The organism is Halobaculum sp. MBLA0147 (assembly GCF_041361345.1).
Lineage (GTDB): Archaea > Halobacteriota > Halobacteria > Halobacteriales > Haloferacaceae > JAHENP01.
In genome coordinates this window covers 2127711-3004410 of record NZ_JBGKAD010000001.1, presented here as the reverse complement: position 1 = coordinate 3004410, position 876700 = coordinate 2127711, and the positions used below count along the sequence as shown (strand labels likewise).

Below are 876700 nucleotides of genomic sequence, written 5' to 3'. Positions count from 1 at the left end.
GCTGCCTCCCTGACGGCATCGATCAGCGCCGTCGTGTCGATCGCGAGTCGGTCGTCAGTCGCTGCCTCGTCCGTCGCCGACGCCTCCGTGGTTCGGGCCGCCGTCTCCGCCTCGTCCGCGACCGCCGGACGGAGTTCGGCGAGTCGCGCCCCGCCGACGACCCGCGGGTCTGCGCCCGAGGTGTCGCCGGCGTCGGTCGCGTCCGTCGCCGCCGCGACCGCGGTCGCGAGCAGGTCGCGTGCGGTCCGTGCCGACGCCGTCGTCACGACGACGGCCGAGGAGCCGCCGACGACCAACGTGGTCGGCTCCGGGGCGTGGAACGCACTCGCCAGCCGAGCGACGGCCGGCAGCGCGGCCCGCACCGCGACGCCGTCGTCGGGCGCCGCGTCCGGGTCGACCCGGACCACCGAGACGCCGTCGTACCGCGCCGTCCGCGGCGACGACGACAACGCGTGGACGGTCCGTCCGTGTGCACGCCACCGAGCGAGCGCCGACTCCGCGACGCCGTCGGCGCCGACGGCGAGTGCGACCGCGCGGCCCGGGTCCGTCCGGGCGGTCGCCGCCAACACGTCGCCGAAGCCGCCGACGGTCTCGAACGGTCCCGCGGGCGTGACGTACGGGCGGAGTGCCCGCTCGACCGCCGCGACCGCCCGCGACGGCGCGTCCGCGGTCGCGTCCAAGGCCACTACGGAGGCTACCGTCCGCCGGACCTCCGGGTCGACCTCGTCGGCGTCGACACCGCCGTCCGACACGGCACCACCCGCCTCGCGGACGAGTGCCGCCGCCGCGTCGCGGTCACCGGCGACCGGCGTCCACGCGAGCGTCGAGTGAACCAACCCGTCGACGGGGTCCGGCGTCGGCGCGGCGACACCCGGCCGGCGTTCGACCGCGTCGTGTCGGGTCGCCGCCTCGACGAGCGTGCCGGTGCCGGACGCCGCCGCGTCGTCTGCCGTTCCGCTCGCGTCCGTCTGACGCGCGCCGACGACACCCGGATCGGCTCCCGCGGCGACCGTGCCGGCGAGTGCGAGCACCGGATCGGGGTCCAGTCCCGCGGAGCGGACCGCCGCCGCCGCGGCCACCGACAACGGCCGGCCACCGGCGGTCGACAGGCCGACCGCGTCTGGGGCGTCCCACCCGACGGAGACGGCTCGTCCGTCACCCGCCGGGACCGTCGTGGCCCACGTCGTGCGGACGTGGAACGGCGTGTCGGTCGCCCGCGCGGCGCGAGCCAGCAACCCCGCGGCGGCGACGGCGTCGCCCGTCGGGCGGGCGGCCACACGGAGCAGGTCCGCGTCGGCTAGCGCCGTCGCTACGGGGTCGGGGCCTGGCTCGGCGTCCGGTGCGGGCGCACTCGACATCGGGTGTCAGTCCTCGAGGAGGTCGACGGCCACGTCGTAGCTGTAGGTGAACGCCTCGTCGAGTTCGTCGCCGCGGTAGTAGTCGACGAGCCGGCGGATCTTCGACTCCGTATTCTGGAGTGCGCGCTTGTTCTGGACGTCCTGCGGGTTCTCGTCCATGTGCTCGCGGAGTCGCACCGCGCGCTCCATCAGGTTCCGCAGATCCTCCGGCAGGTCACTGCTCGCGTCGTGCTCCTCGAGGATCTCGGTCACCTTCTTCCCGGTCGCGAGCCGCACGTCCGGGATCGGGGTGCCCTTCACGCCCTCGTCGCGCAGCTTCAGACCGATCTGACTGGGGTCGTGCCCCTGCTCGGCTAGCTCCACGACGCGCTGTTCGATCTCGTCTTCGTCGACGTCGCTCCACTCCGGGGGTTCGTCTGCCGCGGGGTTGTCCGAGCCGGACGACCCACGACGGCGTGTGTGCATTCGTGCCATGTGTCTGGTTGGAACACAGCGACCGCGAGAGCGAGTCCGTCACCCGACGGTCGCGACGGCAGCCAGTGTCACGGGTGGACACGCGTGCTGGCGCGCGGCGTCGGGCGGACACACCTCCGCAATCCCGAGCCCCGCGAACGCGGGGCGAGTCAGATTTGCGGCCGTGCTGTTCCCGTCCGTCTCTGCACGCTCCGGCTTGTAACAGCTTTCGATCCGTGGCGGTGTGGGGTGTGGCCGGGAGTCGAAACAGGAACGAGCGGCGGAGCAGGGCGGTACCGGTCACGAACGCCTGGACTTCCGCCCGACAACGACACACAGCGGGTCCGTCTCGGGGGTCTCGTGGACCGTCCGCTCGACGGTGAGATCCGCGTGGTCGACGTACCGTTCGACGAGCGCGAGGCGTTCGGGTGTCGACCGCGTGCGCCACGCGCGGACAGCCTTCGTCGGGAACATGCGGTTCGTGAAGCTCACGACGAGGACGCCGTCAGGGCGGAGGACGCGCGCGAACTCGTCGAACACCGTCCCAGGGTACTGGAGGTACTGCACGGAGAGTGCACACGTCACGGCGTCGACACTCGCGTCCGACAGCGGGACTCGCCGGTCGTCGTTGAAGTCCTGCACGAACCACTCGGTGTAGCGGTCGTTCTCGCGGAGTTCCGCGGCGTTGAGGCCGTGGCCGACGACACGTCCGAGGTCAGTGTCCGGGAGGTGGCTCACCCAACTCCCCATCGCGTCGAACACGTCGTCGCCTGGGTCGAGATACTCGTCGTACACGGCCGTCAGGCTGTCGTGGAATCCGTCGTCGGCGTGTGTGACCAACCGCGGCTGGTCGTAGAAGCGCTCGTCGGGGCGGTCGTCGAGCTTCTGCCGCTCGGTCTCGTCGAGTAGTGACACGAGTCGTCTGGAGGGTGTCGACGGGCTTGAGCCGTTCGCCGCTGTGGCCGTCGCGGTGGCGGATCGTGTCGGACGAGTCGAGTGGGCGGACTGGTCCCGTCCATCGACGGGTCGGGTGTGTCGACGGTTCCCCGACGGCGGTCGTTTCGAAGGGCTTTTGTCCGAATCCGCGGTAGGTGGTAACGCGAGGGCTCGTAGATCAGTGGTAGATCATCCCCCTGGCACGGGGAAGGCCCCGGGTTCAAATCCCGGCGAGTCCATCGACGCGACCGAGTTCTACGAGGGAGCGAGATTGACGAGCCCGGATTTGAACCCCTGCCAGTCGCAGCGCCGAGCACCGCGAGGCGACCGTCTGGCTCTGGTTCAAATCCCGGCGAGTCCAGTTCCTTCCGTCGCTTCGCTCCGTCAGTCACTGGACTCGCCGTAGTCACACTCGCTCACTGCTCGCGGCTCCGCCGCTCGCAGTCGTGGCGCTCCCGACGGTCGCGCCACGCACCGCTCGCGTGACTCCCGGCGAGTCCGTCGCGCCGGCTCGTGAGTCCGACCGACGCGGGGTCTCACTCGGCGTAGAACCGCACCAGCCCACACTCGGCACACGCGTACGCGGTCAACTCCGCCCCGGAGAGCCCGAGCGTTGCTTTCAGCCCGCCCCCGGTTCCGATCAAGATACCCTCCGAGCGGGCCGGTGTCGCCGTGTGCTCCACCTCGGTCATCTCGACGTCGCAGTCTGGACAGTGTGGCACACCGACCGCTACGAGTGCCCCCGAGAAGTACCTCACTCGGTGTCTCTGCGCGCGAGACGGAGCGACCACCCGAGCGGGTGGAGACCCGTGTTCGAAAGGTTCAATCCACGAACCGACGACGGAGGGAGTCGTGGTCGAACGCGAACGCGACTGGGTCCGCGACAGACTCGCCTCGTACCGCGACGACTACTCCGACACCGCGGTCGAGCAGACGACCGTGACCGTCCCCGACGAGCGGTTCCAGCAGTACCTGGACCCGGACAGCGACCCCTACCGCGGCAGCGCGTACGTCTGGCTCGTCCGCGAGCCGAGCGACGCCCCGCCGCTGTCCGACTCGACGCCGGGCGAGCGCGTCCGCCGCCGTCGGGTCTGTCTCCAGCTCCCTCGCGCGAACGAGGCGGAGACGTGGGGCCTCCCGGGTGGCGGGCTCGAACCCGGCGAGGACCACGAGACGGCGGCGCACCGCGAGGTCCGCGAGGAGGTCGGCTTGGAGTGTACACTCGACGCGCCGTGGCTCCTCCTCCACCGCGTCTGGACCTCCGACGATCCGTCGTGTGACGACCGGACGCACTCGCTACACGTCTACTTCGACGGGCGCTACGACGGTGGCCGCCTCGCGCCACAGCCCGGCGAGAGTCACGGCGCGGCGTGGTTCGCGACGCTCCCGGAGCGACTCGACGACGACACCGCCCGCCGCGCCGAGCGGTGGGACCCGACACCCGAGTCCTGAGCGGCGGTGTTCTCGCGTGTCGAGAATCCGAGGACACAAGACCGATCCGGGCCTACCCAGAGTCATGCTCTCTCGGGTCCGCGATCACGTCCCCGGCGTGACGGCGCTGTTGAGTGTCGTGTCGCTGGCACTCGTGTTCGGTGCCGTCGGGCAGGTGTTCCCGACCAGTCTCCTCCCGCAGGCCTCCGCCGCGACGCTGGCGGCCATCCCACACGTCAACGCCGTCGTCTCCGCGGCGGCGGTCGTGACCATCGCCGCCGGCGTGCGGGAGATCCGCCGCGACAACGTCGCACGCCACCGGGCGCTGATGCTCACCTCGCTGGCCCTGTTCGTCGTCTTCCTCGTGTTGTACCTCTACAAGGTGACGCTACAGGGACCGGCGACGTTCCCCGGGCCGGAGACGGTGTACCAGTTCGTCTACCTCCCGGTACTCGCCGTCCACATCCTGCTGGCGATCGTCTGTATCCCGCTGTTGTACTACGTGGTCCTGCTCGGGGTGACGCGGCCGGTCGCGGAGATCTACGAGTCGCGGCACCGACGGGTCGGCCGCGTGGCGGCGTCGCTGTGGCTCGTCTCCTTCGTCCTCGGCAACGTCGTCTACGCGCTGCTGTACCTCGTGTACTGACCGCGGCGGTTCTCACGCGACGCGCGTCGCACCCGTCACCGAGCGCAGACAGACGACACCCACGAGCGTGAGCAGCAGGAACGCGACCAACGAGAGGTTCGGCACCGACAGCCCGAGGAGGCGGTACTGGACCGCCGCACAACTCACGGCACCACAGGTGTCGGCGGTCGCCGTCGCCTGGAGGTACGAGTGGTAGCCGGCGACGACGGCCCCGAGCGTCGACAACGGGAGCAGCGTCCGGGCCACCGCGGGTCGCCGCTCGACGGCCGCGACGCCTACCACGACCACGAGCGGGTACATCAGGATTCGCTGGACCCAACACAGTTCGCACGGCACGAGCCCGAGCACCTCGCTCAGGTAGAGACTCCCGAGCGTCGCGGTCGCCGCGACGAGCGTCCCGGCGAGCAACACCGGCCGCGGTCGGAGTCCGTCCCTCCGGGTCACGTCCGTTCGGTCACCTCAGTCGAAGTAAAGTGTGTCGAGTGTCGCCAGCGGCCGACGACACGGGTGTCGCGACGGGTCGTCGGCAGCGATCTGGATACGGCCGTCGGAGTGTGTCGTCCCCCAGTCGCCTCAGTCGGCGCCGTCGACGTGGTTCAGTGCGGTCGCGTACGCCTCCTGCACCTCGGAGAACGTCTCGCGGTCGCCACCCTGGTCCGGGTGGACGTCGACGACGCGGTCGCGGTAGGCGGCCTCCACGCTGTCGGCGTCGGCGGTCGGCTCCAGCCCCAACGTGTCGAACGCCTCCGCGACCGGGTCCGGGGCGTCCTCGGGGCCGAGGTGGACGTCCGCCACCTCGAACGGGAGCCGCCGCCCGAGGTGGTGGCCGGGCATCTCCTGTTCGATCAGGATCACGTACAGGCCGTCGCCGCTCGGGTCGGCGTCGAACTCCACGTTGCCGCTGGCGCCGTCGGCGTTCGCCAGCCCGAAGTACGTCTGCGGGTCGAACGTGATCGCCACGTCCCGCTCCGGAAGGTGGAAGGCGACGCGGCGGCCGCCGAGCTCGACGCGTTCCGCGTACCGCTCGTCGATCCGGCCGAGGTACTGGCGGATCTCCGCACGGCGGCGCGCCGTCCCGTCGACTCGCTCTCCTCTCGAGCGGTCCGCGCGCGCCGAGCCCGGGAGGTACCGCTGGCCGGCAGCGAACAGCAACGCGACACCTGCAGACGCCACGCCACCCAAGACCAGCCCGACGACCAACCACGACGGGAGGGCGGCGACCCACTCCGTGAGCACACCTGCTCTCCGTCGGCGGCGAACTTCAACGTCTCGGGAGCGACACTCCGATCCATCCACGTACGGCTCGGGCCCGACACTCGGACCGCCGGACGAGCGATCCGAGTCCCGATCACAGCCGCCCGCGTACCTCGGCGATGGCGGGCGTGGACACGCCGACCACGTCCGCGAGGGCGTCGAGCGCGCCGACGAGCCACGTCGCGCGTTCGATCCGCGACTCCAAGTCGCCCGGCCCGATGCGGTACTCGGCGACGATCTCCTCGGCGTCGGCCCCCTCGATCCACGCCAGCAGGACGCGAGCGGTCTTCACCGACTCCAGCCACGCCTCGAAGTCGTCCGTCTCCGTCATGTCCGTCGTGAACGACGCCGCGTGCCGTCGCGCGAACTGGTACAGCGTCGCCCGCTCGTCGTTCCCGAGGTACGTGTCGTCCATGTCCGGCGTGTCACAGAGGATCTCCAACACCGTCAGCGGGCCCACGTCCTCGTCGGCCATCCCCGCCACCGTCCGGAGCCCATCCACCATCCGCGCGCCGGTCTGGGGGGTGACGTACTGTCGCGACACCTGCTCGCCCAACGCCGTCGCCGTCAGCTCGGCACCGCTCTCCGGTGCGGGCGCGAGCATGTCCAACTCGATCAACTCGGCGATCACGTCCCCGACGACACCCCCGAGATCCGGGTTCGGCGTCCGGTGGGCGTAGAACGTCTCTCCGAGGAGGTCGAGGATCTCCGCCTGCGAGTCGGCGAACCCTGCGGCGACGACCGCCAGCGCGTGTGTCCGGAGGGCGGCGCGGTCCCGGAGTTGACTCTCGACGGCCTCCGGTCCGGCGTCGACGTACCGCTCCCACAGCTCCGTCTCCGTGTCGGGGTCGCCGACGAGCACCGCCTCGCCGTACGGGTCCAGTCCCGGCCGCCCGGCACGCCCGGCCATCTGGTGGACCTCCAGCGTCGGGAGCCACTCCATCCCGGAGCCGGTGTAGCGGCGCTGGTCGCGGACGACGACCTGCCGTGCGGGGACGTTCACGCCGGCGGCCAGCGTCGGCGTCGCACACAACACCGCCAACTCTCGGTCGCGGAACGCCCGTTCGATCACGGAGCGGTGGTCCGAGCGGACGCCCGCGTGGTGGAAGGCGACGCCCCACGCGGCACACTCCGCGAGCCGTTCCCCCTGTTCGGTCGTACCGGCCTGTCTGAGTTCCTCCGCGACCGCCGCGGCCTCCATCCCGATCCCGGCCTCGTTCGCGTACCGTTCCTCCGAGAGTCGCTGGGCCAACTCCTCCGCCTCGCGGCGCGACCGGACGAACGCGATCGCCTGCCCACCCTCGCCGACGGCCGCCCCGACCAGCGCCGCCGTCGCCTCCGTGTCGTCCGCCGGGCGGTCCGGGTCGCCGCCGGTCCGGGCGCCGCCTCCAGGCTCGGGTCCAGTGGCGTCGCCCCCACGCTCGCCCGGTCCGCCGACCGGCACCGACCGCTCCGTCCCGTCGTCGAACGCGACGGCGCCGTCGGCGTACACCCCCGTCCGGAGGTCGATCGGGCGCCAGTCGGACTCGACGAGTTCGGCGTCGAGCCAGCCGGCGACGGCCGCCGGGTTCGCGACGGTCGCCGAGAGTGCGACCACCTGTGGGTCGGCGGTGCGGCGCCGCAGCGTCGCCAGTGTCACCTCCAGCGTCGGCCCACGCCCCTCGGACCCGACGAGGTGGACCTCGTCGACGACGACGCAGGCGAGGTCGGCGATCCACGCCGCCCCGTTGCGGATCGCCGAGTCCACTTTCTCGGAGGTGGCGACGACCACGTCGTGGTCCGCCAACTCCGCCGCCGCGGAGTCGTAGTCGCCGGTCGCGATCCCGGCCGAGACGCCCGGCAACTCTGCGAACTCCTCGTACTTCTCGCGAGCCAGCGCTCGCAACGGACAGACGTACAACCCAGGGCCGTCGGCCGACAGCAGCGCGAGTTCCGCGACGAACGTCTTGCCGGAGGCGGTCGGCACCGCGGCGACGAGGTTCGCGCCGTCACAGACCCCGGCGTCGACGGCGGCCGCCTGCGGCGGGTACAGCTCCTCGATCCCCTGCTCGCGGAAGTGTGCGACGTACTCGTCGCCGAGCGGGAGGTCCCGGACGTGCACGTGGTTACTGGGGCGGCTTCGTACAAAAAGCCGTGGCCGGGTGGTCCGGGGATCCGCCGCGGGCCCGGTCGCGGCGTCGACTCCGTCCGTCGATCACTGTTCGCCGCTCGTGGCGCCGAGGCCGGGGATCGCGGTGGTCCGCTCCGCCCAGCCGGTGAGCCGGGAGGCGGACAACACGAGCGCGAGGTACAGCAGTGCCGTCAAGGCGAACACGGCGGTGTACCGGAAGTTGTCGGAGGCGATCTGGTTGGCCGTGTCGAACAGCTCCGGGACGGTGACGAACGCCGCCAGCGAGGAGTACTTGATGAGGTAGACGAGTTCGTTCGACCACCCGGGGATGGCGAAGCGCAACCCCTGTGGGAGGACGACGAACCGGATCGCCTCGAGTTTCGAGAGCCCGACGGCCCGCCCGGCGGCGAGTTGGCCGGTGTCGACGCTCTCGATGGCACCGCGGACGTACTCCGCCTGGTAGGCCGCGCTGTTGATCACGAACCCCAGCGTCGCGACTGCGACGGCCCGGTTCGCGAGCACACTGTCGAAGACGCCCGGCACGGACGCAGAGAGGTTCAGCCCGTAGTACAACATGAACAGTTGGGCGAGCAGCGGCGTCCCTCGAAGCAGTTCCGTGATCGCCAGCGAGACGTACGCACTGACACGCCCGTAGACGCGGGCCACCGCCAGTGGGACGGCGAACAGGAAACCGATCCCGATCCCGACGACCGTCATCACGACGGTGAGCCACGTCGCACTCGCCAGCGCCGGCAGGTGTTCGAGTGCGAACGCGGTCGCGTCGACGACGCCGCCGGCCACCGGGACACCGGCCGCGACGCCGTCCAGCGTGCTCGGCGGGACGAACGCGGTCCCCTTCGGGACCACCACGCCGCCGAACCAGTCGTTCACCCAGCGGACGAGGAGGTACAGCCAGAACACGCCCAACGCCGCGAGCGCGCCGGCACGCCCCGCACCCACGTCGCCGAGTGTCGCCCCACGGTCGACGGCGGCCGCCTCCGGTCCACCCCCGGTACCCGCATCGGCACCGGGCTCTGCACCACTCACGGAGCGTCACCTCCGGCGGTGTCGGTGCCGTCACCCAGGTCGGTCAGTCGCCCGAGGAACTCTGCGGTCCGCCGTTCGCGGGGGTTCTCGAACAGTCGCTCGGGTGGCCCACGCTCGACGATGACGCCGTCCTCGAGGAACAGCAGTTCCGAGGCGACGGAGCGCGCGAAGTCCATCTCGTGGGTGACGACGAGCATCGTCATCCCCTCCTCGGCCAACTGGACCATCACGTCGAGCACGTCCCCGATCAACTCCGGGTCGAGCGCACTCGTCGGCTCGTCGAACAGGAGGAGTTTCGGGTCCATCGCCAGTGCACGGGCGATCCCGACCCGCTGTTTCTGGCCGCCAGACAGCTCGCCGGGGTACGAGTCCACCTGGTCCCCGAGTCCGACCTGTTCGAGCTGGTCGCGTGCCCGGTCGTGAGCCTCCGTCTCGGAGAGACCGAGCACCCGCCGGGGGCCGAGTGCGACGTTGTCCAGTGCCGTCAGGTGTGCGAAGAGGTTGAAGTCCTGGAACACCATCCCCACGTCGCGCCGGAGGTCGTCCACGTCGATGGCGTCCGTGTCGACACCGTCGAGCGTGATCGTCCCGCGTTCGAACTCCGTGAGGCGGTTGACACACCGCAACAGTGTCGACTTCCCGGAGCCGCTGGGGCCGACGAGCACCGTCACGTCACCCCGCTGCATGGTCAGTCCGACCCCCTCCAACACCGTCTCGTCTCCGTACCGTTTGTGGAGGTCTTCGATCTCGAGCAGGTGCTCGCCCGCGGCCTCGCTCGCCGTGACTGGTTCCTCGACTGTACTGCCGCCGTCGGTCGTCGGGTCTCCGTCTGTGTCGGTCACGCGTTCCCCTCCGGGATGGCGAAGTACGACTCGGCGTAGTCCAGCGCGCGGTTCGTCGAGAACGTCAACACGAAGTAGATCAGACTCGCGAAGAGGATCACCTCCAACACCGCGGTCGTCTGCCTGACGAACAGGTCGTAGCTCCGCGTCAACAGCTCCGAGAGGCCGATCGCGAAGACGACGCTGGTGTCCTTCAACACGATCGTCACTTCGTTCTGGAACCCGGGGACGGAGCGACGCAGCGCCTGCGGCACCGCGACACGACGGATCGCCTCGATCCGACCGAGCCCGACGGCCCGGGCGGCCTCCAGTTGGCCGTCGTCGACGCTCCGGAGCGCGCCACGGAAGATCTGCGCCTGGTAGGCGGCGCTCCGGAGCCCTAGACCGAGGACGCCCGCGACGAACCCACCGGACACCTCCAGGCCGAGCAGTCGCAGGTCCGGCGTCGGCAACACGAAGAACGCGACGATCAGCAACACCACGATGGGTGTCCCGCGCAGGGCGACGCCGGCACCCGCGACGAGCGAACGGAGCGCCCCCTCGCCGTACGCCTCGACGACCCCGGCCGGGAACCCGGCGAGGAAGCCGACGAGCAGGCTGACGACCGTCAGCGCGACCGTCAACCCCGCGCCCGACAGCAGGTAGTCGCGGTTCTCCCAGACGAACGCCCAGTCGTCCGGCGACGCCTGCAGGGGGAGCGACGGAACCTGCGACACGACGGCACCGAGCTGTGACGCCGCCGCCGGGTCGACGAGGGGCACCGCCGACTCACCCCGTGAAGTACTCGGCGGTCAACTCCTCGTAGGTGCCGTCCTCGCGGACCGTCGCCAGTCCGTCGTCGAGCGCCGACTGGAGGTCGGAGTCACCCTCCTGTACCGCGAAGCCGTAGTTCTCGCCCGTCTCGTAGGTGAACGTCACGCTCACCGGACGGTTCGCGGCGAAGGTGTTCGCCACCGGCGTGTCGACGACGACCGCGTCGACGTTGCCGTTGACGAGGTCCTCGACGGCCAACACGTAGCTCCCGTAGGTGTTGAAGTCCGCCTCCGCGAGGTCGCCGCCCTCCACCAACTGCTCGGTGACGACACTCGCCCCGGTCGTTCCCTCCTGTGCGCCGACCTTCCCGTCCGCGAGGTCGGCCAGCTCCGACGGTGCGAAGTCGCCGGAGTCGGCGACGAGGATCGCCTGGTCCGCCGAGTAGTACGACTCCGAGAAGTCGACGGACTCGTCGCGGTCGTCGGTGATCGTCATCGCGGCCGCGACCACGTCCGCGCGGTCGTTCTTCAGCGCCGGGATCAGCGAGGAGAACTCGAACTCCTCCCACTCACCGAGGGTGAACTCCGTCTCCTCGACCACCGCGGACAGCAGGTCCACGTCGAACCCGATCAACTCGCCCGCGTCGTTCTTCATCTCGAACGGCGGGAACCCGGGCGCCGTCGCGGGGGTGATCTCCTCGCCGCCACCGCCGCCGGCACTGCACCCCGCCGTCGCGGTGATCCCCGCGACGCTGGAGGCGCCGACCAGTTGCAAGTACGTCCGTCTGCTCACACCGTCGTCTGTGCGAACCATACCCACCCTGAAATCTGCGGGCCGTTTGTACCTTTCCCCCGCGTCGGTTTCCGCCGTCCAACGTGTGGCCGACGCTCGGCGGGTATTTCGCGTTCGGGTGTGAAACGTTACCAGAGCAGTGTCGGGTGCGGCGAGACTCCACGGACTTAACCGGCGGCGGGTCTTCGGAGGCGCGTATGGGCATTCCGCCGGTCGACGCGCTGGTCCGCGTGTTGGGGCCGTTCGTCCTCCCGGGGCTGTTGTTCGGACTCGGACTGGTCGGTTACCTCGTGATCGTGGCGCTCCGGCGGTTGGGCTTGGAGTGGTAGGTAACCGAAGCGTCCGTGTGCGTTCTGCGACTCGTCGGTCGTCCTGGTCGGAACAGATTTGTCGGTCGCGGCACCTTCGCCCACTGTGCAGTCCCGCGCCGCCTCGGACCCGACGACGGTTCTCCTGTTGCTCATGACGCTCGTCGGTGCAGTGCTCCTGTTGTACCTCACGCTCTCCGTGCTCGGGAACGCACAGACCGCCATCGACGACCTGTTCGGCGCGGCCGTCGTCGCGATCACGACCACCCGTCCACACACCCGAGACGACGGCGATCAGTCGCCGCGGCGGAACAGCCCCGCCAGCGCGTAGCGGTCGTCGGGGTCGTACCGCCGGAACAGGAGGCTGTTCGACAACACGGACACCGACGACAGCGCCATCGCACCCGCGGCGAGCACCGGCTGGAGCAAGCCCAGCGAGGCCAGCGGGATCATCGCGGTGTTGTAGCCGAGCGCCCAGAAGAGGTTCTGGCGGATCTTCGCCAGCGTCCCCTCGGAGACGTTGATCGCGCGCACTACGTCGTAGGGGTCCGAGCGCATCAGGGTCACGTCCGCCGCCTCGATCGCCACGTCGGTCCCCGAGCCGATCGCGACGCCGACGTACGCCGCCGCCAGCGCCGGCGCGTCGTTGACGCCGTCACCCACCATCGCGGCGCGGGTGTCGTCTGCCTGGATCGCCTCGACGGCGTCCGCCTTCTCGTCGGGCAACACGTCTGCGCGGACGTTCGCCGGGTCGACACCTACCCGTTCCGCGACCGCCGCCGCGGTCCGCTCGTTGTCCCCGGTGAGCACGTGGACCGCGATCCCGCGGTCCCGCAGCGCCGCGACCGCCTCGCGGGCGCTCTCGCGCACCTCGTCCGCGACCGCGAGCACACCCAACAGCTCCCCGTCGACCGCGACCGCGACGGCGGTCTTCCCCTCCGCGCGCAGCTCCGCGATCGCCGACTCAGCGGGCCCCACGTCCACGTCTCGCTCCGCGAGCAGCGTCGGCTTCCCGACGACCACGTCGCCGTGCTCGGTCCGTGCGCGGATCCCCTCGCCCGCCACGTTCTGAAGCGCGGTCAACTCGCCGGGCTCGACCCCGCGCTCGCGGGCGCCGTCGACGATCGCCGCGCCGATCGGGTGTTCGCTCCCCGACTCCGCCGTCGCCGCGACCGCGAGGAGCCGTTCCGTGGCGTCTCCGTGGCCGACGCCGGCCTCACTCTCGTCGGACTCGGGGACCGCGCCGTCCGTGGTCGGTGTGATCGGTCGTACGTCGGTCAACTCCATCTCCCCCTCGGTGAGTGTCCCGGTCTTGTCGAAGACCACCGCCTCCACGTCGCGGACCCGCTCCAACACGTCCCCACCGTCGAACAGGAGGCCGTTCTGAGCGCCGATACTCGTCCCCACCATCGTCGCGGCCGGCGTCGCCAGCCCGAGCGCACACGGACAGGCGATCAACACCGCGGAGGCGAACACGAGCACCGCGAACTCCGTCACGCCTACCGTCGCCGGGCCGCCGGCGGCGAGTCCCCAGGCGGGGAGCCCGGCGACGAACCCCGCGAGTGTCTCCGGCGCGAGCGTCCACACGGCGCCCCACAGCAGGGCGTTGAGGATCACGGCGGGCACGAAGTACGCGGAGATGCGGTCCGCGACGCGCTGGACCGCCGGCTGGCGCGCCTGGGCGGCCTTCACGCGCTCGACGATCCGCTGGATCGCGGTGTCCTCGCCGACGCGCGTCGCCTCGATCACGAGCACCCCCTGCTCGTTCACCGTCGAGCCGATCACCTCGTCGCCGGGGGTCTTCGACACTGGCACGGACTCCCCGGTGACCGTCGACTCGTCGACCGCCGACTCACCCTCGACGACCTCGCCGTCCGTCGGGACGCGCTCGCCCGGTCGCACTTTCAGCCGGTCGCCGACCGTCACCTCGGCCAGCGGGACCTCCTCTTCGACCGTCTCACCGTCGTCGGTCTCGCGGAGGCGAGTCGCGGTGTCGGCCTCCAACTCCAACAGCGAGCGCAGCGCCTCGCTGGCCTGGCCTTTCGAGCGAGCCTCCAGGTAGTTACCGAGTGTGATGAACGTGAGGATCATCGCGGCGGTGTCGAAGTACAGTCCGGCGTCGGGGAGCACACCGACCAAGGCGACGACGGAGTAGCCGAACGCCGTCGAAGAGCCCAGCGCGATCAACACGTCCATGTTCGCGGTGCGGTTCGTCACCACCGCGTCGTAGCTGTTCGCGTAGAACTCGCGACCGAGCACCACCTGCGCGACGCCAGCCAGGAGGAACTGGTACCAGCCGAGTTCGACACCCAGCAGTCGCTCCGGCGCACCGATCCCCGACAGGTGGGCGACCATCACGGCCAGCAACGGTGTCGAGACGGCGACGCCGACGAGGGTGAGGCGACGCTGGCGACGGATCTCCGCCGTCCGAGCGGCCTCGCGTCGGTCCGCCTCGCTCGTCTCGTCGTCGTCGTCCGCCTCCTCGCGGACCGGGGTGTACCCGGCGTCCGCGATCGCGTCGTCGACGGCCGCGCGGTCGACCGCACCCGCGAGGTACTCCACGCGCGCCTCGTCGGTCGCGAAGTTGGCGTCGACGGCGACGACACCCGGCAACGAAGAGACGGCGTCTTCGACCGCCTGCGAGCAGTTCGCGCAGGTCATGTCGGTGATCCCGACCGTCACCTCGGTGGTGATCGGCTCGTACCCGGCCGCTCGCACGGCCTCGACGACGGCGGCGGTGTCGACGACCGCCGGGTCGTACGTCACCGTCGCCTCGTCGGTCGCGAAGTTGGCCGACGCCGCCGAGACGCCGTCCAGCGCGGTCAGGCGCTCCTCGATGGTGCCCGCGCAGTTGGCGCAACTCATCCCGCCGACGTCGAACCGGATGTCTACCACGTTCCGATCACCCTCATCTACTCGTAGGGGCCCCTCACCCATTCGGTTTGTGGTAACGAGAGCGGCCCTCAGTTCGGGCTTTAGCTTTGGTTCCCAAATTCGATCACCAGTGCGGCTGCCTCGGGTAGTATCGGCGGACGAGGGATCTCCGTTCCCGTCTCGGACGCCGTACTGGTGGGTATCCGGGTCCGATACAGCTGGTTCACTTATCCCGCGGCCCCGACGAGATACACGGAACCGAAGTCGACAGCAGGGTCGACCCCCAGTTCCGAAAGTCCCGGGTGCAACGCAGTGCGGCCGGCGCGACGGACCGCGACCCACTCGAACGTGACCGAGTGGCGATTCGTCCGAGACCGAAACACCCGTGTCGTCGCCAGCCTAACGTAGTGGTATGACACTCGAACTCTCCGTGACGGGGATGAGCTGTGGCAACTGCGAGGCGTCGGTCGTCGAGGCGCTGGAGGGCGTCGACGGCGTCGAGTCGGCGACCGCAGACCACGAGGCTGATCGCGCGACGGTCGAGGGCGACGCGGACGCGCTCGACGCCATCGTCGCCGTCGAAGACGCCGGGTACGAGGCGGACACCGCCTGACGGCGGCGGCCCAGTCCACTCCGGTGGCTCGATAGCTGCGATCGGTGGCAACGACGCGTTTTTCTCCGGGCCACCCGAGGCGGGGGTATGGACGAGGCCGACGCGGTGCGACTCCTCTTGACGAACGACGACGGGATCGACAGTCCGGGGTTCCGGGCGCTGTACGACGCACTCGACGGCCTCGACGAGGTGACGGAGGTGGTCGCCGTCGCGCCCGCCGACGACCGCTCGGCCGTCGGGCGCTCGATGTCGAACGACGTGACCGTCCGCGAACACGAGTTGGGGTACGCCATCGCCGGTACGCCCGCGGACTGTACCGTCGTCGGCCTAGAGTCGCTGTGTCCCGACGTGGACCTCGTGGTGTCCGGCTGTAACAAGGGTGCGAACTTGGGGGCGTACGTACTCGGGCGGTCCGGGACGGTCTCTGCGGCCGTCGAGGCGGCGTTCTTCGACGTACCCGCCATCGCCGTGTCGCAGTACGTCCCGGAGCCGGACGAGGGCGACTGGCGCGATCACGCGACGGACCCGGGCGACTACGCGCTCGCGGCGGACGCGACGCGGTTCCTCGTCGATCACGCCGTCGACGCCGGCGTGTTCGAGCAGACGGACTACCTCAACGTCAACGCCCCGTGGCCCGGCACCGGGAGCGGCGAGATGACGATCACACGCCCGTCGACACTGTACGACATGACCGCCGAGCGCGACGGCGACCAGATCACTCTCCACGACCGCGTCTGGGAGCGGATGAAGAGCGGTGACATCCCGGACCCGGCGGGGACGGACCGCCGCGCCATCGTCGACGGCGCCGTCTCCGTCTCGCCGCTGACCGCCCCACACACGACCCACCACCACGAGGCACTGGACGGGCTCGCCGAAGTGTACGAGCCACCCGCGAGCGACGCACGGTGACCAGTCCGGCGGTGCCGACGCGCGGTGATCGGCGGTGAGAGGGCCACGCGTCGCAGACCACCGAGGCGAGTCGGCGGCGACACCCGGAGTAGAAGCGTTTTTGCGAGCCCGTCGAGAACGCGAGGGTATGACACCAGTGCTGCTCGCCTCCGAGGCGACCACGAAGCTCCCACCGCTCGCGACCGGCGGCGTCGCGCTCGCACTCTCCCTGGCACTCACCGTGGCCTGGCTGTACAAACTCGTCAACTGACCCGTCGCTCGACCCTCTCTCGTCACTCTCGGACCAGTTCGTCGAACCGATCCCCCGCCAGCCCCGGCGCCGCCGGGACCGCGATCTCGCCGTCGACCGGCGCAACCGGGTCGGCAATCGCCCGTCCGTCCGTCGTCTCCAGATCCCGTTCCAACAGTGACGCCGTCGCCAGCCCGTGCGCACGACGTGTCTCGTCGTCGCCTCCGGACACGGCCAGCGTCTCGTCCGGGGGCGTCGTCTCGTCGACCGTCGAGAGCGCCGTCTCCCCGACGGCGGGGAGCGCCGCCACGAGGTGGACCGCCGCCGTTCGGGCGACGACGCCGTCGATCGTCGTCGTGACCACCGTGTCGACGCCGCGCGCCGCCGCGGCACGGGCGACCGCCAGCGTCCGCGCGAGGCCACCGATCGCGGCGGGCTTACAGACGAGCACGTCCGCCGCGTCGGCCGCCAGCACGCGCCACGGGTCGTGTGTCGACAGCGCCTCGTCGGCCGCGACCGGCGCCCCGACGCCACGGAGCGCGGCGAGACCGGCGAGGTCCGACCCTGGAACCGGCTGTTCGACGTACTCCACGAGCCCGTCGAGTGCTCGGAGTGCTCGCGTCGCGGTGGTGCGGTCCCACGCCCCGTTCGCGTCGACACGCAGCGTCGGCCCCGGTGCCGACGGCGACGCCGTACTGCCAGTCTCGGAGTCCCCCGCGACAGCCGAGACGACCCGTCGGACACGAGTCAAATCCGTCTCCACGTCGCGCACACCGACTTTCAGCTTCACCGTCTCGTAGCCGTCGGCGAGCGCGTCCTCGACCGCCGCGACGGTCGCCGCCGGATCGGCGTCGCCCACGGTCGCGTTCACCGGCACGCGTCTCGCGTGCGCGTCTTCTACGGTCGGACCCGTCCCGTCGCGACCCAGTGTCGCCGCGATCGGGACGCCACGACGACGAGCGACGGCGTCGCGTCGCGCCGTCTCGACCGCGAACCGCGCCGCCGGCGTCCGCGCGTCGGGAACTGCACCACGCCGTGGCTCCGTCGCAGTCGCCTCGGCGAGTGCCCCACGACAGTCCGCCTCGGACTCCGTCCACCCGGAGAGTGGTGTCGCCTCGCCGACGCCGACCGTCTCGCCGGAAGCGCCGAGGAGCCCGACCAGCGTGCCAGCCCGTTCGTGAATCTCGCCGTGTGCGGTTCCCAGCGGCGACGCCAGCGGGAGTGCGAACCGCCGCAGTCGCCAGTCGGTCGGCGCCCCGCGACCGGTCGAGTCCACACTCGGCGGAGCGTCGTCCGACGCTCCACGGGAGTCGCCCGGCGCTCCAGTAGAGTCGTCGGTCATCGTCTCACACCGCCAGCCCGACGGCGAACAGAGCGGCGAACGCCGCCAGCAGTCTCCCGGTCGACTCCAACGTGGGGTTCAGCGCCTCGCCGGCGGTCTCCGTCAGCACCGTCCGAGCGACGGAGGCCGCCAGCGGGAGAGTGACGAGCGGGAGCAGCGTCGCCAGGTCGCCAGTCTCGACGGCGAAGACGATCGGGATCGTGTACGCGAGCCCGAGCAGCCCGACGAACTCCCCGCGTGCGACGCCGTAGCCGAACCGGACGGCGAGCGTCCGTTTGCCGGTGGTGGCGTCCTCCTCGCGGTCGCGGACGTTGTTCACCACGAGGATGTTCGTCGACAGCGCCGCCACCGGGAGCGACGCGACCAGCGCCGCGAGGGGGACCAGTTCGGGTCGTGGGACGAGCGTGGCGAACGCGACCCCCAACTCTGCGGCCGCCTGGACGTAGTAGGTCCCGGTGACCGCGATCACGCCGAAGAAGAGGAAGACGAACAGGTCACCCAGCCCGTGGTAGCCCAGCGGGTACGGCCCACCGGTGTACGCGACGCCAGAGGCGACCGACAGCAGGCCGATCACGAGGATCGGGAGCCCGCCGACCCAGACGAGGTAGACGCCGCCGAGGATCGCCGCCGCGAACGTGAGCCACATCGCCCGCTTCACGCTCGCCGGTTCGATCAACCCGCCGGCCGTCACGCGGGTGAACCCCTCGCGATCCTCCGTGTCGGCGCCCTTCACCGCGTCGTAGTAGTCGTTGGCGAAGTTCGTCCCCACCTGGATCAACGCGGCGCCGACCAGCGCCGCCACCGCCGGCAGTGGCGCGAACACGCCGTCGCGCAGCGCCAACCCGACACCGACGACCACCGGCGCGGCGGCGGCCGGCAACGTCTGCGGGCGCGCCGCCATCAGCCACGCGCGCCGCCGGGAGACCTCGGCCCCACTCTCCGTGGTACTCATCGCTCGTGAGTGGGGCTGGGAGGCGGAAAGCGACTGTGGTTCGCAGTGTCGACGGCCTGCGTGACCGTCTGTGTAGTCTCGTCTCGCTCCGAGTTCCTAGAGAGTTATCAAGTACGGCCTACACAAGTACAAGCCGTGGCTCGACGCGACCAGTTGGACGCCGCCAGAGAGGAGTCGCGGGCACGTCTGGAGAACCAACGAGAGTTGCTGAACAACGTCGGAGAGCGTGCGATCCGGAACATCAGACTGAACCTCGCACTCGTCGGACTCTTCCTGTCGGTCCTCGGTCTCAGTCTGGGACCCAGTCCGAACTCGACGGAACCCGAACTCGTCGTCTCGAGTGGGCTGCTGAACGCCGCGTCGTACGCTGCTCTCGGTGTTGCGGCGGTGTCGGTGTTCACCGGGTTGGTCGCCTACGTCAGGACACCCACCGTCGTCGGACTCGGTCGCGGAGACATCGAGCAGGCCATCGACTACGCGGGTGACGGTGTCGACGACGCCGAGTTTCTCGACAGAGTCCTCCGATCACACCGAAAGTGGATGCACCGGAACAAGCGAGCGAACAGAGTCGACACGGCACTACTCAACGTGAGTCTCCTCACCGTCGTGCTCGAACTGGAGTACTTCGGACTCTCTGTCCTCGCTGCTGTCCGTGGGGAGAGTGGCGTGTGGGTGAACAGGCGCCTCCTCGTCGTCACGCTCTCGACCCTCGTTCCGCTCGTCGTCGCGGTGTATCTGAAAGATCAGTTCACGAAGTCTGGTGTCGGTGACTAGACCAGTCCCTAGATACAATACGTCGGGGAGACGAGACCGGGGTGGATCATGACGACCGAAGTAGCCGACGACGAGGAGGAGAGCGGCGAGGAGAAGCCAGATCCGTTCGACGGCGGTGTAGACCGCCGCTGACTCTGCCGATTTATGTCGCGCCGTGACGACACCGACGGTGAGGAGGAGCGCCCACCGCCGTTCGACGGTGGCGAAGACGAGGCGAGACTGATCAGTGACTTCTACGAGGTGTTCGAGAGCGGCGACACACTGTCCGTCCAACGGGTCGTCCGTGAGCTCGAAACCGACGTGGAGACTGCGAAGGGACTGGTAGCGGTACTCGAACGGCGAGAGCTCTTACGACGGGTGAACAGAACGACGTGGGAAGTCGTCGACACTCCGAGCGGGTACCGACGGTAGTCGGCGCGCTCAGTAGTGCCACGGGTACCCGGAGAAGTCCGGCTCCCGACCCTCCAAGAAGGCGTCCCGACCCTCCTGGGCCTCGGGCGTCGTGTACGCCAGCCGCGTCGCCTCGCCGGCGAACACCTGCTGGCCGACGAGCCCGTCGTCGGCCATGTTGAACGCGTACTTCAGCATCCGCATCGCGGTCGGCGACTTCGCGGTCATCTCGTCGGCCCACTCCAAGGCCACGTCCTCCAACTCCTCGTGTGGGATCGCCTCGTTCGCCATCCCCATCTCGACGGCCTCCGCGGCCGAGTAGGTCTTTCCGCGGAAGAACACCTCGCGGGCCTTCTTCTGGCCGACCTGCTTCGCGAGGTACGCCGAACCGAAGCCGCCGTCGAAGCTCGCCACGTCGGGGTCCGTCTGGAGGAACTTCGCGTGCTCGTCGCTGGCGAGCGTCAGGTCACAGACGACGTGCAGCGAGTGGCCGCCGCCGACCGCCCAGCCCGGCACGACCGCGACGACGGGCTTGGGCATGAACCGGATCAGACGCTGGACCTCGAGGATGTGGAGGCGACCGGCCTTCGCCTCCCGGACGAGTTCGTCGTCGCTCTCGTCGGCCTCGTCGTCGCCACGGTACTCGTAGCCCGACTCGCCGCGGACGGACTGGTCCCCGCCGGCACAGAACGCCCAGCCGCCGTCCTCGGGTGACGGACCGTTGCCGGTGAGCAACACACAGCCAACGTCGGCGCGTTTGCGGGCGTCCTCCAGGGCGGCGTACAACTCGTCGACCGTCCCCGGTCGGAAGGCGTTGCGGACTGCGGGGCGGTCGAACGCGATCCGTACCGCGTCCGTCTCGACCGCGCGGTGGTAGGTCACGTCGTCGAACTCGTCGGCACCCGGCACCTGCTCCCAGCGGTCGGGGTCGAACAGCTCCGAGACGGTGTCCGTCATACCCGACCGGGAGAGTGGCCCGCGCAAAAGGGTTGCCGTCCGACGGCGAGCGGAGGTGACACCAGTCCGACGGAGGGGTGCGGTGACGCGTGGCGACGATCGCGGTCGCCATTTCCGACAGATTTATATAGAACCACAACACTACTATCGAATGCACTCGGGGTGACGAACCATGGCACTTCCGAGTACACCGACCAGCTCGTGGATGGAATCGTTCGACCTCCCGAACCGCCTGTTCGAGACCGGGAGTGACGACTACAGGCTGTACGAGGAGGACGGCGAGTTCGTCCTCTCGCTCGATCTCCCGGGGTACGACCCCGCGGAGATCGACGTGACGTGGGACGAGGGTGTCCTCAACGTCGCGGCGAACCGAGAGGACGATCAGCGGAACGAGCGACGGACCTACCACCGACGCTTCCGGTTCCCGAAGGCGGTGGAGGCCGACGACATCACCGCAAGCTACGACAACGGCGTCCTCGACGTGACGCTCCCCGTCGAGACCGGCGCCGCCGCGCGCGGTGAACGGATCCCCATCGAGACGTAGGGACGCGTCGCGTCCCGACACGGCAGTCTCCCGCCACCGTCGATCCACGCCACCCGCGACGCTCGGGTCGACGTGTCCCGACGAGATGTCGGTGATCCGCGTCGACGACGCTGCCGACCAACACTACCTCGTCGATTCTCGAAGCGAGTGCCGCGATCGGCCGAGAAGACCGCCCGAGTCACACGAGTCGAGTGGAGCTACGACTGGGAGAATCCGAGTCGACTCGGACCGTCTGACGAGTCGACGAGACGAGCGTCGGCGACCCTCGTCACGTCGAGGGCGACATCGAGACGTTCAGCCCCTTCTGGATCAGCTGGGTGAACGCCATCGAGCAGAGGAAGTACCAGACGATCCACACCTGAATCGGACCGACGATCCCGGTGGTCCACGTCGCCTCCCCGACCAACGGGAGGACGACCGTCGAGAACTCCCCGTGAGCGGACGCCCCGCGGATGCCGACCTTCCAGAACATCCACAGGAACGCCGGGATGGTGATGAACATGATCCACACCATCGGGCGGAACTGCTCTTTGAACATCCCCAGCTGGTCGCCCATCGCGTCCATCTGTTCCTCCTGGATCTTCTGGAGTGCCTCGTCGTCGCCCCGCTCCTTGGCGGCCTTCCGCCGCTCTTGGATCTCCTTCATCTTCGACTGGTACTCGGACATCTTGTCCATGTCCATCAGGTTCGCCCGCAGGAGCGTGGAGTACAGCCCCGTGAACACCGCGATCACCATGATCACGGCGTAGAACGGCAGCGTCTCCTGCAAGGGACCCAACACGAGATCCATCGTCCCGGCGACGGGGTCTCGCACCGGCTTGTAGGAGTAGCCGACGAAGAACGCCCCCGTCCCGACGGCGGCGAGTTTGTCGTAGATCGACCAGCTACTCTCCTCGTCGCTCCCGCCGTCGCCGTCTTCGTCGGCCAGTGCGGCCTCGACGGCGTCGCGGTCGGACAGCGCGAAGCCCGTCTCGCCGTCTTCGAGCACCTCCTTCTCGATGAGGCGACCCCACGCCCCGCTGGAGATGTCGTCTCGTACGTCGACCCACTGGACCTCGCCGTCCTCGGCGGCGTCCAGTACCGTCTGGATCGCGTCACGCATCTCCGGGTCGCCGGAGATCAGCGACTCGACCCGACGTTCCGTCGGCGTCGTGCTCATACTGTCCCGACGTAGACGGTTCGCGGACAAGAAGGTTTCCGGTCTGCGTCCCGACCGTGTGCCGACAGACGTACGTCTCACGAGCGTCCGACGCCGCCGAAACGGATTTGCCTCCCGCCGGGAACAGAGTGGTGTGATGGATTCTCCGGATCTCGTCGCCGACTTGGTGACGGACGTCGACGGGGTGTTCCTCTTCTCCCCTGGACAGTCGCTGTACGACTCGTTCGTCGAGGCGGCGGAGCCGACGGTCGTCGTCGCCCCCGAGAACGACGTGGACGCCGAGACGTTCGTGGAACTCCCGCTGGAGTTCCAAGACGTGCGCGATCGCGTCCGGTTCGGGGTCGAGGGCGCGATGAACGCGGGGCACACGTCTGCCGGCGAGACGCTGCTGGCGGTGTTGGGTGTCTTCGACGACGCCCCGGACGCGACGGTTCGCGTCTCCGTGACGGAGTCGATGCAGTCCGGGATCTACGACCTCTTCGTCAACTCCCGTGCCGAGCCGGAGGTGATCCGCGACGTGTTCGAGGTCGCCATCGAACTCGGGAAGAAAGGCCAGAAGGGGAAGCCGGTGGGGGCGCTGTTCGTCGTCGGCGACGCCGGGAAGACGATGAACAACTCCCGCCCGCTGAGCTACAACCCCTTCGAGAAGAGTCACGTCCACGTCGGCGACCCCATCGTGGACGTGATGCTCAAGGAGTTCTCCCGGCTCGACGGCGCGTTCGTCATCTCCGACTCGGGGAAGATCGTCTCCTCGTACCGCTACCTCGAGCCCAGCGCCGAGGGGGTCGACATCCCGAAGGGGCTCGGCGCACGCCACATGGCCGCGGCGGCGATCACCCGCGACACGAACGCCGTCGGAATCGTCCTCTCGGAGTCCGACGGCCTCGTCCGCGCCTTCAAAGGCGGGGAACTGATCCTGAAACTGGACCCGGAGGACTACTGACCCATGTCGGGCTCCGTCCACGCGGGGGACACAGCGGCCGCGTTCGACGCGGTGACGGCACTCGCGCCGTCGGGTGTCCCGCTCCGCCTCCCGCTCCAACTCGAGTTCGTCTCCCTCCAACTACTCCTGTTCGTCGCGATCCTCGGTCTCGGTGCCGCGGTGAGCTACCTCGTGGTCGTGTTCGGCCGCCGCCTACTCGTCCGGTTCGGGGTGCCGGAGGCGATCGAGGGAACCTCCTTCGAGCGGTCCGTCAGGGAGTTCGGCACGTCGACGGTGACCATCGTCTCGCGGCTGGCGGGGTACTTCACGTTCCTCGCGTTCGCGGTGGTGGCGTTCTCGACGGCGGGGTTCGAGTCCGTCGTCCGCATCTGGCCGGTCGTCGTCGCCTTCCTCCCGCAGGTGTTCGTGGCCGTTCTGGTCGTCGTCGTCGGGCTGATCGTCGGCGACAAGGTGGCGTTGCTCGTCGACGAGCGACTCCGCAGCGTGAAGATCACGCAGGTCGGAGCGCTCCCGGGGGTGGCGAAGTACAGCGTCGTCTTCGTCGCCTCGCTCGTCGCGCTCGCGCAGGTCCGGGTGGCGACACTCCCGCTGGTCGTCCTGCTCGGCGGCTACGTGTTCGCGGTGGTGGTCGTCTCGGTGGCGGCGTTCCGCGATCTCCTCGCCTCGGGAAGTGCCGGCCTGTACCTCCTGTTGACGGAGCCGTACGCCATCGGCGACCGCGTCCGGATCGGCGGTGTCGAGGGTGTCGTCCAGGAGATGGACGTGTTCGTCACACACGTCGAGGACGACGGCGAGGAGTACCTCGTCCCCAACCGGAAGGCGCTCACCGAGGGAGTCGTCCGCGTTCGGGAGTGAGCCGAACGCTCGCCACACCGACCGCGTGGGACCGCGGGTGACCACTCCGACGCTCAGTCGTCTCGAGCGTCTCTGGCGTCTCGGTCCTCGAGGTCGTCTCGGGCGTCACCCTCGCCCTCGTCACCGTCGCCGAGCGGCTCCGCGGGGACTCCGGCGACGGTCGTCTCCGGCGGCACGTCGTCGGCGACCAGCGAGTTGGCGGCGACCTGTGCGTCGTGACCGATCTCGACGCCCGGGAGGATCACCGCGCCGGCGCCGATCATCGCGCGATCGCCGACGACCACGTCGCCGACGCGGTACTCGTCTTGGAGGAACTCGTGACAGAGGATCGTGGCGTCGTACCCGACGATCACGTCGTCGCCGAGCGTGATCCGTTCCGGCCAGAACACGTCCGGCGTCGCCTCCAGCCCCCACGAGACGTTCTCGCCGACGGTCACCCCCAGTCGCCGGAGGAAGCGGTTCTTGCGGTCGAGGTCTCCGGACACCCGGATCACCCACGTTCCGAGGTAGTTCTTCGCCACCTCCCAGTAGCTCTTGGCGTCCTGCCAGTGGCGCAGCGAGTTCCCCTCGCCGGGCGTCTCCGTCCGCTCTACCCTGTCGTAGCGGTCCAGCACCGACGACTCGTCTCCCTCGCCGGTCCCGTCGCCGGCGTCGTCCCGTCCCGTCCGCCCGTCACCCAGGTCGCTCACGTCTCCCGACAGTCGAGGCAGGCGCTTGAATACCCCGGTCGACTAGTGTGGTGGACGGACACGCCCGGCCCGTCGAGTGGGAGGCAGACACGTTCGATCCGTCGACTGGTGGCCGGACCCACCTCGCTCGTCTCGGAGAGGGACCACTCGCCGAGACAGTAATCGAAGATCGGGACACACCTCTCGTCGGGTCAGAGACGACTCAACGAGGTGTCGTCGGGGAGGAACGATGAGTTTCGATTAAGTGGATATCCGCAGGAGTGACTCACGGTACGCACACAGACGGGGGCGCTCGGTGACGAGCGAGCTCCCGTGGGGGACCCGATGTACGACGAGAGAGAGACGTCCGGCGAGACCGAGAGTTCGCTCGCCGTTGTGAGTAGATCCAGTGTCGGTCGCCGTACAGGCGGTGAGTCCCAGCCCGATCCCGGGCGGGACGCCGACGGAGAGCGATCGGGCGGCAGCGATCGACCGACCGGCGGCAGCCGACCGAACGGCGACGGTACAGCGTGCGCGACCGGCCCAGCGCGCGGCGGTGACGGACGGCGAGTGGGCGGCGGCGGTCGTGGGGGGACCGACGACGTGACCGAGGTCGCGGGGCGGTACGTCCGACTCGTCGTCGACAGCGCCGAGACCGTCTCGCCGGTGTTCGCGAAGCGGGTCCGTCACCTCCTCGCGCGCAACGGGATCGCGGCGGTCTCCGACGACGGGTGGTACCCGGTGGACGCGTTCGCGCGCTCGCTCGCCCGCCTCGGCGAGGGTGCGGGCTCGGACCAGCTCGGTCGCGTCGGGGGGAAGTTGGTCGCGGCGACCCCGGCCGTGCTCCGCGCGGACGACGTCGACACGGCACTGGCGACGCTCCGTCGCGTCGCCCGAGAGGCACACCGTGGCCCGGCGGCCGATCGCGTCGCGGACTTCGCCGTCGAACACCCCGACAGCGACCGTACGCGCCGGATCGTCACCGGGGGTGACTACCTGTACCCGACCGCGTTCGCCGCGGCCGTCTTCCGCCGGGCGGTCGTAGCTGGCGTGGGAGACGAGCGGGTCGACGCCGACGACGTCGTCGTCGAGTCCGTCGAGCCGCCGGCGGACGCGACCGACGCGTTCCGCGTCTCCTGGTGAGACGGCGGCAGTCGGCGACCGACGAGAGTGCCGCGACGACCGCTCGGAGAACACGACGAGCGCCCGGAGAACACGACGAGCGCCCGGAGAACACGACGTCCGCCGGGAGCCGAACGCCCAAGTCGGGTGGCCGGGAACGTACGGTCGTGCCAGCAGCCATCGTCACCGGCTCCTCCAGAGGGATCGGCGCGGCGACCGCCCGGCGGTTCGCCCGAGACGGCTACGACGTGACGGTCAACTACCACTCCTCGCCGGACGCCGCCGCCGAGACCGCCGCCGCGGTCCGCGAGGCGGGGGCGGAGGCCATCGTCGTCGAAGCCGACGCCTCGGACCCGGACGACGCCGACCGGCTCGTCGCCGAGACCGTCGACGCCTTCGGCGGTGTGGACCACCTCGTCAACAACGCTGGGATCGACCAACACGTCTACACCGAGGAGTTGTCGCCGGCCGACTTCGACCGCGTGATGGACGTGAACGTCAACTCCGCGTTCTGCTGTACGAAGGCGGCGCTGCCACACCTCCGGAGCGCCGACGGCGGCGGCGCGCCGACCCCGTCCGTGACGAACGTCTCCTCGATCCTCGCGTTCACCGGCGCACCCGTCGAGGTCCACTACGCCGCCTCGAAGGGCGGGTTGCTCTCGCTGACGAAGAGTCACGCGGGCGACTTCGCGCCGGACGTGCGGGTCAATGCCGTCGCGCCGGGCCACGTCGAGACGGACATGACCGCCGACCGCAGCGCGGCGGAGAAGGCCGAGGAGTTGGCCGCGATCCCGGTCGACCGCTACGGCCAGCCCGAGGACATCGCCGACGCCGTCGCGTACCTCCGAGACGCCGGCTTCGTCACCGGCGAGACGCTCAACGTCAACGGCGGCGAGTTGATGCGGTAGCAGTACCGCGGCTCGAGTCGTAGCGGACAACCAGACGAGACGGTGTGACTCCGAGAGTCACCCGGCCCGGGGGCACCCCCGAGACTCACTCGATCGGGAGGAACGTCTCCAGCCTGTCGAACCCCTCCGCGAGCCGGTCCAGCGAGTTGGCGAAGGACAGCCGCAGTCGCCCCTCGCCGCCGGCACCGAACCCGGAGCCGGGGGCGAGGACGACGCCGGTCTCCTCCAACAGCCGCTTAGCGAGCGGGAGACTCTCCGTCGCACCGTCCACGTCGAGGAACGCGTAGAAGGCACCCTCCGGCCGCGGCGCGGTGACGCCGTCCATCGCCGCGAGTCGTTCGGCGACGTAGTCGCGGCGGTCGCGGAACGCCTCGAACATCCGTTCGGCGGGCTCGTCCGGGCCGGCGAGCGCGGCGACGCCGGCGTGTTGGGCGGGCGCAGACGGACAGCTCGTCGTCCCCTCGCGGACGGCGGTGGCGGCCTCGACCACCGGATCGGCGGCCGCGAGCCAGCCGAGTCGCCAGCCGGTCATCGCGTGTGTCTTCGACAGCGAGCCGACCGTCACCACTCGCTCGGGGTGGTCGACGAGGGCGGCGACTCCGGTCGGATCGCGGTCGTAGGTGAGCCCGGCGTACACCTCGTCGGCGATCACGTAGGCGTCGTGGGCGGCCGCAGCGGCGGCGACCCGCCGGATCGGCTCGGGGTCGTAGACGCGGCCCGTCGGGTTCGAGGGCGTCGTGAGCACCACCGCCGCAGTGTCGTCGTCGATCGCGGCGACGAGTCGCTCGGCGTCGAGGTCGTACGGCGGTGGCAGTTCCACCTCGCGCAACTGGCCGTCGGCGAGCGCGGCGTGGATGCCGTAGTTGGGCCACGCCGGACTCGGCACCACCAACTCCTCGCCGGGGTCGACGAGCGTGAGCGCGGCGACGTGGAGCGCCTCCATCCCCCCGTTGGTGACGACGATCTGGTCGGGGTCGTACGAGAGGTCGTACTCCGCTTCGGTCGTCTCCGCCACGGCACGCCGGAGCGGTTCGATCCCGGCGCTGGCGGTGTAGTCGGTCGCACCGTCACGGACCGCCTCGAAGGCGGCCTCCGTGACGTGCTCGGGGGTGTCGAAGTCCGGCTCGCCCACCTCCAGACGGACGAGGTCCGCACCGTCGGCGGCGGCCGCCTCTGCGAGGTCGAACATCACGCGGATCTGGGACCGCTGGAACGCGTCGGTCCGGGCGGCGAGGTCGTGCACACCCACTCCTGTGGCCCGCGACGGGAAAACCTCGGGTCACCCGGTGTGGGTCGCCGGCAATCGCGGGCCGCGGCCACACTCCGCCGCGTCGAGCGGGGGAGACCGCGACCGGTCCACAGCGACCACCTCAGTCGCCCAGGATCGCGTGGAGCCCGTAGAGGAACCCCATCGCGAGCACGAGCGCCAGCCAGACGCCGAAGACCGTGACGAAGAACCGCTCGCTGACCGTCCGGTTGCCGAACAGTGCGGCGACGCCCGCCGCGAGCAAGCCGACGATCGAGGCCGCCGAGAGCCCGGCCATCCCCCACGAGACGTACCGGAGGGTGGAGGTCATCGCTCGCTACGAACGGTTCCAGCCTGAAATACACACGGGGCGGGTGGACGCCGTCGAACGGAGGCGAGCCGCGCTACCGGGGGACTCCGAGCCGCAGGCACCGGTCGGACTCGCGTGTCGGACACCACTGGTCGGAGCCCCGAGCCGGACACTGTCAGTCCGACACCACCGACGCCGTCGTGTACTCGCCCCGGGGACGACCACAAGAGCCATTCCGGTGTGGCGACCGACCCCTCGTACTGTGGCTCCCGTCTCGTCGTCCGACCCCACGCCGGGACGGCTCCGGCGACTGTGGCGGCGACTCCGGTACCTCTCGGTGCACCTGTCGGGCCGTGTCCGCGACCGTGGCCGGACGTGGTTCGCGACACACGCGGCCGTCGACACCCGGGCACTCGCGGCGCTGCGGATCGGCGTCGGACTCCTGCTGCTCGTCGACCTGGCGCTGCGGGCGCGGTGGCTCCGCGTCTTCTACACCGACGCCGGTGTGCTCCCACGCGAGACGCTGCGTGCCGTCCGGCCGGTCGTCTCGTCCGTGTCGCTGCACGCGCTGTGGGGGTCGACGACGACGCAGACGGGACTGTTCTGTCTCGCCGGACTCGCAGCGATGGCACTGCTCGTCGGGTACCGGACCCGACTCGCCTGTGTCGTGTCGCTCGTGTTGCTCGTCTCGCTGCACGCGCGGAACCCACTGGTGTTGAACGGCGGTGACTCACTGTTGCGCCGTCTGCTGCTGTGGGGGAGTCTCCTCCCGCTGGGGACGCGGTGGTCCATCGACGCCGTCCGACGAGCTCCCCCGCCGACCGCCGCGAGCGACGGCGGGGGTGGCGCCGGTGTCGCGACGACCCCGCGGACGGTCGCGAGCGTCGCGACGCTCGGACTCTTCGTCCAAGTCGCCACCGTCTACGTGGTGAACGCCGCGATCAAACTCCGCGGGAGCGGGTGGCTCGACGGCACCGCGGTGCGGTACGTGTTCCAACTCGACCGGTTCACGACGCCGCTGGGCGATCTCGTCGCCGGCACGCCGGCCGTCGTGACGACGTTCGGGTGGGCGTGGCTCGCGCTCCTCGTCGTCGCGCCCGCACTCGTGTTGGCGAGCGACTGGCGGCGAACCGCGGTCGCCGCCGGGCTGCTCGCCGGTCACCTCGGGATGGCGGCGACGATGTGGCTCGGCGTGTTCCCGGTCGTCGCCGTCGTCGCGCTCCTCCCGGCGCTCCGTTCCCCGGTGTGGAACCGCGTCGAGAGTGCAGTCGCTCCCGTCGCGGCTCGGTGTCGTGCGGCGACGGCGTGGCTCGTGTCGCGGCGTGGTGTCGGCGGGATTGGCTCCCTGGCCGCCTCCACCGGCAGGCCGAACACCGGCCGGTGGGTAGCCGGCGGGACGCGCGCGGTCGCCACCCTCCTGCTCGTCGGCGTCCTCGTGTGGAACGCGGCCGCGTTGGGTGTCGTGCCGGTCGAGACCGAGGCCGGTGCCGTCGAACCAGAGCGGTACCGGTGGGACATGTTCGCGCCGGATCCCCCACGAGCGGCCGCCTGGTTCGCCGCCCCGGCGACGACCGTGGACGGCCGGCGAGTCGACGCGTTCCCGAGGCCGTCCGCGATCGGCGACCGCCCACCGGACGTGGCCGCCACCTACCCGTCGGTACGGTGGCGCAAGTATCTCACCGCGGTGTGGTGGCACGGCGGTGACCGGCTCCGCCACGCGACCGCCGCGGGCCTGTGCGAGCGGTGGAATCGGCGCCACGACGAGCGCCTGGCGACCGTCTCGCTCGTCGTCACGAGGGAGCCGACGCGTCTCGACAGACCCGAGCGCGAGCGTCTCACCACGCGGCGGCTCGTGACCCACGACTGTCGGACGGGCGACTCGGCGCCGTGAGACACCCCCGATCGATCCGTGGACTGTCGACGCGACCGCTCGGCGCGTCGCGTGTCGAGCCAGACGGTCGACGCGCGCAGAGTAGAGCGTGAAGACCGAGGCGTGCAGAGTTGGGACTCTGGAGAACGTGATCGAACTGTCGAAACTCGAGACCGTCACCCGACTCGTCCGGGCCGAGTCAGTTCTCGACGGCCTCTGCCTCTTGTTCGACCTGCCCCTCGCGTTCGATGTCGTCGGCGGAGAACTCCTCGCGCAACAACACGTCCTCCTGTCCCGACACGTCGACGCGTTCCCGCATCAGCTGCTTGTAACCGGACTGCGGGGCCAGGTCGCCGATCAGGACGCCGCCGACGATGCGGCCGTCCTTCAGCGCCAGCCGCCGCCACTCGTTCTCGGAGTACTTCTGCTCGACGTGGTCGTCACCCAGCGTCGGGTGCCCGAACGAGAGGAACGGGAAGTCGAAGTGCGTGATGGAGTAAGACGTGACCCACTCGAACTCCTCGGTGCCGTACTCCAGCATGTTCTTGGCGGCGATCGACCCCTGCTCCTTCGCGGAGCCCCAGGCGCCGTTCTGGGCGCGCTCCTCGAGGATCACGTCGTAGAACTGCGTGATGTCGCCGGCCGCGAACACGTCCGGGTGCGTGGTCTGCATGTACTCGTCAGTGACGATCCCGCCGTCGATCTCCACGTCGAGGTTCTCCAGCAGTTCCGTGTTGCGGTCCAACCCGATGGCGACCCCCGCGAAGTCACACTCGTAGCGCTCGCCGTCCGGGTCGATCGCCGCCGTGACGTGGCCCTCCTCGTCCGTCTCGAAGCGGTCGACGCCGGACTGGAAGACCGGCTCGACACCCTTCTCCCGCATCGCGTCGTGCATGATCTCGGCCCCCTCCTCCGAGAGCGCGTAGCGCCACCAGGAGTCACCGCGCATCAGGTACTTCCCCTCGACACCCTGTGCGCCACAGACGGCCGCCAGGTCGATCCCGAGCAGGCCGGCACCGACGATCACGCCCTTCTCGGCGGCGCTGGCGGACTCGTTGATCTTCCGGGCGTCCTGGAACGTCCAGAAGTGGTGGATGCCCTCGGCGTCGGAGTTGTCGACCGGGAGCTGGTTCGGGGTACCGCCGACGGCCAACAGGAGCTTGTCGAACTCGTAGGTCTCTCCCTCGTGGGTCTCCACCTCGCCGGCGTCCGGCCGCACGTCGGTGACGTAGGTGTCCAACTGGAGGTCGATGTCGCGCTCGGCGTACCAGTCCTCGTCGTGGATCGAGATCGGTGCCTCGGGGAGCTTCCCCTTGGCGAACTCCTTGATCAGAATCCGGTTGTACAGCGCCTCGCCCTCGTCGGTGAGTACCGTGATGTCCGCGTCCGTCCGTTCCTCACGGAGGGTCTCGGCGGCGGAACTGCCGGCGATCCCGTCGCCGACGATCACGAACGACTGGCTCATGGCTCGCGGTTCGGACTCGGGGTTAATGTGGGTTGCTATCCACGTATCGTCCGCGAGAGCGTGCGAATTCCTCACACAGCCCGTCTCGTCCCGCGACGCGAGGTGGGGACGCCCGCGGGGACACCGCCGCCGAAGACAGTGGTTAAGTCCGTCGGGACCCTGGTTCGGACGACATGAAACTCCAGCAGAACGTCCGCCACTGGGCGGCCAAGCGCGCCCTGACGACACCCGTGATCGGCGGGATGGTCAACGACAAGCTGGTCGACCTCCACACGCGCGTCTTCTTGGAGAAGGCTCCCGAGGAACACCGCGAGGCGCGCCGCGACCACCTGGACGAGTTCTTCGACGCGACGATGGACACCTACGTCGCCGCGTTGGAGGCGGGCTACCCGGAGGCGGAGGCCCGCGAGATCACCCACCTCCAGGCGAACTTCGACTTCTTCACCCACGGGTGGGCGTCGATGATGGAGTTCCCCGCGGACGAACTCGACGACCACTACCGTCGCTACGAGTCGTTCTTCCGCGACCACGGGATCACCATCGACGACCCGCTGGGCGAGTTCCGCCCGGCCGGCGGGATCGCGGACGCTCCCGCGACCCCCGAGGCGCTGGAGGAGGGGGAGTTCGAGAACGCCGTCGCCGGCTTCGCCGACGACGTGTACGTCGAGGACGGCGAGGGGGAGCTCCACCGCGGCAACGCCCCCGAGCCCGACGACGTGGACGTGTCGCAGGCGCCCGGCGTCTCCGAGGACGAGGCGAGCGCGGACTGAGACCGGTCGATCGGACACGAGTCTGTACCGACAGGTTCCTGCCGTCGCGGGCCCCACCGGGCCACATGGAGTTCACTACGAGCGTCGCGGGAGTCGAGCGAGTCGGCCCGGAGACGGTGGCACTCACGCTGGAGTCGCCCGCCGACTTCGTCGCGGAGCCGGGACAGTTCGTCCGGTTCACCGCGGAGATCGACGGCGAGGAAGTGTCGCGGTTCTACACCGTCTCCTCGCCGGACACGGACGAGACGTTCGAGACCACCGTCGGTCTCGACGGTGGCGACGACGAGGGCCCGGACTTCGCGTCGTACCTCGCGAACCTGGAGCCGGGCGCGGAGTTGGACGCCGCCGGCCCGTTCGGCGACGAGTTCTACGAGGGCGAAGCGCGAGCGGTCGTCCTCGCCGGTGGGCCTGGCGTCGGCCCGGCCGTCGCCATCGGGGAGCGGGCGCTGGCCGAGGGCAACGACGTCGCCATCGTGTACCAAGACGACGCGCCCGCACACGAGGCGCGGCTGGACGCACTCCGCGAGCGTGGCGCCCACGTGACCGTCACCGACGGCCCCATCGGCGCCGTGACGGCCGACGTGGTGACGGAGGCCGACGGCGAGCAGGCGTTCGTCTACGGCTTCGCCGACTTCGTCGCGGAGGCCGAGAGCGCGCTGGAGACCGCCGGCATCCACCGCGCCCGCATCAAGACCGAGAACTTCGGGTAGGAGCCGCACTCGACAACCCGAACTTCGGGTAGGGGCCGCACTCGACAGTCCGGCCGTATCCGAACACTACCGACGGCCGGACCGCCGTCGTTTTGTGCGGGGTCGCTGTACGGCGCGGTATGCGAGCGCGTCGTCCTCTCGAACTGTTGGCCCGGTTGGTCGCCGCGACGGGACTCCCGTACCTCGTCTTCGCCGCCCTGGCGGTCGTCGTCGACCCGGAGGGCTCTCCGGCGGACAAGCGGTACGACGAGTTGCCGTCGGTGAGCGTCGTCCTCCCGACGTACGAGGAGGCCGCCATCGTCGAGTCGAAGCTCCAGAGTATCTGTAGTTGGGACTACCCGATGGACCGCGTCGAGGTCGTCGTCGTCGACTCCAGCGAGGACGCGACACCCGACATCGTCGAGTCGTTCTTCGCCGACCGCGTCACCCCGGAGCTGACGCTCCTCCGCGAGGAGGAGCGCCGCGGCCTCGCGGTGGCGCTCAACGAGGCGTACGCCGCCGCGAGCAACGAGGTCGTCGTCAAGACGGACTGTGACTCTCGCGTCGCGCCCGACGCCGTCCGCGAGGCGGTCGCGAACCTCGCGGACCCCGACGTGGCGGCCGTCACCGGCCGCAACGCCGAGGTACTCGGCGGCAGTGACGTGGAGCGCGGCTACCGCGACGTACAGGCGCGGATCCAGACGCTGGAGTCACACCTCGACTCGACGTTCATCTTCCACGGGCCGTTCTCGGCGTTCGAACGCGACGCGATCGTCCCCGTCGACGAGGACTCCATCGCGGACGACACGGAACTGGCCCTGAAGATCCGCAAGAACGGGGACCGGGCCCTGTTCGACCCCGCGATCCGGTACAAGGAGGCGTCCCACTCCGCGTTCCGCAAGCGGCGCAGTCAGAAGGACCGGCGCGCGATGGGACTGCTCAGACTCCTGTGGCGACAGCGCGGGATGTTGTTCCGTCCCCGTTACGGGCTGTACGGTGCCCTCGTCCTCCCGTTCAACTGGTGGTTCACCGTCGTCTCCCCGTGGCTCGTCGCCGCCGGAGTCGCGACGGCGACACTGGCCGGCCTCGCGTTGGCCGGGCCGGCTGGACTGCTCGTTCCGGTGGCCGTCGCCGGGTTCGTCGCCGCGGGCTCGCGGGACCTGCTCGGCTCGCTCCAGCCCGTCTACTCGCTGTTCGACACGCAGGTGTCGCTCGTGCGAGCCGCGGTGAAGCTACTGGCCGGCGAGGGCGACGGGCTGTGGGAGGTCGACGAGGAACTGCGCGAGGCGTACGACTGACGCCGAGGTCACGACCGTGCACGTCTGTTACGTCACCCACCGTTACCCACCACAGACCGGCGGCGTCGAGACCCACGTCCACCAGTTGGCGACACGACTCGTCGAGCGCGGCCACGACGTGACGGTGCTCGCGGCGGACGCCGGCGGAGCGGGTGCCTCACGCGAACGCCGCGACGGGGTCCGTGTCCGACGCGTCCGGGCGCTCGCACCGGACGGCGCCATCTACGTCGCCCCCGGCGTCGTCACGACTGTGTGGCGGGCGCTCCGAGGTGCGGTCGCTCCCAGCGTGCCCGACGTGGTCCACGTCCACAACTACCACGCGGTGCCGTTCGCCCTCGGAGGTCTGACGACGGCGGCGGTGCGTGCGGTGCGGGCGCTGCGCGCGAGCGGTGACGAGCCAGCACCGCGCCTCGTCGCGACACCACACTACCACGGCGAGAGCGACGACGGGCTCAGAGATCGCCTCCTCTCCGTGTACCGGCCACTCGGTGCAGGTGTGCTCCGTGCTGCGGACACGGTGGTCGCCGTGAGTGACTGGGAGCGACGACAGTTGGCGGCCGACTTCGGCGTCTCACCGACCGTGATCCCGAACGGGATCGAACGCGAGCGGTTCCGGGACCACCGAGAAGGTGCGGACGACGAAGAGAGGGGAGACGACGGAGAGAGAGGGGACGACGAAGAGAGGGCGGACGACGCCGACCGCCCGTACCTGCTCACCGTCGGTCGGCTGGCGGCGTACAAGGGAGTCCAGCACGTGATCGACGCGCTCGCCGAGTTGCCGGCGTTCGACCTCCGTGTCGCCGGGTCCGGCCCGTACGAGTCGGCACTGCGCGAGCGGGCGGCGGCTGCGGGTGTGAGCGACCGCGTCCGGTTCCTCGGGTACGTCCCGGACGAGCGACTCCCGGGACTGTACGCCGGTGCGGCGGTGTTCTGTTCGCCGTCGTCACACGAGGCGTACGGGTTGACGGTCGCGGAGGCGCTCGCGAGCGGCACGCCAGCCGTCGTCGCCGACCGCGCGGCGTTGACCGACTGGACCGACGAACGGGGTGTCGTCGGCCTCGCGGAGACCTCTCCGGCGGCCGTGGCCGAGGCCGTCGAGCGTGCCGTCGACGGCCCGCGACCGGATCCGGACGCGGTGCCGACGTGGACGGGCGTCGTCGACAGACTGCTCGACGTGTACCGGCACTGACACACGTCCGGGAGACACGACCGGGCGTCGGGACTCGAGAGGGACGCGATCGAGCCCGGCTGGAGGCGACTCGGCGACCCGACTAGAGGCGTTTCGGAGACAGCTCGGCGACCCGACTAGAGGCGCTTCGGAGACGGCTCGGTGAGCCGTCTGGGTGGGATCGCGAGGGTCCCGCCGTCGGCCGATCTCGACGACTCGTTGCTCCTCGCCGTCGTACGGGAATAACAAGGCTTATTGCCGTTTTCGGGGTTCGTGGGGACAATGAGTCACAGTAGTGAGCGTGACGAGGGGTCCTCCTCGGTCTCCGACGAGACCGGGGCGGCGACCTCCGCGCTGGGAGCCGTCCGGGACCGGTTCGAGGTCCCGGTACTCCTGGTCGTCGTCGCCACGATGCTGTGGATACGGCTCCGTCCGTACTCCAACTACGTCCGAGGCGGTGAGGTCCTGTTCTCCGGGAACGACGCGTGGTACCACCTCCGCGAGGTCCGGTACGTCGTCAGACACTGGCCGTCCACGATGCCGTACGACCCGTGGACGAACTTCCCGCTGGGCACCTCCGTGGGACAGTTCGGGACACTGTACGACCAGATCGTCGCGACGGCCGCACTGATCGTCGGTCTCGGCTCCCCGTCGCCGGAGTTGGTGGCGAAGACACTCCTCGTCGCACCGGCGGTCGCGGGTGCGTTGACGGCCATCCCGGCGTACTTGGTCGCCAAGCGGCTCGCGGGGCGTGTGCCGGCACTGTTCGCCGCGGTCGTGTTGATGCTGTTGCCCGGGACGTTCCTCCAGCGGACGCTGGCCGGGTTCGCGGACCACAACGGCGTCGAGCCGCTGTTCCAGGTGACTGCAGTGTTCGCGACCGTCGTCGCGCTGGCCGTCGCGAGAGAGGACCGGCCGATCTGGGAGCTCGTCACGGCCCGCGAGTGGGGGGACCTGCGTCGCTCGACGACGTACAGTGTCCTCGCCGGGGTCGCGATGGCGGCGTACATCTACGCGTGGCCGCCCGGTGTCCTGCTGGTCGGTGTGTTCGGCGTGTTCGCCGTCCTCCAGGCGGTGTCGGACCACGCGAGCGGTCGGCCGCCGGAACACACCGGGTTCGTCGTCGCCGTCACGGGAGTCACGGTGGCGCTGCTCACGCTCGTCGGGATCGACACGACCTCGTTCTCCGCGACGAGGCTGAGTCTCCTCCAACCGGTCGTCGGGGTGAGTGTGGCGGTCGGCGGTGTCGGGCTCGCGTGGCTCTCCAGACAGTTCGAGGCGCGGACGTTCGACAACGAGTGGGCCGACGAGAACGGGTACGTCGCGACCGTCGCGGGTACCGCCGTCGTCGGTCTGATCGTCCTCGGTGTCGTCGACGCCGGGCCGCTGTCGAGTATCGAAGGGAACCTGCTCCGGATCGTCGGGTTCGGTGCCGGAGGGAACACCCTCACCATCGCCGAGGCACAGCCGTTCCTCGGGTCGCGTGCCGCACGGATCTTCGGCGACGTGGGCGTCGTCCTCCGGGAGTACGGGTTCGCGTTCCCGGCCGCGGTGATCGGCGCCGTCTGGACGTTGGTCGGGCCGATGTACCGACGCGGGGCGGGCCGTGACTACCGGTTCATCGGGTTCGCCGGACTGGCGACGCTCGTCGTGTTCGCCGGGAACTTCGGTCCGGTCCCGGACGTGTTCGGACTGATCGTCTCGCCGCTGGGCGTCGCGCCGGAACTGGCCGGCGTGTTCGTGATCGCCGGGATCGTGTTCGCGGCGGCGACGCGGATCCGGTACGAGCCGGAGACGCTGTTCGTCCTCGTGTGGGCGATCTTCATGACGATGGCGGCGTTCACGCAGAACCGATTCAACTACTACCTCGCGGTCGCCGTGGCGGTGTTCACGGCGCCGTTCGTCCGCGACGTGCTCGCGGTGGTCGACATCGACCTCGGGAGCGGACTCGAGGCACCCGACGTCGAGACGTACCAGGTGCTCACGGCGGTCGTCGTGCTCATGCTGGTTCTGGTCCCGGTGTTGGGCGTGTCGATGAACCTCGGTCCCCGGAACGCCCCGACACAGAACGCACTCCAGGCGAGCGAGGACGGGCCCGACGCGTCGACCGTCGTGTGGGGTCAGAGTCTCGAGTACCTCCAGGGGAACACCCCCGAGGAGGGGACCTTCGGCGACGCCGACGAGCCGATGGCGTTCTACGGGCAGTACGACAGGCCAGCCGACAGTGACTTCGACTACTCCGACGGGGCGTACGGCGTCCAGTCGTGGTGGGACTACGGTCACTGGATCACGATGCGTGGCGAGCGGATTCCCAACGCCAACCCGTTCCAGGAGGGGGCACGACAGGCGGCGAACTTCCTGCTGGCCCCCAACGAGTCGGCGGCCCGGGAGGCACTGCTCGAACGCGGCGAGGAGGGTGACCAGACGCGGTACGTGATGGTCGACTACAAGATGACGTCGGTCTTGTCGGGACAGAATCCGAAGTTCTCCGCGCCGGTCCAGTTCTACGACGCCGGGAACGTCTCGGCCGGCGACTTCTTCGCGACGGGTCCCAACGGTGGTGTCAAACAGATCCTCGCTCCGGCCAGCGGCCAACAGCGTGGCTTCCAGCGGATCGCACCGGACAGACGGCAGCGGTACTACGAGAGTACGATGGTCCGGCTGTACGCCTACCACGGGAGTCGTGCGGAGCCGACGATCCGTCGGCCGCTCGTCGGTGACCGGGTCGTCGTGTTCGACTACGACGTGATCCAGAGCCAGACTGGAGTCGAGTTCAAGAGCGTGCCGCGGAACGGCTCGGCGATCCAGACGTTCCGGAACCGGAGTGCGGCCGAGGCGTTCGTCGAGCGCGACGGGTCGGCTCGGATCGGTGGAATCGGACAGATTCCGCGCGAACCGGTGCCGGCACTGGAACACTACCGGCTCGTGAACGCGACGGCGACGACCGCGTTCGCCGACGGGCAGTACCGCGCCGACCAGCTCCGGGCAGCACGTGGACTGGGCGCCCGTCCGGGGACCCTCTTCAAGAACACGCCGTCGTGGGTGAAGACGTTCGAGCGTGTCCCCGGCGCGACCGTCACCGGGAGCGGTGCGGAACCCAACGAGACGGTGACCGCGGCGGTCAGGATGCGAATCCCCGGTGGGCAGGGACAGAACGCGACGACGTTCGTCTACCGGCAGCAGGCGACGGCGGACGCCGACGGTGAGTTCACGATGACGCTGCCGTACGCCACGACCGACTACGACGAGTTCGGTCCCGAGAACGGGTACACGAACGTCTCCGTCCGGGCGGCCGGTCCGTACCGGGTCGCCGGTGACCTGCGGACGAACGAGTCCGCCTACGTGCTCCAGAACGCCGCGATCTTGAACGTCTCCGAGGGCGACGTCAACGGCGCCGACGACGGCGAGGTGAGCGTCGAACTGTCGGAGACGGTCCGTCGCGCCCCCGAGGGTGCGACGACCGGGAGCGGTGACGAGTCCGCCGGCAACGAGACCGGTGGCAACGAGTCCGCCGCGCTGGGCGGTGCCGACGGCGTCTCCGTGCCGATGGACGGCTCCGCGGACGGCTCGGAGCGTTCGGCGGACGGCACAGACACGCGTGGCGACGGTGGCGTGTCCGACGACACGGCGGTACCAGACGCTCGTGTCCGCTCGGCAGACGTACTGTCGCGGGCGGTACGACAGTGAGACGATGACGAGTGACACGTCGCCCGACGGCGGGACTGGAGCGGCGGGAGTCGACGACGCCGAGTCGTCGGCCGTCGACGACACGACGCCGACTCACCCCGGTGGGACCGGATCGGAACCGTCGACAGAGGCGGTCGTCGAGGGCGACGTGTCGACGCCGGGAGCGTACCTCCGTGGGTTCGCGATGGGAACTGCGGACGGCGTTCCCGGCGTCTCCGGTGGGACCGTCGCACTCATCACGGGGATCTACGACCGGCTCGTCGCGGCGGTATCGGCGGTCGACCCGTCACTCGCACGTCGGCTACTCGCCGATCTCGGACGGGGACCGGACGCCCTCGTCGAGACACTCCGCGAGGCGGACGTGCCCTTCCTCCTGACGCTCGGTGCGGGACTCGTGACGGCCGTGTTGATCGTCGTTCCGTCGGTGAACACGGCGTTGACGACGGCGCCGGCGATCACGTTCGGCGCGTTCTTCGGGTTGATCGCCGCCTCCGTGTGGGTGCTCAGAGACGCCGTCGCAGTCGACGAGACGCGCGGTCTCGTCGCCTTCCTCGCCGCCGTCGCGATCGCCGGCGTCGCCTCGGGGAGTGCACGGGCGGCACTGAGCGGGTCGCTGCCCGCGACGTTCCTCGCCGGGGCGCTCGCGGTGAGCGCGATGCTGTTGCCCGGGATCTCCGGGTCGTTGATCCTCGTGATCATCGGGCAGTACGAGCGCATGTCGGGGGCGCTGAAGGAGCTGCTGACGGCGCTGTCGACGGTCGCGACCGGCGGGTCGGCACCCGAGTTGGGTCCGCTCGTCGTCACCGTCGCCGTATTCGTCGCGGGCGGGGTCGTCGGCCTCCTGTCGGTGGCGCGGGTGGTGCGGGCGGCGTTGGCTCGCGACCGGCGGACGACGACGACGTTCCTCGTCGGCCTGGTCGTGGGTGCGTTGCGTGCACCGGTCGCCGGGACGACGACCGCACTCGCGGAGGCCGGGCGGTCGTGGACGCCGACCGTCGTCGGCGCGTTCCTCGTCGCCGCCGCCGCCGGCGCCGTCGTCGTGCTGGCGTTGGACCGGCTCGCGGGTGACGTGGACATCTGACGCGGCGAAGTCCACCTCGTGTGGTGAGGGTCGAGTCCCGAAGTCCCGTGTGGCGAGTGTCGAGTCTCGATCCACGCCAGATCGGAGTACACTTCTCTCCGAGTCCACGAGAGGCGTGTGTGCGAGAAGTCGTGACGGCCACGGGACACGAACACGTCTCGGCGGCCCACGAGAGTACCTTCGAGGTGACGACGGACGACTGGCTCACGCCCGCAGGTGACTGTATCCTCGCGGTCGAGGCCGACCGCGCGCCGGCGTCGTTCGACGACGCGTTCGTCGCGGCGTGTCGCGACGCGTCGGCGACGATCACCGCGACGGTTCGCGTCGACGGCGAGACGTGGACGGCGACCGGTCGTGGCGACCCCGAGTTGACCTTCGAGAGCGAGCGGAGTCTGGTGTGTCGGACGAGCGAGTACGTCGACGACCGGACGGTGGTGGTCGACGCCGACGGTGCCGCGGCCGACCTCGACCGCGACCTCGCGACGGCGCTGGCCGACGGCGCGTCGCTGGAGTTCGTGTTGGCCGTCGAGGAGTGAGTCCGCGGTCTCGTGTCGTGTCCTCCCGTTCCAGGTCGTGTCTCCCGTCTCCGGTCGTGTCGTCCGTCGAGGAGTCAGTCGTCCACCTCGGGTCCCGCCGCCGACCGAGCGTCGCGCCGCTCGCGAGGGTCACAACAGGCCGAGGAACTGTGCAGCCACGAAGAGGCTGGCCGCGAGGAACCCGACCGCGAGGACGAGGAGGATCACGACGAACACCGCCAACACCGGCTTGTCCGCCGCACCGCCGACGAGTCGGTCGCCGATCGACGGCCGACTCGGGACGTCGTACTCTGGGTCGCCACTCGCCGTGTCTCGTCGACCGCCGGCGGCCGTCCCGGAGTCCGTCACCTCGGTCGCACTCCGGGGTCGCCCGTCCGTCGCGCCGCCTCCGTCGTCTCCGTCGGTCCCGTCACTCACCTGCGATCACGCTCGCAACGTCGGCGCGGCGACGACAAAAACTCGTGTGTTCTCCTCCCCCGTCGACGCCCGTCTGCCCGCTCGCGGCGACTCCGCGGTCGGTGCGGCTCGGACGGGCGTCCGGTCGACACGAGGACCGTTTCGGCCCCGAAGTGCCGAAATACTCGGTCTCGTCGGGGTGAGAACCGCGTATCTTCTCCCCCACCCACGCCCGCTCTTCGGAAGGCTTATACGTCCGTCCGGCGTCGGTGGAGTTGCAATGGCGACCGGAAAGGTTGACTTCTTCAACGACACTGGCGGCTACGGATTCATTTCGACTGAGGACTCGGACGAGGACGTGTTCTTCCACATGGAGGACGTCGGCGGTCCGGACCTCGAGGAAGGCCAGGAAGTCGAGTTCGAGATCGAGCAGGCGGAGAAGGGTCCGCGCGCGAAGGACCTCACCCGTCTGTAAGTCTGGAACACGACTCGCGGTATCGGGACACAACGACGTTCTCCGTCTCACGACGGGACCGGCTTCATTTCTGACACCCACGAGCGACGGCTCCGTAGTGGCGACGACACGACCACCGAGAGAGCGGACCGCGACGACTCGACGGTGACCGAGATGGACCGGTCGACAGTCACGACGACGCGGCGGTGACGGCGGGTTTAACTGCACCGCCCCTGGAGTCTCGGTACGGTGGCGATGACGAGCAGTTACCCCCGCCGAGCCCCGTCTGACGAGACGTTCCGACCGAGCCACCGTCTCGACACCACGACACCGCCGACCGACCGCTCTCGCGTACTCGGATGAGAACGGCACCGGGAGTGTAGGACCGACCTCGAACGACGTTATCGTTAGAGATAACTACCCGAAAAGCACAATACACGACCTCGGGTACTCCACCGCGTGTCGACGTTACTCGCGGATCGGACGGCAGTGGTGACGGGGGCGGCGAGTGGAATCGGTCGTGCCGTGGCGCGGCGGTTCGCCGAGGAGGGAGCCGACGTGGTCGTCGCGGACGTGCGGACGGAGCCGCGGCTCGACGGCCGACCCACACACGAACTGATCGCGGCGGAGACGGATCGGCGTGCGACACACGTCGACTGTGACGTGACCGACCTCGACGACGTGCGACGCGCCGTGGAGGCGGCCGACGAGTTCGGCGGCGTCGACACGCTGGTGAACAACGCCGGTGTGGCGGGGCCGATGGGGCCGTTCCACGAGGCGGATCCCGAGGCGTACCGCGCAGTCCGCAGCGTCGTGCTCGACGGGACGTTCTACGCCTCGAAGGTGGCGGCGAGCAAGATGGCGGCCGACGACACTTCGGGTGCGATCGTCAACGTCACCAGTGCGGCCGGGATGGAGGGGTACGGCGGCGTGACCCCCTACTCGGCCGCGAAGGGTGGCGTCAGGCTGCTCACCTACGGGATGGCGGCGGATCTGGGACCGGACGTGCGTGTCAACGCCGTCCACCCGGGGCTGACGGAGACTGCGATGTCCATCGAGGACTCGGGGATGATCGGGTCACCGGTCGAAGAGGAGTTCGTCGCCGACACGCCGCTCGACCGGGTGGGCCGTCCGGAGGACGTGGCCGACGCGGTCGTCTTCCTCGCCAGCGACATGGCCCGGTACGTCACCGGCGCCTCGCTGTTGGTCGACGGCGGGTTCACGAACACCGTCTGACTCGCGGTGGGCGCGGAGTCGGCGGTCCGACCGGGGGTTCCGTAGTCCAGCCACCGCGGTCGGGCGGTCACCCGACTTCGGCCTCACGGGTCGGGCGGCGAGCCGTCGTAGGCGTCGTGGTCGCCGTAGAAGTTCAACATCCCGAACCGCAGTTTCTCCGGGGCCACGTCCACGATCTCGGACGCCTCCTCCGGCGGGAACGTGTCGCGGACGGAGTACTCTCCCATGTCCGCGGTCGTGTACCGCTTGTCGAGCAGCAGTCGTACCCCGTAGTCCTCTGGCGAGCGGATGACGCGCCCCAGCGCCTGCCGCGTCTTGCGGATCGTCGGGATCTCGACGGCGTACTCCCAGCCGGCGTCGCGCGACCGCTCCGCGAACGCCCGGTCGTAGGCGTCTTGGACCGCCTCCATCCGCTCGGAGAGGTGTGGGTACGGCACCCCGACGACCGCGACGGTCCGGGCCGCGTCCCCGTCGAAGCTCACGCCCTCGGCGAGTGTCCCCCACAGCGAGGTGAACAGCGTCGCGTCCTCGTGAGAGACGAACCGACTGCGCAGGTCCTCCGTCCGCGTCCCCGGCTCGTCGAGCATGAGGCGACTCCCGACCGGCCCCCCCGACAGCAGTTCGTGGTACCGCTCGGCCTCCGCGTACGACGGGAAGAACAACAGCGAGTTGCCGGGCGTCATCCGCACGGCGTCGGCCAGCGTCGACGCGACCGTCTCCTGTGTGGCGGGGTCGTCCCGCTCGGAGGCGAACAGTGCCGGCGTCTGGACGGCGTACGTCCGGCGGTGTTCCGGCGGGTACGCGAGTTCGTACGCCAGGGTCGCCGGGGTGTCGAGGCCGAGTACGTCCTCGGTCACGTCGAACGGCCGCAGCGTCGCGGACATCAACACGGAGGCGTACACCTCGGAGAACAGCTCCTCCGTGACCTGTCGCGGGATACAGGTGTACAGCTCCGCGCGACCGTACACGTCGCCGGTGCCGGCGTCGCGCCGCACCGCCACCACCGGGTGTTGGCCGAGTTCGCCGCTGTCGTCCATCCACGAGGCGACGAACCCCGCCGCCTGGAGCAGGTGACACTCGCGCCGCGTCGCCGCCTCCCCGTCGCGGTACGCCTCCTCGTACTGTTCGTCGAGTCGCTTCCCGAGTTGCAGCGCGAGGTCACACTCGGCTCTGATCCCCCGGCCCTCGTAGCGGTCGAGGAACGCCAGCGTGAGATCGTCGCGACGACTCTCGTTGGCGACCGAGAGGTCGTGCCAGTCCTCCTCGACGCGCTCGCGTTCCCCGAACCCCAGGGCGTCGTCGTACGTCTCTCGCAGCGCCTCGGTGAACGCCGCCAACACGTTGCGGGCGGGCTCGGCACGCGAGTCGTCCGTCTCTTCGAGTTCGTCCAGTGCCGACTGGAGAGTGTTCTCCGTCAGCGTCCGCGTCGCGTGGTCGCGGGCGGCGTCCTCGACGTTGTGCGCCTCGTCGAAGACGGTGATCACCTGTTCCGGGTCGCGGTCGAGCCACCGGAAGAACTGCTCGCGGATCGTCGGGTCCAGCAGGTGGTGGTAGTTACACACCACCAGCTCCACGTCCTCCATCCCCTCCTTGAGCAGTTCGTAGCCGCAGAAGCCCCGTTCGCCGGCGTACTGGTAGATCTCGTCGGGGGTGCGCACGTCGTCGAACAGCCACGCGAAGAACTCGTCGGTGTTCGCCGTGAGGTTCTGCCGGTAGTAGTCACAGACGTTCGCCGCCTCCTCGTCGATGGTGTCCTCCAGTTGGTCGAGTTCCTCCGTGATCGCCTCGTACGCCTCCGCGGCCTCGTCGTCCCCCTCGCGCAGGCGGTCTTGGAGCTCCTCGGCGCGGTCCTCGAGCTGTTCGCGTTCCTCGCGGTCCTCGACGAGCGAGCGGGTGGTGTCGCGGAGCGTCTGACACTCCTGGTAGTCCACGTCGATGTGACACATCGAGGACTTCCCGCGGAACACGACGGCGTTGATCGGCTCGACGGCGTTGATCGCGCGGGCGTCCTCCACGAACTGCCGCATCTGCTGGTGGACGTTCGTCGTGATGACGACCGTGCGGTCCTCCTCGCGGGCGTGCTGGAGCGCGGGCACCAGCGCCGAGAGCGTCTTCCCGGTGCCGGGTGCCCCCTCGAACAGCACGTCCTGTCCGCGGGCGAGGGCGTTGCCGACCCGGTCCATCGCCTCCCGCTGGTTCGGGTACGGCTCCTCGTACGGGAAGAACCGCAGGTGGTCGTCTGTCGTCGCCACACCACCCGTTCGGCCCCGACGGTATGAAGGGTTGACGGCGCCCGCGTCCCCGAGACGACAATCGTTAACCGGGGCATCGTTTAGGCAGACCTAAATGTCGGATCACACCGGGCAACTCGTGGGGAACCTGTTCCGGGTGCTCTCCGAGGAGGGGTACACGGAGGCCCAACGCGCGCTGTTGGACGCCTACGACGCGCGGGCGACGGCCGACCGCGAGGCGTTGACCGACGACCTCCTCTCGGAGTTGGTCGCCGTGTTGCGCGAGGAGATCGACACGGCCGGACAGGTGTCGGTGTTGACGGAGGCGGTCGAACGACTGGTCACGCGGTTCGCGACGGTTGTGGAGACGGTCCCGGTCGCCATCGTCGTCGTCGACGGCGACGGTCGGATTCGCGTGTGGAACGACGGCGCACGGCGCCTGTTCGGGTGGTCGGACACGGAGATGCGCGGGGAGCGCTACCCGCAGGCGCTGGCCGTGTCGGACGAGCGGGTCGCGGACGGCGGGTCGGACGGCGACGCGAGCCCCGACGAGTTCCTCTCGCGGCTGGCGGCCGGCGAGCGCCTCCACGGCGTCGAGACCCGACACGTCCACGAGAACGGCGCCGTCCGCGACGTGCGCGTCTGGGGAGCGCCCGTCGAGACGGACGAGGGGTCGCTGGACGGGGCGGTGTTCGCCGTCAGCGACGTGACCGAGCGCCGGCAGCGCGAACAGCGACTCGCCGTGCTCAACCGCGTCCTCCGACACAACATCCGGACGGACGTGAACGTCGCTCGGGGGCGGTTGGCGATGCTGGCGGACGACCCGGCCGTCGACGACGAGCACGTGGCGGTGATCGAAGAACGGCTGTCGAACATCGTCGCCTTGAGCGACACCGCCCGTACCGTCGAACAGTTGGAGGGGGAGCCGGCGGAGTCGACGACGTTCGACCTCGCCGCGGTGGTGCGCGACCGCGTCGGGCGACACCGGGACGGCTGTCCGGCCGCCGAAGTGTCCGTCGACACGCCGGAGACGGTTCCCGTCGAGGCACACGACCTGTTGCCGTACGCGCTGGACAACGTCCTCGACAACGCGCTGGAACACAACGACACCGCGGAACCGCGAGTCGCCGTCGACGTGACGCGGGAGACCGCCGACGGGCGCGAGTGGGTGGTGGTCCACGTCGCCGACGACGGTCCGGGGTTGCCGGCGACGGAACGGCGCGTGCTCACAGCCGACACCGAGACGCCGCTGACACACAGCGACGGCCTCGGGTTGTGGCTCACCCGGTGGATCGTCCGGAGTTCCGACGGCGCGGTCGCCGTCGGCGACAGCGACCTCGGGGGGACACGGGTGTCGATCCGGCTCCCACCGAGCGGGTGAGTCGGCCGAGTCGACCGAGCGACTGTCGGTCACTCTGTCCGTCCGTCGGGGTCCATCGAGCGGACGAGCACCAGTCGTCCGGGCGCGAGACCAGTCGGTATCCAGTCGACTTTTCGCTCTCGCCCGTCTTCACGCGAGTATGAGCGACAGCGACGACGGTGACCGAGCCGACGACAGTGCCGACGACGGCTTCGACCGCGAGGCGGAGCGCCGCAAACTCGAGGAGAAGTACGGCGACGACGCCCAGAAGCGGGAGTCGACACAGCGGATGAGCGAACTCCTGCTGAAGGGCGCGACGATGACGAACAAGCACTGTGACACCTGTGGCGACCCACTGTTCCGCCAGAACGGCCAGGTGTTCTGTCCGAGCTGTTCCGCCGAGGGTGACGGCGCCGCCGCTGCCGCCGAGCAGGCGACGGGTGCCGACGAGACGACCGCGAACGGGGAGCGTGGGCAGACTGCGGACGACGGACGGGTCGCCTCCGGCGACGAGCGGGCGCCGGCGGCCGACGAACGATCCGCGGGGGAGGACCGCCAGACGGCGACCGAGAACCAGACGACACCGAACGACGTGCGTCGAGAGGCGACGCCGTCGAGTCGAGAGACGGGCGCCGCGACCACCGACGCCGAGACTGGCGACGCACAGCCCCCCGCCACACGTCGGGACGACACCCGACGGCCCGCCACGCGGGACGAACGGGCCACCCAGCCCGCGACACGGCGGGAGCGAACCACCGAGCCGACACCGCGGCGCGACCGGACCACGGAACCCGCGACACGGCGCGAGCGAACCACGGAACCCGCGACGCGACGCGAACAGACCACCGACCCTGCGACGCGACGCGAACAGACCACCGACCCTGCGACGCGACGCGACCGGACACGACAGCCGGACACGCGCGACGAACGGCCGGTCGCAGACGACGCGTCGGGCGCGCCGGGCACGGCGGAGCCGACACCGGGTGACCTGGCGGCCGCACGCGAGTCGCTGACCGCGGCGGTCGCGGAACACGCCAGACGCGGGGCCGCCGCGTCGGACCCGCGCGCCGCTCGCGACCACCTCGCGGCGGCACGCGAGGCGGCGGAGGCGCTGTCTGCCCTCCGGCGGTGACGTGTCGACGGCGGTGACGTGTCGGCGACGCCGCTTCGCGGCCGACGGGGGCGTGTCGCCGGGGACGACGCACCGACGGCGGTAGGTTCTTCTCTCCCGCGGCGTCTCTCGGAGGTATGGACCACGTCCTCGCGGCTATCGACGGATCGGACAACAGTATGCGGGCACTGGCGTTCGCCGCCGACCTGGCGGCGCGGTACGACGCCGAACTCCACGCCGTCCACGTCTCCGACGGCGAGACCGCCGCGACCGAGGAGATCTTCGACCGCGCTCGCGAGGTGCTCGCCGACAGCGACGTGACCGCGGAGGTGGAACTGCGCCAGACGACTGAGATGTCCGTCCGCAGCGCCCGCGCGGCCGCCAAGGAGCTGCTCGCCTACGTCGCAGACGAGCAGGTCGACCACGTGGTGATGGGCCACCACGGCGCCGGGCGCGTCGAGCGGGCGATGCTGGGTAGCGCCAGCGAGACCGTCGTCCGTGGCGCCACGGTCCCGGTCACCGTCGTCCCCTGACCCTCAGTTCCGGTCACGGTCGCCCCCTGACCCCCGGCGACGCGCACGGCCTGCGAGTCGCGGACTCGCAGCGAACGCCCTCCGTCCTCACTCCCCGGTACCGCCGTCGGTTGCGGGCGAGGCGTCGGCGGCCCCCTCCACGGGTCGCTCGTCTGCCTCTCGGTGCGCGCGTCGGACACGCAGTCCGTCCGTCTCCTCGCGGCCGAGGATCTCCCGCTGCGGGTAGGGGATCTTCACGCCGGCCTCGTCGAGCGCGGCCTTCACCTCGCGGACGACGGCGGCCTTCGCCATCGTCCGCCGGGCGGCGCTCGGGTGGTCGATCCAGAAGCGACACTCCAGGACGACCGCCGAGTCACCCAGCGACTTCGGGACCACCTGTGGCGTCGGGTTCTGGAGGATCGGCCGCACGTCGCCCAGCGCCTCGCTCACGACCTCCTCGGCGTACGCCACGTCCGCGTCGTAGTCGACACCCACGTCGACGGACAGGCGGAGTTGCCCGAGTCGCGTGCGGTTGGTGATCGTCGCGTTCGCGACCCGCTCGTTCGGGATGACGATCTCCTCGCCGTGTTGGTTGCGGACGCGGGTGTTGACGACGGTGATGTCGGAGACGATCCCCTCGTCCCCGTCGATCTCCACCCAGTCGCCCAACTCGAACGGCCGGGAGAACATCAACACGAAGCCGGCGATCAGCGACCCGAGCGTCGTCCGTGCGGCGGTCCCGACCACGATGCCGAGGAACCCAGCCCCGACGAGCAGCCCGTCGAGGTTCACCTCCCAGATCGTGAGCGCCCCGACGCCGGCCGCCAACAGCACGGACAACTGGAGCACGCGGAAGACGATCCCCTCCTGGTGTTCGTTGAGGGCGTCCGAGTCCGAGGCGTACTCCTCGAGCCACGCCTCCAACAGGTCGATTCCGATCAGTGCCCCGGCGACGACACCGAGCGTCGCGGCGGCGCGTGCCACCTTCGGCAACACGCCCGCGAGGAAGACGACGACCGCCGCCGCGACGCCGCCGAACCCCCAGACGACGAGCACGGCGAGCGTGACCGTCGTCACCAGCGCGAGTTGGACGAGTCTGACGACGAGCCGCGTCGGCACGCGCCAACTGAACTCCGAGACCTCCGCCGGAACGCGGTCGTGTTCGAGCACCCGCTCCGTGAGGAGTCGCCGCGCGAGCCTGACCGTCCGCGGGGCGAGGTACAGCGCCGTCGCACCCGCGGCCGACAACAACAGCACCGTGACGACGAGTCGTCCCTCGACGGAGACGACGGCCTCCAAGAAGGCCTGCGCGTCGTCGACGAGCGCGTAGAGCATACCAGTACACACCGACACTGTCTCAAGTTACTGTCGATGTGTCCGATCCGCCCACGAGCGCGGCGACGGGGAGTCCCTCCGGGACCGGTGTCGACCCCCGCCGCCGGATCGGAGCCCCCACCGTCGGTGCGCCCGACCCGATCAGAGTCCCCCGGTGCCGCTCGGTGCGTCCGGGAGGTCGTTCGGCGTCGCGTCGAGCCCGTGTTCCTCCAGTGCGGCCGCGAGGTGTCGGTCCTCGGCGAAGTCGGAGCCGTCCTCCTCGCGGAGCCGCTGGGCGGTCGCGAGCACCTCGCCCTTCCGGTCGTCCGGGATGTCGTACTTGTCCGTCGTGAGTTCGATCACGAGGCCGTTGTTGTCGCGGGTGTACAACGAGAGGAAGATTCCGCGGTCGAACAGGTTGTATCCGCGACCGTCCTCCTCCAAGGCGTCCATCGTCTCCCGGAAGCTCTCGGGTGCGACGGAGAAACAGAGGTGGTGGACAGCACCCGTCGAGACTCGCTGGCCGTTCGCGGACGGGCGGTCACCGACGAATACCGTGAGGATGCGTCCGTCGCCGGTGTCGAAGAACAGGTGCGTCTGCGAGGGGTCGTCGAGGTTCGGCTGCCGGAGCACGAGCGGCATCCCCAACAGGTCCCGGTAGAAGGCGAGTGTGTCCTCCTCGTTGGAGCCCCAGACCGTGACGTGGTCCGTCCCGGTGGTCTGGATCGGACTGTCCGGTCGCTCCGCCGCCACCGGGGGCGTCTCGGCCGTCGCACCCCCGCCGTCCGTAGCCACACTCGGATCGTCCGCCGTCGTCTCCGTCTCGGCGCCGGTGGTCACCGTCGTCTCGGTCTCCGAGTCAGTCGTCTCCGCGTCGGTACTCTCGGGGTCGTCTGTCGCGTCCGTCGCGTCGGTGTCTGTCACGTCTTCGGGTACGCTCTCCGCCGAGATAAGCCTACTCGGCGGTGACACGAGTGTCACCGCCAGATTCCAGCGTCGTTCGGGCGACGGGCGAGACCCGTGACTACCGGTCGAGACCGCCGTTGGCCTTCACCTGGAGGATGTTGCGGACGTTGAGGTAGATCTCCTCGGGCGAAGTGTCCTCCTCGGGGTCGTACAGGTCCGAGACACGGTAGAGGATCGCACTCACCTGCCGTGACTCGCTGGAGTCGCCGCGCACCTCCTCGGCCACCTGTCGGAGGAGTTGGCGGCGGTGCTCGTCGGCCGGGAACTCGCCGTCTCCGTCCACGTCGGCTTCGTCGGCGTCGACACCCAGTCCCGGTGGGAGGTCGCCGTCGTCGTCGCTCATACTCGTGTCTCGCGTCGCCGCCCACGAATGGGTTTCCAAAGCGGTCGAGCGGGGCGGACCACTCACACCGCGACCCGGAGACGGTGGTGGCGGCCGGAACGCCCCTGCCGCTCGCCGCGCTCGCGGAGACGCGGGAGTTATCCGGCGGTGGCCCGTGTCAGTGTGTACGATGGAGTACGTCCAAGAGCGGATCACGACGCTCCACGACCTCCGGGACGCGACGCGGTCCGTGTCCGTCGACCGCGCCGCGGTCGTGGTGCCGATGACGGAACGCGAGTACGCCGGACTCGCGGCCGAGCGCGTCCTCTCGGAGCTGGCGGCGCTGGACCCCGGACGGGTGATCGTCCCACTGCGTGCGAGTGCGGAGAAGGTCCCGGCGTTCCGCGCGTGGCTCGACGACTTCGACCTGCGGCTGGAGACCGTGTGGTGTGACGGCCCGGAGCTGAACGACCTGTTGGAGCGGGCCGGCGTCGGCGGCCCACGCGGGAAGGGACGCGACGTGTGGCTCGCGCTGGGCGCGGCGCTGGCGACAGACGCCGAACACGTCGTCGTCCACGACGCCGACACGGAGACGTACGACCGCGGGTACGTCCGACGACTGTTGTTCCCGTTGACCGAGGCGGACGGGTTCTCCTTCTCGAAGGGGTACTACGCCCGGGTCGAGAACGACGGGCTGTACGGTCGACTGTTCCGACTGTTCTACACGCCGCTGGTGCGGACGCTGCGGGAGCGTCACGGTGACCCGTTCCTCGCGTACCTCGACGCCTTCCGCTACGCGCTCGCGGGAGAGTTCGCGGCGACGCGAGACGTGATCCGTGGGCTGCGCGTCCAACGCCAGTGGGGCCTGGAGGTCGGAACGCTCGCGGACGCCTACGACGCGGTCGGCGCCGCCGGGACGGCACAGGTCGACCTGGGGAGCTACTCTCACGACCACCGCGCCGTCTCCGGGCCGACGGGGCTCTCGGAGATGAGCCAGTCCGTCGGCGCGACGCTGTTGCGCGCCGTCGAGGAACACGGGATCGACCCGGAGTACGCGACGCTCCCGGAACGGTACCGCGAGACGGCCGAGGCGTTGGTCCGGTCGTACGCGACGGACGCGGCGTTCAACGACCTCCCGTACGACCGTGCCGGCGAACTCGAACAGGTCGGGACGTACGCCGACGCCGTCGCCGAGCCCGGGTCGGACACGCGACTCCCGGCGTGGGCGGACGCCCCCGTCGACCCCGAGGCGGTCGTCGAGGCTGCCACCGAGGACCTGGCGACCGTCGAGTGAGCCGGTCGGTGAGTAATCGGGCCGTCGAGGCGGCCGGCGGTCTCGCTCCGGTACGTTTAATTGTGTCTCGGGCCGACCCGTCTTCATGAGCGGGCGACCACTCGACGTGTTGGAGGAGGCGCTGGACGCGCCGGTGACGGTACGACTGAAGGACGGGAACGCCCACTTCGGGGTGTTGACCGGGTACGATCAACACATGAACGTCGTCCTGGAGCCGACGGAGATCGACGGCGACGCCGACGACGAGGTCGAAGACACAACGATTATCCGTGGCGACAACGTCGTCTCGATCGACCTATGACCGGTGCAGGTACGCCCTCGCAGGGGAAGAAGAACACCACGACGCACGTGAAGTGTCGTCGCTGCGGCGAGAAGTCCTACCACGTGAAGAAGAAGGTGTGTTCCTCGTGTGGGTTCGGCGACTCGGCGAAGCGGCGCGACTACGAGTGGCAGTCGAAGACTGGCGACAACTGAGTTCTCGGCGGTTCTCGTGCGACTCCCGTCGTTCACCCGCGTTCCAGTGGCGACACGATCCGTCACACCGACGCCGAGTCACTCCTCGCGTCGCTTGAGCCACTCGTCCAACAGCTCGCGGATCGCCGCCTCGCGGTTGTCGCGGTGGTCCCGGAAGGCGATCTCGTCGATCTCGGCCAACTCCTCGTCGGTGAGTTCGAGCGTAACTTCGTCCATGTCGAGGAGAGTCTCGTCCATCACACCCGCGTACACCTCGCTCACACTAGTATCTGAGTCAGACGACCGTCGTCCGGCCGTCTGACTCCGACTGTCGCCGCCGCCGAACCACGTTTTGTTCTGGGTTCCGGTAGGATTAAGTCCGACGAGCATCGGTGGCATACGTACGGATGTCGAGTGAACTGGATGCGACCGAACCCGTCGACGTCGTACGGAACGTCCTGGTGGAGGCACCCGCCGACGCGACGTACTACCTGCTGGACCCCCCGTGGGAGTACGTCGCCGCGCTGGCGGAGGTCGGGGCCGAGTTCGACCCGGACGAGCTACCGACGCTGCGACTCCTGTCGGAGCGTGGCACACTCGTGACACTGCGCGAGCGGTTCGTGGCGGCGAGTCAGGCCGCGAACCTCGTGGAGGCGGACACGCTCGCGGTACGTGAACGCGCCGGGAGCGCCGACGGACCGCTGATCGTCGGCGAAGACGAAGTCCACGCACCGCTGTTGGCCGACGGCACCGGCGCGATCCTGTCGGCCGACGAGGGCTCGTTCCTGCCGGCGGCCCGCGAGGCCGCCGAGACCGCGTGGGAGACCGCCGAGGACTTCTCGCTGCGGACCCCCGCGCTCGACCGCCTGCGGTCGACGATGGACGCGGACCTGGGCGACCGGTTCCGCGACGACTTCGAGGCCAGCCTGAGCCACGTCGTGGGACAACGCGACGTGGAGACGGCGGAGTTCGAGGCCGTCACCGCCGCGGTGCTGGTCGCCGCGAAGAACGAGACGCTCCACTACGACCTCAGCCGGTGGGGCGAGGAGGTCGGGTTGGCGTCGAAGGCGACGTTCTCCCGCCGGAAGGGTGAACTCGAGGACCTCGGCGTCGTCACCACGGAGAAGGTGCCCGTCGAGATGGGTCGCCCGCGCCAGCGACTCATGCTCACCGACGAGTACGCCGACGCGCTCGACGACGGCGGTGTCGAGGGACTCGTCGGCCGCGTCGCCGTCTGATCGTCACGCGTACTGTCCCGTCAGGGACCGATTCCGACCATCCCGTTCTCCGCGGCCGCCGCACCCTGTGTCGCCAGCAACGCCACCAGCGCCAGCAGCGCGCCGATCAGACGCGGTCGAGCCGCCAGTCGTGTCACGATTCGCGATCCGAGCGTCGAGTGTGCGGTGTCGGTCGACTGCACGAGCGGGTACACACGCTCTATAGTTTTCACTCCTTCGGTTTGTAACTATCTTACAGTAAGAGTTGCGATACTAGTATGTCTGGAACGTATCGGGAGTCGTCTCTCAGTTCGTCTGCGCGCGCTCGTCCATCCACCGTCGGCGGGTGTGTCGCCCCCGTGCATCCACCGTCGGCGGGTGTGCCGTGGTCGAGAGCGGCCGTCAGGAGTCGTCGACGGCGTCGAAGTTCGGGCCGTCCTCGCCGATCACCGGACACGCTCGGACCCGGAAGTGTTCGGCGTCGGTCACCTCGACGATCTCGGTCCCCTCGTGGGTGCAGCCGAGTTCCGGCGGGTCGGCCAAGTGCGGACACTGCTGGCAGTACTGCCGTTTGTCGACGACGTGCTCCTGCCCCACCTCGTCGACCGCCTCGGCGGCCGGCTCCGCGTCGGGTTGTGAGAACTCCTCGGACTCTCGCTCGAGCCGGTCCCACCCGGAGGGGCCGGCGTCGTCCGTCCCTGCCGGTTCGAACAGGGGGTCGTCGTCGGGGTCGACGGCCTCCGCGTCGCGTCGGACCTCGTCGGCGAGCTCCGACAACGGAACCCGACGGCGGCCGTCCTCCTCGGACCGGTCGCCGAGCGCCCCGTCGGCAGACTGCTCCGCGAACGGGTCGTCGGCCGTCTCGTTCGACGCCGTCGTGTCGTCCGGCGGTCCGTCGTCGAGTGGCTCCGCGTCACCACTCGTACGGTCGCCGCTCGCTCCCTCGTCGCTCGTCGACCGGCGGTCGGCGAAGATGTCGGGTGGGTCGTCCACCTCGTCGTCGGGTACCGTGTCGTACTCCTCGCGCACCTCCGCGGCGAGGTCCTCGACGAACGGGCCACGACTCGGGTCGTCTCGCGGGGTGTCGTCGGGGTCTCCCCCGTCGACGGAGTCCGCGTCGCCGTCTTCGGAGGGCGAGTCGTCACCCTCCCTCACCGTGGTCGAGTCGTCACCCTCCCTCACCGTGGTCGAGTCGTCACCCTCCGTGGCCTGCTCGTTCGGCGCCGGGTCGCCCGAGGCGTCGCCGGAGGACGACTCGTCGGCCTCGACAGACGACGAGGGAACGGGATCGCCGTCGACACCTGTCTCGACGCTCGGTGCACCGTCCGGCCCGAACGACACCTCCACCTCCGGTTCCGCGTCGCGGTCCTCCTCGGAGTCGGGCGTCACGTCGTTGTCCTCGTCGGACGCCTGCTCCGCGTCGCGGTCCTCGTCGGCGTCGGTCACAGGTCTCTCGTCCCGCCGTCGGTCGTCGACTCGGTCGTCCGATCCAGATCGAGCGGCTCCGTGTCGGTTCCCGACTCCGTCTCCGCCCCTCCGATTGGCCGATCGCGCGGCTCGTCGGTCAGCGCCGGGCGGTCGGCGATCGTGAGGCGCGGGGACCGGAACAGCCCGGTATCGGCGTCGACACCGCCGTACGGCGCCTCACAGTGTGGACACCGGGGAGCCGAGAGCAGCCCGACGTGGACGGTCGACTCACAGGAGCCACACACGGCCTCCGTCACCCCCTTCTGGTTTGCCTCGCGCCGCAGCGTCGCCGTCGCCTCGCGGAGTGACCGCGTCGACTCCACGGCCGTGACGCGGTCGCGGAGATCCGCGAGCACGTCCGCCAGGCGGTCCGCGCGCGACCGTACGTCGTCCGTCGCGTCCTTCAGCCCGCGTAACACGTCCTCGTAGTTCTCGAACCCGCCTTCGACGGCGGCGTCGAGGTCCGCGAACTCTTCGCGGAGTGCCTCGATCTCCTCCGTCGCCGTCTCGGCCGTCTCCGCCGCCTCGTCGGCTCGCCGTGCGGCCTCGTCGGCCGTCTCTACCGCCTCGTCGGCTCGCTCGCTCGCCGCCCGCGTGTCCGCACGCAGGTCCGGGTGGCCGTGGTCGACGGCGGCTTTCTGGTCCGTCTCGCGTTTCACCTGGATCACGCGCTCGCGCACGTCGTCCACCTTCTCGTCGAGGTCCGACTCCAACGCGGCGACGCGGTCGCGCAACTCGGTCAGTTCCTCGTCGGTCGCGGCGCCGTCGACACTCGCCGCGTCCAGTGCCGGAGTCTCGCCGTCCGCCGCCGCGAGCGTCTCGGCGTCGACGCTCCCGTCGGTGAGCGGCGGCTCCGGCAACAACTCGTCGTTCTCGTCGAGGAGCCGGTAGGCTGCCGCCGCCCGTAACAACACCTCCGTGGGCTCCCGGCCGGTCTCTGCGGCACGCGACTCCACCCACTCGCGCAGTGGCTCCGGCAGTTCCCCGACCTGCTCCCCGGACATCACTCGTGCAGTGTTCGGCGTCGGGTCTTAAGTAACTGTGCCGTCCGCGACCGCCGTTTCGCTCGGGGGCACGCGGACTCCACCCACGGCGGGGCCGAAACGGGACCGCCGTCGCACGTCCACCGCGACGGGCGGTTCTACAGCGACGGACGGCGCCACCACGCTAGCCTCGTGACCGCGGCGATTCGCGGCCACAGTGTCGCCGATCACCGGATCTTCCGCACGTCGCTGATGTCGAGCCCGCCGTCGTGGATCTCCGTCTCGAACTGGACGATGTTCTCGGCCTCCAACTGCGAGAGCACACCACGGAACTCCTTGACCACCATCGTCCGGGCGCGCTGGGAGCCGCCGGACTCCCACGTGAACTCCAGCGTCCCGCCGGAGGCGTCCATCAACTGCCCGTACTCGATGTCGGTGAGCGTGTCCACGTTGACGATGGCCAACAGGAGACACCCCCACGAGTGGGCGGCCTTGCCGAGCCCGCGGGCGAGCATCGCCACGTCGTCCCAACTGATCTCGCCGCCCGCGGCGTCGACCAACTCCGTCAGCGAGTCGAGGACGACGAGGTTGCCGGCGGCGTTGTCCGAGAGGTACTCCCCGAGAGCGCCCATCACCTCCTCGCGGTTCTCGCCGCCGCTGAGGTCCTTCAGCGAGGAGGCCTCCCCCATGTACCACTCCCGAGGGATACTCGACAGTTGGAAGTACTCCGGCGAGAAGTCGCGGAACTCGATCTCGTCGACGACGCTGTCGACGATCTCGTCGTCCATGACGTACCGGAGTTCGCGCTCGATGTAGTCCGGGCCCGCCGACAGCGAGAGGTAGTGGACACCTTCGGGTGGTTCCGTCTCCTCCTCCAAGTCGCCGTAGTAGAGGTCGAACAGTTCGGGGTCCGACACCGCCAGCGCGTTCATCGCGGCACTCGTGTACGCGAACTCGCGGCCGCCGGCCCCGGACTCACCCGCGATCAAGACGCTGTTGCCGGGCGGTGCGCCGCCACCCAGCACCGAGTCGAGGCGCGCGACACCGAACGGGAGCCGTGCCATACCCCCTCTGAGGCGTGCCGATGGAAAGCAGTTGTGCCGAGGCCAGCGAGACCGTTCGCGATCGGACGAGCCCCCGGCGACGACGGGTCCGCTGTCCGTCGACGCGGACGCGTGGGAGTGGAACTCGGCGACCGACGACGGTTTGAGGCACGCTCGACAACGACTCGGACATGCAGTTTTGCGACGACTGCGGCTCGATGATGGTGAACGAGGACGGCCAGATGGTGTGTACGGACTGTGGGGCGACCGAGGAGCAGGCGGCCGGCCTCTCGGAGACGTACGAGTCGACCACGGAACAGAGCACCGACGACGTGATCGAGACCGAGGAGGGACTCAACTTCGAGGGGAAGCCCACCGACGACCAGGTCCACTGCGACGAGTGCGGCCACGAGGAGGCGTACTACACGTTCAAACAGACCGCCAGCGCCGACGAGCCGCCGACGCGGTTCTTCAAGTGTGTCGACTGTGGCCACCGCTGGCGCGACTACAACTGAACCGCCGGCGTCCGTCACCCGACCCGAGGGGCCGGTCGATCGGGTGGTGGGGCCGGTCGGCGGCGCCGTCCGCAGCGTCGTCGGCCACCTACAGACTGTAGTCGTGTGCGCCGGTCTCCGTGCGGAGGAACGCGGTCAGGAGGTCGATGGTCGCGGCCACGTCCTCGCCGTTCGCGGTCTCGGTGACGGTGTGGAGGTACCGCGTCGGGATCGAGATCGCGCCGACGGGTTTGGCGCCGTTCGTGTTCTGGAATCCCGCCGTGTCCGTCCCGCCTGCGGGCAACACCTCCAGTTGGTGGGGGATCGACTCGTCCTCGGCGACCGCGCGCAGCCGTCGGTGGACCTTCGGCGTCGTGATGACCGAGGAGTCTTTGAGCTTGATCGCGGTCCCCTCGCCGAGTTCCGTCACCTCCTTGTCCGGATCGACACCCGGCACGTCGCTGGCGACCGTCACGTCGAGCGCGACGGCGAGGTCCGGGTCCACGTCGACACCCAAGGCGCGCGCACCGCGGAGGCCGACCTCCTCCTGGACCGTCGCACAGAAGTGGATCGTCACGTCCGGCTCCTCGATCCGGCGGGCCGCCTCCAGCATCGCGAACACACAGATTCGGTCGTCGAGCGCCTTCCCGGTAACCGTCTCGCCCATCCGGACCGTCGACTGCTCCATCGTCACCAGGTCGCCGACGCTCACCAGCTCCGCGACCTCGTCGGCGTCGCGCCCGAGGTCGACGACCACGTCCTCGACGGCCTCCTCCTTCTCGCGCTGCTCCTCGTCGAGCGTGTGGGGCGGGACCGAGCCGATCAGTCCCGTCACGTCGCCGTCGTCGGTGTGGACGGTGACGCGCTGTGCGCGGAGCACCCGCGCGTCCCACCCGCCGAGCGCGTCGAGTTTGAGGAACCCGTCGTCGGTGACGTGTTTCACCATGAAGCCGATCTCGTCCATGTGGGCGGCGACGGCGACCTCGTAGGTGTCGCCCGCACCGGTCGCGTCGTCGCCCGCGTCGCCGTCGGAGCCGTAGATCGTGCCGACGACGTTCCCCATCGCGTCCGTCCGTACCTCGTCCGTCTCCGTCGCGAGTTCCTCGCGGACGAGTTCGCGGACGCGGTCCTCGTACCCCGGGACGCCGCTCGTCTCGGTGAGATCCTTCAGCAGACCGAAGTCGAAGTCGAACGCTGTCTCTGTCACGAGACGGGGTTGTGCGGGACCCGTGTAAAAACCACGCGTCTCCGAGGGTTCCGCCGGTTGGTCCGTCTCACCGTGACCGCCCCGTGGTCGCGGTCCCAAACGCGGTCCGGGTTGTCGGGGGTTCCGGAACGCTTTTGCGACAGTCGGACACTCTGTGTTACCATGTCCGACGACGTGGAGGCCGAACTCCGTGAACAGTTCACCGAGGCGTTCGAGGGTGCCGACTACCCCGTCTCGAACCAGATGGACCTCGTGCCGGCGCTGCCGAACGGACCGGGCACGAAGTTCGAAGCCGGCGACGTGTCGCTGACCGCCATGGAGATGGCGGCCAAGCTCGGCGACGAACAGGAGTTCCCGTACGACGACGTGGAGACCCTCGTCGACGACATTCTCGAGGGCCTCGAGAACCAGGGCGTCTTCTGAGGAGCCAGAGCGTCTTCTCGGTCACGTCGCGGCCGCGTCGCGCCCGACTCACACGGTCCGTCGCGACCGCGCTCGACGGCCCAGACACCGACTCTCCGTAGCGACGGCGCTTCGTCGGCGACGGGTCCGTCACGCCGGTCACGTCTCGCCACGCCGCTCGCGGCCGTGTCTCTCGCACAACACCTCGCCGGTGTCGCCGTCGAGGTAGAACGCGTCGCCAGGTGCGACGTGCTCCCCGCACTCGCCACAGCCGTCTCCGTGTTCGACGGCGTACTTCCCGACCGACGAGTCGACGACGAGTCGGTCGGCGTCGCGGACGAGTCTGGTCAGCCCCTCCCCGACGGCGGTGTGTGTCTCCGTGTCCGCGGTCTCGAACCTGACGATGGGCACGAGTCACCCTCCGTCCGCCACCGACAAAGAGCCACGCACTCCACCCGAGCGGCGTCGGCACGAGCCTTTATCACCGATACCGGGACCAACCCGTCGCGTGAGTGAGACACGACACCTGGGGGGAAGACGACGCCTCGTCGTCGCCGTGGTCGTACTGGCCGCCGTCGGAGCCGTCGGGGGCGGCGCGGCGGCGAGCGGCCAGACCGGACTCGGACACACGCCGTCGGTGCCGGGAGTCGGTGCCGGATCGGGTGGTGCGACTGTGGTGACGGCCACCGAGACCGACCAGCCACCGGTCGCGCGTGCGGGACTCGACCAGACGGTGCCCGAGGGCCGGACCGCGTACCTCGACGCCGGCGGATCGTTCGACCCGGACGGCGAGATCGTCGCCTACCACTGGTCCGTCACCGGCCCCGACGGGCGGGTAGTCGGCCTCGACGGGGGTGAGGACGCACGTGCGACGTTCACCCCGCGGTCGACCGGCACCTACACCGCACGCGTGACCGTCACCGACGACGACGGAGCGACGCGAACCGACACTGCCAGCGTGACCGTCGTTCCACCGCCCGAGACACACAGTCCGACGAGATCGCCGACCGAGACGCCGAACCCCACGGCGTCACCGACGCCGACCCCGACACCACGGCCGGTCGACACCGCCGTTCCGGTTCCCGGGCCGTCGCCCCCCGAGGACCCGATCGGGTGGGGCGCCGCCGTCCGGGACGCAGACACACTCAGGCGTGCCGGCACGGTCTCCGGCGACGACTGCCGGTCGGACGCCGACTGCCGTCGATCGGTGCCGGAGTCCCGTCGTCTCCCGGGGGCGGTCGTGTGACGCCGCACTCGGTCGCCGCGTCCGTCGGTGTCGACTCACCGTCGCCGCGGCCGCGGTCCGTCCCGTCTCGCTCGCCGGGACGCGAGTGTTTAGGGGCGTCCGGGCGCGCGGGTCGGTATGGACGAGCAGACGGTCGCGACGACGACGGCCTTCGAGGCGCTCCGGTGTGTCGACTGCGACGCGAGCCACGACCCGGCCGAGGTCACCCACCGCTGTCCGGCGTGTGGAGGAATTCTCGACCCGGAGTACGACCTCGACGCGGTGACGGTGACGCCGGAGACGCTGACGGCGCGCCCGTTCGAGTCGATGTGGCGCTACGAGGAACTGCTCCCGTTCCCCCGGTCGGCGGCCGTCTCGCTCGCCGAGGGAGCGACACCGCTACTGGAGTGTCCGTCACTCGCCGAGGAGATGGGCGTCGGCGCGGTGTACCTCAAAGACGAGGGCCGGAACCCGACGGGGACGTTCAAGGACCGCGGTCAGAGCGCGGCCGTGACCGCCGCGAGCCAGCACGACGCCGACGAGATCGCACTGAACTCCGCCGGTAACGCGGGACAGTCGGCGGCCGCCTACGCGGCGCGTGCCGATCTCGAGGCACACGTGTTCCTCCCCGACAGAGCGGGCTTCACACAGCAGGCGATGACCGAGGTCCACGGCGGCGATCTCCGGACAGTCGCCGGGGAGATCACCGACGCCGGGAGCGCCTACTGGGACGCCGTCGAGGGACCGAGCGACGAGGACACGGCGGGGACGGAGTCGGGAGGCGACCCGGAGGGTGCGTCGTGGTACTCGACGAAGACGTTCGTGACGCCGTACCGACACGACGGCAAGAAGACGATGGGCCACGAGATCCTCGAACAGCTCGACTTCCGGAGCCCCGACGCGGTGGTGTACCCGACCGGTGGCGGCGTCGGTCTCCTCGGCGTTCACAAGGGCGCCCACGAGTTCCGCGAGTTGGGGTTCGTCGACGACACCCCGGCGCTGTACGCCGCGCAAGCGGAGGGGTGTGCGCCGGTCGTCGACGCCTGGGAGCGCGGCGCGGACGAACACGAGGCCGTCCCCGAGTCGGAGATCACCACGGCGTGTAACGGCATCGCGGTGCCGGATCCCGGCGCCTCCCCGCTGCTGCTCGACGCCATCGAGGAGAGCGGCGGTGGGGCGGTCGCGACGGACGACCACGCCATCCTCGACGCCGCGCTCACGGTCGCGCGGACCGAGGGGATCGAGATCGGCGCGACGTGTGCGGCGGCCGTCTCCGGGGCGTTCGCGCTGGCCGACCGCGGTGCGTTCGGCGCGGACGACACGGTCGTCCTGCTCAACACCGGCGCCGGGAACAAGGACGTCGACACGCTCCGTGCCCACCTCGGAGAACGGGAGACGGCGGGCGCGGACCAGACCGAGACGGGCGCGTAAGGCCGTCGCGATCGGGGTGGGCGTCGGGCGGTCGGGGACCAGCCGGCCTCACCCCAAGACGAGCGCCGCGATCTGCGGGGTGAGGAACGCCTCGACGAAGCTCGCGACGACGAGGAGGACGGCCACACCCGCCAGTCCACTCGCGACGGTCTGGAGTCGTCCGGCGACCGTCGCGGCGTCGACGCGTCCACGGACACCACGCCAGCCGACGGCGCCGAGGTGGAGCCCCATCCCCCACGCGACCACGAGGATCGGGAGTTCGATCACGCCGTGCGGGGCGACCAGTGCCACGAGCGCACGAGGATCGAAGGCGGCGGCCAGTGCGCCGATCACGGCGCCGTTGAACGCCGCGGCGGTCGCGGCCGGCACCGCGAACGCGAGCCCACCGAACGCGCCGGAGACCGCGACCAGCCAGTTGTTCGCGGCGATGTTCGCGAACGTGCTCACCGGGAACGCGCCGAACACCCCCTGCACGTCACCCGGCGGCGGCACTGCGATCCCGGACGGCGCGACGACCGCCCACCCACCCGCACCGCCGGCGACGAACGCGAGTGTCGCGACGACGACCGCGACTGAATGCCGCGGGACGAACCCGAGACACCGTCGGAGTCCGCCGCCGAACAGTCCGCGGAGCGCGACGGCGAGTGAGCGACGCTCGCCGGAGGAGACGGCGAGTGGTGGCGTGTCGGCGCGTCTCGACGGCTCACGTCTCGTTCCGGTTCCCGTGTCGTGGGCGCCGGGGTCGGTCGTGGCGTCGTCTCCCTGCCCGGGTGCGGCCTCGTCTCCACCCTCGGCCGTAGCGTCGGCGCCTCGTTCCGGAACCGCGTCGACCCCCGTCTCGGCGGGTTCGGTCTCCGTCACCCACTCGAACCCGTCGTCGTCCGCGGTGGTGTCGGTCTGCTCCGTCGAACCTGCGGATACAGATTCCAGCCGCTCGTCCGCCGCCGTCCGGTCTGCGGGCGGCGCTCGGTCGGGTGTCGGCTCTCGATCGGTCGCTGCCTCGTGGTCGAGTCGCTCGCTCGGCCGGCGGACGCCGGCGTACAACCCCGTCGCCAACAGGTCGACGAGCGGCGAGACGGCCAGCGGGACGAACAATCCACCGACACGTCCCGCGCCCGCGGCCGACAGCGCGCCGGCGGCGACGCCGGCACCGACGTACAGCCCGGCGGCGACGAGTCCGAACACGACCGTCTCGCCGGGGTGCCGGCGGACGAAGCCGAGACTCCCCCGGATCGCACCGGCGACACTGCGGTCGTCGACGACTGCGGCCGGGTTCGCGAACGACAGCACCAACAGGACGACCAGCGTCACGGCCACTGCCGCGAGGGTCCCCAACACGCCGAGGACGATCGCGGCGGGCGAGAGGGCGGTCAACACGCCGGTCACGAGGAGGGAACCACCGACGAGCACAGCCGCGACGAGCAACCGGACGAGTGCCAACCCGAGGAACGTCTGCCACCGCCCCGCACCGCGGATACCGTCGGTCAACGCGACGTGACTCGCACGCGAGGCGACGCCGGTCGTCCGTCCGGCGTCGTCTGTCGCACGCGCCGAGTCGTCGGTCGGGTGCGAGGTGTCGTCAGTCGCCGGCGCACCCCGTCCGTCCGCGACCGCGAACGTCGCCCAGACCGTCGACTGCGCCACCGCGACGGCGACGGCGCGGACGAGGAGCCCGACGACCAGCGCGAGTGCTCCACCACCGAGGACGAGCAGCACCGTCTCCGGAGTGACGAGATCGGCCAGCGCCGCCTCGAGTTCCGGTGAGAAGCCCGGATCGCTACTGGCGCCGTCGGGTGGTGTGTCGCCGCCGAAGATACCACCGCCGCCGAAGGGTCCGCCACTCGGCTCCCCGGTAGTCGCCTGCGCCTCGCGGAACAGGGGTTCGGCCGCCTGCAACACCGGTTCGATCCGGCCGGTCGTCGCGAGGAGCGCCGTCGCGGCGGCGACACCGAGCAACACCGGGACGCGGGCGACGCTGGCGGTACCCAGCGCCAGCAGGTACGCGGGGAACACCGCGGCGGGGAAGTCGCGGAGGAGTCGCACCGCGGCCGTCAGCGACGCCGAGAGCGACGGGTCGCGGTCGTCGAACGCCGGCAGCGCGGCCGCAGTCGGTCGTGCAGTCGCCGGTGCCGTCGACTCCGTCGTCGTAGTCGACCGTGACTCCCCGCCGTCCGTCCGTGGGCCGTCCGTCGGACCGGCGTCGTCCGGGTGTGGGTCGTGCGAGTGATCGTCGTGCGAGTGATCGTCCGGGGACACGTCCGGTGGCTCGGCTCGGGCGCACCTAACGTTTCCTCCGTGTCTCACACGCGGTGGTTCCGGTCGGTCGTCTGGCGGCGGCCGTCGGCCGTCGCCCGGCCGTCGGCCGTCGAGCAATCGCGGTCGTCGAGCAATCGCGGTCGTCGAGCGATCACGGTCGCTCGACTCGGTGGACGAGCGTCGCCGCCGTCCGTGGATTCAAACGGGCGCCCGCCGAACCAGTGTCCATGGACGCCGAGGAGTTCACCGACACGCTCCGGGACGCACACGAGACGCCGCTGTCGCGGCTCGGCTCGTCGAAGTCGCTGTACGCGCTCACCGGCGGGGAGATGGCCGGCGACGCGGTGCGGGCCGTCGTCGCTCGCGAGGCCGCCCTCGTCGCCGACGCGCTCGCCGGGTGGAGCGACGACGAGACCGGGGAGACCAGCGACGCGAGTCGGGAGCTGTTCGCCGACGTGGCGGCGACGGCGGACGAGCACGCCGGGATCGGCGAGCCGGACGACCGCGCGTTCCCGGACGTGGAAGCGTTGGCGGCCACGGAGGGCGAGGCGGCGCGTCTCGGGGCGCTACTCGCCCGGCAGGTGCTCGCCGACACCCGGATAGGGCAGGCGGTCGGGTTCTTCGTCGGCGACGCCGACCCGTCCGGTGCGAACGAGTTCCGGGACCTCCGCGAGGACGTGACCGCCGACCTCGCGGCCGTCCAGACCCGACTCGGCGATGTCGTCGCCGCGGCCGACGACCCCGAGGCGGCTCGCGAGGCGGCACGGACGGCCGCCGACGAGGTACTGACGGCCGCCTACGACGACTACGTGGAGACGCTGGAGTCGCTGGGCGTCGAACCGAAGAACGTCTGTTGATCTTATATCTTAATTGTACCCGATCGAGCGCTCTAGCCACTGCGGCAGTTTAAATACGAATGGTTGTAACAGGCAACTGATGAGTACACAGACTGGTGTACGATTTGACGTTACTAAGGTTGCACAGGTAGATGTCGGTGGGAGATCTAACCAGAGGATTAAGTCCGAAACGAAAGCCGAATATGGGAACCTGATCCCCGATATTTTCGATGAATATATTAATAGAATTGCAACAATGCGAGACAAGAGCGACGTTTTTGTTGGAGATTTTATTCAGGCCTCAAGTATGCGACAGAGTCTGGCTAAAGTATCAAACCCAAGTCTGGGTATTCAAGACTTTGAAGATGTGGCAGCCAACCTCGCTGTAAGTTTGAACAACAAGATGAGCCAAGGCAATGCCGCAAGTGGCACTCTATTTGTATCTCAAGTAGAGTTTGATGGACAGAATATTCAATCTCCAACTCCGGTCAATGCCTGTGTTCTTCTCAAAATGGGTACAGAGGTGATCGAGAGGCTAGCCCGAGATAACGGGGACTTGGACGATATAACTCAAGACGAAGTATATCCCGATGCGTCCAACATACAGAAGGCGGCCATCTCTCCGCTATTCAAGACACAGACGTTTAGAAGGTCTGGTGAAATTAAAATCTATGATAAAACGGACTCGGACTACTTCAAGGACTTTCTGCAGTGTAATCGGTCAGAGTCCTCGCTAAGCCAGTTCAACAAACTTTCCGAGATAGTGTCCGATTTGCGGACACAGTCTGGAAACGGACTAGTAAGAGAGAGCGATATTGATGCCTTTGAGAATAAAGCAGCAAATAATTCTGACATTCTAAATAGACCGGATATGGTAGATGTCATACGGTCAGCTACTGGAAACGGTATATCTAGATCAGATATCGAGTCTGAATTAGAGAGCAAAGGAGTCAGAGAAATCGATGTGGCGAATAGCACTTCTCCGAGTAAGTTCAAATATGAGATAGATGTCGGTGGAGAATCCATTAGCGTTTATTCACCGGTGAGCTTAGACTCAAATATAACGGTACAATCCATACAGGGAGGAGGTATTAAACTAGAGATAGACGGAGATAGTGTGAGTAAGGAAACAAAAGGCAGGTAAATTAACTACTCACACCCCGTCGACACCCTCGCGGTACGCGCTCACCAGCTCGCGAGCGGCGGCGACGTGGTCGCCGGCCGTCTCGTCGACCGCGTCCTCGATCTCGCGGAGTGCGTGAGTGTGCCGCGCCAGTTTCCCGTGGTCCGGCCCCTCGTCGGCCGCGGCGGCGTCCGCGAGCGCGTCCGCCTGCCGGTAGATCCGCTCGCGCTCGTCGCCGGTCGCCGCCTCCGCTGCCAGTCGCAGTTCCTCGCTCGCGTCGGCGAGTCGCTCGCGTGGCATACGCCCCGATTGAACGGCCGCCGACGTGTCGGTTACGGTGGTCGCGAGCCGACGAGAACGAGCGGTACTGCACGCCGCACACAGTACCGTTCACCGAACCGTTCACCGAGTGGTACGTTCGAGTGGTACCGCGTCGCGGGACGGCGGGCTGCGAGGCCCGTCCGTGGCCGACGCTCCGTGGCGGCTCTCGCCAACGCCGAGTTTCATCTTGTGTCGGAGACACACGATATATAGCAGTCGTGACCGGTGTCAACCGTACGTTCGACTCATATCAACCTTCTTTCTTCCCTCCTCCGAGGCGGCGCACATGGCGCACTCCAGACGGGGAGCACTCTCCCTGACGGGCGCGGCGGTGGCGGCCGGCCTCGCCGGCTGCGTGACCAGTAGCGACTCGAGTACGGACGCGGGCGGCTCCGGGGGTTCGGGTGCCGGCGACTCGGGGTCCGGTGACTCCGGCTCCGGCGACTCGTCCGGGTCCGACTCCGACGCCGAGACGTACGAGGTCGGGTACGGGGACTTCCAGACGAGCGTCTCGGCGAGCGAGTTCCCGGAGAAGCTGTTCGTCTACGCGGTCCAGACCGGCTGGTCGAACTGGGGCGCACAGATGGAGACGTTCGAGGAACAGTACGGCGTCCCGCTGAACGACGACCAGCGTTCCTCGGGCGAGGCACTGTCGGACCTGCGCTCGCACGCACAGGACCCCACCCACTCGGCGTACAACGGCGGCTACACCTTCGGCATCCTGGCGATGCAGGACGGACTCACGCAGGCGTACAAGCCGGCCAACTGGGACAAGGTGCCGGAGAAGCTGAAGACGGACGACGGCCACATGACCGCCACGCGGCGGATGACGACGACCGTCACCTACCGGAAGGACATCTACGAGGAGCAGGGGATCGAGCCGCCGGAGACGTGGGAGGACCTCAAACGCGAGGAGATCGCGTCGAAGACACAGTACCAGCCGCCGAACGCGGCCGTCGGGCTCGCGGGTGCGCTGTCGATCAACAACGCCTACGGCGGGAGTCTCGACGACGTGCAGCCGGTGATCGACTACTACAACGAGGTGAAAGAGAAGGGTGCCGTCTTCGCGGGCAACGTCGAACAGAAGTTCACGAAGGGCGAGGTCCACACGTTCGTCGAGTACGACTACACCGGGCTGGACCTGAAGTACAACGCCGACTCCATCGGGGAGGACCAGGTGGCGACGACGCTGCTCACCGGCCCGAACGGCGAGAAGGGTGCGTTCAACCAGCCGTACGGCTACGGGATGCTGAAAGGCGCCCCGAACCCGGAGGCGTGTAAGCTGTTCATGGACTACGTGCTCTCCCTGGAGGGGCAACGGAAGTTCCTCGACGCGTTCGTCCGGCCGATCCGGGCGCCGGAGTTGGAGATGCCCGAGGAGTTCCCGCCACAGTCTCGCTACGAGGAGACGGAGTTCCAGGTCGACTACACGAAGCTGGTCGACAACCAGGAGTCGATCATCGAGGAGATCGGGAAGGGTGTCGGACTGACGGGGTACTGAGGCCGATGGCCGCACTCGACTCCGAGGAGACCGGCCTCCGAGAGCGCGCCGCGACGACCGCACTCCCGGAGACCGAACGCGACCGCGAGCGACGACGGATCGCGGTGTTGTCGCTGCCGTTCCTCGCGCTGGCGACGTTCGGGGCCTTCGTCCCGCTCGTCGAGATGGTGCGGGTGAGCACCTCGACCTCCAGTTTCGCCGTCGAGGGGTTCACCCTGTCCGCCTACCGGGAGCTGTTCGCCTCGATCCTCGCGTACCTCCCCGTCGTCGGTGACGCCGTCGTCCCGGGGACGGACCCGGTGTACGGCGCGGTGATCTGGAACTCGCTGTGGTTCGGGGCCGCGACGACCGTCGTCAGCGTCGCCGTCGGCGTCGGGATCGCCCACGCGTTGGAGAAGTACGACCTCCCGTTCGAAGGGGCGGTCGTCACGCTGGTCTCGTTCCCGATCAGTCTCCCCGGCATCGTCGCGGCGTTCATGATGATCGTGTTGTTCGGCACGACGGGCGTGCTCTCGAACGCCGTCGCCGTCCTCGCGGGGACGAGTCCCGACGCGGTCGCGTTGACCGGGCAACCGTCAGGCTCGACGAAGGCGATCCTCGGGCTGTTCTTCGGCTACCTGTACTCGATGATCCCGCGGGCGACGTTCCTGTTGCGCGGGACGTACGCCGAGGTGAACGAGGACGCCGAGGCCGCCGCTCGCTCGTTGGGTGCGAGTCCGTGGGAGACGTTCCGGTACGTCACCCTCCCACAGATCCGGCCCGGTGTCGTCGGCGCGGTGATCCTCACGTTCCGCACCGCGCTCGCCATCTTCGGCACCGTACTCGTGTTGAAGGCGCTGTCGGTGATCACCTTCCGGTTCGACCAGGAGATCCAGGTCGGGTTCGACCTCCCGATGGCGTCGGCGTTGGCGACGGTGTTCTTCGCGTTCACCCTGCTGTTCACCTTCGCCGGACTGCGCTTCACGGACGCGGAGGTGGCCGAGGCGTGACCGACGACGACGTCGCGGCCGACGGCGGACTCGCTGTCCGGGGCGTGCCCGACACCTCGATCGGCGTGCTGGACCGGCTGTCGGCCGCCGTCGGGCGCCGGGCGCTCGTCGGGCTGGTCGTCGGCTGCGTGGTGTTCCTGATCGGGCCCGTGGTGCTCACGTTCGTCGCGTCGTTCTTCGAGAGCTGGGCCGGTGTCGGCCCGAGCGGCCCGCTGACGCTGACCCACTGGGCACAGGCGCTGGGTCTCGCGGAGACGGTCGGCGCCTCTCGTGGCCTCGGGACCTGGGTCGTCGACGTACCGGCGACGGGACTCGCCGTCCGGATCCCCGCGAGTCTCGCCTTCAGCGTCCTGCTCGCGCTGGGTGGTGTCGGGGTGAACCTCGTCGTCGGGATCCCCATCGCGTACGCGGTGACGCGGTACGAGTTCGCCGGACGCGACTGGCTGAACACCGTCGCGGTGTTGCCGGTCGTGCCGGGGATCGTCCTCGGGATCGCGTTCCTGCGGACGTACCCGAACCTGCCGAGTGCGGTCGCGCTGGTGATCGGCTACTCGCTTCTGAAGGCGCCGTACATGGTGTTGGCCGTCCAGTCGTCGTTCGAGTCGATGGACCTCAGACGGCTGGAGGAGACCGCGCGCTCGCTGGGGGCGTCGTGGCCACGGACGGTCGCGACGGTGATCCTCCCGAACGCGAAACGCGGCATCCTCTCGGGGTCGATCGTCTGTTGGACGCTGGCGGCGGCGGAGTTCAACTTCTCGTACGTCGTCTACTCGCGGGGCCCGAAGCCGTTCTCGCTGTTCCTCTTCGAGAACATCTCGAACAACCCGTTCCAGCGGGCGGCCGCGGCGGTGTCGATCTACTTCCTGATCGTCGCCGGCGTCACCGCCCTGCTGCGTGCGACCGGCGAACGCGGGTTCTCGACGGGAGGTGTCCAGTGACACCCGGTGTCGACGGGGGCTCGCTCCGTCCCCGGGGCAGCCGAGCGGAGGCCCGGCACCGAGTACGGTACGGCACAGCCACACGACCACGAGCGGCGACGAGACCACACCATGAGTGAACGAGTGGAACTACGCGACGTGACGAAACGCTTCGACGAGACGGTCGCGGTCGACGGGGTCTCGCTCACCGTCGAACCGGGCGAGACGCTCGGCCTCGTCGGCCCGTCCGGCTGCGGGAAGACGACCACACTCCGGACGGTCGCCGGGTTCGAGACGCCGACGGAGGGCCGGGTCGCCTTCGACGGCGAGCCGGTGACGGACGTGCCTCCGGAGCGACGCGACGTGGGACTGGTGTTCCAGTCGTACGCGCTGTTCGACAACATGAGCGTCCGCGAGAACGTCGCCTTCGGGCTCAAGATGCGGGACGTCCCCCGCGCCGAGCGTCACGAGCGGGCGGCCGAGTTGCTCGAACTGCTCGGGATCGGCGGGCTGGGTGACCGCGACCCGACGACGCTGTCGGGTGGCCAACAACAGCGCGTCGGCCTCGCCCGCGCGCTGGCGATCGAGCCACGGGTCCTCCTGTTGGACGAGCCGATGACCGGGCTCGACGCGAAGCTGAAGACGCGCCTCCAGGAGGAGATCGGCGGGCTGCTGGCCGATCTCGACGTGACGAGTCTCTACGTCACCCACGACCAGGCGGAGGCGATGGTGATGTGTGACCGGATCGCGGTGTTGAACGACGGTCGAGTGGAGCAGGTCGGGACCCCCGAGGAAGTGTACGAGCGCCCGGCGACCCCGTTCGTCGCGGACTTCGTCGGCACCTCGAACAGGTTGTCGGCGACCGTCGACGACGGGGTGTTAGATCTGGGGTACGCCGCGGTCCCGGCACCGGAGACTGCGACGGACGGCGAGGTGACGGTCGTCGCTCGGCCGCAGGCGTTCGACGTTGGCGGCGGTCCGGTGGAGGCGACACTGGAGGATCGCTTCTACCTCGGGGACCACGTCCGAGCGAGTGCTCGCCTCCCGGACGGGGACGAACTGACGCTGACGTTCGACCCCACCGACGCGCCCGACGGGGACACCGTCTCGCTGTCCGTAGAGCCCGAACGGCTCCACCTGCTCGCGCGGTGAGCCGCGCCACTCGGCGTCCGGAGCACTCGTTCGGCGTCTACGGCACTCACCCGCCGTCTGCAGCACTCACTCGGCGACCGGGGTCACTCGGCGTCCGCGGCGAGCGACACCGGCTCGCCCCCCGAGTCGAACACGGCGTCGACGGCGCGTTGCACCCGTGTCGCCTCCTCGAAGGACACTAGATCGCCACCTTCGCCGTCGAGTTCCGCGACGAAGGCGTCAACGAGAGCCAGCGTTGAGGACGCTCGACTGTCGACCAACACCTGCTCGTCGTCCTCGCCGCGGTCTGCGATCAGTTTGTACCACTCCATCAGCGACAGCGACCCGTCGGTCCCCAACACGGTGATGGAGTTCTCCTCGCTCGCGGCCACGTCCGTCGCCAGGTCCAGCGTCCCGTGGACCTCCCCGTCGCCGTCGAGATCGTCGACGGCGAACGAGCCGACGACGGACTGCTCGTAGCGGTCCGGGCCGGCGTACTGGGCCTCGGCGGTGAGGCGGCGGATCGACCCGAAGATCTCCTCGACGCCGAACAGGAAGTGTGTCCCCACTTCGCGGATCGGGCCACCCTGTTCGCGTCCCTCCAGCCACGACACGTCCTGCCACTCGCGGGGCCACCGCGGGAACCGGAAGTGCAAGTCGACGCGGCACACGTCGCCGACGGCGCCCTCGCGGACCCGCTCGCGGAGCTCGCGGAACCCCGGCGTGTACCGGAACGGGAGGTTCACGCCCGTCACCGGCCGCCGGTCGGCGCCCGTCGCGGCCGCCGCTCCGTCACCGCCCGACGCGGGACCCACCTCGTCGGCCTCGGCGGCGCCGTCCGTCCGCCCGTCCGCGACGCCGTCGGCGACCGTCGCGGACGCGGCCGCCGCGACGAGTTCCTCGCCGCCGTCGGCGGTCGGCGCGATCGGTTTCTCACAGAGCACGTGCCGTCCGGCCGCCAGCGCGTCCGTCGCCACCGCGACGTGGTGTGCGGGCGGGACGCCGACGTACACCACGTCGACGGCCTCGTGTGTCACCAGCGTCTGGTGGTCCGTCACGGCCTCGCAGTCGTGGTCGGCCGCGAACTCGGAGACGCGCGTCTCGTCGCGGTCGCAGGCGACCGTCACCGTCGTCGCCTCGTGCTCCGCGAACGTCGACGCCAGTCGCTCCCCGATCACGCCACAGCCGACGATCCCCACCTGGTACATACCCGCCTCCTCGGGTCGTGGGGAACTTGTGGGTTGGTTTCCCGGCGGGTCGTGTTCGGCGCGTTCGACACCCGCCGGTCCACGTCCGGTGGGCTCGACACCCGCCGGTCCACGTCCGCCCCGTCCGACACCCGCCGGTCCACGTCCGGCGGGTTCAACACGCTGGCGCCCCCGAGATCGGTCGTGCACGACGAGACGACGAGTCCCTCTACCGAGACGGCACTCGTCACCGGTGCGGCGGGTGGTGTCGGCCGCGCCGTCGTCGAGCGGTTCCGCGCGGACGGGTGGCGCGTGTACGCGACGGACGTGGCGGCGGCACTCGACGAGACCGACCCGTGGGTGGACGACGACGACGTGGTCACCGCGGAACTCGACGTGACCGACGCGGCGGACCGCGAGCGGGTCCGCGACCGGATCGCCGCGGAGACGGGACGCCTCGACTGTCTGGCGAACGTGGCGGGGTACGCACTCCCCGGCGCGGTGCTCGACACCGACGAGACGGCCGTCCGGGAGTTGTACGACGTGCTGGTCCACGGGCCGACGGCGCTCGCGCGGACGGCGTTCGACCTCCTGCGCGCCGCCGACGGCAACGTGGTGACGGTGACGAGTTCACTCGCGCGGACGGTGTTCCCGGGCACGGGCCACTACGCGGCCGCGAAGGCCGCCGCGGCGACGACGACGGACGCGCTCCGCGCGGAGTGTCGCGGCACCGGCGTCGCGGCGACGACCGTCGAACCCGCCTGGGTCGACACCCCGTTCGACGAGCGGGGGCTGGAGCGACTCCCACCGTCCGCGGACCGCCACGCTGCGTTCGCGGAGACGTACCGACGACTGGAGCGTGGGCGACTGTTGGACGGCGGACTCGCCGCCGTCTCCCCCGAACGCGTTGCGCGGGTCGTCGTCCACGCCGCGACAGTCGCGCGACCGCGGGCGAGCTACCCCGTCGGCTGGCCCGCGTGGGGGCTGCGACTCGTCGGTCACCTCCCGACGCCGCTGGTGGACGCCGTCCGCGACACCGTCGCCGACGCGGTGACGCGAGTCCGCGAGTGGCGGGCGTGAGAGAGCCGGCCGTACGGGAACGCCACGAGAGGACGAGGGGCGACACCGCGGTCACGAGCGGCCGGGTCCTCGTAAGAGACGAGCAGCGCACCCGACCCCGTGCGACATCGTCACGAGGCGGCCGAACGTACTTGCCTCGCGTTCTCGTGCCTGCTCACGTGCCCTACGAGTACCCCGCCTTCGACGGCAAGCACGAGGCACCGGCGCTGATCTCCGCCGACCACGAGGTGGAGGCGGCGGCCGTGACGCCCGCCGAGACGCCCGACGCCGTCGTCCTCTGCTACCAGCCGACCCTGTTCGAGCACGCCGTCGAGACACACGAGACACGCGAACTGTTCGCCGACCACTACCTGTTCGACTGTCACGTCCTCGCGGACGTGTCGGTGGACGGTGCGGCCGCTCCCGACGGCGACGCGGACACGGACGCCGCTCCCGAGCACGACGCGGACGCGGGCGACACTCCCGATGACGACGCGACCGGGTCCGTCGGCGTCGTCGGGAACTTCGGCATCGGCGCGCCGGTGACGGCGATGATCGTCGAGACGCTGGGCGCCGCGGGTGTCGAGGCGTTCCTCTCGGTGGGGTACGCCGGCTGTCTCCAGACGGACGTGTCGATGGCGGACGTGATCATCCCCGACCGCGCGATCCGCGACGAGGGGACCTCACACCACTACCTCGCGCCAGGGGAACTCGTCAAGCCGACGCCGTCGCTGGCGGCGGACGCACGGGCGACCACCGCGGACTCGACCCGGACGGTCCACGAGGGGACGACGTGGACGGTCGACGCCGCGTACCGCGAGACGGTGCCGGAGGTGGACCACTACGCGGAGCGTGGGGTGCTCACCGTCGAGATGGAGGCCGCGGCGGTGTTCGCGGTCGCGCGCCACCACCGCTACGAGGCGGCCGCACTGCTCGTCGTCAGCGACTACCTCGGCACCGAAGAGTGGGAGCCGCGGTTCGACCAGACGGCCGACCACCTCCGGGAACTGTTCGAGATCGCCCGCGAGACGCTGGTGACGTACCTCGAAACTCCGTAGCAGTCGCCGGCGGGTCCCTCTTCTCCACCGGCCACCGGCCTCGGCGTTCGACTCAGTCGTCACCGGGTTCGTACGCACCGGAGCGGTGTTCGATCTCGTACACGATCAACACGGAGCGGTCTCGATCGGCGAGCGCGCCGAGTCTGTAGTCTCCCACTCGGATCTTGCCGTGCGGAACGCCGCTGAGTGGCTCGACGTACGCGGGCGGGTCGCGCCACCGGTCGGTGACGATCTCGTCGAGTTTCTCGACGATCCGTCGCTGTGTCGCGTCCTCGAGAGCGTCCAACTACTCCTTCGCCGAGGGTCGGAACTCCCACGTCCACTCGTCGGTGTCGCCCACGACGGATCACTCCTCGTCGAGTGACTCCAGCACGGCCGCTCGCGGGATCGCGTCCCCCTCGTCGTGCCGCATCGCGTACTCCTCGGCCGCAATCGTGCTCAACGCGTCACGCGACAACCCCGGGTGTTCGACGGCGTCGCGGATCGCGTGCCGGAGGAACTCGCTACGCGACGTGTACCCCTCTTCCTTCCACGCGACGTCGATGTCGGCGAGGAGTTGTTCGGTCACACGGAGGTTCAGCGTCGTCGTCTCTGGATCGGCGGGTTCCTCGTCGTCTGCACGTGCCATACCCGTGTAGTACGGAGACGGTACACTTGTGTCTAGTGTCGTACCGCGTGTACCACCGTCCCAATCCCACAGTCGCGTCGGCCGAGAGGTCCACCACTCCACACACACAACTTGAACGTTGCCCCTCGCTCCGTCGCGGACGCACGGCCCCCAGAGAGCCTTGTCCCGAGTGTGCCTCGGACCGGACACGATGTCGACAGTGACAGACACGGCGAACGGTAGTACGGAACGCGGTAACTGGCGAGCGGGCGTCCTCGGCGGGATCGCCGGGGCGCTCGTGATGGGTGTCCTCGTCGTGGCGATGAACACCCCGACGATCGCGGTGGCGATCCCGTCGCTGTACACGTTGGCGCCGCCACAGAACCCGCTTGCTGGGTTCGTCGTCCACGTCTCGCACGGGGCGGTACTGGGTGTGATCTTCGCGGGGCTCGTCGGTGCGGCGGATCTCGACGCTCCCGGCCGACTCGTCGGCGCCGGGGTCGCGTGGGGTGTCGCGACGTGGGTCGTGTTCGCGGCGCTGGTGATGCCGGTGTGGCTCGGAGCGGTCGGGTCGCCCGCCTCGCCGCCGTTCCCGAACTTCGCGCCGCCGTCGCTGCTGTGGCACGCCGTCTACGGGCTCGTCCTGGGCGGCGTCTACACGGCGACGAGCGACGCGATCTGAGTGTGTCGGCGGCGGTGGCTCGGTCCCGACGCGACGGTCGATTGCTCGGGTGGCCCGTACCGCGGCGACGGGAGGGGAAACCCACAAGCCGGCCGCCCACCTCCGGTCGAGTATGAGCGACTGGACGGACGCCATCGTGGGCGACCGGATGCAGGTGGACCAACAGTTCAACAGCCGCGTCCGGCAGTCGACGTTCACGAACCAGGAGTGGGGGTTGATCATGACCGCCACGGAGTTCGAGATCGAGGACGCCGACGACCCCGAGACGGCCCGGATCGTCGCCGACACCGAGAAGCTCCCGCAGATCATGCCCGAACTGGAGAACATGTCCGACGGGATGGGCGGGATGGCCGGCGGTCCCGGCGGCGGACCCGGCGGTGGGTCCGGCGGCGGCGGCCTCTCGGACGCCATCTCCGGGATCAAGGACGCAGTGCTGGGCGGCGGTGGCGACTCCGGCCCCGACGAGGAGAAACTCGCCGCGGCGGAGGACCTCACCCAGGAGTACGCCGAAGCGCTCCAGGACCACCTCGAACAGCGCGGGAAGTGGGAGCAGGTGCGACTCGCCTACCAAGAGTAGGCTCGCAGGCGCGCGACGCCCGAGGGTCGGTCGGACGACGGGCGAGACTCGAGCGAGGGTGACGGGAGCGGTGGGCGGTGTCCGCTCCGGTGACGGGTCTCGACGGACACCGACCGCAGCTCCAGCGGAACGTTCACTTCGGTGGTGATCGAACGGCGACTCGTGACTGGAGAGTCCGCGGCCGACGACGAGACGACGGCGAGCGACGGCACCGGAGAGACGGCGGCGGACGACGCCGGTGGGGGGACGGCGACGGAAGACGAGGACGCGGGACGGGGCGGCGACTCGTCGGACGACGACACCGGGGGCGACCGTCACCTCGACCGCGAGGGGGGTACCGCGGACGAGATGCGCGAGCGCGGCGAGGCCGGGGGATTCGCCTTCCGGGTGTTCGTGAGCGCCCCGCGGTCGACGGTGATCGCCGGCTCCGTCGTCGGGCTGTGGCTCCTCCTCGTCGCCGTCGGGACACTGGTCCCGGAGGCGGCGACGGCATTACGGACTGGCGACCCCGTGGAGACGGTGTTCCAGGCGTTCGTGGGCGCGACGATCACCGGCGTCACGCTCGTCGTCACGCTCGATCAGCTCGTCCTCTCACAGGAGTTGGGCGCCGTCGGCGACCAACGCGAGCGGATGACCGGGGCTCTGGAGTTCCGGGAGGAGGTGGCCGAGGCGACCGGGGAGCCCGCGCCGGCGGAGCCGTCGGCGTTCCTCCGCGTGCTCGTCACCGCTGCGCGCGACCGGGCGCGCGAACTCGGCGACACACTCCCGGCGTCGGTCGAGGACGGCGAGCGATCCGAGGAGGCGCCACCACCCGAACGCCTCGCGGCGCTCGCGGCCGACGTGGAACGAGACGCCGAGCGCGTCCGCGAGGGACTGGCCGGAGCGGAGTTCGGAACCTTCGGCCTGTTGGCCCCGGCGTTGAACTTCGACTACTCGCTGTTGCTCCACCGCGCGCGGCGGCTCCAACACGTCGAGGCCGACGCCGTGACCGACACCCAGCGGGAGCGACTGGACGAGGTGGCGACGACGCTGGAGCTGTTCGGCCCGGCGCGTGAGCACCTGAAGACGCTGTACTTCCAGTGGGAGCTGATCGACCTCTCGCGGGTGATCCTCGGTGCGGCCGTGCCGGCGCTGGTGACGGCCGTCTCGGCGGTGTTGTTCCACGAGGTGTTGCTCGTCGACGGCGGCGTCGCGGGTGTCTCGTTCGCGGTCGTCGCGGTCGCCGCCGCCGTCGCCGTCGCGTCGCTCCCGTTCCTCGTGTTGACCGCCTACGTGTTGCGTATCGCGACCGTCACCAAACGGACGCTCTCCATCGGGCCGTTCACGCTCCGCGGGCGCGACGACGACGCACCGGAGTGACTCGCCTCCCTCCCCCGACGACGACGCACCGGAGTGACTCACCCACTGACGCCGTCGACGCCGTTCCACCGCACCGCCGGGCGTCCCGTGCGAGCGACACTCACGGACACACAAGAGGTATACTGCGGTCGCCGAACCGGAGTGTATGCCAGGAGCACGCGTCACGCGAGACGGGGAGACGGGCGTGACTCTGCGGACGACAGAGCCGGACGACGCCGACTTCGTCCAGCGAGGACTCACCAACCCCGAGATCAGGTACCCGCTGGGGAGTTCGATCAGGAGCCGCGCGGAGACGGAGTCGTGGCTGACCGAGACCGACGGCGACGGCGGCTTCCTCGTCTGTCTCGATGACCCCTCCTCGGGGTCGGCGAGCGAGTCCGGTCGGCGGATCGGCGCGGTCTCGATCGACGACGCCGACTGGCGACGACCGGAGTTGGCATACTGGCTCGTCCCGGAGGTCCACGGCGAGGGGTACGGCACCGCGGCCGTCTCGCTGCTAATCGACTACGTGTTCCGGACGTACGACCACCCGGCGGTCGGTGCCAGTGCGTACGCGTTCAACGACGCCTCGCGCGGCCTGTTGGAGTCGCTGGGCTTCGAGCAGGAGGGCGTGATCCGTCGGGACCGCTTCGTCGACGGCGCGTACGTCGACACGGTGCAGTACGGGCTCCTCCGCGAGGACTGGTGGGCGGACCGCGAGGACGAGCGGCGTCGGATGGCGGAGTGAGAGCGCGACTCTTCTCAGAGGTCCGTCGAGGTGATCTCGACGACCCGCTCGTGGGGGACGGTGACGGTCGTGTCGTCGCGTTCGACGACGCGAATCACGGACTCGCCGGTGCCGAGACTCGTCGCACGCCCCACGCCCCGGACCGTTCGTGTCCCCTTCGGCGTCGTGTACCGGAGTTCGATCTCGCTGTACGCGTCGTCGCGTCGCACCTTCGAGAAGTCCAGTTGCACGCCGGTCCGCTCGTCACCCGCAGACAAAAGCGTACCTGCGGAGCGTGTGTCGACCGACGACCGTCCTGCCGGCGACGGAGCGACAGCGGACTTGCTGCCGGCGACGGGTGGCGTCACCGCTGCAGCTCCGCGACCGGGCGGCTCTCGGAGGCGCGCGTCGTCACGCGCGGACTGTAGTAACAGACCGGCTCCGTCTCCGGCTCGGCGAACCCGTTGGCGGCGAACAGGTCGTTGCGGTACAGGTCGACCGTCGCCTCGTACAGCGGCCAGCGTTCGTGCGACACCGTCGCGTAGCGCAGGTCTCCGTCCGGCGTCTCGGTGAAGTACCGCGCGCGGTCCGTGAGGAACGACGCCAGCGAGCCGCGTTCGGCGGTGAACGCCTCGCCGGTCGGGCCGTACCGCCCCGCGAACGACGCCGCCCGTGCGCCGGGGTGGCGGCGACGACTCTCGAACCGGACACCGTCGTCCGTCTCTCGGAGGTCGATCTCGGCGCGGTAGTACGGCAGGTGGTGGAGCAGGCGGGCGCCCGCGACGCCGGCTGCCCCTTCCGCGTCGAGACTGTAGAAGTAGACGCCAGCCTCGGGTGCCATCGGGTCGGCGGCGGCGTCTCCCGCCGCGGGCTCGTCCGCGTTGGCACGCCCGTCCGTGTCGTCTCCGTCACCCGCCTCACCCACGCCGTCCGCTTCGCTCTCCCCGCCCGCTCCGTCCGTCTCGCCTGTCCCGTCTCCCTCGTCCGCGAGACGGACGTAGGTCCGGAGGTTCAACTCCGGGAGTGGGACCCCGAGTCCGTCGGGGAGCCACTGGGGTCGCACGTCGACGTTCGTGAACGGCACGACCGAGAGGTACGCGTCTCCGTCGTAGGTGTCGACGACGAGGCCGTCCGGCAGCGTCGGGGCGACGACCGCCGGATCGACGGGCCAGTTGAGGAACCCGACGTGTTCCCAGCCCATGTGGAGGTCACCGAGCATCCGTGATCACTCGACCGTCGTACGTGACGCAGACGGAAGGGTACCGCGGTGTTCTCGGCGGGTGGTGTGCCCCGATCCCGAGTGGTGTAGCCCTGTCTAGGCGGCGTAACCGTACGACGGGTCTGTCGACCGGCTCAGGCCATACTCCGCACCGGGTCACCGTCGCGGTAGAACTGGCCGTGGAAGCCGTACGGGAGCCGGTGGACACCCTCGGCGCGGGCGACCCGTTCCATCGTCCGGGCGTCCAACACGACGAGGTCCGTCCGCTCGGCGTCGGCGTCCAACACGGTGGTGACGATCACGCCCGCGTCCTCGGCGTCCGCGCCCGGGGCACTCTCGAACAGCGGTTCGCCGGGGAACGCCGCCCCCGTGCGGTCCGGCGTCCACGTCGTCGTCTCCTCCGTCCGGTGGTCGTACTTCACGAGTCGCGTCGGCAGACTGGAGCCGTCGGCGTTCGCCGCGAGGTAACAGTAGCGGTACGGCTCCCCGAGTCGGTCCGGGTACGCCAGCGTCGGGAACTCCACCTGGCCCTCGTACAGCGTCTCGCGGGCCGCCCGCCCGTCGTCCAACGGGAGCCGGTAGCGCACGAAGTCGCCGGTCGGCACGTCCGGGTCCGAACCGGCGAGGTTCTCGAGAGTCAACCCCGTCATCGCCCGCTCGTCCTCGTAGGCGATCAGGTCGACGACGATCGTGTCGTCCTCGCGGAAGGCGTTGGCGTGGTGGTAGACGAAGAACGGGTCCGCCGCCACCCGGTGGGCCACCTCCCCCGTCTCGCGGTCGAACAGGAGGAACGCGGCGTCCCGCGTCGGCGCCGACCCGCGACCGGGACCACTCCCCTCGAAGGCGGTGATCGCGTCCAGGAACGTCCCGTCGCCGAACGCGCCCGTGAGCAGCTTCGTCGTGTCGAGCCCGTACGGGATCGACGCGAGGATCGCGAACTCGTCGGTCAACGCGAACGAGTGGGCGTACGGCGCGTCGTCGAACGACACCTCGCCGACGATCTCCGGGCTCGCCGTCCGGCGGTCGCGCTCGAACAGGGTGTACGTCGCGCCGCTCCCGTAGGAGACGGCGAAGTTGACGAACACGTCCCGCTCGGGGTCGTAGTGTGGGTGCCCGAGCGTGAAGTCCGCGTCCAGCCCGGTCGTGAGGTCGCGCCGGCCGGTCGTCGCCAGCGTCTCGTCGTCGACCGCGACGCCGACCGGCGACTCCGTGATCGCCGTCACCGTCCCGCCGAGGTGTTGGACGCCGATGGAGGGGTTGTCCTGGAACGCCCCCGTGAGCGTGTGGCGGAGTCGCGTGAACAGCGATCGATCCGGCGGCGTGCCGGGGAGCATCCGGCGGACGTCCCCGTGTTCGCGGGCGTACTCGTAGTCCTCGCTGCGGACGAACCGGTTCGTGTACGTCACCGTGTCCGTCCGCCCGTCGATCCGGAAGCCGCGCAACAGTGCGTACGGGTCGAACCAGTGGCGCAACGGGGTGTCGCCCGCCTCGAACTGCCCGGGGCCGTTGCGGATCAGTCGCCCGACGAGCCAGTCCGGGAGCGACCCCTCGACCGACAGCGACGCGTCGGCCACCTCCTCTCGTTGCGTCTCGAACCCGAGTGCGTGCGCCGGTGACACGGTCGCCACGTACGTGGGCGGTCGGTAGGAACTTGTCGCTCGCGCGCAGGCTGGCGGTGGTTCGTGTCACGCTCCGTCCAGCCCGGCTCCGTGCCGCTCCGTGCCGATCCGGTTCCGCCGCGACGGGACGCGAGCGGCCGCGTGCCGCCGGAGTCGACGCGCTCGGATCGGGGAGACCGAAGAGGTGTTACGGCTCGGCCACCACTACACGAGTGATGGGAACACAGGAGCAGTACGCGGTCGACGTGGAGTCGATCCGTGCGGACTTCCCGGTGCTCGACCGGCAGGTCGGCGGCGACCCGACCACGCCGGGGCCGGACGAGGACGACGACACGCCGCTGGTGTACCTCGACAACGCCGCGACGAGTCACACTCCGGAGCCGGTCGTGGAGGCCATCGCGGACTTCTACCGGACGTACAACGCCAACGTCCACCGCGGGATCCACCACCTGAGTCAGGAGGCGTCGGTCGCCTACGAGGAGGCACACGACCGCGTCGCCGAGTTCGTCGGCGCGGACGGCCGCGAGGAGATCGTGTTCACCAAGAACACGACGGAGTCGGAGAACCTCGTCGCGTACGCGTGGGGGCTGGCGGAACTTGGCCCCGGCGACAACGTCGTGATGACTCAGATGGAACACCACGCCTCGCTGGTCACCTGGCAGCAGATCTGCGAGAAGACCGGCGCGGAGGCGCGGTACGTCCGCGTGACGGACGGGGGGTACCTCGACACGGACCACGCCGCCGAGTTGATCGACGACGACACCCAGATGGTGAGTGCGCTCCACGTCTCGAACACGTTGGGGACGGTCAACCCCGTCGAGGAACTCACGGCGTTGGCCCACGAGCACGACGCCTACGCCTTCGTCGACGGTGCGCAGGCGGTCCCACACATGCCGGTCGACGTGGCGGAGATCGGCTGTGACTTCTACGCCTTCTCCGGGCACAAGATGTGTGGGCCGACCGGGATCGGCGTGTTGTACGGGAAGGAGGCCGTGTTGGAGGAGATGGAGCCGTACCTCTACGGTGGGGAGATGATCCGGTCGGTCACCTTCGAGGACTCCGAGTGGGAGGAGTTGCCCTGGAAGTTCGAGGCCGGCACCCCGGTGATCGCACAGGGGATCGGACTCCACGCCGCGATCGACTACCTCGAGGAGATCGGGATGGACCGCGTCCACGACCACGAGTCGGCCCTGGCCTCCTACGCCTACGACCGGCTGACGGAACACGACGACGTGACCGTCTACGGGCCACCAGGCGACGACCGTGCGGGGTTGGTCGCGTTCAACCTCGACGGCGTCCACGCCCACGACCTCTCGAGTATCGTCAACGACCACGGCGTCGCGATCCGGGCGGGCGACCACTGTACCCAGCCGCTCCACGACGAACTCGGCGCGGCGGCGTCCGCGCGAGCCTCGTTCTACGTCTACAACACCCGCGAGGAGGTCGACGCACTCGTCGAGGCGGTCGACGAGGCACGGCAACTGTTCGCCTGACTGCGAAGTGGATCACGCTGCGGCTCGTTGTCTACCTCTCGGGCGTTCGACGACACCGTCCCGAGGGTTCAAGTCGGATACCACGACCAGACGGCACGTGCCACCGACACCGCCCACCCCGGCCGACACCCGAGACGGCCGTACAGTGACAGACTCGTCGACTCCCGACGGCGACACGGAGAGCGCCGCCGCCGAACCACCCGACGGCGAGGACACCACCACAGAGTCCCGCGACACCGACGACCTCACCGCCTTCTCGGACCTCGCACGCGCCGCCTACTGTCCACGGCAGCTCTACTACGCCCGTCGCGACGAGCGCACGGTGCCCGAGACGGTGACACGCGTCACCGCTCTCGCGGACCGCTACCGGGAACTCAGGGACGCGGACGACGCGACACTCGCGACCACTCCCGTCGCCGTCGAGCCGGCGACCTACCGCGAGCGACTCCGAACACTCGCCGAGCGGCCGGTCTGGGACGCGCTCGTCGCTCCCGCGGCCCGGGAGACGTACCTCGTCGGGAAGGACTGTCACGGTGTCGCGTCGAAGGTGCTCGCGGGCGCGACGCTCGCGGCTGCGGGCGACGACGGAGCGACGCCGGACGACGACCAGACTCCCGTCGACGACGAGCCCACGACGGACGGCACCCCACCGCCGGCACCGGTGTTCGTCTCGCCGGGAGAGCCACACGAGACGGGGGTGTGGGAACCACACGCCGTCAGAGCCGTCGCGGCGGCGAAGGCGCTCGCGTGGGAGCGCGAGCGCGAGATCCCGCGTGCCTTCGTCGAGTACCCGGCGTACGCGGTCGTCCGCGAAGTCCGACTCGGCGTCAGGCGGACCGCGGCCTACCGGCGCGCACTCCGGACGGCGCGCGGGATCGACGGCCCGCCGCCGCGGCTCGGCGGCTCGCCGAAGTGCGACCCCTGTCCGTACCGCGAGGAGTGTGGCGTCGCGACGAACAGTCTCCGGAGTCTCCTCGGGCTGTGAGAGCGGCCACCGGCGGGCGACCCGCGGCGCCGACGGGCGACCACCGCCTCACCGACCGCAACCGACACGACTCACCGCCCGAAGGCGAGCAGTTCCCCGACGGTGAGGTGCCTGTCGAACGGGAGCACGTCCGGGTCCGCGGGCGTCCAGTTCGGCTGGAGTCGCCGGTAGGACTTGGGGTTCTCGTCGACGAGGCCGACGAGCGTCTCCGCGACGAGCCGACTCCCGACCGGACCGAGGCGCGCGCCGTCGTGTTCCTCCGCCGCCTCGCCGAGGACGTAGAACCACAGCGGCGTCTCCCGGTCGCCGGGCGCGACCGGGACCGCCTCGGCGGCCTCGGTGAAGCCGACCGCCTCGCTGGAGAGCGGGTCGACACCCATCGCGCGCGCCACCGCCTGGCCGGACGGGAGCCCGAGCCGTCGCCCGCGGACGAGGTTGCGAGCCGCCAGCGACGACGGCCCCTCGCCGACGAACGGGAGGTCCATCAGACTGTTCGGGAGGACGGTGTCGATGGGGGCGACACGCTGGACGGAGCCGCCGTCCAGGTCGAAGAACCGCGCCCAGTCGACGGTGCGGTCCGACGGCACCACGCGGAAGCCGCGCAGCGTCGGCCCCCCTTCGGCGGTGAACAGGTCCGCCTCGAACTCGTCGTTGACCGTGTACCGCTCCTCGATCCGACTGTGGCCGTACCGGTACGCGGCCCCCGCGAACTCCAGGGGCACGAACGGCCGGTCGTCGTCGGGCACCTGGTAGAACTCGCGGCCCTCCTCGCGGACCGACTCGACGATCTCGGGGTCACACACCCGCGGGAGGAAGTCGTTCAACAGTAGCCACTGGTACGTCCACCGGAGCAGCTGTTGGGCCTCCTCGAAGCGCCCCTCCTCGATCCCCTCGGCTTCGAGTCTGTCGACGATCTCGTTGTGTGCCGACAGCATCGAACACTGGACCTGCGAGACGATCAGGTTCTCGTCGTTGCGTGGGTCGCCGATCAGTGCCGTCTCCTGGCTGTTTCGCGGCACGTCGGCCAACTCCCCGGCGTCGTTGCGCCGGAGGAGGAACTTCGCCGGGTCGGCCTGTTCGGTCGCCTCGCCGCGGGGCGCACCACGCTGGTAGAGGTGGCGACTCACCTCGGGGCCGGCGCCGTACACGTTGTCCAGGTCCGTCCCCGGCGTCCGGAAGTTCCGCAAGGCGTCCGGGTCGTTCTGTCTGTCGAGACTCGACGTGGGGTCCAAGGTCACGTCGTGGTCGACGAACTGCCCGAAGAACACGTACCCCGCCGGCGGGAAGTCGCTGTCCTCCGGCCGCTCGCGCTCGCCGCCGTCCATCGGGCCACCCTCGCGCCCGAGCAGTTCGAGGAACTCCGGGTCGTGGGTGGCCGGGGGCAGCGCGTCGAACAGCCGCCGGAACCGCCCGAACCCACGTGTGCCGGGGCGACGCGGCGTCTCCGTCATCCCGCGCTGTTCGACGGTGCCGTGGTGGGGCATCTGCGAGTCGCCCGCGTAGCCGCCGACGAGCATCGTCGCGACCGACGAGGAGACCTGGCCGCCGTCGGCCGTCGCGTCGGCGGCGTCGCCGTCGAGGTCTGCACTCGCCGGGAGCACGACGGTGTCGAGTTCGCCGCCACCGTCGGCGACCAGTTCGGTCACGGACTCGCGTGCCAGCGGCTCCGACCCGGGTCCGACGACTTCGAGCGTCGGCTCCGAGTCGGCGACTGCCGCGGGCGACTCGTCGACGACGAGGTCGAACGTCCCCGACGCGTCCGTCTCCGCCTCCGCGAGTGGCTCCCCGTCCGTCCGTGTGTCGTCGGCCGCCTCGCTCCCCGCGACGAGTCTGACCGGCACGTCCGCCGCCGGCCCCGCCGGCGGCTGGACGACACGCCCCGAGACTACGGTGTCACTAGACATGACGACCGAGTCTGAGGACTACCGACCCTTGAAATTACGCTACGGTTACACCTGTTCTTCCTTACTGAATCTAGAGAAGTGGCGATAAAACGGACGAGAGGCGGCTCCGTTCTGTCGTCGACACGTCTCGAGTCCCGGCCGACGAGTCCGGGTGGTGCCGCAGCCGACCGATCACGGCGGCGGCCTCACTCGTCGAGCCAGTCGCGGATCGCGTCGGCTCGTGGGCCGGCGCGGTGGATCACGCCCCGTTCGGGGTCGACGACGGTGCTCTCGCCGCCGGGCGTCTCGCCGGTGTCGACGACTGCGTCGACCCGGTCGCGGATCGACGCCGAGAGGGTCGCGACGCGGCGGACACTCCCGGTCCCCGAGCGGTTCGCGCTCGTCGCCGTCACCGGGCACTCGGCACGGGCGGCCAACTCGCGGGCGGTCTCGTCGGCCGGCACTCTGATGCCGACGCGGTCGCTGCCGGCGGTCAACACGTCCGGGAACTGCGGGCCGCGGGTGACGACGACGGTCACCGGTCCGGGGAGGAACTCGCGAGCGAAGGCGGTCGCTCGGTCGCTCGGTGCCGTCGCGTCGAGTGCGGTCTCGACGTCGGGGAACCCCGCCGAGAGCGGCTTCTCGCGGTCGCGCCCCTTCGCGTCGAACACCCGCTCGACCGCCGTCGCGTCGGTCGCGTCGGCACCGAGCCCGTACACCGTCTCCGTGGGGTAGACGACGAGACCACCCTCTCGGAGGACGCCCGCGGCGTGGTCGAGTGTGTCTGTCACGAGTCGCCGTCGGTCGTACACGGAGAAGTGTGTAGCGGCTCGGACCGATCCGCACGGTGGGCCAGGAGGCAGCGTGGAGGCGCGGATCGAAGAGAGGCGACACACGTACCGGAGAGTCGCCCGTCCGGGGACGTCGTCCCCCTTCGCGTCCGAGGGAGTCGCCCGTCCGAGGGCGTCGTCCCCCTTCGCGTCCGCGACAGCCGGCGGGGCCGTCTGGAGGCTGCTCCAGAGAGCAGGGTCAGGATTAATACCGAGTACCACGAGCGTGTACTCGACGTGAGGAACTCGACCGTTCCCGTCACCGTGTTGTACGTCGACGACGACGAGACGGCGGTGACCCGTGTCCGCGAGCGCCTCTCCGACGAGACGACGACGGTCCGGACCGCCGACGGCGTGGCGAGTGCGCTGACAGTCGTCCGGGGCGACGGCGTCGAGGGTGACACGACGGGGACCCGAGAGGGTGACACGACGAGGACCCGAGAGGGTGACTCCGAGGGAGTCACTACGGGCCACGAGGAGTGTGACGGCACGCGCCGCGACGGCGGACAACGTGTCCGACCACCGGACGGACCGGGCGAGCCGGACGGTAGAGCCAGCCACGTGGCCGCAGGGCAGATCGACTGCGTAGTGACGGCACAGACACTCGCCGACGACAGTGGGGTCACGCTGGTGGAGCGACTGACGACCGAGGCACCGTCGGTGCCGACGGTGTTGGTCGCCGACGACCCGAGCCCGGCCGTCGAGCGCGCCGCGACGGAGGCGGGGGCGTCGGCGTTCGTCCCGATCCGCGACCCGGACGCGTCGCTGGACCGCTTGGCCCGGCGTGTTCGGTCGGTGGCCGCGACCGCTCGCGAGCGTGCACGTGCCGAACGCACCGTAGAGCGGTTCCGCCAGACGCTGGACCGGACGACGGACGGCGTGTACTCCGTCGACGACGACTGGCGGATCGTGTACGTCAACGAGCGGATGGCAGAGCGGATCGGTGTCGACCCGGACGAGTCGATCGGGGTAGTGCTCTGGGAGGCGTTCCCGGAGCTCGTCGGGACCGAACTGGAGCGTCGCTACCGCGAGGCGATGGCGACCGGCGAGCCGGTCGCGTTCCAGACCCGGCTCCAGGCGCCGGTCGAGTACGAGGCGGAGATCCGCGCGTTCCCGGACGAGGACGGTCTGACCGTGTTCTCGCGGGACGTGACCGATCGAGAGACGCGACGACGAGAGTTGGAGCGCGACGAGGCGATCCTGCGGACCGTCGACGACGCCGTGTTCGTGTTGGACGACGCCTTCCGGGTCCAGTACGCGAACCCCGCGGCCGCGTCGTTGGTCGGCGCCGACGAGCCCGAGGCGGTCGTCGGAGACCCCGTCGCAGACGTGGTCGAGGGCCGACTCGACCCGGCGGCCGCGGCGGCGTTCGGGGACGCGGTCGCCGGCGTGTTCGACGACGGGGGGACGGATCCCGGTCGTGGCACGGGCGACGAGATGCGACTCTCCTTCGAGACGCCCGACGGCACACGCGACTTCGACGTGCGGCTCACGCCGTTCTCGCCCGACGAGGGGGAACAGCTCGTCGTGGTCGCGCGCGACGTGACGGAGGCGGCCGAGACGGAGCGTCGTCTCGAACGCACCAACGAGCGACTAGCCTCGACCGTCGCGGCCGCGCCCTCGCCCATCGTCGAGGTCGCCCCGGACGGCACCGTCCGCTCGTGGAACCGCGCCGCCGAGTCGGTGTTCGGGTGGGAGCGCGACGCCGTCGTCGGCGGCCCGAACCCGCTGACGGAGGCTGCGGGCGGTGACACCGTGGCGACGTACTTCGAACGAGCGTTCGAGGGCGAGCGCGTCCGTGCCGTCGAGACGCGCGCGACACGCCGCGACGGCGGTCGAGTGGACGTGTTGCTGTCGGCGGCACCGATCACGACCGACGACGGCACCGTCGAGAGTGTCATCGCCGTCGTGACCGACATCACCGAGCGCAAGGAGTTCGAGGCGCGCCTCCGAGACCTCCAGTTCGTCGGTCGGGAACTCAACGACTCCGAGTCCGTGGCTGCCGTCGGCGAGGCCGCCGTCGCGGCCGCCGAGGAAGTGCTCGACCTCGAGTTGACCGTCCTGCGACGGTACGACGAGCGAACCGACCGCCTCCTCCCGGTGGCGGCGACCGACCGGACGCGGGAACTGTTCGGCGAGTTGCCGGCGTTCGAACCCGGCGAGAGTCTGGCCCACGAGGCGTTCGAGTCGGGCGAGGTCCGCGTGTGGACCGAACTCGACGAGACCTCTGGGACGTACGCCGAGGACACGGCACTGCGCAGCGAGGTGCAGGTACCACTCGGCGAGTACGGGCTGTTGTCGACCGGGACCGTCGACCGCCGGGAGTTCTCGCAGACGGAGGTCGACCTGTTCCGCCTGCTCGGGGCGAGCGTGGAGGCGGCGCTGCGGCGCGTCGAGCGGGAGGCGGAGCTCCGGCGTCAGAACGAACGCCTCGACGAGTTCGCCAGTGTCGTCGCACACGACCTCCGGAACCCCCTGTCGGTCGCCGACGGCTACCTCGAGGTGGCTCGCGACACCGGGGAGACGGAGCACCTCGAGCCCGTCGCGGACGCTCACGACCGGATCGGGCGACTGATCGACGACTTACTCGCACTCGCACGCGGTGGTGCGGCGGTCGAGGATCCGGAACCGGTGTCCGTGGCGGCGCTGGCCCGCGAGGCGTGGGGGTACGTCGACACGACCGACGCCACGCTCGTCGTCGACGACGGCCTCGGTGAGGTGACCGGCGACCGGAGTCGGCTCGCACGCGTCTTCGAGAACCTGTTCCGCAACGCCGTGGACCACTCGCCGGGCGCGGTGACGGTGACGGTCGCGCCGCTGTCGGACGGCCGGTCGGGGTTCGCGGTCGCAGACGACGGCCCCGGGATCGACCCAGCGGACCGCGATCGAGTGCTCGAACACGGGTTCTCGACGAGCGAGGCGGGGACCGGGTTCGGGCTCTCGATCGTCGCCGACACCGTCGAGGCACACGGCTGGACGGTGTCGGTCGGAGAGTCCGCGGACGGCGGCGCGCGGTTCGAGATCGAGACGGAGTCGTCGTGATCACCCCCTCGGCGGGAGGGTCGACCGGTCGTCGACGGGCCCGAGCCGAGACGGAGTGGACGTGTCGGTGACTCGGCGGCGCCGGACGGAACGGGCGGGCCGTCGGCTCAGTAGTGTCCCAGGACGCCACGTCGGCGCGCGACACGGAGGCAGTACCCGAACACGACACCTCCGACGACGAGGAACCCGACCGCCTTCCCGACGAGCAGTCCCAGTTCGGCGACCGGCATCGCCGACAGTGGCTCCCCGTCCGCCATCGTTCGCGTGAGGAGGGCCGTTCCGAGGTTCAGCGGGAGCAGTCGAACGAGCCCGCGGCCACGGATCGCGACTGCGACGAGGAAGCAGAACTGGACGAGCAGGAACAACTGGCTGATCCGCTTGTACAGCAGTGCGAGGCCGCCGGCGGCGAGACCCAATCCGACGACGGGCACGACCGTCGCGACGGTCAGTGGGACGACCGTGAGGAGGTCCAGCGTCAGATACCGTCCGGTCGTCACCATCATCGCGAGCAACAGGAGTCCGCTCGTGATCGTGTTCACCAGGAGGCCGGCGAACACCTCGGCCGACAACACCGTCCGGAACGGGAGTGGACTCGCGTACAACTGCTCTAGCGTCCCCCAACTCGCCTCTCTCGTGATCGTCTGTGCCGGCCCCTGGAAGGCACTCCACGAGAGCGACCAGACGAAGAAGCCGACGATGACGCCTGCGAGGCTGTCGTCGAGGGTCGCGGGTGCCACGGACTGTCCGCCGAGGAACAACAACAGGAACATCACGTACGTCGTCGCCACGTTCGACAGCGTGTTCAACCAGTACCGTCGCAAGAGTGCCACCTCCTTCTCGAAGACGACGTGCACCATCGCGTACGTCTCCGCGAGACTCATCGGGACCTCCCACTCGCGACGGGCACGGTCGTCTCGTCGTCGGTCGCCCGAGTCGTCGACGCGGCGTCTCCGCCTCCCGTGCCGTCCCCCGCCGTCAGTTCGAGGAAGACCGTCTCGAGGTCCGGTTCGATCGACTCCATCGACTCGATCGTCGCACCGGCACGCTCCAGCGCTGCGACGAGGTCGTACACCGCGTCCGGTTCCTCGACCGTCACCTCGACCGTGTCCGCCGACCACTCGGTCTCGAACGCCGAGAGCGCCGACTCGGCGGTGCCAGCCGACGCGAGTCGGATGCGGTACGCCTGTCGACGGAACAGTCGCAACAGCGAGTCGACCGGTCGGTCGACGACGACACGTCCACCGTCGAAGACGACCACGCGATCACACAGTCGCCGGACGACGTCCATGTCGTGGCTGGAGACGACCACGGCACGGTCCTCCTCGGCGGCGAGTCTGGACAACTCCGCACAGAGATCACGCGCCGCCGACACGTCGAGTCCGAGCGTCGGTTCGTCCAGGAACACGAGCGGTGTGTCGCGGGCGAGTGTGCAGGCGATGCTCAGCTTCTGTTGCATCCCCCTCGACAGCGTGTTCGCGACGGTGTCCGCCTTCGTCGACAGGCCGAGCGTCTCCAACAGGCCTTCGTGACGCTCCCGTCTGTCGTCCGGGTGGAGTCCCTGGAGTCCCGTGAAGAACCGGAGGTTCTCGCGGACGGTGAGCCGCCAGTAGACGTTCCGTGCCCCCTCCAAGACGGCGCCGGCGTGCCGGTACGTCGCTCGCGACGCTCGGGTCGGGTCCACGCCACCGATTCGAATCCGCCCGGCCGTCGGCTCCACCAACCCGAGACAACACTTGATCGTCGTCGTCTTCCCGGCACCGTTCGGCCCGAGCAGGCCGACGACCGACCCCGACTCGACGGCGAACGAGACGTCGTCGACCGCGGTGACGCTGCCGTCGTCGGTCTCGTACCGCTTCGTCAGGCCGTCGACAGAGAGGAGCGGTTCACTGTCTCTTCCGGTCGTTCGTCGACACCTGTCGTCGTCGGTCACGAGTGTCGGAGAGGGCAGGAACCGGATTAAGCGTTTCTTGGAGACGTATCCAGTAACTCGCCCGACAGGTTCGCGCCCGATCGTCGTCGCACCCGTGTCCGGTCTTCAGTGATCGTGGGTCCCGTGTACACCGTTTATGTGGACGGGCGACCGTCGAGTCCCTGTGACTGGTTCCGACCGGACCGACGGGGCGTCGTCGGGAGACGACACCGGCAGGGGAGCCCCCGACCACTTCGCGCTACTGGCCGACGAGACGCGACTGGAGACGCTCAGAGTCCTCGCAGACGAGCGGCGCGAGAACTGGCGGCCGTCCGGGTTGCGGTTCGCAGAACTCCGACGAGCAGTCGGTGTCGACGACGCCGGCACGTTCAACTACCACCTCGAGAAGCTCGTCGGCACGTACGTCTACGAGGACGACGGAACGTACGTTCTCACCAACAGTGGGCTGGAGATCGTCGACGCCGTGCTCGCCGGGCGGTACGGCGGGGACGACCGACGACTGACTGGGGAGATCGACGACGTGTGCCCGACGTGTGGCGGGAGTCTCACTGCGATTCACGAACGCGGGTGGATTCGAGTCGTGTGCGACGAGCACGGGATCGTCTTGGGGACGACACTACCGTCGGGTGCCGCGGTCGGTCGAGAGATCGACGCAGTCGTCGACATCGCCGTTCGCGACCTGCTCAACGACACGGAGTGGGGGATGAGGGGCGTCTGCTTCCGTTGCTGGGGGGCGATGGATCGCGAAGTGCAGTTCGGGACCCCAGATCGCCACCCAGCCACCGGGGAGTCACTCGACGCCGCGCAGCGAGTCGCCGACCCCGACGAACCGGTCGCCGTGTTCGGGTGCTCTCGCTGTGAGACGGTGTTCTGGGGGAGCGTGACCGCCGCACTACTCCGGGCGGAGCCGGTCGTCGCGTTCGCCACCGACCACGGAGTCGAGCGTGAGTCCGTCCGAGCCCTCTTCGAGACCGGGACGGTCACCGTAGAGCGACGCGACCCGCCTCGACTCGCCGTGTCGTTCGACGCACCGGAAGGAGACGCGACGCTGCGAGTGACCGTCGATCGAGGGTTGTCGACGACGGCAGTCGAACGGACGGACGAGTGACTGACGGCGAGGTGATCGTGGGTCGGGTGGGTGACGACCGGCGAGGTGATCGTGGGTCGGGTGGGTGACGACCACCAGTCACTGCGTCCGGAAGGCGCGGTCACCGGCGTCGCCCAGTCCGGGGACGATGAACCCGTCCTCGTCGAGTTCGTCGTCGATGGCGACGGTCAGCAGGTCCGCCTCGGGGTACGCCTCGCTCACGCGGAGCAGGCCGTCGGGCGCCGACACCGCCGAGAGCACGAACAGGTCCTCCGGTTCCTCGCCGACCTCGGTCACGTGATCGAGGACGGTACACATCGTCGAGCCGGTCGCGAGCATCGGGTCTGCGACGATCACGGTGTCCTCGCTCGTGATCTCCGGGAGTTTCGTGTAGTCGATGGTGATCGGGAATGTGCCGTCGTCTGCCATCCCGGCAGACTCGTCGCGACCGGCGGAGATGACGCCCTGTTTGGCCCGCGGGAACGCCTTCAGGAGCCCCTCCACGAACGGCGTCGCCGCCCGCAAGACGTTGACGATCACCACGTCGTCGAGCCCGCGGACGCGCTCGCCGGTGGTCTCGGCCAGCGGCGTCTCGATGGAGACGTACTCCGTCTCCATCGCCCCGTCGATGATCTCGTACCCACAGATGCGGCCGAGCTTCACGAGTCCCTTCCGGAAGGCGACCTGTTCGGTCTCGACGTCTCTGAGTCGGGACAGCGTGTGCTTGGCGAGCGCGTGAGTGATGAGGTGCGCGTCGCCTCGTTCCTCGATTGGCATCGTCGGAGTGAGTGACCGGCGACCGCTAAACTCCACCGGTTCGGTGCCCGCACCGGCCGTCGCTCCCCGGCCGTGCTGCCGGCCGGACGCGCCGCCCTCGTACCGACGGGACGGCGGACGACGGTGATCCGGCCGACCCCCACGGACAGTCGTCGCTGGAGAAAAGCATAAATTTGTGACTCCCCTCACGCATCGCGTGTCGACTAGTGACGAGGACGGGGAGAGGAGAGTGGAATCGGGCGCGCCAGAGCGCACGGACGGAGGAGCGGCGCAGTGGACCGGCCTCCTGGCGGGGAAGACGGCAGTCGTCACCGGTGGTGCCAGTGGCATCGGTCGCGAGATCGCGATCCAGTTCGCCCGCCACGGCGCAGACACGGTGCTGGCGGACGTGCGTCGGACGCCACGTGGCGGCGGGACGCCCACCGACGAGGTGATCGAGCGCGAGACGGACGCCGAGGCGACCTACGTCGAGTGTGACGTGGCAGCGCCGGACGAGGTCGCCGCGGTGATCGAGACCGCAGCCGCCGACGGGTTGGACGTGCTCGTCAACAACGCCGCCGTCGCTCGACTGGACGACTACGACGCGGACCGCGAGATCGTCGACCGGTTCTTCGACGTGAACGTGAAGGGGTGTCTCTACGCGGCGCGGACGGCCGCCGCGGAGATGGACACCGGGTGTATCCTCAACGTCTCCAGCGTCGAGGCTCTGGCCGGGACCGGACCGCGACCCGTCTACGGGGCGACCCGCGGCGCGTTGCGACAGCTCACGTTCGCGCTCGCGGATCGACTCGGGCCGGAGATCCGCGTCAACTCGATCCTCCCGGGGCTGATCGACACGGAGCTCGTCCGCGAGGACGTGCCGATCCTCGGCGACGACGAGGCACTGGCGGCCCTGGAGGCGGCGACGCCGCTGTCGCGGTACGGCGACCCCCGCGAGATCGCCGATCCCGCGGTGTTCCTCGCCAGCGACCTCGCCTCGTTCGTGACGGGGGCAGAACTGGTCGCCGACGGCGGACTGACCTACACCCAGTGAGGCGGTCGGCCGGCGACGCGGTGCGGTCGACGTTCCCGGGGAGACCGCGACGCGGTGCGGTCGACGTTCCCAGGGGGAGACCGCGACACGGTGCGTGTGACACTCCGAACGACCCGGACGCCCGCGTGCCGGGTCAGAAGCAGCAGCGACTCGTCAACTGCCACTCGCCACAGATGTCGCCGCCGCCACACTGGCAACACTCGCGCTCGTACAGCGACTGGTCGTAGTCCGCACAGGCCGGCGAGTCGCACTTGTACTCCGTCGTACAGTCCGAACAGCTCTGGGCGACCGCCGAGAGGTCGGCGACCACGCGGTCGGGCTCGGTCGACTCCCGCTCGGCGACGACCTCGCCGTCCACCGCCGGACCTTCGACCGCGTCGGGGGAGACCGCGCTCGCGGCGCTCGCGAGCCCCGCGCCGCTGGCCGCCCCGACGCCGACTGCCTTCAGCACGTTCCGTCTGTTCGTGTGATCGTCTCCGTCGGACATCAGGCGGCAGAACGCCGAGTGTCGACTTAGTTTTACTCCAAATTTGCCACTTGCAGTTCTGTCGGGAGGAAGACAGGAGCGGGAGAATTCGACGGACGACGAACACCGCATCCGACGTTCAGGGCCCACAGCCGCCGACTCCGAAACGCTTACCGGGATTTCGGCGTCAGTTTCGCACGCATGACGAAAGTGAGCATCGTCGGCGCGGCGGGCACCGTGGGCGCCGCGGCCGGCTACAACCTGGCGCTGCGCGACGTAGTGGACGAACTGGTCTTCGTGGACATTCCCGACAAGGAAGACGAGACGGTCGGGCAGGCGGCCGACACCAACCACGGCGTCGCGTACGACTCGAACACGACGGTCCGGCAGGGGACGTACGCCGACACCGCCGGCTCGGACGTGGTCGTGATCACGGCGGGGATCCCGCGCCAGCCCGGCCAGACGCGGATCGATCTGGCGGGCGACAACGCGCCGATCATGGAGGACATCGGCGCGTCGCTGCGCGAGCACAACGACGACTTCGTGTCGATCACCACCTCGAACCCGGTGGACCTGCTCAACCGCCACCTCTACGAGACGGGTGAGCGAGCCCGCGAGAAGGTGATCGGCTTCGGCGGGCGACTCGACTCCGCCCGCTTCCGGTACGTACTGTCCGAGCGGTTCGACGTGCCCGTCCAGAACGTCGAGGCGACGATCCTCGGCGAGCACGGCGACGCGCAGGCGCCCGTCTTCTCGAAGGTGCGCGTCGACGGGGCGGACCCGACGTTCGACGCCGACGAGCGCGAGGAGATCCTGAGCGACCTCCAGCAGTCCGCGATGGACGTGATCGAGCGGAAGGGCGCCACGCAGTGGGGCCCGGCGACGGGTGTCGCCCACATGGTCGAGGCCGTCCTGCGGGACACGGGCGAGGTGTTGCCTGGCTCGATCCCGCTCGACGGGGAGTACGGCTACGAGGACACCGCCGTCGGCGTCCCGCTGAAGCTGGGTAGCGACGGCGTCGAGGAGGTCGTCGAGTGGGACCTCGCCGACTACGAGACGGAGCTGTTGGACGACGCCGCCGAGAAGCTCGCCGACCAGTACGACCAGATGACCGACGCCGCGGAGTAGCGCCACGCGCCGGCTAGAGCTCTTTGTGCGGTGACGCGGACAGACCCCCACGTGACCGACGGTGGAGACGGGACCGAGGTGGTGGCGGATCTGTTCGGGTCGGGGAGTTCGCGACTACTCAGGTGTTCACCTGTTCGATCCGGTTGCCGGCGACGACCTTCCCCTTCATCGTCAGGGTGGTCTCCTCTTTGGTGTCGGCGATCAGGCCCTTCTCGCGGAGCCCGCGCAACACCATCGTGAGCCGCTGTGGGTTGAAGTCGACGACGTTCGACAGCGAGACACCCGGCGCGGTGTACAGGGCGACGAGAATCTCCTCTTCCTCGTCGGTGATCGTCGTGTCGGCCAACTCCTCCTCGATGTCGGAGTAGCGCATCCGGACGTACCGCCCCAGCAGGTTCGTCTTCCGCGGGGACTTGATGCCGGCCTCCGTGGTGATCGCCTCCCCGTCGGTGAGGTGGCGGAAGTCGACGACCGGGTGGGAACCGGCGCCGATGTCGCGTTTCGAGCGGTCGACGCCGATCACGTCGTCGAGGTCGATCTCGACGCGTGCGCCACCGCTCGACTCGAAGCCGATCACCTCCCACTGGAGATCCAGCGTCGCCGTCACCGGGTCCTCGTCCGTCACGCGACCACCGCGGCGCGCCGGGTGCCGGACCAGTGTCGGTGTCCCGTTCAACAGCACCTTGAACAACACCGTCGAGAACCGCTCGATGTGCTTGTCGTCGCCCTCGATGGCGACGAACCGGCGGGTGTCGTCGGCCTCGTAGGCGACGGTGACGGTGTCGTTGAAGTACATCCGGAGTTCGTCCGGCACCTCGCCGACCTGCACGTCGAAGATGTTCGAGACGGGGATGTTCTCCTTGAAGTCGTCCGCGACGAGGACGAGCTGCGTCTTGTTCAACAAGATCCGCCCGTTCGGCGGCTCGCCACCGACCTGGTGGCTGTAGAACCGGCCGGGAAAATCGGCGACGACCGACTCGCTCATAGAACCGTCTTCCACGCCGGCCGACTTACCCGTTTCGGGTGGTGCACGGCGAGACGAGTGCCGGGTCGACCGTGACGACCACGCGAGGTCCACTCGCACGGCGTGGTCGACGGGCCCCGACGGCTCACCGGACTCCGGTCACACGAGTTGGCCGACGAGCCACATCGCGGTCGCGGCGGCGGGTGGGATCGAGAAGTTGTCGTCGATCACGTAGCCGGCGACCACCGGCGTGGTGCCGTCCGCGAGCGTGGCCGCCAGCGCACCCGCCGCCGCCACCGCCACCGCTGGGAGCGTCGCGAACGTCGCCGTCGCGAACGGCAGCGCCAGCGCGAGACAGACGCCGAACATCACCGCCAACACGCCCGCCTCCTTGGCCGTCCCGGCCTCCGCCGAGCCGAGGACGCCCGAGATGGGGTCGCCGACGGACAGCATCAACACCGCCGGCACCGCGACCGACGGGCGGAAGACGACCGCCGCCAGCGTCGCCCCGACGAAGAACAGCGCGTACCCGGCGACGTTGTCGGCCTCGTACTCGCGGGTGAGTTCGTCGTACACCCAGTGCTGGTAGCCGACGACCAGCCGGACGAACTCGGCCACCGCCACCGCGACGAGGAACCCACCCAACAGGAGCTGGAGCCCCCGGTAGTCGACCACGTCGAGCAGGTACGCCGCCGGGAACGCCGTCCCCGACAGGTGGATCGCCCGTCGGCCGAGTTCGCTCACGACTCCGCGTCGGCCGCCGCCTCCGACAGTCTCCCCGCCGCGACGACCGTGTACCGGTCCGTGAGGTCCGCGAACGTCGTCTCCGTCTCGGCGTCGACCAGCGCCGCGACCTCGGCGGCCACGTCGTCGACCGGGAGCCGGACCTGTGCCGCGGTGTCACGCTCCCGCAGCGTCACCGTGTCCGGACCGTCGCTCTCGACCCCGTCGCGGTCCACCGTCACGCAGAACGGCGTCCCGACCTCGTCCTGTCGGCGGTAGCGGCGCCCGATGGAGCCGGAGTCGTCCTCGGCCACCGCCAGACCGCGCTCGCGCAGCGCGTCGGCCACGTCGTCGGCCAGCGCGACCAGTCGGTCGTCGTTCGAGACCAGCGGGAAGACGGCCGCCGTCGTCGGGGCGACCTCGGGGTCCAAGGCGAGGTACGTCCGCTCCTCGCCGTCGACCTCGTCGTCGCGCACGGCGTGGTCGACGAGGGTCAACACCGTCCGGTCGACACCGAACGACGGCTCCATCACGTGCGGGGTGACGTGTTCGCCCGCCTCCGTCACCGTCTCGACGCCGAAGTTCGCCACCTCCGTGTCGACGGTGACGGACTCGCCGTCCACCTCCACGGTCACCTCGTCGCCGTCGAAGGCGTCCGGGTCCCGGTCCGCGAGCGTCTCCAGCGCCGCCGCGACGGCGCCGGCGTCGCCGCCGAACTCCGGCCCGAGGACGGACATGTCGGGGTCGACGGTCGTCCGTTCGACCGTCTTCGGTTCGTCGTACTCGCGGAACACGGTGTACCGCTCGTCGGACGACTCGGCGTGTTTCGAGAGGTCGTAGTCGCCGCGGTCCGCGAAGCCGGCGATCTCCACCCAGTCGCCACCCTGCGGATCACCGCGCGAGGCGTCTGCGGGCGCACCCAACAGCGCCTCGGCGTCCCAGCAGTCGGAGGCGTAGTGGGCGAGTTCGCCGGGGTTGTGCTGGCGGAAGCGGAACCGGTCGAGATCCACGCCGACCCGGTCGTACCACCGCAGCGCCACGCCGAGGTAGTAGGCGATCCACTCGGAGGCGACGACACCCTCGTCGACCGCCTCCCGGACCGTCAGTTCGCGAACGCCGCCGTCGTCGTCCGCCTGATCGGGCGCGGCGTACAGTGGGAGCGTCACGTCCGCGACCGGCTCCAGCGACGGCCCGTCGTCCTCGGGGTGGACGAACTGTTCCAACTCCGCCATCGTGAACTCGCGGAGCCGTTCGAGCCCGCCACGTGGGCTGATCTCGTTGCGGTAGCCCGGCCCGATCTGCGTGACGCCGAACGGGAGGCTGTTGCGGGCGTACTCCTTCAGCCGCGGGAACTCCACGAAGATCCCCTGTGCCGTCTCCGGCCGGAGGTAGCCGGACTGGCCGGTCCCCGGCCCGATCTCCGTGTCGAACATGAGGTTGAACTCCTCGACCGGCTGGCCCGCCAGCGGCGTGCCACACTCCGGGCAGGCGATCTCGTGGTCCGCGATCAGGGTCTCCGCCTCGTCGGTGGGCATCGACTCGGCCTCCTCGATCTCGGTGGCGTCCTCGATCAGGTGGTCCGCGCGGTGGGCGGTGGCACACTCACTACAGCGGACCAGCATGTCGTCGAACCCGTCGAGGTGGCCCGACGCCTGGAAGACGGCCTCCGGCATCACCGTCGGAGCCTCGATCTCGTGGTTCCCCTCCTTGACGGTGAACCGGTCGCGCCACGCCGTCTCGACGTTGTCCTTCAGGCTCGCACCCTGCGGACCGTACGTCTGGAAGCCGGCGACGCCGCCGTAGGCGCCGACGGAGCCGAAGAAGAACCCGCGTCGCTTCGCGAGTTCCGCGAGGCGTTCGCGGTCGGCCATCTCACACCGCCTCCAGCAGGTGCACGTCGCGGACGACGCCACCGAGGTCGCCGCCGTCCATCAGCGGGAACTGCTCGACGTCGTTGCGGACCATCTCCTGGGCGGCCTCGCGGACGGTCTGGGCGCCGTAGACGCTGAGCACGTCCGCCGTCATGAACCGCGACACCGGCTCCGAGGGGATCTCGACGTTGCGGGTCGGCAGGTAGCGGCTGCCGATCGCCTTCACGCTCTCCCACTTCCAGTCGTCGTCCTGATCGGCGATGGAGTCGCCGGTCGCCTCCTCCCCCTCGACGATCCGGGCCACGTCCAACACGTCGACTTCGGTCAACATCCCGGCGACCTCGCAGTCGTCGTCGAGACAGACGGCGTACGGCACCTCCGCGAAGGCGAGTTGCCGTTCCGCGACCGTCAGCGGCGCCCCCGCGTAGACGGTCGTGACCGCGCTGGCCGCCACCTCGCCACAGGTCGCGTCCGTCTCCACCTCGCCGTGGGCGATGGCGGAGATCACGTCGGTGACGGTGACGATCCCGACCAACTCCGTCTCGTCGTCGCCGTCGACGACCGGGAGTCTGCGGGCACCCGTCTCGCGGACGACCCGTGCGACCTCGCGGACGTCGTCGTCCGGGTGAACCGTCGGCACCTCGCGCATCAGTAAGGCGAGTTGGTCCTCGGTGGGGTTCGCGATCAGGTCCTCGCGCGAGACGAGTCCACGGTACTGCTCGCCGTCGTCGGTCTGCTTGACGACGGGAACGGAGGAGAATCGGTCCTCTTGGAGGTACTCCAGCGCGTCTTTGCGGCCGCCCGGCAACGAGACCGTCACCAGATCGGCCCCCGGGGTCATCGCGTCGGCTACGATCATACCCCCGGATACCCACCCGTACCTCTTGTATACTGCGAAGGGGCGACAGTCTCTCGCGTGGTGACTCGTCGCGGTCCTCCCACAGGGGCTCCACTCGCGGGCATCTCCTCACCACCCGTCGACCCGCTCACTCGGCGAGCCGTCGACCCGCTCACTCGACCAGCGCGTAGAAGACGGCCAGCAGGCCGATCACGTCGACGGTCTGCGTCAGGGCGATGAACACGAGTTCCAGTGGGAGGGTGAGCCCGATCCCCCCGAGGAGGAACGAGAGCAACTCGAACAGCGTCTCGGCGGTGATCGCGGCGACGAACAGCGAGGCACGGACCGTCGTCAACACGAAGATCCCGGCCCCGAACACCAACACCGAGCGGTCGCCGTTGCGGTTGTACCCGCGCAGCGCGTGGTAGCCGACCGCCACCCCGACGACGGTCAACAGGCCGTTGACCGACAGCTGGAGCGCCGCCATCTCCGGGGTGCCGTCGGTGGTGATCTGCGCCGGGGCGAGTCCGGGGATCACTGTCTCTCACCTCCTCGGTAGATGGCGTACAACACGCAGGCACCGCCGACCACCCGCCAGCCGGCGGCGACACTGTCCGCGAACCGGAAACTGGGGACGGCGACGTTCAACGAGAGTGTACTCACCTTCGAGACGAACACGATACACAACACGCCGACGCCGAACAGGAGGAGGCGACGTTCTCCGTTGGCGCGGTAGCCACGGAGCACGCGCCAGGCGACGAACAACGCGAGGAACAACGACCCGAGGAAGATCAACCCGACGGCGACCGCGAAGACCATATCCGCCGTCGTGTCTACCTGCTGGAGTGGCACCGGGTCGACGGTGTCGAGGATCGGGTCGGGGGGTGTCACCCCGCCGTCCTCGAGTGTCGTCGCTGTCGTCTGCGGCCGTGTCGGCGAGCGTGTGTGTCCCATCGTGGTGGTGTCGGCGTGTGTCGTGGGAGGGTGATCGTGGTGTAGTCGCGGTGTGGCCGTGGTGTGGTCGTGGACACGGTGTCCTCGTGTGGTCGCGGTGTCGTCGTGTCCTCGTGTGGTCGCGTGGTCGTGGTGTCGTCGTGTGGTCGGTGTGGGGAGCCCTCGGTCGTCGGCTCACCTGAGTTGGCCGAGCAGGTCGGTGAGCTGGTCCGCCGGGTCGGTGCTGCGTTCGACGGCCACGTGGAACTCGCCGTCCTCGAGCGAGACGGTCAACTCCTCGAAGGAGGCGACGAACGTCTCGTAGTGGTGGCCGTCCGGGTCGAGTTCCTGGTAGGCCTCCACGAGGTCGTGCTCCTTGAGGCGGTCGATCCGGCGGTAGGCGGTCGCTTTGGAGGTGTCACACCGATCCGCCAGCGCCGACGCCGAGAGGCGCTCGACGCTCGTGTGACGCAGGATCGCCCGGGCGTACTCGTCTTCGAGCAGCCCGGCGATCGTCTCCAGGTCCGCCTCTTCGTCCGCCATCGAACGGTAGGTGGCGACAAGGGGTAATAAAACGGGGGAGATTCACGCGAGGTGAAACTGTGGGTGGTAGCTCGACTCCCGGGCCGATGGCTGTGTTTAGATTCGAATGTATTAACTTTCTTCGAGAAGAATCAAGTGTCGAGACAGATCGTGGCTGGAATCGATCCGGGATCGCTGACGACGAGCGTGTCGGTGTTGCTCCTCGCGGTCCTCGAACTGTCGTCGTTCGCACGTCGTCGCGACCCCGGAACGACACCGATCTTCGGGCTGCGAATCTGGGGCCTTTGGCCGCAGGTGGGGCGGTTGGTAGCGGTTCACGCCGCAAACCTGTTCCTGTTCACTGCGGGATACGTGCTCGTGTTACAGTCACGCCCTGGAGTCACGGCCTTGACCGTCGGGGCCGTGATGGTTCTCCTCTCGGCGTCGCTACCGGTCTACGAACTCGGTGCGTACGAACGAGTCGCGAACGAGGGCGTGACACGCCTGTCGTTGTGGTGGCACTTCTGTTTGACGCTGCTCGTGGTCGTCGGTCTAGTCGTCTCGCCGTACGAGCCCGGAGTGGTGTTCGCGTTGCTCGCCGACGGTAGTTCCTCTGGGGTGGAAGAGGGAGTCCGGTTCGTCGACGTGGTCACACCGCACTGGATCCCGGACACCGGAACCGACTCGATCACGTGGACCGTGCTGTTGGCGATCGCTCAGGCAGGCTGTGGTCTCGTCTTCCTGAAACTCGTCGAGTTCGAGCTCGACGCGGTCGCACTCCTCGAGAACCCACGGACCAGAGCCTACAACCCAGACGCCGTGGTCGACGCGGAGTGGGGCAGAGCGCGACGCCTCTGGTGGCGGCTGTTCGGCCCGAACACCGACGAGTCGTGACGCGGGTCGCCGGGAGCGCAGACGGCGGACGACCGGTGGAAACCCGATGCATCCCGCTCGCTCGTGCTCAGTCGAGCAGTTCCCGTGCGAGGATCTTCTTCTGAATCTCCGTGGTGCCCTCGTAGATCGTCGTGATCTTCGCGTCACGGTAGAACCGTTCCACGTCGAAGTCCGTCGTGTAGCCGTAGCCGCCGTGGATCTGGACGGCCTCGTTGGTCACGTCCATCGCCGCCTCGCTGGCGAAGTACTTCGCCATCGACGCCGTCGCCCGGTTGTCCTGCCCGGCGTCCCCCTGGCGGGCCGCCTCCCGGACGAGCAGGCGAGCCGCCTGGATCTGCGTCGCCATCTCCGAGAACTTGTGCCGGACGCTCTGGATCTGGTCGATGGACCGGTCGAACTGCTCGCGATCGCTCGCGTACGCCTTCGCCTCGTCGAAGGCCGCCTGCGCCAGCCCGACCGCCTGGGCCGCGATCCCGACCCGGCCGCCGGTGAGCGCGCGGAACGCCGCCGAGAGCCCCTCACCCTCCGGCGTGAGCCGGTACGCCTCCGGGAGTCGCACGTCGTGGAAGTGCATCTGCGTCGTGTCCGAGGCACGCAGCCCCAGTTTCTCCTCTTTGCGTCCCACCTCGACGCCGTCGAAGTCCGCGGGGACGAGGAACTGCGTGATCGAGCCGGGGTCGCCGGCGTCCGTCTTCGCGAACACGACGTACACGCCCGCTCGCTCCCCGTTGGTGATCCACTGCTTCTCTCCGGACAGCACGTACTCGTCGCCGTCCCGCTCGGCGACCGTCGACATCTCCGCGGGGTTCGAGCCAGCGTCCGGCTCCGAGAGACAGAACGCGCCGACCGGTCGCCCCTCTGCCATCGAGGGGAGCCACTCCTCGCGTTGCGTCTCCGTGCCGAACTCCGCGATACACTCCGTCGCGAGACAGTGGACCGACAGCGCCGTCGCGACCGCCAACTGGCCGTACGCGATCTCCTCGTTGACGACGGCGTACGTCTCGCGGTCCGCGCCGTACCCGCCGTACTCCGTCGGCACCGTGAGTCCGGTGAGGTCGATCTCCGCGAGCCCGTCCCACACGTCCTCCGGGAACTCCTCCCGCTCGTCGGCCTCCTGGGCGCCGGGACGGACCTCCTCCACCGCGAACTCGCGGACCACGTCGCGGATCGCCCGCGTCTCCTCGGAGAGTGCCGAGTCCAGACTCGAGAACACGTCGCTCATACCACACGGTTCGCAGCCGCGGAGTTAACTCCTGCGAGCCACCCGCACCGCCGCTCACGCGACGGAACTCGTACTTCGGACGCGAGTGAACGTCTTCGGATCGTCGCGTGGTCGCGCAGCCGACAGTACTCCGGCGGTCGTCACCCCTCCCGCAGCCACGCCGCGACGGTCTCGCCGTCGGCACCGAGTCCACCGCCCTGTGCGAACGTCGGGCCACCGCCGCCACCGCCGCCGAACTCGTCGGTGGCGTCGGCGACCACCGCACCGGCGTCGACGCTGCCGTCGGAGGCGACGACGAGGAACGGGGCCGCGCCGCTCTCGACCGCGGCGATCACGGCCGCCTCGTCGCCGACGCGCTCTTGTGCACACTCGCCGACGACGTTCGGATCGTCGGCCGTCACCGTCCCGACGCGCCACGTCGTGCCGTCGCGGTCCACCGTCGGGAGGTCCGCCACCGCCGCGTCGACGGCCGCCGTCCGCAGCGACTCGACCTCGGCGGCCAACTCGTCGGCGCGCTCGCGCAGTGCCGTCGCCTCCTCTGGCAGCGTCTCCAGGTTCGCGTCGAGTGTCGTCGCGGCGCGGCGGGCGTTCTCGTGGACCGTCGCGCGCCGGTCGATTCCCGTCGGCCCGACGGCGAACTCCACACGAGTCATCCCCTCGCCGGGGTTCGAGCGGTCCGTCACCGTCACCGGACCGATCTCGCTCGTGTTCCGGACGTGTGTGCCGCCACAGGCCGCCCAGTCCCACCCGTCGACGGTGACGACCCGCACGGTGTCGGCGTCGGCCATGACTCCCTCCTCCGTCTTCGTGTTGAACGACACCTCCTCGCGGGATCGAGCCTCGGCGACCGGGACGGTCTCCCACGAGACCGGGCGAGCCTCCCACACCGCGCGGTTCGCGAGTCGCTCCAACTCCACAAGCGTCTCGTCGTCGATCTCCGTCGGCGTGGTGAAGTCGACCCGGACCGTCTCCGTCCCGATGTCGAACCCGCCGTACCCCAACTCGTCGAGGAGGTGTCGGCCCGCGCCGTACAGGACGTGGCTCGCGGTGTGAGCACGGGTACAGTACGTCCGGAAGTCGTCGTCGATCGTGCCGACCACCGTGTCGCCAGCCTCGAACCTCGGCGGCTCCGCGAGTTCGTGGACGACACCCTCGCTCTCGTCGTTCCCCTCTCCTCCCTCGGCGACGTGGTGCACCGCCGTCTCGCCCAGTGTGCCGCGGTCGGCGGGTTGTCCGCCCGACGCCGGGTAGAAGTACGTCTCCGAGAGTCGCACGCTGGTGCCGTCGACCGCCTCGACCGTCGCCTCGAACTCGCGCACCGTCGGCTCCGCCGGTGCGAGTGAACTCGTCATACCCGGTCGGGAGGTGCGCGGCCTACAAGAAGCCACCCGTCGCGGTCCGCCACTCGTCACAGTCGCCGCGACTGGTCGCGGTCGCCGCTACTCGTCGATCAGTTCCGTGTCGAGGAACTCCTCCAGTCGTTCGACGACGGAGCCGCCGACGTTCGCGCGGGCCGCGCGACCCTGTTCGACGGCGAGCACGTCGTCCTCGTCGAGGCCGAGTTCCGCCGCCAGCTCCTCGACGGTGAGCCCGGCGTCCTGGCGGGCACGTTCGGCCGCCTCCCCGTAGTCGGAGACGAGGTACGGGAGCCGGTCGTCCTCGTAGTCGGTCCCCTCCTCGACCCAGTCGGGGTTCGCCTGCGAGGCGTCGTACACGCCCGCGGCGTTCTGTGCGGCCCGCTTGCGAGCGGACGGCTCCGGCTCGTCGCCACCGGTGCCGGAGGCGTCGCCGCTCGACCCACCGCGGTCGTCGCCGCCGTCGCCGTGTGGCGCGCAGTCGCCACAGACGAGCAGGTTCGCACCGGCGACGTTCTCCCGCGAGAGGTTCGCGTCTTCGCGTCCGCAGAGTTCGCAGGCGTCGCCGGACCCGGCGGAGCCCGAGCCGCCCGTCGAGTACTTGGCCATACGAACTGTTCCGGGTCTGCCGATTTAAGCGCTACGAGGCGTCTCCCCGTCGGTCCCGTCTCGTCCGCGGCGAGTCACGGCCGATCCACCGGCACGGGGTCGGGCCGACCCCACGAGTCCGATCCATCGCCATGAGTCCGCTCTCGACAGGCACGAGTCTGGCCCGCCACGAGTCCGCCTCCGACGGGCACGAGTCCGTTCCCGACAGACACAACACCCGACCGCGCGAACGACGAGCATGGACGAGTCACCCGACGAGCGGAGCGACGAGACCCCCGAGTTCCACATCGAGACGGACGCGATCCACGCCGGACAGGAGCCGGACGCCGACAACGGCGCGTTGATGACGCCAATCTACGCCAACTCCACCTACGAGCAGGACGGTCCCGGCGACCACCGCGGCTACGAGTACTCTCGGACGGGGAACCCGACCCGGACCGACTTGGAGGAGAACCTCGCCGCGCTGGAGGGTGGCGAGTACGGCCGCGCGTTCTCCTCGGGGATGGGTGCGATCAACACCATCCTGAACCTGCTGGAGGCGGGCGACCACGTCGTCGCGGGCGACGACGTGTACGGCGGCACACACCGGATCTTCACACAGGTGTACGAGGACTACGACCTCGAGTTCGACTTCGTCGACACGACGGACCACGACGCCGTCGGCGACGCGATGCGGGAGTCGACCGAGTTGGTGTGGGTGGAGACGCCGACGAACCCGCTGATGCAGGTCAACGACGTGGGTGCGCTCGCAGACCTCGCCCACGCCCACGACGCGTTGTGTGTCGTCGACAACACGTTCGCGACGCCGTACCTCCAGCGGCCGCTGGAACTCGGCGCGGACGTGGTGTCACACTCGCTGACGAAGTACCTCGGCGGCCACTCTGACGTGGTCGGCGGCGCCCTGATCACGGACGACGAGGAGCTGGACGAGCAGATCGGCTTCTACCAGAACTCCGTGGGGGCGACGCCGTCCCCGTTCGACTGTTTCCTCGTGCTCCGCGGGACGAAGACACTCCCGGTGCGGATGGACCGCCACTGCGAGAACGCCCGGACGCTCGCAGAGTGGCTCGCAGACCACGACGCCGTCGACGAGGTGTACTACCCCGGCCTGGAGAGTCACCCGCAACACGAGCTCGCGGCCGCCCAGATGGACGACTTCGGCGGGATGCTCTCCTTCGAGTTCGACGGGACGCTGGAGCAGGCGTCCACGGTCGTCGAGGAGACGGAGGTGTTCACCCTCGCGGAGTCGCTCGGTGGCGTCGAGAGTCTGATCGAACAGCCGGCGGCGATGACCCACGCCGCGATCCCGCGCGAGGAGCGGCTCGCGGCGGGGTTGACGGACGGGCTGATCCGCGTGAGCGTCGGTGTCGAACACGTCGCGGACATGAAGCGTGACCTGCAGTCGGCCTTCGACGCGGCGCTGGCGGAGTGAGTCGTCGTCGGGTCCCATCCCGAGCGGAGTGACTATCGGGAGGGAGTCGAGGAGCGGGAGTGAGCGGAGTGGTCGCCGTCAGTCGGCGCCGTAGCCGTGACCGAGGACCAGTGTCACGACGTTGGCGGCGACGAGGGCGGCGACCAGCGGTGCGTTCTCGACCGAGAGCCCGGTCGCGATCAGCGGCAAGTAGACGAACGGGAGCGCGATGGCCGTGTAGAAGCTCGCTGCTCTGAGCGGTGCCAGCGCGCTCCCGGTCGGGAGTCGCGTCCCGGCGCGCGTGATCGAGCGGACGATGCGTTCGAACTCGGTGGTGGTGGAGGGCGGCATCGGTTGTCCGGGCGGGTGTGCCCACTACCACGTACCACCCCCGTGTACATATAGCCGCCAGAGGGTTCCGGTAGATTCGCCCCGATTCACGCCCACTAGTCGGAGCCACGCATCGTTTTACGACGGCTTTAGAACCGCCGAGACCGTTCAAGAGCAGCAGAGACTCTTTCTGACACCGATCACTGATCGTGGACCGAATTCGGGGTGAGCCGCCCGTGTCAGTCGCCGGGTCCGACGCCACGTCCGCGGAGTCGCTTCACCTCCGCCCGCAACACCCGCCGTTTCAGCAGTCCGAACCCGACGACGACGAGGCCGAACCCGGCCCAGGTCGCGACGGTGGGCGTCTCGCCGAGCAGTAGCCAGCCGGTCACCGCCGCGAACGGCGGAACGACGTACGAGACGAGGTTGATCTCCACGGAGCCGAGGCGATCGAGCAGCGTGAAGTAGATCAGGAACCCACCGGCGGAGGCGACGACCGCGAGGAAGCCGAGCGCACCGAGCGCCGTCGCGGTCCAGCGCACGTCGCCGGGGCTCTCCCCGAGTCCCACGGCCGCGAGGTGGAGCAACGCGGCACCGAGCACCATCGACCACGCCTCGACGGTCTCGATCTCGACACCCGCGTCGAGTCGCTCCGTGACGACCGAGCCGAGCGCGAACGCCGTGACGGCAGCGAACACCAGCCCCTTCGCGACGGCACCACCGGAGAGCAGCGCCGACGGGTCCGGGTTCGCCAACACGACGGCGCCGAGCAACCCGACGAGGAGCCCGCCCGCGCCGACGAGTCCGAGCGACTCCTCGGGGAGCAACAGTCGGGAGAAGCCGGTCGTCAACACCGGGTTGAGACTCACGATCACCGCTGCGGCGGCGCTGGTCACCGCCGGGTCCGTCTCGCCGACGAACAACAGCGCGTGGTAGCCAGCGATGATGAGGACCGCACCGACGCCGACGGCTGCCCACGCGCGCCGGCCACGTGGGATCGGGTCCGACGCCACCACGGCGGCGTACCCGAGCATCAACAGCCCGGCGAGGTCGAACCGGAGCGCGGCGAACAACACCGGCGTCTCGAAGAAGCCCGCCGGTGCCGTCGGCGTCCCGAGCCCGGCCTTGATCGCGACGAACGCCGTCCCCCACGCCGCCGCGAGCGCGAGGAACAGCCCGGCGTCTCTGTACCTGCTCACGACCGCGGTTCGCCACCACTCTCCGAAGGCGTTGCGGTTCGAGACGGGAGCCGGCAGACCCGCCCGCAGGCGCCGTGGAGCGGTGACGGCGTTCCGGTACCCACTTCGGCGAGTGTCACGCCCCGTCCACGGGGTCGTCGTCGCCGCCGGCCGCAGTCGACTCCGTCGCGGCGGCCCCGGACGGCACCCCGCCGAACGCGGACTCGATGTCCGGTTCGGTCGGCGGCTCGTCGTCGGTGTCGTCGTGCTCGTCGTCGCGGTACAGGTGACACGCCGCCACCTGTCCGTCGCCGTGGTCGTGTTCGGCCGGCGCCTCGCGCTCGCAGACGGACTCGAAACGGTCCGTCAGCCGCTCGGCGGCCTCCGCCTCGCGGCCGTTCGCGAGGATCTCGAGGGCGTCCTCGACGGTGTCCTCGTCGGCACCCGTCAACCCGTCCAGGCCGAACTCCGCGCGGACCGCCCGCTTGAACGCCTCGTCGTCGGCAGCCGTGCCGTCCACCTCGGCGGCACTGCCACCACCGGAGGCGCCTCCGCTCGCCTCGCCGTCGGCGTACTCGCCGCCGCTGCGGAACCGCTCGGCGCCGAACTCGCCGCGTTCGAGGCGGTCGCGGAACGTCAACACGGATCGGTACGCGGACTGTTCGGTGGCGACGCCCGCGGGCGGGATCACCTCCGGACACCGCGTCCGGAAGCGACACCCAGAGGGCGGGTTCCGCGGGGACGGCACGTCGCCCGGCAGCGGCTCGACCCGCCGGCCCTGTTCGCTCGTGTCGGCTCGCGGCACCGACTCCAACAGCGCCTCCGTGTACGGGTGCCGCGGACTGTCGAAGATGTCGTCGGTCTCGCCCCGCTCGACGACCTCGCCGAGGTACATCACCGCCACACGGTCGCAGATGTGCCGGACGACGCTGAGGTCGTGGGCGATGAACAGGTACGTCAGCCCGTACTCCTCTTGGAGGTCGTCCAACAGGTTGAGAATCTGCGCCTGCACCGACACGTCCAGTGCCGACACCGGCTCGTCCAGCACGACGAACTCCGGATCGAGGGCGAGCGCCCGGGCGATGCCGACGCGCTGGCGCTGACCCCCGGAGAACTCGTGGGGGTAGCGGTCCACCTGGTCGGCGGAGAGCCCGACCCGCTCCAGCAGTTCGCGGGCTCGCTCGCGGCGTGCCTCGCGTTTCGTCGTGCCGTCGGGCGTCTCCTCGGGGAGTCCGTGGATCTTCAGCCCCTCCGTGACCACGTCGCCGACGGTCATCCGTGGGTCGAGACTGGAGAAGGGGTCCTGGAAGACGATCTGTGCGCGCTTCCGGAACGCCGTCAACTCGTCGCTGGACAGCTCCGTCAGGTCCTGGCCGTCGAACTCCACGGTGCCGCCCGTCGGCTCTCGGAGGTTGAGCACCGTCTCGCCGGTCGTCGACTTCCCACAGCCCGACTCGCCGACGAGGCCGAGCGTCTCGCCGCGGCGCACCTCCAGGTTCACGCCGTCGACGGCCTTCACGCTCTGGCGGTCCCGCCCCAACAGCGTGTCGACGATCGTGTCGTTCTCGTAGTAGTACTTCTCCAGGTTCCGGGCGACCAACAGCGGCTCGCCCGCCGCCGCGGCCGTGTCGCTGGCGGTGCGGTCCCCCAACGAGGCGGTCTGCGTCTCGCCGTCGGACGCCGCGGTGTCGGCGGCCGTTCCCCCGTCGGGCGCCACGCGGTCGTCGACGGCCGTCCTCCCGTCGGGCGCCACGCGGTCGTCGACGGCCGTCCTCCCGTCGAACGCCGTCTCGTCGTCCGCCCCACCGCCGTCTGCCGTCGGCGTCGGGTCCTCAGTCATCCGACGCCACCTCCTCGGTGCCGGCGAACCCCGGCCCGGCGGCGTCGACTGCGTCCGCCGGATCGTAGTCGCGTTCCGCCAACACACACCGGACGGCGTGGTCGTCGCTCCCACTCGCCGCGTCGTACTCGGGCACGTCCGAGAGACAGTCTGTCATGGCTTTGGGACAGCGATCCGCGAAGTAACAGCCGTCGCCCATCTCCGCGTCCAACAGCGACGGGACGTTCCCCTCGATCGGCTGGAGGCGCGGCGCCGGGTCCTCCAGGTCGGGGATCGACCCGAGCAGCCCCTCCGTGTACGGGTGGACGGGGTCGTCGAACACGTCCGAGAGCGTCCCACGCTCGACCACCTCGCCGGCGTACATCACACCGACACGGTTGCACATCCGCGCGATCACGCCCAGGTCGTGGGTGATCATCACCACGCTGGTGTCCTCCTCCTCCTGGAGGTCGCGCAACAGGTCGAGGATCTGCGCCTGGATCGTCACGTCCAGCGCGGTCGTCGGCTCGTCGGCGATCAACACGTCCGGCTCGCCGGCCAACGCCTGCGCGATCATCGCCCGCTGGAGCATCCCACCGGAGAACTGGTGGGGGTACTGCTCGGCCCGCTCCGCGGGGTCTGGAATCCCGACCTGCTCGAGCAGCTCGATCGCTCGCGCGTGGCTCGCCTCGCCGGCGTACTCCCGCGAGGGAACCAAGGCGTCGACGAGCATCCGACCGAGTCCGTACCCCTGACTCCGCTGGCGCGTGCTCCGCGGGTTCGCGCTGGCGCGCCGTTGGACCTCGACGGCCTCGGCGATCTGCTCGCCGACCGTCAACGACGGGTTGAGGCTGCTCATCGGGTCCTGGAAGATCGTGCTGAACGAGGAGCCGCGCAGCGACCGCCGGACACGTTCCGGCACCGTGCGCAGGTCGACGTGGTCGCCGCTGACGCTCGCGTCGCGGTCGCGGAACTCCGCGGCCAACTCGGCGTCGCGGTACCACACCTCGCCGCCGACGATCCGGCCGGGGCGCTCCACGAGGTCGATCAGCGACAGCGCCGTCACCGACTTCCCCGACCCGGACTCGCCGACGATCCCGAGGATCTCGTTGTCGCGTACGTCGAAGGAGACGGACTCCACCGCGTTCACCTGTCCCTCGTCGGTGAAGAACCGCGTCGAGAGGTCGCGGACGGCGACGACCACGTCGTCGTCCAGCCGTGGGTCCGTCACGCGCCACCCTCCCCCTCGATCCCCGGATCGAGGGCGTCACGTAGCCAGTCGCCGATCAGGTTGATGCCGATCACCGACAGCATGATCGCCAGCCCGGGCATCCCGGCGATCCACCACTGGCCCGAGGAGACGTAGTCGCGGCCCTGTGAGATGTCGAAGCCCCACGACAGCGTCGTCCCGGAGAACCCGAGGAACGACAGCGACGACTCCAACAGGATGATCGCCGCCACCTGCACCGTCGCGAGCACGATGATCGGCGTGATCGCGTTCGGGAGGACGTGTCTGGCGAGGATGCGCACGTCCGAGGCACCCAACGCACGGGCCGCCTTCACGTACTCCTGGTCGCGCAACGACAGCGCCTCGCCGCGTGCGATCCGGGCGAACCACACCCAGTTGACCAACCCGACGACGACCACGACCGTCCCCGGTAACACGAACGTCTCCGGCATCCCGCTCACGAACCCGGCTTCGACGAACGGGTCCGGTATCCGCACGCTCGCACGCCCCCACAATCCGATCAGGGCGATGGCCAACACGAGCGACGGGAACGCCAGACTCACGTCAGCGAACCGCATCAGCCCGTCGTCGATCCGCCCGCGGTAGTACCCCGCGACCAGTCCGACCGGGACGCCGACCAACGCTGCGAACACCGTCCCGAGTGCCCCGACGATCAACGACGTGCGTGCGCCGTAGATCACCCGCGAGAGCATGTCTCTCCCGAGTCCGTCCGTACCGAGCGGGTGTGCCGCGTCGGGCTCGATCGTCACCCGCTCGGTCACCGTCTTCAGTTCCCCGTCGACCATCTCGGAGGTGGTCTGGTTCTCCGTCTGCGTGAACCCGAGTGGCGGCAGTTGGGCCTTGTCGAGGTCCTGTGCCGTCGGGTTGTGCGGGGCGACGAACGGCGCGAACACCGCCACCAGCACCACCGCGAACACCAAGACGACACCGAGTTTCGCGAGGACGCTCCCCCGGAACTCGCTCGCGAGGTTCTTCTTCACCCGGTCGGAGACGCTCAGTGCGCTCAGTCCCCGCCGGTAGAGCCCCGCGAGCACCGCGAGGAGCGTGTCGAGGAGGGTCACTCGTTGACCACCCGCGGGTCGAGCCGCGCGTACACCACGTCGACCAGGAGGTTGACCAGGACGAAACTCGTCCCGATCACGATCAGACTCCCCTGTAACACCGGCCAGTCGCGGAGGTTGATACTCCGGATCACGAGTGTCCCCAGCCCCGGCCACGAGAAGACGGCCTCAGTGATGACCGCCCCACCGATCAGCGTCCCGAGTTGGAGCCCGAGGACGGTGATCACCGGGATCAGTGTGTTCCGCAGGGCGTGTTTGTACCGGACGAGCGTCTCCGGGAGTCCCTTCGCGCGAGCGGCTCGCACGTACGGCTTCCCGAGTTCGTCGAGCATCCCGGAGCGCGTCAGCCGCGTGATCAGCGCCGTGAAGTACGTTCCCAGCGCGATCGCCGGCAGCGTGATGTGCGCCAGCCACAGCCGCAGCGTCTCGATGAACGACGCCGGGCCGACGATCGCCGCCAGCACCTCGACGCCGGCCACCGCTCGGCCGCTGGTCTGGAAGATCCCCAACTGCACCGCCAACACGAGGATCATCATGATCCCGAGCCAGAAGTTCGGCGTCGAGATCCCCGCCAGCGAGAACAGCGTCGCCAGCCAGTCGACCGGCTGGTTCCGCCGCGTGGCGGAGACGACACCCAGCGGGATCGACAGCGCGATGGCGACGACCGTCGCCGCGACGGCCAACTCCACCGTCGCGGGCACCTTCGAGGCGACCAGCGACGTGACCTCCTGGCCGCGGATGTACGAAAATCCCATGTCGCCACGCACCAGGTCGAAGAGGTACTCCCCGTACTGGACGTACAGCGGCTCGTCCAGGCCCAGCTCGCGAGCGATGGCGCGTCGGGTCTCCTGACTCGCGTCGAGCGGTGCGACGGCGTTGATGGCACTCCCCGGCGTGACGAACCGCAACGCGAACACGACGGTGACCACACCCCAGACGACGCCGATCCCTTGCAGGGTCCGCTTCGCGACGAACCGTCCCTGTGACATCAGTGACTCGCCTCCGGGCGGGTCACATTCGGGAGACCGTGTCCACGTCGATGAACTCGTCCGAACGAGGCTGCCACTCCACGTCGCTGGCGACGCCGTAGACGCTGAACTGCTGGTGCATGAACACCCACGGCGCCAGATCGTGGAGGCGCGCGTTCGCCTCCTGGAGGATCTCCTCGCGAGCCTGGGGGTCGGCCTCGTTCTGTGCCTCCTGCATCAGCGAGTCGATCTCGTCGTTCTTCAGGATCGTCAGGGCACCGTCCGTCGTCAGGAGTGGGATGATCGTCTGACTCGCGTCGAACTCACCGTTGCCCCACCCGAGGAGGTTGAAGTTCGGCTTGTCCTCGATGTTCCCGGTGGTGATGTCCTGCACGAGCGAGGAGAACTCCCGCTGGCGCACCTCACAGGAGACGTTCGACAGCGAGTCGATGTCGCTGGCGGCCGCCTGTGCGACCTCCACGTCCTTGAGGTACCGGCCGATCGGCGTCTCCAGCGTGATCTCCGCGCCCGCGAAGCCGGACTCCTCGACGAGTTGTTCGGCCTGCTCGGGGTCGTACGGGTACGGGTCCACGTCTGGGTTGTAGCCCGTGAACTGTTCGAGCGTCGGCTGCCCGGTGATCGAGCCGAACCCGTTGAGCACGTTCTCGACGATGCTCTCGACGTCGACGGCGTAGTTGAGTGCCTGCCGGAACTGCTTGTTCGAGAACGGCTCCACGTCGTACCGCATCTGGAGGAAGATGATCCGTGTCGACGGGACGGGGTTGACCCCGGCCACGTCGGAGCTCTCGACGCGAGACACCTCCTGTGGCGGCACGTTGGTGACGATCTCAGACTCCTCGGCGAGTAGCCGGTTCACGCGGGTACTCGACTCGCTGGAGGCGTTGAGCGTCGTCGTCGCCACCTCGGGGACCTCACCCCAGTACTCCTCGTTGCGCTCGAAGGAGACCTCGTTGCCGGAGTCGTAGTTCGTCAACTGGAACGGCCCGGTGCCGTTCGCGTTGCGGTTGATGAAGTCGGAGCCGTTGGACTCGATCCACGACTGCTGGACGACCGGGCCGTTCGTCGCGAACAGCTGGAACACGATGGGGTTCAGCCCGTCGAACCGGACCGTCACCTCGCCGTCGCCCGCCTCGACCTCGCTGACTGCGCCGAGGTCGTTCTTCTGCGGGCTGGCGATCCCGGTGTCGTCGAAGACGATCCGCCGGATCGAGAACGCCACGTCCTCGGCGGTGAGGTCGTCGCCGTTGTGGAAGGTGACGCCGTCGCGCAGTGTGAACCGGGCGACGCCGGGCTCGACGCGTTCCCAGTTCGTGGCCAGCGCCTCGACGATCCCGCCGGTCTTGTTCCGGTCCATCAGCCCCTCGTAGGCCTGCCCGACGATGATCTCCGTGTTCGTCTCGGCGTGGTCCTGTGGGTCTAGCCCGGAGTCCATCTGGCCCATCGTGACGGTCACGTCCAGGCCGCTGGCCGTCTCTGTCGACTCCGCCTCCGTCTCGGTGTCCTCGCCGCCGCCACCGCCGCCGGAGGTTTCAGTGTCAGTCGCGGTCGGATCTGCTTCCCCGGTGTCGCCGGCACAGCCGGCTACCGCCGTCGCGGTCGCCGTCCCGGCGGCCGCCAGGAACGTCCGTCTCCCGACTCGCTTCTCGGTATTGTCATCCATACCCACACGCACGACGCCCGGGGTACTTATATTCTGCGTCCGCCGCAGCCGAGCGTCGGGCGGGCGTCTGGGAGTTCTCTCGGTCGTAGGTTGAAATTAGACCCGACTAGGTTGCTGGGCGCGTTCGGCGTTCGAAGTGGATCCAGCCCCCGTCGCGACCGCCCCTCTCGGGTGTCGCGACGCTCGTGTGCGGCTCGGCTCGCGCACCGTGGACCGGGCGACGGGCGCCGACAGACCGTTCTGCCCGCACGTGCCGGCCTCGGGGGCCGAGGAGAGCGGTTCCCGACGAGGCGAGAAGCGAAGCCCCTACAAACGAGGCCTCGTACTCCCAGAGTATGGGTTGGAAAGAGACGGCGGAACCAGTACTCACGCGGATGCCCACGGTGGCGCGTCCGGAGGGGCACGTCCCCTTCAAGCGGAAGCTGGCGTGGACCGCCGGGGTCCTCGTGATGTACTTCTTCCTGACGAACGTCACCCTGTGGGGACTCGGTACCGGCGGGGGCGACTTCTACGGACAGTTCAGATCGATCCTGGCCGGCAACTCCCGGTCGGTGCTCCAGTTGGGGATCGGGCCGATCGTCACGGCGTCCATCGTCCTCCAGTTGCTCGGCGGTGCGAACCTCCTCGGACTCGACACGGACAACGACCCCCGCGACCAGATCCTCTACCAGGGCCTCCAGAAGCTGCTCGTCGTGGTGATGATCTTCCTCACCGGGCTGCCGATGGTGTTCGCCGGGAACTTCCTCCCGGCCAGTCAGCAGCTCGCGCAGGTCGTCCCGGGCGGTACCACCGGCGTGAACGCCCTGATATTCGCCCAGATCGCGGTCGGGGGCGTCCTCATCCTCTTGATGGACGAGGTCATCTCGAAGTGGGGCGTCGGCTCCGGGATCGGGCTGTTCATCATCGCCAACATCAGCCAGCGGATCCTCGGTGGGCTGTTCGGCACGGAGGCGCTGGGCTACTCGAACGGGTTCTTCCCCAACTGGTTCGGCATCGCCACGGGATCGGTCGCCGTCGAGGGGCTCGGCGGCATCCTGCTGGCACCGGGGCAGTTGGTCGCGGTGTTCACGACGCTGTTGATCTTCGTCACCGTCGTGTACGCGGAGTCGGTCCGCGTCGAGATCCCGCTGAGTCACGCTCGCGTGAAGGGTGCCCGGGGGCGGTTCCCGGTGAAGCTCATCTACGCCAGCGTCCTGCCGATCATCCTCGTCCGGGCGCTGACGGCGAACATCCAGTTCCTCGGCCAGATCCTCAACTCGCAGTTGGGGTCGCTGCCGAGTTGGTTCGCGGTGTACTCCAACGGCGTCGCCGTCGAGGGGTTGATGTACTACCTCCGGCCGGTGCGTGGCCCACAGCAGTGGATGTGGTTCGTGTACGCGCCCGCGGGTGACCCCATCGACATCATGATCCGGATCGCGATCGACCTGACGATCACCATCGGTGGGTCGGCGATCTTCGCGATCTTCTGGGTTGAGACGACGGACATGGGGCCGGAGTCGACCGCCAGACAGATTCAGAACTCCGGGATGCAGATCCCCGGGTTCCGACAGAACCCGCAGGTGATCGAGAAGGTGATGGAGCGGTACATCCCGCAGGTCACCGTCATCGGCGGCGCGCTCGTCGGCCTGCTCGCCGTGTTGGCGAACATGCTCCCGACGCTCGGGAACGTCTCCGGGACCGGGCTGCTGCTGACGGTGTCGATCACCTACAAGCTGTACGAGGAGATCGCCGAGGAACAGCTGATGGAGATGCACCCGATGATGCGGCAGATGTTCGGCTCGGAGTAGACGGCTCGGATCGCTCCGGCACGGCTCTCCGGAACGTGCTCTTCTCGCGTCGCGGTCGGTTCGCCCACCGGTCGACACGCTCGATTCGATAGCCGGATCACGCGCACCGCACCGACGAGCCGACGCTCCGAGCGGACCGGTCACCGCACGTCGCCACGATCCACGACGGCCACGTCCGCCTCCACGTCTTCGACGCGGTGGAACGTCGGCGGAGAGAGCAGCCGCGAGGCGGCCGAGCGGTCCCGCGAGGCGCCCAGCAGCACCAGATCGTAGCCCGCGGCGTTGCGCTCGACGAACGACAGCACGTCGGCCCGCGCGACCCGCGTCTCGACGGAGGCGTCGACGGTCTCGACCACCTTCGCGAGTTTGTCCTCGGCGCGCCGTCGTTCGGCCTCGCGGTCGATACAGCTACAGACGGCGACCGTCCCGGAGCCGCCGGCGAGTCGCGCCGCGAAGTCCACCATCGCGTGGGCGGTGTCGCCGGGACGGGCGACCAACACGAGCACGCGCCGCCACTCCTCGCGGGGTTCACGCGCCCGGAGCGTCACGGCGTCCGTGTCCGTCCGGAACACCGCCCGGACGAACGAGGCGGTGCCGCCGAAGGCCGTCTCGTAGGGCGTGACGATCAGGTCGCAGTTGGTCGCGTGGGCCACCTCGCCGACGACGCGCTCCGGGTCGCCGGTGGCGACGGCCACCTCGACGGGGACGCCCGCCTCCGTCCGGAGTCGCGTCGCGGTGGTCTCGACACGTTCGACCGCCTCGTCGGCACGCCGTCGCACCGCCGGGTCCACGTCGGCGAGGCGATCGACGCGGTCACCGGTGCCGCGGGCGTGGTCGAGCAGCGTCCGTTCCGTCGCCGCCACGCGCTCGTCGTCGACCACGTCGAGCAACACCACCTTCCCCGCCTCGTGGGCCTCGGCGAGACGCGCGCCGAACAGCGCCGGTGTGGTCGGGTCTGGCCCACGCAACGGGACGAGGACGTGGTCGTCGGCGGTGACGGTGCCGTAGAGGAACCCCGCTCGCTCCTCGTAGACGCTCTCGCGCCACACCGCGAACACGGCGGCGATCAGCGTACTCGCGAGCAGCGTGAATCCGACGTAGCGCCACGGGGTCGGCGCCGCCAACACCAACAGTGCGGCGGAGAACGCCGACGGCACCTCCACGTCCAGCGCCCACGTCACCACTCCGGCCAGCAGGATCGAGACGGCGGCACTCCCCGGCGAGACGGTCCGGGCCGCGCTCGCGCCGAAGAGGAGGGTCTCGACCTCGATGGCCGCCCACCCGCACGCGGCACCGCCGGTGACGCCGACGACGAACCGCACGGGGTCGGCGTAGCGGCCCTCCGGGTCCGCGAACAGGCCGTAGGCACCCGACGCGAGCGGCGGGAACAGCAGGAACGAGAACTGCGGGAGCGCGTTCGACAACGCCGTGACCAGTGCCAAGAGTCCCGGGACGAACAGCAGCGCCGAGAGCCGGACGAGGTTGTCCGTGTGTTCGAGCCACCGCCGGAACTCCGCGATCTCGCGGCGCTCGATCCGCCGGAGGCGGCGCCGCCACACCGCCACGCCGGACCGGAGCCGCCCCCAGAGACCGCGCACCGGCGCTGTGAGCGCGGCGACGACGGCGGCGAGACGCGAGCGGCGGTCCGGCACGGGTCGACTGGGCGGTGTGTGATCGTGAGTAGTGTGCGGTGCGGGTGGTGTGTACTCCGTCCGTTCAGACCAGTCGCGTCACGGCGTCCAGCGAGATGTCGATGGCGCGGGCGACGTTGTCCTTCGCCTTCTCGGGGAGTTCCTCGTCGGAGTCGGCCCCCTTCTGGGAGCCGGCGACGAGGTTGCCGTCGACGGTACAGATCGCGCCGGCGGCCATCCCGCGGCGGCGCGCCAGCGAGAAGACGGCCGCCGCCTCCATCTCGATGGCCAGCAAGTTCGCGGCCTCCCAGTCGGCGACGTACTCGTCCGTCTCGTTGTAGAAGGCGTCGTCGGAGACGATGGGGCCGACGTGAACGTCCTCGTCGTTGGCCGCGGCGGCGGCCTCCAGCTCGCCGAGGGTCTCGTAGTCCGGCACCGCGGGGTACTCGACGGCCTCGTAGCGGCGACTGGTTCCCTCTTCTTTGGCCGCGCCGGTCGCGATCACCATGTCCCCGACTTCCATCTCCGCCTGGAGCGCGCCGCAGGTCCCGACGCGGATCACCGTCTCGACGCCGACCTCGTGGAGTTCTTCGATCGCGATGGCGGCGGAGGGACAGCCGATGCCCGTCGAGGTGATCGTCAATGGGGTGCCGTCGTAGACCGCGTTGACCGTGCGGTACTCGCGGTTCTCGGCGACCAGTTCCGACTCGTCGCAGTGGTCGGCGATGCGGTCGACGCGGTCCGGGTTCCCCGGGATCAAGGCTACGTCGTGTACGTCACCCTCTTCGAGCAACAGGTGCGGCTGTTTGGACATACCCGTCCGTGCGCCCGTGCTGGGCATAAGTGTACGGAAGCGGGCCCCGCCCCGACCACGTCACTCCGGGAGTGGACACCACCCCGACCACGTCACTCCGGGAGTGGACACCACCCCGACCACGTCACTCCGGAAGTGGACACCACCCCGACCACGTCACTCACCCGCGGAGGGGGAGATACAAACCGGCGTAGCCCGAACCCATCGGTATGGTGACGTTCCTCGCCGGGGGCACCGGGACCCCCAAGCTGCTCGACGGACTCGCGGCCCACTACGAGCCGGCCGCGACGACGGTCGTCGGCAACGTCGGCGACGACGTGGAGATCGGTGGGCTGCTCGTCTGTCCGGACGTGGACACGGTGTTGTTCGCTCGCGGCGGCGAACTCGACCGCGAGACGTGGTGGGGGATCGACGGCGACACGACGACGACGACCGAGGAGATCCAGTCGTTGACGGCCGCGGCGGGACTCGACGACGGCCCGCGGTTCCTCCCGGACGACAGACAGACCGCCGGCCGCGAGATCGCACGGTGGCGACGCTTCTCCGGCGTCGGCGAGTTCATGACGATCGGCGACCGGGACCGCGCGGTCCACGTGCTCCGCACCTCGTTGCTCGACGAGGGCCACACGCTCACCGAGGTCACGCGGACGCTCGCGGACGCCTTCGGCCTCGACGTGGACCTGCTCCCCGTCACGGACGACCCGGTCGCGAGTCTGATCCACACCGACGAGGGCCGGATGCACTTCCAGGAGTACTGGGTCCACCGACGGGCCGAGCCGACGGTCGCGGACGTCGAGTTCCGCGGCGCCGAGGCGGCGACGCCGACGGACGCGGTGCTGACGGCACTCGAGGACGACGTGATCGTCGGACCGTCGAACCCGGTGACGAGTCTCGGCCCGATGCTGGCGGTGCCCGGTGTCGAGGCGGCGCTCCGGGAGACACCCGTCGTCGCCGTGTCGCCGTTCGTCGGCGACGAGGTGTTCTCCGGGCCGGCGGCCGCGCTGATGCGGGGTGTGGGGTACGAGCCGTCGACCGCGGGCGTCGCGGAGGCGTACCCGTTCGCCGACGCGTTCGTCCTCGACGACGCCGACGAGACCACCCTCGACCGCCCGGTCGTCCGGACGGACACGACACTCGACGGCCCGGCCGACGCCGAGCGGGTGTTGGACGCCTGTCGGGAGGCGCTGGAGGTGGTCGAGGAGTGACCTCTGGGGAGGCCGATACAGGGCCGGCTGCCGACGCGACGACGCCGTTCGACCCGCCGGTCGCGCTCGCGTCGCTGTCCGGGGCCGCGGACGCGGCGTGGGCGCGAGCCGGCGCGGGCGAGGCCGCCGTCGCGTTCCTCGGCGGCGTCGCACTGGACGACCCGAGCCGCGAGGCGGCCCGCGAGTTGGTCGCCCGCGAGCGGTCGGAGTTCCTCCCGCCGGACCCCGTCGCGTGGATCGACGAGCAGTTGCGACGACTGGCTGACGTACGAGTTCGCCCCGGCGTGAACGTCCGTGCGACCGGTGTCGCGCCGGTCCGCGCGGCGGCCGAGACGTGCGCCCGGCACGACGCCGTCGTCGAGGTGAACGCCCACTGTCGCCAGCCGGAGCTGTGTGCGGTCGGCTGCGGCGAGGCACTGGCACGCGACACGGAGCGGCTCGCGCGGTACGTCGCCGCGGCGAGCGACACGGGAGCGACGACGAGCGTGAAACTCCGGGCGGAGGTCGACGGCGTGGACCTGCCGGCGACGGCGCGGCGACTCGTCGACGCGGGGGCCGACTGGCTCCACGTCGACGCGATGGACACGGAGGGGATCGTCGCGCTCGTCGCCGACGCCGCTCCCGAGGCGGTCGTGATCGCCAACAACGGCGTCCGCGACCGCCGGACGGTCCGCGAGTACCTCGCGTACGGCGCGGACGCGGTGAGTCTCGGGCGGCCGAGCGACGACCCCGTCGTCCGGCGGCGTGTCAATCGCGCCGCAGTCGAGTGGTTCGAGGGGGCCGACGGGACCAGTGCGGCCGGCGACTCGGGGGGCGACCGCCGACGGTCGGCGGCGACACCGGAGGGAGGCCAGTCGTGAGTCGCGACGACGCGATCCGACGAGAGCCGCTGGACGCAGATCGGGTCCGGCGTGACCCGGCGGCGACGGCGGAGTTGGCGCTGCTGTTGGAGGTCGCCGGGACGCCGAAGCCGGGCAACGTCGACCGCCACCGCGACGCCGCCGACCTCCACTTGGAACAGTTCCTCGCCGGTGCCGTCGGCGCACGGGAGGGGTTGCGGATGGCGGCCGCGGGCGAGCCGGTCGGCGAGGCGTTCGAGACCGCCGTCGCCGGGATGAGCCACCAACGCGGCGGCAACACGCAGTTCGGCTGTCTGCTGTTGCTCGTCCCGCTCGTCGCCGCGACGACGGCCGACCGGCGCGTCACCCGCGAGCGAGTCCGCGAGGTCTGTCGAGCGACGACGGTCGCGGACGCGGCGGGGTTCTACCGCGCGTTCGAGCACGTCGACGTGGCCGTCGCCGACCCGCCCGACGGGATGGAGCCGCTGGACGTACGCCGCGGTGCGGACGCGGTCGCGACGCTCGTCGAGCGCGACCTGACGCTGTGGGAGTTGCTGTGTGACTCCGCGGAGCACGACGACAACGCCCGCGAGTGGGCAGAGGGGTTCCCGCGGACGTTCCGCGCCGCCGAGCGGATCGTCGACGACGACGGCCCCGTCACCGACCGCGCCGCACGGGCGTTCCTCGACCTGTTGGCCGAGTCGCCGGACACGCTCGTCGCGACGCAACACGGCGCCGACGTGGCCGACGAGGTGTCCGACCGCGCCGGCGAGGTGGCAGAGCAGGTCGCCGAGACAGAGTCGTTGGAGCCAGCCGAGGCGTGGGCCGACGAGTTGGTCGAGCAGGGGATCAATCCGGGGACGACCGCCGACATCACCGCCGCCGCGCTGTACGTCGCACTGTGTCGCGGGGTGTCGCCGTGAGCGACGACGCCCCGCCGACCACCGAGTCGGCGACGGGAGCGTTGGACGGGGACGACGACGGCGACGTGGGCGGCAACGGCGATGTGGACGGCGACGGCGACGCGGGCGGCAACGGCGACGCGGGCGGCAACGGCGATGTGGACGGCGACGGCGACACCGCCGACGCAGACGCAGAGTGGCCCGTCGCGCTGACCGGGGTGACGGAGACGGTCGTGACCACGCTCGGCCCGAACGACCTGTGGAACGTCGCCGCGTTGGGTGTCCACGCACCCGCGGGTGGCGGTGACGACCACGTCGGCGCGGGCGAGGGAGACGACCCAGACGGTGTGGACGACTCCGACAGTGTGGACGACGCAGACGGTGTGGACGACCCGGACGACGGCTACGACACGGCGTGGGCGCGGACGTGGGGACGGACGCGGACGTGGCGCAACTTCCGCGAGCGGGGCGAGGGCGTGGTCCAGTTCACCGTCGACCCGCTGACGTTCGCGGAGGCGGCGTTGACGATCCGCGAGGAGTCGGACCCGGTCGTCGAGTCTGCCGACGCGTGGGTCCGCGTCGCCGTCGAGCGCGTCGCTGCGGGCGAACGCGGTGGCACGCAGTGGGTCGACTGGCGGCTCCACCCGGTGGAGACGGAGATCCGCCGCGAACGGGTCGGCTCGTTCGACCGCGCGGCGCTCGCGGTGGTGGAGGCGACCGTCGCGGCGTCGCGACTCGACGTGCCGACGTACGACACGGACGCGTTGCTGGATCGACTGGCGTTCTACGACGAGGTGGTCGAGACGGCCGGCGGCGACCGCGCCCGACGGGCCTTCGACGTGGTCGACGATGCGACGGGGTGGCGGTCGTCACGGTAGTCGACAGCGTCGTCGGCTGAGGCACACCGGTCAACGGTACTCGTCTACGTCGACGACTCGACGGACAGCGTCGTGCGTGAGATCTGTGTCGACGGAGACGACGGTCCCACCGCGGTCGCGAGCGACGGCAGCAACCACCGCGTCGACGGCAGTCAGCTGCGGTCCCTGAGGGCCGACCTCGTCGGCGACGACGGCTGCACTCCGCGCAGTCCCTCGGTCGAGTCCGACGACATCCGCCCAGGAGAGTTCCGACTCGAACTTGGCGAGATCGGTCGCTCCTCGACCGTGTACGGCCCCGAGAAGGAACTCGGTGAGTACCGGTGCTGGGACGACGAACCGTTCGTCGGGGTACTCACGTAGGTACTCGGCGGTCGCATCGACGCCTCGACCGTAGTCGATCAAGAACGTCGCGTCGAAGACTCTCATTCGTCGTCGCGTTGCTCCGCGATCCGTTCGATCCGTCGGCCAGACTTCTCGGCCGTCCGCTCGTGGACCTCACGAGTGGCCGTCCCACGGTCGGTCCCTTCGAAGGCGCCGAACCCAGCGAGGACATCACGATCCTCGTCGAGGACCCGTTCGAGTACGTCGTTGTACGACTCCCCGTCCTTCCGGCGACGGTCGAGTGCCTCCTTGACCCGACGGCTGACTCGAATGTGTTCGTCTGCAGCGGACACGTGTACGTGATCGTTAACACGCGTTCCACTTCACCGTTTGGGCGTCGTGAGAGATGCTACTGGTACGTGTCGAAGTCGCACTCGTCGGCTACCACGGGTCGAGTACCGACGTCCTCACCGACCACTACGCCCCTCCGTCCCGCCGCCGGTACATCACCAGGCCGACCATCGAGAACACGCGCCGGCCGTCCTGGTCGAACGTCTCCGTCTTCGCGTGGACGAGTCCGCGCTCGGGGTGTTCGGGTTCCTTCGCGACGATCTCGTTCTCGCAGGTCAACACGTCGCCGGGGCGCACCGGAGCGGGCCACCGGAGTTCGTCGACACCCTTCGCGCCGACGCTGGCGGCGTCGGACAACACCGCGTCGACGAGCATGCGCATCGTCACCGCGGCCGTGTGCCACCCGGAGGCGATGACGCCGCCGTACGGGGACTCTTCGGCCGCTCGCTCCGGCTCCGTGTGGAACCACTGCGGGTCGTACTGCTCCGCGAACGAGAGGATCTCCTCGCGCGTCACCTCGTAGTGCCCGAACGACTGCGTGTCACTCACCGAGAGGTCCTCGTAGTACACTGACACACCCCGGAGTCGACCGGCGACCGCAATCAACGTTGTCGTGGTCGCCGTCCGTCCGCGCTTGGTGCCACACCCCTCGACGCACTCGCTGGACCGCCTCGGTCGCCCGCGCTCGGGGCGGTAGTCGCCTCCTACCGACCGCTCGGCCGGTCTCACGGGGTCGTGAACTGGCGCGAAACGTCGTCACGCTCATACCTGTGGCAGACGTTCACACGGATGCCCCTACCCGGGTGTGCCTTCCGGTGCCCGCGCGGACCGGACGACACCAGTTTTTCCACCGCACCCGGAGCGGCGTGTCGGCATCCGGAGAGCGGCGTGTCGGCGTGTGGAGCGCGACGCGCCGGCGAATCCACGTCATTCATGCCGCCGGCGCGAGTAGCCGCCGTCGATGGACGAGGAGACACGCGAGCGGGTCCGCGAGGAGGCGGAACTGCACGCACTCGTGAACGCGGTGAAACACGACTCGGACCCCGACGTGGGGGCGATCATGGGACCACTGATGGGCGAGAACCCCGAGTTCCGCGAGCACGGCGACGAGATCGCCGGCGTCGCGGCCCCGGTCGTCTCCGAGATCGCGGGGCTGGACGCCGACGAGCGACGCGAGCGCCTCTCGGAGGCGGCACCCGACCGACTGGCGGCGTTGGAGGCCGACGACGAGGAGGACGACCACGAACTGCCGGAGTTGCCGAACGTCGACGACTACGACACGATCCGGATGCGGGCGGCGCCGAACCCGAACGGGCCGTGGCACCTCGGTCACGTTCGGATGCCCTCCGTCATCGGCACGTACAAGGAGCGTTACGACGGGGAGTTCGTCGTCCGTTTCGACGACACGGACCCAGAGACGAAGCGGCCGGATCTCGACGCCTACGACGCGATCCTCGAAGATCTCGAGTACCTCGGCTTCGAACCGGACGCGGTGCTCCGGGCATCCGACCGGCTGGAGACGTACTACGACCACGCCCGGCGACTGATCGACGCGGGCGGCGCGTACACCTGCTCGTGTCCGGCCGAACACTTCCGCGGGCTGAAGGCCGACGGCGAGCCGTGTGACCACCGCGACAAGCACACCGAGACGATCCACGAGGAGTTCGACGCGATGGTCGCCGGGGAGTACGACGCCGGGGAGATGGTGTTGCGGGTCAAGACGGACATCGAGCACAAGAACCCCGCTCTTCGCGACTTCGTCGCCTTCCGGATGATCGACACCCCGCACCCACGGCCGGAGGCGGCGGAGTACCGCTGTTGGCCGATGCTCGACTTCCAGTCGGGGATCGACGACCACCTCACCGGGGTCACACACATCATCCGCGGGATCGACCTCCAGGACTCCGCGAAGCGCCAGCAGTTCGTCTACGACTACTTCGACTGGGAGTACCCCGAGGTGCTCCACTGGGGCCACGTCCAGATCGACGCCTACGACGTGTCGATGTCCACCTCGACGATCAAGGAGAAGGTCGACGCCGGCGAGTTGACCGGCTGGGACGACCCCCGAGCGCCGACGATCCGGTCGCTGCGACGCCGCGGCATCCGCGGCGAGGCCATCGTCGCGGCGATGGTGGAGTTGGGGATGTCGACCTCGGACGTGGACCTCGCGATGTCGGCCATCTACGCTCACAACCGCGAGTTGGTCGACGACGAGACGGACCGTGCGTTCCTCGTCCGCGACGGCGAGCGGTTCGCGCTGTCGGGTGCCTACCCCGAGGCGGGTCACCCGCCGGTCCACCCGGACCACGAGGACCGCGGCGAGCGCGAACTCGTCGCCGGCGACGCCGTCCTCTTGGAACCGGACGACGTGCCCGCAGTCGGCGACCGCGTGTGGCTGAAGGGGTTCGGCTGCTTCCGCCGCACGGACGACGGCCTCGCGTGGGACGGTCAGGAGATCGCGGTCGTCCGCGAGGAGGGTGTCTCGGTGGTCCACTGGGTGCCCGCCGAGGACAACGAGCCCGTGCGGATGCGGACGCCAGACGGTGACGTGTCCGGCCACGCCGAGGCCGGCCTCCGGGCGTACGAGACGGACGATCTCCTCCAGTTCGAGCGGATCGGCTTCGTCCGCGTCGACGAACCCGCCGCGGCCGGCGACGGCGCGGAGACGGTCGTCTACTACGCACACCCCTGAGTCACGAACGGACGGAGAGCGTGGTGGCGGAGTCGTCACACCGCCGACCTGTCGACCGTGGACTGGTTTCGGTTCGATCTTTTCTCTTGTATTCCGAAATCTATAATACAAGTACCCCCGCAACGGGATGCGTGAGCGGAGAAAGCGGTAATTCGAACGTCGAACTGCTCGCGTCGAGAGTCGAGCGTCCGATACCGACACTCCTGCGAGAGTACTGTCGACGGTACCTCCCGTACCTGTTCGTGAGTCTGTTCACACTGTTGGTCGGCCGTGCCCTGTACCAACTGCCACCGGTGATCGTCGGTGTGTTGTTCGACAGCGTGTTGACGGGCGGCGAGAACTACACGCTCCCGCTCGTCCCGGCAGCGTGGATCCCGACGACCCGCCTCGACCAGTTCCTGTTGTCCGTAGGAGTGATCCTCGGGGCGTACACGGTTGGGACGACCGTACAAGTGGTCGGTGGCTGGGCGAAGTCGTGGGTCGCCTACGAGGTTCAACACGACCTCCGGACGGACGCGTACGCCGAGGCACAACGGTTGTCGTTCGACTTCCACGACACGGAGGGAACGGGACGCGTCCTGAGTGTCCTCAACAACGACGTCAACGCGGTAGAACAGTTCTTCAGCGGGACGCTCCAACGAGTGGCGAACACGGTGTTCCTGCTCGCGGTGATCGCCGGGTACATGCTCCTGCTCAGTTGGCAGTTGACGGTACTCGTCCTCGTCGTGCCGGTGTTGGTGTTCGCGACCAACCACGCGTACTCGCGGTTCGTCGAGCCACGACACCGAGAGATACGGGGCAGGGTCGCCGACATCACCGCCGAGATCGAGGACAACGTCAACGGGATCGACGTACTGAAGACCTACACCCGCGAGCAAGAGGAACGAGAACGGATCACCGAGGTCTCGGACGAGTACCGCGACGCGAACTGGGCAGTCTCGAAGGTGGAGATTCTGACCAACCAGTGGTCCGCGTACACGGTCAACCTGGGGTACATCGTGATCTTGGGTGTCGGCGGGTTCTGGGTACTCCGCGGTCCCCCGGGACCGTTCACGGCGGAACTCTCGGCGGGGACGGTGTTGACATTCCTGCTGTACACGAACCGGCTACAGTGGCCGCTGAGCCAGATCACCTCGATCGTAGACGAGTTCCAGCAGACGAAGGCGACCGTCTCCCGAGTGCTCGGGATCGTGAATCACTCGCCGTCCGTCGCGAACAGGGACGGTGCCCACGAACTCACGTCGGTGAGCGGTGCAGTCTCGTTCGACGAGGTCACGTTCACCTACCCCGACGCCGAGGAGCCGGCGCTTCGAGACGTGTCCCTCGACGTCGATCCCGGTGATACCGTCGGCATCGTCGGTCCGACTGGGTCCGGAAAGTCGACGCTGGTGAAGCTGCTCGTGCGCTTCTACGACGTCGAGGGAGGGACCGTGAGCGTCGACGGACACGACGTGCGAGACGTGACGATCCGGAGCCTCCGACGACACGTCGGCTACGTCGGCCAGTCGCCGTTCCTGTTCGACACGTCTGTCGCCGAGAACATCGCGTACAGTGATCCGACCGTCGACAGAGAGGAGGTCGTCACCGCCGCGAAGCGGGCGGGCGCACACGAGTTCGTCACCGATCTCCCCGACGGGTACGACACCCAGGTCGGCAGCGAGGGTGCGAAGCTGTCTGGCGGACAGCGACAGCGGATCAGCATCGCTCGTGCGATTCTGAGCGACCCCGAGATTCTCGTCCTCGACGAGGCGACCAGTCACGTCGACAACGAGACGAAGACGACGATCCAACGGAACCTCGCCTCGCTGACTGCCGACCGCACGACACTCACTATCGCACACAACCTGTCGACCGTCCGAGGGGCAGACGAGATCGCCGTACTGGAAGACGGAGAGATCGTCGAACGTGGCTCCCACGACGAGCTCGCGGACAACGGCGGACTGTACGAGCGGCTGTGGGAGACCCACACCGGGGAAGTTATTCTCGAGTCTCGTGGTAGAGTATAGAATATACTTTGATCCAGAATCCACTACACACTCCTGTGTGCTCCCAGACAGTGACCTCCCACCGATCACGACCCTCGAGTGACCGTGGCCGTCGACTAAATTATATTTTAGCTGACACTTTTACTCGTCCCAACCGTGGTCGTTCTCGTGACACGGAACGACGCGGGTCGCGAGACCCACGACACGGCACGGGGCGGCGACCGGCAGCGAACACCCGCGGAGGGCGAGCAGTCACTCGGCACGACGGTGGTCGGCGTCGTCGCGTCGGAGGCGGTCGTCCTCGCCTCCGACAGACGCGCGAGTCTGGGTACGACGGTGTCGAGCAAGTCCGTCGAGAAGTTAGTCCCGGTCGGTGACGGGGCGGCGCTGGCGTTCACCGGCTCCGTCAGCGGCGCACAGGACCTCGCGGCGACGCTGCAGTCGGAGCGGACACTGTACGAGACGCGCCGCGACACGCGGATGAGCGTCGCCGCGCTGGCGAGTCTGACGGGGACGGAGATGCGCGAACAGCCACGCGGCGTCAGACACCTCCTCGGTGGGACGGACGCGGAGGGGCCACAGTTGTACAGCTTCGACCGCGGCGGCGCGGCGCTGGCGCACCCGTTCGCGGCCGACGGGAGCGGTGCGGGGACGGCCTACGGGGTGTTGGAGGCCGGGTTCGAACCGGAGTTGGCGGTCGACGACGCGCGATCACTCGCGGCTGCGGCGGTCCGTGCCGCGACGGAGCGAGACCTCGCGTCCGGGAACGGCCTCTGTCTCGCGACGATCGACGCCGGTCCCGTCGAGATCGAGACGTTCCCGGGGTACGGGCCGGCCGACGAGTGGCAGGCCGCACCGGCGAGTCACTGAGACGCGTCGGGAGGTGCGGACGACCTCTCGCTGTCGGACGCGGACGGGTCCGCGCCGTCTGACGCCGACGCCCCTCCACCGCCGACGGGTGCGGACGACTCCTCCCCGCCGTCGTCTCCCGACCGCTTCTCGCCGTCTCTCTCCGACGCCACCTCCCCGTCGACGCGCTCGCTGCCCTCGGCGCCCTCGTCACGCTCGGCGCGCTCGTCGCGCTCGTCACGCTCGGCGCGCTCGTCGCGCTCGTCACGCTCGGCGCCCTCGTCGCGCTCGTCACGCTCGGCGCCCTCGTCGCGCTCGACGTCGACGACGGTCGGGCCGTCGCCGACCAACAGACGGACGCGGTCCTCGCCCAGGGAGACCGTCACGGCGACGGCCGGCGGCTCCGTCGAGAGGACGGTCTCGTGCCACTCCGGGCCCAGGTTCCACACCGGGCGGTTGCGGACGGACTCCCCGTGCCGGTCGAAGAGGGCGACGACGGCCGGGTGCTCGACCACCGTCAGCGACACCGGCACACGGAGGTGGAACCCACAACTCTCACAGCCCGCGGCGACCAGCGGGCGTGGTTCCTCGCCCGGGAGTGCCGGCGTCTCGACCAGGTCGATCGCCCCGTCGACGACGCCGGCACAGTCCGGACAGACGCCGTCGGCCGCGAGCGCGACTCGCCGGCGGTGGTAGGCGTCGAAGGCCTCGACCACGTCGGCGGTGTCCCGCTCTCGGACGCCACCCGGCGGGAACGGCAACGCGAGCAGATCCGTCTCGCAGTCGCGACACGCGACGGCGACGACGTTGTCCACGACCGCGGCGGCGAGCGCACTCGCGCCACACACCGGACAGTCGCCGTCGACACCGGTCGGCGCGCGGTCCACGCGCTCGGTGAACGTCCCGGCGTCGAGCGCGCGAGCGACGGCCCGGCCGGCGTAGGTGAGTTCGTACCGCTCCGTCTCGGGGTCCTTCCGGAGGTAGCGGTCGGTCAACTGCCGGAGGTGGTACGCGAAGCCGGCCGAGGTGTCGGCGTCGCTCGCCTCGAACAGGTCCGTGAACGTCGGCGGCTCGTCGGCGGCGGCGACGGCGCTCACCGCCGCCAGTCGGGTCTCGTCGGACAGCGCCGCGAAGGCGTCGTCGGCCGGTGTCGTCTCTCGTTCTCCTGCCGTCGTCTCCGTCTCACCACTCGCTGCCGCTGTCCCCGTCTCACCACTCGCTGCCGTCGTCTCCGCCTCACCACTCGCTGCCGCTGTCCCCGTCTCACCACTCGCTGCCGTCGTCTCCGTCTCCGAGTCTTCGCCTGTCTCGGTGCGAGTCACCCCGCGTCACCTCCGGGGTGTTCGACGTGGTGTTCGCGTGCGACGCCGGGGTCCGTCAGCGTCGCCGTCCGGCCGTCGGGCCAGCGGACGGTCACCCGCCGCGGCGTCGCCTCGCCGAGTCCGAAGTGAGCGACCGGCTCCATCTGACAGAGGTAGCCCGACCCCGCACACACCGTCCGTCGACGGTCCCACCGATCCGTCTCCAACGTCACCGTCGCACCGCGTGCGGGTGCACCGTGGCGCGTGGTCGGCGCGACGCGCAGCCAGCGGTCTCCGGCGGACGCCGGCTCGTACAGCGCGGGGGGCTGTGGCTCCACCTCGCCGTGGGAGACGAGCAGTTCGAGCACGCCGTCTCCGTCGAAGTCCGCGACCGCCGCGCCGGTGCCGAGTCCGTCCGGGTCCGACGCCGCACCGGGGTCGAGCGCCTCCCAGCGTGTCGGCTCTCCGTCCGGGTGGTGCCTGAACAGCCGGTTCCGACGACCGAGACAGTTGACGAACAGTTCGTCGTGCCCGTCGTTGTCGAAGTCCGCCGCGACCACCGTCCGCACGCGAGACGGCTCCGCGAGCGCCGCCGGCGTGCGGTCGACGAACCCCCCGCCGTCCGGCCGTCCGGTGGGTGTCGATCGCACCCCCCGCTCGCCGTCGCCCGACTCCTGGCCGCCGCCTTCGCCCGCCGGAGCCACGTCGACACCACCGGTCGCCGCGTCAGCGGACGGCGAGAACACGCAGTTGGGCCCCTCCCACGAGCAGAGCACGAGCGTCTCGTCGGCGCGAGTGACCCCACGGGCGTTCGTCTCGGGAGCCGCGAGTCCCACCGCGGCGGCGACCTCGGTGAAGTGACCGCCGTCGTTGCGGAACAGTCTGTTCGGCCCGTCTTGGACGCCGACGAACAGGTCCGTCCGGTCGGAGACGATCGACCCGGCGAGCAGACACCGGCCGCGGTCGGCGACGGAGAGGCCGACCTCCTCGGCCATGTCGGACAACTCCCCGTCCTCGCCCACCTCGTAGAAGCGGAGCGGCTCCCCGTGACTCGCGACGGCGACGCCGTAGCGGCCGGTGCCGTACCGGTCGACGACCGCGACGGACCGCCCGGCGCGGAAGTTGTCCCGGCCGGCGTTGACACCGAGTCCGAACAGGTCGCGCCAGCGACTCTCGGGGTCGTCGGTGGGCGCGTCGACCGGGTCGAGCAGTAGGTCCGTGTCGTGGGTCTCCCCCTCGTAGGCGTCCGTGTCGTGGACGTACAGCTCCTCGCGGCCGTCGGCGTCCACGTCGCCCGCCGCGACCCCGACCGCGTGGTGGTCCGGCGCGGCCAGCGCACTCGGGGTCACGTCCCGGAACTGGCCATCGGCGTAGCTGTACAGGCGGTTCGCGTGACCGTACCCCGCGACGAGCGCACACGGGCCGTCTGCACCGGGCGTGACGGCGACGCCGTACCCCTTGAACGCCTCGCGTGGCGCGATCCGGTCCGAGCGATCCGCGAACACGGCCCCCCGTCGTCGCTGCGGGTACATCAACACACGGGTCCGTCGCCGCGAGTGAGACGGCGGGCCGACGAGGACGACGAGAGGAACGCCCGTCCGGAACGAGAGAGGCGACTCGACACACACTCCTCACTCACTCGCCGGGTCGGTCGTCCTCGGGCAACAGGTCGCCGAGCGCCGCACCGAGTGACATCGGGACGAACGCGACCACGACGACGGCGAGAGCGGTGACCGGCTCGGCCCACGAGACGCGACCCCACGCGGTGAGCATCGCAGTCGCGGTGACGCCCGAGACGGTCACGACGCCGAGGAGCCGCCGCGGGACGACCCCGGCGACGGGGTCCTCGACGCCGACCTCGCGGATGTCCGCGACGTAGATCACGCCGGTCACCAGCCCGACGGCGCCGACGAGCGTCGCGACCAACGCCGCCGGGTGTGCGGCGAGGAACAGTCCGACCTCCGTGGTCCCGCCCTCGACGGCCATCGGGATGCCGAGCAGCGTGCTCCCGAGCAGCGCCTCGGCGGCGTCGCTGCGGTCGAACGCACCGACGGTCGGGCGAGCGGCGGCACGTTCGCGGAGGCGGCGAGCGAGCGCCCGCGTCCTGCGGACACGCGAGCGAGCGGCCGCGGAGTCCGCCACGGCCGCAGACGACGCCAGTGCGTCCAACTCTGCGAGGATGGCGTCCGCGTCCGCCTCAACGGCCGCGGCGTCGTCACTCGCCGTCACGTCCTCGGAGCCGGTCGGCGCGTCTCCCGTCGTGCCGTCGGAGCCGGTCTGCGCGTCCTCCGTCGTGCCGGTCGACTCTGCGGACGCGTCGCCGGGTCGCAGCCGGTCCGTGGCGGGCTCGTCGGGGTGGGCGTCACCGTCGTCGTGGGTCGGTGCCACGTCGGAGCCGACGCCGCCGAGGGTGACGTGTCTTTCGGGCGTCGCGGGGTCTACGCCCAGCGTCGCGTCGCCCCCGTCTGCGTGTCTCCGCCTCCGTCTGGCGCCTCTACGCCTCCGCCTCGTTGCCGTCACTCTCGTCGGCCGCGTCCGCCTCCGCGCCCGCCGACGCCGCGTCCTCCAACTGACTCCGGAGCTGTGGCACGGTGCTGGTGAGTTCGCCGACCTGTTCGCGGGCCTCCTCCAGCGTCGCCAGTAGTTCCGCCGCCTCGTCCAACTCCTCGCCGAGTTCGTCGTCCTCGTCGAAGGCACCCGCCTGCTCGCCCAGGAGGTACTGCTTGCGTGCCTGTCGCAGCGACGCCGCGGCGTCTTCGGTGTCCAGCGCCGAGCGGAGCCCGTTGAGCGCGCCCAAGACGTTGTCCGCGTCCGTCTCCCAGATGGCGTCGGCCGTCGGCAACGCCGCCGTCGCCTCCTCCAAGTGGGCACGAACGTCCTCGCGCGTCTCGCTGGCCGCCTCGCCGAGCAGTTCGTCGTCGTCGAATGTCGTCTGTCCCATGCGTCGGCGTACGCCGGACCGACACATAAAGCGTCGCCCGAGAGCGGAAGTGGAACCTCACGAGTGACCCGGCGAGACAACCGATACGTCGACCCGACGCGGACTACTTTCACTCCGGTCTCGGCACCCGCGGTGACTACTCGTCCGACTCGCCTTCGGGACGGACGGAGACTACTCGCCCCGACCGCCTTCGACGACGGAGACGAGTTTCATCAGCGGGTAGCCGTCCTCCATCTCCATCCGCGTGTCGACGGTGACGGCCTCGTAGCCGATCCGCATCTCGACCTCCATCAGGTGACCAGACAACTCCGTGTAGCCGTTCTCGTGGTCGATGTCGGCCGCGACCGCCGCGTCGTCGATGGCGACCGTCACCGACTCGCAGTGCGGCTGGTTCTCGATGGACTCCGCGATGGCCGTCTCCAGCGAGCGCGTGCTGTCCGGCGAGACCGGCGTCCCGGCGAACTGGTGGTACAGTGAACCGAACTTGATCCCGGCCTCGAAACAGGCCTGCTGTGGATCGGTGACCATACGACTCGCTCGGGCGCCGTGCTGTTAGTGTCGTCGTGTCGGCGGAGGTGGTGTCGGCGTACCGTGGGGGGTGGCGCCGTGTCGGCGGAAGTGGTGTCGGCGTACCGTGGGGGGTGGCGCCGTGTCGGCGGAAGTGGTGTCGGCGTGTCGTCGAGGGTGGCGCCGTGTCGGCGGATGTGGCGTCGGCGTACCGTGGGGGGTGACCCGTCGAGGGCCACGGAGCGGACCGTCCGATATTTACCCCCGCCACGCAGAGGGGCACCCGAATGGAGGACCCGGTGCTGTTGACGGGAGCCGGCGGGCGCGTCGGCCGGGCGATCCTCGACGGGATCGGCGACGAGTACGACTGGCGACTGTACGACCTCGAGCCACCCGCGCCGGGCACGCTCCCGGACGGGGTGAGCGACGACGACGTGTACGTCGGCGACGTGACCGACCGCGAGGCGTTGCGCGAGGCAGTCGAGGGCGTCGGCGCGGTGGTCCACCTCGCGGGTGACCCGCGGCCGAACGCGCCGTGGGACTCCGTGTTGGCGAACAACGTCGACGGCACTCACGCGGTGTTCGAGACCGCCGCCGCGGCCGGCGTCGAGAAGGTGGCGTTCGCCTCCTCGAACCACGCCGTCGGCGCCTACGAGACGGACGAGCGGACCCCAGAGCTGTACCGGACGGACGACGACTACCGACTCGACGGGACGGAACTCCCTCGCCCGTCGAACGAGTACGGCGTCTCGAAGGCGACGGGCGAGGTGATCGGCCGCTACTTCCACGATCACACCGACCTCTCGGTCGTCTGTGTTCGGATCGGCAACCTCACCGAGGACCACCCGCCGGTGGAGTACGAGCGCGGGCAGGCGATGTGGCTCTCGCACCGCGACTGTGCCCACCTGTTCGACCGCTGTCTGCAGGCGGAGTACGACTTCGAGATCGTCTACGGCATCTCCGACAACGAACGCAAGTACTACTCCATCGACCGAGCCCGGGAGGTGCTCGGCTACGAGCCACGCGACGACTCCGCGGCGTACACCTTCGACGGCGAACCGCTGGAGTGAGCGTGGACACCGAGGGATCTCGAGGTGTCGCTATGTGCTCTGTCCCAGTCACTACACGGCCTGCCTCCGTCGTCACACGGTCACGTGGTCTAGCGTCTGTGGGCGCTGCTCACTCTACTACACCGACCGACCAAATAGCTATGTACCGACGGGCTCGACAGGCACGTATGTCGAGCGGCAGTATCGACATCGACGAGTTCGAAGACGCCGACGCGGGCGACTTCGAGGAGCGGACCGACGCCGAGCGGATCGTGGTGTTCCTCGACGAGCACGACGACCGTGCGTGGACGGCGGGGTCGATCGCCGAGCGGCTCGGTCTGCAGACGGATGTCGTCGGTGCACTCCTCTCACGGCTGGAGGAACGAGGACTCGTCCGACACAAGCGACCGTACTGGGCGATCACGGACGACGAGGAACGGCTCCACTCCGCCTATCGGCTCCACCGACACCACGAGAGTGCAGACCGACAGTACGGTGAGGAACGTCTCGAGAACCTCGAGACCGACGAGATGGAGGACGTGCAGTGACGGCGTTCGAGGATCTAGAGCGCGGTGACGTCGTCTGGGCGAGTGACCCGCTCTCGGAGAAAGGACGTCCAGTGCTCGTGGTGGGTACTCCTCGGTTCCCGGGCCACGGTGTCCAACTCATCACTGTCCTGCTCTCTACGAAGACGTACCACGAGGACTCGATCACGCTCCGCGACGACGACTACGAGGGTGAGCCACTCGGGGAACGAAGTCACGTTCTCCCGTGGTCGTTGGCGACACTCACCAGTGCTGCGGACGTCGAACACCACCTCACTGCGCTCGTCGACGACCGCGTCGAAGACGTGACAGACCAGTTGCGTCGGTACGTCTCCGGCTGAGGGTCACGCACTCCAGCCCGTGCCGATGGCAGCGTCCGGTCGGGACGGTAAATCGTCGAGGAAGACGAGAGATCGAACTCTCGAGACGACCACTGGAGCGTGGGTCCTCCGAGAACGGATACCCAGAAGACGGCGACGCGTCGTCCCTCGCCTCGCAGCCGAATCCGACCTCGATCACCACCAAGTTCAAATTCCTCGCACGTCACCCTCCGAGAGATGCGGTCGTACTCGCGCCGGGATCTGTTGGCGACCGTGGGTGCCGCAGTCGCCACCACCGGTGTCGTCGGGGCGACGCGACCGAGTGGCGAGACGGCAGAGCCGCGCGGGCGAACGACCGACCGCACCGCCGCGACGGCCCCACCGGCATCGGGCGCACCACTGTACCGCTACGACGCCACGAACACCGGCGTCATCGACGCGACTGGACCGACGGCACCACCGACGCAGCTGTGGCGCCGTCGCTTCGACGCGGGCGTGTACGGACCGCCCGCCGTCGTCGAGGACACCTGCTACGTGACGACCGGCGACGGTCGACTCCGCGCGCTCGACGCGACGACCGGAGAGCGGTCGTGGTCCGTTCGAGCCGCCGACAGACTGCTCACGACGCCGGCGGTCGGAACGACGGGTGTCCACCTCTGTAACGAGAACCGCGTCGTGCGCTCCGTGACCACCGCCGAGGGGAGCGACCGGTGGCGCGTCGGCGACCGCTTCCGCGGCGGGGGACAGACCCCGCCGACACTCGCGAACGGACTCGTGATCGGTGCGGGCGGCGACGGGCGCGTGTTCGCCTTCGACACCGAGACGGGTCGCGCCGACTGGGTGGTGACACTCCCACGGATCGTCACACGGCCGCTGGCGACCGACGGGCGGCGCGTCTACGTCCCACTCGACGAGCGACTGGTCGCGGTGGACGCACGCCGTGCCGGCGAACCGAGCGACTCGAGTGACGAGGACGGTGGCGGCGACTCGGACGGCCCGACGGGGCCAGCGGTCAGATCGACGAGCTGGGGACTCGGAACGGACGCACCCGTCCGCTCGGGTGTCGCGGTCGGCGGCGGACTGGTCCACGTCGGGACCGCCGACGAGTTGCTCGCCGTCCGGCGTGAGAGTGGGGAGCCACGGTGGCGGGTCGAGACCGACAGCCCCGTCGTCGGTGCACCGGCACTCACCGAGCTACTGACCGTCGCCGCTACGGCCGGCGGAGCGGTCGTCGGGCTCGACCCGGAGGTCGGAGCGGTTCGGTGGCGAACGGCGCTCGACGGTCGCGTCGAACGGGGGCCGGTCGTCGCAGACGAGACGGTCCACGTCGTCCGGACCGACGGCACCGTCGTCGCACTCTCGTTCGACGGGACGGTCCAGTGGCGGCTCGATCACGACGCCACCGTCTCGACGACCCCAGTCGTACTGGACGACCGGCTCTACCTCGCGGACTGGGACGGTACGCTCACCGCCTACGGCTCCGGAAACTGAGTCGTCCGCCTCGGTCGGCGGTCGGCGGCACGCCTCGTCGTCGGCCACGAGTGGCTCACTCGAACAGTCCGCGTACGTCGTCGACCGCCTGCCGACGGCGCGCGACGTGTTCCGAGAGTCGCTGGAACACGACGGGACGCGCGTCCGGCCGGTCGAGGAAGTCGACGAGCAACGACGCGAACGGTGCGCCCCCGTCCCCCGCGTCGGCCGACCCACCACTGTCGGCCGACAGGGCCGGACGGTCGGTCGCCGCCGCGTCACGTGTCGCGAACGTCGCCGCGTCAGTCAGCACGGACGCGTCGTACTCCGTCTCGTCGGCGACCGCCGCGACGACACGCTCCAACGCGGCCGGCGAGAGTGCTCGGTACGACACGGGACCTCCTCCGCGGGAGAGTGGCGGCGGCGACACTCGTTCGGCCACGACCGGGTCCGCCGCGAGCCGACGGCAGTAGTCCAGCGCCGGCCCGAGTGTGACACCGCGGTGTGTCGGGGTGAGCGGGGCGAGGTACTCGCGAGCGCTCGCCGCGAGGCCGCTCGCACCCTCGTGGGTCCCCGTGCGACCGTGGTGGACGGCCGCCGTCACCTGGATCAACCCGTGGAAGAACGGCTCGTCGTCGGAGTCGGTCGGCTCGTCGAGCGGCAGCCACACCGCCTCCCACGGGTCGTGTGTGGCGTGGTAACGGCCGTCGGCGTACAACGCGAGCCCGGCCGCGAGTCCCGCCTCGCGGGCAGACTCGGCCGGCTTCTCGTCCGAACGGTCTGTCACGTCTCCCCGTTGAAGACGGAGCCACGAATCCCCTCCGGTCGGGCGCGAGGTGTGATCGTCGCAGTGACTGGATCTGGTCGTGACTGGCAGCCCGACCGAGTCGGCCGGGTCACCCGGAGGTTCAAGTACCGAAGCGGGACCACACCGGGTGTGTCACGAGCCGCCGCCGGCCCCGTCGGGGTCGTGGTGTTGGTCGCGATCGCCGTCGGACTGGCGGCGGTACTCGCGGGGGCCGTCGTACCCACTCCCGAGACAGCCGTCCGTGTCGGCGACGGCGGCGGTGGAGACGACGACGCCAGTGCGGCCGACGCGCCGGCACCGGTCGGCCCGGGTGTCGCACTCGCAGCGACGGCGACGGGAGCCTCGATCAGGCTGACCCACCGCGGTGGGCGACCGCTGGACGTGGACCGCCTCGACGTGACCGTCTCGGTCGACGGTGTCGCTCTGCGACGACAGCCGCCGGTGCCGTTCTTCGCGGCGACCGGATTCCGCGGCGGTCCCACCGGTCCCTTCAACCCACGGAGTTCCCCGCGGTGGGTCGTCGGCGAGTCCGGGACGTTCCGGGTCGCCGACACGAACTACCCGGCGCCGACTGTGGGAGACACGGTCGTGGTGACGTTGTCCGTGCGAGACAGACGCGTCGCACGAGCCGAGACGACAGTTCGCGAGGGCCGTGACGACCGGAACGGCGGCGGCGGCGTGCGAGCGGAGACCCGAGGATCGGTCCACGGCGACGTGCGACCGGAGAGTCGAAGATCAGTCCGCGGCGGTGTCGACCGGCTCGGAGTCGGCGTCGGTCGCCGACGACTCGACGCCGTCGGTCTCGGGCACCGTCGCGACGGAGGTGATGGCGCGTGGACTGCCGGGTTTGGCCTGCTGGACGTGGTGCGTCACGTCTTCGAACCCGGCCGCGGCGAACATCTCGTCGGCCTCCTCGGCGTCGTAGAACAGCATGATCGCGTCCGCGAGCCGCTGGAAGACGGCGTTGTGGGGGTAGTCCGGGCCGACGACGAGCACCGTTCCGCCGGGCTTCGTCACCCGGCGCAGTTCCTCGAGCGCGTCGACCGGGTTCGGCCAGTACTCGATGGAGCCGGACGACCACGTCTTGTCGAAGGCGTCCGTCGCGAACGGGAGCCGTTCGGCGTCCCCACGGACGTACTTCACCGGGCCGCGCTTCCCGAACTTCGCGAACGCGCGCTCCATCTGGTGGACCGACTGGTCGAGAGCGTGCACCTCGTCGACGTGCTCCAACAGTCCCTCGGTGGCGAACCCGGTGCCCGCACCCACGTCGAGGATGCGGTCGTCCGGCTGCGGGTCGAACCACTCCAGCGCCTCCGCCCGCATCGTCTCGTTCCACACGAGCGGGTTGATCGTGTCGTACACCTTCGAGAGGTACTTGTAGAACAGGCGTGCACGCGCCTTGTCTTCGAGGACTCCCATCACCCCCGTGTTGCGGTTCGCCGATCATAATCCCACGGGTTCGGCGGGACGACACCCGAGCGAGGCACACCCGAGTCACCAGAACGGAACACACTCGTGCCAGACTCACGAGTGGACGAGTGTGATCGACGGAGGCGAGAGCGGCGGCGAGGACCCGAGGGACGAGCGGGCCGCGGGCGTCGACGGGCGAGCCGTGTTGGGCGCGGACGAGGCCGGGAAGGGACCGGTTCTCGGGCCGATGGTCGCGGGTGCGGTCCGTGCCTCCCCGGACCGACTCCCGGACGGCGTCGCCGACTCGAAGCGCCTGTCTGCGAGCGACCGCGAGCGGCTGGCGGAGCGACTCCGCAGCGACGAGGCAGTCGCGACCGCGACGGCGGTGGTGCCCGTCGCGGCTATCGACGCCCCCGAGACGGACATGAACGAACTCGGGGTCGCCGGACAGGCGGTGGCACTCCGATGCGTCGCACGCGACGGCGACCGGGCGGTCGTCGACGCCGCCGACGTGTCCGCCGAGCGGTTCGGCGACAGACTCCAGACGACGGTCGCGGCGACGGACGGAGACGACGCAGACCCACACCCCCTGCTGGCGGCCGGCGACGGCGACCCGGAGGGCGTCGCGCCACCGAGCGAGGTCGACGTGACGGCGGAACACGGCGCAGACGACCGGTACGACCTCGTCGCGGCGGCGTCGATCCTCGCGAAGGTGGAACGCGACCGCCGGATGGCGGCGATCGACGAGCGCTACGACCGCCCCGTCGGGAGCGGCTACCCGTCCGACGAGACGACACGCGAGTTCCTGGCGGCGTACGTCACCGAGACCGGGTCGCTCCCGGAGTGTGCGCGGGCGTCGTGGCAGACGGCACGGGACGCACTCGCCGCCGCCGCACAGTCTGGGTTGGACGACTTCTGAGCGGCGATCCGTGGCGGTCGGGCGGCTTTCGGGCGGCGACCCGTGGCCGTCGGGCGACGTTCGAGCGGCGACCCGTGGCCGTCGGGCGACGTTCGAGCGGCGACCGACGCAGAGTCGAATCCGGACGGCGAGGGAGAAGAACGGCTGCAGGTTCAGACCCGTTCGTCAGGGGACGTGCCAGATCCCGCGGCGGCGGTCCAACACGCCGCCGACGACGACGTGCGGGAGCGCGACGATGCTGATCGCCACGCTCCAGAACGCGACCCCACCGAGCAGCGGCCCGGCCTGCCCGAGCGGGTTCGGCGCGGCGATCCACACCGCGGCGACGACGACGCCGGTCGCCATCGCACCGCCGATGAGCACCCCCCACGCCCGGAGCGCGACACTGCCGGCGGAGGCGTCGCCGTCACCCGACAACAGGTCCGGTCCCTCACCGGGCTCCCCCTGGACGGCCAGCTCGCGGGCGACCTGTCTGGCGGAGTACCACAGCGGGAAGTAGAGTCCGACCGCGAGGACGACCGGCACCACCGCGAAGTAACAGACGAGCAGGAGCGTCTCCCCGGCGTCGACGAGCCACGAGCCGCTGCCGTCCCGGCGTGTCGCCCCGAGTCCGAGGTGTGCGAGTACCACGGCGGCGTACCCGACGCCGATCAGCGGGCGTGTCACGTCGAAGTACTGGGCCGCCGGCCCGAGTGCGCCCGGGTCGAAGACGGCGACGATGATGGAACTGAACGCGTGGAACGTCTCCGGGAACGCGACGATGGGGACCGCCATCGCCGCGCCACCACGCGCCGCCGCGGCCAAGAGTCGCTGGGTCCGCGTCCGGAGGTGGCCGGCACCGGTCGTCGCTCGCAACACGTAGAGGTCGCCGCCGCCGCCCTTCGCGACGACGACGCCGACCGCGACCGCCAGCCCGACGACCGGCGCGAGGAGGAACAGGCCGATCCCGGCCGCGACCATCGCGAGGTAGCCGCCGACGTACCGCCAGCGGAACTCCGCCGTCCGTCGCCGGAGGTTGGCGAAGTGTTCGTACCCGCCGTGCGGGAGGTTCAACGCGACCATCCCGACGAGGTACGCCGCCGCCTGCGCTCGCAGCGGGATCGTCGTCCCCGTCAGTCGGAGCCCACCCACGACCAACGTGAGCGCGAGCAGGGCACCGATCGACACCTGCAAGGAGAGTCTGTCCGTGTCCGTCTGGAACACCCGTTCGCGTGCCGTCGCCATAGACGGTCGTAGCGGCGGGAGCCACTTTCCTACTGCTCGCGTTCCGAGTGTCTGGGAACGGCGAGGGTAGTCGGGAGGCGAGCAGGCGAGAAGACGGGGGCAGAGTGGTGTCCCGACCAGGGGTCCGGACGAGAGCCCGACACCCCCGGAACGACACCCACCGACGACGGATTACTGATCCGTCAACAGCGCACGGAGGATGTCACCGTACGCCGGGCGGGTGACGAAGACGCCGATGAAGACGCCGAGGATGGTGAAGATGGCGAACCCCTGCAGGTCACCCAGCGAGAGCACTGCCAGCGGCGACATGGCGATCACCGTCGTCGCCGCCGCCGCGCCGATCACCCAGAACGCCTTCTTGAACCGCGACTGGAAGACGCGCCGGGAGTTCACCTCGCCCTCGTCCATCACCTCGTTGGCGATGATGATGAGGTCGTCCACCCCGGTCCCGATCACCGCGATGAACCCACCGATCACCGACAGGTCCACCGGGAACTGGATCAACGCCGCGATCCCCAACAGCGCGTACACCTCCGCCAGCGCCGTGACGATCATCGGCAGCGCGACCTCCACCTCGCCGTACCGGACGAACACGACACCGCTGACGGCGAACACCGCGAGCAAGCCGGCGATCAGCGAGTCGCGCTTGAAGCTCTCACCCTGCGCGGGTGCCGTCGTCCGGGTCGTCCCCTCGTCGACGTCGAGAGCCGCCGGCAGCGACCCGGCACGCAGGTCGACCGACACCTGCTGGGCCTCGCCGAGCGTGTTCACCTGGAGGACGAACACCGGGTTCTTCTGCCACTCGCCGTTCACCATGCTCCGGCCGAGGTCCCCGGCCATCCCGAAGGAGTTGACGACCCGTCCGTCGCGGACCACGAGCAGACACGGGTCCTCCGTCTGCGGGTAAGTACACCGCGTCGCACGCTGTTGTGCGACACCCGTGTCGACGAACGTCTGCTGGACGCGCTGGGCGGCGTCCGGCTGGATTCGCACTTCGACGATGAACTGGTCGCTGTCGCGTGCCTCGCGGGCGTTCCCGACGCGACGCAGCTCCTCGTCGGTGAAGATCGTCTCGTTGACGTACGTCCGCGTCCCGTTCTCCTGGGTCGGGTAGTAGCCGACGATCCGGACGGCACCCCGGGAGTTCACCAGGTCGAGCACCTCGTTGCGGTCGCCGCCCGGCACCTGCACGGAGACGAACGGGCGCGATCCCGGCAGGTCGATGGTCGTCACCGACCCACCGGAGAGCCCGCCCTCGTTGATCTTCGACCGCAACACCTCGACGGTCTGTGAACGGGTGTCGTCGGTCACGCCCTGCCGGACGCTCTCGTACTCGTAGCCGGCCGCGTCCAGCGCCGTCCCGAGTCGGTCCGGGGAGACACCCTCGGTCGTCACCTCGACGGTGCTCTGCCCGGGCTGCTCGCCGAACCGGGCGATCACGTCCCGCGGCTCGGCGCCGTCGAGTTCGGCGGCGACCGCCGTCGCCACGTCGCTGCGCGACTCGTTGTCGAACGCGACACCCTCGGCGGTCACGCCCACGAGCGGCGCACGGACCTCCGTCCCGCCGTCGAGTTCCAACCCGTACTGGAGGTTGGTGGGGTTCCCCTCGCTCCCGCTGCCTCCGAAGCCGGGGGCGAACAGGAACGCCGTCGAGACGGCGACGAGGACGATCAACAACGCGACGCGCCAGTTGTCGCGGACGCGGTCGAGGAGGCTCACCGCGCCACCCCCTCGAACTTGTACCAGCGGAGCAGACTCAGGTTGAGCATGTAGGTGTTCATCAGGTCGGCCGTCAGCCCGAACACGAGGATCGTCCCGATGCTCGCGAGCAGTCCGATGCCGAAGATCGTCGCGACGATCGTCAACACGATCATCGCCGCCAGCGAGGTCAGTGTCATCGTCACCCCGGTCCGCATCGCGCGGTAGGTGGACTCGTAGAAGTCACCCGAACGCCGGAGGATGTGGTTGTTCAACAGGATGTCGGAGTCGACAGAGTACCCGATCAACATCAGGAGTGCCGCGACGGTCCCAAGCGACAGCTCGATCCCGAACAGGTTCATCAACGCCACCGGGATCACGATGTCGGAGAACGCCGAGACGACGACCGCCACGGACGGGACGAACGTCCGGAACAACCCGAACACGAGCAGTCCCATCCCGGCGAACGCGGCGACGACACCGACGAGCGCCTGTCCCTGGAGGGCCTCGCCGAACGCCGCGGAGACGGCGGCGCTCGCGCGGTACTCGACCTTCTGGGCGGCGTCCCGCTGGGCGTCGGAGAGACACTCGACACTCTCGTCGGACGCACACCCGATGGCGTCCTCGGCGGCCGTCGCGTCCACCTCCGGCCCGAACGTCACCACGTAGACCCCCTGCGAGGGGATCTCGCGGATCGACGCGGGTTCGGCGGGGAAGGCCGTCCGGATCACCGACTCCGCACTCTCGCTCCCGGCGTCGACCGCGACGCGGAACTCCGTGCCACCGCTGAAGTCCGTCCCGAGAGCCACCGGCGCACCGGTGGTCGCCCACGTGACGGCGACGATCACCAACGCCACCGCCAACACCCCGAGCGGGATCGCGGCCAACTGCCTGTTGGAGTACCGGTCGTAGTCGACCTCCGGTACCTCGAACCGTGCCATGCGGTCGGCTCCCCTCGCCGTCGGAATAAGGCTTCCCAATCCGTCGTGTCGGCCGCAGGCAGAGGGACTCTCGGACGAGCGACTCCCACGAGTGACCGTCGACCGGGGGAGAGAAGTGCCACCGGCCCGGACCAGGCCCGGACCGGTGGGGTGAGGTGGGGTGACGGGTCCGAGCCGGGGACTCGACCCCGTCGGTGTCGGGCGTCGCCGCCAGCGAACGGCCCGACGCCGCCGACGACGCGGTGGTCGGGGAACGCACAGTGGATGGGTGGGTGCGTCTGTCGGCAGTGCTGGACGACCCAGCGATACTGACTAAACGTTCGGTCGGTGTAAGCCTTCTGTCTCCGGGCGGGCGACGCGGGTGACCGCGGAGTGGTGTGACGAGTGAGAGAGACGACGAGAAGGGTCGAGGGTGACGGGACGCGGGAGAGACGACGCGAACGGCCGTGCCGCAGTCTCTCGCGGTCAGTCGTCGGCCACCACGGCGTCGTCGAGGTACCGTTCGAGTGCCGTCCGCGTCCGCTCGATCGGCTCCGTGTCGTCGAGCGTGACACCCCGGTGGAGCCCACCGACGACGGTCGAGTAGAGGAACTCCGCCGTCTCCTCGGAGTCGACGGCGCGGAACCGTCCGCTCTCGACACCGGCCTCGAGTGCCTCGACGAGCCGCGAGAGGATCACCTCGTCCGAGCGGGCGAACTGGTCGTGATAGGCGGCGGAGTGAGGGGCGTTCGCGCGTGTCTCCGAGATCGCACGTCGGAAGCGGAGCCCCTCGTCGTCCAGCTCCGGCGGGAGCAGTTGGTCGATCACGGCCCAGAGGCGGTCGTACGGGTCGTCCGTCTCGGCCGCGGCGACGTTGGCCTCCAACTCCGCCAGCAGGAACGCGAGGAAGTCGTCGAAGATCGCCTCCTTGTCGTCGTAGTGGTAGTACAACAGCGACTTGCTCTTGGCGAACTCGTCGGCGATCGCCGAGATCGTCGTGTCCGCGAATCCGTTGGCACACAGCGCCCGGTAGGTGGCGTGCATGATCGCCGCCTCCGTGTCGTCGGTGTCGCTCGCCGTCGTCACGTCGGGGGTACCCGACCCGTCGGCCGCGACGGCGCCGTCACTCCCGACGACGCCGTCACCGTCGGAGTCGCCGGTCTCGTCACCCGCGTCTGTGTCGTCGCCCCCGCCCCCAGCAGTCACCCGCTCGTCGTCTGCGCCAGACCCGGTCATCTACGCCTCGGTTGGACCCGCGATGAGTTAACTCTCCCGTCCGCGAGGGCGACGGAAACTGGTCTCCGTCCGTCCCGACAGAGGCAAGTGACAGCGTCACACACGTCCGGTGTGAGCACTGCGAGTAGACTCGTCGTCTCGTTCCCGGACGAGTTGTCCGACTGGGGGCGGCGACAGATCGACACCGACCGGTTCCGTGGCTACCTCCGGCGCGTGTTCGACGAGCCGGCCGTCGGGGACGAACGCGAGGAGTTCGTCGACGTGGGCTGTTGTGGCGACAGTCTCGACCTCACCCTCCGCGTGGAGGTCGTTGAGGGTGGCGGGGTCGTCTCCGACGACACCGTCGTCGACCTCGTCGAACGCGAAGGACGGGTCGCCGGCGGGTGGCTCGTCCAGAGCGCCGCCGCACCCGAGGAGTGACTGGCCCCGAGACGGGGCCGCTCCACACGCGGTCTCGCTCGGCGACGGACCGCTACGGCAGGTGGCGGACGGCGACGACGCGCTACGGTAGGTAGCGGACGGCGACGACACCCGGTTCCGAGCGCACCTCGACGAGCGACGCACCGGCCCGAGCGGCCTGGACGAGTCGCGTCTCGCGGTCGTCGAGTACGTCATCGACGGCCGACTCCGTCTCCGACTCGGGAACCGACAGGACGTGGAGTTCACCGTCGCCCGCGCGCTCTTGTCGCGTGACCTCGCCGACGGGCTGATCCGCGGCGATTTCGCGACTCTGTGTCGTCGGCGGTTCCCGGACGGCCTCGATTCGTACGGACCGCGACGCGTGGAGGTCCCGGAGTTCGTAGGTGACACCCATCGGCGGCTCCGGCGCGACGGTCGCCTCGATCACCTCGTCCGCGGTCAGTCCCTCGTTGGCCGAGAGCGTGTGGACCTGTCCGGTGTCGGCGTCGCGCAACACCGCCGAGTCGTCGTCGGCGTGTGTGACCACGAACGTCCCGGCGAGCGCGTCGCCGTCGGTGTCTGCCGGCGGCTCGTTCGCGTCGTCCTCCGCGTTCTGGCCGCCGTCGGTCCCGTCACTCGCGGCGGCGTCGCCGTCCAGTTCCTCTACCAACCCCGCCGCCAGGGACTCGGCGTCGTCTGTCTCCCCGTCGGGAGTCTCGTCTGTCATACGCCGCCGTAGACGGTCGGCCGGTTTCGGCGTTTCGTCGTGGCCGCGCTGTGGCGTGCTGTCGAGCGTACTCGTCGGTCCGTCGGGAGTACCGTCTCGTCGTTCCGTCGCGAGTACCGTCTCGTCGTCCCGGTGCGGCGTCGACCGCGCGACCAGTCACCGCCGGAGGTAGTGGACGCCGACGATCACGGCAGCGGCGGCCGTCGGAACGGCCAGCGAGAACTCCGCCGGTAGCGCGTACAGCGCTCCCACGACGGGCTCTAGAAGCCCGGCCGACTCCGTCGGCGGCCGCGTCACCGTCTCGCCGTCGAGTTCGAAGGAGGCGGGCATCGCGGCGAGGACGAGCCCGTACAGGGAGAACAAGAACAGGTAGCCGGCGAGCGCGAGCCCGAACTCGTACCCCCGGCGTCGCGTGATACGTCGCCGGTGGGTTCGAGCGACGAGCAACACCGGTGTCACGAGCGGCGCGACCGCACCGAGACCGACGAGGATGACGAACGCCCGGGCGATCGAGAACCGCGCGCCGGCCGTCGCACCCAACAGTCGGATCAACGCCAGCGTGAAGATCAGCGTGAAGAAGCCGGCTGCGAGTCCGGCGACGACGACGTACGACCGGAACAGCCACGAGTCCGTCTCTCTGGCCGCGTACGGGAACGCGCCGAGGACCCCACCGTACGCCCGTCCACCGTCCGTCCGGAGCGACTCGCCGTCGTGTGCCATCGACGTTCGATAGCGTCCACGAGCGGAAAAGCACCGCGTTGCCCGCCGCGACGCGTGGGCAACGGTTTTCGTGTCGGCCGCCGCCCACCCACACGTGCACGTCGACATCGGGAACGCCCTCGGCGGGGCGCTCGGACTGACGCGAGCGGAGTTGGAGACGCTGGACGAGCGAGTCGCGACGGCTCACGAGCGGATCGCGCGCGGTCGCGAGCGGCGCGACCACGGGTACGCCGCGCTGGCGCTCCCGGAGACCGTCGACACGGCCGCGATCGGCGAGACGGCACGGGCGGCACGCGAGCGGGCGCTGGGCGAGGACGACCCCGGCGCTCTCGACGCGGTCGTCACCGTCGGGATCGGTGGGAGCGCACTCGGCGCGGCGACGCTCGCCGAGGCGCTCGCTGCCGACGCCGACACGACGGTCGTGACGCTAGACAACGTCGACCCGGCGTGGGTGCGACGGCGACTCGACGCGGTCGACCTCGACAGAACGGTCGTGAACGTCGTCTCGCGGTCGGGGACCACCGCAGAGACGCTGGCGAACTTCCTCGTCGTCCGCGCGGCGATGACGGACGCCGGCGTCGACTGGACCGACCACACCGTCGTCACGACGGGTGAATCGGGGAACCTCCGGTCGTTGGCGGCGGCGCACGACCTGCCGTCGCTCCCAGTTCCGGACGGGGTCCCGGGGCGGTTCTCGGCGCTGTCGACGGTGGGACTGCTCGTCCCGGCGCTGTTGGGGGTCGACGTGGACGGCCTCGTGGCCGGCGGGGCGGCCGGTGCCGACTCGTTGACCGACTCGTTGTTCGAGTGTCCCGGCTACGCCTACGGCGCGACGGCGTACGCCCTGGCCGAGCGCGGCGCGAGTGTGAACGCGATCATGCCGTACACGGAGTCGCTGGAACGGTTCGCCGAGTGGACGGCCCAACTCTGGGCGGAGTCGCTCGGGAAGGACGGGCGCGGACAGACTCCGGCGCGGGCGCTGGGCGTCACCGACCAACACTCACAGCTCCAACTGTACCGCGCCGGTCCCGCCGACAAGCTGGTGACGCTCGTCGACGTGTGCGAGGGGCCGGACACGCCGCTCCCGGCGGCGGAGTTGGAGGGGCTCTCGTACCTCGACGGCGCAACGCTGGGGGAGTTACGGGACGCGGAGTTGCGCGCCACGGAGGCGAGTCTCGCCGCCGCGGGGCGGGAGAACGTCCGGGTCGAACTCGACCGTCTCGACGCCGAGTCGGTGGGTGAGTTGGTGTACGGCTTCGAGGCGGCGACGATCCTCTACGGGGAGTTGGCCGACCTCGAGACGTTCACCCAGCCCGCCGTCGAGTGGGGGAAACGCGCCGCACGCGGGCTGCTCGGCGAGTCTACCGAGGAGTCGCGGCGCGTCCGCGAGAAGCGGGAGTTGGTCGTGGAATAGTTCAGGGTACCCCCACAGGTGGTGTTCAGATAAGCAGACTGTTGCGGGTGGCGCGCGAGAAACGCGCGAGGGAGGAGCGAGCGAAGCATGCGAGGCGCGGCTGCGCCGCGCCTCGAACCGGCGGAGCCGGGCACAAGCGACGAGGCCGGGGAGGGTGAGGTGCGGTGCGGGGCGGGTTCGGGTGGGGCTGGAAGGGGCGGTCACGGCGGCGGAGCCGCCGTTTCCTCGGGAGAGCTTCGCTCTCCCGTAGAGGCGCTCGCGTCTACTTTAATCGTCTCGGCGGCCCCTATCGCGCCGGGCGGTGGCGAGAGGCGCGATATGTCGGGTGCGAGGCCGAACGGAGTGAGGCCTCGATGCCGAACGGCGAAGCCGTGAGGCCGAGCGACCGCGAGATGGGCGAGACCGGAGGTCTCGCTATCAGCCGGGCGGCGGAGCCGCCCGGCGACGGATCGGGGCTTCCTGAGTGATAAACTCATTCGAGGTTCGAGCATATCTGACCACTACTGCGTCCGGCTCCGACACGCTTTGGTGGGAGCCGACGTACGCAGAGGTATGAGTACGGACTCGGACGGCGAGGCGGAGTCGGGGGACGGCGACGTGCCGACGCCGGACGCGGACGTGACGGACCTCTACCGGGAGTACGGCGACGAGCGACTCCCGCCGGGACAGCGCCAGACGGACCGGTTCCCGGTGCTCTCGAAGTCCGGGACGCCGGACTGGACCCGCGAAGACTGGCAGTTCGACGTGTGGGGTGCCGTCGAGGAGGAACTGACCTTCGACTACGACGAGTTCCGCGAGCTCCCGTCGGTCACCCAGCGGCAGGACTTCCACTGTGTCACTGGCTGGTCGCGGTTCGACTGCACGTTCACCGGGGTCACGTTCCCGGAGTTGGCCGAGCGGGCGGGGGTCCGCGGCGACGCGGTCCACGTCATGTTCCACGCGCTGGACGGGTACACGACGAACCTCCCGCTCGCGGAGTGTGACCGCGAGGAGGTACTGTTCGTCTGGGAGTACGACGGCGAGCCGCTCCCGGAGGACCACGGCGGGCCGCTGCGCGTCGTCACCCCGCACAAGTACGCCTACAAGGGCGCCAAGTGGGTGACAGGCGTCGAGTTCCTCACCGAGCCGGAGCGTGGGTACTGGGAGAAGCGCGGCTACTCGAACACCGCGAACCCGTGGGAAGAGGAGCGGTACAGCTGAGCTCGGGGACGAGACGGGGGTCCGTCCGCTCGTCCGCCACGTCTCGACACCTCGTACACTCCCACGACCCGGCACAACCCACTTCTCGGTCGGCGTCCACCGCCGACACGGATGCCCTCGACACTGGTCCACGTCGCACTCGCCGGACTGCTCGCGGCCGCGCTGTTGCCGGACGACTACTTCGACCGTCGTGCCGTCCTCCTGATCCTCGCCGTCGCCGTCGTCCCCGACCTCGACGTGTTCTTCGGCTCCGTGATCCGCGGCGCGCACCGCTCGCTCGGACACAACCTCCTCCTGCCGGGACTCGCGGCCGCGCTGCTCGCCGTGGACCTGCGGGTGCGCCCGCGGTCGACCGTCCGGCGCGTCCTCGGTGCCGGTGGCGGGTGGACGGCCGCCGTCGCGATCGTGGGATTCGTCGTCGCCGGGGTCGGACTCGACTACGTGGTCAACGGCGCGAACCTCCTGTGGCCCGTCCACGACCAGTTCTACACCGCGAACGGCCGCGCGATCCTCTCGAACCAGCGTGGCTTCGTCCAGACGTTCGTCGACCTCTCGCCCGAGCCGCCGAGCGACGGCGGTAGCAGTGGCGGAGGCGGCGGGAGCCAGCCGAAGACGACGGACAACACTCACTACAGCACGGGTGTCGACCCGACGGCCGGCTCGGAGCCGAAAGACGTCGAGCGGGTGTTCCCGCTGGTGCGGTCCGGCTGGCAGCTGCTCGTCGTCGTCGCCGGTGCGACGGTCGTGAGCGCGAAACTGTGGCTGACGGGCGGGGAGTGACCGGCGCGTGCCGCGGTAGCGTGCTCGCCCCCTCGCGCTCCGTCTCGGACCACAACAGCTAATTCGGTGGCCACGCCGGGAACCGGCGTGCGACGACGTGCCCTCCTGCGAGCCGGCGGTCTCGCCGGTCTCGCGTCGCTCGCTGGCTGTACAGGACTACTCGGCGGCGCCGCTCCGGACGGCGGTGGGACACCGACGGTCAACCCCGCACTCGACGGCTCGCCGACGCCACAGGACGGCGTCGCGTGGTCGGTGGCCGCACCGGATCTGGACCGCCTCTACACCGACGGTGCGGGCCACTTCGTCCTCGCGAGCGCGACCGACGGCCGGTACCGCCACCGCGCGGTCGACGCCCGCACCGGCGAGCGTGTCTGGGCGTTCGACCTGCCCGACGATCGGTTCGTGAGCCCCCGCGGGGGTGTCCTCGTCGCGGACAGCGGGTTCGGTGACGAGACCGACACCGTACGGGTGTTCGACCCCGAGAACGGGACGGAGTTGTGGCGGAGAGAGCGGTCGACACACGTCGAGACGGTCGTCGAGGGAACTGTAGTCCTCGTCCCCTCGCGCGACGAGACGCCCGAGGAACCGGTCGTCGTCGGTGTCGACGCCCGGAGCGGTGAAGAGTCGTGGCGACTCCGAGAACCACGGGAGGTCGTCTGGCGAGCCGAGGCGACCGCGACCGTCGTCACGCTCGCGGACGCGAGTGCCCCGCGAGCGCCGCTGTCGGCCGCCGCGACCGAGACGAGATCGGCGACGCCGAAGACGGATTCGACGGCGACAGAGCCCGAGACGACCAGTTCCGCCACGCCGACTGGGACGGAGACGGGGTTCGGAGAGGACGGAGAGACGGAACTCCGTGCCCGAGACCCACGAACCGGCCGCCTGCTGTGGGCGACGCGGCTCCCGGACGGAACGACCGACGCGAGGGTGACGGCCCCGACCGCCGAGACACTCCTGGTGTGGGGTGGCGACCGCGTCGTCGTCGTGGACGCCGAGACGGGACGAGTTCGCGGTCGTGGGACGGTCCCTGCGCAGGTCGACGGCTACGGCGGCCACGTCGCCGACGGCCACCTCGTGACGGGCGACTGGGAGTACCGCGATGCGACCGAGCCCCCGGCGACCGTCGTCTTCCTCTCGTTAGCGGACGCCGCCGTCCGGACCGTCACGACACCGGCGGTTCGCGAGGCGGCAGTCGGCGGGGCCGTGGCAGATCGAGGCGTCGTCACGACGGTCGGGCGGCCGGGCGAGGCGACCGTCGTCTGCCGGGACACCGACGGTGACGAGCGCTGGCGACGCTCGGGCGTCGCGCTCGCCGCGACGGAGGCCGGTCCGGTACTCGGGATCGACGGAGCGGTGCTCGCGGTCGACTGGGACGGTACGGAACGGTGGCGAGACGACCTTCCGTTCGACGAACCGTTCCGAACGTACACGGCCGCGCCGGAGCGTGTCGAGGGGGTCTTCGTCTACGCCGCCGACGAGAGAGTGGTGGCACACGCCGAGACCGGCGTCGTGTCGTGGACCCTCACCGACGGGACACGGCGGACGCTCGTGACCGGACTCACCCCGGCCGACCGCGAGGACGCTCACCGACGGTGGACCACCGACGTGGCCGCCGCCACGCTCGGCGACCGACTGGTCGGGATTCCGCTGTGAGACGGGCGACGGTCGGAACCACCGCCGGATCGTCGGGTGGCGGCACGCGTCTAGTTCCGCCGACGTTCCCGCCCCGCGACTCGCCGCCGTGGCAAGCTTGAATCCGTCGGCGTCCCGAGCGTGGTCGTGAACGTTCGAGCCTACGAGACGGCGGACGCGGACGAACTCTGGGACCTGAAGCGCGCCTTCGAGACGGGACTGGGCGAGGCCGGCGGCGAGACGAAACGCGACGCCTACCACGAGAAACTCGACGACGACTACCGCACCCGCTGGCTCGGGTGGGTGGAACGCTGTGTCGACGAGAATCCGCGGTGTGTGCAGCTCGCGGCGGTCGAGAACGAGGAAGCCGGCGGCGAGAGCACTCCTGCCGGCGAATCGAGATCGGCGACCCAGATCGCAGGGTACGTCTTCGTGTTGCCGGAGTCGATGGCGTTCGTCTGGGACGCCGCGGTGCTCAACGAGATCTACGTCGCGCCGCGGTACCGCGGGACGGACGTGGCCGACCGGCTGTTGACGGCCGCCCTCGAGGTGGCGCGCGACCAACGGCTCCCACTCGACCGGATGGTGCTCGACGTGGACCGCGAGAACGAGCGCGCTCGGGCCTTCTACCGCGACCACGGCTTCGAACACTGGGGCGAGATGGTCGCGCGGCCGCTCGACGGAGACGAGACGGAGTAGCGAGTGACTTCGCTCGGCCGGTCGGCCGGAGCGAGTCGGAGTAGCGGGTGACTCCGCTACGCGGTCGCCTCGGCGAGCACCGTCTCGGTCGTCACGACGGCCGCGAACTCTCCGGCGAGGTGAGCGAGTGCGGTGCGGTGAACCGTCTCTGGCGGGATCGTCTCTCCGTCGAGTGTCCGCGCGTGGGTCGCCGTCGCGTCGCGGACGACACGCACGTCGTAGCCGCGGTTCTCCGCCATCCGCACCGTCGTCGAGACGCAGTGGTCCGTCGTCAACCCACAGACGACCACCTCTCGGACTTCGTGGTCGTCGAGCCACCCCGCGAGTTCCGTGTCGACGAACGCGCCGTTGACACGCTTCGTGAACGTCGCCTCCGTGGCGGCGGTGTCCTCTCGCGGGCCGAGTCCGTCGAGGAACGCGAACCCCGGCTCGCCGCGGCGGAGCGGCGAGTCCGGCTCCGTCGAGTCGTGGCGGACGTGTGCGACCGGCCACCCGCGATCGCGCCACGCGGCCAACAACTCCCGAGCGTGCGACTCGGCGTCTGGGTTGTTCCGCTCGCCCCACCGCTCGTCGTGGAACCCGACCTGGAAGTCGACGAGGACGAGCGCCGGCGTGGTCACGACTCCTCACCCACGCTGCCACCGTCCGTCTCGGCCGGTGCCCCCGCGACCGGGTCGAACGCCGGGTCGACCTTCGGGTGTTCACGCGTCACCTCGACGGGACACTGGTCTGGGGACTGGTCGGCGTCCGCCTCCAGCATGTACTGGCGCCACTCGCGGTCCCCCTCGACACCCCAGTCGCCGAGATCCGCGTGGGGACAGACGCCGTCGTACGCCTCGGCCCGCTCGCGGATCGTCTCGCGGGCCCGCTCGCCGGCCGCGGTGTCGCCGGTCACGCCCATCCCCTCGAACAGCGCCCGTGGCTGGAAGGTGATCTCCAACCCGACGGGACAGTAACGGCTCTGCCGGTCCTCGTAGAACGGCGCACGACAGGTCGGGAAGATCGGCTCCCCGTCGAAACAGAACTCCCAGTACGGGTCGTCGGGATCGGTGGGGAACTCCTCGGGCCACGGCTCGGGGTCGTGGACGTGGAGGAACTGGAGCACGTGCCAGAGGCGCTCGTGGTAGTCCGCCTCCGACAGCTCCCGCTCCGGCGGTCGGAAGAACGTCACCAGCGACGCCCGCTTGCTGTGGTCGTCCCAGACGGCGAGGTACTCCCGCAGCGTGTCGCGGAGCCCCAGCAGTGCGTCCGGGTCCGTGGTCGACGGGACGACGGTGTACAGCGGGTCACCTGCCTCGACAGACTCCTTGCCGAAGAAACACGGGAACGGCTCGCCGTCGTGTTCCCCGGTGAGCCCCTCGTAGAAGCTCTCCCAGTGGTCGCGCACCCACGACGGGTACGTGCCGGTCTCGACACGCTCCCGGAACGTGGGCTGGTCGACCAGCGCCTGGAGTCCCGACTCGTTCATACCCGCGGTTCGGCCCGGAGCGACTTCGACGTGTCGGGTCGCGGCGACGGTCTCACCTGCCGGGAGTCGCCGCCAGACGGATCAGTTTCGAGTCGTCTCTCCGTCCTCGCCGTCCTCGTCGGGCACCCACGTCGCGTCGTCGGGAGCGACGCCGGCGAGCGTCGGCTCGGCCAACTCGTCGTGGAACGTCGCGAGCGACTCGTCGCCGACGGCCGCCTCGTACTCCGTCCGCGAGACACTGAAGCGGTACACGTCCGACGGGCCGTCGCCACCTTCCGGGACGATCCGGTTCCGGAAGCGCCCCTCGCGGTGGCCGCCGAGCCTGTCGACGTACTTCTCGACGGCGCGCAGCGACTGCTCGTTGGCCGGGAGCACCTCCGTGGCGACCAACTCGAGGTCGAGGCGGTCGAAGGCGAGACTCGCCAGCGCCGCCGCGCGCTCGCCGGAGTAGCCACGACCCCAGTACGGCTTCCGGAGCCAGATGCCCAGTGTCGCCGTCTGTGTGTCCCAGTCGAGCCCGAGCCCGGCACTCCCGGCGTACCGCTCGCCGCCGGGTTCCGTCGCTTTCGGGACCACGGCGTAGACGAGTCCCTCGCGTTCTTCCCACTGCTCGCGGAACTGCTCGCGCACGTCGTGGCTCTCCTTCGGGTGTGGGTGTGGCTCCCAGGAGACGTACTCCGTCTCCTCGGCGACGGTCTCGGACTGGCCGGCACCGCCGGCGGCGTAGAACTGTCGCGGGGTGACGGCGCGGTCGTGACGCTCCAGGCGGAGGCGATCGGTCTCGATCAGTTCGGGGAACATCCTCGTCTACTGCGTCGCGGTGAGGGTCAAAAGTCCTCTCCCAGGTGTGTGAGACAGTTCCGCGGACCGGACGGGTGACGACTCGCGTCGCTCGGGCGGTCGCCGTCCGCAACGAACCACCTCACTCGTCGTCGGCACGCTCCTCGGTGGCGAGGCGGCGGGCGCGCCGTTGGGTCCGGAGGGTGTCCATCAGCTCCGGGTGATCGTCGTAGTACTGCAGCGCCGCCGCCACCTGCTCGATGTCGATACCGAACTCCTCGGCGACCGCCTCCGGCGGGTGGCCGCCGTCTCGGACCGCCGACCCGACCTCGAAGACGCCCACTCGCGTCCCCTCCAGTCGCGGGTCACCCCCGAGCACGTCGGCCGTCTTCACGATCCGCACCGTGGTACTCACGTCCGTCTCGTGGTGGCGCCCGCCGCTTGAACGTTCGGGGAGTCGACTCGAAGTTACCCGCCGCGAGACACGAGGAGGAGGTCTCACAGACTGGTCGGAGGAACACGGCCGTCTTCGGGTCGGGGGCGTTCCGACGGGGTGTCCCCACACCGCGGCCGGGACTCGGGTGGCTGGCACGACCGACGGAGTGCCACCAGAGCCCCGAGGAGAGACTCACTCGTCGTCGAAGTCGATCTCTTCGTGGAGCGGTGTGCTGTCGGAGAGGTGTTCCAACGTCGGGACCAGGGCGAGTGCGACGACACCCAGCCAGAAGTCGACGCCCGTCGAGGGGAGAGGCTCCCCGCCGAACGCGAAGATCAGCATGTAACCCAACCCGCCGACGAACACGACCCGACTCAGATACCAGAACAGGTCGGCGTCCGAAGGGGTCAGCTGGAACACGTCCCAGTCACTTGGCGCGAGGAATCAAAATCCCCAGTCACAGTCTCACACTGTGAGAGCCGACGCGTATTCGGACGGTACCACGGGCGGAGCCGTGTCGGTATCCCGGGCGTACCGGCTTCGTGTAGTCCCCACCCGACCAGCATGGCACTCCCGTCTCTCACGGCGAGACACGTCGGAAACTTCACGCCCCGCTCGCCCGAATCGAGTAGTGTGGACTGGGATCGACCGCCGCGAGTGGCGCTCGCAGTGACGTTCGGGAGTCTGTTCGTCTCGCTCGTCGTCGCCGGTGTCGTGACCGCGGTACTGTTCGACCGCCCGGCGGAACCGGAGTCGCTCCCGCGACTCGTCCAGGTGCTCGTGTTCTTCGGGACGTTCTCCGGGCTGTTCTGGCTCGACTACCGACGGCGGCGGTGAGTCTCGGGCGATCGACGCCCCGTACCCGGTGCGACCCACACCGCAACCCTCATTCGCGCCGCTCCACTACTCGTGAGCACTCGAATGGCGACCTACCACATCGAGACCTACGGCTGTACCTCGAACCGGGGGGAGAGCCGCCGGATCGAGCGGTCGCTCCGGGACGGCGGCCACCGGCCGGCCGACGGCCCCGAGGAGGCCGACGTTGCCATCCTCAACACGTGTACGGTCGTCGAGAAGACGGAGCGGAACATGCTGCGGCGCGCCGAGGAGTTGGACGACACCGCCGCCGACCTGATCGTCACCGGCTGTATGGCACTCGCCCAAGGCGAGGAGTTCGCCGAGGCGGACGTGGACGCGCAGGTGCTCCACTGGGACGAGGTGCCGACGGCGATCCGCAACGGGGAGTGTCCGACCACCACCGACGGCACCGAGCCCGTCCTCGACGGCGAGGTCGGGATCCTCCCCATCGCTCGCGGCTGTATGAGCAACTGTTCGTACTGTATCACCAAGTTCGCCACCGGCCGGATCGACTCCCCGCCGGTCGCAGAGAACGTCGACAAGGCGCGGGCGCTGGTCCACGCCGGCGCCAGCGAGATCCGCGTCACCGGCCAGGACACCGGCGTCTACGGGTGGGACGACGACGAGCGGAAGCTCCCGGAGCTGCTCGACCGGATCTGCGACATCGAGGGGGACTTCCGAGTGCGTGTCGGGATGGCGAACCCCGGCGGCGTCCACGGCATTCGCGAGGAGTTGGCCGACGTGTTCGCCCGCAACGAGGAACTGTACGACTTCATCCACCTCCCGGTGCAGTCCGGCAGCGACGACGTGTTGGAAGATATGCGCCGGCAACACCGCGTCGAGAAGTTCGTCGAGATCGTCGAGACGTTCGACGAGCGACTGGACCACTGGACGCTGTCGACGGACTTCGTCGTCGGGTTCCCGACGGAGACGGACCACGACCACGAGCAGTCGATGGCGCTGTTGCGGGAGGTGCGCCCGGAGAAGGTGAACGTCACCCGCTTCTCGAAGCGGCCCGGCACGGACGCCGCGGAGATGAAGGGGCTCGGCGGGACGATCAAGAAGGAGCGCTCGAAGGAGATGAGCACCGCCAAGCGGGAGATCGTCGAGGCGGCCTACGAGGAGATGGTCGGCGAGCGTCACGAGGTGTTGGTCGTCGAGGAGGGGACCGCCGACTCCGTGAAGTGTCGCGACTCGGCGTACCGGCAGGTGATCGTCCAACACGCCGACGACCACGGGATCGAACCCGGCGACTTCCTCGAGGTCGAGATCACCGGCCAGAACACGATGTACGCCTTCGGCGAACCGGTCTGACCGAACCGGTCGACCACGGGAACCGGCACCACCACGCGCGGAGAGACGCTCGTACCCGCTCTGACAGTCTCCACGGGTGCTGCCGGTCGACACCGACGGCCCGTACGCACCGCCGGTCGACACCGCTAAGCTTCTCGGACCGAACGACAGAGACGTGACGAGCGTACACGACGCCCAGCGGGTCGGCGTCATCGCCGACGCGCAGAACCTCTACCACTCGGCTCAGAGTCTCTACTCCCAGAAGGTCGACTACGGGAAACTGTTGGAGAAGGCCGTCCAAGACCGCGACCTGGTGCGGGCCATCGCCTACGTGATCCGCGCCGACTCCCCGGACGAGGAGTCGTTCTTCCAGGCGCTGCGGGACATCGGCTTCGAGACGAGAGTGAAGGACATCAAGACGTTCCCGGACGGCTCGCAGAAGGCCGACTGGGACGTGGGGATGAGTCTCGACGCCGTGACGCTGGCGGATCACGTCGACGTGCTCGTGCTGGCGACGGGTGACGGCGACTTCTCGCGGCTGTGTCGTCACCTGCGCCACGAGGGCGTCCGCACCGAGGTGATGGGGTTCGGCCCGTCCGTCGCGGAGGAACTCGAAGCCGCCGCGACGACGTTCGTGGACATGGACGAGCGCCAGGAGACGTTCCTGCTGTGACGGACGCACGCGACCTGGGACAGCTCCGGACCGTCGCCGACTACCAGTTCGGTGCCGGCGCCGGCACGGCGCTGTTCCCCACGACGGAGGCCGAGGAGTTGGACGTACGCCGCTCGACGGGCGGGCGGCCGCGACAGGTACTGACGCCGGACGGCGAGCGGATCGTCAGCTTCGGGACGGACGGGCGGTTCACGCTCGGACTCGCCGGTGGGCGGCGACTCCAGCGGGCGCTGGACGCGCCGGCGAACCGCGTGGTCGTTGGCGACGAGAGCGAGCCGTTCGTCCGCGACGGGAAGAACGCGTTCGCGAAGTTCGTCCAGTCGGTCAACGACGATGTCCGCTCGCGCGACGAGGTGTTGGTGGTCCACGAACGCGGCGCGCTGTTGGCCGTCGGGCGGGCGGAGTTACCCGCCTCGGCGATGCGCGAGTTCGACAGCGGCGTCGCGGTGAAGGTCCGCGACGCAGTACCCGCCGAGGCGGCCGACGAGGTGGACGAGGCGGCCGACGGTAACTGACGTGAGAGTCGGCCCCGAGAGCGGGACGGGTCGGCGGAGTGGGTAGACGGCCGAGAGTGTGAGTCGTTCTTCCCGGCGCTCTGGCTACCGTCTCACAGGAACGCCACGCCACCAGTCACCAGCCACCCGATGATCGCGCCGCCGTTGATCGCGGGTAGCCCGGCGTGGACGCCGCCGCGGCGGTGGACGAGCACTTGGAGTGCGGCGAAGCCGACGACCGCACCGGCGACTGCACCCCACGCCGACGGCGCGACACCGAGCGGCGGGCCGCCGCCGACGACCTGGATCGTCGCCGTGTGTGCGTCCGCGCTCGCCGCCAACAGCGCGGGGAACAGGGCGTCCCCGGCACCCAGCATCGCGACGACGGGGGTCGATTCCGTCTCGGTCGCCCCTGCCACGTCACCTGCCTCTCCGGTCGCGTCCGCCCGCGAGTCGCTCACGGACACGTCGCCGTCCGCGTGATCGCTCGTCGGGACGACGAAGGCGTTCGGCAGCGAGAGGCGGGCGCTCGCGTCGGCCAACTCCACCATGTGTCCCGAGTAGTAGACGCTGTAGGCGTCGTAGACGGCGACGACCACCAGGGCGGCGGCGGCGAACCGCGGCGCGAGACTCGCGCCGAACACCCCCGCCGCGCCCGCGACGCCGACCGCGATCACGGCGTTGCGGAGCGCCCACCGTCTGACTCGCCAGACGACCAGTGCGCCAGCCGCCGCCGGGACGACCCCGAGGAGTGGCCCGAGGAACGCCGCCGCGGCGAACCAGACGGAGACGCCCACCGAGAGGAACGTCAACCCGCGGAGGATCGCGACCGAGAGTCCCCACCGCGTCACCGCGAGCGCCAACAGCGTCCCGAGCACGAGGCCGAGCACGAGGGGGACGAGCGCGTCCCCACCCTCGCCGTAGCTGACCCCCTGCGTCGAGAGCCGTGGCGTGATCGCCAGTGCGAGCACCTGGACCGCGAGGAACAGCCCGCCGGTGCCGAGGACGCCGCGTGCTCGCGGCGACAGCACCTCCGCGAGCCCGCCCGCGTCGCCACGCGGTCGACTCACAGGTACGGCCCCAGTCCGAGTGCGGTGACGAGCGGGACGCCGGCGAGCACGGAGCCGACGAGGTAGCCGGCGAGCGTGCCGCCGTTGAGCAGCGGGAGTCCGGCGTGGGCACGCCCGGCCAACACCCACTTCAGCAACACCGCCAGTCCGGCGAAGGTGCCGACCATCCCGAGCAGCGCCGGGAGGTTGAGGCCCGCGAGCCCCGGCACACCTAGCGACGGCGCCGGAGAGAAGAACGCCGCGGACGCGACGAGCACCGTCGGCATCACCGCGTCACCCAACCCGACGAAGAACACGTCTCGCTCGCCGTCGTCGTCGGTCGTCCGCTCCGTGGGGTCGTCGGTGGTGTCCGCGTCGGGAGGCGCCACGTCTGTCGTGTCCGTACTCCCGGAGCCGTCTGCGACGGTGCCGGCTCTCCCTCCCGCCGCCGTCTCCGCCGCTTCGGTCCCGTCAGAGGGGTCCGTCTCCGCCGCTTCGGTCTCGTCGAGCCCCGCCGCCTCTGCCGCGGGGTCGTCGTCGAGCAGCGAGTACTCCAGCGTGAGTGGGATCACGAGCACGACGGGGATGTTCAGGTCCATCACGCCCGAGGCGAGGTCCAGCATGTGTTCGGTGCCGTACACCGAGATCGCGTCGTACACCGCCAACACGATGAGCAGGAGAATCGCCGGGAGGAGCCCGAAGGAGATTCCGAACACTCCCGCCGCGGCGGCGCCGATCACCGCGCCGGTGGCGTCGATCACGTACCACTCCGGGTAGACGAGGAGTGCCACCGGGACGAGTGCGGCGGCGACGACCGCCGCCGGACCGGGGAGCACGACGGCGAACACGTACCACGAGAGCAGTCCACTCGTCAGGAGGATGACGATACGGACGAGTTGATCGACGCCGAACTTGAACGCGGCGAGCATCAGCCCGGTCATCACGAGGATGGCACCGACGTAGACGACCGCGTTCGTCGGATCGGAGGGGTCCGGGGTCGCCTGGAGCCCGGCCGCAGAGAAGTCCGGCACGAGTGCCAACGCGCCGAGCTGGACGAGGAGGAACACCACCGCCGTCAGTCCGACGCCCAGCGCCACGCTCGGCTCGGACCGCGCTGCCTGTGTCTGCGACACGCGTGATCGCCCGTGGGTTGCCCGGCGAACGGTTTGGCCGTTGTGGTGTCCGTGTCCGCAGGCGTCGACTCCGAGGGCCGCAACGAGCACACCACGACGCCGCCACCCGAAGAGGGAAGCCCGACACCACCGCCACCCGAGGAGTGAAGCCCGAGGACGCCGTAGGGCGGCCGTGTACAGACGGCTGCTCGCCGCCGCGCCGCCGCCCGCGGTCGTCGACTGGCTGATCGGCGGGTGTGTGGTGTTCGAGGTCGCCTCCGGACTGGTGTCGTTCACCGTCGGGACCCCGGACGGCGCGTGGCTGTTCTGGACGCACGCCGCCGTCGGACTGACGCTGATCGGCGCGTTGACGTTCAAACTCGTCCGGGTTCGCCACCGGATCACCGGCCGGGTCGCCTGGGACCGCCAGACGCCGCTGTCGATCCTCATGCTCCTCGTCGCGCTCGGCTCGCTCGCCACGGGCGTGTTCTGGACGCTCGGCGGCAACGTCCCGGTCGCCGGGTGGACGACGCTGAACCTCCACGTCGGACTCGGGCTCCTCTTGCTCCCGCTGCTCGTCGTCCACCTGCGGTCGCGGTTCCGCAGGCCGCGGCGGACGGACCTCGACCGCCGGGCCGCGTTGCGAACCGGCGCACTGCTCGCGTCCGGTGCCCTCGCCTGGCGGGCGACGGAGACCGCCGACAGGCTGCTCGACGGCGCGACGCGACGGTTCACCGGCTCGAAGCCGACCGGCGACCTCTACGACACGGCGACGGAGGGCGGTGCGTTCCCGGTGACCTCGTGGGTCGCGGACGACCCAGACCCGGTGGACCGCGAGGCGTGGCGGTTGCACGTCGACGGACTCGTCGACGAGTCGCTGGCGCTGGCGATCGACGACATCGTACCCGACACGCGACGGCGGGCGACGCTGGACTGCACCAGCGGCTGGTACACGGTCCAAGAGTGGCGGGGCGTCCGGGTGGGCGATCTCCTCGCGAGCGCGGGCGTCGCCGACGAGGCGCGGTACGTGCGGTTCGTCTCCGTCACCGGCTACCGCTGGTCGCTCCCGCTGGACGAGGCCCGCGACGCACTCCTGGCGACACACGTCGGGGACGACCGACTCTCGCACGGCCACGGCGCCCCCGCGCGACTCGTCGCTCCAGGTCGTCGCGGGTTCCAGTGGGTGAAGTGGGTCGAGCGCGTGGAGGTGCGCCGCGCCCGCGACCCGGCGCAGTGGGTGGTGACGCTCGTCAGCGGGTTCGACTGAGTGGCGGGACGCGTCGTCCGTCGACGGCGACGCCGCGTCGGTCGACTGTCGGCACCCACGCGTCGTCGCGAGGTTGAAGACGGTCCGGTCCCGACCGAGTGGCGATGACAGACGCGACGGAACTGGTCGCAGTCTCGGAGTTGCCGGAGGCCGGGAGCTACCGCTTCACCGTCAGCGAGCCGAGCGGCCTCGAAGAGGAGGTGTTGCTCGCCCGGACCGACGCCGGGACGACGGACGACGGGGCAGGCGACGACACGGACGACACCCCCGCTGTCGCCGCCTGGAAGAACTTCTGTATGCACGAACCGGATCAGCGGCTGGACCGCGGCGGCGACGTGGGCGCGGCGATGCGCGACGGACAGGTGATCTGCCCACGACACGGCGCGATGTTCGACCTGGAGACGGGGTACTGTGACACCGACCCCGCCGCGGGCCAGACCCTCGTCTCCGTGGACGTGGAGGTGCGCGACGGCGTCGTCTACCTCACCGACGAGGCGCTGACCTTCGAACACGAGGGTGGCCTGGACGACGACGACGGGATGCCGAGTTCCACGTCGCACCTCGGGCTCTGAGCGACACGTCCTGCGGCGGCGGAGCCGCCGCGTCGGTCACTCTCCGAGCGTCTCGGCGAGGTGGTCGCGAACTGTCCGCCAGTGCTCGGCGGCGGCGCGTGCGTTCGCGGCTGGGTCGCCACCGAGTGCCATCTCGCCGGCTCTCGTCGCCGTCGTCGGCGGGGCGTACGGCACACCGAGTCCGTGTCCCGCGTCGGGGTAGTGATCGTGCGTCACCGGCGTGCCGCCGTCTCGCAGCGCCGCCGCGAGTCGCTCGGCGTCCTCGCCGGCGGGCCACATCATGTCGTCACCGCCGGACACCAGAAGTGTGGGACAGTCGACCGCGGCGGCGTCGATCGCGGCCGCCTCGAGCCGATCCGACGGGACACGCTCGCGAGAGTCGACGTAGGTGTCCCGGAAGACGACGGCACCGTCCTCCGTCTCCCCCGGTCGCGCACGGAACGGGACGAACGGCAGCGGCTCGCCGCCGGCACACCAGGAACTCCGTGGCTCCTCTCCTCCGTCGAGCGCCTGCCAGCGGTGGCGACTCGGGGCGACCGCGACGGTCGTCACGGGCCAGTCGAACCGCGCGGCGCTCTCGACGGCGAGTTCGGCGCCCTTCGAGCGACCGAACAGCCCGATCGCGTCGCCACGCACCGCCGACCGCTCGCGGAGCCAGTCCGCGGCGGCGGCGACCGTCTCGACCGGCACCTCCGCCAGCGTGTCCGGCAGCGACTCGTGGTCGCCGACGTACTGCACCGCGACGGCGGCGTAGCCGTGGGCCGCCAACAGCGACGCGACACCCCGGAGCGGGCGTCCCGCCGACCCGTGGAGACAGACGACGGCCCGGTGAGGTCCCGACCGGGGCGGCGAGAACAGCTCCCCGATCACGCCGACGGTCACGGACTCGCCCCCGTCGTCCGCCGCCGGCACCGTCCGTTCGACGGCGACCGACTCGTGGTCGACACCCGGGGCCGTCCGCCGACGGGTCGTCTCGGCCGTCGCCAGTTCTGTCCCGTCGTCGTGGAGTTCGAGCCGGACGGTCACGTCGTCGCCGTCCCCGGTCGGGCGGCCGCCGGCGGGGCCGTCCGTCTCGCTCAGCGCCCACAGCCACCCGGTCGGGGCGACACCCTCGTAGTCTCCCGCGAGCGGCGCCTGCTCGCTCGTGTCGACGACGCCGTCGGCGGTCGCCTCGAACGTCGCCTCGCTCGTCCCGGTGTCGTCGAACCACGCCGTCGCCGTCGCGCGGAGTGTGACCCGTCGTTCCGGGTCGAGACCGGTCACTCGTACTGGTGTCGACTCGTCCCACCGCGCCGCCGAGGGCACACGGATCTCTGGCACACACGCCGCGTCCGCGACGGGACGGAAGTAACTACGGTCGGGATGTGAATCGGTGGCGCAGTGTGCCTGCGGCGGTCGTCGGGGGCGATCACGGCCGTGTCGACGGACGATCTCGGCCGACTCAGGCCGCTTGGATCTCCATCACGCGGGTGCCACAGTCGCGACAGTCGTAGGTGAACACGTCCGCGACGCTACAACAGGACTCGACGGTGTCCTCGCCCAGCGCCATCTCGCCGCCACAGTCGGGACACGCCTCCGCGAACACGCGCAGTCCCGCGAGCAGTTGGCCGGCGTCCCCGCGGTCCATCGCCGCGACGTCGATCCCGTGGTCGGCCAGCGCGTCGATGGCGCCGAGGTCGGCGGCCAACGCGGCCTCCGAGGGCCACTGCGCGACGCGCACGTCGCCGTCGTACACCGTACAGCCGCTCGCCTCCTCGGCCGGCGTGATCGTTCCCCCGGGGTTCACCTGCGGCTCCTCCAGCTCCAGCAGGTCGCCGACCTCGGCGGCGAGGTCCTCGTCGGCCCGCTCGATGGCGTCGCGCCACGTCGGCCAGAACCCGTCGACGAGCTCCAGGTCCTCGCCGTCCGGCGTCTCGGTGATCACGCCGTGGTCCAGCAGGTACGACTCGGGGTCCACGTCACCCTCGTAGGCCGGCGCGTCGGCCGTGCCGGCCGGCTCCTTACCGAACAGTTCCAACAGCCACGGCGGGAAGTACCGCTTCGTCAGCGTCGGCGTCCCGGGGACGAGGTAGCCCCGAAACGCGATGGCGCCGACGCCGAGGACCGCGAACGCGACCGCGACCAGCGGGTTCACGACCGCGAGCCCGGCCGCGACGACGGCGGTGATCAGGAGGTTCGTCACCGTACACGGCGTACACCGGTTCTCCCCGGTGTACTCCGGCTGTCTGAGTTCGTCTGCGAGGCGGTCGACGACCGACATACGCGACTGCTGTCTCGGCGTAAATATAGCTCTTTCGAGTGCCTCATCACAGAGGGAGTGTCTGTACCCTACCGACGAACGGGTGGAACCGTGAGGGTGCCGAGAGAGGCCGTGGCGCGGCACGAACCGGAGCGTTCGTACGCCCGGACGCCGATCGGGGAGACGTGCCCTGGGAGCGAACGGACACCGTCGACGACGTGACCGAGTGGGAACGCACCGACCGCGCGGCGACCGTCAGGATCAGACGCCGTCCAGACGACGAGTTCGTCGTCCGGGTCGACCGCCTCGAACAGGCGCCGGAGGGACCGGCGTACGAACGCACGACGGCGACCGACCGCGAGGCGGCCGAGGCGGCCGCCGCCGACCTCCGCGAACGGTACGACACCGACGAGGGGTGACCGACGACACCGGCGAGGAGTGACCCACGAAACCGACGCGGGGTGAGCGTCCGCCGGGACGAGACGCACCCCGAGGACGACACACCTGTCGATCAGTAGTCGCCCAGCGCGCCGAGCTTGCGGGCTCGCGCCACGAGGAGTCGGAACACGCCGTAGCCGGCGAGGAAGTACGCGACCCCGACGGCGACGAGGATCGCGTGTGCCCGCGGCGAGAACTCCCACAGGCGGACCCCCTCCCGCATCGCCTGTCCGAGCATGTAGTTCGCCTGGACGATGGGGAAGGCCCGCAGCCACGGCAACTGCTCGACGGGCGCCGCGATCAACCCGATCAGGCCGAACTGGAGGATACGGAACAGCGAGCCGATCCGCTTGTACAGCACTGAGGCGCCGCCGAAGACGAACCCCATCCCGATCACCGACGCCAGGCCGAGACTCGCCAGCGGGACCACCGTGAGGAGGTCGACCGTCAGCGACTCGCCGGTGACGAGCAGCGTCAGGGGGAGCAACAGCGCCACGTAGACGAACGACGTGAGCACCTTCGACACCGCCGTCAGGATCATGATCCGACCGAACCCCAGCGGCGAGAGGTGGAGCCGTTCGAGCGTCCCCCACTGTGCCTCGTCGCCGACGGCGTTCGCCAACCCCTGGTAGGCGGACTGCGCGAGCATGAAGACGAGGTAGCCGACGACGACACCGCCCAGCGAGTCGGAGAACGCCTGCCCGCCCACGCGGCGGCCCCCCTCGACGAGCAGGAGGAACAGCAGGAACAGACTCACCAGCGCGCCGACGAAGTCGACGGGGTACCGGACGAGGATCGTGAGATCCCGGCGGAACACCGTGTAGAACAGCAGTCCCGTCTGTCGCAGCCACGCGAGCACTCCGCCGTCGCGACGCTCCGGCGACGGGTCGACGGTGCCCAGCGGGCCCGCCTCCCGGGTGGTGCCGCCGTCCGGCCGGGTGCGCTCGGCGGCTCCACCTCGCTCTCCTTCGGCCGGCTCCTCCGCAGGTTCCGCCGCAACCCCGTCCGCGTCTGCGTCCGCCTCTCCGTCGGTCACGGCTCGTCACCTCCGGTGATCCGCAGGAACACCTCTTCGAGGTCCGGCTCCACGGAGGCGACGCGGTGGAGGTCGGCGCCCGCCTCCACCACCGTCCCGGTGAACGACGGGAGGTCGTTGCCCGACTCCAGTGTGACGGTGACGACCGTGCGGTCGCCCCGCTGCGTCCAGTCGGTCACCTCGTAGCGCGACCGGAGGCGCTCTTCCAGTGTGTCCGCGTCCCCGTCGTCGGCGCCGTTCCGACTCGTCGCGCCGTCGGCACCGGACTCGGCGTCTCCCGTAGACACGCCGTCTCCGTCGCCACCCTCCGGCGGTTCGAACGCCACCTCGTACGTCTGCGTGCGGAACACGTCGAGCAGCGCCTCCACGTCGTCGTCCGCGATGATCTCCCTGTCCGAGAGGATGATCACCCGGTCACAGAGGTCCTGGATCACGTCCATGTCGTGGCTCGACAACACGACCGCCAGTCCCTCCTCGTCGGCCAGCGTGGCGAGTTCGCGGCGGAGTTCCAGCGAACTCTCCACGTCGAGCCCCAGCGTCGGCTCGTCGAGGAACGCCACGTCCACGTCGCGCGCCAGCGTCGTCGCCAACGACACCTTCTGTTTCATTCCGCGCGAGAGGTCCTTCACCGTCTCGTCGGCCTTCTCCGCGAGGTCCAGTCGCTCCAACAGCTCCTCGTGGCGGTCGGCGACCGTCGAGGGCCGATCCCCGGCGATCCCGGTGAAGAAGGCGAGGTTCTCGCGGGGCGTCAGTCGCCAGTAGACGTTGCGTGCGCCCTCCAGCATCGCGCCGACGCGACCGTAGGCACGCCGCGGGTTCGCCTGCGCGTCCGTCCCAGCGACCTCGACGCGACCGCCGGAGGGGTCGACCAGGCCGAGCGTACTCTTGATACAGGTCGTCTTCCCGGCGCCGTTCGGCCCGAGTAGGCCGACCACCTCGCCCGGTCGGATCGAGAACGAGACCCCGTCGAGTGCGCGCACGTCCTCGCCGTACGTCTTCGTGAGGTCCTCGACGGCGACGACCGGCGGTTCCGTCGGCGTGTCTGCACCCGTGTCGTCGACAGCGTCCCCGTCGACGGCGGGCGTCTCCGCGTCGTCTCGCTCGCTCGTGGGAGGGCCCGTCTCGTTCGGGGACGTGTCGGACGCCGACCGGCCGGCGTCTGCCGCCGCCGACTCGGCCGCTCGACCCGTAGCGTCTGTCATCGGTCCGTTACTCTCCCCAGACTCACATGAAACTTTCTGGTGGGTGCCGGTGGACCCCACACGAACGAGGCGACCGGGGGGCGGGCGGCGGGGTGGTGGCAGTCACTAGTCTGGTGTGTCGTCTTGGAACCGTTTCGTCGTCTCGACGAGCGGGTGTTGGGCGTAGTCGACCACCTCGATGTCGTCGATGGAGGCCAACCCCTCCTCGCGTGCGGTGCGTTCCATCCCGAGTTCGACCCCCCGGCCCACGTCGATACAGATGACGTAGGCGTCCATCTCGTCGATGTCGAGTCTGTCGGCCGCGAGCACGCGGTGGTGCCCGTCGGCCAACACCAGCGTGCCGTCGTTGTCGATGACGACCAGTGGCTCGGCGAGGCCCCGCTCCAGTTCGTAGGTGCGCCCGGCGAGTTCGTCCGCGTACACTCGCGCCTGTGTCGGGACCAGCGCGTCGAGCGACACCTCGCGCCGCTCTTGGGTGACGCTCACGTCGTGGATCTCTTCGAGCGTCCGCATCAGTTTCCCGACCTTCTCCGGGGTGGCGCGTTCGATCTGACTGCGGATCACGTCCGTGTTCGAGATGATGCCGACGAGGTGGCCGGCGTCGTCGACGACCGGGAGCTTCTGGATGCCGGAGCGCAGGATCACCCGCGCCGCGTCGGTGACGTTCATCTCCGGGTGGGCGACGATGGTGTCGTCGCTCATCTCCGTGAAGATGGGTGCCGAGTCCTCGGCCAACAACAGGTCGCGCGCGGAGACGAACCCGACCACCTGCCGCCCGTCCGTCACGGGGAACCCGTTGTGACCGGTGCTCTCGGCGATCCGTTCGGCGACCTCGCGGACGGTGTCGTCGGGCGACACCGTCGCCACGTCGCGGGTCATGTACGCCGCGACCTGCGCCTTCGACGTGTCGCTCCGCGAGTCACTCATCATCTCGTCTTCGGTGCTGGCACACAAGAGTGTACGTGTCCCGTCGACCACACGTGTCCCGTCGGCGAGGCGAGACGCACGACCTCGGCCGGCGACGTGCGACGCCACGGGGGCCGACGGCGTACGGCACCACGAGGGCCGGCACCGACCCGAGACCGTCCACCGGCGGACGACTCACTCCTCGGTGACGATCTCGAACCTGGTACCGGTGTCGTCGAGTCCCGGTGCCGTCGCGGGGCCGAGTCGAACCGTCCAGCCGTGAGCCTCGGCGACCTCCTCGACGATGGCGAGGCCGAACCCGGTGCCGTCGTTCGCGGTCGTGAACCCGCGATCGAACACCCGATCGGCCACCTCCTCGGGGATACCCGGCCCGTCGTCGGCGACGAAGAACCCCTCGCCGGCCGGCAGGTCGCCGACGACGACCGTCGGCGGCTCGGCTGCGTGGTCGACGGCGTTGCCGAACAGGTTCTCGAACAGCGTCCGCAGTCGCTCGCGGTCCCCGCGAACCACGAGGTCCGTCTCCACCGACAGCGTCGCCGCGTCGGTCGGCGTCGTCCCCCACGCGTCGCGGGCGACTTCCGCGACCGAGACGGGGTCGTCCACCTCCACGGGCGAGCCCGTGCGGGCCAACGCCAGCAGCCGCTCGATCAGTGCCTCCATCCGGTCGAGCGCGTCGCGTGCGGCCGGGAGGTCGTCGGGGTCGTCGCGTTCCTGCGCCAACTCGACGCGTCCCTGAGCGGTGTTCAGCGGGTTCCGGAGGTCGTGGCTCAACACGCTCGCGAACTCCTCCAGCCGCTCGTTCTGTCGGGTGAGTGCGGTCGTCCCCTCGCGGAGCTGCTCCTCGCGTTCGGCGCGGTCCAGCGCCGCCGCGACGTTACCGGCGAACACGCGCGCCAACTCCACGTCACAGTCGTCGAACCCGTCGGCAGTCCGCGAGCCGAGGGTCACGACGCCGTGGTCCCCCGCCGGGACGACGAGCACACTCGCGACGCTCCCACGGTCCACGTCGTCGATCTCGGCCACGTCGTGGACGACCACCGGCTCGTCGGCCGTCAGCGCGCGCCACTGCACGGACTCGCCGCGGTCGTACGCCCGCCGCTCGCCCAGCTCGTCGGTGACGGCCGACGACACCGCGGTCGGCTCCAACCGGTCCGTCTCCGGGTCGTACAGTCTGACGGTGTTCAACGAGAATCCGAGCACGTCCTCCGCGAGGTCCGCGGCCACGTCGGCGACGGCCCGGCGATCACCGGCGCGGACGAGTTCCCGCGTGGCGGCGTGGAGACTGTGGAGCCGCTCGTCCATCGCGCGGTCGTCCACCGTGGCTCCCTCTGGCGTCCGGTCGTCGGTGTCGTCTGCGTGGTCTCCACCGTCCGCGCAGTCTGCACTGTCGGCCTGGTCGCCGTCCGAACTGACTTCGCGACTGCGAGACTCTCCGTCGGCGTCGGTCACTCGCCCGGGTGGAGACGGTCGGGGTACTAAACCGGAACGGCTCTGGTCGAGGAGTGGCGGCCAGCAGTGGTGGCGACGAGTGGCGGCCAGCAGTGGTGGCGACGAGTGGCGGCCAGCGGTGGTGGCGACGAGTGGCGGCCAGCGGTGGTGGCGACGAGTGGCGGCCAGCGGTGGTGGCGACGAGTGGCGGCCAGCAGTGGCGACGAGTGGCGGCGACGCGCAGAGTGGTACCGAGCGGTGGTGGCGACGAGCGCCGGCGGTGTTCGCACGGACCGCGCGATACTTGAGGGCGCGCGACGAGGTACGAGCGTGATCGACTTACGCTCGGACACGGTCACGCGGCCGTCCGACACGATGCGGCAGTCGGCGGCGGAGGCTCCCGTGGGCGACGACGTCTACCGAGACGATCCGACGGTGAACGAACTGGAGTCGCGGGCCGCCGACCTCGTCGGAACGGAGGCGGCGCTGTTCGTCCCCACCGGGACGATGGGGAACCAGGTCGCCATCCGTACCCACACCGAGCGTGGACAGGAGCTGCTGTGTGACGAGCAGGCGCACGTCTACAAGTGGGAACTGGGCGGGATCGCGGACCTCTCGTCGGTCCAACCGCGGACGTTCGACGCCGGGGAGCGAGCCGTCCCCACGCCGGAACAGATCCGCGAGGGGTACGTCGCCGAGGATCTCCACCGACCCGGCACGGGGTTGGTGACGCTGGAGAACACCCACAACTCGCGCGGCGGCGTCGCGGTCCCCAAGTCGCGGATCGACGAGGCCGCGGCGGCCGCACACGACCTCGACGTGCCGGTCCACCTCGACGGCGCGCGGCTGTTCAACGCCTGCGTCGCGACGGACACCGACCCCGCCGAGATGGTCGCCGAGGTGGACACGGTGATGTTCTGTCTCTCGAAGGGGCTCGGGGCACCGATCGGTTCCGTGCTCGCCGGGCCGGAGGCGTACGTCGACCGCGCGCGCCGCACCCGGAAGCTGTTCGGCGGCGGGATGCGACAGGTCGGGCTGGTCGCCGCCCCCGCGCTGGAGGCGCTGGAGAACGTCGAGCGGCTCGCCGAAGACCACGCCAACGCGGAGCGACTCGCGGCCGGACTCGACGAGATCGACGGGCTCTCGGCTCCGAACCCGGACACGAACATCGTGATGGTCGACTCCGAGGCCGCGGGGTTGACCGGCGAGGAACTGTCGAGCGCCGGGAAAGACCACGGCGTGAAGTTCCACGCGTTCGACGACCACGTCTGCCGACTGTGTACGCACCTCGACGTGGACGCCGCCGACGTGGACGAGGCCGTCGACCGGATCGCCGAGATCGTCGCCGAACACGGGGAGTGACTCGTCACCGGCTCCGCACGTCGGGGCCGACACACCGGCGTCGTCGCGACCGGCCGGCCGACGACCACGGAGCCACCGGCCACCACTCGCCGACACACACAAACGAACGCTTTTCACCCACAACCCACGTGAGGCGACTATGGACGAGGTGCTAGCGGTACTCGACGACGACCTGGGAGAGCGGGTCGCGGCGGCGCGGGCGGCGTTGGCCGACCGCGACGGGGTCGTCGTCGCCTTCTCGGGTGGCGTCGACTCCAGCGTGGTCGCGGCGCTGGCCCACGACGCCCTGGGTGAAGACGCGGTGGCGTGTACGGCCAAGAGCGAGACGCTCCCGGCGGCGGAGTTGGACGACGCCCGCCGGGTCGCCGACGAGATCGGCGTCCGCCACGAGACCGTCTCCTTCTCGGAACTGGACGACCCCGCGTTCGTCGCGAACGACGACGACCGGTGTTACCACTGCCGGACGATGCGACTCGGGAAGATGTACGAGACGGCCAAAGAGCTGGGGATCGAGACGGTGTGTGACGGGACGAACGCCTCCGACCCCGGCGAGGGCCACCGCCCGGGACTGCGGGCGGTCGAGGAGTTGTCCGTCTACTCCCCGCTGTTGGACCACGGACTCGACAAGGACGACGTGCGCGCGGTTGCAGACGCCTACGGCCTCTCCGTCGCGGACAAGCCCTCGATGGCGTGTCTCTCCTCGCGCATCCCGACTGGACTGGAGGTGACGGAGACGCGGCTGAGTCGGATCGAGGAGGCGGAGCGACTGCTCCGGACGTGGGGGTTCGAGCAGTTCCGCGTTCGCGACCACGACGGACTGGCACGGATCGAGGTCGGCCCCGACGAACTCGACCGCGCACTGGACACGGACTTCGCCGCGGCAGCCCGCGACCACCTGACGGACGCCGGCTTCGACCACGTCACGCTGGACCTGGGCGGCTACCGCACCGGGAGCGTCAGCCCCGCCGACGAGGAACGGGTGGACGAAGACGAGGCCGAGGAGGCGGCCCCCGACGAGGGAGACACCGACCGGAGAGACGCCGACGGGGCGGTTGCGAGTGCGAGCGGGTCGGCGACGGACGACGGAGGTGACGAGCCGCTCGTCGCGGACGTGTTCGCACGCGAGTACCCGGGCGGGGAGTGACCGGATGTACGGGCTGAACGTCCCGGTACCGAACGCGGTCCGCCGGCTGGCACGGGATCTCGAACCGGCGCTAGCGCCGTTCGACTACGTGCGCGACCGCCACTCGCTGTTGTGCAAGCGGTTCGAGGGGGAACGGGATCCGGGACGGATCCACGAACGGGTCGCGGACACGCTCGCCGGGACGGAGCCGTTCGCGGTCCGCGTCGACGGGATCGGCGCGTTCCACGACCCGCCGAAGGGGAGTACACCGGTGGTGTACCTCGCCGTCGAGAGCCCGGGACTGCGTGCCGTCCACGAGCGACTCGTGGCACAGTTCGACGCCGTCCCGGGGCTGGAGGGTGAGGGTTACACCCCGCACGTGACCCTCGCACGCGGGCTCTCGGACGACGGGCCGCTCGGAGTCGGGCGCGGGAGCGACCCCGTCGGCCGACTGCGGTCGGAGTCGTTCGACCCGGTGACCTGGACCGTCGAGGAACTCGGGATCTGGAGCCGCGAGTACGACGAGTTCGTCAGTCGTGTGTCGCTCCCGCCGTGATCGGGACGACGGAGACTTGTCGCTCCCCGTCGGAGACGTGCGTGTGCCGAAGGCGATCGCGATCAACGTGGCCGCGAACACGTCGTTACCTGGGTTCCGTGGGCCGATCTACCCCGACGGGTCGTTCGTGTACGTCCCGATCCCCGAACGGGAGCCGACCGACGGCGACGTGCCGACGTACGGCGAGTTGGGTGTGCTCGACGAGTTGCCGTTCGCAGTCGACGAGTCGCTGTCCGACCGGCGAGTCCACGTCGACCCGGAGTTCGCCGGTCACCTCGGACGCGACCGCTACACCTACGGCGACGAACACGGTGTGAAGGCCGGTCCGCTGTCGACGCTGGAGCCCGGCGACTGGTTGCTGTTCTACGCGACGCTGTCGACCGTCGACCCGGGCGGTCTGGACGCAGACGGCGGGCGAAGCGACGGCGCCGACGAGGAGCGAGACGGAGGCGACACGGACGGAGACGACCCCGACGAGTGGCACGGCGAGCGTGTCGACTGGCGACCGCCCGAGTGGGGAGCCTACCTGATCGGCGAGTTCCGCGTCCGCGAGGTCGTGACCGGCGAGGAGTACGCGGGAGCAGACTCCGAGACACACGCGTGGACGGCGACGAACGCACACGTCCAGCGGGAGACGGTCGACGCGGCCGTGTTCGTCCGCGGCGGCGAGAGATCGCGGCTGTTCGACCGCGCGGTCCCGCTGTCGGTGCCGAGCGGCGGGAGCGAGGCGAACGCTCTCGTCACCGACCTCTCGGCCGACTCCGGCCGCGGCCCGTGGTGGCGCCGCCCGCTCCGCTACGACGAGACGGCGACCGCGACGCTGCGCGACCGGCTCGCGAGCGATCCGGACGACTGGCTCGGGTGAGAGAGTGTACAGGAGTAGGTGGCGGTACGAGAGAGTTCGTCCGGCGCCGTGGCCTGGTCGCCGGTACCGCGACTCGGAGCAGACGAGCGTCGGACACGCGGGCGAAGGCATATGACGACCGGGCCGGTACGACGAACGACATGGTCACGAGACGCGGGTTCCTCGCTGCGGTCGGCGCGGGCGGTGCGGCCGGACTCGCGGGGTGTAGCGGCGTCGGCGGCGGCTCCGATGGCGGCGACAACTCCCTGATCGCGTACCTCCGGATCGTCAACCGCGACGACACGGCACACGACGTCCACGTGTTGGTCGAGCGTCGTGGCGACCCCGTCCACTGGTCGACACACCCACTCGCCGCCGGTGGGAACGAGGGGAACACCCGACGGATCGCCGGCTCCTGGACGGAGACTCCCGCCTCCTACACCGTCTACGTCCGGCTCGACGACGCCGAAGAGTGGCAACAGTTCGACATCGGCAAACAGGGTGTCACCTGCTACGGAATCGAGGCACGCGTCGACGAGGACGCCGACCTCTCGCTGTGGTTCCGCGAGACGCCCGACGACTGCGAGAACCTCTCCTCGTCGACCCGCACCCGCACTGCGACCGAGAGTTAACTCGATTTCGAGTAACGTTCTCGACAGCCTCTTGTCCGTAGGGGACACAGTGTTGTGTATGACAGTCGAGTCGGTCGTGATCGCGGTCGGTCGAGACGAGGGAGAGCGCGCGGACGAACTGGCGGGTGTCGCCGTCGAGTTGGCAGCCACCGGCGCCGAAGTGACGTTGGTCCACGCCTTCGAGACACAGGCGGCGGTCGACGAGGCAGCCGGGCGGTTGGGGCTCGAAGACGGGTCGACGGCGGACGTGGCGCGGCGTCTCGACTCCGTCCGACGGGTGAGTCGAGCGTTAGACGACGCCGGCGTCCAGTACGAGGTGGACGCGCGAGTCGGTGCCGTCGGCGAGGCCGTCAGCGAGGCGGCCCACGAACGAGCCGCCGACCGCGTCGTCGTCGGCGGGCGCGACCGCTCGCCCACCGGGAAGGCCGTCTTCGGGTCCAGTGCTCAGGCCGTTCTCCTGTCGGCACCCTGTCCCGTCACCTTCGTCCGTCGCGACGACTGACGCCGAGGGTGTCGTGAGTGGCGCCGGGAACCGACGGATTAAGGTTCGCCAGTGGGCAAGTGGCGCCCATGACCGACAGTCTCAGTCGTCGCGCGTTCGTCCGCAGTGCGGCGGGTGCGACGGCACTCGGCGCCGGTGCGGGTGCCGCCGGGACGGCGACCGCCCAGAGCGAACAGCCCGACTTCGGCGGGTACATCGACGGCGCGAAGGGTGGTAGTTTCGCCGACGAGCGCGGAAGCGGCGAGGTGACGGTGGAGGTCGGTGCCGGCAGCGGTGGCCTCGCCTTCGCCCCGACCGGCCTCTGGATCGACACGGGGACGACGGTGACCTTCGAGTGGGTCGGGAGTCAGAGCCACAACGTCCTCTTCGAGGGGATGCCCTCCGGTGCGGGGGTCGAGGGATACAGCGAGGTCGTCGGGAGCGGCACCACATACGAGGTGACGTTCGACACCGGCGGCGTCTACACCTACTTCTGTCAGCCTCACAAGGGGCTCGGGATGAAGGGTGCCATCGCCGTCGGCGACGACGTACCGACCGTCGAGGTGGAGAGCGAGAGCGGTGGTGGCGGTAGTTCTCGGCCGAAAGTCCCCGACAGCGCCAAGACCATCGGTGTCGCGACCTCAGTCGCGATGCTCACGACGCTCGGGCTCACCTACTTCTTCGTGAAGTACGGCGGCGACTACAGTCCGCCGGAGTGACGCCCTCGGAGTGGCTCTCTCGCCGGGTGCTACGCCTCGGGTAGCCCGAGATTCTGGCCTCTCACGACACTCGACTCCGGCCACCCGAACTGCGTCTCCACACTACCGCCCGGGTTGTCTGAGGTCGAAGATGCGCCACTCGCGGTCCTGTGGGCGGAGTTCGTACTCCAGGGGCAGTTCGCGCTCACCGAGTTCCTGCACGAACCGGAGAGTGACGCGCCGTTTGGTGTCGGTGAGGCGTTCGAAGTCTTTGACGACGAGGTCTTTCTCGCGGAGCATCGCGATCTCCCGGTCGGAGAACTGCTCGACGTACCCCTCCGTGTGGTACAGTGCGTGTGCGGCCTCACCGTCGCCCTCCGAGAGGTACTGAAAGAACTGCTTCACGACGACCTCGGGCCGGTCGCGGGTGCCGGTCTCCTCGAGATCCGGCTCCGGCATCTCCTCACCCAACTCGCCGGCCTCCAGCGAGTCGGCGTCGGTCCCCTGCTCTGTCGCGCCGCTGTCGACTCCGATCGACTCGGGGGTGTCGTCTGCGAGACTCGGCTCGGTCGCGCCGCGAGCCTCCTCGGCGGCCGCGAGTGCATCCTTATTCGGCGGGCCAGTCTCTGCGGTACCAGGCGCCGAGCCGTTCTCCCCCGTATTCGCCGTCTGTGTCGGCTCGGGGCTCTGTGTTCGTTCGGTGTGATCGGCGCTCGGTGCCGTGCCGGACTCGTCCGTCGGCTGCTCGGCGCCGGTGTCCGACCGCCGCTCGTCGGGAGCCGTCGTCTCTCGGTGGCCGTTCGACTGGGCTGTCGCCTGTGGCGTGTCTCGTTGTGTCGTGGTCGTCGCGGTTGCCGTCTCCGTCGCCTCGCCACTGCTGGCACGGAGGTACTCGCTGTACTCGCCGAAGTCTGCAATCTTGTACAGTTTCCCGATCTTGTTCAGTTCCCGTTCGGTCGCACGGACAACGTGTTTCATACGGACGACACCGTCGTCGTCGGCAGCCAACACCGCCGCGGTCTGAGCGACGTTACGGATGTTCCCACCCGGCATGTCGAACTGCGAGAGGAACGCGTAGTCGATGTTCTCGGTAGGTGTGTCCTCGGGGAACATGACGTGCCAGATGCTCTCGCGTTGGCGTTCCTGCGGGCGCTCGAACTGGACCGTCTGGTGGATGCGGCGCACGAACGCGTCGTCCATCTGCGACTCGTTGTTCGTGGTCAGAAGTACCACGCCGTCGTAGCTCTCGATCCGCTGGAGCAGGTAGTTCACCTCCACGTTCGCGTACCTGTCCGTCGCGTCACTCACCCCGGCACGCTGGCCGAAGACGGCGTCTGCCTCGTCGAACAGCAGAATCGCGTTGGAGTCTCTGGCGGCGTCGAAGATGCGTTCGAGGTTCTCTTCGGTCTCGCCGATGTACTTGCTCACCACACTGGAGAGGTCGATCTTGTACAGGTCCATGCCGGCGTCGGCGGCGATCACCTCCGCCGAGAGTGTCTTTCCCGTCCCCGACGGCCCCGCGAACAGCGCGACGACGCCCGTTCCGCGCGAGAACCGCTCTTCGAACCCCCACTGCTCGTAGACGGTGCCCCGGTGGCGCACTCGCGCCGCGACTTCCTGCAACTCTGCTTCGGTGTCGTCGGTGAGTACCACCTCGTCCCAGGTGGCCTCGGGATCGATCTTCTCCGCGAGGTCTTCCAATCCTTCCGCAGACTGTGCGGTACAGCCTTCGCGAATTGTCTCTAACGGGATCGGTTCCGCTGGATCGTCGGCGAGCGCGCGGGCGGTAGTGACGGCGTCGTCGATCTGCCCCTGCGTGAGTTCGAACGTGCTGGCGAGCGTGGTCGGGTCCACGTCGTCGGCGAGCTCGTCGGCGTACCCCTCCCAGATCTGCTCCCGGAGGTCGAAGGAGGGGTCGGGGAACTGGAGGAGTGAGTACGAGGTGTCGTCGCGACCCGACGTCGGGGTCCAAGCGTCCGTCGCAGTCAGGTAGAGGTCGCGTTCGAGCGGGGCGAGTGCGTCGAGTACCTCGCCGACCGTCGGCGGGTGTTCGCGGTCGGGGAGGTCGGCGGCGATGTTTTCGCCGGGATCGGCTGTCGCTTCGGAGACGTTCTTCAGGTGGACCGGGCAGTCTTGGAGCAGTGCCTCGCGGCGGAACCTGTCGAGCCGGTCGTCTTCAAGGAGTGCTTCGAGGTCGGCGCGGAGCAGGCGGTCGTCGTCGACGAGAGCGTCGACGGCACGGCGCTTCTCCGATCCTGCCGCGCCGTAGAAGTAGTAGACGTGTCCGTCCTCGCGGGGTGATTCGGCGACCGTCTGGAGGCGCTCGTGGGTGGTGTCGTCGAGTCGGAGGTCCTCCCGGGTCGTGTCGGGTGTCGTCAGTGCCGCGACTTCGGCCAGATCCGAGTCGAGTGTCTCGTCACCTTTGACGTAGGTGACGATCCGTTCGGGGACGGTGATCGGCCGTCGTCGTTCCGGGTCCGCCGGTGCCGACGACTCGCCAAGTGACACGAGATCGTATCTGCGCAGCGGTGATCCCGATGCGATCAGTGTCACTGCGGCGTGACTGCGTCCTGGGAACGTGCCGAAGAAGTCCTCGATCGATCCGACAGTCGGGGCTGGAGACTTCGTCTCTCCTTGGATACTACGCAGGAGTCGCCCGAAGTCGTCGTCTAGTTCCGGTGCGAGTGCGAGCAGAAACACGTCGAGGTGTGGCCGGGAGAGTCCGAACCGGTCGGCGAGGACGCGAACGCGGAGCCGAACGTCGTCGGATGTCTCGCGGAGGTGGGTACGGATCTCTGCCAAGTCACGACGCACGTCCTCGCGAGCACCCGGTGGTGGCGCCAACGAGTGTCGCTCTCCGAACGCGTCGCTGTGTGCGTATTCGCCGGACGGAGTTGGCTCTGAGTCCGAGTTCCCCGACACGGGATCGTACTCGTCGAAGGCGGTGAGTGCGGTGTGGAGCCGGTCGAGTTCGTCGTCGAGATGTGCCTGCGAGGTGTCGTAGCTCATACTCCGTGTGTACGAGACACCTCTGTTCGCTGTCTCAAAGTCTTTTCTCATAGTCTGCTAATTGATAGACACTCCCCAACAATTATGCGTCGTGCGGAGGACGTTCGAAGTGACTGAGAGATGGGCTACTGGAGTTCCTCACGAGCACGAGAGAGGCGAGAGTCCGGCGACGGTGACCGGGACGGAGACTCGGAGCGAGACCGGCAGTCCGGCGGCCGAGACCGGCGATCGACCGACACGGACCCGTACCGAGCCACCGTCGACATGGAGACAGACATCGTCGGGAAGCTGAGCATCGCACAGGCACGCGAGCGGTACGACACTGACTTCGAAGACGACGGTGAGGTCCGCCAGATGATGCGGATCGAAGAACGGTGGGGCCCACAGGTCCACGACTGGATCGACGAGGGTGTCCCCACCGACGCGATGGAGAACCACCTCACTCTCGATCGCTTCCGCGAACGTCGCGATACACCCATTCCGTGGAACGTCGAGAAACGCAACAAGAAGTCGCTCCAACGGAGTCGCGAAGCGACCGAAGAGATCGAACCCGCCGGCCGTACGAGCGTCCCCGACGCCGTCCGCGAGGTGATCTCTTCGCCCGGTCGGCCGCTCGACGCCTCGATTCAGCGCGCGGTCGAAGAGCGGATGGGCGACTCACTGGGTGACGTGCGGATTCACACCGGCCCGAGAGCCGCGGCGGCGGCGGACGCCATCGACGCCCGAGCGTTCACTGTCGGCAACCACGTCGCGTTCGCGGCTGGTGAGTACGATCCGGAGTCTGCGGAGGGCCAGCACGTCTTGGCGCACGAACTCGCACACGTCCGCCAGCAAACGGGTGGCGCGTTGTCGATGCTTCCACAGGACGACGTGCAGTTGGAGATTGACCCCAATCCCGAACTGGAGCGGGAAGCCGAGGAGACCGCACGACGCGTGATGTCCGGTGGCGATATCGGGATTCAGCGCCTCTCCGACACCGAGATTCACGTTCAGCGGCAACAGACGGGCTTCGGGCCGAACGGCGAGATCGGCACAGAACACTTCGACGGGGAAGCGCTCAGAGACCAACTCGAAGAAGCAGATGTCGATGTCGAGGGACCAGACGAGATGGACACCCTCCTCAATATGCTGGCCGATACAGGGAAAGGGTCGTTCGCCGTTCTCGGAGCGATGCTCGGCGCACTCGTCGGCGGGCCTCCCGGTGCGGGCATCGGCGCAGCCGTCGGGACAGCCGGGCAGGTCGCGATCGAGGGAGCCAAGTCCGAAGCCGAACGGGCGCAAGGCGGCCCCGAAGCCGCCATCCCCGAAGAGAGTATCGAACAGATTGCCGATCTCGTCATGCGCCGTATCGACGAGCAGACTGAGATCGACCTGAATTTGGGCTCTTCAAATCAAAGGAGGTACTGAGATGAAAGTTAAGATAGTTGGCGAAGATGACGAAGGAGTTGGAGTCAGGATTGCCGACAATGCAGGAGTAGAGCAACAGGTAGAATTGTACAAATCGAGTGGTGAAGCCTTTCACCATGACGCCGACGAATACGCAGAGAGCCCTGAAGACAGAGCGTACGAAGCGAACGAACACGTAGCACAGGGTCGGCGGTTGGCGAAGTACTACGTCTACCGGAAGCGAAGGTGTGACACACTGCCGCCACTCCCGAATCCGGACCGTCTAGCGACTGTCGCAGCCGTCATTGCGGGCCTCTCCGACGACCGCTTCGAACAGTACTTCGACTCGTACTATCGACAATTCCGAGGTTACAGCGGTGAGTGTAGTCCAGTAGTAGAGGTCCCACCGGAAGCCGAGGGGAATCCGATCTTCTTCGAGACGGAAGTGTACCTCTCGCTGACGACCGACGAAGTGAGAGGGTTCCTCGCCGACGGCGACGAGCCGACGATAGCGACGCTGCGCGAGGGACTCGCGGACGCCGTCGCCGGTGACATCCACAACCCGGAAGCTCGTCTCCGTACCGCACGCTCTGAGGACACCGTGCCCGAGGACGCCGAGATTGACGACCTCGCACTCGAAGCAGTCTCGGACGTGCAGGTGATGTGGTCACCAGCGTCGAACGAAAAAGAGCGCGTCGGCGGCGAAATACCCGATATCGACCGGAAGCCCGACGCCAAATTCCAACTCGCGCCGTTCCATCCCGAGTCTCGCGAGACGTTCCGAGGCCAGTTGTTACGACACCTCCGGTACCAGATCCGAGACTGCTATCTCACGATGGGTATCGCCCCACCGGAGCCGTTCCGTGTCCAGGGACCTGGACTGTTCAACCGGTGTACCTGGTTCCAACACTACGACGTGTACGAACCGTACCACCGCACCGACGTCGACATCACCGACTGGCAAGTCGACGAGACACCCGACGAACTACTGTGACTCTCCCCACCCACTGCCGAGAGAGCAGTGACGTGGCTGACAGAGTCGACTCCGGAATCACCCGACGAGTTTGACTAAACGTGAGAATGAGTAGTCGATCCGTCGGGAAACGGACAGCAGAGTCGCTCGTCGAGAGGGGATTCTGTTCGCGAGAGGAACTCGAAGGGTGCACAGAGGGAGATCTACGATCACTCGAACGAGAGTACGGTGTGACTCTCCCCGCGGCATACGAGTCGTGTATCCGACACGTCGGGAGAAACCCCGGACGGTTTCTCGAAGGAAGTCACTTCACGTATCCGGAAGTGACACGACAGACCGAGTTCGCCAGAGAACGCGCGTCGGCCGGAGCGCGCTCCGAGCTTCCCGACGATGCCTTCGTGTTTCACGGACTCCAGGGGTACACGTTCGACTACTTCGAGACCGACGCAGGCGAGGACCCACCTGTGTACGTGTTCACGAAGTTCGACACGGAGTACGAGTCGCGGCGTGAGACCGACTCGTTCTCCGAGTGGCTGTTCAGCGAGATTGAGCGACAGGCGACTCGTCTCTGACTCCACGGACTGACGAGCGCTCCAGTACTGCTCCCGGTGACGTACCGCGACGAGGCTGTCCGTTCACCACCACCCGCATACGGTGCGGCTAAGTGGGTCCCGCCCGAGGGACGGAGCATGGACGAGCACACGGTCGTCGTCACGGGAGCGACACGAGGCGTCGGACGAGCGGTCGCAGCGACGTTCGCCGACGAGGGTGCGGACGTGGTGATCTGCGCCCGTGACGGCGAACTGGTCTCGGAGACTGCAGCGGAACTCGACGCGGACGCAGCCGGGAGCGTCGTGGGGCAGCGTGCCGACGTGCGCGACGAGTTCGACGTGGAGCGGCTGATGGAGACGGCGGCGAGTCACGGCACGCCCGGGATCGACGTGGTGGTCGCCAACGCGGCCGTCTTCCACGGTGGCCCCGGCGAGAGTCCGATCACGGCCGAGTCGTACAGCGCCTTCGACGACACGGTCCAGACGAACGTCCGCGGCGTGTTCGCGACACTGACGGAGGCGCTGCCGCACCTGGCCGACGACGCGACACTTCTGGTCCCCTCGGGCTCCGTCGCCCGCGACACGAAGCCGGGGCTGGGCGCGTACGCCGTCTCGAAGGCCGGCGCCGAGGCCGTCGCGCGACAGTTCCACGCGGACGCCGACGCCGCCGCGTACGTACTCGATCTGGGACTCGTGGCCACGGAACTCACGGGCGGCGAGAACGGCCGCGACCCGGCGGACGTGGCACCGATGTTCACGTGGGCAGTCACCGAGGCCGATCCGGACGAACACGGCGGCGACGTGATCGACCTGCGCACCTGGAAGCGCGCGAGTCGGTGACGGCGGCGGCCGCCGTCGTGTCTAGGAACAGTGCGCGTACCGGAGCAGCCCGAACAGGGGTCGCGGAACCGGAGCACGTGTCGGAGAGCCAGAGCGACCGGACCCGCGTCAGAGTTCGACGCCGGAGGGGATGAGACTCTCCGTGCGCAGGAGGTTCCCCTCGGCGTCGTACACGAGGAACGTCTCCTTCTCGTAGGCGACGAGACGGTCGCCGTCGACGGCGATCTCGACCTCGTACTGGCCGCCGTCGGCGTCGACGCTGCGGCCGTACTCGCGTGCTGCCTCGATGAACCGCAACACGTCGTCCGCCTCCTCGTTCAGCTCGACGATGAACTCGCCGGTGATCCGGTTGGTCACGCCGACGACGCCGGTCGCCTCGGGGTTGTCGTCGCGTGGCTCCTGGAGCCGGAACGCCACGTCCGTCTCCTCGGTGTCCAAGAGCTCGCCGTCCGGGTCCGTGAGTCGGTCGCGCAACAGGTCCTCGGGGCCGTGGAAGTCGATGTAGACGTGTGGCCGCCGCGGGTCGTCGCCCTCCTCGACCCAGTCGACGCTGTCGACGTCCAGTTCGAAGTAGTCGCGCCTCATTCGATACCGAATCTTCGTGACACGCCGGTAAGTACGTAACGCTGTACCGCCAGCGACGGCCGTCTCGTCGTCGCGACGCGTGCGACGAACGGCGGCAGCGTCTCGGCAGGTGCGACGTTGTGTCGTCGTCTCGGTGAGTGAGCGTGTCGACGGGGCACCGAAGACGGCGATCGGTCCGTCTCAGTCGTCCGCGCCCCACCGGACCTGCCGGCGAGGCCGGTCGCCCAGCGCCTGCGTGTCGAGGTCGTCGCCGCGCGCGTCGAGTCCCTCGAGAACCGCCTCGGCGGCCTCCGGCGTCGAGACGTACGGCACCTCCTCCTCGACGGCCGCCCGCAGCCCGTCGCGGTCGTCGCTCACGAGGAAGTCGACCGTCCCCTCCCGGAGCGCCGCCGGCACGTCTTCGGGGGAGACCAACTCGTAGTGGTCGGCGAACGCCGTCCGCAGGCGCTCGCTGTCGGCCTCGGTCCCCACGTCGGCGAACTCGACCACCGCCGTCCCCTCGTCGGGGGCGGCCATCCCGGCGGCGCGTTGGGCCTTCTCGTAGGCCATCCCGAACGTCTCGGCGGTACCCATCACCTCGCCGGTGGACTTCATCTCCGGGCCGAGCCGCGGGTCCGCCTCCGGCAGCCGGTCGAACGGGAGCACGACCTCCTTCACGCTGTGCCGCTCGGGCACCTGCTCGGTCGCGTCGATGGACGCCAGCGACTCGCCGGCCATCACCCGCGCCGCCAGTTTGGCGATCGGGACGCCCGTCGCCTTCGAGACGAACGGCACCGTCCGCGAGGACCGCGGGTTCGCCTCCAGTACGTACACCTCCCCCGGCCCGTCGTCGTCCGTCTCCCGAATGGCCAACTGGACGTTCAACAGGCCGACCGTGTCGAGCGCGGCGGCGATCTCTTCGACGACTTCGCGGACGCGGCGTTCCGTCGCCGCGGACAACGACCGTGGTGGGATCACACACGCGGAGTCACCGGAGTGGACGCCGGCCGACTCGACGTGTTCCATGATCCCACCGAGCAGCACGTCTTCGCCGTCCGCGACCGCGTCCACGTCGAGTTCCACCGCGCCGTCGAGGAACTCGTCGACGAGGATGGGTTTGTCCGGCGACACCCGCACCGCCTCGCCGACGTACTCCCGCAGGTCGTCGTCGTCGTGGACGACCTCCATCGCGCGCCCGCCGAGCACGTAGCTCGGGCGGACGAGCAAGGGGTAGCCGATCTCGCGAGCCAACGACAGCGCCTCCGACTCGCTGGTCGCGCTGCCGCCCTCGGGCTGGGCGATCCCGCGCTCGGCGAGCAGGCGGTTGAACCGGTCGCGGTCCTCCGCGAGGTCCATCGCCTCCACGCCGGTCCCCATGATCTCGCAGTCGAGGCCGCGCCGGTCGAGTTCCGCTTCGAGCGGCTCGCCCACCTCGACGGAGGTCTGGCCGCCGAACTGGACCATCACGCCGTCGGCGTCCGTCGCCTCGATCGCGTCGGCGACCTCCTCGGCCGTCAGCGGCTCGAAGAACAGCCCGTCGGAGGTGTCGTAGTCCGTCGACACCGTCTCCGGGTTGTTGTTGATCACGTGGGCGTCGATCCCCTGCTCGCGCAGGGCCTGCACGGCGTGGACCGCACAGTAGTCGAACTCCACGCCCTGGCCGATCCGGATCGGTCCGCCGCCGACCACGACGACGCTCTCGGCGTCCCGGTCGACACGGAGTTCGTCGCCCGCCGGGCCGACGAACTGTGTCGTCTCTGCCGACTCCGCCGTGGCCTCGGTACCGTCCGTCTCGGCGTCGTCGACCGTCGCCGCGTCGCCGTCGGGTTCCGTCCCCTGGGTGGCCGTTCCGCCGCCGTCGACGAGGTACTCTGGGTCCCGCGCCGAGTAGTAGTACGGCGTCGAGGCGGCGAACTCCCCGGCACAGGTGTCGACCTGCTTGAACGACCGCCCCGGCACCGCCCGCTCGACGGCGCCGAGGTCGGTGTCCGCCGCGGCCGCGACCTCGCGGTTCGTCAACCCGGCGCTGGCGGCCGGCTCGAAGTCGCCGCCGGCGGCGTCGGTGCGAGCGTCCGCGACGCGACGGAACCGCTCGACGTACCACTCGTAGATCCCGGTCGCCTCGACCACCTCGTCGACGCCGAACCCGCGGGCGAACGCCTCGAAGATCGCGTACGGGCGCTCCGGACACGGGCGTTCGAGGTACTCGCTCCGCAACTCGTCGTCGTCGACCGTCGCCCAGTCCACGGCGGGGTCGTACTCGCTGGAACGCAGCGCCTTCGTCAGTGACTCCTCGAAGGTGCGGCCGATCGCCATCGCCTCCCCGGTGGACTTCATCGCCGTCGACAGCTCGAACTCCGTCTCGGGGAACTTGTCGATCGGCCACCGCGGCACCTTCGTCACGACGTAGTCGATCGCCGGCTCGAACGCCGCCGTGGTCTCCCCGGTGATCTCGTTGGTGATCTCGTGGAGTCGCTTGCCCAGTGCCACCTTCGCCGTCACGCGAGCGATGGGGTAGCCGGTCGCCTTCGAGGCGAGCGCCGAAGAGCGCGAGACGCGCGGGTTCACCTCGACGACGCGGTACTCCCCGCCCGGCGTGCCGTCGTCGCGCCACGCGAACTGGATGTTACACCCTCCCTGAATACCGAGATCGCGGATCACCTCCAAGGCGGCGTCGCGCATCTCCTGGTGACCGTCGTCTGGGATCACCTGCGAGGGGGTGACGACCGTCGACTCCCCGGTGTGGATCCCCATCGGGTCGAGGTTCTCCATGTTGCAGACGATGACACAGGAGTCGTCGGCGTCCCGCATCACCTCGTACTCCAACTCTACCCACCCGTCGATCGACTCCGTGATCATCACCTCGCCGTTGCGCGAGAGCCGCAATCCGTGGCGCGCCCGCTCGGCCAACTCCTCGCGGTCGTACACCACACTCGACCCCTGGCCGCCGAGTGTGTACGTCGTCCGGACGATCACCGGGAGTCCCCCGACGGCGTCGACGGCCGCGTCCAGTTCGTCGAGGTCCGTGATCGTCCGCGAGCGGGGCACCGGCTGGCCCAACTCCTCCATCCGTGCCCGGAAGCGGTCGCGGTCCTCCGTCGCGTAGATCGTCTCCAACGGCGTCCCCATGATCTCGACATCGTACTCGTCGAGCACCCCCTGCTCGGCGAGTTCCGCGGTGACGTTGAGTCCCGTCTGCCCGCCCAGGCCGGCGATGACGCCGTCGGGTTCCTCGGCAGCGATCACCTCCGCGATGGACTCCGGAGTGATCGGCTCGACGTACACGCGGTCGGCCATCTCCGGGTCCGTCATGATCGTCGCGGGGTTGGAGTTGACCAACACGACCTCCGCCCCCTCCTCCTGGAGCGCGCGACACGCCTGCGCCCCGGAGTAGTCGAACTCCGCCGCCTGTCCGATCCGGATCGGGCCACTGCCGACGAGCAGGATCGTGCGACCGTCGTTCATCGTCCCGCGATGATCCGTGTATCGTAATAAGTCTCGCGGACTCGCGACGGTATTCGTAGGGAGTTACGAATTTCGTAACAGCGTCGGGGCGAGTGGACACGCTCGCGGGGGTATGAGTGGCGTGGTCCGTCGGCGTCGAGACTGGGCACTCTCGCTCGACGGCCGACTCGGCCGACGGCAGCCCGGGGGTTTCGAGTCATTCAAGTGGCGGGCGCGGATTCTCACGGGTATGACGGATCAGAGCGGACGACGCAAGCGGATGCGGACGGGTGGCCGACGGGTCCCCTCCGGCGACAAGCAGAAGAACCAGCGTGGGCGCGAACCGGCCGAGACGACCGTCGGCGAGCAGCGTCTCCAGACGGTGACGACGCGTGGCGGCGGCGAGAAGGTACGTGCTCTCTCGACGGACACCGCGCAGGTGGCCGTCGACGGCGACACCGTCGCCGCCGAGATCGAGAACGTCGAGGACAACCCGGCGAACGTCAACTACGCTCGCCGGAACATCGTCACGAAGGGTGCGCTCATCGAGACCAGCGAGGGCACCGCCCGCGTCACCTCCCGCCCCGGCCAGACGGGCCAGGTCAACGCCGTTCTCGTCGAGGACTGAGGCGCCCCCCGAGGATCGAGTTCTCGCGGTGTGCAGGTCCGACCGAGGACCGACCTCTCGCGGCCGCAGTGTGCGGGTTCGACCGAACGCGACCACCGTCGACTCGACGCCGTTCGCTCGTCGGCTCACCGTGCGGGGACCGTGCGGTCGGACAAGCGCTCACTCGCCACCGCCGGGGAGCGGGCAGAGACTCGCAGTCACGAGCGCGCGCTCGTCGGTCGGGTTCTCCGCGCCGTGTGCGACGCCGCGAGGGTGTTCGACGACCGCCGGGGCCGACAGTCGTGCCGTCTCCTCGCCGCTGGTGACGAGGAGGTCGCCGTCCAGCAGGTGGAAGACGTTCGTGCTGTCGCCGTGTTCGTGTGGGTCGATCCGCGCGTCGGGGCCGAGCGCGAACAGTTTCACGAGTACGTCGTCGGTGACGACGAGTTCGGCCGTCTCCACCTCGCCGGGGCCGGGGTCAAGGTCGTCGACTGCGGGTGCGAGTTCGTCCATCGTGCGGTCGCCGTCTCGAGGCGCAGCGACCTAACTCCTCGGCTCCCCGCCGACGGGCGACCGGTGGGTTCCACCCCGAGTTATACACCCGGGGGGCGAAGCGCAGGTATGGACGACGAGCCGACCGCAGGGGAGGATCTCACGGCGGGCGAGGAACCGAGTACGGACGCCAGCGGCGGCGGTCGAGAGGCGGCCGGCACCGACGACGGCGTCACCGCACGCGTCGACGACGGCGAGCAGCGTGCGTCGCGGGAGCGCGACGCAGCGGGAGGCGGTGCACGAGCGGGGAACGGCGACGGAACGGACGACGGCGGGAGCGAGGGAGACGAGGACACCCCGACACTCGATCCGGACGCACAGCGGCGGTTCCCGGTGCCGGAGTTCGAGGACCTCCCGCCGGACGTGCGGAAACGGATCGCCGACGAGACGGAGCGGGCGGGGTTCACACCCAACGTGTTCGCCGCGCTCGCGTACAAGCCCGCGCAGTTCCGCGCGTTCGTCGACTACCACGACGCGCTCGTCGAGGAGACGGACCTCGATCGCGCAGAGGTGGAGATGATCGTCGTCGCCGTCTCCGGGCGGAACCACTGTTACTACTGCAACGTCGCCCACGGGGCACTGGTGCGACTGTACGCCGACGACCCGCAGTTGGCGGACCAACTCGTCGCCAACTACCGGCAGGCGGACGTGAGCGACGAACGGCTCCTGCTGCTCGACGTGGCGGTGAAGCTCACCGAGCGCCCCGACGCGGTGACGAGCGAAGACCTGGACCTGCTGGCGGAGGCGGGCTACTCGCAGTCGGAGATCTGGGACGTCGGCGCGATCACGGCGTTCTTCAACCTCTCGAACCGGATGGCGATCTTCGCCGACTGGCGCCCCAACGACGAGTTCCACACGATGGGACGGTAGTCGGGCGACACGCGACCGAGGGGCGTCGGCCCGCCCCGTCGGTCGATCCCCCGCAACCGACACGTGTGTCGTCGTACGCGTGTCGTCGTGCGGTTCCGTTCACGGCGCTGCGCGGGCGCGAGAGCGTCGGACGATCGTCGGACTCTCCGGAAACTATTTGCGTCACAGGAGGCGACGTAGGCGTAATGGATAGCGAGATCGTCGACGTGGTGACCGACTGGGAGGCTCGGTCGTACTCTGGGGGGTACGACGGGCTCCGGGAGCTCGCCGACGGCGAGTTCACCGGTGCGGTCACCGAAGGGACGGCGTGGCTGTTCTTCCTGAACGGCCGGATCGTGGGAGTGTTCGACGGCACTCTGGAGTCGTTCGCGGAGGCCGACGGCCGCGCCCACCGGGCACCACACGCGTCGCTGCCGTTGCTGTTCGCGATGCAACAGACCGGCGGCGAGACGAAGGCGCAGTACTACACGGAGGACACGTCGCTGTCGTCGGCCGACGACACGCTGTCGGCCGGGAGCTTCACCGGCTTCGTCGAACTGTCGGAGAACGTCCTCTCGGGCGACTACTACGTCGTCTACTACGGAGGTCGCAAGCTCCCGTGTGCGTTCGTCGGCCAGAGCCGCGACATCCTCACCGGCGACGAGGCGTTCGACCGCGCCGCCGACGAGGTCGGGATCTACGAGGTGATCGACGTCGATGTCGACATCGTCGAGGTACCCGACCCCGAGCCGGAACCGGACCCCGACCCGGAGCCGGAGTCGACGACGGACGGCGACGGTGCGACGGGTGGCGGGGACACCGACGGCACGGCAGAGACGACCGACACGAGTGGCGCCGGCACGGCTGCGAGCGGCGACGCGACGGAGTCGGCACCCGCCGACGACACGCCGGCGGCGACGGGGACGGCAGACGCGAACGCGGCGCCACGGGGCTCGCCCCCAGGGGAGTCGACACGAGCGAGCGCCGACGCCGACGAGCGGCGCGACGCCACGCCCGCTGGACGAGACGACGAGCCGACGCGCGCCGGCACGACCGGTGGTCGAGCCGCCGACGAGACGACGGCGGGTACCGCGACGCGGGAGCGGTCGACGACGGACGGCGGGGCGACGGAGTCGAGTGCCCGCTCCGGTGCAGACGTGCCCGGTGGCGCGAGTGGCCCCGTCGCGGGGCCACGAGAGTCGGCCGAGGAGACGGAGCCGCTCGCGGCCCGTGGCGGGGACGCGAGCACACCCGCCGCGCCGACCGCGGGAGCGGCGGGCGCAGACGAGGCCGATCCGGACGTGGCGGCGGAACGGCAGTGGCGGGAGACGCGGACGATCCCCTCGCTCGACCCAGCGAAGTCCTCGACCGACGGGAAGCCGAGCGACGACGGACGAGCGAGTGCGGAGACGGCGCCCTCGGCGACTGATCGGGACGACGAGCAGGCGGCCGGTGGTCGAACCCGCACCGGACGTGGCGGAGACGAGGCGCCGCGACCGACCGAGAGCGGGGATCGGGGCCGGAACGGCGGCGGTCGGACGCGGAGCCGAGAGCGCGCCGTGACGGAGTCGGACGGGACGCAACGACGCGAGGACACCGAGCGCGTCGCGTCGCTGCGAGACCGGCTCTCGACGGTCGAGACGGAGCGCGACGAGGCGCGCGAGGAGCTGTCGTCCGTCCGCGACGAGTTGTCGGAGCGGACCGACGAGGTCGAGCGCCTCCGCGAGGACAACGAGCGGCTGGAGTCGCAGGTGACCGAGTTGGAGACGGAACTCGAGAGCGTCCGCGAGGAGTTGGCGGCGTTGGAGGCGGACCAGCCGGACGGCGACCTCGAGGTGTCGGTGCCGGAGGCGCTGAGTGGGACGAACCTCTTCGTCCGGTACGGCTCGAAGAGCGGCGCGACGCTGGAGGACGCCCACGCCGAGACGGCGACCCAGACGGAGGTCGCGGACAACCTCGTCGTGGAGACACACACCGACTTCGAGTCCGAGCGGGCGGTGGTCGACGGGCGGTCGTACGACGAGTTCCTCGAGGACCGGATCGAGTACAACTTCGTCCAGTGGGTCGTCCGCGAGCTGCTGTACGAACTCCAGGAGACCGGCACCGAGGGCCAACTCAGAGACCTGTACGACGCGCTCCCGAAGCTCGACCGCGCGGAGTTACACGGCAGCGTCGACGTGGTCGACGAGGCGGCGGGGGTCGACACGGAGCGACACTTCGACGTGATCCTCCGGGACCGGATGGGAGAGCCGTTGGTGGTCGCGAACGTGACGGACGACCGCGACGGCATCGAGGAGCCGCCGGTCGCCGAGTTGATCGAGGACGCACGCGAGGTGGCCGAACTGAAAGACTCCCTGGGGTGTGCCTGTTACGTCACCGCCTCCTTCTTCGAGCCGGGGGCACTGGAGGCGGTCACCGCCGAGACCGGCGGCGGCCTCCTCTCGCGCAACAAGCGGGCGAGCTACGTGAAGCTGGCCCGCAAACGGGGGTTCCACCTGAGTCTGATCGAGTCGCGCGACGGCGGGTTCCACTTCACCCTCCCCGAACTGTAGGCGGCCGTCTCCGCCGGCGGGTGCTTCCTCCCCCGAACCGTCGAGGCCGTCCGACACCCCGTTCGTCGACCCGGACTCCCACCGAACCGACACCTACTGGACCGCCGAACTCCCACCGTTCGGTGTGACAGATCACGAGTCCGAGGACGCACCCCGTCGCGAGTCCGACGACGCGGGCCAGCGCGAGTCCGACGAGACGACAGACGGCGGTGTCGCGGCGCTCCGGTGTCCGGCGTGTGACGCGACGTACGCGGACCGCTGGCGGTGTCGGTGTGGGGCGCCGTTGGAGTACGCCGAGCGCCCGCTCCCGGCGACGAGCGATCCACCCGACGCGGTCGCGGCGCGACTCGGCCGCGACGGGTTGTGGGCGTTCGCGTCGTTCCTCCCGGAGCGACCGCTGGTGACGCTCGGCGAGGGAGCCACGCCGCTGGTGGACGCCCCGGCGTGGGACGCGTCGTTCAAGTTGGAGTACGTGTTCCCGACAGGGAGTTTCAAAGACCGCGGCGCGACGACGACGTTGTCGCGGGCGGCCGCACTCGGCGTCGACACCGTCGTCGAGGACTCCTCGGGCAACGCCGGCGCGGCGGTGGCGACGTACGCGGCACGAGCCGGGATCGAGGCGGAGATCTACGTGCCCGCCGACGCCAAGGCGTCGAAACTGACCGCGATCCGGCGGGCGGGTGCGGAGCCGGTCCGCGTGTCGGGGTCGCGCGGGGACGTGACGGACGCCTGCGTCGCGGCGGTCGCGGACGGAGACGCCTGGTACGCGAGTCACGCGTGGCGCCCCTCCTTCCTCGCGGGAACCGCGACGGTCGCCTACGAGATCGCCGCACAGCGCGACTGGACGGCACCGGACGCCGTCGTCGTCCCCGTCGGCCACGGGACGCTGCTGTTGGGCGCACACCGCGGGTTCGCGGCACTCGCCGCCGTCGGGTGGATCGACGAGGTCCCACGCCTGTACGGCGCCCAGGCGGCGGGCGTGGCACCCATCGTCGCCGACGAACACGGCGCCGACGCCGCCGCGGGCGACAACGACCTCGCGGACGGGATCCAGATCGCGGAGCCGGTCCGCCGCGAGGCGATCCGCGACGCCGTGACCGGGACCGGTGGCGACGTGGTCGCACTGGACGCCGAGACCGTCCAGACGGAGCTTGATCGGCTCCACGCCGCGGGGTTCTACACGGAACCGACCTGTGCCACCGCGCCAGCCGCGCTGAGAGTCTTCCGTGAACGGGGCGCGATCACGTCGACGGACGACGTGGTCGTCCCGCTCACCGGGAGCGGACTCAAGACCTGACGGGGTCGCCCGCTCGTCGGGTCGCCTCGGCGGGCGACACACCAGTCGGTCCGCCCCCGCGGGCGACACACCAGTCGCCCCGCTCCCGACCCACACACCCGTTCGACAGTCGACACACGGGGGTTAGTCGTCGGTCGAACTCGACGGGCTGGTACTCGACTTCGAGTAGCAGGTTTCTCACCTCGCTGGAACCGAGACGGCAGATAGAGCCGTCGAGACGGGCGACACCCCCGGTTTCGACGAACGTCGTGGAGTAGTTTTACGTGTGTCGAAGCACAGTGGACGTGTACGACAATGCAGTCGACACACGCCGAGCGGACGACGGAGTCGTTGGGGACGGAGCGCACCGACGAGACCGACGGAGCCGACGAGAGCGGTGGTGTCTCGCCGGCGAGCGTGGCGGTGCCGGCCGAGATCGACTCCCCGCGTGGGAAGCTGGTGTACCTCTACCTGGCGACACACGGCGCCGTGACGGACGACGAACTGTGCGAGGGGCTCGACATGACGCGACTGTCGTTGTACAGCGTCCTCGACACGCTCCGTGGTGCGGACATCGTCTCCCGCGAGGACAGTCGGTACGTCCTGAACTGATCGCCGGGGAGACGGACGCGTCGTCGGTCGCCCGGGTGGGACCCGACGGCGGGACGCACGACGACGCGTCCGGGCTCACAACAGACTGATCACGACACCGACGACCAGCAGGACGATCAGGAGTCCGGCGACGACCGCGAAGAACCTGTCTGCGCCGTCCATGTCCAGTCCCAGACCGGGCGACGACATGAACGTTTCCGGGACTCTACCGCCGCGGCGGCACCGGCCGCTGGTCCTCCCCGAGAGTTAACTGGCGAGGTGTCGTAGCCGTGCGCGTGCCACTCACACGCGAGTCGGAACTCGTCGCCTTCGACGCGGACGCCGCGACGGCGGGGGTCCGCGAGGCGACGCCGGGGGTTCGGTTGGTGGTGGAGTACACCGACGAGTCGTTCCGGACGCTGTACGCGGACGACGCGACGCTGTCGCTGTTCGGCGACAGGGAGGCGATGCGGGAGTACTTCGCGTCGGTCCACGACTACGTGGGGATCGACTTCGCCGAACGGGAGCTGTTCGAGGACACCCTCCGTGCGGCCGGCGACGTCCGCGCCATCACGACGCACATGGATCGAGCGACGGTCGTCCGGATCCTCGTCGGCGAGACACAAGGGCTGTTCGTCTCCGTCGACCCGGACGCGCCGGTGACCGACCTCGTCGCGTGTGTCGAGGAGACGGTCGCCGAGACCGGCGGTGTCCCCGAGGGGACGAGTGAGTCGGGCGATGGGACGGACGCGTCGGCGGCGGACACGACCGCGGTCGAGTCTCCCGGTGGGAGCGACGACGCGTGACCCCGAGCGACTACGAGACGGTCGTCTACGACCTCGACGGGACCCTGGTCCGGTTGGCGGTCGACTGGGACGCCGCGGCGACCGACGCTCGGGCGCTGTTCGCGGCGAACGGCCACGAGGAGGACGGACTGGGACTGTGGGCGATGTTGGAACGCGCCGACGACCACGGGCTCGGAGACGAGTTCGAGGCGCTGCTCGCCGAGCACGAACGCGAGGGGGCACGGGCGTCGACGCGGTGTCCACGCGCCGACGACCTGCCGTTGTCCGTCCCGACGGGCGTCTGTTCGCTGAACTGCGAGGCCGCCTGTCGGATCGCACTCGACCGCCACGAACTCGCCGACGCAGTCGACGCCGTCGTCGGTCGGGACAGTGTCGCGACCCACAAACCCGATCCGGCGCCGCTGTCCGCAGTGATCGAACGACTCGGCGGCCGCCCGGCGACGACGCTGTTCGTCGGCGACTCCGAGCGTGACGAGCTGACCGCCGAACGCGCCGGTGTCGACTTCGAGTACGTGTAGCGCTCACTCCGACTCCGTCTCTGCGGGACGCTCGCCGTCGGCATTGAGCCTCTCGTCGTCCGCGGGCTCGTCGTCCCTGGGTCCGTCCGCTGCGAACTCGTCGTCCGCGTGTTCGTCGTCTGTGGACTCGTCGTCCGCGGGCTCGTCGCCCGTGGGGTCGTCGACGCGGCGAGCGAACGCGTACACGCCGAGGGCGGTGAGGATCCAGACGACGGCACCGACGCGGATCGCGAACTCGGCGCGTGCGCCCCACGACTCCAGCGGCGTGGCGAGCGACGCGAGCGCGACGACCGGGGCACCGACGACGATGGTGACGACGAACGTCGTCTGCATCACCCACCCGTAGTCGACGCCGTCGGGGTCGTACGTCTCGACGCGTTCGGGCACGGTCGTCGTTGCGTGCCGGTGGGGTAAGCCGTGTCGGTTCCGTCGACAGGTCGTTGGGTGAGCCGTGTCGGTTCCGTCGGCACGTCCCTCGTGTGTCCCGACCGTGCGGTTTTAGCCCACGGTCGTCAAGAGGGCGGTCGTGACGACGACGCGAGACCTCAGAGAGGCTGCCGGCGAGGAGCCGATCACGATGTTGACCGCCTACGACGCCCCGACGGCCACGGTCGTCGAGGCGGCGGGCGTCGACGTGATCCTCGTGGGTGACAGTATGGGCAACGCCGTCCTCGGGTACGACGACACGCTCCCGGTGACAGTCGACGAGGTGAAGAGCCGGACGGCGGCCGTCGCCCGCGCAACCGACGAGCCGCTCGTGGTCGCCGACATGCCGTTCCTCTCGTTCGGCGTCGACGAGAGCGACAGCGTCGAGCAGGCCGGGCGCATGCTGAAGGAGGCAGACGCCGACGCCGTCAAGCTGGAGTCTGGTCCCCACACTGTCGACCTGACCGAGCGACTCGTCGAGTTGGGCATCCCGGTGATGGCCCACCTCGGTCTGACGCCACAACACGTCAACCAACTCGGGGGGTACCACCGCCAGGGCACCGACGAGGACGCGGCGGCGGAGCTGTTGGAGCTCGCCGAGGCCCACGCGGAGGCGGGTGCGTTCGCGCTCGTGCTCGAGCACGTCCCCGCGAACCTCGCCAGTTCGGTGACGGAGGCGCTGTCGATTCCGACGATCGGCATCGGTGCCGGGCCGGAGACGGACGGACAGGTGCTCGTGATCAACGACGTGCTGGGGTTGAGCGACCGTGCGCCGCCGTTCGCCGAACAGTTCGGGGACGTGCGCGCCGAGATGCGGGACGCGGTCGACGGGTTCCGCGAGGCTGTCGAGGACGGCTCGTTCCCCGCCGAAGAGCACAGCCACTACGAGTCAGACGTCGACGACGTGTACTGAGGGGTCGCTGCTCTGGGGGACTCACTCGACGGAGGCCCACTCGGCGGAGACCCACTCGACGGAGACCCACTCGACGGAGGCCCACTCGGCGGGGAGCGGCCGGACGACGTGGCCGACTCGCTAGACTCAGACCGCGCGGTCGAGGAACGACCGCACGGCCTCGTTCACGGCGGTCGGTCGCTCCAGCATCGCGAGGTGGCCCGCGTCCTCGACGACCCCGAGTTCACAGTCCGGAATCCGCTCGTGGAACGTCTCGTGGTAGGCGGGCGGCGTCAACTTGTCGTGTTCCCCGACGAGCGCCAGCGTCGCGACCGCGATCTCCCCGAGGCGGTCGCGCACGTCGAAGGTGTGACACGAGCGGAAGTCCCGCTCGGTGACCGCTCGGCCGGTCGCGCGCATCGTCTCCCGCGAGGCGGCGACGGACCGCTCGTCGGGGTCGTGGAACAGCCGACCGGGCTCGTGGAGGAACTCGACCGCACGGTCGAAGTCCTCCGCGAGCCACACCAGCAGATCGTCCATCACCGGGAGGCGTGGGCCAGTCCCGGCGAGGACGAGCCCGGACAGCGGGTACTCGCGGGCGAGTGCGACCCGGAGCGCGACGGCCCCGCCCATCGAGTTGCCGACGAGCACGTCCGCGTCCGTCTGCTCGGCGACGGCGACTACGTCGTCGGCGTACGCGCCGAGTGTCTCCGGGCCGGCGTCGGCGTCTACGTCCTCGCTGTCGCCGTGGCCCGAGAGATCGACCGTGACGACCGGGTGGTCGTCCGCGAGGCGTGTCTGTCCGCGCCACACGTCGCGGGTACCACCGCTCCCGTGGACACACAACACCGTCGGTCCCGTGGCGTCGTGGTCGAAGACCTCGTAGGCCGTCTCGCGGCCGTCGTGACTGACCGTCTCCATACTCGCTCTCCGCGGGGACGGGAGATAAGTGGGCCGCTCGACCCGTGTGGGTAGCGTAGTGGTCGAGCGGGACCCTCGGGGCGGCGTCGTGCCCGATCAGGTCGCGGTCGCGTTCGCCACCGCGGAGCGGTCGACGAAGAAGGTGACCGGGCGGCCGACCGTCCGGAACCGGTACGTCTCGGCGTCGTAGCCGTCGAGTCGCGCGGCCACGGTCTCGCGGCGGTCGGCGTGTGCCAGCACCACCGGCGGCGGGTCCGAGCCGAGCGCGTCGTCCAGTTCCGCCTCGTCGTAGGCACACGCCGCCTCGGCGGCCGTCGTCTGGAGGTACCAGTGGATCGGGAGCGTCCGCACCATCACCGTACACACCGGCTTCGGCCCGCCGCCCTCACCCTCTACGACCAACTCGCGGCCGTAGAACAACACGTCCGTCCCGTCGTTGTGCGGCGCGACGGTCCGGAGGTCGCGGATCGCCGGACGGAAGTCGTCCGCCGGCTGGGCGTACTGGACCAGCTGGTTGGAGTCGGCGGCCGGGTTCTGGTAGGCCGCCGTCGCCGTCGTCACTCCTACTTGGCCGACGACGAGCAACAACACGACGACGGCGGTGCCTGGGCGGAGCGACGACTCGCCGACGGCGTCGACACCCCACCGCAGCACCCACGCCAACCCGACCCCTGCGGGGATCGCCAGCGGCACCAGGGCGTTGACGACGATCCACGCCCCGAAGATGTCCGTCCCGAGCGGGTAGCCGAGCACGCTGACGAACCCCCAGTAGGCGGCCACCATCACCAGCGGCCGCGCCCGGTCGGTGGCGTACCGTTCCAGCAGGAACCCGCCGACGGCGAACCCGACCAACGGCACCGCGAACCGCCCGAGCACGCCCAGCGTGCGTTCGAGGAAACAGACGTAGCCGGCGACCAGCGTCTCCTCGTAACACTTCTCGCTGGCGGAGTGACCGAACCAGTACTCCAACCCGCGCTCGAGGTCCGCGACGGTGGCGTCGACCAACGCAGGCAGCCGCGTCGGCGACGCCAGCGACGACCACAGTCCCAGTCCGTTCGGGTCCCGCGGCGCGTAGAAGAACAGCGTGAGCGCGGCGAACAGCCCGACGGCGAGGGCGCCGTGGCCCAGCCAGTACCCCGTCCACCGCCGCCCGCTCGCGGAGCCGAGCGTCGCCCGCACGCGTCCGAGGCGTGCCCGGATCGCGGCCGAGCCGCGCCGCTCGCCGTTCGGGTCCCGGAGGTAGTAGTCCAGTGCGAGCCCGCCGGCTCCGAGGTAACACAGCAGGTAGACGACGGCGTTCTCCTTCGAGGCGAACCCGAGCGCCGCCAGTGCCGTTGTCGCGTACAGCCACCGCGGCGCCCCCGTCCGGTGGGCGCGCAGCAGTGTCCCGAGGGCGGCGAACATGAACCCGGCGACGAGGATGGTGCTCCGGAAGAACCGCGAGTAGTACACCAACACCGGGTTGAACGCGAGGAACCCGGCGGCGACGACCGTCTCCGTCGGGCGGAGGCGGTCCCGGAACAGCAGGACGGCCGCCGGGAGCAACCCGCCCAAGAGTGCCGTGACGGCCCGCATCGTCACGTCCGTCGCACCGACGGTCTGGAAGACGACGCGGTCGACGTGTTGGACGAACGGGCCGTGGATAATGTAGCGGTAGTAGAACTCGCCGCTGCGGGCGTACTCCAGCGTCCAGTAGGCCACCCGCCCCTCGTCGAAGTGTGCGACGCGGTTGCCCAACGCCGCGAACCGGACGACCAGCGACGCGGCCGTCACGACCGCGACGGCGAGGACGACCGGGGAGACGCCGTAGCGGTGGTCGACGGCCTGGAGGGCGGTCGCCACTCGCGAGCGGAGGTCGGCGAACCGACTCGTCATACACGCCACTTCCGGGGGGTAGGCAAGTAACTACCGGGTTCGGGTGCGTCGTGTGCGAGTCACACCGAGTTCGGGTGCGTCGTGTGCGAGTCACACCGAGTTCGGGCGAGTGAGGGCCGGCGTGTTCAGACGAAACTCTCGCGTTCGACGGTGACGGTGATCTCGTCGAGGAGTTCGCCGTCGAACCCGTGCGCTTGGACGATACAGGTCGACTGCGGCGGGCAGGTGACGGTCACCTCCGTCGTCGTCATCTCGATCCTGACGGAGTCGACGACGCGACCGGTGACGCTCACCGACGACACCTCACGCACCTGTGCGCCGGGGTCGAGGACGACCGTCACCTTCGGGTTGCCGAACGTCGAGAGACTCGTCTCCGGCGAGACGGAGGCGAACACCTCGGACTCCTCGACGCCGTCGACCACGAGGTTCATCTCGCCCGTGTAGAGGAACACCGGGAGCGTGACCAGCGAGATGGCCAGCATCGTCACCGCGACGACCGCGAGTGCCTCCCGCGGGCTCGTCGACCCGATCGAGACCACTACCAGTCGGTCGCAGTCGGGGAGACATAAACCTTCGACTGTGCCACGAGCGTCGACGGAGAACGGTCACGTCCCGGCAGCGATTCGAACGCTGGTCCCTGGCTCCGCAAGCCAAGAGGATAGTCCACTACCCTACCGGGACTCGTCTCCGTGTTCGCGAGATTCGGGCAAGAGCGTTACGGTCGAGGGTGTCGTCACCGCACCGTCTCCGAGTCGTGACGGATCGGTTGGGACACGAGTGCCGTGTCGACACGAGCCGGTGAGGGCGCGGGCGTCGCGTCGACACCACCGCAGAGAGGCGATCACCCCCTTGCGGCGAGCCCATCTCGAACCGCCACGACGTAGTGGGTGCGTCACCACGTTCGTCACGACACCGTGAGTGACACTCTCGATCGAGACGCGTCGGACGAGTCCCCCGACACCGACCGGTCGAGGGCGACCGCGGCAGACGGCGGCGACGGGGAGGCGTCCGTCGACGAGCGACCGGCGACGCTCGCCGGGACGCTCCGGGAGCGGTCGCCACTCGTCGTCGCGGTCGCCTGCTGGCGGATGGTCCGCCCCGACCAGGTCGCGTTGATCTGTCTGTTGTACGTCACCGGCGCGGTCGTCGGCGCCGTCGAAGCCGACCTCGCCCCGGCGAGCGCCCTCGGGGGGTCGTCGTGGGCGGCGGCACAGATCGTCGGCGGCGGCGTGGCGTTGCTCGCGATCACGGCGACCGTCCACTACGCCAACGAGTACGCGGACTACGAGACGGACGCGCTCTCGCGAGGCTCGACGTTCTCCGGCGGAAGTGGTGCACTCCACGCGGCTGGACTCCCGCGGGCCGTCGCCCGTGGTGCGACACTCGCCGCTGGCGTCGCCGTCGTTCCGGCCGGACTGGTCGCCGTCGCGCTCGGGACACCGCCGCGGGCACTGGTTCTGTTGGGGGTGTTGTTCGTCGGTGGCGTCCAGTACTCGTTGCCGCCGGCCGAGTTGGCGTGGCGCGGGCTCGCGATCCCGACGAACGCGCTGTTGGGCGCGTGGCTGTTGCCCGTGACTGGCGCCGCGACGGTGACGACGCCCGGGTCGCTCTCACTCGTCGCGTTCGTCCCGTTCACACTCGTGACGTGTCTGAGTCTGCTGGCGACGACGTGGCCGGACCGAGACGGCGACGCCGCCGTCGGCAAGCGGACGCTGGCGACGCGGCTGGCACCGGTGACGCTGTGGCGACTCGCCGTCGTCGTGGTCGTCGCGTACCTCGGGAGTGTGGTCGTCGTCCACCGGCTCGTCGGGATCCCGACACCGGTACTCGTCGCTCACCTGCTGGCCGCCGCTCCTGCCGCGGTCGCGGTGCGGACGTACACGCGCCGGGAGTCACCGGTCCCCGCCGTCGCGGCGATGGTCTCGCTGGCTGTCGGACTCGCCGTCGCCTGGACGTGGGTGTGGGTAGGGTAGTGGGCACGTGGATGCAGACGGAGCGTGCCGGGACGTACGTGCGCGACGCGAGTGAGACGCCGAGTCGCCGAAACCGTAGGCTTTTGATCCGCCCCGTCCACCACACGGGTGATGAACGAGTCCCTGCTGGACATCGTCTGTTGTCCGGTCGACAAGAGCGACCTCGAGCTCGAAGACGAGCGGCGCGAGGACGGCGAGGTCGTCGCCGGCGACCTGGTCTGTGTCGAGTGTGGCGAGGCGTACCCCATCGAGGACGGGATCCCGAACCTCCTCCCGCCGGACATGCGCGAGGAGGCGGCCTGACACGGGAGGCGGCGGGGTCACGACTACGACGACGGACGGGCGGCACGAACGCACCGAGTACGACGAGGTGACGACCGCGACGGGGGACGAACCTTTTTGCCGAGTGGTGGAGTAGCGTCACGCGTGTCCCGGACACCCGGAACGGCTCCCGACGCGTTGGCGGTCGCGCTCAACCGCGAACGACTCAACGGCGTCACCGCACCCGACCAGTTCACCGCGACGGGAGACTTCCGTGTGGAGTTGACGAACGACGACTCGCCGGTCCACGTCCACCTACGGTTCGACGACGCGTTGGGTCGTGTCGCGGAGACGACCGGGTCGAACCACTACCTCGATCCGGGCGCACGGCTCGTGGTCGACGTGCCGGTCGCGGACCTGTCGGAACCGGTCGAGGGCGCGCTCACGGTCGTCACCGGCCACGGCTCCGTCGAGGAGACGGTCGCGGTCACCATCGACCCGGACGACGGAACGACTGGCCGAACCGACAGAGCGGTCGCCGGGAGTGCCGGCGAGTCCGTCGTCGGGAGTGACACCGGTGGCTCCGGAGGTGCGACCACGGGCGGCGGTGTGGCGGCGTCCGCCGGCCGTGGGAACGGCACGGCGTCGCCCGGCGGCGCGTCGGCGGCGGCGAGTGGTGGTGGTGGTGGGTCCGGCAGTGGGCGAGGCGGTGGCGGGTCCGGCGCCACCCCGACCGCCGTGGTCGAGTCGGTACGAACGGCCGTCGCCGACGGGTCGAGTCCCGCGACGGGGACCCTGTTGGTCGGTGGGTTCGCGGCGGCGGTCGTCGTCCTCGCGCTGGCGCTGGCCGTCTGGGTCGACAGCGTGGTCGTCCTCGGCGGCGCATTCGCCGTGGTGGTCGCCGTCGCCGCCGCCGGCTACATCCTCGCGGCCGGGTAGTCCGCGGTCGACCCGCCGCCGTCGACGCCCGCAGCGATGTCACGCACACTCGGAGCGACGCATCCGACACCCGGTGACACCGACGCAACCGGCCGACACTCGCGTCCACGAGTAACATCTATGTTAGCTGACACTTATTCGGGGCCGGGCCGTACGGGGTGACGTGACGACAGCGACGACCGTCGAACGAGCGGCGTACCGTCCGTGGACCGACGCGAGCCCGACGACGGGGGTGACGGGCACGTGACCGTCGACGCCGGACTCGGGGGCGTGCTCCTGTTGGTCGGACGCGTCGCGTTCGGGGGGTTCCTCGCGTTCGCGGGGCTCAACCACTTCCTGAACGCCGACCAGATGACCGGCTACGCGGCCTCGAAGGGGATCCCTGCCCCCGGGTTCGGGGTGATCGCCAGCGGCGCGATGCTGGTGCTCGGCGGGCTCGGCGTCCTCCTCGGCGTCTACCCGGTACTCGCGGCGGGTACGCTGGCGACGTTCTTCGTCGTCGCGACGCCGACGATGCACGACTTCTGGGCGGTCTCCGACGCCGAACGGCAGTCGGAGTTCACGAACTTCACGAAGAACGTCGAGTTGCTGGGTGCCTCGCTGGTGTTTCTCGCACTCGGCGGCCAGGAGTGGGCGTTCGCGCTCGGCGTCGGAGTCTTCTGACCGGGACGGGCGCCGGGGTCGTCTGGCCGAGACGGGCGCCGGGGTCGTCTGGCCGAGACGGGCACCAGAGTCTTCTGACTGAGACGGGCACCGGGGTCTCCGCGTGACGTGTCTCCCCGCTCGTCACTCCGCCTCGTCTGGCTCCGTCGGCACGCCTGCGAGGTTGCCGTCGTCGTCGAACAGTTTCGCGCGGAGGAACCGCGTCCTGTACCGGTTGGCGTCGTCTTTCACGTCGGCCTCGCGGATCTCGTCGGCGCGGCCGTCCGCGACGGCGTCGATCACCGCCTCCAGTTGCTCCTTCTCGCTGGGAGTCAACTCGAGCTCGTAGGTTCGAGGTTGCTCGCTCTCCAGTCGCGTCCACTTCCGCGCGGCGGTGATCACGACGGAACACGGCTCGCGACACGGGAACTGACCGTCACCACCGTCGACCGCCAGTTCCGTCTCGTCGTCGTACTGCCACTCGCGGCGCTTGAGACACTGCGAGTCGTCACAACAGCTCTCGGCGACCCAGTTCACGTGCTCGTGACCCTCGCCGCGGTCCCACGTCTTCACGACGCCGTAGATGCCGGTCTGACGGCTCACGGTGTCGCGCCAGTGGTCCACGTCCAACTCCCCGCGCCGCTCGCGGTACCAGTTGGCCACCGTGGCGGGGTAGAACGTCTCGACGGTCTGGGCGACCTCGCGCCACCCGAGGTCCGGGAATACCCACCCGGACTGCAACGTCGGGGCCGTCTTCAGCGGCCGGTAGCGATCCCGCTCGTCCGTCTTGGCGACCTCGCGGGCGTCGAGGGGGTCCTCGTGTGTGGTCAGCGCCGCCCGGTCCGTCTCGGCGTCGTCGACGTGTCGCACCTCGTAGACGCGCTCGCCGTCGGCGGCGAGCCGCGCCTCGATCCGCAACTGCCCCCACTCGGTCACCGCGCCGTCCGCCAGGACGTCGTACCGCTCGGGCACGCCGTGCGTCTCGCCAGCGGGTGTGTCGACGGCCCCGTCGTGGTCGTCGGTGTCGACCGACAGATCGTCGCCCTCCACGTCGCTCTCAGTGTCGTCTTTCGCGTCGCCGCTCTCTGAGTCGTCACCGTGGTCGACACCGGTCTCGATGGGTGCGCCCTCCAGGCGACGACAGAAGGCGCGACGCGGACTCTCCGGGTTCCGAACCGTCCACTGCCAGAAGTACCAGTTGGTGACGTACGGGGAGTCGGCGGCGTGTTCGCGCAACTGTGCGCGGTCGAGCCCGGTCGCGGTCGTCGCTGGCGTCTCGAACGTGAACCCCTCGGCCGTCCGCTCGACGCGGAGCCCGTCGAAGTCGACACCCGGCGCGGCGGCCGGGACGCCCGCGTCGCTCGCGGCCGCGACGAGGGCGTCGAACTGTCCGTCGTGCATCTACTCGCCCGCCTCCTCGGCCGTGGTGTCGTCTCGCTCGGTGCCGGCTGCCGCAGCCGTCGGGCGACCGCCGTCGGCGACCGCCTCGCCGTCGTCACTCTCCGTGACCGCCTCACCGTCGTCCCCTGCGGCCGGTTCGTCGTCCGCGGCCGCCTCCACGACGCGTGTCGCCTCGCGGACGTCGGCGACGGCGTCACCCACGTCGGCACCGGCGTCGGCGGCGCGTTCGAGTGCCACGTCGGCCAACAGCGGCTCCGTCCCGACGGCACCGGCGTACCAGATCCGACGCCCGCCGACGGTCGCCGGCACGTCGTACCCCTCGCGGTAGTCGTCCGTGAGCCCCACGTCCTCGGGGATGTCCTCCTCCGTGTGGTAGCCGTCGGCGATGAACAGTGGCACGAGCACCACGTCGTCCGTCTCGAAGAACTCCGCCACGTCGTCGACCTCGGGGTCCTCGTCCATGTAGAGGTCCCGCACCTCGTCGAAGCGGTCCAACTCCCGGACGCGGTCGGCGTGGTACTGGATCGCCTTCGCGGAGTTCTCGTTGCGTTCGGTGCCGTGGCCGACGACCGCGAGTCCGAACCCCTCGCCCACGTCCGGGTCGCCGGTCACCGTCTCGGCGCGGCGGACGATCACGTCCGTCATCGTGCGGTGGGTGCCGACCGGGCCACAGTAGTGGACCGTCTGGCCGGTGTCCGTCGCGGTGTAGGTTGCCACGTCGGCACTGATCCCGTCCGACTCCCAGTCGGCCACGTCCCAGCCGTCCAGGCGGAGTTCGCGAGGGATCACCTGCTCGGTGAAGTACCCCTCCGAGACGAACAGCGGGACGACGTACACCTCGTCGCTCTCGACGGTGCGGAGCACCTCCCGGAGACTCGGCTCCTCCTTCCAGAAGCCGGTCGCCACCTCGTCGAACACGCCCGTCTCGCGGATCGTGTCCGCGTGCTCGTACGTCGGCGTGCTCGAGTCGGGGTTGAGGTGAGAGCCGTGTGCGACCAACACGAGCGCTTGTGTCATACACACGAGCAGGGCCGGACGAGTCTTGAGGGCTTCGGAGCGGCCGACTGTCCGGGAATCGTCGGGTCGACGACGGCGGGCGGTTCGGTCACACGTCGAGTCCCGCCGGAGCGTCGATGGGGTCGTCAGTCCGCGTGCGAGCGATCGCTCGGACTCTCGCCTCGATCTCGTCGCGCCGAGCGACGAGCGTCCCGACGAGGAGTCCGAGCAGCGCCGTCGCCGTCGGGAGCGGCGCCGCGACGGCTGCCGCGACCCCGACCGCGAGGACCCCGGCGATCGCCACCGCACGCGTCGACACGTCCGTCGGCGAGTCGACGCGGAGGGAGTCCGCTCGCCACGTCGCCGTCGCCCGTGAAGCGTCGGTGGAGGGCCGTGTCGTCTGCGGGGCGGTGGAGGGCCGTGTCGTCTGCGGGGCGGTGGAGGGCCGTGTCGTCTGCGAGGCGGTGGAGGGCCGTGTCGTCTGCGGGGCGGGGACTGCAGTACGGGTCGTCTGCCCGGTCCGGGTGGAGAGCCGTGTCGTCTGCGGGGACTGTCTGTGCGACATGCGAGTGAACACTGGCACGCCACCCACGTAAGTGTAAGCTGAATGGTATTTCTGTCGTGTCGGTTACTGAACCCGGGTTCTGTCCGGAGTGTGATACGTTCCCTCTCCCGTGTCGATCCGTCGTCGGCCCATCCGGGTGCTCGAGCGTGGACGACGCCCGTCGCCTCCCCAGGCTCGCGTCGGCTCCGGTAGGTCTTTGCTCACCCGCACGCCTCTACCGACCGTGACAGTCGCGGAACGCACACGCGAGGCGGTCCGGGCGCGGCCGTTCCTCCACGACGCGCTGGCGGCAGGGGTGGTCAACTACGCCGCGGCGGCGGCGACACTCGAGGTCGACGCCGGCCAGGAGGCCGTGACGGCCGCACTCCGGCGGTACGCCGAGGAACTGTCGCCACCGGGCGACGCGGGCGAGGCACGGGCGCGACTCCACCGCGACCTCGTCGTCGTCGGGGCGGACGAGAGCGGCGACACTACGGCGGCGTCCGAGGGGAACGACGGTAGTCCCGACGACACGACGGTGTCCGAGGGGAACGACGGTAGTCTCGACGACACGACGGTGGCGTCCGACGACACCCCCGAACCACTGCTCGTGGTCGGCGGGAGGAGACTGGTCGACGCCGCGGCGACTGGACAGCGGCGTGGCGACCTCGCGGCCGTCCTGGCGACCGGCGACGTGGCGCCGTCGGCGGTCGAGCGAGTGGTGGGGCGCCTCCGCACCGCCGACATCGACCTCGTGGCGGCGGCCGTCACCACCGACGCACTGCTGGTCGCCGTGCCACGGCGCGCCGGTGCCGACGCACTGCGAGTCGTCGAGGGCGTGTTCGAGTGAGACCGTGTTCGCGTAGTCTCCCAGCGTCGCAGCCACTCGTCGGCGACGGCGACAGTTCCGCAGACCGCGGAGACGGCCCCCGGAGACGTGTCGACTCCGGGGGGTTTTACTCGGCGGCGCACCGACCCGTCGCCCGATGACGCTGTCCGTGACCGACACACTCCGTGGCGAGCGGGTCGCGTTGGCCGGTGGAGACGACGACGAGATCCTGCTGTACGTGTGCGGGTTGACGGTCTCGGACGACGCCCACCTCGGGCACGCACGGCTGTGGTTCCACGCCGACGTGCTCCACCGCTGGCTGGAGCACCGCGGCTACGACGTGCGCCACGTCGAGAACGTCACCGACGTGAACGAGAAGATCACCGCCCGCGTCGGCGAACGCGAGGAGTGGGAGACGGAGGCGGACGTGGCACGCCACTTCACCCAGTCCGTGCTGGCGGACATGCGCGGCCTGAACCTGAAGCGTGCGGCGGTGTACCCCCGCGTCTCCGAGCACGTCCCGCAGATCGTCTCGCTGGTGGAGACGCTGGTCGAGCGCGGCTACGCCTACGAGGCGAACGGCTCGGTGTACTTCGACGTGACCAGCTTCGACGACTACGGCGCGCTCTCGAACCAGTCCCTCGACGAATTGGAGGCACAGAGCGAGGCCGACGAGCGCTCGGAGAAGCGCAACCCCTCGGACTTCGCACTGTGGAAGGCCGGCGGGGTCTCGCCAGAGGCCGTCCGCGAACACCGGAAACACGACCACGAGGGGTCGCTCCCGTCGGGACAGACGTGGGACTCCCCGTGGGGCGAGGGCCGGCCGGGGTGGCACGTCGAGTGTTCCGTGATGTCGACGACACACCTCGGCGACACGCTGGACGTCCACATGGGCGGACGGGACCTCGTCTTCCCGCACCACGAGAACGAGATCGCCCAGAGCGAGGCCGCCACGGGCGCGGAGTTCGCGCGGACGTGGCTCCACGTCGGCCTGTTGCAGACGGACGAAGACAAGATGTCGTCCAGTCTGGGGAACTTCTTCACCGTCTCGGACGCCCTCGAGGAGTACGGGGTGGACGTGGTGCGAACCTTCTACCTCGGCGCGCAGTACCGCGGCGAACAGACGTACTCCACGGACGCGATGGCGGAGGCCGAACGGCGCTGGGAGCGACTCCGGCGTGGCTACGACACCGCGGTCGCGGCGTGTGACGACGCTCGCGCACTCGGGAGTGTCGTCGACGACGACCTCCGCGAGGCGGTCGACGAGTGTCGCGAGCGGTTCGCGACGGCGATGGACGACGACTTGGACGTGCGGACGGCGTACAACGCGCTGTTGGACCTCGCGAGTGCCGTCCACCGGCACGTCGACGGCGACGGGGCAGATGGTGACGAGAGTAGCGCAGACGACACAGGAGGTGTGGCGGGCGGTGACGACGGAACGGCGGACGGCGGGTCTGGCGACGGCGACGCGAGCGACGACGTGTCGGCGGACGGAGAGACGGCGTACGACTATCGCGGGCTGCGGCGTGCGGTCGAGACGTTCGAGGCGCTCGGCGGGGAGGTGTTCGGGCTCTCGCTGGGTGCCGACGAGAGCGACGGCGGCGACGTGGAGCTGGTCGAGGACCTCGTCGAACTCGTGTTGGACGTGCGCGAGCGAGAGCGAGACGCCGGCAACTACGAGCGGGCCGACGACCTCCGAGACGCGCTCGCCGACGCCGGCGTGCGCGTCGAGGACGGCGACGACGGGCCGACGTACCGGCTGGAGTAGCGGCCTCGGTGGCACGTTCGGTCACCCGGTGGCTGCCCGCGGCTCCCCCCGACCGAGCCACACTTCAGACTGCTCCACGAACGACGTGGTGTGACTGCGCTCAGTTTCGACGAAGACGGCGTGGACGTAGAGTACGAGGGGACGGAGTTCCGACTGGAGAAGGAACTCGTCGAGGAGGCGACACAGCAACGCTACGTCGACGCGACCGACCACGACGTGCTCCGGATGGTCGAGGAGGACCCGGACTTCTCGTCGGAACCGCGTCGGATCGGCGACATCCTCTGAACCGTCACTCCACTCGTGCCGCACGTGCGACTGAGATAGTACGACGACACCCTCAGACGTCGTCCCACGGCACCACCCACGCCGACTCCGTCCACCGACCCGCCGGAGCCTCGCTACTCGAAGCGTTCCTCGTAGCCGACGCGGAGGATCGACTTCGCGATAGCGGCACCGCCGGCCAGTGGGTCCAACGTCGTCTCGCCGGCACGCTCGCGGTAGGCGATCGGCTCCTCGATCACGTCGTACCCCCGGGCGACCGGGCGGAGCAACAGTTCCGCCGACAGCCCGGTGTTCTCCGTCCACTCGATCTCGTGGAGCAGCTCGCGGCGGTACGCCCGCATCCCGGTGGTCACGTCGTGGACGCGCTCGCCCAACAACAGCGACGACAACAGCGCGAACGCGACGTTGCCGAGGCGGTTGAACGCCGGCATCGCCTCCGCACCGTGGTAGATCCGGTCGCCCGACACCACGTCGTACCCCTGGTTGATCCGGTCCAAGAACTCTGGCAGCGCCTCCATCGGGTACGTGTCGTCACAGTCCGTGGTCACGACGACCGGCCGATCCGGCGCGAGCACCGCCTCGCGGACCGCCTCGCCGTAGCCGCGCGGCGGCTGTTCGATCACCGTCGCCCCCTTCTCGCGGGCGATCTCCGGCGTCCGATCCGTCGAGGAGTCGACGACGACGACCTCGGCGCGGTCGTCCGTCACCGCGGCCACGTCGTCCAGCACCGCGCCGATGGCCTCCTCCTCGTTGTACGCCCCCATCACGACCGCGAGGTCGTCGAACGTGTACTCGTCGTCACCCGCCGGCGATCCCCCCGACGCGGCGCCTGCCGCCGATTCCCCCGTCTGCGCGTTCGTACCGTCCATACCGGCCGGTACCGACGCCCGTACTTGAGTGTTTAGGTTCGCCTAAAGCGTGGGAGATCCTCACAGCCGACGGCGTGTGGACGCCGATCGGTCGAAGGGGGTGGCGCCCACAGCCCGGTGACGACACCCGCTCGTCGTCACCCGAGTCCACGACCGTCGGGTTCGTCTTCGAGTTCGACAGCGCGGTCGACGAGGTGGTCGACGAGTCCACGGGCCGACTCCTCGACGGTGTCGAGGTCGTCGTCGCTGCTGCCCGTGACACGGACGGACACCTGGTAGACGCTCAGTTCGACCTCCGGCGCGGTGTCCGTCCCGGACTCCTCCTCGGCGTCCGTCTCCCCCGTCGCCGCCTCGTCGGACTCCGCCGGCGTCGTCTCGTCGGCGTCGTCCGTCTCCTCGGCGGCCGCCTCCGTCCCCTCGCTCGCGCCGTCCGTCTCCGTCGCCGTGTCGGCGGTCTCGTCGTCCGCCTCCGCGGTCTCGGCGGCCGCTCCGGCAGCCGGGCGTCCCGCTGGGTGGTTCATACGCCGGTGGGTGCGTCCCCGTCGGCAAAAGGCTTCACCTTCCCGAGGTCGCGTGCGCGGACCGATTCGGTCGGGAGCGGCTGGGACGGCTACCCCGAGTCGACCGCCGCTACACGTCCACGTCGGTCAACAGCGACACGTCGTCGTCCAGCGGCGTCCGCCGGTGGAGCCGACGACAGACGACGTCCGCGAGTCGTCGCAGGTTCACCGTGTCGTCGCGGTTGTACGACACCAGCCGGTCGAGCGCCGTCTCGTCGCCGGCCTCGTACTCGCGCCACAGACGGACCGCGTCGCGTCCGGAGATGTCCGGCCCGTCGCGGTCGATCCCCAACTCCCGCTCGATGGGCTTGAGTCCGCCCGTCAGGTCGAGTCGGCGGCAGACGTGCATCAGGTCGAGGTGTGGCGTCGTCACGTCCAGGTCGAAGCTCGTCTCCAGGAACGGTACGTCGAACCGGCCGCCGTTGAACGTACACAGCAGCGCGGCCTCGTCGAACTGCTCGCGGATCGCCTCGCGCGTGAGGTCGCGCCCGTGGACGAGGGTCGTCGTCTCGTCGCCGCGGTGGAACGTCACCGTCGTCACGTCGTCGCGCACCTCCGAGAGTCCCGTCGTCTCGATGTCGAAGAAACACACGTCCTCGCGGAACGACTCGTACAGGCGCCACCGGTGGCTCCCGGGGAACGTCCGGTCGAAGTACGACGCGTCGTCGTCTGCCAGCCGGTCGAGCGCCTCGTCGACGTACGACTCGATCCGACTCGCCGTCGTCGCCCCGACGCCCCTGGGCCGCTGCCCGGCGTAGTCGTGCCACTCCGTGACCCCCGCCTCCCACAGGCGACGCTCCGTCTTCTCCCCGACACCCTCGACCGGTACGAAACTGTTCTCGACGCGCATGATCTGTGAACTGTCTGCCACCGACGGTGGTAGACGGTCGTACCCAAACTGAGAGAGGAGTGTACCTAAACCGTTCGGAGTCGGTGACGGCGTCGGGAGACTCAGTCGTCGGCGTCGTACCGCTCACGGAAGTCCCGGACGAGCCGCCGAACTGCACTCAACCCGCCACTGTAGCCACGTGCAGCCTCTGGAGGTCCTTCGTCATCCATGCCTGTGTCACAATTGTGCGTGGAGAAATAAAAGCGTGTGGGAACACCACCGATCTGATGCCCCGGCACACGTGCTAGAATCGCCACAGTGAGTACGCGAACAGTGTGACCACGGACCCGACGAGTAGTACCAGTGGAAGACCGTGCCAGAGGCTCCCCTGTGTTTCGACGATCAGCGTCCTGACCGGTGTGTACTGATTCTTCTCCGTTGTCTGGACGAATATCGAGACAAAGGTGTACGACAAACCCAGACCGAGACTCAACTGTGTCACGTCAAGAGCGATCCCGTTGACCGCCGCCAGTATCTCCATCTCCTCAATCCACTCCGCGTACGCACGGTGCGCCACGTCGTGGAGCTCCGACTCGGAGTCGTGAGTACCCCACTTTTCGATTGTTCGGCGGCCAGGACCGAGGTACGAGTCGGAGACGTTGTAGGTGTACATTCCCGCGAGAATCGAGAACAGCAGGTACGAACCGCCCCAGAGAGTCAACGGACTGGTGAGTGAGACACCCGAACTCTCGCCAAGTGAGATCGTGCCCAGGATGCCGGCTAAGACGAGTACTGTGATTCGTACCGTCCTCGCAGCAACGTCGTCGATGTCGCGAAGTTTCTCGACCTGATGGTCGATCACGGTTCGGCACTCATCGTTCAGTACACGTTCGACACAGTCAGAGTCTTCCTTCGGAACAGTCCGATCAACGATCTCGACTTCCACCGTTGTCGTCGTGTCTCCAGTCTCGTATCCCAGTGACCCCAAGGCGCGAACCAGTAGATCTGGTGCGTCGTCCGGCACACTAGTGGTGGCGCAGATCGCATTCAATAAACTTAACTAATTCGTCACTGACGAGGCCCGCTCCGAAACCCCCAAACGAGCCGGCCGCGAAGCGCCGCCGTGACTCCACTGGATCGGTACGCCGACCTCGTGGACGACGAGGTGGCGTTCCGGGCGGCGTGTGACCGCCCGCTCCCGCAGGTCGTCCGCGTGAATCGGTTGGCGGCGACGCCGGACCGCGTGATCGAGGCGTTCGAGACGGAGGGTGTCGCCTACGAGCGCGTCGACTGGCACGAGGATCTGCTCGTCTTACCCGACGGCTCGCCGGGGACGAACTGGCCGTACTTCCACGGCTGGACTCACGGCCAAGAGGAGGTCTCGGCGCTGCCGGCGCTCGCGCTCGACCCGGAGCCGGGCCAGGTCGTCTGGGACGCCTGCGCCGCGCCGGGGAGCAAGACGAGCCACCTCGCACAGCTGATGGACGATCGCGGCACACTCGTGGCGAACGACTCCAACCTCGGACGGCTGTCGGCGTTGCGGCACAACGCCGAACGGCTCGGGATCACCAACACCGTCGTGACGAACACGGACGCCCGCAACTACTCGCTGAAGCCGTTCGCGTTCGACGCGTTCGACGCCGCCCTCGTCGACGCGCCGTGTTCCTGCGAGGGGACGATCCGCAAGAACCCCGACGCTCACGAGGAGTGGACGCTCGGTCACGTCCGCGAGATCGCCGAGGTCCAGAAGGGGATCTTGCGACGCGCGATCCAGGCGACGGAACCGGGCGGCACCGTCGTCTACGCCACCTGCACGTTCGCACCCGAGGAGAACGAGGCGGTCGTCGACCACGCGCTGGCGACGGAGGACTGCCGCGTCGTCGACTGGGACGCACCGCTGGAGACGCGTCCGGGCGTCACCGAGTGGGAGGGCGAGTCGTTCGACTCCGCCGTCGAGCGGACCCACCGCGTCTACCCGCACCTGAACGACACCGGCGGCTTCTACGTCGCGCGACTGGAGGTGGGCGCGTGACCGAGAGCCCGCCTGAGAACGACGGCCAGGTGTTCGACAGGCTGCCGGCGACGGCCGACGAGCGGCGCGTCCCGGGTCGGCCGACCCGAAGGGAGGTGATCGAGTGGTGGACCGAGCGGTTCGGGGTGCCCGCGGAGACGTTCGACGGCCACAGCTTCTGGGAGAAGGGCAACGGGAAGATCTGGGCGTTCGCGGGCGACGTGCCGGACCCGGTCGACGTGGAGGCGGTCGGGATCACGTTCCTCCACGCGCGCCAGGAACACTGGAAGCCGACGACGGACGCCGCCCAGCGGTTCGGGCGCGCGGCGGACCGGAACGTGGTCGAGTTGTCCGGCGGCGAGGCGACGGCGTTCGCCGCCGGCCACGACCAGGACCTCCCGCGGTGGGAGGGCGACTGGGGGTACCTGATCGCCGCCCACCGCGTCGCCGGCGAGGTGGAGCCCATCGGCGTCGGCCTGTACCTCTACGGGGAACTTCGCTCACGCATCCCGAAGGGCCGCCGCGACGAGTTGGGCGAACTCGACGGGTGACCGGCGACCGGGGAGTGGCGAGACGTCTCTCGGTCGCCGGGCGACCGCGACGCCCGACCGGCGGTCGGGGAGCGGTCACGAGTCGCGCACCCGTCACCGATTTACCCGGGGACACCCAAGCGTGGCGTATGGCCGAGGACACCAGCGAGTGGCAGTTCGAGGTCGACGAGGTCGGCGAGGACGCGGACCCGGACGAACCTCGTCGCGAGCCGATCGAACCGGAGTCCGTCGACCTCGAGAACGCGCTGTTCGTCGTCGCGGGCGTGCTCGGGACCGTCCTCGTCTTCGTGTTGGCTACGCTGTGACCCTCGTCTCCGTACCCGTGTCTCTCACACTCGCACCCCTCGTGGACGCGACGGTCGCCAGCGCGAGCGCCGTCGGGGCGTTCGACCCGACGCTCCTCGCGGTCGTCCCGTTGCAGTTCGAGCTGTTGAGCCCAGAGACGCTCCCGCTGCTGTTGACGCTGGCGGGGTTGGTCCTCTCGATCATGGAGGCGACCGCCCCCGGAGCGAACTTCGTCGTCGTCGGCGTCGCCCTGTTGGGCGCCGGGCTGCTCGGCCTCCTGTTCCCGGTGTTGGCGAGTCCGTTCCTCCTCGGGTTGCTCGTCGTCGCCATCGGCGCGGCGGCACTGTACGTCTACCGGGACCTGGGGATCTACGACAACGACGGGGAGACGCAGACCACCGACTCCGGCGACCTGAAGGGGTCGATGGGACGGGTGACGGAGCGCGTCACCCCACAGGAAGGCCAGGTGAAACTCGACGGCGGTGGGTTCAACCCCTACTACTCCGCGCGGTCGCTGGACGGCGAGATCGCCGAGGGGACGCGCGTGATGGTCGTCGACCCCGGCGGCGGCAACGTCGTCACAGTCGAGGCGATGGACACGGAGACGGACGAGATCGACCGCGAACTCGCCCGCGAACGCGAGCGGCGCCGGGACGGCGACGGAGCGAGCGACGACGAGGCGGCTGCCGGCGACGGAGCCGACGCCGCGAGCGAGTCGGACGCGACGAGAGCCACGGAGACGGACGAGTCCGAGCGGGAACGCGAACGAGAGCGGAACTGATCCGTCTCGGTGTAGTCGAGCACGTCCGACGGTCCTCCTCGGTCGACCGCAACCTACGAGTCGTCTCGGAGCGACGAGTGAGACGTGTACGACTACCACGTTCACTCTACCTACTCGGACGGGACGTTCCTCGAGTGGATGGTCGAGGCGGCGGCCGACGCCGGACTCGACGGCGTCGGGTTCGCGGACCACTGCAACGTCACGCCGACGGAGTCGGCCCGCACCTTCCGTCGGGAGATGGGCTTCAACCTGGATCTCACCTACGAGCGACGCCGCGAGGCGATCGAACAGTTGGACGAGGCGTACTCCCTGGCCGTGTTCGACGCCGTCGAGGTGGACTACGAACCCGATCACGAGGAGCCGATCCGGTCGTTCCTCGCGGAGGCGGGGTTCGACTACGCCATCGGGAGCGTCCACGACCTCGACGGAGTGAACGTCCACGTCCGCGACTACTTCGGCGACCTCTCGGAGTCCCGCCGCGCGGCGTTGGTCGATCGCTACTTCGACAAGCTGGTCGCGCTCGCGGAGTCGGAGCTGTTCGAGATCGCCGCGCACCCGGACCTGATCGAGCGGAACCCCCACCTGCGCGGGTTCGCGACGACGGATCACTACGAGCGAGCGGCGGCGGCGTTCGCCGACTCTCGGACGGCGGTGGAGATCAACGCCGGGCGCGTGCTCGACGAGTACGGCGCGCTCCACCCGACTGAGACGTTCCTCGACACGCTGTTGGCACACGACGTGTCGGTGACGCTCGGGACGGACAGTCACGAGCCGGACGTGATCGCTCCACGGCGCGACGTACTCGTCGAGACCGCCGAGGAGCACGGGATCGCCCCCACAGCCGTCCACGGCGAGACAGCCGTCACGACCGGCTCGGACTGACGAGCTGACGGCGGCTCCGTGGCGGTGGCGCGACCGAGGGGCGACGCGACTGCGGACGACGCGACCGCGGACGACGCGACCGAGGGGCGACGCGACTGCGGACGACGCGACCGAGGGGCGACGCGACTGCGGACGACGCGACCGAGGAGCGACGAGACGAACGCGACGGGTGGCATCGTCCCGACAGTATTTGTAGCCCGGTGCCGACGTGTGGCGTATGTCGACGCTCCGGCGGGTGGGAGTCGCCGGCGTGGTGGTCCTCCTGACCCTCACGCTGCTCGGTGGCAACGTGATCGTCGCCGCACACCAGACCGTACTCGACCCCGGGTACGTGACGGACACGGTCGACGAGACGGACGGCTACGCGGCGCTGCACGCCGAACTCACCGGCGAGGGAACCCTTCCGGTCGGCGACGACGGGACGCTCCCGCCGTTCGCGAGCGGCCTCGCGGGCGAGATTCTCACCCCCGAGTACCTCCAGACACAGACGGAACGGAACGTCGAGAACCTCTACGCGTACCTCCACGGGAACGACGACAGACTCCGGCTCGTCGCCGACACCGCCCCGCTCGTGAACGGCACCGAGCGGGCGGTCGCCGACGCCGTGCGCAACACCTCCGCGAGTCGCCTCGCCGCGTTCGCCGGGGTGGAGTCGACCGCCGTCGGCGGAGTGGAGCTGGAGACGGACACCCTGTTGCGCGTCGGCGAGAGTCGCGAGACGTTCCGGTCGACACGCGGGACGGTCCGCGAGCGCGTCCGCGAACGGCTCGCCGAGGCCGGCTCGGAGCCGTCCGAGGGCGAGGTCAACGAGACACTGCTGGCGCTGCGCGGGGAACTCCGCGACCGCTACGGCACCGTCGACACCGGACTCGGCGAGTCGGTCGACACCGCCGCGGGTGAGTACGTCGTCGTCTACGTCGACGGGCTGCTCACGCCGTCGGCGGAGTACGACCAGTTCGCCCAGCGACTCGAGACGCGGAAGGGTGCACTCGCGGACGCCGTCGGCGCGGCCGCCGCCGACCGTGTCGACGAGGCGTTGCCGCGCCAGCTCGTCGTCACGGACTATCTCCCCGCCGAGGGGCGACGGTCGCTGGTGCGAGCGCGGGCCGCGTTCGTGTTCCTCGACGTGCTCGGGTGGCTGCTGCCGCTACTGGCGCTGGCGCTCGCGGGGCAGGTCTGGGTCGTCTCCGAGCAGCCGGAGACGCCCGTCCTGTGGACCGGCGTCGCGGCGCTGCTGGCGGCCGTCCCCGGGTTCCTCGTCGGTCGGGTCGCCGACGGCGCCGTCCGCGACGCGGTGACGGAGGCACTGCCGGAGACGGGTGCGACGCTCGGGGAGACGGTGATCGCGTTCGTCGGCGGCTTCTTCGGGGCGCTGGCGGTCCAGTCGCTCGCGCTCCTCCTCGTCGGCGTGCTCGCGACGGGAGTCGGCGCGGCCGTCCGCCTCGACCTCGTCGACGTCCCCGACCGACTCCAGCGCCGGTAGGCCGGCAGGTGTGATCCGCGGCGCTGTCCGTCGTCGCCACTGGCACCGCTCCCGGTCGACACTGGTGCCGCCTGTCACCGTCCCGACGCCGCTCGCGGTCGACACTGACACCGCTCATCGACGACGGTCCCGTGACTGGCGGGCGTCGTACCGAACCGCAGGATAGTGGTGGTTCGCAGCCTTACAGGTCGCGCGGCTGGACCGTCTTCCGGTCGTTCGCCTCGGCGCGGCGGCTGGCGTCGTCCAGCAGTTCCGCGACTTCCTCGTCGAGGGCTTCGTAGAAGTCCGCCGCGACGTTCTCGTCTTCCAGGTACTCCTTCACTGCCGACTTGACGATCAGGTCAGACATCACCCGCCGATTCCGTGCTTCACTACTTAGGTCTTTAGAAATCCTGCCGAGGAACACCTCTGTGGACCGTACTCGCACCCATCGGTCGCGAGTGTGAGTTGCGGGTGTGGGTGAGGGGTGTGAACCACGGGCGTCGAGCCGCGACGGTCCGCGGACCACACCGGAGTCGGACCGGCGGGACCGAGGCTACACCGGGAGCAACCGAGCCACCCGTCGCGTGCCGGCGAGCACGGTGCGGCCGACCGCCGCGAGCGCGCCGCCGACGCGGACCTCGACCGGGTCGACGTCGAGTTCCCGCGAGAGCCACCCAGGGCGCGCGTCGGCACCCAGGACGGCGACGGTCGCCTCCCGGACGCGAACCTCGACCGTGAGGTCGGTCACGCGCAACACCGGCGCGAGTCGCTCTTCGAGGCCCTCGCCGTCGCGTGCCATCCGGACGGCCGTCCGCAGCGTCGGCACCTCGAGGAACAGGCGGTCGCCCGTCGAGCGGACCCCGACGGGGACGCCGTCGACGGTCAACTCGAGGTCCGTCGCGACCGACAGCGGGGCGACTGCGTCGCCGTCAGTCACGCTCCCGTGTCGTGACTCGGATCGTCCCGTCGAGTTCCCAGTGGGCGTGTTCCGCGTCCTCGCCCGTCCCGCTGGGCACCGCCACCTCCATGTCCTCGAAGTCGTACGTGATCTCTGCGTTCCGACCGGTCAGGCGGTCGTACAGACTGATCGCCAGGTCCGGCCAGGTGGTCGTCTCGTCGACTCGCTCCGTCGGGGATTCTGCCTCGCTCATGCGATTCACGTCAACGTACCCCAGGCTCATATAGCTACGGGCGGACCACGGAGACGACGGGCGGCCGTCGAACTGAATCAGAACGGTACCGAGCGGTCCTACTCGCCGCCGGTCGTGAGCGAGAGTGTGTTGCTCTCGGGATCGTACTCGATCGTCGGCACGTACTTCGAGACGACGACACGCGGCTCACGTAGCTCGACACGAGACTCGTCGACGATCGTCGTCCCTTCGCCGTACTCCCACCCGTCGTCACTCTGTGTGGACTGGCTGTCTCGCTGTACTGGCATACCTCACACTGGGTCCGCTTTGTTGATAAATACACCGCATCGATACCACAGAGTACCAGACGAACGAATCTGCTCGAGTGGCTACAACAGTGTCCCGATCTGATCTGCGTACTCTTCCTGGACTGTCGTCTGTACAGTGTCTTCGTCGAAGTTCGTCTCTTCAAGTGGAACCGCAGCGTCGAGGTTCAGCACCGCGACGGGTTTCTCGCTGCTGGGTTTTCTGACAGGGACGCTCAAGACGCTGTTCACGACTTTCGTTGCTCGGTCTTGCCTGTCGGTCGTCTCGTGTCTCCACTCGGTCTGTGACGGGTCCCGTCCAGCGACACGTGGCTCGTTCGCCACGTAAGCACGGCCACAGCTACCGTTGGCCGGAGACGGATCGACACACCACTCGGTGGCCGTCTCGTCGGTACCACCACCGTCGTACGCCGAGATATCACAGTGTTCCCCGCCACCGGCACAGTACGCAATCTTCAGGAACTGCTCGCTGTCGACCGAGAGTCCTCCATCGTCGTGCGACAGTTGGCGTCTCTTCTGTGTACGCATCACGTTGACTCGGATATCGTAGTCGGGATCGAATCGCCGTTCGTAGTCCGCGATCACCAACTCAAGGTGGTGGTCGAGAAACGATGTTCGCCTCACTTCTTCGAACTTTACTCGTGGTGAGTAGACGACTATGTACTTCACGACTCCCGCAGCAACGACGATGAGGAGGATAGCGATGATCGACTGCTGGACGCTGAGGTCGAAACGATAGACGGCGAGTGTCGTAGGGAGCGAGAACGTGACAATCTCTGCAAAGAACTTCTGGCGCGGAGAGAGGTACCGGTTGTGCATCGGTTCGATGTGTTCGACACGCAAACATAAATAGAACGAAAATAGATAGCAACAACCAGTCGCGCTCACGGTCGAGTCGGTGGAGTTGGAACGACCGGTCGGAGCAGAGCAGTATGACGCTGTCGTGAGGGGTGAGATTCCGGACAGAGACGGAATCAGCCCAGCGGGCACGTGACCCGAGATCGGCAGGGGTTCGAACCCGGATTCGTCGACTAGTTCCCTCGTGGAGAACAGCCGCGTCGATAGACTCACCGGGATCGAGCGGTACGCGCCGCGACCAGAGAGCGCCCCGGCTGCGAGCGAGGAACGGCTGCGGCCAGAGGCCGCTCCGTCCGTGGGCGTCGGTCGGGGAGGGCGTGGCTCGTGCGGGGCCGTGTCCCTCGTTGGCACCCGAGCCGCAGATTCATACCCGTCGCTCGCGGAGTCGAGGGTAGCGATGCCCATCGAGATCGACGGGGACGCGACGACGGCACGGGTGATGGTCGACGACGAGTCGCTGGTCGAGGACAACGCCGTCGAGCAGGTGCGGACGCTGGCCGACCACCCGGCGTTCACGGAGCCGATCCGCGTGATGCCCGACACCCACTGGGGTGCCGGCGCACCCATCGGCTTCACGATGCCGTTGCCGGACGCCGTCGTCCCCAACGTCGTCGGCGTCGACATCGGCTGCGGGATGGCGGCGACGAACCTCGGCGACGAGTTGCCGCTGTCGGACGCCGAGCGGGAGCGCCGCGTCCGCGAGGCCGTCCCGATGGGGCGGTCGACACACGACTACGAGGACTCCCCGCACCTCGTCGACGAGTTCCCGTTCGAGCGCGCCACCGACGTGTTCGACGCCTTCGCCGACGCCTACGCCGAGCGGTTCGACGCCGAGATCGACCCCATCGGGTTCGACTTCGACGGCTACGACGAGGCGTACTTCAAGGACCTCTGTGAGCGGGTGCTCCGCGGTCGTTCCAGCGGGATGGGGCACGTCATCCGCTCGGCCGGGACGCTCGGCGGTGGGAACCACTTCGTCGAGTTCGCGCAGGGGCGTGAGTCGGGCGACTACTGGCTCGTGATCCACAGCGGCTCGCGGTACCTCGGACTCGCCGTCGCGGAGTACTGGCAGGAGCGTGCCACCCGCTACCGTCGCGCCGACGCCATCCGCGAGGCCATCCCCGCGGAGTACGAGCAGTTCCTCAAGTTCGACCCCGAGCGCGTCTCCGACGGGGACCTCTTCGAGTGGGTCACCGGCGGGAAAGGCGAGTCACACGTCCAGAAGGAACGCGTCCGCGAGACGCTCGACGGCCCCGAGATCGAACGCGCCTTCGACGTGCTCGGGCGTCTCCACCCGGACGCGGACGACACGACCGGCGACGCCGCCGGGAGCGGCGACACAACGGACGCCGACGCCGAGAGTACCGACGGCGCCGACCCCGAGTCGAGTGACGACGACGCCTTCGACGAGGACCTCGCCGCGCTGTACGGCCGCGAGGCACACGGCTACTACGTCGACATGCTGTTCGCCCAGCAGTACGCCCGCTGGAACCGCGAACTGATGAGCGAGGCTATCTGCGAGGCGTTGGGGGTCGAGCCGGTCGACCGCTTCCAGAGTCCCCACAACCTCGTCGACTTCGGCGACCTCACCATCCGGAAGGGTGCGACGCCGGCCCGTGAGGGGCAGCGACTCGTGATCCCCTTCGACATGGCGCAGGGGTCCGTGATCGCTCGCGGACGGGGCAACGCGGAGTGGAACGAGACGGCACCCCACGGCGCCGGGCGCCGGATGGGACGCCGCGACGCCCACGAGTCGCTGTCGCTCGAGGAGTTCGAGGCGGCGATGGACGGGGTCTACTCCGAGTCCGTCCTCGACGACACGCTCGACGAGGCACCGATGGCGTACAAACCCGCCGAGGCCGTCGCCGACGCGCTCGAACCGACCGCCGAGGTCGTCGAGTGGCTCGACCCCGTCCACAACCTGAAGGCCCACGAGTAACGGGCGAATCGGCGAGACGTGGTCTCGACGTAGACTGGGGACGCCCTCCGACTCACGAGCGCCAGTAGGCGTCCGTCAACAACACGAGCACGGGGATGATCTCCAGTCGTCCGATCCACATGAGGAACACCATCAGCAGCTTCGTCGTCGCCGGGAGGCCGCCGTAGCTCCCGAACGGCCCGAGGTCGCCGAACGCCGGGCCGACGTTGCCGAGCGTCGCCGCGACGCCACCCGCGGCTTCCGGAATCGTCACCACGGCGTCGACGCGGCCGGCGTCGACGATCACCACCACCGTCGCGACGAAGAAGATCACGAGGTACGCGAGCGTGAACCCCGCGATTCCCTGGAGTGCTCGCTCGTCGATCACCGTCCCACCCAACCGGACGGGCTGGATCGCGTCCGGGTGGACCGTCGTGAACAGCTCTCGCTTGACGAGTTTGAGAATCACCAGCCAGCGAACGATCTTCACCGCGCCACCCGTCGAGCCGCCGGAGCCGCCGACGAACATCGCGAACAGCAACAGGAACTGCCCGGCGGCGTTCCACTGCGCGAAGTCGCTCGTCGCGTAGCCGGTCGTCGTGACGATGGAGACGACCTGGAACGTCGCCTGCCGGACGGCGTTCGCGGGCACACCCCGTGTCGCGCCGCCCAGATCGAGCACCGGTGCCGCACCGGTGAACAACAGGCCGGCGAGCAGTGCGGTCAACGCGCCCATGATCCCGAGGTAGCCGCGGAACTCCGCGTCGCGGAGGAGTCGCCGCACGTCGCCCGACAACAGGTGCCAGAACAGCGCGAAGTTCGTCCCCGCGACGACCATGAACGGGATCACGACCCACTGCACCGCCGCCGAGAACGCAGCGATGCTGTCCGCCTCAGGCGAGAACCCACCGGTCGGCAGCGTCGTCAACCCGTGTGCGACGGCGTTGTACGCGGTCATGTTCGGTGCCATCTCGACGACACCGAGTCCGTACAACAGGAGGATCTCGGCGACCGTGAACCCGAGGTAGACGATCCACAGCGCCCGTGCGGTCTCGGCGATCCGCGGGGTGAGTTTCTCGATGCCGACGCCGGGCGCCTCCGCGTCCATCAACTGCGCGCCACCGACGGACAACTCCGGGAGGATCGCCAGTGCCAACACGACGATCCCCATCCCGCCGAGCCACTGGGTGAGCTGCCGCCAGATCATGATCGCCCGCGAGTGGGTGTCGAAGGAGATGTCCGCCATCACGGTCGCCCCGGTGGTCGTGAACCCGCTCATCGACTCGAACAGCGCGTCGACGGGGTCCGCCAACGCCGATCCGGGCGAGGTCGGTGCGACGACGCCGGGGACGCCGTGGGCCGCCAGCAGGTACGGGACGGTCCCGACCAGCGAGACGCCGAGCCACGTCGCCGCGACGACGAGGAACCCCTCGCGGTTCCCCAACTCCGGGTCGGGGTCGAGTCGCGTCAACGCCGTGCCGACGACCACCGTCACGACCCCGGTGAGCAGGAACGTGACTACGTCTTCGCCGTAGAGGACCGCCACGACCAGCGGGAGCAACAGCGTCACCGACAGGTACTGGACCACGGTTCCGACGACCGCCAGCGACGCGCGCCAGTCGACACGGATCCCACCGTTCGAACCGCTCCCGTCCGCGACGACCCGTCTCACGAGACACCACTCCCGTCGACGCTGCGGGTCACGGAGACTCACTCCCGTCCGCGGCGATCCGAGTCACGACAGATCACTCCCGTCGACGACCGCCCCCAGTTGCGGTCGACCGCTCCCGCTCGATTGCACGTCCGGCCGGACTGTGGAGACTCCCCTAAATCCGTCGTTTCACGCCCGACGCACCGCGGTGCCCAGTCCGGTCGAACCGCGGTTCGGTCCTCCCTCCCGGCCCGGTCACCGCGCGCGACGCGGTGGCGCGCCGGAGTCGCTCACAACGCCTCGGTCACGGCGTCCACGTCGTCGGCCTCGACGAACACGACGAGGTGGTCGCCGGCGCGGATCTCGGTGTCACCACGCGGGATCAACAACTCCCCGTCGCGCGTGATCGACCCGATGACGACACTCTGCGGGAGTTCGACCGCGAGGTCGCGGACGCGCTCGCCGACGACGGCACTGTCGGCGCTCACCTCCAACTCCAGGATCTCCGCGCGGTCGTCCTCGATGATCGACACCGTCTCCGCGTAGTTCGTCCGCGTGAACCGCGTGATCTCCTCGGCCGTCACCCGCCGCGGGCTGATCGCCACGTCGACGCCGACCGTCTCGAACAGGTCCGTGAACTGTCCGTTGTCGACGACTGCCGCGGCTCGGTCTGCACCGAGTCGCTTGGCGAGCAACGTCGCCAGCAGGTTCCCCTGGTCCGTGTCTAAGGCCGCGACGACCACGTCCGCGCTACCGATATTCTCGCGTTCGAGGAACTCCTGGTCGGTCGCGTCGTGGTGCATCACCGTCGCCTCCGGCAGTTGCTCGGCGAGCCACCGCGCCCGTGTCTCGTCCTGCTCGACGAGTCGTGGACACAACCCCTGCTCGCAGAACAGCCGCGCCGTCTGGTAGCCGATCTCGCTCCCGCCGAAGATCACGATCTCCTCGGGGTTCGTCTGGTCGGGTGCCAGGTCCGCCCCGAACGCCTCCACCTCCTCCGGCCGCCCGATCACCACGAGGTCGTCCTCGGGCTGGATCAGCGTCTCCCCGCGCGGGACGATCACCTCCTCGCCACGGATGATCGCCGCGAAGGTCAGTCCGGGGAAGCGGTCCGCCTCGCTCACCGTCTGCTCGGCGACGGCGCTGCCGGCGGGCACCTTGAACTCCGCCATCCGACACAGCCCGTCGCCGAACGACTTCACGTCCTCCGCCGTCGGTACCCCCATCACTTCGACGATCGTCTGTGCCGCCAGCAGGTCCGAACACACCATGAAGTCGACCCCGAACGCCTCGTTGCCGGCGTCGACGGCGTGTTCCCACGTCGCGAGGTACTGCGGCCGCTTGACGCGGGCGATGGTGAACGCCTCCGACTCCACCTTCGCCGTCCCACACACCACCACGTTCGTCTCGTCGTCGTCCGTGCTGGCGATCAACAGGTCCGCCTCACCGACGTTCGCCTCTCGCAGCGTCTCGAGGTCGGCCCCGTCGCCCTCGATGGCCAACACGTCGATGTCGTACGTCAACGCGTCCACCCGCTCGCCGTCGCGGTCGATCACCACCACGTCGTGTGTGTCTGCGAGACTGGCGGCGATACTCGACCCCACCTGTCCCGCGCCCACCACGATGACGTGCATGTGTCTCGGGACTCGGAGGCTGGCAATACCTCTTACGACCGACCTTTTTCGCTCCTCGGGGTGGCGCGCTGCGCGCGCCACCCGAGGAAAAAAGCTCGACCAAAAAGGGCCGCGAGCGCGCCGTGCGGCGCGCTCGCGGTCGGTGTGCTGGTGCCGCGACCGCCACCGCCCCGCACCGCTCCGCCACCGCACCGCACCGCTCCGCTCCGCCACCGCGCCGCTCCGCCGCCGCGACCGCACCGCTCCGCCGCCGCCGCGACCACCCCGCACCGCTACGCTTCGCCTCCACAACTGCTCCGCCACCGCCCCGCATCGCACCCGTCGCGCACTGCTCCGCAGCCGCTCCGCCACCGCGGCCGCCCCAGGATCGCTCCGCGACCGTCCCACTCACACACACGGGTCTCCGCACCCGCACCGCGTGGGAACGGAACGACTTTCCCGACGGCACTCGTTCGACCGAGAGCGATGGAGCGCCGCACGAGAGAGTACCTGTCGGGACGCTTCGGTGACTACTACCGCCGGAGCGACACGCCCGTCCCGCCCGCCGCCGCCGACCGCGAGTGGGGGCACATCCCCTTCACCGAGGGCGAGGGCACCACGATGGTCCGCCACCAGTCGCTACTCGACGTGGCCGGCGGCCCCGAGCAACTGGGCGAGTTCCTCGCCCGCGAGTCCCCCCGACACGTCTACTTCTCGGCGGCGCGCTACGACGACCCCTCGAACCGCACGATGGCCCAGAAAGGCTGGCGCTCCGCCGACCTCGTCTTCGACCTCGACGCCGACCACCTCCCCGGCGTCGACCCCGAGACGGACTCCTACACGGAGATGCTCCGCGAGTGCAAGGACGCACTCCTCGACCTCCTCGACGTGTTGACCACGGACTTCGGCTTCGGGGACGACGAGCTGGAGATCGTATTCTCCGGCGGTCGCGGCTACCACGTCCACGTCCGCGATCCGTCCGTCCGCGGACTCGACTCCGAGGCGCGCCGCGAGGTGGTCGACTACGTCCGCGGGATCGACCTCGACCGCGACGGCCTGATCGAGAAACGACCCAACGACCGCGGCACCCTCCAGAAGACGCTCCGCGCCGAGGGTGGGTGGGGCCGACGCGTCCACGAACGACTGCTCGCGTACACCGACGCGTTGCTCAACGCCGACGAGGAGACGGCACTCGCCCGCCTCCAGGAACTCGACGGCGTCGGCGAGAAGACCGCGACGACCATCTACGGCGTCCTCCAGAACAACCCGGAGGGTGTCCGCTCCGGCAACGTGGAGTTGGGGCCGGGCGCGAGCACGCTGATCCGCGCGCTGGCCGACCGCGTGCTCGCCGAGGAGACCGCACCCATCGACGAACCGGTGACGACGGACGTACGCCGTCTCATCCGACTCCCGGGGAGTCTCCACGGCGGCACCGGGTTCGTCGTCCGGCGGCTCGACCGCGAGGTGGTCGACGACTTCGAACCGACGCGAGACGCCGTCGCGGAGCAGTTCCGCGACCAGCGGATCATGGTGGAGGTGACCGAGCCCGGCCCGGTGCCGGTCGGGAACGGTCCGTCCGACGACAGCTTTACAATCGAGGGGGGAACACGTTCAGTCCGCGAGTTCGTCGGCGTGTTCCTCCTGGCGCGAGGCCGCGCCGAGAAGGCGGCGGAGTGATCGCGACAGAACACGGAGACGACACGGAGGAGAGACGACATGGACTTGGAGGAGCTACGGAGTGTACGCGAACAGGAACGGCGGACCGACAGCCTCCAGCACCTGCGGGACTCCTTCTACGACGACGCCGCCGACTACGTCAGAGAGCTGAAACGAGAGCGGACGCGCCGCGCGGAGGCGGCCGGCGACCCCTACGCTGCCGACGCGATGCGGCTCACCGACGAGATCGACACCGCCGAGGAGGTGATCGAGTCGCTGTACGAGCGCCGCCGCGGCAAGGTGGTCAAGCTCGCCTCCTTCGCGGCCGCCGGGATGCCCGCCGAGACGGACGGGATGACCGACCAGGAACGGGCGATGTTCGACGACGTGGTCGCCCGGATCGAGGCCAACGAGGCCGCCGTCTTGGGCGCACTGGACGACGGCGACGCCGACACGGGTGCGGGTACGACCGGTGGTGCGGCCACCGCCGACGCTGGGGCGGTCGGCGACGCGGTGGCGACGGACACCGAGTCGGTCGGTGACGCGGGGAGGACAGACGCCGCGTCGGCCGAGAGTGTGTCGACGGCCGAGGAGCCGACCCACGTCATCGGCGACCCCGAGGGTGTCGACGACGGGCCACAGTCGACCGCCGAGGCGGCGGCCGACGAGCCGGTGCCGACGCCGGGCGCGGGCGAGGCGGCCGCCGGTGCCGTGTCGCCGGGACCGGGTGACGGGTCCGTCGCGCCGCCGGCACCCGACGAGCAGGGTGCGGGCGACGAGGAGCCGGCGGAGCTGGCCGGTGCCGAGGCCGACACCGGTGCTGGCGTGGGCGACAGTGACGACGTGCTGGCGGACGCGATGGGCGGTGACGACACACCCGGTGCCGGAGCGGCCGGCGCTGGCGCGACGGACACCGCCTCCGCCACGGCGGACACCGGGACCGCGTCGGCGAGTGCGAGCACGGCGACCGAGGGCGGCACGGACGCGAGTGCCGACGCGACCGGTGTGTCGGCGACGGGCGTCGAGACGGCAGCCGACGACGGGACACCGCGGCCGACGGCGGAGGCGGCGGCCGTCTCGGGTGAGGAGTCGGACCGTCCAGTCGCCGAGGCGGCCGCGGCCGCCGGTCCCGAGCCGACGGGGGGAGACGACGTGCCACGGTCGACCGAGACGGACGACACGCAGCAGTCGGTCGCCGGGACGAACGACACGCAGCAGTCGGCCACTGGGACGGACGACACGCAGGCGGGCGGAGTGGACGAGACGGCGACGGTCGGGGTCGACCGGACGACGGTGCGCGTGACGAGCGACGTGGGTGAGATCTTCGGCGTCGACGACCGCTCGTACGAGCTCCGTGCCGGCGACGTGGTCACGCTCCCGACGACGAACGTCGACCCGCTCGTCGACCGTGGCGCGGCCGAACGGCTGGGGTAGTCCGAGACGGCCCTCGACGGTCGCCAGTGGCCGCGTCCGCTTTCCGAAGGCACAAGCGCTCGGCAGCGCTACGACCGTCCATGTTGGAACCAGGGACGGCGGCACCGACGTTCTCGCTCCCGAACCAGGACGGCGACGACGTGTCACTGGCGGAGTTCGACGGGCAGCGTGTCGTGTTGTACTTCTACCCCCGAGCGAACACGCCGGGGTGTACGCGCGAGGCGAACGGGTTCAGCGACCACCTCGACGCCTTCGCGGAGCGGGACGTGGCGGTCGTCGGCGTCAGCGACGACCCGGTGGAGGCGTTGGCGGAGTTCGACACGGACCACGACCTCGGGTTCACACTGTTGTCGGACGCCGACGGCGAGGTCGCGACCGCCTACGAGTCGTACGGCGAGCGGACCATCGGCGACGAGACCGTCGAGATCGCCTTCCGGAACACGTACCTGATCGGCCCCGACGGCGAGATCGAACGCGCCTACGAGGGCGTCTCCCCGGACGGCCACCCGCGCGAGGTCCTCGACGACGTCGACGAGATCCGGGCCGGCGAGTAGACGGACGAGGTCCGCGCTGCCGGAGAGATCGACGAGATCCGCACCGGTGAGTAGACACGACGTAGCGTTCCGCCGTGGCGGTGATCACTCCACCGTCCGCTCGCGGACGCGGACACCCTTCCCGGAGAGGTGTTGCATCCGGCGGCGGGCGAACTCCTCCTCGCTGGTGCCACGCGTCGCCAGCACGTACACCACGGCGCTGCCGGAGGGGCGCATCGTCCGCCCGGCGCGCTGAGTGCCCTGCCGCCGACTCCCGCCGAGCCCGGAGGCGACGATCGCCAACTCGGCGTTCGGGAGGTCCAACCCCTCGTCGGCGATCCGCGAGACGATCAGGGTGTCCCGCTCGCCCTGACGGAACGCCTCGAACAGGCGCTCGCGCTCGTGGTGACGCGTCTCTCCGGAGACGAACGGCACGCCCAGCGACGCCGACAACGACTCGCCCTGATCGAGGTAGTCGACGAACACCAGCGTCCGTGCGTCCGGGTGCTCCTCGCGGAGGCGGCGGACGGCGTCCACCTTCGCGGGGTTCGTCGCCGCGAGTTGCCGCTTCGCGCGACGCTCGGCGGCGGCCCACTCGTTCTCGGCCTCGTCGTCGCGCCACGGCACGTACCGGATCTCCACCTCCGGCTCGACGACGTGGCCGGCGTCGAACAACGCTCCCCAGTCGGTCCCCAGCGGTGGGCCGACGAGCGTGAAGATCTCCTCCTCGCGGTCGTCCTCCCGCACCGCGGAGGCCGTCGTCCCGAGCCGGTGCCGGCTCTGGAGCTCCGTCGTGCGGCGGGCCACGTCCGCCGGGACGTGGTGGACCTCGTCGAACACGATCAGCCCCCACTCGCGGGAGTCGAACAGCGAGCGGTGGCGGTCCATCCCCGCGATCTGGTAGGTGGCGATCGTCACCGGGCGGATCTGCTTGGTGCCGCCGTGGTACTCCCCGACTTGGTCCTCGTCTAAGTCCGTGTGCGCGAGCAGTTCCGCGCGCCACTGGCCCGCCAGTTCCCGCGATGGGACGAGGATCAGCGTCTCGCCGCCGATCTCCGCGAGCACGCCCAGCGCGGCGACCGTCTTCCCGCTGCCGGGTGGCGCGACCAACACCCCAGACTGTCTGTCGAGGAACCGGTCGACCCACTCGCGTTGGTACTCGCGTAGCTCGGTCTCCAGGGTCACGTCCAGCGGGTCGCCGCTGTCCAGTTCGCGCTCGTCGCGGACGGGGTAGCCCGCCTCGTACAGCGTGCGCTTGATAGCCCCGACCGCGTCGGCGTTCACCCACGACTCCGTGTCCGAGATCGGTGCCCGGAGGTGCTCCTCCGAGAGCTTCTGTCGGGCGACGTTGCCCATCAGTTCCTCGCGCGCCGCCTCCAGAACGACGTAGCCGTCCTCGTGGGTGCGGAGGACGAACTGGTTGGCGCGCTTCCACTGCTCGCCGATCCACTCCTCGAGGCTCCCCACGCGTCGCGGGAGGACGGAGCGGACGCGTGCGAGCAGTTCCTCCAGCGAGTCGTACGGTGCGGCCCACACGTCCTCCGGTCGGACCTCGTAGAGGTAGCCACGCGTTCCGGGGTCGGTCCGCGTGGAGTCGACGAGGTGGGCGAACTGTGCGAGCCCGGCGCGGGTGTACTGTGTCGGGCGGTCGGCGACGATCTCCCGGCGGTCGGGGAACACCACGAGGCGCTCGCGCTCGGCGAGTTCGCCCCACGACTGCGGGTAGTAGACGACCGGGTCGTCGCTGGTGTCGACCCGCTCGGCGTCGCCCGCGTCGGCGAGTTCGTCCAGCGCCGCGGCCGCGTCCGCCTGCGTCAGGTCGGTGTGGCGGGCCACGACGCTCGCCGTGACGATCGGTCGCCCGGCAGTCTCGACCACGTCGTAGAGTGCGTCCGTGTCGAGTCGCGGCTCCGTCTCCGCGTCGTCTACGTCCGGGGGTGTCCCCTCCCCACCGGTGGACGCCGCCCCAGCGTCGTCTGTGTCCGGGGGCGTCTCCTCGGTGGACGCCGCCCCAGCGTCGTCTGTGTCCGGGGGCGTCTCCTCGGTGGACGCCGCCCCAGCGTCGTCTGCGTCCGGGGGCGTCGTGGCGTCGTCGCCACCTTCGTCTGTCATCACCCGTGGTACGCCGGCGGTGGGTAAATGCCGTCCGCTCGACATCGACGTGTCGCCGGAACCGACTTGCCCGACGAGTCCCTACGGCTGCCGATGACCGACGCGTTGCTCTCGGCCGGTGTCGAACGGTGTCGCCGACGCGGGTACGAGGTCCACCACCCGGAGGACGGCGGGGAACCGCCGGGCGTCGCGGAGCCGGCCGCGGCGGTCGACCCGCCGTTCGGCCCGCCGCGGGCGCTGGCGCTGGAACCGCTCGCGGAGGCGGACCCGACGACCGTGCTCTCCCGGCTGTGGACCAACCAGGAACACGACCGCGGGACGGTCTTCCTCGTCCCAGACGAGCGCGTCGCCGCCGCGGTGGAGTCGCTGCTCGCGGAACCGGTCGGCGCCGCGGACGGCGACGCCGACGGGCGCGTGTTCCACGCCGGCCCCGACCGCGTCCCGCTCGCCGAGGGTGGGTACGCCGCGGTGCCGACCGGCACCGACCTCGTCTGGCGCGAGACGAACGAACCGCTCCCCGAGTCGTTCGGAGAGGCAGAACCGGGAAAGTCCGGTGACGCAGACGGCGAGCCCGGCGACGGCGAGCGTGGCACCGACGACGACAGCGAGAGTCCCGAGACGGCTTCCTCCGCCGAGTCGACGACCCGGCTCGAACTCAACGCCGACGGCGAGCCGCTGGCGGTGTTGGCAGGTGTCGACGCACTCGACTGCCCACCCCGGGAGCGGTTCCCGTACTGTTACGAGCGGGACGCGGACAAGCGGATCAGAGTGCGCGACTACGCGGGGCGACCCGTCGAGACGTTCGGCGGCGTGGCGGCGATGCGCGACGGTGGATTCCGGCCGGTCCCCGCACCGCTGGTCCCCGAGCACATGCTCGCCGGCGACCCGACGGAGTGGTGGGAAGTCGTCGCCGTCGAGTGAGTCGGGCGTCGTCACGCGGATAGAGACAGTCGCGCGAGAGAGCGTCCGCTCGGAACGCCCGTCGTCTGGCGGCGGCGACGGTCGCGTCAGCGGCGTCGGCAGCCCTTCTCCGAGAGCGCGCGCTTCGAGCGGAACCGGCCACCACAGTCGCTACACTCGACGTACGCCTCGCCGGACTCCGTCTCGACACGGTGGCCGGCGAGTTCGAACGGGCGCGTCACAGAGCGGGGTCTGATCCGGCCGGGACACTGCCGGTCGCCCGCGTCGGCCAGCGACGAGCGGAGTTCGATGGTCTCCACGTCGAGCGGCGACCACCGGTCAGAGGCCGCAGCGGACTCGCGGTCGGCCACCTCCGTCCAGCCGGTGACCAACACCGGCGAGTCTGTGTCCGCGTCGCTGACGACCGTGACGACGCGGACCCCGTCGACGACGGCCGCGAACCGCCAGCCGTCGGCGGAGTTGAACCGGAGTTGTCCCTCTCGGATCACGTGTGCGACGAGTGGGAGCGAGACGTACCGACCGGTCTGGCGCAGGCGGCGTCCGAAGTGGTCCGTCTGCGCGTACGCCGACGGATCCCGTGGCGGGAGGTGAGCTCCGTCGTGACCTGTCGGTCGGTCCCGGGCCGTGGGGCCGGCGGGAGCGTTCGTGAGCGACACGCCGTGTGAGTCGGTGGCCGACACGCCCTCGGTGTCGGGGCCGCCCTGTCGGGATGCCACTACCGCCACGTAGTGGCGACTGGTACAAGTGGTTTGTGCCGGTGTGACGCGGTGCGTGGGCCTCGCCGCGACGACCCAGTGTGTGGGCTTCACTGCGGCGACCTAGTGTGTGGTCTTCACCACGGCGACGTGGTGTGTGGTCCTCACCGCGGCGACGTGGTGTGTGGTCCTCACCGCGGCGACCTGGTGCGTCACGACCGTGTCGGTGCGTCGCGCACGGCGGCGCCGCTCTCGGTGTCGGAGAACCGCAGAGAGGGAGAGACCGTCGGCGCGTCAGTTCAGCAGGCCGAGCGACTCGATCTCCTCGACGATCGCCTCGACCGCCTCCTCGGCGTCGTCGGTCCGCTTGCCGCCCGTGATGACGATCTTCCCGGAGCCGAACAGGAGGATCACCACGTCCGGCTCGTCCATCCGGTAGACGAGTCCGGGGAACTGCTCGGGCTCGTACTCCACGTCCTCCAGTCCGAGACCGATCGCCAGCGCGTTCAGGTTGAGCTGGTGACCCAGATCTGCCGACGAGACGATGTTCTGGACGGTGATGTCCGGATCGTCGTCGACCGGGATCGAGAGGCCACGGAGCTTCTCGAAGATGATCCCGAGCGCGTCGTGGACGTCGTCGATACTCTTCGCGCCGGTGCAGACGATCTTCCCCGACCGGAAGATCAGCGCCGCCGCCTTCGGGTCCTGTGTCCGGTACACCAGCCCGGGGAAGTTGTCGGGGTTGAAGTCGGCGCCCGGGAGGTCCTCCGCCAGCGCCTCGAGATCGAGCTCCTGCCCGATCCCTGTCGATGCGACTACGTTCTGAATCTCGATTGAGTCTGCCGGGTCCGTCATGCTCGTCTGTCCTCACGCCTGTTTATAAACCGACGGTTTATAAAGACGGGGGCTTCGGACCGTGCCGCCGCGGGAGTCTCGCGGGTGATCGGACGACTTTCGCCGTCGTCGCGGGTACTTGACTGGGTTTATACCCGACTCTCCGGTTTTCGTCGACCAGCCGTCCCGGCGTGTCCGGGACGGTCGTCCGGCCTCGTGACGGACGGCGCGGCCGCCTCGCGGCGGGCGATCACTCCACACACGAGACATCTCGGTCGCGCTCGTCCGTCGTCTCCCCCCGGTCTTCGCTCTCCGTCGAAGACGCCGTCGCCGTCGGCAGCGAGTCCCGCCGCGCGATGCGGGCGGCGAGTCGGGCGACGGTCTCGGGGCGGCGATCGACGGCCGCCGCGACACGCGTCAGCGACGCGTCGAACCGTACGTGTGCCACGGCCGCGCCGAGCGACGCCGCGTCCGGACGCGAGTGCCAGTCCGCGAGCGACGGGGCTGTCTCACCCGACGACGCCCCGGGGTGATCGTCGGTGCTGCCGTGACTCTCCTCGCCCGGAGTCGAGCCCCTCTCGCTCGACACCGACGTCTCGTCGAGGCCGACTCCCTCCGCGGACGTGTCCGCGACGCTCGACGACCTCGCGCCGCCGACCGCGGCGAGCCCGACGGCCAACAGGTCACGCTGCCACGACTCAGGGGTCGTCTCCTGCGCTGTCGACGACGAAATCTCGTCGGGTACCGGTGTCTCTCCGCCGACACCGGTGTGTGTCCACTCCGCACGAGCGGCACGCAACCGCTCGACGGCGCCGACGAACCGGAACGCCGCTCGTGCCGCGTCCGCCGTCAGCGCGTGGTCGACCGCGGCGGCCTGGACGCGCCGGAGTCGAGCGAGCGTCGCCACTCGCTCGTCGGGGTCCGGCGACCCCCGTGTCGTCTCCTCACGACTCGTCTCCTCACTCGCCACTCTCTCACCCGTCACCTCGGTCTCCGTCACTCTCTCACCCGTCACCTCGGTCTCCGTCACTCTCTCACTCGTCGACTCCGAGTTCGTCACCGTTCACCAGTCGCCCCTGGAGGCACAAAAACCGCCGGAGACGGTTCTGAGACACTCTCTACCCCGGTGTGCAGTCACTCCGGTAGGTTTATAATGATAGGCTCTCGTGTAATTACACATGGCACAGGAGGGGAACGGACGGGGGGACACCGTTCTCCACGCCGACGCCGCCTCGTTGGCCCGTGGATCGGGGCCGGGAGGTGACCGTCACGTGGGGGTGCTGTCCGATCACGCCGTCCAGACGTGGCAACGGACGTTGGACGACCAGTGTGGCGCGACTCGAGACAGACACGTCGTCAGACTCGGGGGGTCGCTCCGGAGTGGCACCGAGAGCCGGGGTGCTGTTCAGACGCGGCCGATGGGACCGAACCTCGACGTAACCGTGGTCGACGAGCCGACGCCGGACGCCGTCACCCGTGCGCTGGACGTGGCACTCGACGGAGCCGACGGAGGGGTGGTCGCGGTCGACGACCTCTCGTTTCTCTTGGACGGCGACGGGTCGGGCGAGCGGCTCGAAGAGTTCCTGGATCACGCCGAGGAGGTCGCCGAGGAGGTTCACGTGCGGTTGCCCGACGAACCGCGGGCGGTGACGACGCTCGCACGGCGGTTCGACCCAGCCGACGAGCGTTGTCGGCGGTGGATCGCGGAGACGGGTGTGACACAACTGCGCGACGAAGATCCGACGAACTTCGGCTACCTGCGGAGCCACTGGCGGGAGGCACGGCGCGGGTTGGAGGCCGTCGAGATGGCGTACCCACAGTCGAAACAGATTCACGAGGCGATTCCCGACCCGGAGACGACGCCGCGGACACTGGGGGCGGCGCTACAGGCGTTCGTCGAGATGGGCGCACTCGGCGTCTGGGGCGACACCGTCGCCGCGAACCGGTACGACATGCGCGGGTACGACCCCGAGATGGTCGCGGCCGTCGGTCGCGCCGTCGAGGAGATTCACGCGGACTGAGCCGCGGTCGGAGTCGATCGCCGACTACCGTCGTTCATACCCGACGTGAGAATTCGTGACCTTCGAGGCGCCTACGACTCGGGGTCGGGAGGCGACAACGAGGTCGCCACGACCCCCTCCTCGGGGTGCATCGTCACCGTACCGAGCCCGACGGTCTCGTCGACCGTCGCGACCGACGCGACGGCGGCCAGTGTCTCCTCCTTGTCGAGTCGTGCCCACGTCTCGCGTTCGATCCGTCGCTGGAAGGCGTCCGGGTCGGTCCACCCGGAGTCGATCTCCGACGGCACGTGGACGACGAACTGGAACTCCGACTCCGTGACGTGGATCCCGACGCCGAACGTGTCACCCGCCGTGGTCATCGACGGGCGTTCGCCACGGACCGACAAGTGCCCGTCGCCACGGCGGCGGTGGTGTCACTCACTTCCGCACCTGTACGGCTCCGCACCCACGCTCACTCGTCACGGTCGACGAAGGTGCGGTACTTCAGGTCGTCCTCGCGGATCTCCTCGACGATCCGGTCGACCAGGACACCCTTCGCGTCGTGGAGCCCGGAGACGCGGTCTTCGAGGTCCGCGAACGTCTCGAACGGCTGCCGTTTCCGCTCGTCCAACACGTTGTTGCGGAGTTTCTTCCCGATCCCCGGCAGGAGGTTGAGTTGGTGGAGTCTGAGCGTGATCGGCTGGGCGTCGTTGTAGAAGTCGACGAACCGGCGCTCGTCGCGCTCGACGATCTCCTCGACGGCGTACTCCAACTCCTGGCGCGCGCCACGCGTCAGGTCGCCGAACGCGATCGACCGCGACCGGTCCACCGTCGAGCGCTCCCCGGTGGGCTCGACGACGAGTCGGTCGCCGATCCCGACGCGGTCCGAGTCGTCGAGTGTGAGTTCGTACAGCCGGAACTCCGACTCCCCCAGCGCGTGTGCCAGCGGCGACTTCTCGTACTGGGGTCTGTCGTCGTCCGGGTGGCCGTGTGCGAGGTAGTCGAGCACGACCGCGTACGAGACGTCCGGCTCGGCCGCGTCGTCCGTCTCGTTCGTCTCGTCGGTGGTGCCGCCCCCGTCGGCTGTCGCTCCGTCACTCATACCCGCCGCTTGGCCTGCCGGACGTATAAACGGCCCCCCGACTGTGACGAGTGAGCGACGATCACGACGAGGAAGTGGTGGTCGTGACGGAGTGGAGGCGACTCCGAAGCGGTGGTGGTGCCTCCGAGGTGGTGGTGGTGCCTCCGAGGTGGTGGTGGTGCCTCCGAGGTGGTGGTGGTGCCTCCGAGGCGGTGACGGTGACTACTTCTCGTCGCGGCGGGCGGTGCGCTCTGCCGCCTCGAAGTCGGTGACGCGCTCCGCGTCGCGGGCTCGCTCGGCGCGGACGAGCCAGTACAACACGAGTGGTGCGAGCACGCCGAGTGCGAGTACCACCACCGCGGTGACCCCGACCGCCGCCATCAGCCGAGGAACACGTCGACGAGGTCGCTCGCTCCCGACCCGGTGTCCCGGTACAGCTCCGAGTAGCCGCAGTTCGTACACGACACCACCTGGAAGCTGTTCGTCTGGACGTCGAACATCTTCGAGAGACCGCCGCCGGTCGTCGAGATCTGCCCGACCTCGGCCTCCGTGTGTCCACACTTCTCGCAACCGTCGTCCGTGGAGGGCTGTGACATCGTCGAATCGGTCTGGGTGTCACGGTAAGTGTCTCGTGGCTGTTCTCGGAGAGTGACGGGGTCGAAGCGGGACGAGCCCAGTCGACCCGACCCGACCGTCCACGAGTCGCCCCGACCGACGGAGCGAAGTGTCCGGACCCGTTGGTGCCGGTATGGTCGACCTCCGGCTGTTCGGGGCGATCCACACGGACCGCCGCGGAAAGGTCCGCTCGGAGTTCGCCCGTGCCGCCGAGGGGGTCGACGCGGTGTTCCTCGAGTACCCCGTCGACGGCTTCAGCGTCCGCGAGGCCGGGCGCGCCCTAGCGCGTGCGCCGCTGGCGACGCTGGGGATGTTGCTCGCCTCCATCGTCCAGTGGCCGCTGTACGCGCTGCTCGTCCGTGGGCCCGCGCCGGCAGAGGTCGTCGCCGCTCGCGCGTTCGCCGACGAGCACGACCTGCCGGTTCACGCCGTCGACGACCACCCGATCACCGCGCTGGCGGACGCCGACCGACCCGTCGCCGTCGCGAACTGGCTCGCACTGGTCGGACTGGTCGCCGTCGCACCGCGTGGCGGACTGCTGGCACTCGCAGCGATTCCGGGCGTCTGGCTGCTCGGGACGGCAGTCGGTCGGCTCGACCGCCGCCTCTGGAGTGTCGCGACGCCCGCGTTGACACTCGGCGTCGGGTGGCTCGCGGTCGTCACCGAGACGCTCTCGGAGCCGCTGGTCGTCGGGAGCGTGTTCGCGCTGTTGATCACAGTCGTCGTCACGCTCGAGGATCGCAACGAGGTGATGGTCGACCGCATCGCCCGCCACAGCGACGCCGGCGAGTACGAGACGGTCATCCTCACGACCGGGCGCGCCCACCTCCCTGGACTCAGGACGGCCGCACGCGACCGAGGCGTGACGGTCGTCCGCGAGTACGTCCCGAAGCTGTTGCGTCGCGGCCGACTCAGGGAGCCGCCGACCGACGAGGCCGCCGCCAGCGTCGCCGACCCGGCGACCGCCGAGGACGTGCTGGGGCGTCGAGTGGCTGCGGGCGTCGTCGACGCCGTCCTCGTCGTCGCACTGGCTGCCTCCACGAGTGCAGCTGCCGGACTCCTCGTGTTCGTCCGAGCGGGTGACGCGACACTGCTGGCGAACGTGACGACGCTGGTCGCCGGGGTCGTCGCCTTCGGCTACTACACGGTCACGGAGGCGCGGTGGGGCCAGACCCCGGGCAAGTCGCTGTTCGGACTCGTCGTCGTCGACACGGAGGGACGACCGATCCAGACGTACGCCGCCGGCTTCCGGACCATCCTCCGCGTCGTCGACGCGACGACGCTGTACGCGCTCGTCTTCCTCGGCGTCTGGCCGGGCCGACAGCGTCTCGGCGACCGGGCGGCCGACACGCTCGTCGCGCGCGTCGACTCGGACGCCGAGACGGACGCGGCCACCGACGAGTCGGTCGGACCCGCGGGAGCGGACGACGCCGGAGAGTCGGACGGTGCCGTCGCGGTCGACGACTGAGGTCGGCGGTACCGTCACCGTCGACGACTGAACTCGGTGGCCGCGCGTGGCACGCTACCCGTCATCTGGAGCGTAGCGCACCGACGGCCGGGAGACGTGGCTTTACGTCGCTCGCGAGCCACCGCCGTGCGTGGAGTACACGACACTCGGCGACACGGGGATGACGGTCTCGAAGGTGTGTCTCGGCTGCATGAGCTTCGGCGACCCGTCGTGGCGCGACTGGGTCCTCGACGAGGAGGCGGGCCGCGAACTCGTCGAACGAGCGATCGAACTCGGGGTGAACTTCTTCGACACCGCGAACATGTACTCGCGGGGCGCCTCCGAGCGGGTGCTCGGCGACGTGCTCGCGGAGTACGACCGCGACGAGTTCGTCGTCGCGACGAAGGGGTACTTCCAGATGCGCGAGGACGACCCCAACTCCGGGGGCCTCTCCCGGAAGGCGATCGAACAGGAGTTGGACGCCTCGCTGGACCGCCTCGGGATGGACACCGTCGACCTCTACCAGACGCACCGCTGGGACGACGACACGCCGATCGAACAGACGTTGCGGGCGTTGGACGACGCCGTGCGACGCGGGAAGACGCGGTACGTCGGCACCTCCTCGATGTGGGCCCACCAGTTCGCGGAGGCGCTGCACACGAGCGACCGGCTCGGACTGGAACGCTTCGCGACGATGCAGAACCACTACAACCTGCTGTACCGCGAGGAGGAACGCGAGATGCTCCCGCTGTGTGACCGCGAGGACGTGGGCGTGATCCCGTGGTCGCCGCTGGCACGCGGGTTCCTCGCGCGACCTCACGAGGAGTTGGAGGCGACCGCTCGTGGGGCGGCCGAGGCGGAGGCGGACCGCCACCCGTACCTCGCGAACGGCGGCCGCGAGGTGAACGAGCGCGTCGCGGAACTCGCCGACGAGTACGGCGTCTCGATGGCACAGATCGCCCTCGCGTGGCTGTTCGAGCGGGACACCGTCGACGCCCCCATCGTCGGCACGACCAGCGTGGACCACCTCGAAGAGGCCGTGGCCGCACTGGAGCTGTCCGTCTCCGAGAGCGACCTGGCGTACCTGGAGGAGCCGTACGAACCGGTGCCTGTCAGCGGCCACGAGTAGCCGAAGCAGTTCGACCGGTACCCACCACGGCGACCCTCCGTCCGATCGAACACGATCGAAAACACCCCGCCAGTTCACTCGAGTTTCTCTCCCAACCGCGTAAGATCCACTCGGTCCCGTATCGTCACAACTATCAACCCCTGGTGACTGTTCACGTACGTCGCGTGAGTGTGTGAGTCGTGGAGGAGGCGGCGTCGATTCTACTACTGCCGTTGCCGATGGGCTTTGTCTAAATACGTTAGACTTAGGTAGTACCACTCAATACCACTGTCCGTGTCCGACAGTAACAGACGGACGTTCCTCAAGCTGAGTGGGGGCGTCCTCGGGGGGATGTTCGCGGGAAGTACAGTCGTCGCAGCCGAGCGGACGGATCGCTTCGTCGTCACCGGAAAGGACGTACCCGCCGACCTGGAGATCGTCCACGAGATGCCGGAGGTAGACGTGACGGTCGTCCGCGGCTCGGAGAAGGAAGTCAAGCGCTCGAAGGCGGTCAAGAAGTACGCGCCGGACGTCGACATTGAACTCGACGAACCGGTCGAGCCGACGGACGTGAGCGAGCTGGACGACGGCGCGCCAGAGGATCCGCTGTCGGTGCTCCAGTGGGACAAGGACGTCCAGAACATCGACAGCGTCCACGAACGGACGCGCGGCGAGGGGACACGCGTCGCCGTCCTCGACACCGGAATCGCGGAGACGCACCCGGACTTCCAGGAGTCGCTGAACGTGGAACTGTCGCGGAACTTCACGGGTGACGGCGGCGACCACAACCCGCGTGGTGTCCAGTACCACGGGACGCACGTCGGGGGGATCGTCGCGGCCGACGACAACGCGACGGGCGTCGTCGGCTCCGCGCCGGGGACGGACCTGGTCGACTGTCGCGTCTTCGAGGCGCTCAACGGCGGCGCCTCCTTCGGCGACATCCTGGCGGCGATCACGTACGCGGCACGGATCGACGCCGACGTGGCGAACCTGTCGCTGGGTGCGTACCCGTTCCCGAAGAAGGGCAACGGGAAGTTCTACGGCGGTGCGATCAACGAGGTCATGACCCACGCCAACAGCGAGGGGACGCTGTTGGTGATCGCGGCGGGGAACGACGGCGCGGACCTCCAGCACGACGGGAACGTGATCTCGCTGCCCGCCGAGGGGGCACAGGGGCTGGCGGTGTCGGCGACGAGCTCCGTCGGCTTCGACCCGGTCACGGGTGAGGCCGACAACCCCGGCACGGCGCCGACGAGCTACACCAACTACGGCACGAACGCCGTCACGCTGGCGGCGCCGGGCGGCGACACGCCGGCCGGTGGTGGGACGCCAGACCTGGTGTACAACGCCTTCCCGCAGGCCGCGGCGGACTTCTTCGGCTTCGACCGGCCGTACGTCTACCTCGCTGGCACCTCGATGGCGGCCCCGCAGGTGGCCGGTGCCGCGGCACTGGTGAAGTCGGAGAACCCGGACTACGACGCGAACCAGGTGGAGGCGGCCCTCAAGCGGACGGCCTCCGTCCCGGACGGCGAGGACAAGGCGTACTTCGGCGCCGGCTTCCTCGACGTCGAGGCGGCACTCGACGGGTGAGGTAGTCTCGCGGTCGGGGCGTCACGCGGCACTCACTTCTCTCGGCGCACGACACGCGCCTGCGATCGACACTCTCGCAGCGATCGCTGCGGACGGCTCACTTCCCGAAGACGGCGGTGTTGCCGCGCGTCTCGACCACGTCGGCGTCGGCGGCGTCGGCCAACTCGGCGGCCAGTTCGTCGATATCGCGGCCGGTGTGGGCGGCACGGAGGAACTTCGCCTTCACGAGGTCGGTCGACTCCAGTTGGCGTGCCAGTTCGTCGGTCACGGCCTCGACACCGTTCTTGCCGACCCGGAGGGTGGCGTCCAGTTCGTGGGCGCGTCGCCGGATGTCGTCGTCGGTCACGGTCGTCGTTCCCGTCTCGGCGTGTTGAACGCTGTGTTTCCCGAGTCGTAGCGTGCCTAGCGTGGTCCGGTCGCCGTCACTCGTACGGGTAGCGGTCGGTCGCGCCACAGTCACACCGGATCACGACGTGACTCCCCTCCTGGAGGCGGACGCGGGCGTTCACGCCGGGGACCAAGGCGGCGTCGCAGGCGTCACAGGTGTAGCGGTCGAACCGTCTGGGGACGCCACAGCGGTTGCGTTCGGCGATCCGACGGGCCAGGCGGACGTACTCGCGGCCCCTGTCGGGTTCGCCGTCGCGTGTCGCTGCGCGGGCGAGGGCGGCCAGGCGCTGGATGCGTTCCTCGGCGATGGTGGCCATCCACTCGTGTGCCCGGCGCCGTCGCCCGAAAGCGGTTTCGGTCCCGCTCTCGACGGAGGAGTCGTGAGACACGCACGCTTCACGGACCCGGCCGGTGCGGTCCGGCGGGGAACGTACCACGGCGACACGGTGGCGTTCGGCGGCCGCGAGTACGACCTCGCACGCGAGGACGTGACACTCTTGGCACCCTGCGAGCCGTCGAAGGTGGTGTGTGTCGGGCGCAACTACGTCGCACACGCCGACGAGCGCGACGCGGACGTCCCCGACCGCCCGTTGCTGTTCCTGAAACCACCCAACACCGTCGCGCCGCCGAACGCGACGACGCCGTTGCCCGCGGACAACCACGTCGAACACGAGGCGGAGTTGGCGGTCGTGATCGACGAGCCGGCGCGGAACGTGGCGCCGGACGAGGCGATGTCGTACGTGCGGGGGTTCACCTGTCTCGACGACGTGTCGAACCGGACGGATCAAGACCGGGAGACGAACTGGGTGCGTGGGAAGGCGTTCGACGGGTCGGCACCCGTGGGACCGTGTGTCGCCGAGCCCGAGCACGTTCCCGACGACGCGGCCGTGGAGTTGCGCCTGAACGGCGAGCGTGTCCAGCACGGGTCACGCGACCAGTTCGTCTTCTCGGTGCCGGAGTTGCTCGCGGAGATCACGCAGTACCTCACGCTGGAGCCGGGCGACGTGGTGTCGACCGGGACGCCGGCGGGCGTCGGGGAGCTGTCGGACGGGGACCACGTCGAGGTCACCGTCGAGGGTGTCGGGACGCTAGCCCACGACGTGACACGGGAACAGACGACGTAGCGAGTCGGCGGCGTCGGAGTCCGTCGGTGCGGGGCGGTGCAGGGCGGTTCGGGGGGGTCGTCGTGTAGCCGCGGTCGCGGAGCGGAGCGGCAGTGGTGTAAAGCGGTGACGGTCGCGGGGCGACAGCGGAGTGGGGCGGTGTGGGGCGGTGCGGGGCAGTGTGGTACGGTGGAGAGCGGCAGCGGTGCGGTGCGGTCGCGGGGCGTGGCAGTCGTGGTGCGGTGGAGAGCGGCAACGGAGCGGGGCGATGTGGGACGGTGGCGGTCGCCGGGCGGTGCGGTGTGGTGCGGTGCGGTGGAGAGCGGCAGCGGAGCGGGGCGGTAGCGGTGCGGTCGCGGCACCGCAAGCCACCGCGAGCGCGCCGCACGGCGCGCTCGCGGCCCTTTTTGATCGAGCTTTTTTCCTCGGGTGGCCGGCGCCCCGCGCCGGCCACCCCGAGGAGTGAAAAAGGTCGGGCTGTAGGCCGGGCGATTCAAATACCGCGACCGACAACCGGACCACACGACAACCGATGAGCGAGGACTTCTACGATATCTTGGGGGTCTCCAGAGACGCCAGCGAGGAGGAGATCGAACAGGCGTACAGACAGAAGGCGACGGAGTACCACCCGGACGTGAGCGACGAGCCGGACGCCGAGGAGAAGTTCAAGAAGATCAAGAAGGCCAAGGAGGTGCTCACCGACGAGGAGAAGCGACAGGCGTACGACCGGATGGGCCACGACCAGTTCGAGCAGGCAGAGAAACGCGGCGGGTTCGAGGACGGCCGCGGGGGCGGTGCCGGCGGGCCGTTCGGCGGTGCAGGCGGCGCCGGGGGTCCGTTCGGCGGCGCCGGCGGTGGCGGCGGCATGGGCGGCATCGGCGACATCTTCGAGGAGTTCTTCGGCGGTGGTGGCGGCCGTGGGTCGCGCGCCGGGAAGGACCTCCGGACGCGGATGGAGATCACGCTCCAGGAGGCCTACGAGGGGACGACGAAGGAGTTCACCGCCGCGCGCCCCGAGCGGTGTGGTGAGTGTGGCGGGCGTGGCTACCCGCGTGGGACGGACGTGCGGACCTGTCCGCAGTGTAACGGCCGTGGACAGGTGCGACAGGTCCAACAGACCCCGCTCGGACGGGTCCAACAGACGACCACCTGTCCGGACTGCGAGGGCGAGGGGGAGATCCCCGAGGAGTCGTGTGCGGTGTGTGACGGCTCCGGGATCACCCGCGAGGAGGCGACGCTCACCGTCGACGTGCCGGCGGGGATCGAGGACGGCCAGACGCTCCGGATGGACGGGGAGGGCGCACCCGGCGAGCGCGGCGCGCCGGACGGGGACCTGCTGATCGACGTGGAGATCGCCGACTCCGACCGCTACGAGCGCGACGGCGCGGACCTCCACGTCACCGAGCCGATCTCGTTCCCGCAGGCCGTCTTCGGCGACACCGTCCGCGTGGATACACTCGGCGGCACCGTCGAACTCGACGTGCCCGCGGGCACCCAGAGCGGGGAGACGTTCCGCCTGCGCGGCAAGGGGATGCCGAAGCTCCGCGGCCGCCGCGACGGCGACCTGTTCGTCCAAGTGCGCGTCGTCACGCCGGAGAACCTCAACGACGAACAGAAGGAGGCGCTGCAGGCGTTCGCCGAGGCCGGCGGCGAGGAGGTCGACGTGAGCGAGGGGTTCTTCGAGAAACTCAACGACTTCTTCTGACGCCGCCGAGCGAGTCGGCGAACCACTCGTCACCGGTCGGCAGTCGACGGTGGACCGTCGGCAGCGTGGAGAAACACCGAGGTGTCCGAGTCGAGTGACGGACGCGGGCGGCGCGTCAGTCGTCCGCGGTCGCGGTCGGCTCCGTCTCGTCGTCCGCACTCTCTGCGTCGTCCGCGGCTGCCGCGTCGGTCTCGTCGGCAGTCGCCCCCTCCTCGTCGCCGTCACCGTCGCGCATCACGGCGACGGAGCCGACAGTGTCGCCGTCGGCGACCTCCATCACCGTCACGCCCATCGTGTTGCGGCCGACGGTGGACACGTCCTCGACGCGAGTGCGTGTCACCTGCCCCTGCTCGCTCGTGACGAACAGGTGGTCGCCGGCGGCGACCGTCTCGATGGCACGGACGGGCCCGTTGCGCTCGCCCGTGTCGATGTCGACCAGGCCCTTCCCGTTGCGGTTCTGGCGGCGGTAGGCGTCTACGTTCGTCCGCTTCCCGTAGCCGTTCGCGGTCACCGTCAGCGTCCACGACACGTCGTCGTCGACCGCCGCGACGCCGGCGACCTCGTCGTCACCCTCCAGCGAGATGCCGCGGACACCACGTGCCGTCCGCCCCATCGCACGGGCGTCCGTCTCGTCGAACCTGATCGCCATCCCGTCGCGGGTGCCGATCACCACGTCCTGGGTGCCGTCGGTCACCTCCACGTCGGCGAGTTCGTCGCCGTCCGACAGCGAGATCGCGCGGATGCCCGTCGAGAGGATGTTCTCGAACTCCTCGCCGGCGGTCCGCTTGATGTACCCCTGCCGGGTGACCATCGTGACGAAACTCCCCTCCGTGAAGTCGCCACAGTTGACGACCGCGGTGATCTGCTCGCCGTCGTCCAAGTCCAAGACGTTCACCATCGAGGTGCCGCGTGCCGTGCGGCCGTACTCGGGTACCTCGTAGGTCTTCAGCCGGTACACCTGCCCGTGGTCGGTGAAACACAGCAGGTTGTCGTGCGTGCTGGCGACGAACGCCGACGCGACGCGGTCGCCCTCCTTCAGGTCCGCGCCGATCACCCCCTTGCCGCCGCGTCGCTGCGGGCGGAACTCCTCGGCCGGGACGCGCTTGACGTAGTCGTCCTCGCTGACGACCACCAGCATGTCCTCCTCGGGGATCAGGTCCTCGCGGGTGACCGTCCCGGTGTCGCGGACGAACCCCGTCCGGCGTGGCTCGTCGTACTCCGCCTTGATCGCCTCCAACTCGTCGACGATCACGTCGAGCAGCTCCGACTCGTCGGCGAGGATCTCCTCGAGTCGCTCGATCCGACTCGTCACCTCGTCGTACTCCTCGCGGATCTCCGTCGCCTCCATCGACGTGAGCGAGCCCAACTGCATCCGGACGATGTGGGCCGCCTGCTCCTCGGAGAACGCGAAGTCCGACTCCAGGGCCGCCCGCGCCGCGTCGCGGTCCTCGCTCTCGCGGATCGTCTCGACGACGTCGTCGACGTTCTCCAACGCGCGGAGGCGCCCCTCGAGGATGTGGGCGCGCTCTTCGGCCTCCGCGAGTTCGTCCTCCGTCCGGCGGGTGACGACCTCCTTGCGGTGGGCGACGTACTCTTCGAGCACCTCCTTCAGCGTCAACACCTTCGGCTGGCCGTCCACCAGCGCCAGCGTGATGACCCCGAACGTCGACTCCAGGTGGTGTTCCAACAGTTGGTTCTTCACCACGTCGCGGGAGGCCCCGCGCTTGAGGTCGATCACGATCCGCACGCCGTCCCGGTCGGACTCGTCGCGGAGGTCCGCGATCCCCTCGATGGTCCCCTCGTTGACGTCCTCGGCGATCCGCTCGACGATCCGTGCCTTGTTCTCCTGGTAGGGGAGCTCCGTGACGACGATCCGCTCGCGGCCGTTGGCGGCCTCCTCCTCCTCTTCGAAGGTGGCTCGCACCCGGAGGCGGCCGCGACCGGTCGTGTACGCGTCGATGATCCCGTCGGAGCCGACGACGTTCGCACCCGTCGGGAAGTCCGGTCCCTCGATCGGGCCCTCTGTTCCCCCTTCGCCGGGGAGGAGACTCTCCGTGTCGATCAACTCCCGAACGTCACAGTCCGGGTTCTCGATCAGGTGGATCGTCGCGTCGATCACCTCGCCGAGGTTGTGCGGCGGGATCTTCGTCGACATCCCCACCGCGATCCCGGTCGAGCCGTTGACGAGCAGGTTCGGGAACGCCGCCGGCAACACCTCCGGCTCCTCCAACCGATCGTCGTAGTTCGGCACGAAGTCGACCGTGTCCCGCTCGATGTCCGCCAGCAACTCCTCGGAGATCGGCGACATCCGCGCCTCCGTGTACCGCATCGCCGCCGCCGGGTCGCCGTCCATCGACCCGAAGTTCCCCTGCCCGTCGACCAGCGGGTACCGCATCGAGAAGTCTTGGGCCATGTTGACCAGGGTGTCGTAGATCGCCTGGTCGCCGTGTGGGTGGTAGTTCCCCATCGTCTCCCCGACGACGGAGGAGGACTTCCGGTGGCCCGATCCGGAGGAGACCCCCATCTCGTGCATCGCGTAGAGGATGCGCCGGTGGACGGGTTTGAGCCCGTCGCGTACGTCCGGCAGCGCACGCCCCGCGATGACGGACATCGCGTAGTCGATGTACGACTGCTCCATCTCGTCTTCGATCCGGACCGTCTCGATCCGGGCGGCCTCTGCGTCTGCCTGTCGCTGGTAGTCGTCCGAACTCATTGGTGTCCCGTCCGTGTCCGTCTGTCGTCGTGCGTCCGCGTCGCTCGGTTCGTCCGATCCGACTCGCCGGCCGGTGACCGGGCCTCACCGCGAGCCCGGCCGCGTCCCCCGTGTCTCCGCACGGTCAGATGTCCACCCAGTCGGCCTCGGGCGCGTGGTCCTTGATGAACTGCTTGCGCGGCTCCACCGCGTCACCCATCAGCACGTTGAACATCCGGTCTGCCTCCGCGGCGTCCTCGACGGTGACGCGCTTCAACACGCGGTTCTCCGGGTTCATCGTCGTCTCCCACAACTGGTCGGGGTTCATCTCTCCGAGTCCCTTGAACCGCTGAACCTGGTCCGGTTGCCCGTCGCACTCCTCGGCGACGATCCGCTCGCGTTCCGCCTCCGACATCGCGTCGTACGTCTCCCCGCGGTAGCGGATCCGGTACAGCGGCGGTTGCGCGGCGTACACGTACCCCGCCTCGATCAACGGGCGCATGTGTCGGTACAGGAGTGTGAGCAGCAGCGTCCGGATGTGGGCCCCGTCGATGTCGGCGTCCGTCATCATGATCACCTTCTCGTAGCGGGCGTCGTCGATGTCGAACTCGTCGCCGATGCCCGTGCCGATGGCGGTGATCATGTTCCGGATCTCGTCGTTCTCCAACACCCGGTCGAGACGGTGTTTCTCCACGTTCAAGATCTTCCCACCCAACGGGAGGATCGCCTGGAACTCCGGGTTCCGACCCTGCTTGGCCGACCCGCCCGCGGAGTCACCCTCCACGACGAACAGCTCGGAGTCCTCGGGGTCGCGGCTCTGACAGTCCGCGAGTTTCCCCGGCAGCGCCGTCGACTCCAGCGCGGACTTCCGACGCGTCAACTCCTCGGCCTTCTGGGCGGCCTTCCGTGCTCTGGCGGCCTCCGCGGCCTTCCGGACGACCGTCTGGGCGGTGTCGGGGTTCTCTTCGAGGAACGTCCCGAGGTGTTCGTGCATCGCAGACTCCACCGCACCGCGCACCTCGCTGTTGCCGAGTTTCGTCTTCGTCTGTCCCTCGAACTGCGGGTCGGGGTGTTTGACCGAGACGACCGCCGTGAGCCCCTCCCGAACGTCTTCCCCGCGGAGGTTGTCGTCGAGATCGCTCACGAGGTCGTGGGCCTCCGCGTAGTCGTTGACGATCCGTGTGAGCGCCGTCTTGAACCCTGTGAGGTGGGTGCCTCCCTCGCGGGTGTTGATGTTGTTCGCGAAGGCGTGGACCGACCCCTGGAGTTCGTCCGTCGCCTGCATCGCCACCTCGATGGCGATCTCGCCGTCCTCGACGGTCTCCGTGTCCTCGAAGTAGATCACGTCCTCGTGGAGCGGCGTCCGCGTCTCGTTGAGGTACTCGACGAACTCCCTGATCCCACCGGAGTAGTGGAACGTCTCGGCGGTGCCGTCGCGTTCGTCGGCGAGCGTGATCTCGACACCGGAGTTGAGGAAGGCGAGTTCGCGCAGCCGCGTGGCGAGCGTGTCGAAGGAGAACTCGCCGGTCTCGAAGATCTCCGTGTCCGGCCAGAAGGTGATCTCCGTCCCGGTGGACTCACCCTCCTCCAGCGGCCGGACGCGCTCGAAGCCGTCCTCTTCCGGTTCGCCGTGGTCGAAGCGGTGCGTCCAGAGGTAGCCGTCGCGCCGGACCTCGACTTCCAGCCACCGCGAGAGGGCGTTGACGACGCTGACGCCGACGCCGTGGAGACCACCGGAGACCTGGTAGGACTTGTTGTCGAACTTCCCGCCTGCGTGGAGGACGGTCATGATGACCTCGAGTGCGGGGCGGTCGTACTCCTCGTGTGTGTCGACGGGGATCCCGCGGCCGTCGTCGGCCACGGACACCGCGCCGTCGTCGTGGATGGTCACCGAGATCTCGTCGCAGTACCCGGCCAACGCCTCGTCGATGGCGTTGTCGACGACCTCGTAGACGAGATGGTGGAGACCGCGTGCGTCCGTGGAGCCGATGTACATCGCCGGTCGTTTCCGGACGGCTTGGAGGCCCTCCAGAACCTGAATCTGCCCGGCTCCGTAGTCGCTTTCGCCTGACATAGGAACTTACCACTGTTTGTGCCTCTCCGGGCATAAACCCCTCGCACGCACGCGCGAGAGCGTGTGTGCGTGTCTCGCTACACTGTGCGCCGACACAGAGCGGACCGGAGCCCGGTGCGAACTCCCGGCGACAACTGCCGGGAGTTGCGGCGTCGGGTGTGCGTAACCGGTGGGGGTTTCGGCCGCGGCGGCACGTGTGGCGAGTGACACCGTCTCCCGAGGGACGGCGCTTCACTTCCACTCGGGTGTCCACACGCTTTTAGCCGGAGCCGCGGTAGAGAGGCGTAGATGACCTCGTTCCAGTCGACACTCGGCGAGGAGGAGGGGATCGCCGACGAGCTGGCCGAGAGCCAGCGGCAGATCTCCATCGCCGAGTTCTTTGAGAAGAACAAGCACATGCTCGGGTTCGACTCGGGTGCCCGAGGCCTCGTGACGGCGGTCAAGGAGGGCGTGGACAACGCACTCGACGCCTGCGAGGAGGCCGGCGTCAAACCCGACATCTACGTCGAGATCGAGGATCTCGGGGACTACTACAAGCTCGTCATCGAGGACAACGGGCCCGGGATCACCAAGGAACAGCTGCCGAAGGTGTTCGGGAAGCTGCTGTACGGGTCGCGGTTCCACGCTCGCGAGCAGAACCGCGGGCAACAGGGAATCGGCATCTCCGCGGCCGTCCTCTACTCGCAACTCACCTCCGGGAAGCCGGCGAAGATCACCTCCCGGCCCCGCGGTCGCGAGGAGGCGCAGTACTTCGAGTTGATCATCGACACGGACGCCAACGAGCCGGACATCAAACGCGAGGAGACGCGGTCGTGGGACCGGTACGGCACCCGGATCGAGTTGGAGATGGAGGCGAACATGCGGGCACGCTCCCAACTCCACGACTACGTCCAGGAGACCGCCGTCGTCAACCCACACGCACGGATCGAACTCGTCGAGCCGGGGCTTGAGGAGCCGATGAAGTTCGAGCGCGCGACGGAGCAACTCCCGGCCGAGACGGAGGAGATCCTCCCACACCCGCACGGGGTCGAGTTGGGGACGCTGATCAAGATGCTGGAGGCGACGGAGTCGTACTCGCTGTCCGGGTTCCTCCAGGGTGAGTTCACCCGCGTCGGCCAGAAGGGAGCGGCGTCGATCATCGACGGGTTCCGCGACCGCTACTACGGCCGCGAACTCGGGTGGTCGGCGCCGGCCACCCACGAGCCGGTCGACCTCGAACGCGCGATCCACGAGTCGGTCGCCAACAAGGGTGCGGCGGCGACGGACGACTTCGCGGCGCGCGTCGCCGACACGCTCGCGGAACGCGAGCGGACCACCCACTCCGGCGTCGTCGAGATCGTCGACACGGTCGCCGACGACGTGGAGGAAGCGTACGACACCACCTTCGGAGACACGGTGCGTGGCAACGCCGTCGCGGCGGCGTGGGGTGCGCTGACGGCGTACGGCGAGGAGATCGACGTGCCGGCGGCGGCCGACCGTCGCCACCGCGAGAGCGACGCCGCCCTCGCCCCGGACGACGAGGTGGACCTGCTCACGCCGGACCTGTACACGGTCGTCGACGACGCGACGACGACACAGAAGGACGACGCGGTGGTCCAGGGCGTCGCCGAGCGGCTCGCCCGTCGGATCGCCGGGGCGAGCGCGGAGGACGCTCCGGCCGGTGGCGGCGGCCCACACCGGTTCACCCGGGACAGACTCGCGTCGTTCGTCGAGGGGGCGGCCGTCGACACCGAGGAGTACGACGACGCGACGTTCGGGGAGACGGCCCGCGAGAACGTCACCGAGGCGTTGTGGGCGCGGATGGAGACCGTGCCGGACGACCCGCCGAAGGTGGACGCCGTCGCGGCGGATCGCGACACCGCCTCGGACCTGTTGGAGGCGATGCGGGCCGCGGACGTGATCTCGCCGCCGACGGACTGTCTCGCGCCGATCACCGAGGAGTTGGTCGAGGAGGGGCTCCGCAAGGAGTTCGACGCGGACTTCTACGCCGCCGCGACGCGAGACGCGGAGGTGTCGGGCGGGGACCCGTTCGTCGTCGAGGCGGGGATCGCCTACGGCGGCGACCTCGAAGACGGCGGCCAGGTGGACGTGTTGCGGTTCGCGAACCGCGTCCCGCTGGTGTACCAGCGCGGGGCGTGTGCGACGACGGACGTGGTCAAACGGATCGGCTGGCGCAACTACGGGCTCGACCAGCCCGGCGGGAGCGGCGTGCCACAGGGGCCGGCGGTGATCTCGATCCACGTCGCCTCCACGAACGTGCCGTTCACCAGCGAGTCGAAGGACGCCGTCGCCAACGTCCCGGAGATCGAAGACGAGATCGAACTCGCGATCCGCGAGGCGGCCCGCGAGCTGAAGTCGTTCCTCAACGAGCGTCGCTCGCTGCGCAAGCGGCGGCAGAAACAGGACGTGCTCGGTCGCATCCTCCCGGAGATGGCCGAGAAGGTCGCGGAGGTGACGGACCGCGAGGAGCCGGAGATCGGCGGCGCCCTGGCGCGGATCATGAACAACGTCGCCGTCGAGCGCGAACGTGACGGGGAGACGGTGACGCTGTCGGTCCGTAACCACACGGACACGACGGAGGCGCCGGACGTGACGGAGATCGTCGACGCGGAGCCGAGCGACGTGCCCGAGGCCGTGACCGTCGTGGAGATGGACGGGGAGTGGTTCCTGAAGTGGGCACCGGAGGTACCGGGCGGCGAGACGGCGAGTATCGAGTACACCGCGGCGACGGACGCGACCCACCAGGTCAGCGTCGACGGGGTGGCCGACGAGAAGCTGACCGTCGGCGGGACGGACTGACGACCACGACACACAGACACAATGAGCACCGACGACGCCACACCCGAGGAGACGGACGACGCACTGAACGAAGAGCGTGCCCGCGAGCAGTTGATCGACCTCGCGGCGGAGCTGTACGAACAGTTCGAGTCGGGGGACGTTCCCTCGATGACGCTGCCGACGCGGACGAAGAGCAACATCGAGTACAGCGAGGAGGACGACGTGTGGGTGTACGGCGACCGCACGTCGACGCGGTCGGCCAACTCCGTCCGCGGGGCCCGCAAGCTCCTGAAGGCGATCTACACCGTCGAGTTCCTCGACAAGCAACTCGCCGAGGACCGCTCCTCGACGCTGCGGGAGTTGTACTACCTCTCGGAGTCGTGGGACACCGAGGAGGCGCAGTTCGACAGCCAAGACGAGTCGAACCAGTTGGTCGAGGACTTGGAGATCGTCTCCGGGGTGACCCGCGAGGACTTCCACATGCGTCCCGAGGAGTCCGGGGCGACGCTGATGGGGCCCCTGGAGTTGCGCGAGCAGACCCGCCGCGGCGAGCGCGTGATCCACTGTCAGGAGGACGTGGGCGAAGGGGGCTACCAGATCCCGAACAACCCGGACATGATCGAGTTCCTCGACGACGACATCGACTTCGCGCTGGCCGTCGAGACCGGCGGGATGCGGGACCGACTCGTCGAGAACGGGTTCGACGAGGCGTACAACTGTCTCGTGATCCACCTGAAGGGCCAGCCGGCGCGCGCGACCCGTCGGATCACCAAGCGAGTCCACGACGAACTCGACGTGCCGATCCTCGTGTTCACGGACGGTGACCCGTGGTCGTACCGGATCTACGGCTCCGTCGCGTACGGCTCGATCAAGTCGGCGCACCTCTCGGAGTACCTCGCGACGCCGGAGGCGCGGTACGTCGGCATCCGCCCGCAGGACATCGTCGACTACGATCTGCCGACGGACCCGCTGTCGGACTCCGACGTGAACGCCTTGGAGTCGGAGTTGGAGGACCCGCGCTTCCAGACGGACTTCTGGGAGGAGCAGATCGAACTCCAACTCGACATCGAGAAGAAGGCCGAACAGCAGTCGCTCGCCTCCCAGGGGCTCGACTTCGTGACGGAGACGTACCTCCCCGAGCGGCTCGAAGAGATGGGCGTGTTGTAGGCTGAAACGACGGGGAGTCGCGTCTGCGGCTCCGCCAACTCGTCACGTCTGCGGCTCCGAGTAGACCGTTGAGGTTCAAGAGGCTCGCCCCCGGAGTCGGCGTGTGAACCTCTCGGAGGCGACGTGGACGGAGTTCGAGGCGGCGGCGCCGGACGTGGCGCTGGTGCCGGTCGGGAGCACCGAACAGCACGGCCCACACGCACCGCTGGGGACGGACACGCTGAACGCCGTCGCGGTCGCGGAGGCGGCCGACGAGCGACTCGGCGGGGAGGTAGACGACGACGTGCCGGAGGGGACGGCGGTCGACGGACGGCCCGACGAGAACGCGGCCGACGACTCGTCGGACGAGCCGCCGAGTGTCGTCGTCGCGCCGCCGATCCACGTCGGCGTCAGCGAGGAACACCGCGCGTTCCCGGGGACGCTGTGGGTCTCCCCGGACACGTTCCGGTCGTACGTCCGCGAGACCGCCGAGAGTCTCGCCACACACGGCGTCGACCGCGTCGTGTTCGTCAACGGCCACGGCGGCAACGTCGAGGCGCTCGCGGAGGTCGCCCGCGAGCTCTCGCGGTCCGAGACCGGGCCGTACGCGGTCGCGTTCACCTGGTTCGAGGCCGTGGGCGACCACGGGAGCGACATGGGCCACGCCGGACCGCTGGAGACGGCACTCCTGCGACACACGACGCCCGAGTCGATTCGCGAAGATCGCGTCGCGGCGGCGGCCGCGGACGCCGCGGACCGCTGGGGGGAGTGGGTCCGCGGGGTGAACCTCACCCACGACAGCGACGCGTTCACCGAGAACGGCGTCGTCGGCGACCCGACGGCGGGCGACGCCGAGCGCGGGGCGGAACTGCTCGACCTCGCGGCCGCGTCGCTGTGTGAGGTGGTGCGAGCCGTCGCCGAGCGCGAGCCGTGAGTCGACGGTGACCAGCCGCAGGGGCCGACCGCGCCGGTGGCAGAAGTCGACCTGAACCCGACGACACCGGTGACCACGACCCGCGCCGCGACGGTCGCGCCGACACCGTAGCCTTCACACCCGCACCGGCCCACCACCGCGTGTGACAGACACAGCACTCGTGATCGGCGGCACGCGGTTCATCGGCCGCCACCTCGTCGAGGACCTGCTGGCACACGACTACGACGTGACGTTGTTCAACCGCGGCAACCACGACAACCCGTTCGCCGAGACGGACAGGGTCGCCCACGTCGAGGGGGACCGCACGGATCGCACCGCACTCCGGACGGCGAAGCTCTCCGTCGAGCCCGACTACGTCTTCGACATGGTGGCGTACCACCCGAGCGACGTGTCGGTGGCGGTGGACGTGTTCGACGACGTCGACGGCTACGTGTACGTCTCCTCGGGCGCCGCCTACGCCGACGAGGAGATCCCGAAACGCGAGGGTGTGACCGCGCTGGAGTCGTGTACGGACGAACAGGCGGTCGACGAGAGCGGCGAGACGTACGGCAACCGGAAGGCCGAGGGCGACCGGATCGTCGCCGACGCGGCGGCGGACGGGGTGAACGCCTACGCCGTCCGGCCGTGTATCGTCTACGGCCCGGACGACTACACGGAGCGACTCGACTACTGGATCGACCGCGTGTTGACCGAGGATCGCGTCGTCGTCCCCGGCGACGGGGACAACGTCTGGCACCGCGCGTACGTCGAGGATGTCGCCTCGGCGTTGCGGATCGTCGCCGAGTCCGGCGAGCCGGGCGCGGCGTACAACGTTGGCGACCGCCGCCTCGTGACGATGGAGGAGATGGTGGAACTGATCGCCGACGTGGCCGACACCGAGGTGGAGGTCGTCCACGCCAGCGAACGCGAGTTGGCGGCCGCGGACCTCTCCGTGGACGACTTTATTCTCTACCGAGAGTACCCGCACGTGCTGGCGACGGACCGACTCGCCGCGCTCGGGTGGGAGTCGACGCCCCTCCGGGAGGCGATGGCCCGCAGCGTCGCCGACCACCGCGCGTCCGACCGCGACGGCAGCGAGCACGACCCGGGCCGAGAGGAGATCGAGACGGTGCTGGGCGTCCTCGACACGGTCTGAGCCGAGCGCCGCGGTGGCAGGCGAGCAGGTCGCTGCGGCCGGACACTCGCGTGACGATCCCGCGTCACCCGACCACGCCGCCGAGCGTCCCGGCGGCGTCGGCGAGGAAGGCGACGCCGAACCCGGCCAACACGAGCGCAGAGCCGACGGCGACCACCGGGGCGAGGGCGCTCACTCGACGGCGTGCGGTGACGAGTGCGCCGGGGAAGCCGGTGATCCAGACGCCGATGCCGCCGAAGAAGCCGACGATCAGCGCCGGACTCCCGGTCTCGACGACGAGTGTCCCGGCGAGTGCCTCCACCTCCGCGGCGGCGAACACGTCGATCCGACCGGGGTCGAGCAGGCCGACCCCCACCGTCAGCCAGAACAACACCTGGTAAGGGTTGGTCAGCGCCAGGACGAACGCCTTCTGGAACCCCGTTCCCGCGACGAGTCCCCCGGCGTCGGCGGTCGACGTCTCCGACGCCGTCGCGGGTGTCTCCGTCGACGGGGTCTCGATCTCCGCCGACGCTCCGCCAGTCTCGTCCGCCGAGTCCGTCTCGAAGAACCCGACCGAGACCTCGCCACGCCCGCGGAGTGCGGCGAACAGCCCGGCGTCGGTCGCCGCGCCGTAGGCGAAGTACAACATGAGCAGGCCGCCGACACCGACCATCGTGCCGCGGACGACGGGGAACTCGTCGACGAAGCCGACGACACCCAACGCCGCGAGGACGAAGAAGACGCCGTCGGCGGCTGCCGCTCCGAGCCCGGCACGGAACCCCGCACCCCACCCGTGGAGGACGCTCTCCTCGGCGATGATCGCGTTCATCGGGCCCGGCGGCGCCGCCAGCGTCAATCCGAAGGCGACGCCCGCGGCGAGCGTCACGGCGAGTGTCGTCGCCACGCACGACGGTCCGCGGCCCGCGGTAAAAAGGTGTCCAGGCTGGGACGGGCGTCGGTACGGGGGTCGTCGGGACGAGTGTCGTCGGGGCGAAGACTGTCGGGACGAGGGTCGTCGGGACGGATGTCGTCGGAACGAGTGTCGTCGGGACGAAGATTGTCGGGACGGGTGTCGTCGAGACGAGGAGACGGTCGTCGCGTCAGGCGTCGGCACCGGACGGCTGTTCGTCGATCTCGTCGGCCTGGTCCGCGGGGGCGACGGCGATGGAGTCGGCGACGGACTCGGGGAGACTCTGCTCGGCGTCGTCGACGGCGACGGTGACCATCCCGAACGGCGCCACGTCGGAGACGACCACCTGCGTGCCGGGCGTGATCCCGGCGTCCGCGAGGTACGCCAGGTCGTCGTCGTCGCGGTCGTCGACCCGCGCGACGACGATCCGGTCGCCCGTCTCACACGACGACAACGGCACCGTCGGGGCCTCCGTCGGCGGTTCGAGGTCCGCACTCGGGATCGGATCGCCGTGTGGGTCGACCGCGGGGTCGCCCAACACCTCGGCGACCCGCCGCTCGAACTCCTCGCTGATGTGGTGTTCGAGGGTGTCGGCCTCGTCGTGGACCTCGTCCCACGAGTAGTCCAGGTGTTCCGCGAGGTACGCCTCCAACAGCCGGTGGTGGCGCAACACCTCGATGGCGAGTGTCCGTCCCTCTTCGGTCAGCTCCGTCCCCTCGTACTTCTCGCGGGTGACCACACCGCGGTCTTCGAGCGTGTCGAGCATGCTGGTGACCGTCGGCGCGGTCTTGTCGACACGCTCGGCGATGGCGGAGGTCGCGACGGGCGGCCCGGACTCCTCCTCCAAGACGTAGATCGCCTTGATGTAGTCCTCCATCACGTCGCTCAGGACGGTCATCGGCTCCGGGTAGGTGCGTCCCCCGGATGTATCTGCCGGAGCCACCGCCTCGCCGCCCTGTCGTTCCGGCGTTCGCCTGCCCATCGCTCCGCCGTCCGGCCGTCCCGTCGTCTCACTGGTCTGCCGTCCCGCCGTCCCGGCGGCCTGCCGCTCCGGCATCACCGGCTACAGCGACCAGCGCTCGAAGAACGACCACAGGGCGTCGCTGGCCGACGGCGCGTCGGGAGCGACGTACTCGCCGGTGTCGCCACCGGCCCACTCGTGGCCCATCCCCTCGACCAGCCAGTACTCGACGTTCACGCGCCCCCGACTGTCCGTGTACCTGTCTCGGCGGTAGTCGTACCCACCCTCGGAGTCGTACACGCGGTCGTCCGGCTCCGTGTTCACGCTCTCGTCGTCGGCGCCGTCGACGAGGTCGTTCGTCTCCACCGCCTGTGTGCGCACCTGGTCGCCGTTCACCACGTCGACGGTGTCGTCGTCCGTGCCGTGGACCACGACCGTCGGCACGCGATCGACGATCTCGTCGTCGACCATCGACCGGTACGCCTGCTCGCCCTGGTCGTACGGGTTCGGCCCGCCGAACGCCATCACCCCCGTCGCACCGGTCGCCGTCTCGGCGGCGTCGTACTCCAGCCCGGAGTGGACCCCACCGGCGGCGTACACGTCGGCGTAGGAGGCCAGCAGGTTCGGGACCATCGCCGCACCCGCCGAGAAGCCCGCGAGGTAGATCCGGTCGCGGTCGAGCGACTCCCGGTCGACCGCACGCAGGGCGACGTTCGTGATCGACGCCCCCTCGCCGCTGCCGCGAGCCGTGTTGTAGTCGTAGTACCAGTTCCAGCAGTCGAAGCCGTTCGCGAACGACGACTGGTCCGGGTACACCACGACCGCGTTCTCCCGCTCGGCCACGTCGTTCATCCCCGTCGCCGCCGCGAACTCGTCCGGCTCCTGCGAACAGCCGTGGAGCATCACGAGGAGCGGTTCGCCGCCGCTGGCCCCGGACGGGACGTACTTCGTGTAGTGGAGTCCGTCGTAGTACTCGTCTGTGTAGGTACCCTCCGCCGCCGTCGTCGGGAGTGTGCCGACTGTCGTCGCCGTCACCGCCGTCCCCAGCGTCTGAAGTACGTCTCGTCTACGCATGCGGTGTCTCACCACACTCGCTGTACAACATAGTTCACTCGGTTAACGTGTTAACCCCGGCCGGAGCCGACTGGAACCCAGTCTCTCGTAGGTGGAGGTACATCGGCTCGCGGTCCGGTTCCAGCGAGTCGAGCGTGGATCTCTCGCAGACAGACGTGTTGTCGTGCCGACTGTGTCGGTGTCGCTCGGCACCGGCACGACCGGACCGAGCGGGACCGGGTACGGTCCCGAGCCGGAGGCGGACAGCCCCCGAAAGAGGCCGCCAGTTCGACACGGTGCGCCGTGCCGGCGTGGCGACGCTCGCGACGCGGTGGTCTTCGAGAACCGGACGTGGGTCGCCGACGAGTACAGTCGGCGCGAGGCGGTCGCCGCCAGCGGGACGGCACACACCGACCACCTCTGTCGTGGGACGCTCGGGGAGTCGAGACGCTGCTCGTCGACACAGAGGTGGGAATCGGCGCCGTTGGTCGGGCTACGGCGGCCGATCTCGGGGGTCGCGTAGTCCCACACCCTCGGGAGACAGTGCCGTCCGACTACTCGGACGCGACGAGGCGTACCCGAACCCGACGCTGTACGACGGCCTCGCCGGCGTCGCCTACACCCTCTGTCGGATCGCACGGCCGACGGAGTTACCCCGTCTGCTCGCGGTCGAGTGAGCGACGGATCGGTTCCAGATTTGTGAGTCCGTTGGCCTCTTGCCAGGTTGGGTTCGAACGAACCGACAGCTGTGGATGCCGCGCGAGAGACTCGCGAGAGAGGAGTGAGCAGAGCAAGCGACGAGGGTGGGAGTGAGATGCTGTACGGGGCGGGTTCGGGCGCCGCTTCCCGAGTGGTGGTCACACCCGACGATTCGGCCTTGTCTGAACACTACCTCCCGTCGCCGTCTACGGGTCTCGACTCGCTCGAATTCCGTCTCTCACTCGAAGAGTCGCCGTACTGAGCCGCGAGACAGACCCCCCGTCGGAGTCGTGGAGCGAAGATCGACCTACTGTGATCGGGGAGAGTCTCCGCACGTCTCGCACAACGCTCGACGGCAATCCGTCCGTGCGGCCGTCTGGACGACCGTCCTCTGTCGACTTGGAACCGGGTTTCCAGAGAAGATTCCACTCTGTCGACGAATTACTAGACGACAAGACGGCCGCTTTGTGTATTTCAAAAGAAATTTAATGACTGTATCAAGTTACCAGACGCCATGTCGAAGTCGACGACGGAGGGCGATGTCGTACGGGATATGTTGAAGAGCCTCTCCCTCATCGTGGCATTCCTCGCGAACCTCGTGCTCGCAGTCGGGGTGGCGAGCACGGTGGTCGACTTGGTGCCGCAGCCGTCGATGAACACGGTCGAGCTCGCGTTCGGCGTCCTACTCTTCGCCCTGGGACTGTTCGTACTCCGCCTCCTCGTTCTCCTGTTCGTGGTCGGAACGGCCAATCCAGTGGCCGGACTGGCCTTGACAGCCGTGTTCGGGGTCGTCGTAGTTCCGAGTCTGTTCGTGTTGTACACCGCCGCGTCGACCGTCTGGGAGACACTCCCAGCACAGTACGCCGTCCGGACGTCGTTCCTGTTCCTGCTGGGAAGCCTGTTCAGTGGGACACTGGCAGGGGACGGGAACACCTGACCACCAACGGTTCTGGACGAATAGAGAGATAGAAGACAGTGATCAGCGACTCGGACCCCACACGTCCGAGAACTCGCTGCCGCTCACCCACCCGATTGTGGCGCTCGCGGGCTCGTTCCACGGGCTCGCGAGCCTGCGCGTTGGCTGTCGTCGTCCGTAGTTCTCGTTCCGCTCGTGTTTCGTGTCCCACTCCGAGGGCCACGGCACCGGGCGACGAGACACACCTTCCGTCCGACCCTGGCGCGTGAGTCGGCGTACTGCGGCCGAGGGTAGTCTCTACACGTCACGCACTGGGGTCGGCGGCGATTCGTCCACGCCTGTCTGGACGACTGTCCAGAGTCGAGCGCTTAGTTCGTGTCCCTGGAGATGATTCTGGGCTGTGTTACATTACTTGGCGAGACAGTGACAGATTTCACAATTCGAAAGGAGTTTTTGCTTCTGATTCTACGCTCCGATCACCATGCAAAACTCGGCGACAAAGGCCGATACAGCACGGAGTTCGATCAAGTGGTTTTCTGTGATTGTAGCCTTCCTCGCAAACATCGTTCTCGCAGTGGGGGTGGCGAGCACGGGGGTCGACTGGGTACCTCAGCCGTCGATGAACACTATCGAGATCGCGTTCGGTGTCACACTCTTCGCCGTCGGGCTCATCGCGCTCCGTCTCCTCATCTTTCTGATCGTGATTGGAATCGCCAACCCCGTCGTCGCACTGGGCTCCGTCGTCTTCCTGGTGGCGATCGGCGTTCCGGGCCTGTTCGTGATGTACACCGCTGTGACGACTGTCTGGGAGACGCTCCCCGCACGGTACGCAGTCCGGACCTCGTTCTTGTTCCTCCTAGGAAGCCTGTTCAGTGGGTCGATAGTTGGAGACGAGTACAGCTGATCACCAGTGGTTCGGCACGAGCAGAGACCGACGGCCGCGAACTGAAGGGACCACTCGTACCACGAAGCGTTCGAGAACTCGCTGCAGGTCACTCGCCCGCCCGCGGCGCTCGCGGGCTCGTTCCACGGGGTCGCGGGTCACTCTGTTCTCCACTCGCCAGCCGAGGTTCTCGCTTCGCTCGAACCTCGCAACGGGCGGCGAGGGATTCGAACCGGAGCCAGACGGTCGGCCTCGTTCCACTCGGCCGCTGCGACTGGCAGGGTTCGAATCCTCGTGCCGGTGCGCTCGGTCTCTCACTCCGTTCGAGAACTCGCTGTACGGGCGGCGAGGGATTCGAACCCCCGACCCCTTGGTCCGGAACCAAGTGTTCTGTCCGCTGAACTAGCCGCCCTCGTGATCACCTACTCCAGTGATCCGTTTGAAGGCTTCGATCACCACGAGACGTGCCACTCGCACGCCGACGCCGTCGCCACCGGCTCACGTCTCGTCACTCCCCGACGCCTCGTCCCCCGTCCCGTCTCCTCCCTCGGCGACGAACTCCGTCGAGACGAACGACTCGTCCGTCTGCGACCCGTCGACCTGTGACTCGGTGGTGTCCGACTCCACGGGTGCGGCGGCGCCCGTCTCACCCGGAGACTCCTCACCAGTCTCGGGCACACGCTCCGCGTCCGACTCGCCCTCGCTCGACTCGTCTGCCTCCGTCCCGACAGTGTCGTCGTCGATCACCGCGGACTTCCAGGTGCCGCGGGTGAACCACAGCCCCGAGGCGATCGCACCGAGGATCTGTCCGGCCGCCATCCCGATCCAGATCCCGGCGGGGCCGAACCCCTGCAGGATCGCCAACCCGTAGACGATGGGCACGCGTCCGAGCCACAGCGCGACCAGCGAGAACCCCAACGCGGTCTTCGTGTTGCCCGCACCACGGTACGCGCCGAGTGTCACCTGGAGGAGCCCGATGAAGCCGAACTCGAACGCCCGCGTCCGGAGGTACTCGCCGCCGAAGCGGATCGTCTCCGCGCCCGCCTCCGTCCCGGTCGCGATGAACAGGTTCACGATCGGCTCCGCGAACAGCCACGCGAGTACCGCGACGACGAGCATCACCGCGGTCGCGGCCTTCACGGCGAGCCACACCGCCCGCTCGGCCCGCTCCGGCTTTCCAGCGCCGAGGTTCTGCCCGACGATGGTGTTCGTCGCCCGCCCGAGTCCGAGCGCGGGGAGGAACACCAGCGACACCAGTCGGTTCCCCAGCCCGTAGGCGGCGACCACCTCCGGCGAGAAGGTGACGACGATGGCGGTCAGGGTGATGAACCCCAGCGCGCTCGCGGACTGTTCGGCCGCCGAGGGGACCCCGACGGTGACGATCTCGCGGACGTACTCGTACCGCGGCAAGAAGTCCGGCAGCGACACGCTCGGGCCCGCCGAGGTGAACAACAGCACGTACAGCCCGATCACGGTCGCGATGCCCCGAGAGATCACCGTCGCCAACGCCGCGCCGGTGACGCCGAGTCGCGGCACCGGGCCGACGCCGAAGATGAGGATCGGGTCGATGACGACGTTGACGAGCACGGAGATCGCCATCACGATCATCGGCGCTCGCGTGTTGCCGTAGCCGCGCATCAGCGACGAGAACACGAAGAATCCGAACAGGAACGGGAGACCGGCGAAGAACACCCGCATGTACTCCGCGGCCAACGGGATCACCTGTCCCGCCGTCGCCGGCGAAGACGGAAGCACGTTCAACAGCGGTACGGTGAGTACGTACCCCAACATCCCGACCGTCACTGCGATGGCGGTGATGAACCCGATCGTCTGACCCGCCACCGTCCCGGCCGACCCCTCCGAGTCGGCCCCGGTGTACTGTGCGACCAGCGTCGAGCCCGCGACGTTGAACCCGCCGCCGACGGAGATGAACAGGAAGATCAGCGGGAACGCGAGGCTGATCGCCGCCACCGCGTCCGTCGAGAACCGGCCGAGCCACACCGTGTCCGCGAGGTTGTACGCCACCTGCAACAGCTGGGTGGCGACGATGGGCCACGCCAGCGCGAACATGGGTCTCGCGAGGTCCCCGGAGGTGAGCGAGTCGTCCGACGGTCGTGACACGGACACGACAGATCCGTCCGTCAGTGGGTGTGGCGACGACGGGTTTCAACACTCCGATCCACCGGGACGCCGTGACACACACTCGCGAGACGGGTGGTACACACGACACACTCGCGAGACGAGTGGCGGCGGATCACGAGCGGATCGTGGACGGACGGTCCGTCCTCGGTGGCCCTGTCGAGACTGGAGAGGAAGACGAAGAGAACGGCTCGGCTTCGGTGGATTCGAGTCGCAGTCCGAGACGTGCGTCTGCGTCCGGAGGTGTCCGTCTTAGGGTGCCTCGCCCGTCTCGATGGTGAAGTCGTCGCGGGGGTAGGCGACGCAGGTCAGCGTGTAGCCGTCGTCCAACTCGGCGTCGCCGAGCATCTGCTGGTCGTCGTGTTCGACGTAGTCCTCGGCGTTGCCACCGGTCGTGATCTGGCCGGCACACGAGACGCACTGTCCCTGCCGACAAGCGTACGGGAGATCCATCCCCTCGTCTTCTCCCTGATCGAGCAGGGGTTCGTCGTTGGCGACCTCGATCGTCTCGCCCTCCTTGGCGAACTCCACCTCGAAGTACTCCACCTCGTCCTCGGGGATGTCGCCGGGGCCGGCCTCCTCCTCGACGGCCGCCTCGCCCTCGGCGAGTTCGCCGTCCTCGCCGGCCGGCACCGCGCCGGCGGCGACACCGCCGCCGCCGATGGCACGGTTGCCCGGTTCGGGGAAGTCGGTCTCCTCGACGGTCGCGGCCCGGCGTTCCAGCACCTCGTCGGAGATGTCACCCGTCGGCTCCCAGCCCGTTCCGCGGGCGTAGTGGAGCACGACGAACACGACGACGAGAGCCGCGCCCGACCCGAGTGCCACGGGGTCTACCATGCGAGCGGGTTGGACACGGGGATTGAATAGGGTTGTGATTAGCCGCCCGCCTCCCGCCCGACGAGAACCGCGACCGTCCGACCGCAGTCAGGCGGTTCGCGCCGCCGGTCACTCCTCGCGTCGGCGGACCTCGTGGCGACCGAACCCGTACCGGAGTCGGTTCGCGAGTCGCCGTGCGAACCGGTCCTCTCGGGAGTCGAACCGCTCGGCCAACGCCTGGTACACCAACGGCATCGGCACCTCCTGTTCCAACGCCTCCTGGACGGTCCACGTGCCCGTAGAGCCGCCCGCGACGTGGTCGGCCACGTCGCCCAAGTCCGACCCCTCCTCGTGGAACGCCTCCTCACACAGCTCCAACAGCCACGACCGGATCACCGCGCCGTTGTTCCACGTCCGGGCGACGGTCTCGAGATCGAGGTCGTACCGCCCTCGGTGGAGCAGTTCGAACCCCTCGCCGTACGCCTGCATCAGCGCGTACTCGACGCCGTTGTGGACCATCTTCACGTAGTGGCCCGACCCACTCGGTCCCATCCGGTCGTGTCCGTCGGGGCCGATCGCGACGGCGTCGAACACCGGTTCGAGGCGCTCGTAGGCGGTCGCCGGCCCACCGACCATCAGCGAGAAGCCCAACTCGGCGCCCGCGGGGCCGCCGGAGGTGCCACAGTCCAGGTACGCCGCGTCCGTCGTCTCGGCGCGCCGGACGGAGTCCTCGAAGTGGGAGTTCCCGCCGTCGACGACCACGTCGTCGGCGTCGAGGTGTGGCTCCAACTCCGCCAGCGTCGCGTCGACGGCGTCGCCGGCCGGCACCATCAGCCAGACCGCGAGCGACGCGTCGTCGCCGGCGGCGGCGAGCCGGTCACATAGGTCTCCGACCGAGTCGGCCGGCTCCGCGCCCGCCTCCGCCGCCGTCGCGGTCGCGGTCGCGTCGAGGTCGAACGCCACCACGCCGTGACCCGCATCGAGCACGCGCTCGACGACGATCTGTCCCATCCGCCCGAGTCCGACGACTCCCAGATGCACACGCTGACCCTCGCCCGGCCCCCAGTTGTCCGTTGCGGTCCGTCTCCGACGGGCGGCACTCGGGACGCGTCGTCCAGCCCCGCCGGTGTGAGACGACGCTCGGTGACTCCGTTCGCTCGGTGAGCGAGACGACCGACTGTGACACTCGACGAACGAGACGACCGACTGTGACACTCGACGAACGAGACGACCGAGTACACCCGCGACAGAACTACGAGCCGCCCGCCGCCGCGAGTTCACTCCTCGCTGGCGTCGACCGCCCGCCCGCCGTCCGCCTCGACACTCTCCGTGTCGGCCTCCTCGCCGTCGCCCTCTCCGGTGTCCGACTCGCCGCCCCCCGCGTCCGGCGGCTCCACGTCGCGCCCGAACTCGTCGAACTCGTCGAACGTCTCCGGGAGCGTGTGTGCCAGCCGACGCTCCTCGCGTTCGTCCGGCAGCCGGTCGCCGACATCTTCGGCGACGGACTCCCAGCCGGGCTTGACCCGGACGCTGCGTGCCGGCGTCCCGACGGCGACGTGGTGGGCGGGCACGTCCCCCTGGAGGATCGCCTTCGCACCCAGCATCGCGTTGCGACCGACACGCGAGCCGGCGCGGACCATCGAGTCGAAGCCGAGGCGCACGTCGTCCTCCAGCACGGTGTGGTAGTTGTACACCTCCGTCTGGTCGACCACGTCGTGGTCGTGCGAGTAGACGTGCGTCGAGTCGGCGATCGACACGCGGTCGCCGATGGTCAACTCCCCGCGGTCGTCCAGGTGTACGTCGTCGTGGATCACGACGTTGTCCCCGACGGTGATGTTGTGGCCGTAGGTGAACGTGATTCCCTTGAAGAACCGGCAGTCGTCACCACACTCCGCGAACAGGTGGTTCGCGAGCATCTGGCGGAACCGGAGCGCGAACGCGATGTTGTCCGCCATCGGCGTCGCGTCGAACTGTCGCCAGAGCCACTGGAGGTACTTCGACTCCTGGAACCGATCCTCGTCCTTCTCGGCGTAGTACTCCGACTCCAGGGTGGCGTTACACGGGTCGTACCCCTGGAGTCGCACCCGCTCGGCCGGCGTCACCTCGCCGCCGGCCTGCCAGCGGTCGTACGCCTCCCGGTCTCCGAAGAGGTCGACGAGCGTCTCGCGGACGACGGCACAGGTGTCCTCGTCGGAGGCGAGTCGCTCGTCGACCCGTTCGACGAACTCCGAGACTCCCGACTCCGCGTCTGCCGGGAGGTCGACGTGGCGTTTCGTCACGACCCGAACCTTCGCCGGGCAGCGTCATATGGGTTCTGGTGTCGGCGGCCCGTCGCGTCGGCTCGCTCGAGTCGGGTTGTTTCCGGCTGCTCCCGAGTGAGGGTCACCGAGACGGATCGTCGGTCCCGTTCGTGTGACCCGGTCGCGACGGTCACCCGCGTCGCGGTCGTCGTGCGCCGTCACCCTCGTCGCGACCGAGCCCGTCGGCGGAGTCACGGCACACGGTACCACGAGTGTCGCGGGACTTATCCGGCGTGAGCGCGTCGGGACGGTAGTGACAGAAGAGACACAGCGGAAGAACCTCCGCATGCCGAGTGGCGACGAGCAGTTCGCCGTCGTCACCCGCCACGACGGCGGGAATCACGTGCAGCTCCGGTGCCAGGACGGCACGGAACGGCTCGGGCGCATCCCCGGGCGCATGAAGTACCGCGTCTGGATCGAAGAGGGCGACGTGGTGCTGGCGGACCCGTGGGACTGGCAAGACGAGAAGGCCGACATCGAGTGGCGCTACGACGAGCAGGACGCGGACCAACTGCGCGACGAAGGCCACATCGAGTGATCTAGCGGGCGGTCGCGGCTTCTCTCCGTTCTCGACGTGAGTAGTCCCGCCTTCGACTGTCCACCCACACACCACACCCGACTCGTGGGTATCGATGTCGACTGAATCCAGACCGAGTACACGACGGCACACAGTTCTAAGTGGATCGTGGAACAGCAGTAACTCCCGAGAGACGATGAAGCGACCCGAAGACGACGGAGACAGTGAGTCGTACGGGACCGTGAGGATCGACGGTCGTGGCCGGTTGACGATCCCGGAGACACTCCGTGACGATCTCGCACTCGAAGCGGGGACGACGTTCGACGTGTCCCGGTCGGGCAGCGAGATTCACCTCGTCGCGAGACCACCCGATCTACAGACACTCACTAGGGACGAAGAGTGGACTGGAGACGCGTTCCGCGACGCCGGGGCGGCGACGTTCGGCGAACCGGAGTGAACTCAGTCGGCCGCGACCGTTCGACGCGAGTCGGCGACCGTCGCGAGCACGTCGTCGAAGAACCCCAGCGAGTCGTGCGGGCCGGGGTTGGCCTCCGGGTGGTACTGCCGCGTGAGTACGTTCCACTCGTCGTGGTCGAGTCCCTCGGCGGTGCCATCGTTGACGTTCACCTGCGTCACCTCCAGCGGCCCGGGGTCGGCGACGGAGTAGCCGTGGTTCTGAGTCGTCATCACGACGCGGTCCGTCTCGAGGTCCCGCACCGGCTGGTTGACGCCGCGGTGTCCGAACGACATCTTCTCCGTCTCGCCGCCGACCGCGCGGGCGACGATCTGTTGGCCGAGACAGATCCCCGCGATCGGCAGCTCGTCGAGGAACTCGTCGACGAGTGCCTCCGCGGCGTCGTACGTCGCCGGGTCGCCCGGCCCGTTCGAGACGAACAACACGTCGGCGTCGCGAGCCCGCACGTCGGCCGCCGTCGCGTCGTGTGGGAGCACGTGGACGTCCGCACCGCGCTCCGCGAGCGACTCGGCGATCGACCCCTTCGCACCGCAGTCGACGAGCGCCACGTCGGCGTCGGCACCGCCCGCCTCGCCAGACACCGTGTACGGCTCCGGGGTCGACACCTGCGCGCCGATCTCCGTGTGCGCCGACATCGGCTCGGCGGCGTCGAGTTCCGCACGGGCGTCGGCGGGTGTAGCCGCTGGACCGGCGGCGATCCCACACGCCATCGCCCCCTCCTCGCGGACGCTGGTGACGATCGCGCGGGTGTCGAGGTGGTCGATCGCCGGCACGTCCGCGTCCGCGAGCCAGTCGGCCACGTCGTCGGTGAACTCCCGCGCGACGGCGGCGTTCGGGTGGACGCGGTCGGACTCGAACCGCTCGGATCGGACGCCGTAGTTGCCGACCAACGGGTACGAGAACGTGAGCACCTGCTCCTCGTAGGAGGGGTCCGTCAACGACTCCTCGTACCCAGTGTACGCGGTCGTGAACACCAGTTCGCCGCGGGCGCGACCCGGCGCACGACAGCGTGCCTCGAACACGCGACCGTCCGCCAGTGCCAGGAACGCGTCCGTCATTACGAGACACGCACGGACCGACCCGTGATAACTGTGTCGTTCGAAACGAGTTACGAATTTCGTAATCGGTTTCACCGTCGGGGATCACGGACGTGTATGGACGACTTGGACCGAGAGATCCTCAACCGGCTGCGACGGGACGCACGGACGCCGTACACGGAGATCGCCGAGGACGTTGGGACGAGCGAAGGCACCGTCCGGAACCGGGTCGACCGGATGACGGAGGAGGGTGTGATCGAACGGTTCACCGTCACGACGCGGACGGGGAACGTGAAGGCGATGGTGGAGATCAGCGTGGACATGAACGTCGACACCGGCGAGGTGTCCGACGAGTTGGCGGACTGGCCGGAGGTGGACTTCGTCTGGCAGGTCTCCGGCGAGGAGGACATCGTCCTGGTCGTCGACTGCGTCGACACCGCGGCTGTCAACGAGCTGATCTCGCGGGCCCGCGAGGTCGAGGACGTAGAGGGGACGAAGACGCGGCTGATCCTCGACGAGCGGCTGGGGTGACGGGCCCGCCGCGACCGGCGCTCGTGGCGTCGGCTGCCGTGACCCACGGGCTCGCCGTCTCGCACGGATCGAAGAAACCTTCATACGTCTCCTCGTCGATACGTGTATGAGCGCCGACGACGCCGCCGACGGTGGCACGGACGCCACGGAACCGGCCCACGAGAACGCCCTCCAGGACGTGATCGCCGTCGACTCCGACGACGAGCCACAGGGAACCGTCAACCGCCTCGACGCCCACACGGGCGACGGGATCCGTCACCGCGCGTTCACCTGTCTCGTGTTCGACGAGGAGGGGCGCATCCTGTTGGCCCAGCGCGCCCACGACAAGCGTCTGTGGGACACCTGCTGGGACGGCACCGTCGCCTCCCACCCGGTCGAGGGCCAGAGTCAGGAGGAAGCGACCCGCCAGCGACTCGAGGAGGAGTTGGGCGTGACGCCGGACCAGTACGACGACCTGCGCGTGACGGATCGCTTCGAGTACAAACGCTACTACGAGAACGCCGGGCTGGAGTGGGAGGTGTGTGCCGTCCTGAAGGTGACGCTCACCGACACCACCCTGGACCCCGACGAGGAGGAGATCGCCGGGCTGCTGTGGGCCGACTACGAGCACCTCCACGACAACCCCGATTTCTACCGCCAGTTGCGCCTGTGCCCGTGGTTCGAGATGGCGATGCGCCGGGACCTCGCCGAGGGTGACGAGACGGGTGTGACGCCGGGCGACGGGTAGACCGTTCTAGAGGACTCTCCGTATCGTCTCGCCGCCCTCTCCCGACAGGAACTCGTCCAGTTTCTCGTCCTCCGTCGTGTCGTCGTCACCGTCGGCGATTCCGGCGGCGTCCTCCAGACTCGTCCGGAACGCGAGCACGTCGAAGGCGGTGGGCTCGTGACGCTCGATGTCGAACAGCATCGAACTGGCGAGTAGGTGTCTCCCCTTCCGATAGAACTGCTCGTGTTCGACTTCCGACTCACGGCCGTAGATACCGCCGACACGTTCGTCGAGGTCCGAGACGAGGTCGTCGTACCGGTCGGTGTCACTCGTCTCGTCCCAGCGGTCGTGGTCTCGCTCGTCCAGGTCAACGACGAGACAGACATCGACCTGCCACTCGTAGAAGAACGGCCGTGCGAGTCGGACGAGCAGCGGTTTGAGCTCCTCGACACCACCTTCGGACTTCAGAAACACGTCGTCGTCGTTCCGACGCCCCGTGAACCGTCGCAACTCGTTCCCTTCGACGCTCTTCAGTTCGCTCGACTCGTGTCGTTCACCGTGGAAGGTGTCGAACGAGACCGATCCGTCTCGTCGTTCGTAGAACCGTTCCAGTAGGCGTACGTCGCGCTTTCCCTCACAGAGAACGGCCCGGCTCATCTCAGAGTCCACGCAGGTCCAGCATCAGTTCTTCGAGCGACTCCTCGGCCTGCCGGTAGTCCAGCAGTTTCGCACCGCCGTCCTGCATCTGGACCAGTTGGAACTCCTCTTCGAGGAACGCCTCTTCCTCGTCGGTGAGGTTCTCCGTGAACAGGTCGTTGAGGAAGTCGTTGCTGTGGGTCGTCACGAACAACTGGATCTCCTCGTCCATCGCCAGTCCGATCAGGAAGTACACCACCTCTCGGACGTACCCCGGGTGCATGTGTGTCGTCGGTTCCTCGAGGAACACCACGTCCGGGAGGTCGTCGTCTAGGAGTTCCAAGAGGAGTGCGACGACCGTCTCGAACCCGTCACCCATCTGCTCGAACGGCACCGCGTACTTCTCGCCGTCGTCGGGGTCGAAGACGAGCGTGTCGAGGGTGAACGTCTTCAGATCGTCGACCAGTCCCCGTTCGCGCAGGAAGTCCCCGACGTCGTCCACTGTGGTCTCGTTCGCATCCTCACCGAACCAGACTTGGCCTCCGAACGGGGCCGTATCCTCGAACTCCACCGTCACCAGTGGCTCGGGAGAGTCTGCGAGGTAGCCGTGCGAGTAGTGCATCGGGAACCCGTCGTCTTCCGTGAGTGCGCGATGTAGTGCGTCGGGGTCGGAGAACGCACTCCCGTTCGACTCGACGCTGTCGTGTAACCAGTGTCGGAAGTCTTCGAACAGTTCACCCGAGAGAGACTCGAACGACTCTCCGGAGGCGGTGTACACGAACTCCTCTCCGTCGACGAGTTGGACGGCGACAGACGAGCTCGCAGCCTCGATCCGCTCCTGGTCGGCAGCGTCGTCGAGGAAGGCCCGGGCACTCGGATCGAGTTCCCGGCGGAGCTCCGCCTCCGACTCGTCGACGAAGTCCGACAGGTAGTTCGCCCAGACTTGGGCGACGATGTCGGCGAGTACCCGTCTCGTCGTCCGCTCTGTCGCCACCGCGAGAGACTGTGAGAGTGTGCTCTCTGCCGTCCGTACGGTGATGGTCGTCTCGTCACGTCCTCTGTGTTGAACCGTCGAGAAGTCCGGTCCGAGGCCGAACACCACCCGTGGGTCTGCCCCGAGCCGAACGGCCTCCAACAGCGAGGTCTTCCCGGAGTTGTTCCGACCGGTGACGACGGTGAACTGGCCGGGTTCGAACGCCAGCCGGTCGATCTTCTTGAAGCCCTCGACGGAGACGTGTTCGAGGTGGGGCATCGACTCACCTACAACTCGTGCGGGTTCACTGATAAAGTCTCGTCGTCACCCCGACGCATTCACAGCACACACGACACGAGACCCGAGCGAACTTCCCGACACGGCACCTACGGAGACCCGTGCCAGTCACCAGACCGGAGCCCGGGACGGAACCGGACCTCGACCTCCACGACTCGCTGGACGGCCAGGTCGCACTCGTCACGGGAGCGAACCGCGGGATCGGCGCCGAGATCGCCCGCCGACTCGCCGAGTTGGGGGCGACCGTCTACGCCGGGACCCGGAGCGTCACGAACGAAGTGCCCGACGCCTGCGAGTCCGTCACGCTCGACGTGACACAGGAGGGCGACGTGGAGGCGGCGATCACGCGGATCGGCGACGAGGCGGGCCGTCTCGACGTGGTGGTCAACAACGCCGGCGTGGGGACGTTCGGCGCCGAACTCCACGACGAGGCGGTGCCGATCCTCGACCGGACGTTCTCCGTGAACCTCCGCGGGCCGACGCTGCTCGCGAAGTACGCACTCCCACCGCTGCTGGAACGCGAGGGACCACGGATCGTCAACGTCTCCTCGGGGATGGGCGCGATCGAGGAGACACAGTCCGGCGGCTCGCCGGGCTACCGGATCTCGAAGACGGGCCTGAACGGCCTGACGGCGTACCTCCACGGGGAGTACGCCGACCGGGGACTGCTCGCCAACTCCGTGTGTCCCGGCTGGGTGGACACTGAACTCGGCGGCGAGGAGGCACCACGGGACGTGGCGACCGGCGCCGAGATGCCGGTGCGGCTCGCCCGTCTGCGCCCCGACAGTGTCGGCGGCCGGTTCTGGCGCGACGGGACCGTGTTGGAGTGGTAGGAGAGCGGAGAGGGGGTCCACTCGACACGAGACCGCACGGCGGTGTCTCGGTGTGCGTAGCCGTCCACAACGCTTAGGCACACCCCAGTCCACGCGAGTGTGTGGACCGACTCGTCGTGGAGACGGACGTGTACGCGTCGCCGGAGGCCGTCTACGAGTTCCTGCTGGACTTCCCGCGGTACCAGCGGTACACGGAGTACCTCGACACGGTCGACCGGACGAGCGGCGACGGTGGCCCCGGCTCCGAGTACGCGCTGTCGTTCTCGTGGTGGAAGCTGTCGTACACCGCCCACTCGCGGGTGACCGACGTGACGCCACCGGAACGGATCAGTTGGGCGATCACGAGGGACATCGACGCCAGAGGGAGTTGGGAGATCGAGTCGTACGACGATCCGCCCGCCGACGCACCGGCCGACACCGAGACGGCCTGTCGCGTCCGGATGCTCGTCGCGTTCGACCCCGACTCGGCGGACTCCGACGCCGTGTCGCTCCCGCTGACGGTCTCGTTCGGGTGGGTGCTCGACAAGCTGACCGGGCTCGTCGAGGAGGAGGCGACTCGCGTCGTCCGTCGTGCGGTCCGGGACTTGGAGGGAGACTCGCGTGAGGTGACCCTAGACGTGTCGGTCGACTCCGAGGCGCTGTGATCGGTCTCCGACGAACGTCGAAGTGGGGTGACGAGCACCGCGATGGGTGGTGTGAGTCCGGCACCGACGGGCGGTCGTCGAGGAGTCGCGACGGCGACACGGTGGGTCGGCGTACCGACTGAGGGTTTCGAAAGCACTAATCCGTTCCCCGCCGTGGTAACAGCTATTGTGAGTCACCAGCTGCCCGACGTACAGGCCTCACAGCCGGACGTAGCCGTGGGTCTCAGTCAGGTGGGCGTCACCGACGTGGAGAAGCTCGTGAAGATCGACCGCGAGGACGAGCGGCCGTGGATCTTCATGGCGGAGTTCTCCGTCTTCGTGGACCTGCCGAGCGGTCGCAAGGGGATCGACATGAGTCGGAACATGGAGGTCATCGACGAGGTGCTCGAGGCGGCCGTCTCGGGGGAGACCGGCCGGATCGAGGACGTGTGTGGCGACGCCGCCGAGCGGCTGATCGCCAAACACGACTACACCTCCGTCGCCGAGGTGGAGATGACCGCCGACTTCGTCACCCACGAGAACACGCCGGCCAGCGAACGGCCGACACAGAGCACCGCCACGGTCATCGCCTCGGCGACCGCGACCGAGGACGGCACCCGCGAGGAGATCGGTGCCGAGGTCACCGGCATGACCGTCTGTCCGTGCTCGCAGGGGATGTCGGAGGCTCGGGCTCGCGAGCACCTGCGCGACCTCGACGTCGACGAAGAGACGATCGAAGACTTCCTCGACGAGGTGCCCCAGCCGGGTCACTCCCAGCGTGGGCACGCAACGCTGACGATCGAGGACGCCGGCGCGCCGGACGTGGACCTGTTCGACATCATCGACATCGCCCGCGACTCGATGAGTGCGCGGATCTACAACTACGCCAAGCGGCCGGACGAGGACCACATGACGTACAACGCCCACGCCGACGCGAAGTTCGTCGAGGACTGCGTCCGCTCGCTGGCCGAACAGACCGTCGACGAGTTCGACCACCTCGACGACGACGTGGTCGTCCACATGCGCCAGTCCAACGACGAGTCGATCCACCAACACAACGCCCACGCCGAACGCGAGGTCAAACTCGGTCGCCTCCGCGAGGAGATGAACGGGGAACACGAGGGTGTCAACCCGAACCCCGACACCGATCCGCTGGCGAACGGGCACTGATACGGGTCAGTTTCGATCGTCACGCTGACGGGGAGGACGCGCTGGAGCCGTTGGATCACCGCTATCGAGTCGACTGCTCGCCTCGTACAGCGTGATGAAGTCGCTGATCAGGTACTGGACGTAGTACCGTTGGTGACGGGTCTTCGCATCTCTGAACACACGGTACGCGAACAGTCCCACGGACACCGAGAGGCCCATGATCGCCGCGGTCGGGATTCCCAGAGAACTGGCGTACGTGTAGTAGTCGACTGCACCAGTCGTCACACCGAGTAGCCGAGCGAACGAGTAGACGTAGTAGACGAACGCAAGCAGTAGCGACACGAGCCACATGCTCCGGTAGAACGCGTAGACTGCTTGGAACGTTCGGGAGCGTCCACGCGAGTCCATGTGGATGTACGAACGCACCAACGTGTACAACGGTTCTAGTTCGTCGTCGTCCGACTCGACCGACGTCGTGCGGTCCTCACACAGGTCCAAATCGGTGTACACCTCACAACAGACGTCGAAGAACCGGTCGATCACGTTCGCCGGGAGTACGTCTGGCTCCGCCAACTGCTCCAGAAACTCCTCTCTGTGGCCTTTGTTCTCCCAGTAGTTGTCGAACGAGATTGCGATCCCGTGGACGGCACGTCCGACGACGAATCCGAGCACCACGGTCGCACCGACCAGGCTGACGCCGAACTCTGTGTCGACTGGGAGAAACGGGAACAGTCCGATGATGAACGTCGCACCAGGTAGGAAGACGCTGAAGAAGTCGTACAGGTCGAAGCGTCGGAGCCCTCCGCGTATCATCGACACTAGCTGGTTTCTTTCTACACATAATCTTTACTGTCTCATAGAAGAATCTGCATGCACAGGTTTTTACAACAGTGCGATGTATTACCGACTTGAGCGAGTGACCGATCGTTCGATTACCCGGGAACCAACAGATGAGATCACCACTCGAAGCTGACGAACATATGAGACGGCAGGAGATGAGTGTCATCATCGGGCGGACACTCGACTACCTCCCCTTCTTCTTGGTCGCTGCGGTCGGGGTCGGTCTCCTCGTCGGGGAGACCGAGGGGAGCGCAGGATTGGCTATCTTGACCGTCCCACTCGTCCTGTCACTGCTCCTCGCCGCCGTCGAGTGGTACCGGCGCGAGTGAGGCGACGCGGGACTACTCCGTCGACAGTCCGAACGAGAACCGCTCCGCCTCGGTCCACCGCGTCTCGAACCGTTCGCGCACGTCGCCGGCGAACCCGGCGTCTTTGAGGTCGATCATCGCGAACGTGCTCCCCGTCTCGACTGGGTTCGGCACCTCCAGACAGGTCTCGGCCTCGTCGATCAGCGTGACCGTCCCCTGTACCTCCGGGTGGGTACGGACCTCGAAGCGCTCGTGGTCGGCCAGCCCGTCGGCGTACCGCTCGCCGACCTGCGGGGACAGTTCCGCCGGCACCGACTCCGCGAGCAACACGGAGACGGTGACCCCCCGGTCGGCGGCGTCGGCCAACTCCTCGGTGATCGCCGTGCCGATGTCGCCCAGTTCCAACCCGGAGGTGGTCGTCGAGGAGATCATCACGATCCGATCGTCGGCGGCCGCCAGTCGTTCCAACAGCAGCTCCGCGGTCTGGGTCGGCCCGACCGCGGCCGTCCAGAACTGCTCGTCGGCCGGTTCGCCCGCCTCCAACTCGCCGACGAGTTCCTCGACCGTCTCCTCGTACTGCCGTTCGCGCTGGCGGAGATCGCGACGCTTCTCCTCCAAGAGTCGGTCGAGTGCCGTCTCGGGCTCGACGGCGACGTACTTCTTGGGCCGACTCGCCGTCTGACTGCGCGCGAGGCGGTGTTGTTCGAGACTGTTGAGCACGTCGTAGATCCGGCCCATCGGGACGCCGCTGGCCTCCGACAACGCCTTCGCCGTCGTCGGGCCCGTCTCCAGCAGACTCCGGTAGGCGCGCGCCTCGTACTTCGACAGTCCAACGTCGCGCAGGTCGGCCATACCCCCACGCACGTGACACGGCGTCAAAAGAGAAGCGAGTCGACCGCCCTCGCACCCGGCTCGTCGCCTCGCGGCGCCGGTCACTCCTCGTCGACGGCGACCAACTGCTTGCCGACGTTCTCCCCGTCGAACAGTCCGAGGAACGCGTCCGGTGCGTTCTCCAATCCCTCCGTGATCGTCTCGCGGTACTGGAGTTCGCCCGCGGCGACCAACTCTCCGAGGTGTTCGGTCGCCTCGTGGAACCGCGGCGCGAAGTCGCGGACGAGGAACCCCTCGACGGTCGCACGAGTCTCGATCAGCTTCGCGAGCTTGCGCGGGCCGGTGGGGAGTTCCTCGTCGTTGTACAGCGCGATCTGCCCGCAGACCGCGACACGTGCGTCGACCGCCAGGCGACCGAAGACGGCGTCCGTGATCGGGCCGCCGACGTTGTCGAAGTACACGTCCACGCCGTCGGGTGCGAGGTCGTCGAGACGCGCCCCCACGTCTTCGGTGTCGTAGTTGATCCCACCGGCGAAGCCCAACTCCTCGGTGAGCCACTCGACCTTCTCGTCGCTGCCGGCGACGCCGATCACGTCCGCCCCCTGCAGCGTCGCGAGTTGGCCCGCGACGGAGCCGACTGCTCCGGCGGCACCGGAGATCACCATCGTGTCGCCGGCCTTCGGTTCGGCGACCTCGCGGGTGCCGAAGTACGCGGTCCGTCCGGGCATTCCCAGCACACTCAGCGCCGTCGAGGTCGGCAGCGCACCCGTGTCGACCGGGGTGAGGTCGTCGCCGTCGGCGACGCTGTAGTCGGCCCACTCCAGGTTGCCGACGACGGTCTGACCCGGCTCGACGCCGGCGCCGTTCGCCGCCACGACCTCGCCGACGACGCCGCCACGCAGCGGGTCGCCGACCTCCCACGGTTCGGAGTACGACTCGCCGGCCCGCATCCGGTCGCGCATGTACGGGTCGACTGAGAGGTACTGCGTCGCCACGAGCGCCTGTCCCGGTCCGGGCTCGGGCACGTCGACCGTCCGTAGCTCGAAGGTGTCGTGGTCCGGACGGCCCTCCGGCCGTCGTGCGAGGTGGTACCGTCGTGTCTCGTCGGGTGTGGTCACGTCCGCGTCGTCGGGTGTCGCCATGTCCGCGTCGACGGCTCCCGGTCGGATAAGTCCGCCTCAACCGGACTGAACGGGTCGCCGGTTGGCTCGATCCGCGTCGCCGAGGGGCCTGGAGTCGGTCACTCGTCGTCGGCTTCCTCCGCCTTCGTGCCGCCGTCGGCTCCGTCCGTCGTCGCGTCGCCATCGGGTTCCTCCGCTCCCGTGTCACCGTCGGCTGCCTCCGCCCCCGCGTCGCCGTGTTCGACACCCTCGCGTCTGTCGGCTCGTTTCCGGCGGAGCGCGGCGGCGGCGACGCTGGCGTCGTAGCCGAAGAACACGTCCGCCGCGTACGTCTCGGCGACCTCGGTCGCGTGGATCAACTGGTCCACGTCGACGTTCACCGCGTACAACTCGACGGAGAAGTCGACGGGCAGCTGTGCGAGGCGACTCTGGAACCCTTTGGCGATGGTCTCCAGCCAGTAGGTGGTGCCGTAGGCGGTGTCGTACAGCGGGACCACGAACTCGTCGACGTGTGTCGCCAGCGCCTCCAAATCCAGTCCCGCCCGCTCGTACAGGTGGCCGGGGTACGGGTCCGGGTACAGCGTGAGGTAGACGCGTCCCGGGATTCGCTCGACCGCCTCCGCGACGAACTCGGTGATCACCGACGCGCGCCACGTGTACCACACCTCGCCGCCCGGTTCGGGGGCGTCGTCGTCCCGCTCGGCGGCCCACTCGCGGAACCGCGAGAGACAGCGGTCACAGTGACAGTACTCCGCGCGTGGGAACCCCACGTCGTCGAGTCGCACGTCGCCCCGCTCGGCGGCGGCGTCGGCGATCATCTCGAGGATGCCGGCGCGGTACTCCGGGTGTGTGGGACAGACGTACGCCCAGTCGAAGTACGGCCGCTCGCGGGTCGCACGTTCCCCGGCGTCGCTCAGCGGGGCGAGTTCCGGGGTCTCGTCGACGGCGGCGTTGTCTCCGAAACAGGAGATCATGTTCACCGCGTCCGCCAGCGGCTCCGCCGCGCGGCCGGTCACGTCCTTCGTCTCGAAGAACGCGTGATCGAAGGCGTCCCACGCCACCTCCTCCTCGTTGCGGGTCACGACGGCGTAGTCGGTCACACACCTCGTTGGCGCGTGCCGGGCGTAAGTCGTTCGGAGGCGTGCCGACTCCCCCGTGGTCGTCGGGATTCGGGTACGAGCGATGGTCGGCGGGATCACGTCCCTTCCCGGAGCCAGGCGACCATCGACGGCGTCGCGACTCGGCGGTCGGTGGTCGGAGAACGCGACCCGCTCGCGCGGGTGTCGTGTCTCGTCTGTCGTGTGGTGCGTCTACTCTTCGGTGTCGACCTCGACCTCGACCGACTCCTCGCCGGACGAGAGGACGACGTACAGCAGTACGATGATGCCGAACAGGAGGACGAGCTTGGATTTCCCGGACATACGTCACGGTTCGACGGGCACCTACAAATCGTTTCCGGGAGCCGACACGAGCGAGTGGGGCCCAGAGGAGTCGTCTCCACTCCGCCGACCCGTCTCACGCCGTCCGATCCGGACTACGCCCGCATCTGGTCGCCGAGCCCCTCGCGGGTGATCGTGTCACAGTACTCGCACCTGACGCCGTCGGACAACACCTCGAAGGCGGGGTCGACGGGTTCGCCACGGTTCGTGATACAGTTGCTGTTCGGACACGTCAACACGCCCGTGACGCGGTCCGGCCGGACGACGCGCGTCTTCTCGACGACCTCGAACTCGCGGACGATGTTCACCGTCGCGGCCGGGGCCAGAAGCGACAACACGTCCACTTCCGACTGACTCAACTCCCGGTCCTCGACTTTCACCACGTCCTTGCTCCCGAGCCGGTCCGACGGGACGTTCATCACCACCGAGACACCGAGTCCCGCGGAGCCGTCGATGTCGAGCAACGAGAGCACGTTCAACGCCTGTCCGGCGGCGACGTGGTCGATCACCGTCCCGTTCCGGATCTTCGAGACGCGCAGTTGGCGGTCCTCCCCGCCGTCCGTCCGTGCGAGGTCGGTCGTGTCCCCGCAACACACCTCGTCCGCCGTCGACGCGGCGGTGTGGTCGGGTTCGGTCACCCGTCACCCCCCTCCTCGTCGAACAGCGCGTCTAACAGTGCCATCCGGACCGGGACGCCGTTGTGTGCCTGTTCGAAGTAGCGTGCGTTCGAAGTTTCGTCGATCGCCGGTGCGATCTCGTCGACGCGTGGGAGCGGGTGCATGATCGTCAGGTCGTCGCGGGCGTCCGCGAGTGTCGACTCGTCGACCCGGTACCGCCCCGCGACCTCGCGGTACTCGTCCTCGTCGGGGAACCGCTCGCGTTGGATCCGCGTGACGTACAACACGTCCACCTCCGGTACCACCTCGTCCAACGACTCGTGTTCGCGGATCCGCGCGCCGCTCTCGTGGAGGTCGTACTGGACGCTCCGCGGGAGCCGCAGCGACGGTGGGGAGACGAAGTGCATCCGCGCGCCGAACTCCGTCAACGCCGCCGCCAGCGAGTGGACCGTCCGCCCGTACTTCAGGTCGCCGACGATTCCGACGGTCAGGTCGTCCAACCCGGCCGCCTCCCGCATCGTGTACAGGTCCAACAGTGTCTGACTCGGGTGTTGCCCGGCGCCATCGCCGGCGTTGACGACCGGCACGTCCACGAACTCGCTGGCCATCTTCGCCGCCCCCTCGCTGGGATGGCGGAGCACGATCCCGTCGGCGTACCCCTCGACGACGCGCATCGTGTCCGCCAGCGACTCCCCTTTCTCGACGGAGGAGGTGTCGACGGGCCCCATGTCGACCACGTCGCCGCCGAGTCGTTTGATCGCCGCCTCGAAGGACATCTGCGTCCGGGTACTCGGTTCGAAGAAACACGTCGCCAGCAGCTTGTCGGCGTGTCTGTCTCCGACCGCACCGGGGTCGGCCGCGAACGCGGCCGCCCTGTCGAGCAGCGACTCGACGTCGGCCCGGTCGAGTTGGCCCGCCGACAGCAGGTGGTCGTGTCGCATCGTGTCGAACGGTGACTGGCGCGGTCTTGAAACCACCGGCACGCGTGTCCGGCCGGTGTCGGGCGGTTCTGCACGTTCGTGTACCCCGGCGGCGCGCGGGTTTCGATCCTCGAAACTGGTTCGTGAGCACACAGTGGCTGGAAGGGGGCCGTCGAGAGCGTCGCCCGACTCCGCGCAGCCACACCGTTTTGCCCTCGGCGGTGGAACCGACGGGTGAGATGACGGACTCACAACGCGAGCGAGCACACGTGTTCGTCTCGGGGCGCGTCCAGGGTGTGTACTTCAGAGCGACGACGCGGGACACGGCCCGCGAACACGGCGTCGACGGGTGGGTGAAGAACCTCGCGGACGGCCGCGTCGAGGCGGTCTTCGAGGGCGAGCCCGGGCCGGTCGCGGAACTGGTGAGCTCCTGTCACGAGGGGAGCCCCGCCGCCGAGGTGGAGGGTGTCAGCGTCGAGTACGAGCCACCCGAGGGGATCGACGGGTTCGCGATCCGTCGGTGAGCCGGGGATCGTCGATCGTCGATCCGCGTCGCGACAAGAGGGTGTCACTCCGGTAGTCGCGAGCCTCAGACGGTGACCGCGTACCGTTCGGTGAGGTGCCCGAGAATCTCGTCGACGATCTCGGGGTCGTACGTCCAGAAGCCGAAGAACTCCCGCTCGTCGGTGTCGCCGCGTTCCTCGGCCAACAGCGCGCAGGCGTCCAGTGGGTCGCCGCCGCCGTCGAAGACGACGAACCACGACTCCGCGATCTCGCGGGTGTCCTCCTGGTGGAGCGTGACGCCCTCGATCTCCGGGACACCGGGGGCCGGGGCGGCGTACGCGTGGATGTCGAGGTCCTTGCTCGCGAGGTCGGCGTACACGTCCTCCTGTTGGGTGATCGCGCCGGTACGCTGGAAGCCGGTGTGGAGTACCCCCTCACCCTTCCGCCAGGCGCGGTCCTCCACCTCCCGCGTCGCGGCCATCATCTGCTGGAGGTCGAAAGAGGTGAACGTCGTGTCGTCCAAGTGTTCGATGATCGGTGCGAACGGAGACACGTCGGCGTCGTCCGTCGGATCGCCGAGGTGCCGGAGGTCGACGGCCGCCAACACCTCGTCTTCGGCGTCGCTGTCCGACAACACCGCGTACCCGGAGAGGTTGCTGTCCGTCGTGCTCTGCTCGATCCGGACCGTCTGGGAGGCGAAGTACTCCCGGAGTTGCTCGACGATCCGCTCGGACGGTGGGTCGAACACCGTCAGCCGCTTCTGGCGACTCTCGACCGTCTCGATGATCTCCCGGAGTGACATCGGGTCGTCGCGAGTACGTGACGCACGAATTTAAACGTGTGCTCATCGGCCACTCCCGGTCCGGTCGGCCCGACGGCGGGCGGGCGACTCGCCCGGCGAAACGTGACGTTGAAGTGGAGTCGTCCGGAACGTTCGGGTGCGCGCCAGTGGTCCAGTGGTAGGACAGTGGCTTCCCAAGCCACTAGCCCGGGTTCGATTCCCGGCTGGCGCAGTTCTCGGCGTGTCGTCGACGCTCGGTAGCCGTTGGCGTCGACGCCTAATAGCCACCGTCGGCGACCGCGACGGTCCTGGAGTGAGACGTGACCTGCTCGGCTCACCGTTCGCGGACGACGACGAACTCTGCGAGGTCCCGCAGGTAGTCGCGCGCGTCGGACTCGCCGACGCCGGCAGTCTCCAGAGCGGCGAGTGCCTCGTCCACCTCCGTCCGGGCGCGGTCGTCGGCCTCCTCGGGGGTGAGGTCCGTCACCTGCAACAGCGACGGGCGGTCCATCTCCTCGTCTTGCCCGGTGGGTTTGCCCAAGTCGCTACCGTCCGCGGTCGCGTCCAACACGTCGTCGCGGATCTGGAAGGCGACGCCGACCCGCTCGGCGTACTCCCCGAACGACTCGACGGTGAACCCGTCCGCGCCGGCGGCGATTGCCCCCAGTTCCGCCGCGGCGCGGAACAGCGCTCCCGTCTTCCGGCGTGCCAACTGCATGTAGGCGGCCTCGGAGTCCACCTCGTCGACGAGTTCCGTCGCCTCCCCCTCGCCCAACTCCACCATCGCCTCCGAGACCACCTGCATCGCGCGCTCGTCCGTCGAGAACAGCCCGAACGCCTCGCCCAACAGCCCGTCCGAGGCGATCAACGCCGGGCCGTGGCCGTACTCCGCCCACGCGCTCGGCGTCCCGCGGCGCACCTCCGACCGGTCGATGATGTCGTCGACCACTAGAGAGGCGTTGTGGACCAACTCCACGCCGACGGCGAAGTCGACGGCCGCCTCCGCGTCGCCGCCCGCCGCCTCGCAGGCCAGGAGGGTGACGGTCGGGCGAACGCGCTTGCCCCCGGCGAGTGCGACGTGTTCGACCTCCGCCGACAGCTCTGCCGGCTCGATCGCGTCCGTCACGTCCTCGAGCCGGTCGTTCACCATCGCGACTCGCCGCTCCAAGTACTCCATCGTTCCACGGCACGTGACAGAGCGGCAAGAGGGTAGCGGAACGGGGTTACGGGTTACTCGCCGACGTACCGCCAACTCTTGTCGTCGACCTCGACGAATCCGTGCTGTTCCAGTAGTCGTAGCTCCGTACCGACAGATTCGTACTTTGCCCGTTCCTCTACCTCGCTCTTCCTGGCTGTTCCCTGCTCGGCGGACAGTTCTTCGATCGCATCCATCACGTCTACGACCTTGGTGAAGGCGTCGAATAGGTCGTTCTCGGTGAACCGGCTAGCCAGCCGGAGTTCTTCGGCTAGTTCTCCAACCGCTTCCACATCTTCTCCAGAGACTGTTATTTCTCCCACAGTATCGAATACGGCTCGTGCCACTTATTTGTTCCTAAAATATCTGCTACCACCGCATACAGTGTCAGAAGAAACCTGTTCTCTATCTGCCTCCACTCGGCGTGATCCCTCGGACGGTCAGCTTGTCAGAGGGGACCGATAGACGGCCGCGACCTCACCCGCCGAACTCTTCGATCAGCGCGGGCACCACGTCGAAGAGGTCGCCGACGATCCCGTAGTCGGCGATGTCGAAGATCGGCGCGTTCGGGTCCGTGTTCACGGCGACGATGGTGTCCGACCCCTTCATGCCGGCGACGTGCTGGACGGCGCCGCTGATCCCGATGGCGAGGTACACGTCCGGCGTCACCTGCTTGCCCGACTGGCCGACCTGCCGGTTCTTCGGGAGCCACCCGTTGTCGACGATCGGCCGCGAGGAGGACATCGTCGCGTCCGTCGCCTCCACCAACTCCTCGATCAACTCGATGTTCTCCTCCTCCTCGATCCCGCGCCCGACGCTGACGAGGAACTCCGCGTCGCCGATGTCCACGTCGCCGCCGCCGACCTCCTCGAAGCCGGTGACACGCGAGCCCACGGCGTCCTCGTCGAGGTCGAACGAGAACGACTCGACCGTCGCGTCGCCGCCGGGGGCGGCCGCCTCCCACTCGCCGCCGCGGATCGACACTGCGAACGGCTCCGCGTCGACCGCGACGGTCGTCTCCACCTTCGAGCCGTACATCTCGCGGGTGACCTCCAGCGAGTCGTCGTACGAGAGCCCGACCGCGTCCGTCGTCAAGGGGAGTTCGAGCCGCGTCGCGACCGCCGGCACGTAGTCGAGCCCGTTCACCGAGTTGGGCGCCACCAGCGCGCTCGGCGACAACTCGTCGAACAGCGCCGTCACCGCCTGGACGTACACGTCGTGGTTGAACTCCTCGCCCTCCGCGACCGTGTGGATCGTGTCTACACCCTCGCGGGTGAGTTCCTCTGCGAAGCCGTCCACGTCACCCGCGATCACCGCGACGTGGAGCTCGCCGCCCAGGTCGTCGGCCAACTCCCGGCCGGCGGTGAGCAGCTCGAAGCTCACGTCGCGCAACTCGCCGCGGCGGTAGTCCGCGACCGCCAACACGTCGCCGCTCATCGTGCCACCCCCTTCTCGCGGAGGAGATCGGCCAACGCCGCCGCCTGCTCGTCGGCGTCACCCTCGAAGTAGGTGGCGTCCGACTCCGACTCCGGCTCGTACATCGCCGTCCGTCGGATCGGCGTCTCGACGATGTCTGGACCCAGCCCTAAGTCGTCGAGCGTCTTCGGGGCGATCTCCTTCGACTGTGCCTGCCGGATGCCGCGCAGACTCGCGTACCGCGGCTCGTTGATCCCGGTCTGGATCGTCAACACCGCCGGGAGGTCGACCTCCGTCAGTTCCTCGACACCACCCTCCAACTCGCGGCGGACGGCCGCGACCGGGTCGCCCGCCTCCATGTCGAGGTGGTTGACGACCGCCGCCCACTCGAAGCCGAGTCGTTCGGCCAGCGCGACGCCGGTCGCGCCGAACCCAGTGTCGTTGGCCTGGACGCCCGAGAGGATCAGGTCTGGCTCTTCCTCCTCGGCGACCGCGGCGAGCAGTTCCGCACGCGCCTCGACGTCGAGTTCCGCCCCGGCCACGTCGTCGTCCCACACGCGAACTGCGCGGTCGACACCCTTCGCGAGTGCCATCCGGATCGTCTCCTCGGAGCGTTCTGGCCCGATCGTGACGGCCACGGTCTCCACGTCGTCACCCTCCTCCTGGAGCTGGACGGCCGCCTCGACGGCGTAGTCGTCCCACTCGTTGAGGTCGTACTCGAGGTACTGCTCCCCGATGTCGTCGCCCTCGATCTCGAAGTCGTCGGCCGCCTCCGCGACCTCCTTCACAGTGACGAGTACCTTCATCGGCCGCTCGTACGCCCACTCGGAGGTAAACAGTTTCGGAACGCTGTGAATCGCTGGCTGAAGCCGCGCGGTCGGACCGCACGCCGTCGAGCCACACGGCTCGACTGCTCGTCGTCGTCAGTCTTCGCCGCCGTTCCCGGGCGTGTCGTCGACGTCGGGGAACGAGATCAGGTTCTCGCGACCCAGGCGGAGCTTGTCGACACGGCCCTCGTCGGCCATCGCCGAGAGGAGCTGTGACACCTTCGCGTCCGACCAGCCGGTCTCGGAGACGATGTCCGCCTGCCGCATCCGCCCGCCGTTCCGTTCGAGCAGTCGCTCGACGCGTTCCTCGTCCGAGAGGAGTTCCACGTCCCGCTCGTCGTCTTCGGTCTCCTCGTCGTCGGCCGCCGTGTCGTCGGCCGTGGCCTCCGTCGCACCCTCTGGACTCGTCCCGCCGGCCGTCGTCCCTCCGGTCGTCGCGTCGCCACCACTCCCGGCCGTCTCGGTGTCGGGCTCCGCCGCAGTCCCGGCCACCCCGGAGCCGTTCTCGACCGTGGCGTCGGCGGACGCACCCGGCGGCGACCCGCCACCGGTGTCGGTCGTCGGACCGCCGTCGCCGTCGTTCGGCGGCGACACCGTCGCGCCGCCGAGGCCACCCTGGTAGGCGATCAACGCGACGACGGCGAGGACCACGGCCAACAGTGCGGCCCCGAACAGGAGCGTGTCGTCGCCGTCACCCGGCGGCACCGGCGACGCGGTCGGCGGCGACGTGGTCGGCGGCGAACGGTTCTCCGACGGCGGCGGCGTGGTGGTCGTCGGCGCCGCGAGTGTGTACGCCATCGTGAGCGGCTGCTCCGTGAAGTCCTGTGGCCCGGCGACCCTGATGCGTGCGTCGTCCAACGGGTACTGTCCCGTGTCCGTCACGCGGGAGTCCGGCGGTGCCTCCAACACCACGGTCTGGTTCGATCCGATCCGTGGGAGCCAACTCCCCTCACTCGTCCGGAACGCGTCGCCGACGCGGAACTGTCGGGGGCCCGTCCGGTTGGCGAACGCGGTCCACTCGAAGCGGAGTCGGAGTTCGCCGACGCTGTCGTTCACCAAGCGTGCGCGGCGGTCGACCGCCTGGACCGTCATCGTCCGCCCGGTCGCGTCGGCCGCCCGCGTGGCCGCTCGTCGCCAGACCGTCGGGTCCGGACCCACGGTGGCGTTACCGTCCTCGTAGTCGCCCGCGAGCCGGTCGAACGCCGCACGCTCGGCCGGGCCGGACAGTCGGTACCGCGCTCGGACCGCCCACAGGGCGTCGCCGTCGCTGCGCAACGAGACCGTGAACGTCGTGCCGGCACGTGTGACTGCCCGACCAGCGAGTGCTCCGGCAGATCCGTCGAGTGACTCGGCACCTCGTGTCGGCTCCCAGACCGTGGGTAGAGAGCGGGTGCGCTCGAAACCCGACGGCGCGTCTCGGAGTGTGAGACCCGACGGTGCGTCTCGGAGTGTGTCGGGTGTCGTGTGGGCGGTCTCGACGGGCGTGGGCGCCGCGGTCGCCGCCGTCGCGGCGGGCACGACGGCGGTCGTCGAGAGGAGGAGGGCGACCAACAGCAGGGCGGCGTGCCGCATTGTCGTTGTGTGGTCACCCCGGCACCAAAAAATGCTTTCTATCGCCCCGCCGTGGATCGAGACACGGCGACGCGTCGGCCCCGTCTCACTCGTCGTTCCGCACCATTTTTTGTACCGGCGGGCGGTACGAGGAGCCGATGAGAGCCCTCCCCGTGATCCTCGCCGCCGTGGTGGTGTTCGCCGGCGTCGGTCACGCCGCCACGTACGGCCCGCCGGCGCCCGCGACACCCGGGGACGCCGTCACACCGGACCAGTCCCCGGCGCCGTCCCCCGACACCGCCGCCGCCCCGGCGCCGTTCCCGACACCCGATCGGCCGACACTCCGCTCGGGGGCGACTGCCGCAGCGACCGAGACGAGTGACAGCGCACGGAACGTGAGCGGGAGCCCCAACGTGACTCGGGTGCTCGCACTCCCGTCCAACGCCGTCGACGCGACGGAGCTGACGAGTGTCCGGATCGACGCCGGGAGCGCAACTGCGTGGCGTGTCGACGCTGGGGCGGTCCGACTGGAGACGCTGGCGGTCAGAGAGCGGGTCGCCGGGACGGACGGCGCTGCCGCCCGCGCGGCGGCGATTCGGTCGGCGACCGACGAGTTGGGCAACCGGACGGCCGAGTTGCGGCAGCGTCAGGCCGCGTTGATCGCGGCGTTCAACGCCGGTCGGATCGACGAGCGGACGTTCCTGACGGGACTGGCGAGTGTCGACCGGACGGCGGAGTTGTTACACGATCGGAGCGACTACCTCGGCAGTGTCGCCGAGTCGTCGCTCCCGTCGGGGGCACCGACGTCGACGGAACTGTCCCGGCTCGACGCCGAGTTGACGACGTTCGACAGTCCGATCCGCGAACGAGTGGCCGCCGCCCTCGCCGGCGAGATCGGGCCGATCCGGGTGTACGTGGCGACGACCGACAAGGGACTCGCTCTCTCGACGCTCCGCGACGGCACGTACGTCCGCGAGGTGTACCGCGGGTTCCTCTGGGAGGAGGGGACGCCGGGGCTGACCGGGGCGGCGGCGGCGAACGTCACCGCCCGGAGCTACCCGGAGATCTGGGCGGCACGCAACGGGACCAGCGGCGAGGGCTCGAACGAGACGTTCACGCTCACCGTCGACTACCCGGGTGGCGTGTTGGAGACCTCCGTCCGTGGCGGTGTCGGTCGCGTGTTCCGCGAGGTCCAGCGACTCGACCTCGACCGCTACCCCGCGCGGGAGACGAAGAGCGAGGTACTGAACAACCTCCGGATGGAGGTCACCCGGACCTTCCCCGGTGGGCCGCTCCGTGTGACCGTGACGGACAACACGACCGGCGAGCCGGTGAACGCCTCCGTGTTGGTCAACACGATCGGTGCGAACCGGGTCACCCGGCTCGGGACGACCGGTGACGACGGCGTGTTGTGGGCACTTGGCCCCTCGAACCAGGGTGGGTACGCGATCACGGCCGTCGACCAGAACGACGGCGCGGTGATCGTCTCGACGACGCCGCTCCGACCGGTGACGGTCGGCGACGCGCTCCGGTCGCAGAGTGTCGCTCCCCCGGCGCGGCGTGTCGCGTCGCCGACACGGAGCCGCTCGACGGGAGACTGGTCGGTGGACGACCGAGTGCGACTCTGAGGACGCGTCGCCCGTCGAGAGTCCTCACCTACCGGTCGCTCTGCCCGCGGTACCGTTCGCGGGCGGCGACACGGACGCGGGTCTGGTTCCCGTCGGAGCCGACGAGCGCGAACACGGCGCGGCCGTCGCGGACGAAGGTGACCCCGCCGAGCGTCGCGGACTCGTTGCCCTCGGGAATCGGCGTCGCGAGTGTCTCGTTGCCGTCCGACAGCGCGAGTGCGAAGCCACGCTCGGCGGCGACGACGGAGACGTTCCACCCAGCGACCCGTGGTTCTGCACGCGCTGGTTCCGAACGGAACACCCGCCGGCGCTCGCCGTCGTGCACGAGCGAGACGGTGTAGGCGGTGCCGCCGCCCGCCGCCGAGTAGCCACGTCGGTCGACGGCCACCGTCTCGCGCCAGCCGACGCCACCGAGGACGACGGTCTGGCGCCCGCCGAACGCCAGTCTGTCCCGTGGGACGGCCGTCGTCCAGACGTTCCGGTCCGGGTTGCGGACGATCACCCCCGAGGTGTTCACGCTGGTCGAGAGGCCGAAGGCGGCCACGTCGACGACGGACACCATCCCGTTCTCCACGTCCTCGGCGTAGGTGACCGTGTACCCACGGACCTCGACCGGCTCGCCGGGGAGCGGCTCGTCGTCGACCGCCAACATGTTCGTCGGCACGGCGACACCCGCCAACACCGCCAGCACCATCACGAGGAGCGTGACCGACAGCGTCCGGACGGTCGTCGCGTCGAGACCCACCAGGAGTCCGGGTGTCTGTTCGCTCGTTCCAGACGCCTCGTCGTCGCCCGTAGTCGAGTCTCCGTGGTCGGGGGCTGCTCGCTCTCGGTCGTCACCGCCGTCCGCGCGCGTCGTGGTCGGATCGGGTGTGGAACCCGAGGTGGTCGGTGAGGGGCCGGTCTCGTCTGGGTCACGCTCGTCCCGGTCGCTCTCCACCGAGCCGTCGTCTTCGGTGTCGTCGACCGCCACCGCGGCGACGAGCACCGCGAGCACCACCACGAGCGAGAGGCCGACGGCACGGAAGAGGACGTACTCCCCCCCGCCGAGGAACCAGTACACCGCCCAGAGGTTCTGTGCGACGCCGACGAGCACCGCGCCGACGAGCAGCCGGCCGGGCGAGGGGAGCCCGCTCGTGCGTCGCTGTGCGAGCGCGCCCGCGGCGACGACCCCGAGCAGCAGTCCGAACGCGTGCCCCTGGATCGCGATGTCGGCCCACCACGGCGTGACGAACGCCGACCGACCGGACGCCGTCAGCGACGGGTCGCGGAGCGCGCGGTACGCCAGTCGGACGACACTGCCCGCCGAGAGCGCGACGACGGTACCCAGCGGGTAGTACACCAGCGCGAAGCCGACGAACGCGAAGACGACGCCGGAGAAGCCGATCACCGGCCCCAACGAGAACACCGCCGTCGCGACGCCGACGGCGACGACCGCCGCGGGGAACAGCACGAACGCCCTGACGTACGGGTTCCGAGCGTACCCGTCGAAGCTGTGTGCCCCACGCTCGCGGGGGTAGTGACCCCAGACGTACTCGACGAGCGGGGCGACCGTCACGGTCCCGACCAGGTTCCCGAGCAGGTGACTCGGGTTCGCGTGACCGAACGCCGCGACCGCGACGCCGGTCGGCGCGAAGTACGACCACGCCCGGAACGGGACGACGACGGGGTCGTACCAGTTGGACCACCCACCCTGGACGAACAGGTAGACGGCGACGACGAACGCCGCGGCGGTGATCGTCCCCCACGGGACGCCGAAGAGCAATCGCCGTCTGACCCGTGCGAGCGGGCGGCGACCGCTCCGCCGTTCCAGCGCGACACCGACGACGACCGCGAGCACGACCGCGACGAGCAGCGCCCCACGCTGTGCGACGGGCGGTACCTGACCGACGACTCCGACCATCTTGGTCGTCTCGTGGCGGTACGGCGTCTTCAATGACGGGGTGGTGACCCTGCCTCGACGGACGCCGAGAGACGACTCGACCGCGGAGAGACGCCGAGAGACGACTCACTCGCGGCCGAGTTCCAACCCCGGTGCCGTGGGGCGGTGTGTCTCTGGATTTAAGCCCCGGCAGCACACCACGCGTGGTATGGACACTGATATCACCCGGCGCGGGCTGGTCGCCGCGGTCGCCGCCGGCGCGACGGCCGGCGGGTTCCTCGGCCCCGTCCGGGGGTACCTCGATCGGTTCGCGCCGCTGTCGGGCGGCGTGTGGGACGCCGCCGACCGAGACACGCCCGGGACCGTCACATCGCCGTACGGCACCGCGGAGCTGCGGTACGACGACTACGGCGTCGCTCGCGTCTCCGGCGAGTCGGAGGCGGCGACGTACTTCGCCGTCGGCTACGCACACGGCCGCGACCGGTTGTTCCAGATGGACCTCCAGCGACGGCAGATGCGCGGGGAACTGTCGGCGGTGGTCGGCGAGGCGACGCTGGACTCCGACCGCTTCTACACGCAGGTCGACTTCGCCGGGGCGGCGGCCGCCACCTGGGATCGGATCGCCGACACGGAGGCCGGCCCGCTCGTCGAGGCGTACTGCGACGGGGTGAACCGCGCTCGCGGGGACCACCCGCTCCCGGTGGAGTTCCAACTGCTCGAGTTCGAACCGGACCCGTGGCGGCCGACGGACGTGATGCTCGCGGAGAAACAGATCGCCTGGGGGCTCACGGGGAGTTTCCGTACCCTCCGCCGCGCGACGCTGGCGGGGGAACTCGGCGCGGACGCCGCCCGCCAGTTGCTCCCGGCCAGACTCGACCACGACGACGCGATCCTCGGCCACGAGGGCGCGACGACTGGGTTCTCGCCACGCGTCGACGGCGACGGGGCGGCGTCGGTGTCGGACCCGACCGCTCGCGGCGCCGTCGGCTCGGGTGGATCGACCGACACGCGCCCGGACGACGCCGACCGGTCTGCCGGCGCGCGCTCGCCGGCACTCGACCCCGAGACGGAACGGTGGCTGTCGGCGGTCGAGCCGCCGCCGTGGATCGGGTCGAACTCGTGGGCCGTGTCCGGCGAGTTCACCGACACCGGCGCGCCGATCGTGGCGAACGACCCACACCTGACGCTGCAGGCGCCGCCGGTGTGGTACGAGCAGGTGCTCGACGCGCCCGACTACCGGGTGCGTGGTGTCTCGTTCCCCGGCGTGCCGCCGGTCGTCATCGGCGAGAACGACCACGGCACGTGGGGGTTCACCAACGCCGGCGCGGACGTGATCGACTTCTACACCTACGAGACGCGCGCCGACGGCACGGAGTACCGCTACGGCGACGAGTGGCGCGCGTTCGACACCGAGGAGACGACCATCGAAGTCGCGGACGGCGAAGACCGGACGGTGACGGTGCGGAAGTCCGTCCACGGCGCGGTGCTCGACCGCGAGTCGGACGGAGACGAACTCCGCGCTCCCGTCGGGCTCGCGTGGACCGGGCTCACGGCCACGGACACGACACTCGCGGTGCGGGACCTCAACCGCTCGACAGGGATCGACGACGTGGAGACCGCCCTCCGGCGGTTCGACGAGCCCACACAGAACTGCGTGTACGCCGACCGCGACGGGAACGTACTCTACCGCGTCACGGGTCGCGTCCCGATCCGGTACACGGACGGCGAGCCGGTGCGAGGCGACCGCGTGTTCGACGGCTCCGCTCGCGAGGGGGAGTGGCGCGGCTACACGCCGTACGGCGAGTCGACGTGGAACGGCGACCCGGAGACGACCGGCGGCGACGGGACGGGCGGCGACACCGCCGACGGCGAACTCGCACCTGCCGGTGCGGTGATCCCCTACGAGGAGATGCCACACGTCCGGAACCCGGCGTACGTCGGGACGGCGAACCAGCGGATCGTCGACGACGAGGCGTACCCACACTACTTCGCCGAGGCGTACGGCGAGCCGTTCCGTGGACAGCAACTCTGGCGACGCCTCGACGCCGTCGTCGACCGAGCGCGCGAGGACGGCGACTCGGTCACGCCCGCAGACCTCCGGTCGATCCAACGGGACGTGCGGTCGCGACGGTACGACAGACTCCGTCCGGTGATCGCCGCGGCACGCGAGGGGCTCTCCGGCGAGGTCGCGAGCGCCGCCGACGAGATCCTCTCGTGGGACGGCCGTGTGACCCGCGACTCCGTCGGCGCGCTGCTGTTCGTCCGCTTCCGGGCACACTACCGCGACGTGGCCGTCCGTCCGGTTCTGGCGGAGCGACTCGACGATCGGCGGGACCCGTCCGAGTACCTCCCGAACGACTGGGTGTTGGCGGGGTTGCCGCCGGACGCCGAGTGGTTCCCCGAGGGGCGCGACGCCGCGGTGCGGGAGGCGCTGTCGCGTACGGTCGCCGAGCGCGAGACGGAAGGGTGGGAGACGTACGGCGACTACCAGCGGACGACCGTCACGCACCCGTTCGACCGTGGCGGACTCAACTACGAGGTGTACCCCACGGACGGCTCGGCGGCGACACTGTTCAACGTCCACGACGAGGCGGACGCCGGCAGCAGTTGGCGACAGGTGTGTCCGATGGACGAGCGCACCTCGCAGTGTGTGCTCCCGGGGGGTAACGACGGCGTGCCGTTCTCCGAGCACTACGACGACCAACTGAAGCTGTGGGCCGACGGCGAGTTCAAACGGATGGACCGCGAGCACCGCGGCCCGGTGGCGGTCACCTTCGAGGAGGGGTCACAGTGAGCGACGACGAGTGGTCCCCGGACGACGACGCCGAGACGGCGCCGTCACCGGCCGCCGGGGAGACGGACGCAGACGGTGTGTCGGACGCGGACACGACAGCACGAGAGGTGGAGGCGGAAGCCGCACTGGACACAGACGCGACGGGGACGGACCCGGTCGCCGCGGACGAGACGGCGGCCGTGACCGGCGGCGCCCCGAGCACGCTCGACCGGCTCCGTGGCGAGCCGCGGACGCGGATGGCGACGGCGATTCTCGCAGTCGTCGTCGGGGTCGTGCTCGGCTCGCTCCACTGGGTCGGACTCGTCGTCGGCGCGGCGCTCGTCTCGCTCACTCGTGAGACGCCACGGCGCGGCCTCGCCGCCGGCGTCGGGTTCGGCGTCGTGGTCGTCGTCACACACGTCGCCGTCCTCGCGGCGAGCGGCTCGTCGGTGGTGGCGACCGCCGTCGCGATGCGACAGGTGTTCGGCGTCGGCGTCGCCGTCCCGCTCGTCGCCGGACTGATCGGCGGGCTCGCACGGTCCGTGGTCTGACTCCGTCGGCGGGCTCGCACGGTCCGTGGTCTTCTGCCGCCGACTTCGCACGTGCCGTGGTCTGACGCTGTCGCTACACGGCGCTCGCAGTCTCGTGGGTACCGTCGGCAGGGAGCCTACTCCGCCAGTTCGGTCACGTCCCGCAGCGTCCGCTCGCGGTCGTCGACGAGCGCCGACTCCAGGGCCCGACGCACTGGACGCGGCTCGGCGGGACCGCCGGCGGCCGCGACGCTCCCGACCGAGTCCGGCGCGAACGCCACGGCGAGGTGGTCGTACACGTCCGCGAGCACCGCCCGGATCGCGTCCCGCTCGGCGACGGTGACGCTCCCGGCGACGAGCGCGGCCCCCTTCCGGACGCGCTGCGCGATGCCGGCCACCTTCCCGCCCTCGACGGCGCGGACGGAGTAGTCACCCGGACAGTAGCTGTCGGCCGGTTCCCCCCGCGTCACGGAGGCGTCCACGGCGCGGAGGGCGTCGACGACGGTGTCGACGGCCGTCTCGTAGCGGTCGTCCAACCCGGTCCGGTCGCCGTCCGTCGGCACGGCGTGGGCGAACGCGAGGGTCGTCTCGGCGTACGCCACCGCACGGCCGCCGACGGACCGCTCGACCGGCGGGAACGCGTGGGCCGCCGCCGCGTCGCGAGCCGCCTCGTAGCCGTCGGCGCGCGTGTCCCGGCGACCGAAGGCGAGCTGTCGGCCGGGCGTCCACACGCGGACCGCCGGCACCCCCGTCTCGCCGGCCCGGTCGACCATCGCCCGCGTCGCCGCACGGTCCGCCTCGCGCGTGCTTCGGCGGCCGCGGTACACCCGAACGGTCGTCACGATGCCCGTTCCGGTCCGGGGCGTCTAAGCCGTTGCGACCCCGACGAGTGGTGTGACCGACCACGCGGACCGAGCCGGTGAGCGTCGGAGCGACGCGGGCACAGGTGGATCGGACGGCGACACCGACACGAGTCTGTCCGTCACCCGCGGCGGAGACGGCGACGGTAGCTGCGGCGAGGTCGTCCAGGTGACGCTCCTACGAGCCGTCGTCGAGCGCTATCGACGGTTCTCGGTGTACAACTCCCCGTACCCGGCCCACGACCGCGGCCACGGGATCGACCTCTACCCGGAGACGAACGTCGCCGCCGCCCCCGTCGCCGGGGAGGTGCTCGACACACGGACGGTGCAGTGTCCGGACCGGTCGTACGCCGTCGACCACGACCACCTGATACTGATCGACACCGGCGACGTGGTCGCGCGGGTCCTCCACGTCGACCCCGCCGTGGCGGCTGGCGACCACGTCGCCGTCGGCGACCCGCTCGGCGGGATGGTCCGCTCGGGATTCTTCGGGCAGTGGGTGGACAACCACGTCCACGTCGAGTTCCGCGACCCGACGGCGAACCTCTACCGCGCCAGCGGGTCGCTGCCGCTGGCCGTCGACGTACCCGTCGCGCCCGTGACGTGGAACGGCACCGCGCGTGTCGTCGACACGGGAGAGACGTACGCCGTCCTCGACGCGCCGAGTCACCCCGATCCCGGGACGTACGTCTCGCTCGCCAGCGACGAGGGCGTCCCACTGGACGGCGGACTCCCACACTACACGGGCGGCGGGCGACTCGACAGAACGCCGACGGCGAGCGACGAGGCCTCGCTCTCGCTGTTCGGGACCCCCGTGGGGACGGCGACCGGACGGACGGTCACCTGGGACGACGTGGCAGTCTCCGTCGACGGCAAGCGCGTCACCGGACTGTCGCTGTTCGCCTCTCGGGAGGCCGGCTTCGGCCCCAAGGTCGTCTCGCGCCCGGCGGCCGGCGAGCCGTCCTTCGAGATCGGCGAGACGGTGTCCGTCTCCGTCGAGCGAGTCGACGACCCACGACGGCTCGGGTGAGGGCACCCGGGTGACGGGTCTCTGGTGAGGGCACCCGGGTGACGGGTCTCTGGTGAGGGCACCCGGGTGACGGGTCTCTGGTGAGGGCACTCGACCGACTACACTCGGGCGACGGCGTCGGGGCGACGCGACACCACGGCCACTTTTCTCTCCCGATCACGCAGGGTGTGGGCATGGATCGTTCGAGTGAGGCCGAGGAGGGTGCGGGTGACGGTGACGGTGTGATCGACGGTGGCGGCAGCGGAGCGGCCGAGTCGCCGCCGGCGATCGACCGACCGGTGGTCGCCGTCGTGTTGGCCGGCGGCACTGGCACACGCTTGTACCCCGCAGCGCGTTCGGATCGCCCGAAGCAGTTCCTCCCGCTGGGTGGCGAGCGCTCGCTGCTCGCGCGGACACTCGACCGCACCGGCTTCGCCGACGCGACGGTCGTCGCGACGCGCGAGCGGTTCGCCGACGCCGTGCGCGAGCGGGCGCCGACGGCGACGGTGCTCACGGAACCGGAGCCGAAGGACACTGGTCCGGCGATGCTGTACGCCACCCACCGCGTCCGCGAGTTGGCCGCCGCGGGGGAGTTGCCGGTGCCCGCCCACGGCCCCGAGCCCGTGGTCGCCATCCTCCCGGCGGACCACCACGTCCCGGACGCGACGGCCTTCGAGCGGACGCTGGCGACGGGGGTGTCTGTCGCCGCCGAGACGGAGCGGCTCGTCACTTTCGGCGTCGAGCCGACGCGCCCGGAGACGGGGTACGGGTACGTCGAACCCGGCGCAGATCGAGGCGCGTACCACGACCTCGTCGCGTTCCACGAGAAGCCGGACGCGGAGACGGCCGAGCAGTTCCGCGCGGACGGCTACCGCTGGAACGCGGGGATCTTCGCGTGGACACCGACGGCCCTGTTCGCCGCCGCCGAGGGGACGCCGCTGGCGCCGATGCTCGACCCGCTCGCCGACGGCGAGCCGGCGGCCGCGTTCGACGCTGTCGAGCCGGTGAGTGTCGACTACGCCGTGATGGAGCGGACGGACCGCGCCGCGGTCGTCCCCGCCGACTTCGCGTGGGACGACCTCGGCTCGTGGGACGCGCTCGAACGCCTCGGCGAGCGGGACGACGACGGGAACGCGCTCCACGCCGACGCGGTGACCGTCGACGCGACCGGGAACGTCGTCGCGGGCGACGCCGAGACGCACGTCTCCCTCGTCGGCGTCGACGACCTGTGTGTGGTCGCGTACGACGACCGCGTGTTGGTGGTGCCGAAGGCGGAGAGTCAACGAGTGCGTGAGGTGGTGGCCGAGTTGCGGGAGTCGGACGAGTTCTGAACACCCGTGTACTGTGGGATGTCTCTGTCTCCGTAGCCGAGCCACCCCGCCGAGCCGCCGAAGTGGATCAACTCCGCAACCGCCCGCCGTCCACCGGGAGCGTCGCGCCGTTCACGAAGCCGGCGGCGTCACTCGCGAGGAACGCCACCACCTCGCCGAACCGTTCGGGGTCGCCGATCCGCGCCAGTGGCACGCCGTCGGCCCAGTCGGCCAGCCCCGCGTCGTAGTCGTCGAACTCCCCGCGGTCGATGGCGTCCTCGATCAACTCCTCGATCCGGGCGGTCTCGTGGGCGCCGGGGAGGACCGCGTTCGCGCGCACGTCCGGTGCCCACTCGCGGGCGAGGCTCTTCACCAGCCCGATCACGCCGCGGCGGACGACGTTCGAGAGGATCAGGTTCTCGATGGGTTCCTGCACGCTCGTCGAGGTGATCGCCGTGATCGTCCCGTTCTCGCTGGCTTCGAGGTGCGGTCGCGCCTCGCGGAGCGTCCAGACGACGCTCATCACGAGCGTGTCGTATGCGCCGTACCAGTCGCGGTCCGCCGCGTCCGCGAACGAGCCCGGCGGGACGCCGCCGGCGGAGGTGACGACGTGGTCGATCCCGCCGAACGCCTCGACGGTCGCCTCGACGAGCGCCGTCACGTCGCCGCGTTCGGTGAGGTCCGCCGCCACCGTCTCCACCGCGCCGGGTGTGTCCGCCAGCTCCGCCGCGGCGTCGTCCAGTCGCTCCGGGGTCCGCCCACAGATCACCACGTCGGCCCCCTCGCGGGTCAACGCCTTCGCGGACGCGAACCCGAGACCGCTCGAACTCGCCGTCACCAGTGCCGTGTCGCCGTCGAGACCCAGATCCATCTGTGACCCGGCGTTCGCCACGACGGCGAAAAGGTGCTTGGGTGGCGGTAGACCGCGTGCGGGGGTCACCGCGTCGCCGACGGGTGCAGGGCGAGCGGGTTGCAACACCGCCGGTACCCGGGGTCGGAGAGCGCGACTCAGTCGGCCCGACGCACGCGGACGGAGCCGTCCGAGCGGACACCCACGAGGAGATCGGCGTCGACGCGCCGGCCGGCGACGGCGTCACCCGCCGCGTCGCTGACGAGTTTCATCAGGTCCGGCGCGGAGTAGCTCACCTTCAGGTCCGCCTCGTCGCAGGCGTCGTACACCTGGTCCGGCACGTCGTACAGGTCCGACCCGGCCGGCACCTCGACGCGGACGGGCGCGGCGACGGTCTCGGCGAACGCGACCGTCTCGCGGGCCTTCTCGACGTTCTCCCGGGCGCTCGCCTCGACGCTGGAGACGTTCGCCCGCGAGGTGCCCAGTCGCTCGGCGATGTCCGCCTGTCGGAGCCCCCGCTCGCGCAGCGCCAACACCTCCGCCTGCCGCCGCGTGAGGACGTTCCCGTCGGAGTCGAACCCCGCACGCGACAGCAGTTCTGCCGCGGCTGGCACGCCGTCGTCGCCGTCCGGGGAGCCGTCGCCGCCCGCGGACCCGTCGCCGCCCGCGGACCCGTCGCCGCCCGCGGACCCGTCGCCGCCCGTGGACCCGTCGCGGGAGTGGGACTCGCTCTTGGAGCTACCGCCCCGCTCGTCCCCCTCGGTGACGCCGCTCCCGTCCGCGACAGGGTCGCCGGCTGGCTCGGGGTCCTCGCCCACCCGCTCGTCTCGACTCATACCTCCCCGTGTGGCGGCGAGTCTGATAAACGACGGGACACACGTCCCGCGAGGTGTGAGCGGTGCGGACGACGACCGAACGGCCGGTCGCAGTGGCTGGTGGCGAGAGAGGCGGTGAGTCCCGAGCGTGTGCCCGAGGGTGAGTGGCGGAGGTGGAACGGAGTGTAGCGGAGTGTGGTGACCGGTGGAGAAGGGTCGACAGTGGTAACTCCGACGCGGCGGAGCCCACTGCTCGATTCCGGCAGGGCGGAGCCCACTGCTCGATTCCGGCGGAGCGGAGCAGTGGCGAGGTGTCACAGAGGGTGGCGGAGTCCAGACTGGCGGGTGGCGGGCCCGAGACCGACGCGGTCTCAGCCGCCCCAGAAGTTCTCGCGCGAGCCCAGCCGTTCCTCGTCGACCCGGCCGTCGTCACTGCGGTCGGACTCGGGGTCGGCGTCGGCCTGCTCAACCGTCACCTCGTCGTCGACGTCCTCGTCCTCGGGATCGTGTTCGTCGACGACGGTCTTCGCCCGCGCGTGGTTCTGTTTCACCTGGTCGATCCGGACCGTGACGTGGGCCGGCGGGAGCACCCCGTCGACGAGGACGATGAACCCGTCGCCGGTCTTCCCGACGCCCGCGCCGCTCTCGTGGATGTCGTCGACCTCGAGGGTGACCTCCTCGCCGGGCTTGACCGGCTGTGACTTCAGGTCCGAGATCGGCATGTCGTAGCTGCTACACCACTCGGCTCCGCCGCGGTCGCCGTAGTGAGAACACCCCATCCCCTGGATGCGCTCCGTGTACCGCGGACACTCGTCCGCCAGTGGACAGTCCGCCATACCACCTCTTCGCTGGGGCGGGTGATTAACTCTTCCCGTCGCTGCCCGGTCGGTCGTCGACGCTCGATCGACCCCCGAAGGCCTATACGACGCGCCGTCGCACGTGGAGGTATGGGCGTCGTCGACGGCGCGGTCGACCTGCTCACCGCCGACCCCGACCTGACGGTGATCGTCGTCGGGCTCCTCGTGTTGGTGTTCGGCGGCTACTTCTTCCTCAGACGGATCCTCGTGAACTCGATGCGCGAGTACCAGCGCGGAAAACGGTGAGAGTGCCGCTCGGGTGGTCACACCACCCGTCTGTCTCTGGGATCAGACCGTCTCGTCGTCACACACACCGACACAGTCGTCGATCGGTTCGTCCCACGTGGCGAAGTTCACGGGGTCACCGACACTGGAGATCGTCTCGTCGTCACAGACGCCGACACAGTCGTCGATCGGTTCGTCCCACGTGGCGACGTCCGCGTCGACCGACTCCGTCGGAGTGGGTGCTGCAGCGGCACCCTGTGTCAGTGCGAGCAGTCCGACTGCGACCGCGACCGTCAGTAGTACACGTCGCATGTGATAATGTATCACTATTGCACCAGACATAAGCTTTACTGTGTGCAGATTATCGAATTCGTCGTTGTCGTTTCGTAGTGTGATCGATACCAGATCGGAGTCGACTGTACACAGTCGGGACGATCCCAGTCCGGCAGAGAGCCCTCGCACACTCGATCCGACGACAGAGTAGACACCCACTTGTGTGCGGGCGACGAGGTGCGCGGTATGGTAGGCCTGGAGACGCTGGGGTTGTTCGCGGTCGCCAGCGTCGCGTCGTTGTTCATGGCGTGGGCCATCGGGGCCGGCTCCTCCGGATCGACACCGTTCGCGCCGGCCGTCGGGGCCAACGCCATCTCCGTGATGCGTGCCGGACTCGTCGTCGGGATTCTCGGGTTCCTCGGGGCCGTCCTCCAGGGAGCGAACGTGACGGAGGCGGTCGGTACCTCGCTGATCGGCGGCGTCACGATCACCGCCGTCGCGGCCATCGTCGGGCTGCTCACCGCGGCGATCCTCGTCGCGATCGGCGTCTTCGCCGGCTACCCCATCGCGACCGCGTTCACCGTCACCGGCGCCGTCGTCGGCGTCGGACTCGCGCTCGGGGGCGACCCGGCGTGGGCGAAGTACACGGAGATCGCGACGCTGTGGGCGCTCGTCCCCGTCGTCGGCGGCTCGGTCGCCTACGCGACGGCCCGTATTCTGCGGGCCGAGTCCGTCCCCGAGACCGTCGCCGTCCCCGCACTCGGCGGGCTCGTGGGTGCGATCCTCGCCAACGTCGGCTTCACCGTCCTCGGCCCGGCCGGCGAACAGGGATCGCTCGCGAGTCTCGCCGGGCCACTCGTCGGCGGTGGAGCCGTCGGGACCGTCGTCGTCACGCTCGCCGCGGCGAGCTTCGCGGGCGGACTACTCTGGCTCGACCTGCGTCGCGACGAGACCGCCGGACAGCGCCACTTCCTGCTCGTGTTGGGCGGACTGGTCGCCTTCTCCGCCGGTGGGTCGCAGGTCGGACTCGCCATCGGCCCGCTGGTGCCGCTACTCGGTGACGGGATCGACCTCCCGGTGATCGCCCTGCTGGTCGGCGGCGGCCTCGGGCTGCTCGCCGGCTCGTGGACCGGCGCGCCGCGGATGATCAAGGCGCTGTCGCAGGACTACTCGAGTCTCGGACCGCGGCGGTCCATCGCGGCGTTGATCCCCTCGTTCGCCATCGCACAGACCGCGGTCGCGTTCGGGATTCCGGTCTCGTTCAACGAGATCATCGTCTCGGCGATCGTCGGCTCCGGCTACGCCGCCGGTGGGAGCGGCGTCTCCCGCCGGAAGATGGTGTACACCGTCCTCGCGTGGCTCGGCTCGCTGGCCCTCTCGCTCGGCGGCGGCTACGCCGCCTTCACCGTGGTCGACGCGGTCGTCTGACGCGGCGGCTCGCGAGAAGGTAGACGGCGACACCGCGAACCGGTCGCGAGCTAGCTCTCCGCCTCGACGCCGGCGTCGTCGTCGCTCGGCTGCTCGCCGTGCTCGTCGGTGACGGTGACGCGGGCCCGGATGATCCGGGTGTTGTCGACACTCTCGATCCGGATGGTGATCCCGTCGTAGGTGATCTCCTCGCCCTCCTCGACGAGCCGACCGGCGCGGTTGAACACGAAGCCGGCCAGCGTCTCGAACTCCTCGCCCTCCGGGAGGTCGATCCCCAACACCTCGTTGACCTCGTCGACGTTCACCTCGCCGCGGACGATGGCGGTGTCGTCGTCCACGAACTCGATCGGTTCGTCCTCGTCGCCCTCGAGAATCTCCCCGACGATCTCCTCGGCCATGTCCTCCAGCGTGATCAGTCCCTCCGTGGTGCCGAACTCGTCGATGACGACCACCATCTGGACGCGCGACTCCTGCATCTCCTCCAACAGGTCGTCGACGTTCTTCGACTCGGGAACGTGTAGCGTCGGCTTCACCACGTCGTCGAGGTCCGGGTTCGCCTCGCCGTAGTAGCGTTCCCGCACCAGGTCGCGGATGTTGACGACGCCGATGATGTTGTCCAGCGTCCCCTCGTACACCGGGACGCGCTCGTGGTCCGCCTGGACGCAGGTCTCGATGGCCTCGTCGACGGTCGCCTCCTTCGAGACGGCGTGCACGTCCAGTCGCGGCGTCATCACCTCCTTGGCGATGGTGTTGTTGAACCGGAAGATCCGGTCGAGCATCTCCCGTTCCTCCTCCTCGATGACCCCCTCCCGTTCCCCGGTCTGGATCATGTCCTGGATCTCGTCGCGGGTGACGTAGGAGGTCTCGATGGCCGAGCGACCGCCGGTGATCTGGTTGACGATCCGCGTGAGGTAGTCGAAGAGGACGATCAGCGGGTAGAGGACGTACTCCGAGAGCTGGAGCGGGCGCGCGATCCGCAGCGACCACGACTCCGTGTTCTCGACGGCGTAGCTCTTCGGCGCCGACTCCCCGAACAGCAACACCAGCGCGGTGATGCCGAACGTCGCCGCCAACACCGCCTGCCCCTGACTCATGAAGCGGGCGAACAGCCCAGTCGCGATCGAGGACATCGCGATGTTGACGATGTTGTTGCCGACGAGGATCGTCACGAGCAGCCGGTGCGGGTCGTCCTTCAGCTCCTTGACCGCGGCCGACCCCGGGCGTCCCTCCTCGACGAGCGACTCGACGCGGTGGCTCGCGAGCGAGAACATGGCGATCTCCGAGGAGGAGAAGAACGCCGAGAGGCCGATCAACACGAGGATAGACAGCGATCCACCGATCGTGATCGTCGTGTCGTTGATCGGAATCGCGTCCGTCAGTCCTCCGAGCTGGAGGAGGGCGTCAGACGTGGCGAGAGTGAGCGCCGACGACAAATCCATACGACCGACGCGTTCGCCGGCACCGTGGTTAAGGGTTGTCCTCTCTCCCGGTGGGTATCGGCAGAGACTGCCGTCACGAGGCGAGTACGCGCGTGTCTGACGGGGGATCGGGTGTCCCGACGATTCGACGCCGCGTCACCCCCGGCGACACCAGTTCGTCGACTCTCGCCGGTGACGGTTCGTCGGCTCCCGTCGCCGGGCTACCGCGGGCGAAGAGGTTACGCCGGGTGACGACCTACGACGTGGTATGGCAGTAGACACGGCGACCGAGGACGGGATCGTCCTCTACCGACTGCAGGCGTGTCCGTTCTGTGAGCGCGTCGTTCGGGTACTGGAGGCGCAGGGGCTCGACTACGAGTCGCGGTTCGTCGAGCCGATGCACTCCGAGCGGAACGCCGTCGCGCGACTCACCGGCAAGCGGACCGTCCCGGCCATCGTCGACCACGCGACCGGCGTGACGATGTCCGAGTCGGCCAACATCGTGGAGTACCTGGAGAACACCTACGGCGACGGCGAGCCCGCCGACGCCGCCGCAGGAGGTGCGTGATCGTGGCGCTCGACTTCGACGTGGTCGAGTTGCCCGAGACGGACCACCCGACGGAGGGGGAGACGGCGCCCGACTTTACCCGCCCGCTGGTCGGCGAGGAGTACTGGGCCGACACCAGTCTGGACGAGCTCACCGACGAGGGGCCGGTGGCGTTGGTGTTCTACACGATGGACGGCGCGTTCCCGGCGACGTACGTCTGGAACGAGATCCGCGACCGCGGGTGGGGCGAGGACGTGGGCAGCGACGTGACCGTCGTCGGGATCTCGATCTCGACGCCGTACGAACACCGCGACTTCCTCGCCGAGCGAGAGATGTCGTACCGGTTGTTCTCCGATCCCGGTGCGGAGGTGGCCGCACAGTACGACCTCGCACACGACCTCGACGGGATGACGGGCGTGACCGAACACCGGCCGGCGGTGTTCCTGCTCGACGAGGACCGCACCGTCGAGTACGCGTGGGTGGCCAGCGAGTGGCCCGACTTCCCGGACTACGACGAGGTCGAGTCACACGTCACGTCGCTGTGAGCGGCGTCCGAGTGTCGGTCGCTCTGGTCGGCGTCGTGGCGTCCGTCGCTCGTCGCGTACTCGGGTCGGACGGGACCGGTGGGGGTACCCGAACGAATTAGTCGGGGGCGACACCACTCGGAGGTGTGAGCACCCCCGTAGACGACGGGTCCGAGGAGGCGGCCGCCGAGGCGGCGGACCTCTCGCCCGCCGAGGCGTTCGCGCTCTTGGGCAACGAGACCCGCATCGAGATCCTCCGTGCGCTCCAGACGGCCGTCGCCGAGCGGCCGGACGACGAGCCGGTGCCGTTCTCGGACATCTACGACCGCGTCGACGTCGACGACAGCGCACACTTCAACTACCACCTCAAACAACTCCGCGACCACTTCGTCCGGAAGGAGGGGGACGGTTACCGCTTCCGGACGCCCGGCTGGAAGGTGGTCCGCTCCGTGTTCGCCGGGACGTTCACCGGGCTCTCCGACGCCGGGCCGTTCGAAGCGCCCGGAACGTGTTACCACTGTGACGGGCCGCTGGCGGCACGCTACGTGGAGGAGCGACTGTCGATCGAGTGCGAGGACTGCGGCCGATCGCACGTCGACTACCCGTTCCCGCCGGGTGGGTTGGACGACCGCACCCCGGACGAGTTCCTCGACGCCTTCCACCACCACGTCCGCCACCACTACTGTCTGGCCGCCGACGGCGTCTGTCCGGAGTGTATGGGTCGCGTCGAGACGACCGTCGACCCCGACACGGAGGTGCCGGACTGGGACGTGGCGGTCGTCCACACCTGTCGGCGGTGTGACAACCGGCTCACCTCGACGCTCGGGTTGAACCTGCTGGACACGACGCCGGTGTTGACGTTCCACGCCGACCGCGGCGTGGACCTGACCACACGGCCGTTCTGGCGCAACGACTGGTGTGTCTCGGACCGCCGGACGACGCTGTTGTCGACCGAGCCCGTCCGGGCCAGACTCGCGCTCCCGTGTGACGGCGACGTGTTGCGCGTCACCGTCGACGAGACGTTCTCCGTGTTGGAGACGAGCGTCGACGAGGGTGTCGCCGGCCCCGAGTGAGAGAGTCGGGCGCGGCGGGGGGAGCCGCTCGCCACCCCCTCACTCGCCGTCGCGCTCGTCGCGCTCGTCACGTCCCTCGCGCGTGGGACGGACGGACATCACGGGGACGCTCGCGCGGCGGATCAGCCGTTCCGTCGTCGACCCGAGGAGGAACCGGCCGAGGCCGCTCCGACCGTGGGTCCCCATCACGACCACGTCGACGCCGTTCTCCTCGGTGTAGTCCATCAGCGCACTCGCCGGCGACCCTTGCAACACGGCCGTCTCGCCGCCGAGTCCACGAGAGCGGGTGCGGTCGGCGACGCGGTCGACGGCCGCCTGCGCCTGCGCTTCCAGTTCGTCGAGCACGAGCCGTGCGTTCGTCAGTTCCGACTGTGCCGCGACCGTGTTCACGTCGACGACGCTGACGACGTGGATCTCGGCGTCGAACGTCGTCGCCAGGTCGAGCGCCACGTCGACGGCTGCCTCTGCACACCCGCTGCCGTCCGTCGGCACGAGCACGTCCTCGTAGTCCGCCGGAGCCGGTGTCTCGCCGTCGCCACGCACCGTGAACACCGGCACCTCGGCGGCACGGGTGACGTGTTCCGTGACCGAGCCCGACACCATCCGCCGGACGCCGGTCCGACCGTGCGTGCCCATCACGATCAGGTCGGCGTGGGCCGCGTCGGCGTACTCGACGATGGTCTCGGCAGGGGCACCCTCCCGGACGGCCGTCGTCACCGAGGCGTCGCCCAGTTCCGCCGTGGCCGACTCGACGGCCGCCTCGGCGGCCTCGCCCGGGTCGTCGACGCCGTGGAACGCGCCGCCGTCGGGGACGACACTCAACACGTGGATCTCGGCGTCGAACCCGGCCGCGAGCAGACTCGCGTGTCTCGCCGCGACCGTCGCGGGGGCGCTGCCGTCCGTCGGCACGAGGAGCGTGTCGGTCACCGTGATCACCTGCCCGACGCTACGCGGAGCCGGTACTTCACCGCGACGGCAGGTTCCCGCCGCGTCGGAACGTGTCGCTCGGAGCGGGACGGCCCCGAGGTGGACCCGTCCGGACACCGAGCCGGGACCGCCTGCTCACCCCTCGGTGTAGAAGGACAGGTCCAGCGCGTCCGCCGAGTGGGTCAACGATCCCATCGAGATCACGTCGACGCCCGTCGCGGCGTACGCCGGCACGTCGTCGAGTCCGATCCCGCCGCTGGCCTCCGCCAGCGTGTCCGCCGGTAGCGCCGCCACGCCCTCCCGGAGTGCGTCCGGGTCGAGGTTGTCGAACAACACCACGTCCGCACCCGCCTCGGCGGCACGCACGCCGTCTTCGGGTCGCTCGACCTCCACCTCGATCTGCGTCGCGAAGGAGACTCGCTCGCGGAACCGCTCGATGGCCCCCTCGAAGCCGAGTTCCGCGACGTGGTTCTCCTTGACCATCACCATGTGACTCAGGTCGAGTCGGTGGGTGTCACCCCCGCCCGCGACCACCGCGCGCTTCTCGACGCCGCGTAGTCCCGGTGTGGTCTTCCGCGTCGCGGCGACCCGAACCGCGTCCGGGTCGGCGTCTGGCGAGCACTCGGCTCCCTCGCGTGCCGCCGCGACGGCCGCCGCGGTCGCCGTGGCGACGCCGGAGGCGTGACTCGCGACGTTCACCGCGGGACGCTCCCCACGCAACACCTCGCGTGCCGGCCCCCGGACCCGGAGCACTCGCTGCCCGGCGGTCACGCGGTCGCCGTCCGCCACGGGCTCGCCGTCGTCGGCCACCGCCTCGGCGTCGACGCCGAGGTACTCGAACACCGCGAGCGCCGCGTCGAGTCCCGCGACGACGCCGTCCTCCTTGGCGACGAGTCGGCCGGTCGTCTCGCCCGGGACCTGGTTCGTCACGTCGTGGTGACCCACGTCCTCGCAGAGCCACCGCTCCACGTCACCGTCCGTGATCATCGCTCCGGCGTCCCGGCGGCTCGTTCGGCCTCGTCTCCGTCCGATCCGGCCTCGTCGCCGCGGTCGCCGCCGTCGGCGTCCGTCTCGCCGGTCGCGTCGACGACGTGGTGAGTACCGGCCGGCTCGGCCTCGACGGCCGCCTTCGCGATCAGTAACGCCGTGACGCTCGCGTTGCGGAGTTCGTACAGACTCCGCGAGGTGCGCGTCCGGGTGTAGGCGTCCACCTCACCCTTCAGGCGCCGCAACACCGCCGATGCGCGCCGCATCGACTCGCGGTCACGTTCGAGCCCGAACGCGTCCGTCATCACGTCGCGCAGCCGGTGGAACTTCCCGTGGGCGAAGTTCTCCGGGAGTGCCGGGTCGCTGTCGCGCGGCTCCGGTGCGTCGACCGCCGACGGCTCCGGCTCGAACCCCGCGGCCGTCTCCCCGGCACGCAGCCCCCAGACGAGCCCCTCCAACAGCGAGGTGGAGGCGAGTCGGTTCGCGCCGTGGACGCCGGTCCGCGCACACTCGCCGGCCGCGAACAGGCGGTCCAGCGAGGCACGCCCCCGGGTGTCCACGTCGATCCCACCACACAGGAAGTGTTCCGCGGGCGCGACCGGGATCCCATCCGCGGGGTCGACACCGCGCGCCTCGCACTTCTCCGCGAGTCCGGGGAACTCCTCGGCGAAGTCCACCGCGGACACGTCGAGTCGCACCTCGCCCGTCGCCTCGCGGGCGTCCGCGACCGCACGAGCGACCACGTCGCGGGGGGCCAACTCGGCGTCCTCGTGGACCTCCGTCATGAACCGCTCCCCGTCGCCGTCGCGCAACACGCCACCCTCGCCGCGAACCGCCTCGCTGACGAGGAACGGCTCGGCGTCCCCGTCGACGGCGGCCGTGTCGAACACCGTCGGGTGGAACTGGACGTACTGGGCGTCGGCCACGTCCGCACCGGCCAGCGCGGCCATCGCGATCCCGTCACCCGTCGCCCCGTCCGGGTTCGTCGAGTCGCGGTACAGCGAGCCGATCCCGCCGGTCGCCACCACCGTCGCCCCGGCGTACGCCGGCACCGCGGACCGCTCCTCGTCGGTCGTCTCCAACAGCGCGCCGTGGACACGCCCCTCGTGTGTGAGTAGGTCGTAGGCGGCGGTGTCCGCGAGGAGCTCGACGCCGTCGTGGGCCTCGAGGTGACCGAGGAACGGCCGCAGGACGTGCCGCCCCGTCTCGGCGTCGACGTGGAGGATGCGCCGCTCGGAGTGGGCCGCCTCCCGTCCCAGGTCGAGCGGGGCGTCCTCGTCGTCACCCGTCGTGTCGAAGTCCACGTCGAGCGTGTCCAACAACACGTCGTCGACCGCCTCGCGGGCGTTCTCGACGAGCACCTCGACCGCCTCCGGGTCCGTCTCACCCGCCCCTGCCGCGCGGATGTCGGCGGCGAACGCCTCCGGATCGGACTGCGTGACGGCGATACCGCCCTGTGCCCAGTCGGTCGCGGCGTCTTCCGGCCGCTCGGCTTTCGTCGCGACGAGCACGTCCGCACCCTCGCGGGCGGCCGCGAGTGCGGCCGCACAGCCGGCGATGCCGGAGCCGATCACGAGCACGTCCGCCGTGTACCGTTCTGGGGCGTCGCCGCCGTCCGGTAGCGCGGCCCCGTCGGTGAGTCCCGTCATGGTCACAGCTCCAACATCCGTTCGGTGGCGACCTTCGCCAGCTCCTTCTCGCGAGGGGCGACCTCGACCACGTTGCGCTCCTCGCCCGCGACGAGGCCGTCGAGGATCCACGCGAGGTAGTTCGGGTCGATCTGCCGCATCGCGTTACAGTCCATACAGGCGTCACCACACAGCGGCAACACCTCCACCTCCGGGTGCCAGCGGTCGAGGTGGTTCGCGAGGTGGATCTCCGTCCCGATGGCCCACGTCTCCCCCGGTTCTGCCTCCTCGACGGTCTGGGTGATCGTCGACGTAGAGCCGACCACGTCCGCGGCCTCGACGACCTCGCGGCGACACTCGGGGTGGACGACCACGTTCGCGTCCGGCCGCTCCGCACGCAGCTCCTCCACGTGACTCGCGCAGAACCGCTCGTGGACCTGACAGTAGCCGTCCCAGAGGACGATCTCTGCCTCGGCGACCTCCTCGGCGTCCTTCCCCTCGGGGTCCCACGGGTCCCACTCGACGATGTCGTCTTCCATCCCGAGTTCGTAGGCGGTGTTCGTCCCGAGGTGTTTGTCGGGGAGGAAGAGCACGGTGTCCCCGCGCTCGAACGCCCACTCGAAGGCGTCGGCCGCGTTCGAGGAGGTACAGACGAGCCCACCCTGCTCGGCACAGAACGCCTTCAGGTCGGCGTAGCTGTTCATGTACGTCACCGGGACGATCTCCTCGTCGTCGCCGGCCGCCTCGGTGATCTCCGCCCACGCGGCGTCGACCTGTAGCGCCTCGGCCATCCCGGCCATCGGACACGACGCCTCCATCGACGGCAGGAGGACGGTCTGGTCGTCGTCGGTGATGATGTCGGCCGACTCCGCCATGAACGTCACGCCGCCGAAGACGACGTACTCCGCGTCCGACTCTGCCGCCTGTTTCGACAGCTGATAGGAGTCACCCACGAAGTCCGCGTGGTCGACGATCTCCCGCCGCTGGTAGTTGTGCCCGAGGATCACCACGTCGTCGCCCAGCTCCGCGAGCGCCGACTCGATCTTCTCGGTCCGTTCGGCCTCGTCCAACTCCCGGTAGTGTGGGGGGAGTTGCTCGAGGTTGTCGTACTTGAACAGACTCAGGTCCGTCTCGATGTCCGCAGTCTCCATCCGGGGCATCGTATCTGTCTCCACTCGGGGCGCACTGTTGAAGAAGATTTCTCTTCAAAGAGCCGTTCGGGTAGAGACTCCTTCGGACGAGCCCGCTCCGAAGCGAATTCGTCGCCGGACACCGCCGAGACGGAGTCGTGACTCGTCGGTTCGGGACTCTGGAGGGAGTCGACCGCCCGGATCGGTCGTCCGAAGCGACTCCGTGGTGTGACTCCGGAGCGCTCCGGAGTGGTCGGGAGCACTCGCGGGACGGCGACCTCACTCAGTCTCGCTCGTACACCACGTCGCCGCCGAGGGTCGTGAGCGTCACGTCGATGTCGCGGATGGCCCCCGGCTCGTCCCACGGGGAGGCGTCGAGTGCGACCAAGTCCGCGCGCTTGCCGGGTTCGACCGTCCCGAGGCGGTCCTCGTCGAAGCCGGCGTACGCCGCGCCGCGGGTGTAGGCACGCAGCGCCGTGGTCGGGTCGAGTCGCTGTCCCGCCGCGGGCGCGTTGACCGCGTGGTGGACGCCCAACAGCGGGTCCAGCGGCATACAGTCGGAGCCGAACGCCAGGTGGGCGTCGCGAGCCGTGTAGTCCGCGAGCCGGTTCGTCTCCGCCCGGCGCTCCCCGAGTCGGTCGGCGTACAGGCCGTCTTCGCCGGCCCACTTGAGGAAGTTCGGCTGCATCGAGGCGACGATGCCGCTCTCGGCGATCCGCTCGCGGAGGTCGGCGTCGGCCAACTCCACGTGTTCGATCCGGTGGCGTGCCGCGGCGGGGTCCGTGAGGTCCTCGTACGCCTCGACGACCGCGCGGACGGCTTCGTCCCCGATAGCGTGGGCGGTGAACTGGAGATCGTGTGCCTCCGCGCGGGCGACGTACTCGCGGAGTTCCTCGGGGTCGACCACCCACTGCCCGGTTCCGTCGCCGTCCGCGTACGGCGCGGAGAGCTTCGCCGTTCGTCCGCCGAAGGAGCCGTCCGTGTAGCTCTTGACCGCACCGGTCTGGACCAACTCGCTCCCGTGGTTCGTCCGCTCGCCCAACTCGATCAGGGCGTCGAGGTGGTCCGTCCAGTAGTTGAGGCGCACGCGGAGGGTCAACTCGCCCGCCGCGGCGAGGTCGCGGTACACCGCCGGTGCGTGCGAGCGTCGCACCATGTCGTGGATCCCGGTGACCCCGCGCTCGTTCGCGGCCGCCTGTGCGGCCGTCACCAGCTCCCGCGTCGCCTCGTAGTCCGGCTCGACGGCGTCGTACAGCGGGTCGACCGCCTCCTCGACGACGACCCCCGTCGGATCGCCCGCGCCGGCCCGCTCGGTGTCGGTCTGTACGTCGCCGTCGGGCATCTCGCCGCGGTGGCGCTCCAACGCGACACCGTTGACGGATGCGACGTGCATGTCCTCGCGGAAGGCGATCACCGGACGTGTCTCGCTCACGGCGTCGAGGTCCTCGCGCGTGAGGTACCGCGAGGGCGTCCACGTGCTCTCGTCGTAGCCGAACCCGAGCACGTACTCGTCGGCCGCGGAGTCGTCTCCCACCGCGTCGCCGGCCGTCCGGTCGTCACCCCCGCCGGCCGCCGTCGCGCCGTCCCCGCTCGCCGCCGTGTCGCCCGTCGTCTCCGTGGCACGTTCGCGGAGCAACTCGACGGCGTCTTCGGGAGAGTCGGCCGTCGAGAGGTCCGCGTGGACGAGGTAGCGACCGCTGTTCGTCAGGTGCGTGTGGGCGTCGACGAACCCCGGGAGCAACACGTCGCCGTCGAGGTCGATCACGTCCGTCTCGGCGTCTGCGAGGAACTCCACGTCGTACGTCGAGCCGACGCGGACGATCTCTCCGTCGCGGACCGCGACCGCCTCGTGTGTCTCGTCTGGCTCACCGAGCGTGTGGACCTCCCCGTCGACCAGCACCACGTCCGCCGCGTCTGTCATGGTCGTCGACAGCCGGCGGAGCGTCTTCAAACCGGCCGTTCCGGTCGACGCGACCGGTGTCGCAGGAGTGGCCGTGACGGAGAGTGCCGTGGTGGTAGACGACGGGGGCACCGCGAGGTCGGAACGGCGGAACAGACTGGTGGCGCGTGTCGGGACCGTGTCGGACCGGTCGTCAGGACTCCTCTTCGACCATCTCCTCGAACTCCGGCAGGAGGTCCCCGTCGTCGGAACTGGCCGTCTCCTCGGCGTCGTCGTCCGAACCGACGGGGACGGTCTCGTCGGCGTCGTCGGTCTCTTCGTCTTCGACGACCTCGTCTGGCACTTCCTCGACACGGACCACCTTCAGCGGGATGTTCTCCAGCCGCTGGCCGATCTCCTTGCGTGCGATCCGCGAGGCGTGCTCGTCGCGCTCGACGTTGAAGACGGTCATCTCCAACTCCAGGGCGACCAGCGCCTCGTCCGCCGCGATGAACGCCGGGGGCAACGACTCGCCGCTCGGCGAGGTCCGCTCGGCCATGTCGATCTCGACGTAGTTGAGGTCGGGGTTGAGCATCTCACCCGTCTTCGAGATTGCGATCCGCACCGCCTCGTCGGGAGACTCCACGTCGTACACGGGCACGGCGGCCTCGACGACAACTCTGCGGTCCATGACGTGTCACCGTACGGCACGACACAGTATGAAGGTGTTGACGGGGTGTATATTTCCACCTCGCGATAGCTGGCAGTGTTAAACCCTCGACTGCGTGGAGGGGTGTGAGGGGTGCCGTGAGAAGCGGTGTCGACCGCGTCGAGGAGGCGGCAGTGACGAGAGTGACGGCGACGAGTCTGATCGAACTGTGAACGAGAGGAGTGCACCGGCCGGAATTTGAATCCGGGTTGCGACCATGGCAAGGTCGCGTGATACCACTACACTACCGGTGCGCATCCAACAGTTCCGCTGGTTGCTACTTAACCCTGTCGGATCGGAGGAATCGCCGGAGGGCGGCGTGGTGTGACGTGCCACGGCGGGGTCGAGTTCCGGGTCCGAGTGCCGGTGTCGAGTTCCCCCCGAGTGGCGGTGTCGGTCGGGCCGACGACTCCACGATCACGGACGCCGCAGTGCGACCAGATCCCGCGACATCTCACTCCTCGTCGGACTCGTCGGGTTGCTGGCCGTACGTGGCGAACCGCTCGCGGGCGTCGTCCAGGTCCGCCTCGGACAACTCGACCGGGTCGCCGACCGCACGGGCCTGGAGGTACTGTCCGGCGAGCGCGTCGACGTGGACCGTGTTCTCGACGGTGCTCTCCAGGTCGTCGCCGCCGACGACGAGTCCGTGGTTGGCGAGGATCACCGCGTCCGCGTCCGCCTCGTCCATCGCTGCGACGGCGTTGGCCGCCAGCTCCTCCGTGCCGAACGGCGCGTACCCCGCGACCGGCACCTCGCCGCCGACGGCGACGAGCATGTAGTGGATCGGCGGGAGCGGCTCTCCCAGGATCGACAGCGTCGTCGCGGCCGGCGAGTGCGCGTGGACGATCGCACCGGTGTCTCTGTGCCGGTAGATCCCGGTGTGCATCGGCACCTCGCTGGAGGGGGCCATCTCCCCGTCGACCTGCTCGCCGTCGAGGGTGACGACCGGCACGTCCGCCACGTCGAAGGCGTCGTACGCCACCCCGGTGGGCGTGACAGCGACGCGGTCCCCCACGCGGACGGAGAGGTTCCCACTGCGACCGGGCGTGAGATCCGCGAGTCGTGGCGCGTACTCCACGACGGCCTCGCGGGCGGCACGGATCGACTCCGCACCGTCGCGGCTCACGCCACCACCTCCCGAACGGCCGCCAACGCGTCGACGGTGTGGTCGGGACGGTGTCGCTCCGGCAGGTCCTCGGTGTCGACGCTGTCGTCACGGTCGAGCAACACCGTGTCGAGTCCGACGGCGTTCCCGCCGCCGACGTCCGCGGTGACGTTGTCGCCGACGACGACCGTCTCGCTGGGTGCGCAGTCGAGACGCGCCAGCGGCACCGTGAACATCGCCGAGCCGGGCTTCTCGCGGCCCACCTCCTCGGAGGTGACGACGGTGTCAACCGCCGCGGCGACTCCGAGCCGCGACAGCTTCCGCAGCTGGATCCTGGTGGTGAGGTTCGTCGTGATCCCGACGGCGGCACCCGCGTCGCGGATCGCGGTCAGCGTCGCGGACAGCTCCGGTGCGGGTTCCATCGCGTCAAGGAACGCGTCCCAGTAGGCGTCCCCCAGCGCGAGTGCGTCCGCCGGTCGCGACTCGCCGGTGACGAGTTCCAGTCCCCGTTTGAAGTAGTTGTGACGCCCGTGCGTGGCTGCAACGCCGGAGAGTTCCCGTTTCGTCTCCCGACGCCCGGTCTCGTACAGGTCCGCGAACGTCGACCGGTCGAACTCGTACCCCAACGCTCGCGCCCGCTCGAACGCCGCCGCGCGCGCCGTCGCAGCCGCCGGCTCGTACGGGTACAGTGTGTCGTCCAAGTCGAACAACACCGCCTCGTAGTGCATGCCTCCGGGGTGCCACCCGACGGGGAAACCTCTGTCGACCGATTCACCGGGGGCGATACCTCCCACAAAACGCTACCGATATTCGTCCGCGCGCGAGCAGGACACCCACTCGACCGGCCCCTCGACCCCCGGTGGAGCGACGCGAACGACCCCGAACGGCCACGGTCGACCCGGTCTGTCCCGATCGTTCACACGGGACCAGAACCGGAAACGGGCGTCTCGGCCGCCGAGACGGCCGGTCGACCCCGGATCGTGGTAACGTCACTCAAGATAGATTCATAACCCCTCGGTCGTTAACGGTTCGTGCCCATGAAGAAGCAAGAGCTCATCCACCTGCACGGCCTTCTCAGCGAAGTAGAGACTCAGTACGAACACTGGGGAGAAGAGCTCGACCTCGAGGCGTACGAGAATCTCGGCGTGAAACCGACATCCATTCACAAGTCGAAGACCGACCACAAGGCGGCGGTGTTCAAGCTGGCCGAAGGCATCACGGGTGCGTCCCCGGAGAAGGACACGGAGTCCGAGCCGGTCGCGCCGACGGCCGACTGAGCGTTCTCGCGCAGTACTCAACGACAGCGACGGTGTCACAGTGGCGACGCCGTCCGACAGGTGTGTCGACGACAGTGCTCCAGTGGCGACACCGTTCGTCGTTCCCCGTCGTGTCTCGTCTCACGCCTCGCCGGTGTCGTCCGGCTCGTCCGACCCCGTCGTGTCGTCCGGCTCGTCCGAGGCGGCCGTGTCGTCTGGCTCGTCCGATCCTGCCGTGTCGTCTGGCTCGTCCGATCCTGCCGTGTCGTCCGGCTCGTCCGATCCTGCCGTGTCGTCCGGCTCGTCCGATCCTGCCGTGTCGTCCGGCTCGTCGACGACGTTCCAGCGGTCGGCGGTCTTCCGGAACAGTCCGGTGAGCGTCGTCACCTCGCGGTCCGTCGGGTGGGCACGCCCGACGACACGCCGGAGGAGCGTCCCCGCCCGCTCGCGGACGTGCTCGCGGTGTTCCACCGCGTCGAGGTAGCGACCGAACTGCTCGTGGAGGCGTTCGATCTCCGCCTCGTCGGCTCGCTCCCGCTCGCGGTCGGGGAGGTGCGTCTCGTCTAGGAACAGCTCGCGGAGTTCGTACAGCGTCACTGTCGCCGCCTGCCCGAGGTTCAACACGGGGTACTCCGGGTTCGCGGGGATCGACGCCACCTCGTCGAGGCGGTCGAGTTCGTCGTTGTTCAGCCCCCGCGACTCCCGGCCGAACACGAGGGCCGTGTCCGTGTCGACCGTCGCGAGATCATCGCGTAGCTCTGCGGGCGTGGTGTACGGGAACCGCGTGTGACTGGTGGCGTCCTCGGCGGTGATCCCGGTGAACCCGACGGTGTGGTACGACTCGATCACCTCGTCGAGCGTGACCGTGTCTGCGTTCGGGAGCACGTCCTCGCGTGCGTGCCCGGCGAAGCCGTACGCCTCCGTCCCCTCGCCGATCTCCGGGGGGTCGACCAGTTTCAGGTCGTACAGTCCGAAGTTCTTCATCGACCGCGCGATGGTGCCGACGTTGCCGGGCGTCTCCGGCTCGACGACGACGACCGCGTACTCGCTCATGGTCGGTCTGTGGCTGCGGTGGTGATACCGTCGTCGGTACACCGCGAGGTGAGGAGGGTTGTGTCCGCTCGATCAGCCGAACTCCGCGGCCACGAGGTTCGTGTCGAACTGGTCGGCGCGCCACAGGCCGACGCCGATCAGGCCGGCGACCAGCGCGGGCACCCAGTTGCCGAACCAGACGTTCACGCCACCCCACAGGATCACGAAACTCACCATGTCGTCGAGCATGAACTGGCAGTCGCGCACCCGCTCCAACAGCGCCTCGCGGTCGAACGCGCGGTCCAACACGACCACCGAGACCGTCGCGGACAACACCCAGCCCTGGTAGTTCGAGACCGGGACGCCGTAGAACCCACCCTGCGAGGAGAGTAGTCCCCCGAACACCGGCGCGCCGGGTTCGAAGTAGCGCCAGAAGGTCAACGCCACCGCACCGGGGTCCAACACCACGTCCATGATCAAGACGAGGCCGATCACGGCCGCGAGTCTGACGAGCGCCCGCTCGGCCCGCTCGCCCAACAACAGCGAGACGAGCAGGTAGGCGTTCACCACCAGCGGGAGGAAGAACACCGGCAGCCCGACGGGCACCCCCGCCAGCGTCGGCCCGAGGTCGACGACGTACTCGAACCGCCCGTACGGCTCCCCGGTGTGGACGCCGACGTACTCGATCCCGTAGGCGTACAGCGTCAGGAGCCCTACGCCGAGGGCCGCCTTCCGGTCCGCGACGGGGAGCACACCCGCGATCAGTGGTGCACGCATCACGGCGACGCCGGTGAGGATCAACAGTCCGTTGAACGCCAGCGGCTCCGGGAGCCACCCTTCGGCACTCGCCAACAGCAACACGATCCCGTTCAGCGGGAAGAAGACGCTGATGGTGAACCGGTTGTCGACGATCAGCGCGTCGAGGCGGCGTTCGAACTCTGCCCGCGACTCCGGCACCTGCTCGCGCAAGTCCGCGACGGACGTGCTCACGGCACCACCGCCCCGGGCGGGACGATCCGCGTCAACAGTCCCATCGTCAACAGTGCGCCGACGACCGTGTTCAACGCCGGGAACCACCAGTACGCCCGGTCGACGGACACGTCCGACCAGACGATCCCGAGGACGGTCGCCGGGTACGCGAGCAGGAGCAGCCCGATCGGGTGGCTGTGGAACGAGAACACCGTCGCCGCCGCAAGCCACACGAACCCGCAGTAGGCGTACGTCCGCACCTCGCCCAACACGGTCGCCGTCGTGCGGATCCCGGCCTCGCGGTCCGGCTCGATGTCCGGGATGGCGGAGAAGGTGTGCATCGCCATCGACCACAGCCACCCGCCGACCAGCGCCGTGATCGGCGGGTCGACGCCTGCGACGGTCGCGTACGCCACCGCACCCGGCAGGACGTACAGGCCGTTCGAGACGGAGTCGAGGATCGGCGTGGTCTTGAACCGGAACGGCGGCGCGCTGTACTCCACCGCCAACAGGAAGTAGGCGGCGAGGTACGGCCACGCGACGCAGGGGACCGCCGCGAACAGCGCCAGTCCGGCCAGCGAGACGACCGCGACCGTCGCCGGCACTAACACGTCGCCGCCGTACCGCACCTCCTTGTCGTCTTTCTTCGGGTTCGACTCGTCGACGTCCCGGTCGAACACGTCGTTGACGCCGTACAACTGGACGTTCGCCGGCACGAGGAAGAACGCGAACAACAGGAGGTTCAGCGGCGCGAACAGCTCCGGGACGGTCGTCGCCGCACCGGCGACGCCGACGACCACCGGCCCGGCGAGGTACGGCCAGAACCGCGGCCGCGACAGCTTCAGCAGGTACTGGAGCCGCGGGAACGTCGTGTCGCCGCCCACCGTCGCCGCGCTCACGACCGGATCACCTCCCGCTCGGTGGGCCACTCGGTGTGTCCACTCGGGTACGTCGACGCGACACGACGGATCGACGCGTCGGGGGGTCGAGGGTCGCGTGTCGGCTGGTGTCGCACGCCTCGATCACCTCGGGGGTCACTCGCCGCCGACGACCTCGGCCGTCAGCAGGCCGCTGATCAGACACATCGGGACGCCGATGCCGGGCGTCGTGAACGACCCGGTGTAGTACAGGCCCGGCACCTCCTCGGAGGTGTGGCCCGGTCGGAACGGCGCCGTCTGGCGCAGCGTGTGGGCCATCCCGAGTGCGGTCCCCTGTTCGGCGTTGTACCGCGAGGCGAAGTCGTCGACACAGAACGACTCCTCGACCACGATCCGGTCGTGGAGCTCCGTCCCGGTGTTCGCGGCGATGTCGTCCAACACCAACTCGCGGTACTGCTCGCGGAGTTCGGGCGTGTCCTCCAGCCCGGCGGCGATCGGCACCAGCGCGAACAGGTTCGAGTGACCCTCGGGCGCGACGGTGTCGTCCGTCTTCGACGGGACACAGAGGTAGTACGCCGGGTCGTCGGGCCACGCCGGGTCGTCGAAGATCGCCGTGAAGTGGTCGTCCCACTCCGTCGGGAACACCAGCGTGTGGTGGGTCAACTCCGGCACGTCCCCCTCGACACCCAGGTACAGCAGGAACGCCGACGGGGCGTACGTCCGCGAGTCCCAGTAGTCGTCGTCGTACGAGCGCTTCCGCTCGGCGAGCAGTTCCCGTTCCGTGTGGGCCATGTCCGCGTTCGAGACGACGCGGTCCGCGAGGTACTCCCCGCCGTGTTCCGTCCGCACCGCGAACCCGCCGCGCTGGCCGGCGATCTTCGACACCGGCTGGTCCGTCTCGAAGGTGACGCCCAACTCCTCGGCCAACTCGACCATCGCGTCGACGACGGCACCGGTGCCACCCTCCGGGTAGTAGACGCCGAGGTTGAAGTCGACGTGACTCATCAGGTTGTACAGCGCCGGCGTGTTGTTCGGCGAGCCGCCGAGGAACACCAGCGTGTACTGCATGATCTGCTGGAGCTTCGGGTGGTCGAAGTACTCCTCGACGTGGTCTTGCATCGAGCCGATCAGCGACAACCCCCACGCGTGCCGGAGCACGTCCGTGTCCACGAAGTCCCGCAGCCGGTCGCGGTGTTCGTACACGAAGTGTTCCATCCCGATCTCGTAGTTACGCTCGGACTTCTCGAGGTACTCGCCGAACGCCTCGCCCGCTCCGGCCTCGTACTCCTCGAACAGCTCCTTGTTCCGCTCGACGTCCGGGGTCATGTCCACCTGGTCGCCGTCCTTGAAGAAGATCCGGTAGTGGGGGTCGAGCCGTTGGAGTTCGTAGTAGTCCTCGGGGGACTTCCCGAAGTGGCCGAAGAAGTTCTCGAACACGTCCGGCATCAGGTACCACGAGGGACCCATGTCGAACCGGAACCCGTCGCGCTCCAGCACGGACGCACGCCCACCGAGTTGTTCGTTCTTCTCCAGAACGGTCACGTCCGCACCCGCGTCCGCGAGGTAACAGGCAGTCGAGAGCCCGCCGAAGCCGCTGCCGACGACGACCACGTCGTCGCCAGCGACCGAAGACATGTCCCGCGGCTCGCGCCACGGCGTCGCTGCCGGTGATGACATAGACCACGGTACGGTCGGCGCGTGTATAAAACGTGGTACGCCGGTCGCCGTGTGGTGACGGGTGGCATTCGGGCCGGCGGCGACGGTGTCGCTCGGCGCCGTCGTCGCGGGTGACCCCCCTCGTCAACCCGACGCCGCAGCCCGGTCGTCCCGTCCTCGTCGCCCGACACGCGACACGAGATTTTATTACAGGTGCACCGCGACCGGGTTACATGGTCGCCCAGTCCGTAGCCGTCGCACTCGGCGTGAGTGTCCTCGTCGGGGTGTTGTACGGCGTCGCCGCGGTCGTCGTCCGACGGCAGGGCGAGCCGGGGACGCGGTCGCTGGCCGTGGCGCTGGCGATCGTCGCGGTGGCCGGGCTGGCGACGCCGGGCGTGTACTGGCTCCAGTTGCCGTCGTTGCTCGCGGACGCGTGGGGGCTGACGCTGTACGTCGGGCTCGCGGTCGCGTTGGTGCCGTGGCTGTCGTTCGTGCTCCACTACACCGGTAACGGTGCGTTCGTCCGTCCGTGGCGGATCGTCGGGGCGACCGTCGGGGTCGTCGCACTGCTGTCGGTGCTCGTCGGGAGTGCGGCCGCGCCGAGCGCGGTGACTGGGCTGGTCGGCGTCACCGTCCGGTCGCTGGCGACACTGACGTTCCTGGCGTTGTTGATCCTGCTGGTCGCCGGGACGGTCCTGTTGACGTACGCGACGTACAGCTACGACACGGTCCGTGGCGTCGAGGGGCTCGGGTTGGTCGCCCCCGTGGCGGTTCCGGCGGTCGTCGGACTGTTCGGCGTCGAGACGGCCGTCGCCGGTGTACTCAGACAGACCGCGGCGTTCGCCGTCGGCGCGGTGTGTCTGCTCGCGACCGTCCGGTGGCTGGACACCCTGGAGACGACGCCGGCCGCGGGGCGGTTCGGACGGCGACGGTTGGCCGACGAGATCACCGATCCGGTGGCGTTCCTGGACGCCGACGAGGACGTGATCGAGGCGAACGACGCCTTCGAGCGGCAGTTCGGCGTCCGGGAGACCGCCGTCGTCGGCGACCCGCTGCCGGCGGTCGTCGGCGAGACGCTGTCGGCGCTGGTCGACAGCGACAGCGTGGAGTTGATCACCGACGAGGGGCGGCGGCAGTTCGCGCCGCGGGTGACGGAGTTGACGGACCACCACGGCCGCGTCCGTGGGACAATCGTCGTCTTGCCGGACATCACCGACCAGAAGCTGCGCGAACAGCGGTTGGCCGTGCTCAACCGGGTGGTGCGGCACAACCTCCGGAACGAACTCTCCGTCGTCCGTGGGTTCGCCGAGGAGATCGGTACCGAGGGCGTCGCCGACGACGAGGCCGCCGACCGCATCGTCGAGGCGTCGGACAACCTGATGGCGTTGGGCGAACGGGCCCGCGAGGCCGCGGAACTGCTCGACCACGACCCGGAGACGGAGCGTGTCGACCTCGCCGCGTTCCTCGGGGAGATCGCCGGGGACCTCCACGACGAGTCGGCGACGCTCACCGTCGAGACGCGGGTCCCGGACGACGCGACCGTGGAGACGGACCCGGCGCTGTTGCACCGGTCGGTCGAACACCTCGCACACAACGCCGTCGTCCACAACGACGCCGACGAGCCGCGCGTCGAACTCGTCGTCGAGACGGACCGCGAAGGCACATACCCGGTCGAGATCGCCGTCCGCGACAACGGACCGGGGATCCCGCCACACGAGTGGACCGCCATCGAGGAGGGCGAGGAGACACCGCTGGAACACGGCAGCGGGCTCGGGCTGTGGGCCGTCCGCTGGGCCGTGACGCGACTCGGCGGGGAACTGCGCTACGAACCCAACGAGCCACGCGGCAGCGTCGTCCGTCTCCGCCTCCCCGCCGCCGAGGATCGGGAGGCGGCGCCGACGGCAGCGGCGAGACCCGACCCCGTCGGCGAGCCGCCGTGACGCCGGGAGAACGACTCTCGACACGATTCAGTGTCCACTCAGAACAGTCCGCGTTCGTCGACGACGGCCTCGTAGGTGGCGACGTACTCGTCCAAGACGGCGTCGTCGTCGAACCCCGAGAACGTCTCGTTGATCGTCTCGCGGGGCTCGTCGGCACAGGCGACGATCTCGTCGGCCAGTTCCTGCGGGTTCGTCACCAGACGGCCACGGTCGACGTTCTCGACCAACTCGTGGGCGCTCGACCCGGCCTGGTACTCGACGATCCCGACACAGCCACACGCCAGCGCCCACAGGAGTCCGTTCGCGAACGGCTCCCGTGTGGCCGTCTGTGCGAACACGTGCGCGCCCTTCAGGATCGGGACGAACTCGGCGGGCTCCAACGCGCCGAGGAACTCCACGCGGTCGTCGATCCGGAGGTCGGCGGCACTCTGACGAGCCGTCCCCTGCCCCGAGCCGTCGCCGATCACGGCCGCCCGCCAGTCCCGGTCGCGCAACTCCGCCAGCGCGAGCAGGAACGACTCCACGTTGGCGTCCCCGTCGATCGGGTCGCGCATATACACTACGTCCGCGCGATCGTCGACGCCGGCCGATCGCACCGTCTCGAAGGCGACGCTCTCCGGGAGGACACACACGTCGTTGGCCGGCACGTCGTGTTCGCGGACGGCGGTTCGGACGGTCTCCGAGGGCACCGTCACCCGGTCCGGCTTGCGGGCGGCCTTGCGGTACTGGCCGGACGACCCGCAGTCCCCGTCCGTCTCCCACCAGTCGACGACGACGGGGGTCCGCAGCAGACGACAGGTCGTCGCCGCGGTCGTGGCGTGTGTCGGCGGGACGTTGGTCGCGTGGACCACCGTCGGGTCGACGCGACGCAACGAGAATGGGAGTTTCGACCGGAACGCTCCCGCCGCGGGGCCGCCCGTCACCGCACGGTAGCGCACGTCGCGGTAGAGGAACTCCTTCCCCTCGCCGTCCCACCAGCGCGCACACAGCCAGACGACGTCGTGGCCGCGGTCCACGAGCCCCTCCGCGATGCGGCGTGTCCGGCGGAGCGCCCGCGAGTCGTCGGTCGCCGGCGTGTCCATCGAGACCACCGCGACGCGCATCTCTGCCGTCCGGTTGTCCCGGGGGGCTCATAAGCGAGGTGATACACCGCCGCGGCGTCGACGGTGTGCTCGCCGGGCGACGGCTCCGCCGGTGTCTCCGTCGAGCGGCGGTCGTCCCCGGCCGACGTACCCGTCGAGCGGCGACAGCACCGACCACGCCAGCCGCCGTCTCGTCTCCAGAACGGACGGATCTCGCGAACCATCACGAACGATCCTTGCGAACCCATAGCAAACCCTTTCAGCGGTGCGTGGCAAGGCTCGGTAACGGCCTCTCGCAGGCCGAGGACCAACTATGACTGACGACGAACTCATCTGGCGGATCGCTGGTGGGTCGGGCGACGGCATCGCCTCGACCAGCCAGAACTTCGCCAAGTCGCTGATGCGTGCGGGGCTGCACGTGTTCACACACCGGCACTACCCCTCGCGCATCCGCGGTGGCCACACGTACGTCGAAGTGCGCGCCTCGTCCGACCCCGTCAAGTCGCGCGGCGACGGGTACAACTTCCTGCTCGCGTTGGGTGACTCCTTCGCTCGCAACCCACAGGAGGAGGCGTACTACGGCAACGAGGAGATCAAACCGCTCGCGGAGAACTTGGACGACCTCCGCGAGGGCGGCGTGATCGTCTACGACTCCGGCCTCGTCGACCCCGACGAGGTACCGAACTTCGAAGAGCGCGTCGCGGAGAACGACTGGCACGTCTACGACGTGGACCTGCGCACGATGGCCCGCGAACACGGGCGCGAGGTCATGCGCAACACCGCCGGTGTCGGCGTCACCGCCGCCATCGCCGGGATCGACCTCTCGTACGTCAAAGACCTCATGCGAGAGGCGATGCCCGAGAAGATCCTCGACCCGAACCTCGAACTGCTCGAGTTGGGGTACGAACACGTCCAGGAGGAGTACGACGCCGACGCGCCTGACGTGTCCGTCCCCTCGGGCGAACACGAGGAAGAGCAGGTGCTCATGTCCGGCTCGGACGCCATCGCCTACGGCGCCATCGACGAGGGCTGTCGGTTCATCGCCGGCTACCCGATGACGCCGTGGACGGAGGTGTTCACCATCATGAGCCAGAACCTGCCCGAGCTGGGCGGGATCTCCGAGCAGGTGGAAGACGAGATCGCGGCGGCCGCACTCGCCATCGGGGCGAGTCACGCCGGGGCGAAGGCGATGTCCGGGTCCTCTGGCGGCGGGTTCGCGCTGATGTCCGAGCCGCTCGGGTTGGCCGAGATGTCCGAGACGCCGGTGGTACTCGTCGAGGCGATGCGTGCCGGTCCCTCGACCGGGATGCCGACGAAGCCCGAGCAGGGCGACCTCGAACACGTCCTGTACACGAGTCAGGGTGACTCCCACCGCGTCGTCCTCGCGCCCGGGACCGTCCAGGAGGCGTACGATCACTCGCGGAAGGCTTTCGAGTTGGCCTACGAGTACCAGATCCCGACGATGGTCGTCTACGACCAGAAGCTGTCGGGGGAGTCGACGAACGTCCCGGCGAGTCACTTCGACCGCGAGCCGAACCCGTCGCTGGGGAAGACGCTCACCGAGGCGGAACTCGCCGAGGAGCCGCACACGGCAGACGGGAAGTTCCACCGCTTCCAGCACGACGTCGAGGACGGCGTCAGCCCGCGCTCGATCCCGGGCCAGGAGGGTGGTCGCTACCTCGTCACCGGGAACGAACACAGCCCGGCGGGCCACATCAGCGAGGACCCGGACAACCGGGTCGCGCAGGTGGACCGACGGCTGGAGAAGGAGGCGGCGATCCGTGCCGACCTCGACGAGGACTCGCTGCTCGCGCCACACGGCCCCGAGGAGGCCGAGTACGGCATCCTCACCTTCGGCAGCCAGCAGGGGACCGTCGAAGAGGCGGTCGACCGGCTCAACGAGCAGGGTCACAGCGTGAAGGCGTTGGCCGTCAACGAACTCGCCCCGTACCCGGTCGAGCAGGTGAGCGAGTTCCTCGCGTCCGTCGAGGACGCGATGGTCGTCGAGATGAACGCCTCCGCGCAGTTCCGCGGGCTCACGCAGAAGGAGCTCGGCCAGTACGGCGAGAAGCTCCACTCGTTGTTGAAGTACAACGGGAACCCGTTCGAGCCGGCGGAGATCGTCGAGGGGTTCGAGACCAGCATCGTCGAGGGCGGGGAGCTCCCCGGCCACGAGACCAAGTTCGTCCCGGCGGCGGGAGACTGACACACAATGAGCGCGTTCAGTGCAATCGACGACGACCGCGAGATCGACCGCGACGAGTACACGCCACAGGTCGAACCGCAGCCGACGTGGTGTCCTGGCTGTGGCGACTTCGGCGTGCTGAAGGCCCTGAAGGGTGCGATGCCCGAGATCGGGCGCACACCCGAGGAGATCCTCATGGTGACGGGGATCGGCTGTTCGGGGAAGCTCAACAGCTACTTCGACAGCTACGGGTTCCACACCATCCACGGCCGGTCGCTGCCGGTCGCCCGGGCGGCGGCGCTGACCAACCCCGAGCTGGAGGTCGTCGCCGCCGGCGGCGACGGCGACGGCTACGGGATCGGTGGCAACCACTTCATGCACACCGCCCGCGAGAACCACGACATGACCTACATCGTGTTCAACAACGAGATCTTCGGGCTGACGAAGGGGCAGACCTCCCCGACCAGTCCGAAGGGTCACAAGTCCAAGACCCAGCCGTCCGGGTCCGCGAAGGACCCGATCCGGCCGCTCTCGTTGGCGCTGACCTCCGGGGCCTCCTTCGTCGCCCGCACGGCGGCGGTCAACCCCAACCAGGCGCGTGACATCCTGGTGGAGGCGATGGAACACGACGGGTTCGCACACGTCGACTTCCTCACACAGTGTCCGACCTGGAACAAGGACGCCAAGCAGTACGTCCCGTACAAGGACGTCAACGAGGACGACGAGTTCGAGTTCGACCCGACGGACCGGGCCGAGGCCCAGGAGATGATGCGCGAGACGGAGGAGAAGCTGTACGAGGGCGAGGTGCTCACCGGCGTCTACTACCGCGACGAGGAGCGCCCCTCCTACCAGCAGGAGAAGCAGAACATCGGCGAACTCCCCGAGGAGCCGCTGGCCGAGCGGTACTTCGACGACGACTACGAGTGGGAGCGGTCCGCCGACCTGTTCCTCGACAAGCACAAGTGACGCCCGTCTGACCACTCGGTCGGACGCCACCACATTCCCGCAGTTCCGAAATAGATAATTGTCTGTCGAGCATATGCAACCTCGTGGCGGATCTGATCGGACGTGCGACGTTCGTCGACCTCGAACCCCTCGTGCAGGAACGCCTGTTCGCGCCGTGTTGTCTGAGTAGCGAGCAACTGTGGGCACAGGGGTTCGAGTGGTCCGGAAGCGAGATCGACGACACTGTCGTCAAGCCGACGCTCAAGCGACTGGGTGAGGTCCGCAACGAGTCGGTAGAGAGTATGCAGGACCGACTCGGCTACGACGGTCCACGAGACTTACTCAACAACACACTGCTGGAAGGCGACGAGTACGCGGTCGAGTTTCTAGCGTGGTACCTCCAAGAGACACTCGACGGTGTTCACTGTAAGGTAGAGAGCAACAACAACGACTCAGAACCCGATATCAGTATCTCTCACCACGAAGTCCACTCCTGCAATGTCGAAGTCAAACGAATCGTCTCGGCGACAAACATGCGGGCGTACGCCAAGGGATTCGCCGACAAAGAGTGGCAACGGTACGATCCGAGGCATCCGTCGATTCTACTGTTCGTGTTCCCACTTCTGTCGGTCGACGCCTGGCGCGCAGAGCTCCTCACGACCGGGTATCACGGATTTTGTAAAGAACTCGATGAGTGGCACGACGACTCGATGCACACTCGAATCGTAGCCGCACCACTGGACGTGGAAGAAGATACGAAAGAACTTCCACTTCGACGGGCGGTGAGCATCGTGGATGAATTTGTACCGTAACAACGACAAACTTCTTACCTCACGAGAGTCGATGGACCACTGTGACGACGAACACCGACCACTACGACTTCGACCTCGGCCCACGCGCCACCGAGCGGCAGCAGTCGTTCCTCGACACACTGCTGGCTGCGTGTGACGGCGAGGTGTCTGGCCGGACGAAGTTCATGAAGTTGGTGTTCATGCTCGAACACTTCGATCCGGCGACGCGGCGTCTGGTCTCCGAGCCACGGTTCGGTGTCTTCGACGACTTCCACATCTACGACTACGGCCCGTTCAGCGGTGACGTGATGGACGCCTTCGACGAACTGAAGTCGGACGGCGTCGTGTCGGAGTCCGACGAGTACGTCGACGGTCGCCGTGGCAAGGTGATCGAGCGGAACGGCGAGGTGAACGTAGAGCCAGAGTTCGAGACGGACGACTTCGAGGAGATCGTCGACCAGTTCGGGGACGAGACGGGATCGACACTCGCCGACCGGTCGCTCGAGCTACTCGGGATCGACCCGTCGGAGAAAGAGCGGTACCGCCACACCGACGTATCGGAGATCGTCGCCTGACCGACACCGCCGTGGGGTAGCTCCCGTTCCGTTCCGCCTCCGATTGATGCTCTCGTCGATCCCGACAGGTTCCACTTCGTAGCGCCAGTCACGGACGGTACGGGTGCACGAGTCCGACTGTCGACGACGAGGCCGCAGTCGTCGTGACGGAGCCGGGTACTGACGAGTGGGAATCGTCTCGTCCCCCAGAACGGACGGGACGGGGCGCGACGTTCCAACACCGATTTACGGAGGGTACCGGTAGTGGCACCTATGACAGACGACGTCGTCGTGGTCGGCTCGGGGTACGCCGGGGCCGGCGCGGTGAAGGCGTTCGAAGACGCGGTCGAACCGGGCGAGGCGAACTTGACGTGGATCTCGGACGTGGACTACCACCTCGTGCTCCACGAGGCACACCGGTGTGTCCGCGACCCGACGGTGGAGTCGAAGGTGACGATCCCCGTCGAGGAGATCAAGGAGCCACGCACCACGTTCCGGCAGGGACGCGTGACAGAGTTGGACGCCGACGAACGCGAACTGGAGCTGGACGACGGGGAGACGGTGTCGTACGACTACTGTCTGCTCGCCGTCGGGACGCGCACGGCGTTCTACGGCATCGACGGGCTGGAGGAGCACTCGCTCACCCTGAAGAGTCTCGAGGACGCCCGCGAGATCAACCGGCAGGTGTCCGACGCGGCCGACGCAGCGACGGCCGAGGACCCCGCCGAGGTGATCGTCGGCGGTGCCGGCCTCTCGGGGATCCAGACGGCCGGCGAGATCGCAGAGTACCGCGACGACCACGACGCGCACCTGAACGTGACGCTCGTGGAGGGGCTCGACGAGATCTTCCCGGGCAACGACCCCGAGGTACAGGGGAAACTCCGGAAGTACCTCGACCAGCAGGACGTGGCCATCGAGACGGGGGAGTTCATCTCCGAGGTCGACGACGAGACGGTGTACGTCGGCGGCGGCGAGGACGAGGCCCCCGCGGAGATGGCCTACGACGTGTTGATCTGGACTGGCGGGATCACGGGGCGCGACGAGTTCGCCGAGGCGGACGTGGACAAAGACGAGCGGTCGAAGCGCGTCCACGCGGACGCGACGTTCCAGACGAGCGACGACCGCGTGTTCGCGATGGGCGACACCGCTCTCGTCGAGCAGGGCGAGGAGGACGTGGCACCGCCGACGGCGCAGGCCGCCTGGCAGGCCGCCGAGGTCGCCGGCGAGAACCTCGCTCGGAAGGTCCGCGGGGCACCGCTGAAGTCGTGGACCCACGAGGACAAGGGGACGCTCATCTCCGTGGGGGAGAAGGCAGTCGCCCACGACGTGGTCGGGATGCCGATCCAGACGTTCGGCGGCCCCGGTGCGGTGTTCCTGAAGAAGTTCGTCGCTGCGCGCTGGATCGCGCAGGTCTCCTCGGTGGGTCGCGCGGTCGGCGCGTGGACGGACATGTGAGTCCGGGACGGTGACGACCGACGACGGGCGCGTCGAGCGGCCGAGTGGGTCGACGACCGCCGGGTGGCGTCGAACCGTCGACGGCGCCGTCGCCGTCGCACGCGGGACGGTGCGGGCGGTCAGAGAGACGGAGGCGACCTTCCTCGCGGCGGCGTTGGCCTACTACGCGCTGGTGTCCGTCGTGCCGTTGACGCTGTTCGTGTTCCTCCTCGTCTCCGTCGTCGCCGACGGGGCGCTCGCGGCCGCCGTGGTGAGACGCGTCGGGGCGTTCCTCTCGCCGGCCGGCCAGAACGTCGTCGGCGGAGCGGTCGGAGATCCGTCGGGACGCGGCGGTGTGACGGTTGCCGGGGCTGTCGTCTTGACCTGGGGAGCACTGAAGCTGTTTCGGGGTGTCGACACCGCGTTCTCGCGCGTGTACGGGACGACTGGGAGCGGGTCGTTCCTCGACGGGGTCCGGGACGCGGCCGTCGTCTTGGGGTCGACCGGCGTGGCGTTCGTCGCGACGGTCGCCGTCGGTGGCGTGTTCACCGGGCTCGGCGGGGTTCCGGCACGTGTGTTCGGGCCGTTCGTGCTCGTCGCGACGCTGACGCTCGTCTTCCTCCCGACGTACTACGTGTTTCCGGACACGTCGTTGCGACTCCGACACGTGCTCCCCGGTGCGGTGCTCGCCGCGGGTGGGTGGACCGTCCTGCAGGTCGCCGTCGCGGTGTACGCCGCCACCGTCGCCAGTGACTCCGCTGCGGGGGCACTCGGCGGCGTCCTGTTGCTCGTGACGTGGTTCTACGCCGCCGCGCTGCTGGTGCTCGTCGGCGCGTCACTCAACGCGGTCGTCTCCGGCCACCGCGGTCCGGGGCCGGAGGTGTCCGGCGACGGGACGCCAGAGGACCCCGACGACGACGACTGACGGAGGCGGACGACGCCGAGTGACGGGGACGCCCGACGACGAGTGACGGGGACGCCCGCCACCGAGTGACGGGGACGCCCGCCACCGAGTGACTCGCGGCGTGTCGCCCTCAACTCCCGGTGTCGTACTTGTACGTCGCGTCGTCGGGGTCGATTCCGAACTCCTCGGCCATCTCCGCGGCGTCTTGCCCGCCGTCGCCGTCCGTGTCTCCCGTGGGACTGGCGGTCTTGAACCGCTCGCGGAACTCTGCGGGCATCTTGAAGCCGTCCGTCGGCACCGCGAGTGCGACGACGCCGTCCGGATCCTCGACCACGGACGACTCCTCGTCGGCCTCCGCACGCACGGTCGCCAGGCGGTCGGCCAACACCGGCGGGAGCTCCTCCTCCGGGACGGGCTCGAAGCCGAACTGTGCGAGGTACTCCCCGCGGTCCGTGAACGAGTACACGTCGTCGAACCCGTCGTCGCCGGCGGTCTGGACCAACCGCTCGACGACGTGTGCGCCGACGCCCTGGCCGCGCCACGCCGGGAGCACGCCGATGCTGGTGAGTTCACACACCTCGTCGCCGTCCGCGGTCTTGTGGACCCGAACCCGACCGAACCCCGCACGCTCGTCCGTCTCCTGGTCGACGGCGATCACGTAGTCGCGCGAGCGGAAGGAGGTCTCCGAGAGCCCCAACTCCTCCATCCGGTCGAGCAACCACACCTCGTCTCGGTTGCGTGCGTCACGGACGTACATACCACCCGGTAGGTGGACGACGGGAATAGCGTTTGGGGGCGGCGGTGGTGATCGGTGGACTCAGTCGGCCCACTCGGAGTCCGTCTCCGTCCGTCGCTCGTCGTCCGTGGCCGCCGGGTGATCGGCACGGTCGTCGGCGGTCGACTCCAGCCGGTCCGTCCGCAGTCGTCGCTCGGCGAGGCGTGCCTCAGCCTCGGCGGCCCGCTCGCGAGCGCGAGCGATCCGTTCGAGTACCGCGAGGAGTCGCAGCGCCACCACCGCGGTGACGTAGCCGCCGACGAGCAGCGTCGCCGCGAGGACACCCAACAACACGTTGCCGAGGATCAACAACGCGTACACCAGTACGAGGAAGCCGACGCCGAGTACCGCCGCACCGCCGGGTCGTCGGAACAACCCGGTGAGCGTCTGCGACTCCCCGGCGGCGTGTGTGTTCGCCGCTGGCCCGTCGGTGTCGCTCCTCGGGTATCCGTCGCCGTCTCCCGTCCGATCCGTCTCCGTCGGTGCGTCGTCTGGAGGGCGCGACACACCGGATGACGGGACGCACACGACGAATAGCTGCCGGTCGTCGGCACCGGCTCTGCGTCGTGCCGGCGTCGCGCTCACTCGCGGACGTTCCGGCCGATCGCCTCGCCGAACTGCTCCGCGTCGCCGCGTCCGTCGTAGACCACCTGCCCACGGAGGAGCGTCAGCTCCGGGAACACCGCCCGCGCACCCTCGAACGGCGTCCACTCGCACTTCGAGTGGAGTCGCTCCCCCCGCACCTCGTCCGGGTCGTCCAAGTCGACGAGCACCAGATCGGCGTCGCTGCCGGGCGCGACGCGGCCCTTCTGGGGAAGTCCGAACACCGCTGCCGGTGTCGCAGCGACCAGGTCCCGGACACGCGCCACGTCGAGTCGGTCCGCGACGACCTCGCCCAACAACAGCGGGAGCAGCGTCTCGACGCCCGGCACGCCGGAGGGGGCGTCGGTCAGTGCCGTCTCCTTCTCTGCAGTCGTGTGTGGGGCGTGGTCGGTGGCGATCAGGTCGACGGTGCCGTCCCGGACCCGCTCGAACAGTGCAGCGCGGCGCCGTTCGCTCCGGAGCGGCGGGTTCATCCGCCCGAACGTCCCGAGCGCGTCGAGATCGTCGCGCGACAGGAGGAGGTGGTGTGGCGTCACCTCGCAGGTGACCCGGCGGTCGTCGTCCGCCTCGGCGGCCGCCGCCGCGACACGGTCGACCGCCTCCGGCGTCGAGGTGTGCGCGACGTGGATCGACGCCCCCTCGCGTTCGGCGGCCGCCAACGCGGTCTCGACGGCGGCGACCTCCGCCTCCGCGGGGCGGTAGCGACTCCACCGGTCCGCCGGTGCCGCCCGTCCCGTGGCGTCGCCGGCCCGTCCGTTCCCGTCGACGGTCGTTCCGTCGGTGTCGGCGCTCGTTCCGTCGGTGTCGGCGCTCGTTCCGTCGCCGGCGCCGGACTCGTCGTTCCCTTCCAGTGCCGCGGGTTCGAACAGCGTCGCGTCTTCGGCGTGGACGGTCACTGGCACGTCGGCGTCGCTGGCACGGGCGAGCGCCGCTTGGAACAGTTCCTCGTCGATCCCCATGTCGCCGGTCGAGTCCGCGAGGAACACCTCTCCGAGCGCGAACAGCGGGCGCTCGAACAGTCCCTCGGGGTCCCAGTCGGCCGTGACGCCGCCGTTGAGCCCGTAGTCGACCAGCGAGTCGGCCGCCAGCTCGGCCTTCGTGTCGAAGGCGGCGCCGTCGACCGTCGCCGGGTCCGTGTTCGGCTGGTCGACGACGGTGGTGACGCCGCCGGCCGCGGCCGCTCGCGAGCCGGTGGTCCAGTCCTCCTTGTGTGGGTAGCCGGGCTGCCGGAAGTGGACGTGTGCGTCGACTGCGCCGGGTAGGAGGTGGTACTCGCTCGCGTCGACGGTCTCCTCGCCGGGGTCGGGGTCGAGCGTCGGCGCGACGGCGACGATCTCGCCGTCGCGGACACGAACGTCTCGGGTGCGGCCGTCTGCGAGGGTGGCGGCGGTGAACAGCATCTACGCGAGCCTGCGGTCGGTGGGGGCCTAAGTGGTGTGGGTTTCCAGTGTCGTCTCGTCTCCCGCAGGGACGGGGGGTGAACTCAGAGCAGTCGCCGAATCCGATCCGCGAGACTCAGACTGTTGGCTGGCTCTTGCCACTCGACTCTGTACGCTTCCTCGTGTTCGTCGGGCGTCCTGTCGACGGAGACTATCATCATCTCGTCCCGTCCGACATCGTACTCACCCGATTGCTCGGAGCCAGCCTGTGCCATGTTCGCTACTACTCACCCGAGGTTATAAAAGTATTCCTACGTCCGAAGCGTGGTCCGTCGCGCGGTCGGCTACATCAGTACCCTTGAACGATACATCTTCCAGGGTTTGGTCTTCACCCAACGAAACGAAATCTTCGATTGGATCCTCACTGTCGATTATCAGTACTGCTATAGGCTCTTTCCCGCTCTTTTCAGGGTCGAACACTGGTGTTCCGATAATCGTGTTGAGATCCTCGGTGACGCGATCATGTCTGTCGCTCGTGCTCCAGCCCTCGCCCCACGCTTCGTGATGGTGTGGAGAGATTGCAAACTTCTGATCGCGTGCCTCGTGTACCTTACCGACACACCCCTGCCCGATGTCAAATTCCAGTTCGAACTCCTCGTCGGCGTAGTCGGCCTCACGTGCGTAAAATGCAACTTTGTAACTGGGAGAATCTCTCAGTCCGTCGGACGAGAGTCGCATGATGTTGGCACGTACGTCGACATCCCCGTGAGCGACAGACTCGATATCGGCTTCTACCAGTTTGAGGTACCGACTGAAGAACGTCGATAGCTGTTTGTCACGGTACGAAACGGCTGGAGAGTAGGTTAGAACGTATTCAACAGGGATAGCAACAACGAGAGATACGACCGCGAAGACGACCGCAATTGTAATACCAATGTTGTTGTTCCACAGGGCCAGCCCTATCGCGATACCAACCGGAATCAGTCTCGCGATAACAGAGGATACAGCCCGACGAGTATCCTTGTCCATGGTTTGCTCCCCAGCAGTTTCGTGACTGGTTGTTGCTCTTGGTCAAGAGGCTGACGGAATACATTTGACAGGCTTAACGTCACCCACTCCTCGTCTGACAGTCGTAGGGTCAACCTCACCGTGGCCGCCAGCTGCGGTACTCGTACTTCACTACACGACTGGACTACATCACGCCCGTGAGTCCGAGTCCTGCGAGGACGAACGGGCGTGGCGGGATTCGAACCGGAGCCAGACGGTCGGCCTCGTTTCACTCGGCCGCTGCGACTGGCAGGGCTCGAATCCCGTTCCGGTTCGGTCGTCGCTCGCTCCGCTCGCGACTCCCTGTACGGGCGTGGCGGGATTCGAACCCGCGATCTAGCGGTTAGGAGCCGCTCGCCGTGTCCACTTGGCCACACGCCCCACTGCCGGACTGGCAGACGGACAGAAAGGTCGGAGACGATCGTGTGGGCCGCGTCAGTTCTCCTCGGTGCCCATCTCGGTGTCGACGAACTCCGTGTCCGTGTCGTCGTCGGTGTCACCCTGCATCTCCTCGAGCTCCTCCTCGATCTCCTCGCGCCCCTTCTTGAACTCGCCCATCGCCTGCCCCGTCGACCGGGCCAGCTTGGGGATCTTGTTCGCACCGAACAGCAGGACGAGCACGAGCAGGATCACGATCATCTCCGGCCCGCCCGGGATCGCCCCGAACAGTAGTGCCATGTCGACCATCTCTACCCGTCCGTAACTCGGAGTGTATTATAGGCCTTTTGCTACCCGGTGCCGTACCCGTCACGACGGCCCCGTTCACCCGCTCGCACCGGTCCTCCGTCGGCGGACACACCTGTCGAGACGTCCCGTCGGGGAGCCACGACGCTCTACGTGCCGCCCTGAGACCCGTCACGTGACGCACCCGCAGCGTCTGCGAGCGCACCCGCGAGCACCCGCGTGGCGGCCGCGCAGTCGTCCCAGTCCGTCCACTCCAACGGGTTGTGGCTGATCCCGTCGCGCGAGGGGGCGAACAACAGCGCCGCGTCGGTGGCGTCCGCGACGTGCATCGTGTCGTGGGCCGCGCCGGAGTGGAGGTCCAGCGTCTCCAGTCCGGCCTGCGCCCCGGCGTCGTGGGCCGCACGCCGGAGCCGGTCACTCATCGGGGTCGGGTCGAGGTCGAACGGCCGCTCGAAGCTCGTCTCCACGCCCCGCTCGCGTTCGAGTCGCGCCAGCGTCTCGCGGGCGCGAGCGACGATCCGCTCCATCGACTCTCGCTCGACGTCCCGGACGTCGACGCCGGCCGTCACCGTCCCCGGGACGACGTTGGTGGCGTTCGGTGCCACGTCCAGCGAGCCGACCGTCCCGACCGCCGACTCGCTGTCCGTCGCGACCACCTCGGTCGCGGCGCGTTCGACCGCCGAGACGAACTCGGCGGCCGCCGCCAGCGCGTCCGTGCGGTCGTCCATCCCCGTCGCGCCGGCGTGGTTCGCCTCGCCACGCAGCGTCGCCTCACAGTGCGTGATCCCCGTGATCGTCGTCACCACGCCGACCGGGACGCCGGCCGTCTCCAGCACCGTGTCCTGTTCGACGTGGAGTTCGAACCACGCGTCCCACTCGCTCGGGGCGAGCAGTCCCTCCCCCCGGAAGCCGATCTCCGACAGCGCCGTCTCCAGTGTGACGCCGTCGTCGTCCTCGAGTGCGAGTGCCTCCGCGACGCTCCGGTGGCCGACCGCGACGGAGGAGCCGAGGAGGCCGTCCGCGAACCGCTGGCCCTCCTCCTCCGTGAACGAGACGACGGTGATCGGTCGCGTCGGCTCGACACCGGCGTCTTGGAGCGCGCGGACCGCCTCCAGTCCCGCGTACACCCCGAGTGGGCCGTCGAAGATCCCGCCCTCGGGGACGGAGTCGAGGTGGCTCCCGACGGCGACGGGCGCGGCGTCGGGGTCGGCCGACGCGGGCGTCCACGTGCCGGCGACGTTGCCGACTGCGTCGACGGTCGTCGTCAACCCCGCCGCGTCGAACTGTTCGCAGAGGTACTCGCGTGCCCGTCGGTTCGGCTCGGTGCCGGCCAGGACCGTCCGGCCGTGGCCCTCGGTCGTCTCGACGGCTCCGAACGCCCCCGTCCGTTCGATGTCGGCCCGCAGTCGCTCGGCGTCGACGGATATCTCCATACCGTCTCGGTTCACCCGGCGCTCGCTTGGGGGTTGCGGCGGCGGTGATTCGCGTGGTTCCGACGTGATGTCCGCGCCGGCGAGAAGACATCAGTAGGTGTGGTTCTCGTGGACCGAAGAGACGGAGAGTCAGTTCCGGGAACCGAACGCTCTACCGTGGGTCGCTACGTCGCGCCGATCACCCCGAGTAGCTCGAACAGTTCGCGTGCGACGACGGCGTCGGTCCCGTCGGTGTTGTCCGCGAGGTCGCCGGCCGTCTCGGTGAGTTCGGCGAACAGCGCGTCTCGCGTGGCCGTCGCGACGGCCCCGTGATCGCGTACGTCGGCTGCCGCGCGACGAGCGAGTGCCGCCAGACTCTCCGCGCGGTCGTAGTCGTCCAGCGTCTCGAACGCGGCGGCGCTCTCCTCGAGCAGTTCGGCTCGCTCCTCGACCGAGAGCGAGGGTGCTCCCTCGTGTCGCGACTGCGTAGGGGTCGCGGTGTCGGTCGTGTGCTGTGCTGCTGGCTGTCCGTCACGCTCTTGTGACGGCGAGTTGGAATCACACATGGGTGTTCTGCCTACGACACCCCGGTGAGGGTGTACCAGCACCCTCGCCACTTCTACCGCAGGAAGTGACGAACCCGGAGTGTCGTGTCTATCCGTCGCAGAGCGAGCGGTAAAAACGTTGCGATACATTACGTGTTGGTTGTCTAACGCTTCTCGGCTGCTCTCTCGGCGTACTCCGCTCGTGCTCACTGCCTGATCCGCTATACAGGCAAAACAACTATATGAAACTGATATGAAATAGTGTGCTGACGAGTAGATGGGACGAGAGTACGCGTCACGAGAGAACCGGAACTCGGAGCGGTCAGACGACGAGGGACAGCGAACAGAGTTCGACGACTCGTGGGAGTGGTGGAGCGGCGAGGGCGACTCGGTCCAGCGTCAGTCCGCCGGTCCCGGCACGAACCCCTCGTGGGAAGAGGCCGAGGCGTACTACCAGCGTGAGATCGAAGACACAGACGAGTACAAGACACTCCAGCGGATGGAGAAACGCTACGGACGGCTGTTCGACCAGTGGGTCGAAGAGGGTGTGCCCACGGACGCGATGGGCGACCGCGAGAGCATCCAAGCCTACCGGCGACACAAGGGAACGCCGATCCCGTGGTACATCGACGACTTCAACGACAACTCCCTGTGGCGCAACACGACCGACATCTTCGAGGACGACCGCGAGGGCCGCGACGGGCAAACCGACGTGCCCGACTCGGTTCGCGACGTGATGACCTCTCCCGGCCGATCGCTGGACACCTCGATCCAGCGTGCTGTGGAGGAGCGAATGGACGAGTCGTTCGGAGACGTGCGGATTCACACCGACGCGAAGGCCGCCGCGGCCGCCGACGAGATCGACGCCCGCGCGTTCACCGTGGGGAATCACGTCGCGTTCGGGGCCGGCGAGTACGACCCCGCATCTGCGGAGGGCCAACACGTCTTGGTCCACGAGTTGGCGCACGTTCGTCAGCAGACCGACGGGGTGGTGTCGATGTTGCCTCGCTCGGCAGCAGTTCCGACAGAAGACGATGGCGAACCGAGGCAGTCACCCACCGTGCCCGGGTACGTGACGCGCGAGTGGACGAGTGGATCGACGGACGTGGACGGCGTCCACCTCCAGCGGTTCCCCGCGTGGGACGATCGGATGACGGACCCCGCCGTTGCCGACGACCCGCTCGCCACGTTCGCCGAAGAACGCAACGTTCCCGAGTCGCTGGTCGCGCGAATCGAGACGCTCGTCGACGACGACCGCTACGAAGAGTTCCTCACGGACATCTACCGGATCGCAGAGTCACAGAAAGATGTCGGAGATTCAAAAGGAGACGTGGGGGAAGTTCTCTCCGCGCACCCCGACAGTGGTATCTTGAGTGATCTCGTCCCCGAGTTGCGCGAACGAGACGAGTTAGTCGCCGTCCCGAAGAACGACAATACAGTCAAAGGGTTCCAGATCAACGCCCCAGGGAATCCAGAATTCGACAAGGTAGTGCTCAACATAGAAAGTATGGATGTAGTAGCGGTTATTGAAGAGAAAATAGGAGGTAGTGACGACTCGACTTCAGAGACAGCGATCGAACAAGCGCAAACAAATGCAGACAAGATTGTAAATGGACAATTGCTCGACGGAGACGTGAGTGAGAAGGTCGACCGTTCAAATCGGCTCACTGTTAGCATCGACGAACTGAATTCTGGTGATTTCGGCGATGTAGAGGTGGGTACTGTTGTTCCGGCTGACAGGGCCGCCGCTGATCACACGCAAGATATTAACGATGATCGGGTCGCGACCTATCCCTGGTCCACGCAACAACTCAAGCTAATGTACAAAATAGTGCGAGAAGCCGCTCCGTGGGGGTGAATGATGGGGGACGGACTCTCACTCAAAGTTCCAGCTGACGAAGAGACAGCCGAGACAGGGAGGCGGTTCTATCAGTACCACGCCGACCAGTCACAGTATCACGAGTCTATCGACGATATCTTGGACTACAAGTACTTTCGGGAGCGGTTGGACGATCGGGGTCGGTTTATGATCTATCGGAAAATCCCACACACCATCATCGAACCTGCACCAGACATACTATCCGACCTGCTCGACGAACACACGGAGAACGGACACCGATTCACCGACCGCGAGGGAATGGAGGCGCTCTCCGCGTGGCTCGAGGATGCACGGAGCACACTAGCCGCCAACGGCGAACTGTCGAATCCACGCGATCAGACGATCACCACGTGTCAGCACATGATCGAGTTCGCCCTCGAACACGACTACGACATCGTCTACAGCTACTGAACCGTCAGTCGACACAAGGGTAAGGTATGGGATCAGCACTCTCACTCGAAGTGCCAGCCGACGAGCAGACAGTCGAGACAGGAAGGCGGTTCTACGAGTATCACGTCGAACAGTCCGAACATCTCGACTCTGTTGACGACCATCTCCCCTACGAGCAGTTTACGCGTCGAATAAGAGAGCGTAACCGATTTATGATCTATCAGAAGATTCCACATTCGATCTTTGAGGCTGCTCCGGAGCCGCTGTGGGAAGTATGTAAAGAACACACAGAAGACGGGTACGAGTTCACTGATCGTGAGGGAATGGAAGCGCTCTCGGCGTGGCTCGAAAGTGCTCGGGAGTCGCCGACAACCGGCAAGGAAGACTTGGTAAGAGCAAACAACCAAACGATCTCCAAGTGCCAACACATGGTCGAGTTCGCTCTCGAACACGGCTACAGCGTCGTCTATAGTCACTGAATCACCGATCAGCACGAGCGTGAACGATGGGATCTGGACTCTCACTCGAAGTGCCTGCGAATAAAGAGACAGCCGAAATGGGCAGACAGTTTTATACGTATCATGTTGAACGGTCGGAGCATCTCGACTCTATCGAGGGCTACCCTCCGTACCAACACTTTATACGTCGTATGAGGGAGAGTGGTCTATTTATGATCTACAAGAAAATACCTCACACAATCATCGAGGCTGCTCCAGACACACTGCCGGATCTACTCGACGAACACACGGAGAACGGACACCGATTCACCGACCGCGAGGGGATGGAGGCGTTCTCCGCGTGGCTCGAGAGTGCACGGACCACACTGGCCGCCAACGACGAACTGTCCGACCCCACTGATCAGACCATCGCCACGTGTCAGCACATGATCGAGTTCGCGCTCGAACACGGCTACGATGTGGCCTACAGCTACTGAAGCGTCGGTCCCCGCGAGCGACACTCCTCACCGCCCGTACAGACTCGAGTGAACCGGCGCGGTCGAGTCCACACTCGATCGCCCGAGAACCCGGTCCTCGCCGGACGCCTCCCGTCCGCTCTCGGATCGAACCCCAGACGAGCCGCCAGCACGCCGCCGCCGATCCGTCCCCGCGTCGTCCGCCAACAGCGCCGACAGTGGGTCGACGAGCGTCGACTGGTCGGCGAGGAAGGCGTCGTGGCCGTACTCGGAGACGACGGTGTGGTGAGTCACGTCGACGCCGGCCGCGCGAGCGGCGTCCGCCACCGTCTCCGAGGCGGCGACCGGGAAGTGCCAGTCGCCGGTGTACGAGACCAGACAGAGGTCCCCGTCGAACCCCGCCAGCGCCCGCGCGACACCCGTGTCGACCGCCCCGTCGACGGCCGACGCGTCGACGGCGGCGGCGGTCGCCGCGTCGCCCTCGACTCCGCCGGCTGCGTCGTCGCTCCTCCCACTCGCGGCGTCACCGCTCCCCCCACTCGCGGCGTCACCGCTCCCCCCAGAGCCGACACGCGCGAGGTCGTACTCGTCCATCGCGCGGAGCAGTCGGAGGTAGCTCCCCGCGTCGAACGCTCGCGCGAACCGCTCGGCGTTGTAGTCGAGGTACGACTCGACCGCCCGGTAGGTGCCGGCGTCGCTCGTCGGGTCGACCGCCGCGAGCGGCGACGTGCGACCCGCGGCGTCGCGTCCGAACTGCTCGTCGAGCGACGCCTTCGAGCGGTACATGACGTGGCCGATCCGGCGCGCCTGCGCCAACCCGTCGACCGGGCGCCCGGCCGTCTCGTGGTAGTCGCCACCGTGCCAGGCGGGGTCCGTCGTGATCGCACGCCGCGCGACCGTGTTCAGTGCGAGACACTCCGTGTCGAGGCGGGCGCCGGACGCGACCGCCGCCACGCGCTCGACGCGGTCGGGGAACCGCGCCGCCCAGTCGAGTGCGTTCATCCCGCCGACGCTGCCACCGATCACGGCCGCCAGCGTGTCGACGCCGAGCCGGTCGAGCAGGCGCGCCTGTGCCCGCGTCCAGTCGCCGACCGTCACGGTCGGGAACGCGCTGCCCCACCGCGCCGCGCCGTCGGGTGACGCCTCGCCGGACGATCCGTCTGCAGTCGGACCGTCGGGCGTGTCCCCGTCGAGTGTTTCCCCAGCGGGCGTGTCTCCGGCAGGTGTGTCTCCGACGGGCGTGCCCCCGTCGGAGCCACTCGCCGTCGGACGGGGACTCGCCGGCGCCGTCGAGCCGTGACACGAGCCCGGGACGTTCGCACAGATCACGAACCACTCGTCGGTGTCGACCGGACCACCGGGAGCGACGACCTCCTCCCACCAGCCGTGACTCGACGGCGGTCCGTCGGCGTTCGTGTCACCCTCCGCTGGCGGGCGGACGTGGTGACTCCCAGTGAGTGCGTGACACACCAACACCGCGTTCGAGCCGTCGTAGCTGCCGTACGTCTCGTAGGCGAGCGTCAGCTCCGGGACCGTCTCGCCGGACGCGAACTCGAAGGCGCCCAGTGTCGCGTGTCGCGTCACGACGACGCACCTCCGTCGCTCGCGGTCGCGACCGCTGTCTCGATCGCCTGGTCGACGTCGCGACAGATGTCGGCTGGGTCTTCCAGCCCGACGGAGAGGCGGAGGAGGTCGGGTGTGACGCCGGCCTCGCGCTGTGCGGCCTCGTCGAGTTGCGCGTGAGTGGTGCTGGCCGGGTGGACGACCAGCGAGCGTGCGTCGCCGATGTTGGCGACGAACGAGATCGTCTCGACGGCTTCACAGAACGCCACGCCCGCCTCGTACCCGCCCTCGATCCCGAAGACGACGACGCTCCCGAAGTCGTCGAGGTACTCCGCGGCGGCGTCGTGCGTCGGGTGGTCCGCGAAGCCCGGGTACCGGACCCACGCTACGTCCGGGTGCTCGCGCAGGTGCTCGGCGACCCGGCGGGTGTTCTCGCAGTGGCGCTCCATCCGCGTCGGCAGCGTGTTCACTCCCTGGAGCGTCTGCCAGGCGTCGAACGGTGACTGCGCGTTGCCGAGCGCGCGGACGCCGCGGTGGCGCGCGACGGCACCGAACGCGCGGTCGCCGAACCGCTCGACGAAGTCGAAGCCGAACGCGGGGTTCTCACCCGACAGCTCCGCGTAGTCGGCGTCCGGGTGGTCCCACGGGAACGTCCCGCCGTCGACGATCACGCCGCCGATCGTCGTCCCCGCCCCGTGGAGCCACTTCGTCGTGGAACTCCACACGATATCGGCGCCGTGGTCGATCGGGCGACACAGTGCCGGCGTGGCGAAGGTGTTGTCGACGACCAACGGAACGGCGTGGTCGTGGGCGACCTCGGCGACGGCCGCGAGGTCCGGCGTCGCCACCGACGGGTTCGCCAGCGTCTCGACGTGGACGTACGCGGTGTCTTCGTCGATCGCCGCCGCGTACGCGTCCGGCTCCGTCGTCTCGACCGCGCGCAGTTCCACTCCACGACGACTCGCGGTGTTGGCGAGGTAACTGCTCGTCCCGCCGTACATCTCCGCACCGGCGACGACGTTGTCGCCGGCCTGCGCCAACACGGTGGTGATTGTGTCGACGGCGGCCATCCCAGAGTTCGTCGCGACCGCGTCCGTCCCGCCGGACAGCGCCGCGAGGCGTCGCTCCAGTGCTCGCGTCGTCGGGTTCGAGATCCGCGTGTACACGTCTCGCTGCTCGCGGAGTGCGTACGTCTCCGCGGCCGCCTCGGCGCTCGGGAACCCGAACGACGCCGACTGGTGGATCGGCGGCGACCGCGACCGCGCCGCCGGCCCGTCGTCCCACCCGGCGTGGATCGCCGCCGTCGCGGGACGGTGTGACGGCGTGTCCGCACCGCCGGCAGGCGCCTCCGCGTCGCCAGTGTCGACGGGTGGCTCCTCGACCGCGTCTGCGTCCCCCGCCTCCGTGGCGTCGGTCGCCTCTCCGTCGCGACTCATGTTTCTCGTGTATATCAGGAGAATCCAGTATGCATAAGAGTAACGACTCCGTGTCGGTACGCTCTCACTCCGTCGAGTCTACCGCGTATCGACCTCTTCGGCCCAGCTCCGGAGAGGTAGAAGTAGAAAATCGTACACGTCGAGTCACACTCGAACGAGACGACGGGGTCAAGAACAGAGATGGGTACGATCGTCTCACTCGTCGTTCCAGAACAAGAACGGACGCTCCAGACGGGGCGCAGGTTCTACGAGTACCACGTCGATCACTCCGAGTACGACGAGTCTCTCCACGATCCCGTCGAGTTCGACAGCTTCGTCGACGCACTCGAAGAGGGAGGAAAGTTCGGAATCTGGAAGAAGCCGACGAGACGGGTAGTGGCTGCTGCCGAGGGACCGGCTCGGGACGTTCTCTCCGCACACGCGGACGACGGCAACACGATCGGCGACCCCGAGGGACTCGACGCACTACACGAGTGGCTCGAGAGCGCTCGTGACACCCTCGCGACGACAGGGCGACTGTCGGTCGGGGACGACCGCACGATAGAGTTGTGCCAGCACATCGTCGAGTTCGCGCGGATGAACGGCTACGCCGTCGAGTACGGCTACTGAACTCGACTGTCCGACACTCACTCCTCGCCGTCGACCAACTCGCGGTACAGCGCGACCAACTGGTCGCCGACGGCCTCCAGCGCGTACGGCTCGCTGGCGGTCGCAGCACCCTCGCCCAGCGCCTCGCGGCGATCCGCGTCGTCGACGAGTCGGTCGAGTGCCGCGACGAACCCGTCCACGTCCGCGGCCTTCAGACAGTCCTCGCCGTCCGTGAGCCAGTCGAAGGTGGGGATGTCACGGACGACCGGCGGCGCGCCACACGACATCGCCTCCAGCAGCGCCATCCCCTCGTTCTCGTTCTTCGTCGGGAAGAGGAACACGTCCCCGGCCGCGAACGCGGCGCGCGGGTCCTCGACGTACCCCGTGAACGTGCAGTTGTCTGGACTCTCGCGGACGATCCGCCGGGTGTCGGAGCTCTGTAACACCGCGTCCAGCGTCCCGCCGGTGGGGTTGAGGTAGCCGAACCACGCGAAGTCCACCTCGGGGAGCCGTCGAGCGGTCTCGACGAACGCCGACAGTCCCTTCCGCTCGATCACGTGGCCGACGTTGAACACGACCGGCGGTTCCAGGTCGTACGCCGACAAGGTGCGCTCCCGGAGGTCGGGATCGTCGTACCCCGCCAACCGCTCGGCGTCGAACCCGTTGGAGATCACCGTCTTCGGCAGGTCGGTGTAGTCGTCGATCACGTCGCGGGTGTACGGCGACGGACAGACGAGGTGGTCCGCCAGTCCGTACGCGAACGCGAGGTACGGCCGCAGCGGCTTCGCCAGGACGTTCGAGAACGCGAAACTCTCCTCGAAGTCCTCCGCCGTCTGGTGGGTGTGGACCAACACGGGTGTGTCGTGGCGACGGGCACGGACCGCCGCGGCGACCGACCGCGGCCCCATGTTGTTGAGGTGGAGCAGGTCGGCGTCCGGCACCGGCCGCGTCGTGTACTCGATCCCGTGCTCGTCGAGGACACGCCGCTGGTTCTGCACCGTCTGGTAGTGGCCGCCGGTGACGAACCGCTCCCACTCGAAGTAGTGGCTCACCAACACCGGTGGACACCTCCGCAGCGGTCGCTCCCCACGCCGTCGACACCCGCCGTCACCACACTTGCCGTCGCTACGCCTGCCGTCGCCACACTTGCCGTCGCCACACTTGCCGTCGCTACACTTGCCGTCGCTACGCCTGCCGTCGCCACACTTGCCGTCGCTACGCCTGCCGTCACCACACTTGCCGTCACCACATTTGCCGTCGCCACACTTGCCGTCGCTACGCCTGCCGTCACCACACTTGCCGTCGCCCTCCGTGTCACGTCGCTCCGGTTCGCGGGCGGGAGTCAGGAACCTGTCGGAACGCGGCCGACGGGGAGACGACGCGGTGAGACCGTGACCGCAGCGACCGGCGCCGCGAGGATCGGACGCCGTGTGGTGCCCCGACGGAGTCCGAGCGACCGGACCGATCACCGTGAGGATCGGGCGTACGACGGCTCCACGACGGCGTCCGGAGGCTCACACCGGAACTGCGTGGATCGCGCCGCCACCGACGACGAACACGTTGCCCGCGAGCGGGGTCGTCGGACCCAGTCGACTCCGCGGGAGGAGCTCCCCGACCGACACCCCCGTCACGCGGGTGCGCTCGGTACCGTCGACGGCGGCGTATGTCGCGACGCCCCGCGGCCCCGTCGTCACGACGGCGTCGCCGGCGACGATCCGCGGGAAGTCCCACTCCGTCAGCGAGGCGACGTCGGCAGGTGCGTCACCCAGTCGCGGGCGGACGGTCCACCGCTCGCGACCGGCCGTGTCGAGCGCGACGAGCCGGTCCCCGGCGACGAGGTACGGCCCGCGCTCCCCGACGGCCACGGCCGTCCCCGCTCGGCGCCACCGACGCGTCGACAGGGTCGGCGTGTACGCGGCCACCCAGCGGCGGCGCCCGTCCGCGAACTGGACGATCGGTCCCTCGTGAGCGGCGACGGGACGTGCCGGCGCACCCAACTCCGTCTCGACGAACCGCCCGGCGGGCTCGTCGAAGGCGACGACACCACCACCGCCGCTCCCGTCGCCGATCAAGCCCCGGCCGAGGTAGCGGCGGCCGTTCTCGACGACCCCCGTGGCCCCACCGACGGTGGCCGCCGCGACCCCACCGGCCGGTTCCGGGATCGTGTCTCGGGTGTGGCCGTCCGAGAGCGCCAGCGCCCGGACGGCCCCCGCGACGCCGACCAGCGCCGTCGTGTCGAGGGCTCCCACCCACCAGAGGCCCTCGTCCGTCGCCCACCGGCGGCGCCACCGGAGCGAGCCGTCGGCGACGCGCCGCCCCTCGACGGTGGCGAAGTCGTCCGCGAGTCTGGTGACGACGACCCGTCCGTCGCCGAGGAGTCGCGGCCGGCCGCGGACCCGCCACGCCTCGCGCCACTCGCCGCCACGGACCCGGTCGCCACGGTCCTCGGCGTCGCGCGTCGCGCGTCTACTCCCGCCACCGCCGGGCGTGTCGTCGCTCCCACCGTCGCCGCTCGTCTGGCGCTCCGTCGCACGCTGCGTCTCGCGCTCTGTCCCACGCTCCGTCTCGTTCTCCGTCCCGTCGGTCGCCGGACCGTCGACCGCTTCGAGTACCGCGTGCTCGTCGGGACCGCGGCCGTCGGAGCGCCACAGTCGGACGACCGCCCGGCCGGGGCGAGACGCTGCCACTCCGATCACGTGGTCCGTCCGCCACAGTCGCCGACCGGTCCGCGGGTCGAGGAGTTCCCCGAACGGCTCGGTCGCCGTGACCTCGCTCGCGACGCTCAGCAGGCGCCCGTCGGTGTCGACGGTCAACGGCGGGTCGAACGCCCGTCGCCACGCCGGACGACCGTCGGCGGGGTCGAGTCCGACCACCCGCCGCTCCGCCGGTGGCCCGGTCGCCGTGACGACGTGACCGCCGAGCACCACCGGCGGGACGGCACCGCCGGCGGGGACGGACCACGTCGTCGCGGGCGGCGTCGCCGTCGGGGACTGCGTCGGCGTCCCGTCGAGTACGGGGTTGACGGTCGGCGCGTCCTCGCTCGTGTCCGCACCGAGTCCCAGACACCCCGCGGTCGTGCCGGTCGCGACGGCCCCGGCGAAGGCACCGACGCGCGACAGGAGGCGTCGACGGTTCACGCCCACACACCGGGCTCCGTGGGGGTAAGCGTTCGGCGGGCGTGAGCCGCGACGACCGGCCGTTCGGGAGGTTTATGCGCCCCGGTTCGCAAGAATTGCGCATGGATTTCGGACTCTCGGCGGAGCACCGGATGATCCGCGACCAGGTGCGCGAGTTCGCGGACGAAGAGATCGAACCCGTCGCCCAGGAGATCGAGGACGACCACCGCTTCCCGGCGGAGATCTTCGACCAGTTGGCGGAGTTGGACATCATGGGTGTCCCCGTCTCCGAGGAGTACGGCGGGCTCGGCGGCGACCAACTCATGTACGCGCTCGTCACCGAAGAACTCGGCCGTGTCTCCGGCGGGATCGGACTCTCGTACGCCGCACACGTCTCGCTCGGCTCGAAGCCGATCGAACTGTTCGGCACCGACGAGCAGAAGGAGGAGTGGCTCCGCCCGCTCGCCGAGGGCGAGGAGATGGGTGCGTGGGCGCTCACGGAGCCGGAGTCCGGCTCGGACGCCTCCGACATGGACACGATGGCCGAGAAGGACGGCGACGAGTACGTCCTGAACGGCACCAAGCAGTTCATCACCAACGCCAGCGAGGCCAACAGCGTGCTCGTGAAGGCCGTCACCGACCCCGAGGCCGGCTACGACGGCATCTCGACGTTCATCGTCGACCCCGAGGACGACGGGTTCGAGGTGACGACGATCTGGGACAAGATGGGTCTCAACTGTTCGCCCACCTGCGAGATCCGTCTCGACGACGTGCGCATCCCCGAGGACCGACTGCTCGGCGAGGAGGGTGAAGGGTGGAAACAGACGATGAAGACGCTCGACGGCGGACGGATCTCCATCGCGGCGCTGTCGACCGGGCTGGCGCAGGGTGCCTACGAGGCGGCGGAGGCGTACGCCGGCGACCGCGAGCAGTTCGGGAAGCCGATCTCGAAGTTCGACGCGATCCGCGACACACTCGTCGACATGCACCGGAAGACGGAGCGGGCGCGGCTGCTCACCCACAAGGCGGCGACGCTGTACGACCAGGGTGAGTCGGTGACGCGCGAGTCCTCGCTGGCGAAACTGGACGCCTCGGAGGCGGCCCGCGAGGTCGCCGAGGACGCCGTCCAAGTGTTGGGTGGGTACGGGTACACCGAGGACTTCTCGCCACAGCGGTACTACCGCGACGCGAAGCTGATGGAGATCGGCGAGGGGACCAGCGAGATCCAACACCTCGTCATCGGCCGGGAACTCGGACTGTAGCTCACGAGGCAGGCGACTCCCTCCTCGTCACCGCGACGACCCGACGGCCGAGGCCGTGTCGACGCACGACCGCGTCGTCCCACCGGCAGTGTATTTATACTTCCGGGGGCGAATCCTCACCCGAGACGGGTTCACACGATCGATGGCCTACAACGAGACGTTGTTGACGGTGACGGCGTTCGTGTCGGCGGCCGTGTCCGGGGCGACGGCACTGGCTGCGGTGTCGCGGAGCCGCGGGAGCAGCCGTGTCGCGGGCGACGCACTCGCCGGGGTGGCGCTCGTCGCCGCGTTGTGGGCGGTCTCGTTCGGGTTCCGTGTCTCGGCGGGTGGCGTCGGGACCGCGCTGACCTGGTTCCGCGTCGGGCTCGTCGTCTCGACGGCACTCCCGACGCTCGCGCTGGTGTTCGCGTTGTTCCAGACGGGCAACGGCGGCGTGTTGGGACAGTGGACGGCGGCGGCGTTGGCGGTGGAACCGACCGCCGCGGCGTCGCTGGCGGCGACGAACCACCTCCACGAGCTGTACGTGGTCGGGACCGAGACCGTCGCGCTGGGTGAGGGAGTCGTCCTCGTCCCGGTTCCGGGGACGGCGCTGCTCGTCCACTCGGTGTACAGCCTCGTCGTCGGACTCGGGGCCACGCTGCTGTTCGCGGTGGAGGCGGTCGCGACGGAGGGACCCTACCGACGACAGGCGGCGCTGTTGTGTGTGGCGGTGGCGATCCCGATCTGTACGACTGGAGCGACGTTGGCCGAGGTCCCGCTGGCGCCGGCGTACAACACGACGCCGGTGTGGTTGGGACTCTCGTCGCTGCTGCTCGTCGTCGCGATCCGGGCGTACGGACTGTTCGACGTGTCGCCGGTGGCTCACGAGACGATCATCGCGGAGATCGACGACGCGGTCGTCATCGTCGACGGACGTGGACGCGTGGTCGACAGCAACCCGGCGGCGACGGCGGCGTTCGGCGTCGACGAGAGTGACGTGGGACGCGCCGCGACCGACGTGTTGCCGAACGCGGCCGCGGTCGACCGGCTGCTCGCCGGCGAGGAGACGACGCTCTCGACGGGCGACGACCGCCACTACGAGGCGACGGTCACCTCGCTGTCCGTCGGGAACCGGGCCGGCGACAGCCGCGTGTTGGTGTTCCGGGACGTGACCGACCGCCAGCGGGTCGAGCGCCGCTTCCGCACGTACGTCGAGCAGTCGAACGACGCGCTGATGGTCCTCGACGACGAGACGACCGTGGAGTACGTGAGCGCCGCCGCCGAACGGGTGTTCGGCCGGCCCCCGGAGTCGATCGAGGGCCGGACGGTCTTCTCGCTCGTCCACCCGGACGACCAGTCGGACATCCACCGAGTGTTCCGGTCCGTGACCGACGGCGGGCGGGTGGTCGACGACGCCGAAGACGGATCGACGACGGGTGTCGGGGCGACGACTGGCGTCGACCGGGTCGGTGGCGACGACGGAGTCGATCGGGTCGGTAGCGCGACGACGGTCGACCGGATCGAGGGGCCGACCGACGACGGACGAGCGAGTGGTGGACGAGCGGACGACCGCCAGCCGGGCGAGGAACCGTCCGGCGGCGACGTGGGTGAGGACGCACGCGACAGAGAGCGGTTCCGGATCCGTCACGGCGACGGTGGGTGGCGGACCGTCGAGGCGGTCGTCGCCGCCGGTGTCGGGGACCGTGGCGACCGACTGCTCGTGAACGTCCGGGACGTGACGGACAGACAGCGGTACGAACAGCGGTTGCGCGTGCTCAACCGGGTGCTCAGACACGACCTCCGCAACGACGCCAACGTCGTGTTGGGGTACGCCGACCTCCTGTTGAAGTCGGACCTGGACCCGGGGATCAGAGAGCGCGCGGAGGCGGTGCGGCGGAAGGCGAACCGCCTCGTAGAGCTCGGCGAGCAGGCCCGCGAGGTCGACCGGACGCTCCACGCGGAGGGTGGCGAGACGCACCGGATCGACCTCGACGACGCGATCGACAGCGTGGCGTGGCGGGCACGCGAGACGTATCCGGACGCACAGGTCGACACGGACTGTCCCGACTCGGTGAGTGCACAGGGGAACGAACTCGTCGAGTCCGCGCTGTGGCACCTCGTCTCGAACGGGATCGAACACAACGACAGCGAGGAACCGTGGGTGCGCCTCTCCGTCGAGCGTGGTGACGACTGGGTCCACGTCACGGTCACCGACGACGGGCCAGGCATCCCGGAGTCAGAGCGGAAGGTGTTGGCACACGGCACCGAGACGGCACTGGAACACGGGAGCGGCCTCGGGCTCTGGCTCGTGAAGTGGATCACCGACAGCGTGAACGGCAACGTCTCCTTCGCCGAGCGGGACCCCCGCGGCTCGGCTGTCACCCTCGAACTCGCCGCGCCAGTCGAACGACCCGCGGACGCGACGGACGGCGACAAGCCGGGCGGCACCTCGGACGGCGAGAGTGCGGGCAGCGGCACACCAGACGGGGGAGACACGGACGACGATCCGGCGGAGTGACTTCGGGGGCGGCCCGGTCACGCCCTCGTCGTCTCACCCGACCAGGACGAGTGGGTCCGTGTCGGCCGCCGGCTGCTCGCCGACGACGGCACGGAAGGCGGCCGCGTGGACACGTCGACAGTCGTCGCACGTCTCTCGGTCGAGATCGGTGGCACTCGCGAACTCCGGCCACACGTGCGCCGGGACGGCGAGGTAGTAGGCGTCGCCGTGTCGCTCAACGAGTGGGTCCGCGGGGAACGCGCGCCGGTACTCGTACGCCACGTCCGCGACGCTGGGTGACTCGCGGACGGCGGCCTGGATCGCCGCCAGCGCCGTCGCGAGTCGTTCTGGCGCGCGCTCCGTCACACCGGCGAACGGTGCCGCCGGGTCGACGGGCGTGGCGAGGAGGTCTTCCAGTGTCGACTCGTCGGTCGTCGCCGCCGCCGACTCCGTCTCCTCCGTCGCCGGCGGCTCCGCGTCGTCTGTCACACCCGTCGCCGACGGCCCCCCGTCGTCCGTCGCACCCGTCGCCTCCGCGTCGTCTGCGTCGGTCACGGGCCGTCTACGGGGGCCGGCGGCTTCAACGAGTCGCCCGACACGTCGGCCGCTCCTCTCCCCGTCCGCTCCTCTCCCCGCTCGCTCGTCACCTCACCCGTCCGTCGTCTCGTCGCCGTCTGCCCGCGCCGCGGCGAGCCACTCGTCAATCGCGTCACACAGTCGTTCGGCGACCCGTTCGCGCTCCGTCTCGTCTCGGTTCCGTTGGAGGAACAGCGCCTCCAGGTACGCGACCGCGTTCACCAGCCGGTACGCGCGAGCACAGCCCCTCGCGCCCGTCGGGAGTGGGCGGACGGACTCGTACCCCTCTCTGAACGCCGTCACCAGCGCCGGCTCGTCGTCGCCGCCGAGCGGGCCGACGGTCCGCCAGTAGTCGTAGCCCGGCGGCGCGGCGAGCGCGTGTTCGAAGTCGATCAGCGACGCCGGCGACCCGTCGACGACTCCGAGGTGGTCCGGGAGCACGTTGCCGTGACAACAGACCGGCTCGCCGACGGCGGCGAAGGCGTCGGGCGTGGCGGCGAGGTAGTCGAGGACCGCGTCGGCACGCGCGACCGCCGCCGACCGCTCCCGGCTCGCGAGGTACTGCCTGTGGCCGCGGAGCCGGTCACACACCGCCTCGCACCACGTCGTCGCGCCGTCGACGACGAGGGCGACGCCGTCCGACGACCCGAGCGACAACTCGGTCCCAGTGGAGGAGCGTCGCGTCCCGTCCGAGTCGTCCGCGATGCCCATCCTCGGTCCGTCCAGGTCGTTCGCGACGCAAGTCGTCGTGGCGTCCGCGACGGAGGCAGTGTGATCGCCGTCGGTCGTCGTGGCGTCCGCGTCGGAAGCCGTCGTGAACGACCCGTACGTCGAGACCGCGTCGGCGGAGTCCGCGTGGAGTCGTGCGAGCACGACGCCGGCGGCGCGACACCACGCCGTGTCCGGTTCGGGTGGCTCGTCCGGAACCGTGTCGTCCCAGGCGACGAGGTAGTGGTCGGCGCCGACGGCGAGCACCGGCGGCACGGGGACACGCGTCTCCGCGGCCGCGTAGGCGTGGACGTGACCCTCGACGGCGGCGTGTCCGCGGCGGTGCGCGTCGCGTTTCAGAACCGCACGACGCCCGTCGACGCGGACCTCGTGGACGCGGTACGGCGGCACCGCGTGGAGTTCGCGCTCGACGGCGTAGTCGTCCGTGTACTGTGCGAGCGTGTCATGGACTGCGTCGTCGACTGTCATCTGTGTCGTCGTCGCGTGACGTGCGACGACCGGCCGGACGGTGCTGCCGCTCCGGCCGCGTGAGAACGTACCGGGACAGACGGGGCCGTCCGACAAGAGCGTTCTGCCGGACCGCCGCCGGTCTACCGCTCGCGGACGCGCATCGGCATCGGGTGGTCCGGGTGCATCGTCAGCGAGCCGCGGAGGTCCAACTCGGGCCCCTCGTAGTCGAGTTCGTACTCGCTGCCAACCGTCGCGAGGATCAGCTTCGCCTCCAGCAGCGAGAGCTGTTTGCCGATACAGTGACGCGGGCCGCCGCCGAACGGGAAGTACGAGAACCGCGGTCGGTCGGCGCGCCGCTCCGGTTCCCACCGGTCCGGGTCGAACGTCAGCGGGTCGTCGTACCACCGCTCCGAGCGGTGGATCCCCCACTGCGGGAGCATCAGGATCGAGCCCGCCGGGATGCGGTAGCCGGCGATCCGTACGTCCGTCTTCGGCTCGCGGAACAGCGTGTACACCGGCGGGTACAGTCGCATCGCCTCCGAGAGCACGCGGTCGAGGTAGTCGAGCCCGCGCACGTCGGTCGCCGTCGGCCGCCCGTCGATCCCGTCGAGTTCCGCGTGGACGCGCTCGCGCACCGCCGGGTGCTCCGACAGCAGGTAGTAGGTGTACGTCAGTGTGAGGGCGGTGGTGTCGTGACCCGCCAACAGCATCGTCATCAGTTCGTCGCGGAGCTGGCGGTCCGACTGCTCCCCGCGGTCGCGGGCCCGCAGCAGGATCGACAGTAGATCCATCGGCAGACTGCTGTCGACGGCGTCGCCCGCCGGGTCCGGGTGGTCGCGGGCCGTCCCGCGTCGCTCGGCGAGCACGTCGTCGAGCACGTCCTCCAACGCGGCGACGGCGGCGTCGAACTCCCGGTTCTCGGCCGTCGGGGCCCAGTCGGGGACGATCGCTCGCATCGGACTCGGCTCGAAGCGCTGGCCGAGGGGTTCGAGGTTCTCCTGGACGCGGCGAACCGTCTCCGCGGAGATCGAGGTGCCGAACATCGCCGAGACGATGATCCGGACGGTGAGCCGTGCCATCTCCAGTTGGACGTCGACGCGGTCGCCGGCGCTCCAGTCGCCGACGGTGTCGCGTGCGTGGTCGACCATCACGTCGTCGAGCCCGGCGACGCGTCGGGCGTGGAACGCCGGGTTCGCGAGGTCGCGTTGCCGCTCCCAGGTGTCGCCCTCCGAGAGCAGCAGTCCGTCGCCCAGCAGGTCGTCCATCGCGCTGTCGAGGTCGGGTTTCCGGAACTTCGCCCACTCGGAGACGAGGACACGCTCCACGTCGCGGGGGTTCGTGAGCATGTACGTCTCCCGCGGTCCGAGTTCGAGGTGGACCACGTCGCCGTAGGCCGCCTCGCAGGCGCCGATGAACTCGAAGGGGTCCCGCGCGTACTGTCGTCCGTTGCCGAACACGGGGACACCCTTCGGTCCGGGTGGGGTGGTGCTCATGTCCGTTCCCTGGGGCGGGACGACCAAAAGCCCGCCGTCCCGGAGTGTCACACCTCACCACGCCGTGACGAGTCTCCCAGTGGCGGAGGGTCACTCCTCGCGGTGCGTCGCCAGCGCGTCCGAGACGGTGAGCTCGCCCAGCGCGACGCGGCGCGCGAGGTCGGCGTCGATGGTGCGGTCGCCGTCGGACAGTTCCCGCGAGCGGTTCTGCACGCGCTGGATCTCCCCCGGCGTCGGCTCCACGTCACGGGTCTCGACCGGCTCCCCCTCCATCCGGGCGATGTTCACCGCCGCGAGCACGTCGGCCATCCCCTTCCCCGTCGCACCGGTGCCCAGCGACGGCGTCGTCCCCGTCTCGTCGACCAACTCGACGGCCACGTCCTCGAGTTCGTTCACCAGACGCGCGCCGTGGAGCCGCGCGCCGTCGCCGACGCGGACGAGCGCGTCCGGTTCGCCGGCCACCTCCCCGCGGACCGTGTCGACGGCTTCCGACAGCGGGACGTGGTAAGCCGTGACGACGGTGTCGCCGGACAACACGGCGATGCCGGGCCGCTCGCCAGGGTCGACGCCGACGACGGTCCGCGCGTCGTCGCCGCGCAACAGCCCCATCGCCTCCGCGACACCCTCGCGAGCCGTGTCGGCGGTCGTCGTGACGTGCTCGACGCCCGCCTCGGGGTAGGAGACGCCGTCCTCGGCCGCCGACAGCACTACCTCCGCCCGCTCCGGGAGCGGCTCGCCCGGCTCCGCGGTGGTGAACGTCGCGGCGCGGTCCCGGAGTTCGGAGACGGCTGCGTGGTACAACGCGAAGTCGCTCGTGACGACGACGATCACACCGGTCCGTCCGGTCCCCGCCGGTTTAGCTCCCGCGGCGCGTGCGGCGCTCCCCGGGACAACAAGCACAGAAGACGTTTACCACGAGGAGGAGACGACGCAGGCGATGGCCCTCCACGACGGACTCGCACCCCACGGCGCGGTGCGTCGAGCGACACTCGCCGTCCTCGCCGTCGCGCTGGCGGTCGCGACGGCCGGGTGTGTCGCCACGCCCGGCACCGCGCCGAGCGATACGGACACGAGCGCGACGGCCACCGGTTCGCCCGGGACCGACTCGCCCACGCAGACCCCACCACCCGACGACGCGGACACGACACCCGACGGCTCGCCCGCGGAGAGTCCGACGGACACGCCCGTCGCCGGCCCGGCGACACCGCTCCCGAACGAGACGGTCTCGCTCCCCGAGGGGCCGAAGGTCGCGCCAGAACGGCCGTCGGAACTCACCGCGGAGACGGTCCGGCGCTACGCGCGGACGTTCGAGTACCGGTACGTGTACAACGCGCTGTGGTACGACGAGTACTCCGACGTGTCGGCCGACTGTGAGGTCGACACCGTCGAGCGCGTCGACGTGGGCTGGAAGGCGGTCGTCACCTGCACCGCCTACTCGAACACCGGTGGCCCGACGGACGGTACCGCGAGTCCGACGGAGCTCCACGCCGACTGGTTCACGCAGTCGTTCACCTACCTGATCGACGAGAACTCGACGGTCAGACGCGAGGCGACGGGCGCCGAGCGCGAGGGGTGACTCGGGCCGTTCAACTCGGACGAACGGTCGGGTGAACCCTCGACTGTCGGTCGGCTACTCGTCCGGGGTCTCGTGCAGGAACGTCTGAAACTCCGTCGTACGGCCGTCCGGATCGTCGGCGAAGAACTGGTAGATCTCGTAGCGCTCGTTGACGTGTGGCGCCTCGCGGGCGGCGTCGCCGACCCGCTCGTGGGCGGCGTCGACGCCCGCGCGGTCGTCGTAGACGAAGGTGACGATCCCCTCCGTCTCCGTACCGGTGCCCTGCTCGTCGGCGTCACAGAACCCGATCCGGAACCCGTCGTACTCGAGGATCGTGCAGCCGGGCTGTTCGAGCCACACCTCGGCCCCGACCGTCTCGGTGTACCACTCCACGACGCAGTCCCGCTGGGTCGTCCGGAAGAAGACGAGTCCACTCACACGCCGTGGCTCGACGGAGAGCCACAAAAACGCACCCGTTCGTGGCGACGGGTCGACGTCGAACCCACCCCCGGCGAGGGTCGTGCCGGCGGCTCACGCCACGCGGCGACTCACTCCCCGTCGCTCGCCTGCCGGCGCTCGCTCGGGACGACACCGGCGATCAACACGACGAAGCCGACGACGCCGAGCGCGCCGAACGCGGGCATCGCGACGATGGTCAACGCGCGGTCGAGTCCCTGCGTCGCGACGACCAGCCGGACGAGGAGGTAGCCGGCGACCGCGGCCAACACCGAGAACCCACCGATCAGCACCCGCCGTGGCTGGAGGCGTGCGCCGTCGTCGCTCCCACTCACGTCCGGACCGGGGGCTGGCGACGGGTTAGGTGTTCCGCTCTCCGCGACGACGGGACGGCCGCGTCGTCGCTCGGTCGAACTGTCGCGTCGTCGTCTGGGTGCCGAGTCGTCGTCTGGACGTCGGATCCTCGCCGTGACACGGAGTCGCCACCCGGCTGGCCGCCACCGCCACGGCTTTGCACCCACGGCTCTACTGTACGCCCGTCTATGACGACAGTCGAGATCGAGTACTGCGTCCCGTGTGGGATGTTGGAGCGTGCACAGTCCGTCCAGGCCGCGATCCTCGAGGAGTACGGTCTCGAACTCGACGAGGTCGCACTCGTCACCGGCGACGGCGGCGTCTTCGAGGTCCGTGCCGACGACGAACTGCTGTTCGACGCCGACGAGGACGAGTTCGACCTCGACCAGATCGTCGCCGACGTAGCGCCGTTCGTCGGCGCGACGGCCTGACACCGACGACATCCTCAGCCCGTCGAGAGAGTCGACCCCCGGGCGAGGGGCCCGACGCGACGGCGGTCCCACCGGCCGGGCGCGTCCACAAGATACTCCTACCTGTAATTACATCTCATTAGCGTGTCCCAGACAGGCATCGCGCGTCCCGACGCACTGTTGGCGGTGATCGGGGTGGGGTTGCTGGCGGTCGTCTTGGGGGGCGTGACCGCCGCGCCGACGGGGCTGGTCGCCGGCACCGGCACCGTCGTCGCGACCGGCGCGATGGCCGACGGCCTGTTCCGGAACCCACCTGTCGAGTGATGCGCTGCGGGGGTCCCCGGTGCGGGCGTCGAGAGTCGACTCGGTGTCGTCCGCCCGTCCTCACAACTCCCCGTCGCGGGCCATCGCCCGCACCTCGTCGGCCCGCTCGCGGATGGCGGCCCACTCTTCGTCGTCCTTCCCGTCGACGTGGTTGTACATCAGTCCCATCCGGCCGGTGCCGCGGAGCACCGCCTCGTTCTCCTTCAGGAAGTCCCAGTAGAGACTGTTGAACGGACACGCGCCCTCACCCGTCGTCTTCGTGTGGTAGTAGGCACACGACGAGCAGTGGTCGCTCATATCGTTGACGTAGTTCGCCGAGGAGGCGTACGGCTTCGAGGAGAGTACGTCCGTCGCGAACGACCCCATCCCGACGGTGTTCGGCGTCGTCACCCAGTCGTAGGCGTCGACGAACCCGAAGTGGAACCACTCGTCGAGTTCGTGCGGGTCCGCGCCGTACAGCGTCGCGAAGTTCGCCAACAGCATCAGCCGCTCGATGTGGTGGGCGTACCCCCGTTCCCAGACGTGTCCGACCGCCTCCGACATGCAGGTCATCTCCGTCTCGCCGCTGTAGTACAGCTCCGGCAACTCGCGGGTCGCGTCCAACTGGTTCGTCTCCGCCAACTCCGGCATCGCCTCCCGGTAGACGTGTCGCATGAACTCCCGCCAGCCGAGGATCTGCCGGACGAACCCCTCGACGCTGTTGAGCGGGATCGTCCCCTCGCGGGTCACCGCCTCGGCCGGCGCACCGGGTTCGACGCCGCGCTCCTCGTAGGCGGTCTCGACGCGTTCGACCACCTCCATCGGGTCGAGTAGCCCGAGGTTGATCGCCGGCGACAACAGCGAGTGGTCCAGAGCCCACTCCCCCTCGACCATCGCGTCCTGGTACGGCCCGAACGCGGGGAGTCGCACCTCGACGAACTGTTCCAGCGCCTGGAGCGCCTCCGCGCGGGTGACCGGCCAACAGAACTCGTCCAACTCGTGGTTCCCCCAGAGGTGGTCGTACCGCTCGATGACCATCGCGTGGACCTCGCGGGTGATCTCGTCGGGCTCGAACGTCGCCAGCGCGGGCGGCTCCCAGTCGTCCGGCGGCGTCTCGCGGTTGTCGTCGTCGTAGTTCCACTCCCCGCCGACGGGGTCGCCGTCGTCCATCAACACGCCGGTCTCCCGGCGGACGTGGCGGTACCAGTGTTCCTGTCGGTACGTGTCGCCGCGGTCCGCGGCCCACTCGTCCCACTCCGCAGGGGTGGTGAGGAACAGGTCGTTCTCGACGAGGGTCACCGTGAGGCCGGCGTCGGCGGCGAGGTCCTGCAGTCGTTCGCCGGCACGGTGTGCGGCGGGTCGCTGTAGGACCAGGTCGTCGTCCGGCGCGGCGGCGGCGTACTCCGCGAGCCCCGCCGCGAACGACTCCGCCTGCAGGTACGTCACGTCGTAGCCGTCCGCACGGAGCCGGTCGCGGACGTGACGCATCGCGGAGAAGACGAGCGTCAACTTGTACGGGTGGTACGGGAGTCGGTCGGCGAAGTCGTACGCCTCGATCATGAGCACCTCGTCCTCGCCCGCGAGCGGTGCGGCGTCGACCGAGAGTTGGTTGCCGAGTAGCCAGAGTGTCATGGGTGGTGTCGCGACGCCGGGTCCCGGTGGCGGGCCCGGTCGTGGTACCACTCGTAGGGGCGTCGCCGACAAAGAGGTTGGGCGGCGGGCGGAGGCTCCCGAGGCCCGTCGGCGCCGACACCGCACGCTCACCACGAGGGAGACGGGACGGAGTCGACGCACCACAGACGGGACGGAGTGGACCTCACCACAGACACGACGGAGTCGACGCACCACGGACGCGACGACGTTGCCTCTCCCGAGACACGACGACGTTGCCTCTCCCGAGACACGACGAAGTGGGCCCTCCCCGGAATCCTTTTGCGCCAGACGACCCAACTCCAGACACTATGGGTATCGGTGGCGGCTCGGACATGTACAGACAGCAGATCCTCGACCACTACAAGAACCCGCGCAACTACGGAGAACTGGAGGAGCCGGACTTCTCGCACACCGGCGAGAACCCCTCGTGTGGCGACACGATCACCGTCGACGTGCGCCTGGCCGACGACGGGGAGACGATCGAGCGGGTGGTGTTCTCCGGCGACGGCTGTGCCATCTCGCAGGCCTCGGCCTCGATGCTGTCGGAGCGACTCCACGGGATGACGCTCGCGGAACTCGAGGAGTTGGACCGCGACGACGTGACGGAGATGCTCGGGGTCGACATCTCTCCGATGCGGATCAAGTGTGCCGTGTTGGCTCGACAGGTGGCCCAAGACGGCGCGAAGCTCCACGAGGGCGACATCGAAGATCTGGACGTGACGAAGACCGAGGAGTAGCGGAGAGTGAGAACGAACGGGAGAGGGTTCACACACTTTCGGACTCTCCGTTCGTGATTGAACTCCTCGTAGTATGTACCATTCAGAAGTTTCTTCATAAATGATCACATCGGCCAGACTATGCGCAGAGAAGGTGACCACTGGAGCATCGAGTACCAGGACGGTGTCGTCGTCGGACGGTTCCACGAGGAGATGCCGATGGAGGCGTTCGACTACGCAGGTGCTGCGTACGGGGAGATCGTCGACAGATACGAGGAAGACGTCGTCGCGAGTGCAGACTTGGTGAACATCACGGACCCGTTCTCGAAGGACGCGTTCGAAGTCTGGGAAGCCGCCGCACAGGAGTCGGCACGGCTCCCGAACTTCCAGCGTGCTGCCCTGTGTGCAGAGCGGATCAAGGCGATGTCACTGAAGGCCAAGTACGACATCGAGGGTGCCGAGATAGCCACGTTCGACGACTTCGAGAGGGCGATCGAGTGGGCACGGCACGGTGAAGCGACGACGAGTCGGTAGACGGCGTCCGTACTGTGATAGCGTCGAGACCACGTCGTGCTTTCGACTCCGACCGTGGGAGTGGTCGGTGTGGCTCGCTAGAACACGCGACGAGACACGGCCCGTCGGCGTCGGGCCGGACGGTGTGCCCCTTCGTCGGCGGGCCCTACTCCGGCATCAGACCGCCGTCCTCGACGCGCATCACGGCCTCGCCGTCGGCGAGGTTCGGCGCGTCGACGAGCCGGACGATCCGCTTGTCACCCTTCGACTTCCGGAGGTAGATCCGGAACGTCGACTTGTGACCCAGGATGTTCCCACCGATTGGCTGAGTCGGGTCCCCGAAGTACGAGTCCGGGTTCGAGGCGACCTGGTTCGTCACCAGCACGGCGGCGTTGTGGAGGTTCCCGACCTGGTCGAGGTCGTGGAGGTGTTTGTTCAGCTTCTGTTGCCGTTCAGCGAGTTCACCCCGGCCGACGTACTCCGCGCGGAAGTGGGCCGTCAGCGAGTCGACACACAGCAGCTTCACCGGGTACTCCGTGTCCTCGGCGTCCGCGGCGAGTTCCTCGGCCTTCTCCGCCAGCAGCATCTGGTGGTTGGCGTTGAACGCCTTCGCGACGTGGATGTGGTCGAGGAAGTCCTCCAACAGCGCCTGCATCGTCTCCTCGTCGCCCGGCTCGCCCTCGATCTCGCGCCGCTCCAGCTCGTCGGCGAGGATCTCGTCGTCGAGCCCGCGGATCATGTCGTCGATCCGTTCGGGCCGGAACGTGTCCTCGGAGTCGATGAACACCGCGCCGCCGCCCAGGCCGCCGTGTTCCGGCGGGAGCTGGACGTTCACCGACATCTGGTGTGTCACCTGCGACTTCCCGGAGCCGAACTCGCCGTACACCTCGGTGATCGACTGCGTCTCCAGCCCGCCGTCGAGGAGCTCGTCCACCTCGTCGATCTGCCAGGAGAGCTTCCCGATCCGCTGGCGTCGTTCGAGCACGGTCGAGCCGGACTCGAACCCACCCACGTCCGCGGCCTCGCGGGCCGCCTGGATGATGTCTGCCGATGTCGAGTCGCCGATGTCGGCCGTGTTCGCCAGGTCGCCCGCGCTGGCGACCGCGATGCTCTGGTACGTCTCGAATCCTGCGTCCACGAGTTTGTCCGCCGTCGCCGGGCCGACGCCCGGGAGGGCTTCGAGGTCGTCGTCTGCCATCGTACCATACTCTGGTGCGGGACGACACATAAACCCCCGTTAACAGCAGAGTGAAAGTGAAACGGCGGGACAAGGCGGCGGCGTCGCGTCGCTCGTCCGAAGGTTGAAACGACGGGAGTGGACTCGCGCCGTCGTCGCGGACGTGACGGGGAGAGGTGGGTGTCGCCGGGCGGCGGCGAGAGTGTGGGTGTCGCGACCCGGCGACGGGAGCGACACCAGTTTGTCCGCGCGGCGCCGACCAGGTAGCATGACCGACGACACTCCCGGGCGCTACCGCGTCCACGCCCGGATCACCCGCGACGGGGAATCCGCGTTCGTGTTGATCGACTGTGCGGAGACGGACGACCCCGCGGAGGCGTACGAGCCGGTCGTCGTGGCCGCAGACGGCTACGAGGGGGCGCTCGCGGAGACCGTCGCCGAGTTGGAGACGGGGAACCGCGTGGCCGCGACGCTGGACTGGACCGGCCCGGACGCGACCGCGAGTTTCGAGACGCTGTCCGTCGAGCGGCGCACACGCTTCCGGTTCGCCGACGAGGTCGAGGGGTTGTTCGAAGCCGCACGCGACGCGTGGGAGGCGGCACGCCGCGACGGCGACGCCGTGAACGCTCGCGTCACCCGCGACACGGACGGCGAGCCGAACGGTTCGTTGTACGTGTTCGGCGACCCCGCGGGCCGGGACGTGTTCCACGAGTTCCGGAGCGGTCGCCGGCCGATCGACCCACTCGTCGAGCGTGTCGACGAGGCTGCGGCCGCGCGCGAGGGCGACGAGGGTGAGGATGAGAGGGAGGGAGGAGCCGAGGCTGCGGGCGCGGGGAGAGTGGGGGGCTCCGACGGTGGGTCGTTCGCGGCCGGCAGTCTCGCCTCGCGACTCCCACAGGCGGACGAGGAGACGGCCGCCAGTGGCGACGAGGAGCAGTCTGCCGGAGACCGCACGGAGCAAGCCGACGAGGACGCGACGGCCGCGGCCGGTGACGGCACGGAGCGTGGTGGGGACGCGGTGTCCGAGACCGACGGTCTTCCGCCGCGGGAGGTGTTCGTCCTGCGTCCAGTCGACGGCGCGTTCGTCGTCGTCTACGTCGTCTTCAGACGCGACGGACTCCTCGCCGAGACAGTCCGCGACACCTACGAGTCGCTCGCAGAGTAGTACCGTCGCTCATCGGAGACCGTCGCCCGCGAGCGACCGTCGCTCGTCAGAGCGCGTCACCGCCGATCGGAGACGGCCGTCTCGCCCGACGGCTCCGTGGCTCGTGGTCTCGTGTCGTGTGCAGAAGGCAGTGGTGTGGGATGCCAGCCCGACCATGTGCTAGCTGCCCGGCACGGTGCCGGGGACCGCGCCTCACGGCGCGCACCCTGGGTTGATCGGGTACGAAATAAGTATCTTTTGGGCGTGCCCGGCTCTGGGACGAATCCACACGGGGCCGTGCCGGATCGTCGGAACACCGGCGTGTGGTGACGATCCCCGCACCGGAGGAGGTCTCAGTACCTGATCTCGTCGACGGCGTCCGGCGGGAACAGACGGCGGAGTTCCGGGACCTCCACCCAGCCGCTGTCGTGGAGTCGAACGACCCCACCGTACCGCGAGAACTCGGCGGCTTCGGCGAACTCGACGGTCACGTCACGCAGTTCCGTCGCCGCGGGTGTCGCCGGCGGCTCCGTCACGCGACCCACCTCGGGTCGGTTCCGACGGTGATGGTCGGTGCTCCGGTCCCACTCGCTCCGTCGCGGCGGTGCAGTCGGCGTGGCACGTCCCCGACGACGCCGTGTGGCGAGAAGTAGGTTGTGTCCGCGGCCGTCAGACGATGGCGTTCCAGATCGGCTGGACGACGAAGAACAGCGACTGGAACCCGGCGTACAGGAACACCAAGCCCGAGGCGACGAGCGAACTCTTCGGCTGTTCGACCGTGAGATCGTTGCGTGCCTCGACGCGGCGCGACTCGTACTCGAAGAAGTCCGTGAGGAACAGCCCGAGGACGAGGACGGACATCACCATCCCGCCGTGGGGCTCGACGACGAGGAACGCCAACGACGCCAACAGGAGGAGGACGTTGCTCGCCTCGTGTGGGCGGTACCGCGACAGCTCCTCGTCGTCGTCGCCGGCGGCCGCCTGCGCGACGTGAGTGCGGTGGGCGAGGAACCTGGTGACGAAGTTCACCACGACGAGCGCCATCACGACGTACGGCAACTGCCCGGAGACGCTCTCCAACGCTCCCACCGGGAACGGGAACGCGAGTGGAACCGTGCTCATACCCGCACGTCTGTCGTTGACTCATTAGAAGGTTTCCAATCACTCGGCCGTCGCTGGCGCCGTGTGTCGGATTCGCACGTCTCGGGCGAGACACCCCACGGTTCTCTCCCACCTGTCATCGTCGACACCGCAGTCGTGTCTCGGCTCTCACCCCTCCGTCGGCACCACCACCGCCACGGAATCACGTGGCACGACACGGACCGGCGTCTCGGGCGGGACGCGGCCCACGGCCCTGTCGTCGACGAGCAGCGACACGTCTCCCTCGTCGCGTTCGACGCAGAGCCGGACCGTCTCGGGCAACACCTGCGGACTCGCCGCGGTCGCGAAGGGCGCGACGGGTGTGACCGCGAGCCCCGTCCCGGGCGCCAACACCGGGCCGCCGGCCGCGCGTCCGTAACCGCGCGAGCCGAGCGGCGTCGAGACGACGATCGCGTCCGAACGGACCGTCTCGACGTGGCGGTCCCCGTCGTGGACAGAGTACTCGGAGATCCGCGCCGGCTCGCTCGTCACCAACCCCGTGTCGAGCACGGCGACGCCGACGGCCGTCCCGTCGACCGACACCGTCACCGGGCGGTGGTCGACCGTCCGCACCGCGCCCGACGCGAACGCCGACAGTGCGGTCGAGGGCGCCGTCTCGATCGGGTCGCCGTCCGTCGCAGTCGTCTCGGCCGTCGCCTCCGGCGGTTCCTCGCCCGCGACGGCCACGGGGAGCACCGGCACACCTGGGGCGGCCCGGAGCGTCTCGCACAGCGCCCGCTCCCCGACGGCGACGATCGCGTCGAGGCTCGACTCGTCGAGCGGGAGCTGGGTCCCAGAGGGCGTCGTGCGACCCGCCCAGTCCGTCTCGTCAACCTCGTCCGTCTCGTCAGCCTCGTCCGTCTCGTCGTCGACCGGGAGCGACGGCAGTGGGGTCGCAGTGTCGACCATCGCGGGGCTGCCGAGCGAGGCGACACTCGCGGTGACCGTCACACCGGCGTCACGAGCGGCGCTCGCGACCGATCCGTCGTCACCGACGAGCGCGACCCGGCGGTCACTCATCGTCTCCCGTTTCGGCGGGGCGGTGAAAGGGGCAGTGGTTCCCGCGTCGATCGCCGTCGCGGGTGAGTGCGGGTCCGCCCGTCGTCGGGACGATCGAGCGGGTCGCGGAGCGCCGCAATCCAGCGGTTCTGGTCGATCAGTCGTTCAGCCAGAGGTCCAGATCCGTCCGCTCGTCGTGGGTCCGCTCCAGCGGCTCGGCGAACGCCCGGAGGTGGACCTCCCCCGCGAACACCCGCGCGCTGTCGAGGTGGCCCGCCAGGGCCTGCCCGTTCTCTCTGGAGAGGACGGCGTGAGTGTGGGCGAACCGCTCGCCGTCGAGCAGCGAGACGTTGCCGACGCAGGCCGCGACCTCCAACGGTTCGTCGAACTCGACGGCGCGGTACTCCTGCTCGCGTTGGTCGTAGAACCACACCTCCGCGGCCCGCACCGCACCTATCGCCGTGAACCAGCCGGCGTCGACCGACTCGGCGGCGGCCAGCGCCTCGATCTCCTCGCGCCAGTCCGCCCCGGTCTCCATCCGGCCGACGTACTCCGCCTCAACCTCGACTTCGCGGTGTCGCATACCCGAGTCTCCGTTCTGATGAGTGATCGGTGTACCGATTTCTACGGCGAACAAGTCCGTCTGCTCCCGGGGACGAGCGACGCTCTCGCCGACCTCCACGAGCGTGGCGTCGCGACGGCCGTCGTCTCCTCGTCGCCGACGGACTGGATCGACACCGTCCTAGAGCGGTTCGACCTCGCCGTCGACCGCGTCCGGTCGGCCGACGAGTACGACGGGCCGAGCAAGCCGGAACCGGGCGTGTACGAGGCGGCGATGGAGGATCTCGGCGTGGCACCCGCGGAGACGGTGGTCGTCGAGGACTCCGCGAACGGCGTCCGCGCCGGTGCACGGGCCGGCGCGTGGGTGATCGCCTACCGCGACGAGCACAACGCCGACAGCGACCTCTCGCCCGCCGACGAGGTCGTCGAGAGTGCCGACGCCCTCTGGACGGCCGTCTCGGCGGCCACGTCCGGCGAGTAGACCCCGGAGTCACGTCGAGAACGTCGAGGGACCTCCCACGAGTCGAGCGTGAGACTCACTCGACCGAGACGGTGCGAGAGTCGCACTGCGGCAAGAGCGGCCGTTCGGGGTACACCACCTCGACGGTGTACGTCACCTCCTCCGTCTCGGGCGAGCCGAACACCGCCACCGGGACGGTCGTCTCACCGTCGAGGTACAGCGTCTTCGCGTGCATCTCGACCCCGTTGGCGGTGACGCGGACACCGGCGCGGGCGGCACCGCCGCGGTTCCGCACCGTCACCTCGCAGAGTTCGTTCTCGCCCGCGCCGACCGTCTCCGGGAACGACCCCCACGCGACACTCGCGCGGGGGCAGTCGCCGGCCTGGTCGAGCACCCGCTCGGCGACGCCGGCCGTCAGTCCGGCACCCGTCAGCGTCGACACGCCCGCGTCGACCACGTCGCCGGGCGTCTCGACCCCCGCAGCCGCGAGCGTGTCGGCACGCCCCGAGCCGATCCCCTCGACGGCCGTGAGTCCGACCGCGTCGGCCGGGACGCCGTGTTCCACGCGGGCCGTGACGCGCCGGACGAGGTTCGCCGCCCGGGGGCCGGCGAACTCCTCGCAGAACTCCCGCAGCGCCGACAGGAGCCGCGTCGCGTTCTGGCGGATCACCCACGCGTCCGACCGCAGGTCGCTCGGCACGGCGTCCGCGACGGACGCCCGCAGGATCGCGAGCACCTTCCGCTCGCCGTCGTCCAACTCGTCGGTCGCCGAGGCCGAAGCGGATCCGGCGCCGTCGACGTCGGAGACGGGAGCGGCGCCACCGGACAACACGGTGTCGACGGCGTCGCGTTCCGAACTGCGCGCCGAGACCGAGTCGAACTCCGTCGCCGTCGCGACGGCGCGCAACACGGCCGCCTCGTCGATCCGGTCGCGCTCGGCGAGCCGCCGGAACCGCTCTGCGGTGTCCAGTCGGAGGTAGTAGTCCGAGGCGAGCCGTCCGAGTGCGGTCGGCTCCAGCCCCAGGTTCGCGTCCGTCTCGACGAACCCGCGACCGACGAGCGAGTCGACGGTCCCGCGGACGCGCTCGCGCAGATCCGAGAAGCCGTACGCCTCCGGCCGCGAGCGAGCGCGGACGTAGTAGAACGTCGTCTCCAGCCAGTCCATCACGTCTTCCAACCCGCCGACGGTGCCCAGCGCGATCTCGGCGTTGAGGTGTGCCTCCAAGTCGCCGGTCGCACGCCCCCCGGCGCCGGACGGGTCGTCGCCCCCGCGGTCCCCGTTCGGCCCGCCGGCCGCCGCGCCGGGTTGCCCCGCGAGCCGCGACTCGATCTCCTTGCCCTCCCGCAACAGCGAGCGGTACTTGTCCGCCTCCGACCGGTCACACACGACCCAGCCGTACCCCACGTCGTCGTACCCCGGCCGCCCGGCGCGCCCGAGCATCTGGAGCACGTCCAAGGGGCTCACGTCCACGTCCCCCTCCAGGGGGTCGTGGTACTTCGTGTCGCGGATCACCACACACCGCGCCGGGAGGTTCACCCCCCACGCCAGCGTCGAGGTGGAGAAGAGGACGCCGACGGTCCCCTCGCGGAACCACTCCTCGACGGCGTTGCGGTCGTGTGTCGACAACCCGGCGTGGTGGAAGGCGACCCCGTCGGGGATCGACTGCCGGAGTGTGTCGTTGTCCAACTCCTGGGCGTCCGTGTGGAGGTCGTAGTCGCCGCGAGCACCCATCGGCACGTCCCGCTCGGCGAGTTCGTCGCGGGCCTTCTTCGCGGCCATCACCGCGTCCTGGCGAGAGGCGACGAACACCAGCGCCTGCCCGTCCTCGCGGACGTGTGGCTCCGCCAGATCCAGCGCGCGGTAGAGCCGGCGGTACTTGTCCGCGAAGGAGTTCTCCCCGTGGGTGTACGTCTTCACGCCGGTCTCCAACTCGACGGGTCGGTAGTCGTCGCCGAACTGGAACGTCGCCGACGGCGGCGCGTCGAGCCAGTCGGCCACGTCCTCGACGTTCTTCATCGTCGCCGACAGCGCGATCACCCGGGGGTCGCACAGTCGACGGAGCCGCGAGACGGTCACCTCCAACACGGAGCCGCGTTTCTCGGAGTCCAGCAGGTGAACCTCGTCGATCACCACGCAGTCCACGTCCGTCACGAAGCTGTACCGCGCCGACTCGTGTTTCCGCGTCGCGGAGTCGGCCTTCTCCGGGGTCATCACGAGGATGTCCGCCCGCTCGGCCCGCCGCGGGTCGAGGTCGCGTTCCCCGGTGACGACGTAGACGGAGTAGCCCAACGACTCGAACCGCTCCCACTCGGACTCCTTCTCCGTCGTGAGTGCACGCAGCGGCGCGAGGAACAGGGCGGTGCCACCCCGCTGGAGGGTCCGACAGATCGCCAACTCCGCCAGCGCGGTCTTGCCGGAGGCGGTCGGCGCGGCCGCGACGACGTTGTCGTCGGACTCCAAGACGGCCGGCAACGCCTCGCGTTGCATCCGGTTGAACTCCTCGAACTCGAAGGCGTCGGCGAACTCCGGGACTGTGTCGGCGACTCTCATCTGTGGGTAGTGTGGTGGTCGTAGGTCGACAGGTGGTGTGGTAGTCGTGGGTCGACGGGTAGTGTGGTCGTGGGTCGACGGGTAGTGTGGTCGTGGGTCGACAGGGAGTGGTCGACAGTGGTCGGCCGGGAGCGTCGTCGGTGGTCGTTCGTCTACTCGTCGGGGTGGTCGCGTGGATAGGCCTTTCTCTCCGGGCCGAGGCTGCCGCGTGTTCGCGGGTGGTGACAGTCGTCGGGACACTCCGTCGGGGCGCTCGCGCGACGAGCCCGCGTCGGAGGTCGCCCGCCTCGAAGTGCGAAAGCCGCCCGCCTCGATCCTTAGAGGTCTGCCGCCTCGAAGCGCAACAGCCCCAGTAGCGGCGGCAGCAGGATCCAGGCGGCCAGCATCACGACGGCGGCCAACTCCGTCGAGAGTTGGAACGCCTGTTGGCCGGCCTCGACGCTCTGCGCGAAGAGGTTCCCGGCGAGGAACTCACTCGAGACGATCTTGAACGCCCCACTCGGGTTGAGCAACTGCATCAGCAACTGGAGGTCACCGACCGGGATCGGCAGCCAGTCGGGCCCGCCGCCGATCCCGAGCACGAACGGGAGCGCGGTCCTGACACCCCCGAACACGACCGTGAACACGAAGTAGACGCCGATCGCGCCACCGACGGCGAGTTTCCCCGAGCCGACCGCCGCCGAGAACCCGACGGCGATGGCGACGTAGACGGTCGCCAACACGATCATCAACAGCAGGTAGCCGACGTAGGTCAGCGGGCTCAACGCCAACGGCCCGATCGCCGCGATCAGTGCCGGGACCAGGAAGCCGACGAACAGCGGGAAGCCGACGGCCGCACTCCGGCCGATCACCTTCCCGGCGACCACGTCCGCCCGCGAGTGGGGCAACGACAGGAGGAGCTTCAACGACCCCGACTCGCGTTCGCCGACGACCGCGTTGTACGCGACTACCAGCGCGATCAACGGCACGAACCAGGTCGTGAACCCACCGTTCATGAACCCGAGGACCGCGTCCGAGGTGAACGTGTTCCCCTCGTTCGCGAGGAACTGCGACCCGATCGCCATGATGGCGGCCGCGAACGCCACGAACAGCGCAGTCAACCCGAGTACCCACCACGACCGCACCGCGTCCTCGAAGTCCTTCTTCGCGATCACTTCGACGGTCACTCTGCCGTCACCTCCTCGGAGCCGTCGGTGCCGCTCGGACTCGTCCCGGCCGTCTCGGCGGCGTCGCCGCCGCTCGCGTAGTGGAGGAACAGGTCCTCCAGCGAGGACTCCTCGGTCGTGAAGTCCGTCACCGTGATCCCCTCGTCTTCGAGCGTGGAGACGACGGTCGTCTTCACGTCCGGGTCGCACGACACCGTCACCGTCCCGCCGTCCGTCTCGGCGGCCGAGACGCCGTCGAGTGCCTCGACGGCCGCGACCTGCTCGCTCGTCGCGGACTCGACGGTGACGACGAGGCGTTCGCCCTCGCCGACGGCCTCGCGCAGCCCCTCGATGCTGTCTTCGGCGACCAACTGCCCGTCGCGCATGATCCCGACGCGGTCACAGACGGTCTCGACCTGGCCGAGCACGTGCGAGGAGAAGAACACCGTCGTGCCACGCTCCGCCTCCTCGCGGACGATCTCCCGCATCTCCTTTGCTCCCTCCGGGTCGAGCCCCGTCGACGGCTCGTCGAGGATCAACAGCTCCGGGTCACCGACCAACGACATCGCGAGGACGAGTCGTTGGCGCATCCCCTTCGAGTAGTCGCCGGCCTTCCGGTCGCCGTCGCCGTCGAGGCCGACCCGCCGGAGGAGCGCGTCCGGATCGGCGTCGACGTCTTTCGACTCGATGGCGAACTCGACGTGTTTCCGTCCGGTGAGGCGGTCGTACACGTCGTACCCCTCCGGGAGCACGCCGATCCGTTCGCGGACTCGCGTCGGCTCCCGTTGGGCGTCGTGTGAGAGCACCTCGACCGTCCCCTGCGTCGGGCGGACGAAGTCCAACAGCATGTTGATCGTCGTCGACTTGCCGGCCCCGTTGGGTCCGAGGAATCCGTAGATCTCCCCGGACTCGACCGTGAGGTCCAACTCGCGGACGGCGGTCACGTCGCCGTACCGCTTGGTGACGCCGGACAGCGATATCGCAGCCATACCAGCCGGTTCCGCCGTCCCCGGGTAAAGCGTTTGGGACACTCTCGCGGGCGAGCGGACACGTCTCCGTGCCGCGCCGGCTCAGGGCCGGTCGAGCACACGTGCGCCGGTCTCCGTGCGAGTCGGGCACGTCTGCGCCGGTCTCAGGGTCGGTCGAGCACACGTGCGCCGGTGTCGGCGATCTGCGTCCGAGAGAAGTCGTCCGGGGGCCAGCCGTCGCCCGACGAGCGGTCCTCGTCGGAGGGCGAGGCGACGGCCACGACGGTCTCGCCGACCATCGCCATCGTCGCGACGCCGCCGGCGGCCTCGACGCGGTCGACCGTCTCGCGGACCCACTCGGTCGCCAGTCCGGTGCGACGAGCGAACTGCCACGCCTCGGTGACGGTCGCCGACAGCGGTGCCGCGGGGTCGAACGCGGCGAACGTCTCGGCGGCCGCCTCGCGGACGCGGTCGAGCGCCGCCTCGTCGTCGAGTACCGACGCCGTCGCCACGCCGCCGTGGGAGGCGTACCACACCTCGTCGGTCCGGCCCTGGCGCTGGCGGCCGTCGCCCACGTCGTAGGCCATCCCACCACGGTCTTGGACGAACACGTCGCCCAACCCGGTGCCGGCGGCGACCTCCGCGCGGTGTGCCGCCTCGACCAGCGCCGCGCGGTCGCGGTCCAGTCCGAACGCGGCGTCGGCCGCGAGCGCCGTCGCCAGCGTCGCCGCGCCACTGGCTCCGAACCCCGCGCCGACGGGTGTCGCGGCCTCGAGCGCGACGTGTGCGTCGACGCCGAGTCCGTCGAGGACACCCGCGACCGGTTCGAACGTCGTCGTCGTCCCGTCGAGCGTCACCGCCGTCTCGGCGGCGGGCGTCACCGTCGCCGTCACCCCGTCCGCGGTGGCGAGACTGATCCCGCGCGAGCCGGTGCCGTCCGCGACCGGCGCGAACGCGAGTGTCACGCTCCCCGGGGCGTGAGCGGTCGCACTCGCCGGGTCGTCGGCAGCGCTCCTCTCACGCGTCGCCGTCGACCCGTCTGCGGTCGGCCGTTCGGGGTCGTCCGTCGGTGGCTCCGTCACTGCGCGGACGGAGGTGTCGCGGCGACAAGAGAGCGGTGGCTCCGGGTGGTGGTGTGGCGAGGTTGCGAAGGACCGGAAGAGCCCGGCGGAGAGTCGCGTGACCGCCGTCAGCGCCGTCGCCGTACGAGCAGGCCGACGAGCGCGGCCGCGAGCGCCAGCACGGCGACACTCGCGCCGAACCCGGGCACGGGTGCGGTGGTCGCCGGGTCGTCACCCGCCGATCCGTCCGCACCCTCGGCCGGCGTCGCCGTCGACTCGCCGTCCGTGCCGTCGGTGCCGTCGGTGTCGTCCGCTCCCTCACCGCCGTCGTCCGGCGTCGCCGTCGACTCGCCGTCCGTGCCGTCCGTCGAGACGGAGACGCCACTCCGGACGGCCGACAGTTCCGACACCGTCGGGGCGTTCGTGATCGTCACCGTGTCGCCGGAGACGGCGACGTGGATCGCGTCCGCGAACCCACCCTCGGAGATCCGGTAGGTGGACTCGCCGACCGCCTCGCCACCCCAGAACTCGACGAGTGTCGCGTACGCGTCGCGGAACTCCGCGGCCTCCTCTGGCGACTCCCACGCGATCCGCCAGACGTAGCCCGTCTCGTTGTCCGCGTCGCGGTACACGTGCATCCGGTCGCCCGCCCAGCCTTCCGCGGCGGCGAAGCCGTAGTTCAGCGGGTCGGTGTCTGACAGTTCGCCGGACGCAGTGTAGTTGAGCCACTCGCGCGGGCCGACGATCCGTGGGGGCTGCTCTCCGCTCTCGGCCGCGTACAGCGGGTACGCGAACATCGACGCGATCCCAGCCTGCCCGACCTCCGCGTAGTCGACACGACCCGGTGGGCGGACGCGCTGCCAGTCGTCACCCGTCCGGTCGGCGAGTCGCACCGTCTTCGGCTCCTCCTCGCCGTACTCCTCTGGGGAGATCACCGCCGAGGTACTCGCGGGCGGGTTCTCGTAGGCCGCGTTGACCGCCGCCCAGCCACCCTCCCGCTTGAGTTGCGAGACGAACGTCGGCCCGTCGCTGTACGGCTGGAACTTCACGAAGTAGACCCCGATGTTCGCCAGCCCGCCGCCGGAGGAGCCCGACCCGTTGCTCGTGTCCTCGAAGCAGTCCCACTCGGCCTCACACCGCCGCTGGTACAGCCGGTCGACGAGGTTGCCGTCCCCCTCGACGATCCCGTCGGCGGCGTTGTGTTTCTCGCGCGTCGAGTAGTTCAACGCCGAGAGGTCGAACTGCTGGTCTTGGAGCGCGTGGAACAGCTCCTGTGACAGCGTCACCTCGCTGAGTTTCGGCTGCGTGGTGTTCTCGCTGACGACCACGATCCGGTCTTGACTCGGACTGTAGAACCCACCGACGCTGGCACCGCGGTTCGTGCTCTGGGTCTCCAGTGAGTCGGTCGACTCGTTGATGAGGAACAGCGCCTCGAACTTCGCGTTGTCGAACTGCCGGAACGCCTCCGAGGTGTTCTCGTCGGGGCCCGACGCGTAGCGCTCTCTGTAGGTGTCCCGGCCGAGCAACTCGACGGGGACGGTGCGCTCGAACTCCAACTTCCGGACGCGTTCGACCCGTGCCATCGCCCGCGCCACGACCTTGTCCAGTTCCGTCTGGTTGAACCCGTCCGACGCGTCGACGGTCGGGAGCGGGTCGTCGTACCAGTAGCCCGCCTCCCAGCCGATCGTGTCGTTCTCCGGGTCCGGTCGCTGCGGCGCGGCCGTCGCCTCGAACGTCGCCGCCCCGCCCGACTCCGTCGCGACACGCTCGCCGTCGAGACGGTCCACCGTGTCGCTACCGGACGAGGCGACCGACACACCGCCGGACGCGGCCGTCGCCACCCCGGGGACGGTCGCGACGGCGACCAACACAACCACCACCGGAACCAGTGCGCGCATACGGGTACTGTGAGAGGGGTGAACAAGAGCCTTGCCCGTTCGACCGAGCGACGCCACGACCGCACCGATCAGCTGTCGACGGGTGCGTCGTCTGCGGATGTCTCGTCGACAGGTGTGTCGTCGCTGTCAGCGTCGGACGTGCTGTCGGCGGCGACGCCGGATGTCCCGTCGACAGGTGTGTCGGCGGCGTCGTCGGCAGCGTGTGTGTCGTCGGCCGTGGATACGTCGACGGCGACGTGTTCGTCGAGCCACTCCCGCAGCAGCGTGACGAGGATCCGTGCGAAGGCGGTGTCCTCGCTCCAGAAGCCGGTCTCCGTCGACACGTCCGGCATCCGGTCGGTCGGCAGCACGGACAACAACACCGTGTCACCGTCCACGACGAGCACCCGACCGCTGCTCAGGTCCGGCGACGCCGTCTCGTCGACCGGCGACACCGTGATCCCGGCCTCGCGAGCCGCACTCCGAACCGCCTCGTCCGCGCTCGCGAGTTCGACCGTCACGCCGCGGTCGACCGCGTCCGACAGCGCCTCCACGACGGACGGCTCCAGTCGGCTCGCGTCTGCGGGGAGGTACGTCACGTGCTCGTCGGCGGCCGCGACCGTGGCGGCCGCGCGCTGGGCGATGCTGTCGCTGCCGTCCGTCCGCCAGACGGACTCACCCGTGTCCCCCTCGTCGGCGTGCGAGCCGGCGACCGCCTCGACGTGGTCGAACGCAGTGTCACCCGCGCGCTTCATGCGGTCGAAGAGGACGTACCGCGCCTCCGAGACGGAGATCGGGCGGTACTCGGTGGGCGTCCCCTCCTGGATGTCGATCAGCCCCAACTCTTCGAGCCCCTCGGCCGCGCCGTACACCTGCGAGCGGGGCACGTCCGTCACCTCGGCGACCTCGCCGGCGCTACCGGTGCCGAGCCGGTGGAGCCCGACGAACACCTTCGCCTCGTACGTCGAGAGTCCCAGCGTCGTCAGCCCCTCGACGGCCGTCTCGTCGTCCGCCGTCACCCCGCACCTCCGGACGTGTCCGTCTCACTCGTGTCGTCACTCGTCGGTCCCTCGGCGAGTTCCGGCGTGTCGCTGCCGCCGTCGCGGAGCCACGCGCGGTAGACGCGGTCGAACTGCGCCTCCGACAGCGAGTCGTCCTCGTACCGCTCGCGGGCGAGTCGGAGGTCCGCGTCCGACACCGTCCCCGCGGAGACGATCCGTTCGAAGAGGTTCGCGACGACCTGGACCGTGTCCTCGCCAACGACCGTCCGGTCCTCGGTGTCCGTCGACAGCGTCCCGTCCAACGAGTAGGCCGTCCCGTCGGCCGCGTCCTCGGGGACGTGGATCTCGTAGCGGAGCGTCGCCTCGCCGCTCGTCTCCCAGGCGACACCCAGCTCCGAGTCGCGCTCGAACACGTCGACCGGCTCGGGCGTCGCCTCGACGACCGACAGCGTCGGCCCCGCGCACCGTTCCCGGAGGAGGAACCGCCCGTCACCCTCCGAGACGGTGATCGTCGCCGTCACGGACGACCCTGGCGCGACGTGTGTCGTCGCCACCTCGCGGCGCGCGTGCGGCTCGCCCGCGACGACCGCGGCCGGGACGAACTCCGCGTCGTCCCACTCGCCGGCCACCGGGCGTGCGTCGGCGGCCTCGGTCGCGTCCGTCGTCGGCTCGGCGGCTGCGGCGTCTGTGGACGCCTCCGCCACCGTCCCGTCTGCGGGAGCCTCCGAGACCGCGGTGTCCGCGGGCGTCTCCGAGACTGCGGCAGTCCGGCCGTCCGCCGTCGCCCCGGCGTCCGCGGTGGCGCCGTCCTCCGCCGTGCCACCGCCGAGTGTGCCGTCGGACTGCTCGGCGGGACCACTCGTCCTCTCACGTCCGTCGGTCCCGGCGGTCTCGGCGGCTTCGGCCACCGCCGCGCCGGTCGGGACGGTGCCCGGTCCGTCGTCGGGCTCTTCGCCGCGGATCTGGGCAGCCGCCCAGTCCGGCCCGACGTAGCTCGTCCAGACGACGAGCATACTCGGGAGGATCAACACGGACGCGAGGAACGCGTAGACGATCGTCATCGCCGTGATCGTCCCGAACTGCTGGAGCGGCGGGAGGATGGCGAACACCAACACGCCGAACCCGCCGGCCGTCGTCGCCGCCGAGCCGAGCAGTGCACCGCCGGTGCCGGTCACCGTGCGGTCCATCGCGTCGAACACGTCGCCGGTCCGCTCCAACTCCTGGTTGTACCGCTCCGAGAGGTGGATGCTGTACGCCACCCCGAGCCCGACGGTGAGACTCGTGATCGTCCCCGTCAACACGTTGAACGGGATGTCCGCGACGAACATCGTCCCGAGGATCCACGCGACGGAGAAGACGACGGGCAACAGCGTCACCGCGCCCAGCGACGCCGACCCCTCCGTCACGCGGTACGTCGCCATCAGGAACAGGAAGACGGCGACGAGTGTGATCACCAGGCTCTCGACGACCGTCTCCAGCAGTTGGTCCTGGACGATCTTGTTGAGGATGGAGTTGCCGGTCGCCGTCACCACGACGCCGCCGTCCCCGTCGTCGGCCACGTCCGCGATCTCTCGCATCTGGTCGGTCACGTCCGCGCCGGCGGAGCCACCCTGGATCGAGACGACGAGTCGCAGCGCCTCGTACGCGCCGTCGTCGGTGCGGTAGATCACGCCCGCGGCGCGGTCCGGCGCGACCTCGTACAGCGTGTCGTACACCGCGGTGACGTTCTCCTCGGGGACGCCGTCGTCGTCGGTGTCGGCGGCCTCGAACGTCGTCCGGAACGTCTCGTTGTCCGCCGCCACGGACTGCATCGTCTCCAGCGGCGACTGGATGTCCGCCTCCCCGTTCGACAGCGCCTGCACGACGCCGTCGTCACCCACTCTGTCCGTGGCGGCGTCTTCGGCGTCCGCCAGCCTGTCGAGTGTCTCGGGGTCGGTGACGCTGCCGTCACCCGCCTCGACCAACACCTGCGCCTGCGAGTCCTCGCGGACGAAGTTGTCGTTGACGTACTGGAGGTTCGCCTTCGCGGTGTAGTTACCCGGCCTGATCTCCTCCGGGAGCTCGTCCATCCACTCCGGCGGCTGCTCGGCGAGGAAGTCCTCCTGACTGAAGGAGGTGTCCACCTGTGTGCCGCCGACGCCGGCGACGACCGTCACGATCAGCGCCAGCGCGATCACGACGCGCGGCGCCCGCCGTGCGGCGATCGACCCGACGGACAACACCGACGAGAACGCGCCGCCGCCGGTGCCGAACGCCCGCTTGCGGCGGTCCACCCCGACGCGTTCGAGCAGTTCGTCGATCTCGACTTTCAGCGCCGGGATCAACACGCCGAAGATCAGGAACGCGGCCGTGATCCCGAACGAGGAGACGACGCCGAAGTCCCGGATCGGCGGCACCGGACTCGTCAGGTTCGAGAGGAACCCGATCACGGTCGTCGCCGTCACCCACACGAGCGCGATGCCGACCCCGCCGAGCGCGACGGTCATCGACCGGCGCGTCCCCACGTCGTCGGCCGCCGCGGTGCGCTCCTCGCGGTGGCGCATGAAGATGTGGATCGCGTAGTCGATGGACAGCCCGATCAGCAACACCGGCACCGCGACGAAGATCTGGTTGAAGTCGATGCCGAGCCACCCCATGAACCCGAAGGTCCACGCCAGCACCGCCGCGATCCCGCCGAGGCCGAGCAGGATGTCCACCACGTCGCGGTAGGCGACGATCAGCGCCAGGAGGACGAACAACGCCGCCAGCGGTCCGACGATCTGGACGCTGTCCGTCTGGGAGGCGGTGATCTCCTCGCTGATGATCCCGGAGCCGAAGATCAGGTACTCCACGCCGTCGTCCCGCTCGCTCGCGATCTCCTGCATCGCGGACTGGGCGTCCTCCAGCGAACCGGAGGCTGCACCCGGCGAGGCCGACTCCGTGTCGGAGTTCTGCGTGACGAGGAGCATGGTCGCCTCGGCCTCCGTCGAACCCGGTTCGTAGCTCGTCGGCATGAAGCCGAACGCGCCGCCGCCGCTCGCGCTGGCGTTCTCGCCCAGCACGAGTTCGACGGTCTCGTCGACCTCCGACTCGTTCATCTCGCGGAGTTGCGCGATCTGCTCGTCGAGCGTCAGGTCGCTCGCGTTCTCCAACTCCGCCCGTTCCGCCTCCAACTCGTCGGCCAGCTCGCGGAGTCGCTCCGCGTCCGCCTGCAACTGCTCGCCGCGTTCCTCGAGCGCCTCGGCGTCCGCCTGCAACTGCTCGCCGCGTTCACGCAGCCGTGCCCCGCGCTCGCGCACCTCGGCGTAGTCGTCACGGAGCACACCCTGGGTCCCGAGGGTGTAGGCACGCTCGGCCTGGCTCTGGTTCCGTGCCGTCCGGAGACTCCGGGCGGCCTGCCGGAAGATCCCCAGATCGGTCTCGTTGAGCGCGACGGAACTGTTCGCCCGCACGGCCGCGAACGTCCGCGTGACGTTCTGCCGGGGATTCTGTCGGAGCTCCGTCAGTCCGGCGCGCAACTGGCCGGCCGTCTCGTTCAACCGGGCGCTGCGGTTCTGGAGTGCACTCTGGTTCGCCTCCAGTCGCGCCTGCCGTTCGCGCAGCGCCGTCCGGTTGGCCTCCAGTGCGGCCCGTCGCTGCTGGACGCTCTCGTTGAGTGTGCGGAGTCGCGTCGCGACCCGCCGCACGTCCCGTCCCTCCGCCTGCCGCCGATCGGCGACGGCGATCACGTTGGCGACCCCGACGGTCGGCGTGTCGCCGGACAGCGAGTCCGCCGTCCGGTCGTCGGTCCGAATGGCCTGCTGGTACTCCAGCGTGTCCAGTAACGTCTCCTTGTCGAGGACGTTACCGCCCTCGTCGCGGACGATCACCTGTGCGGTCGTGGTGTTCGCGTCGCCCGTGGAGAAGTTGGCGTCGATGTAGTCGAGTTTGTCCGCCTCGGTCGAGTCCGTCTGGAACTGGTCGAGCGACGACGACGACTCCACCTCGCTCGCACCGACGGCGAGTCCCGCCGTCACGACGAGCATCACGACGATGGCGAGTTTGCTGTGGGCCGTCACCTGCCCGACGATCCGGTCGAACGTACTCACGGGGAGTCCCCCTCCACTCGGCGACAGACTGGTCGGATCACGGTGTTATCACTTCACTACTAACACCGTACCCTACATAAGCGGCGGGATTCCGTCTTCGGGGGCTCGCCCGTCCGTCGAGCGGGTTCGGCAGGTGTCGCGGTCCGGTGGACCCGTCGAGTTCGTCGTGCTCCGAGGAGGTGCCGGTCGGAGTGAGAGCCGGTAGCAGCAGGAGTGGCAGTCGCTGGTCGGTCGGCTTTCGGTGGGTGCGTACTGCGAGGAGTCGGTCAGCGCGTGCGGCCGCGGTCGAAAACGCCCTGTGCGCTCACGCGGCCCGTGCCCGCCTCGGAGCCACGCGTGCGGTCGTCGTCGCTCTCGTCGGTCGCCGTCTCGTCTCCCGTCGTCTCCGTCGATCGTCCGTCGTCGGTCGCCTGTGTGGTCCGCGAGGGTCCGCGCCCCCACACACCCTGTGCGCTCACGTTCCCGGTGTCGCGGCCGCCGTCCGTCCGTGCGCGGTCCGCTCGCGGTCGGTCTCGGTCGTCTGTGTTCGGTTCGCCTCGTCGCGGTTCGTCTCCCGTCGGATTCGTGTCGTCTGTCGTCATCTGTCTGAGTCGTGAGTCACGCTCGCGAGCGGGCGCCGCGCCGCCGGCGACCGACCGGGCGTGTCACTGTGTACCACGGCTCACGCACCGTGGGGATATAAACTCACTGGCGAGTACCAACACTCGCGGGAACGCCGGTTGTGCAACCGGGTGGTCGCCGGGTCCGAGGCTCCCCGTCGCCTCCGTGCCGGCGGGCACGTTTCGAGCCGAACTGGATCGCGACCAGACGACGACCGAACGGCTCTCCCAATCTGGCGCATTTAGAATCTGTACGTTTTAGACAGCCGCCCCCTCACACAGTCGTTGTGGCGCGACGCAAACGAGACGGACGAAGGACGACGGAGAGACGACTCGTACTCGCCAGCCTGCTCGCGGTCGCGACCACCGGCTGTGCGGGCGTCGCCGAGACGGGGACGACGACACAGACCGTGTCGACGGCAGAGTCGACCGGGACACGCACGGCCACAGAGTCCACGGATACGCCCACGACCACCGACACGTCGCCGACGCTCGACGCGACGGTCGTGCGACAACCGGACGACTCGGCACCCGGGCGGATCGAACTCCGGCTCCACAACGGGACGGCCCGCACGCTCGGCGTCCGGTTCGGGAACGTGCCGCCACTCAGTGACTTCAGTTCGGGGTCGATCGACGGCAAGCGGCTCCTGTTGCTCCCCGAGATCGAGCGCCAGGCGACCAACCCACCGGTCGACGAACTCGTCCCGGCGGAGCCGACCGATCGGACGGGTGGAGGTGTGCCGTGTTGGACGGCGACCGCCGAAGTGTATCCCGTCCAGTTCTTCACCGACGTGTCACTCTCGCCCGGCGACTCGGTGGTACGACCCTACACGGCGCTGTGGGCGGCCGACGCCGAGTGTGGCCCGGGGACGTTCACCTTCGAGCGGACGACGAGCGACGAGGCCGACGTGCGCCTCGACTCGACGCTCGAGGTCACCGTCGCGGGCGACGGCTCGCTGTCGGCGGAGGCCGAGACGGAACTGGTGTAGGCGGGTCGGCCGAGCTACCGCCGATCACGTCCCGACGTGGGACACGCCTCACCGTTCGGCCTGCTCCGACGCCTCCTCGAACGCACCCGCCGCGAGTTCGACGGACGACTCGTCGACATCGGCGAACTCCTCGCGCAGCGCGGCGAGCGGCTCCTCCGCGACTGGAAGGAGCAGGAGTCGGTCGTCTCGCTCGAGCAGTTCGTACTGGGTGCCGTACCGATCGAGAACCTCCTCAGGGAGGCGTAATTCTCCGTCTTCAATCTCGACGCGCACGTCGACTGATCGTGTCCGAACGGACTTCTACGTACCGCAGCCAGAGTACATCAGGTGAAGCGGCCGTCACTCGGAGCCACCGTCCGACGAACCGCGAACCGACCCACTCAGTCCGCTGCCGCGGCACCCTCGTCCGCGTCGGCGTCGACGGAGACGACGGACTCCCCGCGAGCGGACAGCGCCTCACACAGCAACTCGGCGATGTCGACGATCTCGATGTCGTCCTCGTAATTCCCCGTCTTGCGGCCGTCCTCGTACATCGTCCCGCACATCGGACAGGCGACGACGAACTTCTCGACGGCGTCGCCCGCGTCGGTGTCCTCCAACGCCTCGCGTAGGCGCTCCTCGCTGGGTTTGGTGTCCTGGTCGTTGTCCGTCCAGAGTCCGCCGCCACCGCCGCCACAGCAGAAGGAGTCCGAGCGGTTGCGCGGCATCTCGTGGAGCTCCACCCCGGTCGCGCGGATCAACTCGCGTGGCGCCTCGTACACGTCGTTCATCCGCCCGAGGTGACACGGGTCGTGGTACGTCGCCGTGTAGTCCAACTCTGTCCCGGTCAGCCCGAGTCGACCCTCCGTCACCAACTCCTCGATCACCTCGGTGTAGTGTGAGACCGGGTCGTCGAACTCCGAGACCTCCGGGTACTCGTTGCGGAACGTGTTCATCGAGTGCGGGTCGGTGGTGACGACACGCTCGAACTCGCACTTCGCGAACGCCTCCGTGTTGTCCTCGACGAGCATCTCGTAGAGCCCCTCCTCGCCGACGCGACGCACGTCGTTGCCGTCGTGTTGCTCGTCCTCGTAGAGGATGCCGTAGCTCACGTCGGCGCGCTCGAACAGCCGGGCCAACGACCGCGCGACGCGCTGGTTCCGCTCGTCGTAGCTGGGGTACTCGCCGACGTACCAGAGGAACTCGACGGACTCCTCGCGGGCGTCCGGCACCTCGAAGTCCAGTTCCTCGGTCCACTCCGGCCGCTTGCGCGCCGGGTCGCCGAACGTGTTGCCGTTCTGGAACACGTTCATCATCGCGTCCTGCAGTTCCGGGGCCATCTGGCCCGTCTCCGTCAGCCGGCGGTTCATCTGCGTGAACTCCGAGACGTGTTCGATGTCCACCGGACAGGCGTCCATACACGCCATACAGGACATACACGCCGTCATCGACTCCGCGTCGATCACGCTCTCGCCGCCGTCGGCGACGATCTCCACCTCCTCCGTCCGCCCGGCGTCGAGGTCCTGCCGGTACTGTTTGAGGTCCAAGATCACGTCCCGCGGGTCGAGGTTCCGCCCCGACGCGTTCGCGGGACACACCGACGAACAGCGCCCACACTTCGTACAGGCGTCCTGGTCGAGCAAGTGTCGCCACGAGAAGTCGTCGATCGACCCGTAGCCGATCTCGTCCGGGTCGGCGTCGTCGGGCACGCCCGGGAGTCGCACGCCCGCCTTCTCGTCGCGAGTGACCACGTTCGCGAACGACGAGAGCATGTGGAACGGCTTGGCGTAGGGGATCAGCGCGATGAATCCGAACGCGAGCAGCGCGTGACTCCACCACGTCCAGTGGTACAGCGTCTCGGCCAGCGCCGGGCCGACGCCCGCCTCCGCGAACAGGCCCGCGAGGAAGAACCCGACGAACGACACCTGCTCGTAGGCGACGAACCCGGCGGAGCCGACGATCCGGAACGCCTCCAAGACGAACCCGCCGGCACCGAGTAAGAACAGCGTCCAGACGAAGGCGTCGTCCTCCAGCGAGGTGTGTTTCCCCCACAGCCGCCCCTCGCGCTCGGCGTACCGCCGGTAGATCGCCATCCCGACACCGACGGTGAACAGGAGTCCCATCGCGTCCATCACGAAGGAGTACGAGAGGTAGAAGTCCCCGACGAAGAACGACTCCCCGGTGGCGACCCGGTAGAGGTCGATGTCGATCCCGAGGATGGTCGTCCCGATCAACAGCGTCAGGAACCCCCAGACGATGAACGAGTGCATCACACCCGCGTAGAGGTCGCGGTCGAACTGGTTGCGGTTCGACCCGACGATGGCCGCCGCCTCCCGCACGCGGCGCGGCAGGTCGTCGAGTCGCTCGAACCAGTCGTCGGTGCCGGCGCGGTAGCGAGCGAACCGCTGGTAGGTGCCGTACGCGAACAGTAGCACGGCCGTCGCCGCCAGGTAGTAGAAGAGCGCCTTCCCCAGCGGGCCGACCGTCCAGAACGTCTCGCGCGTCACCTGGTCGGCTTGCATACCCGATTCGGGGGGACCGCTCCGGGTAAAGGTTGGGACACCGACCGCCGGTTTCGCCGGGTACTAACTCGAACACGAGTAATTACGTCGGCGCCCGTGTCGCTGGGGGTCGTCGGTCGTGGAGTCTCGCGGGTCGTCGACCGGTGTCGGTGGTGGTGGCGTCGCCCGCGAGTCGGGGCCGCCGGTCGCGGGCGGTGAGAGGCGCCGCCAGCCTCTTGTGTCTCAGCGGCGTGCCCCCGACGAGATGGACGAGAAGACGGCGGCACTCCGGGACATCTTCGTCGAGACGACCGGCGAGGAGACGGTGACGGAAGGGCAGTCGGAGTCACCCGGTTCGCTGGTCGACGAGCCGGACGACGAGCGGGTCCGCGAGACGCTCCGCCGGGTGCGGGAGACGGTCGGCTTCGAGACGGACCTCTCCGTCGGGGCGTACGAGCGAGTCGTCCGGGGCGTCTTCGACGACGAGTCCGACGCCGAGATCGCGGCCGCGCTCGACGTCGACGAGGCGACGGTCCGCCGTGCCCGTCTCGACTGTCACCTCGTCCGCGAGGGGGACCGCGACGCCCCGTTCTCGCTGGACCGCCTCCGGAGACTCGTCGACGACGACGTGCCGCTCGCGGACCGAGCCGAGACCCTGGGTGCCGACGAGGCGACGGTTGCTCACTACTCCGCCGTCGTCGCCGCCGAGTTGGCCTCGCGACGCGTCAACCACCGCTTCCGCGACGCCCTGACGGAGTTGCTGTCGGACGCCCCGCTGTCGGACCAGTTCGCCACCGACGCCCGCGAGGACGGTCTCCGCGAGGCGACCGAGGACATCGAGACGGACGTCAAGCTCTGAAACCGACCTTTTTCACTCCTCGGGGTGGCCGCCTGCGGCGGCCACCCGAGGAAAAAAGCTCGACCAAAAAGGGCCGCGAGCGCGCCTTCCGGCGCGCTCGCGGTGGATTTCGGTGCGGTGGCCGCCACCGCACCGCCGCCGCTCCGCCACCGCGCCGCACCGCCACCGCTCCGCCACCGCTCCGCGACCGCCACCGTCCCGCGACCGCCCCACGCCCCACCGTACCACTCCGCCACCGCCCCGCGACCGCCCCGCGACCGCCCCACGCCGCACCGCCACCACGACCGCTCCGCCGCCGCTCCGCTCCGCCGCCGCTCCGCCGCCACACCACCCCACCGCTCCGCTACCGCGCCGCACCTCACCCTCCCCAGCCTCCTCGCTCTCCGCACCGCCCGCTCGTCCCTCGCGCGTTCCTCGCGCGCCATCCACGGGAGTCGGGTCGTCTGAACGGTGCCCGAGACGCGACCCCAACCACTACGTTCTCGCACGACGACCCGCAGTCCGGGTATGGTGTCACCCCTCGCAGTCGTGGGACTCACCGGCGTCTCGCTGCTCGCGGTTCTCGCGGCGGCGTGGCGCCAGTCGGTCGATCCCTCGTGGCGTCGCTCGTGGACGACGGTCGTCGTCACCGGCGTCTGCCTCGCGTGGCTCGGCTGGGGCGTGGTCTCGCCCGCAGTCTCGGACCACGTCGTCGGCGCGACGACCGTCGGCACGTGCGCCGTCGCCTGTCTCGTCGCCGGGTGGCTCGTCCGCGTTCGCGGGCGCCACGACCTCCTCACGACACCCGACGCGAGCCCCGCCGTCGCGGCCCGCCTCGGGACGGCGACCGCCGTCACCGGACTCGCGCTGCTCCCGGTCGCGGTCGGGATCGCACTCGACCGCTCGGCGACGACCGTCGGGCTCCTCACCGGTGGAGCGGCCGTGACCTGTCTGGGCGCGATCGTGGTCGCCGTCGCCGGTGCGGACCGGTAGGTGGGAGCAGCGGTCGAACGTGAGCGCCGCTCACCCCTCGGCGAGTTCCTCGTCTGCCAACACGTCGTTGAGGGCGTCGCGGACGCGCTCGCCCGTGTCGCGGTCGCCCGCGGTCGTCACCACGCGGTTCTCCTGCACGCTGGAGCCGTCCCGTAAGAGGAGCCGCACGTTCCCGTGTTCGTCCGCACGCGTCACCTTCGCGCGGAGCCCGCTCTGTGACCCCTTCCCACCGGCGTCGATGGGGCCGGGGACGATCTTCTTCACGTGCGGGTGTTCCGCGACCGTCGTGATCGCCCGCCGCCCCACTCTGTCCCCGATCACCGTCGAGTGGCTCCCGCCGAGTTTCTCCGTCGGCGGCTTGTCGACCACGTCCAACGCGGGCTCGCCGCGGCGGCGCAACACCGCCGCCACGGGGTCGTCGTCCGGGACACGCAGGAACTCGTAGTGTAACTGGGCGCGCGTCTCGCGGAGCGGCTCCCGCTCGCCGGCGGCGTACACCGTCTCCGGCCGCTTCCGGCGTACCTCGTCGGCCACGCGTCCCGCGTAGTTCCGTAGGTGCGCGCGCCCGACGCGGTCCCCGTTGGGCTCGTCGGGCACCGTCGTGATCTGCGTCTGGCCGACGACCGCGTCCGTCTCCGTGGGATCCTCGAACGTCGACTCGCTCGGCTCCCCGTCGACCATCGTCAGCGTGGCCCGATCCGGCGCGAACTCGATCACGACGGCGTCGAGGTTCGGCGTCTCACACCCCAGACAGTAGTCCCCGGGGCGGTCGAGCGGCTGGCCACACCGACGGCAGTTCATCGTGTGTGGTACGTCGCTCCCGGTGAAAAGAGCGTCCGTTCTGTACCGGCTGCGGCGCACCGACCCCTCTCGCGATGTGCGAGGTCCACGCGCCGGCCCGTACCGTTCGGAACGCTTTCGTCGGTCGCCGACCCCACCACGACACGACCATGCCGACGGGCGCACCGGCGAAGTTGCTCGAGCGTCGCGAGGAGCTGACGCCGATGCTCTCGCAGTACGTCGAGTTGGCCGAGACGTACGACGACGCGCTGTTGTTGTTCCGCGTCGGCGACTTCTACAAGGCCTTCTGCGAGACGGCCGACGAGGTCGCCCGCGTCTGTGAACTCACCCGCATCGAACGCGAGGACTCCACCGGCACCTACACCGCCTGTGGCGTCCCGGTCGACAACGCCGCCACCTACCTCGACAGGCTCCTCGACGCCGGCCACCGTCTCGCCGTCGCGGACCAGGTCGAGGACCCCGAGGAGACGACCGGCCTCGTCGACCGCGCCGTCACGCGGGTGCTCACGCCAGGTACCGTCGTCGACGACGAACTGCTCGGCGACGGCGCCAACAACTACGTCGCCTGCCTGGCGAGCGCCGACCGGCTGGCCGGCGACGACGCCGCGGCCGGCAGGAACGGCGACCGCTCCGCACGACCCGACGCGGACGACACCGACGAGCCCGCGTACGGGCTGGCGCACGTCGACGTGTCCACCGGCGAGTGTGCGGTGACGAGCGGGTCGCTCCCCGCCGTCGCCGACGAGGTGGCACGCGTCGCACCGGCGGAGTTGCTCCTCGGGCCGAGCGTCGACGGAGAGGTACGAGCGCGTCTCGACACGGACGCGACGACGACGACCTTCGACGCGGACGCCTTCGCGCCGGCCGCCGCTCGGGAGCGGCTGCACCCCTACACCGATCCGGATCGGCTCGCACCCGTCGAGCGCGTCGCGGCCGGGGCGCTGTTGGCGTACGCCGAGTACACGCAGGGTGACGACGGGCCGCTGTCGTACGTCGCGCGCGTCCGCCGGACGGACCCCCGGCGCTCGCTGCGACTCGACGCGACCGCGCTCCGCGGGCTGGAGCTGTTCGAGGCGCACACACCCTCGGGTCAGACGCTCGTCGAGACGGTCGACGAGACGCGGTCGGCACTGGGACGGCGGCGGCTGGAGGCGTGGCTCCGACGACCGCTCGTCGACGCCGAGGCGATCAGCGCCCGCCACGACGCCGTGGCGGCACTGGCAGACGACGGACTGACACGCGCCGCGGTGCGGGACCACCTCGACGCCGTCTACGATCTCGAACGACTCGTGACACGTGCGGCCCGCGAGCGTGCCGACGCACGCGACCTCCGCTCGCTGGCGGACACCCTGGCCGTCGTTCCGGAGTTGCGAGACGCACTCGACGGGGTGGAGGCGCTCGCAGACGTTCGCGAGGCGCTGGCACCGCTGACGGACCTGCGGGAGTTGCTCGACGAGGCGATCGTCGCCGACCCACCGCAGGTCGTGACGGAGGGGGACGTGATCCGCGAGGGGTTCGACGCGGAGTTGGACGAGTTGCGGGCGACGGCGCGGGCGGGCCGGGAGTGGGTCGCCGACCTGGAGGCCCGCGAGCGCGAGCGAACGGGGATCGACAACCTGGAGGTGGGGTACACGCAGGTCCACGGTTACTACATCGAGGTGACGAACAGCCACCTCGACGCGGTGCCGGACGACTACACCCGGCGGCAGACGCTGAAGAACGCCGAGCGGTTCTACACCCCGGAGCTCAAGCGCCGAGAGGACGAGATCCTGAGCGCCGAGGAGCGCAGCGACGAGTTGGAGTACGAGCTGTTCTGTGAGGTGCGCGAGCGGGTCGCGGCAGAGAGCGAGCGCGTCCAGGCGACGGCGGACGCCGTCGCGCGACTCGACACACTCGCCGCGCTGGCGACCGTCGCCGTCGAGCACGACTACTGTCGGCCGGAGATCGTCGCGTCGGAGCCGGAGCGCGGCGACGGGCCGACGGGTGGCGCGGACGCCGATCGCTCGGCGACCGGGCCCGCCACCGACCGGACACCGGGCGAGGGGACCCCCGACCAGCCGCCGAGTGAGACGACCGTCGACCGACCACCGTTCGAGATCGAGCGCGGTCGCCACCCGGTGGTCGAGCGGACGGAGACGGAGTTCGTCCCGAACGACGCGACGCTGCCCGCCGGGAGCGTCACGCTGTTGACCGGACCGAACATGAGCGGCAAGTCGACGTACATGCGACAGGTGGCGTTGGCGGTCGTGTTGGCCCAGGCCGGCAGTTTCGTCCCGGCGACCGCGGCACAGCTTCCGGTCGTCGACCGCGTGTTCACTCGCGTCGGGGCGAGCGACGACATCGCCGGCGGACAGTCGACGTTCATGCGCGAGATGGCGGAGTTGACGGACATCCTCCACGACGCGACGGGGCGCTCGCTGGTGTTGCTCGACGAGGTCGGGCGCGGGACGTCGACGGCCGACGGCCACGCCATCGCCCGCGCCGCCGTCGAGTTCCTCCACGACGAGGTGGGCGCGACGACGATCTTCGCCACTCACTACCACGATCTCACCGGGTTGGCAGACCGACTCCAGCGGGTGCGAAACCGCCACTTCGCGGCGCGCCGGGAGGACGGGGACGTGACCTTCCTCCACCGGGTGCGCGAGGGCGCCGCCTCCTCGTCGTACGGCGTCGAGGTGGCGGAGATGGCCGGCGTCCCCCAGCCGGTCGTCGACCGCGCCCGGGAGTTGGTCGCAGCCGACGACGGGGACACCAGCCACTCGACGGGTGGTGACGACGACACCGGCCGCTCGGCGGGTGGTGAAGGCGACGACGACACCGACCACTTGACGGGTGATGAAGACGACGCCGTGGCCGCGGCCGGCGAGCGCGGCGCGGAGCGCGCGGCCGACGAGACGACGAACGGACAGGCGACACTCCGAGACGTACGTCCGGAGTCCGCGGACGGGAACGATGGTAGAGACGGAGACGAGGACGAGAACGAGAACCGCACCGACCGCAACCCGGCGGTCCGCGAGGTGGTGGCCGAGTTGGCCGCGTTCGACGCCGCCCGGACGACGCCGATGGAGGCGCTGGAACGACTCCACGACCTCCAGCGACGCGTCGAGGACGCCGGGATCGACACGGACACCGACGGAGGTGTGTGACCGTGTCGGGAGACACGCCCACGTCTGGCGAGGGGCGGATCTCGACACTCCCGACGGAGACGGTCGAACGGATCGCGGCCGGCGAGGTGATCACCCGTCCGGCGCGCGTCGTCGCGGAACTCGTCGAGAACGCGCTCGACGCCGACGCCTCGCGGGTCACCGTCCGCGTGGACGGCGACGGCACCGACCGGATCGTCGTCGCCGACGACGGCCACGGGCTCTCGGCCGCGGACGCCCGTCGCGCCGTCCGGCCGCACACGACGAGCAAGATCGACGCCGCGAGCGACCTCGCGGGGGTCGACACGCTCGGGTTCCGTGGGGAGGCACTCGCCAGCGTCGTCGACGCGGCGGAGACGGTCCACCTCGTCACGAACGACGGCGGTGGCGCGGCGACGGACCTGACCGTCCGCGGGACGGCCGGCGATCAGACGGTCACGACGGCGGAGACGAGTCGTGGGCGGGGGACGACCGTCACCGTCGAGGGACTGTTCGCGGACCGTCCGGCACGCCGGGAGGGGTTGGCCGCGCCGGAGACGGAGTTCGGTCGGATCTCGCGGCTCGTGAGTCGGTACGCACTGGTCCACGCCGACGTGGCGTTCGAGGTGGTCCACGACGGCGACCCCGTGCAGTCGACACCCGGGACCGGTCGGACGGATGCGCTCCTCGCCGTCTACGACCGGGAGACCGCTGCCGCCGCGGTGTCGTGTGAGACGACGGCGTCGGTGCCGGGGCTCGACGAGTCGGACGGCGTCGGAGACGGTGACGAGACCGGCGGAGTGGCGGGTGGCGAAGAGACAGACGGAGTGGTGGCCGGCGACGACGCCGACGCGGTCACGGTGTCGGGGCGACTCTGTTCACCCGCCGTCACGCGGTCGGACCGCCGTGGGGTCCACGTCGCTGTGAACGGGCGCCCGGTGACCGACGACGGGCTGGCGCGGGCGGTCCGGCGCGGCTACGGACGGCTACTCCCGGACGGCCGAGAGCCGGTCGCGGTCGTCTGTCTGACGGTCCCGCCGACGGCCGTCGACCCGAACGTCCACCCGGCGAAAGAGCGCGTCGCCCTCGCCGCGAGCGAAGCGATCGCGGACGTGGTCGCCGACGCGGTCGCGGACGCCCTCTCGACGGCGGAGTTGGACCGGCCGGCGGAGACGGCCGTCGACCTCGAGACGGCCCTCGACGCCGTCGACGCCGAGACGGACGACACGCTCGCGACGGCGCGCGTCGTCGGGCAGTACCGCGATCTCTACCTACTGTGTGAGGCGGACGAGGACCTACTCGTCGTCGACCAGCACGCCGCCCACGAACGGGTCACCTTCGAACGCCTCCGGGCACGCGTCGCCGACGAAGCGGTGCCGAGTCGGGCCGTCGACCCGCCGGCGACGGTGACACTCGATCCCGGCGTCGTGGCGGCGGTCGAACACTACGCCGACCGGCTCCGCCAGTTGGGATTCGCGGTGCGCGAGTTCGGCGGCGACACGGTGCGCGTCACGGCGGTCCCGGCGCCGCTCGGGCGCGCCGCCGCCCCCGAGTCGCTCCGGGAGGTCGCGGCCACGCTGGCGCGCGGCGAGACGCCGACGCCGCGCGAAGACCTGCTCGCGGAGGTGGCGTGTCACCCGTCGCTGCGGGCGGGTGAGACGGTGGACGACGAGACCGCGCGGCAGTTGCTCGACCGGCTGAGCGAGTGCGAGCGACCGTACGCCTGTCCGCACGGCCGTCCCACGGTGTTGCGCGTCGACGAGGCGACGCTGGCACGTGGGTTCGAGCGCGAGAACACACGACTGGGGTAGGCGTGTGACGGCCGTCGGTAGCTCACTTCTCACCGACGACCGCGCTCACCGAGCCGGACTGGTCGACGACGAACACCGCGCCGTGGCCGACGACCGGCGCGCCGTCCACCCAGTCGCCCAGCGACAGTCGCCACTGGACCGTCCCGTCGCCGACGCGGACGGCGAGGAGTTCGCCGCCACGCGTCCCGAGGTACGCCACGCCGTCGGCGACTGCCGGGGACCCGTGGACGGGTGCGCCCGCGTCGACGCGCCACTCGGTCGTTCCCGCCGGGAGTCGGAGCCCCTCGATCGAGCCGGGTCTGTCTGCGACGACAGCCAGTTCGCCCTCGTCCGACTCGCCGCCGTCCGCCTCGCCCCGTGCCACTGCCGGCGCCGCGACCACCGGGGCGTCGGTCCCCTCCCAGACCTGGCTCCCGTCGGCGGTCGCGAGCGCGACCACGCCGTCGGCACTCCCGACGAGCACCTGTCCCACCCCGGTCGCGAGCGCGGGCGTCGTCGGGCGCTCGCCGACCGCCGTCCGCCACCGCACCGTCCCCGTCGTGTCGAGTGCGACGGTCCGCCCGGCGGTCGTCGTCGCGTACAGTCCCGTCTCGTCGACCGCCGGTGGGCGCGCGACCGCCCCCTCGAGTGTCTGCCGCCACTGCACCTCGCCACCCGGCGAGGCGGCGACGACACCCGAGTCCGTCCCGAGGTAGAGCCGTCCCGCGTCGTCCGGACCGTGGGTCGGCGCGGCGGCGACCGTGTGGACCGGCTCGTCCAGTGCCCGCCGCCAGAGTGGGTCCGGCGACGGGTAGTCGACGTGGGGTTCCGGGGTCGCGTCCGGCTCCGGCGTCGGGGTGATAGTGAGTCGACCCGGCGCCTCGAACACCTCCGAGGGTGGCGTCGCGGCGAGGCCGCCGTCGCGGCCACCGGCCACGACACCGACGGTCGTCGACACCGGGTCCGTCGGAGTCCCGTCGAACCGGGTCCCCCAGAGGTGCTGGAGACCCCGGTCGAGCGTCATCCCGGAGACGTGGTCCGAGCGGTCGCCCACGTAGAGGGCTCGGGGCCCGACGACGGGTGTCGGGAGTCGTCGCGGCCGTTCGACCGCGCGCCAGCGCGGCTCCCCGTCCGTCGCCGCGAGCGCGGTCGTGACCCCGGCGTCCGTCCCGACGACGACGCCGTCGCCGTCGAGGTGGACGTGCCCGTTGGGGAAGCCGGTCGTCCGTCGTCGCCAGCGCACGTCGCCCGACCCGTCGACTGCGACCACGGTCCCGGAGCCGGCGACCGGCGTCCCACCCGTCGCGGTCACGGCGGTGTACAGCAGTTCGTCGTCCGTCGCCGGGGTCAGTGGACTCTCGACGCCGACGCGAGCCTGCACGCTGTCGGCGTCGACCGCGAACAGGCCCTCGTCGAGCGTCCCGACCCACACGCGCCCCGCGAACGGCGTCGGAATCGTGCTCACCCACGCCCGTTCGGGGAGTCGCTCGGCCCACAGGTCCGCGCCGTCGACGAGTGCGTGTGCCGCCACACGTCCGTGGATGCTGCCGGTGTAGACTCGCTCGCCGTCTGTGCCGGGGCCGACGGAGATCGGACCGGGGACGGTCCGTGCCCACTCGCGGCGCCCGTCCGCGAGCGCCAGCGACAGCAGTGTCGGCTCGTCGCGGCCGTCCGTCCCCTCACAGACGAGGACGGCGCGGCCGTCGACGACCGCCGGTCGGTGTGGTGAACGGGGGACATCCGTCTCCCACCGACGGGTGCCGTCGGCCAGCCCGAACGCGAACACGCGTCCCTGCGGGTGGGCGACGAGCACGTCGTCGCCGGCGACCGCCAGCGGCGTCGCGTCGCCGGCGTGCGGTGGGTACAGCGACTCGGGTGTCGACACGTGCCACCGCTCGGTCCCGTCGCGGTCGTGTGCGACGACCCTCCCGTCGAGCCCCGCGGTGACGACGGTGCCGTCGCTCGCGACGACGGACGCGGCGTACGTCTCCGGGACCACTCGCCGTCGCCACCGGACCGCCCCGTCGTGGTCGAGCGCGACGACGAGCCCGTCCTGCCGTGTCGCCACTGGCCCGTCCGGTCCGACGGCCGCGAGGGTGTCCGTCTGCAGTGAGATCGCACTACGCCACCGGACGGACGGCGTCCCACGCGGGCCGGGCGCGTCCACGCGACCCGTGTTCGCGGGGTCGGCGCGCGGCGTCGGCCAGGGACCTCGGAGAGCGAGCGACGAGGGGAGCGAGGCCGAGGGAGACCCGTCGCTCTCGGAGGTGGGTGCCACCGTCGAGCCGCTCGGCGAGGGCTGGTTCGCCGCCGTCCCGGTGTCGGTGTCGCCGAGCGAGTCTGTACAGCCGGCGAGCCCGAGCGCGGCGCCGGCGGCACCGACACCCAGGAGGCGGCGCCGACGCCACCCGTCGGTCGTGTCGTCGTCGGAGGGCATCGTTCGTCAACGACTGGGGACGTGACAAGTGTCTTCTGTCGGAACTGGCGTCTCGGAGCCGTACGACGCCGGCGGCCGGGGACCCTCACCACTCCTTGCAGTCGGCACAGACGTAGCCGTCGGCGTCCGCGTCGTGCCACAGCGTCCGCACCGCCGTCTCACAGCGGGCACACGTCCGCTCGTCCGGCCCGGACGCGAACGTCCCCGTCACCGGGGAGACCGTCTCCGGGTCGACCGCCGGGTCGGACTCCTCGTCCGCGTCTGTGTCCGACTCCGTAGTATCGGGCGCCGTGTCGCCGTCGCTCTCGGCGGTGTCGTCTCTCTCGGCCGCGCCGTCGGTCTCGACGGTGTCGTCTCCCTCGGACGCGCCGTCGCTCTCGCGGCGCTCGTCGTCCGCGTCGGACGGCGCGTCGGCGAAGTCCGTCAGGTCGACACCGTCGTCGCTCACGGTCGTCGGTCGAGCGGCGCGGTAATGAGTCCTGCGTGAACGACGTGTCACACTTCGTCGGACACGGTCGATCACTCCCCGCCTGGTGTGACGGTCGGCGACCACGGTCCGTCGGCCGTCGACGGACGGCGCGTCCCGGGGAGCGTGTCGAACAGCCGGTCTGCGACGACCTCCTCTAGCACGGACCGCAACTGCTCGGGATCGTCCGTCTCCCCGAGAATCCCCAAGTCCAGTTGCGCGCCGGCCATACTCGCGTGGCCACCCGCCGAGCCGACGCTCCCGAACGCGTCCCGCAGCGCCTCGCCGAGGTTCACGTCTGCCCCACGTGCCCGTCCGGAGACGTAGACGGTTCCGTCGTGGTAGCCGTACACGACCGCGACCGTCACCGTCTCCATCGTGAGGAGTCGGTCGGCCGCCTGCGAGAGCGTGTCTCGATCCGGGAGTTCCCCGACGAAGGAGGCGACCACGTCACCCTCGACGGTGCGGTTGCGGATCGCCGCCGCCACCACCTCGAACACCGCGGCGGAGACACTGGGCGACTCGACGCGGTCGAGCAGGTCGGTGTCCACGTACTCGACGAGCGCCGCCGCCGCCTCGAAGTCCGCCCGCGTCACGCCGCGCGTGAAGTCTCTCGTGTCCACTCTGATTCCGTACGTCAGTGCCGTCGCCACGTCCCGGCGGGGTTCGATCCCCATCGTCTCCACGTACTCCGTCAGCATCGTCGCCGTCGCCCCGATCTCCGGCCGCACGTCGACGAACGGCGCGTCGACACCGTCCTCGGGCGTGTGGTGGTCGATCACGACCAGCGGCTCGACCGTCGGCGAGAGACTGTCGTTGACGCCCGGGACGGCGTGGTCGACGAGTGCGACGGAGCCGTACGCCTCCGTCACGTCGACGCCCCCGAGGTGTTCGAGGTCCACGTCGAGGAGGTTCACCAGCGCGCGGTTCTCCTGGTGGGCGATCTTCCCGGTGTAGCCGGCCACCGCCTCCGTCCCGACTCGCTCGGCGAGGTCCACCAGTGCCATCGCGGCCGCGATCGCGTCCGGGTCCGGATTGTCGTGTGTGACGACCGCCAGCGGCTCCGGCGCCGACCGCAGCGTCGCCAACAGGCGCCGGAGACGCCGCGGTCGCTCGCCGTCCGTCACGGTTCGGACGGCGTCGGTCAACGCGCGCCGACGGTCGACCGTCCGGTCCGCGAGCGCCAGCAGTCGCTCGCGCTCCTCGTCGTCGGCCGTCGACGGCACCGACACGACCAGTGTTGCGTCCGGGAACGCCTCGCGAGCCGTCTCGGCGGCGGCGACGGCCGTCTCCGGGTCCGGGTCGGCGACGACGACCACTTCTGCCGTCGACGGGTACGTGTCCGGGTCCGTCGGGTCGGCGAGCGTCGCCGTCACCCCGGCCTCGCGGAGTGTCTCGACGTGTCCCTCGTCGGGCGAGACGACACGCGTCTCTCCCGGTCGACGGCGACACGCCTCTGCCACGTCCGTCCCGGTCTCGCCAGCCCCGAGCACCAGCCGCTTCACGTCCGGACGCAGTCGCCTCGACGGCAAGAACCTACCGTCGTCACCCGCTCTCGGTGTGTTCCGGTCGGACTCCCTGTGCGGGAGTTCGACCGTCTCCGGGTCACCCGAGCGAGACGGCATCCGGGTCCGCCAACAGGAGCGTGAACCCGCCGTCCGGGAGCGGCGAGACGGCCGCACGGAGCCGCAGCACGCGGCCGTCCGCGTGGAAGGCGACACAGGAGCCGTACCACGGGTCGTCGCCACCGGTGGCGTCGCCGCCGCTGGTGTCGACTCCCGTCCCGGCACGTCTGAGTCTGTCCGCGTCGCCCTCCGGGAGGTGTCGCGACAGCGACCCGCCGACGAGCGTCTCGAGGTCGTCGCCGAACAGCTCGGCGTACGCGTCGTTGGCCGCGCGGATCGTGCCGTCGGCGTCGACCGTCGCCGCCGGCTCGGTCGTCGTCTCGACGGCCGTCCGCCGACGGACCCGCTCGCGGTCCGTCGCCGCGTGGTCGACCGCCACCTCGATCCGGTCGCGCAACGCCTCGACGAACGCCGTCGGCGGTCGCTGCGCGTCCGGCTCGCGGGGCTCGCCGTCCTCGTCGCTCGACTCCGGGAGCCGTCCACCGTCCGTCGCGGTCGGTCTGCCGTCCGTCGCGGCCGCTCCGTCGTCGGGCCCGGCCGACCCGCCGTCCGTGGCGGGGGCCGGCCCACCGGCACGGACGTGTGCCGTGATCCCGCGCTGGAACGCCTCGCGGACGACGGCGCGGTCGTCGCCGGGCTCCGTCACCAGGACGAACGGGAGGTGTGCCGACCGCTCTCGAATCGTCGCGAACAGTCTCAATCCGTCCCACTCGCCCGGCAGGTCGTGTGTCGCGACGACGCAGTCGACCTGTCCCACGAGCGCGAGTGCCGCCGCCGGGTCCGGCGGTCGGTAGTCGTCGTACTCGGGCCCCAGCGCCGCGACGGCGCGGGCCGTCTCCTCGCTGCCGACGGTCAACACCGTCGGCGACTCTGCCTCGAAGTCGTGTCGTGCGTGTCTCTGAGACGCCATGCTAGTTCCCCCCGACGAACGGCCACGACCCCCGTCGCGGCCGCGAACGGTACCGTGTGCCTCGTCGCTACTAGTACGGTCGGCCACGGTGGTAAGCCTTCTGGCACAGTACTCGGCATCGTGTTAATACTTTCAGTCTCGGCCGACGTCCCAGGCTGTGGGTGTCTACGACGCCGGTGCCGAGAGTGGTCGGGCGACGGCGACGGGGTGGTCCGCCAGCTTCAAGCGGAGTCGCGCCGAGTGGAGAGACGATGACACGCGAGCGGACAGTCTGGCTGCGGGCAGACGACACGGTGGGAGAGTGGGACCGACGCCGTCGCCGGATCACGGCGGGGCTGGAGGCGGGTGTCGACTGGGTGGTCGTCGACGAACGCGACGTCTCGAAGGTCCGGGAGTTGGGCGACGTGAACGTCGCCGCGTTCCGGTCGGACGCGGAGGTGGACGTGATCGACGAGGCCGAACACTCGGGCGAGCCGGACGCCGTGCTCGTCGGCAAGGACGGCGAGGGTGACGGTACCGTCGAGCTGCCGTCGGACTTCTCCGGCTCGGCGGACCTGACGACGCTGCGCCACTCCGACGGGCGCGCCGACGGCGCGTACGTCCGGATCTTCGACGAGGACTACGAGGCGTTCGCCGCCGAGGCCGCCCGCGACGCCGACTACCTGTTGGCCGCCGCCGAGGACTGGACGATCATCCCCCTGGAGAACCTCATCGCCCGCGTCGGCGAGGAGACGACGCTCGTCGCTGGGGCGACGACCGCCGAGGAGGCCGCCACGGCCTTCGAGACGCTGGAGATCGGCGCCGACGGCGTCTTCCTCGACACGGACGACCCCGACGAGATCCGCGGTGCCTGCGAGGCCCGCGACGAGGCCGCCCGCGAACAGTTGGACCTCCAGCCGGCGACGGTGACGGAGATCGAACGCGTCGGCTCCGCGGACCGCGTCTGTGTCGACACCGGATCGATCATGGACGACGACGAGGGGATGCTCGTCGGCTCGATGTCTCGCGGGTTGTTCTTCGTCCACGCCGAGACGGCCGACTCGCCGTACGTCGCCTCCCGGCCGTTCCGCGTGAACGCCGGTGCCGTCCACGCCTACGCCCGCGACCCCGACGGCGGGACGAGTTACCTCTCGGAGTTGGGCAGCGGCGACGAGGTCCAGATCGTCTCGACGGACGGCCACACCCGCGAGGCGGTGGTCGGCCGCGCGAAGATCGAACGCCGCCCGATGTTCCGCGTCTCCGCCGAGGTGGAGACGGAGGCCGGCACCGACCGCATCGAGACGCTGTTACAGAACGCCGAGACGATCAAGGTCGCCACCCCGGAGGGCCGCCGCGCCGTGACGGATCTGGAGGCCGGCGACGAGGTGTTGGTGTACTACGAGGACGTGGCCCGCCACTTCGGGGAGTCCGTCGACGAGTCGATCATCGAGAAGTGAGGTAACTCGGGTGTCTGGTCACTCCTAGATGATAGAGGGGAGAAGTTGCAGCAGTTTGTAAAATATAACTCTGTTCGCGAAGTACGTGGGGACGGTACTATGAGTTGGAAGCAGGTCGCGCCGGGAACGTACGCCGAGGATCTGACCGAGGAAGAGCGGATCGAGGCGTACCGGCTCACCGAAGAAGACATCAGGACGGTCGTCGGCCTGTCGGAGGATGTCGAAGTCGACATCGAGTAGCCGGTCCAGGTTGGGGGCTCTCAGTTCAGCCCGAACGCCAGCGTCACTGGATCCCCACTCGCCAGGCCGAACGCCTCCTCGCCACGCCCCTCGTTCACGTCACACTCCACGTAGCCGTGACTCCCGACGGTCACCAGCGGGTCGCCGGGGGCGACGGCGGCGAACGTCTCGACCGCCGGCGCGGTCGTCACCCGGTCCGGCGCGGTGACCGTCACCGACTCGCCCAGTCTGTCGTCGAGGAACGACCCCGGGACGTTCGTGATCGCGTTGCCGAAGTCGTCGACGACGAGCACCTCGCCGGTCGCACGCGTCCCCAGTCCGTCGCCGTCCGACTCCACCGTGGGTGACGGGAACCGGAGGTCGACGGAGGAGTCCGTCGGCGAGAGTGCGTCGAGCGTTCCCAGCGCGTCGACGCCGACCTCGTGCACGTCGGCGGCGGTCGGTGCGAACACGTCGCGGCCGTGGAACGTCGCACTCGCCGGATCGTCGACCGCGATCTCGTACACGTCCAGGTTCGCGGTGGGGACCGCGTCGTCCGCTGCGCGCTCCCCGCCGCCCGCCGCACTCGCCGCCAGCGCACGTGCCGGCGGGAGGAGCACGCCGTTGTCCGGGCCGACGAGGACGTGGTCCCCGGCGCGGACGACCAGCGCCGCGCGGTCCGTCCCGACGCCGGGGTCGACGACGACACAGTGTGTCGCCGGCGGGTACTCCGGGAGGACGAACCGCAGCCAGAACGCCGCCGCACGCGGGTCCTGCCGCGGGAGGTCGTGGGCCACGTCGCTCACCTGTACCCCTCCGGTCGTCCGCCGGTGGACGACCCCACGCATCGCCGCCGGGTACGGACTGCCGAAGTCCGACGCGAGTGTGATCACACGCCCGCCTCGGACGCGACGGATCAAAGCCTCACCGACTCGACGGACGCCCTCGCGAGCGTCTGGGGCGACCTCGCGAGCGTCTGGGGCGACCTCGCGACCGCCCACTCGGCTATCCGTCCGACCACTCGCTCGTCCGCCCGCTCGGCTACCCGTCCGACCACTCGCACGCCTCGCTGCTCGCTCACTGCAGATCCGCCCACCACCGAGTGATTTTTGCAGTTCATCGTGTGGGTTCCACTACATAACGATCTATATTCGAAATCGAAGGAGATAGGTACGTGTCAATCTGCGTGACAGTCACCGTGCGACGACGAGAGTTCCTGGCATCGCTGGGTGCCGGCGTCGCGGTCGCAGGGGGCACAGGAGCGGCGACGGAGCGGGTCCGTGCCGCACAGAGTACCGTCGACTACCTCCAGTTCGACTCGACGGCGTCGTTGGTCGCGCCCGACGGGACGGCGTTGACCGACGACGGCGTCGTGGCGGTCGTCGCGGAGGACACCGCCACGAACCAGGACGCGGACGGGGACGGCGACGCGACGCTGTACGACGGCCAGACGGCGATCCCGCTGGCGGCCGTCGACGGCAACGTGGCCGGCTTCGGGGCACAGCTCGTCACCGACGATGCGAACTTCCGCAGCGGGAACGAGGAGTTCCTGCTCAACGTCTGGGACGCCCTCGTCGGCGAGGGTGGCCGCGTGCTGTTCGACGAGAGTCACGACAGCTACCGGACGCTGTCGGACTTCTCGAACTTCGCGCGCTACGCCGACGTCCAGGGGGACTACACCGTCACCGCCTCGACGGACCTGCCGGCCGACCTCCCGGACGCCGACGGCGTGGTGATCTCCTCGCCCGTGACGGCGTTCTCCGACACGGAACTGTCGGCGCTGTCCGACTTCGTGGCGCAGGGCGGCGCCGTGTTCTGTCACGACACCGCCGACTACCAGAACTTCGACGAGACGGCGACCCTGAACGACGTGGCAGCGGCACTGGGCGTCGGCTTCCGGTTCAACGACGACCAGGTCGTCGACGAGACGGTCAACGGCGGGGAGTTCTTCCAGCCGACGACGGACCGGTTCCGCGGCGACACCGCCTGGTTCGCCGACCGCGAGGGGTTGGAGATCGACCCGACGACGACCCACACCGTCGACGTGGTCGACGTGGCCGACGGCGACACCGTGGACGTACGCTTCGACACCGGCCGTCGCGAGCCGATCCGGGTGTTGGGGATCGACACGCCGGAGACGGACGCCAACGACCGGTTCGAGCGGCTCCAGGAGTGGGAGGGGATCGAGTCGGAGCCGTACCTCGACACCTGGGGGGCGAACGCCTCCGAGTTCGCGAAGACGGAGTTGGCCGCCGAGACGGTCGAGATCTCCTTCGACGACGCGGAGCCGGGGATCTTCGACCCGTTCGGGCGCCTCCTGGCGTACGTCGACTACGACGCGACCGGCGACGGGACACGCGACGACCCGTACAACCGTCGGTGTGTCGAGGAGGGGTACGCGCGACTGTACAGTTCCAGTTTCTCACGGCACGACGCCTTCCGGGCCGCGGAGGCGAGTGCCCGCGACGCGGGCCGCGGGCTGTGGGCCGAGAGCGACCCCGCGAACACGACCGAGATCCGCAACCGCCCCGTCGACGAGTTGTTCTACCCGTCCGCGACCGCGGTGCGAACGAGTGGTGGGCCACTCGACACCTCGCGTGCGCCGGTCGTCGCCGAGTCGACGGCGACGTACGACGGCGGGACCGTGACGTACGACGGGGACGTGCCGCTAGTCGGCGTCGACGAGGCGGCCAACCTCGCCGTGGTCGGGAGCCCGTTCGTCGACGAGAGCTACGAGCAGGCCGAAGACTACCCCGTCGACACGTCCACGTTCGAGAACTTCGTCTTCCTGACGAACCTGCTGGACGCGCTGTCGAGTACGGACGGGAAGGTGTTGATCGACGGCGGGCACGGCCAGTTCGGCGCGGACTTCGCGCTGTCGGCCGAGGACACCGCCTACTACCAGCGCTACCTGGAGGGTGTCGGCATCGGCTTCGACCAGGTGAACACGCTGTCGGCGACGAACCTCGACGCGGCGCGGGCACTGCTGATCACGACGCCGCCGGAGGGGTTCACCGACGCGGAGCTGGACACGCTGCGCTCGTTCCGCGACGGCGGCGGTGCGGTGCTCCTCCTCGGGGCGGCGTCCGCCACCGCGGCGGCGCGCGACAACCTCGACTACGTCTCGTACGCGCTCGGCTCGGACCTCCGCGTGGGCGCCGGGAGCGTGACCGACGGGACGAACAACGTGAACGCCGACCAGACGGTGCCGACGACGACCGGCTTCGACACCTCGTTCTCGCTGTTCGACGCGTTCACGAGCGAGTCGGGTGGCTCCGGGTCGAGCGGCGAGATCGCCGTCCAGTCGGTGAACGCCGACGCCGCGGGGAACGAGTACGACAACCTGAACGACGAGTACGTCGTCTTCGAGAACCCCGGCTCGGGAGCGATCGAGTTGACCGGCTACGCCGTCGAAGACGCCGCCGGGGCGCGGTACACCTTCCCCGACGGGTTCTCGCTGGCGGCCGGCGACACGGTGACGCTCCGCACTGGCAGCGGCACCGACACGGACACGGACCTCTACTGGGGGTCGGCCTCGCCGATCTGGAACAACAGTGGTGACACCGTGTACGTCTTCGACGACACGGGGACGGAGGTCGTCGCGTACACCTACTGAGCGGGCGTCTCGGGGTCGTTCTCCGGCCACGATTACGCTCTTATTTCGACACGGTTCGTCGAGTCGTGAGAGTCGGACCGACGACGGCTGCGGGTGGCGCGCGAGCGGGGAACGAAGTGACCCGCGAGCCGCGCGAGGGTCTCGCGAACGGAGTGAGCGAGACGGCTGGGGAGGGCGAGGTGCCGTGCGGGGCGGTCCACACGCTCACGCCTGCACACCACCCGTCGACACACCCGCCCGCGCCGCTCGCTCACGCACCGGGGCCGCGGAGCTTCGGGCAGCACGGTGGTGTTCAGATAAAGGTGAGTAGCCGGACGAGACTACTACTCAGGAAGCCCCGATCCGCTCCGCACAGCGCCTCACCCTCCCCAGCCTCGTCGCTCACTGCGCTCGCTCCTCCCTCGCGCGTTTCTCGCGCGCCAACCGCAGCTATCGGCTTATCCGAACACTACCGACACCACCACCCGAGGAGTGAAGCCGTCGGCGTGTGACCGCCCGGCACAGTGTCCCCACCCGACGACACCCACGACACGGCGACCGGCTCGACCACCGCGGACGCGGACGCCACACCACCGCCGGACCCGCCACAGCCGACCGCCGAGGACCCGCTGCCCGTGGTCGTCGACACGGACACCGCGAGCGACGACGCGGTGGCGCTGGCGTACGCCGCCCGCGAGCCGCGACTCGACGTCCGGGCGGTCACCGTCGTCGCCGGGAACGTCCCCTTCGACGACCAACTCCGCAACGCGGCCTACTCGTTGGCCGTCGCCGGCGGCGAGGACGTACCCGTGCCCGACGCCGATGACGCCCCCGTGGCCCGCGCCGAGGAGATCCCACTGGCCGCCGGCGCACGCCGCCCGCTCGTCAAGTCGTGGGAGCACGCGACCGACGTGCACGGCGAGGGTGGGCTCGGCGGCGACCTCGAGCCGACCCTCGACCCCGAGCCGGTCGAGGAGTACGGCCCCGACCTACTCCGGCGACTCGCTCGCGAACACGACGGCGAGTTGGGTGTGATCGCCATCGGCCCGCCGACGAACCTCGCGGAGGCACTCCGGCGCGACCCCGACTTGGGCGACCGCCTCGCTGGCGTCTGGCTGATGGCCGGCGCGGTCCACTGCGAGGGGAACGTCACCCCCGCGGCCGAGTACAACGCCTGGGTCGACCCCGACGCGACCAGACTCGTCGTGGAGTCGCTCCCCGTCACGCTCGTCGACTGGGGCCTCACGCTGCGGGACGGCTCGTTCGACGCCGCGACGCTCGACCGGATCGCCGCCAGCGACGGCGAGCGGGCGGCGTTCCTCGACGCCGTGACGGAGCGCGCCCGCGAGCGGAGTCGGTCGCGACCCGGTCCCGTCCGCGTCCCACAGCCGGACGGGCTCGCCGCCGCGGTCGCCGCCCACCCGGAGTTGGTCGAGTCGGTCGGCCGCCACCGCGTCACCGTCGACGACCGCGAGGGGCCGACGCGAGGCCACACGGTCGTCGAGACGGACCCCGACCCGCCGGCCCGGGCGAACGCCCGTGTCGTCGAGCGTGTCGACGAGGAGGCGTTCCGCGAGCGACTGCTGGAGACGGTGGTCGGCGACGACCTCGCGCCGCCGGAGTGAGTCCCCGCTGACGCCGTCGGAGTGAGCCACCGCCGGCGCCGCCAGAGTGAGTCCCCGCTGACGCCGTCGGAGTGAGCCACCGCCGACGCCGCCAGAGTGTGTCCCCGCTGGCGGCGTCGGAGTGGGCAGTCGTCGTCCACCGACGGGGCGTCGGAACAGGTTCGGGCCGTCGGTGGGGACCGCGATTCCGACGCGAACGGCCACGAGACCGGCGTCGAGTCGGGTCTGGCCTATCGAGTGGGACAGAAACCAATCTTCAAGACGCGGCAGGCAGTATCCTCCGGGGAGTACCATGGACATCTCAGAGATCGCGGTCCGAGAGTTCGTCGAGGTCGCGCCCGACGACCGCCTCGGACAGATTCAGTCGCTGTTCGACCGCGACGCCCCGCGCGGGGTCGTCGTGGTCGACGACGGTGAGGTGCAGGGTGTCATCGGCGAGCGAGACCTGATCCGCTCGCGGGTGGAGGAAGACACGAAGGCCGCCGCACTCGCGAAGTCGGCGCCGGCCGTCGACCGCGACGAGGACGTCCGCGAGGTGGCACGCGTCCTCGTCGAGGGTGGCGTCAAGATCGCCCCGGTGTACGAGGGTGAGTCGCTGTACGGCGTCGTCACCGCCGACGCCATCCTGGAGGCCGTCCTCGACAACCTCGACGCGATCACCGTCGGTGACATCTCGACCGACGAGCCGATCACGATCCACGAGGACGCTCACGTCGGCCAGGCGATCAACCGCCTGCGCGAGCACGGCATCTCGCGGCTCCCCGTGCTCGACGAGGACGGCGACCTCTCGGGGATCCTCACGACCCACGACATCGTCGACTTCGTCGTCCGCGACGACGAGCGACAGGGTCGTGGCGACCGCTCGGGCGACTTGGACCGGATGCTCGACATCCCGGTGTACGACATGATGTCCGCGCCGGTCATCACCGCGGCCCCCGAGGAGACCGTCGAGGACGCCGTCCGGCGGATGCTCGAGGAGGACGTGGCCGGGCTCGTCGTCACCGGCGACGCCGCGACCGACGTGGCCGGGGTCGTCACCAAGACGGACGTGTTGCGGGCGTTGACCTTCACCGAGGAGGAGACGCTCGACGTCCAGATCACCAACGTGGAACTCGTCGACGGCATCTCCCGCGAGGAGATCCGCGAGTCCATCGCGCAGGTCGCCGAGAAGTACCAGGAGATGACCGTCGTCCACGCGCACGTCCGGTTCCACGAGCACAAAGAGAAGCTCCGCGGGACGCCGCTGTTGCAGGCACAGATCCGGCTCCGGACGAGCCACGGGCAGGTCGCCGGCTCCGGCGAGGGGTACGGCGCCGACCACGCCTTCCACGTCGCGCTCGACAAACTGGAGCGGAACGTCCTGGAGCTGAAGGGCGTCGTCGCCGACGAGCGCTACCGGGGTCAGCTACTCCGGAAGCTCGGCGGGTTGTAGTCGACGCCCGCCGTCGACGCGAACGACCGCAGTTCTTCCGCCGTCGTCTCTCCGGCGGCGACGCGCAGGTCGTCGTCGCCCGCCACCGCGACGACCACCGTCGCCTCCCGGCCGACGAGGTACGCCGCTAGTCCCACCAGCCCGGCCAGCAGCGCGAGCACGCCGACGGCGACCAGCAGGTCGTCGACGAGGGTCACGACCTCGAACAGCCCCTGGATCGGGGACAACAACCCCTCGATCCCGACGCCGCCAGTGTCGGTCGGTGTCGTCGCCAGCGGGTTCTCGGGGTCGAACGACAGCCCCGCGAGCGTCGCGAGCAGCCCCCCACCGACGCCGAGGGCCGTCGGGCGGCGGAGACGGTCGTCGCCGGTCGTGTCCCGGCCGACGCCCGTCACGTTCGGTCCCTCGACGACCCGGAGGTTCGGCCCGTCGCCGTCGGGCGTGTACACCAACAGTCGATGTGACGTGGCGACGACGAGGCCGTCGGTGACCGGCAGCGTCGCCACCGGCTCCTCGCCCGCGTACAGCAGTGCCCGGACGCGCTCCGCGAGCGCGTCGTGGCCGCCGTCCGTGAGGGATCGCCGGGGTTCTCGCTCGACCGACTCCTCGGCGGCTCCCTGGCCCGCGTCTTCCGCACCCGACTCGTGTCGTCCCCACATCCGTCGTGTGCGTCAGTCGCCGGTGAGGCGTTCGGCGATCCGCATCGCCCCCTCGGCGGCGGCGGTGTCGGGTTCCGGCGGCGTCACCACGTCCACGTCGCGGTCCAACTCCGCGGAGAGACGCGCCTCGAACTCGTCGGCCAGCCCCGGGAGACACGCCATCCCGCCGGTCAGGGCGACGGGGTTCGACAGCGCCATCTGGTACGGCTTCATGAACTCGTTGGCGAACTCCGGCAGGAACTCGTTGGCGACCCGGTCGACGGCCTCGTCCAGGTACCAGTTCAGCGCGTCCATCACGCTGTCCTCGATGGTGAACTCGTGTGAGCCGCCGCCGGGCTGTTGGACCACGTCCGAGAACGGCTCGAAGGTCTCGAAGTCCCCGTGGTCCTCCTTGTACTCGCGTGCGGTCGTCGGGTCCACGTGGACGCGCCCCTGCGTCTCCTCCTCGACGTTGTTGACGATCCGGCGGTCGACGGCGTTGCCGGTGACCGACCCGGTCGAGAACGGGTGGAGCTGTTCGCCGCGTCGGTAGGCACACGCCTCGAGGTTCGTCGACCCCATGTTGACGGCGACGAACACCTCGTCGATCGCCTCGACGCCGTCGCCCAGCGCCGGGATCGAGCTACACAGCGACTCCGGGTACGAGCGCATCTCCACGCGCCCGATGTCGGAGTCCTCGATCACCCGCGAGAGGTTCTTCAGTCCCGCCTCGTTGTCGATGGTCGGAATCGCGTACACGACCGTCGACTCGCGGGGGACGCCGTTCGTCTCGACCAACTCGTCGAAGTACCGCCGGGCCAACTCCGTCCGCTCGTCGTCTTCGGGGAGTCCGGAGCGGAGCATGAACTCCACGCGGTCCGGGTACTCCGCGGCGGCCTGTTCGCCGAACAGCACTCGCTCGTCACCCGTGATGGCGTCCTCGTAGGTCGCCAGACAGGTGAGCGTCCTGATCGTCTGTACCTGTCCGGAGGCGTCCGGGTACCGGAGCACCGTCCGCGTCGATCCCAACTTCACGCCGACCGGGACCGACTGTGAAGACTCGAATCCGTCCGTCTCGTCGTCTGACTCTGTCATGTGTGTGATCGTCTGGCACGTGTGGTCGTCGCACTGTCCTCTCGTGGCACGAACGTCCAGCGGAGGGGACTCTCCTCACACCGGTCGTGTCGTCTCGTCGGTCGGGTGTCGTCTCGTCCGTCGCCGACCGTCCCGTGGGTCGCGACCGACGGTCACCGGAGGGCGGCCAGCCGCGCGACGAACAGCAGACTCGTCCGGTGGTGTGACGGCTCGAAGGGGTCGTCGCCACCGACGCCGAGGCCGGGGAGCAAGTCCGTCAGCGTCTCCGCCGCGTCCGGGCCGAGCCACTGGATCCGCTCGTAGTACTCCAGCGCCTCCTCGGCACGGTCGTGACCGCCGACGGTCACGAGGAACTGGAGCCAGTCGAGCGCCAGCCGTGCCCCCGGGCCGACCTCCGGCATCGACGGGAGGTACGGCCGCTCGGCGCCGCCCTGTGCCGCCTGGAGGTAGTACACGTCGCCGAGTTGCGCGGCCATGACGCGAGCCTCCGCCTGGCCGAGGAAGTCGACCGGCTTCGCCCAGCGTCGCGACTCGTCACTCGGGTCCGCCGTCGGGCTCGCGGCGCCCGCCAGCGTGCGCAACTCCTCCGGGTCGTAGTCTTTCGGGTCGAGCATACTGTCCGTCCCACTCCCTGCCGCTGTGTCACACTACCGACAACCGGGATAAATGTCTTTTCCCCCTCCTATCGCGGGTGAGAACCCGTCCGATCACCGTCGCAGCTGGACCGTCCGTTGGTCCGTGTCTCCGCCTCGCTGCGTGTTCGTCCGTGTCTCCGTCTCGCTGCGTGTCCGTCCGTGTCTCCGTCTCGCTGTGTGGCGACGCCCGCACGCATCGTGTGGCGACGTACGCACGTACCACGTGACGAAACCACCGAACGATTCATACTGACGCACTGCCAAGACTCTACAGCATGGTCCGTCTCCGCCGACGGCGGGACCACGGGCTCCACGCCGTCGAGCAGGTGCCCACCCTCCGGGACCGGCTGGTCGGGTTGCCGGTCGAGCCGGCCATTCCGGACCACTGGGAGCTCGGCTGTAAGGTGGTGAAGTTCAAAGACGAGCTCCCGGCGGACGCGATTACGCTCCAGCGTCCGCGCCGCGCACAGGAACTCATCCTCACCACCGCCGGGACGGACGACCGCAAGACGCTCGGCATCTACGAACACGACCGCACGCGGGGTCGTCGCACGCGGCTCTCGACCGTCGAACACGAGGAGACGCGCGCGCTGAAGGCGACACTGTACGAGGCGTTCACCGACACCTGTCGGCACGCCGCACGGATCGACGGGCTGCCGCCGTCCGTCGCCGCCATCGACGCCAGAGACCCGGCGGTCGTCGTCGAGAACGAGCGGGTCCGCGACGAGGGCGACGACAGCGTCGTCGAGCGCGTGTTGACGAAGATCAGCTTCTACTGAGGACGGAGATCAGTGTTCACCGAGAACGGACTGGGGGGTCCGGCGAGCGGTGTCGAGTGTCGACCGACTCGACCGCGACCGTCTCACGACGACTGGCCGAACGCCTCGGTGGCCTCGCGCAGCGCCGGGACGAGCACCCAGAACGTGAGCGGGCCGAGGATCGCCATCCAGAAGAACACGTCGTTGAGGAAGATCCCGATGGCGTCGAACACGTTGGCCGGCTCCGGGGGCGCCGCGATCAGCTGTCGGGAGCTGGTGAACGACTCCGTCCGGTACCACCCGGCGAGCACCATCCAGGCGAGGCTGGCACCCGTGAAGATGCCGAAGCCCTTCATGAACTCGTCTGCCATTGCCCGACCTTCGGAGTGTCGCGGTCTTGAGCGTTTCCGTTCTCCCGCCGACTCGTGACACGACGGGGCTACAGTGGTACGGACACGCGCTGCGAGAGGCGAGACGCGGAACGAGACACGAGACGCGGAACGAGACACGAGACGCGGAACGAGACGAGAGACGCAATACGAGGTCGAGAGCGATCCGTCGTCGCGATCACTCCAACTCTGTGGACTCATCGTCGGGTCGATCGGCCTTGGCGATGGGATCACCCGTCCCGTCCGTCGCCGGATCGCCGTCGGTTCCCATCCCCTCCGCACGGAACCGCGAGCCGAGCACGTACACTACCGCGCCGAGTGCGATGCTCGCCAGCCCGGCGACGGCGAACACCGGCTGGAGCGTCGTCCAGACGGACGGGGAGACGCGCAGCGAGGCGAGACTCAACACGGCGTTGACGGCGACGCGGATCACGCCGCCGGCCATCACCGCCGCGTCGAGCAGGACGAACCCACCGACGACGCCGAGCACCGCCAACAGCGTGGAGAAGACGGTCACCGTCTTGTACAACGGCATCGGCACCACCACGTCGCGGCTCCCCCGGTCGCCGCCACCTGCGTCGCTCGCCTCGTCGCTCATACCCACTCGTACACGCGGCCGGTACAACTGCCCTTCGGAGCGGTCCCGAGGCGGAGCCGGTTCGTCGGCGTGGTGTCCACGGCACGACCGAGCCGGTGCTAGATCGACACCCGCAGTCCGTCGTGGGGGAACACGACCCCGTCCGGTCGATCCGGATCCTCGCGGTACGCCGCCGCCAGCGCGCGCAGTTCCGCGTGACTCCGCGCGTACTGGTGCCCGACGTGCGACAGGAACGTCCGATCTGCGTCGACCGTCGCGGCGCGCTCCAGCACCGCCTCGTGTGAGAGGTCGTCCGTCTCCAGTGCCGGCGACCGGATTCGCTCGCCGTTCGGGTCGTGTGTGAAGTAGCCGCACTCGAACACCGCCGCGTCCAGGTCGTCGGGGAGTCGTGTCGGGTCGAACCGCGCCGCGTCGTCCGGCACGATCGCGAGTGTCGTCCGTGTCGAGTCGTCCCCGCTCGCGTCGCTCTCGTCGTCGAGCCTCGTCTCGTCGGTCGTCGTCGCGTCCGACCCCGTCGCCTCGGGTGTCGTCTCGCCGTCCCTCGCCGCAGCCGCCCCCGTGGGTGACCCACGGAGGAGGAACCCGGTCGCGCGTGGCGGCGACTCGTCGTCGGCGAGCGGGTACGGCAGCGCCTCGACCGTGACCCCCCCGAGGTCGAACGGCTCAGCCCGTTCGTCGAGGAACACCGTGTCGACGTACCCCTCGTCGACGTGGAAGCCGAGCACACCCACCGTCTCGCGGGCGCGCTCGTACACCGCTCGGGTCGTCACCAACGTCGGTGCCGCCCGTCGCTTCGCGTCCCGGAACGTCTCCTCGTCGCGTGTGTCGAGCGGCCCCATCGGGAGCGCCCGGAGCCCACCGCTGTGGTCGGGGTGCCAGTGGGTGAGCAGACAGTACTCCACCGTGTCGACACCCCACCGCACGAGGTTCTCGAGCGTCTGTTCCGGCGCGTCGATCACCGCGTCACACCCCGGCAGGTGCATCGAGTACCCACGACGTGCGGCGGGCGCACCGCGTTCGCGCGCCTCGACACACAGCCGACAGTCACAGGTCGGCAACGGGATGGGCTGGCTCCCACCGGTACCGAGAAACTGGAGGTCCACACGGCCCGGTACGGACGATCGAAGGAGTGTCTTCCGGACGAACTCCACAGACCGCCGTAGCCACATGGATCCAGACGAGTGAGGTCTCGCGGGCCGATCGTGCCGTGGGGGCGGCGGGGACGGTGGCCCAGAACGGCCACTCGGCGGAGGCGGGCGGCCGTGCGCTTCCCCACCGACACCGTGTGTTCGGTCTACGTCTCCGTCGGTACTCTCAGAAGCAACACCGGCCGTACCAACAGTCGACGTTGCGACAGCAGTAGTTCTGTCCGTTACGGATGCGACACTCCATGTCGCGCTGGCACGCACAGTTCAGTTGGTGGTCCGCCCGATACGGAACCGTCTCCACGTCTTGCCCGGCTCGGTGAATCTCGACACTGTCGTCGTCGCGGTAGGTGACCGCGTACGCGTCCCCCTCCCGTGGGTCGACGTGGACGGAGAGCCGACGACCGTCGGATTCGGTCTCCGCGGTGAGGTGTGTCGGTCCACCCGGTGCACTCGCTCGCCGTGGCGTCCCGAGTTCGTCGAGACTCTCGACGAGGCCCTCCGACTCGAGGTACCCGATCAGCCCGGTACCGTGCGTCTCGAGTGCGTCTCGTACGGTTTCCATCGTCACTTCACCGTCTGCCGCAGCACCCGATCCCGACCCCGCAGCGAGTGCGAGCCCGCCGACCGCTGCGCCGGTCGTCTGCTTGACTACGTCACGCCGTGTCGGATCGTTGTCTTCGGACATGACCCAAACACACCTGTTGCAGGTATACTTTTAACTTTTTCCAGCTACAGATTGATAGACGAAAGACAAGTTATAGACTAACTACAGTCCGCCACACAGTCGGAGGGTGGTATCGAGTCTACAGGTACCGATCGCGAAGAACCGCGGTGTCCAAGATCGAGAGAACGGAGAGGGACGACACGTCGCTGTCGAGAGCCAGCGGTTCGTGCCGTCACTTCGGCGGGCGCAGTCGGTAGTACCGCCGGTTGAGGTCGTACATGTACCCCTCCCGCATCGTCTTCAACACGGCGTAGGTGACACACGCCGTCACGATGGGCAGCAGGAACGCGAGGTCGTTGATCAGGTTCACGCTCATCGGCATGAGGTTCTTGATCGACAGCACGGAGATGGTGAACGCGAACGTCACGCCGCTCACGCCGACGGCCGCCCAGAAGGGCTGTTCGACCGGCCGTCGTGCCGCGCCCTTGTTGAGGAACGGGACGATCGCGACGAAGCCGACGACGACCACGTTCGCCAACACGCCGTACGTCCGGTCGGCCATCAGCTTCGACCCACCGAGGATCGACAGCTCGGGGTTGAGGAACCCGAGCTTCAACAGCCCGAACGACCAGTAGAGGTACCAGTCCGGCAGGATGATCGCCGGCGTCGACCCGGGGTCGGCGGGTGCGCCGATGTGTGGCGGGAGCGTCGCCGCCAGGAACAGCGTCATCCCGACGAAGAAGGAGCCGATCGCGAGGTTCCGGATCACCTCGTGGGGCCACGTCGGGAACGCCAACACGTCCCGCTCGACGTAGTCCGACTCCCGCCGGAGGTCCTCGTCCTCGCGTCGTGCGCGCTCGAAGTACTCGTACGTCAGCCGGGAGAGTCCCTCGGTGCGCTCCTTGCGCTCGCGCCACGTGGGCGTCTCGTCGTCCGGCGCGACGATTCCGGTGCCGCCGCCGTCCGTCCGTGCGTCCGTCGTGTCGGTGTCTGTGTCGCTCATTGTCCTGTGTGTGTCAGTGTGGCTCCGCGATCCCCTGCACCCAGACGATCCCGATGTGGATCGCGATCAGCGAGGTGACCACGAACGGGAGCAGGAACACGTGGAGGATGTACATTCGTATCAGCGTCGACTGGCTCAACGAGAACCCGCCGAATATCAACTGGGCGATCCACTCGCCCGCCAGCGGGATCGAGAGGCTCATCTCGACGCCGATCTGGCCGGCCCAGAAGGCCAACTGGTCCCACGGCAGCAGGTACCCCGTGTACCCGAACACCATCGTCAAGGAGATGAGGACGATGCCGAGCAGCCAGTTCAGCTCCCGCGGCTCCTTGTACGCCCCGGTGAAGTACACGCGGAGCATGTGGAGGAACACCGCGGCGGTCATCACCTGTGCCGCCCAGCGGTGGATCGACCGGAGCATGAACCCGAACTGCAGGTCACGCATGATGAACGTGATCTGCTCGTAGGCGACCTTCCCCGTGGCTGCGGTCCCGGCCGCGTTCGACGGGCTGTAGTAGAATCCGAGTAACGCCCCCGAGATCGCCGCGACGACGTACGCCAGGGTACTGAAGAACCCGAGGGTGTACAACGGGTACCAGTACCAGAACTTGTTGTCCAGGTCGTACTGCTCCGTGTGGCTCTTCGGCATCTGGAGGTTGACGCGGTAGTACAGCGTCTCCAACAGCTCCAGGTAGTCGACGATCCGGAACCGCTTGTCGAGCCACACCAACGCCGTGAGGAACGTCGTCTCCACCGGCGTGAGGTCCTTCTTCTGTAACCAGGCTTTGTGGTCGTGTTCGTCTTTCTTCTTGAGACTCATCGTGTCACCGTGACTTGTAGGGGTACACCGCGCGTTTCACCTGCTCCCAGGCGCCGGTGCCGATCGTCGTGCCGTCGACGTCCTCCTCGCGGATGTACAGGTCCTCCCACTTGCGGCGTCGCTTCTTGACGATGACCACGTCCGGGAGGAACTCCTTGCGGTACAACGCGAGGATGAACGCGAGGTCGATGAAGATCGCCGCGAGCAGCCCACCGAGGAACATGTTCCCGGTGTCTCGCAGTCCCCACCCGTTGACGAGACCGTACGTGAACATGAACACGAAGACGATCTCGACGATCGTCAACAGGACGATGGCGATCGTCGCCGCGGTGCTCTCTCTGGCCGGTTCGTAGCGGTGGATGTCGCCGTAGGTGGATCCAGTGGATGACATCTGTCGTTACCTCCCGGTCCCCGTGTGTGGGCTCTCACCGTACTTGAGCACGTAGAAGCTGAACACCACGGTCATCGCGATCCCGAGGATCGTCGCCGCGCCGACCCAGTGAGCCTGGATCGGGACGCCCAGCGCGTGTAGCGGCTTCTCGCCGCCACCACCGCCGGCGGCCTCCTTCGTCGGGACGCCGTCGCCGACGGCGACGGCACCGACCATGCCGAGCCCCTTGTGGGGCTGACAGAAGTACTTGTACACGCCGCCGGTGTCGAAGGTCACCTCGTGGGTGGTGCCGCTGCCGACGACCTCGCTGTACCCCTCGACGCTCGCGCCGGAGGGCGTCTCGTCGAACAGGACGTTGTGGCTCTGACCGCCGACCCACTCGAAGACGACCGTGGTGCCGGTGTCGATCCAGAGGTCCGTCGGTGCGAACGCGAGTCCGCCGCTGCCCGCGCCGACCTCGACCGTCACCTCGTCGTTGCCACGGAGGTCCTCGTACGCGCCACCTTTGGCGCCGTCCGTGTAGCCGCCGAAGTCCGGGCGTTTCCCGCCGCCGCCACCGCCGCCGTCACCCTCGGCGGCCGCGGCGGTTCCGGCGGTCGCAGACGCACCCGCGCCGAGCGCGGTCGCGCCACCCGCGGACCTGACGAATTCCCGCCTCTTCATAGGTAGTCGACTCTCGGGGTCGGCAGTGGTTAAACCCTCCGACCTGCCCGCCTCCCGTGTCCGGTTCCCGTCGCCTGTGAGCCGTCACGTGCGGGTTCTCTCCGTCGCGAGGCGTCGGCCACCGAGCACCCCACGAGCGGGCCGAGCGGACGTCACGAGACGAGCGAGCGCGTCGGCCGGTCGTCAGCTCTCCGAGGGGTCCGACTCGACCGCGTCGCCGTCGGAGTCGACCGCGTCGCCGTCAGAATCGGCGGTGTCGACTGCGTCGCCGTCGGAGTCGGCGGTGTCGACACGCTCCGCGTCCGTGCCGTCGCGGTCGACGGCGTCGACGGACGGGTCGGCCGCGGGAGCGCCGTCGTCGAGCGTCGTGTCGACGACCTCCTCGAACGGGAGGAACTCCGGCCGGTCCTCGGCCGACAGCGGGTCCCCGTCGCCGTCGCCGCCGATCCCGGCGGCTCGCAGCCGGTCGCGGTACTCCTCGGCTCGGAAACGATCGGACAGTCGAGCGTTGGCGACGACGAACAACAACAGCAGCCCGACGCCGAGGAAGAACGCCGCCAGCATCGGGATCAGGATGTTCGGCTGGCCGGGCGGCGAGGGGATCAACCCGGTGAACAGCCAGATCCCGAGGATGCCGAGGCCGGCGACGACCTGTGCCAGCGCGATCACCTGCAGGAGGTTGTTCCCGAACTCCCCCGTGCCGGACTCGATCTCCTCCGGCGAGGGGAGTTCGTACGCCTCCGGCGGCTCCTCGACCTCGTAGGAGTCCATCGAACACAGCGCGACGGTGGGTTTCACGTCCCGCAGAACGGTCCCCTCCCCTTCGACACTCCCGTCGTCGTACACCACCGCCCACCCTTCGTCCGAGTAGGCGACGACGCGGTCGGGCGACTCGGCGCGCTCGAGCACGGCGAACACGTCGCGGCGCGCGATCCGGTTGCGGAGGTCCTTCTCGACGCGGTCGAGGAGGTCGTCGCCGGTGATCCAGGTGTCCGGGTCGAAGGCGACCTCCCACTCGCGCGGGGACATCTCCGCCATGTCCGAGGGACCGAAGTTCTCGAAGTCGTACTTCTCCTCAACTTCCGCGCGGAGCGCGTCGAGGTCCACGTCCTCGTCGGTGTCGGTGTCACCGTCGGCGGCCGAGTCGGCGGTGGCCGAGTCGGCGGACTGCGCGGCGTCGTCGGCGTCGGTCCGCGCCCGCTCGGCGTCGGTGGTCGCCGGTTCGGCGTCGGCCGACGCCTCGTCCGTGGCGACCGCGTCGTCGGGCGCGACACCGTCGTCGGCCGCGGTACTCTCGTCGGCCCGCGTCCGCGCGTCGTCCGAGGACTCACTCATCGCCACCTCGTTGGGACGACACGTACCTCAGGGTGACGGTCCGTGCCGCGCGACGGGAGTCGTGCCGTCGAGCGTCGGCACCGACCCCGTCGCCGACGCGCACCGTCGGGGGTCGACGATTCCACGCCCCTTTACCCGTCGCGGTCCCTGACCCCGAGACGATGGTCGCCGACCGCACGATCGGACTGGTCGCCGGGGTCATGGTCACCGCCAGTCTCCCCTTCTACCTCTACGGCGCCTGGATCATGATCGACCGCGAGTCCGACCACGTCACCTGGGAGGTCCTCACCCGGCACCTGAAGGTGATCTTCCCGGGACTCGTGTTGAACACGATCCCCGTGGTGACCTGGATGGGCCCGCGACTGCTCGACCAACTGAGCGGGCTGGCGATGCTCCACGCCTTCCTCGGCCTCCAGGCGTACGCCTTGCTCGGGTTCGGGCTCACCGGGATCGTCCGCATCTTCCAGGTGAAACGCGACAACGACCTCTACGACGTGTCCGACCCGGACGTGAACCTGAACGATCTCCACGAGAACATGAGCGCGTGGCGCGGCCGACTCCGGATCGGCGTGTTCGGCTACGTCCTCCTGTGGTTCCTGGCGTACGGGCTCGGCGTCTACCGCTACTTCCAGATCTACTGAGACTCACGCGTCCCACGGTTCCTCACTTCTCTCACGGTGCCTCACGCGTTTCACGGCTCCTCACGCCTCCCACCGTTCGCCGCTCGCGAGGTCGACGGCGCCGTCGCCCTTCTCCGACGGGCACACGTCGGCGAGGACACACGCCGCACAGTCTGGGTTCCGCGCAGAACACACCTCGCGGCCGTGCGAGATCAGCAGGTGCGTGTACATCTTCCAGTCGTCCTCGGGCACGACGGGCAGCAGGTCCTCCTCGATGGCCGTCGGGCGCTCTTCCTCGGTGATCCCGAGGCGCCGCGAGAGCCGCTGGACGTGAGTGTCGACGACGATCCCCTCGACCACGTCGTGGCCGTGTTGCAAGACGACGTTCGCGGTCTTGCGGCCGACGCCCGGCAGGTCGGTCAACGCACTCATCGTGTCCGGCACCTCGCCGTCGTGTTCCTCGACGAGGATCTCGCCGGTCTCGCGCAGGTAGCCGGCCTTGTTGTTGTGGAACGTGATTCCGTAGATGGCGTCGGCCAACTCCTCCTCGGTCGCGGCGGCGTAGTCGGCCGCCGTCTGGTACTCCTCGAAGAGGTCGGCCGTCACCTCGTTGACTCGCTCGTCGGTACACTGCGCCGACAGGACCACCGCCACCAGCAGTTCCAGTCGCGTCGAGAAGTTCAACGCGATGTCGCTGTCCGGGTACTCCGCGTACAGTCTGTCGAGCACCTCGGTGACCTGCGCCTCGCGCGGCTCCAGTGCCGTCCCCATACCCACCGGTGGGCACGAGCGCGCTTGAACGTTCGGCGAGTCGAGAGAGTGGACCCTGCCCGTCCCGTTCGTCACGGACCGACGGTCTTTATTCGGGTGGGAGCAGATCACCCGTGTATGTCCGGGTCACACCCGTTGGCGGGCGTCCAGGAGTTCTGGGACGACGTGATGGACGACATGGCCGCCACCGCCGAGGAGTACCGCGAGGCCGGCTGGGAGACGCTCGAACTCCACCCAGGGGACGTGACGGCGCTGCCGACGACCTCGGCGGCCGCCTCCGAGGTCGACGTGGACCGACTCGGGCTCGACGTGTTGGTGCCCGGCGACGAGTTCGAGACGCTCCAAGCGACCGTCGCCGAGACCGACTTCGACGAGTACGACGCCTACCGCGCGAGTCAGGGCGACGTGGTGTTCCTCGTCGTCGCGATGAAGAGCGCCGACGCGGGGGTCGCCGTCCTGTTCCCGCTGTACTACGCGGTCTCGGAGGCGAAGGTGATGCTGTCGCGCGTCGGCGAGCGCGGCGAGATGCGGACATACTTCCGTCCGCTGGACGACTCCGAGCGAGTCGTCTTCTCGCAGTCGGACCCCGAGAACCTCCTGCCGGCCGACTTCGACCCCGCGGCGGTCGACGAGGCCGCGGTGCTGGAGGAGGCCTCGGGCCTCTCCGAGGAGGTCGCCACACAGGTCGACCCGAGTCTCCGGCCCGACGACGAGAGCTGAGCGAGGGGGTCACTCCTCGTCGCCCGTGTCGTAGACGGCGTCACAGGTGGGGTCGAGACACCGGTTCCCAGTGTCCAGTTGGAACCGCGGGAGGCCACACGTACAGTCACCCGCGAGTTCGCCGTTCGGGATGGAGAACGTCGTGTCACACGACGGGTACTCCGCACAGCCGAGGAACGGCCGTCCGCGGTACGTCTCCACGCGCAACGGCGAGTCACACGCGGGACAACACGCGACGCCGTCGAGTGCCTCGGAGACGGCGTCGACCAGCGGGTCACACTCTCTGTCGACGCACAGCTCCAAGACCCGCCCGCGGCGGAGTCTGATCCGTGGGGCGCCACAACTCGAACACGGGCGTTCGAGCACCGTCGCCCCCGACGGGAGCGCGTACACCGTCGAACAGCGGAGACAGCGTACTCCACCGTTCGCTCGGACCATCGTCTCGCCGCAACTGGGACACGGCGACACTGGCGGTCCGGCGCTGGTCACGCGGTGACTCGTCCGGTAGGCGTCCGCGAACGCGACGGAGAGTCGCTCGTCCCCCTCGACGGCGGTGAGCGTCACCCCGCCACCGTCGTCGACGACCGTCACGGACTCCGCACGGGTGAGCCACGCGACCGGCTGGTAGCCGTCCGCGTCGTGGACCAACACCGTGTCGTCCGGCTTGCGGACGACGACGACGTGCCCGTGGTACACTCGTGTGTCCGAGTCCGTCACCTCCGCGCCGTCGGCCTCACCACCCGCGTCGCTCGACGTCGACTCCGATCGTCTCGGACTCGTGTCGCCGCCCGACGGGGCGTTCTCGTCGGACGGTGTGTTCTCGTCGGACGGTGTGTTCTCGTCGGGTGACGACACGTCCGTCAGGTACATCTCGTCGTTCGGCTCTACTCGCGGCGCTCGGTCGTGCGTGGACCCGATCCCACCCGGCTCGGCGGCGCTCTCGACGAGGCCCCACGAGGCGGTGCCGTCTCCGGCGTCGCTCGGTCGTGTGTCGCCACGCGGCGTGTAGTCCGTCGTGAAGCGTGCGGTACACCGCCCGGCGAAGATCTGTGTCGTCGCTGGCACGGGGTGTGTGCCCGCCCGTTCCGGTTTGAACACTGGGGTGCGGGGGCGATGCGACGATGGCTGCGGCCCCGAGTGCGACGGCACCGGCGACGAGTCTTTTTCACCGAGGGCGACGGACACCGACGTATGGAGTTCGACCCGGACCGAACCGCACTGGTGGTCGTGGACGTGCAGAACGCGTTCTGTCACCCGGACGGGAGCCTCCACGCACCCCACAGCGAGGCGGTCGTCGAACCGGTCGCCGCGTTGGCCGAACGTGCCGGTGCGGCGGGCGTCCCGGTGGTGTACACACGCGACGTACACCCGCCCGGACAGTTCGACGGGAACCACTACTACGACGAGTTCGAGCGGTGGGGCGACCACGTCGTCGAGGGGTCGTGGGACGCCGAACTACACGACGCGCTCCCGACGGCGTCGGCGGCCCACGTCGTCGAGAAACACACCTACGACGCGTTCCACGAGACGGAACTCGACGGCTGGCTGTCCGCTCGTGGGATCGACGACCTCCTCGTGTGCGGCACGCTGGCGAACGTCTGCGTGCTCCACACTGCGGGGTCGGCCGGGCTCCGCGACTACCGGCCGGTGCTCGTCGCGGACGCGCTGGGGTACATCGAACCGGACCACAAGTCGTACGCCGTCGAGCACGCCGACTGGCTGTTCGGCGAGACCGTCGCTCGCGACGCGATCGAGTTCGACGGCGAGTGATCGTCGACGCCACGGGTCACGGCCGCCGTCCCGACACCGCACGTCGAGTCGCGGTGGTCGGGGAGCGGACCCGTCCGGTCGTCAGCCCTCGTACTGTAACTCGCCGCCGGCCATCCAGAGCCGGACCGTGGTGTCGCAGTGCGGGCACGTGTACGCCACCGGTGCGCCGAAGACGCGCGGATCCGTCCGTTCGAACGTCTCTCCACAACCCCGGCAGCGAATCTCGGCGGTGTCGTCCACCGTCGGGCGGTCCACCGTCGTGTGTACGAACTCCGTCCGGGAGTGGTCTGAACTCATGGCGACTCCTGGGCCGTCGGTGACGACCACCTCGGGGGTACGACGGCACCGGACTTAACGTTTGTGTGGATTGTTAACGTGCGACGGTTTCACCGGACGGCACGCCTCTCGGCACGTCGTGTGGTCCCGAGTGACGACACGGGCGGGCCGAGTTGAGCCCCAGACGGCACGGAGACCGTCTGTCGGGCGTCAGACGCGAGGGAACGCTTTTAGGCCACGGACGGGTTCGTTCGGGTAATGGGACTCAGGTGTCTGCTCGGGCACGACTACGGGGAGACCCGAACCGAGCGCGAGCGGGAGGAGCGGGGCGACGAGCTCGTCGTCACCGAGACCGAGATCGAGGAGTGTACCCGGTGTGGCGAGACGCGCGTCGTCTCGGAGAACACCGAGGTGCGGAGCCTCGCCGAGGCCACCTCGTCGGCGAACGCGGGTGTCGACGGGTCGACACCGGCGACCGGGGGAAGGACCGAGACACCATCACGCACCGAACCGTCGGCGGGTGACGACGCGTCGGTCGGAGGACCGAGCGACGCCGAGACGGTCACACGACCCGACGATCCCGAGACGCCGGCACAGTCGGGCGACCGCCCGGCGGAGACGGACGTGGAGGTCGTCATCGACGAGGCGGAGAGCGACGGGTCGTTCGACGAGTCGCGGTCGACGACGGGTGGTCGGGGCGGCAAGGCGGGTCCGAGTGCGGGTGCGTCGGGCGACGAGCGAGCGGCAGCCGGAGCTGAGTCGGCGACCGCGGGCGGCCGGGCGGACCCCGCGGCCGACGACCCGTCGCCCGTGGCGGACCAGTCTGGGACCGCGAGTGAGGACGCCGAGATCATCGACGCCGACGACGCGGACGACTCGACGGGAGCGTCCGACGACCGACGGCCGGGCGAGTGGCCCGAGGCGGACAAGACCCACCCGGCGGAGGCAGCCGAGAGCTCACAGACACCGGCGTCGGACACGACGACCGGTGACGGCCCCGTCGGCGTCGACGGGGACGACGGTGTCGAGATCGTCGACGGAGACGACGACGGTGTCGAGATCGTCGGTGGCTCGGGCGGCGGTGACGAGGCCGGCGGAGAGTCTGGAGCGGACGCGAGTGAGCACGCCGGCGACACCGATGGACGCCGAACGGGTGGCACCGACGAGGCGACGAACGAACGTGACGAAGCGCGGGTCGTGGAGGGGGAGGACGCCGAGCTCCTCGACGCGGGCGGGGAGACCGACGGTGACTCGACGGCGGGTAGCGAGACGGCGAGACGAGCCGGTGTCGACGACGACACCGCACCACGAGCAGGAGACGCGACGGCCCCCGACGAACGGGCAGGCGACGACGGAGACGGCGTGGTGGTCGACGACGGAGACGGCGCGGTGGTCGACGACGCGGAGTTCGTCGACGAACCCGCCGACGAGACCGGCGCGGCCGCGGAGGCACGCCGCGACGTGGTCGATCCGTCGGAGGCGGTCGGCGACGACGGCTCCGTGACCGGCGACACCGGTCGCTGGCCCTCCCACGACGGTCGAGACGAGGGGTACGACGCCACGCCGGACGCGGCAGACGGCGGGGACGTGTCCGTCGACGGATCGTTACAGCCGGAGGTCGACCCGGAGACCCTGGCCGACGAGGACGTGGAGTTCGTCGGCGGGACGCCCGAGTCGACCGGCGAGGAACGGAACGGGGCGGGCACGCACGACGCCGGTGGGTTCGACGCCAGCGAGGTGGCCGACACCGTCGAACGGAACGGACGAGCGTCGGGTACACCGGCCGGCCGAGCGGGCACCGACGTGTCCGCCACCCGCACGGGGACCGCCGACGAGTACTACTGCCCGGAGTGTGGACACGTCGAGCCCGTCGGCAGCTCCTCGATGCGGAAGGGGGATATCTGTCCCGAGTGCATGCGTGGGTACATCGACGAGCGCACGGCAGAGTGAGTCCCGATCAGTCTCTCGCTACCGGTCACAGTGCCGCTCGCCGGCGCTCGCGACCGTTCGCTCCCCCCGCGGCGGTTCGCTGGTTCTCGCGACGACCGCGCCGTCGACCGACGATCTCCCGCTCTGCCCGTGACGTGTCGAGACGTGTCGAGAGCGCCACTCCCGGTCCGTCTGTCGTCCTCGCGCGAGTTGGGCGGGGACGAAAGGAGTAAACACGCCGGCGTCGAACGGCGGCCCATGAAGGAGTACAAGATGCGTCGAGGGGAACACTTGGACGACCGGATGCCCGACCTGAAGGCGGAGGTCGAGGACGCCTTCGGAGCGGTGACGGGGACCGAGGAGCGTGGCGGCGACGACCTGTTCGTCGTCTCGGACCCGGAGAACCCGGTGTTCGAGCGGATACTCGTCGGCGCGGCGGAGTACTCCGGGAAGAAGGACCGACTGAAGGTCCACTTCGAGGAGCGAGACGCCGAGGACGTCATCGCCGAGGGGAACGCCGAGGCAGCCGCCGACGCGGTCGACGTGAAGAACGACTTCTTGGAGGCGGCGACGGGTCGTGACGCCAAGTCGCGGCGCGACTCGATGAAACGCGCCGTCGAGGACGACGCGCCCGACGTGTGAGGCAGTGACCGGCCGCTCGACACACGTCGAGTGGCCGGTCTCGAGTGGACGGCCCCCGACTCCGGCAGTGTTTTACTGACACCTCTACGTACTCCCGTGCATGACGGGTGTACGAGTGGCCGGTGTGGGACTCACGCCGTTCGGCGAACACGACGGCCGGACGGGGCGTGACCTGTTCGCGGCGGCCGCCGACGAGGCGTTGGCCGACGCCGGTGTCGACCGCGACGACGTCGAACAACTGAACTACGGGAACTTCATGGGTGCACTCGCCGAGCGACAGGGCCACCAGGCGCCGTTGATGGCGGAGGCGGCCGGGCTCCACTGTCCGGCGACGCGCTACGAGGAGGCGTGTGCCAGCGCCGGGGTGGCCGTCCGCGAGGCCGTCCGGGCGGTTCGGTCGGGCGAACAGGACGTGGTGCTCGCCGGGGGGATGGAACGGATGACGAACCTCTCGACGGCGCGAGTGACGGAGTCGTTGGCCGTCGCCGCCGACGAACTGTTCGAGGTACGGGCGGGCGTCACCTTCCCCGGCGCGTACGCGCTGATGGCACGGGCCTACTTCGACCAGTTCGGCGGCTCGCGCGAGGACCTGGCACACGTCGCGGCGAAGAACCACGAGCACGCCCTCGACAACGAGTACGCACAGTACCAGCGGCGCGTGACTCCCGAGGATGCGCTGGACGCGCCACCCATCGCGTCGCCGCTCCACCTGTACGACGCCTGCCCGATCACCGACGGCGCGAGTGCGCTCGTGGTGGTCTCGGAGTCGTACGCCGAGGCGAACGACCTCGCCGCGCCGGTACGGATCACCGGCACCGGCCAGGGTGGCGACCGGGCCGCGCTGCAGGACCGGGCCGCGATTCCGGAGACGCCCGCCGCCGCCGACGCCGCCGAGATGGCGTACGACGACGCCGGGGTCGGGCCGGACGACGTAGACGTGGCCGAAGTCCACGACTGTTTCACCATCGCCGAGGTGCTCGCCCTGGAGTCGCTGGGGTTCTACGACCCCGGCGAGGCGGTCGGGGCCGCTCGGCGCGGCGAGACGACCGCCGACGGCGCGTTGCCGGTGAACCTCTCGGGGGGCCTGAAGGCGAAGGGTCACCCGGTCGGGGCGACCGGCGGGTCACAGATCGCCGAGCTGACGCGACTGCTGCGGGGTGACCACCCGAACAGCGACGCGGTCGCGGACGCGACCGTCGGGCTCACCCACAACGCGGGTGGGACGGTCGCGAGTGCGGTCGTCCACGTGCTGGAGGTGGCACGATGACGAGCGATCCGGTGCCGGGGGCCGACGACGGGTACGACGAGTGGGCGGACGCGCTCGTCGAGGAGGGGTTCTACCTGGAGTGTCCGAACGAGCACGGCTCGCTGCCGCCGCGGCGCGTCTGTCCAGAGTGTGGCAGCGACTCGCTGTCGGAGGTGCCGCTGCCGGTCCGCGGCGAGATCGTCACCTTCTCACAGGTTCACGTCGCGCCGCCCGACTTCGCCGACAACACGCCGTACGTCACCGCCATCGCGGAGTTCGGCCCGGTGCGACTCACCGGGATCGTCCGCGGACTCGACGCCGAGGAGGTGACGGTCGGGACCCGTGTCGAGACCGACGTGGCACAGAACGGGACGACCGGGAAGCGGTTGGTCGTGTTCCGGCCGCGGCAGTGAGCGGCTCCACCCCGCGACGACTCACTCCCGTTCGACGGAGACGGTCCGGTCGGGGTCGTCGGCCGCCCCGAACTCACCGGTGACGGCGTCGACGAACGCCTCGGGGAACTCGACGTGTGGCAACAGCATCGCGTCGTCGAAGGCGATCAGCGTCGCGTCCGCGGTCTCGGCCAACTCCCGGCCCGTCGAGAGCGGCGGGAGGTCCGCCTCCCGCCCCCACAGGATCGTCGTCGGCAGGTCCAACTCCGCCAGCAGTGGCCCCAGCGCCACGTCGCTGTTGAGGAAGCCGGCGACGAAGGAGGCCGGGGCGAAGCGGGCACCTTCCTGGTGGGCCGTCCGCCACTCGTAGTCCTGCCAGTCGTCGCCCGCCTTCGCGGGGTCCCAGTAGCCGTGGTCGGCGTTGAAGTAGCGGATCGACGGCTTCGAGCCGAGCAGCGCGTAGAGCCCCTCGCCGAGCACCGGGGCGCGCAGCAGTTCGCGCAGCCACACCTTCGGCGGTTCGGGGCCGCCGGTCGCGGTCGGACAGACGAGTGCGAGGCGACTCGCGGTCACGTCGCCGCGGTCCAGTGCCGCCGCGACGTACGCGGCCGACAGCGAGGAGGCCAGCACCGCGGGCTCGTCGTACTCCCGGAGGAAGTCCGCGAGGAAGTCCTCGTACAGCGCCGCGGAGTAGCGCAGCGGCGGTCGGTCCGAGCAGCCGAACCCGGGGAGGTCCGGCGCGACGACGTGGTAGTCCGCGGCGAGCGCGTCGAACACTTCGCGGAACTCGCCGGAGGAGCCGGCGGCGTTGATCCCGTGGACGGCGACGAGCGTCTCGTCGTCCGGGTCGCCCGCTTCGGTGTAGGCCACGTCCATCCCGCGCCAGCGGAACGTGTGGTGGTCACCAGACAACGGCGGTTCCAACTCACCCGCACGGGCCCGGAGGCCCCGGGTCGCGGCGGCGATCCCACCGGCCGCGAGGAGGCCGTAGCCGGCGTACTTCAGCGTGGACGTGAGACGGTCGAAGGCCATACAGGAGACTACGCCGGGACGCGACTTGAAAGCCGCGTGAGGCACGTGGACACGCCGGAACCGACGTGTGAGCGTCGCGACGGTGACACCAGGTGGAGGACGCGACGGTGACACCAGGTGGAGGACGCGACGCCCCGGTCAGTTCACGACGAGGAACCGGTACGTCAACAGGACGGCGAATCCGGCCCACGCGAGGTAGGGGACGAGTAGCGCGCCGGCACGCCGGTCGATCAACCAGAAGCGGTACGCCGCGGCCGCGACCAGCGGGACGAGCAGCCCGGCGACGACGAGTGCGAGCGGGATCGACTGGAGCCCGAAGAACGCGGGTGTCCACGCCACGTTGACGAGGAACTGCGCGGCGAAGACACCGAGCGCCAGTCGCCGCTCGCGGCCGACCGCCCCGCGGACCACGAGCCAGACGGCGACTCCCTGGAGGGTGAACAGTGTCGTCCAGACGACCGCGAACGTCGCCGACGGCGGGTAGATCCCCGGCTTCTCGAGCGCCGCGAACCACGCCGTGTCCGGGCCGGCAAGCAGTGCCGGTGCCGCGCCGACGGCGTTGACGACCAGCACCAACGCGACCGCACCCAGCGGGCCGTCCAGTCTGTCGTCCCAGTCCGCCCGGTCGAGTACCCGTCTGGAGCTCATCGGTCGCATCGACGCGACCGGTGGGCAAGAACGTGGTGGCGACGAGAGCGTCGTGACGACTCCGTCGACGACGGGCCGTCCCGTCGTTTCACTCCGTGTCGGTGAACACGAACCGGGCGCCGTCGGCCCACGAGTCGTCCAACGTGACGCGCCAGCCGTGTGCCTCGGCGATCCGTTTGACGATCGGGAGCCCGAAGCCGGTGCCGTCCTCGCTGGTCGTGACCCCGGCGTCGAACACGCTCTCTCTGTCGGCCTCGGGGACGCCGGGGCCGTCGTCTGCGACCGCGAATCCGCCCGGCGCCTCGCGGACGCGGACGACCACGTCCGTCCCACCGTGTTCGACCGCGTTCCGGTAGAGGTTCTCGAACAACTCCGAGAGGCGATCGGGGTCCGCCTCCACCGTGACGCCGACGGCGTCGCCCGTCTCCAGCGTCGCGCGCGCGGTGTCGACGTGACTCCACGCCTCCTCGGCGACTGCCGCCACCTCGACCGGTTCTGGGTCGCCGACCACCTCGCCCTCGCGAGCCAACGTGAGCAGGTCGTCGACGAGCACGTCCATCCGGTCGATCGCGTCCTGCACGCGGTCGAAGTGTTCCTCGTCGCCGGTCCGGCGGGCCATGTCGAGCCACCCGTCCGCGATGGAGATGGGATTCCGGAGGTCGTGGCTGACGACGGAGGCGAACTCGTCGAGTCGCTCGTTCTGGCGTCGGAGCTCCCGCTCGCGCTCCTTCCGGTCGGTGATGTCGGAGTAGATGGCGTAGCCGGCGACGTTCTCCGTCCCGAGTTCCAGCGGGACGACGTACATCAGGAAGTCTCGGATCCCGTCGGCGGTTCGCCGACGACACTCGTGGCGGACGTTCTCGCCGGCACGGAGGCGCTCGTTCAGGGTGTCTGCGTCGGCGGAGATCTCCGTGTCCGCCGGCGGGACGATGTACTCGTCCAAGTTCTCACCGCGCAAGGTCGCGGCCTCGTAGCCGAACGTCGCCTCGAAGGCGGCGTTGACGTTCTCGACGATCGGGCCCTCGTCGGTCATCTCGAAGGAGACGACCGCGTCCGGGATGTTCTCGAACAGTGCCGACAGTCGGTCCCGCTCGTCGCGGAGCCCGTCTTCGGCGCGGACCCGTTCGAGCGACACCGCGACGTGTGCCATCAGTAGTTCCGCGCGGTCGACGTCGTCGTCGTCGAAGGCGCCGGTCTCCGTCGAGACGGCCTGGAACACGCCGACACGACCGACCGGGACGCTGATCGCCGACCGGTACTCGCGTTTCGTCGGGTCGGCGTCGTCGTCGGCCGCCAGATCGTCGACGACGAACGTCTCTCCCTCGCGGAACGTCTTCCCCGCGAGACCGCCCTCCTCGACGTCTGACGACTCCGACTCGACCGCCTCGTCGTCGGAGGTGGCGGCCGGGTGGAGTCGTTCCCCGCTCTCGTCGACCAGATCCAGCGTACACAGGTCGAAGGCGAGCACCTCCTTGGCGGCGGCCATCGCGCGGTCGACGACCGCCGCCTCGTCGTCGGCCGCCGCGACCCGCGTCGCGGCCTCGTGGAGCCGCTCGATGGTCGACTGTGACTCGCGGAGTGCGCGCTCGGAGGCGATCCGCTCCAGCGTGGTCGTGGCGTACGACACCAACAGCTCCGCGAGTTCCCGGTCCGTCTCGTCGTAGGCGCCGGGCTCGGCGGCGGCCGCCTGGAACACACCCACGTCGCCGAACGGCACCGACAGCGCCGCCCGGTAGCTGTCGTCGGTCGGCTCTGCGTGCTCGTCGGCCCGCACGTCGTCGACGAGCACCGCCTCGCCGGTCTCGTAGGTCCGCTCCAAGACGCCGTGCCCACGGTCGGTGAGCCGGTCGCCCGGGTCGTCGACGGTGTCGGCGTCCGCGAGCACGACGAACTCGTCGTCGGTCGCCTCCGCGAGCACACAGCCGTCGAGTCGCAACACGTCGGCGGCGATGCCGACGGTCCGCTCGTACACCGTCTCGGGGTCGTCCGCGTCGATCAGGTTCGTGGCGGCTCGGTGCAGCGCCGCGATCCGTTCGCGACGGGTGCGTGCGTCCGCCTCCGCCACCAGCCGGTCGCGCGTCTCCTCGACGTGGGTCGCCAGCAGTTGGGCGGCCTCCACGTCGGAGGCGCCGAACCCGTTGGGTGCCTCCGACCCGAACTGGACGACGGCGTCGTCGCCGACCGGGACCGACAGCACGGATCTGGAGACGCCGTGTCGGCTCCCCCGGTCGTCGGCCGCGATGTCGTCGACGACGGTCGGGGCGCCCGACGAGAGCGTCTCGCCGGCCAGACTCCCCCCAGTCGGCTCCCGTTCGGGCGCCCACTCCCCCGGCGTGTGTGCGACCGTCTCCAGGGTGTCGTCGGAGCGGACCAGCAACAGTCCGTGGTCGAACGACAACACGTCGCGTGCCACGTCCAGTGTGCGGTCGTACAACTCCTGGACGGTGCGCACAGCCGCCAACTCGGCGGCGCCGTCGTGGAGTGTGGCGAGCTGTCGCCGGTGTTCGCGGAGCTGCAGCCGCGTCTCCCCGGCGACGGCGTGGTGGAGTTCGTCGACGAGGTGACCGACGCCGTCGTCGGTCCGGCGGACGAACCCGTCGAGCCACGACGCCGTCGGGCGCTCGGCACCGTAGAAGACGACCGGGACGCCGAGTGACTCGACCGTCGACAACGTCGCCTCCTCGACCAGAGGTTCGTCGACGACCACGACCACGTCGTGCTCGGGAGCGAGCGCGTCGGCGACCGACTCGCGGTCGGTCGCGACGACGGAGAGGTCTGCCCGTCCAGCCAACGCGTCGGCGGTGTCTGCGTCCCCGACGACCAACACGGATACCTCGCGCCCCATAGAATCTGTACTACCTGCGATAGCGGAGTCGGCGATTAAAAAGCTGGCGAGTCGTGCGGTTCCGTCTCGTAGCGTGTGGTGTGTCGCGGTCGCGGCGTGTGGTGTGTCGCGGTCGTGTCGTGCGGTGTGTCGCGGTCGTGTCGTGCGGTGTGTCGCGGTCGTGTCGTGTGATCGCGCGGGCGGTCTGCCGGGTCACACGTCCCACGCAGAGCCGCCAGTTCGTGGTGTCTCGCGGCCGTCAGCGGGCGCTCCGTACCCGGAACCCTTTTGCGGAGAGACGGACCAAGACACGACCGAATGACCGACCTCACCGAAGCGTACCGACTGGACTACTTCGAGGAGGAGGGGTTCACTCGGACGGAGTGTTCCTCCTGTGGTGCGCACTTCTGGACCCGCGACCACGACCGCGAGCTGTGTGGGGAACCACCCTGCGAGGAGTACTCCTTCGTCGACGACCCCGGCTTCGACCGCGAGTACACCCTCGAAGAGATGCGAGAGGCGTTCCTCTCGTACTTCGAGGCCCACGACCACGAACGCGTCTCCCCGTACCCCGTCGCCGCGAACCGCTGGCGCGACGACGTGCTCTTGACGCAGGCGTCGATCTACGACTTCCAGCCACACGTCACCAGCGGGCAGTCCCCGCCGCCGGCGAACCCGCTGGCGGTGTCCCAGCCGTGTATCCGGATGCAGGACATCGACAACGTCGGCCGGACCGGCCGCCACACGATGGCCTTCGAGATGATGGGCCACCACGCGTTCAACGCCGACCCCGACACCGACTACGCCTACGAGGGAGAGGTGTACTGGAAAGACGAGTGTGTGGAGTTCTGTGAGGGGTTCTTCGCGGAGTTCGGCGTCGACCTCTCGGAGTTGACGTTCATCGAGGACCCGTGGGTCGGCGGCGGCAACGCCGGGCCGGCGTTCGAAGTGATCTACCGCGGTGCCGAGTTGGCGACGCTCGTCTTCATGTCGATGGAGCGAGACCCGGACGGGGAGTACGAGATGAAGGACGGCAACCGCTACACCCAGATGGATCGCCGGGTCGTCGACACCGGTTACGGGTTGGAGCGGTGGACCTGGATGAGTCAGGGGACGCCGACGGTGTACGAGGCGGTGTACCCGGAGGCGATCGAGTTCCTGAAGGACAACGCCGGGATCGAACACACCGACGAGGAGGCGGCGCTGATCAACCGCGCGTCGAAGCTCGCCGGGAAACTCGACATCGACGACGTGGAGGACTTCGCGGCGGCCCGCGCGGAGATCGCCGACGAACTCGACGTAGACGCCGACCGCCTGACGGAACTGTTGGAGCCGTTGGAGGACATCTACGCGGTCGCCGACCACTGCCGGACGCTGGCGTACATGTTCGGCGACGAGATCGTCCCCTCGAACGTCGGGACGGGGTACCTCGCCCGGATGGTGTTGCGCCGCACCAAGCGACTCGTCGACCGCGTTGGGATCGACGCGCCGTTGGACGAACTCGTCGACATGCAGGCCGAGCGGCTCGGCTACGAGAACCGCGACCTGATCCGCGACGTGGTGCGGACGGAGGTGCGCAAGTACCGCGAGACGCTCGAACGCGGCCGGCGGCGCGTCCGGCAACTCGCCGAGGAGTACGCCGACGCCGACGAGCCGGTACCGACCGAGGAGTTGGTGGAGCTGTACGACTCCCACGGGATCCAGCCGGACACCGTGGCGGAGATCGCGAGCGAGGAGGGGGCCGCCGTCGACGTGCCCGACGACTTCTACGGGCTCGTCGCCGAGCGCCACGACGCCGCGACCGGCGGGACGGCGACGAGCGAGCGCGACGAGCGGGTCGCGGAGTTGCCCGAGACGGACCGGCTCTACTACGACGACCAGGAGCGGACGGAGTTCGAGGCGGTCGTCCTCGACGTGTTCGAGCGCGCGGACGGCGACTTCGACGTGGTGCTCGACCAGACGATGTTCTACCCGGAGGGCGGTGGGCAGCCCGCCGACCACGGGACGCTCTCGACGGAGGAGACGACCGTCGACGTGACCGACGTGCAGATCCACGACGGGGTCGTGCTCCACCGGACGGACGCCGACCCGGGGACGGGCGAGTTCGTCCGCGGCCAACTCGACGCCGACCGCCGCCGGCGGCTGATGCGCCACCACACGGCGACACACGTCGTCGGCTACGCCGCTCGGCAGGTGTTGGGCGACCACGTCCGGCAAGCTGGCGCACAGAAGGGGGTCGACTCGGCGCGGCTCGACGTGACGCACTACGACCGGATCACCCGCACGGAGGTCGAGGAGATCGAACGCGTCGCGAACGAGCTCGTGCGCGAGAACGTCCCGGTGACGCAGTCGTGGCCCGGCCGCAACGAGGCGGAGGCGGAGTACGGCTTCGACCTCTACCAGGGTGGCATCCCCCCGGGCGAGGAGATCCGGGTCGTCGAAGTCGGACCGGACGTGCAGGCGTGTGGCGGGACACACGTCGCCCGGACGGGCGACCTGGGTGTGATCAAGCTGTCGACGACCGAGCCCGTCCAGGACGGGGTCGAGCGGCTGGTGTTCGCGGCCGGCGACGCGGCGATCGAGGCGACCCACCGCGAGGAGAACGCGCTGTACGAGGCCGCGGCCGTGTTGGACGTGGACCCGCTGGACGTGCCCGAGACGGCCGAGCGGTTCTTCACGGAGTGGAAGGAGCGCGGCAAGGAGATCGAGCGCCTGAAGCAGGAACTCGCCGAGGTGCGGGCGTCGGCGACCGGGGACACGGTCGACGTGGGTGACGCCGAGGCCGTCGTCCGACGTGTCGACGGCGACACGGAGGAGTTGCGGGCGACCGCGAACGCACTCGTCGAGGAGGGCACCGTCGCGGTGCTCGGCTCCGGCGCGGGCGGGTCGGCGACGTTCGTCGTCGGCGTCCCCGAGGGTGTCGGCGTCGACGCCGGCGAGGTCGTCGCAGAACTCGCGAGTCGCGTCGGGGGAGGCGGTGGCGGGCCGCCGGACTTCGCACAGGGCGGTGGACCGGACGTCGACGCCTTGGACGACGCGCTCGCGGCCGCACCGGACGTGTTGACCGCGGTCCGCGACGCCTGAGTGGAGAACGACGCGACTCACCACACGGAGCAGCCGATGCCAAACAGAACCACACGCGAGCGGATCGCGGACCAGTTGCGCGACGAGCCGGCGACGGCAGCGCAGTTGGCCGCGGCGCTGGAGGTGCCGGAGCCACAGGTGTACGGCCACCTCGAACACGTCGCCGCGTCCGTCGGCGACGGCGAACAGTTCCTCGTCGCCCCGCCGGAGTGTCGCGACTGTGGGTTCGACCGCTTCGACGACCCCGTCAACGACCCCTCACAGTGTCCGTCGTGTCGCAGCGGGAACCTCGCGCCGGCACGGTTCACCGTCGAACCCGCCGAGTGAGAAGGGGGCAGGTGAGCGGGCCGCCGTCGGGGTCGTCACGCTCGTCGGTGCCGTCTCGACTTCGTCGGTGTCTCCCCGCCCGTCGGTCTCGTCTCGCGTCAGGGCCAGTCGTCGCGCCCGGCGTCGTCCTCGAAGGGGTCGTCGGCCTCGCCGCCGACGGCCACGTCCCAGCCGGCCGCGTCGGCGGCCGTCTCGAGGTCGACGTACTCCCAGCCGACCGAGTCGGCGAGGTCGGCGTCCTCGTCCGTCGTCCCGACGAAGACGTGCCGGTCCGTGTCGAACTGCTCGCCGACGTTCTCCAGCGACTCGGCGACACCCCGTGGGCCGGAGAAGAAGTCCTGTCGCACCCGGTGTTTGCGGGTGAAGTTGGTGACGACGTACGTCGGCTTCTCGGAGACGACGCCGACGTACTCCGTCCACTTCCGTGCGTCGTTGAACACCGCGTTCGGGTCGGCGAGCGACTTCAACGCCTCCAACTCGAACGCGAGCGTCATGTCTGAGGAAGCTCCGCCGTCCATGCCACACGCTCGGCGCGAGCCGCCGAAAACGGTGTCGGTCCCGCCCGAATCGGACGAACCCGTCGCTCGGAGGTGTCGGGCCGTCACACGGGAACCGAGAGAGACGCGACCACCCCGGCCGCGAACCGGCCGCCTCAGGCGCGGACCGTCTCCGCTTCCGCCTCCTCCGCGGGCGTCTCGACACACGCGACCCGGTAGTACGTGGTGGCGACGACGATCTCGCCGGCTTCCAGCCCCGGCACCGGGCGCGTCTCGCCGTCCGCGAGCGTCCGTAGCGCACGACGTGTCGCGTCCGACAACTGGTCGACGTGCCGGACCGTCGTCTCCTCGGACACCTCCGCCGCTCGCTCCACCGTCAGGGTCGGGCCGTCGGATGTCACACGTTACCGTACTGCAAGATACTACTTGAATCTTCCCCCGCGTGAACGTGTCTCGGTACCCGGAGACGGCGGCGTGGTCGCGTGGTGGCGTGGACGGGGGGACTGGGTACTGACGGGTCGTTCCGACTGGTGAGAGAGACGAGATGGGGACGAACAGGCGCCGAGAGAAGGCGATGTCGACGGCGGAGCGCCGGTTACAGCAGGCCGTGGTCCACGAGTCGGTCGATCCCCTCGCGGAGACGCGCCTCGCTGGCGGCGTAGGAGATCCGGACGTACCCCGGCGCGCCGAAGGCGTTGCCGGGCACCGTGGCGACGTGGGCCTCGTCGATGGCGCGTTCCGCCCACGTCTGGTCGTCGTCGTCGACCGGGACCATCATGTAGAAGGCCCCTTCCGGCGGGTCCACCGCGACGCCGGCGTCCGCGAGTAGGTCGACGACGAGGTCGCGTCGCGCTTGGAAGGCGTCGACCATCTCCGCGACCGCCTCGTCGGTGTTCTCCAGCGCCTCGATCCCGGCCCGCTGGACGAAGTTCGTCGCACACGAGACGGAGTGTGAGTGGAGTTTCCCCGCCTCGCCGACCAGCGACCCCGTCGCGTGGAGGTAGCCGAGCCGCCAGCCGGTCATCGAGTACGCCTTCGAGAAGCCGTTGATCGTCACCGTGCGGTCGGCCATCCCGTCGAGACTCGCGAGACTCGTCTGCTCGCGGCCGTCGAAGGTGATCTCCCCGTAGATCTCGTCGGCGATCACCGCCACGTCGTGCTCGACGGCGATGTCACGTACGCCACGCAGCGCCGCCTCGGAGTACACCGCCCCGGTCGGGTTCGACGGCGTCGTGACGACGAGCAGTTCCGTCTCGTCGTCCACGGCGGCCGCCAGGTCGTCGAGTGCCGGCTCCAGGTCGAAGGAGGGAGCGGTGTCGACGTGGGTCGTCTCCCCGTCGGCCAGTTTCACCATCGGCTCGTAGGAGACCCACGCCGGGTCGAGTAAGACGACCTCGTCACCCGGGTCGACGAGCGACTGGACCGTCTCGTACAGTGCCTGCTTCGCGCCGGGGGTGACGATCACCTCGTCGGCGGTCGCGTCGATCCCGTCGCCACGGAGTTTCTCCGCGATCGCCTCCTTCAGTTCGGGAACGCCGTTCGAGGATGTGTAGCCGGTGTGACCGGCGTCCAACGCGGCTTTCCCCGCCTCGACGACGTTCTCGGGGGTCGGGAAGTCCGGTTCACCGACCGACAGGTCGACCACGTCGATCCCGTCGGCCTCCAACTCGGCCGCGCGATTACCGATCGCCAGCGTCGCGGACGGCTCCACCCGCCCGACGCGCTCGCTCGTCGCGAACTCGAAGGCAGCCGCGGCCTCGCCACCGTCCGTCGCGAGGAGATCGGATGCCGTCGTGTCGTCGGCCGGTTGCCGGTCGGCGTCCGTCGGGTGGTCGTCCTCGTGCGATTCAGACATCCTCGAGTGCCTCCAGCACGTCGAGTGCCGCGTCGACCGCCTCCGCACCCTTCTCGATCCGTTCGCGCGCTTCGGCACCGCTCTGTCCGGGGCCGGAGACGCCGAAGGTCACCGGCGTGTCGCGTTCGAGGCTCACCTCGGAGAGTTTCTTCGCGGCGGCGTCCGCGACCACCTCGTCGTGGTCCGTGTCACCGGTGACGACCGCGCCGATCACCGCGACGGCGTCGACGTCCGCCCGTCGTGCCAGCCTGTCGGCGACCAACGGCGTGTCGTACACCCCGGGGACCTCGACCTGCTCGACCACCGTCGCGCCGCGTTCGTCGGCCGCCCCGCGCGCCGACTCCGCCATCCGTTCGGTGACTGACGCGTTGAACTGCGCCACCACCAACCCGAGTGTTACGTCGCTCACGACCCACGGTCGTCACCGCGGAGACATAGGCGTACCGCTCGGTTCCGTACTCGCCGTGACCGACTCTGCCACCACTACACCGGAGTCCGCACGACCGCCTCCGTCTCACTCGCGTTCCCGTTCGCGCTCGTCTCCTCGATCGGCAGCGTCTGTCGTCTCCCGCGGCTCCGGTCCGTCGACATCGCGGCGGGCTCGCCGGCGGTACGCCTCGGCGTCTTCGACGCTCTCCGTCTCGAGGAGGCGGTCGAGTTTCCGCTCGAACTGCTGTTCGGTCAACTCGCCGCGAGCGTAGCGCTCTCGCAGCGTCTCCAACGCGTCCTTCGTCGACCCCCCGTCGGCCTCGTCGTGCTCCGTGCGTCGCCGTTCGCTCGTGTCGGCCGACTGCGAGTCACCGAGGTCGACCCAGTCGTCGGCGTCGGTGTCCTCGCCCGCGAGGATTCCGACGAGTGGAAGTACGACCGCGTACCCGACGATCAGGGCGGGGAGCCACCACTCCTGGCCGGTGAACAGCCCGGTCATCCAGACGCCGGTGACCAACAGTGAGACGATACCGGTGAGGTTGTCTCGGAGTCGGTCCAGTGCCGTCTCGTCGTCCATACCGGCGCAACGGCGAACCGTCTGTTAAAACCTCCCCCACGGTGTCGGAGATGTCGGCCGAGCCGGCGACCCAGTGGCGGGTGGATCACAAGATTCGTTACCGGTGCCACGCGAAGAGACGGCGATGAGTGACGACGGCACCGACGACGACGCCTCGGACGCGACGGTGGGCGCGGACGGTGCCGAGCGGTCCGGAGCGGCCGACGACGGTGCCGACTCGTCCGACACGGGGACGACACCCGCCGCCGACACTACCGACTCGTCTGGCGCAGAGACGACACCCGCCGGCGACGGTGCCGACCCGTCCGATGCAGACACGACGGCGGGCTCCTCGCTGTCGACCCGCCTCGGCACCGGCGGCCTCCTCGCCGGACGACTCCACCTCGTCGTCGGGCTGGTGGTGCTCGCCGCGTTGACACTGCGACTCGTCGGTCTCGGCGGACGCGTCTTCCACTGGGACGAGGGGCGTGTCGGCTACTGGATCCTCCGGTTCGACGCCACCGGCGAGTTCTTCTACCGACCGATCATCCACGGCCCGTTCCTCCCCGTCGTCGGCAACGCGCTGTTCGAGGTCCTGTCGCCGTCGGACTTCACCGCGCGGCTCCCTGTCGCGGTGTTGGGCGGGCTGCTCCCGGCGACCGCACTGCTCTTGCGTGACCGACTGTCGGACCGCGAGACGGTCGCCGTCGCCCTCGTGCTCGCGGTCGACCCGATCTTGGTGTACTACGGCCGGTTCATGCGGTCGGACGTGGTGGTGGCGACGTTCGCGTTCACCGCGTTCGCGCTGGCGGTGGCGGCCATCGACCGACGGAACGGGCTGTACGCTGTGCCGGCGGCCGCCGCACTCGCGCTGGCGTTCACCGCCAAGGAGAACGCGCTGGTGTACGTGCTCTGTCTCGTCGGCGCGGCGGTGCTGCTCGTCGACCACCGACTCGTCGCCGTCGCCTCGCGGACCGGCTCCGCCGTGGACGCGCTCGTCGACGCCGTCGTGTCGGGACTACGCGCCGCCGTGGCGTGGACGGCGGGCGGCCGACTCAGGGCGACCGTGGCCCGGCGCGTCGACCGCGACACGACCGCCGCGGCGGTCCACCTCGCGGTGTGGGTGCCGGTGGTGACCGTCGCGAGCGTGGCGACGTTCGTCGGCGTGGCGGCGTTCTTCTACGCGCCACGGCCGGAGTTGTGGCGGGCGCTGGGCGGCGCGGCGCCGCTGGCGCCGGTGGTAGAGGCCGCCACGTTCGGCGCGGCCGAGAAGTTCGTCGACAGTTGGGTGTCGGCCGGCGAGGGGAACCCGTACCCGGCGTTCGTCTGGGACCTCGTCGAGACGCTGGGATACGGCTCCGCGGTGGCGGTCGCGCTCGGCGTCGTTGGGTTCCTCGCGGACGGCTACGGCGGCCGGAACCGCCCGCTGGTCGCGTTCAGTACCTACTGGGCCGCCGTGTCGGTGCTCGGCTACCCCGTCGGAACGGACATCCAGGCGCCGTGGCTCGCGGTCCACGTCGTCGTCCCGCTGGCGATCCCTGCCGGGGTCGGACTCGTCCACCTGGTCGACAGACTCGACGGGGCGCTGGCCGCCGAGGACGGCGTCGCCGTCGGGCTCGCAGTGGTGGTGCTCGTGGCGGCGGGTGGCGGCGTCGCGGCGGCCAACGTCGACTACTGGAACGCCTCGACGCAAGAGGACGCCGCGATCCTCCAGTGGGCCCAACCCGCCAACGAGATCCAGCCCACACTCGAGCGCGTCCAGACCGTCGCACGACACAACGAGGGCCACGACGTGTTGTACGTCGGCACCTCCGTCCCACAGCGCGACGACACACGGCTGTGGGTCGCCAACGAGTCGCGACTGGACCGTGCACCACCCATCGCCTTCTGGCACAGTCGGCTCCCGATGCCGTGGTACCTCGAACGGGTCGACGCGAACGTCACCAGTACGCCACCAGACGCACGCTTCGACGACCTCCCGGCGGACCCACCGCCGGTCGTGGTCGCGTTCGACTGGGACCGCGAGGAGTTGGCGACGCGACTCGACGGCTACACGGCGTACGAACACCGGTACAAACTCCGCAACGAGGAGTTGGTGATCTTCGTCGAGGACGAGGCGTTGGCGGACGCACGGGACGCGTCGACCGCGGCGTGAACCACCGGGACCCCCGGCCGAAGTGACCTGCGTGGACGCACGAACGTGCACACCTCGACGGCGAGTTCGGCAACGTTTATGCACGACTCCGGCGAACCGCGAGGTGTGCAGGCGAGTTCCGCCCACACGCTGGGAGTCGTCGGCGGGGGACAGCTCGGTCGGATGCTCGCGGAGGCGGCCGCGCCACTGGGTGTCGACGTAGTCGTCGTCGACCCCACGCCGGGGTGTCCGGCCTCGCGAGTCGCCGACCAGATCGAGGGGTCGTTCGACGACGCGGCGGCGATCGACGAGCTGGCGCGTCGCAGCGACGCCGTCACGGTGGAGATCGAACTCGCGGACCCCGACGCGTTGGCGGAGGCGGCCGCGACACACGACACGCCGGTCCACCCGGACCCCGAGACGCTGCGGACGATCCGCGACAAACTCGTCCAGACGCGAACGTTCGACGAGGCGGGCGTCCCGCTCCCGGACTACCGAGCCGTCGAGACGGTCGACGACCTCAGCGAAGCGGTCGCGACGTTCGGCCGAGTGATGTGTAAGGCGCGGACCGGCGGCTACGACGGCCGCGGCAACGTCCCCGTGGGGCCGGACGACGACCCCGCCGAGCGACTCGCGGCGGTGGGTGCAGACACCGACGGGGCGGGTGCCGTCGCCGAGGCGTTCGTCGACTTCGACCGGGAGCTGTCCGTGATCGGCGTCGTCGGCGACGGCGAAGTGCGGACGTACCCGCCGACGGAGACGATCCACGAGGACGAGATCCTCCGGGAGACGCTCGTCCCGGCACGGACGAGCGACGCGGTGGCCGAGCGGGCCCGCGCGGTCGCACGCGACGTGCTGGAAGTGCTGGAGGGTCGCGGCGTCTACGGGATCGAGTTGTTCGAGACGAGCGACGGGGAGATCCTGCTGAACGAGGTCGCGCCACGACCACACAACTCGGGGCACTGGAGTATCGAGGGTGCTCCCGTCTCGCAGTTCGAACACCACGTGCGTGCCGTGCTCGGCCTCCCGTTGGGCGAGACGGAGCCACGGGCGCCGACGGCGACCGCGAACCTCCTGGGCGGCGAGGCGTTGGCGACGGTCGCCGACGGGCGGCCCGCCGTCGTCGGCTTCGACACCGGCGCCGCGGCGGACGTGCGCGCGAACGGCGCCGGAGACGGCACCGGCGAATCGGCGGCCGACACTCGCGACTCCGAGAACGGTCCCGACGGCTCGGTGGACGACACCGGCGTCGTCCTCCGTGGTGTCGACGACGTGCTCGCGGCGAGTGACGCCGGCTTCCACTGGTACGGGAAGCGGGCAGTCTACCCGCTCCGGAAGGTGGGCCACGTCACCGTCTCGCGCTCGGACCTCCCCGAGGCCGTCCTCTCGGAGGCCCGCGAGTTGGCCGACGGCCTCCGCTTCGACCCCGTCGCCGAGGCCGACGAGTAGGAGACGGTACCCCCGACACAGGACACTCGAACCGGACGATACGACCGAGAGGGGAGTCGAACGACCGACCACCGCGGACACACACCACACGAGACACAGATGACGACAGTCGACGACCTGATCGACCGACTCGAATCGGAGGCGGCAGCAGACACCGACCCGGCGACGACGCCCGACGTGGGCGTGATCATGGGGTCGGACTCGGACCTCGACACGATGCAGGGGGCGTTCGACGCGCTCGACCGATTGGGGTTCGCCGAACAGACCGACTTCCACGACCCCCCGGAGGAGCGGTTCAGCTACGAGACGTACGTCGTCTCGGCACACCGCACACCCGACCTGATGGCGACGTACGGGCAGACGGCCGGCGACCGCGGACTCGACGTTGTGATCGCCGGTGCCGGCGGGAAGTCCGCCGACCTGCCGAACGTCACCGCGTCGTTCGCCTACCCGGTACCGGTGATCGGTGTCCCCGTCCAAGAGAAGTCCGTCGACTCCGTGATCGGGATGCCGACCGGCGCGCCGCTGGTCGCCGTCGACGCCGGGAAGTCGTTCAACGCGGCGCTGTCGGCAGTCCAAGTGTTGTCGCGCGAGCACGCGGAACTGCGCGAGCGACTGGTGGCGTACCACGACGAGTTGCAGGGCGATGTGGCGGACGTGTCGCGACGGCTCCACGACGGGGGAGTCGAGAGGTTCCGCGCCGGTGAGGACTCCCACGGCGGCGAAGACTGACGACCGCGACATCGCGGACGGGAATCGACCGTGGGACCGTCGAAACCCCCGAGGTGAAGCGCTTATGTAGTCCCCTCACCAAGCCCGACACACTACGGAGCACCCGGTATGAGTTCATGGATAGCAATCGGCGCGTTGGCGGTCGTCGGCGTGGGCATCCCCCTCGGGATGATGGCCGCGTCGTGGGTCATCCGGCCGAGCGTGCCGGAACAGGGGAAACGGAGCACGTACGAGTCCGGCGAGGTGCCGACGGGCGAGGCGACGGGCATCCAGTTCAACATCCAGTACTACATGGTCGCACTGTTGTTCGTCGTCTTCGACATCGAGACGGTCCTCGTGTTCCCGTGGACGGTGATCTACCAGTCCGCACTGGAGGCGGGCGTGGGGTTGGCGACGATCCTGCTCCCGATGCTCGTCTTCATCGGCGTCCTGGTCGTCGGACTCGTCTGGGCCTGGCGGCAGGGCGTCGTCGAGTGGGCCTCGAGTCCGCGTGCCACCCGCAACCGAATCGAGCGTAACACATGAGTAGCGAGAATCAACCCTTCGTCACAGACGACACCGAGGTACTGACAGACACCCGCGACGCCCGGATGACGGGGTCGGGGGAGGACAACCGGTTCAACTCGAAGCTGCGAGAGGCGTTCGGCTCCTCGCCGTTCATCCTCACCAAGTTCGACAAGTTCATGAACTGGGTGCGGGGGTCGTCGATGTTCATGCTGCAGTTCGGGATCGCCTGTTGCAGCATCGAGATGATGCACACCTACTCCTCGAAACACGACCTCGACCGGTTCGGGTCCGGCGTCCCGCGGGCGTCGCCGCGACAGGCGGACGTGATCATCGTCCCCGGGACGGTCGTCTCGAAGTTCGCGCCGCGGATGAAGCGCGTGTACGACCAGATGCCGGAGCCGAAGTTCGTCGTCGGGATGGGGTCGTGTACCATCTCCGGCGGGCCGTTCCAGGACGGGTACAACGTCGTCAAGGGTGCCGAGGAGGTCATCCCGGTCGACATCCACGTACCCGGGTGTCCCCCGCGGCCGGAGGCGCTCGTGTACGGCGTCACCAAACTGCAGGAACGGATCGCCAACGGGGAGTCGGCACCGGTGACGGTGAAGCCGTACGAGTTGGAACAGTTCGGCGACTTGGACCGCGACGAGATCGTGGAGCAGCTCGCCGACCAGATCGACGAGGAGGACCTCGTCATGCGGTACAACTGGGCAGACAGCCCCTGATCGAGTATGAGTCTCGAAGACCCACGCGATCCGGAGACGGACGCCACGACCGTCCAGCGATCCGAGGCGGAGCTGGAGACGCTCCTCGGTGACCTGGTGATCGGCCGCGACGACCACGTGAACGCGCCCGGATTCGTCGTCCGGCCAGACGCCGTCCAGGACACCCTGGAGCGACTGCGCACGCAGGCGGGGTACGACCACTGTTCGTGTGTCACCGCACAGGAGTACGAGGACCGCTACGAGACGATCTACCACCTCAAGAAGTACGACGACCCCACACAGGAGGTGAGTGTCGTCGTCCCGACGGACAGCTACGACCCCGTCAGCGAGTCCGCCGCGGGGCAGTACCGCACGGCGGACTGGCACGAGCGGGAGGCGTACGACCTCGTCGGCATCGAGTACGAGGACCACCCGGACCTGCGTCGACTGCTCCTGCCGGAGACGTGGCAGGGTCACCCGCTGTCGTTGGACTACGACCAGGACCGGCCGCAGATCGTCCCGATGCGGGAACACGCGAACCCGCTGCAGGCGGACCACGAGGGCGACGGGGACACGATGTTCCTCAACATCGGGCCCCACCACCCGGCGACCCACGGCGTGCTCCACCTGAAGGCGACGCTCGACGGCGAGCAGGTCGCGGACGTGGAGCCGGACATCGGCTACATCCACCGCTGTGAGGAGCAGATGTGTCAGCGGGGCACCTACCGTCACCAGATCATGCCGTACCCGGACCGGTGGGACTGGGGCGGTGCCGGGATCACGAACGAGTGGGCGTACGCGCGTGCGGCCGAGCGGCTCAACGACATCGAGGTGCCGGAGTACGCGCAGGTGATCCGGACGATGGCCGCCGAGTTGAGCCGGATCCTCTCGCACCTGTTGGCGACGGGGGCGTACGCGCTCGACATCATCGGGGACTTCACGGCGACGTTCATGTACGCCATCAGCGACCGCGAGGTCGTCCAGAACATCCTCGAGGACCTGACCGGCCAACGGCTGATGTTCAACTACTTCCGTCTGGGTGGTGTCGCGTGGGACCTGCCGGAGCCGCGCGAGGAGTTCTTCGAGAAGATCCGGTCGTTCCTCGACGACCTGCCCCAGCGGCTGGCGGAGTACCACAACCTGCTCACCTCGAACGAGATCATCCAGGTGCGCGCCGTCGACACCGGGGTGCTCCCGCCGGAGGAGGCGAAGTCGTACGGCTGTACCGGTCCGGTCGCACGCGGATCGGGGATCGACTACGACCTCCGTCGCGACGACCCGTACGGCTACTACGACAACCTCGACTGGGACGTCGCCGTCGAGGACGGCTGCGACAACTTCAGTCGCCTGCTCGTCCGACTGCAAGAGGTCGAGGAGTCCGGGAAGATCATCGAGCAGTGTGTCGACCTGCTGGAAGACTGGCCTGAGGAGGACCGCACGGTCCAGTCGAACGTCCCCCGCACCCTGAAGCCGGAGGCGGACAAGGAGATCTACAGCGCCGTCGAGGCCGCGAAGGGTGAACTCGGGATCTACATCCGCTCGGACGGCTCGAACAAGCCGGCGCGGTTCAAGATCCGCGGCCCGTCGTTCTCGAACCTCCAGTCGCTCCCGGTGATGGCCGAGGGTGGCCACATTCCGGACCTGATCGCGTCACTCGGCAGTCTCGACACGATCATGGGCGACGTGGACCGCTGACGACGGCGCCCGTTCCGTTCTGTCCGTTTCGTTCGCTCGTCACTCTGTCCGCTCGGGAGGCTCCGTTCTCTCGTCACTCTGTCCGCTCGGACGTGTTCGAGCCGCGCCGACCGACCACTCGGAGTCCCGTCGGCGTCACTCGACGTCCCAGCCCCGGACCCGTGCGACCCGGCGGCCGGAGCCCCCGAGAAACCGGCCAGCGGGCGCCTGTGCCCGCCGGAGTGGGGCGATTGAGAAGTCTTATGTGGCGTCTCTCCAAGTACCGACCAGATGGCTCTCACTGTAGCGCACGCGTCGCTCGGTCTCCGAGCGAACCGAACCGCACCGACCGATGGCACGGTCGTCGACGGGGGAGCATGACACCGCTGCAGCTCCCCGACATCATCGGCGGGTTCCTCCCCGTCGGTGGGCTGGCCGGCGAGCTGTTGAGCGCGCTGATCGGCGCGTTCCTGATCGCCAACTTCCTGCTGGTCAACACGGCCGTCGCGGGGCCGTGGGCCAAACGGAAGATCACGGCGGCGTTCACCGACCGGATCGCCGTCACAGAGGTCGGACCGTTCGGGTTGCTCGCGATCGTCGCCGACGCCGTCCGGCTGCTGTCGAAAGAGTTGATCGTCCCCGAGGGAGTCGACCGCCCGGCGTGGGACCTGGCGCCGATGCTGATCCCGTTCTCGGCGCTGCTCGGGTTCGCCGTGATCCCGATGGGCAACGGCGTGCAGTTGGCCGACCCCGAGACGGGGCTGGTGTTCGCGTTCGCGGCCTCGTCGATCGCCTCGCTGGGGCTGATCATGATGGGGTACTCGTCGAACAACAAGTACTCGCTGCTGGGCGGGTTGCGGGCCGTGGCGGCGAACATCGCCTACGAGATCCCGCTGGTGATCACCGCCGCGTCGGTGGTGTTGTTCACCGGCACCCTCCAGATGAGCGAGATCGTCGCGGCTCAGACGAGCGCACTGGTGTCGGTCGGTGGCGTCTCCGTCCCGCAGTGGTTCGCGTTCGTCAACCCGTTCGCGTTCGCGCTGTTCCTGTTGGCGAACCTCGCGGAGGTCGGTCGCAACCCGTTCGACCTGCCGGAGGCGCCGACGGAGATCGTCGCCGGCTACCAGACGGAGTACTCCTCGGTGTACTTCGTGTTGATCTACCTGGGCGAGTTCATCCACATCTTCCTGGGTGGTGCGCTGGCGGCGGTGTTGTTCCTCGGCGGCGGCTCGGCGCCGATCTCGGCGCTGTCGTTCGTCCCGGGGTTCGTCTGGTTCACGGTGAAGATGTGGGGCTTTTACCTGTTCACGCAGTGGGCCCGCTCCGCCGTGCCGCGGCTCCGTCCCGACCAGTTCATGGACGTGGGCTGGAAGGGGATGTTGGTGTTGTCGTTCGCGAACCTGGTCCTCACGGCCGTGATCGTGGGGGTGCTCGCATAACATGATCGGTGTCCTCAAATCGATGGCCACGACGATGAAGCACGCACTGGACGGAGAGACGTTCACCGTGGAGTACCCGGACACGGCGCCGGAGGTCAGTCCCCGGTTCCGTGGCGTCCACAAGTTCTCACAGGAGCGGTGTATCTGGTGCCGGCAGTGTGAGAACGTCTGTCCGAACGACACGATCCAGATCGTCCAAGACGACATGCGCAACGGGGAGCAGTACAACCTCCACATCGGACAGTGTATCTACTGCCGGCTGTGCGAGGAGGTGTGTCCCGTCGACGCCATCCTGCTCACCCAGAACTTCGAGTTCACCGCGGACACGAAAGACGAGTTCGTCTACAACAAAGAGCAGCTGAAGAACGTCCCCTGGTACAAGGGGATCGACCCGCTGGAGTCGCGGGAGCCGGACCGCGGCGCCTGGATCGGCGAGGGCGACGGCGAAGTCGACTACCAGTGACCGCGTAGCCCGGTCGTCGGCCGTGCCGTCGAGCGGCGGTGGTCGCAGAGTCGTCTCCCGACTGCCTCTCTTCTCTCTCGGTGGTGACTCGTCTCAACCTCGTGAGAGTCGACTCACTACGCGCCGAGAGACGGAGTGTCGTCGACCCGCGACGGGTGACGGGCCAGTAGTCGGGACAGACGGACACCGGCGCGTGTCACTCGTCGACCGCCGACGCGAAGAACAGTCGTTCGAGTGTCCGTAACTCGCCCTCCTCGTCGCGGGCGGGTTCGGTACAGGCGGCTTCGAGCGCGGCCTCGTGTTCGGCACCGAGTTCCAGAATCTCGTCGGCGACGTCGTCGGGGTCCAGATCGGGTGGGTAGTCGTCGCCGCGTTCCGTGTAGTAGTACAACACCGGTCCGTCGGCGTCGTGCCCGAGGAACGCCGCCTCCGTGCGGACGTTCTCGGCCGCGAGTCCACGTTCGAACAGTGTCGTCCGGTCCGTCAGGGAGTCGAAGTGCTCCCGGAGCGTGTCGAGTGCCTCCGGGTCCACACGACGACTCGCGAGGATGGCCTCTGGCACGGGGGAACCGGGCGTCGTGTCCCTATTGAATCTTGTGTCGAGGGCGACGAGACCGTGTGTGGCCGCCGGAGTGGTGCCACCCGACCACGAGACTCACTACCGTCTGGCACCTACCGAGGGTGTGGTCACACCGCTGGAACTCGGCGTCGTCGCCGTCGCCTTGGTCGCGCTCGTCGTCGCCTACCGACTGCTGAAGGCCGCGAAGACGCTGGCGATCAACGCGATCCTCGGCGTCGTCGTCTTGATCGTCGCGAACCTGCTCGGCGCGGGCGTCGAACTGTCGTTGGTCGCCGTCGCAGTGTGTGCACTCGCCGGCGTCCCCGGCGCGATCCTCGTGATCCTCCTGTCACTGTTGGACGTAGCGTTCGTCGCCGCGACACTCCCGCTCGTGTGAGCCACTCGTGGATCGGACAGAGAACGGTCGTGTCTGTCGTCGTCCTCCCGCGTCGCTCACCGGCGTGAAGAGGTCACCGTCACTGGATCTGGTCGTCGTACTCGTCGGCAGACAGCAGGTCGTCGCGTTCGCTCTCGTCGCTCGGCTCGATCTCCAGCATCCACCCGTCGCCGTAGGGGTCCTCGTTGACGAGTTCGGGGGTGTCGAACAGCGCCTCGTTGATCGCCACCACCTCGCCGGAGACCGGCGCGTACAGGTCCGAGACCGCCTTGATCGACTCGATGACGCCGAACTCCTCGCCCGCGGTGACCGTGTCGCCCTCGTCCGGGAGTTCGACGAACACCACGTCGCCGAGTTCGTCCTGTGCGAACGAGGAGATGCCGACGCGGTAGGGTGCGTCGTCGGTGAGGTACTCGTGCGACTCGAGGTAACGACGGTCGGTAGGTACGTCGAAGCTCACACCGTGTCCGTCGGGCGTGGCCGTGGTGTAGCTGTCGGTTGCGGCCCACTCGTCGGCGACGCGGTGTCGTCCGACCGAGACGCGTCCCGTGCCTCAGTCGTCGCCGAACGGCGGGCGGACGACCTGCGCGCGCTTCTCCTGGCCGCGGACGACGACGTTGACGTGGGTCCCGGGGTCGGCGTGACTCGTCGGGAGGTAGCCCAGGCCGACGGCGCGCTCCAGCGTCGGCACCTTCGTCCCGCTCGTGACGGTGCCGATCACGTGGCCGTCGTCGTCGGTCACGTCGTAGCCGTGACGGGCGACCCCGCGGTCCAACAGCTCCAGTCCGACGAACGTCTCCGTCGGCTCCGTGGCGTCGGCGAGCGCGTCGCGGCCGACGAACTCCGTGTCCAGATCGACCGCGAAGCCGATGCCGGCCTCGAAGGGTGTCCGCGGCTCCTCTTCGGGGTGGAAGTCCTGGCCGGACAGCAGGAACCCCTCCTCGATGCGGAGCGTGTCGCGAGCGCCGAGCCCACAGGGCTGGGCCTCGTCGAAGGCACCCCAGACTGTCTCGGCGGCCTCCCACGGACAGAGTAGTTCGAACCCGTCTTCGCCGGTGTACCCCGTCCGCGCGAGCCAACACTCCGTGTCCGCGACCGTCGTGTAGCCGGCGTCGAACCGCCCGAACGTCTCCGTGTCGACCGAGGCGACGGCGTCGACGAGCGCGGGGGCCTCCGGCCCCTGGACGGCGAACATCGCCCAGTCCTCCGTGGCGTTGCGGACCGTCGCGTCGAGATCGTGCTCGTCGCGGTAGTCGACCCAGCGGTCGTGTGTGTCGCCGTCGTTGCCTGCGTTCGGGACGAACAGGTACGCGGTCGCGTCCAGTTCGTCGGCGCGGTCGTCCGGCAGTCGGTAGACCACGGTGTCGTCCAGCATGACGCCGTCCTCGCGGACGAGCGCGCTGTACTGTGCCTCGCCCGGGTCGAGAGCCGTCACGTCGTTCGTCGTCAACCGCTGCAACAGGGTCGTCGCGTCCGGGCCGGTGACCTCGATCTCACCCATGTGCGAGACGTCGAAGATCCCGACGGACTCGCGGACGGCTTCGTGTTCGGCGCTGATCGAGTCGAACTCCACCGGCATGTCCCAGCCGCCGAACTCGGTGAACTTCGCACCGCGGTCGGCGTGGGTCTCCCGGAGGGGCGGCGTGCGTAGACTCATCTCCTCGGGCTTGCGGTGGGGCGGTCTTCACTCCACCGGGTTCCCGTGGCAGAGTGGCGCCCCGCCCGGAGTCGGTCGAGGCAGTCGGCCGCTCACCCGTCTCGGCTGGCCCTCGACTCACCCGTCTCGACCGGCTGTCCGTCCACCCATCTCGACCGGCCGTCTGCCCACCCATCTCGACCGGCCGTCTGCCCACCCATCTCGACCGGCCGTCCGTCCACCCATCTCGACCGGCCGTCTGCCCACCCATCTCGACCGGCTGTCCGTCCACCTATCCCGGTCGGCGGATGGAGCGGAGACGACCACCGTTAACTCCACCGCGGCCCTGTCTCGGCCGTGACACTGGATCTCGACGGACGGGTGGCACTGGTGACCGGCTCGGCGACCGGGATCGGTCGCGGGTTCCTGTTACGGTGTGCACGTGCCGGCGCGGACGTGGCAGTCCACTACCACACGAGCGACGCCGAGGCGGCGGCGACCGCCGAGGAGGCCCGCGAACTGGGCGTCGACGCGACCACGGTGCAGGCCGACGTGACGGACCCAGACGCGGTCGAGACGCTGTTCGAGACGGTCGAGACGGAGCTGGGGGCCGTCGACGTGCTCGTCAACAACGTCGGCGACTTCGCGCCGACTCACTGGGCCGAGATGGACGTGGCGACGTGGCGGCGCGTGATGCAGACGAACGTCGACGCGACGTACCTCTGTTGTCGCCGCGCGGTGCCGGCGATGCGAGAGACCGGCTGGGGGCGGATCGTCAACGTCGGCTACGCCGGCAGCGAGAAGGGACTGGTCAACGCGGAGAACGCGCCGTACTTCCTCGCGAAGACGGGTGTGGTGATGTTCACGCGGATGCTCGCGGCCGACACCAGCGAGGACGGGATCACCGTCAACGCCGTCTCGCCGTACGTCGTCGAGACCTCCGACGCCTTCCCCGAGGACGCCCCACGCGGGCGGTGGGCGTCGGTCGAGGATCTCGTCGCCGTCCTCGAGTTCTTCCTCTCGGAGCGGGCCGCCTACGTCTCCGGCGAGAACGTCGAAGTCGACGGCGGCTACCTCCCCGAGTCGGTGTGAGTCGGCAGGGGAACGATCCGGGTCGGCGGGCGAGCCCGCCGTGGCGAGACGGTCCGAGTCGCCAGGTGAGACACGACGCAGTCGCTGGCGAGTCGACGAACGGCAGAAGGCCGTGGGCGTTACTGGACGAGCAGGTTCTCGCCGCGCTCGACGACGATCCGACACGGCGGCGACATCTTGTTGTAGGCACGACGGAACGCCTCCTTGACCTCGCTGGCCTGGTCCACGTCACAGTAGGCCGTGAACACGGTCGCGTTGGCGTTCATCCGGGCGGCGGTGCCGACCGGCTTCCCGAACGCCTGCCGCATCCCGTCGGAGACACGGTCGGCCCCGGCACCGGTCGCCTGCTTGTTCTCCCGGAGCACCTGGTGGGGGAACTTCCGGAGGATCATCTTGTAGTTACCCTCGCCGAGTTCCTTGATCAGGTGGCGGTTGGCCGACAGCCGCGCGGACTCCAGGGAGTCGTGGCGGATCTGGACCTCTTCCTCGACCTCCAGGGAGATCTGGACGGGGTAGTCGTCCGCGTCCGCCTGCAGGTCGCCCATCTTGTGCTGTGCGATCTTCGAACCCGGGATGCCCGTGATGTACTCGCGTCGCGTGTACGCGGGCTTGTCGATGTCCCGGTACATGGAGGCTGGTTTGTCTGCCATGGTTACTTGCCGTGGTGAAGGCCCGTTCCGCGAATAAAGCCTTCGAACCACACCGCGGCCACCCCCGCCGTCGGCCGTCTCGACCGCCGGGAGCCCGGTCGGCGAGCGGCCGCCGTTCAGGTCGTCGAGAACCCGTCGTCGGTGTCGGCCCCACGAACGCCCCGAGCGGTCACTGCGCCTCGCCGTCGCCCCCGCTCTCGGCGTCTCCGGGATCACCGCCGCCGTCGGACGGCCCGGTGTCGTCGGACGAATCGGTGCCGTCGGACGATCCGGTGTCGTCGGCAGACGGCGTCGGCGGGTCGAGCGCGACGTGGTCGAACCCCGCCTCGGCGAGCAGGTCGGCCGCACGGTCCGTCACCGACGGCGCGACGAGGACGCCACGGACCCTGGGGTCGTCGTCCGGGCCGTCGGGGGCGTCGTCGACGTGCGGTGGCACCGGGTCGCCGTCGGAGTCGTCGGTAGTGTCGCCGTCCGAGTCGTCGACGGACTCCGCGTCGACGCCAGACCCGCCCGAGTCGTCGACTTCCACACGGCGCCCCCGGCGTTCGCGTCGCAGCGCGTCGACGTACCGCCGGAGTTGCCCGACGGCGTCGGGTCCGACGCGTCGCCGCTTGAGTTCGACGACCGTCGGGCGCCCGTCCGCGTCCCGGCCGAACACGTCGACGGCACCCGCCGCCGTCTCGCGTTCGGTCGCCGTCGGCGTGAACCCCGCCTCGACGAGCGACGGCTCGTCGACGACTCGCCGTTTCAGGTCCGCCTCCGTCCCCGCGACCGCCACCTGCCGACGACCGCTGACCGGGTACGCGACGAGGTGGTCGACGGCCGCGAACCGCACGTCCAGCCGCTCGTCGGGGTTCTCGCGGCGGCTACGGAGCCGCAGGCGGCCGTCCCGTACTGCCGCGTGGTGTGTCGAACCCGGGGGCTGCCAGTTCACCGGTTCGTGACCCTCGTCGGTGTGGACCAAGGCGGTGCCGTCGGGCTTGAGCACCACCAGTCGCCGCCCCTCGCCGAGCGAGGAGGTCGCACGGCCGTCGTACTCGACCGTACACGGGCCGTACACCGTCACCACGTCGCCGCGGTCGAACGCCGCCTCCAGTTCCCACAACGCCTCGCGGTGGGCCGGCTCGTGCAGCGTCACTGGCGTCACTACCGATCGTTGGGTCGCCCGGCGAATAAGCGACTCGTCCGTGTCCGTCCGCTGTGACGCTCGTCCCCGGTGTCTGGCTGTCAGGCGTCCTCGCGAGCGCTCGCCAGCGTCTCGCGGGCCTCCGCGGCGAGTCGCTCGGCGCGGTCGGGGTCGCTCGACTCGGCGTACACGCGCAGTTTCGGCTCCGTGCCGGACTCGCGGACGAGCACCCACGCGTCGCCGTAGTCGAGCCGGAACCCGTCGGTCGTCTGCGGCTCCGCGTCGGCCGTCTCGGCGTACCGTTGTGCGGCCGCCAGCATCGCCGTCCGCTCCGTCTCGTCGTCGTACCCCACGTTCGCGCGGACCGTGTGGTAGTCCGTGTACGGCTCGATCACCGCCGAGACCGGCTCGGCGCGCTCGGCGAGCAACTCCAAGAACTTCCCGGCGACGTACGCCCCGTCCCGCGAGAGGCGATAGTTCGGGAAGAACACGCCGCCGTTCCCCTCGCCCGCGACCGGGACGGAGGCCCCGTCGGCCCACAGCTCCCGAACGCGCGTGACGAGGTTGGTCGCGCCGATAGGCGTCAACGACAGCTCCGCGCCGACGCGGTCACACACGTCGACCAACCGCTGGGAGACGTTCACCGCCGAGACGGCCGTGTCGCCGGGTGACAGCGCCCGCTCGGCCAACGCCGCCAGCGAGGCGTCCCCGGAGACACACGTCCCCGTCTCGTCGACGAACACCGCGCGGTCGGCGTCGCCGTCGTGTGCGATCCCCACGTCGGCGTCGCTCGTCCGGACGAGCCGCGCGAGGTCCGTCAAGTTCTCCGGCACCGGCTCCGAGGGCCGCCCGGGGAACCGGCCGTCCGGCTGGGCGTTCACCGTCACCACGTCACAGCCGAGTTCGCGGAACAGCCGCGGCGACGTGTGTGCGCCGGCACCGTGGCCGGGATCGAGAGCGACGGTCAACCCGGCGTCTGCGATCGCCGCGCGGTCGAGTTCGGCGAGTAACTCCGCCACGTACTCGTCCCCGGCGTCGTCGACGCCAGTACGGGTGCCGAACGCGTCCCACGCCGCCGTCCGCGTGTCGTCCGCGAGGAGTCGTTCCTCGACCCGTTCCAACTCGGCGACCGGCAGCCCGCTCCCGTCCGGGCCGATCAGTTTCACGCCGTTGTACTCCGGCGGGTTGTGGGACGCGGTGATCTGGACGCCCGGGACCGCCTCTACGTCGCAGTACCGGACGGTCGCCGGCGTCGGCTCGACGCCGAGTCCGACCACGTCCGTCCCCGTCGCGGTGATCCCGGCCGCGGCCGCGTCGGCGAACGTCTCGCCGGTGGTCCGGGTGTCTCGTGCGACGGCGACCCGGTCGGCCTCCCAGACGGCCGCAGCCGCACGGGCGACTCGGAGGACGAACTCGGGGGTGAACTCGGCACCCACCTCGCCGCGTGTCCCGCTCGACCCGAATACCTGCATTCGAGAGTCTCTGGTTCCGGCGGCGACGTAACCTTTCCGAACCGGCCGCGACGGCGGGCGACCTAACCTTTCCGAACCGGCCGCGACGGCGGGCGGCGTACCCGTTCCGAACCGACCACGACGGGAGACGCGACTCGCGGTCGTCGGGAACGGAGACCGCGGAGTGCCGACTCCGCGGAGAGAGAACGGGACCGCGACAGGCCGGGTGGGAGTGGGAGCGGGAGTGTCCCGGCCCGACACGGCGGATGGGCAACGGGCCGTCGCCGCGTCGTGCGGTCCCGGACAGCTGGCGGGATCGATCCCGCGACCCGCGAACCGAACCGGCGTCGGACCCGGAGCGGTCCGTGCGGTCACGCTGGGGGTCGTGACCGCGGGTGCCGACCGCCGGGCAGCGGTCGGCGTGAAGCGGCTCGGATCGCGGCGTTCGTATCGCAGACGCCTACACCTATCAAAGATTCGGTCGCGTTATCGCTCCCGAGAGCCGCTGGGGCAGTCGTGTGGCTTCTTGTGGCCGTCGGCCGAACCGCCGACCGTGTCTACGAGTGACCTCCTGGCGGGCGAGCACGAACCGGACTGGGACACGGGTGTCGACGGGACGGTCGCGGTCGCGGTCGTCGGCCTCGGCGGCTACGCACGCGGCGTCTCCCTGCCCGCGCTCGCGGCCGGCGGGTACACGACTGTCGGCGCGGTCGTCAGCGGTGACCCGGAGAAGGCGGCGACGGTCGCCGACGAGTACGGCGCGACGGCGTTGACGTACGACGACTACGCGGCTGGCGAGGCGACCGACGCGTACGACGCCGTCTACGTCGCGACGCCGAACCGCGACCACCTCCAGCGTGTCGAGACGGCGGCCGCCCACGGCCGTCACGCGATCGTCGAGAAGCCGCTCGACGCGACCAGCGAGCGAGCGGCCGCCGCCGTCGACGCCTGCGAGGCCGCCGACGTGCGGCTGATGACCGCCTACCGGATGCAGACGGACCCGGTGATCCGCCGGCTCCGGACGGCCGTAGACGACGGGTTCGTCGGCGACGCGGTGAAGCTGTTCGGCGACTTCACGTTCCCCGTGTTGCGCGGCTCGGCGGGCCCGGACCAGTGGCGGCTCGACCCACACCTCGCTGGCGGCGGCGCGCTGTACGACGTGGGCGTCTACCCGCTCAACACGGCCCGGTTCCTGTTGGACGCCGATCCGGTCGCCGTCTCCGCGACGCTCCAGGGTGGGAACCCGCGTGCCGACGGGGACGGGAGCGACGCCGGCGGCGCCGGCGCTGCGCGTGACGACCACCAGTCCACTGCGGACCCCTTCGTGGGCGTCGACGAACACACGCACTTCCAGGTCTCGTTCCCCGACGGCGTGGTCGGGAACTTCTCCGCGAGTTTCACGGGGCACGCGACGGCGGCACTCGAGGTGATCGGCACCGCGGGACGCGTCCGAATCGAGGACGCCTTCCAGCCGGGCCGGGACCGCGTCGTCCGCGTCGAGCGTGGCGAGGAGACCGTGACGCTGGAGGGTGTCGGAGGCGACGAGACGCGCGCCGAGTTCGACTACTTCGCACACGCGATTCTCGCCGACGAACCCATCGAGCCAGACGGCCACGACGGGCTCGTCGACCTACACGTGCTGGAGGCGGTCCTCGACGCCGCGCACCGCGGCGAACGGGTGTCTGTGCCGGAACGAGAGACGTGACACTCGGGTCCCGTAGAGCGGGTGGACGGAGTGAGGACTCGGAGTGTGGAAGGCGAGGAGTGGGAGGCGGACGAGGCGGTCGTGCGTCGCGACGGGCCCAGTCACGACGCACCGGGTGGCGTCGGTGTGGCGTGGGTTCGATGCCGATCAACGACGAGAAAAGCGTCGTCTCTCGGCAACGAGTAGTGAGGCGCCGTCCATCATAAAACCACTGCTCGCGGAGACTGGAGCGACCCGCCGGTGAGCGTCGTGTCGAGGGGCGGTCGGCCGACTCGACCGCTCCGGGGTGCTATATAGTCGTTGGGACGACCAAAGTGCTATACCGACTCCCGCCGTGGCGACGAGTATGGGACAGGTACGGGCCGACGACCTGCTCGGTGGTGCAGACGGTGTCCTCACCGGCCCGCGGCGACTGTTCAGACCGCACCCGCTCGGCGATCCGGGCGACGAGATCGTCGCGGCCGACGGCGAGGACACGGTCGTCGGGCGACTCGTCGACGTCTCCGAGGTACCGCTCGCGCACCTCGACGTGGCACCCGAGATCAGAGAACGACTCTGTACCGAGTTGACCGACCGTCGGACGGTCTACGTCCACGAGGTGGTCGCACGCGGCGACGCCGGCCGGGCGAGCGCGGAGGAGACGGAGTAGTCGACGCACGGAGAGAACGTCCAGTGGCCGACCCGCGGAGAGAACGTCCAGTGGCCGACCCGCGGAAACGGTCATACGCGTCGGAGTCGTACCCCGTCGTGTGGCGTACCACACCTACGACGTCGAGCGCGCGGACGCACTGGAGGACCCCGACCGGTTCCGGTACTGTTCCGTCGAGGAGTTGGTGAGTCCGCTCGCCGCTCCCGAGACGGCGACGGTCGCGGACCTCGGCTCGGGGACCGGGTTCTACACGGACGCACTGGCGACACACGTCGATTGCGTGGAGGCAGTGGACGTACAGGCCGCGATGCACGACCGCTACCGCGAGAAGGGTGTCCCCGAGAACGTCCGGCTCGTCACCGCGGAAGTCGGCGATCTCCCGTTCGCGGAAGACTCGCTCGACGCCGCCGTCTCGACCATGACGTTCCACGAGTTCGCGACGGACGCGGCGCTGTCGGACCTCGCGCGTGTCGTCCGCCCGGGCGGGCGGGTCGTCACCGTCGACTGGTCGCGGCACGGGTCGGGGGAGTCTGGCCCGCCACGCGCCGAGCGGTTCGGTGCGGGCGACGCGGCGACGTTCTTCGCGGACGCCGGCTTCACCGTCGAACGGGCGACGGAACGCACGGAGACGTTCCTCGCCGTCGCGCGGCGGTAGCTCGTCCGAGAGCCGCGCGTCGCCGAGTCACCGAGCGTCACGGTGTCGAGTCGGGAGCCACCCGTCGCCAGAACCCCCGACGGATTGCCCCCACCGTGACGGCCTCGGTGCGTGGGTGTCTCACCACGAGGCGTGAGCGACTACGTCCACCTCAACCTCTTCACGATGAACGCGGTCGAGCACGTCTCGCCCGGCTCGTGGCGACACCCCGGCGACCGGTCGGCGGAGTACACAGACCGCGAGTACTGGACCGAGGTCGCCCGGACGGCCGAGCGCGGCGGGTTCGACGCGGTGTTCTTCGCCGACGTGCGCGGTGTCTACGACGTGTACGGCGACGACCGCGAGACGGCCGTCGAACGGGCGGTCCAGACCCCTGCGAACGACCCGACGTACCTCGTCCCCGCGATGGCCGAGGTGACCGACGAGTTGGGGTTCGCGGTGACGCGCTCGACGACGTACCAACACCCGTACGAACTCGCGCGCCAGTTCTCCACGCTGGACCACCTCACCGACGGGCGCGTCGCGTTCAACGTCGTCACCTCCTACCTGGAGTCGGCCGCGATCAACCTCGGCCTCGACGAGCGGATGGACAAGCAGACACGCTACGACCGCGCCGACGAGTTCCTCGACGTCTGTTACGCGCTGTGGGAGGACTCCTGGGACGAGGACGCCGTCGTCCGCGACGCCGACCGCGGCGTCTACACGGAGCCGGACGGCGTCCACCGGATCGACCACGAGGGGGAGTTCTTCGACGTCCCCGGTCCACACGGCTGTGAACCGTCGCCACAGCGGACGCCGGTGGTGTTCCAGGCCGGCTCCTCGGAACGCGGGCGAGAGTTCGCGGCGCGCAACGCGGAAGCGGTGTTCTGCTCGCAGCCGACCGAGGAAGGTGTCCGCGAGTACGTCGAGGACCTGCGGGAGCGGGCCGCCGACTACGGGCGCGACCCGGACCGGCTCGCCTTCTTCCCCGGGATCGTCCCGGTTGTCGGCGAGACGACCGCCGCCGCGGAGGCGAAGTACGAGCGTCTCCGCAACGGGGTCGACGTGGAGGCGACGCTGGCACTCCTGTCCGGGTTCCTCGACATGGACCTCTCGGAACTGGACCCCGACCAGAAGATCGACCACATCGAGACGGACGCGATCCAGGGGACGATGAACGCCTTCACCCAGTCGGACCCGGATCGCGAGTGGACCGTCCGCGAGGTCGCGGAGTTCTCCGGGCTCGGCACCACCTCGCCGGTCGTCGTGGGCGACCCGACGGAGGTCGCCGACGAACTCCAACGGTGGGTCGCGGAGGTCGGCGTCGACGGGTTCAACGTGAAGGAGGTGGTCCGCACCGGGAGTCTCGACGACTTCGTCGAACTCGTGACACCCGAACTCCGCGAACGGGGGCTGCTCCCGCCCCACGACGCAGACACACTCAGGGGCACCCTGTTCGGCGACGGCCCGCGGCTCCCCGAGACACACCCCGCTCGGCGGTGACGTGGGGACCACGGGACTGCCGGTCGTTCGAGGACGACACACGACACTGGTTCCGCACGCGGCATCGCGGACCGCCGACGCTAGGATTAAGTGGTATCCGACTATACGCTGAAGTGACGCTTCGCTTGGAGGGCCGAAGCGTCAGCGGGGACCAACTCAGGGCGGCTCGCGTGCCGCGCACTCTCTTTCGCGGCACGCTTTCCACCCTTTCGTCTCGACACGACCGCCGAGTCACGACACTGGCGTGTACTCCCCGACGGCTCACTCGTCGGTGGGGTCTCGATCGACGAGTCACTCGTCCGTCCCGTCGGCGACGAGCGACAGCACCTCGACGCGGCGGACGGCGTCGAAGTCGCGGAGGCGGTACAACAGTTCGCGGACGCGAGCGGCGTCGCCGCGACAGAACAGTGTCTCCAGACACCACTCCCCCTGGTGGGCGTGACTCGTCGCGGTGATCACGTCCTGGTAGTCGTGTTGGGTCGTGTGTAGCGCCTCGATCACGGCGTGGTGTTCGTAGTCGAACGCGAGTACGGCGGTCACCTCTCCCTCCGTCTCGCCGAGTCGACTGTGTCGTTCGACGTACTCCGCCATCGCCTCCCGCAGCGCGCGCGACCGGGAGTCGATCCCCTCGGCCTCCCACACCGCGTCGAACTCGGCGAGTAGCTCCTCGGAGACGTTCAGACTCGTTCGCACACTCGCGGGTCGACGGGCCGACGAGTTGGGGGTTGCGGTCGTCGTCTCTGGACTCCGGCGGTAATACGGACCCGTGGAACGGGTCTTAACAGGCGTCAAGTGTGCGGCCGGGGGAGCGTCTCGTATGGTGCCGACCGAGATCTCCGGGCTGCTCGCGGGGGCGGTCGCGCTCGGCGCGGTCCACGGTGCGGAGCCGGGACACGGCTGGCCGGTCGCGGCGGCGTACGCCGTCGACCGTGCGAATCGCTGGATCGCCGGCGCTGTCGCCGGTCTCGTGATCGGGACGGGGCACCTAGTGTCGAGTCTCGCCGTCGTCGGCGTGTTCTTCCTCCTGAAGACGCAGTTGGCGCTCGCGTCGCTCACCGACCCGCTCTCGGTGGCGGGAGTCCGGATCGGCTCTCCGATCGGAGTGTTCGCCGGAGTCCTCCTGCTCGGCCTCGCAGTACGGGAGTACTACGGCGGGGGCCACGGCCACGACCACGAGAACGGCAGTCACGGACATCACGAGGACGACCACGGAGACCAGGTGCACAGCCACGTACGGCATGACCACGCAGACCACGGCCACGCAGACCACGAGCACTCACACGGCCACGCAGACCACGAGCACTCACACGGTCACGATCACGCCGACCTCGCCGTGGCGGCAGACGAGGGGCTCGGCGCGGTGGCGGTGTCGGCGTTCGTCCTCGGGTTCGCCCACGAGGAGGAGTTCGAGATCATCGCGATCTGTGCCGGGTCGAACCACTGTCTGACCCTGATGCTCGCGTACGCGCTCACCGTCGTCGGCGTCATCACGCTCGCGACGCTCGTGCTCGTCGCCGGCTTCGAGCGGTTCGAGGACCGGATGCAACGGGTCGCCCGCTACTTCCCGCTCGTCTCGGCGGCGGTCCTCGCGGTGATGGGGCTCGGCTTCCTGCTCGGCGTGTTGTGAGCCGCTACTGGTTCCAAGCCGCCGCGTCGGGGTCGACGACGCGGACGCGCTCGTCGTAGGCGGCGATCCGATCCAAGTCCTCGGCGTCCAACGCCAGGTCGCGTGCCGCCCAGTTGGCCGCGACGTGGTCGCCTTCCCCCTTCGGGATCGGGACGACGGCCTCCTGCTCGAACGCCCACGCCAGACAGACGGCCGCCGCCGAGGTGTCGTGTTTCTCCGCGATCTCCGTCAACAACGGGTCGTCGAGGATCTCGCCGCCGCCCAGCGGAGAGTACGCGACCAGGTCGTGGCCGTGCTCGCGGGCGTACTCGCGCAGGTCCGCCTGCGGGAGCAGCGGGTGACACTCCACCTGGTGGGCGACGACCGGCGCGTCCAACAGGTCGCGCGCCTCGTCGAGTAGTTCGGGGGTGAAGTTCGAGAGCCCGACGTGGTCGGTCACGCCGTCCTCCACCAGTTCGTCCATCGCCGCGAGCGTCTCCTCGGGGTCGTACGCCGAGATCGGCCAGTGGACGTACAGGAGGTCCACGCGGTCGAGGCCGAGTCTGTCCAGCGACTCGTGGGCCGTCTCGATCGCGTCGTCGTACGCGAGGTTGTCCGGGTGGATCTTCGTCGCGACCACGACATCCTCGCGGGCCACGTCCGCGCGTTCCAACCCGGCCCCGACCGCCGCCTCGTTGTCGTACATCTGTGCGGTGTCGAGGTGGCGGTAGCCGATCGACAACGCCTCCGCGACCGTCTCGGCACACTGCTCGAACTCGTCGTTCCCGGAGGTTCCCAACCCCGGCGACGGGAGTGTCGGTGTCACGTCGAACGGGTGGGGTGTGGCGTCGAAGAAGGTTCCGGAGGCGGCTACCCGCGGCGACTGTGTCGCGGGTGCCGTTCGTCGAGACTGTTCGAGTCGGGCCGGCGGATCACGGCCGCTACGTCACAGTGCGTCCTCGATGGCCGCCGAGACGGACTCGAAGTCGTTCCCCTCGACCAAGTTCCCGTCCACGACGATCCCGGGCGTCCCTTGGATGCCGGTGTCGAGGCCGGCCTGCTTGTCCGCCTCCAACAGCGGGCGGTACGTCTCCGCGGTCGCGGCGGTGACTGCGGTACACGGCTCGACACCGACGGCGTCGGCGGCGTCACCGACCACCTTCGTCCGGTAGTCGCCCTGCGTCTCGTAGACGGTCTTCGCGTACTCGAAGAACCCCTCGGCGTCCGCCGCGGCGAGCACCGCCCGCCCGGCGCTGGCGGCGTCCCACGCCCAGTCGCGGACCGGGATCGGGAAGTCGTGGTGTTCGTACCGGACCTCGCCGCCGGACACGTACTCATCGCGGATGCGGGGTACGACCTCGAGACTGAACGTCGCGCAGTGGGGACACGAGAAGTCCTCCCACACCTTGACCGTCACCGCGGCCTCGTCGGGGGTCGGTCCGAGTGCAGGCTGTGGCCCCTCCGAGACCGTCTCGCCGTCGCCGCTCGGACAGTCGTACGCGCCACCGGAACTGGACAGCAGGCCACCGACACAGCCGGCGGTCGCGGTCGTCCCCGCCGCGGCGGCCGCGGCGAGACACTTTCTTCTCGTCGCCGTGTCTGGAAGCTTCTCGTCCATGTCGTGTGAACCACGCGGCCGACCGATAAAAGCTCCCGCTTCGATCTCGTGGCGTGAGTCGCCGCGTGGGCCGGCTCCAGGGGAGCTTCCTCGTCCGAAGTGGGACGGCTCCGCGGGAGCTGTCCTCGTCCGAAGTGGGACGGCTCCAGGGGAGCTTCCTCGTCCGAAGTGAGACGGCTCCGCGGGAGCTATCCCCGTCCGCGTACAGGACACAGGTGTGTCTGTAGACCGAGTCGAGCTGTGTCACGAGGCGGCGGCCGCCGGGGCCGAGCGCGCCGCGGCGTCGTTCCGGACGGGAATCGCGGCCGAGTCGAAGGGTGGCGACGGCGTCGACAGCGTCACCGAGGCCGACAGGGCCGCACAGGCGACGGTGATCGAGACGATTCGGGAGGCGGTCCCGGGGGAACCGGTCGTCGGCGAGGAGGGTGACGCACCGGACCACGTCCCTCTGGAGGGTGCGGCGTGGGTCGTCGACCCCATCGACGGGACGGTGAACTACGTCGGCGGCCACCCGGTGTGGTGTACCAGCGTCGCCTGCGTCGTCGACGGCGAGACGGTCGCCGCCGCCTCCGTCGCGCCGGCGCTCGGCGACACCTACGTCGTCGATCGGACGACGACACGACGCGACGGGGAGCCGGTGCGCGTCGCGGCGGAGTCCGACCCCGGCTCGTTCCTCGTCAACCCGCTGTACGGCCCCGGCCGCGACCACAGACGCGAGTGTACGGCGACGTGTGACGTGATCTTGGAGGAGTTCGGCGACCTCCGGCGGTACGGCTGTGCGCAACTCGTGTTGGCGAGCGTCGCGAGCGGCGGGCTCCACGCGGCCGTCTCCACCGTCGCGTTGAACGACTGGGACACCGTCGCCGGCGTCGCGGCGGTCCGACGCGCCGGCGGTCGGGTCACCGACGCGAACGGCGACCGCTGGGAGCCGGGTGCCACCGGGCTCGTCGCCTCGAACGACACCGCACACGAGACCGTGGTGGCCGCACTCGACGGGATCTGAGAACGCCGACCGGGCGACAGCGGACGAGCCGTCTCTCGCCTCGGCAGCGTCGTCCCACCAGACAGCGCGTCGCCTCACTCGCCTGTGGACTCGCTCGCAGTCGCGTCGTACGACAACACCACGCCGTCGTCGACCCGCTCGACACCTTCCAGTGTCAACGCGGGGAACGCGTCCGGGTCGACGAACCCCTCGCCGTCCGCGAGCGTGGGTGCCTCCCGCCCGCCGATCACCAGCGAGCCGACGAAGACCGTGAGTTCGTCGACGAGGCCGGCCGCGAACAACGAGAAGATCACCTCGCCACCACCCTCCACCATCAGCGACTCGACACCGTGGTCCGTCAGCACCGCGAGACCGGCGGCGAGGTCCGTGCGACCGCCGTCGTCGTCGTCTCCGTCGGCCGTTGCCGAGTCGGCGTCGTCCGTCCCGTCCGCACCCGACCCGTCGCGCTCGCCGGTCCGGACCACGGTCGCGCCGGCCTCGCGGAGGTCGGCGACGGCCGCCGTCGTGGCCGCGGGGCCGACGAGAACGTACGTCTCCGGGTCACCGGCGAGAATTCGTGCGTCCGTCGGGGTCCGTGCACTGGAGTCGAACACCACGCGAGCGGGTTCTGCGGGCCGACCCGCCGCCCGCCGCCGCTCGCGGAGGGCCTCGTCGTCCAGTCCGAGCCGTGGGTCGTCCGCGAGCACCGTCCCGACGCCGACGGCCACCGCGTCCGCGTCGGCACGGATCCGGTCGACGCGAGCGAAGTCCGCCGTCCCGGAGATCCGGACCTGTTCGCGCCGCCGCGTCGACAGCTTCCCGTCGACGGAGACGGCGGCGTTGACGTGGACGTACACGACTACCGGCCCATCGGGGTCTTCTGGTCCACCTCGATCTCGACGTGGACCGCGTCGTGGAAGTCCATGTGGCCGACCTCCCGGGCGATCTCGTCGCTGCCGTGGATCTCCAGTTCCCGCTCGAACACCTCGTAGCTCCAAGTGTCGAGTTCCTCGCCGGGCCCCAGGTTCGCACGCAGCGGGACGGTGATCCGCTCGGAAGGGTGCGTGTGTGGTCCCTTACACTTCGCGCCCTTCCGGGTGAGCATCTCCTTGAGGTCGTCGACGGTCTCGTCGAGTGCGTCGCGGTCGCCGCTGTGGAAGCTGAGTTTGGTGACGAACGTCATCTCTGACGGACCGACGTGTTCGGGCCTCAAAGACGCACCGACCGGACGGTGCCGTGTGAGCCGCTCGCGTACACGGGCGACTGCGTGGCGCTCGCGTACACGGGCGACCACGTGGCGGTGTGGCCGTAGGGTGGTGGCGTGGTAGCAGCGGCGTGAACGAGACGGTGCCGGGGGGCGACCACACTCGACACCGGAGACGACGGGTGAGTACGCCGTCGTCTCGCTGCGTTCTCCGACATTCATTTAACAGGGTGTTCCGTACGGGATCACAATGCCAGTCGAAGCGACGAGCGCTGGAGCCATCCTCTTCCGCGACACTCGCGGCCGTCGGGAGTACCTGCTCCTGAAGAGCCGGCCCGGGGACTGGGAGTTCCCGAAGGGCGGGGTCGAGGGGGAAGAGGAGCTCCAGCAGACAGCGATTCGGGAGGTGAAAGAGGAGGCCGGGATCGAGCAGTTCCGCTTGATCGACGGCTTCCGCGAGGAGTACGACTACGTGTTCGAGGCCGGCGGCGACACGATCCACAAGACAGTCCACCTGTTCATCGCCCACTCCCAGGAGGCCTCCGCCGAACTGTCGAACGAACACCGCGACCTCCAGTGGCGCGACTACGACCAGGCGATCAACACGATCACGCAGGACGGCCCCCGAGACATCCTCGACGAGGCACACGACTACCTCGACGAACTCCGCGAGGAGACGGACGGCGACTACGTCCTCCCCGCGGAGTGACGCGACCGCCGACCACGTCCTCCCCGGAGAGTGACACCGACCCCGGTGGCGACTGCCGTCACGTACGTCTCCGTCCACCTGGCGACGTGGACGGAGCGTCGGTGTCCCGCCGGAAACTCGGAGTCCGTCGTTCGGGGTTCCACGCAGTTGATTAGCGTGGCCCACGTTGGGCGGGTATGACCGAGCACGATCTGAACCTGCTGGACGAGTCGCTCGTCCCGGAACACGCCCGCGACGTGAAGGGCGAGGCCCGCGAGTTCGCCGACGAACACATCGCCCCCGTCGCCCAGGAGTACTTCGACTCCGGGGAGTACCCCTGGGAGGTGCTGGAGGCGGGCCAGCAGGCGGGGCTCGTCGCCGCCGACATCCCAGAGGAGTACGGCGGTCGCGGGCTGGACATCCAGGAGATTCTGGCGATGGCCGAGGAGTTCTACCGCGCCGACGCCGGGATCGGACTGACGCTGATGTTGGCCTCGTTCGGGACGGAACTGGTCGAGACGTACGGCTCCGAGGAACTGAAAGAGGAGTACCTCCCGCCCGTCGCGAACGGGGAGCAGATCTCCGGACTCGCCGTCTCCGAACCGGAGACGGGGTCGGACCTCGCCGGGATGACGACGGCAGCCGAGAGAGTCGAGGGGGGCTACGAGATCACCGGCGAGAAGTACTGGGTCGGCAACGGGGTCGAGGCGGACTGGCTCACCGTCTACGCGAAGACGGGCGACTCCGAGGACCGCTACGGGAACTACTCGCTGTTCGTCGTCGAGACGGACAGCGAGGGGTACGAGGCCGAACACATCCCCGAGAAGATGGGGATGCGCGCCTCGAAGCAGGCGCACATCGTCTTCGACGACTGTTTCGTCCCCGAGGAGAACCGCGTCGGCCCGGAGGGGTCGGGCTTCTACGCGCTGGCGGACTTCTTCAACCACGGGCGGATCGTCGTCGGCGGCCACGGCCTCGGGTTGGCCGCGGCAGCCATCGAGGAGGCGTGGGACTTCGTGCACGGACGCAACGCCTTCGGGCGGAACGTCTCGGAGTTCCAGGCGGTCCAACACGACCTCGCGAACATGCGGACGGAGTTCGAGTCCGCGCGCTCGCTCAACTGGCGTGCCGCCGAGAAGGTCGAGGCGGGCGAGCAGTCGGGGCTGTGGGCCGCGATGGCGAAGATGAAGTCGACGGAGACGGCAGTCGACTGTGCCGAACGCGGGATGCAGCTCCACGGTGGTCGCTCGATCCTCACGGAGAATCGGATCGCACGCGTCTACCGCGACGTTCGCATCCCCGTGATCTACGAGGGTGCCAACGAGATCCAGCGCAACCTCATCTACAGGCAGTCTTGAGGCGGACGGCAGCGAGGTGTCGACGCGACACCCGTGTCGATCCAGCGTGCTGCGAACCTTCTTGTACCAGAACGGGACCACTACGGAGCGGTGCGAGCGTCGCTCCGCACTGCCACGCGCCACCGGTTCGCGGTCGGTAGCTGGGTCGCGCTCCTCGTCGGGTTCGTACTCGTCGTGAGCGGTGTCGGCGGCAGATGGATGCGCACGCCGGCCGCAAGCGGGACGCGGACGGAGGCCGCCACGGAGCGACCGACGGCGACCACCACGGAGCGACGACACGCTCGGATCGGCGGTCTGGACTCACCGGGCGGTGAGGGTCAGACGGAACAGGGTCGACTCGCTGGGACCGTGGATACCGGTGACGACGACACGGTCACCGGCCGACAGCGACACCGCACCGTTGGCGATCCGGAACTGGAAGAAGTCGCCGACGTTCCAGGTGTCGTCCGTGTCCGGCGACTCCGCACCGATGGACCCGGAGACGCTGTTGGCGCTGTTGTCGAACACGTCGTCGCCGGAGACGTACTCCTCGGTCGGTTGCGGATCGTCCCCCGGGACCGGGAAGCCGGACAGACGGCCCCGCTGTCCCGTCTTCGGCACCGTCACCTGGATCACCAGTCCCGACACGGCGACCGGATCGCCGCCCTCGTGGGTGATCCGGACGATCTGATCGGTGCCGCCGTCGTCGATCACGTTCCGTCGCAACTCTCCGCTGGCACTCGCCACGTTCGGTGCCGGCTCGGAGAGTTCCTCGTCGATCCCCAGCGCGAACCCGCCGAGCGTCGCCGCCAACACGACGACCACGGCGACGAGCAGCACCGTCGCGATCACCGGCGAGACGCCGCGCCGGTCGTGTGTCCCGTCGAGGTGGGTCGGGACACCGAGGAGGGAACCTCGCGATCCGACGGCGTCGACAGCTCGCGCCACCCCGGAGACGACCTGCCGCGGCGGACCGGTCGACCACTGCCGCAGCGAACCGATCGACCACCACCGTGTCTCACTCCCACTCACTGCCACGACTCGGGGACGACGGTACTCGTGTCTTTCGTGTACACGACACCTCGGAGACACGGAGATAGTGTAGTGTCACCGCGCCTCACTGTCGGGAGAGGGGTCCGCCGACTACCCGCCGGCCCGCTGGACACGTTCGAACTCCACCCGTACGGTCACGTCGTCGGGGCCACCGGGGTACGTCGGGAGGTCGCGGAAGCGGTCGCGTGCGGCCGTCCGGACGGCCTCGCGGACGGGGACGGCGATCCGCGGCGGGGTCGCGTCGAGCGGCACCGCGACCGTGACGACGACGCGGTCCGGGTAGCGGACGAGCACACCGGCGTCGTGGACGGCGACGGTGCGGAGTCGGCCGGGCTGGTCCGCGAGGAGGCGCCGCGTCTCCTCGCGGGCGGTCGTCTCGACACCGGCCGTCTGCCCACCGGCGTACGTCGCGCCGGCGAGCAGTGCCGTCGTGGCGGCAAGTGCGACGCCCACGACGACGAGTCGGCGACGTGTGGCGGTGCTCGTCTCGAAGCCGAAGCGACTCTCTGGACGGTAGCCGCGGTACCACAGTGTCCCGAGCGCGGCGGCGTTGATCGAGAGGAAGTTGACGACGACGAGCAGCCCCGCGCCCACGACCGCCGCCGGGCGTCCCCACGCGAGCCCGATGCCGACGACGGCCGTCGGCGGGACGAGCGCCGCGGCGATCATCACGCCGACGAGCGCCGCCGAGACACCGGACGACAACGAGAGCGCACCGGCGACGCCAGCCCCGACCGCGATCGGCAGCGCGAGCAGGTCGGGTGTGAGTCGCTCCGCGACCTCGCCGGTGGCGAACACCTCCGTGGCAGTCATCGAGACCACACCCGTCGTCCGGAACACCACCGCCGCCAGAGTGGCACTCCCGACGGCGACGACGCCACCGGCCACCTGGAGCGCGACACCACGGCGGAACAGTTCGTCCTCGTCGACGACGGTGCCGACCGACGCCGCGATAGCCGGGCCGAGCAGCGGCGCGATCACCATCGACCCGACGACGACGGCCGGGGAGTCGAGCAGCAGTCCCGCGGTGGCGACGACGGCACTGACGACCGCCAACACGACGAAGTTCCGTGTCTCCGGGGCCATGTCGGCGGCCTTCGTCGCGAGTTCTTCGCGCGCGATCCGGTCGTCGTCTCCGTTCTCCGGTTCGTAGGCGGCTTCGAGCCGCTCGAAGCGGTCGGAGACGACCGTCTCCGCGTCGACGACGACGGTGTAGGCGTCGCGTTCGAGCCCCGCCTCGCGGAGGTCTTCGAGGATCGGCTCGACGGCCGCGGTCGGCAGCGGGAACGAGACGACGGCGGTGTACTCGCGACCACTCGTCTCGTCGGAGAGCACGTAGTCGACCCCCGCCTCGTCCAAGACGTCGACGACCGCCTCGCGCCGCCCCGTCGGGACCATCACCTGAACGAGTCGCACGGACGCGGGTGTCGGCGGGCGATATTAAGTGCGGTGGTGGCGGGGCCGACGGTCGGGGTCGCGTCCGCGTGTGAACTCGGTGTACTCTCGTCTGGCTCGTCGGCGTGGGTCCGACAGGAGGTGGCCCGCGGCCGCTCGACTTATCCCCACGCTCGTGGCAGTGTCGGGTGTGTACGACAGAGTCCTGGTCCCGACGGACGGGAGCGAGCACGCGGCGACGGCGGTCGACCACGCGCTGGCACTCGGGCGCGCCTTCGACGCGGCCGTCCACGCGATCCACGTCGTCGACACCGCGGGCGAGTCGGGTGTGTTCGGGACGCGCGAGTCCGAGGCGTCGGTCGCCGAGCGACTGGAGACTGCCGGCGAGTCGACACTCGACGCCGTCCGCGAGACGGCGACCACCGAGGACGACCTCGAGACGGAACTCGTCCACGGCGATCCGACGGAGACCATCGTCGACTACGCCGAGGAGATCGACGCCGACGTGCTGGTGATGGGGACGCACGGACGGACCGGTGTCCGCCGGTACGTCGCCGGCAGCGTGACCGAAGGGGTGGTCCGGCACGCCGCCGCGCCGGTGTTGACGGTACGTGCCGACGCCCGCGAGACGACGCCGGGATCGTTCGACGAGGTACTGCTCCCGACGGACGGCAGTCCGGCGGCCGAGGCGGCCGTCGAACACGGGCTGGCGATGGCCGGGATCGCGGACGCACGAGTCCACGTCGTCAACGTCGTCGACGTGTCCGACACGACCGGCGGCGGGTCGGCGTCGGTCGCGACGGATCTGGCCGATCAGCTGCGCGAGAGCGGACAGACCGCGGTGGATCGCGTCGCGGCGGTGGCCCGCGAGGCGGGGTTCGAGACGACGACGAGCGTCGTCGAGGGGTTCCCGGCGCGCGACGTGTTGGAGTACGCCGAGGAGCCGGGCGTCGATCTGATCGCCATGGGGAGCCACGGGCGGACGGGCGTGAGTCGGTTCCTGCTCGGCTCCACGACGGAACGGGCGATCAGACACGCCGACGTACCGGTGTTGGCGGTCAACACTCGTCACCTCTCGGAGTCGGAGTTAGCCGACGGCGCGGTACTCCCCAATCCAGACGAGGTGTGACACGGACGACGGGACGACGAGGGAGGCGAGACGAGACCCGGTGATGGAGTGACCCCCAGCGAGTCCGTCGGGTCGCGCGAAGGGGAAACCCTTCACCCCGGGAGCCGAAGACGAGTGTATGACAGACGAGGACGCCGACACCGGAGCGGACGCGGCGTGGTTCGCGGGCGACGACGGATCGCCGTCGGACCGCGTCCGGACGGGTGGCGCGGACGCACCGGCCGACTGGCCGGCGCTGGCCGTCGAGAGAGGGGTCGCGACGGACACCGACGACTACGAGTCGCGGCTCCGCGCGGCGACGCGGGAGGCCGCCCGCGAGACCGTCCGCGAACGGGAACGAGCCGACGACCAGCAACTGATCCACGCGGTGCGGGCGATGGACGACGCCCGCCGCACCGCGAACGAACTCGCCGAGCGCGTGACCGAGTGGGGTGGGAGTCTGTTCGACCTCGACCCGGAGACGGCAGACACCACCGCCGACGAGGAGGAGACGACGGCGGCCGATGTCGGAGTCGAGTCGGACGAGGCGGACGCCGGGGTCGCGTACGCACGAGCACTCGCACGGCGAGACCCCGAGGGTCCGGCGGAGCGGCGCGTGGTGTCGCTGGCGGCGCGTGTGGCAGCGGTGGCCGACGAGGCGGACGCGCTGGCGGCGTACGTCGCGGAACACGCCCCGACGGTCGCGCCGAACCTCGCCGCACTCGCCGGGTCGCGACTCGCCGCACGGCTCCTCTCGTTGGCCGGCGGGCTGGAGGAGTTGGCGAAGCAGCCGTCGGGCACCCTCCAGGTGCTCGGTGCCGAAGACGCGCTGTTCGCGCACCTCCGTGGGAACGCGCCGTCGCCGAAACACGGCGTGATCTACACCCACGACTACGTCCGAAACACGCACCCGGACGACCGTGGGTCGGCGGCTCGCGCGCTCGCCGGGAAGCTCTCCATCGCGGCGCGGGTGGACCACTACGCCGGAGACCGGCGTCCGGAGCTGGAGCGGGAGTTGGACGAGCGCATCCGCACGATCCGGGCACGGACGGGAGGTGGTGACGGTGAGTGACGAGGCGGCGACGCTCGGTGGCGACGGCCCGCTCCCGGCAGGCGTGCAGCGGCGGTCGTTCACGGGCCACGAGGAGTCGCAGTTGGCGACGCGCGGCGAGCCGGTGTACGGGGAGGCGACCGCCGACGGGTGGCGGGCGTGGGACCCACACCGCTCGAAGCTGGCCGCGACGGTCGCCGCCGGTCTCGACACGGGGATCGCGGCGGGCGACACCGTGTTGTACCTCGGAGCGGCCAACGGGACGACGGTGAGTCACGTGGCGGATGTCGCGGGGCGGACGTACGCCGTCGAGTTCGCGGCGCGGCCGGTTCGAGACCTGTTGGACGCCTGCGAGTCGCGGCCGCGGCTGTTCCCGTTGGTGAAGGACGCGCGCGAGCCGGCGACGTACGCGCACGTCGTCGAGGCGGACGTGGACGCGATCGTCCAAGACGTGGCGACGCGCGGACAGGCGGCCGTGGCCGTCCGGAACGCGCAGTTCCTCGCGGACGACGGGCGGTTGGTGCTCGCGGTGAAGGCACGCAGCGAGGACGTGACGGCCGAGCCGGAGGCGGTGTTCGCCGAGGTGCGCGAGACCCTCGCCGAGGCGTACGAGATCCGTGCCGAGGCGCGACTGGAGCCGTTCCACGACGCGCACCTCGCGGTCGTCGCGACGCCGAAGTGACCGGTCGGCGGGGGACGACGGGGCGGCGACGTGCGAGTCGTCGGGTGCGAACGCGTTGGGAGACGGGAGAGCCGAGCCGTGGCGGTGCGGGGCGGTAGTACAGTGGTGGGCCGGTGTGGGGCGGCGGCGGAGCGGGGCGTGGGGAGCGACAGCGGGGCGGGGCGGTTGCGGAGCGGAGCGGGGCGGCAGCGGAGCGGGGCGGTCGCGGCCGCAGCACCGTAATCCACCGCGAGCGCGCCGTCTGGCGCGCTCGCGGCCCTTTTTGGTCGAGCTTTTTTCCTCGGGTGGCCGCCGCAGGCGGCCACCCCGAGGAGTGAAAAAGGTCGGTTTCAGAGACTGTCTCCGGGGGCACCGGTGACGAACACGTCGGGGCTGAACGTCCGGATCTCGCGGCCGTTAGAGTCGTAGAGGACGACGTAGCCGTCGACGATGTCCTTCTTCACCGCGTCCGGGAACGTCTTGTTCGTCACTCTGCGCCCGTTCTGGTACCGGACGGTGTACGCCATCGCCGCTCGGTTCGCCCCACCCGGAGTTAACAGGTTCGGGCACGCGTCGGCGTGGGGCCGCCACTCCCAGTCCCACCCGTCGGTGACGACGCCCCCACTTTAACACGGGAGCAGTCGAACCGGCGGGTATGCGCTACCTCGTAGCGACGGACGCGACGGAGACCAGCGAGCTGCTCGCCGACTACCTCGCGGACCGGGTCGACGCGGACGACGAGATCCACGCGGTGAACTCGCAGGTGGGCGGCGACGAGACGACGAGCGACGAGATCCGCGAAGGGGAGGCGGCACTGGAGACACTCGAGGAGGCGCTCCCGAAGTCGGTGCTCGTCGAGACACACCAGTTCGTCCGCGGGAACCAGCCGGAGGAGGACGTACTGACCCACGCCGAGGAGATCGGCGCCGACGAACTCGTCTTCACCGTCCGCGACCGCTCGCCCGCCGGGAAGGCCATCTTCGGCAGCACCGCACAGCGACTCCTCCTCGGCTCCGACCGTCCGATGCGCGTGATTCCGCGCGAGTGAGGACACGGCTGAGTCGGCGTGACTCGTTCGGGTCTGAGAGCGGAGAGTGGGAGCGGAGACCGTCGTGACGGAGTCAGCGGACGGGCATCCCCTCGCCGTGACCGGAGCCCGAGCGAGGGGTGTCGCCGTAGGGGACGGTCGAGACGCGACGGAACACCGCCTCGGGGTCCTTCGTCCGGTACCACGCCCACCGCGTCTTCGCGAGCAGCGACACCTTCCGGAGCGTGCTCAGCTCTGGGGTCGCCGTGAGCGTGTCGTAGCCGCGGTTCTCGATCAGCCGGTGGTGGTCCGCGTACAACACCGAGGCGAGGAGGACGGCGAACTGGCAGTCTTCGGGGAGGTACTTGATCCCCGCGACGCCCTCCTTGTACAACTGCTCGGTGCGGCGCATCTCGTGGCTGATCGCCGCGGCCACGTCGTCGTCGAACTCGAAGTTCAACAGTTGCGACTCCGAGACCCCGTACTGGGCGAGCGTGTCACGCGGGAGGTAGATGCGGTCACGCTCGACGACGTCTTCGCCCACGTCCCGGAGGAAGTTCGTCATCTGGAACGCCTCGCCGAGCGCGGTTGCGTGTGTCAGCGCCGTCTCGGGGTCGTCGGGGTCCATCACAGCGGTCATCATCCGCCCGACCGCCGAGGCGGACCCGTCCATGTACGTCTCCAACTCGTCGTAGGTCTCGTAGCGGTCCTTGTCGATGTCCGTCTCCATCGCGTCGATGAAGACCTCCACGTCCTCTGCCGCGATGCCGTGTGACTCCCGCAGCTCGGAGAAGGCGCGCAACACCTCGTCGTCCGTCTCGCGGCGACCCAGCGCCGCCTCGCGGAGTCGTTCGAGTTCGGCGCGCTGTTCGGGCGGTGGGGCGGTCTCGGCCGCGTCGACGACCTCGTCTGCCACCCGGAAGAACGCGTACAACACGTACGTCGGGTGTCGGACCCGCTCGGGGAGCAGCCGCGTGGCGAAGTGGAACGTCTTGCCGGTGCGCTGTTGGATCTGCTTGCTCCGCTCGATCTGGTCGTCGGCTACCATGTGGCCGCCTCCCGCGACGCCCGCACTCGGCTCCCTCCACTCGGCCAAGTCCCACACATATCTAATATCTATACCACCGCCACCCCCATAACAGTTGGCCCACCGCACCGCGGAGACGACGGGGGACGACACCGGACGACGAGAGACGACCACGCCACCCGCCGGCGATTCGCGAGCGACGACCCCAGAGAGAGCGTCGTGACCCCGTCGGGCGTGTCGACCGACGCCCACCAGAGACGTTGGCAGAGTTTGACACACCCGGCGGTGCGGTCGCGGCGGCTGCCGCACACTCGCCAGCGTGGTCGCGGTGACTGCCGACTGCCGCGGGCGGGGAGAATTAGTGGTGTGGGGGCGACCGACGAGTGTGACCGACACGAGCGACGACGAGCCGCACACGGCGGAACGGGGGAACGGGGCGAGAGACGACGCCGAGACGGCCGACGACGACGGACTCTCCGTCGGGACGGCGACGGCGGCATCCGGCGAGAGTGCCGACGGCTGGCTCCACGTGACCGACCTCCCGACCGGCGATGGCGAACGGCTCCCGGTGACGGTCGCCAACGGGGCCGCAGACGGACCGACGCTGTGGGTCACCGGCGGTGTCCACGGTGACGAGGCGACCGGCGTCGCGGTCGCACAGGACGTGGCGGGGCGCGTCCGCGACCGCGTCGCCGACCTCGCCGGTGCCGTCGTCGTCGTCCCGGTCGTCAGCCCCGCCGGGCTCCGGCGGAACGAACGGACCACCTACTACGGCGACCAGGACCCGAACCGCTACTTCCCCGACACGGAGCGCGACGATCAACGGCCACCCGAGACGCAGGAACGGATCGACACGACGCTGTACGAGGTGTTCGCCGACTCGGCGGACCTCCTGCTGGACTGCCACACCGCACAGGTCGGGTCCGTGCCGTTCGTCATCCGGGACCGGGTGTTGTACGGCGACGTACGCGACGAGGCCGCCGCCGAGTCGCTCGCCGACGACCTCCAGCGGATCGTCGACAGTGTCGGGTTGCCGACGCTCACGGAGTACCCCGCCGCGGAGTACCTCGGGCAGTCGCTCCAGCGCTCGACGGCCGGTGCGGCGACCAACACCGCCGGCGTCCCCGCAGTCACGCTGGAACTCGGCGGCCACAGCGTCGTCGAACCGGACGCCAGAGCGGCCGGCGTGGCGGGCGTGTTCGGCGTCGCCGCCGAGTTCGGGCTCGTCGAGGCCGTCCCCGATGATCTCCCCGACCCGGGCGCGACGGTGCCGGACGCGCCGGTGTCGTTCCCGGTGCGGCGGTTCGTCGGCCCACGGGCGGAGACCGCCGGGCTGGCACGACACGTCGTCCAGCCGGGCGAGCCGGTCGAAGACGGTGACACCGTCGCGGAGGTCGTCGACCCACACGGCACCGTTCTAGAGACGGTCGAGAGCGACCACGACGGCTACGTGATCGGTCACAGCGAGGGACTGGCCGTCTACGAGGGCGAAGCCGTCGCGAGCATGGCCGTCCGCGACGACGGGGATCTCGTGGTGCCGCGCGACGCGGAGTGACGGCCGGCGAAACGACACGCTTAATCCGCAGCCTCGTGTCGTCTCGGGTACGGGACCGTAGGGTAGCGGTATCCTCGGCGCATGGGGTGCGTCGGACCCGTGTTCGAATCACGGCGGTCCCATCAGAAATCTTACTGGAACCGAACGGCGGAGTCGAGAGAGACCGAGATTGACGACCGTTCTCAGTTGTACTCGTAACTCGTGAGTTGCCACGTCCGTTCGCCCACCTGGCCGTAGAACTCGAGCGTGGCGGACTCGTCGGGGCACAGCGCCCAGTCGTCGGAGCCGTCTTTCCCGATGTCTACGTCGACACCGGCTGCGTTGCCGGTGTCCTCGTTGGCGAGGAACTTCGTCTCCCCGACGTCCGCGACGGTGGGGTCGTCCCAGACGGTCTTGAGTCGTTCACCCGTCTCCGAGCGGACGATCACGTAGATGCGGTCGGCGCGGTCGAGGGCGCGCAGCGTCACTTCGAAGCCGACCTCGTAGCCGACCGCACAGCCTCCCTTGTAGTCCGGGTCCGTCTCCGCGGCCTCGGTGAACGTCACTTGCTCGACGGTGAGTGCGGCCCGTGGGTTCTCGACCTGCGATTGCGAGGCGAGGTCCGTCACGAACACGCCGACGGTCGCTCCGATCACGACCACCACCGCGACCAACAAGACGGTCGCGATCACCGGTGAGACCCCACGGTCGCGTGTGTCGCGCATCACACACAGTCGGCGGTGACTCGACAAGAACGTACCGTCTCTCTCGAGTCGTGCGACGGCTTCGAGCGACGAGCACTGCGGCGTGTCACCGACGCGAGAGGTACACTTATGTCGGCTGGTCCCCCGCTCCAGAACGTGCCGTCCCCGTCCGTCGATCGTGGTGTCTCGCCGGTGATCGCGACGGTGCTGCTCGTCGCACTCGTGGTGATCCTGGCGGCGACCGTCGGCGGACTCGTTCTCGGGAGCCTCTCCGAGACGCCCGAACCACCCCCGCAGACACAGGTGACGATCGAGAGCGAGCGGATCGGGAACGGCGTCCCGAAGGACGACGCCTTGGTGTTCGAACACGTCGCCGGCGAGACGTTCGGCCGCGGACAGATCACCGTCACCGTCGGCCCGGACGAAGTGTACAACAACTCGCAGATCGGCGACGTGGGTGGCAGTGGCGACGTCGTGGTCACTCTGGAGGGACTCGTCGTCCAGGTCGACGCCGGGCCGTTCAACGACCTCAACAAACCCGGGTCGGGGCCGCCGGGTGACGCCGACGGCGACTCGGCGAACGTCGTCAACGAGTGGGGCGACGGAATCGACACCGGTGACCGGCTGGTGATTCAGGAACGGAACGCGCCGCAGGCGTACGACGTGATCCAGGCCGGCGAGCGGGTCCGAGTCGTGTGGCGGTCCCCCGACGGCTCGGAGTTCGCCATCGCCGTCGGCACCGTCGGCGAGGACTGACCCGTCTCGTCGCTCGACACGACAGCAGTCGGAGCACTCCCGACTCGTGGGTCGTCGGGCGGTCGGGGAGGGACGCGAGCCCGTCACCCACCCGACACGGGCGGGAACAGCGCCAGCTCGTCGTCCGGGTCGACCGGAGTCGCGCGTCCGTCCGCCGGTGGCTCGCCCTCGTGGAGGAGGTTCACGTGCGTCCGGAGCGTCCCGTCGTCGTCGAGCACGCGCTCGGCGAGTGCGGGGTACGCCTCCAACAGCGCGTCCAACGCCTCGCCGACCGTCTCGGGGTCACCCGCCGGTGTCGGCTCGTCCGTGCCGGCGACCTCGGCCAGGTCCGCGAACAGTCTCCACTGCACACCACGAACTCGGAGTGTGACGCTCATCAGCGTTGCGTCCGGGAACGAGTCACGGCCAGCCGACACGATACCGCCCCGTGATCGACGGGTCCGACTCCGACCCGCAGACGGTACACGTGCCACTCGGCGGTATCTTCCGGTGGTTACGAGTCCCGTACCTGTCGGCGGGCAGACACTTGGTGAAGCACAGTTCACCGAACGGTTATGTGTGCGACCCGCCTTCACAGATGTACGGTGGGAGCAGCGGACACCGTGTGCCTCTCAAACCCCCCCGTCCGCCGGGCTTCCACCGGTTTTCCACACCCAGTTCGCCAGTCGCGACGCCGAGGTGACGACGACGACGTGTCGCCGGACGACGGCGGCGTGACTCGGGGACGACACCAGACGGACGCCAGTCTCACCGCATCCGTCGGCGTTGGACGAGGATGCCGGCGACCGCCAACAGCAGGAGCGCGAGGTTGAACACGCCGTAGAACACCTGCTGGAACTCCGACGCGACGAACCGCCGGATCAGCGCGTCGACCGCGAGGTACACGCGGAAGCCGGCGATCAGGACGACCAAGGAGAGCCCGGCCAACAGGAGGTAGTTCACCCACCGACCGAACGTGTCTCCGAGGACCCCACGCCCGGTGTCCGCGGTCGAACTCGCCTCGGAGGAGTCGGCAGTCCCCGGACCCGCCTCGGGTGACTCCGTGGTTCTCGTGCTCGCGTCTGCGGCGTCTGGGGGCGTCGACTCCGTCTCCGAGGAGTCGGCGGCTGCCGACGCGGACTCCGTGTCGGTCGCGTCGCCGCTCGTCGACGCAGACTCGGGGACCGCGTCGTTCGTCGACTCGGTCGTCTCCTCGTTCATCGGTCTACCCTCCGTGCGAGCAGCGCGACGGCTGCCAGTGCGACGACGGCGACCGCGGGACCGAAGCCGGGCGCCGCACCGCCGGAGGACTGTTCCGTGACCGTTGCGTCCGGACGGCGGTCCTCTCCGTCGGGGCCGGCCTCGGGGTCGAAGTCGCCCACGTCGAACTTCACCTCGCGGACGGTCTCGTCGGCCGAGAGCCGTTCCTCGGGCGCGAGGTTCGCGACGGAGCGAGCGGTGTCGATCACCACGTCGTCGCGGTACAACACCACGTCGACGAAGTAGTTGTAGCCGGTCGGGACGGCGAGTCGCGTCGTCGTCTCGGCCGTCCGACCGGGGCGGATCGAGCCGACGGCCTCGCTCGCGCGGGCGGCCCGCACGTTCGAGTCGGCCTGTCTGAGGACGAACTCGACCCGGAGGTCGCCGCTCGGTGCGTCCCCACCGTTCGTCAACGAGGCGGCGAGTTCGAGCGTCGTCCGGTTCCCGCCGGCGTCCGCGACGGCGACGGCGACCGCCGGGAGCGCCTCGCGGTCGGTGAACCGCACCGCCGAGCGCGCGTACGGCGGCACCAGCGCCTCGACGCCGGAGACGGTCCGCCGTTGCTCGTCGACGACCTCCCCGTCGCGGAACACCGTCGTCTCCAACACGTACCCGCCCTCGCGCTCGACGCGCAGCGACCCGTTCACCTGGACGCTCCGGTCGTCGTCGAGCGTCCCGACGGCGACGGTCCGCTCGGTCTGGAGGAGCCCGGACGCCGCGTCGTAGGCGCGGAAGCGGACGGAGACGTTCTCCGCGGGACCACCCTCGTGATCCAGTCGGGCGAGGAGTCGCAGCTCCGCCGTCTCGCCGGACACCTCGCCCGGCGTGACGGGGACCTCCGCGATGTCGACGTACCCCGGTCGCTCCGGCTCGCGTCGTTCGGCGAGCACGCCGGGGACCGCGACCGCCGCCGCCGTGGCGCTCAGGAGGATCACCAGCGCGGCGACGATCAACGTGCGTTCTCGTGTCACGTGCGGCGCTTCGCGGAATTCCGGCAAAGGCTTTGTGCCGTGGGTGTCGGCAGTGGGCCCGTGGTCGAAACTGCCGGGAGACGACACCCGCCACCCGAACGTTTTCGACGTGGCCCGGAGTAGCGGTGCCCGTGACAGACACAGACGCGAGCGAGCACGACGAGGGGTACGACGTGGCGCGGTACCTCCGGATCAGACGCGCCAGCGGCCCCGACCTCGCACCGGACGGGACGCTGGCGTTCCGGATGGACACGACCGGGACCGCACAGGTGTGGACCGTCGACGAGCCGGGTGGGTGGCCGACACAGCGGACCTTCTACGACGAGCCGGTGTCGTTCCTCGACTGGTCGCCGGAACGGCGCGAACTCGCCTTCGGGATGGACCAAGGTGGTGACGAGCGACAGCAACTGTACCGCCTGAACCCCGACACCGGCCGCGTCCACGAGTGGACGGCGACGCCGGACGCGAAACACCGGTGGGGCGGCTGGAGCCACGACGGCGAGCGGTTCGCGTTCGCCTCCAACCGCCGGGCGGGCGACGTGTTCGACGTGTACGTCCAACCGCGCGGCGGCGGCCCCGAGGACGCCGAGTTGGTCCACGAGGGCGACGGCTGGCTCTCCGTGCTCGGGTGGAGCCCCGACGACGACCGGCTGCTCGTCCACCGCGCCCACGCCAGTTTCGACCACGACCTCTACGTGCTCGACCTCGAGACCGGCGCGTTCGAGCACCTGACCCCACACGACGGGGAGGCACGCTTCGGGAGCGCACAGTGGGGCCCCGACGGCGAGGCGGTGTACGCCGTCACCGACCACGACCGCGACCTGTTGCGACTCGCGCGACTGGACCTCGCGGACGGGAGTCTCGAGACGGTCGTCGCCGACGAGGAGTGGAACGTCGACGGCGTCACCGTCGACGAGGACACCGGACGCGTGGTTTACTCCCGTAACGTCGACGGTTACACGGAGACGACCGTCGGCGAGTTCGCCGACCCGACGACGATCGAGACGCTCGCGGAGCCGTCGCTCCCCCGCGGTGTCGCCGGTGGCGTCTCGTTCGCCGACGACGGCGAGCAGTTCGCCACGTGGGTGAGCGGCCGCACGGTGAACACGAACGTCTTCCTCGTCGACGCCACGACCGGGGAGACGGAGCGGTGGACACACGCCGGCACCGCCGGTGTCCCGCCGGAGACGTTCGTCGAACCGGAGTTGGTCCACTACCCAACCTTCGACGAGCGCGACATCCCCGGGTTCTTCTCGACGCCGGGCGACGAGACGGGCGAGCTCCCCGTCGTCGTCGACGTCCACGGCGGCCCGGAGGCACAGCGCCGCCCCTCCTTCGCGGGCGTCAAACAGTACCTCCTCTCGCAGGGGTACGCGGTCTTCGAGCCGAACGTCCGCGGCTCGTCGGGGTACGGCCGTGCGTACTCTCACCTCGACGACGTGGACAAGCGGATGGACTCCGTCGCGGACCTGGCGGCGGCAGCCGACTGGCTGGCCGAGCATCCCAGTGTCGACCCAGACCGGATCGCGGTCATGGGTGGCTCCTACGGCGGGTTCATGGTATTGTCGGCGCTGACGGAGTACCCCGAGCGGTGGGCCGCCGGCGTCGACGTGGTCGGCATCGCCAACTTCGTCACCTTCCTCGAGAACACCGGCGACTGGCGCCGCGAACTCCGCGAGGCGGAGTACGGCAGTCTCGAGGAGGACCGGGAGTTCCTCGAGTCGATCTCGCCGATCAACCACGTCGAGAACGTGCAGGCCCCGCTGTTCGTGCTCCACGGCGAGAACGACCCGCGGGTGCCCGTGAGCGAGGCCGAACAGATCGTCGCCGAACTCGACGATCGTGACGTGCCTGTCCGGAAGCTGATCTTCGAGGACGAGGGCCACGGCTTCTCCAAGCTCGAGAACCAGATCGAGGCGTACCGCGCCGTCGTCGGGTTCCTCGACGAGCACGTCTGAGCTGGGCGGCGACGACTACGAACTCGTCGACGACCCGCCGACGGACGGCGAGAGAACGCGGCGCCGACGGTCGACCCGACGCCTCACTCCGTCTTCACGACGACGGTGTCGGCGACGAGGTCGCCGATCCGCTGGCTGTCGTCGGTGACGAGGATCAGGAGGAGCCCGACGAGGTACGGAATCACGACGCCGAGCTGGTCGACGATCCGGAGGATGTTCCGGATCGCCGAGGTCCCGTAGTCGAGGTCCCCGCCGTCTTCGGTGACGACGACGATGTCCATCACGCTCTTGCCGGGTGTCTGCCCGCGTTCCGCCTCGAAGTAGATGAAGTAGCCGAACTGCAACACGAGGCTGATGGGAATGAGGAGAACCGTCAGGATTCCCGTCAACGCACGACTCCCCGAGCCGATCCCGACGGCGAGGAACAGGAGGACGATCACGACGCCGACGACGGTCGTTATCAACAGGTCGATCAACAACGCGGCGATCCGGGCACCCAACACGTCACCTTGCGTTCCCATCTGGGGGCGTGCACGACTCATAGCCGACCCCTCTCCGTGCCCCTACAAAAAAGTACGGGAGACGAGCGTGAAACCGGGCGACGAGAGCGGCGTGTCACGCCCACCGGTCGTCCGTCGGCGTCACGTCGTTCGTCTCCGTCGGGTGTTCCGTCCCTGGGGAGTCCGTCGGCGAGTCGGCCGCGTCCCGAGGGGGCGCGAGTCGACGGTAGACGGAGACGTGGAACACCACGGAGAACGCGACGACCACGGTCGCGACGAGCAGCGTGATCACGCCGGCGGCGGCCACGCGTCCCGTCTCGACCGTGGCGGTCTCGACCGTCGGTCGGACGAGCGGCCAGGCGACGAGTCGGAGGACGGCGACGGCGGCGACGCCGGGGAGGAGTCGAGCGAACGTGTACGTCAGGACGGTCCCGGGCGCCGCCCGTAGGAGTCGGACCGACTCGCGGAACGCGTCCGTCGTGTCGGCGCCGCCGATCACGACGGCCGTGTCGACGAACTGGAAGCAGACGACTCCCACCCCGTAGCCGAGTGCGATCACCGCCAGACCGAGTCCGAACCCGTACACGGCGGCGGCGACCGATGCCCCGCCGCCGGCGGCGTCCGAGAGGGCGAGTCCCACGGCAGCGACGTACACCGTGGTGACACTCACCCCGACGAGTCCCACGTCGACCGCGAACCGAGTCACGCCGGCACCACCGATCGCTCGGAGGTGGCGGCGGGCGGCGGTCGGGAACGCGCGGAGTCCGCCTGCCCCCGGTGTGTCACCGGATCGGTCGCCTTCGAGCGCCGCGACGGCTGTCGCGACGAGTCCAGCGAGTGTCGCCGGCACCACGAGCGCACGGACGAGGAGTCCGAGGACGATTCCGACCAGGGGGACGACGACGAGTGGGACCGTCACCACGAGCAGACCACCACAGACGACGACTGCGACGGCCGACACGACCAGCATCGACGGCGTCCCGACGCCGTGTCGGAACCCGTCGCGGGCGGCCCGCGCCACGAGGGCGAATCGCTCAGTCGAGACCACGGTCTCGCCTCACGCCCTGGGTGAGTCCGCCCGCAGTCGAAAAGGTTCCGACACGGCGTCGTTCGACCGACGTGACACCGACGGAACGAACCCGAGTGTCTCGGTGGAGAGAGACGGGCTGTCGACGAGACGACCGTCCACGCCGTCGGGTCACGGGCGCCGTGACACCGATCCGAGCCTCCTCCGTGGCCGCGGGCGCCGTGACACCGATCCGAGCCTCCTCTGTGGCCGCGGGCGCCGTGACACCGATCCGAGCCTCCTCCGTGGCCGCGGGCGCCGTGACACCGATCCGAGCCTCCTCTGTGGCGGCGACCGTCGGCTCCTCCGTGGTCTCGGTGCGGCACACGGTGACCCGACGCGAGTGTCCGTCGGTGACGACCGCAGACACAACTCGGACACGAAACTCCGTCAGAGTAAACACCGCCCCGACCGAAGACGACCGCATGAGTACACAGCAGGAACGGGACGGGCGGACGATCCGGTGTCTCATCGCCAAGGTCGGACTCGACGGCCACGACCGCGGCGCACACGTCATCGCACGGGCGTTCCGCGACGCCGGCTTCGAGGTGATCTACTCCGGGCTCCACCGGGCGCCCGACGAGATCGTCCAGGCGGCCGTCCAAGAGGACGTGGACGTGCTCGGGATCTCCATCCTCTCGGGGGCGCACAACACGCTGGTGCCGAAGATCGTCGACGGGCTCGAAGAGTACGGCGCGTTCGAGGACACGCTGTTGCTCGTCGGCGGGATCGTCCCCGACGAGGACCGCGAGAAGCTCAAGGAGTTGGGCGTCGCGGAGATCTTCGGCCCGGGGACGCCGATGGAGGAGACCATCGAGTTCGTCGAGGCGAACGTCCCCGAAGACAGATGACGAGTGCGGACCCAGACGGCGTCGAGTCCCCGTCGCCGGAGCCGACCGGTCAGCACGCGGCGTTGATCCGCGACCTGCTGGACGGTCGCCACCGGGCGCTGGCCCGCGTCATCACGAAGATCGAGAACCGCGCGCCGGGCTACCGCGAGATCGTCTCCCAACTCCACGACCACACCGGCTCCGCGAGCGTCGTCGGGGTCACCGGCTCGCCGGGCGCCGGGAAGTCGACGCTGGTCGACAAACTCGCGGAGGCGTACCGCGACCGCGGGGAGACCGTCGGCGTGATCGCCGTCGACCCCTCCTCGCCGTACACCGGCGGCGCGGTGTTGGGCGACCGCATCCGGATGGCCTCGAACGTCGGGGACATGGACGTGTTCTTCCGGTCGATGTCCGCTCGGGGGAGTCTCGGCGGGCTGTCGACCGCCACCTCCGACGCGGTGAAGGCGCTCGACGCGTTCGGGAAAGACCGGATCGTCGTCGAGACGGTCGGCGCCGGACAGAACGAGGTGGACGTGGTCAAGACCGCCGAGACGGTGTGTGTGCTCGTCCAACCGGGGTCGGGCGACGACGTCCAGATGCTGAAGGCCGGGATCTTGGAGATCGGCGACGTGTTCGTCGTCAACAAGGCCGACATGGACGGCGCGAGTCGCACCGTCGCAGAGCTCGAAGAGATGCTCCACATGCGCGAGAACCCCGTCAAGAACCTGAACACCGGCCACCACGGGCCGGTGGGCGACGATCGACTGGAGGCGGCGAGTCTCGACGACGGCGACGAGGCGGCGTGGGACCCGGCCGTCGTCGAGACGGTCGCGACGGAGGGGGACGGCGTGACGGAGTTGATCGAGACGTTCGACGAGCACCGCGAGTGGCTCGTCGACAGCGGGAAGCTCGACGAGCAGGCCCGCACGCGGTACGCCGAGGAGATCCGCCAACTCCTGCGGGCCGACACCGCGGCGCTGTTGGAGGACGTACTCGCCGAGCGGGGCGGCGTCGACGCACTCGCCGGACAGGTCGTCGACCGCGAGACGGACCCGTACGCCGTCGTCGAGGACGTGATGGGACCGCTGCGCGACTGTGTCGCGGAGACAGACGCGGACGGAGGCGAGGCAGAGTAACCCGGTGACGGACGACGGGTAGTGAGTCGGAGTCGGGTCGTTCTGCGGGTCCGTGTGGCAGAAGTCAGTCCCGTGTCCAGTCGGAGACGTACGCGACACGCCCGGAGAGATCCGGGTACGCCTCGCGAATCCGTTCGAACGCCTCGCGCACCTCCTCGCCCGACGGGTCGCGGTCGGTACCGACGACGACGATACCGGCGTGGTCGGTACACGCGGGATCTGTGTAGTCGCTCCGGTCGCCGGTGACGACGACGAGATCGTGGCCCGCCGCGAACGTGACGACTGCTTCGTCAGACGCGCCGGCACCGAGCTCCGGCTGGTCCCGGACCCGTGTCACCTCGTACCCGGCCCCGCGGAGCGCCGTCGTCCACTTCGGCTCGATACACTCGTCGGCGAGCACGTCGAACTGGTCCGGAGAGGGACCACCGTCGGGATGGAGTGGACGTGTCTCTGTGTCCGAAGAGCGAACGGGTGTCTCCTCGTCAGACTCCCCGTCCGACTCACCACCGTCCGAACGGGCGCGCCGTGCTACTCGTCCGGTCGCACTATCCGCTCTCCGGCGTCGGTCGGCGCTCCGGACCGTTCGGCGATGCTGGCCATCTGGTCGGGGTTCGCAGCCGCGTACGCCAGCGCCGTGTGAACTTCGGCGACGGAGAGATCGTACGCCTCGGCCAACTCCCTCGGCGTCCGCTCGCCGTCGGCGGAGCGACTGTAGAGCGTGTACACGCCGACGCGACGGCCTTCGAGGCGCGGCCGGCCACCCAACACGTCGTCCGTCTGGACGACGCGCGGCGTCTCGCCGTCCGGTGTGTCGTCGGGGTCGGCGTCCGTGGTGCTCATACTGCACGGGTCCGAGCGCCACCGACAAAGCTCTCCGGGTGGCCCGACGTCGTCGGCAGGCTACTCCGAGTGTCGTGTGTCCCGTCGTGATCGGATCGCTCGTCGTGCCCCGGTGTCCTATCCCGATCGAGTGTCTGCGAGTGGTCTCGGATCATCTGGGGTGTCTGGTTCCGTCTCGGTACTTGAACGCCGGGGAGTGGAGCGAGCACGGGAGGTGTCGGCGGCCGAGTCAGACCGGCGTCGTGTCCCGCGAACGTTTTTTGTCGGAGCCGACGAAGCGACCACACCGATGGAACTCACGTCGATTCCGGGGGTCGGCGAGAAGACGGCCGACGCGCTCGCCGAGCTAGACGACGCGGAGGCCGCGCTCCGGAACGGCGACGTGGCACGGATCGCCCGCGCCCCGGGGATCTCCGAGGGGCGTGCCGCCGTGATCGCGCGGGGTGCGATCCGCGCCCGCCACGACGACCCCGGCGGCTGGGCCGCGACCGACCGTGCGAAAGAAGTCCACGACGAGGCACTGGCGCTGGTGCGCGACCGCGCCGTCACGGACTACGCCCGCAAGCGGTTGGCGACGCTGTACCCCAGTGCCGTCCCCGAGCGGATCGCGGAGGTACGCGCGTGGGCCGCACGGGCGATGCGACGCGAGCCCGATCCGGACGTCCTCGCCGCGCTGGAGGGTGTCGAGCCGCTCGCGGAACCCGAGCAGTTGCGCGTCCGCGACCGGGCGCTGGCGACCGCCGACGCGGAGCGGTTCGCCGAGGCCGACACCGCCTTCCCCGAGCTCCCGGTCGAGGTGGTCGAGGACGCCGGCGACCTCGCCGAGTTGGCCCGCTCGTACCCGACCGTGATCGTGTTGGACGAGACGTTCGCCGGCGTGGACGTGGAGGGAGACGTCCGCGTACTCACGGACGCCGAAGACCGGCCGGCGGAGGTCGTCCCGGAGCGACTGCTCGCGTTCGTCGCCGAGAACCGCGAGCGCCTGCGGGCCGCACTCGACGTCCACGAGGCCGCCGGCAGCGAGCCCGCGCTCGACCCAGAGACGCTCCGGGACGTGCTCGCACGTGTCGACGCGGACGGGGAGATCGTCGGCGACGAGGAACTGGACCGGCTGGCGACGGCCGTCGACGACCTCGACGCGGCCGCGAGCACCGCCGCGAGCGTCGCCAACGACCACCTCCGGACCGTCATCCGCGAGCGCGACGTGACCATCGAGGGCCAGGACTTCCTCTCGTTGGTCGAGCAGGGCGCGCGCGTGGACTCACTGCTCGCTCGCGAGTTGGCCGACGAGTACGACGAGGCGGTCCGGCAGGCACGCGAGCAGTTCGTCGACGCGCTCGCGTTGGACACCGGCGAGGCGGAGATCGCCGAACGCGTCTTCGGCGGAGAGCCGACGTTCCCGGTCGAACACAACGAAGATCCCTTGGCGCGGCTCCGGACGGAGTTGAAGACCGCTCGCGACCGGCGGGCGGCGCGGCTGAAGTCGGACCTCGCCGACGAGATCGCGGCGCTGCGAGACGACGCGGAGCGACTCGTCGCGGACGCGCTGGAACTCGACGTGGAACTCGCCGTGGCGCGGTTCGCCGAGGACTTCGACTGTGTGCTCCCGTCGTTCGTCGACGACGCGATCCCGGACGACCCGCAGGCTCGCGCGCCGACGGACGAGGGCGACACGCCGGTAGCCGCCGACGGCGACGGCGGCGTCGCGACGCCCGGGGTCGGGCCGGGAGCGACGAGTGAGGTGGACGCCGAGGGCGGTGGAGGCGCCGCCCCCGCGTCGGGCCCGACGGCCGAGCCCGTCGCCGCGGACGTCCTCGACGGGGACGGGCCGCCGGACCTCGCGATCCAGGGTGGGAAGTCGCCGCTGATCGACGAGGCGTTCGCCGACGTGGAGCCGGTCGACTACGGAGTCTCCGGCGTGACGATCCTCTCCGGGGTCAACTCCGGCGGGAAGACATCGACGCTGGACCTCGTGGCGCTCGTCGCCACGCTGGCTCACACCGGCCTGCCGGTGCCCGCCCAGGCGGTCACGCTCCGGCGTGTCTCCGGTCTCCACTACTACGCGAAGTCGCAGGGGACGCTGGACGCCGGGGCCTTCGAGTCGACGCTGCGGGAGTTCGGGGAGTTGGCGACCGGCGCGGACGGGCGACTCGTCCTGGTCGACGAACTGGAGTCGATCACGGAACCCGGCGCGTCGGCGAAGATCATCGCTGGCATCCTCGAACGACTCGACGAGCAGGGTGCGACGGCGGTGTTCGTCTCGCACATGGCCCGCGAGATCGCCGAGACGGCCGCCTTCGACGTGGCGATCGACGGGATCGAGGCGATCGGCCTGGAGGACGGCGAGTTGGTCGTCGACCGCTCGCCGAAGAAGGACCACCTCGCGCGTTCGACGCCCGAGCTGATCGTCGAGAAGCTCTCCGACGCCGCCGACGGGGGCGAGGGCGCGTTCTACGGCTCGCTGCTGGAGAAGTTCTGAGTGGGCCGTGCGGTCGGGTCGTCGCGCCGTCGCGTCGGGGCCCGTGGCAGGGGTCACCGCTCACCGTTCATCGTCAGTCCTCCCACCGCGAGACTCACCACGCGTGCCCAACAGCATCAGGCCGGCTCCGAACGCCGAGGTCGCCGGCTCGGAGATCACGAGGAGGGTCACGCCGACGACGGTCGGCGTCGTCGGGCCGACCGCGTCGAGTCTGTTCCAGACGGACACGTGCGAACGAGTGCGACCGAGCGAGAAGACTCGACCGGCGGTCGCGCCGCCTGCAGTCTCCGTCACCGGTAGTCCCGCCACCTGTGGACACCCCCGCCGGCCGCGCCAACTGTCGACACCTCCGCCGGCCGCGCCACCTGCAGTCCGTCATACGCCCGTCCGTCGACCGTCCGAACAGCAGACTGATACTGGAACCGAGACTGTCGTTGTAACCCGTCTCGGACTTCGAGCGCCGGATCTCCACTTCCACCGAGGTCGCGCCGAACGATTAAGTGCGCGGAGAGTGACGACTCGGGTGATGCCCAGTGACCCCGAGGAGGGGATGTTGGCGTGGGACGAGTCCGTGTTCAGAGACGAGCACGTCTTCGAGATCGACTACGTCCCGGAGACGTTCCAGCACCGCGAGAAGCAACTGGAGTCGCTGAAGTACGCGCTCCGGCCCGCGGTGCGTGGGTCGCGGCCGCTCAACAGCGTCGTCCGCGGGCCGCCCGGCACCGGGAAGACCACCGCCGTCCAGAAGCTGTTCGGGGAACTCGGCGGCCAGTCGGACGTGCGGACGGTGCGTGTCAACTGTCAGGTGGACGCGACGCGGTACGCCGTCTTCTCGCGGATCTTCGAGGGAGTCTTCGACTACGAGCCCCCGTCCTCGGGCGTCTCGTTCAAGAAGCTGTTCGGCCAGATCACCGACGAACTCGCCGACGCCGGGGAGGTGTTGGTGGTCGCGTTGGACGACGTGAACTACCTGTTCTACGAGAACGAGGCGTCGGACACCTTGTACTCGCTGTTGCGCGCCCACGAGGCCCACCAGCAGGCGAACCAGGGGGCGAAGATCGGCGTGATCTGCGTCTCCTCGGATCTGTCTCTCGGTGTGATCGACGAGTTGGACTCGCGCGTCCAGTCGGTGTTCCGCCCGGAGGAGGTATACTTCCCGGTGTACGACACCGACGAGATCGTCGACATCCTCCGCGAGCGGGCCGACCGCGGGTTCCACGACGGCGTGTTGGGTGCGCCGGAGTTGGACCGCGTCGCCGAACTCACCGGCGAGTCCGGCGACCTGCGCGTCGGGATCGACCTGCTCCGGCGCGCGGGGTTGAACGCGGAGATGCGCGCCTCCCGGACCGTCGCCGTCGAGGACGTCGAGGAGGCTTACGAGAAGTCGAAGTTCGTCCACCTCTCGCGGAGTCTCCGCGGGCTCTCGGAGTCCGAGACCGCGCTCGTGGAGGTGTTGGTCGACCACGGCGGCGACCAGGCCGGCAACGTCTACGAGGTGTTCCACGACCGGACGGACCTGGGGTACACCCGCTACTCCGAGATCGTCAAGAAGCTGGAACAGCTCGGGCTCGTCGAGACGGAGTACGCCGACGTGGAGGGGCGCGGTCGCTCGCGGTCGATCGCGCTGGCGTACGAGCCCGACGCCGTCGCCGAGCGGTTGGACCGGGAGTAGGACGGGTGTCGCAGGGGGTGGCGTCGGGCGTCGCCGCGTGTGTCGTCGCGGGTGAGAGTTCTACCCGGGGTGTGGGTGTCTCCTACGACGGTGCTGCGTCGGCGTCGTGGCCGGCGAGTCGCTCGCGCCAGCCGTCGGGGAGCGTGGGCGTCTCGACGAGCGTGAACTGGAGGCTCGTGAGCCCGTCGAGCGCGGTCTCGCGTTCCTCGGGCGTCATCGCGTACTCGTCACGCGGTGTGCCGACCGGGTGGCGTGGCGCTTCGGGGAGACGGTCGGGTTCGCCCATCGCGGCGGCGCGTACGTCGTCGATCGCCTCCGCGACGACGCACAAGAGGTGTTGAAGCTGGCTCGGAGGGACGAATCCGCTCGTCGCGAGTCTGTCGCGGACCGCTTCTGTCGCGGCGTGGAGTTCCCTGGTGCGGTACTGCGGGAGTGGGAGCAGGCGCAGTGTCTCCAGGTGGGTGTCGTAGCTGTCGAGCAGTGGCTGTACCTCGGTCGTCCCGTCATCCTTTTCAGACGGAGAATCGTTCGAACACATTGTCGTGGCGGCTTCCACGACACTGCGGAGGTGGGGTGTCTCCAGCACCCCGCCACTTTGCTACAGTGACGACCCCGCAGTGTCGTGTCTCGGCGTTGTGCTCGCTTGTTGTTAATAGCTGTGGTTGTGTTGGGATTAGCTGTCGGTGTGTGGTGACTCGTAGTCGTCACCGAGTGATGACTGGTCTCACTCTATCACTGAATCCACACTTAGTAGGAAGAATCAAGTCACACGCAGACACAGATGACAGCAAGAGACGATGGGGTACCAAGCACTCCGTGATCGAGGGAAGGTGACCGAGACGGACAGTGGACAGTCCGAGGAGAGTGACGGCTCGCAACGGTGGCCGTCGCGTGCGGACGTGGGCCCGAGTACGGTCGGCCCGACGACGAAGGAAGACATCGAGGAGTACTACGGCCGGGAGGTGTCGAGTGTCGACGAACTCCAGGAACTCCAGCGGTTGGAGAAGGGGTACGGCGGGCAGGTTCTCCGGTGGATCGACGAGGGCATCCCCATCGGCGCGATGGGTCACAAGACCAAGATGCAGCGGTTCCGCGACCGGAAGGGCACGCCCGTTCCCTGGGACATCGAGCACTTCAACCGCCTCTCCCGGATGGACAACACCGGGAAAGTCAACAGAGATCGGCGTCGCGGTCCCGACGGAGATGCTGGCGTTCCCGACACGGTACGGGGGGTGATCTCCTCACCCGGCCGGCCGCTGGACACCTCGATCCAGCGCGCGGTCGAAGAGCGGATGGGCGACTCGTTGGGTGACGTACGGATTCACACTGGACCGAAAGCTGCTGCGGCGGCCGACCAGATCAACGCGCGGGCGTTCACCGTCGGCAACCACGTCGCCTTCGGCGCTGGCGAGTACGATCCCGAGTCCGCAGAGGGACAGCACGTCCTGGCCCACGAGTTGGCGCACGTCCGCCAGCAGACCGGTGGTGATCTCTCGACGCTGCCGCAGAAGGGTGTGCAACTGGAGATCGGTCCCGACCCCGAGTTGGAGCGGGAGGCCGAGGAAACTGCACAGCGCGTGATGAGTGGCGGAAAACTCGGCATCCAGAAGCTCTCGGACACCGAGGTGCACGTCCAGCGGTTCTTCGGATTCGGAAGCGAAATCCACTCGTCGGGCTCGGAGTCGGTAGACATCAACCCCGACGAACTAGTCGAAGAGGTCCGACAGCTCCGTCGTGACGTGAACGAACTCCAGGCCCCTGACCGTGCCGACAAGAAACTCGGTGTCGAAGCAGGAAAGGGAACGATGGGTGCCCTCGGTGGTGTGGCTGGCGGTGTGATTGGGACTGCTCTCGCGCCTGGCGTTGGCACGGTCACGGGGCAGGCTGTCGGAACCGTCGTCGGTGGTGCACTCGGTGGAGCAGCCGGTGCCGTTTACGAACGAAACTTCGACGACGCCACCGCCGCCGTCAACCAGCAAGTCGATGACACTAGGAGTTACCTCGACCAACTTATCGAGGAGAAGGTCAGATCAGTTCTCAGTGGAGCTACGACGTCTGGCGTTGAGGGCGTTGCGGAGAGTAGGGGTGACCGCTGATGGACGGGATGATAACAGGGGAACAAGGAGGTACGATCGGATTGAGTATCATAGATAACGGTGACGAAGAACACCTGATAGAGGTAAAGCAAAATGGGGAGATCACAGGACACGGTCAAGACATATGTGCAGATGACCCGAGGCAGCGAACGGGTAACGAAAACGAGCGGGTAGAACAGGCTCGGCGTTTCGCCCGCTACTACGTCTACAAAGAGCGCGGATACGACACGGCCCATCCGCAGTACCATCCGGAGCGCCTCGACGCCGTCCGGACGGTCCTCCAGAACCTCTCGGACGAGCGTGCTCGCGACCTGCTCGGGGATCTCTACCAGCAGATGGCGAGCTACCACGACGACACGCCGCGAGCGATGGCGATCCCGCGTGAGGCACCCGGTGCGGACCACATGCTGTACCGGACGGACATCTACCTCGGTGTCGACCTGCTCGACTCCGAGGTCTCCGCCGTCGCCGAAGACATCGCCGCGGCCCACGATGTCGACCTGTCGAAGGAGGATCACGCGGTCGACCACCAGTCACAGAGCGTCCTCGACCGCTGGGAGGCGTTCACCGACGACCTCCGCGAGACGCTGGTCGACCGCGACGTGGACCTCTCGGGAGAGACGTACGTCGACGCCGCCTCACCGCTGTACGCGAGTTACATCGACGGCGGGGACTACGAAGTGCTGGGTCCCGAGACCGACCCACTCGACCGCGAGCCGGACGCGACGCTCGAGCTCGCGCCAGTCGACCCGGGTGACTTCGAGCAGTTCCGCGCGTTCGTCGACCACCACCTCAAGTGCCAGATCCGCGACAGCTACGTCCGGATGGGACTGCAACCACCCGAACAGTTCCGCGTGATCGGCAGCGGGCGACTCGAGTCCGTCGTCGCCTACCGGTTCCTCGATATGTACCCACGCTACGACGATCCCGACGTGCTGGACACGATCTGACCGAGGGGTCTCGTCGCCACTGGGTCGGAATACACCCTCTCCGTTTGTACAACCGATCCGTAGTTACTTTTCCTGTAGCGATAACTGTGGGTACACGATGGCAATCGGATGCCGTGGAGGGTCGCGACAGACCGGTGGTGGCCTCTCGATGCTCCCCGAAGAAGACGTGCAACTGGAGATCGACCCAGATCCCGAGTTGGAGCGGGAGGCCGAGGAGACCGCACAACGCGTGATGAGTGGCGGGAAGCTCGGCATCCAGAAGCTCTCCGACGCCGACGTACACGTTCAGCGCGCACTCGATCGGTTCAACCCGCTGAGTGGCTCTTCGGAGAGCGAGAGCTTCGACTCCGCCTCTGTCGACGAGTTGGCCCGTCGGTTGGAGGTCGTCGAGCAGAACCAGGCCGCGCTGTTCGAGTCGATGGCCGGTGACGGCGCGGAGAGTGGCGACGTGAATCTCGAAGCGCTGGTGGACGGCGATCAGAAAGGAGCACTCGAGAAAGTCGGAGAGGCCGGCACGTACGGTGCACTCGGCGAACTCGTGAAGGCCGGTGGAACAGAGGCGCTCAAACAGGGAGCAATATGGACTGGGCTGGCAACTGCCGGGTCGGTCGGACTTCCGGTCGCTCTCGCAGCGGGTGTCGTCGCCGCGACGGCCGCGGGCGGGACCTCTGCAATGGTAAAGAATAGAGGCTCGGTCATTGATCGGGTCAAGAACATCTTCGGCAGCGAGGACGAGAGAGACGATATGAATGCCAAAACCAGAGACAACGTAAAGTTCTAATATGAAAGGAAATATTATTGGAGAAGACGAAATAGACATCGGGACGAAAATAACCGACAACAATGGTGTCACACACCAGGTAGAGATGGAAAAGGAGAGTGGGAATATATACGCGCACTCACAGTCTGGCTATCCGGACGATCCTGAAAAGAGGAGTAGAGACGAAGACGAGAACGTCTCCCAGGCACGCAAGTACGCACGGTACTACGTGTACCGGAACACCGACTATGACACGCTGGAGGGCCACTGGAACCCGGACCGCGTCGCAGCGACGGCGATGGCGCTGTGGCGTCTCTCCGACGAAGAGGTCGACGAGTTGTTCGGAACGTTCCGCCAGCAGTGTCGGAGCCACTTCGAAGATGTCGACAGACCACTCCGGCTTCCCTCCACCGTCGGTGCGGACGAAGCCGTCGTGTACGAACAGGAACTGTACTTGGACGCCGACGTAGACGACATCCGCGGAGCCGTCGACGAGTTTGAGGAGTGCATCGCGGACAGTGCAGCGGACGTTCTCGCGAGCGTCTCTCGTGGCTCGCTCCTCGATCGCACACTTGACGGGATTCTCGGGACGGTGAGAGCCGAGGCGAACGACACCTCCTTCGAGTTCCCACCCTACGAAGTCGCCGACACCTCCGAGTTGGGTGTGATGTACTACGACGCAAACGACGAATCTCACCGCGTCGGTGGTGGTGGCGGACCGACGGACGAGAAACCGGACGCCAGAGTCGAACTCCCGCAACTGGAACCGGAGACGCTCGACACTCTCAAACCACTCCTGCTCCGGCACCTCGTCAGTCAGGTGCGGGACTTCTACATCGTGATGGGCGAGGAACCACCGCCCGCCTTCCGGGTACTGGGACCGGGGAAACACGCTCCGACACAGGGTTACGGTGCAAGCGACTTCTACCCGAACTACTACGACTTCGACGCCGACATCCCCGGGTACCAGTCGTAACATTCCACTGAGGCGACCACACTCGTGAGTCGTGTTGTTTCACTCTTCGAGGCTGTACACGGTGCTAAGAGATATATCGAGTGACTGTATCGTGGGAGATACGAGACAAATGCAGTCCCATTTCCCACAGCCGAGATGTTTGGCACCATTCGAGAACACGAACAGAGCCGGTCCGAACACCTCAAGGCTCGGCTCAAAAGCTCAACACTTGAAAATCGGGTTCTACCTCAACCTAGGGTGGAGGGGTGAGGGAACCGCACGGCGCGTGATGGCCGGTGGAAAACTCGGGATTCAGAAGCTCTCCGACGCCGAGGTACACGTTCAGCGGTACCCCGGGCAAGAGCGCGTCGAGGCAGCCCGTGAAGAACTCTCGAACAGAGTCGGAACCGACGACACCGGCAGTGTTCCGGCGAATCCAGAGACACTCGCCGAGGAGGTGGCACAGATCAAACAGCGACAGGCACAGATGATGGACGCACTGACCACGGCCGAACCGGGCGCTGCAGGGGGCCGCGACTGGGGGAAGACCGCTACCAAGGGCGTACTCGGGTCGCTGGCCGGGATGGGAACTGGTGCTGCGTTGGGTGCCGTCGCTGGGTCGGTCGTCCCCGGCGCTGGCACTGCAATCGGTGCCGCGACGGGTGCCGCACTCTCTGGAGCGGTCTCCGATCTCACCAAGCAGGGCGTCGAGTTCATGGACGCTAACCGTCCCAACAGCGAGGCCGTCGAACTCGAACAGATGTACCACGAGATTCGGCAGATGTACGCCGAACTGAAGCAGGGCCCAGAGCGACGGGACGACGAGTTGACCGACTTCTGACGATGGACGCAAAACTACGAAAACAGACAGAGAGAGGTGTCGGACTGTTGGTCACAGACAACGACGAAGGAGAACACAGGGTCGGAGTCGAGCAGGACGGCTCGGTAGTCGGATACGTCTGTGAGACGTACGACGACGATCCGAAGAATCGAACACGTAGTGAGAATCAACACTGTCACCAAGCCGAACAGTACGGGTGGTACTACGCGTTCAGGGAGTTCGGCTACGGACCGAGTGAGCGATCGAAGACGCCGGAGTTCGTCGACGCCGTCCGCCGGAGTATCGCGACCCTCTCCGAGGAGTCGTTCGAGGAGTACTTCGGCTCGCTCTACCGCCAACTGCGGAGCCACGACGACGCGTCGGTCGATCGCCCGCTCGAACTGCCACCTGCCGTCCCGGGCGAAGACAACGTCGTCTACTCGCTGGACGTGTTCCTCGGCGTCGACCTCGCCGAGACCGACGGCGCAACAGAGCTAGCGACGGCACACGGACTGGACGTGACCGACGCCGAGGCCCTCGACGACCCGAGTGAGGTGTCGCAGGATGCACTCGACGCGTGGCGGGAGTTCGGCGAGGACCTCGTCGAGACGACACCGGCGGACGAGTTGGCCTTCGAGGTGAGTGCGGTTTCCGGCATCCACGTCGGGTATCCGAACGCTCGCGGCGAACACGTCGTCGAGAAGTCTGAGGTGCCGAGCGAGCGCGACCCCGACGCGACGCTCGAACTGTTCCCGTACGCACCCGACACGCTCGCCGAGTTCCGAGACTTCCTGGACTACCACCTCCGGTGTCAAGTGCGCGACTGCTACGTCGCGAAGGGACTCCTCCCACCCGAACAGTTCCGTGTTCATGGGTTCGGCAAGTTCCGTGCCACACGCCGGTACGACGACTACGACCTCTACCCCAACTTCCACGAACAGACCGCACTCGAGGCTTCACCACTGTGAGGACATGAACGTGGAACGAGCACAGTCGAGAGGTCTGTCCGATACCCAGGTACACCTCCAACGGTACCCCGGGCAAGAGCGCGTCGAGGCGGCTCGCGAGGCGGTAGCCGACCGTGTGAGCGGTGACGACTCCCAGACGGTACCAGCCGACCCGGAGATCCTCGCGAAGGAGGTCACACAGATCAAGAACCGGCAGGAAGAGATGTACGCGGCGTTCGTCCAGGCGAGTCCCGGTGTCAACGAGTTCGACGGCGGCCGGAAGATGCTGCTCGGTGCTGCCGGCTCCCTCGCCGGTGCGGGAGCGGGGGCACTACTCGGATCGGTCGTCCCAGTCGCCGGGACAACGATGGGAGCCGCGGCTGGTGCGGCAGTCGGTGGTGCCGCCAGTGACCTGACCAAGGAGGCGCTCGGCTGGCTCACGGATAACAGCCCCGACGGTGCCTCCACCGAGATGTATCAACGTCTTCGACGGCTCGAAGCCGAACTCGAAGCTATGAAGCGAGGAGACGAATACCGAAGTAGTGAGAAAGTGGCCTTCTAGCGATGAAAGCGAGTATCAAGAAGGAAGTAGACGACGGGTTTGGTGTCTTGGTCACCGACAACCGCGGCGCCGAACACAAGGTAGGGGTGGGTTACGACGGTGGAATTGATGGGCATCTCTGCAGCGAGTACGCTGACCACCCACGGGACCGAACGGACGAGGAGAACGAACTGAACGAGCAGACCCGAAAGTTCGCCCGGTACTACGTCCACCGCCAGCGTGGGTACGACACACTCCCGCGGGCGGAGCGCCCCGAACACCTTGACACGGTTCGGCGTGCCGTCGCCGACCTCTCCGCAGACACGTTCCGGGGCCTGTTCAGCGAGTTCCACCAGCAACTCCGGAGCCACCACGACGACACCGTGCCGCGTCCGCGTCCGCTGCCGGCCGGTGTCTCTGCCGAGACCGTCCTGTACAAACTCGACGTGTACCTCGGTGCCGACCTCCGCGACGACCAACTCCGCGAGACTGCCGAGCGCGTCGCGGGGGAACACGGTCTCGATCTCGAAGACGGCCTAGAGACACAGTCGTTCGACGACGTGTCCGCAGACGTGCTCGAGGAGTGGACCGCATTCGCCGAGTCGCTCGGAACGCGCCTCGAACTGACGCCGTTCGAACTCCCAGCGGACATGCGGAACGGCGTCGTCTCCGGCGTCCACGTCGCCTATCCGCAGGCGGGTGAACTCACCACCGACCGTGGGAGCGACCCACTCGACCGCGAGCCGGACGCCACACTCGAACTCGCGCCGGTCGACCCCGGGCCGATCGACGAGTTCCAGTCGTTCCTCGATCACCACCTGAAGTGCCAGATTCGCGACGCGTACGTCACCCTCGGCCTCGCGCCGCCCGAACCGTTCCAGGTACTCGGCCTCGGCTCGTTCCACGCCGCCCGACTGTACCACAACTTCGATGTCTACCCCGAGTTCCACAGCCCCGACGCCCAACCCACCGACCTCTTCGGGTGAGCGGACACCCTAGTCGGAGACACGAGACGAGCACCGGCGACATCCACAGACCCACGACCTCTCCAACCGACGCGATCAGGAGCTCTCGAACCCGTCTTCCCACCGGAAGGTGCCGTTCCGTTGGACGACCTCGCCGTCGACGAGCAGGCGGGAGTCCTCGCTCACGTCGCTGATCAGGTCGACGTGGACCGCGGAGTCGTTCCCCTGCTCGCCGTCGGGGAGACAGGCGTCGTAGGCACGGCCGACCGCGAGGTGGACCGTGTCGCCCATCTTCTCGTCGAAGAGGATGTTGTCCGTCACGCGGTCGATGCCGCGGTTCATCCCGATGCCCAGCTCGCCGAGCCGGCGAGCACCCTCGTCCGTCTCCAGCACGTCCCGCAGCGCGTCCTCACCCGTCTCGGCACTGTAGTCGACGACCTCGCCGTCCTCGAACACGAGCCGGGCGTTCCGGACGCGCCGCGACTGGATCGTCATCGGCACGTCGAACGTCAGCGACCCCTCGGTGGCGTACGGCGCCGTGAACACCTCGCCGCTCGGGAGGTTGTGGGAGTCGTAGGCGACGCTGGCGGCGGAGTTGACCGCCGTCCGCCCGTCGACTCGCATCGTGATCTCGTCGTCGCCCGACTCGATCCGGACCTCGCTGCCCGCGTCGAGGCGCTCTTTCATCTGGGCCATCTCCTCGGCCAACGACTCCCAGTCGCGGAGCACGGCGTCGTAGACGAAGTCGCGGTACGCCTCGTACGACATCCCCGCCTGTTGGGCCAGCGACCGACTCGGGTGAACCGTCGACACCCAGTCCGTGTCCATCCGCGCCTCGCGGATCTCCTGGCGACGCCGCCGGTACGCCTGTTCCGTCTCGCCGGGCACGTCCGCCTCGGCGGCCGTGTTGCGACCGCGACCGAGGCGGAGCACCACGTCCGCGTTGCGGTACAGTGCGAGTTCGTGGCCCGGGTCCGCGTCGAAGTCGCCGTCGTGTGCCAGTTTGTACGCGCGATCCACCTCGTCGCTGTCGTAGACCGTGACGACGTTCGCGCCGCGGTCACCCAACTCCTCGGCGACCGCGACCGCGAGGTCGTGGCTCCCCTCGGCGACGGCGAGAACCACGTCGTCACCGGCCTCGACGCGTGCACTCCAGTCGACGAGCACCTCGGCGTGCTCGGAGACGCGTTCGTCCACACCGACCCCTCGGCCACCGTGGGCATAGGTCCCGCGGTCCGTCGCGTGTCGCTACTCGACGGGACCGCGGACGTACGTCTGCTCGTGGTCGGGGAACACCTCGGCGACCGTCCCCTCACCGTGGCGGTCCGTCAACAGTGCGCGGAGTTCCCCCTCGTAGTCCGCCTTCGGGATCTCCTCGCTTGGACCCACCTCGACCTCCAACTCGGCGGCGACGAGACTGTCGACCGCCGAGCGGCCGAACCCCGCCAGTGGCGAGAGGTAGTCGACGTCGTGGCGGTCCTCCAGCGACTGTGCGAACGCCCGCGAGACACTCGGCACGCGGTCGTCGCGCCGCGAGCCGTCGGCGACGGCGACCACGTCTCGTTCGGCGACCGACTCCAGCGCGTGTTCGTGGACGCGCTGGATCCCGTTGCGTGGGTAGCCGTCCGTCCGCATCGTCTCGACGGCCTCCTCGGCCACCGAGCGGTCGAGTTCGTGTGTGTCGAACGGGAACCCGAGCGACTCGGCGGCACGTCGGGCGTGCTCCCAGTCGTCCGTGACCCCGAAGTGTGCGGTGACCAACTCCACGTCGTAGAACCGGTCCAACAGGAGCGCGGCCAACGAGGAGTCCTTGCCGCCGCTGTAGAGTAAGGCGAGATCCATCCCCGACGGGTCACCGACGCCGGACGTTGAACCCGGAGTCGTCGGGCTTCAGTTCCTTCAGCAGGCGCTTCATCTGATCCTCGTCGATCTTCCCGTCGATCTGGCCGCTGCGAGCCACCGCGAGGACCTGCTGTTTCGCCTGTTTGGCGAAGTCGGGCTTGCTCATCTCGACGGCGTTGAGCCGCTGGCGTGCCCCGTCGGTGAGGTGCTGTTTGAGCAGCGCCTCCTGTTGGGCCTCGGCGCGCTCCTGTGCCGCCTGGCGCGCCTCGTCGTCGCCGCCACCCTGTGCCTGCTCTCTCAGTTGCTCGCGTTTCTTCTCGCGGAGCTCCTGCAGTCGCTCGTCGTCCTCGGGGTTCTGGCTCATGTCACCGAGGAATTCGGTCGTGAGACGCAAAACGATTTCGGAGCCGCAGAGTCGGACGGAGCGGCGGCTCGTCACCGAGCGAGTCGTCCCCACCGACAGAACGACCGTCGGTCGGTGGCGGGGTGTTCGACCGGGCGCCTCGCGACGACTCCGGCGGTCGCGTTACGCGTAGCGTTCGAGTTCCGGCCGGTCGAGGTCGTCGAGCACGTCCCCGGCGACCTCGTCGAGGAACGATCGGCCCTCGTCGGTGATCCGACGGCCCTCGCCCTGTGCGGTCTCGACGAGGTCCTCCTCCTCCAGCGACTGGAGGATCGTCCGGATGACGTTCCGGGAGCCGTCGACGTTGCTCGGCGGAGCGACACGGTACCGCGTCGATCCCTGCTTGGCGCCGCCGTAGTCGGTCGCCAGCGTGCCGACACCGACCGGCTCCTGGTCGGCGACCTTCCGGAGCAGCGACGCCGCGCGTCGGTACCAGAAGTCGTCCTGCTGGGGCGGGAGTTCGCGGTCGACGCCCGTCTTGACGAACTCTGCCCACTCCGGTTCCTCGATACGGTCTTCGAGCCGGTCGGCGACCTCCTCGATGAGGTCCTCCGCCGGAACGTCGTAGAGGGTGACCATACGGCCCGATTCGCAACCACGCAGTTTAAAATCGTCGTATCGGCTCGGGCCCGTGGCGACCCCACACACTCGTCTCGCACACGCCCTGAGGAGCCGCCACGTCGAGACACGCCCGAAGCGACCCGGTCGCGAAGGGTCACTGCCCGTACACGTCGACGCCGATCCACGAGACCACGAGTCCACCGAGGAGCACGGGGACGCCGAACACCGCTGCTCGGAAGAGGATGACTGCCGCACCCACGGTCGCCTGCGGGACGGTCAAGACGACGACCAACAGCCCCGTGAGCACACTCTCGATGAACCCGGAGCCGCCGGGAGTCGGCGTCGCACCGGCGATGGCCCCCATCGGCACCGCGAACATCACCACCGTGATGTCGACCGGTGTGTCTAGCGCGCGGAAGGCGAGCCAGAGCCCGACCATCTGACACAGCCACCCGAGCGTGGACGCCGAGAGCGCGATCACGAGGCCCCGCGGGTCCGTCGCCACGCGCTCGATCGCGCCGAGGAAGTGGTCCACGCGGTGTTCGACGGTGTCCGTACTCGGTTCGGAGACGCCCGGGACCAGTCGCGCGACACGCTGGACGAGCGGCGTCAGTCGCCCGGTGACGAACCCACGCAGGCGGTCGCGGTTGCGCCACCCGAGGTAGCCGACGACGGGGACCGCCACCGCGAGGACGACCGCGATTCCCGTCGCCACCCGGAGTCGCCGGCCGAACGTCGCCTGTGTGGCGTAGTAGGCGGCCCCGAGCAGCGCGAACGCGATGGAGGGGAAGAAGTTCAGCGTGTCGACGCTGGCGATGGCCGCGAGGCTCCGCTCGTACTCCGTGTCCGTCACCGCGGAGATCAACAGCGCGGTCACGGGCTCGCCGCCGGCCTGCCCGAACGGCGTGACGTTGTTGGCGAACATCGCGCCGTTGAACACGAAGAAGGCGAGGTGCGGTGGGATGTCGACGCCGAGGACGCCCAGTACGGTCCGGAGTGCGAACCCCCACGCGAGGAGCCACAGGAGGATCGCACCGACGACGAGTGCGAGCACCGGCGGCTCCGCACGCACGAGGTTGGCCGTCAACTCGCCCACGTCGAGCGAGTAGACCAACACCCCGAGGACGCCACCGGCCGCGAGGAACCCCAGCACGGTGGCGCGCAACTGATCGCCGTTCACGACTCCCCGCTCCGACGCGAGTCGGTATCAACCCGGCGAAGTGGGGCGCACGCGGTGGGTGGGGAGTCGTCCGAGTGGAGGGGAGACGGATCGTCGACGTGGCGGCCGGGCGAGTCGTCGGAACACGTCGGACTCGGGTGGTGCCGTGGCGGCGGGACGGTCCGCGAGCGGTCGGACGCTCGCGTCTAGGGTGGGTCGACAGTCAAGGTGTCCGAGTCGAGAGACTGTCGTGGAGTGGGCCGTTGGTTCCGAGCAACGGTGTGCGTCTCCCCCACGCGTCGAACTCGAACGGCTCCCCGTCGAGGCCGGTCAACGTCGCGCCGGCCGCGCGTGCGACGACGACACCCGCGGCGACGTCCCACGGCGCGGTGTCGTACTCCCACACGGCGTCGGTCGCACCACTCGCGAGGTGACAGAGGTGGAGCCCCGCGGAGCCGAGTCGACGGATGCCGCGAGCGTCGTCGTAGAACTCCCGGAGGAACGCACCGCCCGGGTCGTAGCCGGACATCAGGACACTCTCGGAGAGTGCCTCGCGATCCGTCGTCGAGACGGGGTCGCCGTTCAGTCGAGCGAACCTGTCGCGGATCTCGGTCCACAGGTCACCCGTCTCGGGGGCGTGAACGACGCCGAGTACCGGCACTCCGTCGGCGACCAGTCCGACGGAGACGCAGTAGTTGGGGTTGCCGTTCGCGTAGTTGCTGGTTCCGTCGAGCGGGTCGACGATCCAGGTGGCGGCACCGTCACCGCGTGTCGCACCACACTCCTCGGAGAGACACGCACACTGGGGGAACTCGGCGTCGAGCGTCGCCGTGATCGTCTCCTCCGCGAGGCGGTCGGCGTCGGTGACGATGTCCGCGCTGTCCGTCTTGTGGTGTTCCGTGTCGACGTCCCCGTGCCGTCGTCGGAGTGGTTCGGCGACACTCTCGACGGCGTCGACGGCCACGCGGAGTGCCCGAGAGAGGTCGACCGGGACGTCGGGGTCGGCTCCGGACACACGGGCCGGATCGTCCGTCTCCGTCGGGCGTGTCGGGTCGACGGCGTCCGTCCGAACGGGAGTCACCGATCGCGTCGAACCGTCGGCATCCACCCGAGTGGGGGTCGTGGGTGGTGTCGGGTCCGTCCGTGGGTCGTCGTCGTCGCGGACGCTCCACCCGAGTCGTGCCTCGAGTGTGTCGTAGAACTGGTCGTCGAGACGCGTCGTGACGAGTTCGGCCGGTGGTGCCGTCCCGTCGACGTGGAGTGGCGTTCCGGGTTCCAGTTCGCGGTACCGTTGTCCACCGTCGACACGCAGCGTGGTCGGTCCGTCGGGGACGACGGTGATCGGTGTGTCGGGACCGACCACGAGTGGCCGGACACCCAACGAGTGCGTCTCCAGTGGGACGATCTGGACGGCCTCACTGGCGCGTGGGTCGTGGATCGGACCACCGGCGGACAACGCGAGTCCAGTCGACCCGGTCGCCGTGGAGACGACCACGCCACCGCCGTGGTACTCGCCGACGTACTCCCGGTCGACGTACACGTCGATCCCCACCGTCTTCCGGTCGACGGGATCGTCCGGGGGCCGGGGACGGACGACGACGTCGTTCAGTGCGGTCGTCGAGAGGTCGGACGCCGCGACAGTGAGACGAGGACGTCGTTCGACCGCCGCGCGGCCGAGTACGATCTCCGTGAGTGCCGCGCCGACGCCGTCTGCCGGGACGCGGACGAGGAACGCGAGTGTCCCCGTGTCGACACCGAGTATTGGAATGCCGTGGGGCGCGAACTGACGGACGGCCTGGAGGAACGTGCCGTCGCCACCGACGGCGACACCCAGGGTCGCCTCCCCGTCTCGCGAGAGTCCGGGTGGAGACTCTCCGACGGGGACGGTCGTCAGAGCCACACCGTGTTCCGTCGTCCACCGTTCGAGCCGACGGACCGGACGGTCACTGTCGGGGCTGACGACCGCGACGATCCGGTCGGTCGTCGTCAGTCGTCTCGCGTGCACGGGTCGATCACGGCCAGAGCCCGCGGATCTCGTGGGCTTCGGCGACACGCTGGAGCGCGACGACGTAGGCGGCGTCACGCCACGTCACGTCGTGGCGTTCCCGTTCGTCCCGAACGGCCCGCCACGCCGACAACACCTCCGTCTCCAACTCCTCGTTGACGCGCTCTCGCGACCACGTTCGCCGGTTGATGTCTTGGAGCCACTCGAAGTAACTCACCGTCACACCACCGGCGTTGGCGAGGATGTCGGGGAGCACCGGCACACCTCGCTCGGCGAGGATCTCGTCTGCTCGGGACGTCGTCGGGCCGTTCGCACCCTCGACGACCAGGTCCGCACGTACGTCCGCGGCGTTCTCGGCCGTCAGGACGTTCCCGAGTGCGGCGGGGATCAACACGTCGACGTCGAGTTCGAGGAGTGTCTCGTTGGAGATCACCTGCTCGGCGGTGTCGGTGACCGCCTCCGGCTCTTCGTCGTGGAGCGGGACCGACGTGGTGTCGATCCCGTCGGGATCGTACATCGCACCGTTCACGTCGCTGACCGCGACGATCGTCGCTCCCCACTCGTCGAGGAGGCGGGCGGCGTTGCCGCCGACGCTCCCGTACCCCTGTACCGCCACGGTGGTGTCGGCGAGTGGCCAGTCGTAGTGGTCACACATCGCCCGCGTGACGATCGCGACACTCCGACCGGGGGCCTCTTCGCGCCCCTCACTACCGCCGACGAGTGGTGGTTTCCCGGTGACGACACCCGGTGCCGTCTCCCCCTCCTGCATCGAGTAGGCGTCCATGAACCACGCCATCGTCTGGGGATCGGTCCCCATGTCCGGGGCCGGGATATCCTCGTGTGGACCGATCACGTCGCGGATCTCCTGTGCGAACCGGCGTGTCAGTCGTTCCTTCTCGTCGCGACTCAGCCGTTTGGGGTTCACCGCGACGCCACCCTTCGCGCCGCCGAACGGCAGGTCCATGACGGCACACTTCCACGTCATCCACATTCCGAGCCCCACGCACTCGTCGCGTGTGACCTCGGGGTGGTACCGGAGTCCACCCTTGTGGGGCCCGCGGACACTGTCGTGTTGTGCGCGGTACCCGGTGAACACCTCGACGGTCCCGTCGTCGAGTTCGATCGGGATGGTCACTTCGTGGACCTGTTTGGCGTGTTCGAGTCGTTCGACGACGTTCGGATCGATGTCGACGTGTGCGGCAGCCCGCGAGAGCTGTCGACGTGCCGTCTCCAACATCGACTCGTCCGTCTCGTCGGTCGTCGATCCGTCGGTCGTCGAGTCGTCCGTCGTCGTCTCGTCGTCGTGTGTCGTGTCTGTCGACGCCATCGTCACTCGATCGGTGTCCGTCGGTTCCGCATCGGGTCACCACAGTCGGGACACTCTCCCGGGTGATCCGTCGTTCGGACTATCGTTCCACAGCCGAAACACTCGTAGGGCGTCTCCGCCTCGGGTCGCTGGTCTACGTCTCTCATGAGTCACCACGTCCCTCCGCGGGACGCGACTCGCCGTCGGGGACGGGTTCGGGTGTAGTTTGACGTTGAAAGTCGAACACCCGGTGTCGAGAGGGGTTGATTATCCAACAGTGTCGGATCGAACTGGAGACTGCCGAACGGCGTCGAGTCGATCCGGGGGCCACCGAACCGTGTCGGGTCGAGTCGATCCAGGCGCCACCGAACCGTGTCGAGTCGACCCGAGGACTACCGAACGGCGTCGGATCGGAGTGACGGAGCAGACTCCTCGTCGAACAGCGTGTCGAACAGTTTCCGTTGGACCGTCCTGACGTGCCGGTAGAACGCCGTCGAGGAGATGTCGAGTCGAGCCGCGACCTCCTCGCCGGTACTCCCGCGCGGGGACTCGAAGAACCCGGCGTAGTAGGCCGTCTGTGCAACCTCGAGTTGCCGGTCGGTCACGGTGTCGAGGAACTCCGAGGCGACGCCGTAGTCCACGTCGCGATCGAGTTCCCGTTTCGAGCGGAGCGACACGTCCTCGAACCGCGTCCGTACGAAGTCGGAGATCTCACCCACGGTGACGCCGTCCGGCACGTCGACGACAACGGTCGCACCGTCGGCGGTCGCAGTGACACTCTGGAGGACTGCACCGTGGTCTGCGAGCCCGAGCGCGAAGAACGGTTCGGCGAGTCGAACACGGATGACGCCACCATGTCCGTCTTCGGAGACGACCTGCACGTCCCCGAACATCACCAGGCGATCCGCCGCCGCCTCGACCGCCTCCGTCGGCGCGTGGTCCACCGCGAGGAACACCTCCGTCCCGTCGTCCGTCTGTCGTGCACGACCACGGTACGTGAGTTCCGGGTCGCCCGTCGTCGCCGTCTCCCGTGCGACCTCGCGTGCCAGCCGTGTCGGCGCGAACGTCGGGTCGCCGATAGCGTACTCCGTCCGGACGACCGTCGGAGAGACGAGCGCGTTCTTCCGTCCGATGCCGGCCAACGCCGACGCGACCGTCTCGCGCAACTCCCCGAGGACGGTCCGCGTCGTCTCGTCGAACGCACCGTGTACAGAGCCGTAGACGGTCAACACACCGTGGACGACGTCGTTGTACACCAGTGGGAGACTCACCACGGAGAGGAAGTCGCGCGCGAGCGCCTCGCGCCGCCACGTCTCGTCGCGGAGGTCCGCCGCGACGTCGTCGACGACGACCGTCTCGCCGGTCCGTACCGCCCGAGTACTCGGATCACCATCCTCCGAGTCCACCGCGAGCGAGAGACTGTCCAGGTAGTCACCGCCGGTGCCGCTCCACGCACGCGGTTCGACCGCCGTCTCCGCCCGGTCCGCACGGCCGATCCACGCGAACGCGAACCGGTCTCCGTCCGTCAGTCGGTCACACACCGTCTGTTCGATCTCGCGACGAGTTTCGGCACGGACCAACGCTTGGTCGATCTCTCTGATCGTCTCGTTGACGCGGTTCAATTCTGAGAGTCGTGCGTTCTGTTGAGAGAGTTCACGCTCCTGTTCGCGAAGTCGTGACTCCCTGGTGACACGGTCGAGTGCCGCCTCCGCCGTCGCCGCGAACAGGTCAACGAGTTCGCGTGTGACCCCGTCGAACTCGCCGATGCGAGCGGAGCCGACGACCGCCACGCCGTGGTCCCCGAGTGGGACGAACGCCGCACTCCGGAGGTCCGTCGCTCGATTCTGGAGTCGGTCGGCGTCGTGAACGTCGTCGAAGAACCGTGTCTCGCCCGTCACGAAACTGTGACCGACGAGTCCGTCGTCGCCGACACGGACGTTCGGCGGCGGACCGTGGAGTGTCTCGAACCGGTCGTCGCTCGCGACCAACTGGAGACGGTTCGCCGTCTCGTCGAACAGGAACACGCCACACGCCTCGACGCCGAGTGCCGCCTCCGTGTCGGCGACGACCTGCGTTGCGATCTCGTGGGTCGTCTCGGCGTACAGCAGTTCCCGAGCCGTCGCCTGCAGCGTCGTGAGTGCCTCCTCTCGTCGTTTCCGTTTCGTGATGTCTCGACAACTGAACAGGATCTCGCCGTCGCGAACGGACACCGACCGAACGTTCACCAGGAGTGTGTGTTCGCGGCCCGCCTTGTCCGTCGCCGTACACTCGATGTTCTTCAACACCTCCTTCTCGGCGAGTTCGTCGGGGTCGAACAGATCTTCGCCGAGGAGGTCCTCGACCGAGCCCATCGCCTCGATCTCCGCCGCCGTGTACCCGAAGATGAAGTGTGCGTTCGGACAAACGTACGTGTACGACCCGTCCTCGTCGGTCATCAACACCGTGTCCGTCATGTTGTTGAGCGTGAGTCGGTGGAGTCGCTCCGACGCGCGGAGGTCGCGTTCGAGTTCGACGCGGTCGGTCACGTCGACACCCTCGACGACGATGGCGACGACACTGCCAGCCCCGTCGGTGACTGGCCTGATCGACAGCTCCAAGAGGCGTTCGCTCCCGTCCCACGGCTGGAACCCGACGACCAGCTCGACGTACTCGTCGTCGCCCGCACGCTCGACCGCGTCACGCACGTCCGTACTCGTCCGCCCGTCGCTCCGCGTCTGCCCACCACCATCCCGCGTCTGCCCACCGTCGCCCCGTGTCTGTCCACCGTCACTCCACCACTCGCGTGCCCACAGTTTCGTCCCGACCACGTCCGACACGGAGCCGTCGACCGCCGCCAGTGCCGTCTCGTTGACGCGTCGGACCGTCCCGTCGGGGCGCAACACCCACGTCGCCGTCCGCGTATCGTGGAAGATCGCGTCGAACTGTCGCGCACGTCGGCGACGCGTCACGTCGCGTCGCGCCGATCGCAACCGACGTTCGACACGATCCAAGAGGTCGTCCAGAGGCGGCTCCGTCGAGGCACCGTCCTCGGTGTGTTCGTCACGACACAACCTGACGTAGTCGCTCGCACCCGCTGCAGTGGCCGCACTCGCGAGTCGCTCGCTCCCGTCGGCCGTGGCGAGCACGACCGGAGCGGTCTCGACGGCCGTCGTGAGCGTCTCGACGAGTTCGGGACACGTCACGCCGTCCACCTCGGCTGCAGTGACGACACAGTCGATCGACTCCACGGCGAGCGTCTCGACGGCCGCGTCGACACTCGCGACGGACTGGACGGTCCCACCGGGACCCCGCTCGGGTGGCTCGAGTGCATCGATCGCAGTTCGGAGTGTGTCCGTCCAGTCGGGGACACCGACGACGAGTACGTCCGCACTCGCGAGGAGATCGACGGTCTCGGTCACACCGAGGCTATCCGTGTTGCGTACTTCAACGTACGGACCCGTCGAGTCTGTGCGTCGACGCGGCGAGCGGTACCCCACGAGGCTTGCCGGATCACGGAGATTGTTGTTCTACTGAGAGTATTGTACAGTATGCAACAGAACGTCGGAGAGGCGGACGGGACCGTCCGCGTGTTGCTCGGTGCCGTCCTCGGAGTCGTGTCACTCGCGGTGCTCGCCGGGAGCGTCCCGTTACCGACACTCGCGTCGCCCGCCCTCGGTGTCGTCGCACTGGTGTTGCTGGTGACGGGTGCGGTGAACACGTGTCCGTTGTACGGGCTCCTCGGCGTCGACACGCTCCGGCAGCGGTTCTGAGACGAGGTCGACCCGTGGCTACCCTCCCGAGGCGAGACCGGCTCAGCGACTCCCCCGAGCGCCGCGGGCGACGACCGTCGGCTGGCTCGTCGCCGCGATCTCGAGGAAGTTGTCGAAGACCGTCTTCGTCGCTGCCGCGGCGGCGACCGCGTCGTCCGTGATCCCCGCTCGAACGGCCTCGAGTCGTTCCGTGGGCAGGTCCTTCCCGTCGACGACCCACGTCGCGGTCTCGCGGTCGTACTCGGGGTGGAACTGGACGCCGTAGGTGTCACCCACCCGGTACGCCTGTACCCCGACGTCGTTCCGTGCCAACACCGTCGCCCCCGGCGGGAGTGCGGCGACACGGTCGGAGTGTGTCTCGAAGCTGGTGAAGGTCTCGTCGACGCCGTCGAACAGCGGGTCCGCCCCGACACGTTCGATCTGCTCGTACCCCAGTTCGTACTCGTGCATGTCCACGACGCGCCCACCGAGTGCCTGTGCGAAGAACTGGTGCCCCCAACAGATGCCGAGTGCGGGGACACCCGCCTCGTAGACGCGGCGTCCCCACTCGGTGAGTTCGTGAATCCAGTCGTAGACGGCCGTCTGTGACCCACTCACGACGACGGCGTCGAACGTCCACTCCGGACTCGTCGGGGTCGGAGGGATCTCACCCGTACTCGCCGCGAACACCGTCGTCGACGCCGACAGTTCCCGTTCGAGGTTTCGCCGTGCCGGCGTCCCTCCGACCGACGCGTCGACGACTGCGATCTCGAGGCTCACACGAGGCCGTACGCGGTGGGTGACGATAAGTATTGTGTATATATTGCAATACTGCTCGAGAGGAGCCGGAGTAGACGAGTCGAGACGGACACCCGTCGTCGGGACGGACCGACACCGGTCGTCTCGAAGAGGGAGCCCGACGTCGTCGCGTTCTCGAGTGAGTCGTCGACACCGGGTGTCGGGAGTGGCAGGAATCCGAACCCGTTTCCCCGCGCCACGCCGAAGCCGGCCGTATGGACGAACGCGACGCGCTGGGGCTGCTCGCCAGCGAACTCCCGACGGCCGGCGACGACGCAGCGGTCGTCGGCGACGCCGTGCTCACGACGGACATGCTCCACGAGACGACGGACTTCCCGGACGGGGTGACCCGCTACACCGCCGGGTGGCGTGCCGTCGGGGCGTCGCTGTCGGACGTGGCCGCGACTGGAGCCGCCGCGACGGCCGCCGTGGCAGTGTACGGCGCGCCGACGTTCGACGCCGCAGAACTCCGGGCGTTCGTCCGTGGCGCTCGCGACGTGTGTGCCGCCGTCGACGCCGAGTACGTCGGTGGCGACCTCGACGAGACCGAGGAGTTCACCACCGCGACGACGGCACTGGGTCACCTCCGGGAACCGGACCAGACGGAGACGGCGGCTGGGACGGAGGAGAGCCAGTCACGGGACCACACGCCGGCACCACTGCGGCGCGACGGGGCAGCCGTCGGCGACGCCGTCTGTGTCACCGGTCGACTCGGGCGAACGGCGGCCGCGTTGCGACTGTTCGCGGACGGCGCGACGGACCGCGGGAACGAGCTCTTCCGGTTCGAGCCGCGTGTCGCGGCCGGACGCGCCCTCCGCCCGTACGCGACGGCCGCGATGGACGTGAGCGACGGTCTCGCGCGCTCGCTCCACCAACTGGCCGACGCGAGCGACTGCGGGTTCGCGATCACGAGCGAGTCGCTGCCGATCCACCCGGCCGTCGACGAGACCGCGAGCGACGACGAGGACCGACTGGGGATGGCGACGACCGTCGGCGAGGACTTCGAGTTGCTGTGTACGGTGCCGCCCGAGTCGCTGGCCGACGCACGGGCCGACTGTCCCGTCGCGCTGTCGCGGATCGGCGAGGTGACCGCGTCGGGGGTCACACTCGACGGCGCGTCCGTCGCGGACGACGGGTGGACACACGGGAACTGACCGGGTGTCGCCTCACAACGTCGCGACCTCGATGGGGACGAGCATGAAACAGAGCAGCCCCAACGCGAAGGTGACGACGCCGAGCGCGACGCGGCGGTCGTCGAGTCGCGAGTCGTCGATCGGGTGGGCCGGGCCGCGGTAGGCGATGAACGCGGCGAACAGCCCCCAGAACCCCCACAGGCCGACGGACTCGTTGAGGCCCAGTCCGCGGACGAAGTGGAGGTAGCCGGCGAGTCCGAACAACACGAGCGGGACGACCGCGGCGACCGTCTCCTGGCGCTCGCCGACGATGGCCCGCAGGATGTGTCCACCGTCGAGTTGCCCGACCGGCAGCAGGTTCAGGAGTGTGAAGAACATCCCGATCCACCCACCCATGATCACCGGGTGCGCGACCTGGCCGGGGTCGGTGTAGGCAGCGGGCTGGCCGGTGAGGGTGGCGAGCAGCTCCAGCAGTGGTGGGTTGTTGAACACGATCACTCGCGTCCCCTCGGTGACGGTACCGGCCGGCACCTCCATCGGCCCGAGGAACAGGCCGATCGCGGTGACGACGACCGTGGCGACGAGCCCCGCCAGCGGACCGGCGACACCGATGTCGAACAGCGCCCGCCGGTCGGGCATCCGGCTCCGCATCCGGATGATCGCCCCCATCGTGCCGAACGGGAGGAAGAACGGGATCACGTACGGGAGAGACACGTCGACGCCGTGGTACCGTCCCATGGCGTAGTGACCCAGTTCGTGGGTCAACAGGACACCCAACACCGCCGCGGTGAACGGCCACGCCTCCAGTGCCGCCAGCGGGTTCGCAGTGACCGTCTCGAAGGGGACGTAGTACCAACCGACCGCGCCGACGAACAGCGTCGAGAGCACCGTCGCGACCAACAGCGCGACGTTGACCCACGGCACCCCCTCGACACCGGTAGAGTACCGGCGGGCGACGATCACGTCCCGGCCGGTGCCGGTGTCGGCCGCCTGTACGTCGTACCCTGCCTCGCGGAACGGCTCCCAGAGTCGCTCGACGAGTTCCCGCTCTGGGAGTTCGGAGACGCCGTAGTAGACGATCCGGTCGCCGTCGTCGCGGACCTGTGTCAGGTGGAAGACTTCCTCGAGTTCCGGTGGGGTGGGGACCGAGTCCGTGTCCGCGGCACTCATCGACTCGGATTAGCCGTGCGCGGGGAAAAGTCCTTCCGCAGCGGTACTCGAAGCGAGTTTCACCGTGGCACTCGCAGCGCGCTCCACGGCGGGACTCGACGAGCGTCGCCACTGCCGTGTCGCGTCGAAGAGAACGTGACTCGCGGGGACCAACCGCGAGGACCGTGTTCGACCGCGCGTGCGGTCGGGTCGGGGAGCTACCGTGTGTCCGTGGTCGTCGATCGGGTCGTCAGGCCTCGGTCGGCTCGATCCGCCACGTGGTCGCGCTCGTGTACGACCACTTCTCGATGGTCAGCCGCGAGGCGGAGTCTTTGAGCTTGACCATCAGGGCGCCGATCTCCTTCGGCGAGAGCCCGACCTCGTCCGCGATGAACTTGCTCTTGAAGTACATCTCGCCGTCCTGGGCGCGCTCGAGGAGGTACTGCTCCAGGCGGGCTTCCTTGGAGGGGCTGTCCGTGTCTGCAGCGGAGGGGTCTGCTGTCGTGCTCATGGGCCTCACTCACCCGTACCGACCCGAGGGTCATATAAAGCCGAGACCGTTCGGCGGAATTCGGTTCCGTTCAGCCGAATCCCACGGTAAAACGGTGGAAAACGAACTCTTTACGAGCGCCTCAAATCGGACTAGACATTTTACAATGCGTTCTGAACTCGTCTTCGGAGGTTGCAGATGCCGTCCGTCTGACGTGCTCGTACGCCAGTGTTATCAAGAAAATTTCTCGTCCGTGGGAGAGAACAGGTTGCGCGACACGGCCCGACCGCGCGAACGGCCTCGTTCGGCCGGTCGACGGTGCCCTCGTTCGGCCGGTCGACGGTGCCCTCGTTCGGCCGGTCGACGGTGCCCTCGTTCGGCCGGTCGGCCACGGCGTCGCTGGGGAGCGACGGTAGGCTCGGTCGGCGGATCCCCGACTTCGTCGGGTGAGTCGACGACGAGCGACGGCGGCCGGTCACTCGCCGTCGCGTTCGTGGACCCAGAACTCCTCGTCGACGGTCGACTCGCGTTTGAAGATCGGCACCTCGTCTTTCAGCCGATCGATGCCGTCGGAGACGGCCGCGAACGCCTCTTCCCGGTGGCCGGCGAGCACGACGACGAAGACGATGTCCGTCTCCGCCGGGATCACGCCGGTCCGGTGGTGCGTCTCGACGGCCAAGACGCCCTCGCGGTCGGTCAACTCCGACTCGATGGTCGCCAGTCGCTCGGCGGCGACCCCCTCGTACCTCTCGAAGGTGAGGTGTGTCGTCCGGTCGTCGTCGGGGTCGTCGCGAGCCCGGACGCGCCCGGTGAACGTCGCGACGGCACCGCCCCGGTCGGCGTCCGGCGTATCCGTCACACGCTGGACCAACGTCCCCAGTGTGACGTACGCCTCGGCGTCCTCAACGTGGTCTACCACCCGCTCCGGCGTCAGTGTCGACGAGTCCTCGTAGCGAGCGACGACGTCCCCCGGGACGGCACGGTCCGCCGCATCGGCACCCGTCGGTGCGTGAGCCGTCAAGAAGTCCGCCTCCGCGCTCGGAACGAGTGGGTCGGGCTCGCCGCCCACGACGACGGTCGGGAGACGGAGCCGCGAGGCGCCGACCACGAGCGCGTAGTCGTGGGCCGGTGCCAGCCGGTCGAGGACGGCCGCCACGTCGTCGTCCGCGACCACCGTCCGACTCGTCCCGTCCGGTTCGAGCGTGACGGTCGTGTCCGCGGGACCCGCCTCGGACCCGGGCGCCACCGACTCGGTCGTCTCGTCGTCTCTCCCCGCCGACTCGGCCGTCACGAGTGCCACGTCGCCGTCCAGTCGGTCGACGGCGGTCGACACCACCCCCGGCGGCACTGCACCGACGAGTCCGAGCGTCTGCATACGTCTCGGTCCGGTCGGGACGGAGATACCGTTTGCGCACGCCGCCGGCGAGCCGGAGCGTCACCCAGTCGCGGCGTCGATCACGAGACACTCGTCGGCGCCGCGCTGGAACTCGAAGTCGACCGGCCGGACCGTCGGGTCGTGCCCGGCACGTTCGAGCCACAAGAGTAGATCGTCGAGTCCGTCGTACCGTTCCGTCGCGAGGTCGACCAACGGGAACAGTCGCACCTCTCCACGGGCGACACGACACAGTTCCCGGAGCGCACGGACGTGGAACTCGTGGTCGAAGTGATCGGCGTACAGGAACAGGAGGTGCGCCGAACACACCAAGTCGAACGTGTCGTCTGGGAACGGGAGCCGCGGGAGCGCTGCCGGGAGATAGCGGTCACCGTGGTCGGCGTAGTCCGCCAGGAACCGCCCGAGCGCACTCCACCGGTGGGAGGCGAGGTCCGCCGGGTCGTCGTACACGTCCCACACGTACAGGTGTTCGACCTCGTCGAGTGCGTCGACCGCCCGGTGCAGGTCCCGGCGTGCTCTGTCCGCCACGTGCTCGACCGGTGGGCCGTACACCGGGTCGACTGCGTACGCGTCCGCACCGCGTGCCCGAGCCCCCGCGGTGAACCCGCAGGCGCCGCCCGGACAGTCGAGGACACGTCGGCCGGACAGTTCGACGGCCTCCAACCCGAGCATCCGCCGGTACTCCGCGAACGTCCGGCCGAGGAACGCCACGTCGTCGATCTCGTACCGGTCGCTCGCGTCGCTCCCCGTCACCGTGGTCCCCACGACCGCGCCACCTCCGTGACCATCGTTGTACAGAGTTGTACGTCAGCGGGTACAAAAGTACTTCGCAGGCGTGTATCGACCACGGGTCGTCCTCGGAGAGCGTGGTGTCGTGATCGGGGCCCGATTCTCTCGCCGCCGACGCGTCGGCAGGGGTGGGACCGTCGGCGGTCGACGGGGTCGAGCGCCGGGGCGCTTCGGGAGTCTTAACAGGAGACGGGGAGGTATCGGTGAACGATGAGAGTGGTACTGTCGCTGGGTGGGAGTGTGCTCGCGCCCGACCTCGACGCCGATCGGGTGGCTGGACACGCCGACGCCATCGAGCGCGTGGCTCGCGAGGGGTGTGACGTGGGTGTCGTCGTCGGTGGGGGCGGCGTCGCTCGGGAGTACATCGGTGCCGCACGCGGGCTCGGGGCCAACGAGGTGGCGCTCGACCGGCTCGGGATCGGTGTCACACGACTCAACGCGCGGCTCCTCGCGGCCGGGTTCGGCGAGGGGCTCGACCCGACGCTGGCGACCGGCTACGACGACGCCGAGACGGCGATCCGGCGCGGCGACACGGCCGTGATGGGCGGCGTGACGCCGGGGTTGACCACCGACGCCGTCGCCGCCGTCCTCGCGGAGTCCGTCGGCGCGGACCTGCTCGTGTACGGGACGGGGGCCGACGGGGTGTACGACGCCGACCCGGCGGAACACGACGACGCACGGAAGTTCGACACGCTGACTCCGACGGAGTTGGTCGAACGGATCGCGCCGATGAGTCGCGACGCCGGCGCCTCCGCACCGGTCGACCTCCCCGCCGCGAAGCTGATCGAACGGGCCGGGATGCGGACGATCGTCCTCGACGGGACGGACCCACAGGCCGTCGAAGACGCGATTCTCACCGGCGCACACACCGGCACGGACGTGGTCCCCGAGGGGACCGACGAGCCGAGCTACTGGGCCCACTGACGCGTCTCGGGGAGCAGGCCCCCGGCTCGTCTTCGACGCGCATCGCACTCCTCCGAACCCGATACGTACACCACCGACCGATCCGCCCGAGACCGACACGTACACGACCGCCCGGAGCCGAGAGGTGTGTATGAGTACGGACGACGCCGACGAGGAGGCGACACCGGCCCCCACGCCGGGTGCCGGCACGCGGGCGGACGACGACGGGGACGGCGAGGCGTACCGTGTGTTCTGGGCGGACGAGCTCGCGGACGAGATCCTGGCACGCGACCCCGAGGAACCCATCGTGATCAAGGGCGGTGTCTCCCCGTCCGGCATCCCCCACCTCGGGCACTTCAACGAGATTCTCCGGGGGTACTTCGTCGCCGAGGTGCTGCGGGAACGCGGCTACGAGGTCGAACAGGTGTTCACCAGCGACGACCGCGACGCGTTGCGGAAGGTGCCACACAACCTCGCGACGGCCGACTGGGAGATCGTCGGCCTCGGCGAGGTGGACGCCGGCGCGCTCGGGCGGAACCTCGGCGTCCCGTACACGGACGTGCCGGACCCGTTCGGAGACTGTCACGACTCCTACGGCGACCACTTCACCGGCCTGTTGCGCGACAGCGCGGCCCTGCTCGACGTGCCGGTGACGTTCGAGTCGAACACGGAGCTCTACGAGTCGGGACGGTTCGACGACGCCGTCGACACGGTGGTGGGCGACGCGGAGACCGCCGCCGCGGTGCTCGCGGAGTTCCAGGCCTCGGCCAGCGCCGACGACCTCCCGTTCGTCGCACAGTGTCCAGAGTGTGGCACGCTCACCGACGACGTGTCCGACGTGGACCTCGACGAGCGGACGATCGGGTTCGCGTGTACGGGGTTCGACGCCGGCGACGAGGAGATCGAGGGGTGTGGCGCGACCGGACGCGTCTCCCTGCGAGCGGGGAAGCTCCCGTGGCGCTTCGAGTGGCCGGCCCAGTGGTCGACGCTGGGCGTCGACTGCGAGCCGTTCGGGAAGGACCACGCGGAGGGATCGTGGCCTTCCGGCGAGCGGATCGCCCGCGAGGTGTTCGACGAGGAGCCGCCGGTCCCGTTCGTCTACGAGTGGTTCACGCTCGACGGGGAGGCGCTCTCCTCGTCGTCGGGCCACGTCGTCACGGTCGAGGAGGTGGCGAAGCTGATCGAGCCGGCGGTGGTGAAGTACTTCTTCCTCCGGAACCCCGGGCGAGCGAAGGACTTCGACGTGAGTCGCCTCGACCAACTCGTCGACGAGTTCGACCGCTTCGAGCGGATCTACTTCGGCGAGGAGGAGGCACAGCCGGAACTCGAGGCGTTGGCCGAGCGCGCGTACCCGTTCCTCGTCGACGAGGTGCGACCCGATCGCGTCCGGCTCCCGTTCACGTTCGCGGCGGTGCTCGGGATGGTCGAGGACCGCGAGTTCCGCGTGCAGCTGGCCCGCGACGAGGGGCACTTCGACGCAGACACCCCGGAGTGGGCGATCGACGCCGCACTCGAACGCGTGGAACGGGCCCGCGAGTGGGCCGAGCGGTGTGACAACGCCTACAACTACCGGCTGCAGACGGCGCTGCCGGCCCACGACTTCGACGCCGCCACCGAGGCCGCGCTGGACGACTTGGCCGACTTCGTCGCCGAGGGCCACGACGGCGAGGCGATCCAGGGTGAGGTGTACGAGGCGGCCAAGCGCCACGACGTGGACGTGTCCGCGTTCTTCGAGGCGGGCTACCGGCTGTTCTTCGACGACACGCAGGGACCGCGACTCGGTGAGTTCCTGGGCGAACTCGAGCGGGAGTTCGTCGTCGAACGGCTGCGTCGCGAGGCCTGAGTCGGCGGCAGTGGCCGAGGGCGATCCCGCCCGGTGACAGAGCGGCTGTCGCTGGCGTGGGGGTGAGAGCCGCCGGCGTGGACCGTCGAGTCAGGCCGTCGGGCCGAGTCGGGCAGCGAGGCGCCGCGAGAGCGCGCCGACGGACAGCGACGCGCCGAGGTACCAGACGAGCCACAGTTTGAGCGGGCCGACGAGCGTCGCCGACCACGCGATCGTCCCGACGACGGGTAGCGTCGTCGCGGCCGGCACGACCGCCGCGGCCGGCGCGGCGACCGCCCACCGGAGCCAGAGGAACGCCGGGATCGACACCGCCGCGCCGTAGGCGGCCGGCTTGACACTCTCGGAGACCACCGTGAGCGTCTGCTCGCGGAGTTCCGCCTGGAGGGCGGCCACGTCGTCCGCACCGCCGGCACTCGTGCCGTCTCTACCGCCGTCCGTATCGTCTGCGTCACTGGTCGCGGCGGCGAGTTCTTCGCGGAGTTCCTCCGTCCTGGCCCTGGCACGTTCGACGAGCGCCCGGTCTTGCGCGTAGGCGCGTGCCGCGGTGCCGGCGAGTCCGGAGACGCCACCCAACACCGCCACGAGGCCGGAGAACGGGAGCCAGACCGCGAGCGGGCCGACGAGTCCGGAGACGCCGGCGATCACCAACTCGCGGACCGGCCCCACGGCGTAGCCGGAGGCCAACACGAGCGCGGTCACGGCCACGGCCTTGTCCAGAGTCGTCCAAGTGGAGGGGTTCTCGAGTGGCACACGCGTCGTATCCGACCGGCGCGACAAAAAGTTCGGGGCGCGTACTCGGCCCGCGAGAGAGCGGTCGACGCGAGGGAGTCGAGTCGGGACGAGAGCGGGTCCGCACGACGCTCCTCGTCGTTCCAGTCTGCGGCCATCGAAACGCTTAGGCGCGAACCGGCGGAAAGTGAGGCCGATGCGGAAGAGCGGCCCCCCGCGTGGGCTCATCTCGTACCTGATGCTGGAGTTGTTGGAGGAGCGTCCGCGGTACGGCTACGAGATCCTCAAGGAGATCGAGGAGATCAGCGGCGGCCACTGGGAGCCGTCGTACGGCTCCGTCTACCCGATCCTCTACAAGTTCGAGGACGAGGGCTGGGCCGAGCGGATCGAACGCGAGGACGAACCGGACCGGAAGTACTTCGCGTTGACCGACGCCGGCCACGACCACCTCGCTGAGAAGCGCCGAGAGTCCGGCGACCAAGCCGAGGAGTTCGCGGACGTGATCTTGGGGTTCTACCACGTCTACGTCGCCTTCGCCACCGACGAGCGGTTCGAGGTGGAGACACCCGACGACGCGTGGTGTTTCGACGACGACCACTCCGCGTGGATCGCCGAGCAGGTGATCCGCCACCACGAGCGCGACTTCGGCGAGTTCGAGCGGCCGGACGCCACGCCGGCCGAGTTCGCGGCCCGTCACGGACACGGCGAAGGGCAGTCGGACGACGGTGACGAGCGGGAGTCCACCGTCGCCGACACCGAGTCTCGTACCGACGGTGTCGACGACGAGACCGAAGCTGTCGGCGACGACGGGTCCGTCGCCGACGAGAACAGTGTAGACGACCCGGACGCCGTGCAGAACGGCGCAGACGTCGAGACGGACGGCGGCGTCGACGGGTCCACAGAGACGAACGACGGCTGATCGGCGCCGACACACCGTCGCTGCCACTGACGAGCCGAACGGACGGTGAAGACAGTGCGCGACACGGCCCTCCACGCAGAGTCACGGACGCGTCGACGCGTAGCCGTGGTCGTCGTCCTCGTCGGGGTGGTGCTGAGTAGCGTGGTCGGGAGTGCACTCCTCGCGGTCGACGACACCGCCGGCGACGACGGGTCACCGCCGGCGGACGCAGCGACCACGCCGAGCCCAGAACGGTCGGGTGTGTCGCTCCCGGCTTCGCTCGACCGCCTCCACCGACGGGACGTCACCGGCTCGAACGTCACCGTCGGTGTGATCGACGCGACGGGGTTCGAGACCGACCGGCGACCACTCGCGGGACGAATCGCAGAGAGTCGGAGCTTCGCTCCCACGGGCGGGGTCGCCGGTGGCGGACGCAACGACCACGGGACCGCGGCGGCGGCACTCGTCGCGCGGACCGCACCGGACGCCGAGTTGTACCTGGCACGCGTCGGGTCGACGGACGGCGTCCGTACGGCCGTGGCGTGGCTGCTGGACCGCGACGTGGACGTGATCGTCGCCCCCGTCGCGGCGTACGGGAAACCCGGCGACGGCTCCTCGCGGGTGGCACGCGCCGCAGCCGCGGCCGTCGACCGCGGGGTCGTCGTCGTCGCCCCGGCGGGGAACCTCGCCACCCGTCACTGGCGTGGGGCGTTCCGGCCACGGGGAGACGGCATCCACCGGTTCGGCGACCGGACGACGCTCCGGCTCGCGGGTGACGTGGACCGGCTCCGGGTGTGGCTCTCGTGGCCGCGAGAGCGGGTCGGGACGGCGTTCGACCTTCGGCTGTACCGCGTCGACGGCGACCGGAGTCGGCTCGTCGCTCGCTCGCGGCCGTTCCCGGACGACGGGACACCCAACGAACGGATCGTCACCGACGTGGACCCGGATGGGGAGTACCTCCTCCGACTCCGTGGTCCAACGGCGGCACGCGGTGTCCCGATCCGGATCGAGTCGCCGACACACGAGGTGCGGCCGACGACGCCCGCCGGGAGTCTCGTCGCGCCGGCGACCGGGGACGGTGTTCTCGCCGTCGGTGCGTACGACGAGCGCGACGCGCGCGTCGAGCCGTTCAGTTCCGTCGGCGCTCCCCGCGGCCCCGGCGTCGACCTCGTCGCACCCGACCGGCTACGGACGCGGGCCGTCCCGCGTGGACTCGTCGGCTCCTCGGCGGCGGCTCCGTACGTCGCCGGCGTCGCCGCGCTCCTGTTGGAGGTGCGGCCCGACGCGACCCCGAGAGCGGTCGAGCGACTGCTCGAACGGACCGCGCGGCCGGTCGACCCGGTGACGGCGACACCAGGGTCACCCGGCTCGACACCGCCACCGTCACCCGAACCGGGGGCCGAACGAATCGAGAACGACACTCGTCTCGACCGCGACGGTGCTGGCGTGGTGCGCCCGGTGCGTGCCGTCCGAGACGCTACGAACCGAACGGCGAGCGACGGGTCGACGGGGAACGCGACCACGCCGGATCGCGTCCCGGCGCGCACTACAGTCGTCGTTTGAGTGGCGACAGCACTTACTTCGCGCGAGGGCCAACGCCGACTGACGATGGTGAGTCCGATCGAGCGACTCCGGTCGCGGGAGCCCCAGGCCGACAGTGACACGCGGGTGTTGTCGGTCGACGACGAGGCTGCCGACGAGGTGTTGGACGCGCTCTCGGCGGACACTCGTCGGGAGATCTACCGGTCGGTGACGGCGTCGCCGGCGACGACGACGGAACTCGCCGACCGGCTCGACACGACCGTCCAGAACGTCCAGTACCACCTCTCGGAGCTGGAGTCGTCTGCCCTGGTCGCGCCGGTCGACACGGTCTACTCCGAGAAGGGCAACGAGATGGTCGTCTACGGTCCGGCGAGCGACCCGCTGGTGTTCGTCGGGGACGCGGCCGCGCCGTCGGCCGTCCGCGACTCGTTACGACGACTCGTCGCCGGGGTGGGTGCGGTCGCGCTCGGGAGTCTGTTCGTCCAGGCGGGCGCCGAACGGTTCCGCCAGACGCTGCTCCCGCCCGCCGACGACATCGGCGCGGCCAGTCGCGGTTCGTCGCTGGCGAGTCCCGACGGGATCGTCTGGCTCGTCTTCGAGTTCCTCGAGCCGGGACTGACCTTCTTCCTCGGCGTGCTCGTCGTCGCCGGACTGCTCGCGGTCCTGTTCGACGACTGAGATCGGTGTCGGCGGTCGTCGAGTGGGGGAGTCGTCGCGTCGCTCTGGATCACGTGCGTCGGCAGTCGCGGAGGCTCGCCGAGTGACACGCGTCACCGGTCGCCGAGCCCGAGGAGGAGCACGACGCCGATCACACCGAACGTGCCACCGCCGAGGAGGAGCACACCGACCACCGGCCAGTCGTCACCACCGTCGGTCGCACTCGGAGAATCGACGACGGTCAGGGTCGGGGGGTCGGTCGTAGTCGGTGTGGTGGGGGGCGTGGTGGTCGTCTCGACACCGACGTCGTCGGAGGCAGTCGACGCCTCCCCGTCCGGGCAGGCGGTCGCCGTGGACGAAGCCTCGCAGTCGACACGCCCCCGTGTCGTCGCGACGACACTGTCGTTCGCACGGACCGTCACGGAGAAGGTCGTCTCGTCGTCGATCCCGCTGAAGTCGAACACGGTCCGGTACCGACCGTCGGCTCGGACCGTCGCCTCGCGACTCTTCAGGAACGGTGTCCCGTCGTCGTAGGTCGCTCTGACGACGAGTGGGGTTCCGGCCGACAGGTTCGTTCGGCCACTCACCACCTGGCCGGGAGCCGGCGCGACGACGACGGTGCCGTCGGTGTCGTTCACCCGTGTCCCGTTCGGCACGTCGGCCGCCGGGCCGACACCACACGAAGTGGCCGTGCAGTCGGCGAGGGTCGCCTTCCGGACGACGAGTGTCTCGTTCGGACCGGACACCTCGACGCTGTACGCCCGCTCGGCGTCGAACGTAGAGAGGTTGAACACGGCGACGAACCGGCCGTCCTCGTCGACACGGGCCGTGTCGGACAGGATGAACGGACGCCCGCCGTCCGTCGACTGGAGCACGACACGGAGTCGTTTCCCGGCCAGGAGTGTCGTCGTGCCGGCGACGACCTGCCCCGCGCCGGCCGCGAGCGGAGTGTCCGGACCGCCACCCGTCAGGCGGGTCGCATCGGGGCGCTCGTCCGGTTCCGACTCGGTGTCGTTCGCCGACGAGGCCGGTGACGCGCCACAGGAGACGTTGCCAGAACACGCCTCCGAGGAGGGGCTGTCGTCGCCGTCCCAGGTGTTCTCGCGGGCGTCACCACGGACCCGGCTGTCGACGGCAGACACGTCGGCCGTCTCGCTGGCTCGGAAGGACGTAGCGTCGATCGTCCACGAGCCGTTCGTCTCGTCTGCGAACACCGCGACACCTTCGGTCAACGGTGGCATCCGGAAGTCGAACCGCTCGGAGACGGTCGTGTTCACGAACCGCGAGTCGGTGATCGTCCACGCACCCGTCGAGCGGTACGTACTCGCCGCGACGGTCGTGTTCCGGATCACAGTGCCGGCAAGTTCCCAGGTGCCGGCGGTGTACTCCGCCTCGACACCGACGAGGAATCCCTCGATAGTCGTGTTACGGAGTGTCCACGTACCCGTACTTCCTCCAGCCTCGACGGCCGAGTGGATCAGTCGGTCACCGGCGTCACTGTACTGAGTCCTCGTGTCCTCGACAACCCACGCACCGGTCGTATCTCGTGCGTCGACACCAGTCGCGTTCGTCACGACGGTCACGTCTTCGACGCGCCAGTTCCCGCTCGCGGACGTAGCGTCGACTGCCGGCCGGATCGGACGCTCGACCGTCAGGTTGCGGAGGACGAAGTCTCCGTGGGTCGACCGCGCGTCGACGGCGGGGCGGCCACGGATGGTGAACCCCTCGATCGTCGGCGCGGCCTGGTCTCCGACGGTGAAGGCCGCCGGAAAGCTGTCGCCGCTGATCGACGTGTCCTCACTCGGGTACGACCAACCGGTGATCCGTGCGTCGTCCGGTGCGACGATCGTCACGTTCTTCGAGACGGTGACGGCCTCGGTAGGTCTGTACTCCCCCGGTCGGACGCGGATCGTGGCGTCGTCAGACGCCGCCTCGACCGCCGCTCGGATCGTGGTGTACGCCGTCCCGCCGTCGTCGTCGACGACCAGAACGTCGTCGGAGACGGAGTCTACGGACACACGTTCCGCCGCGGTCGACGAGACCGTCGTCGACCGCGCGACACTCACGTCCGCACCGGTCGCGGCCGCCGGGAGGACGACGGTCTGACAGGCGAGGGCGAGGACGACTGCGAGGACGATTCGACTACGCGACACGGCGCGTCACCTCCGTCTTCGGAGTGGAGGGCACCGTCCGGCGGCGCGAGCCACCGGTGTGTCGTGTGCGGGAACGTCTGTGGGACATCTGCAGCCGTCTGTAGCGCGGGTGCCCACTAAGTCGCGCTGGAAGCTAAAGGCGAGCGTTGAGTGGTCTCGTGGCGACTGGCGCCCGAGTCACGGACGGCGCAGAACGGTGTCGACCACAGGCCCGGCCGCCGAGCGTCGGAGTCGGTCGGCGAAGGCCGGAGTCGGTCGGCGAGCGTCGGAGCCCCAGACGGAACGCCGTTCGACTACGCCGACAGCCGTAGGTCGTCGACTACGCCAACAGCCGCGGGCCGAACATGATCACCAAGAGCGCCGCCAACATCACCAACCCGACGGAGGTCGTCACCGTCCGGACGAGCGTGTGGCGGTCGCCGACCGGGAGTCGCGAGACGACACCCTCCGAGAGCATCCGGAGGATCCGCCCACCGTCCAGCGGGTAGCCGGGGATACAGTTGAACATCCCCAACTGGAGGTTGATCCACGCCGTCCAGAACAGGAGGTTCGCGGTCAGGAACAGCGGCGTCTCGCCGAAGGCCCCCAACGGCCCGGTCACGTCGTAGAACCCCGCCACGTCGCCGTAGAACCCCGCGAAGTTGTACTCCAGGAGGCCGACCGATCCCGCCAACGGTAGGATCAGGGCGACGTACACGAGCCCGAGCGTCGAGTCGACGATCCCCGACAACGGCTGGGAGCCGCTCTCGCCGCCGAGCAGCCCGAGGTACGTCTGTGCGGGGTAGATCCGGATCCCCACGTCGCCGACCACGACGCCGCTCGTCCCGCGGTCCGCCTGTCCGAGCGTCGCCGCGCCGGTGCGATCCTCGCCGAGTGTGACGGTGTACGTCTCGAACCGCCCGTCGGCGTACACGCGTACGTCGACGGAGTCACCCGGCTCGTAGGCGCCGAGGGTCTCGCGGAGCGCCTCGCTGCCGACCACGCGGTCGCCACCGACGCGAGTCACGACGACACTGGCGTTGGCCAGGTCGTCACTCGTAGTCCCCAGCGGGCCGTCGGGGGCGACGCGGGGGAGCGACGCCCCCAGCGGGACGATCCGCTCGCCGGCGCTGGTGTTCAGGCGGGCGAGTTCGTGCTCGGCCGCCGCGCGCTCGAAGGCCGCCTCCGTGCGGACGGCCGTCCCGTTCACGGAGTACACCTCGATTGCGGACTCCTCTGGGTCGACGGTGAGGTTCGCCGGGTTGTCCGGCGCCGACCCGAAGGCGACGACGCGCCGCTCCAGCTCTCGTCGTTCCTCGCCGTCGATCTCGACGGTGACGGTCGGGGAGTCGGCCGCCGACAGCGCCGCCTCCATCTCGGAGGTGTTGGCGACCGGCTGGCCGTCGATCCCGGTGATCCGGTCGCCCGCGGCGAGGCCGGCGTCGTCGGCCGCCGTCCCGGGGTAGATGCCGGCGACGGCGACGCCCGGCGCGACGGAGATCGCCCCGATCACGGGGCCGAACAGCAGCCCGAACGCGAGGATCGTCACCGCGAAGTTGTTCGTCACGCCTGCAGCGAACATCCGGTTGCGCGCGCCGCGGTCGGCCGCACGCTGGCTCTCCTCTTCCGGTTCGACGAAGGCACCGACCGGGACGAGCGTGAAGAACACCGCGCCCATCGAGTCGATGTCGATGTCCTCGACGCGACACAACAGCCCGTGGCCGCCCTCGTGGACGACGAGCGCGATCAGGAGCCCGGCGGCGATCTCCGGCGCGACCGCCAGCGGGAGGAAGTCGTTGACGCCGGGGACGATGAGGAAGTTCGACGGCTCGTTCGCGATCGACGGCGAGGGGTTCCGGACGGTGCCGAGCGCGGCCTGGACCAAGAAGAGGAACATCCCGGCCATGACGACCAGCGCGATCCCGACACCGAGGTTGCTCCACGCGCGCCAGAAGCGACGCGGGGTGGCGAGCCACTCCAAGAACCGGCGGCCACGCTTCGTGTGGATCGTCGTGAGCGGCCCCTGAACCCGGACTGCGTCCGGGAGGTAGCCGCGCGACGACAGCGCGGTCGCGGCCGCGGAGTAGGCGAGGACGCCCGCGAGCACCAACAGCAGCGTGTTCATCATCGGACACAGACGGTGCTGGCGGAAATGGATTCGGGTCGGCGCCGGGGGCGGAGACGCCTCCACGGGTTTTTGTCGGGCCGGACCGACGACCCGACCGACAGATGACAGACGCGGACGCGCCGTCCGAGACCGACGGCGACGAGACGAACGACGGTGACCCGGCGGGTTCCGACGGCGAGGAGCGTCGCGGCGAGACGACGACCGGCGACCGCAGCGACGACACGTCGGGCGACGACGCGACGACGAGTGGCGACCACGGCGGCGAGGCGGCAGTCGACACCGACCCGTCCGGCGACGCCGTGACGGCGGCGGGCGACCCCGCGGAGGCGGCCGACAACGAGTTCGGACGGATCATGGAGAAGTTCGCCGGCTCGCCGGGCCAGCAGGCCGTCGTCAGACTCCTGTTGGAGCGTGGCTTCTCCGTCAACGACGACGGGCGCGTCGTCTCCGGTGGGATCGAGATTCCGGACACGCGGATCGCCCGCGAGGTGGACGTGGACCGCCGGGTGGTCGACGCGACGACGGACGCCATCCTCGCCGACGCGGAACTCAACCGGATCTTCCGCAACATCACCGCCATCCCGAGTCTGATGGACCTCGCGCCGGTGTTGGGGTTCACCGTCCTGACGGTGGAGGTCGGCGACCCCGAGCGAGCCGGCATCGTCGCCGAGATCACCGAGCTGCTCGCAGACCACGGCGTCCCGCTGCGGCAGGTGCTCTCGGACGACCCGGAGTTCGCAGACGAGCCGGCGCTGTACCTCATCACCGACGAGACGGTCCCCGGCGAGGTGCTCGTGGCGATCCGCGAGTTGCCGTACGTCCAGGGTGTGGAGTTTTGAGGTGGTCGACGTGTGTGAAGCTCCGAGGTGGTCGGCGTGGTGACGGACGAGTTCCTCGTGGCGGTGAAACGCTCCGCGGTCGAGCGGAACCCGGCGGTCGCGGCGGCGGTCGGCGGCGAGCCGGCGACGCTGTCGTACGAGAGTCGTGCGGCGGCCACGGCGGCCGCGCGGGAGTTCGCCGCCGACGGCGGTCCGGTCCGTCTCCAACAGGTGGCACCGCAAGACGACACGGCCGCCGACGCCTACCTCGTCGGCGCGGCGCGGTACGACGACTCCCCGCCGGAGCTGCCCGCCGCAGCCGGGTGGACGTTCGGCGTCGGGGCCGACGAGTACGGCGCGCTCGGGGAGGCACTGTTGACCGCCGGAGACGGCGTCTCGCGTCCCGTCCGACAGTTCGTCGCCGCGGATCTCGCCCCGCACGAGGCCGACGGCGACGACGGACCCGAGACCGGAGACGAGAGCCGCAGCGGGACGATCACGCGCAGTGAGACCACCACACGCGGTGAGGGCACCGCCGCCGACGAGGCGCGTCGGAACCGGCAGCGGCTCGCGGAACAGTTGGACGTGACGGTCGACGCGTCGCCGGACCCGGTGACGGTGCCGGGCGAGTCGGGCGCGTGGCACCCGGACCTGCGGATCGATGCGCGCCACCGGGGGACGCTGGTGGCGACGTACGACTGCGAGGTGAAGACCGGCGAGGGTGACGTGGAGCGGAACCAGCGGTCCGTCGCCGAGCGGGTCGCCGACGAGCGGAACGTGGTGATCGCACGGGTCCTGATCGACGACCTGCCGGAGACGTTCGAGGTGTCGTTCCACACCCTCGGGACGACGCCGACCCTACCGGGTGACGGCGACCCCGGCGACGGCTCCGTGTTGGCCGCCTCCGACCAGCGTACACTCGGCGAGTGGTGAGCGGGCGCCGGTCGTCGGGAGTCGACCAGACCGTCTCGCCGTCGTGTTCCGACTCCCCGTGGCGACGCCCCCGGCGACCGGACACTGGCGCGGCCGACGAGCCCGCACCGGACAACCATTTGAACGACGGCGTCGAACCGCGGGTATGGAGTCGTACCGGACCGTCGCGGAGCGCGCCACCGCGGAGTTCGTCGTCCAGGGGTCGGAGTTCCTCGGTCACGTCGCTCCGGCAGCCGATCCGGCGGCCGCGGAGGCGTTCGTCGCCGAGGTGCGCGCGGAGTACGACGACGCGACCCACAACGTCCCCGCCTACCGCGTCCCCGCGACGACCAGTGGTTCGAGTCCCGACGCGGGCGGCGAGTCGGACGGGGATGCGACGGGTGGCTCGGGTGGCGACGCGGCCGGTGGCTCCGGTGCCGACGCGGTCGGAGGCGCCGGTCCGGAGGCGGACGACGACGCGGGCGGCGGGATCGGCCGGACGCCGACCGGCGACGGGATGGTCCGGGAGTACGCGAGCGACGACGGGGAGCCGTCGGGGTCGGCGGGCGACCCGGCGTTGAACGTACTCCAGCAGCGCGACCTCCGGAACCTCGTCTGTGTCGTGACGCGGTACTACGGCGGGACGAACCTCGGTGTCGGCGGGCTGGCCCGCGCCTACTCTCGGGCGGTGAAGGAGGCGGTCGACGCGGCCGGCGTCGTCGAGCGTGTCCCCCACGAGCGGTTCCGCGTCACCGTCGGGTACGACGACTCCGGGGACGTCCGCAGTCTCTTGGAGAGTCTGGCGAGTGACGGCGTGGACTTCGAGGCCACGTACGACGAGCGCGTCGCCTTCGACGTGCGCGTGCCGGTCGACGAGGCCGCCGCCGTCCGCGATCGTCTCCAGTCTGCCACCTCCGGGCGGGCGGACGTCGACGGGTGAGTAGTGTACGCGTGAGTGGTCGACGGGCGAGCTTCGACCGGCGGACCGAGACGAGGACAGAGTCGGCACTCGGCGGCGGGCCGACGACCTGAGGAGACGACGTACAGTCGAGGCCAGTAACGGGCCGATCACAGAGACGACGTACAGTCAGGGCTGGTCGTTGAGCTTCGTACGGGCGATACTGACGCCGGTGGGGGCGACGATCAACTGGTCGTCACCCTTCCGGACGATGTCGCCGTCGACCTCCTTGGTGACCTGCCGGAGTTCGTCGATCAGGTGTTCCGTCGTCCCGTCGCTGGTGGAGTGGCGCGTGATGTCCGCGATGACGAAGTCGCCGTCGTAGATGGCGTCTTTCACGTCGATCAGGTCCGTCTGGTCGCTCAACTCCGCGATGTGGACCTGCATCGCCGCCGCCCCCGCCTGTGTCTCGAAGTCCTCCGTGTCGAGTTCCACGTAGTCCCCGGCGGTCCGCCCGTCGTCGCCGCCGAGAATCTTGCTCATGATCCCCATACGACTCACTCGTGTGCGCCGCCGTTAAGAACTTACGTCAGACGCAGGCCGCTCGCGACCGGGCACGGCACCGACACGACGGCCGACGCGTGGAGGCCGCCGACCGGGCGGTGACCCGGCGCGCCGGTGAGCGAAACGTCGAAACCCACGCGGCACCGAACGGGATGCGATGGACCGCTCGGCCGCACTCGACCGCGTGACGACGATCCTCGACACCGTCGAGGAGGGACCGAACCCCGTGCCGATCCGGGAGGTGTGGGTGTACGGCGACGTGGCGCTGGGACTCGACCCGATCGACAGACTCGACGTGTACGTGACGAAGGACCTCCACCTCCGTGGGGAGGCAGACGCGGCCGCGGAGTTCCGTCGGAGTCACGGCGTCGACGGCGTCGGCCAGTCCGTCTCCGCCGAGTGGGCCCGCGAGTACCCCGACCGGATCAGGGCCAACGACTCGGGGTACGCCGCCCCCGAGAAGTGTCTGGCCGCACACCTGCTCCCCGAGGGCGAGCCGGTCCACCTGGAGGTGTGTAACGCGCCGTTCGACGACAACGTCACTCGACGGCTCCGTGCCGCACTCGAACGCGGGCAGTACGACCAGGTGCTCGACCCGCGGGGTGTCCAGTTGTGGGCAGACGGCCGGCGCGCCGAGGAGACGCTGGCGAAACTGCGGGGCGGCGAGTTGCCGTTCCCGACGCTGTCGGGCGCTTTCGAGATGTTGGAAGTCGACGACGACGTGATCGCCGAGATCGTCGACAGTGTCGAACGACGCCGCGCCGACCAGCAGTCGGCGAGCGTCCGCGGCGACGTGGTGTGACCGGCACCGCCCTCTCGGTTCTCCCCCGCTCGCACGACGGTTCCAGTCCGGCCACGCGCACGCGGCTCGAACCCGCAACGCTTTCGCTGTGCGCCCGCCGAGTGACGCCCGTGCCAGTCGTCGAGATCGACCCGGAGACGGCCCGCGAGCGGTTGGTGGACGCCGGCGTCGCGGTCGCCCAGGGGAACACGGACCACGAACTGTGGCGGGCGGACCACGACGGCGCGACGGCCGTCGCCTACGACGGGAAGGTGGTCGTCCAGGGGGCCGACCCCGAGGCGCTCACACTCCCGCTGCGGGACGGCGGCGGCCGCGGCCACGTCTACTTCGACGGCGCGAGTCGTGGGAACCCCGGCCCGGCGGCGGTCGGGTGGGCCATCGTCACCGCCGACGGGATCGTCGCCGAGGGTGGCGAGCGGATCGGCACCGCGACGAACAACCGCGCGGAGTACGAGGCCCTGATCCGCGCGCTGGAGGCCGCCGCCGACTACGGACTCGACGAGGTCGACGCCCGCGGCGACTCGCAGTTGATCGTCAGACAGGTCCGCGGCGAGTGGGACGCGAACGACCCGGACCTGCGGGAGCGGCGCGTCCGCGTCCGGGAGTTGCTGGAGCAGTTCGACCGCTGGTCGCTGGAGCACGTCCCGCGGGAGTTGAACGAACGCGCAGACGAACGCGCCAACGAGGCACTCGATGACGGGTGAGGACACACCGACCGACGAGACGGGCGCACCGGACGACGCGGCGGGGTCGACTGCCGGCGAACCGACCGCAGGCGAGACGGCGGCCACAGAGAGTGACACCGAGGAGACGCCAGAGGACACGCTCCCGGAGTCCGTCGCCGAGGAGGCGCGCCGCCTGACGCGCCTCGCACGACGGGCGACCGACGACGCGGAGGCGACCGCCTACCGCGAGGACCGCGCCGAGCGGCTCGCAGAGTACGGGTTCACCAGTCGCGTCCGGGAGACGGACGACACGCTCGTGTTGTACCCCGAGGAGTGGCTCGTCGACGGCGAGGTGGCCCTGGACCGCGTCGAGGACACGGACCGCGCACGGGAACTCGTCCTCTCGGGCCCGGGCGACCCCGACGAGTGGGACGCCGTCGCGGACCACAACGACGAGTTGGTGGCGGCCGTCGGCGAGGCACACGGGGCGGTCCACCGGCGGAACGCGCGGGTGTTCGCGGACTTCATGAGCAACCACTACGCCCGCGAGGCCGACACTGCCACGCCCGAGGAGGTCACCGAGTTCCTGGAGGAGTACTACCCGCGCAACGCGTGGCCGACCGACGAGCAGCGCGCGGTCGTCGAGGAGTCGCTGCGGCACCTGTTCGCCGCCGCCGACAAGCACCCGCCGCTGTGACGTGACGAGGCGGTCTGTCACCGGGGACGGACGCGCGCTGGGAACGACCGCGTGGTAGCCGAGGCGGACGCAACAGCGGCGACTACACCACGTCGTCCAAGAGTCGTTCCACGTCGTCGCGGCCCGTCGACTCGTCGACGTAGTTGTCGAGGAGCCACGCGGCCTTCCGCAACACCGTCCGCCGGCCGCGGTCGGTGAGTGCGTACCGGTTGGTGCGCCGGTCCAGTTGGGACTTCTCAACGAGTCCCAACTCGACGAGTTCGTCGAGGTTCGGGTACAGTCGCCCGTGGTTCACCTCGTCGTCGTAGTACGTCTCCAGTTCGCGTTTGATCGCCAGCCCGTACATCGCCTCGTCGGCGAGGACCGCGAGGACGTTCTGCTGGAACGCGCTCAGTCCCGGCAGCACCGTCTCGCCTCCCTCGCCGGTGTGTGTCTGCGACATGTGTGCCTCCGTGCGTCGCTCCGTGCCCCGACACTGCCGACAGCGACGGGTAAGTATTTGTCCAACTGAGTGTAGTTGTGTTCGTCGTCGTGTGGAACGGCTCGTGTGACTCGCGCTAGCGTGGGTGTCGCAGGATCGCGGTCGGACCCGGACGCGAACGCGGGCGCGGACCCGAACCCGAACGCGGGTGTGGACCCGGACGTGGACCCGAACGCGGACTCGGAGCCAGGACCGCTCGGACCCGGAGGTCGGGTGGCGTCGCCGCCGGAGTGTCGACTGCGACGACCACACCACGACACCGTCGCAACCCACTTGTTCACCGCGACCGAGTGTGTCCGTATGTCTGGCCGGGAGCTGTTGGGTGCGACGGCGACCGACTACGCGTTCGACCCGGCGACCGTCGAGATCACGGACGGGGAGGTGCTCGACCGGCTGGCCCCCTCCGTCCGGGAGTGGTGGGTCGAGCAGTTCGGCGCGTTCGTCCCACAGAACGAGGGGTTCTTCACGCCGCCACAGCGGGAGGCGATCCCGCTGATCCAGGAGGGCACCAACACGCTCGTCTGCTCGCCGACCGGCAGCGGGAAGACGCTCTCGGCGTTCTCGGCGGTGATCGACGAACTGTACCGGCGGGAGCGCGAGCAGCCCGACGGGCTCGACAACGCCGTCTACTGTCTGTACGTCTCTCCGCTGAAGTCGTTGGCCAACGACATCCACCGGAACCTGACGGAGCCGCTGGACGGGATCCGCGAGAAGCTGGCGGAGCGCGGCCACGAGACGGAGATCCGCCACGCGATCCGTCACGGCGACACCTCCGACAGCGAGCGCCAGCAGATGCTGGAGACGACGCCACACATCCTCAACACGACGCCGGAGACACTCGCGATCCTGCTGAACTCGCCGAAGTTCAAGGAGAAACTCCGCTCGGTGGAGTACGTGATCGTCGACGAGATCCACTCGCTGGCGGAGAACAAACGCGGCACCCACCTCGCCGTCTCGTTAGAACGGCTGGAGAACATGGCCGAGACCTCCCCGACGCGGATCGGCTGCTCGGCGACCGTCGAGCCGCTGTCGACCGTCGCGAAGTTCCTCGTCGGCCGCGCGGACGGGACGGAACCGCTGGCGACCGCGGAGGGCGGTGACGCCGGCGACGGAACTGTGGGTGGCGACGGCGATAGGGAGAGCGTCGACGACGCAGAGAGAGACGACGCCGGCGCGGACGACGGGTTCCGCGACTACGAGATCGTCGACACGCGGTTCGTCCGGGACTTCGACCTCCGGTTGGAGTGTCCGACGGACGATCTGATCGACACCCCCCGAGACGTGGTGGACGCCGCCTTCTACGACCGGCTCCACGAGCTGATCGCCGCCCACGAGAACACCCTGGTGTTCACGAACACCCGGTCGGGGGCCGAACGTGTCCTGGAGAACCTCCGGACGAAGTTCGACACCTACGACGAGACGAACTCCGGGTGTCACCACGGCTCGATGTCGAAGGAGAAGCGCGAGGCGATCGAGGCGGACCTGAAGTCCGGCGACGTAGACGTGGTCACCTCCTCGACATCCCTGGAGTTGGGGATCGACATGCCACACCTCGACCTGGTCGTCCAGGTGGGGTCGCCGAAGTCCGTCGCGTCGCTGCTCCAGCGGGTCGGGCGCGCGGGCCACCAACTCGGCCAGACCGTCGAGGGCCGGGTGATCGCGTTGGACCGGGACGAACTCGTCGAGTGTGCGGTGATGCTCCAGAAGGCGACGGAGGGGTTCGTCGACCGGGTGTTCGTCCCGGAGACGGCCCAGGACGTGGCCGCCCAACACGTCTACGGCATGGCGATCAACGACGTGCGACCCGAGCAGGAGGTGCTGGCGACGCTACGGCGCGCGTACCCGTGCCGCGACTACACGGACGCCGACTGGGAACAGCTCTGTCGGTACCTCACCGCCGACTACGACGGGTTGGAAGACAAGAACGTCTACGCGAAGATCTGGCGCGACACGAACGACCCGCCCGACGGGGAGCACCACTACGAGGCGTACGACGTGGGCGAGCGGCTGATCGGCAAACGCGGCCGGATGGCGCGGGTCATCTACATGACGAACATCGGCACCATCCCGGACTCGTTCACCTGCGACGTGTACACCCGCGGCGGCGACGAGTGGGTGGGGCAGTTGGACGAGGAGTACCTCGACACGCTGGAGCCGGGCGACGTGTTCGTGCTCGGCGGGACGAACTACGAGTTCCGGTACCGCCGCGGTTCGAAGGTGTACGTCGACCCGACGAGTGCGCGGCCGACGGTGCCGTCGTGGTTCTCCGAACGGCTCCCACTGAGCTACGACCTCGGCCGCGAGATCCTCTCGTTCCAGCGGACGGTGGTCGAGCGACTGCGCGACGGCGGGCGGTCGGCGCTGCGGACGTGGCTGCGTGGGTTGCCGGTCGACGAGAACGCCGTGCGGGCGCTTGCGCGGACGTTCGACCAACAGCGGCGGTACGCGGGACTGGAGTCGATCGCGACGGACGAGCGGCTGGTCGTCGAGGAGGAGTTGGACCGCGACGAGTACCGGCGGCGGTACTACGTCCACTCGAACTACGGGCGGCGGTTCAACGACGGGCTCTCGCGGCTGGTGGCGTACCGGTGTGCCCAGCGGACGAACACGAACGTGCAGGTGGCCGTCGCGGACAACGGGTTCACCGTCGCGATGCCGTTGAACCGGAAGGTGGACGTGGCAGACGTGATCGAGAGTGTCGAGCCGGCGGCGGCGTTGCCGGACCTGCGGGCCGCGTTGGACGGGACGGACCTGCTCAAGCGCTACTTCCGGATCGACGCGACGCGGTCGCTGATGATCCTCAAACGCTACAAGGGGTACGAGAAGTCGGCGGCCGAACAGCAGGTGTCCTCGGAGATGCTGTTGTCGTTCGCCGAGGAGTTGGACGACTTCGCGGTGATCGAGGAGACGTACCGCGAGATAACCGAGGACAAACTGAACCTGCGCGGGATTCGCGAGGTGTTGGGCGCGATCCAGCGGGGCGAGGTGACGATCCACAGCTACGAGGTGGACTCCCCGTCCCCGCGGGCGTTCGGGCTGGCGACGCTGGCGGCCTCGGACGTGGTGTTGGCCGACGACGAGTCCGCGGCGCTCCAGGAGTTCCACGCCCGCGTCGTCGAGGAGATCGGCGACGGGGCCGGCGGTGGCGCCGGCGGCGACGGGAGCGGTGGTGGCCCGGCCGCGTCGGCGGACGCGGAGGACTGAAGCAGTCGTCGTGGAGGCGGTGGTTCGTCCCCTTGATCTGACGTGGACGGCGGTACCGCTCGCCCAGTCGCCGGGAGTCGCCGCTACTGTGACAGAAGTTGGTGGTGGTGTTCAAATAAGCCGATAGTTGCGGGTGGCGCGCGAGAAACGCGCGAGGGAGGAGCGAGCGCAGCGAGCGACGAGGCTGGGGAGGGTGAGGTGCTGTGCGGAGCGGTTTCGGGTGGGGCTGGAACGGGCGGTCACGGCGGCTCTGCCGCCGTTTCCTCGGGAGAGCTCCGCTCTCCCGTAGATCCGCTCGCGTTCACTCCAGTCGTCTCGGCGGCCCCTATCGCGCCGGGCGGTGCTGAGAGGCGCGATATGCCGCCGAGCGACCGCGAGGTGGGCGGGAGCGAAGCTCCCGCTACCAGCCGGGCGGCGGAGCCGCCCGGCGACGGATCGGGGCTTCCTGAGTGGTAGTCTCGTCCGACTACTCATCCTTGTCTGAACACTACCCAGGAGTGTCTCCGCAGGTTGAAATCGGAGCGGGCAGAAGGCGGCGTGTATGGAGTACACCACGCTGGGAGCGACGGGGGTGGAGGTGTCGCGGCTGTGTCTCGGCTGCATGAACTTCGGGTCCGAGCGGGAGTGGATGGTGAACGACCGCGCCGAGAGCGTCCAGTTGATCCACGAGGCGATCGACGCGGGGATCAACTTCCTCGACACGGCGAACGTCTACTCGTACGGCGAGAGCGAGGAGATCGTCGGCGAGGCGATCGAAGCGTACGACCGCGACGAGGTGGTCGTCGCGACGAAGGTGTTCGGCGAGATGCGCGACGGCCCGAACGGCAGCGGCCTGTCGCGCAAGCACGTGATCGACCAGTGTGAGGCGAGTCTCGATCGGCTCGGGACTGACTACGTCGACCTCTACCAGATCCACCGCTGGGACGAGGACACACCCATCGAGGAGACGCTGGCGGCGCTGGACTACCTCGTCGAGACCGGCCGTGTGCGGTACATCGGCGCCTCGACGATGACGGCCTACCAGTTCACGAAGGCGCTGTACACGAGCGACCTCGAAGACCTGTCGCGGTTCACCTGCATGCAGCCGGAGTACTCGGCGGTCGCGCGCCACGAGGAGGCGAACCTGTTGGAGGTGTGCGAGGGTGAGGACGTGGGCGTGATCCCGTGGTCGCCGTTGGCGGGTGGGTTCCTCACCGGGAAGTACGAGCGGGACGAAGAGCCGGCAGCGGGGACGCGCGGGGCGGCCTCGGAGTCCGTGCGGTCGTACTTCTCGCCGGAGAACTGGGCGGTGCTCGACGCCGTCCGTGCCGTCGCCGAGGAGTGTGACGCCACCCCCGCACAGGTGGCGGTGGCGTGGCTGCTGGCCCAGGACGTGGTGACCGCGCCCATCGTCGGCCCGAAGACGAGCGCGCAGTTGCGGGACGTGTTGGGCGCGGTGGAGCTGGAACTGACCGACGAGCAGGTCGAGCGGATCGCGGCTCCGAAGTCCCCGTCGTACGCGCCGCCGGGGTGACGGCCGGGGTCGGCCGGGCGAGACGGCCGGGTGGGTCCGAACGGCGACCCGTCGAACGGGTGCGGTGGCGGAGGTGGTCGCCGCGAGGACACCCCGAGCGGGCGTTCCGCGGAGCGCCCCGGTGGCGTCTCTGACCGAGCTCTTTTCGTGGGGTAACACACGCGACGCGTGCGGTGGTGTTCAGATAAGCCGACGATTGCGGGTGGCGCGCGAGGAACGCGCGAGGGAGGAGCGAGCGCAGCGAGCGACGAGGCTGGGGAGGGCGAGGCGCTGTGCGGGGCGGATTTGGGCGGGACTGGAAGGGGCGAGGGGATCGCGTTCACTTCAGTCGTCTCGGCGGCCCCTATCGCGCCGGGTGGTGCCGAGAGGCGCGATATGTCGCCGAGCGACCGCGATCCCCTCGGGGCTTCCTGAGTGATAGTCTCGTCTGACTACTCACCCGTATCTGAACACTACCCGGCGTACCACCCGAGGAGTCAAGGCTGTCGAAGCCCTACTGAACGTGATGACAGGAGACGACGGCGACCGTGGGCTGACCGGGAACGCGGCGGTGGTCGCGCTCGCGGTCGCGCTGGTCGGCGCGGCGGCGGTCGCGGGACTCACCCTGGCGGCTCCGAGCGCGCCGAGCGGCGACGCCATCCTCGAGGACGTGGAGGACCGCTACGAGAACGCGGAGACCGTCGTCGGGGCGGCGACGGTGACCGTCGAAAACGAGACGGAGACGGAGACGCTCGACGTGTCGTTCGCGGCGACGGACGACAACGAGTCGCGGGTGGCCGTGACGACGAGCAACGGCACCTACGTCGTCGGCTCGAACGGGACCGTCGCGTGGGTCCACGACGAACAGACCGGGCTGACACGGGTGTACGACGAGGACGACGCCGAGGCGGCCCGCGAGGAGTGGGCCGAGAAGAGCGACGACGGCAACCACAGCCTGAACGCGACCGAGCGACAGCGCCTGTGGGACTGGTCGGCGGAGAACCGCACGGCCGAGCGGGTCGACACGACGACGCTGGACGGGACCGAGGTGTACGTCGTCGAGGTGACGCCGGCCGACGACACCGAGGGGACGGTGACGCTGTGGGTGGACACGGACGACGCGACGGTCCACAAGACCGAACTCGCGGGGCCGAACGGCACCGTGACGACGCGGGTGACGGAGACGCAGTTCAACGTCAGCGTCGCCGACAGCACGTTCCAGCCGCCCGGCACCGCCGCGGCGAGCGCGAGCTTCGGCGAGCCGGTCGACAGCTTCGCGACGCTGCAGTCGTCGACGGAGGCGACGCTCCCCCGCGTCGACGACGACCGGTTCGCGTTCGCAGAGGGGACGACGGTGACGTACGACAACGCGACGGTCGCGGTCCAGCGGTACGACGGACCGGGGAACCTGACCGTCGTGTCGAGTACGAGCGACCGCGCGCTGGGTGCGGTCGCGGAGAACGCCACGCAGACGACACTCGCGGGGACGACAGTCAACGTCACCGAGACGGACCGCGGCGTGGCCGTGTGGTGGCAGGTCGGTGAGACACGACACGGCGTGCTCGCGGACCTCGACCGCGAGACCGTGACGAGCGTCGCCGAGGCGCTGATCGAGTCTCGGGAGACGGCCGCGGTCGTCACGGCCGACTGAACGACGACGCCGACGGCCACCACGGTCGCCACGGCCGACTGAACGACGACGCCGACGGCCACCACGACTGCAGCGACACCGGAGACGACTCGTCGCCGGGTTCCGGAGGGTTTTACGCGTGTCTCGGCGAACGGGCGCGTATGGCAGACGACGCAGACGAGGAGACGGCGTACCGGACCGAGTCCGACAGTCTCGGGGAGATGCAGGTGCCCGCCGACGCCTACTGGGGCGCCCAGACCCAGCGGGCCGTCGAGAACTTCCCGATCTCGGGGATCGGGATGTCCCGACGCTTCGTCCGGGCGCTGGGCGTGGTGAAGAAGGCCGCCGCGCGAGCCAACGCGGAGTTGGGGCTCGTCGACGAGGAGATCGCGGCGGCGATCGCGGAGGCGGCCGACGAGGTGATCGCGGGCGACCACGACGACCAGTTCCCGGTGGACGTGTTCCAGACCGGCTCGGGCACCTCCTCGAACATGAACGCAAACGAGGTGATCGCGAACCGGGCCGCCGAGATCATGGGCGAGGAGATCGGCGACCGCGTGGTCCACCCGAACGACCACGTCAACTACGGGCAGTCCTCGAACGACGTGATCCCGACGGCGATGCACGTCGCCGCCCTGGAGGCCGTCGAGAAGGACCTCGTCCCGGCGTTGGAGCGACTCCACGCGGAACTGGAGACGAAGGAGGCTGCCTTCGACGACGTGGTGAAGACGGGGCGCACACACCTCCAAGACGCGACGCCGATCCGACTCGGCCAGGAGTTCGGCGGCTACCGCGCGCAGGTCGGGAAGGGGATCAAGCGCGTGAAAGACTCCCGGTACCACCTCCGGGAGCTCGCCCTCGGCGGCACCGCGGTCGGCACGGGGCTCAACACACACCCCGAGTTCCCGGGGCTGGCGGCCGAGTACGTCTCCGAGGAGACGAACACGCAGTTCCGCGAGGCGGACAACCACTTCGAGGCGCAGGCGGCCCACGACGCGATGGCGGAGGCCCACGGTGCACTCCGGACGGTCGCCGGCAGTCTCAACAAGATCGCCAACGACCTGCGGCTGTTGGCGTCCGGCCCACGCAACGGGTTGGGCGAGATCGAACAGCCGGAGAACCAGCCCGGCTCCTCGATCATGCCGGGGAAGGTGAACCCGGTCGTCGCGGAGTCAGTCAACCAGGTCCACAAGCAGGTCGTCGGCAACGACGCGGCGGTGTCGGCCGGCGCGGCGGAGGGACAGATCGACCTGAACCTCTACAAGCCGGTGATCGCGCACAACTACCTCCAGTCGGCGCGGCTGTTGGCGAACACGAGCGAGGTGTTCGGCGAGAAGTTCGTCGCGAAGTTGGAGGCGAACGCCGAACACGCCGCCGAGCGCGTCGAGCAGTCGATGGCGCTGGCGACGGCGCTCAACCCCGCGATCGGCTACGACAAGGCCAGCGAGGTCGCCAAGGAGGCGCTCAAGGAGGGCCGTACGATCCGAGAGGTCGTGATCGAGAAGGGGTACCTCGACGCCGAGGAGGCCGACGAGGTGCTCGACCCGGAGGCGATGACCCACCGCGGGATTCTCGGCGACGAGGACTGAACGGGGACAACCGCACCGCACGGGCGGCCCAGACCGTTCACGCGGGCTCGTCGGCCCCGTCCGCCATCCGTTCGTAGCGGTCGCGGAAGGCGGACTCACACGAGGAACAACAGAAGTGGCGCAGTTCCTCGCCGATCTCGGCGGAGGTTCCCTCGCTGGTGACGGTGTTGTCACACTCGGCACAGTCGAACGCGAAGTCGACGGTGTCGACGGCGGGCGTCCACTCGGCGTCGGCCACGAGATCCACCTCGGCGTCGAGCAGGCGCTCGGCACCGACGGTGTCGACGAGCCAGTCGTGGACGGCGGTCGTCGGGGTGCGAGCGAAGACGACGACCTCGCCTTCGGCGGTCGTGAAGACGTGTTCGGCCGCGTCCGCCGCGAGTAGGCGCTCGCGGACGGCCGCTCTGGCGTCGGGTTCCGGCTCGACACGGACCAACACCGGCGTCCCCGAGCGGAGCGTCGATCGGTCCACGTCGATCGTGAACTGCCGGATCACACCCGCGTCCTCGAGTCGCGTGACCCGGTCCGACACCGCCGGGGGTGTCAGGTCCACCACCTCGCCGATCTCGCTGTACGAGCGGCGACCGTCCTCGGCCAACAGTCGGAGGATCGACACGTCCGTCTCGTCTAGTTCCCGCATGATTCTACGTCCGTACTGCAGCAACAAGTACCTGACTGGATACGGTCGCCGCCGTCGTGACCCCGTGGTGGCTCCGCCGTCTGGCGTCGAGTGGGTGTCGGGTGGACAGAGACGGCCGAAACCGGCCGCTGGACAGACGGACGCGGACGAAACGACGCGAAACATCGGTATATTCAAATCCTCTCCGTCCGAGTGTTCGCGTATGCCCCAACTCGCGACGCGAGAGGTCGGCCGAGATCTGCTCCGGTGTCGAAAGTGCGGTGCCGAGTTCCCAGAGGGCCGCGCCACGGAAGACGGGTGGCACTACGGCTGCCCCGAAGACGACTGTGACGCCGCCGGAATCGGACAGGGACTGAAACGCGTCGACTGAAACGCGTCGACTGACACGCGTCGACTGACACGCGTCGACCGACCGCGGCCGAGTGACTGCGACTGCCACCGACCGCCGCTCTCTCACACTCGTACTGCCGCCGTTCTCCTCCTATCGTGTTCTCCCGTGCGGGTCGTCGACACGTCTCGTGATCCGTGTCCGCGACACGTCTCTCGCTCGTCGCGCCGGGGTGTCCGACCCGCGGCGTCGAGTCACGACCAGTGAGACGGGAGGTGGGGATTTAGGGCCGCCGGCACAGACACCTCGGACGTGTCAGAGACCGGTGCCATCGTGACGGAGGGACTCGGGAAGCGCTACGGGGACACGGAGGCGGTCTCCGCGTTGGAGTTGTCGATCGATCCGGGGACGGTCTACGGGTTCCTCGGCCCGAACGGGGCCGGCAAGACGACGACGATGCGGATGTTGACGACGCTCACTCGCCCCAGCCACGGGACGGCACACGTCGCCGGCCAGCCCGTCTCGGATCGCGAGGCGGTCGTCGAGCGGATCGGCTACCTCCCGGAGGAGCCGCCGCTGTTCGACGAACTCACCGCCCGCGAGCAGTTGGAGTACACCGCGGGACTGCGCGACCTCGAGTCGGCGGCCGCAGACCGGATCGACGAGTTGCTCGCGCGATTGGACTTGGCCGCGGACGCCGATCGCCGGATCGACGAGTACTCGAAGGGGATGAAACAGAAGACGGGGATCGTCCAGGCGATGCTCCACGAGCCGGACGTGTTGTTCCTCGACGAGCCGACGAGCGGGCTGGACCCGCGGGCCTCCCGAACCGTGCGTGACACCATCGCGGAGTTGAGTCGCGGCGACACGACGGTGTTCCTCTCGACGCACATCCTGCCGGTCGTGGACGAACTCGCCGACGTGGTCGGCGTGCTCGCGGACGGCGAACTCGTCGCCGAGGGGCCACCCGAGACGCTGAAGCGCCGTGCTGCCGAGGGGGACGAGCGGACGCTGGAGGACGTGTTCCTCGACGTGACCGGTGGGAGTGGCGAGGAGCGGACGGACCTCGTGGGCGAGGACGTGGGGAGTGTCGCGTCGGACGACGAGCCGGCGGTCGAGACGACCTCGTCGGCGGACGAGGAGGCACGGCGGTGACACGACTCCCGGACGCCGGTCGGGTTCGGCTGATCGTCTGGTGGGAGGTGCGACGCCGACTCCGGGCGCTCCGTGGCCGCACCTCACAGCTGATCGCGTTGGTGATCTCGGGGCTGTTCCTCGTCCCGGTCGTGATCGGACTGGGTGTCGGGGCGTTCCTCGTCGGGCAGTCCGGCGACACCGAACTCGTGACGGTCGCCGCCGACGTGGTCCCGCCGGGGGTGTGGCTCGCGGTGAGCGCCTTCGCCGCGGTCCGCGTGATCACGGACGGCGCCGACCCGGACAACCGGGACGGCTACCTGACGACGGTCGCCGCCCGAGACCTGTTCGCCGGGGTCGCGGCCGTGGAACTGCTCGGGACACTCGGCTATCTGACGCCACCGGCAGTGGTGGTCGGCGTCGGGTACGCGCTCGGCACCGGCACGCCGACGGTCGCGGCGACGGTCGCACTCGCCGTCCTCGTCCCCGGTGTCCTCGGGGTCGCGACCGGACAGACGGTGGGGCACGCCGTCGCGAACGTCTCCGTCCGCTCGCGACTGGTCCAGCGACTCCGGGTGCCGATCTGGGCGATCGTGTTCGTCGCCTACGTCTGGACGTTCCTCTCCGGCGAGATCGAGTCCGTCTTCGACCCGCTGTTGACGACCGTCGCACGACCACCACTGACGTGGCTCGGCGAGTTCGCACTCGCGCCGGTCGTCGGGACGGACCTCGTCCGCGGCGGGGTCGCACTCGTCGGGAGTCTCGGTCTCGCGGTCGGGCTGTTCGCGGTCACGGGGGTGCTCGCACGACTCTTGTGGTACGCCGACGGCGTCGCGAGCGACCCGACGGCCCACGGCGACGGGGAGACGAGCGTCGACGCCGGTCTCGTCGGCCGGCTCGTCGGTCCCCGTGCCGCCTGGATCGCCCGCGTGTCGACGGTTCGGGCGATCAGAGCACCGGTGAAACTGCTGTTCGTCGCGTACCCCGTGTTCCTGCTCGCACCCAGCGTCTCCACGGCCGTCGAGACCGGCCGGATCCCGGCGTCGCTCCCCCCGACGGCGGCGCTGTACGCCGCCTGGGCGGGTGGCGCCGGCTTCGCGCTCAATCCATTGGGCGACCAGGGGGCGACGCTCCCGGTGACCGCCACCAGCGGCGTCCCCGGGTGGGCGTTCGTCCGCGGTGTCGTCCTCCCGGGCGTCGTCCTCGGTGGTGGCGTCGGGACGGCACTCGCCGGCGGGTTGTCGCTCGTCGCGGGCGACCCACTCCCACGGGTGCTCCTGGTGACCGGTGCCGCCGTCGTCGTCGGGGTCGCCGCGCCCGCGCTCGCGGCCGGCGTCGGGACGCTGCTCCCGAAGTTCGAAGCCTCGCGCGTCACGCGGAGCCGCGAGGCGGTCGTCCCGAGTCTGTTCGCGTTCGCCGGCTACTCGCTGGGGCTTGTGTTGCTCGCCGGACCGGGCGTCGCGCTGGCGGTGGCACCGGTCGCGGACGCCGTCGCCGGGGTCCTCGGGACGAGCGCGCTCGTCGTGTCGGCCGTCGGCGTCGGCGTATCCGCGTTACTACTCGGTGTCGCCGGCCTGTTCGCGGCCGCCTACGCCGCCCGGAGGTTCGAGCGGTTCACCGTCGACTGACGAGTGTCGCCCGTCGGACGAGTCTCGCGGGTCCCGAACGGAGTCGTGTCTCCGACTCAGCGAGTCGCCGCCTCGCCGCCACCGCTCACCCGTTCGACGCCGTCGAAGACGAACCGTGCGCCCCCCTCCGGGCCGTCCGTCACCCGCACCGTCCAGCCGTGTGCCTCCGCGATCCGGCGCACGATGGAGAGTCCGAAGCCGGTCCCCTCCGCGTCCGTGGTGTACCCCGTCTCGAACACGCTGTCGCGCTCGGACGCCGGAATCCCCGGCCCGTCGTCGGCGATCGCGAACCCGCCGACACCACTCTCATCGGACCCGAGAGGTACGTCGTCGGACGAGGAGTGCGTGCCGTCCGTGACTGGGCTCGCGCCGCCCACCGCGACCGGGTCGGCTGAATCGGGGTCCGTCCCGATCCACGTCACCGTGACGGTGACCGTCCGCCCGCCGTGTTCTATGGCGTTCCGGAAGAGGTTCGCCACCACGCGACGGAGTCCGTCCGGATCGGCCACCACCGTCGGGAGCCCGTCCGCTCGGAGCGTCGCGGAGCCGGTGTCGAGGCCGTTCCACACCGTCCGGACCACCTCCCCGAGCGCGACCGGCTGCACGTCGTCGACGGCCTCCCCCTCTCTGGCGAGGCGCAACAGGTCCTCGACGATCGCCTCCATCCGGTCGAGCGAGCTGTCCACCTTCGCCAGCGCCTCGTCGTCCGTGCGGCTCCGTGCCACCTCCAAGAACCCGTTGGCGGCCTCCATCGGGTTCCGGAGGTCGTGGCTCACCACGCCCGCGAACTCCGAGAGCCGCTCGTTCTGCCGTTCCAGTCGTCGCTCGCGCTCGATCCGCTCGGTCACGTCTCTGGCGACCATCACGGCCGCGTCTGTGGGGAGGTCGTCCTGTGGGAGCGGACTGATCTGCCCCTCGTAGTACAGTCGGCCGTCGGGTGTGTCGATCGGGTACTCGACGGTCTGCGTCGACCACTCCGACAGCGCCGCGTCGATCCCGGCGCGCAGTCGGTCCGCCGTCTCTGCGTCGAACACCTCGTCGACGGTGTTCCCGACCAAGTCCTCGCGGGAGTACACCGAGAGGTTTCGCTCGCCCAACAGCACGTCGAGGTACCGCCCCTCCGCGTCGAACAGGAACGCGTAGTCGGTGAACGCGTACCGCAACGCGTCCAGCAGTGCGCGGTCCGAGACGGCCTCCTCGTCCGCGATGTCGTCGTCGCGGAACGACGCCGACACCGCCACCGCGTCCGACAACGCCGACTCGACGTACAACGAGACGCCCGCGACCGCCGCGCTCACGTCCGCGTCGAAGGCGCCGGGCGTCTCCGACAACACCACCAAGCCGCCGCCGTGCCCGGTCGCGGCGACACACCACGACGCCGCGTCGCCGAACGACGGCGGCGCCGGGCCGGCCGTCGGCTCGCCCGCGGCGATGGCCTCCCCCAACGGCGACTCGCGCGGGTCCAGCGTCGTCGGTGGGTCCAGCGACTCGAAGGCGTCCGTCGCCACTCGCGCGACGAGCCGACTCCCCTCCGGCTGGTACACGCCGACCGCGTCGTACTCGAGCACGTCGGCGACGAGCCGCACCGTCCGTTCGCGTACGTCACGCGTCGTGTCCGCCGCGTCCAGCGTCGCCGCTCGCTCGTGGAGCGTCGTGAAGTCGACCTCGGTCACTGTCGGGTCACGTCTCTGACGAGTGTGCTCCGCTCTCGGACAAAAACACTTCGTCTCGCCCGGCGGTCCGTGCACGAACGGGGTGGGCGGCCGTCGACCGGGCGGCCGCGCCGGCGAGTGGTCGCGTCGGCGAGCAGTCGTGTCGGCGGGTGACCGTGTCGGCGCCGAGTCAGGCGGCCTCGGCGACGGCGTCCAGCACGGCCTCGCAGACCGCCTCGCGGCGGCCGGTCAGGTACTCGATGCGCCCCTCGCGGACGCCGGCGGCGGTGACGGCGCCGTCGGGGACCGCCTCGCCGGCGGCGTCGGCGACCGCGCGCACGTCCACGTCGTCGTCGGCACGGACGTAGAGGTCGTCGTCACCGAGTACGACGACGACACCGCCGTGGCGACGGTGGAGTTCGTCGGCCAACAACGCCGTCGGCGGGAAGTCGTACCGGTGGGCGAACGCGTCGGCGTCGAGCACCCGCGCGGTCCGGCCGTCGACCTCGTGGGTCTCGACGTTCGGCGCGGCCGTGTCCAGTTCCGTCTCCAACCGCTCGCGGAACTGTGCGGCGACGTGTGCCGCCAGGTCGCCGTCGTCCTCGAACAGCAGGTCCGCGACGAGTTCGCGTTTGTCCTCGTACTGCTGGTAGAACGCCTCCAGCGCGATGGCCTCGCGCAACTGGGCGACGCGCTCGTCGTCGTACCCCGCCTCGGCGGCGAGGTCGGCGAACGCCGTCGGCGTCGACTCCCAGTAGGAGACCGCCGGGAGGTGCGACACCGCCGTCGCGGCGTCGGGGTTCACCGTCGCCGCCAGCGTCGCCGCCAGCGCCGCCGTCGTCAACGCCGGCGCGTCCGGCGTCGGCGCCGGGTTCACCATCGTCTCCACGGAGTCGGCGACCGCCTCGTCACCGGCTCGCGGGTCGACGACGACCCGCTCGGCGCCGTACACGCCCAAGAGTCCGAGTCCGTCCGCGGACTCCTCCGTCGAGCCGGTCCCGAGCAGGAGGACGAGCGGCAGCTTCTCGCCGTGGCGCTCGCGGTCCGAGAGCATCCGCGTCGTGTCGTTCGTCGCCGCGTCCATGTCGTAGACCGACCCGTCGAGCGGTCGTCGGTCGAAGAAGTGGTACTCCGCGTCGCTCTCCGGGTGTTCTGCACGCACCAGCGGGAGCGTCGCCCGCTCGACGGCCGCGCCGGCCGCGTAGCCGTCCGCGGTGGCGGCGTGGCGCACCACGATCGGTCGCTCCGAGAGCACCGCCCGGTGGATCGCCTCGGCGGCGTCCAGAAGCGACTCGCTCACGGCGTCGACCGCCGGGTGGTCCGCGAGTGTGGTCACCTCGTCCGGGCGCGTCTTCGCCCGCATCGCCTCCGCGAGTCGCGCCTCGACGGCCTCGGCGTCCGCGCCTTCGAGAGCGGCCAGCGCCTCCGTCTCCACCTGGATCTCGTCGCGACGGCGCTCCACCTCGCCCTCCAGACGCACCGTCTCGCCGACCTCGATACCGGGGTAGGCGCGCACGCCCGCCTCGACGAAGGCCGCACAGTCGACGGTCCCCGTCTCGTCGCGCAGCTCGAAGACGGTCGGGCCGCTCGTCTGGCGTGCGTCCGTGATCTCACCCTCCAAGCGGACGGTCTCACCGACGCGACTCTCGAGGGAGTCGACGGCGACGCGCTCGGTGTCGTCGTCCGCGTCCGTCTCGGTGTCGTCGGCCGTCTCTGTCTCGTCGGCCGTCTCGGCGGTCGCGTCCGCGTCCCTCTCGGTGTCGGTCTCGGTCTCGGTCCCGGGGTCGTCGGTCGTCTCGGAGTCGTCGACCGTCTCGGCGTCTGCGGTCGACTCCGCCGTGTCGTCGCTCGGCTCGGCGGCGTCTGCCGTGCCGTCGTCGGACTCGTCGGCCGCCTCGTCGGCGTCCTCGGTGGGCGCACCGAACTCGAAACTGGAGTCGTCGGCCGTCTGGCGGTCGTCCTCGGCGGGCGACGGCTGGTGTGTCACCTGACCGTCCGTCTCGGCGTCGGCCGCCGCGTCGTCGCCCGACCCGGCACCGTCTGCACCGGTGTCGGCGTCGGACTCGTCCGCGTCGGTGTCGTCGGCCGCGTCGGCGGTCGTCTCGTCGTCGGCCCCGTCGGCGGCCGACCCGTCGTCGGTGGCGTCGGTGCGGGTCCTCCCGTCGCCGTCGTCCCCGTCGTCGCCCATCGCGTCGTTGGCGGTCGGCTCGCGGTCCGTCTGGCCGTCTTGGACGAGCGACCCGCGGAACTCACGTTCCGCCTGTCGGATCGACCACGCCAGGTCGACGTTACCGTTGTCGCGGACGCCCTTCACCTGCACGTACACCGTGTCGCCCGGTTCCCAGTCCAGCGACTCCAGTCGCTGATCCAGCTCCGACCGGTGGAGGAGCCCGGTCACGTCCGGCGAGACGTCGACGAACACGCCGAAGTCGGCGTACCCGTCGACCGTCCCGCGGTAGAACCGCCCGTCACGGAGCAACGAGGGGTCCGATCCTTTGAACTCGAAGACGACGTCCTGCTCGTGGGAGTCACAGATCCGTCCGTCGGTGTCCGTCCCACAGATGATACACGTACCCATTCGTCGGCAACCTGGACCGCCTGCCTAAAACTGTTGTCGAAACCGCTCCGTCCCCCGCCCGTCGTGCCCGTTCGTGCCGCTCTCGGCGCTTCCGCCTCGCAGCCGTCGACGGCTGTTCTCGTCCCGGCGCCCGAACACGACCGGGTGGCCAGACGACGGGTCGTCACTCGTCCGTCGCCCGAACACTCCCCACCAGTCGCGCGAACGTTTATCCGACGGCACGACCCACTCGACGACGTGTACAGAGAGGGGCACGTCGGTGCGGCACTGGTGGCGTACACGCCGGTCGGCGTCGGAGCGGTGCTGGTCGGGGTTCCGGGGTTGGCCGCGCTCGGGGCGGTCGTCTCCGTGGCGTTGGCGTCGCTGCCCGACTACGACCTGCGCGTCCCGTTCGTCTCCCACAGGGGGATCACCCACACGGTGTGGTTCGCCGCGGCCGTCGGGGCCGTCCTCGGCGGCGTCGGCGTCCTCGCGAGCGGGCCGGCGACGTGGCCGACGCCCGTGTTGGCCGTGTTCGGCGCGACGGTCGGCGTCGTCGCCGTCGGCTCGCACGTCGCCGCAGACGCACTCACGCCGATGGGTGTCGAGCCGTTCGCGCCGCTGTCGAACGCGAACTACTCGCTGTCGCTGGTGACCGCCGACGACACGCTGGCGAACTGGGGCCTGCTCGCCGGTGGGGTGCTCACCGCGACCGCGACGGCGGCCGTCCTCGTCCGGTTCGGACTCCTCGCCGGGTGACTGCGGCGCTCGACGCGTCGGACGCCGTCTCCGGGGGTCGGGCGCTCCCGCCCCGAGTCACCGAACCCAGTCGCCGGCGAACGTACGGGTCCACTTCCACTTTCACTTCCACTCCGCACGCGTGGCGGAGATTCAGGTCGCTCGCGGCCCGAAGGTGGCGTATGCGCGCAGATCCGGCCGACGCACTCGCGTTGTGGCTCCGCCGTCGGGACGTGCCGGTCGTGGGTGTCCGCGTCAGCGCACGGGCACGCGACCGGTACGCCGCACGGTTGGTCCCCGACCCGGCGGCCGACGACCACCTCGCGGCCGCTCGCCGCGCCGCACGGGAGACGAGCGTCGTCGAAGTCCGCCGCGACGGGATGGTCGTGTTCCACCCGAGCGGACTGCTCGACCACCTGTCGCTGACGGCCGACGCGCTCGGAGAGTGTACCCACGACGACTGTGGCCGAGCCGCCGAGCGGTACGTGATCTTCGGCGGTGGCGGCGCCGTCCGCGACTACTGTCCGACCCACGCCGATCGCGTCGAGGCACTCGCGAGCACCGGTTCGGCGCTCGGGTGACGCCTAACCGCGTCTGGCGAGTCACGCGTGAAGGCGGGCGCCGACCGATCGGACGCCAGTCAGATCACGTACCACCGCGCGAGCAGTGTCACGATCGCACCGAAGCCGCCGAACCCGTAGCCGAAGACCAGCGATCCCGGGAGAGCGGCCGCCAGCACCGTCCGTGTCGTCGACCGGCCGTGGACGGTCTCCAACCCGACCACCAGCAGGTACGCGCCGTAGATCGCACAGGCCGCACGTACTTCGGGAATCGGCACCCCGGCGAGGAGACACGGCGCGGCGGCATAGGCGATCACTTGGACCGTCTCGCTGACACCGCCGCGGTCGGCGGTGACGAGCCACCCGTCACCGCGTCGGATCGCCCGGAGCGTCTCGCGTACGCGGACGGAGACGAGGACGATCAACACCGTCTGGATCGCCGCCGCGAAGTGGAGCGTCGCCGGCGCGACCAAGAGCCCGACCGCCGCCAGCGCCACCACGACGGAGCCGGCACGGCCACCGAACACCGCCGGGACGAGCCCCGGCTCGACCGCGACACGCGTCCCGGCGAAGCCGAGCGCCACGACGACGGCGAAGACGAGCCCCGGTGCCTGGTCGCCCGGCGCGATCCCGACCCGGAAGAACCGCCGCGGGTGGACCACGACCTCGAACCACGCTCTGAGCAGTCCGCGGACGCCGCGCGCACGACCGCCCTCCGTGCTGTCGACCCACGTCGTCACGAGCGTCTCGTACGGTGGTTCGCGGTTTGACCGTTCCGGTGCGGACTCGTCGGTGCGCTCGTGTCGGTGCGTCCGCGGTCCGACCCGGTCTCGTCGGTCTCGCCGGGGGCCGTGGTCCGGTCCGATACCGTCAGTCTCGCCGGAGTTCGTGGCAGTTGCGACACCGGGCCTCGTAGCGTTCCTCGGCGCCGACGACGATCGTCGGGTCGTCGACGTGGGCCGGCTCCCCGTCGACCAGTCGCTGGTTGCGGGTCGCGGGTTCGCCACACTGGGCACAGATCGCCTGGAGTTTGTCGACGTACTCCGCGAGTGCGACCAGCTCCGGCAGCGGGTGGAACGGTTCCCCGCGGAACGTCTGGTCGGTGCCGCAGGCGATCACACGGCGGTCGTCGGCCGCCAGCGCCTCGACCACGTCGACGAGCGTCTCCGAGAAGAAGTTCGCCTCGTCGATCGCGACGACCTCCTCGCCGTTCAGGTGGTCCGTGATGTCCCACGGCCCCTCGTCGTCCGGCTCGATCACGGTCGCCTCCCACTCGCGGCCGGCGTGCGAGCCGATCTTCGTCGTGCCGTAGCGGTCGTCGAGTGCGGGGGTGAAGACGGCGACGTCCTGGCCCGCGATGCGCGCCCGGCGGAGCCGACGGAGCAGTTCCTCCGTCTTCCCCGAGAACATCGACCCCGTGATCACCTCGACGAACCCCGACTGGGTGATCTCGTGCACGGTGGTGTGGGTGTGCGGTGGTGGGGTTAACTGTTGTCTTGTGTGACCGGTCGTGGCTAGTGGGTAGCTTTTTGCGTTCGTGGTGTGGTTGGTTGTGTGATGGGCGAAGCGCCACCAGGTCGGTGTGGGTTCGAGATGTTGGCGGCGGACGTCCACTCACACGAGATACTCGACTCGGATTCGCTTCGTGAGGCGGTCGAGTCGAATCGTGTCGCCGTCTGTCGTCGCGAAACTGTCGACGGCAGCGAGCGGTGTCGCTGGCACACGGACGAGCTTGGTGAGTCGGGTGGTGAGGTTCTGGAGGTAGATCACGACAGACCGCTCGTTCTCGACGGTGCCGAGCTATCCGGGTTCGAGTTTCGAGACGAGCAATCGTTGGGTGAGGCGCGGCTACGGTTCGCCGACCTCTCGACGGCTGATCTCTCGGGTGTCGACCTCTCGGGTGTCGACCTCTCTGGGGCAGACCTACTCGGTGCCGACCTCTCGAAGGCGAATCTCGATTTCGCCGACCTCTCGGGTGCAGATTTACCCGAAGCGAACCTTTCGGAGGCGAACCTTTCGAGTGCCAACCTCTCGGATGTAGGTCTACTCGGTGCCGACCTCTCTGAGGCGAATCTCGAGTTTCTCGATCTGTCAAACAAGGACCTTTCGAATGCCAATCTCTCGAGGGCGTTCCTCCCCAATACCGACCTCTCGGAGGCAGACCTCACTGGTGCCGACCTCTCTGAGGCAGACCTTTTCGATGCCGACCTCCCGGAGGCAGACCTCACTGGTGCCGACCTCTCGGAGGCAGACCTCGCTCGTGCCGACCTCTCGGAGGTAGACCTCGCCCGTGCCGACCTCTCGGAGGTAGACCTCGCCCGTGCCGACCTCTCGGAGGCAGACCTTTCCAGTGCCGACCTCTCGGAGGCGGACCTCGCTCGTGCCGACCTCTCGGAGGTGGACCTCGCCCGTGCCGACCTCTCGGAGGCAGACCTCGCTCGTGCCGACCTCTCGGGGGCACTCCTCCGTAAGGTCGATCTCTCGGGAGCAGATCTCAGCTATGGGGATCTGTCAGCGGTGCAGGCAGCCGACGCGGAACTGCGAGACGCGACACTCGAACGCGCCGACCTCTCGAAAGCCGACATATTCGACGCCGACCTCACCGGCGCAGCACTCTACGGTGCGATTCTCGCCGACATCCGCCTGAACGCAAATACAAAGTTCGGCGATCACTACACCGGCGAGAACGACACCATCGAGAGAGCGACGTGGACACTCCGGCAGATCGAACAGCTCTCTCGCGAGAGCGCGCTTCCCGAACGAGTCACCGAGGCCGTCGTCGAACGGAAGACCCGCCGCCGGAGACACCACTGGAAAGAAGGCAACTACCTCTCGTGGCTCAGGAACGCCGGCTTCGGCCTACTCACGAAGTACGGCGAGAGTCCGGGTCGCGTCGTCGGGCTCTCCATCGGGACCATCCTCGTCAGCGCGGGCCTGTTCCAGCACACCGGCATCCGTGACACGACGAGCGGCGGCGAGGTCATCAGTTTCGCGCTCCAGAACACCACTGCAGCGAACCTCGTCGGCAAGAGCCTCTACCTCTCGACGGTCACGTTCACGATCCTCGGCTACGGCGACCTCCAGCCGGTCGGCCGCGGACAACTCGTCGCCACCGTCGAGTCGTTCTTCGGCGCGCTCCTGATGGCACTGCTCGTGTTCGTCCTCGGACGGCGCGCGACGCGATGATCGACAGTTCTCGGACACTCAACTCCCCGAACCGGTCGTCCCGAGATCCCACTGTGGCGCGCTCTCTGCTCTGATCCGCGCGACGGCCGCTCGGAGGTCGTCTTCGGTGTGCCACGTCTCACACCGTCCGCTCGCCTCGAACTGTCGGAAGACCGAGAGGTGGACCCAACTGTACGTCGGAGCGTCCGCGTCTCGGTCGGCGAGTTCCTCCTCGAGAAACACCGTCAACTCGTGTTCGCTCACGTCGATTCCCCGACTCCGAGCCGTCTGGAGTAGTCCGCGGAGTTCGGTCTTCTTCTCGTCCTCGTCGAGGTCGGCCGCGAACGCGACGTGGCGTGCAACCGAGAACACGTCTGCTCGATCCTGGATGTCGTCGCTCTCTCTCCCGTAGTAGTCACGAGGCAACAGTGTCGTCTGCTCGAAACACGACTCACCCGTGAGCAGTCCGAGTTCGACCGCCTCGCCACCGGAGTCCTTCTCGTAGATGCCGACGTTCCGGTCGGCGAACGCCGTCAAGAGGTGGAACTTCACGAGAAACGCCAACGGGTCCGGCCCGATCTCCGCGACCGTGAGACCGAGTTCCGGCGTGTCTCCGAGGACCACCGCAGTGACGCTCACCGGTTTCGACAGTTCGTACTGCGCGAGTCGCAAGGACTCGTGGTAGCGTCCTCTGTAACTCCCGAAGACGAGATAGGAGGTGACAGCGGGGCTGTGAAGTTGGGGAAGTTCCTCGTCCACCCACGTCCGGATCGTCGTGTAGTCCTCGACGGGGAGCGAGATGTCTCGGAGTGCCCGCGACAGTGCCTCGGAGACACGTCTGCGACGTGTAGAATCGACCATACTGTGACGATATCAGTAACGGAGCGCAAGAGTGTTTCGACCACGACGGATTCGAGCCAGAGAATCGTCGTGGTCTGTCCGGAATGCTTACCCGACACCCGTGCGTACGGACGGGCAACGATGAGTCGCTCTGAGACAGCCACCGGATCGGAGGGTCACGCGGAGACGCCCTCGGTCGCGGACGTCTTCGACCTCGACGACAGCGTCCCGTACGAGACCGAGCGCACGGTCCAGCGGTATCTCTCACAGGAGACGCGACACAACGTTCTGCAAGTTCTCCTCGGCCACCCGTCGAACCTCGCGTCCACGACCGAGATCGCGTACTACGTCCCGCGCAGTCGCTCCGCGATCAGCGAGCAACTCGCCAACCTCGCGGACCACGAGATTCTGACCCAGTACCACCACGAGCCGAACGAGGACTCGCGTGACGTGCCGGCGGACTTCTGGGGGTTCACCGCCTTCGGTGTCTCGCTGCTGACCGAGTACAACTACCTCCGCGGAGTAGCTGTCCTCCGTGCCGTCCACGACGCGACACACAAGACCGAGACGGTCGGCCGCCACGAGAACGCACCACGGCCTACGCTCCCGTCGACGGTTCGGAAAGCACTCGGCCACGATGGATCGGAGATAGACACCGATTCCTCGGCCGATCTGACGGCCGTGACCGACGAGGGCACGACACTCAGAGAACTCCGCGAGGAGACGTTCTACGCCGACGCGGCCCCTGCGGACCCGAGCGTTCTGAACGAGGACGCAGACGGCGACAGGACGCTCGACGAACTGTTCTGACGTGTCGGCGCGCTCTCGATGGCACTGCTCGTGTTTGTTCTCGGAGGGCGCACGACGCGGTGACCCAACGGCTACGACCACACGGCGGCGTCACCGTCGAACGTCTCGATCTCGCGGTCGTTCGTCACGATGCCGTCCGCGTCGAGCGTCTCGTGTGCGGCGACGAGGACGGCGTCGTGGATCGAGTAGTAGTCGAACAGCCGGTCGAGTCGGAGGAGGACGGCCCGGTCGACGGGTGTCGAGTCGACGGGGCCGTCCAACAGTGTCCGTACGGCCTCTCGTCCGGTGAGTGACGGTGTCGTGCCCGCGATCTCGTCGCGTCGCGTGAACGTGTCGGCGACCTCGGCCAACTGGACGGGCGTGGCGAGGAGACTGTCGAGACCCCGTCGTGCGCGGTCGAACACTCCCGCGACACGGGCGGGCTCGGCACCGATCAGTCGACGGTTCATCGCGACGGCGTCGGCGACGTACGTCGCCATCTACTCACCAGCCCCGTCCCAGTCCGTCTCGCGCTTCCGGCGGAGGCGTTCGTTCGCGTTGGTCACCCACTCCTCTCGATCCTCGATCGGGACGTCGTCCGCGTAGGCGACACCCTTCGCCGTCGGCGTGGCCCGACGGACACGGACCGTCTCCCCGTCGATGCGCCACCGGATCTCGTCGCCCGGTTCGAGGGCCAAACACTCGCGGACCGGCGCAGGGATCGCCGTCTCGCCGTCACTGGAGAGTTCCGTGACGACGGGGTCGTCGTTCTCGACTCGGTCACTCATACCTCGCCGTTGCCTCGGAATCGGTGAAAAACCCTCGTCCGGGTGCCGTCCACACGTCGACACCTACCTACCCGAACCGCTCGAACGGCTGTTGACACTCGTTACAGAAGTGCATCGACCGACACGACGAGGGACCCTGCGGGTGGTCGCGTTCCGTCTCCGTCGAGCCGCAGTACGGACACTCTGCACCCGCGGTCTCGCCGCTGGTCTCGGTACTCGGGTCGGCGTCGTCGGTCGGCGCGCTGGGGGTCTCTGAATCACTCATACTCACACACTCAGTCCGAAGTCGCGCAGTGCCGAGCGACCCCGTTCGGTCACCATGTTCACGTTCCACTCCGGGGAGTACCGCAGGCGGACCTCGGCGTCGTCGACCTCCGAGGCGGTCTCTGCGGCACACTCCACGTCGTTCAGGAGCATGTCGCGAGCCGGACACCCGGAGTAGGTGAGTGTCATCTCGACCTCGGCAGTGCCACTCTCGGGGTCCACCTCGACGCCGTAGATCAGTCCGAGATCGACGATGCTGACGGGCATCTCCGGGTCCTCCACCTCGCGGAGGGCGTCCCAGATCTCGGCTTCGACACCCTCGGCACCTGCGCCGGTCTTCGGGTAGTCCGCGGGCGACTCCCCGTCCTCGTACTCGGTGTAGGCGCACGCCTCCGAGTCTATCGGTGCGTTCGTCGGCACGTCACACCCCCTCGCTGGAGAGCGTCGCCGGCTCGTCCGGGTCGATCTCGCCGTACGTCGCGGTGAACTCCGCCTGGAGGTCGAACCACGCGTCGGTGTGAGTGCCGTCACGACCGCGCGCCTCTGGCAGGTCGGTGTCCTCCGGATCGGGCACGTCGAGCCCCAGCGACTCCAGTCGCGGGATCACGGTGTCGAGCCACTCCTCGCGCATGTCGGCGGTCGACTCCGTGCGGAACCCCGCGTCGAGGATCGTCTCCTCGTGCTCGCTGGGTGCGAACAGCGAGAGCGCGTGCGGGAACAGGTCGTCGACGGCCCGCTGGAGTCGCTCGTGGGACTCGCCGCCGCCGGCGAGTCGGTCCAGCCAGTTCTCGGCGTGTTCGCGGTGGTACTCCTCCTCGTCGAGCGCCTTGCCGACGCGGTCCGCGAGCGGGGCGTAACTCGTGTCGATCAACGCCTCCAGTCGGATGCGCTCGGCCACGTCGTAGAGGTACCCCCGGAGGATCGCGTTCCCCCAGCCGCCGTCCGGGAACGGCCGCTCGACGAGTGTCGAGTGAGTCCAGTCGTCGGCGTCGCGCTCCCAGATACACTCGGCCTCCGTGTAGCCGAGTTCCTGCAGGAGGTCGTACCAGAGCCGTGCGTGCCCGAACTCGTCTTGGGCGACGTTGGCGAGGGCGAGGTCCGACTCCAGTGTCGGCGCGTAGATCTGCCACTCCGTCGCGCGCTCGGCGTGGACGAACTCGTCGTCTGCGAGGCGGAACAGCAGTGTCTCCAGCGCGGTCTGCTGTTCGTCCGTCAGGTCCTCGCGGTCGAGTCCGGCGGCGGTCACGACTGGGCCTCCGAGCGTTTCTCCGCGGCCTCGCGCTGTTCCTCCTCGCTGTCGGCGACCTCCTCGGCGAAGGAGGCGTCGATGTCGTTGTACGTCATCGCCCAGCGGTAGGACTTGTCGGTGGTACCGCCGAAGCTGGTGTCCTCGGCGTCGACCTCACCGATCTCCTCCTGCGGGACGACCCACAGCGAGTTCGTCTGCATCCGGCGGGCGTGCTGGATCTGGGCGAACTGCTTCGCCATCTCCCGGTCCGGCGCGTGGACGTTGCCGACGTGCTGGTGGTAGTCGCCCGGTTCCTCCTGTCTGAACACTTCCCAGATCATGTGTGGTCTCTCAGTCGGCCGCCTGCGGCGTGGTTCCGCCCGACGCCTCCCAGTCGTCCATCGACTGGCGCACCCACTCGACGGCCTCCTGGCGCCGCCGTCGGGTGCCGATCTGTTCGTGACTCCCCTCGTAGTCGTTCTTCGAGATCGTCCAGAACTCGTCCCAGTCGAGGTCGTCCTCGCGGATCGCCATCGTCCCGTCGTCACGCTCGAAGATGCGCGGGTACTCCGGGATCTCCAGGCCGTACTTCTCCGCCTTCGGGACGTACATGTTGAGGAACGAGTTGCGGAGTTCGTCGTTCGTCGCCGTCTTCAGACCCACGTCCTGCGCGAAGTCGTTGTGGTGCGACTCGTCGTTCGTCGGCCCGAAGAACTGGAGGATGCGCGGCCACCACGTCTCGAACGTCTCCTGGACGCGCTCTCGGGTCGCCTTCGAGGAGGTCATCAGCTCCTTGAGGATCGACTCGCCGTGCTTGACGTGGAACCCCTCCTCGAAACACACCTTGTCCATCGCGTGGGCGTACGGGGTCCAGGAGGTGGTCTTCAGCGTGGCCTGTCGGCGCATCGCCCCGCCGTCGACGAAGAAGTCGATCATCGGGGCCTCGTACCAGGAGTCGACCGGGTAGTGGAAACAGTTGAGGAACTTCCCCTCGCCGTTGGCGAGTTCGTCCAGCATCTCCTCGCGGGTCTTCACGCCCAGCGTCTCGGCGGCGCGGTACAGCAGCTGCGCGTGGCCGATCTCGTCTTGGACCTTCGCCGTACACGCCAGTTTCCGGTCGAGCGACGGCGCGTGGCGGGTGAACTGCTTGTCGAGGTACCCACCCATCACCTCGCTGTTGGCGTGGAACTGGATCATCCGCGTGGCCGCGCGGCGGTACTCCTCGGGCATGTCGTCGGCCGGCCCGAACTCGCGTGGCCCGGCACGCTCCTTGACCGTCTCGATGTCCATACCTACCGTCAGGAACTACCGTGACGTAGGGATTGGCCCGTCTGTAGCCGGGGTTTATGTATCCTCGACGCGAGTGTTGCCGCGTGATCGACGAGTGTCTGGTCGTGGAGGTGGGCGTGACGGGCGACGGTTGTCCGCTCGCGGACGCCGCGACCGCCCACGAGGCGACCGTGACCGCGGAGCCGCCGGCGCTGCGTCGCGACGGCAACGCGCTCGTCAGGTGTTCCGCGCCGGCCGAGGCGGACGTGGCGGCGACGCTGGACGCCGACGACAGGGTCCGGTACCTCCACCGCGCCGACGCGGGTGACCGCGCCGTCTACCGCTGTCTCTCCTTGGCACCGTGTGTGGTCCACGACCTCGTCGACGTTGGGTTCATGCCCGAGACACTCACCTACGAGCCAGACGGGGCACGCTTCGCCGGGGCGGTCGTCGGGCGCGAGGTGCTCCAGGGTGTGATGGCGGCCGCCGGCGACCGCGTCGGCGTGAGTCTGGAACGGGTCTACCCGCTGGGACCGGACACCGAGGAGAGCGCCGGGCGGTTCGACCTGACCCCGGCACAGGAGGCGGCGATCCGCACGGCTCACGCGATGGGGTACTTCGGCGTGCCGAAGGCCGTCACCGCCGCGGAGGTGGCCGCCGAGTTGGGGGTCGGCAAGACCGCCTTCCTCGAACGCCTCCGCCGGGGACAGGCGGCGCTGTTCGAACAGTTGTTCGGGTGATCGAGACGGAGCGTTCGGACGATCGAGACGGAGCGTTCGGACGACCGAGACGAGCCGTCCGAGAGATCAGGACGCGTCCCGGATCGCCTCGAGCGCCTCGGGGTTCTCCATCGAGGAGAGGTCGCCGGGGTCCTCGCCCTCGTGGACCGAGGCGATGGCGCGGCGGATGATCTTCCCCGACTGCGTCTTCGGGAAGGCGTCGACGAACAACACCTCGCGCGGACGGAACGGCTTGCCGTGTTCCTCGCCGACAAGTTCCGTCAGCTCCGCACGCAGGTCGTCGTCGCCGGTGACGCCCGGCTCCGTGACGACGTAGGCGACGACCGCGGTGCCGGTGGTGTCGTCCGGCACCCCGACCGCCGCCGCGCGGTTCACATCCGGGTGGTCGATCAACACGCCCTCGATCTCCGCCGGGCCGATCTTCCGGCCGGCGACGTTCAGGGCGTCGTCGGCCCGCCCGTGGAGGAACCAGAACCCGTCGGCGTCCTTCTGGGCCCAGTCGCCGTGGTCCCACAGGTCCGGCCACGTCGACCAGTACTCCTCGAGGTACCGCTCGTCGCCCGACCACAGCGACTTCGTCGTCGAGGGACAGGAGTCGCGCGCGACGAGGAACCCACGCTCGCCCGTCTCCGCCACCGACTCCCCGTCGGCGTCCACGATGTCGACGTCCATCCCGAGCCCCGGCGAGCCGAGCGTACACGGCTTCAGCGGCTGGTCCGGCATCGGCATGAGGAAACAGCCACAGATCTCCGTCCCGCCGGAGATGTTGACGATCGGACACTCCCCGCCGCCGACGTGCTCGTAGAACCACCGCCAGGACTCGGGGTCCCACGGCTCGCCGGTCGACCCCAGGATCCGCAGCGAGGAGAGGTCGTGGTCCGCGAGCCACTCGTCACCCCGCTCGCGCAGCGCCCGGATCGCCGTCGGCGAGATCCCGAACTGCGTCAGGTCGTGGCGGTCGATCATCTCCCAGAAGCGGTCGGGCTGCGGGTGGTCCGGGGCACCCTCGTACATGAACACGGTGCCGCCGAACGTGTGGTTGCCGATCAGCGTCCACGGCCCCATCATCCACCCGATATCGGAGACCCAGAAGAACCGGTCCGACGGCTTCTGGTCGAACCCGAAGTGGAGCTCCTTCGCACACTGCATCTGTACGCCCGCGTGGGTGTGGACGATCCCCTTCGGCTCCCCCGTCGTCCCCGAGGAGTACAGCAGCATCGACTCCTGGTCGGAGGAGAGTGACCGCGTCTCGTAGTCGTCGTCCGCGGCGGCGACGCTGTCGGCCCACCAGGTGTCGCGGTCGTGGTGCCACGGGATCGGGAGGTCCTCGTCGGTGTCTGCGTCGGCGTCCCCGCTCGACCCGAGGCGGTCGTAGACGACGGTGTGTTCGACGTGGCCGGCCTCGGCGATCGCCTCGTCGGCGGTCCCCTTCAGCGTCACCTCGCTGCCGCGGCGGTAGAAGCCGTCGGCGGTGAACAACACGGAACACTCCGAGTCGGCGATCCGCGTCGCGGTCGCCTCCGTGCCGAACCCGGAGAAGATCGGCACCGCGATCGCGCCCACCTTGAAACAGCCGTAGAGGATCGAGATCACCTCCGGCACCATCGGCATGTACAGCCCGACGGTGTCACCCGTCTCGACACCCACCGAGTCGAGGTAGTTCGCGACGCGGTTCGTCTGTCGGTGGAGGTCGTGGTAGGTGACGTGGCGCTCGTCGCCGGGTTCCCCCTCCCAGATGCAGGCCATCTTGTTGCGACGCTCGCTGTCGCGGGCGGCGTGGCGGTCGAGCACGTTGTGCGCGAGGTTGAGTTCCCCGCCGGGGTACCACCGCGAGAACTGGGGGCCGTCCGTGTCGTCGCGGACGGTGTCGTAGTCCTCGTAGAAGTCGATCCCGAGGTAGTCGACGAGTTCGTCCCAGAACCACTCGACGCCGGAGTCCGGGTCCCCGTCGAGGTCCGTCGTCGTGCGCTCGATCAGCGCCTCGTGGTCCGGGATGTCGTACTCTCGCATGAACTGCCGGACGTTCGTCGCCTCGGCGAACGCCGGGTCCGGTTCGTGGACCACCTCCTCCGTGCCGGTGTCTGTCGACGCCATCTCTGCTCGTCGGTTCCACCCGGCGGGGCAAGTAGCTTTCCGGATCGCGCCGCTCTCCGGCGGTCTCGTCGAGATCGGTACTCGAATTCGAGTTTCTCGTCGCCTCTCGACCGGGGAGGCACCTCGTGGCGGAGCGAGCGTGTGAGCGGCCGGCGCCAGTTCGGGTCACCCGCTCGGTTGGCGTCGTCAGTTCACGTCGATGGTGGTGCCCTCGACGGTCTCGCTCTCGAGTGTCGGGAGCGTCACCGTCAGGACGCCGTGCTCGTACTCGGCGGTCGTCTCGGCCTCGACCACGTCCTCGGGGAGTCGGAGTCGCCGCTCGACGGAGCGGGCGTGGCGCTCGCGGCGGTGGACCTGGACGGACTCGTCGTCGACGGCCGTCTCCGTCTCGTCGCTCGCCTCGGCAGTGATCGTCAACTCCCGGTCGACCAGCGACACGTCGATGTCCTCGCTCGTGAAGCCGGGGAGGTCGGCGACGACGACGATCTCGCCGTCGCGCGAGAGCACGTCGACGTTCACGCCGCCGCGGCCGCGCGGCTCGAATCCCTCGCCGATGTTGGCGAGTTCGCGGTTCATCCGCTCGAACACCTGCTCGATGTCGTCGATCGGGTTCCGTCGGGACATACCCGAACGTACGTCGGACGAGCTAATCAATGTGTCCCCTAGCGTGGGACAGGATAGCTCGCGGCGCGCGAGCACGGCGCTCGGTGGTCCAGCGGAGTCATCTCTCGTGCCGTTCGGCGTTGCAATTGGCCGTGAGACACTGGCGAGAGAGAAGTCGACAGAAGGTCAGATCGCACGGGTCGGCGACTGGGGCACAGCGGGTCGGCGTCCGGACTCGACCGAGACGCGGCCTGGAGTTACAGCAGTTCGGCGCCGTGGAGCGCGTCCTCGGCGTCGGCGTCCTCGTGGACCACCGCGGAGACGGCGCGGGTGATCGCCTCGGGGTCGTCGTGTTGGAAGATCGACCGCCCCATCGAGACACCCGCCGCACCGGCGTCCATCGCGCCGCGGACCGCCTCCAGCGTCGCGCGGTCGCCCGACGGCGACCCACCGGCGATGACCACCGGCAGCGCCGTCGACTCACAGACGTGTTCGAACGTCTCCGGGTCGCCCGAGTAGGCGGTCTTCACCACGTCCGCGCCGACCTCCTCGGCCAGCCGGACTGCGTGGCCCAGGTACTCGGGGTCGTGTTCGGGGTCCTCGCCGGTCAGGTTCGCGCCGCGGGCGTACGCCATCGCCAGCGTCGGCACGCCGTAGCCGGCCGCCTCGCTCGTCAACTCCGAGAGGAACTTGAGCTGCTCGCGCTCGTAGTCGGAGCCGACGTTGATGTGCATCGACACCGCGTCCGCGCCCGCACGGATGGCGTCGACGACCGTCCCGGTCTGGCGCTTGTCGTTGCTGTCCGGCCCGATGGCCGTCGAGGCGTTCAGGTGCGCGACGTACCCCGCACCGTTCGCGTTGCCGTGGACCCGCGGCGCGATCCCGCGCTGGGTCAACACGGCGTCGGCACCGCCGCGCGTGACGGCGTCGATCGTCCCCTCGATGTCCTTCAAGCCCGTCACGGCACCGAGCGTGATCCCGTGGTCCATCGGGACGATCAGGTACCGCCCGTCCGTGGAGATCCGGTCCAGTCGTGCGTCGAGTCCGGCGTGTGTCACAGTGTCTCTCCGTCGTGCGAGCGACCGGAAGTTCCTTGCGGACGAGTCGGCCTCAAGATCCTTCGGGTCGCGGCACGCGTCGCTCGTAGCCACGACGCGCCCCCGTCTTCAGTTCCCGTGCCAACTCCTCGAGGTCGGCCGCGACCGCCGCCGTCGACCGGTCGCGCTCGTGGCCGTCGGCGACGATCTCGACCAGCGCGGAGCCGACGATGATCCCGTCGGCGCCCGCCTCGATCACGTCCGCCGCCTTCTCGCCGCCGTCGATCCCGAACCCGACCGCCTTCGGCAGGTCGTACTCTGCGAGTCGCTCCAGCGACTCGGCGGTGCGGTCGGCGGCACCCACGTCCGTCCCCGTCACACCCAGTCGCGCCTGGACGTAGAGGTAGCCCGACGACACGTCGACGAGTCGCTCCAGTCGCTCGTCCTCCGTCGTCGGCGCGACGATCGAAATCAAGTCCAGCCCGAACTCGTCGCACGCCTCCCGCAGCGGCCCCGCCTCCTCGGCCGGCAGGTCCGGCACGACGAACCCGGAGATCCCGGCCTCGGCGGCCCGCTCGACGAACGGCCGCGGGCGCCGTTCGCCCTCGTCGACCTCGCCGTACTGGTACAGCAGGTTGTAGTAGGTCATACAGACGAGCGGCACGTCCACGTCGAGGTCCTCGACGAACTCGAAGAACCGTTCTGGCGTCATCCCGGCGTCCAGTGCCCGGACGATCGCCTCCTGGATCGTCGGGCCCTCCGCGATCGGCTCCGAGAACGGTAAGCCGAGTTCGATCGCGTCGGCACCGCCCTCCGCGAGCGCCTCGACGTACGCCTGCGAGGCCTCGTAGCTCGGGTCCCCGACCGCGAGGTACGGGACGAACGCCGGGTCGTCGGCCGCGAACGCCGTCGCGAGGTCACTCCCCGACATCACATCCCTCCGGAGAACTCGCCCATGTCCGGCGCGTTCGACAGGTCGCGCTGTTCCGTCTCCTCCAGCGCCGCCGCGAGGTCCTTGTCCCCGCGCCCGGAGACGTTGACGACGACCACGTCACCCAGGTCGTCGTGGTGTTCCTCCAGGTAGCCGAACGCGTGGGCGGTCTCCAACGCCGGGATGATTCCCTCCCGCTGGGAGAGGCGGTGGAACCCTTCGAGGGCGGCGTCGTCGTCGACGTTCACCGGCTGGACGCGCCCCTCGTCGACGAGGTGGGCCAACTCCGGCCCGACGCCGGCGTAGTCCAACCCCGAGGAGACGGAGTGGCTCTCGACGATCTGGCCGTCGCCGTCCTGCAGCAGTTTCGTCCGCGCGCCGTGGAGGACACCCTCCGTCCCCGTCGACAGCGACGCCGAGTTGGGGGCGACACCCTCCTCCTCGTCGACCGCCAGCGAAGAGCCGCCCGCCTCGACGGCGTACAGCCCCACGTCCTCGTCGTCGACGAAGTGGTGGAAAGTGCCCATCGTGTTCGAGCCGCCGCCGGCACACGCCAACACCGCGTCGGGCAACTGGCCCGCTCGCTCGTGGAGTTGTGCCCGCGCCTCCTCGGAGATCAACGCGTGGAAGTCCCGCACCATCGTCGGGAACGGGTGCGGGCCGACGATGGAGCCGATCACGTAGTGGGTCTCCTCGACCGTCGTCGCCCAGTCGCGCATCGTCTCGGAGATGGCCTCCTTCAGCGTCCCGCGGCCGGTCGTCACCGGCACGACCTCCGCGCCGTTGAGCTTCATCCGGAAGACGTTGGGCCGCTGGCGCGTGATGTCGCGTTCGCCCATGTAGATCTCACAGGGCATGTCGAGGTGGGCCGCCGCCATCGCCGTCGCGGTGCCGTGTTGGCCCGCGCCGGTCTCGGCGATGATCCGCTCTTTGCCCATGTACTTCGCCAGCAACACCTGGCCGAGGGCGTTGTTCAGCTTGTGGGCGCCGCCGTGGAGCAGGTCCTCGCGTTTGAGGTACACGTCCGTGTCGTACCGCGCCGAGAGGTTCTCGGCGTACTGCAGCGGGGTCGGCCGGCCGCCGAAGTCCTCGATGCGGCGCCGGAACTCGTCGACGAACCCGTCCTCGTTGTTCAGGACGTACCGCTCGTAGGCGTCTTCGAGTTCGCGGATCGCCGGCATCAGCGCCTCGGGGACGTACTGACCGCCGTACGGGCCGAACTTCCCGTCCGCGCTCGACCGGCCGGGTTCGATCCCGTCGCCGTCGATCCCGCTGGGACCGGTCCGTTCGGCGTCGCTCATCGGTCCACCTCCGTCGCGTCCGTGGTGTCGGTCGTCACGTCCGTCTCCTGGGACTCCGCCGTCGTAAATCGCCGGGTGTTCGTCGCGACCCGCTCGGCGACGCTCTCTGTCTTCTCACCGGCGTCGAGGTCACTCTCCTCGCCGGAGGCGACGCCCGCTTCGTCGTCTCCGACGACGCCGTCTTCGTTGCCGGAGGCGACACCCTCCATGATCGCGGAGCCGATCAGGAGTCCGTCGGCGCCGGCCGCCCGCATCCGGCGGGCGTCGGCGGCCGTGGCGAGCCCGCTCTCCGCGAGCAGAGTCACGTCGTCGGGTGCCGCCGGCGCGACGCGCTCGAACGTCTCCAGGTCGACCTCCAGCCGCGCGAGGTCGCGGTTGTTGACCCCGATCACGCGGGCGCCGGCGTCGACGGCCGCCTCGAGTTCCGCCTCGGAGTGGACCTCGACGAGCGGCTCCATTCCGCGGTCGCGGACGGCCGCGACCATCGTCGAGAGGTCGTCGGCACCGTGGCCCGCCGCGTCCGGCTCCGGGCCGAGGAACCGCGCGATCAACAACACCAGATCCGCCGCGACGATGTCCAGTTGCGCCTCGCGCAACAGGAAGTCCTTCCGGAGCACCGGCACGTCGACGGCCTCGCGGACGGCCGCCAGCGCCGCCGCCGATCCGCCGAAGTGGTCCGGCTCGGTCAACACGGAGATCGCCGTCGCACCGCCGGCGACCATCCCCTCGGCCAGCGTCGCCGGGTCGGCGACGCGCTCGCCGTCCGTGGTCGGACTGGTCGGTTTCACCTCCGCGACGACCGGGACCCGGCCGTCCGCCTCCGCCGCCGCGACCGCGTCCGGGAACGACCGTGCGTCCGCCGCGACGCGCTCGTCCGCCGTCCCGCGGTCGGCCGCCGCGTCGAGGATCGACGCGACCGCCGGCGCGAGCTCCCCTGTCGTGTTCATCCGTGTACACCGATGGGCGTATCTGTACAAAAGCGTTGTGTCGAGCGGGCAGCGGTGCGGTCGCGGTGGAGTCCCAGGGAGTCGGCGCGGTCGCGGTGTAGGCTCGAGGGGTCGGTGCGGTCGCGGTCGGGTGCGCCGCCAGAAGCGTCGCGCCGGTGAGAACGTCGCTTCAACGGAGACAGACCGCTCCGACCCCGCGTCACTTCACGCTGTACTCGTCGTCGCGCACGTCGACCGTGTCGTCGTCCGTCCGCTCGTCGTCGGCGTCGTCGAAGGGACCGCCGTCGCCGCCGAAGGGACCGCCGGAGTCGCCGCTCCCGCCGAACGGGCCGCCGCCGTCCGTCCCGACGCCACCGAGACCGCCGTCCTCGCGGTCGCCGCCGCCCGGGAAGCCGCCGACGTAGACGTTCCCGGTGGCGAAGCCGCCGGTCTGCTCGTCGAGGTACGGCACCACGACGTACCGCTTCAGCGCCTCGCGAGCCGGGTACCGCGTCGGTGGGAGCGCGAACAGGAACCCGAGCACGTCCGTCACGAGCCCCGGCGTGAGCAGGAACGCCCCCGCGGCGATCAGGAACGCCCCGTCCAGCAACTGGTCGGTGGGTGGCTCCCCGCGCCCGACCGCACGGCGGAGTTTCCGGAGAGTGTGGCGTCCCTCCGCGCGGACGAGGAGCATCCCGAGGAGTCCGGTCAACACCACCAGGAGGACGGTCGTGACGCCGCCGATCTCGCCGGCGACGAACACGAGCAGGGTGGCGTCGACGAGCGGCACCAACAACAGCGCCGCGAGCACGTACCGCCATCTGACCATACACCACGGTTCTCGCCGACGCGTATAGCCCTTTTCCAGCGTCTCTCCGCCGGGTGACGTGAGAGAACGCGCAGCGTCTCTCCGTCGGCGGACACGAGAGAACGCGAGGTTTACGCGCCCGGCACACGGAGTGTGGGTGTGACCGACGACGCGACACGCGACGACGAGCCGGTCGACACCTCGCACGTCGAGTGGCACGAGTGGGGTGCGGAGCCGTTCGAGATCGCCGAGCGCACGGGCCGCCCGGTGCTGTTGTTCCTGACGGCGACGTGGTGTGACGACTGCCACCAGATGCTCGCCGAGACGTTCGGCGAGCCGCGCACCGCCGCCAACGTCGACGACGGATTCGTCCCCGTGAAGGTGGACGTGGACCGCCAGCCGCGGGTCCGCGAGCGGTACAACATGGGTGGGTTTCCGTCGACCGTCTTCTGTACCCCCGACGGCGAGGTCCTCACCGGCGCGACGTACCTCGCACCCGACGGGTTCCGTGGTATCCTCGACAAGGTCCGCGAGCGCTGGGACGCACAGGGGACCGCCGCCGGGCGAGTGCCGCGCGCGCTCGCCGGCAACGACACCCCGTCCGGGGAGTTGTCCGAGGCCATCCCGCGGCACTTCGCCGGCCAACTCGACCGGCAGTGGGACGAGGAGTTCGCCGGGTGGGGGACGGACGCGAAGTTCCCGCTGCCGGACACGGTCGCGTTCGCACTCAAGCGCGACCGCCAGCGCGCGGTGGCGACGCTGGACGCGATCCGGCGACACCTCCAGGGCCCCGACGGCGGCTTCTACCGCTACGCCGCCGGCCGCGACTGGAGCGGCGTCCACCGCGAGCGCCTGCTCGTCGACGACGCCGCACTGCTGCGGACGTTCGCACACGGCTACCTCTACACCGGCGAGGAGGCGTACCACACTGCCGCCGACCGCGCCGCCGGGTTCCTACGCGACCAGTTGCGCGTCGGGGACGCCTTCGGCGGCAGCGTCGGGCCGGACGGGGACCGCCGGGACCTGACGGCGTACGCCGACGGCAACGCGCTCGCGGCCGACGCACTGCTGTGGCTGGCGGCGTACACCGACGACGACGAGGCGCGTGAGGACGCACGTGGCGCACTGCGGTACCTCCGCGAGACGCTGATCGGGACGGGGGCGGACACCGAGACGGGGAGAGACACCGAGACGGCCGGGCGAGTGCGACACTTCGACGCCGACGACGCGCCGGTCGACCTGTTGTCGGACGCCGGCCGGGTCGTCCGGGCGTTCACCACCGCCGCGCAGGTGCTCGGCGAGGGTGTCGACGTGGCCGCGGCCGTCGCAGACCGCGCCGTCGCGGAGTTGGGCGACGAGGACGGGTTCCGCGACGGCCCCGCCGCGGGTGTCGGGTTGCTCGACCGGCCGTTGCGACCCATCGACGGGACGGTCGCGCTCGCGGAGGGGCTGCTCGATCTGGCGGCACTGACGGGCGCGGACCGGTACCGCGACCGCGCCGAGCGCGGACTGGCGGCGTTCGCCGACGCGACCGAGCGGATGGGGCCGCAGGTGGCTGGGTACGGGGCCGCCGTCGATCGCTGTCTCTCGGAGCCGTTGGTCGTCGCGGTCGGCGACGGCGTCGGCTCGGACCTCCACCGCGCCGCGCTCCGCGTCGCGGACCACGAGAAGGTGGTCGTCCCCGACGCCGACGACGCCCCCGACGGAGCCGCGGTGATTCGGGGCCGGGATGTCGCCCCCGCGGAGACGCCGGACGAGCTGTTGGAGCGGATCGGCGAGGCAACCTCGTAGTCGGAAACTTACAGTACTACCGTCGTCGTCTAGTTTCTTTGCCTGGTCCGACAACAGTTTCCGACAGAAAGAAATATTTGTGCGACCGCCACACCGTTCTCACGTGCCGTACTTCGGCGACGCCTCTGGAGATTTGAGAGGAGTGATCCACGGGAACTGCGAGGTGTACGTCGCCGGCGTCGTGGCGGGAGAGACGAACGAGTGCCGGAGGTACGCCAAGCGCACGGTGGACGACGTTCGAGACGTTCCGGAGGCGAGGTGGAACGATCTCTTCCAGGAGCAGAAGCGTCGACTGTTCGGGCGCCTCGCCGACTCTCGGCTGGAGTTCGGCGTCGCGACGGTGACATCTCACGGACTCCACCAGTTGGCCGACGCACACCTGTTGTACGACGGTCGTTTCGACCTCGAGTGGGACCTGGCACTGCGCGCACGGGCCTACACAGAACTCGTTCGACGGCTGGACGATCACACCGAGGCGACACGAGATACACTGACGTTCGACCGGGTCGCGTCGGCGAGGCAGTCGGAGGCGATTCGGGAGCGTATCGAGGAACTCTCGTCGACACTCTCCGCGGAGTTCCGTGGCTCACGGCAGGAGAAGGAGGTACAGACCGCCGACTGTCTCGCCGGTGCTGCCGCAGCGGATCACAAGCGAGACGCCGGATGGTTGGATCGCCTCGGCTCCGAACGCGTCGTTCGGTGTGGTGGGCACGTACTGGACGAGTTCGAGTTGCGACTGCACGTGTACGAAGTCGAGCCGTGATCGGGCTCCCACCCGCCAGCCCGTAACCACGTTCGTCGTCGAGAGGGTCGAACGTAGCCGGACGAGGTGATTTTCTCACCTGTGCGAGGTCATCTCCCTCTCACGGCCTTACCGACACGGTAACATCGTGTTTCGGTGTACAAGTACTTTCCCCCGAAACACGGATCGAAACACGCCAGGGGACACAGGGGACCGGCGGATGTGGTCCAGACACCGAACCCCGAACGCTGAAATCCTCGCGGGCCCCAACGGCGGTATGGTCACTGTCACGGACTTCCTCGTCGAACTCGCCGCGAGTGTCGCCGAGATGGCGATCACGATCGGCACGGAGGTGGCGCTGCGGGACCCGCTGTCTTTCGTCTCCGTCGTCGCTGGCACGGCGTTCCTGGTCGTGTCGACGGGCGTGTTGGGCTACGTCGCACTCGGCGCGTTGCTCCAGCCACTCGGACTCTCGTTGCCGAGTCCCGGTCGCGGAACGCGCGAGGCGGAGGGGCGAATCCCGACCGGCTACCCGAACCCGGAGGCGGGCTCCGAGACCGCCGGCGCCGGGGCCGCGAAGCAGGACGAGCGGTGAGCGGTCGACCCTGGCGCTCGACGCGTCGGCGTCGCTGGTTCCGTCGCGGTGTCGTGTAGACGGAGGAGCGAACTCGGTTCTCGCGGTCGATCACTCACTCCACGATACTGTCCGGCGCGGCCTCGGCGGCCAACTCGACGGCGGCGTCGAGGTCCGGCCCCAGCGGCGAACCGACGACGAGCGAGTCGGCCGACTCGAGCATCGCCGCGATCCGGTCGGCGACGGTCTCGGGCGTGCCGGCCGCACAGAAGGCGTCGATCATCGCCGGGGTCACGGTCGCGAACGCCTCGGAGAACTCCCCGGCGGCGATCAGGTCGCCGACCTCGCTCGCCGTCTCGTGGTCGATCCCGTGTCTGTCGAGCACCGGCGGCGGGGAGCCGGCGGCGACGAACGCCACCGGCGGGCGTGCCGCCTCGCGGGCCGCGGCCGCGTCGTAGGCGACGCTGACGGAGGCGTACGCCGCGAGGTCGAAGTCGGCGGCCGTCTTCCCGTCGGCTCGTCCGATCCCCTCGTCGACGCGATCGCGAGCCCACGCGAGGTCCGCCGGGTGCGAACCGTTGAACAGCAATCCGTCGGCTCGCTTGCCCGCCATCCGGCACATGTGTGGCCCCTCGCCGCCGACGTACACCGGGACGGACGCTCCCTGTGGCGGCGTGTAGTTCAACCCCGCGTCGTCGGCGTCGAACGTGTCGCCGCCGTCGACGCGCTCGCCGGCCCACAGGTCGCGGGCCGTCTCGAACGCCTCCAGAACGGGCCGGAGTCCGCGGTCGTCCGCCAGACCGAGGTTCCGGAGCGTCGACGGGTCGCCGGGGCCGAGCCCGAACACCGCGCGCCCGTCGGACAGCTCGTCCAGCGTCGCCACCTCGCTGGCGAGTGTCACCGGGTGACTCTCGAACGGGTTGGCGACGCCCGGGCCGAGTCGCACGTCGTCGGTCGCCGTCGCGAGCCGCGCGAGCACGGCGGTGGCGTCGCGGTTGTTGTAGTGGTGCGAGACGAACACGCTGTCGTAGCCGGCCGCCTCGGCGGTCTCTCCGAGGTCGACGACGCGGTCGGGCGGGTGCTCCGGCGTGAGTTCGATCCCGAGCATCCTACCCCTCGAACTCCCACTCGCGGACGGCCTGACGGACGAAGTCCCCGGACACGTCGCGGAAGTGTGCGTCGCTCTCGTCGTGGTCGCCCCACTCGAACCCGCGGACGACGACCACCGGTGTCCCGCTTGCCCCCTCGCCGGCGACGAGGTTCGCCGCGGCCGCGAGTTCGTCGATCGCGTTCTCGACGGTGACGCCCAGCTCCCGACCGTTCCGGTCCCGCTCGCCGCGGTAGTCGCGGCCCGGCGCGATCCCGTCCCACCCGATCGCGACGCCGCGTTGGCCGTGTCGGAACGGGCGTCCGGAGGTGTCCGTGACGATCACGCGCTCGGCGGGCAGTTCGGCGCGGATCCGCGCCGCCGACTCGGAGGGGCGTCGCGGGAGCAACAACAGATCCGCGTCCGGGACGTTCGAGCGGTCGATGCCGGCGTTGACGCCGACGTGGCCGAACCGCGACTCAGTGAGCAGGAACGGCGACTCCATCAGTACCTCCGTCGACTCCTCGAGGACCGCCTGTGCGAACCGCGGGTCCTTCTCGTCGCCGGTCGTCTCCTCCAAGTTCGTGGCGATCTCGCGGGCCCGCGGGCCTGCCGGGAACGACGAGAGATCCGCCGTGCGGTCCTCGGCCTTCGAGACGACGGTCGAGGCGACGACCACCACGTCGTCGGGCCGGAGGTCGACCCGCTCGCGGATCAGCGCCGCGAGGTCGTCGCCCGGCCGAACCTCGGGGAGGTCCGGGACTGCGAACAGTTCCATACACGCCCGTGAGGCCCCGCGAGGAAAACGACCCCGGTGTCGACACGTCTCTCCGGGGTGTCCGGGAGCCGGCTGGCGGTCGACGGAGACACGGATCGGCGAGGAGCGACGGGACGGTGAGGTGGATCGGCGAGGAGCGACAGGACGGTGAGGTGGATCGGCGAGGAGCGACGAGGCGGCGGCACGGTCCGGCGAGGGGCGACGAGGCGGAGACACCGACCGCCTCGCACCCAGCCGTCACCGGATCGGGTTCTCGGGGCCACGTCCGAGGTACTCGGCGAGGAACGCATCGATCGCGTCCGGGTCGTGGGCGTCCAGCACCAGTCGCGTCCGCCACGCGGTGAGCACGACCGGCCCCGCCGGCTCGGCGGTCGGAGCCGGTGTCACGATCACACTCCCCCACGGGTCCGTGTACGTCGTCGTCAACCCACGGAGGTGGTCACGTGCGTCCGCCGAGAGCACACCGGGGTCGTAGTAGATCACGACCGCGCCGTGTTCCAGCGAGTGGACCAGCGCACCCGGAGACTGTCGTTCCTCGTAGAACCCGGCGGAGACGGTCCTGCCACCGTAGTGTGGCCCGGACAGCGGCGGCGACTGCGGGTACGAGAGTCGTGCGCCGGGGGCGACGTGGTCAGCCCCCGCCGAGTCGAACCGCTCGACGTTCGACAGTGCCGGATCGTCGCCCGACGGCGGGAGACCGAGCGGTCCCGTCTCGCCACTACCGCCACCCTCCGAGCCGCCGAAGAACCCCTGTACCGCGACGACCCCGAGTCCGGCGACGAGCACGACCGCGAGGCCGACACCGACGAGTGTACCGAGCGAGCGGCCGTCGTCGTCGTCGTCCGCCTGGAACTGCGCGACGCGACGGCGGTCGATCCGGCTCAACTCGCCGTCGTGTGCCGTCTGCAGGTGCCCGGCGTACGACGCCTCGTCGGCGAACGACTCTCCACAGTGGTCACACTCTGGCATCTGTCTCTCGGTACCGGGTCGACGGGAATCACCGTTTCGCCTGCGTTCGCGGCGTCTCTCGACCGAGCGATCGGCCCCCGGGAACCGCGACCGAGCGACTCCGGAGAACGGACGCGAGGTACGCGGTCGAGGCGCCCCGCCGCCTCGCGTCCCACCGTCCCGCGAGCGAGTGACCCCGGTGGTCGCGGGCGGTCGCGACCGGACGACCGGTCGGTACACGCGGCGGACGCTGGTTCGAACCGCGCGTGGCGTAATCCACCCGTACGGACCGGATTACACCGCCGAGAGCGGTCGTACCGTCTACCTTTTCAGTGACCCCGCCGAGCGAGCGGGTCGCGTGACGGAGGAACACTCACAGCCACACCGACGGTACGAGTCGGCGCCGGCGCCAGAGCGCGACTCGCACGAGGTGGCGGTGGCGACGGCACTCGACGCGGTGACGACCGACGGGTGGACGTACTTGCTGGACGCCGGTTCGGCGACGCTGCGTGCGTACCTGCGGACCGCGACGCGGCGATCGACGACGACACCGGCGGTGCGGGCACTCCTCGCACCGGCGGCCGTCCGCGTCGTCGACGACGAGTTTCTCGCCGGCACCGCGGCGGCAGCGCTGATCGAGGCGGACCGGCTCGTCGTGCGACGGCGACAGCCGGACGCCGGGTCGGCCGACCGCGGCGAATCTGCGACGAGTCGGACGGCTCGCTCGCCGCTGATCGTCGGGCCGGAGCGGGCGGTCGCGGTGGTCGAGACGCCCGGCGGCGTGACCGCGCGGCGACTCGACGCTGGACACGAGACACGGGCGACGTGTGCGGCGGCGTGGGAGCGTGCGCCGCGCGTCGCGGTGGCCTACCCGACGCGATCGCGACTCGTGCGAACACTGGAGGCCGCCTGTGGCTCCGCCGTCGCCGCCGACTTCGGAGAGACCGTCGCTCTGGCGGGACAGCGGGGCGACGACCAGTTCGACCCGGTCGCCGTGGCGGTGGTCGTCGCGGCCAAACACGAACTCGCGAACGCGCGCCTCGTCGAGTGGGCAGAGACGACCGGGCTCGCGGCGCCCAGCACGGTCTCGGAGCGAAAGCGCCGGCTCCAGCGCGACGACGGACCGGTTCGCCCGGACTACACCGTCCGTGGCCGGACCCACGGACTCCGACTCGCCCCCACGGTGCCCGACGACCCCGATCCGGCGACGCTGCTCTCGCTGGCCGCCGCGTGGGACACTCCCGTCGAGGACCCGAGCGACGACAGCCCACTCCCGACACCGTAGGCGAGTGCGGCGGGGCGACTACCGGCTCTCGGCCGCCTCGTGACGGCACCGCGCCCGCGAGTGGCGACACCGCGTCTGCAAGTGGCGACACCGCGTCGGCGAGCGACCGCGTCGGCCGCGGTCGCGGTCGCTTCCGGGCGCGGTCGCGAGGGTGACCACCGGACCTTTCCACCGGGACGCCGTACTGGCGGTCGAATGACAGGAGGGTTCGTGGCCCCCGAGGCCGCCGACGGGTTCGGCGACGAGTTCGAAGAGATCGAGGTCGAGGACTCCGACGCCGACGCCATCGCGCGCCGCCAAGACGAGGCGTTCGACGAGTTCCGCAAGCGGATCAAGAACGTCGAGAGTCTCAAGGTCGAGGCGTCGGTGTTCGACGACGCGACACTCGCCGCGGTGTACAAACTCGTCCAGGACGGCCACGTCGCCGCCTTCGGCGGGCCGGTCTCGACCGGGAAGGAGGCGAACGTCTACGAGGCGCTCGGCCCCGAGGAGACGGAGGTCGCGATCAAGGTGTACCGGATCAACGCCTCCGACTTCCGTCAGATGCGGGAGTACCTCGCCGGCGACCCGCGCTTCGACGGGATCGGCTCGGACAAGAAGAAGGTCGTCCTCGCGTGGGTTCGCAAGGAGTTCGCGAACCTCCAGCGGGCGAAGCGGGCGGGTGTCCGCGTCCCCGAGCCCATCGCCGTCGAGCGGAACGTGCTCGTGATGGATCTGGTCGGGCACGCCGAGGACCGCGCGCGGCGACTCGCGGAAGTCGACGTAGAGAACCCCCAGACGGCCTTCGAGGTGGTGCGGGAGTACATGCGCCGGCTCTACGCCGCCGGGTTGGTCCACGGCGACCTCTCGGAGTACAACCTGATAATCCACGAGGGAGAGTTGTTCGTGATCGATCTGGGACAGGCGGTCACGGTCCACCACCCGAACGCGCAGTCGTTCCTCGAACGCGACTGTCGCAACGTCGCCGCGTTCTTCTCCCGGCAGGGGATCGAGACGGACGCCGACGAGCTGTTGGCGTTCGTCACCGAACCCGACCCCGAGCCGGCCGCGGACCTCACCGAGGAGTGATCGGGCGCGCTCGCCGGAAAGACACTTTCCGTCCCCGCTCGTAGGGGAGGTATGTCCATCACGCTGTACGCGCTGGACGGCTGTCCGTGGTGCGAGAAGGTCCACGACGCGCTCGAGGAACACGGAATCAACTACGAGACGGAGTGGGTGGGTGCGCTCCACTCCGAGCGCGACGAGGTCAAGCGCGTGAGTGGTCAGCGCGCGGTGCCGGTGCTCGTCGACGACGAGCGCGGCGTCACGATGAACGAGTCCGCGAACATCCTCGAGTACGTCGAGCGCACCCTGGCCGCCTGAGACGGCCGACCCCCCGTCGAACGTCGGGTGTCGACCGTCGTCGAGTGGCGGGGGTCGACTCCCCCCACCGAATCCCCGGTGCCGACTCTCCCGCCGAGTGACCGGTGTGACAGTCCGGAGTCGCCGCAGCGACACCTCCTTACTCTGGCCGTGTGTGACGGTGTGTACGCATGAGCATCTACACCGGTCGCGGCGACGACGGCGAGACGGACCTGCGAGACATGACGCGCGTCTCGAAGACGGATCCGCGGATCGAGGCGTACGGCACCGTCGACGAGGCGAACGCGCTCCTCGGGACGGTCCGGCCCACCGGGTACGACGACGTCGACGAGGAACTGCGCGCGATCCAGAACCACCTCCACGTCGTCCAGGCGGACCTCGCGAACCCCGACCCGGACGAGGACGACCCGCAGGTGGCGTCGTCGCACGCCGAACACCTGGAGTCACTGATCGACGAGTACGACGAGGAACTGGAGCCGCTGACGGACTTCGTGCTCCCGACCGGGAGCGAGGCCGGCGCGAGTCTCCACCACGCCCGCTCCGTGACACGCCGCGCCGAGCGGCGCACCGTCGCGCTGGCTCGCGAGGAGGAGATCGACGAGACGGTCGTCACGTACCTCAACCGGCTCTCGGACGCGCTGTTCACGCTGGCGCGGGTGGTCAACGCCCGCGACGGCGAGCCCGAGGAGAACCCCACCTACTGAGCCGGCCGATCTGTCGCGTCACCCGCGTGAGCGAGTCGCGACTCACTCCCGCTCCGGATCGGCGCGCCCCTCGCGGTAGCCGACACGGAGCCACGTCACCACGTACAGCACCGCGGCGCAGGCGACGAACACCCAGAAGGCGGCCCAGCCGCCGGCGAGGAGGGCGGCCGGGAGCGTCGCGTCGTCACCGAGGCGGACGGCCGCGACGGTCGCGCCCGCCAGCGCCGTGAGCAGGATCGGCGCGAGGAACGCCCAGTCGCTCCACCGGCCACCGGCGTTGCGGTACTCGACGGCGTACCCCCACACGTTCCCGACCGTAAACTGGAACACGACCACCGCGAACAGCCCCGAGAGGATCGGGAGGAAGATCGCCTCCGGTCCGAGTCCGGCCGTCGAGCCGATATCCGTCTGTGTGAGCGAGCCGGCGGCACCCACACAGAAGACGACCAACATCACCCCGTGCCACGGGCGGAGACGACCGGGCAGCTCCGGCGTCGCCGCGAGGAGCCGGTCGACGGGCGACGCTCGCGGGGTGTGTGAGTCGGCGGGGTCCGGCGCAGAGTCGGGTGGTGAATCGGACGTTGAGTCGGATCGCGAGTTCGGGGACACACGCGGTGGTCGTCGTGCGGCGAGAAGGTTCTTGTGGGACTACAGGTGGTGGTATTCGAGTACGCCGACTGTTGCGGGTGGCGCGTGCGAGGCGCGAGTGAAACGAGCGCCTCGACTGCGAACGGGTCGGGGCTTCCTGAGTGGTAGTCTCGTCCAATGACTCACCAATATAAACACTACCCTACGAGCCGTCAGAGTCGGCGTCGTCGGGGAGCGGGAGCCACCACGCCACGCAGAGGCCGGCGAGCGCGACGAGCAGCAGTGCCGCCTCGAGGCCGGACGCGACGGTCGCCGGCAGGCCGGTGTCGCGGACGATCCCGAACGTCCCGTCGAACCCGACCAGCGCGAGGACGAGACTCGCGCCGCCGAGTCTGCCGGCGGTGTGACGACGGCGTTCCGGCGCGGGCGTGTCGCGGAGTCGCTGACGGGCGTCGACCGCGACGACGACCGCGGCGAGCACGCCCGCGAGTGCGAGGAGTCTCGGTGCGACCACGACCGGGTGGTGACCGCCCCACGGGAAGTGTGTCCGGGCCGTGTCTCCGTCGCTGAAAAACAAGGGTTAAGTTCGCCACCGCGGTACGTGGGGGTACGGGTTGGTGGTCTAGCCCGGTTATGACGGCTCCTTCACACGGAGCAGGTCGGCGGTTCGAATCCGCCCCAACCCACTTCTGTCCCCTGCTGTTTTGCCTGGTGACATATTTCACACATAGTAGACACCATAGCTACGACACAATTTAACTAACGTATGTGACATCACTACGATTATGATGACCATACAGTTTCTCACTGTATTGCTGACCATTCTGATAGCTATTGTTCCGCTGTGGTATCCGAGGTACTCTCTCTACAGAAGGAATGCAGACAGTGGTATACGAAAGCTCGAAAGGTTTGAGATAGAACAGATAAGCGAGCAGAACAGCGGCAGTGTCGATAAAGAGGCTTCTCTCTCACCAGGCGATACTGGATTTCGTGAAGTTTCCGAAGCAATAGAAAAGAATACCAGTATAGTACGTGAACCGTCAGAAATCGTACTCGCCATTGAAGGCTCTCTAGGAACTGCGAGGGTTGGACCAGGGACTGGTCTGTCTTCTGGGTTGAATGCGGAGATTCGTGTTGAGTACGCGGACGGGACTCAGGATGTGGTGGTTCCCTCACCAGAAGTGGAGCTACGGCGTGTGACAAATTTGGTTGATCTAAAGAACTGGGTCAGATCTGAGTCAATTCGCCGCAGTCATTACTGGACGACGGTTCTGGCAATTGCTTGGGGGACCGCGTCGGTAGCTTCTATTCTATAATATAAGTTGATCAGTTCCTGGTTGCGGTAGCTCAGATTTCCCCGATCACCCCCAACAACTCGAACAGCTCCCGCGCGACCGTCGCCTCGACGCCGTCGGTGCGATCCGCCAGATCGCCCACACCTTCCGTCACCGCGACGTGTAGCGCCGCCAGCGACGCCTCGGAGACTTCGCCCGCTCGCGCCTCGCTGGCGACGCGGTCGCAGGCCGCTGCCAACGCCTGCCCGCGCTCGTAGTCGTCTAACGCCGCCAGTTCCGCGCCGGCCGTCGACACCACGTCGGCGACCGCCGCGTCCGACAGCGTCGCGTCGTCCGCACCGCTGGCCGCCTCCGCACCGCCCGCGATGTCCGCACCGCACTCGTCGACCGCGTCAATCTCGTCGCACTGTGCACTCGTCGTGCCGCCACGCTCTTGTGACGGCGAGTCGGACTCACACATGGGTGTTCCACCTACGACACCCCGGGGAGGGTGCCCCAAACACCCTCGCCACTTCTACAGCGGCGACCCGGCGTGTCGTATCGATCCATCGCGTAGCGAGCGGTAAAAGCGTTCTGGTGAGTTATCTGTACTGTACACGTCACCCACAGATCACCACTCGACCACCATCGCCACCGCCACTCCACCACCCTCACCGCTACCGTTGCCACCCAGTCGCCACAGTACTCACTACACCGCACGTCACACGAACGTCCACCGAACGTCGACACTCCACGAATCTCACGAAAGATCAGACGAGAGCCGACAGTGTAGTCGACGTGTGTCCAGTCGAATCCGCAATCCACTTGCGTGCCTCTGCGCCAGTCGCCACCGCATGACGAGCGACAGAGCGAGTTGGGCCTCTCGAGTCGGCTTCGTGTTCGCGGCGGTCGGCAGCGCAGTCGGACTGGGGAACGTCTGGCAGTTCCCCTTCCAGACGGGACAGAACGGCGGCGCGGCGTTCCTCGTCGTCTACCTCGGGGTCGTCCTCGCCATCGGGTTCCCGGCGATGTTGACCGAGTTCGTGCTCGGTCGCCGGAGCCAACGCAACCCGGTCGACGCCTTCGCGGCGCTGGGTGGCGGCCGGTGGCGCGTCGCGGGCGGAATCGCGGCGCTGGCGGCGTTCTGGATCCTCTCGTTTTACAGCGTGGTCGGCGGGTGGGTGATCCGGTACGTCGTCGGGAGCGCCACGGGCGCGTACTTCGACGCGCCGACGACGTACTTCTCGGAGGTGGCCGCGACGGGCCCGGACGCCGTCGCGTTCCACCTGGTGTTCATGGCCGTCGTCGTCGCCATCGTCGCCGGGGGTGTCGAGGACGGCATCGAGCGCTCGACGAAGCTGATGGTACCGAGCATCGTGGTCTTGCTCGTCGCCCTCGCGGTGTGGGCGACGACGCTGGAGGGTGTCGACGCGGCGTACGCCTACTACCTCTCGCCGGACTTGGCGACCGTGCGGGCGAATCTGGCGTCGATCCTCCCGAGTGCGGTTGGGCAGGCGTTCTTCACGCTCTCGCTCGGGATGGGGGCGATGATCACCTACGCCTCCTACCTGGGCGAGGACGACTCGCTCCCGGTCGACGGAGGTGTGATCGTCGTGTTGAACACCCTCGTCGGGCTGTTGGCGGGGTTCGTGATCTTCCCGATCCTGTTCGCGCTGGGTGTCGACCCCGGGAGCGGCGGGGCGGGGACGGCGTTCGTCACGCTCGGCGGTGCGTTCGCACAGCTCCCGGCCGGGCGACTCCTCGGGACGGTGTTCTTCGTCGTCCTCCTGCTGGCGGCCGTCTCCTCGGCGATAAGTCTCCTCGAGGTGACCGTGAGCGTCGCCGTCGAGAACACGGCGTGGAGTCGGCGACGAGCCGCCGGCACGCTCGGCGGGGCCTGCGCCGTGTTGGGAGTCCCGAGCGCGTTCGGTCACCTGGCGTGGTTCAACGCCGTCGCGTACGAACTCCTGTTGCCGCTGTCCGTGCTCGGGGTGACGCTGTACGTCGGCTGGGTGCTCGCCGACGACGCGACGGCGGAACTGGAACGAGGCGCCAGCGTCGCCACGCCGTCGACCGCGTGGCTGTGGTTCGTCCGACTGGTCGTGCCAGTCGGAATCGGACTGACGCTCGTGTTGGGTGTCCAGAGTCTCCTCGTCCGTGCGGGCGTTCTCACCGAGGCGGTGCTGCTGGCGTAGCGATATCCGTCGGCACGGGCGAACGCGCCTGCTCGGACGGCCGCGTCGGAGCGGACCGCCGAGCCGAAACCACACCACTCTGCGGTCACTCGTTCGCTCACTCACCCACTCACTTCCTCCCACGCCCACTCGTCCGCCTCCTCGTTCACTCACTCCGATAGCGTTCCGCCACGACACCCGGCAGCGTGTCCCGCAACGCGCCGGGGTCGAACGCGGTCGCATCACCGGTGAGCCGCGAGAAGTCGCGCCGCACCAGCCGGTCGAACAGCCACGTCGCCAGCGCGTCCACCGTCGGCTCCGCGCCGCGGTCGCGTAGCGCCGCCGTCGCGGTCCCGAGCAACTCGTCGTCCACCGCTGCGTCCGCGTACGCCCGCGCCGCTGCCGCCGGCTCCGACGGCGTGTCGTCGCCGCTCCCGAACTCGTCGGTACTGCCGACGCTTCCGGAGTCCCCAGCGTCACCGCCCTCGACACCACCCACGCGCTGGAGCGCCAGCCCGTCGGGTTTCCCGCGGTAGAGCACGCCGTGTGCAGGGGCCGCTCGCCAGACGGAGTCGGGCGCGGCGACGCCGTCGGTGTCCAGCCGTCGGGTGTGGACCTCCGCCTCCACCGTCGGCACCGGATCGAGTCCCACCCCTTCCAGTAGTTCCAGTGTCTCGTGGGGGAGGAACGTCGAGTCCGGGTGGGCGACACTGACGCCGACGACCGCCGGCGTCGCGTCCCAGTCGTACCCCGGATCACCCGCCGTCTCGTGGACGGCGACGCAGTCGAAGGCCACCCGCTCGTGGTCCGGCACGGCCGCGGTGAGCGCCGCGCGGTCCAACTCCCGCCGGAGCGCACGCACGGCGAAGCCGTACCTCGGCGGTACGTCCGTCGCGTCGACCGGTCGGCGCACGTCGTCCGGCCCCCGCGGCACGGCGAGTTCGAGTGTGCCGTCGGCGCGCACGCGGACCCCGAGGCGGGTCCCGGCCGGGTACTCGTGGAGCCAGACGTGGCCGCCCGCGAGGAGCTCTGGCGTCTCGGCCAACGGCGTCGGCGTCGGGAGCGCGGCGAACGGATCGGTCACACGCCCGTCTGCGTCGCCACCGTACTTCAGTGTCCGTGCCGACGCAGCCGATTGGGTGCCGTCGCGGGAGAAGTGGTGTCTGGAGACCGGGCGAGGGGTCGCGTCGGCGGCGCGGCGGGCGGGTGGCGAACGCTTAACTCGCGGCCACTCGTCTTCGCGGGCGTGAGCGAACCCAGCGAGGAGTCGGACACGGACACGGACTTCAGTCTCAGCCTCGCCGACGTGGAAGACGAGATGAGCGACGACGGGGTGATCGGCGACGTGGTCCTGGGCGTCCTCGACGGGACGACGGACGCCGAGGAGTGGACCCGTCACGTCGAGTACGGCAACGTGCTCGTCTTGGACGTCGAGGGGGAGTTGAACGACCTCGCAGAAGAGCTCGCACCGGCGGTCTCCGAGATGGACGGCGGCCTCACCCACTTCCGCGGGTTCCTGATCGTCTCCCCGCCGGGTGTCGAGATCGACACCGACCGCCTCGGCGGGTGACCACACTCGACCCCGTCGGTAGAGTGACACGAGTTCCCTCGACAGCGGCCGAGCGACGACTCCTCAGAGGCCGACGGCGTCGAGGAGGTTCACACCCACGTCGGCCCACTGGACCAGTCTGTAGCCGGCGTAGATGCCGACGATGCCGAGCACGCCGGGGAGTTCCGGCGGTGCCGGGATCGGTACCTCCAGTGCCGCGAAGACGGCACCCGTCACGAGCCCCGTCAGGAGTGCCAACACCGAGAGTGTCGTGTCGACCATGTCGCCCGAGCCGAGTCGAGCGAGACGTTTGAGCCCTCGGGTTCGGACCGACCGCGAGCACTCGTGTGAGCCGACCGCACGAGAAGGTCGACTCCGTACCCATCACGCCCGACGCACGCGATCACACCGCTCCGCGCCGTCGGCCGGATACACACCACTCCCGCTCCGCCGACCGAAACGCACTCCACTCTCGCTCCACCGACCGAAACGCACACCACTCTCGCTCCACCGACCGAAACGCACACCACTCTCGCTCCGTCGGCGAAAACGCACAACACCCCCGTCCTGCCGGTCGAACTACGTACCCCTCTCTCTCGCCGGCCGAAACGCACACCTCTTCCCCGACCGGACGCCGAGCCGTGACAGACACGGACTCCGCCGCCGACCGCCGGGACCGCGCCGTCGGCTGTCTACTCGGGCTCGCCGTCGGCGACGCCCTCGGACGCCCCGTCGAGTTCCAGTCCTCGACCGCCGTCGCCGACCAGTACGGCCGCGTGACGGAGATGTACGGGAACGGCACCCACGGCCAGCCGGCCGGCACCGTGACCGACGACACCGAGCTGGCGCTGTGTGTCGCACGGAGTCTCGTCGAGACCGGTGAATTCGACGGCGCAGACGTGGCGCGGCGGTTCGTGGAGTGGTACGAGTCGGACCCGTTCGACGTGGGGCTGACGACGGCCGACGCACTGCGCGCGATCCGGGACGGCACGCCGTGGGACGAGGCCGGCCAGGCAGTGTGGGAGGACCGCCCGGAAGGGTCGAACGCCGGGAACGGGAGTCTGATGCGGTGTGCGCCCTACGCACTCGCCTTCCCGGACGACGACCACCGGAACCAGGTGCTCGCGGCCGACTCCCGGATCACGCACGCCGATCCGCGGTGTGTCGAGAGCTGTGTCGCCTTCGGGGTGGTCTGTGACCGACTACTGGCCGGAGACGACCCCGAGGCGGCCGTCGACGACGCGCTCTCGCTGGCGGCGGACCGCGACGCACCGCGAGCGGTCCGGACTGCGCTGGCGAACGCGACGGACCACCGTGGCGCCGACCTGGAGACGAGCGGCTACGTGATCCACACGCTGGAGACCGCGCTGTACGACGCCACGGCACACGACTCCTTCGAGGAGTGTCTCGTCACGACCGTCTCGCGCGGCGGCGACACCGACACCCTGGGTGCCGTCTGTGGTGCCGCCGCGGGCGCACGGTTCGGTGCCGACGCGATCCCGGCGCGCTGGCTGGACCCGCTCAACGTGGCCGACGAGGTGCGCGACCTCGCGACCGCGCTCCCGTGAGCGGCACACCGAGTCGACGGTGACCCGAGCGAGAGTATGCTGTGGGTGGCGCCACACCAGTTCTGTATAGCACTCTCTACTTTACTCCACCTGATCGGGGGTCGGCACCCCCGGCGCTGCCGTCGACCCGCCGCTACCCGAGAACTTACGCCTCGTCGGCTCCCTCCGGCGTGTATGGCGACACGACTCCCAGACTCGGAGTTCGACGACCGGCTGGAAGCGGTGCGCGACCGGTTGGCGGAGACGGACGCCGACGCCGGCGTCTGGTTCGGCGCGACGAGTATCGAGTACCTCACCGGGTTCCACCACGTCCAGACGGAGCGACCGGTCGTCCTGGCGCTCACCCAGGACCGGATCGAGATCGTGGTGCCACGGCTCGAGGTCGAACGCGTCGAGCCGAACCCACGGATCGACGCCGTCCACCACTACTTCGACTACCCCGGCGGCGCACCGATCGAGACCGCCGCGGAGATGCTCGACGGGATGGGTGTCGAGTCGGTGATCGCCGACGCAGACGGCGCCCCGGGCGTGATGGGGTACGAGGGGCCGGCGCTGTCGGAGTTCGTCGACGTGACCGACCAGTCGTGGGTCGACCGGATGCGGTGGGAGAAGACGGCCGCCGAGATCGAGTTGATCCGCGAGTCCGCGAAGTGGGCGAACCTCGGCCACCGGTACCTCGCAGACTACACCGAGCCCGGCGAACACCCGGCGACGGTGAGCCAGCGCGCCTCGACGGACGCCTCGCGGGCGATGCTCGACACGCTGGGTGACACCTACAGTGTCCGCGTCCGTGGCGACGGCCCCGTCCACGCGGGGTACATCTCCGGGCACGAGACCGCCCTCCCGCACGGCCACACCCCGAACGAGCGACTCTCGGAGGGTGACGTGTTGATCACGGGGGCGTCGGCCAACGTTGACGGCTACTTCTCCGAGCTGGAGCGGACGATGTTCGTCGGCGAGCCGAGCGACGAACAGGAACACTACTTCGAGTTGATGCTGGAGGCCCAGTCGCTGGCCATCGACGCGCTCGGCCCTGGCGTCTCCATCGCCCACGTCGACCAGGTGGTGTGGGACTACTTCGAGGAACAGGGGATCACGGAGTACGCCCAACACCACGTGGGCCACAACATCGGGATGGGCGGCCACGAGCCCCCGTACCTCGACCGCGGGTGGGACGACTACGAGTACGTCGCCGACGGCGACGAGGTGATGCGCGAGGGGCACGTCTACACCATCGAACCCGGGATCTACACCGAGGAGTTCGGTTACCGCCACTCCGACACTGTCGCCGTCACTGCCGACGGGACGGAGACGCTGACGCACTTCCCGCGCGACCTCGAGGCGAACGTGATCCGCCACTGAGGCGCTCGACACCCAATCTCGCGGTCGAACTCGGCGCTTCTCGCTCGACGCGACCTCTCTCAGTCCTCCCTCCTCGTCGCCGGTCGTCTCGCTCGACTCGGGTCGACCCGTCCCGTCTCGCCTCGCGACGAGTCGAACGACAGAAGCCGTCCGGGTACCCACCCGCGACCGTGACCGCGACCACTTTCGCCCTGTTCGGGACACTCGTGGACGCCGACTTCCCGGACGACCCCGCCACGGCCGTCGCCGAGGAGTTGGCCGCCCGCGACGTGGCCGTGCCGGACGACTGGGCGACCGCCTACGCCGAGACACACGTGGACGCGCCGGCGGGTGCCGAGGTGCCACTCCCGGCACACGTCAGCGCGGCACTCTCCTCGCGTGGCGTCGACGCGCCGAACAACGCGCCCCGTCGGGCCGCCGTGGCAGCGTTCGACCCCGAGGTCGAGACCCGCGAAGGGGCCGTCGATGCCGTCGCGGCGGCCGCCGAGCGGGGGCCGGTCGGGATCGTGGCAGACGCCGCCGCGCCCGAACTCGTCCGCCGGACGCTGATCCGTGCCGCGGTCGATCGCGAGTCGTTCGACGCGATCGTCTCCAGTGCCGCCTGCGGGTGGCAGAAGTCACACCCGCGCGCCTTCGAGACCGCCGCGCGGCGACTCGACGTCGACCCGAACGAGTTGGTCCACGTTGGCAGTGACGGCGCGGACGCCGGGGTCGAACGCGTCGACGGGACGTTCCTCGACTGTCGCGAGGCGTCGTTGCCCGTGATCGCGCGTCGGCTCGGCGAGCTGTAAATCGTTCTCCGCGATACAGAATATCTCGGAGTCGGGTGCGATCGGTCGGGCGCGACGGCGGCGTGGAGACGGCTCCGTCGCTCGCGGCTGCGTCCACGTGAGAGGGGCGGCGCGTCACCGACGCGGATCGACGGACGGGAGTGGACTTTTACCCCCGTGCGCCCACCGGCGAACCAGTCACGTGAGTCGACACGGTCACCACGCGCGACGGCACGACTGGGGGGTCGACGGCCGGACGACGCGACGAGTGGGTCGGAGAACGGCGAGTCGGATCGAGCGGGTCGGACGTGAACGAGTGCGAGGAGCGTCGCTCCGCAGGGTCGTGACGCGACTCGACTGTCGACTCTGCGGAGTCGTGACGCGGCCGAACCGTCGCTCCGGGAGGCGACGGTGACCTCGCGCGTCGACCTCCGGGCGACCGGGGCGGTGCTCGGGCGGGTGCTCCGGTACCTCGCCGTGCCGCTGGCGGTGCCGGTCGCCGTGGCGCTGTACTACGGAGAGTCGACCGTGCCGTTCCTCGCGGCCGCCGCGGTGACGCTCACCGCGGGGACGCTGCTGTCGCGACTCGACGAGACGCCGGAGTTGGAGACGGCCGACGGGTTCCTCTTCGTCGGGCTCACCTGGCTGGTCGTCCCGCTCGTCGGTACCGTCCCGTACCTCGTCGCCGGGAACGGGACGGTCGCGGCGTTCCCGAACGCGCTGTTCGAGTCGATGAGCGGGTTCACCACCACCGGCGCGACCGTTCTCGGCGACATCTCCTTCGAGACACACTCGCGGGCGATGCTCATGTGGCGACAGCTCACCCAGTGGCTCGGCGGGATGGGGATCGTCGTCTTGGTGGTCGCCATCCTCCCCGAGTTGGGAGCCGGTGGCGCGACGCTCGTCGAGTCGGAGTCGCCGGGGCTGGAACTCGACAAGCTCACGCCACGGATCGCCGAGACCGCTCGCGCGCTGTGGCTGTTGTACGTCGCCCTGACGGTCGTCCTGGCGGCGCTGTTGTACGTACTCGGGACGACCGAGCTCGCCCCCGGGATGGGTGCGTACGACGCCGTCGCACACGCGTTGACGACGATGCCGACCGGCGGGTTCTCGCCGGAGGGCCGGAGTATCGAGGCGTTCTCGCCGGCCGTCCAGTGGGTGATCACGCTGTTCATGCTGGTGGCCGGGACGAACTTCGCCCTGCTGTGGCGCGCACAGACCGGCGACCCAGATCGACTCCTCCGGAACACTGAGTTCCGGGTGTACGTCGGCGCGGTGCTCGGCGTCGGTGCCGTCGCCGCCGCGCTGTTGTACGCGGGGAGCGGGCTCGCCACAGAGCCGGAGAACGTCCCCCGGATCGTCGGGAACCTGGAGCCGGCGCTCCGGCACGGGCTGTTCCAGGCGGCGGCCATCGTCACGACGACCGGCTACGCGAGTATGGACTTCAACACGTGGAGTGCGCCGGCACAGTACCTGTTGTTGCTGGCGATGTTCTTCGGCGGCTCCGGCGGGTCGGCGGCCGGCTCGGTGAAGATCGTCCGCTGGGTCGTCGTGGTGAAGGCAGCCGCGCGCGAGTTGGTCACGACGGGCCGCCCGGACACCGTCCGCCCCGTCCGCCTCGGCGACGAGGTCGTCGAAGAGGAGACGATCCGTGGCGTGCAGGTGTTCACCCTCCTGTTCCTGCTCGGGTTCGGCGTCTCGACGTTCCTGCTGTTCGTCGACGCGCTCGGGACGGGTGTCTCGTTGTCCGTCCTGGAGGCGGCCAGCGCCACCGTGGCGATCCTCGGCAACGTCGGGCCCGGGTTCGGGTTGGTCGGTCCGATGAACGGCTACACGTCCTTCTCGGGCGTCGCGAAGCTGTTCATGGTGTTCCTGATGTGGATCGGCCGCCTGGAGATCATCACCGTCCTCGTGTTGCTCACGCCGTCGTTCTGGCGGACGTGACCGCACACGAACCTACCGACGGCGACCGGACACGGAGCCGTCTCTCGCGGGAGTATCGAGAGAACTGCAGGACGGCGAGTGGATTCGGAGCGTGAGTCACTGCGGGGTGTCACCACCCGCCGCCGGTCGATTCACGGTCTGTCGGCTGTGTCGGTGACCGCTCGCGTCGTCACTTCTCGAGGATCGTCCCGCTGGCGCCGACGGCCACGTCGACGCTGCCCAGCGAGACACCCTTCAGGTTCGCACCGGAGGGCGTCGCCTCCTCGGTCCACGTCCCGCCGCCGAGCGCGAACACCTTGCCGCCGGAGCCGACGACGTAACCGCTGCCGGCGTCGACGGCCACGTCGCGCAGGCTGGCGTCGCCGACCGAGGTCGGCGTCCAGTCGACGCCGTCGTACTCGAAGATCTGGCCGCCGCCACCGCTGACGAGGATCTGGTCGTCACCGTCGCTGTCGATCCCGTACAGGTTGACGTTGGCACCCGAGATACCGATCCGGTCGTAGGTGTTCCCGTCGTCCGTCTCGAAGGCGACCTTGTTGCCGTCGACCGCGTGGCCCTGTTTGTCGTCGAAGTAGTCGACGGCGTTGATCGCCGAGCCGGAGCCGGGCGTGGTCTGGGACCACGACCCCGTCGCGCCGTTCTCGAAGCTCCGGTAGATCTTCCCGGAGTCGCCGGCGACGTAGACGTTCGCCTCGTCCGCGTTCCCGCGGACGCTCACGTCGTTGAAGTTGTTCGTGACGCCGTTCGGTGCGGAGTAGTCGTTGAGACTCCCCGTCGTCACGTCGTACTCGCCGATGGCACCCGAGGAGCCGACGAACCAGACGCGCTCCCCGTCGTCGGTCACGTCGGCGCCGTACAGTGCGTTCCCGTTGGCCGTCGGGCCGCCGTCGACGACACGCTCCCAGCCGCCGGCCGTCCGGCGCAACACGTCGCCGCCGGCGCCGACGGCGAACGCGCCGTTCGTGGAGTGGACCACGTCGAACAAGTTGACGCTGACGCCACTCTCGACGCTCTCCCACCCCGAGGCGGCCGACACGGAGCCGACCGTCCCCAGGAGACCACCGGCAGCCAGTCCGCCGGCAGTAGTCTTCAGTACGGTACGTCGGGTCGTGTGCCTCTGGTCCGACATCGTAGACCTCCACCTCCGGCTTACGCCCGGACTCACTTTAAGCTCGTGTGTGATTGTCTTCAGACAAAACACCCAGATCCGGTTCCAGAAGACACTTACGCGTGAACGAGAGTCGCCGTTTCCGCCCGTCTCTCGCCGGATCTATCCGTGTGAGGCACTCTCACTGGTGATCGACCGTGACAGTGTCCGAGAGACGAGAGGGCAGATCGAGTGTGATCGACGTGGGCAGCCGGGAGCTGTCGGACGGGTCCGACGGGCGCGGCGAGAGGCCGATGGGGAGAGCGCGACGGCAGCGCTCACCGTCGACCGCCGATGGGAGGCACGCGGGAGACGCAGATCCGGAACCCCCCGGCGTGCAGTCGGGTTCGGAGCACCGCACGTCCCGTCGGCGACGATTAGATCGCACGACGGCGAGGCAATTCGGAGAAGCGCCTCGGCCTCGTCGTCGAGGGCAGTGGGGGAGCCGCTCCACTGGAAGCGGTGGTGTGCGCCGTGCGTCGGGACCGACCGACGGGGGTGCCCAGCACGACGCGGACCGGCAGACGTGCGTCGGACGCGGCCGAAGCGTTTTGCCCACACCGCGCGAAGGTCGGAGTCGTGACCGACGGTGGGAGCGGGGACGGGCGCGAGGTGACGGACAGCGACGAGTCCGCCGACGGCCCGACGCCCGAGCAGGTCGCGGCGCTGGCGGAACGCGACTGGCGTGCCGCGCTGGCGGCGACCGGCGAGTTGGTCGGGCCGATCACGCGCGCCATCGTCGAGACGCACGGTGACCGCGGACGGCGGGCCATCGAGGCGGTCTCCGAACTGCGGGTCAAACAGTACCGTGACTTCACCGTCGTCGTGGGCCACCACGACGAACACGTCGTCGAGGACGGCGGCTGTGACTGTGCCGACGCCGCGTACAACCTCGACCCGGACGACCCCGACGAGCAGTGCTGGCACGCGCTGGCCGTCGACGTGGCCGAACGGGTCGACGCGGTCGACCACCACGACATGTGGTACTCGGAGGTCAGGGAGTTCCTGTGAGTGTGTCGCCCGACGTTCTCCTGACGAACGACGACGGCGTCGACGCGCCGGGGTTGCGGGTCGTCGCCGAGGCGTTGGCTCCCGTCGCGAGCCTCACCGTCCTCGCACCCGCGAGCGACCAGAGCGGGGCGGGACGGACGTACAACCGCGCCGTCACCGTCCGCGAACACGACCCGGCACCGGCACTGGCTCGCGTCGTCGACGACTGCTGGGCCGTCGCGGGGACGCCGGTCGACTGCGTCAACGTCGCCCGCGGACGGGTACAGACGGACTTCGACGCCGTCGTCGCCGGCTGCAACGACGGCCCGAACCTCGGGGCACACAAGCTCGGTCAGTCGGGGACGGTCGGCGCCGCACGACAGGCGGCGTTCTTCGGGGTCCCGGGCGTCGCGGTGTCCGTGTACGACCCGCCGACGGGTGTTCGAGCGTTCGACGCCGCGGACTACCGAGCGGCGGGCCGCGTCGCGCGCGAGGTGGTCGTTCGACTCCCCGACGACGGGTTTCCGCCAGGTGTCGACCACCTCAACTGCAACGTCCCCGCCGCACCCTCGGCGTCGGCCGTCGCCGACCCGACCGGGTGGCGCGTCACGGAACCGCTCCACGACGCCGACGTGACGATGGTGCCCGACGACGACGGACACGGCGGTGCCGCTGGGAGTGACGAGAGTGGGGAGAACCCCGACGACACTCGCGTCGCGGGCGACTACCGGCTGTTCGACCACTTCTACGACCCGCTGATCCCGGACAACGGCGTGGACGCGGACGACCCGCCGACGACGGACCGCGGCGCGATCGCACGCGAGTGTGTCTCCGTCTCACCGCTGTCGGTCGACGGAGCGGCCGGCGACACGGCGGCCGTCCGCGAGTGGCTCGGTGGCGGGTGAGTCGAACGAGAGCAGACGACCGACGAGACCGTCGGACTACGACTGGACGGGAGGTTCGACGCCGACCGGTCGCTGGCGACTGTCACCCCCGACGCCGATACGCTTTCGCTCGTCCGTCGCCTACCGGTCGTCGTGAGTTCCGACAGCACCCCGTCCGAGGAGGTGTCGGACGGGAGCCGACGACGGTCCGGCCGGCGCGAGACGGACACACTCCCGGAGACGGTGCCGGGCGAGGCTCGGTACCGGCGAGTCGACGGCGAGCAGTTCCACGTGGTCGAGGCGGGCCCCGCGGACGGCGAGTTGGTCGTCTGTCTCCACGGGTTCCCGGAGTTCTGGTACGGCTGGCACGAGCAGATCGGGCCGCTCGCACGGGCGGGCTACCGCGTCGTCGTCCCCGACCAGCGCGGCTACAACCGCTCGCCGAAGCCGAGCCACGTCGCCGCCTACCGGATCGACCGGCTCGCGGATGACGTGGTCGGGCTGATCGACGCGTACGACCGCGATCGGGCCCACGTCGTCGGCCACGACTGGGGCGGCGTCGTCGGGTGGTGGCTGGCGATCCACCACCCGGAGCGACTCCGCCGGCTCGTGACGGCGAACGCGCCACACCCGACGGTGATCCGGCGGACGCTCCGTCGGAACCCGACACAGCTCGCGCGGACCGCCTACGCCGTCGCGTTCCAACTCCCGGCGGTGCCGGAGGCAGTCTCGCGGGCGTTCGACTGGCGGCTCCCGCGAACGACGATGCGCCGTACGGCGATGCCGGGGACGTTCGACGACCGGGACTTCGACCGGTACCGCGCCGCCTGGGAGCGCGACGGCGCGTTCACGACGATGCTCCACTGGTACCGCGCGAACGGGCGGCGACGGCCGGAGCCGGAGACGGACCGCGTCGACGTGCCGACACGCGTCGTCTGGGGCGCTCGCGACCGTTTCCTGCGGCGCGGGATGGCCCACGAGAGCCTGGAACACTGCACGGACGGCCGGTTCACCGGGCTGGAGGAGGCGACCCACTGGCTCCAACACGACGTGCCGACGAAGGTGACCGACGCGATCCTCGACGAACTCGGCGGCTCGGCCGGCAGTCGCGCCGCCAGACAGCGACCGGACTGAGAGCGACGCGGGACGCGGTTGTCGGATACGCCGCACACGGCGCAGTGAGGGCGCAGCGAGGCCGCGACGCACGTCGCGGTCAGTCGTCGCCAGCGCGACCGACGCCGCTCTCGTCGTCCGCCTGTGAGGCCGCACCCGGGAGCATCGTCTCCGTGGCGGAGCCGTCACCGGACCCACCTGCGCCGTCACCACCACCGGACCCGTCGTCGCCGTCGTCACCGTCCTCGTCGGCACCCGACGACACGACGCCGGCACCGCCGGTGAGCCCGCCCTGCTGCTCCTTGAGGTTCTGGCGGGTGAACTGCGGCTGTGCCTGGAGCCCACTGCCCGTCTTGCTGAACGAGCGGTAGAGGAAGAACACCATCGGGAGCGTCAACACGACGATCCCGGCGGCGATGTACACGTCGACGGTCGCCGTCGCCGCCGTCCGGAAGGAGTAGACGATGGCCGCAGACAGCAGTCCGACGGCAGTGAGGATCGAGTACGAGAGCCGCTTGGCGAGCCGGTCCAACACGTCGTTGTCGTCCTCCAAGTTGACGTTGACCGTCAGGCTCTCGCGTTCGACGCTGTCGAGGACGGTCTCCAGTTTCGGCGGGACGCGGAACAGCGCCTCCGTCGTGTCACGCAGTTGCCCCGCGGCGTCGCGGGCGTACCGCTCGGCCGTCTCCTCCAGGTACCCCTGCTCGCCGAGGTAGTCCGTCGCCACCTCGATGAAGTCGAACTCGGGGTCCAACGTGACACAGACCCCCTCGACGACGGTCGCGACGCGCAACACGAGCGCCATGTTCTGTGGCAGCCGCAGCGGGAAGTCGTAGATCGTCGACTCCACCTGCTCGATCACCTGCTGGACGCGGTACTGTTCGATGTCCTCCCCGCGCACGTCGGCGATGGCCAACTCCATCACGTCGGCCATCACGTCGCGGTCCGCCTCCGGCGAGAGCGTGCCCATCTCGACGAGCGAGTCCAAGATGCCGTCGATGTTCTGGTCCGCGACGGCGACGTAGAAGTCGATGATCTTCTCCTGGATGAACGGGTCGACGCGCCCGGACATCCCGAAGTCGTAGAACACGATGGCGCCGTCGTCGGTCACCGAGAGGTTCCCCGGGTGCGGGTCCGCGTGGAACACGCCGTCCTCGGCGATCATCTGGAGGTAGATCCGCTGGAGCGTCGTCGCCAACTCCGTGCGGTCGATCCCCTTCTCGTCTAACGTCTGCACGTCGTTGATCTTCGTCCCGGGGATGTACTCCATCGTCAAGACGCGCTCGCCGGAGGCCGGCACCACCGGTTCGGGAACGACGACGCGGTCGTTGCCCGCGAAGTTGGCGCGGATCTCCGAGAGCATCCGCCGTTCGCGGGCGTAGTCCATCTCCTGGTTGATCGTCTTGTCGAACTCGTCGGCGAGGTTCTCCAGCGAGAACGCCTGTCCCTGACCGACGAAGCGGACGAGCAACGGCAGCGACCACTTGATGACGCGGAGGTCGGCGTTGACCAGCTCCTCGATGCCGGGACGGCGGATCTTCACCGCGACGGGCTCGCCGTCGTACTCGGCGACGTACACCTGCCCGAGACTCGCCCCCGAGATGGGGTCGCGGTCGAACTCGTCGAACACCTCGTCGACGGGGCCGAGTTCCTCCTCTAACACGACCTTCGACTCCGCCCACGGGGCCGGCGGCACGTCGTCTTGGAGCTGTGAGAGCGCCTCGATGTACTCGGCGGGGAGCACGTCGGGGCGCGTCGAGAGGATCTGGCCGAGTTTGATGAACGTCGGGCCGAGGGTGAGCAGGGTGTCGAGGAGGATCTCGGCGCGTTCGCGGCGCTGTTCGGGTGTCGGGTCGCGGGAGCGACCGAACAGGACGAACCGGCGACGGTCCCGCAGGAGAGCGACGATGAGCGGGAGGAACCGGTAGACGACGACCGGGAACCGACGGTAGGCACGGAGAGAGACCAGCGTGACCACCCCGCCTTACGCGTCCGTGTCCGGTTCGGTGACGGGGATGGTGCGTTCCGGCGTCGCCTGGCGTTTGGGCAGGCGAACCTCGAGGACCCCACGCTCCATCGACGCCGCCGCGTCGTCGCCGGTGGCGTCCGGCGGGAGCGGGATCTCGGCGTCCAAGAACAGGGCGCGGTCCTCGCTGGTGTAGCGGAACTCGTGGGGAGTGTCCTTCTCGCGTCTGGCCTCGATCCGGAGGCGGCCCCCGCTGAACGACACGTCCGTCGTGTCGGCGCTGGCACCGGGGAGGTCGACGACGAGGAGGTACGCCGCGTCGCTCTCCAACACGTCGGCGAACACCGTCTCTGGCAGGTCACGGAGCGCCTCGCGGAGCTTCGACATGGACCGAACTACGTGGGCGAGTTCGAAAAAGGCCGCGATCCGTGTCTCGCGGAGACACACCCCACTCGGAGCGGGATCGCAGGCCAGTGGGACGAGGGAGACGGAGAGCAGACCGAACGGGGCAGTGACGGGGCGGAGCGGTGGCGGGGGTGTGGTCGCGGCGGCGGGGTGGGGCGGTCGTGGGGCGGCGGCGGAGCGGGGCGGTGTGGTACGGCGGCGGAGCGGTGCGGTCGCGGTCACCGCCGGCTCACCCACCGCGAGCGCGCCGGACGGCGCGCTCGCGGCCCTTTTTGATCGAGCTTTTTTCCTCGGGTGATCGGCGCCTCGCGCCGATCACCCCGAGGAGCGAAAAAGGTCGGTGGGGACCGTCAGGGCGTAGAACAGCGCCGGCGTCACGACGAGGGCGGTGGCGGCGGTGAGCGTCGCCAGCGGCGCCAGCCCGACCTGGAGGCCGGCGACGAGGAGTCCACAGCCGGCGAGCGTCCCGACGGCGACCGTGCTCCCGCGGGCGAGCCGAGAGAGGACGACGCCGCGGTCGTCGGCGTACAGGCCCGTCGGGAGCCCGACGAGGAAGCCGGCGACGGCACCGTACCACGTGCCGCCGACGGCACCGACGGCCGGGAGGACGAGCGTCGCGACGACGGCGACGGCGCCGATCGGGCGGCCGGACGGACCGAGCCGGCGGTCGTAGCTGGCGGCGTACGCGACCGGCGGGACGGCGACGAGACTGCCGAGGGCGACGGCGCGTGTCGCCGCCGCGGGGAGGGCGTCGCGGGCCTGGAGGAGCACGTCGCCCGCGACGACGAGGCCGACGAGCAGCGCGCCGACCGCGATCGGCCGCGGGCGGAGCACACTCGTCGGGTCGTCGTCCATCCGGACGGCGTAGGCTGCGAACGGATAGCCGACGACCGCGCCGACCAGCACGGACTGGTGGAGGTCCCGCGTGGCCCACAGCGCGAACCCACCCAGCGAGACGGCGAGGAACACACCCGTCAGCAGGGCGAACTCGGGGACGCGTCTGGTCACACTCTCGGGAGGACTGGGGCGTGCAAAACGCCGTCGGACCGCGTCGTCGCGGAAGCGACGGCCGACTGCGACGGCGAGTGTCGGAGCCAGACCACAGCTATTCGTGTCGAGAGTAGATTTATTGCGCCTCGTCCACTCGGTGGGAGTGTGACGACAGACGACACCGGTGTGGACGCGTGGATCGCGGAGACGACGGCGTTCGACAGGGTGCAGTCGGTGGCGACGAGCCGCGACGAACCGGCGTCCGCGGCGACCGTCGCCGACGAGGCTCACGTCGCGGAGAACACCGCCCGGGACCACCTGGAGAGACTCGTCGAGATGAACGTGGTCTTGGCCGACGAGCGCGGTGGGACGACCGTGTACGGGCCGGATCCGCTGCACACGCGCGTCCAGAGTCTCCGAGAGCTACTCGACGCACACGACCACGACGGACTGGTGGCGTTGGCGGCACAACTCCGTGAGCAGATCGAGACGTGGCGGGAGACGCACGACGCCACGACGCCGACCGAACTCCGCGAGCGGGCGGCGACTGCCGACGACGCCGCGACGACGCGCGAGATCCGGGAGGTCGCCGCAGAGTGGGAACTCCTCGCGCACCGGCTGTCGCTCGTCGAGGACGCCGTCGGGAACTACGACAGCTACACCCGGGACACTCCCACACCGGCGTGACGATGGTCGGCGACGCAGGCGCCCCCGGGGCCGGGAGTGACGACGAGGGGTCGGACGGGCCAGACGAGACCCACGACGCGTCGGACGAATCGGAGGACGTCCACGACGCGTCGGACAGACCGGACGGCACCCACGACGCGTCGGACGGGTCGAACGGCGCCGGCGTGTCGGGCAGATCGAACGGCGTCCACGACGTGGACACCGAACGAGGCGACGAGCGGTTCCCCGTGGCCGACGGCCGCGACGCGGGTGCGGCGTCACACCGTGCGCTGCGCGGGATCAGGCGGGAACTCGAACGGCACCCGCTGGTCGAGTCGGCACGTGGGTTCCCAGCGGAACCGTACACGGAGGTGGTCGCCGAACTCGCGCGCGAGCGACTCCCGGCGGGAGTGGACGACGCCACACTGACCGTGCGGTGGTACGCCGGCGACACGGCGGCCGACCCGCCGGAGTTCTCCTTCCACTACAGCGACCCGAGTGGCGATCTCGGGTGGCACCACGCCCCCAACCCACACGTCGACGGGTGGGGGCACTACCAAGAGCGACCCGACGACGGATCGTACGACTACGAGCCGTACGAGTTCGACACGACGACGCCGACTCGCGTCGTCTGGGAGGTGTTGTCCCGGCTGGAGGACCGACTCGCCGACCGCTCGCCGTGAGTCGGACAAGTCGGAGTTTCTCCCGAACGAAGCCCTAAGCCGTTCGCGCTCGTACGACGTGTCGATGAGTGACGCCGAGGGGCCACTCGCACCGGACCGACCGGAGGTGGACCGCGACTTCCGCGTGGACGCGCCGTTCGAGCCGGCCGGCGACCAGCCGGACGCGATCGCCCAGTTGGCCGACGGCTTCCGGCAGGGGATGGACGAACAGACACTGTTGGGAGTCACCGGCTCCGGGAAGACGAACACCGTCTCGTGGGTCGTCGAGGAGATCCAGAAACCGACGCTGGTGATCGCCCACAACAAGACGCTCGCCGCGCAGTTGTACGAGGAGTTCCGGGAACTGTTCCCGGACAACGCCGTCGAGTACTTCGTCTCCTACTACGACTACTACCAGCCGGAGGCGTACGTCGAACAGACGGACACGTACATCGACAAGGAGATGTCGATCAACGACGAGATCGACCGGCTGCGCCACTCCGCGACCCGGTCGCTGTTGACCCGCGACGACGTGATCGTCGTCGCCAGCGTCTCGGCCATCTACGGACTCGGTGACCCCGGGAACTACCGCGAGATGGCACTGGAACTGGACGTGGGCCAAGAGATCGGCCGCGACGACCTCCTGTCGGAGTTGGTCGACCTGAACTACGAGCGCAACGACGTGGACTTCCAGCAGGGGACGTTCCGGGTGCGGGGCGACACCGTGGAGGTGTTCCCGATGTACGGTCGGTACGCCGTCCGCGTGGAGTTCTGGGGCGACGAGATCGACCGGATGACGAAGATCGACCCGGTCGACGGGAGCGTCCAGAGCCGCGAGCCGACGGTGATGGTCCACCCGGCGGAACACTACTCGATCCCGGGTGCGAAGATGGAGAGGGCCATCGAGGAGATCGAGGAGCTGATGCAGCGGCGTGTGAACTACTTCGAGCGCCAGGGTGACCTCGTCGCCGCCCAACGGATCGAGGAGCGGACCACCTTCGACGTCGAGATGATGGAGGAGACGGGCTACTGTTCGGGGATCGAGAACTACTCGGTACACCTCTCGGACCGGGAGTCGGGCGACCCGCCGTACACGCTGTTGGACTACTTCCCGGACGACTTCCTGACCGTGATCGACGAGTCCCACCAGACGATCCCCCAGATCAAGGGGCAGTTCGAGGGGGACAAGTCGCGGAAGGACTCGCTGGTGAACAACGGGTTCCGACTGCCGACGGCGTACGACAACCGCCCGCTGACGTTCGAGGAGTTCGAGGAGAAGACCGGCCAGACGCTGTACGTCTCCGCGACGCCGGGCGAGTACGAGCGGGAGTCGTCGGCACAGATCGTCGAGCAGATCGTCCGTCCGACGCACCTCGTGGACCCGGCAGTCGAGGTGAGTCCCGCGGAGGGACAGGTGGACGACCTGTTGGACCGGATCGACGAGCGTGTCGGTCGCGACGAGCGGGTGCTGGTGACGACACTCACCAAGCGGATGGCGGAGGACCTCACGGAGTACGTCGAGGAGGCGGGGTACAGCGTCGCGTACATGCACGACGAGACGGACACCCTCCAGCGCCACGAGTTGATCCGGTCGCTGCGACTCGGCGAGATCGACGTGTTGATCGGCATCAACCTGCTGCGCGAGGGGTTGGACATCCCGGAGGTGAGTCTGGTGGCGATCTTGGACGCCGACCAGGAGGGATTCCTGCGCTCGGAGACGACGCTGGTCCAGACGATGGGGCGGGCGGCCCGCAACGTCGAGGGGGAGGTGGTGTTGTACGCCGACGAGACGACGGACGCGATGGCGTCGGCCATCGACGAGACCCGGCGCCGTCGCGAGATCCAGCAGTCGTACAACGAGGAGCACGGCTTCGAGCCACAGACGATCGAGAAGGAGATCGGCGAGACGAACCTCCCGGGTGCGGAGACGGACACCAGCGACACCGCCACGGCGGACGTGGCGGGTGTCGAGGAGGCACAGGCGCGCATCCAGGCGTTGGAGGAGAAGATGGAGGAGGCCGCGAGCAACCTGGAGTTCGAGCTGGCGGCGGACATCCGCGACCGAATTCGGGAGCTACGACAGGAGTTCGAGTTGGAGCCCGACGAGGGCGTGCCGCCGGAGGAGGACGAAGCCGCCGTGCCCGTCGACGACGAACTGGGCATCTGAGTGCCGCGTGCGGCGGCGGCCGCCGGTGTCGCCGGCGAGTACGCGGGGGCAGAACACGGGGATTCTCGCGATCTCGACGGGCGGTGCGATGTCGACGAGAGAGCGGATCACTCGACAGCCGTGCGGTCGCGGTGCGGCAGTAGTGCGGTGCGGTTGTAGAGGCGGAGCGGCGCGGGGCAGTGCGGTAGCGGTGCGGCAGCGGTCGTGGAAGCGGAGCAGTGCGGTGGCGGAGCGGCGCGGGGCAGTGCGGTAGCGGTGCGGCAGCGGTCGTGGAAGCGGAGCAGTGCGGTGGCGGAGCGGCGCGGGGCAGTGCGGTAGCGGTGCGGCAGCGGTCGTGGAAGCGGAGCAGTGCGGTGGCGGAGCGGCGCGGTGCGGTGGCGGAGCGGCGCGGCGCGGTGCGGCGGCGGTCACCCGCCAGCACACCGACCGCGAGCGCGCCGTTCGGCGCGCTCGCGGCCCTTTTTGGTCGAGCTTTTTTCCTCGGGTGGCCGCCGCAGGCGGCCACCCCGAGGAGTGAAAAAGGTCGGTCTTACGGCACGAGACCGGCCGCGGTCGCCTGCGCCGTCTCGATGACGGGCGCGAAGCCGGGGAGCAACAGCAGCGTCCCGACGGCGGCGACGACGACGGCGGCGTACAGGCCGGTCGGCGTCCCGGCGAGTTCCGTGGTCCCGTCGGACTCCTCGATCCACAGCGCCTTGACGACGCGGCTGTAGTAGAACAGCGACAGGGCGCTGTTGGCCGCGCCGACGGCCGCGAGCCACCAGTAGCCCGCGCTGATCGCGCCGGCGAACAGGAAGTACTTCGAGAAGAACCCGCCGAACGGCGGCAGACCGGCCAGCGAGAACATGAACACCGTCATCGCCACCGCGGCGATGGGCACCTGCTTCCCGAGCCCGGCGTAGTCGGCGAACGTCTTCCCGACACCCCACTCCTCGGCGAGCGCGACGAACAGGAACGCACCCGTGTTCATGAACCCGTACACCATGAGGTGGGCCATCGACGCGCCGAGGACGCTCCCCGACTCGACCGTGGCGAGCGAGCCGCCACTCCAGGCGGCCAACCCGATCAGCGCGTAGCCGGCGTGGCCGACCGAGGAGTACGCCAACATCCGCTTGACGTTCTCCTGTGTCGCGGCCGCGAAGTTGCCGAGCGTCATCGTGACGACGGCCAACACCTGGAACAGCAGCATCCAGTCGATCCCGACGCCGTCCAACGGGAAGCCGACGGTGAACACGCGGAACGCCAGCGCGAACCCGGCGGCCTTCGAGGCCGACGAGAGGAACCCGGAGATGGGTGCCGGCGCACCCTCGTAGGCCTCCGGCGCCCAGAACTGGAACGGGACGGAGGCGGTCTTGAACGCGACGCCGCCGGCGACCATCAACACGCCGACCGCAGCGATGCCAGCGACACCGTCCGCGCCGCCGACGAGCGCGGCCGGCTCACGCAGCCCGGCCGCCACGTCCGAGAGGATCAGCGAACCGGTCGCGCCGTACAACAGCGACAGCCCGAAGGCGAACACCGCCGAGGAGAGCGCCCCGACGAGGAAGTACTTCAGCCCGCCCTCGACGCTCCCCTCGTTCGTCTTGAGGTAGCCGACCAGGGCGTACGACGGCAGCGAGGCCAACTCCAGGGCGACGAACGCGGTCGCCAGCGAGTTGGCGGCCGCCATCAGCGCCATCCCCGTCGCGGCGAACAACACCAGCGAGTAGTACTCGGCGTTGTACGGCCGGTCGCGCACGTAGTCGTAACTGGCGATCAACACGAGGCCGGTCACCGCCGCGAACAGCGCCTGGAAGAACAGGGCCATCCCGTCGACGACCAGCGCCTCGCCGTACAACGTCACCGAGCCACCCTCGGCGACGATCCCGCCACCGCCGGCCAGCAGCCACCCGGAGAGCCCGAGCGCCGACAGCGTCCCGACGACCGAGACGCCGGCCAGCGCCGTCGGACTCGCGTCTTCGGGGTTGACGATGTCGAGGAGGAACAACACGAGCCCGGTGAGCGCCAGCGCGAACGCCGGGGCGAGCCCGAGCCAGTCCGCGAGCACGTGACTGGACATCTACGCACCACCTCCCGTCTCGAGGATCGGTGTGATCGCGTCCGTGATCATCTCGAAGAACAGGTCCGGAGCGACTCCCAAGACGATGATCGACAGCAACAACACCGCCAGTGGTGCCGTCTGGGAGAGCCCCGCGCGGTCGATCTCGTAGTCCGTCTCCAACTCGAACGGGCCGAACAGGGTCTGTTGCATCGCCAGCAACAGGTAGCCGGCGACGATGACGATGCCGAACATCGCCGCGCCGGTGAACAGCGGCGCCGAGGGGAGCACCGTCGAGGCGAACGCCCCCTGGAAGATGAAGAACTCCGCCGCGAAGCCGGCCATCAGTGGGAGGCCCATGTAGCCGAACGCGCCGGCGATCAGGATGCCGACGGTGACCGGCATCCGGTCGGCGAGCCCGCTCATGTCGCCGACCATCCGCGTGTGCGTCTCGTTGTACACGGCGCCGACCGCCATGAACATCAGCCCGGAGATCAGCCCGTGGGCGACCATCTGGAACGTCGCGCCGCCGACCCCGAGTGCGGTGTACGCGACCAGCCCGAGGATCACGTACCCCATCGAGGAGACCGACGAGTAGGCGACGATCCGCTTCAGGTCGCGTTGCGCCAGCGCCAGCATCGCGCCGTAGATCACCGACACGACCGCGAAGATCGCGATCAGCCCGGCGTACTGCTGGGCGATCTCCGGCAGCATCGTGAAGTTGAACCGCAACATCGCGTACGTCCCCATCTTCAGGAGGACGCCCGCCAGCAACACCGACACCGGCGTCGGCGCCTCGACGTGGGCGTCCGGCAGCCACGTGTGGAACGGCACCACCGGGACCTTCACCGCGAAGCCGAGGAACAGCGCCGCGAACGCCAGCGTCTTCACCGCGGTCGGCGAGAAGATCAGGAACCCGGACACCTCCCCAGCCTGGATCGCCTGCGCGATGGCGGGGAGGCCGAACGTCTCGACTGGCAGTTGGTAGACGAGCTGGATGAAGAAGATGAACATCACCAGCGAGGCGACGTTCGTGTACACGAAGAACTTGATCGCCGCGTACTTCCGGCGGGGACCGCCCCAGATCCCGATCAGGAAGTACATCGGGACCAACACGGCCTCCCAGAAGACGAACCACGCGAAGAAGTCCAGGGCGGTGAACACGCCCAGCAGGTTCGCCTCCATGAACAGGATCAGCCCGTAGAACTGGGCCTGCCGCTCGTCGATGGCCGCCCACGCCGACACGATCGCCAGCGAGGTGAGGAACGTCGACAGCACGACCAGCGGGAGACTGACGCCGTCGACGCCGACGAACCACTGCAGTTCGTAGCCACCGACCGCGAGCCACCGGATCTGTGTCTCGAAGGCGCGTGCCGTCGCCCCGTCCAACAGCGCGTTGCCGCTGGCGTCGAACAGCGCCCACATGTAGAGACTCCCGGCCAGCGGGAGCAGACTCGCGCCGAAGGCGAGTCGACCCGCGTACTCGTCGGGAGCGAGCAGTACCACCATCGCCGCGAGGAACGTCACCCCGATCAGTGCCTCGATTATCACAGCAACCACCCCTCGTACAGCCCGAAGCCGACCAGCAACACGGTCAGCCCCAGCGTCACCAGCGCCGCGTAGTTACTCACGACGCCCGTCTGGATCCGCCGGAGCCGCGACCCGGACAGGAGACTCACGCTGGAGACGCCGTTGACCACGCCGTCGATCACGCTCTGGTCGAACGTGTCCGCGAGGCCAGCGAGCGGCTGGACGACGTTCGTCGCCAGCCACACCTGGTACTCGTCCTGGTAGTAGTTGTTGTACAACAGGTCCTGCACGGCACCGAGCTTCGCCGTGTGTTCGACCGGCTCCGGCACCGCGTACAGCCGGTAGGCGGCCAGCGCACCCACCGAGGCCAGCCCGAGCGAGAGTAGCCCCGGTGCCAGCGGCGACAGCTTCGCCGCAGTGATCTCCGCCGCGTTCACGTCGTGGAGCAGGTGTTTGTAGTGGGTCGTCGACAGCGTCTCCATCAGCGCCACGTCCTTGGGGCCGTGGAGCCACTGGTGGAGGAAGTCGATCCCCTCGAGGCTCGTGAGCTTCTGGACCGGGGCCATGTTGAGGAACCCGGTCGTCGCCGCCAGCACGCCGAGCACGACCAGCGGGAGCTTCACGTTCCACCGCACCGACTCGGGGTCGGCCGCCTGGTCCGTCCGCGGCTCGCCGTGGAAGGTGAGAAACACCATCCGGAAGGTGTAGAACCCGGTGAACAACACCGCGAGCAGCCCCATCGCGTACGCCGCCAGGAACAGCGTCCCCAGCGACCCCTCCGTGCCGAGGCCGTGGATCAGCGCCTCGTACAACACCTCGTCTTTCGACCAGAACCCGGCGAAGGGGACGATCCCAGCCAGCGCCAGCGAGCCGGACAGGAAGGTGAGGTACGTCACCCGCATCCTGTCTTTCAGCCCGCCCATGTCCCACATGTTCTCGTTGTGGTGCATCGCGACGATCACCGACCCGGCACCCAGGAACAGGAGTGCCTTGAAGAACGCGTGGGTGAGCAGGTGGAACGTCGCCGCGACGTACCCACCCGCGCCGAGCGCGAGCATCATGTAGCCGTACTGAGAGATCGTCGAGTACGCGAGCACCTGTTTCAGTTCGCGCTTGACGACGCCCATCGTCGCCGCGAACAGCGCCGTGAACCCGCCGACGAGTGCCACGACCGCGAGCGCGGTCGGAGAGACGGCGTAGAACCCGTACATCCGGGCGACGAGGAACACGCCGGCCGCGACCATCGTCGCCGCGTGGATCAGCGCCGAGACGGGGGTCGGACCCTCCATCGCGTCCGGGAGCCACGTGTGCAGTGGGAACTGCGCGGACTTCCCGATCACGCCGCCCAACACGAGCAAGCCGACGACGGTGAACCACGTCTGGGCGTCGAACCCGAACGTGCGGACGCTCTCCTCGCCGGTCAGTGCCAGTTCCGCGAGGTGCGGGAACGACTCCGAGCCGGCGAACTGTGCGGTGCCGAACGTCGCGAACACCGCCACGACGCCGATCAGGAAGAAGTAGTCACCGAAGCGGGTGACCAGGAACGCCTTCTTCGCGGCGCTGGGCGGCCCCGGCTCCCGGAAGTGGAAGCCGATCAACAGGAACGAACAGAGCCCGACCAGCTCGAAGAAGACGAACGACTGGAGCAGGTTGTCCGAGACGACGAACCCGAGCATCGAGGCCGTGAACAGCCCGAGCCCGGCGTAGTACCGCGGGAGGCCGGTCTCGCCCTCGTCGTTCATGTACCCCAGCGAGAACACGTGGACGAGCAGCGCGACCAACGAGACGATCACGAGCATCATCGCCGACAGCGGGTCGAGTAAGACACCGAAGGTCAACGCCAGTGTCTCCTCCGTCGCGCCGGCGGCGACGGCCCACTCGTACAGGGTCTCGTCGTACACCTCGCCGCCCGCGACGGCGAGTGCGACCCACGCCGAGAGGACGAGCGAGCCGGCGGTCGCGGCGATGCCCGGGAGAGCCCCACCCTTCGGCAACACGTCGCGGCCGTACAGCCCGGCCGCGAGTGCGATCACGAACGACACGAACGGTAACAGGACGATCGCCGGAGCGTAAGTGAATGCACCTGCCATCTTACCACCTCATCGTGGTCGCTTCCGTCACGTCCACGTCGGAGAAGTTGCGGTACAGGACGATGATGATCCCGATCCCGACCGCGACCTCGGCGGCCGCCAGCGCCATCGTGAACAGACTGAACACCTGCCCGGTCAGGTTCCCCCACAGCCGAGAGAACGCGACCAGGTTGATGTTCGCCGCGTTGAGCATCAACTCGACGGACATCAGGAACAGCAGCGCGTTCCGACGCGTGAGGACGCCGAACACGCCGATACAGAACAGCCCCGCCGACAACAGGAGGTACCACTGGACCGGCACCGCCATCAGTGGTCACCTCCCGTCTCCTCGGTGTCGGTCGTCGCGTCCGACACACCCCGCGCGTCGGTGGACTCGTCGGCCGGCACGTCGACACCGCCGTCGGTGCGCTCGTCGCGGCCGCCGTCGGTCAGGGCGGTGAGCGTCCCGCCGTCACCCTCGCCCTCGCGTTTGGCGAGCATGACGGCGCCGTCCAGCGCCGTGTCCAACACGAGCGCGACGAGCATGAACGCGACGAGGAACCCCTCGGAGTCGACGGCCCCCTGTTCGAGGTTGAACATCGCGTAGCCGATACTCGCGGTGATGGAGACGTCCGTCGGGAACCCACTCGCCGCGCCGAAGTCACTGCCGAGGACGACGACGGCGAGGACGGCGAACAGTGCGACTGCGGCGAGTCCGGGGACGAGGTGTGACCCGAGGCGGAGTCGGGGTCGCGTCGTGTCCTTCACGCGCGATCCACCCCCGTGTCGGGGTCCGCGCCGGCGTCGGCGTCGACGCCCGTCCCGTCACGGCGGACGAGCATGACGGCGAACGTGATGAGGATGAGCACCCCGCCGACGTAGACGAGGATCTGCATGGCGGCGAGGAACTCCGCCTGCAACATCACGTAGTGCACCGCGACGCTCAACAGCGCCACCCCGAGGAGGAGTGCGGAGTGCCACACGTCCTCGACCAGGACGACGCCCAGCGCCGAGCCCAACGTGACGAGGGCGAACAGCGCGAACGCGATTGTCTCTGCGACCATTACGTGACCGTTCTCTCCGGTGCGTGTTTGAAGGTTTCGAGATACGGGCCCGTTCGGGCCGCGTCGCCCGGCTCCGCCGGGGTGTCGGCGTCGTTGCCGCCCGATTCGAGTCGTGGTATCGCGACGCACACGAGACGGGCGAGGGTGGACACGGGAGAGGGACGGCCGCGGCGAGACACTGCCGCGAGCACCACCGGGGCTTTGTCGGCTCGGCGGCAACCGGCGGGCGTGACAGACACCGACGACGACGCGGGTCACGCGCACGGGCACGAAGAACACGGCGACAGCGGCCACGACCACGGACACGACGAACGGGAGCCCGATCACGACCACGACCACGGACACGACGATCACGACCACAGTCACGACCACCACGCGACGGATCTGGAGACGGTCGGCTACGCGGTCGTCACCGTGTCGAGTTCGCGGCGGCTCGCGGAGGACACGGCTGGCGACGCCATCGTCGCGGCGGTGGAGAGCGCCGACGACGAGGTAGTGGTCCGGGAACTCGTCGCCGACGAGTTCGACGGGGTGCAGTCGCGCGTGGCCGGGCTCGCGGACCGTGCAGACATCGACTGCGTAGTGACGACCGGCGGGACGGGTGTCACGCCGGACGACGTGACCGTCGAGGCGGTCCGGGACCTGTTCGACACGGAGTTACCCGGCTTCGGGGAGCTGTTCCGAGAGCTCTCGCGGGACGAGATCGGGACGCGAGTGATCGCGACGCGTGCGACGGCGGGGATCGTCGGCAGCGTGCCGGTGTTCTGTCTCCCCGGCAGCGAGAACGCCGCGCGGCTCGGTGCCGAGGAACTCGTCACCGCCGAGGCGGCACACCTCGCCGGACTCGCACGCCGCGAGTGAACGAGGACGGACACAATCCATACGTCTGTCGCCGTCGTAGACCGTGTATGGCCGACGACACCGAGAGCCGCCTCGCGGAACTGGAAGCGGAACTGGCGACACTGCGCGAACTCGTCGACGACCACGACTACGCACTGCAGTACCTCGCGGCCGACGCCGACTTGGACGCCGTCGAGGCCACCTGTCCCCACTGCGGAGAGGGCCGTTTCTACCTCGACTCCGGCATCTCCTGGAAGCGCGTCCAGTGTACGAACTGCGACCACGCCGAGTACCTCTGAGACGCGTCTGGAGACCGCCGGCGTCGTGTGCGTGCCAGCGGTGACCACGCGGGCGTCGGACGCGGTGAGGTCACGGGTGTCCGACAGGGTGACGGCCGGGCGTGTCTGACGGACGACGGACGGAAGGGAAGGTTTGACAAGGACGGTGGTCCACAGGTGAGCCGATGAGCAAGGTCACGTTCCGCGCCGACGACGACCTCGTCGAGCGTGTCGAGGCCCACGACGCGTCCAAGAGCGAGGTGATGCGCGCGGCACTGCGCGCGTACCTCGACGGGGGGACCGACTCCGAGCGACGCGGCGAGGCGGCCGACACCCACGGACGTGACGACACGAGTGAGACGGACGAGGAGTCGGGGCCGGCCGACGGCCCGGCGGCGGTCGACGAGAGCGCCGCCGCGGACGGGCGGACACTGACCGAAGTGATCGACGCCGCGATCGCCGACCGGATCGAGACGCTCGTCGAGCGACGAGTGGCGGACCGCCTCGGCGAGGTGTCGGCCGACACGGGCGGGCCGCGGCGAGCGGACGACGCGGCACCACGTCGACGGGCTGACGGGGTGCGTCATCGACAGTACGAGGAGCCGGCACCACGTCGGTCCCCGTCACGCGAACGGCCGCGTCGGACACGACGACCGCCGACGGTCGTCGTCGAGGTTCCGAGTCACGCGGTGTCCGACGGCCGCGAGCGGCGGCACGCCGACGCCGACACACACCACGACCACCGCGCCTCGGAGCGGGGCGGTCACAGTCCGTCCGACGCCGTCGGCGACCGCCGCGAGTCGGCGCCCGCCGCCGGCCGCGAGCCGTCCGACACCGCCGACTCCGCGATCGATCGATCGCCAGACGGCGACGTGTCCGACGGGAACGAGCGCCGGGAGCGACACACCGCGTCCGACACGTCACCGAGCTGTGGACAGTGTGGGAGCGAGTTGTCCGACGACCACGTGTACTGTCCGAACTGCGGCGAGAAGGCAGCCCGACGACTGTTCTGTGAGTGTGGCGACGAGGTGCGGTCCGACTGGTCGTTCTGTCCGGGCTGCGGCCGTCGGACGCCGACGGCGGACGTACTCGATCGACCGACGGGAGACCCGGACACGCGCCGCCGGTGAGGTGTAAGACACGCTCCGTGTGAGTGTAAGACACGGCCGGTAGCTTTATGTAGCGACGGGCGAACCACCTTGGTGTGTAAGACGGTCTGTCATACACCGGGCGAACACGGCGGGGGAACCGTGTTCGGCGGTCGAGATACCCGCAGATCGGCTGGCCGTCTTACCGGGGGAACTCAAAACCATGGAGCGTGTGACACTACGGATTCCGAAGCAGCAGATCGAGGAGGTCGAACGCATGGTCGAGACGGGCGAGTACCCGAACCGCAGCGAGGCGATTCGGGCGGCCGTCCGCGACATGCTGAACGAACAGGACGACGGCGACGACCGGTCGCGTCGTGACCGCAACAACCGCGGCTGGGCGAAGGCGTAGACCGATGCAAGACATCGTACAAGACGCCCTCGAGAACGCGGAGGAGGAACAGCGGTCGATGTCGGACGCGGCCGACGGCGACGACTTCGGCGACCCGCGGATCGTCATCGTCGGTGCCGGCGGCGCCGGCAACAACACGATCAACCGACTGTACAACATCGGTGTCGACGGCGCGGAGACGGTCGCGATCAACACCGACAAACAGCACCTGAAGATGATCGAGGCCGACACGAAGATCCTCGTCGGCAAGTCACTCACCCAGGGACTCGGTGCGGGCGGCGACCCCAGCATGGGGGAGCGTGCCACCGAGATGGCCCAGGGGACGATCAAGGAGGTGTTGGGCGACGCCGACCTCGTCTTCGTCACCGCCGGGATGGGCGGTGGGACGGGCACCGGTGCGGCGCCGGTCGTCTCGAAGATCGCCAAGGAACAGGGTGCGATCGTCGTCGGCATGGTGTCGACGCCGTTCAACGTCGAGCGCGCCCGCACGGTGAAAGCCGAGGAGGGGCTCGAAGAGCTCCGCACCGAGGCCGACTCGATCATCGTGTTGGACAACAACCGCCTGCTGGACTACGTGCCGAACCTCCCGATCGGGAAGGCGTTCTCCGTGATGGACCAGATCATCGCGGAGACCGTGAAGGGGATCTCGGAGACGATCACCCAGCCGAGTCTCATCAACCTCGACTACGCCGACATGTCCACCATCATGGACCAGGGCGGCGTCGCGGTGATGCTCGTCGGGGAGACCCAGGACAAGAACAAGACCCAAGAGGTGGTCAACGACGCGATGAACCACCCACTGCTGGACGTGGACTATCGCGGTGCCTCGGGTGGCCTGGTCCACATCACCGGCGGCCCGGACCTCACGCTGAAGGAGGCCGAGGGGATCGCCGACTCCATCACGGAGCGGCTGGAGGCCTCGGCGAACGTGATCTGGGGCGCCCGCATCCAGGAGGAGTACAAGGGGAAGGTCCGCGTCATGGCGATCATGACCGGTGTCCAGAGCGCACAGGTGCTCGGCCCGAGCACGCAGAAGCAGGCCGACAAGTCCCGTGCGAGCATCGAGGGTGACCTCACGGAGGCGGACTTCGACGCCCGCGCGAACGCCGAGGGTGACCGCCACCAGTCCGACGGCGGCGACCAGCGGCGCGGCACGACCCGCCACGAGGACGGCGTCGACGTCGTCCGCTGAGCCACGCGGCCGACCGCGACACGACTTCACACTTCTCGCGACCCGCTCGAAGAGACGTAGTGACTGCTCCGACGACTCGACGTGCCCACCGTGTACCGACCGGTGTCGGACGGACAGTGGCGGCGGGTAATCTGGACACTGCGGTGTGTTTACGCGTAAGACAGGGCGACGACCGCCGGATCAGGCCGCTTCGAGCGAGCGGAGCAGCGAACACTTCCGACACACGTCGTGGGCAGTCGTCGACCCGCACTCCTCACACGGGGAGAGCTCGCCGTCGTGGTCGGCCGCGCTCCGGTAGCGGTCGGCCGCCATCGCGGCGATCTCCTCGTAGCCGGCCATGATCGAGTGGCGGAGTCCGGGGTGATCCTCCTCCAACGCGAGTAGCGTCTCCTGGATCTCCCCGCGGTAGGCCTCGCTCGCGTGGGGACACTCCGTGATGTGCGCCGGCAGGTCCCGGACGTGTGCGTACAGCGCCACCTCCTTCTCCGGCACGTCCCGCAGCGGCTTGGCGCGCGGGACGAACCGGTCCGTCGGGTTGCGGTCCGGGAACGGGCCGAGCGAGGCGTCGTAGTGTTTCGCCATCTGTCGGAGATCCCCCTCGAAGAAGTTCATGACGGCGGTCTGGGCCTCGTCGTCGAGGTTGTGGCCCGTCAACAGCTTGTCCGCGTCGTACTCGTCGGCGTACGCCTCCAGCAGGTCGCGACGGAACACACCGCAGTAGGCACACGGGGCCATGTTCTCGGGGTCGTCCTCGACGACCTCGTCCATCCGCACGTCGAACTCCTCCGCGTAGCTGACGGTCTCGTGGGTCACGTCGAGGTCGTCGGTGAGTCGTTCGCAGGCCGCCAGCGACTCGTCGCGGTACCCCTCGATCCCCTCGTGGATCGACAGCGCGACCAACTCGACGCGCGGGTCCTCGGCGAACGTCTCCGAGAGGATCTGTGTCAACACGACACTGTCCTTCCCGCCGGAGAGGCCGATCACCCACCGCTGTGGGTCGGCCGGAGTCGCGTCGTCGGGCAGGAGGTCGTCCTCCCGGACGCGGCGACGGACGCGGCGCTCGACGGACTCACACAGGTGCTCGCCACAGAGGTGGCGTCCGGAGTACGCCGCGTGGTGGACGGCGTCGCGACCGCACGTGTCACACTCCATCGCCGTCGACTGCCTCCATCACCACTCCGTTCCCGGCCGACGCTCTTCACTCCCGCGGTCGCGACGTGTGTCGGCCGTTCGGAGCGGGTGGGCTCGCCGCGACCGCAACCCTCTGGTGATCGTACAGATACCCCCTCAGTGTGGACGAACAACGACGTGTCGCCGAGTTTCTGGCGACACACGACCTCGAGACGGACGCGGCGTCCCACGCCCTCGACCTCGCCGCCGAGGTGGGAGAGGTCGCGGCGGCGGTGAACGAGTCGACCGACTACGAATCGTCACCGGAGACCGTCGCAGTGCCGACCGACGAACTCGGCGACGCACTGTTCGCGTTGCTGGCGACCTGCGAACGGCTGGACGTCGACGCCGGTGTGGCTCTCGAGGAGTCACTCGCGAAGTACGAGCGCCGTCTCGACGCGACCGGCGACCCCGGATCGGGAGCGACGGAGACCGAGTGACGGCCGACGCGGACGGCGGCCGACGGCGGGGCGTCGGTCTCACTCCGTCGTGGTCTCGTCGCCCACCGTCGCTCCGGTGTCACCAGCCTCCCTCGTCGACCACTCCTCACTCCTGGCCGGTCTCTCCGTCGCCGCCGGCCGCAGTCTCCGTCTCTGCTCCGTCTTCGGTGTCGTCCGCGCCAGCCTCGGCGTCCGCGTCGTCACTCTCGTCGTCGTCCTCCTCCTCGGCGTACCGTTCGAGGATGATCTCTTGCCCGCGGGCGGCGGCCTCGTACGTCTCCCGGAGGTCCGCGATCGGTGTCTCCGTCGCGTCGACGCGGAGGTCGTCGTAGTACGGCTCGAACTCGCGGTCCTCGGTGGTCTCGACGCGCAGTGCGGCCGACTGGATCGGGAGCTCCTCGCGTTTGTCGCCCCCTTCCTCGTGGCCCGCCGCGAGGGCGTCGATCAGTCGTTCCGCCAGCGGCGCGTCACCGAAGGCGTCCGCCTCGTACGTCTCCGCGACCGCGTCGATCACCGCCTCGCCGGTGAGGAGGTTCCCCGCGACGGTGTAGTTCGTGCCGCTGGTGTGGCCGTACCACCCCTGACACTCCTCGCCGGAGAAGGTGAACGTCCCGTCGGCGTCGACGCCGTGCAGTTGCCGTTCGGCGCTCCCCTCGTCGGCGTTCAACAGCGACTGGAGTGCGTCCTCGACGGCGAGCCCGTCGTCCAAGTACGCGACGCCCTTCCGTCCCAACTCCACGTTGACGAGCGACTGCGTGGCGACCGCGCCGTTCTCGGACGCGAACGGACACAGCGTCCCCACACCCGGCAGGCGGGTCGTGACGGCGACGCCGAACCGCGTCTGTCGCTCCCCCTCGTCGTCGGTGTACTCCTCGCGGACACAGATGCTGAACGTCACACCGCGTAGTGGTCCGGGAGTGACTAAAACACGGAGGTGGCGGCAGTCCGAGTGTGGGGTGACGGACGCGAGTGTCGCCAGCCCCCGACGACGGTGGTCAGCTCGCGACGACGCTGATCGTCTGTTTGCGGTCGATGGCGTCCTCCAGCTCCTCGGCGATGGCGGAGCCACGCGAGACCTGGATGTCGCCACCGCGGCCGACGGTCGCGGTGAACAGGTACTCCCCGTCGGCGCGCACCTCGACGGTCTCGCCGACGTGTTCGTCCATCCGGATCACGACGTGCCGGCTGGTGATCTCCGGCTCGACGACGGTTCCCTGCGGCTGTGGCGTCCCACCGCCGGACGAGCCGCCGGGTGTGGGGCCACCGCCCGCGCCGCCGGCCGGGCCGCCCGCCGGGTTCTCCTCGTGGGTGCGGACGTCGATGTCGATCCCGAGTCGCTCCTCGATCTCGGAGATCCGGCCGCCACCCTTCCCGATCACGTAGCTGATGTCGTCCTCGTCGACGTAGACGACCGCCTCGTCTTGGCCGCGGAGTTGCACGTCGACGTGGCCGCGGGCGACCGAGCGGATCTCCCGTTCGATCTCCTGGCGCGCGATCCGGTCGACGCCGGACTCGCGTGTGTCCGACTCCTCGTTCAGCGGGACGGTGACGACCTGCCGGTTGAACGTGTAGATCTCGTAGGCCGGACGGTTCGTCTCGAAGTCGACCACCTGGATCACCGGCCGGGCGAGGTCCTCGGCGGTGAGTCCCTCGGGGACCTTCACCTCCGTCTGCACGTCGTAGACGGTGTCGATCTCCCCGGCTTCGACGAAGATCACCGTGTCGACGACCTGCGGGATCATCCCGAGTTCGACGCGGCCGACCAGCCGCTGGAGCGCGTCGATGGCCCGCGTCGCGTGCGTGACGCCGACCATCCCGACGCCCGCGAGGCGCATGTCCGCGAACACTTCGAAGTCGTGGGTCTTGCGCACCTCGTCGTAGATGGTGTAGTCCGGGCGGACGAGCAACAGCGAGTCCGCGGTCTTCGCCATGTCCCCACCCAGGGCCGTGTACTGGGTCACGTCGTCGGACACCTCCAGGTCCCGCGGCTTCTCCATCGTCTTGACGGCGTAGTCGTTGTCCGTCAGGAACTCCGCGACGGCCTGCGCGAACGTCGACTTCCCCGCGCCCGGCGACCCGGAGATGAGCACGCCACGCTGGCGTTCCAGGAAGCGGTCGCGGAGTTCGTCGGCGTACGCGTAGTCGTCCAGATCGGTCTGGACGATGGGCCGGACGGCGGTGATCTCGATCCCGTCCGCGAACGGCGGCCGGGCGACCGCGATCCGGTAGCTGCCGTACTGGACGATGTCCATCCCCGGCTCGGAGAGTTCGACGAACCCGTCCGTCGAGGCACGGGCCGTCTCCGTCACGTCGTCGGCCCACTCCGTCATCTGGGCCTCCGTCGACGGCTCGTCGGCGATCTGCTGGTAGTGCATGTCGCCGACGGTGCCGCGTTTGGCCTTCGGCACCGTCCCCGTCTTCAGGTGGACGGACATCGTCTCGTCGTCGAAGAACTGCTCGATCAGGAGGCCGTCGTCCGTCCGGGTGCGGTCGCGCGCCTCGACGTACTCGACGGCGATTCCCTTCGCCTCGGCCGTCTCGGCCTGGACGTAGTCGGCGGTGAGCAGCGTGGCGTCGTGTTCGCGCGCCGCCTCGCGGATCAGGGCGTCGACGGCGCCCTCGTCGGCCGCGTCGACGTGGCTCGCCTCCGGGCGCTCGCCGACGAACTCCACGTCGATCTCGCCGGAGTGTGCGAGTCCCACCAGCTCCTGGAGTTCGGAGAGTCCCTCCCAGCCGGTCTCGCGGCCGTCGTTCGCCTGCGATTCGAGTTCGCCCACGACCGCCTCCGGGACGAAGACCGTCAGGTCCTCGTCGTCCCCGTCGGCGATCCGTTCGGACACCCGGCCGTCGACGACCGCGCTCGTGTCCGGAACGACGTTCATAGCTCTCCTCGGCGCGGGAGACGGATAAGCGTGTAGATCGGTGTGACTCGGTGTCGTGGAACGGACGGCGGATCACTCACCGAACGAGCCGACGCCGGGTCCGAGACGCGCCGTCGGTCAGTTCGGGTGGAAGTCCTCCATCGACTGCCGCACGTCCTCGCGGTCGCCGATGATCGTCACGCGGTCGCCGGCCTCCAACGTCACGTCCGCCTCGGGGACCATCGTCTCCCCGTCGCGAGCGACCAGCGCGATCAGGCTGTTGCCGGGCATCTCCGGCCCCAACTCGCGGACGGAGGTGCCGATCATCTCCTCGTTGGTCACCTCGACCTCTTGGACGTCGCCGACCTGTCCGAGTTCGTTCATCCAGCGGGCCATCGCCGGCCGCTCGATGTAGTTGTCCAGCTCCTGGGCCGTCGCCAGCGTCGAGGAGACGACCTGGACGCCGAGCTCCTCGAACGCGTCGACGTTGCTCGGGTCGTTGACACGCGCGAGGATCTGCTCGGGACCGAACCGCGACGCGACCAACTGCGAGATCAGGAGGTTCGCGTCGTCGTCGCCCGTCGCCGCGATCACGGTCCGAGCGTTGGCCGCCCCGGCGGCCCGGAGTTCGTCCATGTCCGTCCCGTCGCCGATGTGGACGGTGTGTCCCTGGTTGCGTGCGACCTGTACCTGTTCGTCGTCCTGTTCGACCAGGACGACGTTCTCTCCACGGTCCTCGAGACGGTCCGCCAGCGCTCGGCCGACGGTGCCGCCCCCGACGATGATGACTCGCATGGGTATGACGTCCAGTTTCTCGGCGATCTGCCGTGCCAGGCCACCCTCGAAGACGACCGTCGCGAGGATCACCAGGAACACCGTGCCGACGAGGGTGTCCGCCGCGGACTGCAACCCGGCGTCGGCCAACTCCACCGCGAACAGCGTCGCCACCGAGGCGGGGATGATCCCCCGCGGCCCGACGAACGACATGAACAGCGTCTCGCCGCGCGTGAACCGGTCGCCGCGTGCCGACACGACCACCAACAGCGGCCGGATCACCAGCGCGACCGCGACGACGACCAACAGCCCGCCGACGCCCAACTCGAACAACACGTCGAAGTCGAGCAGCGCGGCGAGGTTGATGAACACGAACGAGAGCACGACGAGCGTCACGTCGCCCTTGAAGTTCGTGATCTCCTCCTCGTACGGGATGCCGTCGGACAACAACACGCCCGCGTTCCCGAGCAGGATGCCGGCGGTCGCGACCGCCGCGACGCCCGCCTCCGTCTTCAGCAGGTCCGCCGCGCCGTACGCCACGAGCGCGCCGGCCAACACGAGCAGCCGGGCGTTCCGTGGGGCGTTCCCCGGCGAGAGGTCGACGTACCGGAGCAGGTAGTAGACGACCCCCGCGACGAGACTCCCGACGAGGATACCGACGCCGAGCCGCTCGGCGAACAACACGACGAACTCCGCGGTCGTCGCGCCGCCGGCGAGGATCGCCTCGAACACCACGACGGCGACGATCGCCGCCGTCACGTCGTTGACGATCCCCTCCGTCTCCAGTGCCGCCGCCACGCGGTTGCGCACCGGCACGACCGAGAGGATCGGCGTGATCACCGTGGGTCCGGTCGCGACGAGCAGCGCGCCGATCAGCGCCGCCACCAGCCACGGCGTCCCGAGCGCGAAGTGGACGACTACGGTGGTCCCGACGAACGCGATCACCGCGCCGAGGGTGACGAGTCGGATCGTCTCCGCGGGCGCCTCCCGGAGTTTGCTCGCCTGCAGGTGGAAGGCTCCCTCGAAGACGATGATCGCCACGGAGAGGCCGACGATCGACGGCAGCGCGTTCCCGAAGGAACTCGGCGTGAGCAGCGGGCTGACGCCCGGCACGTACGCGCCGATCCCCTCCGGGCCCAACAGGATCCCGGCCGCGACGAGGAAGATGATACTCGGTACCTGGAACCGGTCGGCGAGCAGTTGCGCTCCCACACCGACCGCGATGATGGCCGCGACGACTGCGATCAGTGACGACGCCATCGGCTCGCCTCCATGAGTCGTTCTCGGTCGGCACGTCACTTAAACGCACGCACTTCCGTCTGTGAGAACGGTCGACGGATCGTCCGGTAGACGACCGGAGACGAGCGGCTCGATCGACGACCGGAGACGAGCGGCCCGATCAGCGACCGGGGACTGGCCGGCCGTCTGCCCACGCCATCCACACGACCCAGTAGCCGACGGCGACGACCGGCAGCGCCCACCAGACCGGCGCCGTCGGGGTCGGTGCGGGGACGAGACCGGCGGAGACGGCGAGCATCAGCGCCGGCATCGCCACCGCGGCGACGGCAGCCGCGACGACGCGAAACGGTGGTCGATCTGTCACGGTCGTTCACTCGACGCGCTGCTACAAGAGGCTGTCGAGTTCGCGTGGCGCGGAAAGAATTGCACGAGTCGGGGGGCGTCGACACGAGTCGGGGGACGTCGACACGAGTCGGGGGCGTCGTGGAGTCACCCGGTGGACGGAGTGGCCGTCCCGAGGGTCACCGGCCGAGCGTGAGCCGCGTCAGCCCGGCGACGAGCGCCCGGAGCGTCCGGCCGTCGGCGTCCACGGGCGGGTCGAACAGCACCGTCGCGGCGTCGCCGTCGGTCCCCACCGAGAGGTGCTCGCGGGCCGACGGCGGCACGTCGAGCACGGACGCGTCGCCGTCCGCGAGTCCGAGGTCCGTCCGCAGCGCCGTCGCGAGCCGCGTCGGGTCGAGGCTCTCGCCGGTCGTCACGAGTCGGAGCCGCCCGTCCGCCGCGACCGAGCCGTACTGCCGGTCGACCGCACCGTAGACCGTCCGACGGTCGTCGGGCGCGAGCGCCGCCAGCGCGACCGGCCGGCGTGCGAGCGAGAGGCGGAGCGGGTCCTCGCGGGGCGTCCGCGAGTAGGTCCCCAGCGTCGCGCCGCCGAGGGAGTCGCCGTCGCCGTGCCACGTCGCGAGTGTCTCCGCGACGGGAGCGGGGTCGCCGACGACGGCGGCGGTGTCCGCGAGGCGTGCGGCGGCGACGGTGCCGCTCTCGTAGGTCCGGCGATCCAGGCGGGTGTCCGTGGCGACGGTGTCGTCGCCCGCCGCGGCGACGAACTCCCGGAGCCGCTCGTCCGTCCACGCCGCCCAGACGACCACTGCTGTGCCCGCCTCCGTGGTGACGGTGAGTGTCTTCCCGAGCCGCGGGATCGCGAGGTCGTCGCCGTCGGTCGTCTCGAGGGGCTCGTTCCCGGTCGCCGCGAGCCGACGGAGGGGTGCGGGGACGCCGTCGAACGCGGCCCGCGTCGCCAAGCCCGTCGTCGCTGCCGTCACCGGGTCGGGGAGCGGACCCCCGTCGTGGGCGAGCCCGACCACTGAGTCGGCCGTCGCCGGCACCGTCCCGGCGGTGAAGCCGTCGGCACCTGGCGTGTCGCGGTCGCCGAACAGTGTGGGGCCGTCGACGGCGAGTGCGAGCCCGCCGAGTCCGAGCGAGCCACCCAGTCCGGCGACGACCGCTCTGCGCGTACGTCTGGAGGGCACGGTTGTCTGCTAGCAGTACGTCACGTAGGTAAAGCTCTTGTCGTCGGAGATAACGTCACCCCAGGCCGTGAGCGGCGTGTCGAGTCCCCACTGGAGGTCGACGTGGACGTCGAGCATCACGCGGCGTGTGGCGCGGCCGTCGGCGGCACAGTCGGGCGTCCACCGAGAGGCGCTCCCGACCTCGAAGACCGCGTTGTACGTCGAGGAGTTGCTCTTCGGACTGTTCACGTCGAACTTGTGTTCCGACTCGCCGGCGGCGAGCGTCGTCGCGTCGACCAGTTCGGCCGCGGGGAGCGTGACACTGCTGCTGTAGCCGACGGACGCCGCGACGCCACTCTTCGACGCCTCCAGCCCGAGCGAGACGGACCGCGTCGTCGTCACGTCGGAGATCTGACCCTCCGGATCGGTGTCGGTGAGCAGGTCCTCCGTCGGCGTGCTGTTGACCGGCTGGTCCCAGTCCTGGAAGATCACCGCGCGCTTGTTCTTGTACCCGTCCTGGATCGTCGGACTACAGTAACCGTCGAACCCGTCGTTACACACCTGTCGTCCCGGTTCCATCCGGAGTTTGACCCGGGCGCCGGCACGATCCTGGTCCGGTGCCTTCCGCACGTCGTTCACGAACTTCACGTTCCCCGGACGGACATCGTAGTCGCCCATCTTCGGGAACTCGTGGTAGAGGTCGGTGCTCCCGTACTGGTACCAGTCGCTCCAGTTGTCTCCGGTCGACTGGATCGACAGTCCACCGGAGGACTCGGCGGCCGCCTTCGCGTCGGCCAGCATCTCGTCGGCCTTCTCGTGGAGACGGTCGCTACGCTCGCTCCCGACACCGGGTGCGTCGGCCGGACCGTCGCGCGTCGCGAACTGTTCGCGGGGTGCGCCGCTCCCGTCGCTCACGACGTTGTACGCCATCACTCGCGAGTCGCCGATCGTCTCCGAGAGGTCGGTGAACGCGACCTGTGGCCGGCCACCGTCACGCGGCGCGTGTTTGGCCGCGAACCGCCGCCGGACCGCCCGGATCTGTTCGTGTTTCAACGGCTTCCCGGAGTTCCCGCGGAGCGTCTCCGCGACGACCGCGTCGGCGGCGGCACGAACGAGCCGTGGGGCCGTCCCGGCGGCGACCGCCCCGCTCCCCAGCAGTTTGAGCACGGTGCGTCTGCTCGACGTCCGACTTTCGTCCGACATCGAGTAGAAGTCAGTGAGCAGCAGACAAAACAATTTTGTAAACTTCGAGAGACGACTGCTGTCGGAAGGTTGAGACGTGTCAGATCTAGTATGTGAATGGAGCACACACCGGCGGTCGGGAGCGACGGAGATCGGTGGTGTGTCGCCGAATACCCTTGCGGACGGGCTGGACGACGCGGGACCCGGGTCGGTCGACCGGCGTTCCGGCCCGTCGGAGTGGTGGTGAGTTGGAACCGGGGCGCACTGGGGGTGACCTCGACCTCGGCCGAGAGGGTTGACGTTTATGTGTGACTCCCCGGTACGTGGAGCCATGAGCGACGACGCGGCGGGAGACGCCGTCAGACTCTGCGTGACGAACGCGAAAGGGGGGACCGGGAAGACGACCGTCGCGATCAACGTGGCGGGCGCACTGGCACGGCGCGGCCACGAGGTGTTGTTCGTCGACCTCGACCCGCAGGGGAACGCCACCGAGGGACTCGGGTTCCCGGCGGCGTACGACGCGGAGCCGCCGACGCTGCTCGACGCGCTCACGTCCACGGCCCACCGCGACGCGGCGGGCGATCTGATCCGAGACCACGCCGAGTTGGACCTGTTGCCGAGCAACACCGACCTGCTCCACGCCGAGCACGAGCTCACCATCGCCGATCTGGTAGCGCGTGCGGGGAGCCGATCGGAGGTGGACGTGGACCCGGACGAGTTGGGACGGCTGTCGTTGAACCTCGACCCGGGGATCGTCTCCGGCGAAGGCGGGCACGCGGTGGACCAACTGGACCGTGTGCTCGACCGGATCGACGACCCGTACGACTACGTGTTGGTGGACACGCCGCCGTTCTACGGGCGGCTGACGGACAACGCGATGTACGCCGCGCCGAACCTCCTGATCCCGGCGTTGACCGAGGCGACCTCCGAACGTGCCATCGAGCTGTTGTTCGATCAGGTGGCGGTGTTGGAGTCCGAGACGGGGATCGAGGTGTCGGACGTCGGGGTGGTCGCCAACCGCGTGGAGACGACCAACGAGGACGCGGAGATGATCGAGTGGTTCCAGACGGTGTTCCCGGACGTGCCGGTGTGGGAGGTGCGCAAGCGGGTGGCGCTCCAGCGAGCGTTCTCGAACGGCACGTCCATCTTCGAGTACGACGACGGCGTCGACATGGCCGATGTGTTCCTGGACGTGGCCGACAGTGTCGACGCCCGCTTCGGGACCCCGGAGGCCACTCGATGAGCGAGGACGAGCAGTCCGCGGACGGCGAGACGGGAGAGTCCGGGTCCGACACGGACGAGCGTCGTCACCGCCGCGCCGAACGGCTCCGACGCGGCCGGAACAGTCGTGGGACGGACGACGACGGGGACGACGAGAGTGGCGACACAGCGGACCCCGGCGAGGCGCCCGAGACGACCGACGGCACCCAGTCCTCGGCGGACGGCGACGGAGCGGGGGACGGAGACGGAGAGGGAGACGACCCGGCCGACACGACCAGTCGTGCCGAGCGACTGCGACAGAGCCGCGGTGCGTCGGCCGGCGACAGCGGGCGTGCAGACCGGATCAGTCGCGCACGCGCCGGGCGACGGACGGCGGGTGACGGAGCCGACGGCGACGGTGGCGACGACACGGATGGCGCCGGTGACACCTCCGACGCAGACGGAGACAGCGCCTCCGACGCAGATGACGCCGGCGACGACCCTGCCGCCGGTGGAGACGACACACCGAAACCGACGACTCTCGACACGGACACGACTCCCATCGTTACGGCAGCGAGCGAGCCGCTGTCGCTCGATCCCTCCGAGGCGGGCGGAGTGGCGTCCGACGCCGACGCGCCCGACCCGGCGACGCTCGACGCGGACGCGACTCCGGCCGTCACGGCGGCGACGGAGTCGCTGTCACTGGACCCGGCGACGGCGTCGGACGACCACACAGACGAGGCGCCACCGAGTGACCCGACCCCCGAGTCGGTGGCGGAGGATGTCACACCCGCCGTGACCCCTGCCACGGAGTCGATCTCGTTGGACCCGGCGGACGCGACCGAGAGTGCCGATACGGGTGGGACCGACGCCGAGACGGCTCCGGAGGCGGACGAGTCCGAGGTCGACGACACGGGCGCGTCCGGAGTCGACGAGGCCGAGCACGACGGAGACGACACGGGCGAGCCGAGAGTCGACGAGACAGACGAGACTCACGACAGCGACGAGAGCGAGGACACCGACGAGACCGACGACGACGACGTGTCGGTGTCGGACCGTGCGCCGGGGGAGGCGCTGGCGGAGTCGTTCCAGGGGCTCGAGTTCGAGCGCGGGGCGGACACGTTCGTGCTCGCCATCGACTACGTCGAGGCCATCGAGCGGATCGACGGCGTCGACGAGGTGACGCGCGTCCCCGGAACCCCGAGTCACGTCGTGGGTGTCACCGCCGTCCGCGAGCGGACGACCTCCATCGTCGACCCGGACCGGACGCTGGGGACGACGGGCGACGCCGGCGACGGCGAGCAGGCGGTGGTCGTCTTGGACGACGACACGCTGGCGACGGACCGACAGATCGGGATCCTCGTCGACGCGGTCCAGAACGTCTCGACGATCACGCCGGCGTCCGTGCGCGACCCGCCGACACCGGACGATCACGTCGCCGGCGTCGTCGACCGCGAGGACGAGTTCCTCGTGTGGGTCCGGCCCGACTTCGCCGTCGACGGGTGAGACGCCTCGGCGGGCGTCACTCCATGTACAACGAGTAGGTGATGACGCCGAAGCCGACGAGCGTGAGCGAACTCGACACCAACACACCCCACAGCGTCGACTGCGAACCGAGGAACTGGTCGATCACACCCCCGAGCGCGGCGCCGAGGGTGACGATGGCGAACCCGATCGACAGCGCGCGCAGCGGCGCCGCGCGGGTGCGAGTGTACGCCTGCCAGCCGAGGTACGAGATCAGGCCGCCGAGGACGAGCGTACCGAGCTTCGTCACCGCGATGGCGGTGTCGACGTGGAGCAGCGGGACGAGACCGGTCATGTCTCGCGGCGCACCTCCTGCCACATCGCGGAGAGTCGTTCGTCGGCGTCCCGATCGCTCGGCCGCTCCACGTCGACGGTGAGCGACCGCTCGTCGTCCAACGACACCTCCACGGTCTCGAAGTCGGTGACGTAGACGCTCGCGTGGTGGCCGTCCGGGCGCACCTCCGTCCCCTCGTCGACCAGCGCTGCCTCCGAGAGCAAGTCGAGTTTGCGGTACATCGTCGAACTCGGGATGTCCGTCGCGTCGGACAGTTCGGCTGCAGTCATTGGTTCCTCCAAGTGTTCGATGATCACACGACAGTCGTCGTCGTCGAGCGCGTCCAACACCGCGTCCAGCGCTGGCTCGGTCTCCGACTGCGCCCGCCGCGACAGGGCGTCGCGGGCCATACTCCCCAGTATCTACGAGGGGTACTTATCCCCAGCGTTCCGACACCGCGGGAACACCACACGACTGCGGCGGGGTCGTCGTCGCGACGCACCGCCGACGTGCGATCCGCACCGTCGCCCTCGCGACGCACCACCGACGTGCGATCCGCACCGTCGCGTCGAGCCGCGCGAACGGCGCTCACGCCAGATCGGCCGTCTCCTCGCCGAGAACGGCACCGAACAGCTTCGCCTGCGCGGTCGCGAGGTGTTCCCGGAACGTGGACGGGGAGACGCCCAGTTCGGCGGCGACCGTCTCGGCGTTTGCCTCCCGCGGGTGGGCGAAGTACCCGCTCGCGTAGGCCGTCTCCAGCACCTCGCGTTGGCGTTCGGTGAGGCGGCCGCGGTCGACGACGACGGCGTCGGAGCGCTCCTCGCCCGCGCCGACGACGTACTCCAGTCGCACGTCGCCGGCCACCTCGCGAGCCGCGTCGATCACCTCGCGGAGCCGCTCGTTCGAACGGACCCGGAACTGGATCAGCAGTCGGCCGTCGGCCGCTCGCACGTCGTCGATCGGACAGCCGACGGCCTCCATCCGCTCGCAGACGCAGTCGTCCCAGTCGCGGCCGAACTCCACCGTCTCCGTCTGCCCGTCGTCGAACACCGTCTCGAACGTCGTCTCGGCTGCAGCGTCGTCGGCTACCGTCTCGGCCGCGGCGTCGCCGGCCACCGAGTCGGGCGTCGTCGCGTCGGTAGCCGAGCCGGCGTCGTCCGACTCCGCGTCCGCAGTGGGAGACAGCGACTCGCCGGCCGCGGCGTCGAACCGTTCGACGGTGCCGTCGGTGTCGTCGGTCGTCCACGTCACGTCCCGGAGGGTGTCGGTCGCCTCCCGGGAGGCGGCGGCGACGGGACAACTCTCGACCGCCGAGACGGACAGCTCCGCGCGGAGTCCGGTCACGCTGGAACACTGGGGTCCCAGCGGCATGAACCCCGCGACACCGGCGGTGGGCACGGGAGCCCCCAATCCACGCCGTCCCGACGCCCGCAGTGTGTGATCCCGACGCCCGCAGTGTGTGATCTCGTCTCGTGGTGTTCCCACGCACTTGAAAGGCCGCGGTAGCGTGGGATCAGCTATCCGGGGTTCGGGGTCCGAGTAGGTGGTGTATGGTAGCCGACGATCCGCGCACGAGACGGTACCGGGTCCGGACCACCGCGGCGAGTGGGGTGGCAGATGACTGACGCCCCGACCGCGGAGACGACCTTCGAGGTGCTGGGTGACGAGTCCACGCGGCAGGTGTTCGCCAGGCTCGACACGCCGCTGTCGGCACAGGACGTGGCCGACGAGAGTGGGATCCCGCTGTCGACGGTGTACCGGGCGCTCGACCGGTTGGAGGACGCGGCGTTGGCCGAGCGCCGGATCGTCATCAGAGACGACGGCAACCGCGTGTTCCGGTTCGTCCGGACGACGGACGAGCTCACCCTCGCCGCCGGTGGCGGCGCGTTGGAGTTGTCGACCGATCTCGGTGGCACCGGCGAGCCCGTCGTCCCCGCCGCCGCCGGTGCCTCCGACTGACGTTCCGTCGACGACCGCGAGTGCACCGTAGATGGTCACGAGTCCCCCGTAAGCGGCTGCGAGTTCTGCCGTCGACGACCGCGAGCCGCGTCACAGACAGCCGTCCGTTCTGCCGTCGACAGTCACCCGTCCCGTCGCCGACAGTCGTCACCGTCACCCGCGTGTCGACCCCACGAGCCCGGGGAGCCGGTGTCCGACACCCGAACGCTGGAGTGGGCGGGGTGAGAGGTGGTCGCATGGAGACGATCACCGCCGACGGATCGCAGTTCGTCGCGTCGCTCACACCGGATTGGGGACTCTCGTCGCTCACACCGGATTGGGGACTCTCGTCGCTCGCACCAGACTGGGGACTCTCGTCGCTCGCACCAGACTGGGGACTCTCGTCGCTCGCACCAGACTGGGGACTCTCGTCGCTCGCACCGCTCCAGACGGACCCGCCGACCGTCCGAGAGTCGTTCGCGGTGTTCCTCGACGGCATCGTCGCCGCGCTCCCGCGTGTCGTCGGTGGCCTCGCCTTCCTCGTCTGTTCGTACCTCGTGATCCGGGTCGTGCTCGCCGTCGTCCGCCGGGTGCTCCGTGGGATCTACCCCGAAGACCAGGGGCTCGTGGTCGACCTCTCGGTGGCGGTCGTCGGGGTGTTCCTCTGGTTCGGGGTCGTCCTCGCGTTGTTGAACATCGTCGGCCTGGGCGACGTGGCAGCGAGTCTCGGCACGGCCAGCGGCTTCGTCGGCTTGGGCGTCGCGTTCGCGCTCAAAGAGATGATCGCCGACACCGTCGCCGGGGTGTACCTCATCCGCGACCCGGACTTCGAGGAGGGCGACCGCGTCGAGACGGCCGGTGTCACCGGCGAGGTGGCCGGCGTCGGTCTCCGGAAGGCCCGCATCGAGACGGACGACGGCACGCTCGTCGTCCTCGCCAACCGCGACGTCGAGAAGAAGTGGGAGAACGAGTCGCGCACCCAGAGCACCGCGCCGACGGAACTGTGACGCGTCGGGGGAACGTGCCCCGAGCGCACGGTCGTCACCGCGGCGCTCCCGACGCCCTCCGGCGTTCCCGACGTCTTGGAATCGGCCGTCGCTTGAGGGTGTGGCGGGCCCGAAGAACGTGTATGTCGAGTGAGACGGGCGATCGGTTCGTCGGCGACGTCTCGCGGCGGGTCCCGACCGAGGCGCTGCGCGGCGCGCGGACGGTCGTCGTCGGTGGTGGGATCGGCGGGCTCGCCGCGGCTGCCTCGTTGGCCGCCGACGGTGCCGACGTGCGGCTGTACGAGCAGGGGGACCGACTGGGTGGCTCCGCGAACCTCCTCGAACGAGACGGGTTCCGGTTCGACACCGGGCCGTCGTGGTACCTGATGCCCGGCACGTTCGAACGGTTCTTCGCACAGTTCGACCGCGAACCGAGCGACTACTACGAGCTCACACGACTCGACCCACACTACCGCGTGTTCTGGAAGGACGGCGACCGCGCCGAGGTGTCCGACGACCTCGCGGAGGTGCGGGCGCTGTTCGACGAGTACGAGACCGGTGCGGGCGACGCGCTCGACGACTACCTCGCGGACGCTGCGGAGGCGTACGAACTCGGGTTGGAACGGTTCGTCTACACGGACCGGTCCCGACTACGGGACTTCCTCGACTGGGACGTGGTCAAGAGCGGGCGGGCGCTCCCGATGCTCCGCTCGATGGACGAGTACGTCCAGACGTACGTCGAACACCCGAAGCTCCGGCAGTTGTTGGAGTACACACTCGTCTTCCTCGGTGGGTCGCCGTACAACACGCCGGCGCTGTACTGTATGCTCAGTCACGCCGACCTGAACCTCGGCGTCTACTACCCCGAGGGCGGGATGTACGCCGTCGTCGAGGCGCTGCGCGAGTTGGGGGCGGAGTTGGGTGTCGAGTTCCGCACCGGCGCCCCCGTGACGGAGATCACCGCGACTGCGGCAGAGAGTGGTGCAGCCGACGGCGCTCCGTTCGATCGGGCGTACACCGTGACGACGGCGGACGGGCCGGTCCGGGCGGACGCGGTCGTGTCGAACCTGAACCCGCAGGTCGCCGAGCAGGAGCTGCTCGCGCCGGACCTCAGACGCCACGACGACGACTACTGGAACCGGCAGACGCTGGCGCCGTCGGCGTACATGCTGTACCTCGGGGTCGAGGGTGCCGTCGAGCCGCTCGAACACCACACCCTCGTGCTCCCGACGGACTGGGACGACCACTTCGCGTCCATCTTCGACGACCCGGCGTGGCCCGAGGACCCGGCGTACTACGTCTCCGTCCCCTCGCGAACCGACGACACCGTCGCCCCCGACGGGCACGAGGCGGTCGTGGTGCTCGTGCCCATCGCGCCCGGCTTGGACGACGGCCCGGCGACGCGCGAGCGGTACCGCGAGACGGTGTTGGCGGATCTCGCGGCGTACACCGGCGTCGACCTCCGCGACCGGATCGTCGTCGAGGAGGACGCCTGCGTGACGGAGTTCGCCGACCACCTCGGCGCGCCGGGCGGCAGCGCGCTCGGGCTCGCACACACGCTCGACCAGACGGGGCCCCTCCGGCCGGGCCATCGCGGCGGCGCCCCTGGACTGTACTTCACCGGCGGCTACACGACGCCCGGGATCGGCGTCCCGATGACGCTGTTGTCCGGGTCGCAGACCGCCGACGCGCTCCGGGCCGACGCCGAGGGCGACCGGCTGCTCCCCGCGTCGGTACCGCTGCCCTTCTGAGTCGCCCTGTTGTCTCCCGCTCTGTGTTCGCTCTCGGCTCCCCCGGACACTCCCGTTCCCACCGCTCGGGAACTGCCGCGAGGGGTTCAAGCGGAGGGGTCGAGAGACGAGACGATGAGTGACGACGGTGACTGGCACCGCGTCGACGCGTCACGCGCCGACGCGAGCCGCGAGTGGGAGGTGTTCCTGCGGGAGACGGAGACGGAGTCGTTGCGTCACGTCGGGAGTGTCTCCGCCCCCAGCGACGACCTCGCGCGCGAACAGGCCGCGGCGCTGTTCGACCACGCCGCCGAGACACTCTGGCTGTGTCCGACCGACGAGACCCGCCGGTTCACCCGCAGTCGACTCGGCGCGGCACACGCCGACGGCGCGGAGACGGACACGGAGTCTGAGAGCGACGACACGACCGCAGGGTTCGGAGACGGAGAGACGCCCGCCGACGCCGACGCCGCCGAGAGAGCCGTCCAGTCCGGGAACGCCGAGGGAGAGTCCGCCACCCCCACGGGAGGTGACGGAGCGTGATCTCCGTCAGCAAACTCCTCCACGGGTTGGACGCGGAGGGGGACGGGCTGCGGTACGACGCCGCCGACGAGAGCGACCGCGAACAGATTCGCCAACGGAAACAGCGTCGGCCGGTCGTCGTCTGGAACGCGACCAAACAGTGTAACCTCACCTGCGAGCACTGCTACGCCGCCGCCGAGTTCGAGCGTGCGCCCGGCGAGTTGTCCACCGCCGAGGCGAAGGGACTGCTCGACGACCTCGCCGACTACGGCGTCCCGGTGGTCCTCTTCTCCGGCGGGGAGCCGCTGCTCCGCGCGGATCTGGTCGAACTCGTCGACTACGCCACCGACGCCGGGCTCCGGGCGGTGCTGTCGACGAACGGGACGCTGCTCACCGAGGAGCGCGCCCGGAAACTGCAGCGGGCCGGCCTCTCGTACGCGGGCGTCTCCGTCGACGGCCGGCGCGAGACCAACGACGCCTTCCGCGGACAGGAGGGCGCCTTCGACGCCGCCGTCCGCGGGATGGAGGCGTGTCTCGACGTGGGGCTGAAGACGGGGCTCCGGTACACGATCACCGAGGCGACCGCACCCGACGTGGCCGGGATCGTCGAGTTGCTCACGGACGTGGGTGTCGACCGCTTCTGTTTCTACCACCTCGACTACGGCGGCCGAGGTGTGCCGGACGCCGACGTGTCCCGCGAGCGCCGCCGCGAGGCGGTCGAACAGATCTGCGAGGTGACGAGCGACTACCACGAGCGCGGCGAGGAGATCGAGACGCTGTTGGTCGGCAACTACGCCGACGCGGCGTTCCTCGTCGAGTACGCCCGCCGCGAGTACGGCGTCGAGCGCGCCGAGCGCGTCCGGCGGTACCTCGAGGTCAACGGCGGCGACCCGGCCGGCGAGCGCGTCGCCGACGTGGACTACCAGGGGAACGTCCACGCGACGCAGTTCTGGCAGGGGTACGCGCTCGGGAACGTCCGGGACCGGTCGTTCGGGGCGATCTGGGACGACGAGTCGAACCCACTACTCGCGGCGCTGCGCGACCGCCCCGAGAACCTCACCGGGAAGTGTGCCGACTGCGGCTACCGGAGCATCTGTCGTGGCGGCTCCCGACTCCGCGCGCTCGGTGTCGAGAGCGACCTATTCGCCCCAGACCCACAGTGTTACCTCACGGAGACGGAACGCACCGCGCCGGTCGAAGTCGACACTGGCGGATCGCCGGCGTCGGCGGACTGACCGCTACGCGTAGTCACAGTTCGGCAGGAGGCGGAGATCGTCGAACGCCTCGTAGTGTTCGTCCCACACGGCGACGTACGGTGTCTCCGTGCGTTCGACGAACGCCTTGTTCAGGAAGTCGGTCATCGCGCCACCGTGGTCGTCGAAACTGACGAACGTCTCGTAGGCGTCGTCTAGTGCGTCCTGCGACAGAGAGCGCACCTCGATGTTGTCCGAGTCCCGAACTGTGTCCACGCAGTCGTGTGCGTCTTCGAACCCGTGTTTCTTCTTCAGTCGTGTCGCTGCTTCGTCGAGAACGTGATTGTTGGTCAGGATTCTCGAATAGGGGAGTTCCTGATTCTGGATCAGTGTAAGTAGATGACCTGCGAACCGTTCTCTCCGTCTTTCCCCGTCGTTCGAGGGGTCAGACACGAACATCGACGCGAGAAACTTCGGGCCAGTACAGACGAATGGCGTGTACTGGTTTCGATGGGGTCTGAAGTGTTCACGTCTAGGCTCGTCGACAGTCATTCGAGGGTCTCGAACAGTGGATCAGGTTCCGATATCCGTGTCCGGTCCGATGCCGAAATATCGGGGTCCGTCCCCGCTTCGAACACGTACTCGTCGAAGTCCAAGTCGGGAAGACGATCCACATCCGCTTCGGCGGTCACGTCGAGACCGTCAAGTTCCATCTGGAATCTGCGGAGCTTCGTACGAAAGGCCTGATGCTGGTTGTCTGCTTCCCGTTCCCGACGATCCCTCGTGCTGTCTGCCGACGGCCCTTCGACCGTGACGTAACTCATTCGCTGTCCGCAACCACGCCACACTCCATCGTAGAACAGCTCGTACAACCTGTGGAACTCCTCGTAGTATTCGAGTGGTGTGCTGGAGTCCCAATCTTGCTTCTCGGTCCACTGGAGGAACGGTTCCACCGCTCGGTGGAACTCGGTGACGTACGGCTGAATCCCGTCGAACAAGGCGTATCGGGAAGTGACACGCTTTAGTTCGGTACACGATTCGGCCACGACAGTAGTGATGTTCTCCGGAATCGAGCCACTCGTTTGTCCCATCGCTGCGTCGCGTGTCCGGTGGAGGTTCGCGTACACCGGTAGTGCAGCCAAGTACACACGTTCGAACGGGATGTCTTCCTCTTCGTAGTACGACTCGAGCCAATCGAACGTCTCCGTCGACAACGCGTCCTGGACGTACGCACTACTGGGTCCGACCAGCTGTTCGGCTATCTCTTCGGATGTCGGAATGTCGGTATCCACACCGGTTGGGAGTTCGAGTTTCGCGTTACCGGATCGATTCTCGGACTTCCCTCTGACCGCGACATCACCGTGGAGGTAACACTGCGTCGTCACGTAGTTCTCGAGGCCGAACTCTCGGACGGTGTGGAGTATCAACTTCTGCTCTGTGATCGAGTCGAGATCGTCGGGGGAGACACCCTCGAGTTCGGCAGCGGCCCTCGGAAGTTCTGCGTCGATCGTAGACAGTAGAGGTTCCTCGAGAAACGACGGTCCGTTCATCGTCCGTGCCTTCTGGCTCGTAGCTGATAAAGGCTTCTCGGGCGAGTTTCGTGGTTAAAATATCCGATCCGAAGGTCACGCCTTCCGATCTCGCACCGCCGTCCAGACGGCGACGCCGCCGAGCAACAGCGCCGGGAGGAACGGCAACGCCAACATCGCGACGAGGAAGGGGACGCCGGCGCGGCCGGGCGCGGCCGGGAAGAGGTAGATCGCACCCGGGATCACGAGGAACGCCACGGCGACGACCGACACGAGCGCCCACCCGACGCGGCCGAGGCCGTCGGACCCCCCGGCGTTCGGGACCGTCGGCCCGTCGGCTGTGGCCGACACGTCTCCCGCGTCTCCCGACTCTGGCGTGCGCCCCGTCCCGCCGCCGGACGTCGAGGGGGACGGAGACGACTCCGTCTCGTCGTCGCGTGCCTGCCCGGGTCGGTGGACGTAGCCGTCGTCGCCGCCGTCCGTACCCTCAGAGCTCACTGTCGGGTCTAAGCACCACCTTTCCAAAGCCCTCACGGTTCTCCAACAGTTCGTGCCCACGCGCTGCCTCGGACATCGGGAGCACCTCGCGGATCCGCGGCTCGAAGGTGCCGTCCCACACCAGCGAGAGCACGTCGTCGACCTCGCCCGGGGAGGCCATCGTCGAGCCGATCACCTGCAGTTGGTTCCAGAAGATCCGGTTCACGTCCGTCTCCGGGTTCCCGCCGGTGGTCGCGCCGCAGGTGAGCAGTCGTCCACCCTTCGCGAGCGAGCGCAGCGAGTCGCGCCACGTCGTCGCCCCGACGTGGTCGACCACCACGTCCACGCCGCGGTGGCCCGTCTGCTCGCGGATCGCCTCGGCGAAGTCCGTCGCCTCGTAGTCGATCGTGTGGTCCGCGCCACAGTCGGCGGCGTACGACAGCTTCTCGTCTGAGGAGGCTGTCGCGAACACCTCACAGCCGACGTAGTCGGCGATCTGGACCGCGGCGTGGCCCACGCCCCCGGAGGCACCCAACACCAAGACTGACTCCCCGGGACGGATCTCGCCACGTTCGACGAGCATCCGCCAGGCGGTCTGGAACACGAGACTCGCCGACCCCGCGACGGTCCAGTCGACCCCGTCGGGGACCGGCACGAGGTTGTCCGCCGGGACCGCGACCCGCTCGGCGTGGACGCCGGGGACGTGTTCGCCGAGGAGGTGGAAGTCGACACACATCGTCGGCTCCCCGTCGCGGCAGAACTCGCACGTCCCACAGGAGACGCCCGCCGAGACCGCCACGTGGTCGTCGACGGCGAACCGCTCCACGTCGGCCCCCGTCTCCGTGACGACGCCTGCCGCGTCGCTCCCGGGGACGTGTGGGAAGGCGAGGTCGATCCCCGGGAGTCCGCGGCGCGTCCACACGTCGAGGTGGTTCAGCGCCGCCGCCTCGACGTCGACGACGACCTCGTCGGCCGCCGGCTCCGGCTCCGGGTACTCGTCGTACGCGATCACGTCGCGATCTCCGTGTGACTCGAACTGAACGGCGTGCACACCACACCGTCGCACGCGGAGTCTGAAAGTCCGGCGACGAGACCGCGGCGGTGGGACACGCCGTCGCGCCTGGAGCAGAGGAGACACGCCGTCGCACCCGGACTAGAAGGTGCACGCTGCCACGTCTAGGCCAGAAGTTACGACAACGTCAATTTAGTCGGTTTTAAGTGGATCGAAAGAGACGTGAGCGGCGTGCACGACACTCCGACACACGCCGACCGGCGGAGTGGCCCGCGAGCGGCCGGTCAGACGGTCGTACCCGGCGACGACGCTCGGTCGGACGGTCACCGGGACAGGCAGCGACACCGCCGCGCGGCGGGACGTGCGGCTCGTCGCCGCGACCGACTCTCGGACCGTCGTCGCGCTCGGCGGTCGGGGGGACACGCCCACGAGGGACGATGTTGGACGTGAGCACCGAGGAGATGACCGAGGGGCCGCTCGGCCGCGCGCTGGCCGTGTTGGCGGCGCCCATCGTCGCCCAACAGCTCGTCTTGGTCGGCCAGCAGGTGGTCGACATCTTCTGGGTCGGTCGGCTCGGCGGCTCGGCGGTCGCCGCGGTGGGGTTGGTGACGCCGGTGATCGCGCTGTTGAGCGTCGGGACGACCGTGGCGTTCGCCGGCGGGCAGATCGTCGTCTCCCAACGGAGCGGTGCCGACGACACTCCCGGCGCACGCCGGGCGGCGACGCACGCGATCGCGCTGGCGGTCGTCGCGAACCTCCTGATGGCGGTCGTCGTCTCCCCGCTCGCGGGACCGCTGGTTCGCCTGTTCGATCCCGGGACGGCGGTCGCCGGGCTCGCGGCGACGTACCTCTCCGTGTTGGTGTTCGCACAGGTGTTCGCGGGACTCTCCGACGCCGTCGAGGCCAGCTACGTCGGTGCCGGCGACTCCCGGACCCCGCTCGTGTTGAACCTCCTCGCCATCGCGCTCAACGTCACCTTGGACCCGCTGCTCATCTTCGGGTGGGGGCCGTTCCCGCGGCTCGAGATCGCCGGCGCCGCGCTCGCGACGGGGATCGGCTACGGCGTCGCCGGGGCGATCGGACTGACGCTGCTGTTCTCCGGGCGCACCGACTTCCGGCTCACGCCCCGGGCGCTCGGGTTCGACCGCGAGACTGCCCGCGACATCCTCGACGTGGGACTGCCACGGGGCGGCCAGCGCGTCGTCCGACAGGTGGCTCGGTTGGTCGTCGTCGCGATCGTCTCCGTCGCCGCCGGTGGCGCCGGGTTGGCTGCGTACACCGTCGGTGCACGGATCGCCACCGTCGCGTTCGTCCCCGCGGCGGCGCTGGGCAGCGCCGCCACCACCGTGGTGGGCCAGAACCTCGGCGCCGACCGGCCGGATCGGGCCACGCGTGCCACCTGGTTGAGCGTCGCCGTCGGTGCCGGCGTGCTCGGGCTGGTCGGCGTCCTCCAGTGGGCCGTCCCGGCCGAGATCGCGGCGCTGTTCGTCCCCGGCATCGAGGGGGCGACGCTGACGAACACGGTCGCGTACCTCCAGATCCTCGCGTACGGCTACTGGGCGCTGGGTGCGATCCACACCGTCCAGGCCGGCTTCGACGGTGCCGGACGGACCGAAGTGAGTCTGTACGCCACGACGCTGCAGTACTGGGCCGTCCGCGTCCCCGTCGCCGCCGGCGGCGCGTTCCTCCTCGGGATGGGTGCGCTCGGCCCCTTCTGGGCCGTCACGATCTCCAACGTCGTCGCCGCCGTCGGCATGTGCCTGTACTTCTGGTACTCGACGGGTGGCGACGAGGGGCTGTTGTCGCGAGCGGCCGAGGACGCCGGCGCGAGTGCGGACTGAGCACCGACCTTTTTCACTCCTCGGGTGGCGCGCGGCGCGCGCCACCCGAGGAAAAAAGCTCGATCAAAAAGGGCCGCGAGCGCGCCTGGCGGCGCGCTCGCGGTGAGTGTGCTGGTGCCGGTGGCTGGGTGGTGGCGAGTGGTGTCGCCGGTGGGTGAGTGTGCTGGATCCAGTGGCTGGGTGGTGGCGAGTGGCGTCGCCGGTGGGTGAGTGTGCTGGTGCCGGCGTCGGACGTGCCGACGAGTGGCGTCGTCGGTGGAGGAGTGTGAGCGTGTAGACGTTCCGGCGCCGGTGGTGCGGGTGGCGTAGGTGGGTGGGTAGCCGCCGTCTCGGCCTCGCTCGGGGCGAGATTCGTCGCCTACAGCACCTCCTTGTACGCCTCCAGCGTCCGGTCGACGTCCGCCTCCGTGTGGCTGTAGGAGACGAACTGCGACTCGAACTGGTTGGCGGTGAGGAAGATGTCGCGGTCCTTCATCTCCTGCCAGAACACCCGCTCCCAGCGGTCCGTAGCCGCGTCGCGCACGTCGTCGCCCGTCTTCGGACAGTGGTCGAACCGGGAACACGACTCGCGTTGGGCACAGCCGCTCTCGCAGTGGTCGTCGAACGTGTCCGGCGCGTCGCGGGTGAAGATCGTCTTGAACATCGACGCTGTCCCGACGACCGTGTACTCCGGCGCCTGATCCTCACAGATGTCCGCGATGCCGGAGCGCAACCGCTCCGCGAGCCCGTTCACGTGGTCGTACACGTCGTGCTCCGCGGCGTACTTCAGGTTCTCGTACCCCGCCGCCATCGTCACCGGGTGGCCGGAGAACGTCCCCGACTGGAACACCTCCCCGCCGGGCGTGAACTGCTCGACGTACTCCGCCGTCCCGCCGATCGCGCCGACCGGGAACCCGCCGCCGATTATCTTCCCGAACGTCGTCAGGTCCGGCTCGATGTCGAACCGCCCCTGGGCACACTGGAGGCCGCCGACACGGAACCCCGTGATCACCTCGTCCAACACGAACAGCGCACCGTACTCGTCACACAGCTCCCGGATCGCGTCGTGGTAGCCGTCTTCCGGCATCACGATGCCGACGTTGCCGAGGATCGGCTCCGTCAACACCGCCGCGATCTCGTCGCCGTGGTGTTCGAACACCTCCCGGAGCGTCTCCGTGTCGTTGAACGGCACCGGGATCGTGTGTTTCGCGAAGTCCTCGGGGATGCCCGGCGAGGACGGCTCCGGGTGGCCCGGCTCACCCTCGACGAGCGTGGACTCTTGGGCGCCGTGGTAGCCACCCTGCATCACGACGATCTTGTCGCGGCCCGTCACCGCGCGGGCGAGGCGGACCGCCGAGACGGTCGCCTCCGTCCCAGAGTTGACGAACCGGAGCATCTCCACCGACGGGACGTGTCGGGCGACGAACTCCGCGTGTTTCACCTCGATCTCCGTGGGCGCGCCGTACATCGGTCCCTCGGCGACGTGTTGCTGGACGGCTGCCGTCACCGGTTCCGGGAGATCGTGGCCGTACAACAGCGGGCCGTACCCCATCACGTAGTCGAGGTAGCGGTTGCCGTCGGCGTCGATCACGTGGGCGCCGTCCCCGCGCTGGACGAAGAACGGGTACGGCTTCGTCGCCCGCACGGAGGAGTTGACGCCGCCGGCGAGGACGGAGAGGCCCCTGTCGTAGAGGTCGCGCGACTGCTCGTGAGACATGGCAGTCGGTTCGACCGCGTGCCGGAAAGGCGTTTCTGGCTGTGGGTGACGGACGAGAGAGCGCGAACGTGATCACCGAACTGGAGCGACGGAGACCACGGATAGCGAACGACGACCCGACGGACCAGGGCGGTCGGCGCGCGAGCCGCGAGCGGAGCGAGCAGCACGCGCGAGGGCCGAGCGGGCCGCGCCCGGAGGGTACGGCCCGCGAGGCGGTTGGGGAGGCCCGAGGGCTGTGCGGGCGGGAGCGAACGGGACGCTCCGTCGGTCGGCGTCGAACCCTGGACGCCACTCGTGTGGCTCACTCCCCGTGGTGACTCGGCGCCGCGCGCTCGACGACCGCGGTCGCGAGCGCCTCGAAGGTCGCCTCGTCGGGCACCACGTCCACGGTGATCCCGTGGTCGCGTGCGGTCGCGGCCGTCGGCTCGCCGATACAGCCGACGACCGCGTCCGCCAACCCCTCGACGGCCGCCGCCCGCACGCCGCGCTCCGCGGCCGCGTCGAGGAAGTGTTCGACCGTCAACGAGGAGGTGAACAGCGCCGCCTCCAGCTCCCCGGCGGCCGCACGCGCCGTCGACTCGCCGGCGTCCACGGGGCGGACGAGTCGGTAGAGGACCGTCTCCGTCGTCTCGATCCCCGCCTCGCGGAGGCCGTCGAGCAACACCGCCGACCCGTGGTCGGAGCGCGCGACGCCGACGGACTCGTCCGTGGCGACGGCCGCCGTCAGCGCGTCCACCAGCCCGGCAGACGAGTACTCCTCGGGGACCACGTCCACCGCCCACCCTTCGGCGCGGGCGGCGTCGGCCGTCGCCGGGCCGATACACGCCAGTCGAGTGTCGGTCGGCGTCCACCCCGCCTCGGCGGCGAGTTCGACGCCCGTCTTCGAGGTGAGGACGGTCCAGTCCGCCGGCGCCGGCGTCGCGCCCGTCGGCTCGACCGCCAACATCGGGTCCGGCACCGGCGTGGCACCCAGCGACTCCAGCAGGTCGACGGCGTCGGCGATCCGCTCGTCGTCCGGCCGGAAGACGGCCGCACGCACCTCGCTCGTCACGACTCCTCACCCCCGCCTGCGGACGCCGAGTCCGTCGGCTCCGCGGTCGCGTCGGCGTCACCTCGCCCGCGGAGGAACTCGACCACGCGCTCGCGTTGGGCGGCGACCTCGCCGATCACGGTGATCGCGGGTGGTTCGATCCCGACCGCGTCCCGCACGTCGACGATACTCGCCAGCGTCCCCGTCGCGACGCGGGTGTCCGGCCACGTCCCGCGCTCGACGAGCGCGACCGGCGTGTCGGGCGCCAGTCCGGCCGCACGGAGTTCGGCGGTGTAGTCGGGGAGTTTCCCGACCCCCATCAGGACGACGATGGTACCACCCGTGTCGGCGAGCGCCTCCCAGTCGACCGCCGACTCCGGCTTCGTCGGGTCCTCGTGGCCCGTCACGAACGAGACGGAGGAGGCGTAGTCGCGGTGTGTCACCGGGATGCCGGCGACCCCCGGCGCGGCGATCGGCGACGTGACGCCCGGCACCACCTCGAAGGGAATCCCGGCCTCGGCGAGCACTTCCGCCTCCTCGCCGCCGCGGCCGAAGACGAACGGATCGCCACCCTTCAGCCGGACGACACGCTTCCCCTCGCGTGCGAGTTCGACGAGTCGCTCGTTGGTGTACTCCTGACTCGTTCGCTCGCCGCCGGCGCGCTTCCCCACGTCCTCGCGCTTCGCGGCCGGGATCGACTCGATGATCTCCGGGCCGGGGAGTTTGTCGTGGAGGACCACGTCCGCCTCCTCCAGCAGGCGGCGCGCCTTCACCGTCAGTAACTCCGGGTCGCCGGGGCCGGAGCCGACCAGCGCGACGCGCCCGAGATCGTCGTCGGTCCCCGTGGTCGTCTCCCGTTCCCTCCCGTCCGTCTCGCCCGCTCCGTTCGTCGCGGTCGTCTCGACTGCCTCGCCCGTCGCGGTCGTGCCGGTCGTCTCGTCCGTCGCGGTCGTGCCGGTCGTCTCGTCCGTCGCGGTCGTGCCGGTCGTCTCGTCCGTCGCGGTCGTCTCGTCCCCGGACATGGTCACGGCATCGGCTCGTCGCTCTCGTCGGGCGCGTTCTCGCGTTTCGCCGCCTCGATCAGCTCCGCGGCCCCCTCCGCGCGCAACTCGGCGGCGAACTCGCGGGCGGCGGCCGCGTGTCGGTCGGCCGGCAGGTCACGACTCGCGGCGATCTCCTCGTCGCCGTCCGCCGACAGCACCCGTACCTGGACGGAGACGTGTTCCCCCTGGAGCAGCGCGTGGATCCCGATCGGAGCGACGCAGCCGCCACCCAACTCCGCGAGGATCGTGCGTTCGACCGTCGTCGTCACCCGCGTCGGTGGGTGGTCGATCGCGTCGCGGACCGTCTCGCGTGCCTCGCGCGTCGCGGTCGTCACCGCGATGGCACCCTGCCCCGGCGCCGGGACGAACGTCGACCGCGGCAGCCGGTGGGTCTCGTAGGCCGGGTGGTCGTACAGGTCCGAGCGTCGCAGCCCCGCCTCCGCGAGCACGATGGCGTCGTACTCGGTGTCCGGCTCCCGTTCCAGTGCGGACCGCTCCAACTCGGTGAGGTCGTCGAACCACTCCTCGGGCGTGCGGTCGAATTCCTCGTCAACGTCACCCTCCTCGGCGGCGACACGGCGCTCGTGTTCCGTCCGTAGGTCGGGCGCGATCAGCTTCTGGACGCGCGTGTCGACGTTCCCCCGCAGCGGTTCGACGGTGAGGTCCGGGCGTTCGGCGAGCAACTCTGCCCGCCGTCGCAGCGAGGAGGTGCCGACGGTCGCCCCGACCAGGAGGTCGTCGAGTCCGGCGGTGTTGTCCGCTGGCGTCACCAGCACGTCGCCGGCCGGCGCGCGTTCGGTGACGGCCGCGAAGCTGATCTCCTCGGGGACCTCCGTCGGCACGTCCTTCAGCGAGTGGACAGCCGCGTCCGCCTCCCCGTCGATCACGCGCTCGTCGAGTGCGCGGACGAACGCGCCGGTCTTGCCGAGACGGCTGATCAACTCGTCGCGGAGACGGTCTCCGCGCGTCTGGACGTGGAGTAGTTCCACGTCCGTCCGTCGCCCCTGGATCGCGTCCCTGACCTGCCCCGCCTGTCGGAGGGCGAGGTCGGAACTCCGGGTCGCCAGCCGGAACGTGTCGCTCATACCCGGAGGTGCGTGTGACGGGCGGATAACCCGCTCGGTCTCGCCGCCGCGCGGGCTCGATGGACGACCGCATGCCACGGACACGCCCGACCGGCCCCGTCACACACCCCCGACGGACTTTACACCGGGCGACGGTGTGGTGACGGTAGTGATCCGTGTCGGTCCCCCGCTGGCGCAGGTCGGCGGTGTCGGCCTCGCCGTCACCAGTCTCGTCCCGGCCGTCGTCCACCTCCGACGACTCGTGACGGCCGACGGCGCCGCCGCGGCCGTCGGTGGCGCCGTCCCGCTGGTCGTCACCCTCGCCGTCGCCGGCTACGGCCTCTCGTTGGCACGCCGCGACACCGGCGGCGAGCGGACGCGTGCGGCCGTCACCGGCGTCGTCGGCGGGACGGCACTCGCCGCGCTCGTCGCGGCGTGGCTGGCCGGCGGCGAGGTCGTCACCGTCCAGCCGGCGGTCTCGCTCCCCGTCGTGGCCACGCACGTACTCACCGCCGGGCTGGCCGTCGGTGGCCTGTTGGCGATCTCCGCGGAGCGTCGCCACCACAGCCGGCGGGCCGCGCGCAGTCTCTTCGACGCGCTCTCGAATCCGGCCGCACGGGTCCGCCGCGAGCCGGACGGCGGACGCACCGTCGTCGACGTGAACGAGGCGTTCCTGACGACCTTCGGGCCCGACCGTCCACACGTCGGGAGCCCACTGAGCGCCTGTCTCCGGCCGGCCGACGGGACGGACGACGTGTCTACCGTGTTGGAGGCGGAGGTCGCCGCACGCTCGCACCTCGCGTGTGGCGTCGCGGGCGGCGGCGACGGCGTCCGCGAGTTCCGCGTCTCGCGGGCGGCCATCGACGACGAGGAGGAGTACGTCGTGTTGGTGGACGTGACCGGCCAGAACCGTCGCGAGCGCCGACTGGCCGTGTTGAACCGCGTGTTGCGTCACGACCTCCGGACGGCCGTCAACGTGATCGACGGCCACGCCGCGACGCTGGCCGACACCGTCGTCGACGGAGACGGGACCGACGACCGTGACGGTGGTGGGGACGGGCGTCGCGCGGTCGCTGCGATCCGCGACCAGACGGCGGGGCTCCTCCGGCTGAGTCGCCGCGCCAGACAGTTGGAGGAGTTGCTCGACGACGAGACGACGCGGACCACGACGGACCTGCGTGCACTCGCCACGGAGCGGCTCGACGCGTTCGCCGCCGAGCATCCGGCTGTCACCGTCGAGCGGTCGCTCCCGGACGCGACGGTCCCGGTCGTCGACGACGGGCTGTTGGGTGCGGCCGTCGACGAGGTGTTGGCGAACGTCGCCGAGCACGCGACGGTCGACGGGACGGCGACGGCGCGGGTGTCGGTCACGCGGACGGCCGAGGCAGCGACACTGACCGTCGCCGACGACGGCCCGGGAATCCCGGACACGGAGACGGCGGTCGTCGACCGCGTCGTCGAGTCCGACCTCGACCACGCGAGTGGGTTGGGGCTGTGGTTCGTCACCTGGGTCGTGGTCGAACTCGGGGGCGACGTGACCGTCGACGAGGCCGTCCCCGACGAGAGTGAGCGGCGCAGTGTCGACACCGGCGAACACGCCGCGGACGGAGACGACAGAGACGACCTCGGGGGCACTACGGTCCGACTCCACCTCCCGCTGGCGAGCGGGGATGGATCGACCGCGAGCGTCGAAGAGCCAGCACGCGACGGCGTGAGCGTCGACGGGGTGACGACCGGGAGAGAGAGGAACGGCGAGAGTGGCGAGGGGACGGCCGACGGTGCCGACGGCGTCGCAGACGAGTCGGAACCGGTCGGACTCTGAACAGTTCCGGGTCCAGCGTGGAGCCGGTGTCTCCCCTCGCAGTCGACGGGCACGGACACGTCGGTCGTCTCGGGGTCCTCGAACGACGGCCCGTCGTCGTGGGTGTGGAACGACGCCGTCGGCGACGAGAGCCGAGACGGTCCGGAGGGTCGGTCGACTCACCGGCGTCACAGTACCGGAGCGCGACGCTCCGAGGGTCCGAGACGGGACCACGCCGTCACGACTACTCCGCGAACAGGTCGTCGACCGCGTCGCGGGCGGCGCGTGCCGCCTCGTCGGCGACGGTCTCGGCGGCGTGGTCGTCCTCGGGTGGGTTGACGTACACGTCCACGTCGAGGACGCCGTCCTCGAAGGTGACGGTCACGTCGAAGTCACGCAGTTCGGACTGTCTGTAGCGGTCGAGGATCAGCCCCTCGGCCGCCGCCGACGCGGTCTGGACGACCTCCTCGTCGGTCGGCTCCGGCGCGTCGTCCGCGTCGGCCGCCGCCGCGTCGTCCGCGTCGGTCGTCATCGGCTCAGGCTCCGCCGGCGCCGCCCGGGCCGCCGGGACCGCCCGGCATGCCGCCGCCAGCGCCGCCCTGCAGGAGCTGCTGGAGCTCCTCCTGGAGGTCCTCGAACTGCTCGCGGACCTGCGACTCCTTCGAGTCGAGCTGGTCGGCGCGGCGACCGAGTCGGTCGACCTTGTCTTCGAGGTCCGTCTCGGCCTCGTCGTAGTCGGCCTCCACGAGGAGTTCGCCGACCTCGCGGTACATCTGGGCGTCCTCGTCGATCTCGTCGAGCGCGTCCAGAGCCGTCTCGGCGTCCGACAGCGCGGACTCCGTGGTCTCCTTCTGCTCGGCGAGGTTCTGGGCCTGCTCTTGCAGGTCCTGCAGTTCCTCGATCTTCTCTTGTGCCTCGGGCGGCAGATTGCCCTGCATACCCGAGGCGACGGGCTTCGGGGTGAAAAAGGCGTTTATGCGGGGCTCGTGGGCCCCCGCGACTGCCGGTCGTCCGGCCTCAGGCGTTCGCGGAGGAGTCGACACCGCCCTCGCCGCCGATGAGGACGATCGTCCGTTCACACTCGCTACACCGCCACTTCGTCTTGGTGCCGAGGTGGAGTTCCATGCTCGCCGCCCGCCAGAACGTCGTCTCCTCGTCGCAGTCGGGACACTCGCGGGTCGTCTCGAGACTCATACCTTCGCGTGCGTCCGGCACGGATTTCAACACACCGATCCGTCGGCGAGCGAGGACGGTCGATACACACAGATCCGTCGGCGAGCGAGCACACTGCGACCGGCCGTCGACGACCGACGACGCGACACACGGGGGTCACACTCGCAACGACCGCGCTTATCCCGATCCGGCCCCCGAGTGTGTCGTAGAGATGCGTGTCGGGTTCCTCTGTAACCCCATCGCGGGGATGGGTGGCCGGGTCGGACTGAAGGGGACGGACGGGAAACTCGCCGAGGCCCGCGAGCGCGGCGCCGACCCCCGAGCCCCGGAGCGTGCCGTCCGCGCGCTGCGGGCGCTCGCCGACCGGGACGCCGACGTGGACCTGCTCGTGTGGGGCGGCCCGATGGGCGAGACGGCGGCCCGTGCCGCCGGACTCTCCCACGAGGTGCTCGGCGCTCCCGAGGCGTACGACCGCGAGACGGACGACGGCGGGGAGACGACGACCACGCTCGACCTCGACCCGGACAGGTTGGAGGCGACGGGGCCAGACGACACCCGCGCGGCGGCGCGAGCGTTCCACGAGGCCGGCGTCGACCTCGTGTTGTTCGTCGGGGGCGACGGGACCGCCGCCGACGTGGCGGCGGCACTCGACGGGACGGAGACGCCGATGTTGGGCGTCCCGGCGGGGGTGAAGGTGTACTCGGCGGTGTTCGCCGTCTCTCCGGAGGACGCCGCGGCCGTCGCGACGCAGTTCGACCGCACGGAGCGACGCGAGGTGACCGACATCGACGAGGACGAGTACCGGGAGGGCGCCGTCCACCCGGAACTGCAGGGGGTCGCGTTCGTCCCGGTGACGGACCGGCTCCAGTCGTCGAAACAGAGCGGCGGGGGCACCGTCGAGTCGCTGGCGGCCGGCGTCGCCGACGAGGCCCGCGACCACCCCGAGCGGACGTACGTGCTCGGACCCGGCTCCACGTTGGCGGCCGTGAAGGCGGAACTCGGCTTCGAGGGGTCCCCCATCGGCGTCGACGTGTGGCGCGACGGCGAGGTCCTCGCTCGCGACGCCGACGAGGCGACGCTGCTGGAGCTGTTGGACCCGGACGGAGACAACGAGATCGTCGTGACGCCCATCGGCGGCCAGGGGTTCGTGTTCGGCCGCGGGAACCCACAGCTCTCGCCGGCCGTGATCCGCCGCGCCGACGTGTCGATCGTCGCCTCGCGCGACAAACTCGACGACCTCCACGTACTCCACGTCGACACAGACGATCCCGAACTCGACGAGACGCTGGCCGGTTGGGTGAAGGTCCGCGTCGGCCGCTTCGAGACCCGGATGCTCAAGATCGTCTGAGGCGACGGCCACCGCCGAGTCGACGGGCACCACCGACTCGCCGACCACGAGACGTCAGTCACTCACCCAGCCCGTTCCCGAGAATGACACACACTCGAACGGACGGAACCAACCTAATACACCCTGGAAGTGTATTATTACGCGGAGCTAAGTTTAAGGACGGTGGTCCCTAGGGGGTGGGTATGGAGACGCGCAAGGTACAGCGGCTCGGGCCGTCGACGTTGGCGATGACGCTCCCGGCGGACTGGACGCACGAACACGACGTGGAGAAGGGGCAGGAGGTCTCCCTGCGGATGGGCGGGAAGGGGACACTGACGGTGCTCCCGGAGTCGGCGACGACGGAGGACACGGAGGCGACGCTGTTCGCCGACGAGTTGGACGCGGACGCGCTGGAGCGTGCCGTGTTGGCCCAGTACGTGCTCGGGCGGCGCGTCATCAACGTCGAGACGGACGAGGGGCCGCTCGGCTCGGCCCACATCAACGCCGTCTACCGCGCGGAGAGTCAGTTGATGGGACTGGGCGTGATCGAGGAGACGCCGGAGAGTATCGCCATCCGGTGTTCCGTCGACCCGGAGGACTTCACCCTCGACAACCTGCTGCGGCGGCTGGAGTCGACCGGCTCGACGATGCGCGGGGAGGCGGCGAAGGCGCTGGCCCACGAGAACCACGACCTCGCGCAACGGGCCCTGAACCGGGAGCGGCAGGCGAACAAGATCTTCGTCCTGCTGTTGCGGCTGATCTTCACCGCCTACCAGAACCCCAACCTCGCGCGTGCCGTCGGGTTGGAGTCCGGGTTCCCGCTGATCGGCTACCGCTCGGTGGCGAAGAACCTGGAGTTGATCGCCGACAACGCCGAGGACATCGCCGAGACGGTCGTCGACGCCGACGGGGAGTCGCTGGGCGTCGAGTCCTCGACGGTGCGGCGGATCAGAGAGTTCTCCGACCAGGTGGACGAACTCACGACGCTCGCGGTCGACTCCGTCGTCGAGCGCGACTACGCCCGGACCGTCGAGGTGCGGGAGCTGTTCGCGGAGTTGAAGGACCGCGAGGAGGAGATCCTCGCGGACCTCCCCGAGATGGACAACGAGGAACTGTTGCGGGTGCGCGAACTGCTCGTCAGTCTCCAGGAGACCGCCCAGTACGCGATGCGGATCGGCGAGATCGCCGCCAACCTCGCGTTGAACGAGGACAACGAGTACGTCTCCATCTCGTCGAGCGACGCCGACGCCGGTATCTGACCGGCGCGGTCACCGGTGGTTCACCGCAGTCACGGCGTCTTCGCTGCGGTGAGCGGGTTCCGACACACCAGTTCGCAGTCGAAACCGGGGTGTTCGGCGAGGTGACGCACCAACAGGTGCCGCCGCGAGCCGCTCACCTCGCCGGCCGCGTGGGCCGCGACGGCCGACGCGTCGAACCGCTCCGGGAGGCGTTCGTACAGTGCCGCCAGCGACGCGCGGTCGTCGAACACCTTCGCCGGCTCGTCCGCGCCGCGACGGAACACCGCGTACGTCCCGTCCGGGCGGTGTTCGCAGCCGGTCCGGAGGAACGTCCGCCGGCGGGCGACCGCCTCGCCCACGGCCGCCCGCAGCGCCGCCGCGTCCGCGCGGTCGAGTGTGACGGTCGCGTCGTCGACCGACACTACCACACCGTCGTCGACGCCCGAGACGGACAGCACCGGGTCGCCGTCGTCGGCACTCGACAGAGACAGTACCGGGTCGTCGACACCCGACGACGGCGTCGACGCCTCGTCCGTACTCGACCGAGACCTCGACGCCTCGTCCGTCTCCGAGGGGGACGCCTCACTCGCCGAGAACGCGATCAGGAGCGGAGGAACTCCGTTGCATGTCCTCTCCTGCGGCGGCATCCGACAAGAAAGTTCTCGACTCGTGAGACCGAGCCACACGCGAGACGTGGTCACTCGCTGGCGGCGACGGCGGCGATGACGGGGCCGGTCGTGATCGTCGTCGCGTTCGTCGCCGTCGCGTTCGTCGCCGTCGCGTTCGTCGCCGTCGCGTTCCGTGCGGTCACCGGCCCCGCCGTCAGGTCGGTCTCGATGGAGACGCCGTCGTCGGGGTCGTCACCCACCGACAGCGCCGGGTCGTCACAGCGGAGCGGCTCCCGACAGACCGAGACGATCGGCGACAGCGTCCGGAGGCGGTCGGCCTCGACGAGTGCCGGCAGGCGGACGCGGTAGCCGACCCCCGCGCCGGTGCCGTAGTCGACGAACACCGTCAGCCGGATCGACGCGCGGCCGTCCAGCGGCACCGTCGGCTCGTCCGCGGCAGTGACCGGCCCCTCCAGTCGCGCCGTCGCCGTCGGGCCCTCACCAGGCGGGTAGTCGCGCGTCTCGTCGTCGGGGTCGCCCGTGTCTCCCTCGTCACTTCCAGTGCCGTCACCACCCACCGTCGCGCCGTCCGCGGCGACGACGAGCGTGACCGTCCTCTCGGTGCCGGCCGCGTCGCCGCTCCCGTTTCCGGAGTCGGCGCCGCCTGCCGAACCCGTCGTGTCACCTGCAGCACTCGTCCCGCCGACGCCGTCGATCGTGTAGTACCCCTCGCCGTCGCCGGTACCGAGGCGGAGCGACGCCGTCGCCGCGTCGCGGGGGACGCCGATCGTGAGTCGGAGTCTGACCGCCTCGCCGTCGTGCCGCTCGACGGGGACGAGGTCGGCGTCGACGCGGGCGCCGGTCTGTGGACTCCAGGGACCACGCGAGACGTAGCGGTAGAGGTCGCGGTCGGGGTACGCCGACGCGACCGCGAACGGCCGCTCGTCCAACGCGTACACGGTCGGCCCGTCGAAGTCGGGATCGTTGCGCAACGGCTGGTACGGGTGGTTCAGCCAGTCGCCGAACGGCGTCGGCAGGAGGACGACCGCGTCTCGTGGCGGCGCCAACCCCGCCCGGCCGACGCGGTCGAACGGCGGCGGCGCACTCCCACCCGCTCGCGGGCCGGCTGCCGTCGGACGCTCGCCGCCGTCCGGCCGGAACGGCTCGTACGCCGAGCGGTACGTCTCCGTCGCGTTCGCGTTGCGGGCCACCGGGTCGGCCGCCGCGACCACGCCGCCGGCGACGACCGCGACGACGAGCACCACCGAGAGCCCGACTCGTGTGGGACGGCGCCCGGCGACGGCGCCGAGACGGCTCGCCGCGAGCCCGCGCCGGAGGCGGACGGCGCCGTCGGCCGCGAACACCGCCGTCGTGACGACGAGGTCGTAGTGGTAGTACGGCCCCAGCGACGCGATCAGCCCGTCGCCCGGCTCGGCGAGTGCGCCCAACACGTTGAGGTTCCCCCAGAAGGCGACGTTGCCGACGACGACCGACACCAGCGTCGCCGCCAGCGCGACGCGGTGCCAGCGGCAGCGTGCCACGGCGTCGTGGAGCCGACGGTCGCGTGCCACCGCGTCGCTACCGCGTGCCACCGCGTCGCTACCGCGTGCCACCGCGTCGCCACCGCGCTCGTGGCGCGCGAGCCACACCCGCCGTGCGAGCGCCACGAGTCCGATCGCCGCCAACAGCGTGCCGACGACGCCACCGGACACCCACCGTCCGAACAGCGCGGCGACGACGCGGGCGTTGGCGCGGACGGCGAGTTCCGGGGTGTACTCCCGCGAGTAGCCGAGGATCTCGCGTGTGCCGAAGCCGATCCCGTCGGCCGGCGCGAACGCCTGGTACGGAAAGACGAGCGGCGAACCGGTGACGACGGCGTTGTACCCCAGCGTGACCGCGACACCGACCAGTCCGAACGCCGCCGTGAGCGACTGGCGCGTCAGTGTCGGGCGGTGGAGTCCGAACAGTCGCGGGTCGTCCGGATGGGAACGTGTCGCGCGGCGGCGGAGCGTGACGACCGCGTGGACCACGAACGGCGCCGCGAAGAGGACCGCCGTGTACGGCCGCGAGAAGAACGCGACCCCGACACAGATCCCGGCGACCGCCGCCCACCCACGCGAGGAGAGCCACCCGTCGGCTGCGGTCGTCGTGTCGTCGCCGCTCCCGACGCCGTCGGCCCGGAGGTACGCGTACACGAACCCGAGGTTCCAGACGGTCGTCGGCGCGTACGGGAGGAAGACGCCGCTGTGGACGACGAACAGCGGCGAGACGAGCAACAGGCCAGCGGCGAGCAGCCCGCGTCGACGGTCGAACAGTCGTGCCGCGATCCCGTAGGTCAGGAGCGTCGTCGCGGCGGTGACGGCGACCAGCGCGATCCGTGGCGAGCCGACCAGTGCGCCGAGCGCGAACGTCGCCGCGGGCACCGGGGCGTACTTCGGGTACAGCGACCCGTCCGGCCGCTCGACGAAGAACCACGGGCGGAACACCTCCGCGACCGGCGGCCGGACGGCGAGTCGGCCGTCGAGCAGCATCGCCGCCTGTTGGAGGTACACCCCCTCGTCGTGGTTGATCGAGTGGAACGGGAACAGCCGGACCGTGACGACCGTCGCCAACACCGCCGCCGCGAGCACGATCAGTCCGGCGAGGAGTCGTGCGCGTCGCGGATCGAGGCCGGGCTCTGCGGTCGTCGGCGGGGCGTCGGTGTCCGGCGGCGTATCTGTGTCCGGTGTCGACGCGCCGGTGTCCGGCGGCGACGTGTCTGCGTCGGACCGCGACGCGGCCGTCGCCGAGGAGGCGTCACCTGCGTCGGTCATCTCACTCGGAGGGGTACCACGCCAGCGTGTGGTCCGCGACGAGGTCCACCCGGACACGCCGGTCGAGTCCGAACTCGCTGGCGTGGTTGTGTTCACACCTGACCACGTCGCCGCTGTCCAACGCCACCTCGTAGACGAACGACGGCCCGGTGTACTCCCGGCCGACGACCGTCCCGTCGCCGCGGTGGGACTCGCCGTCACCGAGTGACTCGCCGTCGCGGGTGCCCCCGTCGCCCTGGGCAGACTCGCCGTCGCTGGTGAGTCCGTCGTCTGCGCCGTCGACACTCTCACCCGCGTCGTCGATCGGGACGGCACGGAGGTCGTCCGGGCGGACCAACACGTCCACCGCGGCGCCGTCGTAGTCGTCGGTCAGCCCCTGGAGCATGTCGGCGGTGAACGTCCCGAGACCGGTCTCGACGCGCCCGTCCGCGAACGTGCCCGAGAGGAAACTCGCCTGCCCGATGAACTCCGCGACGAACCGCGACTCGGGGTGTTCGAACACCGCCTCCGGCCGGTCCACTTGCTCGACGTGCCCGTTGCTCACGACCGCGACGCGGTCCGAGATGGACAACGCCTCCTCCTGGTCGTGGGTGACGGAGACCGCCGTGACGCCCGCCGCCTTCAAGATCCGTCGCACCTCCTCGCGCATCCGCGTGCGGAGTCGCACGTCGAGGTTCGAGAACGGCTCGTCGAGCAACAACACGTCCGGCTCCGGCGCCAGCGACCGCGCGAGTGCCACCCGCTGGCGCTGCCCCCCGGAGAGGTCTTCGGGTGTGCGGTCGCCGTAGTCGGCCAACCCGACCAACTCCAACAGTTCCGCGACGCGGGCCTCCCGTTCGGCCGCCGGCCAGTCGTCGATCCCGAAGCCGACGTTCTCCGCGACGGAGAGGTGCGGGAACAACGCGAACTCCTGGAACACCATCCCCACGTCGCGCTCCTCGGGTGGCACCACGTCCGTCGCCGGCTCGTCCGTCGCCGGGTCCGCCTCGGCGACCGTCTCGCCCGCGACGCGGACGGTACCCCCCGTCGGCCGGTCCAACCCCGCGATCAGGCGCAGCGTGGTCGTCTTCCCACAGCCGGACGGCCCGAGGAGGGTGAGCAGTTCCCCCTCGCGGACGGTGAGATCGACCGACTCGACGGCCAACTCCGAGCCGTACGCGCGTTCGACACCCGACAGCTCCAACACCGGGTCGGCGTCCGCGTACGGATCTCTCCCCGCCCCGCGTGCGGGGCGGTCGTGGCCGTCGACGGCCGCGCCGAGCGCAGTCGTCCGTGTCTCGACGCCGTCTGCGTCCGTCTCCGTCCCCGTCTCGGCGTCGTTCCCGTCCGTCTCCGTCTCGGCGTCGTCTCCGTCCGTCTCTGCCGTTCGTGTGTCGTCTGTCACGTGTGTCCACCTCCGAGACCGTCTCGTCTCACTCCGTGTCCTCCCCGCGGAGGATCACCAGCATCGACACGCTGGAGATCACCACCAGCGCCAACGCCGGCACCGCCGCCCGCCCGTAGTAGCCCGCCTCCTGGACGCGCCAGATGTAGGTGACGAGCGTCGTGAACCCCGTCGGGTGGAGGATCAGCGTCGCCGGCAGTTCCTTCATCGTCGTCAGGAACACCAACGCCGCACCGGCGACCAGGCCGGGCGTGATCAACGGCAGCGTCACGCGCCGGAACGCCGTCCGCGGGCGCGCCCCGAGAGTCCGCGCCGCCCCGACCAACGACCGGTCGACGCCGAGGACGGACGAGCGCGTCGCGCCGACGGCCTGCGGCAGGAACCGCACGACGTACGCGAACACCAACAACGGGAGCGTCTGGTAGAGCCCGGGAGCGTACCGCGTCCCGAAGAACACCAGCGCGAGGCCGAGCACGACCCCCGGGACGGCGTAGCCGACGTACGTCGACCGCTCGGCGAGCCACGCCAGCCGCGAGTTCGACCGCCCGGAGACGTACGCCACCGGCAACGCCGCCAGCGTCGTCACCAGCGCCGCCGCCGCCGAGACGACGACGCTGTTGAGCCCGAACGACCACTCGAAGGCCAACCCGCCGGCCGCGTACCCCGGGCCGGACCGGAACAGCCACACCCCGAGGATGCCGACCGGCAGCGCCAGCGTCACCGCGACCACCGCCGCGAGCAGCAGCGTCGCCGGGACGGCCCACCACCCCAACTCGACGACCGTGTCCGTCGAGGAGCGGGCACCGTACCCGTCCGCCTCGCCCGGCCCGATCCGCGACTCCAGAGCGAGGATCACCGCCGTCACGCCCAGCAGTTGCAGCGACAACAGCGTCGCGTGGTTCCGCGAGAACGTGTTGAGTTCGACGAAGATCACCCGCGTGAACGTGTCGAAGTGCATGATCGCGGGTGTCCCGAAGTCCGACAGCGTGTACAACGCGACCAGCAACGCCCCGGCGGTGACGCCGGGGGCGATCTGCGGGAGCACGACCCGTCGGAAGGCGTCCCGGTAGCCCGCGTCCAGCGTCCGCGCCGCCTCCAGTTGCGCGGTGTCGAACGACAACAGCGACGCCCGCGTGGTGAGGAACACGTACGGGTAGACGAACGCCGTCAGTACCAACACCGCTCCGCCGAACCCGTAGATCGTCGGGATCTCGACGCCCAGCGGTGCGAGGAGACCCGATAGTGCGCCTCGCGGGCCGAACGCCGACACGAACGCGAACGCGCCGACGTAGCTCGGGATCACCAACGGCAACGCGACCGCGACCGTCCAGAACCGCCCGAACGGGAGGTCCGTCTGGACCGTCACCACCGCCAACGGCACACCCAGCAGGACGCTCGCGACCGTGACGGCCGCGACTAAGGCGACACTGTTGAGCAGGACCGACAGCGTGTTCCCCGCGAAGACCAGTTCGATCGCCTCGTCGACGCCAACCTCGGCGGCACGCAGGACGAGCCAGGCGATCGGCGAGAGGACGGCCGTCGCGACCGCGGCGGCCAACAGGCCGACCGCGACCGACGGCTCCTCGTCCTCGCCGGTCGCCAGCAGGGCGCGCAGTCGTGTCCGGAGTCGGACCGACCCCGACGCCCCCGACTCCCCGCGTGCCCCCGCCATCAGAGGACGCCCACCTCCCGCATCAGATCCAGCGTGGGCTCCAAGTTCGACAGCTTGTCGAGTTCCAACTCCGGCGGTTCGAGTTCACCCACACTCGGCAGCCCGCCGACCGGCGGGACACCCTCGACCGTCGGGTAGCCGAACGTCCGCGTGGCGAAGAACTCCTGGGCCTCCGCCGACAGCAGGTGCCGGACGAACGTCTCCGCGAGCTCCGTGTTGTCCGACGGCTCGAGCAACGCCGCACCGGCGACGTTGATGAGCGCACCCGCGTCGCCACGCGTGAACGCCAGATCCAGCGGCGCGTCCGGACGGGCACTGCGGACCCGCAACGCGTAGTAGTGGTTCGCGAAGCCGGCGCCGATCTCCCCGTCGGCCACCGCGTTCGAGGTGACGAACTCGTCGGGGTACTCCGTCGCCGCACCCATCATCGACTCCAGCCAACTCCGCGTGGCGGACTCACCCTCGAGCACCCGCATCGCGGTGACGAACGCCTGGAACGCCCCGTAGGTGGGCGCCCAGCCGAACCCGTTGGCGACGGCCGGCGAGTCCGGGAAGTCCATCACGGACTCGGGGATGTCGTCGGACGACAGCTGGTTCGTGTTGTACGGTACGGCACGCGCCCGGCCGGCGGTGCCGACCCACTGGTCGTTCGGGTGGAACGCCTCCGGGACACCCTCCAGCGCCTCGCCCGAGAGGTCCGCCGTCAGCCCCTCGTCGGCGACGACGGACAGCGAGCCGGCGTCGACCGACCAGAACAGGTCGGCGGGCGTGTTCTCGCCCTCCGTCAGGAGTTTGTTCGCCTGCTCGGCGGTACCGCCCTCGTTCGGGACGGCCGTGAAGTCGTCGTAGATCCGCTCGAACAGCGCCATCAGGTCGCGGTAGAGGCCACCCTCTCCGCCGCCGAGGTACACCGTCAGTTCCCCCGACAGGTCCGGGAGGTCCGCGATGCGTGGCGCGGTGATCTCCGGTCGCGACTCCACCAACGGCCCGGAGCCGCGGAAGTCCGAGAACGAGACCGTCCCGCTCGCGGCGTTGCTGCCCGAGGTGTCGCTGCCGACTAGTCCGTTACACCCGGCGAGTCCGGTGGCCGCCGCGACGCCAGCCGTCGCGAGGAACCGCCGCCGCGTCGACCCGTCGTCTCCGTCCATACCCGATTTAGGTACGCCTAAGCGGTTTAGTCTCTGTGATCCGTCCCGCTCCGTGGGAGTCGTCTCCGTACCACCGTCGGTCGATCCGCCGGCGGCCTCGGTCGTCCGTGTGCGCTGCGTCTCGTCCGTGTCGTCCGTCGTGTCGCGTGTGTCGTCCGTCATAGTGTGTGTCGTGGTGTCGTCGGGTCGTGGCTCGGTACGGCGTGGTCGCGTCGTGGATCGGTACCGGGTCGCCCGGTTCGGCGAGCGTCGACTCCGCTCGTCTGGCGTCGGTGCTCCTCAGTCGTCCGTCGCCGCCGGCTCGTCGGCGGTCGGCGTCGCCCCGTCGTCGGCCGTGTCGGTGGTCGGTGCGGGGGCGTCTCGGGCGTGGACCGGGCCGACGGGTGCGTCCCCGTCGAGAGCGGCGAGACAGTCCAGCCAGTCGCGCATGTACTCGCCACAGTAGACGAGGAACTCCCCGTTCTCCCAGTCGTCGAACGATCCCTCGGCGAGCGCGTCGGCCATCGCCTCGGAGGCGGCGCGGTACGCGCCGACGGTGTCGTCGGGGACCGTCTCCGGCTCCGCCGCGTCCAGCACCTCCCAGACGTGTTCGTTCAACTCCAGCCCGGGCACCTCGTTCGTCAGGTCGCCGAACGTCGACCGCGGCGCCTTGTTGTGCTCACACAGCGGCCGGCCGTTGTAGATCCGCTTGCCCAACAGGTCCGCCGCCCGCTTCAGGAACAGCCCCGACCAGATGTCGTCGAACCGGCCCACGTCCCACGGGTTCTCGTCCATCGGCAGCTGGTAGAACGCCGGGACGACCTCCCGCCGGAACGCGAGGTTCATCGAACACACCGTGAGGTAGTTCCCGCGCGCGGCCAGGAAGTCCTCGCCGTAGTCGTCCGTCGTCGTCCGCGTCTGGGCCTGCCCCTGCAGGTCCCCGTCCATCAGGATGCGGACGGCGTCCAAGTCCGGGACGTTCGTCCACAGCCCCTGGGAGGCGACCACGTCGCCCCGCGAGACGGTCGCGGTGTCGTACTCGACGCTCTCGTCCATCGCCGCGTACGGGTAACCGCGGGGGTAGAGGTCGTGTTCCTCCTCGTTGTGGTGGAGGACGTTCACCCACGACTCGTCGGAGGCGACCGTCTCCATCTCACCGGAGAACTCCAGGTTCTCCATGTGACGGCCGAAGAAGTCCGCCTCCTCGTGGGGGAGCGTGTCGTCGTCCAGGAACATCCCCAACTGGAACCCCTCGTCCCAGAGGTACAACAGCCCGAAGGAGGTCTGGGCGTGACTGGCCGCCGGGATCAGGTGGTCGTACGCCGAGAGGCCGCGCTCGGCGAACCACGCCTCGCGGGCGCTCCCGTCGAAGACGCGTCCCGTGACCCCTAACTCGTCCAGCATCGTCCGCATCCCCTCGGTGTCACAGAAGTCCTCGGTGACGAGGACGAAGTGGAGTCTGTCCGTGTCGAACCCGTTCTCGCGAGCGTTCTCGACGTACGCCCGGACACACTCCCACTCGCGGATCGTCGGCACGATCACGCAGATCTCGGCGTCCCCGGTCGCACGCACCGCACGCGGCGTCGCGTCTGTCATCACCCACCCATTGTTTAGGCAGGCCTAAAGTGGCTGTCGATCCGGGACGAGTGGCGGCGAGCGTCCGTGTGGCAGGGAATCACGGGGGTCGAACGGACGGCACGCGGCCGAGTCGAGTTGCTCGGAGCCAATCGCCGAAGACGGAAGTACGCTGGGTTCGGCGACGGAGTGTCCTCCCGAGACGGGTGGCGTCGACCGTCTCAGACGAGTGCGACGAGCGCGTCGGCGACGGTGCCGACGGCGGTCTCCCAGACGGAGAACCCGGTCGTGATCGCGAGTACCGTGTCGACGCCGAAGAACGCGAACACGGCGGCCCCGAGGTAGTGGGCCACGCGGAGGTCGAACGCGTGCGAGAAGCGGTGGAAGAAGAACGCGTTCGCGAGGCTGACGGGGACGATCACCAGCATCTCGCCGACCCAGATGGCCGGCGTCGCGCCGTACTGGACGGCCAGTCCGATGGTGACCAACTGTGTCTTGTCGCCGAACTCGCCGGCCGCCATCATCGTGAAGATCGAGAGGAACTGCCCGACGCGGCCGCCGACGCTCCGCCCGAGGACCTCGAACTCGTCGGCGACGGCCGGTGTCGCGTTCGCGACGCCGCCGTCGGTCGCGGCCGCGTCGATCCCCTCCTCGTCGGCGGCCGGCGCAGACCGCACGAGCAACACCGCGAACAGCAGGAACAGCCCGGCGGTGATCGTGTCGAGAACGACTCCCGGGAGCGCCTGCTGGACCGCCTGTCCGAACATGATCTCGACGGCCGTCCACCCGGCGAACGCGGTGCCTGCCGCCCCGACGACGAGGTACGGGTGGTACCGCGTCGACAGTCCGGCGACGATGAACTGGACCTTCTCGCCCGGGAGGACGGTGAGCTGTGCGATCGCCGCGATCACGAGGATCTCTAGGAAGCCCGCCACCGCGACACCTCCTGCGTGTGAGTCGTGGTCATCGTACCAGAGGATTAGACGCGTCTAACTTGTGGCCTGTGGTCGGTGTCGACCGAGCCGTATCCCCGGCGGGATTCGGCACGAGAGTTCACACCGACACCGGGAGAGTGGCGACGACATGCAGTGCTTCCGGAGAGATGCACACCGAGACGGACGGCATCAGGTGATCGCTTCGATCAACTCGAATCCGTCCTCGTACACGACACGGTTCGAGAATCCGTGAGCCGACAGCGCCGTCACTGCTCCTTCACCCGCGTCCCGATCGGTCGTGACCACTCGGACGGAGGAGACACCGCGCCGTTCAAGACAGTGGACGGCCACACCGGCCAGTGCCGTGTCGGCTTTCTCGATCTCGTCTTCCGCTCGGTTCGACGACTCTGCGACGAACGAACGAACGCTGTCCATCACCGATGCGACCGTCCCGTTCGTGTAGTCGGGCTCGTCCGCGACGCGGACCCACCCTGCTTCGACCGCACGTTCGATCGGAACGTCCTGGGGTGTACTCCCGTCCGGGGCGCCGCCGAGTTCGTCGTACACCCGTCGTGGGACCAGCAACCGCATCTCACGGGACACCGCGAGTCGACGTAGTGCGGCGTACTTGTCGTTCCCCTCGCGCCCGCAGGCGACGAACACACCCGTGTCGACTATCCACACCTCGCCGTCGTCAGACCACTCTGGTGGCGTCGACATACGACGTTACGAGTCCACCGGTGGATCGGTCCGCGCGTCTCGAATCTCCTCGACGTACGGGTCGTACGGACGCATCTCGTCGACGACGTCCGCGAGCGCCTGGAGGACGGCGATCCCGAAGGCGACCTGCACGTCGAGTTCGCGAGCCGCGACACGTTCGGACAGTTCGCCGGCCGCGTAAGGCACTGCGTACGTCAGCGCCGCGGCGAGTCTCCCGCGTCCGTGTCTGTCGACGAGCAGATCCAGATCACGGTCGTGTTCGGACCGAGCGACGGCGGCGATCAGTGTCGGCGTGATGGTGTACTGGTCTCCGTCCACGTCCGTCGTCAGGTGGATCGGTGTCGCGGTGAACCGGTGTGTCTTCTCCGACGCGTCGCGCGTGACGACACCCAAGTCGGCGAGTGTCCCCGTGTCGGCGTACGCAGTCGTGCGCGCGATGCCGAGGCTGTCGACGACGTCGTCGACCGTCACTGGTCCCTCACGGAGGACGAACGTGTACACCCGCGCGAGCCGTGGCTCCTCGAGCAGTCGCGCGACGGACAGGAACCCGTCCATCGCACGCTCCGGGTCGCCGGCTGTGGTTGCCATACGATTCACGATTCGTGTATCACGAAATGAGTGTTGGGGTCGTCTCACTTCGCTCGTCGTTGGCCACCACAGAGACGGCTCTCGACACCGACGTGAGGCGCTACTCGTCCGTCTCGTGTCGGTCTCTCGACTCGAAGCGGCGGTCCACGAACCGCACGACACCGCACGAACAGATGGGCCCTGCCGGATTCGAACCACGGTCACGCCGCTCACTCCGTTCGCTCCGTTCCCTGCTTCGAATCCGGCACCCGCACGACACCGCACGAACAGATGGGCCCTGCCGGATTCGAACCACGGTCACGCCGCTCACTCCGTTCGCTCCGTTCCCTGCTTCGAATCCGGCACCCGCACGACACCGCACGAACAGATGGGCCCTGCCGGATTCGAACCACGGTCACGCCGCTCACTCCGTTCGCTCCGTTCCCTGCTTCGAATCCGGCACCCGCACGACACCGCACGAACAGATGGGCCCTGCCGGATTCGAACCAGCGACCGCCCGGTGACCCACGGCCGCCGTGGCCGACGACCGGTATGAGCCGGGTGCTATATCCAGACTAAGCTAAGGGCCCGTACACGCCAGATTCCCGCGCGGAACTACTTTAACGTGCCGTATCCACCCGACGGCGCGGCGAGTGCGGGGACGACTCCAGCGGTAGACCAGACGACACGGCGACGGCTCGACGGGGAGTGAGTCGAGAGGAAGGCGCCGAAGCCAGGACTCGAACCTGGGACCACCTCGTTAACAGCGAGGCGCTCTACCAGCTGAGCTACTTCGGCACGTCGCACTCCACGGTACCGCAGGTCGACTCAAGTGGCTTTCGTTTCCGAGCGACGCGGGCGGGCTCGGCCGCTCGGACGCGACCGCGACGACGCACCGCCGAGCCGGGACGACGACGACACGTGACGACAGAACCGGCCCGATGCGACGGCGACAAGCGACGACGCCACACCGCCGCCTCGCCACACCCCGGATCGAAAGCGTCGTGACGCGGGCCGGCGAAACGACGCGTATGACAGAGTCGGACGGCGACGAGGACTCGCTCGCGGCGACACTGGCGACCGTCCGCGAGCGGACGACACCCGACGCGGCGGAACGCGACCGGCTGGCCGCCGTCGCAGACGAACTCCGGAGTCGCGCCCGCGAGGCGATCGCCGCGTTGCCGGCACCGGCGAGCGACGCCGACGTGTTGCAGGTCGGCTCGACCGCCCGCGGCACCTGGCTCCCCGGCGACCGCGACGTGGACCTGTTCGTCCGGTTTCCGACCACACTGGACCGCGAGGAACTGGAGCGGTACGGGCTCGAGGTCGGGCACGCCGTGCTCCCGGAGGGCCGCGAGGAGTTCGCGGAACACCCGTACGTGAAGGGGACGTACGACGGGTTCGACGTGGACCTGGTGCCGTGTTTCGACGTGGCCGACGCGACCGCGATCCGATCGGCCGTCGACCGCACGCCGTTCCACACCGCCTACCTCGACGAGCACCTCGACGAGTCGCTGGCCGCGGACGTGCGCGTCGTCAAACAGTTCCTGACGGCGACCGGCGCGTACGGGAGCGACCTCCGGACCCGTGGGTTCTCCGGCTACCTCACCGAACTGCTCGTGCTCGAACACGGCGGCGCGCGGCCGCTGTTGGCGGCTGCGGCCGAGTCGTGGCAGCCGCCGGTGCGGTTCGACCCCGCAGACCACGGGACGACGACGTTCGACGACCCGCTCGTCGTCGTCGACCCGACCGATCCGGAGCGGAACGTCGCCGCCGTCTGTGCCGCCGAGAACGTCGCGCGGCTCCAGCACCACGCGCGAGCACTGCTGGCCGATCCAGACCCGGAGCGGTTCGAGGTTCCCGAGCGGTCGCCGCTGGACGCCGACGCGGTGCGGGAGCACGTCCGACGACGCGGGACGGAGCCGGTCGCACTCGCCGTCGACGTGCCCGCCGGCGGCGACGGGGAGCCGCTGGTCGACGACCAACTGTACCCCCAACTCCGGCGGTCGCTAGACGGGTTGGCGGGGACACTCGAAGATCACGGGTTCGCGGTGCTGCGGTCGAGGACGTTCGCCGCCCCGGCGGACGACGAGAGTGGTGTCGGAGCCGGTGGAGGTGTGAGTGACGGAGAGACGAACGACCGCCCCGCGTCGGCGACGAGCAGGCGGGCGGTGCTCCTGTTCGAACTCGCACACGCCGAGCTCCCGGCCGTCGAGCGCCACGAGGGCCCGCCCGTCCACGTGCCGGGCCACGCGGCGGGGTTCTACGAGAAGTACGCCGAGACGGACGCCTACGGGCCGTTCCTCGACGGCGACCGCTACGTGGTCGAACGCGAGCGGGCCGTCCGGGACGCGGCGGCGTTCCTCCGGAGCGGCGCGTTCGGCGAGGTCGCGCTCGGCGCGGGCGTCGAGCGAGCCCTCGGCGGGGAGTACACCGTCTACACGGGCGAGGATCTGGCGGCACTGGCAGACGCCTTCGGCGACGAGTTGCGGCGGTACTTCGACCCGCAAGTGTAGGTGTCGGCGGTCGTCCCCCGGCGTCACTGGGTGACTCGTCGCCGTCTCCGGCGTCGCCGGGTGACTCGTCGCCGTCTCGTCCACTCGCCGGTCGTCTCCGTGCACCGTCGACCGTGGCCAACCTCTCCCGACCGGTCGCTTTAGGTTGCCGGGCGGAGTGGTGTCCGACGATGATCCTCTCGGACACGGACATCCTCGCTCGACTGGGCGAGGGTGACCTCGTGATCGAGCCGCTGGCGGACGTCGACCAGCAGGTCCAACCCGCCAGTGTCGACCTCAGACTCGGCTCGGAGTTCCTGGAGTTCCGGCGCACCAACATCCCCTGTATCCACCCGAACGAGGCCAGCGAAGTCGACGAGTACGTCCGCGAGACCCACGTCGCCGACGGCGAGGAGTTCGTCCTCCACCCCGGCGACTTCGTGCTCGGGACGACCCGCGAACGCGTCGCCATCCCCGACGATCTCGTCGCCCACGTCGAGGGTCGCTCGTCGCTCGGCCGTCTCGCCATCGTCGTCCACGCGACCGCCGGGTTGGCCGATCCCGGCTACGAGGGCCAGATCACCCTCGAGTTGTCGAACCTCGGCAACGCACCCGTCGCCCTGACCCCCGGGATGCGGATCTCGCAGCTCACCTTCACCGAACTCACCTCCCCGGCCGACCGGCCGTACGGCGCCGAACGCGGCTCGAAGTACCAGGGCCAGGACGGCCCACAGGCGTCGCGGATCGGCGACGATCCGGAGTTCGACGACGCTGGAGAGGAGGGTGCCGGCAGCGACGGCGACACTGCCGCGGGCGACGCCACTACCGCGGCGACGAGGGGAGGTGACGACGCGTGAAGTTCGTCGAGGAGGTCGTCGTCGAGGAGTTCCTCCCGACCGTGCGGTCGATGTTGGCCGAGGAGTTGCGCGACCGCGGGTTCACACAGCGCGAGGTCGCGGAGGCACTGGGAATCAGCCAGTCGGCCGTCTCGAAGTACGCCCACGGCGAGGTGAGTCGGACGGAGGCGATCCTCTCGGACGACCGCGTGCGGGCGACCGTCCAAGAGGTCGCGGAGGGACTCGCCTCGGGCGAGACGAGTCGCGTGGCGGCTCTGATCGAGTTGGAGGTGTTGATCCGCGAACTGGAACGGGGCGACCTGTTGGCGGACAGACACGAGGCGGCGATGCCGGAGTTGGCGGAGACGGAGTACGACTTCGCCGTCCACGACCCGGACAGCGAGGCGCGCGACCGCGAGCGGACGCTGTCGTCCGTCCGTCGCGGGTTGCGTGGGGTGCGGAACACCTCCGGGTTCGCGACGCTGATCCCGAACGTCGGCTCGAATCTCGTCGAGGCGGTGCCCGACGCCGCGACCGTCGAGGACGTGGCCGCCGTTCCCGGACGGATCTTCGACGTGAAGGGGCAGGCGAAGGTACCTGCCGACCCGGAGTACGGCGTCAGTGCACACGTCGCCGGGGTGCTCCTCGCGGCGCGCGACGCCGGGCTCGACGTGCGGGCGGCGCTGAACCTCGCGTACAGTCCCGCGACGGTCGACGCGCTCGCGGACGCCGGCTACCCCGTCGCCGAGTTCGACGCCGAGGGTGGCTCCGAGGCCGCCGCGGCGGCGCTGTCGCGTGTCGTCGGCGACACGGGCAAGGGCGACGACGGAGTGGACACCGACGAGACGGACGGCGTGAGACGGGACGCCGACGGGGCGGGCGGCGTGGAGCGAGACGCCGTCGTCGCCTACCAGTCGGGCGCACAGGGGATCGAACCGATCGTCTACGTGCTCGGGCCGGACGCGCCGACGGTCGTCCGGGTCGCACGCGAGGCGTTGTAGCGGGTGGTGTCGGTGGCGACCGACGCGGCGGCGTTCTACTCCGCGTTCGCTCGGGTGTACGACCTCCTCGCCCGTGCCCCCGGCGTGGACCACGTGCGCCGCCGGGTGGCGACGGCGTTGGACCCGGCGGTCGGCGACACCGTCCTCGACTTGGGCTGTGGCACCGGTGGGAACCACCCGGCACTCCGGCGCGAGATCGGCCCGACTGGGACGTACGTCGGTGTCGACGTGGCCCCCGGCGTCCTCGAGATCGCCCGCAGGCGGGAGGATGGGTCACGGACGGCGTTCCTGCGTGGCAACGCCGCGCGGCCGCCGGTGCCGGACGGTGGGGTCGACGCGGTCTGTGCGACGTTCCTCGTCGGGATGCTCGCGGAGCCGGCCGCCGCGGTCCGGTCGTGGGCGCGAACGGTGGGGCCCGGCGGACGGCTCGCGGTCGCGAACCTCTCGCGGACCGCCCGGACACCGTGGTGGCTGGGGAACCCCGCGTTCCGGCTCGCCGTCCGACTCGGGTCGCCGGGGCGACCGGCGGCCGGCGAGCCGTCGGCCGTCGAGCGACTGGAGCGGCGCGTCGACACCGCGCACACGGCGGTGCGGCGGCTGTGCGAGCCGGCTGCGACCGAGCAGTTCGCGCTCGGATTCGGCCGCCTCACCGTCGGCACCGTCCGACCGGCGGACGAGTGGCCGTCTGCGTCGCGCGACACCGCCGATCACCCCGAGTGACGAGCGGGACTGGTGGCTTCGACGTGACACCGGCGCTCGCCCGCAGCGCGTGCGAGCACACCGCCCGATCGACGGGCCGTTGGACGCGTCGTCGCGAGGCCGAATCCGGAGACTCGCGCTCGTGCGCGCGCGACGGAGACCGCCGAAATCACCCGGCGTGGCGTCTGACACGAGTCAGACGAGAGGGGAAAGGTCATTAGTCTCCGTCGACAACGGCAGCCTATAAATGGACTCGATCGTGGAGGACGCAATCGACGAGGCCGAGGGGGAGGGAGCCCCCGAGGACGCCCGCGACACCCCCGCCGAGGGAGCCGGTGGGGGCGGTCGGCCGACGGGTGAGATGACCGACGACGAACTGCAGGACGTGTTACAGGAGCTGCAGACGAACATCACGGTCGTCGGCTGTGGGGGTGCCGGCGGCAACACCGTCGATCGGATGGCCGAGGAGGGGATCCACGGGGCGAACCTCGTCGCCGCCAACACGGACGTCCAGCACCTCGTCAACATCGAGGCGGACACGAAGATCCTGATGGGCAAAGAGAAGACGCAGGGCCGTGGTGCGGGCTCGCTGCCGCAGGTGGGCGAGGAGGCCGCCATCGAGTCCCAAGAGGAGATCCACGACTCGATCAGCGGCTCGGACATGGTGTTCGTCACCGCCGGACTCGGCGGCGGCACCGGCACCGGCTCCGCGCCGGTCGTCGCGAAGGCGGCCCGCGAGATCGGGGCGTTGACCATCGCCATCGTCACCACGCCGTTCACCGCGGAGGGTGAGGTGCGCCGGACGAACGCCGAGGCCGGACTCGAACGGCTCCGGGACGTTGCCGACACGGTGATCGTCGTCCCGAACGACCGACTGTTGGACGCGGTCGGGAAACTCCCCGTCCGGCAGGCGTTCAAGGTGTCCGACGAGGTGTTGATGCGCTCGGTGAAGGGGATCACGGAGCTGATCACCAAGCCCGGGCTCGTCAACCTCGACTTCGCGGACGTGCGCACCGTGATGGAGAAGGGTGGCGTCGCGATGATCGGACTCGGCGAGGCGGAGTCCGACAGCAAGGCCAGCGAGTCGGTGCAGTCGGCGCTGCGCTCGCCGCTGTTGGACGTGGACATCTCCGGGGCCAACTCCGCGCTGGTGAACGTCACCGGCGGCTCGGACATGTCCATCGAGGAGGCCGAGGGCGTCGTCGAGGAGATCTACGACCGGATCGACCCGGACGCCCGGATCATCTGGGGCACCTCCATCGACGAGGAGCTGGAGGGCCAGATGCGGACGATGATCGTCGTCACCGGCGTCGAGTCGCCACAGATCTACGGCCGCAACGAGTCCGCACAGGAACAGGCCGAGGAACGCGTCCGCGACATCGACTACGTGGAGTAGTCCGGCGTCCTCTCCCTCGGCGACTCGGTGGTGGCTGGGTCGCCGTCTCTCGTCGTTCTGTCTCCGGCCCGTGAGTTTGTGGTGTGTCGCCGTAGGTACTCGCGAGTGGAGGGACTCGCAGTCGGCGACATCGAGAGAGTGAGACCGGCCGGGGTGAGTACCCGTCCAGTGAGTGACGCTCCGCGGGTGGGACGACCCTAGACGTACGCCTCGCCGCCGTCCCAGCCGGCGTACTCGAGCAGTTCTCCCGTGCGGTCGGCGTCGGCGAGGAACACCTCGTTGCGTCCCGGCACCTCGAACTTCATGTCCTCCGGGATCGTCTCCTGGGGGACCGCCAGCGTCCCCGAGGGCAACTCGTCGTCGCCGACGACCGGGAAGTGCCGCGTGCCGAGCTTCATTACGAGCGGTGTGTCGAGTCGCGTGAGACCCGACTCGTCGCCGAACAACTGCTCGTTGACACGCTCGTGGTCCGCTCGTCGGATGGCGGCCGTCTCCGTCTCCCTGGGTTGGACGTACAGTTCACCCAGGTAGTAGCCGCTCGAGAATTGCTCGAACATCGTTGCACCACACCGCAACCGGCGTGGCGTGTTAAACCTTACCACGAATTTTTATCACGTCGTGCAATCAGTGGGTGGGTTCGCCACTGGCGTTCTCACGCGTGAGAGTCAGGAGAGAGCGGGGGTCAGTCGTCGGCCAACACGTCGGTGTACTCGCCGACGATCTGGACGAGGGAGTCGGGGTCGGCGAACTCGGCGGCGTCGGCCTCCATCTCGTCGGCGGTCTCGGTCTCCAGCGCCTCGCGCATCGCCGCGCCGTCGGGGAACCGGAGGCGAGCGATCCCGTCGTACGGCGAGCGGGCGGGGTCCGACGGGAACGTCACGTCGTACCCGACGAGGTTCGGGAGTCGCTCGACGATGGGTGCGTGTTCCGCGTGGTAGTACTCGCGCAGTTCGTCGGTCGTCAGGTCGTCTCGCTTCTCGAAGGCGACGACGAGTTCCTGCATCGGATCCTCCTGTGTCCGGAGTGGACTTAGTTCGGGCGACTGGCAGTCACGGCTCGTCGACACCGATGCTCTCTAGCACTTCGTCGAGTGACACGTCGTCCCCCCCGGGCTCGAGATCGAGTCCTTCGTCCGTCTCACCGAACAGTGTCGTCTCCGTCCCGTCCGAGGGCGGATCGATTGGGGGGCCAAAGCGTACCATATTTCAGTTTGGTCGCCAATCGGTTATAATGTCTTCGCGGACACGGCGCTCTTCGGCGCGGATATTCGCAATCTCGTTCTCTAGCTCGGTCCGTTCGTGTTGGTCGAACGGTGACACACCGCTCTGGTTTACTGCGACGAGATCGGACCGACTACCGACCCCCTGTCGTTCCTCTGCTTGATCCTTCGCCTCCAGCACGGTGAATACTCCCTCCCGGTACCCACACGTGTGGTCGTATCGGCGTCGGATGAACGTCAGCCGTGCAGAGCCACTACCGGAGCCGACGACGGCGTAGCCGACGTTGGTGAACTCGTCGTAGTCGTTCCCACTGACGATGTATATTCGACCACCAGATTGGTCGACACCCGCGACGAGGATCTGTGCTTGAGTACTGAGTCTCTCGACCGCCTGTTTGACCTCTGTCTTCAGCCGTTGTTCGAGACTCTGGGGGACCGAGACGTTCGGGTCACGCAAGTCGTCCAGTTCGTACCCGTACGGACCGACGATTTGGTTCTCGATCGACTCTTGGACACGGTCTTCGTACGCTCGTCTGAGGAACCGCCGGACGGCTGGAACTGTCGTAGGGGGCTCCGCTGCGGCTTCGACGAGGCGATCATACCGACCGAGGATCTCGTCGACGTACGTACTGCTCCCTGCACCGACGGCGACGACCGAGCAGTCGTCCCCGGAGTTCAGAACCTGGATTTTGCTCTCGGTGTCTTCGAATTCGATTCCACCTTGTGTCCCGACAGTGACCATCCGATCGGAGGCAACGACGACCGTGTCGTCACCCTCGGATCGACAGATGGCGGCGATTCCGACGGTCACGGCTGGTAGCTATATAGACTAGTATTGTATACGTGTCGGTTCCCAGTCGGATCACCGTCACTACTCCGACAGTCTCAGGTCGGGTCCACACGAGTATACACCCGTGACCCAGTTCCACCGGTTCGGCCTCGGCACGTACGAACTCGAGGGCGAACAGTGTACCGAGAGCGTCGCGACGGCACTCGACGCCGGCTACCGGCACGTCGACACCGCACAGGGGTACGACAACGAGCGCGAGGTAGCCGCCGGGATCGAGCGGTCGAGCGTCGCCCGCGAGGACGTGTTCCTCGCGACGAAGCTGTCGACGGAGCACCTCGGGTACGAGGCCGCCGTCGAGACCGCCCGGGCGTCGGCCGACCGGCTCGGCGTCGACACGATCGACCTCCTGTACGTCCACTGGCCCATCGACAGCTACGACGCGCCGGAGACGTGTCGCGCGTTGAACGACCTCCACGCGGAGGGGCTGATCGACCACGTCGGCCTGTCGAACTTCCGACCGGACCAACTCGACACCGCGCACGCCCACCTCGACGTGCCGATCTTCGCCCACCAGGTGGAGTGTCACCCGTTGCTCCCGCAGGCGGACCTGCGCGAGTACGCCCGCGAGGACGACCACTGGCTGGTCGCGTACTCGCCGATCGCCCGCAACCGCGTGGCGGAGGTGCCGGAGATCGTCGCCGTGGCAGACGAACACGACGCCACACCCGCACAGGTCGCGTTGGCGTGGCTCCTCTCGAAGGAGTGCGTCGCCGCGATCCCGAAGGCGACGAGCGAGACACACGTCCGCGAGAACCTCGCCGCGACGGAACTGTCGCTGCCTGCGGAGACGCTCGCGCGGGTCGACGCGATCGAGGAGCGCGAGCGGATCGTCGACTTCGAGCGCGCCCCGTGGAACGCGGTCGCGGACGACTGAGCGTCGCCGACGTGGAACGTGGTCCCAGACGACCGAGCGTCGCCGACGTGGAACGTGGTCCCAGACGACCGAGCGTCGCCGACGTGGAACGCGGTCCCAGACGACCGAACCCGCCCGAGAGGGACCGGGAACGGGCGGGCGAACCCACCTTCGTCAGGCTTTTGCGTGGTCGAACCCGAGCAGTTCGGTATGAGCGCGGACGAGGACAAGTACCCCGGCGACTCCGGTCGTCGTCGGTTCGTCAAGGGTGTCGTCGGTGGCGCGACGCTGGCCGGCGTCGGTGCGACCGGCTCGGCGGCCATCAACAGTGTCACCTCCTCCTCGGGGGCCGGTGGCGGTGCCATCGAGGCGATGGCCATCGAGAACACGGCCGGACCCGCCCCGCGTGGGATGCCGCAGATCCCCGTCGAGATCGACGGTGGGGAACTGAAAGGTGTCTGGCCCGAGGTGAAGGAGGTCAAAGAGGGCGGTCGGACGATCAAAGTCGCCGAGACGGAGTTGGGCGGCAAGACGTACTCCTCGGCGTGGTTCCAGTTCTGTGGCGTGGAGTCGTACGAGGCCGTCCAGCCGGACTACGAGCCGGAGCAGGGGAACTACTTCCTCGCCCCCTCCTCGGCGACGTACGACTGGATGTCGGACCTCTCGGAGGGGGACCGGCTCACCGTCGACATGTTCTCCGACTACGAGTCGTGGGGTAACGGGATCGGCGTCGACGGACTCGGGAAGCCCGCCAACGGGATCTGGCGGTCGTTGGACACGGAGAACGACCTGCTCGTCAACGTGATCCGCTCGCCGGTGATCGAGGAACTCGCCGCCAGTGGCTCCGCGGAGGGCGCCGACGGCGAGACGTACGAGGTCAGCGACTCCGTCCAGACGTGGCTCCAGGCGTCGACCGCACAGGGGTTCGTCGCCTGGCTCAACAAGTGTACCCACTTCTGTTGTGTCCCCAAGTACAAGGGACTCGACGGCTCGGCGAAGTTCGACGCCGCCAACGAGGTGTACTGTCCGTGTCACCAGTCGGTGTACGAGCCGTTCAGCATCGTGTCGACGCTGTTCGCCGCCCGCCCGCGCCCCGCCTGATCCGCGGCGACCGTTCGCGCCGACCTTTTTGTCCGACGCGCGCCTCCCTGGAGACGTGACAGACGACACAGCCAGTGACGCGAGCGAACGTGGAGACGCCGGCCGCGTGGTGACCGACGGCGGGACGGAAGACGGGCGAACAGACGGCGAGTCACCGGGCGAGGAGGTCGACGACGAGGTGTTCGAACGCGAGTTGGAGACCGCCAGGGAGTTGTTGGCAGACGCCGACGACGTGTCTGCGCTGCACGTCGGGGTCGTCCGCGAGGGCCGCGTCGACACGACCGCGGCCCAACGCCCCGACGGCGACCGCGACGAACGGCTCCAAGCGCTGACGCTGTTGGCCAGTCACCTCCGGCTGGTCGCGGCACAGGCCGACGCGGAGTACGACGCCGTCGCCGCCAACGCGGCACAGATCGCCGGGCGATTCGAAGCCGGGGAGGCGACGCCGACACCCGACGAGGTGGAGTGACTCACCACCGACCCACGGGTCAGACGTCTTCGCCCGCGTCGCCGGGCGCGACGACGTTCGCGGTCTCGACGCGGACGAGTCCCTCTGTCTCGCACAGCGTCGCGACGGCCGTCTGCGGGAGGTCGACGCGGTAGGCGTCGAAGCCGAGCGCCTCGACCGTCTCGCCGTCCAGGTCGGCGACGGTCTCCGTCAGCGTCGCCTCGTCGGTCGCTTCGGGGTCGATCTCGACGACCAGCGCGACGGACTCCTCGGGGTGTGGCTCCGCACACAGTCGGCGAACTGGGTGTGAACGGTACACACGCGTCGGGTCGAGCCGCGAGAACGTAGCTCCGGCGGTTCTGGTCCCCAGATCGTGGCTCAGGCGACCCCGTGGACGCCGTCGACGGCGCCCCTGTGACGGTACTGCAGCCGAGAGTCACGCCGACTCGTCGTCTGCGCCGCTACCCGACGACGCAGACGCCGACGCGTGCCACCGGAACTCGACGGCGAACTCGGTGTCGGCGTCGTCCGTGGCCGACGCCTCGTCCGTGACGGTCACCGAGTCGGGCGCGGGCAGATCGACGCGGTCGTCGCCGCGAGCGATCCCGAACGAGCCGGGGTCCGCGAACAGGCGGTCGACGGCGGCGAGCTCGGTCGCCAGCCGGTCGCGGCGCGCGGTCGCCGTCGTCCCGGCGTCGCCGAACACTGGGTCGATCGACACGTCCTCGCTGCGGTTCGAGAGCACCGCGTTGAGCGCCACCCCCAACAAGACGACGAGGCCGGAGACGTACAGCCACGTGAGGAAGACGAGGATGGCGGCGAGCACACTCTCGTCGGGCTGTTCGCCGCTCCAGTCGACGTACACCCCGAACAGCGAGACGAACACGGTCAGGCCGACGGCGGCGAAGGCGGTCCCCGGGAGCACCTCGCGGGCGGTCACGTCCGTGTCCGGGAACACGTAGTACATCGGCCACAACGTCAGCGTCAACCCCACGACGAGCGCGAGTCGGTTGACGAGCAGCCAGCCGGGGCCAGCGCCGTCACCGGGGATCGCCGACGCGACCGTCCCGGCGACGACCACCGCGAGCGCGAACGCGACGGAGACGACGAACCCGTCTCGCACCTGGTCGAGGAAGCCGTTGGCCGCCTCCGTCTCGTACACGTCCGAGAACGCAGTGTCGAGGCCGCGGAACACTCGCAGCGTTCCCCACACGAGCACGAGTCCACCGACGAGCGACAGCCGCCGAGAGCGACTCGTCCGGCGGAGTTCCCCGAGTAGCACGTCCGCGGCACCCTCGGTGAACGCGGCGCCGACGACCGTGAACACCGCCTCCGTCGGCGCCAACTCCCCCAGCGCCGAGAGGACGAGCACCAGCAACAGCAACAACGGCAGTAGCGAGACGAACGCGTGGTAGGCGATACTCCCCGCGAGGAAGGTGAGCTGTTCGGCCCGCGCCTCTCGGACGAGCGCACGAGCGACCGTCACGACTCTGTCGGCGTCCACTGTCACGCCACCCGGTACGACACCCCTCACAAAAAGTCACACCACGCCGTCCGTCACCGCTCGCCGAGGTCCCCTCGTGTCGTCCGTCACCACTCGCCGGAGTCGCCTCGTGTCGCCCGACGTTCCGACCGACGGCCGCCGCCTGCGACCGGAGCCGAACGGCTTTGCGGGCGGCCGTCGTAGGGCGGCGCATGACCGTGATCGCGATGTTGTCGGTCGCACCGGTGATCGAAGACAGCATGGCCGGCGAGGTGGCGGAGGCCGTCGCGGCGCTGGACGACTTCGACGTGCGCTACGAGACGAACCCGATGGGGACCGTGATCGAGGCGGACGACGTGGACACGCTGTTCGCCGCCGTCCAGGCGGCCCACGAGGCCGTCGACGGCGACCGCGTCAGCACGTTCCTCAAGATCGACGACAAACGCGACAGTGACGGCCGCGCCGCCGAGAAGGTCGAGGCCGTCGAACGCGAACTCGGCCACGCCGCGACCAGCGACCGAGAACGCGACTGGGAGTGACACGCGTCGCGCCGCTGGCGGGGTCGTCGTCGTGTGTCGCGAGCCACCGCATCCCGGTCGCCGTCAGATCGGCCGTTTGCGGACGCTCCAGTTCCCGCTCTGCACGTCGATCTCGAACTGGCGGCTCCCCTGGTCGGACTTGACGACGAACGTGGAGCCGTCGATGGAGTACTCCGACAACACCTTCAGTTCGATCTCCTCGCGGATCGTGTCGAACCGGAGCACGTGTTGCCCACTGGCCTCGTAGACGCCCAACTCGAAGCTGGCGTGGTTCTCCGTCCCCGGGAACTCACAGAACACCGCGCCCTCGTCGCTCGACTGGACCTCGCCCCCGTTGTCCGTCGCCCACGTCTCGAACTCCGTCCGGAACGCCTCCGTGGTACCGTCGTCCCCCCACAGCCGTTTCATACCACCTCGGTGTGGCGGGACCCACAATTACCTGTCGGGACCCACACCGAGGTCCTTCGAACGGAGAGCGACGCGCCGACAGGCTGCTCTTGGCCCACAGTAATCTTATATTAGATGGAGACAGATTCAGCGATAGATGATCAGTGAGTTGCTGTCTCCAGAGATGATCGAGACGGTGGAACGGTGTATCTCACTGCTGTCGACCAGTACCGAGACCAGGACACCGACGGAGACCTCGCCCGGCGGGGCTCTGCTGAGGGGACTCCTCGAAGAGTTCCCGAACCTCCTGACCGTCGGCGTCGGCGGCTTCTCTGCCACACTGGGGTGGCGGCTGTGGAAGCGACCGCGATTGTCGGTCGCGGACGACGGTGTCGTCGTCGGTCCCTCTGCGATGAACGACCAGACGAGGACCTACCGCGTCCGTATCGAGAACACGGGACGACGTGCAGCCGAGAACTGTAAGCCTCGCCTCGACCTGACCGTCGTGACAGACGAAGTCGTAACCGATGTCTCGACACTGTGTGAGTGGGAAGGGCGCGAACAGCCGACGAAGACGACTATCAACGTCGGGGAAGTAGCCGAGTTCACACTGGCGGAGTACGACGAGGACGCCGAACGGGTCCGGTTCCCGTCTGGAGACGCGACCGCGGAGTCGGACGTGTTTCGCTACGAGGAGGACGAGACGTCGGGACGAGGCGACGGCGCACCGTGTATCGCAATCGGTGCGCGAGAGCTGACAAACGGGAAGTTGCGCGACAGCACCGTCACGGTCGCTGCTGAGAACGCCTCGTCCGTCGAACGAGGTGTCCAGTTGTGTGGCTCCGACGGGGAGTTCGACGTAGTGATCGGCGAGGACACCTGCGAGCAGACGGGACCCACTCCGACCCGTGATCAGATCACTCATGTACAACCCTGAAAAGTACGACACGTACCGAGCATCCCGTCTCGGAGACGACATCGAACTCCGTGTACACGAGAAACGAGGTCGGGACGTCGGAGCGATCCCTGGAGTCAATCCGGACTCCCAGGAACCACTTGTTGGATTTTACATCGAGTTTATAGATCTGAGAGACGCGAGTATACCCTCTGTAGTCGGTATCGAGCACGATCCACGCCCATACTACAATGGATACGATATGTTCGAACACGGAATCGTCGTTAGATTTCTTAAGAACGGATACCTTAAAGACGAGCGACGGTACTTAGAGCCGGACCGACTAGAGGGGCTGACGAACGACGAGTGCCTCTCCGTCGCGTACAGAGCAGTCCACCAACACGTCGACACTATCGTCGAAACAGCCGAAATATGAACAAGTCAGAGAACGATTCAGGCGTTCACGACATCGACGAGATGCGTGACACGATCGAGGACCACATCCAGGAGATCAACCGACACCTGGCAGAGAAGTCGGGTAGAGAGCCAGAACACTACGACACGGTGTCACGACACGTCGTCGGAGCGACGGGCGCGAGTCACACGGGGCGGGGTGTCGACCGATCGGAACGGGACGACACCGAGTGACGACGGTGGCGACTCCGGTGGACCGTGGTATCTGTACGAAGACGGACACGTCCCGATGCTCGGTGGACACGGCGGTCACTACGCTGACGGCAGATCGTACGGAACTTCCGTAGCCCACTCAAAACAGGAGCCGAACGTCGTCGTATGAACGGCGTGCACAGAGTGACCGCGGTCACCCTACTCGTGCTCGTCGCCGGCTGTGCGGGGTTCGTCGGATCGGGACCCGGTGGACAGCTGGAGGCGACGGTCGTCCCGTCAGAGTCGTTCGACGTCGAACCGGTCCCGCTGTCGGCGGTCGACGACGACCGCCTCCGGCGTGTGACCGAGCGGGCGGTCGGTGCCTACGAGTCGAACGGAACGGCAGCGTTCGTGGTCGTCTCCGTCCCACAGCGAGACCTGGACGAGACGAGGGAGCGGTACGAGCGGCTCACCGACCGGCCGGACGGAGAGTCGGGACGACTCGTCAGTTACCGCGGGTACACCGTCTGGGTTCGGCTGCTGATATACGCCTAGTCGGCAGTGATCACCTTCTGACCTCGACGACGAGAGAGACGGCCGGCTGTGACCCCTGCGCCGAGGTGCGAACGGGGTTCGACCCCGGTCGGCGCCGCCCGGTCACTTGAACCGGAACGTCTCCAGGTTCTTCGGCGCGAACGTCCGCATGTTGTAGTCGTGGTACAACGCCGACGAGAGGTCCTGGACGGACCGCTCGTCCCCGTGGACACACAACACCTTCTCCGGCCGCGGGTTCATCGTCCGTACGAAGTTCTCCAGTCCCTGGCGGTCGGCGTGCCCGGAGAAGCCGTCGACCGTCTCGACGCCCATCTCCAGGTTGAGTGTGCTGTTGCGCCGGGGGTCGTCCGGGTCCTGCACCGGGATCTGCTCGTGACCGCGCTGGATCTTGTCGCCGAGCGTCCCCTGTGCCTGGTAGCCGACGAAGGTGAGCGTCGAGTCTTCGTCGCTGCCGAGGTGGCGGAGCCACGACATGATCGGCCCGCCGGTGACCATCCCCGACGTCGAGAGGATGATACACGGATCACCGTCCGCGACCTCCTGCCGCTCCTCCTCCCCGCCGTCGATGTGGTTGAACTCGTCGGCGAGGAACGGGTTCTCGTCCTCGTGGAAGATCCGGTCTTGGAGGTCGTCGCGCAGGTACTCGGGGTAGGTGGTGTGGATCGCCGTCGCCTCCCAGATCATCCCGTCGAGGTGGACCGGCATCGAGGGGATCTTCCCCGACCGCATCGCCTCCTCCAACACGAGCATCATCTCCTGTGACCGCCCGACCGCGAACGCCGGGATCAACACCTTCCCGTCGTCCTCGTACGTCTCCCGGATCACCTCCAACAGCTTCCGCTCGGAGTCCTCCTGGTCCGTCTGGTAGTCGTTGCGACCGCCGTAGGTCGACTCCAACACGAGCGTCTCCACCCGCGGGAAGTCGTTGACCGCGCCGTTGAACAGCCGCGTGTCCTCGTAGTGGATGTCACCCGAGAAGGCGACGTTGTACAGCCCGTCGCCGACGTGGAAGTGCGACACCGCCGAGCCGAGGATGTGGCCGGCGTTGTGCATCGTGAGCTTCACGTCCGGCGCGATGTCCGTCACGTCGCCGTACTCCAGCGGGATACAGTGTTTGATCGCCTCGCGGACCTGCTCGGAGTCGTACGGCGGCGTCCGCCCCTCCTTGGCGGCCACGTCGAGGTAGTCCAGTGTGAGCAGCCCCATCAGGTCCCGTGTCGGCTCCGTACAGTAGATCGGGCCGTCGTAGCCGTACTTGAACAGCAGCGGGATCAACGCCGAGTGGTCGAGGTGGGCGTGCGTCAACACGACCGCGTCGAGGTTGCTCGCGCCCGCACCGAGCGCCTCGGGTACTTGCAGGTACGGCACGTCGTCGGAGCCGGGCTTGTCGCCACAGTCGATCAGGATACGCGTCTCCGCGGTGTTGAGCACGAAGGCCGCGCGGCCGACCTCGCGACAACAGCCGAGCGTGGAGATGCGGACCCACTGGTCGTCGGCCATCTCCTCGCGGTGGATCTGGCGGCCGACCTTCTCCAACACGTCGCGGCGCTCCTCGCGTTCGTGTTTCAGGAAGTTGCGGACGTTCGAGACCGTCGATGACTCGATGGGCGGCGTGCGGACTACCTCGGGCGTCCAGCCGACCTGTTTGGTGATCTCCCGGAGCGTCGAGCCGTGGCGGCCGATGACGAGTCCGGGTTTCTCCGCCTCGATGACGACCTCGCCGGTGTCCTGGTGGAAGTCCAGGTCGGTCACCCCGGCGTCCTCGGGGATGATCTCCCGGATGTCGTCTTCGGCCTCGCGGGGCGCGGACAACACGTCCGGGTGTGGGCGGACGGTGATCCGCTTGCGGAGCTTCGAGGCGAGGTTCCGGACGAGGTCGCCGTTGCGGGCGAACTGTTTCGGGTGACGAGTGTAGACGACCAGCTCCGGCCCCTCGTAGGTCACGTCGGTGACGGAGATGTCGTCTGGGATCTCGGACTCGATCTGTGCCTTCGTCTCTTCGAGTTGACGTTCGACTTGACTCATGGCTGCGAGGACGTACGTACCGGGAGTGTGGATCTGACCCGTGACATGGTGGTTGTGCGGAGCCGACTCGGTCCCGAGACGGTCGGAGTGTGTCCGACCCGTCTGCCGGGCGGCGACGCCCGGTCGCGGCGCCGAGTCGGCGCGTCGGTCGCGCGACGGCGACGAGAATCCGCTTACACCGTACTCCCGCGCGGAGTTACAAAAGCCTTCGCAAACCACAACCCCCTCGTCTCCGTCGGGACGGGTGTGCGAGTGACACCACAGACGGTCCGGGCGGAACGCGACTACGTCCGCGAGCGGGCCGACACGGTGGTCCCGTTGATCGACGCGACCCGGTCGGCGCTCGGCGAGGCGTTCGACGCCGAGTTCGAGCCCGTCTCACCGGCCGCCTACCGCGCGGAGGTGGACGCGGTGTTCGCGGACGGCGACCGAGCTGTCAACGTCGCGGCGCTCGTCGCCCTGCTGCGCGACCTCGACGTCGTCGACGACTACCCCGGGTTCGTCGTCGACGAACAGTTGGGGCGACTGCTGGCGAGCACGATCGCCGGTGGCCAGCCGCTCGCGACGCTCGCCGAGGCGACCTTCCACTACGCCGACACACACGTCGACGGTGGTGGGCCGCCCGCGACGGGTGACACCGAATCCGGCGACTCCGCTCCCCCAGACGCCGAGCCGGCGGGCGTCGACGACCTCGACGCCGCGCTGGCGGCCGGCTTCCAGACGCGACTCCCCGGCTGGGAGTGGACGGAGACGGCGAGTCCCTTCGCCGTCGAGTGAGTCGCGTCGCGAGCGACGGTCGGCGGGCAGTCCACCCGGGCAGTTCGGGGTTCCCGGCGCGGAAGGATACTGAAAGGGATTTACGTCGACCGTCTGAAGGGCGCGTATGGGATTGTTCGACCGAATCCGTGGCGACGACGACCCGCGCGTCGCCTTCGTCGGCATCGACGGCGTCCCGTTCAGCCTGCTCGCCGACAACCCCGAGGAGTTCCCGAACGTCGCGTCGATCATGGAGGAGGGTGCCGGTGGGGCCATCGACTCCATCGTCCCGCCGGAGTCGTCCGCCTGCTGGCCGGCGCTCACGACCGGGGTCAACCCCGGCGAGACCGGCGTCTACGGGTTCCAGGATCGCGAGGTCGGCTCGTACGACACGTACGTCCCGATGGGGCGTGACGTACAGGCCACCCGCCTGTGGGACCGCGTGAGCGAGGCCGGCCGCGACGCCTCCGTGTTCAACGTCCCCGTGACGTTCCCGCCACAGCGGAACGTCCAACGGATGGTCTCCGGGTTCCTCTCGCCGTCCATCGAGAAGGCCGCCTACCCGGACGAACTCGGCGAGTACCTCTCAGGGATCGGGTACAAGATCGACGCCGACCCGAAGCTCGGCCACGACGACGACAAGACGGAGTTCCTCGCGGACGCCAACGAGACGCTGGACCGCCGCTACGAGGCGTTCGACCACTACGCCGAGCAGGACGACTGGGACCTGTTCTTCGGCGTGTTCATGACGACCGACCGCGTGAACCACTTCCTGTTCGAGGACTACCTCGAGGAGGGTGAGTACTACGAGGAGTTCATGGCGTTCTACCGGACGGTCGACGACTACATCGGGCGACTCCGGGAGACCTTCCCCGACGACGTGACGATGGTGATCGCCTCCGACCACGGCTTCATGCACGAGGTGTACGAGGTCGACTGCAACCGCTGGCTCGCGGACAACGGCTGGCTCTCGTTCGCGGACGACGACCACGAGGAACTCGCGGACATCTCCGACGACACGGAGGCGTACTCGCTGATCCCCGGCCGATTCTACATCAACAAGGAGGGTCGCGAACCGCGCGGTGCGGTACCACCCGCGGAGTTCGAGGCGAAACGCGCCGAACTCAAGGAGGAGTTGGAGGCGATGACCGGTCCGGACGGCGAGCCGGTCGCCAAGCGCGTCGTCGTCGGCGAGGACGTGTTCGACGGCGCCCACGACGACATCGCGCCGGATCTGGTCGTGATCCCCAACGAGGGGTTCGACCTGAAGGCGAAGTTCAAGCCCAGCGACGACGGCGTGTTCTACCACGGCCCGCGCAACGGGATGCACAGCTTCGAGAACGCGACGCTGCTCGTCGACGACCCGGACGTCTCCGTCCCCGAGGGCACCGACCTCTACGACATCGCCCCGACGATCCTCGACCTGATGGAGGTCGACTACGAGGCGACGGCCTTCGACGGCGAGTCGCTGGCCTGACCGGGCGACGGCGACACCCGACGTCGGAGATTCTGTCGAATCGTCACTCGGTTCCACCCGAACCGACGCACCTCTAGTCCCGACCGCCGATACCGACGGTTCGTCGTCGGGACACGACTCTGCGAGTTCGACACCCACCGCTGGACCGACACCGACGGCGTCGCCACTCGGGCGTGGGGTGAGAGAGAAGAGCCGGCGTCACGCCGGCGACAGTGCGGCGACTACAGCAGCCCCGTCTTCTGGAGCTTCATCAGGTCCTCGGTGTCGAGGGTCTCGCCGTCCTTGAACTTCTGGTAGATCTCCTCGGCCTCTTCGCGTTCCTCTTCGGCCTTCTTCTCGCGCTCTTCCTTCTGCTCTTCTTCCTCCTTCTTGTCCAACTCGCGCAGGCGCTTCTGGACGCGGACGAAGTCCTCGTGGTGCTGGTCGGCCGCCTCCTGGGCCTCCACGAACTTCTCGTGGACGATGTCGGCCTCGTCGCGGATCTCGTCGGCCTCGCGGTAGGCCTCGATCATCTCGTTGTGGTGCTCCTGGGCCTCGTCGGCCAGCTCCGTCACCTTCTGGTGGTGCTGGGAGGCCTCGCTGCGGACCTCCTCGGCCTCCTCGATCAGGTCCTCGAGTTCGTCACTCTGGTCGACCTTCTCCTTGCGCTCTTGGAGCTGTTCGCGCTTGGTCTCGATCTTCTCGATCAGCTCGCGCTCGTCCTCGGCGTCGAGCACCTCCGTCTGCTGTTTGAACTCGAGGTCCTCGATCTCCTCTTTCAGCTCCTCGATGGACTTCTCGTCGTCCAGTTCGAGGTCCTGTTTCATCTCCTCGACCTCGTCGAAGAGCTCGTTGGCCTCGGCGTTGAGCTGGTTGCGGCTCTCCTTGTGCTCTTGGACCTGCTCGTTGAGCTCGTCCCGCTTCTCGCGGTGTTCCTGGGCCTCGTCGACCTTCTCGCGTGTCTTCGCGTTGAGGTCGTCGCGTGTGGAGGCGCGATCGGAGGCCATCTGGTTCAGGTCGTTCCGACGATCCCGGAGCTGGCCGGCGAGTTTGATCAGTTCGCCCTTGGACCCAGTCTCCAGTTTCTCGTCGTCTAGCTGTACGTTTCGCGATTCGTCCATCGGTTCGAGATCGTGTTTCTCGAGTACTTCCGATTCCGTTGCCATGGTTAGTACCTCGACACCATCACCGCTCCGGGCGTGGCGGTCGCTGCGGAACTGTCGCGTCCGGCCGTACGAGTTCGAGAACGCTGTGTCATTCCGCGCACGATACACCACGCCCGAAGGCGCTCTGGTGACTACGACTACTGCAGTATCCTACATAAGCACTTCGGTGCAGACTCGAGTGAAAACAGGTACCACACCCCGGAGACGCCGGCGAACGGGACCACCGGCCGCTCCCGGTGTCGGGGAGCCGTCCGTCACTCACGCCGGCGGATCTGCCCGTCCGTCACTCACGCCGGAGGCGACCGGTACCACTCACACCCCGCGGTAGTCCCCGAGCCGCGTCCCGTCGAGGAGGTACGCCTGCGCGCTGGGGAGTGCGCCGGGGAGGAACGGCGCGAGGAACCCCTGGCCCTCGACGTTCACCCACGTCCCGCCGGACCGGTCGTTGAACGCCGGGACGACGACGAGTTCGGGCGCGTTCCACTCGGCGGCGACACCCTCCTCGGCGAACGGCTCGCGTGCGAGCGGGCCACGGAGCCACGCCCGCTCGGCGCGGGCACGGCCCACCTCGTCGGCGAGTTTGACCGCGGGGTGTTCGTGGCCGACACAGACCACGTCGGCGGCCAACACGTCCGGGTCGGGCCAGGTGTGGCCGTGGACGAACCCGACGCGTCCGATCCGCGTCCCGCCGGGCGCGGTCGTCTGCAGGCGGTCCGCGAACGCCTCCGCGAGACCGGCGTCGTGGTTCCCGCGCACCAGCGTCACCGGGACGGCGAGCGCGTCGAGCAGCGTCTCGATCTCGTCGCGCTCCGTGTCGCCCGCGCCGGAGACGCGGTGCCCGAAGTCGCCGACGACGACGAGCCGGTCGGGGTCGGTACGGTCGACCAGCGACAGCAGTCGCTCGCGGCGACGCGGCGCGGCGCTGTCGAGTTCGACGCCGCGCTCGTAACGGAGCCCCACCTCGATCCCGGCGTGGTAGTCGGCGACCACGAGCGCTCGCTCGCCGTCGAGTCGCGCGGTCGCCGCCGGTGCGTCCGGGACGGGTTCGACGAGGGGCCGGCGGTCGCGCGACCGCGAGTCGGTGTGTCCCCCGTCACCGCTGGCGAGGGGCGATCCGTCTCTCCGATCGGGTGCCGAGCCGTCTCCGTCGTCGGGTGCCATCAGATCGGCTTGAGTCCGCCGCCCGCCTCGTAACACTGCCCGTTCATCAGCGCGTCCTGGATCGCCTCCTCCACGTCCTCGGGCGAGGCACCGTAGCGGTCTACCGTCGCCGCCAGCACCTCCTCGCGGTCGACACCGTCGCCGTCGTTCAACTCCGCCATCACGTCGACGACGGCCGCGGTGAGGTTCACGTCGTCGAGATCCGGCGTCTCCGCCTCGTCGTCGGAGTCGGTCTCCGACTCGGCGTCCGCCGTCTCCGTCGCGTCGTCGGCCGTCGTCTCCGTGGCCGAGCCGGTGGTCGCCTCGGCGGAGCCGGCCGAGCCAGTCGTCGTCTCGGTCGCGGCAGGTGTCGACTCGCCCTCGTCGGCGTCGGGGACGATCTCCTCGGGATCGGGAGCGTCCAACTCGGACTCCTCGGGATCGGGCACCTCGGTGCCGGTCGAGAAGCTCACGTCGTGTTCCGCCATCACTTCCTCGCGTTCCTCCTCGGTCAGGGCGTCGTCGAGGTCGTCCTCGTCCACGTCCGCCGGGTCGACGGCTGCCTCCGTCGCGTCGTCCGGGTCGCTCGTGGTGTCGTCACCCTCGGCGACGGGGTCGTCGTCCGCGCCGCCGGCTGGGTCCTCGAACGACCCGAGGTCGCCGCCGTCGTCCGCCACGCCGCCGGTGTCGTCGAACGAGCCCAGGTCGTCGGTGGCGTCGACCGGTTCGGAGTCGTCCGCGACCGTCGCCGTCGACGAGTCGCCGTCGACGGCGTCTCCGGCGGGCGCGTCGCCGTCGGCGCCTCCGACCGACGCATCACCGGTGTCCTCGAACGAGCCCAGGTCGTCCGTGTCCGTGTCCGTCTCCGTCTCTAGGTCCGTCTCGGAGGCGCTCTCCTCGGTCGGTGTCTCTCCGGGGTCCGGTTCCGAAGCCGTACTCTCCGTCGGCGCGCCACCGGTGTCCGTTGCGGTCGCCGTCTCCGTCGGGGTCGTCGCCGCCGGTTCGCCGCCGCCGCTGGCCGTACTCTCCGTCGGCGCGTCGCCGGTCGCCGTCGTCGACTCCGTCTCCGTCGCCGGCGCCGCCGACTGTCCGCCGTCGCTCGTGTCCGCGGTCGCCGCCGTCGCGTCCGTGTCCATCTGCGTCGCGTCCGTGTCGACCGCACTCGTCTCCCCGTCGACCTCGCCCACGTCTGCGGCCGTCTCCGTCGAGTCCGGGTCGGCGTCGGTCTCCGCCACACCCGTGTCGGCCTCCGTCGCTGCTGCCGACTCGTCGAGTCGGGCCCACGTCGGCAGCGGGCCGACCGCGTCGCCGTCGGCGGCGGGGTCGGGCGTCGTCGCCGCGACCTCCTCGCGTTCGTCCGCGACGACACCCAACGCCTGGACGGCCACCTCGCGGAGCCCCTCCAGGTAGCCCGCGGTCGTCCCGTAGTGGTCCAGCGCCAGCGGAACACCGGCGGCCAGCGACTCGTCGACGCCGGCCGCGACGAGTCGTTCGCGCAACGCGTCGCCGCGCTCCGCGAACTCGCGGGCGGCGGCCATCACGCCGACGCGACGCAGCGTCGCCCGCGCGGCGTCGACCACCCACGCGTCGCGGGTGTCCGCGTCGACCTCGTTCAATCGCTCCGGGCGGACGGAGGTGTACACCACGTCGGAGTCGTCCGGCTGGAACGTCCGGCCCTTCCCGGCGAGCGAGACGAACGCCGGCGGCGTCGTCCGGTCGAGGAACGCCACCTCGTCGGGCTGGTACTGGCCCGCGTAGGTGACGAACGCCCCGGTCGGGTCCACCACGCGTCCACGCAGCGTGTCCTCGTTGACCGTCTCCACCTCCGTGAGCACGCCCGCCACGAACAGCCGGTTGACCCGCGCGCCGGTCGGCGTGACCACGTAGTTCGGCGCGCGATCCTCGTCACTCTCCGAGTACTCGAAGGCGGCGTCCTCGAACTCCGCGGCGAACAGCCGGTGGGCGACCTCGCGCTCACCCGGCCCGCCGTCGTCGCCGTCCGCGCTCACGCGCCGTCACCTCCCGTGGCGTCGGCCGAACGATCGAGAACGGCCGCCCCCGACGCGACGGGCCGACCGCCGTCCGTCGCGGCGCGCACCTCCTCGAGCAGTCGCGTCGCGCGACTCGCGGCCGACTCGTCGGTCGGCGCGAACTCGCTGGCGTCGAGGTTCGCGCCGTAGTCGTCGACGGACAGGTGGCCGCGGACGCGGAACTCGCGTCCCTCTATCTCCGTCGCGATCTCGTCGGCGACCACGTCGCGATCCATCGCGTCGCGCGCCGCGTCGAGTGCGTCCTCCAGGGTGCCACCGTACACCTCCGTCGTCAACTCCGTCCCGAGGATCGCGGTGACGGTGTCCGTCCCGTCGTCGAGGATCGCCTTCACTCGGAGGTCGTCTTCGGGGTCGACCGCCCCGTGGCTGCGACACTGGCCGTTCTGGACGAGGCGGCCACACTCCGGACACCGCTGGATCAGTCCGGAGCCGTCTCGCACTTCCAGGACGTTCCCGACCACTTCCACGTCGTACATCCCGCCGGTCTCGACGGCCTCGCGGATCGAGACGCGCGGTGCCTCGTCGGAGACGGTCACGTCCGCGGGCGCGACCTCCGTGAACTCCGTGAGGTTCACCGACGGCACGCCACGGAACTCCCGGACGTACACGTCTTCGAGCCGGAGTTCGGCCCCCTCGGCGACCTCCGGACGGGGCTGCCAGTCTGTGAACGGGAGCCGGGCAGTCTCGTCGGCGAGCACACCCGAGAGGATCTCCGTCTCCCCGTCGCGGCCGTCGATGGTCCGTTCCTCCAGTTCCAGCACCCGCGCCTCGACGTTGCGCCCGCGGTCGCCCGGTTCCAGTTCGAGCAGGTCGCGGTCGCCGCCGACGGGGTACGGCACCTCCAGCGCCTCGGACTCCAACGCGACCGTCGTCGACTCGCCGAGGTTGAGCTCCGGCTCTCCCTCCCACTCGCGGACGCCGGCGTTGCCGACGGTGACCGTGTCGCCGGGTTCGAAGCCGAAGTCCTGCCAGGCGGTGTAGCTGATCCGGCCGGTGTCGTCGGCGATCTCCCCCTCGCGGATGGTGGAGTCGGTCCCCTCGTAGCGGATCGTCCGGGTGCCGACGGTCAACACGCGGCCGGTGACGGTGACGTTGCCGCCGTCCGGTTCCACGTCGGCCACGTCGACCGCCGACGGGCTGGCGTCGCCGCCGCCCCCGTCGCCGTACTTCCGTCGGACGGACTGTTTCGCCTCGTCGATGGGGACGCTGTACTCCAACAGGTTCTCCAGGTCCGCTCTGACCTCCTCTTTGTCGACACCGAGGGAGGAGGCGAGCTCCTCGGCGTGGCTGTCGACGTCCATACCCGACGCTTCCCCCGCATCGGGCAAAAGGATTCCTCCGCGGGCGGACGGGCGTCGTGTCGAGACGATCACGCCGCCGAGACGACCGCACCGCCGAGACGACCACCGGCAGGGACACGGACTTCCGGGTGGCGGTCCAACGAGCGGACGTGCCGACCGACACCGATGCGGACGCCGACCGGACCGACGGGGACGACGCCCCCGACCGGAACGTGTTCGGCGAGCCGCTCCAGCCGTGTTGTACCGACCCCGCGACGGGGGCGTTGCGCGACGGGTTCTGTCGCAGTCTGGACGGCGACCCCGGCCGCCACGAGGTGTGTGCCGTCGTCACCGAGGAGTTCTTGGAGTTCTCGCGGCGGCGCGGCAACGACCTGATCACGCCGCGCGAACACCTCGACTTCCCGGGGCTGTCGGACGGGGACCGCTGGTGTCTCTGTGTCCCGCGGTGGATCGAGGCCCACGAGGCTGGCGTCGCGCCGCCGGTGGAGTTGGCGGCGACCAACGAGGCGGTCCTCGACGAGATCGACCGCGAGACGCTCGAGGCGTACGCCGTCGAGGACACAGGCGGTGACGGAGACGGATCGAGTGCCGACGAGGGTGAGGCCGAGTCGGACGGCCGCGACGGGGCGTGACTGTGGCCGCTGGGCCCCGGTTCGACCCGACGAGACGGGGTGTGTCGAGACGCCTCCGACTAGGCACTTATCAGGGATCACGACCCACAGACGACCGTGAACGGTGACACGGACACGTCGGACGGCCGGTCGGCGTCGCGTGACGCGCCACCGGACGTGGACGACGTACGGCGAGTGGTCGCGGCCGTGGACGGACCGGCAGTCACGACGGGCGAGGTCGCAGACAGGCTCGACCGGCCGGGAGACGCGACGCGGGCGGCGCTCGACGACGCGGCTGCGTCGGGGCTGCTCCGTCGCCGGGAGTCGGACGGCGTGACACTCTGGTGGCTCCCGGCGGGAGAGACGGAGGCCGGTCCCCCGGCCGCCGGAGCAGCGTTCTCAGACGCCGACCCGGAGCCGACGGACACTGACGCGAGTGCAGAGTCGGACTCGTTCGGACGACTGGCCCGCGAGGAACGAGCGGCCGCGGGCGAGGCGTGGGATCGGCGACTCGGGGAGTCGGACGGCGCCGACTGATCCCGACGGAAGGGCACCGAGCGGGGCCGGGGATGCTCAGACGACGCGGTTCTCCAGCGGCTCGTCGGCGACGAGGTTGGCGACGTTGCGCGCCAACACGTCGGCGGTCCGCTCGTAGTACTCGGGGGAGTGCCCGGCGTTGTGCGGGGTGATCCGTACGTCCTCGAAGGTCCACAGCGGGTGGTCCGGCGGGAGCGGTTCGGGGTCCGTCACGTCGAGGAACGCGCCGCCGAGACGGTTCCACCGCAGCGCACGCACCAGCGCGTCCGTCTCCACCACCGCACCGCGGGCGACGTTGACCAGCGAAGCGTGCGAGGGGAGTGTGTCGAACGCCTCGTCGTCGAGGAGGCCCTCCGTCTCGTCCGTCAACGGACACGCGAGGACGAGGTGGTCCGCGTCCGCGAGCGCCGTGTGGAAGTCGTCGTAGCCGTACACTCGCTCGACTGGGCCACCCGTCTCCGGAGTGTGGCGGACGCCGACGCGCTCGACGCCGAACGGGGCGAGTCGCTCCGCGACCGCGGTGCCGATGGCGCCGAGCCCGACGACGCAGACGGTACTGTCGTACAGTTCCCGACACTGGTAGGAGCTCCACTCGCGACGGTCCTGTTGCCGGGTGGCACGCCGGAAGTCGCGCGCCAGCGACACCAGCGCGCCGACGACGTACTCCGAGACGTTCGGCCCGTGGACACCCGATGCGTTCGTCAGCGGCACGTCCGCGTCCGCGAACACGTCGGTGTCGAGGTGGCTCGTCCCGGCGTACACGCAGGCGACGAGCCGGAGGTGGGCGGCGTCGCCCGCCGCGATGTGTGTCTGTGCGCGCCGTCCCTCGCCGGTGACGACGGCGGCGCGACGGATCGCGTCCCGCTCTTCGTCGGGCGTCCGTGCGAGTGTCACCTCGTGGTCCGGCAGCCGCTCGCGGAGCGCGGCGGCGTAGTCGCTGGCCGGCATCCCGTGGATCGACTGCCGCGTGACGACGATCTCCATACGGTCGCGTTCGGCGGGCGCGTACTCGAAGGTACCGAGACGGCGCGTGGTGTCTGCCGGCACTCGGGAGACGGGTGCTGTCGAGAAGACGAGGTGTCCGGCGACGACCGGGTGTCGGTGTGACGACCCGTCGTCGGGGGTCACACTCCGGGCACGGAGGGGACCATCCCCCGAGCGCGAACGGAACACACCCGTCTGGGAACGGTCTCAGACGTCGAACCCTCGTGTCGACCCCGTCTCGACTCGGACGACGCGATCGGCCTCTTCGAGCACCCACGTCGAGAACGAGTCGGCGTCCCTCGTCGGTTCCTCGTCCGGCAACAGCGAGTAGACGGGTGGGTCGTCTCCGGCACTCGTGTCGAAGAACTGGAACGAGTAGCCCTGGTGGCCGAGGAAGACGAAGTGTGTGTCCCCGAACACGAAGTCCAGCCCCCAGTCTTCCAGTCGCTGCTCCGCGTACTCTCGTTGGGCGGGTAGCGTGTCGACGGTGACGTCTTCGCCGACGAAGAGCGGCCCCGACTCACGCCCGAACTGTCGAAGACAGGACCGGTACGTCTCGGGGAACTCGACACCGAACGTTCGCTCTACGTCTCCGACTTCGTCCCGTGAACAGCCGGCGAAGTCGTCCCACTCTGCGACTCCCGCCTCGACGAGGCGTCGGACTACCCGTCGGCCCAGATAGTGGTCGACCGTCATCTCTCGTACTCCGATCCGTAGCTGATCGACACTGTCGATTCGCCACTCCCTCGATCGAACTCCGATTCGAGCGCACTCAGGACGATCCGGCACGAGCGACACGGTCTGCGTTCCGAGAAGATGTGTATCTCACCACTCTCGGAACCGAGATCGAACTCTCGGATCACGTGTTCTGCGATCTTCACTTCGCTGTCCCACATTCCTCTGGACTGGAGGTCGTTGTCGTCGGCACGATGGTCGAACACACGCTCGTCTTTGAACGGACCAGGTAGCAGTGGGTTGCTCTCGTCGCCCTCTCCAGCCTGCCGCTTCCCGCTGGCCGCAGCCATCCAGAACTCGGTGTCTCCTACCGAAACCTTCGCTACGGCAAGATTTCTGTCGTACTCCCCGCCGATCTCGTCCCGTTCGGGGAGTTCCGCTACGTCGACCCGGAGTCGTCTCGTCACGTCGTCTCCGACAGAGGGTCGAATCCGCGTGCTGCCGGACTCTGCCTCGTGTAGCAGCTCCCGATCCTCGTCAACGTACTGAACGATCTCGAACGAGGACGCCCACGCGTCGAGTGGTTCCGAGGTGGGGTTCTGTGCGTTCAGTCGCTGGAGGTGGATCGTGACAGATCGACTGTCGTCGTCCCCGTTTTGGGTGGCACGGAAAACTCGACGAGTGATACCGCCGGCTACTCTCTCGGGGTCCGCTTCCTCTCTATCGGTCGACAGTGGCGCGTCCGTCGGTAGCATCGACACCGCTCCGCGCGTCTGCTGACGGACGTGTGCCAACTCGTGGACGAGTACGTGCTGACCCTCCACAGATTCGGGGTCGTACTCGCCGGCACCGAACGCGACGTGATTGCCCACGGTGAACGCGCGGGCGTCGAGTTCGTCGGCGGCCGCGGCGGCTTTCGGCCCAGTGTGAATCCGTACGTCACCGAACGAATCGCCCATCCGCTCCTCGACCGCACGTTGGACCGCCGGATTGAGCGACCGGCCCGGTGAACTGAGCACCTCACGGACCGAGTCGGGCACGTCTGTCTGTCCGTCGCGGCCCTCGCGGTCGTCCTCGAAGATGTCGGTGGTGTTGCGCCACAGGGAGTTGTCGTTGAAGTCGTCGATGTACCACGGAATCGGCGTCCCCTTGTGCCGGCGGTAGGCTTGGATGCTCTCGCGATCTCCCATCGCGTCGGTCGGTACACCTTCCTCGACCCACTGGTCGAACAGCCGTCCGTAGCGTTTCTCCATCCGCTGGAGTGTCTTGTACTCGTCCGTGTCCTCGATCTCGCGTTGGTAGTACGCCTCGGCCTCTTCCCACGAGGGGTTCGTACCAGGGCCAGCGGACTCACGCCGGACGGCGTCGCCCTCGCCGCTCCACCACTCCCACGAGTCGTCCGACTGACGTGTCCGCTCTCGCTCTCCGGACGGTCCGGTATCGTAGTTCTCTCGTGACGCGTACTCTCGCCCCATCTGTTCGTCGTTATGATATTTCAACCACATCAGTAATAGTCGTTTCGTCCATGTACTGTGTTCGATGTGGAACACAGTCGAACTGGTCCCGACGGCGCATCGGTCGGGCGACCCAATCCGTCGTCTCCCCAGTTGGGACACCACGTGTCGATCCCTCTCCGCGTGTCGAGCCGCCCGTCACCACACCCCACACCGGCACGTGCGTCCGACTCCGCCCGGTTTTAGCCGGGGGCGACCGGAGGGTGGGTAGTGAGTCGTCTCGATCGGATCGCAGTCGTGTTGGCCGCGTCGAACCGGTTCGCCGCCGGCATCCTGATGGGGACGGGACTGGCCTTCTACGTCGGCGAGGCCGGCGGCTCGGCGTCGCTCGTGGGCGCGGTGACGACCGCCTACTTCCTGGGGATGATGCTGCTGTCGCCCGTCTGGGGTGCGATCGCGGACGTGACGGGCCGACGGCGGCTGGTGTTGCTCGTGACCGGGCTCGCCGCGACCGCCGCAGTGTTGCCGCTGTTGGTCGTGCCGGGGTTGGACAGTACCGTCTCGCTGGCGCCGCTGCCGGTCTCGATTCCGGGCGTGTACCTCCCGATCGGCGTCCGCGGGCTGTACGCGGTGTTCGCGGTCGGGTTCTCCCCGGTGATGCTCGCCGTCGCCAGCGAGAAGGGTGGCGACGACGGCCGCGGGCAGTCGCTCGGCTTCTTCAACTCCGCGCGAGCGGTCGGGTTCACCGGCGGGCAGTTGGCCGTCGGGTTCCTGCTCGGGGTGCTCGCGCCGGACGGCCTCTACCTCGTGATCGCCGCCGCGTCGCTCGTCTCGACGGTCGCGGCGGTGTTCGTCACCGACCCGACGCCGACCCCCGACGAGCCACCGAGCGCGCGCCGGATCGTCGCGGAGGTGCGTCGCCGACTCTTCCCCGCGGCGGCGGACCGGCAACACTTCTCTCGGAAGGGACTCGGGTGGCTGTACGTCGCGCTCGCGCTGCGGAACACGACCGTCATCGGCGTGATGGGGTTGATGCCGGTGTACCTCCCGAGTCGCCTCGGGTTGACCGAGTTCCAGATGGGTGCGCTGTTGGCGATCAACCCGGCGGCACAGGCGGTGTTCATGCTCGTGTTCGGCCGGCTGACGGATCGTGTCGGTCGGAAGCCGCTGATCGTCGGCGGGATGGCCGGCTCGGGACTGTTCGCAGTGCTGGCGGCGAGTGCCGCGCTCGTCCCCGGCACCGTCGCACGACTGGCGGTCGGGGCCGTCGCCTTCCTGGTGATCGCGGCCGCGTTCTCCGCGATGACGACCGGCGCGCTCGCGTTCATCGGCGACGTGGCACCGCCGGACAGGGAGTCGGAGCTGATGGGACTGCGCTCGACCGCGAAGGGCGTCGGCGGAGTCGTCGGTCCGCTGGTGCTCGGTGGGGTGGCGACCGCGACGAGTTACGAGGTGGCGTTCGGCGTCGGGAGCGGGCTCGCCGTCGTCGCCGCCGGGCTCGCCGCCGTCGCGCTCACGGAGAGTCGCCCGGCGAGTCTCGGCGGACCCGCTCCGGCACCCGGCGACGACTGAGGCTCCGGGGTCTCCAGGCGGGCACCCGATCCGGGTGACGCCGGACCGTCGGAAGTAAGAGTCGAGCGGGTGAATCACGCGTATGGCCGAGTTCGACCCGGAGAAGTTCGAGGACAAGTACGCCCACTACTTCACGGAGCTCCAGCGTGCGTACAAGGACGCCTTCGAGACGATGAACGGGACGTACGACTCCGAGTTGATCCACGGGATCGACCAGCAGATCTTGAACGAGTCCGAGCCGTTCTACGACGAGGAGACCGGCACCTTCCGCGTCAAGTTACCCGACGAGCCGACCGAGCGACTGACCGCCGTCGTCGTCGACGACGAGAAGCTGGAGGCGACACTCGACCGCTACGTCGCGGAGATCGAGACACAGCTGTACGACGTGTTCGGCCTCGAACCGCCTGCCGACGAGTGAGCGTGAGGCGGTGGTGAGGACGGAGACCGGGAGGGTCGGCGTCCGCCGGACGACTCGGGAGTCGGCGTCCGCCGGACGACTCAGTAGACGACGTTCGCCAGGAGGGTCGAGAGTCCGTTGCGGTCGACCTCCTCGCGGTAGTCGTCCGTGAGCACGAGCCGCTGGCGGGGGCGTCCCATCTCCAGCGTCTCCTTCTCCGTGGTGATGACGCCCATCTCCTCCAACTTCCCCTTCTTGCGGGAGAAGGTGGCCTTCGAGGCGAGGCCGATGTCCTCACCCCACTTGCTCACGTCGTAGTGGAGCAGTTCGTGTTTGGCGGCGACGAGGAGCGACGCCACCACCTCGTCCAACTCCGTGGTGTCGCGCGCCTCGGCGGCGCCGTCCAACACGCGGTCGAAGTCCTCGCGAGCGTCCGGCCGGAACTCCGCGTCCATCGTGTCGCGAACCACCGACAACGGGGGCGTCCGGAGGTCGAACGACTCCGCACGCTCCCAGTTGCGCTCACACCACTCGTACGTCTCCGCGACGAACTCCGCGTCGTCGGTGAGCAACGTCCCGCGTGCGGTGTCGACGTGGACCGGCGCGTACAGCGACGACTCCGAGACGAGCACCGTCGTGTTCTGCGTCGGCTCGCGCTCGCCGAGCGCGAGGTACCCCTCGTCGACGAGGTCGGCCGCACGCGAAGCGACGAGGAAGTCACGCCGGACCTTCCGGAGCTCCTCGCCGATTCCGAGCACGCGCAGCGTCGGGAGGTCACCGTCGAACGCCTCCGCGGCGTCGACCAACTCCTCCACGTCGTCTGCAGTCGCGTTCGTCAGGTACACGACGCCGTCCGTCTCCGCGAACAACTCCGAGACCGTCTCCCCCGGGCCGTCTGGAACGAATCCTGCACTCATACCTCTGTCAGTGGTACGTTCCCGTGTCACTTAATACCAGTGGGTGCCCGAGGTAATCTATTCGACAGGGAAGACAACAGCATAATTCAATACGGTAATTAGCGATTGTTGTGGGAACATATATATTCGCGCAGTGTAAGCGTCTCGGTATGACATACCGTGGAATCAGAGAACGGATCGGGTCGTCGCAGGTAGCCGCCAAGCTCGCGTCGCGTCCACGACTCCTCACGTTACTGGTGTTGTCGGTGGCGTTGCTCGCGGTCCAGGGAACGGTCGCGGCAGAGGCGGACTGTGCGACGTGTGTCACCACGAGCGGCGACGACGACGTGAAGATCGGTCCCTGACTCTCCCGCCGCGGGACCGATCACTCGAGACGTGTGATCAGTTGTTCAGGCCAGTACAGTGACTTCTCGTAGACGACGGGTGCGTCCGTCGACGAGAGGTACGACAGGAGTCCGTCGGTGTCGACCTCGTACACCCTGTCGGTCCCGACGAGGTGGCGGCGGTCGAGGTCGTCGAGCGACCCCCGTGCGCTGACGCCCGTGATCCACGGCGCGCTGTTCTCCGACAACAGGAGGTACGAGTCGGGACCGTCATCGAACAGGTACAGTCCGCTCGCGACGATGGAGTCGTTCTGTGTGAGGACGTGTGTCCCGTCGCCGACGACCGCGTAGTCTTTCGGCGTCATCAGTTGTCCACGAGCGTAGTCGAGGGCGCGCTCGATACAGAACCCGTTCATGATGAGTCGTGCGAAGTCGACCCCGACCTCGACGGCGTCGTCGTTCGTGACGCTCTCGAAGGTGACACCTCCACCGACACTCCCCTTCTCGACGAGCGCGCGTCCCTCCGGGAACGACCCACACGCGTTCAGGAAGAACGTCTGTGTGTTCGACTCCGAGAGGGTCGTGGTCGAGAAGAACCCGTTCGTACACTCCAGTCCGTCGTCGTCCCGGTGGCCGATGAAGTGGACCAGGTCGTTGCGTGACTCGAAGATCCGAGCGAGTTCTGCGGTCGAGACGTTCTCTCGCAGCGAGAGGTCGACGCCGAGTTCGTCGGCCCGGCGCTCGTACTGGGTGACGATCTCCGCGTGTTCGTCACGCATGTCGGCGTCGTCGTCGTTCGACAGCCCCAGTTGCCGTTGCCCACTGTCGTTGACGACCGTCACGATCGACAGGTTCGAGTCGGAACCGTCGAGGTACTTCCGGTGGTTCTCGTACGCCTCGGGGAACGTCTTGAACACGTCGATCGGGACCTTCTCGGCCAGCCAGCCGTGCGACTGGCCGGGACCGAGGACCGGGTTCACGAGGTCGACGTTGGAGATCTCGCGCGTGACCCGGAGTGTGGCGTCGTCGTCCGTCCGCGGGTGTTCGAGGTGGGAGGTGTCCTCGGACACCTCCCCCGGCGACTCCCGGGTGTCACCGCTCGCCTCGGTGTCGTCCGACCGAGTCGCCGACGGCTCCGACCTGGCGGCCGTCGTGCCGGGCGCGACCCGTCTGGCCTGTTCGTGCGAGGTGTCGTAGCCGTCGTTGACGGTGAGTCGGAGCCACTCCTTCTTCGAGAGTGGTTCCGACTCCGGTGCGAACAGGTGTGGGACGTTCGAGAGGAGGTGTGGTAACACGACGACGTTCTCGAACGTCGGATCGACGTGCATCGTCAGGTGCCACTCTGGAAACTCGTTGGCGACCCGTTCGTACGGGAGCTGCAAGTACCGTCTGACACGCGTCGCGAGCGGCGTCTGGTACAGCGCCGTCGTGTCGAGGTCGAGGTCGTCGGCGACGTGAGACACCGAGAGGTCGTCTCCGTGCGGGCCGGCCACACGCACTACGCAGTCGAGGTAGAAGCAGCGGCGGAGGATCGCCGCCGTCTCCGCCTGGTACTCGCGGCCGTGGCCGAGTGACCGGCGGTGCCCGTCGAGGTCGAGGTGCGGATCGACTCCGGACTCGACGGTCACCCGTGCGCCGAGGTAGTGTGCCAGCGACGCGCCGGTCACGAGGTACTCCAACTCTCGCGGGACGACGAGTTCGATCCCGGTGTCCGGGCGTCGCTCCCAGACGCTCGAGGGGACGTGCGTCCGATTGCCGAACTCGACGCGTGGCGGTTCCTCGCGACGCGTCGGCCACGTCCGGTCGGGTGAGGTGTCCTCGTTTGCGGCCGACATCGCAGTGAGTGCAGTCGCCACTCCGTCGAGACTCCGGTCGACGGTGACGGACCGGTCCGGCGTGTCGACGAGACTCTCGAACCCGATCGAGACGGCCGACCGCTCGGGCCACGAGAGTCTGACCGTGTCCGCGTCGACGGACGCGAGGGTCGCCGGCCCGTCGAACCTGACGAACACGCGCACGTTCGCGTCGAACCGGACGACGTACCGGCCGGCGCCGAGGTCGACGCCGTCGGCACCACGGGAGAACTCCCGTCGCGTCCCGTCGTCGAGCGAGACGATCCGCGCGTACACGGGCGGGAACCCGAGTGCGTCGGCCGCCCCCGCTACCCGGAGATCGAGTTCGTCGGGTCCTTCCTCGCGTGTCGCCAGTGCGTCCGCGACCGCCGGTGTCGTCTCCGCGCCACCCCATCCGTCGGTCCGGATCGTCACGCGACTCTTCCCGGCGTCGACGACTCGGAACCCCTCTTCCGTCCAGTTGAGACGCATCGTGTGCCCACCCGCCCGTTGGGGGAGTACCCATTTCTGTGTTCCCCACGCGCTAGACGGTCTCACGTCACACGACCTACGCGCTCTCGTCACGCGCCGCACGAACCGCGTCTCGTCGCGGTCGTCCGCGGTCCCGCAAGACCTAAACGCGGTCCGAGACAACGAGTATCCATGAGCGTGGACAGCGAGGGGGGCGACGACGACCTCCGCGAGCGGATCACGAACTTCCTGCGTCGGAACTTCCCGCAGATCCAGATGCACGGCGGGAGCGCCGCGATCCAGAGTCTCGACCGCGAGTCGGGCGAGGTACACATCCAGTTGGGCGGTGCCTGTTCCGGCTGTGGCATCTCGCCGATGACGATCCAGGCGATCAAGTCGCGGATGACCAAAGAGATTCCCGAGATCACCGAAGTCCACGCCGACACCGGCATGGGCGGCGGTGCCGACGGCGATCTCGGCGGCATGGGCCACTCCGACGGCGGCATGTCTCCCTCGTTCCCCGGCGACTCCGAGGGTGACGACGGCGAAGACGACGAGGGCCCGCAGGCGCCGTTCTAAAGCGACCTTTTTCACTCCTCGGGTGGCGCGCGCCGCGCGCCACCCGAGGAAAAAAGCTCGATCAAAAAGGGCCGCGAGCGCGCCGCACGGCGCGCTCGCGGTCGGTGTGCTGGCGGCGGCCGCACCGCGACCGCCGCCGCAACCGCACCGCCACAGCACCACCGCTACCGCACCGCCACCGCACCACCACCGCTGCTGCCGCAACCGCACCGCCACAGCACCACCGCTGCCGCCGCAACCGCACCGCTACCGCACCACCACCGCTACCGCACCGCCACCGCACCACCACCGCTGCTGCCGCAACCGCACCGCCACAGCACCACCGCTGCCGCCGCAACCGCACCGCTACCGCACCACCACCGCTACCGCACCGCCACCGCACCACCACCGCTGCTGCCGCAACCGCACCGCCACAGCACCACCGCTGCCGCCGCAACCGCACCGCTACCGCACCACCACCGCTACCGCACCGCTACCGCACCGCCACCGCACCACCACCGCGACCGCCACCGCACCGCGACGAACTACTCTGAACTCCCCAGTCGCACTGCGCTCTCCGCGACTCCCTCACCCAACTCGCCCAACCGGTCGGCGATGTCCCCGTCCGTCAACTCGTGGGCCGCCGCTGCACCGATCTCGCCGTCCGCGGTCGCCGCCTCTCGCTCCGCGAACTTCTCGTAGGCGTTGCGGATCCCGACTTGCTTCGGGTGAACCCACCCGTGGACCCCGCGGATCGTGATCCGCATGTGGTCCAGCGTACTCCCGAACGAGCCCCCGCCCGCAGTCGCGACGAGCCCGACCACCGTGTCCTCGTACTCGTCGAAGGAACACCAGTCGTGGAAACTCCGGAACGTCGAAGAGTACGAGCCGTGGTACACCGGCGACCCGAGCAAGACGCCGTCCGCACGCCGCACTCGTTCCAGTGCCGCCGCCACGTCACCCGTCCCCTCGGCGTCCCAGTCCGGGTGGTACAGGGGCAGTTCCAACTCCGGGTCACCCAGATCGAGGAAGTCCGTCTCTGCGCCGGCCGCCGCGGCGGCGTCCAGCGCGTAGTGGAGCGCAGACCGCGTGTAGCTACCCTCGCGGCGAGAACCACACACGGCGATCACACGTGGGGTCTCGGTCATACGCCGCGGTTGGTGAAGCCCGGCCAAGAGGGCGTCGGACTCGCGAGCCCTACTTCACCGTCACGTACGTCAGCGTCGCGACGGCGACGAACTGCACCGACCGCGTCACCAACACGGCCGTCTGGACGCCCGGATCGCCGGCGTAGAGACTCTGCATCGAGAAGAAGTAGTACAACGCCACCCCGTTCTCGACGAGCAACGCGACCGCGAACCCGACGAGCCCGAGCACGAACCGCGTGCCGAACGTCCGGTAGTTGCGGAGCCACACCCCCAACAACACGCCCAACAACAGCAGGTTCACACCCGCGACCGCCGAGGCCGCCAGGATCTGTTGACCCATCGCCATCTCACTCCACCTCCTCCGAGTGCTCGCGGTCGGCGCGCTCCCCGCCGTCGGGACTCGGCTCCGGTTCGGTGTCGGCCTCCGGGGCGTGCTCGTCGAGGTCGAGCGTCCCGGCGATCTCCTCGAACGTCTCTCGGTGGCGTTCGAACTCGTCGGTGAGGAAGTGGAGCTTCGCGTACTGTTCGTCGCTCGTCTCCACGACCCCGTGATCGGTGAGCATGTCCAGGTGGTGTCGTACCGTCTTGTAGTCCACGTCGAGTTCCTCCGCGAGTTCGTTGGCGTTCTTCGGTCGACGGGAGAGGGCACGCAACACACGCACGCGGTTCTCGCCGCCCCGCGTCGCGGTCAACAGGTACCACAGTGCCTTCTCCATCGTCCGATCCCCGTCGTCGGATCGACGCCCGCCGCCGGAATAAAGACTCGGACGGATCACACCGCCGGCGCCAGGCCGACTCTCGCGGTCGCCTCCGCCGGCCCCGCCCGAGCGACACCGTCCGGAGCCGGCCTGCGGAGTGGCGTGACCGCGCTCGCCGCGACTCACACGACTTTTTCACCCAGGGAGCGCCATCGCCGAGCATGGACACCGACGCCATCGCCTTCGGGACGGACGGCTGGCGGGACACACTCGACGTGTTCACCGACGAGCGCGTACGTGCCGTCGGGCAGGCGGTCGCCGACTACCTCGTCGCCGAGGTCGTGTCGGACGACGCGGTCGAGGAGACGGGGAGTCCCGAAGACGGGACGCACGGGACGGTGCTCGTCGGCTACGACGCCCGCCCCAGCTCCGAGGGGTTCGCGGAGTCGCTGGCGGACGTCCTCGCCGGCAACGGGTTCGACGTGTGTCTCCCCGAACGAGACTGCCCGACGCCGCTGGTCGCCCACGGGATCGTCGACCGCGACGCGCTCGGGGCGCTGGTGGTCACCGCCTCGCACAACCCGCCCGAGTACAACGGCGTGAAGTTCGTCCCCGGCGACGGCGCACCCGCACTGCCGGCCGTCACCGACGAGATCGTCGCCCGGCTCCGGGCTCCCGAGCCCGACGCGACCGGCGCCGCACGCGGCGTGATCCGGCGCGTCGACCTCCAGACCCCCCACGCCGAGGCCGCCCGCGGTCTCGTCGGGCGGTACGTCGACGGCACGACCACTCCGGAGGGCACGGTGGACCTCTCCGGGCTCACCGTCGCGTACGACGCGATCCACGGGAGCGGCCGCGGCGTCACCGACGCGCTCCTGTCGAGTGCCGGTGCGGACGTGATCCGCCTCCGGACGGACCGGGACCCGGAGTTCGGCGGCGTCTCCCCGGAGCCGTCCGAAGAGTACCTCAACGAACTCGTCGCGACGGTGCGGGAGGGTGAAGCCGACTTGGGCATCGCCAACGACGGCGACGCGGATCGACTCGCCGTGGTGACGCCCGAGCGGGGTGTAGTCGACGAGAACCTCTTCTTCGCGGCGACGTACGACGCGCTGTTGGCGGCCGAGACCGGGCCGGCGGTGCGGACGGTGTCGACGACGTTCCTGATCGACCGGATCGCGGAGGCTCACGGGACGGAGACGGTCGAGACCCCGGTCGGGTTCAAGTGGGTCGCCGAGGCGATGGCCGACGACGACGCGCTGATGGGCGGCGAGGAGTCCGGCGGCTTCTCCGTCCGGGGGCACGTCCGCGAGAAGGACGGTGTGGCGGTGGCGCTGCTGGCGGCCGCCGTCCAGGCGGTCGAGTCGTACGACGACCGCCTCGACCGCATCGCGGCCGAGTACGGGGAGATCGTCGCGGACAAGACGAGCGTCGACTGTCCGGACGCCGCGAAGACGCCCGTGATCGAGGCGCTGGGCGAGTCGATCCCCGACACCGTCGCCGGCCGGGGTGTCGCGGACGTGGTGACCGTCGACGGGTTCAAACTCCTCTTGGACGACGGCTCGTGGCTGCTCGTCCGGCCGAGCGGGACGGAGCCGAAGGTGCGAGTGTACGCGGAGGCGGCCGACGGCGACGCGACCGAAGCGCTGTTGGCCGCCGGTCGAGAACTCGTCGAACCGGTCGTCGACCGCGTGACCGGTGCGTGACCTGCGCGGCGGCGAACCGTGGAGCCGCGACGAGTGACCTGCGCGGCGGCGAACCGTGGAGCCGCGACGAGTGACCTGCGCGGCGGCGAACCGTGGAGCCGCGACGAGTGACCTGCGCGGCGGCGAACCGTGGAGCCGCGACGAGCGCGACCCTCGGGCGAGTCGTCGCTACTCCTTCCAGCCGACGAGGCGGTTGCGGACACCAGGACGAGTCTGCCAGATCTCGAAGTCGAGTGCCTCGTAGAACGGACGTACGTCGTCGTCGAACGCGACGGTCAGCGGGCCGTCGGTGCGCTCGACGGCAGACTCGACGAGCGCGCGGCCGATCCCCTCGCCGCGGTGGGGGTACTTCACCGCCACCGCGTCGACGTGGGTCGGCTCGTGGCCCTGTCCCCACGTCTCCGGGTCGGCCGGTGGGTCGTCTGCGCGTTTCATCGCGTCGGCCAGGAGGTGTCGGTCGAGACTCCGGTCTGGTGGCGTCCGGACGAGCGTGCCGACCACGTCTTCGTCCTCGCCTCTGACGGCGACGAGCACGTACCGCGCACCCAACATCCTGTGGAGGTTGTCCGGCTTCCGCAACATCGCGCCGTCCAGGACGTACTGGACCGGGATCAACTCGCCCGGTTCCCCGCACCGGACGAGCACGTCCTCGGGGGCGCAGTCGGGCGTCCGCGGTGGGCGGTCCTCCTCGGGGAGGTCGCTGAACTGCCGGTGGTACCGTTCGCGGAAGTCCACGGTCAACCCCCCTTGACGAGCCGGAGCAGTTCGACGTGCGACTCGGAGACGGTGCCGTCCTCGGCGACGGGCGTCCCGTCGACGAGCACGCTCACCTCGTGTGGGGAGTAGCCCGCGGCCCGACAGAGGTCCGCGTACGTCGCGTCCTCGGCGAGGGAGACCGTCGCCGTCTCCTCGCCGACGATCTCGCAGGTCACGTTCACACCCCCGCGTTGGACGGGGGTCGGTTTCAGCGTTGCGAGCGGACGCGAGTGACACGAGGGAGACGGGTCGGAGATCGGGTGGGCTCGACCGGGAGCGGAGGTGTCGGTTCCCGACCGATCGGGTCACGGTGCGGCGGTCGTCTCGGCGTGGTCGTCGCCACTCGCGAGTGGCCGGACGACGAGGTCGTCGTACGGGAACACCGGTCGCCGGCCGTCGTCCGTCTCTCGGAGGCGGACCACGCCGAGCGACGCGAGGGTGTCGAGCGAGCGCGCGACGGCGCGCTCCGTGCGGTCGAGTCGCGCCGCGAGCGCGGCGGTCGTCGCCGGCCGTTCTGACCGGATCGTACGGAGGAGTTCGTACGTCTCGGCGTCGAACACCGCCGTCAACTGGTCACTCGTCGCGAACCGAACAGTCGCCGGCTCGTCGACGGCGTCTCCCTCCGCGAGCCGTTCGACGGCCTCTCGACCGTCCGCGTACGTGTCGTCCGGGTCCCCGACCGTGACGATCAGGGTGCGTGTGTCGTGTGTCATCCGTCTGTCGCCTCCGTGAGTGAGCCGAACCGCTGTTTCGGAATCTCTCGCCAGAACCGGTCGTACAGTGTGAGCATACCGGGGAACTCCACCGTTCTCGGTTCTGGATCGGGTGCTACGTGGCACTCGTGTCCCTTCGTCAGTTCGTGAGCATTGTCGTACCGTCGGATCGTGCCGTCTTCGAGTGTTCTCGGTCCGGGTTTGAGTGCTCCGTAGTGAAGGGTGTACCGCCACCCCGACGGGTACGCCTCGTCTCGGGTTCGCCGAACCGAGATTCGTACTAGTGTCCCGTCCTCGTACGTCTGTGATCCAGTGTACTCGTCAGCTGGGACTGTGTCTGTCACTCGACGTGCCCGTGAACCACTGTAGTCAAAATAGCTACGATACTGTCGTGGCACTGTCACCCGCGTCTCGCGGCGTTTATGCCACCGCCCCGCGAAGCGGGAGTATGAGCGACGCCGAGGAGTCAGGTGGGGCGGCGGCACCCGGGCGGGAGGTCTGGATCGAGAAGTACCGACCGCAGACGCTCGACGACGTGAGCGGCCAGGAGAACATCGTCGAGCGGCTCCAGAGTTACATCGCACAGAACGACCTCCCGCACCTGCTGTTCTCGGGGCCCGCCGGGATCGGCAAGACCACCGCCGCACAGGCCATCGCCCGCGAGCTGTACGGCGACGACTGGCAACAGAACTTCCTGGAGCTCAACGCCTCCGACCAGCGCGGGATCGACGTGGTCCGCGACCGCATCAAGAGCTTCGCTCGCGAGTCGTTCTCTCCGAACCACGACCACACGATCATCTTCTTGGACGAGGCAGACTCGTTGACGGACGACGCGCAGGCGGCACTGCGCCGGACGATGGAGCAGTTCTCCGACAACACCCGGTTCGTGTTGTCGTGTAACTACTCCTCGAAGATCATCGACCCGATCCAGTCGCGGTGTGCGGTGTTCCGGTTCTCGCCGCTGTCGGACGCGGCGGTCCGCGAACAGGTCCACCAGATCGCCTCCACGGAGGGGATCGAGGTCACCGAGGACGGCGTCGACGCCCTGGTGTACGCGGCCGACGGCGACATGCGGCGGGCGATCAACTCCCTGCAGGCGGCCGCGACCACCGGCGACACGGTCGACGAGCAGGCCGTCTACGAGATCACCGCGACGGCACGTCCCGAGGAGATCGAGTCGATGGTGGCCGACGCGCTCGCGGGCGACTTCTCGAAGGCGCGGGCGACGCTCGACACGCTGTTGACGGAGACCGGCATCGCCGGCGGCGACGTGATCGACCAGCTCCACCGCTCCGTCTGGGAGTTCGAGCTGGACGACCGCGAGGCCGTCCGCCTGCTCGAACGGATCGGCGAGGCCGACTACCGGATCACCGAGGGCGCCAACGAACAGGTACAACTGGAGGCGCTGCTCGCCTCGCTCGCGCTCGACGAACAGTAGTCGCCACGGGCCGCTCCAGACGGCACGCCCCACACTTATCACCGTCCGCCGTCACCGAGTCGTCGTGGCAGTGACGCCGTCGATCCTCGTCGTCTTCGGGTTGGTCCTCGTGACACTGGTGTTGTTCGTCACGGAGCCGGTGCCGGCCGACACCGTCGCGCTCGGCGTGCTCGTCGCACTCCTCCTACTCGAACCGGTGACGCGACTCCTGACCGACGCCGGGCTGCTCGCCGGACCGATCCAGTTGGTCACCGTCGAGCAGGGTCTCTCCGGGTTCGCGAACGCCGCGACGCTCACCGTCCTGGCGATGTTCGTCCTCAGCGAGGGTGTCCGCCGGACGGGGATCGTCGCCCGCCTCGGAGAGTGGGTCCAGTCGCTCACCGGTGACGCGGAGTCGCGACAGTTGGGTGCGACCATCGGGCTGGTCGCGCCGATCTCCGGGATCGTCAACAACACCGCCGCGGTGGCGATCCTCCTCCCGATGGTGTCGGAGGTCGCCGAACGCGGCGGCACCTCGCCGTCGAAGCTGTTGCTCCCGCTGTCGTACGCCTCGATGGTCGGCGGGACACTGACGCTGATCGGCACGTCGACGAACGTGCTCGCCTCCGACCTGTACGCCCGGCTGGCGCCCGCCGCGGTCGCCCGGCAGTTCGGGATGTTCGAGTTCACCGGACTCGGTGTCGTCCTCCTGGCCGTGGGGACGGGGTACCTCCTCACCGTCGGGCGGTGGCTCACGCCCGAACGGATCGAGCCGCGCGGGAAGTTGACCGACGAGTACGAGATCGGCGAGTACCTCACGGAGGTGGTCGTCGCCGAGGACTCCGCGCTCGTCGGCCAGCGGGTGGCGGACGCGCTCCGGGACACACAGTACGACCTCGACGTGGTACAGTTGATCCGGGACGGCCGGTCGTTCCTCGAGCCACTCGGCGCGAAACAGATCCGCGCGGGCGACGTGTTCGCCCTGCGGACGGACAGAGACACGCTCGTGGAGTTGACCGCCGCCGAGGGGTTGGAGTTGGTGCCGGACGCGACCGTCGACGACGCGGAGTTGGAGACGGCCGAGTCGGGCCAGAACCTCGTGGAGGTGGTGATCGCCCCCGGCACCGAGTTGGTCGGGGAGTCGCTGGCCTCCGTCGCCTTCCGGCAGACGTACGGCGCGACCGTGTTGGCGATCCGACGCGGCGGTGACGTGGTCCGGGAGCGACTGGACCGGATGGAACTCCGTCCCGGCGACACGCTGTTGATCGAGGCGTCGGTCGAGTCCGTCGGCCGGCTCGACGACTCGCGGGAGTTCATCGTCGTCGGGGAGGCGAGCGACGGCGCGGCACGCCGCGAGAAGACGCCGGTCGCGGTCGCCATCGTCGGTGCGGTCGTCGGGCTGGCGGCACTCGGTGTCGCACCCATCGTCGTCACCGCGCTCGCGGGGTCGCTGGCGATGGTCGTCACGGGGTGTCTCGACCCGAACGAGGTGTACGAGGCGGTCCACTGGGACGTGATCTTCCTGTTGGCGGGCGTGATCCCGCTGGGGATCGCCCTCCAGACCTCCGGCGCGGCGGCGCTGCTCGCCGGGCTGGTGGTGGAGGCGGCGGCCGTGCTGCCGCCGCTGGGTGTGTTGGCGCTGTTCTACGTCGTCACGGCGGCGCTGACGAACGTCGTGAGCAACAACGCCAGCGTGGTGTTGATGATCCCCGTGGCGATCCAGACGGCCGTCGAGTTGGGGACGGACCCGCTCGCGTTCGCGATGAGCGTCACCTTCGCGGCGAGCACGGCGTTCGTCACCCCGGTCGGCTACCAGACGAACCTGTTCGTCTACGGCCCCGGCGGCTACGAGTTCTCAGACTACGTCCGCGTCGGCGGCCCGCTGCAACTGCTGTTCGCCGTCGTCACCCCGATCGGCGTCCAGTTCTTCTTCGGGTGAGTGCTCGGGCGAGTGGGGCGAGATTCCGATCGCTCTCGTCTGTCCCCGTGTTCCGCTCGTGAGACGCCGTCCGTAGCGCGCCACTTACCACGCTCGCACCCGTACCCGGAGCCGATCAGAATGAGCGAACCACGCGTCCCGGGTGGCGGCGGCGACACGGCGGAACTGCCGTGCGGGGAGGAGATCCGCGTCCGCGAGGTCGACATGGGGATGCGGGAGTTCCAGTGTGACTGCGGGGAGACGCACGCGGTCGTGACGGACGTACACCCACCGGACCGGTTCCTCCCGGAGTTCCTCGTCGAGACGCTCCGGGAGGCCGTCGAGACGACCAGCGAGGAGATGCCGGAGTTCGACACGCCGCACCTGCTGGGGATCGTGTTGGAGGAGTTCCCGAGCGAGGTGACCGTCGCCGACGTGAGCGAGGACCAAGACGTGGGGTACACGATGCTGTGGTGTTCTTCCTTCGACGCCCGCCGGCTCCACGAGGTGATCGTGGAGTTGGTCGTCGAGTTGATGGAACACGCCGTCTCCCACAGCGACGACACCACCGCCGTCACGTCGTTCGAGGAACGGATGCTGGAGTTCGACGTGAGCGAGTTCGTCGACCAGTACCGCGAGGAACGAAACGTCGAGGAGGAGGACGTGTACGCCTGAGCCGGTCACTCGTGTCGTCTCCCACTCGCTCGTCTCTCCACTCCACTTACCGCCTCACTTGGCGTCCGCGTCGCCTGCGCCGTCGGTGTCCCCGCCTCACTCACCGTTCGCGTCGCCTGCGTCTTCCCCGTCGTCGGCGGTCGCGTCGAGGTAGCCGAGCACGCCGCGGGTGTTGAGCCGCTCCTCGGCGCGGGCCTTCTCGGCGCCCCAGACCTCGACGAGGTCGGCGTCGACGGCGTCGGCGAACCGCTCGATCACGGCGTCGTCGTCCGGTTCCTCGCTCCGGGCCCGTCGGACCGCCTCCACCCACTCGACGAGAGTGCGCTTGTACCCGGAGAGGACGGCGTCCGTCGCCTCCCGCGGGCCGAAGTGCGGGAAACACAGCGTCTCCGGTTCCAGCTCCGCGACGGTGTCCACGTCCGCGAGTGCCTGGTCGAGGTCGAACTGCGAGGGTGGCGAGGTCTGCCGGACGGCGTCGACCGCCGGGACGTAGATCCCGACCGCGTCCGCGGTGAACACGGCGTCGTCGCGGTCGTCGTGGAACACCACCTGGTGCGGGGCGTGACCCGGCGCGTGGTGGACGGTCAGCGTCCGGTCGCCCAGGTCGAGTTCGTCCCCGTCCGTCAGCGGCGCGATCTGGTCCTCCGGAACGGGCTCCGGTTCGACGTAGTACGCCCACTGCTCGCCGACGGCCGCCTCGGTGCCGGCGACGAGCCGCTCGGGGTCGACGAGGTGCGGGAGCCCGACCTCGTGGACGCGCACCTCGGCGTCGGGGAACGCCTCCGCGAGGAAGCCGGCGCCACCGGCGTGGTCGAGGTGGACGTGCGTCGGGAGGATCAACTCCGGCTCCACGTCCAACTCCGCGAGCGCGTCCAGCACGCGGTCGTGGTGGGTGCCGATCCCGGTGTCGATCACTGCCGGGCGCGGGGTGTCGAGGACGTACACCGCGCCGTAGCCGGCGGTGTCGTACATCCCGGTGTCGACGTAGTGGAGATCGGTACAGGCTTCGACCGTCGTCACGTCGCCGGCTGCCATACCGGAGCGGCGGGCGGGTGCCCGCATAAGCGTTCGGTCTCCGGTGGTGCTGGATCGGCGGTCCGGTCGCGCCGGTTCGAAGCTCGACGACACGGCAGCCGCGACGACCAGAACGAACGGTTTTAGTGGCGGTTCACCGATAACACTCGGTATGGCGATCAAACCGAAGTACGTCAAGCAGACCGGCGGCCTGCTGCTGGAGCGGTACCCGAACGCGTTCAACACGGACTTCGAGACCAACAAGGACAGCGTCGAACAGTTGACCAACGTCGAGTCGAAGTCCGTCCGCAACCGGATCGCCGGCTACATCACGCGCCAGAAGGCCAGCCCGCAGCAGTCTTCCTGACCTGCCGTCTCGACTCGTGTCTCACCCTCGGCGAGCGGCGGCACTCTCACGCGAGGGCGCGACCCTCGTCCGGCGACTGCGCCGGTGTACGGTCGTCGTGAGACACCGGAAGATTGACCCACACACGCCGCCCGCTCACGACCATGGCGACAGTCGCAGACCGCACCGGGCTCGCGCCGGCGACGCTGTGGGTCGGTGGCGTGACGGCCGTCGTGGCGGCGCTCGGACTCGGGAGTCTGCTGGCTCCCGAGACGGTGTACGACGGGTTCCTCTGGCACTACTTCTGGGGCCCCGTCCAGGCGGACGCCAGCTCCGCCGTCTGTGCCGTCCGTCCGGGTAGCACCGTCGAGTACCTGTACAGCCAGTCGGCGTGTACCGCCGCCGCCGAGCCGGTCGCGTACCCCGGCTACACGCTCGTCAGCGAGGTCGGGTACGCCGCCACGCTGATCGCGGCGCTGTCCGGCGTGGTGTTGTTGCTCCAGCGGCTCGAGATCGCCGAACACGTCCGGTTCTTCTACGCGATGGTGCCGTTCTTCTTCCTCGGCGGTGCGCTCCGGGTCGTCGAGGACGCCGACAACGCCGTCGAGGCGGCGCTGCTCCCGCGTGTCGTGGATCTCCTGCTCATCAGCCCGATCATCTACTTCACGCTGTTCGGGATCACGCTCGCGGTCGTCGTCGCCGCCGTCCTCGCCGTGCGTCGCGGCCTGCTCGGCGAGGACCGTGACGCCTACGAGCGGCCGATTCTCGCGGCCGGATCGGTGATCCTCGCCGGGACGCTCGGCTACCTCCTCGTGTTCTCGCTGGACCCGTCGTCGCCGGCCGTGTTCCGCCCGCAGGTGATCGGCGTGATGCTCCTCGGGACGGTCCTCGCGACGCTGGGGACCTGGTACGCAACCCGGGAGTGGCTCCCGTGGATCCACCGCGGCACCGGACGGGCCGGACTCGTCGTGGTGTTCGCACACGCACTGGACGGCGTCGCGAACGTCGTCGGATTGGACTACATGACCGCGCTCGGTGCGGGGCCGAACCTCGTCCCGAAACACCCGGTCAACCAGTTCGTCGTCGACACCGCCGGCGCGGCGTGGCCGTTCCTCGTCGTGAAGCTCGTCGCCGCCGTCTTCGTCCTCTGGGTGCTCGACGAGACGCTGTTCGAGGAGTCGCCCCGCTACGCGATCTTGTTGCTGATCGCGGTCACGGCCGTCGGGCTCGGGCCTGGCACGCGCGACATGCTGCGGGCGACGATCGGGGTGTGAGCGGCGATTGCTCGCCGGACTCCGGGTCGTCGGCACGGTGTCGTGAGCGGTCGAGAACCTCGACGATCGACACGTCCAGTTCGTCCGCCCCCGTATTTCCGCCTCGTGATCACTCCTAATTGAATCAAAGCACGTTGTTGACACGTATAGCTAAGAAAATCTATATCCGTGTCTTCGGGTTTCTCGCGTATGCCACGATCCGGTGGCGAGACGAGACGTGACGTGTTGCAGAGCATCGGTGCCGCGGCGGCCGGCACGACTGCACTCGGGGCCGTCGGTGCCAGAGAGGCCAGCGCAGACCCAGAGACACGGCGCGCGCTGATCGACGAGTACCGCGACGGCGACCGGCTGGCGTCGGTGTTCGCGGGGTGTTCGGAGGTGGTAGAGACGCTCGTCGGTGAGGGAGTGCTGTCGGAGGAGTTCACTCTCGCGGACGAGGATTTCTCGCTCGACTCGGGAGTGGGAAGCATCGACCTCACCGAAGATCGGAGCGGGACACAACTGACGGCAGTCACGGTGAAGGGGGACCTCACCGCAGTCGCCGTCCACACCGTGCGGACGGACGACTACGTCGTCGACCTGTACGCACAGCCCGAGCGGGAGCGTTCGTACGCCCGAGTCACCGACGTCGACACCGGCGAGTTGCGTGTCGTGTGCGACGGTACTCTCTTGGAGCAGTCGACGACGTGTGACGACTACAGCGTCTGCGACTCCGAAGTGTGTGACGTGGAGTACACGCCCGGCGGGCCGAGCAACACGTACGTCGAAGTACACTACGACGCGACGGAGGACTCGGACGGCGGCTGTGAGTACACCTTCTCCAACGACAGTTGTACCTGTAGTTCGTTCTGAGTCGTCGCCGAGGCGCGCCGGGTCTCCTCCCTGTCTCGACGTCGGCAGGTGAGTCGGTGTCTCACACAGACACGGCCGACACCTCGGCGTGTCGTCTCGTCACTCCGTCACGTCCTGTGCGACGCCGAACACGCCCACCGGCTCGTCCGGGTCGGCGGCCGTCCCCACGTCGTACAGCGGCTCCTTCGTGACGAGGAACGTCCGCTCCTCGCCGTCGACGGTGAAGCTGTCCTCGCTCTCGACCGTCTCCTCACTCTCGAGGACTTCCTCGTCGGTCGCCGTCAGCGTCGCCGCGCGCTCGGGCGGGTGGAGCGTCTCGTCCGTCTGGCCGATCGCCTCGTCGGGGTCGAGGTCGAACAGGTCGCGGTAGCCGCGGTTGACTAGCAGGTACCGCCCGTCGGCGGCCTTCACGAACAGCGGCGTCGCCGTGTGGTCGAGGATCGCGTCGAGACGGCGTTTCGTCGTCTGGAGTTCTCGCTCGTACCGTTTCGTCTCCTCGACGTCGACGAGCACGCCGGAGAACATGTTCCCGTCGCCGAACGGCGCCTCGTGGCGCTGGCCGCTGTCGAGCACCCACCGCTCGCTCCCGTCGGCGTGGAGTACCCGGTAGGTGAGTTCGTACGAGCCGTCCTCGGCGAGGCCCTCGCGGAGCGTCTCGTTGTGGAACTGTCTGTCGTCCGGGTGGATCGCCTGTTCGGCGAGTTCCACGTCGGAGGCCAACTCCTCGGGCGTGTACCCCATCAGTTCCTCGCAGTTCCCGCGGATCAGCGTCAGCAGCCACTCCGGCTCGTCGCGGTGTTGGTAGACGATCCCCGGGAGGTTGTCGACCAACACGTCCAACTGTCGCCGGGCTCGGTCGCCCGCGACCGCGTTCGTGATGCGGTTGGCCAACACGTCGAACTGGTCCGTGCCGGTCTCCTTCTGGAGGTAGTCGGTCACCCCCGCCGAGATGGCGTCGCTGGCGACCGCCTCGCTCCCGCGGCCGGTGAACAACACGAACGGTAACTGCTCGTCGCGCTCCCGGACGGCCTCGAGGAACGCGATGCCGTCCCGGCCCGGCATCTCGTAGTCGGAGACGACACAGTGGAACCGCCCGTCGGCGAGCCGCGACAGCCCCTCGTCGGCCCCCGGCGCCGTCTCGACCGCCAGCCGGTCGTCGGCCCGTTCCAACAGCGTCTGGGCCAACCCCAGGAACTCCGGGTCGTCGTCGACGTGGAGTACCCGGATCTCGCCGTCCATACACTCTCCGGGGAACCCGCGAGCAAAAACGCTCCCCTCGGTTCCACCCGGGGGATCCCGGACGGAAGTTCTCGAGCGACGGCGACGAACGCGTCCCGAGTCCCTCGGCGCTCGTGTTCGCTCGGCCCCGTGCCCGGCCCCGCTACTCCAAGACGAGCAGCACGTCGCCCATGTCGACGCTGTCGCCCTCGCCGACCGGCACCTCGGTGACGGTACCGCCCATGTCGGCGGTCACGTCGTTCTCCATCTTCATCGCCTCCAGCACGCACACCACGTCACCCGGGGCGACCTCGTCGCCGACCTCGACGTCGACGGAGAGGATCGTCCCCTGCATCTCCGCCTCGACCGTCTCGCCGTCGCCGACGGCGACCTCCTCGCCGCCGTCGTCGTCGCTCGTCGCCACGTCCGGGCGGTCGCGGCCGCCGCCACCACCGCCCGCGTCCGGGGTCGGGATCTCCGGCGCGCCGCGCTCTTCGAGGGCGACCTCGAACCGCTTGCCGTCCACCTCGACGGTGAACTCCCGCTCGGTCACCTCCTCGTCGTCGCCGCCGGTGCTCGCGTCGCCGGTGCCGTACTCCTCTTGTGCGGCCGCGATGGCGTCTTTGTCCGCGCGCTCGTCGAGGTACTTCGTCGTGTGAGTGCCGCCGACGAACGCCTCGTCGTCGGTCACCATCAGCCGGTGGAACGGGACGATCGTCACCACACCCTCGATGTCGTACTCCTTCAGGGCGCGCGCCGAGCGAGCGAGACACTCCTCGCGGTCCGATCCGTAGACGATCAGCTTCGCGATCATCGAGTCGTAGTCCGTCACCAACTCGTCGCCCTGCCGGAGTGCGTCGTCGACGCGGACGCCGATCCCACCCGGCGGGTCGTACACGTCGAGGCTCCCCTCGTTGGCGGGCTGGAACTCCTCGGCGGCGTTCTCCGCGTTGATCCGGAACTCGATGGCGTGGCCCTCCAACTCGACCTCGTCTTGCGAGAAGCCGATCTCCGCGCCGGCCGCGATCCGGAGCTGTTCTTTCACGATGTCGATGTCCGTCAACTCCTCCGTGACGGTGTGTTCGACCTGGATGCGGGTGTTGACCTCGAGGAAGTAGAAGTTCGTCTCCGGCCCGAGCAGTTCGCCCGGCTCGCGGTCGGGATCCTCCTCGACGAGGAACTCCACGGTGCCGGCGTTCGTGTACCCCGCCTCGCGGACCCCGTCGCGGGCCGCCTCTCCGATCTCCTCGCGGAGTTCGTCGGACAGCGCCGGGGACGGCCCCTCCTCGATCACCTTCTGGTGGCGTCGCTGGAGCGAACAGTCTCGCTCCCCGAGGTGGCGCACGTTGCCGTGTTCGTCGGCGACGATCTGCACCTCGATGTGGCGCGGGTTCTCCAGGTAGCGTTCGAGGTAGACGGAGTCGTTCGAGAAGTACGCCTCGCCCTCGCGTTTGGCCGACTCCAACTGGTCGGCCGCCTCGTCGGCGCTGCGGACGACCTTCATCCCGCGGCCGCCGCCGCCACCTTCGGCCTTGATCGCGACCGGGTAGCCGTACTCGTCGCCGAACTCGCGGACGGTCTCCGGATCGTCGACCGGCTCCGTCGTCCCGGGGACGATCGGCACGTCGGCGGCCTCCATGATCGAGCGCGCCTTCGTCTTCTCCCCCAGCGAGCGCATCGGGCCCGGGTCGGGGCCGACCCAGGTGATCCCCTCGGCGTCGCGAACGCGCTCCGCGAAGTCGGCGTTCTCCGCGAGGAAGCCGTACCCCGGGTGGATCGCGTCCGCGTCGGCACGCCGTGCGGCGTCGACGATCGCCTCCCCGTCGAGGTACGAGGCGGCGGCGCGCGCCGGGCCGACGTTGTACGCCTCGTCGGCGAACCGGACGTGTCCCCCGTGTCTGTCGGCCTCACTGTAGACGGCCACCGTGTCGATCCCCAAGTCCTCACAGGCACGCATCACGCGGACGGCGATCTCCCCGCGGTTGGCGACGAGTACCTTGTCGAACATCCTTGTCCCCTCTTCTCGCAAAACCTACCTCAATCCGTCGGTCTCGGACGACGGGACCGTGTCTACGACGGCGGCGACTCCGGGAACTCGAGTGTCCCGTCGGTGTCTTCCGGATTTGTCGTCGTGTCCGACTCGGCGCCCTCGTCGGCGACTACGTCGACGAGTTCGTACTCCAACTGTGCCAGTCGCTCTGCGACGGGGCTCTCGCGGTCGATCTGGTACAACGGGCTCCCGCTGACCTCTCTCGTCTGCTCGACGACACCGAGGTCGATCAGCGTGTCGATGTGCCGGTAGACGGAACTTCGACTCATGCCACCTACGTCCGCGATGGTCGTCGCGTTGGCGTCGCGCCCCTGTGCGAGCAACACTGCGAGAATCTTCACCCGTGGTCCGTTCCCGAACAACGTCGTCAGCGCTGCTCGTTCTGCGTAGTTCTCCTCGGCGTCGGTAGCTTGTGACACAGTCATAGTGGTCGTGTTCTCCGTGGCGTCGGTCTTGCTACGCCGACTCCACTCGTAGTCGCTGATCCCGTACGTACGGTAGTGCGTACGTAACTACCGTGCAATACTAAAACATTGTGGCACACTTCAGTGTCACCACAGCATCTTCATTCACTTTGTCAATTGTATGGCAGTGCCTTCTCGATACACTTTTACTGCCAGGTTTTCCAGTCAGGAGTAAATGAACGAGTGGCGAGACGTTCACTTGGAGATCGTCTCGAAGATGGTCCGGGAACCCGTGGCCGGGTCCCGACACGTCCAGCGGCAGACGCTCCGTGGGTGGTGTAGTGGATACGAAGGCGACGTACTCGACGAGGCCATCGACGACCTGATCGCCGTCGGACTCGTCCGCGAGAAGGGTCGGGGAACTGTGACGCTGCGGAGCGTACAGGACGGGAAACGGTTCCTCGAACGGTTCGACGAGGACGACGAGTACGTCTGGTTCTACTGAACGATTCCCCTCACGCCTCGGCGACACCCAACTCCCGCAGCGACAACTGGACGACGCGCGCCTCGACGAGGTCGCGGTCCTCCGTCATCGGGTCGTCGACGGCGGCGACGGTGTCGGCGGCCGCCGCCAGCATCCGTTCTTCGAGGTCCGTCTGGTCCGGTTCCCCGCGCGTGTCGTTCAACAGCGCCTCGAAGTCCTCGCGGAGGTCGAAGGAGGCGCGGGCGGCGTTACACCGCGACAGCGGCGACATCCCGGTCTCCAACACGAGGTCACAGACGACCTCCCAGTCGGACTCACAGAACTCCAGCGTGACGGCCCCGACCACGTCCCGCCACGCGATGGGGTCGCCGTTCTCCATCAGTTGGATCGCGCGGGGCGGCACCTCGATCCGGTGGGCGGTGTCGCGGTCGTCACACAGACAGCACGGCTGCTCGGTGCGTCCGGTGTACACGGCCGTCGTTGGGCGTCGCGGGCTTTGTGCGCGTCGGTTCCACGGTGGGCCAGATCCGAGCGAACCCGGAGCCTGGAGCCGTCTTCCCGGCCGGTCGGACGCCACCGCCGGCGTCCCAGCCCGCCGACGTGTGCACCCGTCACGGAGGTCCCGAACGACCAAGTGGCACCGCCGCGGGCACCCGGGTGTGACGACGTTCTCGGACCTCGATCCGGCGACCCTGCTCGCCGGCACGACCGACCGACTCGACGCGGCCGCGGCGGCGGCGGTGACCGCGCACCCACTGGACAGTGTCGACACGGAGTACCCACACCACGCCGGAGCCGTGGAGGGACCCGAGGGCCCGCCACGTCCGAGCGACCAGCACCCGGTGTTCTTCGGCTGTTACGACTGGCACTCGGCGGTCCACAGCCACTGGTGTCTCGTGCGCTCGCTGCGGCTGTTCGACCACCCGGACGCCGGGGAGATCGTCGCGACGGTCGACGAGCGACTCGACGACGAGGGTGTCGCCGCGGAGGTGGCACACCTCGACGCGAACCCGTCGTTCGAGCGGCCGTACGGCTGGGCGTGGCTGTTACGCCTCGCTGCCGAGCTCGCGCTGTGGGACGACCCACGGGCAGACGCGTGGCGGGATACCCTCGCCCCGCTGGAGACGTGGGTCGCCGACCACACCGCCGACTGGCTCGCGACCGCCGACCGGCCGTTCCGCGTCGGCACGCACGGCAACTCGGCGTTCGCCGTCGCGGCGGCGCTGGACTACGCCCGCGTCGTCGGCGACGAGTCACTCGCCGAGCGGTGTCGGGCGACCGCACTGGAGTGGTACCGCGGGGACACGGACGCACCGCTCGCGTACGAGCCGCTCGGGTGGGACTTCGTCTCCCCGACGCTGACGGAGGCGGATCTCCTCCGGCGCGTCCTCGACCCGCCGGCGTTCGCGGGGTGGCTCGACGACTTCCTCCCGACGCTCGCGAGCGAGCCGGTCGCGACCCTCCCGGAGCCGGTAGGCAGCGACACCTCGGAGACGGACGACGACGGACTGGCGACTCACTTCGTCGGGTTGAACCTCACCAGGGCGTGGTGTCTCGCCGGCGTGGCGGACACGCTCGCCGCGGTCGAGGAGGCGCCCGGCGAGGCGCCCAGCGCAGGTACGGGCAGCAGCGGCACCGGCGGCGACGCAGACGCGCCGACGACCTGGCCCATAGAGCGACTCCGCTCGGTCGCGCGCGACCACGCTGCGGCGGGCGTCCGCGAGGCGTTCACCGACGACTACGCCGGTGCGCACTGGCTCTCGTCGTTCGTCTGCTACCTCGTCTCGCGCCACGACGGCGGGATCGCTCCCGACACGCACTGATCCGAGAACTGTCGCAGGCTCGCGCTCCGACTCGTCACGCCTCGTCGGCGTCGTCGGCGTCGTCGGTGTCTGCGTCACCGGAGTCGGCGTCGTCGCCGCCGCTCTCGTCGCTCGGGTTCTCCTCGTCTGTGGCGGGCTCCGCGACCTCGTCGGGGTCGACGCCGTACATCTCGGCCGTGAGCCGGCGCGCCTCCGCGACGACGCCGTCGACGGCCGCCTGGTCCGCGGAGCCGTCGTAGCCGCGACCGCTCGGGGTCGGGCGCGCGCCGCCGGCACCGCCCGCGCCCGCGCCTGCGCCGCCCCCGTGACCCTGTGCCGGGCCGTGTCCGTGCTGGTGCTGGTGGTCGTGACCGCCGACGTGTTCGGCGTGGTCCTCGGTCGTGTCCTCGAACACCTCGTCGTACTCCGCCGCCGCCGCGTGGTCCGTGACCGTCTCGGCGAGTTCGTCCGGGTCGCCGTCCTCCCACGACGGGACGTGCTCGTCGAGCCACGCCTCGTGGTCCCCGCCGCGCAACAGCGCCGTGAACGCGAGGTGGTTCGCGAGGTGTTCGCCGTCCCGCTGTGGCGCCTCACACACCGGACACGCGTATCCCATACGCCGTCGTGGGTGGTGTGTGTGGGTAGAACTGTCGGTCTGGTGAGGACGAGACGACCCTATCGTAGTCGGACACTCGCCTCGAACTTCCGGCTCACGAGTCGAACTCGTCTTCGGCCGCAGCCGTCAGTTCGTCGAGTTCCGCGTCGGACACCACGCTCTCTACGTCCGGTGTCGCCGCTGCGTCCGCGTCTCTGCTCCGGAACAGTCGCTCGGTCTGGTCGCGTGCGGCGGCGTACCGTCCGAGGTCGTCACGTTCGTCCAACGCGTAGTAGAGCCCGTCCGCGGTCTTCCCGACGTAGCCCTCGTCGACCAGTCGCGAGAGTGTCGTCGTCGCGGTCCCGTCGGGGATCTCGAGCGCGTCACGGACCTCCGACGGCCGGTAGCCGAGACCACGGTTCTCGTACAGCAGACAGACGATCTCGGACTTCGTCGTCCCCGGTGTGAGGTCGATCTCGGGTTGGTGAGTGTCCATCCGGACGGGCATCGTGTACGCGATTGTACGCGACTGTAGGGGCATAGTTGTTTCCCACGGGAAACGGTGCTGGCGTCCTCAGACCTGTCGCTCTCGAACCTGTCGAGGGTGTCACGGGCGAGACCCGACGGGACTATCCGCGGACGAGACCCGACTGTACCTGCAGACGAGAGCCGACCGAACTACCCACGAATCCACTCGCCCAACTCCAGCGCCATCACGTAGGCGGCCTCGCCGTCGTCGTAGTACCGCGGCTCCTTCCGGACCGCCTCGAACCCCTCGGAGCTGTAGAGCCGCTGGGCGCGCTCGTTGCCGGCTCGGACCTCCAGGCGCACGACGCTGGCCCCACGGCTCGCGAGGTGGTGCAGCGAGCGCCGGAGCAGCCGGCGCCCGACGCCGTCCCCCTGTGCGTCCGGGCGGACGGCGATGTCTTTCACGTGGCCGATGTCGCGCCCGTGGTTCGGCGTGGCGTCGCCGACGACGTAGCCGACGACCCCGCTGCCGTCCTCGTGGTCGGCGGCCGCGGGGTCGACCGTCGGCTCGTCCGTGGTCCGCTCGGCGACGAGGAACGCCGGCGCGTCGAGCAACCGCTCGAAGGCGGCGTACGGCCACGGCTGCGGGAACACCGTCTTCTCGATCCGGTAGACGGACAGCAGGTCCGCCTGACGCGCCTCGCGGATCCGTACCCCGTCCGGCGCGGGCGCGTCCGCTCCGGCACCCCCCTGTGGTGTCGTCACGGACCGCCGTTGGGCGTGGGCGGGCAAAAACGGCGCGGCCAGGGAGGAGAGTCGACCCGAGAGGCGTCGGAGACGAGTCGAACGGAAAAATTAGATACCGTCGGCAGACACCGAACGGGACGTGACCGACGGACGTTCGGCGACGCGCTCGACGGGCAGACGGTCGTTCCTCACGCAGATCGGTGCCGTGGGATCGTCGGCGACGCTCGCGAGCGTCGTGACCGCGACACGGGACCGAGCGAGTGGCCGGGAGACCACACCCGCCGGTGGGGCCTCGACGGGTACCGCCGCCGTCGACGAGCGTGACACGGCGGATGCGCCGAGACGTGTCGTGTCGGCGGCGGTCGACGGAGCGACGCTAGTCACCGTACGAGAACTCACCGGAGAGACGACGACGCTGACTGTGACACGTCGTCGCGTCGACGGGCGTGTGGTGCGTCGTCGCGCCGTCGACCTGTCCGACCGGATCGACGACACCGCGTTGACCGACCGGACTGTGCATCCCGCCGTCGTCGCCGTCGGGGACGGCTACGTCGTCTCCGCGGGGAACTGGGCGCTCCGACTGCGGCGAGACCTCTCCGTCGCGTGGGCGGCGAGCACCGACGCGGGGCCGCGCCCGGTGCAAGCGACGGCTCGATCCCACGCCGGTGGTGTCACCATCCTCACGCTCGGAACGCTCCCGAGTGGTCTCCTGACCGACGTGTGGCGGTGGGACGGAGACGGGACGTTCCGGTGGCACCGGGCGGTCGGAGACGACCACGTGCCGTGTCTCCTCGCGCACCGCGACGACGAGATCGTCACCGCGGGCGACCGCTCGGGCGGTCGAGCCGTCTGGACGGCGGCGTACGGGTACGACGGAACGGAGCGACGCCGCGCGGACGCCGCCGACGCCGTCGCGTCGGCGGTCGGGGGGAGAACGACGCCCGACGGTGTCCAGGTGGTCGGTGCCGACGGGCGACTCGTCACCGTCGTGGACGGGGTGACGACCGACGCGAGGAACGTCTCGTTCCCGTCGCTGTCCGGCTCCGGCGCGACCGTGATCGACGCCGTCGAGACGAGGAGAGATCCGATCGGGGAGACTCGGACCGGGACAGACCGGACTGGGGCGGATCGAACACTCCTGCTGGCGACCGGCGGCGCGACGGACACGGAGTTCGTCACCGAGTACGCACTCGCCGTCGTCAACGGTGACGGCACCGTGATCGACCGGCGACACGTCGCGACCGAGTCGGGATCGGTCCGCCCCCTCGGCGTCCGAGTCGGCCCCGCCGCCACGGTCGTCTACGGTGTCCGCGACGACGGCGGGACGACTCGTGAGTACGTCGAACTGTTCGGTGTCGACGAGACGCCGACCGGGACCCAGACGACCGCTCCGACGGCGTCGCCCTCGGGCTCTCCCGACGGCACGGAGTCACGGACGCGAACGCCGACGGCGTCCGGGGAGACACCGACTCGACGGGACGCGACGGAGACGACTGCGGGGCCCTCGTCGCGGTCGACCGCCGACTCGTCGGCCACCACCTCGGCGACGGTGACACGGAGGCAGACACAGACGGCGACACGGACACGAGCAGACGGGTTCGGCGTCGGTGTCGGCGTCGGGGTGGTAGCCGTCTCGGTGGCCGCCGCCGTCGCCCGCTCGGTTCGGTCGGACACCTCGGAGTGAGCCGTTCCGGCTCCGTGCCGGTGGTCGTCTCGGGTCGTGGTCGCCTCGGCGGAGCCCCCCACCGCGACAGATCACCGCCACCGGGACCGACATAGCTTTACGTCGCCCGACGGCAGACGAGTGTACGATGGGACCCACTACCGAGTCGCGCGCGGTCGGTGACACCGCGACCCGTGCGGCGGTGGCCGTTCCCGGGGTGATCACTCGTGGTCGGTGACCGGGTTCATGGTCCCGGAGAAGGGACGCAACGCCTACACGGCGTTACGGCGTGAACTCGACGGCGAGCCGCTGGAGGCCGCCTGGCTGCGCGAAGTGATCGACGAGAAGGGGAAACGCGCCGCCAAGACCGGCGTCGGCTTCGACGCGGTCCGCGACCAGGTCCAGTTCGTCAACGACCTCACGGCCCCCGGTCTCGACACCGGACTGGAGTTGGGCTTCCGCGACTACGGCCGGCTGAAGCCGCGCCCCGTCTTCGAGCGAGCGGAGCTCACCACCCGCCGGATCGAGGGGTACGAGTCGCCCGCGGACGCCTACCGCGGGGGCGCGACCCGCTTCTACGCGGGGGACGACGAACTACTGGAGGAGCTGTTGACCGCCGACCGCACGCTGTCGCTGGGCGACAGCTTCGCCGCGACCGTCGAGCGCGAACTGGCCCCGTACGGCTACGAGCGGGTGGACGCGCTCGGGGACCCGGTCCAGTGGGCCGCGATGGCACGCGACGGCACCGTCCCCGACGAGCCGAGCGTCGTGTTGGTCCCGGCGGCGTTCCGGCGACTGGGCACGCAGTTGGCCGGTCGCGTCTTCGACGCGATCGGCCGGATCGACACCTACGAGGGATACGCCCGGGCGACCGAGGGGCTCGCCGTCGAGGACGAAGAGCAGGTGCTCGCGGACGCCCCCGAGGGTGTCGCGGGGATCTACATGTTCGTCTCCGGGAACACGGCGGAGTCGTTCGGCCTCGGCGTCGAGCCCGTCCCCGGTGCGGTCAGCAGACTCGGTGTCTTCGAGACGACGGAGGAGACGACGATGCAAGAGATCACGAGCCTGAAAGGCTTCTACGACCGGTACGCCGACGAGTTCGCCTCGTGGCGGCAGGTCATCGACACGGTGGAATCGACGGCGCGGGAGTTCGGCTTCCGCGAAGTGAACACGCCCGCACTCGAACGGACGGAGCTGTACCGCGTCAAGTCCGGCGAGGAACTGCTCGACCAGACGTACAGCTTCGAGGACAAGGGCGGTCGCGAGGTGACGCTCACGCCCGAGCAGACCCCCACACGTGCCCGGATGGTACAGGCGAAGTGGCAGGAGCTGTCGACGCCGATCAAGTGGTACGACACCTCCAAGCGCTGGCGCTACGAGAACGTCCAACGGGGACGCGACCGGGAGTTCTTCCAGACGGACATCGACGTCTTCGGGGTCGAGTCCGTCTCGGCGGACGCGGAGATCGTCGCCTGTGCGGCCCGGATCTACGAGAAGCTCGGCGTCGCCGACCGCGTGGACTTCCTGCTCAACGACCGGCGACTGCTGGAGGCGATGCTGGCGGCCGTCGGCGTCGAGAACACCACGCAGGTGATGCAGGTCGTCGACGACAAGGAGAAGCTGTCGACGACGGAGTTCCACGACGCGCTCGCGAACGTCGGCGTCACCGGCGAGACGGCGACGGACGTGGACGAACTCACGGCCATCTCCGGCCCGTTGCTGGAGACGGTCGAGGAGTTGGCCGAGCGCGCGCCCGACGACGAGGACACCCACGAGGCCGTCGAGCGGATGCGGTCGCTGGCCGATCGACTCGACGCCTACGGCGTCGCGGACCAGTGTCGTCTCGATCTCTCGATCGTGCGTGGGTTGGCGTACTACACCGGACTCGTCTTCGAGGCGTTCGACTCGGAGGGGGAACTCCGCGCACTGTTCGGCGGCGGCCGGTACGACGACCTCGTCGGGCTGTTCGGCGACCACGAGGTGTCGGCGGTCGGGTTCGCATTCGGCTACTCGCCGACGCGGGAGCTGCTCGAACGCGAGGGGAAGCTCCCGCCCGAGGAGCCGCGGACGGACGCGTACGTCGCCCCCGTCTCCGAGTCCGTCCAGCCGGAGGCGGTCGACGTCGCGGACGAACTGCGGCGCGAGGGGCTCGTCGTCGAGACGGACCTCTCCGACCGCGGGTTGGGCGATCAACTCTCGTACGCCGACGGGATCGGTGCCAGGCTGACGCTCATCGTCGGGGAACGAGACCTGGCGAACGACGAGGTGACCGTCCGCGACATGACGACCGGCGACGAGGAGCAGGTGCCACTCGGCGACCTCGTAGCGGCCGTGGCGGAGCGCGTGACGGAGTGACGACAGACGACTCGTACTTCGACCTCCTCCCACGGCTGAGGTCGTGGGATTCCACACGCGGTGGGCATCCCGGTGATGCCACACCCGGTGGCAAATTTCCCCTCACAGGTACTCCGGTTTGCAGGACTCTGGGTTGGCCCCATTCGGGGTCTGGCGTGTTCGCCCTCGCGGGACCGGTGTGGGAGCCTCTCGTCCGGCGGGCAGACCACAACCCAACTGTCGGTACTTCGCCGTCTTGCGTACCCCTCCATACAATATCTGCAATACTAAGTGTTAGAAATACAGACTTTCGCCGACGGTGGAACGGTCAGTTGTGGTGTCGCTCACACCCACGCCCGAAGCGGTGGGCTTCCGCTCGCTCGATGTCACCACCACTCGACGAGCGTCTGTCACCACCACTCGACGAGCGTCTGTCGACGACCCGACTCCGCCGCGTCCGGTGGTCGGGTTTCCGACTCTCTCGTTTGATATTGTGAGGTATAAGTATGTGTCCAATACGGCCGCGCCAAACATGCCTGTACGAACCGCAATCAGGTAGTGTATTCGCGAAAAATCAACACCCCACATTTAGCTACCCAATCGAAAACAAAATACACCCAGAGTGAACTACATCGGGTGGATGGAGTTGGAGCGAACGGCCGACGGGTACCGTGCCGTGGACCGGGACAAGAACGCGGTGACGGTGACGACCGACGACTGGGTCGAGGCGTGGTCGGTCGTCGGTCGGGCGACGGCGTCCGACGACGGACGCGAGACGCCGGCGACGGCGCTCTCGACGGTCGCGAGCGACGACGCACCCGAGTCGCCGGTCGAGACGCCGCTGACGGCACCCGCCGTCGGGCCGGACACCCTCGGTGCCGCGGTCGCGGGGACGGCGAAGTCGTTGCACTTCCCGTCCGTGTTCGTCGGGGTACACGACCTCGAGACGGGCGAGTCGTCGGACTTCGGTGACAGTTCTGGGCGGATGTCGCTGCCCGAGAGGTCGTACCTGCTGCGTGTCGCCTCGAACGTCCGCGTGTTCGTCCGGTTCGACGGGGAAGCACGGCTCGTCGACCACGGAGACGAGCTTACGATACAGTTCCCCCGGGCGCAGCCGGTTCTCTTCGGGTTCGACAGTCGTGTCGACACCCCCGAGACGACGGTCTACGTTCCGGAGACACCGGCCGGCGTCGCGACGGCACTGACCGTCGCGTCGGCGAACACGACCGAGCGATCCCCCGATCGAAGTTGGCCGACCCAGCGGACGCGTCCCCCGTCCGTCGTCGTCGGCGAGGCGTCGTCCGTCCCGGAGTCGGTGTGGGAGCGTCGGCCGAACACGGGGGTGGAACTGGTCGTCCCGCCGTCGCTGTCGACGCTGTTGTCGGCGGGCTCGCTCGCCTACTACCTCGGTGCAGCGGTGACCACCGAAGCCGACGCCGTCCCACGACTGCACCTCCCCGGTGCCGACGGACGAACCGTCCACCTCGCGCCGTTCCCGGAGTTCCAACGAGAGGCCGCGGACCTCCTCGAACGGGTGTTCTACCTCGACTGTGTCGCGCGAGGAGCCGGCCCCCACGGCGGAGGACTGGCCCTCTCGGACACCTTCGACGCACTCGGTCTCGACGCAGAGCGACTGTACCACGCACCACTCGCCGAGCGCGTGGCGAGCTACCTCGACGCGCCGTTCGAAGAGGTGGCCGACCGGTTCCCGGAGTGGCACCTCGGGATGCACGTCGCTGCCGAGTACGAGCACGTGGAGACGCTCCCACACCTCCTGGCGAACCTCCCGCACGTCTTCCGGGCGGAGTCGGAGCCGCTGTCGAAGGAGCGGTTCCTCTCACTCACCTTCTCGGACGGGTTCTCCGATTCGCCCGGTGAGCTCGCGGTCGCAGACGGGGAGCCGACCTACCGCGTTCGACGTGACGTGTCACAGGTGGACCTGGTGGCCCCGACTCTCGCACCCGCACGGACCCACGGGTGGCTGGCCGACGACGTGCCCATCGACGTGTTCAAATCCTTCCCGGAGGCGTACGAGAACCGGCTCGACTACCTCGCGGAGTCGGAGGGGCCGCTGTCTGTGGTCGCCGTCGTCAACGAACGGAACCAAACACTGCTGCGGTCGGACGACTCCGCCGAGGGGATGCGGGACGAACACGAGGCGGCGGTCGCCCACTACGAGCGGCGGGCTCCCGCTCTCGACGTCGACCTCCGTGTCGCGGAGAACGTCACGACCGCCGAACTGGCTCGGATCTTCGAGTCGCGCAACGAACTGGTCCACTACATCGGCCACCGCGACGACCGCGGCCTGGAGTGTACGGACGGCTACTTCGACGCCACCACGCTCGCGGAGTCGAACGCACAGACGTTCTTCCTCAACGCCTGTGGCTCGTACCCCGAGGGGAAGCGACTGATCAGACGAGGGAGTGTCGCCGGTGCGATCACCTTCGAGCGCGTCCCCGACGAGCAGGCCGCGACCGTCGGGACGGCGTTCGCACGGATGTTGATGGGTGGGTTCTGTATCGAACGAGCGCTGACGAAGGCGCGGAAACAGTTGATGACGGCGAAGGACTACGCCGTCGTCGGCGACGGAACACACGTCGTGACGCAGAACGACGCGCTCGTCCCGCCCGACGTCTGGCTGTTCGACCAGGGGGTCGATGAACGAGAGATCCACCTCCACCAGCAGTCGCCGAGAGTCGCCGGGGGGAGAGTCAAGGGTCACTTCGACTCGTCGTACCGGATCTGGGGCGAGGGTGCCCACTACACGGTCGACGACGACGAACTCGACGAGTACCTCGAGATCCTCGAGTCCCCCGTCGTGTACGACGACTCGCTACTGTGGCCGAGGAAACTGCGTGAGCGACTGTTGGGCTGAGTTCAGGGCCCGTCGTCACTCTTCCCGTCGTCCATCACGCCCGGCTCGACCGCCCACTGCCCGCCGTCCTCGATCACGAGACTCCCTGCCGTCACCGACAGCGTCAGCGCCAGCAGGAACGCCAGCGCCCACGGCCGAGCGGCCAGGAACGGTACAATTTTCGTCGATACCACATCTTTCGTCGTCTTGCGGAACGACATAGACCACTGAACCGAGAGAAGAAGTTTATAACTTTTTATAAACCGTGTTAAATCCTCATGTACACTGTATGCCGAATAGAACTCGTAATTACATTGTTAGTATCGTCCAGCAGTATTAAGCCTGTAGAGAATAGCTACTCTTGGTGATGTCGACACAGGCAGACGGCACACTGGTGACGGGGACGTTCGCGGAGTTGTTCGCGGAGACGGACGCAGAGCGGTTGTACCTCCTCGACCCGCCGGAGGTGTTGTTGCGGCCGTTGGTCGAGAGTCTGGCCGCCTTCGACGAGACGCCGCCGACGGTCCGGGTACTCACCGACGAGACGACGTTGCGGCGGTTCCGACGCGACTTCGAGGCGGCCGCCACCGCGGCGGGGCTCGTCGCGGCCGACACCCTCGCCGTCCGAGTGTGGGCGAACAGCGGTGCGGTGACGCCGCTGTTGGCCGGGCCGGACAGGGTGTACGTCCCGGTCGTGTTGGGCGGTGTCGACACGGTCGTCGCGGCGGCACCGGCCGACTGTGCGCCGTCCGTGTTCCAGTTCTGCGTCGAGGCGTGGGCCGACACCGACCAGTTCCCGCTGCGGACGCCGCCGCTCGCGGAGGTCCGCGACTCGCTGGCCAGCGAGTTCGGACCCGAGTTCCGGGCCGACTTCGACGCGGTGCGCTCGACGACGGAACGGGCCCACGATCCACGCGAGTTCGACCCGGCGCTCGTCGCGCTGTGTCTCGGCGCCCACTACGAGCGGCTCCACTACGACGTGAGCGGCTGGGGTGCCGAGATCGGGCTCGCCTCGAAGGCGACCTTCTCGCGCAAGAAGGGCCACCTCGAGGACCTCGGCGTGCTCACCACCGAACAGGTGTCGACGCGGACTGGTCGCCCGCGTCAACGACTCCTGCTCACGGACGAGTACCGCGAGCGTGTCGCCGACGAGGGGATCGTGGCCGTGATCAGGAGTCTGCTGTACTGACGGCGGCCGAGGCCCGGAACGGCGCGGCTGACACGCCCGCAGCCGTCACTGTGGGGGTCGTGCGTCGTCGGAGCGGTGCGTGTGAGTCGTGTGTCGCCGAAGGAGTGCGTCACCGGGGCGGTACGTCTGCGAGTCGTGCGCCACCGAAGAAGTACGTCGTCGAGCCGCCGAGGCCGTTCAGTCGTCGGCGGGGGCCGCGCCGCTGCCGCTCTGGTGTCGCTGCTTCGTCCAGGCGAGCTTGCCGCCGGCCGCGAGAATCTCGCGTTCGCGCTCGGAGGCGTCCATCGTCGCCGTCGCCTCCCAGTCGTCGTTCACGCGGATGGTGAACTCCTCGGCGCCCGAACGGACGCCCGCGCCGATGTCGTCGACGACCTCCACGTCGTCGCCCTGGTCGATCCGCTCGTACGTCTCCTCGTCGATCTCCAGCGGGACGAGCCCGAAGTTGAACAGGTTCGCGTGGTGGATCCGCGCGAAGCTCTGTGCCAACACGGCCTCGATACCGAGGAACATCGGACACAGCGCCGCGTGCTCGCGCGAGGAGCCCTGCCCGTAGTTCTCCCCGGCCACCAGGACACCACTCTCCGCCTCGCGAGCGCGGTCCGGGAACGTCGAGTCGACCCGAGTGAGCGTGAAGTCGGCGTACTTCGGGATGTTCGACCGGAACTTCAGCGCCTCCGCGTTGGCGGGCGTGATGTGGTCCGTCGTGATGTTGTCGCCCATCTTCAACAGCGCCTCGCCGCCGAGGTCGCTACCGAGTTCGTCCTTCAGGGGCACGTCGCCGATGTTCGGCCCCTTGATGAGTTCGTCGTCGACGGACTGGTCCGGCGAGATGATGTCCGGGTCGTCCTGGCCCATGCCGGGACTGTAACCGGTGCCCATCTCGAAGCCGGGCGCCTCCATGTCCAGGTTGCGCGGGTCCGTGATCTCGCCCGTGATCGCCGCCGCGGTGGCGACCTCCGGCGAACAGAGGTACACGGAGTCGTCCTCGATCCCCGAGCGACCCTCGAAGTTGCGGTTGAAGGTTCGCAGCGAGACGGAGTCGGAAGCCGGCACGTGGCCGATGCCGATACAGGCACCACACGTCGCCTCCGAGAAGTTGACTCCGGCGGCCATCAACTCCGCCGTCCAGCCGTTACGGGCGAGCATCTCGCTGGCCTGCTTCGAGCCGGGTGCGACGATCATCTCCGTCGTCGGGTTCACCCGCTCGCCCGCGAGCATCTTCGCCGACGGGAGGATGTCCTCGTATGCGCCGTTGGTACAGGAGCCGACCATCACCTGGTCGACCTCCGTCCCCTCGACCTCGCTGACCGGCACGACGTTGTCCGGCATCGACGGCTTGGCGATCAGCGGCTCCAGCTCCGAGAGGTCGAGTTCGATCGTGTCGGCGTACTCGGCGTCGTCGTCCGCCGAGAGGTCGACGAACTCGTCCTCGCGGTCGAACTTCGCGAGCCACTCTCTCGTCTTCTCGTCGGTCGGGAAGATGGAGGAGGTCGCACCCAGTTCCGTCCCCATGTTCGTGATCGTCGTCCGCTCGGGGACCGACAGCGACTCCGCGCCCGGACCGGTGTACTCCAGCACCTTGTCCACGCCGCCCTTGACCGTGAGCTCCTGGAGCAGCTTCAGGATCACGTCCTTGGCCGTCGCCCACTCCGGCAGTTCGCCGGTGAGGTGGACGTTGACGACCTCGGGCATCTCGACGTAGTAGGCGCCACCACCCATCGCGACGGCGATGTCGAGGCCACCCGCACCGATGGCGAGCTGGCCGAGGCCGCCGGGGGTCGGCGTGTGGCTGTCGGAGCCGAGCAGCGTCTTGCCGGGTGCCGCGAAGTTCTCCTTGTGGACCTGGTGACAGATCCCGTTGCCGGGCCGGGAGAAGTACGCGCCGTACGTCCCCGCCGCCGAGCGGAGGAACCGGTGGTCGTCCGTGTTCTTGAAGTCGAACTGGTACGTCTGGTGGTCGCAGTACTGCGCGGCGAGTTCCGTCTGAACCTCGTCCATCTCCAGCGCCTCGAACTGGAGCCAGACCATGGTCCCCGTGGTGTCCTGTGTCAGCACCTGGTCGACGTCGATACCGATCTCCTCGCCGGTCTCGAGTTCACCCTCGACGAGGTGATCGTCTAGGATCTTCTCCGTGATCGTCTGTCCCATATCGTCCGGGACTCGCCTCCGAACAGATATAAATCCGGCGAGAGTGTGACTGCTCTCGCAAGATCGACAGACTGCGTCGGGATTCGGAGGCAGCGCGCCGGTCGAGGCCGTCGCGTCTCGCAGTGTTTGCGGCGACTTCGACGGTCGTCGTCTGCCGGTATCGACGGGATCGTCGCGAGAGTAGTGCGTCGGCGGGGTGTGGAGGGCGGTGCGCCGGCGGGGTGTGGAGAGCGGTGCGTCGGCGGGGTGTGGAGGACGGTGCGCCGGCGGGGTGTGGAGAGCGGTGCGTCGGCAGGGTGTGGAGAGCGGTGCGTCGGCAGGGTGTGAGAGCGGTGCGCCGGCGGGGTGTGGAGAGCGGTGCGTCGGCGGGGTGTGGAGGGTAGTACGTCGGCGGAGACTCGGGAGCGCCTACCGAGTGGCAGTGCGTGGTGGCTCCGGCGCGACGGTCAGTCGACGTCCACCCGCTCGAACTGCAGAGCGGCGAGTGCCGTCGGGAGGACGATCCAGGCGAGCAGGATACCGACCAGCGTGATCGGCCGCAACGCCGTCCCGGAGACCAGCGCGTCGCCGGGCAACAGGGTCAGCGCTTGGAAGTACGCCTCCGCGGGGCTGGCGGCCAGGAACACGTTCCACACCCACCCGGACGGGGGACTGCCAGTGAGGTGGTCGAGGACGCCACCGACCAGTTGTGGGACCGTCGTCGGTCCCGCGCGCGACCAGAAGAGCGTGAACACGAAGTAGACGACGAGCGTCCGCGTCGTCGCCGCGCGCCGTGACTCCGCCACCGTCGACACTGCGACGGCGACGGCGACGTACGCCGCGGCGAACGCGACGGTCAAGCCGCCGAACGTCGCCACCGTCGCGAGTCGTGGCTCGGGGTACAGTCCCGGGACGACGGCGACCGCCCCCGCGACCACGAACGCGGCGACGAGCCCCGCAGAGACGAGACCGACACGCGAGAGGTACTTGCCGAGCACCACCGTCTTCCGTTCGAGCCCGTAACCGAGCAGCAGTCTGAGCGTCCCGGACTCGCGCTCGCCCGCCACCGCCAGGTAGCCGGCCAACAGCGCGACCAGTGGGACGAACAGGAACCCCAACAGCACCGTGATCCGGACGGCCGCGAGGACCGTCTGCCCCGCCGTGAGTCCGACGCCAGCGAAGAGGAGCCCGACGAACAGCACGTACAGCCCCAACACCGCCTGGAGCAGCCGGGATCGACGGGCGTCCGCGAGATCCTGTCGGATCACACCACCGACCGCACGCAGGGTCGTCACGACGACACCTCCGTTCCAGCCGCGACAGTTGCGCTCGCCACCTCGTCGCTCGCCACCTCACTCGTCGCGTCGTCCGTCCCACCCGTCTCGTCGGTCGGGTCTCCACCACCACCCGTCTCGTCCACCGCGTCGGCGGTGCGCTCGCCGGCTCGTGCGCCCTCGGTGAGCGTGGCGAACGACGCCTCCAGGCTGCCCGTCTCGACGCGGAAGTCCGCGACGCCGGCGGTCTCCTCCAGCTGCGCGACGACGCGGGCCTTCGTACGCGCCGTCCCGCAGGTGACGGCGACGTGCGCGTCCTCGAGTGTCTCCGTGTCGGTCTCCGTCTCCGTCTCCGTTCCCGGTCCCGTGGAGCCGTCGACGGCGTCGACCGCGGTGACACCCGACGTGTTCCGAACCGCGCCGAGGTCGACGGCGGGGTCGACGAGTTCCGCCGCGACGACGGTCTCGCCGCCGAGTCTCTCTCGGAGTGTGTCGACGCCGTCTGCCGCGACCAACTCGCCGGCACGCATCACGCCCACGCGGTCCGCGACGGTCGCCACCTCCGAGACGACGTGCGACGAGAAGAAGACGGTCGTCCCGGCTCGCGCCTCCTCGCGGACGAGGTCGCGCACCGCCGCTCGACCGTTCGGGTCGAGCCCGGCCTGTGGCTCGTCCAACACGAGCAGGTCCGGGTCACCGACCAGTGCCGTCGCCAGCGCGAGTCGCTGTGTCATCCCCGTCGAGAACTCGCCCGCGGGCCGATCCCACGCGTCGCGAGCGAGACCGACGCGGTCCAACAGTGTCGCCGGCTCCTCGGTCGCGTCCTGTATCCGGACCGCCGAGGCGACGTGTTCGCGTGCCGTGAGTCGGTCGTACACGCCGACGTTCTCCGGGAGCACTCCCGTCTCGGCGCGCACCGCCGCGGGGTGCTCGGTCACGTCGGAGCCGAGGACCGTCGCCGTCCCGGCCGTCGGAGCGACGTAGCCCAGCAACACGCTGATCGCCGTCGACTTCCCGGCGCCGTTCGGACCGAGGAACCCGAACACTTCGCCGGTCTCGACGACGAGGTCGAGATCGTCGAGTGCGGTCACCTCCCCGTACTCCTTCCGTAGGTCGTCCGTCTCGATCGCTGCCATCGCGGCGGTCGTGTCGCCCCCGGCACTTAGACCCGGAACTCGTTTCACCGGTCTGGACGCCGCTGGACGGCCGTCCACCCGAAATCCGGCCGTTCGTCGACCCGACGGCGGCTCACCGTTCACACCGGTCGCTCGCCCCGCCGAACGGCTTGTACGGGGCGTACACCGGTCGGTCCGAACGCTGCAGACGGGAAAGTACAAGCCCCGTGCGTCCCGTACCCCGTCTCGTGAAGCGCAAGTCCGCATCGTTGCTGACGAAGACCCAGCGGCGTCGGGTGCGGGAGGGGTTCACCGACGTGGACGACGCGAAGCGGCGCCGCGACCAACAGCGGATCCGCGACCGCCTCCAGTCCGGCGTCGCCGACTTCCGACTGCTCGACGACTACCCCGACGACCAACTGGCGGGGGCCTTCGAAGACGCCGACGAGGCGGACCTGGTCGAGTCGCTCGCGGCGGCACACCTCACCCTCGAACGCGCCCGGACGCTGCAGGGTGTCGACCGCGAACGAGTCGTGCGAACCGCCCGCGAGCGAGCACTCGCCGCGAGCCAGGGGGACGACCCCGAAGAGCGAGCTGCGGTCGAGAGCGTCGTCGACGCGTCGGACGACACCCGCTCGGCGGAAGCCGTACTCGACTCTCGTCTCGACACCGACGGACGCGTGTCTGTCGCGGCCGAGGAACTGGCGTCGCTCGGCGACGTGGACCTGCGGACGCGGACGGAACGGGGCGCGGCGACCGCCCGCGAGACGAGCGAGCGCGTCGGGCCGAGTCGGTGGCTGCGGTGGGCGAACACGTCGATGCTCGTCGCGGCCGTCTCGCTGTGGTTCACGACACTGTTCTGGCTCTCGGATCGCCTGTTCGGCACCCGACTGTGGGAGGGTGGGTTCGACGCGATCAACGCGGTGTTGTTCGGGACGATGGGGCTCGGCGTCGCCGGGTGGGTGGCGCTCGTCACGCTGGGCGTCGTCCGCGACCGCGCCGTCCCGTTCGTCGTCTCGTTGACGGAACGCCCGCGGCGACACGCCCGCCGGATCTGGTACCGCTGGATGCCACCCGCGTTGCGTGCCGCGGCACCAATCGACGTGTCCCGTCCGCGGGAGTGACGACGTTCCGCTGGGGAGGGTGCCGAGGGTCCACCAGTGGCAGTGACGGAGTTCCGTCGATGGGGTGCCGACGGCTTTCGGCGTGTCTCTCGGCGCAGATGGGGGACCTACGAGACAGGTGCCACGACGGCAACGGTCAGTCGCCGTCTCGTCGACAGCCCTCGACCCAGAACGCGAGGTCGCCGATGCAGTGGTATCCGAACGGGCCGAACTCGTACGTCCGCGTCGTCGCCCCCTCCGGAAGCGACACCGAGACCGGGCGGCGTTCGACGTCGGGACAGAGCGTCTCGATACACCCCCGTAGTGTCCGCGGGCGATCACCCTCGAGCGTGACCTCCACGACGACATCCTTGACGAACTTGTAGGGGGTGCTCGTGCTGTCCGTCGGTGTCGGTGTCTCCGGACGACCGTAGACACTGACCTCGAGCGTGGTGTCGGCACACGCCGGTGTCGTCGTCGACTCGTCGTCGAACGCACCGGCGCACGGGCCCGTCGTCTCGGACGACGGGGGCGAGGTGGCTCCAGATGTCGTCTCCGTCGCGTCCGACCGTGTCGACGTGTCGGTCGGTGTCGCCGTCTCGGTCCTCCCGGCACAGCCGGCGGTCGTCGTGAGCGCCGCGAGACTCCCCCCGACTGCGACCGACCGCAGCACCCGTCGTCGACTCGGTTCGTCGTTCACGTCGATAAAATCAGCCGATCGAGAGAAGTGCTTTCTGGTGGGTGCGTCCGCCATCGTGCCACTTACGACGCCGAGCCGTGGTCACTCGTGCGTGTTCCAGTCAGGTTCGACGGTCGCGGCCGCGCTGCGACCACACGACGGCGAGGCGCTCGACGACGAGCAAGTCCAGCCGAACGGGGTCGACCTCACGCTCGACGCGGTGTTCGAGCCGGCCGAGCCCGGGCGGATCGACACCGACGACAAGCGGATCGGCGACAGACGCCGCGTCGAGCCGGACGCCGACGCGGACGGGGAACTGCTGTACTGGCTGGAGCCGGGCGGCTACGTCGTCCGGTACGGCGAGGTGATCTCCGTGCCCGACGACTGTGTCGGGTTCGTCCTCCCGCGCTCGTCGCTGATGCGCAACGGCGCGACGCTGGAGACGGCGGTGTGGGACGCGGGCTACGAGGGCCGCGGCGAGGGGCTGCTCCAGGTGACCCACCCGATCGAGGTGCGTCCCGGCGCGCGGATCGGGCAGTTCGTGTTGGCCGCGGCCGACGCCGACGGCACCTACGACGGCGACTACCAGGGAGAGAACGTCTGAGTTCGCTCGGGGACGGCGAGAGTACGGCCCGACCCAGACGACGACGGCAGCGGCGACGGCAGTAGGTGCGTCTACGCCACCACGTGCTCGGTGTCGTACGAGCCGAGCACGCGGACCCAGCCGTCGTCGGCGATCACGTCGCGCACCGCCGCGAGCGCCCGTTCGGTGCGCTCCTCGTACAGCCCCGCCTCGAAGTCTACGTGGAAGAGGTAGTCGCCGAGTCGCTCCCCGCTCGGGCGCGACTCCACGCGCGAGAGGTTCACGTCCCGCTCGGCGAACGCCTCCAGCAACTCCAAGAGGAGCCCGGGGTAGTTCGCCGCGGGGTAGACGACGACGGAGGTCTTCCCGCCGGCACGCGACCGCTGGTCCTCGGGGCCGATCACGAGGAACCGCGTCGCGTTCGAGGAGCGGTCCTGAATGTCTTCGGCCAACACGTCCAACTCCGGCGCCGTCTCCGTCGCGTTCGCCGGGTGGCCGATGGCCGCGACGGAGTCGTCCTCGCGTGCGCGGGCGACGCCGCGGGCCGTCGAGGCGACCGCCTCGCGGCGCCGGTCCGGGTACTCACGTTCGAGGAACTCTCGGCACTGCGCCAGCGCCTGCGAGTGTGACGCCACCAGTTGGAAGTCGGGCGACTGCGCGAGCAGGGCGTGGCGGATCGGCGTGACGACCTCCCGCAGGACGGCGACGTTGCCGTCCGCGAGCGCGTCGAGACTCTCCGTGACACTCCCCTCGATACTGTTCTCGACGGGGACGACACCGCGGTCGTGGTCGCCGTCGATCACCGCGTCGACGATGGCGCCGACGGACTCGCGGAACGCCACCTCGTCGGCGACGGCACGGGCTGCACGGTGTGAGTACGTCCCCGCCGGACCGAGCGTGACTGCTTGCACACCTCCACCTGCGACGGGCAAACGGTAAGTACCTCCGGGGTGTGCGGAGTGAGCGAGACGGGGCCGAGTGGAGGGTGTGAGGAGTCGGCGAGACGGAGACACCCGAGGTGAGAGAGGTCGACGAGACGGGGCCGAGCCGTGCCGCTGCGTCGGGTGTGTCGTCGGCACCCTCACCGATCGGGTCACGACGGGTCCGTGTCGAACACGAACGTCGCGCCACCCGTCGGCGGACTCGACACGTCCACCGCCCAGTCGTGTGCCTCCGCGATGTCGCGGACGAGCGCCAGTCCCAGTCCAGTGCCCGCGTTCTCGACCGTCGTCCCGTACTGGAACAACTCCGTCGGGTCCGAGGTGTCGAAGCCGGGGCCGTCGTCGCGCACGACGAAGCCGGCGCCGTCCGCGCGCTCGCGGACCGTCACCGTCACGTGCGGCCCGCCGAGGCCGACCGCGTTGTCGAAGAGGTTCTCGAACAGCGTCCGCAGTCGGTCGCGGTCGGCCGCCACGGTCACGTCGTCGTCGGTCTCCAGCGTCGCCGGGTCGGGTGCGTACTCCGCCCAGACCGAGCGGGCGACGTAGTCGACCGAGACCGTCGTCGTCCCGTCCGTCAGTCCTCGTTCACTCGTGAGATCGAGGATACTCTCCGTCAGTCGATCCATCCGGTCGACGGCGTCGCGGGCGGCCCCGAGGTGTTCCGACTCGGCGTCGTCGCGTGGCGCACACAGTTCCAGGTGGCCCGCGGCGATCGCCAGCGGGTTCCGGAACTCGTGGGCGACGAGGCTGGCGAAGCGGTCGAGTCGTTCCGTCTTCGCCGCCAGCGAGTCCTCGTGGCGCTCGATCTGGCGGAGGCGCGCGGCACGTTCCAGTGCGGTCTGGAGGTTCGCGCCGAGCACGCGGGCGGTCTCGACGTCCGCCGCGTCGAACCCGTCAGTGTCGGGTGTCCCCAGGGTCAACACGCCGCGACCACCCAGCGGGACGACGAGCATACTCCCGCCGCCGGGGCGCTCGACCGCGTCGTCGACGGCGCGAACGTCCGGGTACAGCCGCGTCTCTCCCTCGTCGAACGCCTCCCACTGGATCGTCTCGCCACGCTCGTAGGGCCGGCAGTCACCCGCGCGGGCGACCGTCTCCTCGGCGGCCGCGACGGGTGTCAGTCGGTCCGTCTCCTCGTCGTGGAGGCGGACGGAGACGAACGGGAACCCGAGGATGTCTGCCGCCGCGTCGACGGCCACCGCCGCGATCGACTCCTCCCGTTCGCGTGCGACCATCTCGCGTGTCGCCTCGTGGAGCCGACGGAGTCGCGTCGCGTCTGCCGCCGTCCCCGCCGTCTCCGGGGGCACGGCGCCGTCTCCGGTGGTCGCCGTCGTCGACGACACGGCTCCGTCCGTCGTCGTCTCGTCGCCGGCGTCGTCCGCTTCGTCGGCGACACCTCCGTCCGCTTCGTCGGCGACACCTCCGTCCGCTTCGTCGGCGACACCTCCGTCCGTCTCGTCGGCGACACCCCCGTCCGTCTCGTCGGCGACACCCCCGTCCGTCTCGTCGGCGACACCCCCGTCCGTCACCGGCCACCCGTTCCGTGGACACCCTGTGTGCTCGCCTGCCATCGTTCGTCGGAGTGACGAACCCCCGGCCGTGTGAACGCTCCTATGACCACACCGAACGGCTACCGACGGCACACACCGCTCGTGTTCGGCGGTGACCCACCCAGACGGCTCGTGACCCGTCTCGACGACACACGTCTCTCTGGATCGCTCGGGAGCGTTCGATAGACGAGGTGCGACCCGTCGAGAACGCACCGCTCGACCCGTCGAACCGCCCGTTCGTCGGTTTCGGCCACTCCGGTCGCCAGTGCGACGCGTGCGTCCGACCACCACACGCACCCGCACGGCTGTCACCCCGCTGTCGTGTCAGCGAGTGGTGAGGACGCCGACGGTGGGACGCCGCCACCGAACCGTCGGGTCTTTGCCCGCCACCCCCGTGTGGTGGCCCGTGACACGAACCAGCGGGTGGCCGAGCGGCCGACTCGCGTCGCTCCACGAGGAACTGGCCGTCGCGTCGGACGGGGACCGGGACACCGAGATCGACGTGGTGTCGCCCGTGACCGGCGAGACGTACGTGCAGGTGCCGGAGGCGACGGCGACGGAGGTCGCGACCGCCGTCGAGACGGCACGGGAGGCGAGCGAGGCGTGGCGCGAGCGCGACGTGGCCGAGCGCACGGCGGTGCTAGACGAGTTCGCGGACCGGGTGCTGGCCGAGCAGTCCACGCTCCGGGACCTCGTCCAACGCGAGACCGGGAAGTCGCGCCGCGACGCCGCCGAGGAGGTGTTCGACGTGGCGGTGACGGCGGGCTACTACGCCGACACCGCCGCCGACACGCTCGCCAGTGAGCGCCGACAGGGCGCCGTCCCCGGCGCGATCCGGGCGACGGTCCACCACCACCCGGTCGGCGTCGTCGGGCTGATCGCCCCGTGGAACTACCCCCTCACGCTGGCGATCTCCGACGCACTCCCGGCGCTGGCGGCCGGCAACGGGGTCGTCTGTAAACCCGCCGAGGAGACCACACACGTCGCCCTGTACGCCAGACGCCTGCTCGTCGAGGCCGGCCTCCCGCCGGAGCTGTTCCAGGTGGTCTCGGGACGTGGCCCGGAGGTCGGTCCGCCGCTCGTGGAGGCGGTCGACTACGTCTCGTTCACCGGGAGCACCGCCGCCGGGAGACAGGTCGCCGCACAGGCGGGCGAGCAACTCGTCCCCACGTCGATGGAGTTGGGTGGCAAGAACCCGCTGCTCGTCTTGGACGACGCCGACCCGGAGGAGGCGGCGCGGCGATCCGTCCGGTCGTGTTTCGCCAACGCGGGGCAGTTGTGTATCACGACGGAGCGGCTGTACGTCCACGAGGACGTGTACGAACCGTTCCGGGCGGCGTTCGCCGAGGCGGTCGGAGAGATCACCCTCGGGTTCGACTACGAGTGGCGCGCGGAGATGGGGCCGCTGCTCTCGCGGGCACAGTTCGAGAAGACTCGCGAGCACGTCGAGGACGCCGTGGCGAACGGCGCCACGGTGGTCGCCGGCGGGGAGCCGCGCCCCGACCTGGGGCCGTTCTTCCACGAACCGACTGTGTTGGAGGACGTGACCGCCGACGCCGTCGCCCACGAGACGGAGACGTTCGGCCCGGTCGTCTCGTTGTACCCCGTCGAGAGCGTCGACGAGGCGGTCGCACGCGCCAACGACACCGACTACGGGCTCCACGGCGCCGTCTGGGCCGGCGACGTGGAGCGTGGCGAGGCGGTCGCGCGGCGACTGGAGACCGGGACCGTCTCCGTCAACGAGGGGTACGCGGCCGCGTGGGCCTCGCTCGACGCGCCGATGGGTGGTCGTGGGGACTCCGGACTCGGGCGGCGCCACGGAGCCGAGGGGCTGTTGCGGTACACCGCAGCCCAGACCGTCGCGACCGGCCGCGCACTGCAACTCGACCCCGGTCCGGTGCCGGATCGGCTGTGGGCGGCCGGCCTGACGACGGTGGCGCGACTGCTCCGGAAGGTACCGAAGTGGGTGAAGTGAGCACGGTACCGGAGTGGGTGAACTGAGAGACCGAACTGCCGCGTCCGCGGTGGTGTGGTGTCGGGAGTCCCCGACGCGAGTCACTGCTCCGGGCGGCGTCGACTCACACCGGCCCGGCGGTCGTCACTGCTCTGGGTGGGTGGCGGTCGTCTCCTGGTCGGCGTACTCCTCGCGGAACTCGTCGATCAACTGGCCCATCTTCGCGTACCAGTCGTTGAGCATCCGCTGCATCTCGTCGGCGACCGCCTCCGTCTCGTCGACCCGGTAGACGTGGTAGTAGCCCCCCTCCTCGTAGTTCACCTGTTCCTTCTGGATGTACCCCGCCTCGAGCAGCCGCTGGACGGCGCGGTAGGCCGTCGACCGCTCCCTGTCGACGACGTCGCCGATCTCCTTGACCGTGAGTGGATCCTCGCTGTCCGCGAGTGCGACGAACACCTGCCGGTCGAGCTCTTTGAGTCCGTGGAAGGACTCGAGCAGCGACAAACAGTCCAGCTCCTCGCGGAGATCCTCGGAGATCGGATCTGGCATATGTCGGTAGTAGAAGGTGTAGGGGACAAAACCGTTTCCCAGCAGTCGCAGTTGGGTGCAACATTCGAAAGTCCGCCGCCCACGGACGACTCGCCCGGACGAGCCTGCCGATCCGCCCTCGACGACCGTCGCCGGGGCGACCGACAGTCGTCGACGTGACGGTGTCGTGACCGCCTCGCTAGTCGTCCCAAACCGCGCGCGAGGCCGGCGGTCGACCCCTCGGCGACGACGGCTGGACGCGGCGAGTCGGGCCGGCTGCGGCGCGTGTCACCGGTCCGACACGGAGTGACGTGTCCAGGGTGGCGCGTCGGTGGGAGCGGCCCCACAGTCGGTCTTCACAGTCCGAGGTCGTCGGGTGCGGGTGGCATCGCACGCTTGTGGGCGGACGACTCGTACAACTCGCGGACCCGTTCGACGTGCTCGCGTGGCACGTCCAGCGCCTCGCAGGTGGCGCTCGTCGAGAGGCCACCGTCGACGTGGACCGCGAGGATCGCGTCGAGGGTGTCGTAGTCGAGCCCCATCTCCTCCTCGTCCGTCTGGCCGACCCACATCCCCGCGGAGGGGGTCTTCATCACGAGGTCCTCGGGGACGCCGAGGTGGTCGGCGAGCTGTCGGACCTGCTGTTTGTACAGCGTCCCGATCGGGTTGCAGTCGACCGCCTGGTCGCCGTACTTCGTGTAGTAGCCGGTCAGCGCCTCGCTGCGGTTGCCGGTGCCGAGTACGAGGCGGTTCTCGGCGTTGGCGAGGAAGTAGTTCATCACCGCGCGGATCCGCACGCGGACGTTGCCGGTCGCCATCTGGTCGTCGGCCGCGTCCGGGAGCGCCTCGAAGAACTGCTCGGCGATGGGCGAGATCTCGACCACGTCGTAGTCGATCCCCAGCAGTTCGGCGACGCGCTCGGCGTCGCTCATGTTGTCCGGGTCGTTCACCTCCGAGGGCATCACGAGCCCGTGGACCGCGTCCGCACCCAACGCCTCGACGGCGAGGTGTGCGACGGTCGTCGAGTCGATCCCACCCGACAGGCCGAGCACGGCGCCGTCCGCACCGGCGGCGTCGACCTGCTCCTCGACGAACGAGACGAGGTGGTCGCGGGTGGTGTCGAGTTCGGCCTCCGACAGCCGGAGGTCGAGCGGTACGTCGTCGCGCTGGAGAACCGTCCCGGTACTCATCACCCTCGATTGGAGCCGGGTGGACTAATACGCTCTCGGTCCCCGCAGTAGTCCGGTCGCGTGTCCAGTTCTCCGCCGAGCAGTGGACGTTCGTTCGGTAGTTCGGAGGTGTCGTCGTCCCGTGGCGGCGTGGCCGGTGGTGTGGGTGGTCGTTCGGTGGTGGAGGCGGACGACCGTCTCGTGGCGGTCGGGTCGGCCGGGCGAGAGAGCGGGTCGAGGCGTCTGCGCCGAACGGCTGCGTGAACGGAGCCCACATTTTTAGCTCGTCGCCGCGTAGCGGACGCCATGAGCGACGACCCCGCGGACGGTCCGGTGTTGGACCCCAGCGAGTTCGACATCGCGGACGACGAGCGGGTCGCCGAGATCGGCGACGATCGGTACGTCGTCTCCGCGGACGGGCCGCCGCGTGGGGTCGGCGGGAGCGACCACGGGCAGCTTCCCCAGGGTGAAGGCGGGCAGGGCGGTGGCCACCAGCAGTCCGGCGGGCAGAGTGGTGGCCGCCAGCAGTCCGGCGGCGCACCGAACGGTGGCGGTCAGCGACAGAACGGCGGTGGCGGTCAACGACAGAACGGCGGTGGCGGTCAACGACAGAACGGCGATGGCGGGCGAGCCGCTGGCGGCGGTCGACGACGACCCGGCGGACACGGTGGTGGCGGACGACAGAACGGCGGTGGCGATCACGCCGCGGGCGGCGGACAACGACCGAACGGTGGCCAGGGAGGTACACCCGGCGGTCGAGGGGGTCAGCAACCACCGAACGGCGGTGGTCACCAGCAGTCCGGCGGACGGAGTAGCGGCCAGCAGTCCGGCGGCGGGCGACAGAACGGCAGACGGGGTGACCAGCAGACCGGCGGGAACACCCCACAGTCGGGTGGTGGTGGACGACAGCCTCGCGGTGGCGGTGGCGGCGGCCAACCGCAGTCCGGTGGAGCACCGAACCACGGAACGGACGGCGGGACGACGCAGGGTCGTGGTGCCGGTGCGGCCGGCGGTGCGGGCGGCCGGCCACAGTCCGGTGCGGCCGGCGAGAGCGCCGGGGGTGCTCCCGGTGGCGGGGCGAACGGCGGGAGGACGGGTGCCGGCGCGCCGAGTGGTGGCGCGGGCGGCGGTCCCGGTGCGGGTGGACCCGACGGCGTCCCGGACCTCCGTGGACAGGCTGGTCGTGCGGGGGCGCGCGACCCGCCGGCACGCGACCGGACGGCGTCAGACCCCGACGTGGCGCGCGGCGCGCCCGGCGGGACGCCGAGCGGCGTCGACGCCGCGGAGGTGCGGGAGTTCCTCGCGCAGTCGCTGGCGGACAACGAGTTCGCACACGGGTTCGACGCCACGCTGTCGATCGACGGGGAGACGAACCGCCACCGGATGGTCTCGGACGACCTCCCGACGACGTTCGAGACGCTGGTGACGTGGTTCCTCCACAACGCCGCCGAGGACACCCCACCGTCGAAGGCCCTCGGGCTGTTGTTGGCTCGCTCGGACGTGTCGGTCCAGCTCCCGCCGAGCCTGATCAAGGACGTGGCCGTCGAACACGACCTGTCGCCGGACGACTCCATCGGCGACCTGCTGCAGGCGGCCAGAGACGAGGGGTCGATCACCTTCGAGTGAGTCGGGGGCGTCCGGGCCGTGGTGGACCTGTTCTCACACCTGATACGGTCGGGGGAGTGTTTTTACGTGTCGGGGAGTTTGCCTCCCGCATGGCGACTCGGGTACTCATTGCCGACGACTCGGAGTTCATGCGGAACCTCCTGCGGGAGATTCTCGAAGAAGAGTTCGAGATCGTGGGGGAGGCCGAGAACGGTGTCGAGGCGGTCGACATGTACCAGGACGACGATCCGGACCTGGTGATGATGGACATCGTGATGCCGATCCGCAACGGGATCGAGGCGACGGAGGAGATCATGTCGGAGGACCCCGACGCGACGATCATCATGTGTACGTCCGTCGGACAGGAGGAGAAGATGAAGGAGGCGATCAAGGCGGGTGCAGAGGGGTACATCACGAAGCCGTTCCAGAAGCCGAACGTGCTCGAGGCGATCAACGACGCGGTCCCAGCGTAGCGAATGTACGTCGACATCCAGTCGCTGGAGACGTTCAGCCGGCTCGCCAGCGAGGGAGCCAGCACCGCCGCCGACTCGCTGGGCACGCTCACCGGGACGGACGTGTACGTCGACGTGACGGACGTGACACTGATGGCGGCGGGCGACCTGCGTGACACCTTCACCGGCCGCGAGTTCGTCGGCGTCGAGGTCGGCTTGGAGGGTGGAATCGCGGGCCAGACCGTGATGGCTTTCGAGACGGACGCCGCCGAAGTGTTGTTGGACAAGCTGATGCCCGGCGACGGCTCGATCGAAGACGAGGCGTTCGCTCGCAGCGGGGTTCAGGAGGCCGGCAACATCATGACGAGTGGGTTCATCGACGGGTGGGCGGACCACCTCGGTGTCGGGATCGACATGACGCCGCCGTCGTACGTCCGCGCGAGCGGGACGGACATCCTCCCGGACGGTGCCCTGGACACGGATCGCTCGGGCGTGTTCATGTTCGAGTCGAAGATCCGCTCGTTGTCCGACGAGTTGGAGTTCACGATCTACATGCTGCCGGAGTACGCCGGGTTCACGGAGATGCTCCAGCGGACCGGCGGCGGCAGCGCCCCGGCGATTCCCGTCGAGAAGCTGCCGGAGTTCAACCAGATGACGAAACAGGGGGCGACGAGCGCCGCCGACAACATCACCATGATGACCGGGACGGAGACGGACGTGGAGGTGTCGCGGCTCCGGTTCGTCCCGATCCAGGACGTCCCCTCGGAGGTGGGCGACGACACCGTCGCGGGGACGATCTTCGAACTCCACGGGAACCCGAGCGGCTACCTCGCGATCCTGTTCGACGAGGCCTCCGCCGAGGAGGTCGCCCAGGGGATGATCCCGACGGAGACGGAGCCCGGTATCGGCGAGATGGAACGTGGCGCGCTCCGTGAGTTGGGCAACATCATGACGAGCGGGTTCATCGACGGGTGGGCGAACGTGCTCCAGACGAGTATCGAGCACACGCCACCCCAGTTCATCCACGACATGGGGTCGGCCGTGATGGACCCGCTGGTGAGTCGGTTGGGCCGGACGCAGGAACACGCGTTCATCATCGACTCGACGATCCGGACGCCGGACGGAGACGTGCGGTGTGACATCTACGCGTTGCCGGACCAACACGAACTCGCGGCGGCACTGGACAACATCGACACCGAGGCGTCGGTCGGCGCAGACGGAGCACTCTGACACCACATGGGGAGTTCCGACTCGGGGGTCGGCGGTCGCACGAACACGGCGTCGGGGAGCGGGCTACACGACGACGGGAAGGAGCGCCTGAAGGTCGGCGTCTCCGACGCCCACGTCACGGACCGTGACGTGGTGTTGGTCACCAGTGGGTTGGGGTCGTGTCTCGGCGTGGCGCTGTACGACCCGACGACCGGGATCGGTGGGCTGCTCCACGCGATGCTCCCCGAGTCCGCGGACCACCCCGGACCGCCGGAGAAGTTCGTCGTCGAGGGGATCGACGAGATGCTCGCGGCACTCGACCGTGCGGGTGCCTCGCGGCGCTCGATCCGGGCGAAACTGGCGGGTGCCAGTTCGATGCTCGACTTGGAGACGGAGAGCGCCTCGGTCGGCGAGCAGAACGTCGCGGCGGCCGAGCGGGCACTCGACGAGCGGAACGTTCCCATCGAGGGGAGCGACACCGGTGGGAGTAACGGGCGCTCGCTGAAGTTCGAGCCGGCGGCGGGGGAACTCGCCGTCTCCAGTGCGGACGGCGACCGGCGTGTGTTGTGAGACCGGAGAGAACCCCGTCTGAGCTCGCCGGCTCGGCGTTCTCACCTCTCACGAGCGTCCTTCCTGTCGGACCACGTACGTGACTGGCGTTCGGCGAACACTCTTGTCGTGGGCGAGCGAGCGGCGAGTGTGACCGACGACACCTCGACGGAGACGGATGATGGGACCGGCGGGACGACGGCGGACACGAGCGGTGGGACCGGCGGGACGACGGCGGACACGGGCGGTGGGACCGGCGGGACGACGACGGATCGGCGGACGGTGCTGCTCGCCGGTGTCGGCGAGCGGCTGGGGACGGGACTCGCACGGGTGTTCGCTCGGGCGGGCGACGCGGTGGTGGCGGTGGCGCGGTCGGAGGAGTACGTCTCGTCGCTGGCGGCCGAACTGCGTGCGGACGGGTACGAGGCGCTGGCCGTCCAGGCGAACGTGACCGACGGGACAGCCGTCGAGCGAGCCGTCGAGACCGCCGAGAACGAGTACGGCCCAGTCGACGTGGTGGTCCACAACGCGAGTGCGACCGGCGGAACACTCGAGAACGCCGAGACGTTCGCGCGCCCCGTCCGGACACGGATCGAGGGTGGTGGGACCCTCGCGGCGGCTGTGCTCCCAGCGATGCGCGAGCGTGGCGAGGGGACGGTGGTCTTCACGGGAACGACGTACGCGCACGACGGCAGCGAGCGGCTCCCAGGGTGGGGTGCGGCGGCGTTCGGGACGCGCGGACTGGCGCGCTCGCTCGCACGACGAGCGGGGCCGGACGGGGTCCACGTCTGTTACGTCGCCGTCGGTGGGACGATCCCACCGGCGGACGCGACGACCGATCTGGAGCGGACGATGTCGCCGACCACGGTCGCGGAGGCAGTGCTCGACGTGGTCGAGCAGCCGGCGACGGCGTGGTCACACGAGGTCGATCTCCGACCGCGCGAGCACCCGCCGTGAGTGGGTCGTCACGGGGAGAGCGAGAGGTTTTGTCCGTGGCGTCCCCTACGTCCGGTATGCGAGTGGAGTTCGACCGCGACGTGTGCGTGGGGATGTACCAGTGCGTGGCGGAGTGGGACGCGTTCGAGGAGAACCGGGACGCCGGGAAGGCGGATCTGCCCGGTGCAGAGGAGATCGACGAGGAGGTGTTCTCGATGCCCGTGCCGGACGGGGCGGAGTTGGACGCGAAGTTCGCCGCGCGGACGTGTCCGGTGGACGCCATCGCGGTGTACGACGAGGACGGCGAGCAGATCGTCTGAGGGTCACGTTCGGGGGTCGGAACCTCGGCAGGTCGGCGTCGGGCGGTCGGTCAGTGCGGAGCGGTTGCGGAACGGTGCGGCGTGGTGCGGGAGCGGTGCGGTTGCGGAACGGTGCGGCGCAGTGCGGCGCAGTGGGGGGTAGTGCGGGAGCGGTGCGGTCGCGGTCGCTGCACCGCAATCCACCGCGAGCGCGCCGGACGGCGCGCTCGCGGCCCTTTTTGATCGAGCTTTTTTCCTCGGGTGGCGCGCGGGGCGCGCCACCCGAGGAGTGAAAAAGGTCGGTTTACAGCGCTCTGAGATTCTCCAACGCCGTCTCGAGCGGTGCGGTGGAGACGGCCAGGGAGAACCCGTCGGCGCGGGCGAGTCGCGGGGCGTGTTCCCACAGGTCGGCGGCGTCGACGCCGTGGAGGATCACGGCGTTGGGGGTCGGGGTGACGACCCGCAGCGCGACCAGCGGGGACTCCCCCCGGGTGACCTCGGTGAAGACGAGCGCGCGGTCCGTCGACTGGCCGTAGAGGCGGTAGAACTCCTCGCTGGACAGCGACGTGATCGCCTCGATACTGTCGATCACCGTGTGGCCGTTGACGGTGTCGCGGTCGCCGGCCGCGACCTCGGTGGCGTCTAACGCCTCGTACACGTCCGTCGTCGGGCGTGCGGCGGGGTACTCGCGGATGTCGCGGACGATGTCGGACTCGAAGCCGGCGGAGACGACGCGGGCGAACTGGCGAATGCGGTCGCCGCCGCGCGACTCGTCGATGTCCAACAGCGCCGCGACGACGCGGGAGACGAAGGCGATGCCCGGTGAGGCGCGGCGACCGCTCTCGTAGTCGGAGACGACCGACGAGGAGACGTCCATCACCGACGCCAGTTCCGTCTGGGAGACGCCGAAGTCGGTGCGCCACTTCCGGAGCGTGGCGCCGGGGTCCTCCGAGAGGGTGATCTCGCCCGCGATCCGTCGTGCCAGACGCGCCCGTGGCGTGTCCGCCGCGTCCGCCGTCGCCCCACTCGCGGTGTCCATACCTCGCCGTCGGTCGGTCGCGCCGAAAGGTTTTCCGAACGCACACACCCCCGACGGCGTCGGTCAGGCGTCCCGCCCGGTGAGTGACACGTCGGTGTACGTCAGGCGGCGGGCGAGGTAGACGACCGCGGTCGGGACGGCGAACACCCAGCCGGCGAGAGCGTACCACAGCGCGAGCGGCTCCCAGTCGGCGTCGGACCGCCGGACGGCGGTGGCGTCGCGGTAGAAGGCCACCGGCAACACGGCGAGTCGCAGCGTCACGACCACGCCGCCGACGGCGAGGACCGGCGCGCCGACGGCCACGTCGACGGGCGTCGGGAGTGCGCCGAACGTTCCGACGACGGTCCGGACACTCGTCAACGACAGGAGTGGGCCGCCGACGGCGACGCGGACGGCACCGACCGGCGAGGACAGCCCGCCGGTCGCGACGCCGAGCACGTCGGTCACCGGACCGACGACCGTCGCGACGGCGACGGCGACCCACCAGTTCGACCGGACGCTCTGTGACTCGTAGCGGACGACGGCACCGCCGAGCCGGAGTCGTGGGTTCCCGACGTAGCGGCCGCGCTTGTAGAGGTAGTACAGACACGTCGGGGTCGCCGCGAGCGCGCCGACGAGGAGGTAGAACCGACGGTCCGGCTCCCACGGGACGGCGTCGGCGCGACGCAGTAACGTCGCGTCGCGGTACAGCGCCACTGGTAAGACCAGGAACCGCACCAGCACGGCGACGACGGCGAGGCAGACGACGGCGACGGCCGTCCCACGCGAGACGGCACCCGGTGCCAGCCGTGTCGTCAGGTCGAACGCCGCGAGCGGCACCGACCACGCGAGGACGACCAGCGCGGACAGTTGTGTGCCACGGTACAGCGCGCGCCACCAACGGGCACCCGTCGGGTCCGACTCGCGCCACGTGGCCGGTGGTCGCGGCACGGCAGACGGTGCAGCGTCCGCGTCGGAGCGACTTCCGCGAGCGGCGGGGTGGGGCGCCCGTTCGGTCGGGGAGCTCTCCGTGGTCGATGTCTCGACACTGTCGTCCGATCTCGTCGCTCCGATCGTCTCTTCGCTCGGCGGATCGTCCGGGACCGCGTCCCAGCCGCCGAGTGGCTCCGAGTCCACGTCGTCGAGTCCGACGCGTCGCTCGTCGTCCGCGAACTCCTCCGGTTCGGTGTCGACAGTCCCCGGCGCCGGGCCGCCACCGGACTGGGGCGGCCCGTCGTCTGCTCGGCCGCCGGCTGCGCCATCGAGGGGGGCGCCGGCTACGTCGCCGGACGAGTCGGTGCCGCGCGCCGGCTCCTCGACCCACTCGAACCCGGCGTCGTCGGGTCGCTGGCCGGCCGAGACGGCAGGATCGTCGTCCGCGGCACCGCCGTCCGACGACTCGTCGTTCATCGACTGGAGGTGGGCGCTAACCCACTTGAACCTCCGGACGGGCGACGACGGACGGACACGGATCGACCGACGGAGGAGAGCCGTCGAGCGGCGTCAGTCGTTCCGGAGCGACAACAGGACGGCGGCCCCGGAGACGACGACGACGGCGCCGACGTGGCCGCCGACGGCGACGAGCAACACGGGGCGGTCGAAGAGGAAGGGGAGCAACAGGGTCTGTGTCGCGGCGAACCCGACGTTCAGCACGTCCAGCCGCCGGAACGTCGCCGTCTCCGTGCCGTCGGAGAGCCGCAGTTCGCGGTACAGCGAGACGACCGCCGCCCACCAGGAGGTGCCGATCCGGTAACAGAGGTCCCACAACACCAACAGCGTGAGGTACACCGCGACGACGGGTGGCTCCTCGCCGAACAGCGCCGTCACGAGCGGCTCCGTCGCCGGCTCGACCGGCAGCGGGAGGATCGCCGCCAGCGGCGGCGCCTCGCCGGCGAACTGTGGCTCGTAGACGAACAGGTGTGTGAGCAGTGCGATGAAGGCGAGCACCGCGAGGACGACCTCGATACTCGACCCGAAGAGGAGCCGGTAGTAGCGGCTCGGTGCCGCGGCGGTGCGGGACGCCTCGCTCAGACGCAACATGAGGTAGCTCCCGACGGCGGCGACGGCGACCGCCGCGACGCCGGGGACGACCGCCTGCCAGAGTCCGTAGGCGGCCGCGACGATCACCATCGCGCCGAGGAACACACCCAACTGGAGCGCGACGGCCGGCGCACCCGCGAGGTTCGCCCCCGGGAGCGCGCTGACGATACTCTCGTACACCCACGTCTCCCCGAACGCCGGCTCCTCCGTCTCGCCGGGGTGACGCGCCGTCCGCGTCCCCAGACCGCCGTCCGGAACTGGCGCGTCGCCGTCGTCCGTCGGATCCGCGTCGGTCGCTCCGTCGGTCGTCTCGGTCGCGGCGCTCCCGTCGGGTGTCTCGTCGGTCGGTTCCCGGCTCACGTCTCGGACCCTCGGTCCGACGAGTCACCGGCGCCGTCGGTTACGACTTCCGTCTCGGAGCCGGGGTCGGGGTCGGGGTCGGGGTCGGCGGCCGCCCGCCGCGCGCGACCGCCGCCCGTGGTCGCCCCCGTCGTCGGCGCGGCGCCGTCGCGGACTGCCTCGACGCCCGCGACGTGGTCGTAGCGACGGGTCCCCGTCTCGGCGGCACGGCGTGCCAGCGCCAGTCGGACGGCGTCGTCGAACGAGGTGAGGTCGGGGGCGACGTACTCGCGGATGGAGTCGTCCGTCACCACCACCGGGTTGCGGAGCCCCTCGACGAGCGGCCGGACGACCGGCGCGTCCACGTCGGTGACGAGACTCACCCACCGCGAAGAGAGTCGCGGTGTGAGCACCGGGACGGGGATCACGAGGAGGTGGCCGCCGATCAGCTCGCGCGTCCGTCGCAGCATCTCGCCGTAGGTGAGCACGTCGGGGCCGCCGATCTCGTACGTCTCGCCGGCCGTCTCGGGGTGTTCGAGGATGCCGACGAGGTACGCCACCGCGTCGTCGACGTGGATCGGCTGACAGCGGGTGTTCACCCACCGCGGGGTCACCATCACCGGGAGCCGCTCGGCCAACTGGCGGACCATCCGCCAGGAGATACCTCCTTCGCCGACGAGGATCCCCGCACGCAGCGTCGTCACCGCCGGGCCGCCGTCGGCGAGCAGGTACTCCACCTCGCGACGCGACTGGAGGTGCTCCGAGAGGCGGTCGTCGTCGTCCCCCAGTCCGCCGAGGTAGATCACCCGGCCGACGCCCGCGTCCGTCGCCGCGCGGGTGAAGTACCGTGCGGCCCGCCGGTCGCGTTCGGCGAAGTCGTCGCCCGACCCCATCGAGTGGACCAGGTAGTAGGCGGCGTCTTGCCCCGCGAGCGCCGACTCGAACGAGCCCGGTTCCAGCAGATCACCCTCCGCGACCGCGACCCCCTCGGGCGCGTCGTAGCGGTCGACGTCCCGCACCAGCGCCGTCACCGTGTGTCCGGCGTCACGGAGCGCGGGGACCAGTCGACTCCCGACGAACCCCGTGGCTCCCGTGACGAGTACGTCCATGTGTGCCTATTCGTCACGAACTCACATAACCGTTTGCCGAGGCCCCGCCGGGTGGTCACGGGTGGTCGAGCGTCCGCTCGTCCGACGAGGGGAGGAGTAACCGGGAGAGGGCAGACGGTAGGCGGCGACAGGTGCGGGTGAGGAGTCGAGCGGGTGGGGTGCCGTGGCGCGCCGGAGGTGACAGCGGGGCAGCGTCCGTGTGGACGACGGCGGGTGCCTACTCGTGGTCGGGTTGTCGCACGTCGACTTGTTCGCGGACGCGTTCGAGGCCCTCGTCTTCGGCGAGTTCCTCGACGCGCTCGCGGAAGTGGTCTTCGCAGAGACCGACGCGGAGCCCGTCGGACTCGGCGGCGTAGGCCGCGTCCTCGTCGCAGTAGTGACACTGCATAGTCGGTCTGAGGGGCTCGTCGGGTATCAACCTCGTGGTGGCGGCGGACGGAGCGTCTCGCGTCCGTCCGACGGCCGTCGGACTCGTCCGGCGTAGGTGCCAGTCGGTGGGCACCGTGGCGCGTGAGGTGGGGGCAGTCGGTGGTGTCTCGGGTGGATCCGCCCGGGGGTCGACGACCGTCTGCAGGCGAAACGGTGGTCTCGGAGAGACTGGCCGTAGCAGTCTCCGTATGGAGGCGGTTGCGGTGCGGGGCTGGGGCGGTGCGGAGCTGGGGCGGTGTAGGGATGGGGCGGTGCGGTTGCGGGGCGGTCGTGGTGCGGGGCGGGGCGATGGCGGTGCGGGGCTGGGGCGGTGTAGGGATGGGGCGGTGCGGTTGCGGGGCGGTCGTGGTGCGGGGCGGGGCGATGGCGGTGCGGGGCTGGGGCGGTGTAGGGATGGGGCGGTGCGGTTGCGGGGCGGTCGTGGTGCGGGGCGGGGCGATGGCGGTGCGGGGCTGGGGCGGTGTAGGGATGGGGCGGTGCGGTTGCGGGGCGGTCGTGGTGCGGTGCGGGGCGATGGCGGTGCGGGGCGAGGAGGTTCGGTGGCGGGGCGGAGCGGTGCGGTAGTGGTGCGGTGCGGGGCGATGGCGGTGCGGGGCGAGGAGGTTCGGTGGCGGGGCGGAGCGGTGCGGTAGTGGTGCGGTGCGGGGCGATGGCGGTGCGGGGCGAGGAGGTTCGGTGGCGGGGCGGAGCGGTGCGGTAGTGGTGCGGTGCGGGGCGATGGCGGTGCGGGGCGAGGAGGTTCGGTGGCGGGGCGGAGCGGTGCGGTAGTGGTGCGGTGCGGTGGAGAGCGACAGCGGTGTGGCGCGGAGCGGTGCGGTGGCGGTCGCCGCCAGCACACTCACCGCGAGCGCGCCGAACGGCGCGCTCGCGGCCCTTTTTGGCCGAGCTTTTTTCCTCGGGTGGCCGCCGCAGGCGGCCACCCCGAGGAGTGAAAAAGGTCGGTGGGGAAGGCCTATCACCCTCCCGAGACGACTGGCGTGTGATGGATCGCGACGCAGTCTGTGTCCTGTTGCCCGCCTACCAGGAGTCGGAGACGGTCGGGGAGGTCGTCGAGGGGTTCCGGGACGCAGGGTTCGAGAACGTCCTCGTCGTCGACGGCGGGTCGAGCGACGGGACGCGGGAGATCGCTCGTGAGGCCGGCGCGCGAGTCGTCGTCCAGTCCGGCAGTGGGAAGGGGCAGGCGATTCGCGAGGGGGTCCGCGAGCACGTGGACACGCCGTACGTCCTCCTGGCGGACGCCGACTGCACCTACCGGCCGGAGGACGCCGACGCGATGTTGGAGCCGCTGTTCGCGGGCCGCGCCGAGCACGTGATCGGCGACCGGTACGGCGAGATGCACGAGGACGCGATGACGCGGTTCAACGACGTCGGGAACTCGATCTTCAACTGGCTGTTCCGGGTGATCCACGGGGAGGACTACGGGGACATCCTCTCGGGGTACCGGGCGTTCACCGTCGCGTCGTTCCGGCGACTCCGCCTGCTCGCGGACGGGTTCGGTATCGAGACGGAGATGTGCGTGGAGTGTGCGCGCCGTGGGATCGCCGTCGAGGTCGTCCCGATCACGTATCTCCCGCGACCGGACGGGTCGAGCACGAACCTCCACCCGGTGAAAGACGGGTGGATCATCCTCGCGGCGCTGTACCGGAAGGCGAAGACGGCGAACCCGCTGTTCTACTTCGGGAGTCTCGGGGTCGCCGTCGGGCTCCTCGGAGTCGCCGTCGAGGCGTTCGTCGCCTACGACTGGTTCGTCAACCGGATCTCCCACGAGGTGCTGGCGTTCGCCGGTGGAACCGCGATCATCCTCGGGATCCAGTTCCTCATCTTCGCCGCGCTGTCGGACCTGGTCGTGACGCTCCACGGGGAGATGCTCGACCGCGTCGAGGCACTGGAAGAGCGCGTCCCGGAGGCAGACCCCGAGCGTACGGGCACGGGTGTCGGCGCGACCACGCGCGAGACGGCCGTCGAGGGTACGGCGGCGGCCGACGACACGGCGACGGCGGGGGACGCTGCCGAAGAACTCGGACGCGAACACGCGCCGGCAGACGCAGAACCGGACCCCGGCGACGACTGACTTCCGCGACGGGTCCGACCACCGGTCGAGTGCCGGCCTGTAACACCGAGCGATCAGAATCTCCGCCTCGCATGGGCTCGGGCGGGATCGAACCGGAACCAGACGTGCTCGCTCACGACGTTCGCTGCGCGCGACTAGGGCTCGATCCGCCTCGCATGGGCTCGGGCGGGATCGAACCGCCGATCTCTTCCTTGTAAGGGAAGCGTCATAACCACTAGACCACGAGCCCGCTGTCGACACTGACACACGACGAAGAATAACGTTTGCCTTTCGTCTGTCGACACGCTTTCGGCGACTCACCACCAGATGGTCGTGTGGCACGCAGACGCCTCGTCGTCACCGTGGTGCTGCTCCTGTTGGTAGCCGGCGGCGTGGCGGTCACGCTCGCCCCGGGACTCCTCGCTCCGAGCGAGTACGAGCGGACGACGGTGACCGTCGCCGACGAGGACGGGACGACGCTCGCGACCGTCGACGTGCGGATCGCCGACACGAGCCGCAAACGCTACGTCGGCCTCTCGGCCACCGACTCGCTGGACGACGACGAGGGGATGCTGTTCGTCCACGACGCGCCGGGGCAGTACGCCTACGTGATGCGTGACATGGCCTTCCCGCTGGACATCCTCTTCGTCGCCCCGAACGGGACGGTCACACGAGTCCACCACGCGGAACTCCCGCCGCCGAACACACCCGAATCGGCACTGGAACGCTACCGCGGGCGGGGGCAGTACGTCCTCGAAGTGCCGTACGGCTACACGAACCGGACGGGCGTGACCGTCGGCGACACGCTCTCGTGGCCCGGTCGGGCGGCCGAGTGAGTCGCGTCGGCCGCCCACGACCCACGTCGGATGGGACGGTCCCGCCGGCAGCCACCCGTTCCGGCAGGGCAGAACCCCCCGTGTTTCGAAACGAAGCGAAGGATTTAGTGACTGGGACACCACCGTCTCGTACCCCATGAGTCACCCCGCTGAGGAAGACGACCCCTTCGAAGACGTCCGCGAGAAGACGGACAATCCGATGCGTCGGTTGTTCGGCGAGTACGGTCGCGAGAACACTCTCCAGTTCGTCGTCGGCTTCGTCGCGAGCGTCGTCGCTCGCGTGCTCGACCTCGTCCCCCCACTCGTGTTGGGGGTCGCGGTCGACTCCATCTTCCGCGACGAGACGACGTACGTCGAGTCCGTCCACGGACTGACACGCCTCCCGACGCCGTGGCTGGAGGCCGTCGTCCCCGCCACCCAGATGGGCCAGTTCTACCTCTCCATCGGGCTGATCGGGCTCGGCTTCTTCGGTGGCGCCTCCTTCCACTGGTCTCGGAACTGGGGGTGGAACTCCTTCGCGCAGAACATCCAACACGACGTGCGGACCGACACGTACGACAAGATGCAGCGATTGAACATGGACTTCTTCGCCGACAAGCAGACCGGCGAGATGATGTCCATCCTCTCGAACGACGTGAACCGCCTGGAGCGGTTCCTCAACGACGGGATGAACTCCTTCTTCCGGCTCTCGGTGATGGTGATCGCCATCGCCGCCATCCTCTTCTCGATCAACTGGCAGCTGGCGCTCGTCGCGTTGGTACCGGTCCCGCTGATCGCCTTCTTCACCTGGCGGTTCATCTCCACGATCCAGCCGAAGTACGCCGACGTGCGCTCGTCGGTCGGACAGCTCAACTCCCGACTGGAGAACAACCTCGGCGGCGTCCAGGTGATCAAGACCTCCAACACCGAGGGGTTCGAGTCCGACCGCGTCGACGACGTGTCGATGGACTACTTCGACGCCAACTGGGACGCCATCGCCACCCGGATCAAGTTCTTCCCGGGACTGCGTGTCATCGCCGGCGTCGGCTTCGTGTTGACCTTCCTCGTCGGCGGCCTGTGGGTGTTCGACGGCGCTCCCGGTCCGTTCGCTGGCACCGTCTCCATCGGGGAGTTCATCATCTTCATCACCCTCACCCAGCGGTTCATCTGGCCGATGGCGCAGTTCGGCCAGATCATCAACATGTACCAGCGGGCGCGTGCCTCCTCGGCGCGGATCTTCGGGCTGATGGACGAGCCCTCCCGGATCGTCGAGGACCCGGACGCGCAGGCACTCGAAGTCACCGACGGCGAGATCGTCTACGACGACGTGACGTTCGGCTACGACGACGAGGAGACGATCGTCGAAGACGTGAGCTTCGAGGTGGGTGGCGGCGAGACGATGGCACTCGTCGGGCCGACGGGTGCCGGGAAGTCCACCGTCCTCAAGCTCCTCCTCCGGATGTACGACGTCGACGACGGAGCGATCGAGATCGACGGCCAGGACCTGCGTGACGTGACGATCCCGAGTCTCCGCCAGTCGCTCGGCTACGTCTCCCAGGAGAGCTTCATGTTCTACGGCACGGTCGCCGAGAACATCGAGTACGGCACCTTCGACGCGAGCCACGAGGAGATCGTCGAGGCCGCGAAGGTCGCGGAGGCACACGACTTCATCACCAACCTCCCCGAGGGGTACGACACGGAGATCGGCGAACGCGGCGTGAAGCTGTCGGGCGGGCAGCGCCAGCGGCTCTCCATCGCCCGCGCCGTCCTGAAGGACCCGGAGATCCTCATCTTGGACGAGGCGACCTCGGACGTGGACACGGAGACGGAGATGCTGATCCAGCGCTCGCTGGACAAACTCACCGAGGACCGCACCACCTTCGCCATCGCCCACCGGCTGTCGACGATCAAGGACGCCGACACCATCGTCGTCTTGGAGGACGGCCGGATCGTCGAACGCGGCAGTCACGAGGACCTGCTGGCCGAGGACGGGCTGTACGCCCACCTCTGGGGCGTCCAGGCGGGCGAGATCGACGAGCTCCCCGAGGAGTTCGTCGAACGCGCCAGCGAACGCGCGAGTCGCACCAGCGCCGAGGCGACGGACGACTGAAGACCGACCTTTTTGACTCCTCGGGGTGGCCGCCTGCGGCGGCCACCCGAGGAAAAAAGCTCGGCCAAAAAGGGCCGCGAGCGCGCCGTTCGGCGCGCTCGCGGTGGGTGTGCTGGCGGTGACCGCTCCGCAGCCGCACCGCTCCGCCACCGCTACCGCTCCGCGACCGCTACCGCCACCGCTCCGCGACTGCTCCGTACCGCCACCGCTCCGCACTGGATCGCTCTGCCGCGACCACGACCGGCACCACCGCTGTGCGAGTCGTGTCGCGTCTCACCGACGACGCCGTCGCTACCTCGTGTCGCGTCCGAAGAGAAGTCGCAGCACAGTCGATTGTGGGTCGCGTCTGGCCGAGTTACAGCCGCACGACGTTCGTCGCGCGCGGGCCCTTGTCCGCCTGCTCGATTTCGAATTCGATCTCCTCACCCTCCGTCAGATCCGGACCGCCGACGTCTTCCATGTGGAAGAACACGTCCTCCTCCGAGTCGTCCGTCGAGATGAAACCGTAGCCGCCTGTGTCGTTGAAGAAGTCAACGTTTCCTTTCGCCATTGCAACCGAACGAACGCGGGACACACGTATAACCCTTCTCATCTGTCCACGCCAGCCGGAATAGAGTGTGCACGTGTGTCACGGAGACTGTGAATAGTGGACATTTGTTCTGTATCGGAGAGAATCGGGAGGATCTCCGACCGCGCGGTCGGGAGTCCGGACGAAACCCTCTCGAATCCACAGTTCTCGGTCGTCGTCTCGGTGTCGGTCGGAGGGGCCGTGTCGGTACGCCGGCCGACGGCGTCTCGTCGTGTCGGTGGATCGGCGAGCGCCGGGCGACTCACTCGGCCAGCACGGAGACGAGTGGCTCCCCCGCGGCGGCGGCCACCTGGTCCGTCTGCCCGACGAAGAAGTGGTCCGCAGCGAGTTCCCGTGTCTCGGCGTCCGCGCCGGCGCGGCGCGCGTCCGCGACCGCCGCGACCACCGGCTCACAGTCGGCCACGTCGTCGCGACTGCCGTAGACGACCCGGAGCGGCGCGGTGACCGACGGGACGGCCGCGACCGCGTCGAGATCCGACGCGATGCGGGCAGTCGGGGCCAACGCGACGACGACCGCGACATCCCGGTCCTCGCCCGCGACGAGGAGACTCAGGGTGGCACCGAAACTGAACCCGAACAGGCCGACACAGTCGTACCGTTCGCGGGCCCAGTCGACGGCGGCTCGCACGTCCGCCCGCTCCCCGTACCCCTCGTCCCAGTCGCCGTAGTCGAACCGGAGACAGTCGATCCCGGCCGCGCGGACCGTCTCCGAGACGGCGACGAGTCGGTCGTCACCCCGGTGTCCGCGGTGCTGTGGGTGTGGCGGACACGCGACGACACAGGCGTCGGCGGTCTCGTCGCTCGTCCGGTGGTCGGTGTCGTCGTCCACCGCGTGGTTCGCGCCGCGCGCCGCACGATCCAGTGTCCCGCGCACGTCGCGACCACCCGGGACGACGACCGACTCCTGCGCGGGCGAGTCGGTCTCCCCACCGGTTCCGGTGTCACCCGTCGTGTCGTCTGTCACGCCTGCCGATCCGAGCGTGACCCTCACGAGTCTGTCGGCGTCCGCTCGAGACCGTCGAGATCGGAGTCGGTCGGCCGGTCGGCGGGAGGCAGCGTCGAGCGTCGCGAGACGTGTGATCAGGATTTATCTGGTAGAGTCCCAATGGCCGTGTATGGGAATCCTCTCTCGGGCGTCGTACGTCGTCCGGTCGAAGCTCAACTCCGTGCTCAACCGGGCGGAGGACCCCTCCGAGACCCTCGACTACAGCTACGAGCAGATGCGCGACGAGCTGCAGGAGGTCAAGCAGGGGATCGCCGACCTGACGACCCAGAAGAAGCGACTGGAGATGCAGAAGCGCAAACTGGAGGACAACGTCGACAAACACAACGAACAGGCTCGCGAGGCCGTCCAGCAGGACCGCGAGGATCTCGCGCGGAAGGCGCTGGAGAAGAAGAAGTCGAAGATGAGCCAGATCGAGGACTTGGAGAGTCAGATCGCCGACCTCCAGAGTACGCAGGACCAACTCGTCGAGAAGAAGAACCAGCTCCAGACCCGCATCGAGGAGTTCAAGACGAAGAAGGAGACGATGAAGGCGCGCTACGAGGCCGCGGAGGCGTCCAACCGCGCGAACGAGGCGATGTCCGGCGTCGGCGACGAGATGGAGGACGTGGGCCGCGCCATCGAGCGCGCCGAAGAGCGCACCGAGGAGATGGAGGCGCGCTCGGAGGCGATGGACGAACTCCAGGCCAACGGCACCTTCGACGACGCGATGGCCAGCGGCGACGAGATCGACCGGGAACTCCAGCAGGGCCGTGCCGACCGCGAGGTCGAGACGGAACTGGAGACGCTCAAGTCCGAGATGGGCAAGAGCACGACCGAGCCCGAGCCGGACGACTCCACGGACACGGAGGCGAACCTCGAGGATCTGGAGACGGAGGCCGCCGACGAGGAGATCGAGGCGGAACTCGAAGAACTCCGCGACGACGACACCGAGACGAAGAGCAGCTGACGCCCCCGTCGGTCCCCGGACGTTCTCGCCGAGCCGCGTCGTGTCGTCCGATCAGTCGTCCTCGTCGCCCAGCCCCGCCAGCGGGCCGAGTTGGCGGGCTCTGAACCCGAGTTTGTCGTCGTAGCCGTCCGTCGACATCAACACGGGGACGAACGCCTCCTCGGCGACGACCGGCGTGCCGTCACGCGTCGCGTACCGCTCGCCGGCCGCGACGAGCGCGAAGTTCTCGGCGACGAACACGTCGCCCGGCTCGCCGGCCTCGCCGACGATCCGGTAGACGGTCGGACGGGTGTCCGGGTCGCGTGGCGGGAGTGCGCCTGGAGTCACGTCCGGCTGCGGGTGGTCGTCACCACCACACCCACCCGTGGTGTCGTCACCCGCGAGCGCGAGGAGGTCGTCGGGGTCGGCGAGCACGTCGGCGGCGGTGAGGAACCGCGCGACGATCCGGACAGCGTCGGCCGCGGCCGCGTCCGTGCCGGTCAACCCGCACTCGACCGCCACACCGTCGACGTGGCTCAAGAGGCCGCCGCCGACGTAGCTGGCGTCGACGACGTGTGCGGTCCCGGTCGCGGCCGCCAGTCGCAGCGCGCGGTCGTCGGCCCGGGCGACGATGGCGAACGGTTCCGCCGTCGAGTGCGTCGAGTGGAGGTCGAGCACGGTCCGGCCGGCGACCGCGTCGAGCACGCGTGCCGCCAGCCGTCGCTCGTGTGTGTCGCCGTCGGAGTCGCCGGGGAACACCCGGTTGCAGTCCTCGTCGACGGCGCGGACACCGGCGTCGACCGCCCGCTCGTTGGCGACGACGAGACGAACTGGAGCCCGCAGCGCGGCGGCGTGCTCGCGGACGTACTCGACCGCGTGTAATCCACACCGCTCGTCCCCGTGGAGACAGGCGACGACCGCGTAGTCGGGGTCGTCCCCGCCGACGTCGTAGACGCGCACACACCGGGTAAGTGAGTGGCCGATTTCAACCGTACGGGTCCGGCACGACGCGCGAGCCGAGGCGACCCACTGCCCGACGGGTACGGCCGCCGGACCGCCTCACGCCGACAGCGTCGACTCCAGTCTCTCGACCAACTCGTCGTTCCCGACGTAGACGGGCGTGCGTCCGTGGAGTGTCGTCGCCTCGCGGTCGAGGATCGACCCCGTGCCGTCCGAGGAGCGGCCGCCGGCAGTCTCGACGACGTACGCGATCGGGTTCCCCTCGAACTGCAGCCGGAGTTTCCCCTCGGGACGCGACTCCAGCGTCGGGTACGCGAACACGCCGCCGTAGGTGAGCACCTGGTTCACGTCGCCGACCATCGCGCCGCCGTACCGCAGTTTGAGCCCGTCCGTCTCCAGCGACTCGACGTACGACGCGACGCCGTCGGGCCAGTCGGGCGCACGCCCGCCGACGCCGTACACCGTCGGGTCGCGCGGCAGAGAGAGGTCGTCGAGTCGCTCGCGGTCTCCGTCGTCGGTGACGAGGTACTCCGTCACTGCCTCGCGGGCGACGACCATCGTCGTGATCGGTCCGTAGAGGACGTACCCCGCGGCGAGGAGGTCCCGACCCGACGCCGGGAGTGGGGCGTCGTACACGCCGATCACCGTCCCCATCGCGTTGTTCGAGGTGAGGTTCGAGGAGCCGTCGAGCGGGTCACACGTCACCGACACACCCGTGCCGGCGTCGACGACCGACTCCCCCTCCTCGCTGGCGTACGCGCCGACACCGTCGAGTCCGGTCAGTCGCTCCCGGAGCAGCTCGTCGGCGTGGACGTCGGCCGCCAGCACGGTCTCGCCCGAGGGGTTCTCGGCGTCGAGGTAGCGGCGACGGCCGGGGAGACTCGCACGGATCTCTGGAGCGAGATCCGCGACCGCGTCGAACACGCGCGCGACGGTGTCGGTGGCGTCGCCAGTGTCGTCTCCGCCGTCGGTAACTCGCCGAGCGTCGTCGGCGTGCTCGCCGCCGTCGGTAACTCGCGAGGTGTCGCCGGTGTCCTCCCCGTCGTCGGCCGCTCGCGGTGTGTCGTCTCCCATCTCAGTCGTCCGCGACCGCGGGAGCGCCGGTGTGTTCGAGTGCCGCGTCGACCGAGGCGTCCTCGAAGATGACGGCCTCCAGCGCGTCGAGAATCTCGCGCGGGTTCTCCCGCTGGAACACGTTGCGACCGACGGCCAACCCGTCTGCACCGGCGTCGACCGCCTCGCGGACGGTCGTCAGGAACGCGCGGTCGTCCGTCTTCGAGCCGCCGGACATGACCACCTTCGTCCGCCCGGACACCTCACAGGCGTGTGCCATCGCGTCGGCGTCGCCGGGGTACTTCACCTTCGCGATGTCGGCACCCAACTCCAACCCCATCCGCGCGGCGTAACTGATGACGCCCGGCTTCGTGTCGTTCTTGAGTCCCTGTCCGCGGGGGTACGCCCACATCACGACGCCGAGTCCGTACTCGCGGGCCGCCTCCTGGACGCGCCGGAACTCCTCGGCCATCTCCACCTCGCCGTTCGCGCCGGCGTACAGCGTGAAGCCGATCGCGTCCGCGTCGAGTTCCTCGGCGGCGTACTCGACGCTACAGTTCAGCGCCGAGTCCGGCTCGCCCATCCAGAGGTTCGAGGTGCCGTTGAGCTTCGTCAGGAGGTTCACCTCGTCCGCGTACCCCGGGTAGTACGCCTCGGCGATCCCCTTCTGGACCGCCAGAGCGGTGACGGCGTCGTGTGTCGCCAACTCGAACACTCGCTCGGGGTCCGCCGTCTCCGGGTTCGGCTCGAAGTCGACCGGGCCGTGTTCGAGCCCGTGGTCGTACGCCAAGATCAGACTCCGTCCCTCGCGCGTGATCGCGTCGTCCGCGTCCGGTAACATCTCGTCTCACAGTGGGGACGCGACACCACATAAATCGAGGGGGACCGAGCACGAACAGAAATTCACTCGGTTTCGAGTTTTCTACGTTCGCGTGTTCTCTCCCGGGAAATCGAACGACACTGGGAGGGCACTCCGTGCATCGACGGGCGACTCACTCCGTGTAGCGGCGGGCCGCGGCACGGAGGGTGGCGAGCCGTTCGGGTTCGAGTCCGAGTGCGCCGGCCACGGCGTCCGGATCGGCCGTCGCCAGTGCGCGCAGCGAGGTGATGCCGGCGGTCGCGAGTCGGCGCTGAGTCGTCTCGTCTACCTCGTCGAGCACCGAGAGTGGCGTCGGCGACGAGCGCGTCTGCCACGCCGGCTCCTCGGCCGGACCGTCCGCAGACTCGCCTCTTTCGCCCGACTCGTCTGGCGTAGTGTCGTCCGTGCCGGAGTCGTCCGTGGCGGTGTCGTCCGTGGCGGTGTCGTCCGTGACGGAGTCGTCCGTGGCGGTGTCGTCCGTGACGGAGTCGTCGGGGGTGTTCCTCGCGACGGGGCCGTCCGTGGTGGTGTCCACGACCCCTCCAGCACCGTCGGCCTGTGCCGTGCCGTTCGTGCGCCGCTCCGTCTCGTCCGACTCGTCGCTCTCTGCCTCCTCCGTGGAGACACCGCCGACGACCGCCGGCCACGCCGCGTCGGCACCCGGTCCGTCCGTGTCGTCTGCCGTCGCGACACCCTCCGGCCGGGCCGTCTCGGGCCACTCGCCGACCGCGTCCGCCTCCTCGACGGTGACGACCGTGTCCGGGCGAGCGGTGTCGGGCCACGCCGTGTCCGTCGCCGCCCCGTCGTCGACGGTCGGGTCGTCGGTCCCTCGCTCCGTCCCGGCGGTGTCGCCGGGCGAGCCGTCCGCTCCCGTCTCGGCGTCGTCCGCGGCCGGTCCGTCCTCGACACCCGCCTGGATCCCGTCGTCCGACTCGTCGCCGTGTCGATCCGCGGCGGTCGGCGGGCCGTCGAGTCCGGTGCCGTCGGCCGTCTCGACGCCCGCGGGGGTCGCCGGCTCGGGCCACTCGCTCTCACCCGTCTCGAACGACACCGTCGGGGAACCGCCGCCGTCCTCGTCCGTCGGCGTCGTGGCGGCGCCGTCGGGCGCGTTCGCCGGGTCGTCCCAGTCCCCCTCGGATGCGGCGACCCACGCACGTTCGCCGTCGCCGAGCCCGCGGACCTGTGTCGACCGGCGGTCGAGGTCGCCGTCGCTGTCTTCCGTCTCGAAGGACCACGGCAGCGAGTGTTCGCGACGGATCTTCGCCGCCACGCCGGGGTTGACGCCGGCCGCACGGAGCATGTTGAACGACACCTCTCTGGCGGCGATCTCCGCGGCGCCGAAGGCGGCGTCGGCGAGCCGCTCGGCCGTCGCCGGCCCGACGAACTTCAACGCCGTCGGCTCCGGCTCGTCGGTGTCGGCGTCGGCGGTCACTGGTCTCCGGTTGGCTACCGCCGGTCTTGAACGTTTCCCGTAGACGGGTGACGAGCGTCCGACACGGGCGCGACGGGTCGCGACCACGCGTCCCACTCGGAGGGTGGACGCGCCGTCGCGAGCGGACGACCACGTCCCGCTACGCTTACCACGGTGCCGCCGGGAGTGTCGCGTATGCGTTCGCTCTCGCAGGTGGACACCGTCGGCGTCGTCGGCGCCGGCACGATGGGCAACGGGATCGCACAGGTGGCGGCGACGGCCGGCTACGACGTGGTGATGCGCGACATCGAGGAGTCGTTCGTCGAGGACGGGTTCGACAGCATCGACTCGTCGCTGGGTCGCCTCGCCGAGAAGGAGGCGCTCCCGGACGGGGAGTCGCCCGAGACGATCCGCGAGCGGATCGCGGGGACGACGGCGTTGGAGGACCTCGCGGACGCGGACCTCGTGATCGAGGCGGCCGTCGAGGACATGGACATCAAGCGCGACATCTTCGCGGACCTCGACGAGTTGGTCGACGACGACGTGGTGTTGGGGACGAACACGTCGACGCTGTCGATCACGACCATCGCGGCCGCGACGAACCGGCCGGCACAGGTCGTCGGGCTCCACTTCATGAACCCGGTGCCGATCATGGAGGGTGTCGAGGTGGTCACGGGGGAGCACACCGACTCGGAGGTGACGGCGTTCGCCCACGAGTTCGCGGAGGCACTGGGGAAGGAGACGTGGGAGTCGGACGACAAGCCGGGGTTCGTGACGAACCGGGTGTTGATGCCGTGGATCAACGAGGGGATCCGCGCGTACGACGAGGGTGTCGCCTCGAAGGGTGACCTCGACAAGGGGATGAAACTCGGGACGAACGTGCCGATGGGGCCGTTGGAGCTGGCCGACCACATCGGGTTGGACATCTGTCTGGACGCGAGCCAGACGCTCCACGAGGAGTTGGGTGACCGGTACAAGCCCGCGTACCTGCTCAAGCGGAAGGTCGACGCCGGGAAACTCGGGAAGAAGACCGGCGAGGGGTTCTACGAGTACGACTGAGCGGAGCGGTGGCGGTGTGGAGCGGTGCAGAGCGGTGGCGGGGCGGTGTGGCGGTAGTGGAGCAGTAGGCTCGGGTCGCGAGCGTCGACCGAAGATAGATCTGCAGTGCGGAGCGGTGCGGTGGCGGTGCGGCAGCGGCCGCGGCGGCGGAGCGGTACGGCAGCGGTTGCGGTACGGCGGCGGTGCGGCGGCGGTCACGCGCCAGCACACCCACCGCGAGCGCGCCCTCGGCGCGCTCGCGGCCCTTTTTGCTCGAGCTTTTTTCCTCGGGTGGCGCGCGTCGCGCGCCACCCGAGGAGTGAAAAAGGTCGGTGCCGAAGAAGGTCGGTGCTTAGTAGAACTCTCTGACCAGATCCGTCGCGCCGTCGGGCGCGCCGTCGGGGATCTCGGCCATGTTCTCGTCGACGCCGTGGGCCTCGTGGTACGGGACGCTGTCCTCGTCCTGCCAGATGACGCCCATGTACTCCTTGTCGGCGTCCAACACCTTCTCCTTCGCGGCCTCGCGGTCCGTCGGGTCGTGGTCGGCCTCCTGCAGGTCGACCAGCGAGTCGCGGAAGTAGTCGTAGGTGTCCACGTCGTTGAACGTGACACACGGCGAGAACACGTTGACGAAGCCGAACCCGTCGTGTTCGATCGCCTTCTGGACGATCTCCTGGTGGCGCAGGGCGTCACTGGAGAACGACTGCGCGATGAACGTCGCGCCGCTGGCGAGTGCCAGCGCGAGCGGGTTGACCGGGGGCTGCTTGGGGCCCTCCGGCGTCGTGGAGGTCTCGAAGTCCTCGCGCGAGGTCGGGGAGGCTTGCCCCTTCGTCAGCCCGTAGATCCGGTTGTCCATCACGACGTAGCTCATGTCCACGTTCCGTCGGACGGTGTGGACGAAGTGGCCCGCACCGATGGAGTAGCCGTCGCCGTCGCCGCCGGCGACCATCACCTCCAGGTCCGGGTTGGCGAGCTTCACGCCCGTCCCGACCGGGAGCGCGCGGCCGTGGACGCCGTGGAGCGCGTAGCTGTGCATGTACGTGCCGATCTTGCCGGAACAGCCGATACCGGCGACGACGAAGGTGTTGTCCGGGTCGTTGCCCGTCTCCGCGAGTGCCTTCATCATCCCGTTCATCGTCCCGAAGTCGCCGCACCCGGGACACCACGTCGGCTGCTTGTCGGACTTGAAGTCGGTGAATCGAACGTCTGAGCTCATTCTGCCTCGACCTCCTGTGAGTCGCCGCCGGCACCGGGCGCCGGCTCCGCCAGCGTCTCCGCGATCCGGTCCGCGAGTTCGTCCGCCTTGTAGCGGACGCCGTTGTACTTGTTGATGCGTTTCACCCGCTGGAGCGTGTCGTGTTCCAGCACGTCCGCGAACTGGCCGGTCTCGTTACACTCGACGACGATCACGTCGTCGGCACGCTCGAACTCCTCGGTGAGGTCCGGGCGCGGGAAGATGTACGGCACCGAGACGACGCGGACGGGTTCCTCCAGCATGTCGAGCGCCTCGACGATGGCACCCTCGTTGGAGCCCCACGTCACGACGAGACTGTCCGCCTCCGGGTCGCCGAACTCGCGGTAGTCGAAGTTCTCGCGCTCGCGGGCGGTCTCGACCTTGCGGTTGCGTTTGTCCACCTGCTCGACGCGCATCTCGGTGTCCTCCGTCCGACGACCGAGTTCGTCGTGTTCCAGCCCGGTCGTCATGTGTGCGCCGCCGGTCGTGCCGGGGAACGCACGCGGGCTGATCCCGTCCTCGGTGAGCTCGTGGGGCTTGAACTGCCCCTTCTCGGTCGCGTGTTCGGCAGCACCCTCGGCGTCGACGACGTTGCCGCGCTCGACGTCGACGGCGTCCATGTCGAAGGTGTCCGGCTCGAACGTCCGCTCGGTGACGGCCATCGAGAGGTCCGCGACGAGGTAGACGGGCACCTGGTACTTCTCGGCGAGGTTGAACGCCTCCACCGTCTTCCAGAAGCACTCGTCGACGCTGGTCGGTGCGACGACGAACCGCGGTACCTCGCCGTGGCCGCCGTACAACGTCATGTTGAGGTCGCCCTGCTCCTGTTTCGTCGGCATCCCCGTCGAGGGGCCCGACCGCATCACGTCACAGATCACCAGCGGCGTCTCGCTGGTGGCGACGAGCCCGAACGTCTCGGACATCAGGTCGATCCCCGGCCCGGAGGTGGCGGTCATCGACCGGGCGCCGGCCCGCGCCGCCCCGAGCGCCAGGTTGATCGCCGACAGCTCGTCTTCCGCCTGGACGACGTGCCCGCCGAACTGCTCGATCCGGCCCGTCAGGTACTCCATCACGTCCGTCGCGGGTGTGATGGGGTAGCCGGCGTAGAACCGACAGCCGGCCGCGATGGCACCCATCCCGATGGCCTCGTCGCCGTTGAGGAGGACGTAGTCGTCGTCCGTCGTCTCTAAGTCGTAGTCGAACTCCACGTCGTCGTACTCCGACTGGACGTACTCTTGGCCCTTCCGGGCGGCCTGTTCGTTGTTCTCGACGATGGCCGACCCCTTGTCGCCGAACCGCTTGTCGAGCGCGGAGTCGAGGTTCTCGATGGGGAACGCCGTCGCCTCACAGGCCGCCCCCAGGGCGACGATGTTGGCCATGATCGCGCCGCCGGCCTCCTCCGCGAGGTCCTGCAACGGCACGTCGAGTCCGATCATCCCGTCGGGGATCTCCACGTCCTGCATCGTGGTGCGTTCCCCGTCGTAGATGATCACCGACCCCTCGTGGAGTTCGTCGAGGTTCTCCTCGATGGTTCGTGGCGTGAGCGCGATCAACACGTCGAGACGGTCGACGACCGACTTGACCTGCTCGGTGCTCGTCCGCACCTTGTAGGCAGTGTAGCCGCCTCGAATCCGAGACGCGAAGTCCTTCGACGTGAAGACGTGTCGCCCCGCCCGGGAGAGTGCTTGTGCGAAGATCTTCCCGGTAGAGGCGATGCCATCGCCGGCCTCGCCGCCGATGGCCCAGTTGAAGTCCGCTGGCATACTACCGCCACCTTCCCGTGGGGCGACGAAAAGCCTTCGGAAGCGTGAACCGCTCACAGACCCGGATCTTCCCGGTCGTTCCCCAGATTTCTTCGGCGTTCGTCGACTCCGGGGTCGCACACGCGCCGACAACTGGACGTGTGTCCGGTCCGGTCGCGTGCGGGTGGGCGTGTGTCTCGTGGGCTCTCTCGGTGCGTGCGAATCGGAGACGGCGCTTCGATACGCCGGGGGCGGTTGTTGGTCAGTCGCCGAGCACCGACTCGATGCGGTCGACTGGGGCGTAGTATCCACGTTCCGTCTGCCACCGGTCCAGCCACTGGTTCGCCGTCTCCGGCGAGATCTCGTCGCGGCGAACGCCGACGGCGAGCAGCCCCACCGATCCCGTGACGTCGATCGTCCGTCGTTCGGCAGCGTCTCTGGCCGCCGCGTCGTCCGTCGCGACGATGCCACCGCGTCGCGCCGCGCCACGGAGGCAGGTCGCCTCTCCCAGATCCAGTCGTTCGCGGAGACGACGGAACGTGTCGTCCCGTTCGACGGTCACCACCGGTATCCGTCTCTCGAGTGCGTCCGAGACCGTCTCGAGGTGATCGTACCCGGCTTCGACTCCGGTTTCGATCTCTTCGGCGACGGCGACGCTCGTGACCAGATCGTCGGTCACTCGAACGAGAAACGAGACGCCACCGGCGACGGCGAAGTTGCTCAGCACGGTCGCGTCGACCCACACCCTCGGAGCATCTCCAGACACGGTCACTCGTCGTCGAGCCGACTCGCTGCGGCGACTTCGGACTCCAGCTCGGCGGCCGTCCGTGGACCGTACAGGGCGTCGAACCCAGATTCCTCTAAGAGTTCCTCGAACTCCCACCGCGTCATCTCGGCGCGCTCGGCAGCCCGACCGAGCGAGATCTCGCCGAGCGCGTACCGGCCCACCGCCGTCGCGAGGTCGTCGTTCGTGTTCGAGTGTTTCGACGCCATCGTATCCCCACGTAGGTCGACGGTGGACAAATAGCTGTGGTGGAGACACCGTCGACGAGGGCTCGCGTCCGTTCGGGTGTCTCTCAGTCGAGTCCCGACACCCGCAGTTCGTCGCCGACGGCGACTCCGTCCGCGGTGCCGGCGGGTAGTTCGATCAGGGTGTCCGCCTCCGCGGCGGCGAGCCCACGCCACGGGCGGAGTTCCCGTACTGCCTCCACCTCGCCGTCGACGAGCCACACCACGTCGATGGGGAACGGGACGAACACCATGTGCGTGTCGCGCCTGCCGACGCCGTCGAACGGGAACACCAACGCGTAGTCGTCCGGGATCGACCGCCGGAACATCAACCCGAGCGCCTGTTGGAGGAACGTGTCCGCCACCTCCACCTCCGTCGCCAGCGTCGTCGACTCCCCGTCGGCCGGGTCGTGTACCACTCGCACGCCCGAGAGACGACGGCGTGGCGACTTGGCCGTTCCGCTCCGGCGGCGGCGAGGCGGCTCAGCCGTTCCGCTCCGACGACGGCGGAGCGGGCAGCGGTGGTGCCGTCGCTCTCGGGTTTCGTGCTGGTCTCCCCACGGCGTGCCGCCACCCGACCCACTATCCCGGTCGGGCACCGACGGACGGGTATGTGTACGCTGACGTTGGCGTGGCAGGTGTTCCCCGACGCGCCCGTGGTGGCGGCGGCGAACCGCGACGAGGCGACGGATCGGCCGTCCGAGCCGCCCCGCGAGATCGAGCCGGGGATCGTCGCGCCACTGGACGTCGAGGCGGGCGGCACCTGGATCGGGCACACGGACGACGGGCTGTTCGTCGGCCTGACGAACCGCTGGGTCGAGGGGTTGGCCGGCGAGCGCTCGCGGGGGCTGTTGGTCCGGGACTGTCTGCGCGCCGCGTCGGCGGAGGCGGCGGCGCGACACGTCGAGGAGGCCGTCGCCGACCACGAGTACGACGGGTTCAACCTGCTCGTCGCGGACGCCGACGCCGCGATCCTGCTGTCGTGGGACGGCCACCTCGCGCCGACGACGCTGGAGCCGGGGGTCCACGTCCTCGGCAACGTGGGGCTCGACGGCGACTTCTACGAGCCACCCGAGCGGCCGGAGTTGGGACCGGAACGCGCCGACGCCGCCGTCCGTCTGCGCGAGCATCTCCGCCCCGAGCCGGGTGAGACGGCGACCGCGTGGCGCGACCGCGCCGCGACGGCGCTGGGCGACCACGAGTTCGGTGTCTGTGTTCACGAGGACGGTTACGGGACGGTGTCCGCGTCGCTGGTCACGCTGTTCGCCGACGGGACGAGCGACTACCGGTTCGCGGACGGCCCGCCGTGTGAGACGGCGTTCGAGCGTGTCGACCCGTGAGTACGGTGATCCGATCGGCGAGTCCGCCGGCCGCTCGGGCGAGAACAGGATTTAAACCGGAGACACACCCACTCTCGTGTATGAGCGTCGCCGAGGCGGAAGCGGAACTCTCCGACGTCGAGCGGGAGGCGCTGGAGTTGGTCCGCGAGACGGGTGGGATCCACCAGAGTGACTTCTGGAAGGAACTCGACGTGTCCTCGCGGAAGGGGAGTCGTATCGCGGAGAAACTGCTGGAGAAGGAGCTGATCCGCCGCGAGGAGACGGTGTACGACGGCCACAACACGTACCTCCTCTTGCCGACGGCCCGCGACCTGGACTTCTCGCTTCTGATGGCCGGGGACATGCTCTCGCCGTTCATCGGCGAGGAGGAGGTCGACCCCAACAGCGACTCGTTCACCCAGTGGCTGATGAACCTCGCCTACGAGGAGTGAGCCGCTGTATGTCGCCGATCGGACAGGCGACGACCGGCGCCCTAGAACCCGACACACCGACACGTCACGAACAGCCGAACGGCGCGACGCCCGACTGCAGAGGGTGGGGTGGACACGGCCCCGGGTGTGGTCGCCGGTGATCACGCTCACCACGATCGTGTTGGTGGTCGTCTGGTCGGTGTTTCTGTTGTACTCCGTGTCGGTGTTGTTCTGGCTGTACGAGGTGCTCCTGCTCGCGCGCGGCCAGCTCGTCTCGGACGACGAACTCGTCTACGATCACGACGACGTCCAGGTCCGTATTCTGACGATCGGCGCGGAGGCGGTCGTCCAAGGGACCGTCGACTCGGTCCCCGAGGCGGTCGAAGGTGTCCGCGTGATCGCCGAACAGGAGATGGACATCGACGGGGCGACGGTCCACGTCGTCCCCGACGAGTTCGACTGTGCAGCGCGACACAAGGGCCGCGCGCTGGAGTGGGCACGTCGACACGTTCCCTGCTCGAAGGAGTTCGTGTTGTACCTCGACGAGGACACGCTGGTCCAACAGTTCCGGGGGTTGCCGGACGCGGACGTGGTCCAGATCACCGAGATGCCCATCTTCACCGGGTCGTGGATCGCGTACCTCTCGGAGACGTTCCGGATCGGCTACCAGTACGAACAACGCGCGTTCGGCCGCTTCGACTACCCGTTGTACGCCTGGGGTGGGGGGATCGCGATCCGGCAGTCGCTGGAAGACGAGGTCACGTGGGACGTCGAGACGATCACCGAAGACACCACCTTCGTCTGGCGTGCGGCCGAGGCGGGGACTCTCGACTTCCGCGTGTTGAACCTGAAGTTTCGGAACCAGGCACCGCCGACGCTGCGTGGGATGTTCCGCCAGCGACGGCGGTGGTTCTCGGGGACACAACACTCCTCGGACCTGCTCCCGCGTCGGTACCAACTGTTCCTCTCGTTCCGGATGGTCGCGTGGGCGTTGTCCCCGCTCGTCCCCGTGCTCTCGCTCCTGTTGTTCCTGTTTCCGCAGTACGTCCCGCAGTCGTCCGTGTACCAACTCGTGTCGTTGGCCGAGTTCCTGACACTGTTCGTCGTCACTGGAGTAGGCGTCACGGTCTACGGCCGCCACGAGCGGGTGACGCTGCTGGCGCTCCCGCTGACGCCGTTGTTGGTCGTGTTGAACACCGTCGGCGCGCTGTGGGGGTACGTCTCCCCGATCGAGACGTTCGCGGTGACGGAGAAGGTCGCTCCGGAGACGGAGGTGGTCGGTCCCACGACGTTAGAGGAGCGGAACCCGATGCTAGAAGAGGGTGCGATCGCCGACCACGACGGCGAGGAGGAGCTCGTCAGTGACGGTGGGATCGACGACGCACTGTTCCGGGAGTAGTCGAGACAGATTCATCCGACCGGCCGACCGAGACGGAGTCGTGACCGGGTTCCGGCCCCCCGGCGCGCCAGTCTCGCGACAGTCGGGGCGCTCGGAGCGACGCCGGGCTGTCTGGGGAGCCGACCGGAGAGACAGATGACAGACGAGTCTACACACACGTCCGCCCCGTCGGCGCCGACGCCCGACGAGGGGTGGCGTGTCGTCGTCGAAGAGAACTGGAACGAGTTCGACACAGATCGGTGGAGCGTGGGGTTCGTCGACCGGGCAGAGTGGATTCCCGACGACGACGCGACGGTCAGTGCAGACCACGTCTCCGTGCGAGACGGGCAGTGTCTCCTCGAGATCGAGTCGGAGGGAACTGGCCCAGCGGGCTGTCACCAGGGGGTGATCAACGCCAGCGTCGGCGGGCTGTCACACCACCCGTCGGTCGGTGTCGCGATCGACCCGTCGCCCGGACAGTACGTCGAGGCGCGTCTCCGGCTCCCGGGACGAACGGGGGTGCTTCCGGCGTTCTGGATGCACGCCGCGGACACGACCTGGCCGCCCGAGATCGATATCGTCGAACTCCTCCAGCGCGGCGACGACCCCACGGCGGCCCGTCGGCGACTCCACGCCGACGTCCACTGGAGTCACTCGGGCGAACCGGGCGACAGCTCCGTACACGAGCACGCGCCGACGGCCGTCGACACGGGGGTCGATCTCACGGCGGGGCTCCACACGTACGGCTGTGCGTGGTTCACCGACCGGGTCGAGTGGTACTTCGACGGTCGACGTGTCGCGACACGACGGGAGCCAGCCCCGATGCTCGCCTCCCTCACCGGCGACGCCGCACGGCCGTTCGCCCCGGTCTTCTCGACGCACGTCAACCGGGTTGGCGAGGCCGATCTCTCGACAGCGTGGTCAGAGGAACTCGTGATCGATCAGTTCAGGCTGTTGGAAGTCGAACGGTGAGCCAGAGCCGGCAACCGAGCGGGTGAGGCCAAGACACTTGTCGCGGCCCACCGTCTCCGACCGCGTGACAGACTCCGACACAGTCGTCGTCCGCGGAGGACGCGTCCACACGCAGACGGAACGTGGTGTCGTCGAGGGAGACGTACTGATCGACGGGGACGAGATCGCCGCCGTCGGCGAGGTCGACGCCCCCGCCGACGCGCGCGAGGTCGACGCCAGCGGGTTGGAGATCACGCCCGGTCTCGTCGACGCCCACAGCCACGCCGGGATGGCCGAGTGGGGGGAGCCGGAGGACGGCGACTTCAACGAGGGAACCAGCGCGACGACACCCCACGTCAACGCCTTGGACGGGTTCCACCCACGCGACGAGGAGCTGAAACACGCCTTCCAGAACGGCGTGACCACCGTCTCGGCGCGGATGGGGTCGGGCAACGTCATCGGCGGGGTCATCGTCTCGGTGAAGACCCACGGGAAGGTCGCCGACCGGATGCTGCTGCGCGAGGACGGGATGAAGGCCGCGATGGGAGAGAACCCGAAGCGGTTCCACGGGGAGTCGGAGGGCCGACAACCCTCGACGCGACCGGGCGTCGCGGCGACGCTGCGCGAGGAGTTCACGGCCGCGGAGGACTACCGCGACCGGAAGGCCGCGGCGGCGGCCGACGACGAACCCTTCGAGCGCGACGTGGGGATGGAGAACCTCGTCCGCGTGTTGGAGGGGGAGCTCCCGCTGCGGGTCCACGCCCACCGCGCCGACGACATCGCGACGGTGTTCCGGATCGCCGACGAGTTCGGGATCGACGACCTCTCGATCGAACACGCGACGGAGGGGCACCTGATCGCCGAGGAGTTCGTCGAGCGTGACGTGCCGGCGGTGGTCGGGCCGTCGATCTCCTCGGCGACGAAGTACGAACTCCGGAACATCACCTTCGAGACGCCGGGGATCCTCCACGAGGCGGGCGTCACGGTCGCGATCCAGACGGACGCGCCGGTGCTGCCACAGCAACACCTGGACGTGTGTGTCGGGCTCGCCGTCCGCGAGGGACTCCCGGCGGAGGCGGCACTCGACACCGTGACGACGAACCCCGCGGAGATCCTCGGCGTCGCGGACCGGGTCGGCACCCTCGAGCCGGGGACGGACGCCGACCTCGTCGCCTGGGACGGGGAGTTCTACCGCGTCGACACCCGGAGCCAGCACGTCTTCGTCGACGGGGAACACGTCTTCGACCGCGCCGAAGACGAGGTCGACCCGCGCGAGGCGTACGCCTGGTAGTCGACCCGAAGCGACCGACGGCGGTTCGACACCCACCGGGTGCCCTGGCCGGTCGGGAGAACGGGTCGACTCGCCGCCGTCGGCCCATCAGCCCGTCTCGCCGTTGTATACAAGAACTTGGAGTATTCAACAACGGGTAACTATATCACGCGGCAGTTACAGCCACCTCGCATGACGACGAGCCAGCGGGACGCGAGAGGACGAGTGTGTCACGTGGCCACGAGGGGCGTCGGGGCCGTCCGTCGTGGCCGTCGGGGGTGTCGCGACCGTCGTCGTGGGGAGACGTGGTCCGGGGACGGAGGTGACGCCGCGCCGTGGCGGACGCGAACCTGAACGAGTTCCCGGTCGCCGTCGACGTACTCGCGTCGTTCCCGGAGCCGGTCGCGGTCGTCCACGTGACATCCGACGGGCCGGTCGCCGCCACGACGAACGACGCCTTCGCAGAGACGTTCGAGGCGGACACCGAGGGGTTGATCGCGCGGTCGTTCGCCGTCGCGACCACCGACGGTGACCCGGCAGGTGGACGGCCCGGCGGTCCGGTCGCGGTCCAGACGGACGCCGGTCGAGAGTCGTTCCGCGTCACGTACCTGCCGGTCGAGACGGCCGTAGCCGACGAGACGGACGTGACCGGCGGGACGGACGCGACCGACGAGGGGGACGCGAGCAGTTGGGGCGGCGACGGGGAGACCGGAACCGACCGGCGGACGACGGAAGTCGGCTACCTCGCGTGGACGCCGCCGCCGACGGAGGGTGGCGGCCGGGACCGCTTCGTCGAACTCCACGGGACGACCCGAGAGATGCTCACCGCCGAGAGCCGCGAGGCCGTCGCGCAGGTGGCGGCCGACGCCGTCGAGAACGTCATCGGGTTCCCGTTGAACACGGTCCGGCTGTACACGCCGGATCCGGATCGACTGCTGCCGACGGCGATCTCGACGGCGACACGGAGTGTCACCCCGGGCGAGCGGCCGGCCTACGAGCGCGGCGAGACGATCCAGTGGCGGGCGTTCGACGACGACGAGTTCCTCGTCTTCCAGGACGTGACGACGATCGACGACGACGTCGAGCGCAGCGGCTCCGGGAGTATGCTCGTCGCCCCCCTGGGCGAGCACGGCGTGTTGACGATGGGGACGACGGAGCCGGCGGCCATCTCCGAGACGGACCTCGAGTTGGCGCGCGTGTTCGCGGCGAACGTCGAGGCGGCGATGGACCGCGTGGAGCGCGAGCGAGCGCTGCGAGACCGCGAGCGGGAACTGGAACGGCAGAACGAACGACTGGACCGCTTCGCCAGCGTGTTGAGCCACGACCTCCGGAACCCGATCAGCATCGTCTCGGGGTACACGGAGGTCGCGCGCAGCGAGACGGACTCCGAGGCGGTGGAACGGCACCTGGCGGAGGTCCAGACGGCCGTCGAGCGGATGTCGACGCTCGTCGAGCAGACGCTGACGCTGGCCCGCGAGGGGGCGAAGGTCGACGAGCGCGAGCGGGTGTGTGTCCCCGACGTCGCCGACCGACTCGCGGAGGTGACGACCGGGCAAGGCCCGACGCTGGTGTTCCCGGACGCGGACGGCGAGGAGCCGCCCGAGTGGACCGTGTCGGCCGACCGCGAACGCGTCGAGCGAATCCTCGACAACCTCCTCCGCAACGCCGTCGAACACGCCGCCGGTGCAGGCGGAGGTGGTGACGGCAGTACGGCTGCAGACGGCGGTGCCGACGCGGCCACGAGCGACGGTGGCGGCGCCGACGGCGGCGGTGTCACCGGAACGGACGGCGACGACGACGAGTTCGGCACCGCCGGCGGGCCGGTGACGGTCCGGATCGGCCGGATCGACGGCGAGGGGTTCTACGTCGCGGACGACGGGCCGGGGATCGAGCCGGACCGCCGCGAGGACGTGTTCGAGTACGGGACGAGCTACGACGACGGCACCGGACTGGGGCTGGCGATCGTCGCGGAGCTCACCCGCGCCCACGGCTGGACGGTCGAGATCGAGGAGAGTTGGGCCGGCGGCGCCCGGTTCGCGTTCCACACGGGACCCGAGGACGGCCCGCGCGCGGACGGCGAGGAGTGACCCCACGGCCCCGTCACCGCCACCGAACCGCCGGAGACACCCACCGCGAGACTGCCGAACCGCCGGAGACACCCACCGCGAGACTGCCGAACCGCCGGAGACACCCACCGCGAGACTGCCGAACCGCCGGAGACACCCACCGCGAGAGGGTGACTTATGCCCGCGCCGAGTGAGGCTCGTGTATGAGCAGTCAGACGGCGGCGGACGAACTCGTGGCGTTCAGACGCGACCTCCACCGACACCCGGAGCCGGCGTGGTGTGAGTTCTACACCACCGCACGGATCGTCGCGGCACTCCGCGACCGCGACGTCGACGAGGTCCTGACCGGCGAGCAGATCCACGGCGGGGAGCGACGCAACGTCCCCGACGCCGACGAACTCGACGAGTGGCGCCAGCGCGCGTTGGACGCCGGGGCCGACCCGGCCGTGATCGAGGAGATCGGCGAGGGGTACACCGGTGCGGTCGCCGTGGTCGAGCGCGGCGACGGGCCGACGGTCGGCCTCCGGGTCGACATCGACGCCCTCCCGATTCGGGAGGCCGAGGACGGCGACCACGTCCCGGCGGCCGAGGGGTTCCGCTCGGAGACGGAGGGGTACATGCACGCCTGCGGCCACGACGCCCACGCGACGTTCGGGCTCGGGACGATCGACCGCGTGCTCGACAGCGACTTCGAGGGGACGCTGAAGGTGTTCTTCCAGCCCGGCGAGGAGCAGATCGTCGGCGGCGAGCCGATGGTCGCGTCCGGGCTGTTGGACGACGTGGAGTACTTCTTCGCCGCCCACGTCGGGCTGGACCACCCGACCGGCGAGGTGATCGGCGGGATGGACGGGTTCCTCGCCGTCTCGCACTTCCGTGCGGAGTTCGACGGCGAGCCGTCCCACGCCGGCGGCCACCCCGAGCAGGGGCAGAACGCGGTGCAGGCGGCCGCGACGGCGATCCAGAACCTCTACGCCATCCCGCGACACGCAGACGGCGCGACCCGCGTCAACGCCGGCATCGTCGGCGGCGGCACGGCGACCAATATCGTCCCCGAGGAGTCGTTCGTCGAGGGCGAAGTGCGCGGCGAGACGACGGAGTTGATGGAGTACATGGACGAGAAGGCAGAGACCGTGGTCCAGTCGGCGGCGGACCTCCACGAGGTCGACGTGGAGACGAGTCGCCTCGGGCGAGCACCGTCGGCGACTTCCGACGAGGAGTTGGTCGAGTTGGTGACGGACGTGGCAGGGGAGACGGCGACGGTCGACAGCGTGCTCGACCGCGACGAACTCGGCGGCAGCGAGGACGCGACGTTCATGATGGACGCCGTCCAGTCGAACGGCGGCCTGGCGACGTACGTCGGGGTCGGCACCAGCCACCCCGGCGGCCACCACACGGCGACGTTCGACGTGGAGGAACGCTCCCTGGAGATCGGCGTCGACGTGCTCTCGGGGGCCGTGCTCCGGGTCGCACGCGAGCGGCCGGCGACGACGTTCGAGAACTGAGGCGACGCGTGCCGGTCGTGCTTCGAGAACCGAGGCGACGCGTGACAGTCGTTTCGGACACTACGGTGACGCCCGCCGCTCACTCGGCGAGTGCGTCGACGTAGCCGTCGAGCATCGACTCGACGTACTTCGCGACCACGTCGACCTCCAGGTGGACGGGGTCGCCGACGGACTTCTCCGAGAGGTTGGTGACCTCGTAGGTCGTGGGGACGATGGCGACCTCGAACGTCTCCGCGTCGCGTTCGGCGACCGTCAGCGAGATGCCGTCGAGTGCGACCGACCCTTTCCCGACGACGTACTGGCCGAACCCCTCGGGGAGCGAGAACGCGAACCGCCAGTCCTCGCCGACGCGGTCGATCCCGGTGATCTCGGCGGTCGTGTCGACGTGGCCCTGCACGAGGTGCCCGTCGAAGCGGCCGTCCGCCGGGAGCGCGCGCTCGACGTTGACCACGTCCCCGACGCGGAGGTCGTCGAGGTACGTCTTCGCGACCGTCTCCGCCGCGAGGAACACCTCGAACCAGTGGCGGTCGGTCGCCGACTCGTCGCGTTCGACGACGCCGCCGTCCGTCTCGACGACACCCTCGTCCGCCTCGCCGATACTGTCGTCCGTCTCCGCCGACGCCGTCGAGTCGTCACTCTCACCCGCGACCCGGCCCGTGTCGTCGGGGTCGACGACGCCGAACGACTCGACCGTGAGACAGACGCCGCTGACGGCGATCGACTGCCCGTGGTGGAGGTCGTCCAACCCGTCCGCCGCGACGCGGAGTCGCAACCCCTCGCTCGTCGTCTCGCGTGCGACCACCTCACCCGTCGTCTCGACGATTCCGGTGAACACACACGTGGTTGGATCTCGGTTACGGAAAGCGTATCGTTTCCGTGACGTGGGAAATCGACCGCCGCGTCGGTGACACGGGAGTCCGGCGTCCTCGACGGTGCGGAACCGGTGGGGCAGACGGACGGCGTGGTCGGGAGCCACTCGGGACGGACGGAGAGTGGGAACGCTTTCCTCCGCGGCGCACCGACGGCGTCGTGTGCGTCTCGGAATCCTGGACATGCTCGGGACGGTGGGGATGTTGATCTTCGCGCTCCCGGTGGCCGGCTACGGGATCGAGCGAGCGCTCGGTGGCGACGCCGTCGTCGGCGGCGGGTTCCTCGTACTGGCGGTCCTGATGGTGTTGCTCCCGCAGAAGCTGACGACACCGAGCGACGTGCCGGGTGCGGTGGCGGAACGCGCCGTCGGCGGCGTGGTCTCGACGGACGACGACGAGGAGTCGTGAGTCCGGTCGAAGTGGCGAGACGCGCGGTGCGCCGGGGGTCGTGAGACGACGCCCCGGACGCTCGCGGGACGACGTACCCGCGGCAGCCGCGACTACTCTCTGAACAGCGACTACTCTCTGAACAGGCGGTACGACGTGCGCCCGACTGCGACGTCCTTCGTCTCGCCGTCGGGGGCGACGCTGGTGACGAGCGTGTCCGTGAACCCCATCGACTCGCCGGCACGCAACACCTCCGCCTCGACGCGGAGGTCGTCCGTCGCCGGGCGGAGGTAGGTCACGTTGAGGTCCGTCGTCGCCAGCGAGCCGGTGGTCGGGTCGTCGAACGTCGACCGCAGGGCGAACCCCGACGCGGTGTCGATCAGCGAGGCGGCGACGCCGCCGTGAATCGAGCCGACTTCGGACCCGGGGTTGACCAGCTTCTCGTCGTACGGCACCGACATGACGATCCGCCCGCGCTCCAGCTCCTCGACCCGGAGGTCCAGCCACGAGAGGAACCCGTGGGACTCGACGAACGCCGCCAGCAGTTCCTCGTGCTCCTCGTCGAGCGGGACCGCCTCGTCCGTGTCTGTCACGTCTCGCGAGTGACTCCCCGTCGACTTGACCCGTTCGGTCGGTGCCACGGCACGCGAACGAGGTGACGCCCGAACGAGGCGACACGCAGACCAGGCGACACACGAACGAGACGGGCGCGCCGCGGCGTCCGCCTCAGTCGTCGCCGGTCTCCGCTCCCCGACCGCCGTCCCCGTCCGTCTCCGCCGACTCGCCGCCGGGCGTCGCGTCCACGTCGACGCGGGTCGCCCCGCCGTCGTCGCCGTCGGTGGCGTCCGTCACGTCGATGGGCACCCCCTGTTCCTGTTCGCCGAACCCGGCCGAGAGGATACGGGTCAACGCCTCCTCGACGCGCTCGTCCGTCTCGGTGATGTCCTCCGGGTCGACCTCGATGACGAACCCGGTGGTGATGTTCGGTGCAGTGGGCAGGAAGATCGTCTCGCGGCCGTCCGGCGTCGTCTTCCCCGTCTTGAACGCCGTCATCCGCATCCCCGGCCAGGGTTCGACCTTCACCGGCGCCTGGAGGTCCTCCGTCCCGGTGAGCGCCGTCTCGACGGCCAACTTCGAGGCGTTGTACACGACCCGCAACCCCGGCACACGGTTGATCACCCCGTCGATCACGTCCTCGACGACCCGGCCGGCGGTGGTCCGCATCAGGTAGCCCGCCGAGAACACCAACAGCACGAACACGGTCAACGCGACCGTCACCTGCAACAGTTCCGGCGGGAACCACCACGGGAGGAACTGTCTCGCGTTCTCGATCTTCGGGACACCCAGCTGACTCAGCCGGGTGTACACCCACCCGATGACGAACACGATCACCAGCAGCGGCGTGATCACGACCAACCCACTGGCGAAGTCTCGTTTCCACGTCGTCATCGGTTACTGTGAGGTCGTTGGACGGCACCCGTAATCAGCCTTCCACATCCGAACCGGGCGACGACCCCGTGTCGCCTCGTGTGCTCGTCACGCGCCCAGACGCCGTCGGAGGCCCAGACACCGTCAGACGCCCAGCACCGCACGCGCCGCGAACGCGAGGTTCTCCTTCCGCTCGCGCACTCGCCGGTAGAAGTACGACAGCCACTTGTCGCCGTACGGCGCGTACTGCCACACCTCGACGCCCTCGCTCGCGAGGCGTCGTTGGGCCTCCTCGCGGACGCCCATCAACATCTGGACCTCGTAGTCGCCGCCGTGTCGCTCGTGGAGTTCGGCGGCCAGCGCGATCATCTCGGGGTCGTGGCTCCCGACCGCGATCCCGCGGTCCCGCGCGTCGAACAGGAGCCGCAGTCCCTCGCGGTACGCCTCGTCGACGGCCGTCTTCTCCGTGTAGGCGATCTCCTCGTCCTCGTCGTAGGCACCCTTCACGAGACGGAGCTTCCCCGGCACGTCGAGCAACGCCTCGAGGTCCGCCCGTGTCCGCCGGAGGTTCGCCTGCACGCACAGCCCCACCTGCCAGGGGTACTCCGCGGCCACCTCCGTGAACGCCTCCAGCGTGGTGTCCGTCGTCGTCGCGTCCTCCATGTCACACCAGACGAACACGTCGTGTTCGGCACCGGCGGCCACGACGCGCCGGTAGTTCTCGGCGAACACGTCCGGACCCACGTCGATCCCGAGCTGGGAGGGTTTCACGGAGACGCAGCCGTCGAGCTCCGTCTTCCCCAGGTCCGCGATCAACGACTCGTAGGCCGCCGCGTCCGCGTCGGCCGGCGCGCGTTCGTGGTAGTGTTCACCTAAGAGGTTGAGGATCACGCCGACGTCGTCCGCGTTCGTCTGGCGCGTGTGTTCGAACGCCGTCGCCGGCTCCTCCCCGGCGACGAACCGGCTGGCGATGGGTGGAATCACGTGCCGGCGTACCGCCGGGTCGCTCTTCAGTGTTCCCTCTCGTCGCCCCGAATCGGTACCGAGACGCGAGTACACGTCGGATCGGAGGGTGGGCGGGTGCTCGGGGGACCGTCCGACGACGGTCGCTTCCGGCTCGTCGCTCTACGGCCCGACGGTACCCATCTCGTTGTCCTGCGGGTCGACGGTCCCCTCCTCGTCACACTCCGGACAGACGAAGGTGAACGCGTCCTCGCCCTCGGCGTCGTCTGCGGGACCGGTGATCCGGACCGCCTCCGCCGAGCAGGCGGGACACGCGAACGGGACCCGCACGTCTTCGCTGTCGCGGGGTGCGCCCAGCGCGAGGACCGTCGCCGACGCGTCGTCGGGTGCGCCGCCGGACTGGAACTCGCCGGGTGCGAACCTGATCGCCTCCCCGGCCGCGACCGTCACCGTCTCCTCGGGTGTGGTGAACACCACCTCACCCTCGGTGACGACGAACACCTCCTCCTGGTCGGCGTGGGCGTGGACGCCGTTGCTCAGTCGCTCGCCCGCGTCGAGACTGTAGTGGTTGATCGCCAGATCCGTCGTCCCGAGCGGTTCGGTGAGTGGGCGTCTGTCCGCGTCGGTTCCGACCGGTGACGACTCGACACTGTCGACGGAGACGTGCTCCATAGGTGGCCCCTCGGGCGGTACCCACGAGTGTCTTTGGTTCCGTTTCTGGTCGTCGGAACGACTAGAGAACGGACACACCGAGACGACGCCGCGGTCCGAACGCACGAGACCGACCGCGAGACGCCGAGCCGTCACCCACCGTCCACGAGGAACCGGGCCGCCGTCTCGACGAGCACCGCCCGCGCGGTCTCGACCTCGCGCCACGCCACGTGTTCGTCGGGGAAGTGCGCCTGCTCGATGCTCCCGGGGCCGAAGCAGACGGCCGGGATGCCGGCCGCGACGTAGTGGCGCGAGTCGGCACCGTACGTCGCCCCGACGGGCTCGGTGTCTTCGAGTCCGACGGTCCCCATCGCGTCTCGGAGGTGGCGGACGACCGGCGCGTCGGGGTCCGTCTCGGCGGGTTCGAACTGGACGGAGAACCGTTCGAACGTCGGCGGGTGGTCGGCGAGCCACGGCCGCTCTGCCGCGACGGCGGCGACGCGCTCGTCGACGGCGGCCTCGACGGCGGCGACGGACTCGCCCGGTGCGACACCGATCCGGAACTCCGCGGTGAGCGTCGCCGGCACGCTGGAGGCCCACGACCCCGCCTCGACGTGGCCGACGTTCACCGGCCACGGGTCGTCGAACCGCTCGTACAGCGGGTGGGTCACCGTCTCGGCGCGTTCGGCGCCGAACGCCTCGACGGCCTCGTGGATAGCCCGGAAGTGTGGGAGGACCGACTCACCACGCCACCGCGTCGCGGCGTGTGCCGACCGCCCGCGGAGGCGGAGCCGTTTCATCAGACTCCCCTCCGTGGCGGTCACGGGGCGCAGCTCCGTCGGCTCCGCGACGACGACCGCGTCCCGCTCGAACGGGTACGGGTTCGACAGCGCCGCCGTCGCCGCCCCGATCCCGCCGGCCTCCTCGTCGACCACCGACTCGACGACCACGCGGCCGTCGATCGACTCGGTCTCACCACGGTCGACCCGCTCGCGGAGCGCGAGCGCGGCGGCGACACACGCCCCGAGCCCGGCCTTCATGTCCGCGGCGCCGCGGCAGGTGAGTCGCTCGCCCGCCTCGTCCCACGTCGGCTCGAACGGGGGCGACGACCACGACTCGCGGTCGACCGGCACCACGTCACAGTGGCCGTTCAACACGAGCGTCGGGCCGGCGTCGGGATCGCCGAACGACAGGACGCCGCCGACACTCGGGCGGTCCGCGGTGTCGATCTCGGCCGGGTCGTCCGGGAACGACGGGTGGTCGGCCAACCGCTCGGCGTCGCCGGTCCACGTGTACGTCTCGAAGCCGAAGTCGGCGAGGCGGTCGCGGAACCACTCCTGGTGGGGTGCCTCCGCGCCGGTCACGGAGTCGAACCGACACGACGACTCCACGAACGCACGGCGATCGGCCTCGGTGCGGAGCTGTGTCACACCCCGCCGTACGACCGGGTGGGACTAATCGGTGGGGTGTCTCGCCGCGGTGCGTGTGTCCCGCCGGGAGGACGTCGGGGTGTGGTCCGGTGTGTGTCTCGCCGGGAGGGTGTCACGGTCTGTTCCGGTGTGTGTCCCGCCGGGAGGACGTCGGGGTCTGGTCCGGTGTGTGTCTCGCCGGGAGGGTGTCACGGTCTGGTCCGGTGTGTGTCTCGCCGGGAGGGTGTCACGGTCTGGTCCGGTGTGTGTCTCGCCGGGGGGACACCGAGGTGTGATCCGGTGTACACGGGCCCCGACGGCGTTCGGTCGGTGGTCACGCCGACCCGTCGATGGGTGACGGACCGCGCGAGACCGCGGGACGACGACCCGTTCGTGGGCTCGTCGACCACGACTCTCGACTCGTGCGGCGTGACCACTCGGTTGTCACGGTCGACACTGCCGAGAGTGCGGCGTAGAGACCACTCAACGGCCGAAATCGGCCGCTTCTCAGCCACCACTGAACGGACGTTTCACTGGGGTGAGGGTCCGACTGAGCCACGGGGCTTATGTTCCACCGTGCCGTGTGTGCCTCTGATGAGCGACCCAACAGTGACGCGCCTGTTCGGCGGCCCCGGCAGCGGGAAGACGACCGCGCTGCTGGACCGGGTCGAGGGTCTCCTCGAGCAGGACGGCGTGGAGGTTCGAGACGTCCTCGTCGTCTCGTACACGCGGGCGGCGGCCGCCGAGGTGCGCGAGCGCCTCGCCGAGCGGCTCGACACGACGCCGCGGCACCTCCAGGGTAACGTCTGTACGATGCACGCGAAGGCGTACGAACTCCTCGATCTCTCCCGTGGCGACGTGGTGGGAGAAGACGAGAAGGAGGAGTTCTGCGACGAGTACGGCCTGGAGTTCGAAGACGAGTACTCCGGCGCGGGGCGACGGACGGCCCGCTCGACCACGCTCGGCAACAAGATCATCGCCACCTCCCAGTGGCTCCAGCGGACCGACCGCGACGTGGCCGACTGGTACGATGTCCCGTTCCAGTGGGACGAAGAGGAGGTCCGGCTCCCGCCGGACATCGACCCCAACGCCCAGGAGGGGAACAAGTACACGCCGACGTGGCCCTCCGACGACGACCGCGTGAGCGTCCCCGAGGCGATCCGCGGGTGGCGCAACTACAAGGGCGAACACGACGTGGTCGGGTTCGCCGACATGCTGGAGCGGGTCCACCAGCGCTCGCTCGTGCCGAACGTCGACTACCTCGTGATCGACGAGTTCCAGGACATCACGACCCTCCAGTACGAGGTGTACGAGGAGTGGCGGCCGCACGTCGAGCAGTGTCTGATCGCCGGCGACGACGACCAGGTCGTGTACGCCTGGCAGGGTGCGGACCCGGACCTCCTCTTGGACACTCGCGTCGACGACGACGAGGTGCTCCCGAACTCCTACCGGCTCCCCTCGAAGATCCTCGACGTGGTGAACACGGAGGTGCGTCACATCGAGAAGCGTCGCGAGAAGGACCTCGAACCCCGCAAGGAGGGTGGCGTCGTGGAGGCGGTGGAGTCCCCCTCGATCCTCGACCTGGTGCGGAACGTCCGTGGAACCGTCCGCGAGACGGACGACGAGACGGTGATGGTGTTGTTCCGGGCGCGGTACCAGATGTTCCAGTTCATCGACCAGTTCATCACCGAGGGGATCCCGTTCTCGTGTCTCACGGACCAGCGGATGTGGACCGACCGGCTGACGGACTACGTGCGGGCCATCGAGAAGGTGGACCGCGACGAGGCGTTGACGGCGCTGGAGGCACGGCGGCTGGCGGACATCCTCCAGGAGTCGGCGTTCGGCACCGCGGACCGCGAGGAACTGTACGACTTCCTCGACGACGTCGAGGAGACGAGCGAGGAGGACGACCTCGCGGAGATCCCGCTGTCGCCGGAGGACGTGACGGACTACGTCCCGTTCATGCCGGGGCCGGCGAGTGCGGGCGACATGGCTCGGAAGATCACCTCCTTCCAGCGGAAGTCGCTGAAGGCGTACTTCGCGGGCGACTACGACGGGATGGCGCCGGACCGCGTCCGGCTGGGGACGATCCACTCCGCCAAGGGTCGCGAGGCCGACCACGTGTTCGTCACGACGGACCTGACGGAGAAGGTCGTCGAGCAGATGGCCGCCCAGGCCGCCCAGCAGGGGATCGACGTCGACGGCGTCGACGAGTTCACGAAGACGACCGACCCGGTGCCCATCCTCACCGACAACGAGCGGCGCGTGTTCTACGTCGGGATGTCGCGTGCTCGCGAGCGACTCGTCATGCTGGAGAACCTCATCGACGGCGCGCCGACGCTCCCGATCAGCGTCGTCTTGCAGAACGAACTCCGCGAGGAGCCGCCCGCCGACCTGATCGACGAGATCACCGAGGCCGAGGTCGACGACGAGGAGACGGTCGCCGCCGACGCGGAGTGAGGCCGCGCTCGTTTTCACTCCGTCCGACGGGGTCGTTCCGGTGTCGCCGTCCGTCGGCCGAGTAGTTCGAGCGGCAGACGGTAGGACGCTGTCTCGAACTGCCGGAGGAGTTAGGTGTCCCGCTGACATACCCTGACGTACACTGACATGCCAGTCGAACTCGGCCGTGACGACGAGACGGACGCACCGCCGGTCAGACCGGAGACAAACGGACACCGACTACTCGCCGCGCTCGCGGACCATCCAGAGATGGGATTCACCCCGAGTGAGCTCGTCGAGATGACGGACGTCGCAGACGGGAGTGTCCACAAGACGCTCGCTCGTCTCCGTGAGAAGGGGCTCGTGCGGAACGTAGACGGTTACTGGGCACTCGCAGAGGACGTGGCAGCCTCTCGAGTCGCGACCCTCGTCGGACTCTCGACAGTCGCAGAGGAGTACGGGGACGACGCGTACGGTGAGGACGACGGGTGGGTCGAGTCCGCTCCGGACCTCGGGGAGAACGCCTGATCGTGGCGTACGCACAGGGGAGTGTGGTGCTCGCACCGGCCACGTTCAACGGCGGTGTGAGACCGTACCTCGTCGTCTCGAACGACCGCCGTCCGTTCCACGGCGAACGGTACACCGTCTGTGTGGTGACGTCGACCGAACGAGACCGTACCGTCACACTCACCGAATCCGAGCTGACCGAGGGGGAGCTGAAGATCTCGCCGAGCTACGCGAGCCCGTGGTCGCTCCACGTCTTCTCACACGGTGAAGTGTTGAAGCGTGTCGCACAGGTGGACGACGAGACAGTCTCTGCAGTCGCCGGCGAAATTCGTCGGCTGACGGAACCGACCTGACACAGGCCCCAGCCACGGTACTCACTCTCCCGTCCACGCGACCACCGAGCCCACGAACGACCCGCTTTTTGTCTCTCGCGGTCTGCGAGAGAGGTGTGACAGAGGACACGCGCGGTCGGCGACCGACGACCACGTACGAGGAGCTCGCGGCGGCCGTCGCCGACCGCGACGCAGGGGCGTTCGTCCACGTCGCCGACCGGACGGACGACGACATGCGGTACCTGACGCGGTTCCGCGGGCCGGATCGCCCGTACGCGTTCGTCTTCCTGCCCGACGACGCCGACACGACCGCCGAGAGCGAGCCGTCGTCCGGGTCCACACGGTCGAGCGCGAGCGGCCACACGGTGTTGTGTGCGCCGGCACTGTTCGCCGAGCAGGCGCGGCGGGAGTTCCCCGGCGACGCGGTGCGGACCGACGCCGTCGGCGACCCCGCCGGCGAGCGCGCCGCGGCGGTGTTGGCCGACGCCGGCGTCTCGGGCCCCGTGCTCGTGCCCGCACAGATCCGCCACGACGCGGTCGCACGACTGGAGGCGGCGGGCTACGAGGTGACCGCCAGCGACGCCACGAGTCGGGCTCGGCGGACGAAGACCGACGCCGAGATCGAACGCCACCGCGTCGTCCAGCGGGCCGCCGTTCGCGGGCTGGCTCGCGCGGAGACGGTGCTCGCCCGGGCGAGCGTCGCCGACGACGACCGGCTCCACTGGGACGGGCGTCCGTTGACGACCGAACGCCTCCGCCGGCAAGTGAACGCGACGCTCGCCGCCGCGGGCGTCGACCCGTCGGGCAACTCCGTGATCGGTGCGGGGGCGACGGCCGCGGACCTCCACTACGTCGGGGACGACGCGATCTTCGCCGGCGAGACGGTGTTGTTGGACCTCTCGCCGCGCGGGCCGGCGGGCTACTACGCGGACGTGACGCGGACGTTCGTCGTCGCCGCACCGGGTGGCTGGGAGCGGCGCGCGTACGTCGCCTGCGAGGCGGCCCGCGAGGCGGCACTCGACGAACTCGCCGCCGGCGCGGGTGTCCAGGCGAGCACGGTCCACGAGGAGGCGGCCGCCGAACTGGCGGCACACGGCTTCCGGATCGACTCCGAGGAGGTCGGCTTCACCCACTCGACGGGTCACGGGGTCGGGCTGTCGCTCCACGAGGCGCCGTCGCTGTCCGGTTCGGAGTCACTCGCGGCCGGCGACGTGGTGACAGTCGAACCCGGCGTGTACGACCCCGAGCACGGCGGAGTGCGGATCGAGGACTTGGTGGTCATCCGCGAGGACGGCTACGAACTGCTCCAGCCGTACCCGCTCGGGAGCACGCCGCGGGACCGCTCCGCGGCGTGGTGATCGGGCGGGGACGCGGGTCGCCGCGACGGCTCGGGAGTCACCACCGGGCGCGACGGCTCGGGAGTCACCACCGGGCGCGACGGCTCAGGCGCCGTCGAAGCCGTTGTCCGCGAGGAAGCTCGTCAGGCGGTCGCCGGCGACGAACCCGTCTGCGAGGCGGGCGAGTTCCTCGCCGTCCCGGAACAGCGCGAGCGTCGGGACACTCGTGATCCGGTGGCGCTCGACCAGTCCGGCGGCGTCGCGTGGGTTGACGAGCACGGCGTCGACGCCTGTCTCGCGGACGACGTTGTCGAGCACCGGCTCCATCGACGCACAGAGCGTACACCCCTCCGTGTAGAACTGGACGAGCAACGTGTCGTGGCTCGCGATCTCGTCGGCGAGCCGCGCCCCGTCGATCCGCCGCGGTCGTGTGGTGGGCTCCGTCACGAGTCGTAGAACGTGTCGAACGTACCTGTCTCCGTCGCGGTCGTGTCCCGGTCGCGACCGGGCGTGAATCCTGTCAGCCTCGCGATCGAGTGTGGGTCGTCACTCCACGTACTCGTACTTGCGCTCGTTCATCCGGCCCCACCCGGCGTGGACGAACTCCCCGCTGGGCTGGGTGAACTCCTCGACCTCTCTGTCGAGGTCGTGGTTGTGTGCGTCGTGGACCTCCTCGTACTCCTCGAACGAGAGGTCGTACCGTCGCCGGAGCTGTTCGTCGATACTAAGCGCCTCGATCTCTGCCTTCCAGCCCTCCTGGATCGTCTCCGCGTGGATCTCCGCCTGTGCGCCGGAGCCGTAGGAGGCGACCAACAGCGTCTCGCCCGTCAGCCCGCGGCCCGTCTCGGCGGCCGTCTTCAGCGCCGAGGCGCGCGCGAGGTGGACGGAGCCGGTGTACCAGTTGCCGACCTGCCGCGAGATGGACAGCGTCGGCTCGATCGTCGCGTCGTACCACTCGCGGTAGCGGTCCGTCCCCTTCAGGTCGTCCATGTACGCCTGGATCGCCTCCTCGTAGGCCTCTCGATCCTCGAACGACTCCTGGCGCGGCTGGCGGCCGATCTCGTCGGCGACGGCGTCCTCCAGGTCCGTGTTCCGGAGGATGTGCCGGTAGCCCAGCAGCCCGGCCTTCCGCACCATCCCCGGGAACGGCGTGTGGAAGGGGACGTACGCGAAGTCGTCCGGGTGCGTCGGCACCTGCGACTCGTAGTCCTCCAGCGCCTCGCGCATCCGCGCGAGGTACACCTGCATCGACCGCTTCCCGTCGACGCTCGGGAACTGCTGTTGGGGTTTCAGGAAGTCCGTCTCGTCGGCGCTGCCGTACCCCTGCTCGTGCGAGAGCGCGACGAGGTTCGGGTCCTCGTCGATCAGCATCGCCACCGCGCCGGCGCCCTGCGTCGCCTCGCCGGAGGAGTCGCGAGCGTACAAGGCCGTGTCCGTCGCGATCACCAGCGCCGCGCGGTCGCGGTTCCGTCCGGCCGCGATCCAGTTGTAGGCGTCGTCCAACGCCTGCGTCCCGGAGATACACGCGAACTTCCGCTCGCCTTTGTTCGCGTGGTGGAAGTCGCCGTCGTACACCTGTTCGAGACAGCCGGCGACGTACGTCGACACCGGCTTCGAGTTGTCGAACGCCGACTCCGTCGCCACGTCGATCCGGCCCACGTCGTCGGGCGCGAGCCCCTTCCGGTCCATCAGTCGCTTGGCCGCGTTCGCGCCCATGGTGACGATGTCCTCGTAGGTGTCCGGGAACGAGGAGGCCTCCAACCCCAGCCCCTTCGTGTACTTCTCCGGATCGTCACCCTGTGCTGGCGCGAACGTCTCCGGCAGGTCCAGTTTGAGTTTGCCGGTCCAGATCTCGACGGCGTCGATCCCGACGGTTGTCATACCCGTCCCGTTGGTGAAACTGGCTTATTGGTCTGTCGATGTTCGTTTTCGACAGATGTCGTTACTCAGTTCGGAGGCGTGTGTACGTCGCCGGTTCGAGTGGAACGGGCTCTCGGTCGGCCACACCAGTGTCCGTGTCGACCGGTTCGATGATGCCATCCTCCGAAGGGACCGTCGTGGGTGAGATGTTCGTGTTCACGTAGGTCAGTTGTTCGCTGCTATTGATGTACACGGCGTCGATAGACCCGTCTCCTTCAATATCGAACGTGCCGATAGAACCAGACTTCGGTTCGTCGTCCGTTCCAGTGAACGACGTGAACGAAGAATCACTCTCGGCGTACCGGAGGTACGGAGAGCTCTGGACCTGGAACGGAACTTCGTCGTCACCGTCGTCGTCAAAGTCGCCTGGGGAACCGACGGACTCCTGCTCGACAGAGATTCCCGAATCGCCGACGAGTGTTTCCACCGATTTCACATCTCGCTGCCCCCCTCCGGGTTGTCCCTCCGCTGACTTGACACGGTTAGACTGATAGTAAATCAGGTGTGCAGTGCCACTGAAATCAGCTATTCCGGCGACACTGCCACCGGTTATATAGTTTGTACTCCCACCTGGGGATGAATCCAACCGCGTGGGTGTGCCTGACCCTACCGGCGACTCGACCTTTTTTATTTCATCTGTTCCACTATCGATGAAGAAGAGGGATGGGTTACCATCCCCGTCAAGATCGCCGACACCCAATCCCGTGTTCTTGATGTCTCCAGTGACCACCGACTGGGTTTCGTTGTCGAGGTCGACGATCTTGATCTCGTTGCCGCTGTTCGTCACGTACGGAATCTCCTTCTTCCCGTCACCGTCCAAGTCCGCACTCATCGGGCCGAACGCCTTCGGGGCGTTCCCACCGGTGTCGTAGGTCGCGATCCGTCCCTCTTCATCGACGGTGCGAAGCGTGCCACCGATTGCGTAGACGACTCCCGGTGACGGTGGGCCTGCGGGAGGACTAGGGCCAGTAGGAGAGAGGTTCCGTACACTCAGGTTGATGTCGTCCGACCCTTGTGTCGCCGACGCGATCAGACGAGTCGTCCCGTTCTCGTCCAGCGAGACGGTGACGTTCGCCTTCCCCTCAGTGTTCGTGTCGACCGAGGAACTTCCTGGGTACGACACAGCCGTCGAGCTGTTCGACGCGAAGTCGACACTCACCCCGTTCAACGGTCCCTCGTCGTCACTGACGAGTGTCGTCAACTGGATCGTCTCACCTTCGTCTCGTCCACTGGCTACCAACGTGTCGTTGCTAGCGTAGTAGTCGAGCACCGTGTTCCCCGCAGTCTCGGTACCTCGCCACTGTAGGGTGTACGGTGAGTCTCCGACACCACCGCCGCCGCCACCCGGTGTCACAGAGACACGCACTGTCACGTTCTCGCCGGTCGTGTTGTCGAACGATCCGTCACCGACGACCCCAGGCGACAGCGACCGATTGAGGGTGAAGTTCAGCGCGTACTCGGCTCCAGCCGAGACGTTGCCGGGACGGGTGTCGAACTCGAACGCAACTCGCCCGTCGCCGTCGACTGTCTCGTTCAGCGTCGTCCCACTGCCGCCGACCCACGACCCGGTGGTGCTGTTCGCTCGAACGAACGCACTCGTGTTCTGGTTCCCGAACTGGTCGCGGACCTCCAACACGACCCGTGCCGTCGAGCCTTTTTGAACACTGGCCTCGACGGAAACCGGATCGAGCGAACTCGCCTTCGTCGGCACGTCTGCCTCGTCGTCTCCGTCTTCGTCCAACTCGACGGCCGCGACGGCGAAGGCGTACGTCCGGTTGGTGAACGTCACGTTGACCCGATCACTGCCCGCAGCGGGCCCGACCTTCACGTCCGCACTGCTGCCGAGCGTGCCGACCGACGTGCCGCTCCCGTACTGCTGGTCGAGCAGCGACCGGACGGCACCCGGCTCCAGCCGCGTCGGGACGACGACGGAGAAGTTCTCCACGGACTCGCGTCGCTGGACCGTCGAGATCGCCTCCGGGTCCACCGACACCGTGTCGACACCGGTCTTCCGGTACTCTCCCTTCACGAGGAAGACGGTGACACGCTCGCCGGAGACGAACACCGGCGAACTGGTGAGGTTCACCGTCCGGCCGTTCTCGTAGCCGGCGTAGGCGTGTCCCAACTCCACGGTGACGTTCGCCGCACCGCCGTCGTACACGCGGTAGTTCGACCGGTACTGGATGGCGCGTGTCGAGTAGTTCCCGTCCCGTGCGGGGAGATCCCCACTCTCGTCGGCCCAGAAGTCGTCCGTCTCGCCCGGGTAGGGGCTCTGGAACGTCGCCCGCGTGAAGTTCACCGTCACGTTCCGTGGTGGCCCGGTCTTCAACTCCCCGACCGCCGGTGGCGGGTTGATGAACAGCGTCCGACTCGGGAACCGCGTCCCGAGTTTCACCTCCGTCGGCGCCGTCTCGCCGGTGGTGCCGGTGCTCACGACGCTGTTGCGGACCTGGATCATGTCCGACCGCACCGTCTGCTCGTGGCCGAACTCGATCTCCTCGTTCTGTGACGGGACGACCGTCGCCTGGTACGTCGACATCCCGATGATCACGAACCCGAACAGGAGAATCGCCCCTACCTGTACGGACTGCGACCGGTCGTCCCCCCAAAACGACATACCACCAATTTCCGCTCGGCGAGGCATAAGCTTGCTGCCACCGCCGAACGCCGTCCTCTGGCGTGCGACGCGTGTACTCGCGCCCGGCGGTGACGAGACGGCGGGAGACCCCAGAAGAGAGACGCGCGGCGGCTCAGTCGTCGTCTTCCTCGACGACCTCGGGGTCGGCCAGCGCGGTCTGCAGCGAGTCGAGTCCGTTGACCCACTCGGAGACGAGCCCGTACTCCAGGTCCTCGACGACCTCCATCGGCAGCTCCGCGCCGTCGACGATCAGCGTGCCCGCCTGGACGAGGTAGCCCAGGGCGGCGTCGACATCCTCGGCGGCCTCGGCGTCGGCAGCGGCGTCGACGTACTCGGGGACGGTCCCCTCCTCGGGCGTCCCGCCGACGACGTACTCCTCGGCGGCGTAGAACACCGGCACCAGACTCGTCTGGACCCCGTCGATCAGCATCGTCGTCTCCTCGTCGTCCATCTCCACCTCCGCCAACACCACGTCGCGGACACCCGCGATCTCCTCGACGGCCGCGTCCTCGTCGAGGCGGCCGTCGTCGAACGCCGCGAGGATCTTCGCGACGGCGATGGCCGTGTCGTTCTGGAGGTTGAGCAGGAGCCGTGCGGAGTCTTCCTCCTCGGGGTCGAGGTCCTGGTCGTCCACACGGTCGAGCCAGTTCTGCCACCGTTCTTCGGTGTAGAACGTCTCTTCGGGGTCGCTCATACGCAAGACGTTCGGTGCCTCCGGCATAAGCCCTCCGTATCGCCCCCTCTCGTGCCCGTCACGACGGCCCACACCGGGTCCTGGGGTGTGTCACACGGCGAGAACGCCCGCGGGACTCTCGTCGCTCGCCTCGCGACCGGGGAGTGTGACCGACCGCCTGTACTCGGAGTTCCCGGCGCTGTACGACACGATCCAGTCGGAGTGGGACTACGACCGCGACGTGTCGTTCCTGTTGGCGGCCGCCGAGCGACACGGCGTCTGCGCGGTCGCGGACGGAGCAGTCGCGGACGGAGCGGCCGTGGATGTGGCGGCCGCGGACGGGGCCGTGGCGGGGACGGGCGACGCGTGTCTGGCCGAGACCGACGACCCCGCGACCGAGGTCGACGGCGTCCCGCTGTTGGAGGTCGGGTGCGGGACGGGCGAGCACACCCGACGACTCGCGGCGGCGGGGTTCGCGCCGACCGCCGTCGACCCGAACCGGGCGGTCGTCGACTACGCCCGCGAGAAGGCACCGTCGCTCGACGCCGACTTCGTCGTCGGCGGCCTCCCGGAGCTGCCGGTCGCGGGCACCTTCCCGGTGGTCGTCGCGTTCCGTGGCGTGCTCAACCACCTCCCACCTGCGGCACTCGACGCGGCGGTCGCCACCCTCGCGGACCGCGTGGCGGACGACGGCCTCCTCGTCTTCGACGTGTCCGATCTCCCGCCGGACGGTCACGACTACCCGGCGCTCGACGTGGGCGAAGGCCCCGCCGGGACGTACGCCCGGATCGTCCAGATGCATCCGCGCCCCGACGGCCGACTCGACTGGGACGCCGTCGTCTTCCCACCCGACGGCGAGCCGTTCGTCGACAGTCGTCCGATGACGCCGTTCGACGACGAGACCGTCCGGTCGGCACTCGTCGACGCCGGCCTGTCCGTGGAGACACACGAGGGCTTCGGTCCCGACGACGACGCCCGGACCGTCTTCGTCGCGCGACCGGCAGAGTGAGTGTCGTCGCGAGCCGAGCGCCGCCGGTTGTCCGCTCGTCGCCGGCCCCCGGTCGTCGTCGGCCCCCGCTCGTCGCCGGGTACCCAATTTCGCTGGTCGGCTCCCGCTCTCGCCTCAGTCGTCGCGGTCGAGCGTCGCCTCGGTGTCGATCCCGTACACCTCGCGAGGTGTCTCGACGTGGGCGAGACGGACCGCCTCGTCGTGGCCGTCCGCCAGCAGCCACCGGACGCGACGCGGCACCGTCTTCGGCCCCATCACCGCACCGGGCCGGTCCGGGTCGTCGACGAAGTCCGTCTCCATCAGGAACGGCTCGCCGCGGTCGACCGCCGTCCGCAGGTACTCCTTCTCGCACATCACACTCGGCGTCGGTCCCGTCAACTCCCCGTACGCGTAGTGTTTGACGACGCGGTGAGCGGGGAGTCCCCGCTCTTCGGCCCACGCGGCCAGGTCGGACTGCTCGCGCGACGCCTCCGTGTGGAGTTGGACGGCACAGTCGTGTTCGGCGCCCAGTTCGAAGGCGTGGCGTGTCGTCTCGTTCGAGGCCGCCCACACCGCGTCGGACACGTCGTAGTGTGGGCGCCCGGACTTCAACGCCAGCGCGCGGCCGTCGGCGACGTAGTCGGCGGCCCGCGACAGCCCCGCACGCATGATCTCGCCGGCGGTCTCCGGGTCGTACCCGTCCTCGACGAGTCGCGAGACGAGTCCCGGGTGGACACCCAACACGGGCCAGGCGCGCCCCGGCAGGCGCTCGTCTGCGCGTGCCACCACGTCGCAGGTCGTATCGAAGACGTGCGCGAAGTCCTCGCCCGCCGCCGGGAGGTCCCCGAGGTGCCACGACGGCTTGTTGACGACGAGGAGGTGGGTGCCGCCGAGTCGGGCGAAGTCGTCGACGGCGTCCATCCCACGGCCCCGCTCGGGGTCGAGGTGGAGGTGGTCGTCCAAGACGGGTGTGTCGAGTCGCTCCATCGACGCACTCGTTGGTGGGCGTCGGTTGTACGTGTGACGGAGCGGACGGGCGCCACACGGAGAGCCTGGACTCTGCAGTCACCGCGTTCGGATCCAGTGGGCGACCTCCCACGCGACCGTGACGGCGACGATCACGAACACGGCACCGGCGGCACGGGTGTCCGTCGGGACGGCGACGGCGGGGATCGCGTCGACGACCCGCAACGCGGTCGTCGACGCCTCCGTCAACGACGGTGTCACCGCGTGAACGTACTTCGACAGGACGCTGCTGGCGAACAGTGCGACGAGCGCGGAGGCGGTGTGAGACCCGGTCGTCTTCGTCGGCATCGTTCCCGCCGTGTGCACAGTCGTTCAAAGTGGTTCGGGTCGCAGGGAGTGTCTCGCTGTGCGAGACCGGCCGTCGGATACTACACGTCACCCACCGTCCACCCGTGTATGGAGTTCACGGTCGAAAACCGACCCGTCGGTGCGGTGGTCGTCGTGTCGCTCGATCAGGGTGAGTCGGTGACTGCCGATCCGGGTGCGTTCCTCTCGCGGTCCGCGACCGTCGAGAGCGAGACGAGCGGCACCAGTGACGGCGTCGCGGGGCTCGTGACGAACGCGCTCAGCGACGAACGAGACGTCCTAGAGAGTACGTTCACCGCGACGGACGGCCCGGGGACGGTGACGCTCGCGCCGGACGAACCGGGCGACGTGACGCGGCTCGACGTGGGTGCCGACGGGCCGCTGAAGGTCCAGTCGGGCGGTGTCGTCGCCTGGACGGACGGCGTCGAGAAGTCGACGGCCGCCAACGAGGCGGGCAACGTCCTCTCGTCGGGCGAGGTGACCGTCCTCCGACTCGCCGGGGACGGGAGCGCGTTCCTGTCCGCGTTCGGCGGACTCCGCTCGGAGCGCGTCGACGAGGGAGCACCGCTGGTGGTCGACGAGGACCACCTCCTCGCGTGGACGGCGTCCCTGGACGTGAGCCGGACGAAAGACTCCTCGATCAAGTCGACACTGCTGGGCGGCGAGGGGTTCGTGACACGGTTCGAGGGGTCCGGCCGCGTCTGGCTCCAGACGCGGGACCCGGCGGTCTTCCGTCAGTCGACCGCCTGAGTCGTCGCCGCCCAGAGCGGTGCGGTCGAGTCGTCCCGAACGGTCGAAGGGTCCCGGCCGAGTGCCGGACCTGGCGGCGACGCCGGCCGAGTGGTGGATCCGGCGGCGACGCCGAACGAGTGAGTCCGACCGGTCGAAACGGCACGGTCAAGTGGCCGCGCACGTCACCCGCGAGTATGGCCGACCACCACGACCACGACCACTACAAGGAGTTCGACGACGAGCGTGTCACCAGCCCGATGCAGGCGTTCTCGACGTCCGCCGTCGGCACCGGCGCCGTCGTCGCGCTCGTGGGACTGCTCGTCGTCTTCGGACTGCCGCTTTTACTCCTCGGGTAGGCGGCGACGGCACACCGCCGTCACCGCTCGCGCTCCGAGCGTCGGGTCGAATCGGCGTCGACTCCCGGCGGCGTCGTCTCCGCCGTCGCCACTGGCACCGCTCGCGGTCGAGCTACCACGGGCGACCGAGTTCGACCGTCGCAGTCCACTCGACGGACCACGTGCCGACCGACGGCGACGACGCGACCTGGATGTCCCCCTCGTCCGGTCCCGGCGGGACGAGCGTCCCGAACCCGAACGAACCGGTCGCCTCGTAGCGCCCCGGCTCGGCTGCCTCCTCGGTCGCCCGGAGTTGGTACCGCCGCGTCGTCGCGTCTCCGGGCTCGTACCGCTCGTTCGTCCCGGGCGTGGTGACGGCGTGACTCAGCCACGGCGCGTGCGCCAGCAGTTCGTCCGGTGGGAACAGCGGGAACCCGTCACCGGTCGTCCCGTCGACTTCGTCGAGCCAGACGGCACCGAACGGGGGTCGTGGGCCGGCGTGGACCACCACCGTACGCTCGCTCCGGTTGCGCGCCGTCAACCCGAAGGTCACCGGCGACGCGGGCGCGGCGGCGTCGCCCGAGCGCGTCGCCTCGACGGCCACTGGCGGCGGGCCGTCGGCGCCGGTCGGGACCACCGCGAACGCACGCACCTCGCCGTCGGCGAACCCGTCGACCCACGTCACGTCCGACAGCGCCGCACGGAGTCTGGTCGGCTCGCGCTCGAACCCGGTGTCTCCGTCGGCCGCGGCCGATCGGAGCCGGCGGTCGACCGCCGGCGCGAACGACGACACCGGCGTCGTCTCGGCCGGTCGCTCCTCGTTCGGGTGATCCGGATCGCGTCCGTCGACGACGCACAGTGCCCACGGGAACTGTGGCCGGTCGTAACTCGTCTCGAAGTCGAACGCCTCGACGCGGAGACTCGTCGTCAGCAGGCCGCCGACACCACCGAGGCCACACACGGCCGGGAGGCCGTACTGGAGGAGGCGGCGTCTGTTCACGTCCGCGTCTCCGCGGCTGGTGGCTTGAATCCGGCGACGGCGGGACGACCTCAGGCCAGCTCGCGCTCGATCGTCGCCCGTAGGTCGGCGATCTCCGCGGCGTCGTAGGTCAGTGTCTCCGCGCCGACGCCCACCTCGAACCGACCCGTCTCGTCGGTGGTCCCGAGCCGTGCCGTCGGCACGTCCGCCGGCACCGACGCTTCGAGTGCGTCGGGAGCCGTCGTCTCGACGACCACGCGCCCCGCACGCTCCGAGACGGCCCGCGCCAGCGGGTTCGGGTCGTCGAACGCGACCGACACGCCCGCGTCCGGTGTCACCATCTCGGCGAGCGTGACGAGCAAGCCGCCGTGACTCGCGTCGTGGGCCGCCCGGACGTGGTCGGCCGCGACCGCCTCTCGCACCGCGTCGACGGTCGCGCGCGGCTCCGCGGGCGGCGCCGGGAACCGGTCCGAGCCACCGAACTGCGCGAGGTACTCCGAGCCGCCGAGTCGTGGCTCTGCGTCACCACCCAGCACGGGGTCCCCGACGACGACGAGCGTCCCGTCGCCGCTCGCGGCGGCCGGCGGTGCGTCGGCGTCCGGCCGCGTCCCGACGGCCGCCAGCGTCGGCGTCGGCGGAATCGGCCCACTCTCGGAGTCGTTGTACAGCGAGACGTTGCCGCCGACCACCGGCAGGTCCAGCGCCGCACAGGCGTCCGCGAGCCCGTCGACCGCGGCCGCGAAGCCGCCGTACGTCTCGGGGTCTTCGGGGTTACCGCCGTTCAGACAGTCGACGGCCGCCAGCGGCTCCGCCCCCTTCGCCGCGAGGTTCGTCGCGGTCTCGACGGCCACCGCACGCGCTCCCTCGTACGGCGCGGCGGCGGTCCAGTTCGGCTCCGAGCCGGCCGCCAGCGCCAGCCCGCAGTCCGCCTCCCGCAGCGCCAACACGGCCGCGTCGTCGCCCGGCCGCGTCGCCGTCCGCACGCCGACCTCGTGGTCGTACTGCCGGTACACCCACTCCTTCGAGGCCGTGTTCGGACTCGCGAGCAGCGTCTCGACGGCCTCGGCGACCCCAACGTCCGGCAGGGCCCGCTCCGGCTCCGGCGGCGCAGCGCGTTCGAGATCGTTGGCCGGTGCCCCGTCACCGAGGAACTCGGCGTCGGCCTCGACGACCGTCTCGCCGTCGAACGTGCAGACGAACGCGTCGGCGGCGGTCACCTCACCGATCACGGAACAGCCCAGGTCGAACCGGTCGGCGAGCGCGCGGACCCGCTCGACGTCGTCGGGCGCGACCTCGTAACACATCCGTTCTTGACTCTCCGCGAGGAGAATCTCCGTCGCGTTCATGTTCGGCTCGCGCTGGTGGACCGCACCGAGGTCGATCTCGGCGCCCAGCCCACCCTTCGCGACCATCTCGGAGGCGGCCCCGCCGAGCCCGGCGGCCCCGAGGTCGCGTGCGGCGACGACCAGATCCTCGTCCAACAGCGCCTCGTTGCACTCGATCAGCCGCTTCTCCGCGTACGGGTCGCCCACCTGCACGGCCGGGCGGTCCTCCGTCTCGGCGTCCTCGTCTAAGTCCTCGGAGGCGAACGACGCGCCCCCGAGGCCGTCGCGGCCCGTCGCGTTCCCGACCAAGACGAGCCGGTTCCCCGGTCGTTTCGCGTCGGCGGTGACGAGTCGGTCGGCGTCGGTCAGGCCGACGCAGGCGACGTTGACGAGCGGGTTCCCCTCGTAGTCCTCGTGGAAGGCGACGCTCCCGCCGACCGTCGGGACGCCGATGGAGTTGCCGTAGTGAGAGATTCCCTCGACGACCCCTTCGAAGAGGTACCGCGAGTGATCGGCGTCGAAGTCGCCGAAGTACAGCGCGTCCAACAGCGCGATCGGGTACGCGCCCATCGACATCGTGTCGCGGACGATCCCGCCGACGCCGGTCGCCGCCCCGTCGACCGGGTCGACGTACGACGGGTGGTTGTGACTCTCGATCCCGAACGTGAGGTACGTCTCCGACGCCTCGTCGTCGTTCGTCCCCGACGCCTGCCCGTCGTCCGTCTCTGATCCCTCGCCGTCGTTCGTCTCCGACCCCTCGCCGTCGTCCGCCTCCGACGCCTCGTCGTCGCCCGCGGGCGTCGGCACCGCGACCACGGCGGCGTCGTCGCCGGGGCCGACGACGACCTGCTCGCCCTCGCTGTCGAAGGCGGTCAGCAGCCGCCGCGAGGAACGGTACGCGCAGTGCTCGCTCCAGAGGTTCTCGAACAACGCCGCCTCCGCTCGGGTCGGCTCGCGCCCGAGTTCCGACTCGACCAACTCTCGATCCGCGTCGTCGAGCGCCATTCGCGTTCGTGTTCACCTGTGGGTCTGATAGGCCTTTCTGTACACACGCTCGTGGACACTCGGAGGGGTCGAGTGGTCGTGACACCGGCCGCCGTCGTCGGGAGACTCGCCGGCCGCCGCGAGTCGAAACCGGTCACTCCGTGTCGAGCAGCGCGACCACACCGGTCAACACCGCGGCCAGCGTCATCGAGACGGCCAACAGCAGGAACGCCGCGCCGAAGCCGCGACGGTCGGAGACGACCCCGACGATCGCCGGCGCGACCGCGCCGGCACCCATCAACAGCGTGCGGACGACACCCAGTCCGCCGCCCGCGACGGACTCGGGGATCACCGCCGAGAGGTACGCGCCGCGGACCGGGCGGAACCCGTGGCTCCCGAGTCCGAGCGCGACGACCGCGGCACCCAACGGGAGGAGGCCAGCCGAGCCCAGCACCACGAGCGTGACCAGGCCCGTCGCGGCGAGCCCCAGCGTCGCGCCGATCACCGGGAGGCGACCGACGCGGTCCGAGAGGTCGCCGGTGACGAGCTGGACGAGACTCACGACGAACAGCCCGCTGTACAGCAGCGACGCGGTGGCGGCGTCGAGCCCCCCGCGCTCGGCGAGGTACAGCGGGAGGAACGCCACCGCGCCGTTGTACGCGAACGAGAACGCCAGCGTCACGCCGACGAACGTCGCGAACCGCGCGTCCCGGAACAGCGCGAGGTACGCACGCGGGTCGACGCCGTCGTCGGTCGCCGCCGGCGGTTCGGGCACTCGGCGGGGCGCACGCAGTCGGAACGCCGCCGCGAGTGCCAGTCCGGCGAGTCCGGCGGCGAGGAAGAGCGTGTGCCACTCGGCGCGGGCGGTGACGGCGACGACCGCCGCCGGCGCCGCCACCCCGCCGAACGCGCCGAAGGTGTCGAGAACGCCGAGCGCGCGTCCCGTCCGGGCGGGGTAGGTCCGGGAGAGCAGTCTGACGGCGACGGTCTTGTGCGCGCCGGTGCCGAGGCCGACGAGTACCATCGCGCCGACGAGCGCGGCGAACGGCACCGGCACCACCAACGCGAGCGCGCCGGTCGCAGCGACACAGGCGCCGGCGACGACGACCGTCACCGCGCCGAGGCGGTCCGCGAGCGCGCCGCTGGGGAACTGCATCGCGGCGTAGACGGTCATCATCACCGTGAACGCGGTGCCCAACAGGGCGTTCGAGACGCCGAACTCCGACGCGAACGTCGGGAACAGCGGCGGGAACGCGTACCGGAGGAACTTCGCGAGGAACCAGAGTAGCGCCGACAACACCAAGGCGTCGAACGCGACCAACGACCGCACGCGCTCGCCGAGTGTCGTCCCCATCCACTCGCCCGATTCGTCGGCGCGTGGAAAAGCGACCGGGAGGCGGCAGGCGGCACGCGTCGACTCGGTGGGTGTGGTTCGCGCCGTCCCACTCGGGAGTTCAGTCTCCGTCGTCCCACTCCGGCGCGAGCAGTCCGTAGACGTGCATGTCGACGCGCTCGCCGTCGAGCACGCGTACTTCGCGGCGGGTCCCCTCGTGGGTGAACCCGAGCGACTCCAACAGGCCGACGGAGGCGTCGTTCGGGGCGTCAACCTCGGCCTCGATCCGGTGGAGATCGAGCGTGTCGAAGGCGTAGGTGAGCACGCGCTCGACGGCCGCCGTCGCGTAGCCGTGTCCCTGTGCGGCCGGCGCGAGCCAGTACCCGACCTCGGCGCTCGACCGCCGGTAGTCCACGTCCGTCAGCGACACCATCCCGGCGCGTCTCCCCGCCGGGTCGGGGTGCGGTCCGTCGTCCGTCCGGTCGGCCGACTCGGCGGCCGCGGCTCCGTCCGCGTCGTCGTCACTGGACGCCGCGCCGTCTGTACCGTCGTCGGACACCACTCCGTCCCTGCCGTCGTCGGACGCCACCTCGTCGACGGTGTCGGCGGCGTGCGTCGCCGCCGCGTCGGTGAACCCGTCTCCGGGGTCGCCGTCGCGGACGCGCACGAGGAAGTCGACGCGGTCGTCGCCGTTGGCACCCTCCGCGAGGAACTCGGCGACCGCCTCGCGCGAACGCGGGAACGGGGTGAACCCGGTGCGCCAGACCCGCTCGTCGAGACTCGTCCGGTGGACGAACGCGGCGTCGGCGCGCGTCGGCGGGTGGAGGCCGAGTCGCTCCGTCGTCAGGAACGCGGGCGGTGGATCGGACACGTTCCGGCGGTCTCGCCGGACCGACGTGTACGTTCCGCTCCGGCGTGACGCCGTCACACGGTCGCCGGGCGACGCGACGGCCCCGTTACCGAGTACACGGAACCGAGTACAGATCCACGGGAGAGACGGGGAGAGCGGCCGATTGCTGGCACTTTATACTGGTGGGGGTCCGAGCGGGTGGTATGAGCGGCTTCGAGCAGATGGAGGAGGACGGCGTCGTCTGGATGAACGGCGAGTACGTGGACTGGGAAGACGCCACGACCCACGTCATGACGCACGCGTTACACTACGGGTCCGGCGTGTTCGAAGGGGTCCGGGCGTACGACACGGAGAAGGGGACCGCGATCTTCCGGTGGGACGAGCACTTGGACCGGCTCTACGAGTCGGCGAAGCCGTACGACCTCGACATCGAGTACGAGCCCGAGGAGTTGACGGAGGCGACGCTGGAGGTCGTCCGTCGCAACGACCTCGACAGCGCGTACATCCGGCCCATCGCCTACTACGGCTACGACTCGCTGGGCGTCTCGCCGGGCGACTGTCCGACGGACGTGGTGATCGGCGCGTGGCCGTGGGGCGCGTACCTCGGCGAGGACGCCTTGGAGAACGGCGTCGAGGTGATGGTCTCCTCGTGGCGCAAGCACGCCTCCAGCCAGATCCCGACGAACGCGAAGACCACCGGCCTGTACGTCAACTCACTGTTGGCCGGGGAGGAGGCCCGCCGTAACGGCTACACCGAGGCCATCGTCCTCAACAAGGAGGGGAACGTCGCGGAGGGCCCCGGCGAGAACATCTTCCTGGTGCGTGACGGCGAGATCTACACGCCCGGACTCTCGGAGTCGATCCTCGGCGGGATCACTCGCGACACCGTGATCACGCTGGCGGAAGAGCGCGGCTACGAGGTTCACGACGACGTGTCGATCTCGCGTGGGGAACTCAACACCGCCGACGAGCTGTTCTTCACCGGCTCGGCAGCCGAGGTGACGCCGATCCGGCAGGTCGACAACGTCGAGATCGGGAACGGCGGGCGTGGACCCGTCACCGAGGAGCTTCAGACCGCGTTCTTCGACCTCGTCGAGCGTCGCACGGACGAACACGACGAGTGGTTCACCTACGTGGAGTAGGCCACTCGTTCGCGTCGCCGGTCACGTCTCTCGTTCTCGCCACCGCTCGGTATGCCGTCCGGTCTCGTCACCGCTCGGTACGCTCGCTCGTGTCGCCGCTCGGGACGCTCCTCGTATAGACCGTCGAACGCAGAACGGCGACGACGACCGATCCGTGTGCCCACTGTCGGGGATCGGTCGCCACGGGGGAACGGAGCGACGTGGTCGGCTTACTCGAACAGTTCGGTCGCCTGCTCGAAGCGTGCGCTCGGCTCCTCCCAGTCGACCACTTCGAAGAAGTTCTCCACGAAGTCGCCGCGGGCCGGGCCGTAGTCGTAGTAGTAGGAGTGCTCCCACACGTCCAGTGCGAGGATCGGGTGGCCGCCCCAGATCGCGCCCTGGTCGTGTTTGTCCACCACGACGTTCCGGAGCTGGTTCGAGAAGCTGTCGTACACCAACAGCGCCCAGCCGGACGCGTCCGCGGCCGCGGCCTCGAACTCGCCCTTCCAGGCCTCGTACGAGCCGAAGTCCTCCTCGATCCGGTCTGCCAGGTCGCCCGTCGGCTCGTCGCCACCCTCCGGCGACATGTTCTGCCAGAACAGGTCGTGGAGAATGTGACCCGAGGAGTTGTGGGTCACGTCGCGGATCGCACCCGCCGAGGAGCCGAAGTCGTGTTCTTCGCGGTTCTCCGCGAGCGTCTCCTCGGCACTGTTCCAGCCGTCGACGTACCCCTGGTGGTGGGTGTCGTGGTGCCAGGTGAGCACCTGCTCCGAGACGTGCGGTTCCAGTGCGTCGTACTCGTACGGGAGTGGGTCGAGTTCGTACTCCGACATGCAGACCGACGTACGGCCGGCTCCGACTTGGGCGTTCTCTGAAGCGACTTTGTGTACGAGAGTCGACACGTCTGTAGAGTCGTCGAATCTGCCGCCCCGGGGCGCGAGCAGGCGTCTGGGCGGCCGTGGGAACGGCGACGCAGACGGCAAGTGTGTATGTCACGTGGTACCACCTGCACGCGAGATTCAAGTCCGAGGAGGCCATACGACCGGGTGGAGGTGACGACGACGTGATCCACTCGTTCCAGACGGTTCTCGCACGTGCGGGGTGCCGGGACGGCGACCGCCGGTTCGGCGGGCTGCCCGAACGGATCGACCCCCGCGAGCACGTGGACTGCGTCGTCGGGCCGGCGCCGTGACGCGTCGCTGACGCCGGACGCAGTTCGCGTCCGCCGCCGCGGGCCGGTCGCACACGCGGCGTCGAGTCTCGTGGGTCGTCGTCTCGACGGCCACACCGCTCTCGACACCCGTGGCACGTGTGACCCGCGCCGCGGCGGACTCGCGTCACTCACCGTCCCGACCCCGCTCCGTACCGTTCCGGACTCGTCTCCGACGACGCGTCGCGACGAGTCCACGACCACACCGACACACGACACAGATGCACCCGACGCACCCCTCCACCGACGACACGCACCGCACCGACCCGAGTCTGGTCACGACTGCCCTCGCCGCCAGCCTGCCGCTGGCGGTGATGGCCGCGGCCGCCTACCCCGTCGCAGCCGCCTCGGCGCTGGCCGGCGTCCTCGCCACCGCGGTCTACTACCGACTGACCGCCGAGGCGTGACGAGCGCCGTCTGCTCGGCGTCCCCGCCGCGCGACCGTCGCGTGACCGGCACGAGGCCAGACCGACCGTAGTTCGGGTCGAGACGACCGACCGAGTTCGTTCTCTCGGTGGCAGTTCGTCCGCGAGTGGCGACACTGGCCGCGAGCGACGAGCGGGGCGTGTCTACCACACCCCACTCGCGACCGATCACCCGTCCGAATCGCCGTCCGCTCCGACGGGCCACTCGTCGGCGTCGAACACCGCCGCCGGGAGTTGTTCGCCAGCGGCGTCGAGGCCGGCCGCGACGGTGACGTGCCCGTCCGCCGGGCGCCGTGCCGCCGGATCGGTCGCCGTCGACTCGCGCCGGCGCGCGACCACGAGCAGCGGCGACCCGCCGGGTGCCGACCCCGGGAGCTCGCGCAGCTCCGCGAGGTCGTACCACCCCGGCAGTCGCTCGCGCGTCTTCTCGCCGAACCGGGTGTCGCGGAACCGCCCGGCGACGACGGCGGCGAGTCGGCCGCCGGGAGCGAGCCAGTCCGCGACGCGTTCGAGGTACAGCGCCGAGAGGTCGTAGGTGTAGTACGCCGTCTCGTAGTCGGCGTACGCCGCCGCAGCCGGACCGTCCGGAACCGCGCGCCGCAACACCGTCGGGAACCGCCCGAGCACGACGTCGTACCGCCGCCCGGTCAGCGCGTCCGGTGCCGGTGGGCGGCCGTCGTGACCCGCCGCCAACGGGTCCGTCCGGAACACACGCAGCGGCTCCAGCGCGAGGTCCGACGACTCGCGTGTGGCCGCGACGAGGTCCGGCAGCAGTTCGAGCCACAGCCGCGTCTCCGTGACGCGACACGCCAGCGGGTCCGGGTCGACCCCGGTGAGCGACCCGCGGACGGCTCGTAGGCGTGCCGTCGGGGAGGCGTCGGCCAGCCGCTCGCGGAGGCGCGCCGCGGCGGCGACGAGGTACCGCCCGTCGCCACACGCCGGGTCGACGACCGCCGGCGCCGCACCGCGGACACCCTCGTCGCCCCACAGTCGGTCACAGACGGCCTCCGGGAACGACGGCGTGTCCGTCGTCGGGTCCGTCCCCGACACGGCAGGTGGATCGTCGCCGGTCGCGACCGCGGGCACGTCCCACTGCCGACGGAGATCGTCGTACGCCGCCGCGATTCGGGCCGGTGACGACGGGAACGGACAGTCAGCGAGCCGGTCCATCGTCGCGGCGAGCGCGTCCGCGACCCGCTCCTGTCCCGTGTCCGTCTCGCTCCCGGCGTGTGCGAGCAGCCAGTCGGCGGGGTCCGGGGTCGCGCGTTCGACGGTCGGCCGTCGTGCCTCGCGGGCCGCGGCGATCACGTCGCTCGCGTCGCGGTCGAGCCCCGACGCCGCCCACGTCTCGCGGAGTCGCCGCCGTCCCTCGCCGGCCGACAGCTCCGGGACGACACCGTTGGCCGCCAGTGCTCGGCCGAGCAACAGGTCGTCGAGGAGCGCGGCGGCGGTGACGCGGACGAACGCACGACGGTTCTCGCCAGGCGTGAACCCGGTGCGACGCGCGCCGCGCACCCACGAGCCGTAGGCGGCACGGAGCCGCCTGGCGGGCTCGGCGGCCGCGTCGACCTCGACGAGGCGACGGCGTGCGGGGCCGGCGGCGTCGGGTTCCGCGCTCGCCAGCGCGTGCTCGATCGCGGTCGTCGCCGCCTCGCGGTCGCCCTCGAAGTCGTCGATCTCCGCCGAGACGGTCTCGTGAGCGCGCCCGACGGCCGGGACCAGTTCCTGCTCCAGACAGTCGAGCGCCGTCGCCACGAGCGCGTCGCCTTCGGCGTCCGTCTCCGGCGTGGTGGTCGCGGTCGTCTCCGACATTGTGTCGTCCGCAGTCACCGCCGGCGTGGTGTCGTCCACTGCTCCCTCCGGTCCCCCACCGTCGCCCGCACTCGCCTCTGTGTCGCCGTCGCTTCCGGCAGTTCCCGTCTCCGTGTCGCCGGCGGCGGAGTCCGACCCACCGTCGTCGGCGGGGTCGACCGCTGGCTCCCCCCCGCCGCGTTCGTCGTGTGTCCCGTCTGTGAGCGCGTCGACGCGGAGGACGCGCAACTTCGCCAGTTGCAGTTGGCGAGCGGGGTCCAGCGTCTCCGACGGCGGGCCGCGACGCGCCGCGGCCACCGTCTCCGCGAGCGACACGTCCGCGCGACGACGCGCCGGTGTACCACGGATCGTCTCCACCGGGTCGTCGCCGTCCGCCGCTCTCGCGTCGGCCGCGTCGCCCGACTCGGCCGCACCGACCGGATCACCCGCCGCGGCGTCCCCGTCCAGCCGTTCGTACACGAGCAGGCGCGACGGCGTGGCGGCGACGACGAACCGAGCGGGGGTCCCGGCCGCGGCGGCGAAGGCGGGCTCGACGACCGCCGTCGCGTCCGCTCCCCGCCCCGCCGCGGCGAGGACGACCGCCACCCGCCCGTCGACGGCGAACCGGACGACGCCGCCGGACTGACTCGCCGCCGCGGCGTCGTACCCCAACACGTCCTCGAACACCGCCTCGCGGATCGCCGTCGCCGTCGCCGGCCCGGTCTTCCCCCGACCCAGCGACGACTCGACGCGTTCACACGCGCTCACCACCCGCTCGACGAACCCAACCTGCTCTGTCGAACTCACGTCGTTTCCACCGAGTTACCAGTGTCTGTGAGTGAATCCACTTAGGGGTACCTCCCGACGGCCGCCCGACGGCGACACGTCCGACGGACGGCAGCCACGCGTCTGACGCGCTCGCGACGGAAGAGTGACAACGTCGTGACACGCGACACCTGGGCGCAGACCCAGGTGCGACACTCGGACGCAGACCCAGACGCGACGGTCGCGTCGACCACCGCGAGACCACCGGCTGTGGGCGAGCGCGTCCGACGCGGCGTGTGGACGGTCTGGAGTGTCCGACGCCGTGTCCCGGCAGTGTTAGGTAGCTCCGTCCCCAGTGCTCGTCTGTGACTCGATCCCACAAGACACACGTGGGGGAGGGTCCCCCCAGAGACCAATGAGCGAGAGTGATGTCGACATCGACGCCGACGAGCGCACCGCACTCCCCGTCGACGAGGCGGCAGACCTCGTCGCGCGGGTCGCAGACAACGTCGCCGACGTGATCGTCGGCCACGACGACGCCATCGAACACATCCTCGTCACCGTCCTCGCGCGCGGTCACCTCCTCTTGGAAGACGTCCCGGGTGTCGGGAAGACGATGCTCGCGCGGTCGATCGCCCGCTCGGTCGACTGCGAGTTCAAACGGGTCCAGTTCACTCCGGACCTCCTCCCGGCGGACGTGACCGGGACGAACGTGTTCAACCAGAAGAGCCAGGAGTTCGAGTTCCGCCCGGGACCGGTGTTCGCCAACGTCGTGTTGGGCGACGAGATCAACCGCGCACCGCCGAAGACACAGTCGGCGTTGCTGGAGGCGATGGAGGAGACACAGGTGACCGTCGACGGCGACACGCGCGAGTTGGCGGAGCCGTTCACCGTCATCGCCACCCAGAACGACGTGGAGCCGGGGCGAACGTACGAACTCCCGATGGCGGAGATCGACCGCTTCATGAAGAAACTCCGGCTCGGCTACCCGGACGTCGACGACGAGACCGTGATGCTCGACCGGACGGCCGGCCACCACCCGATCGAGTCGTTGGAGCCGGTGGCGACGACCGCCGGTCTACAGAGTGCACGCGAGACGGTCGGGGACGTGGAGGTCTCCGAGCCGATCCGGTCGTACGTGACGGAGTTGGCCAACTACACTCGCCAGAACGCCCAACTCGGCGTCAGTCCGCGTGGGAGTATCGCGCTCGTCCGCGCCTCGCAGGCCCGAGCGGTCGTCGACGGCCGCGGCTACGTGATCCCCGACGACGTACAGACGGAGGCCCAGACCGTGTTCCCACACCGGATCAGACCGCGGACGGGCAGCGAGACGGGACTCGACGTGACCGAGGCCGCCCTCGAGTCCGTCCCGGTCGAGTGAGGTGGTGGACGTGCGACTCACACGACGCGGCAAGGCGGTGCTCGTCGGCTGCGTGCTCGCGGTCGGCTCCGCGGCACTGTACGGCCCGCGAGCGCTGAACGCGCTGGTGGTCCCCGGCGTCGTGGCGCTGGTCGCCGCGTACTTCCAAGTGTCGCGGGCGACGGCCCCCGAGGCCGTCCGGGAGACGCCCGGCGACGACCACGTCGGTCGCGGCGGGACCGTGGAACTGGACTTCGTGGAACGCAGCGGCGTCGGCGGGACCGCCGAACCGCTCGCGCGGCCGTTCGTCGGTCGGGTCACGGAGACGCTGCCGGACGGCGTCTCCGCCGAGGATACCACGGTGGAGACCGTCGTCGGGAGCGAACCCGTCACCTACGAGGTGACGTACGAAGCCCGCGGTGAGCACGTTCTCGGTCCGGCGACCGTCGCCGCTCGCGACGTGCTCGGACTGCTGGAGCGGGAGTTGGAGACGGACGGGACCGACACCGTGTTGGCGTACCCGGAACTGTTCGCCATCGCGCGGTGGGCGCGTCGCGACCTGCGTGCGCTCCACGAGACGGGCATCCACGAGGAGCGCTCCGAGTTCGACCGCCTGCGCGAGTACACGGACGGCGACTCGCTGCGGGACGTGCACTGGAAGACGACCGCGAAACGCGACGAACTGATCGTCAAGGAGTTCGCCGCGGAGGCGGAGACGGAGGCGGTGACGCTGGCGGCCGGCGCAGAGGCCGGCGGTGCCGACGGGATGGCCTCGGCGACCGCCTCGCTGGCGCTCACGCTGATCGAGGACGGCGTCCCCGTCGAGGTGACGCTGCCCGGCGGCGCCGTCACCGCCGGGTCCGACCGCGGGAGTCGAACCCAGCTGCTCGAACGACTCGCGACCGTCGGTCCCGGTCGCGTCCGGACGGAGGACGCCGACGTGGTCGTGTTCGGGACGGAGTCGGAGACGACGATCACGGTCGGCGACAGCGAGACGACCTTCGAGTCGCTGCGTGCGGACCGCGCACCGGCCACGCGACTCTCGACCGACCACACCGCCCCGCGACCGGACGACGGGCGGGAGGTGGCGGCGTGAGCCGCGCACGCCCGGAGCCCGGGAGTCGTGTGTCGACCGGCGGGAGGACCCACAGCGGACGGCGGACCACGGAACCGGAGACGGACGACGATGGGTCGGCGGTTCTGGGGGCGGTGCGGTCGCCGCCGACGGTGGGCGTGGTGCTCGCCACGGGGGCGTTCGTCGCCGCCTTCTACGGGATCACCGACGTGGTCGGCGGCGGTGAGTTCCTCCTGCTCGAGGTCGGCGTGACCGCCACGCTGGGGCTCGTCGCGGCCACCCAGCTGCGCGAGCGAACCGCGCTCGCGGTGGCCGTCGGCGGGTTCGCGCTCGGGCTCGTCGCGTACTTCCTCTCCGTCCCGGAGAGTCAACGGGCGCTGTTCACCGCCAGCCGCGTCCTGCAGGACGTGTTCGCGCTGGTGTCCGGACTCTCGGTCCTGCGGCTGATCAACGCCGGGACGTGGGCGGTGACGCTCGTCCCCGGGCCGACGTTCCTCGTCGCGTACCTCGTCGGCCGGCGACGGCACGTCTGGGCGGCGACGGTCGCCACCGCGACGACCGCCTTCTTCGTCCTCACGAGCGACGCCGGTGCCGGTCTCGCGTTGGCCGCCGCGGTCGGCGGCGCGCTCACCCTCGGGCTCGCCGGGCTCTCGACGGCCGGACTGCGGGGACTGGAGGCGCAGTGGGACACCGTCGCGGTGATCGTCGCCGCGATGGTCGTCGTCACCTCGCTGACGGTGGTCGGCGGCGGCGCGAACCCGGTCGTGCCGGGCGGCCCGTCGCCGTCCGTCGAGTCGAGTCTCGTCGCCAACAGCGACCGAGTGTCCGTGCTCGGGAGCATCACCCTCTCGCCGGAGGTGCGGTTCACCGTCGAGTCCGAGGAGCCGGGGTACTGGCGCGTCGGCTCGTACGACCGCTACACCGGCAGCGGCTGGGTCCGCAGCGGCGAGTCCACACAGTACACCGGGACGGTAGAGGGGCCGCCGGGTGAGAGCGTCTCCGTCGAGCAGACGTACACGGTGAAGGGGTCGTTCGGCGCGATCCCGGCGCTGTGGCGGCCGACGAGCATCAGCGGCGAGACACGGGAGATCACACAGGTGACGAGCAACGACGGGTTCGCACCCGCCACGTCGCTGCAGGACAACGAGACGTACACCGTCGTCTCCGAGCGACCGGAGTACACGACCGGCGAACTCCGCCGCGCCGGCACCGACTACCCGTCCGAGTTGTACGCCCGGTACACGCGGACACCGGACAGCACCGCCGAGCGCGTCGACGAGCGGACGGCAGAGGTGCTCTCCGAGGCGGGTGCGTCGACACCGTACGACGCCGCGGTCGCCGTCGAGCGGTACCTGGAGTCGACGAAGGAGTACTCGCTGGACGTCCCCAACCCCGGCGGGAACATCGCGGAGACGTTCCTGTTCGAGCGAGACGCGGGCTACTGTACGTACTTCGCGACGGCGATGGTGACGATGCTGCGCACCCAGGGGATCCCGGCACGGTTCGTCACCGGCTACACGACCGGGCAGCGCGTCGGGCCCGAGGAGTACGTCGTCCGCGGGTTGGACTCACACGCCTGGGTCGAAGTGTACTTCCCGGACGTCGGGTGGGTGCGGTTCGACCCGACACCCGCGACGGAGCGTAGTGCGGCCGAGCGGTCCGCCGTCGAGTCGGCTCGCGCCAGCGGCACGTCGGGGGTCGACCTGAACGGCTCCGCGGACGGCGTGTACACCACGCCGCCGCCGACGGTGACCGTCGACGAGACGCCCGCGACGGACCCGGGTGACCCCGGGACCCCGCGTGGACTCGCGCAGATCGCCGGCTCGGCGACGGCGAGTAACGCGAGTGCCGACCCCGGCGACTTCGGTGCGGAGTTGGGTGTGACGACCACCGGGACCGGCGAGAGCGAGTCCGACGACGGCAGTCCGCTCCCGACGCGCCGCGAGGCGGTGTTGGGACTCGCCGCACTCGTGGGTGCGGTCGCGAGTGCGCGACGGTTCGGCCTCACGAGTCGTGCCTACCGGTTCCTCTGGCTGGTGTACCAGCCGTCGTTCGACGAGCCGGACGCGGCCGTCGAACGAGCCTACCGGCGACTCGAAGGGCTCGCAGAGCGCCGTTACCGCCAGCGACGGCCCGGCGAGACGCCACGGCAGTACGTCGCCGCGATGCGACACCGCGGACTCGACGGCGACGCCGAGCGCGTCGCTCGGACGTTCGAGCGCGCCCACTACGGCGCCGGCGTCTCCGCGACCGAGGCCGAACGCGTCGTCGAGACGGTCGACGGACTGGTTCACGACGACCTGCCGGTGCTCGGGCGACTGCGTCGGGGGTCGTGATCGACCACGGAAATCTCTCCCGGAGGCCTCGCTGGACGGGAGAGAACCCACACTAAGGGACGTGCTTGATCGTCAGCCGACCGAGACGCAGATCAGAGAGCGGTCGGCCGACGAACGGCTGCTCGTTCGTGAGGAGCCGTGGATACACCTGATCTGGGTTGACACCTGCTCTATCCAGGATGTTCAACAGTACGTACGCCTCGGCGAGCCGGACGTTCGAGTGGTCAGTATTGACTGTCGTGAGAAACTCAGAGAGGTTCGCAGCGGCGGCCAACACCGGTGCGTCTTTCGGTTCCATGTCACAGACTCTTGCCAGTGTTCGTGCAGTCGCCGTGTTCCGTGTCGTCGGAATATCGATGTCTGCGACTTGACGAATGTGGGCAGCAGCAACGGTGTCGCTTCGACCGAGTGATTCGATGACAAACCGGGCTGGCTCGACAAACTCGGTCCGCATCACACGCGCGAACTCCGCGAGCACGTAACGGGGAATGTACGCAACCCGATCCCCGCACAGTAACTCCTCGAGAATGTCGACAGCCCACTGCTCGGACTCGGTGGCCCCGTAGACGAGAATCTGTGTGTCGAGTACGTCGACCGGCGTCGACATCACGGTTCCGTCTCTGTTTCAGTGTCGTTGACATCGGGGAGATCTATCGTGGTCGACGAGCCCGCATCGAGAGAACTCTCGCCATCTGTGATGTGGAAAAAGTTGAGAATTCCATCTTCAGACCGAATCTGGCTCGTCTCCAAGCGCTTCTCCCAATCGATGTCAGCGACCACGAGCATGGACCGGGCTCGTTCGAACCGCTCGCGCGCTGCTGGAGGCGCACCGGCCGCTGAATCGAGCTTCTCGGCGAGTTCCTTGCTCATAGTTGACTCTACCGTCTGTACGACTCACGAGTGCGCAGCCTCTTATCGGTTTGGCCGAATAGTTGGATGTGATTGTCGAGTGAAAATCCCCCGGTCTACTGGTGACGACGTGAGCGGTGCCTACAGGACCGAGGTGAAGTTCACCCACGCCAGCGGTGCAGACGGGAGGTTCGCTGGGACACTGTCGGCGAGTCCACAGCGCACCCGGAGTCGACTAACACCGGTGAGACGGGGGCGACACCCGAACTGTTTAATACGACGCCGCAATACTTCAAGGCGGAATGTCCGAGGTATGCTCGACGTGCGGACTGCCTGACGAGCTCTGCGTCTGTGAGGACGTGGCCAAGGAGTCTCAGGAGATCAACGTCCGCATCGACGAGCGCAGGTACGGCAAGGAGGTAACGATCATCGAGGGATTCGATCCGAGCGACGTCGACATGGACTCGCTGTCGTCGGATCTCAAGTCGAAGTTCGCCTGTGGTGGGACCGTCGAGGACGGCTCCATCGAACTCCAGGGGAACCACACCGGCCGCGTGGAGGACTTCCTCCGCGACAAGGGGTACAACGTCGCGTGACCCACCGTACCTGACGCCCGCACGTCGAGCGCCACGCCGCTCGACGGCTCCGTTCTCGATCCGTCACCGCGCCAGTGGCGACGCTGGCGGGAGCGCGTCTCTGCGGTGCCGTCGGCCGGCGTCACTGGAAGTGCGCGTCTACGGTGCCGACCACCGACGCCACCGGCGGTGAGTGTCTACAGTGCCGACCGCCGACGCCGTCGGAGGTAAGTGTCCGCGGTGCCGACCGCCCGAGGGATGCACACACCCGTGCGGTCGTTGCTGGTCGGCTGGCTCGTCGTCTGTCTCGTGACCGGACCCGTCGCCGGCGCCGTCGACACCGGTGGAACCGTCGAACGAGGCGACGACCCGATCGGCACCGACTCCACACGCGCGGGTGACCGAACACACTCGTCCGGTAGCGCCGACGCCACGACTCGGGGGACCACCGGAACCGAACACGGCGGGGTCGACACACGCGACACGGACGGCACGGTACGGGAGAGCGCCCGGACGGGGACCGCGGGTGCGACGAGCGAGCACACTGGAGCGGCGGCGCTGTCGGACCACGAGATCGTCCAGACGGCGACTCTGTCGCTCACGCCGTCGGAGCCGGGTGTCGTCCGAATCACGTACGACTACACGCTGCCGTCGTACCTCTCGTCGCTGACGGTCCGGTTCGGGGATCGCGTCTCCGTCGTCTCGCGGGACGGCTTCGAGGCCGGGAGCGACGGTCGCGAGCGGTGGGACGAGTCGACGAGTGACCCCTCGCTCACCGTCCGGTACCGAGCAAACGTCACGGGGAGTGCGGGACTCGAAGACACGATCACCGACGCCGCTCGTCGCGAGCGACCGGTGACGGCGGGCGAGCGCTCGCTCCACGAGGCCCCGGTGACGACGGGACGCCACGCGATCCACGGAACCGGGGTGGCGACGAGCCACCGGACGACACGCGAGACGGCTGCGACCGGGAACTACGCGTTCGTCGACACCGGGCCGTGGGCCGTCGTCGACCTCCCCGGCTACGGCGTCGACTGGACGTACCCGAGCGACGAGCGGGCACCGACGTTCCGCGACCGGGCACGTGTCGACGGCGAGGGAGCCGTCGGCGACGCGATCGCGTTCCTCGGCGCGCACGAGACGTACACGCGGACGGCCAACGACCAACAGTTCCGGCTCGTGGTGCCGGCCGCCGCCGACCTCGCCGCGACACCCGAGCGCGTGCTCGACGCCACCGCCGCGGCGTCCGGCCGGTTGCGTGTCGGGGACCGCGACGACCGAGTGTTCCTCGTCGCCGCACCGACGAGCGTCGACTGGGGCCCGGGCGGCGTCCAGACGGGTGACGCCGACTACTGGGTGCGGGCCGACGCCTCGCTGGCGGGTGCCGACAACGTCTGGCTCCACGAGTACGTCCACACGCGGCAGGACTACGAGCCGACCACCGAGACCGAGTGGGTGACGGAGGGGTCGGCCGACTACCTCGCGGCGCGACTGGCGCTGGCGGACGGACTCGCCGAGTTCGGCGCGTTCGCGGAGCTGCTGGAGCGCGGCACCGCGCCCCGGTACGACGACGTGCGACTGTCCGACCCCGGGACGTGGATCGACGGCGCACAGTACCGGACGGGCGCACTCGTCGCCGGAGCGCTCGACCGGCGACTGCGGGCCGCCAGCGACCGGACGGCGACGTTCGACACGGTGTTGCGACGGATGAACGAGGCGGACGACCGGGTGACGGGCACGGAGTTCCGGTCGTACTTGGCGAGCGCCGGGAACGACACCGTCGCGGGCGAGGGTGACCGGTACACGACGACGACGGCGCGACCGGCGGTGTGGGACCGGACGACTCACTCCCGGCTGTTCGGTGCGGTGGCACTGTTCCGGACGACGGTGACAGGCGTCTCCGTCGCCGGGCCGTACCGCGAGACGAGTGGCCTCCGACCGGGCGCGACCGTCGTCCCGAACGAGACGGTGACGGTCCGCGCGACGGTGTCGAACGACGGTGACGCGGCCGGCGACTACCGACTCGTCGCGGCGGTCGACGGAGAGCCGCTGGCGAACCGCACCGGGCGACTCACCCCCGGCGAGACGGCGACGGAACGGGTGTCGTACACCGTCCGCGAGCCCGGTCCGGTGACCCTCTCGGTCGACAGGGAGGTGCTCCGACTCCGAGTGCGCGAGCCGGCGACGCCAGCGGTCACTGGCCTGGAGACGAACCGGACGACGACCGATCCCGGCGGAGCCGTCCGCGTGACGGTCGAGACCGCGAACCCCGCCGACTACCCCGCCGACGGACCGGTCCGCGTGACACGCGACGGCGAGGTGGTCGCGTCGCTCCCGGTCCGGCTGGCACCCGGCGGCTCGGAGAGCTCGACCGCGACCGTTCGGCTCCCGTCGACGGGCGAGTACACCCTGCGAGCGGGCGGCGAATCGGTGACGGTCCGGGCGGCGACGCCGACGGCGACTGCGTCCGACGACGCCGAGGAGACGGCGAGTGGCGACGGTGGGACCACGAGCGGCGGCGGTGAGACACCGACGGACGGCGGCGCGACGGGCGACAGCACCGACGGGTCGGACGCCGGCGGGAGTTCGACCGGTGCGTCCGGGTTCGGCGGCGTGGTCGCCGCGGCGGCGCTGCTCGCGGTGTCGGTACTCGCGGGGCGTCGCGGGCGTGGCGGCGACTGATCGGCGCTCCGGCGTCGCTCGATCTCTCCCGGGCGTCCCCGCTCCGGTGTGACGCGACCTCTCCCGAGTGTCCCCGCTCCGTCGGTGTTTTGTCGGTGGGCCGAGTCGCGGACGGTATGGTCGGGCGAAACCCTCGGTACGCCGTCACGGACACGTTCCAGCAGGCGGTGGGGGGGTTCCTCCTCGCCGGCCCGTTCGTCGTCACACAGGAGGTGTGGGATCTGGCGATCGGAATGGCGTGGTACCAGGCGCTCGTCACCGTCGGGTTGGTGTTCGCCATCGGCTACGCCGCGCTCTACCGGGCCGACTCCGACCGCGACCCGGACCGGGAGGCCGAGGTGGCGGGGGTGCCGGTGCGGTTCCTCTCGTTGGTCTCGGTGTCGTACCTCTCCGTGCTCGTGTTGGCGCTGGCGTTCGACGCCCCGGGCACGTTCCTCGTCCCGCTGTTCGGCGAGGACCTCCGTACCATCGCGTGGGTGACCGTGAAGGCCGTCAGCGTCGCCAGCGTCTTCTCCGTGATCGGTGCCGCCACCGCTGACTCGCTGTTCTGAGTCGACCCCGTCCGCACCAAGAAGCGGCTCTCGCGACTCTCACGACACCCCCGTCTCCGCCGCCCTCGCTACTCTCGGAGCTCGTCCCGGACCGCGACGTCGAGTTCGGTCGCCGCGCGGAACACCGGAGAGTCGGTGTCGACGCGGTAGCGGTGTGCGTGCGAGACCTCGGTGACGAGGCCGACGGCTTCGAGCGTGTCGATGTGGTTCCCGACGGTGTTGCGACTCACGCCCGCCAGTTCCGCGAGTTCACTCTTGTTGAACTCCCGTTCCGCGGGGAGATCCAGTAACGTGTCGACGATGGCACTCACTGCGGGTGTCCCAGTGATCGCCGCCCAACCGGTCGGTGTGGCCTCTTCGGCCGTCCCGTGGGGGTCACCGGTCGCCACTGCCGATCACCCCGGTAGCGTGACGACACACTGTGGTCGGAGACGCTCGTCTGTCGTGTATCACTGTTCGACGGTCGGGACCCAGTGCACTATAGGTTTGTGTATCGTGTCGGTGATCTCGACACGTATGCTGTAGCTATATCACACTGTGCACAACGAGATTCACAATACTGAAACCGAACGCCACACGACACCCCGCCGTGACACGTGGTGAGCGGCGGCGAGAGTTGCTCGGACGGTTCGTGTGGCGACTGGCCCGGATGCACGGCTGGGGCGGGCGGGTACAGTTCGAGACCGCTCTCCGCGCTTCGTTCGCGGACTCGGAGATCGGCGAGGCGAGACGTCTCCTCCGACCGCTGTTGCGGTCGCAGGGTGTGGTCTTCCTCGCGTGGAGCGAGAGCGACGACGAGTACGTCAGAATGCGTGGCGACCGACGCGTCGCGGTCGCGTACTTCCTCCGGGACGAAGCAGGGTACGACGAGTTCCGGATCGAGGCGACGGTCTCTCGCTTCCAGCGTGTAGACGGCGGGTTCAAAGAGACACAGCGCCCGACCGAGACACTCGTGGAGTGGCCGTAGCTGCGAGTCGACTGGGGCACAGCCACTCGACACTCTCGACGGTCGCTCACTCCACCGGAATCCCGTGTCGCGTCAGGAACTTCGCCACCTCGGTGATCTCGACGGGACTGGCGATGATCTGACAGTTGTCCCCGTCTCGCGAGTGGACCGTCACGGTGAACTCCGCCTCCAGTTGCTCCCGAACCCCATCCAGCGCATCACAAGGGAGGACGATCTGTGTGCTGTCACGGAGCCGCGCGGGGTCCGGCATGGTGCACGGCTACGACTTCTTGCCACGACGTAAGAACGTACCGAAGAGTCGTCGCCCGAGACCGAGAGACGTAGACGGAACGACAGCGGGTGACCCCCGCGAGCGGGCGGCGACACCACGGGACCGGGGACCGGCGAGCGTGGAGATCGGCGGGCCAGCGGGGCCGAAGGGAAGCGTTTTCACCGACGGCCCACCGACTCCACGACGAGCGATGGGACTGGAAGAGGAGATCGAGGACCTCCGCGAGGAGATCGCCGAGACGCCGTACAACAAGTCGACGGAGGCACACATCGGTCGGCTGAAGGCGAAGCTCGCGGAGAAGAAGGAGAAACTCGAGAACCAGTCCTCCGCGGGCGGCGGCCACGGCTACGCCGTCGAGAAACACGGCGACGCGACGGTGGCGCTGGTCGGCTTCCCCTCCGTCGGGAAGTCGACGCTGATCAACGCCCTGACGAACGCCGACAGCGAGACCGGCTCCTACGAGTTCACGACGCTGGACGTGAACCCCGGGATGTTGCAGTTCCGCGGCGCGAACGTCCAGATGCTGGACGTACCGGGGCTCATCGAGGGGGCCGCGGGCGGCCGCGGCGGCGGGAAGGAGGTGTTGTCCGTCGTCCGGACGGCCGACCTCGTGGTGTTCGTCCTCTCGGTGTTCGAGATCGAACAGTACGACCGGCTCTCCGAGGAGCTGTACGACACGAACATCCGGCTGGACACCGAGCCCGCGAACGTCAACATCCGGAAGACGCACAAGGACGGCATCCAGGTGACGATGGGCGACGACGTGACGCTCGCCGAGGAGACGGTGAAAGACGTGCTCCGCGAGTACGGCTACGTCAACGCCGTCGTCACCATCCCCCACGACCTCACCATCGACGAGTTGGTCGACGCCGTGATGGACAACCGAGAGTACCTCCCGTCGATGGTGACGGTGAACAAGGCGGACCTGATCGACCGCGACTACCTCCCGACGGTGAAGGAGCAACTGCGCGACCGGGGGCTCGACCCCGAGGAGGTCGTCTTCATCTCCGCCGAGGAGGAACGCGGGATGGACGGGTTGAAGGACCGACTCTGGGAGGAGCTCGGTCTGATCCGGATCTACATGGACAAGCCCGGACGGGGGGTCGACTACGAGGAGCCGCTGATCCTCTTCGAGGGGGCGACGGTCGACGACGCCTGCGAGAAGATCGGCGGCGAGTTCGACGACCGGTTCAAGTTCGCCCGCGTGTCGGGGCCGAGTGCGAAACACGACGAACAGCAGGTCGGGCGGACACACGAACTGGCCGACGAGGACGTGTTGCGGATCGTCGCCCGGAAGTGATGGCCGCCGACGCGCGAGCGGACGACGGTGAGTCGGTCGATGCCGACGCACGAGCGGACGACGGTGGGTCGGCCGACACCGACGCGCGAGCGGACGACAGTGGGTCGGTCGGCACGGATCCTCCAACTCGGCGACCGCTCGTCGCGGTCGTCGCGGTACTCGTGGCCGGAGTCGTGCCGTGGTCGGTCCAGCGGTTCACCGGCGGCGAGGTGTTCTTGCGGTTCGCGTGGGGTGGCGTGAGCTTCGAGCCGGCCGTGACCGTCCAGTGGCTGTGGGCGTACCCGTTGTTCGCCGGGCCGCCGGTGCTCGTCCAGTGGGTCACCGCGACCGGCTGTTGGCTGTTGGCGCTGGCGAGTGCCGCGAGTGCGGGTGTCGGACTCGAAGACAGACGCGTCACCGTCGGGCTGCTCGCGCTGGCGGGTGTGGTGAACGCGCTGGTGGCGCTGGAGTTCGGCGTCCAGCCGACGCGGACGGGCTACCCGACCGGATCGCTGGCGGTGTGGCTCGTCGCCGGCTGGCACCTCCGTGGTGACGGGCGGGCAGCCCGCGGGGCTTCGCGCGGCGACGGCGGGTGACACTCGACGACCACGACTGGCGACTCCGAACGGAGCCGTCGAGAGCCGGCCCCACGCGTCACTCGTCGGCCACCTCGGCCGCGCCGTCGTCCGACTCCGTCGCGACGATCCGGTCGGAGAACCGGAGCGTCACCGTCGTCCCGTCGGTCGTGTCCACGTCCAGTTCGGCCCCGAGCGCGTCCGCACTCCAGCGGACGAGCCACAGTCCCAGGCCACTCCCGTGGTCGAGTGCCGTCTCGCGACCCGCCGCGAGCGGCGAGAGTTCGTGGTCCGGAATCCCCGGGCCGTCGTCGGCGACCGACACCACAACCTCGCCGTCGTGGTGTCGTGCCGCGACGACGACCGTCTCGCCGCCGTGGGTCACGCCGTTCTCGACGAGCGTCTCGACGGCCAACCCGAGCGGCCGCGGGTCCAGCGTCAGGCGCAGGTCCGCCGGCACGTCGACGACGACACGCGGCGCTGGGGCGTCGGAGGGGTCCCGCGTCGAGTCGTCCGTGGCCGAGTCGTCCGTGCTCTCCTCGGCTTCGCCGTCAGCACTCTCCGCACCCGCACCGCCCGTACTCTCCGCACCCGCACCGTCCGCGACCGGGCCGAGATCGGCCGGCGATAGCGGTCCGTCGCCGTCCCCGGCCGCGCTCCCTCCGGCGGCCGCCGCGGTGGTCGTGGTCCCGATACCGTCGACACGTCCGACGGCGTCGTCGACGACGGCAGCGAGCGCGACAGTGCGCGACTCGTCGTCACCGTCGAGAGCGTCCGCGGCGGAACGCGCCTTCCCACCCAACTCGACGAGACCCGCCGTCTGTGTGCGGATCTCGTCCGCGAGTCGCGCCGGCTCCCCCTCCGTCGTCGCCGCGATCTGGTCGGCGTACACCTCCACGACACTCAGGTCGTTGCGGAGGTTGTGCCGGAGCACGCGGTTGAGCACGCCCAGCCGCTGCTGGCGACGGCGTTGCTCGGTCACGTCCTGCAACACCACCGTGTGTCCGACTCGCCTGCCGGTGGTGTCCGACAACGACGAGACGGTGACGGTGAACGTCCGCCGGCGGCCGTCGACACGCACCGGGACGCTCTCGGGGGGTGCGGCCGGGTCCAGCGGCTCGTCGAGCAGCTCCGCGAGTGGCTCCCCGAGCGCGTCCCGCTTGGCGCGGCCGAACAGCGTCTCGCCCGCGGTGTTGAGCGTCACGACGCGGTCGTCGGTGTCGACGATGACCACCGGTGTCGCCACGTCGTCGATGGCCGCCCGCTCGCTGGCCCGCCGCGTCGCGGGGTCGAACTCGAACATGTCCGAGCCGAGGAAGGCGTACGCGTCGAAGACGACGTGCGGCAGCGCCAACACCGGCATCAGGTTCACCCCCGTCGGCGGGAGGCCGAACGTCCACAGCGTCGCCCCGACCGCCGGCGGGAGTGTGCTCACACCCACCGCGAGCGCCTCGCCGCGGTACAGCGGGCCGTAGCTGACGACGGTGTCGAACAGCAGGATCGCACCACCCGCCGTCGACACGGCCCCGACGACGAAGGCGGCGTAGACCGCCGGACCGCGTGCGTAGGTGACGCCGACGACGCCCGCGGTCTCGAGCAGTCGGAACTCCGTCCACGTGAGGCCGTGTAGCGGTGTCGCCGCCAACACGACGGCGAGCAGCGCGGTGACGGCGGCAGTGATCCGGAACGGCCACGACGAGAGGAGGCCACCACGGCCGGTGTACACCAGGGCGAACGCGGCGAACGTCGGGCCGATCCAGACGAACACGACCCAGAAGACGACCTCCGCGACCGCGCGCCAGACGGGGTCCGTCACGAGGAACCCGATCCCGTACGCGGCCGTGTACACCGTCTGGAGCCCGAGGACGAGCCGGAACCAGTCCGCGCCCGGCGCGTCGCTGTACGCACGGAGTCGCACGAGCAGGTACACCGTCCCCCCGGCCGCTCCGAGCGCGCCCAACACCGGGAGGGAGGTCACCGACGGCATCGTCTCACAGAGACACGCCCGCGTGACGTAGCTTTCGGTCGGCCACCCCACGTCGCCGTCTCGGGACCGCCGTCTCGCGTCGACGTGTGGCGAACCGACGGACGGAGCGCCACCGGTTGCCGACAGTTTATACTGGGTGCCGCGCAACCCACGAGGGAATGCGGAGTCTGTCGGTCGTCGCCGTCGTCACGCTCGTCCTCGCGACCGTGCTCGTCCCCGTCGCCGCCGTCGGCGGTGCGAGCGCCACACAGTCCACCCTCCCGGGAGTCGGAACCGGTGCGGCGCCGCCGCCGGTGCCCGCCGCCGCGGACCAGCCGGCCGTCGACGACACCGTCACACGGATCGAGTTGGCCACGAACGGGACGGCCGTCTGGGAGTTGGCTTACCAGACGCGGCTCCAGACGGACGCGGAGGTCGCCGACTACCGGACGTTCCAGTCGGAGTTCCGCAACGACACGGCGACGTTCGAGACGACGTTCCGCGAGCGGATCGGCGCGGTCGTCGCCGACGCGACCAACGAGACCGGTCGCGAGATGGCCGTCACGAACGTGACGGCGACGACCGCGATCAGACAGGTCCCGCGCCGGATCGGCGTCGTCACCTACCGGTTCCGGTGGACGGGGTTCGCCGAGACCGACGGTGACCGCGTGGTCGCCGGGGACGTGTTCGAAGGGGGGTACTACCTCGCGGACAACGACTCGCTGGTCGTCGTCGCGCCGTCCGACTACGTCGTCGACCGTGCGACGCCGACCCCCTCCGTGAGCGACGAGCGGCAGGTGCGGTGGACCGGCCGACTCAGTTTCGCCGACGGGCGGCCGCTCGTCGCCGCGAGGCCGGCAGACACACCCACTCGGACGGCGACACGGACACGGACGCGAACGCCGACGCCCGCGACAGTCACGACCGGGCCCGCGACCGCCGGCGGCGACGGCGGCGGTGGGGTGCCGTGGCTCCTCGTCGGCGCGGTGGCGCTGGTCCTCGCCGCGGTGGTGGCGTTGGCCGTCCGCGGCGGTGGTCCGTTCGGCGGCGACGGATCGTTCGGCGGTGGGACACGGAGCGACGGAACACCGCCAGACGACGGAGCACCGCCGGACGGCACCGGCGGCACGGGGACCCACGGTGCCGACGTGGAGACCCGCGGTGGCGACGGGGAGGCCGACACGTCCACGGGAGGGGCGGGCGGCGAGTCGGGCGCCACGTCCGCCGGCGACGAGTCGACGACACCCAGTCGTCCGAGTGTCGGGACGACGGCGACGGGCGACGGGGAGCCGACGGCAGCGGACGCCGCGACGGCGGACGCCATCGCGGCGGGCGACGGGACGGACGAGCACACCGACTCGGACTCGGGGACGGACGACGACGAGGGGCTCCCAGAGCCGTACGCGTCGGTCCTCGACGGGATCAGACCGCCGTTGACGGACGCAGAACGGGTCGAGCGCGCGCTGGCACGCGAGCGCGGCCGGATGCGCCAGAGCGCGCTCGCCGACGAACTCGACTGGTCGGCCTCGAAGACCTCCCGCGTGCTCTCGGACATGGAGTCGGACGACCGGATCGAGAAGATCCGCGTCGGCCGCGAGAACGTCGTCGACCTGGCCGTCGACGAGGCCGACGACACGGGGTGACGCCGGGCCGTGTCGTGCCGGCCACCGAGTACCGTCGTCGTGACCGAGTGACCCCGTCGCGTCTGCGTGACCGTCACGTTCTCGGGCGCCCCGGTCCCACGGGGGCACGTGTCAGGAGACGCCCTCCCGCTGTTCTGTCTCGACGACCTGGAGCGACTGTACGACGACCCCGGCCACGTCGGCCGGCTGGCCGGGCTCCTCCGGTCGACACCGTCCGACGCGGTCGTCGTCGGGGCGGGCGACGACACAGCACTCGGGACGCTCGCGGTGCTGGCCGAACGTGCCGGCACCGACGCGACACCGCTGCTGCCGGGTGGTGTCGTCGACGCCGACAGTACCGACGGCGGCGTTACACACCCCGACGCCGACGGTACCGGCACTACCCACGCCGACGCCGGGGCGTCCGACGAGACCACCGGTCCAGACGCGGTGTCGGTTCCGGATCGCGGGCGTGGACTCGCCGGGCCGTTGTTCGACGCCGTCGCACACGACGCCGAGACGGTCGGTAACCACGACCTCGACCTCGGCGGGGAGTGGGCGACCGAGTGGGTGGACCGCGTCCCGGCGACGTACTGTTGTGCGAACCTCGTGGAGCCGGAACTCCCGGTGCCGGGCCACACGGTCGTCGAGCGCGACGACACCCGCGTCGGGATCGTCGGGGTCACACACCCTGACCTGTCCGCGTACCTGCTCGCGAGAGAGGCGGCCGCGACCGACCCGGTACCCGCCGCGCGCGAGGAGCTGGCGGCGCTGCGCGACCGCGGCGTCGACCACACGGTCGTCCTCTCACACTGTGGCGCCCACGACGAGCGGGTCGCCCGCGAGACGGACGCCGACGCCGTCGTCGGCGCGCACGTGCACGAACGACTGCTGGCCGTCGTCGACGGCACGCCGCTCGTGCGTTCCGGCGGTCCCGACGCGGTCGTCGAACTCGCGCTCGGTGCCGCCGACCCGTCGGTCACCGTCCACCGACTGACGCCGCAGGCGACGACGGGGGCCGACGACGACACACCGAGTGACGGTGCCGACGACGCCACGGCCGGCGACACGCGCCTCGCCGTCGACCTCCGGGACGCGACCGACGCGCCGGTCCACGAGCCGACGCGCGACCGGTACCGCGCGCTCCGGACGGAACTGGGTGCCGACGAGCCGGTCGCGACCGTCGCGGAGTCGATCCGTCGGGGGAGCCCCGAACGTACCGGCGGCGAGTCGCGCGCCGGCAACTTCCTCGCGGACGCGATCCGGACGGCCGTCGGCACCGACTGCGCGCTGTTCTTCGTCGGGTCGATGCGCGCCGGCCCGCCGCTGTCGGGGACCGTCGACGTCGGCGACGTCGTGTCACTGGCACCGTTCGACGACACCGTCCGCGAACTCCGCCTCACCGGCGCCGAACTCCGGCAGGTGCTGGCCGACTGCGGGACGCCGCACCCCGGCGACCGCGGCTGGGTCCACGTCCACGTCGCCGGGCTGCGCGTCCGCTGGGACGAGACTGGCGCGTTGCGGTCGGTCCGTCTGGTCGACGACGAGTCGAACGCGGCGGACGCGGCGAGCCCACTCCCGGAGACGGAGACGTACCGCGTCGCGACGCAGGGCGCGTTCGTCGAGACGGACGGCTACGGTCCCGCCGACTCCGCACACGTCGTCCGCGAGGACACCGAGATGCTGCCCGCACTGGTCCGGCACGCCGCGGACGGCGGACTGAACGTGGGTGTCGAGGGGCGGATCGGGCGAGGAGAGAGCTAGAACCGACGACCGCTCACGGCGACACGTCCACTGCCGGGCGCTCCTCGAACTGCTCGATCCGTTCGATCCGATCCGTGCGCTCCAGTGCGTCGTCGGCGACTTCGAGAACCGCGACCTCGTCGTAGAACCCGAGGTCGTCCAGTCGCCGGACGCCACACTCGGTCACTGCCCAGTACGTGCTCGGCAGTTCGTTCGGTCCGCCGTCGACCGAGTGCCGCTCGGTGAGCGACTGGGCCTCGAGTTTACGTAGGTGGTAGTCGACCGTCTCGCGCTCGATCTCCGGGTTCCGGTACGACAGCTCCTCGACGGAGAGTGCTCCGGTCTCGTGGGCGAGGATCTGCTGGACGAGCCGCCAGCACGTCTGGGCCAGTCGAGTCTCGCTCATCTCGTACCGTCGTGTCTCCCGACCCCAAATAGCTATTTCGACTACTCGTCGTCGGCACTCACGACTCACGAGCCAGAGAGAACGGAGACGGCCGCGACGAGGGTCACTCGCCGGTGGACGCGATCAGTCCGCGGCGACTTCCTCGGCGTCCTCGCGGTAGTACTCCTCGATCAGGTCCTCGTCGACGCGGTTGAGTTCCGTCTTCGGGAGCAGCGACAGCAGGTCCCAGCCGATCTCGAGCGTGCCGTCGATGTCGCGCTCGGAGTCGTACCCCTGCTGGACGAACTCGGACTCGAACCGGTCGGCGAAGTCGAGCAGGCGGTTCTGCCGCTCGTCCAGCGCCTCCCGGCCGACGATGTTCTCCAGGTCGCGGAGTTCGACACCCTCGGCGTAGGCCGCGTACAGCTGGTCTTTCACGTCCGCGTGGTCGCCACGCGTCAGCCCCTCGCCGATCCCGTCGTCCATCAGCCGCGACAGACTCGGGAGCACGTCGACGGGCGGCTCGACACCCTGACTGTTCAACTCGCGGCTCATCATGATCTGCCCCTCCGTGATGTAGCCGGTCAGGTCCGGGATCGGGTGCGTGTCGTCGTCGCCCGGCATCGTGAGGATCGGGATCTGCGTCACGGAGCCCTCGCGGCCGTCGATCCGGCCGGCACGCTCGTACAGCGTCGCCAGGTCCGTGTACATGTACCCCGGGTAGCCACGCCGACCGGGGACCTCCTCGCGGGCCGCCCCGATCTCGCGCAGCGCCTCACAGTAGTTCGTCATGTCCGTCAGGATCGTCAGGACGTGGTACCCCTTGTCGAACGCGAGGTACTCGGCGGTGGTCAACGCCAGCCGCGGCGTCACCGTCCGCTCGACGGCCGGGTCGTCCGCGAGGTTCATGAAGACGATCGACCGTTCGAGCGCGCCGGTGCGCTCGAAGTCGTCCATGAACTCGTTGGCCTCCTCCTGGGTGATCCCCATCGCGCCGAAGATCACCGCGAACTCGGAGTCCTCGCCGGCCTCCTCCTCCTCGGGGACGGACGCCTGTCGCGCGATCTGGAGTGCCAGTTCGTTGTGCGGCAGCCCCGACGCCGAGAAGATCGGCAGCTTCTGACCGCGGACGAGCGTGTTCATCCCGTCGATGGCGGAGACACCCGTCTGGATGAACTCCTCGGGGTACTCCCGGGAGACCGGGTTGATCGCCGCCCCGACGATGTCACGCTCCTCCTCGGGGACCACGTCGGGCCCACCGTCGATCGGCTGCCCCGACCCGTCGAGCACGCGCCCGAGCAGGTCCTCCGTGAGCGACATCTTCAGCGTCTCGCCCAGGAACCGGACGGACGCGTTGCGGTCGATGCCGGAGGTGCCCTCGAACACCTGGATGGCGACGAGGCCGTCCTCCGTCTCCAGCACCTGGCCGCGCTTGGTCTCGCCGTCCGGCGTCTCGATCTCGACGATCTCGTCGTACCCGATCGGCTCGTCGACCTCGGCGAACACCAGCGGGCCGCTGACTTCCGTGATTGTCTCGTACTCTTTCATGGGTCTAGTACAGTGCGCGCAGTTGCTCGACGAGGTTCTCCTCGATCTCCGCGACGAACGCCTCGTACTCGTCGTCGGGCGTGGTCGCGACGCGGTTGATCTTCGGCGCCGCGTCGACGCTCGTGATCTCCTCGACCGGGACGCCCGCGTCCAAGGCGTCGAACGCCTCGTCGTTGAACGTCTTGATCAGCCCGAGGATGTCGTACGTCTTCTCCGGCGGACAGTAGCGGTCCACGTCGTGGAGCGCGTTCTGCTGGAGGTACGCCTCCCGCAGGAAGCGTGCCACCTCCAGCGTGAGCCGCTGGTCCTCCGGCAGCGCGTCCTTCCCGACGAGCTGGACGATCTCCTGGAGTTCGTCCTCCTCGTCCAACGTGTCGACGGCCCACTGCCGCTTGTCGGGCCAGTCCTCCGCGACGTTGTCGCGGAACCAGTCGTCGAGCTGGTCGCGGTACAGCGAGTAGGAGTCGTTCCAGTTGATCGCCGGGAAGTGCCGGCGCTCGGCCAGGTCCGAATCCAGCGCCCAGAACGTCTTCACGATCCGCAGCGTGTTCTGGGTGACCGGCTCCGAGAAGTCCCCGCCGGGCGGGGAGACGGCGCCGATGACGGAGATCGACCCCTCCGTCCCGTTGACGTTCTGGAAGTAGCCGGCCCGCTCGTAGAACTGACTCAGGCGAGCGGCGAGGTACGCCGGGTACCCCTCCTCGCCGGGCATCTCCTCGAGCCGCGAGGAGATCTCCCGCATGGCCTCCGCCCACCGCGAGGTGGAGTCGGCCATCAGCGCCACGTCGTACCCCATGTCGCGGTAGTGCTCCGCGATGGTGATCCCCGTGTACACGCACGACTCGCGTGCGGCGACGGGCATGTTCGACGTGTTGGCGATGAGGCAGGTCCGGGCCATCAGGTCGTTGCCGGACTTGGGGTCCTCCAGTTCCGGGAAGTCCTCGATGACCTCCGTCATCTCGTTGCCGCGCTCACCACAGCCGATGTACACGACGATGTCGGCGTCGGCGAACTTCGCGAGCGACTGCTGGGTGACCGTCTTCCCCGAGCCGAACGGCCCCGGGATGGCGGCCGTCCCACCCTTGGCGAGCGGGAACAGCCCGTCGAGGATGCGCTGCCCGGAGACGAGCGGCGTCGTCGGCGTCTCCTTCTCGACGGTCGGCCGCTTGTCGCGCACCGGCCACTCCTGGTGCATCGTGATCTCCGTGCCGTCTTCGAGCACGACGACCGGCTCCTCGACCGTGAAGGTGCCCTCCTTGGTCTCGCTGACGACGCCACCCTCCTCGTCGGGCGGCACCATCACCTTGTGGTCGATGGTGACCGTCTCCGGGACGACGCCGACCACGTCGCCGGACTCTACCTGGTCGCCCTCCTCAACCTCGGGGGTGAACTCCCACTCCTCCTCGAGGTCGATCCCGGGGGCGTCGACCCCGCGGTCGAGGAACGCACTGTTCATCTTCTCTTCGAGCACGTCGAGCGGGCGCTGGACACCGTCGTAGATGGTGTCGAGCATCCCCGGGCCGAGGTCGACCGTCAGCGGCTCGCCCGTGTTGTCGACGGGCTCGCCGGGGCCGACCCCCGAGGTCTCCTCGTACACCTGGATCGTGGTCACGTCGCCTTCGATCTCGATGACCTCGCCCATCAGCCCCTCTTCGCCGACGTACACCACGTCGTTCATCCGGGCGTCGAGGTCGGTCGCCGTCACGACCGGCCCACTGACGCTCCGGATGACGCCGGTGTCCGCCACCGTCGCGTCCGTATCTGTTGCTTGACTCATGTTGTCGTGTGTCTCCGTTCTCAGTCGTCTTCCTCCATCAGGTCGATCCCGATGGCTCGCTTGATCTGTTCGCGCAGCCCGCCGCCGCCGGCACCGCCGCCCAGCGTCACCAACACCGGGTCGACGCTCCCCTGCACCGTCTCGCGGACGCCCCGCGAGAGGTACTCCAGGTCGTCGTCCCGCATCACGACGATCCCGACGTCGTCGTCCGCCAGCGTGCGCTCGACCGCGTCGTCGAGCGCCTCCGGCTTCTCGTCGTCGGGCACGTCCTCGAACTTCCGGACGCCGGCGAGCCGGAACCCGGTCGTGAACTCCGGACTGCCGATCACTGCGATCTCTTGGCTCATAGGATCACCAGGTCCGCCTCGATCTCGTCGGCGTCGAGGCCAGCCTCTTTCCCCCGCGCGATGGCGCGGATGTTGTCCACCTCTCGCTCCTTCGAGAGGATGAACCCGATCACCGGCGCCACCGACAGCGGGTCGACACTCCCGAGCGCCTCCGCGTACTCCACCTGAGCGGTCTCCAACGCGTGTTCGAAGTCGACGAGACTCTCGGCGTCCTCGAGTCTGTCGAGCGCGTCCGAGAGGTCGTCGCCGTACGGACTCTCCCGGATGTGCGCGATCAGCTCGTCCATGTCACCCGCCAGTCGCTGGACGTCGCGCACCGAGAACAACTCGCCGCCCTCGATGAAGTACTCCGCCGGGTCCAGGTCCGTCCCGGACCGGGCGAGCCGGAAGGCGTTCAACGCGTTCCGGAAGTCGATCTCCGCCCGCAGGTACTGGCGGTAGTCGGCGAGTCGCTCGCCGCCGCCCAGCCCCTCGGTAAGCAGTTCGTAGTACGCTCGGTCGACCGCGTTCTCGAGGGGGATCAACAGCCCGACCTCCTCGTAGTCCTCGTAGGCGCCCGCGAGGGCGTCCCCGAAGATCGTGTCGCGCAACCCGTCGACGATCGCCTCGACGGAGTCGGCGTCGGCCAGCCGCTCCAGCCGCGTCGGGTCGAGTTCCCCGGCCTCGATCAGGTCGACGCGCACCTCGTCGGCGGGCGTCTCCGAGTAGACGCCCCGCAGCAGTGTCTTGACGTTCCAGGCGTCGAACTTCCGGAGGTACCGGACGAGCAGGTCGTACAGTCCGCCCTCCGCCCAGCCGAGTAAGTCGTCGAACTGGCGCGCGAGGTTGCGGTTCAGCGCGTACTCGATGAGGTCGACGCCGCCGAACCGGGAGCCGAGTTCGTTGATCTCCCGCTCGTAGGTCGACTCCTCCATGTCGCGGGCGATCTCGGCCGGCGACATCCGGAGCAGTCGCCGGTACGACTCCTCGTCGTAGAGTCGCGACCGCCGCGACCGGACGCGGGCGTTCACGTACTCCGAGTTGGAGCTGCCGGCGCGACTACTCATCGTCGAACAGTCGTGTGCTCAGTTCCTTGAGGTTGTCTTCCCACACGTCGTCCAACACGGAGTCGAACGTGTTGTTGACGCGGACGCGCGACGCCTCGCTCTCGACGACGACACCGCCGAGACAGTCGTACTCGCCGGCGTACGACCAGCCGTCGTAGTCGTCGAGGATCTCCGTCAGGAGCGCCTCGTCGTCTGCGCGGCCGTAGACGGCCACGTCCTCGTCGCCGAACTCGTCGGCGGCGTCGTCCAACAGCGTTCGCGTCAGCTCCTCGCGGCGGTCACCCTCCAAGTCGGCGACCGCCTGCGCCGTCTGCTCGCGGACCTCCTCGAGCACGTCGCGGCGTGCCTCCAGGCGGTTCTGCTTGGCCTCGAGCTTGGCCGACGACAGCGCCTGTTCGCGCTCCTGTTCGATCTGCCGGTCGACCGCCGCCTCTCGGTCGGCGACGATCTCGTCGGCGTCCTCTCTCGCCTCGTCGAGGATCTCCTCGGCACGCTCGTCCGCCTCTTCGCGGATCTCGTCCGCGCGCTCGCGAGCGTCCTCCCGGATGTCCTCGACGACAGTGTCCAAGCTCATGGGTGAAAAGGAACCTCCCGGTTCAGCCCAGCGTCCCGACGAAGGTGTCCCCGGCCAGGAAGAGGGTGACGAAGGCGATGATGATCAGGGTCTCGGGCAGTGCGGTGAGGATGAGCCCCGGGACGAACATGTCGTCGTCCTCGGCGATGGCACCGACCGCGGCCGCGCCGATCCCGCGCTGTGCGTAGCCCGTCCCGATGGCACCGAGACCGACGGTGATCGCCGCGGCGGCCTTCGGCGAGAGGATCGGGAGGTTCTGATTCTGCAGTGCGACGTTGGCGACTTCTGTGAATGCTTCCATCATGGGTTCTCACGTACGGTGTGGTCGCTTCCGAACATGTCCCTCTTGCCCCTGAAGCGCACATAAAGGTTCCCAAATAGAACGGCCGAACCTCCCGAATCCGTCCCGTTCGCACTCGGCGAGAACGGTGTGTGAACGCACCACATATCAGGTCGGGTACAGTTCCTCGGCGGTGGTGTCGCTCCCCGCTCCGCCGTCGTGACGACCGGCGACCGGACGCGTGCGGCGGGGAACGTCGCGCCTCCAGCCGGGAGACGGTCGCGAGGCCTCGACCCGTCGTGCGACCTGTCCGTCCGCGGAGGCGTCGGGTCGTCGCGCGGGGTCGAATCGTCGCCCGGAGTGAGTCGTCGCTCAGAGCGGTAGCGTCCGCGAGAACGGTGTGCCGAGAACCGCGGGTGCGTCCGGGTGAGACGCGACTACTCTTCGGCGGTGTACTGCCGGTCCGTGCCGAACGGCTCGTACTCCACGCCGTCGCCCTCGTAGAACTTCTCGAAGAACTCGAAGTACTCGAGACGCGCGGCCTGGATCCCCGAGGAGGTGACACCCAGCGCGAGCACGATGAGGTGGCCGACGATCAACACGAGGATGCCGACGAGCAGCAGCGCGATGCCACCGTGCATCAGCCCCTCGAACATGATCGTCGCCCCCTCCTTCGTCTCCAACACGTACGCGGCGTCGTGTTGGAGCATGAAGTGGTACTCGCCCTTACCGTCGATGTACGCCCCGAAGAACAGGAGGTTGACGGCGAACGCCATCCCGGCCTTCGCCAGCAACACGGCCCCGATCCGGAGGTACGACAGGGCGTGGGCCAACACGACGTGGAACTCCACCAACTCCGCCGGGTCGGCCAGCGCCAAGAGGACGAGCCCCACCGCGAGCATCCCGACGCCGACGTAGCCGACGACGGTCGGGAACCCGGTGAACCCGAGTTCGAACGCGGAGACGGAGCCGCTGGAGAACACCTCGAACAGCATGTCCGGCTTCGTCGCCTTCCCGAGGTCACTGAAGATGAACAGCCAGAGGCCGTTCAACATCAGCAGCCAGGAGCCGGACTCCTCCAACGCCTCCACGACGCCGTGGAACTGGAGGTTCTCGAGGAACTCCAGCGTGTACCCCACGTTCAGGTGGAGCACACCGAACAGCACCGTGACGACGAACCACGTGTTCGCCCAGTAGGTGCCGGCCGGCGACAGCCCCTTCTCGATGGGTGCGTGTTTCAGCCCGACCAGCCCCTCCCAGAAGTAGGTGCTGATCAGGTGCAGCCCGAAGATCTCGCCGTAGAGGATCCCGAACGCCGTCGTGAACAGCCCGGCGGTGATCGCGATGCCGCCGAACGCCTTGAACGTCTGTGAGTCGAAGTTCCGGTAGACGTACGCGCCGATCCCCGTGTAGATCAGCCCGTACGCGAAGTCCCCGATCATGAAGCCGAACATCACCGGGAACGTGAGGAAGAGCACGACCGTCGGGTCGTACTCCGTGTAGTTCGGCTTCCCGATCATCCGGACGAGCAGCTCGAACGGACTCGCCACGTCGGCGTTGTTCTGGACCGTCGGCGGGTCGTCGTCCCGCATCACGACCGGCGTGTCCGCCGTGACCCCGCCGTCCGCGACGGCTCGCTGCCGTTCGGCCGTCTGCTCCGTCTCGTCGGTGTCGGTCTCGGGCGGCTCGCGGCGACCGGCCTCGCGGACGGACTCGGGCACGTCCTCGCGGACGACCTCGCCGTCCGGCCCGAAGCTGGCTCGCTGGAGTTCCTCGATCTCGGCGCCGTTACCGACCGCGTCCGAGATCGCGCCCGCGAACTCCGTGTACTCCTCCGTCGGGATCCACCCTTCGGCGACGAAGGCGTTGTCCGTCGTCGCGAACGACAACGGCGCCTCCGCCTTCCCGACGCGGATCGCCAGTTCCTCCTCGGCCGCCAACAGGAAGCCGGCCCACTCCTCGCGGAGCGTCTCGAGGTCCGCCTCGACGGCCTCGATCTCCGACTCCAACTCCTGACGGTCCGCCTGGAGCCGCTTGTGGTACGCCTCCGGCGCCGTGTTCTCGTCCGCGTCCAGTTCCGGCACCTCGATGGCCGCGAACTCCGCGCTCACCAGCACGTCCGCCAGCGCGTCCGCCTCGGCCGAACTCGACGGGCGCGCGAACACCGCCAGCACGTCGCCACCGGAGAAGATCTGGTACTCGTCGAGGGCGGGCGACTGGACGACCGCCTCCTCGACGGCCGCCTCGTCACCCTCGCCGACGGCGACCTGGAGGCTGTCGTAGCCGCTCAACAGGTCCACGTCGATTCCCAACTCGACGAACGGCTCGATCCCGTCGATCCGCTCGTCGACGCGCCGGAGTTCGTTCTTCAGTTCCTCCCGGCGGTCGTCGAGTCGGTTCGCCTCCGTGCGGACCTCCTCCAGCTCCTCGTCGAGCGCCTCGTCGGTGACGATCCGCGAGGGGCCGGCGTCACTCTCCTCGACGCCGAGTTGCGACTGCAGCGACCGGACCGTCACCAGCTTGTCGGCGGCCTCCTCGGCGCCCTCGGTGGAGACACCCTGGTCGAACCCCTCCCAGTTGCCGTCGTACTCCGTCAGGTGGACCGTCGAGAGGTCGTGCATCGCCTCGATCACGTCCCCCATCACGCCGCGGGAGCCCGTGACCGAGACCTTACTCATCTGCTCAGGTCTGAGCATGCACCGCCTCCTCGAACCGCTCGACCGCGTACTCGACCGCCTCCTCTTGGCGGTCGCGTGCGCGGTCCATCAGTTCCGTGCGTTCTGTCCGTCCCTCCTCGAGGATCTGCTCGCGCTTCTCGTCGATCTCCTCGCGAGCGTCTGCGAGCCGCTCGTCCTCGAGTTCGTCGGCCTCCGCCTCGGCCTCGGCGCGGATCTCGTCTGCCTCGGCCCGAGCCTCCTGGATCCGCTCCTCGCGGTCGGACTCGGCTTCGGCGACGATCTCCTCGGCCTCGGCTTCGGCCTCCTTCACTCGTTCGAGAACTTCGGGTCTCGGCATTGGTAGTCGTCGTCCGTGGTTTGGTCTACGTGCGTATAAGGTGTTTGCGGAACGCGGCCACGCTCGGACGGGTCACTCGGCGGTTCTGCCGTCGAACGGGCACGTCTCGGTCTCGGTTGGGACACACGCGAGAAACTGTCGGACACGATCCACGAACTCACTCCGGCACGTGATCTACGGCCGCACTCCGCCACGTGATCCGCGATCTCACCCGGCCACGCCACGCACGAACTCGACCAGCCGCCGTCGTGCGAGCACGAGTTCGACGAGGCCCCAGGCCAGCGCAACGAGGAGGCCGGCCGCCAGCGACGCGAACGCCCACGAGTCCATCCAGACGGGCTGGACCCACGGGGTGACGTGCGACCACGTCACGGCGAACTCCGTCGCGACGCCGCCGACCGGCGTCCCCGCGAAGGTGTTCTGGACCGTCGCCGCGAAGGTGTTCGTGTCGCCGGTGCCCTCGATCAGGCCCGCACTCCCGGTGAGGCGGTACGACCCCGACACACCCTGGTCGGTCATCGTCGGGCCGTTCGACTCGTCGCCGGTCCCGAGCCGTTCCGCCTCGTAGGCGCCCCAGGTGGCGTAGTACTCCCAGACGATCTCACCCCGTGGCGTCACCTCGATCACGCGGTGGTTCAGCGAGTCCGTGATCAGCGTGTTCCCGTTCGGCAGGCGGTCGGCGTCGCGCGGCCACGACAGCTGGCCGGTGCCGACGGTCCAGATCCGCTCCCACTCTCCGTCGCGTTTCGTGTACTCGACGACACGGTCGTTCTCGGAGTCGGCCACGAGGATCGTCGGGTTCCCCGCCTCGCTCACCAGCCAGTCGGGGTTGTGTTGCTCGAACATCGTCTCGTGGTCGCCGTCCTCGCCGAGTCGCTCCACGATCTCCTTGCTCTCGCGGTCGACGACGATCGCCTGGTCGAAGTTGCGCGGCGACAGGAGGAACCGGCCGTCACCGATCCGGTCCACGTCGTTGACGTGGGTCCAGTCCTCGGAGAAGCCGCCGTCCGTCGAGTTGGGGTAGTGGTTCCGGAACGTCCACTCCCAGACGAACTCCTCGCTCTCGCGGTCGTAGATCACGATCCGGTCGTCGCTGACCTGGGTCTCGTTGTCCCAGTTGCGCATGTTCGCGATCACGAGGTTCCCGTTCGGGAGCATGTCCACGTCGTGGGTGTCCTTCATGTCGAACCGCTCCTTCCAGACGGCTTCCCGCGTCGAGCGGTTCAACTCCATCACCAGCGTCCCCTCGGGGTTCGTCGAGACGACGAGTAAGTTCCCGTTCGCGAGTGGGTCCACGTCGTAGAACCACGTCGCGTCGTACGGCCCGCCGTCGAACACCCAGTTCGTCTCACCCTGCGGGCCCGCAGAGACGACACGCGCGGGCTTCTTCGTCGACCCCTGTCCCTGGAAGTGGAACCCCTGGATCCCGACCACGGTCGCGTTGTCCGCCGGCTGGGTCACCGTCCCCGGCTCCAGCCCGACCTGGCCGGGTGTTCCCCCCGAGTCGGGGGAGAGGGCAGCGACCCCGGCGGGCGCGAACAGCGACACCACCACCAGGAGGGCGAGCCCGCGTGCGAGGCGGCCACGCCCCGGCGTGTCGTCGAACATCTACACGACTGGAGCCGTGGCGTGGTTGAAACGTTTGTGTTCCCGGCGTGGCGGACTGTAGCGGGTCGCGTCGGTGGGGTCGGCGAGACGCGTCCGTGGTTGGATGGGCGGTGGTGCGGAAGTGGCGACAGGGTGGTGCACGGTCGTCACCCAGTGTGACGCCGCCGGTGTCGACCCGTCTCCGGCGTCGGGATCACGCCGTCGGCCGGTCCCCCTCGCGGAGTCGCTCGCTCCAGCCGTCGGGGAGGGTCGGTGTCTCGACGAGTGTGAACTGGAGGCTCGTGAGTCCGTCGAGTACCGTCTCGCGCTCGTCGGGTGTCATCGCGTACTCGTCGCGTGGTGTGCCGACCGGGTAGCGTGGCGCTTCGGGGAGTCTGTCGGGTTCGCCCGTCGCGGCGGCGCGTACGTCGTCGATCGCCTCGGCGACGACGCACAGGAGGTGTTGGAGTTGCGTCGGGGGAACGAAGCCGCTGGCTGCGAGTCTGTCCCGGATCGCCTCCGTCGCGGCGTGGAGTTCCCTACTGCGGTACTGCGGCAGTGGGAGCAAGCGCAGTGTCTCCAGGTGGGTATCGTAGCTGTCGAGCAGTGGCTGTACTTCGGTCGTCCCGTCATCCTTTTCAGACGGAGAATCGTTCGAACACATTGTCGTGGTAGCCCACGACACTGCGGAGGTGGGGTGTTCCAGCACCCTGCCACTTTTTCAGCAGTGACGACCCCGCAGTGTCGTGTCTTGGTGTTGTGCTCGCTGGTTGTTAATAGCTGTGGTTGTGTTGGGATTAGCTGTCAGTGTGTAGTGACTCGCAGTCGTCGCCCAGTGACGGTTGGTCGTGATCTACAACTGAATCCACACTCAGTGGGAAGAATCAAGTTACGAGCAGACACACCAACCGGCAAGGGACGATGGGATACCAGGCACTGCGTGATCGAGGAAAGAGGACCGAGACGGACAGTGACCAGTCCGGCGAGAGCGACGGCCCGCAGCGGTGGCCGTCGCGTGCGGACGTGGGTCCGACTACCGTTGGCCCGACGACGAAGGAAGACATCGAGGAGTACTACGGTCGGGAGATCTCGAGCGTCGACGAACTCCAGGAACTCCAGCGGCTAGAGAAGGGGTACGGCGGGCAGGTTCTCCGGTGGATCGACGAGGGGATGCCCATCGCCGCGATGGGCCACAAGACCAAGATGCAGCGGTTCCGCGACCGGAAGGGGACGCCGATTCCCTGGGACATCGAGCACTTCAACCGGCTCTCGCGGATGGACAACACCGGCAAAGTCAACAGAGACCGGCGTCGTGGTCCCGACGGAGACGCTGGCGTTCCCGACTCCGTGCGTGAGGTGATCTCCTCACCCGGCCGACCGTTGGACACCTCGATCCAGCGTGCCGTCGAAGAGCGGATGGGCGACTCGCTCGGTGACGTACGGATCCACACCGGTCCGAAGGCGGCCGCGGCAGCGGAGCAGATCAACGCGCGGGCGTTCACCGTCGGCAACCACGTCGCCTTCGGCGCTGGCGAGTACGACCCTGAGTCCGCGGAGGGGCAACACGTCCTCGCCCACGAATTAGCGCACGTCCGCCAACAGACAGACGGTGTGGCGAGACTCCCGACGGGCGAGCAGGTCTCCGATCCGGGTCCCGACGCATCGGCGAATCTCGACACCGGTGACAGCGTCGCACTCCTGCTCCAGCGGCGGAAGTACGAGGAGTACAGAGAACTGTTGGAAGCGCGTGAGTCGGCGACCGAGGAGATCGACGCTGCACCAGACGAGAACCTCGCACACCCTGCGGAGGTGACTGGAGACGAGCAGCTGGAAATCGGGGAAATCAGCGACGAAAGAGATCCAACTGCCGATGGGGTGCACCGCGACGTGTTCGAAGCGGCCTACCCAGAACTCTACGATGTCGAGGAACTCGAAGAGAACCTGGTCGGAAACGTTCACCACGCCATCGAACAGCAGATCATTCAACCAGGAGGTAGACCATTCTTCCCAGGACTGCTCTCCCCCCGAGAGATGCACTCCGTCGAGAACCTCAGAGGCATCCCGAACGACGTGCAGGCGGAGTTACACCAGAGTGTCATTCGTGTCGAGTGGAATCGGGTGTACCGAGATGCAGAACTCAGAAAGCTAGAGCGGAAGTGGTCGAGAGCGTATCGAAGACACGTCAGCGACGATCCAGAGGAACTCTCTCCCCGTGAAGCAGCATCCCGTGTCGAGTCGCCAGAGGTTCCCGAAGAGGTGAAGCGACTACGGAGAGAGATCAGAGAGTATCTCTTGGAGAGGGTCGAAGAGTTAGACAGAGAACTCGGACACCACTTCCTCCCGGAGATGTACACGGAGGGATCTGAGAGTGACTGAGTACTTCTACATCGAGCCGGTGTACGTTGACCCGAACAGAAGCGGATACGATCTCGACGGACCCATCGAGTCTCCACACGTAGAGTGGTGGCCCGGTGACGATCTGGTCCAGTGGGAGGAAGGCTACTTGATTACGAAGGCTCTCGGTGACGGGCTCAACGACTCGTCGCTCACCGGGTACGAACTGTCGGACATCTCTGTCGAGACGACCGATCACTTCGAGCACGAGCACCCGAACGAGACTATCCCTCCAGTGTACGGCTTGGAGGTGACTGGGACCGGCTATCGTGACGACTTCGGTATCGGGAACGTGTACGACGAAGAGATTGGGGACTTCGGGGAACGACTGATTCTCTCGACTCGCGTACGACAGCTACTAGAGGAGTACGACATCGGGAACACACACGAACTGGAGCGGATCGAAGACGAGGACGTTCTTCGGCCGGAACTCGGTCTCGAAGAGGTGATCGACCGGTTTCTCGATGACCCGACAGTTCGAAACGAGGCGAGGGTGGTGTGTCGTCTCCTCGAGCACGTCTGGGAACTTCCGCTCGAAGAGGAGACACAACGTGAGGATACGCTGATGGAACTCCTCGATATGCTGACTCACGAGCGGGAGACGGGTTGGGCAATTCAACGAGTGGTAGAGCGAGACGAGCCTCGCCCAGCAGATCAGGACCCCGTGTCGTCCCTGTACGAGATACTGGAGTCCACAGAGGAGGAGACTGAGACGTGAAGAGTTCGAGCCACTCCGAGTGCCCACTGTCGGCGACACACAGTCCGTTCTTCGGTCGCCGCGAGTCGACACCTGACGAGACTGTCACGATCCGCCCGTTCTCTAACGATACGGTAGAGCCGGGTGGACAGACCATCGATACGAACTACTCCCGTACTTCTGAGAGCGTGGGTGATGAGCGACTCGGGATTCAGAAACTCGCCGACACCGAGGTGTACGTCCAGCGAGTCGACAAGACACGTCGTGATCTGCTCCGTGGCGATGTCTCGTTGGACGAGGTCGGAACCGGTCTCGAAGAGGCGGACTTGACCCCTCTGACCACCGACGAAGACGTAGACTCGGAGCGTCTCCGCGAGGCGTATCTGTACGCGGAGTACGCAGTTGCGGCCGGTACCACGAAGACTGTCGTCGACACGTTGACCACCGAGTTCGGCCTCAGTACGGGGCTCGCGTTCGGGATCACGATCGCGGTCGGTGGATCGATCAAGGTGAGTAAGGACAAGCTCAACCGAAGCGACATCTACCTCGTACGGGAAGTGTGTAGAGCACTCGGTGTCGAAGAGCGAGCGAAGGCCTTCTTCGAAACGATCGGCTCCGATGCATTCGAGACCGATGAAGAGCCAGAACAAGCACAGAGTCAGCGAGGAAACCGATGAGAGCAGAGATAACTGGAGAGGGGGAGCAGGTTGTCGGGGTCAGTGTTATCGACCACGCCGACGTAGAGCACCTGATCGATCTCGACAGAACAGGCGAGATCACCGGCTACAAACAGGATGGCTACTCGAAGGGACCATCTGGATACACACACGCCGACAGAATCCGGATCGAACGAGCACAGTACTACGCCCGGTACTACGTCCAGCGGGAACGTGGGTACCCGACGTTCGAGCGCCGCTCGACTCCCGAGTGGCTCGCTCACGTCGTCGGAGCCGTGTTCCTGCTCGACGTCGAGACGTTCGAGCACCACTTCGGCGCCTGCAGACGGCAGTACAACAGTGTGGTGTGTCCGACGGTCGATCCCGTCGTCGACGGTCCGTACCACGACGCCGGTGGCGGGCTCGTCGTCCGTGCGGATCTGTTCACCGGGCTCGACTTCGAGAGCTACCTGGACGACCCACGAGCGTTCGACCCGAGTGACATCGTGGGTGGGGTGACGGACCACTACGACGTACTCGAGGGACTGAGTGAGCGTGTCGAGACGCACCTCGACGGACGCGACCCGATCCTCGAAGTGTCGACCCCGGACGTGTTCTACCAGACGCGAGAGGAGACGGGTGTCGAGGAGGCGACGGCCGGGGAGCGAACACACGCGCGAGACGAGCCTACAGACGCTCGGCTCCAACTCCTCCCACCGGAAGTGACTCTCGACGAGCCACTGTCGGCAGGTGTCTTCCAGGGGATGGTGTTACACCACCTCACCTGTCAGGTCCGAGACGCGTACCTCCGACTGGGAGTCGAACCACCCGACCCGTTCCGCGTGCTCGGACACGGCCTGTTCAGACAGACGATCCGCTACCAGCACACCGAGTTCTACGACCGGTACGATCTGACGGACGCCGAGATCGACGGGTACCGAGCACCTGGAACGGCCGGCGACGTGAGTGACGAGTGGCTGTCGGGTGTGGGACCGCTGGACCGAGTGCGACGGAGAACCGGTTCGGGTCACTCCGAGCGGTGATCGAACGTGCACTGTTCGGCCAGTGAGTCGCGCCGAACGGTGGTCGACTACGTGGGCCGACGACCCGACGAGCAGAACCGACGGACGGGGACGATCCCTCGCTACACTCACAGTACCATCGGTGAGGGAGTAAAGACGATCTGTCGGTTAACCACGGAGATATGAGCGACGAGAGCGACTCCTTCGAGTGGTTGATAGACGACGCTCGAGAGCGAGCGACGGAGGGACTAGAGCACGTTCGACGTGGTGAGAGTGTCGAACAGCACCTCGCCGACACTGTCGCCGCGATCCAAGACCTCCGCTACGTCGGCGAGTGGCGGGCGCAGACTGGACGGGACGGGTCGGAACTGGTCTCTCCGAGCGCGGAGTTCGCTCGCGACCTCGACCGAATCACTAGCAAGCGAGAACTGGCTGTCGAAGACGTACTAGTCGAGCGGATCGAGAGGTTACTCCGAGACATCCCCGACGACGTACACACCGCGTTCTGTCTCGACCCAGTCGGTATCGAGACATCGCACGCGCTGTCGCGGAGGGGCGGGATCGAGTACGCACTTCAGTTCCTCTCTGCCGACGAGGTTCCGGATCGACTACGTGGACGTATCGAGGGTGTGGACGCAGTACTGTACCAGAAGTACACACACGAGTGTCCCACCCACAGAGACGAACTCGACGTGGTGGCCGTCGACTACTATCCGGACGACTTCTGGTGGCGACACCCCGAGCAGTTCCGCCCCGAGAACGAGGGCCCACACGTCGACTCGTGGCACGAACAGACCGGAGAGGCCGAGTGACGGCGGATCGTCTCTCGTCGCCCACTCACTCGCGGCGCTCGTCGATCAGGTCGGCACACTCGTAGCCGGCGAGGACGGCGCCGTTCGTCGACCGCTCGGGGTACTGTGCCTCGGAGGCCATCCCGGCGTAGTACAGTCCCTCCGCGACCTCGTCGCCGAGGTCGTACGGCACCACGAGATCCAGGTACCCACACTCGTAGATCGGGGCGGCGCGGGGGGCGCGAGCGAGCTGGAACGACTCCACGCTCGCGCGGTCGAACGACGGGAACAGGTCCTCGACACCCGCGAGCCACCGCTCTTCGACCTCGTCGTCGTCGGCCTGCCAGAGCCACGCCGACTCGTCTTGGACGTAGCTGGCGAGGTACAGGAGGTGGTCGCCGCCGTAGCGTTCCGGTGGCACGAAGTTCGTGTGTTCGATCAGCGCGCCGAACGGGGCGTCGTCGGCGACGTTGAGCCAGTAGGTGTCGGTGAGTCCCTCCGAGAGCGTGACGACGGCACAGACGGACGCCTGGAAGTCCACCTCGCAGGGGTACCCCGTCAGCGACTCCAACACGTTCGGCATCGTCGCCACGACGAGGTCGTCGACCGACTCCGTCACGGTCTCCGTCGCCGGCGGACCGCCGGAGCCGGTCGACCGCGCGTCGGGGCCACCGGAGCCGGCCGCGCCGGTGTCGACCGCGCCGGTGTCGGTCGCGTCGGTATCGACACCGCTGCCGTCGGCCGCACTCGCCCCGCCGTCGGCAGCGACGGGCTCGGTCGCTCGCTCGACGGTGATCGAGTCCACGGCGCCGTCGTCCGTCGCGAGGTCGGTCACGCGGGCGTGTGTCTCGACGTTCTCGCGGCCGACGGCGTCGATCAGGGCGTCGAGGAACGTCCGGAACCCGCCCTCGAAGTAGCCGAGGATCTCGCCGCGGAGGAGGTCGCGTTCCCCGCGGAACTTGATCCGGCCGAGGAGCCACGCGGCACTCACGTCTGCCTTCCGGGAGCCGAACTTCGCCTCCAGCAGTGGGTCGAAGAAGGTCTCGTAGACGTTCTCCGTGGTGTGTTCGCGGGCGAACTCGACGGCGGTCTGGTCCTCGAAGTCTTCGAGTCGTTCGTAGGTGTCGAACGACGGGACGCCGCCGCGCACGTCCACGTCGAGGGTGAGCATCCCGAGTCGGAAGGTGTCGTAGAGGCTCCAGTAGGGGAACGCGAGCAGTTGCCACGGGGTGTCCATCGGGTGGACGGTGCCGTCGACGTAGTAGGCGTTCTCGCCGACGCGCCACTCGACGCTGTCGCCGACGCCGATCTCCTCGGCCAACTCGACGATGGTCCGTTCGTTCTTCGAGAGGTGGTGGTAGAACTGTTCGATGTCGTCGCCGCTCGTCTCGTAGGTGCGTGCGAGTCCACCGAGTGCCTCGGGACCGCCGGCCTCGTAGACGGTGACCTCGTAGCCGCGTTGTTGGAGTCGGTAGGCGGCCGCGAGGCCGGCGAGGCCGCCGCCGACGATTCCGATCATTGGAGGCAGTGGGCGGGGACGGGCAAAGTCGCTTGTGGAACTGCCGACCGGGAGCGCCCCGACAGTCCTCGCCACGCCGGGTGGTCGACCGTGGAGACGCGCCCGGGACGTCGTACACCAGCGGTGTACCGTGTCGCAGGCGCGTGTCGTCCCGCGCCACAGGCAGTGTCCCCGACACGGGGTCGGCGGAGAGACGGGACGACGACAGAGGTGGGGACGGTGACGAGTCGAATCGGTGTGGAACGGTGCCGAGGCGGTGCGGGGCGGTTGCGGCGGCGGTCGCGGAGCGGAGTGGTGTGGGGCGGTCGCGGTAGCGGAGGCGGCATGGGGTGGTCGCGGTAGCGGAGGCGGTGCGGGGCGGTCGCGGTAGCGGAGGCGGTGCGGGGCGGTTGCGGCGGCGGTCGCGGCACCGCAATCCACCGCGAGCGCGCCGAACGGCGCGCTCGCGGCCCTTTTTGATCGAGCTTTTTTCCTCGGGTGGCGCGCGCTGCGCGCCACCCGAGGAGTGAAAAAGGTCGGTCGAAACCGACAAACCGCACTCCCGCAAACTTTCTGCCAGTGACACTCACGAAGCGTATCATCCCGTGTATCGACGTGGACTTGGACGACGACGGGAACGCCGCCGTCTACACCGGGGTGAACTTCGAGGACCTCCAGTTCACCGGGGACCCGGTGGAGATGGCCAAGAAGTACAACGCGGCCGGCGCAGACGAGTTCGTCTTCCTCGACATCACCGCCAGCGCGGAGGGCCGGGCGACGATGCTCGACACGGTCGAACGGGTCGCCGACGAGGTGTTCATTCCGTTGACGGTCGGCGGCGGCATCCGGACGCGCGAGGACGTGAAGGAGACGCTCCGTGCGGGCGCGGACAAGGTGTCGATCAACTCCGGCGCCATCGCTCGTCCCGAACTGATCGACGAGGGGGCGGCGGCGTTCGGGAGTCAGTGTATCGTCATCAGCGTCGACGCGCGGCGACGGTTCGACGAGCAGGGGGAACACTACGTCGAGGTCGGCGGGGAGTCCTGTTGGTTCGAGTGTACGGTGAAGGGTGGCCGCGAGGGGACGGACCTGGACGTGGTCGAGTGGGCGAGCGAGGCGGAGTCGCGCGGTGCCGGCGAACTGTTCGTCAACTCCATCGACGCCGACGGGACGAAGGAGGGGTACGACGTCCCACTGACGAGCGCCGTCTGTGACACCGTCTCGACGCCGGTGATCGCCTCCTCGGGGTGTGGTGGTCCGGAGGACATGTACGAGGTGTTCACCGAGGCCGGCGCGGACGCCGGCCTCGCGGCCTCCATCTTCCACTTCGACGAGTTCGGGATCGGCGAGGTGAAGCGGTACCTCGACGAGCGTGGCGTGTCGGTTCGGCTGTAGGACACCACCACACTCGACGCCGTCTCGCTGGAGCGCTGACCGCGACGCCGACGACGAACGAGAACCGCGACGCTCTTCGACGACGCGTGACGCGAGAGAACGAATCTGCGGTGTCTCGGACCGACTCAGAGACGGCCGACGCTCTCGACGGACACCGACTCGACGTTCTCGACCTCGGCGAAGGCCTCCTCGACGGCCTCCGTCCCGCCCTCGTCGTCGGCGACGACGACGGTCGGGAGCAGTGCGACGAGCCCGAAGGCGACGTCGTCACGGTCGAAGCCGGTGATCTCGGCACCCTCCGGCAGGGCCTCTTCGAGGGTCTCCTGGAGCGCGTCCAGGTCGATCTCCGGGCTCTCCGGCATGACCTTCAGCTGGGCGGCGACCTTCCCCATCGTCACGGCCCCCTGAACCCACAGCTGGGACACTCGTAGAGCTTGCTCTGCTTCCGGCAGGTCGCACACCGGTCGATGCCGGTTCCACACTCGGGGCAGTCGAACGACGCGGCCGAGAGGCCGGCGACGTTGATGCCACAGGAGACGCACCGGCGCTCGGCGCGCTCCGCTTGTTCGGCGTCGCTCATACTCCGAACGAGCGTGCCGCGGGCTTTAACCGTTGTCTTTCGTACACGGCCCGGACGCCGACACGGCGTCGGGTGCAGACCCACGGAGACCGCTGCTGTCGGGGACCCACGGGAAAGCGATCGACGCGACGGACCGGTCGGCCGTGCCGGTCACACGCCGAACACGAGTGGTCCGAGCAGCACGCCCATCAGGTGGACGCGTCGGCAGCCGAAGCGCGGCGGGAGGAACCCGACGGCGGTCGCGGCCGCGAACGCGACGAGTCCGGTCACCCCCGCGAACGCGACCGAGAGGCCGACGACGCCGACCAACACGACACAGACCAGTGTCCGCTGTGGGACCCACCGCGCCACGCGGAACGCGGCGTCGCCGAGCCAGAACACGCCCGCGACGCCGACCACTCCCGCGACCGCCGTCGCCGCCAGCAGCGTGGGGAGTCGCCGCGGGACACCGGCGTCGGACATCGCCACCAACACGCCGGAGCGTGGCGTCCCGAGCACGACGAACGCGAACAGCGCGAACGCCGCCGTCGCCGTGTTCGCGCCGCTGGTGGCGACGACGTACTCGCGTGCCGGCGACTCCCCGCGGGTGAACGGGAGCGCGACCACGGACGCGACGCCGGCCGAGACGCCGGGGAGGTAGCCGACCGCCGCACCCGCGCCGGTGCCGGCCGCCGCCGCCACACCGAGCGAGCGCGGCGACAACGCGAGTCGCGCGTCCGCCTGCGGCGGCACACCACCGCCGTCGAGCGCGTCCAGCAACACGGGGGCGCCGAACAGTCCCGCGAACAGCGGCGTGAGTGTCCCGCCCGCGGCGACGGGTGCCGTGGGCGTCGTCTCCGGCGTCGCGGCGCCCAGCCCGGCGGCGAGACAGAAGGCGGCCGCCCCCGCCGCGCGACGGCGCCACGTCGTCTCCGTGGCGATGGCGAGCACGACGACCGCGCCGAGCACGAGTGGGAGGTGTGGGCGGAGTCGCGGGTACAGGTCGGCCGCGACGGCGGTCAGCGGCACGGCGACCGGCACCGCGACGAGCAGCGCCGCCCCGCTCCCGACCGCCGACAGCCGGAGTGCCTCCCGTCCACGACCGCCCAAGACGAGTTCGTGACCGGGGAGCGCACTCGCCGCCATCGCGGCGTCCGGGACGCCCAGCGCCAGCGAGGGGACCACGTCGAGGAACGTGTGCACGACCCCGGCCGCGAGCATCGCACACCCCAACGGGAGCGGCGCGAGTCCGAGCCGCGGGGCCGCCGCGAGCAGCAACACGGCGAGGTTGTTCGCGTGCAATCCGGGGAGGAGCCCGCTACAGAGCCCGAGCGCACAGCCGCACAGCGTCGCCGCCGCGAGCGGCCCGCCGGCCGCACCGCTCCCGACGGAGGGCAGGACGGCGACGAGAGACGCGACGAGCGACGGGGACACGTGCCCACTGGTCCCGGTTCCATACTTGAGGGTACGGGTACCCTCCTGGGTGGTGTTCAGATAAGCCGACGATTGCGGGTGGCGCGCGAGAAACGCGCGAGGGAGGAGCGAGCGAAGCGAGCGACGAGGCTGGGGAGGGTGAGGCGCTGTGCGGGGCGGATTCGGGCGGGACTGGAAGGGGCGAGGGGATCGCGTTCACTTCAGTCGTCTCGGCGGCCCCTATCGCGCCGAACGGTGCCGAGAGGCGCGATATGTCACCGAGCGACCGCGATCCCCTCGGGGCTTCCTGAGTGATAGTCTCGTCTGACTACTCATCCTTATCTGAACACCGCCCCCTCCCGGTGTCGTTACTCGCCGGGTCGCGTCTGCAGTTCCGACCGGCTCGGGGGAGTCACGTCGTCATCACTCGCCGGGTCGCGTCTGCAGTCCCGACCGGCCCGGGAAGGTCACGTGGTCGCCACTCGCCGGGTCGCGTCGAAAGAAGTCGTGTCCGTGCGGATCGAGGGTGTGACTGCCGATCAGCCGAACAGCTCGCCGAGCCCTTCGCCGGCGTCGCCGTCGTCCTCGTCGTCGTCCTCGGCGTCGGCCTCCTCGGCCTCCTCCTCGGCGTCGTCGTCCTCGTCGTCCTCGTCGGCCGCGTCGGCCTCGGCACCACCGGCGGCACCGCCGGCTGCTGCGGCCGGTGCGGCGGCCGCCGACTCGACGGCCTCCTCGATGTCGACGTCCTCGAGGGCCGCGGTCAGCGCCTTGACGCGGGACTCCTCCACGTCGACGCCCGCCGCCTCCAGGATGCCGGTCACGTTCTCTTCGGTGATCTCTGCGCCAGTCTCGTTCAGGATGAGTGCTGCGTAGACGTACTCCATCGTTGATCCTCCGTGTCAGTCTCCGAACATGTTACCCAGGCCGGCGGCACCGTCGTCGTCGCCGTCGTCCTCGGTGTCGTCTTCGTCGTCCTGTGCCTCGTCGGCGTCTGCCTCGTCGGCGTCCGCCTCGTCGTCGTCTCCCGCGTCGTCGGCCGCGTCTGCGGCCGCCGGCGCGTCGAGGTCCCGGAGTGCCTCCGGGAGCGCGTCCTCGTCGTCGATCTCCGCGGCGATGGCCCGGACCTGTGCGTCCGCCTTCGCCACGAGGTCGGGCATGATCGCCTCGTCCTCGATGGCCGCGAACACGCCGAGGCCCTTCGCCTCGTTGGCGGCCTTGCCCAGCAGGGCACCGGCCGTCTGCGCGGTCGGGTACGCGGCGTTGATCGAGAGGTTCCGCCCCGCTGCGGCGGCCGCCTCCACGTCCGCGCGGTACTCGTCGACGTCGATCGCCAGGTCCTCTGGGTCGAACGACACGCCGTCGGCGACGACGGCACGGAGGTCGAGTCCGACCTCCTTCGGCTCGATGCCGAGTTCGCCCAGCACGTTCGCCATGTCTGCAGACACCTCGTCGCCGGCCTCGGCGACGACGGAGTCCGACAGCACCTGGATCGACCCCTCCTGGATCCGCGCGTCTGCGCCGATCTGCTGGAGTTCACCCACGAACGGCCCCGGGTCGACACCGGTGTCGCCCTCGGGGATCACGATCTCGTTGGGCGCGATCTCCCCCGCACCGATCGGCGCGGAGGTCTTCGACGCCTCCAGCTGCTGGTAGAGTCCGAACGGGTTGTCGTTCGTGCCGATCAGCCCGACGTGGCCCGTCATGTGCCCGGCGAGCTCGGCGACCTCTCCGCCGACCTCTTCGAGTGCGCGGACCGTCAGGGTGTTGCGGCTCATCCGCAGCGCGGCCTGCCCGTGCAGTTCGCGGCGCATGTCCTGCAACTGTCGGCTCGGGATGCCCGTGAGGTCCACCACACCGACCGCGTCGTACGACTCGACGAAGTCGACGAGCTCGTCGACCTCGCGGCGCTTCCACTCGGGGACGTTCGCGGTCTTGTGGGTGGTCTCGGCGTCGCTCATGCGGGCACCTCCACGGCCGGTCCCATCGTCGTCTTGACGTAGACGCTGTCGATGTTCAACGGCCCCTTCTCGAGGTCCGCCTCCAGCCGACGGAGGATGACGCCGATGTTGTCGGCGACGTCCTCCGCGTCCATCTCCTCGGCACCGACACGCGTGTGGAACGTGCGTCGGTCACCGGACCGGAGCTGGACCGTGTTGGTCATGCGGTTGACGGTCTCGACGACGTCCTCGTCGACGCCCAGCGGCGTCGGCATCTTCCCACGGGGACCGAGGATGCGACCGAGGTTCGACGCCACGTCTTGCATCAGCGCCTCCTCGGCGACGAAGAAGTCCGTCTCCTCCGCCAGGTCCTTGGCGCGGTCCTCGTCGTCCGCGAGGTCCGCGAGGTCGTCGCCCGACAGCACCTCGTCGGCGACGTCTTCCGCACGGAGGGCGGTCTCGCCCTCCGCGATCACGACGATGGAGGTCTCCTGACCGGTACCGGCCGGCAGGACGACCTCCTCGTCGACACGATTCGACGGGTCGTTCAGATCCAGATCGCGCAAGTTGACTGCGAGGTCCACGGTCTCCGTGAAGTTGCGACCGGGGGCCTCCTCGAGCGCCTGGGAGACTGCGTCTTCGATTGAATCTGCCATCTTTCACCTCCGTAGTACGCAGGAACGCTCCTACGGGTCAGTGAAACAGGCGGATGCCTGTCTCGTCGGAAACGTCACGGACGAGCGTCTTAAGACCGTCGAACGGCGTTCGGCCGTGTGACGCCCTCACGAAGAGGCGACGAGCGGTGTCGCCGTGGCGCCGTGCCGCTGCGTCGCCGTGGTGCCATGCCGCCGCTCCGCTGCCACGCCGCTCTCACAACAGACTCTCCCCGAGCACGATCACGGCGACGTTGTTGGCGAACACGAGGAGTCCGGCGGCGACGAGCAGCCCGAGCCACACCTCGACGACCAGCGCGTAGTACGGTCGCACGCGCGGCGGCGTCCGCCGCAGCGTCGCCACGACGCCACGGAACCCGACGGCGGCGACGACCGCGGCGGCGACGTTGACGGCCGCGACCGCGAACACCGACCGCGCGAGTAGGTGCCGGACCAGCGGGTTCCCCTCGTAGGCGACACCGACCGCCGCCGCCGCGTACGCCGTCGTCAGTGTGTCGACGGTCGTCAACAGGAACAACGCGACCGCGACCCACTCCCAGTACTCCGCGATTCGGTCGCCGAGCGGCCGCTCCGGGAGCCACCCGTCACCGTCGGCGGCGCCGTGTGAGGTGTCGGTCACGAGGGTCCTCCGGCGGTCACGTTCTCTGCCCGCGCCACCGCCTGGTCGGGGTCGACCCGGTCGTAGCGGCCGTCTGCGGTCTCGCGGAGGATCTCCTCGACGCGTGTCGGCGCCACGCCGTCGCTGCCGGCGTGTGCGACCATCGTACTCACGGTGCCGGCGACGACCGGCGCGGCGGCGGAGGTCCCCTCGAACCGCCCCGCGGCGTCCGTGTCGACCGTGTCGATCGCGCTCACGTCCTCGCCGTCCGAACTGTACGGTTCGACGCGGCCGGCGTCCGTCACGGCGCCGACGGAGACGACGCCGTCGACCGTCGCCGGCGGGAGTGCGCTCCCCGTCGCCGTCGTGTGGCCCAACTGCGTCCGCGCCGCGAACAGGTCGACGGTCCCGGTACCGCCGTGGCCGTACACCCGGACGTAGTACTCGCCGCCCGACAGCCGGGTGTCGACGGCCTCGACGCGCCCGGCGTCGCGGGTCGAACTGGCGACGAGTTCGTCCGGCCCGTCCGGCACGCGCCGGTAGACGTAGAGGTCGTAGTTCGCGTCACTCTCCCAGTAGAGACGGAGTGTCACGCGACCGTCCGTGATCCCCTCACCGAGTGGGTTCCGGGTGGCCCCCGACCGGTCGAACGCGGCCCACCCGGGGTCGCTCACGCGACCGCGCCAGTGCCGCTCGGCGTAGTTGCCCGCCGAGGTGACGAACACGGCACCCTCCCCGGCGGCGCGGCCGGCGACGCGCTCGAACTGCCGCAGGGCGTCGTCCGTCCGCGGGAAGTAGCTCCCGGCGTCGACGATCACGTCCACGTCGTTCGCCAGCAGCCAGTCGACGGCCGTCGCGTACCGGTCGGGCGTCGGACTGGCCCCGACACTCGCGAGGTAGAGCCGGGCCGAGGGACTCCGTTCGGCGACGATCTCGGCGACCGCCGTGTCGTGACTCGTCTCACTCGTCCGCTGGAGGCCGAACGGGCCACCACCGAGTCGCCTGTGCCCGTCGACGCGTCCCGCCACGGAGGCGTGGTCCGGATCGAAGGCACTCCCGACGACGCCGACACGGACCGTCCCGTCTCGTGGTGTCGCACCCGTGGTGTCACCCACGCGCGGCCCGTCGGCACCGCCGACCGACGCGGTGTCACCGGCCGCGAAGGTGTGGAGTTCGTCCGGGAGGAACCGGTCGTCGCCGACGGCCGTCGTCCCGTCGACCACCCCGGCGGTCGCGGTGCTACACACCAACAGCGCGACGAGGATCACTCCCTGTACCTGCCGCCGCCCGGCGGTCACGCCCCGCCGACCGGCGTGCCGCTCGCCGGTCTGTCACCCCCGTCTCGTGGGACGGACGGCTCGTCGGGCGACGGGACGACGACACCGCGATCAGAGAGCGGTGTCACGTCGATCACCTCACCGACGGTCGCGTCTCGCGAGCGCGAGGACGGTCGCCGCCACGAGCAGTCCACCGGCGAAGAAGAGGAGTCCGGGTGCGACACCGCCCGTCTGTGCCGCCGTCCCGCCGACGGCGTCGGGCACCCGTGTCACGCCACCGCCGCCGCCACCGAACGTCGCCTGGACGAGGAGACTGCCGGCGGCGAGGACGGCGACGCCGCCCAACAGACTCCGCAGGGAGTCGAGCAACGACGACTCCTCCGTCTCGCGACCGACGGCGACGACGGTCTGTTCGTCCGTCGGCGCGTACACGTCCATCTCGCGCCCCTTGACCGAGTACCGGGTGTCGCTCACCTCCGCGAGGTCCGCGTCGCGGAGGTTGTCGAGGTGGTGGCGCACGTTCTGGACGGAGGTGTCGGCCGCCTCGGCCAACTCCGAGGCGGTCCGCGGCCGCTCGTGTAACGCCGTGAGGATCGATCGCGCGGTCTCGGAGGACAACGACTCGATCAACGTGGCCGCGTCGTCTCCGTCGAGCCAACAGAGTCGCACGTCGTCGTCGGTCGTCGTCGCGTCCGGCGTCGTCGTGGCTGCCTCGGACGCCTTCCCCGACTCGCCGACCGTGCCCGCCGCCTCCGCGGTCGCCTCCCGACCCAGGAGCCGGCGGGGCTCGTCGGTGACGACGCCGCCGTCGGCGCGCTGGACTCGCTCGCCCGACTCCGGGTCCTGCTCGTCGGGATCCGACGGAATCGACTCTGACATTGAGGATACGTACCACACAAGAGAACTAAACGTTTCTGACGAGTTTCACCCGATCTTCGGTGTATGTCGACACCGTCGGTGGGGGGAGTGGTCAGTCGAGTTCGACCGCCAGTCGTCGGAGGGCGTCGCTCGCGCCGGTCTGCAGCGGCGTCCCGTGACCCATGCCGGCGACGGAGACGGTCGGGTCGCGGTCGGCCAACTGCCGGACGCTGTCGGCGACGGTCGCGGTGTCGTAGCTGACGACCCACGGGGACGGGGACAACGCGCCGTCGGCCTCGCGCACCAGGTCACCCAGGAACGCCGTGTCGAGCCGCTCGCTCACCCACGCGAGGTGGCCGGGGCCGTGTCCCGGTGTGTGGTGGGCGGTGAAGCTCCCGACCGTCTCGCCGTCCGCGACTCGTTCGACCGGCAGCGACGGGTGGTCGAGGAACGGGCGGGTCACTCGCTGGAGCAGCGCCTTGTGGGGCCAGAGCCCGGGTGTCGCACTCCCGTCGAGGAAGGAGGCGTCCGGCTCGTGGGCGTACACCGGCGCGTCGAGCGCCGGCAGTGTCGCCAGCGCCCCGACGTGGTCGTAGTCGTAGTGGGTGAGCAGCACGCGGTCCACATCGGCGACCGCGTGCCCCGCCGCGACGACCCCCTCCCGGATCGCGTCGGCGTCGCTCGGCGTCCCGGCGTCGAGCAAGACGAGATCGTCGTCGTCCTCGACGAGGAAGACGTTCGACGCCGACCCCTCGATCCACCAGACGCCCTCGCGGAGTCGTTCTGTCACGACCGTACCAGCGACTCTACGGGCAAGAGTCGTCCGGTCGACCGGCTCCCCGATTCGGTCGGCCACGGGGGGTTCGTCCGGTCACGTGACTCCGCACTCGGCCGAGCGAGTCGCCTCACCACCCGCGGTCGGGGCGTGCCTCGTCCGCGTCGCGGAGGTACCGCTCCGTGTACCCTGGTACGTCGGACCGCTCGTCGAGCGCCGCGAGCGACACCCACTCGACGCCCGCGACCTCGTCGGCCGCGACCGGGCGCGCCTCTCCGTCGGCGTACTCGCACAGGCAGACGACGTTCAGACACGCGGTGCCGTCGTCGGTCTCGAAGGTCCCGCTGGCGACGACCGTGACGCGGTCGACCACGACACCGACCTCCTCGCGGAGTTCTCGCCGGACGGTGGCATCGAGTGCGTCGCGCTCCCCGGGTGGCGCCTCCAGTTTGCCGCCGGGGAGCCCGAGCACTCCGGCGGCGTGGGCCTCGTCGGCCGCCCGCTCGATCAGGAGGTACTCGCCGTCTCGGTACACCGCTCCGTCGACGTTCACGACGTAACCGTACTCGTCCACGGTCGCGGCGTCGCCGAGCGGACACTTCAAACGACGGGAGATGCGGGCTCCCGTCCCGACCGTCGGTCCGGCTCGGTACCTGCTCGACGCGCGCGTCGCGGACGGGTCGAACGACTCTTTCGCGTCGCCGCCTCAGCGTGTCGTATGGACGACGACACCGACACGACTGTCGAGCGCGAGGGGACACTCGCACCCGAGACGGTCGCGGCGGCCCGCGAGGAGTACGCGTCGTTGGTCGCGACGGCGAAGGTGGTCACCCGCGAGGCGGCGAAGGCGATGGCGTTCGACCGCGCAGAGTACGCCGACCGTGTCGACGAGGACGTGATCGCGTCCGTCCGCGACGCCCTGTTCGCCTCGCTGTTGGCGGTCCAGGTCGGCGACCGCGCGGCGTTCGAGGCGTGGTGTGACGCCAACCCCGAGTACGAGCCGGTCGTCGAGGGGAGCGAGCACGCCGACCGCGTCGTCTGGCACGCGCCGCCGTTCGCCGACCACGTCGTCGCCGCCACCTTCGTCGACGAACGCGAGGCCGCCGTCGGCACCCTCCGCCGTCAGGCGTTCGGGCGACTCTACCGCGACGTACTCGACGAGACGGACGGAGACAGCGGAGATGGCGGGAGTCGAGACGGCACCGTCGACGGCGACGAGCCGGGTGTCGACGACCCCGCCGACCCCGAGGCGTAACGTAACGGGTTTGCGCCCGAGTCGGGTAGTGGTCGTATGCGCCCGATCACGCGGAAGTTCGTGTACGGCCTCCTCGCGTCGGTCCTCGTCCTCCTCGCGTTGGGGGCCGTCCCCTCGCTGCTCGGCTCGGGGGAGCCGTACTACCTCACCGCGGAGCCGACCGCCGAGTCCGGCCCGGCGTACAACCTCACCGCCGAGGGGACCGACGACCTCACGCGGCGCCGCTTCGAGTACTTCTTCTCCGCCGTCGAGGGCCCCGCGAACCGCTCGAAGCCGTACCGCCGCGGCCCGGTCGGGGTCAAGGAGTCGTTCACCCACTCCCCGTTCGACGAACTGGAGTCGTTCCGGTCGTTCGCCCCCGCGAACGCGACGACGACCGACGGCGTCTTCGTCGAGTTCGAGGGGACACGCTACCGCGTCCGCGTCGCGCAGAACTGACGGTCGGCTGCTCTCCGTGGCCGTCTCCCGGACCGCCACTCTGCCGCAGAACCGAAACGGAGAGGCCCGCGGCGCCCGGAGTGGGGTCGTGACCGAGGACGCCAGTGGACACGACGCAGACGGGAGCGAACACGACCCAGACAGGCGCAGCAACGACGCAGACGGGCGCAGCCACGACGCAGACGGAACTGACGACGACCCGGCCGCACCGCCGGCCGGACTACTCGAGGACGGCCGCCGCCACGACTGGCCGGGGGAGCCGGCGTGGCCGGTGGTGGAGTCGAGCTTGGAGTACGAGACCGGCTGGGTGCAGGCCGGCTACGACCTCGTCGAACAGCCGAACGGCACGACGAAACGCTACTACTGGGCGGAGTTGGCGACCGCCGTCGTCGTCCTGGCACGGGCCGACGACCAGTTGTTGTTCGTCGAACAGTACCGCCCCACCGTCCGGGAGACACAGATGGAACTGCCCGCGGGGATCGTCGAGGCGGGGGAGTCGTACACGACCGCTGCTCGCCGGGAGCTGCGTGAGGAGACGGGCTTCGACGCCGGGAGTCTCTCCTTGTTACAGGACGTGGCCTGCACGACCGGGCTGTTGCGCCACCGCCGCGGGTTCGTGTTCGCCGAGGACCTCACGCCGGTCGAACAGTCGCTCGACGACAACGAGTTCCTCACACCCCGGACGGTTCCCGTCGACGAGGCCGTCGCCATCGCCCGCGAGCAGCCGACGAACGACGCGACGCTCGAAGGTGTGTTGCTCGCCAGTGAGGAGGGGCTGTTGTGAGTAGGGACGCGGACGACGTGGGGCCGGAGACGGAGATGGACGACGCGGTGGCGGAGACGGACGCCAACGGCGTAGCGCCGGAGACGAACGCGGAGTGGCCGGTCGTGGAGACGGAGACGTTCCGCGAGACCCCGTGGGTCGACACCGGGCGTGACCGCGTCCGCCGGCCAGACGGCGAGACCGCGGACTACTACTGGGCCAGCCAGGACCCAGCGGTCGCGGTCGTCGCTCACGACCGAGAGGCGGACAGGCTCGTCACCGTCGAGCAGTACCGTCCCCGGTTCCGCCGGCGGTTCGAGTCGTGTCCGGGCGGCGGTGTGGAAGACGACGAGGAGCCGGCCGCGGCCGCACGCAGAGAACTCCGGGAGGAGACCGGCTACGAGGCCGGCGAGACGACCCACCTCGGAGCGTACCACCCGGCCGGTGTCCTCCGACTGACGAGACACGTCGTGTACGCGACGGCGCTCACCGAACGCGATCCCGATCCAGACGACGGGGAGTGGCTGACGGTCCACCGCCGCGACCCTGAGACGTTCCTCGCGGAGACGCTGGAGGGTGTTCGAACCGGCTGGACGGTGACGCCGTTGCTGTGGGCTCGCGAGGCGGATCTCCTGTGACGGACTGTCTCCTCTCGACGTGCCCGTCTCGCCGTCGACACGGGTGTCGCCCCGTGCCGTGACGGTGGGCGTCGTGTCGGCTCGTAACGACGAGCGTCGTGCCGTGACGGTGGGCGTCGTGTCGGCTCGTAACGACGAGTGTCGTGCCGTGACGACGGGCTCTTGCCGTCCCCACCCGTGGCGTGGGTATGGACGGCGAGATCGAGCCGGCGGAGCTGCGCGACAGCCTGGACGACGACACGGACAGACGGATCGTCGACATCCGCAACCCGACCGCCTTCGAACGCGGGCACATCCCGGGGGCGGACAACGTCCCGCTCCAACAGTTGCCCGAGCGTGTCGACGCGCTGCGCGACGCGGACCACGTCGTCACGGTCTGCCCACACGGGAAGGCGAGCGTGAAGGCCGCACGACTGATCGGCTCCTTCGAGGGGACGGACGCGACCGTCGAGAGTCTCGCCGGCGGACTCGAAGCCTGGGAGGGGCCCCTGGAGACCCCTGCGGCGGCCGGCGAACCCGACGAGGGGCCGACGGGAACGGACACGACCACCACGGACGCGGACGGCGGCTCCGAGGCACCCTTCTGAGGGGCTGCCGCCGAGACGCTCTCCGACGACTCGCCGCCGTCGCCGCCCGCCGCTCGTCCGACCCGTTCGGCGCGAGCAGTCGCCGGAGTGGACAGCGTTAAACGGGAACCAGCGTTACTCGTTGCCATGCACACGGACACCGACGGGAGACCGACCGACGGCAGGCTACTCGCCGCCGGCGGTCTCCGGCTCGTGACGACGGCAACCGACCACGCCGTGGGGCGTCTCGAAGCCGACCACGCAGCGGTACGTCCGGGGGGCCACGGGTGCGCGTCGTAGCGAAGTTCGGCGGCACGTCGCTGGGCACCGGCGAGCGGGTCGAGCGGGCGGCCGACTCCATCGCCTCCGTCGTCGCCGACGGTCACCAGATCGCCGTCGTCGCCTCCGCGATGGGGTCGACGACGGACGAACTACTCGACGACATCACCTTCGAGGCGGACAACGCCGACCGCGCGGAGATCGTCTCGATGGGGGAACGCACCTCCGTCCGAATGTTGAAGGCCGCGCTGGCGGCCCGCGACGTGGACGCCACCTTCGTCGAGCCGGGCGGCGACCTCTGGCCCGTCATCACCGACAGCCACGGGGAGGTCGACCCCGAGACGACCCGCGAGCGAGCCGCGGCGTTGGCCGACGCGATGGACGACACGGTGCCGGTCGTCACGGGCTTCCTGGCGGAGACGCCCGCGGGGAACGTGACCACGCTCGGCCGCGGTGGCTCGGACACGACCGCCGTGATGTTGGGTAACTACATGGACGCCGACGAGGTCGTCATCGTCACCGACGTGGAGGGTGTGATGACCGGCGACCCCGGGGTCGTCGAGGGGGCCCGCAACGTCGCGCGGATCACCGTCGACGAACTCCGGAACCTCTCGTTCCGCGGCGCGGAGGTGATCGCTCCCTCCGCGCTGTCGTACAAAGACGAGGCCCTGGACGTGCGGGTGCTCCACTACCAGCACGGGGACCTGACGACGGGTGGGACGAACATCGAGGGGACGTTCCAGAACATCGTCGACATGGAGGAGGACCCGTTGGCGTGTATCACCGTCGCGGGGCGTGCGATCCGGAACCGGCCGGGGATCCTCTCGGACCTCTCGGAGGCACTGTTCGAGCAGGGGATCAACGTCGACGCCGTCGCCTCGGGGATGGACTCGCTGACGTTCTACGTCGACGCCGACGACGCGGAGACCGCCGAGACGACGCTCCACGAGGAGGTGGTCGACGACGAGTCGCTGTCGTCGGTCACCAACGAGTCCGACTTCGCGGTCGTCCGCGTGATGGGTGGGGAGTTGCCGAACCGCCCGGGCGTCATCAACGAGATCGTCGGCCCCATCTCGGAGGCGGGTGTGACGATCCACGACCTGGTCACCTCCGCCACCTCCGTCGCCGTCTTCGTCGACTGGACGGAACGCGAGGAGGTACTCTCGACCGTCCAAGAGCAGGTGTCGATCGTCCACGAGGGCGTCGACCGGGCCTGACCACGCCGCTCTCGGCACCGAGACGCCGGTCACCACGACACCCGCCACGTCGCCCGCGACGCCGCCGTGACCGGTCGATCCGACTACCGACCTTCGTACAGTCGTTGGCCGATCTTCTTCGGGAGTCCCGCCGCCTCGACGGCGGCGGCGACCGCGTCGATATCGTACGCGACGCGGTGTTCCGTCACCGTCCGCTCGTCGAGGTCGACGACGGCGAACGCCGCCTTCGGGTCGCCGTCGCGGGGTTGGCCGACGCTGCCGGGGTTACAGACGATCCCGTCGGCGTACACCTCGTGGTGTTGGACGTGCGTGTGCCCCAACACGAGCAGGTCGGGGTCGTCGGCGGCCGCCAGCAACTCCGGGCCGAACTCCTCGGGGTAGGTATAGTGGTCCGGTCGCTCCGGGTGGCCGTGTGCGATCACCACGCGGTCGTCACAGACGCGTCGTCGCTCCGGGAGGTCGCCGAGCCACGCGAGCGCGTCGTCGGCCAACTGCTCGCGGGCGTACTCGACGCCGGCGGCGGCCATCGAGTTGAACCGGAAGCCGCTCCCGTCGGCGACGGCGCGGTCGTGGTTGCCCAGCACCGTCGGCACGTCGCGCTCTCGGATCGTCTCGACACACGCGGCGGGCCAGGGGTTGTAGCCGACCACGTCGCCGGCACAGAGGAGTCGGTCGACGGGGTCGAGGTCGGACAGTTCCGCCAACACCGCCGTCAGCGCCACCTCGTTGCCGTGGATGTCCGAGAGGAGTGCCAGACGCATACGCCTCCGTTGGGTGTGGGTGTAGTTGAACCCCGGTGTCGTGGCCGGTCGCTGCGGCCCCCCCCGAGAGGCACAACACTCACCACCGCCGGCCGACCACACGTCGGTGTGCACGAACTCGACTGCGACTTCTGTGACGCTCCGGCCGTGGGGGCCTACGAGGTGGGACCGGAGCCGCCCGAGCGGTCGCCGACCGACCGGCGGCGACTCGTGCTGTGTGGGGAGTGTCGCGAGACGCTGGCTGTCGCCATCGAACCACTCCTCGACCGACTCGACGCCGCCGAGGCGAGCGCCGGGGGCGACGCGGCCGACGACGGCGCGTCCGGCGGACGACGAGTCGACACGGGGACCGACGCCGGTCGACCCGCCGACCGCGCGGACGGGGATCGCGTCTCTCGTGGCCGAGGGGAGGGCCAGACGAACGAGAGGCAGACGGACGAGAGGCAGACGGACGAGAGGCAGACGGACGAAGGCAGTCGGACGCGAGACGCCGGACAGACGCGTGACGGCGACGGGATCACCGTCGACGTGAGTGCGGACGACTCGACGGCGGCGGGAGACGGAGCCGATCCGACGGCGACGAGTGGCGGAGAAGACGACGCGGCGACGGACGACCCGCTCGCGACGGACACCACCGCGGAGGACGGCGCGGCGACCGACGGCCACTCCGTGACCGCGACGGACGACACCGACGATCGCTCGACGGCCGAGGGAGCACCGCAGCCCGGAGACGACGAGACGACGACCGAGGCGACCGGCGACGAGCAGGTGGGCGAGGAGCCGCCCCAGTTCAGACGCGTGATGCGGCTGTTGAACAATCGCGAGTTCCCGGTCGACCGCGCGGAGTTCGCCGACCTGGCGACCGGCGCGTACGGTCTCGACGACGGCGAGGTCGACCGGATCGTGGAGTACGCCGTCGATCGCGGTGTCCTCGCCGTCGACGACGGCCGACTGGTGAAGGGGTGACCTCCGCCCACCCGTGAGGGAGTCGGCGCTGCGGTCGTCGTCCACCGACGACGGGCGACGGTCGACTCTACACTGCCCGGTTTCACAGTGACACCTGCTGTCGGTCGGAAGCCACTTGTAGTCGCAGTACCGAGTTGTGTCGAGACACCGATGTCGACACCAGACACCGCGGGCGACGGGACGGAGACGGCGACGGGCGACGGAGAGACGGCAGTCGACGAGAGCGACACGACGGCAGCGAACGACACGGCGACGAGCACGGGTGACGCGACGAGCGGCGACAGCGTCGCGGAGACGAACAGCGAGGTGTGTTCGGTCGTGCGCGCCGTCGAGGAGATCGGCTCGGAGTGGCGGTTGATCGTCCTCCACGGGCTCCAAGACGGGGAGCACCGGTTCAACGAACTCAAGCGCGCGACGGGTGCCAACTCCCGGACGCTCTCGCGGGTGCTCGACGACCTGGAGGCGGCCGGCCTCGTCGACCGGCGGGTCGAGGACCGCCCCATCGCCACCTACTACAGTCTGACCCCCGCGGGCGAGCGCCTCTGTCCGGTGTTCGAGGAGTTGGAGTCGTGGGCCGACGAGTGGTTGCTGACCGAGAGCGCGGACGCCGACGCGGAGGCGGGGGAGGGAGACGGGGCCGCCGCCGCGGACGACTGATCCCTCGGTGTGTCGGCCCCGACACGGAGCCGGACGACCGACCGCGGCGACGCGACGGGGGAGAGACGACGGGAGACGGCCGTCGCCCGGCGTACCGAAATGGGACGGTTCAAACGCCCGCGGACCGAACTCCCCCCGTGCACTTCGACCCACGGACACAGGCGGCACTGCGGGAGGTGGGACTGTCGACGACGGAGATCGAACGGGCCTCCGAGCACGTCGTCGAGCAGACGGCCGAGACCGCCGCGACACTGGAGGCGTTCTTCGCGGACGACGGGACGTACTACTCCGACGCGGATCTGGCACACGCGAGCGACGGGGTCGTCTCCCACGAGGTGCAGTTCCTCGACACGTACACCCACGCGGCGGACCTCCGCGGCTACCTCCGGTTCGACGGCTGGGGTGTGCCCGTAGAGGGCGGTCGCGTCCTCGACGAAGACGACGGCACGCCGACACTCGTCGAACTCTCCCTGGGCCCGACCGTCCACCAGCGCGTCCGCTTCGCCCGCGAGGAGGCTCGACTGTGACGGGTGGCGACACCCCGTCGGAGCCGGTCGCGGTGAAACTCCGCGGGATCTACACCACCGCGCTCACGCGACTGTTCGACGCGGCCGGCCACGAGGTGGTGCAGGCGTCGCCGCCGATCCGGCGACGGTTCGACGCCGACTTCTCGCGACACCCGTGGGACGCGCGGGTCGCGACCGGGCCGGACCGACAGGGGGTCGGCGTCCACGGCGCACCCGACGCGACGGCGACGGTCCGGGAGCGACTCGGTGCCGTCGGGATCGACGCGCTGTCGTGGACGGACCCGGTGCCGACGGCGGCGGTGTTCGACGGCGTCGTGACGGAGACGCTCGGTGGCGGCGCGGTCGTGGACCTGGGTGTCGACGCCGACGGCGGCCACGACGACGAGGGGTACCTCCCGTTCGACGAGGCGGACGGCTACGTGGAGACCGGCGACGAGGTTCTGGTTCAGGTCGACACGGCGACCGCCCCGTGGACGGACGACCGGCCCGAGCTGACGACGACGCTGCGTGCGCCCGGCGGACTGGCGACGCTCGTCCGCGGGCGCGAGGAGACCCGCGTCCGCGGCGGCGACGCCGAAGCGGCCCGCGAACTGGCGGGGATGACGGACCTCCTCGACGCCGAGACGCCCGACGGCTGGGGGATCGAGTGGAACCGCGCGGCACCCGAGGCGGAACTGGACGCGCTCCGCGCGTCGCTGACGCTCGCCGGCGAGCGTGCGACGGCGATCGACGACGCGCTCGACGGGGACGACGCACTCGACGGGGACGGCGGCGGCGACCCACTCGCCCGCGACGGGGACGACACCGACGGGCCGGACGACCGCTCCCCGGCACTCGTGACGCCGCTCGCGACGGCGTGGGTGTGGTTCGGGCGCGTCTCGCGGTTCGCGCTCGACGACCACCGGCGTGCCGTCACGAGTACGATGCCGGGCCACCACCGGACGAAGGCGGCCTCGCGCGACGCGAGTGCCGGGGTCGACTTCGCCGAGGCACTGTGTTCGTTCGACGACGCGGATGTCGGTGGGAGCGGTGACGCGACGGCCGCGGAGGCCGAGGAGCGCGGTGACGCGACGGGTGCGAGCGACACGGCCGACGCAGACGACGCGGCCGATCTCGACTTCCCGTTCGCCGTCGTCACCGACCAGTTCGGGCCGGTCGAGGGTGACCGGATCGGGATCGACCACGGGAAACCGGACGGTCGGCTCGTCTCGTTGGGTCGTGGCGAGGTCGTCTCGCGGGAGCCGGACGGCACCGTCACCGTCGAGCGGTCGATGTCGGCCGGTGGCACCTACGACGCGCTCGGGACCCCCCGGGCCGCCGGCGACACCGCGCGGACGAAGTTCGTCGAGGGGCGCTGGTGGTACCCGACGGTGTACCGCAGCGCCGACGGGGAGTCGAAGGGCACCTACGTCAACGTCTGTACCCCGGTCGAGGTGTTCCCGGACGCCGTCCGGTACGTCGACCTCCACGTCGACGTGGTGAAGTACCCCGACGGCACCGTGGAACGCGTCGACGACGACGAACTCGACGCGGCCGTCGCGGCCGGCGCACTCCCGGAGGCGACCGCCGACCGTGCCCGTGCGGTCGCGAGAGCCGTCGCACGCGGACTGCAGAACTGAGAGCGGCCGTCCGGGTCGGACCCACCGCTGCGGGTGGTGTGTCGTCGAGCGTCGCCCACGGTCCGTCTCTCGGACCCCCCGCGGTCCGTCGAGACGGTCGCGACCACCGAGCGAGTCGGTGGTCGTCGGGTGTCTTCGTCCGTCTACTGCTCGCTCGTTCGCCGTACTCGGGCGTCCTACTCTCTCGCCGTTCTCGAGCCCGCTGCTCGATCGCCGGTCTCAAGCCTCCTGCTCGGACTCCTTCCCGTGTGGGTGGGAGTCGCCGGGGACGCTGTCGACGCCGTCCTCGGTGAGCTGGTAGAGGTTCTGTCGCGCGTCGGCGAAGTAGACGTCCTCGTCCACGACACCGATGTTCTCCAGTCGTTCGAGCGCGTACCGCACCGTCCGCGCCGAGAGCATCGACTCTTCGACGATCCCCTTCTGGGTCAGCGAGCCGTTGTACTCCAGTACCTTGAACACGAGCTTCGCACTCGGCGGCAAGTCGTCGAGTGTCTCCTCGTCGGATTCGGCCATCGTTACGATTCGAAACACGCAGTGTGTTAAAGCTTGACGGCTTCCGCGTGGGGCGGTGACACGTACGTAACCACCCACTACGGCCGCTCTCGCGTCCCCGAGAGCGAACCCCTTTAGTCGCCGGCTCACGCACGCTGTCGTATGGCTACCGAGACCACCACCGGGCTGTCCGACCACCTTCGGGGGGTGACGGTGACGACACTCGCCTGTGTCGGCGGGATCGTCGCCGCACTCGCGTCCGCACAGCTGTTCGGGGTGGGACTGGAGGCGGCGACGAGCCGTCTCTCGCTGGGCGTCGTCGCGGTCGTCCTCGCCGTCCAGTACCCACTGCTGAAGCTGATCGGCGTCGACGTCTCCGAGTTCGGCGTCAAGGACAACCTCTACGTCGTGTTCATGACGTTCACGTTCTGGTTCATCTCCTACGCGGTCCTGTTGTCGACCGGGGTGTGACGATGGCGGACGACAGTATCGCGGTCGTGGACTTGGACAGGTGCCAGCCCGACCGCTGCAACTACGAGTGTTCGAACTACTGTCCGCCCAACCGGACCGGGAAGGACTGTATCACCACCCGTGGGGAGCGGTACGACGAGGACGAGCCGTACGACGGCGCCCCCGACCAGATCTGGATCTCCGAGGAGATCTGTCTCGGCGAGTCGTGTGGGATCTGTGTCGAGAAGTGTCCGTTCGACGCCATCGAGATCATCAACCTCCCCTCGGAGTTGGACGACGAGCCGATCCACCGCTACGGGGAGAACGCCTTCGGGCTGTACGGGCTCCCCGTGCCCGAGCCTGGTGGCGTGACGGGGATCCTCGGCCCGAACGGCATCGGGAAGTCCACCGCCGTGCGGATGCTGTCGGGCGAGATGGTGCCGAACCTCGGGAACCACGAGACGGAGGCCGCCTGGGAGGCGGTGCTCGACCGCGTCCGCGGGACGGAACTGCAGACGTACGTCGAGCGGATCGTCGACGGGGAGATCGACGTGGCGCGCAAGCCGCAGTACGTCGACCAGATCCCCGACCAGTTCGACGGCCCGGTGCGTGCGCTGTTGGAGACGACCGACGAGCGCGGCGTGCTCGACGAGTTGGTCGACCGGCTGAACGTCCGCGCGGTGATGGACAGCCACATCGACGACATCTCGGGCGGGGAGCTCCAGCGGGTGGCGTTGGCGGCGACGCTGGCACGCGACGCGGAGTTCTACTTCTTCGACGAGATCACGCCGTACCTCGACGTGGGCCAGCGGATGACGGCGGCCCGACTCGTCCGGGAGTTGGCCGACGACGAGGACCGCGCCGTGATGGTCGTCGAACACGACCTGGCGATCCTCGACCTGCTGGCGGACACGCTCCACGTCACCTACGGGGAGCCGGGCGCGTACGGCGTCGTCACGGACCCCAAGTCCGTCCGCAACGGGATCAACGAGTACCTCTCGGGGTACCTCGACAACGAGAACATGCGGATCCGCCAGGAGGCCATCGAGTTCGAGGAACACGCCCCACAGGAGGCGACCGTCGGGCGACCGCTGTTGGAGTACCCCGAACTGTCGAAGTCGTACGGCGACGGCGCGTTCTCGCTGTCCGTCGAGCCGGGGACCATCCACGAGGCCGAGGTGTTGGGTGTCGTCGGCCCGAACGGGATCGGGAAGTCGACGTTCGCGAAGCTGTTGGCCGGGAAGCTCACGCCGGACGAGGGGTCGTTGGAGACGAACCTCGACATCGCGTACAAGCCGCAGTACATCGAGATCGACCAGCCGATGCGGGTCGACGCGTTCCTCTCGTCGGTGACGGACGACTTCGGCACCTCCTACTGGGACACGGAGGTCGCGCGGCCGCTCCAGCTCAACCGGCTGATGGAGCAGAACCTCGACGACCTCTCGGGCGGGGAGCGCCAGCGGGTCGCCATCGCTGCCACCATCTCGGAGGACGCGGACCTGTACCTGCTGGACGAACCCTCCGCACACCTCGACGTGGAACAGCGCGTGCAGGCGACGACCGCCATCCGGCGGTACGCCGAGCACAACGACGCCACGGTGATGGTGATCGACCACGACATCTACATGATCGACCTGCTGGCCGACCGCCTGCTGGTGTTCGACGGCGAGCCGGCGGCCCACGGGACCGCCCGCGAGCCACAGGAGATGCGCGCGGGGATGAACGACTTCCTCGCGGACCTGGACGTGACGTTCCGCCGCGACGAGCGGACGGGGCGACCACGGATCAACAAGCCCGGCTCGCAACTGGACAGCCAACAGAAGCGCGACGGCGAGTACTACTACACCGGGTAGCTCGGCGTCGCTCGGTCGCCGCGATCACCACGCTCCGTTCTCGGCTCTCGACTCGTCGGCCCGTCCTGCTGTCTCCCCAGTCTCGTCTCTCGCCTCTCGACTCGTCGTGCTCTCTACACCCTCGTCGTCTCCGTCGGACGGGTGGTGTCGTTCGGTCGACGACGGCCGCCGTGGCGACCCGATCACGAGTGAATACGCGTGTGGTGCGTGAATACCTCACTGCGAGTGGTAAGGTACGAACACGAAGTGTGGATACCACCTGTGTCTGAGTTGGAAGCGAACACACACGTGTTCGTTCTATTTCGAAGAGATGAAATAGTACCCCGTCGACGTGTGTTACCGTACCACGGGAGGTGAACACGATGGATCTCTACCGGTACGTTCCGATTCCGCTGCCCTTCTGAGGGCACTCGACCCGACAGTCGAACCGAGCGACGGACCGACGCCCGCTGGCGGTGGTCTCACCGCCGATTTACGAAACCGATCGACTCGCCGCCGTCTTGTTCACACCTGTATGCGTGTGAGTCCTACTTCACAAGAGATTAAACCCTAGCACCGGAACGCGGAGTCACACCCCAGGAGGTGACAACGATGTTGCTCGAGACCTACTACCCGATTCCGCTCCCGTGGTAACGCCCGACTAGACACCGCCAGCGAACCGCCCGCGATCACTTCTCTCGGACGAGGTACCCACGAGCCCCCGCTCACGGGGTCGAACACTCCCGAGTGGTCGGTCGAGACGGCTCACGGAGACGGGCGAGACACGGAGACGAGAGTCGTCGAGAGCGGCGGCCACGAGGCACGACGAGTCGACGGGAGTCTCCCGCCCGTCACCACACTTCCTGTGAACAGGTGCCGCAGAACTTCTCCTCCTTGCGATCGACCTCGCGGACTGTCGGGGAGAAACTCATCACACACTTACTGTTGTCGCAGTGTTCCAACCCGAGGGTGTGGCCGATCTCGTGGACGATCTCCTTGCGGACGCGGTCGGTGAAGACGGACTCGTCCGAGCGGGTGGAGAAGCCGCCGTCCGAGGAGGTCTGGAGCCGGTGGGTGGAGATCACGGACCCGTTGCCGTTGAGGTACGCCAGCCCGAAGACGTAGTTGCGACGCCGGTAGTAGAGGTCTTCGCCGGTGATGCCGATGTTCTTCTCGCCGCCACCGACCCGGGAGACGAGTTCGATGAACTGCTCGGCGCGGTACTGGTTGCGGCTGCGGTCGTACGCGCCACGGGGCACGTCCTGCTCGTCGTGTACGGTCACCTCGCAGTCGTAGATGGTGCGGAGGGCGGCGGACGCCTCCCGCTTGACCTGCGCGGGGACCTCCCCGACGGGCACGATGTCGACGAGCATGGAACTCCTTTTGTGTGGCCCGGGCATAAGTTTCTCGCCCAGTCTCGTGCCCGACCGCACTCCCGTCGCCGACACGCTCGCGGATCACGACTCGGCCTGCGAGGTCGGCGTCGGTCGCCGCCCCGGCGTGGCCGCCACGCTCGCCGAGCGCGGGCTCTCCGTCGTCGCCACGGACGTGCGTCCGCGAGCGGTCCCGGAGGGAGTCCAGTTCGTCCGCGACGACCTCCTCGCGGCCGCCGATCGCGCCCGGGACGGCGCGGACCCCGGTGGGCCGTACCACGCCGACGTGCTCTACGCGCTCCACTGCCCGCCGGAACTCCACCGCCCGCTCGCGACCGTCGCCGCCGCGACCGGCGCGGACGCCGCCTTCACGACCCTCGGCGGCGACCCGCCGACGGTGCCGGTCACTCCGGCGCCGCTCCCCGGCGGCGCGACGCTGTACCACGTCGACGACGCGTGACCAGACCGTCCACGGAGCGGTCACCCAGGTGACGGTCACACGCGGACCGGCCACCCACGGCGTGGCCCCGTGACTGGAGGTGGTAGCCCACGGAACGGACACGTCTCCACGGGTGCGAGCCCCCGCGGGCCGATCTCGGTGCGTGAAACACTCACGCGGTTCCGACGCGTTTATGTCGTCGTGGGACACAGTGTCAGACATGACACAGTCCCACACGGACGGAGGTGCGGAGGTTATGGCCGCAGTCGACGAGTCGACCTCCGAGTTCGTGATCGCGGATCTCGGGCGCGAGGACGCCTGGCTCTCGATCCGTGCGGGAGAGGCGCGACCGCTCGAAGAGTGGTGTTGAGCGGCGCGCGGCGGCGGTTGGTTCTCGCGGTGGCGTGACGTGTGGGGTCGATCTGCGAGTAGCGTGTCGTCTGGCGTCGGCGGTCGCCGGGCGCTCGACACCCGCCAGCGGTGGCGTCAGACCTCGTCGTCGGGGTCGTGTGTCTCGGCCATCCGAGACGCCTCCTCGGCGTACCGCTCGCGGCGGTCGGGGTCGTCGACGGTCTCGACGGCCTCCGGGTCGCGTTCGGTCGCGGCCGTCGCCGGTGACCGAGAGAGCCGTTCGACCGTCGCCTGCCGCCGGTAGATTCGGTCGCCGTCGGTCGTCGCGTAGGTGATCGTGACGACGTTGCGGGTGTCGTGGGACCGCTCGACGAGCCACAGGCGCATACTACCCGGTCGGCGCCCCGGCTGGTAAACGGCTCGGGTCCGTGTCGCGAGAAGCGGCGAGCGAGAAGCGGCGCGCGAGAAGCGGCGAGCGAGAATCGGTAGAGGAGTGATCACTCCGCGGAGCCGGGATCGAGAGCAGCCCTCACTCGGCAGGGTCGGCCGCACCTCGGGTCCCGACGCGACCGCCGTCGGCGCGCGTCGCGCCTCGGCCGCCCCGCAACTCGTCGACGCGGTCGGTGAGTTCGTCGATCGCGGCGTCCTGTTCGTCCGTCGCGTCGACGATGTCGCGGGCGGCGTCCTCCGTCTCGTCCGACCGCTGGCGCACGTCCTCGATCGTCGCCGTGAGCTCCTCGACGGTGGAGGCCTGGTCGTCCGTCGCCCGGGACACCTCCGCGATCCCGTCGGCGGCCTCGTCGATCGCGTCGGCGATCTCCTCGAAGGCGACCAACACCTCGTCGATCTGCTCGGCCGCGTGGTCGATCTGCTCGTGGGACTGTTCTGCGGCGACGACGGTGTCGTCCGTCTGTGACTGCAGGGCGTCGATACTCTCGGTGATGTCTTCGGTGTGACTGCGTGTCTCGTCGGCGAGACTCTTCACCTCCTCGGCGACGACCGCGAAGCCGTCACCCTCCTCGCCGGCGCGGGCGGCCTCGATGTTGGCGTTCAACGCCAGCAGGTTCGTCTGCTCGGCCACGTCCGAGATCACCTCGACGACCTCCTCGATCTCGTCCATCCGGTCGCCCAACGCCGTCACGGAGTCGACCAACTCCTGGCCGATCTCCGTCACGTCGTCCGTCGCCTCGCGGGCGTCCTCGGAGGCGCCGAGTCCCTCGACGGCGGCGTCGCGCGCCTGCTCGGCCGCCTGGTCGACCTGCTCGGCCGTGGCGGCGACCTCCTCCATCGACGCCGAGAACGTCTGCATCTCCGAGACACCCTCCTCCAGCAGTTCGTTCTGCTCGCCGACGTTCTCCGCGATCCCCTCGGCGGCCTCGCTGGCGCGGTCGACGGCGGCCCGCAACTCCGCGGCTCGCTCGTCGACGCCCGCGGCGGTCTCCTCGAACGTCTCCGCGGTCCGGTTGAGTTCCTCGACGACGAGCAGGAGGTCCTCGTCGAGACAGTCGTGCTCGTCCTCGAAGGAGGCTCTGGCGCCGAGGTTCCCGTCCATCAGTTCTCGCAGCGTCGCCTGCACCTCGTCGACGAGCCCCTCGACGGACTCGCGGCGACGCACCTCGGTGGTGTTGTCGATGACGGTCTGGACGACGGCGACGAACTCCCCGTCCTCGTACAGCGGCCGCGCCGTGAGCTCACAGAAGTGGACCGCCCCGTCGCCGCCGACGAGCCGCTCGTCGTCGGCGTACACCTGCAACTCGGGGTCTCTGAGTTCGACGTCGAACCGCTCGTGGGCCGACTCGGGGGCCGACAACACCTTCTCCGCGAGTGTCTGTGCGTCGCTCGCGTCGTCGTACACCAACTCCGCGACGCCGACGTGTCCCAGCGCGGTCTCGTCCGAGACACCCGTCACACCGGCCATCCCCTCGTTCCACGCGACGATCTCGCCGTCGGTGTCGAGCATGAACACGGGCGAGCCGATACTGTCCAACAACAGATCGTCGTCGACGTTCAACTCGTCGTCTTCGTCGGTCTCCCCCGTCGGCTCCGCGGTGACCGGTTCGGCCCCCTGTGCGACGCCGCCGTCGGTGAGGGTCGAGCCGTCCCCGTCGGCCGCGTCGTCACGGAACCGGTCCCGCAGCTTCGTGAACCACGACATACAGGATGCGTGAACCCACCAGTCTATTTCAAAGTTAACTCTGGGTTCGCCGTTTTGATAAGTAGAGTCTCCCGGGGGAGCGACACCGGAATCCTTGTGTCTCCCGGGGCGTTGGTTCTGCCGACGACCCGTCGGTAGCATCTCGGATCCGGCACGACCTGCCGCGACCGCTCGTGGGTCTGCCACCCACACTCGTGGCGCGCGGTCACGTCGGTGTCGTCGATCCGCTCCCGACGTGTCACACAGAAACTCGTCTGCCCACCGACGCGTCACCCTGAAACTCGTCGGGCCCCGAACGGTTTGTGATGGACGCGGCCAAACTCCGAGAGCGTGCGGCGGCGTTCCCGACCGACCCCGGGGTGTACCAGTTCCTCGCCGGCGAGACGGTGTTGTACGTCGGGAAGGCGGTTGACCTGCGGGACCGGGTGCGGTCGTACGCCGACCCGCGGTCGGCTCGGATCGCGCGGATGGTCGAGCGTGCGGACACACTGGACTACGCCGTCACCGACACGGAGACGCAGGCACTGTTGTTGGAGGCGAACCTGATCAAGCGCCACAGTCCGCGGTTCAACGTCCGGCTGAAAGACGACAAGTCGTACCCGCTGGTGCAGTTGACCGCCCACCCGGTCCCGCGGATCGAGGTGACCCGCGACCCCGACGAGGGAGCGACCGTCTTCGGCCCGTTCACCAGCGTCGGGCGCGTGGAGACGGTCGTCAAGGCGCTGCGGGAGACGTACGGGCTGCGCGGCTGTTCCGACCACGAGTACGACACCCGCGACCGCCCGTGTCTCGACTACGAGGTCGGGCTGTGTACCGCGCCGTGTGTCGACGAGATCGACTCCGAGACGTACGCCGAGGACGTGACCAGCGTCCGGCGGTTCCTCGAGGGCGAGACGGGGATCCTCGCGGACCCGATGGAGCGGGCGATGGAGGCGGCCGCCGCCGCCCAGGAGTTCGAGCGCGCCGCCAACCTCCGGGACCGTCTCGACGTGGTGCGAGCCTTCCACGGCGAGGGTGAGGCGGCGATCAGCGACGAGGCCGGTCGGGAGTCGGCGGTGGACGTGCTCGGGGCGACCGTCGAGGGGGACCGGGCGGTCGTCGCGCGACTCCACAGCGAGGACGGCCAACTCGTCGACCGGTCGCGCCACACCCTCGACGCGCCCGAGGGGAGCGACGGCGTCGCGGCCGTGTTGTCGGCGTTCCTCGTCCAGTACTACGCCGAGCGATCGTTCCCGGACGCGATCCTCCTCTCGGAGCGGCCCGACGAGCGGGAGGTCCGCGAGTGGCTGGAGACGGAGGGCGTCGCCGTCCGCGTCCCCGGCGCGGGTCGCGAGGGGAAACTCGTCGATCTCGCGTTGAAGAACGCCCGCAGTGGCCCGACCCGGACGGACGAACTCGGTGCGCTGGCGGACGCGCTGAGGATCGCCCGTCCCGAGCGGATCGAGGGGTTCGACGTGTCCCACGCGCAGGGGCGACACGCCGTCGGATCGAACGTCTGTTTCGTGGACGGGTCGGCGGAGAAGTCGGCCTACCGGCGCAAGAAGCTCACCGACCGGAACGACGACTACGACAACATGCGGGAGTTGCTGCGGTGGCGTGCCGACCGCGCCGTCGAGGGACGCGACGACCGGCCGGACCCGGACCTGCTCGTGATCGACGGCGGGGACGGGCAACTCGGCGCGGCGACGGACGCGCTGGCGGCGACCGGCTGGGACGTGCCCGCCGTCGCGTTGGCGAAGGAGGAGGAACTGGTGATCACGGACGACCGCGTCCACGACTGGGCCGACGACGCGGCCCACCTCCACGTGCTCCAGCGCGTCCGCGACGAGGCCCACCGCTTCGCGGTCCAGTACCACCAGAAGCTCCGCGACGACGTGTCGACGGTGTTGGACGAGGTGCCGGGTGTCGGCCCGCAGACGCGCGAACGACTCCTGCGGCGGTTCGGCTCCGTCGAGAACGTCCGCGCGGCGAGTCACGACGCGCTCACCGACGTGGACGGCGTCGGGGACGCCACCGCCGAGACGATCCGGTCGCGGCTGTGAGGGCGGGTCCCACCTCCACTCTCGACTCTTCACCACTACCCCGGCCACCACCGCCTCCACCTGCGACGGTTTTTGTCGGATGCCGACGAACCCCGGGGTGTGACAGACGACACGACACCGCCGGACGCCGAGGCGGCGTCCGACGCTGGAGCCCCGGCGGACGCCACGGCGACTGCAGCGACCGCGGACGCCACGGGACCGTCTGCGGAGCCGTTCGACACCGTCGACACCGCGGCGATCCTCGAGGGGCGCGCGACGGACGCCTACTTCCGGCGGACGCGCGAGACGCTGACGGCGGCCGACCGCGACCCACACGTCGTCGCGGAGGTGACCGCCGACCAGTTCCCGACGGGGACGTTCGAGGTGCTCGCGGGCGTCGAGAACGCCGTCTCGCTGCTCGCCGGGCGAGGTGTCGACGTGGACGCACTCCCGCCGGGGACGTGTTTCGACGGTGGGCCAGTGCTCCGGATCGAGGGGTCGTACCTCGCGTTCGCGGAGTTGGAGACGGCGCTGCTGGGGTTCCTCTCGCACGCGACCGGCGTCGCGACGGCCGCACTGGCGTGTCGCGTGGCCGCGCCGGAGACGACCCTGCTGTCCTTCGGCGCACGCCACGTCCACCCGGCGCTCGCCGGGATGGTCGAGCGGAGCGCACTCCAGGCGGGGTTCGACGGGTTCTCGCACGTCGCCGCCGGCGAGCAGTTGGACCGCGAGCCGTCGGGGACGATGCCACACGCACTGGTGATCTGCTTCGGCCGCGCGGAGCGCGCGGCGGCGTGGCGAGCCTTCGCGGACGCGAGTCCCGAGGACACCCCGGTGGTCGCGCTGTGCGACACCTACGGCGACGAGGTCGAGGAGGTGTTGGCCGCCGCCGCGGAGTTGGGGGAGGACCTCGACGGGGTCCGACTCGACACGACCGGCTCGCGGCGCGGCGACTTCCGGCACGTCGCCCGCGAGGTCGCGTGGGAACTGGACGCCCGCGGCCGCGACGACGTGGACGTGTTCCTCTCGGGCGGACTCGGCCCCGCGGACCTGCGGCGGCTCCGCGACGTGGCCGACGGGTTCGGCGTCGGCGGCTCCGTCTCGAACGCCGATCCGGTGGACTTCTCGCTGGACCTGGTGACGGTGGACGGCGAACCGGCGGCCAAACGCGGGAAACTCTCGGGCGCGAAGTCGGTGTACCGCACGCCCGAGGGGGGCCACCACGTCGGCCGGCGGGATCGCGCGGGCCCCGCAGACGGGGAGTCGCTGTTGGAGCCGGTGGTGCGGAACGGCGAGGTCGTCCGCTCGTTCGAGATCGACGCGACCGCCGAGCGGGCACTCGCGGAGGCCGACCGTGTCGGGTTCCGGGAGTGAGAGGTTCCCTGCTCGGCGCTTCGGGAGTGAGAGAGGTTCGGTGACGAGAGGCGGCTCGGTGGCAGTCGAGAGCGACGGCGGTGACTCGGGACGCGGGTGGTAGAGAATCTGGGCGTCTGTCGTCGCGGACGGCCGCTACAGTTCTTCGACGCTGCCGCCGTCGGGGCGTTCGCGGTACACCTGGCCGTCGATGAGCGTGACGACCGCCTCGTCTTCCTGCCACGCGAGCGGGGAGAGGCCGCACTTCCGGCAGGTGCGCGAGAGGAACTGTTCCGTGCTCCAGCCGTTCTCGACGGGGACTGTCGGGTACAGCCAGCCGTGCTGGTCGCGGTAGTCGACGGCGACGCCGTGGCGACCGAGTTCGAGATCGGCGACGGGGTCGTCGGTCAGTGTCACGTCCTCGACGACGCAGACGGACACCTGGAGTGTGTCGAGTTCGCCGGACTCGACCTCCGAGCCGCCGGAGTCCTTCGAGGCCGCACCGATGGCGGCGTCGACGATGGCGTGCCCGAGCTGTTCGTCGGCGCTGTACGAGCCGGCACACCCGCGGAGCCGACCGCGGCCACGCGTCGACTTCAGCCGGACGAACGCACCGGTGCGGTTGTAGAACGCGTCGCGCATGCTCCCCGGGTCCTCGCGTTGGCCGCGGCGTACGAAGGCAGCCACCGACTCCCGGGCGAGTTCGACCGCGCGGACTCCGTCCTGGTACGAGAGTTGCACGGCCCGAGCCTGAGACATACCCCCACGGATGTGCCGGGGAGACTTCAACCCTTCCCCGACCCCCACGAGACTTATCAACGGGGGTGTCGTACCCGGGGGTGGCAGAGGGAGCCCGACCCCCGTGGCGACACGAGGAAAGTCCCCCCACCGTCCGGACGGGCGACCGGGCACACGCCCGGAGTCGGAGACGGCTGGCTCTGGAACAGAGACGACACCGCCCGGGTCGACCGATGAGGCGCGCGAACCGCCCCGCGAGGGGTGACCGGTGGCCGCGGCGACGCCGCCACCCGACGCACCGCGTGCGAGCGCGGGCCGGGAGCCCCCGCCGAGGTGCGACACCCGGGAACGGATGGAACGGCGAACCCTCGCCGGTGCAAGCCCGCACCGACGGCACCGCCACGACGGCGGTGCCCGATGGTAGTCTGGACGCGACCGTCGCGGTCGCGCGGTCTTCGCGACCGCGTGACTGCGGCGGGTGTGGTGCGGGCGCTCAGCCGAATGTCGGGTCGAACCGAAGGGGGCTTACTCCCCTCAGCCGCCGACACCGCCAGTCGCGACGCCGCCGACACCGCCAGTCGCGACGCCGCCGACACCGCCAGTCGCGACGCCGCCGAGCCGACGCGTTGAAACGGTCGCTCCGCCGAGTGAGGGTGTGGCGACGCCTCTCCGATTCCGGTACTCGCCCGGCCGTTGGTCCGGGGACCGGGTGCGATCCGCGCTGTACGACGCCCTCGACGACAACCTCGGTGCGGTCGCGGCGACGCCGTGGTTCTCCCCGCCCGACGGCTACGAGGCGCGTCGGTTCGAGATGGACGACGGGAGTCTCGCGCTGTTCTGCTGGACGGCCGACGGCGAGGGACCGGACGGCACCGGCGGCGGGGCGGGCGGCTACTGGGTCGGCAACACGGAGACCCCCTCGGACCTGTGGCGGACGACGAAGTACGACTTCGCCGAGGCGCCCGCGGCGGTGACCGAGTGGGTCGAACGCGAACTGACGGCGACGCTCCACGAGGCCGAGCCGTGGCTGGAGGCGTACCCGACGCTGTCGTGGTTCTTCCTCCCGGTGTTCTGCTCGAAGGACGGCGCCGAGACCACGCGTCGGTTCTTCCGCGACGCGAACGCCGGCTTCCCGGACACGACCCGCGACGAGGCGGCGGGGTTCTACGAGTCGTTCCTCGCAGAGGGGACACTCGACCCGTACCGCGAGGAGATGGCCGCGAAGCTCGGCACCTCGGAGCTGTTCGACCTCACCCGGATGGCGGCGACGATGGGGGAGTTCGACGTGGCGTGGTTCCTCTGGCGTGCCGGGTACGACGTGGTCCCCGAGATCGAGGTGTCGACGGACCACGTCATCGACTACCGCGCCGAACGCGACGGCGAGGAGCCGACGCTTGTGGAGGTGACGCGACCGGTGCCGACGGGCCGCCGTTCGACCGACTCCCCGCTGCGGGCGATCAAAGACACCGCCCAGACGAAGACGACCGGGCAACTGGAGGCCCACGGCGGCGGCGTGACGCTGTTCGTCGACTGCTCGTCGTTCGCGGACGACGACTGGCGGCGGATCTACGGCGAACAGCCGGACGTGGGTCACCGGCCGGCCGTCGTCTTCCGCCTCCGTCCGAACGGGTGGGTCCAGGGGTACACCTCCGGGAGCGTCCCGCTGGAGTTGGAGCCGTAGCGACGACTCTCGGTACGCCGTGACCGTCACTCCGACCGAAACTGCCAGTTCGGCCGTAACTGGCAAGTACACGTACGTGTAGATGTAGACGTACGACGATGCCGACAAAGAGTCTCACGATCACGGAGGAGGCGTACGACAGACTCCGGGCACACAAGCGTCCCGACGAGAGTTTCACGGAGACGATCATCCGCTTGACCGACGCAGAGGGTGACCCGGCCGACGGGTTCGGCGCGATGGCCGACACACCGGGGTTCGCCGCCGCGGTCGCCGACGCACGCGAGCAGTTCGACGCCGACGCACGCGAGCGATTGGACGACTCCCGCGAGCGGCAGCCCCGATGATCGCGGCGGACACGAGTTTCCTCGTCGACTACCTCGACGGCGAGCCGGCCACGCTGGCGTTCGTCGAGGATCACGAGCCGGAGCCGTTCGCCGCTCCGTCGTACGTCCTGTTCGAGACGTACCGTGGTGGTCTCCGGAGTAACGGGCCGGACGCCGTCGCGCGAATCGCCGACGCGCTCGACTGGATCGAGCCCCTCCCGACGACGGAGACCGCCGTCCGCGAGGCGGTCGCGGTCGAACGCGAACTCCGGGCAGCCGGCGAGCCGGTGAACCTGGGCGACGTGATAATCGCCGGCGTCTGTCGAGACGCGGGGGCCTGTCTCGTCACACGAGACGAGGACTTCGAACGTGTCTCCGACCTCGAAGTACTGTCGTACTGAGGCCGTCGCGCTACGGTTCCCGCCGCGAGTCGGCCGCCTCGACGAGTGCGGTCAGTCGCTCGTGGAGTCGCTCCGAGTCCGGTGCGACGACCACGACGGCCGGCGACTCGTCGCCTCCGAGTCGGACGGCGTGTGGCGCTCCCGTTCCGTCACCGGCCGCCATCCCGCTGTCGGCGAGTGTGTCGCCGGTCTCGTCACTCCCCTCGACCGACACCGTCTCCCAGCCGAGCGTGTCGACGGCAGTCGTCACGTCTCCCTCGTGTGTCACCGTGACCGCGACCCGCAGTGTCGGCGCTCGCTCACGAGCGGCCAGCAAGGCGTCGACCACCGGCGTCTCTCGTCCGAACACGACGCCGACGTCGTCTCCGCCGGACTCGAGGGCTCGGTTGTCGCCGGCGATTCCATCGTCGACGGCACTGACGACGCCCGCGGGAGACTCCGCGTACGGCGTCGCGACCGCGACGGACTCGCCGACGGCGGCGAACGGCTCGCTCTCGCGGACGGCGACGAGGGCCTCGCGGGTCCTCTCGCGGGCCCCCTCGTCGCGCAGTTCCACGGTGTGGTGGACTGCACCCGGCCCGCGACCGACGGCCAGGGGGTACCGCACCGCGCGAGCGACGTGGTCGATCCCACCCGCGACCGCCGCGGACAGCGTCGCCCCGCCCGCCAACCGTGCGGCGATCGAACTCGACAACGTACACCCCGACCCGTGTGTCGCGTCGGTGTCGACACGCTCGTGGGAGACCGTCTCGACGACCGTCCGGTCACGTTCGCCGCCGTCGTCCTCCCGACCGGTCGTTCCACCACCCTCGCCTCCGTCGCTGCCACCACCGCCGTCGGCCGCGTTCCCACGCTCCGCCCCGCGGACGAGCACGTCCGTCACCGGGTCGCCGTCGACGTGGCCACCCTTCACGAGTGCCGCCTCGGCGCCGTCGGCGACGAGCCGTTCGCCGACGCGCCGGAGGTCGGCCTCGTCGTCGGGGTCGATCCCGGTCAACACCGCCGCCTCGTCCGCGTTGGGTGTGACGAGTGTCGCCGCCGCGAGCAGGTCGCGGTAGGCGTCCTCGGCGGCAGGTTCCAGGAGGCGGTCGCCGGAGGCGGCCACCATCACCGGATCGACGACGAACGGGACGTCCGTCTCGCGGGCGCGCTCGGCGACGCAGTCGACGATCTCGGCGGTCGCGAGCATCCCGGTCTTCACCGCCCGCACGTCGAAGTCGTCGAAGACGGCGTCCAACTGTGCCCGTACCTCCGCGACCGGGAGGACGTGTGTCGACTCGACACCACGGGTGTGCTGGGCAGTGACGCTCGTCACGACGCTCGTGGCGAACCCGCCGGTCGCCTCGATCGTCTTCACGTCCGCCTGGATCCCCGCGCCGCCACCCGAGTCGCTGCCGGCGACGGTCAACACGACCGGCCGCTCGTCCGGAGCCGTGGCTCGCATACGACCACGTAGTACTACGTGGTGGTAATCGGTTGTGGTTCGGTGTGACGGTGGTGTCGGGGGCGACCGGTGGCAGTGTCGGTCCGCGGTGGCGGCGGGCGCGGGCGAGTCGGCGGCGTCACGGCGGGAACTACAAGTCGGCGGTCCTCGAAGAGGTGGGTATGAGTGACACGGCGCAGGGTGTCGACCCGCGACGACCGGAGTGGTCGCGTCGGGTCGACGAACTGCTCGACGAGGCGGTCGACCGCGAGGAGGACCTCGTGTGTTCGTTCGACGACGTGTGGGTGGAGGTCCCGCTGCGGACGGGCGGGGGAGCGCCCACCGCGGAGTGGGGACTGAGCGGCTCCGTCGAGATCACCGTGGAGGGCCAGCGTGGCCCACTCGCGGACTGGCTCCGCTGGTGGCACGGGCGCACCGACGGGGAGTGAACCCTCGACTACCACCCGACGACGACCAACAACCGAGTGATACAACTCGGTCGTAACACTCTCGGTGAGGGCGCTCGAGGCGTCGGGTGTGAGCTTCACCGACGAGATCGACGACGAGGCGGAGATGTACTGGGAGGCGATCCTCGAGCACCCGATGGTCGAGCAGTTGGGCGCGGGGACGCTCGACGAGGCCCCGTTCCGGTACTGGGTGCGGCAGGACTACGTCTACCTGACCGAGTACGCGCGACTGTTCGCGTTGGGGGCGGCGAACGCGCCGGATCTCGACCGGATGGGGACGTTCGCGGAGTTGCTGGAGTCGACGGTGAACACGGAGATGGACCTCCACCGGTCGTACGCGGCCGAGTTCGGGATCGACGAGGCCGATCTGGAGGCGACGGAGCCGTCGCCGACGACGCGGGGGTACACGGACTTCCTCGTCCGGACGGCGGCGACCGGGACGTTCGGCGACACCGTCGCGGCGCTGCTCCCGTGTATGTGGGGGTTCAACGAGGTCGGGCTGCGGCTCGCCGAGCGCGGGCTGCCGGCCGACGAGCGGTACGCCGAGTGGATCGAGACGTACGCGGGCGAGGAGTTCTCGGAACTCACCGACTGGTGTCTGACGCTGATGGACGACGTGGCGCGCGAGGCGACGGCCGCGGACCGCGAGCGGTACCGGGAGCTGTTCCGGACTTCCGCCCGCTACGAGTACCGCTTCTGGGACGCCGCGTGGCGACGCGAGGAGTGGGACCTGTGACGGCCGACGCACCCGAGCCGTCGGATGAGAGTGCACCCGAGCGGTTCACGGACGCCGACGCCGACCGGTTCACCGACTGGCTTCGCGCACGTGCCGAACCGGACTGGACCGCGGCCGTCGACCACCGGTTCACACACGAAGTGGCCAGTGGAGATGTCGCAGATGCGGTCTTCCGGCGGTACCTCGTCCAGGACTACGCCTTCGTTGGGGACCTGGTCGGCCTCCTCGGACACGCGGTCGGGGAGGCACCCGACCCGGCGACACAGTCGCGGCTGGTCGACTTCCTGGCGGTGTTGACGGACGACGAGGACGACTACTTCCGGCGATCGTTCGACGCCCTCGGGGTCCCCGAGTCGGCCCGGGCGAGTCCCGACCTCGCGCCCTCGACGGCGGCGTTCGTCGACCTGCTCGGTCGTGCCGCGCGGGCCGGTGGGTACGCGGAGACGCTGGCGGTCGTCGTCCCCGCGGAGTGGGTGTACCGCTCGTGGGCGACGCGGGCGGCGACCGAGGGGGGTCCCGAGCGGTTCTACCTCGCGGAGTGGATCGAGCTCCACGCGAACGAGGGGTTCTCCGAGACGGTGACGTGGCTCCGCGAGGAGCTGGACGCCGTCAGGCCGCGACTCTCGCCGCGCCGCGAGGCGCGGGTCGCGGATCTGTTCTGCCGGACGGTGACACTCGAACGGGCGTTCTTCGACGCCGCGTACGACGATGTCCGAGATCGAGAGTGAGACGGTCACAGAGACACACGAACTCGCGGTGCGGCGGTGGTGGTGTGGTGGTAGCGGCGCCAAGCGGTGGCGGAGCAGAGCGGAGCGGTGCGGGGCGGCGGCGGAGCGGTGCAGAGCGGTGCGGGGCGGCGGCGGAGCAGAGCGGTGCGGTGCGGGGCGGCGGCGGAGCAGAGCGGTGCGGGGCGGCGGCGGAGCAGAGCGGTGCGGTGCGGGGCGGCGGCGGAGCAGAGCGGTGCGGGGCGGCGGCGGAGCGGTGCGGTCGCGGCACCGCAATCCACCGCGAGCGCGCCCCGCGGGGCGCGCTCGCGGCCCTTTTTGATCGAGCTTTTTTCCTCGGGTGGCCGCCGCAGGCGGCCACCCCGAGGAGTGAAAAAGGTCGGTGTCAGACCACCTTGATGTGGTCGCCGTCCGGCATGTAGAGATCGCCCTTCGTCTTCAGCTTCTCGATCTCGTCTTCGACCTTCGAGCGGTCCATCCCGACCTCGTCGGCGCGCTCCAGCACCTGGTCGCGGGGGGCGCCGGGTTCGTCCTCGTACTCCTCGTCGACCTCCCGGAGGAGGTCCTTGAGGTTCTTGATCCGGTCACGTTGACTCTTCGAGGTGCCGGTCTCGACCACGTCGGCGTCGAACTCGCCGGTCTCGGGGTCGACCCCGATGTCCTGGAGACACGAGCGGACGATCTCGATGACGCGCTCGGCGTCGTCGGCGGTCACCTCGTCGGCCAAGCGGACGCGAGCGGACGCCTCCGCGAGCCGGACGGTCGCCTCCAACTTCCGGGCGGTGACGGGGACCGGGGCGTCCTCGTCGGCACCTTTCGACCGGAGATCGACGTAGAACTCCTGGATCGCGTCGCGAGCGGCGTCCGTCATCCGCGGGAAGCAGTTCCGCTTCGAGTAGGCGACGTACTTCCTGAGGAGTTCGGCGTCGACCACCGGCGCGACCTCCTCTTGGACGTCTTCGACCTGTTGGCGCGTCACCTCGCTGTTGGTCATCTCCGTCTGCTGGGTGTTCAACTCCCCCGCGTAGTTCGTCGTGAGGATGTGATCCGCCAGCTTCGCGTCGTGGTCCGGGTCCGGCTGATCCGTCACCGTGAAGATCAGGTCGAACCGCGAGATCAACGCCGGCTCCAGGTCGATCTGCTCGCCGATCGGCTCGTACTGGTCGAACCGCCCGTACTTCGGGTTCGCCGCCCCCAACAACGAACACCGCGATTTGAGTGTCGCGTTTATTCCAGCCTTGCTTATGCTAATAGATTGTTGTTCTAATGCCTCGTGCATCGCAGACCTGTCGTCTTCGGCCATCTTGTCGAGTTCGTCGATGGCCGCGATCCCCTTGTCCGCGAGCACCAACGCCCCCGCCTCCAGCGTCCACTGCTGGCCGTCGCCGAAGTCGTCGCGGACGGCTGCAGCGGTGTTGTGTGTCACGACGCCGTTGGCGACGAAGTTGTTGGTCTCCGGAACGGTCAGATCGTACAATTCTTTCTCACCGGTGTCGACAGTGGTGACCACTCTGTCCCATTCCAGATCGGCCCCATCCGTGGACCCGACAGCACCGTCGGTCATCGCTGGTGCCCCGTCTGGGTCCTCGGCAGACTCGTCGGTCGCCGGTGACGATCGTTCGATCCCGTCGAAATTGGGGGTCCCGACGTGATCCCCCGCTTCGACCTCGGAGATCGGTGTCCACTCGGGGCCGTCGTCGCCACACGTCAGAACTGGTGTGTTCCGCGATGTCTCTAGCTGTGTCCCACTGGCCGTCTCGATCCGTCGACACGGCTTCGGTGGCATCCGCCAGACGTGTGACGTGGATGCGACCGTCGTCTCACCGGTCGCTTCGTCGTACGTGTAGAGGTCGAGCGCTCGTTCGACTGCAGTCTCCGTCTCCACCGACTCCGGAATGTCGGGTGTGACGATGTCTTCGATTCGCCTGATCCCGTCGGTCGTGTGGACGAGTGTGTCTCCGGTGACACACAACCCCGCGGCCGACGACCCCTTCCCGGAGGTGTACACCGACCGTGGCGCGATGTTCTGGGTGTACGAGAGGAGCTGCGATTTGCCTGTACCGGGATCGCCGATCAGGAGCATGTGCAAGTCGCCACGAATTCTGGACTCGTCCGGGAGGTGTTTGGTGACGCCGCCGAACAGTTGGAGGACGATGGCGAGTTTCTCCTGTTCGTAGCCGTAGATCGACGGGGCGACGGAGTCGACCATCTTCTCGTAGATGTCCGGACTGTCGGCGAGTTCGAGAATCTCCGCCACGTCCTCGTCGGAGATGTCCATGTCCTCGAACTCCTCGTCCTCGATGGTGACGGTGACACCGTCCATGTAGAGGTCGAACAGCGCCGTCTTCTCGTTGCCGGAGGTCTGCTGTTCGATGTGGAGCACGCCGGCGACGCTGACGTGGTCGCCCGGCGTGACCTCCCCACACACGTCGTCTTCGAGGTAGACGTCGATCGCCTGCGGGGTCTCGCCGCCGCGCAGCCCCTCCGGCGACTCCTGGACGCGGATCGTCTGGGCGTCGACGAACTCCGACTGATCGTGGTTGATCCGGAACGGGCCCTGTCGTTCACACCCCTGACACTCGTGGGGCTCCTGAAAGCCCGAGTCCGACTGCGGGATGTACGTCATCGTGCCGCAGCGTTGACACTCGAAGGCGGCCTCGACGATCTTCGGGCGCACGTCCGTCGCCTTCCGGACGATCCCCTGGACGGCGACCATCGAGCCGATGTGGTCGTCGACGACCCGGATGTTCCGGATGTCGATGGTGTTCGAGGCCGGCAGGCCGCGCAGGCGGACGTGTGCCTGCCCGAGCGACACGTCCGCGGGGAGGTCGTAGGTCCGCAGCGCCTCCTCGGCGATCTCGCGCATGTCCTCCGGCTTGTTGAGGTAGCGTTCGGCGAGCTCGGCGTCGAAGCGGTAGAGATCGTCGTACTCGACGTACAGCGACCGCTGTTCGTTGGGGTACCGCTGGGCGAGTTCGGCGATGTCGTCCTCGTAGTAGCGTCTGTAGAAGCCGCGGAACTCCTCCAACTCCTGGCGCTCCACCTGACTCATCGTACCGAGTGTGGTGCGCGATGGGGTAAGAACTGTCGGGTCGACCGGTCACCCACCTCGTGTGCCGTCTCGGCTCAGGTGAGCAGCAGGTACACCAGCGTCGAGACGATCAGGAGCTTCTTGAACACGATCACGCCGAGGACCACCTGCTGTGCGTCGAGCCGCTCCACGCGGTCGGAGACGCCGTGCGCGAGTCGCTCGGCGAGGTCGAGGCCCGAGAGGCCGTCGTCGTCGTCGCCGAACACGTCGCTCTCCGTGGCGGTGGGTAACGTCGCGGTCGGCACCCACTCGCCGTCGAGGTACGTGACGGCGACCGTCTCCCCTTCGAGGTACGGGAGGTGGTCGAAGTCGTACCCGGCGGCCGCCGCGAGCGACTCCAAGGCGAGCACGTCCCGTTCGCTGTGGAGGTCGAAAGAGACGTGCTCGTCGGCGTCGGCCCACGCGAACCCGAGCCGGAGCCGTGCCGTGGCGTCCGTCAGCGTCACCTCCCGGACGGTCGCTCGCTCCTCGTTGCCCGCGACCTCGCGGCGGCGCTGCTGGAGGGTCCGGTAGTCGTCGGTGGTGAGCGTCTCCGTACTCATCTCGTCGGAACCCAGGGGACGCGACGGCTTCAACTGTCGGGTCGCGTCTCCGGCAGGTCGCGGGGCGGATGGTGCGCCGGTCGACGCGACCCGTCCGGGCACAAACCATACCTCGGTGGCCGAGCCAGACGGAGCCGTGTCCGACTCACTCGCGTTGCGCGTGGTCCGTCGTCTGGACCCGATCCCGCTGTTACCGGCCGACTACCGCGAGCCCGCCGCGCGAGTCCTGTGGCTCCCGTTCGCTCCGGCGTACCTGCTCGGAATGCTCGTGTTGTTGCTCGCGCGACTGGTCAGGGAGGTCCACGCCGGGGTCGGTCGAGTGTTCGAGGCCGTCGCCGCCGTATTGATCCTCCCGTGTACGTACCTGTACGAGTCGTACTGGGCGCCGTAGTTCGTGCTCGGGTAGGTATCGGGACTCCGGCGTACGACACCCCTCTACGATTTCCCGTGTCGCAGGTCGTCCACTGATGTCACCTGCAATTGTTATCATGATTAGAATACATTGGGAGAATATCCGACCGTGTGAGTGAAGTACGAAGCAGGAGTAGCCCGAGTGCCGCCCGCTGATTACGGGTGGCAGGGATTGATATGTCTGCGATTCAGCTTCTGCCGGAGTCCGCCCCTGCGATGGGGGTGTTGACTGGCTCCCTGCTGGTTCACGGGGGCGCAGTCGCTGTGGGAGTTCTCTTCGCTGTACTCTCACTGGCGGCGTACGCTTACGTGAACTGAGACGACCCGTCTCGCTGGATAGGGTGTTGGTCGCCCCGCTCGGCTAACTGCCGGCGGATTTTCTTCGTACACGAAAGGGGATTGATATGTCGTTTCCCAGCTTCTGCCACCTACCAGGCCTCACACTTCCCTGCTACTGGTGGCACATCTGGGTGTTTACCGGCCTGGTGATGAATCAGGCCATCAGTCAGTCACTTCTCCGGGCTAATAAACCAAACGGTGACACAGAAGACCACTCTGTGGGTCTCCTGGGCTACTCTACTTCTTTCACACGTCTCACTTTACCACCGATCCGTAGGCGCTACTGTGGCGATGTAATTCTGGATTCGAAGGATTCCCGACGAATCCATTCGTACCAGCTGCCGGCAGTGTTCAGCGTCGGTGGGGACCGTTCGTTCGTCTCTGTCGGAGTTCGTGTGTTGAACGTTTCCACCGATTCGTCCCGTCGTGTTCGCCGGAGGCTCTCTCGCACGTCGACAGCCGAACCTACCGAATCTGTTAGTTTAGCAAGAGTCCGTACGTAGTGGGACCGCCCGGATTTGAACCGGGGTCACGGGCACCCAAGGCCCGAAGTATACCACTAACCCACGGTCCCGTACCTCCACCTCCGAGAGAGCGGGAGTAAAACGTTTCGTCCCGCCGGAGCCACCCACACGCACCTCGTCCCCACGAGATCGTCCCCCGCCGCAACCCCTCCGATCCCGGTCGACACTCACGCCGCAACCCCTCAGCTCCCGGTCGACACGCTCGCCCGTCACTCCCACCGGCCCCCACGCGAGCGGGACGGTACCACGGCGCCCGGGAAGGTTAACTCGCAGCGGGCCCCACCACGGACACCGTGATGGCGACCACACACACGCTGGCGGGGGTGCTCCTCGGACTGGCGGCACTCGCCGTCGCGCCGGTGGAGTCCGGGCTGGTCGTCCTCGCCGGCGCGGTCGGCGGGTTGGTGCCTGATCTGGACCTCCTCGGAGCCCACCGTCGGACGCTCCACTTCCCCGGGTGGGGGACACTCGCCGCGGTGGGTGCGACGGGGGTCGCCGTCGTCGCGCCGACGCTCGAGACCGTCGCGGCGGCCACGTTCCTGTGGGCGTTCGCGCTCCACGCCGTCGCCGACGTGGTCGGCGGGGGCCTCTCGCTTCGCCCGTGGAACCCCAGCTCCGACCGTGGCGTGTACGAACACGTGCGCGGGCGGTGGCACCCGCCGCGGCGGTGGATCAGGTACGACGGCGCACCCGAGGACGCCTTCCTCGCCGTGTCGATGGGGCTGGTCGCGTACGCCAGCCTGGACGGCACCGGACGGACCGCCGTCGTCGGCCTCCTCGTCGTCTCCGTCGTGTACGCGGGGACGCGGCGTGCCCTGGTCGACGGGGGCCAGGCGCTCGTCGACCGCCTGCCGCCGTGGCTGGTCCGCGTGCTCCCCGAGGCGCTCGTCGGGGACTTCCGGTAGCTCCTCCCTGCGACTGCCACGCGGGAGGTGAAGCTAACTGTCCGCACCGCGTACTCCCGGCTATGCGCTACCTCGTTGCCATCGACGGGTCGGACGCGAGCGACGCGGCGGTGACACACGCCTGCACTCTCGCGGAGCGGACGGAGGGGACCGTCTCGCTGGTCCACGCCGTCGAACCCGAGGTGTACGACGACGGCGGGTCGACCCACGACACCGACAGACTCGTCCAGAGCGTCGACGACGCCGAGGAACGCGGCGAGCGACTTCTCTCGGAGGCCGCGGACGCGGTCGAGTCCCGGGGCGTCACCGTCGAGGCGACACACCTGCTGTACGGTGATCCGACGGCCGAGATTCCGGCCTTCGCCGCCGAGGAGGGGTACGACGGGATCGTCGTCGGTCACCGCGGGCTGTCCGACCGGTACGAACGAGTGTTGGGCAGCGTGGCGAAGGGACTGATCGGGCGGACGGACGTGCCCGTCACGGTCGTCCGGGACGACTGACCGTGGCCTCGGACGACGCCTCCGTGGACGTGTTCGTCTACGGGACGCTGACGGACCCCGACCGGGTCGGCGAGGTCCTCCACTCGTACGTCTTCGTCGGGCCCGCGACGCTGCGGGGACTCCACGCTGTCGACGGGGAGTACCCGACGCTGGCACCCGGTGGCGAGGTCGCCGGGCGACTCCTCCGGACCGACGAACGCGACCGACTCGACGAGTACGAGCGCGTCGCCGACGGCCTGTACACACGTGTCGTCGTGCCGATCACCGCCGGCCACGACTCCGTCGCCGACGAGGCGGTCGTGTACGCCGGCGACCCGGACGCACTCGACGCCGACGCGACGTGGCCCGGGTCCGGGTCGTTCGCCGACCGCGTCGCGACGTACGTGACCGACGAGTCTGTCTGTGTCGACCCACAGTGGTGAGTGGGTCTGCGAGCACCGAGGCGACCCGCGTGGTGGACGGTGGCTGCGAGCACCGAGGCGACGGATCGGAGTGGCCGAACCGGTGTCTCACCCCCCGCAGACGGACGGCACACGACCGTCTGACGGCCACGTCGTCCCGCTCCCGTACTGCGGTTACACTTTCACTCCGCGTGACCGAGCTTTATACCACTCCGTCCGCAGTACCTAGGTGCACGTCACACGCGTGCTCACCGCTCCACCAGTTCCCCCGGTGGACGACGACCGTCGACGCGCGGTAGTGTGGTGTCGGAGACGGGCCGCCGTCTTCCCCCGGCGGCGACCCAGGGTTCTGCCGACACACGACGGATCCACTCGCCAGCCACGAGGGTGTTCTAATCTGTTAGACTGTTCGTTCGAGAGAGTTCGAAGTGGTTAGATACTGCTTGAAAGTGTGTGGAGGTGCTCCAGTGGTGTATGACGGTGAGATTCCCGACGACGGAACTGGCGGCGGTGATGGACGATTCGGCCGACGAGGCGACGAGAGAGGCGACCCCGACGGGCGATCCGCCCGTCGACGGGTCGTCGGCCGAGGCGACACCGTCGGTGCGCGCCGGCAACTGCGACGACTGAGGCGACGGCGAGGTGGGCTGCTCCCCGAACGACCCCGCCACGGCCCTCCAGCCGACGCTGCCGCCCCCGCCGAACGACCGGGGTAACGGCGGGTCCCTGCCCCAGACGAAACGTCTAACGGGTACCCTCCTACTCCTTCGAGTATGATCAGTCTCGACGACGTGCTCGCGGCCCGCGAGCACGTGTCGGCGGTCGCGCGGGACACACCACTGGAGTACTCGAACACGTTCTCGCGGATGACGGGTGCGGAGATCCACCCGAAACTCGAGACGTTCCAGCGGACCGGGTCGTTCAAGATCCGCGGTGCGGCCAACCGGATCGCCCAGTTGAGCGACGCCGAGGCGGAGGCAGGCGTCGTCACCGCCAGTGCCGGCAACCACGCACAGGGTGTCGCGTTGGCGGCCACGCGGGCAGGTGTCGACGCCACCGTCGTGATGCCGAGACACGCCCCCGTCTCGAAGGTAGACGCGACGCGCCGGTACGGCGCGACGGTGGAACTGCACGGCCGCGACTACGCGGACGCACAAGAACGCGCCCACGAGATCGAGACCGAGGAGGAACGGACGTACGTCCACGCCTTCGACGACGACCTCGTGATGGCCGGCCAGGGGACGCTCGGGTTGGAGATCGTCGAGTCGCTCCCGGAGGTGGACACCGTCGTCGTCCCCATCGGCGGCGGCGGCCTGATCTCCGGGGTCGCGACGGCCGTGAAGGGGTTGCTCGACGACGTGCGCGTCGTCGGCGTCCAGGCTGCGGGTGCCGACTCGGCGGCGCGGTCGTTGGCGAAAGGTCGCCGCGAGCGCACCGACGAGGTGGACACGGTCGCCGACGGGATCGCGGTCTCGGAGGTCGGAGAACGCACCTTCGAGGTGATCCGCGAGCGCGTCGACGAGGTGGTGACCGTCACCGACGAGGAGATCGCACTGGCGCTGACGCTGTTGCTCGAACGCTCGAAGACACTCGTCGAAGGGGCGGGTGCGGTGGCGCTGGCGGCGGTGCTCGAAGAGCGGTTCGACTACGACGACGGCGAGGTGATCGTCCCGGCGCTGTGTGGCGGGAACATCGACCTGAACCAGTTGACCACGGTCGTGATGCGCGGGCTCGTCCAGTTGGGTCGGTACCTGAAGCTCCGCACGGAACTGAAGGATCGCCCCGGTGCACTGGAGGGGCTGATCGAGGTGATCGCCGAGCACAACGCCAACATCTACGCCATCCGCCACGACCGCACGTCACGCGACATCGCGGTCAACGCCGCCGAGGTGGAACTCGACATCGAGACGCGCGACGAGGAGCACGGCGCCGAACTCGTCGCGACACTGGAAGAACACGGCTACGACGTGGACGTGTTGGTGTGACCCGGCTCGGACTCGGCGGTTCGACCACCGCACTGGATTCACCCGATTTATACTTCGGCGTGTCGCACTCGTGGGTGTGAAAGAGATCGTCTCGACGGACGACGCACCGGCGGCAGTGGGCGCGTACAGCCAGGCGACGACGGACGGGGACCTCCTGTTCACGGCGGGCCAGATCCCGCTGACCCCCGACGACGAGCTGCGGGCGGACGCCTCCATCGCCGAGCAGACGGAACTGGCACTGGACAACCTGACGGCCGTCCTGGAAGAGGGTGGCGCGAGCACCGACGACGTGCTGAAAGTGACCGTCTTCCTCGCGGACATCGACGACTTCGACGAGATGAACGAGACGTACGCGACGTACTTCGACGAGGAGCCGCCGGCCCGCTCGGCCGTCCAGGCGGGGGCGCTCCCGAAGGGTGTCGGCGTCGAGATCGAGGCAATCGCCAGCGTCGACGACTGACGGACCCGTGACGCCGCGCGCGAAAGGTGCCGTCCTGTGGGGGCTGGTGGGTGCGTTGTCGTTCCTCGTGCTCGCACAGGGGTACGTCCTCCTCGGCGGACGCCTCCCCGTCGGCCTGCTCGGACGGCTCGGTGTCGGCGCCGTCGTCGGGGTGGTCGCGACCGGCGCGACGTACCTCGCGGCGGGACGACTCGCACGGAAGGAACAAGGTTAAGACGCCGAGGGCAGGTAGTTCGTCACGAGCCGGGATGGCCGAGTGGTAAGGCGCACGCCTGGAAAGCGTGTTCCCTCACGGGATCGAGGGTTCGAATCCCTCTCCCGGCGTCGCGGCGGCTCGCGGTCGGTCCGTTCTGTCTCTGTCGACTCGCCAGATCCGTCTCTGCCCGTCACGTCGCGTGGATCGGCTACGAGTGAGACGGTCGTCACTGGAGATGGAGTCTGGTTCGGAGTGAGTCCGATTCGAAGTGGGTCTAGTTCGGAGCCGGTCCGCGAGTAGCGAGTCGTGGTGTGACCCCTCGGGTCACCCCACCGGTCGCGTCACTTGCCGCGGCGACGGTCGCCGGAGACGGACGGACGCGTGTGCTCGGTGCCGCTGCCGCGTTCCGTCTGCCCGCGACCCTTCCGGCCCGCGTTCGTCAGGCCACGGAACGCACGACCCTTGTGGGTGTCGTCGCAGATCCAGTTCAGGTCGTCGTCGTTCTCGATGGCCGGGTGGTGGGGGTCGACGAGGATCGTCTCGAACCACTTCTGGGAGCCGTCCTCACCCACCCAGTAGCTGGCGAGCACGCGCAGGTTCGGGAACTTCCGCGAGACGCGTTCCTCGCCGATCCGCTGGGTCGACTTCCGGCGACCGATCCGGTTGACGCCCTGGCGCTTCGACCGCCGACCGGCCTTGTGCCGCTGCTTGCGGGCGTTCCCCTTCCGGACCGAGACGCGCGCCACGACGATCCCCTGTTTGGCCTTGTAGCCCAGGTCGCGGGCCTTGTCCAGCCGGGTGGGGCGGTCGACGCGGACGATCGCGCCCTGGTCGCGCCACTCCTGTTTGCGTTGCCACTGCAGTTCGGCGAGTTTCCCGTCGTCCGGGTCTCGCCACGCCTCCTTGATGTGGGAGTAGAAGCTTCGTGCCATTGTGTCTCCTGCGGGCGCTTGCGATTCAGTCCCGCGAGACTCGCGTCCCGCACGCGGCCACCTCGCGGCGACCGTCGAAACCACATCTCGTCCCGGCGAACCGGGTGCCCACCGGCGGCCCACTGGCCGGCGAGTTACTGACGATTCCGCGTCGGCGGTCTTAACCACTTCGAAGCGGCGTGATCGCTGGGCGCTCGCGGGACATCGCCACAGGATGTCGTCAGATCGCGTCCAGTGCTGCGACCGCCGCCGGGAGCGACGGGGCGTCGAACCACCCGGCACCGTCGTGATCGCCCGCGACGTAGGCGTCGGCCGCCGCGACGTACGCGTCCGCGACCGTCTCGACTACTGTCTCGGGGAGTGCCGGCGGCGACAGCTCACACAGCGGGCGCCAGTCCGCGACACCCTCGGCGTCTGCGCGACGTTTCGCGTCGCTCACGGCGTCGACCCACTCGGGGTGTTCACGGCGGTAGTACTGTCGGACGGCCTCCTTCGAGACCTGTCGCCCCTCGTGTGCGAACCGGTTCTCGTCGAGCGTGCCGGTCACGTCCGCGACTCCCACCTCGCCGCCGGCGTAGTAACACTCGATCTTCCCGTCCTCGTGTGTCAACCCCGCCGCCGCCGCCCGCTCCGTGACGACCTCGTTCACTCGCCGGGCGAGCTCGGCCAACCGGTCGACGCTCGCCCGTCCGGCGAGCCGGTCCGCCGTCTCGCGGTCGAGGTAGCGGTCTCGCTCCTCGTACTTCGTCGAGAACTCCACCACCGGCTCCGGGAGTGTGACGGGCTCGTCGGGCCACTCCGCACGGTCGAGTCCCACCTCCGCCGGCTCGCGGCGCCGCCGGAGACTCGACCCGACCGGGACGGCGTTCCGGAAGACGATCTCCAACGGGACGAGGTACGTCTCCCCCGCCGCGGCGTAGAACGCGTCGTAGTCGTAGCCGTTCTCCACGCCGGGTGTGGGTGTGTGCGTGGGTGTGTCTCCACTCGATGTCGTGTCTGGGCTACCCTCGCCGGCCGCGTCGCTCGCTCCGTCTGCGCCGACGTACGGCAAGTCCGGCACCTGCACGAGGTCGATCACCATCTCGCGTGGCGGCTCGTCGAGGGCGGTCAACTCCCGTGCCGGCCCGCCGTCGATGGCGACGCCGCGGTAGTGGGTCGGGACGCCGGCGGCCGCCAGCGACTCGAACGTCGCCGCCCCCGAGAGACACAACGAGGCCCCCTTCCCCGGGATCTGGTCGGGCATCTGCCCCCAGTCGAACACGGAGTAGTCGTCGGTGAACACGAACCGACCACGCCCGGTCGCCGTCCGACTCGCCTGCTCGGCGACGCGGAACTCCTTGACGCTGGTCACGACCGACCCTGCGTCCCCCCGTGTGAAGAACGCTTCCACTCACGTGCATCACTCGGCGTGTGATCCGGGTGGGTGTGTACGCGAACGTGGGTACGACGAGGTGTGGTTCGAGTGGAATCGGTGCGGGTGGTGACTGTTCGGGTAGACGGGGGCTCTACGCGACGTAGCCGGGAATATCGGCGTCGGGGTCGACGTAGTCGGGGTAGAGGTCGACGATGCGGTAGTTCTGGGCGTCGTGGTGGGTACCGTGGCCGAGGACACGGTAGGCGGCAGGTGGTTCGATCCCGCGACTGACGTAGGCGTCGCGGAGTTGACACAGGAGGTGTCGTGACAGTAGCGCGTCGAACTGTTCGAGTGACTCGACACTGCTGGGTGGCATCTCCAGTCGCGTGTCGGGATCTGGATCGAGCCCGTCGTCGCCGACAGTCCGTGTCTCGTTGGTCGCCTCGTAGTGGCGGTAGTACACCTGCGAGGTACTCTCGATGCCGAAGTCTGGGAGATCCAACTCCAGGTCGTCGTCGTCCACCTCCTCGGTGAAGCGGGCGGCGATTCCCTCGAGCGCGCCGTCGAGGAAGTCCTGCAGTGAGAACTCGCTGGCGATGTCGGCGGTGAGACGACCGATCTCCTCGGCGAACTGCTCGGCGGTTCCACGGATCTCGTCGAGGTCGGCCGCCAATTGGACGTGCTGGTGGTACAGAACGAACTCGTCACCGGAGACGTGCCGGGAGATGGACACCGGTCGTGCGACCTCCTCGTGGAAGTGACTCGCCTGTTGCCGGTAGAACTGTCCGAAGTCGGCCTCGATCTCGCCGAGCGAGTGGTTCTGGAGCGTACACAGCGTCGCCGCGATCCGATCGGGGTTACGGTACGGCGTCAGCGTGTCGTAGTCCGTCTCCCGATAGACGTAGTACTTCGCGTACTTGCGAGCCTGCGCGACGTGTTGATTCTCGTTCTCTGTCCGCTCGTCTGCGTCGTCTGGATACCCGTCTTGCCCGTGGCCTCTGTTGGTACCGTCCTTGTTTACCGCGATCTTGTGTTCGATACCGTTGTTGTCTACGACTCTCACGCCGATCCAGTCGTCTTCTCGATCGATGATTTCGCCTTGCATCTATGAACCAGGGTATCCACTCGTGTCGTCTGCGTCTGTTCCAGTGGTCTGCTGCCCACTGTCGCGGTACTGTTTGAGTTCCTGGATGAGTCGGTCAACGTTCGCGCCGCCGGTGACGGCGGCGGAGGCGAGTCCGGCGGCACCCGCGCCGACGGCGAGTGTGACGAGCGGGAGCCAAGCGGGTGCGCTGGTCGTCGCCGCAGCGGCACCACTCACACCGAGTGCGTTCATCGCCACAGTCTCGCCGACAGAGGTGCTGCTCCCCTTGATCACTTCCGTGACAGCGGCCTTCAGCCCGTCTTCTGTCATCGCCTCGGTGAAGCCGCGGTCGGCCGACTCCAACGCCGAGAGCCGTCGCTCGTGTTCTGCGAGCCGTGCCTCGATCGCACTCACGTCGGCGTCGCCAGACTGCCGGACCTGTTCGAGCAGTTCTACGTCTGGCATCCGTTGCAGGTGAACGTCGGTATCGGAGAGTTTCTGAATGCCGAGTTTGCCACCAGCCATCACGCGCTGAGCAGTCTCCTCGGCCTCGCGTTCTAGTTCCGGGTCGGGATCGATCTCCAGTTGGACATCTTCCTGCGGGAGCATCGAGAGGTCGCCACCGGTCTGCTGGCGGACGTGTGCCAACTCGTGAGCCAGGACGTGCTGACCTTCTGCAGATTCAGGGTCGTACTCACCGGCACCGAACGCGACGTGGTTGCCGACGGTGAACGCGCGGGCGTTGATCTGCTCCGCTGCCGCGGCCGCCTTCGGTCCCGTGTGAATCCGTACGTCGCCTAACGAGTCACCCATCCGTTCCTCCACGGCGCGCTGGATCGAGGTGTCCAGCGGCCGGCCAGGAGAGGAGATTACCTCACGTACAGAGTCAGGAACTCCGGTGTCTCCGTCTGGTGAGCGACGACGCTTTCGAAACACCGGATCGGTGTTCTCGTCCAGCGAGTCCTCGTTGAACTCTTCGATGTTCCAGGGTATCTCGGAGTCTTTCCGATCACGGAACCGCTGCATCTTCGAGGGGGTGCCCATCGCGTCGATCGGCATCCCCTCGTCGATCCATTGGTGGAGGCGACGACCGTACTGTTTCTCCAACCCGAGGAGATCCTCGTACTCCGACCCGTCTGCAATCGACCGGCCGTAGTACGCCTCTGCTTGCTCTTTGCTGATCTTACCTCCGGTGTTAGGACCTGCCGACGACCGTGATACCCACCGCCTGTCGTCGTCTCCCTCCGTCTCACTCGACTGTTCGCCGTCTGTCTCGGACACCCTGTTCCGAGACCACCGCGAGCGTCGACTCATCTGTCGACTCTGAATCCTGTCCGATACCGCTTAATCCTTCCCCCTATAATACGAATGCTAATCACTGCCGATGGAAGAGATGCCGTGACCGAACCCGCCACCGTAGATGAGACACCACACGCCGACAGCTAATCCCAACGTAACCGTAGCTATTAACAACTCCCCTGCCCAACGCCGAGACACGACACTGCGGGGTCGTCACTGCAACAGAAGTGGCAGGGTGGTGGGAACACCCTACCCTCGCAGTGTCGTGGAGCGCCACGACAATGTGTTCGAACGATTCTCCGTCTGAAAAGGATGACGGGACGACCGAGGTACAGCCACTGCTCGACAGCTACGAGACGCACCTGGAGACACTGCGCTTGCTCCCACTGCCGCAGTACCGCAGTAGGGAACTCCTCACAGCCACGGAAGAACTCCGCGACAGACTCGCGACGAGCGGATTCGTCCCCCCGACACAACTCCAACACCTGCTGTGTGTCGTCGCGGAGGCCATCGACGACGTACGCGCCGCCGCGACGGGCGAACCCGACAGACTCCCCGAAGCGCCACGCTACCCGGTCGGCACACCACGCGACGAGTACACGATGACACCCGACGAGCGCGAGACGGTACTCGACGGGCTCACGAACCTCCAGTTCACGCTCGTCGAGACACCGACCCTCCCCGACGGCTGGCGCCGGCGACTCGAACGCCGACCGTCCACAGCGGCGTAGCCACCCGCCCACCACACCTCACCACTCGGCACGCGTCACCACACCGCGAGACACGCCGGAGCGGCGACGCTTAAACGGCCGGCACCCGTACGACGGGTAGAGATGCCGATGAAAGGTAGTGGGACGGCGAACCTGCGGGAGATCGACCGGCACGACGCCGGCGTCGGGTGGATCGCGTACCCGGACGAACAGATGCAGCGGGCGAGTCACGCGGTCGTCCACGACGGGGAGGTGTGGGTGTTGGACCCCGTCGACGCGACGGGTGTCGACGACCTCCTCGCGGAGTTGGACGGCGAGGTGGCGGGCGTCGTCACCTGTCTCGACCGGCACAAACGCGACGGCGCGGCGGTGGCGAACCGCCACGACGTGCCCGTCTACGTCCCCGAGTGGATGACCGGCGTCGCGCCGGAGCTAGACGCCCCCGTCGAGCGGTTCGGCGCGACGCTCACCGAGGGCGTCCGGGCAGTCGAGGTCCGCGACTCCTCGCTGCCGCCGTGGCAGGAGGTCGCCCTGCTGTTCGAGTCCTCGGGAACGCTGTTCGTCCCGGAGGCGCTCGGCACCGCGGAGTACATGGTGACCGGCAGCGAGCGACTCGGCGTCCACCCGATGCTCCGGTTGACGCCGCCGCGGAGCGCGCTGACCGGTCTCGACCCCGAACACGTCGTCGTCGGCCACGGCGAGGGCGTCCACGGGAACGCTGCCGACGCGGTCGCGGACGCGCTGGCCGCCGCCCGCGGGAACACCCTGTCGCTGTACGGGAAGACCGTCAAGTCGCTGTTGTCCTGAGGCGGGTGCGTGGTGGAGACGGCGGAGACGCTGGGCCACCCCGAGTCACCTGGTGTGACACTCGACGGCTACCGTCGCCGACCCCGTGTCACCCACCTCGGAGCTGCTCGCCGCGGACCGGCACGCGTTTCCGTCGCCGGCCCCGTGTGATCGTGTGGTCACGATCACGCGCGGACTCCTGTCGGTGTTGTGCGAGCGGGCCGTGGCCGGCGACCCGGAGTCCGTGACCGTGGCACTCGACACGACGCCCGCCGACGAGTTGGTGGGTGTCGAGGCGGAAGTCGACGCGGAGACGCCGGTGCTCACACACTTCTACCTCCCAGAGGCGGGCGCGTCGGTCTCCGCGGTGTTCGGGATGGACCTGAGTCGCCCCAGCGGGAGTGGGCTGTTCGTCTCGCACCCGGACGGCCGACAGGGACTCTCCGAGACGGACGACCTCGCCGGCGTCGTCCTGGTCGCCACGCCGCCGTACGATCTCGAGGATGTCCGCGCGTACGACCGACGCGGCCGACGCCAGCCGCTCGAAGTCACCGACGCGACGCCACCCGAGGAACGGCTGGACGACGCCGCGGCCGCGCCCGGTGAGGAGCCAGCCGACGACGCTGCCCCAGCGGAGAGACGGCCGAGTGACGCCGAGCCCTCCGAGGCGGGACACGACGAGTCGGACCCGACCGCGGCGAACGACGAGTAAGGCGTCGGCCGGAACCCGGAACGCTCAAGTGTTTAGGTTCGCCTAAACTCATCCATGCCGACGAACACCGGTCGCGCGGACGAGGCGGTCGACGACGAGGAGCCACCGGCCGCCGCGGACGCGCCGACCGTCCGTGCCTGCGAGGCGCAGCCGGACCGCACAGTGTTGCTGGAGGACGACAACTCCGACGGGTGGATCGCCTCCGATCTCACCGTCACCGCCGACGAGTTCCGCTGACGCCGCCGCTCGCAGCTTCTCGCTCCCGGGTGTCGCTCGGATCACCGCTCCACGGTCGACGCTCTGTCTCGCTAGGTCGCTCGCACGATCGGCTCCTCACTCGTCGGCTCGTCGGAAGAACCGCGTGGCGGTGGTGCCGTGGTCGCGACGCGACACCACCGTGCCGTCGTCGTGACCGTCGCGCCCGGTGGCGCGGTCGAGTGTGTCTCCGACTCCGCGTGGCGTGTGGAGCCGCTCAGTTCAGTGTCTCCTCGGAGACGAGCGTGTCGTCCTCGAGGTAGTGTTCGAGGTGGTGGGCGTGTTCCTCCACCGTCAGGAGGTGCTGGCGGAGCAGTTCGGCGGTGGCGTGGTCGCCCAGCCCCTGCGCGAGTTCCACGTGGTCGCGCATCTGCTCGATGATCTCGCCGTACATCTCCATGTCGTTGCGCAGCGACGTACGGATGTCGTACACGTCGTCACCCTCCGGCTCGACGGGTGCGCGCTCCTCGAGTTGCGCGCCACGCGAGAGCGGGACACCACCCAGCGCCTGTGCGCGTTCGGCGAGTTCGTCCGCGGCCTCTTCGGCGTCTTCGGCGGCCTCGCCGAGGTACTCGTGGATGTCGCGGAACTCCGCACCCTCGACGTTCCAGTGGTGCTTCTTCAACTGGAAGTAGAGGACGTACGTCGCCGCGAGGTCGCTGTTGAGTGCGGCCACGAGTTCTTCGGTCTTCTCCTGATCGAGGCGCAGCGCCTCGCTCGCTTCCACGCTGTCGACGGTCGCTCTGACGGACTTCTGTGTGCTCATCGCGTCTCTTCGTAGGGTCGCCACGGACTTAGTTCCGGTGGTGCCCGTCGCTCGCTGGTAGTTTTCTCACCTACGATGGTGTTACTTTGTGACAGTGTCGCGGGTGTGAAGGGACTCACCGAGAGGAAGAGATACCGTCCGAGTCTCTGTCTTCTCGTTCAGATCGCGTCTTGGTGATGGCCGAACAGGAGACAAATGTCGGGTTCACGGTAGCCGCAAGCGTGGAGTAGCTGCGCGGCGTCGTCGAACGGTGGGCCGACGAGCCACAGTGTATCGTCCGTCTCACTGTACCCGACGCAGTCGACCCGGGATAGTCGGTCTCGGGCGGTACGTCTGGACTGTCTGTTCTCGGAGACCGGTGCGTCGGCGACGAGTCGATCCACCGCCACACGCTCTGACCACCCGAACGAGCGGGCGAGCGTGTACACCAGCACACAAGCCACGTCGTCGGTCTTTGGCACATTCGACTACGGCGTGTCCGGACACTTCGTGCTTGTGCAATTGTTTTCCGCTACCTGTAATCTGGTCTGCACAACACTTTCGACGGTCGAGCGTCTACACCCGGACGAGAATGGCCGAAGCAATCGACGAAGACGGCCGGGATCACGGCGACGAGCAGCCAGAGACCGGGTGGCGTGTCGTGGCGGAGAATCCGAGTCTCGTTCGCATGGTCGATGGCCTCCTGTCACTGCCGCCGCGTCGCGAGTTCAACAAGTCTGAACTGGCGGAGATCACCGGAGTCAGTCGCCGCTCGGTCCACACACACCTCGACACGCTGCGACAGTTGGGCGTGGTCGAGGCGGTCCCCGACACCTCCCCAGCGCGCTTCCGGTTCGACAGAGACAGCGACGTGTCGCGGGCACTGATCGAACTCGACGCGGCGGTCAACCGGAACGGGCCCAACGCCGAGTAGGTGACGCGACCGAGCACTCGAAGCCACCACGCCGGGGAGCCGACGCGACCGATCACCCGAGATACCCCAATTCAAGTGGACGCGGGCCGTGGGCGTCAGTAATGGATCGAACCGGGAGTCGCGCGTTCGTCCGGGGTGGTCGCCGATGAGCAAGGACTTCGTCGAGGTGCGTGGTGCGGAGGAGCACAATCTCAAAGACGTCGACGTGGAGATCCCACGCGAGCAGTTCACCGTCGTCACCGGGCTGTCGGGGTCGGGGAAGTCGTCGCTGGCGTTCGAGACGATCTACGCCGAGGGACAACGCCGCTACATCGAGTCGCTGTCGGCGTACGCCCGCAACTTCCTCGGGCAGATGGACAAACCGCAAGTCGAGAGCGTCGAGGGCCTCTCGCCGGCGATCTCCATCGACCAGAAGAACGCCGCCAACAACCCGCGGTCGACGGTCGGCACCGTCACGGAACTCCACGACTACCTGCGACTGCTGTACGCCCGCGTCGGTACGCCACACTGTCCGGAGTGTGGCCGCGAGGTGGGTGAACAGAGCGCCCAGCAGATGGTCCGCCGCCTGCTGGAGGTGCCCGAGGGGACCCGCGCCGAGATCGCCGCGCCGGTGGTGCGCGACCAGAAGGGGGCCTTCGAAGATCTGTTCGAGGAGTTGGCCGGCGAGGGGTACACCCGCGTCGAGGTGGACGGCGAGCGGTACGACCTCTCGCTGGAGACGCCGGAGTTGGACGAGAACTACGACCACACGGTGGACGTGATCGTCGACCGCGTGAAACTCCGCGCCGAGGACCGCT

Annotated in this window: 871 protein-coding genes, 13 tRNA genes, 1 other RNA gene and 5 pseudogenes (1 of these 890 running past the window's edge); 417 read left to right on the top strand and 473 right to left on the bottom strand. The window is 69.3% G+C overall.

Annotated elements, in window-relative coordinates:
* From RYH80_RS14550 to RYH80_RS14540, 3 genes are all read right to left on the bottom strand, one after another.
* On the bottom strand, positions 1–1358 hold a 1358-nt coding region (locus RYH80_RS14550; protein ID WP_370904611.1), incomplete at its 3' end, for a hypothetical protein.
* A gap of 6 nt (positions 1359–1364) precedes the next feature.
* Positions 1365–1832 (bottom strand): 30S ribosomal protein S15, encoded by a 468-nt coding sequence (locus tag RYH80_RS14545; protein ID WP_370904610.1) that lies wholly within the window; start codon positions 1830–1832, stop codon positions 1365–1367.
* Between the two features lie 279 nt (positions 1833–2111).
* Positions 2112–2726, bottom strand: coding sequence for a class I SAM-dependent methyltransferase (locus RYH80_RS14540; RefSeq protein ID WP_370904609.1), 615 nt, complete (start codon positions 2724–2726; stop codon positions 2112–2114).
* Between the two features lie 188 nt (positions 2727–2914).
* Between RYH80_RS14540 and RYH80_RS14535 the strand changes: the two genes are divergently transcribed.
* Positions 2915–2986 (top strand) — tRNA-Ala (locus RYH80_RS14535).
* Between the two features lie 297 nt (positions 2987–3283).
* Here the strand turns inward: RYH80_RS14535 and RYH80_RS14530 are convergent.
* The gene (locus RYH80_RS14530) at positions 3284–3469 is read right to left on the bottom strand and encodes a hypothetical protein (protein WP_370904608.1); all 186 of its coding nucleotides are present in this window, start codon (positions 3467–3469) and stop codon (positions 3284–3286) included.
* A gap of 130 nt (positions 3470–3599) precedes the next feature.
* Here RYH80_RS14530 and RYH80_RS14525 point away from each other — a divergent pair, with 130 nt between their 5' ends.
* Positions 3600–4199, top strand: a complete 600-nt coding sequence (locus RYH80_RS14525; protein ID WP_370904607.1) for an NUDIX hydrolase — start codon at positions 3600–3602, stop codon at positions 4197–4199.
* 64 nt (positions 4200–4263) lie between these two features.
* Positions 4264–4824 carry a DUF420 domain-containing protein gene (locus RYH80_RS14520; RefSeq protein ID WP_370904606.1) on the top strand — a complete coding sequence of 187 codons (561 nt, stop codon included), beginning with the start codon at positions 4264–4266 and terminating at the stop codon, positions 4822–4824.
* A 12-nt stretch (positions 4825–4836) separates the two neighbouring features.
* Here the strand turns inward: RYH80_RS14520 and RYH80_RS14515 are convergent, their stop codons facing one another.
* The 7 genes from RYH80_RS14515 to RYH80_RS14485 all read right to left on the bottom strand — a co-directional run bounded on the left by RYH80_RS14515 (position 4837) and on the right by RYH80_RS14485 (position 11643).
* Positions 4837–5268, bottom strand: a complete 432-nt coding sequence (locus tag RYH80_RS14515; protein WP_370904605.1) for a disulfide bond formation protein B — start codon at positions 5266–5268, stop codon at positions 4837–4839.
* A 129-nt stretch (positions 5269–5397) separates the two neighbouring features.
* Positions 5398–6060 (bottom strand): J domain-containing protein, encoded by a 663-nt coding sequence (locus tag RYH80_RS14510; RefSeq protein WP_370904604.1) that lies wholly within the window; start codon positions 6058–6060, stop codon positions 5398–5400.
* 112 nt (positions 6061–6172) lie between these two features.
* Positions 6173–8179 carry a DEAD/DEAH box helicase gene (locus tag RYH80_RS14505; RefSeq protein ID WP_370904603.1) on the bottom strand — a complete coding sequence of 669 codons (2007 nt, stop codon included), beginning with the start codon at positions 8177–8179 and terminating at the stop codon, positions 6173–6175.
* Positions 8180–8272: 93 nt separating this feature from the next.
* Positions 8273–9148: an amino acid ABC transporter permease gene (locus RYH80_RS14500; protein ID WP_370904741.1), complete on the bottom strand. Its 876-nt coding sequence runs from the start codon at positions 9146–9148 to the stop codon at positions 8273–8275.
* A gap of 83 nt (positions 9149–9231) precedes the next feature.
* Positions 9232–9990: an amino acid ABC transporter ATP-binding protein gene (locus RYH80_RS14495; RefSeq protein WP_370904740.1), complete on the bottom strand. Its 759-nt coding sequence runs from the start codon at positions 9988–9990 to the stop codon at positions 9232–9234.
* Positions 9991–10073: 83 nt separating this feature from the next.
* A complete protein-coding gene (locus RYH80_RS14490) occupies positions 10074–10838 on the bottom strand; it encodes an amino acid ABC transporter permease (protein ID WP_370904602.1) in 765 nt (254 codons plus the stop codon).
* Positions 10839–10845: 7 nt separating this feature from the next.
* Positions 10846–11643 carry a transporter substrate-binding domain-containing protein gene (locus tag RYH80_RS14485; protein WP_370904601.1) on the bottom strand — a complete coding sequence of 266 codons (798 nt, stop codon included), beginning with the start codon at positions 11641–11643 and terminating at the stop codon, positions 10846–10848.
* A gap of 176 nt (positions 11644–11819) precedes the next feature.
* On the opposite strand from RYH80_RS14485, the gene RYH80_RS14480 reads away from it, so the two are divergent.
* A complete protein-coding gene (locus tag RYH80_RS14480; protein WP_370904600.1) occupies positions 11820–11951 on the top strand; it encodes a hypothetical protein in 132 nt (43 codons plus the stop codon).
* Between the two features lie 85 nt (positions 11952–12036).
* A complete protein-coding gene (locus RYH80_RS14475) occupies positions 12037–12261 on the top strand; it encodes a hypothetical protein (RefSeq protein WP_370904599.1) in 225 nt (74 codons plus the stop codon).
* Here the strand turns inward: RYH80_RS14475 and RYH80_RS14470 are convergent.
* Positions 12225–14825: a heavy metal translocating P-type ATPase gene (locus RYH80_RS14470; protein WP_370904598.1), complete on the bottom strand. Its 2601-nt coding sequence runs from the start codon at positions 14823–14825 to the stop codon at positions 12225–12227. The genes RYH80_RS14475 and RYH80_RS14470 overlap by 37 nt on opposite strands.
* A gap of 391 nt (positions 14826–15216) precedes the next feature.
* On the opposite strand from RYH80_RS14470, the gene RYH80_RS14465 reads away from it, so the two are divergent.
* The 3 genes from RYH80_RS14465 to RYH80_RS14455 all read left to right on the top strand — a co-directional run bounded on the left by RYH80_RS14465 (position 15217) and on the right by RYH80_RS14455 (position 16576).
* On the top strand, positions 15217–15417 hold the full coding sequence (locus RYH80_RS14465; protein WP_370904597.1) for a heavy-metal-associated domain-containing protein: 201 nt from the start codon (positions 15217–15219) through the stop codon (positions 15415–15417).
* A gap of 87 nt (positions 15418–15504) precedes the next feature.
* The gene (gene surE, locus RYH80_RS14460) at positions 15505–16326 is read left to right on the top strand and encodes a 5'/3'-nucleotidase SurE (protein ID WP_370904596.1); all 822 of its coding nucleotides are present in this window, start codon (positions 15505–15507) and stop codon (positions 16324–16326) included.
* A 127-nt stretch (positions 16327–16453) separates the two neighbouring features.
* A complete protein-coding gene (locus RYH80_RS14455; RefSeq protein WP_370904595.1) occupies positions 16454–16576 on the top strand; it encodes a hypothetical protein in 123 nt (40 codons plus the stop codon).
* 22 nt (positions 16577–16598) lie between these two features.
* Here the strand turns inward: RYH80_RS14455 and RYH80_RS14450 are convergent, their stop codons facing one another.
* A complete protein-coding gene (locus RYH80_RS14450; RefSeq protein ID WP_370904594.1) occupies positions 16599–17897 on the bottom strand; it encodes a mandelate racemase/muconate lactonizing enzyme family protein in 1299 nt (432 codons plus the stop codon).
* 4 nt (positions 17898–17901) lie between these two features.
* Positions 17902–18849, bottom strand: coding sequence for a 1,4-dihydroxy-2-naphthoate polyprenyltransferase (locus RYH80_RS14445; protein WP_370904593.1), 948 nt, complete (start codon positions 18847–18849; stop codon positions 17902–17904).
* A 135-nt stretch (positions 18850–18984) separates the two neighbouring features.
* On the opposite strand from RYH80_RS14445, the gene RYH80_RS14440 reads away from it, so the two are divergent.
* Entirely contained in the window at positions 18985–19623 is a 639-nt protein-coding gene (locus RYH80_RS14440; protein WP_370904592.1) for a hypothetical protein, read from the top strand.
* A 144-nt stretch (positions 19624–19767) separates the two neighbouring features.
* On the top strand, positions 19768–20034 hold the full coding sequence (locus RYH80_RS14435; RefSeq protein ID WP_370904591.1) for a hypothetical protein: 267 nt from the start codon (positions 19768–19770) through the stop codon (positions 20032–20034).
* 9 nt (positions 20035–20043) lie between these two features.
* Here the strand turns inward: RYH80_RS14435 and RYH80_RS14430 are convergent, their stop codons facing one another.
* Positions 20044–20970 carry a 1,4-dihydroxy-2-naphthoyl-CoA synthase gene (locus RYH80_RS14430; RefSeq protein ID WP_370904590.1) on the bottom strand — a complete coding sequence of 309 codons (927 nt, stop codon included), beginning with the start codon at positions 20968–20970 and terminating at the stop codon, positions 20044–20046.
* A gap of 172 nt (positions 20971–21142) precedes the next feature.
* On the opposite strand from RYH80_RS14430, the gene RYH80_RS14425 reads away from it, so the two are divergent.
* Positions 21143–21514 carry an Hsp20/alpha crystallin family protein gene (locus tag RYH80_RS14425; RefSeq protein WP_370904589.1) on the top strand — a complete coding sequence of 124 codons (372 nt, stop codon included), beginning with the start codon at positions 21143–21145 and terminating at the stop codon, positions 21512–21514.
* A gap of 268 nt (positions 21515–21782) precedes the next feature.
* Here the strand turns inward: RYH80_RS14425 and RYH80_RS14420 are convergent, their stop codons facing one another.
* Complete coding sequence (locus RYH80_RS14420; protein ID WP_370904588.1) at positions 21783–22673, bottom strand: DUF106 domain-containing protein; 891 nt, start codon at positions 22671–22673, stop codon at positions 21783–21785.
* Positions 22674–22809: 136 nt separating this feature from the next.
* Between RYH80_RS14420 and dacZ the strand changes: the two genes are divergently transcribed.
* Positions 22810–23616 carry a diadenylate cyclase DacZ gene (gene dacZ, locus RYH80_RS14415; protein ID WP_370904587.1) on the top strand — a complete coding sequence of 269 codons (807 nt, stop codon included), beginning with the start codon at positions 22810–22812 and terminating at the stop codon, positions 23614–23616.
* A gap of 3 nt (positions 23617–23619) precedes the next feature.
* Positions 23620–24471, top strand: a complete 852-nt coding sequence (locus RYH80_RS14410; RefSeq protein WP_370904586.1) for a mechanosensitive ion channel domain-containing protein — start codon at positions 23620–23622, stop codon at positions 24469–24471.
* A gap of 53 nt (positions 24472–24524) precedes the next feature.
* On the opposite strand, the gene RYH80_RS14405 is transcribed toward RYH80_RS14410, so the two are convergent.
* A complete protein-coding gene (locus tag RYH80_RS14405; protein ID WP_370904739.1) occupies positions 24525–25085 on the bottom strand; it encodes an acyltransferase in 561 nt (186 codons plus the stop codon).
* A 463-nt stretch (positions 25086–25548) separates the two neighbouring features.
* Here RYH80_RS14405 and RYH80_RS14400 point away from each other — a divergent pair, with 463 nt between their 5' ends.
* The 3 genes from RYH80_RS14400 (at position 25549) to RYH80_RS14390 (ending at position 27169) form a co-directional block, all read left to right on the top strand.
* Positions 25549–25746, top strand: coding sequence for a hypothetical protein (locus RYH80_RS14400; protein ID WP_370904585.1), 198 nt, complete (start codon positions 25549–25551; stop codon positions 25744–25746).
* A complete protein-coding gene (locus tag RYH80_RS14395; RefSeq protein WP_370904584.1) occupies positions 25743–26282 on the top strand; it encodes a hypothetical protein in 540 nt (179 codons plus the stop codon). Before RYH80_RS14400 ends, RYH80_RS14395 begins: the two co-directional genes overlap by 4 nt.
* A gap of 146 nt (positions 26283–26428) precedes the next feature.
* The gene (locus tag RYH80_RS14390; RefSeq protein ID WP_370904583.1) at positions 26429–27169 is read left to right on the top strand and encodes a glucose 1-dehydrogenase; all 741 of its coding nucleotides are present in this window, start codon (positions 26429–26431) and stop codon (positions 27167–27169) included.
* Positions 27170–27254: 85 nt separating this feature from the next.
* Here RYH80_RS14390 and RYH80_RS14385 read toward each other — a convergent pair whose 3' ends face one another.
* The gene (locus RYH80_RS14385) at positions 27255–28358 is read right to left on the bottom strand and encodes a pyridoxal phosphate-dependent aminotransferase (RefSeq protein WP_370904738.1); all 1104 of its coding nucleotides are present in this window, start codon (positions 28356–28358) and stop codon (positions 27255–27257) included.
* Positions 28359–28539: 181 nt separating this feature from the next.
* Positions 28540–28746 carry a hypothetical protein gene (locus RYH80_RS14380; protein WP_370904582.1) on the bottom strand — a complete coding sequence of 69 codons (207 nt, stop codon included), beginning with the start codon at positions 28744–28746 and terminating at the stop codon, positions 28540–28542.
* Between the two features lie 241 nt (positions 28747–28987).
* Between RYH80_RS14380 and RYH80_RS14375 the strand changes: the two genes are divergently transcribed.
* The gene (locus tag RYH80_RS14375; protein ID WP_370904581.1) at positions 28988–30616 is read left to right on the top strand and encodes an HTTM domain-containing protein; all 1629 of its coding nucleotides are present in this window, start codon (positions 28988–28990) and stop codon (positions 30614–30616) included.
* Between the two features lie 178 nt (positions 30617–30794).
* Here RYH80_RS14375 and RYH80_RS14370 read toward each other — a convergent pair whose 3' ends face one another.
* Complete coding sequence (locus tag RYH80_RS14370) at positions 30795–32060, bottom strand: NAD(P)/FAD-dependent oxidoreductase (protein WP_370904580.1); 1266 nt, start codon at positions 32058–32060, stop codon at positions 30795–30797.
* Positions 32061–32233: 173 nt separating this feature from the next.
* Here RYH80_RS14370 and RYH80_RS14365 point away from each other — a divergent pair, with 173 nt between their 5' ends.
* The 7 genes from RYH80_RS14365 to RYH80_RS14335 all read left to right on the top strand — a co-directional run bounded on the left by RYH80_RS14365 (position 32234) and on the right by RYH80_RS14335 (position 41289).
* A complete protein-coding gene (locus RYH80_RS14365; protein ID WP_370904579.1) occupies positions 32234–32830 on the top strand; it encodes a DUF6149 family protein in 597 nt (198 codons plus the stop codon).
* Positions 32831–32895: 65 nt separating this feature from the next.
* Positions 32896–33540, top strand: coding sequence for an FAD-dependent oxidoreductase (locus RYH80_RS14360; RefSeq protein ID WP_370904578.1), 645 nt, complete (start codon positions 32896–32898; stop codon positions 33538–33540).
* Between the two features lie 119 nt (positions 33541–33659).
* A complete protein-coding gene (locus RYH80_RS14355) occupies positions 33660–34817 on the top strand; it encodes a glycosyltransferase (RefSeq protein ID WP_370904577.1) in 1158 nt (385 codons plus the stop codon).
* A 16-nt stretch (positions 34818–34833) separates the two neighbouring features.
* Positions 34834–36006, top strand: coding sequence for a glycosyltransferase family 4 protein (locus tag RYH80_RS14350; RefSeq protein WP_370904576.1), 1173 nt, complete (start codon positions 34834–34836; stop codon positions 36004–36006).
* 261 nt (positions 36007–36267) lie between these two features.
* Positions 36268–39672, top strand: a complete 3405-nt coding sequence (locus RYH80_RS14345) for an oligosaccharyl transferase, archaeosortase A system-associated (RefSeq protein WP_370904575.1) — start codon at positions 36268–36270, stop codon at positions 39670–39672.
* A 184-nt stretch (positions 39673–39856) separates the two neighbouring features.
* On the top strand, positions 39857–40753 hold the full coding sequence (locus RYH80_RS14340; RefSeq protein WP_370904737.1) for a DUF368 domain-containing protein: 897 nt from the start codon (positions 39857–39859) through the stop codon (positions 40751–40753).
* 119 nt (positions 40754–40872) lie between these two features.
* Positions 40873–41289 (top strand): DUF371 domain-containing protein, encoded by a 417-nt coding sequence (locus RYH80_RS14335; RefSeq protein WP_370904574.1) that lies wholly within the window; start codon positions 40873–40875, stop codon positions 41287–41289.
* 129 nt (positions 41290–41418) lie between these two features.
* Here the strand turns inward: RYH80_RS14335 and RYH80_RS14330 are convergent, their stop codons facing one another.
* Entirely contained in the window at positions 41419–41706 is a 288-nt protein-coding gene (locus tag RYH80_RS14330; protein ID WP_370904573.1) for a hypothetical protein, read from the bottom strand.
* A gap of 259 nt (positions 41707–41965) precedes the next feature.
* Between RYH80_RS14330 and RYH80_RS14325 the strand changes: the two genes are divergently transcribed.
* Both RYH80_RS14325 and RYH80_RS14320 read left to right on the top strand, forming a co-directional pair.
* Positions 41966–42160, top strand: a complete 195-nt coding sequence (locus tag RYH80_RS14325; RefSeq protein ID WP_370904572.1) for a cold-shock protein — start codon at positions 41966–41968, stop codon at positions 42158–42160.
* A gap of 438 nt (positions 42161–42598) precedes the next feature.
* Positions 42599–43375 (top strand): SDR family NAD(P)-dependent oxidoreductase, encoded by a 777-nt coding sequence (locus RYH80_RS14320; protein ID WP_370904571.1) that lies wholly within the window; start codon positions 42599–42601, stop codon positions 43373–43375.
* Positions 43376–43458: 83 nt separating this feature from the next.
* Here the strand turns inward: RYH80_RS14320 and RYH80_RS14315 are convergent, their stop codons facing one another.
* Complete coding sequence (locus RYH80_RS14315; protein ID WP_370904736.1) at positions 43459–45558, bottom strand: ATP-dependent DNA helicase; 2100 nt, start codon at positions 45556–45558, stop codon at positions 43459–43461.
* Positions 45559–45721: 163 nt separating this feature from the next.
* Between RYH80_RS14315 and RYH80_RS14310 the strand changes: the two genes are divergently transcribed.
* The 3 genes from RYH80_RS14310 (at position 45722) to RYH80_RS14300 (ending at position 48610) form a co-directional block, all read left to right on the top strand.
* On the top strand, positions 45722–46987 hold the full coding sequence (locus RYH80_RS14310) for a PAS domain S-box protein (protein WP_370904570.1): 1266 nt from the start codon (positions 45722–45724) through the stop codon (positions 46985–46987).
* Between the two features lie 139 nt (positions 46988–47126).
* Entirely contained in the window at positions 47127–48098 is a 972-nt protein-coding gene (locus RYH80_RS14305) for an Sjogren's syndrome/scleroderma autoantigen 1 family protein (protein WP_370904569.1), read from the top strand.
* A gap of 116 nt (positions 48099–48214) precedes the next feature.
* On the top strand, positions 48215–48610 hold the full coding sequence (locus RYH80_RS14300) for a universal stress protein (RefSeq protein WP_370904568.1): 396 nt from the start codon (positions 48215–48217) through the stop codon (positions 48608–48610).
* Between the two features lie 87 nt (positions 48611–48697).
* On the opposite strand, the gene RYH80_RS14295 is transcribed toward RYH80_RS14300, so the two are convergent.
* From RYH80_RS14295 to RYH80_RS14285, 3 genes are all read right to left on the bottom strand, one after another.
* Positions 48698–49924 (bottom strand): mechanosensitive ion channel family protein, encoded by a 1227-nt coding sequence (locus RYH80_RS14295; protein ID WP_370904567.1) that lies wholly within the window; start codon positions 49922–49924, stop codon positions 48698–48700.
* Positions 49925–50065: 141 nt separating this feature from the next.
* The gene (locus RYH80_RS14290) at positions 50066–50698 is read right to left on the bottom strand and encodes a VOC family protein (RefSeq protein ID WP_370904735.1); all 633 of its coding nucleotides are present in this window, start codon (positions 50696–50698) and stop codon (positions 50066–50068) included.
* Between the two features lie 229 nt (positions 50699–50927).
* A complete protein-coding gene (locus tag RYH80_RS14285) occupies positions 50928–51212 on the bottom strand; it encodes a DUF7976 family protein (protein WP_370904566.1) in 285 nt (94 codons plus the stop codon).
* Positions 51213–51381: 169 nt separating this feature from the next.
* Between RYH80_RS14285 and RYH80_RS14280 the strand changes: the two genes are divergently transcribed.
* The 3 genes from RYH80_RS14280 (at position 51382) to RYH80_RS14270 (ending at position 52959) form a co-directional block, all read left to right on the top strand.
* Positions 51382–52485 carry a glycosyltransferase family protein gene (locus RYH80_RS14280; protein ID WP_370904565.1) on the top strand — a complete coding sequence of 368 codons (1104 nt, stop codon included), beginning with the start codon at positions 51382–51384 and terminating at the stop codon, positions 52483–52485.
* Positions 52486–52570: 85 nt separating this feature from the next.
* On the top strand, positions 52571–52786 hold the full coding sequence (locus RYH80_RS14275) for an LSM domain-containing protein (RefSeq protein ID WP_370904564.1): 216 nt from the start codon (positions 52571–52573) through the stop codon (positions 52784–52786).
* Positions 52783–52959 (top strand): 50S ribosomal protein L37e, encoded by a 177-nt coding sequence (locus tag RYH80_RS14270; protein WP_021046659.1) that lies wholly within the window; start codon positions 52783–52785, stop codon positions 52957–52959. Before RYH80_RS14275 ends, RYH80_RS14270 begins: the two co-directional genes overlap by 4 nt.
* Before the next feature lie 78 nt (positions 52960–53037).
* On the opposite strand, the gene RYH80_RS14265 is transcribed toward RYH80_RS14270, so the two are convergent.
* A complete protein-coding gene (locus tag RYH80_RS14265) occupies positions 53038–53196 on the bottom strand; it encodes a ribbon-helix-helix protein, CopG family (RefSeq protein WP_370904563.1) in 159 nt (52 codons plus the stop codon).
* A 149-nt stretch (positions 53197–53345) separates the two neighbouring features.
* On the opposite strand from RYH80_RS14265, the gene RYH80_RS14260 reads away from it, so the two are divergent.
* On the top strand, positions 53346–54176 hold the full coding sequence (locus RYH80_RS14260) for a transcriptional regulator TbsP domain-containing protein (protein ID WP_370904562.1): 831 nt from the start codon (positions 53346–53348) through the stop codon (positions 54174–54176).
* Between the two features lie 20 nt (positions 54177–54196).
* Here RYH80_RS14260 and RYH80_RS14255 read toward each other — a convergent pair whose 3' ends face one another.
* From RYH80_RS14255 to RYH80_RS14240, 4 genes are all read right to left on the bottom strand, one after another.
* Complete coding sequence (locus RYH80_RS14255; RefSeq protein ID WP_370904561.1) at positions 54197–54358, bottom strand: DUF7503 family protein; 162 nt, start codon at positions 54356–54358, stop codon at positions 54197–54199.
* A 199-nt stretch (positions 54359–54557) separates the two neighbouring features.
* On the bottom strand, positions 54558–55601 hold the full coding sequence (locus RYH80_RS14250; RefSeq protein WP_370904560.1) for a DUF8135 domain-containing protein: 1044 nt from the start codon (positions 55599–55601) through the stop codon (positions 54558–54560).
* Positions 55598–56626 carry a hypothetical protein gene (locus RYH80_RS14245; RefSeq protein WP_370904559.1) on the bottom strand — a complete coding sequence of 343 codons (1029 nt, stop codon included), beginning with the start codon at positions 56624–56626 and terminating at the stop codon, positions 55598–55600. Before RYH80_RS14245 ends, RYH80_RS14250 begins: the two co-directional genes overlap by 4 nt.
* A gap of 206 nt (positions 56627–56832) precedes the next feature.
* Entirely contained in the window at positions 56833–57669 is an 837-nt protein-coding gene (locus RYH80_RS14240) for an RAD55 family ATPase (protein ID WP_370904558.1), read from the bottom strand.
* A 170-nt stretch (positions 57670–57839) separates the two neighbouring features.
* Between RYH80_RS14240 and RYH80_RS14235 the strand changes: the two genes are divergently transcribed.
* Positions 57840–58163, top strand: coding sequence for a transcription factor S (locus RYH80_RS14235; RefSeq protein WP_370904557.1), 324 nt, complete (start codon positions 57840–57842; stop codon positions 58161–58163).
* 88 nt (positions 58164–58251) lie between these two features.
* On the opposite strand, the gene RYH80_RS14230 is transcribed toward RYH80_RS14235, so the two are convergent.
* Complete coding sequence (locus tag RYH80_RS14230) at positions 58252–59349, bottom strand: M42 family metallopeptidase (protein ID WP_370904556.1); 1098 nt, start codon at positions 59347–59349, stop codon at positions 58252–58254.
* 162 nt (positions 59350–59511) lie between these two features.
* On the opposite strand from RYH80_RS14230, the gene RYH80_RS14225 reads away from it, so the two are divergent.
* Positions 59512–59772, top strand: a complete 261-nt coding sequence (locus RYH80_RS14225) for an MTH865 family protein (RefSeq protein WP_370904555.1) — start codon at positions 59512–59514, stop codon at positions 59770–59772.
* A gap of 138 nt (positions 59773–59910) precedes the next feature.
* Here RYH80_RS14225 and RYH80_RS14220 read toward each other — a convergent pair whose 3' ends face one another.
* Entirely contained in the window at positions 59911–60162 is a 252-nt protein-coding gene (locus RYH80_RS14220) for a DUF8075 family protein (RefSeq protein WP_370904554.1), read from the bottom strand.
* A 97-nt stretch (positions 60163–60259) separates the two neighbouring features.
* Here RYH80_RS14220 and RYH80_RS14215 point away from each other — a divergent pair, with 97 nt between their 5' ends.
* Complete coding sequence (locus RYH80_RS14215; protein WP_370904553.1) at positions 60260–60997, top strand: PKD domain-containing protein; 738 nt, start codon at positions 60260–60262, stop codon at positions 60995–60997.
* Positions 60998–61114: 117 nt separating this feature from the next.
* Positions 61115–62407 (top strand): threonine synthase, encoded by a 1293-nt coding sequence (locus RYH80_RS14210; protein ID WP_370904552.1) that lies wholly within the window; start codon positions 61115–61117, stop codon positions 62405–62407.
* 48 nt (positions 62408–62455) lie between these two features.
* Here RYH80_RS14210 and RYH80_RS14205 read toward each other — a convergent pair whose 3' ends face one another.
* Positions 62456–64663, bottom strand: coding sequence for a stage II sporulation protein M (locus RYH80_RS14205; RefSeq protein WP_370904551.1), 2208 nt, complete (start codon positions 64661–64663; stop codon positions 62456–62458).
* A 227-nt stretch (positions 64664–64890) separates the two neighbouring features.
* Here RYH80_RS14205 and RYH80_RS14200 point away from each other — a divergent pair, with 227 nt between their 5' ends.
* Both RYH80_RS14200 and RYH80_RS14195 read left to right on the top strand, forming a co-directional pair.
* The gene (locus RYH80_RS14200; protein WP_370904550.1) at positions 64891–65520 is read left to right on the top strand and encodes a transcription antitermination protein; all 630 of its coding nucleotides are present in this window, start codon (positions 64891–64893) and stop codon (positions 65518–65520) included.
* A gap of 79 nt (positions 65521–65599) precedes the next feature.
* Positions 65600–66643, top strand: a complete 1044-nt coding sequence (locus RYH80_RS14195; protein WP_370904549.1) for a nucleoid-associated protein — start codon at positions 65600–65602, stop codon at positions 66641–66643.
* 9 nt (positions 66644–66652) lie between these two features.
* Here the strand turns inward: RYH80_RS14195 and RYH80_RS14190 are convergent, their stop codons facing one another.
* Positions 66653–66922, bottom strand: coding sequence for a DUF7553 family protein (locus RYH80_RS14190; protein ID WP_370904548.1), 270 nt, complete (start codon positions 66920–66922; stop codon positions 66653–66655).
* 307 nt (positions 66923–67229) lie between these two features.
* Between RYH80_RS14190 and RYH80_RS14185 the strand changes: the two genes are divergently transcribed.
* The 4 genes from RYH80_RS14185 (at position 67230) to RYH80_RS14170 (ending at position 71502) form a co-directional block, all read left to right on the top strand.
* Positions 67230–68444: an extracellular solute-binding protein gene (locus RYH80_RS14185; protein ID WP_370904547.1), complete on the top strand. Its 1215-nt coding sequence runs from the start codon at positions 67230–67232 to the stop codon at positions 68442–68444.
* Between the two features lie 5 nt (positions 68445–68449).
* The gene (locus tag RYH80_RS14180) at positions 68450–69433 is read left to right on the top strand and encodes an ABC transporter permease (protein ID WP_370904546.1); all 984 of its coding nucleotides are present in this window, start codon (positions 68450–68452) and stop codon (positions 69431–69433) included.
* Between the two features lie 68 nt (positions 69434–69501).
* Positions 69502–70371 carry an ABC transporter permease gene (locus tag RYH80_RS14175; protein WP_370904734.1) on the top strand — a complete coding sequence of 290 codons (870 nt, stop codon included), beginning with the start codon at positions 69502–69504 and terminating at the stop codon, positions 70369–70371.
* Positions 70372–70482: 111 nt separating this feature from the next.
* Positions 70483–71502 carry an ABC transporter ATP-binding protein gene (locus tag RYH80_RS14170; RefSeq protein WP_370904545.1) on the top strand — a complete coding sequence of 340 codons (1020 nt, stop codon included), beginning with the start codon at positions 70483–70485 and terminating at the stop codon, positions 71500–71502.
* Between the two features lie 83 nt (positions 71503–71585).
* Here RYH80_RS14170 and RYH80_RS14165 read toward each other — a convergent pair whose 3' ends face one another.
* Entirely contained in the window at positions 71586–72689 is a 1104-nt protein-coding gene (locus RYH80_RS14165) for a Gfo/Idh/MocA family protein (RefSeq protein WP_370904544.1), read from the bottom strand.
* 183 nt (positions 72690–72872) lie between these two features.
* On the opposite strand from RYH80_RS14165, the gene RYH80_RS14160 reads away from it, so the two are divergent.
* Both RYH80_RS14160 and RYH80_RS14155 read left to right on the top strand, forming a co-directional pair.
* Positions 72873–73748, top strand: a complete 876-nt coding sequence (locus RYH80_RS14160) for an SDR family NAD(P)-dependent oxidoreductase (protein WP_370904543.1) — start codon at positions 72873–72875, stop codon at positions 73746–73748.
* Between the two features lie 158 nt (positions 73749–73906).
* Positions 73907–74785, top strand: a complete 879-nt coding sequence (locus tag RYH80_RS14155; RefSeq protein WP_370904542.1) for a nucleoside phosphorylase — start codon at positions 73907–73909, stop codon at positions 74783–74785.
* 52 nt (positions 74786–74837) lie between these two features.
* Here RYH80_RS14155 and RYH80_RS14150 read toward each other — a convergent pair whose 3' ends face one another.
* A complete protein-coding gene (locus tag RYH80_RS14150; RefSeq protein ID WP_370904541.1) occupies positions 74838–75071 on the bottom strand; it encodes a type II toxin-antitoxin system RelE family toxin in 234 nt (77 codons plus the stop codon).
* Between the two features lie 60 nt (positions 75072–75131).
* On the bottom strand, positions 75132–75413 hold the full coding sequence (locus RYH80_RS14145; protein WP_370904540.1) for a ribbon-helix-helix domain-containing protein: 282 nt from the start codon (positions 75411–75413) through the stop codon (positions 75132–75134).
* A 190-nt stretch (positions 75414–75603) separates the two neighbouring features.
* Between RYH80_RS14145 and RYH80_RS14140 the strand changes: the two genes are divergently transcribed.
* The 4 genes from RYH80_RS14140 to RYH80_RS14125 all read left to right on the top strand — a co-directional run bounded on the left by RYH80_RS14140 (position 75604) and on the right by RYH80_RS14125 (position 78737).
* Positions 75604–76074: a DUF6789 family protein gene (locus RYH80_RS14140; RefSeq protein WP_370904539.1), complete on the top strand. Its 471-nt coding sequence runs from the start codon at positions 75604–75606 to the stop codon at positions 76072–76074.
* A 112-nt stretch (positions 76075–76186) separates the two neighbouring features.
* Positions 76187–76651 (top strand): DUF5799 family protein, encoded by a 465-nt coding sequence (locus tag RYH80_RS14135; protein ID WP_370904538.1) that lies wholly within the window; start codon positions 76187–76189, stop codon positions 76649–76651.
* Positions 76652–76813: 162 nt separating this feature from the next.
* The gene (locus RYH80_RS14130) at positions 76814–78010 is read left to right on the top strand and encodes a DUF7972 family membrane protein (RefSeq protein WP_370904537.1); all 1197 of its coding nucleotides are present in this window, start codon (positions 76814–76816) and stop codon (positions 78008–78010) included.
* Positions 78011–78155: 145 nt separating this feature from the next.
* Complete coding sequence (locus tag RYH80_RS14125; RefSeq protein ID WP_370904536.1) at positions 78156–78737, top strand: GNAT family N-acetyltransferase; 582 nt, start codon at positions 78156–78158, stop codon at positions 78735–78737.
* Between the two features lie 14 nt (positions 78738–78751).
* Here RYH80_RS14125 and RYH80_RS14120 read toward each other — a convergent pair whose 3' ends face one another.
* From RYH80_RS14120 to RYH80_RS14110, 3 genes are all read right to left on the bottom strand, one after another.
* Positions 78752–78967: a hypothetical protein gene (locus tag RYH80_RS14120; protein WP_370904535.1), complete on the bottom strand. Its 216-nt coding sequence runs from the start codon at positions 78965–78967 to the stop codon at positions 78752–78754.
* 113 nt (positions 78968–79080) lie between these two features.
* The gene (locus RYH80_RS14115; RefSeq protein WP_370904534.1) at positions 79081–79935 is read right to left on the bottom strand and encodes a YqjF family protein; all 855 of its coding nucleotides are present in this window, start codon (positions 79933–79935) and stop codon (positions 79081–79083) included.
* Positions 79936–80069: 134 nt separating this feature from the next.
* A complete protein-coding gene (locus tag RYH80_RS14110) occupies positions 80070–81554 on the bottom strand; it encodes a carotenoid oxygenase family protein (RefSeq protein WP_370904533.1) in 1485 nt (494 codons plus the stop codon).
* Positions 81555–81769: 215 nt separating this feature from the next.
* Here RYH80_RS14110 and RYH80_RS14105 point away from each other — a divergent pair, with 215 nt between their 5' ends.
* Both RYH80_RS14105 and RYH80_RS14100 read left to right on the top strand, forming a co-directional pair.
* Positions 81770–83047 (top strand): aminotransferase class V-fold PLP-dependent enzyme, encoded by a 1278-nt coding sequence (locus RYH80_RS14105; RefSeq protein WP_370904532.1) that lies wholly within the window; start codon positions 81770–81772, stop codon positions 83045–83047.
* 145 nt (positions 83048–83192) lie between these two features.
* Entirely contained in the window at positions 83193–84032 is an 840-nt protein-coding gene (locus RYH80_RS14100) for a CRISPR-associated protein Cas4 (protein WP_370904531.1), read from the top strand.
* Between the two features lie 71 nt (positions 84033–84103).
* Here the strand turns inward: RYH80_RS14100 and RYH80_RS14095 are convergent, their stop codons facing one another.
* Positions 84104–85936 (bottom strand): peroxidase family protein, encoded by a 1833-nt coding sequence (locus tag RYH80_RS14095; protein WP_370904530.1) that lies wholly within the window; start codon positions 85934–85936, stop codon positions 84104–84106.
* Positions 85937–86121: 185 nt separating this feature from the next.
* Positions 86122–86706, bottom strand: coding sequence for an L-threonylcarbamoyladenylate synthase (locus RYH80_RS14090; RefSeq protein ID WP_370904529.1), 585 nt, complete (start codon positions 86704–86706; stop codon positions 86122–86124).
* 276 nt (positions 86707–86982) lie between these two features.
* On the opposite strand from RYH80_RS14090, the gene RYH80_RS14085 reads away from it, so the two are divergent.
* Positions 86983–89787, top strand: a complete 2805-nt coding sequence (locus RYH80_RS14085; protein ID WP_370904528.1) for a PAS domain-containing protein — start codon at positions 86983–86985, stop codon at positions 89785–89787.
* Between the two features lie 107 nt (positions 89788–89894).
* Here RYH80_RS14085 and RYH80_RS14080 read toward each other — a convergent pair whose 3' ends face one another.
* Complete coding sequence (locus tag RYH80_RS14080; protein ID WP_370904527.1) at positions 89895–90668, bottom strand: ABC transporter permease; 774 nt, start codon at positions 90666–90668, stop codon at positions 89895–89897.
* Entirely contained in the window at positions 90665–91717 is a 1053-nt protein-coding gene (locus RYH80_RS14075) for an ABC transporter ATP-binding protein (RefSeq protein WP_370904526.1), read from the bottom strand. Before RYH80_RS14075 ends, RYH80_RS14080 begins: the two co-directional genes overlap by 4 nt.
* Before the next feature lie 163 nt (positions 91718–91880).
* On the opposite strand from RYH80_RS14075, the gene RYH80_RS14070 reads away from it, so the two are divergent.
* On the top strand, positions 91881–92825 hold the full coding sequence (locus RYH80_RS14070; RefSeq protein WP_370904524.1) for a DUF7351 domain-containing protein: 945 nt from the start codon (positions 91881–91883) through the stop codon (positions 92823–92825).
* A gap of 78 nt (positions 92826–92903) precedes the next feature.
* Here the strand turns inward: RYH80_RS14070 and upp are convergent, their stop codons facing one another.
* On the bottom strand, positions 92904–93581 hold the full coding sequence (gene upp, locus RYH80_RS14065) for a uracil phosphoribosyltransferase (protein ID WP_370904522.1): 678 nt from the start codon (positions 93579–93581) through the stop codon (positions 92904–92906).
* 196 nt (positions 93582–93777) lie between these two features.
* On the opposite strand from upp, the gene RYH80_RS14060 reads away from it, so the two are divergent.
* Positions 93778–94614, top strand: a complete 837-nt coding sequence (locus tag RYH80_RS14060; protein WP_370904520.1) for an SDR family NAD(P)-dependent oxidoreductase — start codon at positions 93778–93780, stop codon at positions 94612–94614.
* A 133-nt stretch (positions 94615–94747) separates the two neighbouring features.
* On the opposite strand, the gene RYH80_RS14055 is transcribed toward RYH80_RS14060, so the two are convergent.
* Positions 94748–95101 (bottom strand): twin-arginine translocation signal domain-containing protein, encoded by a 354-nt coding sequence (locus tag RYH80_RS14055; protein WP_370904519.1) that lies wholly within the window; start codon positions 95099–95101, stop codon positions 94748–94750.
* Positions 95102–95281: 180 nt separating this feature from the next.
* On the opposite strand from RYH80_RS14055, the gene mdh reads away from it, so the two are divergent.
* Positions 95282–96208, top strand: coding sequence for a malate dehydrogenase (gene mdh, locus RYH80_RS14050; RefSeq protein ID WP_370904518.1), 927 nt, complete (start codon positions 95282–95284; stop codon positions 96206–96208).
* Between the two features lie 118 nt (positions 96209–96326).
* On the opposite strand, the gene RYH80_RS14045 is transcribed toward mdh, so the two are convergent.
* From RYH80_RS14045 to RYH80_RS14015, 7 genes are all read right to left on the bottom strand, one after another.
* Positions 96327–97193: a CheF family chemotaxis protein gene (locus RYH80_RS14045; protein ID WP_370904516.1), complete on the bottom strand. Its 867-nt coding sequence runs from the start codon at positions 97191–97193 to the stop codon at positions 96327–96329.
* 138 nt (positions 97194–97331) lie between these two features.
* Positions 97332–97916, bottom strand: a complete 585-nt coding sequence (locus RYH80_RS14040; protein ID WP_370904515.1) for a dolichol kinase — start codon at positions 97914–97916, stop codon at positions 97332–97334.
* On the bottom strand, positions 97913–99766 hold the full coding sequence (glyS, locus tag RYH80_RS14035; RefSeq protein WP_370904513.1) for a glycine--tRNA ligase: 1854 nt from the start codon (positions 99764–99766) through the stop codon (positions 97913–97915). The genes RYH80_RS14040 and glyS overlap by 4 nt, the downstream gene beginning before the upstream one ends.
* Before the next feature lies 1 nt (position 99767).
* Entirely contained in the window at positions 99768–100625 is an 858-nt protein-coding gene (locus tag RYH80_RS14030) for a CBS domain-containing protein (RefSeq protein WP_370904512.1), read from the bottom strand.
* 151 nt (positions 100626–100776) lie between these two features.
* Positions 100777–101142 carry a hypothetical protein gene (locus RYH80_RS14025; protein WP_370904510.1) on the bottom strand — a complete coding sequence of 122 codons (366 nt, stop codon included), beginning with the start codon at positions 101140–101142 and terminating at the stop codon, positions 100777–100779.
* Positions 101139–101558: a hypothetical protein gene (locus RYH80_RS14020; protein ID WP_370904509.1), complete on the bottom strand. Its 420-nt coding sequence runs from the start codon at positions 101556–101558 to the stop codon at positions 101139–101141. The genes RYH80_RS14025 and RYH80_RS14020 overlap by 4 nt, the downstream gene beginning before the upstream one ends.
* 174 nt (positions 101559–101732) lie before the next feature.
* Positions 101733–102080, bottom strand: a complete 348-nt coding sequence (locus tag RYH80_RS14015; RefSeq protein ID WP_370904508.1) for an ArsR/SmtB family transcription factor — start codon at positions 102078–102080, stop codon at positions 101733–101735.
* 150 nt (positions 102081–102230) lie between these two features.
* On the opposite strand from RYH80_RS14015, the gene RYH80_RS14010 reads away from it, so the two are divergent.
* On the top strand, positions 102231–102953 hold the full coding sequence (locus RYH80_RS14010) for a hypothetical protein (protein WP_370904506.1): 723 nt from the start codon (positions 102231–102233) through the stop codon (positions 102951–102953).
* Between the two features lie 67 nt (positions 102954–103020).
* On the opposite strand, the gene RYH80_RS14005 is transcribed toward RYH80_RS14010, so the two are convergent.
* The 3 genes from RYH80_RS14005 to RYH80_RS13995 all read right to left on the bottom strand — a co-directional run bounded on the left by RYH80_RS14005 (position 103021) and on the right by RYH80_RS13995 (position 106139).
* Positions 103021–104175, bottom strand: coding sequence for an acyl-CoA dehydrogenase family protein (locus RYH80_RS14005; RefSeq protein WP_370904505.1), 1155 nt, complete (start codon positions 104173–104175; stop codon positions 103021–103023).
* 140 nt (positions 104176–104315) lie between these two features.
* A complete protein-coding gene (locus RYH80_RS14000; protein WP_370904503.1) occupies positions 104316–105527 on the bottom strand; it encodes an alanyl-tRNA editing protein in 1212 nt (403 codons plus the stop codon).
* Positions 105528–105614: 87 nt separating this feature from the next.
* Positions 105615–106139, bottom strand: a complete 525-nt coding sequence (locus RYH80_RS13995; protein WP_370904501.1) for a multiprotein-bridging factor 1 family protein — start codon at positions 106137–106139, stop codon at positions 105615–105617.
* A 238-nt stretch (positions 106140–106377) separates the two neighbouring features.
* Between RYH80_RS13995 and RYH80_RS13990 the strand changes: the two genes are divergently transcribed.
* A complete protein-coding gene (locus RYH80_RS13990) occupies positions 106378–107571 on the top strand; it encodes a cystathionine gamma-synthase (protein WP_370904499.1) in 1194 nt (397 codons plus the stop codon).
* Between the two features lie 78 nt (positions 107572–107649).
* Here RYH80_RS13990 and RYH80_RS13985 read toward each other — a convergent pair whose 3' ends face one another.
* The 7 genes from RYH80_RS13985 to RYH80_RS13955 form a co-directional block, all read right to left on the bottom strand.
* On the bottom strand, positions 107650–107901 hold the full coding sequence (locus RYH80_RS13985) for a DUF8028 family protein (RefSeq protein WP_370904497.1): 252 nt from the start codon (positions 107899–107901) through the stop codon (positions 107650–107652).
* Between the two features lie 218 nt (positions 107902–108119).
* Positions 108120–109079, bottom strand: a complete 960-nt coding sequence (locus RYH80_RS13980) for a DMT family transporter (RefSeq protein WP_370904495.1) — start codon at positions 109077–109079, stop codon at positions 108120–108122.
* A 115-nt stretch (positions 109080–109194) separates the two neighbouring features.
* Positions 109195–110898 (bottom strand): ABC transporter ATP-binding protein, encoded by a 1704-nt coding sequence (locus RYH80_RS13975; protein WP_370904493.1) that lies wholly within the window; start codon positions 110896–110898, stop codon positions 109195–109197.
* Positions 110891–112108, bottom strand: a complete 1218-nt coding sequence (locus tag RYH80_RS13970) for an ABC transporter ATP-binding protein (RefSeq protein ID WP_370904491.1) — start codon at positions 112106–112108, stop codon at positions 110891–110893. Before RYH80_RS13970 ends, RYH80_RS13975 begins: the two co-directional genes overlap by 8 nt.
* Complete coding sequence (locus RYH80_RS13965) at positions 112105–113124, bottom strand: ABC transporter permease (protein ID WP_370904733.1); 1020 nt, start codon at positions 113122–113124, stop codon at positions 112105–112107. Before RYH80_RS13965 ends, RYH80_RS13970 begins: the two co-directional genes overlap by 4 nt.
* A gap of 59 nt (positions 113125–113183) precedes the next feature.
* Entirely contained in the window at positions 113184–114176 is a 993-nt protein-coding gene (locus tag RYH80_RS13960) for an ABC transporter permease (protein WP_370904489.1), read from the bottom strand.
* 22 nt (positions 114177–114198) lie between these two features.
* Positions 114199–115836 carry an ABC transporter substrate-binding protein gene (locus RYH80_RS13955; RefSeq protein ID WP_370904488.1) on the bottom strand — a complete coding sequence of 546 codons (1638 nt, stop codon included), beginning with the start codon at positions 115834–115836 and terminating at the stop codon, positions 114199–114201.
* Positions 115837–116171: 335 nt separating this feature from the next.
* Here RYH80_RS13955 and secY point away from each other — a divergent pair, with 335 nt between their 5' ends.
* Complete coding sequence (gene secY / locus RYH80_RS13950) at positions 116172–117623, top strand: preprotein translocase subunit SecY (protein ID WP_370904487.1); 1452 nt, start codon at positions 116172–116174, stop codon at positions 117621–117623.
* A 140-nt stretch (positions 117624–117763) separates the two neighbouring features.
* On the opposite strand, the gene RYH80_RS13945 is transcribed toward secY, so the two are convergent.
* Positions 117764–119275 carry a universal stress protein gene (locus RYH80_RS13945; RefSeq protein WP_370904486.1) on the bottom strand — a complete coding sequence of 504 codons (1512 nt, stop codon included), beginning with the start codon at positions 119273–119275 and terminating at the stop codon, positions 117764–117766.
* Between the two features lie 64 nt (positions 119276–119339).
* On the bottom strand, positions 119340–120068 hold the full coding sequence (locus RYH80_RS13940) for a guanosine phosphorylase (protein ID WP_370904485.1): 729 nt from the start codon (positions 120066–120068) through the stop codon (positions 119340–119342).
* A gap of 209 nt (positions 120069–120277) precedes the next feature.
* On the opposite strand from RYH80_RS13940, the gene cofD reads away from it, so the two are divergent.
* The 4 genes from cofD (at position 120278) to RYH80_RS13920 (ending at position 123892) form a co-directional block, all read left to right on the top strand.
* Complete coding sequence (gene cofD / locus RYH80_RS13935) at positions 120278–121273, top strand: 2-phospho-L-lactate transferase (protein ID WP_370904484.1); 996 nt, start codon at positions 120278–120280, stop codon at positions 121271–121273.
* Entirely contained in the window at positions 121270–122133 is an 864-nt protein-coding gene (locus tag RYH80_RS13930; RefSeq protein WP_370904483.1) for a beta/alpha barrel domain-containing protein, read from the top strand. The genes cofD and RYH80_RS13930 overlap by 4 nt, the downstream gene beginning before the upstream one ends.
* Positions 122130–123035 (top strand): triphosphoribosyl-dephospho-CoA synthase, encoded by a 906-nt coding sequence (locus tag RYH80_RS13925; RefSeq protein ID WP_370904482.1) that lies wholly within the window; start codon positions 122130–122132, stop codon positions 123033–123035. Before RYH80_RS13930 ends, RYH80_RS13925 begins: the two co-directional genes overlap by 4 nt.
* 137 nt (positions 123036–123172) lie before the next feature.
* Complete coding sequence (locus RYH80_RS13920; RefSeq protein ID WP_370904732.1) at positions 123173–123892, top strand: DUF447 domain-containing protein; 720 nt, start codon at positions 123173–123175, stop codon at positions 123890–123892.
* Between the two features lie 30 nt (positions 123893–123922).
* Here the strand turns inward: RYH80_RS13920 and RYH80_RS13915 are convergent, their stop codons facing one another.
* The 3 genes from RYH80_RS13915 to RYH80_RS13905 form a co-directional block, all read right to left on the bottom strand.
* Positions 123923–124318, bottom strand: a complete 396-nt coding sequence (locus RYH80_RS13915; RefSeq protein WP_370904481.1) for a PIN domain-containing protein — start codon at positions 124316–124318, stop codon at positions 123923–123925.
* A complete protein-coding gene (locus RYH80_RS13910; protein WP_370904480.1) occupies positions 124315–124566 on the bottom strand; it encodes an antitoxin VapB family protein in 252 nt (83 codons plus the stop codon). The genes RYH80_RS13915 and RYH80_RS13910 overlap by 4 nt, the downstream gene beginning before the upstream one ends.
* A 124-nt stretch (positions 124567–124690) precedes the next feature.
* Positions 124691–125140 (bottom strand): MaoC family dehydratase, encoded by a 450-nt coding sequence (locus RYH80_RS13905; RefSeq protein ID WP_370904479.1) that lies wholly within the window; start codon positions 125138–125140, stop codon positions 124691–124693.
* Between the two features lie 385 nt (positions 125141–125525).
* On the opposite strand from RYH80_RS13905, the gene RYH80_RS13900 reads away from it, so the two are divergent.
* The 3 genes from RYH80_RS13900 to RYH80_RS13890 all read left to right on the top strand — a co-directional run bounded on the left by RYH80_RS13900 (position 125526) and on the right by RYH80_RS13890 (position 130111).
* On the top strand, positions 125526–127256 hold the full coding sequence (locus RYH80_RS13900; RefSeq protein WP_370904478.1) for a glutamate--tRNA ligase: 1731 nt from the start codon (positions 125526–125528) through the stop codon (positions 127254–127256).
* 131 nt (positions 127257–127387) lie between these two features.
* Positions 127388–129262, top strand: a complete 1875-nt coding sequence (locus RYH80_RS13895; RefSeq protein WP_370904477.1) for an ABC transporter ATP-binding protein — start codon at positions 127388–127390, stop codon at positions 129260–129262.
* A gap of 147 nt (positions 129263–129409) precedes the next feature.
* The gene (locus tag RYH80_RS13890) at positions 129410–130111 is read left to right on the top strand and encodes an Ntn hydrolase family protein (RefSeq protein ID WP_370904476.1); all 702 of its coding nucleotides are present in this window, start codon (positions 129410–129412) and stop codon (positions 130109–130111) included.
* On the opposite strand, the gene RYH80_RS13885 is transcribed toward RYH80_RS13890, so the two are convergent.
* From RYH80_RS13885 to RYH80_RS13865, 5 genes are all read right to left on the bottom strand, one after another.
* Positions 130105–131412, bottom strand: coding sequence for a DUF7351 domain-containing protein (locus RYH80_RS13885; RefSeq protein WP_370904475.1), 1308 nt, complete (start codon positions 131410–131412; stop codon positions 130105–130107). The two genes, RYH80_RS13890 and RYH80_RS13885, sit on opposite strands and share 7 nt — an antisense overlap.
* A complete protein-coding gene (locus RYH80_RS13880) occupies positions 131409–132923 on the bottom strand; it encodes a CRTAC1 family protein (protein ID WP_370904731.1) in 1515 nt (504 codons plus the stop codon). Before RYH80_RS13880 ends, RYH80_RS13885 begins: the two co-directional genes overlap by 4 nt.
* Before the next feature lie 103 nt (positions 132924–133026).
* Positions 133027–133779 (bottom strand): DUF2391 domain-containing protein, encoded by a 753-nt coding sequence (locus RYH80_RS13875; RefSeq protein ID WP_370904474.1) that lies wholly within the window; start codon positions 133777–133779, stop codon positions 133027–133029.
* A 106-nt stretch (positions 133780–133885) separates the two neighbouring features.
* Positions 133886–134332 carry a DUF5790 family protein gene (locus RYH80_RS13870; protein ID WP_370904473.1) on the bottom strand — a complete coding sequence of 149 codons (447 nt, stop codon included), beginning with the start codon at positions 134330–134332 and terminating at the stop codon, positions 133886–133888.
* A 171-nt stretch (positions 134333–134503) separates the two neighbouring features.
* Entirely contained in the window at positions 134504–134860 is a 357-nt protein-coding gene (locus RYH80_RS13865) for a dihydroneopterin aldolase family protein (protein WP_370904471.1), read from the bottom strand.
* Between the two features lie 266 nt (positions 134861–135126).
* Here RYH80_RS13865 and azf point away from each other — a divergent pair, with 266 nt between their 5' ends.
* From azf to RYH80_RS13845, 4 genes are all read left to right on the top strand, one after another.
* Positions 135127–135909, top strand: a complete 783-nt coding sequence (gene azf / locus RYH80_RS13860; protein ID WP_370904469.1) for an NAD-dependent glucose-6-phosphate dehydrogenase Azf — start codon at positions 135127–135129, stop codon at positions 135907–135909.
* Positions 135910–136076: 167 nt separating this feature from the next.
* On the top strand, positions 136077–136436 hold the full coding sequence (locus RYH80_RS13855) for a MarR family transcriptional regulator (RefSeq protein WP_370904468.1): 360 nt from the start codon (positions 136077–136079) through the stop codon (positions 136434–136436).
* Positions 136433–136774, top strand: coding sequence for a type II toxin-antitoxin system PemK/MazF family toxin (locus RYH80_RS13850; RefSeq protein WP_370904467.1), 342 nt, complete (start codon positions 136433–136435; stop codon positions 136772–136774). Before RYH80_RS13855 ends, RYH80_RS13850 begins: the two co-directional genes overlap by 4 nt.
* 216 nt (positions 136775–136990) lie before the next feature.
* Entirely contained in the window at positions 136991–138244 is a 1254-nt protein-coding gene (locus RYH80_RS13845; RefSeq protein ID WP_370904466.1) for an outer membrane protein assembly factor BamB family protein, read from the top strand.
* 55 nt (positions 138245–138299) lie between these two features.
* Here the strand turns inward: RYH80_RS13845 and RYH80_RS13840 are convergent, their stop codons facing one another.
* From RYH80_RS13840 to RYH80_RS13830, 3 genes are all read right to left on the bottom strand, one after another.
* Positions 138300–139010: a DUF309 domain-containing protein gene (locus RYH80_RS13840; RefSeq protein ID WP_370904465.1), complete on the bottom strand. Its 711-nt coding sequence runs from the start codon at positions 139008–139010 to the stop codon at positions 138300–138302.
* A 153-nt stretch (positions 139011–139163) separates the two neighbouring features.
* A complete protein-coding gene (locus tag RYH80_RS13835; protein WP_370904464.1) occupies positions 139164–139391 on the bottom strand; it encodes a hypothetical protein in 228 nt (75 codons plus the stop codon).
* 375 nt (positions 139392–139766) lie between these two features.
* Entirely contained in the window at positions 139767–140450 is a 684-nt protein-coding gene (locus RYH80_RS13830) for a methyltransferase domain-containing protein (RefSeq protein ID WP_370904463.1), read from the bottom strand.
* Positions 140451–140643: 193 nt separating this feature from the next.
* On the opposite strand from RYH80_RS13830, the gene RYH80_RS13825 reads away from it, so the two are divergent.
* The gene (locus tag RYH80_RS13825) at positions 140644–141360 is read left to right on the top strand and encodes a ribonuclease HII (protein WP_370904730.1); all 717 of its coding nucleotides are present in this window, start codon (positions 140644–140646) and stop codon (positions 141358–141360) included.
* Positions 141361–141525: 165 nt separating this feature from the next.
* Here RYH80_RS13825 and RYH80_RS13820 read toward each other — a convergent pair whose 3' ends face one another.
* The 4 genes from RYH80_RS13820 to RYH80_RS13805 form a co-directional block, all read right to left on the bottom strand.
* On the bottom strand, positions 141526–142584 hold the full coding sequence (locus tag RYH80_RS13820; protein ID WP_370904462.1) for a Brp/Blh family beta-carotene 15,15'-dioxygenase: 1059 nt from the start codon (positions 142582–142584) through the stop codon (positions 141526–141528).
* Positions 142585–142755: 171 nt separating this feature from the next.
* Positions 142756–144303, bottom strand: a complete 1548-nt coding sequence (locus RYH80_RS13815) for a preprotein translocase subunit SecD (protein WP_370904461.1) — start codon at positions 144301–144303, stop codon at positions 142756–142758.
* Positions 144300–145223 carry a protein translocase subunit SecF gene (secF, locus tag RYH80_RS13810; protein WP_370904460.1) on the bottom strand — a complete coding sequence of 308 codons (924 nt, stop codon included), beginning with the start codon at positions 145221–145223 and terminating at the stop codon, positions 144300–144302. Before secF ends, RYH80_RS13815 begins: the two co-directional genes overlap by 4 nt.
* A 465-nt stretch (positions 145224–145688) precedes the next feature.
* A complete protein-coding gene (locus tag RYH80_RS13805) occupies positions 145689–146438 on the bottom strand; it encodes a TetR/AcrR family transcriptional regulator (protein ID WP_370904459.1) in 750 nt (249 codons plus the stop codon).
* 111 nt (positions 146439–146549) lie between these two features.
* Between RYH80_RS13805 and RYH80_RS13800 the strand changes: the two genes are divergently transcribed.
* Positions 146550–146858 carry a DUF7968 family protein gene (locus tag RYH80_RS13800; RefSeq protein WP_370904458.1) on the top strand — a complete coding sequence of 103 codons (309 nt, stop codon included), beginning with the start codon at positions 146550–146552 and terminating at the stop codon, positions 146856–146858.
* An 82-nt stretch (positions 146859–146940) separates the two neighbouring features.
* On the opposite strand, the gene RYH80_RS13795 is transcribed toward RYH80_RS13800, so the two are convergent.
* Both RYH80_RS13795 and RYH80_RS13790 read right to left on the bottom strand, forming a co-directional pair.
* On the bottom strand, positions 146941–147384 hold the full coding sequence (locus RYH80_RS13795; protein WP_370904729.1) for a DUF5812 family protein: 444 nt from the start codon (positions 147382–147384) through the stop codon (positions 146941–146943).
* A gap of 336 nt (positions 147385–147720) precedes the next feature.
* On the bottom strand, positions 147721–148284 hold the full coding sequence (locus tag RYH80_RS13790; RefSeq protein ID WP_370904457.1) for a DUF8056 family protein: 564 nt from the start codon (positions 148282–148284) through the stop codon (positions 147721–147723).
* A gap of 94 nt (positions 148285–148378) precedes the next feature.
* Between RYH80_RS13790 and RYH80_RS13785 the strand changes: the two genes are divergently transcribed.
* The 5 genes from RYH80_RS13785 (at position 148379) to RYH80_RS13765 (ending at position 154009) form a co-directional block, all read left to right on the top strand.
* On the top strand, positions 148379–149698 hold the full coding sequence (locus tag RYH80_RS13785; protein ID WP_370904456.1) for a glucose-6-phosphate isomerase: 1320 nt from the start codon (positions 148379–148381) through the stop codon (positions 149696–149698).
* A gap of 552 nt (positions 149699–150250) precedes the next feature.
* Entirely contained in the window at positions 150251–150898 is a 648-nt protein-coding gene (locus tag RYH80_RS13780; RefSeq protein ID WP_370904455.1) for a sulfite oxidase-like oxidoreductase, read from the top strand.
* A 111-nt stretch (positions 150899–151009) separates the two neighbouring features.
* Complete coding sequence (locus RYH80_RS13775) at positions 151010–151678, top strand: metal-dependent hydrolase (RefSeq protein ID WP_370904454.1); 669 nt, start codon at positions 151010–151012, stop codon at positions 151676–151678.
* Between the two features lie 87 nt (positions 151679–151765).
* Entirely contained in the window at positions 151766–153331 is a 1566-nt protein-coding gene (locus RYH80_RS13770; protein WP_370904453.1) for an outer membrane protein assembly factor BamB family protein, read from the top strand.
* Between the two features lie 126 nt (positions 153332–153457).
* On the top strand, positions 153458–154009 hold the full coding sequence (locus RYH80_RS13765) for a GNAT family N-acetyltransferase (protein ID WP_370904452.1): 552 nt from the start codon (positions 153458–153460) through the stop codon (positions 154007–154009).
* Positions 154010–154065: 56 nt separating this feature from the next.
* Here the strand turns inward: RYH80_RS13765 and RYH80_RS13760 are convergent, their stop codons facing one another.
* From RYH80_RS13760 to RYH80_RS13740, 5 genes are all read right to left on the bottom strand, one after another.
* Entirely contained in the window at positions 154066–154629 is a 564-nt protein-coding gene (locus RYH80_RS13760) for a cysteine hydrolase family protein (protein WP_370904451.1), read from the bottom strand.
* Positions 154626–155477 carry a YqcI/YcgG family protein gene (locus RYH80_RS13755; RefSeq protein ID WP_370904450.1) on the bottom strand — a complete coding sequence of 284 codons (852 nt, stop codon included), beginning with the start codon at positions 155475–155477 and terminating at the stop codon, positions 154626–154628. The genes RYH80_RS13760 and RYH80_RS13755 overlap by 4 nt, the downstream gene beginning before the upstream one ends.
* 81 nt (positions 155478–155558) lie before the next feature.
* Positions 155559–156278, bottom strand: a complete 720-nt coding sequence (locus tag RYH80_RS13750; RefSeq protein WP_370904449.1) for a GNAT family N-acetyltransferase — start codon at positions 156276–156278, stop codon at positions 155559–155561.
* Between the two features lie 121 nt (positions 156279–156399).
* On the bottom strand, positions 156400–156672 hold the full coding sequence (locus RYH80_RS13745) for a DUF433 domain-containing protein (RefSeq protein WP_370904448.1): 273 nt from the start codon (positions 156670–156672) through the stop codon (positions 156400–156402).
* A 213-nt stretch (positions 156673–156885) separates the two neighbouring features.
* Positions 156886–157113, bottom strand: a complete 228-nt coding sequence (locus tag RYH80_RS13740; RefSeq protein ID WP_370904447.1) for a hypothetical protein — start codon at positions 157111–157113, stop codon at positions 156886–156888.
* 213 nt (positions 157114–157326) lie between these two features.
* On the opposite strand from RYH80_RS13740, the gene RYH80_RS13735 reads away from it, so the two are divergent.
* The 4 genes from RYH80_RS13735 to RYH80_RS13720 all read left to right on the top strand — a co-directional run bounded on the left by RYH80_RS13735 (position 157327) and on the right by RYH80_RS13720 (position 160032).
* Positions 157327–157530, top strand: coding sequence for a hypothetical protein (locus RYH80_RS13735; RefSeq protein ID WP_370904446.1), 204 nt, complete (start codon positions 157327–157329; stop codon positions 157528–157530).
* A gap of 84 nt (positions 157531–157614) precedes the next feature.
* Positions 157615–158865, top strand: a complete 1251-nt coding sequence (locus RYH80_RS13730; protein ID WP_370904445.1) for a tRNA (N(6)-L-threonylcarbamoyladenosine(37)-C(2))-methylthiotransferase — start codon at positions 157615–157617, stop codon at positions 158863–158865.
* Positions 158866–159019: 154 nt separating this feature from the next.
* Positions 159020–159517 (top strand): LabA-like NYN domain-containing protein, encoded by a 498-nt coding sequence (locus RYH80_RS13725; protein WP_370904444.1) that lies wholly within the window; start codon positions 159020–159022, stop codon positions 159515–159517.
* Positions 159514–160032, top strand: coding sequence for a PUA domain-containing protein (locus RYH80_RS13720; RefSeq protein WP_370904443.1), 519 nt, complete (start codon positions 159514–159516; stop codon positions 160030–160032). The genes RYH80_RS13725 and RYH80_RS13720 overlap by 4 nt, the downstream gene beginning before the upstream one ends.
* A gap of 92 nt (positions 160033–160124) precedes the next feature.
* On the opposite strand, the gene RYH80_RS13715 is transcribed toward RYH80_RS13720, so the two are convergent.
* A complete protein-coding gene (locus RYH80_RS13715) occupies positions 160125–161081 on the bottom strand; it encodes a presenilin family intramembrane aspartyl protease PSH (RefSeq protein WP_370904442.1) in 957 nt (318 codons plus the stop codon).
* Positions 161078–162193: a presenilin family intramembrane aspartyl protease PSH gene (locus RYH80_RS13710; RefSeq protein WP_370904441.1), complete on the bottom strand. Its 1116-nt coding sequence runs from the start codon at positions 162191–162193 to the stop codon at positions 161078–161080. Before RYH80_RS13710 ends, RYH80_RS13715 begins: the two co-directional genes overlap by 4 nt.
* A 172-nt stretch (positions 162194–162365) precedes the next feature.
* Here RYH80_RS13710 and RYH80_RS13705 point away from each other — a divergent pair, with 172 nt between their 5' ends.
* Together RYH80_RS13705 and RYH80_RS13700 are read left to right on the top strand one after the other, a co-directional pair.
* Positions 162366–163439: a molybdopterin-dependent oxidoreductase gene (locus RYH80_RS13705; RefSeq protein ID WP_370904440.1), complete on the top strand. Its 1074-nt coding sequence runs from the start codon at positions 162366–162368 to the stop codon at positions 163437–163439.
* 104 nt (positions 163440–163543) lie between these two features.
* Positions 163544–164011, top strand: coding sequence for a Rieske (2Fe-2S) protein (locus RYH80_RS13700; RefSeq protein ID WP_370904439.1), 468 nt, complete (start codon positions 163544–163546; stop codon positions 164009–164011).
* Positions 164012–164047: 36 nt separating this feature from the next.
* Here the strand turns inward: RYH80_RS13700 and RYH80_RS13695 are convergent, their stop codons facing one another.
* Together RYH80_RS13695 and RYH80_RS13690 are read right to left on the bottom strand one after the other, a co-directional pair.
* Positions 164048–165331, bottom strand: a complete 1284-nt coding sequence (locus RYH80_RS13695; protein WP_370904438.1) for an acyl-CoA thioester hydrolase/BAAT C-terminal domain-containing protein — start codon at positions 165329–165331, stop codon at positions 164048–164050.
* A gap of 121 nt (positions 165332–165452) precedes the next feature.
* The gene (locus RYH80_RS13690; protein WP_370904437.1) at positions 165453–166271 is read right to left on the bottom strand and encodes a DUF8054 domain-containing protein; all 819 of its coding nucleotides are present in this window, start codon (positions 166269–166271) and stop codon (positions 165453–165455) included.
* 164 nt (positions 166272–166435) lie between these two features.
* Between RYH80_RS13690 and RYH80_RS13685 the strand changes: the two genes are divergently transcribed.
* A complete protein-coding gene (locus RYH80_RS13685; protein WP_370904436.1) occupies positions 166436–166669 on the top strand; it encodes a DUF7543 family protein in 234 nt (77 codons plus the stop codon).
* A 92-nt stretch (positions 166670–166761) separates the two neighbouring features.
* On the opposite strand, the gene RYH80_RS13680 is transcribed toward RYH80_RS13685, so the two are convergent.
* The 4 genes from RYH80_RS13680 to RYH80_RS13665 form a co-directional block, all read right to left on the bottom strand.
* Positions 166762–167724, bottom strand: a complete 963-nt coding sequence (locus RYH80_RS13680) for an ABC transporter permease (RefSeq protein ID WP_370904435.1) — start codon at positions 167722–167724, stop codon at positions 166762–166764.
* A complete protein-coding gene (locus tag RYH80_RS13675; RefSeq protein ID WP_370904434.1) occupies positions 167721–168926 on the bottom strand; it encodes an ABC transporter ATP-binding protein in 1206 nt (401 codons plus the stop codon). The genes RYH80_RS13680 and RYH80_RS13675 overlap by 4 nt, the downstream gene beginning before the upstream one ends.
* Positions 168927–169031: 105 nt before the next feature.
* A complete protein-coding gene (locus tag RYH80_RS13670) occupies positions 169032–169853 on the bottom strand; it encodes a CBS domain-containing protein (protein WP_370904433.1) in 822 nt (273 codons plus the stop codon).
* A 174-nt stretch (positions 169854–170027) separates the two neighbouring features.
* Positions 170028–171302, bottom strand: coding sequence for a sensor histidine kinase (locus RYH80_RS13665; RefSeq protein WP_370904432.1), 1275 nt, complete (start codon positions 171300–171302; stop codon positions 170028–170030).
* 354 nt (positions 171303–171656) lie between these two features.
* On the opposite strand from RYH80_RS13665, the gene RYH80_RS13660 reads away from it, so the two are divergent.
* The 7 genes from RYH80_RS13660 (at position 171657) to RYH80_RS13630 (ending at position 176998) form a co-directional block, all read left to right on the top strand.
* Positions 171657–172643 (top strand): threonine aldolase family protein, encoded by a 987-nt coding sequence (locus tag RYH80_RS13660; RefSeq protein WP_370904728.1) that lies wholly within the window; start codon positions 171657–171659, stop codon positions 172641–172643.
* A gap of 139 nt (positions 172644–172782) precedes the next feature.
* Complete coding sequence (larE, locus tag RYH80_RS13655) at positions 172783–173787, top strand: ATP-dependent sacrificial sulfur transferase LarE (RefSeq protein WP_370904431.1); 1005 nt, start codon at positions 172783–172785, stop codon at positions 173785–173787.
* 4 nt (positions 173788–173791) lie between these two features.
* The gene (locus RYH80_RS13650) at positions 173792–174322 is read left to right on the top strand and encodes a 2'-5' RNA ligase family protein (RefSeq protein WP_370904430.1); all 531 of its coding nucleotides are present in this window, start codon (positions 173792–173794) and stop codon (positions 174320–174322) included.
* A 43-nt stretch (positions 174323–174365) separates the two neighbouring features.
* Positions 174366–175187 (top strand): Nmad3 family putative nucleotide modification protein, encoded by an 822-nt coding sequence (locus RYH80_RS13645; protein WP_370904429.1) that lies wholly within the window; start codon positions 174366–174368, stop codon positions 175185–175187.
* A gap of 140 nt (positions 175188–175327) precedes the next feature.
* On the top strand, positions 175328–175798 hold the full coding sequence (locus tag RYH80_RS13640; protein WP_370904428.1) for a twin-arginine translocation signal domain-containing protein: 471 nt from the start codon (positions 175328–175330) through the stop codon (positions 175796–175798).
* A 58-nt stretch (positions 175799–175856) separates the two neighbouring features.
* Complete coding sequence (locus tag RYH80_RS13635; protein ID WP_370904427.1) at positions 175857–176300, top strand: universal stress protein; 444 nt, start codon at positions 175857–175859, stop codon at positions 176298–176300.
* Between the two features lie 68 nt (positions 176301–176368).
* A complete protein-coding gene (locus RYH80_RS13630) occupies positions 176369–176998 on the top strand; it encodes a plastocyanin/azurin family copper-binding protein (RefSeq protein ID WP_370904426.1) in 630 nt (209 codons plus the stop codon).
* A gap of 102 nt (positions 176999–177100) precedes the next feature.
* Here RYH80_RS13630 and RYH80_RS13625 read toward each other — a convergent pair whose 3' ends face one another.
* Complete coding sequence (locus tag RYH80_RS13625) at positions 177101–179986, bottom strand: AAA family ATPase (RefSeq protein WP_370904425.1); 2886 nt, start codon at positions 179984–179986, stop codon at positions 177101–177103.
* A gap of 264 nt (positions 179987–180250) precedes the next feature.
* On the opposite strand from RYH80_RS13625, the gene RYH80_RS13620 reads away from it, so the two are divergent.
* The 4 genes from RYH80_RS13620 (at position 180251) to RYH80_RS13605 (ending at position 183736) form a co-directional block, all read left to right on the top strand.
* A complete protein-coding gene (locus tag RYH80_RS13620) occupies positions 180251–181393 on the top strand; it encodes an eCIS core domain-containing protein (RefSeq protein ID WP_370904424.1) in 1143 nt (380 codons plus the stop codon).
* A gap of 1 nt (position 181394) precedes the next feature.
* Positions 181395–182366 (top strand): DUF7958 family protein, encoded by a 972-nt coding sequence (locus RYH80_RS13615; protein ID WP_370904423.1) that lies wholly within the window; start codon positions 181395–181397, stop codon positions 182364–182366.
* Positions 182367–182452: 86 nt separating this feature from the next.
* Positions 182453–182917 (top strand): SMI1/KNR4 family protein, encoded by a 465-nt coding sequence (locus RYH80_RS13610; protein ID WP_370904422.1) that lies wholly within the window; start codon positions 182453–182455, stop codon positions 182915–182917.
* Positions 182918–183034: 117 nt separating this feature from the next.
* A complete protein-coding gene (locus RYH80_RS13605; protein ID WP_370904421.1) occupies positions 183035–183736 on the top strand; it encodes an SDR family oxidoreductase in 702 nt (233 codons plus the stop codon).
* A 108-nt stretch (positions 183737–183844) separates the two neighbouring features.
* Here the strand turns inward: RYH80_RS13605 and RYH80_RS13600 are convergent, their stop codons facing one another.
* Entirely contained in the window at positions 183845–184321 is a 477-nt protein-coding gene (locus tag RYH80_RS13600; protein WP_370904420.1) for a DUF5793 family protein, read from the bottom strand.
* A gap of 180 nt (positions 184322–184501) precedes the next feature.
* Positions 184502–187765 carry a carbamoyl-phosphate synthase large subunit gene (gene carB, locus RYH80_RS13595; protein ID WP_370904419.1) on the bottom strand — a complete coding sequence of 1088 codons (3264 nt, stop codon included), beginning with the start codon at positions 187763–187765 and terminating at the stop codon, positions 184502–184504.
* Between the two features lie 229 nt (positions 187766–187994).
* On the opposite strand from carB, the gene RYH80_RS13590 reads away from it, so the two are divergent.
* On the top strand, positions 187995–188372 hold the full coding sequence (locus tag RYH80_RS13590) for a 30S ribosomal protein S8e (protein ID WP_370904418.1): 378 nt from the start codon (positions 187995–187997) through the stop codon (positions 188370–188372).
* A 159-nt stretch (positions 188373–188531) separates the two neighbouring features.
* On the opposite strand, the gene RYH80_RS13585 is transcribed toward RYH80_RS13590, so the two are convergent.
* Positions 188532–188864 carry a cupin domain-containing protein gene (locus RYH80_RS13585; protein ID WP_370904417.1) on the bottom strand — a complete coding sequence of 111 codons (333 nt, stop codon included), beginning with the start codon at positions 188862–188864 and terminating at the stop codon, positions 188532–188534.
* A 372-nt stretch (positions 188865–189236) separates the two neighbouring features.
* On the opposite strand from RYH80_RS13585, the gene RYH80_RS13580 reads away from it, so the two are divergent.
* From RYH80_RS13580 to RYH80_RS13555, 6 genes are all read left to right on the top strand, one after another.
* On the top strand, positions 189237–189773 hold the full coding sequence (locus tag RYH80_RS13580) for a peroxidase-related enzyme (protein ID WP_370904727.1): 537 nt from the start codon (positions 189237–189239) through the stop codon (positions 189771–189773).
* Between the two features lie 185 nt (positions 189774–189958).
* A complete protein-coding gene (locus RYH80_RS13575; RefSeq protein WP_370904416.1) occupies positions 189959–192304 on the top strand; it encodes a DUF7527 domain-containing protein in 2346 nt (781 codons plus the stop codon).
* A gap of 124 nt (positions 192305–192428) precedes the next feature.
* Positions 192429–193601 (top strand): pyridoxal-phosphate dependent enzyme, encoded by a 1173-nt coding sequence (locus RYH80_RS13570; protein ID WP_370904415.1) that lies wholly within the window; start codon positions 192429–192431, stop codon positions 193599–193601.
* Positions 193602–193895: 294 nt separating this feature from the next.
* A complete protein-coding gene (locus RYH80_RS13565) occupies positions 193896–194192 on the top strand; it encodes a TrmB family transcriptional regulator (protein ID WP_370904414.1) in 297 nt (98 codons plus the stop codon).
* A gap of 275 nt (positions 194193–194467) precedes the next feature.
* Complete coding sequence (locus RYH80_RS13560) at positions 194468–194977, top strand: DUF7522 family protein (RefSeq protein WP_370904413.1); 510 nt, start codon at positions 194468–194470, stop codon at positions 194975–194977.
* On the top strand, positions 194974–195495 hold the full coding sequence (locus tag RYH80_RS13555) for an HAD family hydrolase (protein WP_370904412.1): 522 nt from the start codon (positions 194974–194976) through the stop codon (positions 195493–195495). Before RYH80_RS13560 ends, RYH80_RS13555 begins: the two co-directional genes overlap by 4 nt.
* Positions 195496–195498: 3 nt before the next feature.
* Here the strand turns inward: RYH80_RS13555 and RYH80_RS13550 are convergent, their stop codons facing one another.
* Positions 195499–195882: a DUF5822 domain-containing protein gene (locus RYH80_RS13550; protein WP_370904411.1), complete on the bottom strand. Its 384-nt coding sequence runs from the start codon at positions 195880–195882 to the stop codon at positions 195499–195501.
* Between the two features lie 139 nt (positions 195883–196021).
* Here RYH80_RS13550 and panB point away from each other — a divergent pair, with 139 nt between their 5' ends.
* Positions 196022–196834, top strand: a complete 813-nt coding sequence (gene panB, locus RYH80_RS13545; RefSeq protein ID WP_370904410.1) for a 3-methyl-2-oxobutanoate hydroxymethyltransferase — start codon at positions 196022–196024, stop codon at positions 196832–196834.
* Positions 196835–196960: 126 nt separating this feature from the next.
* Here the strand turns inward: panB and RYH80_RS13540 are convergent, their stop codons facing one another.
* The 4 genes from RYH80_RS13540 to RYH80_RS13525 form a co-directional block, all read right to left on the bottom strand.
* Positions 196961–197734 carry an alpha/beta fold hydrolase gene (locus tag RYH80_RS13540; protein ID WP_370904409.1) on the bottom strand — a complete coding sequence of 258 codons (774 nt, stop codon included), beginning with the start codon at positions 197732–197734 and terminating at the stop codon, positions 196961–196963.
* 96 nt (positions 197735–197830) lie between these two features.
* Complete coding sequence (locus tag RYH80_RS13535) at positions 197831–199609, bottom strand: flippase activity-associated protein Agl23 (protein WP_370904408.1); 1779 nt, start codon at positions 199607–199609, stop codon at positions 197831–197833.
* A 125-nt stretch (positions 199610–199734) separates the two neighbouring features.
* Entirely contained in the window at positions 199735–200148 is a 414-nt protein-coding gene (locus RYH80_RS13530; protein WP_370904407.1) for a hypothetical protein, read from the bottom strand.
* Positions 200149–200217: 69 nt separating this feature from the next.
* Positions 200218–200290 (bottom strand) — tRNA-Arg (locus RYH80_RS13525).
* A gap of 233 nt (positions 200291–200523) precedes the next feature.
* Between RYH80_RS13525 and RYH80_RS13520 the strand changes: the two genes are divergently transcribed.
* The 4 genes from RYH80_RS13520 (at position 200524) to RYH80_RS13505 (ending at position 203445) form a co-directional block, all read left to right on the top strand.
* Positions 200524–201582 carry a prenyltransferase gene (locus RYH80_RS13520; protein WP_370904406.1) on the top strand — a complete coding sequence of 353 codons (1059 nt, stop codon included), beginning with the start codon at positions 200524–200526 and terminating at the stop codon, positions 201580–201582.
* 111 nt (positions 201583–201693) lie between these two features.
* Entirely contained in the window at positions 201694–201885 is a 192-nt protein-coding gene (locus RYH80_RS13515; protein ID WP_370904405.1) for a methytransferase partner Trm112, read from the top strand.
* Positions 201886–202008: 123 nt separating this feature from the next.
* A complete protein-coding gene (locus tag RYH80_RS13510) occupies positions 202009–202782 on the top strand; it encodes a DUF7524 family protein (RefSeq protein ID WP_370904404.1) in 774 nt (257 codons plus the stop codon).
* A gap of 243 nt (positions 202783–203025) precedes the next feature.
* The gene (locus RYH80_RS13505) at positions 203026–203445 is read left to right on the top strand and encodes a DoxX family protein (RefSeq protein ID WP_370904726.1); all 420 of its coding nucleotides are present in this window, start codon (positions 203026–203028) and stop codon (positions 203443–203445) included.
* Positions 203446–203568: 123 nt separating this feature from the next.
* Here RYH80_RS13505 and RYH80_RS13500 read toward each other — a convergent pair whose 3' ends face one another.
* The 3 genes from RYH80_RS13500 to RYH80_RS13490 form a co-directional block, all read right to left on the bottom strand.
* A complete protein-coding gene (locus RYH80_RS13500; RefSeq protein WP_370904403.1) occupies positions 203569–204825 on the bottom strand; it encodes a DR2241 family protein in 1257 nt (418 codons plus the stop codon).
* Positions 204826–205842 carry a CbiX/SirB N-terminal domain-containing protein gene (locus RYH80_RS13495; protein WP_370904402.1) on the bottom strand — a complete coding sequence of 339 codons (1017 nt, stop codon included), beginning with the start codon at positions 205840–205842 and terminating at the stop codon, positions 204826–204828.
* 88 nt (positions 205843–205930) lie between these two features.
* Positions 205931–206386 (bottom strand): superantigen-like protein SSL4, encoded by a 456-nt coding sequence (locus RYH80_RS13490; RefSeq protein WP_370904401.1) that lies wholly within the window; start codon positions 206384–206386, stop codon positions 205931–205933.
* A gap of 223 nt (positions 206387–206609) precedes the next feature.
* On the opposite strand from RYH80_RS13490, the gene RYH80_RS13485 reads away from it, so the two are divergent.
* The 3 genes from RYH80_RS13485 to RYH80_RS13475 all read left to right on the top strand — a co-directional run bounded on the left by RYH80_RS13485 (position 206610) and on the right by RYH80_RS13475 (position 209247).
* Positions 206610–207215 (top strand): DUF7523 family protein, encoded by a 606-nt coding sequence (locus RYH80_RS13485; RefSeq protein ID WP_370904400.1) that lies wholly within the window; start codon positions 206610–206612, stop codon positions 207213–207215.
* A 136-nt stretch (positions 207216–207351) separates the two neighbouring features.
* Positions 207352–208962: a cysteine--tRNA ligase gene (cysS, locus tag RYH80_RS13480; RefSeq protein WP_370904399.1), complete on the top strand. Its 1611-nt coding sequence runs from the start codon at positions 207352–207354 to the stop codon at positions 208960–208962.
* 90 nt (positions 208963–209052) lie between these two features.
* A complete protein-coding gene (locus RYH80_RS13475) occupies positions 209053–209247 on the top strand; it encodes a DUF5800 family protein (protein ID WP_370904398.1) in 195 nt (64 codons plus the stop codon).
* 113 nt (positions 209248–209360) lie between these two features.
* Here the strand turns inward: RYH80_RS13475 and RYH80_RS13470 are convergent, their stop codons facing one another.
* The 4 genes from RYH80_RS13470 to RYH80_RS13455 form a co-directional block, all read right to left on the bottom strand.
* Entirely contained in the window at positions 209361–210113 is a 753-nt protein-coding gene (locus RYH80_RS13470) for a dolichyl-phosphate hexose transferase (RefSeq protein WP_489753329.1), read from the bottom strand.
* A 137-nt stretch (positions 210114–210250) separates the two neighbouring features.
* A complete protein-coding gene (locus RYH80_RS13465) occupies positions 210251–210634 on the bottom strand; it encodes a DUF8002 family protein (protein ID WP_370904397.1) in 384 nt (127 codons plus the stop codon).
* A 109-nt stretch (positions 210635–210743) separates the two neighbouring features.
* On the bottom strand, positions 210744–211523 hold the full coding sequence (locus tag RYH80_RS13460) for a ribonuclease H-like domain-containing protein (protein WP_370904724.1): 780 nt from the start codon (positions 211521–211523) through the stop codon (positions 210744–210746).
* A gap of 283 nt (positions 211524–211806) precedes the next feature.
* Positions 211807–212526: a hypothetical protein gene (locus tag RYH80_RS13455; RefSeq protein ID WP_370904396.1), complete on the bottom strand. Its 720-nt coding sequence runs from the start codon at positions 212524–212526 to the stop codon at positions 211807–211809.
* Between the two features lie 99 nt (positions 212527–212625).
* Between RYH80_RS13455 and RYH80_RS13450 the strand changes: the two genes are divergently transcribed.
* The 6 genes from RYH80_RS13450 to RYH80_RS13425 all read left to right on the top strand — a co-directional run bounded on the left by RYH80_RS13450 (position 212626) and on the right by RYH80_RS13425 (position 217495).
* Positions 212626–213534, top strand: a complete 909-nt coding sequence (locus RYH80_RS13450; protein WP_370904395.1) for an RsmB/NOP family class I SAM-dependent RNA methyltransferase — start codon at positions 212626–212628, stop codon at positions 213532–213534.
* The gene (locus RYH80_RS13445) at positions 213531–214064 is read left to right on the top strand and encodes a DUF7122 family protein (RefSeq protein ID WP_370904394.1); all 534 of its coding nucleotides are present in this window, start codon (positions 213531–213533) and stop codon (positions 214062–214064) included. Before RYH80_RS13450 ends, RYH80_RS13445 begins: the two co-directional genes overlap by 4 nt.
* Before the next feature lie 128 nt (positions 214065–214192).
* On the top strand, positions 214193–214369 hold the full coding sequence (locus tag RYH80_RS13440) for a DUF7312 domain-containing protein (RefSeq protein ID WP_370904393.1): 177 nt from the start codon (positions 214193–214195) through the stop codon (positions 214367–214369).
* A 110-nt stretch (positions 214370–214479) separates the two neighbouring features.
* On the top strand, positions 214480–215130 hold the full coding sequence (locus RYH80_RS13435) for an NfeD family protein (RefSeq protein WP_370904723.1): 651 nt from the start codon (positions 214480–214482) through the stop codon (positions 215128–215130).
* Between the two features lie 84 nt (positions 215131–215214).
* Complete coding sequence (locus tag RYH80_RS13430) at positions 215215–216012, top strand: PHP domain-containing protein (protein ID WP_370904392.1); 798 nt, start codon at positions 215215–215217, stop codon at positions 216010–216012.
* Positions 216013–216229: 217 nt separating this feature from the next.
* Complete coding sequence (locus RYH80_RS13425; protein ID WP_370904391.1) at positions 216230–217495, top strand: hypothetical protein; 1266 nt, start codon at positions 216230–216232, stop codon at positions 217493–217495.
* Between the two features lie 181 nt (positions 217496–217676).
* On the opposite strand, the gene RYH80_RS13420 is transcribed toward RYH80_RS13425, so the two are convergent.
* The 5 genes from RYH80_RS13420 to RYH80_RS13400 form a co-directional block, all read right to left on the bottom strand.
* Complete coding sequence (locus tag RYH80_RS13420) at positions 217677–217844, bottom strand: DUF1931 domain-containing protein (protein ID WP_370904390.1); 168 nt, start codon at positions 217842–217844, stop codon at positions 217677–217679.
* A 186-nt stretch (positions 217845–218030) separates the two neighbouring features.
* Entirely contained in the window at positions 218031–218414 is a 384-nt protein-coding gene (locus RYH80_RS13415) for a peptide ABC transporter ATP-binding protein (protein WP_370904389.1), read from the bottom strand.
* The gene (locus tag RYH80_RS13410) at positions 218407–218628 is read right to left on the bottom strand and encodes a hypothetical protein (RefSeq protein ID WP_370904388.1); all 222 of its coding nucleotides are present in this window, start codon (positions 218626–218628) and stop codon (positions 218407–218409) included. Before RYH80_RS13410 ends, RYH80_RS13415 begins: the two co-directional genes overlap by 8 nt.
* Positions 218629–218726: 98 nt before the next feature.
* Positions 218727–218915 (bottom strand): hypothetical protein, encoded by a 189-nt coding sequence (locus RYH80_RS13405; protein WP_370904387.1) that lies wholly within the window; start codon positions 218913–218915, stop codon positions 218727–218729.
* Between the two features lie 81 nt (positions 218916–218996).
* Entirely contained in the window at positions 218997–219752 is a 756-nt protein-coding gene (locus RYH80_RS13400) for a hypothetical protein (protein ID WP_370904386.1), read from the bottom strand.
* Positions 219753–220188: 436 nt separating this feature from the next.
* Here RYH80_RS13400 and RYH80_RS13395 point away from each other — a divergent pair, with 436 nt between their 5' ends.
* Positions 220189–221730 (top strand): RtcB family protein, encoded by a 1542-nt coding sequence (locus RYH80_RS13395; RefSeq protein ID WP_370904385.1) that lies wholly within the window; start codon positions 220189–220191, stop codon positions 221728–221730.
* A 52-nt stretch (positions 221731–221782) separates the two neighbouring features.
* Here RYH80_RS13395 and RYH80_RS13390 read toward each other — a convergent pair whose 3' ends face one another.
* Positions 221783–223339 carry a TrkH family potassium uptake protein gene (locus RYH80_RS13390; protein WP_370904722.1) on the bottom strand — a complete coding sequence of 519 codons (1557 nt, stop codon included), beginning with the start codon at positions 223337–223339 and terminating at the stop codon, positions 221783–221785.
* 311 nt (positions 223340–223650) lie between these two features.
* A complete protein-coding gene (trkA, locus tag RYH80_RS13385) occupies positions 223651–224994 on the bottom strand; it encodes a Trk system potassium transporter TrkA (RefSeq protein WP_370904384.1) in 1344 nt (447 codons plus the stop codon).
* 465 nt (positions 224995–225459) lie between these two features.
* On the opposite strand from trkA, the gene priS reads away from it, so the two are divergent.
* From priS to RYH80_RS13370, 3 genes are all read left to right on the top strand, one after another.
* Positions 225460–226650: a DNA primase catalytic subunit PriS gene (gene priS / locus RYH80_RS13380; protein ID WP_370904383.1), complete on the top strand. Its 1191-nt coding sequence runs from the start codon at positions 225460–225462 to the stop codon at positions 226648–226650.
* A 39-nt stretch (positions 226651–226689) separates the two neighbouring features.
* The gene (locus tag RYH80_RS13375; protein ID WP_370904382.1) at positions 226690–228063 is read left to right on the top strand and encodes a hypothetical protein; all 1374 of its coding nucleotides are present in this window, start codon (positions 226690–226692) and stop codon (positions 228061–228063) included.
* Between the two features lie 80 nt (positions 228064–228143).
* Entirely contained in the window at positions 228144–228617 is a 474-nt protein-coding gene (locus RYH80_RS13370; protein WP_370904381.1) for a peroxiredoxin, read from the top strand.
* Positions 228618–228701: 84 nt separating this feature from the next.
* On the opposite strand, the gene RYH80_RS13365 is transcribed toward RYH80_RS13370, so the two are convergent.
* Complete coding sequence (locus RYH80_RS13365) at positions 228702–230708, bottom strand: DEAD/DEAH box helicase family protein (RefSeq protein ID WP_370904380.1); 2007 nt, start codon at positions 230706–230708, stop codon at positions 228702–228704.
* Positions 230709–230801: 93 nt separating this feature from the next.
* Here RYH80_RS13365 and RYH80_RS13360 point away from each other — a divergent pair, with 93 nt between their 5' ends.
* Positions 230802–231629 carry a hypothetical protein gene (locus RYH80_RS13360; RefSeq protein WP_370904379.1) on the top strand — a complete coding sequence of 276 codons (828 nt, stop codon included), beginning with the start codon at positions 230802–230804 and terminating at the stop codon, positions 231627–231629.
* Positions 231630–231715: 86 nt separating this feature from the next.
* Here RYH80_RS13360 and RYH80_RS13355 read toward each other — a convergent pair whose 3' ends face one another.
* The 3 genes from RYH80_RS13355 to RYH80_RS13345 form a co-directional block, all read right to left on the bottom strand.
* Positions 231716–232345: a hypothetical protein gene (locus RYH80_RS13355; RefSeq protein ID WP_370904378.1), complete on the bottom strand. Its 630-nt coding sequence runs from the start codon at positions 232343–232345 to the stop codon at positions 231716–231718.
* A 273-nt stretch (positions 232346–232618) separates the two neighbouring features.
* On the bottom strand, positions 232619–233179 hold the full coding sequence (locus RYH80_RS13350) for a TATA-box-binding protein (protein WP_370904377.1): 561 nt from the start codon (positions 233177–233179) through the stop codon (positions 232619–232621).
* Between the two features lie 229 nt (positions 233180–233408).
* A complete protein-coding gene (locus RYH80_RS13345) occupies positions 233409–234218 on the bottom strand; it encodes a hypothetical protein (RefSeq protein ID WP_370904376.1) in 810 nt (269 codons plus the stop codon).
* 118 nt (positions 234219–234336) lie between these two features.
* Between RYH80_RS13345 and RYH80_RS13340 the strand changes: the two genes are divergently transcribed.
* Entirely contained in the window at positions 234337–235179 is an 843-nt protein-coding gene (locus tag RYH80_RS13340) for a hypothetical protein (protein ID WP_370904375.1), read from the top strand.
* A 71-nt stretch (positions 235180–235250) separates the two neighbouring features.
* Here the strand turns inward: RYH80_RS13340 and RYH80_RS13335 are convergent, their stop codons facing one another.
* From RYH80_RS13335 to RYH80_RS13320, 4 genes are all read right to left on the bottom strand, one after another.
* Positions 235251–235538, bottom strand: coding sequence for a DUF8124 family protein (locus RYH80_RS13335; protein WP_370904374.1), 288 nt, complete (start codon positions 235536–235538; stop codon positions 235251–235253).
* Positions 235539–235630: 92 nt separating this feature from the next.
* Positions 235631–236260, bottom strand: coding sequence for a DUF655 domain-containing protein (locus RYH80_RS13330; protein ID WP_370904373.1), 630 nt, complete (start codon positions 236258–236260; stop codon positions 235631–235633).
* A gap of 201 nt (positions 236261–236461) precedes the next feature.
* Entirely contained in the window at positions 236462–236620 is a 159-nt protein-coding gene (locus tag RYH80_RS13325) for a DUF8143 family protein (RefSeq protein ID WP_370904372.1), read from the bottom strand.
* Complete coding sequence (locus RYH80_RS13320; RefSeq protein ID WP_370904371.1) at positions 236620–236835, bottom strand: zinc ribbon domain-containing protein; 216 nt, start codon at positions 236833–236835, stop codon at positions 236620–236622. Before RYH80_RS13320 ends, RYH80_RS13325 begins: the two co-directional genes overlap by 1 nt.
* Before the next feature lie 152 nt (positions 236836–236987).
* Between RYH80_RS13320 and RYH80_RS13315 the strand changes: the two genes are divergently transcribed.
* From RYH80_RS13315 to RYH80_RS13305, 3 genes are all read left to right on the top strand, one after another.
* Positions 236988–238322: an RDD family protein gene (locus tag RYH80_RS13315; RefSeq protein WP_370904369.1), complete on the top strand. Its 1335-nt coding sequence runs from the start codon at positions 236988–236990 to the stop codon at positions 238320–238322.
* Between the two features lie 130 nt (positions 238323–238452).
* Positions 238453–239430, top strand: a complete 978-nt coding sequence (locus RYH80_RS13310; RefSeq protein ID WP_370904368.1) for an aldo/keto reductase — start codon at positions 238453–238455, stop codon at positions 239428–239430.
* A 273-nt stretch (positions 239431–239703) separates the two neighbouring features.
* Positions 239704–240999 carry a S8 family serine peptidase gene (locus RYH80_RS13305; protein WP_370904367.1) on the top strand — a complete coding sequence of 432 codons (1296 nt, stop codon included), beginning with the start codon at positions 239704–239706 and terminating at the stop codon, positions 240997–240999.
* A 97-nt stretch (positions 241000–241096) separates the two neighbouring features.
* Here the strand turns inward: RYH80_RS13305 and RYH80_RS13300 are convergent, their stop codons facing one another.
* On the bottom strand, positions 241097–241345 hold the full coding sequence (locus RYH80_RS13300) for a YhbY family RNA-binding protein (protein ID WP_370904366.1): 249 nt from the start codon (positions 241343–241345) through the stop codon (positions 241097–241099).
* Positions 241346–241421: 76 nt separating this feature from the next.
* Positions 241422–241703 (bottom strand): ribonuclease P protein component 4, encoded by a 282-nt coding sequence (locus RYH80_RS13295; protein ID WP_370904365.1) that lies wholly within the window; start codon positions 241701–241703, stop codon positions 241422–241424.
* A 63-nt stretch (positions 241704–241766) separates the two neighbouring features.
* Here RYH80_RS13295 and RYH80_RS13290 point away from each other — a divergent pair, with 63 nt between their 5' ends.
* The gene (locus tag RYH80_RS13290) at positions 241767–242510 is read left to right on the top strand and encodes a fumarylacetoacetate hydrolase family protein (RefSeq protein WP_370904364.1); all 744 of its coding nucleotides are present in this window, start codon (positions 241767–241769) and stop codon (positions 242508–242510) included.
* Between the two features lie 511 nt (positions 242511–243021).
* On the top strand, positions 243022–244194 hold the full coding sequence (gene dnaJ, locus RYH80_RS13285; protein ID WP_370904363.1) for a molecular chaperone DnaJ: 1173 nt from the start codon (positions 243022–243024) through the stop codon (positions 244192–244194).
* 115 nt (positions 244195–244309) lie between these two features.
* On the opposite strand, the gene gyrA is transcribed toward dnaJ, so the two are convergent.
* Complete coding sequence (gyrA, locus tag RYH80_RS13280; RefSeq protein ID WP_370904362.1) at positions 244310–246907, bottom strand: DNA gyrase subunit A; 2598 nt, start codon at positions 246905–246907, stop codon at positions 244310–244312.
* Positions 246908–247031: 124 nt separating this feature from the next.
* Positions 247032–248960 carry a DNA topoisomerase (ATP-hydrolyzing) subunit B gene (gene gyrB, locus RYH80_RS13275; protein ID WP_370904361.1) on the bottom strand — a complete coding sequence of 643 codons (1929 nt, stop codon included), beginning with the start codon at positions 248958–248960 and terminating at the stop codon, positions 247032–247034.
* Between the two features lie 288 nt (positions 248961–249248).
* Here gyrB and RYH80_RS13270 point away from each other — a divergent pair, with 288 nt between their 5' ends.
* The 4 genes from RYH80_RS13270 (at position 249249) to RYH80_RS13255 (ending at position 254953) form a co-directional block, all read left to right on the top strand.
* Positions 249249–251759 (top strand): DNA topoisomerase VI subunit B, encoded by a 2511-nt coding sequence (locus tag RYH80_RS13270; protein ID WP_370904360.1) that lies wholly within the window; start codon positions 249249–249251, stop codon positions 251757–251759.
* A gap of 21 nt (positions 251760–251780) precedes the next feature.
* Complete coding sequence (locus RYH80_RS13265) at positions 251781–252905, top strand: DNA topoisomerase IV subunit A (RefSeq protein WP_370904359.1); 1125 nt, start codon at positions 251781–251783, stop codon at positions 252903–252905.
* 103 nt (positions 252906–253008) lie between these two features.
* Entirely contained in the window at positions 253009–253818 is an 810-nt protein-coding gene (locus tag RYH80_RS13260) for a creatininase family protein (RefSeq protein ID WP_370904358.1), read from the top strand.
* Between the two features lie 142 nt (positions 253819–253960).
* Entirely contained in the window at positions 253961–254953 is a 993-nt protein-coding gene (locus tag RYH80_RS13255) for an NAD-dependent epimerase/dehydratase family protein (protein ID WP_370904357.1), read from the top strand.
* 64 nt (positions 254954–255017) lie between these two features.
* Here the strand turns inward: RYH80_RS13255 and RYH80_RS13250 are convergent, their stop codons facing one another.
* The 3 genes from RYH80_RS13250 to RYH80_RS13240 form a co-directional block, all read right to left on the bottom strand.
* Positions 255018–255836: a LysE family transporter gene (locus RYH80_RS13250; protein ID WP_370904356.1), complete on the bottom strand. Its 819-nt coding sequence runs from the start codon at positions 255834–255836 to the stop codon at positions 255018–255020.
* Positions 255837–256032: 196 nt separating this feature from the next.
* The gene (locus RYH80_RS13245; protein ID WP_370904721.1) at positions 256033–256719 is read right to left on the bottom strand and encodes a metal-dependent transcriptional regulator; all 687 of its coding nucleotides are present in this window, start codon (positions 256717–256719) and stop codon (positions 256033–256035) included.
* Positions 256720–256905: 186 nt separating this feature from the next.
* Positions 256906–257877 (bottom strand): extracellular catalytic domain type 1 short-chain-length polyhydroxyalkanoate depolymerase, encoded by a 972-nt coding sequence (locus tag RYH80_RS13240; RefSeq protein ID WP_370904355.1) that lies wholly within the window; start codon positions 257875–257877, stop codon positions 256906–256908.
* A gap of 1192 nt (positions 257878–259069) precedes the next feature.
* Here RYH80_RS13240 and RYH80_RS13235 point away from each other — a divergent pair.
* Positions 259070–259492 (top strand): hypothetical protein, encoded by a 423-nt coding sequence (locus RYH80_RS13235; protein WP_370904354.1) that lies wholly within the window; start codon positions 259070–259072, stop codon positions 259490–259492.
* A gap of 460 nt (positions 259493–259952) precedes the next feature.
* Positions 259953–260375: a hypothetical protein gene (locus tag RYH80_RS13230; protein WP_370904353.1), complete on the top strand. Its 423-nt coding sequence runs from the start codon at positions 259953–259955 to the stop codon at positions 260373–260375.
* A gap of 318 nt (positions 260376–260693) precedes the next feature.
* On the opposite strand, the gene RYH80_RS13225 is transcribed toward RYH80_RS13230, so the two are convergent.
* From RYH80_RS13225 to RYH80_RS13205, 5 genes are all read right to left on the bottom strand, one after another.
* A tRNA-Arg gene (locus RYH80_RS13225) sits at positions 260694–260766 on the bottom strand.
* Positions 260767–260852: 86 nt separating this feature from the next.
* Complete coding sequence (locus RYH80_RS13220) at positions 260853–262424, bottom strand: MATE family efflux transporter (protein ID WP_370904720.1); 1572 nt, start codon at positions 262422–262424, stop codon at positions 260853–260855.
* 321 nt (positions 262425–262745) lie between these two features.
* Positions 262746–263330, bottom strand: a complete 585-nt coding sequence (locus RYH80_RS13215; RefSeq protein WP_370904352.1) for a 2Fe-2S iron-sulfur cluster-binding protein — start codon at positions 263328–263330, stop codon at positions 262746–262748.
* A 108-nt stretch (positions 263331–263438) separates the two neighbouring features.
* On the bottom strand, positions 263439–264350 hold the full coding sequence (gnd, locus tag RYH80_RS13210) for a phosphogluconate dehydrogenase (NAD(+)-dependent, decarboxylating) (RefSeq protein ID WP_370904351.1): 912 nt from the start codon (positions 264348–264350) through the stop codon (positions 263439–263441).
* Positions 264351–264586: 236 nt separating this feature from the next.
* Entirely contained in the window at positions 264587–265588 is a 1002-nt protein-coding gene (locus RYH80_RS13205) for an acyltransferase (protein ID WP_370904350.1), read from the bottom strand.
* 274 nt (positions 265589–265862) lie between these two features.
* On the opposite strand from RYH80_RS13205, the gene RYH80_RS13200 reads away from it, so the two are divergent.
* Positions 265863–266147: a translation initiation factor eIF-1A gene (locus tag RYH80_RS13200; RefSeq protein WP_370904349.1), complete on the top strand. Its 285-nt coding sequence runs from the start codon at positions 265863–265865 to the stop codon at positions 266145–266147.
* 175 nt (positions 266148–266322) lie between these two features.
* Positions 266323–266583 carry an AbrB/MazE/SpoVT family DNA-binding domain-containing protein gene (locus RYH80_RS13195; protein WP_370904348.1) on the top strand — a complete coding sequence of 87 codons (261 nt, stop codon included), beginning with the start codon at positions 266323–266325 and terminating at the stop codon, positions 266581–266583.
* A gap of 2 nt (positions 266584–266585) precedes the next feature.
* On the opposite strand, the gene carA is transcribed toward RYH80_RS13195, so the two are convergent.
* Positions 266586–267659 (bottom strand): glutamine-hydrolyzing carbamoyl-phosphate synthase small subunit, encoded by a 1074-nt coding sequence (gene carA / locus RYH80_RS13190; protein WP_370904347.1) that lies wholly within the window; start codon positions 267657–267659, stop codon positions 266586–266588.
* A gap of 96 nt (positions 267660–267755) precedes the next feature.
* Between carA and RYH80_RS13185 the strand changes: the two genes are divergently transcribed.
* Complete coding sequence (locus RYH80_RS13185; RefSeq protein ID WP_370904346.1) at positions 267756–268169, top strand: Lrp/AsnC family transcriptional regulator; 414 nt, start codon at positions 267756–267758, stop codon at positions 268167–268169.
* A 106-nt stretch (positions 268170–268275) separates the two neighbouring features.
* Complete coding sequence (gene idi, locus RYH80_RS13180) at positions 268276–268896, top strand: isopentenyl-diphosphate Delta-isomerase (RefSeq protein ID WP_370904345.1); 621 nt, start codon at positions 268276–268278, stop codon at positions 268894–268896.
* 6 nt (positions 268897–268902) lie between these two features.
* Here the strand turns inward: idi and RYH80_RS13175 are convergent, their stop codons facing one another.
* A complete protein-coding gene (locus tag RYH80_RS13175; RefSeq protein ID WP_370904344.1) occupies positions 268903–269532 on the bottom strand; it encodes a hypothetical protein in 630 nt (209 codons plus the stop codon).
* 1 nt (position 269533) lies between these two features.
* On the bottom strand, positions 269534–270763 hold the full coding sequence (locus tag RYH80_RS13170) for an AAA family ATPase (protein ID WP_370904343.1): 1230 nt from the start codon (positions 270761–270763) through the stop codon (positions 269534–269536).
* A 119-nt stretch (positions 270764–270882) separates the two neighbouring features.
* Between RYH80_RS13170 and RYH80_RS13165 the strand changes: the two genes are divergently transcribed.
* The 3 genes from RYH80_RS13165 (at position 270883) to mptA (ending at position 273407) form a co-directional block, all read left to right on the top strand.
* Entirely contained in the window at positions 270883–271614 is a 732-nt protein-coding gene (locus tag RYH80_RS13165; protein ID WP_370904342.1) for an SDR family NAD(P)-dependent oxidoreductase, read from the top strand.
* Between the two features lie 101 nt (positions 271615–271715).
* A complete protein-coding gene (locus RYH80_RS13160) occupies positions 271716–272258 on the top strand; it encodes an SRPBCC family protein (protein ID WP_370904341.1) in 543 nt (180 codons plus the stop codon).
* 168 nt (positions 272259–272426) lie between these two features.
* Entirely contained in the window at positions 272427–273407 is a 981-nt protein-coding gene (gene mptA / locus RYH80_RS13155; protein WP_370904340.1) for a GTP cyclohydrolase MptA, read from the top strand.
* Positions 273408–273413: 6 nt separating this feature from the next.
* Here the strand turns inward: mptA and RYH80_RS13150 are convergent, their stop codons facing one another.
* Positions 273414–274199 carry a hypothetical protein gene (locus tag RYH80_RS13150; RefSeq protein ID WP_370904339.1) on the bottom strand — a complete coding sequence of 262 codons (786 nt, stop codon included), beginning with the start codon at positions 274197–274199 and terminating at the stop codon, positions 273414–273416.
* Positions 274200–274366: 167 nt separating this feature from the next.
* On the opposite strand from RYH80_RS13150, the gene RYH80_RS13145 reads away from it, so the two are divergent.
* Complete coding sequence (locus RYH80_RS13145; RefSeq protein ID WP_370904338.1) at positions 274367–274555, top strand: hypothetical protein; 189 nt, start codon at positions 274367–274369, stop codon at positions 274553–274555.
* 12 nt (positions 274556–274567) lie between these two features.
* Here the strand turns inward: RYH80_RS13145 and RYH80_RS13140 are convergent, their stop codons facing one another.
* The 5 genes and pseudogenes from RYH80_RS13140 to pyrB all read right to left on the bottom strand — a co-directional run bounded on the left by RYH80_RS13140 (position 274568) and on the right by pyrB (position 279483).
* The gene (locus RYH80_RS13140; RefSeq protein WP_370904337.1) at positions 274568–275386 is read right to left on the bottom strand and encodes a TrmB family transcriptional regulator; all 819 of its coding nucleotides are present in this window, start codon (positions 275384–275386) and stop codon (positions 274568–274570) included.
* Between the two features lie 80 nt (positions 275387–275466).
* Positions 275467–276507, bottom strand: a complete 1041-nt coding sequence (locus tag RYH80_RS13135; RefSeq protein ID WP_370904336.1) for an NADP-dependent oxidoreductase — start codon at positions 276505–276507, stop codon at positions 275467–275469.
* 224 nt (positions 276508–276731) lie between these two features.
* Positions 276732–277586 (bottom strand): annotated as a pseudogene (locus RYH80_RS13130) (hypothetical protein); the annotation flags it as partial.
* A gap of 434 nt (positions 277587–278020) precedes the next feature.
* Positions 278021–278521 carry an aspartate carbamoyltransferase regulatory subunit gene (pyrI, locus tag RYH80_RS13125; protein ID WP_370904719.1) on the bottom strand — a complete coding sequence of 167 codons (501 nt, stop codon included), beginning with the start codon at positions 278519–278521 and terminating at the stop codon, positions 278021–278023.
* A 38-nt stretch (positions 278522–278559) separates the two neighbouring features.
* Positions 278560–279483, bottom strand: a complete 924-nt coding sequence (gene pyrB / locus RYH80_RS13120; RefSeq protein ID WP_370904335.1) for an aspartate carbamoyltransferase — start codon at positions 279481–279483, stop codon at positions 278560–278562.
* Positions 279484–279701: 218 nt separating this feature from the next.
* Here pyrB and RYH80_RS13115 point away from each other — a divergent pair, with 218 nt between their 5' ends.
* On the top strand, positions 279702–279986 hold the full coding sequence (locus RYH80_RS13115; protein ID WP_370904334.1) for an acylphosphatase: 285 nt from the start codon (positions 279702–279704) through the stop codon (positions 279984–279986).
* Positions 279987–280051: 65 nt separating this feature from the next.
* Here the strand turns inward: RYH80_RS13115 and RYH80_RS13110 are convergent, their stop codons facing one another.
* Positions 280052–280768, bottom strand: a complete 717-nt coding sequence (locus RYH80_RS13110) for a DICT sensory domain-containing protein (protein WP_370904333.1) — start codon at positions 280766–280768, stop codon at positions 280052–280054.
* A 140-nt stretch (positions 280769–280908) separates the two neighbouring features.
* On the opposite strand from RYH80_RS13110, the gene RYH80_RS13105 reads away from it, so the two are divergent.
* Positions 280909–280979 (top strand) — tRNA-Gly (locus tag RYH80_RS13105).
* A 102-nt stretch (positions 280980–281081) separates the two neighbouring features.
* Here RYH80_RS13105 and RYH80_RS13100 read toward each other — a convergent pair.
* From RYH80_RS13100 to RYH80_RS13080, 5 genes are all read right to left on the bottom strand, one after another.
* Positions 281082–281924 carry a polyprenyl synthetase family protein gene (locus tag RYH80_RS13100; RefSeq protein ID WP_370904332.1) on the bottom strand — a complete coding sequence of 281 codons (843 nt, stop codon included), beginning with the start codon at positions 281922–281924 and terminating at the stop codon, positions 281082–281084.
* 53 nt (positions 281925–281977) lie between these two features.
* A complete protein-coding gene (locus RYH80_RS13095) occupies positions 281978–282265 on the bottom strand; it encodes a hypothetical protein (RefSeq protein WP_370904331.1) in 288 nt (95 codons plus the stop codon).
* A gap of 154 nt (positions 282266–282419) precedes the next feature.
* Positions 282420–283379 (bottom strand): electron transfer flavoprotein subunit alpha/FixB family protein, encoded by a 960-nt coding sequence (locus RYH80_RS13090; protein WP_370904330.1) that lies wholly within the window; start codon positions 283377–283379, stop codon positions 282420–282422.
* Positions 283376–284164, bottom strand: a complete 789-nt coding sequence (locus RYH80_RS13085; RefSeq protein ID WP_370904329.1) for an electron transfer flavoprotein subunit beta/FixA family protein — start codon at positions 284162–284164, stop codon at positions 283376–283378. Before RYH80_RS13085 ends, RYH80_RS13090 begins: the two co-directional genes overlap by 4 nt.
* A 117-nt stretch (positions 284165–284281) precedes the next feature.
* On the bottom strand, positions 284282–285757 hold the full coding sequence (locus RYH80_RS13080) for a helix-turn-helix transcriptional regulator (protein WP_370904328.1): 1476 nt from the start codon (positions 285755–285757) through the stop codon (positions 284282–284284).
* Positions 285758–285894: 137 nt separating this feature from the next.
* On the opposite strand from RYH80_RS13080, the gene RYH80_RS13075 reads away from it, so the two are divergent.
* Positions 285895–287364, top strand: a complete 1470-nt coding sequence (locus tag RYH80_RS13075; protein WP_370904327.1) for a DUF7096 domain-containing protein — start codon at positions 285895–285897, stop codon at positions 287362–287364.
* 28 nt (positions 287365–287392) lie between these two features.
* On the opposite strand, the gene RYH80_RS13070 is transcribed toward RYH80_RS13075, so the two are convergent.
* On the bottom strand, positions 287393–289267 hold the full coding sequence (locus RYH80_RS13070) for a rhomboid family intramembrane serine protease (protein WP_370904326.1): 1875 nt from the start codon (positions 289265–289267) through the stop codon (positions 287393–287395).
* Positions 289268–289454: 187 nt separating this feature from the next.
* On the opposite strand from RYH80_RS13070, the gene RYH80_RS13065 reads away from it, so the two are divergent.
* Positions 289455–292040: a penicillin acylase family protein gene (locus RYH80_RS13065; RefSeq protein ID WP_370904325.1), complete on the top strand. Its 2586-nt coding sequence runs from the start codon at positions 289455–289457 to the stop codon at positions 292038–292040.
* Positions 292037–292570 carry a hypothetical protein gene (locus tag RYH80_RS13060; protein WP_370904324.1) on the top strand — a complete coding sequence of 178 codons (534 nt, stop codon included), beginning with the start codon at positions 292037–292039 and terminating at the stop codon, positions 292568–292570. Before RYH80_RS13065 ends, RYH80_RS13060 begins: the two co-directional genes overlap by 4 nt.
* A gap of 116 nt (positions 292571–292686) precedes the next feature.
* On the opposite strand, the gene RYH80_RS13055 is transcribed toward RYH80_RS13060, so the two are convergent.
* A complete protein-coding gene (locus RYH80_RS13055) occupies positions 292687–293322 on the bottom strand; it encodes a lipoyl protein ligase domain-containing protein (RefSeq protein WP_370904718.1) in 636 nt (211 codons plus the stop codon).
* Positions 293323–293524: 202 nt separating this feature from the next.
* Between RYH80_RS13055 and RYH80_RS13050 the strand changes: the two genes are divergently transcribed.
* A complete protein-coding gene (locus tag RYH80_RS13050; protein ID WP_370904717.1) occupies positions 293525–294439 on the top strand; it encodes a DUF8155 domain-containing protein in 915 nt (304 codons plus the stop codon).
* 266 nt (positions 294440–294705) lie between these two features.
* A complete protein-coding gene (locus RYH80_RS13045) occupies positions 294706–295749 on the top strand; it encodes a mannose-1-phosphate guanylyltransferase (RefSeq protein ID WP_370904716.1) in 1044 nt (347 codons plus the stop codon).
* Positions 295750–295816: 67 nt separating this feature from the next.
* Here the strand turns inward: RYH80_RS13045 and RYH80_RS13040 are convergent, their stop codons facing one another.
* From RYH80_RS13040 to RYH80_RS13030, 3 genes are all read right to left on the bottom strand, one after another.
* Positions 295817–296599 (bottom strand): SDR family oxidoreductase, encoded by a 783-nt coding sequence (locus tag RYH80_RS13040; RefSeq protein WP_370904323.1) that lies wholly within the window; start codon positions 296597–296599, stop codon positions 295817–295819.
* Positions 296600–296736: 137 nt separating this feature from the next.
* A complete protein-coding gene (locus tag RYH80_RS13035; RefSeq protein WP_370904715.1) occupies positions 296737–297192 on the bottom strand; it encodes a Tfx family DNA-binding protein in 456 nt (151 codons plus the stop codon).
* Positions 297193–297764: 572 nt separating this feature from the next.
* Complete coding sequence (locus RYH80_RS13030) at positions 297765–298229, bottom strand: TRAM domain-containing protein (RefSeq protein WP_370904322.1); 465 nt, start codon at positions 298227–298229, stop codon at positions 297765–297767.
* A gap of 111 nt (positions 298230–298340) precedes the next feature.
* On the opposite strand from RYH80_RS13030, the gene RYH80_RS13025 reads away from it, so the two are divergent.
* On the top strand, positions 298341–298496 hold the full coding sequence (locus tag RYH80_RS13025; RefSeq protein ID WP_370904321.1) for a DUF7859 family protein: 156 nt from the start codon (positions 298341–298343) through the stop codon (positions 298494–298496).
* A 42-nt stretch (positions 298497–298538) separates the two neighbouring features.
* On the opposite strand, the gene RYH80_RS13020 is transcribed toward RYH80_RS13025, so the two are convergent.
* A complete protein-coding gene (locus RYH80_RS13020) occupies positions 298539–298787 on the bottom strand; it encodes a hypothetical protein (RefSeq protein WP_370904319.1) in 249 nt (82 codons plus the stop codon).
* A gap of 207 nt (positions 298788–298994) precedes the next feature.
* Between RYH80_RS13020 and RYH80_RS13015 the strand changes: the two genes are divergently transcribed.
* Positions 298995–300176 (top strand): inorganic phosphate transporter, encoded by a 1182-nt coding sequence (locus RYH80_RS13015; protein ID WP_370904318.1) that lies wholly within the window; start codon positions 298995–298997, stop codon positions 300174–300176.
* A 50-nt stretch (positions 300177–300226) separates the two neighbouring features.
* Here RYH80_RS13015 and RYH80_RS13010 read toward each other — a convergent pair whose 3' ends face one another.
* Positions 300227–301615: a hemolysin family protein gene (locus tag RYH80_RS13010; RefSeq protein WP_370904317.1), complete on the bottom strand. Its 1389-nt coding sequence runs from the start codon at positions 301613–301615 to the stop codon at positions 300227–300229.
* Between the two features lie 247 nt (positions 301616–301862).
* Between RYH80_RS13010 and RYH80_RS13005 the strand changes: the two genes are divergently transcribed.
* From RYH80_RS13005 to RYH80_RS12995, 3 genes are all read left to right on the top strand, one after another.
* Positions 301863–302162, top strand: coding sequence for a glutathione S-transferase N-terminal domain-containing protein (locus tag RYH80_RS13005; protein WP_370904316.1), 300 nt, complete (start codon positions 301863–301865; stop codon positions 302160–302162).
* A gap of 2 nt (positions 302163–302164) precedes the next feature.
* Positions 302165–302686, top strand: coding sequence for a redoxin domain-containing protein (locus tag RYH80_RS13000; RefSeq protein ID WP_370904315.1), 522 nt, complete (start codon positions 302165–302167; stop codon positions 302684–302686).
* A gap of 125 nt (positions 302687–302811) precedes the next feature.
* Positions 302812–303738, top strand: coding sequence for an ArsR/SmtB family transcription factor (locus RYH80_RS12995; protein WP_370904314.1), 927 nt, complete (start codon positions 302812–302814; stop codon positions 303736–303738).
* Positions 303739–303777: 39 nt separating this feature from the next.
* Here the strand turns inward: RYH80_RS12995 and RYH80_RS12990 are convergent, their stop codons facing one another.
* From RYH80_RS12990 to RYH80_RS12950, 9 genes are all read right to left on the bottom strand, one after another.
* The gene (locus RYH80_RS12990; protein ID WP_370904313.1) at positions 303778–304665 is read right to left on the bottom strand and encodes a universal stress protein; all 888 of its coding nucleotides are present in this window, start codon (positions 304663–304665) and stop codon (positions 303778–303780) included.
* Between the two features lie 135 nt (positions 304666–304800).
* A complete protein-coding gene (gene nadC, locus RYH80_RS12985) occupies positions 304801–305652 on the bottom strand; it encodes a carboxylating nicotinate-nucleotide diphosphorylase (RefSeq protein WP_370904311.1) in 852 nt (283 codons plus the stop codon).
* A complete protein-coding gene (locus RYH80_RS12980) occupies positions 305649–307301 on the bottom strand; it encodes an L-aspartate oxidase (RefSeq protein ID WP_370904310.1) in 1653 nt (550 codons plus the stop codon). The genes nadC and RYH80_RS12980 overlap by 4 nt, the downstream gene beginning before the upstream one ends.
* A gap of 2 nt (positions 307302–307303) precedes the next feature.
* The gene (gene nadA, locus RYH80_RS12975) at positions 307304–308440 is read right to left on the bottom strand and encodes a quinolinate synthase NadA (protein WP_370904714.1); all 1137 of its coding nucleotides are present in this window, start codon (positions 308438–308440) and stop codon (positions 307304–307306) included.
* A gap of 253 nt (positions 308441–308693) precedes the next feature.
* A complete protein-coding gene (locus tag RYH80_RS12970) occupies positions 308694–310331 on the bottom strand; it encodes an amidohydrolase (protein ID WP_370904309.1) in 1638 nt (545 codons plus the stop codon).
* Positions 310332–310503: 172 nt separating this feature from the next.
* Positions 310504–310980 (bottom strand): DUF555 domain-containing protein, encoded by a 477-nt coding sequence (locus tag RYH80_RS12965; RefSeq protein ID WP_370904308.1) that lies wholly within the window; start codon positions 310978–310980, stop codon positions 310504–310506.
* 201 nt (positions 310981–311181) lie between these two features.
* Positions 311182–311252 (bottom strand) — tRNA-Gly (locus RYH80_RS12960).
* Positions 311253–311452: 200 nt separating this feature from the next.
* Positions 311453–312124 carry a ribulose-1-phosphate aldolase gene (locus RYH80_RS12955; protein ID WP_370904307.1) on the bottom strand — a complete coding sequence of 224 codons (672 nt, stop codon included), beginning with the start codon at positions 312122–312124 and terminating at the stop codon, positions 311453–311455.
* Positions 312121–312831, bottom strand: coding sequence for a ribulose-1,5-bisphosphate 5-phosphatase (locus RYH80_RS12950; RefSeq protein WP_370904306.1), 711 nt, complete (start codon positions 312829–312831; stop codon positions 312121–312123). The genes RYH80_RS12955 and RYH80_RS12950 overlap by 4 nt, the downstream gene beginning before the upstream one ends.
* A 309-nt stretch (positions 312832–313140) precedes the next feature.
* Between RYH80_RS12950 and RYH80_RS12945 the strand changes: the two genes are divergently transcribed.
* Positions 313141–313380 (top strand): UPF0058 family protein, encoded by a 240-nt coding sequence (locus RYH80_RS12945; RefSeq protein WP_370904305.1) that lies wholly within the window; start codon positions 313141–313143, stop codon positions 313378–313380.
* 120 nt (positions 313381–313500) lie between these two features.
* Here RYH80_RS12945 and RYH80_RS12940 read toward each other — a convergent pair whose 3' ends face one another.
* The 4 genes from RYH80_RS12940 to RYH80_RS12925 all read right to left on the bottom strand — a co-directional run bounded on the left by RYH80_RS12940 (position 313501) and on the right by RYH80_RS12925 (position 317915).
* Entirely contained in the window at positions 313501–314412 is a 912-nt protein-coding gene (locus RYH80_RS12940) for an RNA methyltransferase (RefSeq protein ID WP_370904304.1), read from the bottom strand.
* 72 nt (positions 314413–314484) lie between these two features.
* The gene (cruF, locus tag RYH80_RS12935) at positions 314485–315381 is read right to left on the bottom strand and encodes a bisanhydrobacterioruberin hydratase (protein WP_370904303.1); all 897 of its coding nucleotides are present in this window, start codon (positions 315379–315381) and stop codon (positions 314485–314487) included.
* The gene (locus tag RYH80_RS12930) at positions 315378–316259 is read right to left on the bottom strand and encodes a prenyltransferase (protein ID WP_370904302.1); all 882 of its coding nucleotides are present in this window, start codon (positions 316257–316259) and stop codon (positions 315378–315380) included. Before RYH80_RS12930 ends, cruF begins: the two co-directional genes overlap by 4 nt.
* 135 nt (positions 316260–316394) lie before the next feature.
* Positions 316395–317915: a phytoene desaturase family protein gene (locus RYH80_RS12925; protein WP_370904301.1), complete on the bottom strand. Its 1521-nt coding sequence runs from the start codon at positions 317913–317915 to the stop codon at positions 316395–316397.
* Between the two features lie 212 nt (positions 317916–318127).
* Between RYH80_RS12925 and RYH80_RS12920 the strand changes: the two genes are divergently transcribed.
* The gene (locus tag RYH80_RS12920; RefSeq protein WP_370904300.1) at positions 318128–319834 is read left to right on the top strand and encodes an ATP-binding protein; all 1707 of its coding nucleotides are present in this window, start codon (positions 318128–318130) and stop codon (positions 319832–319834) included.
* A 38-nt stretch (positions 319835–319872) separates the two neighbouring features.
* On the opposite strand, the gene RYH80_RS12915 is transcribed toward RYH80_RS12920, so the two are convergent.
* Positions 319873–320937 (bottom strand): glycosyltransferase family 4 protein, encoded by a 1065-nt coding sequence (locus RYH80_RS12915; protein WP_370904299.1) that lies wholly within the window; start codon positions 320935–320937, stop codon positions 319873–319875.
* A gap of 292 nt (positions 320938–321229) precedes the next feature.
* Here RYH80_RS12915 and RYH80_RS12910 point away from each other — a divergent pair, with 292 nt between their 5' ends.
* From RYH80_RS12910 to RYH80_RS12885, 6 genes are all read left to right on the top strand, one after another.
* Positions 321230–323122 (top strand): 2-oxoacid:acceptor oxidoreductase subunit alpha, encoded by a 1893-nt coding sequence (locus tag RYH80_RS12910; protein WP_370904298.1) that lies wholly within the window; start codon positions 321230–321232, stop codon positions 323120–323122.
* A gap of 6 nt (positions 323123–323128) precedes the next feature.
* A complete protein-coding gene (locus RYH80_RS12905; protein WP_370904297.1) occupies positions 323129–324067 on the top strand; it encodes a thiamine pyrophosphate-dependent enzyme in 939 nt (312 codons plus the stop codon).
* 83 nt (positions 324068–324150) lie between these two features.
* Entirely contained in the window at positions 324151–324858 is a 708-nt protein-coding gene (locus tag RYH80_RS12900) for a hypothetical protein (protein WP_370904296.1), read from the top strand.
* Positions 324859–324899: 41 nt separating this feature from the next.
* Positions 324900–325412, top strand: a complete 513-nt coding sequence (locus RYH80_RS12895; RefSeq protein ID WP_370904295.1) for a hypothetical protein — start codon at positions 324900–324902, stop codon at positions 325410–325412.
* Positions 325413–325664: 252 nt separating this feature from the next.
* Positions 325665–326846, top strand: coding sequence for an NAD(P)/FAD-dependent oxidoreductase (locus RYH80_RS12890; protein ID WP_370904293.1), 1182 nt, complete (start codon positions 325665–325667; stop codon positions 326844–326846).
* A gap of 10 nt (positions 326847–326856) precedes the next feature.
* On the top strand, positions 326857–327750 hold the full coding sequence (locus tag RYH80_RS12885) for a YihY/virulence factor BrkB family protein (protein ID WP_370904291.1): 894 nt from the start codon (positions 326857–326859) through the stop codon (positions 327748–327750).
* Positions 327751–327859: 109 nt separating this feature from the next.
* Here RYH80_RS12885 and RYH80_RS12880 read toward each other — a convergent pair whose 3' ends face one another.
* The 9 genes from RYH80_RS12880 to RYH80_RS12840 all read right to left on the bottom strand — a co-directional run bounded on the left by RYH80_RS12880 (position 327860) and on the right by RYH80_RS12840 (position 334195).
* Positions 327860–328486 (bottom strand): GNAT family N-acetyltransferase, encoded by a 627-nt coding sequence (locus RYH80_RS12880; protein ID WP_370904290.1) that lies wholly within the window; start codon positions 328484–328486, stop codon positions 327860–327862.
* A gap of 60 nt (positions 328487–328546) precedes the next feature.
* Complete coding sequence (locus tag RYH80_RS12875; RefSeq protein WP_370904289.1) at positions 328547–329011, bottom strand: DUF8066 domain-containing protein; 465 nt, start codon at positions 329009–329011, stop codon at positions 328547–328549.
* Positions 329012–329085: 74 nt separating this feature from the next.
* Entirely contained in the window at positions 329086–330507 is a 1422-nt protein-coding gene (locus tag RYH80_RS12870; RefSeq protein ID WP_370904288.1) for a dihydroorotase, read from the bottom strand.
* 83 nt (positions 330508–330590) lie between these two features.
* On the bottom strand, positions 330591–330761 hold the full coding sequence (locus RYH80_RS12865) for a hypothetical protein (RefSeq protein ID WP_370904287.1): 171 nt from the start codon (positions 330759–330761) through the stop codon (positions 330591–330593).
* 22 nt (positions 330762–330783) lie between these two features.
* Entirely contained in the window at positions 330784–331515 is a 732-nt protein-coding gene (locus RYH80_RS12860) for a hypothetical protein (RefSeq protein ID WP_370904286.1), read from the bottom strand.
* Between the two features lie 326 nt (positions 331516–331841).
* A tRNA-Arg gene (locus tag RYH80_RS12855) sits at positions 331842–331914 on the bottom strand.
* A 54-nt stretch (positions 331915–331968) separates the two neighbouring features.
* Positions 331969–332220: a twin-arginine translocase TatA/TatE family subunit gene (gene tatA / locus RYH80_RS12850; protein WP_370904285.1), complete on the bottom strand. Its 252-nt coding sequence runs from the start codon at positions 332218–332220 to the stop codon at positions 331969–331971.
* A gap of 146 nt (positions 332221–332366) precedes the next feature.
* Entirely contained in the window at positions 332367–333650 is a 1284-nt protein-coding gene (locus RYH80_RS12845; protein ID WP_370904284.1) for a Zn-dependent hydrolase, read from the bottom strand.
* A gap of 164 nt (positions 333651–333814) precedes the next feature.
* A complete protein-coding gene (locus RYH80_RS12840; RefSeq protein ID WP_370904283.1) occupies positions 333815–334195 on the bottom strand; it encodes a hypothetical protein in 381 nt (126 codons plus the stop codon).
* A 256-nt stretch (positions 334196–334451) separates the two neighbouring features.
* Between RYH80_RS12840 and RYH80_RS12835 the strand changes: the two genes are divergently transcribed.
* The 4 genes from RYH80_RS12835 (at position 334452) to RYH80_RS12820 (ending at position 337377) form a co-directional block, all read left to right on the top strand.
* Positions 334452–336032, top strand: coding sequence for an eCIS core domain-containing protein (locus tag RYH80_RS12835; RefSeq protein WP_370904282.1), 1581 nt, complete (start codon positions 334452–334454; stop codon positions 336030–336032).
* A gap of 3 nt (positions 336033–336035) precedes the next feature.
* Positions 336036–336464, top strand: coding sequence for a hypothetical protein (locus RYH80_RS12830; RefSeq protein ID WP_370904281.1), 429 nt, complete (start codon positions 336036–336038; stop codon positions 336462–336464).
* A gap of 26 nt (positions 336465–336490) precedes the next feature.
* Complete coding sequence (locus tag RYH80_RS12825; protein WP_370904280.1) at positions 336491–336922, top strand: hypothetical protein; 432 nt, start codon at positions 336491–336493, stop codon at positions 336920–336922.
* A gap of 191 nt (positions 336923–337113) precedes the next feature.
* Positions 337114–337377: a hypothetical protein gene (locus RYH80_RS12820; RefSeq protein ID WP_370904279.1), complete on the top strand. Its 264-nt coding sequence runs from the start codon at positions 337114–337116 to the stop codon at positions 337375–337377.
* 27 nt (positions 337378–337404) lie between these two features.
* Here the strand turns inward: RYH80_RS12820 and RYH80_RS12815 are convergent, their stop codons facing one another.
* Together RYH80_RS12815 and RYH80_RS12810 are read right to left on the bottom strand one after the other, a co-directional pair.
* On the bottom strand, positions 337405–338940 hold the full coding sequence (locus RYH80_RS12815; RefSeq protein WP_370904278.1) for a homoserine O-acetyltransferase family protein: 1536 nt from the start codon (positions 338938–338940) through the stop codon (positions 337405–337407).
* Positions 338937–340355 carry an O-acetylhomoserine aminocarboxypropyltransferase/cysteine synthase family protein gene (locus RYH80_RS12810; protein ID WP_370904277.1) on the bottom strand — a complete coding sequence of 473 codons (1419 nt, stop codon included), beginning with the start codon at positions 340353–340355 and terminating at the stop codon, positions 338937–338939. The genes RYH80_RS12815 and RYH80_RS12810 overlap by 4 nt, the downstream gene beginning before the upstream one ends.
* A 180-nt stretch (positions 340356–340535) precedes the next feature.
* Here RYH80_RS12810 and RYH80_RS12805 point away from each other — a divergent pair, with 180 nt between their 5' ends.
* A complete protein-coding gene (locus tag RYH80_RS12805; protein ID WP_370904276.1) occupies positions 340536–340964 on the top strand; it encodes a hypothetical protein in 429 nt (142 codons plus the stop codon).
* Between the two features lie 17 nt (positions 340965–340981).
* Here the strand turns inward: RYH80_RS12805 and RYH80_RS12800 are convergent, their stop codons facing one another.
* The 3 genes and pseudogenes from RYH80_RS12800 to RYH80_RS12795 all read right to left on the bottom strand — a co-directional run bounded on the left by RYH80_RS12800 (position 340982) and on the right by RYH80_RS12795 (position 344080).
* Positions 340982–342001 (bottom strand): glycosyltransferase family 4 protein, encoded by a 1020-nt coding sequence (locus RYH80_RS12800; protein WP_370904275.1) that lies wholly within the window; start codon positions 341999–342001, stop codon positions 340982–340984.
* Positions 342002–342190: 189 nt separating this feature from the next.
* Positions 342191–342412 (bottom strand): annotated as a pseudogene (locus RYH80_RS20160) (hypothetical protein); the annotation flags it as partial.
* Between the two features lie 45 nt (positions 342413–342457).
* Positions 342458–344080, bottom strand: a complete 1623-nt coding sequence (locus RYH80_RS12795) for a PQQ-binding-like beta-propeller repeat protein (RefSeq protein WP_370904274.1) — start codon at positions 344078–344080, stop codon at positions 342458–342460.
* Between the two features lie 101 nt (positions 344081–344181).
* Between RYH80_RS12795 and RYH80_RS12790 the strand changes: the two genes are divergently transcribed.
* Both RYH80_RS12790 and RYH80_RS12785 read left to right on the top strand, forming a co-directional pair.
* A complete protein-coding gene (locus tag RYH80_RS12790) occupies positions 344182–345321 on the top strand; it encodes an acyl-CoA dehydrogenase family protein (RefSeq protein ID WP_370904273.1) in 1140 nt (379 codons plus the stop codon).
* 55 nt (positions 345322–345376) lie between these two features.
* Positions 345377–347818: a histidine kinase N-terminal 7TM domain-containing protein gene (locus RYH80_RS12785; RefSeq protein ID WP_370904272.1), complete on the top strand. Its 2442-nt coding sequence runs from the start codon at positions 345377–345379 to the stop codon at positions 347816–347818.
* Between the two features lie 33 nt (positions 347819–347851).
* Here the strand turns inward: RYH80_RS12785 and RYH80_RS12780 are convergent, their stop codons facing one another.
* From RYH80_RS12780 to RYH80_RS12765, 4 genes are all read right to left on the bottom strand, one after another.
* Positions 347852–348352, bottom strand: coding sequence for a DUF8048 family protein (locus RYH80_RS12780; protein WP_370904271.1), 501 nt, complete (start codon positions 348350–348352; stop codon positions 347852–347854).
* 93 nt (positions 348353–348445) lie between these two features.
* The gene (locus RYH80_RS12775; RefSeq protein ID WP_370904270.1) at positions 348446–349570 is read right to left on the bottom strand and encodes a phosphotransferase; all 1125 of its coding nucleotides are present in this window, start codon (positions 349568–349570) and stop codon (positions 348446–348448) included.
* A 122-nt stretch (positions 349571–349692) separates the two neighbouring features.
* On the bottom strand, positions 349693–351045 hold the full coding sequence (locus RYH80_RS12770) for a cytochrome P450 (protein ID WP_370904269.1): 1353 nt from the start codon (positions 351043–351045) through the stop codon (positions 349693–349695).
* Between the two features lie 90 nt (positions 351046–351135).
* Positions 351136–351876 (bottom strand): RuvC family protein, encoded by a 741-nt coding sequence (locus RYH80_RS12765; RefSeq protein WP_370904268.1) that lies wholly within the window; start codon positions 351874–351876, stop codon positions 351136–351138.
* Between the two features lie 106 nt (positions 351877–351982).
* Between RYH80_RS12765 and RYH80_RS12760 the strand changes: the two genes are divergently transcribed.
* Positions 351983–352621, top strand: a complete 639-nt coding sequence (locus RYH80_RS12760) for a hypothetical protein (RefSeq protein ID WP_370904267.1) — start codon at positions 351983–351985, stop codon at positions 352619–352621.
* A gap of 54 nt (positions 352622–352675) precedes the next feature.
* On the opposite strand, the gene RYH80_RS12755 is transcribed toward RYH80_RS12760, so the two are convergent.
* Positions 352676–353038, bottom strand: coding sequence for a VOC family protein (locus tag RYH80_RS12755; RefSeq protein WP_370904266.1), 363 nt, complete (start codon positions 353036–353038; stop codon positions 352676–352678).
* 110 nt (positions 353039–353148) lie between these two features.
* Entirely contained in the window at positions 353149–353391 is a 243-nt protein-coding gene (locus tag RYH80_RS12750) for a hypothetical protein (RefSeq protein WP_370904265.1), read from the bottom strand.
* Positions 353392–353598: 207 nt separating this feature from the next.
* Between RYH80_RS12750 and RYH80_RS12745 the strand changes: the two genes are divergently transcribed.
* Both RYH80_RS12745 and RYH80_RS12740 read left to right on the top strand, forming a co-directional pair.
* Positions 353599–353841 (top strand): SelT/SelW/SelH family protein, encoded by a 243-nt coding sequence (locus RYH80_RS12745; protein ID WP_370904264.1) that lies wholly within the window; start codon positions 353599–353601, stop codon positions 353839–353841.
* A gap of 123 nt (positions 353842–353964) precedes the next feature.
* Positions 353965–354144 carry a DUF8015 family protein gene (locus RYH80_RS12740; protein WP_370904263.1) on the top strand — a complete coding sequence of 60 codons (180 nt, stop codon included), beginning with the start codon at positions 353965–353967 and terminating at the stop codon, positions 354142–354144.
* 60 nt (positions 354145–354204) lie between these two features.
* Here RYH80_RS12740 and RYH80_RS12735 read toward each other — a convergent pair whose 3' ends face one another.
* Entirely contained in the window at positions 354205–355755 is a 1551-nt protein-coding gene (locus RYH80_RS12735) for a cryptochrome/photolyase family protein (RefSeq protein WP_370904262.1), read from the bottom strand.
* 335 nt (positions 355756–356090) lie between these two features.
* Here RYH80_RS12735 and RYH80_RS12730 point away from each other — a divergent pair, with 335 nt between their 5' ends.
* Together RYH80_RS12730 and RYH80_RS12725 are read left to right on the top strand one after the other, a co-directional pair.
* A complete protein-coding gene (locus RYH80_RS12730) occupies positions 356091–356513 on the top strand; it encodes an iron-sulfur cluster assembly scaffold protein (protein WP_370904713.1) in 423 nt (140 codons plus the stop codon).
* 120 nt (positions 356514–356633) lie between these two features.
* On the top strand, positions 356634–357026 hold the full coding sequence (locus RYH80_RS12725) for a hypothetical protein (RefSeq protein WP_370904261.1): 393 nt from the start codon (positions 356634–356636) through the stop codon (positions 357024–357026).
* A gap of 145 nt (positions 357027–357171) precedes the next feature.
* Here RYH80_RS12725 and radA read toward each other — a convergent pair whose 3' ends face one another.
* Positions 357172–358203, bottom strand: a complete 1032-nt coding sequence (gene radA / locus RYH80_RS12720) for a DNA repair and recombination protein RadA (protein WP_370904260.1) — start codon at positions 358201–358203, stop codon at positions 357172–357174.
* 247 nt (positions 358204–358450) lie between these two features.
* Between radA and RYH80_RS12715 the strand changes: the two genes are divergently transcribed.
* Positions 358451–359347, top strand: a complete 897-nt coding sequence (locus RYH80_RS12715) for a DUF6663 family protein (RefSeq protein ID WP_370904259.1) — start codon at positions 358451–358453, stop codon at positions 359345–359347.
* Positions 359348–359679: 332 nt separating this feature from the next.
* Here RYH80_RS12715 and RYH80_RS12710 read toward each other — a convergent pair whose 3' ends face one another.
* The 4 genes from RYH80_RS12710 to RYH80_RS12695 all read right to left on the bottom strand — a co-directional run bounded on the left by RYH80_RS12710 (position 359680) and on the right by RYH80_RS12695 (position 362048).
* Positions 359680–359862 carry a hypothetical protein gene (locus RYH80_RS12710; protein WP_370904258.1) on the bottom strand — a complete coding sequence of 61 codons (183 nt, stop codon included), beginning with the start codon at positions 359860–359862 and terminating at the stop codon, positions 359680–359682.
* A gap of 133 nt (positions 359863–359995) precedes the next feature.
* On the bottom strand, positions 359996–360448 hold the full coding sequence (locus RYH80_RS12705; protein ID WP_370904257.1) for a DUF7313 family protein: 453 nt from the start codon (positions 360446–360448) through the stop codon (positions 359996–359998).
* Positions 360449–360595: 147 nt separating this feature from the next.
* Complete coding sequence (locus tag RYH80_RS12700; protein WP_370904256.1) at positions 360596–361486, bottom strand: NAD(+)/NADH kinase; 891 nt, start codon at positions 361484–361486, stop codon at positions 360596–360598.
* A 136-nt stretch (positions 361487–361622) separates the two neighbouring features.
* Positions 361623–362048, bottom strand: coding sequence for a PPC domain-containing DNA-binding protein (locus RYH80_RS12695; RefSeq protein ID WP_370904255.1), 426 nt, complete (start codon positions 362046–362048; stop codon positions 361623–361625).
* Between the two features lie 18 nt (positions 362049–362066).
* On the opposite strand from RYH80_RS12695, the gene RYH80_RS12690 reads away from it, so the two are divergent.
* The gene (locus RYH80_RS12690) at positions 362067–362507 is read left to right on the top strand and encodes an HAD family hydrolase (protein WP_370904254.1); all 441 of its coding nucleotides are present in this window, start codon (positions 362067–362069) and stop codon (positions 362505–362507) included.
* 55 nt (positions 362508–362562) lie between these two features.
* On the opposite strand, the gene RYH80_RS12685 is transcribed toward RYH80_RS12690, so the two are convergent.
* The 8 genes from RYH80_RS12685 to RYH80_RS12650 all read right to left on the bottom strand — a co-directional run bounded on the left by RYH80_RS12685 (position 362563) and on the right by RYH80_RS12650 (position 375737).
* Positions 362563–365037 carry a DEAD/DEAH box helicase gene (locus RYH80_RS12685; protein WP_370904252.1) on the bottom strand — a complete coding sequence of 825 codons (2475 nt, stop codon included), beginning with the start codon at positions 365035–365037 and terminating at the stop codon, positions 362563–362565.
* Positions 365038–365354: 317 nt separating this feature from the next.
* Positions 365355–366203, bottom strand: coding sequence for an ABC transporter permease (locus tag RYH80_RS12680; protein WP_370904251.1), 849 nt, complete (start codon positions 366201–366203; stop codon positions 365355–365357).
* Positions 366200–367171, bottom strand: a complete 972-nt coding sequence (locus RYH80_RS12675) for an ABC transporter ATP-binding protein (RefSeq protein WP_370904250.1) — start codon at positions 367169–367171, stop codon at positions 366200–366202. The genes RYH80_RS12680 and RYH80_RS12675 overlap by 4 nt, the downstream gene beginning before the upstream one ends.
* A 143-nt stretch (positions 367172–367314) precedes the next feature.
* Positions 367315–368232 carry a GHMP family kinase ATP-binding protein gene (locus RYH80_RS12670; RefSeq protein ID WP_370904249.1) on the bottom strand — a complete coding sequence of 306 codons (918 nt, stop codon included), beginning with the start codon at positions 368230–368232 and terminating at the stop codon, positions 367315–367317.
* Positions 368233–368339: 107 nt separating this feature from the next.
* Positions 368340–370109: an Hvo_1808 family surface protein gene (locus tag RYH80_RS12665; RefSeq protein WP_370904248.1), complete on the bottom strand. Its 1770-nt coding sequence runs from the start codon at positions 370107–370109 to the stop codon at positions 368340–368342.
* A gap of 68 nt (positions 370110–370177) precedes the next feature.
* Positions 370178–371107 carry a TrmB family transcriptional regulator gene (locus RYH80_RS12660; RefSeq protein WP_370904246.1) on the bottom strand — a complete coding sequence of 310 codons (930 nt, stop codon included), beginning with the start codon at positions 371105–371107 and terminating at the stop codon, positions 370178–370180.
* Complete coding sequence (locus RYH80_RS12655) at positions 371104–375156, bottom strand: MMPL family transporter (protein ID WP_370904245.1); 4053 nt, start codon at positions 375154–375156, stop codon at positions 371104–371106. Before RYH80_RS12655 ends, RYH80_RS12660 begins: the two co-directional genes overlap by 4 nt.
* A 266-nt stretch (positions 375157–375422) precedes the next feature.
* The gene (locus tag RYH80_RS12650) at positions 375423–375737 is read right to left on the bottom strand and encodes a hypothetical protein (RefSeq protein ID WP_370904244.1); all 315 of its coding nucleotides are present in this window, start codon (positions 375735–375737) and stop codon (positions 375423–375425) included.
* Positions 375738–376042: 305 nt separating this feature from the next.
* Between RYH80_RS12650 and RYH80_RS12645 the strand changes: the two genes are divergently transcribed.
* A complete protein-coding gene (locus RYH80_RS12645) occupies positions 376043–376744 on the top strand; it encodes a hypothetical protein (RefSeq protein ID WP_370904242.1) in 702 nt (233 codons plus the stop codon).
* Positions 376745–376792: 48 nt separating this feature from the next.
* Here the strand turns inward: RYH80_RS12645 and RYH80_RS12640 are convergent, their stop codons facing one another.
* Together RYH80_RS12640 and RYH80_RS12635 are read right to left on the bottom strand one after the other, a co-directional pair.
* Complete coding sequence (locus RYH80_RS12640; protein WP_370904241.1) at positions 376793–377017, bottom strand: AbrB/MazE/SpoVT family DNA-binding domain-containing protein; 225 nt, start codon at positions 377015–377017, stop codon at positions 376793–376795.
* Positions 377018–377124: 107 nt separating this feature from the next.
* Positions 377125–379245, bottom strand: a complete 2121-nt coding sequence (locus tag RYH80_RS12635; RefSeq protein ID WP_370904240.1) for a heterodisulfide reductase-related iron-sulfur binding cluster — start codon at positions 379243–379245, stop codon at positions 377125–377127.
* Positions 379246–379489: 244 nt separating this feature from the next.
* Between RYH80_RS12635 and RYH80_RS12630 the strand changes: the two genes are divergently transcribed.
* Positions 379490–380083 carry a conditioned medium-induced protein 4 gene (locus tag RYH80_RS12630; RefSeq protein ID WP_370904239.1) on the top strand — a complete coding sequence of 198 codons (594 nt, stop codon included), beginning with the start codon at positions 379490–379492 and terminating at the stop codon, positions 380081–380083.
* Positions 380084–380593: 510 nt separating this feature from the next.
* On the top strand, positions 380594–381055 hold the full coding sequence (locus RYH80_RS12625; protein ID WP_370904238.1) for a hypothetical protein: 462 nt from the start codon (positions 380594–380596) through the stop codon (positions 381053–381055).
* Positions 381056–381085: 30 nt separating this feature from the next.
* On the opposite strand, the gene RYH80_RS12620 is transcribed toward RYH80_RS12625, so the two are convergent.
* Positions 381086–381856, bottom strand: a complete 771-nt coding sequence (locus tag RYH80_RS12620; protein WP_370904237.1) for a DUF2103 domain-containing protein — start codon at positions 381854–381856, stop codon at positions 381086–381088.
* Between the two features lie 149 nt (positions 381857–382005).
* On the opposite strand from RYH80_RS12620, the gene mutS reads away from it, so the two are divergent.
* Both mutS and mutL read left to right on the top strand, forming a co-directional pair.
* Positions 382006–385002, top strand: coding sequence for a DNA mismatch repair protein MutS (mutS, locus tag RYH80_RS12615; protein WP_370904236.1), 2997 nt, complete (start codon positions 382006–382008; stop codon positions 385000–385002).
* A 2-nt stretch (positions 385003–385004) separates the two neighbouring features.
* Entirely contained in the window at positions 385005–386789 is a 1785-nt protein-coding gene (gene mutL / locus RYH80_RS12610) for a DNA mismatch repair endonuclease MutL (protein ID WP_370904235.1), read from the top strand.
* Between the two features lie 22 nt (positions 386790–386811).
* On the opposite strand, the gene RYH80_RS12605 is transcribed toward mutL, so the two are convergent.
* The 4 genes from RYH80_RS12605 to RYH80_RS12590 all read right to left on the bottom strand — a co-directional run bounded on the left by RYH80_RS12605 (position 386812) and on the right by RYH80_RS12590 (position 392206).
* On the bottom strand, positions 386812–389205 hold the full coding sequence (locus tag RYH80_RS12605; protein ID WP_370904234.1) for an outer membrane protein assembly factor BamB family protein: 2394 nt from the start codon (positions 389203–389205) through the stop codon (positions 386812–386814).
* 85 nt (positions 389206–389290) lie between these two features.
* The gene (locus tag RYH80_RS12600; RefSeq protein WP_370904233.1) at positions 389291–389653 is read right to left on the bottom strand and encodes a DUF7573 domain-containing protein; all 363 of its coding nucleotides are present in this window, start codon (positions 389651–389653) and stop codon (positions 389291–389293) included.
* A 71-nt stretch (positions 389654–389724) separates the two neighbouring features.
* On the bottom strand, positions 389725–391176 hold the full coding sequence (locus tag RYH80_RS12595) for a DHH family phosphoesterase (RefSeq protein ID WP_370904232.1): 1452 nt from the start codon (positions 391174–391176) through the stop codon (positions 389725–389727).
* Positions 391177–391276: 100 nt separating this feature from the next.
* Complete coding sequence (locus RYH80_RS12590; protein ID WP_370904231.1) at positions 391277–392206, bottom strand: PAS domain-containing protein; 930 nt, start codon at positions 392204–392206, stop codon at positions 391277–391279.
* Positions 392207–392457: 251 nt separating this feature from the next.
* Here RYH80_RS12590 and RYH80_RS12585 point away from each other — a divergent pair, with 251 nt between their 5' ends.
* The gene (locus tag RYH80_RS12585) at positions 392458–393642 is read left to right on the top strand and encodes a 3-dehydroquinate synthase II (protein WP_370904230.1); all 1185 of its coding nucleotides are present in this window, start codon (positions 392458–392460) and stop codon (positions 393640–393642) included.
* 99 nt (positions 393643–393741) lie between these two features.
* The gene (locus RYH80_RS12580) at positions 393742–393882 is read left to right on the top strand and encodes a hypothetical protein (RefSeq protein ID WP_370904229.1); all 141 of its coding nucleotides are present in this window, start codon (positions 393742–393744) and stop codon (positions 393880–393882) included.
* Positions 393883–393902: 20 nt separating this feature from the next.
* Here the strand turns inward: RYH80_RS12580 and RYH80_RS12575 are convergent, their stop codons facing one another.
* Complete coding sequence (locus tag RYH80_RS12575; protein WP_370904228.1) at positions 393903–394754, bottom strand: SAM hydrolase/SAM-dependent halogenase family protein; 852 nt, start codon at positions 394752–394754, stop codon at positions 393903–393905.
* Between the two features lie 305 nt (positions 394755–395059).
* Here RYH80_RS12575 and RYH80_RS12570 point away from each other — a divergent pair, with 305 nt between their 5' ends.
* The 3 genes from RYH80_RS12570 (at position 395060) to RYH80_RS12560 (ending at position 400513) form a co-directional block, all read left to right on the top strand.
* The gene (locus RYH80_RS12570; RefSeq protein ID WP_370904227.1) at positions 395060–397477 is read left to right on the top strand and encodes a lamin tail domain-containing protein; all 2418 of its coding nucleotides are present in this window, start codon (positions 395060–395062) and stop codon (positions 397475–397477) included.
* A 503-nt stretch (positions 397478–397980) separates the two neighbouring features.
* Positions 397981–399081 (top strand): nucleoside hydrolase, encoded by a 1101-nt coding sequence (locus tag RYH80_RS12565; protein WP_370904226.1) that lies wholly within the window; start codon positions 397981–397983, stop codon positions 399079–399081.
* Between the two features lie 292 nt (positions 399082–399373).
* On the top strand, positions 399374–400513 hold the full coding sequence (locus RYH80_RS12560) for a CBS domain-containing protein (RefSeq protein ID WP_370904225.1): 1140 nt from the start codon (positions 399374–399376) through the stop codon (positions 400511–400513).
* On the opposite strand, the gene RYH80_RS12555 is transcribed toward RYH80_RS12560, so the two are convergent.
* The 3 genes from RYH80_RS12555 to RYH80_RS12545 form a co-directional block, all read right to left on the bottom strand.
* Positions 400483–401172 (bottom strand): hypothetical protein, encoded by a 690-nt coding sequence (locus tag RYH80_RS12555; RefSeq protein ID WP_370904224.1) that lies wholly within the window; start codon positions 401170–401172, stop codon positions 400483–400485. The two genes, RYH80_RS12560 and RYH80_RS12555, sit on opposite strands and share 31 nt — an antisense overlap.
* Before the next feature lie 12 nt (positions 401173–401184).
* Complete coding sequence (locus RYH80_RS12550; protein ID WP_370904223.1) at positions 401185–402246, bottom strand: actin-like salactin; 1062 nt, start codon at positions 402244–402246, stop codon at positions 401185–401187.
* 152 nt (positions 402247–402398) lie between these two features.
* A complete protein-coding gene (locus tag RYH80_RS12545) occupies positions 402399–402860 on the bottom strand; it encodes a FlaD/FlaE family flagellar protein (protein ID WP_370904222.1) in 462 nt (153 codons plus the stop codon).
* Positions 402861–403156: 296 nt separating this feature from the next.
* On the opposite strand from RYH80_RS12545, the gene RYH80_RS12540 reads away from it, so the two are divergent.
* On the top strand, positions 403157–403660 hold the full coding sequence (locus tag RYH80_RS12540; RefSeq protein WP_370904221.1) for a hypothetical protein: 504 nt from the start codon (positions 403157–403159) through the stop codon (positions 403658–403660).
* An 83-nt stretch (positions 403661–403743) separates the two neighbouring features.
* Here RYH80_RS12540 and RYH80_RS12535 read toward each other — a convergent pair whose 3' ends face one another.
* The 9 genes from RYH80_RS12535 to RYH80_RS12495 form a co-directional block, all read right to left on the bottom strand.
* Positions 403744–404010, bottom strand: coding sequence for a DUF7314 family protein (locus RYH80_RS12535; RefSeq protein WP_370904220.1), 267 nt, complete (start codon positions 404008–404010; stop codon positions 403744–403746).
* Positions 404011–404206: 196 nt separating this feature from the next.
* The gene (locus tag RYH80_RS12530; protein WP_370904219.1) at positions 404207–404626 is read right to left on the bottom strand and encodes a DUF7315 family membrane protein; all 420 of its coding nucleotides are present in this window, start codon (positions 404624–404626) and stop codon (positions 404207–404209) included.
* 98 nt (positions 404627–404724) lie between these two features.
* A complete protein-coding gene (locus tag RYH80_RS12525; protein ID WP_370904218.1) occupies positions 404725–405729 on the bottom strand; it encodes an MBL fold metallo-hydrolase in 1005 nt (334 codons plus the stop codon).
* A gap of 211 nt (positions 405730–405940) precedes the next feature.
* Positions 405941–406459 carry a hypothetical protein gene (locus tag RYH80_RS12520; protein ID WP_370904217.1) on the bottom strand — a complete coding sequence of 173 codons (519 nt, stop codon included), beginning with the start codon at positions 406457–406459 and terminating at the stop codon, positions 405941–405943.
* 211 nt (positions 406460–406670) lie between these two features.
* Entirely contained in the window at positions 406671–407441 is a 771-nt protein-coding gene (locus RYH80_RS12515) for a cytochrome b family protein (protein WP_370904216.1), read from the bottom strand.
* Positions 407442–407454: 13 nt separating this feature from the next.
* Positions 407455–408261 carry a cytochrome b gene (locus RYH80_RS12510; protein ID WP_370904215.1) on the bottom strand — a complete coding sequence of 269 codons (807 nt, stop codon included), beginning with the start codon at positions 408259–408261 and terminating at the stop codon, positions 407455–407457.
* 4 nt (positions 408262–408265) lie between these two features.
* Positions 408266–408652, bottom strand: coding sequence for a DUF7318 family protein (locus tag RYH80_RS12505; protein WP_370904214.1), 387 nt, complete (start codon positions 408650–408652; stop codon positions 408266–408268).
* Positions 408653–408658: 6 nt separating this feature from the next.
* A complete protein-coding gene (locus RYH80_RS12500) occupies positions 408659–409315 on the bottom strand; it encodes a plastocyanin/azurin family copper-binding protein (protein ID WP_370904212.1) in 657 nt (218 codons plus the stop codon).
* Between the two features lie 183 nt (positions 409316–409498).
* Positions 409499–410650 (bottom strand): DUF7319 domain-containing protein, encoded by a 1152-nt coding sequence (locus tag RYH80_RS12495; RefSeq protein ID WP_370904211.1) that lies wholly within the window; start codon positions 410648–410650, stop codon positions 409499–409501.
* A 161-nt stretch (positions 410651–410811) separates the two neighbouring features.
* On the opposite strand from RYH80_RS12495, the gene RYH80_RS12490 reads away from it, so the two are divergent.
* Positions 410812–411291, top strand: coding sequence for a DUF7321 family protein (locus tag RYH80_RS12490; protein WP_370904210.1), 480 nt, complete (start codon positions 410812–410814; stop codon positions 411289–411291).
* 60 nt (positions 411292–411351) lie between these two features.
* Here the strand turns inward: RYH80_RS12490 and nth are convergent, their stop codons facing one another.
* Positions 411352–412041, bottom strand: coding sequence for an endonuclease III (gene nth / locus RYH80_RS12485; protein ID WP_370904209.1), 690 nt, complete (start codon positions 412039–412041; stop codon positions 411352–411354).
* A gap of 117 nt (positions 412042–412158) precedes the next feature.
* On the opposite strand from nth, the gene RYH80_RS12480 reads away from it, so the two are divergent.
* The gene (locus tag RYH80_RS12480; protein ID WP_370904207.1) at positions 412159–412761 is read left to right on the top strand and encodes a DUF7529 family protein; all 603 of its coding nucleotides are present in this window, start codon (positions 412159–412161) and stop codon (positions 412759–412761) included.
* 9 nt (positions 412762–412770) lie between these two features.
* Here RYH80_RS12480 and RYH80_RS12475 read toward each other — a convergent pair whose 3' ends face one another.
* Complete coding sequence (locus RYH80_RS12475) at positions 412771–413826, bottom strand: hypothetical protein (RefSeq protein ID WP_370904206.1); 1056 nt, start codon at positions 413824–413826, stop codon at positions 412771–412773.
* A gap of 126 nt (positions 413827–413952) precedes the next feature.
* On the opposite strand from RYH80_RS12475, the gene RYH80_RS12470 reads away from it, so the two are divergent.
* Positions 413953–414531 carry a cysteine hydrolase family protein gene (locus tag RYH80_RS12470; RefSeq protein WP_370904204.1) on the top strand — a complete coding sequence of 193 codons (579 nt, stop codon included), beginning with the start codon at positions 413953–413955 and terminating at the stop codon, positions 414529–414531.
* Positions 414532–414612: 81 nt separating this feature from the next.
* On the opposite strand, the gene RYH80_RS12465 is transcribed toward RYH80_RS12470, so the two are convergent.
* On the bottom strand, positions 414613–414828 hold the full coding sequence (locus RYH80_RS12465) for a hypothetical protein (RefSeq protein ID WP_370904203.1): 216 nt from the start codon (positions 414826–414828) through the stop codon (positions 414613–414615).
* A gap of 237 nt (positions 414829–415065) precedes the next feature.
* Between RYH80_RS12465 and RYH80_RS12460 the strand changes: the two genes are divergently transcribed.
* The 4 genes from RYH80_RS12460 to RYH80_RS12445 all read left to right on the top strand — a co-directional run bounded on the left by RYH80_RS12460 (position 415066) and on the right by RYH80_RS12445 (position 419037).
* On the top strand, positions 415066–416757 hold the full coding sequence (locus RYH80_RS12460) for an FmdB family zinc ribbon protein (protein ID WP_370904202.1): 1692 nt from the start codon (positions 415066–415068) through the stop codon (positions 416755–416757).
* 237 nt (positions 416758–416994) lie between these two features.
* On the top strand, positions 416995–417378 hold the full coding sequence (locus RYH80_RS12455; protein ID WP_370904201.1) for a DUF5611 family protein: 384 nt from the start codon (positions 416995–416997) through the stop codon (positions 417376–417378).
* Between the two features lie 100 nt (positions 417379–417478).
* Positions 417479–418645: a thiolase domain-containing protein gene (locus RYH80_RS12450; protein ID WP_370904200.1), complete on the top strand. Its 1167-nt coding sequence runs from the start codon at positions 417479–417481 to the stop codon at positions 418643–418645.
* Complete coding sequence (locus tag RYH80_RS12445; protein WP_370904199.1) at positions 418642–419037, top strand: Zn-ribbon domain-containing OB-fold protein; 396 nt, start codon at positions 418642–418644, stop codon at positions 419035–419037. Before RYH80_RS12450 ends, RYH80_RS12445 begins: the two co-directional genes overlap by 4 nt.
* A gap of 21 nt (positions 419038–419058) precedes the next feature.
* On the opposite strand, the gene RYH80_RS12440 is transcribed toward RYH80_RS12445, so the two are convergent.
* The 3 genes from RYH80_RS12440 to RYH80_RS12430 all read right to left on the bottom strand — a co-directional run bounded on the left by RYH80_RS12440 (position 419059) and on the right by RYH80_RS12430 (position 423541).
* Positions 419059–420048, bottom strand: coding sequence for an alpha/beta fold hydrolase (locus tag RYH80_RS12440; RefSeq protein ID WP_370904198.1), 990 nt, complete (start codon positions 420046–420048; stop codon positions 419059–419061).
* 138 nt (positions 420049–420186) lie between these two features.
* Positions 420187–420696, bottom strand: a complete 510-nt coding sequence (locus tag RYH80_RS12435) for a TspO/MBR family protein (protein ID WP_370904197.1) — start codon at positions 420694–420696, stop codon at positions 420187–420189.
* A gap of 88 nt (positions 420697–420784) precedes the next feature.
* Positions 420785–423541, bottom strand: coding sequence for a GAF domain-containing protein (locus tag RYH80_RS12430; protein ID WP_370904196.1), 2757 nt, complete (start codon positions 423539–423541; stop codon positions 420785–420787).
* 297 nt (positions 423542–423838) lie between these two features.
* On the opposite strand from RYH80_RS12430, the gene alaS reads away from it, so the two are divergent.
* Together alaS and RYH80_RS12420 are read left to right on the top strand one after the other, a co-directional pair.
* A complete protein-coding gene (gene alaS / locus RYH80_RS12425; RefSeq protein WP_370904195.1) occupies positions 423839–426604 on the top strand; it encodes an alanine--tRNA ligase in 2766 nt (921 codons plus the stop codon).
* 36 nt (positions 426605–426640) lie between these two features.
* Positions 426641–426931 (top strand): transcriptional regulator, encoded by a 291-nt coding sequence (locus tag RYH80_RS12420; protein ID WP_370904194.1) that lies wholly within the window; start codon positions 426641–426643, stop codon positions 426929–426931.
* A gap of 98 nt (positions 426932–427029) precedes the next feature.
* Here the strand turns inward: RYH80_RS12420 and RYH80_RS12415 are convergent, their stop codons facing one another.
* From RYH80_RS12415 to RYH80_RS12395, 5 genes are all read right to left on the bottom strand, one after another.
* Entirely contained in the window at positions 427030–427449 is a 420-nt protein-coding gene (locus RYH80_RS12415) for a DUF7124 domain-containing protein (RefSeq protein WP_370904193.1), read from the bottom strand.
* A 134-nt stretch (positions 427450–427583) separates the two neighbouring features.
* Positions 427584–427829 (bottom strand): DUF7979 domain-containing protein, encoded by a 246-nt coding sequence (locus tag RYH80_RS12410; protein ID WP_370904192.1) that lies wholly within the window; start codon positions 427827–427829, stop codon positions 427584–427586.
* Positions 427830–428023: 194 nt separating this feature from the next.
* Positions 428024–429283, bottom strand: a complete 1260-nt coding sequence (locus tag RYH80_RS12405; RefSeq protein WP_370904190.1) for a pyridoxal phosphate-dependent aminotransferase — start codon at positions 429281–429283, stop codon at positions 428024–428026.
* Positions 429276–429692, bottom strand: coding sequence for a 6,7-dimethyl-8-ribityllumazine synthase (ribH, locus tag RYH80_RS12400; protein ID WP_370904189.1), 417 nt, complete (start codon positions 429690–429692; stop codon positions 429276–429278). The genes RYH80_RS12405 and ribH overlap by 8 nt, the downstream gene beginning before the upstream one ends.
* Before the next feature lie 105 nt (positions 429693–429797).
* On the bottom strand, positions 429798–430289 hold the full coding sequence (locus RYH80_RS12395; protein WP_370904188.1) for an SHOCT domain-containing protein: 492 nt from the start codon (positions 430287–430289) through the stop codon (positions 429798–429800).
* A 124-nt stretch (positions 430290–430413) separates the two neighbouring features.
* Here RYH80_RS12395 and RYH80_RS12390 point away from each other — a divergent pair, with 124 nt between their 5' ends.
* From RYH80_RS12390 to RYH80_RS12355, 8 genes are all read left to right on the top strand, one after another.
* Positions 430414–432423, top strand: a complete 2010-nt coding sequence (locus tag RYH80_RS12390; RefSeq protein ID WP_370904187.1) for a flippase activity-associated protein Agl23 — start codon at positions 430414–430416, stop codon at positions 432421–432423.
* A 78-nt stretch (positions 432424–432501) separates the two neighbouring features.
* Positions 432502–433851 (top strand): 5-(carboxyamino)imidazole ribonucleotide synthase, encoded by a 1350-nt coding sequence (locus tag RYH80_RS12385; protein ID WP_370904186.1) that lies wholly within the window; start codon positions 432502–432504, stop codon positions 433849–433851.
* Between the two features lie 99 nt (positions 433852–433950).
* Positions 433951–434583, top strand: coding sequence for a 5-(carboxyamino)imidazole ribonucleotide mutase (purE, locus tag RYH80_RS12380; protein ID WP_370904185.1), 633 nt, complete (start codon positions 433951–433953; stop codon positions 434581–434583).
* 108 nt (positions 434584–434691) lie between these two features.
* The gene (locus tag RYH80_RS12375) at positions 434692–435108 is read left to right on the top strand and encodes an NADH-quinone oxidoreductase subunit A (protein ID WP_370904184.1); all 417 of its coding nucleotides are present in this window, start codon (positions 434692–434694) and stop codon (positions 435106–435108) included.
* The gene (locus RYH80_RS12370; RefSeq protein WP_370904183.1) at positions 435105–435812 is read left to right on the top strand and encodes an NADH-quinone oxidoreductase subunit B; all 708 of its coding nucleotides are present in this window, start codon (positions 435105–435107) and stop codon (positions 435810–435812) included. The genes RYH80_RS12375 and RYH80_RS12370 overlap by 4 nt, the downstream gene beginning before the upstream one ends.
* 6 nt (positions 435813–435818) lie before the next feature.
* Complete coding sequence (locus RYH80_RS12365) at positions 435819–437486, top strand: NADH-quinone oxidoreductase subunit D (RefSeq protein ID WP_370904182.1); 1668 nt, start codon at positions 435819–435821, stop codon at positions 437484–437486.
* A 356-nt stretch (positions 437487–437842) separates the two neighbouring features.
* Positions 437843–438904, top strand: a complete 1062-nt coding sequence (locus RYH80_RS12360; protein ID WP_370904181.1) for a complex I subunit 1/NuoH family protein — start codon at positions 437843–437845, stop codon at positions 438902–438904.
* Between the two features lies 1 nt (position 438905).
* Positions 438906–439367 (top strand): NuoI/complex I 23 kDa subunit family protein, encoded by a 462-nt coding sequence (locus RYH80_RS12355; protein ID WP_370904180.1) that lies wholly within the window; start codon positions 438906–438908, stop codon positions 439365–439367.
* Positions 439368–439563: 196 nt separating this feature from the next.
* Here the strand turns inward: RYH80_RS12355 and RYH80_RS12350 are convergent, their stop codons facing one another.
* The gene (locus tag RYH80_RS12350) at positions 439564–439929 is read right to left on the bottom strand and encodes a DUF6176 family protein (protein ID WP_370904179.1); all 366 of its coding nucleotides are present in this window, start codon (positions 439927–439929) and stop codon (positions 439564–439566) included.
* Between the two features lie 121 nt (positions 439930–440050).
* On the opposite strand from RYH80_RS12350, the gene RYH80_RS12345 reads away from it, so the two are divergent.
* Positions 440051–440323 (top strand): pro-sigmaK processing inhibitor BofA family protein, encoded by a 273-nt coding sequence (locus RYH80_RS12345; protein WP_370904178.1) that lies wholly within the window; start codon positions 440051–440053, stop codon positions 440321–440323.
* Positions 440324–440402: 79 nt separating this feature from the next.
* Here the strand turns inward: RYH80_RS12345 and gcvH are convergent, their stop codons facing one another.
* Positions 440403–440783, bottom strand: a complete 381-nt coding sequence (gcvH, locus tag RYH80_RS12340; RefSeq protein WP_370904177.1) for a glycine cleavage system protein GcvH — start codon at positions 440781–440783, stop codon at positions 440403–440405.
* Between the two features lie 93 nt (positions 440784–440876).
* On the bottom strand, positions 440877–441980 hold the full coding sequence (gcvT, locus tag RYH80_RS12335) for a glycine cleavage system aminomethyltransferase GcvT (RefSeq protein WP_370904176.1): 1104 nt from the start codon (positions 441978–441980) through the stop codon (positions 440877–440879).
* 336 nt (positions 441981–442316) lie between these two features.
* Between gcvT and RYH80_RS12330 the strand changes: the two genes are divergently transcribed.
* The gene (locus tag RYH80_RS12330; protein WP_370904175.1) at positions 442317–443051 is read left to right on the top strand and encodes an SDR family NAD(P)-dependent oxidoreductase; all 735 of its coding nucleotides are present in this window, start codon (positions 442317–442319) and stop codon (positions 443049–443051) included.
* A gap of 119 nt (positions 443052–443170) precedes the next feature.
* On the opposite strand, the gene RYH80_RS12325 is transcribed toward RYH80_RS12330, so the two are convergent.
* The 3 genes from RYH80_RS12325 to glmM all read right to left on the bottom strand — a co-directional run bounded on the left by RYH80_RS12325 (position 443171) and on the right by glmM (position 446299).
* Positions 443171–443701, bottom strand: a complete 531-nt coding sequence (locus RYH80_RS12325) for a 50S ribosomal protein L16 (protein ID WP_370904174.1) — start codon at positions 443699–443701, stop codon at positions 443171–443173.
* A 169-nt stretch (positions 443702–443870) separates the two neighbouring features.
* Complete coding sequence (gene nucS, locus RYH80_RS12320) at positions 443871–444848, bottom strand: endonuclease NucS (RefSeq protein WP_370904173.1); 978 nt, start codon at positions 444846–444848, stop codon at positions 443871–443873.
* Positions 444849–444928: 80 nt separating this feature from the next.
* Entirely contained in the window at positions 444929–446299 is a 1371-nt protein-coding gene (glmM, locus tag RYH80_RS12315; RefSeq protein WP_370904172.1) for a phosphoglucosamine mutase, read from the bottom strand.
* A gap of 532 nt (positions 446300–446831) precedes the next feature.
* Between glmM and RYH80_RS12310 the strand changes: the two genes are divergently transcribed.
* The 4 genes from RYH80_RS12310 to RYH80_RS12295 all read left to right on the top strand — a co-directional run bounded on the left by RYH80_RS12310 (position 446832) and on the right by RYH80_RS12295 (position 450769).
* A complete protein-coding gene (locus RYH80_RS12310) occupies positions 446832–447983 on the top strand; it encodes a Gfo/Idh/MocA family protein (protein WP_370904171.1) in 1152 nt (383 codons plus the stop codon).
* A 346-nt stretch (positions 447984–448329) separates the two neighbouring features.
* A complete protein-coding gene (locus tag RYH80_RS12305) occupies positions 448330–448632 on the top strand; it encodes a hypothetical protein (RefSeq protein ID WP_370904170.1) in 303 nt (100 codons plus the stop codon).
* A 100-nt stretch (positions 448633–448732) separates the two neighbouring features.
* Positions 448733–449287, top strand: coding sequence for a class I SAM-dependent methyltransferase (locus RYH80_RS12300; protein ID WP_370904169.1), 555 nt, complete (start codon positions 448733–448735; stop codon positions 449285–449287).
* Positions 449288–449419: 132 nt separating this feature from the next.
* A complete protein-coding gene (locus RYH80_RS12295) occupies positions 449420–450769 on the top strand; it encodes an LLM class flavin-dependent oxidoreductase (RefSeq protein WP_370904168.1) in 1350 nt (449 codons plus the stop codon).
* 291 nt (positions 450770–451060) lie between these two features.
* Here RYH80_RS12295 and RYH80_RS12290 read toward each other — a convergent pair whose 3' ends face one another.
* Positions 451061–451462: a CopG family ribbon-helix-helix protein gene (locus RYH80_RS12290; RefSeq protein WP_370904167.1), complete on the bottom strand. Its 402-nt coding sequence runs from the start codon at positions 451460–451462 to the stop codon at positions 451061–451063.
* Positions 451463–451586: 124 nt separating this feature from the next.
* Here RYH80_RS12290 and RYH80_RS12285 point away from each other — a divergent pair, with 124 nt between their 5' ends.
* Entirely contained in the window at positions 451587–452396 is an 810-nt protein-coding gene (locus RYH80_RS12285; protein WP_370904166.1) for a hypothetical protein, read from the top strand.
* Between the two features lie 4 nt (positions 452397–452400).
* Here the strand turns inward: RYH80_RS12285 and RYH80_RS12280 are convergent, their stop codons facing one another.
* Together RYH80_RS12280 and RYH80_RS12275 are read right to left on the bottom strand one after the other, a co-directional pair.
* Entirely contained in the window at positions 452401–453201 is an 801-nt protein-coding gene (locus RYH80_RS12280) for an aldo/keto reductase (protein ID WP_370904165.1), read from the bottom strand.
* Between the two features lie 120 nt (positions 453202–453321).
* Positions 453322–453993, bottom strand: coding sequence for a DsbA family protein (locus RYH80_RS12275; protein WP_370904164.1), 672 nt, complete (start codon positions 453991–453993; stop codon positions 453322–453324).
* Positions 453994–454210: 217 nt separating this feature from the next.
* On the opposite strand from RYH80_RS12275, the gene RYH80_RS12270 reads away from it, so the two are divergent.
* Positions 454211–454996 carry an inositol monophosphatase family protein gene (locus RYH80_RS12270; RefSeq protein ID WP_370904163.1) on the top strand — a complete coding sequence of 262 codons (786 nt, stop codon included), beginning with the start codon at positions 454211–454213 and terminating at the stop codon, positions 454994–454996.
* Between the two features lie 74 nt (positions 454997–455070).
* Here RYH80_RS12270 and RYH80_RS12265 read toward each other — a convergent pair whose 3' ends face one another.
* Positions 455071–455832: a dihydrofolate reductase family protein gene (locus RYH80_RS12265; protein ID WP_370904162.1), complete on the bottom strand. Its 762-nt coding sequence runs from the start codon at positions 455830–455832 to the stop codon at positions 455071–455073.
* 2 nt (positions 455833–455834) lie between these two features.
* The gene (locus tag RYH80_RS12260) at positions 455835–456158 is read right to left on the bottom strand and encodes a 30S ribosomal protein S10 (protein ID WP_370904161.1); all 324 of its coding nucleotides are present in this window, start codon (positions 456156–456158) and stop codon (positions 455835–455837) included.
* A gap of 271 nt (positions 456159–456429) precedes the next feature.
* Here RYH80_RS12260 and RYH80_RS12255 point away from each other — a divergent pair, with 271 nt between their 5' ends.
* Both RYH80_RS12255 and RYH80_RS12250 read left to right on the top strand, forming a co-directional pair.
* Positions 456430–456888 carry a bis(5'-nucleosyl)-tetraphosphatase gene (locus RYH80_RS12255; RefSeq protein WP_370904160.1) on the top strand — a complete coding sequence of 153 codons (459 nt, stop codon included), beginning with the start codon at positions 456430–456432 and terminating at the stop codon, positions 456886–456888.
* Between the two features lie 191 nt (positions 456889–457079).
* Positions 457080–458225 carry an acyl-CoA dehydrogenase family protein gene (locus RYH80_RS12250; protein ID WP_370904712.1) on the top strand — a complete coding sequence of 382 codons (1146 nt, stop codon included), beginning with the start codon at positions 457080–457082 and terminating at the stop codon, positions 458223–458225.
* Between the two features lie 300 nt (positions 458226–458525).
* On the opposite strand, the gene RYH80_RS12245 is transcribed toward RYH80_RS12250, so the two are convergent.
* Positions 458526–459236, bottom strand: coding sequence for an archaellin/type IV pilin N-terminal domain-containing protein (locus RYH80_RS12245; protein WP_370904159.1), 711 nt, complete (start codon positions 459234–459236; stop codon positions 458526–458528).
* Positions 459237–459347: 111 nt separating this feature from the next.
* On the bottom strand, positions 459348–460673 hold the full coding sequence (locus RYH80_RS12240) for a TIGR00341 family protein (RefSeq protein WP_370904158.1): 1326 nt from the start codon (positions 460671–460673) through the stop codon (positions 459348–459350).
* 169 nt (positions 460674–460842) lie between these two features.
* Between RYH80_RS12240 and RYH80_RS12235 the strand changes: the two genes are divergently transcribed.
* From RYH80_RS12235 to RYH80_RS12225, 3 genes are all read left to right on the top strand, one after another.
* On the top strand, positions 460843–461781 hold the full coding sequence (locus tag RYH80_RS12235; protein WP_370904157.1) for a universal stress protein: 939 nt from the start codon (positions 460843–460845) through the stop codon (positions 461779–461781).
* Between the two features lie 118 nt (positions 461782–461899).
* Positions 461900–462832, top strand: coding sequence for an NOP5/NOP56 family protein (locus RYH80_RS12230; protein WP_370904156.1), 933 nt, complete (start codon positions 461900–461902; stop codon positions 462830–462832).
* A complete protein-coding gene (locus tag RYH80_RS12225) occupies positions 462825–463493 on the top strand; it encodes a fibrillarin-like rRNA/tRNA 2'-O-methyltransferase (RefSeq protein ID WP_370904155.1) in 669 nt (222 codons plus the stop codon). Before RYH80_RS12230 ends, RYH80_RS12225 begins: the two co-directional genes overlap by 8 nt.
* Positions 463494–463822: 329 nt before the next feature.
* Here RYH80_RS12225 and RYH80_RS12220 read toward each other — a convergent pair whose 3' ends face one another.
* The gene (locus RYH80_RS12220) at positions 463823–463999 is read right to left on the bottom strand and encodes a hypothetical protein (protein ID WP_370904154.1); all 177 of its coding nucleotides are present in this window, start codon (positions 463997–463999) and stop codon (positions 463823–463825) included.
* Between the two features lie 128 nt (positions 464000–464127).
* Here RYH80_RS12220 and RYH80_RS12215 point away from each other — a divergent pair, with 128 nt between their 5' ends.
* On the top strand, positions 464128–464520 hold the full coding sequence (locus tag RYH80_RS12215; protein ID WP_370904153.1) for a universal stress protein: 393 nt from the start codon (positions 464128–464130) through the stop codon (positions 464518–464520).
* A gap of 73 nt (positions 464521–464593) precedes the next feature.
* Here the strand turns inward: RYH80_RS12215 and RYH80_RS12210 are convergent, their stop codons facing one another.
* Positions 464594–465547 carry a phytoene/squalene synthase family protein gene (locus tag RYH80_RS12210; RefSeq protein ID WP_370904152.1) on the bottom strand — a complete coding sequence of 318 codons (954 nt, stop codon included), beginning with the start codon at positions 465545–465547 and terminating at the stop codon, positions 464594–464596.
* A 364-nt stretch (positions 465548–465911) separates the two neighbouring features.
* Between RYH80_RS12210 and RYH80_RS12205 the strand changes: the two genes are divergently transcribed.
* Both RYH80_RS12205 and RYH80_RS12200 read left to right on the top strand, forming a co-directional pair.
* A complete protein-coding gene (locus tag RYH80_RS12205; RefSeq protein WP_370904151.1) occupies positions 465912–467081 on the top strand; it encodes a succinylglutamate desuccinylase/aspartoacylase family protein in 1170 nt (389 codons plus the stop codon).
* 51 nt (positions 467082–467132) lie between these two features.
* Positions 467133–467203, top strand: a tRNA-Pro gene (locus RYH80_RS12200).
* A gap of 60 nt (positions 467204–467263) precedes the next feature.
* Here the strand turns inward: RYH80_RS12200 and RYH80_RS12195 are convergent.
* Positions 467264–467785 carry an archaellin/type IV pilin N-terminal domain-containing protein gene (locus tag RYH80_RS12195; protein ID WP_370904150.1) on the bottom strand — a complete coding sequence of 174 codons (522 nt, stop codon included), beginning with the start codon at positions 467783–467785 and terminating at the stop codon, positions 467264–467266.
* Between the two features lie 135 nt (positions 467786–467920).
* Here RYH80_RS12195 and RYH80_RS12190 point away from each other — a divergent pair, with 135 nt between their 5' ends.
* Positions 467921–468520 (top strand): type IV pilin domain-containing protein, encoded by a 600-nt coding sequence (locus tag RYH80_RS12190; protein ID WP_370904149.1) that lies wholly within the window; start codon positions 467921–467923, stop codon positions 468518–468520.
* A gap of 83 nt (positions 468521–468603) precedes the next feature.
* Here RYH80_RS12190 and RYH80_RS12185 read toward each other — a convergent pair whose 3' ends face one another.
* The 3 genes from RYH80_RS12185 to RYH80_RS12175 all read right to left on the bottom strand — a co-directional run bounded on the left by RYH80_RS12185 (position 468604) and on the right by RYH80_RS12175 (position 470730).
* Complete coding sequence (locus RYH80_RS12185; RefSeq protein WP_370904148.1) at positions 468604–468870, bottom strand: ubiquitin-like small modifier protein 1; 267 nt, start codon at positions 468868–468870, stop codon at positions 468604–468606.
* Positions 468871–469267: 397 nt separating this feature from the next.
* Positions 469268–469720 carry a DUF8060 family membrane protein gene (locus tag RYH80_RS12180; RefSeq protein WP_370904147.1) on the bottom strand — a complete coding sequence of 151 codons (453 nt, stop codon included), beginning with the start codon at positions 469718–469720 and terminating at the stop codon, positions 469268–469270.
* Positions 469717–470730 (bottom strand): DUF7490 domain-containing protein, encoded by a 1014-nt coding sequence (locus RYH80_RS12175; RefSeq protein ID WP_370904146.1) that lies wholly within the window; start codon positions 470728–470730, stop codon positions 469717–469719. The genes RYH80_RS12180 and RYH80_RS12175 overlap by 4 nt, the downstream gene beginning before the upstream one ends.
* A gap of 131 nt (positions 470731–470861) precedes the next feature.
* Between RYH80_RS12175 and RYH80_RS12170 the strand changes: the two genes are divergently transcribed.
* Positions 470862–472688 carry a S9 family peptidase gene (locus RYH80_RS12170; RefSeq protein WP_370904145.1) on the top strand — a complete coding sequence of 609 codons (1827 nt, stop codon included), beginning with the start codon at positions 470862–470864 and terminating at the stop codon, positions 472686–472688.
* Between the two features lie 83 nt (positions 472689–472771).
* Here RYH80_RS12170 and RYH80_RS12165 read toward each other — a convergent pair whose 3' ends face one another.
* The gene (locus tag RYH80_RS12165; protein ID WP_370904144.1) at positions 472772–473230 is read right to left on the bottom strand and encodes an RDD family protein; all 459 of its coding nucleotides are present in this window, start codon (positions 473228–473230) and stop codon (positions 472772–472774) included.
* A 73-nt stretch (positions 473231–473303) separates the two neighbouring features.
* The gene (locus tag RYH80_RS12160; RefSeq protein ID WP_370904143.1) at positions 473304–474236 is read right to left on the bottom strand and encodes a DUF7847 domain-containing protein; all 933 of its coding nucleotides are present in this window, start codon (positions 474234–474236) and stop codon (positions 473304–473306) included.
* A gap of 443 nt (positions 474237–474679) precedes the next feature.
* Here RYH80_RS12160 and RYH80_RS12155 point away from each other — a divergent pair, with 443 nt between their 5' ends.
* Both RYH80_RS12155 and meaB read left to right on the top strand, forming a co-directional pair.
* On the top strand, positions 474680–475105 hold the full coding sequence (locus tag RYH80_RS12155; RefSeq protein ID WP_370904142.1) for a cobalamin B12-binding domain-containing protein: 426 nt from the start codon (positions 474680–474682) through the stop codon (positions 475103–475105).
* Complete coding sequence (meaB, locus tag RYH80_RS12150) at positions 475102–476220, top strand: methylmalonyl Co-A mutase-associated GTPase MeaB (protein WP_370904141.1); 1119 nt, start codon at positions 475102–475104, stop codon at positions 476218–476220. Before RYH80_RS12155 ends, meaB begins: the two co-directional genes overlap by 4 nt.
* 64 nt (positions 476221–476284) lie before the next feature.
* On the opposite strand, the gene RYH80_RS12145 is transcribed toward meaB, so the two are convergent.
* Entirely contained in the window at positions 476285–476620 is a 336-nt protein-coding gene (locus RYH80_RS12145) for a DUF5615 family PIN-like protein (protein WP_370904140.1), read from the bottom strand.
* A gap of 128 nt (positions 476621–476748) precedes the next feature.
* Positions 476749–477060 (bottom strand): DUF433 domain-containing protein, encoded by a 312-nt coding sequence (locus RYH80_RS12140; protein WP_370904139.1) that lies wholly within the window; start codon positions 477058–477060, stop codon positions 476749–476751.
* A gap of 289 nt (positions 477061–477349) precedes the next feature.
* Between RYH80_RS12140 and RYH80_RS12135 the strand changes: the two genes are divergently transcribed.
* Entirely contained in the window at positions 477350–479539 is a 2190-nt protein-coding gene (locus RYH80_RS12135; RefSeq protein ID WP_370904138.1) for a helix-hairpin-helix domain-containing protein, read from the top strand.
* A 60-nt stretch (positions 479540–479599) separates the two neighbouring features.
* On the opposite strand, the gene RYH80_RS12130 is transcribed toward RYH80_RS12135, so the two are convergent.
* Complete coding sequence (locus tag RYH80_RS12130; RefSeq protein ID WP_370904137.1) at positions 479600–479767, bottom strand: hypothetical protein; 168 nt, start codon at positions 479765–479767, stop codon at positions 479600–479602.
* A 298-nt stretch (positions 479768–480065) separates the two neighbouring features.
* Between RYH80_RS12130 and RYH80_RS12125 the strand changes: the two genes are divergently transcribed.
* Positions 480066–481211, top strand: a complete 1146-nt coding sequence (locus RYH80_RS12125) for an ORC1-type DNA replication protein (RefSeq protein ID WP_370904136.1) — start codon at positions 480066–480068, stop codon at positions 481209–481211.
* A gap of 82 nt (positions 481212–481293) precedes the next feature.
* Here RYH80_RS12125 and RYH80_RS12120 read toward each other — a convergent pair whose 3' ends face one another.
* Positions 481294–481749 (bottom strand): hypothetical protein, encoded by a 456-nt coding sequence (locus RYH80_RS12120; RefSeq protein WP_370904135.1) that lies wholly within the window; start codon positions 481747–481749, stop codon positions 481294–481296.
* A 259-nt stretch (positions 481750–482008) separates the two neighbouring features.
* Between RYH80_RS12120 and RYH80_RS12115 the strand changes: the two genes are divergently transcribed.
* The 8 genes from RYH80_RS12115 (at position 482009) to RYH80_RS12080 (ending at position 489266) form a co-directional block, all read left to right on the top strand.
* Entirely contained in the window at positions 482009–483307 is a 1299-nt protein-coding gene (locus tag RYH80_RS12115) for an eCIS core domain-containing protein (RefSeq protein WP_370904134.1), read from the top strand.
* The gene (locus tag RYH80_RS12110) at positions 483307–484257 is read left to right on the top strand and encodes a DUF7958 family protein (RefSeq protein WP_489753328.1); all 951 of its coding nucleotides are present in this window, start codon (positions 483307–483309) and stop codon (positions 484255–484257) included. Before RYH80_RS12115 ends, RYH80_RS12110 begins: the two co-directional genes overlap by 1 nt.
* Before the next feature lie 148 nt (positions 484258–484405).
* Complete coding sequence (locus RYH80_RS12105; RefSeq protein ID WP_370904132.1) at positions 484406–485038, top strand: hypothetical protein; 633 nt, start codon at positions 484406–484408, stop codon at positions 485036–485038.
* Position 485039: 1 nt separating this feature from the next.
* Positions 485040–485993, top strand: a complete 954-nt coding sequence (locus tag RYH80_RS12100) for a DUF7958 family protein (protein ID WP_489753327.1) — start codon at positions 485040–485042, stop codon at positions 485991–485993.
* 268 nt (positions 485994–486261) lie between these two features.
* On the top strand, positions 486262–486813 hold the full coding sequence (locus RYH80_RS12095) for a hypothetical protein (RefSeq protein WP_370904130.1): 552 nt from the start codon (positions 486262–486264) through the stop codon (positions 486811–486813).
* A gap of 2 nt (positions 486814–486815) precedes the next feature.
* Positions 486816–487760: a DUF7958 family protein gene (locus RYH80_RS12090; RefSeq protein WP_370904129.1), complete on the top strand. Its 945-nt coding sequence runs from the start codon at positions 486816–486818 to the stop codon at positions 487758–487760.
* A gap of 4 nt (positions 487761–487764) precedes the next feature.
* Positions 487765–488301, top strand: a complete 537-nt coding sequence (locus RYH80_RS12085) for a hypothetical protein (RefSeq protein WP_370904128.1) — start codon at positions 487765–487767, stop codon at positions 488299–488301.
* Between the two features lie 2 nt (positions 488302–488303).
* Entirely contained in the window at positions 488304–489266 is a 963-nt protein-coding gene (locus RYH80_RS12080; RefSeq protein ID WP_370904127.1) for a DUF7958 family protein, read from the top strand.
* A gap of 75 nt (positions 489267–489341) precedes the next feature.
* Here RYH80_RS12080 and RYH80_RS12075 read toward each other — a convergent pair whose 3' ends face one another.
* The 9 genes from RYH80_RS12075 to RYH80_RS12035 all read right to left on the bottom strand — a co-directional run bounded on the left by RYH80_RS12075 (position 489342) and on the right by RYH80_RS12035 (position 499919).
* Positions 489342–490442 carry an aminopeptidase gene (locus tag RYH80_RS12075; protein WP_370904126.1) on the bottom strand — a complete coding sequence of 367 codons (1101 nt, stop codon included), beginning with the start codon at positions 490440–490442 and terminating at the stop codon, positions 489342–489344.
* Between the two features lie 51 nt (positions 490443–490493).
* Entirely contained in the window at positions 490494–491087 is a 594-nt protein-coding gene (locus RYH80_RS12070; RefSeq protein WP_370904125.1) for a DUF7411 family protein, read from the bottom strand.
* Between the two features lie 10 nt (positions 491088–491097).
* Positions 491098–491451 (bottom strand): DNA-binding protein, encoded by a 354-nt coding sequence (locus RYH80_RS12065; RefSeq protein WP_370904124.1) that lies wholly within the window; start codon positions 491449–491451, stop codon positions 491098–491100.
* Between the two features lie 162 nt (positions 491452–491613).
* A complete protein-coding gene (locus tag RYH80_RS12060; protein WP_370904123.1) occupies positions 491614–492069 on the bottom strand; it encodes a 30S ribosomal protein S19e in 456 nt (151 codons plus the stop codon).
* 136 nt (positions 492070–492205) lie between these two features.
* Positions 492206–493231 (bottom strand): lysylphosphatidylglycerol synthase transmembrane domain-containing protein, encoded by a 1026-nt coding sequence (locus RYH80_RS12055; protein ID WP_370904122.1) that lies wholly within the window; start codon positions 493229–493231, stop codon positions 492206–492208.
* Positions 493232–493433: 202 nt separating this feature from the next.
* On the bottom strand, positions 493434–495215 hold the full coding sequence (locus RYH80_RS12050; protein WP_370904121.1) for an inositol monophosphatase family protein: 1782 nt from the start codon (positions 495213–495215) through the stop codon (positions 493434–493436).
* A gap of 7 nt (positions 495216–495222) precedes the next feature.
* Positions 495223–496452, bottom strand: a complete 1230-nt coding sequence (gene gdhB / locus RYH80_RS12045) for a glutamate dehydrogenase GdhB (RefSeq protein ID WP_370904711.1) — start codon at positions 496450–496452, stop codon at positions 495223–495225.
* Between the two features lie 92 nt (positions 496453–496544).
* A complete protein-coding gene (locus RYH80_RS12040) occupies positions 496545–496688 on the bottom strand; it encodes a rubrerythrin-like domain-containing protein (protein WP_370904120.1) in 144 nt (47 codons plus the stop codon).
* Positions 496689–496913: 225 nt separating this feature from the next.
* On the bottom strand, positions 496914–499919 hold the full coding sequence (locus RYH80_RS12035; RefSeq protein ID WP_370904119.1) for a GAF domain-containing protein: 3006 nt from the start codon (positions 499917–499919) through the stop codon (positions 496914–496916).
* Between the two features lie 129 nt (positions 499920–500048).
* Here RYH80_RS12035 and RYH80_RS12030 point away from each other — a divergent pair, with 129 nt between their 5' ends.
* On the top strand, positions 500049–500270 hold the full coding sequence (locus RYH80_RS12030) for a YgaP family membrane protein (protein WP_370904118.1): 222 nt from the start codon (positions 500049–500051) through the stop codon (positions 500268–500270).
* Positions 500271–500312: 42 nt separating this feature from the next.
* On the opposite strand, the gene RYH80_RS12025 is transcribed toward RYH80_RS12030, so the two are convergent.
* A complete protein-coding gene (locus RYH80_RS12025; RefSeq protein WP_370904117.1) occupies positions 500313–501029 on the bottom strand; it encodes a type 1 glutamine amidotransferase in 717 nt (238 codons plus the stop codon).
* Positions 501030–501262: 233 nt separating this feature from the next.
* On the opposite strand from RYH80_RS12025, the gene thiL reads away from it, so the two are divergent.
* Entirely contained in the window at positions 501263–502201 is a 939-nt protein-coding gene (gene thiL / locus RYH80_RS12020) for a thiamine-phosphate kinase (RefSeq protein ID WP_370904116.1), read from the top strand.
* Positions 502202–502213: 12 nt separating this feature from the next.
* Here the strand turns inward: thiL and RYH80_RS12015 are convergent, their stop codons facing one another.
* From RYH80_RS12015 to RYH80_RS12000, 4 genes are all read right to left on the bottom strand, one after another.
* The gene (locus RYH80_RS12015) at positions 502214–503350 is read right to left on the bottom strand and encodes a site-2 protease family protein (protein ID WP_370904115.1); all 1137 of its coding nucleotides are present in this window, start codon (positions 503348–503350) and stop codon (positions 502214–502216) included.
* Positions 503351–503579: 229 nt separating this feature from the next.
* Complete coding sequence (locus RYH80_RS12010) at positions 503580–503840, bottom strand: DUF7123 family protein (protein WP_370904114.1); 261 nt, start codon at positions 503838–503840, stop codon at positions 503580–503582.
* A gap of 454 nt (positions 503841–504294) precedes the next feature.
* Positions 504295–505194: a molybdopterin synthase gene (locus RYH80_RS12005; RefSeq protein WP_370904113.1), complete on the bottom strand. Its 900-nt coding sequence runs from the start codon at positions 505192–505194 to the stop codon at positions 504295–504297.
* 60 nt (positions 505195–505254) lie between these two features.
* The gene (locus tag RYH80_RS12000; protein ID WP_370904112.1) at positions 505255–505977 is read right to left on the bottom strand and encodes a class I SAM-dependent methyltransferase; all 723 of its coding nucleotides are present in this window, start codon (positions 505975–505977) and stop codon (positions 505255–505257) included.
* A gap of 234 nt (positions 505978–506211) precedes the next feature.
* Between RYH80_RS12000 and pyrH the strand changes: the two genes are divergently transcribed.
* Both pyrH and lysS read left to right on the top strand, forming a co-directional pair.
* Positions 506212–506925, top strand: coding sequence for a UMP kinase (gene pyrH, locus RYH80_RS11995; RefSeq protein ID WP_370904111.1), 714 nt, complete (start codon positions 506212–506214; stop codon positions 506923–506925).
* Positions 506926–507055: 130 nt separating this feature from the next.
* Entirely contained in the window at positions 507056–508747 is a 1692-nt protein-coding gene (gene lysS, locus RYH80_RS11990) for a lysine--tRNA ligase (protein WP_370904110.1), read from the top strand.
* 90 nt (positions 508748–508837) lie between these two features.
* Here the strand turns inward: lysS and RYH80_RS11985 are convergent, their stop codons facing one another.
* Positions 508838–509497: a DUF106 domain-containing protein gene (locus RYH80_RS11985; protein WP_370904109.1), complete on the bottom strand. Its 660-nt coding sequence runs from the start codon at positions 509495–509497 to the stop codon at positions 508838–508840.
* A gap of 175 nt (positions 509498–509672) precedes the next feature.
* On the opposite strand from RYH80_RS11985, the gene RYH80_RS11980 reads away from it, so the two are divergent.
* Genes RYH80_RS11980 through RYH80_RS11970 form a run of 3 tightly spaced genes read left to right on the top strand, consistent with a single transcriptional unit; the run spans position 509673 to position 512594 of the window.
* On the top strand, positions 509673–510395 hold the full coding sequence (locus RYH80_RS11980; RefSeq protein ID WP_370904108.1) for a PadR family transcriptional regulator: 723 nt from the start codon (positions 509673–509675) through the stop codon (positions 510393–510395).
* A 54-nt stretch (positions 510396–510449) separates the two neighbouring features.
* Positions 510450–511937, top strand: a complete 1488-nt coding sequence (locus RYH80_RS11975; RefSeq protein ID WP_370904106.1) for a S8 family serine peptidase — start codon at positions 510450–510452, stop codon at positions 511935–511937.
* 45 nt (positions 511938–511982) lie between these two features.
* Positions 511983–512594: an ArsR/SmtB family transcription factor gene (locus RYH80_RS11970; protein ID WP_370904105.1), complete on the top strand. Its 612-nt coding sequence runs from the start codon at positions 511983–511985 to the stop codon at positions 512592–512594.
* A gap of 92 nt (positions 512595–512686) precedes the next feature.
* On the opposite strand, the gene RYH80_RS11965 is transcribed toward RYH80_RS11970, so the two are convergent.
* On the bottom strand, positions 512687–514726 hold the full coding sequence (locus tag RYH80_RS11965; RefSeq protein ID WP_370904104.1) for a BGTF surface domain-containing protein: 2040 nt from the start codon (positions 514724–514726) through the stop codon (positions 512687–512689).
* 319 nt (positions 514727–515045) lie between these two features.
* The gene (locus RYH80_RS11960) at positions 515046–516830 is read right to left on the bottom strand and encodes a site-2 protease family protein (protein ID WP_370904103.1); all 1785 of its coding nucleotides are present in this window, start codon (positions 516828–516830) and stop codon (positions 515046–515048) included.
* Between the two features lie 356 nt (positions 516831–517186).
* On the opposite strand from RYH80_RS11960, the gene trpY reads away from it, so the two are divergent.
* The 3 genes from trpY to RYH80_RS11945 all read left to right on the top strand — a co-directional run bounded on the left by trpY (position 517187) and on the right by RYH80_RS11945 (position 519503).
* Positions 517187–517672, top strand: coding sequence for a TrpY family transcription regulator (trpY, locus tag RYH80_RS11955; RefSeq protein ID WP_370904710.1), 486 nt, complete (start codon positions 517187–517189; stop codon positions 517670–517672).
* A 39-nt stretch (positions 517673–517711) separates the two neighbouring features.
* The gene (locus RYH80_RS11950) at positions 517712–518584 is read left to right on the top strand and encodes a DUF8081 domain-containing protein (protein WP_370904102.1); all 873 of its coding nucleotides are present in this window, start codon (positions 517712–517714) and stop codon (positions 518582–518584) included.
* Between the two features lie 145 nt (positions 518585–518729).
* Positions 518730–519503, top strand: coding sequence for an IMPACT family protein (locus tag RYH80_RS11945; protein ID WP_370904101.1), 774 nt, complete (start codon positions 518730–518732; stop codon positions 519501–519503).
* Positions 519504–519650: 147 nt separating this feature from the next.
* On the opposite strand, the gene RYH80_RS11940 is transcribed toward RYH80_RS11945, so the two are convergent.
* Complete coding sequence (locus tag RYH80_RS11940) at positions 519651–520013, bottom strand: cell division protein SepF (RefSeq protein WP_370904100.1); 363 nt, start codon at positions 520011–520013, stop codon at positions 519651–519653.
* A gap of 169 nt (positions 520014–520182) precedes the next feature.
* Here RYH80_RS11940 and RYH80_RS11935 point away from each other — a divergent pair, with 169 nt between their 5' ends.
* The 3 genes from RYH80_RS11935 (at position 520183) to RYH80_RS11925 (ending at position 522189) form a co-directional block, all read left to right on the top strand.
* Entirely contained in the window at positions 520183–520827 is a 645-nt protein-coding gene (locus tag RYH80_RS11935) for a DUF7095 family protein (protein WP_370904099.1), read from the top strand.
* Between the two features lie 110 nt (positions 520828–520937).
* Positions 520938–521531, top strand: coding sequence for a ribonuclease HI (gene rnhA / locus RYH80_RS11930; RefSeq protein WP_370904098.1), 594 nt, complete (start codon positions 520938–520940; stop codon positions 521529–521531).
* Positions 521521–522189 carry a DUF7108 family protein gene (locus RYH80_RS11925; protein WP_370904097.1) on the top strand — a complete coding sequence of 223 codons (669 nt, stop codon included), beginning with the start codon at positions 521521–521523 and terminating at the stop codon, positions 522187–522189. Before rnhA ends, RYH80_RS11925 begins: the two co-directional genes overlap by 11 nt.
* 82 nt (positions 522190–522271) lie before the next feature.
* Here the strand turns inward: RYH80_RS11925 and RYH80_RS11920 are convergent, their stop codons facing one another.
* Positions 522272–522631 (bottom strand): PadR family transcriptional regulator, encoded by a 360-nt coding sequence (locus tag RYH80_RS11920; RefSeq protein ID WP_370904096.1) that lies wholly within the window; start codon positions 522629–522631, stop codon positions 522272–522274.
* Positions 522632–522970: 339 nt separating this feature from the next.
* Between RYH80_RS11920 and RYH80_RS11915 the strand changes: the two genes are divergently transcribed.
* From RYH80_RS11915 to RYH80_RS11900, 4 genes are all read left to right on the top strand, one after another.
* A complete protein-coding gene (locus RYH80_RS11915; protein ID WP_370904095.1) occupies positions 522971–525874 on the top strand; it encodes an ATP-dependent helicase in 2904 nt (967 codons plus the stop codon).
* A 541-nt stretch (positions 525875–526415) separates the two neighbouring features.
* The gene (locus tag RYH80_RS11910; RefSeq protein WP_370904094.1) at positions 526416–527387 is read left to right on the top strand and encodes an aldo/keto reductase; all 972 of its coding nucleotides are present in this window, start codon (positions 526416–526418) and stop codon (positions 527385–527387) included.
* A 505-nt stretch (positions 527388–527892) separates the two neighbouring features.
* The gene (locus tag RYH80_RS11905) at positions 527893–529017 is read left to right on the top strand and encodes a LolA family protein (RefSeq protein WP_370904093.1); all 1125 of its coding nucleotides are present in this window, start codon (positions 527893–527895) and stop codon (positions 529015–529017) included.
* Between the two features lie 140 nt (positions 529018–529157).
* Entirely contained in the window at positions 529158–530585 is a 1428-nt protein-coding gene (locus RYH80_RS11900) for a class II fumarate hydratase (RefSeq protein ID WP_370904092.1), read from the top strand.
* Between the two features lie 37 nt (positions 530586–530622).
* Here RYH80_RS11900 and RYH80_RS11895 read toward each other — a convergent pair whose 3' ends face one another.
* On the bottom strand, positions 530623–531225 hold the full coding sequence (locus tag RYH80_RS11895; protein WP_370904091.1) for an AsnC family transcriptional regulator: 603 nt from the start codon (positions 531223–531225) through the stop codon (positions 530623–530625).
* 202 nt (positions 531226–531427) lie between these two features.
* Here RYH80_RS11895 and RYH80_RS11890 point away from each other — a divergent pair, with 202 nt between their 5' ends.
* The 3 genes from RYH80_RS11890 to RYH80_RS11880 all read left to right on the top strand — a co-directional run bounded on the left by RYH80_RS11890 (position 531428) and on the right by RYH80_RS11880 (position 534315).
* Complete coding sequence (locus tag RYH80_RS11890) at positions 531428–531595, top strand: HVO_2901 family zinc finger protein (RefSeq protein ID WP_370904090.1); 168 nt, start codon at positions 531428–531430, stop codon at positions 531593–531595.
* Between the two features lie 270 nt (positions 531596–531865).
* Positions 531866–532708 carry an ABC transporter ATP-binding protein gene (locus RYH80_RS11885; protein WP_370904089.1) on the top strand — a complete coding sequence of 281 codons (843 nt, stop codon included), beginning with the start codon at positions 531866–531868 and terminating at the stop codon, positions 532706–532708.
* A complete protein-coding gene (locus tag RYH80_RS11880) occupies positions 532705–534315 on the top strand; it encodes a hypothetical protein (RefSeq protein ID WP_370904088.1) in 1611 nt (536 codons plus the stop codon). Before RYH80_RS11885 ends, RYH80_RS11880 begins: the two co-directional genes overlap by 4 nt.
* Positions 534316–534371: 56 nt before the next feature.
* Here RYH80_RS11880 and RYH80_RS11875 read toward each other — a convergent pair whose 3' ends face one another.
* Together RYH80_RS11875 and RYH80_RS11870 are read right to left on the bottom strand one after the other, a co-directional pair.
* On the bottom strand, positions 534372–535988 hold the full coding sequence (locus RYH80_RS11875; RefSeq protein WP_370904087.1) for a sensor histidine kinase: 1617 nt from the start codon (positions 535986–535988) through the stop codon (positions 534372–534374).
* Between the two features lie 169 nt (positions 535989–536157).
* Positions 536158–538545 carry an OB-fold nucleic acid binding domain-containing protein gene (locus RYH80_RS11870; protein WP_370904085.1) on the bottom strand — a complete coding sequence of 796 codons (2388 nt, stop codon included), beginning with the start codon at positions 538543–538545 and terminating at the stop codon, positions 536158–536160.
* Between the two features lie 237 nt (positions 538546–538782).
* Here RYH80_RS11870 and RYH80_RS11865 point away from each other — a divergent pair, with 237 nt between their 5' ends.
* The gene (locus RYH80_RS11865) at positions 538783–539283 is read left to right on the top strand and encodes a metal-dependent hydrolase (protein ID WP_370904084.1); all 501 of its coding nucleotides are present in this window, start codon (positions 538783–538785) and stop codon (positions 539281–539283) included.
* A gap of 161 nt (positions 539284–539444) precedes the next feature.
* Positions 539445–539843, top strand: a complete 399-nt coding sequence (locus RYH80_RS11860) for a hypothetical protein (protein WP_370904083.1) — start codon at positions 539445–539447, stop codon at positions 539841–539843.
* Positions 539844–539902: 59 nt separating this feature from the next.
* Here RYH80_RS11860 and RYH80_RS11855 read toward each other — a convergent pair whose 3' ends face one another.
* Together RYH80_RS11855 and RYH80_RS11850 are read right to left on the bottom strand one after the other, a co-directional pair.
* Positions 539903–540562, bottom strand: a complete 660-nt coding sequence (locus tag RYH80_RS11855) for a YIP1 family protein (protein WP_370904082.1) — start codon at positions 540560–540562, stop codon at positions 539903–539905.
* Between the two features lie 130 nt (positions 540563–540692).
* Positions 540693–541280: a thymidine kinase gene (locus RYH80_RS11850; protein ID WP_370904081.1), complete on the bottom strand. Its 588-nt coding sequence runs from the start codon at positions 541278–541280 to the stop codon at positions 540693–540695.
* A 99-nt stretch (positions 541281–541379) separates the two neighbouring features.
* Between RYH80_RS11850 and RYH80_RS11845 the strand changes: the two genes are divergently transcribed.
* Positions 541380–543008, top strand: coding sequence for a pentapeptide repeat-containing protein (locus RYH80_RS11845; RefSeq protein WP_370904080.1), 1629 nt, complete (start codon positions 541380–541382; stop codon positions 543006–543008).
* A gap of 18 nt (positions 543009–543026) precedes the next feature.
* Here the strand turns inward: RYH80_RS11845 and RYH80_RS11840 are convergent, their stop codons facing one another.
* On the bottom strand, positions 543027–543848 hold the full coding sequence (locus RYH80_RS11840; RefSeq protein ID WP_370904079.1) for a DUF8170 family protein: 822 nt from the start codon (positions 543846–543848) through the stop codon (positions 543027–543029).
* 120 nt (positions 543849–543968) lie between these two features.
* On the opposite strand from RYH80_RS11840, the gene RYH80_RS11835 reads away from it, so the two are divergent.
* Positions 543969–544637, top strand: coding sequence for a hypothetical protein (locus RYH80_RS11835; RefSeq protein ID WP_370904078.1), 669 nt, complete (start codon positions 543969–543971; stop codon positions 544635–544637).
* Between the two features lie 71 nt (positions 544638–544708).
* On the opposite strand, the gene RYH80_RS11830 is transcribed toward RYH80_RS11835, so the two are convergent.
* The 7 genes from RYH80_RS11830 to RYH80_RS11800 all read right to left on the bottom strand — a co-directional run bounded on the left by RYH80_RS11830 (position 544709) and on the right by RYH80_RS11800 (position 548186).
* Positions 544709–545116: a hypothetical protein gene (locus RYH80_RS11830; protein ID WP_370904077.1), complete on the bottom strand. Its 408-nt coding sequence runs from the start codon at positions 545114–545116 to the stop codon at positions 544709–544711.
* Positions 545117–545404 carry an AbrB/MazE/SpoVT family DNA-binding domain-containing protein gene (locus RYH80_RS11825; RefSeq protein ID WP_370904076.1) on the bottom strand — a complete coding sequence of 96 codons (288 nt, stop codon included), beginning with the start codon at positions 545402–545404 and terminating at the stop codon, positions 545117–545119. It abuts the gene before it with no gap.
* A gap of 67 nt (positions 545405–545471) precedes the next feature.
* Entirely contained in the window at positions 545472–545669 is a 198-nt protein-coding gene (paaE, locus tag RYH80_RS11820) for a 1,2-phenylacetyl-CoA epoxidase subunit PaaE (RefSeq protein WP_370904075.1), read from the bottom strand.
* Between the two features lie 2 nt (positions 545670–545671).
* Positions 545672–546088: a 1,2-phenylacetyl-CoA epoxidase subunit PaaD gene (gene paaD / locus RYH80_RS11815; protein ID WP_370904074.1), complete on the bottom strand. Its 417-nt coding sequence runs from the start codon at positions 546086–546088 to the stop codon at positions 545672–545674.
* 1 nt (position 546089) lies between these two features.
* On the bottom strand, positions 546090–546914 hold the full coding sequence (paaC, locus tag RYH80_RS11810; RefSeq protein ID WP_370904073.1) for a 1,2-phenylacetyl-CoA epoxidase subunit PaaC: 825 nt from the start codon (positions 546912–546914) through the stop codon (positions 546090–546092).
* Positions 546911–547237, bottom strand: coding sequence for a 1,2-phenylacetyl-CoA epoxidase subunit PaaB (gene paaB, locus RYH80_RS11805; RefSeq protein ID WP_370904072.1), 327 nt, complete (start codon positions 547235–547237; stop codon positions 546911–546913). Before paaB ends, paaC begins: the two co-directional genes overlap by 4 nt.
* Positions 547238–547247: 10 nt before the next feature.
* On the bottom strand, positions 547248–548186 hold the full coding sequence (locus RYH80_RS11800; RefSeq protein ID WP_370904071.1) for a Phenylacetic acid catabolic protein: 939 nt from the start codon (positions 548184–548186) through the stop codon (positions 547248–547250).
* Between the two features lie 83 nt (positions 548187–548269).
* On the opposite strand from RYH80_RS11800, the gene RYH80_RS11795 reads away from it, so the two are divergent.
* Positions 548270–548905, top strand: a complete 636-nt coding sequence (locus RYH80_RS11795) for a helix-turn-helix domain-containing protein (RefSeq protein WP_370904070.1) — start codon at positions 548270–548272, stop codon at positions 548903–548905.
* A gap of 66 nt (positions 548906–548971) precedes the next feature.
* On the opposite strand, the gene RYH80_RS11790 is transcribed toward RYH80_RS11795, so the two are convergent.
* The 7 genes from RYH80_RS11790 to RYH80_RS11760 form a co-directional block, all read right to left on the bottom strand.
* Complete coding sequence (locus tag RYH80_RS11790) at positions 548972–550999, bottom strand: AMP-binding protein (protein ID WP_370904069.1); 2028 nt, start codon at positions 550997–550999, stop codon at positions 548972–548974.
* 186 nt (positions 551000–551185) lie between these two features.
* Positions 551186–551623 (bottom strand): Hsp20/alpha crystallin family protein, encoded by a 438-nt coding sequence (locus tag RYH80_RS11785; protein WP_370904068.1) that lies wholly within the window; start codon positions 551621–551623, stop codon positions 551186–551188.
* 236 nt (positions 551624–551859) lie between these two features.
* The gene (locus RYH80_RS11780; RefSeq protein WP_370904067.1) at positions 551860–552660 is read right to left on the bottom strand and encodes a 2-amino-3,7-dideoxy-D-threo-hept-6-ulosonate synthase; all 801 of its coding nucleotides are present in this window, start codon (positions 552658–552660) and stop codon (positions 551860–551862) included.
* A 52-nt stretch (positions 552661–552712) separates the two neighbouring features.
* Complete coding sequence (gene trpA / locus RYH80_RS11775) at positions 552713–553570, bottom strand: tryptophan synthase subunit alpha (protein WP_370904066.1); 858 nt, start codon at positions 553568–553570, stop codon at positions 552713–552715.
* Positions 553570–554751, bottom strand: coding sequence for a tryptophan synthase subunit beta (gene trpB / locus RYH80_RS11770; protein WP_370904709.1), 1182 nt, complete (start codon positions 554749–554751; stop codon positions 553570–553572). Before trpB ends, trpA begins: the two co-directional genes overlap by 1 nt.
* A gap of 116 nt (positions 554752–554867) precedes the next feature.
* Positions 554868–555818: an indole-3-glycerol phosphate synthase gene (gene trpC / locus RYH80_RS11765; protein ID WP_370904065.1), complete on the bottom strand. Its 951-nt coding sequence runs from the start codon at positions 555816–555818 to the stop codon at positions 554868–554870.
* 199 nt (positions 555819–556017) lie between these two features.
* Positions 556018–556626 (bottom strand): FxsA family protein, encoded by a 609-nt coding sequence (locus RYH80_RS11760; RefSeq protein WP_370904064.1) that lies wholly within the window; start codon positions 556624–556626, stop codon positions 556018–556020.
* A 138-nt stretch (positions 556627–556764) separates the two neighbouring features.
* Here RYH80_RS11760 and RYH80_RS11755 point away from each other — a divergent pair, with 138 nt between their 5' ends.
* The 3 genes from RYH80_RS11755 (at position 556765) to RYH80_RS11745 (ending at position 559733) form a co-directional block, all read left to right on the top strand.
* A complete protein-coding gene (locus tag RYH80_RS11755; protein ID WP_370904063.1) occupies positions 556765–558396 on the top strand; it encodes a DUF255 domain-containing protein in 1632 nt (543 codons plus the stop codon).
* A 103-nt stretch (positions 558397–558499) separates the two neighbouring features.
* Positions 558500–559159, top strand: coding sequence for a hypothetical protein (locus RYH80_RS11750; RefSeq protein WP_370904062.1), 660 nt, complete (start codon positions 558500–558502; stop codon positions 559157–559159).
* A gap of 256 nt (positions 559160–559415) precedes the next feature.
* Positions 559416–559733 (top strand): DUF8024 family protein, encoded by a 318-nt coding sequence (locus RYH80_RS11745; protein ID WP_370904061.1) that lies wholly within the window; start codon positions 559416–559418, stop codon positions 559731–559733.
* Between the two features lie 94 nt (positions 559734–559827).
* Here the strand turns inward: RYH80_RS11745 and RYH80_RS11740 are convergent, their stop codons facing one another.
* The 3 genes from RYH80_RS11740 to RYH80_RS11730 form a co-directional block, all read right to left on the bottom strand.
* On the bottom strand, positions 559828–560820 hold the full coding sequence (locus tag RYH80_RS11740) for a 5,10-methylenetetrahydromethanopterin reductase (RefSeq protein WP_370904060.1): 993 nt from the start codon (positions 560818–560820) through the stop codon (positions 559828–559830).
* A 1-nt stretch (position 560821) separates the two neighbouring features.
* On the bottom strand, positions 560822–561577 hold the full coding sequence (locus RYH80_RS11735; protein WP_370904059.1) for a coenzyme F420-0:L-glutamate ligase: 756 nt from the start codon (positions 561575–561577) through the stop codon (positions 560822–560824).
* A 237-nt stretch (positions 561578–561814) separates the two neighbouring features.
* Positions 561815–562546 carry a thioredoxin-like domain-containing protein gene (locus tag RYH80_RS11730; protein ID WP_370904058.1) on the bottom strand — a complete coding sequence of 244 codons (732 nt, stop codon included), beginning with the start codon at positions 562544–562546 and terminating at the stop codon, positions 561815–561817.
* Positions 562547–562883: 337 nt separating this feature from the next.
* On the opposite strand from RYH80_RS11730, the gene RYH80_RS11725 reads away from it, so the two are divergent.
* From RYH80_RS11725 to RYH80_RS11710, 4 genes are all read left to right on the top strand, one after another.
* Positions 562884–563810 carry a transcriptional regulator TbsP domain-containing protein gene (locus RYH80_RS11725; protein WP_370904057.1) on the top strand — a complete coding sequence of 309 codons (927 nt, stop codon included), beginning with the start codon at positions 562884–562886 and terminating at the stop codon, positions 563808–563810.
* Between the two features lie 195 nt (positions 563811–564005).
* Positions 564006–564878: a serine/threonine-protein kinase Rio1 gene (gene rio1, locus RYH80_RS11720; RefSeq protein WP_370904056.1), complete on the top strand. Its 873-nt coding sequence runs from the start codon at positions 564006–564008 to the stop codon at positions 564876–564878.
* A gap of 51 nt (positions 564879–564929) precedes the next feature.
* The gene (locus RYH80_RS11715; RefSeq protein ID WP_370904054.1) at positions 564930–565172 is read left to right on the top strand and encodes a glutathione S-transferase N-terminal domain-containing protein; all 243 of its coding nucleotides are present in this window, start codon (positions 564930–564932) and stop codon (positions 565170–565172) included.
* Between the two features lie 170 nt (positions 565173–565342).
* Complete coding sequence (locus tag RYH80_RS11710; RefSeq protein ID WP_370904053.1) at positions 565343–565876, top strand: cob(I)yrinic acid a,c-diamide adenosyltransferase; 534 nt, start codon at positions 565343–565345, stop codon at positions 565874–565876.
* Between the two features lie 42 nt (positions 565877–565918).
* On the opposite strand, the gene RYH80_RS11705 is transcribed toward RYH80_RS11710, so the two are convergent.
* The gene (locus RYH80_RS11705; RefSeq protein WP_370904052.1) at positions 565919–566485 is read right to left on the bottom strand and encodes a hypothetical protein; all 567 of its coding nucleotides are present in this window, start codon (positions 566483–566485) and stop codon (positions 565919–565921) included.
* Positions 566486–566666: 181 nt separating this feature from the next.
* The gene (locus RYH80_RS11700) at positions 566667–566978 is read right to left on the bottom strand and encodes a hypothetical protein (protein WP_370904051.1); all 312 of its coding nucleotides are present in this window, start codon (positions 566976–566978) and stop codon (positions 566667–566669) included.
* A gap of 97 nt (positions 566979–567075) precedes the next feature.
* Between RYH80_RS11700 and RYH80_RS11695 the strand changes: the two genes are divergently transcribed.
* Positions 567076–567150: transfer RNA gene (locus tag RYH80_RS11695), tRNA-Val, on the top strand.
* A gap of 99 nt (positions 567151–567249) precedes the next feature.
* A complete protein-coding gene (locus RYH80_RS11690) occupies positions 567250–567780 on the top strand; it encodes a hypothetical protein (protein ID WP_370904050.1) in 531 nt (176 codons plus the stop codon).
* A 31-nt stretch (positions 567781–567811) separates the two neighbouring features.
* Here RYH80_RS11690 and RYH80_RS11685 read toward each other — a convergent pair whose 3' ends face one another.
* Complete coding sequence (locus RYH80_RS11685; protein WP_370904049.1) at positions 567812–568219, bottom strand: hypothetical protein; 408 nt, start codon at positions 568217–568219, stop codon at positions 567812–567814.
* A gap of 373 nt (positions 568220–568592) precedes the next feature.
* Here RYH80_RS11685 and RYH80_RS11680 point away from each other — a divergent pair, with 373 nt between their 5' ends.
* Entirely contained in the window at positions 568593–569933 is a 1341-nt protein-coding gene (locus tag RYH80_RS11680; RefSeq protein ID WP_370904048.1) for a sodium-dependent transporter, read from the top strand.
* Positions 569934–570078: 145 nt separating this feature from the next.
* Here the strand turns inward: RYH80_RS11680 and RYH80_RS11675 are convergent, their stop codons facing one another.
* Entirely contained in the window at positions 570079–570996 is a 918-nt protein-coding gene (locus RYH80_RS11675; RefSeq protein WP_370904047.1) for a hypothetical protein, read from the bottom strand.
* Positions 570997–571158: 162 nt separating this feature from the next.
* Here RYH80_RS11675 and RYH80_RS11670 point away from each other — a divergent pair, with 162 nt between their 5' ends.
* Entirely contained in the window at positions 571159–571482 is a 324-nt protein-coding gene (locus RYH80_RS11670; protein ID WP_370904046.1) for a DUF5779 family protein, read from the top strand.
* A 63-nt stretch (positions 571483–571545) separates the two neighbouring features.
* Here the strand turns inward: RYH80_RS11670 and RYH80_RS11665 are convergent, their stop codons facing one another.
* The gene (locus RYH80_RS11665) at positions 571546–571743 is read right to left on the bottom strand and encodes a XapX domain-containing protein (protein WP_370904045.1); all 198 of its coding nucleotides are present in this window, start codon (positions 571741–571743) and stop codon (positions 571546–571548) included.
* A gap of 359 nt (positions 571744–572102) precedes the next feature.
* Between RYH80_RS11665 and RYH80_RS11660 the strand changes: the two genes are divergently transcribed.
* The 4 genes from RYH80_RS11660 (at position 572103) to RYH80_RS11645 (ending at position 577105) form a co-directional block, all read left to right on the top strand.
* Positions 572103–573029: an ADP-ribosylglycohydrolase family protein gene (locus tag RYH80_RS11660; protein ID WP_370904044.1), complete on the top strand. Its 927-nt coding sequence runs from the start codon at positions 572103–572105 to the stop codon at positions 573027–573029.
* A 174-nt stretch (positions 573030–573203) separates the two neighbouring features.
* Positions 573204–574391, top strand: a complete 1188-nt coding sequence (locus RYH80_RS11655) for a M24 family metallopeptidase (RefSeq protein ID WP_370904043.1) — start codon at positions 573204–573206, stop codon at positions 574389–574391.
* A 170-nt stretch (positions 574392–574561) separates the two neighbouring features.
* On the top strand, positions 574562–575182 hold the full coding sequence (locus tag RYH80_RS11650) for an HAD family hydrolase (protein ID WP_370904042.1): 621 nt from the start codon (positions 574562–574564) through the stop codon (positions 575180–575182).
* A gap of 390 nt (positions 575183–575572) precedes the next feature.
* Positions 575573–577105: a TrkH family potassium uptake protein gene (locus RYH80_RS11645; protein WP_370904041.1), complete on the top strand. Its 1533-nt coding sequence runs from the start codon at positions 575573–575575 to the stop codon at positions 577103–577105.
* Positions 577106–577274: 169 nt separating this feature from the next.
* On the opposite strand, the gene RYH80_RS11640 is transcribed toward RYH80_RS11645, so the two are convergent.
* Positions 577275–578234: a beta propeller repeat protein gene (locus RYH80_RS11640; RefSeq protein WP_370904040.1), complete on the bottom strand. Its 960-nt coding sequence runs from the start codon at positions 578232–578234 to the stop codon at positions 577275–577277.
* A 684-nt stretch (positions 578235–578918) separates the two neighbouring features.
* On the opposite strand from RYH80_RS11640, the gene RYH80_RS11635 reads away from it, so the two are divergent.
* The 3 genes from RYH80_RS11635 (at position 578919) to RYH80_RS11625 (ending at position 581260) form a co-directional block, all read left to right on the top strand.
* The gene (locus RYH80_RS11635) at positions 578919–579263 is read left to right on the top strand and encodes a hypothetical protein (protein ID WP_370904708.1); all 345 of its coding nucleotides are present in this window, start codon (positions 578919–578921) and stop codon (positions 579261–579263) included.
* 2 nt (positions 579264–579265) lie between these two features.
* A complete protein-coding gene (gene surE, locus RYH80_RS11630) occupies positions 579266–580147 on the top strand; it encodes a 5'/3'-nucleotidase SurE (protein WP_370904039.1) in 882 nt (293 codons plus the stop codon).
* A 132-nt stretch (positions 580148–580279) separates the two neighbouring features.
* A complete protein-coding gene (locus tag RYH80_RS11625) occupies positions 580280–581260 on the top strand; it encodes an alpha/beta fold hydrolase (protein WP_370904038.1) in 981 nt (326 codons plus the stop codon).
* A 271-nt stretch (positions 581261–581531) separates the two neighbouring features.
* Here RYH80_RS11625 and RYH80_RS11620 read toward each other — a convergent pair.
* The 3 genes and pseudogenes from RYH80_RS11620 to RYH80_RS11610 form a co-directional block, all read right to left on the bottom strand.
* Positions 581532–583217, bottom strand: a pseudogene (locus tag RYH80_RS11620) (ABC1 kinase family protein); the annotation flags it as partial.
* Positions 583218–583223: 6 nt separating this feature from the next.
* On the bottom strand, positions 583224–583592 hold the full coding sequence (locus tag RYH80_RS11615) for an Hsp20/alpha crystallin family protein (RefSeq protein WP_370904037.1): 369 nt from the start codon (positions 583590–583592) through the stop codon (positions 583224–583226).
* A 333-nt stretch (positions 583593–583925) separates the two neighbouring features.
* Positions 583926–584618, bottom strand: a complete 693-nt coding sequence (locus RYH80_RS11610; protein ID WP_370904036.1) for a hypothetical protein — start codon at positions 584616–584618, stop codon at positions 583926–583928.
* Positions 584619–584765: 147 nt separating this feature from the next.
* Between RYH80_RS11610 and RYH80_RS11605 the strand changes: the two genes are divergently transcribed.
* The 3 genes from RYH80_RS11605 (at position 584766) to uvrB (ending at position 588095) form a co-directional block, all read left to right on the top strand.
* Complete coding sequence (locus RYH80_RS11605) at positions 584766–585287, top strand: DUF7342 family protein (RefSeq protein ID WP_370904035.1); 522 nt, start codon at positions 584766–584768, stop codon at positions 585285–585287.
* A 2-nt stretch (positions 585288–585289) separates the two neighbouring features.
* Positions 585290–585949 carry a hypothetical protein gene (locus tag RYH80_RS11600; RefSeq protein ID WP_370904034.1) on the top strand — a complete coding sequence of 220 codons (660 nt, stop codon included), beginning with the start codon at positions 585290–585292 and terminating at the stop codon, positions 585947–585949.
* A 64-nt stretch (positions 585950–586013) separates the two neighbouring features.
* Positions 586014–588095: an excinuclease ABC subunit UvrB gene (gene uvrB / locus RYH80_RS11595; protein ID WP_370904033.1), complete on the top strand. Its 2082-nt coding sequence runs from the start codon at positions 586014–586016 to the stop codon at positions 588093–588095.
* 529 nt (positions 588096–588624) lie between these two features.
* Here uvrB and RYH80_RS11590 read toward each other — a convergent pair.
* The 6 genes from RYH80_RS11590 to RYH80_RS11565 are packed head-to-tail and all read right to left on the bottom strand — an operon-like array spanning position 588625 to position 594796.
* Positions 588625–590154, bottom strand: a complete 1530-nt coding sequence (locus RYH80_RS11590) for an NADH-quinone oxidoreductase subunit N (RefSeq protein ID WP_370904032.1) — start codon at positions 590152–590154, stop codon at positions 588625–588627.
* A complete protein-coding gene (locus tag RYH80_RS11585; protein ID WP_370904031.1) occupies positions 590155–591684 on the bottom strand; it encodes a complex I subunit 4 family protein in 1530 nt (509 codons plus the stop codon). It abuts the gene before it with no gap.
* Positions 591681–593753, bottom strand: a complete 2073-nt coding sequence (gene nuoL, locus RYH80_RS11580; RefSeq protein ID WP_370904030.1) for an NADH-quinone oxidoreductase subunit L — start codon at positions 593751–593753, stop codon at positions 591681–591683. The genes RYH80_RS11585 and nuoL overlap by 4 nt, the downstream gene beginning before the upstream one ends.
* 1 nt (position 593754) lies before the next feature.
* Entirely contained in the window at positions 593755–594060 is a 306-nt protein-coding gene (gene nuoK, locus RYH80_RS11575) for an NADH-quinone oxidoreductase subunit NuoK (RefSeq protein ID WP_370904029.1), read from the bottom strand.
* Entirely contained in the window at positions 594060–594500 is a 441-nt protein-coding gene (locus tag RYH80_RS11570; RefSeq protein ID WP_370904028.1) for a hypothetical protein, read from the bottom strand. The genes nuoK and RYH80_RS11570 overlap by 1 nt, the downstream gene beginning before the upstream one ends.
* On the bottom strand, positions 594497–594796 hold the full coding sequence (locus RYH80_RS11565; RefSeq protein WP_370904027.1) for an NADH-quinone oxidoreductase subunit J: 300 nt from the start codon (positions 594794–594796) through the stop codon (positions 594497–594499). Before RYH80_RS11565 ends, RYH80_RS11570 begins: the two co-directional genes overlap by 4 nt.
* Positions 594797–595024: 228 nt before the next feature.
* Between RYH80_RS11565 and RYH80_RS11560 the strand changes: the two genes are divergently transcribed.
* The 5 genes from RYH80_RS11560 (at position 595025) to ftsZ (RYH80_RS11540) (ending at position 598606) form a co-directional block, all read left to right on the top strand.
* On the top strand, positions 595025–595657 hold the full coding sequence (locus tag RYH80_RS11560) for a MogA/MoaB family molybdenum cofactor biosynthesis protein (RefSeq protein ID WP_370904026.1): 633 nt from the start codon (positions 595025–595027) through the stop codon (positions 595655–595657).
* A 47-nt stretch (positions 595658–595704) separates the two neighbouring features.
* Complete coding sequence (locus RYH80_RS11555) at positions 595705–595935, top strand: hypothetical protein (protein WP_370904025.1); 231 nt, start codon at positions 595705–595707, stop codon at positions 595933–595935.
* 164 nt (positions 595936–596099) lie between these two features.
* Positions 596100–597044 carry a double zinc ribbon domain-containing protein gene (locus tag RYH80_RS11550; RefSeq protein ID WP_370904024.1) on the top strand — a complete coding sequence of 315 codons (945 nt, stop codon included), beginning with the start codon at positions 596100–596102 and terminating at the stop codon, positions 597042–597044.
* A gap of 181 nt (positions 597045–597225) precedes the next feature.
* On the top strand, positions 597226–597414 hold the full coding sequence (gene cdrS / locus RYH80_RS11545) for a transcriptional regulator CdrS (RefSeq protein ID WP_370904023.1): 189 nt from the start codon (positions 597226–597228) through the stop codon (positions 597412–597414).
* Positions 597415–597418: 4 nt separating this feature from the next.
* Positions 597419–598606, top strand: a complete 1188-nt coding sequence (gene ftsZ / locus RYH80_RS11540; RefSeq protein ID WP_370904022.1) for a cell division protein FtsZ — start codon at positions 597419–597421, stop codon at positions 598604–598606.
* A gap of 180 nt (positions 598607–598786) precedes the next feature.
* Here ftsZ (RYH80_RS11540) and ncsA read toward each other — a convergent pair whose 3' ends face one another.
* On the bottom strand, positions 598787–599758 hold the full coding sequence (gene ncsA / locus RYH80_RS11535; protein ID WP_370904021.1) for a tRNA 2-thiolation protein NcsA: 972 nt from the start codon (positions 599756–599758) through the stop codon (positions 598787–598789).
* A 140-nt stretch (positions 599759–599898) separates the two neighbouring features.
* Here ncsA and RYH80_RS11530 point away from each other — a divergent pair, with 140 nt between their 5' ends.
* Entirely contained in the window at positions 599899–600216 is a 318-nt protein-coding gene (locus tag RYH80_RS11530) for a MazG nucleotide pyrophosphohydrolase domain-containing protein (protein WP_370904020.1), read from the top strand.
* 106 nt (positions 600217–600322) lie between these two features.
* Here RYH80_RS11530 and RYH80_RS11525 read toward each other — a convergent pair whose 3' ends face one another.
* The 6 genes from RYH80_RS11525 to RYH80_RS11500 all read right to left on the bottom strand — a co-directional run bounded on the left by RYH80_RS11525 (position 600323) and on the right by RYH80_RS11500 (position 607801).
* Complete coding sequence (locus RYH80_RS11525; RefSeq protein WP_370904019.1) at positions 600323–601114, bottom strand: DUF1028 domain-containing protein; 792 nt, start codon at positions 601112–601114, stop codon at positions 600323–600325.
* A gap of 97 nt (positions 601115–601211) precedes the next feature.
* Entirely contained in the window at positions 601212–603098 is a 1887-nt protein-coding gene (locus RYH80_RS11520) for a PINc/VapC family ATPase (protein WP_370904018.1), read from the bottom strand.
* 117 nt (positions 603099–603215) lie between these two features.
* Positions 603216–605111, bottom strand: a complete 1896-nt coding sequence (locus RYH80_RS11515) for a cation:proton antiporter domain-containing protein (RefSeq protein ID WP_370904017.1) — start codon at positions 605109–605111, stop codon at positions 603216–603218.
* Positions 605112–605250: 139 nt separating this feature from the next.
* Positions 605251–605454, bottom strand: coding sequence for a hypothetical protein (locus RYH80_RS11510; RefSeq protein WP_370904016.1), 204 nt, complete (start codon positions 605452–605454; stop codon positions 605251–605253).
* Between the two features lie 157 nt (positions 605455–605611).
* Positions 605612–606619, bottom strand: coding sequence for a hypothetical protein (locus tag RYH80_RS11505; RefSeq protein ID WP_370904015.1), 1008 nt, complete (start codon positions 606617–606619; stop codon positions 605612–605614).
* A 9-nt stretch (positions 606620–606628) separates the two neighbouring features.
* Positions 606629–607801: a hypothetical protein gene (locus tag RYH80_RS11500; RefSeq protein ID WP_370904014.1), complete on the bottom strand. Its 1173-nt coding sequence runs from the start codon at positions 607799–607801 to the stop codon at positions 606629–606631.
* Positions 607802–608111: 310 nt separating this feature from the next.
* Between RYH80_RS11500 and RYH80_RS11495 the strand changes: the two genes are divergently transcribed.
* Together RYH80_RS11495 and RYH80_RS11490 are read left to right on the top strand one after the other, a co-directional pair.
* Positions 608112–609023: a ParA family protein gene (locus RYH80_RS11495; RefSeq protein WP_370904013.1), complete on the top strand. Its 912-nt coding sequence runs from the start codon at positions 608112–608114 to the stop codon at positions 609021–609023.
* The gene (locus RYH80_RS11490; protein WP_370904012.1) at positions 609020–610486 is read left to right on the top strand and encodes a chemotaxis protein CheW; all 1467 of its coding nucleotides are present in this window, start codon (positions 609020–609022) and stop codon (positions 610484–610486) included. Before RYH80_RS11495 ends, RYH80_RS11490 begins: the two co-directional genes overlap by 4 nt.
* Before the next feature lie 16 nt (positions 610487–610502).
* Here RYH80_RS11490 and RYH80_RS11485 read toward each other — a convergent pair whose 3' ends face one another.
* The 3 genes from RYH80_RS11485 to RYH80_RS11475 form a co-directional block, all read right to left on the bottom strand.
* Complete coding sequence (locus RYH80_RS11485; RefSeq protein ID WP_370904011.1) at positions 610503–610799, bottom strand: DUF7521 family protein; 297 nt, start codon at positions 610797–610799, stop codon at positions 610503–610505.
* On the bottom strand, positions 610796–611188 hold the full coding sequence (locus RYH80_RS11480) for a helix-turn-helix domain-containing protein (protein ID WP_370904010.1): 393 nt from the start codon (positions 611186–611188) through the stop codon (positions 610796–610798). Before RYH80_RS11480 ends, RYH80_RS11485 begins: the two co-directional genes overlap by 4 nt.
* A 178-nt stretch (positions 611189–611366) precedes the next feature.
* Positions 611367–612122, bottom strand: a complete 756-nt coding sequence (locus RYH80_RS11475) for a helix-turn-helix domain-containing protein (protein WP_370904009.1) — start codon at positions 612120–612122, stop codon at positions 611367–611369.
* Positions 612123–612395: 273 nt separating this feature from the next.
* Between RYH80_RS11475 and RYH80_RS11470 the strand changes: the two genes are divergently transcribed.
* The 5 genes from RYH80_RS11470 to RYH80_RS11450 all read left to right on the top strand — a co-directional run bounded on the left by RYH80_RS11470 (position 612396) and on the right by RYH80_RS11450 (position 617189).
* Entirely contained in the window at positions 612396–612737 is a 342-nt protein-coding gene (locus RYH80_RS11470) for a helix-turn-helix domain-containing protein (protein ID WP_370904008.1), read from the top strand.
* Between the two features lie 461 nt (positions 612738–613198).
* Positions 613199–613723 (top strand): mechanosensitive ion channel domain-containing protein, encoded by a 525-nt coding sequence (locus RYH80_RS11465; protein WP_370904707.1) that lies wholly within the window; start codon positions 613199–613201, stop codon positions 613721–613723.
* Positions 613724–613845: 122 nt separating this feature from the next.
* Positions 613846–615453 (top strand): phytoene desaturase family protein, encoded by a 1608-nt coding sequence (locus RYH80_RS11460; protein WP_370904007.1) that lies wholly within the window; start codon positions 613846–613848, stop codon positions 615451–615453.
* 114 nt (positions 615454–615567) lie between these two features.
* On the top strand, positions 615568–615975 hold the full coding sequence (locus RYH80_RS11455) for an Htur_1727 family rSAM-partnered candidate RiPP (RefSeq protein WP_370904006.1): 408 nt from the start codon (positions 615568–615570) through the stop codon (positions 615973–615975).
* Positions 615972–617189 carry a TIGR04347 family pseudo-SAM/SPASM protein gene (locus RYH80_RS11450; RefSeq protein WP_370904005.1) on the top strand — a complete coding sequence of 406 codons (1218 nt, stop codon included), beginning with the start codon at positions 615972–615974 and terminating at the stop codon, positions 617187–617189. The genes RYH80_RS11455 and RYH80_RS11450 overlap by 4 nt, the downstream gene beginning before the upstream one ends.
* A 3-nt stretch (positions 617190–617192) precedes the next feature.
* Here the strand turns inward: RYH80_RS11450 and RYH80_RS11445 are convergent, their stop codons facing one another.
* The 4 genes from RYH80_RS11445 to RYH80_RS11430 all read right to left on the bottom strand — a co-directional run bounded on the left by RYH80_RS11445 (position 617193) and on the right by RYH80_RS11430 (position 620204).
* Entirely contained in the window at positions 617193–617606 is a 414-nt protein-coding gene (locus RYH80_RS11445) for a hypothetical protein (protein ID WP_370904004.1), read from the bottom strand.
* Between the two features lie 89 nt (positions 617607–617695).
* Positions 617696–618697: a DUF8098 family protein gene (locus RYH80_RS11440; protein WP_370904003.1), complete on the bottom strand. Its 1002-nt coding sequence runs from the start codon at positions 618695–618697 to the stop codon at positions 617696–617698.
* Between the two features lie 75 nt (positions 618698–618772).
* Positions 618773–619174 (bottom strand): DUF7977 family protein, encoded by a 402-nt coding sequence (locus tag RYH80_RS11435; RefSeq protein WP_370904002.1) that lies wholly within the window; start codon positions 619172–619174, stop codon positions 618773–618775.
* Positions 619164–620204, bottom strand: a complete 1041-nt coding sequence (locus tag RYH80_RS11430; protein WP_370904000.1) for a zinc-binding dehydrogenase — start codon at positions 620202–620204, stop codon at positions 619164–619166. Before RYH80_RS11430 ends, RYH80_RS11435 begins: the two co-directional genes overlap by 11 nt.
* 398 nt (positions 620205–620602) lie before the next feature.
* Between RYH80_RS11430 and RYH80_RS11425 the strand changes: the two genes are divergently transcribed.
* Positions 620603–622006, top strand: a complete 1404-nt coding sequence (locus tag RYH80_RS11425; RefSeq protein WP_370903999.1) for an MATE family efflux transporter — start codon at positions 620603–620605, stop codon at positions 622004–622006.
* Positions 622007–622364: 358 nt separating this feature from the next.
* On the opposite strand, the gene hemL is transcribed toward RYH80_RS11425, so the two are convergent.
* The 4 genes from hemL to hemC all read right to left on the bottom strand — a co-directional run bounded on the left by hemL (position 622365) and on the right by hemC (position 626860).
* Complete coding sequence (hemL, locus tag RYH80_RS11420) at positions 622365–623702, bottom strand: glutamate-1-semialdehyde 2,1-aminomutase (protein ID WP_370903998.1); 1338 nt, start codon at positions 623700–623702, stop codon at positions 622365–622367.
* Between the two features lie 301 nt (positions 623703–624003).
* Complete coding sequence (locus RYH80_RS11415; protein WP_370903997.1) at positions 624004–624753, bottom strand: uroporphyrinogen-III synthase; 750 nt, start codon at positions 624751–624753, stop codon at positions 624004–624006.
* A complete protein-coding gene (cobA, locus tag RYH80_RS11410) occupies positions 624750–625754 on the bottom strand; it encodes a uroporphyrinogen-III C-methyltransferase (RefSeq protein ID WP_370904706.1) in 1005 nt (334 codons plus the stop codon). Before cobA ends, RYH80_RS11415 begins: the two co-directional genes overlap by 4 nt.
* Positions 625755–625756: 2 nt before the next feature.
* Positions 625757–626860: a hydroxymethylbilane synthase gene (gene hemC / locus RYH80_RS11405; RefSeq protein WP_370903996.1), complete on the bottom strand. Its 1104-nt coding sequence runs from the start codon at positions 626858–626860 to the stop codon at positions 625757–625759.
* A 148-nt stretch (positions 626861–627008) separates the two neighbouring features.
* Between hemC and RYH80_RS11400 the strand changes: the two genes are divergently transcribed.
* A complete protein-coding gene (locus RYH80_RS11400) occupies positions 627009–628661 on the top strand; it encodes an ATP-binding protein (protein WP_370903995.1) in 1653 nt (550 codons plus the stop codon).
* 223 nt (positions 628662–628884) lie between these two features.
* On the opposite strand, the gene RYH80_RS11395 is transcribed toward RYH80_RS11400, so the two are convergent.
* The 3 genes from RYH80_RS11395 to RYH80_RS11385 all read right to left on the bottom strand — a co-directional run bounded on the left by RYH80_RS11395 (position 628885) and on the right by RYH80_RS11385 (position 629834).
* On the bottom strand, positions 628885–629172 hold the full coding sequence (locus RYH80_RS11395) for a DUF3194 domain-containing protein (protein ID WP_370903994.1): 288 nt from the start codon (positions 629170–629172) through the stop codon (positions 628885–628887).
* A 4-nt stretch (positions 629173–629176) separates the two neighbouring features.
* Positions 629177–629578 (bottom strand): prefoldin subunit beta, encoded by a 402-nt coding sequence (locus RYH80_RS11390; RefSeq protein ID WP_370903993.1) that lies wholly within the window; start codon positions 629576–629578, stop codon positions 629177–629179.
* 79 nt (positions 629579–629657) lie between these two features.
* The gene (locus tag RYH80_RS11385; protein ID WP_370903992.1) at positions 629658–629834 is read right to left on the bottom strand and encodes a DUF7838 family putative zinc beta-ribbon protein; all 177 of its coding nucleotides are present in this window, start codon (positions 629832–629834) and stop codon (positions 629658–629660) included.
* A 190-nt stretch (positions 629835–630024) separates the two neighbouring features.
* Here RYH80_RS11385 and RYH80_RS11380 point away from each other — a divergent pair, with 190 nt between their 5' ends.
* On the top strand, positions 630025–631161 hold the full coding sequence (locus RYH80_RS11380; protein WP_370903991.1) for an ATP-NAD kinase family protein: 1137 nt from the start codon (positions 630025–630027) through the stop codon (positions 631159–631161).
* Between the two features lie 182 nt (positions 631162–631343).
* Positions 631344–632399 (top strand): PhoU domain-containing protein, encoded by a 1056-nt coding sequence (locus RYH80_RS11375; RefSeq protein WP_370903990.1) that lies wholly within the window; start codon positions 631344–631346, stop codon positions 632397–632399.
* 29 nt (positions 632400–632428) lie between these two features.
* On the opposite strand, the gene RYH80_RS11370 is transcribed toward RYH80_RS11375, so the two are convergent.
* The 11 genes from RYH80_RS11370 to RYH80_RS11320 form a co-directional block, all read right to left on the bottom strand.
* A complete protein-coding gene (locus RYH80_RS11370) occupies positions 632429–633025 on the bottom strand; it encodes a DUF7528 family protein (protein ID WP_370903989.1) in 597 nt (198 codons plus the stop codon).
* Between the two features lie 50 nt (positions 633026–633075).
* Positions 633076–635799, bottom strand: a complete 2724-nt coding sequence (locus RYH80_RS11365) for an ArnT family glycosyltransferase (RefSeq protein ID WP_370903988.1) — start codon at positions 635797–635799, stop codon at positions 633076–633078.
* 1 nt (position 635800) lies between these two features.
* On the bottom strand, positions 635801–637183 hold the full coding sequence (locus RYH80_RS11360; RefSeq protein ID WP_370903987.1) for an ABC transporter ATP-binding protein: 1383 nt from the start codon (positions 637181–637183) through the stop codon (positions 635801–635803).
* Positions 637184–637211: 28 nt separating this feature from the next.
* A complete protein-coding gene (locus RYH80_RS11355) occupies positions 637212–638855 on the bottom strand; it encodes an ABC transporter permease (RefSeq protein ID WP_370903986.1) in 1644 nt (547 codons plus the stop codon).
* Positions 638855–640003, bottom strand: a complete 1149-nt coding sequence (locus RYH80_RS11350) for an extracellular solute-binding protein (protein WP_370903985.1) — start codon at positions 640001–640003, stop codon at positions 638855–638857. Before RYH80_RS11350 ends, RYH80_RS11355 begins: the two co-directional genes overlap by 1 nt.
* A gap of 279 nt (positions 640004–640282) precedes the next feature.
* Positions 640283–641578 (bottom strand): alpha-1 4-glucan-protein synthase, encoded by a 1296-nt coding sequence (locus tag RYH80_RS11345; protein WP_370903984.1) that lies wholly within the window; start codon positions 641576–641578, stop codon positions 640283–640285.
* 200 nt (positions 641579–641778) lie between these two features.
* On the bottom strand, positions 641779–642492 hold the full coding sequence (locus RYH80_RS11340; protein ID WP_370903983.1) for a TMEM165/GDT1 family protein: 714 nt from the start codon (positions 642490–642492) through the stop codon (positions 641779–641781).
* Between the two features lie 189 nt (positions 642493–642681).
* Positions 642682–643212 (bottom strand): PIN domain-containing protein, encoded by a 531-nt coding sequence (locus RYH80_RS11335; RefSeq protein ID WP_370903982.1) that lies wholly within the window; start codon positions 643210–643212, stop codon positions 642682–642684.
* A gap of 6 nt (positions 643213–643218) precedes the next feature.
* Positions 643219–643800 (bottom strand): DUF7437 domain-containing protein, encoded by a 582-nt coding sequence (locus RYH80_RS11330; protein WP_370903981.1) that lies wholly within the window; start codon positions 643798–643800, stop codon positions 643219–643221.
* A 465-nt stretch (positions 643801–644265) separates the two neighbouring features.
* Positions 644266–644369 (bottom strand) — tRNA-Ile (locus tag RYH80_RS11325).
* A gap of 135 nt (positions 644370–644504) precedes the next feature.
* A tRNA-Asn gene (locus tag RYH80_RS11320) sits at positions 644505–644577 on the bottom strand.
* A gap of 233 nt (positions 644578–644810) precedes the next feature.
* Between RYH80_RS11320 and cca the strand changes: the two genes are divergently transcribed.
* The 5 genes from cca (at position 644811) to ftsZ (RYH80_RS11295) (ending at position 650206) form a co-directional block, all read left to right on the top strand.
* Entirely contained in the window at positions 644811–646295 is a 1485-nt protein-coding gene (gene cca / locus RYH80_RS11315; RefSeq protein ID WP_370903980.1) for a CCA tRNA nucleotidyltransferase, read from the top strand.
* Between the two features lie 170 nt (positions 646296–646465).
* Positions 646466–647131 (top strand): dCTP deaminase, encoded by a 666-nt coding sequence (gene dcd, locus RYH80_RS11310; protein WP_370903979.1) that lies wholly within the window; start codon positions 646466–646468, stop codon positions 647129–647131.
* The gene (locus RYH80_RS11305; RefSeq protein WP_370903978.1) at positions 647128–648111 is read left to right on the top strand and encodes a thiamine-phosphate synthase family protein; all 984 of its coding nucleotides are present in this window, start codon (positions 647128–647130) and stop codon (positions 648109–648111) included. The genes dcd and RYH80_RS11305 overlap by 4 nt, the downstream gene beginning before the upstream one ends.
* A 12-nt stretch (positions 648112–648123) precedes the next feature.
* Positions 648124–648831 carry a class I SAM-dependent methyltransferase gene (locus RYH80_RS11300; protein WP_370903977.1) on the top strand — a complete coding sequence of 236 codons (708 nt, stop codon included), beginning with the start codon at positions 648124–648126 and terminating at the stop codon, positions 648829–648831.
* Between the two features lie 226 nt (positions 648832–649057).
* On the top strand, positions 649058–650206 hold the full coding sequence (gene ftsZ, locus RYH80_RS11295) for a cell division protein FtsZ (RefSeq protein ID WP_370903975.1): 1149 nt from the start codon (positions 649058–649060) through the stop codon (positions 650204–650206).
* 197 nt (positions 650207–650403) lie between these two features.
* On the opposite strand, the gene RYH80_RS11290 is transcribed toward ftsZ (RYH80_RS11295), so the two are convergent.
* The 4 genes from RYH80_RS11290 to RYH80_RS11275 all read right to left on the bottom strand — a co-directional run bounded on the left by RYH80_RS11290 (position 650404) and on the right by RYH80_RS11275 (position 652236).
* Positions 650404–650763, bottom strand: a complete 360-nt coding sequence (locus RYH80_RS11290; RefSeq protein ID WP_370903974.1) for a DUF5802 family protein — start codon at positions 650761–650763, stop codon at positions 650404–650406.
* Between the two features lie 125 nt (positions 650764–650888).
* Entirely contained in the window at positions 650889–651209 is a 321-nt protein-coding gene (locus RYH80_RS11285; protein WP_370903973.1) for an EthD family reductase, read from the bottom strand.
* 46 nt (positions 651210–651255) lie between these two features.
* Positions 651256–651408: a hypothetical protein gene (locus RYH80_RS11280; RefSeq protein ID WP_370903972.1), complete on the bottom strand. Its 153-nt coding sequence runs from the start codon at positions 651406–651408 to the stop codon at positions 651256–651258.
* A gap of 3 nt (positions 651409–651411) precedes the next feature.
* Positions 651412–652236 carry an Ntn hydrolase family protein gene (locus RYH80_RS11275; RefSeq protein ID WP_370903971.1) on the bottom strand — a complete coding sequence of 275 codons (825 nt, stop codon included), beginning with the start codon at positions 652234–652236 and terminating at the stop codon, positions 651412–651414.
* Between the two features lie 103 nt (positions 652237–652339).
* On the opposite strand from RYH80_RS11275, the gene RYH80_RS11270 reads away from it, so the two are divergent.
* From RYH80_RS11270 to RYH80_RS11260, 3 genes are all read left to right on the top strand, one after another.
* Complete coding sequence (locus tag RYH80_RS11270) at positions 652340–653149, top strand: aldo/keto reductase (protein ID WP_370903970.1); 810 nt, start codon at positions 652340–652342, stop codon at positions 653147–653149.
* Between the two features lie 189 nt (positions 653150–653338).
* Positions 653339–654229, top strand: a complete 891-nt coding sequence (locus RYH80_RS11265) for a ubiquinol-cytochrome c reductase iron-sulfur subunit (RefSeq protein ID WP_370903969.1) — start codon at positions 653339–653341, stop codon at positions 654227–654229.
* Between the two features lie 55 nt (positions 654230–654284).
* Positions 654285–654698, top strand: coding sequence for a DUF8113 family protein (locus RYH80_RS11260; RefSeq protein WP_370903968.1), 414 nt, complete (start codon positions 654285–654287; stop codon positions 654696–654698).
* Between the two features lie 19 nt (positions 654699–654717).
* On the opposite strand, the gene RYH80_RS11255 is transcribed toward RYH80_RS11260, so the two are convergent.
* Both RYH80_RS11255 and RYH80_RS11250 read right to left on the bottom strand, forming a co-directional pair.
* Positions 654718–654996 (bottom strand): hypothetical protein, encoded by a 279-nt coding sequence (locus tag RYH80_RS11255; RefSeq protein WP_370903967.1) that lies wholly within the window; start codon positions 654994–654996, stop codon positions 654718–654720.
* A gap of 117 nt (positions 654997–655113) precedes the next feature.
* Complete coding sequence (locus tag RYH80_RS11250; protein ID WP_370903966.1) at positions 655114–656187, bottom strand: YihY/virulence factor BrkB family protein; 1074 nt, start codon at positions 656185–656187, stop codon at positions 655114–655116.
* A 185-nt stretch (positions 656188–656372) separates the two neighbouring features.
* On the opposite strand from RYH80_RS11250, the gene RYH80_RS11245 reads away from it, so the two are divergent.
* Positions 656373–656699 carry an MTH1187 family thiamine-binding protein gene (locus tag RYH80_RS11245; protein ID WP_370903965.1) on the top strand — a complete coding sequence of 109 codons (327 nt, stop codon included), beginning with the start codon at positions 656373–656375 and terminating at the stop codon, positions 656697–656699.
* A 63-nt stretch (positions 656700–656762) separates the two neighbouring features.
* On the opposite strand, the gene RYH80_RS11240 is transcribed toward RYH80_RS11245, so the two are convergent.
* Positions 656763–657107 (bottom strand): hypothetical protein, encoded by a 345-nt coding sequence (locus tag RYH80_RS11240; protein ID WP_370903964.1) that lies wholly within the window; start codon positions 657105–657107, stop codon positions 656763–656765.
* 136 nt (positions 657108–657243) lie between these two features.
* Here RYH80_RS11240 and RYH80_RS11235 point away from each other — a divergent pair, with 136 nt between their 5' ends.
* The 4 genes from RYH80_RS11235 (at position 657244) to RYH80_RS11220 (ending at position 659142) form a co-directional block, all read left to right on the top strand.
* Entirely contained in the window at positions 657244–658023 is a 780-nt protein-coding gene (locus tag RYH80_RS11235) for a hypothetical protein (protein WP_370903963.1), read from the top strand.
* Positions 657995–658417, top strand: coding sequence for a hypothetical protein (locus RYH80_RS11230; protein WP_370903962.1), 423 nt, complete (start codon positions 657995–657997; stop codon positions 658415–658417). Before RYH80_RS11235 ends, RYH80_RS11230 begins: the two co-directional genes overlap by 29 nt.
* On the top strand, positions 658414–658629 hold the full coding sequence (locus RYH80_RS11225; RefSeq protein WP_370903961.1) for a hypothetical protein: 216 nt from the start codon (positions 658414–658416) through the stop codon (positions 658627–658629). Before RYH80_RS11230 ends, RYH80_RS11225 begins: the two co-directional genes overlap by 4 nt.
* Before the next feature lie 144 nt (positions 658630–658773).
* Entirely contained in the window at positions 658774–659142 is a 369-nt protein-coding gene (locus tag RYH80_RS11220) for a hypothetical protein (protein ID WP_370903960.1), read from the top strand.
* A gap of 102 nt (positions 659143–659244) precedes the next feature.
* On the opposite strand, the gene RYH80_RS11215 is transcribed toward RYH80_RS11220, so the two are convergent.
* Entirely contained in the window at positions 659245–661167 is a 1923-nt protein-coding gene (locus tag RYH80_RS11215) for a beta-CASP ribonuclease aCPSF1 (protein WP_370903959.1), read from the bottom strand.
* Between the two features lie 246 nt (positions 661168–661413).
* Between RYH80_RS11215 and RYH80_RS11210 the strand changes: the two genes are divergently transcribed.
* Complete coding sequence (locus tag RYH80_RS11210; protein WP_370903958.1) at positions 661414–661944, top strand: DUF7984 family protein; 531 nt, start codon at positions 661414–661416, stop codon at positions 661942–661944.
* 106 nt (positions 661945–662050) lie between these two features.
* Positions 662051–663400, top strand: coding sequence for an alkaline phosphatase family protein (locus RYH80_RS11205; protein ID WP_370903957.1), 1350 nt, complete (start codon positions 662051–662053; stop codon positions 663398–663400).
* Between the two features lie 221 nt (positions 663401–663621).
* On the opposite strand, the gene RYH80_RS11200 is transcribed toward RYH80_RS11205, so the two are convergent.
* The 4 genes from RYH80_RS11200 to RYH80_RS11185 all read right to left on the bottom strand — a co-directional run bounded on the left by RYH80_RS11200 (position 663622) and on the right by RYH80_RS11185 (position 669037).
* A complete protein-coding gene (locus RYH80_RS11200) occupies positions 663622–664545 on the bottom strand; it encodes a coiled-coil protein (protein WP_370903956.1) in 924 nt (307 codons plus the stop codon).
* 312 nt (positions 664546–664857) lie between these two features.
* A complete protein-coding gene (locus RYH80_RS11195; protein WP_370903955.1) occupies positions 664858–665706 on the bottom strand; it encodes a metallophosphoesterase in 849 nt (282 codons plus the stop codon).
* Complete coding sequence (locus tag RYH80_RS11190) at positions 665706–667694, bottom strand: rpa-associated protein (RefSeq protein ID WP_370903954.1); 1989 nt, start codon at positions 667692–667694, stop codon at positions 665706–665708. Before RYH80_RS11190 ends, RYH80_RS11195 begins: the two co-directional genes overlap by 1 nt.
* Positions 667691–669037, bottom strand: a complete 1347-nt coding sequence (locus RYH80_RS11185; protein ID WP_370903953.1) for a Single-stranded DNA binding protein — start codon at positions 669035–669037, stop codon at positions 667691–667693. Before RYH80_RS11185 ends, RYH80_RS11190 begins: the two co-directional genes overlap by 4 nt.
* Positions 669038–669186: 149 nt before the next feature.
* Here RYH80_RS11185 and RYH80_RS11180 point away from each other — a divergent pair, with 149 nt between their 5' ends.
* Together RYH80_RS11180 and RYH80_RS11175 are read left to right on the top strand one after the other, a co-directional pair.
* Positions 669187–669669: a DUF2237 family protein gene (locus RYH80_RS11180; protein ID WP_370904705.1), complete on the top strand. Its 483-nt coding sequence runs from the start codon at positions 669187–669189 to the stop codon at positions 669667–669669.
* A gap of 96 nt (positions 669670–669765) precedes the next feature.
* Positions 669766–670185, top strand: coding sequence for a hypothetical protein (locus RYH80_RS11175; protein ID WP_370903952.1), 420 nt, complete (start codon positions 669766–669768; stop codon positions 670183–670185).
* Between the two features lie 36 nt (positions 670186–670221).
* Here RYH80_RS11175 and RYH80_RS11170 read toward each other — a convergent pair whose 3' ends face one another.
* From RYH80_RS11170 to RYH80_RS11160, 3 genes are all read right to left on the bottom strand, one after another.
* The gene (locus tag RYH80_RS11170; RefSeq protein ID WP_370903951.1) at positions 670222–671169 is read right to left on the bottom strand and encodes a D-2-hydroxyacid dehydrogenase; all 948 of its coding nucleotides are present in this window, start codon (positions 671167–671169) and stop codon (positions 670222–670224) included.
* A gap of 207 nt (positions 671170–671376) precedes the next feature.
* Positions 671377–671865, bottom strand: a complete 489-nt coding sequence (locus tag RYH80_RS11165) for an SMI1/KNR4 family protein (RefSeq protein ID WP_370903950.1) — start codon at positions 671863–671865, stop codon at positions 671377–671379.
* Positions 671862–673319, bottom strand: coding sequence for an eCIS core domain-containing protein (locus RYH80_RS11160; RefSeq protein WP_370903949.1), 1458 nt, complete (start codon positions 673317–673319; stop codon positions 671862–671864). The genes RYH80_RS11165 and RYH80_RS11160 overlap by 4 nt, the downstream gene beginning before the upstream one ends.
* Before the next feature lie 249 nt (positions 673320–673568).
* On the opposite strand from RYH80_RS11160, the gene RYH80_RS11155 reads away from it, so the two are divergent.
* Positions 673569–674870, top strand: coding sequence for an MFS transporter (locus RYH80_RS11155; RefSeq protein ID WP_370903948.1), 1302 nt, complete (start codon positions 673569–673571; stop codon positions 674868–674870).
* Between the two features lie 82 nt (positions 674871–674952).
* Positions 674953–675288, top strand: a complete 336-nt coding sequence (locus tag RYH80_RS11150) for a DUF5783 family protein (RefSeq protein WP_370903947.1) — start codon at positions 674953–674955, stop codon at positions 675286–675288.
* Between the two features lie 80 nt (positions 675289–675368).
* On the opposite strand, the gene RYH80_RS11145 is transcribed toward RYH80_RS11150, so the two are convergent.
* A complete protein-coding gene (locus RYH80_RS11145) occupies positions 675369–676184 on the bottom strand; it encodes a transcriptional regulator TbsP domain-containing protein (protein ID WP_370903946.1) in 816 nt (271 codons plus the stop codon).
* Positions 676185–676333: 149 nt separating this feature from the next.
* Between RYH80_RS11145 and RYH80_RS11140 the strand changes: the two genes are divergently transcribed.
* Positions 676334–676528, top strand: coding sequence for a hypothetical protein (locus RYH80_RS11140; RefSeq protein WP_370903945.1), 195 nt, complete (start codon positions 676334–676336; stop codon positions 676526–676528).
* 20 nt (positions 676529–676548) lie between these two features.
* Here RYH80_RS11140 and RYH80_RS11135 read toward each other — a convergent pair whose 3' ends face one another.
* Complete coding sequence (locus tag RYH80_RS11135) at positions 676549–678831, bottom strand: hypothetical protein (protein ID WP_370903944.1); 2283 nt, start codon at positions 678829–678831, stop codon at positions 676549–676551.
* Between the two features lie 171 nt (positions 678832–679002).
* On the opposite strand from RYH80_RS11135, the gene RYH80_RS11130 reads away from it, so the two are divergent.
* On the top strand, positions 679003–679389 hold the full coding sequence (locus tag RYH80_RS11130) for a NifU family protein (RefSeq protein ID WP_370903943.1): 387 nt from the start codon (positions 679003–679005) through the stop codon (positions 679387–679389).
* 524 nt (positions 679390–679913) lie between these two features.
* Here the strand turns inward: RYH80_RS11130 and RYH80_RS11125 are convergent.
* The 3 genes and pseudogenes from RYH80_RS11125 to RYH80_RS11115 all read right to left on the bottom strand — a co-directional run.
* A complete protein-coding gene (locus RYH80_RS11125; protein ID WP_370903942.1) occupies positions 679914–680516 on the bottom strand; it encodes an NADPH-dependent FMN reductase in 603 nt (200 codons plus the stop codon).
* A 49-nt stretch (positions 680517–680565) separates the two neighbouring features.
* On the bottom strand, positions 680566–680862 hold the full coding sequence (locus RYH80_RS11120) for a DUF8036 family membrane protein (protein ID WP_370903941.1): 297 nt from the start codon (positions 680860–680862) through the stop codon (positions 680566–680568).
* A gap of 97 nt (positions 680863–680959) precedes the next feature.
* A pseudogene (locus RYH80_RS11115) lies at positions 680960–681232 on the bottom strand (ArsR/SmtB family transcription factor); the annotation flags it as partial.
* 203 nt (positions 681233–681435) lie between these two features.
* Between RYH80_RS11115 and RYH80_RS11110 the strand changes: the two are divergent.
* On the top strand, positions 681436–682917 hold the full coding sequence (locus RYH80_RS11110) for a phosphohexomutase domain-containing protein (protein ID WP_370903940.1): 1482 nt from the start codon (positions 681436–681438) through the stop codon (positions 682915–682917).
* Between the two features lie 168 nt (positions 682918–683085).
* On the opposite strand, the gene RYH80_RS11105 is transcribed toward RYH80_RS11110, so the two are convergent.
* The 4 genes from RYH80_RS11105 to RYH80_RS11090 form a co-directional block, all read right to left on the bottom strand.
* Positions 683086–683652 (bottom strand): hypothetical protein, encoded by a 567-nt coding sequence (locus RYH80_RS11105; RefSeq protein WP_370903939.1) that lies wholly within the window; start codon positions 683650–683652, stop codon positions 683086–683088.
* Positions 683653–683654: 2 nt separating this feature from the next.
* Positions 683655–683855 carry a ubiquitin-like small modifier protein SAMP2 gene (gene samp2 / locus RYH80_RS11100; RefSeq protein WP_370903938.1) on the bottom strand — a complete coding sequence of 67 codons (201 nt, stop codon included), beginning with the start codon at positions 683853–683855 and terminating at the stop codon, positions 683655–683657.
* Positions 683856–683978: 123 nt separating this feature from the next.
* Positions 683979–684386 carry an HVO_A0114 family putative DNA-binding protein gene (locus RYH80_RS11095; protein ID WP_370903937.1) on the bottom strand — a complete coding sequence of 136 codons (408 nt, stop codon included), beginning with the start codon at positions 684384–684386 and terminating at the stop codon, positions 683979–683981.
* Positions 684383–684730, bottom strand: coding sequence for a toxin-antitoxin system TumE family protein (locus RYH80_RS11090; RefSeq protein WP_370903936.1), 348 nt, complete (start codon positions 684728–684730; stop codon positions 684383–684385). The genes RYH80_RS11095 and RYH80_RS11090 overlap by 4 nt, the downstream gene beginning before the upstream one ends.
* 104 nt (positions 684731–684834) lie before the next feature.
* Between RYH80_RS11090 and RYH80_RS11085 the strand changes: the two genes are divergently transcribed.
* From RYH80_RS11085 to RYH80_RS11075, 3 genes are all read left to right on the top strand, one after another.
* Positions 684835–685824 (top strand): replication factor C small subunit, encoded by a 990-nt coding sequence (locus tag RYH80_RS11085; protein ID WP_370903935.1) that lies wholly within the window; start codon positions 684835–684837, stop codon positions 685822–685824.
* A 64-nt stretch (positions 685825–685888) separates the two neighbouring features.
* Positions 685889–687742: an SLC13 family permease gene (locus RYH80_RS11080; RefSeq protein ID WP_370903934.1), complete on the top strand. Its 1854-nt coding sequence runs from the start codon at positions 685889–685891 to the stop codon at positions 687740–687742.
* A gap of 120 nt (positions 687743–687862) precedes the next feature.
* Positions 687863–688396 carry a DUF5815 family protein gene (locus RYH80_RS11075; protein WP_370903933.1) on the top strand — a complete coding sequence of 178 codons (534 nt, stop codon included), beginning with the start codon at positions 687863–687865 and terminating at the stop codon, positions 688394–688396.
* Between the two features lie 96 nt (positions 688397–688492).
* On the opposite strand, the gene RYH80_RS11070 is transcribed toward RYH80_RS11075, so the two are convergent.
* Positions 688493–689431: an MBL fold metallo-hydrolase gene (locus RYH80_RS11070; protein ID WP_370903932.1), complete on the bottom strand. Its 939-nt coding sequence runs from the start codon at positions 689429–689431 to the stop codon at positions 688493–688495.
* A 151-nt stretch (positions 689432–689582) separates the two neighbouring features.
* On the opposite strand from RYH80_RS11070, the gene RYH80_RS11065 reads away from it, so the two are divergent.
* From RYH80_RS11065 to RYH80_RS11055, 3 genes are all read left to right on the top strand, one after another.
* Positions 689583–689777, top strand: coding sequence for a 30S ribosomal protein S17e (locus RYH80_RS11065; protein WP_370903931.1), 195 nt, complete (start codon positions 689583–689585; stop codon positions 689775–689777).
* A 143-nt stretch (positions 689778–689920) separates the two neighbouring features.
* On the top strand, positions 689921–691030 hold the full coding sequence (locus RYH80_RS11060; RefSeq protein WP_370903930.1) for a DUF63 family protein: 1110 nt from the start codon (positions 689921–689923) through the stop codon (positions 691028–691030).
* A 189-nt stretch (positions 691031–691219) separates the two neighbouring features.
* Positions 691220–691882 carry a hypothetical protein gene (locus RYH80_RS11055; RefSeq protein WP_370903929.1) on the top strand — a complete coding sequence of 221 codons (663 nt, stop codon included), beginning with the start codon at positions 691220–691222 and terminating at the stop codon, positions 691880–691882.
* A 99-nt stretch (positions 691883–691981) separates the two neighbouring features.
* Here RYH80_RS11055 and RYH80_RS11050 read toward each other — a convergent pair whose 3' ends face one another.
* From RYH80_RS11050 to RYH80_RS11040, 3 genes are all read right to left on the bottom strand, one after another.
* Complete coding sequence (locus RYH80_RS11050; protein WP_370903928.1) at positions 691982–693121, bottom strand: PAS domain-containing response regulator; 1140 nt, start codon at positions 693119–693121, stop codon at positions 691982–691984.
* A gap of 142 nt (positions 693122–693263) precedes the next feature.
* A complete protein-coding gene (locus tag RYH80_RS11045; protein ID WP_370903927.1) occupies positions 693264–695108 on the bottom strand; it encodes an acetyl-CoA carboxylase biotin carboxylase subunit in 1845 nt (614 codons plus the stop codon).
* Positions 695109–695170: 62 nt separating this feature from the next.
* Positions 695171–695575 carry an ArsR/SmtB family transcription factor gene (locus RYH80_RS11040; RefSeq protein ID WP_370903926.1) on the bottom strand — a complete coding sequence of 135 codons (405 nt, stop codon included), beginning with the start codon at positions 695573–695575 and terminating at the stop codon, positions 695171–695173.
* Between the two features lie 214 nt (positions 695576–695789).
* Here RYH80_RS11040 and RYH80_RS11035 point away from each other — a divergent pair, with 214 nt between their 5' ends.
* Positions 695790–696059 carry a hypothetical protein gene (locus RYH80_RS11035; RefSeq protein WP_370903925.1) on the top strand — a complete coding sequence of 90 codons (270 nt, stop codon included), beginning with the start codon at positions 695790–695792 and terminating at the stop codon, positions 696057–696059.
* Positions 696060–696069: 10 nt separating this feature from the next.
* Here the strand turns inward: RYH80_RS11035 and RYH80_RS11030 are convergent, their stop codons facing one another.
* A complete protein-coding gene (locus tag RYH80_RS11030) occupies positions 696070–696510 on the bottom strand; it encodes a DUF7960 family protein (RefSeq protein WP_370903924.1) in 441 nt (146 codons plus the stop codon).
* 187 nt (positions 696511–696697) lie between these two features.
* Between RYH80_RS11030 and RYH80_RS11025 the strand changes: the two genes are divergently transcribed.
* Positions 696698–697861: a DUF2891 family protein gene (locus RYH80_RS11025; protein ID WP_370903923.1), complete on the top strand. Its 1164-nt coding sequence runs from the start codon at positions 696698–696700 to the stop codon at positions 697859–697861.
* 34 nt (positions 697862–697895) lie between these two features.
* Here the strand turns inward: RYH80_RS11025 and RYH80_RS11020 are convergent, their stop codons facing one another.
* The 3 genes from RYH80_RS11020 to RYH80_RS11010 all read right to left on the bottom strand — a co-directional run bounded on the left by RYH80_RS11020 (position 697896) and on the right by RYH80_RS11010 (position 699668).
* Positions 697896–698456, bottom strand: a complete 561-nt coding sequence (locus tag RYH80_RS11020) for a DUF5810 domain-containing protein (protein WP_370903922.1) — start codon at positions 698454–698456, stop codon at positions 697896–697898.
* A gap of 94 nt (positions 698457–698550) precedes the next feature.
* On the bottom strand, positions 698551–698976 hold the full coding sequence (locus RYH80_RS11015; protein WP_370903921.1) for a MarR family transcriptional regulator: 426 nt from the start codon (positions 698974–698976) through the stop codon (positions 698551–698553).
* Between the two features lie 137 nt (positions 698977–699113).
* Positions 699114–699668 (bottom strand): GNAT family N-acetyltransferase, encoded by a 555-nt coding sequence (locus RYH80_RS11010; protein ID WP_370903920.1) that lies wholly within the window; start codon positions 699666–699668, stop codon positions 699114–699116.
* 121 nt (positions 699669–699789) lie between these two features.
* Between RYH80_RS11010 and RYH80_RS11005 the strand changes: the two genes are divergently transcribed.
* From RYH80_RS11005 to RYH80_RS10995, 3 genes are all read left to right on the top strand, one after another.
* Positions 699790–701334, top strand: coding sequence for a hypothetical protein (locus RYH80_RS11005; protein ID WP_370903919.1), 1545 nt, complete (start codon positions 699790–699792; stop codon positions 701332–701334).
* A gap of 225 nt (positions 701335–701559) precedes the next feature.
* Positions 701560–703668 (top strand): histidine--tRNA ligase, encoded by a 2109-nt coding sequence (hisS, locus tag RYH80_RS11000; RefSeq protein WP_370903918.1) that lies wholly within the window; start codon positions 701560–701562, stop codon positions 703666–703668.
* Positions 703669–704269: 601 nt separating this feature from the next.
* A complete protein-coding gene (locus RYH80_RS10995) occupies positions 704270–706522 on the top strand; it encodes a hypothetical protein (protein WP_370903917.1) in 2253 nt (750 codons plus the stop codon).
* Between the two features lie 2 nt (positions 706523–706524).
* Here the strand turns inward: RYH80_RS10995 and RYH80_RS10990 are convergent, their stop codons facing one another.
* Entirely contained in the window at positions 706525–706722 is a 198-nt protein-coding gene (locus RYH80_RS10990; protein ID WP_370903916.1) for a hypothetical protein, read from the bottom strand.
* A 146-nt stretch (positions 706723–706868) separates the two neighbouring features.
* Here RYH80_RS10990 and RYH80_RS10985 point away from each other — a divergent pair, with 146 nt between their 5' ends.
* The gene (locus tag RYH80_RS10985) at positions 706869–707690 is read left to right on the top strand and encodes a transcriptional regulator TbsP domain-containing protein (protein ID WP_370903915.1); all 822 of its coding nucleotides are present in this window, start codon (positions 706869–706871) and stop codon (positions 707688–707690) included.
* Positions 707691–707867: 177 nt separating this feature from the next.
* Here RYH80_RS10985 and RYH80_RS10980 read toward each other — a convergent pair whose 3' ends face one another.
* The 3 genes from RYH80_RS10980 to RYH80_RS10970 all read right to left on the bottom strand — a co-directional run bounded on the left by RYH80_RS10980 (position 707868) and on the right by RYH80_RS10970 (position 712227).
* Positions 707868–709838, bottom strand: a complete 1971-nt coding sequence (locus tag RYH80_RS10980; RefSeq protein ID WP_370903914.1) for an aconitate hydratase — start codon at positions 709836–709838, stop codon at positions 707868–707870.
* Between the two features lie 446 nt (positions 709839–710284).
* Entirely contained in the window at positions 710285–711112 is an 828-nt protein-coding gene (locus RYH80_RS10975) for an ABC transporter permease subunit (protein WP_370903913.1), read from the bottom strand.
* Positions 711109–712227 carry an ATP-binding cassette domain-containing protein gene (locus RYH80_RS10970; RefSeq protein ID WP_370903912.1) on the bottom strand — a complete coding sequence of 373 codons (1119 nt, stop codon included), beginning with the start codon at positions 712225–712227 and terminating at the stop codon, positions 711109–711111. Before RYH80_RS10970 ends, RYH80_RS10975 begins: the two co-directional genes overlap by 4 nt.
* Positions 712228–712454: 227 nt before the next feature.
* Here RYH80_RS10970 and RYH80_RS10965 point away from each other — a divergent pair, with 227 nt between their 5' ends.
* A complete protein-coding gene (locus RYH80_RS10965; RefSeq protein WP_370903911.1) occupies positions 712455–713330 on the top strand; it encodes a DUF8102 family protein in 876 nt (291 codons plus the stop codon).
* A gap of 136 nt (positions 713331–713466) precedes the next feature.
* On the opposite strand, the gene RYH80_RS10960 is transcribed toward RYH80_RS10965, so the two are convergent.
* Positions 713467–714009, bottom strand: a complete 543-nt coding sequence (locus tag RYH80_RS10960; RefSeq protein WP_370903910.1) for a hypothetical protein — start codon at positions 714007–714009, stop codon at positions 713467–713469.
* A 91-nt stretch (positions 714010–714100) separates the two neighbouring features.
* On the opposite strand from RYH80_RS10960, the gene RYH80_RS10955 reads away from it, so the two are divergent.
* Positions 714101–714592: a deoxyuridine 5'-triphosphate nucleotidohydrolase gene (locus RYH80_RS10955; RefSeq protein ID WP_370903909.1), complete on the top strand. Its 492-nt coding sequence runs from the start codon at positions 714101–714103 to the stop codon at positions 714590–714592.
* A 71-nt stretch (positions 714593–714663) separates the two neighbouring features.
* Here the strand turns inward: RYH80_RS10955 and pheA are convergent, their stop codons facing one another.
* A complete protein-coding gene (pheA, locus tag RYH80_RS10950) occupies positions 714664–715482 on the bottom strand; it encodes a prephenate dehydratase (protein ID WP_370903908.1) in 819 nt (272 codons plus the stop codon).
* A 182-nt stretch (positions 715483–715664) separates the two neighbouring features.
* Positions 715665–717083, bottom strand: a complete 1419-nt coding sequence (locus RYH80_RS10945; protein WP_370903907.1) for a GAF domain-containing sensor histidine kinase — start codon at positions 717081–717083, stop codon at positions 715665–715667.
* A 385-nt stretch (positions 717084–717468) separates the two neighbouring features.
* Between RYH80_RS10945 and RYH80_RS10940 the strand changes: the two genes are divergently transcribed.
* On the top strand, positions 717469–719037 hold the full coding sequence (locus RYH80_RS10940; protein WP_370903906.1) for a succinic semialdehyde dehydrogenase: 1569 nt from the start codon (positions 717469–717471) through the stop codon (positions 719035–719037).
* 123 nt (positions 719038–719160) lie between these two features.
* Here RYH80_RS10940 and RYH80_RS10935 read toward each other — a convergent pair whose 3' ends face one another.
* On the bottom strand, positions 719161–719565 hold the full coding sequence (locus RYH80_RS10935; protein WP_370903905.1) for a helix-turn-helix domain-containing protein: 405 nt from the start codon (positions 719563–719565) through the stop codon (positions 719161–719163).
* Between the two features lie 335 nt (positions 719566–719900).
* Entirely contained in the window at positions 719901–720734 is an 834-nt protein-coding gene (locus RYH80_RS10930) for an NAD+ synthase (protein ID WP_370903904.1), read from the bottom strand.
* A gap of 285 nt (positions 720735–721019) precedes the next feature.
* Between RYH80_RS10930 and RYH80_RS10925 the strand changes: the two genes are divergently transcribed.
* The 6 genes from RYH80_RS10925 (at position 721020) to RYH80_RS10900 (ending at position 725784) form a co-directional block, all read left to right on the top strand.
* Positions 721020–722339 carry a DUF7500 family protein gene (locus tag RYH80_RS10925; RefSeq protein ID WP_370903903.1) on the top strand — a complete coding sequence of 440 codons (1320 nt, stop codon included), beginning with the start codon at positions 721020–721022 and terminating at the stop codon, positions 722337–722339.
* A gap of 89 nt (positions 722340–722428) precedes the next feature.
* Positions 722429–722791, top strand: coding sequence for a chemotaxis protein CheY (cheY, locus tag RYH80_RS10920; protein WP_370903902.1), 363 nt, complete (start codon positions 722429–722431; stop codon positions 722789–722791).
* 3 nt (positions 722792–722794) lie between these two features.
* Positions 722795–724000, top strand: a complete 1206-nt coding sequence (locus tag RYH80_RS10915; RefSeq protein WP_370903901.1) for a chemotaxis protein CheC — start codon at positions 722795–722797, stop codon at positions 723998–724000.
* 6 nt (positions 724001–724006) lie between these two features.
* Complete coding sequence (locus RYH80_RS10910) at positions 724007–724549, top strand: chemotaxis protein CheD (RefSeq protein ID WP_370903900.1); 543 nt, start codon at positions 724007–724009, stop codon at positions 724547–724549.
* 129 nt (positions 724550–724678) lie between these two features.
* On the top strand, positions 724679–725485 hold the full coding sequence (locus RYH80_RS10905) for an SDR family NAD(P)-dependent oxidoreductase (protein WP_370903899.1): 807 nt from the start codon (positions 724679–724681) through the stop codon (positions 725483–725485).
* 56 nt (positions 725486–725541) lie between these two features.
* Positions 725542–725784, top strand: a complete 243-nt coding sequence (locus tag RYH80_RS10900) for a ferredoxin (protein ID WP_370903898.1) — start codon at positions 725542–725544, stop codon at positions 725782–725784.
* 283 nt (positions 725785–726067) lie between these two features.
* Here the strand turns inward: RYH80_RS10900 and RYH80_RS10895 are convergent, their stop codons facing one another.
* The 5 genes and pseudogenes from RYH80_RS10895 to RYH80_RS10875 form a co-directional block, all read right to left on the bottom strand.
* Positions 726068–726802: a helix-turn-helix domain-containing protein gene (locus tag RYH80_RS10895; protein ID WP_370903897.1), complete on the bottom strand. Its 735-nt coding sequence runs from the start codon at positions 726800–726802 to the stop codon at positions 726068–726070.
* Positions 726803–726865: 63 nt separating this feature from the next.
* Positions 726866–728191, bottom strand: a complete 1326-nt coding sequence (locus RYH80_RS10890) for a hypothetical protein (RefSeq protein ID WP_370903896.1) — start codon at positions 728189–728191, stop codon at positions 726866–726868.
* Between the two features lie 93 nt (positions 728192–728284).
* Positions 728285–729064 (bottom strand): DUF7530 family protein, encoded by a 780-nt coding sequence (locus tag RYH80_RS10885; RefSeq protein WP_370904704.1) that lies wholly within the window; start codon positions 729062–729064, stop codon positions 728285–728287.
* Between the two features lie 332 nt (positions 729065–729396).
* Positions 729397–730269 (bottom strand): annotated as a pseudogene (locus tag RYH80_RS10880) (NAD(P)H-binding protein); the annotation flags it as partial.
* A gap of 217 nt (positions 730270–730486) precedes the next feature.
* On the bottom strand, positions 730487–730657 hold the full coding sequence (locus RYH80_RS10875) for a DUF6757 family protein (RefSeq protein ID WP_370903895.1): 171 nt from the start codon (positions 730655–730657) through the stop codon (positions 730487–730489).
* Positions 730658–731677: 1020 nt separating this feature from the next.
* Between RYH80_RS10875 and aglJ the strand changes: the two genes are divergently transcribed.
* Entirely contained in the window at positions 731678–732769 is a 1092-nt protein-coding gene (gene aglJ / locus RYH80_RS10870) for an S-layer glycoprotein N-glycosyltransferase AglJ (protein WP_370903894.1), read from the top strand.
* 156 nt (positions 732770–732925) lie between these two features.
* Here the strand turns inward: aglJ and RYH80_RS10865 are convergent.
* Positions 732926–732998: transfer RNA gene (locus RYH80_RS10865), tRNA-Val, on the bottom strand.
* A 124-nt stretch (positions 732999–733122) separates the two neighbouring features.
* Here RYH80_RS10865 and RYH80_RS10860 point away from each other — a divergent pair.
* Both RYH80_RS10860 and RYH80_RS10855 read left to right on the top strand, forming a co-directional pair.
* The gene (locus RYH80_RS10860) at positions 733123–733584 is read left to right on the top strand and encodes a DUF192 domain-containing protein (RefSeq protein WP_370904703.1); all 462 of its coding nucleotides are present in this window, start codon (positions 733123–733125) and stop codon (positions 733582–733584) included.
* Positions 733585–733720: 136 nt separating this feature from the next.
* Positions 733721–735673: an ABC transporter ATP-binding protein gene (locus RYH80_RS10855; RefSeq protein ID WP_370903893.1), complete on the top strand. Its 1953-nt coding sequence runs from the start codon at positions 733721–733723 to the stop codon at positions 735671–735673.
* A gap of 355 nt (positions 735674–736028) precedes the next feature.
* On the opposite strand, the gene RYH80_RS10850 is transcribed toward RYH80_RS10855, so the two are convergent.
* On the bottom strand, positions 736029–736223 hold the full coding sequence (locus tag RYH80_RS10850) for a cold-shock protein (RefSeq protein WP_370903892.1): 195 nt from the start codon (positions 736221–736223) through the stop codon (positions 736029–736031).
* A gap of 280 nt (positions 736224–736503) precedes the next feature.
* On the bottom strand, positions 736504–737226 hold the full coding sequence (locus tag RYH80_RS10845; RefSeq protein ID WP_370903891.1) for a CocE/NonD family hydrolase: 723 nt from the start codon (positions 737224–737226) through the stop codon (positions 736504–736506).
* Positions 737227–737377: 151 nt separating this feature from the next.
* On the opposite strand from RYH80_RS10845, the gene RYH80_RS10840 reads away from it, so the two are divergent.
* Complete coding sequence (locus RYH80_RS10840; protein WP_370903890.1) at positions 737378–738214, top strand: PspA/IM30 family protein; 837 nt, start codon at positions 737378–737380, stop codon at positions 738212–738214.
* Positions 738215–738265: 51 nt separating this feature from the next.
* Here RYH80_RS10840 and RYH80_RS10835 read toward each other — a convergent pair whose 3' ends face one another.
* From RYH80_RS10835 to RYH80_RS10820, 4 genes are all read right to left on the bottom strand, one after another.
* Positions 738266–739153, bottom strand: coding sequence for a M14 family metallopeptidase (locus RYH80_RS10835; RefSeq protein WP_370903889.1), 888 nt, complete (start codon positions 739151–739153; stop codon positions 738266–738268).
* A 99-nt stretch (positions 739154–739252) separates the two neighbouring features.
* Entirely contained in the window at positions 739253–740227 is a 975-nt protein-coding gene (locus RYH80_RS10830) for a class 1 fructose-bisphosphatase (RefSeq protein ID WP_370903888.1), read from the bottom strand.
* Between the two features lies 1 nt (position 740228).
* Positions 740229–741047 (bottom strand): class I fructose-bisphosphate aldolase, encoded by an 819-nt coding sequence (locus RYH80_RS10825; RefSeq protein WP_370903887.1) that lies wholly within the window; start codon positions 741045–741047, stop codon positions 740229–740231.
* Positions 741048–741198: 151 nt separating this feature from the next.
* Entirely contained in the window at positions 741199–742497 is a 1299-nt protein-coding gene (locus RYH80_RS10820; protein WP_370903886.1) for a DUF7409 domain-containing protein, read from the bottom strand.
* A 174-nt stretch (positions 742498–742671) separates the two neighbouring features.
* Here RYH80_RS10820 and RYH80_RS10815 point away from each other — a divergent pair, with 174 nt between their 5' ends.
* Entirely contained in the window at positions 742672–743535 is an 864-nt protein-coding gene (locus tag RYH80_RS10815) for a 3-hydroxyacyl-CoA dehydrogenase family protein (RefSeq protein ID WP_370903885.1), read from the top strand.
* A gap of 331 nt (positions 743536–743866) precedes the next feature.
* Here RYH80_RS10815 and RYH80_RS10810 read toward each other — a convergent pair whose 3' ends face one another.
* From RYH80_RS10810 to RYH80_RS10790, 5 genes are all read right to left on the bottom strand, one after another.
* Positions 743867–744730 (bottom strand): 2-oxoacid:ferredoxin oxidoreductase subunit beta, encoded by an 864-nt coding sequence (locus RYH80_RS10810; RefSeq protein ID WP_370903884.1) that lies wholly within the window; start codon positions 744728–744730, stop codon positions 743867–743869.
* The gene (locus tag RYH80_RS10805) at positions 744727–746511 is read right to left on the bottom strand and encodes a 2-oxoacid:acceptor oxidoreductase subunit alpha (protein WP_370903883.1); all 1785 of its coding nucleotides are present in this window, start codon (positions 746509–746511) and stop codon (positions 744727–744729) included. The genes RYH80_RS10810 and RYH80_RS10805 overlap by 4 nt, the downstream gene beginning before the upstream one ends.
* A gap of 241 nt (positions 746512–746752) precedes the next feature.
* Positions 746753–747235 carry a PIN domain-containing protein gene (locus RYH80_RS10800; protein ID WP_370903882.1) on the bottom strand — a complete coding sequence of 161 codons (483 nt, stop codon included), beginning with the start codon at positions 747233–747235 and terminating at the stop codon, positions 746753–746755.
* Positions 747236–747258: 23 nt separating this feature from the next.
* Complete coding sequence (locus RYH80_RS10795) at positions 747259–747483, bottom strand: UPF0175 family protein (RefSeq protein ID WP_370903881.1); 225 nt, start codon at positions 747481–747483, stop codon at positions 747259–747261.
* A gap of 83 nt (positions 747484–747566) precedes the next feature.
* Entirely contained in the window at positions 747567–747923 is a 357-nt protein-coding gene (locus tag RYH80_RS10790) for a DUF192 domain-containing protein (protein ID WP_370903880.1), read from the bottom strand.
* 186 nt (positions 747924–748109) lie between these two features.
* Between RYH80_RS10790 and RYH80_RS10785 the strand changes: the two genes are divergently transcribed.
* From RYH80_RS10785 to RYH80_RS10755, 7 genes are all read left to right on the top strand, one after another.
* Positions 748110–748838, top strand: coding sequence for an NRDE family protein (locus tag RYH80_RS10785; protein ID WP_370903879.1), 729 nt, complete (start codon positions 748110–748112; stop codon positions 748836–748838).
* 80 nt (positions 748839–748918) lie between these two features.
* On the top strand, positions 748919–749269 hold the full coding sequence (locus tag RYH80_RS10780) for a helix-turn-helix transcriptional regulator (protein WP_370903878.1): 351 nt from the start codon (positions 748919–748921) through the stop codon (positions 749267–749269).
* 136 nt (positions 749270–749405) lie between these two features.
* Positions 749406–750647 carry a glycosyltransferase family 2 protein gene (locus RYH80_RS10775; RefSeq protein ID WP_370903877.1) on the top strand — a complete coding sequence of 414 codons (1242 nt, stop codon included), beginning with the start codon at positions 749406–749408 and terminating at the stop codon, positions 750645–750647.
* Between the two features lie 135 nt (positions 750648–750782).
* The gene (locus tag RYH80_RS10770) at positions 750783–751598 is read left to right on the top strand and encodes a glycoside hydrolase family 16 protein (protein ID WP_370903876.1); all 816 of its coding nucleotides are present in this window, start codon (positions 750783–750785) and stop codon (positions 751596–751598) included.
* Between the two features lie 64 nt (positions 751599–751662).
* Positions 751663–752868 (top strand): amidohydrolase family protein, encoded by a 1206-nt coding sequence (locus tag RYH80_RS10765; protein ID WP_370903875.1) that lies wholly within the window; start codon positions 751663–751665, stop codon positions 752866–752868.
* Positions 752869–753182: 314 nt separating this feature from the next.
* Entirely contained in the window at positions 753183–754934 is a 1752-nt protein-coding gene (locus RYH80_RS10760; protein ID WP_370903874.1) for a sensor histidine kinase, read from the top strand.
* A gap of 182 nt (positions 754935–755116) precedes the next feature.
* Positions 755117–756415, top strand: a complete 1299-nt coding sequence (locus tag RYH80_RS10755) for an amidohydrolase (protein WP_370903873.1) — start codon at positions 755117–755119, stop codon at positions 756413–756415.
* A 79-nt stretch (positions 756416–756494) separates the two neighbouring features.
* Here RYH80_RS10755 and RYH80_RS10750 read toward each other — a convergent pair whose 3' ends face one another.
* The gene (locus tag RYH80_RS10750) at positions 756495–757250 is read right to left on the bottom strand and encodes a riboflavin synthase (RefSeq protein ID WP_370903872.1); all 756 of its coding nucleotides are present in this window, start codon (positions 757248–757250) and stop codon (positions 756495–756497) included.
* Positions 757251–757446: 196 nt separating this feature from the next.
* On the opposite strand from RYH80_RS10750, the gene RYH80_RS10745 reads away from it, so the two are divergent.
* Positions 757447–757692: a DUF7533 family protein gene (locus RYH80_RS10745; protein WP_370903871.1), complete on the top strand. Its 246-nt coding sequence runs from the start codon at positions 757447–757449 to the stop codon at positions 757690–757692.
* 110 nt (positions 757693–757802) lie between these two features.
* On the opposite strand, the gene RYH80_RS10740 is transcribed toward RYH80_RS10745, so the two are convergent.
* The 5 genes from RYH80_RS10740 to RYH80_RS10720 all read right to left on the bottom strand — a co-directional run bounded on the left by RYH80_RS10740 (position 757803) and on the right by RYH80_RS10720 (position 762143).
* Entirely contained in the window at positions 757803–758264 is a 462-nt protein-coding gene (locus RYH80_RS10740) for a PaaI family thioesterase (protein ID WP_370903870.1), read from the bottom strand.
* Positions 758265–758397: 133 nt separating this feature from the next.
* Positions 758398–759120 (bottom strand): DUF502 domain-containing protein, encoded by a 723-nt coding sequence (locus RYH80_RS10735; RefSeq protein ID WP_370903869.1) that lies wholly within the window; start codon positions 759118–759120, stop codon positions 758398–758400.
* A 123-nt stretch (positions 759121–759243) separates the two neighbouring features.
* Positions 759244–760083: a proline dehydrogenase family protein gene (locus tag RYH80_RS10730; protein ID WP_370903868.1), complete on the bottom strand. Its 840-nt coding sequence runs from the start codon at positions 760081–760083 to the stop codon at positions 759244–759246.
* A gap of 141 nt (positions 760084–760224) precedes the next feature.
* Complete coding sequence (locus tag RYH80_RS10725) at positions 760225–760734, bottom strand: cupin domain-containing protein (protein WP_370903867.1); 510 nt, start codon at positions 760732–760734, stop codon at positions 760225–760227.
* 131 nt (positions 760735–760865) lie between these two features.
* Entirely contained in the window at positions 760866–762143 is a 1278-nt protein-coding gene (locus RYH80_RS10720) for a M20/M25/M40 family metallo-hydrolase (RefSeq protein ID WP_370903866.1), read from the bottom strand.
* Between the two features lie 573 nt (positions 762144–762716).
* On the opposite strand from RYH80_RS10720, the gene RYH80_RS10715 reads away from it, so the two are divergent.
* The 4 genes from RYH80_RS10715 to RYH80_RS10700 all read left to right on the top strand — a co-directional run bounded on the left by RYH80_RS10715 (position 762717) and on the right by RYH80_RS10700 (position 766758).
* A complete protein-coding gene (locus RYH80_RS10715) occupies positions 762717–764582 on the top strand; it encodes a UvrD-helicase domain-containing protein (RefSeq protein WP_370903865.1) in 1866 nt (621 codons plus the stop codon).
* A gap of 147 nt (positions 764583–764729) precedes the next feature.
* On the top strand, positions 764730–765089 hold the full coding sequence (locus RYH80_RS10710; RefSeq protein WP_370903864.1) for a MarR family transcriptional regulator: 360 nt from the start codon (positions 764730–764732) through the stop codon (positions 765087–765089).
* Between the two features lie 2 nt (positions 765090–765091).
* Positions 765092–765421, top strand: a complete 330-nt coding sequence (locus RYH80_RS10705; RefSeq protein ID WP_370903863.1) for a type II toxin-antitoxin system PemK/MazF family toxin — start codon at positions 765092–765094, stop codon at positions 765419–765421.
* Positions 765422–765516: 95 nt separating this feature from the next.
* Positions 765517–766758, top strand: a complete 1242-nt coding sequence (locus RYH80_RS10700; protein ID WP_370903862.1) for a M24 family metallopeptidase — start codon at positions 765517–765519, stop codon at positions 766756–766758.
* Positions 766759–766842: 84 nt separating this feature from the next.
* Here the strand turns inward: RYH80_RS10700 and RYH80_RS10695 are convergent, their stop codons facing one another.
* From RYH80_RS10695 to RYH80_RS10680, 4 genes are all read right to left on the bottom strand, one after another.
* A complete protein-coding gene (locus tag RYH80_RS10695) occupies positions 766843–767184 on the bottom strand; it encodes a thioredoxin family protein (protein WP_370903861.1) in 342 nt (113 codons plus the stop codon).
* Between the two features lie 99 nt (positions 767185–767283).
* Positions 767284–768618, bottom strand: a complete 1335-nt coding sequence (gene hmgB / locus RYH80_RS10690; RefSeq protein WP_370903860.1) for a hydroxymethylglutaryl-CoA synthase — start codon at positions 768616–768618, stop codon at positions 767284–767286.
* 61 nt (positions 768619–768679) lie between these two features.
* A complete protein-coding gene (locus RYH80_RS10685; RefSeq protein WP_370903859.1) occupies positions 768680–771274 on the bottom strand; it encodes a hypothetical protein in 2595 nt (864 codons plus the stop codon).
* Positions 771275–771407: 133 nt separating this feature from the next.
* Positions 771408–771989, bottom strand: a complete 582-nt coding sequence (locus tag RYH80_RS10680) for a DUF2150 family protein (protein ID WP_370903858.1) — start codon at positions 771987–771989, stop codon at positions 771408–771410.
* Positions 771990–772134: 145 nt separating this feature from the next.
* Here RYH80_RS10680 and RYH80_RS10675 point away from each other — a divergent pair, with 145 nt between their 5' ends.
* Complete coding sequence (locus RYH80_RS10675; RefSeq protein ID WP_370903857.1) at positions 772135–772977, top strand: class I SAM-dependent methyltransferase; 843 nt, start codon at positions 772135–772137, stop codon at positions 772975–772977.
* Between the two features lie 114 nt (positions 772978–773091).
* Here the strand turns inward: RYH80_RS10675 and RYH80_RS10670 are convergent, their stop codons facing one another.
* On the bottom strand, positions 773092–773943 hold the full coding sequence (locus RYH80_RS10670; protein WP_370903856.1) for a TatD family hydrolase: 852 nt from the start codon (positions 773941–773943) through the stop codon (positions 773092–773094).
* 78 nt (positions 773944–774021) lie between these two features.
* Positions 774022–774270 (bottom strand): hypothetical protein, encoded by a 249-nt coding sequence (locus tag RYH80_RS10665; RefSeq protein WP_370903855.1) that lies wholly within the window; start codon positions 774268–774270, stop codon positions 774022–774024.
* A 108-nt stretch (positions 774271–774378) separates the two neighbouring features.
* On the opposite strand from RYH80_RS10665, the gene RYH80_RS10660 reads away from it, so the two are divergent.
* Both RYH80_RS10660 and RYH80_RS10655 read left to right on the top strand, forming a co-directional pair.
* Positions 774379–775038: a TIGR00266 family protein gene (locus tag RYH80_RS10660; RefSeq protein WP_370903854.1), complete on the top strand. Its 660-nt coding sequence runs from the start codon at positions 774379–774381 to the stop codon at positions 775036–775038.
* A gap of 176 nt (positions 775039–775214) precedes the next feature.
* Positions 775215–775376, top strand: coding sequence for a DUF7550 family protein (locus tag RYH80_RS10655; RefSeq protein ID WP_370903853.1), 162 nt, complete (start codon positions 775215–775217; stop codon positions 775374–775376).
* Positions 775377–775488: 112 nt separating this feature from the next.
* Here RYH80_RS10655 and RYH80_RS10650 read toward each other — a convergent pair whose 3' ends face one another.
* From RYH80_RS10650 to RYH80_RS10635, 4 genes are all read right to left on the bottom strand, one after another.
* Positions 775489–776355, bottom strand: coding sequence for a hypothetical protein (locus tag RYH80_RS10650; RefSeq protein WP_370903852.1), 867 nt, complete (start codon positions 776353–776355; stop codon positions 775489–775491).
* A gap of 50 nt (positions 776356–776405) precedes the next feature.
* A complete protein-coding gene (gene purL / locus RYH80_RS10645) occupies positions 776406–778664 on the bottom strand; it encodes a phosphoribosylformylglycinamidine synthase subunit PurL (RefSeq protein WP_370903851.1) in 2259 nt (752 codons plus the stop codon).
* A gap of 133 nt (positions 778665–778797) precedes the next feature.
* On the bottom strand, positions 778798–779997 hold the full coding sequence (locus RYH80_RS10640; RefSeq protein WP_370903850.1) for an MFS transporter: 1200 nt from the start codon (positions 779995–779997) through the stop codon (positions 778798–778800).
* 100 nt (positions 779998–780097) lie between these two features.
* On the bottom strand, positions 780098–780847 hold the full coding sequence (locus RYH80_RS10635) for a GNAT family N-acetyltransferase (RefSeq protein ID WP_370903849.1): 750 nt from the start codon (positions 780845–780847) through the stop codon (positions 780098–780100).
* 182 nt (positions 780848–781029) lie between these two features.
* Here RYH80_RS10635 and RYH80_RS10630 point away from each other — a divergent pair, with 182 nt between their 5' ends.
* Positions 781030–781968: a branched-chain amino acid transaminase gene (locus tag RYH80_RS10630; RefSeq protein ID WP_370903848.1), complete on the top strand. Its 939-nt coding sequence runs from the start codon at positions 781030–781032 to the stop codon at positions 781966–781968.
* Positions 781969–782177: 209 nt separating this feature from the next.
* On the opposite strand, the gene sod is transcribed toward RYH80_RS10630, so the two are convergent.
* Positions 782178–782780, bottom strand: coding sequence for a superoxide dismutase [Mn] (gene sod, locus RYH80_RS10625; protein WP_370903847.1), 603 nt, complete (start codon positions 782778–782780; stop codon positions 782178–782180).
* A gap of 230 nt (positions 782781–783010) precedes the next feature.
* Here sod and RYH80_RS10620 point away from each other — a divergent pair, with 230 nt between their 5' ends.
* Complete coding sequence (locus tag RYH80_RS10620; RefSeq protein ID WP_370903846.1) at positions 783011–783139, top strand: hypothetical protein; 129 nt, start codon at positions 783011–783013, stop codon at positions 783137–783139.
* Positions 783140–783378: 239 nt separating this feature from the next.
* Entirely contained in the window at positions 783379–783564 is a 186-nt protein-coding gene (locus RYH80_RS10615) for a hypothetical protein (protein WP_370903845.1), read from the top strand.
* 186 nt (positions 783565–783750) lie between these two features.
* Here RYH80_RS10615 and RYH80_RS10610 read toward each other — a convergent pair whose 3' ends face one another.
* Positions 783751–786180 (bottom strand): hypothetical protein, encoded by a 2430-nt coding sequence (locus RYH80_RS10610; RefSeq protein ID WP_370903844.1) that lies wholly within the window; start codon positions 786178–786180, stop codon positions 783751–783753.
* 373 nt (positions 786181–786553) lie between these two features.
* Between RYH80_RS10610 and RYH80_RS10605 the strand changes: the two genes are divergently transcribed.
* The 3 genes from RYH80_RS10605 to RYH80_RS10595 are packed head-to-tail and all read left to right on the top strand — an operon-like array spanning position 786554 to position 790909.
* A complete protein-coding gene (locus RYH80_RS10605; RefSeq protein ID WP_370903843.1) occupies positions 786554–787519 on the top strand; it encodes an AAA family ATPase in 966 nt (321 codons plus the stop codon).
* A gap of 10 nt (positions 787520–787529) precedes the next feature.
* Positions 787530–788594: a DUF58 domain-containing protein gene (locus RYH80_RS10600; protein ID WP_370903842.1), complete on the top strand. Its 1065-nt coding sequence runs from the start codon at positions 787530–787532 to the stop codon at positions 788592–788594.
* Positions 788591–790909, top strand: coding sequence for a transglutaminaseTgpA domain-containing protein (locus RYH80_RS10595; protein ID WP_370903841.1), 2319 nt, complete (start codon positions 788591–788593; stop codon positions 790907–790909). Before RYH80_RS10600 ends, RYH80_RS10595 begins: the two co-directional genes overlap by 4 nt.
* Positions 790910–790961: 52 nt before the next feature.
* On the opposite strand, the gene RYH80_RS10590 is transcribed toward RYH80_RS10595, so the two are convergent.
* Positions 790962–791516, bottom strand: a complete 555-nt coding sequence (locus RYH80_RS10590) for a hypothetical protein (protein WP_370903840.1) — start codon at positions 791514–791516, stop codon at positions 790962–790964.
* Positions 791516–791779, bottom strand: coding sequence for a hypothetical protein (locus tag RYH80_RS10585; RefSeq protein WP_370903839.1), 264 nt, complete (start codon positions 791777–791779; stop codon positions 791516–791518). The genes RYH80_RS10590 and RYH80_RS10585 overlap by 1 nt, the downstream gene beginning before the upstream one ends.
* Before the next feature lie 281 nt (positions 791780–792060).
* On the opposite strand from RYH80_RS10585, the gene yciH reads away from it, so the two are divergent.
* From yciH to RYH80_RS10570, 3 genes are all read left to right on the top strand, one after another.
* Positions 792061–792354, top strand: coding sequence for a stress response translation initiation inhibitor YciH (yciH, locus tag RYH80_RS10580; RefSeq protein WP_370903838.1), 294 nt, complete (start codon positions 792061–792063; stop codon positions 792352–792354).
* 219 nt (positions 792355–792573) lie between these two features.
* Positions 792574–795015, top strand: a complete 2442-nt coding sequence (locus RYH80_RS10575) for a CARDB domain-containing protein (protein ID WP_370903837.1) — start codon at positions 792574–792576, stop codon at positions 795013–795015.
* A 116-nt stretch (positions 795016–795131) separates the two neighbouring features.
* Entirely contained in the window at positions 795132–795566 is a 435-nt protein-coding gene (locus RYH80_RS10570; RefSeq protein ID WP_370903836.1) for a DUF2391 domain-containing protein, read from the top strand.
* 68 nt (positions 795567–795634) lie between these two features.
* On the opposite strand, the gene RYH80_RS10565 is transcribed toward RYH80_RS10570, so the two are convergent.
* Positions 795635–795955, bottom strand: a complete 321-nt coding sequence (locus RYH80_RS10565) for a helix-turn-helix domain-containing protein (protein ID WP_370903835.1) — start codon at positions 795953–795955, stop codon at positions 795635–795637.
* A 200-nt stretch (positions 795956–796155) separates the two neighbouring features.
* Here RYH80_RS10565 and RYH80_RS10560 point away from each other — a divergent pair, with 200 nt between their 5' ends.
* Positions 796156–796533: a hypothetical protein gene (locus RYH80_RS10560; RefSeq protein ID WP_370903834.1), complete on the top strand. Its 378-nt coding sequence runs from the start codon at positions 796156–796158 to the stop codon at positions 796531–796533.
* A 46-nt stretch (positions 796534–796579) separates the two neighbouring features.
* On the opposite strand, the gene RYH80_RS10555 is transcribed toward RYH80_RS10560, so the two are convergent.
* The gene (locus RYH80_RS10555) at positions 796580–796783 is read right to left on the bottom strand and encodes a VNG_1110C family protein (RefSeq protein ID WP_370903833.1); all 204 of its coding nucleotides are present in this window, start codon (positions 796781–796783) and stop codon (positions 796580–796582) included.
* 211 nt (positions 796784–796994) lie between these two features.
* Here RYH80_RS10555 and RYH80_RS10550 point away from each other — a divergent pair, with 211 nt between their 5' ends.
* Both RYH80_RS10550 and RYH80_RS10545 read left to right on the top strand, forming a co-directional pair.
* Positions 796995–798104 (top strand): OBG GTPase family GTP-binding protein, encoded by a 1110-nt coding sequence (locus RYH80_RS10550; protein WP_370903832.1) that lies wholly within the window; start codon positions 796995–796997, stop codon positions 798102–798104.
* Entirely contained in the window at positions 798104–798679 is a 576-nt protein-coding gene (locus RYH80_RS10545) for a DUF8050 family protein (protein ID WP_370903831.1), read from the top strand. Before RYH80_RS10550 ends, RYH80_RS10545 begins: the two co-directional genes overlap by 1 nt.
* A gap of 58 nt (positions 798680–798737) precedes the next feature.
* Here the strand turns inward: RYH80_RS10545 and RYH80_RS10540 are convergent, their stop codons facing one another.
* Positions 798738–800645 carry a histidine kinase N-terminal 7TM domain-containing protein gene (locus RYH80_RS10540; RefSeq protein WP_370903830.1) on the bottom strand — a complete coding sequence of 636 codons (1908 nt, stop codon included), beginning with the start codon at positions 800643–800645 and terminating at the stop codon, positions 798738–798740.
* A 158-nt stretch (positions 800646–800803) separates the two neighbouring features.
* Here RYH80_RS10540 and RYH80_RS10535 point away from each other — a divergent pair, with 158 nt between their 5' ends.
* Together RYH80_RS10535 and RYH80_RS10530 are read left to right on the top strand one after the other, a co-directional pair.
* Positions 800804–802267, top strand: a complete 1464-nt coding sequence (locus RYH80_RS10535; RefSeq protein ID WP_370903829.1) for a DUF7345 domain-containing protein — start codon at positions 800804–800806, stop codon at positions 802265–802267.
* 108 nt (positions 802268–802375) lie between these two features.
* Positions 802376–804010 (top strand): 5'-nucleotidase C-terminal domain-containing protein, encoded by a 1635-nt coding sequence (locus RYH80_RS10530; RefSeq protein WP_370903828.1) that lies wholly within the window; start codon positions 802376–802378, stop codon positions 804008–804010.
* A 13-nt stretch (positions 804011–804023) separates the two neighbouring features.
* Here the strand turns inward: RYH80_RS10530 and RYH80_RS10525 are convergent, their stop codons facing one another.
* From RYH80_RS10525 to RYH80_RS10475, 11 genes are all read right to left on the bottom strand, one after another.
* Entirely contained in the window at positions 804024–804395 is a 372-nt protein-coding gene (locus RYH80_RS10525) for a helix-turn-helix domain-containing protein (RefSeq protein ID WP_370903827.1), read from the bottom strand.
* Between the two features lie 123 nt (positions 804396–804518).
* Positions 804519–805922, bottom strand: a complete 1404-nt coding sequence (locus tag RYH80_RS10520) for a V-type ATP synthase subunit B (RefSeq protein ID WP_370903826.1) — start codon at positions 805920–805922, stop codon at positions 804519–804521.
* A 4-nt stretch (positions 805923–805926) separates the two neighbouring features.
* Entirely contained in the window at positions 805927–807699 is a 1773-nt protein-coding gene (locus RYH80_RS10515) for an ATP synthase subunit A (RefSeq protein WP_370903825.1), read from the bottom strand.
* A 20-nt stretch (positions 807700–807719) separates the two neighbouring features.
* Positions 807720–808046, bottom strand: a complete 327-nt coding sequence (locus tag RYH80_RS10510) for a V-type ATP synthase subunit F (RefSeq protein ID WP_370903824.1) — start codon at positions 808044–808046, stop codon at positions 807720–807722.
* A complete protein-coding gene (ahaC, locus tag RYH80_RS10505; RefSeq protein WP_370903823.1) occupies positions 808043–809092 on the bottom strand; it encodes an ATP synthase A1 subunit C in 1050 nt (349 codons plus the stop codon). The genes RYH80_RS10510 and ahaC overlap by 4 nt, the downstream gene beginning before the upstream one ends.
* Positions 809085–809666 (bottom strand): V-type ATP synthase subunit E, encoded by a 582-nt coding sequence (locus RYH80_RS10500; RefSeq protein WP_370903822.1) that lies wholly within the window; start codon positions 809664–809666, stop codon positions 809085–809087. The genes ahaC and RYH80_RS10500 overlap by 8 nt, the downstream gene beginning before the upstream one ends.
* A gap of 22 nt (positions 809667–809688) precedes the next feature.
* Positions 809689–809970: a hypothetical protein gene (locus tag RYH80_RS10495; protein ID WP_370903820.1), complete on the bottom strand. Its 282-nt coding sequence runs from the start codon at positions 809968–809970 to the stop codon at positions 809689–809691.
* Positions 809971–810383: 413 nt separating this feature from the next.
* Positions 810384–812642 carry a V-type ATP synthase subunit I gene (locus RYH80_RS10490; protein ID WP_370903819.1) on the bottom strand — a complete coding sequence of 753 codons (2259 nt, stop codon included), beginning with the start codon at positions 812640–812642 and terminating at the stop codon, positions 810384–810386.
* Positions 812629–812961: an ATP synthase archaeal subunit H gene (gene ahaH / locus RYH80_RS10485; RefSeq protein WP_370903818.1), complete on the bottom strand. Its 333-nt coding sequence runs from the start codon at positions 812959–812961 to the stop codon at positions 812629–812631. The genes RYH80_RS10490 and ahaH overlap by 14 nt, the downstream gene beginning before the upstream one ends.
* A gap of 207 nt (positions 812962–813168) precedes the next feature.
* Positions 813169–814569, bottom strand: a complete 1401-nt coding sequence (locus RYH80_RS10480; protein ID WP_370903817.1) for an aryl-sulfate sulfotransferase — start codon at positions 814567–814569, stop codon at positions 813169–813171.
* 193 nt (positions 814570–814762) lie between these two features.
* The gene (locus RYH80_RS10475) at positions 814763–815212 is read right to left on the bottom strand and encodes a hypothetical protein (RefSeq protein WP_370903815.1); all 450 of its coding nucleotides are present in this window, start codon (positions 815210–815212) and stop codon (positions 814763–814765) included.
* 257 nt (positions 815213–815469) lie between these two features.
* Between RYH80_RS10475 and RYH80_RS10470 the strand changes: the two genes are divergently transcribed.
* From RYH80_RS10470 to RYH80_RS10450, 5 genes are all read left to right on the top strand, one after another.
* On the top strand, positions 815470–816924 hold the full coding sequence (locus RYH80_RS10470; RefSeq protein WP_370903814.1) for an eCIS core domain-containing protein: 1455 nt from the start codon (positions 815470–815472) through the stop codon (positions 816922–816924).
* A gap of 310 nt (positions 816925–817234) precedes the next feature.
* On the top strand, positions 817235–817660 hold the full coding sequence (locus RYH80_RS10465) for a hypothetical protein (RefSeq protein ID WP_370903812.1): 426 nt from the start codon (positions 817235–817237) through the stop codon (positions 817658–817660).
* Positions 817657–818316 (top strand): hypothetical protein, encoded by a 660-nt coding sequence (locus RYH80_RS10460; protein ID WP_370903811.1) that lies wholly within the window; start codon positions 817657–817659, stop codon positions 818314–818316. The genes RYH80_RS10465 and RYH80_RS10460 overlap by 4 nt, the downstream gene beginning before the upstream one ends.
* On the top strand, positions 818313–819338 hold the full coding sequence (locus RYH80_RS10455) for a DUF7958 family protein (protein ID WP_370903810.1): 1026 nt from the start codon (positions 818313–818315) through the stop codon (positions 819336–819338). Before RYH80_RS10460 ends, RYH80_RS10455 begins: the two co-directional genes overlap by 4 nt.
* A gap of 161 nt (positions 819339–819499) precedes the next feature.
* Positions 819500–820129, top strand: coding sequence for a hypothetical protein (locus RYH80_RS10450; protein WP_370903809.1), 630 nt, complete (start codon positions 819500–819502; stop codon positions 820127–820129).
* Between the two features lie 25 nt (positions 820130–820154).
* Here the strand turns inward: RYH80_RS10450 and RYH80_RS10445 are convergent, their stop codons facing one another.
* Positions 820155–821627 carry an NAD(P)/FAD-dependent oxidoreductase gene (locus RYH80_RS10445; RefSeq protein ID WP_370903808.1) on the bottom strand — a complete coding sequence of 491 codons (1473 nt, stop codon included), beginning with the start codon at positions 821625–821627 and terminating at the stop codon, positions 820155–820157.
* 558 nt (positions 821628–822185) lie between these two features.
* On the opposite strand from RYH80_RS10445, the gene hisF reads away from it, so the two are divergent.
* Entirely contained in the window at positions 822186–823001 is an 816-nt protein-coding gene (hisF, locus tag RYH80_RS10440; RefSeq protein WP_370903807.1) for an imidazole glycerol phosphate synthase subunit HisF, read from the top strand.
* A gap of 125 nt (positions 823002–823126) precedes the next feature.
* Here hisF and RYH80_RS10435 read toward each other — a convergent pair whose 3' ends face one another.
* The 11 genes from RYH80_RS10435 to RYH80_RS10385 all read right to left on the bottom strand — a co-directional run bounded on the left by RYH80_RS10435 (position 823127) and on the right by RYH80_RS10385 (position 831666).
* Entirely contained in the window at positions 823127–823393 is a 267-nt protein-coding gene (locus RYH80_RS10435; RefSeq protein ID WP_370904702.1) for an elongation factor 1-beta, read from the bottom strand.
* Positions 823394–823395: 2 nt separating this feature from the next.
* Complete coding sequence (locus RYH80_RS10430; protein WP_370903806.1) at positions 823396–823581, bottom strand: HVO_2753 family zinc finger protein; 186 nt, start codon at positions 823579–823581, stop codon at positions 823396–823398.
* Between the two features lie 150 nt (positions 823582–823731).
* Entirely contained in the window at positions 823732–824994 is a 1263-nt protein-coding gene (locus RYH80_RS10425) for a tripartite tricarboxylate transporter permease (protein ID WP_370903805.1), read from the bottom strand.
* Positions 824995–825512: 518 nt separating this feature from the next.
* Positions 825513–825857 carry a 50S ribosomal protein P1 gene (gene rpl12p, locus RYH80_RS10420; RefSeq protein WP_370903804.1) on the bottom strand — a complete coding sequence of 115 codons (345 nt, stop codon included), beginning with the start codon at positions 825855–825857 and terminating at the stop codon, positions 825513–825515.
* Positions 825858–825872: 15 nt separating this feature from the next.
* The gene (locus RYH80_RS10415; RefSeq protein ID WP_370903803.1) at positions 825873–826931 is read right to left on the bottom strand and encodes a 50S ribosomal protein L10; all 1059 of its coding nucleotides are present in this window, start codon (positions 826929–826931) and stop codon (positions 825873–825875) included.
* Entirely contained in the window at positions 826928–827566 is a 639-nt protein-coding gene (locus RYH80_RS10410; RefSeq protein ID WP_370903802.1) for a 50S ribosomal protein L1, read from the bottom strand. Before RYH80_RS10410 ends, RYH80_RS10415 begins: the two co-directional genes overlap by 4 nt.
* A gap of 214 nt (positions 827567–827780) precedes the next feature.
* Positions 827781–828203 carry a DUF5658 family protein gene (locus RYH80_RS10405; RefSeq protein WP_370903801.1) on the bottom strand — a complete coding sequence of 141 codons (423 nt, stop codon included), beginning with the start codon at positions 828201–828203 and terminating at the stop codon, positions 827781–827783.
* Positions 828200–829480: a S8 family serine peptidase gene (locus tag RYH80_RS10400; protein ID WP_370903800.1), complete on the bottom strand. Its 1281-nt coding sequence runs from the start codon at positions 829478–829480 to the stop codon at positions 828200–828202. Before RYH80_RS10400 ends, RYH80_RS10405 begins: the two co-directional genes overlap by 4 nt.
* 117 nt (positions 829481–829597) lie before the next feature.
* Entirely contained in the window at positions 829598–830338 is a 741-nt protein-coding gene (locus tag RYH80_RS10395; protein ID WP_370903799.1) for an ArsR/SmtB family transcription factor, read from the bottom strand.
* Between the two features lie 91 nt (positions 830339–830429).
* Entirely contained in the window at positions 830430–831107 is a 678-nt protein-coding gene (locus RYH80_RS10390) for an MBL fold metallo-hydrolase (protein ID WP_370903798.1), read from the bottom strand.
* A gap of 115 nt (positions 831108–831222) precedes the next feature.
* Positions 831223–831666 carry an NUDIX hydrolase gene (locus RYH80_RS10385; protein ID WP_370903797.1) on the bottom strand — a complete coding sequence of 148 codons (444 nt, stop codon included), beginning with the start codon at positions 831664–831666 and terminating at the stop codon, positions 831223–831225.
* A gap of 144 nt (positions 831667–831810) precedes the next feature.
* On the opposite strand from RYH80_RS10385, the gene RYH80_RS10380 reads away from it, so the two are divergent.
* From RYH80_RS10380 to RYH80_RS10350, 7 genes are all read left to right on the top strand, one after another.
* A complete protein-coding gene (locus RYH80_RS10380; protein WP_370903796.1) occupies positions 831811–832347 on the top strand; it encodes a DUF5809 family protein in 537 nt (178 codons plus the stop codon).
* 36 nt (positions 832348–832383) lie between these two features.
* Positions 832384–832785, top strand: a complete 402-nt coding sequence (locus RYH80_RS10375) for a hypothetical protein (protein ID WP_370903795.1) — start codon at positions 832384–832386, stop codon at positions 832783–832785.
* A gap of 271 nt (positions 832786–833056) precedes the next feature.
* Positions 833057–833569 (top strand): NUDIX hydrolase, encoded by a 513-nt coding sequence (locus RYH80_RS10370; RefSeq protein ID WP_370904701.1) that lies wholly within the window; start codon positions 833057–833059, stop codon positions 833567–833569.
* Positions 833566–834186 carry an NUDIX hydrolase gene (locus RYH80_RS10365; RefSeq protein WP_370903793.1) on the top strand — a complete coding sequence of 207 codons (621 nt, stop codon included), beginning with the start codon at positions 833566–833568 and terminating at the stop codon, positions 834184–834186. Before RYH80_RS10370 ends, RYH80_RS10365 begins: the two co-directional genes overlap by 4 nt.
* Positions 834187–834374: 188 nt before the next feature.
* Positions 834375–834773, top strand: coding sequence for a rhodanese-like domain-containing protein (locus RYH80_RS10360; protein WP_370903792.1), 399 nt, complete (start codon positions 834375–834377; stop codon positions 834771–834773).
* Between the two features lie 126 nt (positions 834774–834899).
* A complete protein-coding gene (locus tag RYH80_RS10355; protein WP_370903791.1) occupies positions 834900–835052 on the top strand; it encodes a hypothetical protein in 153 nt (50 codons plus the stop codon).
* Positions 835040–836248: an aspartate kinase gene (locus tag RYH80_RS10350; protein ID WP_370903790.1), complete on the top strand. Its 1209-nt coding sequence runs from the start codon at positions 835040–835042 to the stop codon at positions 836246–836248. The genes RYH80_RS10355 and RYH80_RS10350 overlap by 13 nt, the downstream gene beginning before the upstream one ends.
* 83 nt (positions 836249–836331) lie before the next feature.
* Here RYH80_RS10350 and RYH80_RS10345 read toward each other — a convergent pair whose 3' ends face one another.
* Positions 836332–837009, bottom strand: coding sequence for a metallophosphoesterase family protein (locus RYH80_RS10345; RefSeq protein WP_370903788.1), 678 nt, complete (start codon positions 837007–837009; stop codon positions 836332–836334).
* Between the two features lie 108 nt (positions 837010–837117).
* Here RYH80_RS10345 and RYH80_RS10340 point away from each other — a divergent pair, with 108 nt between their 5' ends.
* From RYH80_RS10340 to RYH80_RS10325, 4 genes are all read left to right on the top strand, one after another.
* On the top strand, positions 837118–837975 hold the full coding sequence (locus tag RYH80_RS10340; protein ID WP_370903787.1) for a DUF8528 domain-containing protein: 858 nt from the start codon (positions 837118–837120) through the stop codon (positions 837973–837975).
* 306 nt (positions 837976–838281) lie between these two features.
* Complete coding sequence (locus RYH80_RS10335) at positions 838282–838632, top strand: winged helix-turn-helix transcriptional regulator (RefSeq protein WP_370904700.1); 351 nt, start codon at positions 838282–838284, stop codon at positions 838630–838632.
* A 137-nt stretch (positions 838633–838769) separates the two neighbouring features.
* Positions 838770–839159 carry a DUF7532 family protein gene (locus RYH80_RS10330; RefSeq protein WP_370903786.1) on the top strand — a complete coding sequence of 130 codons (390 nt, stop codon included), beginning with the start codon at positions 838770–838772 and terminating at the stop codon, positions 839157–839159.
* Positions 839156–840778, top strand: coding sequence for a ribonuclease FAU-1 family protein (locus RYH80_RS10325; RefSeq protein ID WP_370903785.1), 1623 nt, complete (start codon positions 839156–839158; stop codon positions 840776–840778). The genes RYH80_RS10330 and RYH80_RS10325 overlap by 4 nt, the downstream gene beginning before the upstream one ends.
* Positions 840779–840997: 219 nt before the next feature.
* Here the strand turns inward: RYH80_RS10325 and RYH80_RS10320 are convergent, their stop codons facing one another.
* On the bottom strand, positions 840998–841291 hold the full coding sequence (locus RYH80_RS10320) for a winged helix-turn-helix transcriptional regulator (RefSeq protein WP_370903784.1): 294 nt from the start codon (positions 841289–841291) through the stop codon (positions 840998–841000).
* A gap of 141 nt (positions 841292–841432) precedes the next feature.
* Here RYH80_RS10320 and RYH80_RS10315 point away from each other — a divergent pair, with 141 nt between their 5' ends.
* Positions 841433–841741: an EMC6-like membrane protein gene (locus tag RYH80_RS10315; protein WP_370903783.1), complete on the top strand. Its 309-nt coding sequence runs from the start codon at positions 841433–841435 to the stop codon at positions 841739–841741.
* Between the two features lie 2 nt (positions 841742–841743).
* Positions 841744–843573: a ribosome biogenesis/translation initiation ATPase RLI gene (locus RYH80_RS10310; RefSeq protein ID WP_370903782.1), complete on the top strand. Its 1830-nt coding sequence runs from the start codon at positions 841744–841746 to the stop codon at positions 843571–843573.
* A gap of 830 nt (positions 843574–844403) precedes the next feature.
* On the opposite strand, the gene RYH80_RS10305 is transcribed toward RYH80_RS10310, so the two are convergent.
* Positions 844404–844925 carry an archaemetzincin family Zn-dependent metalloprotease gene (locus tag RYH80_RS10305; protein WP_370903780.1) on the bottom strand — a complete coding sequence of 174 codons (522 nt, stop codon included), beginning with the start codon at positions 844923–844925 and terminating at the stop codon, positions 844404–844406.
* 46 nt (positions 844926–844971) lie between these two features.
* Here RYH80_RS10305 and RYH80_RS10300 point away from each other — a divergent pair, with 46 nt between their 5' ends.
* Both RYH80_RS10300 and RYH80_RS10295 read left to right on the top strand, forming a co-directional pair.
* Positions 844972–845385: a UPF0146 family protein gene (locus RYH80_RS10300; protein ID WP_370903779.1), complete on the top strand. Its 414-nt coding sequence runs from the start codon at positions 844972–844974 to the stop codon at positions 845383–845385.
* 199 nt (positions 845386–845584) lie between these two features.
* On the top strand, positions 845585–845734 hold the full coding sequence (locus tag RYH80_RS10295; RefSeq protein WP_370903778.1) for a DUF7556 family protein: 150 nt from the start codon (positions 845585–845587) through the stop codon (positions 845732–845734).
* A 116-nt stretch (positions 845735–845850) separates the two neighbouring features.
* On the opposite strand, the gene RYH80_RS10290 is transcribed toward RYH80_RS10295, so the two are convergent.
* The 3 genes from RYH80_RS10290 to RYH80_RS10280 form a co-directional block, all read right to left on the bottom strand.
* On the bottom strand, positions 845851–846102 hold the full coding sequence (locus RYH80_RS10290) for a DUF7967 family protein (protein WP_370903777.1): 252 nt from the start codon (positions 846100–846102) through the stop codon (positions 845851–845853).
* 142 nt (positions 846103–846244) lie between these two features.
* On the bottom strand, positions 846245–847870 hold the full coding sequence (locus RYH80_RS10285; RefSeq protein WP_370903776.1) for a methyl-accepting chemotaxis protein: 1626 nt from the start codon (positions 847868–847870) through the stop codon (positions 846245–846247).
* 23 nt (positions 847871–847893) lie between these two features.
* Positions 847894–848112 carry a hypothetical protein gene (locus RYH80_RS10280; RefSeq protein WP_370903775.1) on the bottom strand — a complete coding sequence of 73 codons (219 nt, stop codon included), beginning with the start codon at positions 848110–848112 and terminating at the stop codon, positions 847894–847896.
* 63 nt (positions 848113–848175) lie between these two features.
* Here RYH80_RS10280 and RYH80_RS10275 point away from each other — a divergent pair, with 63 nt between their 5' ends.
* On the top strand, positions 848176–849912 hold the full coding sequence (locus RYH80_RS10275) for an excinuclease ABC subunit C (RefSeq protein ID WP_370903774.1): 1737 nt from the start codon (positions 848176–848178) through the stop codon (positions 849910–849912).
* Between the two features lie 99 nt (positions 849913–850011).
* Positions 850012–851265, top strand: a complete 1254-nt coding sequence (locus tag RYH80_RS10270; RefSeq protein ID WP_370903773.1) for a nicotinate phosphoribosyltransferase — start codon at positions 850012–850014, stop codon at positions 851263–851265.
* Positions 851266–851400: 135 nt separating this feature from the next.
* Here RYH80_RS10270 and RYH80_RS10265 read toward each other — a convergent pair whose 3' ends face one another.
* Positions 851401–852003 (bottom strand): TIGR00296 family protein, encoded by a 603-nt coding sequence (locus tag RYH80_RS10265; protein WP_370903772.1) that lies wholly within the window; start codon positions 852001–852003, stop codon positions 851401–851403.
* A gap of 82 nt (positions 852004–852085) precedes the next feature.
* Here RYH80_RS10265 and rnpB point away from each other — a divergent pair.
* From rnpB to RYH80_RS10245, 4 genes are all read left to right on the top strand, one after another.
* Positions 852086–852522, top strand: an RNA gene (gene rnpB, locus RYH80_RS10260) — RNase P RNA component.
* A 115-nt stretch (positions 852523–852637) separates the two neighbouring features.
* Positions 852638–853663, top strand: coding sequence for a DUF5784 family protein (locus RYH80_RS10255; RefSeq protein WP_370903771.1), 1026 nt, complete (start codon positions 852638–852640; stop codon positions 853661–853663).
* Positions 853664–853761: 98 nt separating this feature from the next.
* On the top strand, positions 853762–854007 hold the full coding sequence (locus tag RYH80_RS10250; RefSeq protein WP_370903770.1) for an antitoxin VapB family protein: 246 nt from the start codon (positions 853762–853764) through the stop codon (positions 854005–854007).
* Positions 854004–854387, top strand: coding sequence for a PIN domain-containing protein (locus tag RYH80_RS10245; protein WP_370903769.1), 384 nt, complete (start codon positions 854004–854006; stop codon positions 854385–854387). Before RYH80_RS10250 ends, RYH80_RS10245 begins: the two co-directional genes overlap by 4 nt.
* A gap of 10 nt (positions 854388–854397) precedes the next feature.
* Here RYH80_RS10245 and thiD read toward each other — a convergent pair whose 3' ends face one another.
* Entirely contained in the window at positions 854398–855831 is a 1434-nt protein-coding gene (gene thiD / locus RYH80_RS10240) for a bifunctional hydroxymethylpyrimidine kinase/phosphomethylpyrimidine kinase (RefSeq protein WP_370903768.1), read from the bottom strand.
* Between the two features lie 161 nt (positions 855832–855992).
* Here thiD and RYH80_RS10235 point away from each other — a divergent pair, with 161 nt between their 5' ends.
* From RYH80_RS10235 to RYH80_RS10225, 3 genes are all read left to right on the top strand, one after another.
* The gene (locus tag RYH80_RS10235; protein ID WP_370903767.1) at positions 855993–856259 is read left to right on the top strand and encodes a hypothetical protein; all 267 of its coding nucleotides are present in this window, start codon (positions 855993–855995) and stop codon (positions 856257–856259) included.
* Positions 856260–856347: 88 nt separating this feature from the next.
* A complete protein-coding gene (gene tenA / locus RYH80_RS10230; protein WP_370903766.1) occupies positions 856348–857013 on the top strand; it encodes a thiaminase II in 666 nt (221 codons plus the stop codon).
* The gene (locus tag RYH80_RS10225) at positions 857010–857741 is read left to right on the top strand and encodes a TenA family protein (protein ID WP_370903765.1); all 732 of its coding nucleotides are present in this window, start codon (positions 857010–857012) and stop codon (positions 857739–857741) included. The genes tenA and RYH80_RS10225 overlap by 4 nt, the downstream gene beginning before the upstream one ends.
* A gap of 382 nt (positions 857742–858123) precedes the next feature.
* On the opposite strand, the gene RYH80_RS10220 is transcribed toward RYH80_RS10225, so the two are convergent.
* Together RYH80_RS10220 and RYH80_RS10215 are read right to left on the bottom strand one after the other, a co-directional pair.
* Complete coding sequence (locus tag RYH80_RS10220) at positions 858124–860790, bottom strand: ATP-binding protein (protein WP_370903764.1); 2667 nt, start codon at positions 860788–860790, stop codon at positions 858124–858126.
* A 74-nt stretch (positions 860791–860864) separates the two neighbouring features.
* Entirely contained in the window at positions 860865–861371 is a 507-nt protein-coding gene (locus RYH80_RS10215) for a hypothetical protein (RefSeq protein WP_370903763.1), read from the bottom strand.
* A gap of 136 nt (positions 861372–861507) precedes the next feature.
* Here RYH80_RS10215 and RYH80_RS10210 point away from each other — a divergent pair, with 136 nt between their 5' ends.
* Positions 861508–861762 (top strand): hypothetical protein, encoded by a 255-nt coding sequence (locus RYH80_RS10210; RefSeq protein WP_370903762.1) that lies wholly within the window; start codon positions 861508–861510, stop codon positions 861760–861762.
* A gap of 862 nt (positions 861763–862624) precedes the next feature.
* On the opposite strand, the gene RYH80_RS10205 is transcribed toward RYH80_RS10210, so the two are convergent.
* A tRNA-Pro gene (locus tag RYH80_RS10205) sits at positions 862625–862695 on the bottom strand.
* Positions 862696–862941: 246 nt separating this feature from the next.
* Here RYH80_RS10205 and RYH80_RS10200 point away from each other — a divergent pair.
* The 8 genes from RYH80_RS10200 (at position 862942) to RYH80_RS10165 (ending at position 867220) form a co-directional block, all read left to right on the top strand.
* Positions 862942–863550 (top strand): metal-dependent hydrolase, encoded by a 609-nt coding sequence (locus RYH80_RS10200; protein ID WP_370903761.1) that lies wholly within the window; start codon positions 862942–862944, stop codon positions 863548–863550.
* A gap of 62 nt (positions 863551–863612) precedes the next feature.
* Positions 863613–864050: a universal stress protein gene (locus RYH80_RS10195; RefSeq protein ID WP_370903760.1), complete on the top strand. Its 438-nt coding sequence runs from the start codon at positions 863613–863615 to the stop codon at positions 864048–864050.
* A gap of 23 nt (positions 864051–864073) precedes the next feature.
* The gene (locus RYH80_RS10190; protein WP_370904699.1) at positions 864074–864472 is read left to right on the top strand and encodes a gamma-glutamylcyclotransferase family protein; all 399 of its coding nucleotides are present in this window, start codon (positions 864074–864076) and stop codon (positions 864470–864472) included.
* 453 nt (positions 864473–864925) lie between these two features.
* Complete coding sequence (locus RYH80_RS10185) at positions 864926–865081, top strand: hypothetical protein (protein ID WP_370903759.1); 156 nt, start codon at positions 864926–864928, stop codon at positions 865079–865081.
* A 143-nt stretch (positions 865082–865224) separates the two neighbouring features.
* A complete protein-coding gene (ilvA, locus tag RYH80_RS10180; RefSeq protein WP_370903758.1) occupies positions 865225–866436 on the top strand; it encodes a threonine ammonia-lyase in 1212 nt (403 codons plus the stop codon).
* Between the two features lie 76 nt (positions 866437–866512).
* Positions 866513–866896: a Rid family detoxifying hydrolase gene (locus RYH80_RS10175; RefSeq protein WP_370903757.1), complete on the top strand. Its 384-nt coding sequence runs from the start codon at positions 866513–866515 to the stop codon at positions 866894–866896.
* A gap of 7 nt (positions 866897–866903) precedes the next feature.
* A complete protein-coding gene (locus RYH80_RS10170; protein ID WP_370903756.1) occupies positions 866904–867110 on the top strand; it encodes a DUF7981 family protein in 207 nt (68 codons plus the stop codon).
* 28 nt (positions 867111–867138) lie between these two features.
* Positions 867139–867220, top strand: a tRNA-Ser gene (locus tag RYH80_RS10165).
* A gap of 213 nt (positions 867221–867433) precedes the next feature.
* Here the strand turns inward: RYH80_RS10165 and RYH80_RS10160 are convergent.
* From RYH80_RS10160 to RYH80_RS10145, 4 genes are all read right to left on the bottom strand, one after another.
* On the bottom strand, positions 867434–868024 hold the full coding sequence (locus RYH80_RS10160; RefSeq protein ID WP_370903755.1) for a 50S ribosomal protein L15e: 591 nt from the start codon (positions 868022–868024) through the stop codon (positions 867434–867436).
* Positions 868025–868244: 220 nt separating this feature from the next.
* The gene (locus RYH80_RS10155; RefSeq protein ID WP_370903754.1) at positions 868245–869375 is read right to left on the bottom strand and encodes a phosphoribosylaminoimidazolesuccinocarboxamide synthase; all 1131 of its coding nucleotides are present in this window, start codon (positions 869373–869375) and stop codon (positions 868245–868247) included.
* A gap of 154 nt (positions 869376–869529) precedes the next feature.
* Complete coding sequence (locus RYH80_RS10150; protein WP_370903753.1) at positions 869530–870483, bottom strand: DUF7958 family protein; 954 nt, start codon at positions 870481–870483, stop codon at positions 869530–869532.
* Complete coding sequence (locus RYH80_RS10145; protein WP_370903752.1) at positions 870484–871743, bottom strand: eCIS core domain-containing protein; 1260 nt, start codon at positions 871741–871743, stop codon at positions 870484–870486.
* Between the two features lie 299 nt (positions 871744–872042).
* Here RYH80_RS10145 and RYH80_RS10140 point away from each other — a divergent pair, with 299 nt between their 5' ends.
* From RYH80_RS10140 to RYH80_RS10125, 4 genes are all read left to right on the top strand, one after another.
* Positions 872043–872492 (top strand): hypothetical protein, encoded by a 450-nt coding sequence (locus tag RYH80_RS10140; RefSeq protein ID WP_370903751.1) that lies wholly within the window; start codon positions 872043–872045, stop codon positions 872490–872492.
* A gap of 102 nt (positions 872493–872594) precedes the next feature.
* Entirely contained in the window at positions 872595–873278 is a 684-nt protein-coding gene (locus tag RYH80_RS10135) for a hypothetical protein (protein ID WP_370903750.1), read from the top strand.
* A gap of 154 nt (positions 873279–873432) precedes the next feature.
* Entirely contained in the window at positions 873433–873969 is a 537-nt protein-coding gene (locus RYH80_RS10130) for a JAB/MPN domain protein-containing protein (RefSeq protein ID WP_370903749.1), read from the top strand.
* 54 nt (positions 873970–874023) lie between these two features.
* Positions 874024–874206 (top strand): hypothetical protein, encoded by a 183-nt coding sequence (locus RYH80_RS10125; RefSeq protein ID WP_370903748.1) that lies wholly within the window; start codon positions 874024–874026, stop codon positions 874204–874206.
* A gap of 235 nt (positions 874207–874441) precedes the next feature.
* On the opposite strand, the gene dpsA is transcribed toward RYH80_RS10125, so the two are convergent.
* Complete coding sequence (dpsA, locus tag RYH80_RS10120) at positions 874442–874990, bottom strand: DNA starvation/stationary phase protection protein DpsA (protein WP_370903747.1); 549 nt, start codon at positions 874988–874990, stop codon at positions 874442–874444.
* A 571-nt stretch (positions 874991–875561) separates the two neighbouring features.
* Between dpsA and RYH80_RS10115 the strand changes: the two genes are divergently transcribed.
* Positions 875562–875903, top strand: a complete 342-nt coding sequence (locus RYH80_RS10115; RefSeq protein ID WP_370903746.1) for a helix-turn-helix domain-containing protein — start codon at positions 875562–875564, stop codon at positions 875901–875903.
* A 145-nt stretch (positions 875904–876048) separates the two neighbouring features.
* On the top strand, positions 876049–876700 hold the 5' end (the start) of the coding sequence (gene uvrA, locus RYH80_RS10110; protein ID WP_370903745.1) for an excinuclease ABC subunit UvrA. It continues 2360 nt past the right edge of the window; the window shows 652 of its 3012 coding nt (coding positions 1–652); it begins with the start codon at positions 876049–876051; its stop codon lies beyond the right edge, outside the window.

What these genes read in the sequence shown, in the direction of transcription:
- RYH80_RS13370 (WP_370904381.1), top strand. Translation starts at nt 228,144, where the DNA reads ATGTTGGAACCAGGGACGGCGGCACCGACGTTCTCGCTCCCGAACCAG.
- gcvT (WP_370904176.1), bottom strand. Translation starts at nt 441,980, where the DNA reads ATGAGTCTACGCACGCCGCCCCTCCGGGAGACCCACGCCGACCGCGGT.
- RYH80_RS10545 (WP_370903831.1), top strand. Translation starts at nt 798,104, where the DNA reads ATGGCCGCCGACGCGCGAGCGGACGACGGTGAGTCGGTCGATGCCGAC.
- RYH80_RS13660 (WP_370904728.1), top strand. Translation starts at nt 171,657, where the DNA reads ATGCGGCAGTCGGCGGCGGAGGCTCCCGTGGGCGACGACGTCTACCGA.
- hemC (WP_370903996.1), bottom strand. Translation starts at nt 626,860, where the DNA reads ATGAGCGACACGTTCCGGCTGGCGACCCGGAGTTCCGACCTCGCCCTC.
- RYH80_RS13460 (WP_370904724.1), bottom strand. Translation starts at nt 211,523, where the DNA reads ATGCGCGTCGAGAACAGTTTCGTACCGGTCGAGGGTGTCGGGGAGAAG.
- RYH80_RS13490 (WP_370904401.1), bottom strand. Translation starts at nt 206,386, where the DNA reads ATGTCGCACAGACAGTCCCCGCAGACGACACGGCTCTCCACCCGGACC.
- RYH80_RS11215 (WP_370903959.1), bottom strand. Translation starts at nt 661,167, where the DNA reads ATGAGTCAAGTCGAACGTCAACTCGAAGAGACGAAGGCACAGATCGAG.
- gyrB (WP_370904361.1), bottom strand. Translation starts at nt 248,960, where the DNA reads ATGTCAGGCGAAAGCGACTACGGAGCCGGGCAGATTCAGGTTCTGGAG.
- RYH80_RS13340 (WP_370904375.1), top strand. Translation starts at nt 234,337, where the DNA reads ATGGCACAGGAGGGGAACGGACGGGGGGACACCGTTCTCCACGCCGAC.
- RYH80_RS11095 (WP_370903937.1), bottom strand. Translation starts at nt 684,386, where the DNA reads ATGACACACGACACACGCACCCTGATCGTCACGGTCGGGGACCCGGAC.
- RYH80_RS13565 (WP_370904414.1), top strand. Translation starts at nt 193,896, where the DNA reads ATGCAGTCGACACACGCCGAGCGGACGACGGAGTCGTTGGGGACGGAG.
- RYH80_RS13650 (WP_370904430.1), top strand. Translation starts at nt 173,792, where the DNA reads ATGTACGGGCTGAACGTCCCGGTACCGAACGCGGTCCGCCGGCTGGCA.
- larE (WP_370904431.1), top strand. Translation starts at nt 172,783, where the DNA reads ATGGACGAGGTGCTAGCGGTACTCGACGACGACCTGGGAGAGCGGGTC.
- RYH80_RS10990 (WP_370903916.1), bottom strand. Translation starts at nt 706,722, where the DNA reads ATGTCGTTCCGCAAGACGACGAAAGATGTGGTATCGACGAAAATTGTA.
- RYH80_RS11110 (WP_370903940.1), top strand. Translation starts at nt 681,436, where the DNA reads ATGGACACCGACGCCATCGCCTTCGGGACGGACGGCTGGCGGGACACA.
- RYH80_RS11425 (WP_370903999.1), top strand. Translation starts at nt 620,603, where the DNA reads ATGTTGGACGTGAGCACCGAGGAGATGACCGAGGGGCCGCTCGGCCGC.
- RYH80_RS12325 (WP_370904174.1), bottom strand. Translation starts at nt 443,701, where the DNA reads ATGGCAGACAAACCAGCCTCCATGTACCGGGACATCGACAAGCCCGCG.
- RYH80_RS12535 (WP_370904220.1), bottom strand. Translation starts at nt 404,010, where the DNA reads ATGGCAGACGAGTTCATGAAGGGCTTCGGCATCTTCACGGGTGCCAGC.
- RYH80_RS11490 (WP_370904012.1), top strand. Translation starts at nt 609,020, where the DNA reads ATGAGCGAGGACGAGCAGTCCGCGGACGGCGAGACGGGAGAGTCCGGG.
- RYH80_RS10275 (WP_370903774.1), top strand. Translation starts at nt 848,176, where the DNA reads ATGGACGCGGCCAAACTCCGAGAGCGTGCGGCGGCGTTCCCGACCGAC.
- RYH80_RS10630 (WP_370903848.1), top strand. Translation starts at nt 781,030, where the DNA reads ATGAGCGGCTTCGAGCAGATGGAGGAGGACGGCGTCGTCTGGATGAAC.
- RYH80_RS11655 (WP_370904043.1), top strand. Translation starts at nt 573,204, where the DNA reads ATGGCGACACGACTCCCAGACTCGGAGTTCGACGACCGGCTGGAAGCG.
- uvrB (WP_370904033.1), top strand. Translation starts at nt 586,014, where the DNA reads ATGAGTGACGCCGAGGGGCCACTCGCACCGGACCGACCGGAGGTGGAC.
- RYH80_RS13700 (WP_370904439.1), top strand. Translation starts at nt 163,544, where the DNA reads ATGACAGACGCGACGGAACTGGTCGCAGTCTCGGAGTTGCCGGAGGCC.
- RYH80_RS11130 (WP_370903943.1), top strand. Translation starts at nt 679,003, where the DNA reads ATGAGCGTGGACAGCGAGGGGGGCGACGACGACCTCCGCGAGCGGATC.
- RYH80_RS12100 (WP_489753327.1), top strand. Translation starts at nt 485,040, where the DNA reads ATGAAAGGAAATATTATTGGAGAAGACGAAATAGACATCGGGACGAAA.
- RYH80_RS11715 (WP_370904054.1), top strand. Translation starts at nt 564,930, where the DNA reads ATGTCCATCACGCTGTACGCGCTGGACGGCTGTCCGTGGTGCGAGAAG.
- RYH80_RS12155 (WP_370904142.1), top strand. Translation starts at nt 474,680, where the DNA reads ATGAGTACACAGCAGGAACGGGACGGGCGGACGATCCGGTGTCTCATC.
- RYH80_RS14310 (WP_370904570.1), top strand. Translation starts at nt 45,722, where the DNA reads ATGTCGGATCACACCGGGCAACTCGTGGGGAACCTGTTCCGGGTGCTC.
- RYH80_RS12590 (WP_370904231.1), bottom strand. Translation starts at nt 392,206, where the DNA reads ATGGCGTCTCAGAGACACGCACGACACGACTTCGAGGCAGAGTCGCCG.
- nadC (WP_370904311.1), bottom strand. Translation starts at nt 305,652, where the DNA reads ATGATCACGGACGGTGACGTGGAGCGGTGGCTCTGCGAGGACGTGGGT.
- RYH80_RS12725 (WP_370904261.1), top strand. Translation starts at nt 356,634, where the DNA reads ATGCGCAGAGAAGGTGACCACTGGAGCATCGAGTACCAGGACGGTGTC.
- RYH80_RS12385 (WP_370904186.1), top strand. Translation starts at nt 432,502, where the DNA reads ATGCACGACTCCGGCGAACCGCGAGGTGTGCAGGCGAGTTCCGCCCAC.
- RYH80_RS13615 (WP_370904423.1), top strand. Translation starts at nt 181,395, where the DNA reads ATGAAAGTTAAGATAGTTGGCGAAGATGACGAAGGAGTTGGAGTCAGG.
- trpA (WP_370904066.1), bottom strand. Translation starts at nt 553,570, where the DNA reads ATGTCGGGGAGTGACCTCGCGACGGCGTTCGCGGCCGACGACCCGGCG.
- purE (WP_370904185.1), top strand. Translation starts at nt 433,951, where the DNA reads ATGACGACAGTCGACGACCTGATCGACCGACTCGAATCGGAGGCGGCA.
- RYH80_RS12305 (WP_370904170.1), top strand. Translation starts at nt 448,330, where the DNA reads ATGGGACAGGTACGGGCCGACGACCTGCTCGGTGGTGCAGACGGTGTC.
- RYH80_RS13070 (WP_370904326.1), bottom strand. Translation starts at nt 289,267, where the DNA reads ATGGTCGGAGTCGTCGGTCAGGTACCGCCCGTCGCACAGCGTGGGGCG.
- RYH80_RS10735 (WP_370903869.1), bottom strand. Translation starts at nt 759,120, where the DNA reads ATGACGACGTGGAAACGAGACTTCGCCAGTGGGTTGGTCGTGATCACG.
- RYH80_RS11470 (WP_370904008.1), top strand. Translation starts at nt 612,396, where the DNA reads ATGACTGACGCCCCGACCGCGGAGACGACCTTCGAGGTGCTGGGTGAC.
- RYH80_RS10415 (WP_370903803.1), bottom strand. Translation starts at nt 826,931, where the DNA reads ATGAGCGACGCCGAGACCACCCACAAGACCGCGAACGTCCCCGAGTGG.
- RYH80_RS12040 (WP_370904120.1), bottom strand. Translation starts at nt 496,688, where the DNA reads ATGAGAGACGTAGACCAGCGACCCGAGGCGGAGACGCCCTACGAGTGT.
- RYH80_RS12060 (WP_370904123.1), bottom strand. Translation starts at nt 492,069, where the DNA reads ATGGTCACCCTCTACGACGTTCCGGCGGAGGACCTCATCGAGGAGGTC.
- RYH80_RS11960 (WP_370904103.1), bottom strand. Translation starts at nt 516,830, where the DNA reads ATGAACACGCTGCTGTTGGTGCTCGCGGGCGTCCTCGCCTACTCCGCG.
- gdhB (WP_370904711.1), bottom strand. Translation starts at nt 496,452, where the DNA reads ATGTTGGAGACGGCACGTCGACAGCTCTCGCGGGCTGCCGCACACGTC.
- RYH80_RS14465 (WP_370904597.1), top strand. Translation starts at nt 15,217, where the DNA reads ATGACACTCGAACTCTCCGTGACGGGGATGAGCTGTGGCAACTGCGAG.
- RYH80_RS10925 (WP_370903903.1), top strand. Translation starts at nt 721,020, where the DNA reads ATGAGCGACGACCCCGCGGACGGTCCGGTGTTGGACCCCAGCGAGTTC.
- RYH80_RS10435 (WP_370904702.1), bottom strand. Translation starts at nt 823,393, where the DNA reads ATGGGGAAGGTCGCCGCCCAGCTGAAGGTCATGCCGGAGAGCCCGGAG.
- RYH80_RS11900 (WP_370904092.1), top strand. Translation starts at nt 529,158, where the DNA reads ATGGCAGACGACGCAGACGAGGAGACGGCGTACCGGACCGAGTCCGAC.
- RYH80_RS12940 (WP_370904304.1), bottom strand. Translation starts at nt 314,412, where the DNA reads ATGAGCGAGTACGCGGTCGTCGTCGTCGAGCCGGAGACGCCCGGCAAC.
- rio1 (WP_370904056.1), top strand. Translation starts at nt 564,006, where the DNA reads ATGACAGGAGGGTTCGTGGCCCCCGAGGCCGCCGACGGGTTCGGCGAC.
- RYH80_RS11555 (WP_370904025.1), top strand. Translation starts at nt 595,705, where the DNA reads ATGGCCGACGACACCGAGAGCCGCCTCGCGGAACTGGAAGCGGAACTG.
- RYH80_RS11740 (WP_370904060.1), bottom strand. Translation starts at nt 560,820, where the DNA reads ATGCTCGGGATCGAACTCACGCCGGAGCACCCGCCCGACCGCGTCGTC.
- RYH80_RS13605 (WP_370904421.1), top strand. Translation starts at nt 183,035, where the DNA reads ATGGACGAGCACACGGTCGTCGTCACGGGAGCGACACGAGGCGTCGGA.
- dpsA (WP_370903747.1), bottom strand. Translation starts at nt 874,990, where the DNA reads ATGAGCACACAGAAGTCCGTCAGAGCGACCGTCGACAGCGTGGAAGCG.
- RYH80_RS12835 (WP_370904282.1), top strand. Translation starts at nt 334,452, where the DNA reads ATGGGACGAGAGTACGCGTCACGAGAGAACCGGAACTCGGAGCGGTCA.
- dacZ (WP_370904587.1), top strand. Translation starts at nt 22,810, where the DNA reads ATGGATTCTCCGGATCTCGTCGCCGACTTGGTGACGGACGTCGACGGG.
- ftsZ (WP_370904022.1), top strand. Translation starts at nt 597,419, where the DNA reads ATGCAAGACATCGTACAAGACGCCCTCGAGAACGCGGAGGAGGAACAG.
- RYH80_RS13090 (WP_370904330.1), bottom strand. Translation starts at nt 283,379, where the DNA reads ATGAGCGGCGACGTGTTGGCGGTCGCGGACTACCGCCGCGGCGAGTTG.
- RYH80_RS11615 (WP_370904037.1), bottom strand. Translation starts at nt 583,592, where the DNA reads ATGTCGAAGCTCCGCGAGGCGCTCCGTGACCTGCCAGAGACGGTGTTC.
- RYH80_RS12230 (WP_370904156.1), top strand. Translation starts at nt 461,900, where the DNA reads ATGACAGACGAGGACGCCGACACCGGAGCGGACGCGGCGTGGTTCGCG.
- RYH80_RS13515 (WP_370904405.1), top strand. Translation starts at nt 201,694, where the DNA reads ATGAACGAGTCCCTGCTGGACATCGTCTGTTGTCCGGTCGACAAGAGC.
- RYH80_RS12275 (WP_370904164.1), bottom strand. Translation starts at nt 453,993, where the DNA reads ATGGACGAGAAGCTTCCAGACACGGCGACGAGAAGAAAGTGTCTCGCC.
- RYH80_RS10245 (WP_370903769.1), top strand. Translation starts at nt 854,004, where the DNA reads ATGATCGCGGCGGACACGAGTTTCCTCGTCGACTACCTCGACGGCGAG.
- RYH80_RS13730 (WP_370904445.1), top strand. Translation starts at nt 157,615, where the DNA reads ATGGCGACCTACCACATCGAGACCTACGGCTGTACCTCGAACCGGGGG.
- RYH80_RS11020 (WP_370903922.1), bottom strand. Translation starts at nt 698,456, where the DNA reads ATGGGATACGCGTGTCCGGTGTGTGAGGCGCCACAGCGGGACGGCGAA.
- RYH80_RS13690 (WP_370904437.1), bottom strand. Translation starts at nt 166,271, where the DNA reads ATGTCGGTCGTCGACCGCCTCGCAGACGAACTCAGACAGCCGGAGTAC.
- paaE (WP_370904075.1), bottom strand. Translation starts at nt 545,669, where the DNA reads ATGAGTGATTCAGAGACCCCCAGCGCGCCGACCGACGACGCCGACCCG.
- RYH80_RS10295 (WP_370903778.1), top strand. Translation starts at nt 845,585, where the DNA reads ATGACACAGTCCCACACGGACGGAGGTGCGGAGGTTATGGCCGCAGTC.
- RYH80_RS11050 (WP_370903928.1), bottom strand. Translation starts at nt 693,121, where the DNA reads ATGGACGGCGAGATCCGGGTACTCCACGTCGACGACGACCCGGAGTTC.
- RYH80_RS10915 (WP_370903901.1), top strand. Translation starts at nt 722,795, where the DNA reads ATGTACGTCGACATCCAGTCGCTGGAGACGTTCAGCCGGCTCGCCAGC.
- RYH80_RS10160 (WP_370903755.1), bottom strand. Translation starts at nt 868,024, where the DNA reads ATGGCACGAAGCTTCTACTCCCACATCAAGGAGGCGTGGCGAGACCCG.
- RYH80_RS13020 (WP_370904319.1), bottom strand. Translation starts at nt 298,787, where the DNA reads ATGCGACGTGTACTACTGACGGTCGCGGTCGCAGTCGGACTGCTCGCA.
- RYH80_RS13590 (WP_370904418.1), top strand. Translation starts at nt 187,995, where the DNA reads ATGACGGATCAGAGCGGACGACGCAAGCGGATGCGGACGGGTGGCCGA.
- RYH80_RS11840 (WP_370904079.1), bottom strand. Translation starts at nt 543,848, where the DNA reads ATGGTCGATTCTACACGTCGCAGACGTGTCTCCGAGGCACTGTCGCGG.
- RYH80_RS10590 (WP_370903840.1), bottom strand. Translation starts at nt 791,516, where the DNA reads ATGTCGACGCCGGTCGACGTACTCGACACACAGATTCTCGTCTACGGG.
- RYH80_RS11240 (WP_370903964.1), bottom strand. Translation starts at nt 657,107, where the DNA reads ATGAAACGGCTGTGGGGGGACGACGGTACCACGGAGGCGTTCCGGACG.
- RYH80_RS13620 (WP_370904424.1), top strand. Translation starts at nt 180,251, where the DNA reads ATGGAGACAGACATCGTCGGGAAGCTGAGCATCGCACAGGCACGCGAG.
- RYH80_RS10685 (WP_370903859.1), bottom strand. Translation starts at nt 771,274, where the DNA reads ATGTCGTTTTGGGGGGACGACCGGTCGCAGTCCGTACAGGTAGGGGCG.
- RYH80_RS10510 (WP_370903824.1), bottom strand. Translation starts at nt 808,046, where the DNA reads ATGAGCCAAGAGATCGCAGTGATCGGCAGTCCGGAGTTCACGACCGGG.
- RYH80_RS14455 (WP_370904595.1), top strand. Translation starts at nt 16,454, where the DNA reads ATGACACCAGTGCTGCTCGCCTCCGAGGCGACCACGAAGCTCCCACCG.
- RYH80_RS10250 (WP_370903770.1), top strand. Translation starts at nt 853,762, where the DNA reads ATGCCGACAAAGAGTCTCACGATCACGGAGGAGGCGTACGACAGACTC.
- RYH80_RS10725 (WP_370903867.1), bottom strand. Translation starts at nt 760,734, where the DNA reads ATGGAGCACGTCTCCGTCGACAGTGTCGAGTCGTCACCGGTCGGAACC.
- RYH80_RS11355 (WP_370903986.1), bottom strand. Translation starts at nt 638,855, where the DNA reads ATGGCGGGGGCACGCGGGGAGTCGGGGGCGTCGGGGTCGGTCCGACTC.
- RYH80_RS13960 (WP_370904489.1), bottom strand. Translation starts at nt 114,176, where the DNA reads ATGTCACAGGGACGGTTCGTCGCGAAGCGGACCCTGCAAGGGATCGGC.
- RYH80_RS10660 (WP_370903854.1), top strand. Translation starts at nt 774,379, where the DNA reads ATGGAGTTCACGGTCGAAAACCGACCCGTCGGTGCGGTGGTCGTCGTG.
- cdrS (WP_370904023.1), top strand. Translation starts at nt 597,226, where the DNA reads ATGGAGCGTGTGACACTACGGATTCCGAAGCAGCAGATCGAGGAGGTC.
- RYH80_RS14410 (WP_370904586.1), top strand. Translation starts at nt 23,620, where the DNA reads ATGTCGGGCTCCGTCCACGCGGGGGACACAGCGGCCGCGTTCGACGCG.
- RYH80_RS12630 (WP_370904239.1), top strand. Translation starts at nt 379,490, where the DNA reads ATGGACGAGAAGACGGCGGCACTCCGGGACATCTTCGTCGAGACGACC.
- hisS (WP_370903918.1), top strand. Translation starts at nt 701,560, where the DNA reads ATGGTCCCGGAGAAGGGACGCAACGCCTACACGGCGTTACGGCGTGAA.
- RYH80_RS12560 (WP_370904225.1), top strand. Translation starts at nt 399,374, where the DNA reads ATGGACATCTCAGAGATCGCGGTCCGAGAGTTCGTCGAGGTCGCGCCC.
- priS (WP_370904383.1), top strand. Translation starts at nt 225,460, where the DNA reads ATGGAGCGCCGCACGAGAGAGTACCTGTCGGGACGCTTCGGTGACTAC.
- RYH80_RS10345 (WP_370903788.1), bottom strand. Translation starts at nt 837,009, where the DNA reads ATGCGTCTGGCACTCCTCTCGGACATCCACGGCAACGAGGTGGCGCTG.
- RYH80_RS12675 (WP_370904250.1), bottom strand. Translation starts at nt 367,171, where the DNA reads ATGGCTGCGATATCGCTGTCCGGCGTCACCAAGCGGTACGGCGACGTG.
- RYH80_RS10475 (WP_370903815.1), bottom strand. Translation starts at nt 815,212, where the DNA reads ATGTGTTCGAACGATTCTCCGTCTGAAAAGGATGACGGGACGACCGAA.
- RYH80_RS12810 (WP_370904277.1), bottom strand. Translation starts at nt 340,355, where the DNA reads ATGAGTCGCGACGGAGAGGCGACCGACGCCACGGAGGCGGGGGACGCA.
- radA (WP_370904260.1), bottom strand. Translation starts at nt 358,203, where the DNA reads ATGGCAGACGACGACCTCGAAGCCCTCCCGGGCGTCGGCCCGGCGACG.
- RYH80_RS11055 (WP_370903929.1), top strand. Translation starts at nt 691,220, where the DNA reads ATGCCACGATCCGGTGGCGAGACGAGACGTGACGTGTTGCAGAGCATC.
- RYH80_RS14445 (WP_370904593.1), bottom strand. Translation starts at nt 18,849, where the DNA reads ATGAGTACCACGGAGAGTGGGGCCGAGGTCTCCCGGCGGCGCGCGTGG.
- RYH80_RS13805 (WP_370904459.1), bottom strand. Translation starts at nt 146,438, where the DNA reads ATGACCGGGTCTGGCGCAGACGACGAGCGGGTGACTGCTGGGGGCGGG.
- nuoL (WP_370904030.1), bottom strand. Translation starts at nt 593,753, where the DNA reads ATGGCAGGTGCATTCACTTACGCTCCGGCGATCGTCCTGTTACCGTTC.
- RYH80_RS13750 (WP_370904449.1), bottom strand. Translation starts at nt 156,278, where the DNA reads ATGTTCCCCGAACTGATCGAGACCGATCGCCTCCGCCTGGAGCGTCAC.
- RYH80_RS12845 (WP_370904284.1), bottom strand. Translation starts at nt 333,650, where the DNA reads ATGGAGATATCCGTCGACGCCGAGCGACTGCGGGCCGACATCGAACGG.
- RYH80_RS11910 (WP_370904094.1), top strand. Translation starts at nt 526,416, where the DNA reads ATGGAGTACACCACGCTGGGAGCGACGGGGGTGGAGGTGTCGCGGCTG.
- RYH80_RS11915 (WP_370904095.1), top strand. Translation starts at nt 522,971, where the DNA reads ATGTCTGGCCGGGAGCTGTTGGGTGCGACGGCGACCGACTACGCGTTC.
- upp (WP_370904522.1), bottom strand. Translation starts at nt 93,581, where the DNA reads ATGCCAATCGAGGAACGAGGCGACGCGCACCTCATCACTCACGCGCTC.
- RYH80_RS12140 (WP_370904139.1), bottom strand. Translation starts at nt 477,060, where the DNA reads ATGAGCACCACGGACGCCGACCCCGACGACACACCGGACGGCGAGACG.
- RYH80_RS10655 (WP_370903853.1), top strand. Translation starts at nt 775,215, where the DNA reads ATGGCCGACCACCACGACCACGACCACTACAAGGAGTTCGACGACGAG.
- RYH80_RS10200 (WP_370903761.1), top strand. Translation starts at nt 862,942, where the DNA reads ATGGCGACCACACACACGCTGGCGGGGGTGCTCCTCGGACTGGCGGCA.
- RYH80_RS10265 (WP_370903772.1), bottom strand. Translation starts at nt 852,003, where the DNA reads ATGTCTCAGGCTCGGGCCGTGCAACTCTCGTACCAGGACGGAGTCCGC.
- RYH80_RS12950 (WP_370904306.1), bottom strand. Translation starts at nt 312,831, where the DNA reads ATGCACTACGAGGCGGTGTTGTTCGACTTGGACGACACACTGTACCCG.
- RYH80_RS10490 (WP_370903819.1), bottom strand. Translation starts at nt 812,642, where the DNA reads ATGCTCAGACCTGAGCAGATGAGTAAGGTCTCGGTCACGGGCTCCCGC.
- RYH80_RS14240 (WP_370904558.1), bottom strand. Translation starts at nt 57,669, where the DNA reads ATGGCACGGCTCCCGTTCGGTGTCGCGCGCCTCGACTCGGTGCTGGGT.
- RYH80_RS13985 (WP_370904497.1), bottom strand. Translation starts at nt 107,901, where the DNA reads ATGCCGCCCTCCACCACCACCGAGTTCGAACGCATCGTCCGCTCGATC.
- RYH80_RS10810 (WP_370903884.1), bottom strand. Translation starts at nt 744,730, where the DNA reads ATGAGCTCAGACGTTCGATTCACCGACTTCAAGTCCGACAAGCAGCCG.
- RYH80_RS14430 (WP_370904590.1), bottom strand. Translation starts at nt 20,970, where the DNA reads ATGACGGACACCGTCTCGGAGCTGTTCGACCCCGACCGCTGGGAGCAG.
- cobA (WP_370904706.1), bottom strand. Translation starts at nt 625,754, where the DNA reads ATGTCCGGGGACGAGACGACCGCGACGGACGAGACGACCGGCACGACC.
- RYH80_RS14260 (WP_370904562.1), top strand. Translation starts at nt 53,346, where the DNA reads ATGTCGAGTGAACTGGATGCGACCGAACCCGTCGACGTCGTACGGAAC.
- RYH80_RS14145 (WP_370904540.1), bottom strand. Translation starts at nt 75,413, where the DNA reads ATGGCACGTGCAGACGACGAGGAACCCGCCGATCCAGAGACGACGACG.
- RYH80_RS13140 (WP_370904337.1), bottom strand. Translation starts at nt 275,386, where the DNA reads ATGGCCGACCTGCGCGACGTTGGACTGTCGAAGTACGAGGCGCGCGCC.
- RYH80_RS12255 (WP_370904160.1), top strand. Translation starts at nt 456,430, where the DNA reads ATGCCAGTCGAAGCGACGAGCGCTGGAGCCATCCTCTTCCGCGACACT.
- RYH80_RS12115 (WP_370904134.1), top strand. Translation starts at nt 482,009, where the DNA reads ATGGGGTACCAAGCACTCCGTGATCGAGGGAAGGTGACCGAGACGGAC.
- RYH80_RS11165 (WP_370903950.1), bottom strand. Translation starts at nt 671,865, where the DNA reads ATGACGGTCGACCACTATCTGGGCCGACGGGTAGTCCGACGCCTCGTC.
- RYH80_RS12910 (WP_370904298.1), top strand. Translation starts at nt 321,230, where the DNA reads ATGACTGACGACGAACTCATCTGGCGGATCGCTGGTGGGTCGGGCGAC.
- RYH80_RS11665 (WP_370904045.1), bottom strand. Translation starts at nt 571,743, where the DNA reads ATGGTCGACACGACACTCTCGGTGTTGGCACTCCTGACGGGGCTCGTG.
- RYH80_RS14190 (WP_370904548.1), bottom strand. Translation starts at nt 66,922, where the DNA reads ATGCCACGCGAGCGACTCGCCGACGCGAGCGAGGAACTGCGACTGGCA.
- RYH80_RS11395 (WP_370903994.1), bottom strand. Translation starts at nt 629,172, where the DNA reads ATGACGACCGACGCGGACGACGCGGCGGCGGCCGACGCGGACGACGCG.
- RYH80_RS12920 (WP_370904300.1), top strand. Translation starts at nt 318,128, where the DNA reads ATGGTCGCCCAGTCCGTAGCCGTCGCACTCGGCGTGAGTGTCCTCGTC.
- RYH80_RS13080 (WP_370904328.1), bottom strand. Translation starts at nt 285,757, where the DNA reads ATGCGGCACGCCGCCCTGCTGTTGGTCGCCCTCCTCCTCTCGACGACC.
- RYH80_RS12110 (WP_489753328.1), top strand. Translation starts at nt 483,307, where the DNA reads ATGGACGGGATGATAACAGGGGAACAAGGAGGTACGATCGGATTGAGT.
- yciH (WP_370903838.1), top strand. Translation starts at nt 792,061, where the DNA reads ATGTCCGAGGTATGCTCGACGTGCGGACTGCCTGACGAGCTCTGCGTC.
- RYH80_RS14000 (WP_370904503.1), bottom strand. Translation starts at nt 105,527, where the DNA reads ATGACGAGTTCACTCGCACCGGCGGAGCCGACGGTGCGCGAGTTCGAG.
- RYH80_RS14300 (WP_370904568.1), top strand. Translation starts at nt 48,215, where the DNA reads ATGGACCACGTCCTCGCGGCTATCGACGGATCGGACAACAGTATGCGG.
- RYH80_RS10315 (WP_370903783.1), top strand. Translation starts at nt 841,433, where the DNA reads ATGGCTACCGAGACCACCACCGGGCTGTCCGACCACCTTCGGGGGGTG.
- RYH80_RS13010 (WP_370904317.1), bottom strand. Translation starts at nt 301,615, where the DNA reads ATGGATTTGTCGTCGGCGCTCACTCTCGCCACGTCTGACGCCCTCCTC.
- RYH80_RS12095 (WP_370904130.1), top strand. Translation starts at nt 486,262, where the DNA reads ATGGCCGGTGGAAAACTCGGGATTCAGAAGCTCTCCGACGCCGAGGTA.
- RYH80_RS10430 (WP_370903806.1), bottom strand. Translation starts at nt 823,581, where the DNA reads ATGAGCGACGCCGAACAAGCGGAGCGCGCCGAGCGCCGGTGCGTCTCC.
- RYH80_RS13195 (WP_370904348.1), top strand. Translation starts at nt 266,323, where the DNA reads ATGAAGCGACCCGAAGACGACGGAGACAGTGAGTCGTACGGGACCGTG.
- RYH80_RS13110 (WP_370904333.1), bottom strand. Translation starts at nt 280,768, where the DNA reads ATGTCACTCCGGGAGATCATCGAGACGGTCGAGAGTCGCCAGAAGCGG.
- RYH80_RS10875 (WP_370903895.1), bottom strand. Translation starts at nt 730,657, where the DNA reads ATGCAGTGTCACTACTGCGACGAGGACGCGGCCTACGCCGCCGAGTCC.
- RYH80_RS11365 (WP_370903988.1), bottom strand. Translation starts at nt 635,799, where the DNA reads ATGACCGACGCAGGTGACGCCTCCTCGGCGACGGCCGCGTCGCGGTCC.
- RYH80_RS11895 (WP_370904091.1), bottom strand. Translation starts at nt 531,225, where the DNA reads ATGCGGGAACTAGACGAGACGGACGTGTCGATCCTCCGACTGTTGGCC.
- RYH80_RS13100 (WP_370904332.1), bottom strand. Translation starts at nt 281,924, where the DNA reads ATGGAGTACTTGGAGCGGCGAGTCGCGATGGTGAACGACCGGCTCGAG.
- RYH80_RS12545 (WP_370904222.1), bottom strand. Translation starts at nt 402,860, where the DNA reads ATGCTCGACCCGAAAGACTACGACCCGGAGGAGTTGCGCACGCTGGCG.
- rpl12p (WP_370903804.1), bottom strand. Translation starts at nt 825,857, where the DNA reads ATGGAGTACGTCTACGCAGCACTCATCCTGAACGAGACTGGCGCAGAG.
- ahaH (WP_370903818.1), bottom strand. Translation starts at nt 812,961, where the DNA reads ATGCCGAGACCCGAAGTTCTCGAACGAGTGAAGGAGGCCGAAGCCGAG.
- RYH80_RS14135 (WP_370904538.1), top strand. Translation starts at nt 76,187, where the DNA reads ATGAGCGACTGGACGGACGCCATCGTGGGCGACCGGATGCAGGTGGAC.
- RYH80_RS12890 (WP_370904293.1), top strand. Translation starts at nt 325,665, where the DNA reads ATGACAGACGACGTCGTCGTGGTCGGCTCGGGGTACGCCGGGGCCGGC.
- RYH80_RS11460 (WP_370904007.1), top strand. Translation starts at nt 613,846, where the DNA reads ATGTCGAGTGAGACGGGCGATCGGTTCGTCGGCGACGTCTCGCGGCGG.
- RYH80_RS11600 (WP_370904034.1), top strand. Translation starts at nt 585,290, where the DNA reads ATGGTCGGCGACGCAGGCGCCCCCGGGGCCGGGAGTGACGACGAGGGG.
- RYH80_RS12805 (WP_370904276.1), top strand. Translation starts at nt 340,536, where the DNA reads ATGGGTACGATCGTCTCACTCGTCGTTCCAGAACAAGAACGGACGCTC.
- RYH80_RS10985 (WP_370903915.1), top strand. Translation starts at nt 706,869, where the DNA reads ATGTCGACACAGGCAGACGGCACACTGGTGACGGGGACGTTCGCGGAG.
- RYH80_RS12500 (WP_370904212.1), bottom strand. Translation starts at nt 409,315, where the DNA reads ATGAAGAGGCGGGAATTCGTCAGGTCCGCGGGTGGCGCGACCGCGCTC.
- RYH80_RS14315 (WP_370904736.1), bottom strand. Translation starts at nt 45,558, where the DNA reads ATGGACCGGGTCGGCAACGCCCTCGCCCGCGGACAGGACGTGCTGTTC.
- RYH80_RS12505 (WP_370904214.1), bottom strand. Translation starts at nt 408,652, where the DNA reads ATGTCATCCACTGGATCCACCTACGGCGACATCCACCGCTACGAACCG.
- RYH80_RS12480 (WP_370904207.1), top strand. Translation starts at nt 412,159, where the DNA reads ATGTCCGGGTCACACCCGTTGGCGGGCGTCCAGGAGTTCTGGGACGAC.
- RYH80_RS10135 (WP_370903750.1), top strand. Translation starts at nt 872,595, where the DNA reads ATGCCGATGAAAGGTAGTGGGACGGCGAACCTGCGGGAGATCGACCGG.
- RYH80_RS13915 (WP_370904481.1), bottom strand. Translation starts at nt 124,318, where the DNA reads ATGAGAGTCTTCGACGCGACGTTCTTGATCGACTACGGTCGAGGCGTC.
- RYH80_RS13220 (WP_370904720.1), bottom strand. Translation starts at nt 262,424, where the DNA reads ATGTTCGCGCTGGCGTGGCCCATCGTCGCCACCCAGCTGTTGCAGGTG.
- RYH80_RS14345 (WP_370904575.1), top strand. Translation starts at nt 36,268, where the DNA reads ATGAGTCACAGTAGTGAGCGTGACGAGGGGTCCTCCTCGGTCTCCGAC.
- nth (WP_370904209.1), bottom strand. Translation starts at nt 412,041, where the DNA reads ATGGGGACGGCACTGGAGCCGCGCGAGGCGCAGGTCACCGAGGTGCTC.
- RYH80_RS12540 (WP_370904221.1), top strand. Translation starts at nt 403,157, where the DNA reads ATGGTCCGTCTCCGCCGACGGCGGGACCACGGGCTCCACGCCGTCGAG.
- RYH80_RS14105 (WP_370904532.1), top strand. Translation starts at nt 81,770, where the DNA reads ATGGGAACACAGGAGCAGTACGCGGTCGACGTGGAGTCGATCCGTGCG.
- RYH80_RS13540 (WP_370904409.1), bottom strand. Translation starts at nt 197,734, where the DNA reads ATGGAGACGGTCAGTCACGACGGCCGCGAGACGGCCTACGAGGTCTTC.
- RYH80_RS12905 (WP_370904297.1), top strand. Translation starts at nt 323,129, where the DNA reads ATGAGCGCGTTCAGTGCAATCGACGACGACCGCGAGATCGACCGCGAC.
- RYH80_RS11690 (WP_370904050.1), top strand. Translation starts at nt 567,250, where the DNA reads ATGATGACCATACAGTTTCTCACTGTATTGCTGACCATTCTGATAGCT.
- RYH80_RS14245 (WP_370904559.1), bottom strand. Translation starts at nt 56,626, where the DNA reads ATGTCCGGGGAGCAGGTCGGGGAACTGCCGGAGCCACTGCGCGAGTGG.
- RYH80_RS12605 (WP_370904234.1), bottom strand. Translation starts at nt 389,205, where the DNA reads ATGCCCTCCGACGACGACACGACCGACGGGTGGCGTCGGCGCCGCCTC.
- RYH80_RS12010 (WP_370904114.1), bottom strand. Translation starts at nt 503,840, where the DNA reads ATGAGCACGACAGCAGACCCCTCCGCTGCAGACACGGACAGCCCCTCC.
- RYH80_RS13470 (WP_489753329.1), bottom strand. Translation starts at nt 210,113, where the DNA reads ATGGACGGTACGAACGCGCAGACGGGGGAATCGGCGGCAGGCGCCGCG.
- RYH80_RS13975 (WP_370904493.1), bottom strand. Translation starts at nt 110,898, where the DNA reads ATGACTGAGGACCCGACGCCGACGGCAGACGGCGGTGGGGCGGACGAC.
- RYH80_RS14485 (WP_370904601.1), bottom strand. Translation starts at nt 11,643, where the DNA reads ATGGTTCGCACAGACGACGGTGTGAGCAGACGGACGTACTTGCAACTG.
- RYH80_RS11145 (WP_370903946.1), bottom strand. Translation starts at nt 676,184, where the DNA reads ATGAGTGCAGGATTCGTTCCAGACGGCCCGGGGGAGACGGTCTCGGAG.
- RYH80_RS14165 (WP_370904544.1), bottom strand. Translation starts at nt 72,689, where the DNA reads ATGTACCAGGTGGGGATCGTCGGCTGTGGCGTGATCGGGGAGCGACTG.
- ftsZ (WP_370903975.1), top strand. Translation starts at nt 649,058, where the DNA reads ATGGACTCGATCGTGGAGGACGCAATCGACGAGGCCGAGGGGGAGGGA.
- RYH80_RS13375 (WP_370904382.1), top strand. Translation starts at nt 226,690, where the DNA reads ATGGACTTGGAGGAGCTACGGAGTGTACGCGAACAGGAACGGCGGACC.
- RYH80_RS14520 (WP_370904606.1), top strand. Translation starts at nt 4,264, where the DNA reads ATGCTCTCTCGGGTCCGCGATCACGTCCCCGGCGTGACGGCGCTGTTG.
- RYH80_RS13055 (WP_370904718.1), bottom strand. Translation starts at nt 293,322, where the DNA reads ATGGTCGACCGGGCCGGCGAGACGGGGGTGCCGGCGGTCCGCGTGTGG.
- RYH80_RS12005 (WP_370904113.1), bottom strand. Translation starts at nt 505,194, where the DNA reads ATGCAGACGCTCGGACTCGTCGGTGCAGTGCCGCCGGGGGTGGTGTCG.
- RYH80_RS13150 (WP_370904339.1), bottom strand. Translation starts at nt 274,199, where the DNA reads ATGATACGCGGAGGGCTCCGACGCTTCGACCTGTACGACTTCTTCAGC.
- RYH80_RS11440 (WP_370904003.1), bottom strand. Translation starts at nt 618,697, where the DNA reads ATGAACGGACCGTCGTTTCTCGAGGAACCTCTACTGTCTACGATCGAC.
- RYH80_RS14045 (WP_370904516.1), bottom strand. Translation starts at nt 97,193, where the DNA reads ATGAGCGAGTCGGTCGTCGCCGATTTTCCCGGCCGGTTCTACAGCCAC.
- RYH80_RS12210 (WP_370904152.1), bottom strand. Translation starts at nt 465,547, where the DNA reads ATGGTAGCCGACGACCAGATCGAGCGGAGCAAGCAGATCCAACAGCGC.
- RYH80_RS11970 (WP_370904105.1), top strand. Translation starts at nt 511,983, where the DNA reads ATGGTGAGTCCGATCGAGCGACTCCGGTCGCGGGAGCCCCAGGCCGAC.
- secF (WP_370904460.1), bottom strand. Translation starts at nt 145,223, where the DNA reads ATGGCACGGTTCGAGGTACCGGAGGTCGACTACGACCGGTACTCCAAC.
- RYH80_RS13830 (WP_370904463.1), bottom strand. Translation starts at nt 140,450, where the DNA reads ATGGGAGTCCTCGAAGACAAGGCGCGTGCACGCCTGTTCTACAAGTAC.
- RYH80_RS10305 (WP_370903780.1), bottom strand. Translation starts at nt 844,925, where the DNA reads ATGCTCGTCGACATCGTGCCCGTCGGGGAGGTCCCCGCGCAGGTCAAG.
- RYH80_RS11285 (WP_370903973.1), bottom strand. Translation starts at nt 651,209, where the DNA reads ATGCAGGAACTCGTCGTCGCCTTCGAGAAGCGAGACGACCTGACGACC.
- RYH80_RS10935 (WP_370903905.1), bottom strand. Translation starts at nt 719,565, where the DNA reads ATGCCAGATCCGATCTCCGAGGATCTCCGCGAGGAGCTGGACTGTTTG.
- RYH80_RS10890 (WP_370903896.1), bottom strand. Translation starts at nt 728,191, where the DNA reads ATGAACGACGAGTCGTCGGACGGCGGTGCCGCGGACGACGATCCTGCC.
- RYH80_RS12860 (WP_370904286.1), bottom strand. Translation starts at nt 331,515, where the DNA reads ATGGACAAGGATACTCGTCGGGCTGTATCCTCTGTTATCGCGAGACTG.
- RYH80_RS13330 (WP_370904373.1), bottom strand. Translation starts at nt 236,260, where the DNA reads ATGAGTGACGGAGCGACAGCCGACGGGGGCGGCACCACCGACGAGACG.
- RYH80_RS11890 (WP_370904090.1), top strand. Translation starts at nt 531,428, where the DNA reads ATGCCCCAACTCGCGACGCGAGAGGTCGGCCGAGATCTGCTCCGGTGT.
- RYH80_RS13900 (WP_370904478.1), top strand. Translation starts at nt 125,526, where the DNA reads ATGGACGAGGAGACACGCGAGCGGGTCCGCGAGGAGGCGGAACTGCAC.
- RYH80_RS11150 (WP_370903947.1), top strand. Translation starts at nt 674,953, where the DNA reads ATGGCCGAGTTCGACCCGGAGAAGTTCGAGGACAAGTACGCCCACTAC.
- RYH80_RS12450 (WP_370904200.1), top strand. Translation starts at nt 417,479, where the DNA reads ATGACGGGTGTACGAGTGGCCGGTGTGGGACTCACGCCGTTCGGCGAA.
- RYH80_RS13855 (WP_370904468.1), top strand. Translation starts at nt 136,077, where the DNA reads ATGTCGAGCGGCAGTATCGACATCGACGAGTTCGAAGACGCCGACGCG.
- RYH80_RS14355 (WP_370904577.1), top strand. Translation starts at nt 33,660, where the DNA reads ATGCGAGCGCGTCGTCCTCTCGAACTGTTGGCCCGGTTGGTCGCCGCG.
- RYH80_RS14170 (WP_370904545.1), top strand. Translation starts at nt 70,483, where the DNA reads ATGAGTGAACGAGTGGAACTACGCGACGTGACGAAACGCTTCGACGAG.
- mutS (WP_370904236.1), top strand. Translation starts at nt 382,006, where the DNA reads ATGCCGACGGGCGCACCGGCGAAGTTGCTCGAGCGTCGCGAGGAGCTG.
- RYH80_RS14365 (WP_370904579.1), top strand. Translation starts at nt 32,234, where the DNA reads ATGAAACTCCAGCAGAACGTCCGCCACTGGGCGGCCAAGCGCGCCCTG.
- RYH80_RS12435 (WP_370904197.1), bottom strand. Translation starts at nt 420,696, where the DNA reads ATGAGCTCCAGACGGGTACTCGACCGGGCGGACTGGGACGACAGACTG.
- alaS (WP_370904195.1), top strand. Translation starts at nt 423,839, where the DNA reads ATGACCGACCTCACCGAAGCGTACCGACTGGACTACTTCGAGGAGGAG.
- RYH80_RS13315 (WP_370904369.1), top strand. Translation starts at nt 236,988, where the DNA reads ATGGTCGACCTCCGGCTGTTCGGGGCGATCCACACGGACCGCCGCGGA.
- RYH80_RS12260 (WP_370904161.1), bottom strand. Translation starts at nt 456,158, where the DNA reads ATGACGTTCGTCACCAAACTCAGCTTCCACAGCGGCGACCGCGACGCA.
- trkA (WP_370904384.1), bottom strand. Translation starts at nt 224,994, where the DNA reads ATGCACGTCATCGTGGTGGGCGCGGGACAGGTGGGGTCGAGTATCGCC.
- RYH80_RS11870 (WP_370904085.1), bottom strand. Translation starts at nt 538,545, where the DNA reads ATGGGTACGTGTATCATCTGTGGGACGGACACCGACGGACGGATCTGT.
- RYH80_RS10445 (WP_370903808.1), bottom strand. Translation starts at nt 821,627, where the DNA reads ATGATCGGAATCGTCGGCGGCGGCCTCGCCGGCCTCGCGGCCGCCTAC.
- RYH80_RS12465 (WP_370904203.1), bottom strand. Translation starts at nt 414,828, where the DNA reads ATGAGTTCAGACCACTCCCGGACGGAGTTCGTACACACGACGGTGGAC.
- RYH80_RS14185 (WP_370904547.1), top strand. Translation starts at nt 67,230, where the DNA reads ATGGCGCACTCCAGACGGGGAGCACTCTCCCTGACGGGCGCGGCGGTG.
- RYH80_RS13065 (WP_370904325.1), top strand. Translation starts at nt 289,455, where the DNA reads ATGGACACTGATATCACCCGGCGCGGGCTGGTCGCCGCGGTCGCCGCC.
- RYH80_RS13940 (WP_370904485.1), bottom strand. Translation starts at nt 120,068, where the DNA reads ATGTCCAAACAGCCGCACCTGTTGCTCGAAGAGGGTGACGTACACGAC.
- RYH80_RS12620 (WP_370904237.1), bottom strand. Translation starts at nt 381,856, where the DNA reads ATGAACTGCCGTCGGTGTGGCCAGCCGCTCGACCGCCCCGGGGACTAC.
- RYH80_RS12820 (WP_370904279.1), top strand. Translation starts at nt 337,114, where the DNA reads ATGATCTACAAGAAAATACCTCACACAATCATCGAGGCTGCTCCAGAC.
- RYH80_RS13630 (WP_370904426.1), top strand. Translation starts at nt 176,369, where the DNA reads ATGACCGACAGTCTCAGTCGTCGCGCGTTCGTCCGCAGTGCGGCGGGT.
- cysS (WP_370904399.1), top strand. Translation starts at nt 207,352, where the DNA reads ATGACGCTGTCCGTGACCGACACACTCCGTGGCGAGCGGGTCGCGTTG.
- RYH80_RS12770 (WP_370904269.1), bottom strand. Translation starts at nt 351,045, where the DNA reads ATGAGCACCACCCCACCCGGACCGAAGGGTGTCCCCGTGTTCGGCAAC.
- RYH80_RS14370 (WP_370904580.1), bottom strand. Translation starts at nt 32,060, where the DNA reads ATGAGCCAGTCGTTCGTGATCGTCGGCGACGGGATCGCCGGCAGTTCC.
- RYH80_RS13670 (WP_370904433.1), bottom strand. Translation starts at nt 169,853, where the DNA reads ATGAGTGACTCGCGGAGCGACACGTCGAAGGCGCAGGTCGCGGCGTAC.
- idi (WP_370904345.1), top strand. Translation starts at nt 268,276, where the DNA reads ATGAGCGCCGACGACGCCGCCGACGGTGGCACGGACGCCACGGAACCG.
- RYH80_RS10215 (WP_370903763.1), bottom strand. Translation starts at nt 861,371, where the DNA reads ATGAGTACGGAGACGCTCACCACCGACGACTACCGGACCCTCCAGCAG.
- RYH80_RS11760 (WP_370904064.1), bottom strand. Translation starts at nt 556,626, where the DNA reads ATGGTCAGATGGCGGTACGTGCTCGCGGCGCTGTTGTTGGTGCCGCTC.
- RYH80_RS10375 (WP_370903795.1), top strand. Translation starts at nt 832,384, where the DNA reads ATGCGCCCGATCACGCGGAAGTTCGTGTACGGCCTCCTCGCGTCGGTC.
- carA (WP_370904347.1), bottom strand. Translation starts at nt 267,659, where the DNA reads ATGACGGACGCGTTCCTGGCACTGGCGGACGGTCGCGTGTTCGAGGCA.
- RYH80_RS11825 (WP_370904076.1), bottom strand. Translation starts at nt 545,404, where the DNA reads ATGAGTGACCGAGTCGAGAACGACGACCCCGTCGTCACGGAACTCTCC.
- RYH80_RS11940 (WP_370904100.1), bottom strand. Translation starts at nt 520,013, where the DNA reads ATGGGGATCATGAGCAAGATTCTCGGCGGCGACGACGGGCGGACCGCC.
- RYH80_RS11075 (WP_370903933.1), top strand. Translation starts at nt 687,863, where the DNA reads ATGAGCGAACCACGCGTCCCGGGTGGCGGCGGCGACACGGCGGAACTG.
- RYH80_RS14450 (WP_370904594.1), bottom strand. Translation starts at nt 17,897, where the DNA reads ATGACCGACGACTCTACTGGAGCGCCGGGCGACTCCCGTGGAGCGTCG.
- RYH80_RS13235 (WP_370904354.1), top strand. Translation starts at nt 259,070, where the DNA reads ATGTCGAAGTCGACGACGGAGGGCGATGTCGTACGGGATATGTTGAAG.
- RYH80_RS13320 (WP_370904371.1), bottom strand. Translation starts at nt 236,835, where the DNA reads ATGTCACAGCCCTCCACGGACGACGGTTGCGAGAAGTGTGGACACACG.
- RYH80_RS10555 (WP_370903833.1), bottom strand. Translation starts at nt 796,783, where the DNA reads ATGCCGGACCCCGCGCGGCTCCGTGACAGCACACAGATCGTCCTCCCT.
- RYH80_RS12180 (WP_370904147.1), bottom strand. Translation starts at nt 469,720, where the DNA reads ATGAACGAGGAGACGACCGAGTCGACGAACGACGCGGTCCCCGAGTCT.
- RYH80_RS12390 (WP_370904187.1), top strand. Translation starts at nt 430,414, where the DNA reads ATGAGTGACGACGGCACCGACGACGACGCCTCGGACGCGACGGTGGGC.
- RYH80_RS14420 (WP_370904588.1), bottom strand. Translation starts at nt 22,673, where the DNA reads ATGAGCACGACGCCGACGGAACGTCGGGTCGAGTCGCTGATCTCCGGC.
- RYH80_RS12080 (WP_370904127.1), top strand. Translation starts at nt 488,304, where the DNA reads ATGAAAGCGAGTATCAAGAAGGAAGTAGACGACGGGTTTGGTGTCTTG.
- RYH80_RS11515 (WP_370904017.1), bottom strand. Translation starts at nt 605,111, where the DNA reads ATGGCGTCGTCACTGATCGCAGTCGTCGCGGCCATCATCGCGGTCGGT.
- RYH80_RS11445 (WP_370904004.1), bottom strand. Translation starts at nt 617,606, where the DNA reads ATGTTCGTGTCTGACCCCTCGAACGACGGGGAAAGACGGAGAGAACGG.
- RYH80_RS12970 (WP_370904309.1), bottom strand. Translation starts at nt 310,331, where the DNA reads ATGACAGACGCGGCGGACGTGGTGCTGGTCGACGGGGAGGTCCACACG.
- RYH80_RS10680 (WP_370903858.1), bottom strand. Translation starts at nt 771,989, where the DNA reads ATGAGCGACCCCGAAGAGACGTTCTACACCGAAGAACGGTGGCAGAAC.
- RYH80_RS12880 (WP_370904290.1), bottom strand. Translation starts at nt 328,486, where the DNA reads ATGTACGTCCGTGACGCACGCAACCGAGACGAGGTGTGGTTGCTCGAC.
- RYH80_RS11920 (WP_370904096.1), bottom strand. Translation starts at nt 522,631, where the DNA reads ATGTCGCAGACACACACCGGCGAGGGAGGCGAGACGGTGCTGCCGGGA.
- RYH80_RS10805 (WP_370903883.1), bottom strand. Translation starts at nt 746,511, where the DNA reads ATGCCAGCGGACTTCAACTGGGCCATCGGCGGCGAGGCCGGCGATGGC.
- lysS (WP_370904110.1), top strand. Translation starts at nt 507,056, where the DNA reads ATGAGTACGGACGACGCCGACGAGGAGGCGACACCGGCCCCCACGCCG.
- RYH80_RS10395 (WP_370903799.1), bottom strand. Translation starts at nt 830,338, where the DNA reads ATGTCAGAGTCGATTCCGTCGGATCCCGACGAGCAGGACCCGGAGTCG.
- RYH80_RS10495 (WP_370903820.1), bottom strand. Translation starts at nt 809,970, where the DNA reads ATGATGGAAGCATTCACAGAAGTCGCCAACGTCGCACTGCAGAATCAG.
- RYH80_RS12690 (WP_370904254.1), top strand. Translation starts at nt 362,067, where the DNA reads ATGAGTGATCGGTGTACCGATTTCTACGGCGAACAAGTCCGTCTGCTC.
- RYH80_RS12745 (WP_370904264.1), top strand. Translation starts at nt 353,599, where the DNA reads ATGACGACAGTCGAGATCGAGTACTGCGTCCCGTGTGGGATGTTGGAG.
- RYH80_RS12530 (WP_370904219.1), bottom strand. Translation starts at nt 404,626, where the DNA reads ATGAGCGACGAGGCGAGCGACGCAGGTGGCGGCGACCGGGGGAGCCGC.
- surE (WP_370904596.1), top strand. Translation starts at nt 15,505, where the DNA reads ATGGACGAGGCCGACGCGGTGCGACTCCTCTTGACGAACGACGACGGG.
- RYH80_RS11035 (WP_370903925.1), top strand. Translation starts at nt 695,790, where the DNA reads ATGAACGAGTGGCGAGACGTTCACTTGGAGATCGTCTCGAAGATGGTC.
- RYH80_RS13405 (WP_370904387.1), bottom strand. Translation starts at nt 218,915, where the DNA reads ATGCCAGTACAGCGAGACAGCCAGTCCACACAGAGTGACGACGGGTGG.
- RYH80_RS13780 (WP_370904455.1), top strand. Translation starts at nt 150,251, where the DNA reads ATGAGTACGGACTCGGACGGCGAGGCGGAGTCGGGGGACGGCGACGTG.
- RYH80_RS12365 (WP_370904182.1), top strand. Translation starts at nt 435,819, where the DNA reads ATGAGTCTCGAAGACCCACGCGATCCGGAGACGGACGCCACGACCGTC.
- RYH80_RS10970 (WP_370903912.1), bottom strand. Translation starts at nt 712,227, where the DNA reads ATGGCAGCGATCGAGACGGACGACCTACGGAAGGAGTACGGGGAGGTG.
- RYH80_RS11140 (WP_370903945.1), top strand. Translation starts at nt 676,334, where the DNA reads ATGACATACCGTGGAATCAGAGAACGGATCGGGTCGTCGCAGGTAGCC.
- RYH80_RS12460 (WP_370904202.1), top strand. Translation starts at nt 415,066, where the DNA reads ATGGGACTCAGGTGTCTGCTCGGGCACGACTACGGGGAGACCCGAACC.
- RYH80_RS13775 (WP_370904454.1), top strand. Translation starts at nt 151,010, where the DNA reads ATGCCCTCGACACTGGTCCACGTCGCACTCGCCGGACTGCTCGCGGCC.
- RYH80_RS10665 (WP_370903855.1), bottom strand. Translation starts at nt 774,270, where the DNA reads ATGCCGACGAAGACGACCGGGTCTCACACCGCCTCCGCGCTCGTCGCA.
- RYH80_RS10360 (WP_370903792.1), top strand. Translation starts at nt 834,375, where the DNA reads ATGGACGGCGAGATCGAGCCGGCGGAGCTGCGCGACAGCCTGGACGAC.
- RYH80_RS10500 (WP_370903822.1), bottom strand. Translation starts at nt 809,666, where the DNA reads ATGAGCTTGGACACTGTCGTCGAGGACATCCGGGAGGACGCTCGCGAG.
- RYH80_RS12355 (WP_370904180.1), top strand. Translation starts at nt 438,906, where the DNA reads ATGATCGGTGTCCTCAAATCGATGGCCACGACGATGAAGCACGCACTG.
- RYH80_RS13535 (WP_370904408.1), bottom strand. Translation starts at nt 199,609, where the DNA reads ATGACGAGTCGGTTCGCCGACCTCCGCTCGCGAGTGGCGACCGCCCTC.
- RYH80_RS12980 (WP_370904310.1), bottom strand. Translation starts at nt 307,301, where the DNA reads ATGACGGGACTCACCGACGGGGCCGCGCTACCGGACGGCGGCGACGCC.
- RYH80_RS11265 (WP_370903969.1), top strand. Translation starts at nt 653,339, where the DNA reads ATGAGCGCGGACGAGGACAAGTACCCCGGCGACTCCGGTCGTCGTCGG.
- RYH80_RS10220 (WP_370903764.1), bottom strand. Translation starts at nt 860,790, where the DNA reads ATGAGTCAGGTGGAGCGCCAGGAGTTGGAGGAGTTCCGCGGCTTCTAC.
- RYH80_RS11045 (WP_370903927.1), bottom strand. Translation starts at nt 695,108, where the DNA reads ATGTTCGACAAGGTACTCGTCGCCAACCGCGGGGAGATCGCCGTCCGC.
- RYH80_RS12830 (WP_370904281.1), top strand. Translation starts at nt 336,036, where the DNA reads ATGGGGGACGGACTCTCACTCAAAGTTCCAGCTGACGAAGAGACAGCC.
- RYH80_RS12515 (WP_370904216.1), bottom strand. Translation starts at nt 407,441, where the DNA reads ATGAGCGACACAGACACCGACACGACGGACGCACGGACGGACGGCGGC.
- RYH80_RS14180 (WP_370904546.1), top strand. Translation starts at nt 68,450, where the DNA reads ATGGCCGCACTCGACTCCGAGGAGACCGGCCTCCGAGAGCGCGCCGCG.
- RYH80_RS14435 (WP_370904591.1), top strand. Translation starts at nt 19,768, where the DNA reads ATGTCGCGCCGTGACGACACCGACGGTGAGGAGGAGCGCCCACCGCCG.
- RYH80_RS10195 (WP_370903760.1), top strand. Translation starts at nt 863,613, where the DNA reads ATGCGCTACCTCGTTGCCATCGACGGGTCGGACGCGAGCGACGCGGCG.
- RYH80_RS12430 (WP_370904196.1), bottom strand. Translation starts at nt 423,541, where the DNA reads ATGGGGCGCGAGGTATCCGTGTTGGTCGTCGGGGACGCAGACACCGCC.
- RYH80_RS12760 (WP_370904267.1), top strand. Translation starts at nt 351,983, where the DNA reads ATGGCCCTCCACGACGGACTCGCACCCCACGGCGCGGTGCGTCGAGCG.
- RYH80_RS11730 (WP_370904058.1), bottom strand. Translation starts at nt 562,546, where the DNA reads ATGCCAGAGTGTGACCACTGTGGAGAGTCGTTCGCCGACGAGGCGTCG.
- RYH80_RS12695 (WP_370904255.1), bottom strand. Translation starts at nt 362,048, where the DNA reads ATGCGACACCGCGAAGTCGAGGTTGAGGCGGAGTACGTCGGCCGGATG.
- cca (WP_370903980.1), top strand. Translation starts at nt 644,811, where the DNA reads ATGACAGAGTCGGACGGCGACGAGGACTCGCTCGCGGCGACACTGGCG.
- RYH80_RS13440 (WP_370904393.1), top strand. Translation starts at nt 214,193, where the DNA reads ATGGCCGAGGACACCAGCGAGTGGCAGTTCGAGGTCGACGAGGTCGGC.
- RYH80_RS12440 (WP_370904198.1), bottom strand. Translation starts at nt 420,048, where the DNA reads ATGGCCTTCGACCGTCTCACGTCCACGCTGAAGTACGCCGGCTACGGC.
- RYH80_RS11935 (WP_370904099.1), top strand. Translation starts at nt 520,183, where the DNA reads ATGGACCGCTCGGCCGCACTCGACCGCGTGACGACGATCCTCGACACC.
- RYH80_RS12945 (WP_370904305.1), top strand. Translation starts at nt 313,141, where the DNA reads ATGAAGAAGCAAGAGCTCATCCACCTGCACGGCCTTCTCAGCGAAGTA.
- RYH80_RS14020 (WP_370904509.1), bottom strand. Translation starts at nt 101,558, where the DNA reads ATGGGACACACACGCTCGCCGACACGGCCGCAGACGACAGCGACGACA.
- RYH80_RS11195 (WP_370903955.1), bottom strand. Translation starts at nt 665,706, where the DNA reads ATGGCACCCGACGACGGAGACGGCTCGGCACCCGATCGGAGAGACGGA.
- RYH80_RS13335 (WP_370904374.1), bottom strand. Translation starts at nt 235,538, where the DNA reads ATGACCACGGCGGGTGACACGTTCGGCGTCGGGATCCACGTCACGGAG.
- RYH80_RS11925 (WP_370904097.1), top strand. Translation starts at nt 521,521, where the DNA reads ATGACGGGTGAGGACACACCGACCGACGAGACGGGCGCACCGGACGAC.
- secY (WP_370904487.1), top strand. Translation starts at nt 116,172, where the DNA reads ATGGGTTGGAAAGAGACGGCGGAACCAGTACTCACGCGGATGCCCACG.
- RYH80_RS11235 (WP_370903963.1), top strand. Translation starts at nt 657,244, where the DNA reads ATGATCAGTGAGTTGCTGTCTCCAGAGATGATCGAGACGGTGGAACGG.
- RYH80_RS13790 (WP_370904457.1), bottom strand. Translation starts at nt 148,284, where the DNA reads ATGGCACACGACGGCGAGTCGCTCCGGACGGACGGTGGACGGGCGTAC.
- RYH80_RS11345 (WP_370903984.1), bottom strand. Translation starts at nt 641,578, where the DNA reads ATGACAGACGCGACGCCGCGTGCGGTGCGTGCGACCGGGGACGCCGAG.
- RYH80_RS12705 (WP_370904257.1), bottom strand. Translation starts at nt 360,448, where the DNA reads ATGAGCACGGTTCCACTCGCGTTCCCGTTCCCGGTGGGAGCGTTGGAG.
- RYH80_RS10640 (WP_370903850.1), bottom strand. Translation starts at nt 779,997, where the DNA reads ATGGGGACGACACTCGGCGAGCGCGTGCGGTCGTTGGTCGCGTTCGAC.
- RYH80_RS14015 (WP_370904508.1), bottom strand. Translation starts at nt 102,080, where the DNA reads ATGGCGGACGAAGAGGCGGACCTGGAGACGATCGCCGGGCTGCTCGAA.
- RYH80_RS11945 (WP_370904101.1), top strand. Translation starts at nt 518,730, where the DNA reads ATGGAGTCGTACCGGACCGTCGCGGAGCGCGCCACCGCGGAGTTCGTC.
- RYH80_RS12125 (WP_370904136.1), top strand. Translation starts at nt 480,066, where the DNA reads ATGCCCAGTGACCCCGAGGAGGGGATGTTGGCGTGGGACGAGTCCGTG.
- RYH80_RS11170 (WP_370903951.1), bottom strand. Translation starts at nt 671,169, where the DNA reads ATGGAGATCGTCGTCACGCGGCAGTCGATCCACGGGATGCCGGCCAGC.
- RYH80_RS11200 (WP_370903956.1), bottom strand. Translation starts at nt 664,545, where the DNA reads ATGGCAACGGAATCGGAAGTACTCGAGAAACACGATCTCGAACCGATG.
- RYH80_RS11565 (WP_370904027.1), bottom strand. Translation starts at nt 594,796, where the DNA reads ATGGTCGCAGAGACAATCGCGTTCGCGCTGTTCGCCCTCGTCACGTTG.
- RYH80_RS12495 (WP_370904211.1), bottom strand. Translation starts at nt 410,650, where the DNA reads ATGAGTGAGTCCTCGGACGACGCGCGGACGCGGGCCGACGAGAGTACC.
- RYH80_RS13425 (WP_370904391.1), top strand. Translation starts at nt 216,230, where the DNA reads ATGTCGACGCTCCGGCGGGTGGGAGTCGCCGGCGTGGTGGTCCTCCTG.
- glyS (WP_370904513.1), bottom strand. Translation starts at nt 99,766, where the DNA reads ATGGCCGACCGCGAACGCCTCGCGGAACTCGCGAAGCGACGCGGGTTC.
- RYH80_RS13360 (WP_370904379.1), top strand. Translation starts at nt 230,802, where the DNA reads ATGACCGACGCGTTGCTCTCGGCCGGTGTCGAACGGTGTCGCCGACGC.
- RYH80_RS13270 (WP_370904360.1), top strand. Translation starts at nt 249,249, where the DNA reads ATGACCTCGTTCCAGTCGACACTCGGCGAGGAGGAGGGGATCGCCGAC.
- RYH80_RS14425 (WP_370904589.1), top strand. Translation starts at nt 21,143, where the DNA reads ATGGCACTTCCGAGTACACCGACCAGCTCGTGGATGGAATCGTTCGAC.
- RYH80_RS13640 (WP_370904428.1), top strand. Translation starts at nt 175,328, where the DNA reads ATGGTCACGAGACGCGGGTTCCTCGCTGCGGTCGGCGCGGGCGGTGCG.
- RYH80_RS12790 (WP_370904273.1), top strand. Translation starts at nt 344,182, where the DNA reads ATGGATTTCGGACTCTCGGCGGAGCACCGGATGATCCGCGACCAGGTG.
- RYH80_RS13115 (WP_370904334.1), top strand. Translation starts at nt 279,702, where the DNA reads ATGACGGACTCACAACGCGAGCGAGCACACGTGTTCGTCTCGGGGCGC.
- azf (WP_370904469.1), top strand. Translation starts at nt 135,127, where the DNA reads ATGGAGGACCCGGTGCTGTTGACGGGAGCCGGCGGGCGCGTCGGCCGG.
- RYH80_RS10455 (WP_370903810.1), top strand. Translation starts at nt 818,313, where the DNA reads ATGAGAGCAGAGATAACTGGAGAGGGGGAGCAGGTTGTCGGGGTCAGT.
- nadA (WP_370904714.1), bottom strand. Translation starts at nt 308,440, where the DNA reads ATGCCCCGGATGGAGACTGCGGACATCGAGACGGACCTGAGTCTGTTC.
- ilvA (WP_370903758.1), top strand. Translation starts at nt 865,225, where the DNA reads ATGATCAGTCTCGACGACGTGCTCGCGGCCCGCGAGCACGTGTCGGCG.
- RYH80_RS11125 (WP_370903942.1), bottom strand. Translation starts at nt 680,516, where the DNA reads ATGACCGAGACCCCACGTGTGATCGCCGTGTGTGGTTCTCGCCGCGAG.
- sod (WP_370903847.1), bottom strand. Translation starts at nt 782,780, where the DNA reads ATGTCGGAGTACGAACTCGACCCACTCCCGTACGAGTACGACGCACTG.
- RYH80_RS13820 (WP_370904462.1), bottom strand. Translation starts at nt 142,584, where the DNA reads ATGGCGACGGCACGCGAACGGGTGTTCCAGACGGACACGGACAGACTC.
- cheY (WP_370903902.1), top strand. Translation starts at nt 722,429, where the DNA reads ATGGCGACTCGGGTACTCATTGCCGACGACTCGGAGTTCATGCGGAAC.
- RYH80_RS10355 (WP_370903791.1), top strand. Translation starts at nt 834,900, where the DNA reads ATGCACACGGACACCGACGGGAGACCGACCGACGGCAGGCTACTCGCC.
- RYH80_RS14030 (WP_370904512.1), bottom strand. Translation starts at nt 100,625, where the DNA reads ATGATCGTAGCCGACGCGATGACCCCGGGGGCCGATCTGGTGACGGTC.
- hmgB (WP_370903860.1), bottom strand. Translation starts at nt 768,618, where the DNA reads ATGACAACCGTCGGGATCGACGCCGTCGAGATCTGGACCGGCAAACTC.
- RYH80_RS10525 (WP_370903827.1), bottom strand. Translation starts at nt 804,395, where the DNA reads ATGAGCGAGACTCGACTGGCCCAGACGTGCTGGCGGCTCGTCCAGCAG.
- RYH80_RS13085 (WP_370904329.1), bottom strand. Translation starts at nt 284,164, where the DNA reads ATGAAGGTACTCGTCACTGTGAAGGAGGTCGCGGAGGCGGCCGACGAC.
- RYH80_RS13600 (WP_370904420.1), bottom strand. Translation starts at nt 184,321, where the DNA reads ATGAGGCGCGACTACTTCGAACTGGACGTCGACAGCGTCGACTGGGTC.
- RYH80_RS11905 (WP_370904093.1), top strand. Translation starts at nt 527,893, where the DNA reads ATGACAGGAGACGACGGCGACCGTGGGCTGACCGGGAACGCGGCGGTG.
- RYH80_RS12870 (WP_370904288.1), bottom strand. Translation starts at nt 330,507, where the DNA reads ATGCTGTTCACCGCCGCCACCCTCGCAGACGGCCGCACCCGAGACGTT.
- RYH80_RS10830 (WP_370903888.1), bottom strand. Translation starts at nt 740,227, where the DNA reads ATGGGAGACGACACACCGCGAGCGGCCGACGACGGGGAGGACACCGGC.
- RYH80_RS11185 (WP_370903953.1), bottom strand. Translation starts at nt 669,037, where the DNA reads ATGGACGTCGACAGCCACGCCGAGGAGCTCGCCTCCTCCCTCGGTGTC.
- RYH80_RS10710 (WP_370903864.1), top strand. Translation starts at nt 764,730, where the DNA reads ATGCCAGTCGAACTCGGCCGTGACGACGAGACGGACGCACCGCCGGTC.
- RYH80_RS14200 (WP_370904550.1), top strand. Translation starts at nt 64,891, where the DNA reads ATGGACGCCGAGGAGTTCACCGACACGCTCCGGGACGCACACGAGACG.
- RYH80_RS13295 (WP_370904365.1), bottom strand. Translation starts at nt 241,703, where the DNA reads ATGGCCACCATCGCCGAGGAACGCATCCAGCGCCTGGCCGCCCTCGCC.
- RYH80_RS12685 (WP_370904252.1), bottom strand. Translation starts at nt 365,037, where the DNA reads ATGAGAGTCGCCGACACAGTCCCGGAGTTCGCCGACGCCTTCGAGTTC.
- RYH80_RS10450 (WP_370903809.1), top strand. Translation starts at nt 819,500, where the DNA reads ATGAGCGACGAGAGCGACTCCTTCGAGTGGTTGATAGACGACGCTCGA.
- RYH80_RS13215 (WP_370904352.1), bottom strand. Translation starts at nt 263,330, where the DNA reads ATGGTAGACCCCGTGGCACTCGGGTCGGGCGCGGCTCTCGTCGTCGTG.
- RYH80_RS14095 (WP_370904530.1), bottom strand. Translation starts at nt 85,936, where the DNA reads ATGTCTAGTGACACCGTAGTCTCGGGGCGTGTCGTCCAGCCGCCGGCG.
- RYH80_RS13400 (WP_370904386.1), bottom strand. Translation starts at nt 219,752, where the DNA reads ATGCACAACCGGTACCTCTCTCCGCGCCAGAAGTTCTTTGCAGAGATT.
- RYH80_RS14360 (WP_370904578.1), top strand. Translation starts at nt 32,896, where the DNA reads ATGGAGTTCACTACGAGCGTCGCGGGAGTCGAGCGAGTCGGCCCGGAG.
- glmM (WP_370904172.1), bottom strand. Translation starts at nt 446,299, where the DNA reads ATGCAGGTATTCGGGTCGAGCGGGACACGCGGCGAGGTGGGTGCCGAG.
- RYH80_RS12165 (WP_370904144.1), bottom strand. Translation starts at nt 473,230, where the DNA reads ATGAGTCGTGCACGCCCCCAGATGGGAACGCAAGGTGACGTGTTGGGT.
- RYH80_RS14285 (WP_370904566.1), bottom strand. Translation starts at nt 51,212, where the DNA reads ATGAGCGACGACGACGGCGACCTCCCACCGGGACTGGGTGTCGACGCC.
- RYH80_RS14225 (WP_370904555.1), top strand. Translation starts at nt 59,512, where the DNA reads ATGTCCGACGACGTGGAGGCCGAACTCCGTGAACAGTTCACCGAGGCG.
- RYH80_RS12090 (WP_370904129.1), top strand. Translation starts at nt 486,816, where the DNA reads ATGGACGCAAAACTACGAAAACAGACAGAGAGAGGTGTCGGACTGTTG.
- RYH80_RS10125 (WP_370903748.1), top strand. Translation starts at nt 874,024, where the DNA reads ATGCCGACGAACACCGGTCGCGCGGACGAGGCGGTCGACGACGAGGAG.
- RYH80_RS11640 (WP_370904040.1), bottom strand. Translation starts at nt 578,234, where the DNA reads ATGTCGGACCAGAGGCACACGACCCGACGTACCGTACTGAAGACTACT.
- RYH80_RS10290 (WP_370903777.1), bottom strand. Translation starts at nt 846,102, where the DNA reads ATGCGCCTGTGGCTCGTCGAGCGGTCCCACGACACCCGCAACGTCGTC.
- RYH80_RS10150 (WP_370903753.1), bottom strand. Translation starts at nt 870,483, where the DNA reads ATGCAAGGCGAAATCATCGATCGAGAAGACGACTGGATCGGCGTGAGA.
- RYH80_RS13880 (WP_370904731.1), bottom strand. Translation starts at nt 132,923, where the DNA reads ATGTACCCGCAGCGACGACGGGGGGCCGTGTTCGCGGATCGCTCGGAC.
- RYH80_RS12215 (WP_370904153.1), top strand. Translation starts at nt 464,128, where the DNA reads ATGCGCTACCTCGTAGCGACGGACGCGACGGAGACCAGCGAGCTGCTC.
- ahaC (WP_370903823.1), bottom strand. Translation starts at nt 809,092, where the DNA reads ATGAGTAGTCGCGCCGGCAGCTCCAACTCGGAGTACGTGAACGCCCGC.
- RYH80_RS10480 (WP_370903817.1), bottom strand. Translation starts at nt 814,569, where the DNA reads ATGTTCGACGACACGCCGGGGCGTGGCCGCCTCGCACGCGGGCTCGCC.
- RYH80_RS10550 (WP_370903832.1), top strand. Translation starts at nt 796,995, where the DNA reads ATGGGACTGGAAGAGGAGATCGAGGACCTCCGCGAGGAGATCGCCGAG.
- RYH80_RS10780 (WP_370903878.1), top strand. Translation starts at nt 748,919, where the DNA reads ATGAGCGTCGCCGAGGCGGAAGCGGAACTCTCCGACGTCGAGCGGGAG.
- RYH80_RS11500 (WP_370904014.1), bottom strand. Translation starts at nt 607,801, where the DNA reads ATGTCGGACGAAAGTCGGACGTCGAGCAGACGCACCGTGCTCAAACTG.
- RYH80_RS12445 (WP_370904199.1), top strand. Translation starts at nt 418,642, where the DNA reads ATGACGAGCGATCCGGTGCCGGGGGCCGACGACGGGTACGACGAGTGG.
- RYH80_RS10840 (WP_370903890.1), top strand. Translation starts at nt 737,378, where the DNA reads ATGGGAATCCTCTCTCGGGCGTCGTACGTCGTCCGGTCGAAGCTCAAC.
- RYH80_RS14055 (WP_370904519.1), bottom strand. Translation starts at nt 95,101, where the DNA reads ATGTCCGACGGAGACGATCACACGAACAGACGGAACGTGCTGAAGGCA.
- RYH80_RS12775 (WP_370904270.1), bottom strand. Translation starts at nt 349,570, where the DNA reads ATGACAGTCGACGACGCAGTCCATGACACGCTCGCACAGTACACGGAC.
- purL (WP_370903851.1), bottom strand. Translation starts at nt 778,664, where the DNA reads ATGGCGCTCGACGACGCGGATCGAGAGTTGGTCGAGTCGGAACTCGGG.
- nuoK (WP_370904029.1), bottom strand. Translation starts at nt 594,060, where the DNA reads ATGGCGGTGCCGGTCCAGTGGTACCTCCTGTTGTCGGCGGGGCTGTTC.
- RYH80_RS10715 (WP_370903865.1), top strand. Translation starts at nt 762,717, where the DNA reads ATGAGCGACCCAACAGTGACGCGCCTGTTCGGCGGCCCCGGCAGCGGG.
- RYH80_RS10185 (WP_370903759.1), top strand. Translation starts at nt 864,926, where the DNA reads ATGACGGTGAGATTCCCGACGACGGAACTGGCGGCGGTGATGGACGAT.
- RYH80_RS11060 (WP_370903930.1), top strand. Translation starts at nt 689,921, where the DNA reads ATGGCGACAGTCGCAGACCGCACCGGGCTCGCGCCGGCGACGCTGTGG.
- RYH80_RS11065 (WP_370903931.1), top strand. Translation starts at nt 689,583, where the DNA reads ATGGCGATCAAACCGAAGTACGTCAAGCAGACCGGCGGCCTGCTGCTG.
- RYH80_RS13585 (WP_370904417.1), bottom strand. Translation starts at nt 188,864, where the DNA reads ATGGACGAACTCGCACCCGCAGTCGACGACCTTGACCCCGGCCCCGGC.
- RYH80_RS11480 (WP_370904010.1), bottom strand. Translation starts at nt 611,188, where the DNA reads ATGGCCCGCGACGCCCTGTCGCGGCGGGCGCAGTCGGAGACCGAGCCA.
- RYH80_RS14340 (WP_370904737.1), top strand. Translation starts at nt 39,857, where the DNA reads ATGGGAACTGCGGACGGCGTTCCCGGCGTCTCCGGTGGGACCGTCGCA.
- RYH80_RS10755 (WP_370903873.1), top strand. Translation starts at nt 755,117, where the DNA reads ATGAGCAGTCAGACGGCGGCGGACGAACTCGTGGCGTTCAGACGCGAC.
- RYH80_RS14140 (WP_370904539.1), top strand. Translation starts at nt 75,604, where the DNA reads ATGTCGACAGTGACAGACACGGCGAACGGTAGTACGGAACGCGGTAAC.
- RYH80_RS13845 (WP_370904466.1), top strand. Translation starts at nt 136,991, where the DNA reads ATGCGGTCGTACTCGCGCCGGGATCTGTTGGCGACCGTGGGTGCCGCA.
- RYH80_RS11280 (WP_370903972.1), bottom strand. Translation starts at nt 651,408, where the DNA reads ATGGTACGCTTTGGCCCCCCAATCGATCCGCCCTCGGACGGGACGGAG.
- RYH80_RS10815 (WP_370903885.1), top strand. Translation starts at nt 742,672, where the DNA reads ATGCGTTCGCTCTCGCAGGTGGACACCGTCGGCGTCGTCGGCGCCGGC.
- RYH80_RS14480 (WP_370904600.1), top strand. Translation starts at nt 11,820, where the DNA reads ATGGGCATTCCGCCGGTCGACGCGCTGGTCCGCGTGTTGGGGCCGTTC.
- RYH80_RS13265 (WP_370904359.1), top strand. Translation starts at nt 251,781, where the DNA reads ATGAGCACCGACGACGCCACACCCGAGGAGACGGACGACGCACTGAAC.
- RYH80_RS12470 (WP_370904204.1), top strand. Translation starts at nt 413,953, where the DNA reads ATGGAGTTCGACCCGGACCGAACCGCACTGGTGGTCGTGGACGTGCAG.
- RYH80_RS13865 (WP_370904471.1), bottom strand. Translation starts at nt 134,860, where the DNA reads ATGGTCACCGATCCACAGCAGGCCTGTTTCGAGGCCGGGATCAAGTTC.
- RYH80_RS13625 (WP_370904425.1), bottom strand. Translation starts at nt 179,986, where the DNA reads ATGAGCTACGACACCTCGCAGGCACATCTCGACGACGAACTCGACCGG.
- RYH80_RS10570 (WP_370903836.1), top strand. Translation starts at nt 795,132, where the DNA reads ATGGTCGGGCGAAACCCTCGGTACGCCGTCACGGACACGTTCCAGCAG.
- RYH80_RS10910 (WP_370903900.1), top strand. Translation starts at nt 724,007, where the DNA reads ATGGGGAGTTCCGACTCGGGGGTCGGCGGTCGCACGAACACGGCGTCG.
- paaB (WP_370904072.1), bottom strand. Translation starts at nt 547,237, where the DNA reads ATGATCTGGGAAGTGTTCAGACAGGAGGAACCGGGCGACTACCACCAG.
- RYH80_RS11070 (WP_370903932.1), bottom strand. Translation starts at nt 689,431, where the DNA reads ATGGCAGCCGGCGACGTGACGACGGTCGAAGCCTGTACCGATCTCCAC.
- RYH80_RS14265 (WP_370904563.1), bottom strand. Translation starts at nt 53,196, where the DNA reads ATGGACGAGACTCTCCTCGACATGGACGAAGTTACGCTCGAACTCACC.
- RYH80_RS11785 (WP_370904068.1), bottom strand. Translation starts at nt 551,623, where the DNA reads ATGTCCCGACGGAACCCGATCGACGACATCGAGCAGGTGTTCGAGCGG.
- RYH80_RS14275 (WP_370904564.1), top strand. Translation starts at nt 52,571, where the DNA reads ATGAGCGGGCGACCACTCGACGTGTTGGAGGAGGCGCTGGACGCGCCG.
- RYH80_RS10855 (WP_370903893.1), top strand. Translation starts at nt 733,721, where the DNA reads ATGAGTCACCCCGCTGAGGAAGACGACCCCTTCGAAGACGTCCGCGAG.
- RYH80_RS10615 (WP_370903845.1), top strand. Translation starts at nt 783,379, where the DNA reads ATGCACCCGACGCACCCCTCCACCGACGACACGCACCGCACCGACCCG.
- RYH80_RS11550 (WP_370904024.1), top strand. Translation starts at nt 596,100, where the DNA reads ATGAGCAAGGTCACGTTCCGCGCCGACGACGACCTCGTCGAGCGTGTC.
- RYH80_RS13495 (WP_370904402.1), bottom strand. Translation starts at nt 205,842, where the DNA reads ATGACACAAGCGCTCGTGTTGGTCGCACACGGCTCTCACCTCAACCCC.
- RYH80_RS14305 (WP_370904569.1), top strand. Translation starts at nt 47,127, where the DNA reads ATGAGCGACAGCGACGACGGTGACCGAGCCGACGACAGTGCCGACGAC.
- pyrH (WP_370904111.1), top strand. Translation starts at nt 506,212, where the DNA reads ATGAGAGTGGTACTGTCGCTGGGTGGGAGTGTGCTCGCGCCCGACCTC.
- RYH80_RS11120 (WP_370903941.1), bottom strand. Translation starts at nt 680,862, where the DNA reads ATGGCGATGGGTCAACAGATCCTGGCGGCCTCGGCGGTCGCGGGTGTG.
- RYH80_RS11495 (WP_370904013.1), top strand. Translation starts at nt 608,112, where the DNA reads ATGAGCGACGACGCGGCGGGAGACGCCGTCAGACTCTGCGTGACGAAC.
- RYH80_RS13135 (WP_370904336.1), bottom strand. Translation starts at nt 276,507, where the DNA reads ATGGCGACACCCGACGACGCGGACGTGACCACACCCGACGAGACACGA.
- RYH80_RS12030 (WP_370904118.1), top strand. Translation starts at nt 500,049, where the DNA reads ATGCAACAGAACGTCGGAGAGGCGGACGGGACCGTCCGCGTGTTGCTC.
- RYH80_RS10795 (WP_370903881.1), bottom strand. Translation starts at nt 747,483, where the DNA reads ATGGCGTCGAAACACTCGAACACGAACGACGACCTCGCGACGGCGGTG.
- RYH80_RS12105 (WP_370904132.1), top strand. Translation starts at nt 484,406, where the DNA reads ATGCTCCCCGAAGAAGACGTGCAACTGGAGATCGACCCAGATCCCGAG.
- RYH80_RS14210 (WP_370904552.1), top strand. Translation starts at nt 61,115, where the DNA reads ATGGACGAGCAGACGGTCGCGACGACGACGGCCTTCGAGGCGCTCCGG.
- RYH80_RS13990 (WP_370904499.1), top strand. Translation starts at nt 106,378, where the DNA reads ATGGACGAGTCACCCGACGAGCGGAGCGACGAGACCCCCGAGTTCCAC.
- RYH80_RS11485 (WP_370904011.1), bottom strand. Translation starts at nt 610,799, where the DNA reads ATGACCGGTCTCGTCCCGCTGCTCCACGTCGACACCGCCATCGCGGTG.
- RYH80_RS11220 (WP_370903960.1), top strand. Translation starts at nt 658,774, where the DNA reads ATGAACGGCGTGCACAGAGTGACCGCGGTCACCCTACTCGTGCTCGTC.
- RYH80_RS10900 (WP_370903898.1), top strand. Translation starts at nt 725,542, where the DNA reads ATGCGAGTGGAGTTCGACCGCGACGTGTGCGTGGGGATGTACCAGTGC.
- RYH80_RS14080 (WP_370904527.1), bottom strand. Translation starts at nt 90,668, where the DNA reads ATGAGTCTCGCGGAGACGTACGCGATGGTGCACGTCGTCTTCGAGAAG.
- RYH80_RS11590 (WP_370904032.1), bottom strand. Translation starts at nt 590,154, where the DNA reads ATGTCCAGTCACGTGCTCGCGGACTGGCTCGGGCTCGCCCCGGCGTTC.
- thiD (WP_370903768.1), bottom strand. Translation starts at nt 855,831, where the DNA reads ATGCGAGCCACGGCTCCGGACGAGCGGCCGGTCGTGTTGACCGTCGCC.
- RYH80_RS11835 (WP_370904078.1), top strand. Translation starts at nt 543,969, where the DNA reads ATGAGTCGCTCTGAGACAGCCACCGGATCGGAGGGTCACGCGGAGACG.
- RYH80_RS11040 (WP_370903926.1), bottom strand. Translation starts at nt 695,575, where the DNA reads ATGACTGTGTCACAAGCTACCGACGCCGAGGAGAACTACGCAGAACGA.
- RYH80_RS10540 (WP_370903830.1), bottom strand. Translation starts at nt 800,645, where the DNA reads ATGCCGTCGGTGACCTCCCTCCCGGTGTTGGGCGCGCTCGGAGCGGCC.
- RYH80_RS12375 (WP_370904184.1), top strand. Translation starts at nt 434,692, where the DNA reads ATGAGTTCATGGATAGCAATCGGCGCGTTGGCGGTCGTCGGCGTGGGC.
- mdh (WP_370904518.1), top strand. Translation starts at nt 95,282, where the DNA reads ATGACGAAAGTGAGCATCGTCGGCGCGGCGGGCACCGTGGGCGCCGCG.
- RYH80_RS12220 (WP_370904154.1), bottom strand. Translation starts at nt 463,999, where the DNA reads ATGGCGTACACCGTCCGGTACCAGAACGGGCGCAGAGTGACGAACAAG.
- RYH80_RS12550 (WP_370904223.1), bottom strand. Translation starts at nt 402,246, where the DNA reads ATGACAGAGTCAGACGACGAGACGGACGGATTCGAGTCTTCACAGTCG.
- RYH80_RS11205 (WP_370903957.1), top strand. Translation starts at nt 662,051, where the DNA reads ATGGGATTGTTCGACCGAATCCGTGGCGACGACGACCCGCGCGTCGCC.
- RYH80_RS14380 (WP_370904582.1), bottom strand. Translation starts at nt 28,746, where the DNA reads ATGACCTCCACCCTCCGGTACGTCTCGTGGGGGATGGCCGGGCTCTCG.
- RYH80_RS12405 (WP_370904190.1), bottom strand. Translation starts at nt 429,283, where the DNA reads ATGTCTGAATCGCACGAGGACGACCACCCGACGGACGCCGACCGGCAA.
- RYH80_RS12700 (WP_370904256.1), bottom strand. Translation starts at nt 361,486, where the DNA reads ATGAGTGACCGCCGGGTCGCGCTCGTCGGTGACGACGGATCGGTCGCG.
- RYH80_RS12650 (WP_370904244.1), bottom strand. Translation starts at nt 375,737, where the DNA reads ATGACGACAGACGACACGAATCCGACGGGAGACGAACCGCGACGAGGC.
- RYH80_RS11845 (WP_370904080.1), top strand. Translation starts at nt 541,380, where the DNA reads ATGGGCGAAGCGCCACCAGGTCGGTGTGGGTTCGAGATGTTGGCGGCG.
- RYH80_RS11860 (WP_370904083.1), top strand. Translation starts at nt 539,445, where the DNA reads ATGCGCGCAGATCCGGCCGACGCACTCGCGTTGTGGCTCCGCCGTCGG.
- RYH80_RS11350 (WP_370903985.1), bottom strand. Translation starts at nt 640,003, where the DNA reads ATGGACGGAGACGACGGGTCGACGCGGCGGCGGTTCCTCGCGACGGCT.
- RYH80_RS14545 (WP_370904610.1), bottom strand. Translation starts at nt 1,832, where the DNA reads ATGGCACGAATGCACACACGCCGTCGTGGGTCGTCCGGCTCGGACAAC.
- RYH80_RS13030 (WP_370904322.1), bottom strand. Translation starts at nt 298,229, where the DNA reads ATGGCGGACTGTCCACTGGCGGACGAGTGTCCGCGGTACACGGAGCGC.
- RYH80_RS12285 (WP_370904166.1), top strand. Translation starts at nt 451,587, where the DNA reads ATGGTGCCGACCGAGATCTCCGGGCTGCTCGCGGGGGCGGTCGCGCTC.
- RYH80_RS13240 (WP_370904355.1), bottom strand. Translation starts at nt 257,877, where the DNA reads ATGCGTAGACGAGACGTACTTCAGACGCTGGGGACGGCGGTGACGGCG.
- RYH80_RS12360 (WP_370904181.1), top strand. Translation starts at nt 437,843, where the DNA reads ATGACACCGCTGCAGCTCCCCGACATCATCGGCGGGTTCCTCCCCGTC.
- RYH80_RS13465 (WP_370904397.1), bottom strand. Translation starts at nt 210,634, where the DNA reads ATGAACCACCCAGCGGGACGCCCGGCTGCCGGAGCGGCCGCCGAGACC.
- RYH80_RS12665 (WP_370904248.1), bottom strand. Translation starts at nt 370,109, where the DNA reads ATGCGCGCACTGGTTCCGGTGGTGGTTGTGTTGGTCGCCGTCGCGACC.
- RYH80_RS12925 (WP_370904301.1), bottom strand. Translation starts at nt 317,915, where the DNA reads ATGTCATCACCGGCAGCGACGCCGTGGCGCGAGCCGCGGGACATGTCT.
- RYH80_RS13635 (WP_370904427.1), top strand. Translation starts at nt 175,857, where the DNA reads ATGACAGTCGAGTCGGTCGTGATCGCGGTCGGTCGAGACGAGGGAGAG.
- RYH80_RS13075 (WP_370904327.1), top strand. Translation starts at nt 285,895, where the DNA reads ATGAGAGCCCTCCCCGTGATCCTCGCCGCCGTGGTGGTGTTCGCCGGC.
- RYH80_RS11735 (WP_370904059.1), bottom strand. Translation starts at nt 561,577, where the DNA reads ATGGAACTGTTCGCAGTCCCGGACCTCCCCGAGGTTCGGCCGGGCGAC.
- RYH80_RS14385 (WP_370904738.1), bottom strand. Translation starts at nt 28,358, where the DNA reads ATGTTCGACCTCGCAGAGGCGGCCGCCGCCGACGGTGCGGACCTCGTC.
- RYH80_RS12015 (WP_370904115.1), bottom strand. Translation starts at nt 503,350, where the DNA reads ATGAGTGCCGCGGACACGGACTCGGTCCCCACCCCACCGGAACTCGAG.
- RYH80_RS12490 (WP_370904210.1), top strand. Translation starts at nt 410,812, where the DNA reads ATGGTCGCCGACCGCACGATCGGACTGGTCGCCGGGGTCATGGTCACC.
- RYH80_RS11015 (WP_370903921.1), bottom strand. Translation starts at nt 698,976, where the DNA reads ATGCCCCTACAGTCGCGTACAATCGCGTACACGATGCCCGTCCGGATG.
- RYH80_RS11160 (WP_370903949.1), bottom strand. Translation starts at nt 673,319, where the DNA reads ATGGGGCGAGAGTACGCGTCACGAGAGAACTACGATACCGGACCGTCC.
- RYH80_RS11980 (WP_370904108.1), top strand. Translation starts at nt 509,673, where the DNA reads ATGCGGAAGAGCGGCCCCCCGCGTGGGCTCATCTCGTACCTGATGCTG.
- RYH80_RS11520 (WP_370904018.1), bottom strand. Translation starts at nt 603,098, where the DNA reads ATGAACGTCGTTCCGGACACGAGCGCGGTCGTCGACGGCCGGGTGTCC.
- RYH80_RS12455 (WP_370904201.1), top strand. Translation starts at nt 416,995, where the DNA reads ATGAAGGAGTACAAGATGCGTCGAGGGGAACACTTGGACGACCGGATG.
- RYH80_RS12510 (WP_370904215.1), bottom strand. Translation starts at nt 408,261, where the DNA reads ATGAGTCTCAAGAAGAAAGACGAACACGACCACAAAGCCTGGTTACAG.
- RYH80_RS10410 (WP_370903802.1), bottom strand. Translation starts at nt 827,566, where the DNA reads ATGGCAGATTCAATCGAAGACGCAGTCTCCCAGGCGCTCGAGGAGGCC.
- RYH80_RS12070 (WP_370904125.1), bottom strand. Translation starts at nt 491,087, where the DNA reads ATGGATCTCGCCTTACTCTACAGCGGCGGCAAGGACTCCTCGTTGGCC.
- RYH80_RS11455 (WP_370904006.1), top strand. Translation starts at nt 615,568, where the DNA reads ATGAGTGACGACGGTGACTGGCACCGCGTCGACGCGTCACGCGCCGAC.
- RYH80_RS11680 (WP_370904048.1), top strand. Translation starts at nt 568,593, where the DNA reads ATGACGAGCGACAGAGCGAGTTGGGCCTCTCGAGTCGGCTTCGTGTTC.
- cofD (WP_370904484.1), top strand. Translation starts at nt 120,278, where the DNA reads ATGGTGACGTTCCTCGCCGGGGGCACCGGGACCCCCAAGCTGCTCGAC.
- RYH80_RS13365 (WP_370904380.1), bottom strand. Translation starts at nt 230,708, where the DNA reads ATGACAGACGAAGGTGGCGACGACGCCACGACGCCCCCGGACGCAGAC.
- RYH80_RS10980 (WP_370903914.1), bottom strand. Translation starts at nt 709,838, where the DNA reads ATGGGACAGACGATCACGGAGAAGATCCTAGACGATCACCTCGTCGAG.
- RYH80_RS10115 (WP_370903746.1), top strand. Translation starts at nt 875,562, where the DNA reads ATGGCCGAAGCAATCGACGAAGACGGCCGGGATCACGGCGACGAGCAG.
- trpB (WP_370904709.1), bottom strand. Translation starts at nt 554,751, where the DNA reads ATGCCGGCGATCCGCGAACTCGAAGACGCCTACGAGCGGTACGTCCTG.
- RYH80_RS13040 (WP_370904323.1), bottom strand. Translation starts at nt 296,599, where the DNA reads ATGGATCTGGGTCTCGACGGCGACACGGCACTGGTGACGGCGAGTTCG.
- RYH80_RS12195 (WP_370904150.1), bottom strand. Translation starts at nt 467,785, where the DNA reads ATGCGCGACACACGCGACCGTGGGGTCTCACCGGTGATCGCGACCGTC.
- RYH80_RS13500 (WP_370904403.1), bottom strand. Translation starts at nt 204,825, where the DNA reads ATGCACGACGGACAGTTCGACGCCCTCGTCGCGGCCGCGAGCGACGCG.
- RYH80_RS14115 (WP_370904534.1), bottom strand. Translation starts at nt 79,935, where the DNA reads ATGCTCGGTGACCTCCACATGGGCTGGGAACACGTCGGGTTCCTCAAC.
- RYH80_RS11745 (WP_370904061.1), top strand. Translation starts at nt 559,416, where the DNA reads ATGGTCACTGTCACGGACTTCCTCGTCGAACTCGCCGCGAGTGTCGCC.
- gyrA (WP_370904362.1), bottom strand. Translation starts at nt 246,907, where the DNA reads ATGAGTTCGGACGACTACCAGCGACAGGCAGACGCAGAGGCCGCCCGG.
- RYH80_RS10380 (WP_370903796.1), top strand. Translation starts at nt 831,811, where the DNA reads ATGGACGACGACACCGACACGACTGTCGAGCGCGAGGGGACACTCGCA.
- RYH80_RS12580 (WP_370904229.1), top strand. Translation starts at nt 393,742, where the DNA reads ATGAGTTGGAAGCAGGTCGCGCCGGGAACGTACGCCGAGGATCTGACC.
- RYH80_RS10785 (WP_370903879.1), top strand. Translation starts at nt 748,110, where the DNA reads ATGTGTACGCTGACGTTGGCGTGGCAGGTGTTCCCCGACGCGCCCGTG.
- RYH80_RS12840 (WP_370904283.1), bottom strand. Translation starts at nt 334,195, where the DNA reads ATGTGTGATTCCAACTCGCCGTCACAAGAGCGTGACGGACAGCCAGCA.
- RYH80_RS11710 (WP_370904053.1), top strand. Translation starts at nt 565,343, where the DNA reads ATGAGCATCTACACCGGTCGCGGCGACGACGGCGAGACGGACCTGCGA.
- RYH80_RS11330 (WP_370903981.1), bottom strand. Translation starts at nt 643,800, where the DNA reads ATGGCAACCACAGCCGGCGACCCGGAGCGTGCGATGGACGGGTTCCTG.
- RYH80_RS10605 (WP_370903843.1), top strand. Translation starts at nt 786,554, where the DNA reads ATGAGCGAGAGTGATGTCGACATCGACGCCGACGAGCGCACCGCACTC.
- RYH80_RS13325 (WP_370904372.1), bottom strand. Translation starts at nt 236,620, where the DNA reads ATGGCGGCGGTCGGGGTCACCGCGGTGGTGGTACTCGCACTCGGCGTG.
- RYH80_RS11830 (WP_370904077.1), bottom strand. Translation starts at nt 545,116, where the DNA reads ATGGCGACGTACGTCGCCGACGCCGTCGCGATGAACCGTCGACTGATC.
- RYH80_RS13230 (WP_370904353.1), top strand. Translation starts at nt 259,953, where the DNA reads ATGCAAAACTCGGCGACAAAGGCCGATACAGCACGGAGTTCGATCAAG.
- RYH80_RS11085 (WP_370903935.1), top strand. Translation starts at nt 684,835, where the DNA reads ATGAGCGACGCCGAGGAGTCAGGTGGGGCGGCGGCACCCGGGCGGGAG.
- RYH80_RS10520 (WP_370903826.1), bottom strand. Translation starts at nt 805,922, where the DNA reads ATGAAAGAGTACGAGACAATCACGGAAGTCAGCGGCCCGCTGGTGTTC.
- RYH80_RS14005 (WP_370904505.1), bottom strand. Translation starts at nt 104,175, where the DNA reads ATGAGCGACGTGTTCTCGAGTCTGGACTCGGCACTCTCCGAGGAGACG.
- RYH80_RS14195 (WP_370904549.1), top strand. Translation starts at nt 65,600, where the DNA reads ATGAGTACACAGACTGGTGTACGATTTGACGTTACTAAGGTTGCACAG.
- meaB (WP_370904141.1), top strand. Translation starts at nt 475,102, where the DNA reads ATGACGAGTGCGGACCCAGACGGCGTCGAGTCCCCGTCGCCGGAGCCG.
- RYH80_RS13575 (WP_370904416.1), top strand. Translation starts at nt 189,959, where the DNA reads ATGGATAGCGAGATCGTCGACGTGGTGACCGACTGGGAGGCTCGGTCG.
- RYH80_RS14125 (WP_370904536.1), top strand. Translation starts at nt 78,156, where the DNA reads ATGCCAGGAGCACGCGTCACGCGAGACGGGGAGACGGGCGTGACTCTG.
- RYH80_RS12585 (WP_370904230.1), top strand. Translation starts at nt 392,458, where the DNA reads ATGACACGCGAGCGGACAGTCTGGCTGCGGGCAGACGACACGGTGGGA.
- RYH80_RS11245 (WP_370903965.1), top strand. Translation starts at nt 656,373, where the DNA reads ATGACCGTGATCGCGATGTTGTCGGTCGCACCGGTGATCGAAGACAGC.
- RYH80_RS14280 (WP_370904565.1), top strand. Translation starts at nt 51,382, where the DNA reads ATGGAGTACGTCCAAGAGCGGATCACGACGCTCCACGACCTCCGGGAC.
- trpY (WP_370904710.1), top strand. Translation starts at nt 517,187, where the DNA reads ATGGAGAAGTTCGCCGGCTCGCCGGGCCAGCAGGCCGTCGTCAGACTC.
- hemL (WP_370903998.1), bottom strand. Translation starts at nt 623,702, where the DNA reads ATGTCTCACGAGCAGTCGCGCGACCTCTACGACAGGGGCCTCTCCGTC.
- tatA (WP_370904285.1), bottom strand. Translation starts at nt 332,220, where the DNA reads ATGGTCGACATGGCACTACTGTTCGGGGCGATCCCGGGCGGGCCGGAG.
- RYH80_RS13185 (WP_370904346.1), top strand. Translation starts at nt 267,756, where the DNA reads ATGGACGACTTGGACCGAGAGATCCTCAACCGGCTGCGACGGGACGCA.
- RYH80_RS10285 (WP_370903776.1), bottom strand. Translation starts at nt 847,870, where the DNA reads ATGTCGTGGTTCACGAAGCTGCGGGACCGGTTCCGTGACGACGCGGCC.
- RYH80_RS13145 (WP_370904338.1), top strand. Translation starts at nt 274,367, where the DNA reads ATGAGACGGCAGGAGATGAGTGTCATCATCGGGCGGACACTCGACTAC.
- RYH80_RS13410 (WP_370904388.1), bottom strand. Translation starts at nt 218,628, where the DNA reads ATGAGCGAGGCAGAATCCCCGACGGAGCGAGTCGACGAGACGACCACC.
- dcd (WP_370903979.1), top strand. Translation starts at nt 646,466, where the DNA reads ATGATCCTCTCGGACACGGACATCCTCGCTCGACTGGGCGAGGGTGAC.
- ncsA (WP_370904021.1), bottom strand. Translation starts at nt 599,758, where the DNA reads ATGGAGTGTGACACGTGCGGTCGCGACGCCGTCCACCACGCGGCGTAC.
- RYH80_RS10140 (WP_370903751.1), top strand. Translation starts at nt 872,043, where the DNA reads ATGTGTTCGAACGATTCTCCGTCTGAAAAGGATGACGGGACGACCGAG.
- RYH80_RS13245 (WP_370904721.1), bottom strand. Translation starts at nt 256,719, where the DNA reads ATGGAGGACTACATCAAGGCGATCTACGTCTTGGAGGAGGAGTCCGGG.
- RYH80_RS10535 (WP_370903829.1), top strand. Translation starts at nt 800,804, where the DNA reads ATGCGGAGTCTGTCGGTCGTCGCCGTCGTCACGCTCGTCCTCGCGACC.
- RYH80_RS11225 (WP_370903961.1), top strand. Translation starts at nt 658,414, where the DNA reads ATGAACAAGTCAGAGAACGATTCAGGCGTTCACGACATCGACGAGATG.
- RYH80_RS10850 (WP_370903892.1), bottom strand. Translation starts at nt 736,223, where the DNA reads ATGGCGAAAGGAAACGTTGACTTCTTCAACGACACAGGCGGCTACGGT.
- RYH80_RS12735 (WP_370904262.1), bottom strand. Translation starts at nt 355,755, where the DNA reads ATGACACTCTGGCTACTCGGCAACCAACTCTCGGTCGACGCCGCACCG.
- RYH80_RS13675 (WP_370904434.1), bottom strand. Translation starts at nt 168,926, where the DNA reads ATGACAGACGCTACGGGTCGAGCGGCCGAGTCGGCGGCGGCAGACGCC.
- RYH80_RS10470 (WP_370903814.1), top strand. Translation starts at nt 815,470, where the DNA reads ATGGGATACCAGGCACTGCGTGATCGAGGAAAGAGGACCGAGACGGAC.
- RYH80_RS13395 (WP_370904385.1), top strand. Translation starts at nt 220,189, where the DNA reads ATGCCCATCGAGATCGACGGGGACGCGACGACGGCACGGGTGATGGTC.
- RYH80_RS12555 (WP_370904224.1), bottom strand. Translation starts at nt 401,172, where the DNA reads ATGTGGGGACGACACGAGTCGGGTGCGGAAGACGCGGGCCAGGGAGCC.
- RYH80_RS10670 (WP_370903856.1), bottom strand. Translation starts at nt 773,943, where the DNA reads ATGGAGCGACTCGACACACCCGTCTTGGACGACCACCTCCACCTCGAC.
- RYH80_RS12865 (WP_370904287.1), bottom strand. Translation starts at nt 330,761, where the DNA reads ATGGCACAGGCTGGCTCCGAGCAATCGGGTGAGTACGATGTCGGACGG.
- RYH80_RS13995 (WP_370904501.1), bottom strand. Translation starts at nt 106,139, where the DNA reads ATGGCCAAGTACTCGACGGGCGGCTCGGGCTCCGCCGGGTCCGGCGAC.
- RYH80_RS13170 (WP_370904343.1), bottom strand. Translation starts at nt 270,763, where the DNA reads ATGCCCCACCTCGAACACGTCTCCGTCGAGGGCTTCAAGAAGATCGAC.
- RYH80_RS13025 (WP_370904321.1), top strand. Translation starts at nt 298,341, where the DNA reads ATGGGCGTCGTCGACGGCGCGGTCGACCTGCTCACCGCCGACCCCGAC.
- RYH80_RS11135 (WP_370903944.1), bottom strand. Translation starts at nt 678,831, where the DNA reads ATGCGTCTCAACTGGACGGAAGAGGGGTTCCGAGTCGTCGACGCCGGG.
- RYH80_RS11790 (WP_370904069.1), bottom strand. Translation starts at nt 550,999, where the DNA reads ATGGCGTCGACAGACACCGGCACGGAGGAGGTGGTCCACGAACCGGAC.
- RYH80_RS12420 (WP_370904194.1), top strand. Translation starts at nt 426,641, where the DNA reads ATGCCAAACAGAACCACACGCGAGCGGATCGCGGACCAGTTGCGCGAC.
- RYH80_RS10895 (WP_370903897.1), bottom strand. Translation starts at nt 726,802, where the DNA reads ATGGACACCGCGAGTGGGGCGACGGCGGACGCGGCGGACACGCCACGG.
- carB (WP_370904419.1), bottom strand. Translation starts at nt 187,765, where the DNA reads ATGAACGACGGTCGCACGATCCTGCTCGTCGGCAGTGGCCCGATCCGG.
- RYH80_RS12065 (WP_370904124.1), bottom strand. Translation starts at nt 491,451, where the DNA reads ATGAGCCAGAACCCCGAGGACGACGAGCGACTGCAGGAGCTCCGCGAG.
- RYH80_RS10930 (WP_370903904.1), bottom strand. Translation starts at nt 720,734, where the DNA reads ATGAGTACCGGGACGGTTCTCCAGCGCGACGACGTACCGCTCGACCTC.
- RYH80_RS12915 (WP_370904299.1), bottom strand. Translation starts at nt 320,937, where the DNA reads ATGCGCGTCGCGGTGGTCTCGATGGACACGCCGGCGACCGACGACTCG.
- RYH80_RS11375 (WP_370903990.1), top strand. Translation starts at nt 631,344, where the DNA reads ATGGAGACGCGCAAGGTACAGCGGCTCGGGCCGTCGACGTTGGCGATG.
- RYH80_RS11385 (WP_370903992.1), bottom strand. Translation starts at nt 629,834, where the DNA reads ATGAGTCTCGAGACGACCCGCGAGTGTCCCGACTGCGACGAGGAGACG.
- trpC (WP_370904065.1), bottom strand. Translation starts at nt 555,818, where the DNA reads ATGAACACGACAGGGGAGCTCGCGCCGGCGGTCGCGTCGATCCTCGAC.
- RYH80_RS13870 (WP_370904473.1), bottom strand. Translation starts at nt 134,332, where the DNA reads ATGGGACAGACGACATTCGACGACGACGAACTGCTCGGCGAGGCGGCC.
- RYH80_RS10310 (WP_370903782.1), top strand. Translation starts at nt 841,744, where the DNA reads ATGGCGGACGACAGTATCGCGGTCGTGGACTTGGACAGGTGCCAGCCC.
- RYH80_RS12370 (WP_370904183.1), top strand. Translation starts at nt 435,105, where the DNA reads ATGAGTAGCGAGAATCAACCCTTCGTCACAGACGACACCGAGGTACTG.
- RYH80_RS11800 (WP_370904071.1), bottom strand. Translation starts at nt 548,186, where the DNA reads ATGGACATCGAGACGGTCAAGGAGCGTGCCGGGCCACGCGAGTTCGGG.
- RYH80_RS11390 (WP_370903993.1), bottom strand. Translation starts at nt 629,578, where the DNA reads ATGCAGGGCAATCTGCCGCCCGAGGCACAAGAGAAGATCGAGGAACTG.
- RYH80_RS13015 (WP_370904318.1), top strand. Translation starts at nt 298,995, where the DNA reads ATGGTAGGCCTGGAGACGCTGGGGTTGTTCGCGGTCGCCAGCGTCGCG.
- RYH80_RS14325 (WP_370904572.1), top strand. Translation starts at nt 41,966, where the DNA reads ATGGCGACCGGAAAGGTTGACTTCTTCAACGACACTGGCGGCTACGGA.
- RYH80_RS13175 (WP_370904344.1), bottom strand. Translation starts at nt 269,532, where the DNA reads ATGAGCCGGGCCGTTCTCTGTGAGGGAAAGCGCGACGTACGCCTACTG.
- RYH80_RS12415 (WP_370904193.1), bottom strand. Translation starts at nt 427,449, where the DNA reads ATGGACGGCGGAGCTTCCTCAGACATGACGCTCGCGTTCGAGTTGGAG.
- thiL (WP_370904116.1), top strand. Translation starts at nt 501,263, where the DNA reads ATGGACGAACGCGACGCGCTGGGGCTGCTCGCCAGCGAACTCCCGACG.
- RYH80_RS10235 (WP_370903767.1), top strand. Translation starts at nt 855,993, where the DNA reads ATGAGTGACACGGCGCAGGGTGTCGACCCGCGACGACCGGAGTGGTCG.
- RYH80_RS10320 (WP_370903784.1), bottom strand. Translation starts at nt 841,291, where the DNA reads ATGGCCGAATCCGACGAGGAGACACTCGACGACTTGCCGCCGAGTGCG.
- RYH80_RS11685 (WP_370904049.1), bottom strand. Translation starts at nt 568,219, where the DNA reads ATGTGTGAGTCCGACTCGCCGTCACAAGAGCGTGGCGGCACGACGAGT.
- RYH80_RS14295 (WP_370904567.1), bottom strand. Translation starts at nt 49,924, where the DNA reads ATGCTCTACGCGCTCGTCGACGACGCGCAGGCCTTCTTGGAGGCCGTC.
- RYH80_RS14235 (WP_370904557.1), top strand. Translation starts at nt 57,840, where the DNA reads ATGCAGTTTTGCGACGACTGCGGCTCGATGATGGTGAACGAGGACGGC.
- RYH80_RS12120 (WP_370904135.1), bottom strand. Translation starts at nt 481,749, where the DNA reads ATGTGTTCGAACGATTCTCCGTCTGAAAAGGATGACGGGACGACCGAG.
- RYH80_RS10825 (WP_370903887.1), bottom strand. Translation starts at nt 741,047, where the DNA reads ATGTTACCGGACGCGGACGACGCGATCACGCGCGAGGGACGGAGTCTG.
- RYH80_RS13610 (WP_370904422.1), top strand. Translation starts at nt 182,453, where the DNA reads ATGAGTAGTCGATCCGTCGGGAAACGGACAGCAGAGTCGCTCGTCGAG.
- RYH80_RS11380 (WP_370903991.1), top strand. Translation starts at nt 630,025, where the DNA reads ATGCGTGTCGGGTTCCTCTGTAACCCCATCGCGGGGATGGGTGGCCGG.
- RYH80_RS13955 (WP_370904488.1), bottom strand. Translation starts at nt 115,836, where the DNA reads ATGGATGACAATACCGAGAAGCGAGTCGGGAGACGGACGTTCCTGGCG.
- RYH80_RS10585 (WP_370903839.1), bottom strand. Translation starts at nt 791,779, where the DNA reads ATGAGCAAGGAACTCGCCGAGAAGCTCGATTCAGCGGCCGGTGCGCCT.
- RYH80_RS12085 (WP_370904128.1), top strand. Translation starts at nt 487,765, where the DNA reads ATGAACGTGGAACGAGCACAGTCGAGAGGTCTGTCCGATACCCAGGTA.
- RYH80_RS12520 (WP_370904217.1), bottom strand. Translation starts at nt 406,459, where the DNA reads ATGTCCGAAGACAACGATCCGACACGGCGTGACGTAGTCAAGCAGACG.
- RYH80_RS12135 (WP_370904138.1), top strand. Translation starts at nt 477,350, where the DNA reads ATGGAACTCACGTCGATTCCGGGGGTCGGCGAGAAGACGGCCGACGCG.
- RYH80_RS12715 (WP_370904259.1), top strand. Translation starts at nt 358,451, where the DNA reads ATGACCGACGACACTCCCGGGCGCTACCGCGTCCACGCCCGGATCACC.
- RYH80_RS11335 (WP_370903982.1), bottom strand. Translation starts at nt 643,212, where the DNA reads ATGTCGACGCCACCAGAGTGGTCTGACGACGGCGAGGTGTGGATAGTC.
- RYH80_RS11290 (WP_370903974.1), bottom strand. Translation starts at nt 650,763, where the DNA reads ATGTTCGAGCAATTCTCGAGCGGCTACTACCTGGGTGAACTGTACGTC.
- dnaJ (WP_370904363.1), top strand. Translation starts at nt 243,022, where the DNA reads ATGAGCGAGGACTTCTACGATATCTTGGGGGTCTCCAGAGACGCCAGC.
- RYH80_RS12825 (WP_370904280.1), top strand. Translation starts at nt 336,491, where the DNA reads ATGGGATCAGCACTCTCACTCGAAGTGCCAGCCGACGAGCAGACAGTC.
- RYH80_RS10515 (WP_370903825.1), bottom strand. Translation starts at nt 807,699, where the DNA reads ATGAGTCAAGCAACAGATACGGACGCGACGGTGGCGGACACCGGCGTC.
- RYH80_RS13755 (WP_370904450.1), bottom strand. Translation starts at nt 155,477, where the DNA reads ATGAACGAGTCGGGACTCCAGGCGCTGGTCGACCAGCCCACGTTCCGG.
- RYH80_RS14270 (WP_021046659.1), top strand. Translation starts at nt 52,783, where the DNA reads ATGACCGGTGCAGGTACGCCCTCGCAGGGGAAGAAGAACACCACGACG.
- RYH80_RS11370 (WP_370903989.1), bottom strand. Translation starts at nt 633,025, where the DNA reads ATGCCGCCGCAGGAGAGGACATGCAACGGAGTTCCTCCGCTCCTGATC.
- pyrB (WP_370904335.1), bottom strand. Translation starts at nt 279,483, where the DNA reads ATGCGACACGACCACCTGCTGTCGGCGGGCCAACTCGACCGGGCCGAC.
- RYH80_RS13005 (WP_370904316.1), top strand. Translation starts at nt 301,863, where the DNA reads ATGGCAGTAGACACGGCGACCGAGGACGGGATCGTCCTCTACCGACTG.
- RYH80_RS12635 (WP_370904240.1), bottom strand. Translation starts at nt 379,245, where the DNA reads ATGCAAGCCGACCAGGTGACGCGCGAGACGTTCTGGACGGTCGGCCCG.
- RYH80_RS12965 (WP_370904308.1), bottom strand. Translation starts at nt 310,980, where the DNA reads ATGGACCGCAGAGTTGTCGTCGAGGCCGCCGTGCCCGTGTACGACGTG.
- RYH80_RS12395 (WP_370904188.1), bottom strand. Translation starts at nt 430,289, where the DNA reads ATGGACGACGAGACGGCACTGGACCGACTCCGAGACAACCTCACCGGT.
- RYH80_RS10770 (WP_370903876.1), top strand. Translation starts at nt 750,783, where the DNA reads ATGACAGACGAGTCTACACACACGTCCGCCCCGTCGGCGCCGACGCCC.
- RYH80_RS13420 (WP_370904390.1), bottom strand. Translation starts at nt 217,844, where the DNA reads ATGTCTGACCTGATCGTCAAGTCGGCAGTGAAGGAGTACCTGGAAGAC.
- RYH80_RS10945 (WP_370903907.1), bottom strand. Translation starts at nt 717,083, where the DNA reads ATGGCAGGCGAGCACACAGGGTGTCCACGGAACGGGTGGCCGGTGACG.
- RYH80_RS13350 (WP_370904377.1), bottom strand. Translation starts at nt 233,179, where the DNA reads ATGACGGACCCGGCAGACTCAATCGAGATTCAGAACGTAGTCGCATCG.